Origin of the sequence: Streptomyces sp. NBC_01171 (assembly GCF_045039805.1) — a bacterium.
In the GTDB taxonomy this organism is placed as follows: Bacteria; Actinomycetota; Actinomycetes; order Streptomycetales; family Streptomycetaceae; genus Streptomyces.
The window spans coordinates 4,673,714-5,587,614 of the sequence record NZ_CP108609.1 but is presented as its reverse complement, the minus strand read 5'-3'; the positions used below and the strand labels follow the sequence as shown (position 1 = coordinate 5,587,614).

At 72.0% G+C, this 913,901-nt stretch carries 842 protein-coding genes, 9 tRNA genes, 3 rRNA genes, 1 other RNA gene, 3 pseudogenes and 4 riboswitches (1 of these 862 cut by a window edge); of the genes and pseudogenes, 350 read left to right on the top strand and 508 right to left on the bottom strand.

Going from position 1 to position 913,901, the window contains the following annotated elements; genetic code table 11:
• Together OG448_RS25805 and OG448_RS25800 are read right to left on the bottom strand one after the other, a co-directional pair.
• On the bottom strand, positions 1–926 hold the 5' portion of the coding sequence (locus tag OG448_RS25805; protein WP_405557247.1) for a HEAT repeat domain-containing protein. The gene continues 493 nt to the left of window position 1, outside the view; 926 of the gene's 1,419 nt are visible here — the first part of the coding sequence; its start codon is at positions 924–926; the stop codon falls past the left edge of the window.
• Positions 927–1,232: 306 nt separating this feature from the next.
• On the bottom strand, positions 1,233–1,625 hold the full coding sequence (locus OG448_RS25800) for an ankyrin repeat domain-containing protein (RefSeq protein ID WP_405557245.1): 393 nt from the start codon (positions 1,623–1,625) through the stop codon (positions 1,233–1,235).
• A 220-nt stretch (positions 1,626–1,845) separates the two neighbouring features.
• Between OG448_RS25800 and OG448_RS25795 the strand changes: the two genes are divergently transcribed.
• Both OG448_RS25795 and OG448_RS25790 read left to right on the top strand, forming a co-directional pair.
• Entirely contained in the window at positions 1,846–2,040 is a 195-nt protein-coding gene (locus OG448_RS25795) for a hypothetical protein (protein ID WP_030810431.1), read from the top strand.
• A gap of 89 nt (positions 2,041–2,129) precedes the next feature.
• The gene (locus OG448_RS25790) at positions 2,130–3,737 is read left to right on the top strand and encodes a hypothetical protein (protein ID WP_405557243.1); all 1,608 of its coding nucleotides are present in this window, start codon (positions 2,130–2,132) and stop codon (positions 3,735–3,737) included.
• Positions 3,738–3,913: 176 nt separating this feature from the next.
• Here the strand turns inward: OG448_RS25790 and OG448_RS25785 are convergent, their stop codons facing one another.
• Positions 3,914–5,419 carry a PLP-dependent aminotransferase family protein gene (locus OG448_RS25785; protein ID WP_405557241.1) on the bottom strand — a complete coding sequence of 502 codons (1,506 nt, stop codon included), beginning with the start codon at positions 5,417–5,419 and terminating at the stop codon, positions 3,914–3,916.
• 103 nt (positions 5,420–5,522) lie between these two features.
• Between OG448_RS25785 and OG448_RS25780 the strand changes: the two genes are divergently transcribed.
• From OG448_RS25780 to OG448_RS25765, 4 genes are all read left to right on the top strand, one after another.
• Positions 5,523–6,176: a YitT family protein gene (locus OG448_RS25780; protein WP_405557239.1), complete on the top strand. Its 654-nt coding sequence runs from the start codon at positions 5,523–5,525 to the stop codon at positions 6,174–6,176.
• Positions 6,173–6,940: a glycerophosphodiester phosphodiesterase gene (locus OG448_RS25775; RefSeq protein ID WP_405557237.1), complete on the top strand. Its 768-nt coding sequence runs from the start codon at positions 6,173–6,175 to the stop codon at positions 6,938–6,940. Before OG448_RS25780 ends, OG448_RS25775 begins: the two co-directional genes overlap by 4 nt.
• A 64-nt stretch (positions 6,941–7,004) precedes the next feature.
• Complete coding sequence (locus OG448_RS25770) at positions 7,005–8,351, top strand: MFS transporter (RefSeq protein ID WP_405557235.1); 1,347 nt, start codon at positions 7,005–7,007, stop codon at positions 8,349–8,351.
• A 267-nt stretch (positions 8,352–8,618) separates the two neighbouring features.
• The gene (locus tag OG448_RS25765; protein ID WP_003977404.1) at positions 8,619–8,993 is read left to right on the top strand and encodes an RNA polymerase-binding protein RbpA; all 375 of its coding nucleotides are present in this window, start codon (positions 8,619–8,621) and stop codon (positions 8,991–8,993) included.
• Positions 8,994–9,098: 105 nt separating this feature from the next.
• Here the strand turns inward: OG448_RS25765 and fxsA are convergent, their stop codons facing one another.
• The 4 genes from fxsA to OG448_RS25745 all read right to left on the bottom strand — a co-directional run bounded on the left by fxsA (position 9,099) and on the right by OG448_RS25745 (position 13,182).
• On the bottom strand, positions 9,099–9,656 hold the full coding sequence (gene fxsA, locus OG448_RS25760) for an FxsA family membrane protein (RefSeq protein ID WP_405557233.1): 558 nt from the start codon (positions 9,654–9,656) through the stop codon (positions 9,099–9,101).
• Between the two features lie 75 nt (positions 9,657–9,731).
• The gene (locus OG448_RS25755; RefSeq protein ID WP_405557231.1) at positions 9,732–10,520 is read right to left on the bottom strand and encodes a polyprenol monophosphomannose synthase; all 789 of its coding nucleotides are present in this window, start codon (positions 10,518–10,520) and stop codon (positions 9,732–9,734) included.
• A 555-nt stretch (positions 10,521–11,075) separates the two neighbouring features.
• Positions 11,076–12,680: an amidohydrolase gene (locus OG448_RS25750; RefSeq protein ID WP_405557229.1), complete on the bottom strand. Its 1,605-nt coding sequence runs from the start codon at positions 12,678–12,680 to the stop codon at positions 11,076–11,078.
• A gap of 58 nt (positions 12,681–12,738) precedes the next feature.
• The gene (locus tag OG448_RS25745) at positions 12,739–13,182 is read right to left on the bottom strand and encodes an Lrp/AsnC family transcriptional regulator (protein WP_405557227.1); all 444 of its coding nucleotides are present in this window, start codon (positions 13,180–13,182) and stop codon (positions 12,739–12,741) included.
• 236 nt (positions 13,183–13,418) lie between these two features.
• Between OG448_RS25745 and OG448_RS25740 the strand changes: the two genes are divergently transcribed.
• Both OG448_RS25740 and OG448_RS25735 read left to right on the top strand, forming a co-directional pair.
• A complete protein-coding gene (locus OG448_RS25740) occupies positions 13,419–13,862 on the top strand; it encodes a hypothetical protein (RefSeq protein ID WP_391300136.1) in 444 nt (147 codons plus the stop codon).
• 77 nt (positions 13,863–13,939) lie between these two features.
• The gene (locus tag OG448_RS25735) at positions 13,940–14,179 is read left to right on the top strand and encodes a hypothetical protein (RefSeq protein ID WP_164188169.1); all 240 of its coding nucleotides are present in this window, start codon (positions 13,940–13,942) and stop codon (positions 14,177–14,179) included.
• Here OG448_RS25735 and OG448_RS25730 read toward each other — a convergent pair.
• From OG448_RS25730 to OG448_RS25710, 5 genes are all read right to left on the bottom strand, one after another.
• Complete coding sequence (locus OG448_RS25730; RefSeq protein WP_405557224.1) at positions 14,142–15,314, bottom strand: acyl-CoA dehydrogenase; 1,173 nt, start codon at positions 15,312–15,314, stop codon at positions 14,142–14,144. The two genes, OG448_RS25735 and OG448_RS25730, sit on opposite strands and share 38 nt — an antisense overlap.
• A 218-nt stretch (positions 15,315–15,532) precedes the next feature.
• Positions 15,533–16,186, bottom strand: coding sequence for a TetR/AcrR family transcriptional regulator (locus tag OG448_RS25725; protein ID WP_405557222.1), 654 nt, complete (start codon positions 16,184–16,186; stop codon positions 15,533–15,535).
• Positions 16,187–16,280: 94 nt separating this feature from the next.
• Positions 16,281–17,651 (bottom strand): peptidase C39 family protein, encoded by a 1,371-nt coding sequence (locus OG448_RS25720; RefSeq protein ID WP_405557220.1) that lies wholly within the window; start codon positions 17,649–17,651, stop codon positions 16,281–16,283.
• 252 nt (positions 17,652–17,903) lie between these two features.
• On the bottom strand, positions 17,904–19,445 hold the full coding sequence (locus OG448_RS25715) for an amino acid permease (protein WP_405557219.1): 1,542 nt from the start codon (positions 19,443–19,445) through the stop codon (positions 17,904–17,906).
• Between the two features lie 42 nt (positions 19,446–19,487).
• Positions 19,488–20,444: a hypothetical protein gene (locus OG448_RS25710; protein WP_405557217.1), complete on the bottom strand. Its 957-nt coding sequence runs from the start codon at positions 20,442–20,444 to the stop codon at positions 19,488–19,490.
• A 393-nt stretch (positions 20,445–20,837) separates the two neighbouring features.
• Here OG448_RS25710 and OG448_RS25705 point away from each other — a divergent pair, with 393 nt between their 5' ends.
• Together OG448_RS25705 and OG448_RS25700 are read left to right on the top strand one after the other, a co-directional pair.
• The gene (locus tag OG448_RS25705) at positions 20,838–21,308 is read left to right on the top strand and encodes a uridine kinase (RefSeq protein ID WP_405557215.1); all 471 of its coding nucleotides are present in this window, start codon (positions 20,838–20,840) and stop codon (positions 21,306–21,308) included.
• A 454-nt stretch (positions 21,309–21,762) separates the two neighbouring features.
• Entirely contained in the window at positions 21,763–23,625 is a 1,863-nt protein-coding gene (locus OG448_RS25700; RefSeq protein ID WP_405558955.1) for an AAA family ATPase, read from the top strand.
• A gap of 22 nt (positions 23,626–23,647) precedes the next feature.
• Here the strand turns inward: OG448_RS25700 and OG448_RS25695 are convergent, their stop codons facing one another.
• The 9 genes from OG448_RS25695 to OG448_RS25655 all read right to left on the bottom strand — a co-directional run bounded on the left by OG448_RS25695 (position 23,648) and on the right by OG448_RS25655 (position 31,167).
• On the bottom strand, positions 23,648–24,766 hold the full coding sequence (locus OG448_RS25695; RefSeq protein ID WP_405557213.1) for a hemolysin family protein: 1,119 nt from the start codon (positions 24,764–24,766) through the stop codon (positions 23,648–23,650).
• Complete coding sequence (locus OG448_RS25690; protein WP_405557211.1) at positions 24,763–26,097, bottom strand: hemolysin family protein; 1,335 nt, start codon at positions 26,095–26,097, stop codon at positions 24,763–24,765. Before OG448_RS25690 ends, OG448_RS25695 begins: the two co-directional genes overlap by 4 nt.
• A gap of 282 nt (positions 26,098–26,379) precedes the next feature.
• A complete protein-coding gene (locus OG448_RS25685) occupies positions 26,380–26,850 on the bottom strand; it encodes a PH domain-containing protein (RefSeq protein ID WP_405557209.1) in 471 nt (156 codons plus the stop codon).
• Between the two features lie 15 nt (positions 26,851–26,865).
• Complete coding sequence (hisG, locus tag OG448_RS25680) at positions 26,866–27,714, bottom strand: ATP phosphoribosyltransferase (protein ID WP_217460958.1); 849 nt, start codon at positions 27,712–27,714, stop codon at positions 26,866–26,868.
• A gap of 60 nt (positions 27,715–27,774) precedes the next feature.
• Positions 27,775–28,047, bottom strand: a complete 273-nt coding sequence (locus OG448_RS25675) for a phosphoribosyl-ATP diphosphatase (RefSeq protein ID WP_006378313.1) — start codon at positions 28,045–28,047, stop codon at positions 27,775–27,777.
• 34 nt (positions 28,048–28,081) lie between these two features.
• Positions 28,082–28,567, bottom strand: a complete 486-nt coding sequence (gene ribH / locus OG448_RS25670; protein ID WP_391300117.1) for a 6,7-dimethyl-8-ribityllumazine synthase — start codon at positions 28,565–28,567, stop codon at positions 28,082–28,084.
• Between the two features lie 31 nt (positions 28,568–28,598).
• Positions 28,599–29,927: a bifunctional 3,4-dihydroxy-2-butanone-4-phosphate synthase/GTP cyclohydrolase II gene (locus OG448_RS25665; RefSeq protein WP_405557207.1), complete on the bottom strand. Its 1,329-nt coding sequence runs from the start codon at positions 29,925–29,927 to the stop codon at positions 28,599–28,601.
• A complete protein-coding gene (gene pnuC, locus OG448_RS25660; RefSeq protein ID WP_405557205.1) occupies positions 29,924–30,565 on the bottom strand; it encodes a nicotinamide riboside transporter PnuC in 642 nt (213 codons plus the stop codon). Before pnuC ends, OG448_RS25665 begins: the two co-directional genes overlap by 4 nt.
• Entirely contained in the window at positions 30,562–31,167 is a 606-nt protein-coding gene (locus OG448_RS25655) for a riboflavin synthase (RefSeq protein ID WP_405557204.1), read from the bottom strand. The genes pnuC and OG448_RS25655 overlap by 4 nt, the downstream gene beginning before the upstream one ends.
• A 154-nt stretch (positions 31,168–31,321) precedes the next feature.
• Positions 31,322–31,452, bottom strand: a riboswitch (FMN riboswitch).
• Positions 31,453–31,768: 316 nt separating this feature from the next.
• On the opposite strand from OG448_RS25655, the gene OG448_RS25650 reads away from it, so the two are divergent.
• A complete protein-coding gene (locus tag OG448_RS25650; protein ID WP_405557202.1) occupies positions 31,769–32,509 on the top strand; it encodes an SDR family oxidoreductase in 741 nt (246 codons plus the stop codon).
• A gap of 126 nt (positions 32,510–32,635) precedes the next feature.
• Positions 32,636–32,848, top strand: a complete 213-nt coding sequence (locus OG448_RS25645) for a hypothetical protein (RefSeq protein ID WP_405557201.1) — start codon at positions 32,636–32,638, stop codon at positions 32,846–32,848.
• Positions 32,849–32,854: 6 nt separating this feature from the next.
• Here the strand turns inward: OG448_RS25645 and OG448_RS25640 are convergent, their stop codons facing one another.
• Complete coding sequence (locus OG448_RS25640) at positions 32,855–34,042, bottom strand: ROK family transcriptional regulator (protein WP_405557199.1); 1,188 nt, start codon at positions 34,040–34,042, stop codon at positions 32,855–32,857.
• A 121-nt stretch (positions 34,043–34,163) separates the two neighbouring features.
• On the opposite strand from OG448_RS25640, the gene OG448_RS25635 reads away from it, so the two are divergent.
• Positions 34,164–35,375, top strand: coding sequence for an MFS transporter (locus tag OG448_RS25635; protein WP_405557197.1), 1,212 nt, complete (start codon positions 34,164–34,166; stop codon positions 35,373–35,375).
• Here the strand turns inward: OG448_RS25635 and OG448_RS25630 are convergent.
• Positions 35,335–35,793: an acyl-CoA thioesterase gene (locus OG448_RS25630; RefSeq protein ID WP_405557195.1), complete on the bottom strand. Its 459-nt coding sequence runs from the start codon at positions 35,791–35,793 to the stop codon at positions 35,335–35,337. The two genes, OG448_RS25635 and OG448_RS25630, sit on opposite strands and share 41 nt — an antisense overlap.
• A 222-nt stretch (positions 35,794–36,015) precedes the next feature.
• On the opposite strand from OG448_RS25630, the gene OG448_RS25625 reads away from it, so the two are divergent.
• The 3 genes from OG448_RS25625 (at position 36,016) to OG448_RS25615 (ending at position 39,245) form a co-directional block, all read left to right on the top strand.
• Positions 36,016–37,422, top strand: a complete 1,407-nt coding sequence (locus tag OG448_RS25625; RefSeq protein WP_405557193.1) for a uracil-xanthine permease family protein — start codon at positions 36,016–36,018, stop codon at positions 37,420–37,422.
• Between the two features lie 91 nt (positions 37,423–37,513).
• Positions 37,514–38,200 carry a DUF5995 family protein gene (locus OG448_RS25620; RefSeq protein WP_405557192.1) on the top strand — a complete coding sequence of 229 codons (687 nt, stop codon included), beginning with the start codon at positions 37,514–37,516 and terminating at the stop codon, positions 38,198–38,200.
• A gap of 112 nt (positions 38,201–38,312) precedes the next feature.
• On the top strand, positions 38,313–39,245 hold the full coding sequence (locus tag OG448_RS25615; protein ID WP_405557190.1) for an LLM class F420-dependent oxidoreductase: 933 nt from the start codon (positions 38,313–38,315) through the stop codon (positions 39,243–39,245).
• Between the two features lie 36 nt (positions 39,246–39,281).
• On the opposite strand, the gene OG448_RS25610 is transcribed toward OG448_RS25615, so the two are convergent.
• From OG448_RS25610 to fmt, 14 genes are all read right to left on the bottom strand, one after another.
• A complete protein-coding gene (locus OG448_RS25610; protein WP_405557188.1) occupies positions 39,282–40,979 on the bottom strand; it encodes a flavin monoamine oxidase family protein in 1,698 nt (565 codons plus the stop codon).
• 50 nt (positions 40,980–41,029) lie between these two features.
• Positions 41,030–41,824, bottom strand: a complete 795-nt coding sequence (locus OG448_RS25605) for a carbon-nitrogen hydrolase family protein (RefSeq protein ID WP_405557186.1) — start codon at positions 41,822–41,824, stop codon at positions 41,030–41,032.
• Positions 41,825–42,008: 184 nt separating this feature from the next.
• On the bottom strand, positions 42,009–42,389 hold the full coding sequence (locus tag OG448_RS25600) for a DUF742 domain-containing protein (RefSeq protein WP_405557185.1): 381 nt from the start codon (positions 42,387–42,389) through the stop codon (positions 42,009–42,011).
• Positions 42,390–42,395: 6 nt separating this feature from the next.
• The gene (locus tag OG448_RS25595) at positions 42,396–42,833 is read right to left on the bottom strand and encodes a roadblock/LC7 domain-containing protein (protein WP_405557183.1); all 438 of its coding nucleotides are present in this window, start codon (positions 42,831–42,833) and stop codon (positions 42,396–42,398) included.
• Complete coding sequence (locus OG448_RS25590) at positions 42,823–45,027, bottom strand: nitrate- and nitrite sensing domain-containing protein (protein WP_405557181.1); 2,205 nt, start codon at positions 45,025–45,027, stop codon at positions 42,823–42,825. Before OG448_RS25590 ends, OG448_RS25595 begins: the two co-directional genes overlap by 11 nt.
• Before the next feature lie 107 nt (positions 45,028–45,134).
• Positions 45,135–45,587: an Lrp/AsnC family transcriptional regulator gene (locus tag OG448_RS25585; protein WP_405557179.1), complete on the bottom strand. Its 453-nt coding sequence runs from the start codon at positions 45,585–45,587 to the stop codon at positions 45,135–45,137.
• 30 nt (positions 45,588–45,617) lie between these two features.
• Positions 45,618–47,102, bottom strand: a complete 1,485-nt coding sequence (locus tag OG448_RS25580; protein WP_405557178.1) for an amino acid permease — start codon at positions 47,100–47,102, stop codon at positions 45,618–45,620.
• 332 nt (positions 47,103–47,434) lie between these two features.
• A complete protein-coding gene (locus tag OG448_RS25575) occupies positions 47,435–48,877 on the bottom strand; it encodes a GuaB1 family IMP dehydrogenase-related protein (RefSeq protein ID WP_405557176.1) in 1,443 nt (480 codons plus the stop codon).
• A gap of 126 nt (positions 48,878–49,003) precedes the next feature.
• On the bottom strand, positions 49,004–49,339 hold the full coding sequence (locus OG448_RS25570; RefSeq protein WP_405557174.1) for a barstar family protein: 336 nt from the start codon (positions 49,337–49,339) through the stop codon (positions 49,004–49,006).
• A complete protein-coding gene (locus tag OG448_RS25565) occupies positions 49,336–49,797 on the bottom strand; it encodes a ribonuclease domain-containing protein (RefSeq protein ID WP_405557172.1) in 462 nt (153 codons plus the stop codon). The genes OG448_RS25570 and OG448_RS25565 overlap by 4 nt, the downstream gene beginning before the upstream one ends.
• Before the next feature lie 67 nt (positions 49,798–49,864).
• Positions 49,865–50,908, bottom strand: a complete 1,044-nt coding sequence (locus tag OG448_RS25560) for a sugar-binding transcriptional regulator (protein WP_030810559.1) — start codon at positions 50,906–50,908, stop codon at positions 49,865–49,867.
• A gap of 90 nt (positions 50,909–50,998) precedes the next feature.
• Positions 50,999–51,685: a ribulose-phosphate 3-epimerase gene (gene rpe, locus OG448_RS25555; RefSeq protein ID WP_405557171.1), complete on the bottom strand. Its 687-nt coding sequence runs from the start codon at positions 51,683–51,685 to the stop codon at positions 50,999–51,001.
• A 182-nt stretch (positions 51,686–51,867) separates the two neighbouring features.
• The gene (locus tag OG448_RS25550; RefSeq protein WP_405557169.1) at positions 51,868–53,286 is read right to left on the bottom strand and encodes an RsmB/NOP family class I SAM-dependent RNA methyltransferase; all 1,419 of its coding nucleotides are present in this window, start codon (positions 53,284–53,286) and stop codon (positions 51,868–51,870) included.
• Positions 53,287–53,366: 80 nt separating this feature from the next.
• Positions 53,367–54,299, bottom strand: coding sequence for a methionyl-tRNA formyltransferase (gene fmt / locus OG448_RS25545; protein ID WP_391300070.1), 933 nt, complete (start codon positions 54,297–54,299; stop codon positions 53,367–53,369).
• Between the two features lie 371 nt (positions 54,300–54,670).
• Here fmt and OG448_RS25540 point away from each other — a divergent pair, with 371 nt between their 5' ends.
• Complete coding sequence (locus OG448_RS25540) at positions 54,671–55,198, top strand: hypothetical protein (RefSeq protein ID WP_135788046.1); 528 nt, start codon at positions 54,671–54,673, stop codon at positions 55,196–55,198.
• Between the two features lie 188 nt (positions 55,199–55,386).
• On the opposite strand, the gene OG448_RS25535 is transcribed toward OG448_RS25540, so the two are convergent.
• From OG448_RS25535 to pyrR, 14 genes are all read right to left on the bottom strand, one after another.
• The gene (locus OG448_RS25535) at positions 55,387–57,534 is read right to left on the bottom strand and encodes a primosomal protein N' (RefSeq protein WP_405557166.1); all 2,148 of its coding nucleotides are present in this window, start codon (positions 57,532–57,534) and stop codon (positions 55,387–55,389) included.
• A gap of 111 nt (positions 57,535–57,645) precedes the next feature.
• Positions 57,646–58,854, bottom strand: coding sequence for a methionine adenosyltransferase (gene metK / locus OG448_RS25530; RefSeq protein WP_405557164.1), 1,209 nt, complete (start codon positions 58,852–58,854; stop codon positions 57,646–57,648).
• Between the two features lie 265 nt (positions 58,855–59,119).
• Complete coding sequence (gene coaBC / locus OG448_RS25525) at positions 59,120–60,322, bottom strand: bifunctional phosphopantothenoylcysteine decarboxylase/phosphopantothenate--cysteine ligase CoaBC (protein WP_405557162.1); 1,203 nt, start codon at positions 60,320–60,322, stop codon at positions 59,120–59,122.
• A gap of 123 nt (positions 60,323–60,445) precedes the next feature.
• Positions 60,446–60,718 carry a DNA-directed RNA polymerase subunit omega gene (rpoZ, locus tag OG448_RS25520; RefSeq protein WP_391300062.1) on the bottom strand — a complete coding sequence of 91 codons (273 nt, stop codon included), beginning with the start codon at positions 60,716–60,718 and terminating at the stop codon, positions 60,446–60,448.
• A 97-nt stretch (positions 60,719–60,815) separates the two neighbouring features.
• Positions 60,816–61,409: a guanylate kinase gene (gene gmk, locus OG448_RS25515; RefSeq protein ID WP_391300060.1), complete on the bottom strand. Its 594-nt coding sequence runs from the start codon at positions 61,407–61,409 to the stop codon at positions 60,816–60,818.
• A 60-nt stretch (positions 61,410–61,469) separates the two neighbouring features.
• Entirely contained in the window at positions 61,470–61,793 is a 324-nt protein-coding gene (locus OG448_RS25510; RefSeq protein ID WP_030810589.1) for an integration host factor, read from the bottom strand.
• A 255-nt stretch (positions 61,794–62,048) separates the two neighbouring features.
• Positions 62,049–62,888: an orotidine-5'-phosphate decarboxylase gene (gene pyrF, locus OG448_RS25505; RefSeq protein WP_405557160.1), complete on the bottom strand. Its 840-nt coding sequence runs from the start codon at positions 62,886–62,888 to the stop codon at positions 62,049–62,051.
• Positions 62,885–63,991, bottom strand: a complete 1,107-nt coding sequence (locus OG448_RS25500) for a quinone-dependent dihydroorotate dehydrogenase (RefSeq protein ID WP_405557158.1) — start codon at positions 63,989–63,991, stop codon at positions 62,885–62,887. The genes pyrF and OG448_RS25500 overlap by 4 nt, the downstream gene beginning before the upstream one ends.
• A gap of 77 nt (positions 63,992–64,068) precedes the next feature.
• A complete protein-coding gene (gene carB, locus OG448_RS25495) occupies positions 64,069–67,377 on the bottom strand; it encodes a carbamoyl-phosphate synthase large subunit (RefSeq protein ID WP_405557156.1) in 3,309 nt (1,102 codons plus the stop codon).
• Positions 67,370–68,524, bottom strand: a complete 1,155-nt coding sequence (carA, locus tag OG448_RS25490; protein WP_405557155.1) for a glutamine-hydrolyzing carbamoyl-phosphate synthase small subunit — start codon at positions 68,522–68,524, stop codon at positions 67,370–67,372. Before carA ends, carB begins: the two co-directional genes overlap by 8 nt.
• On the bottom strand, positions 68,521–69,105 hold the full coding sequence (locus OG448_RS25485) for a hypothetical protein (RefSeq protein ID WP_405557153.1): 585 nt from the start codon (positions 69,103–69,105) through the stop codon (positions 68,521–68,523). The genes carA and OG448_RS25485 overlap by 4 nt, the downstream gene beginning before the upstream one ends.
• Positions 69,102–70,388, bottom strand: coding sequence for a dihydroorotase (locus tag OG448_RS25480; protein WP_405557152.1), 1,287 nt, complete (start codon positions 70,386–70,388; stop codon positions 69,102–69,104). The genes OG448_RS25485 and OG448_RS25480 overlap by 4 nt, the downstream gene beginning before the upstream one ends.
• Positions 70,389–70,393: 5 nt before the next feature.
• Entirely contained in the window at positions 70,394–71,374 is a 981-nt protein-coding gene (locus OG448_RS25475) for an aspartate carbamoyltransferase catalytic subunit (protein ID WP_405557150.1), read from the bottom strand.
• 91 nt (positions 71,375–71,465) lie between these two features.
• Positions 71,466–72,038, bottom strand: coding sequence for a bifunctional pyr operon transcriptional regulator/uracil phosphoribosyltransferase PyrR (gene pyrR / locus OG448_RS25470; protein WP_031180175.1), 573 nt, complete (start codon positions 72,036–72,038; stop codon positions 71,466–71,468).
• Positions 72,039–72,290: 252 nt separating this feature from the next.
• Here pyrR and bldD point away from each other — a divergent pair, with 252 nt between their 5' ends.
• On the top strand, positions 72,291–72,791 hold the full coding sequence (bldD, locus tag OG448_RS25465; RefSeq protein ID WP_405557148.1) for a transcriptional regulator BldD: 501 nt from the start codon (positions 72,291–72,293) through the stop codon (positions 72,789–72,791).
• Between the two features lie 144 nt (positions 72,792–72,935).
• Here bldD and nusB read toward each other — a convergent pair whose 3' ends face one another.
• The 18 genes from nusB to OG448_RS25375 form a co-directional block, all read right to left on the bottom strand.
• Positions 72,936–73,370, bottom strand: coding sequence for a transcription antitermination factor NusB (gene nusB / locus OG448_RS25460; protein WP_391300045.1), 435 nt, complete (start codon positions 73,368–73,370; stop codon positions 72,936–72,938).
• 2 nt (positions 73,371–73,372) lie between these two features.
• Entirely contained in the window at positions 73,373–73,939 is a 567-nt protein-coding gene (gene efp, locus OG448_RS25455) for an elongation factor P (RefSeq protein ID WP_030810617.1), read from the bottom strand.
• A gap of 49 nt (positions 73,940–73,988) precedes the next feature.
• Complete coding sequence (locus OG448_RS25450; protein ID WP_405557145.1) at positions 73,989–75,095, bottom strand: aminopeptidase P family protein; 1,107 nt, start codon at positions 75,093–75,095, stop codon at positions 73,989–73,991.
• Between the two features lie 70 nt (positions 75,096–75,165).
• Positions 75,166–76,044, bottom strand: a complete 879-nt coding sequence (locus OG448_RS25445) for a Pro-rich N-terminal domain-containing protein (RefSeq protein WP_405557143.1) — start codon at positions 76,042–76,044, stop codon at positions 75,166–75,168.
• A gap of 166 nt (positions 76,045–76,210) precedes the next feature.
• The gene (aroB, locus tag OG448_RS25440; protein WP_391300039.1) at positions 76,211–77,302 is read right to left on the bottom strand and encodes a 3-dehydroquinate synthase; all 1,092 of its coding nucleotides are present in this window, start codon (positions 77,300–77,302) and stop codon (positions 76,211–76,213) included.
• Entirely contained in the window at positions 77,299–77,817 is a 519-nt protein-coding gene (locus tag OG448_RS25435) for a shikimate kinase (protein ID WP_161190499.1), read from the bottom strand. The genes aroB and OG448_RS25435 overlap by 4 nt, the downstream gene beginning before the upstream one ends.
• Positions 77,814–78,998, bottom strand: a complete 1,185-nt coding sequence (gene aroC, locus OG448_RS25430; RefSeq protein ID WP_391300038.1) for a chorismate synthase — start codon at positions 78,996–78,998, stop codon at positions 77,814–77,816. The genes OG448_RS25435 and aroC overlap by 4 nt, the downstream gene beginning before the upstream one ends.
• 178 nt (positions 78,999–79,176) lie before the next feature.
• Positions 79,177–80,016 carry a shikimate dehydrogenase gene (locus OG448_RS25425; protein ID WP_405557140.1) on the bottom strand — a complete coding sequence of 280 codons (840 nt, stop codon included), beginning with the start codon at positions 80,014–80,016 and terminating at the stop codon, positions 79,177–79,179.
• Complete coding sequence (mltG, locus tag OG448_RS25420) at positions 80,016–81,650, bottom strand: endolytic transglycosylase MltG (protein ID WP_405557139.1); 1,635 nt, start codon at positions 81,648–81,650, stop codon at positions 80,016–80,018. Before mltG ends, OG448_RS25425 begins: the two co-directional genes overlap by 1 nt.
• Positions 81,651–81,772: 122 nt before the next feature.
• On the bottom strand, positions 81,773–82,237 hold the full coding sequence (gene ruvX / locus OG448_RS25415) for a Holliday junction resolvase RuvX (RefSeq protein WP_405557137.1): 465 nt from the start codon (positions 82,235–82,237) through the stop codon (positions 81,773–81,775).
• Positions 82,238–82,248: 11 nt separating this feature from the next.
• Positions 82,249–84,921 (bottom strand): alanine--tRNA ligase, encoded by a 2,673-nt coding sequence (gene alaS, locus OG448_RS25410; RefSeq protein ID WP_405557135.1) that lies wholly within the window; start codon positions 84,919–84,921, stop codon positions 82,249–82,251.
• Positions 84,921–85,268, bottom strand: a complete 348-nt coding sequence (locus OG448_RS25405; RefSeq protein ID WP_030810645.1) for a hypothetical protein — start codon at positions 85,266–85,268, stop codon at positions 84,921–84,923. The genes alaS and OG448_RS25405 overlap by 1 nt, the downstream gene beginning before the upstream one ends.
• 8 nt (positions 85,269–85,276) lie before the next feature.
• Complete coding sequence (locus OG448_RS25400) at positions 85,277–85,720, bottom strand: DUF948 domain-containing protein (RefSeq protein ID WP_405557133.1); 444 nt, start codon at positions 85,718–85,720, stop codon at positions 85,277–85,279.
• A gap of 180 nt (positions 85,721–85,900) precedes the next feature.
• Complete coding sequence (gene rpsD, locus OG448_RS25395) at positions 85,901–86,515, bottom strand: 30S ribosomal protein S4 (protein ID WP_018549020.1); 615 nt, start codon at positions 86,513–86,515, stop codon at positions 85,901–85,903.
• Positions 86,516–86,858: 343 nt separating this feature from the next.
• Entirely contained in the window at positions 86,859–88,214 is a 1,356-nt protein-coding gene (locus OG448_RS25390) for a replication-associated recombination protein A (protein WP_405557131.1), read from the bottom strand.
• Between the two features lie 41 nt (positions 88,215–88,255).
• The gene (locus OG448_RS25385) at positions 88,256–88,912 is read right to left on the bottom strand and encodes a vitamin K epoxide reductase family protein (protein WP_391300024.1); all 657 of its coding nucleotides are present in this window, start codon (positions 88,910–88,912) and stop codon (positions 88,256–88,258) included.
• Positions 88,913–89,136: 224 nt separating this feature from the next.
• Positions 89,137–90,396: a histidine--tRNA ligase gene (gene hisS, locus OG448_RS25380; protein ID WP_030810658.1), complete on the bottom strand. Its 1,260-nt coding sequence runs from the start codon at positions 90,394–90,396 to the stop codon at positions 89,137–89,139.
• Between the two features lie 13 nt (positions 90,397–90,409).
• Complete coding sequence (locus OG448_RS25375; protein WP_359705615.1) at positions 90,410–91,117, bottom strand: MBL fold metallo-hydrolase; 708 nt, start codon at positions 91,115–91,117, stop codon at positions 90,410–90,412.
• Between the two features lie 191 nt (positions 91,118–91,308).
• Between OG448_RS25375 and OG448_RS25370 the strand changes: the two genes are divergently transcribed.
• On the top strand, positions 91,309–92,133 hold the full coding sequence (locus tag OG448_RS25370) for a peptidylprolyl isomerase (RefSeq protein ID WP_405557128.1): 825 nt from the start codon (positions 91,309–91,311) through the stop codon (positions 92,131–92,133).
• Between the two features lie 168 nt (positions 92,134–92,301).
• Positions 92,302–93,531 carry a DUF349 domain-containing protein gene (locus OG448_RS25365; RefSeq protein WP_405557126.1) on the top strand — a complete coding sequence of 410 codons (1,230 nt, stop codon included), beginning with the start codon at positions 92,302–92,304 and terminating at the stop codon, positions 93,529–93,531.
• Positions 93,532–93,598: 67 nt separating this feature from the next.
• Here the strand turns inward: OG448_RS25365 and OG448_RS25360 are convergent, their stop codons facing one another.
• From OG448_RS25360 to pgsA, 15 genes are all read right to left on the bottom strand, one after another.
• Positions 93,599–96,112, bottom strand: coding sequence for a RelA/SpoT family protein (locus tag OG448_RS25360; RefSeq protein WP_405557124.1), 2,514 nt, complete (start codon positions 96,110–96,112; stop codon positions 93,599–93,601).
• Between the two features lie 230 nt (positions 96,113–96,342).
• A complete protein-coding gene (locus tag OG448_RS25355) occupies positions 96,343–96,882 on the bottom strand; it encodes an adenine phosphoribosyltransferase (protein ID WP_405557122.1) in 540 nt (179 codons plus the stop codon).
• Positions 96,879–97,988 (bottom strand): protein translocase subunit SecF, encoded by a 1,110-nt coding sequence (gene secF / locus OG448_RS25350; protein WP_405557120.1) that lies wholly within the window; start codon positions 97,986–97,988, stop codon positions 96,879–96,881. The genes OG448_RS25355 and secF overlap by 4 nt, the downstream gene beginning before the upstream one ends.
• Positions 97,989–97,991: 3 nt before the next feature.
• Complete coding sequence (secD, locus tag OG448_RS25345) at positions 97,992–99,767, bottom strand: protein translocase subunit SecD (protein WP_405557118.1); 1,776 nt, start codon at positions 99,765–99,767, stop codon at positions 97,992–97,994.
• Positions 99,768–99,923: 156 nt separating this feature from the next.
• A complete protein-coding gene (gene yajC / locus OG448_RS25340; RefSeq protein ID WP_405557116.1) occupies positions 99,924–100,466 on the bottom strand; it encodes a preprotein translocase subunit YajC in 543 nt (180 codons plus the stop codon).
• Between the two features lie 163 nt (positions 100,467–100,629).
• Positions 100,630–101,700 (bottom strand): Holliday junction branch migration DNA helicase RuvB, encoded by a 1,071-nt coding sequence (gene ruvB / locus OG448_RS25335; protein WP_405557114.1) that lies wholly within the window; start codon positions 101,698–101,700, stop codon positions 100,630–100,632.
• A 29-nt stretch (positions 101,701–101,729) separates the two neighbouring features.
• Entirely contained in the window at positions 101,730–102,335 is a 606-nt protein-coding gene (gene ruvA, locus OG448_RS25330) for a Holliday junction branch migration protein RuvA (protein WP_030810686.1), read from the bottom strand.
• The gene (gene ruvC, locus OG448_RS25325) at positions 102,332–102,907 is read right to left on the bottom strand and encodes a crossover junction endodeoxyribonuclease RuvC (protein ID WP_405557111.1); all 576 of its coding nucleotides are present in this window, start codon (positions 102,905–102,907) and stop codon (positions 102,332–102,334) included. The genes ruvA and ruvC overlap by 4 nt, the downstream gene beginning before the upstream one ends.
• Positions 102,908–103,116: 209 nt before the next feature.
• Positions 103,117–103,869, bottom strand: coding sequence for a YebC/PmpR family DNA-binding transcriptional regulator (locus tag OG448_RS25320; protein WP_391300005.1), 753 nt, complete (start codon positions 103,867–103,869; stop codon positions 103,117–103,119).
• Between the two features lie 80 nt (positions 103,870–103,949).
• Positions 103,950–104,555: a pyridoxal 5'-phosphate synthase glutaminase subunit PdxT gene (gene pdxT, locus OG448_RS25315; protein WP_405557109.1), complete on the bottom strand. Its 606-nt coding sequence runs from the start codon at positions 104,553–104,555 to the stop codon at positions 103,950–103,952.
• A gap of 14 nt (positions 104,556–104,569) precedes the next feature.
• The gene (gene pdxS / locus OG448_RS25310) at positions 104,570–105,475 is read right to left on the bottom strand and encodes a pyridoxal 5'-phosphate synthase lyase subunit PdxS (RefSeq protein ID WP_030810697.1); all 906 of its coding nucleotides are present in this window, start codon (positions 105,473–105,475) and stop codon (positions 104,570–104,572) included.
• Positions 105,476–105,603: 128 nt separating this feature from the next.
• Complete coding sequence (locus tag OG448_RS25305; protein WP_405557107.1) at positions 105,604–106,146, bottom strand: hypothetical protein; 543 nt, start codon at positions 106,144–106,146, stop codon at positions 105,604–105,606.
• Positions 106,143–107,351 (bottom strand): glycosyltransferase family 4 protein, encoded by a 1,209-nt coding sequence (locus OG448_RS25300; protein WP_405557105.1) that lies wholly within the window; start codon positions 107,349–107,351, stop codon positions 106,143–106,145. Before OG448_RS25300 ends, OG448_RS25305 begins: the two co-directional genes overlap by 4 nt.
• Positions 107,348–108,256 carry a phosphatidylinositol mannoside acyltransferase gene (locus OG448_RS25295; protein ID WP_405557103.1) on the bottom strand — a complete coding sequence of 303 codons (909 nt, stop codon included), beginning with the start codon at positions 108,254–108,256 and terminating at the stop codon, positions 107,348–107,350. Before OG448_RS25295 ends, OG448_RS25300 begins: the two co-directional genes overlap by 4 nt.
• On the bottom strand, positions 108,253–108,921 hold the full coding sequence (gene pgsA / locus OG448_RS25290; RefSeq protein ID WP_391299996.1) for a phosphatidylinositol phosphate synthase: 669 nt from the start codon (positions 108,919–108,921) through the stop codon (positions 108,253–108,255). The genes OG448_RS25295 and pgsA overlap by 4 nt, the downstream gene beginning before the upstream one ends.
• A 290-nt stretch (positions 108,922–109,211) precedes the next feature.
• Between pgsA and OG448_RS25285 the strand changes: the two genes are divergently transcribed.
• Together OG448_RS25285 and OG448_RS25280 are read left to right on the top strand one after the other, a co-directional pair.
• A complete protein-coding gene (locus OG448_RS25285) occupies positions 109,212–111,410 on the top strand; it encodes an elongation factor G-like protein EF-G2 (protein ID WP_405557101.1) in 2,199 nt (732 codons plus the stop codon).
• A 197-nt stretch (positions 111,411–111,607) separates the two neighbouring features.
• Positions 111,608–113,251, top strand: a complete 1,644-nt coding sequence (locus tag OG448_RS25280) for a hypothetical protein (RefSeq protein ID WP_405557099.1) — start codon at positions 111,608–111,610, stop codon at positions 113,249–113,251.
• Positions 113,252–113,352: 101 nt separating this feature from the next.
• Here the strand turns inward: OG448_RS25280 and OG448_RS25275 are convergent, their stop codons facing one another.
• The gene (locus tag OG448_RS25275; protein ID WP_391299990.1) at positions 113,353–113,913 is read right to left on the bottom strand and encodes an HIT domain-containing protein; all 561 of its coding nucleotides are present in this window, start codon (positions 113,911–113,913) and stop codon (positions 113,353–113,355) included.
• Between the two features lie 67 nt (positions 113,914–113,980).
• Here OG448_RS25275 and OG448_RS25270 point away from each other — a divergent pair, with 67 nt between their 5' ends.
• Positions 113,981–114,640 carry a potassium channel family protein gene (locus tag OG448_RS25270; protein ID WP_405557097.1) on the top strand — a complete coding sequence of 220 codons (660 nt, stop codon included), beginning with the start codon at positions 113,981–113,983 and terminating at the stop codon, positions 114,638–114,640.
• Positions 114,641–114,671: 31 nt separating this feature from the next.
• Here OG448_RS25270 and thrS read toward each other — a convergent pair whose 3' ends face one another.
• From thrS to OG448_RS25255, 3 genes are all read right to left on the bottom strand, one after another.
• Positions 114,672–116,648: a threonine--tRNA ligase gene (thrS, locus tag OG448_RS25265; RefSeq protein WP_405557095.1), complete on the bottom strand. Its 1,977-nt coding sequence runs from the start codon at positions 116,646–116,648 to the stop codon at positions 114,672–114,674.
• A 93-nt stretch (positions 116,649–116,741) separates the two neighbouring features.
• Positions 116,742–117,977, bottom strand: a complete 1,236-nt coding sequence (locus OG448_RS25260; protein ID WP_405557093.1) for a hypothetical protein — start codon at positions 117,975–117,977, stop codon at positions 116,742–116,744.
• Positions 117,974–118,540 carry a DUF4365 domain-containing protein gene (locus tag OG448_RS25255; protein WP_405557091.1) on the bottom strand — a complete coding sequence of 189 codons (567 nt, stop codon included), beginning with the start codon at positions 118,538–118,540 and terminating at the stop codon, positions 117,974–117,976. Before OG448_RS25255 ends, OG448_RS25260 begins: the two co-directional genes overlap by 4 nt.
• 168 nt (positions 118,541–118,708) lie before the next feature.
• On the opposite strand from OG448_RS25255, the gene OG448_RS25250 reads away from it, so the two are divergent.
• Positions 118,709–119,434, top strand: coding sequence for a 3'-5' exonuclease (locus OG448_RS25250; RefSeq protein ID WP_405557089.1), 726 nt, complete (start codon positions 118,709–118,711; stop codon positions 119,432–119,434).
• A gap of 86 nt (positions 119,435–119,520) precedes the next feature.
• Here OG448_RS25250 and OG448_RS25245 read toward each other — a convergent pair.
• The 3 genes from OG448_RS25245 to OG448_RS25235 all read right to left on the bottom strand — a co-directional run bounded on the left by OG448_RS25245 (position 119,521) and on the right by OG448_RS25235 (position 120,495).
• Positions 119,521–119,592, bottom strand: a tRNA-Val gene (locus OG448_RS25245).
• Between the two features lie 317 nt (positions 119,593–119,909).
• A tRNA-Val gene (locus OG448_RS25240) sits at positions 119,910–119,981 on the bottom strand.
• Positions 119,982–120,042: 61 nt separating this feature from the next.
• On the bottom strand, positions 120,043–120,495 hold the full coding sequence (locus OG448_RS25235) for a TIGR02611 family protein (protein ID WP_405557087.1): 453 nt from the start codon (positions 120,493–120,495) through the stop codon (positions 120,043–120,045).
• Positions 120,496–120,685: 190 nt separating this feature from the next.
• Here OG448_RS25235 and OG448_RS25230 point away from each other — a divergent pair, with 190 nt between their 5' ends.
• Positions 120,686–121,099 (top strand): SsgA family sporulation/cell division regulator, encoded by a 414-nt coding sequence (locus tag OG448_RS25230; protein ID WP_010351314.1) that lies wholly within the window; start codon positions 120,686–120,688, stop codon positions 121,097–121,099.
• Positions 121,100–121,386: 287 nt separating this feature from the next.
• A complete protein-coding gene (locus tag OG448_RS25225) occupies positions 121,387–121,947 on the top strand; it encodes a CGNR zinc finger domain-containing protein (protein ID WP_405557084.1) in 561 nt (186 codons plus the stop codon).
• 78 nt (positions 121,948–122,025) lie between these two features.
• On the opposite strand, the gene OG448_RS25220 is transcribed toward OG448_RS25225, so the two are convergent.
• Complete coding sequence (locus tag OG448_RS25220) at positions 122,026–122,178, bottom strand: hypothetical protein (RefSeq protein ID WP_165425682.1); 153 nt, start codon at positions 122,176–122,178, stop codon at positions 122,026–122,028.
• A gap of 188 nt (positions 122,179–122,366) precedes the next feature.
• Positions 122,367–122,813 (bottom strand): hypothetical protein, encoded by a 447-nt coding sequence (locus OG448_RS25215; protein WP_405557082.1) that lies wholly within the window; start codon positions 122,811–122,813, stop codon positions 122,367–122,369.
• Positions 122,814–123,057: 244 nt separating this feature from the next.
• Here OG448_RS25215 and OG448_RS25210 point away from each other — a divergent pair, with 244 nt between their 5' ends.
• Entirely contained in the window at positions 123,058–123,582 is a 525-nt protein-coding gene (locus OG448_RS25210; protein ID WP_405557081.1) for a DsbA family protein, read from the top strand.
• Between the two features lie 4 nt (positions 123,583–123,586).
• Here the strand turns inward: OG448_RS25210 and OG448_RS25205 are convergent, their stop codons facing one another.
• The 3 genes from OG448_RS25205 to OG448_RS25195 all read right to left on the bottom strand — a co-directional run bounded on the left by OG448_RS25205 (position 123,587) and on the right by OG448_RS25195 (position 126,373).
• Positions 123,587–124,411, bottom strand: coding sequence for a GNAT family N-acetyltransferase (locus OG448_RS25205; protein ID WP_405557079.1), 825 nt, complete (start codon positions 124,409–124,411; stop codon positions 123,587–123,589).
• 70 nt (positions 124,412–124,481) lie between these two features.
• The gene (locus tag OG448_RS25200; RefSeq protein ID WP_405557077.1) at positions 124,482–125,303 is read right to left on the bottom strand and encodes an aminotransferase class IV; all 822 of its coding nucleotides are present in this window, start codon (positions 125,301–125,303) and stop codon (positions 124,482–124,484) included.
• Complete coding sequence (locus tag OG448_RS25195) at positions 125,300–126,373, bottom strand: chorismate-binding protein (protein WP_405557075.1); 1,074 nt, start codon at positions 126,371–126,373, stop codon at positions 125,300–125,302. The genes OG448_RS25200 and OG448_RS25195 overlap by 4 nt, the downstream gene beginning before the upstream one ends.
• Before the next feature lie 179 nt (positions 126,374–126,552).
• On the opposite strand from OG448_RS25195, the gene OG448_RS25190 reads away from it, so the two are divergent.
• From OG448_RS25190 to OG448_RS25170, 5 genes are all read left to right on the top strand, one after another.
• Positions 126,553–126,625: transfer RNA gene (locus OG448_RS25190), tRNA-Gly, on the top strand.
• Positions 126,626–126,663: 38 nt separating this feature from the next.
• A tRNA-Cys gene (locus OG448_RS25185) sits at positions 126,664–126,737 on the top strand.
• Between the two features lies 1 nt (position 126,738).
• A tRNA-Val gene (locus tag OG448_RS25180) sits at positions 126,739–126,810 on the top strand.
• A gap of 26 nt (positions 126,811–126,836) precedes the next feature.
• Positions 126,837–126,908, top strand: a tRNA-Val gene (locus tag OG448_RS25175).
• A 63-nt stretch (positions 126,909–126,971) separates the two neighbouring features.
• Positions 126,972–127,043, top strand: a tRNA-Val gene (locus OG448_RS25170).
• A 56-nt stretch (positions 127,044–127,099) separates the two neighbouring features.
• On the opposite strand, the gene OG448_RS25165 is transcribed toward OG448_RS25170, so the two are convergent.
• Both OG448_RS25165 and OG448_RS25160 read right to left on the bottom strand, forming a co-directional pair.
• On the bottom strand, positions 127,100–127,393 hold the full coding sequence (locus OG448_RS25165) for a zf-TFIIB domain-containing protein (RefSeq protein WP_405557073.1): 294 nt from the start codon (positions 127,391–127,393) through the stop codon (positions 127,100–127,102).
• 81 nt (positions 127,394–127,474) lie between these two features.
• A complete protein-coding gene (locus OG448_RS25160; RefSeq protein WP_405557071.1) occupies positions 127,475–128,416 on the bottom strand; it encodes a phosphotransferase family protein in 942 nt (313 codons plus the stop codon).
• Positions 128,417–129,358: 942 nt separating this feature from the next.
• Between OG448_RS25160 and OG448_RS25155 the strand changes: the two genes are divergently transcribed.
• Positions 129,359–130,672 (top strand): protein kinase domain-containing protein, encoded by a 1,314-nt coding sequence (locus tag OG448_RS25155; protein ID WP_405557069.1) that lies wholly within the window; start codon positions 129,359–129,361, stop codon positions 130,670–130,672.
• Here OG448_RS25155 and OG448_RS25150 read toward each other — a convergent pair.
• The 9 genes from OG448_RS25150 to OG448_RS25110 all read right to left on the bottom strand — a co-directional run bounded on the left by OG448_RS25150 (position 130,654) and on the right by OG448_RS25110 (position 142,231).
• Positions 130,654–131,475 (bottom strand): TrmH family RNA methyltransferase, encoded by an 822-nt coding sequence (locus OG448_RS25150; protein ID WP_405557067.1) that lies wholly within the window; start codon positions 131,473–131,475, stop codon positions 130,654–130,656. The genes OG448_RS25155 and OG448_RS25150 overlap by 19 nt on opposite strands.
• Positions 131,476–131,506: 31 nt before the next feature.
• A complete protein-coding gene (gene cobA, locus OG448_RS25145) occupies positions 131,507–132,742 on the bottom strand; it encodes a uroporphyrinogen-III C-methyltransferase (RefSeq protein WP_405557065.1) in 1,236 nt (411 codons plus the stop codon).
• 144 nt (positions 132,743–132,886) lie between these two features.
• Positions 132,887–136,192, bottom strand: coding sequence for a nicotinate-nucleotide--dimethylbenzimidazole phosphoribosyltransferase (gene cobT / locus OG448_RS25140; protein WP_405557064.1), 3,306 nt, complete (start codon positions 136,190–136,192; stop codon positions 132,887–132,889).
• 384 nt (positions 136,193–136,576) lie between these two features.
• Positions 136,577–137,794, bottom strand: coding sequence for a precorrin-6y C5,15-methyltransferase (decarboxylating) subunit CbiE (gene cbiE / locus OG448_RS25135; RefSeq protein WP_405557062.1), 1,218 nt, complete (start codon positions 137,792–137,794; stop codon positions 136,577–136,579).
• A gap of 98 nt (positions 137,795–137,892) precedes the next feature.
• Positions 137,893–138,531, bottom strand: a complete 639-nt coding sequence (locus OG448_RS25130; RefSeq protein ID WP_405557060.1) for a GNAT family N-acetyltransferase — start codon at positions 138,529–138,531, stop codon at positions 137,893–137,895.
• Positions 138,532–138,673: 142 nt separating this feature from the next.
• Positions 138,674–139,507 carry a MetQ/NlpA family ABC transporter substrate-binding protein gene (locus OG448_RS25125; protein WP_405557058.1) on the bottom strand — a complete coding sequence of 278 codons (834 nt, stop codon included), beginning with the start codon at positions 139,505–139,507 and terminating at the stop codon, positions 138,674–138,676.
• Positions 139,508–139,551: 44 nt separating this feature from the next.
• Positions 139,552–140,382, bottom strand: a complete 831-nt coding sequence (locus OG448_RS25120; RefSeq protein WP_405557057.1) for a MetQ/NlpA family ABC transporter substrate-binding protein — start codon at positions 140,380–140,382, stop codon at positions 139,552–139,554.
• 77 nt (positions 140,383–140,459) lie between these two features.
• The gene (locus tag OG448_RS25115) at positions 140,460–141,194 is read right to left on the bottom strand and encodes an ABC transporter permease subunit (RefSeq protein WP_391299943.1); all 735 of its coding nucleotides are present in this window, start codon (positions 141,192–141,194) and stop codon (positions 140,460–140,462) included.
• Positions 141,191–142,231: a methionine ABC transporter ATP-binding protein gene (locus OG448_RS25110; protein ID WP_405557054.1), complete on the bottom strand. Its 1,041-nt coding sequence runs from the start codon at positions 142,229–142,231 to the stop codon at positions 141,191–141,193. Before OG448_RS25110 ends, OG448_RS25115 begins: the two co-directional genes overlap by 4 nt.
• 610 nt (positions 142,232–142,841) lie before the next feature.
• Here OG448_RS25110 and OG448_RS25105 point away from each other — a divergent pair.
• A complete protein-coding gene (locus OG448_RS25105) occupies positions 142,842–143,201 on the top strand; it encodes a hypothetical protein (RefSeq protein WP_391299939.1) in 360 nt (119 codons plus the stop codon).
• Position 143,202: 1 nt separating this feature from the next.
• Positions 143,203–143,622 (top strand): hypothetical protein, encoded by a 420-nt coding sequence (locus tag OG448_RS25100; protein WP_399572549.1) that lies wholly within the window; start codon positions 143,203–143,205, stop codon positions 143,620–143,622.
• 21 nt (positions 143,623–143,643) lie between these two features.
• Here OG448_RS25100 and OG448_RS25095 read toward each other — a convergent pair whose 3' ends face one another.
• The 3 genes from OG448_RS25095 to OG448_RS25085 all read right to left on the bottom strand — a co-directional run bounded on the left by OG448_RS25095 (position 143,644) and on the right by OG448_RS25085 (position 145,969).
• Entirely contained in the window at positions 143,644–144,141 is a 498-nt protein-coding gene (locus tag OG448_RS25095; RefSeq protein WP_405558953.1) for a GNAT family N-acetyltransferase, read from the bottom strand.
• A gap of 44 nt (positions 144,142–144,185) precedes the next feature.
• The gene (locus OG448_RS25090) at positions 144,186–144,692 is read right to left on the bottom strand and encodes an RNA polymerase sigma factor (protein WP_405557052.1); all 507 of its coding nucleotides are present in this window, start codon (positions 144,690–144,692) and stop codon (positions 144,186–144,188) included.
• A gap of 101 nt (positions 144,693–144,793) precedes the next feature.
• Positions 144,794–145,969: a glycerophosphodiester phosphodiesterase gene (locus OG448_RS25085; protein WP_405557050.1), complete on the bottom strand. Its 1,176-nt coding sequence runs from the start codon at positions 145,967–145,969 to the stop codon at positions 144,794–144,796.
• Positions 145,970–146,284: 315 nt separating this feature from the next.
• Here OG448_RS25085 and OG448_RS25080 point away from each other — a divergent pair, with 315 nt between their 5' ends.
• The gene (locus tag OG448_RS25080) at positions 146,285–146,914 is read left to right on the top strand and encodes a lysophospholipid acyltransferase family protein (RefSeq protein ID WP_373310086.1); all 630 of its coding nucleotides are present in this window, start codon (positions 146,285–146,287) and stop codon (positions 146,912–146,914) included.
• Between the two features lie 62 nt (positions 146,915–146,976).
• On the opposite strand, the gene OG448_RS25075 is transcribed toward OG448_RS25080, so the two are convergent.
• From OG448_RS25075 to OG448_RS25055, 5 genes are all read right to left on the bottom strand, one after another.
• Positions 146,977–148,497, bottom strand: coding sequence for an MFS transporter (locus OG448_RS25075; protein ID WP_405557049.1), 1,521 nt, complete (start codon positions 148,495–148,497; stop codon positions 146,977–146,979).
• Positions 148,494–149,045, bottom strand: coding sequence for a TetR/AcrR family transcriptional regulator (locus OG448_RS25070; RefSeq protein WP_405557047.1), 552 nt, complete (start codon positions 149,043–149,045; stop codon positions 148,494–148,496). The genes OG448_RS25075 and OG448_RS25070 overlap by 4 nt, the downstream gene beginning before the upstream one ends.
• 54 nt (positions 149,046–149,099) lie before the next feature.
• Positions 149,100–150,071 (bottom strand): aldo/keto reductase, encoded by a 972-nt coding sequence (locus OG448_RS25065; protein WP_405557045.1) that lies wholly within the window; start codon positions 150,069–150,071, stop codon positions 149,100–149,102.
• Between the two features lie 169 nt (positions 150,072–150,240).
• On the bottom strand, positions 150,241–151,677 hold the full coding sequence (argH, locus tag OG448_RS25060; RefSeq protein WP_405557044.1) for an argininosuccinate lyase: 1,437 nt from the start codon (positions 151,675–151,677) through the stop codon (positions 150,241–150,243).
• Positions 151,678–151,777: 100 nt separating this feature from the next.
• The gene (locus OG448_RS25055) at positions 151,778–152,980 is read right to left on the bottom strand and encodes an argininosuccinate synthase (protein ID WP_405557043.1); all 1,203 of its coding nucleotides are present in this window, start codon (positions 152,978–152,980) and stop codon (positions 151,778–151,780) included.
• A 91-nt stretch (positions 152,981–153,071) separates the two neighbouring features.
• On the opposite strand from OG448_RS25055, the gene OG448_RS25050 reads away from it, so the two are divergent.
• The 5 genes from OG448_RS25050 (at position 153,072) to OG448_RS25030 (ending at position 157,412) form a co-directional block, all read left to right on the top strand.
• Entirely contained in the window at positions 153,072–153,659 is a 588-nt protein-coding gene (locus OG448_RS25050; RefSeq protein ID WP_405557041.1) for a pyridoxamine 5'-phosphate oxidase family protein, read from the top strand.
• 3 nt (positions 153,660–153,662) lie between these two features.
• The gene (locus tag OG448_RS25045; RefSeq protein WP_405557039.1) at positions 153,663–154,370 is read left to right on the top strand and encodes a L,D-transpeptidase; all 708 of its coding nucleotides are present in this window, start codon (positions 153,663–153,665) and stop codon (positions 154,368–154,370) included.
• A gap of 88 nt (positions 154,371–154,458) precedes the next feature.
• On the top strand, positions 154,459–155,841 hold the full coding sequence (locus OG448_RS25040) for a ferric reductase-like transmembrane domain-containing protein (RefSeq protein ID WP_405557037.1): 1,383 nt from the start codon (positions 154,459–154,461) through the stop codon (positions 155,839–155,841).
• Between the two features lie 16 nt (positions 155,842–155,857).
• Entirely contained in the window at positions 155,858–156,616 is a 759-nt protein-coding gene (locus OG448_RS25035) for an FMN-binding protein (RefSeq protein ID WP_405557035.1), read from the top strand.
• A gap of 55 nt (positions 156,617–156,671) precedes the next feature.
• Complete coding sequence (locus OG448_RS25030) at positions 156,672–157,412, top strand: FAD:protein FMN transferase (RefSeq protein WP_405558950.1); 741 nt, start codon at positions 156,672–156,674, stop codon at positions 157,410–157,412.
• A 23-nt stretch (positions 157,413–157,435) separates the two neighbouring features.
• On the opposite strand, the gene OG448_RS25025 is transcribed toward OG448_RS25030, so the two are convergent.
• From OG448_RS25025 to OG448_RS24995, 7 genes are all read right to left on the bottom strand, one after another.
• Positions 157,436–157,978 carry an arginine repressor gene (locus OG448_RS25025; RefSeq protein ID WP_030812919.1) on the bottom strand — a complete coding sequence of 181 codons (543 nt, stop codon included), beginning with the start codon at positions 157,976–157,978 and terminating at the stop codon, positions 157,436–157,438.
• 10 nt (positions 157,979–157,988) lie between these two features.
• Positions 157,989–159,185: an acetylornithine transaminase gene (locus tag OG448_RS25020; RefSeq protein ID WP_405557034.1), complete on the bottom strand. Its 1,197-nt coding sequence runs from the start codon at positions 159,183–159,185 to the stop codon at positions 157,989–157,991.
• A complete protein-coding gene (gene argB, locus OG448_RS25015; RefSeq protein ID WP_405557032.1) occupies positions 159,182–160,096 on the bottom strand; it encodes an acetylglutamate kinase in 915 nt (304 codons plus the stop codon). Before argB ends, OG448_RS25020 begins: the two co-directional genes overlap by 4 nt.
• Positions 160,093–161,244: a bifunctional glutamate N-acetyltransferase/amino-acid acetyltransferase ArgJ gene (gene argJ, locus OG448_RS25010; RefSeq protein ID WP_405557030.1), complete on the bottom strand. Its 1,152-nt coding sequence runs from the start codon at positions 161,242–161,244 to the stop codon at positions 160,093–160,095. Before argJ ends, argB begins: the two co-directional genes overlap by 4 nt.
• Positions 161,241–162,269, bottom strand: a complete 1,029-nt coding sequence (argC, locus tag OG448_RS25005) for an N-acetyl-gamma-glutamyl-phosphate reductase (protein ID WP_405557028.1) — start codon at positions 162,267–162,269, stop codon at positions 161,241–161,243. The genes argJ and argC overlap by 4 nt, the downstream gene beginning before the upstream one ends.
• Before the next feature lie 96 nt (positions 162,270–162,365).
• A complete protein-coding gene (locus OG448_RS25000) occupies positions 162,366–163,412 on the bottom strand; it encodes a hypothetical protein (RefSeq protein WP_405557026.1) in 1,047 nt (348 codons plus the stop codon).
• 169 nt (positions 163,413–163,581) lie between these two features.
• Positions 163,582–163,815 carry a WYL domain-containing protein gene (locus OG448_RS24995; protein ID WP_405557024.1) on the bottom strand — a complete coding sequence of 78 codons (234 nt, stop codon included), beginning with the start codon at positions 163,813–163,815 and terminating at the stop codon, positions 163,582–163,584.
• A 51-nt stretch (positions 163,816–163,866) separates the two neighbouring features.
• On the opposite strand from OG448_RS24995, the gene OG448_RS24990 reads away from it, so the two are divergent.
• A complete protein-coding gene (locus tag OG448_RS24990) occupies positions 163,867–164,607 on the top strand; it encodes a VOC family protein (protein ID WP_405557022.1) in 741 nt (246 codons plus the stop codon).
• A 3-nt stretch (positions 164,608–164,610) separates the two neighbouring features.
• On the opposite strand, the gene hchA is transcribed toward OG448_RS24990, so the two are convergent.
• Positions 164,611–165,483 carry a glyoxalase III HchA gene (gene hchA, locus OG448_RS24985; protein WP_405557020.1) on the bottom strand — a complete coding sequence of 291 codons (873 nt, stop codon included), beginning with the start codon at positions 165,481–165,483 and terminating at the stop codon, positions 164,611–164,613.
• A gap of 133 nt (positions 165,484–165,616) precedes the next feature.
• Between hchA and OG448_RS24980 the strand changes: the two genes are divergently transcribed.
• Positions 165,617–167,494: a GMC family oxidoreductase gene (locus OG448_RS24980; RefSeq protein ID WP_405557018.1), complete on the top strand. Its 1,878-nt coding sequence runs from the start codon at positions 165,617–165,619 to the stop codon at positions 167,492–167,494.
• Here OG448_RS24980 and rox read toward each other — a convergent pair.
• Entirely contained in the window at positions 167,445–168,923 is a 1,479-nt protein-coding gene (gene rox / locus OG448_RS24975; protein WP_405557016.1) for a rifampin monooxygenase, read from the bottom strand. The genes OG448_RS24980 and rox overlap by 50 nt on opposite strands.
• A gap of 212 nt (positions 168,924–169,135) precedes the next feature.
• Here rox and OG448_RS24970 point away from each other — a divergent pair, with 212 nt between their 5' ends.
• The 4 genes from OG448_RS24970 (at position 169,136) to OG448_RS24955 (ending at position 171,493) form a co-directional block, all read left to right on the top strand.
• Positions 169,136–169,831, top strand: coding sequence for an SAVMC3_10250 family protein (locus OG448_RS24970; RefSeq protein ID WP_405557014.1), 696 nt, complete (start codon positions 169,136–169,138; stop codon positions 169,829–169,831).
• An 87-nt stretch (positions 169,832–169,918) separates the two neighbouring features.
• A complete protein-coding gene (locus tag OG448_RS24965) occupies positions 169,919–170,785 on the top strand; it encodes a GyrI-like domain-containing protein (RefSeq protein WP_405557012.1) in 867 nt (288 codons plus the stop codon).
• 31 nt (positions 170,786–170,816) lie between these two features.
• Positions 170,817–171,050 carry a hypothetical protein gene (locus OG448_RS24960; RefSeq protein WP_405557010.1) on the top strand — a complete coding sequence of 78 codons (234 nt, stop codon included), beginning with the start codon at positions 170,817–170,819 and terminating at the stop codon, positions 171,048–171,050.
• A 20-nt stretch (positions 171,051–171,070) separates the two neighbouring features.
• Positions 171,071–171,493: a DUF6314 family protein gene (locus OG448_RS24955; protein WP_405557009.1), complete on the top strand. Its 423-nt coding sequence runs from the start codon at positions 171,071–171,073 to the stop codon at positions 171,491–171,493.
• Here OG448_RS24955 and OG448_RS24950 read toward each other — a convergent pair.
• Together OG448_RS24950 and OG448_RS24945 are read right to left on the bottom strand one after the other, a co-directional pair.
• Positions 171,475–172,068 carry a histidine phosphatase family protein gene (locus tag OG448_RS24950; RefSeq protein ID WP_405557007.1) on the bottom strand — a complete coding sequence of 198 codons (594 nt, stop codon included), beginning with the start codon at positions 172,066–172,068 and terminating at the stop codon, positions 171,475–171,477. The two genes, OG448_RS24955 and OG448_RS24950, sit on opposite strands and share 19 nt — an antisense overlap.
• A 124-nt stretch (positions 172,069–172,192) precedes the next feature.
• Positions 172,193–173,626, bottom strand: coding sequence for a PLP-dependent aminotransferase family protein (locus OG448_RS24945; protein ID WP_405557005.1), 1,434 nt, complete (start codon positions 173,624–173,626; stop codon positions 172,193–172,195).
• Between OG448_RS24945 and OG448_RS24940 the strand changes: the two genes are divergently transcribed.
• Positions 173,625–174,536 (top strand): EamA family transporter, encoded by a 912-nt coding sequence (locus tag OG448_RS24940; protein ID WP_391299889.1) that lies wholly within the window; start codon positions 173,625–173,627, stop codon positions 174,534–174,536. The genes OG448_RS24945 and OG448_RS24940 overlap by 2 nt on opposite strands.
• Before the next feature lie 19 nt (positions 174,537–174,555).
• On the top strand, positions 174,556–174,753 hold the full coding sequence (locus tag OG448_RS24935; RefSeq protein WP_217460848.1) for a DUF1918 domain-containing protein: 198 nt from the start codon (positions 174,556–174,558) through the stop codon (positions 174,751–174,753).
• A gap of 17 nt (positions 174,754–174,770) precedes the next feature.
• On the opposite strand, the gene OG448_RS24930 is transcribed toward OG448_RS24935, so the two are convergent.
• Complete coding sequence (locus OG448_RS24930; protein WP_405557003.1) at positions 174,771–176,027, bottom strand: glycoside hydrolase family 10 protein; 1,257 nt, start codon at positions 176,025–176,027, stop codon at positions 174,771–174,773.
• A 170-nt stretch (positions 176,028–176,197) separates the two neighbouring features.
• Between OG448_RS24930 and OG448_RS24925 the strand changes: the two genes are divergently transcribed.
• Together OG448_RS24925 and OG448_RS24920 are read left to right on the top strand one after the other, a co-directional pair.
• On the top strand, positions 176,198–177,070 hold the full coding sequence (locus tag OG448_RS24925) for a 3-hydroxybutyryl-CoA dehydrogenase (RefSeq protein WP_399572508.1): 873 nt from the start codon (positions 176,198–176,200) through the stop codon (positions 177,068–177,070).
• Between the two features lie 211 nt (positions 177,071–177,281).
• Positions 177,282–177,539 carry a hypothetical protein gene (locus OG448_RS24920; protein ID WP_030812856.1) on the top strand — a complete coding sequence of 86 codons (258 nt, stop codon included), beginning with the start codon at positions 177,282–177,284 and terminating at the stop codon, positions 177,537–177,539.
• Here OG448_RS24920 and OG448_RS24915 read toward each other — a convergent pair.
• The 9 genes from OG448_RS24915 to infC all read right to left on the bottom strand — a co-directional run bounded on the left by OG448_RS24915 (position 177,533) and on the right by infC (position 187,371).
• The gene (locus OG448_RS24915; RefSeq protein WP_393596441.1) at positions 177,533–178,072 is read right to left on the bottom strand and encodes an NUDIX hydrolase; all 540 of its coding nucleotides are present in this window, start codon (positions 178,070–178,072) and stop codon (positions 177,533–177,535) included. The genes OG448_RS24920 and OG448_RS24915 overlap by 7 nt on opposite strands.
• A 98-nt stretch (positions 178,073–178,170) precedes the next feature.
• Positions 178,171–179,511: a transcriptional regulator gene (locus OG448_RS24910; RefSeq protein ID WP_405557002.1), complete on the bottom strand. Its 1,341-nt coding sequence runs from the start codon at positions 179,509–179,511 to the stop codon at positions 178,171–178,173.
• A gap of 393 nt (positions 179,512–179,904) precedes the next feature.
• Positions 179,905–182,418, bottom strand: coding sequence for a phenylalanine--tRNA ligase subunit beta (pheT, locus tag OG448_RS24905; protein WP_405557000.1), 2,514 nt, complete (start codon positions 182,416–182,418; stop codon positions 179,905–179,907).
• Positions 182,418–183,539, bottom strand: a complete 1,122-nt coding sequence (gene pheS, locus OG448_RS24900; RefSeq protein ID WP_405556998.1) for a phenylalanine--tRNA ligase subunit alpha — start codon at positions 183,537–183,539, stop codon at positions 182,418–182,420. Before pheS ends, pheT begins: the two co-directional genes overlap by 1 nt.
• Positions 183,540–183,663: 124 nt before the next feature.
• Positions 183,664–184,779, bottom strand: coding sequence for an ATP-binding protein (locus tag OG448_RS24895; protein ID WP_405556996.1), 1,116 nt, complete (start codon positions 184,777–184,779; stop codon positions 183,664–183,666).
• 51 nt (positions 184,780–184,830) lie between these two features.
• Positions 184,831–185,691: a TrmH family RNA methyltransferase gene (locus OG448_RS24890; protein WP_405556994.1), complete on the bottom strand. Its 861-nt coding sequence runs from the start codon at positions 185,689–185,691 to the stop codon at positions 184,831–184,833.
• Between the two features lie 186 nt (positions 185,692–185,877).
• Positions 185,878–186,261 carry a 50S ribosomal protein L20 gene (rplT, locus tag OG448_RS24885; RefSeq protein WP_030812835.1) on the bottom strand — a complete coding sequence of 128 codons (384 nt, stop codon included), beginning with the start codon at positions 186,259–186,261 and terminating at the stop codon, positions 185,878–185,880.
• A 105-nt stretch (positions 186,262–186,366) separates the two neighbouring features.
• Complete coding sequence (gene rpmI, locus OG448_RS24880) at positions 186,367–186,561, bottom strand: 50S ribosomal protein L35 (protein WP_018549118.1); 195 nt, start codon at positions 186,559–186,561, stop codon at positions 186,367–186,369.
• Positions 186,562–186,672: 111 nt separating this feature from the next.
• The gene (gene infC, locus OG448_RS24875; RefSeq protein WP_405558948.1) at positions 186,673–187,371 is read right to left on the bottom strand and encodes a translation initiation factor IF-3; all 699 of its coding nucleotides are present in this window, start codon (positions 187,369–187,371) and stop codon (positions 186,673–186,675) included.
• A 407-nt stretch (positions 187,372–187,778) separates the two neighbouring features.
• Here infC and OG448_RS24870 point away from each other — a divergent pair, with 407 nt between their 5' ends.
• Positions 187,779–188,135 carry a DUF1844 domain-containing protein gene (locus OG448_RS24870; protein ID WP_381270837.1) on the top strand — a complete coding sequence of 119 codons (357 nt, stop codon included), beginning with the start codon at positions 187,779–187,781 and terminating at the stop codon, positions 188,133–188,135.
• 3 nt (positions 188,136–188,138) lie between these two features.
• Here OG448_RS24870 and OG448_RS24865 read toward each other — a convergent pair whose 3' ends face one another.
• On the bottom strand, positions 188,139–188,918 hold the full coding sequence (locus tag OG448_RS24865) for an SseB family protein (RefSeq protein ID WP_405556990.1): 780 nt from the start codon (positions 188,916–188,918) through the stop codon (positions 188,139–188,141).
• A 51-nt stretch (positions 188,919–188,969) separates the two neighbouring features.
• Between OG448_RS24865 and OG448_RS24860 the strand changes: the two genes are divergently transcribed.
• Positions 188,970–189,659, top strand: a complete 690-nt coding sequence (locus OG448_RS24860) for a serine hydrolase (RefSeq protein WP_405556988.1) — start codon at positions 188,970–188,972, stop codon at positions 189,657–189,659.
• On the opposite strand, the gene mycP is transcribed toward OG448_RS24860, so the two are convergent.
• On the bottom strand, positions 189,660–190,829 hold the full coding sequence (mycP, locus tag OG448_RS24855) for a type VII secretion-associated serine protease mycosin (protein ID WP_405556986.1): 1,170 nt from the start codon (positions 190,827–190,829) through the stop codon (positions 189,660–189,662).
• Positions 190,826–192,013: a hypothetical protein gene (locus tag OG448_RS24850; protein WP_405556984.1), complete on the bottom strand. Its 1,188-nt coding sequence runs from the start codon at positions 192,011–192,013 to the stop codon at positions 190,826–190,828. The genes mycP and OG448_RS24850 overlap by 4 nt, the downstream gene beginning before the upstream one ends.
• 275 nt (positions 192,014–192,288) lie before the next feature.
• On the opposite strand from OG448_RS24850, the gene OG448_RS24845 reads away from it, so the two are divergent.
• Positions 192,289–193,491, top strand: a complete 1,203-nt coding sequence (locus OG448_RS24845; protein WP_391299863.1) for an alanine racemase — start codon at positions 192,289–192,291, stop codon at positions 193,489–193,491.
• Positions 193,492–193,510: 19 nt separating this feature from the next.
• On the opposite strand, the gene OG448_RS24840 is transcribed toward OG448_RS24845, so the two are convergent.
• From OG448_RS24840 to OG448_RS24825, 4 genes are read right to left on the bottom strand one after another with little or no spacing between them, the layout of a single operon-like run.
• A complete protein-coding gene (locus tag OG448_RS24840) occupies positions 193,511–194,752 on the bottom strand; it encodes a haloacid dehalogenase-like hydrolase (RefSeq protein WP_405556982.1) in 1,242 nt (413 codons plus the stop codon).
• 25 nt (positions 194,753–194,777) lie between these two features.
• Entirely contained in the window at positions 194,778–195,566 is a 789-nt protein-coding gene (locus OG448_RS24835) for a 3-oxoacyl-ACP reductase (RefSeq protein ID WP_405556980.1), read from the bottom strand.
• The gene (locus OG448_RS24830) at positions 195,567–196,937 is read right to left on the bottom strand and encodes an aldehyde dehydrogenase family protein (protein ID WP_405556979.1); all 1,371 of its coding nucleotides are present in this window, start codon (positions 196,935–196,937) and stop codon (positions 195,567–195,569) included.
• Between the two features lie 54 nt (positions 196,938–196,991).
• A complete protein-coding gene (locus OG448_RS24825; RefSeq protein ID WP_405556978.1) occupies positions 196,992–198,350 on the bottom strand; it encodes a glutamine synthetase family protein in 1,359 nt (452 codons plus the stop codon).
• 91 nt (positions 198,351–198,441) lie between these two features.
• Between OG448_RS24825 and OG448_RS24820 the strand changes: the two genes are divergently transcribed.
• Together OG448_RS24820 and OG448_RS24815 are read left to right on the top strand one after the other, a co-directional pair.
• Positions 198,442–199,188: a FadR/GntR family transcriptional regulator gene (locus tag OG448_RS24820; RefSeq protein ID WP_405556976.1), complete on the top strand. Its 747-nt coding sequence runs from the start codon at positions 198,442–198,444 to the stop codon at positions 199,186–199,188.
• A 43-nt stretch (positions 199,189–199,231) separates the two neighbouring features.
• Positions 199,232–199,930, top strand: a complete 699-nt coding sequence (locus OG448_RS24815) for a gamma-glutamyl-gamma-aminobutyrate hydrolase family protein (protein ID WP_405558946.1) — start codon at positions 199,232–199,234, stop codon at positions 199,928–199,930.
• On the opposite strand, the gene OG448_RS24810 is transcribed toward OG448_RS24815, so the two are convergent.
• Positions 199,927–200,841: a LysR family transcriptional regulator gene (locus OG448_RS24810; protein ID WP_405556974.1), complete on the bottom strand. Its 915-nt coding sequence runs from the start codon at positions 200,839–200,841 to the stop codon at positions 199,927–199,929. The genes OG448_RS24815 and OG448_RS24810 overlap by 4 nt on opposite strands.
• Before the next feature lie 70 nt (positions 200,842–200,911).
• Here OG448_RS24810 and OG448_RS24805 point away from each other — a divergent pair, with 70 nt between their 5' ends.
• Positions 200,912–202,033, top strand: coding sequence for a C4-dicarboxylate ABC transporter (locus OG448_RS24805; RefSeq protein ID WP_405556972.1), 1,122 nt, complete (start codon positions 200,912–200,914; stop codon positions 202,031–202,033).
• Here OG448_RS24805 and OG448_RS24800 read toward each other — a convergent pair.
• The 4 genes from OG448_RS24800 to OG448_RS24785 form a co-directional block, all read right to left on the bottom strand.
• Positions 201,945–202,664: a helical backbone metal receptor gene (locus OG448_RS24800; RefSeq protein ID WP_405556971.1), complete on the bottom strand. Its 720-nt coding sequence runs from the start codon at positions 202,662–202,664 to the stop codon at positions 201,945–201,947. The genes OG448_RS24805 and OG448_RS24800 overlap by 89 nt on opposite strands.
• Positions 202,664–203,236: a helix-turn-helix domain-containing protein gene (locus tag OG448_RS24795; protein ID WP_405556969.1), complete on the bottom strand. Its 573-nt coding sequence runs from the start codon at positions 203,234–203,236 to the stop codon at positions 202,664–202,666. The genes OG448_RS24800 and OG448_RS24795 overlap by 1 nt, the downstream gene beginning before the upstream one ends.
• Before the next feature lie 342 nt (positions 203,237–203,578).
• A complete protein-coding gene (locus OG448_RS24790; protein ID WP_405556967.1) occupies positions 203,579–205,387 on the bottom strand; it encodes an ABC transporter permease/substrate binding protein in 1,809 nt (602 codons plus the stop codon).
• Complete coding sequence (locus OG448_RS24785) at positions 205,380–206,462, bottom strand: glycine betaine/L-proline ABC transporter ATP-binding protein (protein WP_405556965.1); 1,083 nt, start codon at positions 206,460–206,462, stop codon at positions 205,380–205,382. The genes OG448_RS24790 and OG448_RS24785 overlap by 8 nt, the downstream gene beginning before the upstream one ends.
• Positions 206,463–206,649: 187 nt before the next feature.
• Between OG448_RS24785 and OG448_RS24780 the strand changes: the two genes are divergently transcribed.
• Both OG448_RS24780 and OG448_RS24775 read left to right on the top strand, forming a co-directional pair.
• Positions 206,650–207,570, top strand: coding sequence for a 5'-3' exonuclease H3TH domain-containing protein (locus tag OG448_RS24780; protein WP_405556963.1), 921 nt, complete (start codon positions 206,650–206,652; stop codon positions 207,568–207,570).
• A 113-nt stretch (positions 207,571–207,683) separates the two neighbouring features.
• Positions 207,684–208,526, top strand: coding sequence for a siderophore-interacting protein (locus OG448_RS24775; protein ID WP_405556961.1), 843 nt, complete (start codon positions 207,684–207,686; stop codon positions 208,524–208,526).
• A 15-nt stretch (positions 208,527–208,541) separates the two neighbouring features.
• Here the strand turns inward: OG448_RS24775 and OG448_RS24770 are convergent, their stop codons facing one another.
• Positions 208,542–209,123 carry a GNAT family N-acetyltransferase gene (locus OG448_RS24770; RefSeq protein WP_405556959.1) on the bottom strand — a complete coding sequence of 194 codons (582 nt, stop codon included), beginning with the start codon at positions 209,121–209,123 and terminating at the stop codon, positions 208,542–208,544.
• Positions 209,124–209,193: 70 nt separating this feature from the next.
• Between OG448_RS24770 and OG448_RS24765 the strand changes: the two genes are divergently transcribed.
• Complete coding sequence (locus OG448_RS24765; protein WP_405556957.1) at positions 209,194–210,147, top strand: pseudouridine synthase; 954 nt, start codon at positions 209,194–209,196, stop codon at positions 210,145–210,147.
• A 9-nt stretch (positions 210,148–210,156) separates the two neighbouring features.
• Here the strand turns inward: OG448_RS24765 and OG448_RS24760 are convergent, their stop codons facing one another.
• The 16 genes from OG448_RS24760 to OG448_RS24685 all read right to left on the bottom strand — a co-directional run bounded on the left by OG448_RS24760 (position 210,157) and on the right by OG448_RS24685 (position 226,369).
• Positions 210,157–211,656: a cytochrome P450 gene (locus OG448_RS24760; RefSeq protein WP_405556955.1), complete on the bottom strand. Its 1,500-nt coding sequence runs from the start codon at positions 211,654–211,656 to the stop codon at positions 210,157–210,159.
• 44 nt (positions 211,657–211,700) lie between these two features.
• Entirely contained in the window at positions 211,701–212,330 is a 630-nt protein-coding gene (locus OG448_RS24755; RefSeq protein WP_135792653.1) for an ATP/GTP-binding protein, read from the bottom strand.
• A complete protein-coding gene (locus tag OG448_RS24750; protein WP_405556953.1) occupies positions 212,311–212,721 on the bottom strand; it encodes a DUF742 domain-containing protein in 411 nt (136 codons plus the stop codon). The genes OG448_RS24755 and OG448_RS24750 overlap by 20 nt, the downstream gene beginning before the upstream one ends.
• A complete protein-coding gene (locus OG448_RS24745) occupies positions 212,718–213,125 on the bottom strand; it encodes a roadblock/LC7 domain-containing protein (RefSeq protein ID WP_030812755.1) in 408 nt (135 codons plus the stop codon). Before OG448_RS24745 ends, OG448_RS24750 begins: the two co-directional genes overlap by 4 nt.
• Positions 213,122–214,765: an ATP-binding protein gene (locus tag OG448_RS24740; RefSeq protein WP_405556952.1), complete on the bottom strand. Its 1,644-nt coding sequence runs from the start codon at positions 214,763–214,765 to the stop codon at positions 213,122–213,124. The genes OG448_RS24745 and OG448_RS24740 overlap by 4 nt, the downstream gene beginning before the upstream one ends.
• A 296-nt stretch (positions 214,766–215,061) precedes the next feature.
• The gene (locus tag OG448_RS24735; RefSeq protein WP_405556950.1) at positions 215,062–217,914 is read right to left on the bottom strand and encodes a DEAD/DEAH box helicase; all 2,853 of its coding nucleotides are present in this window, start codon (positions 217,912–217,914) and stop codon (positions 215,062–215,064) included.
• 126 nt (positions 217,915–218,040) lie between these two features.
• Positions 218,041–218,937: a twin-arginine translocase subunit TatC gene (tatC, locus tag OG448_RS24730; RefSeq protein ID WP_405558944.1), complete on the bottom strand. Its 897-nt coding sequence runs from the start codon at positions 218,935–218,937 to the stop codon at positions 218,041–218,043.
• 90 nt (positions 218,938–219,027) lie between these two features.
• Positions 219,028–219,312 (bottom strand): Sec-independent protein translocase subunit TatA, encoded by a 285-nt coding sequence (gene tatA, locus OG448_RS24725; RefSeq protein ID WP_391299820.1) that lies wholly within the window; start codon positions 219,310–219,312, stop codon positions 219,028–219,030.
• A 257-nt stretch (positions 219,313–219,569) separates the two neighbouring features.
• Complete coding sequence (locus tag OG448_RS24720; RefSeq protein ID WP_086693401.1) at positions 219,570–219,764, bottom strand: hypothetical protein; 195 nt, start codon at positions 219,762–219,764, stop codon at positions 219,570–219,572.
• Positions 219,765–219,795: 31 nt separating this feature from the next.
• On the bottom strand, positions 219,796–220,029 hold the full coding sequence (locus OG448_RS24715; RefSeq protein WP_244317667.1) for a hypothetical protein: 234 nt from the start codon (positions 220,027–220,029) through the stop codon (positions 219,796–219,798).
• A gap of 59 nt (positions 220,030–220,088) precedes the next feature.
• On the bottom strand, positions 220,089–221,084 hold the full coding sequence (locus OG448_RS24710) for a helix-turn-helix transcriptional regulator (protein ID WP_405556948.1): 996 nt from the start codon (positions 221,082–221,084) through the stop codon (positions 220,089–220,091).
• 20 nt (positions 221,085–221,104) lie between these two features.
• The gene (locus tag OG448_RS24705; protein ID WP_405556947.1) at positions 221,105–222,058 is read right to left on the bottom strand and encodes a helix-turn-helix transcriptional regulator; all 954 of its coding nucleotides are present in this window, start codon (positions 222,056–222,058) and stop codon (positions 221,105–221,107) included.
• A gap of 181 nt (positions 222,059–222,239) precedes the next feature.
• On the bottom strand, positions 222,240–222,620 hold the full coding sequence (locus OG448_RS24700; RefSeq protein ID WP_031180035.1) for an FKBP-type peptidyl-prolyl cis-trans isomerase: 381 nt from the start codon (positions 222,618–222,620) through the stop codon (positions 222,240–222,242).
• Positions 222,621–222,694: 74 nt separating this feature from the next.
• Positions 222,695–223,696 (bottom strand): FKBP-type peptidyl-prolyl cis-trans isomerase, encoded by a 1,002-nt coding sequence (locus tag OG448_RS24695; protein ID WP_405556945.1) that lies wholly within the window; start codon positions 223,694–223,696, stop codon positions 222,695–222,697.
• A gap of 144 nt (positions 223,697–223,840) precedes the next feature.
• Positions 223,841–225,202, bottom strand: a complete 1,362-nt coding sequence (pafA, locus tag OG448_RS24690; protein WP_030812727.1) for a Pup--protein ligase — start codon at positions 225,200–225,202, stop codon at positions 223,841–223,843.
• Positions 225,203–225,211: 9 nt separating this feature from the next.
• Entirely contained in the window at positions 225,212–226,369 is a 1,158-nt protein-coding gene (locus OG448_RS24685; protein WP_405558941.1) for an MFS transporter, read from the bottom strand.
• 245 nt (positions 226,370–226,614) lie between these two features.
• On the opposite strand from OG448_RS24685, the gene OG448_RS24680 reads away from it, so the two are divergent.
• On the top strand, positions 226,615–227,631 hold the full coding sequence (locus tag OG448_RS24680) for a substrate-binding domain-containing protein (RefSeq protein WP_391299811.1): 1,017 nt from the start codon (positions 226,615–226,617) through the stop codon (positions 227,629–227,631).
• A gap of 84 nt (positions 227,632–227,715) precedes the next feature.
• Here the strand turns inward: OG448_RS24680 and prcA are convergent, their stop codons facing one another.
• From prcA to arc, 6 genes are all read right to left on the bottom strand, one after another.
• Positions 227,716–228,498 carry a proteasome subunit alpha gene (gene prcA, locus OG448_RS24675; protein ID WP_405556943.1) on the bottom strand — a complete coding sequence of 261 codons (783 nt, stop codon included), beginning with the start codon at positions 228,496–228,498 and terminating at the stop codon, positions 227,716–227,718.
• Between the two features lie 65 nt (positions 228,499–228,563).
• A complete protein-coding gene (gene prcB, locus OG448_RS24670; RefSeq protein ID WP_405556941.1) occupies positions 228,564–229,409 on the bottom strand; it encodes a proteasome subunit beta in 846 nt (281 codons plus the stop codon).
• Positions 229,361–229,849 (bottom strand): endonuclease VII domain-containing protein, encoded by a 489-nt coding sequence (locus tag OG448_RS24665; RefSeq protein WP_405556940.1) that lies wholly within the window; start codon positions 229,847–229,849, stop codon positions 229,361–229,363. Before OG448_RS24665 ends, prcB begins: the two co-directional genes overlap by 49 nt.
• Positions 229,850–230,015: 166 nt before the next feature.
• Positions 230,016–230,234, bottom strand: a complete 219-nt coding sequence (locus OG448_RS24660; protein WP_405556938.1) for a ubiquitin-like protein Pup — start codon at positions 230,232–230,234, stop codon at positions 230,016–230,018.
• A gap of 167 nt (positions 230,235–230,401) precedes the next feature.
• Positions 230,402–231,913, bottom strand: coding sequence for a depupylase/deamidase Dop (gene dop / locus OG448_RS24655; RefSeq protein ID WP_391299802.1), 1,512 nt, complete (start codon positions 231,911–231,913; stop codon positions 230,402–230,404).
• Positions 231,914–232,146: 233 nt separating this feature from the next.
• Positions 232,147–233,913 (bottom strand): proteasome ATPase, encoded by a 1,767-nt coding sequence (arc, locus tag OG448_RS24650; protein ID WP_030812706.1) that lies wholly within the window; start codon positions 233,911–233,913, stop codon positions 232,147–232,149.
• A gap of 284 nt (positions 233,914–234,197) precedes the next feature.
• Here arc and OG448_RS24645 point away from each other — a divergent pair, with 284 nt between their 5' ends.
• On the top strand, positions 234,198–234,500 hold the full coding sequence (locus tag OG448_RS24645; protein WP_135788180.1) for a ferredoxin: 303 nt from the start codon (positions 234,198–234,200) through the stop codon (positions 234,498–234,500).
• A gap of 71 nt (positions 234,501–234,571) precedes the next feature.
• Here OG448_RS24645 and OG448_RS24640 read toward each other — a convergent pair whose 3' ends face one another.
• The 3 genes from OG448_RS24640 to OG448_RS24630 all read right to left on the bottom strand — a co-directional run bounded on the left by OG448_RS24640 (position 234,572) and on the right by OG448_RS24630 (position 237,700).
• Complete coding sequence (locus tag OG448_RS24640) at positions 234,572–235,159, bottom strand: hypothetical protein (RefSeq protein ID WP_405556935.1); 588 nt, start codon at positions 235,157–235,159, stop codon at positions 234,572–234,574.
• A gap of 211 nt (positions 235,160–235,370) precedes the next feature.
• Entirely contained in the window at positions 235,371–236,273 is a 903-nt protein-coding gene (locus OG448_RS24635) for a tRNA (adenine-N1)-methyltransferase (RefSeq protein WP_030812697.1), read from the bottom strand.
• Positions 236,274–236,326: 53 nt separating this feature from the next.
• A complete protein-coding gene (locus tag OG448_RS24630; protein ID WP_405556933.1) occupies positions 236,327–237,700 on the bottom strand; it encodes a site-2 protease family protein in 1,374 nt (457 codons plus the stop codon).
• Between the two features lie 164 nt (positions 237,701–237,864).
• On the opposite strand from OG448_RS24630, the gene OG448_RS24625 reads away from it, so the two are divergent.
• Both OG448_RS24625 and OG448_RS24620 read left to right on the top strand, forming a co-directional pair.
• Positions 237,865–238,767, top strand: coding sequence for a RecB family exonuclease (locus tag OG448_RS24625; RefSeq protein WP_405556931.1), 903 nt, complete (start codon positions 237,865–237,867; stop codon positions 238,765–238,767).
• A gap of 42 nt (positions 238,768–238,809) precedes the next feature.
• Positions 238,810–239,481 carry a response regulator gene (locus OG448_RS24620; protein ID WP_391299794.1) on the top strand — a complete coding sequence of 224 codons (672 nt, stop codon included), beginning with the start codon at positions 238,810–238,812 and terminating at the stop codon, positions 239,479–239,481.
• Positions 239,482–239,540: 59 nt separating this feature from the next.
• Here the strand turns inward: OG448_RS24620 and OG448_RS24615 are convergent, their stop codons facing one another.
• The 4 genes from OG448_RS24615 to metH form a co-directional block, all read right to left on the bottom strand.
• Positions 239,541–241,115, bottom strand: a complete 1,575-nt coding sequence (locus OG448_RS24615; protein WP_405556928.1) for an ABC transporter substrate-binding protein — start codon at positions 241,113–241,115, stop codon at positions 239,541–239,543.
• Between the two features lie 69 nt (positions 241,116–241,184).
• Positions 241,185–242,786 (bottom strand): ABC transporter substrate-binding protein, encoded by a 1,602-nt coding sequence (locus OG448_RS24610; RefSeq protein ID WP_405556927.1) that lies wholly within the window; start codon positions 242,784–242,786, stop codon positions 241,185–241,187.
• Between the two features lie 436 nt (positions 242,787–243,222).
• Positions 243,223–243,963: an HAD family hydrolase gene (locus tag OG448_RS24605; protein ID WP_405556925.1), complete on the bottom strand. Its 741-nt coding sequence runs from the start codon at positions 243,961–243,963 to the stop codon at positions 243,223–243,225.
• A gap of 140 nt (positions 243,964–244,103) precedes the next feature.
• Entirely contained in the window at positions 244,104–247,622 is a 3,519-nt protein-coding gene (metH, locus tag OG448_RS24600) for a methionine synthase (protein ID WP_405556923.1), read from the bottom strand.
• A 294-nt stretch (positions 247,623–247,916) separates the two neighbouring features.
• On the opposite strand from metH, the gene OG448_RS24595 reads away from it, so the two are divergent.
• From OG448_RS24595 to OG448_RS24570, 6 genes are all read left to right on the top strand, one after another.
• A complete protein-coding gene (locus tag OG448_RS24595) occupies positions 247,917–248,681 on the top strand; it encodes an IclR family transcriptional regulator (protein WP_030812673.1) in 765 nt (254 codons plus the stop codon).
• 234 nt (positions 248,682–248,915) lie between these two features.
• The gene (locus tag OG448_RS24590; RefSeq protein WP_405556921.1) at positions 248,916–249,707 is read left to right on the top strand and encodes an MIP/aquaporin family protein; all 792 of its coding nucleotides are present in this window, start codon (positions 248,916–248,918) and stop codon (positions 249,705–249,707) included.
• 97 nt (positions 249,708–249,804) lie between these two features.
• The gene (gene glpK / locus OG448_RS24585; protein ID WP_405556919.1) at positions 249,805–251,343 is read left to right on the top strand and encodes a glycerol kinase GlpK; all 1,539 of its coding nucleotides are present in this window, start codon (positions 249,805–249,807) and stop codon (positions 251,341–251,343) included.
• A gap of 40 nt (positions 251,344–251,383) precedes the next feature.
• Positions 251,384–253,003 (top strand): FAD-dependent oxidoreductase, encoded by a 1,620-nt coding sequence (locus OG448_RS24580; protein WP_405556918.1) that lies wholly within the window; start codon positions 251,384–251,386, stop codon positions 253,001–253,003.
• A 214-nt stretch (positions 253,004–253,217) separates the two neighbouring features.
• Entirely contained in the window at positions 253,218–256,184 is a 2,967-nt protein-coding gene (locus OG448_RS24575) for a hypothetical protein (protein ID WP_405556917.1), read from the top strand.
• Between the two features lie 94 nt (positions 256,185–256,278).
• A complete protein-coding gene (locus OG448_RS24570) occupies positions 256,279–257,271 on the top strand; it encodes a PAC2 family protein (protein WP_405556916.1) in 993 nt (330 codons plus the stop codon).
• Positions 257,272–257,337: 66 nt separating this feature from the next.
• On the opposite strand, the gene mshC is transcribed toward OG448_RS24570, so the two are convergent.
• The 4 genes from mshC to OG448_RS24550 form a co-directional block, all read right to left on the bottom strand.
• Positions 257,338–258,567 carry a cysteine--1-D-myo-inosityl 2-amino-2-deoxy-alpha-D-glucopyranoside ligase gene (mshC, locus tag OG448_RS24565; RefSeq protein WP_391299775.1) on the bottom strand — a complete coding sequence of 410 codons (1,230 nt, stop codon included), beginning with the start codon at positions 258,565–258,567 and terminating at the stop codon, positions 257,338–257,340.
• Positions 258,568–258,679: 112 nt separating this feature from the next.
• Positions 258,680–259,525: an SCO1664 family protein gene (locus OG448_RS24560; protein WP_405556914.1), complete on the bottom strand. Its 846-nt coding sequence runs from the start codon at positions 259,523–259,525 to the stop codon at positions 258,680–258,682.
• Positions 259,489–260,079: a DUF3090 domain-containing protein gene (locus OG448_RS24555; protein WP_399572398.1), complete on the bottom strand. Its 591-nt coding sequence runs from the start codon at positions 260,077–260,079 to the stop codon at positions 259,489–259,491. The genes OG448_RS24560 and OG448_RS24555 overlap by 37 nt, the downstream gene beginning before the upstream one ends.
• Before the next feature lie 105 nt (positions 260,080–260,184).
• Entirely contained in the window at positions 260,185–260,871 is a 687-nt protein-coding gene (locus tag OG448_RS24550) for a histidine phosphatase family protein (RefSeq protein ID WP_405556913.1), read from the bottom strand.
• Positions 260,872–260,970: 99 nt separating this feature from the next.
• Between OG448_RS24550 and corA the strand changes: the two genes are divergently transcribed.
• The gene (gene corA, locus OG448_RS24545; RefSeq protein ID WP_405556912.1) at positions 260,971–261,969 is read left to right on the top strand and encodes a magnesium/cobalt transporter CorA; all 999 of its coding nucleotides are present in this window, start codon (positions 260,971–260,973) and stop codon (positions 261,967–261,969) included.
• 1 nt (position 261,970) lies between these two features.
• Here corA and OG448_RS24540 read toward each other — a convergent pair whose 3' ends face one another.
• Both OG448_RS24540 and OG448_RS24535 read right to left on the bottom strand, forming a co-directional pair.
• A complete protein-coding gene (locus OG448_RS24540; protein WP_405556910.1) occupies positions 261,971–262,759 on the bottom strand; it encodes a ferritin-like domain-containing protein in 789 nt (262 codons plus the stop codon).
• A 208-nt stretch (positions 262,760–262,967) separates the two neighbouring features.
• Positions 262,968–264,023: an LLM class F420-dependent oxidoreductase gene (locus OG448_RS24535; protein WP_135788197.1), complete on the bottom strand. Its 1,056-nt coding sequence runs from the start codon at positions 264,021–264,023 to the stop codon at positions 262,968–262,970.
• Positions 264,024–264,194: 171 nt separating this feature from the next.
• Here OG448_RS24535 and OG448_RS24530 point away from each other — a divergent pair, with 171 nt between their 5' ends.
• Positions 264,195–265,178, top strand: a complete 984-nt coding sequence (locus tag OG448_RS24530; RefSeq protein WP_405556908.1) for an aldo/keto reductase — start codon at positions 264,195–264,197, stop codon at positions 265,176–265,178.
• Complete coding sequence (locus OG448_RS24525) at positions 265,175–267,385, top strand: helix-hairpin-helix domain-containing protein (protein WP_405556906.1); 2,211 nt, start codon at positions 265,175–265,177, stop codon at positions 267,383–267,385. Before OG448_RS24530 ends, OG448_RS24525 begins: the two co-directional genes overlap by 4 nt.
• A 59-nt stretch (positions 267,386–267,444) precedes the next feature.
• On the opposite strand, the gene OG448_RS24520 is transcribed toward OG448_RS24525, so the two are convergent.
• Entirely contained in the window at positions 267,445–268,140 is a 696-nt protein-coding gene (locus OG448_RS24520; RefSeq protein WP_405556904.1) for a hypothetical protein, read from the bottom strand.
• A 47-nt stretch (positions 268,141–268,187) separates the two neighbouring features.
• Here OG448_RS24520 and OG448_RS24515 point away from each other — a divergent pair, with 47 nt between their 5' ends.
• Entirely contained in the window at positions 268,188–268,376 is a 189-nt protein-coding gene (locus tag OG448_RS24515) for a DUF5703 family protein (RefSeq protein WP_046732800.1), read from the top strand.
• A 77-nt stretch (positions 268,377–268,453) separates the two neighbouring features.
• Here OG448_RS24515 and OG448_RS24510 read toward each other — a convergent pair whose 3' ends face one another.
• The 3 genes from OG448_RS24510 to OG448_RS24500 form a co-directional block, all read right to left on the bottom strand.
• On the bottom strand, positions 268,454–269,308 hold the full coding sequence (locus OG448_RS24510) for a chaplin family protein (protein ID WP_405556901.1): 855 nt from the start codon (positions 269,306–269,308) through the stop codon (positions 268,454–268,456).
• A 121-nt stretch (positions 269,309–269,429) separates the two neighbouring features.
• Complete coding sequence (chpH, locus tag OG448_RS24505; protein WP_405556899.1) at positions 269,430–269,663, bottom strand: chaplin ChpH; 234 nt, start codon at positions 269,661–269,663, stop codon at positions 269,430–269,432.
• A 147-nt stretch (positions 269,664–269,810) separates the two neighbouring features.
• A complete protein-coding gene (locus tag OG448_RS24500; RefSeq protein ID WP_350903155.1) occupies positions 269,811–271,136 on the bottom strand; it encodes a M20/M25/M40 family metallo-hydrolase in 1,326 nt (441 codons plus the stop codon).
• Positions 271,137–271,324: 188 nt separating this feature from the next.
• Here OG448_RS24500 and OG448_RS24495 point away from each other — a divergent pair.
• Both OG448_RS24495 and OG448_RS24490 read left to right on the top strand, forming a co-directional pair.
• Positions 271,325–271,412, top strand: a tRNA-Leu gene (locus tag OG448_RS24495).
• Positions 271,413–271,484: 72 nt separating this feature from the next.
• Positions 271,485–271,895 (top strand): YchJ family protein, encoded by a 411-nt coding sequence (locus OG448_RS24490; protein WP_405556897.1) that lies wholly within the window; start codon positions 271,485–271,487, stop codon positions 271,893–271,895.
• A gap of 24 nt (positions 271,896–271,919) precedes the next feature.
• Here the strand turns inward: OG448_RS24490 and OG448_RS24485 are convergent, their stop codons facing one another.
• Positions 271,920–272,621 (bottom strand): FadR/GntR family transcriptional regulator, encoded by a 702-nt coding sequence (locus tag OG448_RS24485; RefSeq protein ID WP_350903151.1) that lies wholly within the window; start codon positions 272,619–272,621, stop codon positions 271,920–271,922.
• A 141-nt stretch (positions 272,622–272,762) separates the two neighbouring features.
• Between OG448_RS24485 and OG448_RS24480 the strand changes: the two genes are divergently transcribed.
• The 3 genes from OG448_RS24480 to OG448_RS24470 all read left to right on the top strand — a co-directional run bounded on the left by OG448_RS24480 (position 272,763) and on the right by OG448_RS24470 (position 275,537).
• A complete protein-coding gene (locus OG448_RS24480) occupies positions 272,763–273,281 on the top strand; it encodes a gluconokinase (RefSeq protein ID WP_405556895.1) in 519 nt (172 codons plus the stop codon).
• An 80-nt stretch (positions 273,282–273,361) separates the two neighbouring features.
• Entirely contained in the window at positions 273,362–274,759 is a 1,398-nt protein-coding gene (locus OG448_RS24475) for a GntP family permease (protein WP_405556893.1), read from the top strand.
• 13 nt (positions 274,760–274,772) lie between these two features.
• The gene (locus OG448_RS24470) at positions 274,773–275,537 is read left to right on the top strand and encodes an SDR family oxidoreductase (RefSeq protein WP_405556891.1); all 765 of its coding nucleotides are present in this window, start codon (positions 274,773–274,775) and stop codon (positions 275,535–275,537) included.
• 27 nt (positions 275,538–275,564) lie between these two features.
• Here the strand turns inward: OG448_RS24470 and OG448_RS24465 are convergent, their stop codons facing one another.
• From OG448_RS24465 to OG448_RS24455, 3 genes are read right to left on the bottom strand one after another with little or no spacing between them, the layout of a single operon-like run.
• Positions 275,565–276,191: a cytochrome b/b6 domain-containing protein gene (locus OG448_RS24465; RefSeq protein WP_391299746.1), complete on the bottom strand. Its 627-nt coding sequence runs from the start codon at positions 276,189–276,191 to the stop codon at positions 275,565–275,567.
• On the bottom strand, positions 276,175–276,918 hold the full coding sequence (locus OG448_RS24460) for a molybdopterin-dependent oxidoreductase (RefSeq protein WP_405556889.1): 744 nt from the start codon (positions 276,916–276,918) through the stop codon (positions 276,175–276,177). The genes OG448_RS24465 and OG448_RS24460 overlap by 17 nt, the downstream gene beginning before the upstream one ends.
• A gap of 49 nt (positions 276,919–276,967) precedes the next feature.
• The gene (locus OG448_RS24455; RefSeq protein WP_405558939.1) at positions 276,968–277,942 is read right to left on the bottom strand and encodes a hypothetical protein; all 975 of its coding nucleotides are present in this window, start codon (positions 277,940–277,942) and stop codon (positions 276,968–276,970) included.
• 345 nt (positions 277,943–278,287) lie between these two features.
• Here OG448_RS24455 and OG448_RS24450 point away from each other — a divergent pair, with 345 nt between their 5' ends.
• Genes OG448_RS24450 through OG448_RS24435 form a run of 4 tightly spaced genes read left to right on the top strand, consistent with a single transcriptional unit; the run spans position 278,288 to position 280,457 of the window.
• The gene (locus OG448_RS24450) at positions 278,288–279,181 is read left to right on the top strand and encodes a DMT family transporter (RefSeq protein ID WP_405556887.1); all 894 of its coding nucleotides are present in this window, start codon (positions 278,288–278,290) and stop codon (positions 279,179–279,181) included.
• Positions 279,182–279,198: 17 nt separating this feature from the next.
• Entirely contained in the window at positions 279,199–279,732 is a 534-nt protein-coding gene (locus tag OG448_RS24445; protein WP_405556885.1) for an NUDIX hydrolase, read from the top strand.
• 21 nt (positions 279,733–279,753) lie between these two features.
• Positions 279,754–280,146 carry a YidH family protein gene (locus OG448_RS24440; RefSeq protein ID WP_030812598.1) on the top strand — a complete coding sequence of 131 codons (393 nt, stop codon included), beginning with the start codon at positions 279,754–279,756 and terminating at the stop codon, positions 280,144–280,146.
• The gene (locus OG448_RS24435; protein WP_405556884.1) at positions 280,134–280,457 is read left to right on the top strand and encodes a DUF202 domain-containing protein; all 324 of its coding nucleotides are present in this window, start codon (positions 280,134–280,136) and stop codon (positions 280,455–280,457) included. Before OG448_RS24440 ends, OG448_RS24435 begins: the two co-directional genes overlap by 13 nt.
• Here the strand turns inward: OG448_RS24435 and OG448_RS24430 are convergent.
• Together OG448_RS24430 and OG448_RS24425 are read right to left on the bottom strand one after the other, a co-directional pair.
• The gene (locus OG448_RS24430; protein ID WP_405556882.1) at positions 280,454–280,930 is read right to left on the bottom strand and encodes a YbaK/EbsC family protein; all 477 of its coding nucleotides are present in this window, start codon (positions 280,928–280,930) and stop codon (positions 280,454–280,456) included. The two genes, OG448_RS24435 and OG448_RS24430, sit on opposite strands and share 4 nt — an antisense overlap.
• 29 nt (positions 280,931–280,959) lie before the next feature.
• Complete coding sequence (locus OG448_RS24425) at positions 280,960–281,511, bottom strand: GNAT family N-acetyltransferase (protein WP_405558937.1); 552 nt, start codon at positions 281,509–281,511, stop codon at positions 280,960–280,962.
• Positions 281,512–281,562: 51 nt separating this feature from the next.
• Between OG448_RS24425 and OG448_RS24420 the strand changes: the two genes are divergently transcribed.
• Complete coding sequence (locus OG448_RS24420) at positions 281,563–282,156, top strand: TetR/AcrR family transcriptional regulator (RefSeq protein WP_405556881.1); 594 nt, start codon at positions 281,563–281,565, stop codon at positions 282,154–282,156.
• An 82-nt stretch (positions 282,157–282,238) separates the two neighbouring features.
• Here OG448_RS24420 and OG448_RS24415 read toward each other — a convergent pair whose 3' ends face one another.
• Entirely contained in the window at positions 282,239–283,177 is a 939-nt protein-coding gene (locus OG448_RS24415; protein ID WP_405556879.1) for an NADP-dependent oxidoreductase, read from the bottom strand.
• A 132-nt stretch (positions 283,178–283,309) separates the two neighbouring features.
• On the opposite strand from OG448_RS24415, the gene OG448_RS24410 reads away from it, so the two are divergent.
• From OG448_RS24410 to OG448_RS24400, 3 genes are all read left to right on the top strand, one after another.
• Complete coding sequence (locus tag OG448_RS24410) at positions 283,310–283,609, top strand: hypothetical protein (protein ID WP_405556878.1); 300 nt, start codon at positions 283,310–283,312, stop codon at positions 283,607–283,609.
• Positions 283,610–283,764: 155 nt separating this feature from the next.
• The gene (locus OG448_RS24405) at positions 283,765–284,787 is read left to right on the top strand and encodes a phosphotransferase family protein (protein ID WP_405556876.1); all 1,023 of its coding nucleotides are present in this window, start codon (positions 283,765–283,767) and stop codon (positions 284,785–284,787) included.
• A gap of 4 nt (positions 284,788–284,791) precedes the next feature.
• Complete coding sequence (locus OG448_RS24400) at positions 284,792–286,006, top strand: acyl-CoA dehydrogenase family protein (RefSeq protein ID WP_405556875.1); 1,215 nt, start codon at positions 284,792–284,794, stop codon at positions 286,004–286,006.
• Between the two features lie 55 nt (positions 286,007–286,061).
• Here OG448_RS24400 and OG448_RS24395 read toward each other — a convergent pair whose 3' ends face one another.
• Together OG448_RS24395 and OG448_RS24390 are read right to left on the bottom strand one after the other, a co-directional pair.
• Positions 286,062–286,655: a TetR/AcrR family transcriptional regulator gene (locus tag OG448_RS24395; RefSeq protein ID WP_030812571.1), complete on the bottom strand. Its 594-nt coding sequence runs from the start codon at positions 286,653–286,655 to the stop codon at positions 286,062–286,064.
• Positions 286,656–286,768: 113 nt separating this feature from the next.
• Positions 286,769–287,542, bottom strand: coding sequence for an SDR family oxidoreductase (locus OG448_RS24390; RefSeq protein ID WP_405558935.1), 774 nt, complete (start codon positions 287,540–287,542; stop codon positions 286,769–286,771).
• A 183-nt stretch (positions 287,543–287,725) separates the two neighbouring features.
• Between OG448_RS24390 and OG448_RS24385 the strand changes: the two genes are divergently transcribed.
• On the top strand, positions 287,726–288,967 hold the full coding sequence (locus tag OG448_RS24385; RefSeq protein ID WP_405556872.1) for an exo-beta-N-acetylmuramidase NamZ domain-containing protein: 1,242 nt from the start codon (positions 287,726–287,728) through the stop codon (positions 288,965–288,967).
• A 40-nt stretch (positions 288,968–289,007) separates the two neighbouring features.
• Here the strand turns inward: OG448_RS24385 and OG448_RS24380 are convergent, their stop codons facing one another.
• Entirely contained in the window at positions 289,008–291,800 is a 2,793-nt protein-coding gene (locus OG448_RS24380; RefSeq protein WP_405556871.1) for a penicillin acylase family protein, read from the bottom strand.
• A gap of 256 nt (positions 291,801–292,056) precedes the next feature.
• Here OG448_RS24380 and OG448_RS24375 point away from each other — a divergent pair, with 256 nt between their 5' ends.
• On the top strand, positions 292,057–292,659 hold the full coding sequence (locus OG448_RS24375) for a hypothetical protein (protein ID WP_350903120.1): 603 nt from the start codon (positions 292,057–292,059) through the stop codon (positions 292,657–292,659).
• 22 nt (positions 292,660–292,681) lie between these two features.
• Positions 292,682–293,404 (top strand): 3-keto-5-aminohexanoate cleavage protein, encoded by a 723-nt coding sequence (locus OG448_RS24370; protein WP_405556869.1) that lies wholly within the window; start codon positions 292,682–292,684, stop codon positions 293,402–293,404.
• On the opposite strand, the gene OG448_RS24365 is transcribed toward OG448_RS24370, so the two are convergent.
• Together OG448_RS24365 and soxR are read right to left on the bottom strand one after the other, a co-directional pair.
• On the bottom strand, positions 293,389–293,955 hold the full coding sequence (locus tag OG448_RS24365; protein ID WP_405556868.1) for a hypothetical protein: 567 nt from the start codon (positions 293,953–293,955) through the stop codon (positions 293,389–293,391). The genes OG448_RS24370 and OG448_RS24365 overlap by 16 nt on opposite strands.
• Positions 293,956–294,098: 143 nt before the next feature.
• A complete protein-coding gene (soxR, locus tag OG448_RS24360) occupies positions 294,099–294,575 on the bottom strand; it encodes a redox-sensitive transcriptional activator SoxR (RefSeq protein WP_359705341.1) in 477 nt (158 codons plus the stop codon).
• Between the two features lie 106 nt (positions 294,576–294,681).
• On the opposite strand from soxR, the gene OG448_RS24355 reads away from it, so the two are divergent.
• Positions 294,682–295,143: a MaoC family dehydratase gene (locus OG448_RS24355; protein ID WP_389004812.1), complete on the top strand. Its 462-nt coding sequence runs from the start codon at positions 294,682–294,684 to the stop codon at positions 295,141–295,143.
• 22 nt (positions 295,144–295,165) lie between these two features.
• Here OG448_RS24355 and OG448_RS24350 read toward each other — a convergent pair whose 3' ends face one another.
• The 3 genes from OG448_RS24350 to OG448_RS24340 all read right to left on the bottom strand — a co-directional run bounded on the left by OG448_RS24350 (position 295,166) and on the right by OG448_RS24340 (position 297,388).
• On the bottom strand, positions 295,166–295,789 hold the full coding sequence (locus OG448_RS24350; RefSeq protein WP_164189719.1) for a TetR/AcrR family transcriptional regulator: 624 nt from the start codon (positions 295,787–295,789) through the stop codon (positions 295,166–295,168).
• A gap of 58 nt (positions 295,790–295,847) precedes the next feature.
• Complete coding sequence (locus tag OG448_RS24345) at positions 295,848–296,156, bottom strand: YiaA/YiaB family inner membrane protein (RefSeq protein ID WP_391299708.1); 309 nt, start codon at positions 296,154–296,156, stop codon at positions 295,848–295,850.
• 77 nt (positions 296,157–296,233) lie between these two features.
• Positions 296,234–297,388, bottom strand: coding sequence for an acyl-CoA dehydrogenase family protein (locus OG448_RS24340; protein ID WP_405558933.1), 1,155 nt, complete (start codon positions 297,386–297,388; stop codon positions 296,234–296,236).
• Between the two features lie 106 nt (positions 297,389–297,494).
• Between OG448_RS24340 and OG448_RS24335 the strand changes: the two genes are divergently transcribed.
• The 3 genes from OG448_RS24335 to OG448_RS24325 are packed head-to-tail and all read left to right on the top strand — an operon-like array spanning position 297,495 to position 299,867.
• On the top strand, positions 297,495–298,142 hold the full coding sequence (locus OG448_RS24335; RefSeq protein ID WP_405556866.1) for a TetR/AcrR family transcriptional regulator: 648 nt from the start codon (positions 297,495–297,497) through the stop codon (positions 298,140–298,142).
• Between the two features lie 40 nt (positions 298,143–298,182).
• Complete coding sequence (locus tag OG448_RS24330) at positions 298,183–298,896, top strand: ArsR/SmtB family transcription factor (protein WP_405556864.1); 714 nt, start codon at positions 298,183–298,185, stop codon at positions 298,894–298,896.
• A gap of 38 nt (positions 298,897–298,934) precedes the next feature.
• Positions 298,935–299,867, top strand: coding sequence for a DMT family transporter (locus OG448_RS24325; protein ID WP_405556862.1), 933 nt, complete (start codon positions 298,935–298,937; stop codon positions 299,865–299,867).
• A 6-nt stretch (positions 299,868–299,873) separates the two neighbouring features.
• On the opposite strand, the gene OG448_RS24320 is transcribed toward OG448_RS24325, so the two are convergent.
• The 3 genes from OG448_RS24320 to OG448_RS24310 all read right to left on the bottom strand — a co-directional run bounded on the left by OG448_RS24320 (position 299,874) and on the right by OG448_RS24310 (position 304,032).
• Complete coding sequence (locus OG448_RS24320; RefSeq protein ID WP_405556861.1) at positions 299,874–300,956, bottom strand: Zn-dependent alcohol dehydrogenase; 1,083 nt, start codon at positions 300,954–300,956, stop codon at positions 299,874–299,876.
• Between the two features lie 98 nt (positions 300,957–301,054).
• Positions 301,055–303,313 carry a molybdopterin oxidoreductase family protein gene (locus OG448_RS24315; protein ID WP_405556859.1) on the bottom strand — a complete coding sequence of 753 codons (2,259 nt, stop codon included), beginning with the start codon at positions 303,311–303,313 and terminating at the stop codon, positions 301,055–301,057.
• Positions 303,314–303,417: 104 nt separating this feature from the next.
• Entirely contained in the window at positions 303,418–304,032 is a 615-nt protein-coding gene (locus OG448_RS24310) for a TetR family transcriptional regulator (RefSeq protein WP_405556857.1), read from the bottom strand.
• Positions 304,033–304,206: 174 nt separating this feature from the next.
• Here OG448_RS24310 and hmgA point away from each other — a divergent pair, with 174 nt between their 5' ends.
• The 4 genes from hmgA to OG448_RS24290 all read left to right on the top strand — a co-directional run bounded on the left by hmgA (position 304,207) and on the right by OG448_RS24290 (position 308,805).
• Positions 304,207–305,556 (top strand): homogentisate 1,2-dioxygenase, encoded by a 1,350-nt coding sequence (gene hmgA, locus OG448_RS24305; protein ID WP_405556856.1) that lies wholly within the window; start codon positions 304,207–304,209, stop codon positions 305,554–305,556.
• A 61-nt stretch (positions 305,557–305,617) separates the two neighbouring features.
• Positions 305,618–306,367: a GntR family transcriptional regulator gene (locus tag OG448_RS24300; protein WP_405556854.1), complete on the top strand. Its 750-nt coding sequence runs from the start codon at positions 305,618–305,620 to the stop codon at positions 306,365–306,367.
• 57 nt (positions 306,368–306,424) lie between these two features.
• Complete coding sequence (locus OG448_RS24295) at positions 306,425–307,561, top strand: type ISP restriction/modification enzyme (protein WP_405558931.1); 1,137 nt, start codon at positions 306,425–306,427, stop codon at positions 307,559–307,561.
• Between the two features lie 47 nt (positions 307,562–307,608).
• Complete coding sequence (locus OG448_RS24290) at positions 307,609–308,805, top strand: CaiB/BaiF CoA transferase family protein (RefSeq protein ID WP_405558929.1); 1,197 nt, start codon at positions 307,609–307,611, stop codon at positions 308,803–308,805.
• Between the two features lie 95 nt (positions 308,806–308,900).
• Here the strand turns inward: OG448_RS24290 and OG448_RS24285 are convergent, their stop codons facing one another.
• From OG448_RS24285 to OG448_RS24275, 3 genes are all read right to left on the bottom strand, one after another.
• Complete coding sequence (locus OG448_RS24285) at positions 308,901–309,170, bottom strand: hypothetical protein (RefSeq protein WP_030812513.1); 270 nt, start codon at positions 309,168–309,170, stop codon at positions 308,901–308,903.
• A gap of 128 nt (positions 309,171–309,298) precedes the next feature.
• The gene (locus OG448_RS24280) at positions 309,299–310,120 is read right to left on the bottom strand and encodes an anti-sigma factor domain-containing protein (RefSeq protein ID WP_405556852.1); all 822 of its coding nucleotides are present in this window, start codon (positions 310,118–310,120) and stop codon (positions 309,299–309,301) included.
• On the bottom strand, positions 310,117–310,704 hold the full coding sequence (locus OG448_RS24275; protein ID WP_135788313.1) for a sigma-70 family RNA polymerase sigma factor: 588 nt from the start codon (positions 310,702–310,704) through the stop codon (positions 310,117–310,119). Before OG448_RS24275 ends, OG448_RS24280 begins: the two co-directional genes overlap by 4 nt.
• A gap of 156 nt (positions 310,705–310,860) precedes the next feature.
• Between OG448_RS24275 and OG448_RS24270 the strand changes: the two genes are divergently transcribed.
• Genes OG448_RS24270 through OG448_RS24255 form a run of 4 tightly spaced genes read left to right on the top strand, consistent with a single transcriptional unit; the run spans position 310,861 to position 317,136 of the window.
• Positions 310,861–312,396 (top strand): DUF4331 domain-containing protein, encoded by a 1,536-nt coding sequence (locus tag OG448_RS24270; RefSeq protein WP_405556851.1) that lies wholly within the window; start codon positions 310,861–310,863, stop codon positions 312,394–312,396.
• The gene (locus tag OG448_RS24265) at positions 312,393–313,874 is read left to right on the top strand and encodes a hypothetical protein (protein ID WP_405558926.1); all 1,482 of its coding nucleotides are present in this window, start codon (positions 312,393–312,395) and stop codon (positions 313,872–313,874) included. Before OG448_RS24270 ends, OG448_RS24265 begins: the two co-directional genes overlap by 4 nt.
• Complete coding sequence (locus OG448_RS24260; RefSeq protein WP_405556849.1) at positions 313,871–315,550, top strand: nickel transporter; 1,680 nt, start codon at positions 313,871–313,873, stop codon at positions 315,548–315,550. The genes OG448_RS24265 and OG448_RS24260 overlap by 4 nt, the downstream gene beginning before the upstream one ends.
• A gap of 44 nt (positions 315,551–315,594) precedes the next feature.
• The gene (locus OG448_RS24255) at positions 315,595–317,136 is read left to right on the top strand and encodes a serine/threonine-protein kinase (protein ID WP_405556847.1); all 1,542 of its coding nucleotides are present in this window, start codon (positions 315,595–315,597) and stop codon (positions 317,134–317,136) included.
• Between the two features lie 68 nt (positions 317,137–317,204).
• Here OG448_RS24255 and OG448_RS24250 read toward each other — a convergent pair whose 3' ends face one another.
• Positions 317,205–317,999 (bottom strand): SGNH/GDSL hydrolase family protein, encoded by a 795-nt coding sequence (locus OG448_RS24250; protein ID WP_405556845.1) that lies wholly within the window; start codon positions 317,997–317,999, stop codon positions 317,205–317,207.
• 331 nt (positions 318,000–318,330) lie between these two features.
• Between OG448_RS24250 and OG448_RS24245 the strand changes: the two genes are divergently transcribed.
• The 5 genes from OG448_RS24245 (at position 318,331) to OG448_RS24225 (ending at position 325,200) form a co-directional block, all read left to right on the top strand.
• On the top strand, positions 318,331–318,747 hold the full coding sequence (locus OG448_RS24245) for a hypothetical protein (RefSeq protein ID WP_405556843.1): 417 nt from the start codon (positions 318,331–318,333) through the stop codon (positions 318,745–318,747).
• Positions 318,748–319,099: 352 nt separating this feature from the next.
• Positions 319,100–319,918 (top strand): glycosyltransferase family 2 protein, encoded by an 819-nt coding sequence (locus tag OG448_RS24240; RefSeq protein WP_405556841.1) that lies wholly within the window; start codon positions 319,100–319,102, stop codon positions 319,916–319,918.
• On the top strand, positions 319,915–320,901 hold the full coding sequence (locus OG448_RS24235; protein WP_405556840.1) for a glycosyltransferase family 2 protein: 987 nt from the start codon (positions 319,915–319,917) through the stop codon (positions 320,899–320,901). Before OG448_RS24240 ends, OG448_RS24235 begins: the two co-directional genes overlap by 4 nt.
• On the top strand, positions 320,898–321,698 hold the full coding sequence (locus OG448_RS24230; RefSeq protein ID WP_405556838.1) for a polysaccharide deacetylase family protein: 801 nt from the start codon (positions 320,898–320,900) through the stop codon (positions 321,696–321,698). The genes OG448_RS24235 and OG448_RS24230 overlap by 4 nt, the downstream gene beginning before the upstream one ends.
• Positions 321,691–325,200: a lipopolysaccharide biosynthesis protein gene (locus tag OG448_RS24225; RefSeq protein WP_405556836.1), complete on the top strand. Its 3,510-nt coding sequence runs from the start codon at positions 321,691–321,693 to the stop codon at positions 325,198–325,200. Before OG448_RS24230 ends, OG448_RS24225 begins: the two co-directional genes overlap by 8 nt.
• Positions 325,201–325,215: 15 nt before the next feature.
• Here OG448_RS24225 and OG448_RS24220 read toward each other — a convergent pair whose 3' ends face one another.
• Positions 325,216–326,631, bottom strand: a complete 1,416-nt coding sequence (locus tag OG448_RS24220; protein ID WP_405556835.1) for a GH39 family glycosyl hydrolase — start codon at positions 326,629–326,631, stop codon at positions 325,216–325,218.
• A 110-nt stretch (positions 326,632–326,741) separates the two neighbouring features.
• On the opposite strand from OG448_RS24220, the gene OG448_RS24215 reads away from it, so the two are divergent.
• Entirely contained in the window at positions 326,742–327,869 is a 1,128-nt protein-coding gene (locus OG448_RS24215; protein ID WP_405556833.1) for a DUF5925 domain-containing protein, read from the top strand.
• An 89-nt stretch (positions 327,870–327,958) separates the two neighbouring features.
• Positions 327,959–328,729, top strand: a complete 771-nt coding sequence (locus tag OG448_RS24210) for a DUF72 domain-containing protein (protein WP_405556832.1) — start codon at positions 327,959–327,961, stop codon at positions 328,727–328,729.
• 7 nt (positions 328,730–328,736) lie between these two features.
• Here OG448_RS24210 and OG448_RS24205 read toward each other — a convergent pair whose 3' ends face one another.
• Entirely contained in the window at positions 328,737–329,102 is a 366-nt protein-coding gene (locus tag OG448_RS24205; protein ID WP_405556830.1) for a GntR family transcriptional regulator, read from the bottom strand.
• A 71-nt stretch (positions 329,103–329,173) separates the two neighbouring features.
• Between OG448_RS24205 and OG448_RS24200 the strand changes: the two genes are divergently transcribed.
• Positions 329,174–330,103 (top strand): GNAT family N-acetyltransferase, encoded by a 930-nt coding sequence (locus OG448_RS24200; protein ID WP_405556828.1) that lies wholly within the window; start codon positions 329,174–329,176, stop codon positions 330,101–330,103.
• The gene (locus OG448_RS24195; protein WP_405556826.1) at positions 330,084–330,581 is read left to right on the top strand and encodes a DUF402 domain-containing protein; all 498 of its coding nucleotides are present in this window, start codon (positions 330,084–330,086) and stop codon (positions 330,579–330,581) included. The genes OG448_RS24200 and OG448_RS24195 overlap by 20 nt, the downstream gene beginning before the upstream one ends.
• A gap of 3 nt (positions 330,582–330,584) precedes the next feature.
• On the opposite strand, the gene OG448_RS24190 is transcribed toward OG448_RS24195, so the two are convergent.
• On the bottom strand, positions 330,585–331,199 hold the full coding sequence (locus OG448_RS24190) for a class I SAM-dependent methyltransferase (RefSeq protein WP_405556824.1): 615 nt from the start codon (positions 331,197–331,199) through the stop codon (positions 330,585–330,587).
• Between the two features lie 39 nt (positions 331,200–331,238).
• On the bottom strand, positions 331,239–331,715 hold the full coding sequence (locus tag OG448_RS24185; protein ID WP_405556822.1) for a GNAT family N-acetyltransferase: 477 nt from the start codon (positions 331,713–331,715) through the stop codon (positions 331,239–331,241).
• 180 nt (positions 331,716–331,895) lie between these two features.
• Here OG448_RS24185 and OG448_RS24180 point away from each other — a divergent pair, with 180 nt between their 5' ends.
• Entirely contained in the window at positions 331,896–332,933 is a 1,038-nt protein-coding gene (locus OG448_RS24180) for a lytic polysaccharide monooxygenase (protein WP_405556820.1), read from the top strand.
• 59 nt (positions 332,934–332,992) lie between these two features.
• Here the strand turns inward: OG448_RS24180 and OG448_RS24175 are convergent, their stop codons facing one another.
• From OG448_RS24175 to OG448_RS24155, 5 genes are all read right to left on the bottom strand, one after another.
• Positions 332,993–333,847, bottom strand: coding sequence for an alpha/beta fold hydrolase (locus OG448_RS24175; protein ID WP_391299649.1), 855 nt, complete (start codon positions 333,845–333,847; stop codon positions 332,993–332,995).
• Between the two features lie 227 nt (positions 333,848–334,074).
• The gene (locus OG448_RS24170; RefSeq protein ID WP_405556818.1) at positions 334,075–335,058 is read right to left on the bottom strand and encodes a hypothetical protein; all 984 of its coding nucleotides are present in this window, start codon (positions 335,056–335,058) and stop codon (positions 334,075–334,077) included.
• Positions 335,055–338,492, bottom strand: a complete 3,438-nt coding sequence (locus OG448_RS24165) for a DNA polymerase III subunit alpha (RefSeq protein ID WP_405556816.1) — start codon at positions 338,490–338,492, stop codon at positions 335,055–335,057. Before OG448_RS24165 ends, OG448_RS24170 begins: the two co-directional genes overlap by 4 nt.
• A gap of 399 nt (positions 338,493–338,891) precedes the next feature.
• A complete protein-coding gene (locus OG448_RS24160) occupies positions 338,892–339,983 on the bottom strand; it encodes a S1 family peptidase (RefSeq protein WP_405556814.1) in 1,092 nt (363 codons plus the stop codon).
• A 435-nt stretch (positions 339,984–340,418) separates the two neighbouring features.
• Positions 340,419–341,312 (bottom strand): S1 family peptidase, encoded by an 894-nt coding sequence (locus tag OG448_RS24155; protein ID WP_405556812.1) that lies wholly within the window; start codon positions 341,310–341,312, stop codon positions 340,419–340,421.
• Between the two features lie 498 nt (positions 341,313–341,810).
• On the opposite strand from OG448_RS24155, the gene OG448_RS24150 reads away from it, so the two are divergent.
• Positions 341,811–342,248: a cell division protein SepF gene (locus OG448_RS24150; protein WP_405556810.1), complete on the top strand. Its 438-nt coding sequence runs from the start codon at positions 341,811–341,813 to the stop codon at positions 342,246–342,248.
• A 38-nt stretch (positions 342,249–342,286) separates the two neighbouring features.
• Here the strand turns inward: OG448_RS24150 and OG448_RS24145 are convergent, their stop codons facing one another.
• Positions 342,287–343,477: an acyl-CoA dehydrogenase family protein gene (locus OG448_RS24145; RefSeq protein WP_405556808.1), complete on the bottom strand. Its 1,191-nt coding sequence runs from the start codon at positions 343,475–343,477 to the stop codon at positions 342,287–342,289.
• A 146-nt stretch (positions 343,478–343,623) separates the two neighbouring features.
• Positions 343,624–345,273, bottom strand: a complete 1,650-nt coding sequence (locus OG448_RS24140) for an MFS transporter (RefSeq protein WP_405556806.1) — start codon at positions 345,271–345,273, stop codon at positions 343,624–343,626.
• A 258-nt stretch (positions 345,274–345,531) separates the two neighbouring features.
• On the opposite strand from OG448_RS24140, the gene OG448_RS24135 reads away from it, so the two are divergent.
• Positions 345,532–346,695, top strand: coding sequence for a glycosyltransferase family 39 protein (locus tag OG448_RS24135; RefSeq protein WP_405556804.1), 1,164 nt, complete (start codon positions 345,532–345,534; stop codon positions 346,693–346,695).
• Positions 346,696–346,932: 237 nt separating this feature from the next.
• A complete protein-coding gene (locus OG448_RS24130) occupies positions 346,933–347,946 on the top strand; it encodes a phosphatase PAP2 family protein (RefSeq protein ID WP_405556802.1) in 1,014 nt (337 codons plus the stop codon).
• 8 nt (positions 347,947–347,954) lie between these two features.
• Here OG448_RS24130 and OG448_RS24125 read toward each other — a convergent pair whose 3' ends face one another.
• Both OG448_RS24125 and OG448_RS24120 read right to left on the bottom strand, forming a co-directional pair.
• On the bottom strand, positions 347,955–348,170 hold the full coding sequence (locus OG448_RS24125; protein ID WP_031183232.1) for an I78 family peptidase inhibitor: 216 nt from the start codon (positions 348,168–348,170) through the stop codon (positions 347,955–347,957).
• 395 nt (positions 348,171–348,565) lie between these two features.
• Entirely contained in the window at positions 348,566–349,249 is a 684-nt protein-coding gene (locus OG448_RS24120; protein ID WP_405556800.1) for a transglycosylase family protein, read from the bottom strand.
• 538 nt (positions 349,250–349,787) lie between these two features.
• Here OG448_RS24120 and OG448_RS24115 point away from each other — a divergent pair.
• Positions 349,788–350,573 carry a hypothetical protein gene (locus OG448_RS24115; protein WP_405556798.1) on the top strand — a complete coding sequence of 262 codons (786 nt, stop codon included), beginning with the start codon at positions 349,788–349,790 and terminating at the stop codon, positions 350,571–350,573.
• 134 nt (positions 350,574–350,707) lie between these two features.
• Complete coding sequence (locus OG448_RS24110; RefSeq protein WP_405556796.1) at positions 350,708–351,097, top strand: hypothetical protein; 390 nt, start codon at positions 350,708–350,710, stop codon at positions 351,095–351,097.
• An 88-nt stretch (positions 351,098–351,185) separates the two neighbouring features.
• Here the strand turns inward: OG448_RS24110 and der are convergent, their stop codons facing one another.
• The 4 genes from der to OG448_RS24090 all read right to left on the bottom strand — a co-directional run bounded on the left by der (position 351,186) and on the right by OG448_RS24090 (position 355,319).
• On the bottom strand, positions 351,186–352,670 hold the full coding sequence (gene der / locus OG448_RS24105; protein ID WP_391299626.1) for a ribosome biogenesis GTPase Der: 1,485 nt from the start codon (positions 352,668–352,670) through the stop codon (positions 351,186–351,188).
• 64 nt (positions 352,671–352,734) lie between these two features.
• A complete protein-coding gene (locus OG448_RS24100; RefSeq protein WP_405558924.1) occupies positions 352,735–353,337 on the bottom strand; it encodes a lysophospholipid acyltransferase family protein in 603 nt (200 codons plus the stop codon).
• A gap of 62 nt (positions 353,338–353,399) precedes the next feature.
• Positions 353,400–354,095, bottom strand: coding sequence for a (d)CMP kinase (gene cmk, locus OG448_RS24095; protein ID WP_405556794.1), 696 nt, complete (start codon positions 354,093–354,095; stop codon positions 353,400–353,402).
• A 129-nt stretch (positions 354,096–354,224) separates the two neighbouring features.
• Positions 354,225–355,319, bottom strand: a complete 1,095-nt coding sequence (locus tag OG448_RS24090) for a prephenate dehydrogenase (protein WP_405556792.1) — start codon at positions 355,317–355,319, stop codon at positions 354,225–354,227.
• A gap of 243 nt (positions 355,320–355,562) precedes the next feature.
• Here OG448_RS24090 and OG448_RS24085 point away from each other — a divergent pair, with 243 nt between their 5' ends.
• Positions 355,563–356,006, top strand: a complete 444-nt coding sequence (locus OG448_RS24085) for a Rieske (2Fe-2S) protein (RefSeq protein ID WP_405556790.1) — start codon at positions 355,563–355,565, stop codon at positions 356,004–356,006.
• A 22-nt stretch (positions 356,007–356,028) separates the two neighbouring features.
• Positions 356,029–356,715 (top strand): DNA polymerase beta superfamily protein, encoded by a 687-nt coding sequence (locus OG448_RS24080; RefSeq protein WP_405556788.1) that lies wholly within the window; start codon positions 356,029–356,031, stop codon positions 356,713–356,715.
• Here the strand turns inward: OG448_RS24080 and OG448_RS24075 are convergent.
• The 10 genes from OG448_RS24075 to OG448_RS24030 form a co-directional block, all read right to left on the bottom strand.
• Positions 356,712–357,731 (bottom strand): ADP-ribosylglycohydrolase family protein, encoded by a 1,020-nt coding sequence (locus OG448_RS24075; protein ID WP_405556786.1) that lies wholly within the window; start codon positions 357,729–357,731, stop codon positions 356,712–356,714. The genes OG448_RS24080 and OG448_RS24075 overlap by 4 nt on opposite strands.
• 118 nt (positions 357,732–357,849) lie before the next feature.
• Positions 357,850–358,917, bottom strand: coding sequence for a pseudouridine synthase (locus tag OG448_RS24070; RefSeq protein WP_405556784.1), 1,068 nt, complete (start codon positions 358,915–358,917; stop codon positions 357,850–357,852).
• A gap of 13 nt (positions 358,918–358,930) precedes the next feature.
• Positions 358,931–359,497 (bottom strand): SMC-Scp complex subunit ScpB, encoded by a 567-nt coding sequence (gene scpB / locus OG448_RS24065; RefSeq protein ID WP_405558922.1) that lies wholly within the window; start codon positions 359,495–359,497, stop codon positions 358,931–358,933.
• 65 nt (positions 359,498–359,562) lie between these two features.
• Positions 359,563–360,486: a segregation and condensation protein A gene (locus tag OG448_RS24060; RefSeq protein ID WP_405556782.1), complete on the bottom strand. Its 924-nt coding sequence runs from the start codon at positions 360,484–360,486 to the stop codon at positions 359,563–359,565.
• A gap of 39 nt (positions 360,487–360,525) precedes the next feature.
• Complete coding sequence (locus tag OG448_RS24055; protein ID WP_405556780.1) at positions 360,526–361,074, bottom strand: hypothetical protein; 549 nt, start codon at positions 361,072–361,074, stop codon at positions 360,526–360,528.
• Positions 361,059–362,051: a ParA family protein gene (locus OG448_RS24050; protein ID WP_381072978.1), complete on the bottom strand. Its 993-nt coding sequence runs from the start codon at positions 362,049–362,051 to the stop codon at positions 361,059–361,061. The genes OG448_RS24055 and OG448_RS24050 overlap by 16 nt, the downstream gene beginning before the upstream one ends.
• A 555-nt stretch (positions 362,052–362,606) precedes the next feature.
• Positions 362,607–363,722, bottom strand: a complete 1,116-nt coding sequence (gene ald, locus OG448_RS24045; RefSeq protein ID WP_405558919.1) for an alanine dehydrogenase — start codon at positions 363,720–363,722, stop codon at positions 362,607–362,609.
• Positions 363,723–363,869: 147 nt separating this feature from the next.
• Positions 363,870–365,948 carry a tetratricopeptide repeat protein gene (locus tag OG448_RS24040; protein WP_405556778.1) on the bottom strand — a complete coding sequence of 693 codons (2,079 nt, stop codon included), beginning with the start codon at positions 365,946–365,948 and terminating at the stop codon, positions 363,870–363,872.
• 186 nt (positions 365,949–366,134) lie between these two features.
• Entirely contained in the window at positions 366,135–366,761 is a 627-nt protein-coding gene (locus OG448_RS24035; RefSeq protein WP_405556776.1) for an NUDIX domain-containing protein, read from the bottom strand.
• Positions 366,762–366,846: 85 nt separating this feature from the next.
• Positions 366,847–368,514 (bottom strand): CTP synthase, encoded by a 1,668-nt coding sequence (locus tag OG448_RS24030; RefSeq protein ID WP_161150098.1) that lies wholly within the window; start codon positions 368,512–368,514, stop codon positions 366,847–366,849.
• Between the two features lie 554 nt (positions 368,515–369,068).
• Here OG448_RS24030 and OG448_RS24025 point away from each other — a divergent pair.
• The 3 genes from OG448_RS24025 to OG448_RS24015 are packed head-to-tail and all read left to right on the top strand — an operon-like array spanning position 369,069 to position 373,977.
• A complete protein-coding gene (locus OG448_RS24025; RefSeq protein ID WP_405558917.1) occupies positions 369,069–370,871 on the top strand; it encodes a glycoside hydrolase family 15 protein in 1,803 nt (600 codons plus the stop codon).
• 52 nt (positions 370,872–370,923) lie between these two features.
• Positions 370,924–372,306 carry an FAD-binding oxidoreductase gene (locus OG448_RS24020; protein ID WP_405556773.1) on the top strand — a complete coding sequence of 461 codons (1,383 nt, stop codon included), beginning with the start codon at positions 370,924–370,926 and terminating at the stop codon, positions 372,304–372,306.
• Between the two features lie 51 nt (positions 372,307–372,357).
• Entirely contained in the window at positions 372,358–373,977 is a 1,620-nt protein-coding gene (locus OG448_RS24015; RefSeq protein ID WP_405556771.1) for a PucR family transcriptional regulator, read from the top strand.
• A 10-nt stretch (positions 373,978–373,987) separates the two neighbouring features.
• Here the strand turns inward: OG448_RS24015 and OG448_RS24010 are convergent, their stop codons facing one another.
• The 6 genes from OG448_RS24010 to OG448_RS23985 form a co-directional block, all read right to left on the bottom strand.
• Positions 373,988–375,124 carry a glycosyltransferase family 4 protein gene (locus OG448_RS24010; RefSeq protein ID WP_405556770.1) on the bottom strand — a complete coding sequence of 379 codons (1,137 nt, stop codon included), beginning with the start codon at positions 375,122–375,124 and terminating at the stop codon, positions 373,988–373,990.
• Between the two features lie 300 nt (positions 375,125–375,424).
• Entirely contained in the window at positions 375,425–376,171 is a 747-nt protein-coding gene (locus OG448_RS24005) for a hypothetical protein (protein ID WP_405556768.1), read from the bottom strand.
• A 4-nt stretch (positions 376,172–376,175) separates the two neighbouring features.
• Positions 376,176–377,894, bottom strand: coding sequence for a DNA repair protein RecN (gene recN / locus OG448_RS24000; RefSeq protein ID WP_405558915.1), 1,719 nt, complete (start codon positions 377,892–377,894; stop codon positions 376,176–376,178).
• A gap of 63 nt (positions 377,895–377,957) precedes the next feature.
• Positions 377,958–378,875, bottom strand: a complete 918-nt coding sequence (locus OG448_RS23995) for an NAD kinase (protein ID WP_030812355.1) — start codon at positions 378,873–378,875, stop codon at positions 377,958–377,960.
• On the bottom strand, positions 378,872–379,687 hold the full coding sequence (locus OG448_RS23990; protein WP_405556766.1) for a TlyA family RNA methyltransferase: 816 nt from the start codon (positions 379,685–379,687) through the stop codon (positions 378,872–378,874). Before OG448_RS23990 ends, OG448_RS23995 begins: the two co-directional genes overlap by 4 nt.
• Positions 379,688–379,745: 58 nt before the next feature.
• Complete coding sequence (locus OG448_RS23985) at positions 379,746–379,997, bottom strand: hypothetical protein (RefSeq protein WP_405556764.1); 252 nt, start codon at positions 379,995–379,997, stop codon at positions 379,746–379,748.
• A 42-nt stretch (positions 379,998–380,039) separates the two neighbouring features.
• On the opposite strand from OG448_RS23985, the gene OG448_RS23980 reads away from it, so the two are divergent.
• Complete coding sequence (locus OG448_RS23980; RefSeq protein WP_405556762.1) at positions 380,040–380,387, top strand: sterol-binding protein; 348 nt, start codon at positions 380,040–380,042, stop codon at positions 380,385–380,387.
• On the opposite strand, the gene OG448_RS23975 is transcribed toward OG448_RS23980, so the two are convergent.
• The 4 genes from OG448_RS23975 to OG448_RS23960 are packed head-to-tail and all read right to left on the bottom strand — an operon-like array spanning position 380,371 to position 384,403.
• Complete coding sequence (locus tag OG448_RS23975) at positions 380,371–381,237, bottom strand: ABC transporter ATP-binding protein (RefSeq protein WP_405556761.1); 867 nt, start codon at positions 381,235–381,237, stop codon at positions 380,371–380,373. The two genes, OG448_RS23980 and OG448_RS23975, sit on opposite strands and share 17 nt — an antisense overlap.
• Complete coding sequence (locus OG448_RS23970) at positions 381,234–382,280, bottom strand: FecCD family ABC transporter permease (protein WP_405556759.1); 1,047 nt, start codon at positions 382,278–382,280, stop codon at positions 381,234–381,236. The genes OG448_RS23975 and OG448_RS23970 overlap by 4 nt, the downstream gene beginning before the upstream one ends.
• The gene (locus OG448_RS23965) at positions 382,277–383,320 is read right to left on the bottom strand and encodes a FecCD family ABC transporter permease (protein ID WP_405556757.1); all 1,044 of its coding nucleotides are present in this window, start codon (positions 383,318–383,320) and stop codon (positions 382,277–382,279) included. The genes OG448_RS23970 and OG448_RS23965 overlap by 4 nt, the downstream gene beginning before the upstream one ends.
• Before the next feature lie 57 nt (positions 383,321–383,377).
• Entirely contained in the window at positions 383,378–384,403 is a 1,026-nt protein-coding gene (locus tag OG448_RS23960; protein WP_405556755.1) for an HAD hydrolase-like protein, read from the bottom strand.
• A 72-nt stretch (positions 384,404–384,475) separates the two neighbouring features.
• Here OG448_RS23960 and OG448_RS23955 point away from each other — a divergent pair, with 72 nt between their 5' ends.
• Complete coding sequence (locus OG448_RS23955; protein WP_405556753.1) at positions 384,476–385,759, top strand: DUF1015 family protein; 1,284 nt, start codon at positions 384,476–384,478, stop codon at positions 385,757–385,759.
• Positions 385,760–385,839: 80 nt separating this feature from the next.
• Here OG448_RS23955 and OG448_RS23950 read toward each other — a convergent pair whose 3' ends face one another.
• The 6 genes from OG448_RS23950 to OG448_RS23925 form a co-directional block, all read right to left on the bottom strand.
• Positions 385,840–386,775, bottom strand: coding sequence for a hypothetical protein (locus OG448_RS23950; RefSeq protein WP_405558913.1), 936 nt, complete (start codon positions 386,773–386,775; stop codon positions 385,840–385,842).
• Complete coding sequence (locus OG448_RS23945) at positions 386,703–388,151, bottom strand: hypothetical protein (protein ID WP_405559064.1); 1,449 nt, start codon at positions 388,149–388,151, stop codon at positions 386,703–386,705. Before OG448_RS23945 ends, OG448_RS23950 begins: the two co-directional genes overlap by 73 nt.
• 162 nt (positions 388,152–388,313) lie before the next feature.
• Positions 388,314–388,430: ribosomal RNA gene (gene rrf, locus OG448_RS23940) — 5S ribosomal RNA — on the bottom strand.
• 111 nt (positions 388,431–388,541) lie between these two features.
• Positions 388,542–391,664 (bottom strand): 23S ribosomal RNA (locus OG448_RS23935).
• A 293-nt stretch (positions 391,665–391,957) separates the two neighbouring features.
• A 16S ribosomal RNA gene (locus OG448_RS23930) occupies positions 391,958–393,483 on the bottom strand.
• Together the 16S, 23S and 5S rRNA genes form the textbook arrangement of a ribosomal RNA operon.
• 519 nt (positions 393,484–394,002) lie before the next feature.
• Positions 394,003–394,644, bottom strand: a complete 642-nt coding sequence (locus OG448_RS23925; RefSeq protein WP_405556751.1) for a DNA-3-methyladenine glycosylase — start codon at positions 394,642–394,644, stop codon at positions 394,003–394,005.
• Between the two features lie 101 nt (positions 394,645–394,745).
• Between OG448_RS23925 and OG448_RS23920 the strand changes: the two genes are divergently transcribed.
• The 3 genes from OG448_RS23920 to OG448_RS23910 all read left to right on the top strand — a co-directional run bounded on the left by OG448_RS23920 (position 394,746) and on the right by OG448_RS23910 (position 396,857).
• A complete protein-coding gene (locus OG448_RS23920) occupies positions 394,746–395,528 on the top strand; it encodes a sporulation protein (protein WP_405556749.1) in 783 nt (260 codons plus the stop codon).
• Positions 395,529–395,663: 135 nt separating this feature from the next.
• Entirely contained in the window at positions 395,664–396,203 is a 540-nt protein-coding gene (locus OG448_RS23915) for a YbhB/YbcL family Raf kinase inhibitor-like protein (protein ID WP_405556747.1), read from the top strand.
• Between the two features lie 144 nt (positions 396,204–396,347).
• Positions 396,348–396,857 carry an HNH endonuclease gene (locus OG448_RS23910; RefSeq protein ID WP_030815658.1) on the top strand — a complete coding sequence of 170 codons (510 nt, stop codon included), beginning with the start codon at positions 396,348–396,350 and terminating at the stop codon, positions 396,855–396,857.
• A 69-nt stretch (positions 396,858–396,926) separates the two neighbouring features.
• On the opposite strand, the gene OG448_RS23905 is transcribed toward OG448_RS23910, so the two are convergent.
• The 3 genes from OG448_RS23905 to OG448_RS23895 all read right to left on the bottom strand — a co-directional run bounded on the left by OG448_RS23905 (position 396,927) and on the right by OG448_RS23895 (position 399,312).
• The gene (locus OG448_RS23905; protein ID WP_405556745.1) at positions 396,927–397,883 is read right to left on the bottom strand and encodes an SPFH domain-containing protein; all 957 of its coding nucleotides are present in this window, start codon (positions 397,881–397,883) and stop codon (positions 396,927–396,929) included.
• 131 nt (positions 397,884–398,014) lie between these two features.
• On the bottom strand, positions 398,015–398,446 hold the full coding sequence (locus tag OG448_RS23900) for an NfeD family protein (protein WP_405556743.1): 432 nt from the start codon (positions 398,444–398,446) through the stop codon (positions 398,015–398,017).
• Between the two features lie 74 nt (positions 398,447–398,520).
• A complete protein-coding gene (locus OG448_RS23895) occupies positions 398,521–399,312 on the bottom strand; it encodes an ABC transporter ATP-binding protein (RefSeq protein WP_405556741.1) in 792 nt (263 codons plus the stop codon).
• A 151-nt stretch (positions 399,313–399,463) separates the two neighbouring features.
• Between OG448_RS23895 and OG448_RS23890 the strand changes: the two genes are divergently transcribed.
• The gene (locus OG448_RS23890) at positions 399,464–400,246 is read left to right on the top strand and encodes a hypothetical protein (protein ID WP_405556739.1); all 783 of its coding nucleotides are present in this window, start codon (positions 399,464–399,466) and stop codon (positions 400,244–400,246) included.
• Between the two features lie 8 nt (positions 400,247–400,254).
• On the opposite strand, the gene OG448_RS23885 is transcribed toward OG448_RS23890, so the two are convergent.
• Complete coding sequence (locus OG448_RS23885; protein ID WP_405556737.1) at positions 400,255–400,896, bottom strand: response regulator; 642 nt, start codon at positions 400,894–400,896, stop codon at positions 400,255–400,257.
• Positions 400,889–402,034 carry a GAF domain-containing sensor histidine kinase gene (locus OG448_RS23880; RefSeq protein ID WP_405556735.1) on the bottom strand — a complete coding sequence of 382 codons (1,146 nt, stop codon included), beginning with the start codon at positions 402,032–402,034 and terminating at the stop codon, positions 400,889–400,891. Before OG448_RS23880 ends, OG448_RS23885 begins: the two co-directional genes overlap by 8 nt.
• 434 nt (positions 402,035–402,468) lie before the next feature.
• Here OG448_RS23880 and OG448_RS23875 point away from each other — a divergent pair, with 434 nt between their 5' ends.
• Positions 402,469–403,221 (top strand): transglycosylase SLT domain-containing protein, encoded by a 753-nt coding sequence (locus OG448_RS23875; RefSeq protein WP_405556733.1) that lies wholly within the window; start codon positions 402,469–402,471, stop codon positions 403,219–403,221.
• 86 nt (positions 403,222–403,307) lie between these two features.
• On the opposite strand, the gene OG448_RS23870 is transcribed toward OG448_RS23875, so the two are convergent.
• On the bottom strand, positions 403,308–405,800 hold the full coding sequence (locus OG448_RS23870; protein WP_405556731.1) for an FHA domain-containing protein: 2,493 nt from the start codon (positions 405,798–405,800) through the stop codon (positions 403,308–403,310).
• A gap of 248 nt (positions 405,801–406,048) precedes the next feature.
• Between OG448_RS23870 and serB the strand changes: the two genes are divergently transcribed.
• Entirely contained in the window at positions 406,049–407,272 is a 1,224-nt protein-coding gene (gene serB, locus OG448_RS23865; RefSeq protein WP_405556729.1) for a phosphoserine phosphatase SerB, read from the top strand.
• A gap of 63 nt (positions 407,273–407,335) precedes the next feature.
• Here the strand turns inward: serB and OG448_RS23860 are convergent, their stop codons facing one another.
• The 4 genes from OG448_RS23860 to OG448_RS23845 all read right to left on the bottom strand — a co-directional run bounded on the left by OG448_RS23860 (position 407,336) and on the right by OG448_RS23845 (position 409,752).
• On the bottom strand, positions 407,336–407,854 hold the full coding sequence (locus OG448_RS23860; protein WP_405556727.1) for a SixA phosphatase family protein: 519 nt from the start codon (positions 407,852–407,854) through the stop codon (positions 407,336–407,338).
• 78 nt (positions 407,855–407,932) lie between these two features.
• A complete protein-coding gene (locus tag OG448_RS23855) occupies positions 407,933–408,130 on the bottom strand; it encodes a hypothetical protein (RefSeq protein WP_405556725.1) in 198 nt (65 codons plus the stop codon).
• Between the two features lie 172 nt (positions 408,131–408,302).
• Positions 408,303–408,425 carry an SGM_5486 family transporter-associated protein gene (locus OG448_RS23850; protein WP_267881280.1) on the bottom strand — a complete coding sequence of 41 codons (123 nt, stop codon included), beginning with the start codon at positions 408,423–408,425 and terminating at the stop codon, positions 408,303–408,305.
• A 49-nt stretch (positions 408,426–408,474) separates the two neighbouring features.
• Complete coding sequence (locus tag OG448_RS23845) at positions 408,475–409,752, bottom strand: CynX/NimT family MFS transporter (RefSeq protein WP_405556724.1); 1,278 nt, start codon at positions 409,750–409,752, stop codon at positions 408,475–408,477.
• 103 nt (positions 409,753–409,855) lie between these two features.
• Here OG448_RS23845 and OG448_RS23840 point away from each other — a divergent pair, with 103 nt between their 5' ends.
• Positions 409,856–410,548 carry a FadR/GntR family transcriptional regulator gene (locus OG448_RS23840; protein WP_405556722.1) on the top strand — a complete coding sequence of 231 codons (693 nt, stop codon included), beginning with the start codon at positions 409,856–409,858 and terminating at the stop codon, positions 410,546–410,548.
• Here the strand turns inward: OG448_RS23840 and OG448_RS23835 are convergent.
• The 4 genes from OG448_RS23835 to OG448_RS23820 all read right to left on the bottom strand — a co-directional run bounded on the left by OG448_RS23835 (position 410,526) and on the right by OG448_RS23820 (position 413,088).
• Positions 410,526–410,867 (bottom strand): hypothetical protein, encoded by a 342-nt coding sequence (locus OG448_RS23835; RefSeq protein WP_405556720.1) that lies wholly within the window; start codon positions 410,865–410,867, stop codon positions 410,526–410,528. The genes OG448_RS23840 and OG448_RS23835 overlap by 23 nt on opposite strands.
• Before the next feature lie 145 nt (positions 410,868–411,012).
• On the bottom strand, positions 411,013–411,780 hold the full coding sequence (fabI, locus tag OG448_RS23830) for an enoyl-ACP reductase FabI (protein WP_405556718.1): 768 nt from the start codon (positions 411,778–411,780) through the stop codon (positions 411,013–411,015).
• Positions 411,781–411,785: 5 nt separating this feature from the next.
• Positions 411,786–412,490, bottom strand: coding sequence for a 3-oxoacyl-[acyl-carrier-protein] reductase (gene fabG, locus OG448_RS23825; protein ID WP_350908392.1), 705 nt, complete (start codon positions 412,488–412,490; stop codon positions 411,786–411,788).
• 166 nt (positions 412,491–412,656) lie between these two features.
• Entirely contained in the window at positions 412,657–413,088 is a 432-nt protein-coding gene (locus OG448_RS23820; protein WP_405556716.1) for an ATP-binding protein, read from the bottom strand.
• Positions 413,089–413,241: 153 nt separating this feature from the next.
• Here OG448_RS23820 and OG448_RS23815 point away from each other — a divergent pair, with 153 nt between their 5' ends.
• From OG448_RS23815 to tyrS, 6 genes are all read left to right on the top strand, one after another.
• Positions 413,242–414,087 (top strand): helix-turn-helix domain-containing protein, encoded by an 846-nt coding sequence (locus tag OG448_RS23815; protein ID WP_405556714.1) that lies wholly within the window; start codon positions 413,242–413,244, stop codon positions 414,085–414,087.
• Positions 414,084–414,278: a DUF397 domain-containing protein gene (locus OG448_RS23810; RefSeq protein ID WP_405556712.1), complete on the top strand. Its 195-nt coding sequence runs from the start codon at positions 414,084–414,086 to the stop codon at positions 414,276–414,278. Before OG448_RS23815 ends, OG448_RS23810 begins: the two co-directional genes overlap by 4 nt.
• Positions 414,268–415,200 carry a hydroxymethylbilane synthase gene (gene hemC / locus OG448_RS23805; RefSeq protein ID WP_405556710.1) on the top strand — a complete coding sequence of 311 codons (933 nt, stop codon included), beginning with the start codon at positions 414,268–414,270 and terminating at the stop codon, positions 415,198–415,200. The genes OG448_RS23810 and hemC overlap by 11 nt, the downstream gene beginning before the upstream one ends.
• A gap of 71 nt (positions 415,201–415,271) precedes the next feature.
• Positions 415,272–416,795, top strand: coding sequence for a TldD/PmbA family protein (locus OG448_RS23800; RefSeq protein ID WP_405556708.1), 1,524 nt, complete (start codon positions 415,272–415,274; stop codon positions 416,793–416,795).
• Positions 416,792–418,186, top strand: coding sequence for a metallopeptidase TldD-related protein (locus OG448_RS23795; protein WP_405556706.1), 1,395 nt, complete (start codon positions 416,792–416,794; stop codon positions 418,184–418,186). The genes OG448_RS23800 and OG448_RS23795 overlap by 4 nt, the downstream gene beginning before the upstream one ends.
• 56 nt (positions 418,187–418,242) lie before the next feature.
• Entirely contained in the window at positions 418,243–419,511 is a 1,269-nt protein-coding gene (gene tyrS / locus OG448_RS23790) for a tyrosine--tRNA ligase (RefSeq protein ID WP_405556704.1), read from the top strand.
• A gap of 64 nt (positions 419,512–419,575) precedes the next feature.
• On the opposite strand, the gene OG448_RS23785 is transcribed toward tyrS, so the two are convergent.
• Positions 419,576–419,869 (bottom strand): GlsB/YeaQ/YmgE family stress response membrane protein, encoded by a 294-nt coding sequence (locus tag OG448_RS23785; protein WP_405556702.1) that lies wholly within the window; start codon positions 419,867–419,869, stop codon positions 419,576–419,578.
• A gap of 239 nt (positions 419,870–420,108) precedes the next feature.
• Here OG448_RS23785 and OG448_RS23780 point away from each other — a divergent pair, with 239 nt between their 5' ends.
• A complete protein-coding gene (locus OG448_RS23780) occupies positions 420,109–420,501 on the top strand; it encodes a DUF3099 domain-containing protein (protein WP_405556701.1) in 393 nt (130 codons plus the stop codon).
• Positions 420,502–420,777: 276 nt separating this feature from the next.
• Positions 420,778–420,996 (top strand): hypothetical protein, encoded by a 219-nt coding sequence (locus OG448_RS23775; protein WP_031182095.1) that lies wholly within the window; start codon positions 420,778–420,780, stop codon positions 420,994–420,996.
• On the opposite strand, the gene moaA is transcribed toward OG448_RS23775, so the two are convergent.
• The 3 genes from moaA to OG448_RS23760 form a co-directional block, all read right to left on the bottom strand.
• On the bottom strand, positions 420,979–421,968 hold the full coding sequence (gene moaA / locus OG448_RS23770; protein WP_405556699.1) for a GTP 3',8-cyclase MoaA: 990 nt from the start codon (positions 421,966–421,968) through the stop codon (positions 420,979–420,981). The two genes, OG448_RS23775 and moaA, sit on opposite strands and share 18 nt — an antisense overlap.
• Positions 421,969–422,140: 172 nt before the next feature.
• On the bottom strand, positions 422,141–423,784 hold the full coding sequence (locus OG448_RS23765) for a cation acetate symporter (protein ID WP_405556697.1): 1,644 nt from the start codon (positions 423,782–423,784) through the stop codon (positions 422,141–422,143).
• On the bottom strand, positions 423,781–424,131 hold the full coding sequence (locus tag OG448_RS23760; protein WP_130340152.1) for a DUF485 domain-containing protein: 351 nt from the start codon (positions 424,129–424,131) through the stop codon (positions 423,781–423,783). Before OG448_RS23760 ends, OG448_RS23765 begins: the two co-directional genes overlap by 4 nt.
• Positions 424,132–424,419: 288 nt before the next feature.
• Here OG448_RS23760 and OG448_RS23755 point away from each other — a divergent pair, with 288 nt between their 5' ends.
• On the top strand, positions 424,420–425,961 hold the full coding sequence (locus tag OG448_RS23755) for a S8 family peptidase (RefSeq protein WP_405556695.1): 1,542 nt from the start codon (positions 424,420–424,422) through the stop codon (positions 425,959–425,961).
• A gap of 69 nt (positions 425,962–426,030) precedes the next feature.
• On the top strand, positions 426,031–427,416 hold the full coding sequence (locus tag OG448_RS23750) for a CoA transferase (RefSeq protein WP_405556693.1): 1,386 nt from the start codon (positions 426,031–426,033) through the stop codon (positions 427,414–427,416).
• A gap of 4 nt (positions 427,417–427,420) precedes the next feature.
• Here the strand turns inward: OG448_RS23750 and OG448_RS23745 are convergent, their stop codons facing one another.
• Positions 427,421–428,467, bottom strand: a complete 1,047-nt coding sequence (locus OG448_RS23745) for a zinc-dependent alcohol dehydrogenase family protein (RefSeq protein ID WP_405556691.1) — start codon at positions 428,465–428,467, stop codon at positions 427,421–427,423.
• Between the two features lie 241 nt (positions 428,468–428,708).
• Here OG448_RS23745 and OG448_RS23740 point away from each other — a divergent pair, with 241 nt between their 5' ends.
• The 5 genes from OG448_RS23740 to OG448_RS23720 all read left to right on the top strand — a co-directional run bounded on the left by OG448_RS23740 (position 428,709) and on the right by OG448_RS23720 (position 433,494).
• Positions 428,709–429,710 carry a DEDDh family exonuclease gene (locus tag OG448_RS23740; RefSeq protein WP_405556689.1) on the top strand — a complete coding sequence of 334 codons (1,002 nt, stop codon included), beginning with the start codon at positions 428,709–428,711 and terminating at the stop codon, positions 429,708–429,710.
• 82 nt (positions 429,711–429,792) lie between these two features.
• Positions 429,793–430,026 (top strand): hypothetical protein, encoded by a 234-nt coding sequence (locus tag OG448_RS23735; RefSeq protein ID WP_405556688.1) that lies wholly within the window; start codon positions 429,793–429,795, stop codon positions 430,024–430,026.
• Positions 430,027–430,042: 16 nt separating this feature from the next.
• A complete protein-coding gene (locus OG448_RS23730) occupies positions 430,043–430,873 on the top strand; it encodes an SURF1 family protein (RefSeq protein WP_405556687.1) in 831 nt (276 codons plus the stop codon).
• A 66-nt stretch (positions 430,874–430,939) separates the two neighbouring features.
• Complete coding sequence (locus OG448_RS23725) at positions 430,940–432,733, top strand: glycoside hydrolase family 15 protein (protein WP_405556685.1); 1,794 nt, start codon at positions 430,940–430,942, stop codon at positions 432,731–432,733.
• 5 nt (positions 432,734–432,738) lie between these two features.
• On the top strand, positions 432,739–433,494 hold the full coding sequence (locus OG448_RS23720) for an SDR family oxidoreductase (protein WP_405556684.1): 756 nt from the start codon (positions 432,739–432,741) through the stop codon (positions 433,492–433,494).
• A 19-nt stretch (positions 433,495–433,513) separates the two neighbouring features.
• On the opposite strand, the gene amaP is transcribed toward OG448_RS23720, so the two are convergent.
• The 5 genes from amaP to OG448_RS23695 all read right to left on the bottom strand — a co-directional run bounded on the left by amaP (position 433,514) and on the right by OG448_RS23695 (position 435,947).
• Positions 433,514–434,104, bottom strand: coding sequence for an alkaline shock response membrane anchor protein AmaP (gene amaP / locus OG448_RS23715; RefSeq protein WP_405556683.1), 591 nt, complete (start codon positions 434,102–434,104; stop codon positions 433,514–433,516).
• Positions 434,101–434,748, bottom strand: a complete 648-nt coding sequence (locus tag OG448_RS23710; protein ID WP_405556681.1) for a DUF6286 domain-containing protein — start codon at positions 434,746–434,748, stop codon at positions 434,101–434,103. Before OG448_RS23710 ends, amaP begins: the two co-directional genes overlap by 4 nt.
• A complete protein-coding gene (locus OG448_RS23705) occupies positions 434,745–435,152 on the bottom strand; it encodes a hypothetical protein (protein ID WP_405556679.1) in 408 nt (135 codons plus the stop codon). The genes OG448_RS23710 and OG448_RS23705 overlap by 4 nt, the downstream gene beginning before the upstream one ends.
• 5 nt (positions 435,153–435,157) lie before the next feature.
• Entirely contained in the window at positions 435,158–435,388 is a 231-nt protein-coding gene (locus OG448_RS23700; protein WP_391291227.1) for a hypothetical protein, read from the bottom strand.
• An 85-nt stretch (positions 435,389–435,473) separates the two neighbouring features.
• Positions 435,474–435,947: an Asp23/Gls24 family envelope stress response protein gene (locus OG448_RS23695; RefSeq protein WP_405556677.1), complete on the bottom strand. Its 474-nt coding sequence runs from the start codon at positions 435,945–435,947 to the stop codon at positions 435,474–435,476.
• Positions 435,948–436,036: 89 nt separating this feature from the next.
• Between OG448_RS23695 and OG448_RS23690 the strand changes: the two genes are divergently transcribed.
• Complete coding sequence (locus OG448_RS23690; RefSeq protein ID WP_405556675.1) at positions 436,037–436,756, top strand: nucleopolyhedrovirus P10 family protein; 720 nt, start codon at positions 436,037–436,039, stop codon at positions 436,754–436,756.
• 13 nt (positions 436,757–436,769) lie between these two features.
• Here OG448_RS23690 and OG448_RS23685 read toward each other — a convergent pair whose 3' ends face one another.
• The 3 genes from OG448_RS23685 to abc-f all read right to left on the bottom strand — a co-directional run bounded on the left by OG448_RS23685 (position 436,770) and on the right by abc-f (position 439,885).
• Positions 436,770–437,573, bottom strand: coding sequence for an enoyl-CoA hydratase-related protein (locus OG448_RS23685; RefSeq protein ID WP_391291229.1), 804 nt, complete (start codon positions 437,571–437,573; stop codon positions 436,770–436,772).
• Between the two features lie 129 nt (positions 437,574–437,702).
• Complete coding sequence (locus tag OG448_RS23680) at positions 437,703–437,924, bottom strand: helix-turn-helix domain-containing protein (RefSeq protein ID WP_004002281.1); 222 nt, start codon at positions 437,922–437,924, stop codon at positions 437,703–437,705.
• A gap of 362 nt (positions 437,925–438,286) precedes the next feature.
• Positions 438,287–439,885, bottom strand: coding sequence for a ribosomal protection-like ABC-F family protein (gene abc-f / locus OG448_RS23675; protein WP_405558911.1), 1,599 nt, complete (start codon positions 439,883–439,885; stop codon positions 438,287–438,289).
• Positions 439,886–440,131: 246 nt separating this feature from the next.
• Here abc-f and OG448_RS23670 point away from each other — a divergent pair, with 246 nt between their 5' ends.
• Together OG448_RS23670 and OG448_RS23665 are read left to right on the top strand one after the other, a co-directional pair.
• Positions 440,132–441,022, top strand: coding sequence for a neutral zinc metallopeptidase (locus OG448_RS23670; protein WP_405556673.1), 891 nt, complete (start codon positions 440,132–440,134; stop codon positions 441,020–441,022).
• 72 nt (positions 441,023–441,094) lie between these two features.
• Positions 441,095–441,514 (top strand): VOC family protein, encoded by a 420-nt coding sequence (locus OG448_RS23665; protein ID WP_405556671.1) that lies wholly within the window; start codon positions 441,095–441,097, stop codon positions 441,512–441,514.
• A gap of 27 nt (positions 441,515–441,541) precedes the next feature.
• Here OG448_RS23665 and OG448_RS23660 read toward each other — a convergent pair whose 3' ends face one another.
• The 3 genes from OG448_RS23660 to OG448_RS23650 form a co-directional block, all read right to left on the bottom strand.
• Positions 441,542–442,945, bottom strand: a complete 1,404-nt coding sequence (locus OG448_RS23660) for a hypothetical protein (protein WP_350908319.1) — start codon at positions 442,943–442,945, stop codon at positions 441,542–441,544.
• Positions 442,946–443,053: 108 nt separating this feature from the next.
• On the bottom strand, positions 443,054–444,175 hold the full coding sequence (locus OG448_RS23655; protein WP_405556669.1) for an alpha/beta hydrolase: 1,122 nt from the start codon (positions 444,173–444,175) through the stop codon (positions 443,054–443,056).
• A 50-nt stretch (positions 444,176–444,225) separates the two neighbouring features.
• The gene (locus OG448_RS23650) at positions 444,226–444,891 is read right to left on the bottom strand and encodes a class II aldolase/adducin family protein (protein WP_405556667.1); all 666 of its coding nucleotides are present in this window, start codon (positions 444,889–444,891) and stop codon (positions 444,226–444,228) included.
• Between the two features lie 170 nt (positions 444,892–445,061).
• Between OG448_RS23650 and OG448_RS23645 the strand changes: the two genes are divergently transcribed.
• From OG448_RS23645 to cobI, 10 genes are all read left to right on the top strand, one after another.
• Positions 445,062–445,838, top strand: a complete 777-nt coding sequence (locus OG448_RS23645; RefSeq protein WP_405556665.1) for a lysozyme — start codon at positions 445,062–445,064, stop codon at positions 445,836–445,838.
• 141 nt (positions 445,839–445,979) lie between these two features.
• Positions 445,980–447,233: an anion permease gene (locus OG448_RS23640; protein WP_405556663.1), complete on the top strand. Its 1,254-nt coding sequence runs from the start codon at positions 445,980–445,982 to the stop codon at positions 447,231–447,233.
• 27 nt (positions 447,234–447,260) lie between these two features.
• On the top strand, positions 447,261–447,482 hold the full coding sequence (locus tag OG448_RS23635) for a hypothetical protein (protein WP_030815516.1): 222 nt from the start codon (positions 447,261–447,263) through the stop codon (positions 447,480–447,482).
• A gap of 128 nt (positions 447,483–447,610) precedes the next feature.
• Positions 447,611–447,743, top strand: a riboswitch (cobalamin riboswitch).
• Between the two features lie 98 nt (positions 447,744–447,841).
• Entirely contained in the window at positions 447,842–448,783 is a 942-nt protein-coding gene (locus tag OG448_RS23630; protein WP_405556661.1) for a cobalamin biosynthesis protein, read from the top strand.
• Positions 448,780–450,288 (top strand): cobyric acid synthase, encoded by a 1,509-nt coding sequence (locus tag OG448_RS23625; RefSeq protein ID WP_405556659.1) that lies wholly within the window; start codon positions 448,780–448,782, stop codon positions 450,286–450,288. The genes OG448_RS23630 and OG448_RS23625 overlap by 4 nt, the downstream gene beginning before the upstream one ends.
• Positions 450,285–453,935, top strand: coding sequence for a cobaltochelatase subunit CobN (gene cobN / locus OG448_RS23620; RefSeq protein WP_405556657.1), 3,651 nt, complete (start codon positions 450,285–450,287; stop codon positions 453,933–453,935). The genes OG448_RS23625 and cobN overlap by 4 nt, the downstream gene beginning before the upstream one ends.
• Positions 453,932–455,932, top strand: a complete 2,001-nt coding sequence (locus tag OG448_RS23615; protein WP_405556655.1) for a putative cobaltochelatase — start codon at positions 453,932–453,934, stop codon at positions 455,930–455,932. Before cobN ends, OG448_RS23615 begins: the two co-directional genes overlap by 4 nt.
• Positions 455,932–456,531 (top strand): cob(I)yrinic acid a,c-diamide adenosyltransferase, encoded by a 600-nt coding sequence (gene cobO / locus OG448_RS23610; RefSeq protein WP_399567004.1) that lies wholly within the window; start codon positions 455,932–455,934, stop codon positions 456,529–456,531. Before OG448_RS23615 ends, cobO begins: the two co-directional genes overlap by 1 nt.
• Positions 456,531–458,081 (top strand): cobyrinate a,c-diamide synthase, encoded by a 1,551-nt coding sequence (locus OG448_RS23605; protein WP_405556653.1) that lies wholly within the window; start codon positions 456,531–456,533, stop codon positions 458,079–458,081. Before cobO ends, OG448_RS23605 begins: the two co-directional genes overlap by 1 nt.
• The gene (cobI, locus tag OG448_RS23600) at positions 458,078–458,809 is read left to right on the top strand and encodes a precorrin-2 C(20)-methyltransferase (RefSeq protein ID WP_405556651.1); all 732 of its coding nucleotides are present in this window, start codon (positions 458,078–458,080) and stop codon (positions 458,807–458,809) included. The genes OG448_RS23605 and cobI overlap by 4 nt, the downstream gene beginning before the upstream one ends.
• Positions 458,810–458,814: 5 nt before the next feature.
• Here the strand turns inward: cobI and OG448_RS23595 are convergent, their stop codons facing one another.
• Positions 458,815–459,546, bottom strand: a complete 732-nt coding sequence (locus tag OG448_RS23595) for a ZIP family metal transporter (RefSeq protein WP_405556649.1) — start codon at positions 459,544–459,546, stop codon at positions 458,815–458,817.
• Between the two features lie 141 nt (positions 459,547–459,687).
• On the opposite strand from OG448_RS23595, the gene cobM reads away from it, so the two are divergent.
• Genes cobM through cobC form a run of 6 tightly spaced genes read left to right on the top strand, consistent with a single transcriptional unit; the run spans position 459,688 to position 465,975 of the window.
• Complete coding sequence (cobM, locus tag OG448_RS23590) at positions 459,688–460,506, top strand: precorrin-4 C(11)-methyltransferase (RefSeq protein WP_381231749.1); 819 nt, start codon at positions 459,688–459,690, stop codon at positions 460,504–460,506.
• Positions 460,503–461,738: a precorrin-6y C5,15-methyltransferase (decarboxylating) subunit CbiE gene (gene cbiE / locus OG448_RS23585; protein ID WP_405556648.1), complete on the top strand. Its 1,236-nt coding sequence runs from the start codon at positions 460,503–460,505 to the stop codon at positions 461,736–461,738. The genes cobM and cbiE (OG448_RS23585) overlap by 4 nt, the downstream gene beginning before the upstream one ends.
• On the top strand, positions 461,735–463,426 hold the full coding sequence (gene cobJ, locus OG448_RS23580) for a precorrin-3B C(17)-methyltransferase (RefSeq protein ID WP_405556647.1): 1,692 nt from the start codon (positions 461,735–461,737) through the stop codon (positions 463,424–463,426). The genes cbiE (OG448_RS23585) and cobJ overlap by 4 nt, the downstream gene beginning before the upstream one ends.
• The gene (locus tag OG448_RS23575) at positions 463,423–464,010 is read left to right on the top strand and encodes a precorrin-8X methylmutase (RefSeq protein WP_405556646.1); all 588 of its coding nucleotides are present in this window, start codon (positions 463,423–463,425) and stop codon (positions 464,008–464,010) included. Before cobJ ends, OG448_RS23575 begins: the two co-directional genes overlap by 4 nt.
• Positions 464,007–464,924, top strand: coding sequence for a sirohydrochlorin chelatase (locus tag OG448_RS23570; RefSeq protein ID WP_405556645.1), 918 nt, complete (start codon positions 464,007–464,009; stop codon positions 464,922–464,924). The genes OG448_RS23575 and OG448_RS23570 overlap by 4 nt, the downstream gene beginning before the upstream one ends.
• Entirely contained in the window at positions 464,914–465,975 is a 1,062-nt protein-coding gene (cobC, locus tag OG448_RS23565; protein ID WP_405556644.1) for an Rv2231c family pyridoxal phosphate-dependent protein CobC, read from the top strand. Before OG448_RS23570 ends, cobC begins: the two co-directional genes overlap by 11 nt.
• On the opposite strand, the gene sigJ is transcribed toward cobC, so the two are convergent.
• Positions 465,963–466,850: an RNA polymerase sigma factor SigJ gene (gene sigJ / locus OG448_RS23560; RefSeq protein WP_405556642.1), complete on the bottom strand. Its 888-nt coding sequence runs from the start codon at positions 466,848–466,850 to the stop codon at positions 465,963–465,965. The two genes, cobC and sigJ, sit on opposite strands and share 13 nt — an antisense overlap.
• A gap of 103 nt (positions 466,851–466,953) precedes the next feature.
• On the opposite strand from sigJ, the gene OG448_RS23555 reads away from it, so the two are divergent.
• On the top strand, positions 466,954–467,331 hold the full coding sequence (locus tag OG448_RS23555; protein WP_405556640.1) for a hypothetical protein: 378 nt from the start codon (positions 466,954–466,956) through the stop codon (positions 467,329–467,331).
• A 22-nt stretch (positions 467,332–467,353) separates the two neighbouring features.
• Here OG448_RS23555 and OG448_RS23550 read toward each other — a convergent pair whose 3' ends face one another.
• From OG448_RS23550 to OG448_RS23530, 5 genes are all read right to left on the bottom strand, one after another.
• Complete coding sequence (locus OG448_RS23550; protein ID WP_405556639.1) at positions 467,354–468,298, bottom strand: SCO1860 family LAETG-anchored protein; 945 nt, start codon at positions 468,296–468,298, stop codon at positions 467,354–467,356.
• A 147-nt stretch (positions 468,299–468,445) separates the two neighbouring features.
• Entirely contained in the window at positions 468,446–469,537 is a 1,092-nt protein-coding gene (locus tag OG448_RS23545; protein WP_405556638.1) for an amidohydrolase family protein, read from the bottom strand.
• 43 nt (positions 469,538–469,580) lie between these two features.
• Positions 469,581–470,363, bottom strand: a complete 783-nt coding sequence (locus OG448_RS23540) for an amino acid ABC transporter ATP-binding protein (RefSeq protein WP_405556636.1) — start codon at positions 470,361–470,363, stop codon at positions 469,581–469,583.
• Positions 470,360–471,193: an amino acid ABC transporter permease gene (locus OG448_RS23535; protein WP_329010181.1), complete on the bottom strand. Its 834-nt coding sequence runs from the start codon at positions 471,191–471,193 to the stop codon at positions 470,360–470,362. Before OG448_RS23535 ends, OG448_RS23540 begins: the two co-directional genes overlap by 4 nt.
• A 4-nt stretch (positions 471,194–471,197) precedes the next feature.
• Entirely contained in the window at positions 471,198–472,040 is an 843-nt protein-coding gene (locus OG448_RS23530; protein ID WP_030815464.1) for a basic amino acid ABC transporter substrate-binding protein, read from the bottom strand.
• A gap of 203 nt (positions 472,041–472,243) precedes the next feature.
• Between OG448_RS23530 and OG448_RS23525 the strand changes: the two genes are divergently transcribed.
• The 5 genes from OG448_RS23525 (at position 472,244) to thpD (ending at position 476,820) form a co-directional block, all read left to right on the top strand.
• Entirely contained in the window at positions 472,244–473,344 is a 1,101-nt protein-coding gene (locus OG448_RS23525) for a pyridoxal-phosphate-dependent aminotransferase family protein (RefSeq protein ID WP_405556633.1), read from the top strand.
• 317 nt (positions 473,345–473,661) lie between these two features.
• Complete coding sequence (gene ectA, locus OG448_RS23520; RefSeq protein ID WP_391291257.1) at positions 473,662–474,180, top strand: diaminobutyrate acetyltransferase; 519 nt, start codon at positions 473,662–473,664, stop codon at positions 474,178–474,180.
• A 23-nt stretch (positions 474,181–474,203) separates the two neighbouring features.
• On the top strand, positions 474,204–475,475 hold the full coding sequence (gene ectB / locus OG448_RS23515) for a diaminobutyrate--2-oxoglutarate transaminase (protein WP_391291258.1): 1,272 nt from the start codon (positions 474,204–474,206) through the stop codon (positions 475,473–475,475).
• Between the two features lie 35 nt (positions 475,476–475,510).
• Positions 475,511–475,915 (top strand): ectoine synthase, encoded by a 405-nt coding sequence (locus OG448_RS23510; RefSeq protein ID WP_030815454.1) that lies wholly within the window; start codon positions 475,511–475,513, stop codon positions 475,913–475,915.
• Positions 475,916–475,920: 5 nt separating this feature from the next.
• A complete protein-coding gene (gene thpD / locus OG448_RS23505) occupies positions 475,921–476,820 on the top strand; it encodes an ectoine hydroxylase (protein WP_364809874.1) in 900 nt (299 codons plus the stop codon).
• A gap of 86 nt (positions 476,821–476,906) precedes the next feature.
• Here the strand turns inward: thpD and OG448_RS23500 are convergent, their stop codons facing one another.
• The 5 genes from OG448_RS23500 to OG448_RS23480 form a co-directional block, all read right to left on the bottom strand.
• Entirely contained in the window at positions 476,907–477,968 is a 1,062-nt protein-coding gene (locus OG448_RS23500) for an aminotransferase class V-fold PLP-dependent enzyme (RefSeq protein ID WP_405556630.1), read from the bottom strand.
• Positions 477,969–478,044: 76 nt separating this feature from the next.
• Positions 478,045–478,764: a DsbA family oxidoreductase gene (locus OG448_RS23495; RefSeq protein WP_405556628.1), complete on the bottom strand. Its 720-nt coding sequence runs from the start codon at positions 478,762–478,764 to the stop codon at positions 478,045–478,047.
• 74 nt (positions 478,765–478,838) lie between these two features.
• The gene (locus tag OG448_RS23490; protein WP_405556627.1) at positions 478,839–479,342 is read right to left on the bottom strand and encodes a GNAT family N-acetyltransferase; all 504 of its coding nucleotides are present in this window, start codon (positions 479,340–479,342) and stop codon (positions 478,839–478,841) included.
• A gap of 45 nt (positions 479,343–479,387) precedes the next feature.
• Positions 479,388–479,996: a DUF1349 domain-containing protein gene (locus OG448_RS23485; RefSeq protein ID WP_366567951.1), complete on the bottom strand. Its 609-nt coding sequence runs from the start codon at positions 479,994–479,996 to the stop codon at positions 479,388–479,390.
• 26 nt (positions 479,997–480,022) lie between these two features.
• A complete protein-coding gene (locus OG448_RS23480) occupies positions 480,023–481,549 on the bottom strand; it encodes an aldehyde dehydrogenase (NADP(+)) (RefSeq protein WP_405556625.1) in 1,527 nt (508 codons plus the stop codon).
• Positions 481,550–481,721: 172 nt separating this feature from the next.
• Here OG448_RS23480 and OG448_RS23475 point away from each other — a divergent pair, with 172 nt between their 5' ends.
• Both OG448_RS23475 and OG448_RS23470 read left to right on the top strand, forming a co-directional pair.
• Positions 481,722–482,495: an IclR family transcriptional regulator gene (locus OG448_RS23475; protein ID WP_405556623.1), complete on the top strand. Its 774-nt coding sequence runs from the start codon at positions 481,722–481,724 to the stop codon at positions 482,493–482,495.
• 105 nt (positions 482,496–482,600) lie between these two features.
• The gene (locus OG448_RS23470) at positions 482,601–484,058 is read left to right on the top strand and encodes a peptidoglycan D,D-transpeptidase FtsI family protein (protein WP_405556621.1); all 1,458 of its coding nucleotides are present in this window, start codon (positions 482,601–482,603) and stop codon (positions 484,056–484,058) included.
• Between the two features lie 33 nt (positions 484,059–484,091).
• On the opposite strand, the gene OG448_RS23465 is transcribed toward OG448_RS23470, so the two are convergent.
• From OG448_RS23465 to OG448_RS23455, 3 genes are all read right to left on the bottom strand, one after another.
• The gene (locus OG448_RS23465; protein WP_405556620.1) at positions 484,092–484,889 is read right to left on the bottom strand and encodes an HAD family acid phosphatase; all 798 of its coding nucleotides are present in this window, start codon (positions 484,887–484,889) and stop codon (positions 484,092–484,094) included.
• 320 nt (positions 484,890–485,209) lie between these two features.
• Positions 485,210–485,797, bottom strand: coding sequence for a TIGR03086 family metal-binding protein (locus tag OG448_RS23460; RefSeq protein WP_405556618.1), 588 nt, complete (start codon positions 485,795–485,797; stop codon positions 485,210–485,212).
• Positions 485,798–485,878: 81 nt separating this feature from the next.
• Positions 485,879–487,039: a hypothetical protein gene (locus tag OG448_RS23455; protein WP_405556616.1), complete on the bottom strand. Its 1,161-nt coding sequence runs from the start codon at positions 487,037–487,039 to the stop codon at positions 485,879–485,881.
• A 226-nt stretch (positions 487,040–487,265) separates the two neighbouring features.
• Here OG448_RS23455 and OG448_RS23450 point away from each other — a divergent pair, with 226 nt between their 5' ends.
• From OG448_RS23450 to OG448_RS23420, 7 genes are all read left to right on the top strand, one after another.
• Positions 487,266–488,075, top strand: a complete 810-nt coding sequence (locus OG448_RS23450; protein ID WP_405556615.1) for an NAD-dependent epimerase/dehydratase family protein — start codon at positions 487,266–487,268, stop codon at positions 488,073–488,075.
• Between the two features lie 277 nt (positions 488,076–488,352).
• A complete protein-coding gene (locus OG448_RS23445; protein WP_030815407.1) occupies positions 488,353–489,123 on the top strand; it encodes a DeoR/GlpR family DNA-binding transcription regulator in 771 nt (256 codons plus the stop codon).
• Positions 489,124–489,225: 102 nt separating this feature from the next.
• Positions 489,226–490,596 (top strand): ABC transporter substrate-binding protein, encoded by a 1,371-nt coding sequence (locus OG448_RS23440; RefSeq protein ID WP_405556613.1) that lies wholly within the window; start codon positions 489,226–489,228, stop codon positions 490,594–490,596.
• Positions 490,593–491,528 carry a carbohydrate ABC transporter permease gene (locus tag OG448_RS23435; protein ID WP_405556611.1) on the top strand — a complete coding sequence of 312 codons (936 nt, stop codon included), beginning with the start codon at positions 490,593–490,595 and terminating at the stop codon, positions 491,526–491,528. The genes OG448_RS23440 and OG448_RS23435 overlap by 4 nt, the downstream gene beginning before the upstream one ends.
• Entirely contained in the window at positions 491,525–492,385 is an 861-nt protein-coding gene (locus tag OG448_RS23430) for a carbohydrate ABC transporter permease (RefSeq protein WP_405556610.1), read from the top strand. Before OG448_RS23435 ends, OG448_RS23430 begins: the two co-directional genes overlap by 4 nt.
• A complete protein-coding gene (locus tag OG448_RS23425) occupies positions 492,382–493,371 on the top strand; it encodes a zinc-dependent alcohol dehydrogenase family protein (protein WP_030815396.1) in 990 nt (329 codons plus the stop codon). The genes OG448_RS23430 and OG448_RS23425 overlap by 4 nt, the downstream gene beginning before the upstream one ends.
• A gap of 96 nt (positions 493,372–493,467) precedes the next feature.
• Positions 493,468–494,655: a TerD family protein gene (locus tag OG448_RS23420; protein ID WP_405558909.1), complete on the top strand. Its 1,188-nt coding sequence runs from the start codon at positions 493,468–493,470 to the stop codon at positions 494,653–494,655.
• Between the two features lie 187 nt (positions 494,656–494,842).
• Here OG448_RS23420 and dapA read toward each other — a convergent pair whose 3' ends face one another.
• A complete protein-coding gene (gene dapA / locus OG448_RS23415; protein ID WP_405556608.1) occupies positions 494,843–495,739 on the bottom strand; it encodes a 4-hydroxy-tetrahydrodipicolinate synthase in 897 nt (298 codons plus the stop codon).
• Between the two features lie 76 nt (positions 495,740–495,815).
• Positions 495,816–497,639 (bottom strand): endonuclease/exonuclease/phosphatase family protein, encoded by a 1,824-nt coding sequence (locus OG448_RS23410; RefSeq protein ID WP_405556606.1) that lies wholly within the window; start codon positions 497,637–497,639, stop codon positions 495,816–495,818.
• 264 nt (positions 497,640–497,903) lie between these two features.
• Between OG448_RS23410 and OG448_RS23405 the strand changes: the two genes are divergently transcribed.
• From OG448_RS23405 to OG448_RS23395, 3 genes are all read left to right on the top strand, one after another.
• A complete protein-coding gene (locus OG448_RS23405; RefSeq protein ID WP_405556604.1) occupies positions 497,904–499,331 on the top strand; it encodes a hypothetical protein in 1,428 nt (475 codons plus the stop codon).
• A gap of 151 nt (positions 499,332–499,482) precedes the next feature.
• Entirely contained in the window at positions 499,483–500,904 is a 1,422-nt protein-coding gene (locus OG448_RS23400) for an alkaline phosphatase PhoX (protein ID WP_405556602.1), read from the top strand.
• Between the two features lie 41 nt (positions 500,905–500,945).
• Complete coding sequence (locus tag OG448_RS23395) at positions 500,946–501,509, top strand: TetR/AcrR family transcriptional regulator (RefSeq protein WP_405556600.1); 564 nt, start codon at positions 500,946–500,948, stop codon at positions 501,507–501,509.
• Between the two features lie 67 nt (positions 501,510–501,576).
• On the opposite strand, the gene dapD is transcribed toward OG448_RS23395, so the two are convergent.
• The 9 genes from dapD to OG448_RS23350 form a co-directional block, all read right to left on the bottom strand.
• Positions 501,577–502,563: a 2,3,4,5-tetrahydropyridine-2,6-dicarboxylate N-succinyltransferase gene (gene dapD / locus OG448_RS23390; protein ID WP_405556598.1), complete on the bottom strand. Its 987-nt coding sequence runs from the start codon at positions 502,561–502,563 to the stop codon at positions 501,577–501,579.
• 111 nt (positions 502,564–502,674) lie between these two features.
• Positions 502,675–503,007 (bottom strand): metal-sulfur cluster assembly factor, encoded by a 333-nt coding sequence (locus OG448_RS23385; RefSeq protein ID WP_031182020.1) that lies wholly within the window; start codon positions 503,005–503,007, stop codon positions 502,675–502,677.
• Complete coding sequence (sufU, locus tag OG448_RS23380) at positions 503,004–503,477, bottom strand: Fe-S cluster assembly sulfur transfer protein SufU (RefSeq protein ID WP_405556596.1); 474 nt, start codon at positions 503,475–503,477, stop codon at positions 503,004–503,006. The genes OG448_RS23385 and sufU overlap by 4 nt, the downstream gene beginning before the upstream one ends.
• Before the next feature lie 18 nt (positions 503,478–503,495).
• Entirely contained in the window at positions 503,496–504,752 is a 1,257-nt protein-coding gene (locus OG448_RS23375; RefSeq protein WP_405556594.1) for a cysteine desulfurase, read from the bottom strand.
• Entirely contained in the window at positions 504,749–505,534 is a 786-nt protein-coding gene (sufC, locus tag OG448_RS23370; RefSeq protein ID WP_405556592.1) for a Fe-S cluster assembly ATPase SufC, read from the bottom strand. The genes OG448_RS23375 and sufC overlap by 4 nt, the downstream gene beginning before the upstream one ends.
• 7 nt (positions 505,535–505,541) lie before the next feature.
• Complete coding sequence (locus tag OG448_RS23365; RefSeq protein WP_030815347.1) at positions 505,542–505,865, bottom strand: non-heme iron oxygenase ferredoxin subunit; 324 nt, start codon at positions 505,863–505,865, stop codon at positions 505,542–505,544.
• Complete coding sequence (gene sufD / locus OG448_RS23360; protein WP_030815344.1) at positions 505,862–507,043, bottom strand: Fe-S cluster assembly protein SufD; 1,182 nt, start codon at positions 507,041–507,043, stop codon at positions 505,862–505,864. Before sufD ends, OG448_RS23365 begins: the two co-directional genes overlap by 4 nt.
• Before the next feature lie 72 nt (positions 507,044–507,115).
• Complete coding sequence (gene sufB, locus OG448_RS23355; protein WP_381146282.1) at positions 507,116–508,537, bottom strand: Fe-S cluster assembly protein SufB; 1,422 nt, start codon at positions 508,535–508,537, stop codon at positions 507,116–507,118.
• The gene (locus OG448_RS23350; RefSeq protein ID WP_405556589.1) at positions 508,534–509,292 is read right to left on the bottom strand and encodes a helix-turn-helix transcriptional regulator; all 759 of its coding nucleotides are present in this window, start codon (positions 509,290–509,292) and stop codon (positions 508,534–508,536) included. The genes sufB and OG448_RS23350 overlap by 4 nt, the downstream gene beginning before the upstream one ends.
• 182 nt (positions 509,293–509,474) lie before the next feature.
• Here OG448_RS23350 and OG448_RS23345 point away from each other — a divergent pair, with 182 nt between their 5' ends.
• The 4 genes from OG448_RS23345 (at position 509,475) to OG448_RS23330 (ending at position 513,092) form a co-directional block, all read left to right on the top strand.
• A complete protein-coding gene (locus OG448_RS23345; RefSeq protein ID WP_405556587.1) occupies positions 509,475–510,287 on the top strand; it encodes an aminoglycoside N(3)-acetyltransferase in 813 nt (270 codons plus the stop codon).
• 31 nt (positions 510,288–510,318) lie between these two features.
• Positions 510,319–511,242, top strand: coding sequence for an ABC transporter ATP-binding protein (locus OG448_RS23340; RefSeq protein ID WP_086692721.1), 924 nt, complete (start codon positions 510,319–510,321; stop codon positions 511,240–511,242).
• Complete coding sequence (locus tag OG448_RS23335; RefSeq protein ID WP_405556585.1) at positions 511,239–512,012, top strand: ABC transporter permease; 774 nt, start codon at positions 511,239–511,241, stop codon at positions 512,010–512,012. The genes OG448_RS23340 and OG448_RS23335 overlap by 4 nt, the downstream gene beginning before the upstream one ends.
• A gap of 69 nt (positions 512,013–512,081) precedes the next feature.
• Positions 512,082–513,092 carry a COX15/CtaA family protein gene (locus OG448_RS23330; protein WP_405556584.1) on the top strand — a complete coding sequence of 337 codons (1,011 nt, stop codon included), beginning with the start codon at positions 512,082–512,084 and terminating at the stop codon, positions 513,090–513,092.
• Between the two features lies 1 nt (position 513,093).
• Here OG448_RS23330 and OG448_RS23325 read toward each other — a convergent pair whose 3' ends face one another.
• The 4 genes from OG448_RS23325 to OG448_RS23310 form a co-directional block, all read right to left on the bottom strand.
• Complete coding sequence (locus OG448_RS23325; RefSeq protein WP_405556582.1) at positions 513,094–513,825, bottom strand: nucleotidyltransferase; 732 nt, start codon at positions 513,823–513,825, stop codon at positions 513,094–513,096.
• A 39-nt stretch (positions 513,826–513,864) separates the two neighbouring features.
• Entirely contained in the window at positions 513,865–514,965 is a 1,101-nt protein-coding gene (locus OG448_RS23320) for an amidohydrolase (protein WP_405556580.1), read from the bottom strand.
• A 75-nt stretch (positions 514,966–515,040) separates the two neighbouring features.
• Positions 515,041–515,355 carry a hypothetical protein gene (locus OG448_RS23315; RefSeq protein WP_399567079.1) on the bottom strand — a complete coding sequence of 105 codons (315 nt, stop codon included), beginning with the start codon at positions 515,353–515,355 and terminating at the stop codon, positions 515,041–515,043.
• Positions 515,356–515,416: 61 nt separating this feature from the next.
• Complete coding sequence (locus OG448_RS23310) at positions 515,417–516,403, bottom strand: heme o synthase (protein ID WP_405558907.1); 987 nt, start codon at positions 516,401–516,403, stop codon at positions 515,417–515,419.
• Positions 516,404–516,791: 388 nt separating this feature from the next.
• On the opposite strand from OG448_RS23310, the gene tkt reads away from it, so the two are divergent.
• Genes tkt through pgl form a run of 5 tightly spaced genes read left to right on the top strand, consistent with a single transcriptional unit; the run spans position 516,792 to position 523,445 of the window.
• Positions 516,792–518,879 (top strand): transketolase, encoded by a 2,088-nt coding sequence (tkt, locus tag OG448_RS23305; RefSeq protein WP_405556578.1) that lies wholly within the window; start codon positions 516,792–516,794, stop codon positions 518,877–518,879.
• Positions 518,880–518,913: 34 nt separating this feature from the next.
• The gene (tal, locus tag OG448_RS23300; RefSeq protein ID WP_405556576.1) at positions 518,914–520,032 is read left to right on the top strand and encodes a transaldolase; all 1,119 of its coding nucleotides are present in this window, start codon (positions 518,914–518,916) and stop codon (positions 520,030–520,032) included.
• 1 nt (position 520,033) lies between these two features.
• Positions 520,034–521,572 carry a glucose-6-phosphate dehydrogenase gene (gene zwf / locus OG448_RS23295; protein WP_405556574.1) on the top strand — a complete coding sequence of 513 codons (1,539 nt, stop codon included), beginning with the start codon at positions 520,034–520,036 and terminating at the stop codon, positions 521,570–521,572.
• Positions 521,569–522,666, top strand: coding sequence for a glucose-6-phosphate dehydrogenase assembly protein OpcA (gene opcA, locus OG448_RS23290; RefSeq protein ID WP_405556572.1), 1,098 nt, complete (start codon positions 521,569–521,571; stop codon positions 522,664–522,666). The genes zwf and opcA overlap by 4 nt, the downstream gene beginning before the upstream one ends.
• Positions 522,663–523,445 (top strand): 6-phosphogluconolactonase, encoded by a 783-nt coding sequence (pgl, locus tag OG448_RS23285; protein WP_031182002.1) that lies wholly within the window; start codon positions 522,663–522,665, stop codon positions 523,443–523,445. Before opcA ends, pgl begins: the two co-directional genes overlap by 4 nt.
• Positions 523,446–523,495: 50 nt before the next feature.
• Here the strand turns inward: pgl and OG448_RS23280 are convergent, their stop codons facing one another.
• The 13 genes from OG448_RS23280 to uvrC form a co-directional block, all read right to left on the bottom strand.
• Entirely contained in the window at positions 523,496–528,334 is a 4,839-nt protein-coding gene (locus OG448_RS23280) for a DUF3320 domain-containing protein (RefSeq protein WP_405556570.1), read from the bottom strand.
• 240 nt (positions 528,335–528,574) lie between these two features.
• Positions 528,575–530,221 (bottom strand): glucose-6-phosphate isomerase, encoded by a 1,647-nt coding sequence (gene pgi, locus OG448_RS23275; RefSeq protein WP_405556569.1) that lies wholly within the window; start codon positions 530,219–530,221, stop codon positions 528,575–528,577.
• Positions 530,222–530,297: 76 nt separating this feature from the next.
• Entirely contained in the window at positions 530,298–531,566 is a 1,269-nt protein-coding gene (locus OG448_RS23270; RefSeq protein WP_405556568.1) for an MFS transporter, read from the bottom strand.
• Positions 531,567–531,687: 121 nt separating this feature from the next.
• Positions 531,688–532,023, bottom strand: coding sequence for an RNA polymerase-binding protein RbpA (locus OG448_RS23265; protein WP_003957010.1), 336 nt, complete (start codon positions 532,021–532,023; stop codon positions 531,688–531,690).
• A 251-nt stretch (positions 532,024–532,274) separates the two neighbouring features.
• Entirely contained in the window at positions 532,275–532,511 is a 237-nt protein-coding gene (gene secG, locus OG448_RS23260) for a preprotein translocase subunit SecG (RefSeq protein WP_030809737.1), read from the bottom strand.
• Between the two features lie 122 nt (positions 532,512–532,633).
• On the bottom strand, positions 532,634–533,410 hold the full coding sequence (tpiA, locus tag OG448_RS23255; RefSeq protein ID WP_405556567.1) for a triose-phosphate isomerase: 777 nt from the start codon (positions 533,408–533,410) through the stop codon (positions 532,634–532,636).
• A gap of 6 nt (positions 533,411–533,416) precedes the next feature.
• On the bottom strand, positions 533,417–534,628 hold the full coding sequence (locus OG448_RS23250) for a phosphoglycerate kinase (RefSeq protein WP_405556565.1): 1,212 nt from the start codon (positions 534,626–534,628) through the stop codon (positions 533,417–533,419).
• A gap of 135 nt (positions 534,629–534,763) precedes the next feature.
• On the bottom strand, positions 534,764–535,774 hold the full coding sequence (gene gap / locus OG448_RS23245; RefSeq protein WP_405556563.1) for a type I glyceraldehyde-3-phosphate dehydrogenase: 1,011 nt from the start codon (positions 535,772–535,774) through the stop codon (positions 534,764–534,766).
• Between the two features lie 297 nt (positions 535,775–536,071).
• Positions 536,072–539,038: a M14 family zinc carboxypeptidase gene (locus OG448_RS23240; protein WP_405556562.1), complete on the bottom strand. Its 2,967-nt coding sequence runs from the start codon at positions 539,036–539,038 to the stop codon at positions 536,072–536,074.
• A 164-nt stretch (positions 539,039–539,202) separates the two neighbouring features.
• A complete protein-coding gene (gene whiA / locus OG448_RS23235) occupies positions 539,203–540,192 on the bottom strand; it encodes a DNA-binding protein WhiA (protein WP_030809753.1) in 990 nt (329 codons plus the stop codon).
• The gene (gene yvcK / locus OG448_RS23230; RefSeq protein ID WP_391291303.1) at positions 540,183–541,277 is read right to left on the bottom strand and encodes a uridine diphosphate-N-acetylglucosamine-binding protein YvcK; all 1,095 of its coding nucleotides are present in this window, start codon (positions 541,275–541,277) and stop codon (positions 540,183–540,185) included. The genes whiA and yvcK overlap by 10 nt, the downstream gene beginning before the upstream one ends.
• Positions 541,274–542,275, bottom strand: a complete 1,002-nt coding sequence (gene rapZ / locus OG448_RS23225; protein ID WP_031182822.1) for an RNase adapter RapZ — start codon at positions 542,273–542,275, stop codon at positions 541,274–541,276. The genes yvcK and rapZ overlap by 4 nt, the downstream gene beginning before the upstream one ends.
• Complete coding sequence (gene uvrC / locus OG448_RS23220; protein ID WP_405556559.1) at positions 542,272–544,368, bottom strand: excinuclease ABC subunit UvrC; 2,097 nt, start codon at positions 544,366–544,368, stop codon at positions 542,272–542,274. The genes rapZ and uvrC overlap by 4 nt, the downstream gene beginning before the upstream one ends.
• A 314-nt stretch (positions 544,369–544,682) precedes the next feature.
• Here uvrC and OG448_RS23215 point away from each other — a divergent pair, with 314 nt between their 5' ends.
• Positions 544,683–545,630 carry a hypothetical protein gene (locus OG448_RS23215; protein WP_405556557.1) on the top strand — a complete coding sequence of 316 codons (948 nt, stop codon included), beginning with the start codon at positions 544,683–544,685 and terminating at the stop codon, positions 545,628–545,630.
• 35 nt (positions 545,631–545,665) lie between these two features.
• Here OG448_RS23215 and OG448_RS23210 read toward each other — a convergent pair whose 3' ends face one another.
• A complete protein-coding gene (locus OG448_RS23210; RefSeq protein ID WP_405556556.1) occupies positions 545,666–546,088 on the bottom strand; it encodes a Rieske (2Fe-2S) protein in 423 nt (140 codons plus the stop codon).
• 264 nt (positions 546,089–546,352) lie between these two features.
• Here OG448_RS23210 and OG448_RS23205 point away from each other — a divergent pair, with 264 nt between their 5' ends.
• Positions 546,353–547,450, top strand: a complete 1,098-nt coding sequence (locus tag OG448_RS23205) for a LacI family DNA-binding transcriptional regulator (RefSeq protein WP_405556554.1) — start codon at positions 546,353–546,355, stop codon at positions 547,448–547,450.
• Entirely contained in the window at positions 547,447–548,358 is a 912-nt protein-coding gene (locus tag OG448_RS23200; protein WP_405556552.1) for a carbohydrate kinase, read from the top strand. Before OG448_RS23205 ends, OG448_RS23200 begins: the two co-directional genes overlap by 4 nt.
• A 70-nt stretch (positions 548,359–548,428) precedes the next feature.
• On the opposite strand, the gene uvrA is transcribed toward OG448_RS23200, so the two are convergent.
• Entirely contained in the window at positions 548,429–551,461 is a 3,033-nt protein-coding gene (gene uvrA, locus OG448_RS23195) for an excinuclease ABC subunit UvrA (protein WP_405556550.1), read from the bottom strand.
• 225 nt (positions 551,462–551,686) lie between these two features.
• Between uvrA and OG448_RS23190 the strand changes: the two genes are divergently transcribed.
• On the top strand, positions 551,687–552,373 hold the full coding sequence (locus tag OG448_RS23190; protein ID WP_405556548.1) for a maleylpyruvate isomerase family mycothiol-dependent enzyme: 687 nt from the start codon (positions 551,687–551,689) through the stop codon (positions 552,371–552,373).
• A 46-nt stretch (positions 552,374–552,419) separates the two neighbouring features.
• Complete coding sequence (locus OG448_RS23185; RefSeq protein ID WP_391291312.1) at positions 552,420–553,076, top strand: MBL fold metallo-hydrolase; 657 nt, start codon at positions 552,420–552,422, stop codon at positions 553,074–553,076.
• 13 nt (positions 553,077–553,089) lie between these two features.
• Here OG448_RS23185 and aroQ read toward each other — a convergent pair whose 3' ends face one another.
• The 7 genes from aroQ to OG448_RS23150 all read right to left on the bottom strand — a co-directional run bounded on the left by aroQ (position 553,090) and on the right by OG448_RS23150 (position 561,758).
• Positions 553,090–553,563, bottom strand: a complete 474-nt coding sequence (aroQ, locus tag OG448_RS23180; protein WP_405556545.1) for a type II 3-dehydroquinate dehydratase — start codon at positions 553,561–553,563, stop codon at positions 553,090–553,092.
• Positions 553,564–553,670: 107 nt separating this feature from the next.
• Positions 553,671–554,771 carry a calcium:proton antiporter gene (locus OG448_RS23175; protein ID WP_405556543.1) on the bottom strand — a complete coding sequence of 367 codons (1,101 nt, stop codon included), beginning with the start codon at positions 554,769–554,771 and terminating at the stop codon, positions 553,671–553,673.
• Between the two features lie 166 nt (positions 554,772–554,937).
• The gene (locus OG448_RS23170; protein WP_405556541.1) at positions 554,938–555,921 is read right to left on the bottom strand and encodes a TerC family protein; all 984 of its coding nucleotides are present in this window, start codon (positions 555,919–555,921) and stop codon (positions 554,938–554,940) included.
• A 233-nt stretch (positions 555,922–556,154) separates the two neighbouring features.
• Complete coding sequence (locus tag OG448_RS23165; protein WP_405556539.1) at positions 556,155–557,915, bottom strand: TerD family protein; 1,761 nt, start codon at positions 557,913–557,915, stop codon at positions 556,155–556,157.
• Positions 557,916–557,958: 43 nt separating this feature from the next.
• Positions 557,959–558,537, bottom strand: coding sequence for a TerD family protein (locus tag OG448_RS23160; RefSeq protein WP_030809798.1), 579 nt, complete (start codon positions 558,535–558,537; stop codon positions 557,959–557,961).
• A 156-nt stretch (positions 558,538–558,693) separates the two neighbouring features.
• Entirely contained in the window at positions 558,694–560,841 is a 2,148-nt protein-coding gene (gene uvrB, locus OG448_RS23155; RefSeq protein ID WP_405556537.1) for an excinuclease ABC subunit UvrB, read from the bottom strand.
• 41 nt (positions 560,842–560,882) lie between these two features.
• Positions 560,883–561,758, bottom strand: a complete 876-nt coding sequence (locus tag OG448_RS23150) for an MHYT domain-containing protein (protein WP_405556535.1) — start codon at positions 561,756–561,758, stop codon at positions 560,883–560,885.
• Positions 561,759–562,036: 278 nt separating this feature from the next.
• Here OG448_RS23150 and OG448_RS23145 point away from each other — a divergent pair, with 278 nt between their 5' ends.
• From OG448_RS23145 to OG448_RS23130, 4 genes are all read left to right on the top strand, one after another.
• On the top strand, positions 562,037–562,915 hold the full coding sequence (locus tag OG448_RS23145) for a glycerophosphodiester phosphodiesterase (RefSeq protein ID WP_405556534.1): 879 nt from the start codon (positions 562,037–562,039) through the stop codon (positions 562,913–562,915).
• A gap of 48 nt (positions 562,916–562,963) precedes the next feature.
• On the top strand, positions 562,964–563,518 hold the full coding sequence (locus tag OG448_RS23140) for a methylated-DNA--[protein]-cysteine S-methyltransferase (RefSeq protein ID WP_405556532.1): 555 nt from the start codon (positions 562,964–562,966) through the stop codon (positions 563,516–563,518).
• Positions 563,519–563,607: 89 nt separating this feature from the next.
• A complete protein-coding gene (locus tag OG448_RS23135) occupies positions 563,608–564,516 on the top strand; it encodes a pseudouridine-5'-phosphate glycosidase (RefSeq protein WP_405556531.1) in 909 nt (302 codons plus the stop codon).
• Positions 564,501–565,454, top strand: a complete 954-nt coding sequence (locus tag OG448_RS23130) for a carbohydrate kinase family protein (protein ID WP_405556529.1) — start codon at positions 564,501–564,503, stop codon at positions 565,452–565,454. The genes OG448_RS23135 and OG448_RS23130 overlap by 16 nt, the downstream gene beginning before the upstream one ends.
• A gap of 9 nt (positions 565,455–565,463) precedes the next feature.
• Here the strand turns inward: OG448_RS23130 and OG448_RS23125 are convergent, their stop codons facing one another.
• Positions 565,464–566,258 (bottom strand): methyltransferase domain-containing protein, encoded by a 795-nt coding sequence (locus tag OG448_RS23125; RefSeq protein ID WP_405556527.1) that lies wholly within the window; start codon positions 566,256–566,258, stop codon positions 565,464–565,466.
• A 178-nt stretch (positions 566,259–566,436) separates the two neighbouring features.
• Between OG448_RS23125 and OG448_RS23120 the strand changes: the two genes are divergently transcribed.
• The gene (locus OG448_RS23120) at positions 566,437–567,564 is read left to right on the top strand and encodes a magnesium and cobalt transport protein CorA (protein WP_405556525.1); all 1,128 of its coding nucleotides are present in this window, start codon (positions 566,437–566,439) and stop codon (positions 567,562–567,564) included.
• A 31-nt stretch (positions 567,565–567,595) separates the two neighbouring features.
• On the opposite strand, the gene OG448_RS23115 is transcribed toward OG448_RS23120, so the two are convergent.
• Positions 567,596–568,228 carry a uridine kinase gene (locus tag OG448_RS23115; protein WP_405556523.1) on the bottom strand — a complete coding sequence of 211 codons (633 nt, stop codon included), beginning with the start codon at positions 568,226–568,228 and terminating at the stop codon, positions 567,596–567,598.
• 116 nt (positions 568,229–568,344) lie between these two features.
• On the opposite strand from OG448_RS23115, the gene OG448_RS23110 reads away from it, so the two are divergent.
• Together OG448_RS23110 and OG448_RS23105 are read left to right on the top strand one after the other, a co-directional pair.
• Positions 568,345–569,106: a DUF2293 domain-containing protein gene (locus OG448_RS23110; RefSeq protein ID WP_405556522.1), complete on the top strand. Its 762-nt coding sequence runs from the start codon at positions 568,345–568,347 to the stop codon at positions 569,104–569,106.
• Between the two features lie 240 nt (positions 569,107–569,346).
• Entirely contained in the window at positions 569,347–570,834 is a 1,488-nt protein-coding gene (locus OG448_RS23105) for a glutamate synthase subunit beta (protein WP_405556520.1), read from the top strand.
• Positions 570,835–570,918: 84 nt separating this feature from the next.
• Here OG448_RS23105 and OG448_RS23100 read toward each other — a convergent pair whose 3' ends face one another.
• The gene (locus OG448_RS23100; protein ID WP_030809830.1) at positions 570,919–571,173 is read right to left on the bottom strand and encodes a DUF397 domain-containing protein; all 255 of its coding nucleotides are present in this window, start codon (positions 571,171–571,173) and stop codon (positions 570,919–570,921) included.
• Positions 571,174–572,034, bottom strand: a complete 861-nt coding sequence (locus OG448_RS23095) for a helix-turn-helix transcriptional regulator (protein ID WP_031182847.1) — start codon at positions 572,032–572,034, stop codon at positions 571,174–571,176.
• A 240-nt stretch (positions 572,035–572,274) separates the two neighbouring features.
• Here OG448_RS23095 and OG448_RS23090 point away from each other — a divergent pair, with 240 nt between their 5' ends.
• The 3 genes from OG448_RS23090 (at position 572,275) to OG448_RS23080 (ending at position 575,504) form a co-directional block, all read left to right on the top strand.
• Entirely contained in the window at positions 572,275–572,979 is a 705-nt protein-coding gene (locus OG448_RS23090) for an ATP-binding protein (protein ID WP_405556518.1), read from the top strand.
• Entirely contained in the window at positions 572,976–573,398 is a 423-nt protein-coding gene (locus OG448_RS23085) for a hypothetical protein (RefSeq protein ID WP_135785451.1), read from the top strand. The genes OG448_RS23090 and OG448_RS23085 overlap by 4 nt, the downstream gene beginning before the upstream one ends.
• A 243-nt stretch (positions 573,399–573,641) precedes the next feature.
• Complete coding sequence (locus tag OG448_RS23080) at positions 573,642–575,504, top strand: ABC transporter ATP-binding protein (RefSeq protein ID WP_405558904.1); 1,863 nt, start codon at positions 573,642–573,644, stop codon at positions 575,502–575,504.
• A 40-nt stretch (positions 575,505–575,544) separates the two neighbouring features.
• On the opposite strand, the gene OG448_RS23075 is transcribed toward OG448_RS23080, so the two are convergent.
• The 4 genes from OG448_RS23075 to OG448_RS23060 form a co-directional block, all read right to left on the bottom strand.
• On the bottom strand, positions 575,545–575,721 hold the full coding sequence (locus tag OG448_RS23075) for a hypothetical protein (RefSeq protein ID WP_405556516.1): 177 nt from the start codon (positions 575,719–575,721) through the stop codon (positions 575,545–575,547).
• A gap of 185 nt (positions 575,722–575,906) precedes the next feature.
• Positions 575,907–576,551 (bottom strand): DUF899 domain-containing protein, encoded by a 645-nt coding sequence (locus OG448_RS23070; protein WP_405556514.1) that lies wholly within the window; start codon positions 576,549–576,551, stop codon positions 575,907–575,909.
• 91 nt (positions 576,552–576,642) lie between these two features.
• On the bottom strand, positions 576,643–578,493 hold the full coding sequence (locus OG448_RS23065) for an FUSC family protein (RefSeq protein ID WP_405556512.1): 1,851 nt from the start codon (positions 578,491–578,493) through the stop codon (positions 576,643–576,645).
• Positions 578,494–578,550: 57 nt separating this feature from the next.
• A complete protein-coding gene (locus tag OG448_RS23060) occupies positions 578,551–579,372 on the bottom strand; it encodes a nucleotidyltransferase domain-containing protein (protein WP_405556510.1) in 822 nt (273 codons plus the stop codon).
• A 94-nt stretch (positions 579,373–579,466) separates the two neighbouring features.
• Here OG448_RS23060 and OG448_RS23055 point away from each other — a divergent pair, with 94 nt between their 5' ends.
• Positions 579,467–579,877 carry a RidA family protein gene (locus OG448_RS23055; protein WP_405556508.1) on the top strand — a complete coding sequence of 137 codons (411 nt, stop codon included), beginning with the start codon at positions 579,467–579,469 and terminating at the stop codon, positions 579,875–579,877.
• Positions 579,874–580,323 carry a GNAT family N-acetyltransferase gene (locus tag OG448_RS23050; RefSeq protein ID WP_405556506.1) on the top strand — a complete coding sequence of 150 codons (450 nt, stop codon included), beginning with the start codon at positions 579,874–579,876 and terminating at the stop codon, positions 580,321–580,323. Before OG448_RS23055 ends, OG448_RS23050 begins: the two co-directional genes overlap by 4 nt.
• Before the next feature lie 4 nt (positions 580,324–580,327).
• On the opposite strand, the gene OG448_RS23045 is transcribed toward OG448_RS23050, so the two are convergent.
• Both OG448_RS23045 and OG448_RS23040 read right to left on the bottom strand, forming a co-directional pair.
• Entirely contained in the window at positions 580,328–581,026 is a 699-nt protein-coding gene (locus OG448_RS23045; protein ID WP_405556504.1) for a uracil-DNA glycosylase, read from the bottom strand.
• Between the two features lie 23 nt (positions 581,027–581,049).
• Positions 581,050–582,564 carry a YfcC family protein gene (locus tag OG448_RS23040; RefSeq protein WP_405556502.1) on the bottom strand — a complete coding sequence of 505 codons (1,515 nt, stop codon included), beginning with the start codon at positions 582,562–582,564 and terminating at the stop codon, positions 581,050–581,052.
• Positions 582,565–582,698: 134 nt separating this feature from the next.
• On the opposite strand from OG448_RS23040, the gene OG448_RS23035 reads away from it, so the two are divergent.
• Positions 582,699–583,256, top strand: coding sequence for an RNA-binding S4 domain-containing protein (locus OG448_RS23035; RefSeq protein WP_405556500.1), 558 nt, complete (start codon positions 582,699–582,701; stop codon positions 583,254–583,256).
• A 50-nt stretch (positions 583,257–583,306) separates the two neighbouring features.
• Here the strand turns inward: OG448_RS23035 and OG448_RS23030 are convergent, their stop codons facing one another.
• A complete protein-coding gene (locus OG448_RS23030; protein ID WP_405556498.1) occupies positions 583,307–583,990 on the bottom strand; it encodes a class I SAM-dependent methyltransferase in 684 nt (227 codons plus the stop codon).
• Between the two features lie 128 nt (positions 583,991–584,118).
• Between OG448_RS23030 and OG448_RS23025 the strand changes: the two genes are divergently transcribed.
• Positions 584,119–584,439, top strand: a complete 321-nt coding sequence (locus OG448_RS23025) for a DUF6343 family protein (RefSeq protein ID WP_405556496.1) — start codon at positions 584,119–584,121, stop codon at positions 584,437–584,439.
• A 15-nt stretch (positions 584,440–584,454) separates the two neighbouring features.
• On the opposite strand, the gene OG448_RS23020 is transcribed toward OG448_RS23025, so the two are convergent.
• The 4 genes from OG448_RS23020 to rpsA form a co-directional block, all read right to left on the bottom strand.
• Positions 584,455–584,835: a tetratricopeptide repeat protein gene (locus tag OG448_RS23020; RefSeq protein ID WP_135785462.1), complete on the bottom strand. Its 381-nt coding sequence runs from the start codon at positions 584,833–584,835 to the stop codon at positions 584,455–584,457.
• Between the two features lie 50 nt (positions 584,836–584,885).
• Complete coding sequence (gene coaE, locus OG448_RS23015; protein WP_405556494.1) at positions 584,886–585,503, bottom strand: dephospho-CoA kinase; 618 nt, start codon at positions 585,501–585,503, stop codon at positions 584,886–584,888.
• A 32-nt stretch (positions 585,504–585,535) separates the two neighbouring features.
• Complete coding sequence (locus OG448_RS23010) at positions 585,536–586,474, bottom strand: PAC2 family protein (RefSeq protein WP_405556492.1); 939 nt, start codon at positions 586,472–586,474, stop codon at positions 585,536–585,538.
• Between the two features lie 235 nt (positions 586,475–586,709).
• Positions 586,710–588,209 (bottom strand): 30S ribosomal protein S1, encoded by a 1,500-nt coding sequence (gene rpsA / locus OG448_RS23005; protein WP_030809881.1) that lies wholly within the window; start codon positions 588,207–588,209, stop codon positions 586,710–586,712.
• A gap of 384 nt (positions 588,210–588,593) precedes the next feature.
• On the opposite strand from rpsA, the gene OG448_RS23000 reads away from it, so the two are divergent.
• Positions 588,594–589,406 carry a class I SAM-dependent methyltransferase gene (locus OG448_RS23000; RefSeq protein ID WP_405556490.1) on the top strand — a complete coding sequence of 271 codons (813 nt, stop codon included), beginning with the start codon at positions 588,594–588,596 and terminating at the stop codon, positions 589,404–589,406.
• A gap of 34 nt (positions 589,407–589,440) precedes the next feature.
• A complete protein-coding gene (gene hrpB / locus OG448_RS22995) occupies positions 589,441–591,963 on the top strand; it encodes an ATP-dependent helicase HrpB (protein ID WP_405556488.1) in 2,523 nt (840 codons plus the stop codon).
• 6 nt (positions 591,964–591,969) lie between these two features.
• Here hrpB and OG448_RS22990 read toward each other — a convergent pair whose 3' ends face one another.
• Positions 591,970–593,730, bottom strand: coding sequence for a lytic murein transglycosylase (locus tag OG448_RS22990; RefSeq protein WP_405556486.1), 1,761 nt, complete (start codon positions 593,728–593,730; stop codon positions 591,970–591,972).
• A 312-nt stretch (positions 593,731–594,042) separates the two neighbouring features.
• Between OG448_RS22990 and OG448_RS22985 the strand changes: the two genes are divergently transcribed.
• Positions 594,043–594,927 (top strand): DUF4184 family protein, encoded by an 885-nt coding sequence (locus OG448_RS22985; protein WP_405556484.1) that lies wholly within the window; start codon positions 594,043–594,045, stop codon positions 594,925–594,927.
• Here the strand turns inward: OG448_RS22985 and OG448_RS22980 are convergent.
• On the bottom strand, positions 594,842–595,252 hold the full coding sequence (locus OG448_RS22980; protein ID WP_405556482.1) for a hypothetical protein: 411 nt from the start codon (positions 595,250–595,252) through the stop codon (positions 594,842–594,844). The two genes, OG448_RS22985 and OG448_RS22980, sit on opposite strands and share 86 nt — an antisense overlap.
• 101 nt (positions 595,253–595,353) lie before the next feature.
• Positions 595,354–598,077 carry a DNA polymerase I gene (gene polA / locus OG448_RS22975; protein ID WP_405556480.1) on the bottom strand — a complete coding sequence of 908 codons (2,724 nt, stop codon included), beginning with the start codon at positions 598,075–598,077 and terminating at the stop codon, positions 595,354–595,356.
• 165 nt (positions 598,078–598,242) lie between these two features.
• On the opposite strand from polA, the gene OG448_RS22970 reads away from it, so the two are divergent.
• The 8 genes from OG448_RS22970 to OG448_RS22935 all read left to right on the top strand — a co-directional run bounded on the left by OG448_RS22970 (position 598,243) and on the right by OG448_RS22935 (position 607,768).
• A complete protein-coding gene (locus OG448_RS22970) occupies positions 598,243–600,540 on the top strand; it encodes an FdhF/YdeP family oxidoreductase (protein ID WP_405556478.1) in 2,298 nt (765 codons plus the stop codon).
• A 57-nt stretch (positions 600,541–600,597) separates the two neighbouring features.
• A complete protein-coding gene (locus OG448_RS22965; protein WP_405556476.1) occupies positions 600,598–601,077 on the top strand; it encodes a PaaI family thioesterase in 480 nt (159 codons plus the stop codon).
• Between the two features lie 89 nt (positions 601,078–601,166).
• Positions 601,167–601,769 (top strand): Tat pathway signal sequence domain protein, encoded by a 603-nt coding sequence (locus OG448_RS22960; protein WP_405556474.1) that lies wholly within the window; start codon positions 601,167–601,169, stop codon positions 601,767–601,769.
• A gap of 253 nt (positions 601,770–602,022) precedes the next feature.
• Positions 602,023–603,255 carry a branched-chain amino acid ABC transporter substrate-binding protein gene (locus OG448_RS22955; protein WP_405556472.1) on the top strand — a complete coding sequence of 411 codons (1,233 nt, stop codon included), beginning with the start codon at positions 602,023–602,025 and terminating at the stop codon, positions 603,253–603,255.
• Positions 603,256–603,370: 115 nt separating this feature from the next.
• Positions 603,371–604,303 carry a branched-chain amino acid ABC transporter permease gene (locus OG448_RS22950; protein ID WP_030809907.1) on the top strand — a complete coding sequence of 311 codons (933 nt, stop codon included), beginning with the start codon at positions 603,371–603,373 and terminating at the stop codon, positions 604,301–604,303.
• A 5-nt stretch (positions 604,304–604,308) separates the two neighbouring features.
• Positions 604,309–606,141, top strand: coding sequence for a branched-chain amino acid ABC transporter permease (locus tag OG448_RS22945; RefSeq protein WP_405556471.1), 1,833 nt, complete (start codon positions 604,309–604,311; stop codon positions 606,139–606,141).
• 5 nt (positions 606,142–606,146) lie between these two features.
• On the top strand, positions 606,147–607,055 hold the full coding sequence (locus OG448_RS22940) for an ABC transporter ATP-binding protein (protein WP_405556469.1): 909 nt from the start codon (positions 606,147–606,149) through the stop codon (positions 607,053–607,055).
• Entirely contained in the window at positions 607,052–607,768 is a 717-nt protein-coding gene (locus OG448_RS22935) for an ABC transporter ATP-binding protein (protein ID WP_030809916.1), read from the top strand. The genes OG448_RS22940 and OG448_RS22935 overlap by 4 nt, the downstream gene beginning before the upstream one ends.
• A 66-nt stretch (positions 607,769–607,834) precedes the next feature.
• On the opposite strand, the gene OG448_RS22930 is transcribed toward OG448_RS22935, so the two are convergent.
• Positions 607,835–608,491, bottom strand: coding sequence for an ANTAR domain-containing response regulator (locus OG448_RS22930; RefSeq protein ID WP_381101196.1), 657 nt, complete (start codon positions 608,489–608,491; stop codon positions 607,835–607,837).
• Between the two features lie 100 nt (positions 608,492–608,591).
• On the opposite strand from OG448_RS22930, the gene OG448_RS22925 reads away from it, so the two are divergent.
• Positions 608,592–608,674 (top strand) — tRNA-Leu (locus OG448_RS22925).
• A gap of 90 nt (positions 608,675–608,764) precedes the next feature.
• A complete protein-coding gene (locus OG448_RS22920; protein WP_405556467.1) occupies positions 608,765–609,544 on the top strand; it encodes a helix-turn-helix domain-containing protein in 780 nt (259 codons plus the stop codon).
• A 4-nt stretch (positions 609,545–609,548) separates the two neighbouring features.
• Here OG448_RS22920 and pyk read toward each other — a convergent pair whose 3' ends face one another.
• Positions 609,549–610,985: a pyruvate kinase gene (pyk, locus tag OG448_RS22915; protein ID WP_405556465.1), complete on the bottom strand. Its 1,437-nt coding sequence runs from the start codon at positions 610,983–610,985 to the stop codon at positions 609,549–609,551.
• Between the two features lie 171 nt (positions 610,986–611,156).
• Positions 611,157–611,840, bottom strand: coding sequence for an SIMPL domain-containing protein (locus OG448_RS22910; RefSeq protein WP_405556464.1), 684 nt, complete (start codon positions 611,838–611,840; stop codon positions 611,157–611,159).
• 150 nt (positions 611,841–611,990) lie between these two features.
• On the opposite strand from OG448_RS22910, the gene OG448_RS22905 reads away from it, so the two are divergent.
• Positions 611,991–613,802: a bifunctional metallophosphatase/5'-nucleotidase gene (locus OG448_RS22905; protein WP_405556462.1), complete on the top strand. Its 1,812-nt coding sequence runs from the start codon at positions 611,991–611,993 to the stop codon at positions 613,800–613,802.
• Here OG448_RS22905 and OG448_RS22900 read toward each other — a convergent pair.
• On the bottom strand, positions 613,799–615,232 hold the full coding sequence (locus OG448_RS22900; RefSeq protein WP_405556460.1) for a lysine N(6)-hydroxylase/L-ornithine N(5)-oxygenase family protein: 1,434 nt from the start codon (positions 615,230–615,232) through the stop codon (positions 613,799–613,801). The genes OG448_RS22905 and OG448_RS22900 overlap by 4 nt on opposite strands.
• Positions 615,229–616,587, bottom strand: coding sequence for a pyridoxal phosphate-dependent decarboxylase family protein (locus OG448_RS22895; RefSeq protein ID WP_405556459.1), 1,359 nt, complete (start codon positions 616,585–616,587; stop codon positions 615,229–615,231). The genes OG448_RS22900 and OG448_RS22895 overlap by 4 nt, the downstream gene beginning before the upstream one ends.
• A 149-nt stretch (positions 616,588–616,736) precedes the next feature.
• Between OG448_RS22895 and OG448_RS22890 the strand changes: the two genes are divergently transcribed.
• Positions 616,737–617,231 carry a GNAT family N-acetyltransferase gene (locus tag OG448_RS22890; protein ID WP_405556457.1) on the top strand — a complete coding sequence of 165 codons (495 nt, stop codon included), beginning with the start codon at positions 616,737–616,739 and terminating at the stop codon, positions 617,229–617,231.
• 24 nt (positions 617,232–617,255) lie between these two features.
• Here the strand turns inward: OG448_RS22890 and pepN are convergent, their stop codons facing one another.
• Both pepN and OG448_RS22880 read right to left on the bottom strand, forming a co-directional pair.
• A complete protein-coding gene (pepN, locus tag OG448_RS22885; RefSeq protein WP_405556455.1) occupies positions 617,256–619,736 on the bottom strand; it encodes an aminopeptidase N in 2,481 nt (826 codons plus the stop codon).
• Between the two features lie 89 nt (positions 619,737–619,825).
• A complete protein-coding gene (locus tag OG448_RS22880) occupies positions 619,826–620,164 on the bottom strand; it encodes a chorismate mutase (protein ID WP_031182885.1) in 339 nt (112 codons plus the stop codon).
• 196 nt (positions 620,165–620,360) lie between these two features.
• Between OG448_RS22880 and OG448_RS22875 the strand changes: the two genes are divergently transcribed.
• The gene (locus OG448_RS22875; protein ID WP_405558902.1) at positions 620,361–621,254 is read left to right on the top strand and encodes a hypothetical protein; all 894 of its coding nucleotides are present in this window, start codon (positions 620,361–620,363) and stop codon (positions 621,252–621,254) included.
• Between the two features lie 15 nt (positions 621,255–621,269).
• On the opposite strand, the gene OG448_RS22870 is transcribed toward OG448_RS22875, so the two are convergent.
• The gene (locus tag OG448_RS22870; protein WP_405558900.1) at positions 621,270–622,469 is read right to left on the bottom strand and encodes an esterase/lipase family protein; all 1,200 of its coding nucleotides are present in this window, start codon (positions 622,467–622,469) and stop codon (positions 621,270–621,272) included.
• Positions 622,470–622,771: 302 nt separating this feature from the next.
• Between OG448_RS22870 and OG448_RS22865 the strand changes: the two genes are divergently transcribed.
• Entirely contained in the window at positions 622,772–623,689 is a 918-nt protein-coding gene (locus OG448_RS22865; protein WP_405556453.1) for a rhomboid family intramembrane serine protease, read from the top strand.
• A 100-nt stretch (positions 623,690–623,789) separates the two neighbouring features.
• On the opposite strand, the gene OG448_RS22860 is transcribed toward OG448_RS22865, so the two are convergent.
• From OG448_RS22860 to OG448_RS22850, 3 genes are all read right to left on the bottom strand, one after another.
• Complete coding sequence (locus tag OG448_RS22860) at positions 623,790–625,253, bottom strand: glutamate synthase subunit beta (RefSeq protein WP_405556451.1); 1,464 nt, start codon at positions 625,251–625,253, stop codon at positions 623,790–623,792.
• Positions 625,246–629,850: a glutamate synthase large subunit gene (gene gltB / locus OG448_RS22855; RefSeq protein WP_405556449.1), complete on the bottom strand. Its 4,605-nt coding sequence runs from the start codon at positions 629,848–629,850 to the stop codon at positions 625,246–625,248. Before gltB ends, OG448_RS22860 begins: the two co-directional genes overlap by 8 nt.
• Before the next feature lie 417 nt (positions 629,851–630,267).
• On the bottom strand, positions 630,268–630,999 hold the full coding sequence (locus tag OG448_RS22850) for a VIT1/CCC1 transporter family protein (RefSeq protein ID WP_405556448.1): 732 nt from the start codon (positions 630,997–630,999) through the stop codon (positions 630,268–630,270).
• Positions 631,000–631,262: 263 nt separating this feature from the next.
• Here OG448_RS22850 and OG448_RS22845 point away from each other — a divergent pair, with 263 nt between their 5' ends.
• From OG448_RS22845 to OG448_RS22815, 7 genes are read left to right on the top strand one after another with little or no spacing between them, the layout of a single operon-like run.
• Entirely contained in the window at positions 631,263–632,414 is a 1,152-nt protein-coding gene (locus OG448_RS22845; protein WP_405556446.1) for an ADP-ribosylglycohydrolase family protein, read from the top strand.
• Positions 632,411–633,523: an ADP-ribosylglycohydrolase family protein gene (locus tag OG448_RS22840; RefSeq protein WP_405556444.1), complete on the top strand. Its 1,113-nt coding sequence runs from the start codon at positions 632,411–632,413 to the stop codon at positions 633,521–633,523. The genes OG448_RS22845 and OG448_RS22840 overlap by 4 nt, the downstream gene beginning before the upstream one ends.
• Positions 633,524–633,530: 7 nt before the next feature.
• Positions 633,531–634,715, top strand: coding sequence for an ADP-ribosylglycohydrolase family protein (locus OG448_RS22835; protein WP_405556443.1), 1,185 nt, complete (start codon positions 633,531–633,533; stop codon positions 634,713–634,715).
• Positions 634,703–636,067 (top strand): ADP-ribosylglycohydrolase family protein, encoded by a 1,365-nt coding sequence (locus OG448_RS22830; RefSeq protein ID WP_405556441.1) that lies wholly within the window; start codon positions 634,703–634,705, stop codon positions 636,065–636,067. Before OG448_RS22835 ends, OG448_RS22830 begins: the two co-directional genes overlap by 13 nt.
• Positions 636,064–636,957, top strand: a complete 894-nt coding sequence (gene rbsK, locus OG448_RS22825; RefSeq protein WP_405556439.1) for a ribokinase — start codon at positions 636,064–636,066, stop codon at positions 636,955–636,957. The genes OG448_RS22830 and rbsK overlap by 4 nt, the downstream gene beginning before the upstream one ends.
• The gene (locus OG448_RS22820) at positions 636,954–638,168 is read left to right on the top strand and encodes a CaiB/BaiF CoA-transferase family protein (protein WP_051720414.1); all 1,215 of its coding nucleotides are present in this window, start codon (positions 636,954–636,956) and stop codon (positions 638,166–638,168) included. The genes rbsK and OG448_RS22820 overlap by 4 nt, the downstream gene beginning before the upstream one ends.
• A complete protein-coding gene (locus tag OG448_RS22815; protein ID WP_405556437.1) occupies positions 638,165–638,971 on the top strand; it encodes an HpcH/HpaI aldolase/citrate lyase family protein in 807 nt (268 codons plus the stop codon). The genes OG448_RS22820 and OG448_RS22815 overlap by 4 nt, the downstream gene beginning before the upstream one ends.
• A gap of 61 nt (positions 638,972–639,032) precedes the next feature.
• Here OG448_RS22815 and lgt read toward each other — a convergent pair whose 3' ends face one another.
• The 11 genes from lgt to hisI all read right to left on the bottom strand — a co-directional run bounded on the left by lgt (position 639,033) and on the right by hisI (position 647,861).
• Positions 639,033–640,061, bottom strand: a complete 1,029-nt coding sequence (gene lgt / locus OG448_RS22810) for a prolipoprotein diacylglyceryl transferase (protein ID WP_405556435.1) — start codon at positions 640,059–640,061, stop codon at positions 639,033–639,035.
• Positions 640,062–640,146: 85 nt separating this feature from the next.
• Positions 640,147–640,920, bottom strand: a complete 774-nt coding sequence (locus OG448_RS22805) for a DsbA family protein (RefSeq protein ID WP_405556434.1) — start codon at positions 640,918–640,920, stop codon at positions 640,147–640,149.
• An 81-nt stretch (positions 640,921–641,001) separates the two neighbouring features.
• Positions 641,002–641,820 (bottom strand): tryptophan synthase subunit alpha, encoded by an 819-nt coding sequence (trpA, locus tag OG448_RS22800; RefSeq protein ID WP_405556432.1) that lies wholly within the window; start codon positions 641,818–641,820, stop codon positions 641,002–641,004.
• Positions 641,817–643,103 (bottom strand): tryptophan synthase subunit beta, encoded by a 1,287-nt coding sequence (trpB, locus tag OG448_RS22795; RefSeq protein WP_405556430.1) that lies wholly within the window; start codon positions 643,101–643,103, stop codon positions 641,817–641,819. Before trpB ends, trpA begins: the two co-directional genes overlap by 4 nt.
• A 61-nt stretch (positions 643,104–643,164) precedes the next feature.
• Positions 643,165–643,386: a tryptophan biosynthesis modulator TrpM gene (trpM, locus tag OG448_RS22790; protein ID WP_405556428.1), complete on the bottom strand. Its 222-nt coding sequence runs from the start codon at positions 643,384–643,386 to the stop codon at positions 643,165–643,167.
• Between the two features lie 22 nt (positions 643,387–643,408).
• A complete protein-coding gene (gene trpC / locus OG448_RS22785) occupies positions 643,409–644,218 on the bottom strand; it encodes an indole-3-glycerol phosphate synthase TrpC (RefSeq protein WP_030810008.1) in 810 nt (269 codons plus the stop codon).
• 133 nt (positions 644,219–644,351) lie between these two features.
• Complete coding sequence (locus OG448_RS22780; protein WP_405556425.1) at positions 644,352–644,795, bottom strand: DUF2752 domain-containing protein; 444 nt, start codon at positions 644,793–644,795, stop codon at positions 644,352–644,354.
• A gap of 92 nt (positions 644,796–644,887) precedes the next feature.
• Positions 644,888–645,145 (bottom strand): HGxxPAAW family protein, encoded by a 258-nt coding sequence (locus OG448_RS22775; RefSeq protein ID WP_030810012.1) that lies wholly within the window; start codon positions 645,143–645,145, stop codon positions 644,888–644,890.
• Positions 645,146–645,305: 160 nt separating this feature from the next.
• Entirely contained in the window at positions 645,306–645,944 is a 639-nt protein-coding gene (locus tag OG448_RS22770) for a TIGR02234 family membrane protein (RefSeq protein ID WP_405556423.1), read from the bottom strand.
• A 49-nt stretch (positions 645,945–645,993) separates the two neighbouring features.
• The gene (locus OG448_RS22765; protein WP_405558898.1) at positions 645,994–647,475 is read right to left on the bottom strand and encodes an anthranilate synthase component I; all 1,482 of its coding nucleotides are present in this window, start codon (positions 647,473–647,475) and stop codon (positions 645,994–645,996) included.
• A gap of 5 nt (positions 647,476–647,480) precedes the next feature.
• Positions 647,481–647,861, bottom strand: coding sequence for a phosphoribosyl-AMP cyclohydrolase (hisI, locus tag OG448_RS22760; RefSeq protein WP_391291385.1), 381 nt, complete (start codon positions 647,859–647,861; stop codon positions 647,481–647,483).
• 82 nt (positions 647,862–647,943) lie between these two features.
• On the opposite strand from hisI, the gene OG448_RS22755 reads away from it, so the two are divergent.
• The gene (locus tag OG448_RS22755; RefSeq protein WP_405556421.1) at positions 647,944–648,579 is read left to right on the top strand and encodes a TIGR03085 family metal-binding protein; all 636 of its coding nucleotides are present in this window, start codon (positions 647,944–647,946) and stop codon (positions 648,577–648,579) included.
• A gap of 18 nt (positions 648,580–648,597) precedes the next feature.
• Positions 648,598–648,996, top strand: a complete 399-nt coding sequence (locus OG448_RS22750) for a VOC family protein (RefSeq protein WP_405556419.1) — start codon at positions 648,598–648,600, stop codon at positions 648,994–648,996.
• Between the two features lie 4 nt (positions 648,997–649,000).
• Here the strand turns inward: OG448_RS22750 and OG448_RS22745 are convergent, their stop codons facing one another.
• The 10 genes from OG448_RS22745 to hisD form a co-directional block, all read right to left on the bottom strand.
• The gene (locus OG448_RS22745) at positions 649,001–650,254 is read right to left on the bottom strand and encodes an MFS transporter (protein WP_405556418.1); all 1,254 of its coding nucleotides are present in this window, start codon (positions 650,252–650,254) and stop codon (positions 649,001–649,003) included.
• A gap of 13 nt (positions 650,255–650,267) precedes the next feature.
• A complete protein-coding gene (locus OG448_RS22740) occupies positions 650,268–650,858 on the bottom strand; it encodes an ArsR/SmtB family transcription factor (RefSeq protein ID WP_405556416.1) in 591 nt (196 codons plus the stop codon).
• A gap of 75 nt (positions 650,859–650,933) precedes the next feature.
• Entirely contained in the window at positions 650,934–651,689 is a 756-nt protein-coding gene (hisF, locus tag OG448_RS22735; protein WP_405556414.1) for an imidazole glycerol phosphate synthase subunit HisF, read from the bottom strand.
• Positions 651,686–652,081, bottom strand: coding sequence for a RidA family protein (locus OG448_RS22730; protein WP_399567223.1), 396 nt, complete (start codon positions 652,079–652,081; stop codon positions 651,686–651,688). The genes hisF and OG448_RS22730 overlap by 4 nt, the downstream gene beginning before the upstream one ends.
• Positions 652,078–652,803: a bifunctional 1-(5-phosphoribosyl)-5-((5-phosphoribosylamino)methylideneamino)imidazole-4-carboxamide isomerase/phosphoribosylanthranilate isomerase PriA gene (priA, locus tag OG448_RS22725; protein ID WP_405556412.1), complete on the bottom strand. Its 726-nt coding sequence runs from the start codon at positions 652,801–652,803 to the stop codon at positions 652,078–652,080. Before priA ends, OG448_RS22730 begins: the two co-directional genes overlap by 4 nt.
• Positions 652,804–652,807: 4 nt before the next feature.
• Complete coding sequence (hisH, locus tag OG448_RS22720; RefSeq protein WP_405556410.1) at positions 652,808–653,449, bottom strand: imidazole glycerol phosphate synthase subunit HisH; 642 nt, start codon at positions 653,447–653,449, stop codon at positions 652,808–652,810.
• Positions 653,446–653,610 (bottom strand): hypothetical protein, encoded by a 165-nt coding sequence (locus OG448_RS22715; protein WP_031182916.1) that lies wholly within the window; start codon positions 653,608–653,610, stop codon positions 653,446–653,448. Before OG448_RS22715 ends, hisH begins: the two co-directional genes overlap by 4 nt.
• A gap of 4 nt (positions 653,611–653,614) precedes the next feature.
• A complete protein-coding gene (gene hisB / locus OG448_RS22710; protein ID WP_405556408.1) occupies positions 653,615–654,208 on the bottom strand; it encodes an imidazoleglycerol-phosphate dehydratase HisB in 594 nt (197 codons plus the stop codon).
• Entirely contained in the window at positions 654,205–655,329 is a 1,125-nt protein-coding gene (locus tag OG448_RS22705) for a histidinol-phosphate transaminase (protein WP_405556406.1), read from the bottom strand. Before OG448_RS22705 ends, hisB begins: the two co-directional genes overlap by 4 nt.
• The gene (gene hisD / locus OG448_RS22700) at positions 655,326–656,651 is read right to left on the bottom strand and encodes a histidinol dehydrogenase (RefSeq protein WP_405556404.1); all 1,326 of its coding nucleotides are present in this window, start codon (positions 656,649–656,651) and stop codon (positions 655,326–655,328) included. The genes OG448_RS22705 and hisD overlap by 4 nt, the downstream gene beginning before the upstream one ends.
• 232 nt (positions 656,652–656,883) lie before the next feature.
• Here hisD and OG448_RS22695 point away from each other — a divergent pair, with 232 nt between their 5' ends.
• The 4 genes from OG448_RS22695 (at position 656,884) to ybaK (ending at position 661,004) form a co-directional block, all read left to right on the top strand.
• The gene (locus OG448_RS22695; protein ID WP_405556402.1) at positions 656,884–658,467 is read left to right on the top strand and encodes an oxidoreductase; all 1,584 of its coding nucleotides are present in this window, start codon (positions 656,884–656,886) and stop codon (positions 658,465–658,467) included.
• Positions 658,468–658,622: 155 nt separating this feature from the next.
• A complete protein-coding gene (locus tag OG448_RS22690) occupies positions 658,623–659,639 on the top strand; it encodes a hypothetical protein (RefSeq protein WP_405558896.1) in 1,017 nt (338 codons plus the stop codon).
• Positions 659,640–659,739: 100 nt separating this feature from the next.
• Positions 659,740–660,480, top strand: a complete 741-nt coding sequence (locus OG448_RS22685; protein WP_405556400.1) for an LON peptidase substrate-binding domain-containing protein — start codon at positions 659,740–659,742, stop codon at positions 660,478–660,480.
• 23 nt (positions 660,481–660,503) lie between these two features.
• Positions 660,504–661,004, top strand: a complete 501-nt coding sequence (gene ybaK, locus OG448_RS22680) for a Cys-tRNA(Pro) deacylase (RefSeq protein ID WP_405556398.1) — start codon at positions 660,504–660,506, stop codon at positions 661,002–661,004.
• A 2-nt stretch (positions 661,005–661,006) separates the two neighbouring features.
• Here ybaK and OG448_RS22675 read toward each other — a convergent pair whose 3' ends face one another.
• The 4 genes from OG448_RS22675 to OG448_RS22660 all read right to left on the bottom strand — a co-directional run bounded on the left by OG448_RS22675 (position 661,007) and on the right by OG448_RS22660 (position 664,927).
• The gene (locus tag OG448_RS22675; RefSeq protein WP_405556396.1) at positions 661,007–661,684 is read right to left on the bottom strand and encodes an AAA family ATPase; all 678 of its coding nucleotides are present in this window, start codon (positions 661,682–661,684) and stop codon (positions 661,007–661,009) included.
• A gap of 34 nt (positions 661,685–661,718) precedes the next feature.
• A complete protein-coding gene (locus tag OG448_RS22670) occupies positions 661,719–662,540 on the bottom strand; it encodes an ABC transporter permease (RefSeq protein WP_399567239.1) in 822 nt (273 codons plus the stop codon).
• A gap of 76 nt (positions 662,541–662,616) precedes the next feature.
• On the bottom strand, positions 662,617–663,630 hold the full coding sequence (locus OG448_RS22665; protein ID WP_405556394.1) for an ABC transporter ATP-binding protein: 1,014 nt from the start codon (positions 663,628–663,630) through the stop codon (positions 662,617–662,619).
• Between the two features lie 79 nt (positions 663,631–663,709).
• Positions 663,710–664,927: an NYN domain-containing protein gene (locus OG448_RS22660; RefSeq protein ID WP_405556392.1), complete on the bottom strand. Its 1,218-nt coding sequence runs from the start codon at positions 664,925–664,927 to the stop codon at positions 663,710–663,712.
• Between the two features lie 225 nt (positions 664,928–665,152).
• On the opposite strand from OG448_RS22660, the gene OG448_RS22655 reads away from it, so the two are divergent.
• The gene (locus tag OG448_RS22655; protein ID WP_405556390.1) at positions 665,153–665,326 is read left to right on the top strand and encodes a hypothetical protein; all 174 of its coding nucleotides are present in this window, start codon (positions 665,153–665,155) and stop codon (positions 665,324–665,326) included.
• A gap of 135 nt (positions 665,327–665,461) precedes the next feature.
• On the opposite strand, the gene dnaE is transcribed toward OG448_RS22655, so the two are convergent.
• On the bottom strand, positions 665,462–669,001 hold the full coding sequence (dnaE, locus tag OG448_RS22650) for a DNA polymerase III subunit alpha (protein ID WP_405556388.1): 3,540 nt from the start codon (positions 668,999–669,001) through the stop codon (positions 665,462–665,464).
• A gap of 209 nt (positions 669,002–669,210) precedes the next feature.
• On the opposite strand from dnaE, the gene OG448_RS22645 reads away from it, so the two are divergent.
• The 4 genes from OG448_RS22645 to OG448_RS22630 all read left to right on the top strand — a co-directional run bounded on the left by OG448_RS22645 (position 669,211) and on the right by OG448_RS22630 (position 673,967).
• Positions 669,211–670,539, top strand: coding sequence for a DUF2252 domain-containing protein (locus OG448_RS22645; protein ID WP_405556386.1), 1,329 nt, complete (start codon positions 669,211–669,213; stop codon positions 670,537–670,539).
• 58 nt (positions 670,540–670,597) lie between these two features.
• The gene (locus tag OG448_RS22640; protein ID WP_405556384.1) at positions 670,598–671,287 is read left to right on the top strand and encodes a hypothetical protein; all 690 of its coding nucleotides are present in this window, start codon (positions 670,598–670,600) and stop codon (positions 671,285–671,287) included.
• A 92-nt stretch (positions 671,288–671,379) separates the two neighbouring features.
• A complete protein-coding gene (locus OG448_RS22635; RefSeq protein ID WP_405556382.1) occupies positions 671,380–672,204 on the top strand; it encodes a thioredoxin domain-containing protein in 825 nt (274 codons plus the stop codon).
• A gap of 92 nt (positions 672,205–672,296) precedes the next feature.
• The gene (locus OG448_RS22630; protein WP_405556380.1) at positions 672,297–673,967 is read left to right on the top strand and encodes an alkaline phosphatase D family protein; all 1,671 of its coding nucleotides are present in this window, start codon (positions 672,297–672,299) and stop codon (positions 673,965–673,967) included.
• 14 nt (positions 673,968–673,981) lie between these two features.
• Here the strand turns inward: OG448_RS22630 and OG448_RS22625 are convergent, their stop codons facing one another.
• Positions 673,982–674,551, bottom strand: coding sequence for a dienelactone hydrolase family protein (locus OG448_RS22625; RefSeq protein WP_405556379.1), 570 nt, complete (start codon positions 674,549–674,551; stop codon positions 673,982–673,984).
• A gap of 113 nt (positions 674,552–674,664) precedes the next feature.
• Here OG448_RS22625 and OG448_RS22620 point away from each other — a divergent pair, with 113 nt between their 5' ends.
• The gene (locus OG448_RS22620; RefSeq protein WP_405556377.1) at positions 674,665–675,771 is read left to right on the top strand and encodes a mechanosensitive ion channel family protein; all 1,107 of its coding nucleotides are present in this window, start codon (positions 674,665–674,667) and stop codon (positions 675,769–675,771) included.
• Positions 675,772–675,786: 15 nt separating this feature from the next.
• On the opposite strand, the gene OG448_RS22615 is transcribed toward OG448_RS22620, so the two are convergent.
• The 5 genes from OG448_RS22615 to OG448_RS22595 all read right to left on the bottom strand — a co-directional run bounded on the left by OG448_RS22615 (position 675,787) and on the right by OG448_RS22595 (position 680,593).
• Positions 675,787–677,373: a Na+/H+ antiporter gene (locus tag OG448_RS22615; RefSeq protein ID WP_405556375.1), complete on the bottom strand. Its 1,587-nt coding sequence runs from the start codon at positions 677,371–677,373 to the stop codon at positions 675,787–675,789.
• Positions 677,374–677,469: 96 nt separating this feature from the next.
• Positions 677,470–677,946, bottom strand: a complete 477-nt coding sequence (locus tag OG448_RS22610) for a GNAT family N-acetyltransferase (protein ID WP_405556373.1) — start codon at positions 677,944–677,946, stop codon at positions 677,470–677,472.
• Positions 677,943–678,887, bottom strand: a complete 945-nt coding sequence (locus OG448_RS22605; protein ID WP_405556371.1) for an RluA family pseudouridine synthase — start codon at positions 678,885–678,887, stop codon at positions 677,943–677,945. Before OG448_RS22605 ends, OG448_RS22610 begins: the two co-directional genes overlap by 4 nt.
• A 67-nt stretch (positions 678,888–678,954) precedes the next feature.
• The gene (gene lspA / locus OG448_RS22600; protein ID WP_030810106.1) at positions 678,955–679,527 is read right to left on the bottom strand and encodes a signal peptidase II; all 573 of its coding nucleotides are present in this window, start codon (positions 679,525–679,527) and stop codon (positions 678,955–678,957) included.
• 79 nt (positions 679,528–679,606) lie between these two features.
• Positions 679,607–680,593: a TraR/DksA family transcriptional regulator gene (locus OG448_RS22595; protein WP_405556369.1), complete on the bottom strand. Its 987-nt coding sequence runs from the start codon at positions 680,591–680,593 to the stop codon at positions 679,607–679,609.
• A 551-nt stretch (positions 680,594–681,144) separates the two neighbouring features.
• On the opposite strand from OG448_RS22595, the gene ileS reads away from it, so the two are divergent.
• Positions 681,145–684,282, top strand: a complete 3,138-nt coding sequence (gene ileS, locus OG448_RS22590; RefSeq protein ID WP_405556367.1) for an isoleucine--tRNA ligase — start codon at positions 681,145–681,147, stop codon at positions 684,280–684,282.
• 266 nt (positions 684,283–684,548) lie between these two features.
• Here ileS and OG448_RS22585 read toward each other — a convergent pair whose 3' ends face one another.
• The 16 genes from OG448_RS22585 to rsmH form a co-directional block, all read right to left on the bottom strand.
• On the bottom strand, positions 684,549–685,823 hold the full coding sequence (locus OG448_RS22585) for a DivIVA domain-containing protein (RefSeq protein ID WP_405556365.1): 1,275 nt from the start codon (positions 685,821–685,823) through the stop codon (positions 684,549–684,551).
• A 52-nt stretch (positions 685,824–685,875) separates the two neighbouring features.
• A complete protein-coding gene (locus OG448_RS22580; protein ID WP_030810117.1) occupies positions 685,876–686,166 on the bottom strand; it encodes a YggT family protein in 291 nt (96 codons plus the stop codon).
• A gap of 50 nt (positions 686,167–686,216) precedes the next feature.
• A complete protein-coding gene (gene sepF / locus OG448_RS22575; RefSeq protein ID WP_030810120.1) occupies positions 686,217–686,858 on the bottom strand; it encodes a cell division protein SepF in 642 nt (213 codons plus the stop codon).
• Positions 686,859–686,987: 129 nt separating this feature from the next.
• Entirely contained in the window at positions 686,988–687,707 is a 720-nt protein-coding gene (locus tag OG448_RS22570) for a YggS family pyridoxal phosphate-dependent enzyme (protein ID WP_356428270.1), read from the bottom strand.
• A gap of 6 nt (positions 687,708–687,713) precedes the next feature.
• A complete protein-coding gene (gene pgeF, locus OG448_RS22565; RefSeq protein ID WP_405556362.1) occupies positions 687,714–688,442 on the bottom strand; it encodes a peptidoglycan editing factor PgeF in 729 nt (242 codons plus the stop codon).
• Positions 688,439–689,662: a cell division protein FtsZ gene (gene ftsZ / locus OG448_RS22560; RefSeq protein WP_405556361.1), complete on the bottom strand. Its 1,224-nt coding sequence runs from the start codon at positions 689,660–689,662 to the stop codon at positions 688,439–688,441. The genes pgeF and ftsZ overlap by 4 nt, the downstream gene beginning before the upstream one ends.
• 277 nt (positions 689,663–689,939) lie before the next feature.
• Positions 689,940–690,734, bottom strand: coding sequence for a cell division protein FtsQ/DivIB (locus OG448_RS22555; protein WP_405556360.1), 795 nt, complete (start codon positions 690,732–690,734; stop codon positions 689,940–689,942).
• A gap of 27 nt (positions 690,735–690,761) precedes the next feature.
• A complete protein-coding gene (gene murG / locus OG448_RS22550; RefSeq protein WP_030810134.1) occupies positions 690,762–691,850 on the bottom strand; it encodes an undecaprenyldiphospho-muramoylpentapeptide beta-N-acetylglucosaminyltransferase in 1,089 nt (362 codons plus the stop codon).
• Between the two features lie 6 nt (positions 691,851–691,856).
• On the bottom strand, positions 691,857–693,215 hold the full coding sequence (ftsW, locus tag OG448_RS22545; RefSeq protein WP_405556358.1) for a putative lipid II flippase FtsW: 1,359 nt from the start codon (positions 693,213–693,215) through the stop codon (positions 691,857–691,859).
• A gap of 70 nt (positions 693,216–693,285) precedes the next feature.
• Positions 693,286–694,728 (bottom strand): UDP-N-acetylmuramoyl-L-alanine--D-glutamate ligase, encoded by a 1,443-nt coding sequence (gene murD / locus OG448_RS22540; protein WP_405556356.1) that lies wholly within the window; start codon positions 694,726–694,728, stop codon positions 693,286–693,288.
• Positions 694,710–695,783: a phospho-N-acetylmuramoyl-pentapeptide-transferase gene (mraY, locus tag OG448_RS22535; protein WP_030810142.1), complete on the bottom strand. Its 1,074-nt coding sequence runs from the start codon at positions 695,781–695,783 to the stop codon at positions 694,710–694,712. The genes murD and mraY overlap by 19 nt, the downstream gene beginning before the upstream one ends.
• Positions 695,780–697,195 (bottom strand): UDP-N-acetylmuramoyl-tripeptide--D-alanyl-D-alanine ligase, encoded by a 1,416-nt coding sequence (murF, locus tag OG448_RS22530; RefSeq protein ID WP_391291423.1) that lies wholly within the window; start codon positions 697,193–697,195, stop codon positions 695,780–695,782. Before murF ends, mraY begins: the two co-directional genes overlap by 4 nt.
• A 4-nt stretch (positions 697,196–697,199) precedes the next feature.
• A complete protein-coding gene (locus OG448_RS22525; RefSeq protein ID WP_405556353.1) occupies positions 697,200–698,879 on the bottom strand; it encodes a UDP-N-acetylmuramoyl-L-alanyl-D-glutamate--2,6-diaminopimelate ligase in 1,680 nt (559 codons plus the stop codon).
• A gap of 44 nt (positions 698,880–698,923) precedes the next feature.
• The gene (locus OG448_RS22520; RefSeq protein WP_405556351.1) at positions 698,924–700,885 is read right to left on the bottom strand and encodes a peptidoglycan D,D-transpeptidase FtsI family protein; all 1,962 of its coding nucleotides are present in this window, start codon (positions 700,883–700,885) and stop codon (positions 698,924–698,926) included.
• Between the two features lie 5 nt (positions 700,886–700,890).
• On the bottom strand, positions 700,891–701,430 hold the full coding sequence (locus tag OG448_RS22515) for a septum formation initiator family protein (RefSeq protein WP_405556349.1): 540 nt from the start codon (positions 701,428–701,430) through the stop codon (positions 700,891–700,893).
• A 43-nt stretch (positions 701,431–701,473) separates the two neighbouring features.
• Positions 701,474–702,430, bottom strand: a complete 957-nt coding sequence (gene rsmH / locus OG448_RS22510) for a 16S rRNA (cytosine(1402)-N(4))-methyltransferase RsmH (RefSeq protein ID WP_391291427.1) — start codon at positions 702,428–702,430, stop codon at positions 701,474–701,476.
• Positions 702,431–702,847: 417 nt separating this feature from the next.
• On the opposite strand from rsmH, the gene OG448_RS22505 reads away from it, so the two are divergent.
• The 4 genes from OG448_RS22505 (at position 702,848) to OG448_RS22490 (ending at position 708,392) form a co-directional block, all read left to right on the top strand.
• Positions 702,848–703,420, top strand: a complete 573-nt coding sequence (locus OG448_RS22505) for a beta-class carbonic anhydrase (protein WP_405556347.1) — start codon at positions 702,848–702,850, stop codon at positions 703,418–703,420.
• Positions 703,421–703,645: 225 nt separating this feature from the next.
• A complete protein-coding gene (locus OG448_RS22500; protein WP_405556345.1) occupies positions 703,646–704,725 on the top strand; it encodes an AAA family ATPase in 1,080 nt (359 codons plus the stop codon).
• On the top strand, positions 704,725–706,038 hold the full coding sequence (locus OG448_RS22495; protein ID WP_405556343.1) for a DUF58 domain-containing protein: 1,314 nt from the start codon (positions 704,725–704,727) through the stop codon (positions 706,036–706,038). Before OG448_RS22500 ends, OG448_RS22495 begins: the two co-directional genes overlap by 1 nt.
• Positions 706,035–708,392 (top strand): DUF3488 and DUF4129 domain-containing transglutaminase family protein, encoded by a 2,358-nt coding sequence (locus OG448_RS22490; RefSeq protein WP_405556341.1) that lies wholly within the window; start codon positions 706,035–706,037, stop codon positions 708,390–708,392. Before OG448_RS22495 ends, OG448_RS22490 begins: the two co-directional genes overlap by 4 nt.
• Positions 708,393–708,482: 90 nt before the next feature.
• Here the strand turns inward: OG448_RS22490 and OG448_RS22485 are convergent, their stop codons facing one another.
• The 3 genes from OG448_RS22485 to OG448_RS22475 form a co-directional block, all read right to left on the bottom strand.
• Positions 708,483–708,869: a DUF3040 domain-containing protein gene (locus OG448_RS22485; protein WP_405556339.1), complete on the bottom strand. Its 387-nt coding sequence runs from the start codon at positions 708,867–708,869 to the stop codon at positions 708,483–708,485.
• A gap of 276 nt (positions 708,870–709,145) precedes the next feature.
• A complete protein-coding gene (locus OG448_RS22480) occupies positions 709,146–709,931 on the bottom strand; it encodes a methyltransferase (protein ID WP_405556337.1) in 786 nt (261 codons plus the stop codon).
• A gap of 201 nt (positions 709,932–710,132) precedes the next feature.
• Positions 710,133–710,606 (bottom strand): SAV_6107 family HEPN domain-containing protein, encoded by a 474-nt coding sequence (locus OG448_RS22475; protein WP_391291434.1) that lies wholly within the window; start codon positions 710,604–710,606, stop codon positions 710,133–710,135.
• Positions 710,607–710,833: 227 nt separating this feature from the next.
• Here OG448_RS22475 and OG448_RS22470 point away from each other — a divergent pair, with 227 nt between their 5' ends.
• The 4 genes from OG448_RS22470 (at position 710,834) to OG448_RS22455 (ending at position 716,228) form a co-directional block, all read left to right on the top strand.
• Entirely contained in the window at positions 710,834–711,646 is an 813-nt protein-coding gene (locus OG448_RS22470) for an ATP-binding cassette domain-containing protein (RefSeq protein WP_405556334.1), read from the top strand.
• Positions 711,618–713,702: a YhgE/Pip family protein gene (locus tag OG448_RS22465; protein ID WP_405556332.1), complete on the top strand. Its 2,085-nt coding sequence runs from the start codon at positions 711,618–711,620 to the stop codon at positions 713,700–713,702. Before OG448_RS22470 ends, OG448_RS22465 begins: the two co-directional genes overlap by 29 nt.
• A 56-nt stretch (positions 713,703–713,758) precedes the next feature.
• Positions 713,759–714,385 carry a TetR/AcrR family transcriptional regulator gene (locus OG448_RS22460; protein ID WP_405556331.1) on the top strand — a complete coding sequence of 209 codons (627 nt, stop codon included), beginning with the start codon at positions 713,759–713,761 and terminating at the stop codon, positions 714,383–714,385.
• 352 nt (positions 714,386–714,737) lie between these two features.
• Positions 714,738–716,228: a phytoene desaturase family protein gene (locus OG448_RS22455; protein WP_405556329.1), complete on the top strand. Its 1,491-nt coding sequence runs from the start codon at positions 714,738–714,740 to the stop codon at positions 716,226–716,228.
• Between the two features lie 7 nt (positions 716,229–716,235).
• On the opposite strand, the gene OG448_RS22450 is transcribed toward OG448_RS22455, so the two are convergent.
• The 6 genes from OG448_RS22450 to OG448_RS22425 form a co-directional block, all read right to left on the bottom strand.
• Positions 716,236–717,162: a hypothetical protein gene (locus tag OG448_RS22450; protein ID WP_405556327.1), complete on the bottom strand. Its 927-nt coding sequence runs from the start codon at positions 717,160–717,162 to the stop codon at positions 716,236–716,238.
• 56 nt (positions 717,163–717,218) lie between these two features.
• Positions 717,219–718,142 carry a methylenetetrahydrofolate reductase [NAD(P)H] gene (metF, locus tag OG448_RS22445; RefSeq protein WP_405556325.1) on the bottom strand — a complete coding sequence of 308 codons (924 nt, stop codon included), beginning with the start codon at positions 718,140–718,142 and terminating at the stop codon, positions 717,219–717,221.
• 115 nt (positions 718,143–718,257) lie between these two features.
• Complete coding sequence (gene thiE, locus OG448_RS22440; RefSeq protein ID WP_405556323.1) at positions 718,258–718,905, bottom strand: thiamine phosphate synthase; 648 nt, start codon at positions 718,903–718,905, stop codon at positions 718,258–718,260.
• Positions 718,906–719,009: 104 nt separating this feature from the next.
• Positions 719,010–719,375: an Rv2175c family DNA-binding protein gene (locus OG448_RS22435; RefSeq protein WP_391291441.1), complete on the bottom strand. Its 366-nt coding sequence runs from the start codon at positions 719,373–719,375 to the stop codon at positions 719,010–719,012.
• A 66-nt stretch (positions 719,376–719,441) separates the two neighbouring features.
• On the bottom strand, positions 719,442–720,629 hold the full coding sequence (locus OG448_RS22430) for an NAD(P)/FAD-dependent oxidoreductase (protein ID WP_405558894.1): 1,188 nt from the start codon (positions 720,627–720,629) through the stop codon (positions 719,442–719,444).
• Between the two features lie 78 nt (positions 720,630–720,707).
• Positions 720,708–721,058, bottom strand: a complete 351-nt coding sequence (locus tag OG448_RS22425) for a hypothetical protein (protein ID WP_391291442.1) — start codon at positions 721,056–721,058, stop codon at positions 720,708–720,710.
• Positions 721,059–721,110: 52 nt separating this feature from the next.
• A riboswitch (TPP riboswitch) is annotated at positions 721,111–721,223 on the top strand.
• Between OG448_RS22425 and thiO the strand changes: the two genes are divergently transcribed.
• The 5 genes and pseudogenes from thiO to OG448_RS22400 all read left to right on the top strand — a co-directional run bounded on the left by thiO (position 721,220) and on the right by OG448_RS22400 (position 726,390).
• Positions 721,220–722,410, top strand: a complete 1,191-nt coding sequence (gene thiO / locus OG448_RS22420; RefSeq protein WP_405556322.1) for a glycine oxidase ThiO — start codon at positions 721,220–721,222, stop codon at positions 722,408–722,410. (Overlaps the previous riboswitch by 4 nt.)
• A complete protein-coding gene (gene thiS / locus OG448_RS22415) occupies positions 722,407–722,607 on the top strand; it encodes a sulfur carrier protein ThiS (protein ID WP_329010540.1) in 201 nt (66 codons plus the stop codon). Before thiO ends, thiS begins: the two co-directional genes overlap by 4 nt.
• Positions 722,608–722,609: 2 nt before the next feature.
• Positions 722,610–723,401: pseudogene (locus tag OG448_RS22410) on the top strand (thiazole synthase); the annotation flags it as partial.
• 91 nt (positions 723,402–723,492) lie between these two features.
• Entirely contained in the window at positions 723,493–725,430 is a 1,938-nt protein-coding gene (pknB, locus tag OG448_RS22405; protein ID WP_405556320.1) for a Stk1 family PASTA domain-containing Ser/Thr kinase, read from the top strand.
• Positions 725,431–725,487: 57 nt separating this feature from the next.
• Complete coding sequence (locus tag OG448_RS22400) at positions 725,488–726,390, top strand: deoxyribonuclease IV (RefSeq protein ID WP_405556318.1); 903 nt, start codon at positions 725,488–725,490, stop codon at positions 726,388–726,390.
• Here OG448_RS22400 and OG448_RS22395 read toward each other — a convergent pair.
• Entirely contained in the window at positions 726,387–727,019 is a 633-nt protein-coding gene (locus tag OG448_RS22395; protein WP_405556316.1) for a sulfite oxidase-like oxidoreductase, read from the bottom strand. The two genes, OG448_RS22400 and OG448_RS22395, sit on opposite strands and share 4 nt — an antisense overlap.
• Positions 727,020–727,172: 153 nt before the next feature.
• Between OG448_RS22395 and bfr the strand changes: the two genes are divergently transcribed.
• On the top strand, positions 727,173–727,664 hold the full coding sequence (gene bfr, locus OG448_RS22390) for a bacterioferritin (RefSeq protein WP_405556315.1): 492 nt from the start codon (positions 727,173–727,175) through the stop codon (positions 727,662–727,664).
• Between the two features lie 9 nt (positions 727,665–727,673).
• Here bfr and OG448_RS22385 read toward each other — a convergent pair whose 3' ends face one another.
• Positions 727,674–727,925, bottom strand: a complete 252-nt coding sequence (locus tag OG448_RS22385; RefSeq protein WP_405556313.1) for a bacterioferritin-associated ferredoxin — start codon at positions 727,923–727,925, stop codon at positions 727,674–727,676.
• Between the two features lie 154 nt (positions 727,926–728,079).
• Positions 728,080–729,435 carry a class II 3-deoxy-7-phosphoheptulonate synthase gene (locus tag OG448_RS22380; protein WP_135790431.1) on the bottom strand — a complete coding sequence of 452 codons (1,356 nt, stop codon included), beginning with the start codon at positions 729,433–729,435 and terminating at the stop codon, positions 728,080–728,082.
• A gap of 122 nt (positions 729,436–729,557) precedes the next feature.
• Here OG448_RS22380 and OG448_RS22375 point away from each other — a divergent pair, with 122 nt between their 5' ends.
• Positions 729,558–729,614: a trp operon leader peptide gene (locus OG448_RS22375; RefSeq protein WP_350881435.1), complete on the top strand. Its 57-nt coding sequence runs from the start codon at positions 729,558–729,560 to the stop codon at positions 729,612–729,614.
• Between the two features lie 127 nt (positions 729,615–729,741).
• The gene (locus tag OG448_RS22370) at positions 729,742–731,667 is read left to right on the top strand and encodes an anthranilate synthase family protein (RefSeq protein WP_405556311.1); all 1,926 of its coding nucleotides are present in this window, start codon (positions 729,742–729,744) and stop codon (positions 731,665–731,667) included.
• Between the two features lie 6 nt (positions 731,668–731,673).
• Here OG448_RS22370 and OG448_RS22365 read toward each other — a convergent pair whose 3' ends face one another.
• The 7 genes from OG448_RS22365 to OG448_RS22335 all read right to left on the bottom strand — a co-directional run bounded on the left by OG448_RS22365 (position 731,674) and on the right by OG448_RS22335 (position 739,068).
• Positions 731,674–732,702, bottom strand: a complete 1,029-nt coding sequence (locus tag OG448_RS22365; RefSeq protein WP_405556309.1) for a 6-phosphofructokinase — start codon at positions 732,700–732,702, stop codon at positions 731,674–731,676.
• Positions 732,703–732,792: 90 nt separating this feature from the next.
• Positions 732,793–733,929: an HTTM domain-containing protein gene (locus OG448_RS22360; protein WP_405556308.1), complete on the bottom strand. Its 1,137-nt coding sequence runs from the start codon at positions 733,927–733,929 to the stop codon at positions 732,793–732,795.
• Complete coding sequence (locus OG448_RS22355; protein ID WP_405558892.1) at positions 733,919–734,530, bottom strand: DUF5819 family protein; 612 nt, start codon at positions 734,528–734,530, stop codon at positions 733,919–733,921. Before OG448_RS22355 ends, OG448_RS22360 begins: the two co-directional genes overlap by 11 nt.
• Before the next feature lie 246 nt (positions 734,531–734,776).
• Positions 734,777–736,072: an ice-binding family protein gene (locus tag OG448_RS22350; protein ID WP_405556306.1), complete on the bottom strand. Its 1,296-nt coding sequence runs from the start codon at positions 736,070–736,072 to the stop codon at positions 734,777–734,779.
• A 367-nt stretch (positions 736,073–736,439) separates the two neighbouring features.
• Positions 736,440–737,111: a response regulator gene (locus tag OG448_RS22345; RefSeq protein WP_405556304.1), complete on the bottom strand. Its 672-nt coding sequence runs from the start codon at positions 737,109–737,111 to the stop codon at positions 736,440–736,442.
• Complete coding sequence (gene macS / locus OG448_RS22340; protein ID WP_405556303.1) at positions 737,108–738,301, bottom strand: MacS family sensor histidine kinase; 1,194 nt, start codon at positions 738,299–738,301, stop codon at positions 737,108–737,110. The genes OG448_RS22345 and macS overlap by 4 nt, the downstream gene beginning before the upstream one ends.
• 29 nt (positions 738,302–738,330) lie before the next feature.
• Positions 738,331–739,068, bottom strand: coding sequence for a 1-acyl-sn-glycerol-3-phosphate acyltransferase (locus OG448_RS22335; RefSeq protein ID WP_037855357.1), 738 nt, complete (start codon positions 739,066–739,068; stop codon positions 738,331–738,333).
• 160 nt (positions 739,069–739,228) lie between these two features.
• On the opposite strand from OG448_RS22335, the gene OG448_RS22330 reads away from it, so the two are divergent.
• Both OG448_RS22330 and OG448_RS22325 read left to right on the top strand, forming a co-directional pair.
• Positions 739,229–740,008 (top strand): alpha/beta fold hydrolase, encoded by a 780-nt coding sequence (locus tag OG448_RS22330; RefSeq protein WP_164191325.1) that lies wholly within the window; start codon positions 739,229–739,231, stop codon positions 740,006–740,008.
• Entirely contained in the window at positions 740,001–740,588 is a 588-nt protein-coding gene (locus OG448_RS22325; protein ID WP_405556301.1) for a hypothetical protein, read from the top strand. The genes OG448_RS22330 and OG448_RS22325 overlap by 8 nt, the downstream gene beginning before the upstream one ends.
• Before the next feature lie 6 nt (positions 740,589–740,594).
• Here the strand turns inward: OG448_RS22325 and OG448_RS22320 are convergent, their stop codons facing one another.
• The 6 genes from OG448_RS22320 to OG448_RS22295 form a co-directional block, all read right to left on the bottom strand.
• Positions 740,595–741,347 (bottom strand): endonuclease/exonuclease/phosphatase family protein, encoded by a 753-nt coding sequence (locus tag OG448_RS22320; RefSeq protein ID WP_405556300.1) that lies wholly within the window; start codon positions 741,345–741,347, stop codon positions 740,595–740,597.
• Positions 741,348–741,412: 65 nt separating this feature from the next.
• A complete protein-coding gene (locus OG448_RS22315) occupies positions 741,413–742,366 on the bottom strand; it encodes an ROK family glucokinase (protein WP_391291456.1) in 954 nt (317 codons plus the stop codon).
• Positions 742,367–742,433: 67 nt separating this feature from the next.
• Complete coding sequence (locus OG448_RS22310) at positions 742,434–742,940, bottom strand: DUF5304 domain-containing protein (protein ID WP_405556298.1); 507 nt, start codon at positions 742,938–742,940, stop codon at positions 742,434–742,436.
• A 56-nt stretch (positions 742,941–742,996) separates the two neighbouring features.
• Entirely contained in the window at positions 742,997–744,169 is a 1,173-nt protein-coding gene (locus OG448_RS22305) for an ArsA family ATPase (protein WP_405556297.1), read from the bottom strand.
• Between the two features lie 60 nt (positions 744,170–744,229).
• On the bottom strand, positions 744,230–744,670 hold the full coding sequence (locus OG448_RS22300; protein WP_030810292.1) for an SRPBCC family protein: 441 nt from the start codon (positions 744,668–744,670) through the stop codon (positions 744,230–744,232).
• 100 nt (positions 744,671–744,770) lie between these two features.
• A complete protein-coding gene (locus OG448_RS22295; RefSeq protein WP_405556295.1) occupies positions 744,771–745,568 on the bottom strand; it encodes a metallophosphoesterase in 798 nt (265 codons plus the stop codon).
• Positions 745,569–745,819: 251 nt separating this feature from the next.
• Here OG448_RS22295 and OG448_RS22290 point away from each other — a divergent pair, with 251 nt between their 5' ends.
• A complete protein-coding gene (locus OG448_RS22290; RefSeq protein WP_405556294.1) occupies positions 745,820–747,628 on the top strand; it encodes an AMP-dependent synthetase/ligase in 1,809 nt (602 codons plus the stop codon).
• Between the two features lie 50 nt (positions 747,629–747,678).
• On the opposite strand, the gene OG448_RS22285 is transcribed toward OG448_RS22290, so the two are convergent.
• Positions 747,679–748,821 (bottom strand): glycosyltransferase family 4 protein, encoded by a 1,143-nt coding sequence (locus OG448_RS22285; protein ID WP_405556292.1) that lies wholly within the window; start codon positions 748,819–748,821, stop codon positions 747,679–747,681.
• A gap of 128 nt (positions 748,822–748,949) precedes the next feature.
• Between OG448_RS22285 and OG448_RS22280 the strand changes: the two genes are divergently transcribed.
• A complete protein-coding gene (locus tag OG448_RS22280; RefSeq protein WP_405556290.1) occupies positions 748,950–750,185 on the top strand; it encodes a glycosyltransferase 87 family protein in 1,236 nt (411 codons plus the stop codon).
• 3 nt (positions 750,186–750,188) lie between these two features.
• On the opposite strand, the gene OG448_RS22275 is transcribed toward OG448_RS22280, so the two are convergent.
• From OG448_RS22275 to OG448_RS22255, 5 genes are all read right to left on the bottom strand, one after another.
• A complete protein-coding gene (locus tag OG448_RS22275) occupies positions 750,189–751,376 on the bottom strand; it encodes a hypothetical protein (RefSeq protein ID WP_405556289.1) in 1,188 nt (395 codons plus the stop codon).
• Between the two features lie 29 nt (positions 751,377–751,405).
• The gene (locus OG448_RS22270) at positions 751,406–752,410 is read right to left on the bottom strand and encodes an NlpC/P60 family protein (protein ID WP_405556288.1); all 1,005 of its coding nucleotides are present in this window, start codon (positions 752,408–752,410) and stop codon (positions 751,406–751,408) included.
• Between the two features lie 238 nt (positions 752,411–752,648).
• On the bottom strand, positions 752,649–753,689 hold the full coding sequence (locus OG448_RS22265; protein ID WP_405556286.1) for an NlpC/P60 family protein: 1,041 nt from the start codon (positions 753,687–753,689) through the stop codon (positions 752,649–752,651).
• 210 nt (positions 753,690–753,899) lie between these two features.
• Complete coding sequence (locus tag OG448_RS22260) at positions 753,900–755,243, bottom strand: NYN domain-containing protein (protein WP_405556284.1); 1,344 nt, start codon at positions 755,241–755,243, stop codon at positions 753,900–753,902.
• Positions 755,244–755,307: 64 nt separating this feature from the next.
• Entirely contained in the window at positions 755,308–755,547 is a 240-nt protein-coding gene (locus OG448_RS22255; RefSeq protein WP_391291467.1) for a hypothetical protein, read from the bottom strand.
• Between the two features lie 162 nt (positions 755,548–755,709).
• Here OG448_RS22255 and OG448_RS22250 point away from each other — a divergent pair, with 162 nt between their 5' ends.
• Together OG448_RS22250 and OG448_RS22245 are read left to right on the top strand one after the other, a co-directional pair.
• Positions 755,710–756,480, top strand: a complete 771-nt coding sequence (locus OG448_RS22250) for a rhomboid family intramembrane serine protease (RefSeq protein WP_405556282.1) — start codon at positions 755,710–755,712, stop codon at positions 756,478–756,480.
• Positions 756,477–756,758 carry an Lrp/AsnC family transcriptional regulator gene (locus tag OG448_RS22245; RefSeq protein WP_031179902.1) on the top strand — a complete coding sequence of 94 codons (282 nt, stop codon included), beginning with the start codon at positions 756,477–756,479 and terminating at the stop codon, positions 756,756–756,758. Before OG448_RS22250 ends, OG448_RS22245 begins: the two co-directional genes overlap by 4 nt.
• A gap of 192 nt (positions 756,759–756,950) precedes the next feature.
• Here the strand turns inward: OG448_RS22245 and OG448_RS22240 are convergent, their stop codons facing one another.
• From OG448_RS22240 to OG448_RS22215, 6 genes are all read right to left on the bottom strand, one after another.
• Positions 756,951–758,306, bottom strand: coding sequence for an aminotransferase class V-fold PLP-dependent enzyme (locus OG448_RS22240; protein ID WP_405556280.1), 1,356 nt, complete (start codon positions 758,304–758,306; stop codon positions 756,951–756,953).
• A gap of 170 nt (positions 758,307–758,476) precedes the next feature.
• Positions 758,477–758,593, bottom strand: a riboswitch (SAM riboswitch).
• A gap of 107 nt (positions 758,594–758,700) precedes the next feature.
• A complete protein-coding gene (gene trpD / locus OG448_RS22235) occupies positions 758,701–759,765 on the bottom strand; it encodes an anthranilate phosphoribosyltransferase (protein WP_405556278.1) in 1,065 nt (354 codons plus the stop codon).
• A 151-nt stretch (positions 759,766–759,916) separates the two neighbouring features.
• The gene (locus OG448_RS22230) at positions 759,917–761,554 is read right to left on the bottom strand and encodes a cytochrome bc complex cytochrome b subunit (protein ID WP_405556277.1); all 1,638 of its coding nucleotides are present in this window, start codon (positions 761,552–761,554) and stop codon (positions 759,917–759,919) included.
• Positions 761,551–762,609 (bottom strand): Rieske 2Fe-2S domain-containing protein, encoded by a 1,059-nt coding sequence (locus tag OG448_RS22225; RefSeq protein WP_405556275.1) that lies wholly within the window; start codon positions 762,607–762,609, stop codon positions 761,551–761,553. The genes OG448_RS22230 and OG448_RS22225 overlap by 4 nt, the downstream gene beginning before the upstream one ends.
• Positions 762,606–763,418 (bottom strand): c-type cytochrome, encoded by an 813-nt coding sequence (locus OG448_RS22220; protein ID WP_405556274.1) that lies wholly within the window; start codon positions 763,416–763,418, stop codon positions 762,606–762,608. Before OG448_RS22220 ends, OG448_RS22225 begins: the two co-directional genes overlap by 4 nt.
• A gap of 60 nt (positions 763,419–763,478) precedes the next feature.
• Entirely contained in the window at positions 763,479–764,099 is a 621-nt protein-coding gene (locus tag OG448_RS22215; protein WP_405556272.1) for a heme-copper oxidase subunit III, read from the bottom strand.
• A gap of 145 nt (positions 764,100–764,244) precedes the next feature.
• Between OG448_RS22215 and OG448_RS22210 the strand changes: the two genes are divergently transcribed.
• Positions 764,245–764,646, top strand: coding sequence for a response regulator transcription factor (locus OG448_RS22210; RefSeq protein ID WP_030810343.1), 402 nt, complete (start codon positions 764,245–764,247; stop codon positions 764,644–764,646).
• A 53-nt stretch (positions 764,647–764,699) separates the two neighbouring features.
• Here OG448_RS22210 and OG448_RS22205 read toward each other — a convergent pair whose 3' ends face one another.
• The 4 genes from OG448_RS22205 to coxB all read right to left on the bottom strand — a co-directional run bounded on the left by OG448_RS22205 (position 764,700) and on the right by coxB (position 769,212).
• Entirely contained in the window at positions 764,700–765,962 is a 1,263-nt protein-coding gene (locus OG448_RS22205) for an Ig-like domain-containing protein (RefSeq protein ID WP_405556270.1), read from the bottom strand.
• A gap of 132 nt (positions 765,963–766,094) precedes the next feature.
• The gene (locus tag OG448_RS22200) at positions 766,095–766,493 is read right to left on the bottom strand and encodes a cytochrome c oxidase subunit 4 (RefSeq protein WP_135790407.1); all 399 of its coding nucleotides are present in this window, start codon (positions 766,491–766,493) and stop codon (positions 766,095–766,097) included.
• On the bottom strand, positions 766,490–768,223 hold the full coding sequence (ctaD, locus tag OG448_RS22195; RefSeq protein ID WP_130334277.1) for a cytochrome c oxidase subunit I: 1,734 nt from the start codon (positions 768,221–768,223) through the stop codon (positions 766,490–766,492). The genes OG448_RS22200 and ctaD overlap by 4 nt, the downstream gene beginning before the upstream one ends.
• On the bottom strand, positions 768,220–769,212 hold the full coding sequence (gene coxB, locus OG448_RS22190) for a cytochrome c oxidase subunit II (RefSeq protein ID WP_403384165.1): 993 nt from the start codon (positions 769,210–769,212) through the stop codon (positions 768,220–768,222). Before coxB ends, ctaD begins: the two co-directional genes overlap by 4 nt.
• A gap of 323 nt (positions 769,213–769,535) precedes the next feature.
• Here coxB and OG448_RS22185 point away from each other — a divergent pair, with 323 nt between their 5' ends.
• Entirely contained in the window at positions 769,536–770,912 is a 1,377-nt protein-coding gene (locus tag OG448_RS22185) for a cysteine desulfurase/sulfurtransferase TusA family protein (protein ID WP_405556268.1), read from the top strand.
• Positions 770,913–771,014: 102 nt separating this feature from the next.
• On the opposite strand, the gene OG448_RS22180 is transcribed toward OG448_RS22185, so the two are convergent.
• Positions 771,015–771,989 carry a carbohydrate kinase family protein gene (locus OG448_RS22180; protein WP_405556266.1) on the bottom strand — a complete coding sequence of 325 codons (975 nt, stop codon included), beginning with the start codon at positions 771,987–771,989 and terminating at the stop codon, positions 771,015–771,017.
• Between the two features lie 131 nt (positions 771,990–772,120).
• Here OG448_RS22180 and OG448_RS22175 point away from each other — a divergent pair, with 131 nt between their 5' ends.
• On the top strand, positions 772,121–772,315 hold the full coding sequence (locus OG448_RS22175; protein ID WP_391291476.1) for a hypothetical protein: 195 nt from the start codon (positions 772,121–772,123) through the stop codon (positions 772,313–772,315).
• A 108-nt stretch (positions 772,316–772,423) separates the two neighbouring features.
• Complete coding sequence (locus OG448_RS22170) at positions 772,424–773,938, top strand: hypothetical protein (protein WP_405556265.1); 1,515 nt, start codon at positions 772,424–772,426, stop codon at positions 773,936–773,938.
• Positions 773,939–774,023: 85 nt separating this feature from the next.
• Here OG448_RS22170 and erpA read toward each other — a convergent pair whose 3' ends face one another.
• Complete coding sequence (gene erpA / locus OG448_RS22165; RefSeq protein ID WP_030807593.1) at positions 774,024–774,380, bottom strand: iron-sulfur cluster insertion protein ErpA; 357 nt, start codon at positions 774,378–774,380, stop codon at positions 774,024–774,026.
• A gap of 263 nt (positions 774,381–774,643) precedes the next feature.
• Between erpA and nadA the strand changes: the two genes are divergently transcribed.
• On the top strand, positions 774,644–775,828 hold the full coding sequence (gene nadA, locus OG448_RS22160; RefSeq protein WP_405556263.1) for a quinolinate synthase NadA: 1,185 nt from the start codon (positions 774,644–774,646) through the stop codon (positions 775,826–775,828).
• A gap of 74 nt (positions 775,829–775,902) precedes the next feature.
• On the opposite strand, the gene OG448_RS22155 is transcribed toward nadA, so the two are convergent.
• The 3 genes from OG448_RS22155 to OG448_RS22145 form a co-directional block, all read right to left on the bottom strand.
• Positions 775,903–779,016: an efflux RND transporter permease subunit gene (locus OG448_RS22155; protein ID WP_405556262.1), complete on the bottom strand. Its 3,114-nt coding sequence runs from the start codon at positions 779,014–779,016 to the stop codon at positions 775,903–775,905.
• 156 nt (positions 779,017–779,172) lie between these two features.
• Positions 779,173–779,850, bottom strand: coding sequence for a response regulator (locus tag OG448_RS22150; RefSeq protein WP_405556261.1), 678 nt, complete (start codon positions 779,848–779,850; stop codon positions 779,173–779,175).
• Positions 779,847–781,067, bottom strand: a complete 1,221-nt coding sequence (locus tag OG448_RS22145; RefSeq protein ID WP_405556259.1) for a sensor histidine kinase — start codon at positions 781,065–781,067, stop codon at positions 779,847–779,849. The genes OG448_RS22150 and OG448_RS22145 overlap by 4 nt, the downstream gene beginning before the upstream one ends.
• Before the next feature lie 178 nt (positions 781,068–781,245).
• Between OG448_RS22145 and OG448_RS22140 the strand changes: the two genes are divergently transcribed.
• Positions 781,246–782,622, top strand: coding sequence for a DUF3616 domain-containing protein (locus OG448_RS22140; RefSeq protein WP_405556257.1), 1,377 nt, complete (start codon positions 781,246–781,248; stop codon positions 782,620–782,622).
• On the opposite strand, the gene OG448_RS22135 is transcribed toward OG448_RS22140, so the two are convergent.
• Entirely contained in the window at positions 782,623–782,901 is a 279-nt protein-coding gene (locus tag OG448_RS22135; protein ID WP_405556256.1) for a hypothetical protein, read from the bottom strand. It lies immediately after the preceding gene.
• Between the two features lie 33 nt (positions 782,902–782,934).
• Positions 782,935–783,732, bottom strand: a complete 798-nt coding sequence (locus OG448_RS22130; RefSeq protein ID WP_078858422.1) for a PspA/IM30 family protein — start codon at positions 783,730–783,732, stop codon at positions 782,935–782,937.
• A 306-nt stretch (positions 783,733–784,038) separates the two neighbouring features.
• Between OG448_RS22130 and OG448_RS22125 the strand changes: the two genes are divergently transcribed.
• The 3 genes from OG448_RS22125 (at position 784,039) to OG448_RS22115 (ending at position 786,593) form a co-directional block, all read left to right on the top strand.
• Positions 784,039–784,635, top strand: coding sequence for a DUF3043 domain-containing protein (locus OG448_RS22125; RefSeq protein ID WP_405556254.1), 597 nt, complete (start codon positions 784,039–784,041; stop codon positions 784,633–784,635).
• Between the two features lie 71 nt (positions 784,636–784,706).
• Positions 784,707–785,447, top strand: a complete 741-nt coding sequence (locus tag OG448_RS22120) for a class I SAM-dependent methyltransferase (RefSeq protein ID WP_405558890.1) — start codon at positions 784,707–784,709, stop codon at positions 785,445–785,447.
• A 72-nt stretch (positions 785,448–785,519) separates the two neighbouring features.
• A complete protein-coding gene (locus OG448_RS22115; protein WP_405556252.1) occupies positions 785,520–786,593 on the top strand; it encodes a S1C family serine protease in 1,074 nt (357 codons plus the stop codon).
• Positions 786,594–786,641: 48 nt separating this feature from the next.
• Here the strand turns inward: OG448_RS22115 and OG448_RS22110 are convergent, their stop codons facing one another.
• Positions 786,642–786,863: a hypothetical protein gene (locus OG448_RS22110; RefSeq protein ID WP_030807623.1), complete on the bottom strand. Its 222-nt coding sequence runs from the start codon at positions 786,861–786,863 to the stop codon at positions 786,642–786,644.
• 133 nt (positions 786,864–786,996) lie between these two features.
• Here OG448_RS22110 and OG448_RS22105 point away from each other — a divergent pair, with 133 nt between their 5' ends.
• Complete coding sequence (locus OG448_RS22105; RefSeq protein WP_405556250.1) at positions 786,997–788,196, top strand: bifunctional adenosylcobinamide kinase/adenosylcobinamide-phosphate guanylyltransferase; 1,200 nt, start codon at positions 786,997–786,999, stop codon at positions 788,194–788,196.
• Here OG448_RS22105 and OG448_RS22100 read toward each other — a convergent pair.
• Entirely contained in the window at positions 788,193–789,047 is an 855-nt protein-coding gene (locus OG448_RS22100) for a class I SAM-dependent methyltransferase (RefSeq protein ID WP_405556248.1), read from the bottom strand. The genes OG448_RS22105 and OG448_RS22100 overlap by 4 nt on opposite strands.
• A 131-nt stretch (positions 789,048–789,178) precedes the next feature.
• Between OG448_RS22100 and cobT (OG448_RS22095) the strand changes: the two genes are divergently transcribed.
• The 3 genes from cobT (OG448_RS22095) to OG448_RS22085 all read left to right on the top strand — a co-directional run bounded on the left by cobT (OG448_RS22095) (position 789,179) and on the right by OG448_RS22085 (position 792,834).
• Positions 789,179–790,270: a nicotinate-nucleotide--dimethylbenzimidazole phosphoribosyltransferase gene (gene cobT / locus OG448_RS22095; RefSeq protein ID WP_405556246.1), complete on the top strand. Its 1,092-nt coding sequence runs from the start codon at positions 789,179–789,181 to the stop codon at positions 790,268–790,270.
• Between the two features lie 66 nt (positions 790,271–790,336).
• Positions 790,337–792,151: a phosphatidylglycerol lysyltransferase domain-containing protein gene (locus OG448_RS22090; protein WP_405556244.1), complete on the top strand. Its 1,815-nt coding sequence runs from the start codon at positions 790,337–790,339 to the stop codon at positions 792,149–792,151.
• Entirely contained in the window at positions 792,148–792,834 is a 687-nt protein-coding gene (locus tag OG448_RS22085) for a hypothetical protein (RefSeq protein ID WP_405556242.1), read from the top strand. The genes OG448_RS22090 and OG448_RS22085 overlap by 4 nt, the downstream gene beginning before the upstream one ends.
• On the opposite strand, the gene OG448_RS22080 is transcribed toward OG448_RS22085, so the two are convergent.
• Positions 792,774–793,538 carry a hypothetical protein gene (locus OG448_RS22080; RefSeq protein ID WP_405556241.1) on the bottom strand — a complete coding sequence of 255 codons (765 nt, stop codon included), beginning with the start codon at positions 793,536–793,538 and terminating at the stop codon, positions 792,774–792,776. The two genes, OG448_RS22085 and OG448_RS22080, sit on opposite strands and share 61 nt — an antisense overlap.
• A gap of 61 nt (positions 793,539–793,599) precedes the next feature.
• On the opposite strand from OG448_RS22080, the gene OG448_RS22075 reads away from it, so the two are divergent.
• The 7 genes from OG448_RS22075 (at position 793,600) to OG448_RS22045 (ending at position 804,220) form a co-directional block, all read left to right on the top strand.
• Positions 793,600–794,403, top strand: coding sequence for an adenosylcobinamide-GDP ribazoletransferase (locus tag OG448_RS22075; RefSeq protein WP_405556239.1), 804 nt, complete (start codon positions 793,600–793,602; stop codon positions 794,401–794,403).
• 238 nt (positions 794,404–794,641) lie between these two features.
• Positions 794,642–796,168: a leucyl aminopeptidase gene (locus OG448_RS22070; RefSeq protein WP_405556237.1), complete on the top strand. Its 1,527-nt coding sequence runs from the start codon at positions 794,642–794,644 to the stop codon at positions 796,166–796,168.
• Positions 796,169–796,411: 243 nt separating this feature from the next.
• On the top strand, positions 796,412–797,800 hold the full coding sequence (gene lpdA / locus OG448_RS22065) for a dihydrolipoyl dehydrogenase (protein ID WP_391291493.1): 1,389 nt from the start codon (positions 796,412–796,414) through the stop codon (positions 797,798–797,800).
• Positions 797,801–797,862: 62 nt separating this feature from the next.
• Positions 797,863–799,713: a 2-oxoglutarate dehydrogenase, E2 component, dihydrolipoamide succinyltransferase gene (gene sucB / locus OG448_RS22060; RefSeq protein ID WP_405556235.1), complete on the top strand. Its 1,851-nt coding sequence runs from the start codon at positions 797,863–797,865 to the stop codon at positions 799,711–799,713.
• Positions 799,714–800,000: 287 nt separating this feature from the next.
• A complete protein-coding gene (locus tag OG448_RS22055; protein ID WP_391291495.1) occupies positions 800,001–800,624 on the top strand; it encodes an FCD domain-containing protein in 624 nt (207 codons plus the stop codon).
• 247 nt (positions 800,625–800,871) lie between these two features.
• Complete coding sequence (aceE, locus tag OG448_RS22050; protein ID WP_405556232.1) at positions 800,872–803,583, top strand: pyruvate dehydrogenase (acetyl-transferring), homodimeric type; 2,712 nt, start codon at positions 800,872–800,874, stop codon at positions 803,581–803,583.
• 118 nt (positions 803,584–803,701) lie between these two features.
• Entirely contained in the window at positions 803,702–804,220 is a 519-nt protein-coding gene (locus OG448_RS22045) for a DUF4240 domain-containing protein (protein WP_391292322.1), read from the top strand.
• A gap of 3 nt (positions 804,221–804,223) precedes the next feature.
• Here the strand turns inward: OG448_RS22045 and OG448_RS22040 are convergent, their stop codons facing one another.
• Positions 804,224–804,997, bottom strand: coding sequence for a peptidoglycan recognition protein (locus OG448_RS22040; protein WP_405556231.1), 774 nt, complete (start codon positions 804,995–804,997; stop codon positions 804,224–804,226).
• 188 nt (positions 804,998–805,185) lie between these two features.
• Between OG448_RS22040 and OG448_RS22035 the strand changes: the two genes are divergently transcribed.
• From OG448_RS22035 to OG448_RS22025, 3 genes are all read left to right on the top strand, one after another.
• Positions 805,186–806,379 carry a MarP family serine protease gene (locus OG448_RS22035; RefSeq protein WP_405556229.1) on the top strand — a complete coding sequence of 398 codons (1,194 nt, stop codon included), beginning with the start codon at positions 805,186–805,188 and terminating at the stop codon, positions 806,377–806,379.
• Between the two features lie 48 nt (positions 806,380–806,427).
• Positions 806,428–807,324 (top strand): TIGR01777 family oxidoreductase, encoded by an 897-nt coding sequence (locus OG448_RS22030; protein WP_405556228.1) that lies wholly within the window; start codon positions 806,428–806,430, stop codon positions 807,322–807,324.
• 194 nt (positions 807,325–807,518) lie between these two features.
• Positions 807,519–808,883 carry an NAD(P)/FAD-dependent oxidoreductase gene (locus OG448_RS22025; RefSeq protein ID WP_405556226.1) on the top strand — a complete coding sequence of 455 codons (1,365 nt, stop codon included), beginning with the start codon at positions 807,519–807,521 and terminating at the stop codon, positions 808,881–808,883.
• Between the two features lie 244 nt (positions 808,884–809,127).
• On the opposite strand, the gene OG448_RS22020 is transcribed toward OG448_RS22025, so the two are convergent.
• Positions 809,128–810,570, bottom strand: a complete 1,443-nt coding sequence (locus tag OG448_RS22020) for a regulator (RefSeq protein WP_405556224.1) — start codon at positions 810,568–810,570, stop codon at positions 809,128–809,130.
• Between the two features lie 251 nt (positions 810,571–810,821).
• On the opposite strand from OG448_RS22020, the gene lipB reads away from it, so the two are divergent.
• The 4 genes from lipB to OG448_RS22000 all read left to right on the top strand — a co-directional run bounded on the left by lipB (position 810,822) and on the right by OG448_RS22000 (position 813,906).
• Positions 810,822–811,616 carry a lipoyl(octanoyl) transferase LipB gene (gene lipB / locus OG448_RS22015; RefSeq protein ID WP_405556222.1) on the top strand — a complete coding sequence of 265 codons (795 nt, stop codon included), beginning with the start codon at positions 810,822–810,824 and terminating at the stop codon, positions 811,614–811,616.
• Between the two features lie 121 nt (positions 811,617–811,737).
• Positions 811,738–812,703 carry a lipoyl synthase gene (gene lipA, locus OG448_RS22010; RefSeq protein ID WP_391291503.1) on the top strand — a complete coding sequence of 322 codons (966 nt, stop codon included), beginning with the start codon at positions 811,738–811,740 and terminating at the stop codon, positions 812,701–812,703.
• Positions 812,704–812,933: 230 nt separating this feature from the next.
• Entirely contained in the window at positions 812,934–813,131 is a 198-nt protein-coding gene (locus OG448_RS22005) for a hypothetical protein (RefSeq protein WP_030807683.1), read from the top strand.
• 73 nt (positions 813,132–813,204) lie between these two features.
• Positions 813,205–813,906 carry a DUF4191 domain-containing protein gene (locus OG448_RS22000; RefSeq protein ID WP_130334209.1) on the top strand — a complete coding sequence of 234 codons (702 nt, stop codon included), beginning with the start codon at positions 813,205–813,207 and terminating at the stop codon, positions 813,904–813,906.
• A 64-nt stretch (positions 813,907–813,970) separates the two neighbouring features.
• On the opposite strand, the gene OG448_RS21995 is transcribed toward OG448_RS22000, so the two are convergent.
• Entirely contained in the window at positions 813,971–814,438 is a 468-nt protein-coding gene (locus OG448_RS21995) for an RDD family protein (RefSeq protein ID WP_391291505.1), read from the bottom strand.
• A gap of 211 nt (positions 814,439–814,649) precedes the next feature.
• On the opposite strand from OG448_RS21995, the gene glnA reads away from it, so the two are divergent.
• A complete protein-coding gene (gene glnA / locus OG448_RS21990) occupies positions 814,650–816,059 on the top strand; it encodes a type I glutamate--ammonia ligase (RefSeq protein WP_030807690.1) in 1,410 nt (469 codons plus the stop codon).
• Between the two features lie 63 nt (positions 816,060–816,122).
• Here the strand turns inward: glnA and OG448_RS21985 are convergent, their stop codons facing one another.
• Positions 816,123–817,127, bottom strand: a complete 1,005-nt coding sequence (locus tag OG448_RS21985; protein ID WP_405556220.1) for an endonuclease/exonuclease/phosphatase family protein — start codon at positions 817,125–817,127, stop codon at positions 816,123–816,125.
• Between the two features lie 88 nt (positions 817,128–817,215).
• Between OG448_RS21985 and OG448_RS21980 the strand changes: the two genes are divergently transcribed.
• On the top strand, positions 817,216–817,890 hold the full coding sequence (locus tag OG448_RS21980; RefSeq protein ID WP_391291506.1) for a response regulator: 675 nt from the start codon (positions 817,216–817,218) through the stop codon (positions 817,888–817,890).
• Positions 817,883–818,974: a sensor histidine kinase gene (locus OG448_RS21975; RefSeq protein ID WP_405556218.1), complete on the top strand. Its 1,092-nt coding sequence runs from the start codon at positions 817,883–817,885 to the stop codon at positions 818,972–818,974. Before OG448_RS21980 ends, OG448_RS21975 begins: the two co-directional genes overlap by 8 nt.
• A gap of 74 nt (positions 818,975–819,048) precedes the next feature.
• Here the strand turns inward: OG448_RS21975 and OG448_RS21970 are convergent, their stop codons facing one another.
• Complete coding sequence (locus OG448_RS21970; protein ID WP_391291508.1) at positions 819,049–819,294, bottom strand: hypothetical protein; 246 nt, start codon at positions 819,292–819,294, stop codon at positions 819,049–819,051.
• 253 nt (positions 819,295–819,547) lie between these two features.
• On the opposite strand from OG448_RS21970, the gene OG448_RS21965 reads away from it, so the two are divergent.
• The 4 genes from OG448_RS21965 to OG448_RS21950 all read left to right on the top strand — a co-directional run bounded on the left by OG448_RS21965 (position 819,548) and on the right by OG448_RS21950 (position 822,041).
• Positions 819,548–819,808: a hypothetical protein gene (locus OG448_RS21965; protein ID WP_405556217.1), complete on the top strand. Its 261-nt coding sequence runs from the start codon at positions 819,548–819,550 to the stop codon at positions 819,806–819,808.
• A 130-nt stretch (positions 819,809–819,938) separates the two neighbouring features.
• Complete coding sequence (locus tag OG448_RS21960) at positions 819,939–820,424, top strand: hypothetical protein (RefSeq protein WP_405556216.1); 486 nt, start codon at positions 819,939–819,941, stop codon at positions 820,422–820,424.
• 96 nt (positions 820,425–820,520) lie between these two features.
• Positions 820,521–821,441 (top strand): zinc metalloprotease HtpX, encoded by a 921-nt coding sequence (gene htpX, locus OG448_RS21955; RefSeq protein WP_405556214.1) that lies wholly within the window; start codon positions 820,521–820,523, stop codon positions 821,439–821,441.
• Positions 821,442–821,444: 3 nt separating this feature from the next.
• Positions 821,445–822,041: a hypothetical protein gene (locus tag OG448_RS21950; RefSeq protein ID WP_405556213.1), complete on the top strand. Its 597-nt coding sequence runs from the start codon at positions 821,445–821,447 to the stop codon at positions 822,039–822,041.
• Positions 822,042–822,043: 2 nt separating this feature from the next.
• Here OG448_RS21950 and OG448_RS21945 read toward each other — a convergent pair whose 3' ends face one another.
• On the bottom strand, positions 822,044–822,316 hold the full coding sequence (locus OG448_RS21945; protein ID WP_405556211.1) for a hypothetical protein: 273 nt from the start codon (positions 822,314–822,316) through the stop codon (positions 822,044–822,046).
• A gap of 113 nt (positions 822,317–822,429) precedes the next feature.
• Here OG448_RS21945 and OG448_RS21940 point away from each other — a divergent pair, with 113 nt between their 5' ends.
• Positions 822,430–823,128 carry an alpha/beta fold hydrolase gene (locus OG448_RS21940; RefSeq protein WP_405556209.1) on the top strand — a complete coding sequence of 233 codons (699 nt, stop codon included), beginning with the start codon at positions 822,430–822,432 and terminating at the stop codon, positions 823,126–823,128.
• A gap of 37 nt (positions 823,129–823,165) precedes the next feature.
• Here OG448_RS21940 and OG448_RS21935 read toward each other — a convergent pair whose 3' ends face one another.
• Positions 823,166–823,471, bottom strand: coding sequence for a hypothetical protein (locus tag OG448_RS21935; protein WP_405556207.1), 306 nt, complete (start codon positions 823,469–823,471; stop codon positions 823,166–823,168).
• Positions 823,472–823,684: 213 nt separating this feature from the next.
• On the opposite strand from OG448_RS21935, the gene OG448_RS21930 reads away from it, so the two are divergent.
• The 6 genes from OG448_RS21930 to OG448_RS21905 all read left to right on the top strand — a co-directional run bounded on the left by OG448_RS21930 (position 823,685) and on the right by OG448_RS21905 (position 830,119).
• The gene (locus tag OG448_RS21930; protein ID WP_405556206.1) at positions 823,685–824,062 is read left to right on the top strand and encodes an ArsC/Spx/MgsR family protein; all 378 of its coding nucleotides are present in this window, start codon (positions 823,685–823,687) and stop codon (positions 824,060–824,062) included.
• A 97-nt stretch (positions 824,063–824,159) separates the two neighbouring features.
• The gene (locus OG448_RS21925; protein WP_405556204.1) at positions 824,160–824,873 is read left to right on the top strand and encodes a hypothetical protein; all 714 of its coding nucleotides are present in this window, start codon (positions 824,160–824,162) and stop codon (positions 824,871–824,873) included.
• Positions 824,874–825,224: 351 nt separating this feature from the next.
• Positions 825,225–826,256: a glutamine synthetase gene (gene glnII / locus OG448_RS21920; RefSeq protein WP_405556202.1), complete on the top strand. Its 1,032-nt coding sequence runs from the start codon at positions 825,225–825,227 to the stop codon at positions 826,254–826,256.
• A 437-nt stretch (positions 826,257–826,693) separates the two neighbouring features.
• Complete coding sequence (locus tag OG448_RS21915; RefSeq protein WP_405556200.1) at positions 826,694–827,296, top strand: winged helix-turn-helix domain-containing protein; 603 nt, start codon at positions 826,694–826,696, stop codon at positions 827,294–827,296.
• A 61-nt stretch (positions 827,297–827,357) separates the two neighbouring features.
• Positions 827,358–828,404, top strand: coding sequence for an NAD-dependent epimerase/dehydratase family protein (locus tag OG448_RS21910; protein WP_405556198.1), 1,047 nt, complete (start codon positions 827,358–827,360; stop codon positions 828,402–828,404).
• 119 nt (positions 828,405–828,523) lie between these two features.
• On the top strand, positions 828,524–830,119 hold the full coding sequence (locus OG448_RS21905) for a DUF1996 domain-containing protein (RefSeq protein ID WP_405556196.1): 1,596 nt from the start codon (positions 828,524–828,526) through the stop codon (positions 830,117–830,119).
• Between the two features lie 102 nt (positions 830,120–830,221).
• Here OG448_RS21905 and OG448_RS21900 read toward each other — a convergent pair whose 3' ends face one another.
• The gene (locus tag OG448_RS21900; RefSeq protein WP_391291522.1) at positions 830,222–830,629 is read right to left on the bottom strand and encodes a hypothetical protein; all 408 of its coding nucleotides are present in this window, start codon (positions 830,627–830,629) and stop codon (positions 830,222–830,224) included.
• 123 nt (positions 830,630–830,752) lie between these two features.
• Here OG448_RS21900 and OG448_RS21895 point away from each other — a divergent pair, with 123 nt between their 5' ends.
• From OG448_RS21895 to OG448_RS21875, 5 genes are all read left to right on the top strand, one after another.
• Positions 830,753–831,259, top strand: a complete 507-nt coding sequence (locus OG448_RS21895; protein WP_405556194.1) for a tetratricopeptide repeat protein — start codon at positions 830,753–830,755, stop codon at positions 831,257–831,259.
• Between the two features lie 61 nt (positions 831,260–831,320).
• Positions 831,321–833,243: a hypothetical protein gene (locus OG448_RS21890; RefSeq protein WP_405556192.1), complete on the top strand. Its 1,923-nt coding sequence runs from the start codon at positions 831,321–831,323 to the stop codon at positions 833,241–833,243.
• Positions 833,244–833,321: 78 nt separating this feature from the next.
• Positions 833,322–834,224: a metal-dependent hydrolase gene (locus OG448_RS21885; protein ID WP_405556190.1), complete on the top strand. Its 903-nt coding sequence runs from the start codon at positions 833,322–833,324 to the stop codon at positions 834,222–834,224.
• Positions 834,217–835,281 carry a PDR/VanB family oxidoreductase gene (locus tag OG448_RS21880; protein ID WP_405556188.1) on the top strand — a complete coding sequence of 355 codons (1,065 nt, stop codon included), beginning with the start codon at positions 834,217–834,219 and terminating at the stop codon, positions 835,279–835,281. The genes OG448_RS21885 and OG448_RS21880 overlap by 8 nt, the downstream gene beginning before the upstream one ends.
• Positions 835,282–835,349: 68 nt before the next feature.
• Complete coding sequence (locus tag OG448_RS21875) at positions 835,350–836,039, top strand: TetR/AcrR family transcriptional regulator (RefSeq protein WP_405556186.1); 690 nt, start codon at positions 835,350–835,352, stop codon at positions 836,037–836,039.
• A 4-nt stretch (positions 836,040–836,043) separates the two neighbouring features.
• On the opposite strand, the gene pulA is transcribed toward OG448_RS21875, so the two are convergent.
• The 6 genes from pulA to OG448_RS21845 form a co-directional block, all read right to left on the bottom strand.
• Entirely contained in the window at positions 836,044–841,440 is a 5,397-nt protein-coding gene (gene pulA / locus OG448_RS21870; RefSeq protein WP_405556184.1) for a pullulanase-type alpha-1,6-glucosidase, read from the bottom strand.
• A gap of 201 nt (positions 841,441–841,641) precedes the next feature.
• Complete coding sequence (locus OG448_RS21865) at positions 841,642–843,018, bottom strand: alpha-amylase family protein (protein WP_405556183.1); 1,377 nt, start codon at positions 843,016–843,018, stop codon at positions 841,642–841,644.
• A gap of 157 nt (positions 843,019–843,175) precedes the next feature.
• Positions 843,176–844,858 (bottom strand): alpha-amylase family glycosyl hydrolase, encoded by a 1,683-nt coding sequence (locus OG448_RS21860; protein WP_405556181.1) that lies wholly within the window; start codon positions 844,856–844,858, stop codon positions 843,176–843,178.
• Positions 844,859–844,915: 57 nt separating this feature from the next.
• On the bottom strand, positions 844,916–845,836 hold the full coding sequence (locus tag OG448_RS21855; protein WP_405556179.1) for a sugar ABC transporter permease: 921 nt from the start codon (positions 845,834–845,836) through the stop codon (positions 844,916–844,918).
• Positions 845,837–845,855: 19 nt separating this feature from the next.
• Positions 845,856–846,860 (bottom strand): carbohydrate ABC transporter permease, encoded by a 1,005-nt coding sequence (locus tag OG448_RS21850; RefSeq protein WP_030807780.1) that lies wholly within the window; start codon positions 846,858–846,860, stop codon positions 845,856–845,858.
• A 104-nt stretch (positions 846,861–846,964) separates the two neighbouring features.
• Positions 846,965–848,239 (bottom strand): extracellular solute-binding protein, encoded by a 1,275-nt coding sequence (locus tag OG448_RS21845; RefSeq protein WP_405556176.1) that lies wholly within the window; start codon positions 848,237–848,239, stop codon positions 846,965–846,967.
• A gap of 459 nt (positions 848,240–848,698) precedes the next feature.
• Between OG448_RS21845 and OG448_RS21840 the strand changes: the two genes are divergently transcribed.
• Together OG448_RS21840 and OG448_RS21835 are read left to right on the top strand one after the other, a co-directional pair.
• Positions 848,699–849,733 (top strand): LacI family DNA-binding transcriptional regulator, encoded by a 1,035-nt coding sequence (locus tag OG448_RS21840; protein WP_030807786.1) that lies wholly within the window; start codon positions 848,699–848,701, stop codon positions 849,731–849,733.
• Positions 849,734–849,831: 98 nt separating this feature from the next.
• On the top strand, positions 849,832–850,689 hold the full coding sequence (locus OG448_RS21835; RefSeq protein WP_405556174.1) for a phosphatase PAP2 family protein: 858 nt from the start codon (positions 849,832–849,834) through the stop codon (positions 850,687–850,689).
• Here the strand turns inward: OG448_RS21835 and OG448_RS21830 are convergent.
• From OG448_RS21830 to OG448_RS21820, 3 genes are all read right to left on the bottom strand, one after another.
• Positions 850,677–853,670: a bifunctional [glutamine synthetase] adenylyltransferase/[glutamine synthetase]-adenylyl-L-tyrosine phosphorylase gene (locus OG448_RS21830; protein ID WP_405556172.1), complete on the bottom strand. Its 2,994-nt coding sequence runs from the start codon at positions 853,668–853,670 to the stop codon at positions 850,677–850,679. The two genes, OG448_RS21835 and OG448_RS21830, sit on opposite strands and share 13 nt — an antisense overlap.
• 241 nt (positions 853,671–853,911) lie before the next feature.
• Positions 853,912–854,349, bottom strand: a complete 438-nt coding sequence (locus tag OG448_RS21825; RefSeq protein WP_405556170.1) for a type II toxin-antitoxin system VapC family toxin — start codon at positions 854,347–854,349, stop codon at positions 853,912–853,914.
• The gene (locus OG448_RS21820; protein WP_405556168.1) at positions 854,346–854,615 is read right to left on the bottom strand and encodes a CopG family transcriptional regulator; all 270 of its coding nucleotides are present in this window, start codon (positions 854,613–854,615) and stop codon (positions 854,346–854,348) included. The genes OG448_RS21825 and OG448_RS21820 overlap by 4 nt, the downstream gene beginning before the upstream one ends.
• Before the next feature lie 59 nt (positions 854,616–854,674).
• Between OG448_RS21820 and OG448_RS21815 the strand changes: the two are divergent.
• A pseudogene (locus tag OG448_RS21815) lies at positions 854,675–854,785 on the top strand (VOC family protein); the annotation flags it as partial.
• A 59-nt stretch (positions 854,786–854,844) separates the two neighbouring features.
• Positions 854,845–855,258, top strand: coding sequence for a VOC family protein (locus OG448_RS21810; protein ID WP_405556166.1), 414 nt, complete (start codon positions 854,845–854,847; stop codon positions 855,256–855,258).
• Between the two features lie 9 nt (positions 855,259–855,267).
• Here the strand turns inward: OG448_RS21810 and OG448_RS21805 are convergent, their stop codons facing one another.
• On the bottom strand, positions 855,268–856,629 hold the full coding sequence (locus OG448_RS21805; protein WP_030807800.1) for a glutamine synthetase family protein: 1,362 nt from the start codon (positions 856,627–856,629) through the stop codon (positions 855,268–855,270).
• Between the two features lie 264 nt (positions 856,630–856,893).
• Between OG448_RS21805 and OG448_RS21800 the strand changes: the two genes are divergently transcribed.
• Positions 856,894–858,054 (top strand): globin domain-containing protein, encoded by a 1,161-nt coding sequence (locus OG448_RS21800; protein ID WP_405556164.1) that lies wholly within the window; start codon positions 856,894–856,896, stop codon positions 858,052–858,054.
• Here the strand turns inward: OG448_RS21800 and OG448_RS21795 are convergent.
• On the bottom strand, positions 858,015–858,494 hold the full coding sequence (locus tag OG448_RS21795) for an RrF2 family transcriptional regulator (protein ID WP_405556163.1): 480 nt from the start codon (positions 858,492–858,494) through the stop codon (positions 858,015–858,017). The genes OG448_RS21800 and OG448_RS21795 overlap by 40 nt on opposite strands.
• Positions 858,495–858,620: 126 nt before the next feature.
• Here OG448_RS21795 and OG448_RS21790 point away from each other — a divergent pair, with 126 nt between their 5' ends.
• From OG448_RS21790 to OG448_RS21775, 4 genes are all read left to right on the top strand, one after another.
• Positions 858,621–859,301 carry a DUF3105 domain-containing protein gene (locus OG448_RS21790; RefSeq protein WP_405556161.1) on the top strand — a complete coding sequence of 227 codons (681 nt, stop codon included), beginning with the start codon at positions 858,621–858,623 and terminating at the stop codon, positions 859,299–859,301.
• Positions 859,298–859,930 (top strand): DUF305 domain-containing protein, encoded by a 633-nt coding sequence (locus OG448_RS21785; protein ID WP_405556159.1) that lies wholly within the window; start codon positions 859,298–859,300, stop codon positions 859,928–859,930. Before OG448_RS21790 ends, OG448_RS21785 begins: the two co-directional genes overlap by 4 nt.
• A gap of 198 nt (positions 859,931–860,128) precedes the next feature.
• Positions 860,129–862,069 carry a protease pro-enzyme activation domain-containing protein gene (locus OG448_RS21780; RefSeq protein WP_405556157.1) on the top strand — a complete coding sequence of 647 codons (1,941 nt, stop codon included), beginning with the start codon at positions 860,129–860,131 and terminating at the stop codon, positions 862,067–862,069.
• 84 nt (positions 862,070–862,153) lie between these two features.
• On the top strand, positions 862,154–863,908 hold the full coding sequence (locus OG448_RS21775) for an NAD+ synthase (RefSeq protein WP_405556155.1): 1,755 nt from the start codon (positions 862,154–862,156) through the stop codon (positions 863,906–863,908).
• On the opposite strand, the gene OG448_RS21770 is transcribed toward OG448_RS21775, so the two are convergent.
• The 3 genes from OG448_RS21770 to OG448_RS21760 all read right to left on the bottom strand — a co-directional run bounded on the left by OG448_RS21770 (position 863,909) and on the right by OG448_RS21760 (position 866,078).
• On the bottom strand, positions 863,909–864,448 hold the full coding sequence (locus OG448_RS21770; protein WP_405556153.1) for a putative immunity protein: 540 nt from the start codon (positions 864,446–864,448) through the stop codon (positions 863,909–863,911).
• Positions 864,445–864,648 carry a hypothetical protein gene (locus tag OG448_RS21765; RefSeq protein ID WP_405556151.1) on the bottom strand — a complete coding sequence of 68 codons (204 nt, stop codon included), beginning with the start codon at positions 864,646–864,648 and terminating at the stop codon, positions 864,445–864,447. The genes OG448_RS21770 and OG448_RS21765 overlap by 4 nt, the downstream gene beginning before the upstream one ends.
• Before the next feature lie 68 nt (positions 864,649–864,716).
• Positions 864,717–866,078, bottom strand: a complete 1,362-nt coding sequence (locus OG448_RS21760) for a PLP-dependent aminotransferase family protein (RefSeq protein ID WP_405558887.1) — start codon at positions 866,076–866,078, stop codon at positions 864,717–864,719.
• A 147-nt stretch (positions 866,079–866,225) separates the two neighbouring features.
• On the opposite strand from OG448_RS21760, the gene OG448_RS21755 reads away from it, so the two are divergent.
• From OG448_RS21755 to OG448_RS21745, 3 genes are all read left to right on the top strand, one after another.
• Positions 866,226–866,876 carry a YitT family protein gene (locus OG448_RS21755; protein WP_405556149.1) on the top strand — a complete coding sequence of 217 codons (651 nt, stop codon included), beginning with the start codon at positions 866,226–866,228 and terminating at the stop codon, positions 866,874–866,876.
• 43 nt (positions 866,877–866,919) lie between these two features.
• On the top strand, positions 866,920–867,663 hold the full coding sequence (locus OG448_RS21750; protein WP_405556147.1) for a phosphodiesterase: 744 nt from the start codon (positions 866,920–866,922) through the stop codon (positions 867,661–867,663).
• Positions 867,664–867,954: 291 nt separating this feature from the next.
• Positions 867,955–868,080 (top strand): hypothetical protein, encoded by a 126-nt coding sequence (locus OG448_RS21745; RefSeq protein ID WP_405556145.1) that lies wholly within the window; start codon positions 867,955–867,957, stop codon positions 868,078–868,080.
• A gap of 77 nt (positions 868,081–868,157) precedes the next feature.
• Here the strand turns inward: OG448_RS21745 and OG448_RS21740 are convergent, their stop codons facing one another.
• The 4 genes from OG448_RS21740 to OG448_RS21725 all read right to left on the bottom strand — a co-directional run bounded on the left by OG448_RS21740 (position 868,158) and on the right by OG448_RS21725 (position 873,002).
• Positions 868,158–869,372, bottom strand: a complete 1,215-nt coding sequence (locus OG448_RS21740) for an MFS transporter (protein WP_405556143.1) — start codon at positions 869,370–869,372, stop codon at positions 868,158–868,160.
• Between the two features lie 99 nt (positions 869,373–869,471).
• Entirely contained in the window at positions 869,472–870,524 is a 1,053-nt protein-coding gene (locus tag OG448_RS21735; RefSeq protein WP_405556141.1) for an endonuclease/exonuclease/phosphatase family protein, read from the bottom strand.
• A gap of 189 nt (positions 870,525–870,713) precedes the next feature.
• Positions 870,714–871,343 carry a TetR/AcrR family transcriptional regulator gene (locus tag OG448_RS21730; RefSeq protein ID WP_030807850.1) on the bottom strand — a complete coding sequence of 210 codons (630 nt, stop codon included), beginning with the start codon at positions 871,341–871,343 and terminating at the stop codon, positions 870,714–870,716.
• Between the two features lie 75 nt (positions 871,344–871,418).
• Positions 871,419–873,002, bottom strand: a complete 1,584-nt coding sequence (locus OG448_RS21725; RefSeq protein ID WP_405556139.1) for an MFS transporter — start codon at positions 873,000–873,002, stop codon at positions 871,419–871,421.
• A gap of 184 nt (positions 873,003–873,186) precedes the next feature.
• Between OG448_RS21725 and panB the strand changes: the two genes are divergently transcribed.
• From panB to OG448_RS21705, 4 genes are all read left to right on the top strand, one after another.
• Positions 873,187–874,050 (top strand): 3-methyl-2-oxobutanoate hydroxymethyltransferase, encoded by an 864-nt coding sequence (gene panB / locus OG448_RS21720; protein ID WP_031179807.1) that lies wholly within the window; start codon positions 873,187–873,189, stop codon positions 874,048–874,050.
• 181 nt (positions 874,051–874,231) lie between these two features.
• Complete coding sequence (locus OG448_RS21715) at positions 874,232–874,906, top strand: HAD family hydrolase (protein ID WP_405556137.1); 675 nt, start codon at positions 874,232–874,234, stop codon at positions 874,904–874,906.
• Between the two features lie 223 nt (positions 874,907–875,129).
• A complete protein-coding gene (locus tag OG448_RS21710) occupies positions 875,130–876,155 on the top strand; it encodes an ATP-binding cassette domain-containing protein (RefSeq protein ID WP_405556135.1) in 1,026 nt (341 codons plus the stop codon).
• A complete protein-coding gene (locus OG448_RS21705) occupies positions 876,152–876,973 on the top strand; it encodes an ABC transporter permease (protein WP_359707982.1) in 822 nt (273 codons plus the stop codon). The genes OG448_RS21710 and OG448_RS21705 overlap by 4 nt, the downstream gene beginning before the upstream one ends.
• 11 nt (positions 876,974–876,984) lie before the next feature.
• Here OG448_RS21705 and OG448_RS21700 read toward each other — a convergent pair whose 3' ends face one another.
• Positions 876,985–880,260, bottom strand: a complete 3,276-nt coding sequence (locus OG448_RS21700) for a BTAD domain-containing putative transcriptional regulator (RefSeq protein ID WP_405556133.1) — start codon at positions 880,258–880,260, stop codon at positions 876,985–876,987.
• Positions 880,261–880,411: 151 nt separating this feature from the next.
• On the opposite strand from OG448_RS21700, the gene OG448_RS21695 reads away from it, so the two are divergent.
• Positions 880,412–881,212 (top strand): site-2 protease family protein, encoded by an 801-nt coding sequence (locus OG448_RS21695; RefSeq protein ID WP_405556131.1) that lies wholly within the window; start codon positions 880,412–880,414, stop codon positions 881,210–881,212.
• Here OG448_RS21695 and OG448_RS21690 read toward each other — a convergent pair.
• Both OG448_RS21690 and npdG read right to left on the bottom strand, forming a co-directional pair.
• Positions 881,202–881,396, bottom strand: a complete 195-nt coding sequence (locus tag OG448_RS21690) for a hypothetical protein (RefSeq protein ID WP_405556130.1) — start codon at positions 881,394–881,396, stop codon at positions 881,202–881,204. The genes OG448_RS21695 and OG448_RS21690 overlap by 11 nt on opposite strands.
• A 78-nt stretch (positions 881,397–881,474) precedes the next feature.
• The gene (npdG, locus tag OG448_RS21685) at positions 881,475–882,212 is read right to left on the bottom strand and encodes an NADPH-dependent F420 reductase (protein ID WP_405556128.1); all 738 of its coding nucleotides are present in this window, start codon (positions 882,210–882,212) and stop codon (positions 881,475–881,477) included.
• 128 nt (positions 882,213–882,340) lie between these two features.
• Here npdG and OG448_RS21680 point away from each other — a divergent pair, with 128 nt between their 5' ends.
• The gene (locus OG448_RS21680; RefSeq protein ID WP_405556126.1) at positions 882,341–882,937 is read left to right on the top strand and encodes a hypothetical protein; all 597 of its coding nucleotides are present in this window, start codon (positions 882,341–882,343) and stop codon (positions 882,935–882,937) included.
• A gap of 119 nt (positions 882,938–883,056) precedes the next feature.
• Here OG448_RS21680 and OG448_RS21675 read toward each other — a convergent pair whose 3' ends face one another.
• On the bottom strand, positions 883,057–883,287 hold the full coding sequence (locus OG448_RS21675) for a hypothetical protein (RefSeq protein ID WP_405556124.1): 231 nt from the start codon (positions 883,285–883,287) through the stop codon (positions 883,057–883,059).
• 59 nt (positions 883,288–883,346) lie between these two features.
• Here OG448_RS21675 and map point away from each other — a divergent pair, with 59 nt between their 5' ends.
• Positions 883,347–884,204, top strand: coding sequence for a type I methionyl aminopeptidase (gene map / locus OG448_RS21670; RefSeq protein ID WP_405556123.1), 858 nt, complete (start codon positions 883,347–883,349; stop codon positions 884,202–884,204).
• A 3-nt stretch (positions 884,205–884,207) separates the two neighbouring features.
• On the opposite strand, the gene OG448_RS21665 is transcribed toward map, so the two are convergent.
• Complete coding sequence (locus OG448_RS21665; RefSeq protein WP_405556121.1) at positions 884,208–884,897, bottom strand: PhzF family phenazine biosynthesis protein; 690 nt, start codon at positions 884,895–884,897, stop codon at positions 884,208–884,210.
• A gap of 214 nt (positions 884,898–885,111) precedes the next feature.
• On the opposite strand from OG448_RS21665, the gene efeO reads away from it, so the two are divergent.
• From efeO to OG448_RS21645, 4 genes and pseudogenes are all read left to right on the top strand, one after another.
• Complete coding sequence (efeO, locus tag OG448_RS21660) at positions 885,112–886,248, top strand: iron uptake system protein EfeO (protein WP_405556119.1); 1,137 nt, start codon at positions 885,112–885,114, stop codon at positions 886,246–886,248.
• 17 nt (positions 886,249–886,265) lie between these two features.
• Positions 886,266–887,519, top strand: a complete 1,254-nt coding sequence (efeB, locus tag OG448_RS21655) for an iron uptake transporter deferrochelatase/peroxidase subunit (RefSeq protein WP_405556117.1) — start codon at positions 886,266–886,268, stop codon at positions 887,517–887,519.
• A 3-nt stretch (positions 887,520–887,522) separates the two neighbouring features.
• A pseudogene (efeU, locus tag OG448_RS21650) lies at positions 887,523–888,470 on the top strand (iron uptake transporter permease EfeU); the annotation flags it as partial.
• Positions 888,442–889,407: a hypothetical protein gene (locus tag OG448_RS21645; RefSeq protein ID WP_405556115.1), complete on the top strand. Its 966-nt coding sequence runs from the start codon at positions 888,442–888,444 to the stop codon at positions 889,405–889,407. The pseudogene efeU and the gene OG448_RS21645, both read left to right, overlap by 29 nt.
• 97 nt (positions 889,408–889,504) lie before the next feature.
• Here the strand turns inward: OG448_RS21645 and OG448_RS21640 are convergent, their stop codons facing one another.
• From OG448_RS21640 to OG448_RS21615, 6 genes are all read right to left on the bottom strand, one after another.
• Positions 889,505–890,248: a bifunctional DNA primase/polymerase gene (locus OG448_RS21640; RefSeq protein ID WP_405556113.1), complete on the bottom strand. Its 744-nt coding sequence runs from the start codon at positions 890,246–890,248 to the stop codon at positions 889,505–889,507.
• A gap of 167 nt (positions 890,249–890,415) precedes the next feature.
• The gene (locus OG448_RS21635; protein ID WP_405556112.1) at positions 890,416–891,408 is read right to left on the bottom strand and encodes a small ribosomal subunit Rsm22 family protein; all 993 of its coding nucleotides are present in this window, start codon (positions 891,406–891,408) and stop codon (positions 890,416–890,418) included.
• A gap of 46 nt (positions 891,409–891,454) precedes the next feature.
• Entirely contained in the window at positions 891,455–892,630 is a 1,176-nt protein-coding gene (locus tag OG448_RS21630; RefSeq protein WP_405556110.1) for a serine hydrolase domain-containing protein, read from the bottom strand.
• On the bottom strand, positions 892,582–893,868 hold the full coding sequence (locus tag OG448_RS21625) for a multidrug effflux MFS transporter (RefSeq protein ID WP_405556108.1): 1,287 nt from the start codon (positions 893,866–893,868) through the stop codon (positions 892,582–892,584). The genes OG448_RS21630 and OG448_RS21625 overlap by 49 nt, the downstream gene beginning before the upstream one ends.
• 107 nt (positions 893,869–893,975) lie before the next feature.
• On the bottom strand, positions 893,976–895,193 hold the full coding sequence (locus OG448_RS21620) for a D-alanyl-D-alanine carboxypeptidase family protein (RefSeq protein WP_405556107.1): 1,218 nt from the start codon (positions 895,191–895,193) through the stop codon (positions 893,976–893,978).
• Between the two features lie 127 nt (positions 895,194–895,320).
• A complete protein-coding gene (locus tag OG448_RS21615; protein WP_405556105.1) occupies positions 895,321–895,647 on the bottom strand; it encodes a nuclear transport factor 2 family protein in 327 nt (108 codons plus the stop codon).
• 131 nt (positions 895,648–895,778) lie between these two features.
• On the opposite strand from OG448_RS21615, the gene OG448_RS21610 reads away from it, so the two are divergent.
• Positions 895,779–896,324 carry a DoxX family membrane protein gene (locus tag OG448_RS21610; protein ID WP_391291566.1) on the top strand — a complete coding sequence of 182 codons (546 nt, stop codon included), beginning with the start codon at positions 895,779–895,781 and terminating at the stop codon, positions 896,322–896,324.
• Between the two features lie 30 nt (positions 896,325–896,354).
• Here the strand turns inward: OG448_RS21610 and rnpB are convergent.
• Positions 896,355–896,755: RNase P RNA component class A (gene rnpB, locus OG448_RS21605), an RNA gene on the bottom strand.
• A 96-nt stretch (positions 896,756–896,851) separates the two neighbouring features.
• Here rnpB and yaaA point away from each other — a divergent pair.
• Both yaaA and OG448_RS21595 read left to right on the top strand, forming a co-directional pair.
• Positions 896,852–897,634, top strand: coding sequence for a peroxide stress protein YaaA (gene yaaA, locus OG448_RS21600; protein WP_405556103.1), 783 nt, complete (start codon positions 896,852–896,854; stop codon positions 897,632–897,634).
• 63 nt (positions 897,635–897,697) lie between these two features.
• Complete coding sequence (locus OG448_RS21595; RefSeq protein WP_405556102.1) at positions 897,698–898,354, top strand: bifunctional 4-hydroxy-2-oxoglutarate aldolase/2-dehydro-3-deoxy-phosphogluconate aldolase; 657 nt, start codon at positions 897,698–897,700, stop codon at positions 898,352–898,354.
• On the opposite strand, the gene OG448_RS21590 is transcribed toward OG448_RS21595, so the two are convergent.
• Genes OG448_RS21590 through OG448_RS21580 form a run of 3 tightly spaced genes read right to left on the bottom strand, consistent with a single transcriptional unit; the run spans position 898,326 to position 901,218 of the window.
• A complete protein-coding gene (locus tag OG448_RS21590; RefSeq protein ID WP_405556100.1) occupies positions 898,326–899,588 on the bottom strand; it encodes a bifunctional RNase H/acid phosphatase in 1,263 nt (420 codons plus the stop codon). The two genes, OG448_RS21595 and OG448_RS21590, sit on opposite strands and share 29 nt — an antisense overlap.
• Positions 899,589–899,611: 23 nt before the next feature.
• Positions 899,612–900,355, bottom strand: coding sequence for a zinc ribbon domain-containing protein (locus tag OG448_RS21585; RefSeq protein ID WP_405558885.1), 744 nt, complete (start codon positions 900,353–900,355; stop codon positions 899,612–899,614).
• Positions 900,352–901,218 carry a Nif3-like dinuclear metal center hexameric protein gene (locus OG448_RS21580; protein WP_405556098.1) on the bottom strand — a complete coding sequence of 289 codons (867 nt, stop codon included), beginning with the start codon at positions 901,216–901,218 and terminating at the stop codon, positions 900,352–900,354. Before OG448_RS21580 ends, OG448_RS21585 begins: the two co-directional genes overlap by 4 nt.
• 185 nt (positions 901,219–901,403) lie before the next feature.
• Between OG448_RS21580 and OG448_RS21575 the strand changes: the two genes are divergently transcribed.
• From OG448_RS21575 to OG448_RS21545, 7 genes are all read left to right on the top strand, one after another.
• Complete coding sequence (locus OG448_RS21575) at positions 901,404–902,531, top strand: hypothetical protein (RefSeq protein WP_405556096.1); 1,128 nt, start codon at positions 901,404–901,406, stop codon at positions 902,529–902,531.
• A gap of 582 nt (positions 902,532–903,113) precedes the next feature.
• Positions 903,114–904,304, top strand: coding sequence for a sensor histidine kinase (locus OG448_RS21570; protein WP_405558883.1), 1,191 nt, complete (start codon positions 903,114–903,116; stop codon positions 904,302–904,304).
• 70 nt (positions 904,305–904,374) lie between these two features.
• Positions 904,375–904,947 carry a response regulator gene (locus tag OG448_RS21565; RefSeq protein ID WP_405558881.1) on the top strand — a complete coding sequence of 191 codons (573 nt, stop codon included), beginning with the start codon at positions 904,375–904,377 and terminating at the stop codon, positions 904,945–904,947.
• A 132-nt stretch (positions 904,948–905,079) separates the two neighbouring features.
• Positions 905,080–906,828: an MFS transporter gene (locus OG448_RS21560; protein ID WP_405556095.1), complete on the top strand. Its 1,749-nt coding sequence runs from the start codon at positions 905,080–905,082 to the stop codon at positions 906,826–906,828.
• Between the two features lie 98 nt (positions 906,829–906,926).
• Positions 906,927–907,616, top strand: coding sequence for a class I SAM-dependent methyltransferase (locus OG448_RS21555; protein WP_405556093.1), 690 nt, complete (start codon positions 906,927–906,929; stop codon positions 907,614–907,616).
• Between the two features lie 52 nt (positions 907,617–907,668).
• The gene (locus OG448_RS21550; protein WP_405556091.1) at positions 907,669–908,553 is read left to right on the top strand and encodes an N-acetylmuramoyl-L-alanine amidase; all 885 of its coding nucleotides are present in this window, start codon (positions 907,669–907,671) and stop codon (positions 908,551–908,553) included.
• An 85-nt stretch (positions 908,554–908,638) separates the two neighbouring features.
• A complete protein-coding gene (locus OG448_RS21545) occupies positions 908,639–909,463 on the top strand; it encodes a DUF5336 domain-containing protein (protein ID WP_405556090.1) in 825 nt (274 codons plus the stop codon).
• Between the two features lie 60 nt (positions 909,464–909,523).
• Here OG448_RS21545 and OG448_RS21540 read toward each other — a convergent pair whose 3' ends face one another.
• Positions 909,524–910,072: a hypothetical protein gene (locus tag OG448_RS21540; protein ID WP_405556089.1), complete on the bottom strand. Its 549-nt coding sequence runs from the start codon at positions 910,070–910,072 to the stop codon at positions 909,524–909,526.
• Between the two features lie 159 nt (positions 910,073–910,231).
• Between OG448_RS21540 and OG448_RS21535 the strand changes: the two genes are divergently transcribed.
• Positions 910,232–910,519, top strand: a complete 288-nt coding sequence (locus OG448_RS21535; protein WP_399567499.1) for a hypothetical protein — start codon at positions 910,232–910,234, stop codon at positions 910,517–910,519.
• 34 nt (positions 910,520–910,553) lie between these two features.
• Here OG448_RS21535 and OG448_RS21530 read toward each other — a convergent pair whose 3' ends face one another.
• The 3 genes from OG448_RS21530 to OG448_RS21520 are packed head-to-tail and all read right to left on the bottom strand — an operon-like array spanning position 910,554 to position 913,800.
• Entirely contained in the window at positions 910,554–911,624 is a 1,071-nt protein-coding gene (locus OG448_RS21530; RefSeq protein WP_405556087.1) for a prenyltransferase, read from the bottom strand.
• Positions 911,621–912,370: a class I SAM-dependent methyltransferase gene (locus OG448_RS21525; RefSeq protein ID WP_366571113.1), complete on the bottom strand. Its 750-nt coding sequence runs from the start codon at positions 912,368–912,370 to the stop codon at positions 911,621–911,623. The genes OG448_RS21530 and OG448_RS21525 overlap by 4 nt, the downstream gene beginning before the upstream one ends.
• Positions 912,364–913,800 (bottom strand): glycosyltransferase family 4 protein, encoded by a 1,437-nt coding sequence (locus tag OG448_RS21520; RefSeq protein ID WP_405556085.1) that lies wholly within the window; start codon positions 913,798–913,800, stop codon positions 912,364–912,366. Before OG448_RS21520 ends, OG448_RS21525 begins: the two co-directional genes overlap by 7 nt.
• Positions 913,801–913,901 lie beyond the last annotated feature (101 nt).

Below are 913,901 nucleotides of genomic sequence, written 5' to 3'. Positions count from 1 at the left end.
GGGGTGCGCATCCGCTCGAAGGCGTCGAGCGCGGCGTCCACCACCACCCCCGGCCCGTCCGCGACGGCGGCCTCGACCAGGTCGAGCGTCTCGGGGGCCCCGCTGTCGGCGAGGTAGCGCAGGGCCGTGCAGCGGGCGCCGTCGGTGCCGGACCGGGCGGCGGCCAGGATCTCCGGCCGGTCCTCGGGCGCGGCGACGGCGACCAGACAGCGGGCGGCGGGGACATGGAGGGCGGCGCCGCGCTCGAGGCCCTGCTGGGCCCAGTCGAATACGGCGCCCACGCTCCAGCCGGGTCGGGGCCCGGTGGGCCGCATCTGCTGCTGCCATCGGTCGAAGCTGCCGGCCTCGCGGGCGGCCCGCACGCGGGTGGAGACTGCCTCGCGCGGGTCGTCGGCCCACAGGCGCCACGGCCGCGGTTCGAAGGCGTCGCGTACGGCGGTGGCGAGTTCGGCCTCGCCGGCCGGGTCGGTGCCGAAGCGGGCCAGAACGGGGACGGCGAGGGCGCGCAGGCCCGCGTCGTCGTCGCGCAGGGCCAGCTCGTCCAGTGCCCAGGCCCAGTTGGCGCCCTGGGCGGCATACCGGCGCAGCAGGGCGAGCGCGTCGAGCCTGCCGTAGGAGGCGAGGTGGCCGAGGACGGCGAGGGCGAGCCCGGTGCGGGACTCGTCGGTGTCGAGGGCGTCCTCGGCGTCGAGGAGGTGGGCCTCGATGGCGTCCAGGCCGCCGTTCAGGTCGAGGTAGAGGCGCGCGTAGTAGAGGGAGCGGTTCTCCACCTGCCAGTCGTGGCGGGGATCGTGGAGGACGCAGTGGTCGAGGGCCTGGAGCGCCTCGGCGCGGGGGGCGGTGAGCGCGTGCAGGGTGCCGTCGCCCCGGCCCCGCTGGAGCAGGCCGAGCAGGGTACCGCTGGGCGCTATGACCGGATCGAACATGGGAAACAGCCTCACATCAAGCGTCGACGCAACCGGGGGTCACTCATCACCTGGCCGCGTGACACAACGTCGGAGCGCCCGCCGTCTCTTGCTTGCTGCTGCCCATTTCTCTCTGCCTCTCGTCGGGGCCCCTTGCGGGCCGCTTCACGGCCCGCGTGGTGCGGCATCTCCCGCCCGGCCATCACGTCCGTGAATCACGTCGTCATGATGACCCGCGGTTTGTGCCGCCGCGACCGTATTTACGGCGGTCCCCCTCCGCCTCCCCCCGTTGATCTCCTGCCCCCGAAGGGGCCGGTTGCCGAAGTGTCAGTGCGCGCCGAACAGTTCCAGTAGTTCGATCTTGCCGAACATGCGGGCGGTGTCGATGGCCGAGGGCGTGCCCGCGGCCGGGTCGGCGCCGCCGTCGAGCAGCGCCTGGATGACCGCCGTCTCGCCCTTGAACACGGCTCCGGCGAGCGGGGTCTGTCCCCGGTCGTTGACCCGGTCCGCGTCGGCGCCGCGCCGGAGCAGCGCCCGGACCGCGTCGGCGTGCCCGTGGTACGCGGCGAGCATCACGAGGCAGTCGCCGCGGTCGTTGGTGAGTCCGACCGGGACGCCCGCGTCGACGTAGGCCACCAGTTCCTCGGTCCGGCCCTGCCGGGCCAGGTCGAAGATCTTGGTCGCCAGCTCCACGACCTGCGGGTCGGGGGCTTCGCTCATCGGCCGGACCGCCTCTCATGACTTCCGTTCGGGTGAATCGCCAGCGTACTGGCTCGCGCACCGGCGCGGGCGCTCTGCCCGGCCGGGTGACCGACGGTTCCACCACCCGTGGGAAAAACGCCGAATTTCACCTACTTGCACCTTTTATCGTATGGATACATCCTGTGATCCTGGAAGTACTCATGGTGACTGTCCCCCCTTCGACACCAGGAGGCCCCAAATGATCCTCTCCATGTCCGGCGTGGTCCTGCTCGGCATCATCGTCTTCCTGTTCTTCCGCAAGGACGGGCTCAAGGGTTCGCACGCCGTCGTCTCGGCGCTGTTCGGCTTCTACCTGGCGAGCACGGCCATCGCGCCCAGCATCAAGGCGGGCGGCGAGAGCCTGGCGAGCCTCCTCGGCGGCATCAAGTTCTGACCGCGCCCCTCCCCCGAGGCCACGCGGACCGGCGGGTCCCGTCCGAGGGGGAGTCTCCCCACGCCCGTACCCACCTCCAGGAGACAGCAGTGGCCCGGCGCCCACTCCCCCGCATTCTGAGCAAGGACAGCGCGCAGCTCGCCCGCACCCAGCTCGCCCGGAGCCGGGAGCTGGCCCGGACGGCGGCCGACAGCGCCACGGACGTCCTCCACCCGCTGATCACCATCTCGCGCGGCCTGCGCCGGCTGGCCCTGGCCGGCCGGGCCAAGGTGGCGGCCACCCCGAAGGACAAGCGGGGCCCACTGCTGTTCCTGGCGGCCGCCGTGGTCATGGCCGTCGCGCTGATGCCGTACGGCCCGCTGCTGGCCGCCGTGTCCCTGATGGTCGCGGCGGCCTGGTACGGGCGCGACCACGCCCCGGCCGCGCCCGAAGGCCCCGACCCCGCCCAGGCCGAACGGCTCCAGTCGCTGTACGAGGCGCTGGTGCCGTGCTTCTCCACCGCCGACGACCCGGCCCCGCTGTACGCGTACGGCGGCGCGTGGGACGCGGTCCTCACGGAGCACGAGTTCGACGAGGGCGGCCGGCTGGAGCGCGTCGTCATCCGCTACCCGGCGTACTTCCCGGACGGTGACCCGGAGTCCCGCGCGCGGGTCGAGCGGCTGCTGACCGCGAAGGCGGGGCGCGGCCGGGAGTACCGCTTCGCCTGGGAGGAGGAGGGCAACCGGCTCACGCTGAGCGTCCTCGCCGCCCTGCCCACCGGCATCACCGCCCAGCACTTCGTCACCGCGCCGGGCGAGACGGTGCTCGGCTTCACCGACCCCGACGAGGTCCAGCGCACCCTCCCGCTCTCCTACGGCGAGGAGCGGTGCGACGTGCCGCCGGTGGTCTGGCGTACCGGCAGCCGCTCGCCGGAGCCGCATCTGCTGGTCATGGGCCAGCCCGGCAGCGGCACGTCCACCCTGGTGCGCTCCATCGCCCTCCAGGCGCTGCGGCACGGCGACGTGATGATCGTCGACGGCGGCGGCACCGGCGAGTACTCCTGCCTGATCGGCCGGGCGGGCGTGCTGGCCGTGGAGTGCGCGCCGGCCGGGGCGGTGGCCGGGCTGGAGTGGGCCGCGCAGGAGACCGAGCGGCGGCTCCTCGCGGTCAACCAGGCCCGGCAGGCGGGCGGTCCGCCGCCGGAGGACACCACGCGTCCCCTGTGGGTCCTCCTGGACCGCCCGACCGTCTTCACCCACCTCGCGGAGGCGGAGCACCGCACCGACCCGCAGGCCCTGCTCCAGGTCCCGCTGCGGCACGGGCGGGCGGCGGGGGTGACGGTCGTGGTGGCCGAGCAGTTCGACAGCGCGGACACCCTGAGCGAGGCGATCGGCCAGCACACCCGCGCCCGGGTGGTCCTGGGCCCGGCCTCCCCTCAGCAGGTCGCCGCCTTCCTGGGCGCCCCGCCGCCCACCACCCCGCCGGACCGGACCCCGCCCGGCCGCGGCTACGCCCGCCTCGGCTCCGGCCCGGTCCACCGCCTCCAGGTTCCGGCCACCCCGGACCCCTACGACGAGGCGACCCCGGAACCGGAGCGCCAGGCGGTACTGTCCCTGCTGCCCGAGCGCGTCACCCCGGCGGAACCGGAGCCGACCCGCTCGATGGAGGTCGTCTCCCCCGCCGAACCGGCGGACGCCGTCCCGGCGGACCGGGCCTGACCCCGTACACACGAACGTGCCCGCTCCAACCCTCGGAGCGGGCACGTGCGTGTGTACGGGGGGAGCCTCTGAGGCCGCGCGAGACCCGGGTCGAGCCGGACGTACCGGAGCCGCCGGCGCCGGCGCGAGAGCCGCGCGGACGGTCCGGCCCGACGAGGGCGGCCCCTCCCGGAGGGTCACGCCACGAACGCCCCCGACGCCTCCCCGCCCCCGCTGGCCCCCGACTCCACCAGCCGCGCGGCCGACGCCAGCCGGGCCGCCGCCTCGTCGGCGACCGCGCCCCCGACCGTGAAGGGCAGCCGCAGGTATCCCTCGAAGGCGCCGTCGACGCCGAAGCGGGGGCCGGAGGGGACACGGACACCGACCCGCTCGCCCATCTCGGCGAGGCGGGAGCCGGAGAGGCCGCCGGTGCGGACCCAGAGGGTGAGGCCGCCGGACGGCACCTCGTACTCCCAGTCGGGCAGCTCGCGTCGGAGGGCGGCGAGCAGGTCGTCCCGGTTGTCGCGGGCCTGGGAGCGGCGGAGCGCCACGGCCTGCTCCCAGCCACCGCTGGTGAACAGCCAGTGCACGGCGAGCTGTTCGAGGACCGGGGTGCCGAGGTCGGCGTATGCGCGCGCGGCGACCAGGCTGCGGATGACGTCCGGGGCGGCCCGCACCCAGCCGATGCGCATCCCGGCCCAGAACGCCTTGCTGGCCGAGCCGACGGTGATGACGGTCGAACCGGCCGGGTCGAAGCCGCACATCGGGCGGGGCATGTTCCGGCCCAGCTCCTCCTCGAACCACAACTCGCTCATCGTCTCGTCGGCGACCAGCACCGTCCCGGCCGCGCGGGCCGCGTCCACGAGCCGGCGCCGCTGGTCCTCGTCGGCCAGCGCCCCCGTCGGGTTGTGGAAGTCGGCGACGACGTAGGCGAGCCGGGGCGCGGCCTCGCGCAGCACCTGGCGCCAGCGGTCGAGGTCCCAGCCGCTGAGCCCCTCGGCCATGGCGACCGGGACGAGCCGGGCGCCCGCCTCCCGCATGAGCTGGAGGATGTTGGCGTAGGACGGCGACTCGACGGCGATCCGCTCGCCCCGGCCGGCGAAGAGATGGCAGATGGCGTCGATGGCGCCCATCGCACCGGTGGTCACCATGATCTGCTCGGGCATGGTGGGGATGCCCCGCGTGGTGTACCGCTCGGCGATCATCTCGCGGAGCGCGGGCAGCCCGGCCGGGTAGTCGCCGTGGGTGTGGGCGTAGGGCGGGAGGTCCTCCAGCGCGCCGGAGACGGCGCGGGTGAGCCAGGGCTCGGGCGCGGGGAGGGCGGCGCAGCCCAGGTCGATCATGGAGCCGAGCGCCTCGGGCGGCAGGGGCTCCAGTCCGCGCGCGGGCAGCGGGTTGCCCGCCGGGACGGCCGTCCAACTGCCCGCCCCGCGCCGGGACTCCAGGAACCCCTCGGTGCGCAGGGTCTCGTACGCGGCGGCGACGGTGGTGCGGCTGACGGAGAGGGCGAGGGCCAGCTCGCGTTCGGCGGGCAGCCGGGCGGCCACGGGGACACGGCCCTCCAGGACGAGCAGCCGGATGCCGTCGGCCAGCGCGCGGTAGGCGGGCGGGCGGCGCGTGCCGGGGCCACCGGGCCGGTCCTGCTGGGAGTTGAGGAGCCGGGCGAGCTGAGCGGCGCCCACCGCAGAGGTCCAATGTGCCATGAAGATCAGTCCACCTTCCCCGGATTGGCCATGGATGGCTCTCCGTCCCAAGCCACAGAGTGGCACGAGTCAGGCCACTGTCACCACCCCAGGGGGGTATTCCATGTCCACTCCGGCCCGTCTCGCCCGCCGCCTGTTCCAGCTCTACGCCGGTCTCGCGCTGTACGGGGCGAGTTCGGCGCTGCTCGTCCGCTCGGGCCTCGGCCTGGAGCCGTGGAACGTGCTGCACCAGGGGCTCGCCGCCCGTACCGGCCTCAGCATGGGCGTGGTCCTGACCCTGCTCGGCGCGGCTCTGCTGCTGCTGTGGATTCCGCTGCGCCAGCGTCCCGGCCTGGGCACGGTCTCCAATGTGCTGGTGATCGGCTTCGCCATGGACGCCGTCCTGTCCGTGCTGCCCGGCGCGCACGGCATGGCCGCGCGGATCGCGCTGCTGGTCTCCGGGGTCGTGCTCAACGGCGCGGCGACCGGCCTGTACATCGCGGCGGACTTCGGCCCCGGCCCGCGCGACGGCCTGATGACCGGCCTGCACCGGCGCACCGGCCGCTCGATCCGGCTGATCCGCACCTGCGTGGAGGTCACCGTGGTGGCGACCGGCTTCGCCCTCGGCGGCACGGTCGGCATCGGCACCGTGCTGTACGCGCTGGCGATCGGCCCGCTCGCCCAGTTCTTCCTGCGTCTCTTCGCGCTGCGCCCGGCGCCCGTGCCGAGCAGGGTGGTTGCCACCCACGCGCCGGAGCGCGCGATACTGCGCCGGTGACCGAGCCGATACGCCACCCGTACCTGGACCATCCCGGCCCCATTCCCTTCGCCCACCGGGGCGGGGCGGCGGAGGGGGTGGAGAACACCGTGGCACAGTTCCACCGGGCGGTCGCGCTGGGCTACCGCTACATCGAGACCGACGTCCACCTCACCGCGGACGGCACGCTGGTCGCCTTCCACGACGACTCCCTGGACCGCGTCACCGACGGCACCGGCCGCATCGCCGACCTGCCGTGGGCGGAGGTCCAGCAGGCGCGCGTGGGCGGCCGGGAGCCCGTACCGCTCTTCGCGGAGCTGCTGGAGACGTTCCCCGAGGTCCGCTGGAACGTGGACGTGAAGGCGGAGGCGGCCCTGCTGCCCTTCCTGGAGCTGGTCGGGCGGACGGACGCCTGGGACCGCGTCTGCCTGGGCTCCTTCTCCGAGGCGCGGGTACGCCGGGCGCAGCGGCTGGCGGGGCCGAGGCTGGCCACCTCGTTCGGCACCCTGGGCGTACTGGGGCTGCGGCTGCGCTCCTGGGGGCTGCCCGCCCCGGTGCGCGGCTCGGCCGTGGCGGCACAGGTGCCGGAGGTCCAGTCGGGCATCCCGGTGGCCGACGGGCGCTTCGTGCGGGCGGCGCACGCGCGCGGGCTCCAGGTGCACGTGTGGACGGTCAACGAACCCGAGCGGATGCACCGGCTCCTGGATCTGGGGGTCGATGGCATCATGACCGATCACATCGACACGTTGCGCGAGGTCATGGAGGACCGCGGCGTCTGGGTCTGACCGGGCCCCGCGACGCCTCCCCCGCCTTGGCACGGCACTGCGGCGGGGAAGCGAGGGGCGCGGGGTGGGTATCGACACCGTGCGGGCGGGGGCGCCCGACGAGACGGCGGGTTCACGGCACGAGCAACGCGGCTGGTACTGGTACGACTGGGCGTGCTCGGTCTACTCCACGAGCGTCCTCACCGTGTTCCTCGGCCCGTATCTGACCGCCGTGGCCCGGCACGCGGCCGACGCCGACGGCTATGTGCACCCGCTCGGGGTGCCGGTGCGCGCGGGCTCGTTCTTCGCCTACACGGTCTCCCTGTCCGTGATCGTCGCGGTGCTGGTGATGCCCCTGGTGGGAAGCCTCGCCGACCGCACGGGCCGCAAGAAGCCGCTGCTGGCGGCGGCCGCGTACACCGGGGCGGCCGCGACCACGGGCATGTTCTTCCTGGACGGCGACCGGTATCTGCTCGGCGGCCTGCTGCTGGTGGTGGCCAACGCGGCGCAGTCGGTCGGGATGATGCTGTACAACTCCTACCTGCCGCAGATCGCCCCGCCCGCCGAACGCGACCGGGTCTCCTCGCGCGGCTGGGCTTTCGGCTACGCGGCCGGCTCCCTGATGCTGGTCGTCAACCTGGTGCTGTACATGGCCCACGACTCCTTCGGGCTCTCCGAGACGGCGGCCGTGCGGGTGTGCCTGGCCTCGGCCGGGCTGTGGTGGGGCGCCTTCGCACTGATCCCGCTGCGCCGGCTGCGCGACCGGCACGCGCGCGTGGCGGCCGCCGCCCCGACCGGCCTGCGCCAACTGGCGGCGACGGTGAAGGACATGCGCCGCCATCCCCGCACCCTGGCCTTCCTGCTGGCCTACCTCGTCTACAACGACGGCATCCAGACGGTGATCACCCAGGCGTCGGTGTACGGCTCCGAGGAGCTGGGCCTGGAGCAGTCCACGCTGATCGGCGCGGTCCTGCTGGTGCAGGTGCTGGCGGTCGCGGGCGCCCTGGCGATGGGCCGGCTGGCGCGGGCCTACGGCGCCCAGCGCACGATCCTCGGCTCCCTGGTGGCGTGGACGTTCACTCTGGCCGCCGGGTACTTCCTGCCCGCCGGGGCGCCGGTGTTCTTCTACGTGCTGGCGGCCGCGATCGGTCTGGTGCTCGGCGGCAGCCAGGCGCTGTCCCGCTCGCTGTTCTCCCACCTCATCCCGCCGGGCAAGGAAGCCGAGTACTTCTCCGCGTACGAGATGAGCGACCGGGGCATGAGCTGGCTCGGCCCGCTGCTGTTCGGGGTGACCTACCAGCTCACCGGGAGCTACCGCTCCGCGATCGTCTCCCTGGTGGCCTTCTTCGTGCTCGGCTTCGTCCTGCTGGCGCGGGTACCGGTCCGGCGTGCGATCGGCGAGGCGGGGAACCCGGTCCCCGAGAGGATTTAGCGTTCAACACGAAAGGGCGGTAGTGTACGCGTTTGGCCTGCCAGGCGTACCGTTACTGCGCGCCAAAGACAGCGAAACGCTGGGTCATATCTGCGAGCAGATGTGACAAACCGGGCGTGTGTGGGTACAACAAGGGGCGGCTACGACGGCGACGCACGACCCGGAACGGGACTCGGAACGGGAATCTTTACCGCCGACCGGACGTTGACCGGATGACGACGACAGCGACACCTGTCCTGTGGGCGACAAGCCCGGGAGGCACGATTCATGAGTGAGCGAGCTCTTCGCGGTACGCGCCTCGTGGTGACCAGCTACGAGACGGACCGCGGTATCGACCTGGCCCCGCGCCAGGCCGTGGAGTACGCATGCGAGAAGGGGCATCGTTTCGAGATGCCCTTCTCGGTCGAGGCGGAGATTCCGCCGGAGTGGGAGTGCAAGGTCTGCGGGGCCCAGGCACTCCTGGTCGACGGCGACGGCCCTGAGGAGAAGAAGGCCAAGCCCGCGCGTACCCATTGGGACATGCTGATGGAACGACGCACCCGCGAGGAACTCGAAGAGGTCCTCGAGGAGCGTCTGGCGGTCCTGCGGTCGGGCGCGATGAACATCGCGGTACACCCGCGCGACAGCCGCAAGTCCGCGTAGCCCCGAGGGGCCGCGCCGGACCTGGCGTACAGAGAACCGCGGGCGCCGTACATCATCACGATGTACGGCGCCCGCGGTTCTGTGCTGTCCGGGCCCCCGCCCCGCTCAGCGGCTCAGCGGCGGCCGGGGCTCGTCGGTGGAGTCCTCATGGCGCTCGCGGACGACTTCGCCCTGCACCACCTTGCCGTCCGGGCGGTGGATACGGGCCTGCTGGAAGGCGTCGCCGAAGGAACCCGGCGTGGCCCCGCGCAGCTTGCGGCTCATCACGTGCTCGGTGCGCCGGCGTACCAGGTTCTGCACCGGGGGCAGCAGCAGGAGCAGTCCGGCCACGTCGGAGAGCATCCCGGGGAGCATCAGCAGGAGCCCGGCGAGCATCAGCAGGCCGTTGCTGCCGCCGCCCGAGGAGGGCGCGGTGCCGCGCCGCAGCGCCTCGTCCAGGCTGCGGAAGGCGCGGCGGCCGGCCCGCTTCACCACGACCGCGCCCGCGACGAAGCTCGCGGCCAGGATCAGGAACACGGCGAGGCCCCCGGCCGCGTCCGCGACCAGGATGAGCAGCCAGATCTCCAGCACCAGCCACGCGGCCAGAGCGAGCGGCAGATACCTGCGCAGCGCCGAACGCTTGGGCCGCCCGGTCTGCGGAGGGGTGGATGCGCCAGTCGTCATGCTTCCAGTGTGCCTGGGCCCGGCTCATCGCCGCGTAAGGGGTGACTCAGCACCGCCCGCCGGGCCCGTACGGCGCTACTTGCCCTTGGCCTTGATCTTGCCGACGCGGTCGCCCACGCCCCACGCGGTGACCCGCCACAGGGCCTCCACCAGGATGTCCCGGCTCATCTTGGAGTCGCCGAACTCGCGCTCCACGAAGGTGATCGGGACCTCCACCACGTGGTACCCGGCCTTGACCGCGCGGCGGGCCAGGTCGACCTGGAAGCAGTAGCCCTGGGAGGCGACCTCCTCCAGACCGAGCCCCTGGAGCGTCTCGGCGCGGAAGGCGCGGTAGCCGCCGGTGATGTCGCGCAGCGGCAGGTCGAGGGCGATCCGGGAGTAGAGGCTGCCGCCGCGGGAGATGACCTCACGCGACCGGGGCCAGTTCACCACCCGGCCGCCGGGCACCCAGCGCGAACCGAGCACCAGGTCGGCGCCCTTGAGGGCGGTCAGCAGGCGGGGCAGCTCCTCGGGCTGGTGGGAGCCGTCGGCGTCCATCTCGACCAGCACGCCGTAGCCGTGCTCCAGGCCCCAGCGGAAGCCCGCGAGGTAGGCGGCGCCCAGGCCCTCCTTGCCCTTGCGGTGCAGCACCTGGACGTGGTCGTCCGCGACGGCCAGCTCGTCGGCCAGCTTGCCGGTGCCGTCCGGGCTGTTGTCGTCCGCCACGAGGACGTGCGCCTCGGGGACGGCCTTGCGTACCCGGCCCACGATGGTCTTGATGTTCTCCGCCTCGTTGTAGGTCGGAATGATCACCAAGGCCGTGCCGAGCGGACCGAACTGCCGCCCTCTGGCCTTGGCCGAGAGGGTCCCGTCGCCGTCGTTCACTGCTGCCCCTTCATGTCGTGCGCAGGCGTCCACCATAGTGGTCACGGCCTGCGATGACGCGGCGGCACGGGGCTCGGGCGGTGTCGGAGGCCGGTGAGCGGGGTAGGAGCGCGCCTTTCGGCGCGTTTCGCGGCTGTGCTGTGGCTTTCGCGCGGCGGAATGGGGGCCCGCGCCGCCCTTCGGGCCGACCTGGGACCCGCTGGCTGCGGATCGACCGAGAGCCGTTGTCTACTGAGCGCGCGGGCCCCATCCGGGTCACACCTTGCCGACCGGCCGGAGCGCTCCCTCGTCGGCGCGAGCACTGCGCCTGGCTGCCGTCGACGGTGCCCCGGTACGGCACACCGTCCTGACCCAGTGGCGCTGCGACGAGTGTGCGAACACTCCCCGGTCGAACGTCCGTTGGTGGACTCGGCCGAACCTACCGGCCCGCCGCCGTCGGCTGTCAACAGCCCCCCGGCCAGGGCGTACGCCGGGCAGGGCACGGAAAAGGCCGAGGATGCGCAGGTCGGGCGACCGGACGGCGTCACCCGTTCGGCGGACCGGCGGGCCGGGAGATCACTCGCCCGGCCGTACGAACACCGTCCGCCCCCCGACCACCGTCCGCAGGCAGACCGGGAGCCCGGTGCCGGGGGTGAGGTCGGGCAGACCGGGGGTGCCGGAGCGGGGGTCGGTGGACCAGCGGGCCACCCGGTCGTCGGGGGCCTGCACGACGAGGTCACCGGTGTGCCAGACCGCGTAGTCGGCGGGCGCGCCCGGCACCAGGACGCCCGCGTCGTCCCGGCCGATGGCGCGCCAGCCGCCGCGTGTGTGCGCCGTGAACGCGGCCCGCACCGACACCCGGTGCTCCGGCGTGTGGTGGAAGGCGGCGGCGCGGACGGTACCCCAGGGGTCGAGCGGGGTGACCGGGCTGTCGGAGCCGAAGGCGAGCGGCACCCCGGCGCGCAGCAGGGCCGCGTACGGGTTGAGGGTGCGGGCGCGCTCGGCGCCCAGGCGGCGGACGTACATGCCGTCCTCGCCGCCCCAGATCGCGTCGAAGGCGGGCTGGACGGAGGCGATCAGGCCCAGCTCCGCGAAGGCGGCGACGGTGTCGGGGGTGAGCATCTCGGCGTGCTCGACCCGGTGCCGGGCGGCCCGTACGCGGGCGAGGCCGACCTTCTCGGCGGCGGTGCGCACGCCCTCGACCACGGCGGTGACGGCGGCGTCGCCGATGGCGTGGAAACCCGCCTGGAGCCCGGTCTCGGCGCAGGCCACGACGTGCTCGGCGACCGCGTCGGCGTCCAGGTAGGCGGTGCCGGTGTGCGGGGCGTCGGCGTACGGCCGGTGGAGGCAGGCGGTGTGGGAGCCCAGCGCCCCGTCCACGAAGAGGTCGCCGGCCGCGCCCACCGCGCCCAGTTCGCGGGCCTTGTCGACGTCCCGCTCGGCCCAGTAGCCGACGACCCGTGGGCCGGGCAGCTCTCCGGCGAGCCGCAGCAGGCCGGTGAAGTCGTCCTCGGAGGAGATCTGCGGGCCGCCGCACTCGTGCACCGAGCCGATGCCGAGGGAGGCCGCGTGCGCGAGCGCGGTGCGCTGGGCCTCGGCGCGCTGGGCCGGGGCGAGCGCGCCCAGGGCGGCCTCGCGGACGGCGTGGTGGTCGTCGGCGGTGAGCGGGGCGTCGGCGCGGCTCACCCCGGCCGGGACGAGGTCCAGCAGGGCGGTGCTGACGACGGCCGAGTGGACGTCGGCGCGGGAGAGGTAGAGCGGGCGGCCTCCCGCGGTCGCGTCCAGCTCCGCGCGCGTCGGCGGACGGCCGCCGGGCCAGCGGGCGGCGTCCCAGCCGTGGCCCAGCAGGACCCGGTCGGCGGGGCGGGCGGCTGCGAAGTCCCGGACCAGGGCGAGGGCCGCCTCCAGGGAGGGCGCGGCGGAGAGGTCGAGGCCGGTCAGGGCGAGCCCGGTGGCGGTGGTGTGCACGTGGGCGTCGGTGAAGGCGGGGGTGACCAGGCCGCCGTCGAGGTCGATCACCTCGTCCACCCCGTCGGCGAAGGCGTCGGCGGCCCCCTCCGAGCCCACCCAGGCGACCTGGCCGCGCTCCACCACCATCGCGGTGGCGAAGGGGTCGGCGGGGCTGTGGACCTCTCCTCGGCGCAGGAGGACGGTCCGGGGGGCGGCGGGCTGCTCACTCATGCCCACCAGTCTCTCCCGTACCTCCGGCGCGCCCGGAACCGGGGCGCGTGTCGGGGGCTCAGGAGATCTTCGGCGGGCGTGCCTCGTACGGCGTGGACAGCACGACCGTGGTGCGGGTGGAGACCCCGGCCAGGGAGCGCAGCCGGGCGAGGAGTTCCTCCAGTTCGTGCGGGGTGGCCACCCGCACCTTGAGGATGTAGTTCTCGTCCCCGGCGACGCTGTGGCACGCCTCGATCTCGGGGACGCCCGCGAGCCGCTCGGCGATGTCGTCGGGGGCGCTGGGGTCGAACGGTTTGACGGAGATGAACGCGGTCATCGGCAGCCCGACGGCCTCGGGGTCGACGACGGCGGCGTAGCCGCGGATGACGCCCCGCTGTTCGAGCCGGCGCACGCGCTGGTGCACGGCCGACGTGGACAGGCCCGTGGCCTTGCCCAGGTCCGTGTAGCTCATCCGCCCGTCCCTGACGAGCAACTGCACGATCTGACGGTCCAGCTCCTCCATGCGCCAGAACCTACCGTGCGGCCCCGCGCGCGTGCGCGCGGGGGAACTTCGGCAGGTTCCAATGGCGCGGCACGCGGCATCTGGGCGGATATCCACCGCTAGCCTGTGACGAACGCCACACCATGTGAACGCGCTGCGTGAGGTTCTCACGATTACCACCGAGAACCTGCGGGAAGTGCTTGCTGTGGTCGAGGCCGCAGCGCCTTCACGGCCCAGCCTTTCAGGGGGAGAATCCCATGCAGAGTGTCAAGCGCCCCGTTCGCTCCGTCGCCAAGCGGCAGCAGTCCGTGGTCGAGCCCGAGCCGGAGGGTGTCGAACCGGACTCCGGTGACGCCTACGGCCTCGACGCCGACTACGACACCTTCGAGATGTACCGGGTGATCTGCCCGGACTGCGCGCAGGCCATCGCGCTGCTGGCGGACGAGGAGTCCCTGCCGGAGCACGCGCTGTGCGCCTCGCCGTGGAACCCGTTCGGCCTGACGGCCTGTGCCGGTACGGGCCGCGCGGCGGCGGACGCCCGCCCCGCCGACGAGTCCTTCACGCCGCAGGAGCAGGACACCGCGCTGCTGCTGACGCTCCCCCAGGGCCTGGACTGGCGCACCCAGCCGTTCTCGCACGTGGGCGGTCCGGGCTCACGCCCGATGCAGGTGCCGTTCATGCGTGGCAAGGCCGCCGCCTGAGCGGTGTGGACGGCGCTGAACTGACGCTCGATTCCGCCCGCCGGTGACCTGCCCGGCCGCGCTCGCGTTGGCCAGGCATGACTCCCACCCAGACGGCCACCGGGCGTCAGCGCCGCGTCTACGTGCCCCGGCCGGCGGACGCGGCTGCGCCCCCGCACCCGGACCCGCCCATCTACACCGAGCTGATGCGGGTCTGGGCCGACCGGGGCCGCACACTGCCGGGGCGCCACGACCCGGAGTGGGCCGAGCTGGCGGCCCCGACGGTGCGCAGGGGGCAGTTCAGCGACTCTCCGGCCCCGCCAGATGACGAGCGATGACCATCCGCTGGATCTGGTTCGTGCCCTCGACGATCTGGAGCACCTTGGCCTCGCGCATGTAGCGCTCGGCCGGGAAGTCGGCGGTGTAGCCGTACCCGCCGAGGACCTGCACGGCGTCGGTGGTGACCCGCATCGCGGTGTCGGTGCAGTGCAGCTTGGCCATGGCGGCCTGCTTGGCGAACGGCCTGCCCGCGTCCTTCAGCCGGGCCGCGGCCAGGTACAGCGCCCGGCCCGCCTCGATCTGGGTGGCCATGTCGGCCAGCAGGAAGCGCAGCCCCTGGAAGTCCGCGATCGGGTGCCCGAACTGCCGGCGCTCGGTCGCGTACGACACCGCCTGGTCCAGGGCCGCCTGGGCGACGCCGATGGCGCAGGCCGCTATGCCGAGCCGGCCCGAGTCGAGCGCGGAGAGGGCGATGCCGAAGCCCTGTCCCTCCTCGCCGATGCGCCGATCGTCCGCGACGCGTACGCCGTCCAGGTGAACCTGGGCGGTGGGGCTGCCCTTGAGGCCCATCTTCTTCTCCGGCGCGGCCGCACTCAGGCCCTCGGCGTCGCCGGGCACCAGGAACGCGGTGATGCCGCGCGGGCCGTCGGCGCCGGTGCGGGCCATCACGGTGTAGAAGTCGGCGATGCCGCCGTGGGTGATCCACGCCTTGGTGCCGCTGAGCACCCAGTCGTCGCCGTCCCGGACGGCCCTGGTGCGCAGGGAGGCCGCGTCGGAGCCCGAGGACGCCTCGGAGAGGCAGTAGGCGCCGAGCAGGCCGCCGCCGAGCATGGCGGGCAGGTGCTCGACCTGCTGCTGCTTGGTGCCGTGGGTGGCGAGCGCGTACGAGGCGAGGGTGTGGACGCTGACGCCGAGGCCCACCGTGAGCCGCGCCGCGGCCAGCTCCTCCAGCACCTGGAGGTAGACCTCGTAGGGCTGCTCGCCGCCGCCGTGCTCGGGGTCGTAGGGCAGGCCCAGCAGGCCCGCTTCCGACAGGAGGGCGAAGACCTCGCGGGGGAAGCGTCCGGCGTCCTCCTCCTCGGCCGCCTTCGGCGCGATCTCGCGCTGTGCGATGTCCCGGACCAGGGCGAGCAGATCCCTCGCCTCGTCCGTGGGCAGTTGACGCTCCACCGGCTGCGTTTCGCGGTCGGACATGGCGTCGGACTCCTCCCTGTGCGGGCACATCGGCGGATGTGCGCCTTGGGTGGGGCGGCTCCGCGCGATCGCTCCGGTTGCGCCGCGGGCCCGCTTCCGGGTCTCGGAAGCGGCTGACCAGCGGCTTGTGCCGTGAGTATGCCCGATCGGGGACCTCCCGTCACCAGTTAACGACCGCTTACATCAAGAATCCAGCCGGGGCCGTTCCCGGGGCTCGTTCAGCCGTCGCGGCGGGCGGGCGGCGGGGCCGGGCAGGAGGGGTCCAGCTCCTCGATGGCCCGCAGGGTGCCGCCGAGCGTCTTGACCAGCAGCTCGCCCAAAGCGGCGCGGGTCAGCTCCGGGCGGCCGATCCAGTCGAGCGTGGTGCCCTCGACGCTGCACACCCAGGAGAAGAGGCCGGTACGGGCCAGCGGGCCGATGTCGGTCCTGCCGTACGCGCCGTCGGCGATGGTGGCGACGATCGCCTCGCGCACCCCGTCCCGGATGGCGTGCACCTCGGCGTCGAAGCCGACCCCACCGCTGACGATGGTGCGGTACGCGGCCTGGTGGTGCTCGGCGAAGCGGAGGTAGCCGTCGATGGTGCGCTGGAGGCGGTCCACGGCGGGCAGTTCGGCGCCGCTCGCGGCGAAGGCGACCAGCTCGGCGACGGAGTCCTGGACGATCGCCAGGTAGTAGCCGCGCTTGGAACGGAAGTAGTAGTAGATCAGGCCCTTGGCGACATGGGCCTGGCGGGCGATGTCGTCCATGGACAGCGCGTCGTAGGAGGTGTCCGCGAACAGCCTTCGTCCGATGGCGAGGAGTTCGGCGCGGCGGGCCGCCGAGCGGTCGGTGCCGCGCGCCCGGACGGGGACGGCCGCATGTTGCTGACGCACACTCACAGTCTGCCCTGGTCTCGACGTTCGGCGGGACCCGCGCAGTATGGCAGAGGGGGCGGCCGGGCCGGGGCCCGGCCGCCCCCGTGCCGGGTCAGCGCACGCCCACCGCCGCGAGCGCGCGGAGCTGGCGCGGGGTGGGGCGGGCCGGGAAGTACAGGTAGCAGACGCCGCCCGTACCGCTCTTGACCTGGCCGTTCGCGTCGTACCGCTTGGTACGCAGCCAGATGTTCTCCCACTCGCGCCGGGCGTAGACCCGGCGCACCTCGGGGTCGCTGGGCGAGGCCGGGTCGTTGGCGATGACGTCGCCGTCGGCGGTGAAGCCGATGACCGTCATCAGGTGGCCGGAGGTGCCGTAGCCGGCGCCGGTCAGCTCGGTCTTGAGGAAGGACTGGGAGGTGATGGCCGGGATGCCCGCCGCGATCAGGGTCTCCAGGTCGGTGAGCGAGGTCAGCCGGGTCACCACGCCCTGGATGCCGGGGAAGGTGGCCGCGTAGGCCGCGTTGAACGGCCAGTTGCCGCAGCCGGTGTACTGGTGGTCGTAGGTGTACCGGGCCGCGTGGTCGACCTGCGGGTCGGCGTAGGAGGGATCGACCCAGGCGAGCTGCTCCGGGGTGAGCCGGCCGCCCCAGTACTCGATGATCATCTGCGAGGAGGTCGGGCTGCACCACGCCTCGCCGCCGTTGTCGTACTGCGGGTACTGGCCCTTGTGGATCTCCTGCGAGTAGCGCGGTACGACCAGTTCGCGGGCGAGGCCGGGCGTGGAGGCCGGGACGGTGAAGCGGTCGGGGACGTCGGAGCCCATCGCGCCGACCCGCCACACGGTCGGGGTGCGCCCGGTGCCCGGCGTCCGGTACAGGGTGAGCCGCAGCCGGTAGGCGACCGCGCGCAGACCGGTGCTCGCGTCGTCGATGGCGAAGGTGTCGGTCCACACCGAGCTCTTGCCGTCGCTCTGGTCGTCCACCGAGGTCCGCTTGATGTCCTCGTCGCCCGCGGCCCAGCGGCCCATCACGTACCAGGGGCCGGTGGTGCCGTCGGAGTAGGTGGCCTGGAGTTCGATCTGCAGCCAGGTGCCGGCCGGGGTGTCGGCGTTCCAGGAGGCGATCAGCTCGGTGGCGGGCACCCGGAGCCGGTGCAGCGGGGAGGTCCAGGTGGCGTACTCCCAGGCGGCGGTGGTGCCGGTGTGCGGGTCGGTGTAGTCGGTGCGGCCCTCGGGCACGGCGATGGCGATGCCGGGGCGGCGGCCGGGGACGGTACGGACGCCGCGTCCGGTGCCGCCGCGCCAGTCGTGGTGCGTGGTCCAGGCGCGGTTGTCGACGGGACGGGCGGGCGCGCGGCCCGAGTCGTCGGCGTCGGCGGCCGCAGTTGCGGTGGCGGCGGCCGCGGGTACCGTCCCGGCGGCCACCGCGACGGCGACGGCTGCGGCGAGAACGGTTCGGCGGGACGGCTGCTGGGCTCTGCTCATGGGCGCGACTACCCCCAGGTGTCCGGATCGGGACGGTTAGGTGCACGGTTGTGCGCCAACTCAGGTGCACGGTTGTGCGCCAACTATGGAGCAGCCGACATGCCCCTGCCAGCACTTCGGCGCATGCCGCGTCCATGAATATTGGTCTTGGCCAATGGCGGGATGCCGCGCACCGGCATGGCACGACCCCGGTGCGGGGCGGGATGCCGCACACCGGGGCCACGCCATGGCAGGCTCATGTCACCCAGGGGCTCAGACCAGGTCCATCGCCGCGACCTCGTCGGGGCGGCCGTAGCTGACCGGGCCCTGGAAGCGGCGGCGGGCGGTGGTGAACCACCACACCGTGGCGATGAGCAGCACGGCCGCGAGCGCGATCGGCGCGTAGTTGAAGGAGTCCACGGTGATCGGGGACGCCTGCGGGAGCATGAACAGGACGCTGCTCAGCAGAATCCAGATCACCGCGGCCCAGCCGATCGGCCGGCCCCAGCGGCCCAGGTGCCAGGGGCCGGGCTGGAACTCGTCGCCGAGCCGCAGCCGGAGGAAGATCGGCACCGCGTAGGCGAGGAACAGTCCGACCACGTTGACGCTGACGATCGCCGTGAACGCCGTGTGGGACCACCAGCCGGGCACCACCAGGGCGAGCGAGCAGCCCACGGCGAGCCAGACCGCCTTGACGGGCGTCCGGGTGCGCGGCGAGACGGAGTGCCACCAGCGGGAGCCGGGCATGGCGCCGTCGCGCGAGAAGGCGAAGATCTGCCGGGTGTTGCTGGTGAGGTTGGCGAGGCCGCAGAAGAGCATGGCGCCGATGACGATCAGCAGCATGACCTTGGCGGCGCCGAGGCCGAGCCCGTCGATGAGAATCTGGACGGGCGGGGCGTCCGAGCCGGCCACCTTGGTGTAGTCGCTAATGCTGTAGACCAGCGCCAGCATCAGGATCAGGCCGGTGATCGCCGAATAGCCGATGGCGCGGGTGATGCCCTTGGGCGCGTTGACGGTCGCCTGGACGGTTTCCTCCGACATGTGGAAGCTGCCGTCGAAGCCGGTGAAGGTCCAGCTCGTGACCAGCAGGCCCAGCATGCCGCCGTAAAGGCCGTTGGTGAAGCCGGTGTTGTTCTCGAAATGCGTGACGAAGGACGCCGACTGGTGGTGATCGGGAATCACGATGAGTGCGCCCACGATCACCACGAGTCCGATCAGCAGCCACCACACGGAAATCCGGTTCAGCACCGCGACGAGCTGGACGGTGTAGGTGTTGGCGAGGCCCTGGAGCACGATGATCACCGCGGTGATCAGCACCGTCTGGTGGGCGGTGGGCTCGTAGGAGGACCACTGGAGGGCGACGAACGCCTGGATGAAGGTGGCGGCCGCGTAACCCGTGGCGGCGGTGCCGCCGATCTGCCCGACGAAGTTCAGCCAGCCGGTGAACCAGGACCAGGCGCCCTTGTGCCGTTTGGCGAGTTTACCGGCGGAGAAATACAGCGCCCCGCTCGTCGGATAGGCGGAGGCGACCTCCGCCATGGCGGCGCCGATGAAGAGCACCATCACGGAGACGCCGATCCAGCCGAACACGAGAATACGGGGGCCACCCGCACTCAGACCGAATCCGAAGGACGAGAAAATACCCGAGAGGATATTGATGATGGTGAAGGAGATCGCGAAATTGTCGAACGCTTTGAAACGGCGCGTGAGTTTGCGCGGATAACCCATCGCGTGCAGGGTCGCGTCGTCGTCGAGCACGACCGGTTCCTCGGCGGCCGGAGCCTCGGCCCCTGGCGGCGATATCCGTTCCGACACTGATCTGCCTTTCTGTTGGGGGTGGACGCGGAAGGTGCGGTCTCAGGCGGGTCCGGGGACGGGCAGCCCGCAGGCGCGCCGGGCACGGGAGAGCTGTTCGGCGGGGTCGCCGAAGGCGCTCCAGGGCATGCGCGAGGCGTACGGGCCCATCGCCGCGAAGACCGCCCGGGCCTCGAACTCGCTCTGGCCCATGACCAGCGCGTGCGCGAGGTAGGCCAGGTCGAGCACCGGGGTGAAGCGGGAACCGGCCACCGTGGGCAGCCAGTTGCGGTAGGCGGCCAGCGCGGTGGCGCGCCACTGCGGCTGCTCCCAGACCCGGTCGGCGAGCAACTGGGTCGGGTTGTAGCTCTCCACCAGCGCGACCAGCGGCAGCAGTCGGAGCGCGGAGTCGGCGGGGGCGCGCTGACTGAGGAAGGCGGCCACGTCCCAGGCGGCGTTGACCGTGCCGCCGTGCCGGGTGAAGAAGAAGGAGAGGAAGCGGTGGTGGGCCTCGCGGTGCCAGGGGTCCAGGGACAGGATGTGGGCGAACAGCCGCCAGGGACCGGGCGGCGCGGTGAGCAGGCCCTGCGGCGCGGGTTCGCGCAGTTGGTGCAGCCGGGCCATGGTCAGCTTGGCGACCCAGGGCGTGGGGTCGTCGGGGGCGAGGGCGGCGGCGCGTTCGCAGGCGGCGAGGGCTATCCGTTCCAGCGCCTCGGCGCGTTCGTCGCGCGCGTCGGCGGCCCGCATCGCGCGCTGCACGGCCACGCGGGCCCACATCAGCGCGGCCTCGGGCGACGGTTCCTCGGCGAGCCAGCGCTCCACCAGGTCGGTGCCGGCCGCCTCCGAGGCCAGTACCAGCGAGCGGTGGGCGCGCAGGCCGAAGTCGGACCGGGTCTCGGCCAGGGCCTCACAGGCGTAGCGGTGGCGCCCCGCCCGCACATCGACGCATACGCTCGCCAGGACGCGGTCGTCGGCCGCCGGGTGCCAGACGTACTGCCCCTCGAATAACTCCGCGGCCATGCTCCCCTGTCCGTCCCGATACGACGCGTCGCAGTTGTGCAGGACGCACCTTACTCACCGGGCGACACACCTGGAACGCCGAATTTCACATATCGGTCGGCGGATTCCGGGGGAAAATCTCCACCGATTGACCTTGAGTCAGCGAACGCCTCGGGAAGTCGCGCTTTTCCCGGCCGTCGGGTACCCGGCCATCACCCCCTACTAGACTGTTTCCGGCAGAACTCCCCCACACCGCACCACACCTCAGGAATCGCCATTCACGACCTCGCCCGCCGACTGCGCGCCCTTCCCCCGTCCCTGGGGCCGGTCCGGCTGATCGGCGTCGACGGACACGCGGGCTCCGGGAAGTCCACCTTCGCCGGACACCTGGCCGCCGCGCTCGGCGGGGCGCCGGTGCTGCACCTGGACGACATCGCCACCCACGAGGAACTCTTCTCCTGGACCGGCCGCCTGACCGCCCAGGTGATCGAGCCGCTCGGCCGGGGCGAGAGCGCGCGGTACGCCCCCTACGACTGGAACCTGCGCGCCTTCGGCCCGCCCCGCACCCTGCCGCCCGCCCCCGTGCTCCTGGTCGAGGGCGTCGGCGCGGGGCGCCGGGAGCTGCGCCCGCACCTGGCGGCCCTGCTGTGGATGGAGCTGCCCGCTCGGGAGTCCTGGGCGCGCGGCCGCCGCCGGGACGGCGAGGCCCAGCGGGAGTTCTGGGACGCCTGGACCGAGGCGGAGCGCGCGCACTTCGCCGGCGACCCCTCGCGCCCCCGCGCGAACCTCGTGGTGCGCGCGAGACCCGAGGGGTACGAGGTGCTGCCAGGGCCCGCGAGCCCCCTCCGGCCGGGCCCGTCCGGCCCGAATTCTCACTCACGGTGACGGGTTGTCCGCAGTGTGCTGAACTTGTGAAGACGGCCGCCTCGGAAGTTCGTTCAGGGCCCCAACGTGGCTTGACCCGGCGCCCGTACAGGTCTTACGTTCTCCACACGCGGCCCTTAGCGGGCCGTCCCGAGGACACGAAGCCCCCGATCGTTCCCCCGTGATCGGGGGCTTCGTTCTGCCCGAGCCGGCTTCCGGGGTGCCGAACGCACCGATTCGATCACCCTCGGTGACCGCGCCCCGTGCGCCCCGCATGCTCCCACCTCGTCAAACGCCCTCTGCGGCACCCTTCGGCAGCCGGTGCCCCCACGGGTACGATGCCCTCGGTGCGACCTTCGAGCAGCAGCCTCGCGCACCGGCAACTCCGGTCCGCGGTACAGCGGTTCGACCGCGGCGACCGCCGAGCGCCTGCCCGGCGGGCAACCAACGGGGGGCACGGTTCGTGGGGGACGTGATGGACTTCGGCACGCAGGGCCCCGAGGCCCCGGCCGACCTCGCCTGGGTGCGAGGCGTGGACGCCTACACGATGGGCGCCTACCCGCAGGCCGAGGAGGAGTTCCGCGCCGCGGCGCGGATGGACCCGGGGATGGCCGACGCCTGGCTCGGGCTGCACGCGCTCAGGGTCGACACGACCACCGCGCTGCTCAGGATGTTCCGGCACCGCGACCGCTTCGGCGAGCAGCGCGCCCGGCACCGCCGCTCCCTCAACTCCTGGTACTGGCTGGGCTGGTGGGTGCAGCCGGTGCTGGAGAGCCCCCGCGACCTGCTGCTGGCGCACGCCTCGCACTGGCTCGACGGCCGCCATGTGCCCGAGCTGGACCGGGCGCTGGCCGGGCTGCCGCCCGTGGACACCGACCCGCAGGTGCGGTTCCTGCACGCCTGCCGCGCCTACCTGGTCAAGGACTGGGACCAGTTGGTCCGGCACACCGACCCGCTGCTGGACGACCCGCTGCTCGGCATAGAGGCGGGCCTGTTCGGCGGCATGGCCCGCGTCCGGCTGGAGACGTACGGGCAGGCCGAGCCGCTGCTCTCGGCCGCCCTGATGCGCTGCCGCAGCGAACAGCCGCAGCGCAAGGAGCTGCGCTACTGGCTGGCCCGCGCCCACGAGGGCACCGGCCGCAGCGCCGCCGCGCTCCCCCTGTACCGGGCCGTGCACCGGGTCGATCCGGCCTTCATGGACACCTCCGCCCGGCTCGCCGCCATCGCCGAGGGCGACGGGTACGACGACCCCGCCGACTTCGCGTCGATCACCCTGTCCGGCGCCGGTCAGGACACGATGGACGGCCCCGACACCCTCGACCCGCTGTTCGGCACCGAGGGCCGCGACCTCAGGTTCGCCGAGCCCGACCTGCCGACCGGCCCGCTGCCCTCGGTTCCGGACCGCGCGGTCCGCCTGAAGAGCGGGGTCTCCTCTTCGAACCTGCCGGCCGGGCCGACCGATCCGGGCTTACTGGAGGAGGCGCTGGCGGAGCTGGAGCGCATGGTGGGCCTGGAGCCGGTCAAGCGCCAGGTGAAGGCGCTCTCGGCGCAGTTGAACATGGCCCGGCTGCGCGCCGGGCAGGGGCTCCCGGTCCAGCCGCCGAAACGGCACTTCGTCTTCTCCGGCCCCTCCGGCACCGGCAAGACCACGGTGGCCCGCATCCTCGGCCGGGTCTTCTACGCCCTCGGCCTGCTCGGCGGCGACCACCTGGTGGAGGCCCAGCGGGCCGACCTGGTCGGCGAGTACCTGGGCCAGACCGCGGTGAAGGCCAACGAGCTGATCGACTCGGCCATCGGCGGCGTGCTCTTCGTGGACGAGGCGTACGCGCTCTCCAACTCCGGGTACGGCAAGGGCGACGCCTACGGCGACGAGGCGCTCCAGGTGCTGCTGAAGCGGGCCGAGGACAACCGGGACCACCTGGTGGTGATCCTCGCGGGGTACCCCGAGGGCATGGACCGGCTGCTGGCCGCCAACCCCGGCCTGTCGTCCCGCTTCACCACCCGCGTGGACTTCCCCTCGTACCGGCCCCTGGAACTGACCGAGATCGGGCAGGTGCTGGCGGCGGAGAACGGGGACGCGTGGGACGAGGAGGCGGTGGAGGAGCTGCGCTCCATCGCCGGGCACGTGGTGGACCAGGGCTGGATCGACGAGCTGGGCAACGGCCGGTTCCTGCGCACGCTGTACGAGAAGAGCTGCGCGTACCGGGATCTGCGGCTGTCCACCTGTCCGGGCGTCCTCTCCCGCGAGGACCTGGCCACCCTGCGCCTGCCGGACCTGATGCAGGCGTACGGCGAGGTGCTGTCGGGGCGGGCACCGCAGGACCCGTCGGCGATGTGACGGGCCCCGCGGCTCATCCGGCCTAGGTGGCCAGTGCCTGCTCCGGTTCCCCGCTCTGGCGCGGCCGGGCCGGGGCCGGGCGCACGGGCACCGGTTCCGTCCTCGGCGCGGGCGCCGGGGTGTCCGGGTGGGCCGGGTCGTGGACCTCGCCCACCAGCAGCTCCAGCGCGTCCTCCAGCGCGACCAGGCCCAGCACCCGGCCGGAGGCGTCCGCCACCTGGGCCAGATGCGTGGCGGCCCGGCGCATGACGGTCAGCGCGTCGTCCAGCGGGAGTTCCGCCCGCATCGTGGCCATCGGACGCCAGACGTGCTGCGGCACGGCGCGGTCGGAGTCCTCCAGGTCGAGGACGTCCTTCACATGCACGTACCCCATGAACGCGCCGGTGCCGGCGGCCACCGGGAAGCGGGAGTAGCCGGTGCGCGCGGTCAGCTCGACGATCTCCCCCGGTGTCACCGAGGGGGGCACCGTCACGAGGGTCTCGCGCTTGAGGAGGACGTCGGTGACCGGGCGGGAGCCCAGTTCCAGCGCGTCCTCCAGCCGCTCCTGCGCCTCCGGGTCGAGCAGCCCGGCCTGGCCGGAGTCCTCCAGCAGGCGGTTGAGCTGCTCGCTGGTGACGACGGCCTCGACCTCGTCCTTGGGCTCGACGCGGAAGAGCCGCAGGATGCCCTGTGCGCAGGCGCCGAGCGCCACGGTGACGGGCCTGCAGATCCGGGCGAAGTACACCAGGCCGGGGCCGAGCCACAGCGCGGCCTTCTCCGGCGCGGCCATGGCCAGGTTCTTCGGCACCATCTCACCGATGACCAGGTGGAAGAAGACCACCGCGGCCAGCGCGATCACATAGCCCAGCGGGTGGATCACACCCTCGGGGAGATGGGCGGCCTCGAACACCGGCTCCAGCAGATGGGCCACGGTCGGCTCGGCCACCGCGCCCAGGGTCAGCGAGCAGACGGTGATGCCGAACTGGGCGGCCGCCATCATCTGCGGCAGCCGCTCCAGACCGTGCAGCACCTGCCGGGCGCGCGCGGTGCCGACCGGCTCGATCTGGCTGCGCCGGACGGAGACCAGCGCGAACTCGGCGCCGACGAAGAATCCGTTGGCGAGCACGAGCAGCGCGGCGAAGAGGAGTTGGACGACGCTCATCGGGCGGCCTCCGTCTGCTGGGCGGCGGGCGCCGTCCGGACCAGGCGGACCCGCTCGGCGCGGTAGTGGCGGACCTGGCGCACGGAGAGCCGCCAGCCGGGCAGTTCGGCCCGGTCGCCGGGGGCCGGGATACGGCCGAGCAGGTCGGCCACGAGCCCGGCGACGGTCTCGTACGGGCCCTCGGGGGCGTCCAGGCCGATACGGGTGAGGACGTCGACACGGCAGCCGCCGTCCACGTCCCACGCGGGGCGGCCGTCCTCAGGCGGAGCGGGGGCGACCTCGGGCACGACCTGGCGGTCGTGCTCGTCGCGGACCTCGCCCACCAGTTCCTCGACGATGTCCTCAAGCGTGACCACACCCGCGGTGCCGCCGTACTCGTCGACGACGACCGCGATGGGCTGCTCGCTGCGCAGCCGGGTCAGCAGGGGGCGCACCGGGAGGGTCTCGGGGACCAGCAGCGCCTTGCCCGCGATGCGGGCGACCGGGGTGCGCAGGCGCTCGGGCGCCGGGACCGCCAAGGCGTCCTTGAGGTGGACCATGCCGACGATCTCGTCGATCTTCTCCCGGTAGACGGGGAAGCGGGACAGGCCGGTGGCCCGGGTGAGGTTGACGACGTCCTCGGCGGTGGCCGAGTCCTGGAGCGCGCTGACCTTCACCCGCGGGGTCATGACGTGCTGGGCGGTCAGGTCGCCGAGGGACAGGGTGCGGACGAAGAGGTCGGCCGTGTCCTGCTCCAGGGCGCCGGCCCGGGCGGAGTGCCGGGCCAGGGAGACCAGTTCGCCGGGGGTGCGGGCGGAGGCCAGCTCGTCGGCGGGCTCGACGCCGAGGGCGCGCACCAGCCGGTTGGCGACCGTGTTGAGCACAGAGATCACCGGGCGGAACAGCCGCGAGAACACGTGCTGCGGGCCCGCGACGAACCGCGCGACCTGGAGCGGCTTGGAGACCGCCCAGTTCTTGGGGACCAGCTCACCCACGACCATCTGGATCGCGGAGGTCAGCAGCATGCCGACCACCACCGCGACGCCGGAGACGGCGCCCTCGGGGACGCCGAGCGCGCCGAAGGGGCCGCTGAGCAGGTCCGCCAGGGCCGGTTCGGCGAGCATGCCGACGACGAGCGAGGTGATGGTGATGCCGAGCTGGGTGCCGGAGAGCTGGAAGGAGAGTTCCTTCAGCGACTCCACGACCGTACGGGCGCGCTTGTCGCCCTCGGCCGCGGCCTGCTCGGCGTCCTGGCGCTCGACGGTGACGAGGCCGAACTCGGCGGCCACGAAGAAGCCGTTGGCCAGGATCAGCAGGAAGGCCGCTCCTAGGAGCAGCAGGGGGACGCTCATGATGCCGCCGCCTCCGCGTGCACGCGGGCCGGGTGGTCCGCGGTATGTCGGCAGGGGGCGGCGCAGGTACTACAGGACGATCCGTCCATCGCCGGAGAGGGTCACTCCTCGGATAGCAGGGAAAACCTCCGCGCGCCGGGCGTGGCACGACGGAGGCGGAGGCGCGTGGAAAACGCCTCCGCCAACAGATTAGTCAAGACCGGGGCAGGTGCGGCAAGGGTGACCGCCCCTGAATGGCCCCTGATCCGGGACCCCGAGGGGCCCCGGAGGCCGCTTCGGGCCTCACGCCTGGGGGAACTCGGGATCGCGCGGCGCCTGTTGCTCCACCAGAGTGCGCAGGCTCCGCGCGTCGGCGATGGCGCGCTGCTTGGCGACGCCGGGCTGGATGCCGAGCGCCGCCAGGCTGGTGCCGTCGCTGAGGTCGAGGAACACCCAGGGGTCACCCGGACGCAGGTTGACCCCGACGATCTCGGCCCAGGCCAGCCGGCGGCTGCCCGCGATGTTGACGACCGTGACGCCGGACTCGTCTGCGACGACCTTCACCCGGGCCAGCCGGGCCAGCACCCAGGCCATCAGGGCGCCGGTGACGATGAAGCTGAGGCGCTCCCCCGGCCCCATGTCCAGCAGGAGGGCGACGGCGGCGACGACCAGGAAGATCGCCACCCCGGCGGTGAGCAGGATCACCCGGGTGTGTCCCGGCCGGAAGGTGACCGGGAGGGCGGGCTGGGCGGGGGGCTGGGAGAGCTCGGACATCTGACTCGCGGTTCCTCAGAGACGGCAGGCGTGGATGGCCGTGGTCAGGATGGCACGGGCCCCGATGGCGTAGAGGTCGTCCATGATCCGCTGGGCCTCCTTGGCGGGGACCATGGCGCGCACGGCGACCCAGCCCTCGTTGTGCAGCGGGGAGACGGTCGGGGACTCCAGGCCCGGCGTGAGCGCGACGGCCTTCTCGAGCTGCTCCACGCGGCAGTCGTAGTCCATCATCACGTAGGTCCGCGCGACCAGGACGCCCTGGAGGCGGCGGAGGAACTGCTGGACCTTGGGCTCGTCGGTGTCGGCGCCGGTGCGGCGGATGACGACGGCCTCGGACTTCATGATGGGCTCGCCGAACACCTCGAGCCCGGCGTTGCGCAGCGAGGTGCCGGTCTCCACCACGTCCGCGATGATCTCCGCCACGCCCAGCTCGATCGCGGTCTCCACCGCGCCGTCGAGGTGGACCACGGAGGCGTCGATGGCGTTGTCCGCGAGGTGGCGGCCGACGATGCCCTCGTAGGAGGTGGCGACCGTGCGGCCCTTGAGGTCGGCCGTACCCGCGAAGGTGCCGGGGCGGGCGGCGAAGTGGAAGGTGGAGCGGGCGAAGCCGAGCGGGAGGATCTCCTCGGCGCCGGCACCGGAGTCGATCAGCAGGTCGCGGCCGGTGATGCCGATGTCGAGCTGCCCGGAGGAGACGTAGATCGCGATGTCCCGGGGGCGGAGGTAGAAGAACTCGACCTCGTTCACCGGGTCCACGGTGCGCAGTTCCTTGGACTCCCGCCGCTGCCGGTAGCCGGCCTCATGCAGCATGTCCCCCGCAGGTCCGGACAGGGAACCCTTGTTGGGGACGGCGATGCGCAGCATGAGGTCGGCTTCCTTCGTGTGACGGGGTGGTGCGGCGGGTGGGGCGTACGGGGCGCCGGATCACAGGTGGGCGTAGACGTCGTCCAGCGAGATACCGCGGGCGACCATCATCACCTGGACGTGGTAGAGCAACTGCGAGATCTCCTCGGCAGCGGCTTCCTTGCCCTCGTACTCGGCGGCCATCCAGACCTCGGCGGCCTCCTCGACGACCTTCTTGCCGATGGCATGGACGCCCTTGCCGACCAGTTCGGCGGTGCGGGAGGTGGCGGGGTCGCCGGTGGCTGCCTTGTGCTGGAGCTCGGTGAAGAGCTCCTCGAACGTCTTATTGGACATGGTGGTCCTCAGCCTACGCGGTCCGGACGGGGTCTCAGTGCCAGGGTTCGGACACCGAACGGAGCGTGGCGGCCGTGGCCACCGCCGCGGTGACCGCCTCGTGGCCCTTGTCCTCGCTGGAGCCCTCGATGCCGGCGCGGTCCAGGGCCTGCTCCTCGGTGTCGCAGGTGAGGACGCCGAAACCGACGGGGACGCCGGTCTGCACCGAGACCTGGGTGAGGCCCTGGGTGACGCCCTGGCACACGTAGTCGAAGTGGGGGGTGCCGCCGCGGATGACGACACCGAGGGCGACGACGGCGTGGTAGCCGCGGTCGGCCAGGACCTTGGCGGCGACGGGGAGTTCGAAGCTGCCGGGGACCCTGATCAGGGTCGGCTCGTCGATCCCCAGGTCGTGCAGGGCGCGCAGGGCGCCGTTCACCAGACCGTCCATCACCTTTTCGTGCCACTGCGCCGCGATGACGGCGACCCTGAGGTCGCTGACGTTGCGTACGGACAGTTCCGGTGCACCCTTGCCGCTCACGTTGCTCCTTCGCGCTGTTCGCTCTGTTCGCTTACTGGTTGCCGCAGGTGGACACCGCGGGGGTGTCCAGCCAGGGCAGGTCATGGCCCATCCGGTCGCGCTTGGTGCGCAGGTACCGGACGTTGTGCTCGTCCGCGTGGACCGGCATCGGCTCGCGGCCGGTGACCTGGATGCCGTGCCGGGTGAGCGCGTCGGTCTTGTCGGGGTTGTTGGTCATCAGGCGGACGTCGCGCACGCCGAGGTCGGCGAGGATCTGGGCGCCGGCCGCGTAGTCGCGGGCGTCGGCGGGCAGGCCGAGTTCCAGGTTGGCGTCGAGGGTGTCCCGGCCGCGCTCCTGGAGTTCGTAGGCGCGCAGCTTGGACAGCAGCCCGATGCCGCGTCCCTCGTGGCCGCGCAGGTAGACGACGACGCCCCGGCCCTCGGCGTGGATGCGGGCGAGGGCGGCGTCGAGCTGGGGGCCGCAGTCGCAGCGCCGGGAGGCGAAGACGTCGCCGGTGAGGCACTCGGAGTGGACGCGGGCGAGCACGCCGGTGCCGTCGCCGATGTCGCCGTGGACGAGGGCGACGTGTTCGACGCCGTCGGGGGCCCGGTAGCCGTAGGCGGTGAAGGTGCCGTGCCGGGTGGGCAGGCTCGTCTCGGCCTCGCGGCGGACGGTGGGCGCGGCCACAAGAGGCGCTGCCACGGCCTGGTCGGCCGCGGCCTCGGGGGCGCGGAGGTGGGTGACGAGGTCCGCGATGGAGATGATCGTCAGGCCGTGCTTGCGGGCGAACGGGATCAGCTCGGGCAGCCGCAGCATGCGGCCGTCCTCCCCGGCGATCTCCACGATGGCTCCGGCGGGACGCAGTCCGGCGAGGCGGGCGAGGTCGACGGCGGCCTCGGTGTGGCCGTCGCGGACCAGGACGCCGCCCTCCCGGGCGCGCAGCGGGAAGATGTGGCCGGGGCGGACCAGGTCCGTGGGCTGGGCGGTGCCGCTCGCCAGCAGCTTCAGGGTGGTGGCGCGGTCGGTGGCGGAGATGCCGGTGGTCACGCCGTGCGCGGGCGAGGCGTCCACGGAGACGGTGAAGGCGGTCTTCATCGACTCGGTGTTGTCCTCGACCATCTGCGGCAGCCGCAGCCGGTCGAGTTCGGCGCCCTCCATGGGGGCGCAGATCAGGCCCCGGCACTCGCTCATCATGAAGGCGACGATCTCGGGGGTGACCTTCTCGGCGGCGATGACGAGGTCGCCCTCGTTCTCGCGGTCCTCGTCGTCCACGACCACGACGGGGCGGCCCGCGGCGATGTCGGCGATCGCCTGCTCGACGGGGTCGAGGCGGAGGTCTTCGATGCTGTCACCGGGGTGCAGCGGGGGTGCCGAGGTCATGCGGGCGTTCCTTCCAGGACGGGCCGCGCGTTCTTGCGGGAGCGCAGCCACCAGTCGCGCATGCCCCACAGGACGAGCGCGCCGTAGATCACGTAGACGAAGCCGGAGAAGGCGTAGCCGGCTGTGAAGTTGAGCGGGACGCCGACGACGTCGACGAGCAGCCAGGCGATCCAGAACTCGACCATGCCCTTGGCCTGGGCGTACATGGCGACGATGGTGCCGACGAAGATGTAGGCGTCCGGCCAGGGGTCCCAGGACAGGGACGGGTACGCGGTGAAGAGCAGCGCGACGGCGACGGTGCCGGCGGCGGCCGCCGCGATCATGGCGGCGCGTTCGCGCCAGGTGGCGAAGCGGGGGGCGATGTGGCCGTCGGCGGCCTTGCCGCGGCTGCGGCTCCACTGCCAGAAGCCGTAGACGGCGACGGCCATGACGACGACCTGCTTGCCCGCGCTGCCGGCGAGGTGGCCGTAGAAGGCGGCGAACAGGATCAGGCCGGAGACGAGCTGGACCGGCCAGGTCATGAGGGAGCGGCGCCAGCCGAGCGCGAGGGCGGCCAGGCCGAAGAGGTTGCCGATCATGTCCGACCAGAGGATGTGCTGGCCGAGCAGGGTGAACGCCTCGGTGTTGAGCGAGTTCACGCGCCTGCCTCCTGTCCGGCCGCGAGCAGCCGCTCGACGTACTTGGCGATGACGTCGACCTCGAGGTTGACCGGGTCGCCGGGCTGCTTGTGGCCGAGCGTGGTCAGGGCGAGTGTGGTCGGGATGAGACTGACGGTGAAGAAGTCCGGGCCCGCTTCGACCACGGTGAGGCTGATGCCGTCGACGGTGATGGAGCCCTTCTCCACGATGTAGCGGGAGAGACCGGCGGGCAGCGAGATCTTGACGATCTCCCAGTGCTCGGACGGGGTACGGGCGAGCACCTCGCCGGAGCCGTCGACGTGGCCCTGCACGATGTGGCCGCCGAGACGGGCGCCGACGGCGGTGGGGCGTTCGAGGTTGACACGGGAGCCGACGGCGAGCGCGCCGAGGCTGGAGCGCTTCAGGGTCTCGGCCATCACGTCGGCGGTGAACTCGTCACCCTCGTGGTCGACCACGGTGAGACAGACGCCGTTGACGGCGATGGAGTCCCCGTGCCGGGCGCCTTCGGTGACGACGGGACCACGGAGCCGAAAACGGGAGGCGTCGCCGAGGTTCTCGACGGCGGTGACCTCGCCCAGCTCTTCCACGATTCCGGTGAACACGTCCCCGGTCCTCCTGCCTCTTCGGGCACGGACTCCGGGGGCCGGTCGATGACGACGGCATGGACGAGGGGAATGCACCGGGTGACGACGCCGAGAGGGACCCGTCCCGAGGGACGAGACCTGATACGGCGGCGCGCATGGTGATGCCCGCCCGCCGCGCACTGCCTCCCATCCGGACTTTAACCGTCGGTCCAGGAATTTCACCTGGTCAACCGGCCGCTGGAAGCGACCGGGTCGCGGACTGTAACCGCCGGTTCGGACTTTCACCGACCCCGGAGTGCGCTGCTTCTGGTACACCGCAAGTCTGCCACGCCCGCCCGTCGGCCATACAGGGGACCGGTGTGGGCTGCCTCACAGGCACACCGTCCGGGTGAACGTCCAGGACAACACCCCCGCATCACAAGGGAATTGAGCTTGGTCCGGACCTATTGACCGGAGTGGTCTAGTCCTTTTATGGTGCGACCGGACCCGGCGGCGGTGACGAAGGCCCTTGCCCGCCGCCGGGTCACCCCAGCCGCATGTCACATCCGCCGGGCTGGCGCCGTCCTAGGTCGTGGGGCGTACCGAACGGCCGCCCCGGACCTCAGGGAAGGCGAGCGGCATGACCACGATCCTGGTGACGGGCGGTACCGGCACACTCGGCCGGCTGGTGACGGAGAAGCTGCGGGCGGACGGTCACGAGGTACGGGTGCTCAGCCGGCACAGCGAGCCGTACGCGGTCGATCTGCGCGAGGGCGGCCCCGCGCTGGACGCGGCGCTGGCGGGTGTGGAAGCCGTGGTGCACTGCGCCAGCTCACCGAACGGCGGCGACGAGAAGGCCGCAGGGAATCTGCTCCCGGCCGCGCGGCGGGCCGGGGTGGCACATCTGGTGTACATCTCCATCGTCGGCGTGGACCGGGTACCGCTGCCGTACTACCGCGCCAAGCTCGCGGTGGAGCGGCGGATCGAGGAGTCGGGGCTCGGCTGGACCGTGCTGCGCGCGACCCAGTTCCACGACCTGATGGCCACCTTCCTGGGCAAGCTGACCGCGCCCCCGCTGGCCCTGCTCCCGGCCGGCCTGTCCGACCAGCCGGTGGAGGTGTCCGAAGTGGCCGACCGCCTGGCGGAGTTGGCACTCGCCGCCCCCGCGGGCCGCGTCCCCGACGTCGGCGGCCCCGAGGTCCGCTCGGTCCCCTCCCTGGCCCGCGCCTACCTGAACGCCACGGGCAGGCGCCGCCGGCTGCTGGAGGTACCCCTGTTCGGCCGGACGTACGGGGCGTTCCGCGCGGGCGGGCACCTGGCCCCGGAACAGGCCGTGGGCAAGGGGACCTTCGAGGAGTACCTGGCCCGCCGGTTCGGGTGAGGCTGCCGGGCGCCGGAAACGTGGCGCGACCAGGGGTGCCGTAAACGGCTCTTCAGTGGCTGCGGCCTGCTGGCTACGTTGTCATACGCGGGCGATCCCGGCCCGCCGACGGAGGGGGTGGTCCGCGTGGTGCTGGCGCTGGTGGGCGTGGTACTGGTCCTGGCGTGGTCGGTCACCGTACTGGTCCGCCGCGACCGGCGCCGGTCGCCCAGCAGCCCCGAGGCCGGGCGGATCGAGGCCGCGGCGACTCGGGGGCTCCGCGACGCCCGGCGCCAGGCCCACGTCCTCCACCACTTCGACGACATCAACGGCGTGAGCGCCCTGCGGGACCGCGACTGAGCCTTCCTACGGCGCGAACAGGTCGTCCTGGGCCCGGTCGCGGGCCGTCAGCAGGGCGCCGCGCAGGACCGCCGCGCCGCCGAGGGTGCCGGCTCGGACCTCGGTGGCCAGGGGGGACATGCGCTTCAGGCGGGCGCCGACCCGCGTCGCGAGCACCTCTCCGCCGGCCTGGCCGATCTCGCCGCCGAGGACCACGCAGCCGGGGTCGAGGATGGCGGTCACTGCGGCGGCGCCTATGGCGAGGCGGTCGGCCAGGGCGTCGAGGAAGCGGGCGGCAGGCGCGTCCCCGGCGCTCACCGCCTGCCCGACCACCCGTGCGGCGCCCGGCCCGTCCAGCGGGCCTCCGCCCGGGAGGCCGTGCTCGTGGGCGAGGGCGCCGATCGCGGCGGCGCCCGCCAGGGCGTGGAAGCCGCCGTCGCAGTCGGTCGCGGAGGGCAGCGAGCCGGTGCCGGGGACGGGCAGGAAGCCGATCTCGCCCGTGCCGCCGGAGGCGCCCCGGCGGAGCCGGCCGTCGAGGACGACGGCGGCGCCGACCCCGTGCCCGAGCCACAGCAGCACGAAGGTGTCCCGGTCGCGGGCGGCGCCCTCGCGCTGCTCGGCGAGGGCCGCGAGGTTGGTCTCGTTCTCGACGGTGACCCGCGCCTCTGGCAGCCGCCACTGGAGCGCGGCGACCAGACTGCGGTGCCAGGCGGGCAGCCCGCTGGAGTCGCGCAGGTCGCCGGTGGCGGGGTCGACCAGGCCGGGCGCACCGATACCGACGGTGTGCAGCCCCGCCCAGGCGTCCGGGCCCGCTTTCCGCGCCGCCTCCTCCACGGCCGCGACCGCCTGCTCGACGGCGGGTCCGGTGCCGCTCCCGGCGTCGATGGGCACGGCCACTTCCGCGAGCACCCGCCCGACGAGGTCGGAGACGAGCACCAGGACTCCCCCGGTGCGTACGTCGAGGGCGGCCAGATGGGCGCGGTCGGCGGCGATGCCGTACAGCCGGGCGTTGGGGCCCCGGCGCTGCTCGCCCGACTCTCCCACGACCCGGATCAGGCCGGAGACGGTGAGGCGCTCGACGAGGTCGCTCACGGTCGGCCGGGACAGTCCGGTGAGCTGCTTGAGCTGTCCCGCCGTCAGCGGGCCCTCCTGCTGCAACAGCCGCAGGGCGAGCCGGTCGTTGATGGCCCGTGCGGTGCTCGGTGATGCGGGCATGACGGGAATCCTCCCAGAGACGGGCTGCCGGACGCACTCTATCTATCAGGCAGGGTCCCTGATAGTTTGCGCGGGTGCCGAGGACGGTACAGCGGGCGACTCCCTGGGGAGGGACGTGAGGATGGGTGACGTGAGCCGGCCGGCCGAGGATGTCAGGCGGGCCCGGTACGCCGTGGCCGCCGTGTTCGCCGTGCACGGCGCGGTGACGGGTTCCTTCGCCACCCGCGTGCCCTGGATTCAGGAGCACGCCGGACTGAGTACGGGACAGCTCGGCTTCGCCCTGGCCTTCACCGCGCTCGGCGCCTCCTGCGCGATGCCGCTGGCGGGCCGGATCAGTCACCGCTTCGGCAGCCGTGCCGCGCTGCGGGGGCTGCTCGCGCTGTGGACGCTCTCCCTGGTGCTGCCCTCGCTGGCGCCGAACCTGATCACGCTGTGCCTGGGGATGTTCGCCTACGGCGCCGCCTCCGGCATGTCGGACGTGGTGATGAACGCGCTCGGCGTGGAGATCGAGCGGCTGCTCGGCAAGTCGATCATGTCGGGGCTGCACGGCATGTGGAGCACGGGCGCGCTGATCGGCTCGGCGGCGGGGACGCTGGCCGCGCATCTCGGCTCGGACGCCCGGCTGCACCATCTGCTGGCCGCCGCCGTGCTCACCCTGCTGGGCCAGCTGGCCTGCGCCTGGGTGCTGGACGTGCAGCCCGCCGAGGACGAGGAGCCGCCGCCGAGGTTCGCGCTGCCGCCCCGCTCGGCCCTGCTGATCGGCGCGGTCGGCTTCTGCGCGGTGTTCGCGGAGGGGGCGAGCCTGGACTGGTCGGCGGTGTTCCTGCGGGACCGGCTGGACGGCTCACCGGGCCTGGCGGCGGCGACCACGACCGGGTTCATGCTGACCATGGCCATCGCCCGGATCGCCGGGGACGCGGTGGTGAACCGCTTCGGCGCGGTGCGCACAGTCCGGGCGGGCGGCCTGCTCGCCGGGGTGGGCGGCCTGCTGGTGGTCCTCGCGGACCGGCCCCCGCTGGCCATGACCGGCTTCGCGCTGATGGGGCTCGGCATCGCGGTGGTCGTCCCGCTGTGCTTCGCGGCGGCCGGGCACTCGGGGCCCAACCCGAGCCAGGCCATCGCGGGCGTGGCGACCATCACCTACACGTCGGGGCTGATCGCGCCGAGCCTGATCGGCGGGGTGGCGCAGGCGACCAGCCTGACCGTGTCGTTCGTCGTGGTGACCGTGCTGGCCTGTGCCCTGGCCGCGTTCGCGGGCGTGCTGCGCACCGCCGAGCGCGGGGGCGGCGAGGTCAGCCGGCAGGCCGCAGCAGTTCCCGGCCCGCCTGCCTGAACCCCTCGCTCCAGGGCGCGGGCCGCAGCGTGTCCGCGTCCAGCCGGACCAGGACCCGGGTGCCGCGCGCGTAGGTCGTGGCGCCGTCGGCCGAGCAGAGCCGGAACCCGTAGGTGAGGCCGGTGGTGCCGAGCCGCTCCAGCCAGAGGTGGACGGCGTAGACGCCGGGGCGAGTGACGGGCGCCTCATAACCGATGACGAGTTCCCGGACCGCGTTGCAGGCGTCTCCGGCCGCCGCCCAGTCGCCGTCGAAGCGGACCCCGCGGGCGTTCCACAGCTCGGTCCAGGCGCGCTCGACCAGCAGCGGGTAGCGGGCGTTGTGCAGGAGCCCGAGCGCGTCCAGGTCGTCGAAGTGCACGGCGACGGGGACGAGTTGGCCGTACGGGACGGTGGGGGCGGTCGGGGCTTCGGCGGTCACGGGCGGGGCTCCTGAGCGTGTCGGGCGGGGCGGGGCGACGCCCCCGGACCCGACCATACTAAGCGACCGCTCAGGACCGCTCGGAGGGAACTCCCCTGGTCAGGCCGGGGTCGCCGGACACCCGTTCCCGGCGTGCGAGAGGCACCGCGGGCGCGAAGCGCACCTCCGTACCCCTGACAATGGTGCGGACCGTCTTCAGTACAGAGAAAGCGAAACCCCACCATGGACCTCGGCGTGCGCTGGAAGCTGCACGGGGATGGGAAGTCACCCGCACCCGGAGCAGTGGTACGCCCCGACGAACGGCTGACCTGGCCGCGCACGGTGGGCCTGGGCGCCCAGCACGTCGTGGCGATGTTCGGCGCCTCCTTCGTCGCCCCCGTGCTCATGGGCCTGGACCCCAACCTGGCGATCATGATGTCGGGTGTGGCGACGGTGATCTTCCTGCTCGCCACGCGCGGCCGGGTCCCCAGCTACCTGGGCTGCTCGCTGTCCTTCGTGGGTGTCGCCGCGGTGATCCGCGCGGACGGCGGCAGCAGCGCGACCGTGACCGGCGCGATCCTCGTGGTCGGCGTGGTGCTGTTCCTGGTGGGTCTCGCGGTGCAGCGGTTCGGCGCGCGGATCATCCACGCCGCGATGCCGCCGATCGTCACGGGCGCCGTGGTCATGCTGATCGGTTTCAACCTGGCCCCGGTGACCGCGACGACGTACTGGCCGCAGGACCAGTGGACGGCGCTGCTGGTGATGCTGTTCACCGGTCTGGCCGTGGTCTGCCTGCGCGGCTTCTGGTCGCGCATCGCCATCTTCCTGGGCCTGGTCTTCGGCTACCTGATCTCCTGGATCTTCGACCTGACCCTCGGCAAGATCCACTCGGCGGACGCGAGCGGCAAGCTCACCGACCACTGGCGGCTCGACCTCTCCGGCGTCTCCAAGGCGGACTGGATCGGGCTGCCCACCTTCCACGGGCCGACGTTCCAGTGGTCCGCGATCCTGGTCGCGCTGCCCGTGGTGATCGCGCTGGTCGCGGAGAACGCCGGCCACGTCAAGGCGGTCGGTGAGATGACCGGCGAGTCGCTGGACGACAAGCTCGGCACCGCGATCTCGGCCGACGGCGTCGCCTCGGTGCTGTCCACCGCGGTGGGCGGCCCGCCGAACACCACCTACTCCGAGAACATCGGCGTGATGGCCGCGACCCGCGTCTACTCCACGGCCGCCTACTGGGCCGCCGCCTGCTTCGCCCTGCTCTTCGGCGTCTGCCCCAAGTTCGGCGCGGTGGTGGCCGCGATCCCCGGCGGTGTCCTCGGCGGCATCACCGTCATCCTGTACGGCATGATCGGCCTGCTCGGCGCGCAGATCTGGCTGCACGGCAAGGTGGACCTGCGCAATCCGCTGAACCTGGTCCCGGCGGCCGCGGGCATCATCATCGGCGTCGGCAACGTCACGATGAAGTTCACCGACACCTTCTCGCTGAGCGGCATCGCGCTGGGCACCCTGGTCGTCATCACCGGCTACCACGCCCTGCGCGCCTTCGCCCCGGCCCACCTGAAGACGCAGCAGCCGCTGCTGGACGAGGGCACCTCGTCGTACGACAAGCCTGCCGAGGGCCCCTCCGACGGGTCCGGCAAGCCGTAGCGGCGGCCGTACCGGCCCGGCGTTCGCTCGTTCCGGCGAAGCACCGGGCCGGTCGGCCCGCCGGCCGGTGCGCGGCTGCCACCCTTCCCCCATGGTGCTGCCGCGATACTCCACCACCCCCGTCGACGCCGTCCTCAGCCGGATGCGCGCGCTCGACGCGGCGCTGCCCGAGCGGGACGGGGTCGCCGTGTTCAACCGGGTCTACCTCACCGTCACCGAGGACGTGGACCGGCGGCTGGATGCCGGGGAGTTCCCGGACCCGTGCGCGGCGGCCGCGCTGGACGTCCGGTTCGCGGAGCGGTACCTCGCGGCCGTGGACGCGGTCGAGGACGACCGCCGTCCGCCCGCCTGCTGGCGCCCGCTGTTCCAGCTCCGCCGCCATCCCGGAGTTCGGCCGCTGCAGTTCGCGCTGGCCGGTATCAACGCGCACATCGGGCACGACCTGGCGCTCGCCGTGGTCGACACCTGCCGGGCGCTGGGGTGTGCGCCGGCCGAGCTGGAGGACGAGTTCGACCGGGTGGGCGAGCTGCTGGCCGAGCTGGAGGAGCGCATCCGCGAGGATCTGATGCCGGGTCCCGACCTGCTCCAGATCGCCGACCCGATCACGCATCTGCTGGGCGCGTGGAGCCTGGAGCGGGCCCGCGACGCCACCTGGTCGGCGGCGCGGGTGCTGTGGGCGCTGCGCCGCTGCGGTGACATGGCGGAGGAGTTCACGGCCCGGCTGGACGCGGCGGTCGGCTTCGCGGGGCGGATGCTGCTGACACCACTCGGTGACTGAGCTCGCCCGAGGTGGACCGACGTGGCCTGAAGTCACCCCATCGGGTGACTTACGGAACAGCCGGGCGAGGGCCGCGCGTTGAAGAGGCGTCCCGACGCGAAGGAGCACCGGTATGACGACCAGGCTCGGCCTCGGCCTTCCCCAGATGCGCCAGTACGACCTCGGCAGGGACGTGCCCGACGTGGCACGCGCCGCCGAGGAGATCGGTTACGACAGCCTGTGGGTCTTCGAACGGGCCCTGGTCCCGGAGCCCGCCACCCAGGGCCTGTACGGCATACCGGGTCTGCCCTGGCCCGAGGGGTACCGGGGCGTGGCCGACCCGCTGGTCACCCTCACCCTGGCCGCTACCGCGACCTCGCGCGCGGAGCTGGGCTCCAGCGTGCTGGTGGCCCCGCTGCACCTGCCCTTCCAGCTCGCCAAGTCACTGGCCACACTGGACGTGGTGAGCGGCGGCCGGGTCATCGCCGGCTTCGGCACGGGCTGGTCCCTGGACGAGTACGCGGCCTCGGGCGTGCTCCCCTTCGAGGAGCGCGGCACGGCGCTGGACGAGGTGATCGCGGTGTGCCGGGCCGTATGGGGCCCTGATCCGGTCGTCCATCACGGCAAGACCACCGACATCGCCTCCGCGATCGTCGGCCCGAAGCCGGTGCGGCCGGTCCCGGTCCTGCTGGCCGCGTCCAACCGGCGGGCGATGCGGCGGCTGGTGGAGCGGGCCGACGGCTGGCTGCCGGGCGCCTACGGTCCGGAGCAGCTCGCCGCCCAGTGGCGCGACCTGCGGGAGCTGGCCGAGGAAACCGGGCGCACGGAGCCCGTCCGTACGGTCATCAGGGTCAACGCGCGGGTGGCCGCGAAGCCGAACACCGCCGCGGACCGCCCCCTGTTCGAGGGCGACACCGATCAGATCGCGGCGGACGTCGCGGCGCACACCGGCATCGTTCCGGACGCGGAGATCCTCCTGGACGTCCAGAGCGAGGCACGGGACGCGGCCGAGCTGAAGGACACCGCCGCCGAGCTGTACGAGAAGGCGCGGGCGGCCGGGGTCTGAACCCCGGCCACCGCGCGCCTTCTCAAGCCCTGCGGCTCAGTCCTCGGGCAGCTCGACGGGCGCGATCTCGTCGTACACGTCGCCGGGGCCCGGGTTGGTCGGGTCGGTCTCGCCGCCGAAGTGCCGCATGACGCCCCAGACCGCGTTCAGCGCGGTCTGGACCGCGCCCTCGGCCCAGCCGGCCGTCCAGGAGATGTCGTCACCGGCGAGGAAGACGCCCCGCTTGTCCTCGGGCAGCCGGTCCTGCATGAAGTGCGTGAACAGGCGGCGCTGGTAGCGGTAGTGGCCGGGCAGGTTGGCCTTGAACGCGCCCATGAAGTAGGGCTCGTTCTCCCAGGAGACGGTCACCGGGTTGCCGATGATGTGCTTCCGGATGTCGACCTTCGGGTAGATCTCGCCGAGCGACTTCAGCATGACCTCCATCCGCTCGTTCGCGGACAGCGGCAGCCACTTCAGGCTGTCGTCGCACCAGGTGTAGGAGAGGCAGATGACGGCCGGCTTGTCCGGCCCCTCGTCCAGCAGGTAGGTGCCGCGCGTCATCCGGTCGGTGAGCGTCATCGACATGACGTCCCGGCCGGTCTCCTCGTCCTTGTCCAGCCAGAACGGCCGGTCCACCGGCACGAACAGCTTGGAGGACTCCATGTAGTGGGTGCGCTCGATCGCGGTCCAGTGGTCGATCGGGAAGAGCGAGTCGTCACAGGCGATCTTGGAGAGCAGCATCCAGGACTGGGCGGTGAAGATCGCCGCCTGGTAGGTCCGGATGTCGCCGTTCGCATCCGTGACCGTGATCCGGTTGCCGGAGGTGCAGTTCAGCCGGGTCACGGCCGGGCGGGGCTCGCCGTTCACGTGCAGGGAGGCCAGCGAGGTGCCGTAGGGCCAGTGGACGATCTTCTCCGGCTCGCGCTCCCACAGGCGCAGCGGCAACTGCTGGGAGCCGCCGACGATGCCCCGGTGGTGGTCGTCGGCCTCGGTGTAGACGACGCGCAGGATCTCCAGGATGGAGTTGGGGAAGTCGGTGTCCCAGCCACCGGTGCCGAAGCCGACCTGGCCGAAGATCTCGCGGTGCCGGAAGGACTTGAACGCCTCGGAGTCGCAGAGGAAGCCGTAGAAGGTCTGGTTGTCGAGCTTCTCGACCAGCTTCGCCCAGATCTCGCGGATGCGCGGGACGTCACGCTCGCGCATGGCGCGGTTCATGTCGGAGAAGTCGGCACCCTCCTCCAGGCACTTGCCCCACGCGGCGGCGACGTCCCGGTAGACCTGCGGCAGGTCCTCGACGGTCTCCGCGTAGTGCGACTCGCCCTTGAGGTCCACGACGGTGGAGGGCGTGCCCTCTGCCAGCGGGTTGGGGAAGGGCCGGGTGTGCAGGCCGACGAGGTCGATGTAGTGCTGGAGGGCCGTGGAGGACGGCGGGAAGCGCATCGCGCCCATCTCGGCGGTCAGCGACTCGTCGCAGCCCTCGAACCCGACGGTGCGCAGCCGGCCGCCGAGCTGGTCGGCCTCGTAGACGACGGGCTTGAGGCCCATCTTCATCAGCTCGTACGCGGCGACGATGCCGGACAGACCGCCCCCGATGACGGCGACCTCGGTCCCGTGCTCGGTCGCCGGTATCTGGCCGAGCCCCGCCGGGTGGGCGAGGAAGTCGTCGTAGGCGTAGGGGAAGTCCGGGCCGAACATGGTGATCGGCGGCTGCTGCTCGTCGGCGTGCTCGACGGCGTTGGGCACCGTGGACGTCATGGGGTACGGACTCCTTGCGCGGAAGTACTGCGAGGAACTGCGGGGGGGGTTCAGGCGGTGAGCGAGCCGTACAGACCGGGGCGGCGGTCGTTCAGGTACGGGTTGGCCTCGCGGGAGGCGGCCAGGAAGGCGGGATCGGCGTCGGCGAACACCAACTGGGCCTCGGAGCGCCCGGCGCGGACGCGGGCCACACCGTCGGGTCCGGCCAGGGTGGTGAGCCCGACGAACTCGAACTCCCCTTCCTGGCCGACCCGGTTGACGTAGGCCACGTACATCTGGTTCTCGAAGGCGCGCACCGGGATCATCGACTCCGGCACGAACTGGTACGGGTGCATCTGCGCGGTCGGCACGATCAGCAGGTCGGTGCCGGCCAGCGCGTGGGCGCGGACGTTCTCCGGGAACTCGACGTCGTAGCAGATCAGCAGGCCCACGGTGAGGCCGTTCAGCTCGGTCTGGACGACCTGCCGCTCGCCCGGCGTGAAGTGGTCGCGCTCGAAGCAGCCGAAGAGGTGGGTCTTGCGGTAGTTGGCCAGCCGGGCGCCCTCGGCGGAGACGATCTGGGCGGAGTTGTACACCGTCTCGCCGTCGCGCTCGGGGTAGCCGTAGGCGATGGCGAGGCCGTGCCGGGTGGCGATGTCGGCGACGGCGTCGGCCGAGTCGCCGTCGGCGGGCTCGGCGAGGTGCGGGATCTCGCCGCCGATCGCGTACCCGGTCAGGAACATCTCCGGTGCGGCCAGGAGCCCGGCGCCCGCCTCGGCGGCGCGGCCCGCGGCCTCGTCGAGGACCTTGAGGTTCTCGGCGACGGAACCGGGGCGGCCGGAGCTCTGGAGCAGGGCGGTGCGCATGGGTGTTCCTCACCGGAAGAAAAGGGGGGTTCAGGGGCATCGGGGAGCCAGTAAGACGGTACGGTCGGCGCGCTCATCCGGACAAGAAGCACCCGTTGCGCGCCGGTGCGCGGTTCGTTGCGTCGGCGTACCCTCGGGCGGCGATTCATTGCGTGTGCCATCGATGCACGCGCGTAGAAGACGGCTACAGCTCGCGGAGCCGGCGCACGATCTCCCGCAGCAGCTCGGGATCGGCGGCAGTGCCGTGGACCGGGAGGCGGCGGGGCGCGTCGATGCGGATCAGCCCCTGTTCGGCCAGGTCACCGAGGAGTACGCGGACGACCGTGAGCGGCAGGTCGGCGTCGGCCGCCAACTCGACGACCGGGCGCGGACCCCGCCGGACATGGCCGAGCAGCGCCGCGCGGGCGTGATCGACACCGGGACCGTCCGGGCCGGGCTCCAGCGCCGTGACCCGTGACATCAGGTCGATGGCGTGTCGCGCCGAGGGCCGGGTGCGGCCGCGGGTGACGGTGTAGGGGCGAACCATCGCCCCGGTGTCCTCCTCGTACCAGTACTCCTCGTCCACCGCCGGTCACGGCGCCGAGCGGGCCGCGGCGTCCAGATGACGGCCGAGGCGGCGGACGAGGAGGGCCATCTCGTGGGCGAGCTGCCCCACGTCGGTGCGGGCCTCGCAGAGCACGGCGAGCCGGCTGCCGTGTCCGGCGGGGGTGATGAAGAGGTAGGCGTCCTCCAGCATGACCATGGTCTGCCGGACCTCACCGGTGGCGAACCGCTCCCCCGCCGAGTCGGCGAGCCCCTGCAGGCCCGAGCAGACGGCGGACAGGTGCTCGATGTCACGGCGGCGCATGCCGTCGGAGCTGCTGAGCGGCAGTCCGTCGGCGGTCAGGAGCACCGCCTGACGGACGTGTTCGGTGCGCGAGACGAGGTCGTCGAGCAGCCAGCCCAGGTCGGTACCGGGCGCGCCCTCGGGCACGGCCGGGTTCTCCGGGTTCAGATCGTCACCGTACATCGTCGGTGTCCGTCCCTTCGTCGGCGTTGACGTCGGCGGGAATGCCCTTGCGGCCGTCGCTCAGGCCCCGCTGGAAGGCGGCGAACAGGGCCCGCATCTCCTCGGGGTCGGCCGCGCCGAGCGAGGTGTCGCCGGCGGGCGGCGCATCGGCGCGGAGTTCCGGGGCGAGGGATGCCTGCCGGGTGCGGGTGGGCAGCGCGGCGGTGCCGGGAGACACCGGTACCGGCGCGCGTGCCGGTCTGCGAGGGCTCGCGGGTGCGGGGGCCTGGCGGCCCCGAGCGGGTTCGACGGTTGCCAGCACCCCGGCCGGGAGCAGCACCGTGGCGGTCGTGCCCCCGTAGGGGGACTCCCCGAGGCTCACCTCGATGCCGTGCCGGGCGGCGAGGCGGCCGACGACGTACAGGCCGAGCCGGTCGTGCCGGGTGGGGTCGAAGGCGTCGGGGTCGCGCAGGGTGCGTTCGGCCTCTTCGCGCTGTCCGGTGTCCAGGCCGAGTCCCCGGTCGTCGACGCGCAGGACGAGGCGGCCGGCCTCGTGCCCGGTGCGCAGGGTGACCTCGGTGTGCGGAGGCGAGAACAGGGTGGCGTTCTCCAGGAGTTCGGCCAGCAGGTGCACCACGTCGGCGACGGCGTCGGCCGCGATCCCGTCACCCGGCATCGGCGGCACGACCACGCGGGCGTACGCCTCGATCTCGCTCACCGCCGAGGCGACCACGTCCGCCACCGGTACGGGCCCGCGCCAGCGGCGGCCGGGTGCGGCGCCGGAGAGGATGATCAGGCTCTCCGCGTGGCGGCGCATCCGGGTGGTGAGGTGGTCGATCCGGAACAGCTCGCTCAGCACGTCCGGGTCGTCGGTGCGCCGCTCCAGGGTGTCGACGAGCTTCAACTGCCGGTGTACGAGTGCCTGGTTGCGGCGCGCGATGTTGAGCAGGACCGCCGACAGGCCCTGGCGCAGGGTGGCCTGATGGACGGCGGCCTCCACGGCGGCGAGCCGGGCGGTGTTGAAGGAGCGGCCGACCTGGCCGATCTCGTCGTCGCCCGCTTCGCCGGCGGTGAGTGGCGGGGCCTCGGCGACCGCGTCGACCCGCTCCCCCGCGCTCAGCCGGCGCATCACGTCCGGGAGTTGGCGGGTGCTGAGCAGGTCGGCCGCGTCGCGCAGGTTCTCCAGCCGCCGGGAGACGCGCCGGGCACCGCGTACCGCCAGCCACAGGGATAGGGCCGCGGCCGCCAGCCCGATCGCACCGACGACGGCTGCCCTGGTCAACTCCTGGTAGGCGAAGGCCCGTCCGCGTGCGGCGGAGTACTCGGCGGCGCTGGAGCACATCCGCATGTAGCTGTGCACGGCCCGGTCCGCGACCGACCGCCAGGTGTCGGCGGCGACGGCCTCGTCCGCGCCGTCGGCCCCGGCGGCGAGCAGCGCGTCCTCCGCGTGTTCCAGCGCCCGGTGCGGACCGCCGTCGCGGAACTTCTCGTACAGGGCGCGGGAGTCGGCGGGCAGATCGGGCGCGTAGGTCCGCTCGAAGACACGGCGGTCCTCGATGGTGGCGGTCAGCAGGGCGTACTGGGCGGGGGTGAGGGTGTCCGCGGCTCGCGCCCCGGCGACCAGGGCGTCCTCCCTGGAGACGAACTCCCTTACGCGCACCAGCTCGACGAGGATCTGCGCCTCGCGGGCGAGCTGTCCGGCCTGGAGCGCGGTGAGCGCGGACTGGACGGCGAAGCCGGGCTCGACGAGGGCGCTGTACTCGGTGACGGCCCGGTCCCACACGATCCGCCGCGCCAGTACGTCACGGCGCAGCGCCTCCAGTTTCCCGGTGGCCGTGACCATGGCGTCCAGGGCCCGCCGCTGCCGGGCGGTGAGCCGGTCCCGGTCGCCGTTCGCCATGGCCCGTCGCATCGCGGTGACCGCGCGGTCGGTGCGACGCTGCTGGGCGAGGAGGGCGGCGGCCGGCGCGGTCGTGCGCGGTCCGCCCAGATAGGCCGCGGACAGGCGGCGCTCGATCTGGATCTGTCCGACCGCGGTGTCCACGGGGGTGCCGTAGTCCTCGTAGACCCCCTGGAGCCGGATCAGGGCCCGTAATTCGCCGGTGACGGAGACCATGGCGAAGCTCCACAGCACCGTCAGGGCGAGAGCCGGGGCCAGGGCCAGGGCAACGATCCGGGCGCGGACGGTCCGGGGACGGCAGAGGGGCCAACGCATGGATCACCTGCCGGTTACCAGTCGGTAGAAAGTGCCGGACAACCTACGGGATCGCTCCGGGGAGCGCAATGGTTACCGTAGGTAGCCCGACCCTCCGGCAAGGCCGCTCAGCCCGGCGCGCCCGAGGAGAAGCGGCGCAGCAGCGGCGAGAGCACCAGCACCGACTTGGTGCGCTCCACGAAGGGCTCCCCGGCGATCCGCTCCAGCACCCGCTCGAAGTGCCGCATGTCGGAGGCGAAGACCTGGGCGATGGCGTCCGCGTCCCCGGTGACGGTGGAGGCGGCCACCACCTCCTGGTAGCGCTCCAGACCGCGCAGGATGGTCTCCGGCGAGGTGTTGCTGCGGCAGTAGATCTCGACGAATCCCTCCGTCTCCCAGCCGAGCGCCGCCGGGTCCACCCGGACGGTGAACCCGGTGATGGCGCCGGTGGCCCGCAGCCGGTCGACCCGCCGCTTCACGGCCGGCGCGGACAGGCCGACCAGTTGCCCGATGTCCGCGTAGGAGCGCCGGGCGTCCTCGGCGAGGGCGTGCACGATGCGTTCGTCGAGATCGTTCAGCACTGCGGGTGGTTCACTTTTCTGGGAGGAGTTCTACGCTTGCTCGGCGACGGCGGGTTCCGCGTTCGCCATCCGGGACCGGCGGTAGCCGTAACTGAAGTAGAACACGAGCCCGACGGCCATCCAGACTCCGAAGACCACCCAGGTGACGGCGGAGAGGGAGGCCATCATCCACAGGCACAGCAGGAAGCCGATCGCGGGCATCCCCGGAGCGAACGGAACCCGGAACGTGCGGCGCATGGCCGGGCGCGTCCGGCGCAGCACCACGACGGCGACGTTGACCAGCGCGAAGGCGAACAGCGTGCCGATGCTGGTGGCGTCGGCGAGCTGGCCGAGCGGGATCGCGGCGGCGAGGACACCGCAGAACAGCGAGACGATGACCGTGTTGGCGCGGGGCGTGCCGGTCTTCGGGTGGACCCGGGCGAACACCTTGGGCACCAGGCCGTCGCGGGCCATCGCGAACAGGATGCGGGTCTGGCCGTAGAGGACGGTCAGCACGACGCTGGCGATCGCGATGACGGCGCAGGCCGCCAGGAGCGTGCCCCAGAAGGTCTGCCCGGTGACGTCCTTCATGATCTCGGCGAGCGCGGCCTCCGAGTCGCCGAACTGCCGCCAGGGCTTCGCGCCGACGGCGACGGCCGCGACGAGGACGTACAGCGCGGTCACGATGACGAGCGAGAGCATGATCGCGCGCGGCAGGTCGCGCTGCGGGTCCTTGGCCTCCTCGCCGGCGGTGGAGGCGGCGTCGAAGCCGATGTAGGAGAAGAACAGGGTGGCGCCGGCCGCGCTGACGCCCGCCATGCCGAGCGGCATGAAGTGCTCGTAGTTGCCGGAGCGCAGGCCCTGGACCCCGATCGCGCAGAACAGCACCAGCGCGGCGATCTTCACGGCCACCATGATGGTGTTGGCGCGCGCCGACTCGCGGGCTCCGCCCAGCAGGAACGCCATCGCGAGCAGGACGACGATCAGCGCGGGCAGGTTGAAGATGCCGCCGTCACCGGGCGGCGCGGAGAGCGCGTCCGGGATGGTGACGCCGATGGTGCCGTCGAGCAGCTCGTTCAGGTACTCGCCCCAGCCGACGGCGACGGCCGCGACGGAGACGCCGTACTCCAGGACCAGGCACCAGCCGCAGATCCAGGCGATCAGCTCGCCCATCGTTGCGTACGCGTACGAGTACGAGGAGCCGGCGACCGGGATGGTGCCGGCCAGCTCCGCGTAGGAGAGGGCCGAGAACAGCGCCGTCAGACCGGCGACGACGAACGACAGGGTGACCGCGGGTCCGGCCTTGGGGACGGCCTCGCCGAGGACGACGAAGATGCCGGTGCCGAGCGTGGCACCGATGCTGATCATGGTGAGCTGCCACAGGCCGAGGGAGCGCCGCAGCGAGCCTCCCTCACCGTGTCCGCCCTCCTGCACCAGGCGTTCCACCGGCTTGCGGCGCATGAGGCGCGCGCCGAGGCCCGGGGAGGACGGGGCGGTGGTGGGTGGGGACTGCGAGGGTGCGCCTTGGTCGAGCACGCGCTGGCTCCTTCGTCGCTGCCGGTCGAAGAGGACGGGAACCGGCGGAACCCCTGACAGCCGGGACCCGCCGAGCGGGGTCCCCGCCACGCCTGTGTGTACAGCGCCCGACCCTATGAGTTCGGGTTTCACGGGCGTAATGCAGCAACCTTGCGCATCTCCGCAAGATCGTTGCGTTCATCGCATCCCGGCGCGAGTTCGTTGTGCGGGGCTTATCGATGGTTGCGCGAGGTGACGTCCGGGCGGCCGAGGAGCCTCCGGGACGGCCCCGACACGGACGGCCCCCGCTCCCGGAGAGGGGGGCGGGGGCCGTACGGGGAACGAGCGGGTGATCAGCTCCAGCTCGCGTGCAGGGGCATGCCCTCGGCGTACCCGGCCGCGCTCTGGATGCCGACGATGGCCTTCTGGGCGAACTCCTCCAGCGAACCGGCACCGGCGTAGGTGCAGGAGGAGCGGACGCCCGCGATGATCGAGTCGACCAGGTCCTCCACGCCCGGCCGGGCCGGGTCGAGGAACATGCGGGAGGTGGAGATGCCCTCCTCGAAGAGCCCCTTGCGGGCGCGGTCGTACGACGACTCCTCGGAGGTGCGGTTGCGCACCGCGCGGGCGGACGCCATGCCGAACGACTCCTTGTACAGGCGGCCGTTGGCGTCCTGCTGGAGGTCGCCGGGCGACTCGTAGGTGCCGGCGAACCAGGAGCCGACCATGACGTTGGAGGCACCGGCCGCCAGCGCCATGGCCACGTCGCGCGGGTGGCGGACACCGCCGTCGGCCCACACGTGCTTGCCGTGCTTCTTCGCCTCGGCGGCGCACTCCAGCACGGCGGAGAACTGCGGGCGGCCCACGCCGGTCATCATCCGGGTGGTGCACATGGCGCCCGGTCCGACGCCGACCTTGATGATGTCGGCGCCCGCCTCGATCAGGTCGCGGACGCCCTCGGCGGACACGATGTTGCCCGCGACGATCGGCACCTGCGGGTCGAGGGCGCGCACGGTGCGGACCGCACTGATCATCGACTCCTGGTGGCCGTGCGCGGTGTCGATGACGAGGGTGTCCACGCCCGCGTCGAGAAGCTGCTTGGCCTTGCCCGCCACGTCGCCGTTGATGCCCACGGCCGCCGCGATGCGCAGCTTGCCGTCGGCGTCCACGGCCGGGGTGTACAGGGTGGCGCGCAGGGCGCCCTTGCGGGTGAGGATGCCGGCGAGACGGCCCTCGGCGTCGACGGCCGGGGCGTAGCGGCGGTTGGCCGCGTCCAGGATGTTGAACGCCTCGCGCGGGTCGATACCGGCGTCGAGCAGCAGCAGGTCACGGGACATGACCACTTCGAGCTGGGTGAACCGGTCGACCCCACTGAGGTCCTTGTCGGTGACGACACCGACGGGACGGTAGTCGGCGTCCACGACGACCCCGGCGTTGTGCGCCCGCTTGGGCAGCAGGGCCAGCGCGTCGGCGACGGTCTGGTGCGGGGACAGCACGATCGGGGTGTCCAGCACGAGATGGCGGCTCTTGACCCAGGAGACGACCTCGGTGACGACGTCGATGGGGATGTCCTGCGGGATGACCACCAGGCCGCCGCGCCGGGCCATCGTCTCCGCCATCCGGCGTCCCGCGATGGCGGTCATGTTGGCGACGACCAGCGGGATGGTGGTGCCGGTGCCGTCGGGAGAGCCGAGGTCCACCGCCTGCCGGGAGCCGACCGCCGAGCGGCTCGGCACCATGAAGACGTCGTCGTACGTCAGGTCGTAGGCGGGCTGGATGTCATTGAGGAAACGCACGTGCCGCACATCCCAGTCGATCAGAGGTGACCCCCTGACGGGTGCGCCAGGGGGAAAGAGCACGTACTTCATTGTCCCATGCCAGGGCCCTGACCATGCCCTCACCGAACCTCCAGGGACCCGGGGTCACAGCTCGGAGGTTCCTCCAAGGGCGAGCATCACGTCGAGGAACGAGGTGCGCTCGACCGCCTCGGAGAACACGTCCCGCGCGATGCGCCACTCCTGCCCGTTCAGCTCGGCGAACGGCTCCCAGTTCCGTACGACGATCAGCAGCCCGCGCTCTATGGCGGCCGGGGGCCAGACGGTGGTGTCGGAGAGGGAGTCCAGCAGGGCGTCCCAGTTGCGGCCGAACCAGTCGGGCAGGTTCAGCGCGGTCGCGACCCGGTCCATCAGTCCGGCCTTGTCGCGGACCCCCTTGAGGTCGAGGGTGACCGCGTACCGGTCGACAAGGTCTTCGCTCATCTCAGCACCGCCCGGAACGAGTTGTAATGATCATCGGTGTAGTAGAACTCCCCACCGTCACCGGTGACAATGCGCCGGGCGCCCCGGCTGCTGGATGCGGGGGTCGGCACGGTGTACTCGTGGTAGTAACCGCGCGGGTGCCTGGGCAGATGCTTCTCGAAGTTCCCGAAGACGATCCCGTCCCGCGCGTACGGATAGGGGCCGCCCTTGTCGATGAGGGCGAGGGTCCGCCGGGCCTCGGCGGGCAGCCGGGACTCGGGGACGGTGGCCATGCCCGCGGCCCAGGCCGGGACCGAGGCGGCGGGAGTGGCCTTCTGCGAGGCGGCCGGGGGCTCGGTGGCCGTGTCCGGACCGGCGCAGCCGGCCAGCAGGACACCGAGGACGGCCAGCACACCGGCGAGCAGACGCGCTCGGCCGCTGTTTCTCTTGAGGATCTGGGGGACGAACCGCGACAGCATGCCGCAGATGCTGCCACGGCCCGCCCGCCGTGGCAGCGTTCCGCCGGTTTCCGGCCCGCCCGGGCCCTCAGACCCCGTCGGGGTCGGCGCGGCTGAGCGCGGGCTTGGGCGCGGCGCCCGCGGTGAGCAGGTAGTCCGCGGCCGAGGTGTCCGTCACCAGGCTGGTGACCAGCCCGGAGCGCAGCACCGCGTCGATCGCCGGGGCCTTGCGCTGCCCGCCCGCGATGGCCACGACCTCGGGGATACGGCGCAACTGGTCGGTCTTGACCGTGATGCACCGCTCCCCCAGGTCCCGTCCGATCCGGCGCCCGTCGGCATCGAAGAGGTGCGCGGACATCTCGGCGGCGACACCGAGCGAGGCGTAGTGCGCGCGCTCCTCGTCGCTGAGCATGTCGTGCACCGTGGAGATGCCCGGTTCCCAGGAGCCGATGGAGACGCAGGCGACCGTGACCTTGTCGAAGTACTCGAAGGCGCGGGCGATCCCGGTCTGGTTGCGCAGGGCGGCGGCGGTCGCCTCGTCCGGGAGCAGCATCGGCGCGTAGATGGGGTGGGCGTCCCCGCCGGACACCTGGGCGGCGCGGCGGACGGCCTCCACCGAGCCGCGCTCGGCGGTCCCGGCGTCGTACACGCCCGTCAACTGCACCACCGTGCACGGCGGCAGGCGGTCGAGCGCGGCCGCCATGTGAATGGTGGAGCGGCCCCAGGCGAGCCCGAGGACGTCGCCCTCGTCGACGAGTTCACCGAGCAGGTCGGCGGCGACCTCGCCCAGGTTCTCCGGATCGGGGGTCTCCTCGGCGTCGGCCGGGGACTCGACCACGACGGCGTGTCTGAGACCGTACCGGGCGCGGAGCGCGTCCGAGCGCTCGGCGTCCAGCTCGGCCGGGACGCGGATCTCGATGCGGACGAGATCCCGTTCGAGGGCGGTCTCCAGGACCCGGGCCACCTTGAAGCGGCTGACGCCGAACTCCTCGGCGATCTGGATCTTGGACTTGCCCTCCAGGTAGAAGCGGCGGGCCATGGCCGCCGCCTGCACCAGCTCAGCGGGTCCCATCCGCATGGCTGACCGGCCCGCCGACATACCCGACACGGCGCTCTCCTCACTGCTGTTCACACTCTGGATTCGCCGTTCATCCTCGCAGATCCGGCGCCGTGAATCCGCCCTGATGGGCGGCCTTCTCTCAACCGTTCATCTACGCGTGACTCAGTGGCCGCACGCCCAGGACGAATCGGCGATCGCCCGATCCGCCTGCGCGCGCAGCACACGGACCGCCTCGGCCGGGTCCTGGGCGCCGTACACGGCCGATCCGGCGACGAACACGTCCGCCCCCGCCTCGGCACAGCGCTCGATCGTCTCGGCCGAGACACCGCCGTCGACCTGGAGCCACATCTGGAGACCGTGCTTGGCGATCAGGTCGCGGGTACGGCGGATCTTGGGCAGCGTGACGTCGAGGAACGCCTGCCCGCCGAAGCCCGGCTCGACCGTCATGATCAGCAGCATGTCCAGCTCGGGGAGCATGTCCTCGTACGACTCGATCGGCGTCGCGGGCTTGAGGGCCATGGCGGCGCGGGCGCCCTTCGCGCGGATCTCGCGGGCGAGCCGGATCGGGGCGTGTGCCGCCTCCACGTGGAAGGTCACCGAGGAGGCGCCCGCCTCGACGTACTGCGGGGCCCAGCGGTCGGGGTCCTCGATCATCAGGTGGCAGTCCAGCGGGATGTCCGTGGCGCGGGCCAGGGACTCCACGACGGGGGTGCCGAGCGTGAGGTTCGGGACGAAGTGGTTGTCCATGACGTCGACGTGGAGCCAGTCGGCGCCCTCGACCGCCTTCGCCTCGTCGGCGAGGCGGGCGAAGTCTGCGGACAGGATGCTGGGGTTGATCTGCGCGGCCATGGGGCCAAGCCTGCCATGCCCCTCCGGGGGGTGCGGAGTCAGGCTCGGGGTGGTGGGGGTTGTCGGCCGGGTGCCGGCCCGGTGGGGGTTGTTCGCGCAGTTCCCCGTGCCCCTGGGGCGGCTGGCCCCGGCGGGGTTCCAAGCCGCTCGGGATCAGGGTCGGGCCGGCGGAAAAGCCTCGCTCACGCCGTGCGGCGGATCAGGGCCAGGTACATCGCGTCCGTGCCGTGGATATGGGGCCAGAGTTGGATGTCGGGGCCCTCGCCGAGGTCCGGGACGCCGGGGAGCAGGGGGCGGGCGTCGATCAGTTCGGTGTCGGGGTGCTGCTTGAGGAGGTCGGCCACTACCGCGCGGGTTTCCGCGAGGTGCGGGGAGCAGGTGGCGTAGCCGACGACTCCGCCGACGCGGACGGAGTCCAGGGCGGTGCGGAGGAGGGCCCGCTGGACCGGGGCGAAGTTCTCGAGGTCCTCGGGGCGGCGGCGCCAGCGGGCCTCGGGGCGGCGGCGGAGGGCCCCGAGGCCGGTGCAGGGGACGTCCATCAGGACGCGGTCGAAGGTGCCGGAGCGCCACGGCGGACGGGTGCCGTCGGCGGTGATCACCTGGTACGGGCCGGGGTTGCCGGCCAGCGCCTTGGCCACCAGGCCCGCGCGGTGCGGCTGCTTCTCGGAGGCGACCAGCGTGGCACCGCGCTCGGCGGCCAGCGCGGCCAGCAGCGCGGCCTTGCCGCCGGGACCCGCGCAGCCGTCGAGCCACATCTCGTCGGGGCCGTCCAGAGGCGCGTTGGCGAGGGCCAGGGCGACGAGCTGGCTGCCCTCGTCCTGCACACCGGCCCGCCCCTCGCGCACGGCCTCCACCGCGCCCGGCTCGCCGCCCTCGGTGAGCCGTACCGCGTACGGGGACCAGTCGCCGGCCACGGCCGCGTCCTCGGTCAGCAGTTCCTCGGTGGTGGAGCGGCCGGGCCGCGCGACGAGGGTGACCTCGGGACGCTCGTTGTCCGCCGCGAGGAGTTCCTCGATACCGGCGCGGCCGCCGCCCAAGGAGTCCCACAGCGCGGAGACGACCCAGCGGGGGTGGGAGTGGACGACGGCGAGATGGTCCTCGGGGTCCTCGTCGTAGGGCGGCGCGACCCGCTCCAGCCAGCCGTCCAGGTCGTGCTGGGCGATCTTGCGCAGCACGGCGTTGACGAACTTGGCCCGCCCGTCACCGAGCACCACCCGCGCCAACTCGACCGAGGCCGAGACGGCGGCGTGGGTGGGGATGCGCGTCCCGAGCAACTGGTGCGCGCCGAGGCCCAGTACGTCGAGCACCGGCGGGTCCACCTCGCGCAGCGGCCGGTCCACGCACTCGGCGATGATCGCGTCGTAGGTGCCCTGGCGGCGCAGCGTGCCGTAGACCAGCTCGGTGGCGAGGGCGGCATCCCGCGCGTCGAAGTCGCCGTTCTCCCGCGCCTTGCGCAGCAGCGGGGGCAGCACGAGGTTGGCGTAGGCGTCCCGCTCGTCCACCGCGCGCAGCGCGTCGAAGGCGAGGACGCGGACGGGGTCCTTCTGGGGGCGCCGGTAGGGCTTGGCGGGCCGGTGCGGCCGACGGGACTGCTCGCTCACGAGAAAGGTGCTCCGGATGTGCTCAGGGGGTGCGGTCACCAGCGTACGTCGGCGGACCGTCACCCCCCACTCGCGGGGTGTCAGCCGCCGAGCGACTCGCCCTCGGCGATCCGCGCCCCGCGCGCCCAGTCGGCGGCCCGCATCGGCTTCTTGCCCTGGGCCTGCACCCAGAGCAGCTCGACGGCGTACGAGCCGGTGCCCACATGCACGCTGTTCTTCCCGACGGCGAGCCGGCCCGGCGCGAGGTCGGTCCGCTCGGGCACCGGCCTGACCTGCACGAGCTTGAGCCGCTCACCCCGGAACACGGTCCACGCGCCGGGGGCGGGCGTGCAGCCGCGCACCACCCGGTCGACGCGCAGCGCGGGCGCCGCCCAGTCGACCTTGGCGTCCTCGACCGTGATCTTCGGCGCGAGCGTGATGCCCTCGGCGGGCTGCGGTACGGCCTTCAGGGTGCCGTCCGCGATGCCGTCCATGGTGGCCGCGAGCAGCCCGGAACCGGCGAAGGCGAGCCGGGTGAGCAGGTCGCCGCTGGTGTCGGTGGGGCGGATCTCCTCGGTGACGGTGCCGTAGACCGGGCCGGAGTCCAGGCCCTCCTCGATGAGGAACGTGGAGGCGCCGGTGATCTCGTCGCCCGACATGATCGAGTGCTGCACGGGGGCGGCACCGCGCCAGGCGGGCAGCAGCGAGAAGTGCAGGTTGACCCAGCCGTGGGCGGGGATGTCGAGGGCGACGCGGGGCAGCAGGGCGCCGTAGGCGACGACCGGGCAGCAGTCCGGGCCGATCTCCTTCAGCCGCTCCAGGAACGCCGGGTCGCGCGGGCTGGCCGGCTTCAGCACCTCGATCCCGGCTTCCTCCGCCCGCTCGGCCACGGGCGAGGCGACCAGCCTGCGGCCCCGCCCGGCGGGCGCGTCGGGCCGCGTCACGACGGCCGCCACCTCGTGCCGCCCGGAGGCGATCAGAGCGTCCAGAGCGGGAACGGCGACCTCGGGGGTACCGGCGAAGACGAGCTTCATGGTCAGGAACGAGCCTCTCGAACGACGGCGGACGGCAGCGGACCAGTCTATGACTCTCCGCGGATGCCGGGTTGCCTGCCTGCGGATGCCGGGGGGGGATGCCTGCGGACGCCCGGCCGCCGCAGGCGCCGACGCCCCGGCCGCCCACCCGGCCGAGGCCGCCGCCGGCGATCGGCCCCGACATGTTGTCAGCAGTCCAGCCAACAGCGAACGGGTGGTGCGCGAGTGGGAGACCCCGGCGTACAAACACACCCCGCACGCCCCCACCCCGTGACCAGCGGAGCGTCCACGCGTTGGTCAAGAGAGAGTTGACCACCTCGGGCCGCTTCGGCCGCCCACTTCCTTTCAACGCCGGTTCGAGAGGCTTGTTCATGGCCGACCACGCAACCCACGACGCCCAGGCCCGTGCCAGCCTGCACTTGCTGGTGCGCGACATCGAGCGGGTCCGCCGGCAGGTGGACGCGCTGCGCACCCTCACCGCCCAGCTCGGCAACGTCTACCGTCCACGCCGCTCCGGCCCGTCCACCGGCTTCGTCGTCTACGGACGCGCCCCGGCCCCGACGGTCCGCCTCGCCCAGGAACTCCGGGACAGCGTCGAGACCCTGGTGACGGCGGCCGTGGACTTCGACCGCTCGCTCGGCTTCTCGTGGGACGCGGTGGGCTCCGCGCTCGGCGTCACCAAGCAGGCCGTGCACCGCCGTTACGGCGCCCGCCGGGCCGCCGCCCAGGCCGCGGCCGAGGCCGAGCGGGCCGGCGAGCCCTCGGGCACCCGCACCATCAACACCGGTATGCCGACCGTCCCCGCCGCCCGCTCCATGCCGACCCAGCCGACCTCGGGCAGCCCCACCCTCCGCGACGACCCGAGGCCCCCCGCCTTCCCAGGCCCCCGCAGCGGCTGACCCTGCGCAACCCGCGCCCTCCCGGCAACCGACCGGGAGGGCGTTCGTGTGCCCGGGCCCCGGCAGCCGCAGCCAAGGCCCGGCAGTCGGCCCGCGCGCCACGCTCCCCGGCTCCCCGGAAGGCGTGCCACCGAGCCCCGAACCAAAGCCGGCTCCGGCCGACGCCCGTTCCCTCCGCCCGCGAGCGCTCAGCCGATGTCCGGCGGATCGATCCGCACCCGTACCGGCTCCCCGCTGCCGCGTGCCATCCGCGCCGCTTGGGCCGTCTTCAGGGCGGCGGCCAGGGCGGAGCCCCTGCCGGGCGGGACCCGGATCAGGGCACGTTCCCAGTGCTCCCCCGGCGGGGGCGCGCCGGGGCGGCGCGGGCGGCCGGGCAGGGTCGGGGGCAGTGGCACCGGACCCAGTACCTCGGCGTCCGGGGGCGACTCGACGGCCGCGAGGAACTCGGCGACCGCCTCGGGTGTCCCGGACACCGCGGCCATCCGGGACACCGGCGGGAAGCCCAGCTCGGCCCGCTCGGCCAGCTCTCGGACCGCGAACCCGACGGGGTCCCAGCGGACCAGCGCCTGCACGGGCCGCAGGGTCGGTTCGGCCACGACCACCACGGTCCCGCCGTCCCCCTGCGGCCGGACCAGCGCGGCCGCGCCGATCCAGCGGCGCAGCGCGTCCTCGCCGGAGCGCAGGTCCGGCCGGCCGAGCATGGCCCAGCCGTCGAGCAGCAGCGCGGCCGCGTATCCGCCCTCGGCGACCGGCTCGGCGCCCGGGGTGCTGACGACCAGCGCGGGCGCGTCCGGCACGGTGTCCAGCACGTGCTCACGCCCGGAGGTGCGTACCGGCACGGCGGGGAAGGCGCGCCCCAACTCCTCGGCGGTACGGCGCGCGCCGACGACCTGGGCCCGCAGCCGGAAGCCGCCGCACTCGGGGCAGTGCCAGGAGTGCTCCTGCCGCCCGCACCACTCGCAGTGCAGCGCCCCGGAGTCCTGCGCCTGGAGCGGCCCGGCGCAGTGCGCGCACCGCGCGGGCGCCCGGCACTGGGCGCAGGCCAGGCGGGGCACGTACCCGCGCCGGGGCACCTGCACCAGCACCGGGCCGCTCTTGAGCCCCTCGCGGACGGCCTGCCAGGCGAGGCTGGGCAGCCGGGCGGCGCGGGCGGCCTCGTCACGGGCGAGGTCGGTGTCCCCGACGGTCCGAACCAGCGGGGCGGTGCGGCGGACCTGGTCCCGTCCGGCGGTCAGGGGCCGCGCCCAGCCGCTCTCGACGAGCTGCGCGGCCTCTACCGTGCAGCTCCAACTGCCCACCAGGAAGGCGCACTTGTCGAGCGAGGCGCGCAGCAGCAGGACGTCGCGGGCGTGCGGCTGGGGCGCGTGCTGTTCGCTGTGGCTGTCGTCGCCGTCGTCCCAGATGGCCACGAGCCCGAGGTCGCGTACGGGGGCGAACATGGCGGCGCGGGTGCCGACGACGGCCCGTACGGAGCCGCGCCGGACCGCGAGCCACTGCGCGTACCGCTTCTCGGGTCCGGCGTCGGCGGTGAGCAGCGCGTGGCGGCCCTTGCCGAGCAGCCCGGTCAGCGCGGCGTCGACCCGCGCGGCGGTCCGCCCGTCGGGGACGACGACCAGCGCGCCGCGTCCCGAGGCGAGGGTGGCGGCGACGGCACGGGCGATCTCCTCGCTCCATTCGGGTCCCGGCAGCGCGTTCCACACCGCTCGGGGCGAACCGCCGGACGCCAGGGCGTCGAGGAAGGCGGGGCCGTGCTCGTAGCGGGCCCAGGTGCCCGCGTCCGGGACGGGGGGCGCGGGGAGGGGCTCCGGGGAGGCGCGGCGCTCGGCGCGGGCGCTGCGCGGCGGCACGGCCAGTTGCAGCACGTCGGCGAGGCTGCCCGCGTACCGGTCGGCGACGGCGCGGGCGAGCCCGAGGAGTTCCTCGCCGAGCACCGGTTCCGGGGAGACGACCTGGGCGAGGGCGGCGAGCGGTCCCGCGTAGTCGGACTCGTCCCGGCGCTCGATCAGGTAGCCGTCGATGAGGCCGCCGCCCTCGCGCCGCCCGTCCCGCACCCGGTGCCGCCCGGCGCCGAACCGCACCCGGACCCGGACGCCGGGCTGGGCGTCGGCGTCGAGTTCCTCGGGCACGGCGTAGTCGAAGTACCGGTCGAGATGGAGGACGCCCTTGTCGACGAGCACCCGGGCGACCGGCCGGTCCTTGGCGAGGGCGGCCCCCCGCCAGGTGCGCGGCTTGGCGCGCGGTACGTCGGCGCCGCGCACGCTCTCCCGGATGAGCGCGAGCTGCTCCGGCGGCGGCCCCTCGGCCGCGCCGTCCCCCGGCCCGTTGTCGCTGCTCACGCTTGCATTCTTACCAAATCCCACTGACAGCACCGTCCGCCGAGGCGTCCGGAGCACGCCGGGGCCCGGCGTCCCCGAAGGGAGGCCGGGCCCCGGTTCACGTGGTGCGGATCAGACGCCGGCGGCCTTGCGCAGGGCGTCGACGCGGTCGGTGCGCTCCCAGGTGAAGTCGGGGATCTCGCGGCCGAAGTGGCCGTAGGCCGCCGTCTGGGCGTAGATCGGGCGCAGCAGGTCGAGGTCGCGGATGATCGCGGCCGGGCGGAGGTCGAAGACCTCGTCGATGGCCTTCTCGATCTTCTCCGGCTCGATCTTGGCGGTGCCGAAGGTCTCCACGAAGAGACCGACCGGCTCGGCCTTGCCGATCGCGTAGGCGACCTGGACCTCGCAGCGCGCGGCGAGGCCCGCGGCCACGACGTTCTTGGCGACCCAGCGCATCGCGTACGCGGCCGAGCGGTCCACCTTGGACGGGTCCTTGCCCGAGAAGGCGCCGCCACCGTGGCGGGCGAAGCCGCCGTAGGTGTCGATGATGATCTTGCGGCCGGTGAGGCCGGCGTCGCCCATCGGGCCGCCGATCTCGAAGCGGCCGGTCGGGTTGACCAGCAGGCGGTAGCCCTCGGTGTCGATCTTGATGCCCTCGTCCAGCAGGGCCTTCAGCTCGGGCTCGACCACGAACTCACGGATGTCGGGCGCGAGCAGCGACTCGAGGTCGATGTCGGAGGCGTGCTGGCTGGACACCACGACGGTGTCGAGACGGACGGCCTTGTCGCCGTCGTACTCGATGGTGACCTGGGTCTTGCCGTCGGGGCGCAGGTAGGGGATGGTGCCGTTCTTGCGGACCTCGGAGAGGCGCTTGGACAGGCGGTGCGCCAGGAAGATCGGCAGCGGCATCAGCGTCGGCGTCTCGTCCGAGGCGTAGCCGAACATCAGGCCCTGGTCGCCCGCACCCTGCTTGTCCAGTTCGTCCTCGTCGCCCTCGACACGGGACTCGTACGCCGTGTCGACGCCCTGCGCGATGTCCGGGGACTGCGCGCCGATGGACACCGAGACGCCACAGGAGGCGCCGTCGAAGCCCTTCTTGGAGGAGTCGTAGCCGATCTCGAGGATCTTCTCGCGCACCAACTGGGCGATGGGCGCGTAAGCCTTGGTCGTGACCTCGCCGGCCACGTGCACCAGGCCGGTGGTGATCAGCGTCTCGACGGCGACGCGGGACGAGGGGTCCTCGCGGAGCAGCGCGTCGAGAATGGTGTCGCTGATCTGGTCAGCGATCTTGTCGGGGTGACCTTCGGTCACGGACTCCGAGGTGAACAGGCGACGGGACACAACGCTCCCTGGGGTTGCAGCGGCTGCTGGCTGATCATTGAAGGACCACGTCGGGAGCTGCGCCCAACGTCGTCCGTGAACAGTTTATCGGTCGCACCTGGCCGCAGGGCCACCCGTTCTCGCCCAGCGAGAACGCTGTGACCTGCGGCACAGGCATTCTGCCCGCTGGTGCGCGGCGTTGACCAGATCCGCCACGCGCCATCCCGGTGTGAAAAAAAGACTCCGGGTGGCCGAAACCCGACCGTCCCGAACGGCCCAGCCCACCTCAGCCCAGGCGGGCCGCCACCAGGTCCCAGACGGTGTCCGCGAGGGCCTCCTTCGGCCCGTGCGGTACGGCCGTCTCGGTGCCGTCGGCGCCGAGGACGACCGCCTCGTTCTCCTCCGAGCCGAAGGTCCGGCGCTCCCCCACCTCGTTCACCACCAGCAGGTCGCAGCCCTTGCGGGCCAGCTTGGCCCGGCCGTTGGCGAGCACGTCGTCGGTCTCGGCGGCGAAGCCGACGACGACCTGGCCGGGGCGGGTGCGCTCGGCGGAGACCTCGGCGAGCACGTCGGGGTTGCGCACCAGGGCGACCGGCTCGGGCTCCTGGCCGTCCTTCTTCTTGATCTTCCCGCTCGCGTAGACCGCCGGGCGGAAGTCGGCGACGGCGGCGGCCATGACCACGGCGTCGGCGTCGGCCGCGGCCTTGAGCACCGCCTCGCGGAGCTGGACGGCGGTGCCGACGTGCACGATGTCCACGCCCGCCGGGTCGGGCAGCCCGGCGTTGGCCGAGACCAAGGTCACCCGGGCTCCCCGCGCGGCGGCGGTCCGCGCGAGGGCGTATCCCTGCTTGCCGGAGGAGCGGTTGCCGAGGAAGCGCACCGGGTCGAGCGGCTCACGGGTACCGCCCGCCGAGACCACCACATGGCGGCCCGCGAGGTCGGGCTCGCTCACGCCCCGCGCCAGCACCCGGCGGCACACCTCGAAGATCTCGGCCGGGTCGGGCAGCCGGCCCTTGCCGGTGTCGACACCGGTGAGGCGGCCGACGGCGGGCTCGATGACGACGGCGCCCCGGCGACGCAGGGTGGCCACGTTCTCCTGGGTGGCCGGGTGCTCCCACATCTCGGTGTGCATCGCCGGGGCGAAGACCACCGGACAGCGCGCGGTGAGCAGGGTGTTGGTGAGCAGGTCGTCGGCGAGGCCGTGCGCGGCCTTGGCGAGCATGTCGGCGGTGGCGGGCGCGACGACCACGAGGTCGGCGTGCTGCCCGATGCGGACGTGCGGGACCTCGTGGACGCTGTCCCAGACCTCGGTGGAGACCGGGTTGCCCGACAGCGCGGACCACGTGGCGGCGCCGACGAAGTGCAGCGCGGAGGCGGTCGGCACCACCCGCACGTCGTGCCCCGACTCGGTGAACCGTCTGAGCAGCTCACAGGACTTGTACGCGGCGATGCCGCCGCTGACGCCCAGCACGACCTTCGGCTTGTCCACCGTCTCTCCCCGGACTTCTCGGAACCTTTGACACCCATGACACACCACAGGCCCGACAGCATGACTGCCGGGCCTGTGGATAAGTCGACCGCGATCTGAAAGTACGACCGCGAGCGGCGGGAATTACTGGACCGGGCCCTCGATGGCCTCGGAGGTCAGCAGACCGGCGTTGATCTCGCGCAGCGCGATCGACAGCGGCTTCTCGTGGACGTGGGTGTCGACGAGCGGACCGACGTACTCGAGGAGGCCCTCACCGAGCTGCGAGTAGTACGCGTTGATCTGACGGGCACGCTTGGCCGCGTAGATCACCAGGCTGTACTTCGAGTCGGTGGCCTCGAGGAGCTCGTCGATCGGAGGGTTGATGATGCCCTCGGGCGCGGTGATGGGAGAGGACACGCTCTGCCTTCCGATGGGTGGGAAAGATTCAGTCGGTGCGCGTCTCAGGACGAGACGCGGTGACCGGGTCGTACCGATGGACGGACGGCGGTCACGATCACACAACGTCCATCAAGGCTAGCAGCTCCGCGGCCACGTCCTCGACGGAGGTGTTGACCAGGGTGACGTCGAACTCGGGCTCGGCGGCCAGTTCCGTCCGGGCCGCCTCCAGCCGGCGCTCGATGACCTCCGGCGGCTCGGTGCCGCGGCCGGTGAGCCTGCGCACCAGCTCCTCCCAGGAGGGCGGGGCGAGGAAGACCAGTTGGGCGTCGGACATCGACTCGCGGACCTGCCGGGCACCCTGGAGGTCGATCTCCAGCAGCACCGGCTCGCCCTTCTCCAGCCGCTCCAGCACGGCCGCGCGGGGCGTGCCGTAGCGGTTGCCGGCGAACTCGGCCCACTCCAGCAGCTCACCGTTGGCGATCAGCTTGTCCATCTCCTCGTCGCTGACGAAGAAGTAGTGGACGCCGTGCTGCTCGCCGGGGCGCGGCTTGCGGGTGGTCGCGGACACCGACAGCCAGACGTCGGAGTGTTCTTTGCGCATATGGGCGACGACCGTGCTCTTGCCGACCCCGGAGGGGCCGGAGAGCACGGTCAGCCGCGGACGTGCGTCCGGGGGTACGGGGGACGTCCCCCGGAATGTTCCAGCCATGCAGCGATTATTCCAGCAATCCCGGAGTGCCCGGGACTCCGGTCCGGGCAGCGCCCGGACTCAGGAGCCGGTGCTGCCGAACTCACGCTCCAGGGAAGCGATCTGGTTGGAACCGAGGCCGCGGACACGGCGGCTCTCGGAGATGCCCAGACGCTCCATGATCTGCTTGGCGCGGACCTTGCCCACGCCCGGCAGGGACTCCAGCAGGGCCGAGACCTTCATCTTGCCGATGACCTCGTTCTCCTGGCCCTGCTTGATGACCTCGTGCAGCGAGGCGCCGGAGTGCTTGAGTCGATTCTTGACCTCGGCCCGCTCCCGGCGAGCCGCGGCGGCCTTTTCGAGCGCGGCTGCGCGCTGTTCAGGGGTAAGGGGCGGAAGAGCCACGCCTACGTCACCTCGGATGTCGAACTGTCGGATACGGACCGGTGAGGAACCTAGTCGCCCCACACCTGGGGAGCCACGAGCAACACGCTCGCCCGCTCTCACTGCTCGGAGACTAGCGGGCATGTTCGCCGGAGTCAGCGAGAACAGCGGAAAAGTCCTGGTCAGCCTCTACGAGGACGGACTTTTCGGGCATACTGCCCACGATTCGCCGATGTATTCGCCTCTCGGACCCCCGGTCGAGCCCGTCCGCCGTGCTCAGGAGCCCGCGACGGCGGCCCGGATCTCGTCCGCGAAGGCCGCGGTGGCCGCCCGCAGCGCCTGGACGTCGGGACCGTGCCGCAGCACGCCCCGGCTGACGTTCGGCACCACGTTGCCCACCGCGCTCCCGAACACCGCCGGGAGGTCCGCCGGGGTGGCGCCCTGGGCACCGACGCCGGGGGCGAGCAGCGGCCCGTTGATGGCGAGGTCGTAGGACGACAGGTCCCCCACCGTGGCGCCCACGACCGCGCCGAACGAGCCGAGGGGCTCGGCGCCCGCGTTCTCGGCGGCGAGGTGGGCCAGCACGGTCGCGGCGACACTTCGCCCGTCAGCGCGGACCGCGTGCTGCACCTCGGGACCCTCCGGGTTGGAGGTCAGCGCGAGCACGAAGAGCCCGGCGCCGTTCTCGCGGGCCAGCTCGACGGCCGGGGCGAGCGAGCCGTAGCCGAGGTACGGGGAGACGGTGAGCGCGTCCGAGAACAGCGGGGCGTCCTTGTGCAGGAACGCCTCCGCGTACCCGGCCATGGTGGAGCCGATGTCGCCGCGCTTGGCGTCCATCACGACCAGGGCGCCCGCCGCACGGGTCTCCTCGACGGTGCGCTCCAGGACGGCCACACCGCGCGAGCCGAACCGCTCGAAGAAGGCGCTCTGCGGCTTCACGACGGCGACCCGGTCGGCGATGGCCTCCACGACCGTGCGGCTGAACCGCTCCAGGCCGCCCACGTCGTCGTTCAGGCCCCAGTCGGCGAGCAGCGAGGCGTGCGGGTCGATGCCGACGCACAGCGGACCGCGCTCGTCCATGGCGCGGCGCAGACGGGTACCGAAGGGCTCGCTCATGCGGGGTTCCTGACGTCGGCGCCGACCGCGTCGGCGAGGGTGGCGTAAGGGCTTGCGTTCAGCCGGGCGGCGAGGCCCTTGTGGACGGCGCGGGTCCAGAAGGGGCCCTCGTAGACGAAGGCGCTGTAGCCCTGGACCAGGGTGGCGCCGGCCAGGATGCGCTGCCAGGCGTCCTCGGCGGTCTCGATGCCGCCGACGCCCACCAGGGTGATGCGGTCGCCCACGCGCGCGTACAGCCGGCGCAGCACCTCCAGGGAGCGTGCCTTCAGCGGGGCGCCGGACAGGCCGCCGGTCTCCTTGACCACCGAGGGCGCCGAGCGCAGGCCGAGGCCCTCGCGGGCGATGGTGGTGTTGGTGGCGATGATGCCGTCCAGGCCGAGCTCCACGGCGAGGTCGGCGACGGCGTCGACGTCCTCGTCCGCGAGGTCGGGGGCGATCTTCACCAGGAGCGGCACGCGGCGCTCGCCGGTGGCGCGGTCGGCGGCCTCGCGCACGGCGCCGAGCAGCGGGCGCAGCGCCTCGGTGGCCTGGAGGTTGCGCAGGCCGGGGGTGTTCGGGGAGGAGACGTTGACCACGAGGTAGTCGGCGTGCGGGGCGAGCCGCTCGGCGGACTTCACGTAGTCCGCGACGGCGTCCGCCTCGGGGACGGCCTTGGTCTTGCCGATGTTGACACCGACGACCGTACGGAACACCGGGCGCCGGGAAGCGAGCCGGGCGGCGACGGCGAGGGACCCCTCGTTGTTGAAGCCCATGCGGTTGATCAGGGCGCGGTCGGCGACCAGCCGGAACAGCCGCTTCGTGGGGTTGCCCGGCTGGGCCTCGCCGGTGACGGTGCCGATCTCGACGTGGTCGAAGCCGAGCATGGAGAGGCCGTCGATGCCGACGGCGTTCTTGTCGAAGCCGGCCGCGAGCCCGAAGGGGCCGTGCATGCGCAGGCCGAGGGCCTCGGTGCGCAGTTCCTTGTGCCGGGGGGCGAGCGCGGCGGCGGCGAAGGTGCGCAGGACCGGGATGCGGGCGAGCAGGCGGATCCAGCGGAAGGCGAGGTGGTGGGCCTGTTCCGGGTCCATCCGCTGGAAGATCAGCCGGAAGAACAGCTTGTACATGTGGGAAGTCCTCTGAGGCGGGGCGGGCGTGGCTCATGAAGAGGGGGACACCGTTTCCGGTGTCCCCCTCGGCGCGGCTAGTCGCGGGCCGCGTTCAGATGTTCCGCGTGCTCCTGGAGGGAGCGGACGCCCACCTCCCCGCGGCCGAGGGCGTCGATGCCCTGGACGGCTGCGGCGAGCGCCTGGACGGTGGTGAGGCAGGGGACCGAGCGGGCCACGGCCGCCGTACGGATGTCGTAGCCGTCGAGGCGGCCGCCGGTGCCGTAGGGCGTGTTGACGATGAGGTCGACCTCGCCGTCGTGGATGAGCTGGACGATGGTCCGCTCGCCCCCGGGGCCGGTGCCCTCGGACTGCTTGCGCACGACGGTGGCGTTGATGCCGTTGCGCTTGAGGACCTCGGCGGTGCCGGAGGTGGCCAGCAGCTCGAAGCCGTGGGCGACCAGCTCGCGGGCCGGGAAGATCATCGAGCGCTTGTCGCGGTTGGCGACCGAGATGAACGCGCGGCCCTTGGTGGGCAGCGGGCCGTACGCGCCCGCCTGCGACTTGGCGTACGCCGTGCCGAAGACGGAGTCGATGCCCATGACCTCGCCGGTGGAGCGCATCTCCGGGCCGAGCACGGTGTCCACGCCGCGGCCCTGGATGTCCCGGAACCGGGACCAGGGCATCACGGCCTCCTTGACGGAGATCGGCGCGTCCAGCGGGAGTTCGCCGCCGTCGCCGGTGGCGGGCAGCAGGCCCTCGGCGCGCAGCTCGGCGATGGTCGAGCCCAGCGAGATGCGGGCGGCGGCCTTGGCGAGCGGGACGGCGGTCGCCTTGGAGGTGAAGGGGACCGTGCGGGAGGCGCGCGGGTTGGCCTCCAGGACGTAGAGGATGTCGCCCGACATGGCGAACTGGATGTTGATCAGTCCGCGGACGCCGACGCCCTTGGCGATGGCCTCGGTGGAGGCGCGCAGCCGCTTGATGTCGAAGCCGCCGAGCGTGATCGGGGGCAGGGCGCACGCCGAGTCGCCGGAGTGGATGCCGGCCTCCTCGATGTGCTCCATGACGCCGCCGAGGTACAGCTCCTCGCCGTCGTAGAGGGCGTCGACGTCGATCTCGATCGCGTCGTCCAGGAAGCGGTCCACGAGGACCGGCCGGGACGGGCTGATCTCGGTGGACTCCTCGATGTACGCGGAGAGGCGCTCCTCCTCGTACACGATCTCCATGCCGCGTCCGCCGAGGACGTAGGAGGGGCGGACCAGGACCGGGTAGCCGATCTCGTCCGCGATGGCCTTGGCCTCGGCGAAGGTGGTGGCGGTGCCGTGCTTGGGCGCGGGCAGGCCGGCCTCGGCCAGCACGCGCCCGAAGGCGCCCCGGTCCTCGGCGGCGTGGATGGCCTCGGGCGGGGTGCCGACGACCGGCACGCCGTTGTCCTTCAGCGCCTGCGCGAGGCCCAGCGGGGTCTGCCCGCCGAGCTGCACGACCACACCGGCGATCGGGCCCGCGAGGGACTCCGCGTGCACGATCTCCAGCACGTCCTCCAGGGTGAGCGGCTCGAAGTAGAGCCGGTCGGAGGTGTCGTAGTCGGTGGAGACGGTCTCCGGGTTGCAGTTGACCATCACGGTCTCGTACCCGGCGTCGGAGAGCGCGAAGGAGGCGTGGACGCAGGAGTAGTCGAACTCGATGCCCTGGCCGATGCGGTTGGGGCCCGAGCCCAGGATGATCACCGCGGGGTTCTCGCGCGGCGCGACCTCGCTCTCCTCGTCGTAGGAGGAGTAGAAGTACGGCGTCTTCGCGGCGAACTCGGCGGCGCAGGTGTCGACCGTCTTGTAGACCGGGCGGATGCCCAGGACGTGCCGGACCTCGCGGACGACGTCCTCGCGCAGGCCCCGGATCTCGCCGATCTGGAGGTCGGAGAAGCCGTGTCGCTTGGCCTCGGCGAGCAGTTCGGCGGTCAGCTCGGAGGCCCCGGCCAGCTCGTCCGCGGTCTCCTTGATGAGGAAGAGCTGGTCCACGAACCAGGGGTCGATCTTCGTGTACTCGAAGATCTCCTCCGGCGTGGCGCCCGCGCGGATGGCCTGCATGACGGTGTTGATCCGGCCGTCGGTGGGGCGTACCGCCTCTTCGAGGAGGGCGGTCTTGTCGCCGGGGTCACCGATGAAGGTGAACTGGCTGCCCTTCTTCTCCAGCGAGCGCAGCGCCTTCTGGAACGCCTCGGTGAAGTTGCGGCCGATGGCCATGGCCTCGCCGACCGACTTCATGGTGGTGGTCAGCGTGGAGTCGGCCTGCGGGAACTTCTCGAAGGCGAACCGGGGGGCCTTGACGACGACGTAGTCGAGCGTGGGCTCGAAGGAGGCCGGGGTCTCCCGGGTGATGTCGTTGGGGATCTCGTCCAGCGTGTAGCCGACGGCCAGCTTGGCGGCGATCTTGGCGATCGGGAAGCCGGTGGCCTTGGAGGCGAGCGCGGAGGACCGGGAGACGCGCGGGTTCATCTCGATGACGATGACCCGGCCGTCCTCGGGGTTCACCGCGAACTGGATGTTGCAGCCGCCGGTGTCCACGCCGACCTCGCGGATGATCGCGATGCCGACGTCGCGCAGGAGCTGGTACTCCCGGTCGGTCAGCGTCATCGCGGGGGCGACGGTGATCGAGTCGCCGGTGTGCACGCCCATCGGGTCGAAGTTCTCGATGGAGCAGACGACCACGACGTTGTCGTTCTTGTCGCGCATCAGCTCCAGCTCGTACTCCTTCCAGCCGAGGATGGACTCCTCCAGGAGCACCTCGGTGGTCGGGGAGAGCGTGAGGCCCTGGCCGGCGATGCGGCGCAGCTCGTCCTCGTCGTGGGCGAAGCCGGAGCCGGCGCCCCCCATGGTGAAGGAGGGGCGGACGACGACGGGGTAGCCGCCGAGCGTCTCGACGCCGTCGAGGACGTCGCCCATGGTGTGGCAGATGACCGAGCGGGCGGACTCGCCGTGGCCGGTCTTCTTGCGGACCTCCTCCACGACGCCCTTGAAGAGGTCGCGGTCCTCGCCCTTGTGGATCGCCTCGGGCCGGGCGCCGATCAGTTCGACGCCGTACTTCTCCAGCACCCCGCTGTCGTGCAGCGAGATGGCGGTGTTCAGGGCGGTCTGGCCGCCCAGGGTGGGCAGGAGGGCGTCGGGGCGCTCCTTGGCGATGATCTTCTCGACGAACTCGGGGGTGATCGGCTCGACGTAGGTGGCGTCGGCGATCTCCGGGTCGGTCATGATCGTCGCCGGGTTGGAGTTGACCAGGATCACTCGCAGGCCCTCGGCCTTGAGCACGCGGCACGCCTGGGTGCCGGAGTAGTCGAACTCGGCGGCCTGACCGATGACGATCGGACCCGAGCCGATGACCAGGACGGACTGGATGTCGGAGCGCTTAGGCACGCTGGCCCTCCCGGACGGTGCTCATCAAAGACGTGAAGCGGTCGAACAGGTAGGCGGCGTCGTGCGGACCGGCCGCCGCCTCGGGGTGGTACTGGACGGAGAAGGCCGGCTGGTCGAGCAACTGGAGGCCCTCCACCACGTCGTCGTTCAGGCAGACGTGGGAGACCTCGGCGCGGCCGAACTTCGTCTCGCTGACCTGGTCCAGCGGCGCGTCGACGGCGAAGCCGTGGTTGTGCGCGGTGACCTCCACCTTGCCGGTGGTGCGGTCCTGGACCGGCTGGTTGATGCCGCGGTGGCCGTACTTCAGCTTGTAGGTGCCGAAGCCGAGGGCGCGGCCGAGGATCTGGTTGCCGAAGCAGATGCCGAACAGCGGGGTCTTGCGCTCCAGCACGGCGGTCATCAGGGCCACCGGGCCGTCGGCCGTGGCCGGGTCGCCGGGGCCGTTGGAGAAGAACACGCCGTCGGGGTCCACGGCGTAGACGTCCTCGGCCGTGGCGGTCGCCGGGAGCACGTGGACCTCTATGCCGCGCTCGGCCATCCGCTGCGGGGTCATGCCCTTGATGCCGAGGTCGATCGCGGCGACGGTGAACTTCTTCTCGCCGACCGCGGGGACGACGTACGCCTCCTTGGTGGCGACCTCCTCGTAGAGGCTCGCGCCCTTCATGTGCGGCTGGGCCTGGACCCGCCGCACCAGTTCGGCGTCGGGGGCCAGCGCCTCGCCGGAGAAGATCCCGGCGCGCATGGAGCCGCGCTCGCGCAGGTGGCGGGTGAGGGCGCGGGTGTCGATGCCGCTGATGCCGACGACGCCCTGGGCGGTCAGCTCGTCGTCCAGGGAGCGCCGGGAGCGCCAGTTGGACGGCACGCGCGCGGGGTCGCGCACCACGTAGCCGGAGACCCAGATGCGGCCGGACTCGTCGTCCTCGTCGTTCCAGCCGGTGTTGCCGATCTGGGGGGCGGTGGCGACGACGATCTGGCGGTCGTAGGAGGGGTCGGTCAGGGTCTCCTGGTAGCCGGTCATGCCGGTGGAGAACACGGCCTCGCCGAAGGTCTCCCCCACGGCCCCGTAGGCGCGGCCGCGGAAGGTGCGGCCGTCCTCCAGGACGAGTACGGCGGGAGTCTTCGCGGCTCCCCTGGTGGAGGTCGTCATCGTGCGCCTTCCGTGTGGTTGGTCATCTGGTTCAGGGTCTCGACCCAGGTGGTGTGTTCGGCGGCGTGGTCGGAGCGGAAGCCGGAGTCGATCAGCTTCTCGCCGTGCGCCCAGGTCACCACGAGCAGTCCGCCCTCGGTGAGGACCTTGCCCGCGATGCCCTTGTCGAGCCGGGCGCCGCGCAGCGCCTGGACGGGGATGAAGAAGTCGGTGGCGCCGGGGCGCTCGACGGCCAGGCCCGCGTCGGTGAGGGTCAGCTCGGCCCGGCTGCGGGAGCCCAGGCCGTGGGCCACGATCCGGTCCAGCCACTGCCCGGCGGTGGTGGAGCCGTGGTAGCGGCCGCTCATGGTCAGGATGGCCGGGCCGGGGTCCCCCGGCACCTCGGGGAGTTCGGGCAGGTCGCTCTGGAGGGTGCCGCGCCACTTCCAGCCCTCGCGCATCAGCCAGTAGACGAGGGCGACGAAGAGGGCCAGGCCCACGAGCCAGCCCAGGCGGGCGGCCCAGTCGGTCACCTCGGCCGACTTCTTCTCGTCCGCCAGGGTCGTGGCGAGCGATACGGCGAGCTGAGTTGCAGGTGTCACGTGAGCTTCCCGTCCATGAGCGTGGCCTTGCCCCGCAGCCAGGTGTGGGTGACACGGCCCGGCAGCTCGCGGCCCTCGTAGGGGGTGTTACGGCTGCGCGAGGCGAAGCGCGCGGGGTCCACCTGTCCACGGTAGGCCGTGTCCACGAGGGTGAGGTTGGCGGGCTCGCCCGCGGCGACCGGGCGGCCGTGGCCGGTGGCCTTGCCGATCCGGGCGGGGGTGAAGGACATCCGGTCGGCGACCTCGGCCCAGTCCAGCAGGCCGGTCTCGACCATGGTCTCCTGCACCACGGACAGCGCGGTCTCCAGGCCGACCATGCCCATGGCGGCCGCGGCCCACTCGCAGTCCTTGTCCTCGTGCGGGTGCGGAGCGTGGTCGGTGGCGACGATGTCGATCGTGCCGTCGGCCAGCGCCTCGCGCAGGGCGCGCACGTCGCGCTCGGTGCGCAGCGGCGGGTTCACCTTGTAGGCGGGGTTGTAGGTGCGCACCATCTCCTCGGTCAGGAGCAGGTGGTGCGGGCACACCTCGGCGGTGACGTCGATGCCGCGGGACTTGGCCCAGCGGATGATCTCCACCGAGCCGGCCGTGGAGAGGTGGCAGATGTGCAAGCGGGAGCCGACGTGCTCGGCGAGCAGCACGTCCCGCGCGATGATCGACTCCTCGGCGACGGCGGGCCAGCCGCCGAGGCCCAGCTCGGCGGAGACGACGCCCTCGTTCATCTGGGCGCCCTCGGTGAGCCGGGGCTCCTGGGCGTGCTGGGCGACGACCCCGCCGAACGCCTTCACGTACTCCAGCGCGCGGCGCATGATGACCGCGTCGTCCACGCACTTGCCGTCGTCGGAGAAGACGCTGACCTGGGCGGCGGAGTCGTGCATGGCGCCCAGCTCGGCGAGCTTCTTGCCCTCCAGGCCCACGGTGACGGCGCCGATGGGGCGTACGTCGCAGTAGCCGGACTCCTTGCCGAGCCGCCAGACCTGCTCGACCACGCCGGCGGTGTCGGCGACGGGGAAGGTGTTGGCCATGGCGAAGACGGCGGTGAAGCCGCCGGAGGCGGCGGCGCGGGTGCCGGTCAGCACGGTCTCGGAGTCCTCGCGGCCCGGCTCGCGCAGATGGGTGTGCAGGTCGACCAGGCCCGGCAGCAGCACCCGGCCCTCGGCCTCGACGACCTCTGCGCCCTCGGCGCTCAGACCGGTGCCGACCGCCGCGATCAGCTCGCCGTCGATCAGTACGTCCTGCGGCTCGCCCCCGAGCACCTTCGCACCACGGATCAGGATCTTGCTCATGGGTCTTACTTCTCCTCGGTACGAAGGTGGGCGGTGCCGGCGGGCTCGTTGCCGCCGAGCAGCAGGTAGAGGACGGCCATGCGGATGGAGACGCCGTTGGCGACCTGCTCCACGACCGTGCAGCGGTCGGAGTCGGCGACCTCGGCGGTGATCTCCATGCCCCGGACCATCGGGCCGGGGTGCATCACGATGGCGTGCTCCGGCAGGCGGGCCATGCGGTCGCCGTCGAGGCCGTAGCGGCGGGAGTACTCGCGCTCGGTGGGGAAGAAGGCGGCGTTCATCCGCTCGCGCTGGACGCGGAGCATCATCACCGCGTCGGACTTGGGCAGCGTGGAGTCGAGGTCGTAGGAGACCTCGCAGGGCCAGGTCTCCACGCCGATGGGCAGCAGGGTGGGCGGCGCGACCAGGGTGACCTCGGCGCCCAGGGTGTGCAGCAGGTCCACGTTGGAGCGGGCGACCCGGCTGTGCAGGACGTCGCCGACGAGGGTGACGCGCTTGCCGTCGAGGTCCCGGCCGAGGCCGGCGTCGGCGCCGATCAGACGGCGGCGCATGGTGAAGGCGTCCAGCAGGGCCTGGGTGGGGTGCTGGTGGGTGCCGTCGCCGGCGTTGATGACCGGGGCGTCGATCCAGCCGGAGTTGGCGAGGCGGTAGGGGGCGCCGGAGGCGCTGTGCCGGATGACGACGGCGTCCACGCCCATCGCCTCCAGCGTCTGTGCGGTGTCCTTCAGGGACTCGCCCTTGGAGACGCTGGAGCCCTTGGCCGCGAAGTTGATGACATCGGCGGAGAGGCGCTTCTCGGCGGCCTCGAAGGAGATCCGGGTGCGGGTCGAGTCCTCGAAGAAGAGGTTGCAGACCGTGCGGCCGCGCAGGGTCGGCAGTTTCTTGATCGGCCGGTCCGCGACCCGGGCCATCTCCTCGGCGGTGTCGAGGATCAGGACGGCGTCGTCGCGGGTGAGGTCGGCGGCCGAGATGAGATGACGCTGCATCTGTCAGGCTCCGTAAGGCAGTTAATACGGGAGGTTTCGGGCGGACCGGGGTGTGCCGGGGCACGCCGAGGCGGCCGGGCACCCGGAAGCGCTACTGGTCGGCAGACTTGGCACCGAGCAGCACGGTGTCCCGTCCGTCCTCCTCGGCGAGCTGGACCTTGACCGTCTCCCGCAGCGACGTGGGGAGGTTCTTGCCGACGTAGTCGGCGCGGATCGGCAGTTCCCGGTGTCCGCGGTCGACGAGGACGGCGAGCTGGACCGCGCGGGGGCGCCCGATGTCGTTCAGGGCGTCGAGGGCGGCGCGGATGGTGCGGCCGGAGAAGAGCACGTCGTCGACGAGCACGACCAGGCGGCCGTCGACACCCTCACCGGGGATCTCGGTGCGGGCGAGGGCGCGCGGGGGGTGCATGCGCAGGTCGTCGCGGTACATGGTGATGTCGAGCGAGCCGACGGGGATCTTCCGACCGGTGACCTGCTCCAGCTTGACGGCGAGCCGCTGGGCGAGGAAGACGCCTCGCGTGGGGATGCCGAGGAGCACCACGTCGTCGGCGCCCTTGGCGCGTTCGACGATCTCGTGGGCGATGCGGGTGAGAACGCGGGCGATGTCCGGGCCTTCGAGCACGGGCCGGGCATCGGAGTTGAGCGGATTGGCGTGCGTGTCCATACGAAACGGACCTCCTTCTCCGCCTCACGGGACGGACCTTAAAGGACGTCGGATTTGCGCCAACCACCCTAGCAGGTCGCCGGAGGGGCTTCGTCACCCGCTTGGCCCAATGGACGGCCACTACCACGGAAGAGTCGGTGTGGACCATTCGGCTTGACGCAGGAGAATCACGCTGCGTAACCTCACAGTGAGTTACCAGCCGCGCGGTGGGATCACCTGCCGCCCGCGTCTACACAGTGTCCGGGGAGCTATATGTCCAGCGAATACGCCAAACAGCTCGGGGCCAAGCTCCGGGCCATCCGCACCCAGCAGGGCCTTTCCCTCCACGGTGTCGAGGAGAAGTCCCAGGGGCGCTGGAAGGCCGTGGTGGTCGGTTCCTACGAGCGCGGCGACCGTGCCGTGACCGTGCAGCGCCTGGCCGAACTGGCCGATTTCTACGGCGTTCCGGTGCAGGAGCTGCTGCCGGGCACCACGCCGGGCGGGGCCGCCGAGCCGCCGCCGAAGCTGGTCCTGGACCTGGAGCGGCTGGCCACCGTGCCGGCCGAGAAGGCGGGCCCCCTCCAGCGGTACGCGGCGACGATCCAGTCCCAGCGCGGTGACTACAACGGCAAGGTGCTGTCGATCCGCCAGGACGACCTGCGCACCCTCGCCGTCATCTACGACCAGTCCCCCTCGGTCCTCACCGAGCAGCTCATCGGCTGGGGCGTCCTGGACGCGGACGCGCGCCGCGCGGTCGCCCACGAGGACAGCTAGCCGCTGGTCTCAGCAGCAGAAACGTGCCGCCGGGGTGGCAGGGAGAAGTTTCCCTGCCACCCCGGCGGTTCTCTCATGACTCGTAAGACGCCCGAGGGCCCGCAGCAGGCGTGCTGCGGGCCCTCGGGCGTCTTGTCGTACCGGTTACGCCTCGTCCCGGCGCAGGCCGGGCTTCAGCTCCTTGAAGCGGCCCAGGAGGCCGTTCACGAACGCCGGCGACTCGTCCGTGGAGAACTCCTTGGCGAGCTGCACCATCTCGTCGAGGACGACCGCGTCCGGGGTCTCGTCCTCCCAGATGAGCTCGTACGCGCCGAGGCGCAGCAGGTTGCGGTCGACGACCGGCATCCGGTCGAGCGTCCAGCCCACCGCGTACTGGGAGATCAGGTCGTCGATACGGCGGGCGCGCTCGGCGTACCCCTCGACGAGCTGCATCGTGTACTCGCTCACGGGGGGCTGCCGGGTGTCGCTCCGGGAGAGCCGGACCCAGTCGGCGAGGACCGTGATGACATCGGTGCCGCGCTGGTCACCCTCGAAGAGGATCTGGAAGGCGCGCTTGCGGGCCGTGTTGCGGGCGGCCACGGTTAGCTGTTCACCCGGCCGAGGTAGTCGCTCGTGCGGGTGTCGACCTTGATCTTCTCGCCCGTGGTGATGAAGAGCGGGACCTGGATCTGGTGGCCGGTCTCCAGGATGGCGGGCTTGGTGCCACCGGTGGAGCGGTCACCCTGGACGCCCGGCTCGGTCTCCTGGATGACCAGCTCGACGGCGGCCGGCAGCTCCACGAAGAGCACCTCGCCCTCGTGCTGGGCGACGACGGCCGTGAAGCCCTCGATCAGGAAGTTCGCGGCGTCGCCGACGGCCTTCGGGTCGATGTGGAGCTGGTCGTACGTCTCCATGTCCATGAAGACGAAGTACTCGCCGTCCTTGTACGAGTACTGCATGTCGCGCTTGTCGACGGTGGCCGTCTCGACCTTGACACCGGCGTTGAAGGTCTTGTCGACCACCTTGCCGGAGAGGACGTTCTTGAGCTTGGTGCGCACGAAGGCCGGGCCCTTACCGGGCTTGACGTGCTGGAACTCGACGACGGACCAAAGCTGGCCCCCGTCGAGCTTGAGCACCATGCCGTTCTTGAGGTCGTTCGTGGAAGCCACGGTTGCGGAATCTCCTGGACTGACGTACGACCCCGGCGCTCGCACCTGTCTACAGGGCGAGCAGTTCCTTGGTCGTGATGGTGAGTAGCTCGGGTCCGCCGTCCGCCTCGGGGCGGACGACGAGCGTGTCATCGATCCGGACTCCGCCCCGGCCCGGAAGGTGGACCCCCGGCTCGACGGTGACCGGCACGCAAGCGTCAAGTTTACCCATGGCCGCGGGGGCGAGCTGCGGGTCCTCGTCGATTTCGAGCCCGACTCCGTGTCCGGTGGCCGACTGGAGGGCCGCGCCGTGTCCGGCGGAGTCCAGTACCTGGCGCGCCGCACGGTCCACGTCACGGCAGGCCGCGCCCGGTACGAGGGCCTCACGACCGGCCCGTTGGGCGGCGAAGACCAGGTCGTACAGCTCGACCTGCCAGTCGGCCGGCGAGGTGCCGATGACGAAGGTCCGGCCGATCTCGCACCGGTAGCCGCGGTAGGCGGCGCCCAGGCAGACGGAGAGGAAGTCGCCCTCCTCCACCCGCCGGTCGGTGGGGCGGTGGCCCGGGCGGCCGGAGTTGGGGCCGGTGGCGACCGAGGTCGGGAAGGCGGGCCCCTCGGCGCCGTGGTCGACCAGCCGGCGCTCCAGCTCCAGCGCGAGATGGCGCTCGGTGCGGCCGACCAGGATGGACTCCAGCAGCTCGCCGAGGGCCTGGTCGGCGATCTCGGCGCCGATGCGCAGACAGGAGATCTCCTCCTCGTCCTTGATCAGCCTGAGCTGCTCCACGGCCGTACCGAGCCCGGCGAGGCGCAGTTTCGGCGCGACGGAGTCCAGGGCGCGGTACCGGGCGACGGTGAGGTGGTGCTCCTCCACGGCGAGGGCCTCGCTGCCCTGGCTCCCGGCCAGGTCGGCGGCGGCCACGGCCGGGTCGCGGCCGGGCGTGGAGAGGATGTGCAGGACCAGGGACTCGTCGGGGCGTCCGTCCGCGGGCCGGTCCTCCGGCGGGACGGGGCACACCAACTGGTCCTGGTCCCTGCCCAGCAGCAGGACGGCGCCCTGGGGCGCGGCGCCGGCCAGGTAGCGCACATTGGCGGGGCGGGAGATGAGCGCTGCCGCGGTACCGGCCGCGTTACAGCGTTCCCTCAGCCGGGATCGACGGGTCGCGTACACCTCTGACATGAGACGAGCGTAGAAGTTGTGCCCGGTTTGTGCCGGTTGGCGGGGGCCGAGTGGGGTGCGGCCGGTGTCCTCACCAGTTCGGCGGGCTGGCGATCGCGCGGGCCAGGACCTCGTCCAGCACCCGTGCGGTGCCGGGGACGTCCAACTGGGAGTTGTCGATGATGGGCAGCCCGGAGCCGTACCAGCCGGCCATGCGGCCGTGGATGCGGGCCACCTCCTCGTCGGTGAGGCGGCGGTTGCCCGAGCGCTCGGCGTTGCGCTCCAGGACGATGTCCAGCCCGGGCAGCAGGACCACCGGGAGCAGGCCGGGGCCCACATGGCGCTTCCAGCCGCCGAGCCCGACGACCGGGCGGTCCGGGAAGACCGCGTCGTCGAGGATGCAGGAGATCCCGTTGGCCAGGAAGTTGCGGGCGGCGAAGCCGCAGGTGCGGCGGGCCAGGCGGTACTGGGCCTCGGAGTGGTCGTTCCACCCGGTCTGCGGGTCGGCGAAGCCGGAGCGGACCCACTCGCGGACGTCGTCCAGGCTGATGTGGGCGGTCGGGACCCGGCGGTGGTCGGCCCAGTACTTGGCCACGCTGGTCTTGCCCGCGCCCGCCGGGCCGATCAGCAGCACGGCGAGCGTGGTGGCCGAGGAGTCGGGGGCGGTCATGGCGGGCGGCGCCACGGGAACGCCCACGGGACCGCCGGGCGGCAGCGTCACATGCCCGGAGACGTCGGGCGCGGGCGGCGGGGCCACGGGGTGCTGCGGGGCGGGGTGCTGCGGGGCGGGAGCCTGCGCGGGCGGGACCGGTGGCGTGAACGGGGCCGGTGGTACGGGGCCCGCACCGGAGAAACCGGGTGGCGGGACGCCGGGACCCTGTGGCGCCCCCGCGGCCGGTGCCCAGGTGGTGTGCGGCCCGTGCCCCGGCTGGTGGGGCGGCGGCAGCGGAGATCCCACTGCGTGCTGCATCCGTTGCCACTCCATCTCGTACACACACTCGGCGCCGGAAGGCGGGTACGGAGCCCGCACCCTACCGAACGGTACCGCCCCCGGCCGTCATTCGGTGAAACGGCCGGGGGCGGTGCGAAGTGCCCGCCCCAGGTGGGGAATCGGGGCACACCGGGCGGTACGGGACCTACTGGCCGACCTCGCCGTAGGCGGCGAGGAGGACGGCCGGGTCGGGGCCCTCCAGCACGGTCGGCCGGGCGAGACCGTCCAGCACGATGAAGCGGAGCAGGTCGCCGCGCGACTTCTTGTCGACCTTCATCGCCTCCACCAGCTTGGGCCACTGGTCGTAGCGGTAGTGCAGGGGCAGGCCGACGGACTCCAGGATCGCGCGGTGCCGGTCGGCGGTCGCGTCGTCCAACCGGCCCGCCAGGCGGCCGAGTTCGGCGGCGAAGTGCATGCCGACGGCGACGGCGGCGCCGTGCCGCCACTTGTACCGCTCGTTCTTCTCGATGGCGTGGCCGAGGGTGTGGCCGTAGTTGAGGATCTCCCGGCGGCCGGTCTCCTTGAGGTCGGAGGAGACCACGTCGGCCTTGACCCGGATCGACCGTTCGAGCAGCTCGGCGGTGTGCGGGCCGGCCGGGGTGCGGGCGGCCTCGGGGTCGGACTCGATCAGGTCGAGGATCACCGGGTCGGCGATGAAGCCGGCCTTGATGACCTCCGCGAGCCCGGAGACGTAGTCGTGGACCGGGAGGGAGTCCAGCGCGGCCAGGTCGCACAGGACGCCGGCCGGGGGGTGGAAGGCGCCGACGAGGTTCTTGCCCTCGGCGGTGTTGATGCCGGTCTTGCCGCCGACCGCCGCGTCCACCATGGCGAGCACGGTGGTGGGGACGGCGATCCAGCGCACCCCGCGCAGCCAGGTGGCCGCGACGAATCCGGCGAGGTCGGTGGTGGCGCCGCCGCCGACGCCCACCACCACGTCGGTCCGGGTGAAGCCGGACTGGCCGAGCGCCTTCCAGCAGTAGGCGGCGACCTCGGCGGTCTTGGCCTCCTCGGCGTTGGGCACCTGGATGGCGACCGCCTCGTACCCCTGGTCCGCCAGGTCGGCGCGGAGCGCGTCGCCGGTCTCGGCGAGCGCCTCGGGGTGGATGACGGCGACCCGCTTGGCCTTCTGGCCGATCAGTCCGGCCAGCTCGCCCAGCAACTGGCGGCCCACCAGGACCTCGTAGGGGTCGGTGCCCGCCGTCCCGGCGATCTGGATGCGGGTGACTGCCTCGCTCATGCTTCCTTCAACTCCAGTGCGTCCAGGACGGCTCGGGCGACGTCCTCGGGACCGCGTCCGTCGGTCGGCACGACGGCGGTGGCGACCTCTTCGTACAGATGGCGGCGGGCCTCCATCAGCGCGCGCCACTGCTGGCGCGGGTTGACGGCGAGCAACGGCCGGGCGGCGTTCAGCCCGGTGCGGCGCACCGCCTCCTCGACGTCCATCGAGAGATAGACCACCCGCTGCGCGGTCAGCAGCGCCCGGGTGTCCGCGTCGAGGACGGCGCCGCCGCCCAGCGCGAGGACGCCCGCGTGCCCGGCGACCGCCTCGGCCACCGCACGCTTCTCCAGCGCGCGGAAGGCGTCCTCGCCGTCGTCCACGAAGATTTCGGCGATGGTGCGGCCCTGCTGGGCCACGATGTCGTCGTCGGTGTCCCGGAACGCGGCGCCCAGCCGGTCGGCCAGCAGCCGTCCGACGGTGGACTTGCCCACGCCCATCGGTCCCACCAGGACGACCACGGGCACGGCGCTCATCCGATCACCAGGTTGTCGAGGTAGGAGCGGACGTTGCGCCGGGTCTCGGCCACGCTGTCGCCGCCGAACTTCTCCGCGACCGCGTCCGCGAGGACCAGGGCCACCATCGCCTCGGCCACGATGCCGGCGGCCGGGACCGCGCACACGTCGGAGCGCTGGTGGTGGGCCTGCGCCGCCTCGCCGGTGGCGACGTCGACCGTGGCCAGCGCGCGCGGCACGGTGGCGATCGGCTTCATCGCCGCCCGCACCCGCAGCAGCTCACCGGTGGTCAGGCCGCCCTCGGTGCCGCCGGAGCGGCCGGTGGCACGCTTGATGCCCTCGGGGGTGGTGAGGATCTCGTCGTGCGCCTTCGAGCCCGGCACGCGGGCCAGGTCGAAGCCGTCGCCGACCTCTACGCCCTTGATCGCCTGGATGCCCATGAGGGCGGCCGCGAGCCGGGCGTCCAGCCTGCGGTCCCAGTGCACGTGCGAGCCGAGGCCGACCGGGACGCCGTACGCCAGCACCTCGACCACGCCGCCGAGGGTGTCGCCGTCCTTGTGGGCCTGGTCGATCTCCGCGACCATCGCCTTGGAGGCGTCCGCGTCCAGGCAGCGCACCGGGTCCTCGTCGAGCCGCTCGACGTCGGCCGGGGTCGGGTACACGCCGTACGGTGCCTTCGCGGCGGCCAGTTCCACGACGTGGCTGACGATCTCGATCCCGGCGGTCTCCTTGAGGTACGACCGCGCCACCGCGCCCAGCGCGACCCGCGCCGCCGTCTCCCGCGCGGAGGCCCGCTCCAGGATCGGCCGGGCCTCGTCGAAGCCGTACTTCTGCATGCCGGCGAGGTCCGCGTGGCCGGGCCGCGGGCGGGTCAGCGGGGCGTTGCGCGCGAGGCCGGCCAGCACCTCCTCGTCCACCGGGTCGGCCGACATGACCTGCTCCCACTTCGGCCACTCGGTGTTGCCCACCATGACCGCCACCGGGGAGCCGAGGGTCAGCCCGTGCCGCACACCGCCGAGGAACGTGACCTCGTCACGCTCGAACTTCATCCGCGCGCCACGCCCATAGCCGAGCCGCCGCCGCGCGAGATGATCCGCCACCATCTCCGTGGTGATCGGCACGCCGGCGGGAAGTCCCTCCAGCGTCGCGACGAGTGCGGGACCGTGGGACTCCCCCGCGGTCAGCCAACGCAGCCTGCTCAACGGTGCTCCTCAGATTTCGCGCCCGGTACTGCCCCGCTTACGCGTGTCCGCGCGTACGGCGGCGGCCCGACCGGGTGCGCGATCCCGGCCCGCCACCTCCGATCCTCCCACGCCGGGCCCGGTATCCGGGCCTCGGTCCGGATTTCGGGACCCCGGTGCGGGGACGGGGTGCGGCGGGTCAGCGGGCGGCGAGGGCCCGTTCGCCCGCCCGGCGCATGGCCTCCAGCGGGGCCGGGGTGCGGCCGGTCATCCGTTCCACCTGGAGCACGGCCTGGTGGACCAGCAGGTCCAGGCCGCCGACCACGGCCCCGCCGAACATCGACCAGCGGGCCGCCAGCTCGGTGGGCCAGGGGTCGTAGAGCACGTCGAAGAGGGTGGCCGGGCGCTCGGGTACGGCGGTGGCGAGGGCGTCGGCGGTGCCGGCGGGCGTGGTGGCGATCACCAGGGGCGCGTGCAGGGCCTCGGCCGCGTCCGCCCAGTCGGCGGTGCGGACCTCCACGTCGAGCCGCTCGCCCCACTCCCGCATCTCCGCCGCGCGGGCGGCGCTGCGGACGTACACCACGACCTCGCCCGGGCAGATCCGGGCGAGCGCGGCGAGGGCGGAGGAGGCGGTGGCGCCGGCGCCGAGGATGGCGGCGGACTCCACCTCCTCGATGCCGTGCTCGCGCAGCGCCGCCACCATGCCGGGGATGTCGGTGTTGTCCCCGACCTTGCGTCCGTCCTCGGTGAACACCACCGTGTTCACCGCGTCCACGGAGGCCGCCGTCTCACTGACCTCGTCCAGCAAGGGCATCACCGCCCGCTTGAGCGGCATGGTCAACGACAGCCCGGCCCACTCCGGCCCCAGCCCCGCGAAGAACCCCGCCAGCCCCGCCTCGTCGACCTCGAACCGGTCGTACGACCAGTCCTCCAGCCCGAGTTCGGCGTACGCGGCCCGGTGCAGCACCGGGGAGAGCGAGTGGGCGATGGGCTTGCCGAGCACGGCGGCGCGGCGGAGGTCGGTTGCCCCTGAACCCATCAGTTACCCGCCTGCTTCCGGGCCTCCTGGTATTTCTCCACGTTCCGGTTGTGCTCTTCGTTGGTGACGGCGAACACCGTCTCGTTCTCGTTGATCGACACGAAGTAGTACCAAGGACCCGGAGTGGGGTTCAGCGCGGACTCGATCGCTTCGCTGCCGGGGTTGCTGATGGGACCCGGCGGAAGTCCCTTGATGTCGTACGTGTTGTACGGATCGGCGATCTTCCGCAGATCGGCGACCGAGCCGACGTCCAGGGTGCTCTGACCCTTCAGGTAGTTGACCGTGGAGTCGAACTCCAGCCTGCCCGCCGTCTCGACGTTGTCCGGCTTGAGACGGTTGTACACGACGCGGGCGACCTTGCCGAAGTCGTGCTTGTACTTGCCCTCGACCTGCACGAGGCTCGCCACCGTGAGCACCTGGAGCGGACTGTCCAGGCCCAGGTCCTGAGCCTTGCCCGCGAGGTCGTACTGCTTGTACTGCTCGTTCGAGCGCTCGACCATGCTCTTCAGGACGGCCTTGGGCTTCATGCCCTTCGCCACCGCGTAGCTGGACGGGTAGAGGAAGCCCTCGAGGGGGTCCTTGACGTCCTTGTCGCTGTTCGCCCAGGAGGGCAGGCCAAGGTCCTTCCAGTCGTTCTTGGCGATCTTCGCCGTGGTGCCCTTGGCGAGCTTCAGGCGGGTGTCGATCGCCTGGTACACCCAGATGTTGCGCTTCCCCTCGGGAATGACGAGGTTGTCACGGCTCTTCGGGCTCAGCATCAGCTCCACCGCGCTCGCGGCGGACATGTGCTTCTGGAGGGTGTAGACGCCGTCCTGGAGGGACTTGCCCTTGGGGTTGGCGAGCTGCGCGGAGACGAAGGCGTCGACGCTCTGGACGACGCCGGCCTCCTTCAGCTTGCGGCCGATGTCGGCGCCGACCGCACCCTTCGGGATCTCGACCGTCACCGCTTCGCCGTTGCCGCTGCCCGCGTAGTCCGGGGCGGGGGCGAAACGATTTTTGTAGAACTGGTAGCCGAAGTAGGCGACGCCGCCGAGGCCGCCGCCGAAGACCAGGACCACGACCATCAGGGCGCAGCCGGTGCGGCCCTTCTTGCTCTTGACGGGCTTGCGGCCCTTGCCACGCCGCTCGGGGCGTGCCGCCGGGTCGTCGGTCTCGAGGTCGCCGTCGTCGTCGCCGGGGGGCAGAAGGTGCTCGTCCTCGCCCTGGGGCTGTCGGTGGCCGGGGGGCTGGGGCGGCGGGTAGGCGTCCTCGGTGCCGTAGAGGTCGGGCTGCTCGGCACCGTAGGCGGCGGGGTGCTGCCCGTAGGGGTCGCCCGGATCGGCGGCGTAGGGCACATGGCCGTGCGTGCCCGTGGCGTCCCAGCCGCCCTGGTGCTGCTGGGGATGCGGGTGCTGCCCGGTCTGCTGGGGATCGAAGTGCTGCTGGCCCTGACCGTCGTACTGGGGGTACTGCTGACCCCCGTAGTGCGGCTGCTGGTCGTGGGACCAGCCGTCGTACTGCGGGTGCTGCGGCTGGCCACCGTAGGGGTACTGCTGTCCCGCGTGGGCCTGCTGCGCTCCCCATCCGCCGTCCCCGTACAACGGGTCCTCCGGATGCCACGGTTCGGTGCCTGGGCCCCGGCCATACTCAGTCATCGATCCCCTAGAGCCGCGAGGTCGACGGTCGCACGGCTCCAGGACCGGCTTCCGTTCCGCCTCTTGCTGTGCGGCGGCTGTTCGAACACCGCCGCATCGCGCGGAACGTTACCGCACCGCGATCAGATGACCACTTCGACGCCCTCACCGGGTGCTTCACCTGACACCCGTTCGGATTCCAGCGCCTGCTGGAGAATGATCACCGCGGCCGCCTGGTCGATCACGGAGCGACCCTTCTTGGACTTGACGCCCGAGGCGCGCAGTCCCTGACTGGCCGTCACCGTGGTCATCCGCTCGTCCACCAGTCTGACCGGCACCGGCTCGATGCCCCGGGCCAGCTCCTGGGTGAACGCGCGCACCTTGACCGCCGCCGGGCCCTCGCCCCCCTTGAGGGAGCGAGGGAGCCCGACGACGACCTCGATCGGCTCGTACTCCTCGACCAGTTGCCGCAGCCTGCGGTGCGCGGCCGGGACGTCCCGGCCGGGAACCGTCTCCACCGGGGTGGCGAGGATTCCGTCGGGGTCGCACGAGGCGACCCCGATCCGGGCGTCCCCGACGTCGATGGCGAGCCGGCGTCCTCTGCGCATGACGGCCCGGCCTACTTCGCGGTGTCGGCGACGAGGCGCTCGACGGCGTCCACGGCCTCGCCGACGGCGGCCGGGTTCTGGCCGCCGCCCTGGGCGACGTCCGGCTTGCCGCCACCGCCGCCGCCGAGGGTCTTGGCGGCGGTACGGACCAGCTCACCGGCCTTGAGGCCGCGCTCACGGGCCGCGTCGTTGGTGGCGATGACGGTGAGCGGCTTGCCGTTGTTCACCGTGAACAGGGCCACCACGGCCGCCCGGCCGCCCTGGATGCGCCCGCGCACGTCCAGGACCAGCTTGCGCAGGTCGTCCGGGGTGGTGCCGTCCGGGACCTGGCCGGCGACCAGGGCGACGCCGCGTACGTCCTTGGCGGACTCGGCGAGGCCGGCCGCGGCCTGGAGCACCTTCTCGGCGCGGAACTTCTCGATCTCCTTCTCGGCGTCCTTCAGCTTGCCGAGCATCGCGGAGACCTTCTCCGGCAGCTCCTCCGGGCGTCCCTTGATCAGCTCGCTGAGCTGGTTGACGACCGTGTGCTCGCGGGCGAGGAAGTTGTAGGCGTCCATGCCGACCAGCGCCTCGATCCGGCGTACGCCGGAGCCGATGGAGGACTCGCCGAGCAGCTTCACCAGGCCGAGCTGGGCGGTGTTGTGCACGTGCGTGCCGCCGCACAGCTCCTTGGAGAAGTCGCCGATGGTGACCACGCGGACCCGCTCGCCGTACTTCTCGCCGAACTCGGCGATGGCGCCCTGCTTCTTGGCCTCGTCGATGCCCATGACCTCGGCGTGCACGTCCAGGTCGCGGGAGAGCACCTCGTTGATCTTCTGCTCGACGTCGGTCATCACGGCCGTCGGGACGGCGGCCGGGGAGCCGAAGTCGAAGCGGAAGCGGCCGGGCTGGTTCTCCGAACCGGCCTGGGCGGCCGTCGGGCCGAGGGCGTCGCGCAGCGCCTGGTGGGTCAGGTGGGTGGCCGAGTGGGCGCGGGCGATGGCCTTGCGGCGGCGGGCGTCGATGGACGCCTGGGCCTTGGCACCGACCGTGACCTCGCCGACCTGGACGACGCCCTTGTGGACGTAGACACCCGGCACCGGCTTCTGGGTGTCGCGGACCTCGATGACGGCACCGGTGTCGACCTTGATGCGGCCGGTGTCACCGATCTGACCGCCGCCCTCGGCGTAGAAGGGGGTGCGGTCGAGCACGATCTCGACCTCGTCGCCCTCGGTGGCGGCCGGCGAGGAGACGCCGTCGACGAGGATGCCGACGATGGTGGTCTCGCTCTCGGTGTCGCTGTAGCCGATGAAGTCGGTGGCGCCGGAGGCGTCCGCGATCTCCCGGTAGGCGCCGAGGTCGGCGTGGCCGGTCTTCTTGGCGCGGGCGTCGGCCTTGGCGCGCTCCCGCTGCTCCATCATCAGGCGGCGGAAGCCGGTCTCGTCCACGGAGAGGCCCTGCTCGGCGGCCATCTCCAGGGTGAGGTCGATCGGGAAGCCCCAGGTGTCGTGGAGCAGGAACGCCTTGTCACCGGAGAGCACGCTGCCGCCGGACTGCTTGGTCTCGGTGACGGCGGTGTCGAGGATGTTGGTGCCGGCCTTGAGCGTCTTGAGGAAGGCGTTCTCCTCGGCGATGGCGACCTTCTCGATGCGCTCGCGGTCGGTGATCAGCTCGGGGTACTGCTGTCCCATCATGGCGATCACGACGTCGATCAGCGGCTTGACCACCGGACCGTCGGCGCCCAGCAGGCGCATGTTGCGGATGGCGCGGCGCATGATGCGGCGCAGCACGTAGCCGCGGCCCTCGTTGCCGGGGGTGACGCCGTCGCCGATCAGCATGACGGCGGTGCGCATGTGGTCGGTGACCACGCGCAGCGAGACGTCGGAGGACTGGGCGTCGCCGTAGGCGACACCGGTCAGCTCGGTGGCCTTCTCGATGACCGCCATGGAGGTGTCGATCTCGTACATGTTCTGCACGCCCTGCAGAATCATGGCGAGGCGCTCCAGGCCGAGGCCCGTGTCGATGTTCTGGCTCGGCAGGTCCCCGAGGATCTCGAAGTCGTCCTTGCCGATGCCCTCGCCCCGCTCGTACTGCATGAAGACGAGGTTCCAGATCTCGACGTACCGCTCGTCGTTGACGGCGGGGCCGCCCTCGACGCCGAACTCGGGGCCGCGGTCGTAGTTGATCTCGGAGCAGGGGCCGCAGGGGCCGGGGACGCCCATGGACCAGTAGTTGTCCTTCATGCCCAGGCGCTGGATGCGCTCCTTGGGCACGCCGACGACGTCGTGCCAGATGCGCTCGGCCTCGTCGTCGTCCTTGTAGACGGTGATCCACAGACGCTCGGGGTCGAGGCCGTAACCGCCCTTGTCCTGGGGGCTGGTGAGCAGCTCCCAGGCGAACTTGATGGCGCCTTCCTTGAAGTAGTCGCCGAAGGAGAAGTTGCCGCACATCTGGAAGAAGGTGCCGTGGCGGGTGGTCTTGCCGACCTCTTCGATGTCGGGCGTGCGTACGCACTTCTGCACGCTGGTGGCGCGCGCGAAGGGCGGCTTGACCTCACCCAGGAAGTAGGGCTTGAAGGGCACCATGCCGGCCGGGACGAGGAGCAGAGTCGGGTCGTCCGCGATGAGCGACGCCGAAGGGACGACGGTGTGCCCGCGCTCCTCGAAGAAGCTCAGCCAGCGGCGGCGAATCTCGGCCGACTCCATCAGTGGTCCTCATTCCGGTTGTACGAGTACGTCGTGTTCTCGATGTACTTCACTGTGCTGCTGTTGTTCTCGATGGCGGTGATCCGCCGGGGCTCCGGCAGGGCGGGGCTCTCGTGGATGCCGAGCGCCTCCTCCAGCTCCGCCTCCCGCTGGACCATGTTGTCGCGGACGTCGAGCGCGAAGCCGACCGCCGCGTCCTTGAGCCGGTGCCCGGTCTCCAGTGCCTTGTTGGCCGCGGTGACGGCGAGGCTCTCGGGGGTGAGCTGCTTCAGCTTGCGGTTGACCTTGGTGGTGGCCCACACACCGGCGGCGACGCCGGTGCCGAACCAGAACGTACGGCGGAACATCGCGGTCCTCAGCCCTTCTTTCGCTTGCCCCGCCGGGTGGCCGGGACCGTCCGGCCCACGATCACCGTACGGCGCGGCGTCTTCGCGGGCGTGGCCTCGTCGCGGCCGCCGAGCGCGCGGCGGACGCCGTAGCCGAAGGCGGCGACCTTGACCAGGGGGCCGCCGAAGGTGGAGGCGACGGTGGAGGAGAGCGCGGAGGCGTTCGACGTCACCTCCTGCACGTCGGAGGCGATGGCGTCGACCCGCTGGATCTGGGTCTGCGCCGAGCGCACCGCCGTGGACGCGTCCGCCAGCAGCGGGACGGCCTGGTCGGTCACGTCCGCCACGAGCTTGGTGGTCGCCTTGAGCGTCTGGGCCAGCCTCGCCAGCGCTACGGCGAGGAAGGAGACCAGGATCGCCCAGAAGACGGCCACCAGAATCCCGGCAACCTCTCCACCGGACACTGTGCGCACCAGCTCCCTGAAACGTGCTTGAGCATCGATAAAGTCGTGCACCGAGCCTATCGCGCCACCGGCGGGGCTCCGTACCGGATTACCGGGGTCCGGCGGGGGCGCCGGGAACGCGCGAGCCCGCCGTCCCGCCCGCCGGAGAGCGGGGGGACGACGGGCCGTGGTGCTGCGCCGGGGCTGGGATCAGCGGGCGTAGTACTCGACGACGAGCTGCTCGTCGCAGATCACCGGGATCTCCTTGCGGTTCGGCTCACGGTCCAGGCGGAACGCCAGGGCCTTGAGGTTCACCTGGAGGTAACGCGGGGTCTCGCCGTCGGCGGCGAAGCCACCCTCACGCGCGACCTGGAAGAGCGTCTTGTCCTTGGAGCGGTCGCGGACCTGCACGACGTCGTCCGGACGGACACGGAAGGACGGCTTGTCGACCTTCTGGCCGTTGACCTGGATGTGGCCGTGGACGACCATCTGGCGGGCCTGGTAGATCGTGCGGGCGATGCCCGAACGCAGGACCAGCGCGTCGAGGCGGCGCTCGAGCTCGATGATCAGGGCCTCACCGGTCTTGCCCTGGACCTTGGCGGCACGCTCGTAGGCGCGGACGAGCTGACGCTCGGACACGTCGTACTGCGCGCGCAGACGCTGCTTCTCGAGCAGACGGACCTTGTAGTCCGAGTTCTGCTTGCGGCCGCGGCCGTGCTCGCCCGGCGGGTAGGGGCGGGCCTCGAAGTACTTGACGGCCTTCGGGGTCAGCGCGATGCCGAGGGCACGCGACTTCTTGACCTTGGGGCGGGACTGGTTCGCCATGGAACCGACACCTCGTGTTTCTTATGCGAATACGGCTTCACCAGGGTTAGGGGAGGTCGCATCCGCAGCCGGGGAGACCCTGCCTGTCCTTGCCGGACGGGCCGGGCAGCCGTTCCCCGAACTGGGCACATACGTGCAGCACGCGAGTGGCCCACCGACCGGTTCCGGCGACTGGCCGGAGGGTGGTGGGCTGCCCGCGACACCTTCGACGGTGCGCGACGCTCCTGGAGAACCCCGCCCTGGGGCCGGACTCTCCGGCTGGATGTCCCGCTCTGGTGAGCCGTTCCCCCTTGTCGGGGGCCCGGACACGGGACTCAGCACTTCGAGGCAGTCTACAGGGCGCTCAGGACCGCTTGCGACCCAGGTGCTTCCTGGTCCACTCCACCGCGTCCGCGTACCGCGCCTCGGCGCCGTGCCGGGTCGGCGTGTAGTACTCGCGGTCCTTGAGGGCGTCCGGGGCGTACTGCTGGGCGGCGATGCCGTCGGGCTGGTTGTGCGGGTAGACGTAGCCCTTGGCGTGGCCGAGCTTCTTGGCCCCCTGGTAGTGCCCGTCCCGCAGGTGGGCCGGGACCGGGCCGGCGTGGCCCTTGCGCACGTCGGCCATGGCCTCGCCGATCGCGGTGGTCGCGGAGTTGGACTTGGGGGCGAGCGCGAGGGCGATGGTGGCGTGGCTGAGGGTGAGCGCGGCCTCGGGGAAGCCGATCATGGCGACGGCCTGGGCGGCGGCCACGGCTGTCGGCAGCGCGTTCGGGTCCGCGACGCCGATGTCCTCACTCGCGGAGATCATCAGGCGCCGGGCGATGAAGCGAGGGTCCTCGCCTGCCTCGATCATCCGGGCCAGGTAGTGCAGGGCCGCGTCGACGTCGGAACCCCGGATGGACTTGATCAGGGCGCTGGCCACGTCGTAGTGCTGGTCGCCGTCGCGGTCGTACTTCACCGCCGCGCGGTCGACCGTCTCCTCCAGCGTGGTCAGCGCGATCTCACCGTCGCCCTTGTCGAGGGAGGCGCCCGCGGCTGCCTCCAGGACGGTGAGGGCGCGGCGGGCGTCTCCGCCGGCCACCCGCAGGATGTGCTCCTCGGACTCCTCGGGGAGGGTGAGCGCCCCGCCGAGGCCCCGCTCGTCGGTGAGGGCGCGGCGCACCAGGTCGCGTACGTCGTCGTCGGTGAGCGGTTCGAGGGTGAGGAGCAGGGAGCGGGAGAGCAGCGGGGAGATGACCGAGAAGTACGGGTTCTCGGTGGTGGCCGCGATCAGGGTGACCCAGCGGTTCTCCACGGCCGGGAGCAGGGAGTCCTGCTGGGCCTTGCTGAAGCGGTGGATCTCGTCGAGGAAGAGGACGGTCTCCTTGCCGAAGCCGCCGGTGGCGCGGCGGGCGCCGTCGATGACCGCGCGGACCTCCTTGACGCCGGCGCTGATGGCGCTCAGCTCCACGAAGCGCTGGTCGGTGGCGCGGGAGACGACATGGGCGAGGGTGGTCTTGCCGGTGCCGGGCGGCCCCCAGAGGATCACCGAGGAGGGTCCGGCGGGGCCCCGGCCGCCCTCGCCGACCAGTCTGCGCAGCGGTGAGCCGGGCTTGAGCAGATGGCGCTGGCCCACCACCTCGTCGAGGGTGCGCGGGCGCATGCGTGCCGCCAGGGGACTGCCCGCGGGCTCCTTCTCCTGGCGTTCTTCGGCTGCGGCGGTGAACAGGTCGGCTTCCACGCTGAAACCCTAAATCACGCCACTGACAACGGACCGGGCCGTCAGCTCGTCCAGAAGCTCCACCAGCGGGTCAGGATCAGCATGCCAATGATCCCGATGTGCAGCACGGGCAGGACCCAGGTGAACTCGCCGAAGAAGGACCGCAGCGGGCGCGGGGCGGGCAGGAAGCCCTGGCGCACGTTGAAGGAGGTCACGTACCAGAACATGATGATCGTGGCGACCCAGGCCAGCGAGCACCACAGGCACAGGGCGTTGATCCGGTACAGGGACTGGAACTGGAGCCAGGTGCAGAAGCCGACACCGAAGAGCGTGCCGGCGTTGAAGGTCAGCCAGTACCAGCGGGGGTAGCGGGCGCGGGCGAGCAGGCTCACGCCGACGCAGATCACGATGCCGTAGGCGACCAGACCCAGCATGGGGTTGGGGAAGCCGAAGGCGGCGGCCTGCTTGCTCTCCATGACGCTGCCGCAGGAGACCACCGGGTTGAGGCTGCAGCCGGGGGTGAAGGTCTTGCCCTCGACCTTGGCCTCGAGGAGCTTGAACTTGTCGATCGTGATGACCCAGGCGGCGAGCAGTCCGGCCGCGCCGGTGATCACCAGCATCAGGGCGAAGGCGCGGCTGCCGCCCTCGGCGCGGGCCGTGCCGCGAGCACGCTCGGGCCCGGACTGGGTGGAGACGTCGTTGACTGTCGTCTTGCTCATCACGCCGATTCCGTCACTCGCTAGATCGGACCTGCTTCGGGCATCGGTCATTGTGCCGCACAGGCGCCCTCGCACACCGTTCGCTGTGCATAAGTTCGAACCGGGCGGAGCACGCTGCCTCTATTTTCGGCCGGTTCGGGCCGTACGGCAGCACAGGCGATCGAACGGTGACGGGCCGGACGGCTGCCCGTCCGGCCCGTCGACCGCTCACCGCGCTTGACGGCTCAGAGCCGGGACTCCAGCTCCGCGACGACCTCGTTCAGGCCGACCGCGGTCTGCTCGCCGGACTCCATGTCCTTGACCTGGACCAGGCCCTCCGCGAGGTCGCGCTCGCCGAGCACCAGCGCGTAGCGGGCGCCGGAGCGGTTGGCGGCCTTCATCGCGGCCTTCAGGCCCTTGCCGCCGTAGGAGAAGTCGGCCGCGACGCCGACCTTGCGCAACTCGGTGACCTTGGCGAACAGCACCCGCCGGGCCTCCTCGCCGAGCGGGACGGCGAAGACGCTGGTGGTGGACGGCAGGTCCAGCTCCACGCCCTCGGCCTCCAGGGCGAGGACGGTGCGGTCCACGCCGAGCGCCCAGCCGACCGAGGGCAGCGCGGGGCCGCCGATCATCTCGGACAGGCCGTCGTACCGTCCGCCACCGCCGACGGCGGACTGGGAGCCGAGGCCGTCGTGGACGAACTCGAAGGTGGTGCGGGTGTAGTAGTCCAGGCCCCGGACCAGCTTGGGGTCGTCCTCGAAGGCGACGCCGGCGGCGGTGATCAGCTCGCGGACCTCCTCGTGGTACGCCTTGCAGGCGTCGCACAGGTAGTCGCGCAGCAGGGGGGCGCCGGTGAGCTGCTTCTGCACCGACTCGCGCTTGTCGTCCAGCACCCGCAGCGGGTTGATCTCGGCGCGGCGCAGGGTGTCCTCGTCGAGGTCGAGTCCGCGCAGGAAGTCCTGGAGCGCGGCCCGGTACACCGGACGGCACTCGGCGTCGCCCAGGCTGTTGAGCAGGATGCGGAACTCGCGCAGGCCCAGCGAGCGGTACGCCTGGTCGGCCAGGATGATCAGCTCGGCGTCGAGCGCGGGGTCCTCGGCACCGATCGCCTCGGCGCCGACCTGGGAGAAGTGGCGGTAACGGCCCTTCTGCGGGCGTTCGTAGCGGTAGTAGGAGCCGGAGTACCAGAGCTTGACCGGGAGGTTGCCCGCCTTGTGCAGGTTGGCCTCCAGGGCGGCGCGGAGCACGGAGGCGGTGCCTTCGGGGCGCAGGGCGAGGCGGTCGCCGCCCTTGGTCTCGAAGGCGTACATCTCCTTGGTGACGATGTCGGTGGACTCGCCGACACCGCGCGCGAACAGCTCGACGTTCTCGAAGCCCGGCGTCTCGATGTAGCCGTACCCGGAGTTGCGCAGGGGGGCGGCGATGGCCTCGCGGACGGCGAGGTACTGGGCGGACTGCGGCGGGATCAGGTCGTACGTGCCCTTGGGGGCCTTGAAGGTGCTCACGGAAGTTCTCTCGTCACATTCCTCGTCGGGGAGCCGGGTCGGTTCCCTGGCCGGCGGCCACCTGCCGCAGATAGGGGTTGGTGGCGCGTTCCTGGCCGATGGTGGTCTGGGGGCCGTGGCCGGACAGCACCACGGTGGAGTCGTCGAGCGGCAGGCACACGCGCGCCAGCGACCCGAGCATCTCCTCCATCGATCCGCCCGGCAGGTCGGTGCGTCCCACGGAGCCGGCGAACAGCAGATCCCCGGAGAAGAAGACCGACGGGACGTCGGCACTCTCGGGCATCCGGAAGGTCACCGACCCCTTGGTATGGCCCGGCGCGTGGGCGACGGAGAACTCCATCCCGGCCAGGTCCAGCTTCACCCCGTCGGTCAGCTCCCGGACGTCGTCCGGCTCCCCCACGGTCAGTTCGCCCATCAGCGGCATCCCGATGGACCGGCCGAGCGCCTTCTCCGGGTCGCTCAGCATGTAGCGGTCGTCGGGGTGGATCCACGCGGGCACGTCGTGCGCGCCGCACACGGGGACGACGGAGGCGACATGGTCGATGTGGCCGTGGGTGAGGACGACGGCGGTCGGCTTGAGGCGATGTTTCTTCAGCGCTTCCTCGACGCCGGGGGCGGCCTGATGGCCGGGGTCGATGATCACGCACTCCTCACCGGCGGCGGGGGCGACGAGATAGCAGTTCGTCCCCCAGGCCCCGGCGGGGAACCCGGCAATGAGCACGATCGTCCTTCGTTGTGTCGGTACGGGAGGGCTCGCGCGGGGGCGGCCCGTGGTGCTGAAGCCCCCTAGAGCCTACCGGCGCTGCCGTTTCCTCAGCGAACCCATATACGGTACGGGGCTACACGCGCCTGTCGGATCACAGGACGCACGCGTACCGGTCGGCATACGACACGCATGAGGGAGAGAACCCGGTGGTCAGCCAGGAGCAGCGACGGCGTCAGCTCGCACGGGAGAAGTTCTTGCGGCAGCAGCAGCGGCGCACGGACTCGCGACGCAAGGCGCGCATGCGCAACTCGGTGATCGCGTCGGTGCTCGGCGTGATCGTGATCGGCAGTGTGGCGCTGTACACGACGGGCGTGATGAAGGACGACGGCGACAAGAAGGTGGACGCCGCCGGGTCCTCGCCGAGCGCGAGCGCGAGCCCCAGCAAGGTCCCGGACCCCTGCGAGAAGCCGGCCAAGGGCTCGGTGAAGAAGCAGTCCTGGAAGAAGGAGCCGGCGATGTCGATCGACACGTCGGCCGACTACACGATGAAGCTGGCCACCACCTGCGGCGACATCGGCGTGGCCCTGAAGGCGTCGGCGGCCCCGCACACGGTGAACTCCTTCTCCTACCTGGCGGACAAGGGCTTCTTCGACCACACCAAGTGCCACCGGCTGACCACGAACCAGATCTACGTCCTGCAGTGCGGCGACCCGACGGGCACCGGTACCGGCGGGCCGGGCTACACCATCCCGGACGAGAACCTGAAGGACAAGAGCCTCAAGAAGAACACCTACCCGGCGGGCACGGTGGCGATGGCCAACACCGGGCAGCCGCACACCGGCGGCAGCCAGTTCTTCCTGGTCTACAAGGACAGCCCGCTGCCGCCGTCGTACACCCCCTTCGGCACGATCGACAAGGCCGGGCTGAAGGTTCTGGACAAGATCGCCAAGGCGGGCGACAACACCGGGCAGGGCGACGGGGCCCCGAACGCGACGGTCGTGATCGACAAGGCGACGGTCACGAAGTCCTGACGCCGCCGAGGCGTTCCGGCCCGCCCTCGCGGGCCGGTCGCCTGCGGAATTGGGTGCCGCCGGATGCGGACAGGCCACCCGCCGGTCGCCTATGTTGGCGATGACGAAACTGTGGACGATGCCAGGGGGCCGGGAGGCTCCCCGCAGGCATCATGTGGAGGAGGCGCTGTGAGCAGCGACCCGTGGGGCCGCGTCGACGAGACGGGGACCGTGTACGTGCGTACGGCCGACGGCGAGCAGGTCGTCGGATCGTGGGCGGCAGGCTCCCCCGAGGAGGCGCTTGCCTACTTCGAGCGCAAGTACGAGGGCCTGGTTGTCGAGATCGGCCTCCTCGAGAAGCGCGTGCAGACCACCGATCTGTCCGCGAAGGACGCCCAGACCGCGATCGGCCACATCCGCGAGCAGGTGGACGCGCACCACGCGGTGGGCGACCTGGACGCGCTGCGGACCCGGCTGGACAAGCTCGTCGAGAAGGTCGAGTCGCGCCGCGAGGAGCGCAAGGCGCAGCGGGCCAAGCAGTCCGACGAGGCCCGCAAGGCCAAGGAGGACCTGGTCACGGAGGCGGAACAGCTCGCGGCGTCCGACCAGTGGCGGGTGGCCGGTGAGCGGCTGCGGGCCCTGGTGGACACCTGGAAGGGCCTGCCCCGGCTGGACCGCAAGTCCGACGACGAGCTGTGGCACCGCTTCTCGCACGCCCGGTCGGCGTTCTCCAAGCGCCGCAAGGCGCACTTCGCGCAGCTCGACTCGCAGCGCGAGGACGCCCGGCGCGTGAAGGAGCGGCTGGTCGCGGAGGCCGAGGCGCTGTCCGGTTCGACGGACTGGGGCGCCACGGCGGCCCGGTACCGCGAGCTGATGGCGGACTGGAAGGCCGCGGGCCGCGCCCAGCGCGAGCACGAGGACGACCTGTGGAACCGCTTCCGGGGCGCGCAGGACGTGTTCTTCGCCGCGCGCAGCTCGGTGTTCGCCGAGCGGGACGCGGAGCAGGGCGAGAACCTGAAGCTGAAGGAGGCGCTGGCCGAGGAGGCCGAGCAGATCCTCCCGGTGCGGGACCTCAAGGCCGCGCGTGCCGCGTTCCGTTCGGTCAACGAGCGGTGGGAGGCCATCGGTCATGTGCCGCGGGACGCCCGGGGCAAGGTCGAGGGCCGGATGCACGCGGTGGAGCGGGCGATCCAGGAGGCCGAGGAGGCGGAGTGGCGCCGGACCAACCCGGAGGCGCGTGCGCGTGCCGAGGGTCTGACCGGTCAGCTCCAGGCCGCCGTGGACAAGCTCCGCGGCCAGGTCGAGCAGGCCCGCGCCCAGGGCAACACCTCCCGGGCCGACAAGCTGGAGCGTGAGCTGGAGGGCCGCCAGGCGCTGCTGGACCAGGCGCTCAAGGGTCTCGAGGAGTTCGGGGGCTGACACGTCCCCGCCGCATACGCCGAGGGGCTCCGTACGCACCGTACGGAGCCCCTCGGCGTATCCGTTGCTAGCCGCGGTTGCGGGCCGAGGTGACGCGGTAGACGTCGTAGACGCCCTCCACGCCCCGGACCGCCTTCAGGACGTGGCCGAGGTGCTTGGGGTCGCCCATCTCGAAGGTGAAGCGGGAGGTGGCGACCCGGTCGCGGGAGGTCTGCACGGCCGCGGACAGGATGTTGACGTGCTGGTCGGACAGGACGCGGGTGACGTCGGAGAGCAGTCGGGAGCGGTCCAGCGCCTCGACCTGGATGGCGACCAGGAAGACCGAGGACTGGGTGGGCGCCCACTCGACGTCGAGGATGCGCTCGGGCTCGCGGGAGAGCGAGTCCACGTTGACGCAGTCACTGCGGTGCACCGAGACCCCGCTGCCCCGCGTGACGAAGCCGATGATCGGATCGCCCGGGACCGGGGTGCAGCAGCGGGCCAGCTTCACCCACACGTCGTCGACGCCCTTGACCACGACACCGGGGTCGGCGCTGGAGCGGCGCTTGCGGCTGCGCCGGGTCGGCGGGACCGGCTCCTCGATCTCCTCGGTGGCCGCCTCCTCGCCGCCGAGCGCCTGGACGAGCTTCTGCACGATGTTCTGCGCGGAGACATGGCCCTCGCCGATCGCCGCGTACAGCGCGGAGATGTCGGAGTACCGCATCTCGTGCGCCAGCGTGACCAGGGAGTCGCCGGTCAGGATGCGCTGGATCGGCAGGTTCTGCTTGCGCATCGCGCGGACGATCGCGTCCTTGCCCTGCTCTATCGCCTCGTCCCGGCGCTCCTTGGAGAACCAGCCGCGGATCTTGTTGCGGGCGCGCGGGGACTTCACGAAGCCCAGCCAGTCGCGGGAGGGCCCGGCGCCGGGCGCCTTGGAGGTGAAGACCTCCACCAGGTCGCCGTTGTCCAGGGTGGACTCCAGCGGGACGAGGCGTCCGTTGACGCGTGCCCCTATGGTCCGGTGGCCGACCTCGGTGTGCACCGCGTAGGCGAAGTCGACCGGGGTGGCCCCGGCCGGGAGCGCTATCACGTCACCCTTGGGCGTGAAGACGAAGACCTCGTTGCGGGACAGGTCGAAGCGCAGGGACTCCAGGAACTCGCCGGGGTCCTCGGTCTCCTTCTGCCAGTCCAGCAACTGGCGCAGCCACGCCATGTCGTTGAGGTGGTCGTCCTTGCCCTTGCCGGACGACTTCGGCGCGTCGGTGCGTACCTTGGAGGCGCCGGCGACGGCCTCCTGCTTGTACTTCCAGTGCGCGGCGATGCCGTACTCGGCGCGGCGGTGCATGTCGAAGGTACGGATCTGCAGTTCGACCGGCTTGCCGTTGGGTCCGATGACCGTCGTGTGCAGCGACTGGTACATGTTGAACTTCGGCATCGCGATGTAGTCCTTGAACCGGCCGGGGACCGGGTTCCATCGCGCGTGGATCGTGCCGAGCGCCGCATAGCAGTCCCGGACGGTCTCCACCAGGACGCGGATACCGACCAGGTCGTAGATCTCCGCGAAGTCCCGGCCGCGGACGATCATCTTCTGGTAGACGCTGTAGTAGTGCTTGGGCCGGCCGGTGACGGTCGCCTTGATACGGGCGGCGCGCAGGTCGGCCTGCACCTCGTCGGTGACTATGGCCAGGTACTCGTCCCGCTTGGGGGCGCGCTCGGCCACCAGCCGCACGATCTCGTCGTACATCTTGGGGTAGAGGATGGCGAACGCCAGGTCCTCCAGCTCCCACTTGATGGTGTTCATGCCCAGGCGGTGGGCGAGCGGCGCGTAGATCTCCAGGGTCTCGCGCGCCTTCTTCTCCTGCTTCTCGCGCTTGAGGTAGCGCATGGTGCGCATGTTGTGCAGGCGGTCGGCGAGCTTGATGACCAGGACGCGCGGGTCCTTGGCCATCGCGACGACCATCTTGCGCACGGTCTCGGCCTGCGCGGCCTCGCCGAACTTGACCTTGTCCAGCTTGGTGACGCCGTCCACCAGCAGCGCGACCACGTCACCGAAGTCCCGGCGCAGGTCGTCCAGGCCGTACTCGGTGTCCTCGACGGTGTCGTGCAGCAGCCCGGCCATCAGGGTCGCCGGGTCCATGCCCAGCTCGGCCAGGATGGTGGTGACGGCCAGCGGGTGCGTGATGTACGGGTCGCCGCTCTTGCGCTTCTGGCCGCGGTGCCAGCGCTCGGCCACCTGGTAGGCGCGCTCGATCTGGCGGAGCGTCGCGTTCTCGATCTTGGGATCGTTGCTGCGCACTATCCGCAGCAGCGGCTCCAGCACCGGGTTGTAGGGGTTGGCGCGCTGCACGCCGAGGCGGGCCAGGCGGGCGCGGACGCGGTTGGAGGAGCCGGAGCGGGGCGCGGTCTGACCGGCCGCGGGGCGCACGGGGGCGGGCTTGGGGCGCGCGGTGTCGGCGGTCTTCTCCACCGGCGCCGACTGGGCGTGCTCGACCGAGCCGCGCCGGTCGTTCTTCGCGTCGGACGCGTTCGGCGCGGGCTTCACCGCGGGCGCCGAGGCGGACTCCGGCTTGGCGGCGGTCAGTGGCTGGGCCTCGTCTGGCAAGAGGACTCCTAGTGCGCGGTCCGGGTCCCCCGGTCAGGCTCCGGAAACCCCATCGTAGCGATCCCACGCCCCGCCATCGCCTTCAGGCCGGGGGAAGAACGGTCCACCAGTGGAACACGTGCGACGGGTGGTGGATTCCCGGCGTCCGGTCGCCGGACGCGGAGCGGCCGCGAGCGCGGGCCGGGGAAGGCCCGGTGCGCTCGCGGCCGGTCAGGGTCCGCCGGGTGGGGTCAGACCTGGAGCAGCGCCTCCAGGGGGGCGCCGTTCAGGGCGGACTCCAGGCGGGCACGACCCTGAAGGAAGCCCAGCTCCATGAGGACGGCGACGCCACAGACCCGTGCGCCGGCGCGCTCGATCAGCTTGATCGCGGCCTCGGCGGTGCCGCCGGTGGCGAGCACGTCGTCCACGATGAACACGCGGTCACCGTCGGACAGGTCCTCGGCGTGCACCTCGATCTCGGCGGAGCCGTACTCCAGGTCGTACGCCTGGCGCAGCGTCGCTCCGGGGAGCTTGCCGGCCTTGCGGACGGGGATGAAGCCGAGGCCCGCGCGGACGGCGACCGGCGCGCCCAGGATGAAGCCCCGCGCCTCCAGGCCGACGATCTTGGTGGCCCCGGTGGCCGTGGCGAGCTCCGCCAGCGTGTCGGTGAGGGCCGTGAACGCGGCGGGGTCGGCCAGGAGCGGGGTGATGTCCTTGAACATCACGCCCGGCTCCGGATAGTCGGCCACGTCGCGGATACGGCTGAGCAGCAGCTCCTGGATGGAGGTCATCGGCGCTTTCCAGAGGGTCGGCCGCGGCCCCGGTTGCGGGTCGCGGACTGGTCGCGCGGGCCCACCACAGCGGGCGCCGCGCCGTCGGACGGTTCTCCGGCGGCGGACCGGGACTCCCCCTGGTCCTCTCCGGCGGCGGCCTGGGCACGCTTGGCCAGGACCCGCTTCCTGAGGGCCTTCATCGCCGGCTCGCGCTCCTTGAGGTCGGCGACGAGCGGGGTGGCGATGAAGATCGAGGAGTACGCGCCGGCCGCGAGGCCGACGAACAGCGACAGGGAGATGTCGTTGAGGGTGCCCGCTCCGAGGAAACCGCCGCCGATGAACAGCAGGCCCGCCACCGGGAGGAGTGCGACCACCGTGGTGTTGATGGAGCGCACCAGGGTGCTGTTGATCGAGTGGTTGGCGATGTCGCTGAAGGTGAAGCGGGTCTGCTTGGTGATGCCCTTGGTCTGCTCCTTGAGGCTGTCGAAGACGACGACCGTGTCGTAGAGCGAGTAACCGAGGATGGTCAGCAGACCGATGACCGTGCCGGGCGTGACCTCGAAGCCGACGAGGGCGTAGATGCCGACGGTGATGGTGATGTCGTGGATCAGCGCGACGAGGGCCGCGATGGCCATGCGCCACTCGAAGGCGATGGCCAGGTAGATCACCACGAGCACCATGAAGATCGCCAGGCCCTGCCACGCCTTGTTGGCGATCTGCTCGCCCCAGCTCGGGCCGACCAGGTCGGCATTGAGCCGCTCGGGGTCGAGCTTCAGGTCCTTGGCGAGGGTCTGCTTGACCTGGTCGGACTTGGCGGTGTCGAGGCCCGCGATCTGGATGCGCAGGCTGCCGTTGCCGAGCTTCTGCACGACGGCCTCGTGGCCGGAGGCGTCGTGGGCGTACTCCTCGACCTGGGCGACCGAGGCGCTCATCTTGGTCGGCGTGGTGAAGACGGCGCCGCCCTGGAAGTCGATGCCCATGTTCAGGCCGCGCACCGCCAGGCCGAGGATGGCCGTGATGGTGATCAGGATGGAGACGCCGTACCAGATCTTGCGCTTGCCGATGAAGTCGTAGCTGACTTCACCGCGGTGCAGCCGCGCGCCGAGGTTACCGAGTTTCGACATCGCTCACGCCCCCTTGGGGTCGACGGGGCCCGTGGTGGGACCGGAGGGACGGCGGGTGCGGCGCAGTGGGGGCTTGGCGCCCAGGCTCTGCGGGTCGAGGCCGGACCACTTGTGGCCGTCGGCGAAGAACCTGCGGCGAGCCAGCAGCGTCATGAGCGGCTTGGTGAAGAAGAAGACCACGACGACGTCGAGGACGGTGGTCAGGCCGAGCGTGAACGCGAAGCCCTGGACCTTGCCGACGGTGACGATGAACAGCACGGCGGCGGCGAGGAACGACACGAAGTCGGAGACCAGGATGGTGCGCCGGGCGCGCGGCCAGGCCCGCTCGACGGCGGGGCGCAGCGTGCGGCCCTCGCGGATCTCGTCCCGGATGCGCTCGAAGTACACGATGAACGAGTCCGCGGTGATACCGATGGCGACGATGGCACCGCAGACGGCGGGCAGGTTCAGCGCGAAGCCGATGCCCGGGCCGAGCAGCGACATGATCACGTAGGTGAGGATCGCGGAGACCAGCAGGGAGGCCATGGCCACCAGCGACAGACCGCGGTAGTAGGCCACCAGGTAGATCACGACCAGCACGAGGCCGATGGCGCCCGCGAGAAGGCCCGCCTTGAGCTGCTCGCCACCGAGGGCCGCGGTGACCGTGGTGACGGTCTCCTCCTGGAAGGACAGCGGGAGCGCGCCGTAGGACAGCATGTTGGCGAGGCTCTGGGCCTCTTCCTGGGTGAACCGGCCGGAGATCTCGGCCTGGCCGCCGGTGATGGCCTGCTGCACGTACGGGCTGGAGACCACGTCGCCGTCGAGGACGATGCCGAACTCGTTCTGCGGCTGCTGGTTCTTGGCAAGCTCGCCGGTGATGTCGGCGAACTTCTTGGCGCCGGAGGAGGTGAAGTTCATCTGCACCTGCCAGCCGGAGGCGCCCTGGGTGTCGAAGACCGCCTTGGCGTTCTTCACCTCGGTGCCGTCGACGGCGGCGGGGCCGAGGACGTACTTGTACCAGACCTTGTTGATCTCACCGCAGGCCACGGTGGGCTGGCTCGGCTTGCCGGCCTGGCCGACCTTGGCGCGTTCGGCGGGCTTGGTGCAGTCCAGGGCCGCGTACTGGGCCTGGAGCTTCGCGGTGTCCGCGGTGCCGCCGCTGGGGGCCGGGGAGGGGGCGCCGGAGGACTTGGCGCTCGGGGAGCCGGTGGGCGACGGGGTGGCGTCGGCCTTCAGCGCGTCGCTGACGGCGCGGCCCTGCGAGGTGGCCGTGGCGTTCGGCGAGGGGGCGCCGGAGGGCGAGGTCGCCTTCTGGTCGCCGGAGGGGCTGGCGGCCGGGCTCGGGGACCCGCTGGCGCCGGAGGAGGTGCTCGGCGACGGCTTGGGGGTCGCGCCGCCGCTGGGCTCGCTGGCCAGGACCGGGCGGAAGTACAGCTTGGCGGTGGTGCCGACCTGCTGCTGGGCCTCCTTGGAGTTGGTGCCCTTGGGGATGTTGACGATGATGTGATCGTCGCCCTGGGTCTGCACCTCGGCCTCGGAGACACCAAGACCGTTGACACGGCGGTTCATGATGTCGACCGCGGTGTCCATGTTGGCCTTGTTGATCGCCGACCCCTGGTCGGCCTTCGCCTTGAGCGTGATGCTCGTACCGCCGGCAAGGTCGATGCCGAGACGCGGGGTGGTGTGCCCGGAGAGGAACATTCCCCCGGTCATCGCCACGATGGCGATCAGGATGAGGACCAGCGAGCGCCCTGGCTTGCTCTGGGCACTCGCGCCCCGGCCCTTCTTAGGTGCTGCCACCTTCTCGTACTCCCTCTCGGGCCGCCCGGTGCGCCGTGGGCGCCGGTGGCCATGACATGGTGTCGGGATTCCGTGCGGGAAAACGTGCGGGAAACCGAGCCGTCCGGGGCGTACCGCGCGCCCGGTGAAAGGCGCCGGGACGCCCCGGGGACGTGACTACTTCGCGTCGGTGTCGCCGTCGGTCTTCTTCGGCGCCTCGGTCGGCTCGGCCGCCTCCGCCTTGTTCACGACGGTGTCGTCCTTGGCGGCGGGCTCGACGGTCTCCGCCTTGTCGGCGAGCGTCTTGTCCTCGGCCACGGCGGTCTCCTCGGCGGCGTCCTTCTTGCCGAAGTCGACGGCCTTGTGCTCGGCGTCGGCGGCGGTGAGGGAGGAGGCGTCGTCCGGGACGATCTCGGAGTCCGACTTAAGGTCGTGCTCGATGCCGTGGATGATGCGGTTGTACTCGTCGTCGGAGAGGACGGCGCCGATCGCGTTCTTGGCGAAGATCAGCTCGACGCCCGGCCCGGCGTCGAGGAGGACGGTGTCCTCCGTGACCTCCTTGACCGTCGCGTACATCCCCCCGATCGTGCGCACGCCCGAACCGGGCTGCATCTCGTTCCGCATGTTGGCGGCCTGCTGCTGCTTCTTCTTGGCCGAGCGCGTCATCAGGAACATGACCGCGATGAGCACGATGAAGGGGAGAAGGGTATAGACATTCACGAGACGGAATTTCCTTCGCGTGACCGCGCGGTGAGCGGCCTGTTGGAGGGGGCTGGTCGGCGTCGCCCACAAGGGCGGCATCGGCGGAGTCTAAGCGAGTCCGCGCGCATGGAACAACGCTCAGCATGGCACCTGGGTTCCTCCTGGGGCCAATGCGCCGGTCTCACGCCCCGAACAGGTCCTGTTGTCCGCTTCCCGTGGCCGGCCGCTGCGGCGGGGTGAGACCCAGATGCGCCCAGGCGGCCGGGGTGGCCACGCGTCCGCGCGGGGTGCGGGCGAGCAGGCCCTCGCGCACCAGGAACGGTTCGGCGACCTCCTCCACCGTCTCGCGTTCCTCCCCCACCGCGACGGCCAGCGTGGACAGGCCCACCGGGCCGCCGCCGAACAGCTTCAGCAGCGCCTCCAGCACGCCCCGGTCGAGCCGGTCGAGGCCGCGCGCGTCCACCTCGTAGACGGCGAGGGCGGCCGATGCGATGTCCTCGGTGATCAGGCCGTCCGCCTTGACCTGGGCGTAGTCCCGCACCCGGCGCAGCAGCCGGTTGGCGATACGGGGCGTGCCGCGGGAGCGGCCGGCGATCTCGGCGGCGCCGGACGGGTCGATCTCGACGTCCAGCAGGGCGGCGGAGCGGTGCACGACCCGCTGGAGTTCGCGCGGCTCGTAGAACTCCATGTGCGCGGTGAAACCGAAGCGGTCGCGCAGCGGGGGCGGCAGCAGGCCCGCGCGCGTGGTGGCGCCGACCAGGGTGAACGGGGGCAGCTCCAGCGGGATGGCGGTGGCGCCGGGGCCCTTGCCGACGATGACGTCGACGCGGAAGTCCTCCATCGCCATGTACAGCATCTCCTCGGCGGGCCGGGACATGCGGTGGATCTCGTCCAGGAAGAGGACCTCGCCCTCCTGGAGGGAGGAGAGGATCGCGGCGAGGTCGCCGGCGTGCTGGATGGCGGGGCCGGAGGTGATCCGGATGGGGGCGCCCATCTCGGCGGCGATGATCATCGACAGGGTGGTCTTGCCGAGGCCCGGGGCGCCGGAGAGCAGCACGTGGTCGGCGGTGGCGCCCCGCGCGCGGGCGGCGCGCAGCACGAGGTCGAGCTGTTCGCGCACCTTCTCCTGGCCGATGAACTCGCCGAGGTCCTTGGGACGCAGGGCGGCTTCGACGGCCTGGTCCTCCCGGTCGGCGGCGGTGTCCACCAGCCGTTCCGCGGCGGCGCCGTCCGTCGTGTCGTCCCAGTTCACTTCAGGTGCTCCTAGGGGATGCGCGCGGGTCAGCGGGCGCGGTTCAGGGTCTGGAGGGCGGCCTTGAGCAACTGGCCGACCTGGGGGGTGCCGCCCGCCGCCTCGGCCTGGGGGGCCACGGCGGACACGGCCTCGTCGGCCTCGCGGGTGGCGTAGCCCAGGCCGATGAGGGCCGCGTGCAACTGGTCGCGCCAGCCCTGGCTGACCGGGGCGCCGACGGCGGGGGCGCCGACGGGGGCGCCGAGCCGGTCCTTCAGCTCCAGCAGCAGTTTCTGCGCGCCCTTCTTCCCGATGCCGGGCACGGCGGTGAGGGCCTTCTCGTCGGCGGTGGCGACGGCGCGGCGCAGCGCGTCCGGGCGGTGCGTGGCGAGCATGGCCTGGGCGAGGCGGGGGCCGACACCGCTGGCGGTCTGGAGCAGCTCGAAGACCTGGCGCTCGTCGTCGTCGGCGAAGCCGTACAGGGTGAGGGAGTCCTCGCGGACGACGAGGGAGGTGTGCAGCCGGGCGTCCTGGCCGACGCGGAGCTTCGCCAGGGTGTCGGGCGTGCACTGGACGGCCATGCCGACCCCGCCGACCTCCACGACCGCCGAGTCGGGGGCGAGGGCGGCCACGGTGCCGCTGACGAAGGCGATCATGCCGTTCGGCCTTTCGTTGCGTGGGCGGTGCGCGGGCCCGTGTTCTGGGCCGGTTTCCGGGCCGTGTGCTGGGCGACCGCTTGCTGGAGCCGGTTCTGGGCGGGGGCGCGCCAGATGTGGCAGATGGCGAGCGCGAGGGCGTCGGCGGCGTCGGCGGGCTTGGGGGGCGCGCTGAGCCGGAGCAGCCGGGTGACCATGGCGCCGACTTGGGCCTTGTCGGCGCGGCCGGTGCCGGTGACGGCTGCCTTGACCTCGCTGGGGGTGTGCAGGGCGACCGGGATGCCGCGCCGGGCCGCGCACAGCATGGCGACGGCGCTGGCCTGGGCGGTGCCCATGACGGTGCTGACGTTGTGCTGGCTGAAGACGCGCTCCACGGCGACGAACTCCGGCTGGTGCTCGTCCAGCCACTGTTCGAGGCCCTGCTCGACGGCGAGCAGCCGGTGGCTCAGCTCGGCGTCGGGGGGCGTACGGACGACACCGACGCCGACCATGGTGAGCGGCCGTCCCGCGACCCCGTCGACCACGCCCACCCCGCACCGCGTCAGTCCGGGGTCCACCCCGAGTACGCGCACCGCGCCCCCAACCCTTCTGTGCGGCTGAACCGCCGCCGCTCTCGCGGAGGTGGCTGAGCACCGTCGTGGTCCCTCGACTGATGGTCGCGGCCCGTGGACGGTGATCTTCTGAACACCGCCAGGCTAGCCGCTGCCACTGACAACGACGACGGGCCGGCAGGAGGTGTCCCGCCGGCCCGTCGAGCCGTTCCGCCAAGCCCGCGGCAGCGTTACGCGTCGACCTTCTCCATGACCTCGTCGCTCACGTCGAAGTTGGCGAAGACGTTCTGGACGTCGTCGCTGTCCTCGAGGGCGTCGATCAGCTTGAAGATCTTCCTGGCACCGTCCTCGTCCAGCTCGACCTGCATGGTCGGGACGAAGTTGGAGTCGGCGGAGTCGTAGTCGATGCCGGCTTCCTGGAGGGCGGTGCGGACCGCGACCAGGTCGGTGGCCTCGCTGAGCACCTCGAAGGACTCACCGAGGTCGTTGACCTCCTCGGCACCGGCGTCCAGGACTGCGCCGAGCACGTCGTCCTCGGTCAGCTCGCCCTTGGGGACGATGATGACGCCCTTGCGGTTGAACAGGTACGACACCGAGCCGGGGTCGGCCATGTTGCCGCCGTTGCGGGTCATGGCGACGCGGACGTCGGAGGCGGCACGGTTGCGGTTGTCGGTGAGGCACTCGATGAGCACCGCGACACCGTTGGGGCCGTAACCCTCGTACATGATCGTCTCGTAGTCGGCGCCGCCGGCCTCCAGGCCGCCGCCGCGCTTGACCGCGGAGTCGATGTTCTTGTTGGGGACCGACTGCTTCTTAGCCTTCTGGATGGCGTCGTAGAGCGTCGGGTTGCCCTCGATGTCGACTCCGCCCATGCGGGCCGCGACCTCGATGTTCTTGATGAGCTTCGCGAAGAGCTTGCCGCGCTTGGCGTCGATCACGGCCTTCTTGTGCTTCGTCGTAGCCCATTTAGAGTGGCCGGACATCTGCCTGTCTCCTTCGCGTAACCCGATCCGATACGGACTCCCCCGGCGCTGGGAGAGCCTGAGGGGTACCGCCGCAGATCCTACAAGGACTCCGGTGTCCGGTTCGCGCGGACCATGTCGACGAAGAGCGCGTGCACGCGGTGGTCGCCGGTCAGTTCCGGGTGGAAGGAGGTGGCGAGCACGTTGCCCTGGCGTACGGCGACGATGTGGCCGTCGTGCTCGGCGAGCACCTCGGCGGCGGCGCCCACGGACTCGACCCAGGGGGCGCGGATGAAGACGCCCTCGACCGGATCGCCGTCGACGCCCTTGACGCCGACCGCCGCCTCGAAGGACTCGTTCTGCCGGCCGAAGGCGTTGCGGCGGACGATCATGTCGATGCCGCCGATGGTCTCCTGGCCCGAGCGCGGGTCGAGGATCTTGTCGGCGAGCAGGATCAGCCCGGCGCAGGTGCCGTAGACGGGCATGCCCTCGCGTACGCGGGCGCGCAGGGGTTCCATCAGGCCGAAGAGGACGGCCAGTTTGGAGATGGTGGTGGATTCGCCGCCGGGCAGGACGAGGGCGTCCACCTCGGCGAGTTCTTCGGGGCGCCTGACCGGCCTGGCCACGGCGTCCGCCGCGGCCAGGGCGATGAGGTGCTCCCGTACGTCGCCCTGGAGGGCCAGGACGCCGATCACGGGGGTGTGCATGGTGATGGGGGTCCCTACCAGCCGCGGTTGGCGTAGCGCTCGGTCTCGGGGAGGGTGTCGCAGTTGATGCCGACCATGGCCTCGCCGAGGTTGCGGGAGGCGTCCGCGACGATCTTCGGGTCGTCGTAGAAGGTGGTGGCCTTCACGATGGCGGCGGCGCGCTTGGCCGGGTCGCCGGACTTGAAGATGCCGGAGCCGACGAAGACGCCCTCGGCGCCGAGCTGGCGCATCAGGGCGGCGTCGGCCGGGGTGGCGACGCCACCGGCCGAGAACAGGACGACGGGGAGCTTGCCCAGCTCGGCGACCTCCTTGACCAGCTCGTAGGGGGCGCGCAGCTCCTTGGCGGCGGCGAACAGCTCGTTGTGGTCGCAGCCGCGGAGCTTGGCGATCTCGCCCTTGATCTGGCGCAGGTGGCGCACGGCCTCCACGACGTTGCCGGTGCCGGCCTCGCCCTTGGAGCGGATCATGGCCGCGCCCTCGGCGATGCGGCGCAGGGCCTCGCCCAGGTTGGTGGCACCGCAGACGAAGGGGGTGGTGAACGCCCACTTGTCGGAGTGGTTGACCTCGTCGGCCGGGGTGAGCACCTCGGACTCGTCGATGTAGTCGACGCCGAGGGACTGGAGCACCTGGGCCTCGACGAAGTGGCCGATGCGGGACTTGGCCATGACCGGGATCGAGACGGCGTCGATGATGCCCTCGATCATGTCCGGGTCGGACATCCGGGCCACGCCGCCGTCCTTGCGGATGTCGGCCGGGACCCGCTCCAGGGCCATGACGGCCACGGCGCCCGCGTCCTCGGCGATCTTCGCCTGCTCGGCGTTGACCACGTCCATGATGACGCCGCCCTTGAGCTGCTCGGCCATGCCGCGCTTCACACGGGCGGTGCCGGTCTCGGGACCCTGGTTGTCGATGATGGACACGCGTGACCTCACTGGTGGGTAAGACGGTTTCTGCACCCTTGAGGAAACGCGACCGGACCAGGCCACATCAAGGGCCAATGGGAAGCCGGTGGATCGTTTTGTCCCGGCGTGCCCCCGTGGGATCCCGCTCAGGCGACCCGCTCGACCAGCGCGGTGGGCGGTTCGTCGTCCATCTCGAAGGCCAGCGGGAACGGCGCGTGCCCGGCCAGCCGGAACCAGCGGACCTTGCGGTGCTCGCGCAGCCGGCGGGCGGCGCCCACGGCGTCGTTGTGGAAGCGGCGGGCCATCGGCACCCGGCGCACCGCCTCGGCCAGCTCGTGCGCCGCGTCCTCGCCACCGGGGGCGGCCCGTACGCCCTCCACCTGGCGGGCGTCCTCGAACACGGCGCGCAGCGCCTGGCTCAGCTCGCTCTCCGCGACCTCGCGCTGCTCCTCCTCGGCCTGCCGGGCGGCGTGCGCGGCCTCGTAGAGCACGATGGAGGCGGCCGGGTCCAGGACGCCGGAGGTGGCGAGTTCCTGCGCCACGGACGCCCGGCGCAGCAACTGCGCGTCCAGGGCGGCGCGGGCGGCGTCCATGCGTACGTGCAGCCGGTCCAGCCGTCCGGCTGTCCAGCTCAGGTAGACGCCGATAGCCAGCAGCGCGACGAGAATCCAGATGAGGGTGAGGATCACGCGCGAAGGTTATCGGTGGAGGGCGGGGCGCTCGCCTCCGCGTCCCGCTCACGGGCCAGGCCGAACCGCGACCACAGGCCCGGCCGCTCGTCGGTGGCGACCGCCGCGGTGCCGGTGGTGACCGTCTCGTACACCGAGAGGATGTCCGCGCCCACGGTGGACCAGTCGAAGCGGCGCACATGGTCGCTGCCCCGCTCCCGCAGCTCCGCCCGGCGCTCGGGGTCGGCGAGCAGAGTCACGGCCTTCTCGGCGAGCGCGTCGGCGTCCCCGTTGGTGAAGACCTCGCCGGCCTTGCCCTGGTCGAGGACCTGGACGAAGGCGTCCAGGTCGGAGGCGAGGACGGGGGCGCCCGCCGACATGGCCTCGACCAGGATGATGCCGAAGCTCTCGCCGCCGGTGTTGGGCGCCACGTACAGGTCGACGCTGCGCAGGAAGCGGGCCTTGTCCTCGTCGCTGACCATGCCGAGGAACTCCACGCGGGAGCGCAGCTCCTCGGGCAGCTCCTCGACGGCCGCCTCCTCGTCACCCCGGCCCGCGACCAGCAGCCGCGCCTCCGGGTGCGCGGCGACGATCTTCGACAGGGCCCGCATCAGCACCGGCAGACCCTTGCGGGGCTCGTCGATGCGCCCTATGAAGCCGATGGTGCCGCCCTGCCACTCCGCCTTGGGCTCGGCGTCGGCGAAGAAGTCCACGTCGACCCCGTTGGGGATGACCACCGCGTCCCCGCCCAGGTGCTCGACCAGGGTGCGCCGGGCGTACTCGCTGACCGCGATCCGGGCGCTGATCTTCTCCAGCGCGGCCTGGAGGATCGAGTAGGCGGCGATCATGGCGCGGGAGCGCGGGTTGGAGGTGTGGAAGGTGGCCACGATGGGCCCCTGCGCCGCCCAGCAGGTGAGCAGGCCGAGGGAGGGCGAGGTCGGTTCGTGGATGTGCACCACGTCGAACGCGCCGTCGTGCAGCCACCGCCGCACCCGCGCGGCCGACAGGAACCCGAAGTTCAGCCGGGCCACCGACCCGTTGTACGGCACCGGCACCGCGCGGCCCGCCGAGACCACGTAGGGCGGCAGCGGGGTGTCGTCGTCGGCCGGGGCGAGCACGGAGACCTCGTGGCCGAGGCGGATGAAGTACTCGGCGAGGTCCCGGATGTGGAACTGGACGCCACCGGGCACGTCCCAGGAGTACGGGCAGACGATCCCGATTCTCACGCGGGTCCCTTCGCCGGATCGAGGTCGGCGAGCCACAGCCGCTGGAGCATGTGCCAGTCCTCCGGGTGCTCCGCGATCCCGGAGGCGAAGGCGTCGGCCAGCGCCTGGGTCATCACGGCCGTCTTCTCGATCCGCGTACCCACCTCGGGCACCTCGACCGGCGGGTGCACCCGGCCCTGCATCACCGGCGAGTCGTCGTACCAGAGGGTGACCGGGAGCAACTGGGCGCCGGTCTGCTGGGCGAGCAGGGCGGGCCCGGCGGGCATCCGGGCGCGCTCGCCGAAGAAGTCGACCTCGACACCGCTCGCCGACAGGTCCCGGTCCGCGACCAGGCAGACCAGGCCGCCGTCGCGCAGCCGCCGGGCCAGGGTGCCGAACGCGGAGGCCCCGCTGTGCGCCAGCACCTCCATGCCCAGGCCCTCGCGGTAGGCGACGAACCGGTCGTACAGCGTCTCCGGCTTCAGCCGCTCGGCGACGGTGGTGAAGGGGATGCCGAGGGTGGTGGTGACCCAGGCGCCGGCCAGGTCCCAGTTGGCCAGGTGCGGCAGCGCCAGTATCACGCCCTTGCCCGCGGCCAGGCCGTCCGTCAGATAGTGGGCGCCCTTGGGGTCGAAGCCGGTACGCACCCGCTCCGCGCTCCAGGCGGGCAGCCGGAAGGACTCCATCCAGTACCGCAGGTAGGAGCGCATGCCCGCGCGGGACAGCTCCGCGAGCCGCTCCGGGGAGGCGCCCGGCACCACACGCGCGTAGTTGGCCTCCAGCCGCTGGACACCCTTGCCGCGCCGCTTCCAGGCGGCGTCCGCGACGGTACGGCCCAGCCGGGCGGCGACCGGTTCGGGGAGCTTCTTGACGGTGCTCCAGCCGAGCCCGTACAGCCCGTCGGCGAGACGTTCGGCGGTGCTCACTTGGCCGCCTCGCTGCCGGCGTCGAGCCGGGCCGCCTCCTCCGCCTCGGCGGACTCCCGGCGCACGGTCACCACCCGCTGCACCAGCGTGACCAGGCTGCCCACCGCGACGATCCACAGCGCGACCGGCAACAGGTACTGGATGCCCGGCACCCCGAACTTGTGCAGCCCCGCGAAACCGGCCGCGACCAGCGAGATCACCAGCCGCTCGGCCCGCTCCACCAGCCCGTTCACCGCCACCGGCAGCCCGATCGCCTCGCCGCGCGCCTTGGTGTACGACACCACCTGGCCGCTGGCCAGGCAGAAGATGGATACCGCGCACAGCACGTTGTCGTGGCCGTTGCCCGCGTACCAGAGGGCGAAGCCACCGAAGATCGCGCCGTCCGCGACCCGGTCCAGGGTGGAGTCCAGGAAGGCGCCCCAGCGGCTGGAGCGGCCGAGCTGGCGGGCCATGTTCCCGTCGACCAGGTCGGAGAAGACGAACAGCGTGATCACGATCGTGCCCCAGAAGAACTCTCCCCGGGGGTAGAAGACCAGCGCGCCCGCGACCACACCGGCGGTGCCGATGAGCGTGACGGCGTCGGGGCTCACCCCCCGCCGGATGAGAAACGCGGCGAACGGCGTGAGGACACGCGTGAAGAATGCACGCGCGTACTTGTTCAGCATGGCCTTCCCGACGGTCGGTGTCGCCGTGGCCCGTGGTGGCCGTCGGCTGGCCCATCGTAGCCACGCGCGCCCGCGCACGGGGGCGCGCACCCTCCGCCACGGCACGATCCGTGACCATCCACACGGTCCCCCACGGCCGCGACGGGCTCGTGGGGGACCGTCGTATGGACGCGGCATGACGGGAGTGGAAAGCTCGAAGGACCGCGGGCGCCGCCGGAGCCGCCGCACCCACGCGGGACCCCGCCGCGTTCGCGTCCCCGATGACCTCACCGTGCACGGGAGGCAGAACCATGGGCGACAAGACTCACGCACACCCCGGAGCCGCCGGCAGAGCAGTGACGGCCGACCACCCCGCGTCCGTACGGAACGTGGTGCTGGTCGGCCCCTCCGGATCGGGCAAGACCACCCTGGTGGAAGCCCTCGCACTCACCGCGGGGGCGGTGAACCGGGCGGGCCGCGTCGAGGACGGCGGCACCGTCTCCGACCACGACGACATCGAGCACCGCCAGCACCGCTCCGTACAGCTCTCGCTGGTTCCCGTCGAATGGGACGGCATCAAGATCAACCTCCTCGACACCCCCGGATACGCCGACTTCGTCGGTGAACTGAGGGCCGGTCTGCGCGCGGCGGACGCGGCCCTCTTCGTCGTCTCCGCCGCCGACGGCGTGGACGGCGCGACCCGGATGGTGTGGGAGGAGTGCCAGGCCGTCGGCATGCCCCGCGCCCTCGTCGTCACACACCTGGAGTCCGCCCGCGCCGACTTCGAGGAGATGACCCGGGTGTGCGCCGAGGCGTTCGGCGCCGACGACCCCGACGCCGTCCTCCCCCTCTACCTCCCGCTGCGCGGCCCCGCCGGACCCGACGGCCACACCCCGGTGACCGGCCTGGTCGGCCTGCTCTCGCGGAAACTCTTCGACTACTCCCCCGGCGAACGCAAGGAGTCCGAACCCGGCGAGGACCAGCTCCCCGCCCTGGAGGGCGCCCGCGACCGGCTCATCGAGGGGATCATCGCCGAGAGCGAGGACGAGACCCTCATGGACCGCTACCTCGGCGGCGAACAGGTCGACGTCAAGACTCTCGTCGAGGACCTCGAACGCGCCGTCGCCCGCGGCACCTTCCACCCCGTCCTCGCCGCCGCGCCCGCCGCCGAGGGCGCCCGCCAGGGCCTCGGCACCGTGGAACTCCTGGAACTCATCACCCGCGGGTTCCCCACCCCCTTCGAGCACCCCCTGCCCGATGTCACCGACATCGGCGGCACCCCCCGCGAACTGAGCCCCTGCGACACCGAGGGCCCCCTGGTCGCCGAGGTCGTCAAGACCTCCTCCGACCCCTACGTCGGCCGCCTCTCCCTGGTCCGCGTCTTCTCCGGCACCCTGCGCCCCGACGACACCGTCCACGTCTCCGGACACGGCCTCGCCGACCGGGGCCACGAGGACCACGACGTCGACGAGAAGGTCGGCGCCCTCTCCATGGCCTTCGGCAAGCAGCAGCGCCCGGTCCAGCAGGCGGTCGCCGGCGACCTGGTCTGCGTCGCCAAGCTCGGCCGCGCCGAGACCGGCGACACCCTCTCCGCCAAGGACGACCCCCTGCTGATGGAGCCCTGGCGGATGCCCGACCCGCTGCTCCCCCTCGCCATCCAGGCCCACAGCAAGCCCGACGAGGACAAACTCTCCCTCGGCCTCTCCCGCCTGGTCGCCGAGGACCCCACCATGCGCCTCGAACAGAACCAGGACACCCACCAGGTCGTCCTCTGGTGCCTCGGCGAGGCCCACGCCGACGTCGCCCTGGAGCGGCTCCGCTGCCGCTACGGCGTCCAGGTCGACGTCGTCCCGCACAAGGTGCCGCTGCGCGAGACCTTCGCCGGCAAGGCCGCCGGACGCGGCCGGCACGTCAAGCAGTCCGGCGGCCACGGCCAGTACGCCATCTGCGAGATAGAGGTCGAGCCGCTGCCCGGCGGCTCCGGCATCGAGTTCGTCGACAAGGTCGTCGGCGGCGCCGTACCCCGCCAGTTCATCCCCTCGGTCGAGAAGGGCGTCCGCGCCCAGGCGGCCAAGGGCGTCGCCGCCGGCCACCCCCTGGTCGACGTGCGCGTCACCCTGCTCGACGGCAAGTCCCACTCGGTCGACTCCTCCGACGCCGCCTTCCAGACCGCGGGCGCCCTCGCGCTGCGCGAGGCGGCCGCCGAGGCCCGCATCCACCTGCTGGAACCGGTCGCCGAGGTCGGCATCCTGGTCCCCGACGACTACGTGGGCGCCGTCATGAGCGACCTCTCCACCCGGCGCGGCCGCGTCCTCGGCACCGAACAGACCGGCGCCGGACGCACCCTGATCCGCGCCGAGGTACCCGAGTTCGAGATCGGCCGGTACGCCATCGACCTGCGCTCCCTCTCCCACGGCACGGCCTCCTTCAGCCGCGCCTACGTCCGCCACGAACCGATGCCGCCCCAAGTCGCCGAGAAACTGCGCGAACAGGCCGGCGAGACCCCGTAACTCCCGGCAACGGTGGGCGGCTTCGGCCGTCCGCCGACGCACGGGGTACCGCTGCCGATACGCTGGCCACCGGGTCCCGGCCCGGCCGAACCTGCGCCGTGGCCACGGGACATCGCAATGATGTCCGGTTCGGCAGGTGTGCGCGGCGGGGAAGCCGGGAAGGCCGCAGGAGCGACTCGGCGGCGATGGGGGCGGGAATGTCGGTAGGGACGGAGTGGGACGGGCCTCAGGTGCCCGTCTCCGGGGACGAGGGCCAGGCGGCGACCCTCGCACTGGCCTCGGCGGCCTACCGGGACACCCCCATGCTCGAGATCAAGAAGGCCGACAACGAGTGGCACGCGTCCACCGTCAAGCCCGGCCGCATCCCGCTCTTCCGCCCCAACCTGGGCGAAGCCTTCTCCCGCGCCGTCGCCGACCGCCTCCTCGCACCGGGCCGCAAGCCCCTGATCCAGTCCTTCGGTGCCGACCCCCAGGTCGTCGTCGAACACTGCCTGGCCGCCAACAACATCCGCCGCGAACGCGACAACAAGCTGACCCTCGTGATGGTCGTCTGCGGCCTGATCTTCCTGCCCGGCCTCCTCGCCTGGCTCCTGGTCTTCCTGCTCCGCTCGTTCCTGGCCAAGCGCGAGGGCCGGGCCGGGGCGCTGGGCACCGCGCTGCTCGCCGGAGTCGGCGTCCTCGCGGTGCTCTTCCTGCTCAAGCTGCCCTTCGGCGGCTTCTGGGGCTGGTACACCCGCGCCGCCGTCGTCGTCCCCGTCCTCGGCTGGTTCTGGGCCCGCCGCGTCTGCGAGCGCACCGCCGCCGACCTGCGCGAACGCTGGGCCGGACTCCTCTCGGGCAGCAGCGTCGGCGCCAAGGTCCCCGAGGCCGTCCCCCGCAGCCCCGGCGAGACCGCCGCCGAGCAGCTCCGCCAGTCCCTGGCCCGGCTCGGCGCCGAACAGCGCTCCAACTCCGTCTTCTACGCCGGGCCCAAGGGCATCCTCGGCATGGGCACCCGCTGGGGCTCCTGGCAGCTCGCCGAGGAACTCGTCTCCGCCGACCCCCCGCGCGAGATCCACCCCTTCCGGAGCTGGGACGTCATACGCGCCATCCACGACCAGCTCAGCCTGCTGGAGCGCGGCCCCCTCAACACCGGCGGCTTCCCCCGCCCGTCGGTACGGCACTGGATCGTCACCCCGATCGGGGAGAAGGCCGACGCGGTCTCCCGGCCCGACGGCACCGACGTCGAGGCGTTCCAGGTCAAGCCGCACGCCATACAGGAGATCTGCAACAAGCAGCAGTTCGGCAGCGGCGACCGGCACTACCTGGGCGTCCAGTGGACCCTGTGGGACGGCCAGCTCGTCCTCACCATGATGATCACGGTGACCGTCCTCCACGAGACCCTGCGCATCGAGGTCACGGGCCACGCCCTCGGCCCGGTCAACCCGCTCTTCCACACCAAGCCGGCCGCCCCCACCAAGGAGGTCGCCAAGACCCTCAAGCCGTGGGAGAACCGCACCGTCAAGCTCCCCCTGGTCCCCACCGACGAGGTCGTGCGGCTCGCGGTCCGCGCTCCGCTGACCTGGTTCACGCCCACCCTGAACTGGCTCGGCGGCTCCATCGGCCTCCCCGAGCCGTTCGGCCTGCGGCACGCCTGGGCCGACCAGCCCTGGCGCCATCGCTTCATGGCCGACGACGCCCTGCGCGCCGCCACCCCGGTCCTGCGAGTGGTGCACGCCGCCGCGATCAGGGTGCTCAAGGAGAACGGCGTGGACACCGAGAAGTTCGGCGCCCGCTCCGCGTTCCTCAGCGGCCTCGTCCAGGACCCGTCCCCGAGGAAGGCCGACCTCTACGACGCGTAGGCCCTTCGGCGGCTCAGCGGGAAGTGCCGCCCGCCCTCGCTGGTCAGCCCTGGAGGGGCCTCGTCCGCAAACGCCGGACGGGCTGGACCGTGGCAAGCCCGTCAGGCAGCGGGCCACGCCTCCGCCAGCATCTTGCGGGTGTCGCCCAGCAACTGCGGCAGCACCTTGGTCTGGCCCACCACCGGCATGAAGTTCGTGTCGCCACCCCAGCGCGGCACGATGTGCTGGTGCAGATGGGCCGCGATGCCCGCTCCCGCCACCGAACCCTGGTTCATCCCGATGTTGAACCCGTGCGCGCCGGACGCCGTACGCAGCGCCGTCATCGCCTGCTTCGTCAGCTCCGCCAGCTCGGTCGTCTCCGGACCGGTCAGATCGGTGTAGTCCGCCACATGCCGGTACGGCACCGTCATCAGATGACCGCCGTTGTACGGATACAGGTTGAGCACCGCGTACACATGCTCACCCCGGCGCACGATCAAGCCGTCCTCGTCCGATTTCGCCGGGATCGAGCAGAACGGGCAGCCGTCGTCCGCACCCGGACCGCTCGGCTTGTTCTCGCCCTGGATGTAGGCCATCCGGTGGGGCGTCCACAGGCGCTGGAACGCGTCCTGCGTCCCCACTCCGATCTGCTGCTCCGGCTCACTCGTCATGCAAGGCAGCATATGGCTTCGCCCGTTCGCGGCGTGTCGCCGGGGCGGCGGGAAGGGTCCCGGCAGCCAAGCTGGGCCGGTGGACCACGACAGAACCAGGACCCGCTGGGAGCGCCGCGTGGAGATGCCGCTCACCGTGGCGTCCTTGACGTTCCTCGGTTCCTACGCGGCCCTCGTCCTCGCCCCGGGTGCCGGCACCGGGTGGGACGACCTGTGGCTGGCACTGCTGCTGGTCTGCTGGGCCCTGTTCGCCGTGGACTACGCGATGCGCTGGCGGCTGAGCGGCCAGGGACCGCGTTTCGTACGCGCCCACTGGATGGACACCCTGGTCCTGTGCCTGCCCCTGCTGCGCCCGCTGCGGATCGTACGGATCTACGAGTCCCTGGGGCGCCGGCGCGGCCGGCCCCGGCTCCCGCTGTACGCGCGGGTCATCGCCTACTCGGGGATCTCCACCCTGCTGATGGGCTTCACCGGCGCGCTCGCGGTCTACCAGCAGGAGAGGGGCGCGCCGGCCTCGCACATGCGCACCTTCGGCGACGCCGTCTGGTGGGCCTGCTCCACCCTGTCCACCGTGGGCTACGGCGACGTCGTCCCGGTCACCACGGGCGGCCGGATCATCGCGGCGGCGATGATGGCGGGCGGCCTGGCCCTGCTGGGCGCGGTGACGGGGTCGTTCTCGTCGTGGCTGCTGCAGGTGTTCGCGCGGGAGGAGGACGAGGAACCCCCGAGGCGGCGGTGACGCCTCGGGGGTTCGTGTCGATCCGTCCGGGTCAGACCTGGACCCGCTCCGCCACGACCTTCTCGATCTTGGCGATGGCGTCCTCGAACGGGATGCCGTTCTCCTGCGAGCCGTCGCGGTAGCGGAAGGAGACGGTGTCCGCGTTCATGTCCTCGTCACCGACGATGATCATGAACGGCACCTTCTGGCGCTGGGCGTTCCTGATTTTCTTCTGCATGCGGTCGGAGGAGGAGTCCACCTCGACCCGCAGACCCTTCCGCTTGGCCTCGGCCGCGAACTTCTCCAGGTACTCGACGTGCGCGTCCCCGATCGGGATGCCCACGGCCTGCACCGGAGCGAGCCACGCCGGGAAGGCCCCCGCGTAGTGCTCCAGGAGCACGGCGAAGAACCGCTCGATGGAGCCGAACAGGGCGCGGTGGATCATCACCGGCCGCTGCTTGGAGCCGTCGGGGCCGGTGTACTCCAGGTCGAACCGCTCGGGCAGGTTGAAGTCGAGCTGGATGGTCGACATCTGCCAGGTCCGGCCGATCGCGTCCTTGGCCTGGACGGAGATCTTCGGGCCGTAGAACGCGGCGCCACCGGGGTCGGGAACCAGGGGCAGCCCCTGCTTCTCGGCGACCTGACGCAGGGTCTCGGTCGCCTCCTCCCACGCCTCGTCGGAGCCGACGGACTTCTCCGGGTCCTTGGTGGACAGCTCCAGGTAGAAGTCGGTCAGACCGTAGTCGCGCAGCAGGCCGAGGACGAAGGTGAGCGTCCGGTCCAGCTCCTCGGACATCTGCTCACGGGTGCAGTAGATGTGCGCGTCGTCCTGGGTGAAGCCGCGGGCCCGGGTGAGGCCGTGCACGACGCCCGACTTCTCGTACCGGTACACGGTCCCGAACTCGAAGAGGCGCAGCGGCAGTTCACGGTACGAGCGGCCGCGCGCGTCGAAGATCAGGTTGTGCATCGGGCAGTTCATGGGCTTGAGGTAGTAGTCCACGCCCTCGTCGAGCTGCATGGGCGGGTACATGCCGTCGGCGTACCAGTCCAGGTGGCCCGAGGTCTCGAAGAGCTTCCCCTTCGTCGCGTGCGGGGTGTAGACGAACTCGTAGCCCTCCTCCTCGTGGCGGCGCCGCGAGTAGTCCTCCATGACCCGGCGGATGATGCCGCCCTTGGGGTGGAAGACGGCGAGGCCGGAGCCGATCTGCTCCGGGATGGAGAAGAGGTCCAGCTCGTTGCCGAGCTTGCGGTGGTCGCGCTTCTCGGCCTCGGCGAGGAACTCCAGGTGCGCCTTCAGCTCGTCCTTGGACGGCCAGGCGGTGCCGTAGATGCGCTGGAGCATCGGGTTCTTCTCGCTGCCGCGCCAGTAGGCGGCCGCGTTGCGCATCAGCTTGAACGCGGGGATGTTGCGGGTGGAGGGCAGGTGGGGACCGCGGCAGAGGTCCTTCCAGCACAGCTCGCCGGTCTTGGCGTCCAGGTTGTCGTAGATGGTCAGCTCGCCGGCGCCCACCTCGACGTCCGCGCCGTCGTCGGAGGAGGCCGAGCCCTTGAGGCCGATCAGCTCCAGCTTGTACGGCTCGTCGGCCAGCTCGGCGCGGGCGTCCTCGTCGGAGACCACGCGGCGGGAGAACTTCTGGCCCCGCTTCTGGATCTCCTGCATCTTCTTCTCGATGGCCTTGAGGTCATCGGGGTGGAAGGGCTTCTCCACGTCGAAGTCGTAGTAGAAGCCGTCCTTGACCGGCGGGCCGATGCCCAGCTTGGCCTCGGGGAACAGCTCCTGCACGGCCTGCGCCATGACGTGCGCGGTGGAGTGGCGCAGGATGTTGAGGCCGTCCTCGGAGGAGATCTCGACGCCCTCGACCTCGTCGCCGTCGGACAGCGCGTAGCTGAGGTCCTTCAGCTCGCCCGCCACGCGCGCGGCGATGATCGAGCGCTCGCCCGCGAAGAGGTCGGCGGCGGTAGTGCCCGTCGTCACCACGCGCTCTTCCCGCTCGGAATCGCGTTGGATGATCACACGGACGTCTGACACCGGTCTCTCCTGACTGAAGGCTGAGTGCGGCGCCGTACCAGGAGCGCGCGCACAAGGGATCGTACCGACCCGCCCCCGCCGACCGCGAAACGGTTACTTTCCGTCGCCGTCCCCGTACGCCTCTCCGCATGCCTCCTCGAAGAAGTCGAGGTTCTCCTGGAGGGACTTCAGCAGCCGGTCGCGTTCGGTCTCGTCGACCCGTACGGGGACGACACCGGTGGCGCCGGTGAGCCTGCGGAAGCCGCCGCGGCGCTCCAGCCGGCCGCGCACGCGGACCGGGAGGCCGACGAGGTGGGCGTGGCCCGCCGTCCGGTAGTCCTCCTCGCCGAGGGTGAGCCGCAGGTGCGGGACCTCGGCGCCCGTGAGGACCCGCAGCCGTACGGTGCCCGCGCCCCGCGGTCCGGAGCGGCGCAGCCGGACGACGACACCGGTGACGCTGACGGCCACGGAGGGTTCGGCGCGCAGGTAACGGGCGCCCGCGGCACGGAGGGCGGGGAGGTCGCCGGGTGAGAACTCGACGGGTCCGGCCGAGGGGGCGCAGCCTTCGGGGATTCCGGCGGCGGGCGCCCAGGCGATGGCGATGCGGGCGCCCTCGGTGCCCCGGACGAGTGCGGTGAGGGCCTCGGTGAGTTCGCGGCTGACGCCGGCTTCCACCGCGCCGTCGAAGGCGTCCATGGCGCCGGTGGCCCGCTGGTAGTCGATGGCCTCGCGGGTGGCGTGCAGGGCGTGGTGGAGGCGGACGGTGAGGGGCCGGCCGGTGGGGGCGGGGGCGAAGGCGGTGAGGGCGCGGCCTTCGGTGGCGGGCCCGAGGAGGACGTCGCCGAGGAGTGCGGTGGCCGGGCCGCGGTGCCGGGCGCCGTGGTAGCCGGTGCGGGCGCGGGTGGCGAGGGCGGCGGCGAGGAGGGTCTGGCGGGCGGCGGTGCGCAGGCGTTCGTCGAGGGTCCAGGGGGTGGCGCCGTCGACGGGTCCGGCGGGGGTGTCGCGGTGCCAGCGGATCTCGTCGCTGGGGACGGCGAGGGCGATGAGGATCTCGCGGGCGGAGGGGGCGGCGCTGCGGTGGAGGGCGTGCAGGGCTTCCCCGAGGAGGTCGTCGGCGTCGGGGAAGGCGCGGCTCTCGGGGACGAGGAGGCTGGTGGGGCCTTCGGCGGGGATGGGCGGGGTCCAGCGGCCGTAGCGTCCGGGGACTCCGCCGCGTCGGAGCCAGCCGTGGCGGCGGAGCAGGGTGCCGAGGTCGGCGGGGTCGACGCGGGCGGGGTCGGGGGGCCGGTGCCAGGCGGAGTCGTCGGGGTGCGGGCGGAGCATGCGCAGGGGTTCGTCGGGGCTTGTCATGGCCTGCCTCCGGTGCCGACGCGCGTCATGATCTCGCAGAGGGCACGGTCGTCGAAGATGCGCGCGGTGGGGACGCGGACGGTGGTGCGGGTGCGTCCGGTGACGGGGTGTCCGGCGAGGTTGACCCAGTAGCAGCAGTGCCGGAGGTCGAGCCGGTCATGTCCGGCGCGCAGCCAGTCGTCCTGGGAGCGCGGGACGATCATGACGACGAGGATCTTGTGCACCGAGACGGGGGTGCGGGCGAGTTTGCGCAGGTGGTCGTTGTCGAGCGTGAACGCGAAGGAGGGGCCGGGGGGCCTGGGGGCGAGCTGGTAGGTGCATTTGAGCTGCACCTTGATGGTGACCTCGTCGTCCACGGTGTGGCCGGGGGCGCTGTGGCTGACGTGCCAGTCGATGCCGTTGTCGGGGAACGGCTGGGACAGCGAGCAGCCGGCCGCGGCGGCGACCGCGTGCAGATAGCCGACCTGCAAAGTCTCCATGCAGGCGGTGGTGGCGAGGGTGCCGCGAAGGTGACCCGTGCGGTCGGGCAGCAGCCCGCCCCGCTCGGGCTGCGCCATGGCCATGGACAACAGCCTTCCGAACCGGGGGTTTCCCCACTGCGGGCCGCTGAACTGCAAAGACCCGTACTCCTGTTGTCTCCTCCCGGCGTACGGCGCAAACGGGCCGGGTATCACCAAACGGGCAGAAGACGGAACGTCAGCCGCCATGTGCGGGCGAGGAGTTGGGTTGCGATGACGTGCTGGTACGAAGGGGCGCTGGCCGCCTTCGATACGGAGACGACGGGCGTTGACGTCGAGACCGACCGGATCGTGTCGGCCGCCGTCGTCGTCCAGGACGCGCCGGGGACGCGGCCGCGGGTGAGCCGCTGGCTGGTCAGTCCGGGGGTGCCGGTCCCCGAGGGGGCGACGGCGGTGCACGGCCTGACGGAGGACCACCTCCAGCGCAACGGCCGCTGGCCGGCGCCGGTGGTGTACGAGATAGCCCAGCAGTTGGCGGAGCACACGGCGATGGGCCGGCCGCTGGTGGTGATGAACGCGCCCTTCGATCTGACGCTCCTGGACCGGGAGTTGCGCCGGCACCGGGCGTCGTCGCTGGACCGCTGGTTCGAGTCGGCGCCGCTGAGGGTGCTGGACCCGAGGGTCATGGACAAGCAGTTGGACCGCTACCGCAAGGGCCGTCGCACGCTGGGCGACCTGTGCGAGCAGTACGGGGTGGAGCTGCGGGGCGCGCACGACGCGGCGGCGGACGCGATGGCGGCGCTGGACGTGGTGCGGGCGATGGGACGCCGGTTCGCGGCGCGGCTGGAGCGGCTGTCCCCGGCGGAGTTGCACGCGTTGCAGGTGGGCTGGCACGCGGCGCAGGCGCGGGGTCTGCAGGCGTGGTTCGCGCGCAGCGGGTCGCCGGAGCTGGTGAGTACCGAGTGGCCGCTGCGGCAGGAGCTGTCGGCGGCGGCGTAGCCGGGGCGGTGTGTACGGCTGCGGTGTGTACGGCTTCGGACAGCGGAAGAGCCGGCCCGCTGTGTGCGGACCGGCTCTCGTGCCGGTGGGCGATACTGGGTTCGAACCAGTGACCTCTTCGGTGTGAACGAAGCGCTCTCCCACTGAGCTAATCGCCCGGCAACGCCCTGAACCATACAGGTCCGGGCGGGGTGAGTCCAAACCGCCGCCTCCCGCTCCGGGGGCCCCGAGTGCCGTGCGCACGGTGCCGGATCGAAGTGACCGGGAATCAGGAGAGGGCGCGCAAAGGGGACTTGGCGGCGCGGGGAATTCGCATGTTGTCGCACTTGCGGGAAATCCGGACGCTTTCCATCGGAATATCGTCGGCATTTCCACCGTCGGCCGGAAGCCGTCGGTCCTTGACGGTGTCCACCGCTTTTTACGTGCACACGCCGAAGGCCCGCCTGCTGTTCGCAGACGGGCCTTCGGTCCAGGGTGGGCGATACTGGGTTCGAACCAGTGACCTCTTCGGTGTGAACGAAGCGCTCTCCCACTGAGCTAATCGCCCCGGGCGCAGGAAGAACATTACCCCATGTCAGCGGGTGCCTGTGACCACCTGCGGCACCGGCTCACTGGTCCTTGATCCGCCAGGGCGCGACGACGCCGAACTTCCAGAGGTAGATCCCGGCCAGCACCCCGATGATCACCAGCCCGATCACGGTCAGGGTGATGTTGCGGCGGCGCACCTTGGGGTCGAGGGCCTTCTGGGCGGCCTCGGTGACCTTGCGCTTGGTCCAGCGGAGCACGAGCTGGGCCCAGACGAACTCGGTCGCCCAGATCGCCATGCCGCCGAAGATCACGACCCAGCCGGGTCCGGGCAGCGGGAGCATGATGATGCCCGCCGCGACCACGGCGAGGCCGATCACGAAGACACCGACCTGCCAGCTCAGATGCAGAGCCCTGCGTTGCTTGACGAACTCCGGCGCCCGCGAGCCCAGGCCGTCGTCGGCCGGCCCCTCGCCCGTCTCCGCCTTGTCCGGCACCACGGCGACCTCACCCGGCTCGTCACTCCCCGTATTCATACGGTCAAACCCTACCGGAGCGAATGAGTCACTGGAATGGTGGCAGATCTCGTATCACTTCTCGGCCGGAAGAGGTACCTAAAGCCACGCAAAACCCTCGAAGGGGTTTACAACGGCACCGTAGGTGGCATGTCGATTTCGCCGACGTGCGAATCCCCGAGCGCACACTGAGCGAAAGGCCCTGGCGCTTATGAACACCACGGTCAGCTGCGAGCTGCACCTGCGCCTCGTTGTGTCGAGCGAGTCCTCCCTGCCTGTCCCCGCAGGCCTGCGGTACGACACGGCCGACCCCTACGCCGTGCACGCCACCTTCCACACCGGAGCCGAGGAGACCGTCGAGTGGGTGTTCGCCCGCGACCTCCTCGCCGAGGGGCTGCACCGCCCCACCGGCACCGGCGACGTCCGCGTCTGGCCATCGCGCAGCCATGGTCAGGGCGTCGTCTGCATCGCCCTCAGCTCTCCCGAGGGCGAAGCACTGCTGGAGGCCCCCGCACGGGCCCTGGAGTCCTTCCTGAAGCGAACCGACGCCGCCGTGCCTCCCGGCACGGAACACCGGCACTTCGATCTCGACCAGGAGCTGTCGCACATCCTGGCGGAGAACTAGCCACGACACCCCACCGAGCCGCCCGGCGCCGTCCACTCGGGGAGACGGCGCGGGCCGAGACAACCGCATAGGGCACCCAGCGGCGTCGTCACCGTGAGCGTTCACGGAGGCGGCGTCGCTGTGCCGTGGGCAGCGTTCACGGGGTCCGGGGAACCCCGGCGGCGGGGCGGGCGTTGCACGGGCAGGGGGTCGCCGTCAGGCGGCGCCCGGTGGGGCGGGCGCGGTTGTCGCTACCATCTGCCCCCATCGGCGGGCGCCCGCCCGACCCTCAGGCCAGGGAGCGAAACGTGCTGATCACCCACGACACCCGGTGCGCGCTCGACACCGTGGTGGATCTGGTGAACACCGCGCCGGAGGACGACACGGCGACGGACGGACTGCCGGACGTGGCGGCGCTGGCGGAGTTCACCCGCGGCCACGCCGTCAGCGACATCGGCACGCTGTCCGAGCCGGACCTGGCGGCGGTGCGGGAGATCCGGAGCCGGTTCGCGGGGATCTTCGCCGCCCCGGACGCCCGTACGGCGGCCGGGATGATCAATGATCTGGTCGCGGCCGCGGGCACCACCCCGCGGCTGACGGACCACGACGGCTACGAGTGGCACGTGCACTACTTCGCCCCCGGCGCCTCGCTGGCCGACCATCTCGCGGCCGACTGCGGGATGGCGCTGGCCTTCTTCGTGGTGGCCGGCGAGGAGGAGCGGCTGCGGCGCTGCGAGGCACCGGACTGCCGGCGCGCCTTCGTGGACCTCTCCCGCAACCGCTCGCGCCGCTACTGCGACAGCCGGACCTGCGGGAACCGGCTGCATGTGGCCGCCTACCGGGCGCGCCGCAAGGAGGCGGCCGGCTGAGCAGAGGTGCGGCGGGGCCGCTCCGGGTCCGGTGCGACGCCGGCCCCGGCGGGTGACGCCGGGACGGGCGCGTACGGCTCACAGCAACAGCAGATCGTGCAGCGCAGCCATGAGGATCAGACACCCGATCACCGCCAGGAAGATCATCAGCGGTGGCTGGGAAAGGGCGAAGAGGCACCCGCGCGGCTCGTCCTTCTGCGGCGCGGCCTCGCTCTGTGTCGTGTCGACCATCTCGCGGTGATGATGGCCCAGGTCAGCCCTGTACGCGATCAACACACACGTAAAGTGCGGGACTGCGTCGAATTCGTACCGTAGCTTTCGCGTCGCTCCGCGTGGTGAACGGTTTCGCGCGCGGGGTGACGCTATGTGGCGACAGGTCCATCATGCCCAGGTCATCGGTGCTGGCATATGCCAGTGGCTCATATGCCGTGCTTCTTGAGGATGGCCTCGATGTCGCTGAAGTCGTCCGAGGAGGACTTGGACGAAGTGGAGGGTGCGGTGGCGGGCCGGGAGCCCTGTCCCGCGGTCCGGCCCAGGGCGGGTGCCGAGGCGGACGGGCTCACCGGCGCCGTCGAATCGTCACCGGCGGTCGCCCGCGCGGCGCGGCTGCCCCGGCGGTGCTCCACGGCGCGGACCAGGGCGAAGAGTGCCCAGGACGCGCCGAGCACCCCGAAGCCGGCCCAGGCCAGCGGGCTGAAGGCGGTACTGGCCAGCCAGCCGACGGCGCCCGTCATCACCAGGCCCACCGGGATCAGTGAGTAGGCGGCTATGCGCAGGGCGGTCAGGAAGCGCTTGCGGTAGGCGGTGACCGCGGCGATGCCCAGGCCCGCCGCGGACACGGCGGAGCAGACGGTCTCGGCGAGCATCCGGTCCTCCTGGCGGGGTCGATTCGGTCCTCCGGTCCGGTGTCACGGGCCGGAGCGGCGAGGGGCACCGGCGGTGCGCTTCGTCCCTTCCATCCTGCACCGTCCGCCCCCGGCGGGGCCATGGTCCGGCCCGGAGATCAGGGACTTCTCAGGGATGCCCCCGGCCCCTGTCGGGGTCCCCACCAGGGAGGGCGTCCATCGCCGGGATTGGGCCGTGCCGGGCCAGCCTGGAAGACTGGGCCGCATGAGCGACACCTCCCCCGCGCACCCCGAGCCCGTCGTGCTCGACATCTGGTGCGAACTCCAGTGTCCCGACTGCCACAGCGCCCTGGACGACGTACGCGCCCTGCGTGCCCGTTACGGCGACCGGCTGGAGATCCGGCTGCGGCACTTCCCGCTGGAGAAGCACAAGCACTCCTTCGCCGCCGCGCAGGCCGCCGAGGAGGCGGTGGAGCAGGGGCAGGGCTGGCCGTACATCGAGGCGGTGCTGGCGCGGACGGAGGAGCTGGACCGGCGGGGCGAGGCCGTGCTGCTGGACACGGCCCGCGAACTCGGCCTGGACGCCGAGGAGTTCGAGGTCGCCCTGATCGACGGGCGGCACATCCTGATCGTGGACGCCGACCAGGCCGAGGGCAAGGCGATCGGCGTCACCGGTACCCCGACCTATGTGATCGGCGGCGAGCGCCTGGACGGCGGCAAGAGCCAGGACGGGCTGCGCGAGCGGATCGAGGAGATCGCCGACCGCCTGCTGGCCGGCGCGGGGGCCTGAGCCACTACAGCAGCGGCTTGGTCAGCGTGCGGTACGTCGTCCCGTAGCCGAGCGACTCGTACAGCCGCTCGGCCGGGGTGTTGCCCGCGAAGACGTTGAGGCCGAGGGTGCGGCCGCCCTCGGTGATCGTGCGGGCCTCGGCGAGGAGCATCAGGGCTCGGCCGTGGCCCCGGCCGCGCCGGGCCTCGTCGGTCTGGACGTCATAGATCCAGCGCTCGCCCTCGCGGTGGCCCAGCCAGACGTGGCCGACCGGGGTTCCCTCGTGCTCCAGGACACCGAACCAGACCCCTTCGGTGGCAAGGCCGTCCGGGAGGACGGTGGCGTGGTCGCGCCGCGCCTTGGCGTGGGCGTCGGCCTCGGGGACGCCGCGCTCGATCCACTCCCCCGCGTACCGCACCCGTTCCGCCTCCTGCCAGGCCGTGAACTCCCCCTCGGTCATGGGGCGGGCGGTGCTGCCGGGCGGGAGCTGCGGGGACTCGTCCCCGAGCCGCTTGCGCATGCCCCGGTTGCGGGGGACGTAGCCGAGGGCGTCCGCGAGGCGGGACGCGGCCTCGTTCGCGGCCGGGACGGTCAGCTCGATCTGGCGGCAGCCCCAGCTTCGCGCCACCTCCTCGGCGGCGAGCATGGCCACCGTGCCCCGGCCGCGCCGCTGGTCGGGCTCGTCGATCCGCAGCGCGGTGACGCGGGCCACCGAGGGGCCGAGGAACGGTGAGGTGTCCAGGTGGACCTCACCCACCGGACGGCTGTTCACGCACACCTGGAAGCGGCGCGAACGGGTGCCGTCCGCGTGCTGCTGAAGCGGCTCGGTCGGCCGCAGTGTCGTCGTCATCACGGGAGTTGTACCCGCTCGGCGGCGCATGTTCAGCCCAATTACCGCCGCCGGCCGGGCGGATGGGGTCTCACGGGTTCAGTTCGGCGCGCGAGCGCTCCTCGAAGATCCGCATGGCCTTCGCGGTCACCGGGCCCGGTGCGCCCGGCAGTTCACGGCCGTCGACCCGGTGCACGCCCTGGACGTCGCGCAGCGAGGAGGTCAGGAAGATCTCGTCGGCGCGCTCCAGCACGTCCAGCGGGAGGTCGGTCTCCTTGGCGCCGGTCCACGCGACGGTCAGCGCGCGGGTGATGCCGGCCAGGCAGCCGGAGGGGACCGGCGGGGTGTGGATCTCGCCGTCGAGGACGACGAACACGTTGGAGCCGGTGCCCTCGCAGAGCTGCCCGACGGAGTTGGCGAACAGCGCCTCGGATGCGCCCTGTTCGTGCGCGCGGGCCAGCGCGACCACGTTCTCGGCGTACGAGGTCGTCTTCAGGCCGGTGAGGGCGCCGCGTTCGTTGCGGATCCAGGGGACGGTGACGACCGCCGTGGAGTCGGGGCGGCGGGTGGTCTCGCTCACGGCGACGACCAGGGTCGGGCCGTGCTCGCCGCGCTCGGAGCCGAGGGGGGCCTGGCCGCCGGTGTAGGTGACCCGAAGCCGCCCGAGCGGCATGGGGTTGGCCTCCAGTACGGCCGCGCAGGCGCGGGCGACCTCGTCGTGGTCGGGGTCGGGTAGGCCGAGCCCGCGGGCGGAGCGGGTCAGCCGGTCGAGATGCCGGGTGAGCGCGAACGGCTTGCCGTCGACCGCCTTCAGCGTCTCGAAGACGCCGTCGCCCACGGTCAGCCCGTGGTCGAAGACGGAGACGCTCGCGGTGGTGGCGTCCCGAAGGGCGCCGTCCAGCCAGATGCTCATGTGCGGGCCTTTCCACTTTCCTGGTACTGCCCCGACGCTACCGCGAGCAGCCGGGCCCTCTTCAGTTCGGTCTCGCGCCACTCCGCGAGCGGGTCGGAGCCCCAGGTGATCCCAGCCCCGGTGCCGAAGCGGAGCGCTGCCGGGCCGTCGGAGGACCGGTCGATCCAGAACGTACGGATGCCCACGGCCAGCTCGGCCGTGCCCCGGTCGGCGTCGACCCAGCCGATGCCGCCGCAGTAGGGGCCGCGCGGGGCGGTCTCCAGGGCGGCGATGATCGTAAGGGCGCTCGGTTTGGGGGCGCCGGTGACCGAGCCGGGCGGGAAGGTGGCCGCGAGCAGCTCGGGCCAGCCGGTCCCTTCGCCCAGTTCGCCGCGCACGGTGGAGACGAGGTGGACGAGTCCGGGGTGCTTCTCGGTGACGCACAGCTCGGGGACGGTGACGCTGCCGGTGGCGCAGACGCGGCCGAGGTCGTTGCGGACCAGGTCCACGATCATCACGTTCTCGGCGTGGTCCTTCTCCAGCAGGTCCGCCTCGGTGCGCCCCGTCCCCTTGATGGGGCCGGACTCGATGGTGCGGCCGGTCCGGCGCAGGTACAGCTCGGGCGAGGCGGTGGCGATCTCCACCCCGTGCTCCGGCAGCCGTACGGTGCCCGCGTAGGGGGCGGGGTTGCCGCGGGCCAGCAGGGCGGTGAGGGCGTCGACGTCGGCGTCGGGGCCGACCGGCGCGCTCAGCACCCGGCAGAGGTTGGCCTGGTAGACGTCGCCGGCCGCGATGTGCTCCCGGATGCGCTGGACGGCGCTCATGTAGGCGGCGCGGTCCAGGGAGGTGGTCCAGTCCTCGGGTACCGGACCCTGCCAGGCGCCCGGTACCGGGGCGGGGACGGGCGCCTGCCGTACGTCGGCGAAGCGTGCGCAGGTCAGTCCGCCCTCGAAGTCGGCGACGACGGCCCAGAAGCCGGTGGAGTCGAGGGCGGCGGGGTCGCTGGTGACGTCGAGGAGACCGGTGGCGAGCCGGTCGCCGAAGCGGGCCAGAGGAGTCCGGGAGGGGGCGGCGGCCGGGAGGTGGAGCACGTGGCCGAGTCTAGGCCGGGTGTCCGAAAGCCGAGCCGGACGGGCGACCCGCCGGGCCCTTGACCAGGGTGTCCGCCGGGTGCACCGCAGCACGCTGCGCAAACGCGTTTTTGTGCTGGCTCAGGAATCCGCTAGAGTTCAACACGTCGCCGGGACGCGCAAGCCGACCGAAACGACAAGCGGACGTAGCTCAGTTGGTAGAGCGCAACCTTGCCAAGGTTGAGGTCGCGAGTTCGAGCCTCGTCGTCCGCTCGCAGGAACCAGGGGTCTTCCCGATCCCCTACACTCCTGGTGGAGTGGCCGAGAGGCGAGGCAACGGCCTGCAAAGCCGTCTACACGGGTTCAAATCCCGTCTCCACCTCCAAGGACGATTAGCTCAGCGGGAGAGCGCTTCCCTGACACGGAAGAGGTCACTGGTTCAATCCCAGTATCGTCCACTGGATCTTCTCGAAGGTCCCATCCCGCGCGATTAGCTCAGCGGGAGAGCGCTTCCCTGACACGGAAGAGGTCACTGGTTCAATCCCAGTATCGCGCACGCAGTGCCCATGATCCGCTCCATGGAGCGACGTCGAGTGACATCGAGTGATCGTGGCCCCGAGGACGATTAGCTCAGCGGGAGAGCGCTTCCCTGACACGGAAGAGGTCACTGGTTCAATCCCAGTATCGTCCACACACCGAAGAAGCCCCCGGCCGTCTCGTACGGCCGGGGGCTTCTTCGTGTCCGGGTCAGCTCGAGAAGAGCATGTGGCCGAAGCTCTTGTGGCGCTGGTGGCCGCCGTAGTGGCCACCCTGGTGGTGGCCACCGTGCTGCGGGGCGCCCCAGGCGGGCGCGGGCGCGGCGGGGTAGCCCTGCGGGGCGGGCGGCGGCGGGCCGGGCTGGGACCACTGCGACTCCAGGCGGGTCAGCGCCTCCAGCTCGCCGTAGTCGAGGAAGATGCCGCGGCAGCCGTTGCACTGCTCTATCTGGATGCCGTTGCGGTTGTAGGTCTGCATCGGCGCATGGCACTTCGGACACTGCATGGTTCGGCTCAACTCCTCGCCGTCGGGTCCTGCTTGGTGTTTCCCCAGGACAGACTCCGTCCTGCCCCGGTCGGTTGCAGCCTATTTGAGGAAATCGCGGGCCAACGGGGCGGGGGCGCCGGTCATTCGGGCACAGGCGTCCACGACGGCCCGCTCCACCTCGTCCAGCGGGCGCCCGGCGGTGAGTGCCTTGGTGAGGGCGAGGGCGGCGGTCTGCACGGTGAGCGCGCGGGCCGGGACGTCCAGTACGGGCCAGGGGTCGGCCCCTTGGGGCACGGCCGGGCCGTCCGCCGCCTGGTAGGCGGTCAGGAAGCGGAGCCATTCACCGGGCGACAGGAGGCCGCAGGCGTACCAGGCGGCGGGGCGGGCGAGGTCCCAGGCGGGGTCGCCCGCCCCGAGGTCGTCGACGTCGATGAGGTGCCAGGGTCCGTCGGGTGCGGGGTGGCGGACGAGCTGGCCGAGGTGCAGGTCGCCGTGGCAGAGGAACGGGGTGCCGGGGACGGGGGCTTCGGCGCGGGCCCAGGGCGGGAGGCCGGCCCAGGCGGCCAGGACGGGCGGGGCCTCGGTGGAGGGGTGGTCGCTCAGGGTGCGGCGCAGGCGGGATATCGCCAGGGCCGCCTTGGCCGGACCGCGCATCGGGGGCAGCCCCGGGGGCGGAGGGGTGCGGTGGAGGCGGGCGAGGAGGGTGGCCGTGGCTTCCCAGGGGGCGGCGTCGGGGTCGTCCCGGTCGACGGGGTCGCCGTAGGGCCAGTGGGTGACGAGACGTTCGCCCAGGCGGGCCGGGACCGGGGTGAGCGGGGGCAGCAGGATGCCGGGGAGGCGGGCGGCGACGGTCAGGCGGCGGGCCAGCTCGTGCGGGTCGGTGTCCAGGGCGTGGGCCTTGGCGACGGTCGCGCCGTGCCGGACGACGGTGGCGTCCGGGCGGTCGGCCAGCGGGCCGCAGACGCAGGCGCACGGCCCGGCGCCAGGGTGTACGGCCGCCTTGAGCCGGGCCGTCAGGGCCGGGACTGCTTGTGCTGTCACGGGAGGTGAGCGTACTGGGGGAAGACGCCCCCCTGGGCCGGCGGAAACGCAATGCCGGCGCAGCTCCCCAGCTACGCCGGCATTGCGTGCCGTCCGTCGCACCCCCGTCCCCACGGGGTTTCCTGGATGTAAGGGAGATCCCGCCCGGACCGCTCTTCCGGGCCTGGACCGCTTCTCAGCGGCCCAGCATCGCACCCACGGACGACGCCTGTGTGGCCACCGTCTCCCAGCCGTCGAAGACGAGCAGGAGCAGGGCCGCCAGGGGAAGGGCCATGAGCGTCGCCACCAAGGGGTGGCGACGGCCCGCGCGGCGTCGGAGGAGTGTGTCGCGCCTCGGTGCCGTGGGGGCCATGGTTCCTTCTCCCGGCCGATTCGGTTGTTGGCAGCGGCGGGCGTGTGGCCTCGGGGGGCGAGCGCCGGGCCCGCCGCTTGACCTCAAATCTAGGTTCGCGGCGCCGGGCAGGCGTCATGCCCTCGTACCGAATGGCGGGCCTCCCGGAGGATGAGCCTCCTGTCCGCGCGTACTCCCCTGGGTGGAGACGTGCGGTGGAGTCTCAGGGTCTTCCCGGAGGGGACGCGGTCGGCCGCCCCCGCTTCTCCTCCCAGGGGTGGATTGGCGTGACTTCAGTCACTTTGGCCGTCCGGGGGCACGGCCGGCGGGAGGGAAGGCACCGCCGGGCGTCGCGGCGGCGGCCGGATGCTCCTCCCCCGCCTGACGGGCCGATGACGGTTGGCGTGGGTTGACCGAAAGTCAACGACCCTGCCTGGTCACAGGGTTGACGACGTCCTTACATCAACCACACAGCAAGATCCGTGTCGCTGACCGCGTTTCACCTCCAGCGTGGGGTAGGCGCAATCCATCGGCCCGAGAGGGCGCGGCCTCTGCGCGCGGGCGGCCGTGGAAACGTAAGCTGGGCACGTCACAGGGACCGGGCAGCGGGGATGAACATGGCGATGATGCGCCTGAGGCGCGAGGACCCGCGCGTCGTCGGCTCGTTCAGGCTTCACCGACGGCTCGGCGCGGGCGGGATGGGCGTGGTCTATCTCGGCTCGGACAAGAAGGGCCAGCGGGTCGCGCTGAAGGTGATCCGGCCCGATCTCGCGGAGGACCAGGAGTTCCGGTCGCGGTTCGCGCGCGAGGTGTCGGCGGCCCGGCGCATCCGGGGCGGCTGCACGGCGCGGCTGGTGGCGGCGGACCTGGAGGCCGAGCGGCCCTGGTTCGCCACGCAGTACGTGCCCGGCCCCTCCCTGCACGACAAGGTCGCCGAGGAGGGCCCGCTGTACGCGGCCGACACGGCGGCGATCGGCGCGGCACTGTCCGAGGGGCTGGTGGCGGTACACGAGGCCGGTGTGGTGCACCGGGACCTCAAGCCGTCCAACATCCTGCTGTCCCCCAAGGGCCCGCGGATCATCGACTTCGGCATCGCCTGGGCCACCGGCGCCTCCACGCTCACCCATGTCGGTACGGCGGTGGGTTCCCCGGGCTTCCTGGCGCCGGAGCAGGTGCGCGGGGCGGCGGTCACTCCGGCCACCGACGTGTTCTCGCTGGGCGCGACCCTGGCGTACGCCTCGACCGGTGACTCCCCCTTCGGGCACGGCAGTTCCGAGGTCATGCTGTACCGGGTGGTGCACGAGGAGCCGCATCTGCACGGGGTGCCGGACGCGCTGGCGCCGCTGGTGCGGGCCTGCCTGGCGAAGGACCCCGCGGACCGGCCGAGCACGCTCCAACTGTCGCTGCGGCTCAAGGAGATCGCGGCCCGCGAGGCACAGGGTCTCGGTGAGGTACGGCCGCCCGGGCCGCGGGCGCCGGTGTCGGACCGGGCCTCGGTGCGGCTCGCGGACACCTCACCCGACCAGCAGCGCACCACGCAGCGCCGGGCCGCTCCCGGTACCCCGCCGCCGCGCGGTGCCGCGCCCTCGCGGGGCGGGGCTCCTTCGCGCGGCGGTGTCGCGTCCCGGCCCGGCACCCGGCCGAGCCCGTCCGGGCGCGGGACCGGCAACCGGCCCGCTCCGCGCAGTGGCGCGGGCCGTCCGGCGCCGCGCACCACGGGGACCAAGCTCCGCCCGGCGAACCCCCGGCTGCTGCGGCAGCGGCTGACCGTGTTCGTGGTGGTGACGCTGCTGGTCGCCCTGGGCATCGCGGTGGCGCAGGGCTGTTCCGGCCCGGCACGCGGCCTGGGCGGGGACGACGGCGAGCACCGTACCGGCGTGCAGCAGGCCCCCGTAGCGGGGGACGGTCAGGGGCGGGTGGCGTAGAAGGCGACCGCCGAGGCCGCCGCCACGTTCAGGGAGTCGACGCCGGCCTCCATCGGGATGCGCACATGGACGTCGGCCGCCGCGAGCGCGGCCGGGGACAGCCCGTCGCCCTCGGTGCCCAGCATCAGGGCGAGCTTCTCCGGGCGGCGGGCGGCGAGTTCGTCCAGGTCGACGGAGTCGTCCGAGAGGCACAGTGCGGCCAGCTCGAAGCCGTGCGCGCGGAGCGTGTCCGCGTCGTGCGGCCAGGACTCCAGGCGGGCGTACGGCACCGCGAAGACCGTACCCATGGACACCTTCACCGAGCGCCGGTAGAGCGGGTCGGCGCAGCGCGGGGTGAGGAGTACGGCGTCCACGCCGAGGGCGGCGGCGTTGCGGAAGGCGGCGCCCAGGTTGGCGTGGTCGACCATGTCCTCGAAGAGCGCGACCCGGCGCGGGGTGCCCCGGGAGCCGGCGGACTCCAGCAGCTCGGCCGGGGTGGGCAGCGGGTTGCGGGCCATCGAGGCGAGGGCGCCCCGGTGGACGTGGTACCCGGTGACGCTCTCGGCCAGTTCGGGGCTCACGACGTAGACCGGGCAGGTCAGTTCGTCGATGAGGTCGGCCATGGTGTCGACCCACTTCGGAGTGAGCATCATCGAGCGCATGCCGTAACCGGCGTTCCCCGCGCGGCGGATGACCTTCTCGCCCTCGGCGATGAACAGTCCCTCGGCGGGTTCGCGCCTGCGGCGCAGGGCCACGTCGGTGAGGTTCGTGTAGTCGTGCAGGCGCGGGTCGGCGGGGTCGTCGACGGTGATGAGCTGGGCCACGGGGTGCTGGTGCCTTGTTCTTCCGAAGGGGTCAGGGCTGTTCGGTGGTCGGGGTCGCGTCCACCACGGCGCCGATGACGATGACCGCCGGGGGCTTCACGGCCTCGGTGCGGACGGTCTCCGCCACGGTGGCGAGCGTCGCGTCCACCCGGCGCTGGGCGGCCGTGGTGCCCTCCTGGACGAGGGCGACGGGGGTCTCGGGGTCCTTGCCGTTGGCGATCAGGGCCTCGGCGATCCTGCCGATCTTGTCGACGCCCATCAGGACGACGAGGGTGCCGGTGAGGCGGGCCATCGCGGGCCAGTCGACCAGGGAGCGCTCGTCGTCGGGGGCGACATGGCCGCTGACCACGGTGAACTCATGGGCGACCCCGCGATGGGTGACGGGTATCCCGGCCGCGGCCGGCACCGATATCGAGCTGGAGATGCCGGGGACCACGGTGCAGGGGATGCCCGCCTCGGCGAGCGCCTGCACCTCCTCCATGCCCCGGCCGAAGACGAACGGGTCGCCACCCTTGAGCCGCACCACGGACTTGCCCTGCTTGGCGTGCTCGATCAGGGCGTTGTTGATGGCCTCCTGGGCCATGTACCGCCCGTAGGGGATCTTGGCCGCGTCGATGACCTCGACGTGCGGCGGGAGTTCGGCGAGCAGGTCGCGCGGGCCGAGCCGGTCGGCGATGACGACGTCGGCCTCGGCGAGCAGGCGCCGGCCCCGGACGGTGATCAGGTCGGGGTCGCCGGGGCCGCCGCCGACCAGGGCGACGCCCGGCGTGCGCGTGCGGTGGTGGGGGGCGACCAGGGTGCCGTCGCTCAGGCCCGCCACGACGGCGTCGCGGATGGCGGCGGTGTGCCGGGGGTCGCGGCCGCGTGCGCTGGTGGTGAGGACGGCGACGGTCACGCCCTCGCTGGTGCCGGTGGCGGGCGTCCACGCGGTGGCCTGGTCGGCGTCGTCGGAGCGGACGCACCAGACGCGGTGGGCCTCCGCCTCGGCGGAGGCCGTGGCGTTGGCGACGGGGTCGCTGGTGGCGATCAGGGCGTACCAGGCGCCCACGAGGTCGCCCTCGGCGTACGGGCGGCGCAGCCAGGTGATCTCACCGGCGTCGGCCATCGCCTCGACGGAGGGGGTCGCCTCCGGGGAGACGAGGAGGATGTCGGCGCCCGCCGCGATCAACGCCGGGAGGCGGCGCTGGGCGACCTGGCCGCCGCCGAGGACGACCACGCGGCGACCGGTCAGGCGGAGGCCCACGGGGTAGGCGGGGTGTTCGGCCATGAGGTGCGGCTCCTCGTGCGGTGTGCGGTGGGCGCGCCGCGCCTTCGGAGCGGCCCTGACGTGCGGATCTTAATGTCTGGGCCCCGGGTGGGTCACGGGCGGTCCGGTGGGTGAACGCCGGGCCGGACCACCCGTGTCCGCCGGTTACTTCTCGGTGACGCCCGCCGAGTCGAACGTCGCCACCTCGTGCATCGCGCGGGCCGTGCTCTGCACCAGCGGCAGCGCCAGCAGCGCGCCGGTGCCCTCGCCCAGGCGCAGGTCGAGGTCGACCAGCGGGCGCAGCCCCAGCTTGTTGAGCGCGGCCACATGGCCGGGCTCGGCGCTGCGGTGACCGGCGATGCAGGCCGCCAGCACCTCGGGGGCGATGGCGCGGGCGACCAGCGCGGCGGCGCCGGCACTCACCCCGTCCAGGATCACCGGCGTGCGCAGCGACGCGCCACCCAGCAGCAGTCCGACCATGGCCGCGTGCTCGAAGCCGCCGAGGGCCGCGAGGACACCGATCGGGTCGGCCGGGTCCGGCTGGTGGAGTTCCAGCGCCCGGCGGACGACCTCGGTCTTGCGGGCCAGGGTCTCGTCGTTGATGCCGGTGCCCCGCCCGGTGACCTCGGCCGGGTCGGCGCCGGTGAAGACGGAGATCAGCGCGGCCGAGGAGGTGGTGTTGCCGATGCCCATCTCGCCGGTGAGCAGCGCCTTGTTCCCGGCGGCGACCAGGTCGCGGGCGGTCTCGATGCCGACCTCGATGGCGGCTCTGGCCTCCTCTCGGGTCATCGCGGGCCCGGTGGTCATGTCGGAGGTGCCGCCGCGGATCTTGCGGGGCAGCAGACCGGGGGTGGCCGGCAGGTCGGCGACGACGCCGACGTCCACCACGCACACCTCGGCGCCGACCTGGTTGGCGAAGGCGTTGCACACCGCGCCGCCGCCCAGGAAGTTGGCGACCATCTGCCCGGTGACCTCCTGCGGCCAGGGGGTGACGCCCTGGGCGTGCACACCGTGGTCACCGGCGAACACGGCGACGGCCGCGGGCTCCGGGATGGGCGGCGGGCACTGCCGGGACAGGCCGGAGAGCTGCGCGGAGATGATCTCCAGCATGCCGAGCGCGCCGGCCGGCTTGGTCATGCGCTTCTGCCGCTCCCACGCCTCCCCGAGCGCCTTGGCGTCGAGCGGGCGGATCTGTGCGACGGTCTCGGCAAGCAGGTCGTGGGGGTCCTCTCCGGGCAGGGCGCGGCGGCCGTACGTCTCCTCGTGCACCACCCAGGACAGCGGGCGGCGCTTGGACCAGCCGGCCTGCATCAGCTCGGGTTCGTCCGGGAACTCGTCGACGTACCCGACGCAGAGGTAGGCGACGACCTCCAGGTGCTCGGGCAGGCCGAGCGCGCGGACCATCTCCCGCTCGTCGAAGAAGCTGACCCAGCCGACGCCGAGGCCCTCGGCGCGCGCGGCGAGCCAGAGGTTCTCCACCGCGAGCGCGGAGGAGTACGGCGCCATCTGCGGCTGGGTGTGCCGGCCGAGGGTGTGGCGGCCGCCACGGGTGGGGTCGGCGGTGACGACGATGTTCACCGGGGTGTCGAGGATGGCCTCGATCTTCATTTCCTTGAACTGCTTCGCCCGGCCCTTGGGCAGCGACTTGGCGTACGCCTCGCGCTGGCTCATGGCGAGGTCGTGCATCGCGCGCCGGGTGTCGGCGGAGCGGATGACGACGAAGTCCCAGGGCTGCGAGTGGCCGACCGAGGGCGCGGTGTGGGCCGCCTCCAGGACGCGCAGCAGCACGTCGTGCGGGATCGGGTCGCTGCGGAAGCCGTTGCGGATGTCTCGGCGCTCGCGGATCACCTTCAGGACGGCTTCGCGCTCGGCGTCGTTGTACGCGGGCGCGGCCGGGCCCGGCGGGAGGGCGTGCTCGGGCTCCTCGTCCTGGTCGGCGTCGGTGGTGGCGAGATCCTCGGCGTGCTGGACGAGGTCCGGCTCGGGCTCCTCGGCCGCGGGCCCCTGCGGGGCGACGGCGTCCAGGTCGGGGAGGATCAGCGGCTGCGGCGGGGTGGGCGCGAGGTGCGGGGTGGTGGGCACCTGTCCGTCCACGGCCACGAACTGGCCGAGCGGCTGCTCCGGGTGCGGCGCCGGCGGCAGACCGGAGGGCAGCGGCTCCGCCTGGGCGGGCGCTTCCCCGGGGGCCTGGAGCTGGGGGCCGGACGGGGCTTCGTGGGCCTCGACGGGGGCCGGGGGTACGGGGGCCTCGAAGACGGGGGGCTGCGGGGCGGCCATCGGGATGTCCTCGGGCTCGGGCAGCAGGAACTCCTCGGCGGGGAGCGGGGCTTCGGGCTCGGGGGCGGCTACCGGGGCCACGGGCTCCGGTGCGGGGGTCTCCACGACCTCCTCCAGCGGGGCGACCGGGACCTCGGGCTCGGGGGCCACGAGGGGCTCGACGGCCTGCGGGGCCTCCTCGACCGGGACCTCCTCGATCAGGGCCTGTTCGATCACGGCCTCTTCGATCAGGGCCTCTTCGACAGGAGCCGCCACGTCCTCGGGCGCCTCCTCGGCAGGAGCCTCCGCCTCGGCGACCTCGACGAGCGCCTCCTCGACGGCCGCCTCCGCCTCATGCCCCGGAGCCGCGTCGGGCACGGCGTCCAGCACCGGCTCGGCCACCTCGGGCTCCGGAATCTCGGCCACGAGGGGGGCCTCCGGCGCCTCCTCCACGGCGGCCTCGGCCTGAGCGGTCAGCCGGTCCACGGCGGCCTGCGCGGCTTCCGCGGGCTCGACCGGCTCGACCGGCGCACTTTCGGCGTCGGGCAGGACAGCCTCCGGCAGGGCTGCTTCCGGGACAACCTCCTCCAAGGCGACCTCGACCGGGACGACCTCGACCGGGACGACCGCCTCAGGGGCAACCGCCTCAGGGGCAACCGCCTCAGGAACGGCCTGCTCCGGCACCACGATCTCCGGAACAACCGTTTCGGCGGCCGGTGCGACGGCCTCCACCGGTCCCGCACCCCACGGCGCGGCGGCCTGCGGGACCGGGTCGGGGAGCGCCTGGACGTCGAGGTACTCGGGCCCGGCCAGGGGCCGTACCGGCGTTCCGGCGGGGCCACGGTCGGCGAGGGAGCGGACCGGGCTGGCGGAGGCGTCCGGGATCGGCGGGCCGAGGTGCAGCGGGCGGCGCGGCGGCTGCACGGGACCGGGGCCCTGCTCGGGCAGCCGTACGCCGCCGAGGTCGACGGAGCCGGTGTCCCGGCCCGCCGTCTCGTGGGCGTCGGGCTGGTGGACGGCCTCGACGATCGGTGCCGGGGCGGGGGGCGGCAATTCGTTGCCCCACGCGCCCTGAGCGCCCGGCAGCAGCAGGTCCTCGTCCTCGGCAGGCGCCTCGGCGAGGTAGGTGTACGCGCCGTGCCCGAGGCCCGGCTGCTCCACCATGCCTGCGCTCTCCGGCTGTCCCTCGGCCGGGACCTGGCCGGTGTCGGTCATGCGTACCCCTCGCCCATCGGTTTAGTGCTCCTACGACCAGCTCACCCGGAACGGCGCACCGACCGCCCCGTAGTGAGAACGAGCGTCCGTGCGCATCGGCACGAACGACCCGCCAGAAATGGCGACAAAGCCATTCGGTGGCATTCTCGCGGCCGTTCGGCCGTCGTGACAGCGAGATCGCGTGACAGCCCGTTGTGGACTGCGCCACGTTGCGCGTCCTCCGGTTTTGCCGTACCTCACCCACCGCCCCAAAGCGGGCGAGCTTTCCGGACATTGACGAACGAACTTCCGGACCGCGGGTGCGGTACAACGATCGGCCAGCCTACCGCGCGCGGTACGACAAACCGATCACGGGGCGAACCCGTCGGGAAGGGCGGCGGTGGTTCAGCGCGCGGACTCGCGCGGGGGCAGCTCGCCGCCGAGGAGGAAGACGACGCTCCGCTCGTTCTCCGTCCAGGACTTCGTATCGAGTCCGACGGCCTGGAGGAGGGCGCACTCGACGCGGTAGCCGTGCTCGGTGAGGTCCCGGCCGATGAGTTCGGCGGCGTCCCGGGTGGCCGCGTGGGCGACGATGCGCTGCGGGCGCCGGTCGGCGACGGCCGAGACGACGGCCGCTCCCCCGCCGCCGACGCGTACGACGTCCGGCTCGGGCAGGTTCTCCAGGATGTGCGGCGCCTCGCCGCGCACGATCTGGAGCTGGACCCCGAACTGGCGGGCGGCGGCGTCGGTCCGGGCGCAGGACTCGGGGTCGACGTCGACGGCGAGCACGGCGGCACCGGCGCGGGCGGCCTCCACGGCGAAGGCGCCGGAGCCGCAGCCGATGTCCCACACCAGGTCGCCGGTGCGCGGGCCGAGCCGGGCGAGCTGGGCGGCGCGGAGCAGTTCGTTCTCGCCCTCGCCGAGGACGCCGCCGTACACCTCGTCGGGCTGGGTCCAGCCGCGCGGGCCGGTGCCGGGGTCGCGTCCGGCGATCCAGCCGTCGCCCACGAGCGCGGTCTGGGGGCCGCCGATGACGATGACGACGTTGGGGTCGCGCCAGGTGTGGTCGGCGGCCTTGTCGGAGGTGAGGACGCTGACGCGTTCGTTCTCGGTGCCCATCTCCTCGCAGACGACGAAGGTGCGGTGCACCCCGTCCAGGAGCAGGCCGAGTTCGGCGGGTCCGGCGCCGGGTGCGGTGAGGACGGCGACCTTGCTGTGTGCGCGGCACACATTGACCGCGCGGCGCAGGGTGCGGGGGTGTGCGACGACCACATGGGCGTCGTCCCAGGGCATGCCCGCGCGGGCGAACGCGCCGGCCACGGAGGAGACGCCGGGCACGACCTCGACCTCCAGGCCGAACTCCGGTGCGCGCAGGGCGCGGACGACGCCGAAGAAGCCGGGGTCGCCGTCGGCGAGCACGACGGCGGTGCCGCGGTGGCCGGCGATCCGGCGGGCGGCCAGCCCCACGCTGCCCAGGCGGACGCGTTCGGCGGCGGCCGGGATCTCCTGGAGCGCCAGGTGGTGGGGGGCGCCCGCGACGAGCGTGGCGGCGCCGAGGGCGCCGCGTGCCGCTTCGGTCAGCGGCGAGCCGTCCCAGCCGATCACCGTGACCCGGTCGGCCATCGTCGTCAGTCTCCAGGTGTCGGTGTGTCGTCAGGTGCCCTGGTACGGGCTTGGTGAGGTTACCTGGTGGTCCGGCGCGGCGGGGCGGCGGGGCGGGGTCAGTTCCACTGGGCGTAGGAGCCGAAGCCCCGGCTGTCGGCGAGCTGTTCGTCGCTGCCCTCGAGGTCCTCGGGCAGCAGGCTCCACACGATGAAGTCGGTGCGCATGTCGGTCCAGGTGCCGTCCTCGGTGCGCACGTGGACTATGCAAGCGTTGCGGAGCACGCCCTCGCTGATGCAGCCGATCTTCTGGGCGACCTGCTGGGAGGCGGTGTTGTCGGCGGCGGTGCGCAGTTCGATGCGCTCGAAGCGCTGGTCGCCGAAGAGCCACTTGGCGGTGGCGAACGCGGCCTCGGAGGCGTAGCCCTCGCCGCGCGCCCAGGGGGCGATGATGTACGACAGCTCGGTGGACCGGATGCGCCAGTTGGTCTTGCCGAGCTGGACGATGCCGACCAGGCGCTGGGTGAGGAACTCGGTGACGGCGAGGTCGATGCCGCGCCCGGCGGCGCGTTCGGCGGGCGCGTACTGGGTGATCCAGCGCCGGGCGCCGTCCTCGGTGAAGGGCTGGGGGACGTCCGTCCAGGCGGCCACCTGCTCGTCGTTCATCATCTCGGCCAGGGCGGGCAGGTCGTCCTCGTCGAGTGGACGCAGCACCAACCGCTCCGTCGAGATGGAGATGTTGGGGAAGGTGCTAGCCATGCGCCACTCCGTAACCTTCGATGATTCGTGAGGGTCCGTCAGGGCCCCGCTGAACTGCCCAGCATGCAGCATGACAGCACCGGAACGCACGCACGGGCCCGCCTCCGCCGAGGGAGGCGAGGGCGGGCCCGGTGCGCGAAGGTCAGTTGCCGCTGACGGGCAGGACCGACCCCTTGTACTTGTCCTCGATGAACTTCTTCACCTCGGGCGAGGTCAGCAGCTTCGCCAGCTTCTTCACTCGCGGGTCGTCCTCGTTGCCCTTCTTGACCGCGAGGAGGTTGGCGTAGGGGTTGTTCTTAGCGGACTCCAGGTAGACGGCGTCCTTGGTGGGGCTGAGGCCCGCGTCCTGGGCGAAGTTGTTGTTGATGACGGCGGCGTCCATGTCGTCCAGGGAGCGCGGAAGCTGGGCGGCCTCCATCTCCTGGAACTTCAGGTGCCGGGGGTTGCCGGTGACGTCGGCCGGGGAGGCGTCGGAGCCCGCTCCGGGCTTCAGCTCGATGACGCCGGCGGCGGCGAGCAGCTTGAGCGCACGGGCCTCGTTGGTGAGGTCGTTGGGCACGCCGACGGTGGCGCCGTCGCGGAGCTTGGTGACGTCCTTGACCTTGTGGGAGTAGACCCCCATGGGCGGCAGGTACGCCTTCACCACCGAGACCAGGTCCGTGCCCTTGGACTTGTTGAAGTCGTCCAGGAACGGCTGGTTCTGGTAGAGGTTGGCGTCGAGCGTGCCCTCCTGGAGCGCGGTGTTCGGCAGGACGTAGTCCGTGAACTCCTTGATCTCCAGCTTGAGTCCGGCCTTGGCGGCGAGCTCGTCGTCGATGTGGTGGAGCACTTCACCGGCGGGGACGGGGGTGACGCCGACGACGAGCGGGCCGTCGTCGTCACCTCCCTTGCCGGTGGCCGCGCCTGAGCCGCAGGCGGTCAGGCCGAGCGAGAGGGCCGCGGCGGTGGCCGCCGCGAGCCATACGGTCTTGCGCATGTGTCGATCCCCTTGAGCGGTCGGGGTCTGGCTGCCGGGAGCGGTCAGAACGAGGGGATGACGGAGCCCTGGTACTTGTCCTGGATGAACTTCTTCACCTCGGGCGAGGTGAGCAGCTTCGCCAGCTTCTTGACCCGCGGGTCGTCCTCGTTGCCCTTCTTCACCGCGAGGAAGTTGCCGTAGGGGCTGTTCTTCGCGGACTCCAGGACGATGGCGTCCTTGGCGGGCTTGAGGCCGGAGGATATGGCGTAGTTGCCGTTGACGACCGCCGCATCCACGTCGTCCAGGGAGCGCGGGGTCTGGGCCGCCTCGACCTCCTTGAACTTCAGGTTCCTGGGGTTCTTGGTGATGTCGGCGGGAGTGGCCTCGGAGCCGACGCCGTCCTTGAGGGTGATCAGCTTGTTGGCGGCCAGCAGCTTGAGCGCGCGGGCCTCGTTGACGGCGTCGTTGGGCACGGCGACGGTCGCACCGCTCTTGAGGTCGTCCGCCTTCTTGACCTTGTGGGAGTAGAGGCCGAGCGGTTCCAGGTGAACCGTGACGACGGGCACGATGTGGGTGCCGCGCTTCTTGTTGAAGTCGTCGAGGTACGGCTGGTTCTGGAAGTAGTTGGCTCCGACCGAGCCGTCCTCGGTGGCCGTGTTCGGCGTGATGTAGTCGGTGAACTCCTTGACCTGGAGGTCGAGTCCGGCCTTCTTCGCCAGGTTCTTGCTGACGAAGTTCAGGATCTCGGCGTGCGGGGTCGGGCTCGCGGCGACGATCAGCGGTCCGCTGGTGTCGGTGGAGCCGGAGTCCTTTCCGGAGCCGCAGGCGGAGAGCCCGAGGGTGAGGGCTCCGGCGGCGAGGACGGCGGTGGTGAGCTTGGCGGTGTTACGCACGAAAAGTGCCTTTCCTTAAGGGTGGTGCGACCCCGGGCTTGGGTGGCCGGGGAGTCTTCGGGGACGTGCGAGTGCGGTCAGGCGACCTTGCCGATGTCGGCGGCGGCCGGCTCCTTGGCCTTCAGCAGGCGCAGCTTGGGCACCGGCCCGGAGCCGCCGCGGCCGTGCAGGGAGCGGGCGGCGAAGTCACCGGCGAACTGGATGAGGGAGATGACGACGGCGAGGATGCCGACGGTGATCCACATCAGTCCGGTCTCGAAGCGCTGGTAGCCGTAGCGGACGGCGAGGTCGCCGAGTCCGCCGCCGCCGACCGTGCCGGCCATGGCCGAGTAGCCGATGAGCGCGATGATCGTCGTGGTGGTGCTGGCGATCAGCGAGGGCAGCGCCTCGGGGATGAGCACCTTGCGGACGATGGTCCAACTGTTGCCGCCCATGGCCTGCACGGCCTCGACGAGTCCGCCGTCCACCTCGCGGACGGCCGTCTCGACCAGCCGGGCGAAGAACGGGATGCCGCCGATGGCGAGCGGCACGATCGCGGCGGTGGTGCCGATGGTGGTGCCGGTCACCCAGCGGGTGAAGCTCATCAGCGCGACCATCAGGATGATGAACGGCATGGAGCGGCCGACGTTCACGACCTGGCCGATCACCTTGTTGGCGACGACGTTCTGGAGCAGTCCGCCGCGTTCGGTGAGGACCAGGAGGATGCCCAGCGGCAGGCCGAGGGCGATGGCGATCAGGGTGGACCAGAGCACCATCGAGAACGTCTCGGAACACGCCTGGGACAGCAGCGGCTGTATCTCGGACCAGGTCACTTCGCACCCTCCTTCACCAGAGCGGGCTCACCCTCGGTGCCGACCACGTCGACCTGGAGGCCCTGCTCGCGCAGGAAGCCGACCGGCACCACGTTGTCCTCGTAGCGGCCGGGCAGTTCGATGCGCATCCGGCCGATCTGGAGGCCGCCGACGGTGTCGATGGCCGCGCCGAGGATCGAGATCTCGATGTTGTAGGTGCGGGCCAGCTGGGAGACGACCGGCTGGGTGGCCGCCTCGCCGTGGAAGGTGATGTCGAGGACGGTGCGGTCGTCCGCGCTCGCCTCGCCGCCGACCGGGAACAGGGCGGAGGCCAACTGCGAGCCGGGGGTGGCCAGCAGTTCGCTGACGGTGCCGGATTCCACGATGCGTCCCTTCTCCATGAGCGCGGCGGAGTCGCAGATCGACTTCACCACGTCCATCTCGTGGGTGATCAGCAGGACGGTCAGACCCAGTTGCCGGTTCAGGTCGCGCAGCAGCTGGAGGATGGAGCGGGTGGTCTCCGGGTCGAGGGCGCTGGTGGCCTCGTCGGAGAGCAGCACCTTCGGGTCCCCGGCCAGGGCGCGGGCGATGCCGACGCGCTGCTTCTGGCCGCCGGAGAGCTGGGCCGGGTGGGACTTCGCCTTGTCGGCGAGGCCGACGAGGTCGAGGAGTTCCAGCGCCTTGCGGGAGCGCTCCTTGCCGGACTTGCCGAGGATCTCCAGCGGCAGCTCGATGTTGTCCTGCACGGTGCGCGAGGACAGCAGGTTGAAGTGCTGGAAGACCATGCCGATGTGGCTGCGGGCCCGGCGCAGTTCCCGGCCCGCACGCGGTCCGCGTCCGGCGAGGGCGGTGAGGTCCTGCCCGGCGACGGTCACGGTGCCGGCGGTGGGACGCTCCAGCAGGTTGACGCAGCGGATCAGGGAGGACTTTCCGGCGCCGGACTGGCCGATGACGCCGTAGACCTCGCCTTCGCGGACGTGGAGGTCGACGCCGTCGAGGGCGGTGACCTCGCGGCCGCGCGAGCGGTAGACCTTGGTCAGGCCCGAGGTGGTGATCACAGGGGTTTCCGTCACTGTCGAGTACCGGGCGCGGGTGTGCCCGATGGGGGTCCCCCTGCTCGAGCGAAGCCGAGAGCTTGGGGGAAGGTGCATGGGATGGCATTTCAGGGACGCGGCACGGTTCTCGCGGTGGCGAGTGAACCGGGGAGAACAGCGTGTGCGCGAACGGCACGGGGTCCGGTACGCCGGTGTTCCGGAGCCGGGCCGGGCCATGGCTCTCGCTTCGGGGCGCGAGGCTCGTCGGTGGTGCGGGGGCCCTCTAGAAGGCGCGCATTCGGCACGTCATGCGACACATACAACGAGCACCGGGCGTGTGGGTCGCCTCGGTCGCAAGGGTGCGGCTGCTCGTCGTGGTCATGCGGTCAGTAAACCAGACCGGCCGCGCGGACCGGAGAGCCCTGTCCACATGCTGGACAGACGTGGATGGTGCCGGTGAGACGCACCGGCCCAGGTCAGCGGCGGGTCACCCGCGTCAGCAAGGGGCGGGAGCGCATCGGAGAGGAGTGCTGTCCGGCCCTGCGGCGCGGGCGGCTGTGGCCAACGCCACGGCCCTCGTGCGCACGCCGGGGGCGGCGGCGGGCGTCCGATTCGGCCGTAATAAGGTCTCCGCATGCTCAATGCCCTGACGCTGGCGACCGGGATCGCCGCGCTGCTGCTGGCGGCCTGGTGCGGCTGGGCCGCACACCGGGACCAGCCGACCAAGGACTGGCACTTCATCGGCATGGCCGTGGTGTCCCTGCTTGCCGTGGTCCAGTTGGCCGTCGGGATCGTGCTGCTGGCGCGGGGCGAGAAGCCGGACCAGGGCACGACGATCTTCGTGGCGTATCTGCTGGGCGCGCTGGCGTGCGTCCCGGCGGCGGGCTTCATGTCGCTGGCCGAGCGCACGCGTTGGGGTTCGGTGACGGTCGCGGCGGGCGGCGTGGTGCTGGCCGTCCTCGAAGTACGGCTCTTTGACATCTGGGGAGGCTGACATGACGGCGCTGGAGGAGAAGCCGGCCCGGCTGATCAGCGGGCCGGGCATGCTGCTGGTCTGGTTCTACGGCGTGATGGTGGTCGGCGCCGTGTCGCGCTCGGTGTACCAGATCGCCACGGAGTTCGACCGGGCACCGCTCGCCTACTCGCTCTCGGCGCTCGCGGGCGTGGTGTACGGGTTCATCACCTACACCCTGGTCCGGGGCGGCGAGACGGCCCGCCGGGCGGCGGTGGTGTGCTGCGCCGCCGAGCTGGCCGGGGTGCTGATCGTGGGCACCTGGACGCTGGTCGAGCCGTCCGCGTTCCCGGACGCGACCGTGTGGTCGGACTACGGGATGGGGTACGTCTTCATCCCCGTACTGCTGCCCCTGACCGCGCTGTACTGGCTGCGCGCGGCACGGCGGCGGCAGGCGGCCTGAGACCGCCTGCCCCCAGGTGCGTCAGGCCGTGGCCGCGTAGGCGGCCGCCGGCTTCTCCAGCACGATCATCTCGACGCCGTCGGCGCCCAGCGAGCGGCCCACGGCCCGGTAGCCCAGCTTGCGGCAGAGCCGCAGCCCGTTCTCGCTGCGGTGCCCGGTGTGCATCCGGTACGTGGTGGCGCCGCGCTGCTCGGCGAGCGCCTTCTCGGCCGCGCCCAGCAGGCGGGCGCCGATGCCGTGGCCCTGGAGGCGGGGGTGGACGCAGAGCATGCCGATGGCGGCCGCGCCGTCCTCGGTGAGCCGGCCGCGCACCGAGCCGACCACTTCGTCACCGAGCCGGGCCACGAAGACGCAGTCGGCGGCGACCTCCTCGCGGACCTGGTCCAGGCTCTGCACCAGCGGGTCGATGCGGTAGTTCCCGTAGCGCGCGGCCTCGCTCTGGAAGCAGAGGTACTGGAGCCGGAAGATCTGCTCCGCGTCCGGCTCGGCCGCCGCCGCGATGGTCACGCTCATGCCCATGTGCGCATGCCTCCCGCTCACCTGATCACTGTTGTCCCCCACCTCTATCCCCGTGCTTCGGGACTGGCAACCTCCGCCGCCAGCATTCGTCGCAGACATCCCAGACATCTGGAGCGTTCCGGGCCGAGGCTGCCCTGTGAGATGCCCAACTCCCCCGCGATCTCGCGGTAGGTGAGGTCGCGCGGGGAGAGCAGGGCCGCCATGATCCGCGGACAGCGGCCGGGCAGTCTGCGGACCGCGTCGCGCACCACCCGGCGCCGGGCGGCGCTGAGGGCGAGCTGTTCGGGGCCGTGCCGGGTCTCGTCTGCGGGTTCGCCGTCGTAGGGCCGCTCCACGCCGTGGGTACGGCGGCTGAGCCGGCCCTCGTCGCGTACGGCTTCGCGCAGCCAGCCGGAGGGGTCCGGCGGCGGGCCCTGGCTCTCCAGCCGCTCCAGCAGCCGGAGCCAGACGGCCTGCTCCAGATCGCCTGGTTCGCTCCCGGAGGCATGTGCCTCGGCGGACGCCTCCGCGGTGAGGAGCGGGCGCAGATCGGTCAGCAGGTCGTGGGTCATATGCGTCGAGACGCGCCGTCCCGGCCTGCGGGTTTCCGGAACGGCGCGCTGTCACCCGGATCAGCGGGTGCGGGGCGCCGGTGTTGACGCCCCGCCCGGTCTCAGTGGCCCAGGAAGTCGGCGCGGGCCAGCACCCCGGTGTCGGCGTTGTCGGTGAAGACGCCGTCGATCCCGGTGGCGAAGTAGGTGCGGTACGCGCCGAACACGTCGCCGTAGCCGTCCGGGTCACCGCCCTTGCGGAACTCGGCCGGGAGGAAGGGGTTCTCGTTGCGCATGGTGTACGGGTGCAGGATCAGGCCGACCTTGTGCGCGTCGGCGACCAGCCGGGTCGGCTCGCCCAGAGTGCCGTCGGACTTCTTCGGGATGACCAGGTCCAGGGTGGGGCCGATGCCCTGGGCGTATCCCGCGATCTCGCGCAGCCCCTTGGGCGTGACGAGGTCGGCCACCGTACGGGGGTCGCCGGTGGCGACGAAGTCGTACGGGCGGGTGCCCGCGGCGTCCAGCAGGACGACCAGCGGATTGTCGACGATCCGGTTGAGCCGCTGGATGCTGGTCGGCTCGAAGGACTGCAGGACGACCGGCGAATTCCGGGTGTCCTTGCCGTACTTGCGCAGCAGCTTGGCCACCCGCTGCTCCGGGTCCAGGCCGAGGCGGCGGAAGTAGGTGGGGTGCTTCAGCTCGGGGTAGATCCACACCTGGCGGCCGCGCTCACGGCTGCGGGCGTCCTGCCACTTCAGGACCTCTTCGAAGGTGGGGATCTCCCAGCGGCCGTTGTAGAGGGTGTTGTGCGGGCGGTTGGCCGGGATGCGCTCGACGGCGCGCAGCGTCTTCAGCTCGGCGAGCGTGAAGTCCTCGGTGAACCAGCCGGTGACGGAGACGCCGTCGAGGACCTTGGTGGTCTTCCGGCCGGCGAACTCGGGGTGCGAGGCGACGTCGGTGGTGCCGCCGATCTCGGGCTCGTGGCGGCAGACGAGATGCCCGTCCTTGGTGGGCACCAGGTCACCGGCCTCCACGATGTCGGCGCCGAGTTCGAGCGCGAGGTCGTAGGAGCCGAAGGTGTGCTCGGGGCGGTAGCCGCTGGCACCCCGGTGGCCGATGATCGTCGGCACCGGCAGGCTCTTCAGGCCGCGTCCGCCGGACCCTGCCGTCCGGGTGCCGGCCGCGTGGGCGGCGGAGGGCAGTCCGAGGACCGCCCCGCCCGCGCCGAGCACCGCCGCACCGAGGACCGCGCGCCGTCCGGTCGCGCGCGAGGGCTGGTTGGTCCGGTCGCTTTCCATACGCGTCTCCCGCTCTCGTCATGTGCGTCTTCTGGGGTCTGACCTGGCTGTGTCTCTTGGGGTGCGCGCCGATCGTAGGGGCGTGAACATGACGGAGGGGAGACCTCGGCGGGAACACGCGGGTGCCGGCTGATGGCCCGTCGGCGGTGAGCCAGTGTCAACAACACGTAAGACCTCGGTGAATCGCGCGGCCCGATGTGCGCTTTCCCCATAGCCGCGAGTAATGTCCTCACCTGCACAGACTCATATCGTCCGCTCGGCCTGGAGGACCCGTTGTCCCGCTTCGCGCTCATCAAGGCAGTGCTCGCGCCGGCCATGCGCCTGATGTTCCGCCCCCAGGTGGAGGGTCTCGAGCGCATCCCCGGTGAGGGCCCGGTGATCCTGGCGGGCAACCACCTCACGTTCATCGATTCGATCGTGCTGCCGGTGGTGTCCAAGCGGCAGGTGCAGTTCATCGGCAAGGACGAGTACGTCACCGGCAAGGGGATCAAGGGGCGGGCGATGGCCTGGTTCTTCACCGGCGTCGGCATGATCCCGGTGGACCGGGACGGCGCGAACGGTGGTGTGGCCGCGCTGATGACCGGGCGCCGGGTTCTGGAGGAGGGCAAGGTCTTCGGGATCTACCCCGAGGGGACCCGCTCCCCCGATGGGCGGCTTTACCGGGGGCGCACGGGGATCGCCCGGCTCACCCTGATGACGGGGGCGCCGGTGGTGCCGTTCGCCATGATCGGTACGGACAAGCTTCAGCCCGGGGGGAAGGGGTTTCCCCGGCCGGGGAAGGTCACTGTGCGGTTCGGTGAGCCCATGGAGTTCTCTCGGTACGAGGGGATGGATCGGGATCGGTACGTGCTGCGTGCGGTGACCGATTCCGTGATGGCTGAGGTCATGCGGCTGTCCGGGCAGGAGTACGTGGACATGTACGCCACCAAGGCGAAGGCTGCCTGAGCGATCTTCTCGGGTGCGGGTGCGTGGGGGCCGGCCGCGCACCTCCCCGCGCCCCTGAAGACCTAAAAGCCTCTGTCCAGGCGTTGGTCCTTCAGCAGGAGCCATGCCGCTGCCGACGCCGCCAGCAACACCGCCGCCCCTGCTCCCGACGCCAGGTGCAGGCCGTGTACGAACGACTCCCTGGCCGCCTCCAGCAATGCCTGGGACGTCGGTGCGGGCAAGGCCGCTGACGCTTCCACTGCCGCGCCCAGGGACTCGTGGGCCGTTTCCGGGGTGCCCGCCGGAGCCGTGAAGTCGCGGTAGGCGGCTGTGACGATCGAGCCCAGTAGGGCGATGCCCAGGGCCGCGCCCAGTTCGTAGGCCGTTTCCGAGACCGCTGAGGCGGCGCCGGCGCGGTGGCGGTCGACGCTGGAGAGGATCACGTCGGAGGTGACGGTGAAGGAGAAGCCCGCACCGATGCCGACGATCAGCAGGGCGGCGCCGAGCAGCGGGTAGCCGGTGGCCCCGTCGAGCGTGGTGAGGACGGCGAGGGATACGCCGATCGCGGCGAGGCCGCCGGAGACCACCGCGCGTACCGAGAAGCGGCGCGCCGCGCGGCCCGCGATGAGGCCGGCCACCACCGCGCCGACGGCGGCGGGCAGTTCGGCGAGGCCCGCCTCGAACGGGTGCCTGCCCTGGACCAGTTGCAGGAACTGGGACAGGAAGAACACCAGCCCCGACATCCCGAGCACGGTCAGCAGATCCGCGAGCACCGCCCCGCTGAAGCCCCGGTGCCGGAAGAGCCGCATGTCGAGCAGCGGGGTCGGCAGGGTGAGCTGGCGGCGGACGAACCCGTACAGCGCGGCGGCGCCCGGCAGGCCGGTGGCCAGGGTGAGCGGGCCGAAGCCGTGGGTGGCGGCCTCCTTGACCGCGTAGACCAGGGCGAGCATCCCGACCAGGGACAGCAGCACGCTCACCAGGTCCCACGGCCCCGGGTTCGGGTCGCGGGACTCGGGCAGGGTGCGGATGCCGACCAGGACCAGGACCGCCATCACCGGCAGGTTGATCAGGAACACCGAGCCCCACCAGAAGTGCTCCAGCAGGAAGCCGCCCACGATCGGGCCGACGGCCGTGCCGGCGGAGGCGGTGGCGCCCCAGATCCCGATGGCGAGACTGCGCTCGCGCGGGTCGTGGAAGAGGTTGCGGATCAGGGCGAGGGTCGCGGGCATCAGGGTCGCGCCCGCGACGCCGAGCAGGGCCCGCGCCAGGATCAACAGGCCGGGCGTGCTCGCGTAGGCGTTCAGCACCGAGATCGCGCCGAACGCGGCCGCGCCACACAGCAGAACGCGCTTGCGGCCGACGCGGTCGCCGAGGCTGCCCATCGAGACGAGCAGTCCGGCGATGACGAACGAGTAGACGTCCCCGATCCACAGCAGTTGGGTACCGGAGGGGTGCAGGTCCTCGCTGATGTAGGGGGTGGCGAGGCCGAGGACGGTGGCGTCGACGGCGACCAGCAGGACGGCGAGGACGAGTACCGCGAGCGCGAGCCAGCGGCCGGGGCGCCGCTCGGTCTCAAGGCGTACGGGGCGCAGGGTGCTGGTCATGATTCCGCCCTGCGCAGCGCGCCGCCGAGCAGCAGTTCGGCGACCATCATGGAGAAGTCCCGGGAGGCCACGCGGCCGTCCACAGCGGCCCAGGCGCACGAGGTGATCAGCCCGTAGAACGCTTCGGTGAGCCAGCCAGGGGTGAGGTCGATACGGAGTTCGCCGTCGCGCTGGCCGCGTCGGAAGAGGGCGCTGATCCGGGTGTCCAGGCTCAGCCAGCCGGTGTTCTGCCCCTCGCCCTCCCAGAGCTGGTTCTCGCCGTAGAGAAAGGCGAGCAGTCCGGCGGCGGGCTGGATCTCGTTCACCAGGCGGCGTACGGCGTCGGCGGCGGGGCCCTCGTCCAGCCGGGCGCGGTCGAGCGCCGCCTCGCACTCCGCGATGCCGAGCGCCTCCAGCGCGCGGACCAGCGCGTCGCGGCCGGCGAAGTGGCGGTGGAGCGTGGCACGGCTGATCCCGGCGGCGCGCGCGACCTCGTCCATGGTCGCGGTGGACTTGCGGGTCAGCAGGGCGGCGGCGGAGCGCAGCACGTGGTCACGGTCGAGAGCCATGAGACAAGGGTACATCGTGTGAGACATGAGTGTCTCATCACGGGCATGAGGGTCTCAGTGCCAGGGCAGCTCGCCGCGCCGCGCCCAGTAGGTGTGCGGGTCTTCCGCGAGGGCGTCGAGCCGGGTTCGCTGGTCGTCGGTGAGGTCGACGGCGGCGGCATGGAGGTTGGAGCCGAGCTGGGGGAGGGTCGCGGCGCCGGACAGGACGACACCGGCCCAGGGGCGGCAGAGGATCAGGGCGAGGGCCACGGCGTCGCAGCCGAGGCCGGTCTCCTCGGCGATGTCCCGCAGGGCCCCGGGCGCGTGCTCCGGGGCGAGCCGGCCGTTGGCCATGCCCTCCTTGACGATCACCGTGAGCCCGGCGTCGTGCGCCTCCGCCAGCGCGGGCCCGGCCGAGGTCTCCAGCGCGTTGTACGTGGACTGCACGGTGCCGAAGAGGGGCGTGCCGTCGACGGTGATCTCCAGCGCGGCCCGGACGGTGTCGGCCTGGGCGGGGCCGCTGGTGGAGAAGCCGATGGTGAGGCCGCCCGCGGCCGCTTCGGCGAGGCGGGCGTGCAGGGCGCGGTCGGTGAGGGCCGGGCTGTCGGGGGTGAGGGAGTGGATCTGGTAGAGGTCCAGCCGGTCCCCGAGCAGGGCGTCGGTCTCGGCGCGCTGCCGCTCGTACGTGGCGAGGGTGTGGTCCTTGACCTCGTGCCGCTCGGCCTCGGTGGACCAGTCGGCGGTGTAGGTGTAGCCCCACTTGCTGCCGACCACCACGTCGTCGGCCGCCGGGCGGGCCTTCAGCCACTCCGCGAGGAACTCCTCGCTGCGGCCGTAGGAGCGGGCGACGTCGAAGTAGCGGACGCCCTGGGCGTAGGCGGCGTCGAGGAGTTCGTGCGTACGCGCGCGCAGTGCGTCGGCGCTGCGGTCCTCTCCGAGGTCACGGTCCCGGCCGAGGTTGATGTAGCCGGGGCGGCCGACCGCGGCGAGGCCCAGGCCGAGGTGGCAGGTGGGGGTGGTCGCGGAGGAGAGGCGGGCGAAGGGCATCGCGGTGGTCCGTTCGATCGGCTCCAGTGGGGCGCGCGACCAACGTAACCGGTGCCGTGCGGCGGGCCGCCCAGGAGCTCGGGTGATTCGGCTCCTGGGCGGCTGCGGGTGGGGCGTGGCTGGTCGCGCTCACGCGGCGGCAGCCGCAGATCGATACAGCCCCGCACCCCTAGAGGGGGTTTCCCTTGGCCTTGGCCCATGCGTGCTGGGCGGCCAAGTCCTGCTTCACCTCCGCCAGTTGCACCGCCACGGCGCTCGGGGCCGTACCGCCCCTGCCGTTGCGGGACGCGAGCGCGCCCTGGACGTTCAGGACCGTACGCACCTCCGGGGTCAGATGCGGGGAGATCTTGGCGAACTGCTCGTCCGTGAGGTCGTCCAGTTCCTTGCCGTCGGCCTCCGCGACCTTGACGCACTCCCCCGCGACCTCGTGGGCGACGCGGAACGGGACGCCCTGGCGGACCAGCCACTCGGCGATGTCGGTGGCGAGGGAGAAGCCGGCCGGGGCCAGTTCCTCCATGCGCTCGCGGTGGACGGTGAGGGTGGCGATCATGCCGGTGAAGGCGGGGAGCAGCACCTCGAGCTGGTCGCAGGAGTCGAAGACGGGCTCCTTGTCCTCCTGGAGGTCGCGGTTGTAGGCGAGCGGCAGCGCCTTCAGCGTGGCCAGCAGGCCCGTGAGGTTGCCGATCAGCCGCCCGGACTTGCCGCGCGCCAGCTCCGCGATGTCCGGGTTCTTCTTCTGCGGCATGATCGAGGAGCCGGTGGAGAAGGCGTCGTGCAGGGTGACGAAGGAGAACTCCTTCGTGTTCCAGATGATGATCTCCTCCGCGATCCGCGAGAGGTCGATGCCGATCATCGCGGTGATGAAGGCGAACTCCGCCGCGAAGTCCCGCGAGGCCGTGCCGTCGATGGAGTTGCCCGCGCTCCCCCGCTCGAAGCCGAGGTCGCGGGCGACCGCCTCGGGGTCCAGGCCGAGGGAGGAACCGGCGAGCGCGCCGGAGCCGTACGGCGAGACCGCGGTGCGCTCGTCCCACTGCCGCAGTCGCTCGGCGTCCCGCCCGAGGGACTGGACGTGGGCCAGCACATGGTGGGCGAAGAGCACCGGCTGGGCGTGCTGGAGATGGGTGCGGCCGGGCATGGCCACGTCCGGGTGGGCCTCGGCGAGGCCGACCAGGGCGTCCTGGAGGTCCGCGATCAGGCCGCCGATGATCCGGGCGTGGTCGCGCAGGTACATCCGGAAGAGGGTGGCGACCTGGTCGTTGCGCGACCGGCCCGCGCGGAGCTTGCCGCCGAGGTCGGGGCCGAGCCGCTCCAGCAGGCCGCGCTCCAGGGCGGTGTGCACGTCCTCGTCGGCGATCGTGCCGACGAACTCGCCGGAGGCCACGTCGGCTTCGAGCTGGTCGAGCCCCGCGAGCATCCGGGTCAGCTCGTCCTCGGTGAGCAGCCCCGCCGTGTGCAGCACACGCGCGTGGGCGCGGGACCCGGCGATGTCGTAGGGGGCGAGCCGCCAGTCGAAGTGGACGGACGCGGACAGCTTGGCCAGGGCCTCGGCGGGACCGTCGGCGAAACGGCCGCCCCAGAGCCGTACGTCACCGCTGTTGCTGCTCACTGCGTTGCTCCTCGAGCTCGTGGTGTGCCACCGCCTCCCCACCCTTGCAGGCGGGGAGGCGTTCGGGCTGCTTGACGACGTCGCCTACGCGAGGTCCACGTCAGGCTTCGCCTGTCAGATCACGCCGCGCCGCGATCTTCGACGACAGGCTGTAGATGTCGATGAAGCCCTTGGCCGCGGCCTGGTCGAAGGTGTCGCCGGTGTCGTAGGTGGCGAGGCTGAAGTCGTACAGCGACGACTGGGACCGGCGGCCCGTGACGACGGCGCGGCCACCGTGCAGGGTCATCCGGACGTCGCCGGAGACATGCTCGTTGGCCTCGGTGATGAAGCCGTCCAGCGCCCGCTTGAGCGGGGAGAACCACTGGCCGTCGTAGACCAGTTCGCCCCAGCGCTGCTCCACCTGCCGCTTGTAGCGGGCGAGTTCGCGCTCGACGGTGACGCTCTCCAGCTCCTGGTGGGCGGTGATCAGGGCGATGGCGCCCGGAGCCTCGTACACCTCACGGGACTTGATGCCGACGAGACGGTCCTCGACCATGTCGATCCGGCCGATGCCCTGGGCGCCCGCGCGCTCGTTGAGCTGCTGGATGGCCTGGAGGACGGTGACCGGACGGCCGTCGATGGCGACGGGCACGCCGCGCTCGAAGGTGACGACGACCTCGTCGGCCTCGCGGGCCTCGGCCGGGTTGGACGTGTACTCGTAGATGTCCTCGATCGGGGCGTTCCAGATGTCCTCCAGGAAGCCCGTCTCTACGGCGCGCCCGAAGACGTTCTGGTCGATGGAGTACGGGGACTTCTTGGTGGTGGCGATCGGGAGGTTCTTCGCCTCGCAGAAGGCGATCGCCTTGTCCCGGGTCATCGCGTAGTCGCGGACCGGGGCGATGCACTTCAGGTCGGGGGCGAGGGCGACGATGCCGGCCTCGAAGCGGACCTGGTCGTTGCCCTTGCCGGTGCAGCCGTGGGCGACCGTGGTGGCGCCGTGCTTCTGCGCGGCGGCGACGAGGTGCTTGACGATCGTCGGCCGGGAGAGGGCGGACACCAGCGGGTAGCGGTCCATGTACAGGGCGTTCGCCTTGATCGCCGGGAGGCAGTACTCCTCGGCGAACTCGTCCTTGGCGTCGGCCACTTCGGCTTCGACGGCACCGCACGCGAGGGCGCGCTTGCGGATGACGTCCAGGTCCTCGCCGCCCTGGCCGACGTCCACCGCAACGGCGATGACCTCGGCGCCCGTCTCCTCGGCGATCCAGCCGATGGCGACGGAGGTGTCCAGTCCGCCTGAGTAGGCGAGTACGACGCGCTCGGTCACGGGTTCTCTCCTCACGTGCATTCGCTGATATGCATGAGTATGCAGAACTCCGCATGATTCGTCAATCGCGGAGGTGGGGTAGGCAGCGGGCATGGGAAAGACATATGAGCGCATCGACGGCAGACTCCGGAGATTCATCGAGGAGCAGCCCCTCTTCTTCACGGCGACCGCCCCCCTGGCCGGCGACGGCACGGTGAACCTCTCCCCCAAGGGACTCAAGGGCTCCTTCGTCGTGCTGGACGAGCTGACGGTGGCCTACCTCGACTTCGCGGGCTCCAACGCGGAGACCGTGGCCCACCTGCGGGAGAACGGCCGGATCACCCTCATGTGGTGCGCCTTCCAGGGCCCGCCGAACATCGTGCGCGTGCACGGCCGGGGCGAGCCGGTCTTCCGCGACGACCCGCGCTTCGGCGATCTGCTGGCCGCCTTCCCCGGCATCGACCCGGCCCCGCACGGCCTGCGGGCGGTCATCGTGGTGCACGCCGAGCTGGTGCGGGACTCCTGCGGGTATGCCGTGCCCCGCATGGTCTACGAGGAGGACCGCGATTCGCACCGGCGGCGGTTCGGCAGGGAGGACGACGCCTCGCTCAGCGAGTACTTCACCGGGAAGGAGCACATCGCCACGAGCATCGACGGGCTGCCCGGCCTGCCGTTGCCGCTGCCGCCCTCTACGGTCTGAGCCATGCGCCGCCGCCTGGTCACCGCCCTCGTGTCCGCCTCCTTCTGCGCGCTCGGGCTCGCGCCCGCCGAGCCGCCCGCCGGCACCCCGCTGCCCGCACGGCTGGCGGACACCGGCGGGGGCACCCAGCTCATCACCGCCGAGGCTCCGGACTCAGGCTCCACCACCGGCACCCTCACGTGGTGGGACCTGCGGCACGGCCACTGGGCGGCGGCCGGGACCGCGCCCGCGCGGTTCGGGTCCGGCGGCCTGGTGGAGGGCACCGGGCGCCAGCAGGGCACCAGCACCACACCGACCGGGCTGTACGACCTCCCGTTCGGCTTCGGCATCGAGGCGGCCCCGGCCGGGACACGGATCAAGTACCTGTCGGTGCAGGAGAGTTCCTGGTGGTGCCAGGACAACGACTCCCCCGCCTACAACCGCTGGGTCGACCCCCTCCCCGCCGACTGCCGCGCCTCGGAGTCCGAGCACCTGGTCTCCTACGCCACCCAGTACGCCCATGCCCTCGTCATCGGCTTCAACTACCACCACCCGGTGCGCGGCCGCGGGGCGGGCATCTTCCTCCACGTCAACGGCAAGGCGGCGACGGCGGGTTGCGTCTCCGTACCCGCCGACGCCATGACCGAGATCCTCCACTGGACCGACCCGTCCCGCCGCCCGCACATCGCCATCGGGACGGAGACCGGGGCCACCGCGCTCGTCCGATACTGACCCCCGCCAGGTCACCCGCCGGGACGCTGAACACTCCGCCCGCACCGCACGTATCTGTGGGCCAAGGGTCAAGTCCCCCGGAGGAACAGTGACCACCACGCTCGCAGGCGGACGTGCCGCCCGCCGCCAGACGATGCGCCGCATCCGCCCGCGCCGCTCGCCGGCCGTCCCACTGCTGCTCGCGGTGTGGGCGGGCGCGGCGGCCGTGTTGTGGCTCTGGTGGCACAACACCCCCTCGATCGCCGACAACGCCGGCCGGGTGCTGAACGCCGGGCGGATCACCGGTCTGCTCGCCGGATACCTCATGGCGCTGGTCGTGCTCCAGATGGCGCGCGTACCGGCACTGGAGCGGCGGGTCGGCTCGGACCGGGTGGCCCGCTGGCACGCGATGAGCGGCCGCTACACGCTGAGCCTGGTCCTGGCGCACGTCTTCCTCATCATGTGGGGGTACGCCCTCCAGGCGGGCAAGTCGCTCGGCGACATCGTCCAGCAGACCGTCGACTCGGTGAACCAGCTCCCCGACATGGGCAAGGCGGCCATCGGCACCGGCCTGTTCGTGGTGATCGGGCTCTCGTCCATCGGTGTCGTGCGGCGCAGGCTGCCGTACGACACCTGGTACCACGTGCATCTGCTGACGTACGCGGCGGTGTTCCTGACCTTCTGGCACCAGATCACCACCGGCAACGACTTCGCGGTCGAGCCGATGGCGAAGACCTTCTGGTACGTGCTGTACGGCGTGGTGACCGCGCTGGTGCTCTGGTACCGGGTCATCGTGCCGGTCCGGCTGAACCTGCGGCACCGGATGCGGGTGGAGGCGGTGATCGAGGAGTCGCCAGGCATCGTGTCGGTGCTGATCTCCGGGCGGAAGCTGCACCGGATGGGCGCGGAGGCGGGCCAGTTCTTCCGCTGGCGGTTCCTGGCGCCGGGGATGCGGTTCAGCTCGCACCCGTACTCGCTGTCGGCCGCGCCCCGGCCGGGCATGCTGCGGATCACCGTCAAGGCGATCGGCGACCACAGCGCGCGGCTGCGCGAGCTGACGCCGGGCACGCGGGTGTGGGCGGAGGGCCCGTACGGGGCGCTCACCGCGCAGCGCCGCAGCCGGGGCAAGGTGCTGCTGGTCGCGGGCGGGGTCGGGATCACGCCGATGCGCGCGCTGTTCGAGACACTGCCGGGCGCCTCCGGTGACATCACCCTGCTGTACCGGGCCAACACCACGCAGGACCTCGCCCTGTGGGACGAACTGGCCGCCATCGCCGAGGAGCGGGGTGCCCGGCTGATGTACGCGGTGAACAGCCCGGAGGGCGAGCGGCCGGACATCTCGGCGGAGAACCTCCGGCGCAAGATGCCCGACATCGACCGCCACGACGTCTTCATGTGCGGGCCGCCCGGCTTCGCGCAGGCGGTGTACGAGGCACTGCGCGGCGCGGGGGTCCCCGCCCGGCGTATCCATCACGAGTCGTTCGAGATGTGAGCGGAGCTCAGGAACCATGAGGAAGAGCCACCCCATTCGGCGCGTGATGCTGGCCACCGCGGCCACCGTGTCCGGTGTCGTGCTGCTGCTGTCGCTGAAGCCCGGGTCCGACCCGGCCTCGGCGGCCGCCCCGCCGGCGTCGGCGGCCGCGCAGGAGTCGCCGCAGGGCGGGTCCGGCGGCGCCCAGGCGTCGGACCAGGCCGGCACGGTGACCGGGGACGCGGCGCAGACGCCGTACGGTGCCGTGCGGGTCCGGCTGACGGTCAGCGGCGGGAAGATCACCAAGGCGGAGGCCGTCGAGGCGCCGAAGGGTCCGACGAGCGACGAGAAGACCGCGCTCGCGGTGCCCCGGCTGAACCAGGCGGTCCTGGCGACGCAGAACGCGGACATCGACTCGGTGTCGGGGGCGACGTACACCAGCACGGGGTACAAGAAGTCGCTCCAGTCGGCGCTGGACCAGGTCAAGAAGGGTTCTGGCGGCGGGAGTTCGGGGGCGGCCCAGGCGCGTACGGTCACCGGCAGCGCGGAGCAGACACCGTACGGGGCCGTCCAGGTGCGGGTCACGCTCAGCGGGAAGAAGCTCACCAAGGCGGAGGCGGTCCAGGCGCCGAAGGGCCCGACGAGCGACGAGAAGACCGCGCTCGCGGTGCCCCGGCTGAACCAGGCGGCGGTCGCCGCGGGCAGCGCGGAGATCGACTCGGTGTCCGGGGCGACCTACACCAGCACCGGGTACAAGAAGTCGCTCCAGTCCGCGCTGGATCAGGCCGGTGGCTGAGACGGTGGCCGAGCGGGCGGGGACACCGCATGTGCTGCGGCACGCGGAGGAGGTCATGGGGACCGTCTTCTCCTTCGACGTGCGCGGCGGCGACCCCGACGAGGTGCGCGCGGCGCTGGAGACGGCGGTCGCGGGACTGCACCGGGTCGACGCCGTGTTCAGCACCTACCGCGAGGACAGCGAGGTGTCCCGGCTGGCCCGCGAGGAGCTGACCCCGGACCAGTGCGCCCCCGAGGTGCGCGAGGTGCTGGCGCTGGCGGCCGAGGCGGAGCGGGTGAGCGACGGCTGGTTCAGCACCCGGTACCGGGGGACGCTCGACCCCACCGGGATCGTCAAGGGCTGGTCCGCCGAGCGGGCCACGCGCACGCTGGCCGCCGTCACCGGGGTGTGCGGGGTCAGCGTGAACGGCGGGGGTGACGTCCAGATGCTGGGCGCGCCCGAGCCGCACCGGGCCTGGCGGGTGGGCGTGGCCGATCCGCTCCGGCCGGGCGGGCTGGCGGCGGTGGTGTCGGCGGCCGGCACGGACGAGCTGGCGGTGGCGACCTCGGGCACGGCGGAGCGGGGCGCGCACATCGTCGACCCGCGCACCGGCCGCTCCGCGGTGACCGACCTGGTCGCCGTGACAGTGGTGACCCCCCGGCTGACCTGGGCGGACTGCTGGGCCACCGCCGCCTTCGCCATGGGCTCCCGCGCGGGCCTGGCCTGGCTGGAGTCCCTCCCGGACGTGGAGGGCCTGCTGATCACGGCGGGCGACGAGGTCCGCTGCACCGGGGGTCTGGCGACCCGGCTGGGCTGAGCGGGTGCGGGACGCCCTGCGGCCTACGGCGCGTTCTGGGCGAGGCGCAGCAGGTGGTCGGCGAGGGCCTGGCCGCCGGTGGCGTCCCGGCTGATCAGCATGAGGGTGTCGTCACCGGCGATGGTGCCGAGGACGTCGTGGAGTTCGGCCTGGTCGATGGCCGAGGCGAGGAACTGGGCCGCACCGGGCGGGGTGCGCAGCACGACGAGGTTGGCGGACGCCTCGGCGGAGATCAGCAGCTCCTGGGAGAGCCGCCGCATCCGCTCCTCCTTGGCGGAGCCGCCCAGCGGGGCGCGCGGGGTGCGGAAACCGCCCTCGCTGGGCACCGCGTAGATCAGGTCGCCGTCGGTGTTGCGGATCTTGACCGCGTTCAGCTCGTCCAGGTCGCGGGAGAGCGTCGCCTGGGTGACGCTCAGCCCGTCGTCGGCGAGCAGCTTGGCGAGCTGGCTCTGCGAGCGCACCGGCTGCCGGTTGAGGATGTCCACGATCCGGCGGTGTCGGGCCGTCCGGGTCTGCGGTACGGCGGGTCCGCCCGCCGCCTGATCGTGGTCCTGCGCCTGGCTCATCGTCGTCGTCTCATTCTCGGGGTCGTCCGTCCTCGTCACCTGTGTCGAGGATGCCGGGCAGCGCCTGGAGGAAGGCGTCCACCTCGTCGTCGCGGAGGTTCAGCGGGGGCATGAGCCGTACGACGTCGGGGGCGGGCGCGTTCACCAGGAACCCGGCCTCCTGGGCCGCCGCCTGCGCCTGCGTGGCGTGCGGCCCGGTGAGCACGATACCCAGCAGCAGGCCCGCGCCCCGGACATGGTCGACCAGCGGGTGGTCCAGCGCCTCGATCCCGGCGCGCAGCGCCTCGCTCTGCCGCTTGGCGTTCGCGAGCAGGTCCTCGTCCTCGATGGTGTCGAGGACGGCGAGTCCGGCGGCGCAGGCGACCGGGTTGCCGCCGAAGGTGGTGCCGTGCTGGCCCGGCTGCAGCAGATCGGCGGCGCGGCCGAAGGCGACGGTGGCGCCCAGCGGCAGCCCGCCGCCGAGCCCCTTGGCGAGGGTGACGACGTCGGGCAGTACGCCCTCGTGCGCCTGGTAGGCGAACCAGTCCCCGGTGCGCCCGACCCCGGTCTGCACCTCGTCCAGCACCAGCAGCGCGCCGGTGGCGGCGGTGATGGCGCGGGCGGCCTTGAGGTAGCCGGGCGGGGGCACCACGACCCCGCTCTCGCCCTGGATCGGCTCGATGATCACGAGGGCGGTCTCGTCGGTGACGGCGGCGGCGAGCGCCTGCGGGTCGCCGTACGGTACGTGCGTGACGTCGCCGGGCAGCGGGCGGAACGGCTCCTGCTTGGCGGGCTGGCCGGTGAGGGCGAGGGCGCCCATGGTGCGGCCGTGGAAGCCGCCGCTGGTCGCCACCATGTGGGTGCGCCCGGTGAGCCGGCCGATCTTCAGCGCGCCCTCGTTGGCCTCGGCGCCGGAGTTGCAGAAGAACACCTTGCCGTCCCGGCCGAACAGCCGCAGCAGGCGCTCGGCGAGGGCGACGGGCGGCTCGGCGACGAACAGGTTGGAGACATGGCCGAGGGTGCCGATCTGCTCGCTCACCGCGCGGACGACCGCCGGGTGTGCGTGCCCGAGGGCGTTGACCGCGATACCTCCGACGAAGTCCAGGTAGCGCTTGCCGTCGGCGTCCCAGACGGCGGTTCCCTCGCCGCGTACGAGAGGGAGGCGCGGGGTGCCGTAGTTGTTCATGAGCGCGCCCTGCCAGCGCGCGGTCAGTTCCTCGTTGCTCATGACTCCCCCGGTGTGTCCGGCTCGTCGGGCACGACCATGGTGCCGATGCCCTCGTCGGTGAAGATCTCCAGCAGGATCGAGTGCTGGACGCGGCCGTCGATGACGCGGGCGGTACGCACGCCGTTGCGCACGGCGTGCAGGCAGCCCTCCATCTTGGGCACCATGCCCGAGGAGAGTTCGGGCAGCAGTTTCTCCAACTGGGTCGCGGTGAGGCGGCTGATCACCTCGTCGGAGTGCGGCCAGTCCTCGTAGAGGCCCTCGACGTCGGTGAGGACCATGAGGGTTTCGGCGCCCAGCGCAGCAGCGAGTGCCGCAGCCGCCGTATCAGCATTGACGTTGTAGACATGTCCGTCGTCCTGGGAGCGGGCGATCGAGGAGACGACCGGGATGCGGCCGTCGGCGAGCAGGGCCTCGATGGCGCCGGTGTCGATCTCGGTGATCTCGCCGACGCGTCCGATGTCGATGAGTTCGCCGTCGATCCTCGGCCGGTGCCGGGTCGCGGTGATGGTGTGGGCGTCCTCGCCGGTGAGGCCGACGGCGAGCGGTCCGTGCTGGTTGAGCAGGCCGACCAGCTCGCGCTGGACCTGCCCGGCGAGCACCATCCGTACGACGTCCATGGCGTCCTCGGTGGTGACGCGCAGGCCGGCCTTGAACTCGCTGACGATGCCGTGCCGGTCGAGCGCGGCGCTGATCTGGGGGCCGCCGCCGTGCACGACGACGGGCTTCAGGCCGGCGTGCCGCAGGAAGACGACGTCCTGGGCGAACGCGGCCTTGAGGCTCTCGTCGACCATGGCGTTGCCGCCGAACTTGATGACGACGGTGCGGCCGTGGTGGCGGGTGAGCCAGGGCAGCGCCTCGACGAGGGTCTGTGCCTTGGGCAGGGCGGTGTGCTTCCGCGTGGGCGTGCTCATGAGCTGTACGCGCTGTTCTCGTGGACGTAGTCCGCGGTCAGGTCGTTGGTCCAGATGGTGGCGGTCTCGGTGCCGGCGGCGAGGTCGGCCACGATGTGCACCTCGCGGTAGCGCATGTCGACCAGGTCGCGGTCCTCGCCGACCGAGCCGTCCTTGCAGACCCAGACGCCGTTGATGGCGACGTTGAGCCGGTCGGGCTCGAAGGCCGCCTTGGTGGTGCCGATGGCGGACAGGACGCGGCCCCAGTTGGGGTCCTCGCCGTGGAGGGCGCACTTGAGGAGGTTGTTGCGGGCGATGGACCGGCCGACCTCGACGGCGTCCTCCTCGCTGGCCGCGTTGATCACCTCGACCTTGATGTCCTTGCTGGCGCCCTCGGCGTCCCCGATGAGCTGGCGGCCGAGGTCGGCGCAGACCTCGCGGACGGCGTCGGCGAACGCGTCGTAGCCGGGCGTGACCCCGGAGGCGCCGGAGGAGAGCAGCAGGACGGTGTCGTTGGTGGACATGCAGCCGTCGGAGTCGACCCGGTCGAAGGTGACCCGGGTGGCGTCGCGCAGCGCCTTGTCCAGCTCGGCGGCTCCGAGGTCGGCGTCGGTGGTGAGGACGACCAGCATGGTGGCGAGGCCGGGGGCGAGCATGCCGGCGCCCTTGGCCATGCCGCCGACGGTCCAGCCGTCACGGGTGGCGACGGCCGTCTTGTGGTGGGTGTCGGTGGTCTTGATCGCGAGGGCGGCCTTCTCGCCGCCGTGCTCGCTCAAGGAGGCGGCGGCCTTCTCCACGCCGGGGAGCAGCTTGTCCATGGGCAGGGTCACGCCGATGAGGCCGGTGGAGCAGACGGCGACCTCGATGGCGCCGCGTCCGAGGACCTCGCCGACCTTCTCGGCGGTGGCGTGGGTGTCCTGGAAGCCCTGGGGGCCGGTGCAGGCGTTGGCGCCGCCGGAGTTGAGGACCACCGCGCTGATCTGGCCGCTCTTGAGGACCTGCTCCGACCACAGCACCGGGGCGGCCTTGACGCGGTTGGCGGTGAAGACGCCGGCGGCTGCTCGGCGGGGGCCGGTGTTGACCACGAGGGCCAGGTCGGGGTTGCCGTTCTGCTTGATCCCGGCGGCGATGCCCGCCGCGGTGAATCCCTTGGCCGCTGTGACGCTCAAGGCGCGACTCCGATCGTGGAAAGCCCGGTGGTCTCGTCGAGCCCGAGGGCGATGTTCATGCTCTGTACGGCACCGCCCGCGGTGCCCTTGGTCAGGTTGTCGATGGCGCTGATCACGATGACCCGGCCGGTCTCCTCGTCCATGGCGACCTGCACCTGGACGGCGTTGGAGCCGGTCACGGCGCCGGTGGCCGGCCACTGCCCCTCGGGCAGCAGCCGGACGAACGGCTCGTCGGCGTACGCCTTCTCGTAGACCGCGCGGACCGCCTCCGCGGTGACCCCGGCGCGCGCCTTGGCGCTGCACGTGGCGAGGATGCCGCGGGGCATGGGCGCGAGGGTCGGGGTGAAGGAGACGCTCACCCGCTCCCCGGCGGCCGCGCTGAGGTTCTGGATCATCTCGGGGGTGTGCCGGTGTCCGCCGCCGACGCCGTAGGGGGTCATGGAGCCCATGACCTCGCTGCCGAGCAGATGTGCCTTGGGCGCCTTGCCGGCCCCGGAGGTGCCGGAGGCGGCGACGATCACGGCCTCGGGCTCGGTGATCCCGGCGTCGTAGGCGGGGAAGAGGGCGAGGGAGACGGCGGTCGGGTAGCAGCCCGGTACCGCGATGCGCCTGGTGCCCTCCAACGCGGCGCGTGCGCCGGGGAGTTCGGGCAGACCGTAGGGCCAGGTGCCGGCGTGCGGGGAGCCGTAGAACCGCTCCCAGTCGGCGGGGTCCGTGAGCCGGAAGTCGGCGCCCAGGTCGATCACGAGCACGTCCGGGCCGAGCTGCTCGGCTACTGCGGCGGACTGCCCGTGGGGCAGCGCCAGGAACACCACGTCATGCCCGGCGAGCGCCTCGGCGGTCGTCTCCGCCAGCACCCGGTCGGCCAGCGGCGCGAGCTGCGGCTGCAGCTCCCCGAGCCGGCGCCCCGCGCTGGAGTGCCCGGTGAGCGTCCCGACCTCGACCCCGGCATGCCCGAGCAGCAGCCGCAGCAACTCCCCACCCGCATATCCGCTGGCCCCGGCCACCGCCACACGCACCACCATGCCGACCTCCTTCACCTGGCATGACTATACGTAGCTCCGCAGGTTTATGCAATCAGGTGTACGAAGGGGGGCTCGGGGGGTGGCTGCCACCGCCGGCTAGGACCGCGTCGCTCTCCCGCACTCGTCCCCTGCGGACCCGCCCCGCCCGAACGGCTCGGTGCGGTCGTACGGGTCGACCTCCCTGCCGGTCTCCTCCGCCCGGCGGTCCGGGCCGAAGGGTGGGACGAAGTAGCCCGTGGGGGTGCCACAGCCGCCGTTGGTCATGTCGTACTTGTACGAGACGATCGAGAACGTGCCCGGCTCGGTGATCACCTTGTCGGGGTCGTCCCAGCTCAGGACCAGCTCGCGCCGGACGATCGTGCGCACGATCTCGCCGTCGCCGCCCGTGCGGGCGACCGGGTAGACGAAGGTGACATCGGCCGTCACCCGGAGCGCGCCGCGCTCGCCCTCCCGGTAGCTGAGCCGGCCGCGCGTCTTCACGACGTCGCCGACCAGGTGGGCGCGGGAGGGCTGGAAGCGGCTGAAGAGGAGGAGGGGGTCGTGCTTCTCGCCCGGTGTCCGGAAAGCGGTTCTCAGCAGGTCCTGGACGTCCTTCTGGTGCGGGTTGATCAGTGCGATCGCCTTCTCGGGACGCTCACCCCGCAGCACCCCTCGGTCCAGGCTGGACGCGACGAGGAAGTCCCGGCTGCGGGCGAGGGCCCGCCCGACCTCGGCCGCGCTCATCCAGCCGACCGCCCGGGCCTTCGGCATGGTGATCCCCGCCGCTCCGCTCGCCCAGCTCGCCGCCGGTGAACCGCGGAACGGCTCCTCCGCGGTGGGGCGCTGGGCCGCCGACCGCGATGCGTCGGAACCGGTGACGAGGTCCACCACCCGGCCGGGTGCGAGTGCCACCACGAGCAGCGCCAGCACGGCCAGCAGTCCGACCACGTACCAGCCCGCGCGCCGCTTGGGCCGCGCGGGCGGATGACCGCGCCAGCTCTCTTGGCCCCGGTCGGGCTCCGCGCGCAGCCGCCTCGCCACCTCGCGGGCGCGCGCCGACGGCTCCTTGGGCGCGTCGGCGGTACCCGCGACCGACTCACGCAGAAACCGCTCCCACTCCTCGTCGGACCTGGACGAGCCGTCCGGCTCCGTACCCGCGCCCATTCCAACCCCCTGGCGATCGGTGAACCGCGACCCACTCCCCTGGGACGCGTCCGCATGATGACACAGAGCACCGACAGCGAGGCCGGGCCAACTGGCGGATTCACGTGCTGCCTTCACGCGGACAGCACCGCCATCACCCGGGGCGACACCACGATGCGCTCCCGCAGCCCTACAGGGGCGAGTACCTCCACCTCCGGGCCCAGGGGGACGCGGAGTGGGCCTGCCGGTGCCGGGTCAGGTCGCAATCGGCCGGGGGGTCGAACGTGTCGTCCAGGGGGTCCAGGGCGAGGAGCTGGCCGATCCGGTAGGTGCGGAGTTCGCCGTCGGTGAGTGCGACGACGTACCAGCGGCCAGCCTCGCGTACGAGGGCGAAGCGACCTGGTGGACCAGGTTCTTCGAGCATCTGTGATCAACCTCCGGATGCGCTCACGGACCCGCGCATAGGATCACCGCCATGGGACTGCGACCTGTGCACGTCAATATCAAGGCGGTTGACGCCCCGGCGGTCGGGAAGTTCTGGGCCGAGGCGCTGGGGTGGGATGCCTACAGTCCCGGTGTGACGACCTACGTCGGGCCTCCCGGTGGGCTCGTCTGGCCGGACCCCGTGGTTGTCGGTGTGGATGTCGTGCCCGTGCCGGGGGCCAAGACGGCGGCGAAGAATCGTACGCATCTCGATCTCGCCACGACCTCCCTGGAACACCAGGCGGAGTTGGTCGCGCGGTTGAAGGATCACGGCGCCACGGCGCTCGACATCGGGCAGGGGGATGTGCCGTGGGTGGTGCTCGCCGATCCCGAGGGGAACGAGTTCTGTGTGCTGGAACCTCGGGAGCGGTACCGGGACACCGGGCCGATCGCGGCGGTGGTCGTGGACTGTGTGGAGCCGCGGGCGATGGCCGGGTTCTGGGGTGAGGCGATGGGCTGGGCCGTGCACCGGGCGACCGACGACCTCGTGTTGCTGCGGTCGGCCAAGGGCACTGGTCCGTACATGGAGTTGTTCCGCTCGCCCGCAGCGGACACGGCGCCCGACCGCGTCCATCTCGACCTGCTCCCCGACCCCGGCGACGACAAGGCGGCGGAGGTCGCCCGGCTGAAAGCCCTCGGCGCCGCCGACCTCGACCTCGGTCAGGGAGACGTGCCGTGGACGTGCCTCACCGACCCGGAGGGCCACGAGTTCTGCGTGCTCGCGCTGCCCTGAGTCCTAGTCCTTCGCCGCCTCCACCAGCACGTCCGCCGACAGCAGCCCCAGCGTGTTGGAGGCGAGCGGGCTGTCGCCGGTGAGGAGTTTGCGGTCCTGGTGGGTCTGGCCGGTGATATCGGTGTTCAGGACGTCGATCCCCTGCTTCTCCAGCAGATCGGCGACCAGCCAGCGCAGCCGGCCGGGGAGGTAGCCCATCTGCAGGTTGGCGCCGGTGTCGAGGGAGTCGGGAAAGACGCAGAGGGAGTAGCCGTCGAAGGGCGACCTGTCCTTGCCCCGGGCTGCGGCGAGCAGTGCGGCCGGTCCGTGGCAGAGAGTGATGACGTACTTGTCGTTGGCGAGCGCCCAGTCCAGCGTCTTCGTCACGTCCTCGCTCTCCGCGAGCCCGATCACCGCGCCGTGCCCGCCGGGGATGAAGACGGCGAGGTAGTCCGACTCGGGCCCGAGCCTGTCCGCGACCACCTCGGAGAGCTTCAGCGGCTGCTTCAGCTTGGGCTTGATCGCCTCGTACGTCTCCCTGACGGCCTTGTCCTCCTCCGGCATGGCCCACAGCTCCAGCTTCACGGGGTTGCCGCTGAGGGTGGCCACGTCGACGTCGAAGCCCGCCTCCATCATGTGGTGCAGCGGGAGCAGCATCTCGACGGGATGGTTGCCGGTGGAGAAGAACTTGCCGTCCTCGGTGAGCAGATACCGCTCGTCCGTGCCGATCATCAGCACCTTCCACCGCCCGCCGGTGTAGGCGCCCTTGTGCTGGACTCCGTCGAAATCGGTCTTCGGCGCGGTGTACTTGCTCAGCGAGTACGGGGACGGGAAGAACGCGTTGTCCTCGGCGGGGTCCGGAGCCGGGTCCTTGCTCAGGTCGGGCGCGTCCGACATGGGAAACCTCCGTCTGGCTTGGGGAAACGTCCCTTTCTCCAACCTAGGCACCGCCTCGGCCACGCGCATGATGTGGCAGGCGTCGCCCCAGGGGGGCAGAGTGGCCGGGGGGAGCGCGCGTGGAGGAGACGGGATGCCTCAGCAGCCACCGGAAACCGCTCAGGAATTCGACTTCGTCGTCGTCGGCTCGGGCGCCGGCGGCGGCCCCCTGGCCGCCAACCTCGCCCTGGCCGGCCACCGGGTCCTGGTGCTGGAGGCGGGCGACGAACACGACTGCCCGTACTACTCGATCCCGATCATGCAGGCGTTCGCGAGCGAAGATCCCGACATGGCGTGGAGCTTCTTCGTACGCCACTGGGACGACCCGGCGACCCAGCGCGAGGACCGCAAGTTCACCGGCGCCGAGGACGGCGTGCTGTACCCCCGCGGCAGCTCGCTCGGCGGCAGTACCACGGTCAACGCGCTGATCATGCTGTTCCCGCAGGGCAAGGAATGGCGACGGCTGGTCGAGCTGACCGGTGACTCCGGGTGGGGCGAGGAGGCGATGCGTGAACGCTTCCGGCGCCTGGAGAACTGGCAGGGCCAGGACGCCGAGCCGCTCCCCGGCGAGACCCCGGCGGAGCGGGACGCCAGGTCCCGGCACGGCACGGAGGGCTGGCTCGGTACGACCCGCGCCGCACCCTCCCTCGCGTCCCGCGAACCCCGGTTCCTCGACATCATCGGCGCCGTCGAGCGCACCGCCCGCGACCGCTTCGGCATCCCCGAGGACGTGCCCCTCCCCCGCGACCCGAACGCGGCCGACACTCCGCCCGACTTCCAGGGCATGGCCTTCATCCCCCTCTCGGTCGACGGCGGCACCCGCAACGGCACCCGCGAGCGGCTGCTCGACGTCCGCCACCGGGTCGGAGACCTGCTGACCATCAGGACCAACACCCTCGTGACCCGCGTGCTGTTCGACGGCGACCGCGCGGTGGGCGTCGCGTACCGCGAGCAACACCGCGCGTACGGCGCCTCGTCGGACCGTCCGTGCCGGCTGCGGCCGGACGCGGCGGACCGGGACGAGGAGGCGGTGACCGAGGGGACGGCGTACGCCCGGAACGAGGTCGTCCTGGCCGGGGGCACCTACAACACCCCGCAGTTGCTCATGCTGTCCGGCATCGGACCCCGCGAGGAGCTGGAGCGGCTCGGCATCCCCGTACGCGTCGACGCACCCGGCGTGGGGCGCAATCTGCACGACCGGTACGAGGCCTCGGTTGTGGCCGAACTCGACCAGGACTACCCGGTGTTCGAGGGATCGTCGCTGGACGTCCCTCTTCCCGGTGAGAAACAGGACGAGTTGATCGGCGAGTGGTACGCCGACCGGGGCGGCCCCTACGGCACCAATGGCCAACTGGCCGCGATCATCGGCAAGTCGAGCGTCTCCGAGGGGGACTCCGACCTCATGCTGCTGGCGATGCCCCTCGACTTCCACGGCTACTACCCCGGTTACGCCGAGGACGGCACCCACGGCCGGGACCGGCTGGGTGTGGTGGTGCTCAAGGGCCACACCAGGAACCGGGGCGGCTCGGTGACCCTGCGGTCCACCGACCCCACCGAGCCGCCCGAGATCCGGTTCCACTACTTCTCCGAGGGCACGCCCGGCTGGGAGGAGGATCTGGACGGCCTGGTGGACGGGTTGCGGATCGCCCGCGATGTGATCGGCAACGCCTCGGACGCGGGCGTGAAGGGCGAGTTGGTCCCGGGGCCCGAGGTCCGGACCGACGACCAGCTCAAGGAGTGGGCGCGGACCCAGTCCTGGGGGCATCACGCGTGCGGCACCGCCAGGATCGGCACGCAGGACGATCGACTGGCGGTGCTGGACGGTGACTTCCGGATGCGCGGAGTGGAGGGGCTGCGGGTGGTGGACGCGTCGGTGTTCCCCGACATCCCCGGCCTGTTCATCGCCTCCGCGGTCTGTCTGGTCAGCGAGAAGGCGAGTGAGACGCTGCTGGCGGAGTATCCGGCGCCATGACCTCGGCCTCGCCGAACCACCTGGACAGATGGGCGAGCAGCTCCTCCTGACTCTCCCCCGCCCAGGCGACATGTCCGTCCGGACGCAGCAGCACGGCGGGTACGTCGAGTTCGTCGCTGACGTCGACGACACGGTCCACGCGGTCCGCCCAGCCCTCGACCGAGAGGCGGCCGGTCTGGTCGAGGAGCAGGCCGCGGGCGCTGTGGGTGTGCTCGTAGAGGCGTCCCTGCCTGAGCTTGACGTCTCGCAGCCGCCGGCCGAGGAGTTCGTGGCCCTCGCCGAGGTCGTAGCGGATGTCGACGGCGGTGATCATGCCGGTGATGTAGCGGTTGACCTCCTCGAAGTCCATGAGGCGGGCGAAGAGTTCGCGCAGTGCGGTGGCGCCGGGGTCGGTACCGAGGAGGGTCATCGCGGCGCGGGTGGTCTCCAGGACGCGGGCACCTACCGGGTGACGTTCGGCGTGGTAGCTGTCGAGCAGGCCGTCCGGGGCCCAGCCGTGCACCTCGGCGGCGAGCTTCCAGCCGAGGTTGAACGCGTCCTGCACACCGAGGTTGAGTCCCTGGCCACCGGCCGGCGGATGGATGTGCGCCGCGTCACCAGCCAGCAGGACCCGGCCGACGCGGTAACGCTCGGCCTGCCGGGTGGCGTCGCCGAAGCGGGACAGCCAACGGGGCGAGTGCACGCCGAAGTCGGTGCCGGCGACCGCCCGCAACTGCTGCCGGAACTCCGCGAGCGTCGGGGCCGCACGGTCCTCGGAGACGCCGTCGGCGGGGACGATGACGCGGTACACCCCCTTCTGGCCGTCCACGTCGGGCGAGAGACCGAACCGCAACTGCGTCTTGCGGACCTCCTCCACGACCGCGGCGATGGTCGCCGGGTCCTCGGTGGCCTCCATGTCGCCGAGCAGCGTCTCGACCGAGGCGGGCTCACCGGGGAAGCCGACGCCGAGCAGCTTGCGCACCGTGCTGCGGCCGCCGTCGCAGCCGACGGCGTAGCGGGCGCGGAGGTCGGTACCGTCGGCCAGGCCCACGGTGACCCCGTCCGCGTCCTGGCTCAGCGCGACCACCTCCTGGCCGCGCCGGATCTCGGCGCCGAGTTCGCGGGCCCACGCGCCGAGCAGCCGCTCGGTGACCGCCTGCGGGGTGGCGAGGCCGTACGGGTGGGCCGTGTCCAGCCGGTCCGGCCACGGCTTCATGATGCCGCCGAACAGCCCGCCGACCTGGAACTTCTCGCTCTCCGCGAGGAACCTGTCCAGCAGGCCCCGCTGGTCCATCACCTCGACGCTGCGCGCGTGCAGGCCGCGTCCGCGGGACTGGCTGCTCGGCTCGGCCAGCCTCTCCAGCACGACCACACCCACTCCGGCCAGCCGCAGCTCCCCGGCCAGCATCAGCCCGGTCGGCCCGCCGCCGACCACGATCACATCGGTCATCTACCCGCCCCATCAACGAAATTGCCCGTCGGCCGACAGACAGGGGCAAACTCCGCGAGCGCCCCATTTCCGTCACTCCCGACCGCGGCCGCCCATTCTGCGACACCCGGGGGGCCTTGCCGCAAGGCCCCCTGTGCGCTATATCTTGAAAGTGGCAAGGAGCGTCCGACCTCCTTGCCTTTGTTGTATTTCCGGGGGAGAGCAGAGCCGGGGTGGCCTTGCGCGAGTTCATCTACCTGTCCGACGCCAAGCTGCGCCAATTCATCCCGCACCCGCGCCGACTCCGGCGTCCCGGCGCCCTCCGCCTGACCACGCCCGTCGGCGGGATCGACCTCGATGCCCCAGCGGGCGACGCGGACAGCGCACGCGACCGGCAACTGGCCCAGGTGGTCGAGCACCTCGCGGAATCCGCGCGCTGGTTCGCCGAGCCGGATCTCCGGCCCGGCGGGTGGGTGTGGTTCGAGGCCCCGCTGCTCTACGTCACGCTCCGACGGGCCAACCGCGACCTGGTCCTCTTCACCGATCCCGCTCCCGGCGCCGACCCGCAGTACCCGGCGCCCGACTGCCGCCTGCTCCTGCACGGCTCGGCCCGCCATCTGCTGGGCGTGACCCCGGTCCCGGTCGAGGGCCCGCCCCTGACGGCCATCGACGAGAGCTCCAGTGCGTGCACCACCTTCGTCACGGACGCCGGCGAAGTCGTGCGCACCCTCACCGGCGCCGGTGACCCGGCGCCTCCGGGCGCCCGGGGCGTACGCGACCTTCTCGCCGCCCTCGACGCGGCCCAGCCCGACATCCCCACCGCGGCCTGGACCCACGGCTACGCCCGCGTCACCGCGCCCCTGCCGGCGACCGCCACCTCACCCCGGTGTCTGGTGGCGAGCCCCCTGACGGTGGAGTACGCGCCGTAGCCACCCGACAGAATCGGGCACGCATTGTCGGGTCCCGGGTCCCCCCGCGCGCCTAGCGTTCCCGGTGTCAGAAGGAAGGGAACGGGTGTGCTGGAGCGGCTGAACCAGGCGATGGAGCGGATCGAGCTGGGGCTCGGCGAGGGCGTCGACGCGGAGGAGCTGGCGCGGGTCGCCGGGACCTCGGTGTATCACCTGCGGCGGATGTTCTCCGCGCTGGCCGGGATGCCGTTGTCGGAGTACGTGCGGCGCAGACGGCTGACGCTCGCGGCGGCGGAGGTGGTCGCCGGGCGGGAGACGCTGCTCGACATCGCGGTCCGCCACGGGTACGGGTCGGGCGAGGCGTTCGCCAGGGCGTTCCGGGCGATGCACGGTGTCGGCCCGAGCGAGGCCCGGCGGGCCGGTGTCACGCTCAGCTCCCAGCCCCGGATGTCCTTCCGCCTCGTCGTCGAAGGGAACAGCGACATGCGACACCGGATCGAGCGGAAGCAGGCGTTCGGCGTGGTCGGGTACAAGGCGCGGGTGCCGTTGGTGCACGCGGGGCCGAACCAGGCGATCATCGACTTCGTCCGGGGGATCGGCCGGGAGGATCTGGAGCGGCTGGCGAAGCTGTCGGACCAGGAGCCGGAGGGGGTCGTCGCGGTCTGCGACGACCTGGACCCGAGCCGGGCCGAGGGCACGGAACTCGACTACTACCAGGGTGTGGTCACCTCCGCCCCCGCCCCGGAGGGCCTCGACACGCTGGCCGTCCCGGCCGGCACCTGGGCGGTGTTCACGGCCTCCGGGCCGATGCCGCTCGCGGTCCAGACGCTGTGGCGGGACGTGTTCACCCAGTGGTTCCCGTCCAACCCGTACGCGAGCCGCCCCGGCCCGGAGATCCTGCGCGTCCGGCCGGCCGGGGACGGGAGCGAGGCGGACGCGGAGCTGTGGCTGCCGGTGGAGGGGACGGGCCGGTGACCCGGTGAGGGACGGATCGTAAGCTCGGAGCATGGATGTGTGGGTGCCGTACCTGATCTTGTGCGGTGGGCTGGCGGTGGTGCTGGGGGCACTGGCCTGGCTGGCTGGGTACGTGCGGCGGCGTGGTGGCGCCGGGGGCGTGCTGGCCGCGTACGAGGAGGCGTTCCGGGCGACCAGCCATGCCGCGCATCAGGAGATCCGGGCGGAGGCCGAGCGGAAGACTCCGGCGGACTCGCCCGACGGACCGTTCCGGAGGACGCGGTGACGGGCGGCGGGTGGTGGACGGTGGCCGACACGCTCCAGTTCCTCGCCGGGCGGTGGCGGGTCACCCGTACCGTGCGGGATCTCGCGGGCGCGGACGAGGGGCACTTCGCGGGGCACACCGACTTCCGGCTGCTGGACGGCGGGCTGCTGCACGAGGAGGCCGGGGAGTTCACCTGGCAGGGGGTGACGCGGCCCGCCACGCGGACGCTGCGTTTCATGGCGGGCGCCGAGCCGGGCACGGCGGACGTGCGGTTCGCGGACGGACGGCCTTTCCACGACCTGGATCTGCGCAGCGGGCGGCACATCGCCGGGCACCCCTGCGCGGCCGACTTCTACCGGGGCGAGTTCACCGTGACCGACGCCGACCACTGGCGTTCGGTGTGGCGGGTCGGCGGCCCGAAGAAGGATCTCGTGCTCACCACGGACTACGTGCGCGAGGGCTGAGGGGCCACCGCGTCCAGGCGGAGGGTCCAGCGGCCCGCGCGTCCGGCGACGGTGATCGTGGAGAGCGGGCGTACGTCGATGCTCCAGAAGGCGGACGGCGGCGCCTGGAGGGCGTAGACGAGGGCCGCGCGGATCACGGCCGGCTCGGCCACCGCGACGATCCGGGCGTGGTCGTCGCCGGGCCGGGTGTCGAGCCAGCCACCGACCCGTGAGATGAAGGCGAGCATCGACTCGCCGCCGTGCGGGCTGGCCCTCGGGTCGGCGAGCCAGGCGTCCACCGCCTGCGGTTCGCGGGCCATGGCCTCGGCCAGGGTCAGCCCCCGCCAGCGCCCCATGTCGCAGTCACGAAGGGCGAGTTGGGCGAGCGGGGCGTAGCCGAGCGCGTCGCCGGTGGCGCGGCTGCGCGGGGTCGGGGAGCAGTAGCGCAACTCGGCGGCCGCGAGCGGCAGCAGATACCCGACGACGCGCTGCACCTCGTCCCAGCCCGCCTGGTCAAGCGGCCGGTCGTCCTGGAACCGCTCCGCGTGCGACGGGGAACCGTGCGCTGCGGCCACGAACGTCACCCGAAGTGGCATGCCGTGATGGTGATCCCCGTACGGGGGCCGGTCAAGAGCCCTCACCCCGGCCGCTGTGAGGGTGACCGGAAAACACTGCCCTTGCTGTCTCAACGTCCCTATTTCGACGGTGACTTGAGTGAGTTCACCGCATTTCGTCCCACGCCGACCGCAGGCGCCGCACCCCCTCCGCGATCTCCCCCGTACTCGCGACCGCGGCGAAGCTCAGCCGGATGTGCGACGCCGGGGGCTCGGCACTGAAGTAGGCCCGGCCGGGGGTGATGGAGATACCGGCACGGAGGGCGGCGGCGGTCAGCGCGGACTCCCGGACCCCCTCGGGCAGCCGGAGCCAGAGGTGGAAGCCGCCGAACGGGATGTGCGGCAGGGCGAGTTCGGGCAGGTGCAGACCGAGCGCCCCGGTCATCGCCTCGCGCCTCACCGTCAACTCGTCCGACAGCGACCGCAGATGGCGCGGCCACGCCGGTGAGCCGACAAGTTCGAGTGCCGCCTCCTGGAGCGGCCGGGGTACGAAGAAGCTGTCCACGACCTGGATGGCGCGCAGGCGTTCCAGCACCGGCCCGCGCGCGGCGAGGGCGCTCACCCGGAAGCTGGGCGAGGTCGCCTTGGTGAGCGAGCCGACGTGCACGACGACGCCGTCCGCGTCGTCCGCCGCCAGCGGCCGGGGCAGCGGGGGCGCGTCGGCGTGCGCGAGACGGCGTACGAAGTCGTCCTCGATGACGAAGGCGCCCGAGGCGCGGGCGATGCGCAGCACCTCGGCACGCCGGTCTGGGGCGAGCACGGCGCCGGTCGGGTTCTGGAACAGGGGCTGGCACACGAAGACCCGGGCGCCGGTGGCGCGGAAGGCGTCGGCCAGCAGGTCGGGGCGTACGCCGTCGGCGTCGACCGGCACCGGTACGGGCCTCAGGCCGGCCGCGCGGGCGAGGTCCAGCATGCCGGGGTAGGTGGGCGACTCGACCAGGACCGGCGCGCCGGGCGGGGCGAGCGCGCGCAGTGCGGTGGCCAGCGCGGACTGGCCGCCGGCCGCGACGAGCACCTCGGCGGCGGTGACGGACCCGCCGATACCGCGCGCGAACCACTCCCGCAGCTCGGGCAGCCCCTCCAGCGGCGGCCTCCCCCAGGCGCCGGGCCGCCGTCCGGCGCGGGCGAGCGCGGCGGCCATGGCCTGCTCGGGCTGGAGGCAGGGATGCGGGTAGCCACCGCTCAGCTCCAGCACGCCGGGCGGCGGCGCGGGCAGCGAGACCATCACCCCGGAGGCGTCCACGGTGCGGGGTACGACGTCACCGGCGGCGTCGGCGCTCAGCGCGACCTCCTGCCATGAGGTGTCCCCGGCGGGCGGGGTCGCGGCGCGCGGCCCGGCCCGGAAGGCGCCCGCGCCGGGCCGGGTGACGACCAGACCCTCGGCGGCGAGCTGGGCCAGCGCACGGGAGACGGTCACCGGGCTGACCCGGAACCGCTCGACCAGCGCACGGCTGGACGGGAGCTTTCCACCAGGTGAGTAGCGGTCCAGCTCCCTCCGCAACTGTTCTGCCAGCTCCCGCACACTGCTACGCTCGTTCATGAGAGCACAGAGTAGCGCTACCGATACGACCGCGATAACAGTCACCGCGCCCCGCGAGCCCCTTCTCGTCGGCACCGGCCAGGCGGCCCTCGGTGTCGTCGCGTTCTCCCTCACCTTCCCCGCCACCGCCTGGGGCCTGGAGAGCTTCGGGCCCTGGTCGCTCGTGGCGGTCCGGGGCGTCCTCGCGGCCCTCGTCGCGGGCTCCTGCCTGCTCCTCCTGCGGGTGCCGCTGCCCGCCGCCCGCCATCTGCCGGGCCTCGCCATGGTCGGGATCGGCACGGTGCTCGGCTTCCCGCTGCTGACCACGCTGGCGCTCCAGACCTCCACCACCGCGCACGCGGCCGTCGTCGTGGGTCTGTTGCCCCTGACCACCGCCGCGGTGTCCGCCCTGCGCACCGGCGTACGCCCCTCCCGCCGGTTCTGGACGGCCGCGCTGGTCGGCGCGGCGGCCGTGGTCGCGTTCACGGTCACCCAGAGCGGCGGCGCCCTGACCAGGGCGGACGCCTATCTTTTCGCGGCCCTGCTGGTGTGCGCGGCCGGATACACCGAGGGCGGGCGCCTCGCCCGGGTGATGCCGGGCTGGCAGGTCATCGGCTGGGCGCTGGTGCTGTGCCTGCCGCTGAGCGCGCTCGGCACCGCCCTGGCGCTCGGCCACGAGCCGGTACGGCTCACCGCGCACGGGATCGCCGGGGTGCTGTGGGTCGCGGTGGGCTCGCAGTTCCTCGGGCTGCTCCTCTGGTACCGGGGCATGGCCGCCGTCGGCATCCCGCGGGCCAGCCAGTTGCAGTTGGCTCAACCCCTGCTCACACTGGTGTGGTCGGCACTGCTACTGGGCGAGCACGTCCCCGCGGCCGCACCGCTGACCGCGCTCGCCGTGCTCGTGTGCATCGCCGTCACCCAACGGTCGTGACCGTGAGGAGGGCCTGACAATGCGCGCGTCCAAGGGCGACCACCTTGTCCAGCACGGACGAGTGGTCGGCCAACACGATCAGGTCACCGAAGTGGTCGAAGTGATCGGCGAGGAGGGCGAACCGCCCTACCGCGTCCGCTTCGAGGACGGGCATGAGGCCATCATGTCGCCCGGCCCGGACTGTCAGGTCCGCCACCACGAGGACGAGACGAACTAGCCGAAGCAGCAACGGGGTCAGCGCGGGGGTCTCGCCGGCCGGCGGTAGTGGTCGGCGACCACCCGTGCCATCGCGCCCAGCGGATCGCGGGCCACCTCCTGGGCGGCGAAGAACACATGCCCGCGCACCTGCGGATATTCGGCGGCCAGGGTGAGATGCCGGGACAGTTCGGCGGGGTCCTGCCAGGCGGGGGGCTGCCCCGCCGCGCCCGCCTTGTACAGCGCCTCCCCCACGTACAGCCGGGTCCGGGTGCCCGCGGCCTGCGCCGCCCACCAGTCGAGGAGCCGGGCGTAGTCGGCGGCCGGGAAGCCGATGTTCCAGTAGATCTGCGGGACGATGTAGTCGATCCAGTGCTCGCGGACCCACTTACGGGTGTCCGCGTACAGGTCGTCGTAGGTCTGCACGCCCGCCTGGGTGTCGGAGCCGCGCGGGTCGATGGTCGCGTTGCGCCAGACGCCGAAGGGGCTGATCCCGAAGCGGGTGCCGGGCCGCACCCGCCGGATGCCCGCCGCGACCGCCCGCACCAGCCGGTCGATGTTGTCGCGCCGCCAGGCGGCCCGGTCGTCGAAGCCGCCCCCGTACGCGTCGTAGGCGGCGGCGTCGTCGAAGGTCTGCCCGGCGACCGGGTACGGGTAGAAGTAGTCGTCGAAGTGGACGGCGTCCACCGGGTACTCGGCTACCGCGTCCAGGATCGCCGCCCGGACGAAGCGCCGGACCTCGGGCAGGCCGGGGTTGTAGTACAGCTTGCCGCCGTAGGGCACGACCCACTCCGGGTGGAGCCGGGCCGGGTGGTCCGGGGTGAGCCGGCCGGGGTCGGTGTGGTTGGCGATGCGGTACGGGTTGAACCAGGCGTGCAGTTCGAGGTCCCGGGCATGGGCCTCGCGCACGGCGGTGCCCAGCGGGTCCCAGCCGGGGTCGCGGCCCTGGGTGCCGGTGAGGTACTCCGACCAGGGCTCGTACGGGGAGGGCCACAACGCGTCCGCGGTGGGGCGCACCTGGAAGATCACGGTGTTCAGCCGGTCCGCCGCCGCCCGGTCGAGGTGGGCGATCAGTTCGGCCCGCTGCTCCTCGGGTGGGAGCCCCGGCCGCGAGGGCCAGTCCCGGTTGGCTACGGTGGCGAGCCAGACCCCCCGCATCTCCCGGCGGTGCTGACCGATGGCGTACGCCGGGGTGCTCCCGGCCGTCGTCAGAGCGGCCAGCGCGCCGAGCGCGAGCGTCCGCCGCGAGACGGCCGCCACCCCCGAACGCACCCCGGACACCGCGCGAGCCACCATCGGTACCTCCCATACGCTCCGAGTCCGTCCCGTGACGGATCGTCCCGGAGGCACGGCTTGTCCCTACCCCGTCGATCGATCATCGATACTTGGCGGTAACGTGCACGATCGGAGCAGGCACCGAAACCCGGACGCCCTGCACGAGCCGGAGAACCAGCGAAGGGGACGATGTGACGGACTTCCGAGCCGGAGACATCTCGCGCGTCGGAGTCGTGGGCTGCGGCCAGATGGGCGCGGGCATCGCCGAGGTGTGCGCACGCGCGGGACTGGACGTGAGGGTCGCCGAGACCACCGGCGACGCCCTGGAGTACGGCCGCACCCGGCTGCACAACTCCCTGGCCAAGGCGGCCGAGCGCGGCAAGATCAGCGAGGAGGAGCGCGACGCGGCCCTCTCCCGGCTGAGCTTCACCACCGACCTGGGCGAGTTCGCCGACCGCGATCTGGTGATCGAGGCCGTGGTGGAGAACGAGCAGGTGAAGACGGAGATCTTCCAGGTGCTCGACCAGGTGGTGACCCGCCCGGACGCGATCCTGGCCTCCAACACCTCCTCCATCCCCCTGGTCAAGCTGGCGGTCGCCACCTCGCGCCCCGACCACGTGATCGGCATCCACTTCTTCAACCCGGCCCCGGTGCAGAACCTGGTCGAGCTGATCCCGGCCCTCACCACCTCCGAGGGCACGCTCAGCCGGGCGCAGATCTTCGCCGAGAAGACGCTGGGCAAGCACGCCATCCGCGCGCAGGACCGCTCCGGCTTCGTCGTCAACGCGCTGCTGGTGCCGTACCTCCTCTCCGCGATCCGTATGTTCGAGTCCGGGATCGCCAGCCGCGAGGACATCGACAACGGCATGGAGATGGGCTGTGCCCACCCGATGGGCCCCCTGAAGCTCTCCGACCTCATCGGCCTGGACACGATCGTCTCGATCGCCAACTCCATGTACGCCGAGTACAAGGAGCCCCTGTACGCCGCTCCCCCGCTGCTCCAGCGCATGGTCGAGGCGGGCCGGCTGGGCCGGAAGTCGGGCTCGGGCTTCTACTCGTACTGAGCACACACGTGTTGATCGCACACGTGTTGATCGCACATGGACCCGGCGCCCTTATGGGTGCCGGGTCCATGTGTTTCACACTCCGTGTGCGCCGGGGGCTCGCATATGCCGTTCGCACACGCTCCCCACGGGCCCACCAGGGCGGTTGACTCTGCATGCGCATGCAAGGGATGCGGAGTCGTCCCGTCCGACCACGGAAAGGAGTGGACCCGTGACCGTCGAACCGGAGCAGGCCGTGGTTCACGGAGAACTGGCCGAGTTACGCCGCCGCCTCGATGTCGCCTACGCGCGCGTCGAAGGCGGGCTGGCACTGCTCAGTCACCGTACCGAGGAGACCGCCAAGGAGCTGGATGAGCTGAACTCCCGGGTGAAGTCCCTCGAACACGCCCGTTGGCCACTGACCTCGGTCGCCGCGCTCACCGCCCTGGGGGCGCTCGCCGTCGCCGTCTGGCAGGCGCTGGCTCACTGACCGTCGGCGAGCCGGAGATGGTGCAGCAGGAGTAACGCGGCCGCCATGTTGGCGGCCGGGACCTCCCCACGGGCGATCATGTCGGGGACGAGCTTGAGCGGGACCCACTCACGGCGGTCCGACTCGAAGTCGTCCACGGGATGACCGGTGTACTCACCCTGCTCGGACCAGTACACGTGGTGCCGGGCGTCGGTGAGGCCGTTGGACGGCTCCACACTCATCAGGTGGTGCAGAGGCCCCGGCCGCCAGCCGGTCTCCTCCTCCAGCTCCCGCGCGGCCGCGGTCATGATGTCCTCGCCGTCCTCCACGACCCCCGCGGCCAGTTCCCAGCCCCAACTGTCGGTGATGAAGCGGTGCCGCCACAGCAGCAGGACCTCGTTGGCCTCGTTGACCACCGTGGCGACGGCGACCGGCCGGAGCCGGATCAAGAAGTGGTCCAGATGTGAGCCGTTGGGCAGCTCGACATCCGCCAGATTGACGCTGAACCAGCGATTCGCGTACACAGTTTGTTCGTTCTGTTTCGTCCACTGCACGGTTCTGCCACCTTCCGCCGAGTAAGTGGCAATATCGCAGCAGGGGCTATTCCCGGCCTACAGGGCGCTCGCATCGGCGGCGCGCGCCCCCCCGTCCGTTACAGCGGGACGCGCAGCGCGCCATCGATCAGTTCCGCCGCGTCCGCGGTGCCGGCCGAGCCGCAGCGCACCAGGTACTCGCGGACCGCCCGGAGCCGGTCGCGCAGCCGCTGGGACTCCATGCCGCGCGCCTGCTCGGCCATCTGCACGGCCGTCGCCACCGCCTTGTCGGCGTTGCCCTGCCGCAGCTCGATCGTGCTCAGCATCGCCAGCCGGTGCACCCGACCCCGGTCGTGCGCCGGGGTGTCCACGGCCGCCGCCGCGTGCTCCCGCGCGGCCGACAGCTCCCCGAGACTCAGCAGCGCCTCGGCCACCTGGACGTTCACCAGCCCCGGCTGGACGTACCCCGTCTCGTCGGGCTCGGTGCCCGGCCGGATCTGCCCGGCCGCCGACTCCGCCCGCCGGATGCAGGACAGCGCGCCGCCCCCGTCGCCGAGGTGCGCGTACGCCTTGGCCTGCATCGCGTACAGGTCGGAGGCGAGCGCGGGGGTGATGTGGCGGCCTGCCGTACGCAGCGCGGCCTCGGCGAAGGCGACCGCCTGCCGGTACTCCCGCATGAACAGCGACTGGTTGACCAGCAGCGCTATCACGTACGCGCCGAGCCCCCGGTCCCCGCTCGCCTTCGCCAGCCGCAGCGCCTGGTGGAAGTAGCGCTGGGCCAGGCCGTGCGCGTCGGAGTCGTAGGCGCAGATGCCCGCGATGGCCACCAATCCGCCGGTGGCACGGTGCAGTTGGCGGCCGGTGTCGTCGGGATAGCTGCCGCGCAGCAGGGGCGCGGCCTCGGCGTTGAGGAAGCCGACGATGCGGGTGCGGGTGGCCACCCCGCCCGTCTTCCGGTACATCTGCTCGTAGTGGGCGCGGGCCGCCCGCAACGTGCCGATGTCCGCCTCGGTGACCCGCAGTTGTCCGCCGCGCGAGACGTCGACGTCCTCTGGCGGGTTCTCCCACTCCCACACCGGCATCACCGCGGGCGTACCGGTGACCGCGGGGGCGCCCAGGACGTGCGGGCGCTGCTGTTCGTCCGAGCGCCACAGCGCGGTGGCCCGCTCCACGAAGCCGGAGAGCGAGCCGGCGTGCACGGTGGCCGGTTCACCCGGTACGCCGAGACCGATGTCGTCCAGCGTGACCGGGCGCCGTAACCGTCCCGCGAGCACCTCGCAGATCAGGTCCGGCACCTGGCCTCTCGGCCGCTGGCCCTTCAGCCACCGGGCGACGGCGGTGTGTTCGTATCTGAGGGCGAGTCCCCGGCGGCGGCCCGCCTGGTTGACGTGGGCGGCGAGCCCGGCGTGCGAGATCCCCGCCTCGTCCAGGATCGCGTCGAGCAGAGTGTTGGGCTGCATGGTGGCCCCCCGAGTGGCGTGGTGCCGTAAGCGTAGTGCGAACGGGTTCACACGGGGTGTGAACGGAGTACGCGCATCCGCGCCCCGCGCGCACTGTCCGGCGCGCGGGCCGTACCGCTTCACTGGGTCCCCCGCCTCACCAGAGGCGGGCCGGGCCGCCCGCTCCCCCTCACAAGGCGGCGGTCCGGCCGAGCGCCCCCGGGCGTCGGGCGGAGCCCCGCACTTTCGCCGCCGCGCGGAACCGGTACCGCGTCGCCGGTACGGCCCTCGGGCCACCGGCCCCGCGTTCGCGCGGCGGCGGCCGGGCACCCGGCCCGGCGGGCGCCGGGAACGGCGCCGGCCGGCCACGGATCGAGTCCGTGACCGGCCGGTGCCTTCAGGCTTTCGCGGGGGTCAGCCGCGCAGCTCCGCGCCCGTGCGCTCGTTCGCCAGGGCGATCGCGGCGTCCCGCGCGGCGGACGCCTCGTCCACGGTCAGCGTGCGGTCGCCGGCCCGGAAGCGCAGCGCGTACGCCAGGGACTTGCGGCCCTCGCCGAGCTGCTCCGGGTTCTCGTACACGTCGAACAGCCGGATGGACTCCAGCAGTTCGCCCGCGCCCTCGCGCAGCGCGGCCTCGACCTCGGCGGCGGGCACCGGCTTGTCGACGACCAGCGCGACGTCCTGCGTGGCGACCGGGAAGGTGGAGATGCCGGGCGCCTGCGGGGTGTCGTCGCCGGCCCGCTCCAGGGCGTCCAGGTCGACCTCCATCGCCGAGGTGCGCTCGGGCAGGCCGAGGGCCTTGAGTACGCGCGGGTGCAGTTCGCCCGCGTGGCCGACGACGCGCTCGGCGCCGTCCACCACGACGGCCAGCTCGGCGCAGCGGCCGGGATGCCAGGGGCCGTACTGGGCCTTGCGCACGATCAGCTCGGCACCCGCCTCGTGGGCGACGGTCCGCGCGGCCTCGATGGCGTCGGCCCAGTCGGCCGGGCGGCCCTTGCCCCACCAGCCGGCCTGCTCGCGGGCGCCGGTGAGGACGGCGGCCACATGGCGCGGCTGCTCGGGCAGCACCGCGTCCAGGCGGGCGATCTCCTCGTCGGTGGGACGGCGGTCGACGGGCAGGTGCCCGGCGACGGCGGCCGCCTCGCGCGGCAGGAAGACCAGGCCGGTCTCGAAGAGCGCCAGGTCGTGCGAGCCCCGGCCGTCGTTGCGGCGCAGGGCGCCCAGCAGGCCGGGCAGCAGCGTGGTGCGGAGCGCGGGCTCCTCGTCGCTGAGCGGGTTGGCGAGCTTGACGACGCGGCGGGCCGGGTCGTCGGCGTCCAGCCCGAGCTGGTCGAAGACCTGCTCCGCGACGAACGGGTAGTTCGGCGCCTCGACGTAGCCCGCGCCGGCCAGGGCGCGGCCGATCCGGCGGTGCAACCGCTGACGGTGGGTCAGACCGCGGCCGGAGGGGGGCTTGGGCAGCGTGGAGGGCAGGTTCTCGTAGCCCTCCAGCCGGATGACCTCCTCGGCGAGGTCGTTGGGCTCGGTGAGGTCGGGCCGCCAGGACGGGGCGGTGACGATCAGCTCGTCCTGCCCGTACACGTCGCAGCCGATCTCCTGGAGGCGGCGGACGACGGTCTCGCGGCCGTAGGTGACGCCCGCGACCTTGTCCGGGTGGTCGGCCGGGATGGCGATCGTGCGCGGCGCGGACGGCGCGATGATCTCGGTGACGCCGGCCTCGGCGGTGCCGCCCGCGAGCAGGACCAGCAGGTCCACGGTGCGCTGCGCGGCAGCGGCGGCGGCCTCGGGGTCGACACCTCGCTCGTAGCGGCGGGACGCCTCCGAGGACAGCTTGTGCCGGCGGGCCGTACGCGCGACGGAGACGGCGTTGAAGTGGGCGGCCTCCACCACGACGTCCGAGGTGGAGCGCTCGGTGTCGTCGTGGTCGGCGATCTCCGTGTTGGCGCCGCCCATGACACCGGCCAGGCCGATGGGGCCACGCTCGTCGGTGATGACGAGGTCCTCGGCGTGCAGCGTGCGCTCGACCCCGTCGAGGGTGCGCAGCTTCTCGCCCTCCTCGGCGCGGCGGACCCCGATGGCGCCCTGGAGCGAGCTGCGGTCGTAGGCGTGGAGGGGCTGGCCCAGCTCCATCATCACGTAGTTGGTGACGTCCACGGCCAGCGAGACCGGGCGCATGCCGACCTTCTGCAGGCGGCGGCGCAGCCAGATCGGGGACCGCGCCTCGGGGCTCAGACCGGTGACGGTGCGGGCGGTGAAGCGGTCGCAGCCCATCGGGTCGGAGACCTTCACCGGGTAGCCGTAGGCGTTCGGCGCGGGCACGTCGATGAGGGCTGGGTCGCGCAGCGGCAGGCCGTAGGCGATGGCGGTCTCGCGGGCGACGCCGCGGATGGACAGGCAGTCGCCGCGGTTGGCGGTGACGGCGATGTCCAGGACCTCGTCGACGAGCTCCAGCAGCTCGATGGCGTCCTTGCCGGTCTCGGTCTCCGGCGGCAGCACGATGATGCCGTGGGTGCCGTCGTCGCCCATGCCCAGCTCGTCGGTGGAGCAGATCATGCCGTGCGAGGTCTTGCCGTACGTCTTGCGGGCGGCGATGGCGAAGTCGCCGGGCAGCACCGCGCCGGGCAGGACCACGACCACCTTGTCGCCGACGGAGAAGTTGCGGGCACCGCAGACGATCTCCTGCGGCTCACCGGTGCCGTTGGCGGTGCCGACGTCGACCGTGCAGAAGCGGATCGGCTTCTTGAAGCCCTCCAGCTCCTCGATGGTCAGCACCTGGCCGACGACGAGGGGGCCCTTGAGGCCGGCGCCGAGCTGCTCGACGGTCTCTACCTCGAGGCCGGAGTCGATGAGCTTGGCCTGCACGTCACGGCCGGTCTCGGGCTCCGGCAGGTCGACGTACTCCCGCAGCCAGGAAAGCGGGACACGCATCAGATCTCCATCCCGAACGGCCGGGTGAACCGGACGTCACCCTCGACCATGTCTCGCATGTCTTCGACGTTGTGGCGGAACATCAGCATCCGCTCGATGCCGAACCCGAAGGCGAACCCGCTGTACTTCTCCGGGTCGACGCCGCAGGCGGCCAGCACCTTGGGGTTGACCATGCCGCAGCCGCCCAGCTCGATCCAGCCCTCGCTGGAGCAGGTGCGGCAGGGCCGGTCGGGGTTGCCGACGGACGCGCCACGGCAGACGTAGCACACCATGTCCATCTCGGCGGACGGCTCGGTGAACGGGAAGAAGTTCGGCCGCAGCCGGGTCTTCATGTCCGGGCCGAACAGCGACTGGACCATGTGGTCCAGGGTGCCCTTGAGGTCGGCCATGGTCAGGCCCTCGTCCACGGCGAGCAGCTCGACCTGGTGGAAGACCGGGGTGTGCGTGGCGTCCAGCTCGTCGGTGCGGTACACGCGGCCGGGGCAGATCACGTAGACCGGCGGCTTGCGGTCCAGCAGGGAGCGGATCTGCACGGGCGAGGTGTGGGTGCGCAGGACGACGCCGGAGTCGGTGCCGCCTTTCTCGTCCCGTACGAAGAAGGTGTCGGCCTCGCCGCGCGCCGGGTGGTCCGGGCCGATGTTGAGCGCGTCGAAGTTGAACCACTCCGCCTCGGCCTCGGGGCCCTCGGCGACCTCGTAGCCCATGGCCACGAAGACGTCCTCGATGCGCTCCGAGAGCGTGGTCAGCGGGTGCCGGGCACCGGCGGGGACGCGGTCGTACGGCAGCGTGACGTCGACGTCCTCCTCGACCAGCACGCGGGCGTCCCGCTCGGCCTCCAGCTCCACCTGGCGGGCGGCCAGCGCCTTGTTCACCGCGCCGCGGGCCATGCCGACGCGCTTGCCGGCGTCGGCCTTGGCGTGCGGGGGCAGGGCGCCGATCTCGCGGTTGGCGAGGGACAGCGGGGAGGCCGGTCCGGTGTGGGCGATCTTGGCCTCGTGGAGCGCGTCGAGGGAGTCCGCGGCACGGAAGGCGGCGAGCGCCTCGTCCCGCATACGCTCGATCTCTTCCGGTTTCAACGCCTCGACCTCGACAGGGTCGTACGACTTATTCGGTGCCGACATCTCTTCCCGTGCTTCCGATTGGCTGGCTGGCGGTCCCCGTCACCGACTCGGGCCGTATGCGGGACACAAAGGTGCCAAAGGCCGAGTCTAACGGGGACGGGCTGGGCGAATGGCCCGTGGGCGCTCAGGCCAGGTAGGCCGGGGCGCTCACGGGCAACGTAAATCGGAACTGCGCGCCGCCACCGGGGGCGCGGCCGACCGTGATGGTGCCGCCGTGGGCCTCGACGATGCCCTTGACGATGTAGAGCCCGAGGCCGGTGCCGCCGCGCTTGCTGCCCCGCCAGAAGCGGGTGAAGACGCGGTTCATGGACTCCTCCGGGATGCCGGGCCCCTCGTCGCTCACGGTGACCGACGTGGCCGTCTCCTCGCCCTCGCGCGGGGACGGGGCGGGCGTGACGTCGATTGTGACGGTTCCGGCGCCGTGGCGCACCGCGTTTTCCAGCAGGTTGCTGAGCACCTGGTCGACCTTGTCGGGGTCGGCCCACAGGGCGGGCAGCGGGTGCTCGACGCGGAGCAGGAAGCGGTCGGCGGGCTGGCCGGCGGCGACATGGGCCTGGATGTGGCGGCCGACGGCGGCCGCGGTGTCGACGGGCTGGCGGCGCACCTCCAGCCGGCCGCTGTCGATGCGGGAGATGTCGAGGAGTTCGGCGATGAGCCGGGTGACCCGGTCGGCGTCGGCGTCGACGGTCTCCAGCATCAGCCGTTTCTGCTCGTCGGTGAACCGCTCCCACTTGGCCAGCAGGGTGGCGGTGAAGCCCTTGACGGAGGTCAGCGGGGAACGCAGCTCGTGCGCGACGGTGGCGATCAGCTCGGCGTGGCTGCGCTCGGTGCGGCGGCGGGCGTCGGTGTCCCGCAGGGTGACGACCAGGCGGTGCAGCGGGCCGAGCGGCTCGTCGCGTACGTAGCGGGCGGCGACCAGCACCTCACGACCGCCGGGCAGCAGCAGGTTCCGCTCGGGCTGCCGGACCCGGATGGCGAGGCCGCCGTAGGGGTCGGTGAGCTGCCACCAGCGGCGCCCTTCGAGGTCCTCCAGCGGCAGCGCCTTCTCCAGCGGCCGGCCGAGGGCGTCGGCGGTGCTGACGGCGGTGATCCGGGCGGCGGCGGCGTTGAACTGCACGACCCGCCCGTGCTCGTCGGCGACGACGAGCCCGTCGGGGAGCTGGTCGGGGTCGATCGCGCCGGCGGGGGACGCGCGCACGTCCCGCCCGTCCGGCGCCGTGCTCGTGCCGACCACACTCATCCCCGTACCCCACCTCTCAGCCTGCGCAGGGCCCCCGAGTGGGTCACCCTACTAGCTCCGGTGGACGGAACGGCAGCCTCCGGGGGCGCGCTGGGCACGCGCCGACGCGTACAGGCATACGGCTGCGGCGGTCGCCAGGTTCAGGCTCTCGGCCTTGCCGTGGATGGGGACGCTGACCACGGCGTCGGCCAGGGCGCGGGTCTCCTCCGGCAGCCCCCACGCCTCGTTGCCGAACACCCAGGCGGTGGGGTCGCCCATGGCGCCCTTGTCCAGCTCCTCGTCGAGGTCCCGGTCCCCGGCGCCGTCGGCGGCGAGGATGCGCACCCCGGCGTCCTTCAGCCCCTGCACGGCCTGCTCCACGGGGACGCCCATCGCGACGGGCAGGTGGAACAGGGAGCCGACGGAGGCGCGTACGGCCTTGGGGTTGTACAGGTCCACGGAGGCGTCGGTGAGGATCACCGCGTCGGCACCGGCGGCGTCGGCGCAGCGCAGTACGGTGCCCGCGTTGCCGGGGTCGCGGACGTGCGCGAGGACGGCGACGAGCTGGGGGCGGGCGGCGAGGATGTCCTCGAAGGGGGTGTCCAGGAACCGGCAGACGCCGACGACACCCTGCGGGGTGACGGTGGTGGAGATGTCGGCGATGACGTCCTCGTCGGCGAGGTGCACCCGGGCGCCCGCGGCCCGTGCCTCGGCGATGATGTCGGCGTACCGCTCCGCGGCCTCCACGGTGGCGAACAGCTCCACCAGCGTGGACTCTCCCCCGGCCCGGTGTCCCGCGGCCTCCCGCACGGCCTGCGGCCCCTCCGCGAGGAACAGCCGCTCCTTCCCCCGGAAATTACGCCTCCCCAGCCGCCGCGCGGCACTCACCCGCGCGGAACGAGGAGAGATCAACTCAGGGTTGGCGGAGCCCATGTTCCTTAATCACCTTCGACAGAGACCTCAACGGTAAGCGGGGGGGTTCAGGGGCGCGGGGAACTGCGCGACCAGCCAGGACTAAGCCGCACCCGACACCACACGCGCCGCCCGCCCCAACAGCAGGACCCGCAAGCAAAATAGCCTGCGGGTCCTGAAAACAACCGGCTCAAGGCCAGCGCAGCGTCACGCGGCCTTGGGCGCGTTCACGTCCGCCGGGAGCGCCTTCTGAGCGACCTCGACGAGCGCCGCGAAGGCGGTGCCGTCGTTGACGGCCAGCTCGGCCAGGATCTTGCGGTCGACCTCGATGTTCGCGGCCTTCAGACCCTGGATGAAGCGGTTGTAGGTGATGCCGTTGGCGCGGGCAGCGGCGTTGATCCGCTGGATCCAGAGCTGACGGAAGTCACCCTTGCGCTTCTTGCGGTCGTTGTAGTTGTAGACCAGCGAGTGGGTGACCTGCTCCTTGGCCTTGCGGTACAGGCGCGAGCGCTGACCACGGTAGCCGGAAGCCTGCTCGAGGATCGCCCGGCGCTTCTTGTGGGCGTTGACTGCCCGCTTGACGCGTGCCACTTGTTAACTCCTTGTAGCGGGGCCGGTGAGTGGACTCGGACTCACACGACCCGAAAACGATTGGGTCCCGGTGTCGACGTGCGGCGCGCTAGTGGCGCCGCGACGTCACTTGCCGAGAAGCTTCTTGATCTTCGCGGCGTCGCCCGGAGCCATCTCGGCGGTGCCGGTGAGGCGGCGCGTCACGCGGGACGACTTGTGCTCGAGCAGGTGGCGCTTGCCGGCGCGCTCACGGAGCACCTTGCCGGAGCCGGTGACCTTGAAGCGCTTGCTGGCACCGCTGTGCGACTTGTTCTTCGGCATAGCGCCGTTCTCTCCTCGTCGGTGGCGCTCCGGTGCCCGGTCGTGAAACCGGGCACGGTGGAGCGTCGCTCTCTTATCGGTTGGTTCCGTCGGGACTCTCGTCCCTCGGGATCACGCCTCGGCGGGAGCCTCGGCAGGGGCCTCGACGTCCACGGCCTCGACGTCCACGGCCTCGACGTCCACGTCCACGTCCTCGGCGGCGTCGGCCTCGGCGGCGTTCTGCGAGCGGCCGGGGTTGGCCTTCGCGTCGGCCTTGCGGGCCTCCTGCGCCTGGCGGGCCTCGGCCATCGCCTCGGTCTTCTTCTTGTGCGGACCGAGAACCATGATCATGTTTCGGCCGTCCTGCTTCGGGTTCGACTCGACGAAACCGAGGTCCTGGACGTCCTCCGCGAGGCGCTGGAGCAGTCGGTAGCCCAGCTCGGGGCGGGACTGCTCACGGCCACGGAACATGATCGTGATCTTGACCTTGTCGCCCTGCTTGAGGAACCGGACGACGTGACCCTTCTTGGTGTCGTAGTCGTGCGGGTCGATCTTCGGCCGGAGCTTCATCTCCTTGATGACCGTGTGCGCCTGGTTCTTGCGCGCCTCACGGGCCTTCATGGCCGACTCGTACTTGAACTTCCCGTAGTCCATGAGCTTGCACACGGGCGGACGGGCGTTCGCCGCGACCTCGACCAGGTCCAGGTCGTACTCCTGCGCAAGCTCCAGTGCCTTGGCCAGGGGGACGATGCCCACCTGCTCGCCACTGGGACCGACAAGTCGCACCTCGGGAACGCGAATCCGGTCGTTGATGCGGGGCTCGGCGCTGATGGATCCTCCTCGGTAGCACCACGCGACGGTCTGGCGGACAGCCGCGTAACGTCTGTATCAGTAAGACCTAACCGCGCCGAAGCACAAAAAATGCCCCGGACGATCACATGCGGGGCTCCTCGAACTACCGGAACACCGCCGCGATGGTCGCGGGGCGCGCTCTCGGACGGTGTCCGCCGCCTGGGCGACGAATCCGTCTGACCGGTGACCCGCCGCCCGTAAGGGTGGTCGGGTGGGAGTTCGAAGCCTCCACTTGTGGGCCGGAGTGCTCGCCGTGGGCGTGCTCGTCCAGCCGGTCGTTACACCAGGTTAGCAGGAGCGGTACCGGACGGCCAATCTCGTGTCTCCCGGCCGGGCGGCCGGGGTCCGGTGAGGTGGGCCGGTGACCGGCGCCTATCGTGTGGGGTATGAGTGAGACCTCCCCTGAGACGCCCGACTTCGACGCCATGACCCGCGACATCGCCGAGGTCCCCGCCGTCGAGGTGATCGTGACGGTCGCCGTCAACCTGATGAGCGCCGCCGCCGTGAAGCTCGGGCTGAGCGAGGAGGGCGAGAAGTACAAGGACCTGGACGAGGCCCGCAAGCTGATCAGCGCACTCGCCGGCCTGCTGGACGCGAGCACGACCGAGATCAGCTCCTTCCACGCGGCCCCGCTGCGCGACGGTCTGAAGTCGCTCCAGCTCGCCTTCCGCGAGGCGTCCCTCGTCCCGGACGAGCCGGGCCACGGCCCCGGTGAGAAGTACACCGGGGCGGTCTACGGCTAGTCGTCAGTCACGTACGAAGAGGGGCTCGCCCGGAGGGGTGGTCCCGGCCGGCAGAAGTGCCAGGTCGAGGCCGCGCACCAGGCGGGCCCTCAGCGTTTCGTCGGCGGCCAGCCGCTCGGCGACCGCGCGGGCGGCCTGCGCGGGCGGCACGGCCGGGTCGAGCACGAGCGCCAGGGTGCCGTCGGCCTCGCCGGGGCCCAGGTGGGCGGAGCGCACGGCGGGCTCGGCGGCGACGGCCGCGCGGACGGCGGCCACCACGGCCGGGTCGGTCAGCGGGTCCACGCTGGTACGGCCCTCGGCCAGTGCGAGCAGCGCCGGTCCGGTCAGCTCGAACGGCACCGGCCCGGCGAGGTCCAGTACGACCGTGTCGGCCTTCTCGTGCGCGGCGGCCTGGAGCGCCTGGTGCAGCGGCACGGCGACCGGCCGGGCGGCGGGGTCCCAGCGGGCCAGCGACGCGGTGGAGGTGAAGGCGGGCAGCGCGGTGCGCCCGGCGGCCTTGAGCGTGGGAACGGCCATGTCGCTGGTCTTCTCCCGGCGCAGCCCGCCCACCCGTCGCCCACCACCGCCCTTCCGAGGAGCTTCGCGCCCCTCCTCACTGTCCACCTCGACCTCACCGAGCACGGCGACGACGGGGACGAGCAGCCGGGCGCCCTTGAGCGCCTCCAGGACGGGCCCGAGCGCCGTGCGGTCCTCGGCCCAGGCCGCGAGGGCGGCACTCAGCCGGGGGTCGGCGGAGCCGTCGTCGTCGGAGAACCCGGAGTCGGGAATGTTCTTGTTCACCACGGTCCCGACCCTATCGGGGGCGGTACGGGACCAAGCCGACGGGAGGCGTCGATGCGATCGCTGAGCGTGGAGGTCCCCGAGGGGGCCCGGCTGTCGGTGGGGGTGCTCGATCCGGGCTCCGGCAGGCGCGCGGTGTACGGCGACGGCTCCTACGACGCGGCGAGCGTGGTCAAGGTCGGCATCCTGGCCGCGCTGCTGCTCGGCGCCCAGGACGCGGGCCGGGCCCTGACGGCGGTCGAGCGGGAGCGGGCCGCGCGGATGATCGGCCGGAGCGACAACGACTCCGCGACCGCGCTGTGGCACGGGATCGGTGGCGCCCCCGGCCTGGACGCGGCCCACCGCCGCCTCGGCCTCACCGCGACGGTGGGCGGCACGAACGGCTACTGGGGCCTGACCCGCACCACCGCACAGGACCAACTGACCCTGCTCCAGCACGTGTTCGCCCCCTCCCCCGTACTGACCCCGGCCTCGTGCGCCTTTCTGGCCGCCCTGATGGCCTCGGTGGTGCCCGACCAGCGGTGGGGCGTCTCGGCAGTGGGCCCTGGTGCCCTGAAGAACGGCTGGTTCCCCCGCGATTCGACCGGCCGCTGGGTCGTGCACAGCGTCGGCCGGGCGTCCGGGACGGACGGCGACCGCCTCCTGGCGGTCCTCACCGAGGGCGCGCCGAGCCACGCGGAGGGCATCGCCCTGGTGGAGTCGGCGGCGCGGGCGGCGGTACGGGCGTTCGCCGGTCCCGCCTGATCAGCCGGGGATGCCCGGCCTGCGGTTGCGCCAGATCACCGCGGCCGCCGCGATCAGGAGCGCGGTGCCCGCGCCGCCCGCGAGCCACGCCGCCCAGCCGGTGCCGGAGGTGGCGGAGTCGTGGGTGTCGGGGCCCGGGCCGAAGTACTTCTTGCCGTAGGCGGCGGGGTGCGGGTTGTCCGGCTCGAGGTTCGTGGCGGCCTTGAGGGCGGCGGCCGGGTCGATCATGCCGAAGCCACGGGAGTCGTCGCGGCCGCCCGTGGGGGCGTCCCGCGCGGTGTCCTCCAGCACCTTCTTGACCTGGGGCGGGGTCAGCCTCGGGCGGTCGGCCTTGAGCAGGGCCGCCGCGCCGGAGACGAAGGCGGAGGCGGCCGAGGTGCCCCAGCCCTCGTAGTAGCGGTGGTCGGGGTCGGCGATGACGACGTCCACGCCGGGCGCGCTGACGGCGGCGTACCAGCGGCGGGTGGAGAAGGAGGCGCGGGTGCCGTAGCGGTCGACGGCGGTGACGGCGATGACGCCGGGGTAGGCGGCCGGGTAGGAGACGTGGTCGCCCTTGTCGCCGCCGTTGCCCGCCGAGGCGACCACGACGACGCCCTTGCCGAGGGCGTACTGCACGGCCTCGTCCTCGGCGGCCTCGGGGTGCGCGGAGTCGGAGTCGTCGCCGAGGGAGAGGTTGATGACGTCGGCGCCGTGGTCGGCGGCCCAGCGGATGCCGTCGGCGAGGGCGTTGCCGCGGGTGACGCGGGCCTTGGCGCGGGCGGGGTCCTTGTCCTCCAGGATGACCCGCACGGGGAGGATCTTCGCCTTGGGCGCGACGCCCATGATCCCGGCGCCGTCGCCGGGTCCGTGCCCGTGACCGGCGATGATGCCGGCCATGGCGGTGCCGTGCCGGGCCCACGCGCGGTCACCGGGTCCGGCGCCGAAGCCGACCATGTCCTTGCCGGGCAGCACGTTGCCCGCGAGGTCGGGATGGTCGTCCTCCACACCGGTGTCGAGCACGGCGACGGTGACGCCCTGCCCCTGGGTGGTGCGCCACGCCTCGTCGAGGTGGAGCGCGGACAGCCCCCACTGCTGGGCGCGGATGGAGTCGGCGTGGGCGGCGGTGGCGGGAAGCAGGGCGAGGCCGGCCGCGAGCAGCAGACTGGACGCGGTGCGGGTACGGCGCCTCATGACGGTTTCTCCGTGGCCGGGCTGACGGTCTGGCGGAGCTTGCGCTGGATGCGGTCGGCGAGTCCCTGAGCCTCGTTGCCGAGTCCGGCCTGCGCGGGTGCGGAGGTGGCGCCGGAGCGGACGGCGTCCGGGGCGGGCTGCGGGGTGTCGACGGTGCGGCCGTCGGCCCAGCCGGAGACGGCGAAGGCGACGATGGGGGCGTCGGTGAGGACGCTGACCGTCCAGCTCGCGCGCTGCTTGGCGCCGAACCCGGCGGCGGGGGTGCCCTTGGCGGCGTACGGCAGGGGCAGCAGGTCGGTGCGCCGGTCCAGGCGCTCGGTGCGGAAGCGGGCGGCGAGCCCGGCCATGGCGGCGGGGTCGGCCTTGGTGAACAGCAGCCCCACGGTGGTGACATGGGTCTGGGTGGCGTCGGTGTAGGTGGCGCGCAGCAGGCGGCCGCAGCCGACGGGGGCGAGGGCGCGCGCCAGCAGCGGGTCGAAGGCTCCTGCGCAGCCGGTGTCGGGGGCCACCGCGATCCGGGTCCAGCTCCGGTCGGCTCCGCCGGGTCCGGCGCCGGTGCCCTTCACGGTGGGCGGGAAGAGCTGGTCGACGGGCACGTTGTGCCAGAGCGCCCCGGCGGCGGCGAAGCCGCTGTCGGCGGTGCGGTCGCCGTCCTCCCCGGTGAGCCAACTCCCGGCCAGCGCACCGCCGATGAGGCCGAGCCCGAGCACGACGCAGACGGCGGCGACGCCGGTGCGGCTGCGCAGCCGGGCCAGCGGGCCGAGGCCGCGCACGGGTTCCTCGTACGGCTCGGGCTGCCCGAACGCGCCGACCGGCCAGGGGGCGTTCCAGGAGAGGGCGGGGTCCGGCGCGGGCGCCGGGCTCCAGGCGGGCGGGGGCGGCACCTGTACGACGGGCTCCGGGTCGGCCGGTACGGGCCGCAGCCGGGTGGTGGTCTCCGTCGGTGTCTCGGCCGGGGTGCGGGCCGGCGGGGCGTCGGGGAAGCGGGCGGAGGCCGGCGGGGGTGGCGGAGGCGTGGTGAGCCGGGCCTCGGGGACCGGGGGCCGGGTCTCGCGGGGGCGTTCGAGGGGACGGCGGGGGGCGAACACCGAGGGCTCGTCCTCGACCGGGGGTTCCGGCTCGGCGGATGCGGGGTCCTCGGTGGGGCGCGGAGGGAACGGGGCGCGGCGCGCTTCCGTGCTCATGCACCCCCCGTTTCCTGGCGACCGGGCCGACTGCTCGTACGCGGGCCACCCCGGTGAGGCGGCCGCGGCCCGGCGGACGAGTTCCGTCCGGGGCACGCATACCCGTACGGCTCCACCGGCATCCCGGTTCAGCGCTGCGGCCGGGTGTTTTCCGCCGTACGTGCGCGTCACTTTACGGGTTCGGGGCCGCCTGGACGGAACCGGCCGAGGCTGCCGGGGCATCTGCCCGGAACATCCCCCTACCCTCGGGTAATCGCGTCTGGCAGGCTGCCGTCATGACTGCGCGTGCCGCCGACCGGGCCCGGTACGACCGGGCCACCGCCGCCTACGACGCCCCGCTCGCCCTCGTGGATCTGGCCGCCTTCGACGCCAACGCGGCCGACCTCGTGCGCCGGGCGAACGGCAAACCGATCCGGGTCGCCTCCAAGTCGGTCCGCTGCCGGGCCCTGCTGGAACGGGTGCTGGCGCGGGAGGGCTTCGCCGGGATCATGTCGTTCACGCTGGCCGAGTCGCTGTGGCTGGCGCGCTCCGGTTTCGACGACGTGCTGCTGGCCTACCCGTCCGCCGACCGGGCGGGGTACGCGGAGCTGGCCGCCGACCCCAAGCTGGCCGCCTCGGTCACGGTCATGGTGGACGACGTGGCCCAGCTCGACCTGATCGACGCCTCCCGTGCCGGTGGACGTGAAGTGGTGCGGGTCTGCCTGGAGTTGGACACCTCGCTGCGTCTGTTCGGTGGCCGGGTCCGGGTGGGCGCCCGCCGCTCCCCGCTGCACTCCCCCGCCCAACTGGCCGAGCTGGCCCGGTCGGTGGCCCGGCGTCCGGGCTTCCGGCTGGTGGGGATCATGGGGTACGAGGGTCATGTGGCCGGGGTCGGGGACGCGGTGGCCGGGCATCCGGTGCGCTCACGGGCGGTCCGGCTGATGCAGGCGGCGGCCCGCCGGGAGCTGGCCGAGCGGCGCGGGGCGGCCGTACGGGCGGTGCGGGCGGTGGCGCCGGAGCTGGAGTTCGTGAACGGCGGCGGCACCGGCAGTGTGCAGCACACGGCGGCCGAGGACGCGGTGACCGAGATCGCGGCCGGTTCGGGGCTGTACGTGCCCCGGCTGTTCGACAACTACACGTCGTTCACGGGCCGTCCGGCCGCCCTGTTCGCGCTCCCCGTGGTCCGGCGTCCCGGTGTGGGCGCGGTGACGGTGCTGGGCGGCGGCTACCCGGCGTCGGGCGCGGCGGGCCCGGACCGGCTGCCGGTGCCGTATCTGCCGGAGGGGCTGCGCTTCGACCCGCAGGAGGGCGCCGGGGAGGTGCAGACCCCGCTGCTCGGCTCACCCGCCGACGATCTGCTGATCGGCGACAAGGTGTGGTTCCGGCACGCCAAGGCGGGCGAGCTGTGCGAGCGGTTCGACGTGCTGCACCTGGTGGAGGGGGACACGGTCACGGCGACCGTGCCCACCTACCGGGGCGAGGGGCACACCTTCCTGTGACGGCCCCCGAGAGACGGGCTCAGTAGACCGTGTCCGCCTGGTCCGGCACCACCGAGCCGTCCGGGCGGAGCAGCGGGGTGTGGCCGCCGTCCGGGGCGTTGTAGGCGGTGGTGGAGCAGGGGTACGGGGCGGTCTTGCGGGGCAGCGGCTCGATGAACATCGGGTTGATCACCCAGCGGCCGTCCGCGTCGTCGTAGGCCCGGCACATCAGCTCGGCCTTGTTGCGGTTGAGGACCAGATGGGCGCCGGTGGCGTCGGAGACGAAGGTGACGTCGGTGTCCGCGTCGCCGCCGCCGACGGCGATCCGCTTCTTCCACGGCTGCTTCTGCCAGGCGGCGGGTCCGTGGATTCCGTAGATGTCCTGGTTGATCCAGCACCGCTTGCCGTCGATGTACGGGATGACCTCGCCCTTGTTCACCCCGATCCCGCCGCAGCCCTCGTTGCGGGTGGTGATGCGGCCGCGGTGGTCCAGGACGGAGCGGATGGCGATGGTGTGCGCGGCGTCGACGCCGACCCCGCGCGACCACACCTCGGTGACCGGTTCGGAGCCGGCCGAGACGATGTACACCCGGAACCCGGCCCGCTGCAGGGTGCGGATGAGGTCGCGCTGCTGGTCGTAGTAGCGGACGTAGGCCGGGACGGTGTGGGTGCCCAGGGTGCGGGTGGCGCCGACGGGCGCGGCCAGCGCCTCGGTGCGGGCGGCGGCCGCGTACGAGGAGAGCTGGGCCGGGGTGCGGCCCGCGAAGAGCTGGGGCACCCACGCGTACTGCGGGACGGTGCGCCGGTGGTTCCAGGTCCCGGCGAAGGCGGCGGCGCCGCTCATCGTGGTGCCCTTCTCCCGGATCTCCACGATCTCGTCGGTGCACCTGGGCCGGTCGGAGGTGCGCAGGGAGCCGCCCGCGCCGGTGCCGCAGGCTGCGGTGAGCGCCCGGTCCCCGGCGTCGGTCATCCAGGCGCTGGTGTCCTTCCAGCGGGCGGGCCGGGGCAGCGCGTCATGCCGCAGGGCCCAGGAGAGGGTGGCGTCGGTGACGTCGTTCTTGGTGACGGTGTTGTCCCAGTCGAACGCGGCTACCGCGCCGCGGTGTCCGGAACAGGTGCCGTAGGCGTCGATGACCTGCTGCAGATGGGCGCGGTTGTGCCCGTACCAACTGGTGCTCAACTTGGGGCACTTGGAGTCGACTGCCGCCGCGGTGGGGGCGAGGGCGGGGGCTGCCGCGAGGGCGGCGGCCGCGGCGAGGGACCAGGCGAGTAGCTGTCGCATGGGACGGGGACCGTACACCTTTCGGCTAGAGCGGGGTGACGTACGCGCCGGAGATGCCGCCGTCCACCAGGAAGTCGGTGGCGTTGACGAAGGAGGCGTCGTCGCTGGCGAGGAAGGCGACGGCGGCGGCGATCTCGTCGGCCCGGGCGAACCGGCCCAGCGGGATGTGCACCAGGCGGCGGGCGGCCCGCTCGGGGTCGGTGGCGAACAGCTCCTGGAGCAGCGGGGTGTCGACCGGGCCGGGGCACAGGGCGTTGACCCGGATGCCCTCGCGGGCGAACTGCACCCCGAGTTCGCGGGACATCGCGAGCACCCCGCCCTTGGAGGCGGTGTAGGAGATCTGGGAGGTGGCCGCGCCCATCCGTGCCACGAAGGAGGCGGTGTTGATGATGGACCCCCGGCCCTGGCGCCGCATGTAGGGCAGGGCGGCCTTGCAGCACAGGTAGACGGAGGTCAGATTGACCTCCTGCACCCGCTTCCACGCCTCCAGGCCGGTGTCCAGGATGGAGTCGTCGTCGGGCGGGGAGATGCCGGCGTTGTTGAAGGCGATGTCGACGCTGCCGTAGGTGTCGTGGGCCGCCTTGAACAGCGCCTCGACCTGCCCGGGGTCGGTGACGTCGGTCTTGACGAACAGTCCGCCCACCTCCTCGGCGGCGGCCTTGCCGCTGGTCTCGTCGATGTCGGCGCAGACCACGCGGGCGCCCTCGGCGGCGAGCCTGCGGACGGTGGCCAGCCCGATGCCGCTGCCGGCTCCGGTGACGACGGCGGTACGGCCGACCAGGCGGCGGCAGACGGGAGCTTCGGTCTCGGTCACTTAAGCGGGCCCCTCCGTGCTGAGGAAGACGTTCTTGGTCTCGGTGAAGGCGGTCAGGGCGTCCGGGCCGAGCTCGCGGCCCAGTCCGGACTGCTTGAAGCCGCCGAACGGTGTCCAGTAGCGGACGCTGGAGTGGGAGTTGACGGACAGGTTGCCCGCGCGCACGGCCCCGGAGACGCGCAGGGCGCGGCCCAGGTCGCGGGTCCAGATGGACCCGGAGAGCCCGTAGGGGGTGTCGTTGGCGAGCCGGATCGCGTCCCACTCGTCGTCGAAGGGCAGCAGGACGGCGACGGGCCCGAAGATCTCCTCGCGGGCGGCCGGGCTGTCGGGGGCCGCGTCGGTGAGCACGGTCGGCGGGAACCAGTAGCCGGGTCCGTCCGGGGCGGTGCCGCGCAGGGCGGGGGCGCCGTCGGGGACGTAGGAGCGGACGCGGTCCCGTTGGGTGCCGGAGATCAGCGGACCCATCTGTGTCCTCTCGTCGGCCGGGTCGCCGACGACCACGGCGGCCAGGGCGTCCGCGAGGAAGGCGCGGGCCTCGTCGTAGACCTCGCGCTGGACCAGGATGCGGGTGCGGGCGCAGCAGTCCTGGCCGGCGTTGTCGAGGAAGGAGAAGGGGTCGAGGGCGGATTTCAGGTCGGCGTCGGCGAAGACGATGTTGGGGCTCTTGCCGCCGAGTTCGAGGGTGACCGGCTTGAGGTGCCGGGCGCAGCGCTCCGCGACCTCGTGTCCGGTGCGGGTGGAGCCGGTGAACACGATCTTGGCGATGTCCGGGTGGTCCACCAGGGCGCGTCCGGCGGTGTGGCCGTAGCCGGGCAGTACCTGGAAGAGGTGCTCGGGCAGGCCCGCGTCCAGGGCGAGTTCGGCGAGGCGGAGCGCGGTGAGGGGGGTGGTCTCGGCGGGCTTGAGGACGACGGCGTTGCCCGCGGCGAGCGCCGGGAAGGAGCCCCAGGCGGCGATGGGCATGGGGAAGTTCCACGGAGCGATGACGCCGACCACGCCGAGGGGTTCGTGGAAGGTGACGTTCCAGCCACCGGGTGCCGGGATCTGGCTGCCGGTCAGGCGCTCGGCGCCGCCTGCCGCGTAGAGCAGCAGGTCGCGGGCGTTGCCGGCCTCCCAGCGGGCGTTGCCGAGGGTGTGGCCGGCCTCGCGGACCTCCAGCAGGGCGAGTTCCTCGGTGTGCGCGTCGACGGTGTCGGCGAAGCGGCGCAGCAGCCGGGCGCGGTCGGCGGGGGCGAGGGCGGCCCAGGCGCGCTGGGCGGGGACGGCTCGGGCGACGGCGGCGGCCACGTCTTCGGCGCTCGCGGCGGGGACGGTGGCGAGGGTCTCCTCGGTGGCCGGGTCGACCACCTGGAGTTCGTGCGGGTCCGTCAAGGAGGTGTCACCTTTCACGGGCGTTCACGGGGATGTTCACAGGCGGCGGGCTGTTCACAGGCGTTCGAAGGAGCGGCGCAGTTCCCAGTCGGTGACGGCGGCGTCGAAGGCGGCCAGCTCGACGCGGGCCATGTTGGCGTAGTGGGCGACCACGTCCTCGCCGAACGCGGCCTTGGCGATGGGGCTGGTCTCCCAGAGCTGGGCGGCCTCGCGGAGGGTGGTGGGCACGTGCTCGTAGTCGGCCGTGTAGGCGTTGCCCGCGCAGGGCTCGGGCAGTTCGAGCCGCTGCTCGACCCCGTACAGCCCGGCGGCGACGAGTCCGGCGACGGCGAGGTACGGGTTGACGTCACCGCCGGGCAGCCGGTTCTCGAAGCGCAGCGAGGGGCCGTGGCCGACGACGCGCAGCGCGCAGGTGCGGTTGTCGTGGCCCCAGGCGACGGCGGTGGGGGCGAAGGAGCCGGGCTGGAAGCGCTTGTAGGAGTTGATGTTCGGCGCGTACAGCAGCGAGAAGTCGCGCAGCGCGGCGAGCTGTCCGGCCAGGAAGTACCGCATCACCTCGGACATGCCGTCGCCCTCGGCCATCACGCTGCGGCCGTCCTCGCCGGCGAGCGAGAGGTGGATGTGGCAGGAGTTGCCCTCCTTCTCGTTGAACTTCGCCATGAAGGTGAGCGCCATCCCCTCCTGGCTGGCGATCTCCTTGGCCCCCGTCTTGTACACCGCGTGCTGGTCGCAGGTGCGCAGGGCGTCGGTGTAGCGGAAGGCGATCTCGTGCTGGCCGGGGTTGCACTCCCCCTTGGCGGACTCGACGGTCAGGCCCGCGCCCGCCATCTCGTTGCGCAGCCGCCGCAGCAGGGGCTCGACGCGGCCGGTGCCGAGGATGGAGTAGTCGATGTTGTACTGGTTGGCCGGGGTCAGCCCCCGGTAACCGGTGTCCCAGGCGTGCTCGTAGCTGTCCCGGAAGACGATGAACTCCAGCTCGGTACCGGCCTGGGCGGTGTACCCCAGCCCGGCGAGCCGCTCCAGTTGACGGCGCAGGATCTGGCGCGGGGCCGCGGTGACCGGGGCGCCGTCCTCCCAGGCGAGGTCGGCCATGAGCAGCGCGCTGCCGGGGTGCCAGGGCAGGCGGCGCAGGGTGGCCGGGTCGGGGCGCATGGCGAAGTCGCCGTAGCCCCGGTCCCAGGAGGACATCTCGTAGCCGTCGACGGTGTTCATCTCGGTGTCGACCGCGAGGAGGTAGTTGCAGCCCTCGGTGCCGTGGTCGAGTACCTCGTCGAGGAAGAAGCGGGCGGCGAACCGCTTGCCCTGGAGCCGCCCCTGCATGTCGGGGAAGGCCAGCACGACGGTGTCGATCTCACCGCCGGCGACTAGGGCCCGCAGCTCCTCGATGCTCAGCGGGGGTGTGCGGTCTGCCACGGGAGAGCCTCCTGGGACGTGCTGCGCGCGGTCCGGCGGGGAGCCATAAGGTATGGCGGGGAACCATTGCTTGGGAAGGGGGCGCGACCGGATGGCGGGGAAGACGGGTGCGCGGGAGGCGGGAGAGGGGAGCGACCGGCTCGCCGCGGTGCTGCGGCCGGTGCGGGCGGGCAACGGCTTCGAGGAGGCGCTGGAGCAGGTCCTCCAGGTGGTCCGGCTGGGCCTCGTCCCCGACGGTGGACGGCTGCCCGCCGAGCGGGAGTTGGCCGAGAGGCTGGGCATCAGCCGGGTGACGCTGCGCGAGGTGCTGCGGGTGCTGCACGACCAGGGGCTGGTGGAGTCGCGGCGCGGGCGGTACGGCGGCACGTTCGTACTGCGCCGCGCGGACGGGGTCGGCGAGGGCGAGTTGCGGCGCCGCACGGCCGAGGTCGACATCGAGGACGTGCTGCGCTTCCGCGAGGTGCTGGAGGTGGGCGCGGCCGGGCTGTGCGCGGCGCACGGGCTGCCCGAGGAGGGGGCGGGCCGGCTGCGGCGGGCGCTGGACCACACCCGCGACGCGCCCCTCGCGGACTACCGGCGCCGGGACACCCTGCTGCACCTGACCCTGGCGGAGCTGTGCGGCTCCCCGTCGCTGGCCGCGCAGTACGCGGCGGTCCGGGCGGGCGTCAACGACCTGCTGGACTGCATCCCCTTGCTGGTACGCAACCTGGAGCACTCCCAGCGGCAGCACACCGCGCTGGTGGAGGCGGTACTGGAGGGGGACGCGGAAGCGGCTCGGGAGATCGCGCGCGAGCACTGCGCGGGTACGGCGGCACTGCTGCGGGGCTTCCTGGCCTGACCCCGGCTCTGCAAAGGTATGCGTGAGCACCTTTGGAGGGCACATGGGCGGACGGCCGCTGATCGGCGTGAGTACGTATCTGGAGGCGGGCGCCCGCTGGGGCGTCTGGGAACTGGAGGCAGCCCTCCTCCCCGCCGCCTACCCCCGCCTGGTGAGCCGTTCCGGCGGCCTCCCCGCCCTGTTGCCCCCGGACGACCCGGCGCTGGCACCGGAGGTGGTGGCCCGCCTGGACGGCGTGGTCGTCGCGGGCGGCCCCGACGTCGACCCCGCCCGCTACGGCGCCGAACGCACCCCCCGCTGCGGCCCGCCCGCCCCGGAGCGCGACGCCTGGGAACTCGCGCTGATCCAGGCCGCGTTGACCGCCCACGTCCCCCTCCTCGGCATCTGCCGGGGCATGCAGCTCCTCAACGTCGCCCTCGGCGGCACCCTCGTCCAGCACCTCGACGGCCACACGGAAGCGGTCGGCGTCTTCGGCGCCCACCCGGTCCACCCGGTACCGGGCACCCTGTACGCAACCGTCCAGCCCGACGGCACCAGCGTCCCCACCTACCACCACCAGGCGATCGACCGCCTCGCCCCCGGGCTCACCCCCTCCGCCCACGCGGCCGACGGCACGATCGAGGCCGTCGAACTCCCCTCCGCCGAGGGCTGGGTGCTCGGCGTCCAGTGGCACCCGGAGATGGGCACGGACGACCGGGTGATGAGGGCGCTGGTCGCTGCGGCGGGCGGTACGGGGTCCTAGGTCCGGGTCAGCGACAGCAGATCCCGCGCCGGTCCGGTGGGCCGGTGGCCCGTGGGCCACACCGCGCGCAGGTCCCGGCGCAGGGATACGCCCTCCACCGGGATGCCGATCAGGCGGCGGGTGGAGAGTTCCTCGCCGACGGCGAGTTCGCTGAGGACGGCGGGGCCCGCGCCGCTGATCACGGCTGCCTTCACGGCCGTGGTGGAGGAGAGTTCGATGAGGGGGCGGGCGGGAGCGCCGAGGGCGGCGTCGAGGACCTGGCGGGTGCCGGAGCCGCGTTCGCGGAGGATGAGGGGGGTGGCGGCGAGTTCCGACGTCGTCACGGGACGGGGGCGGCGGGCCCAGGGATGGGCGGGGGCGGTGACGACGGTGAGCCGGTCGTGGGCGATGACGGCCGAGTCCAGACCGATGGGGACGGTCAGCCCCTCCACGAAACCGAGGTCGGCCTCGCCCGCCAGCAGGAGTTCGGCGACCTTGGCCGAGTTGCCCGCGAGCAGCGACACCGCCGTGTCCGGCCGCCCGGCGCGCAGCGCGAGCAGCCAGCCGGGCAGCAGGTACTCGGCGATGGTCATGCTGGCCGCTACCCGCAGCCGGGAGTCCCGTGTCGCCCGGAGCGCCTGCGCACCCGCGTCGAACACCTCGGCCGCCGCCACGACCTGCCGCGCCCAGTCGGTGACCAGGGCGCCCGCGTCGGTGAGCCGGGAGCCGCGCGGGGAGCGGTCGACCAGGGCGACGCCGAGCTGCCGTTCCATCGAGCGCAGCCGGCTGCTGGCGGCGGGCTGGGTGATGCCCAGCTCACGCGCGGCCGCCCCGAGGCTGCCCAGCCGGGCCACGGCCAGCAGCAGCTCCAGCGCCCCCAGATCGGGCACCCGGTGCGCCAGCGAGCCGCTCCTCGCCTGCTCTTCGCTCATAAGACCACCTTATGCCCTCATAGAAGCGAACTCCCTGGTCAGCGCCGACCCGTGCCAGGAGGCTGATCCCATGGTCACCGCAGCCCGCCTCCGCCACCTCGGCCCGAACTGGTACGCCGCCGTCATGGGCACGGCGATCGTCGGCTCGGCGGGCGCCACCCTCCCCTCCCACGTCCGCTGGCTCTGCGCCGCCCTGTGGACCCTCTCCCTGCTCCTGCTGCTCGCCCTCCTCGCGGCCCGTGCCCTGCACTGGACCCACCACCGCGACCAGGCCCGGGCCCATCTCCTCGACCCGGCGACGGCCCCCTTCTACGGCTGCGCCGCCATGGCCCTCCTCGCGGTCGGCGGCGGCGCGCTCTCGGCCGGCCGGTACTGGATCGGCACACAGGCGGCCGTGGCCCTGGACGCCGTCCTGTTCACGGCCGGTACGGCACTCGGCCTGGCGGCGGCCGTTGCGGTGCCGTACCTGATGGTGACCCGGCACCGGCCCGTCCTCGCCGACGCCACCCCCGTGTGGCTGCTGCCGCTCGTCGCGCCGATGGTGTCGGCCGCGCTGGGCCCCGCCCTGGTGCCGTATCTGCCGCCCGGCCAGCCCCGGGAGACCCTGCTGCTGGGCTGTCTGGCGCTGTTCGGGCTGAGCCTGCTGGCCACGCTGCTGATGCTGCCGCTGCTCCTCGCCCGGCTGCTGCTCCACGGCCCGCTGCCGCTCACCCTGACCCCGGCCCTGTTCCTGGTCCTCGGCCCGCTGGGCCAGTCCACCACCGCCACCGGCGCGCTCGCGGACCTGGCGCCGGGGGTGGCCCCGGCGCCGTACGACCGGGGGCTCGCGGTGTTCGCCGTGCTGTACGGGGTGCCGGTGACGGGGTTCGCGCTGCTGTGGCTGGCGTTCGCCGCCGCGCAGGTGGTGCGGGCACGGCGGCGGGGCATGCGCTTCGCGCTGACCTGGTGGGCGTTCACCTTCCCGGTGGGCACCTGTGTCACCGGCGCGGCCTCCCTGGCCCGGCACACCGGCCTGACGGTGTACACCGGGCTGGCGGTCGCCCTGTACGCCCTGCTGCTCATGGCCTGGGCCGCGGCGGCCACCGGTACCGTGCGCGGCCTGCTCAGCGGCGCGCTGCTGCCAGCGCCTCCGCCAGGACCCGGGGCGCTTCGCGCAGCGAGGGTCCGTACCAGGTCAGGTGCCGTCCGCTGACGAGGGCGCAGGCGAGACCGGGGAACGCCTCGGGGCCGTCGTCGGCGGTGAAGCGGTACGGCTCGTCGGGCAGCACGACCAGCTCGGGGGCCGCCGCGTTCAGTTCCTCGAGCGGGATGCGGGGATAGCGCTCGGCGTGGCCGTCGTACAGGTGCCGTACGCCGAGGCGGGCGAGGACGTCGCCCGCGAAGGTCTCCCGGCCGAGCACCATCCAGGGGCGGCGCCAGACCGGCACCACGGCGCTGACCGGCCGCTGCGACTCCGGCAGCGCGGCCCAGGCCGCCTCGGCGCCGTCCAGCCAGCCGGGCCGGCTCGTGGCGCCGCACGCCGACAGCACCCGCGCCAGCTCGGTGAACGCCTGCGCCACGGTGCGCACCTCGGTGACCAGCACCGGGACGCCCGCCGCGCGCAGGGCGTCGAGGTCTGGGGGGCGGTTCTCCTCCTCGTTGGCGATCACGAGGTCGGGTTCGAGGGCGGCGATCCGCGCGGTGTCGGGATTCTTGGTGCCGCCGATCCGGACGACGTCGAGGTCCGCCGGGCGCTCGCACCAGTCGGTGGCCCCGACGAGGACACCGGGCAGCGTCACGGCGACCGCCTCGGTCAGGGACGGCACGAGAGAGACGACCCGCACTACCGGGACCGGTCCTGGACCGCCTCGATGTGCTCGGCCACGGCCACCACGATCACCCGTGTGTCCGGCACGGTGGCCCGCCAGCGGTGGCGGACACCGCCGGTCAGATACAGGGTGTCGCCCCGGCCGAGCCGGTAGGCGCGGCCCTCGGCCTCGATCTCGACCGCGCCGTCGGCGACGTACATCAGCTCGTCGTTGCGGTGCTGGAACTCGCGGCCCGCGTCGTGGTCGCCGGTGAACTCGGAGGCGTGCAACTGGTGGTGGCCGCGCACCAGGGGGCGGGTCCGGGCGGCGAAGTCGCCGTCGGCCACCGGCTCGCCGCGTACGACGTCCACGCTGCACGCGGGGTCGGCGGCGGCGAGAAGTTCCACCGCCGTGGTACGCAGCGCGTCGGCGAGCTTCTCCAGGGAGGTACGGCTCGGGCGGGCCCGGTCGTTCTCCACCTGGCTGAGGAAGGGCACCGAGAGGCCGCTGCGCTCGGCCACGACCGCGAGGGTGAGTTCGAGCGTCCGGCGGCGCCGCCGGACGGCCGCGCCGACCCGCACGGGCTGTCGCTCTTTGTGGTCGCCCATCGCTGCGGCTCCCTCCTTCACGCGTGGCGCGGCTGCCCGGACGCCGCGGGGGCGTCCCTGTCCTGAGTTGTCTGCACCCTACGCACGTTCGGCAAACCGTTTCACGCGCCTCTCACATCCCGCGCCGCCGCGGGGCCGGTACCCCACGGTTCGCGCCAGTGCCGCGGGCCGCCGGACGCTCCGTCCTGCCTCCGCGTTCCGCGGCGTTCACCTGCTTCAAGGCGCGAGCGGCCCCAGGTGTTCCCGCGAGGCGGGGTCCATGGCGCTCCGTGGTTGGCCGGATCTCTACGGTGGTGAAATCGGGCCGGGGGCGGACGCGAGTGCCGCGTCCGCCCCCTCACCTCATCCGGCGGCTTCCTGCTTGGCCTTGCCGGCCGGTGCCCAGGTGTCGGCCAGCTTCGGGTTCTCCTTGAGCCAGGCGCGCACGGCGTCCTGCTCCTTGCCCTTGCCGGCCTTCTGGATGCGGGCCTCCAGGCCGGTGAGCTGCTTCTCGGTCATCGAGAAGTCCTTCAGCCACTTGGCGACCTCGGGGTTGTCCTGGCTGAACCCCTTGCGGGCGAGGGCGTGCACGGTGTCGCCCTTGCCCCAGGCGCCGGCCGGGTCCTTGAGCTTCTTCAGCTTGTAGTCGCTGTAGGCCCAGTGCGGGGACCACAGGGTGACGACCACGGGCTGCTTCTTGGCGTAGGCCCGCTTCAGCTCGGTCAGCATGGCCGGGGTGGAGCCGTCGACGACCTGGTACTCGCCCTTGAGGCCGTACTGGTCCAGCACCTTGTCCTTGAGCAGGCCCATCATGCCCGCGCTGGGCTCGATGCCGATGATCCGGCCGTCGAACTCGGCGGCGTGGTCCTTCAGGTCGGCCAGGGAGTTCACGTCCTTCACATAGGACGGGACGGTCAGCTCCAGGGAGGTGGAGCCGTACCAGTTGCCCAGGTCCTCCATCCGGTCGCCGTACTTCTTCCAGTACTCGGCGTGCGTGGTGGGCAGCCAGGAGTCGGTCTCGAAGTCCAGGCGGCCGGTGGCGAGGCCGGTGTAGAGGGGGCCGGCGGCGTACTGGGTGACGCTGACCTTGAAGCCGCGCCGCTCCAGCAGTTCCTTCCAGAGGAAGGTGGAGGCGATGCCCTCGTCCCACGGGATGTACCCCAGCTTGATCTCCTTGCCCTGGCCGATGTCCGTACCGGACGCGGTGGACTTGGTGGCGCCGGGACCGAAGACCCCGAGTCCGCCCGCGACCAGCGCGAGCACGACCACCGCGACGACGGCGACGGCCGGGCGCGGCCGGTACGACCAGGCGGTGGGCCGGGCCTTGGCGGCGGCGCGGCGGCCGAGCGGGGAGAGCTGGGTGCCGAGCGCGCCGGTCACCCGGTCGAGGTAGATGGCGAGGACGACGATGCCGACGCCCGCCTCGAAGCCGTAGCCGATGTCGAGCTGGCCGATGGCCTCGTTGACCGCGCCGCCGAGGCCGCCGGTGCCGACCATGCCCGCGATGACGACCATGGACAGGCCGAGCATGATGACCTGGTTGACGCCCGCCATGATGGTGGGCAGGGCCAGCGGGAGCTGTACCCGCCACAGGGTGTCGCGCGGTGTGGTGCCGAACGCCTCGGCGGCTTCGACCAGTTCGGCGTCGACCTGGCGGATGCCCAGCTCGGTCATGCGGACGCCGGGGGCGAGCGCGAAGATCAGCGTGGCGACGACACCGGCGGCGGTGCCGAGCCCGAAGAACAGCATGGCCGGGATCAGCAGCACCATCGACGGCATGGTCTGGAGCAGGTCCAGCGCGGGGCGCAGGGTGGCGCTCACCGCGCGGGAGCGGGCGGCCCAGATGCCGAGCGGGATCGAGATGACCAGCGCGATGATGGTGGCGACCAGCACCAGCGAGAGCGTGGACATGGCCCGGTCCCACAGGTCGAGGGAGTCCACGAGGGCGAATCCGGCGAAGGCGAGGACACCGGCGAGCAGTCCGCGCAGCCACCAGGCGAGGACGGCGAGGATGCCGGCGAGCAGCAGGGGCTGCGGTGCGGTGAGGACGGCGTCGATGCCGTCGTACATGCCCTCCAGGACGGCGCGGATGGCGTCGAAGAGCCAGGAGAGGTGGCCGACCAGCCAGTCGACCCCGGAGTCGACCCAGTCGCCGAGCGGAAGCCTAGGCACGGGCGGTCACCTTCCTCTCGTCGCGGGGGTGGTCGCAGGCGATCGGATCTCCCTGCTCGTCGCCGAGGAAGCCGACCAGGCGGCTCTCGGGGACGACGCCGACCAGGGTGCGGTCGGCGTCGAGGACGGCGACCGGGTGGCTCAGGCGGGCGCTGAGCGCGCACAGTTCGGTGAACGGCGTGCCGGGCGCGGCGGTCTCGCAGGCACAGTCGGCCTCGTCGCCGCGCACGTCGGTGTCCATGACGGCGGCGGCGGTGAGCACGCGGGAGCGGTCGACGTCCTGGATGAAGGAGGCGACGTAGTCGTCCGCGGGTCGCAGCAGGATGTCCTCGGCGGTGCCGGTCTGCACGATGCGGCCGTCGCGCATGACGGCGATGCGGTCGCCCAGGCGCATGGCCTCGTTGAGGTCGTGGGTGATGAAGACGATCGTCTTGCGCAGTGTCTTCTGGAGTTCGAGGAGCTGGTCCTGCATGTCGCGGCGGATCAGCGGGTCCAGTGCGCTGAAGGACTCGTCCATCAGCAGCAGGTCGGCGTCGGTGGCGAGCGCGCGGGCGAGGCCGACGCGCTGCTGCATGCCACCGGAGAGTTCGTCGGGCCAGGAGTCCTCCCAGCCGGCCAGCCCGCACAGGGCGAGCGCCTCGTCGGCGCGGCGTTCGCGCTCGGCGCGGGGCACGCCCTGCACGGCCAGGCCGTAGGCGGCGTTCTCACGGACGCTGCGGTGCGGGAAGAGCGCGAAGTGCTGGAACACCATGCTGATCTTGTTGGCCCGGACCTCGCGCAGCTCCCGGTCGCCGAGCGCGGTGAGGTCCTGCCCGTCGAAGCGGACCCGGCCCGCGGTGGGCGTGAGCAGGCCGTTCAGCGTGCGCAGCAGGGTGGACTTGCCCGAGCCGGACAGGCCCATGACAACAAATATCTCGCCCGGCGCGACGGCGAAGGAGGCGTCGATGACGGCGGCGGTGCTGCCCTCCGCGCGCAGCTCGTCGCGGTCGGCGCCTTGTTCGAGCCGTTCCACGGCCTGGTCCGGTCGTCTGCCGAACACCTTGTAGAGATGTTCCGCTTCGATTCTCGCGGTCATGCATGTCCCTCGGCTAGGTGGCAAGGAGCAGGAGACGAGGGATAGTTGTCACTTGATAAGCAATTGCCTCGTTCCGGCGCGCGGCGCCTGCCCGGTCGCATTTGAGCCAAACACGGAAGTGTCCCAGGTCACACCGGTGGGCCCGGTGTGCGGGCCCGCTGTCGGTGCGGTGCGGCATGATGCGAGCGTGACCGGACGACTGATGCTTCTCGACACCGCCTCGCTGTACTTCCGCGCCTACTTCGGCGTGCCGGACTCGGTGCGGGCGCCGGACGGCACCCCGGTGAACGCGGTGCGCGGACTGCTGGACTTCATCGACCGCCTGGTCAAGGACCACCGGCCGGACAAGCTGGTGGCCTGCATGGACGCCGACTGGCGCCCCCAGTGGCGGGTCGACCTGATCCCCTCCTACAAGGCGCACCGGGTGGCCGAGGAGCACGAGGGCGCGCCCGACGCCGAGGAGGTCCCGGACACCCTCTCCCCGCAGGTCCCGGTGATCGAGGAGGTGCTGGACGCGCTCGGCATCGCCCGCGTGGGCGTGGCCGGATACGAGGCGGACGACGTGATCGGCACGTTCACCGCCCGCGCGGACGGCCCGGTCGACATCGTCACCGGTGACCGCGACCTGTACCAACTGGTCGACGACGCCCGTGCCATCCGTGTCCTGTATCCGCTCAAGGGCGTCGGCACCCTCCAGCTCACCGACGAGGCGTGGCTGCGTGAGAAGTACGGCGTGGACGGCCAGGGGTACGCGGACCTGGCGCTGCTGCGCGGCGACCCGAGCGACGGTCTGCCGGGCGTCCCCGGTGTCGGGGAGAAGACGGCGGCGAAGCTGCTCGCCGAGTTCGGGGACCTGGCCGGGATCGTCGCGGCCGTGGACGACCCGAAGGCGAAGCTCACCCCGACCCAGCGCAAGCGCCTGACCGAGGCGGCCCCCTATCTCGCGGTCGCCCCGAAGGTCGTCCGGGTCGCCGACGACGTCCCCCTGCCCGAGGTGGACACCGCACTGCCGCACACCCCGCGCGACCCCGCGGCGCTGGACGCACTCGCGGCCTGCTGGGGTCTGGGCAGCTCGCTCCAGCGGCTGCTGACGACGCTGGAGGCGTGAGCGCACCCCCTGCGCAAGGCAAAATTTTCGGATGAACGGACCCCCGGCACCGGAGTGCCACCGGCGCCAAGTGCTAGCTTAGGTAAACCTAACCGAGGCAGCAGGAGGCCGTCATGGCAGAGCGTCCGGGGCGAAAGCCGCGCAAGCTCCATTCCGCCCAGGTGGTACGCACCGAGCGGCTGACCCCGCACGTCCAGCGGATCGTGCTCGGCGGCGCCGGACTGGCCGACTTCTCGGCCGACACCTGGACCGACCACTATGTGAAGCTGCTCTTCGCCCCGGTGGACGGGATGACCTACCCGGAGCCGTTCGACCTGGAGCGGATCCGCGCCGAACTCCCCCGCGAGCAGTGGCCGGTGACCCGTACGTACACCGTGCGCGCCTGGGACGCCGAGCACCGGGAGCTGACCCTCGACTTCGTCATCCACGGCGACGAGGGCCTCGCCGGGCCCTGGGCCACCCGGGTCCGCCCCGGTGAGACCCTGCGCTTCTTCGGCCCCGGCGGCGCCTACACCCCCGATGTGACGGCCGACTGGCATCTGCTCGTCGGGGACGAGAGCGCGCTGCCCGCCATCGCCCGCGCCCTGGAGACACTGCCGCCGGGCACGCCCGCGCACGCCTTCGTGGAGGTGACCGGGCCTGCGGAGGAGCAGAAGATCGACTCCGATGTGGAGGTCGTCTGGCTCCACCGCGGGGACCGCCCGGTCGGCGAGGCCCTGCTGGAGGCCGTACGGGCGCTTCGGTTCCCCGAGGGCCGGCCGCACGCCTTCGTGCACGGCGAGGCGTCCTTCGTGAAGGAGCTGCGCCGGATGCTGCGGGTCGAGGCGCAGATCCCGCGCGAGGACCTGTCGATCTCCGGCTACTGGCGCCTGGGCCACAACGAGGACGGCTGGCAGGCCAGCAAGCCGGAGTGGAACGCGCGGATCGAGGCCGAGCAGGAGAGCACGGCCGCGTGAGTCGGCGGGGGCGGCTCAGTCGCCCCTGAGCCGGGCGTGCAGATGCATGTCGTGCCAGCCGTCCGGGTGCAGCAGCGCCCGGCGCCGGGTGCCCTCCACCGCGAACCCGGCCTTGGTGGCGACCCGGCAGGACGCCTCGTTGGCGGTGGCGTGCATCAGCTCCAGCCGGTTGAAGCCGATCTCCTCGAACGCCCAGCGCACCAGCGCGTCCGTGGCGTGCCGGGCCACGCCCTGCCCGCGCGCCCCCGCCACCGTCCAGTACGCCACCTCGGCCACGCCGTCCCGGAGCCGGATCTCCCGCAGCGCGGCCCGGCCGCGCAGCTCGCCGGTGTCCGTGCGCACCACGGCCCACTGGGCGTCGGACTCGCGCGCCCACTGCGCGTGCCAGTCCTCGATCCAGCCGGCGGCCTCCTCCGGGGAGTCGCAGGACCTCGCGTGCCACTGGTTGAGCGTCGGGTCCTGGAAGGCGGCATGGACGGCGGGCGCGTCCTCGGCCCGCCAGGGGCGCAGGCGCAGCCCGGCACCGGCCGGGATCTCGGGCTGCGGCCGGCGCGAGAGTGTTCCTTCGGGCAGCACCGGGCTGGTCAGATACGGCATGCGGGCATCCTGTCAAGCGCCGGGCGGCCGACCAACCGAATTGGCGCACCCCCGTAACCTGGGGAACCTGATGAGACGCCGCACGCAGCCCCCGCCCGCCCCGCTCCCCCAGCGCCGGGGTGTCGACCCCGTGCGGGTGCGGCTGCCCGTCGACGGGGCGTGGGCCACGGTGCGCGAGCATCTGGTGGCGCGGCTGACCGGCGCCGGTCCGGGCAGGGTGGACGCGATGTTCGACGCCGGGGCGGTGGTGGGCGCCGACGGACTGCCGGTGGGGCCGGAAGCGCCGTACCGGCCGGGGATGTTCGTGTGGTTCCACCGTGAGCTGCCGCCGGAGGTGCCGGTGCCCTTCCCGGTCGAGGTGGTGTACCGGGACGAGCACATCGTCGTCGCCGACAAGCCGCACTTCCTGGCCACCACCCCGCGCGGCTCCCATGTCTCCGAGACGCTGCTCGCCCGCCTCCGCCACGACCTCGGCCTGCCCGAACTCGGCGCCGCGCACCGGCTGGACCGACTCACCGCCGGACTGGTGCTGTTCACCGTCCGCCCGGAGGAACGCGGCGTCTACCAGGGCCTGTTCCGCGACCGCCGGGTACACAAGGAGTACGAGGCGGTCGCCCGGCACGACCCGGAGCTGGAGCTGCCCCGGACCGTGCGCAGCCGGATTCTGAAGGAGCGCGGGGTGCTGGCCGCGCGGGAGGTGGCGGGCGAGCCCAACGCGGTGACGCGGGTGGAGATCACCGAGCACCGTGATCGGGACGGCCTCGCCCGGTACCGTCTGCTGCCCGCCACCGGCCAGACCCACCAGCTCCGGGTACACCTGAACACGCTCGGCGTCCCCATCCTCGGCGACCCCCTCTACCCGGAGGTGGCCCCCGCGACCGCGCCCGGCGACTTCCGGCGCCCCCTCCAACTCCTGGCCCGCGGGCTGGAGTTCACCGACCCGCTGACCGGCGCCTGGCACAGCTTCGTCAGCGGGCGCACGCTCCAGGCGTGGACGTCCCCCGAGGAGTGGGCGGGCGCCTGACCGCCGGGCCTACTCCCCCAGCAGCCACCGCCACATCCGCTGCCAGCGGCTCGGCGGCGCACTCTCCGGCGACGCGGGCCAGGACACCGCCGGCTCGGCGGGCGGCTCCGGTTCCACCCGCTCCACCCGCTCCACCGCCTTCTCCTCCGCCCACCCGCGCGGCTGCGTCACCGGTTCCCGCACCCGGTGCGGGTGGAGGGAGGACATGCTGGGCGCCCGGTTGACGTCCTGCTTCGGCTTGGGCTCGAACAGCACCGGCAGTGACACCAGATGCCGGGACGCGATGGAGGACCGCCAGCGCAGATCCTCCTCGGCGCACTCCAGCCGGATGTCCGGCAGCCGGGTCAGCAGGGCGTCCACCCCGATGTCGGCGACGGCCCGCCCGATGTCCTGGCCGGGGCATTCGTGCGGGCCGCCGCCGAAGGCGAGATGGGACCGGTTGCCCTTCATGTGCGCGGTCGGATCAGGGCGCACCCGGGGGTCCAAGTTGCCCGGCGCGGGCGCGAACAGCAGCCCGTCGCCCCGCCGGATGCGCTGCCCGCCCAGCTCGGTGTCCTGCTTGGCGTAGTAGCCGAGGACGGTGCTGAACGGCGGCTCGTCCCACAGCGACTGTTCGATCGCCTCCGGCACCGTCATCTGGCCGCCGTTGAGCCGGGCGCGGAACCCCGGCTCGGTCAGCACCATGCGCAGCGCGTTGGCCAGCAGGTTGGCGGTCGTCTCGTACGCGGCGAACAGCAGCAGCCGCAGATGCTCGCGGACCTCGTCGTCGCTCAGCCCCGCCGGGTGCGTGATGAGGTGGCTGGTGACGTCGTCCTCGGGGCGGGCCCGGCGCCGGGTGGTGAGCCCGCTGAGCGCCTCCATCACGTAGGCATGGCTCTGGATGGCGGTGTCGGTGCCCTTGAGCGCGTCCCGGGCGGCCTGCACCATGCGGTCGTCGTACTCCTCGGGCATGCCGAGGATCTCGCACATCACGGCCATCGGCAGGTGCTCGGCGAACTGGGAGACCAGGTCGGCCCGGCCACGTCCGCAGAAGCGGTTGACGAGTTCCTGGGTGGAGCCGTTGATGGAGCGGCGCAGGCCCCGGTGGTCGATGGTCGCCATGGCGGCGGTGACGGCCGCGCGCAGCCGCTGGTGCTCGTCGCCCTCGGCGTGCGCGCAGATCGGCTGCCGGGCGATGTGTGGCATCAGCGGATGGTCGGGCTTGACCATGCCCTCCAGCAGCGGTGTCCAGCCCCGGCTGTCGCGGGTGTACTGCGAGGGGCTGCGCACCATGTGCAGGTTCTCGGCGTGCCCGAGGACCACCCACATGGGCACGTCGTCGTGAAGGAGTACGGGGGCGACCGGGCCGTGCTTCTCGCGCAGTCGCTCGTAGAGGTCGTCCAGGTCGAGCGCGTCCGGGCCGTACAGCCGGTGCAGGCCGCCGGGGCCGGTGCCGTGCGCGGGGCAGCCCGGCGGCGGGCCGGGTGCGGTGTCGGGGGTGCCTGTCGGGGTCTGGGGTTCAGGCGTCACAGTGATCGCTTTCGGGAAACGGCTGGTGGGGTTCGCGCGCCCGCTCAGGTCAGGGCGCCGGACCGGGCGAGGGAGTGCAGGAAGTGCATCAGCGTCAGCAGGGTGTCGCGGCTGGAGGCGCGGCGCCGTACGTCGCACTCGACGATCGGGATCTCGGGGGCCAGGTCGAGCGCGCCGCGCAGCTCCTCGACGGGGTGCCGGGGCGCGTCCGGGAAGGAGTTGACGGCGACGATGAACGGCACGCCGCGTTCCTCCAGGCGGCCCATGACGTCGAAGCTGACGTCCAGCCGGCGGGTGTCGACCAGGACGACCGCGCCGAGCGCACCCTCGAAGAGGCGGTTCCACAGGAACCAGAACCGTTCCTGGCCGGGGGTGCCGAAGAGGTAGAGGACCAGTTTCTCGGTGATGCTGATGCGGCCGAAGTCCATGGCCACGGTGGTGGCCGTCTTGGTCTCGGAGCCGTAGTTGTCGTCGATGCCGATACCGGCCTGGGTCATGGTCTCCTCGGTGGTCAGCGGTCTGATCTCGCTGACCGAGCCGACCATGGTGGTCTTGCCGACGCCGAAGCCGCCCACGATCACGATCTTCACCGCGGCCTGGGCGGTCTGCGGGAGCCGCTCCTCGGTGCGCGGGCCGGGGATCGCGGGGACGGCGTCAGAGGCGTTGAAGTCCATGCATCACCGCTTCGAGGAGGGTCCGGTCGGGGAGCGCCTGGCGGACGATCGGGGCGCGGGCCTGCACCAGGTCGGCGCCGATCAGCTCGGTGATCAGCGCGGTCATCGCGCTGAACGGCAGGTCGAGGTAGGCCGAGAGTTCGGCCACGGACAGGGGCGCGGAGCAGAGCCGGAGCACGGCCGCCTGTTCGGGGGTGCCGGACGGCGGGGGCGCCGAGCGCGCCACGATCAGGGTGACCAGATCGAGTTGCGCCCGCCCGCCCTCGGGCAGTCCGGTGACGGCGTACAGCCGCTCGGGGCTGCCGGCGTCCCCCTCCTCGCCCGCGTCCGGGGCGAGGGGCGGCGGGGAGGGCGCCTCCTGCGGCAGGCGCCGTTTGCGGCGCGGGGTCATACGGCCTGCCCGCCGCGCCGGGGCGGAGAAGTGAGGTGGGCGCCGATCCGGACGACGAGATCGCGCATCATGCCGCCCATCCGGCCGGGCTCGCAGACCACGTCGGCGAGGACGGCGAGGTAGGCGTTGTCGCCGGCGGCCATCAGATAGAAGTAGCCGCCGTCGATCTCGATGACGACGAGCTTCATCTCGCCGCTGCTGCCCGGGAGTTCCTGGGCGACCGCCCCGGCCAGGCTCTGTACGCCGGCGCAGGCGGCGGCCACCCGGTCTGCGGCGTCGGGGTCGCCGCCGTAGCGGGCGATGCGCAGGCCGTCCGAGGAGAGCACCACGATCATCTCGATGCCGGGTACGCCGTCGTGCAGTTGCTTGAGCATCCAGTCGAAGTTGGCACGCTGCTGGATCACTTGGGCTCCCCCTCGTCGCCGGCGCCGGTGTCGGCCGAGTCGTCGATCAGATGCAGGTAGGCGGTCGGATTCCGGGTGAAGTCGGTCGGGTGGGCGCCTTCGTTGCCCTTCTTCATGCCCTCCCAGAAGGCGTCGACCCACATGCCCGGTTCGCGGTCGAGAAGCTTCTGCCGCTCGGGGTCGGCCGGGGGCTGGGGCTCCGGTTCGGGCTGGGGCCGGGACCAGATGGTGGGCCGTCCCTCGCGCTCGGCCTGCTCGATGGCGGCCTGTTCGGCGTAGCGCTGGCTGAGCGGCACGGTCACCCGGCTGCGGCGCTGCGGCAGCCCGTTCGCCGTCCACTCGGTGACCTCGGGGACGTCGTCCTCCATCGAGGCCGGGGCGGGGATGCGCGGTGCGGTGGGGCGGCGGCGCTTGGGCGGGCGCTTGGGGCCTTCCAGCGCGCCGAGTTCGGGCATCGGCACGGCGGTGGCGCCGATGCCGTGCGCGGCGCCCACACCGGGTTCGGTGGTGAGCATGTCGCGGGGGACGACGAGGATGGCGCGGACGCCGCCGTATGCGGAGGCGCGCAGCGAGACGTCCATGCCGAAGGCGTTGCAGAGCCGGCCGACCACGGCGAGGCCGAGCCGGGGGCTGTCACCGAGGTTGTGCGCGTCGTCGTCGGCGCGGGCGTCCAGAATCATCTGCTCGACGCGGGCCCGGCCCTCCTCGCTGAGGCTGACCCCGGCGTCCTCGATCTCGATGGCGAGGCCGGTCTGCACCTCGAAGGCGGTGACGTGCACCTTGGTCGAGGGCGGTGAGTAGCGGGTGGCGTTGTCGAACAGCTCGGCGGCCGCGTGGATGATCGGCTCGACCGAGGTGCCCTTGATGTTGATGTTGACGATCGAAGCGAGGTTGATCCGGGGGAACTCCAGGATGCGGGACATCGCGCCCCGCAGCACGCTGTAGAGCGAGACGGGCACCGGCCACTGGCGGCCCGGACGGCCGCCGCCGAGCACCGAGATGGAGTCGGCGAGGCGGCCGATCAGCGCGGTGCCGTGGTCGACGCGCAGCAGGTCGTCGAAGACCTCGGCGTTACGGCCGTGGTCCTCCTCCATCTCCCGCAGTTCCTTGGCCTGTTGGTGGACGATGGCCTGTACGCGCCGGGCGGTGGTGACGAACGCCCGCTGGGTGGCGTCCCGCATGTTGATCTCGTGCTCGGCACCACGCAGCGCCACTCGTAGCAACTCGCGCTGAGAGGGCGGGAGATGACGCAGCTCGGGGTCCTCGTCGACGACGTTGCGCAGGACGTCCCGCAGCCGCTCGCCCCCGCGCAGCCGCCCGAGCGCCAGCGGCAGCACCTCGGAGCCGAGGCGGACGATCTCCGCGTCATGGGCGGCGATGCGGTGCTCCAGATACGCGGTGTGCCGGGCGTTCTCGGCCTGCACGGCCTGGAGTCGGCGTCCCCGCCGGACCACTTCGCTCGCGGTGGCGAGCAGCAGCAGCGTGGCCACCAGCCCGCAGCAGGCGACGGCGATCCGGGCGGAGCCCGGCACCAGGAACACGGCGGCCGCGGTCACCGCGGCCATCACCAGGCCGGGCGGCAACAACACCTGCGCGTACGGACGTTCACGGACACCGGGAGGTTTCTGAACACTCACCATGGATGCCTTCTGGGAAGGAACGGTATATAGGGGAACAGGCGCCCGAATCCATCTCAACCGGGTCCGCCGCGGGCGAGCCTAATCCGACCGGGACACCCCCGTGTCATATTCGGCAAGCACCTGAAATCTCCCGAGCACCAGGAGTACCGTCACCCCTATTTACACAGCGAGCACCCATTCGAACACGCTTAGTAGCGCAGGACAGGCATGCAAAAAGGGCCGGCTGGGCCGACCCCTCTTGGGGGCGCGGGGAACTGCGCGACCAGCCACAGTCCACCCGCACCCGCTCTACAGCCTCACCCCACGGACGAGTAGGCGACCACTCCCCGCAGCAACTGATCAACAGCCTTACGGGCGTTCCGAGCCACCGTCGAGCCCTCCGCGGGAGCAGCCGCAGCCACCTGACCCAGAACGTCGATCACCTGCTTCGTCCACCGCACGAAGTCCCCCGCGGGCATCTCCGCCTCCCGCAGCACCTCGTCGAGCCCCCTCCCGGAGGCCCACTGGTGGGCGATCCAGGCGAACCCGAGATCCGGCTCCCGCTGCCCGACCCCCTCGGTCTGGCTGATCCGGAAGTCCTCCTCCAGCGCGTCCAGCCGCCCCCAGATCCGCACCATCTCGCCGAGCGCGGCCTGGGCCGGCCCGGAGGGCAGTTTGGGTGCCATGGCGTCGTCGCTGACGCGCGCCTCGTACACCAACGCCGAGACGCAGGCGGCGAGTTCGGCGGGGCCGAGCCCCTCCCACACGCCCTCGCGCAGGCATTCGCTGGCCAGCAGGTCCAACTCGCCGTAGAGCCGGGCGAGCCGCTTGCCGTTGGCCGTGACCTCGTCGCCCCGCAGATAGTCCAGTTCGGTCAGCAGGGCCACGATCCGGTCGAAGGTCCGGGCGATGGTGTTGGTGCGGCCCTCGATGCGCCGCTCCAACTGCGTGGTGTCGCGCTGGAGCCGGTGGTAGCGCTCGGCCCAGCGGGCGTGGTCCTCGCGGTCGTCGCAGCCGTGGCAGGGGTGCGCGCGGATCGCGGTGCGCAGCCGGGCGATCTCCCGGTCGTCGGCGGCCTGCGAACGCTTCTTGCGGGCCCGCTCCGGCGGGATGTGCCCGGCCTTGGTGCGCAGCGCGGAGGCGAGGTCCCGACGGGACTGCGGGGAGCGGGCGTTGAACGTCTTCGGGATGCGCATCCGGTCCAGCGCCTCCACCGGGACGGGGAAGTCCATCGACGCCAGCCGCTTGACCTGCCGTTCGGCGGTGAGCACCAGCGGGCGGGGCCCGTCGTGGTGGTCGAAGCCCCGCTGCCCGCCGGTCCGCCCGGCGGGCAGGCCGGGGTCGAGCACGAGCGCGAGGCCCGCGTACTTGCCGGTGGGCACGTGGATGATGTCGCCCGGCTTGAGCTTCTCCAGGGCGACGGCGGCCTCGGCGCGCCGCTGGTTGGCGCCCTGGCGGGCCAGCTCGGTCTCCCGGTCCTTGAGTTCGCGGCGCAGCCGCGCGTACTCGTCGAAGTCACCGAGGTGACAGGTCATGGAGTCCTTGTAGCCCTCCAGGCCCTCCTCGTTGCGCTGCACCTGCCGGGAGATCCCGACGACCGACTTGTCGGCCTGGAACTGCGCGAACGACGTCTCCAGCAGCTCGCGCGAGCGGTGCCGCCCGAACTGCTCGACCAGGTTGACCGCCATGTTGTACGACGGCTTGAAGCTGGAGCGCAGCGGATAGGTGCGGGTGCCCGCGAGCCCGGCCAGGTGCTCGGGGCTCATCCCCCGCTGCCACAGCACCACGGCGTGGCCCTCGACGTCGATGCCCCGGCGGCCGGCCCGGCCGGTGAGCTGGGTGTACTCACCGGGGGTGATGTCGGCGTGCTGTTCGCCGTTCCACTTGACGAGCTTCTCCAGCACCACCGAGCGGGCGGGCATGTTGATGCCGAGCGCCAGGGTCTCGGTGGCGAACACGGCCTTGACCAGCCCGCGCACGAACAGCTCCTCCACGACCTCCTTGAAGGTCGGCAGCATGCCGGCGTGGTGGGCGGCGATGCCGCGTTCCAGGCCCTCGAGCCACTCGTAGTAGCCGAGGACGTGCAGGTCCTCGGAGGGGATGTTCGCGGTGCGCTCCTCGACCAGGGCGCGGACCTGTTCCCGCTCCTCCTCGTCGTTGAGCCTGAGGCCCGCGTACAGGCACTGCTGGACGGCGGCCTCGCAGGCGGCGCGGCTGAAGATGAAGGTGATGGCGGGCAGCAGACCCTCGGCGTCCAGGCGCTCGATGACCTCGGGACGCCCCGGCGTCCAGGCGCGCTGGCGCTGCCGGCGCTCCCGCTCCCGGTCGGCCTCGCGCATGGCACGGCCGCGCCTGCGGTCCTGGTAGGAGGGCCGGGTGGCCTCCATCCGGGCGAGCCGGGCGAGGTCGGGGTTGACGGCCTTCCTGCTGCCCTCACCCTCCTCGAACAGGTCGTACATCCGCCGCCCGGCGAGCACGTGCTGGAACAGCGGTACGGGCCGGTGCTCGGAGACGATCACCTCGGTGTCGCCGCGCACGGTGTCCAGCCAGTCGCCGAACTCCTCGGCGTTGGACACGGTGGCCGACAGCGACACCAGGGTCACCGACTCGGGCAGGTGGATGATCACCTCTTCCCAGACGGCGCCCCGGAAGCGGTCGGAGAGGTAGTGCACCTCGTCCATGACCACGTAGCCGAGGCCCAGGAGGGTCTGGGAGCCCGCGTACAGCATGTTCCGCAGCACCTCGGTCGTCATGACGACGATGGGTGCGTCGGAGTTCACGCTGTTGTCGCCGGTGAGGAGGCCGACCTTGTCGGCTCCGTAGCGGCGGCACAGGTCGGCGTACTTCTGGTTCGACAGCGCCTTGATGGGTGTCGTGTAGAAGCATTTCTTGCCCTGTTCCAGGGCGAGGTGGACGGCGAACTCGCCCACGATCGTCTTGCCCGAGCCGGTGGGGGCGGCCACCAGCACGCCCTTGCCGCCCTCCAGCGCAGAGCAGGCTTCCACCTGGAAGTCGTCGAGGCCGAAGTCGTACATCTCGCGGAAGCCCGCGAGCGCGGTGGCCTGCTCGGCTGCCCGCACTCGGGACGCCGCGTACCGCTCGGCCGGTGAGAGGTCCTCTGTCATCGTGCTTTCGAGCGTACCGGCCCGCACCGACAACAGGACGATCATTATCGCTTCCCACGCCCACCGAACCGGAATGCCCGCCTCCGACCAGTCCGCCCAGGCGGTCGCCCCCACGGACGAGGGGCCGGACGGAAGATCCGTCCGGCCCCTCGCTCACGGGTACTGGTCCGCTCAGGTGACGTCGTCGTAGCCCTCGTACCGGCCCGGCGGCAGGGCCTCGGCCTGGCGGGCCTGCTCGGGAACGGCGGCGGTCAGCCGCTCGGGGCCGGCGATCGGCTCCGGCCGGTGGTCGAGCGGCGAGGCTTCGTCGTCGTCCAGCTCGGCGGCCTCCTCGGCGTGCCGGCGGCGGCGGTCGTTGAGCAGGGCGATGCCGACGGCGATGAAGTACAGCACCACGATGGGGCCGGCCAGCGCGATCATGCCGAAGGGGTCCGTGGTGGGGGTGGCGACGGCGCCGAAGACGAAGACGCCCATGACCACGCCGCGCCACCAGCCGGCCATGCGGCGCCCGGTCACCACACCGGCGAAGTTCAGCATGACCAGCAGCAGCGGCAGCTCGAAGGCGCCGCCGAAGATGAGGATCATCCGGACGATGAAGTCCAGGACCTTGTCCATCGGCAGGATGTTCGCCGAGCCGTCGGGGGTGATGCCCAGCAGCACCCGCATGCTGATCGGCAGGATCGTGTAGGCGAGCCAGGCGCCCGCCATGAAGAGCGGCACGGCCGCGGCCACGAACCCGTAGGTGTACTTGCGCTCGTTCCGGTGCAGTCCCGGCGCGATGAACGCCCAGAGCTGGTAGAGCCAGACGGGGCTGGAGAGGACGACGCCCGCCATGAAGCAGACCTTCACCGTGGTGGTGAAGGGCGACAGCAGGTCGGTGTAGGCGATGACCGCGCAGGAGCCTCCGGTGGACTCACCCAGACCCTCGGTGCAGCGCGGGACCGGATGCGAGAGGAAGGACATCAGGTCCTGGCTGTAGAAGGCGACCACCACGGAGACGACCGTGATCGCCAACATGCCCTTGGCGAGCCGGTTGCGCAGCTCACGCAGGTGCTCCACGAGGGGCATCCGCCCCTCGGGGTCCTTCTCTTTCTTGCGGGCAGACTTGAGCAACCCACGTCCTCATCTCGTGCGGCAGGCCGGTGATGCGGCCGCGGGTCAGCGCTGGGTGGTGTCCGTGGGCTCGTTGACCGGGCGGGCGCTGTTCACGTCGCCGGGGGCGGCCTGGATGGTGCGCTGCGCGGGGGGCTGCTCGCCGGGGTTCGGCGGACCGGCCGGAGCGGAGGTGTTGCCCTCCTCCTTCATCGCCTTCGCCTCGCTCTTGAGGATGCGCGCGGACTTGCCCAGCGAACGGGCCATGTCCGGAAGCTTCTTCGCACCGAAGAGCAGGAAGACGACGACGAGAATGAGAATGATCTCGGTAGGACCGAGCCTTCCGATCATGAGTTAGTACCTTCTCACCGAGGCGGGGGTGGGGGTGCTGTCCGACCGCTCGGACAAGCGTCCGGATGGTCGTGCCGGCAGCGATCGTAACGCTCAGGGGTAAACGAGAGGCAATCCCCGTGCGTACTCCCGGTCGGCGGTACGCGCCTCGTTCTCCGCACCGCGACCAGCAGCGTACCCGTACGTCTGTCCCGCATGACAGGGCGAAGTGACGCAAACCGCTTGTGGCGTTTCCGGCGCCCTGCTCGCCCCGCAGGTCAGAGCGTGTCGGCGGCGCGGGCGGTGCTCACCGCGGCCCGCTCCAGGTCCTCGGCCGCACGGCTGATGCGGCGCCCGGAGTCGGCCACCTGGAGGCCGAGTTGCCGCGCGGCCACGAAGACGCGGACGGCGAGCACCCCCAGAACGGCGAGACCCAGAAACCCCATGGCTACCGCGAACATCGGCCAGAACATGAGGACGAGCCTAGACCGTCTCGGAACCGTCTCAGACAGTGGAGTGCAGCCGCAGGGTCCGCACCCCGGCCCCGCTGAGCAGTTGCACGATCCGGTCCCCGGCGGGCTTGCGCACGGCCGTGCCGCACTCGGGGCAGGTGAAGGAGTAGAAGGTGGTCCGGCTGGAGCCGCCGATGGCCAGCCGCAGCGCGTTCGCGGCGAGTTCGAACCGGCCCCGGCAGTCGGGGCAGGCCGCCTTGAACACCACGGGGACGACGCGCCGCATCCCGGCGAAGGCGGCGGCCGCAGTCACCTCGCGCGTCGTCCCGGGCACCGAGGTCTCGTTCACGGCGTGTGCTCCCGCCCCTCGTACGCGGCCAGCGCCTCACGGGCGGCCCGGCGGGCACGGTCGGCCAGGTCGGGCGGCGACACGATCCGGCCGTCGGGCCCGAGCCGCAGGGCGAGCCGGCGCAGCGAGGCCGGGTCGGGGGTGCGCAGGGTGATGCGCAGGCCGCCGTCGGGCAGCTCCTCGGCCGTGTCGTGCGGGTAGTACTCGGCGACCCAGCGCCCGCCGGGGCCGACCTCCACCACGACCTCGGGGTCCTCGGCGGCGGGCTGCACCAGCCCCTCGGACAGGTCGCGCGGTTCTATCTCGGGCGGCGCGGCCGGCTCGTCGAGAATCCGGATCTCCGCGACCCGGTCCAGCCGGAAGGTACGGCGCGCCTCCGAGCGGCGGCACCACGCCTCGACGTAGGTGTGCCCCATGGTGACCAGGCGGATCGGGTCGATCTCCCGCTCGGTCAGCTCGTCGCGGGCCGGGGAGTAGTAGCGCACCCACAGCCGGCGCCGCTCGGAGATGGCCCGGTCCACGTCGGCGAAGACGCCGCCCTCGGACTCGAAGGTCACCGACAGCCGGGAGCTGGCCCCGGCCGCGTCGCCGGCGGCGGTCTCCACCTTGGCGGTGGCCCGTACCAGCGCCTGCCGGTCGCTCTCGCGCAGGCCGGGCAGGGTGGCCACCGCGCGGGCGGCCACCAGCAGCGCGGTCGCCTCGTCGGCGGCGAGCCTGAGCGGCTCGGCCGCGTCCTCGCCGAGGGCGGCCGGGTTGTGCCACCAGATGCGCTCGCCGTCGGTGTCGATGTCCAGCAGGTCCCCGCCGCGGAAAGAAGTGCCGCACATGGGCAGCACGTCCAGGTCGGAGACGAGTTCGTCCTCGGTGATGCCGAAGGCGCGGGCCACGTCCGCGATCCGGGCGCCGGGGCGCTCGCGCAGATACGTGACCAGCGACAGCATCCGCCGGGTCTGGTCGATGGCGTTCACGGGCCTCGCCGGTTTGCCTGCCATGGTGTTCGCTCCGCTCCCCCTCAGCCCTTGGCCACGGCACGCAGCCGGTCCACCACGTCCGCCCGCAGCTCGGCCGGTTCCAGCACCACCACGTCCGGCCCGAACTCCACCAGCCAGGCATCCAGCCCGTGCCCGTACGGAATCTCCAACTCGTCCCAGCCGTCGCCCAGTTCGCGCACCTTGGTGGCCCTGGCCCGCAAGGGGTAGCCGGCCCCGGAGCGCAGCCGGATCAGCGCGGAGCGGTCGGCGGTCTCCCCCGCCCAGCCCCGGACGGTCTCCCGCACGGTCACCACGTCCGGCACCGGCGCGGTGAAGCCCGTACCGCGGGCGCGGACCTTGCCGGTGATCCGGGACAGCCGGAAGACCCGCTCCGCACCGCGCTCGCGGTCGAAGCCGGCCAGGTACCAGTGGCCGCGCCAGCACTCCAGCGCCCACGGCTCGACGTGCCGGGTCTCGGGGTGCGCGGCGGACGCCTTGCGGTAGTCGAAGACCACCGGGCGGCGGTCCCGGCAGGCCAGCATCAGCGGCTCGAACGCGGCCTCGTGCACCGGGATGCGCGGCTCCAGCGCGCCGTGTGAACCGTAGGGGTCGACGTCCTCGGGCAGCCCGGCCGCGCGCAGCTTCTGCAGGGCGCCGCTGGCCGCGCCGGCCAGGCGGGCCTGCTGCCACACCTTGGCGGCCAGGCCCAGGGCGGCGGCCTCCTCGGCGTCCAGGGTGATCGCGGGCAGCCGGTTGCTGTCACGGCGCGCGAGATAGCCGACCTCGCCCTCGAGGTTCTCCACGGTCTCGATGACCAGGCCCAGCTCGCGCAGGTCGTCCTTGTCCCGTTCGAACATGCGGTTGAAGGAGTCGTCCGACCCCGCTTCCAGGTACGCCTCGATGGACCCGCGCAGCTCGCGCTTGCTGAGCGGCCGCCGTGCGCCGAGCAGGCACAGCGCGAGGTTCATCAACCGCTCGGCCTTGGCAATGGCCATCGACGCCCTACGCCTTCCCTCATGTGCTTCCGACCGTCGACCGTACCGCTCCCAGGTGGCGCGGCAAAAGCCGAAGCAAAGAATGGGGGCCATCACGGACGAGGGCGGTCAAAGAAGAAGGGCCCGCACGCCAGGCGCGGGCCCCACTTCATTCAGAAACGATCAGGCGTGACCGGTCGGGTCAGCGCTTGCCGACGCCCACGAGGTCGCAGACGAAGATCAGCGTCTCGCCCGGCGCGATCCGGCCACCGGCACCCCGGTCGCCGTAGGCGAGGTGCGCGGGGATCACGAGCTGGCGGCGGCCGCCGACCTTCATGCCCTGCACACCCTTGTCCCAGCCCTGGATGACCTGGCCGACACCGAGCTGGAAGTCCAGCGGCGTGCCGCGGTTCCAGGACGCGTCGAACTCCTCACCCGTGGAGAACGCGACGCCCACGTAGTGCACCTTGACGACGTCGCCCGCCTCGGCGACCTCGCCGTCGCCCTCCCAGATGTCCTTGATCTCAAGGTCCTTCGGCGGCTCGCCGCCCGGAAAGTCGACCTCGGGCTTGTCGATGCTCACGTCAAAAGCTCCTGCGTGTGTACGAAACGAAACATGGACAGTCTGTCATCCCCGCAGCTCCGGCGCCCGGCGCGCTACATCGCCGCGAGGATGTCCACCGTGAAGACCAGCGTGGCGCCCTTCTTGATACCGCTCCCGCTCGGCGGGTTGTCGCCGTAGCCCAGGTCCGGCGGCACCACGATCAGCACCCGGCTGCCGACCTTCTTCCCCGTGACCCCCTGCGCCAGACCCTTGACGACCTGCTCCATCTGCTCCACCGAGAACTGGCTCAGGCGCCCGGAGCCGTACGTCTTCTGGAACGTCCGGCCGCCCTGCCACTCCAGCCCCTGGAACTGGCACAGGATCGCCTGCTTCTTGGTGACCTCGTCCCCGTCACCCTCGAGGATGTAGTTCGACACCAGCTTCTTCGGCGGGTCCGACTTCGGCAGCGTCACCTTCGGCACATTGCCGTCCGTGTTCGTGGCCACCTTGGGCAGGGCCGGGTCCGTCTGCGGGACCTCCTTGCCCTTCGCCGAGCTCTTGGTGTTGTAGGAGTCCAGCAGATCGATCACGAACACCAGCGTGTCCGTGCCCTTGATCCCCGCCTGCTCGTTGCCCGACGGCCCGTACCCCCAGGTCGGCGGCACCGCGATCTCCACCCGGCTGCCGATCTTCTTCCCGGTCAGCGCGTACCGCCAGCCGTCGATGATGCTGCCCTGCGCCAACTGGAGCACCAGCGGATTACGGTCGTAGGAATTGTCGAAGACCTTCCCCGAGCTCCAGATCTGGCCCAGGTAGTTCGCCTTGATGAAGTCGTTCTCCGCCACCGTCCGGCCGTTGCCCGCGATCACCGTCTTGACCGCCAGGTCCTTCGACGGCTCCCCCGTCCCCTTGGCGACCGTCGGCTTCTCCCCGAACTTCGTCCCCGCCGTGATCGCCGGCAGCGGACCCTCCACGATCTTCGGCGGCGGAGGAGACGACGCCGACGGCGAGGGGGACGCACTGCTCTTGCTGGACTTCGAATCGCCGTCGCCGCACCCGGCGAGCGTGACCAGTCCAGCGGGAACGGCGGCCATGAGGAGTGAGCGTCGGCGCACGGGAGATGCCTCGTAATCGGTCGATCTTGCGGATTGGTGCGCGCAACTCTACGGCGTGACAAGGGCGCCGTACGGGAAACGTACGGCGCCCGTGTGGCGCTGACGGCAATACGGCGCCGAAAGCCGCGGCCGGAGGGGCCGCTCCTACATTCCGGCGATCAGTTTCTCCACCCGGTCGTCCACCGAACGGAACGGGTCCTTGCACAACACCGTGCGCTGCGCCTGGTCGTTGAGCTTCAGATGCACCCAGTCGACCGTGAAGTCCCGGCGCTGTTCCTGCGCCCGCCGGATGAAGTCACCGCGAAGCCGCGCCCGAGTCGTCTGCGGCGGCACCGACTTGCCCTCGAAGATCTTCAGGTCATTGCAGATCCGCGCCGCCTGACCCTTCTTCTCCAGCAGGTAGTACAGCCCACGACGCCGGTGGATGTCGTGATACGCGAGGTCTATCTGCGCGACCCGCGGGTGCGACATCGTCATGTTGTGCTTCTCGCGGTACCGCTCGATGAGCTTGTACTTCATCACCCAGTCGATCTCGGTACCGATCCGGTCCAGGTCCTCCGTCTCGATCGCGTCCAGCGTCCGGCCCCACAGCTCCAGCACCTGCGCGACCGTGCCCGTACGGATGCCCCGGCGGTCGCAGAAGTCCACCGCCTTGTCGAAGTACTCGCGCTGCACCTCCAGCGCCGACGCCTCCCGGCCACTGGCCAGACGCACCTTGCGCCGGCCGGTGATGTCATGGCTGACCTCGCGGATCGCCCGGATCGGGTTCTCCAGCGTCAGATCCCGCATCACCGTGCCCGCCTCGATCATGCGCAGCACCAGATCGGTGGCGCCGACCTTCAGCAGCATCGTCGTCTCGGACATGTTCGAGTCGCCCACGATGACATGCAGGCGCCGGTAACGCTCGGCGTCCGCGTGCGGCTCGTCACGGGTGTTGATGATCGGCCTCGAACGCGTCGTCGCCGACGACACGCCCTCCCAGATGTGCTCCGCCCGCTGGCTCACGCAGTACACCGCACCACGCGGCGTCTGGAGCACCTTGCCCGCCCCACACAGCAACTGCCGGGTCACCAGGAACGGGATGAGGATGTCCGCGAGCCGGGAGAACTCCCCGTGCCGCGCCACCAGATAGTTCTCGTGGCAACCATAGGAGTTGCCCGCCGAGTCGGTGTTGTTCTTGAAGAGGTAGACGTCGCCCGCGATTCCCTCCTCGTGCAGGCGTCGTTCCGCGTCCACCAGGAGTCCCTCGAGAATGCGCTCGCCGGCCTTGTCGTGGGTGACCAACTCGGTCACATTGTCACACTCGGGTGTCGCGTATTCCGGATGTGAGCCCACGTCGAGATACAGCCGAGCGCCGTTCCGCAGAAAGACATTGCTGCTGCGGCCCCATGACACGACACGGCGGAAGAGGTACCGCGCCACCTCGTCAGGAGACAGACGCCGCTGTCCCCTGAACGTGCACGTGACGCCGTACTCGTTCTCCAGCCCGAAAATGCGGCGGTCCATGACTGAACATTACGCCCGATCCCCTGAACTGAAACGGGGTTCGGCAGCACGATCTGGATCATTTTCCGATGAAGCCGCAACCACACCGCCCCCGACAGGAGCCGTCAGCACCCGTCCCGTGGCCAGCAGCACCAGCAACGACACACCCCCCGCCACCCCCGGCAGCGCGAACCCCCATGACGCACCACCCGACTGGACCACCGGCCCCGCGAGCCCCGTCCCCACCGACGCACCCACCATGAACGTCGTCACCAGCCACGAGAACGCCTCCGTCACCGTCCCCACCGGAGCATGCCGGTCCACGATGATGAACGCGCACGCGATGCACGGCGCCAGGAACACCCCCGACACCACCGACAGCAGCACCATCGGCACCACGCCCGGCATCCACCACAGCGGCAGGTAACACACCGCCAGCAGCGCCACCAGCACCCTGAGCCGCCGCTCCGGCACCCCGGACCACCGCCGCGCCCCGTACACCGTCCCGCCGGCCAGCGCGCCGAGGCCCAGCCCCGCCATCATCCAGCCGTACACCGCGTCACCACCGTGCCCGTCCGCGTACGACACCGACGCCACCGTGATCGAGCCCATCGCGATCCCCACGAACAGGAACGCCCCCAGCAGCGCCAGCAGCCCCCGCGACCTCAGCGCGCCCAGCCAGTGCGCCTCCCGGGGCTCCGAGCGCCACGCCCGCGACGGCGCCGACACCACCACCGACAGCGCCCCCAGCACCCCCACCACGTTCAGCACCAGCAGCGCCGCCCGCTCCGACCACACCGACACGCACAGCGTCACCAGCAGCGGCCCGACCGTGAACATCACCTCCTGCGCCACAGCGTCCAGCGCGTACGCCGTGTGCACCTGGTCCCCCCGGCGCAGCACCGACGGCCACAGCGCCCGCAGCCCGCCCTCCAGCGGCGGAGTGCACAGCCCCGCCAGCGCCACCAACGCGTAGGCGAGCCCCAGCGGACCGATCCCGCAGAACGCGAACCCCGCCATCGCCAGCGCCGACGCCACCGCCGCCGGCAACTGCACCCGCGGCTGCCCGTACAGGTCCACCAGCCGCCCCAGCAGCGGCTGCCCCACCGCGTTCGCCACCCCGTACACCGCCGCCAGCGCGCCCGCCAGGCTGTACGTACCGCCCTCCGCGCGCACGAACAGCACCATGGCGATCGGCGCCGTGGCGTTGGGCAGCCGGCCCACCAGCGTCCCCGTCAGCAGGCGCAGCGCATGCCGCGCCCGCAGGATCTCCAGATAACCCGTCGCCATGTCCCGCCCCTTCAGCGGCCGCTCCGGACCGCCGCGACGTCTCCGAAGTGTTACGTATAACTACCGCTTTCATACGTACCATGTGCGCTGTCCGACCGTCCACACAGCACCCAGTCCACAGCACTCAGAGGAGCACGCCCGCGGTGGCACGCAGCAGCACGCGCCCGACCAGCCGTGACGTCGCCCGCGCGGCCGGAGTCAGCCAGGCCGCCGTCTCACTCGTCCTCGGCGACAAATGGCGCGGCCGCGTCTCCGAGACCACCGCCCAGCGCGTACGCCAGGCCGCCACCGACCTCGGCTACCGCCCCAACCTCGCCGCCCGCAACCTCCGCCTCGGCCACACCCGCACCGTCCTCCTCGTCGTCCCCGCCCTCACCACCGAGTTCTTCGCCGGCGTCTACACCGGAGCCGCCCGCGTCGCCGCCGAACACGGCTTCGGCGTCGTCCTCTACCCCTCCCCCGAAGGCGTCGGCCCCGCCCGCGACCCCTTCGCCAGCGCCCAGGCCGCCCTCGACGGCGTCATCGCCTCCTCCATGGCCGCCGACGCCCTCACCGCCATCAGCGGCGACCAGCTCCCCCTCGTCATGCTCGACAGCGACCCCGCCGGCAGCCTCGGCGCCGCCACCGTCAACCTCGACATCACCGACGGCGTCCGCCAGGTCACCGACCACCTCCTCGGCCTCGGCCACCGCCACCTCCTCCACCTCGCCGCCGACGTACCCTCCTGGACCTTCGAGATCCGCGCCCGCGAACTCGCCGACCGCCTCGCCGCCGCACCCGGCACCCGGCTCACCACCGCCCACGCGCCCATCACCATCGACGCCGCCCGCGCCGCCACCGAGGCCGCGCTCACCGCCCCCGGCCCCCGCCCCACCGCCATCGTCTGCGACGACGACAAACTCGCCGCCGGCGCCTACAAGGCCGCCCGCCGCCTCGGCCTGCGCATCCCCGACGACATCTCCGTCACCGGACTCGACGACCTCGCCCTCGCCACCGCCCTCGACCCCGAACTCACCACCGTCCGCCTCGACGCCGAACTCTTCGGCGAACGCGGCATGCAGGCCCTCCTCGCCGTCCTGGACGGCCGTGAGCCCGCACACGGGGACATCCCGGTCCAGCTCATCCCCCGCGCCTCCACGGCCCCACCACGGCCCTCCTGAGGCCCCTCCCGCGCCACCCACACAAAGGGCCCCCGACCGGAATCCGGTCGAGGGCACCTGAACAACACCACGCGGGCGCGCGCGTCACTCCTTCGCGGGGCCCGAACCACCCGACGCACCCGACGCGTCCTCCGGGTCGTCCGCGCTCTCCGCCTCGGTCGCCGCGCCGTTCGCCGCCAGCAACCGCGACAACTGACCGCCCACGATCCGCTTGAACTTCCGCTTCTGCGGGCGCGTCCGGTCCAGCACCGCCACCTCCAGACGCTCCGCGGGAATCTCCCGCTCGCCTCCGTTGGTGTCCCGCGACAACGCCTGCACCGCCAGCTTCAGCGCCTCCGCCAGACTCATCCCGTCCCGGTGCCGCTGGTCCAGGAACGTGCTGATCTGCTCCGCGTTACCGCCGACCGCCACCGAACCGTGCTCGTCCACGATGGAACCGTCGTGCGGCAGCCGGTAGATCTGGTCACCCTCCGGAGTCGCACCGACCTCCGCGACCACCAGCTCCACCTCGTACGGCTTCTCCGCCGCCGAGGAGAAGATCGTGCCCAGCGTCTGCGCGTACACGTTCGCCAGACCACGCGCGGTCACGTCGTCACGGTCGTAGGTGTAACCCCGCAGATCCGCGTACCGCACACCACCGATGCGCAGATTCTCGTACTCGTTGTACTTGCCGGCGGCCGCGAAGCCGATCCGGTCGTAGATCTCGCTGAACTTGTGCAGCGCACGGGACGGGTTCTCACCGACGAACACGATGCCGTCGGCATACTGCATGACCGCCAGGCTGCGACCGCGCGCGATGCCCTTGCGGGCGTACTCGGCGCGGTCCGCCATGGCCTGCTGGGGTGAGACATAGAACGGCGTCGACACCGGTTATCCGTCCCTTTCTGTCATGGTCACTGGGATCACCTCACTGCGAAGACCGGCACGCCCGCTCAGAGCAGGGCGGCCCGAGGACCGTCCGGCTCTTCCAGCCGCCGCTGGAGCACCGCGCGCGACAGCTCGGACGCCTCCTGCTCCGACAGCCTGCGGAAACCCTCGTCGGTGATCACCGTGATGATCGGATAGATCCGGCGCGCGACATCGGGACCACCGGTCGCCGAGTCGTCGTCGGCCGCGTCGTACAGCGCCTGCACCACCAGGGTGGTGGCCTCTTCCGCGGTCAGGTCGTCACGGAAGAGCTTCTTCATCGCACCGCGCGCGAACACCGAGCCCGAACCGGTCGCCGCGAAGTTGTGCTCCTCGCTGCGGCCGCCCGTCACGTCGTACGAGAAGATGCGGCCCCGCTCGCGGTCCAGGTCGTACCCCGCGAACAGGGGGACCACGGCCAGACCCTGCATAGCCATGCCTAGGTTGGAGCGGATCATCGTCGACAGGCGGTTCGCCTTGCCCTCCAGGGAGAGCTGCGCGCCTTCGACCTTCTCGAAGTGCTCCAGCTCCAACTGGAAGAGCTTCACCATCTCCACGGCCAGGCCCGCGGTGCCGGCGATGCCGACCGCGGAGTACTCGTCCGCCGGGAAGACCTTCTCGATGTCCCGCTGGGCGATGACGTTGCCCATGGTGGCCCGGCGGTCACCGGCGAGGACGACGCCCCCGGGGAACGTCACGGCCACGATCGTCGTCCCGTGCGGGGCCTCGATCACGCCCTGCACCGGCGGCAGCGTCCGCTTGCCCGGCAGCAGCTCCGGCTGGTGGTCCGACAGGAAGTCCATGAAGGAGGACGACCCAGGCGTCAGGAAGGCAGCTGGTAGACGCCCGGTGCCACGAGTATTGGCTTCCACGAGTTTCCTTCCAGATAGGCGGCGGCCCGGCGTACGGCCTCGGGGTCGTCCCCCAGCTTGCCGATGGCCGAATTGCAGTTGAAGCACAGTACGCCTCGGACCCTACCCGTCTTGTGGCAGTGATCCACATGTGCGGCCGGGGCATTCAGACAGATCACACAGAGCCCGCGCTGAGAGGCGACCATCGCATCCCGCTCGGCCTCGGTGAGGCCGTAACTGCGTTTGAGATGACCGGCGCGGCCCTCCGCCGCCCGGCATGACTTGCAGCGCGTTGACAGCCCGTCCGAGGCCGACGAGTTGCGGTGCCATTCGGCCCAGGGTTTGACCTCGCCGCACTTCAGGCAGAGCTTGTGCCCGGACGGGACGTCCACTTTTTCCCGAGCCGGCTTCCCCATGGCTTCCCGGCGGCGCCGGTAATGCGCGGCGCCGTATTCCGCCACGCACTCCCGGCAATACACCTGAAGGCCGTCACGTCGGTTCCGGTCCCGCGCAAACGCTGCGGGAGGCAGCTCCCGCTCACACTTCCCGCAGCGTTTCGCGTTCGGTTCCTCGACCACCCGACTCCCCCGCACCCTTCACTTCGAAGGTGAAACCGCCCACCTGCCTCTATTCCCCGCCTTTTTGCACGAAGCTTCGCACGAAGTCCTCGGCGTTTTCCTCGAGTACGTCATCGATTTCGTCCAGGACCGAGTCCACGTCGTCGGTCAGTTTTTCCTGTCGTTCCTTGAGGTCTTCGGAGCCCTGTGCTTCCTGGGCCTGCTCCTCGACCTCTTCGGTGGAGCGTGTGGCCTTCTGCTGGCCGCCGCCGGTGTCCTTGGTCGCCATAACCCTCACCCCGCTCAGTTCGCCGTTCGGTGATGATCAGACCCTACAAGCCGGGTCCGACATCGGCCCCGTAGTTCCGGGAACGTACGGGGGCCATCTCGATGATTCCCTGACGCCGGGATTTCCACCCTGCGAAGGGAGCCGAATCAATGCCCCGGACCGGGGTTTCAATTGCCGGACAGCACCCTGACCAGCTCGTCCGCCGTCCGGCACCGGTCCAGCAGCTCCTTGACGTGATTTCGCGTTCCGCGAAGAGGTTCCAGGGTTGGCACCCGCTGGAGCGAATCGCGGCCGGGGAGGTCGAAGATGACCGAGTCCCAGGAGGCCGCGGCCACGTCGTCCGCGTACTGCTCCAGGCACCGTCCCCGGAAGTAGGCCCGAGTGTCCTCCGGCGGCTTCGTACGCGCCCGCTCGACCTCCGCGTCGTCCAGCAGCCGCTTCATGCGGCCCTTGTCGACCAGGCGGTTGTAGAGACCCTTCTCGGGGCGTACGTCGGCGTACTGGAGGTCGACCAGGTGCAGCCGGGGCGCGTCCCAGTCGAGGTCGTCGCGGCGGCGGTAGCCCTCCATGAGCTGCCGCTTGGCGACCCAGTCGAGTTCCGCTGCCAGGCTCATGGGGTCCCTCTCCAGCCGGGTGAGGGTGTCCTCCCAGCGGACGAGGACGTCCTTGGTCTGGTCGTCGGCGTCGGCGCCGTAGCGCTCCTCCACGTATTTGCGGGCCAGCTCGAAGTACTCCATCTGCAACTGCACGGCGGTGAGCGTGCGCCCGCTGCGCAGCGTGACGAGGTGCTGGAGGGAGGGGTCGTGGGAGACCTGGTGGAGGGTGCGGACGGGCTGGTCCACGGCGAGGTCCACCGCGATGAAGTTGTCCTCGATCATGGAGAGGACCAGTGCGGTGGTGCCCAGCTTGAGGTAGGTGGAGATCTCCGAGAGGTTGGCGTCGCCGATGATCACATGGAGGCGGCGGTACTTCTCGGCGTCCGCGTGGGGTTCGTCGCGGGTGTTGATGATGGGCCGCTTGAGGGTGGTCTCCAGGCCGACCTCGACCTCGAAGTAGTCGGCGCGCTGGCTGAGCTGGAAGCCGTGTTCGTGGCCGTCCTGCCCGATGCCGACGCGGCCGGCGCCCGCGAAGACCTGGCGGGAGACGAAGAACGGCGTCAGGTGGCGCACGATGTCCGAGAAGGCGGTCTCCCGCTTCATCAGGTAGTTCTCGTGCGTGCCGTAGGAGGCGCCCTTGTTGTCGGTGTTGTTCTTGTAGAGGTGGATGGGCTGGGCGCCGGGCAGCGCCGCGGCCCGTTCGGCGGCCTCGGCCATGATGCGTTCGCCCGCCTTGTCCCAGAGGACGGCGTCGCGCGGGTTGGTGACCTCGGGGGCGCTGTATTCGGGGTGGGCGTGGTCGACGTAGAGCCGGGCGCCGTTGGTGAGGATGACGTTGGCGAGGCCGATGTCCTCGTCGGTGAGCTGGCTGGAGTCGGCGGCCTCCCGGGCGAGGTCGAAGCCTCGCGCGTCGCGCAGCGGGTTCTCCTCCTCGAAGTCCCAGCGGGCCCGGCGGGCCCGGTGCATCGCGGCCGCGTAGGCGTTGACGATCTGGGACGAGGTGAGCATGGCATTGGCATTGGGGTGGCCGGGGACGGAGATGCCGTACTCCGTCTCGATGCCCATTACTCGCCGTACGGTCATGCGGCCCTCCTTGCCCGGCGGCACCCTCTGTCTTGGGTGCCGCTCGCGTACCGCTGGCGCTCCGGTGCGTGTGCGGTGCCCGTCCCCGCACTGCGCGACTCGGCGGTAGGAAAGAGCCTAGAACGCCTTTGCACTGGTGGGGAGATCATTTGCGTCATTGACTGCTCCGGTCGTGGCCTGAAAAGCGAGCGGCTGCGGATGCCCGTGGCGGGCACCCGCAGCCGCTCCGCCTTTTACAGGTATTGACCGGTGTTCGCCACCGTGTCGATGGACCGTCCGGTGTCCGCGCCCTGCTTTCCGGTGATGAGGGTGCGGATGTAGACGATCCGCTCGCCCTTCTTTCCGGAGATACGGGCCCAGTCGTCGGGGTTGGTGGTGTTGGGCAGGTCCTCGTTCTCCTTGAACTCGTCCACGCATGCCTGGAGGAGGTGGGAGACGCGGAGGCCCTTCTGGCTCTTGTCGAGGAAGTCCTTGATCGCCATCTTCTTGGCGCGGCCCACGATGTTCTCGATCATGGCGCCGGAGTTGAAGTCCTTGAAGTAGAGGACTTCCTTGTCTCCGTTGGCGTAGGTGACTTCCAGGAAGCGGTTTTCCTCGGATTCGGCGTACATCTGCTCGACCGCCGTCTGGATCATGCTCTGGACGGTGATCTCCTTGTCGCCGCCGTGCTCGCCGAGGTCGTCGGAGTGCAGCGGGAGGCGCTCTGTGAGGTACTTGCCGAAGATGTCCTTGGCGGCTTCGGCGTCCGGGCGCTCGATCTTGATCTTCACGTCGAGCCGGCCGGGCCGGAGGATGGCGGGGTCGATCATGTCCTCGCGGTTGGAGGCGCCGATGACGACCACGTTCTGGAGGCCCTCGACACCGTCGATCTCCGCGAGGAGCTGGGGGACGATGGTGTTCTCGACGTCGGAGCTGACGCCGGAGCCGCGGGTGCGGAAGAGGGATTCCATCTCGTCGAAGAAGACGATGACGGGGGTGCCCTCGCTGGCCTTCTCACGCGCACGCTGGAAGACGAGGCGGATCTGCCGCTCGGTCTCACCGACGTACTTGTTGAGCAGCTCGGGGCCCTTGATGTTGAGGAAGAAGCTCTTGCCCTGGGCCTGTCCGGTCACTTCGGCGACCTTCTTGGCCAGCGAGTTGGCGACGGCCTTGGCGATCAGGGTCTTACCGCATCCGGGCGGGCCGTAGAGCAGGACGCCCTTGGGCGGGCGCAGCTCGTGCTCCTTGAAGAGGTCGGGGTAGAGGTAAGGGAGTTCGACGGCGTCGCGGATGGCCTCGATCTGGCCGCCGAGTCCGCCGATCTGTTCGTAGCCGATGTCGGGGACTTCTTCGAGGACGAGTTCCTCGACCTCGCTCTTGGGCACGACTTCGTAGACGTAGCCGGAGCGGGGTTCGAGGAGGAGTGCGTCGCCGGGGCGGATGGTGATGCCCCGGAGCGGTTCGGCGAGCCGGACCACGCGTTCCTCGTCGGTGTGTCCCAGTACCAGGGCGCGTTCGCCGTCCTCGAGGATCTCCTTGAGGGTGACGATGTCGCCGACGCTCTCGTACTCCATGGCCTCGACCACGTTGAGCGCTTCGTTGAGCATGACTTCCTGGCCGCGCCTGAGGTTGTCGAGTTCGACGCTCGGGCTGACGTTGACGCGGAGCTTGCGGCCGCCGGTGAAGATATCGGCGGTGCCGTCCTCGTTGGCCTGAAGGAACGCTCCGAAGCCGGCCGGCGGCTGGGCGAGCCGGTCGACTTCCTCCTTGAGGGCCACGATCTGGTCGCGGGCCTCGCGGAGTGTGTTGGCCAGGCGCTCGTTCTGTGCGGAGACGCCGGCCAGGTTGGTCTGAAGCTCGACGATCCGCTCCTCGAGAATCCTCGTGTGCCGCGGAGAGTCGGCGAGCTTGCGGCGCAGGACGGCGATCTCCTGCTCAAGATAGGCGATCTGCCCGGCAGGGTCGTCGGACCCTCGTCCCGAGCGGATGCCGCGGTTGATGTCGTCGTCGTGGGCTGCCACGGTCCTCACCTCCTCCAAGGGGAGCTGGACGCTTCCAGACCCTACCTGGGTGGGTGTCGATTGAAACCCCTAGATCACAAAGACTGTCAAGGTGTGTCGTCGGTCACCCGGTGCGCTCCCTCTCGCACGGAGGGGATACCCACTGAACGTGATGCGGAAGCCGCTTGTTCCGGGTGATCCGGTGGCCGGCGGGCGCAGACGGTGGGAAAGCGGGCGGCGGAGGTAGGGTCGGGGTGTTCGACAGCCGCCGGCCGCTCGGGTCCGGCGAATTGAGGTCAGGAGAGATGAGCGTGCAGCAGGAGGCCCCGGACGGCGAGGCGCTGGAGGTCTGGATCGACCAGGACCTGTGTACCGGTGACGGGATCTGCGCCCAGTACGCGCCGGAGGTGTTCGAGCTGGACATCGACGGGCTGGCCTATGTGAAGGACGGCGACGACGAGTTGCTCCAGGCCGTGGGGGCGACGACGCCGGTGCCGCTGCCGCTGCTCACGGATGTGGTGGACTCGGCGAAGGAGTGTCCGGGGGCGTGCATCCATGTGCGCCGTGTTTCGGACAAGGTCGAGGTGTTCGGGCCCGAGGCGGACTGACGTCCACTGGACGGACCCTTTGCGAGGACGCGCGCGTGCGGTGGCATGCGCGCGTCTCGTGCGTTGGGGGGTCAGACGCCTCGGGTGTCGGCCGGGGTGGAGCGCAGGAAGGCGTGGCCGTTCCAGCGCCAGGCGGCGGGTTTCTTCACGTCGGGGCAGCAGCTCGGTACGTCGTCGGTCGAGTAGCCGAGCAGGGTGGCCGTCACGGTGCGGTCGCCGATGGCGAGGTCGGTGGCGGTGAGGCGGTCGGCGGGCTGGACGAGGGTGGCGACGACGCGGGGGCTGCCGTCGGTGGCGTTGCGGGTGAGGACGTAGACGGCGTCGGGCGGGGTGCCCATGGCGGCGTCGCAGTGGACGACGGCGACCGTCTCGGGTTTGCCGTCGCCGTCGAGGTCGCCGCTGGTCTTCCGGGCGACGACGGCTTTGACGGGGCCGCAGTCGAGCGGGAAGGCGACGCCGGTGGTGCCGGGCGGGGTGGTGGCGGTGGGCGCGGGGGCGGGCCTGGCCTCGGTGGCGGTGGTCGGCTGGGCCGCGGTGGCCGGGCCGGGCTGTACGAGGGAGGACAGTGCGATCACGCCGGCGACCGCGGTGGCCGTGGCGACCCAGTGGATGGGCCGGGTGTCCGTGCGGGCGAGCTCCGGGACGGCGGATTGCTGCACTAGGAGGGTCTCCTGTGGGGCTGTGCCGGTGAAGGGGTGGCCAGCATGGTGTCACACGTCACGGTGGGTGGGAACGGCGGGGGCGGGTGCGGATTCGGCGGGGTGCGGGGGCGTCTTGACGAGGGGTGACGCGAGGGCGCCGTGTCCCTGGTTCCCGTGGTGGCGGGAGGTGGGGGCACGGCGCCCTGGTGTGGTGCGGGGTGGGTGCGGGTCAGCGGCCCGCGCCGCCGTCGGCGTTGGGGCCGGCGTAGTCCTCGCCGTAGGCGCCCTTGGCGGGGCGGCGGCGGCGCATGGGCGGCTCGACGCCGTCGGCGAGGCGGCGGGCGGTGAGCAGGAAGCCGGTGTGGCCGATCATGCGGTGGTCCGGGCGGACGGCCAGGCCCTCGATGTGCCAGTTGCGGATCATCGTCTCCCAGGCGGTCGGCTCGTTGAAGCAGCCGATCTCGCGGATGGACTCGACGGTCCGGGCGAGCTGGGTGGTGGTGGCGACGTAGGCGCAGAGGATGCCGCCGGGGACGAGTGCCTTGGAGACGGCCTCCAGGCATTCCCAGGGGGCGAGCATGTCGAGGATGACGCGGTCGACGTCGGTGTCGGACAGGTTGTCCTGGAGGTCGCCGACGGTGAGCTGCCAGGCGGGGTGTTCACCGCCGAAGTAGCGCTCGACGTTCTGCTTGGCGATCTCGGCGAAGTCCTCGCGGCGCTCGTAGGAGTGCAGCATGCCCTGGTCGCCGATGGCGCGCAGCAGGAAGCTGCTCAGCGAGCCGGAGCCCACGCCCGCCTCGACGACGCGGGCGCCGGGGAAGATGTCGGCGAAGGCCAGGATCTGCCCCGCGTCCTTGGGGTAGACCACGGCGGCGCCGCGGGGCATGGACAGGACGTAGTCGGGGAGCAGGGGGCGCAGCGCGAGGTAGGCGACGTTGCCGGTGGTGCGGACAACGCTGCCCTCGGGAGCGCCGATCAGTTCGTCGTGCGGGAAGGAGCCCTTGTGGGTGTGGAAGTTCTTCCCGGCTTCGAGCGTGAACGTGTAGTGGCGGCCCTTGGGGTCGGTCAGCTGAACCTGGTCCCCGACCTTGAAGGGCCCGCGCCTGCGGGCGGCACCGGTCGGTTCGGACATGTGACCAGCTTACCGGCAGCGGCGGGGGGCGAGGACCATGATCCCCGGTGCGCTCAGGAGGGGCGGGCCATGGCCTTGACGAAGGCCCGTTCGACGTCCGCCGCCGAGAGGACGCCGTAGATCTCGCCGGTGTTCTCGACCACCAGGTACTCGGTCGCGGGGGTGGCTCGGAGGGTGTCCAGGAGTTCCTCGCCCGAGAGTTCGGCGGAGACGCGCATACCGTCAGTGAGGTCCTGGGCGAGTTCGCTGACGGGGACCCAGGGGCGGCGGTGTTCGGGGACGCCGACGATGGCGGCCTCCCGGACGAGGGAGAGGGGGGTGCCGTCGGCGTCGACGACGACGAGGGCGCGGGCGCCGGCGGCGTTGGCGCGGCGCAGGCCCTCGGAGAGGGGGGTGTCGGTCTGGACGGGGACGGCGCGGCGGGTGAGGGTGCGGGCGCGGAGGTCGGGGAGGTGTTCGCGCAGCCGGGCCATGCGGAGGCTGTTGCCGGCGCCGGTCCAGATGATGGCGGCGAGGATCGCGGCGAGCAGGGCGTCGGTGACGGTGTCCATGCCGCTGACGTCCCGGTCGCCGCCGAGGGCGCCGGACTGGTTGAGCAGGGGCAGTCCGATGAGGACGGAGACGGCGAGGGCGCGGCCGACCCAGGCGGCGGCGACGGTGCCGGTCATGGGGCGGCCGGTGATCTTCCAGACGACGGCGCGGAGCATGCGGCCGCCGTCGAGCGGGAGGCCGGGCAGGAGGTTGAAGATCGCGACGATGAGGTTGGAGATCATCAGCCCGGCGAGGAGGACGCCGGGGACGGTGCCGGGCTCGACGGGTTTCAGGGCGAGGTAGAAGAGTCCGGCGAGGACGAGGGAGAGCAGGGGTCCGACGAAGGCGAGGACGAATTCGCGGCCGGGTGTCTCGGCTTCCTTCTCGATCTCGGAGACGCCGCCGAAGAACTGGAGCTGGATGCGGCGGACCGGGAGTTTGAAGCGGAGGGCCGCGATGGTGTGCGCGAGTTCGTGGACGAGGACGGAGGCGTAGAAGGCGACCGCGAAGAAGAGGGAGACGAGGTAGCGCAGGGCGCCGAGTTCGGGCAGGACGCGGTCGAGCTGGCCGCCGAAGACCCAGGTGATGAGGGCGGCGACGAGGAACCAGCTCGGGGCGACGTAGACGGGTACGCCGAAGGGGCGGCCCATGAGGATGCCGCCGCCGGGTTCCTTGGGGCGCTCGGGGGGCGGGTCGGTGCGGGCGATGCCGGCGTGGGCGAGGGAGCGGTGCTCGTGCTCGGTGCGATCCGGGGTGTCGCCGGGTTCGGGCCGTTCGGGACTGCCCTCGTCGTGTTCGGGGTCGTGTTCCGGGTTCGGGGTCGGAGGCACTGGGGGGTGCTCGGCCGGGTGGTTCTCCTCCGGCCGCGGCTGCCCGTTCCCGCCGCTCACGTCCACGGTGTCCCCTCGTTCGAAGCGTCTTCCGCGCGTGGCCGGGCGGAAGGGTCTCGGGTCGATGGTATGCGGCCGGGGTGGCGCGGTCCGCTCCGGCACCCTGGTGTTCCGGGGGCGTCAGGTGCGCGGCTGGGTCGCTGTCGGTGCCGGGCCGTATGGTCTGGGTCATGGAGAGCAGCGGTGTGGACAGTGCCCCCGAGGGCGTTTCGGGTGGCGAGGGCGGCGCGGAGGGTGTCGCGCGGGTCGTCGCGGCGCCGTCGTCGCTGTCTCCCTCGCGGGCGAGCGATTTCATGCGGTGTCCGTTGCTGTACCGGTTCCGGGTGATCGACCGGCTGCCGGAGAAGCCGAGTGAGGCGGCGACGCGGGGCACTTTGGTGCACGCGGTGCTGGAGCGGCTGTTCGACGCGCCGGCGGCGGAGCGTACGGCGCCGACGGCGAAGTCGTTGATCCCGGCGCAGTGGGACCGGTTGCGGGAGAGCCGTCCGGAGGTCTCGGAGCTGTTCGAGGGTGATCCGGAGGGTGAGCGGCTGGCGCGCTGGCTGGGTGAGGCGGAGCGGCTGGTGGAGCGCTGGTTCTCGCTGGAGGACCCGACGCGGCTGGAGCCGGCCGAGCGTGAGCTGTTCGTGGAGACGGAGCTGGATTCGGGGCTGCGGCTGCGCGGGATCATCGACCGGGTGGATGTGGCGCCGACGGGTGAGGTGCGCATCGTCGACTACAAGACGGGGAAGGCGCCGCGCCCGGAGTACGCGGAGGACGCGCTGTTCCAGATGAAGTTCTACGCGCTGGTGGTGTGGCGGCTGAAGCGGGTGGTGCCGCGCCGGCTGCAGCTCGTGTATCTCGGCAGCGGTGACGTCCTGACGTACGACCCGGTGCCGGCGGATCTGGAGCGGGTGGAGCGGAAGCTGCTGGCGCTGTGGGCGGCGATCCGGGAGGCGACGGAGTCGGGGGTGTGGCGGCCGCGGCCGACGAAGCTGTGCGGCTGGTGCGACCACCAGGCGGTGTGTCCGGAGTTCGGGGGTACTCCCCCGCCGTATCCGCTTCCGGTGAGGGCGGCGGAGTCGGGCGCGTAGGGCGCGGGCAGAATGGGGCCGGTCTAGCGAAGGAGTTCTCACGTGGCCATCCGCGTCCTTTTGGTCGATGACCAGCCGCTGTTGCGTACCGGGTTCCGGATGATCCTGGAGGCGGAGCCGGACATCGCGGTCGTCGGTGAGGCCGGTGACGGTCTTCAGGCGCTCGATCAGGTGCGTGCGCTGCAGCCGGATGTCGTGCTGATGGACATCCGGATGCCCCGGATGGACGGGGTGGAGGCGACCCGGCAGATCACGGGTCCGGAGCGGGACGGTCCGGCGAAGGTGCTGGTGCTGACCACGTTCGATCTGGACGAGTACGTGGTGGAGGCGCTCAGGGCGGGGGCGAGCGGGTTCCTGTTGAAGGACGCGCCCGCGGACGAGCTGGTGCAGGCGATCCGGGTGGTGGCGGCGGGCGAGGCGATGCTGGCGCCGAGCATCACGCGGCGGCTGCTGGACAAGTACGCGACGCATCTGCCGTCGGGTGAGGAGCCGGCGCCGAGCACGCTGCACACGCTGACGGACCGTGAGGTGGAGGTGCTGAAGCTGGTGGCGCGGGGTTTGTCGAACGCGGAGATCGCGGCGGATCTGTTCGTGAGCGAGACGACGGTGAAGACGCATGTGGGGCATGTGCTGACGAAGCTGGGCCTGAGGGACCGGGTGCAGGCGGCGGTGTACGCGTACGAGAGCGGTCTGGTGCGGCCGGGCGCGCAGTAGACACGGCTTGAGGGCGCCTCTCCTGACGGAGGGGCGCCCTCGGTGTTCCCGGACGGGCGTCAGCTCTTGCTGAGTTCCCAGAAGCGGAAGACGGTGGAGGCGTCGAGGCAGTACTCGAGGCCGTAGACGCCGTCCCGGACGACGGCGTACTGCTTGGCCTGCCAGACGGGCAGGATGGGCAGTTCGTCGGCGACGATGTCCTGGAGCTGCGCGAAGTCCTTGTCGGTGGCGGCGCGGTCGCTCTGGGCGGCGGTGGCGGGGAGCAGGGTGCCGGTGAGGCGGCTGTTGTCGTAGTGGTTGGACAGCACGTTGCCCTTGCCGAAGAAGGGGGCGGTGAAGTTGTCGGCGTCCGGGTAGTCGGGCACCCAGCCCTTGACGTAGACGCCGTACTTGCCGGCGGCGATGTCCTTCTCGTACTGGCCGAAGGGGACGGATTTGACGTCGGCTTCGAAGAGGCCGCTGGCGTTGAGCTGGGCGGCGACGGCGCGCAGTTCGGCGTCGGTGGCGGGGCCGTAGCGGGCCGGGGTGGACCACAGGGTCAGCTTGACCTTGCCGCTGATGCCGTCGGCGCGCAGGGCCTGGGCGGCCTTGGCCCTGGAGGGGCGGGCGCCGTAGGTGTCGAAGAAGGCGGTGTTGTGGCCGATGATGCCGGCCGGGATGATCGAGTACAGCGGGGTGGCGGTGCCCTGGTAGACGTTGTGGATGAGGGCGTCGCGGTCGAGCAGGTGGGCGATGGCCTTGCGTACGCCGAGCTTTCCGGCGACGGGGTCCTTCATGTTGAAGACGAGGTGCTGGACCTCGGCGCTGCTGCCCTCGATGACGTCGATGCCCTTGGTGCCTTCCTGGGCGTCGATGTCGGTGATGTCGGTGGCGCTCAGCCCGCGGTAGGCGATGTCGATGTCGCCGCCGAGGAGGGCCTTCTTCAGGGCCTTCTGGTCGCCGTGGAAGAACTTGAGGGTGACGCCGGAGTTCTTGATGTCGGCGGTGCCCTTGTAGTGCGAGTTGACCGAGAAGACGGCCTGACCCTTGTCGAAGGAGTCGAGCTTGTAGGGGCCGGAGCCGATGGCCTTCTCGTCGGTGCGCAGGGCGCCGGCGTCGTACTGGCGGTGGTCGACGATGGAGCCGGCGCCGGAGGCGATCTTGCTGGGGAAGGTCGCGTCGGGGGCGTTGAGGTGGAAGACGACCGTCTTGGCGTCCGGCGTCTCGACCCGCTCCAGCGTCGGGAACATGACAGCCGGACCGGCGGGGTCGTTGATCTTCAGCAGGCGGTCGAAGGAGAACTTGACGTCCTCGGAGGTGAGGGAGTCGCCGTTGCTGAACTTCAGACCGGGCTTCAGTTCGCAGGTGAAGAGGGTGGCCCGGGTGTCACCGAACACGCAGGACTTGGCGAGTTCGGGCTCGGGCTGGGTGCCGCCGTTGGGGAAGCTGAGCAGCGACTGGAAGACGTTGTTGAACAGCAGCCAGGAGCCGGGGTCGTAGCCCGATGCCGGGTCGGTCGCCAGGACGTCGTCGGACATCCCCATCACCACGGCCTGACCGGTGCCCTTGGCATCGTCGGTCCCGGAGCCGCAGCCGGTCAACAGGCCGCAGGCCAGCCCCGCCACGACGGGCAGGACCGGCCACTGGGTGCTCATCTTCACAGCAGTGCCTTGTCGTCGGTTCGTGGCCCGGAGCCGCCGTCGCGGCTCCGGGTACAGGAGACGTCAGCCGCTCACGCCACGGCCGAGCTCCCACAGCTGAAGCGTCGAGGAGGAGTTCAGGGCGTACGAGGTGCCCGTGATGTCGTCCCGTGCGGCGACGTACTGCTTGCCCTGCCACAGCGGCAGCACGGGGACGTCCTCGGCGACGGTGTCCTGGATGTCGGTGAGGCTCTTGGCGGCGTCGAGGCGGTCCGCCTCGCGGCGGGACTCGGGGATCAGCGTCCGCTCGATCGCACTGTTGGTGTACGGCGAGCCGAGGAAGTTGTCCTTGTCGAGGAACGGCGCCAGGAAGTTGTCGGCGTCCGGGAAGTCGGGGAACCAGCCCATGCCGTAGACGTCGTACTGGCCCTTCTGCTCCGCGGGGCGGAAGGTGGCCCAGGGGTGGCCCTGGATGGTGACGTCGAAGACACCGCTGTCGTTGAGCTGCTTCTGGAGGACCTCGAACTCCTGCTTGGTGGCGGAGCCGTAGTGGTCGGTGGTGTAGTGCAGCGTCAGCTTGACCGGGGCGGTGACGCCGGCCTTGGCGAGCAGCGCCTTGGCCTTGGCGGGGCTCGGGTCACCGTACTTGTTGAAGAACGAGTTGGAGTGGCCGGTCAGGGTGGCGGGCACCAGGGAGTACAGCGGCTCGGCCTGGGTGCCGTAGACCTTGGAGACCAGTTCGCCGCGGTTGATGACCTGGGCCATGGCCTGGCGGACGGCCTTGTCCTTCACGGTCGGCGCGGCGGTGTTGAAGGCGAGGTAGCGGATCTCGAGGCCCGGCATGTCGACGAGGTCGGCGTGCCCGTCGGAGCCGCCGTCGAGCTTCTGGATCTGGCTCGGCGACATGGTGCGGCTCATGACGTCGATGTCGCCGCGGTCCAGGGCGGCGCCCATCGCGTCGGCGCCGTCGAAGGAGCGGATCTCCACCTTGTCGTTGTTCAGCTCGGAACTGCCCTTGTACGAGGGGTTCTTGGTGAACGTGGCGCTGACCATGGCGTCGCCCTTGAGCTGGGCCTTGAAGGTGTACGGGCCGGAGCCGTCGACCTCGAAGCCGTCGCGCAGCTTGTCCTTGGCGTAGACCTTGGGGTTGACGATGCCCGCGACCGGGGTGGACAGCTTGAAGGGGAAGGTGGCGTCGGCCGTCTTCAGGTGGAAGATGACCTCGCGGTCGCCCTGCGTCTCGACGGTGTCGACGGTGTTCAGCAGGGCGGCGACACCGCTGTCGGCCTGGAGCTTGATGGCGCGGTCGATGGAGAACTTCACATCGGCGGCGGTGACCGGGTCGCCGGAGGCGAACTTCAGGCCGCTGCGCAGCTTGCAGGCGTAGCGCTCGTTGCCGGTGTCGGTGAAGCTGCAGCTCTCGGCGGCCTCCGGGACGGGGCTGCCCTCGCCCTTGGGCTGGATCATCAGGGTCTGCACGGTCTGGCGCAGGATGTTCCAGGTGCCGACGTCGTAGGCGTAGGCGGGGTCGAGGGGCGCGGGGGCGTCGCTCGTGGCCGTGAACCGGTCCGTGGTGCCGACGACGATGGGGTCGCCGTTCTTGGCCCCGCTGTCGGTTCCGCACGCGGCGAGAACCGGCGTGAGCAGGCCGGCCACTGCCGGCAGCACCAGAGTCTTGCGGTTCATGCGGGACGTTCTCCAGAGCTGTTCGATTCCGTGAACCCGGCAAGCTTCGGATGGGCGCGGCGGATCACGGGGGTTGCTGCGATGTTGTCGCGTCGACATTAGTCCGCGCTCGCAGGGCGTTTCGCGGTCCCGGGAGCTGAGGGCTCATCACGCAGTGAAACCGGGTGTGGACGCACCGAAAAACCGACAGCGGCAGGATTCGTACAACGGTCCATCAATCAGGACACATGGGCCCGCGGGCGATGCGTTCGGCGCCGTTTTCTGCACACGCGGACAGCGTTGTCGAGACCGGTCCGAGTGGCGAACGTCACAGTGTCAACTGCGGTCCGGGATACCGGAATTCAACCGGTTCGACGGGCGGGGAATTTCCGCCGGGGGCGCAACTCCGGTGAATTGCGCCCCTGGTCAGCATTGTTTTCGCACGCTGGGTGAACGCCTAGTGCGCGAGCGTCATCAGGCCGCGCAGAAAAGACAGGTCGACCTGTTCCAGCGAGGGTACGACGGTACGCCGTTCGGCCGGGACGATGGGGGCGATGGAGGGCACCGCGACCACATGACAGCCGGCGGCCTCGGCGGCGGCGACCCCGGTGGCGGTGTCCTCGATGACGGCGCACCGGGCCGGGTCGGCGCCGAGTCCGGCGGCGGCCAGCAGGTAGGGGTCGGGGTGGGGCTTGGTGCGGGAGACCTCGTCGCCGCCGATGGAGAGGCTGAAGTGGTGCGGGCCGAGCGCGGTCAGCACGCGGTCGATGATGCGCCGGTGGGAGGCGGAGACCAGGGCGGTCGGGATGTCGTGCTCGTGGAGTTCGGCGAGCAGCCGGGCGGCGCCGGGCATCAGCGGGAGGTGGCTGCCGATGCGGGCCTCGAAGCCGTCGTTGAGGAGGACGGAGAGTTCGGCGAGGGTGATGGCGGCGCCGGTGGCCTCGATGAGGAAGCCGGCGCTGCGGGTCATGGGGCCGCCGACGACGACGTGCCGCCAGGACTCGTCGAGGGCGTGCCCGAGGGCGGCGAAGACCTCGACCTCGACGTCCCACCAGAAGCCCTCGGTGTCCACCAGGGTGCCGTCCATGTCGAGGAGGACCGCTTGGAGGGCGGAGCCTTCGGCCTTAGGGGTCTCCCCTGATCGAGCGGAGTCGATAGCTTGGGGAAGGTTTCCGAGCGCGGGGACCGTGCTGGTCATCCGGGCGCACCTCCTTGAGGGACGATCAGGCCGGTTCCCGGAAAGGGAACCGGCCTGCGGTGGACCGACCAGCATACGTCGCCCGCGCGCAATGCGCCTGTCGTGTGCGCGTGTCCCGTGGTCGGACCTGGTCAGCACGGTCAGCGGGCGTTGAAGTACTTCGCCTCGGGGTGGTGGATGACGATGGCGTCGGTGGACTGTTCGGGGTGGAGCTGGAACTCCTCGGAGAGGTGGACGCCGATCCGCTCGGGCTGGAGCAGATCCGCGATCTTGGCGCGGTCCTCCAGGTTGGGGCAGGCGCCGTAGCCGAGGGAGAAGCGGGCGCCCCGGTACTTCAGGGCGAACATGTCCTCGATGTCGGCGGGGTCCTCCCCGGCGAAGCCGAGTTCGGCGCGGACGCGGGCGTGCCAGTACTCGGCCAGCGCCTCGGCCAACTGGACGGAGAGGCCGTGCAGTTCGAGGTAGTCGCGGTAGGCGTTGGCCTCGAAGAGCTTGGCGGTCTCCTCGCCGATGCGGGAGCCGACGGTGACGACCTGGAGGCCGACCACGTCCCGCTCGCCGGACTCCTCCGGGCGGAAGTAGTCCGCGAGACAGAGCCGGCGGCCCCGGCGCTGGCGGGGGAAGGTGAAGCGGGTGCGCTCGTTGCCGTCCTCGTCCAGGATGATCAGGTCGTCGTCCTTGGAGACGCAAGGGAAGTACCCGTGGACGACGGCGGCCTCCAGCAGGTTCTCCGTCTGGAGCCGGTCGAGCAGGCCGCGCAGCCGGGGGCGGCCCTCGGTCTCGGCGAGTTCCTCGTAGCTGGGGCCGTCGCCGGTGCGGGCCTGCTTCAGCCCCCACTGGCCCTTGAAGAGGGCGCCCTCGTCCAGCCAGGACGCGTACTCCTTGAGCTGGATGCCCTTGACGACGCGGGTGCCCCAGAACGGCGGCTTGGGCACCGGGTTGTCGGTCCGCACGTCGGAGCGGACGTGGCCCTCCTCCGGCTTCTCCTCGGGGAGGTCCGCCGCGGGGGTGGCGCGGACCCGGCGCTGCTTCAGCTCGGGGAGCCGGGCGCCGGGCAGACCGCGCTTGACGCCGATGAGGGCGTCCATCAGGCGCAGGCCCTCGAAGGCGTCGCGGGCGTAGCGGACCTCGCCCTCGTAGATCTCGTGGAGGTCCTGCTCGACGTAGGCGCGGGTGAGGGCGGCGCCGCCCAGGATCACCGGATAGTCGGCGGCCAGGCCGCGCTGGTTCAGCTCCTCCAGGTTCTCCTTCATGATCACCGTGGACTTGACCAGCAGGCCGGACATGCCGATGACGTCGGCGCGGTGCTCCTCGGCGGCGTCCAGGATCGCGGAGACGGGCTGCTTGATGCCGAGGTTGACGACGTTGTAGCCGTTGTTGGACAGGATGATGTCCACGAGGTTCTTGCCGATGTCGTGGACGTCGCCGCGCACGGTGGCCAGCACGATCGTGCCCTTGCCCTCGGCGTCCGACTTCTCCATGTGCGGTTCCAGGTGCGCCACGGCCGTCTTCATGACCTCGGCGGACTGGAGCACGAAGGGGAGCTGCATCTGGCCGGAGCCGAAGAGTTCACCGACGGTCTTCATGCCGTCGAGCAGGGTGTCGTTGACGATGTCGAGGGCGGGGCGGTCTTCGAGCGCCTCGTCCAGGTCGGCTTCGAGACCGTTGCGCTCGCCGTCGACGATGCGCCGCTTGAGGCGCTCGTCCAGGGGCAGCGCGGCCAGTTCCTCGGCCTTGCCGGCGCGCAGGGACTTGGCGGTGGCGCCCTCGAAGAGCGCCATCAGCTTCTGCAGCGGGTCGTAGCCCTCGGCGCGGCGGTCGTGGATGAGGTCGAGGGCGGTCTGCACCTCTTCCTCGCTGAAGCGGGCGATGGGCAGGATCTTGGAGGCGTGCACGATGGCCGAGTCCAGGCCCGCCTTGACGCATTCGTCGAGGAAGACGGAGTTCAGCAGGATGCGGGCGGCCGGGTTGAGGCCGAAGGAGATGTTGGAGAGGCCCAGGGTGGTCTGGACGTCGGGGTGGCGCCGCTTGAGTTCGCGGATGGCGTCGATGGTGGCGATGCCGTCCTTGCGGGACTCCTCCTGACCGGTGCAGATGGTGAAGGTCAGGGTGTCGATGAGGATGTCCTCCTCGCGGATGCCCCAGTTCCCGGTGAGGTCGTCGATGAGCCGTTCGGCGATCTCGACCTTCTTCTCGGGGGTGCGGGCCTGGCCCTCCTCGTCGATGGTGAGCGCGATCAGGGCGGCGCCGTGCTCGCGGGCGAGCCGGGTGACCTTGGCGAAGCGGGAGTCGGGGCCGTCGCCGTCCTCGTAGTTCACCGAGTTGATCACCGCGCGGCCGCCGAGCTTCTCCAGGCCGGCCTGGATGACGTCGACCTCGGTGGAGTCGAGCACGATGGGCAGGGTGGAGGCGGTGGCGAAGCGGCCGGCGAGTTCGGCCATGTCGGTGACGCCGTCGCGGCCGACGTAGTCCACGCACAGGTCGAGCATGTGCGCGCCCTCGCGGATCTGCTCGCGGGCCAGCTCCACGCAGTCGTCCCAGCGGGCCTCCAGCATGGCCTCGCGGAACTTCTTCGACCCGTTGGCGTTGGTGCGCTCGCCGATGGCGAGGTAGGAGGTGTCCTGGCGGAACGGCACGGACTGGTACAGCGAGGCGGCGCCCGCCTCGGGACGCGGCTGCCGCTCGGCCGGGGTGAGGTCCCGGACCCGCTCGACGACCTGGCGCAGGTGCTCGGGGGTGGTGCCGCAGCAGCCGCCGACCAGGGAGAGGCCGTACTCGTGGACGAAGGTCTCCTGGGCGTCGGCCAGCTCGGGGGCGGTGAGCGGGTAGTGCGCGCCGTCCTTGCCGAGGACGGGGAGGCCGGCGTTGGGCATGCAGGCCAGCGGGATGCGGGCGTTGCGGGCGAGGTGGCGCAGGTGCTCGCTCATCTCGGCGGGGCCGGTGGCGCAGTTCAGGCCGATCATGTCGATGCCGAGGGGTTCCAGCGCGGTGAGCGCGGCGCCGATCTCGGAGCCGAGCAGCATGGTGCCGGTGGTCTCCACGGTCACGGAGACGATGACGGGCAGGTCGATGCCGAGGGCGTCCAGGCCGCGCCGGGCGCCGAGGACGGCGGCCTTGGTCTGGAGGAGGTCCTGGGTGGTCTCGATCAGCAGGGCGTCGGCGCCGCCGGTGACCAGTCCCTCGGCGTTCTGCTGATAGGCGTCGCGCAGGGTGGTGTACGGGGCGTGGCCGAGGGTGGGCAGCTTGGTGCCTGGGCCCATGGAGCCGAGCACCCAGCGGGGGCGGCCGTCGCGGGCGGTGAACTCGTCGGCGACCTCGCGGGCGACGCGGGCGCCGGACTCGGAGAGTTCGTGGACGCGCTCGGGGATGTCGTACTCGCCGAGGGCGGAGTGGTTGGCGCCGAAGGTGTTGGTCTCGACGCAGTCGACGCCGACCGCGAAGTACGCCTCGTGCACGGAGCGCACGATGTCGGGCCGGGTGAGGTTGAGGATCTCGTTGCAGCCCTCGAGCTGCTGGAAGTCGTCGAGCGTGGGTTCCTGAGCCTGGAGCATGGTGCCCATGGCTCCGTCGGCGACCACCACACGGGTGGCGAGTGCCTGACGGAGCGCGGACGCACGGGTCCGGCTGTCGGCGGAAGGGGACGTCGGCGACGAGGCCATGAAGGGGCTCCCTTGGATGCGACGGCTGTCGGCTATGCGCCCGCTCCGGCCGGGGCCGGGCGTGGGGCACGGCGCCAGAGTAACCGCCAGTGGGCTTGGATGGGCACAGGCGTCCACGACACGGACGCGGATGGCGGAGTCCGGCCGGTCGGGTGCCGTGGCCGGAAACCGACGGGTGTCCCGGCACGGCCCTGCTCATTGGCGGGAGATCGGCATGGACCGGTAATGTTCGGCATTGCCGAACGCGTGTGGGATGGCTCGGCGGTGGCCGATGCGGACGGAGGCAGGACGGCGATGGCACGGAACATCCAGTCGCTCGAACGGGCGGCCGCGATGCTGCGCCTGCTCGCGGGCGGCGAGCGGCGGCTCGGCCTCTCCGACATCGCCTCGTCGCTGGGCCTGGCCAAGGGCACCGCGCACGGCATCCTGCGCACCCTCCAGCACGAGGGCTTCGTGGAGCAGGACGAGGCGTCGGGCCGCTACCAACTGGGCGCGGAGCTGCTGCGTCTTGGCACCACCTACCTGGACGTGCACGAGCTGCGGGCGCGGGCCCTGGTGTGGACCGACGACCTGGCCCGCTCCAGCGGGGAGAGCGTGTACCTGGGCGTGCTGCACCAGCAGGGCGTGCTGATCGTGCACCACGTCTTCCGCCCGGACGACAGCCGTCAGGTGCTGGAGATCGGGGCGATGCAGCCCCTGCACTCCACGGCGCTGGGCAAGGTGCTCTCCGCCTACGACCCGGTGGCCCACAGCGAGGCGCTGGACTCCTCCCGCAAGGCGTTCACCGACCGTACGGTGTGCGCGCCGGAGGAGTTCGAGCACGTCCTGGACCTCACCCGGGCGCGCGGGTACGCGGCCGACCTGGAGGAGACCTGGGAGGGCGTGGCGTCGATCGCCGCGCCGATCCACGACCGGCGCCGGATGCCGGTGGGCGCCGTGGGGATCGCCGGCGCGGTGGAGCGGCTGTGCCGGGACGGCGAGCCGCGTCCGGAGCTGGTCGCGGCGGTGCGGGACTGCGCCCGCGCGGTCTCCCGCGACCTGGGTGCCGCCCGCTTCTGAGCGCGGCCTTCCGAGCACGGCCTTCCCGCGGGGGGCCGGTCTGCTGTGCCCCCGTCCGTAACGATCCTGCGTTCTGTGCTTTTTTTCGCCCCCGGAACTCTTGACGCGTGCGCGCGCCGAAAGCGAGACTCCCGTCCATCGGTCGGCATTGTCGAACACCTATCGGTATTACGCGTTAGGGTGGGGCAGCGCCAAGGACCGGGTTTCCCTGGACCAATGACAAAGGAGTCGCGGGTGTCCAGCTCCGACATCTTCATCGGCGAGACCATAGGTACCGCCGTACTCATCCTGCTCGGCGGTGGTGTGTGTGCCGCCGTGACACTGAAGGCGTCCAAGGCGCGCGGCGCCGGATGGCTGGCCATCGCCTTCGGGTGGGGCTTCGCCGTTCTGACGGCCGTCTACACCTCGGCGCCCCTCTCCGGCGCGCATCTCAATCCGGCCGTCACCCTCGCGCTGGCGATCAAGGACCACGACTACGGCACGCTGCCCGCCTACTGGGGCGGCCAGTTGCTGGGCGCGATGATCGGCGCGACGCTGGTCTGGGTGGCCTACATGGGCCAGTTCCGCGCCCACCTGACCGACCAGGAGATCGTCGGCGGGCCCGGCGCGCAGGACACGGCCAAGGCGGTCGAGGCCGAGGAGGCGGCCGCGGGCCCGGTACTGGGCATCTTCTCCACCGGTCCGGAGATCCGGAACGCGGTGCAGAACCTTCTGACGGAGATCATCGGCACGATCGTGCTGGTGCTGGCGGTCCTCACGCAGGGCCTGAACAACGAGGGCAACGGTCTGGGCCCGGTGGGCGCGCTGATCACGGCCCTGGTGGTCGTCTCGATCGGTCTGTCGCTCGGCGGTCCGACGGGGTACGCGATCAACCCGGCGCGTGACCTGGGGCCGCGCATCGTGCACGCGCTGCTGCCGCTGCCCAACAAGGGCGGTTCGGACTGGAGCTACGCATGGGTGCCGGTCGTCGGTCCACTGATCGGCGGCGCGATCGCTGCGGGCATCTACAACGTCGCTTTTGCTTGATGAGTAACGATTTGCGCCAAAAGCACCGATCATTCGAGTAAGCGCCGTACACACCGCAGGCACCGCACCCTCACCTCGGATCTCCCAGGAGCACACAGTGACCGACGCCCACACCGCAGGCCCCTTCATCGCGGCGATCGACCAGGGCACGACCTCCTCGCGCTGCATCGTCTTCGACCGGGACGGCCGCATCGTCTCCGTCGACCAGAAGGAGCACGAGCAGATCTTCCCCAAGCCGGGCTGGGTCGAACACGACGCGAACGAGATCTGGACGAACGTCCAGGAGGTCGTCGCCTCCGCCATCGCCAAGGCGAACATCACGCGGGACGACATCAAGGCCATCGGCATCACCAACCAGCGCGAGACGACCGTGCTGTGGGACAAGAACACCGGCGAGCCGGTCCACAACGCCATCGTCTGGCAGGACACCCGCACCGACGCGCTCTGCCGCGAGCTGGGCCGCAACGTCGGCCAGGACCGGTTCCGCCGCGAGACCGGCCTGCCGCTGGCGTCCTACTTCGCCGGGCCCAAGGCCCGGTGGCTGCTGGACAACGTGGAGGGCCTGCGGGAGCGCGCCGAGGCCGGGGACATCCTCTTCGGCACCATGGACAGTTGGGTCATCTGGAACCTGACCGGCGGTGTCAACGGCGGCAAGCACGTCACGGACGTCACCAACGCCTCGCGCACCATGCTGATGAACCTGCACACCATGCAGTGGGACAAGAAGATCTGCGAGTCCATCGGGGTCCCCGAGCAGATGCTCCCCGAGATCCGCTCCTCCGCCGAGGTCTACGGCGACATCACCGGCGGCAGCCTCGGCGACCTGCTCGGCGGCATCCCCGTCGCCTCCGCGCTCGGCGACCAGCAGGCGGCCCTGTTCGGCCAGACCTGCTTCTCCGAGGGCGAGACCAAGTCGACCTACGGCACCGGCACCTTCATGGTGATGAACACCGGCGAGAAGATCATCAACTCCTACGCCGGCCTGCTCACCACCGTGGGCTACAAGATCGGCGACAAGCCGACGGTGTACGCCCTGGAGGGCTCCATCGCCGTCACCGGCTCGCTGGTGCAGTGGATGCGCGACCAGATGGGCCTCATCTCCACCGCCGCCGAGATCGAGACCCTCGCGCTCTCGGTCGAGGACAACGGCGGCGCCTACTTCGTACCGGCCTTCTCCGGCCTGTTCGCCCCGCACTGGCGTTCCGACGCGCGCGGTGTGATCGCCGGCCTGACCCGGTACGTCACCAAGGCGCACCTCGCGCGCGCCGTCCTGGAGGCCACCGCCTGGCAGACGCGGGAGATCGCGGACGCCATGACGAAGGACTCCGGGGTCGAGCTGACCACGCTCAAGGTGGACGGCGGCATGACCGCGAACAACCTGCTGATGCAGCAGCTCGCGGACGTGCTCGACGCCCCCGTGGTACGCCCGATGGTCGCCGAGACCACCTGTCTCGGTGCCGCCTACGCCGCCGGTCTCGCCGTCGGCTTCTGGTCCAGCACCGACGAGCTGCGCGCCAACTGGCGCCGGGCCGCCGAGTGGACCCCCCGCATGGACGCGGAGACCCGCGACCGTGAGTACAAGAGCTGGCTCAAGGCCGTCGAGCGGACCATGGGCTGGCTCGAGGACGAGAGCTGACCCGCCAGGTCCGGCTCCGACGAGGAGTTAAGTACCCGACATGACCAGTCCCACCACCCTGCAGTCCGTACCTGCCCTGGGCACGCACCCGGCCTCCGGCTCCTACCCGAGCCGCGCCGAGACCAGGGAACAGCTCGCGCGGGCGTCGTACGACCTCCTTGTGATCGGCGGCGGCATCCTGGGCATCTCCACCGCCTGGCACGCCGCGCAGTCCGGGCTCAGGGTGGCGCTGGTCGACGCCGGCGACTTCGCCGGAGCCACCTCCTCCGCCTCCTCCAAGCTGCTCCACGGCGGGCTCCGCTACCTCCAGACCGGCGCGGTGAAGCTGGTGGCGGAGAACCACTTCGAACGGCGCGCGGTCTCCCGCCAGGTGGCCCCCCACCTGGCGAACCCGCTCACCTTCTACCTCCCGGTGTACAAGGGCGGCCCGCACAGCGCGGCCAAGCTCGGCGCGGGCGTCTTCGCCTACTCCGCGCTCTCCGCGTTCGGCGACGGCGTGGGGCACCTGCTCTCGCCGGCGAAGGCCGCGCAGGACGTGCCCGAGCTGCGCACCGACAACCTGAAGGCCGTGGCCGTGTACGGCGACGACCAGATGAACGACGCCCGCATGGCGCTGATGACGGTCCGCGCGGCCGTCGACGCGGGCGCGGTCGTGCTGAACCACGCCGAGGTCACCGGGCTGCGCACCACGCGCGGCCGGGTCACCGGCGCCGAGCTGAAGGACCGGCTCACCGGTGAGGAGTTCGGCGTCAACGCCCGCCTGGTGCTGAACGCCACCGGTCCCTGGGTGGACCACCTGCGCCGGATGGAGGACCCGCACGCGGCCCCCTCGATCCGCCTGTCCAAGGGCGCGCACCTGGTCCTGAAGCGCACCGCCCCCTGGAAGGCGGCGCTGGCCACCCCGATCGACAAGTACCGCATCACGTTCGCCCTGCCCTGGGAGGACATGCTGCTGCTCGGCACCACCGACGAGGTGTACGAGGGCGACCCGGCGGACGTGTCCGTCACCGAGTCGGACATATCCCAGATCCTGGACGAGGCCGCGTTCTCCGTCCGGGACCAGCAGCTCCAGCGGGACCTCATCACCTACTCCTTCGCCGGACTGCGGGTGCTGCCGGGCGGTCCCGGTGACACCGCGAAGGCCAAGCGGGAGACCGTGGTCACCGAGGGTCCTGGCGGGATGCTCTCGGTGGCGGGCGGCAAGTGGACCACGTTCCGGCACATCGGCCGGACCGTGCTGAAGAAGCTGGAGGAGCTGCCGGGCCGACCGCTCGGTGACGACTTCGAGCCGGTGTCGGAGCTGCCCAAGCGGCTGCCGCTGCCCGGTGTCGCCAACCCGCGCGCGGTCGAGCACCGGCTGCTGGTGGACCGTCCGGCGCCCGGTCCGCGCATGGGCGCCGACACCGCCCGCCACCTGGCCACGCACTACGGCTCGCTGGCCTTCGACATCGCCCGCCTGGCCAACGAGCACCCGGAGCTGGCCGAGCGGGTCCACCCCGAGGCCCCGGAGATCTGGGCGCAGGTCGTCTGGGCCCGCGACCACGAGTGGGCCGAGACCCCGGACGACGTGCTGCGCCGCCGCACCACGCTCACCATCCGCGGCCTGGCCACGGACGAGGTGCGCGCGCGGGTGCGGGAGGTACTCGACAAGAAGCAGTGACAACAAGCGGTCACCGGCGCTTCTCAGGGGCGGTTCCGTGCCGACGGAACCGCCCCCACGCGCGTCCGCGCCCCCGAACACTTCCGTGCGCCCCCTCAAACGTGTTTCGACATGTGCGTGTAACACCCGGTCTGCGGCTAAAACGGATCTTTCCGGCAACAGCGGAACCGGCGGCAGCGGAGCGGGGCGAGGCCCAGGTGCGGGGAGCGGTCATATGCGAGGCGGATGGCACACGGCGCGGGCGCGGCGGCGCCTCGGCCTCGGCGCGTGCGGTGCCGCGCTCGCCGCACTCGCGGCGGTCCTGCGGTTCTGGTGGCTGGACGCGGCGGTCGCGGGCGTCCTGATCTCGGCGATCGGCGCGTTCGTGTCGGTGGTGGCCCTGGTGGCGGACATCCTGCGCGGCGACGCCGACCCGCCGCTGCGGTCGGCGGCCGAGGACCGCCGGCGGGCGGCGGACGCGCTGGCCGAGGCGGTCCGGGACCAGTGGGCGGCGGAGGCCCGGTTCCGGCGGCTGCGGGACCCGATGCCGATCGAGGTGCGCTGGGCCCCGGCCGACCGGCGGCTCGCGGACCATCCGGAGAACGTCCGCCGCGTCCAGCCGCTGCCCGCCCCGCGCGACGCGGCGGTGGAGCACGTCCCCGACGACTTTCCGGTACCGCCCGGCCGCCGGATCGTGGTCCTGGGCGGTCCCGGGTCCGGCAAGAGCGTGCTGGCGCTGCGGTTCGTCCTCGGCCGGCTCGCCGTCCGGCCTCCGGGCGGACCGGTGCCGGTGATCGTGCCGCTGGCCGGCTGGGACCCGTGGCGCACGCCGTTGCGCGACTGGCTCGCCGAACGGCTGGCCGCCGACTATCCCCCGCTGGCCGCCCCCGACGGGCAGCGCACGCTCGCCCGCGCCCTGCTGGACTCGGGGCTGGTCATGCCGGTGCTGGACGGCTTCGACGAGCTGGCCCGCCCCGGCCGGGCGGAGGCCGTACGGCGGGTCAACGCCGAGCTGGACGACGACCTGCCGCTGCTGCTGACCAGCCGCGAGGAGGCGTGGGCGACGGCGGTGGCCGAGGGTGACGTGCTCACCGCCGCCGAGGTGGTCGAGCTGCTCCCGCTGGACCTGGAGCAGGCGGCCGCCCACCTGGAGCGCACCGCCAGGCCGCTGCCGACGGCGGACGGTGAGCGGGCCACGGTGTGGACGCCCGTCCTGCGGGAGCTGCGCGAGCGGCCCGGGTCGGCCCCGGCGCGGGCGCTCACCACTCCCCTGATGGTCTCGCTGGCCCGCGCGGTCTACGGCGACACCTCCGGCGACCCCTCGGAGCTGCTGGACACCAAGCGTTTCCCCACGGTGGCCTCGGTCGAGGAGCATCTGCTCGGGGCGTTCGTACCGGCCGCGTTCGCCGGTTCCGGGCCGGGGACCGCCTGCGCCGCCGAGCGCAGGCTCACCGTGCTGGCGCGGGCGTTGCAGCACCGCGACACCGGGCGGCTCGCCTGGTGGGAGCTGGAGTCGATGCTGCCGGCCGGCTTGCGGGTGTACACGCCGGGGCTGCTGGCGCTGGCGGTGCAGGCCCTGCTGGTGCTGCCGGTGATGGTGGCGCGGGTGGTGAGCGGGGTGGCCGGGACGGCGGACGTCGTCTCGGTGAGCGCCACGCTGTTCGGGCAGACCCTCGGGTTCGCCTTCGGCGCCACCTGTCTGCTGCCGCGTGAGGGGGGCCTGCCGAGCAGACGGTTCGTCCTGCGGCAGACGTTGCTGACCGCGCTGGTGAGCGGGCTGCTGTGGGCGGCGTTCGCCTGCACCGACGACCTCCGGTTCGGCTTCCGCTACGGCACGCTGACCGACGGCTGGATGCCGGACCTGCTCGGCGGGTGCCTGTTCTCGCTGCTGTTCACCCTGTTCTTCGGCATCGCGGGACTCCCCCGGCGCCCGGCCCCGCTGAGCCTGCCCTGGAGCGGGGCGGCGGGCCGGGCGGCGGCGCGGGTGCTGGGCGCGACCGTGCTGGTGGGCGGGGCCGTCTCGGCGGGGTCGGTGCTGCTGGACTCCTCGCGCGATCCGTGGACCGCGCTGATCGGCACCACCTGCATGGCGGCGGGTACGGCGCTGCTGGTGAGCGGCACCCACCGGCAGGACGGCCCGCATCCGGGCCGCGCGGGCCGGGTCGGCCAGCGCTTCGCGGCCGGCGCCGTACGCGGCACCGCGGCGGCCCTGCTGATCGGGATCACCGCCTGCACGGCCGCCGGGCTGGCCGCGGTCGGGGTGACGGTGCTGAAGTCGCCCGGCGTGGAGGACCTGGCGGGCCGGCGGATCGACGGCTGGCGGTTCGCCGTGCGGGACGGGGTGCGTACGGCGGTCACCACGCGCCCGCTGCGCGGCAGGATGCTGATCCCCGGTGACGGCGCCCGCCCCATCGCCTACCCCGGCGACGCGGAGCCGCCCGACTGCACGATCCCGCTGCTGAAGGACCGTACGTGCCGCCCCTTCACCTCCTGGCGGACGGCGTTCGAGTCGCGGGAGGGGGTCGTGGTGGTACGGCTGGCGCTCACCGGGGGCGCGACCGAGGCGTACCCGGCGAATCTGCGGTCCGTGCTGCCCGCGCCCGCCCGTGGCTGGCTCACCCAGGGTCCCGCGACCGGACTGCTGGTGCGCTGTCTGCCGCCGTTCGTGGCGAGCGGGGTGCTGATCGGGCTGGTGGGCGGCTGTGTGTGCGGGGTCTACCGGGCGCTGAGCGTGCCGTCGGACAGCATGCGGGCGACCGGTCCCGCTTCGTCGCTGCGTACGGACCGGACGGCGTCGTTCACGCGGGCCGGGGTGGTGGCGCTGCTGGTGGCGCTGGTGTGTGTGCCGGTGATGGTGCTGCCCGGCGACTGGGGCGGCCTGGCGCATGTCGGGACCCGGCTGTGGCTGCCGCTGGGGGCTGCGGCGCTGGCGCTGAGTGCCTGGGGGCGGTTCGCGGTGGCGCGGGTGTGGCTGGCGGTGACCGGCCGGCTGCCGTGGCGGCTGATGGCGTTCCTGGAGGACGCGCACCGGCGGGGTGTGCTGCGCAGGTCGGGCGCGTGCTTCGAGTTCCGGCACCTGCGGCTCCAGTCCCACCTGGCGGGCGGCGGGGCGCCGGAAGTGCGGGGCCAGGCCGGTCCGGTGGACGGCGCCTGGGAGCAGGCTCCGCTGCGGGGTGTTCCGGGCCGGGGTTCGGGGCAGTGATCCGTTCAGCCCCTTGCGAGGGGGCTGCGGAGGCTCCCGTCGGACGCCGTAAGGTTGGGTGGTCAGGCGAGAGCACGTCGGAAGGAGGCACTGGGTGATCGAGCTGGAGGATGTTCCCGAGCTGATCGACCCAGTCATGGTGGCCGCGTTCGAGGGCTGGAACGATGCCGGTGACGCCGCCTCGACGGCGGTCGCGCATCTGGAACGCGAGTGGAAGGGCGAGGTGTTCGCGGCGCTGGACGCCGAGGACTACTACGACTTCCAGGTGAACCGCCCCACGGTCTTCATGGAAGGCGGCGTACGCAAGATCACCTGGCCGACGACCCGGCTGTCGGTGGTCCGCGTCGGCGGGGACAAGCCCCGTGACCTGGTGCTGGTGCGCGGCATCGAGCCGTCGATGCGCTGGCGCTCGTTCTGCAACGAACTGCTGGGCTTCGCCCATGAGCTGGGCGTGGAGCTGGTGGTGATCCTGGGCGCGCTGCTCGGCGACACCCCGCACACGCGCCCCGTCCCGGTCAGCGGGGTCACCTCGGACGGTGACCTGGCGCGCCGGATGAACCTGGAGGAGACCAAGTACGAGGGCCCGACGGGCATCGTCGGGGTGCTCCAGGAGGCGTGCACGCACGCCGGGGTGCCCGCGGTGTCGCTGTGGGCGGCGGTGCCGCACTACGTCTCCCAGCCGCCCAACCCCAAGGCCACGCTGGCGCTGCTGAACCGGCTGGAGGACCTGCTGGACCTGCGCATACCGCAGGGCGAGCTGCCCGAGGACGCGCGTGCCTGGCAGACGGGCGTGGACCAGCTGGCGTCCGAGGACAGCGAGGTCGCGGAGTACGTGCAGACGCTGGAGGAGGCCCGCGACACCGCCGAGCTGCCCGAGGCGTCCGGCGAGGCCATCGCGCGCGAGTTCGAGCGGTATCTGCGGCGCCGGGACGTCGGCGGGCCCGGCGGCCACGCCACGGCGGACGGCTCGGAGAGCGGGCCCTACCGCCGGGACGCGCCGAGCGGCCGCACCCGCCCGCCCAAGCCCCCGAAGCCGGAGGCGCCGGGCGCGTCCGAGAGCGACGAGACGGACGGTTCGGAGGACTGAGCGAGCCTGCGAACGCAGAAGTGGGGCGGTACCCGGCCGGGTACCGCCCCACTTTCGTGTGTCAGCTCAGAGAGCCACGCCGAGCAGCGCGTCCACGGTGCGGCTGACCAGGCCGGGGGCACCGATGTCGGTGCCGCCCTCCGCCTCCTGACGGGCCGCCCAGCGGTCCACGGCCGCGAGCGCGGCGGGTGCGTCCAGGTCGTTCGCCAGGGCCTCGCGGACCTCGTCCACCAGCGCGTCGGCCGACGGGCCGTCCGGGCGGGAGACGGCGGCGCGCCAGCGGCCGAGGCGGTCCACGGCGTCCTGGAGCACCTGGTCGGTCCACTCCCAGTCGGAGCGGTAGTGGTGGGAGTGCAGGGCGAGCCGGATGGCGGCCGGGTCCACGCCGTCGCGGCGCAGCGCGGAGACGAAGACGAGGTTGCCCTTCGACTTGGACATCTTCTCGCCGTCCAGGCCGACCATGCCGGCGTGCACGTACGCCTTGGCCATGGGGAACTCGCCGGTGAGCACCTGGGCGTGGGAGGCGCCCATCTCGTGGTGCGGGAAGGCGAGGTCGGAGCCGCCGCCCTGCACGTCGAAGCCCATGCCGAGGTGGTCCAGGGCGATGGCGACGCACTCGATGTGCCAGCCGGGGCGGCCCCGGCCGAGCGTGCCGCCGTCCCAGCTCGGCTCGCCCTCGCGGGCCGCGAGCCACAGCATCGGGTCGAGCGGGTTCTTCTTGCCGGGACGGTCCGGGTCGCCGCCGCGCTCGGCCGACAGCAGCCGCATGGCGGCCGCGTCCAGGTTCGAGACCTGGCCGAAGTGCGGGTCGGAGTCGACGGAGAAGTAGACGTCGCCGTCGAGGTCGTAGGCCGCGCCGAGTTCCCGGAGCCGCTCCACGAGCGGGACGATGCCGGGTATGGCCTCGACGGCGCCTATGTAGTGCTGGGGCGGGAGCATCCTGAGGGCGGTCATGTCCTCGCGGAACAGGGTGGTCTCCTGCACGGCGAGGTCGGCCCAGTCGACGCCGTCGCGGGTCGCGCGCTCCAGCAGCGGGTCGTCGACGTCGGTGACGTTCTGGACGTAGTGGACCTGCCGCTTGGTGTCGAGCCACACGCGCTGCACGAGGTCGAACGCGTTGTAGGTCGCCGCGTGACCCATGTGGGTCGCGTCGTACGGCGTGATGCCGCAGACGTAGATCCGGGCGACGGGACCGGGGTCGAGGGTGACCGGACCGTCGGTCGCGGTGTCGTGAATCCTCAGGTCGCGGCCCTGACCAGGCAGGGCGGGGACCTCGGAAGCGGGCCAGGCATGCATGTACATGAGCGTAACCGGCCATGAGCTGGGGCTACGAACCGGATCGCGCCCAAGGCGGCCGGATGGCCGGATGGGCACTCTTGCGCGGGGCGCGCGGCTGTGCCCGCCGGGGTCAGACGGGGGGCCAGGGGATGGCGGGCCAGTCGCCGGTGGGCTCGGGGTGGCGGCCGGTGGCCAGGAGGCTGTCGACGCGGGCGCGGGTGGCGTCGATCTCGGCCGGGGTGAGCAGCGGGGCCAGCTTCGCGGCCAGGGTTCCGCCCTCGGCGAGGGTGTCGCGCAGGGTGGCGAGGACCGAGAGGGCGTCCTCGGTGAGGGGTTCGCCGGCCCAGCCCCACAGCAGGGTGCGCAGCTTGTTCTCGGCGTTGAAGGAGACGCCGTGGTCGATGCCGTAGAGGTGCCCGGCGACGGTGGGCAGGAGGTGGCCGCCCTTGCGGTCGGCGTTGTTGATCACGGCGTCCAGGACGGCGAGGCGGCGCAGCCGGTCGTCGTCGGCGTGCACGAGCAGCGCGGTGCGGCCCTCGCCGACCTCGGCGAGACCGATGGCCTTCCAGCCGGGCCCGGCCTCCTCGCCCTCGGCCAGCGCGAGGAGTTCGGCGTCGGTGCTCACCTCGATCCAGAGCTGGCACATGCCCTCGCCGTACGGCCCGTCGCGCAGCACGGTCGGCGGGATCAGGCCCCAGCCGGTGGCCTCGGACACCTCGTAGGCGGCGACCTCGCGGCCGGCCAGGGTGCCGTCGGGGAAGTCCCACAGGGGGCGCTCCCCGGCGACCGGCTTGTACACGCAGGTGGCCTCGCGGCCGTCGAGGGCGACGGTGCAGAACAGGGCGGCGTTGGAGGCGTCCCGGATGCGGCCGCGTACGGTCAGCTCGCCGAGGGCGAGCAGTTCGGCGGCGTCCGCGTCGGTTCCCGTGTCCGCGGCGCTCACGCTCCCCGGCGGTATCCGTTCTGGCGCGGACATACGTGTCCTTCCGGGTCGAGCGGGAGGCTGCACAGCGGGCACGGCGGCCGCCCGGCGTTGACGACGTCCAGGGCGCGCTTGGCGAAGGCCCTGGCCTGCGCGCCGGTCAGCCGGACCCGCAGCATCGGGGGCCCGTTCTCCTCGTCCTGGAGGAGGCGTTCCTCGGCCTCGGCGAGGTCCTCGGCGGTCTCGGCGTCCAGTTCCACCAGGGCCTGGGCCTCGACGACCATCCGCTGTTCCTCGCCGTCCCAGGCCAGGGCCATGGTGCCGACGCGGAACTCCTCCTCGACGGGGGTGTCCAGCGGGCCGGAGTCGGCGATCTCGGCGGGGGCGACGGCGGGCACCGCGGCGTTGCCGCCGCTGCGCCGCACGACCTCGTCGAGGAGTTCGTCCATCCGTTCGGCGAGTGCGGCGACCTGGGCCTTCTCCAGGGCCACGCTGGTCACCCGCGGGCCCGCGGTGGCCTGGAGGAAGAACGTACGGCGTCCGGGCAGCCCGACCGTGCCGGCCACGAAGCGGTCCGGCGGGTCGTAGAGGAACACCTGACGGGACACGTCCTGTCTCCATTGGGTTCGGGATCGTTCGAGCGGTTCAAGCGGTCGGTACGGGCGTGCGGGCACACCGTGCGGCCGACCGCCTCACCCTACTGCGGGCGGCGATCACGGTGCGCCCGCACCGCCCCCGACCGGTGCGTCGTCGTCCGGGGGCGTCTCGCGGGGGGCCAGCGAGGCGAGGTCGCCGGTCTCGCCGAGCTTGACGAGATAGGGCCGCAGCCGCGTGTAGCGGATCGCGGTGACGGAGCAGGGCTCCACCGAGACGCGCTGGAACAGGTCGAGGTGGAGTCCGAGGGCGTCGGCGACGATCGACTTGATGATGTCGCCGTGGGAGCACATCAGGTACACGGCATCGGGGCCGTGCTCGCTCTCCACGCGCGCGTTCCAGTCGCGTACGGCCGCGACGGCGCGGGTCTGCATCTCACGCATGGACTCGCCGCCGGGGAAGGCGGCGGCGGACGGGTGCGTCTGGACGACCTCCATGAGGGGTTCGTCCTTCAGCTCGGCGAGTTTGCGGCCCGACCAGTCACCGTAGTGGCACTCCCCGATCCGGTCGTCGGTGCGGGGGGTGAGGTCGGGCCGGGCGTCCAGCAGCGGCCGCATGGTCTCCTGGCAGCGCTGGAGGGGGCTGACGACGATCTCGGCGAGGGGCAGGCCGTCGAGGCGGCCCGGCAGGGCGGCGGCCTGCTCGGCGCCGCGTTCGTCGAGGGCGACGCCGGGGGTCCAGCCGGCGAGCAGCCCCGCGGTGTTGGCGGTGGAACGGCCGTGCCTAACGAGGATCAGGGTGGGCATGCGGCCCAGCGTAGACCGGCGCCGCCGGGTGGTGATCCGGGGCGCACAATCATGGGGCCCCGAGTGCGTTCGGGGCAGGACGGCGGGAGAATGCACTCCGTGATCTTCGACTGTGCCATCTACCGTGACGGGCATCGGACCGATTCGTCCGACGACCCGGCGAAAGCCCTGCGGGAGGCGCGCGCGGCCGACGACGCGTTCGTGTGGATCGCGCTGCACGATCCGACGGCGGAGGAGTTCGATGAGGTCCGCAAGGTGTTCGGGCTGCATCCGCTGGCGGTCGAGGACGCCCTGAAGGCCCACCAGCGCCCGAAGCTGGAGGTCTACGACGACTCGCTGTTCGTGGTGCTGAAGCCGGTGTCCTACGAATCGGCGCGCGACACGGTGACCACGGGCGAGGTCATGCTCTTCCTCGGCGACTCCTTCGTGGTGACGGTGCGGCACGGCGAGCCCTCGCCGCTGCCGGAGGTACGGCGGCGGCTGGAGGGTGACCCGGACAAGCTGCGGCACGGGCCCACCTCGGTGCTGTACGCGGTCGCGGACGCCACGGTGGACCAGTACCTGGAGGTCGCGACCGAGCTGGGCACGGACCTGGACGAGCTGGAGGCGGAAGTGTTCTCCCCCTCCGACGCCGGGTCCCGGGGCACCGCGTCCAAGATCTACCTGTTCAAGCGGCAGGTGCTGGAGTTCCGCCGGGCGACGGTGCCGCTGACGGTGCCGATGACCCGGCTCGCGGGGATGGGGCAGTCCGCGACCCCGGTGCCGTTCGTGGACGCGTCGGCGCGGCCCTTCTTCCGGGACGTCAACGATCACCTGACCCGCGTCAACGAGTCGGTGGAGGGCCTGGACCGGCTGGTGTCCGACATCCTCTCGGCGCATCTGGCGCAGATGGGTGTGCGGCAGAACGACGACATGCGCAAGATCTCGTCCTGGGCGGCGATGGCGGCGATCCCGACGCTGATAGCGGGCGTCTACGGAATGAACTTCGAGCACATGCCGGAGCTGCGCTGGGTGTGGGGCTACCCCACAGTGGTGGCGGTGATGGCGGTGCTGGAGCTGCTGCTGTACCGGAACTTCAAGCGGCGCGGCTGGCTGTAGCTCACACGAGTTCAGTGGCCCTGGGGGCGGGCCCGCCGAGGGCGTCGCGCCGCTCGGGCATCTCCAGGGTGACCATGCGGCGCCAGCCGACGGCCCGCTCCCACATGTACAGGGCGTGGATGCCGGCCGCGAGGAACGCGTTCCTAGCGGCGGACCAGCGGAGGACGCGTCCCATGTGGGCCATGACGGCGAGGCTGACGTCGCGGTAGATCCGGATCTCCGCCAGCGCGCTCTCCCGCAGGACGCGCTGGATGGTGCGGCCGTGTCCCTGACGGGCGAGGCGCAGGAGCTCCTCGTGGCAGTAGGCGAGGTGGTTGTCCTCGTCGTGGGAGATCATGCGCACCGCGCGGCCGATGTCCGGGTGGTCGCCGAAGTGCCTGAGCAGCATCCGCATCTGCTCGGAGGCCCGCTGCTCGGTGACCCGGCTGTGCGCGAGGTAGGTGACGACGTCCTGCTCGGTCAGGGGCCGGTCGGCCTTGAGCTTGTCGTGGGCGAGGCCGATGCCGCGCCGTTCGAGGAGCATCGTGTAGTCGGTGTCGGGCGGGACCTCTACGGGCTTCAGGCCGCGCTTGCGCAGCAGCGCCTCGAAGATGCGGCCGTGCTTGTCCTCGTCGGCGCCGTGCCGGGCGATCCGGGGCGCCAGCCCGCGCGCGCTCTCGGGGACCAGGGCGGCGATCCTGCCGTTCTCCCAGCCGCCCTGGGACTCACCGCCGGCGGCGATGGAGCAGAAGAGCCGGAAGGACGCGTCGTCGTCGAGGATCTCCTGGAACAGGCTCTTGGCCGAAAGCATCGCGGGCCCCTCTCTGCACGATCCGCAGAGAAGTAGTCAAATGCGGGTCAAGGGGGCGCGCAACAGGAGGACATCCGCGCTGGGCCGAAGGAGGGACCGGCCGGGGCGTAACCCCGTCCGGTCCGGCGCGTTGTTCCCGGTGACGGCCGTGGCGGGGAAGACCCCCCGAGCCCCCACCACGGCCGCGAACCTCTCCCCCCGGCCCCCGTCAGGCGAGGCCGGCGCGCTCCAGGGCCTCGGCGCCGCCGCGCAGGGCCGCGAGCCGCTCCTCCAGGGTGAAGCCGGCCGGGGCGAGCGTGAGGGTGGTGACACCGGCCGCCGCGTAGGCCGCCATCCGGTCGGCGATGCGGTCCACCGAGCCGAGCAGGGTGGTCTTGTCGATGAGGTCGTGCGGGATGGCGGCCGCGGCGCCGTCCTTGTCACCGGCCAGGTACTTGTCCTGGATCTCGGCGGCCTCCTTCTCGTACCCCATGCGCTGGGCGAGCCGGTTGTAGAAGTTCTGCTTGCGGCTGCCCATGCCGCCCACGTAGAGCGCGGTGTAGGGGCGGAAGGTGTCGGCGAGCCTGGCCACGTCGGCGTCCTCGCCGAGCGCGAGCGGCACGGTGGGGCAGATGTCGAAGCCGTCGAGGGTCTTGCCCGCCTTCTCCCGGCCCGCGCGCAGGTAGGAGACGGCGGTGTCCTCCAGGTGCTCGGCGGAGGGGAAGATCAGCAGGGCGCCGTCGGCGATCTCGCCGGTCTGCTCCAGGTTCTTGGGGCCGATGGCGGCGATGTAGAGCGGGATGTGCTCACGCTGCGGGTGCACGGTCAGCTTGAGCGGCTTGCCGGGGCCGCCGGGCAGCGGCAGCGTCCAGTGCTCGCCCTCGTACGACAGGCGGTCGCGGGTCATCGCCTTGCGGACGATGTCCACGTACTCGCGGGTGCGGGCGAGCGGCTTGTCGAACTTGACGCCGTACCAGCCCTCGGAGACCTGCGGTCCGGAGACGCCGAGGCCGAGGCGGAAGCGGCCGCCGGACAGGGAGTCCAGGGTCGCCGCGGTCATCGCCGTCATGGCGGGCTGGCGGGCCGGGATCTGGAAGATCGCGGAGCCCACGTCGATCCGCTCCGTCTGCGCGGCGACCCAGGTGAGCACCGTGGCGGCGTCGGAGCCGTAGGCCTCGGCGGCCCAGCAGACGCTGTAGCCGAGCCGGTCGGCCTCCTGCGCCACGGCGAGGTTGTCCCCGTCCATCCCGGCGCCCCAGTAGCCGAGGTTGATCCCGAGCTGCATGCCGATCCCCTTACTCGCAAGTAACGTATCTGCGGCCGACCTTAGCGATCCTTTCCCGCGCGGCCCACCCCGCCGGGGATGTTCCGGGGGTGTCGTGGGCCGGTGCCGTGGTCGGGTCCCGTTGTCCACAGGCAACCCACGGCAGCAGCTCTGGCCAGTAATCTCGCGCTCATGGAGCAGAGGCATCTCGGCCGTACCGGCCTGCGCGTGTCCCGGATCGGACTCGGCACCCTCACCTGGGGCCGGGACACCGAGGAGCGTGACGCCGCGGACATGCTGAAGGCGTTCTGGGAAGCGGGCGGCACCCTCGTCGACACCGCGGACGTGTACGGCGACGGGGCGGCCGAGTATCTGCTCGGGCAGTTGACGGACTCCCTGGTGCCCCGCGAGGACCTGGTGATCTCCACCAAGGCGGGCAGCGTGCCCGATCCCGAGCGCCCGGCCGACGGCTCCCGCGGGCATCTGCTCGCCGCCCTCGACGCCTCGCTGGAGCGGCTGGGCACCGATCATGTCGACCTGTGGCACATCCACTGCCACGACCCCGCCACACCGCTGGAGGAGACGCTCCAGGCGCTCGACCTGGCGGTGAGCAGCGGGCGCGCGCGGTACGCGGGGGTGTCCAACTTCTGCGGCTGGCAGCTCGCCAAGGCCGCCACGTGGCAGCTCGCCGCGCCGGGCGTCCGTACCCGGCTGGCCGGGACCCAGCTCGAGTACTCCCTGCTCCAGCGGGGCGCCGAGCGCGAGGTGCTGCCGGCCGCGCTGGACCTCGGGGTCGGCCTGCTGCCCTCCTCCCCGCTGGGCCGGGGTGTCCTGACGGGGAAGTACCGGGGCGGTGTGCCGTCCGACTCTCGCGGTGCCTCCGAGCACATGGCGCCCTTCGTCGAGCCGTATCTCGACGACACCGCGAGACGGATCGTGGACGCGGTCACCACGGCCGCCGACGGGCTCGCCGTCACCCCGCTCCAGGTCGCCCTCGCCTGGGTCCGCGACCGGCCCGGCGTCACCGCCCCGATCGTCGGCGCGCGCACCGCACGGCAGCTCGCGGCGGCGTTGTCGGTGGAGGCGCTTAGTCTTCCTGACGAGATCTGCCGGGCGCTGGACGACGTGTCGGCCCCGGTGCACCGCTACCCCGATCACGACTGGAGCACCCTGTGACCACGGAGCACACGCCTACCGGCGACCCGGAGGGGGCCAACTCCACGGCCCCCACCCCGGCCGAGGGCACCTCCGGCGGAGCGACGGACGTCGAGACCGGGGCTGCGGAGGGCGCGGACGCGGTCTCCGCAGCCGAAGCGGACGCGGGTGACGCGGAGAGCGGTGTCCAGGCGGTCGAGGCCGGTGCCGGGGCGCCGAGCCCTGCTGAAGGCGCGACTGCGCCCTCTGAGGCTGAAGCCGAGCTGGCTGCTCAGCGGGTGGAGCGGGAGCGGATTGCCCGGCGTAAGGCGGAGCGGCAGGGACCTCTGGACAGTGGGGGGAAGTTGAGCGGTAAGGCGGCTGATCTGTTGGCCGCCGTGCGAGCCGTGGAGAGCGGGGAGAAGGCGGTCGCACCGGCCGTCGTGGAGCCCGCTCCCGCGCCTCGGCGACCCGCGCCCGAGCCGGTGCGGCGGCCGGAGCCCGTGCCGGCGGTGGCCGCGCCGGACGCGGAGACCGTGGGGGCCGTACGTGCCGTGCTCGGCGAGGGCGGGGCGCCGGAGGCGTTGGCGCCGCAGGTGGCGGCCGTGTTGGGCGACGGTGCCGAGGACACGTTGCGTGCCGATCCCTGGCAGTTGTTGCGGGTCGCGGGGGTGCGGCCGGAGCAGGCGGACGGTTTCGCGCGGGCCCTGCTGGGCGCCGAGTGCCGTCCGGACGACGAGCGGCGTGGGCGCGCGCTGACGGTGTGGCTGCTGGAGCAGGCCGCCGTTGCCGGGCACACCGCGCTGGATCTCCCGGCGCTCACCGAGGCCCTGGGCAAGCGGGCGGTGCCGGACCCGGACGAGGCCGTACAGAGCGCGCTCGCGGAGGGCGACGCCCTGGTCTTCCAGGACGCCCTGGAGGAACCCGGAGCCCAGCCCACGGCCGACGGGGACGAGGAGGAGGTCCCGGTCCGCGTCCTCGCCGGTCTGGAGCGGTACGCCCTCGCCGAGGAGAGCCTCGCGGACGCGCTGGCCCGGCTGGTCACCTCGGTGCCCAAGGAGACCGAGGAGCCCTGGGAGGCGGCCGTGGCCGCGCTGTCCAGGGGCGCGGCCGACCTGGCCCGCCAGGTCGCCGGGCACGGCCTGGTGCTGCACACCGGCGGCGAGGCGGCCCGCGCCGAACCCGCCGCGCTGCTCGGCGCCGCCCGCGCGGCGGGTCTGCGCGCGTTCGCGGTCTGCCACACCCCCGACGGCGCCCGGCGCTTCGCCGCGCACCTGGGCGAGGAGCCCGGCGGCGCCGTGGGCACGGTCGCGGGCCTGTTGTCCGGCGCCTCGGGCCCCGGCCGGGACGCGGAGGGCGCGCTGGACCTGGACCTGCTGATCGTGCTGGACGCGCCCCAGTTGGACGTGGAGGCCGCCGCGATGCTGGCCGAGTCGCTGCCCGACGGCGCACGGCTCGTGCTCAGCGGCGACCCGGCGGTGCTGTGGTCGGCCGGTCCGGGCCGGGTCTTCGCGGACCTCCTCGCCGTCCCCGCCTGCCCGCAGGTCGCCTCCCGCGTCCCCGACCCCGGCCCGCTCGGCGAACTGGTCTCGGGCATCGGCGTGGGCGAGCTGATCCAGGTCGAGGCGCCCGGCAAGGAGATCGTGATCGTCCCGGTCCGGGACGCGGGCGAAGCGGTGCACCGCACGGTGCAGTTGGTCGCGGACTCGGTGCCGCGCGCGTTCGGGGTGCCGCCCGAGGAGACGGTGGTGATCACGCCGGGACACGGCGGCGCCGCCGGCACCCGCGCGCTCAACACGGTCCTGAAGGAGCGGCTGAACCCGGGCCCCGGCCGCTTCGGCGGCTTCGACCCCGGCGACCGGATCGTGCACTCCCCCGCGCCGGGCCGCGCCGTACCGGGCCGCGTGGTCCGGGCGGACGCGGAGGGGCTGCACCTGGAGTGTGCGGGCGCGCCCGTGGTCGTACCCAGGGAACTGGTGGAGAGCCGGGTCAAGCACGGCTGGGCCCTGACCGCGCACCAGGCGGTCGGCGGCCGCTGGCCCGCCGCCGTGGTGGTGCTGCCCGGTGACGCGGCGGACGTGCTGACCAGGCCGTGGGTGTACACCGCGTTCGGCCGGGCGGAACGGCACCTGTCCGTGGTGCACGGCGTGGAGCAGGCGCTGCCGAGGGCGGTCGCGGAGAGCGTGGCCAAGCCGCGTACGACCCGGCTGCGGACGCTGCTGCGGGTACAGCTCCCTGCGGTGGGCTGAGCCCGCACGACACAGCGGTGCCCGTACCGGAGTGATCCGGTACGGGCACCGCCACTCGTTCACCGGTCGCGGTCGAGCGGCTCCAGATCGTCGTCCGACAGCTCGGCCAGGATCGTGCCCGGCGCGTCGGCGTCGTCGTCGCTGTCGTCCCGGTCGAAGACCGCGCTGACGTCGAAGCGGCAGATCACGTGCTGCGGGTCGGCCTCCTCGAACGGGGCCTCCAGCCATTCGCCGGGCTCGGCCGCCTCCTCCGCCGCGGTCACCCAGAGGGTGGAGTCGCCCTCCGCGAGACCGAACTCACGGTGCCGGGACGCGATCTCGTCCGGCTCGAACTCGCCGAACAGGATGCCCAGCGCGCCGGGGACCGTGTTCGCGGTGTCGTCCTCCGTGAGGGCGTCCTCGAACTCGGCGGCCTCCACGCGCTGGGCCTGTGCCAGCAGCCGCTGGGGCTCGGCCACCGTGTAGTCGCGGCGGATCAGGACGCTGACGGCGTGGGGCTCCTCGGGGCCCGTGTACGGCGGCAGCGAGTCGTCGGAACCGGGGATCTCGAAGGGGGTGACCTCGTCGTAGCGGTCGTAGAGCAGTTCGTCGTACACCTCGCCGGCCGCCGCAAGCTGATTGAACGCCTCGTGGACGGCCGGGTCGTCGTCACCCGTCCTGCGTTCGACGGCCGCCAGGTGGCGGTCGAGCGCGGTCTTGACCGCCTCGGCGGCGGCGCGTACCTCGGCAGCGGTGGGCTGCGCAGCATCAGACATAGTGCAGACGCTATCCGTACCGGGCACCAGCCCGCACAATAGATGCGATGCCGGAATACGAATTTGTCGACGTGTACGTCCCCCGCGGGGTGTCCCGCAAGGAGGCGACGCGTCTCCTCACGGACCATGCCGAGTACGGACACTGGGAGTTGGACCGACTGAGCCTCATGCGCGACGGCAGCCGCAGGGTGCGGTTGCGCCGGCGGATCATCCGCCAGGTGCGGGCCACGTGGTGAGTGGGAGCACATGACCGGAGCGGGCCCCGCCGTTTTCGCGGCAGGGGCCCGCTCCGTCTTCCGGGTGGCCCGTCGGATCAGGCCGCGTTCCGCGCCTTGCGGTACAGGACCGCGCCCGCGAGGACCGCGCCCGCGCCGGCCGACAGCGCGAGGCCGAGGGGCAGGTCGTCACCGGTGTGCGCCAGCCGGCCGCCTGCGGCGTGGCTGTAGCCGACCTGGGAGCCCCCTTGCGGGGTGTGGCCACCGCCGGTGGAGGGGGTCGCGGGGGTGCTGGGAGTGCTCGGGGTGCCGGGGTTGCTCGGCTGACCGGGGTTGCTCGGCTGACCAGGGTTGCCCGGAGTACCGGGATTCCCAGGAGTGCCGGGGTTGCCGGGGTTCCCAGGCTGACCGGGGTGGCCGGGGTGGTGCCCGTGGTGTCCGGGCGGGCAGTCCCCGTGGTGACCGGGGTGCCCAGGCGTACCGGGGTTCCCAGGATGGCCCGGATTCCCCGGCGGCGTCTCATGCCCCCGCCCGTGCCCGCCGTTCCCGCACTGATTGCCCCCCGCCGGATTCCCCACGCCGATCACATCGACGCTGTTCCCGCAGAGGTTGACCGGCACGTCCACCGGCACCTGCACGGTGTTCCCGGAGCCGACCCCCGGTGAGTCGGTGGTGTGGGCACCCGCGTGCGCGCCCCCGGAAGCGCCGCGCGCCCCGTTGCCGCAGGCGTTGCCCACGGCCGGGTTGAGCAGTCCCACCACGTCGACGGTGTTGCCGCAGGCGTTCACCGGTACGTGGACCGGGACCTGCACGGTGTTGCCGGACAGTACGCCGGGTGAGCGGGCGGCGGAGCCGGCCGCGCCCGCGTCGGCGTGTGCGTATCCACTGGCGGCGGCGATCACCCCGGTCGCGGCCGCCATCGTCATCAGGCCCTTACGGGTTCCCTGTCGCATGTTCTGATCCCCCCTGGGATGTCCCTGCTTCGACTGGGTGCGGAACCGGTCGGCCCCGGAGCGCATGACACGCGCTTCCGGGGCCGACGGTTCGCTGAAGACGCCTTGTGAACGGCTGACGTCAGTCGTTGACGCAGGCGTTGCCGAAGGCGGGGTTCAGGAGCCCGATCACGTCGACCGTGTTGCCGCAGAGGTTCACCGGAACGTGCACCGGCACCTGGACGACGTTGCCGGACAGGACGCCCGGCGAACCCACGGCGGCACCGCTGGCACCGGCGTCGGCGGCGGCCATGCCCGCACCCGCGAGAACCAGTCCACCGGTGGCGACCGCAGCAGCGACGACCTTCTTGATCATTATTCCTCCTAGTTGGAAACGCGGCCCCAAGGTGCGGGGTCACATCACGAGTAACGAGGAGGAAGTAATCGGGCTACGAGCTTATCGTCGCATTCACTCTTCTCAGTTGATCTCGCACGCCTGCCTGATTACCCGTGACCCGGCGCGTCAGGAGGCGTCGATGAACCGGTCGAGCACCCGCACGCCGAACTGGAGCCCGTCCACCGGAACCCGCTCGTCCACGCCGTGGAACATCCCGGCGAAGTCCAGCTCCGGCGGCAGCTTGAGCGGCGCGAAGCCGAAGCCGCGGATGCCGAGGTCGTCGAACGACTTGGCGTCCGTACCGCCGGAGAGCATGTACGGCACCGCACGCGCGATCGGGTCCTCGGCCAGCAGTGCGGACTGCATGGCCTCCACGAGGGCACCGTCGAAGCTGGTTTCGACGGCCTTGTCCGCATGGACGTCCGAGCGGCGCACGTTCGGGCCCAGCAGCCGGTCGAGGTCGGTGAGGAACTCCTCCTCGTGGCCCGGCAGGAAGCGGCCGTCGATGTGCGCGGTGGCCTCGCCGGGGATGACGTTGACCTTGTAACCGGCGTTCAACTGGGTCGGGTTGGCGGTGTTGCTGAGGGTGGCGCCGATGAGCTTGGCGATGCCGCCGAGCCGGGCGAGGGTCGACTCCATGTCCTCGGGGTCGAGTTCGGTGCCCAGCGCGTCGCCGAGTTCGTCCAGGAAGGCGCGGGTGGTCTTGGTGACCCGTACCGGGAACTTGTGGCGGCCGACACGGGCGACCGCCTCGGACAGCTCGGTGATGGCGTTGTCGCGGTGGATCATCGAGCCGTGCCCGGCGGTGCCGGCCACGGTCAGCTTCATCCAGTGCATGCCCTTCTCGGCCGTCTGGATCAGATAGAGCCGCCGCTGCTCGTTCACCGTGAAGGAGAAACCGCCGACCTCGCTGATGGCCTCGGTGACGCCCTCGAACAGCTCGGGGTGGTTGTCGACGAGGTACCGGGCGCCGTAGGTGCCGCCCGCCTCCTCGTCGGCGAGGAAGGCGACGACGATGTCACGCGGGGGCTTGCGCCCGCTGCGCAGCCGGTCGCGGACGACCGCGAGGGTCATCGCGTCCATGTCCTTCATGTCGACGGCCCCGCGCCCCCACACGCACCCGTCGGCGACCTCGCCGGAGAAGGGGTCGTGGGTCCAGTCGTCCGCGTTGGCCGGTACGACGTCCAGGTGGCCGTGGATCAGCAGCGCCGGCCGGGACGGGTCCTCGCCCTCGATGCGGGCGACGGTGGACGCGCGCCCGGGATGCGACTCGAAGATCTTCGGCTCAAGGCCGACCTCGGCGAGCTTCCCGGCGACGTACTCGGCGGCGGCGCGCTCGCCGGGGCCGGAGTGGTCGCCGTAGTTGCTGGTGTCGAACCGGATCAGCTCGCGGCAGAGGTCCACGACCTCGTCCTCACCGGTGACGCCCTTGGCCGTGTCCGTCTCGCTCACGCTGCTTCCTCCCGCTGTCACTGCTGGTGGGTCACCCCCATCCTCCACCTGCCCGGCCCCTTCGCGTCCACCCCGCCACGGGGCGTTCACACAGCGGGGGCCTGGGACGGGGGGTGATCGGACACCCTCGAAAGCCTGGTAATGTTTCCTTCGTCGCCGCGGGGAACACCCCGCACGACAGACACCTTGTCCGGGTGGCGGAATGGCAGACGCGCTAGCTTGAGGTGCTAGTGCCCTTTATCGGGCGTGGGGGTTCAAGTCCCCCCTCGGACACCACTGAAGGACCCCTGTCGATCAGGGGTCCTTCTGCTTTCCGGGGTGGGGGCGCGGTCCGGCACAATGGCCCGCATGGCCCGACGCACCTCCCGTACGCCTTCCCGTACCGCCGCTCCCGCCTCCTGCCCGTGCGGGCTGCCGGGTGCCTACGCCGACTGTTGCGGTCGGTTCCATTCGGGGGCCGTTGCCGCGCCGAGCGCGGAGGCCCTCATGCGGTCGCGGTACAGCGCGTTCGTGGTGGGGGATGTGGAGTATCTGGTGCGGACCTGGCATCCGCGGACCCGGCCCGCCCGGTTGGAGCTCGATCCGGGGATGCGGTGGACGGGGCTGGAGATCCTGGACACCGGGGACGGGTCCGCCTTCCACTCGACCGGGACCGTGACGTTCCGGGCCTCGTACCGGGGTGGTTCGCTGCACGAGCGGAGCCGGTTCGAGCGGGTGGACGGGGCGTGGGTGTACGTCGACGGGGAGTTCCTCGACTGAGAGTTCCTCGACTGAGGCCCGCCGTCACGGCACCAGGATGTCCAGCTCCTGGAGCGCGCCCACGGTGATCTCCCTGGTCAGTTCCTCGGCGCGGACGCTGTCGCCGGCACGGACGGCCTCGGCGACCCGGACGTGCAGGGTGACGGCCGGCGGGTCTGGGTCGGCGAACATCACGTCGTGATGGGTGCGGCCCGCGAGGACCTCGGCGACGACGTCCCCGAGGCGGGCGAACATCTCGTTGCCGGACGCCGTGAGGATGATCCGGTGGAAGGCGATGTCGTGGATCAGGTACTGGTCCAGCTTGTGGCCGCGTGAGTTGGCGACCATGCCGAGGGCGCACTCGGTGAGTTCGGCGCACTGTTCGGCGGTGGCGTTGCGGGCGGTCAGCCCGGCCGCGATGGGCTCGATCGCGGAGCGCAGCACGGTCAGCGAGCGCAGTTGGTGCGGGCGGTCGGCGCCCGCCAGGCGCCAGCGGATGACCTGCGGATCGTAGACGTTCCACTCGTGCTTGGGGCGGACCGTGACGCCGACGCGGCGGCGGGAGGCGACCAGGTGCATGGACTCCAGCACGCGTACCGCCTCGCGCATGACGGAGCGGGAGACGTCGAACTGCTGTGCGAGTTCGTCGGTACGCAGCACGCTGCCCGGCGGGTACTCGCCCGCCGTGATCGCGGGGCCGAGGGTGTCCAGTACGCGGCCGTGCAGCCCCCGGCCCGGTGTGCTCATGCACTCAGCGTACGGCCTGGATCACAGCCATAAAAAGTCAGACTTATATGTCACACCCACTTGAATTTGTCGTACCTAATAGGTTTCAGTACATCGACGCCGGAGTACGGCGTCGATGTCGAAGAAGACAGCGAGGCAGTCATGCGCACCCCCCAGGTCGTCGTCGTGATGGGCGTCGCCGGGACGGGCAAGACCACGATCGGTCCTTTGCTCGCCGCCCGGCTGGGCGTCCCGTACGCCGAGGGCGACGACTTCCACCCGCAGGCCAACATCGACAAGATGACGGCGGGTACCCCCCTGGAAGACGCCGACCGGTGGCCGTGGCTCGATGCCATCGGGCGCTGGGCGCACGGCCGGGCGGGGCTCGGCGGGGTGGTGAGCAGCTCGGCGCTGAAGCGGTCGTACCGCGACCGGCTGCGGGCCGAGGCTCCCGGTGTGGTGTTCGTGCACCTGACCGGCAGCCGCGAGCTGATCGAGAGCCGGATGTCCCAGCGCCAGGGCCACTTCATGCCGACCGCGCTGCTGGACTCGCAGTTCGCCACGCTCCAGCCGCTCCAGGCGGACGAGGCGGGTGTCGCCGTCGACGTCAGCGGGTCCCCCGAGGAGATCACCGAGCGGGCGGCCCAGGCTCTGGCCGCGTTCGCCGCCGCCTCCGCGTAGTCCCCTTCGCAGTACCGCAGTACCCCTCTTTCCCCACCCCCCTCATGTCCCCCGAATCCCCGTAACCGCAAGGGAAACCCGTGACCAGACTCAGCGTCGAGATGCTGGCAGCGGACACCGTCCAGCCGATCACCTCGGCCGGCCACGCCCAGTTGGGCATAGCCGTCCTGGCGGGCATCGCCGTCATCGTTTTTCTCATCACCAAGTTCAAGCTCCACGCCTTCCTGGCCCTGACCATCGGTTCGCTGGTGCTCGGGGCGGTCGCCGGTGCGCCGCTCGACAAGGCGATCGTGAGCTTCACGACCGGCCTGGGCAGCACGGTCGCCGGTGTCGGTGTGCTGATCGCGCTCGGCGCGATCCTCGGCAAGCTGCTCGCCGACTCCGGCGGTGCTGACCAGATCGTCGACACGATCCTCGCCAAGGCGGGCGGCCGTGCGATGCCGTGGGCCATGGTGCTCATCGCGTCCGTGATCGGTCTGCCGCTGTTCTTCGAGGTCGGCATCGTGCTGCTGATCCCGGTCGTCCTGATGGTCGCCCGGCGCGGCAACTACTCGCTGATGCGCATCGGCATCCCCGCGCTGGCCGGTCTGTCCGTGATGCACGGTCTGATCCCGCCGCACCCCGGCCCGCTGGTCGCCATCGACGCGGTCAAGGCCAACCTGGGTGTGACGCTGGCGCTCGGCATCGTGGTCGCCATTCCCACGGTGATCATCGCCGGTCCGCTGTTCTCCAAGGTCGCCGCCCGCTGGGTGGACGTCCAGGCGCCGGAGCGGATGATCCCGGAGCGCGCCTCGGAGAGCCTGGAGCGCCGTCCGGGCTTCGGTGCCACGCTCGCCACCGTGCTGCTGCCGGTGGTGCTGATGCTGGCGAAGGCCCTGGTGGACATCGTCATCGACGACCCGGCCAACATGACCCAGCGGGTCTTCGACGTGGTCGGCTCCCCGCTGATCGCGCTGCTCGCCGCGGTGATCGTCGGCTTCTTCACGCTGGGCCGCCCCGCGGGCTTCACCAAGGGCCGTCTCCAGCAGACCGTCGAGAAGGGCCTGATGCCGATCGCGGGCATCCTGCTGATCGTCGGCGCGGGTGGTGGCTTCAAGCAGACGCTGATCGACTGCGGTGTGGGCCAGATGATCCTGGACATCTCCAAGGACTGGTCGATCCCGGCGCTGCTGCTGGCCTGGCTGATCGCGGTGGCGATCCGGCTGGCGACCGGTTCGGCGACGGTGGCGACGGTCTCGGCGGCCGGTCTGGTCGCGCCGCTCGCGGCCGACATGTCGACCACGCACACGGCCCTGCTGGTGCTGGCCATCGGTGCCGGCTCGCTCTTCTTCAGCCATGTCAACGACGCCGGCTTCTGGCTGGTGAAGGAGTACTTCGGCCTGAGCGTCGGCCAGACGGTGAAGACCTGGTCGGTGATGGAGACCATCATCTCGGTGGTCGGCGGCGGCCTGGTCCTCCTGTTGTCACTGGTGATCTAGGGGTCCTACGGCGATGACGGCTCACCCTCTCTTCGACATCAGCGGCCGTACGGCCCTGGTCACCGGTTCCAGCCGGGGCATCGGACTCGCCCTGGCCCGTGGTCTCGCCGAGGCGGGCTGCACCGTGGTCCTCAACGGACGCGACGGTGACCGCCTCGCGCGAGCCGCGGCGGAACTCCCCGGCGACCTGGTGCACACGGCGGTGTTCGACGTGACCGACGGCCCCTCGGTGGCCGCCGGGATCGCCGAGGTCGAGGAGCGGGTGGGCCCGCTGGACATCCTGGTCAACAACGCCGGGATGCAACTGCGGGCGCCGCTGCTGGAGTTCACCGACTCCGACTGGCACCGCATCCTCGACACCAATCTCACCAGCGCGTTCCTCACCGGCCGCGAGGCCGCCCGGCGGATGACCGAGCGCGGCCGCGGCAAGATCGTGAACGTGTGCTCGCTGCAGAGCGAGGTGGTCCGCCCCGGTATCGCGCCGTACGCGGCGGCCAAGGGCGCCCTGAAGATGCTCACCAAGGGCATGTGCGCGGACTGGGGTCCGCGGGGCGTGCAGGTCAACGGGCTGGGGCCCGGTTACATCGAGACCGAGCTGACCCGGCCGCTGGTCGAGGACGCCGAGTTCAGCGCGTGGGTGCGGGGGCGGACCCCGGCCGGACGCTGGGGGCGTACCGAGGACCTGGTCGGCGGGCTGCTGTTCCTGGTCTCCCCCGCCGCCGACTTCGTCACCGGTCAGGTGCTCTACGTCGACGGCGGCATGACGAGCGTGCTCTGAGCTTGCCGCTCAAGGGACGCCTTCCACTCAGGGGCGCCAGAGCGGGTGTTCCCGCTCCGCCCACTCCCGGCTCACGGTGCCGGTGCGCAGCCCCCGCCGTGCCTCGGGGTCGCCGAGAGCCTTGCCGATGTGTCCCGCGAGGACCACGCCGACGGTGAGGGCCAGCCAGTCGTGGACGAAGGTGGCCGAGGTGCGCCACAGCAGCGGGGTGAGGTGGGTGAACCACATCATCAGGCCGGTGCCGAGCATCACCAGGACGGCTCCGGCGATCCAGGCCGTGTAGACCTTCTGCCCCGCGTTGAACTTGCCCGCGGGGCGCTCCGCGTACCGCCGGTCCCGGTGCAGGGCGGCGCGCAGCCAGCGCCGGTCGTGCGGGCCGAACCGGTTGAGCGCGCCCAGGTCGGCGCGGAACGCACGCGAGACCAGACCCAGCAGCACCGGCACCGGCAGCGCGAGCCCGGCCCATTCGTGAACGCGTACGACGAGTTCGCGGCGGCCGACCAGGACGGCGAGCTGGGGCACGTAGAGGCAGGCGGCCGTGGCCACGCAGACGGCCATGAGGGCGGCGCTCGTGCGGTGGACCCAGCGTTCGGCGGGGGTGAAGCGGTGGACGCGGGCGCTGGGCGGGGCCGGGGTGTCAGCTCGTAGGGTCATCGGTCCGTCCGTTCGAGCGGCCGACCCAGGCGTCGACGTCGTAGCCGAGTCTCTCCCAGTAGCCGGGCTGTACGTGGTCGCTGACGGTGATCCCGGAGAGCCATTTGGCGGACTTGTAGAAGTACATCGGGGCGACGTAGAGGCGGACGGGGCCGCCGTGGTCGTGGCCGATGTCCTTGCCCTGCATGCGCAGCGCCACCAGGACGTCGGGGCGGCGGGCCTGGTCGAGGGTGAGGCTCTCGGTGTAGGTGCCGTCGAAGCAGGTGAAGCGGACGGCCCGGGCGGTGGGGCGGACACCGGCCGCGTCCAGCAGGGTGCTCAGGCGGACGCCCTCGAAGGGGGTTTCGGGCACGCGCCAGCCGGTGACGCACTGGACGTCCCTGGTCAGCCGGGTGCGGGGCAGGGCGCGCAGGTCGGCGAGGGTGTAGGCGCGGGGGTGGTCGACGAGGCCGTCCACGGTGAGCTTGTAGTCGCCGGGGCCCTTGTGGGGGACGGAGGCGGCGACGGAGTAGTAGCGGAAGCCGCCGCCGTTGGGGAGCAGGTCGCTCAGGCCGGTGGGGTCCTGGCCGGAGAGGGCGCCGAGCGCGCTCTCCGCGCCGCGCTGCAGCCAGGGCGCGGTGGCGACGCCGAGGGCGCCCAGGCCGAGGGTGCCGAGGAAGAGGCGGCGGCCGATGGGCTTGCCGTGCGCGTCGGGGTCGGGGGCGTCCCGGGCGGGGTCGGGGGTCACGTCGTCATTCGAGCACGGGTGGGGGCGGTGGGGCCAGTGTCGCCGGGGATCAGCCGGTGGCCAGGGCATGGGTGCGGGCCTGGTGGAAGGCGGCCCAGGGGTCCTGGCCGGTGTAGGACCAGGGGGCGCGGGTGGCGTGCGGGCCGATGCGGTGGAAGAGGGCCGCGGCCTCGGCGGGGCGGCCGGCGGCGGACATGGCGAAGGCCAGGTGGTTGAGGTCGAGGTGGCGTCTGGGGTGTTCGTCGTGCTCCCACTCCAGCCACCAGTCGAACGCGGCGCGCAGCACCCGGCGGGCGCGGGGGCCGGTCCAGTGGGCGCAGGGGGCCGGGCCGGGGACGGCCGGGGCGAGGCCGGCGGCGGCGAGGACGCGGTGGCGTTCGGCGTACGCCACGACCGGGAGGACGGCGAGCGGGCAGTCGGCGGGGGCCTCGGCCGCGGCGCGCTCGGCCGTGTCGTACGCCTCGTGGGACTCGGGGCCGCCGGGCGGGCGTTCGGCGAGGCCGGCGATGAGCAGGTGGTGGCCGTGGTGGTGCTCGGGGTGGCGGGCGCGCAGTTCCTTGAAGGCGGCGGTCAGTTCCGTCTCGGGGCCGAGGGCGCGGGCCAGCAGGAGCAGGCCGAGCCAGGGGGTGGGGTCGGCGGGCGCCAGGCCGGCGGCGGTGTGGCAGGAGGCGCGGGCGTGCTCGGGGTCCTCCTCGCCGCGCATCGCGCGGTGGACCAGGGCCAGGGCGAGCAGGGTGGCCGCGTCGGCGGAGCCGGGTTCGGCGAGCAGCCACTGGCCGGCCCGGTTGTGGGCGCCGGGGTCGGCGGCGAGCACGGTGACGCGGTGGCCCCGACGGTCCCAGTCGTCGCCGGTGTGCAGCAGCAGGGAGCGGGCGGGCTGCCGACGGCCCTGGGCCAGGGCGGCTCGCGCGGCGAGGAGTTCGGCGTCGCCTAGGGCGGCGTCGAAGGTGCCGGAGTGCTCGGGGGCGGTGCCGCCGGGCGGGTCCGAGGGGGCCCGGTCTGCGACGGGCGGGGGCGGGGTCAGGGGCACCGCAGGACTTCCTGTTTTTCGGGCTGCCATCGGCCGATCACTCACAGCAAACTCCCCGCCTAGGTATGCGTCAAGCGGAATCGAAGTGTTGCTCCGTCCAACCACCGCGGCAGCAGAGGGACTTGGGGCACAGGTGCCCTGGTCGGCGCCGGTCAGTCCGGTCCAGGGTCGTCGGGTGTGGCGTACGCCATGGCGCCGGGGGCCGGGGAGACGGAACATGACCGGGCGGTTCCCCCGAAACGTGTCCGGTTCCGGGCACTCTCCACAGTCCCGCCCTTGTGGGGCGCTACAGTCGGCCACTACGCAATCGTGGCCCGGCCGATGATCGAGGTACGCAGCGTGTCCGTTCTGGTTCTCCTCCTCGCCGTGAGTGCAGCGGCGTGCCTGGGGTTCGGGTTCGTGCTTCAGCAGAACGTCGCGCGTGAGGCGCCCCCCAGCGACTTCCTGTCCTTCCGGCTGCTGCTGGACCTGATGCGGGTGCCGCGCTGGCTGGGCGGTACCGCGCTGATGGTGGCCGGCATGGCGCTGGGCGCGGTGGCGCTCGGCAACGGCGAGATCTCGCTGGTGGAGCCACTGCTCGCCACCAACCTGCTGTTCGCGCTCGCCCTGTCCCGCCGGCAGACCGGCCAGCCGGTGGGCCGGCAGGGCTGGGCGGGTCTGGTGCTGCTGGCGGGCGGGGTGAGCACGTTCATCCTGGCGGGCCGGCCGCGCGGCGGCACCGCCGTCACCGACCCGGTGCGGCACTGGCTGATCCTCGGCGTGATGGTGGGGGTGGCGCTGGCGCTGGCCGGCTGGGCGAAACGCTCGCGGACCACCTGGAGCCCGGTGCTGCTGGCGACGGCCGCTGGGCTCCTCTACGGCGTGCAGGACGCGCTGACCCGGGTGAGCGGCATCCGCTTCCGGGAGGGCGGCTTCACCGAGCTGTTCACCGGCGGGCATCCGTACGCCGTGCTGGCGCTCGGGGTGACCGGGCTGCTGCTGGTGCAGAGCGCGTTCGAGACGGCGCCCCTGCGCATGTCGCTGCCCGCGCTGACCGCCGCCCAGCCGCTCGCGGGCATCCTGTGCGGGGTCGGCTTCCTGGGCGACCGGCTGCACACCGACACCGGGGCGCTGGCCTGGGAGGCGGCCGGGCTCGCGGCGATCGTCGGGGGCATCGTGCTGCTGGGCATGCACCCGGCGATGCCGTGCGGCACGGCCGAGGAGCGGCCGGTACGGGATCTCCAGCGGAACTGAGCTGCTTGGATGGCGGGATGAACCCCGCCGACGAGATCCTCGACATCGTGGACGAGCACGACCGTGTCGTCACCCAGGCCCCGCGCGGCGAGGCGTACGCCCGGGGGCTGCGCCACCGCTGCGTCTTCATCCAGGTCCGCGACGCCGAGGGCCGCCTCTTCGTGCACCGGCGCACCGCCACCAAGCTGGTCTTCCCCGCGCTGTACGACCTGTTCGTGGGCGGGGTGGTCGGGGCGGGCGAGTCCTACGACGAGGCGGCGCTGCGCGAGGCGGAGGAGGAGCTGGGGGTGAGCGGGCTGCCCGAGCCGACGTACCTCTTCAAGTTCCTCTACGAAGACGACAGCGAGAACGGGGCCGGGGCCGGGCTCGGCTGGTGGTCGGCGGTGTACGAGGTCCGCTGCGACCTGCCGGTGCGGCCGCAGGTGGAGGAGGTGCAGTGGCACGCCTTCCTCACCGACGAGGAGGTCGCCGCGCGGCTCGGCGAGTGGGAGTGGGTGCCGGACGGGCTGGCCGCGCACGAGCGGCTGAGGGCGTTCCGGGCGGCCGGATGACGCGCCGGTAGGGTCCGGCGTGTGAGCGAATTCGTACGCAACGTCCGGCTCTGGCTCGAACCCGAGCGGGTGCGGGACCAGGGCACCACCCCGGACTACCGGTTCTCGCTGGCCAACGAGCGGACCTTCCTGGCCTGGCTGCGGACCGCGCTGGCGCTGATCGGCGGCGGTTTCGCGGTGGACCAGTTCCTGCCGCATCTGCGCTGGGCGTGGCGGGTGGGGCTGGCGCTGGCGCTGCTGGGCGCGGGGGTGCTGTGCGCGCTGCGGGCGGTGCACCACTGGGTGCGCTGCGAGCAGGCGATGCGGCGGGGCGAGGACCTGCCGGTGTCAAGGTTCCCGGCGGTGCTGAGCCTGCTGGTGGCGGTGGTGGCCGTGGCGATGGTCGTGGTGGTGCTGGCCGGATGGGCGGGATGACCGCTCCGGCCCGGGACGCGGGGCTCCAGCCGCAGCGCACCCGGCTGGCGTGGCGGCGTACGACCCTGTCGGGCACGGTGACCGCGGTGCTGGCGATACGGGCGTCGGTGCGGGCGGCCGGCCCGCTGACCGGGGCGGTACTGGCCCTGCTGTGCTGTGTGTGCTGGCTGGCCCTTCTCGCCCTGGCCCACCTGCGCATCCGCACCCTGGCGGCGGGCCCGGTACCGCCCGCGCTCACCCCGCGCCTGGCGTGGGCGGCGACGGGGTGCGCGGTGGCGCTGGCCGTGTGCGCGGCGGTACTGGTGACCTAGTCCGCGGCCACCACGGCGGGCTCGCCGCCCGTCATCCGCACCAACTCCGCGAACGTGGTGGGGAAGACGGTGTGCGACATGCCCGCGCCCGCCCAGATCCGGCCATGCACCTCCAACGCGACGTCGACCAGCGTGCGCACCGGCCGGGGATGGCCCACGGGTGCCACACCGCCGACCTCCTGGCCGGTCACCTCGAGGACGAACGCGGGGTCGGCGCGCCGGATCCTGCCGCGCCCGACCCCGGTCAGGCGGGCCAGCAGCCGGGTGTCGACCCGGTGGGCGCCGCTGGTCAGGACGAGCAGGGGCGTGCTGTCCACGGAGAAGACCAGGCTGTTGGCGACCGCTCCCACGGTGCAGCCGAGTTGGGCGGCCGCGTCCGCCGCGGTGGGGGCCGGGGCGGGCAGTTCGACCACCTCCGCGGCACTGCCGTGCTCCCGCAGGGCGGTGCTGACCCGCCGTACTCGCTCGTGCATGAAGTTCCTTTCCCGGCAGGGGCCTTCGGTCACCGCTCCAGAGCGTGCCACTCCGGCGCGAGGACCGCCCAGACCTGCTTGTCGTGCCGCACGCCCGCGTACGGCCACGCCTCGCGCCGCACGCCCTCCAGCGTCATGCCGAGCCGCTTCGCCACCGCCGCGCTGCGGTCGTTGTCCGCCCGGCAGTGCCACTCCGCCCGGTGCAGGCCACGGGTGCCGAACGCCCAGTCCAGCAGGGCGGTGCAGGCCGGCGTGACCAGACCGTGGCCCTCGGCGGACGGCTCCAGCCAGCAGCCGATCTCGCACGAACCGAGGGCCGTGCTGAAGTCGGTGAACATCACGCCGCCGACCAGGGTGCCGTTCCGCCATATGCCGTACAGGCGTCCGCCGTCGGCGGCCTGGCGGGCCGCATATCGCTCCAGCGTGGCCCGGGCCCCCGGCACGTCCTCGGTGACGAATCCGGCGCCGACCCACGGGCGGATGTGCTCGCGGGCGCGGTCCAGGTGCGCGGCGAACTCCTCGGCGTGCCAGGGCTCCAGCGGGGCGAGGTGGGCGCCGTCGCGCAGCGGCAGCAGGAACATGTGGGCCTCCCCGTTCACGTAACAAGTGTTATGGCAATGTACCGTGGCGGCATGCCACGCACCAAGGGAGATCACGAGGCCCGTCGACGGGACGTCTCCGAGGCGGTCTGGCGGGTCATGGCCACGCGCGGCTTCGCGGGGCTGACGCTGCGCGCCGTCGCCACCGAACTCGGCGCGACCACCGGCCTGCTCACGCACTACTTCCCGACCAAGCGGGCCCTGGTCGAGTACGCCCTCGACCTGCTCGAACAGCGCACCCTCGCCCGCCCGCGCCGCTCCACCGGGCCGGGCCTCGCGGCGCTGCGGGACGCCCTGCTCGACATCCTGCCGCTGACCCCCGAAGCCGCCGACAGCAACCGCGTCTGGGTCTCCTCCTGGGACACCGCCCTGTCCGACCCCGCCCTGAGCGCCGGGCATGCCCGCAGGTACGCGGAGAGCCGCACCCGCCTGACCGAGCGCGTGGCCGCCGCCCAGGCCCTCGGCGAATTGGCCGCCGGCGACCCGGCCGGCGTCGCGACGGGCGCCCAGTCCTTCACCCTCGGCCTGGTGGTGCAGGCCCTGCTCTCCCCGGCGGAGTTCCCGCCCGAGCGGCAGGTGGAGCTGCTGGACGAGTATCTGGCGGGGCTGACCCGCCGCACCGGGTGACGGCCCGGGCCGCGGTCGGCGATCGGCCACCCGGCACGCGTCCGCATGCCACGGGTCCGTGCCGGCGACGCGTTCCCGGTCCCTACTCGCCCTGCCCGGAGACCGTGACGACGATCTTGCCTCGGGCGTGGCCCTCCTGGCTGAGTCGCTGGGCCTCGGCGGTGCGCTCCAGGGGGAAGGTCTTGTCGACGTGGACGGAGACGGCGCCCTGGTCGGCCAACTGGGAGAGCTTGGCGAGGTCCTCGGCGTCGGGGCGGACGAACCAGTAGCGGCCGCCGTACTCGGTGACGTCCGGGTCGGCGATGGAGGCGAGGCGGCCGCCGGGGGCGAGAAGCTGGGCGGAGACCTTCAGGGTCTCGCCGCCGACGGTGTCGAAGACCGCGTCCACGCCCTCGGGCGCGATGCCGCGTACGCGTTCGGCCAGGCCCTCGCCGTAAGCGACGGGTTCGCCGCCGAGGCCGCGCACATAGGCGTGGTTGCGTTCGCTCGCGGTGCCGATGACGCGGGCGCCGAGGTGGGCGGCGATCTGCACGGCGAGGGAGCCGACACCGCCGGCGGCCGCGTGGATGAGCACGGTGTCGCCCCGCTCGACCTTCAGGATCTGGACAAGGACCTGGTAGGCGGTCAGGCCCGCCAGCGGCAGCCCGGCGGCCTCCTCGAAGGAGAGCGCGGCGGGCTTGCGGGCGATGGTGCGCACGGGGGCGGCGACGTACTCGGCGAAGGTGCCGAGCGACAGCAGGTCCTCGCGGACGTACCCGATCACCTCGTCCCCCTCCGCGTACTCCACGACGGAGGCGCCGGGGCGGACCACGACGCCGCTGACGTCCCAGCCGGTGATGACGGGGAAGACGGTGTTCAGGATCGGTTCGAGGTACCCCTCGCGGCACTTCCAGTCGACCGGGTTGACCGCGGCCGCGCGCACCCGGACCAGCACCTGGTCGGGGCCCACCTTCGGCTCGGGAAGCTCGCCGTACTCCAGCACCTCGGGGCCGCCGTAGCGGCGGTAGCTGATGGCCTTCATGATCTGGACCCTCCAGGGTGTTCACCCGCCACGCAACCCCTGTGTCCCGATATGGGCGGTTCGCGGCGTTCGCACGTAGCCTGTCCGTCGTCACCCACCCCTACCCCCTTCAGTCCCCCGGAAGTGAGCACCATGACCGAACCCCACCAGGAACACGGCGCGCACGGCGGCCACAGCCACGGGCCGGGCTGCGGACACTCCGCGGTGCCGCACCACGACCACGTCGACTACGCGCACGACGGCCATCTGCACCGCGAGCACTCCGGCCACTGGGACGAGTGCGAGACCACCGGGCACACCGCGCACCCGCACCACGAGCACCTGCACCACGAGGAGTGCGGGCACGCGCGCGTGGTCCACGGCGATCACGTCGACTATCTGCACGACGGCCACCGGCACGCCGAGCACGAGGGCCACTGGGACGACCACTGAGCCTGCGCCGCGACCCGGGCGGCGGGCCCCGCGGCCGCCGCCCGGGGTGTGTCCGGTCACGTCCGGGCACGCTTTACGGTGAACACACTGGACGGCATACCGACCGGTCGGCATCATGTGACGCGTTCCTGTTCACCCGTTCGTAGGAGTGATGTATGAGCGCCGACCACCCGCCCGGACTCGATCTCGACCGGCTGCGCGCGCTGCTCGACCGTGAGCGGCCCGGCCTGGTGACCGGTCCGCTGACCGGCAGGCTGATCGAGGGCGGACGGTCGAACCTCACCTACGCCGTCACCGACGGCACCTCCCGCTGGGTCGTCCGGCGCCCTCCGCTGGGCCACGTCCTGGCCACCGCGCACGACATGCGCCGCGAGCACCGGGTGATCAGCGCCCTGCACCCCACCCGCGTGCCGGTCCCCCGGCCGGTGCTGCTGTGCGAGGACGACGAGGTGCTGGGCGCCCCGTTCTACGTGATGGAGTTCGTCGAGGGCATCCCGTACCGCACCGCGGACCAGCTCGCGCCGCTCGGTGCGGAGCGCACCCGGAACGCGGTGCTGTCGCTGGTGGACACGCTGGTCGAGCTGCACGCGGTGGACCCCGCCGAGGTGGGTCTCGCGGACTTCGGCCGGCCCGAGGGGTTCCTGGACCGCCAGCTCCGCCGCTGGGGCAAGCAGCTCGACGCCTCCCGCAACCGCGAACTGGCGGGCGTGGACGAGCTGCACGCGGCCCTCGGCCGCTCGCTGCCCACCTCCCCGGCCCCGGCCGTGGTGCACGGCGACTACCGCCTGGACAACGTGCTGATCGGCGAGGGCGACCGGATCGAGGCCATCCTCGACTGGGAGATGTCGACCCTGGGCGACCCGCTGACCGACCTGGGTCTGCTGGTGATGTACAGCCAGCCGCTCGGAATGGCCCACTCCCCCGTCTCCACCACTGCCGAGGCCCCCGGTCACCCCACGCCCGCCGAGCTGATCGAGCGGTACGCGGAGCGCTCCGGGCGGGACGTTTCCGACGTCAACTGGTACACCGCGTTCGCCTGGTTCAAGCTCGCCGTGATCCTGGAGGGCATCCACTACCGGTACACCCTCGGCCAGACGGTGGGCGGCGGCTTCGACCGCATCGGGGACCTGGTGCCCGTCTTCATCGACCACGGACTGACCACCCTTCAGGAAGGCTGAGCAGATGGACTTCGCGTTCGACACACGCACCGAGGAACTCCGGACCCGCCTCCTCACCTTCATGGACGAGTACGTGTACCCGGCGGAGAAGACCGCCGAGGAGCAGCGGGCCCTGCTGGACTCCCCCTGGGACACCCCGGCGGTGGTGGACGAGCTGAAGGCCGAGGCGCAACGGCAGGGCCTGTGGAACCTCTTCCTGCCCGACGCCGAGTACGGTGCCGGGCTGACCAACCTCCAGTACGCGCCGCTCGCCGAGATCACCGGCCGGTCCCCGCAGTTGGCGCCGACCGCGCTGAACTGCGCGGCGCCGGACACCGGGAACATGGAGGTGCTGGCGCAGTTCGGCACCGACGAGCAGAAGAAGCAGTGGCTGGAGCCGCTGCTGGCCGGGGAGATCCGGTCGGCGTTCGCCATGACCGAGCCGGAGGTGGCCTCCTCGGACGCCACCAACATCACCACGCACATCGAGCGGGACGGTGACGAGTACGTCATCACCGGGCGCAAGTGGTACATCTCCGGGGCGATGAACCCGGACTGCAAGATCTTCATCGTGATGGGCAAGACCGATCCGGACGGCGAGGACCTCCGCCGTCAGCAGTCGATGGTGCTGGTCCCGCGTGACACGCCCGGTGTGACCGTGAAGCGGGCCATGCAGGTCTTCGGGTACGAGGACCACTCGCACGGCGGGCACGCGGAGGTCGTCTTCGACCACGCGCGCGTGCCGGTGGCCAACCTGGTGGGCGAGGAGGGCGGCGGCTTCGCCATCGCGCAGGCCCGGCTCGGTCCGGGGCGCATCCACCACTGCATGCGGCTGATCGGCATGGCGGAGCGGGCCATCGAGCTGATGTGCCGGCGAGCGGTGTCCCGTACCGCGTTCGGCAAGCCGCTGGCGCAGCAGGGCGTGGTGCAGAACTGGATCGCGGACGCGCGGGTGACGGTGGAGCAGCTCCGGCTGCTGGTGCTGAAGACGGCCTGGCTGATGGACACCGTGGGCAACCGGGGCGCGCACACCGAGATCCAGGCCATCAAGATCGCCACTCCGCGCGCGGTGGTGGAGATCCTGGACCGGGCGATCCAGTTGCACGGCGCGGGCGGGGTGAGCCAGGACTTCCCGCTGGCCGACCTGTACGCGGGCGCCCGCACGCTGATGCTGGCGGACGGCCCGGACGAGGTGCACCAGCGTTCGCTGGCCCGGCGTGAGCTGAGGAAGTACCTGTAGCGGAACCGCAGTGGTAAGGGGCGCCTGCCGTTGCGGGCGCCCCTTACGCGTGGGCTCAGGGGCGCAGGGCGCGCAGCAGGAGGTCGGCGAGGTGGTCGGCGACCTGCTGGGGGGTGAGCGGGCCCTTGGGGCGGTACCAGGTCGAGAGGTGGTGGACCGAGCCGAAGTGGTAGTCCACGACGAGGTCGGCCGGGGTGGCGGTGGAGAACACGCCCTCGCGCTGGCCCTCTTCGATGAGCGCGCGGAACCGTTCGTGGTAGCGGCGGCGTTCGGCGCGGACCTGCTTGTTCTTCTCCGGGCTGAGGTGGTGCATCGAGCGGAAGAAGATCATCGCGTCGTCGAGGTTCTCGATGGTGGTGACGACGACGTCGGCGGCCGCGTCCCGCACCCGCTTCTCCACCGGCTCGTCGGCGTCCGCGAAGGCGTCCAGACGGTCCTGCTGGAGGCGCAGCACGCGCGCGTAGACCTCGTGCAGAAGGTCGTCCTTGGAGCCGAAGTAGTGGTAGAGCGCGCCCTTGGTGACTCCGGCGGCCTCGACGATCTCCTGCACGGAGGTGCGGTCGTAGCCCTGGTCGGCGAAGAGGCGGGTCGCGGCGTCCAGCAGCCGCCGCGGGACGGGCGTGGCGTCTCCGTCCGTGGTCCTGGGCACTGCCGCCACCTGCCTTTCCGTCGGGTCCGCCGACTGTCGTCACCTGGCGCGGGAACGCGTCCCCGCCGGAGGATCTTCCCATCCCGCGCCGGGCGCGGACGGCCGGGGCCGGATCAGCGGGAATCCTCCCAGGCCCGCTGGAGCCGGTTCATGCCGCCCAGCCACTTGTCCGGGTGGGCCGCGCGGGCCTGGTAGTACTCGGCCACCTCGGGGTGCGGCAGGATCAGGAAGCGGTCCTCGGCCATGCCCGCGAAGAGCGCGTCCGCGACCTCGGCGGGTTCGATCGCGGTCGGCTGGAGCACCAGGTCGCCGGCGCTGCCGGTGGCGGACAGCATGTCGGTGCGCACGCCCTGCGGGCAGATGGCGTGCACCTTGACGCCCCGGTGGCGGTAGGTGAGGGACAGCCACTCGGCGAAGGCCAGCGCGCCGTGCTTGGTGACGCTGTAGGAGGGCGCGCCGATCATGGTGAGCAGTCCGGCGGCGGAGACGGTGGAGACGAACCGGCCGCCGCCGCGCTCCAGCCAGTCGGGCAGCAGGTCGTGGGCGGCGCGGACGTGGGCCATGACGTTGACGTCCCAGGACACCGCCCAGGAGCGCTCGTCCAGCGAGCCGCCGGGGGTGCCGTCCTCGAAGGCGACGCCCGCGTTGGCGCAGTACACGTCGATGGTGCCGCCGAGCGCCGCGCGGGCCTCGGCCACGATCCCGGAGGCGTCGCCGGGTACGGCGGTGGCGCCGATCTCCTCGGCCACCGCCTTGGCCTTGTCGGCGTCGAGGTCGTTGACGACGACACGGGCGCCCTCGGCGGCGAACCGGCGGGCGAGAGCCGCCCCGATCCCCCCGCCCGCCCCGGTGACGACGACTCCGGCGTCCTGCACGGCTTCCACCAGCGGCCTCCTTCGAGCTGTGGCTGTGCGCGGCGGTCACGCCGCCGCGGCGCCAGACTAACCAGTCGGTATGCCGGAGGGAAGGGGAATCCCCGACGGTCCCCGGTCCGGCGCGTTCCCTGCCGGGCCGCCAGGCGCTAGCGTCCCCGTGGTCATGACACCCGCCGCGCTCACGGAGGTCCCCGTATGACGCTGTCCAGACGGAGCATGCTCGCCACCACCGCCACGGCCGCCGTCGGGGCCGCGGTCCCGGCCCCCGCTTCGGACACGGGTGCGGGGCACGGGGTGCGCACCGGGTTCGAGCGGCTGGCCGCCGACGGTTACGCGCCGCTGGCCGGCCGCAAGGTCGGGATCGTCACCAACCCGACCGGGATCACGCGCGACGTCCGGCACATCGTGGACGTGATGCACGCCGACTCCCGGGTGCGGCTGACCGCCGTCTTCGGCCCCGAGCACGGCTTCCGGGGCACCGCCCAGGCGGGCGGCTCCGAGGGGCGCTACGACGACCCGGCGACCGGACTGCCGGTGTACGACACGTATCTGAAGAGCGGCACCCAGCTCGCCGACGTCTTCACCGCCTCCGGGGTGGACACGGTCGTCTTCGACATCCAGGACGCGGGCGCCCGCTTCTACACGTACATCTGGACGCTGTACGACTGCATGGAGGGGGCGGCGCTGGCGGGCAAGCGGTTCATGGTGCTGGACCGCCCGAACCCGGTGACCGGACGGGCGGCCCTCGGGCCGGTGCTGCACGAGGAGTTCGCCACGTTCGTCGGCCGGCGGCCGATCGCGCAGGCGCACGGGATGACGGTCGCGGAGCTGGCCCGGCTGTTCAACGGGGAGTTCCTGGACAAGCCGGTGCCGCTGGAGACGGTGACGATGACCGGCTGGCGGCGCGGGATGTTCTTCGACGACTGCGGGCTGCCCTGGGTGCCGCCGAGCCCGAACATGCCGACCCCGGACACCGCCCTGGTCTACTCCGGGACCTGTCTGTTCGAAGGCACCAACCTCTCCGAGGGCCGGGGCACCACCCGCCCCTTCGAACTCCTCGGCGCGGAGGGCGTCGACGGGCGCTGGGCGGAGGAGGCGAACAAGGCCGGGCTGCCGGGGGTGCGGTTCCGGGAGGCGTACTTCGCGCCGACGTTCTCCAAGTTCCAGGGGAAGACGGTCGGCGGGGTGCAGCTCCATGTGCACGATCCGGCGGCCTTCGACCCGGTGCTGACCGGGGTGGCGCTGCTGGTGACGGCGCGGCGGGTGTGGGACGGCTTCGCGTGGCGGCCGGACAACTGGATCGACAAGCTGACCGGTTCGGAGCGGGTGCGCACGATGATCGACGCCGGGGCCGACGCGGACGAGGTGGCCGCCGCCTGGCACGGGGAGCTGGCGTCCTTCCGCCGGGTGCGGGGGCGGTACCTGATGTACCGCTGAGCGCGGCGGCCCCCGTGCGGGAGCCGCCGCCTCCGGGCCGTCAGCGGTGCGAGGTGTACTCCACGACCTGCTGGTAGGTCGGCCGGTTCTGCCAACTGATGTTGCCGTGCTTGATGCCGCCCAGGGTGCGCTGCTGGATCGAGTCGGCGCACCACTGGTCCCCGGCCGAGCACAGGTCGTCGCCCGGATAGACCTGGGCGGCGGTGAGCCCGGCGGCCTGCTTCAGCGTGCCGAGCAGGGCGTCCCGGCAGGCGGTGAGGCTGCCGTCGCCGCAGTACTTGCGGCCGAGACCGCCCTGTACGGGCTCACCGAGCACCGCCCGTATGTCCTTGTCGACATAGCTCCACCAGCCGTACTGGAAGGAGCTTCCGGCGTGGGAGCCGGTCGGGCCGTGTCCGGCGGAGGGTGCCTCGTCCACGGGGAGGTTGGCGGTGAAGGCGCCGTACAGGCCGCTGCCGAGGCCGGGTTCGAACTCGGCCTTCACCAGCAGCGGCCACCAGGCGTCCAGGATGCGGATCGCGTCGGCGTCGGCGTACTTCTTCGACCCCGCCGACGTCTCGGTGCGCCTGGCACCCGCGTTGAGCCACGTCTGGAGTTTGGTCGCGGCCGCCGCTGCCGTCGGGTCGCTCACCGGCGTGGAGTTGACGACCTTCAGCAGCTTGGGCAGGACGTCCTCGGCGCGCAGGTCGGCCAGGGCCGCGTCCGCCATGGCCTGCACCAGCTTGGTCCGGGTGACCCCGCCCTGCGCGACCAGTTTGCTCACCCGGTCGTCGAGGAGATCGCCCCGGTGCACCGAACCCTCGCCCCAGGGCGCGGCGGTGTACGCCTCGGCCTGCTTGTTGTTCCAGGAGATGTAGTAGTCCTGGTCGATGGAGTTGGGGTGCGCACTGGCCGGGGTGTAGTCGGCGGTGTTGGCGGCCGGGTCCCAGTTCCGCCACTCGTAGGCGGGCTGGGCCCACACCGGGAACTCGGCGTCGACACCGGCCGCGCGGACCGGGTTGTCGCCGCTGTTGTAGTACGCGGTGTGCGCGGAGTCGGCGTAGAACCAGTTGAAGGTGAAGTTGATGTGCTGGGCGGCCTTCTGGAAGTCCTCGGGGCCCTTCACATAGCCGGGGTCGTTGAGCATCTGGAAGCCGATGATGGAGTCGGCCTCGTGCAGGTAGGAGGAGCGCAGGGTGGTGTAGGCGACCTTCTTCCCGCCGACGGTCGCCCGGTACTGCACGGGCCCGTACTTGGTCCGCCACACGCGCATGGCGTACGAACCGGCGGCGGTGCCGTCGGCCACGGTGGGCTTCCAGGCGTTCTTGCGCTCGACCTGCTCCATCGCGGTGCAGGTGCCCCGGTAGAGGTAGTGGTGGTCGTCCTGGCACAGCTCGACGGCGTAGGTGTCGATGATGTCCTGGCCGGAGGTGGTGGCGCTCCAGGAGTAGTCCTGGCCGCGGCCGAGTTCGACGTACATGCTCAGGCCCGCGAAGGAGGCGCCGCGGGCGCTGATGCCGGGGCCCTGGATCTCCTGGAGCATCAGGAGCTGCGGGGCGAAGTAGCCGGTCTGCGGGCCGAAGACGGCGACCGGGTGGCCGCTCGCGGTGTGCTTGCCGCTGACCACCAGGGCGTTGGACATGCCGCGCCGGGCGGAGCTGAGCGTGTCCTTGGCGGCGGCGGTGGAGGAGCTCTTGGCGCTCGCGGTGCCCGCGCTGCCGGTGCGGTCGTGGACCAGCGGTTCCTGGGTGACCGAGCCGGCGTCGGGCAGGGCCCGGCCCTGGGGGCTGTCGGGACGGGTGGCGTAGGGGAAGCGCTGTCCGTCGTGGAGGGTGAGGACGGCCTCGGGGTCGTTGCGCATCCGGAAGGACTCCCAGACGCGGGTGCCCTCCTCCACGCCGTACTTGGACTGGGCGGCGATCAGGGAGAGGGCGTTGTTCACCTCCCCGCCCCCGCCGGAGCCGAACAGCGTGCCGACGACCGAGGCGAGCGCCACCAGGTCGGTGACCTTGAAGTGGTCGATGGTGCCGGCGTTGGTGATGGAGTCCTTGTGGCCGGTGAGGACGTACTCGCCGGGGAAGTAACGGCCGCTGTCGGAGGCGTCGATGTAGGCGTTGATGCCGTCCAGGTAGGCGGTGACGTCGGCGAGGGCCTGCTGCCCGCGCTCGCCGTTACGGGCCACGGCGCCGTCGATCTGCGCCTGGAGGTCGGCCTCGGTGTAGGGCGCCTGGCGGTAGAACTCCTGCTCCAGGCCCTGGTTGGCGGGGGCGCCGCCGGCGAAGCCGGTCAACTGGCCCCGGCCCACGTGCCGGAACACGTCCATCAGCCAGAGCCGGTCCTGTCCGGCCGCGTATCCGGCGCCGAACTCGGTGCCGTAGCGGGTGGTGCCGGTGATGTGGGGCACACCGGTCTTCCTGTCCCGGACGATCGTGACGTCGGTGCGCCCGGCGGGCTTCTCGGTGGAGGCGACCTGGTCGGCGGGGACGCCGAAGGAGGCGTCGTCGAAAAAGTTGTTGATCTTCGCGTCGGTCAGGCCGGGGTGGCCGGTGGCGAGATTGGCGTAGGGGCCGAGCTGGTCCTCGGCGTGGGCCGGCTGGGTGCCGAAAGCCTGGTTGAGCAGGATCTGCGCCAGGGTGGCATTGCCGTTCTCACCCGGCGGAAGGATGTCCGAACACTGGCCGGAACAGTAGTCGTTCGTCGCGGTGGGAGCGCTTGTGGCGGCCGCCGCCTGACCGAGTGGTGAAAGACAACCGGCGATCAGGACGCATATCGAGGCCGTCTTCAGGAACCCGGAGAGTGTGCGAGGAGTTCTGAGTCTGTCGGACAACACGTTACGTGGGGTGCGCCGTGGCATGGCAGCTCCTCCCGACGGGGGTGGGCCGGACGTTACCGCCGGTATCCCCGCGAAGGAAGGTGAACATGCGTCAAGTTCCGCCGCCACTCGGGCCGATGCCCGGCGGTCAACACGGAACGCGTTATGGGAGGCCATCGGAAATCGGATGGAGCCGGATCGGCCCGCGACACGTCTATCCGGCGACGTCGCGCGACAGCCGTACGGCGACGCCGAGGTGACCGAAGAGCGGACACAGGTGTGACGGAGGTGCAGGGCGATGGCCGGATTCCGAAGTCTGGCGAGACAGGTGCGCGATCCGCGATGCGATCTGGCGCTGCGGCGCTACTCACTGCGTAAGTGCCTGGAGCGGTTCGCTCCTTACGGGCACCGGGCGACCTGGGACCATCTGTGCGGGCGGGCCGGTTTCGGCCCGGAGGACCGCTCCCCCGACCCGGCGCGGCTCGTGGCCGCACTGGTGGAGCTGGAGCAGGCGCGCGCGGTGTGGCTGACCTACGAGGCCGATTTCGCGGAACGCCGGAAGAAGGAGAAGCACGACGGCCTGCGCAGGCCGGGCAGTGTCGACGACTGGCACCGGATGACCTGGGGCGGCTTCGGTGTCGCCTGGTGCGACGACCCGCGGCTGCACCCCCGTGAGCCGCTGGCCGACGTACTGCACCGGCTCATCAGCGCCCTGGAGCGCCGGCCGGGCTCGGTGTGCCCGGTGTGCGACGGCGAGCGCCTGGTGTGGCGGTACGGCCTCGATCACGAGCCGTCGGCCGGGCCGGTGTGCGCGGACTGCGGCATCCTGGTGCCGCGCCCGGTGCTCACCGAGGGCGCGCTGGCCTCGGCTCGGCGGGAGCGGCTGCTGATGTCGGCCTGACCGGGTGCGGCACCATGGTCCGGTGCAGGTCTGTCTGAACGGGAGCAGAACGGCGGCGGACGGGGCGCAAGTCCCGCTGACGCCACAGGAGTTGGCACGGTCGGCCGCGGAGGCGGTCGCCGCCGGGGCCACGGAGGTGCATGCGCATCCCCGGACGCCGTGCGGGCGGGAGTCCCTGTCCGCACGCGTCGTCGGGCCTGTGGTGGAGGCGCTGCGCGGGCGGGCCGGGGTGCCGGTCGGGGTGACCACCGGCGCCTGGGCCGAACCTGATCCGGCCGAGCGGCTGGAGCGGGTGCGCTCCTGGTCGGTGCTGCCCGACTTCGCCTCGGTCAACTGGCACGAGCCGGGCGCCGAGGAACTGGTGGAGCTACTGCTGGCGCGGGGTGTCGGGGTCGAGGCGGGCATCTGGTCCGGCACCGAGGGCGCGGCGCGCTTCGCGGCCTCGCCGCTGGGGCCGCGTGTGCTGCGGGTGCTGGCGGAGGTGACGGACACCGACTCGGCCACCGCCGAGGCGTCGGCGCACGCCCTGCTGGCCGAGCTGGGCACGGCCCACGGCCGGCCCGTCCTGCTGCACGGCGAGGACGGCGGCGCGTGGCCGGTGCTGCGGCTGGCCGGCCGGCTGGGCCTGGCGACCCGCATCGGGCTGGAGGACACGCTGCTCCTCCCCGACGGTGAACGTGCGCTTTCCAACGCCGAGTTGGTGGCGGCGGGGCTGGCGGAGCACGGGACTCAGCGCGACCAGTAGGGGTCGTTCCAGCGCGCATCGTAGGGCAGCGCGAGCAGACGGGCGCGCTCGGCGAGATCCGACTGGCCACGCGTGCGCAGCCGTTCGGGGGCGTGTCCGGCCAGCCAGGTCTGGAGTTCCGTACGGGCGCGGGCCTCGTCGTCCGGGCGCCACCAGGTGAACGGCCAGCGGTCGACGAGCAGATCTTGCATCCACCAATCCACACACTCGGCGAGATGCGCGTCGGCCTCGGGTCCGGCCTCCCACATCGCCAACAGCGGCGCCGCCTCGCCCAGTACGGAGCAGCAGGTCTCGAACATGTCCTGGACCGGGTAGGGCGGCTCGGCGGCGCCGAGCGCCGCCCGCCACCAGGCGCCGACGAACGTCTCGACCGCCCGTGCCTGCGCGTCGGACCAGGAGCGCCAGTCCACCCGACTCAGCCCGTGCGGCGCCCATCCGGGCTCCTCCAGGGTGCCGTCCGCCATGGCGTGCGCGCACTGCGGCAGCAGGCGGCGCATCGCGGCGGCGTGGTCGGCGAAGTGCTGCGGCGATCTGTACAGGAAGTGGCTCACCAGCTCGGGTTGGAACGGGGGTGGACGGGGTGCGCAGAAACACGGCGGCCTCGGCCGTGCAGCAGTGGCGGGCGCAGCCGGCCTCGGCCCGGCTCGCCTCGCCGTTGAAGACGACGTCGATCTCGGCGAGCGCGGCGGTGAGTTCAGGGGTGTGCACGCGGCCCGCGCTCCTCCCGCATCAGGCGGGACCCGGCACCGCGTTCGCCGAAGACGTCGTCCGGGTTGGACAGCACGCAGGTGGCCAGGGAGAGGCAGCCGCAGCCGATGCAGTCGGTGAGGTGGTCGCGCAGCCGGTTGAGCTGGTTGATCCGGTCGTCCAGCTCCGAGCGCCACGCCTCGGAGAGCCGGGCCCAGTCCGCGCGGGTCGGGGTGCGTTCCTCGGGCAGCTCGGCGAGGGCCTCGCGGATGGTGGCGAGCGGGATGCCGACCCGCTGGGCGGCGCGCACGAAGGCGACCCGGCGCAGGGTGTCGCGGGTGTAGCGGCGCTGGTTGCCGGAGGTGCGGCGGCTGCTGATCAGGCCCTTGGACTCGTAGAAGTGCAGGGCGGAGACGGCAGCGCCGCTGCGCGCGGACAACTGGCCGACGGTCAGCTCGTGGATCTTCTCGGGAAGCTGGGGCACCGTCCCGAGCCTACCGACCCGCCAGGCCGGGCGAGCCGTTGACAGGCGCCGCCCATCCCACCATGCTAAGCAGTTGCTTAGACTTACGACGCGAGAGGCCGGGATCATGGCAGAACCGAGGACCTTCCACTCCCCCGACGAGCTGAAGGCGGCCGTGGGCGAGCAGCTCGGCCACACCGACTGGCTGGAGGTCGACCAGAAGCGGATCGACCTGTTCGCGGAGGCCACGGGCGACCACCAGTGGATTCACGTGGACCCGGAGAAGGCGGCCGCGGGCCCGTTCGGCACCACCATCGCGCACGGGTACCTCACCCTCTCCCTGCTCCCCCTGTTCGGGCCGCAGCTCATCGCCGTCGAGGGCGTGAAGATGGGCGTCAACTACGGCACCAACAAGGTCCGCTTCCCCGCCCCGGTGCCGGTCGGCTCCCGGCTGCGCTCCACCGCGGTGATCACCAATGTGGAGGACGTGCCGGGCGGGGTCCAGGTGTCGGTGGCCTTCACCGTGGAGCGCGAGGGCGGCGACAAGCCGGTGTGCGTGGCGGAGTCGGTGTCCCGGTACTACTTCTGACCCCGGGGAGCGGGCGTCGGGGTCAGTGGGCCCCGACCATCCGCAGGACGAGGCCCGCGTACAGCTCGCCGACCTGCTCGGGGGTGCGCGGGCCGTCCACGTTGAACCAGCGGGCCACGTCGATGCAGAGCGACAGGATGGCGAGGGTGGTGCCCTGTACGTCGGGCACGTCGAACTCGCCGGCGGCCACGCCGTCCTCGATGATCCCGCGCACCTCGGCGTCCACCTGGCGGCGGAGCGCGACGATCTCGGCGCGGGCGTCCGGGCCGAGCGCGTCCAGTTCGTACTGCACCACGCGCGCGGTGGTGCGGCGGCCGGCGTGCCAGCGGACGAAGGAGCTGACGCCGTCCGCGAGCCGCTCGGCGGCCGTGCCCTCGCCGCGTGCGGCGGTGCGCAGGATGTCGAGCGCCTTGTCGTGACCGATGCGGCTGATCCGGTGGAGCAGCTCTTCCTTGGTCTTGTAATGGATGTAGAGCGCGGCCGGGCTCATCCCGGCGCGGCCCGCGATGTCGCGGGTGGTGGTGGCGTGGTAGCCGCGCTCGGCGAAGGCCTCCACGGCGGCGACGAGCAGCCGCCGGGCCGCGTCCGGGGTGACCTCGGCCCACGCGTCGGCCTCGCCGCCGACCGTCTCCTCCGCCGTACTCATCGCTCGCCCCTCCTCGGATGACAGGAGCACCACCATACCGCCGAAGGTGAGCGCCCGCTTAGCGAGACTGCTGGGGGCCGGGGGTCTTACGGTACGGGTCGTGGGCGGTGAGCAGTTCCTCCATGCGGGCCTGGTCGACTCTGCTGACGATCTCGCCGGCCTCCTGCCTGTCCCGGATCACCTTGGCGAGGGTGAAGGCGGAGGTGACGAGGTAGAGGACGGCGATGGCGAGGAAGCCGCGCACCCAGGCGTTGGCGTCCAGCCGGTAGATGCCGATCGCGGTGGCCGTCATGGCGACGGCGAAGGAGGCGACGGCCTGTCCGTAGAAGGCGGCCGTGCTCTGCTGCTTGACTGGTGTGTCGCTCATGGCACGAGTGTCGGCGAACGCGGCACGGGCCACATCCGCCGACGTACTCAGTGCGGGTACTCAGAAAGCGCGCGGCCTCAGAAAGCGGAGACGCCGGTGAGCGCCCGGCCGATCAGGAGCTTCTGGATCTGGCTGGTGCCCTCGTACAGGGTCATCACGCGGGCGTCGCGCAGCAGCTTGCCGACCGGGTACTCGTCGATGTAGCCGTAGCCGCCGAACACCTGGAGGGCGTTGGAGGCGGCGCGCACGGCGGCCTCGGAGGCGAACAGCTTGGCCTTGGAGGACTCGGTGGCGAACGGCTCGCCCCGGTCGATCAGGTCGGCCACCCGCCAGGTGAGCAGCCGGGCGGCGTCCACGTCCACGGCGATGTCGCTGATCAGCTCCTGCACCAACTGGTGCCGGGCGATGGAGGTGCCGAACTGCTCGCGCTCACCGGCGTACCGGACGGCCGCGTCCAGGGCGGCCTGGGCTATGCCGACGCAGCCCGCGGCGACCGACATCCGGCCCTTGGCGAGCGCGGACATGGCGACGGAGAAACCCTTGCCCTCGGCGCCGACCATCGCGGAGGCGGGCACCCGCACGTCCTCCAGCACCAGCTCGGCGGTGGCCTGGCCGCGCAGGCCGAGCTTGCCGTGGATGGTGCGGCGGGTGAGGCCGGGAGTGTCGGTGGGGACGAGGAAGGCGGAGACGCCCTTGTGGCCGGGCGCGTCGGTGGAGCGGGCGAAGAGCAGCACCACGTCGGCCCAGGTCCCGTTGGTGATGAACATCTTGGTGCCGCTCAGCACGTAGTCTCCCCCATCGTCCCGGACGGCCCGCGTGGTGAGGTTGCCCGCGTCCGAGCCGGTGCCGGGCTCGGTGAGGCCGAAGCAGCCGATCAGCTCGCCGGAGGTCAGCCCCGGCAGCCAGCGCCGCTTCTGCTCCTCGTCGCCCCAGGCCGCGATGGACTTGGCGACCAGGCCGAGGGAGACGGAGACGATGCCGCGCACCGAGGAGTCGCCGCGCCCCAGTTCCTCGGTGACCAGGCAGTACGCGAGATGGTCGCCGCCGGAGCCGCCGTACTCCTCGTCGACGGTCAGACCCAGGAAGCCGACCTCGCCGAGCTTCTTCACGATGCCCCGGTCGACCTCCTCGGCGCGGTCCCAGGCCGTCACGTACGGGGCGATCTCGCGCTCCACGAAGTCACGGGCCAGACGCCGTACGGCCGCCTGTTCCTCGCTCAGCTCCAGGTTCACCACGCGATCACCCCACACGGCCTCGGCGGGAACCCGTAAGGCCCTTGAAAGACGTACATTTAAATTAGCACTGCTAGTTTCCGCTCGCAGCCCTACTATGTGCGCCATGGCCCGACCGCGCAAGCCCCTGCTCAGCACCGACCGGATCGTCGAAACGGCACGGGCCCTCGTGGACGCGGAGGGCCTCCAGGCCGTCTCCACCCGGCGGCTCGCCGCCGAACTCGGGGTCAGCGGACCCTCGCTCTACAACCACTTCCGCACCAAGGACGAGATCCTGGAGGCGGTCGCGGACTCGGTGAGCGCGCAGGTCGACCTCACGATGTTCGAGGACGGCCGGGACTGGCGGACCGCGCTGCACGACTGGGCCGTCTCCTACCGGTCCGCGCTGCGCGACCACCCCAACATCGTCCCGGTCCTCGCGCGCGGCCCCGGCCGCCGCCCGGCCGCCCTGCGGCTGGCGGACGCGGTGTACGGCGGGATGGTCGACGCGGGCTGGTCCCCGGCGCAGGCGACCTCGATCGGCGCGCTGATGCGGTACTTCATCATGGGCTCCGCGCTCAGCTCCTTCGCGGGCGGCTTCGTGGACGACGCGAGCGCCTACGACCCCGCCGACTACCCCCACCTCGGGCAGGCCCACCTCCTCGCCGAGCAGCAGGAGAAGATCGACGAGCGGGCCTTCGAGGTGGGGCTCTCGGCGCTGCTGGCCGGTCTCGAGGGGCAGTACGGGCAGCCGGAGCCGGGGAGCCTCCCATGATTCGGCGGCCGCCGAAGTGTCCGTGCCGCAGGCTGGGCACATGACCGCCAGGGACCCGCGGGCCGCCGCTCTCGCCTCACTCGCCGCGCTGCTCGCCGACGAGACGCGGGCCGGGTGTCTGCTGGCCCTGCTGGACGGGCGCGCGTGGACCGCGGGGGAACTCGCCCGGCACGTCCGGGTCGCGCCCTCCACGCTGAGCGAGCATCTGAACCGGCTGGTCGCGGGCGGTCTGCTCGCGGAGGAACGCCAGGGGCGGCACCGGTACGTCCGGCTGGCCGACCCGCGCGCCGCGCAGTTGGTCGAGGATCTGGCCGCGCATCTCCCGCAGGACGCGGTGCGCCAAGTCCCGCGTTCCTTGCGGGAGTCGAGTGCCGGGTCCGCGATGGCGCGCGGGCGCACCTGCTACGACCATCTCGCCGGGCGGCTGGGCATCGCGGTCACCGACGCGCTGACCTCGCGCGGGCTGCTGCGCCAGGACACCGGGTTCGCGCTGACCGACGCGGGGCTCGCCTGGTTCGGGGACGCGGGCATCACCGTGGACCGCTCCACGCGGCGCCCGCTGGCCCGCGCCTGCCTGGACTGGACGGAGCGGCGCCCGCATCTCGGGGGCGCGGCGGGCGCGGCACTGTGCCGGCACGCGCTGGACACCGGGTGGTGCGCCCGCGTGGGCTCGGGGCGCGCGGTGCGGGTGACGCCCGCGGGGGCGCGTGCGCTGGCGGAGCTGCTGGGTATCGACGGGCGGGCGCTGGCCTGAGGGCGCCCGCCTTTTCACCGAATCGATCGAGGAGTCCGATGGACCTCAGTCCGCGTCATCGTCTGCTGCCCGCGGCCGCCGCCGTGGTCACCGTGCTGCTGTGGGCGTCCGCTTTCGTGGTGATCCGCACCGCCGGTGACGCCTACTCGCCGGGCGCGCTGGCGCTCGGACGGCTGCTCGCGGGCGGTCTCACCCTGGCCGTGCTGTGCGCGATACGGCGAGAGGGATGGCCGCCGCGCGCGGCCTGGCCGGGCATCCTGGTGTCCGGGGTGCTCTGGTTCGGCTTCTACATGGTGGCCCTGAACTGGGGCGAGCAGCGGGTGGACGCGGGCACGGCGGCCCTGGTGGTGAACGTCGGCCCCCTGCTGATCGCCCTGTTCGCCGCCCGGTTCCTCGGCGACCCGATGCCGCCCCGGCTGCTGGCGGGGATGGCGGTGTCCTTCACCGGCGCGGTGATCGTGGGTCTGTCGATGTCGGCCGGGGGCGGCGGCTCCTCGGTGCTCGGTGTGGTGGCCTGCCTCCTCGCGGCGGTCGCCTACGCGGCCGGGGTGGTCGCGCAGAAGCCCGCCGTGGCCCGCGCGAGCGCCCTCCAGGTGACGACGTTCGGCTGCCTGATCGGAGCCGTGGCCTGCCTGCCCTTCACCGGCCAACTGATCTCGGAGGCGTCCCACGCCCCCCTCCCGGCCACCCTCGGCATGATCTACCTCGGCGTCTTCCCCACCGCCCTCGCCTTCACCGCCTGGGCCTACGCCCTGGCCCGCACCAGCGCCTCCAAGCTGGGCGCGACGACGTACGCCGTCCCCGCCCTGGTGGTCCTGATGTCCTGGCTGGCCCTGGGCGAGGTCCCGGGCCCGGTGATGCTGGGCGGCGGCCTCCTGTGCCTGGCAGGCGTGGCGGTGGCCCGCTCGCGGGGGCGTACGGCGCCGGCGCAGGTGGCGGACGCGGCGCCCAGCCCCGACCGGGTGCCCTGAGCCCCGTCAGAAGACCACCAGCGCCCGCCCGCCCCGGCCGGCCAGCATGTCGTCGAAGGCTGCCGGGATGTCCTTCAAAGTGATGTGTTCGGTGACCAGGGCGGAGAGGTCGAGGCGGCCCTCGCGGATGTGGGTGGCGATGGCGGGGAGGTCGCGGGCGGGGTCGGAGTTGCCGTAGACGCAGCCGGAGAGGGTGCGGCCCCAGTGGAAGAGTTCCAGCGCGTTGAAGGTGACCTGCTGGTCCTTGCCGCCGATGCCGACGACCGTGGTGCGGCCGCCCCGGCGGGTGGACTCCCAGGCGGCCCGGATGCTCTGCGCGCGGCCCGCGCACTCCACGGCGACGTCGACGCCCTGCTTGTCGGTGAGGGCGCGGACGGCGCGCGGGGTCTGCTCGTCGGCGAGGACGAAGTCGGTCGCGCCGCAGGCGCGGGCCAGCTCCTCCTTCCGCGGCGAGACGTCCACGGCGATGACGCGGGCCGCGCCCGCGATCCGGGCCGCCTGGAGCGTGGCGAGCCCGACCCCGCCGGCCCCGAACACGGCGACCGTCTCGCCGGGCTGGACCTGCGCCGAGTGGTGGACGGCGCCGTAGCCGGTGAGGACGGCGCAGCCGAGCAGGGCCGCGTCGGTGAGCGGGACCCCCTCGGGCAGCGGCAGCGCGCAGGCGGCCGGTACGACGGTCTCCTCGGCGAACGCGCCGACGTTGAGGCCGGGATGGAGTTCGGTGCCGTCGGCGGTACGGGCGTGGACCCGGGCGGCGCCGTCCAGCGCGTGCCCGCACAGCCAGACCTCGCCCCGCGCACAGGCGGGACACCCCCCGCAGGCGGGCGCCCAGTTGAGGACGACGGGCGTACCGGGCACGAGCCCGGCCACCCCCTCCCCCACGGCGGTCACCGTGCCCGCGCCCTCATGGCCGAGCACGGCCGGGACCGGCACCCGCATGGTGCCGTTGGACAGGGAGAGGTCGGAGTGGCAGACCCCGGCGGCGGCCAGGCGCACCCGCACCTGGCCGGGCCCCGGCTCGGGCAGTTCGATCGATGTGATCTCCAGCGGGGCCCCGACGGCGGGCAGGACGGCGGCTCGTACGGTCATCGCGCGCGGTCTCCTCGAAAGCTGGGGCGACGGTGGCCCGAAGGTACCCGGTGGACGTGTGCCCGCCGGGTGGCTGACCGCGCACCAAACTAGCGGCGTTAGTTTTCCGGCGCCAGGGCTGCCGGGGCGCTCGCGGGGCCGACCCGGACCGGGATGCCGTTGAGGACGGCGTTGCCGGACAGGGGATCGAGGAGGGTGCCGTCGAGGAGCTGGTTGACGTTGACGCCGGGTTCGCGGCCGGCGTGGGCCAGCCGGGTGCCGGGGCGGTGGTGGCCCCAGCCGTGCGGGAGGCTCACCACGCCGGGCCGGATGGCGTCGGTGACCTCGGCGGGCGCGGTCACCTCTCCCCCGGCGCCCTTGATCCGTACCGGTTCGCCGTCGCGCACGCCGAGGCGCTCGGCGTCCTCGGGGTGGAGGTGCAGGGTGCAGCGGTTGGTGCCGCCGGTGAGGGCGGGCACGTTGTGCAGCCAACTGTTGTTGGAGCGCAGATGGCGGCGGCCGACGAGGACGAGCCCGGTGGGCCGCTCGCGCAGGGCCTCCCGCAGCCGGGGCAGGTCGGCGGCGATGGGCGCGGGCAGCAGCTCGACCTTGCCGCTGGGTGTCTTCAGCGGCTGGGGCAGGCGCGGGCGGAGCGGGCCGAGGTCGATGCCGTGCGGGTGCTCGAGCAGCCGGGCGAGCGTGAGGCCGTCGGGGCGGGCGCCGAAGCCGTCGCCGTAGGGGCCGAGGCGCAGCATCAGGTCGAGGCGGCGCTCGGGGCCGTCGGCGCCGGTGAGCTGCGCGACCAGCTCGCGCGGGTCACGGCCGTTGACCGGGGAGTGGGGTTCCTGGACGGCCTTGCCGAGGGTCTGGTCGATGACCATGGTGTCGACGGCGGCGGGGTCGGCCCCGTGCATGCCGCTCGCGGCGAGGATCAGCCGGGCGAGTATCTCGGTCTCGGCCATCCTGCCGGGCTCCAGCGGTACGGCGGGCCGGGTGTAGCGGACCTGGTTACGGACGGCCAGGGTGTTGAAGGCGAAGTCGTGGTGCGGGCTCTGCGCGGGCGGCGGCGGGGGCAGGACGACGTGCGCGTGGCGGGAGGTCTCGTTGAGGTAGGGGTCGACGCTGACCATGAAGTCCAGCGAGCCCAGGGCCTTGTCGAGCCGGTCCCCGTCGGGCGCGGACAGCACCGGGTTGGCGGCGATCACGATCAGCGCGCGCAGGGCTTCGCCCTCGGCGGTGGCGGTGTCGATCTCCTCGGCCAGCGCGGAGAGCGGCAACTCGCCCTTGGCCTCGGGCAGTCGCCGTACGCGGGAGTGCCAGCGACCCAGCGCGAAGCCCCGGCCGGGGCCGGCCGGGCGGGGGGTGCGGTCGGTGGCGGCCTGGGGGAAGAGGGCGCCGCCGGGGCGGTCGAGGTTGCCGGTGAGGGTGTTGAGCACGTCGACCAGCCAGCTCGCCAGGGTGCCGTGCGGGACGGTGCAGCTCCCGATGCGGGCGTAGACGGCGGCGGTGGGGGCGGCGGCGAGTTCGCGGGCGAGGGTGCGGATGGTGTCCGGGTCGACGTCACAGGCTCCGGCGACGGCCTCGGGGGTGAAGTCCCGCAGGGCTTCACGGAGTTCGGGCAACCCGTCGACATGCGGCGCGAGGTCCCCGAGATCGACGAGCCCCTCCTCGAACAGCACGGTGGCCATCGCGGCGAGGAGCAGGGCGTCGGCGCCGGGCCGGATGGCGAGGTGCCGGTCGGCCAGCTTTGCGGTGCGGGTGCGGCGGGGGTCCACCACGGTGAGGCTTCCACCTCGGGCGCGGAGGGCCTTCAGCTTGCCGGGGAAGTCGGGCGCGGTGCACAGACTCCCGTTGGACTCCAGCGGATTGGCGCCGATCAGCAGGAGGTGGTCGGTGTGGTCGAGGTCGGGCACCGGGATGGCGTTGGCGTCGCCGAACAGCAGGCCGCTGGAGACGTGCTTGGGCATCTGGTCGACCGTGGACGCGGTGAACAGGGAGCGGGTGCGGACCGCACCGAGCAGCACGGTCGGGTACAGGGCGCCGGCCATGGTGTGCACGTTGGGGTTGCCGAGGACCACCCCGAGGGCGTCGGCGCCGTACCGCTCCACGACCGGACGCAGGCCCCGCGCGACGACGTCGAACGCCTCCTCCCAACTGGCCTCGCGCAGTTCCCCGTTCTCCCGGACCAGCGGAGTGCGCAGCCGGTCGGGGTCGGCGTCCAGCGCGCCGAAGGAGGCGCCCTTGGGGCAGATGAAGCCCTTGCTGAACACGTCGTCCCGGTCGCCCCGGGCGGCGGTGACACGGGTGCCCTCGATGGTGAGGGTCAGCCCGCAGGTGGCCTCACACAGGGGGCAGATACGCAGGGCGGTGCGGGGCACGGGTCCTCCCGGAGGGTCGGCGGCACTGCCGGACGGGCTGGGCCGTACCGGCCCGGGCGAGCATACCGACCGGTAGGCATGGTGGGGAGCCCTGTGCGGCCGGTTCAGTCGAGTACGCGGCCCAGGTAGGCCCGCAACAGTTCCCGTGTCTCGTGGATGATCGCCGGGTCACCGTCCGGATCGGCGTGGAAGGCGAGCTGGATGAGGGTGTCCGCGCTCTCCACGGCAACCAGCAGGACGCGGCGCAGGTCGTCGTCGGGGGCGCGGCCGAGGTGGTCGGCGATGAGTCCGCCGAGCCGGTCCGCGACGCGGGTGTTGGGCGCGGTGCTGCGGGTGCCGACGGGTATCTGGTTGCCGAAGTCCACCAGGGCGAAGCCGGGCGCGGTGCGCTTCATGCCGAGGTACTCGTCCAGGACGACGTCCATCGCGGCCCGCCAGTCGCCCGGCGGCGCCTCCTTCAGCCGGGCGGTGACGTGCTCGGCGTAGTGGCGCAGGTTGCGCTGGGCGAGGGCGTCGGCCATCTGCCGCTTGTTGCCGAAGAAGCGGTACACCGAGCCGATGGGCACCCCGGCCCGCTCGGCGACCGCCCGGGTGGTCAGGGCGTCGTAGCCGACCTCGTCCAGGAGAGCGGCGCAGGCGTCGAGGATTCTGGTCAGCCGTTCGGCGCTGCGCCGCTGGACGGGAGCGCGGCGGAGGGATGTCACATGGGGCACGGCCACATGATGCCTCGCCACAGGGAGGCGGAGAAGGGCGGGGAGTCCTCGTAGGTCCCCCGGGCGGCCGGTTCTCGCGCTCCGGGCGGGTGAAGGGCGCGTTCGCCTCTTGCGCACACCCTCCGGCATTCCTACGGTGCTCCATAGGAATGCCGGAGAAGCGTGTGCAAGGGAGCGATCATGACCGATGGGGGTACCTCCCGCGCGAGCGGGTTCGAGCGTGGGGGAGCGCGGAAGACCGCCGAAGCACTGGCGTACCTGACCGGGTTCGGCAACGAACATTCCTCCGAGGCGGTGCCCGGCGCCCTGCCCGAGGGCCGCAACTCACCGCAGCGCGCGCCGCTCGGCCTGTACGCGGAGCAGCTCAGCGGCACGGCGTTCACCGAGCCCCGCGCCCACAACCGCCGCTCCTGGCTGTACCGTATCCGCCCCTCGGCCGCGCACCCCGCCTTCACCCGCACCGCCAACGGCGCGATCCGCACGGCCCCCTTCACCGAGACCGTGCCCGACCCGAACCGGCTGCGCTGGAGCCCGCTGCCCGAGCCGCTGCCGGGCACGGACTTCCTGGCCGGCCTGTGGACACTGGGCGGCAACGGCGACGCGACCCAGCGCAGCGGCATGGCCGTGCACCTCTATCACGCCAACTCCTCGATGGAACGCGTCTTCTCGGACGCCGACGGGGAGCTGCTGATCGTCCCCGAGCGGGGCGGTCTGCTGCTGCACACCGAGTTCGGCCGCCTCCATGTGGAGCCCGCGCACGTGGCCCTCATCCCCCGTGGGGTCCGCTTCCGTGTGGAGCTGCTGGACGAGACGGCACGGGGTTATGTGTGCGAGAACTACGGTGCGCCCTTCCGCCTCCCCGACCTGGGCCCCATCGGCGCCAACGGCCTCGCCAACGCCCGCGACTTCCGGGCGCCGGTCGCCGCGTACGAGGACACCGAGGGCCCAGTGGAGGTGGTCAACAAGTTCTGCGGCAACCTCTGGACGGCCACCTACGACCACTCCCCGCTCGACGTGGTCGCCTGGCACGGCAACTATGTGCCGTACGCCTATGACCTGCGCCGGTTCAATGTGATCGGCACCGTCTCCTATGACCACCCGGACCCGTCGATCTTCACCGTCCTGACCTCCCCCTCGGACACTCCGGGCCTGGCGGGCGCCGACTTCGTGGTGTTCGCCCCGCGCTGGCTGGTCGGCGAGGACACCTTCCGGCCGCCGTACTTCCACCGGAACGTGATGAGCGAGTACATGGGCCTGATCGAGGGCGCCTACGACGCGAAGGCGGAAGGGTTCGTGCCCGGGGGCGGTTCGCTGCACAACATGATGTCGGCGCACGGCCCGGACCGGGAGACCTTCGACCGGGCGAGCGCGGCCGAGCTGCGCCCTCAGCGGATCGACGACGGGCTGGCCTTCATGTTCGAGACCCGCTGGCCGATCGCCCTCACCCCGGACGCGGCCCGCGCCGACCACCTCCAGCGGGGCTACGACGACGTGTGGCGCGGACTGGAGCCGCACTTCCGCACCTCATGACAACTCCGATGTGTGACCGCTCCGTTGCGCCGACCGGTCCAGGACAGGTACGGATAGCCGCGTGACCTCTTTCGCCCCGGACTCGATCGTCCTGAACCGCAAGCTGCCGCTCTGGTACCAGGTGTCCCAGTCGCTGCGGGCCTCCATCCTGGGCCGCTCGCCCGAGGACCCGCTGCGGCTGCCCACCGAGGAGCGGCTGGCGGGGCACTACGGGGTGAGCGTGCTGACGATGCGGCAGGCGCTGAAGGAGCTGGAGGACGAGGGGCTGATCAGCAGGCACCGGCGGCGCGGCACCTTCATCGAGCCGGGGGTGCGGCGCGGGGCGCCGGTCAGGCTGCTGGGCTCGGTGGACGCGATCGTGGCCCAGCAGTCCGGTATGACGGCCGAACTGCTGGACGTGGCGCGGGTTCCGGTGCCGCCCATGTGGGCGGAGCACTTCCCGGACCTCGCCGAGGTGGCGGTCTACCACCGGCTGCGCGGGGACGCGAAGACCGGCGAGCCGACCAACCACGCCGTCAACCATGTGCGCCCGGAGCTGGCCGACCGGATCGACCCGGCCGATCTGGCCCGCTGGCCGATGACCAAGGTGCTGCGGGACGTGGTGGGCGCCGACATCAGGCGGATCACCGACACGGTGGAGGCCCGGCTCGCCGACCCGGAGACCGCCCGCCTGCTCGAGGTGCCGCTGCTGAGCCCGATCCTGCACTACACGGGCGTCACCTACGACTCCGCGGGGCGGGTGCTGGACGTGGCCGTCATCCACTACCGGGGCGACCGCTTCTCCTTCACCGTGACCCTGGAGGCCACCTGAGCCCCACCCCCACCCCCACCCCCGTTCCCGTCCCCCGGCCGGGCCGAGGCCGTTAGCATTCCGGGCGTGACGTACGAGGACGCGCCGCCGCTGGCGGACCTCATGCCGTGGTCCGTCGCACCGCTGCGGCCGGGCCGCGCCTGGCCGACGGCACCCGACCCGGCGTCCCTGAAGGCCCGTTGGACAGCGCTGCTGACGGCCCAGGGGGCGGAGCGCGAGGCCCTGTTCGAGCCGACCCGGTCGCGCACCACCCACTCGGCGGTGGCCCAGTTGCCCGGTCGGCGGACCGGTACCGAGCGACTGGCGCGGGCCTCGGGGCCGTGCCCGGAGCCGGTGCGGGTCCTCGCGGCGCCGTTCGACGAGCGCTGGCTGATCCCGGACCACCGGCTGATCGACCTCGCCCGCCCGGAGCTGTGGCGGGTGGCGGACGAGCGGCAGGTGTTCCTGGTGGAGGCGGGTGCCGGGGTACTGGCGACCTCGCTGCCGCCGACCCTCGCGGCGGGGCGCATCCGCCCGCTGTACCGGCGTCCCGGCGGCGCCGAACCCAACCTGGCACCGGGGCTGTTGGACGAGCTGGCCGCGATGCTCGGCTTCCGGCCCACGGCGGCGGACGTGCTGGCGTGGATACTGGCCGCCGTCCAGGCCGACCTGACCGTGCCGCTCACCGGAGACCCCGAGGTGTGGGCGCGGGGCGTGGAGTCGGGCCGGCGCGCGCTGTGGCTGATACGCCGGGACGGGGAGCGCCCCAGGCTGCCCGGCGGCCGCCGCCCGTACGTCCGCGCGCCGCTGCCCTCGTACCCCCGCACCCTGCGCCACGACGCCGACGACGAGACCCTGTACCTGGACGAGGGCCGCGTCTCCCCCGTCCCGCGCGCGGCCTGGGAGCACGAGGTGGCCGGGGTCCGCACGCTGGAAGCCTGGTTCACGGCCCGCACGGCCCCCGGCGCCCCCGGCACCCTGGCCGCCATCGGCCCCCGGACCTGGCCGCAGGGCTGGACCTCGGAGCTGCTGGAGCTGATCACCGTGCTGACCCTCCTGGCCGAACTCCCCGGCCTGGGCCCGATCCCGGAGCCGATCACGGCAACCGGACTCCGCACGGCCGGAGTTCTCCCGCCCGCCCCCCGGACCCGCCGTCCCGCCTCGGTGCTGGACCACCAGGAGGAGGGCCCGGAGGGGCAGTTCGCCCTGCTCTAGCGAGGTGACGGGTGACAGCGGGGGCCCGCCGGGAGATCATCGCGGGCATGGATCTGCTGCCGCCGCCCCTGGAGGGCGTCACCGTCGTCGCCGTCGAACAGGCCGTGTCCGCGCCCTTCGCCACCCGCCAACTGGCCGATCTGGGCGCCCGGGTGATCAAGGTGGAGCGGGTCGACGGCGGTGACTTCGCGCGCGGCTACGACACCACCGCCGAGGGCCTCGCCTCGCACTTCGTGTGGTGCAACCGGGGCAAGGAGTCCATCGCGCTGGACCTGAAGGACCCGCGCGGCCTGGACGTCGTACGGCGGCTGATCGCGGACGCGGACGTGTTCGTGCAGAACCTCGCGCACGGGGCGGCGGCCCGGCTGGGCCTGGACGCGGCCACGCTGTGCGCGGCGGACCCGAGGCTGATCGCCGTGGACATCTCGGGTTACGGCAGTTCGGGACCGTACGCGGACAAGCGGGCGTACGACATGCTCGTGCAGTGCGAGGCGGGGCTGGTGTCGGTCACCGGCACCCCGGAGCGGCCGGTGAAGGCGGGCATCCCGGCGGCGGACATCGCGGCGGCCATGTACGCCTTCTCCGGGGTGCTGGCCGCGCTGGTGCGGCGCGGCACGACCGGGCGGGGCGGGCCGGTGGAGGTGTCGATGCTGGAGGCGCTGGCCGAGTGGATGGGCCACCCGCTGCACCACACGATGCACGGGGGCGAACCCCCGGCGCGCACCGGCCTGGCGCACGCCGTGATCGTGCCCTACGACTCCTACGAGACGGCGGAAGGCGGGCGGGTGCTGCTGTCGGTGCAGAACGACCGGGAGTGGCGACGGCTGGCCGAACAGGTACTGGAAAAGCCGGAGTTGGCGCACGACCCGTCCTACGCGACCAACGCGGCGCGGGTGGCCGGGCGGGAGCGGACCGACGCCCTGGTCGCCGGGGCACTGGGCGCGCTGACGGCGGACGAGGCGCTGGCGCGGCTGGAGGCGGCGGGGATCGCCTGCGCGCGGATCAGGGATCTGGCGGAACTGGCGGAGCATCCGCAGCTCGCGGCGCGGGAGGGGTGGCGGCGGGTGGGTTCGCCGGTGGGACCGCTGCGCGCGCTGTTGCCGCCCATCACCCTGCCCGGCGGCGCTGAGACGCGGCTGGGGGACGTGCCCGCGCTCGGCCGGCACACCGACGCGCTGCTCCGCGCCGTGGGGATGACGGACGACGAGATCGCGGCATTGCGCCGGGACGGTGTGGCGGCCTGAGCGCGGCTGACGCGCGGACCTGCGGGGCGGGGCGCCGGTTCAGTCGGGGCCGAGCCGGAACCGGGCGGGACTCCGGGGAGTCCGCTCGGTACGGCTCAGTGGCTGCCGAAGAGCGACCGGCGCAGCCGGCGCAGGGGCGCGAAGAGAGAGACCCGGCTGACGCGGACGCGCCGGTCGCTGCGCTGACGCACGGTGTCCCGTGCGGTCAGTTCACGCATCAGCGATGTCGCCTCGACCGTCTCCCGCTGCGGTATGGCAGGTCCGCCGAGCACCGCGAGGTGGCGGTCCAGACGCCTGCTGGTCGCACCACTGCCGCAGGTGATCGCAGGGACCCTGGCCCTGCTGCGCATTGCTATCTGCTCCATGTCACTCCCCACCCGTACGAATCCACCCGGCCCACGGGCAGAGTAACCCTATCGTCCCGGTAGGGCATGCGTGTATCTCGGCCACGGGATTCACCTTCCCTGCAAGGCGGTTGATCATCCCTAATTGACTACTCTCCGAATCCGACTGATTTCAGGGTGAGTTGGACAACGGGCTGGCCAGTGGGGTGCACAGAACCGCCGTTCGGCTCGACGGTCACGGCGAGTGACACCGCGGACTTCTCGAGCCCCTTCACGGCCAAGGGCGTGTCGGCGCCGAGAAGCCCGAGAGAACGGGGTTGTGCGCCGGGACGCGTGAGCCAGAGCTGATGCACCCGGCCGCCGGACGGGCTGCCGTATCCGCTCAGGGTGACGACGGCGCGGCCCTCGGACGGTGACGCGACGACCGCGAGCGCGCGGCCGTGTCCGTCGGTTCCGGTCGTGGCGCGGGCGTCGGGAGCGGCGAGAACGTGGGCGATGTCACGTGCCCGCGCCTGCTCGGCGGCGAGTCGTCCCTCCGTGCGGTGCGCCTGGACCGCGAAGAGCGAGGCGACGACCAGGGCCGCGGCGGCCGTCACGGTGGCGAACGGCACGAACAGCGGGCGCGGCCCGGCCCGCCGGGCACGGGCAGGCGGCGGCTGGACTCCCCATACGTGCGGCGGCAGTTGGGCGGACCGCTCCCGCCCGGCGGGCCGGGGTGCCGGGTCCTGCGGAGTGGTGCGTACGGCGGCCAGGACGCGTTCGCGCAGGGCGGCCGGGGCGGGGGCGGCGGTGGACCAGGCGAGCCGGACCGCGTCCTCGGACAGTTCGCGGACCTCTGTCGTGCAGCGGCCGCAGCCCGCGAGGTGCTTCTCGAAGCGGCGCCGCTCGCCGGGGTCGAGGGCGTCCAGGGCGTAGGGGGCGGCCAGCGAGTGCGGGTCCTCGCGGCGCAGGAGACGGGCGAAGAGGCTCACGCGGCACCTCCGAGGCAGCCGCGCAGCCGGTTGAGGCCGTCGCGCATCCGGGTCTTGACGGTGCCGAGCGGCAGCGAGAGCCGTTCGGCGACCTCACGGTAGGTGTAGCCGTCGTAGTAGGCGAGGGTGACGGACTGGCGCTGGAGGTCGGTCAGCCGTCTCAGACAGCGGCGCACCCACTCCCGTTCCAGTCCGGCCTCGACCTCCTCGGTGACGTGGTCGAAGGCGGGTTCCCCGGCGCGCAGGGCCTCGCGCTGCTCGCGTTCGCCGGCCGCGCGGGCGCTGCGCACCCGGTCGACGGCGCGGCGGTGGGCGAGCGTGAGTATCCAGGACAGGGCGCTGCCGCGTGCCGGGTCGAACCGGGCGGCGGAGCGCCAGAGTTCGAGCAGCACCTCCTGGACGACCTCCTCCGACTGGGCGGGGTCGCGCACGACCCGCCGGACCAGCCCGAACACCGGCCCGGAGACCAGGCCGTACAGCTCCTCGAACGCCTGGTGGTCGCCGCCCGCCACCCGTACCAGCAGTACCTCGGCGCCCTCACCCCGGCCGTGGCCGCACCCGGCCGTGCCGGTGACCCCTCGCATCCGCACGAACGCACACCTCCGGCGGTTGATACGTATCGGGGAGCCGAAAACGCGGGTCGAAAAAAGGAAAAAGAAAGTTCCTCTCCGGCCAATCCGTCGTCGCCGACCGCTCCGTATACCCGTCCGTCAAGCAAGTCGGATTCGAGGACGGACGGCATGACTCTCTTCGCCAGAAGCGGCACGGCACGCAACGGCCTGGTCCCGCTCATCTGCGGCGCACTGGCCGCCGGTGGGCTCGCGGCCGCCGGTGTCGCCACGCTGGAGCCGGGGGCGGCCTCCGCCTCCTCCCACCGGGAGGCCCCGCTGATCTCGGGCACCCCGCAGTACGACAACACCGATCTCTACGCGTTCGTCAGCCCCGACAAGCCGGACACGACGACGATCGTGGCCGACTGGATACCGTTCGAGGAGCCGGCGGGCGGCCCGAACTTCTACACCTTCGCCGACGACGCGCAGTACGACCTGCACATCGACAGCGACGGCGACGCCCAGGACGACCTTCTCTTCCGCTACACCTTCAAGACGCGGACGAAGAACGGGAAGACGTTCCTGTACAACACCGGCCCGGTCACCAGCCTGGACGACCCCGACCTCAACATCACCCAGACCTACGACCTCGAGCTGGTCCGCATGAAGGGCGGCCACGCGATGTCCCGGACGAAGGTCGCGGACGACGTGCCGGTGGCGCCGTCCAACGTGGGCAAGGCGTCCATGCCGGAGTACGGCAAGCTGCGGTCGCAGGCGGTGTACAAGACCGCGGGTGGCGCGGCCACCTTCGCGGGGCAGGCGGACGACCCGTTCTTCCTGGACCTGCGTGTCTTCGACCTGCTCTACGGCGGCAACCTCAGCGAGGTCGGCCGGGACACCCTCAAGGGCTACAACGTCAACACGATCGCCCTCCAGGTCCCCAACGACCTGATCCGGCAGTCGGCGGACCAGCCGGTCGTCGGCATCTGGTCGACCACCCAGCGCCGCAACGCCCAGGGCTACTACAGCCAGGTCTCCCGCCTCGGCAACCCGCTGGTCAACGAGGTGGTCAACCCGCAAGCGGACAAGGACCGCTTCAACGCCTCCCAGCCCTCGCACGACGCCCAGTTCCTGAAGAACGTCACCAACCCGGAGCTGCCCAAGCTCATCGAGGGCATCTACAAGATCGACGCCCCGGCCGAGCCGCGCAACGACCTGGTCGACGTCTTCCTCAAGGGCGTCAAGGGCCTCAACCAGCCCCCGAACGTGCGCCCTTCGGAGCAACTGCGGCTGAACACCTCCATCAAGCCGACCATGCATCCCAAGCGGCTCGGCGTGCTCGACGGCGACAACGCGGGCTTCCCCAACGGGCGCCGGCTCACCGACGACGTGATCGACGAGGCCCTCCAGGTCGTCGAGGGCGAACTCCTCGGCTCCAAGAACGACTTGGGCGACGCGGTGGACGCCAACGACAAGAAGTTCGAGAAGTCCTTCCCCTACGTCGCCCAGCCCACGGCGGGTTCGCGGGGCGCGCTGGCCAAGGGCACGACGGCGGGCGCCGACGTCAAGAGCCAGCTCGGTGACGCGCTGAGCCCGGCCTCGGCGACGGGCGGCACGGACAACACCGTGCTGATCGCGGGTTCGGCGGCGGCGGGCGCGGCCGGAATCCTGCTGCTCGGCACCGGCGTCGGCTGGTGGCGCCGCCGGATGCGGCGCGCGTACTGAGCCCTTCCCCCCGAGCGACCGGCACGGCCCGCACCCCTTCCCCCACGGCGGGCCGCGCCGGTCTTCCCGACCACCGTCAGGCGAACCAGGAGAGGGCGATGGGCCCGCGTACGAGTAGTGACGAGCAGACCGGCGGCACGCCGGGCGGGAGCCAGGGCCGCCGGACGGCGTGGCGGGTGGCTTCCGCCGCCCTGCTGGCCGTCGCGCTGACCGGTGGCGCGGTCGCGTTCGGGGCCGCGCGGGACGGCGGGCGGGTGGCTCCGGCCGCCGCCTCCGCCGCGATGGACCCCGGCGCGCTGGCGGGCGCCGACCCGGAGGCGGCCGTCGCCGCGCTCCAGACCCATCTGAAGGGACAGCCGAAGGACCACGACGGCTGGGCCACGCTCGGCCTCGCCTACGTGGAACAGGCCCGCACCAAGGGCGACCCGGCCCGGTACCCACAGGCGCAGGCCGCCCTCCGGCGCTCCCTGGCCCTCGCGCCCGGCAACGACAAGGCGGTGGCCGCACAGGCCGCCCTCGCCGCGGCCCGCCACGACTTCACCGGCGCCCTGGCCGGCGCGGACCGCGTCCTGAAGCACAACCCCTACGACGAACGCGCCCTCTGCTCCCGCATCGACGCCCTGGTCGAACTCGGCCGGTACGCCGAGGCGGCACGAGCCGCCGACACCGCCGACGCCCGCAGGCCGGGCACCCCCGTCTTCACCCGGTACGCCTACGTCCACGAGCTGCGCGGCGACGTCACCACGGCCCGGCGCGTCCTCCAGCAGGCGCTCGCCGGCGCGACCTCCCCCGGCGACATCGCCTACGTGGCCGCCCAGCTCGGCCAACTCGCCTGGAACCAGGGCGACTACAAGACCGCGCTCACCCAGTACGCCCGCGCCCTGGCCGCCGACGACACCTACCTCCCCGCGCTGGAGGGCCGGGCCCGCGCCCAGGCGGCGAGCGGACAGCAGGCAGCCGCCATCAAGGGACTCGAGGCGGTGGTCGCCCGCGCCCCGCTGCCCACCTCGCTGGCAGCGCTCGGGGAGCTGTACGAGGCGCGCGGCGGTGCCGGGGACCGGGAGAAGGCGCGCCGGCAGTACACGCTGGTGCAGGCGTGGATCGCGCTGGCCCGCGCCAACGGCGTCGACGCCGACCTCGACACCGCGCTCGCCGCCGCCGATCACGGCGACAAGGCGGCCGCCCTGCGCGCGGCCCGCGCCGAGTGGGCCCGTCGGCACACCGTCCACACGGCGGATGCCCTCGCCTGGGCGCTGCACGTCAACGGCCACGACACGGAGGCCCTCGCACACGTCCGCGAGGCTACCGCCACCGGCTACCGCAACGCGTCCTTCCTCTACCACCGGGGCGTCGTCCAACTCGCCACCGGCCACGCGAAGGAGGGCCGCGCCTCGCTGGCGGCGGCGCTGAAGCTGAACCCCGGCTTCTCCCCGCTCGGTGCCGCCGAGGCCCGCAGGGCACTGGAGGCGGCCAAGTGAGGCTCCGCCGTTCCCTCGCCGTCCTCGCGGGCGCCTGCGCCGTGCTGCTCGGCTCCGCCCCGGCCGCGGACGCGCATCCCCTGGGCAACTTCACCGTCAACCGGTACGACGGCCTGGTCGCCGCCCCCGGCACGCTCCACGTCACCCATGTCGAGGACCTGGCGGAGATCCCGGCCACCCAGGCCAAGCCGGACCTGGAACGGCTCGGCCCCGCCCGCTGGGCCGAACTCCGCTGTGCCGAGGCGGCGCGGGGCAGCGAGGTCACCGTGGGCGGGCGCCGGGTCACGCTTCGGGTGTCGGCCGCGCGGGCCGAGCTGCGGCCGGGGCAGGCGGGGCTGGACACCCTGCGGCTGGAGTGCGCGGAGTCGGCCCCGCTGCCCAAGGGCGCGACGGTGAGCGTCGGCTTCCACAGCACCGGGGTGTCCTCCGGGCCGGGGTGGCGGGAGATCACGGCGCGGGGCGACCGGATGACGCTGAGCCGTTCCGACGTGCCGCGGAAGTCGGTCTCGCGTGAACTCACCACCTACCCGGCCGGCCTGCTGTCCTCCCCCGCCGACACCTCCACCGCCCGGCTCACGCTCAGGCCCGGCGGGGCAGCCTTGGCCCAGGAACGGGACGCGCCCGGCGCCTCGGTGCTGCCGCGCGGCGCCGACCGCTGGACCCAGGCCCTCAACGACCTGGTCGCCCGGCGCGACCTCACCCTCGGCTTCGCCACGCTCGCGCTGCTCATCGCGGTCGGCCTGGGCGCGGCCCACGCGCTGGCACCGGGGCACGGCAAGACGCTGATGGCCGCCGCCGCGGCTGCTCGGGGCGGGCGGGCCCGGCTGCGGGACGTGCTCCCGCTGGCCGCCTCGGTCACCGTCACACACACCCTCGGGGTGGTCGCCCTGGGGCTGCTGGTGACGGCCGGCTCCGCCGCGACGCCCTCGGTGGTGGCGTGGCTGGGGGTGGCGAGCGGTGCGCTGGTGCTCGGGGCGGGGGCGAACCTCGTACGGCGGGCCTGGCGGGGGCGGGTGGTGGAGGCGGGGCACACGCATGAGCATGTGCGGGCCGCCGAGGCGGAGGGGCGGGCTTTGGCGCTGGTCGGTGGGGGTGATGGTGGGGAAGCCCCTGTGGGTACGCACCATGGCGCGGGACCACATGGGCCGAGCCCACATGTGCGGAGCCCACAGGTGCCAAGCCCACAGGTGCCAGGCGCACATGGAGAGACACCACATGGGCCCAACCACCACCACCCGCACCCCCACTCACCCGGCCACGATCACACCCATCCGCACCCCCACGTACACACCCACACCCACGGCGGCCACACCCACTCCCACCCCACCGCCCCCACCCTCAAGGGCACCCTCCTCCTCGGCTTCGCAGGCGGCCTCGTCCCCAGCCCCTCCGCCGTGGTCGTCCTGGTGGGCGCCGCCGCACTCGGCCAGGCATGGTTCGGCCTCCTCCTCGTCGTGGCGTACGGCGTCGGCCTGGCCCTGACCCTCACCGCGGCCGGCTTCGCCGTGGTCCGGCTCGGCTCGGTCGCCGGGCGCCTCCTGGACCGGGACCCGGCGCGCCACGCCCACCCTCTAACCGCACTGCTCCGCCGCACGATCCCGCTGGCCTCCGCGCTGGCCGTGCTGGTGCTGGGCGCCGGATTGATGCTCAAGGGGGTCGCAAGCGCTGTTGGCTGAGCTACGTTGTTCAGGATTCGCGCGACGTGCCATGGGGGGAGCCCGTGTCAGAACAGCCGGGACGCGATCGGTTGATCGCCGGCCGTTACCGTCTGCTGTCCCCGCTGGGCGAGGGCGGCATGGGCACGGTCTGGCGCGCCCATGACGAGGTGCTCCGGCGTGAGGTGGCCGTCAAGGAGGTACGCGCCCCGGCCGGGCTGCCCGTCGGGGACGTGGAGCGGATGTACGCCCGCCTGGAGCGCGAGGCGTGGGCGGCGGCCCGGGTCGCCCATCCCAACGTGGTCACGGTGTACGACGTGGCGATGGAGGGCGGCCGCCCCTGGATCGTGATGGAGCTGGTGCGCGGCCGCTCGCTCGCCGACATCCTGGAGACGACCGGCCCGCTGTCCGTGACGGAGACCGCCCGCGTCGGCGCCGAGGTGCTGGACGCGCTGCGTGTCGCGCACGACGTCGGCGTACTGCACCGGGACGTGAAACCGGCCAACGTGCTGCTGTCCGACGACGGCCGGGTGGTGCTGACCGACTTCGGTATCGCCTCGGTCGAGGGCAGCTCGGCGCTGACCATGGCCGGAGAGGTGATCGGGTCGCCCGAATTCCTCTCCCCCGAGCGGGCGTTGGGCCGTACGCCGGGCCCCGAGTCGGACCTGTGGTCGCTGGGTGTGCTGCTGTACGCGGCGGTGGAGGGCGGCTCCCCGTTCCGCCACGACACCCCGCTGTCCACGCTGCGCGCCGTGGTGGACGAACCCCTGCCGCCCCCGCACCTGGCGGGCCCGCTCACCGCCGTCATCGAGGGCCTGCTCCGCAAGGACCCGGAGGACCGGCTGCCCGCCGAACAGGCCGCGAGCGACTTGCGGTTGATCGCGGCCGGGGGCGCCCCCACGACCCGTGTCGCGTACGTACCGCCGCCCGCGCCGACCGTCCCGTTGCCGGAGGGCGCACCCGACCCGGGTCCGCCGGTGCGCGAGCGCCGCGCGGGTGTCGTCCTGGTCATCGGCGTGCTCGCCCTGGTCCTCGCCCTGGCCGGGCTGACGTACACCCTGCTGCACCGGGACGACGGCGACCGGAACGAGGGCGGGAGCACCCCGGGCGCGACCGTGACGAAGACCGACGAGCCCCGCTCCCCCACACCGGCCAGCCACGAGCCGTCACCGTCGACGTCGAAGAGCAGCGCCCCGCCGAGCAGCAGCGAGCCCGCGCAGTCGGTCCGGGTGTCGCTGACCGGAACGCACACGCGGTACGAGGGGAGTTGTCCGCCGCCGGAGGCCGGGTCGCCGGTGTTCACGGCGACGTTCACCGTGGGGAGGCTGCCCGCCGAGGTGCGCTACCGGTGGAAGCTGAAGCACGGCTCGTTCGAGGGCGAGGAGTGGCGGACGCTGTCGTTCCCGGAGGGCGGCCAGCGGACCCGGCAGGCGCGGGTGACCGTGCGGACGAACGACGAGGACGGCACGTCGGAGAACGCGATCAGCGTGGAGGTGCGCGAGCCGGCGCGGGGCGGGTCCGACGAGGTGCCGTTCACCGTGACGTGTGACAAGACGACGGAGACCCCGTCGGACGGGGCCTCCGCTTCCTCCTCGGGCACACCCTGATGTTTCCTTCGGGCGAGTGAGTCCCGTACGGCTCGCTTTGACGGGGTCACCCTGGTGGGCGGGGTGGGTCAGGCGGCGTTGGTGAGCACGGGGAGGTAGCCGCCGGACTGTCCGGCCGCGGTCGGGTGGTACGACTCGCCGATGTTGGTCCAGTTGACGCTGTGCAGCCAGGAGTTGCTGGAGCAGATCTCGTGGCCGGTGAAGGTGGTGCGGACGTCGCCGAAGACGAAGCCGTGGGCCTGGGCGCGCTTCTGGATGGCGCTGTTCATGTAGTCGGCCGCGCTGTTGATCGCGGAACGCTTGGTCTCGGAGAGGCCGAGGCAGCTCTGGCCGAGCAGGTAGAAGCGCGGGTAGCCGATGACGACCACACGGGCGGAGGGGGACTTGGCGCTGATCGCGTTGTACACGGCGTCGAGCTTGCCGGGCAGCGTGGAGTCGACGTAGGCGCGGGCGGTGTTGATCCGCGACAGACAGGTGCTGTCGGACTGGATGACACAGGTGGTCATGACGTCGGCGAAGCCGGCGTCGTTGCCGCCGATGGTGATGGACACCAGGCCGGTGGAGGAGTTGAGCGAGCCGAGCTGACCCGCGAGGACGTCGTCCGTGGTGGCGCCCGAGCAGGCGTTGAAGGCGAAGGAGGACGGGCCGTGCGCGGCGTTCCACAGGTAGGGGTACGCCTTGGTGCTGCGGTCGCAGTCGCCGCTGGAGCTGATGTAACTGCCTGACCCGACCCCGGAGGAGTAGGAGTCGCCGAGCGCCACATAGCCGCCGGTGGCGGCCTGCGACGATCCGGCACCGGCGAGGGTGAAGCCGGTGGCGAGGAGGAGTGAAGCCACGTATGCCGCAATTCGGGTACGTCTCATGGAACCTCCCTTTAGCAGGATCTCTGCCACAACTTTGGTACCAGCTACGCGCGTTGACGGGAAGTGTCCATGCCAAAACAATTTCGCCCTCAACCGTCCCGCACATCGTGACTACTTCTCCGATGGGTTGACGACTCGCCACATATCACATGACGTAGACGGGTTCGGGCACAATCCCCCAGAAGGGGCATGGGGGCAGAGGTCGTCTTGACGCCCTCGGAACGGCTGGGCCACATTGAAGCCCGGCATCCGACGCGTCGGGGGGCAAAGTCGGCCCATGCGGTCATCAACTGGCAACAGATCCACGGCAGATGGCGAAGACAGAGAGCGGGTGGGTCCGGGGAGGGACCTGCCGGCGCTGCTCGCCGGAGCCGCGACCGGCACCGCCGCGTGCGGCGCGCTGCTCGCGCTCATGGATTCCGGCTCACCGCTGCGCGGACCGTGCGCGCTGTTCTTCCTGCTCGCCGCACCCGCCCTGGCCCTCGCCGTGGCGCTGCGCGGGCTGGACCTCTTCGGCCGGCTGATCGCCGCGCTCGCGGGGGCGGTCGCGCTCGACATGCTGGTCGCCCAGGCCATGTTGACCGTGCACCGCTGGTCGGTGACCGGCGGGATCGTCGCCGTGACCGTACTCAGCCTGCTGATCCTCCTGGCCACCCGCGTACGGCAGCGGGCGGGTTCGCGGGGGCGGACACCGGAGGGGAGTAAATCAGGCCAAAGTTTCGTAACGGCCAAACCAACTGATTCGTGAGACCACGTCCAGGTCTTGCGATTCTGCTTCTATCGTCAATACCGTCATACATCTCACCCGCATCGGTCCGTCGCCACACGGTTCAGGGGAGGGCTCGGAGCCGTGACGCACCGGGGTGAGGCGCGGTAGGGGGGTGCCGTGCTCGGTGACCGCACCAGGTGACCGAGCCGTGCCGCGCGACCGGAGGTCCTTGAACGCTCGGGGGCCCGGTCAGTTCTGCCAGCTCGTCCTTTCCGGCCAGGAGTGCGTTCCGCCGTGCCGCGGCCAAGGACGAGAACCCCCCTTTCGAACCGGACACACAGCCGGGCCGCCCGAGGGGCGGGCGGTCCACCGGACGAGAGGGACCACAGTCATGAGTTCTGTTCTGCGCACGCCGGGTCCGGACCGGGAACCGCTGCTCGCGGCCCACTACCGGCCCATCTCCTCGCACCTGGCGATCACTCCGCCGGTGAGCGTGGTGATCCCCGCCATGAACGAGGCGGAGAACCTGCCGTACGTGTTCAAGACGCTGCCGGACTGGATTCACGAAGTGGTCCTGGTCGACGGCGACTCCACCGACGACACCGTGGACGTGGCCCGCTCGCTGTGGCCGGACGTGAAGGTGGTCGCCCAGCGCGGCAAGGGCAAGGGGGACGCCCTGATCAGCGGGTTCGAGGCGTGCTCCGGCGACATCATCGTGATGGTCGACGCGGACGGCTCGGCCGACGGCAACGAGATCGTCTCCTACGTCTCCGCGCTGGTCTCCGGCGCCGACTTCGCCAAGGGCTCCCGGTTCGCCAACGGCGGCGGCACCGACGACATGACCCTCGTCCGCAAGCTGGGCAACTGGGCGCTGTGCACGGTCGTCAACCGCAAGTTCGGCGCCCGCTACACCGACCTCTGCTACGGCTACAACGCGTTCTGGCGACACTGCCTGGACAAGATTGACCTGGACTGCACCGGCTTCGAGGTCGAGACGCTGATGAACATCAGAGTGGTCAAGGCCGGGCTGAAGGTGCAGGAGATCCCCAGCCACGAGTACCTCCGCATCCACGGCACCAGCAATCTGCGGGCCGTGCGGGACGGGCTGCGGGTGCTCAGAGTGATCCTCCAGGAGCGTTCCAACCGCCGCGCGCTGCGCCGGGGACGCCGCTCGCCGCTGACGGAATCCCGGCGGGGAGCGGCGTCTTGACCGCTCCGGCCGTCTCCGTCGTGATCTGTGTGTACACCGAGGACCGCTGGGAGGACATCCTCGCGGCGGTCGCCTCGGTGCGCGCCCAGTCCCACCCGGCGCTGGAGACCCTGCTGGTGGTGGACCACAACACCGCCCTGCTGGACCGTCTGGCCGCGGAGTACAAGGAACCGGACGGTCCTGTCCGGGTGCTGGCCAACGCCGGTCCGCGCGGCCTGTCCGCGGGCCGCAACACCGGCGTCGCCGCGTCCAGGGGCGAGGTGATCGCGTTCCTCGACGACGACGCGGTGGCCGAGCGGGACTGGCTGCGCCGCTTCGCCGAGGGGTACGCCGACCCGCGCGTCCTGGCGGTCGGCGGCCGGACCGAGCCGGTGTGGGCGTCGGGGCGGCGGCCGGCCTGGTTCCCGGAGGAGTTCGACTGGGTGGTGGGCTGCACCTACCGCGGCCTGCCGCCCGGCCGGGTCCGGGTGCGCAACGTGCTGGGCGGCAACGCCTCCTTCCGGCGTACCGCGTTCGAGCTGGCGGGCGGGTTCGCCACCGGGATCGGCCGGGACGGCGACCGGCGGCCGCTGGGCTGCGAGGAGACGGAGCTGTGCATCCGGATCAGCCGGGCCCGACCCGACGCCGTGCTGCTCATCGACGACCGTGCGGTGATCCACCACCGGGTGCCCGAGGCCCGCGAGCGCTTCGCCTACTTCCGCACCCGGACGTACGCCGAGGGCCTGTCCAAGGCGCTGGTGGCCCGGAGCGTGGGGGCGGCGAAGGGGCTGGAGTCGGAACGCCGTTACACCACACGGGTGTTGCCCGCCGGGATCGCCCGCGGGCTGCGGGACGCGGCGCTCGCCCGGCCGGGCGGCGCGGGGCGGGCCGGGGCGATCGTGGCGGGTGTGCTCGGCGCCGCCGGCGGTTACGTGGTGGGCAGCGTACGGGCCCGGCGCGGCGGGCCCCGGTTCGCGGTGCCGCCGGCGGAGGTGGACGGATGACGGGGGCGGCGGTACCGATCCTGATGTACCACGCGGTGGCGGCCGCGCCCAACGACGCGACCCGCGCGCTGTCGGTCGCGCCGGAGGCGTTCGCGGAGCAGATGGCGCTCGTCGGCGACCTGGGCCTGACCCCGCTCACCACCGCCGCGCTCGCCGCGCACTGGCGCTACCGGCGCCCGCTGCCCGCCCGGCCGGTGCTGATCACCTTCGACGACGGTTACGAGGGCGTCCACCGGCACGCGCTGCCGGTGCTCGCCGAGCACGGCTTCCCGGCCACCCTGTTCGCCTCCACCGGCTGGCTCAGGGGCCCCTACGACACCGGGGGCGGCCTGGACGCCATGCTCGACTGGGACCAGGTGCGCGAACTGGCCGACAACGGTGTGGAGATCGGCGGCCACACCCACAGCCACCCGCAGCTCGACCAGTTGGACGACGCCGCGCTCGCCGCCGAGCTGGAGCACAGCACCGGCATCCTCACCGACGAACTGGGCGCGCGCCCGCTGTCGTTCGCCTACCCCTACGGTTACTCCAGCCGCCGCGTCCGCGAGGCCGTACGCGGGGCGGGTTACACCCAGGCGCTGGTGGTCGGCAACGCGCTGGCCCGGCGCCGGCAGGGCCCGTACGCGCTCCGCCGGGTCACCGTACGGCGGAGCACGGGGGTGGCCGAGTTCGAGAGGCTGCTCCAAGGACGGTCCATCGCACGGGACTTCGCCAAGGACCGTGCGCTCACCAAGGGATACGCACTCGTGCGAAGAGCACGCCAGGTCTGCCGGAAGGCCATCCGCTCCCGTGTCTGACACGACCACCGCCCAAGAGGCCGCCCCGGCCGTGTCCGCGCCGGGGCGCCGCCCGCGACTGCCTTCACTGGGCCGCGCGTTCGGCGGCAATCCGCTGTTCCGCAACGCCTACGCGCTGATGCTGAACACCGGCATCTCCGCCGTCCTCGGTCTCGGCTTCTGGCTGGCGGCGGCACGCTACTACTCGGAGTCGGCGGTCGGGCAGGGCTCGGCCGCCATCGCCGCGATGAAGCTCCTGGCGGGGCTGACCGCGGTGACGCTGACCGGCGCCCTGGCCCGTTTCATCCCGGTCGCCGGACGCGCCACCGCGCGGCTCATCTTCCGTACCTACGGTGGAAGTTCGCTGATGGTGGCGCTGGCGGCGGGGGTGTTTCTGCTGACGCTGGACGTGTGGGGGCCGTCGTACCGGTTCCTCCACGGGCCGGTGAACGGGCTCGGCTTCGTCGCGGCGGTGGTGGCCTGGAACGTGCTCACCCTTCAGGACGGGGTGCTGACCGGGCTGCGCAACGCGCCCTGGGTGCCCGTGGGCAACACCGTGTTCTCGGCGGTGAAGCTGGGGCTGCTGGTGGCGTTCGCGGTGGCGATCCCGACTGCCGGCGTCTTCGTGTCCTGGGTCGCGGCCATCGCCACCTCGGTGATCCCGCTGGGCTGGCTGGTGTTCCGGCGGCTGGTGCCCCGGCACACGGCGGCGACCGAGGGGCGGGCGCATCCGCCGACGCTGCGGGAGATCGGCCGGTTCCTGGCCGGCGACTACACCGGCTCGCTGTTCTCGCTCGGGGTGGTCTACCTCGTTCCGGTGATCATCGCATCGCAGGTCAGCGCCGAGGACAACGCGTACTTCTACATCACCACCACCATCGGCGGCACCACCAACCTGCTCGCCATCAACATGGGCGCCTCGCTCACCGTGGAGGGCTCGCACGACCCGGCGCGGCTGGCCGCCAACACGCGGGCGGCGCTGAAACGGATGGCCCGGATCATGCTGCCGGTCGCGGGTGTCCTCTTCGTCGGCGCCCCGTGGATTCTCGGCGTGTTCGGCGCCGGGTACGCGGACGCGGCGACCCCACTGCTGCGCTGGTTCGCGGTCGGCGCGGTGCTGCGGGTGGTGATGGAGACGTACTTCGCGGTGCTCCGGGCACAGAGCCGGACCGCCGGACTCGCCTGGTTGCAGGGGCTGTTGTGCTTTCTGGTGCTGAGCCTGACGCTGCTGCTCCTGCCCCGGATGGGGCTGACCGGCGCGGGTGTCGCGGAGATCTCCAGCCTGACGGTGATCGTGGCCGTCGCCGCGCCGCGCCTGTGGCAGGTGATCCGGCCCGGTCCGGTGACCGCGGCCCCGGACGGCGACCTGGCCGACCTGGGGCCACGCGAGGCGACCCGGCGGGCACCCTCCTGGGCGGTGGATGCGGTGAAGGAGACAGAGCAGGTGAACGCGCCCCTCGACGTGGCCCCGCCGGAGGAGAAGCAGGCGCCCGCGGAGAGCCACCCGCCCCGCCGCTCCCCGACCCGCACCGGGCTCGTCCTCGGCTGCCTCCTCGTCGCCGCGCTGCTCCTCTACTGGGTCCCCGCGCTGCGCCTGACCGACGCCGACCTGGACAGGATGGGCGGCCTCGGCCTGGTCTCGGTGCTGCCTCTGCCGACGCTGGCCGGAGCCGCGCTGCTGGTCACGGTGTTCGCCGCGCTGCTCCGGCTGCGCCGGGAGCACCGGGCGCTGCTGCTGCTCACCCTGGTGGCGACGGTGTTCTCGCTGCACGCGCTGCCCGCCGTGATCGAGAGCGCGCCCAGGTTCCCCACGGCCTGGCAGCACCTAGGGTTCCTGGATTACATCGACCGCACCGGCTCGACCGTGCCCGACCTGGACGCCCGCTGGAGCTGGCCGGGCTTCTTCGCGGTCACCGCGTTCGTCGCGCAGGTGTGCGGGGTGTCCGACTTCACCGAGGTGATCCGCTGGTGGCCGACGGCGATCCAGCTCGCCTATCTGGCTCCGATGTTCCTGCTGACCCGGTCGCTGCGGGCGAGCTGGCGGGCCCGGTGGGCCGGGGTGTGGCTGTTCGCGCTGAGCGGCTGGGTCGGGCAGGACTACTTCTCGCCGCAGGGCTTCACCTATCTGCTGTACCTGGTGTTCGTGGCCGTCCTACTGGTGTGGTTCCGGGCCCCGCACATGATCTGGTCCCGTTTCCGGCCCGGCGAGGCCGAGGTGGAGCCCACCGACCGGCGCCAACGGGTCGTGCTGCTGCTGGTGTTGATCGCCCTGTTCCTGGCCTGTGTCCCGGCCCACCAGCTCACCCCGTTCGTGATGCTCGGGGTCCTCGCCGCCCTGGTGCTGCTGCGCCGGTGCGAACTGCGCGGGCTGCCGCTGCTGTTCGCGGTGGTGGTGGCGGTGTGGGTGGGTTTCATGGCCGAGCCGTACTGGTCGGGGCACTTCGACGAGCTGTTCGGCGGCCTGGGCGGGGTCGGCGGCAATGTGTCGACCTCGGTCTCCGGCCGTATCGAGGGCGGGAGTTCGACCCACAAGCTGGTGCTGTACACGCGGGTGCTGCTGGCCGGTTCGGTGCTGGCGCTGGCCTGCTGGGGCTGGTGGCGGCGGCGCGGGCACGGCTACCGCGAACGCTCGCTGCTGGTCCTGGCGTTCGTGCCGTTCCTGGGCTTCGGCATGCAGTCGTACGGCGGTGAGATGGCGCTGCGCGTCTTCATGTTCGCGCTGCCGGGCGCGGCCCTGCTGGGCGCGCTGGCCCTGTTCCCGCGTACCGGGGTGAGCGCGAAGGAGCGGAACCGGGTGAACCTGGGCGCGCCGGCCGCGCTGCTGGCAGGGCTGCTGCTGATCGGCGGTTTCCTGGTGGCCCGCTGGGGCAACGAGCCGTTCGAGCGGACCCGGCCCGGTGAGGTCGCGGCGATGAACTGGGTGTACACGCACGACCGGCCGACGGTACGGCTGCTGTGGCTCACCACGGACCCGGTGAACGACGTGACTCCGGCGCTGGCCTGGGGCGCGCGGGACATGGAGCGGGTGACCTATGTGCCGACGCCCGCGCCGGCCGACCCCGTGTTGGTGTCCGGGCTGGTGAAGGCGCTGAAGGATGCGGGCCCCAACTCGTATCTGATCGTCAACGAGAGCCAGGTCCGCTATCTGGAGCTGGACGCGGGCTACCCGGCGTCCTGGGAGTCCCGGCTGACCCGCACGCTGGACGGCCGTGCGGAGCTGTCCAAGGTGCTGGTGAACGAGGACGCGACCGTGTACGCGCTGCGCGGGGGCGGGTCGGGGGCGGTGCCCACACCGGACCCCGGTCCGATCGGGCCGCAGATCACCTGGACGCCGTGGTCGGTGGTGGGCGCGCTGGCCGCCGGGGTGCTGGTCCTGCTGCTGGCGGGGCGTGAGGTGCTCCGGGTGGCGGGCCGGCCGAGCGTGACCCGGCTGCGGCGGTCGCAGGGCGCGTTCTGGTTCGCGCTGCCGCTGCTGGCGGTGGTGCTGGCCTCGCTGGTGCAGCGGTTCCTCACGATGAGCTGAGGGGGGTGAAGTGGCTCAGCGGTCGAGCCACTTCACCTCGTAGCCGCGCATCCGGAACCGTTTGCCGTCGACGCGGGCGCTGACCGGGCGGTCCAGGGTGTTCACCACCAGAACGGTGTCCCGGCTCGCCAGGACGCGGAGGTTGGGGCGGTCGTCGGCGGCGACGGACACCGTCTCGTACCGGGTGCCGGGCGGGAACGCCTTGCCGAAGCGGGAGACCAGGCCGTACATGGGCAGTTCGCGGCCCCCGTCGGTGTCGCCGGTCGGGGTCCACAGGCAGCCGGGGCAGCCGGTGCCGCTCTTCCTCTCCGGGTTCCAGTAGAAGCCGGAGTCGGCGCCGCCCCGGGCCATGGCGATCAGCCCGGTGGCGTGCACGGCGATCCGGCGGTCCTCGGACCAGCCCTCGCGGCGGTCCTGGGAGTCGGCGGGCTCCACGTAGTACTCGGCCCACCACAGCGGGAGGTCGTGCGTGCGCTCGCGCACCCACTCCCCCACGGCGGTGAACTTGGCGGTGGCGGCGAACTCGTCGGGGAGCAGCTCGTCGTCGTTGGTGTAGCTGGAGCCGTCGACCACGACGAAGTCGGCGCCGGACTTGTGGGCGTTCCAGTAGTCGAAGGCGTCCAGCACCCGCTGGTCCATGGCGCCCCAGGGCCCGCGCACCCGGTCGGAGGCGTCCAAGGCGCGCGGGTCGACGCTGTCCATGGGCAGGTAGGGGCCGCCGACCAGGTTGTCCGGGTCGGCCTTCTTCAGCGCGGCGCGGACCAGGTTGTACAGCTTGGTGTACCCCTCGTAGTCCCAGCGGCCCTTCGCCTCGTTCCAGAACCCCTTGAACTCGTTCCAGACGACGAAGTGCCGTACGTCGGGGTAGCGGCGGGCGACGGTGGCGGCGAGGTCGGCGAAGTCCTGGTAGTGCTCCGGGTCGGGCGCCCGTTCCAGCGAGCCCTGGCTCCAGTCGGTGGCGCCGACCCCGGCCCGGCCGCCCTTCATCCAGTCCGGGGCGCAGCACAGGGTGATGACGGGGGTGCCGCCGGACGCGCGGATGAAGTCGATGCGGCGGTCCAGGGCGCCGAAGTCGTAGTGCCCCTTCACCGGTTCGGGGTTGTCGGCGCCCCAGCCCATGACGGCCTGGTCCTGCGGGAGTCCGCCGTCGCCCTTGAGCAGCCTGGCGACGCGGTCGCTGCCGCCGCCCTGGTCGGCGCTGTACTGGGTGTGGGTGAAACCCCAGCCCACGGAGGGGCGGAGGGGTCCGGCGGGGGCGGCGGGCGTGCCGTGCGCCCTGTCGCCGTCGCGGGTGGTGCCGCTTGTGTCGGCGCCGCGTCCGGGGAGGGTGTTCAGCAGGGTCACCAGCAGGGCCAGCGCGGTCACGCACACGCCGAGCAGGGCGGTGAGCCGCCACCTCCGTGCCCCCGTGTACCACTGATGACGTCCCATCAGCTCCACAGTAACGGCGGAATCCCGGCGTCGGGCGCGAGTTGGGCACACCTGGGGACAAGCGGCGGAATTGCCGTGCGCGCGGTGCGCCGGTGCCCGATCATGGCGGCATGTCTGTGAGCCCGCAGAACCCGCAGAACCCGCACGACGCGCTGCCGATCCGGCTGAACGTCGACGACTCCGACTCGCCCTCCGACGTCGTCGACGCGCTGTTCCTCGGCCGTTTCGCCACGGGTGAGCAGCCGTACGCGCACGCGGCCAACATCGACCGGGTCCGCTCCGGGGCGACCCTGCTGCCCGACGGCGCCCGGGTGCTGCGGGTGGCGCGGGACGAGGACCGCAGCGCGACCCTCGCGGAGGGCGACGGCTGGACCCTGCTGGTCTCCCGCTGGAACCGGGGCGCGGACGTCACGGTGACCGCGACCACGGCCGAGCTGGCCAAGGAGGTGCTGGGCCGGGCCACCGACGGCGCGGCCGACGACCCCGCCCCGCAGCCGGACAACGTGACGATGGGCTTCTGGTACGTCTCGCCCCGGCGCGGTCCGCACCGCACCACCCGCCAGATCTCGGCCGGCACCTGGGAGGAGGTGCGGGCCAACTACACCGCGCCGGTGGCCCAGGCGATGGACCGGCTGATGAAGACGACGCCGGAGGACATCGCGGGCCGGCTCCTGCTGCTGCACGGCCCGCCGGGCACCGGCAAGACCTCAGCGCTGCGCACCCTGGCCCGGTCCTGGCGGGAGTGGTGCCAGGTGGACTGCGTGCTGGACCCGGAGCGGCTCTTCTCCGACGTGGGCTATCTGATGGACATCGCCATCGGTGAGGAGGACGGCACCGGCAAGGGGCGCTGGCGGCTGCTCCTGCTGGAGGACTGCGACGAGCTGATCCGGGGCGAGGCCCGGCACACCGCGGGCCAGGCACTGTCCCGGCTGCTGAACCTGACCGACGGACTGCTGGGTCAGGGCCGCAACGTCCTGGTGGGTGTCACCACCAACGAGGACCTGGAGCGGCTGCACCCGGCCGTGGTCCGGCCCGGCCGCTGTCTGGCCCGGATCGAGGTGGGCCCGCTGACCCGTCCGGAGGCGGTGAGCTGGCTCGGGGACCAGGCCCCGGAGCTGCAGAAGGAGCTGGGCCGGGACGGCTCGACCCTGGCTGAGCTGTACGCGCTGCGCCGGGGCACGGCACCGACCTCGGTCCCGGGCGCGCGGGACGGGGCGGACGCGGGGCTGTATCTGTAATCGCGCGGGCCCGCATCTTCGGGTGGGCCGTTGCGGTGGGCGCCGTCCGTCCGCCTGTCCGGCCCGCGCCCGGATGCTTTCATGGACGTATGACCCTGTTCGTCGGTACGTCGGGGTGGCAGTACAAGAGCTGGCGGGGCGTGCTGTACCCGGCGGGCGTGCCGGTGCGCCGGTGGCTGGAGGAGTACGCGGAGCACTTCGCCACGGTCGAGCTGAACAACGCGTTCTACCGGCTGCCGTCCCGCGAGAACTTCGAGGCGTGGCGGGACCGGCTGCCCGAGGGCTTCGTGGTGGCGGTGAAGGCGAGCCGCTATCTGACCCACATCAAGCGGCTGCGGGACCCCGAGGAACCGGTGCACCGGCTGATGAGCCACGCCGAGGGGCTGGGAAATGACCTGGGCCCCGTGCTGCTCCAGCTCCCGCCGACCCTGCGCGCGGACCCCCCGCTGCTGGACGCCTGCCTGGCCTGCTTCCCGGCGAGCACCCGGGTCGCGGTCGAACCGCGTCACGACTCCTGGTGGACCCCGCAGACCCGCGAGGTGCTCCAAGCGCGGAAGGCGGCCCTGTGCTGGGCGGACCAGCTGGGCCGCCCGGCCGGCCCGCTGTGGCGCACCGCCGACTGGGGCTACGTCCGCTTCCACCGCGGCCGCGCCAAGCCCTGGCCGCGCTACGGCACCCAGGCGCTCCACTCCTGGGTGGAGCGCATCGCCACCACCTGGCCGGAGGGGCAGGACGTCTACGCCTACTTCAACAACGACCCGAGGGGCGCGGCGGTCAAGGACGCGGCCGAGTTCGGCAGCCTGGCCCGCCGGGCGGGGCTGGAGGTCACGCGGACACCGGAGCCGTGGGCGCGGCGGTGAGCGCCGTTCAGTCGGTGCCGTAGGCGGCACGCAGGGCGTCGCGGACGGTGGCCAGGGCGGCGTCGTGGTCCAGGCCGAGGCGCCGGGCCCGTTCCGCGTACGCCTGCGCGGAGGTGCTCGCCTCGCGGGTGGCGGCGGGGGCGGCGACGTAGGTGCCGTTGCGGCCGCGGGTCTCGATCACGCCGTCCGCCTCCAGCGCCCGGTACGCCTTGGCGACGGTGTTCACGGCGAGGCCGAGGGACTCCGCGAGACCGCGCACGGTGGGCAGCCGGTACCCGGCCGGGAGCGCGCCCGCGCGCGCCTGCTCGGAGATCTGCGCCCGGACCTGCTCGTACGGCGGCGCGCTGTCATCGATGTGGATCTTCAGGCTCACAGGGCCGATTCTCCCGCACTCGGCGGAAAATGAGAGGCACTGCGGCGGTCCAGCCCGTACGGTGCCTGCTCATGACCGTACTCGTGCGCGATCTGCGCCCCGACGTACCGGCCGACACCGAGGGCTTCGCCCGGGTCCGACGGCTGGCGCTGCCCTACATCCTGTTCACCCCCGAGTCGGTACGGCACGTCCTCGTCCGGAGCCATCCGGACGCGAGGTTCCGCTCGCTGGTCGCGGAGGAGGACGGCGAGGTGATCGGCACGGCGCAGGTGGCGCTGGCGCACGAGAGCACGGAGCCGGGGCAGGCGTACGTCAACGTCCATGTCCACCCGGAGCGCACCGGCCGGGGCGCGGGACGGTTGCTGGTCGCCACCGCCGAGGAGTATCTCGCGTCGCTGGGCGCCACCCGGCTGTACTCCTGGGTGCTGGACGAGCCCGCGAGCGTGCGGTTCGCCGAACGGCACGGCTACCGCCCCGGCCGCCCCGCCCGCTTCCTCCGCCTCGACCTGGCGCACGGCACCCTTCCACCGCTCCCGGCGACCCCGGCCGGGGTGGAGCTGCGCACGGCCGCCGACTTCGCGGCCGACCCCCGCCCGCTGTTCGAGCTGGACGCCGAGACCGTGGCGGACGAGCCCGGCGAGGTCACGCTCGCCTTCTCCGACTACGAGGCGTGGCTGGAGGAGACCTGGGAGCACCCGCTGCTGGACCTCGGACTGACCGGGGTCGCGGTGGCCGACGGCCGTCCGGTCGCCTTCAGCGTGGCCTACTCCGACGGCGCCACCCGTTACTTCACCGCCATGACCGGTACCTCCCGCGCCTACCGGGGCCGGGGTCTGGCCAAGCTCGCCAAGCTGCACTCGCTGCACCGGGCCCGCGCGGCCGGCCATACCGAGGCGTTCACCGGGAACGACGCGGGCAACGGCCCGATGATCGCCATCAACAAGTGGCTCGGTTACGAGTTCTGCGCCACGGAGGTGCGGTATGTCCGTGAACTCGGCTGACGTATCGAGTGAGTTGGAGGTCGTCCTCGTCAAGGCGGGGCGTACGAAGATCCGTTACCCGGCGGCGCTGCTAGCGGACGACGGCACCCGTGTCTCGGTGCGCGCCCCCTGGGCGGGCGAGGGCGTGCGCGACTTCGGGTTCGTGCGCTTCGAGCCGGGCGACGTCTTCACCGAGCACTACTGGCGGGACCGCTGGTACGCGGTGAAGGAGGTCCGCGCCGAGGACGGCACCCTGAAGGGCTGGTACTGCGACATCACCCGCCCCGCCGTCCGGTCCGGCGCCGAACTCGTCGTGGAGGACCTCGACCTGGACCTCTGGGTCTCCGGCGACGGCAAGGCCGTACTCCGGCTGGACGAGGACGAGTTCGCCGCGAGCGGGCTGACGGAGCGGGACCCGGAGGCGGCGGCCGCCGCCCGGTCCGCGCTGGACGAACTGGAGGCGCTGGCCCGCGCGGAGGGACTCACGGCCCTGGTCTGAGCCTCAGACCTCGGCCAGCACCGCGTACCGCTCGTCGGTGACGGACTTGCCCCACAGCAGCGGGTCGTCGGACAGCGGCTCCACCCATATGCGCCCGGCGAGCGGCGCCAGCAGGCCGGTGACCTCGTCGACGGGCATACCGACCGGGGAGAGGCTCCCCCAGACGCCCTCGACCAGCACGAACCGGCCGCCGGGGCGCAGCAGGGTGCGCCAGTGGCGCAGCACCTCGGCGGGGCGGGGCAGCGTCCACAGCACATGCCGGACGAGGATCACGTCGTAGCCCTCCTCCACCACCGGCGGCACGGCCGCGTCCCCGCAAAGCACCCGCGCGTCCTGCCCGGCGAGCTTGGCGCGGGCCCGCTCGACCATGGCCGGGGAGGCGTCCACCCCGGTCACCCGGTGCCCCTGCTCGGCGGCGAGCAGCGCGAGGCTCCCGGTGCCGCAGCCCAGGTCGAGCACGTCCGAGGGCTGATCGGGCAGCCAGCCCCGCAGCCGCCCGGCCCACGCGGCCCGTGTCTCGGGCGCGCGCAGCCCGTGATCCGGCTCGTCGTCGAAGACGGGGGCCTGGGCGTCCCAGTCCACCTCCGCCCCCGCGGTCCACTCGCTCGCGTCGCTCATACCGCAAGCGTGCCATCCGCCACTGACAATGAGGTTCCGTCAGCGATCCAGCGGCTTGCGGTAGTGAAGCCGGTCGTAGGGTCCGTCGACGCGGCGTCCCACCAGCTCGTAGCCGTAGCGGGGGTAGATCTGCTGGTTCTCCCACATCAGGACGTTGGTGCAGAGCCGGATCTCGGGGAGCCCCAACGCACGGGCGTGGGTCTCGACGAAGTTCAGCAGCCTGCGGCCGACGCCCCGGCCGTGGGCGTCGGGGTGGACGGCGATGCTGTCGAGGAAGAGGTGGTCGGGGTGGGCGCGGACGACCACGAGTCCGATGATCCCGAGTCCGGCGGCCGGCTCCTCCGTGACGAAAACACACCCCTCTACGACGTCGGCCATATGGTCCGCCTCCATGGGCTGGGGCACCACACCGATGCGCGCGATGTAGGGGCGGTAGGCGGCGTCGGTGACCGCGCGCACGGCGGGCACGTCGGCGGCCGTGGCGATGCGGACCGGGGCTTCGGGGTGATCGTTCATGCCGGGCACGTTAGCGACCTGAGCCCAGTCTGAGCACGGCCTTAAGCGGACCATAAAGATCGCCTCGAGGGGCTCGGGGCGGGTCGATCCACTGCCGTACGGGGCTAGTTTCTGACCGTCCCCCCACGGGACCAGCCCCCTTCCGGCAGTCGGCCGGCCCTACCGCTCCGAGGAGTTCCGATGCCCTTCGCCACGCCCTCGACCCCGCGCGGGCGGCGGCTGCCCCGGCTCCGGGCCGCCGCCACCGCGGCCGCGCTCGGCCTGGCGCCGCTGACCCTGACCGCGCTGGCCGCCGCGCCCGCGTCCGCCCACGGTTCGATGGGCGACCCGGTCAGCCGGGTCGCGCAGTGCTTCGCGGAGGGCCCGGAGTCCCCCAGGTCGGCGGCCTGCCGGGCGGCCGTGGCGGCGGGCGGCACCCAGGCTCTGTACGACTGGAACGGCATCCGGATCGGCGACGCGGGCGGCCGCCACCAGGAGCTGATCCCCGACGGCAAGCTGTGCAGCGCCGGGAACGACGAGTTCAAGGGCCTCGACCTGGCCCGCGCCGACTGGCCGGCGACCGGCGTGCACAGTGGCGCGTACACCTTCAAGTACCGGGTGACCGCACCCCACAAGGGCACCTTCGAGGTCTACGCGACCAAGCCCGGCTACGACCCGGCGGAGCCCCTGGCCTGGTCCGACCTGGACCTGGCGCACCCGGTGGCGAAGTCCACGGACCCGGTCGCCACGGACGGCTTCTACTCGTTCTCCGGCACGCTCCCCGACCGCACGGGCCGGCACCTGCTGTACGCGGTGTGGCAGCGCTCGGACAGCCCGGAGGCGTTCTACTCCTGCTCGGACGTCGACTTCGGCGGCGCGGCGGCGGCCCCGGCCGGTACGGCCAAGGTGGCCAAGTCCGCGAAGGCAGCCCCCGCACCCGGTCCGACGCCCACCGTCTCCGCCCCCTCGGAGCGCCAGATCGCGGCCGGCGCCGACCGCTCCACGGTGGAGCACCACGGCCACGGCGACGACGACCCGAGCACCTCCGCGAAGCCGCTACCTCCCACCCCCAACGTCCCTCAGCCGGAGGGCACTTCGGTCCCCCTGGCCGAGACCGGCACCCCCGCCGGCACCTCGTACGCGGCCATCGGCGGCGCCGCCGCCCTGGCCCTCGGTTCAGCCGCACTGTTCCTCTCGGTGCGCCAGCGCGCGACGGGCCGCAACCGCACCGCGCGCTGATCACCCCCGATCGCGGGGCCCTGCCGGGCGGCTCAGGCCGGGCAGGGCCCCGAGCCACGTCAGCTGAAAGCCGACGCGCAGCTCGTCGCCGTGGCGTGGGACGGGTCCAGGGCGTTGGCCACTTCGTGGTAGGCGATGCGGTCGAAGATGCCGATCGCGACGTGTTCGGAGAGGTCGAGCGGGCACAGGTCCTGGAGGAGGACGTTGCGGACGTCGGAGCCGGAGAGGTACTGGGTGCGCCAGGGGGTGACGACCTCGTCGTACTTGGTGGCGATGACGGTGTAGTGCACGCCGGGGACGGTGTCGCCGCCCGCGTTGAGCTTGGTCATGAAGGCCGAGCCCGTGATCTGGTCGGCGAGTGCGGGCGTACTGGACTTGATCAGGTCCTCGGCGCCGGGGAAGTACGGCAGCAGGTTGGTGAGGCCGCTCAGGTCGGTGCCGTGGTTGCTGGGGGCGATCCCGACGAGCGCGTTCACCTTGGCGGACCCGCCGAGGAACTTCAGGTAGTACCGGGGCATCATGCCGCCCTGGGAGTGGCCGACGAGGTCGGCCTTGGTGGCACCGGTGGCGGTGAGCACCTTGTCGACGAAGGCGGAGAGCTGCTCGGCCGACTTGTCGATCGGGCCGAGCCCGTAGAAGACGGGGACGCCGGGGAGTTGGCCGTAGTCGAGGGAGAAGACGCAGTAGCCGCGCTCCTTGAGGTACGGAGCGAGCGACACCCAGTTCGTGACGGAGTTGCCGAGGGTGCCGTGGACGAGGACGACGGGTCGCGGGTGGGCGGCGGAGGGCTTGCAGGAGTAGTCGTTCCAGCCACTGCTGGGAGCGGCGTGGGCGGTGGCGGCGGGAACGGTGGCGAGCGCGGCGGCCAGGACCAGCGCGGCGAGCGGTCTGAGCGCTCGCTTCCAGGGCAGCATCGTGTGATCTCCTTGCGGCTCAAGGGAGAAGGTGCACGGCCTAACCCTGTGATCCGGATCACGGGATGCTGTTCACTCGTCAAGTTACGGACGAGTAGTGCAACTGTGAAGTTACGCGTCGGTAAAAAGTTCCATCCGCCCTCAGAAGCCCCCGCACACTGAGGAACCGTCACGAGGCAGCACAGGGCCGCCAAAATCCCACCAGAAACTCCCGCAACACGCGTAACTCAGGCCGCGAGCGTTCCGGGCATCACCGCGCGGGGTCCGAACTTGGCCCGCGCCAGGTCGGCGACCTCCTCGATCCGGCGGACCTTCTCGTCCACGGGGTCGAAGGTGAGCTGGTGCGCGGCCTCCCCGGCCGGGGTCAGCCCCTCGGCGCGCAGGGCGAGCGCCCGCACCCGCGCCCGCTGGAGCCCGAGCGCCTCGTACATGCCGTACGCCGCCTTCGTGAGGTCGGCCGAGTGCGCGGTCGGCTCGGCGAGGGTGCGCCCGCGCACCGTGGTGGAGCGGTCGGCGTAGCGCACGGTGAGCGTCAGGGAGCGGCAGACGTGCTCCATCCCCCGCAGCCGTGCCCCCAGTTCCTCGGCGTCGGCCAGCAGCGCCCGCCGGTGCCGGCCGGGGTCCAGCTCGTCCCTGCCGAAGGACCGCTCGGCGGCCACCGACCGGGAGACGGCGTTCGGCGCGACCCGCCCCCGGTCCACCCCGTTGGCGCGCTCCCGCAGCTCACGGGCGGCCTTGGCCCCGACCAGCCGCTGAAGCGTGGCGGGCGGCGCGACGGCGACCCGTCCGAGGGTGTCCAGCCCGTACTCGCACAGGGTCCGGGCGGTCGCCGTCCCCACACCGGGCAACGCGACCACGGGCAGCCCGGCGAGGAACTCCGCACCGGCACCGGGCTCGTCGGGAACGGCGCACACCATCCCCGGCCGGGCCTCCCGCAGCGCCATCCGGGCCAGCATCGGACCGGGCCCGGCGCCCACCACACAGTCGACCCCGTACCGGGCGAGGGCCCGCACCCGGATCAGCGCGGCCAGCTCCACCGGACCGCGCCCGAAGTACCGCTCGGCCCCGCGCAGATCGGCCAGCGCCCCGTCCGGGGGCAGCCCCTCCACCACGGGCGTGAACTCCTCCAGCAACCCGAGCAGTTCGGACAGCTCCAGCTCACCGTCACCCGCGCCCGACGCCTGCCGAAAACGCACACAGAGAACGGTCATCCCGCACTCCCCGGACTCTGATGCCACAACTTCCGCATGGCGGAAGGCGCTTGCTCGGACACCTCCTGGCCGGCCGGGCGCAGGTCGGCCCAGGGGTGCATCTGGAAGCCGGTGGACATCCGAATCCGCCGCCCCACCCCGTCCTCCGCGGCCTTCGCCTCCGGCGCGGGCTCGGCCAGCCGGGCCGCCACCTTCTCCAGACCGCCCTCGGCCCGCAGCTCGGCGAGTTCGGCGAGGTTCCAGGCCACCGACCCGACCACGCTCAGACTGCGCGGCCCGCGCCGCTGCACCACGCCGCGCACCAGCAGCAGCCAGGAGTGGAAGACGGTGTGCGCGCAGGCGTCGTGCGAATCGTCGAAGAAGGCCAGATCGACCAGCCCCGTCCCATCGTCCAGCGTGCTGAAGATGACCCGTCGGCCGGACCGGATCGGCGGCGTCTGGGTGGCCGCCTTGGCCCCGGCGACCAGCACGGTCTCCCCGTGCCGGGCCTCGCGCAGCCGCCGGGCCGACACCACGCCCAGCTCCTCCAGGAAGCCCCGGTGGTCGTCCATCAGGTGATGGGAGACGTCCATGGACAGCACGCCCAGCTCGGCACTGAGCCGCTCGGCGTCCGACAGATCGGGCAGCCCGGCGGAAGCGGTCCGCCGCCCCCCGCCCAGCGGAAGCTGATCCCCCCGCCCGCCCCGAGACCCCCGGTGCAGTTCGGCCAGGTGCAACTGAAGATCACGCCGATTGGCCCCGAAGGCATCCAGCGCCCCGACCTGGGCCAGCCGCTGCGCGAGCGGCCTGCCGGGCCGACCCCGCTCCCAGAAGTCCAGCAGGGACGCGTACGGCTGCCTCTCCGCGATCCGGGCGGCCTCCGCCTCACTGATCCCATGCACATCGGCAAGGGCGAGCCGCACCCCCCACACCCCTGAACCAGACACCAGTTCGATTCGGTGAGCGACCCCGGACACATTCACGTCCAACGGCAGAATCGGCACCCCGAGCCGCCGAGCATCCGCCAGGAGCAACCGCTTGGGATACATGCCGGGATCATGAGTGAGCAGCCCGGCGTAAAAAGCGGCCGGGTAATGCGCCTTGAGCCAGGCCGACTGATAAGTGGGCACAGCAAAAGCAACAGCATGCGCCTTGCAGAACCCGTAGGACCCAAAAGCCTCGACGATCTCCCAGGTCCGCCGAATGGTCTCCGCGTCGTACCCCTTCTCCTCGGCCCGCTGAGCGAACCACGCCCGCACCCGCCCCTGGGCCTCGGAATCGGAGAGCAACCGCCGCACAGCGTCGGCCTCCCCGCGCCCGCACCCGGTCATGACCGCCAAAATATCAATGACCTGCTCATGAAAGACCACCACCCCATACGTGTCCCGCAACGCCGGCTCAAGATCCGGATGCGGATACCGCACAGGCGCCCGCCCATGCCGAGCCTCGATGAAAGGCCGCACCATGTCAGCAGCAACAGGACCGGGCCGGAACAACGAAATATCCACCACCAGATCCTGAAAACAATCAGGCTGAAGCCGCCCAACGAGATCCCGCTGCCCGGGCGACTCGATCTGAAAGCACCCGAGCGTCTCGGTGGACCGGATAAGCCGATAGGTATCGGCATCCCCCTCCGGCAGAGCCTCCAGATCGACCCGCTCCCCGGAAGCCCGCTCCACCTCGGCAACGGCATGGGCCATGGCCGACTGCATCCGCACCCCGAGCACATCGAGCTTGAGCAGCCCGAGATCCTCCACGTCCTCCTTGTCGAACTGCGACATCGGCAGCCCTTCCCCGCTGGTGGGAACCACCGGAGTACGCCGAAGCAGCGAGGAGTCGGACAGCAGAACCCCACAAGGATGCATGGCGACCCCACGCGGCAACGCGTCCAGCGCCTCCACCAACTCCCACAACACCCCGTACCGCTCCTGCTCCCCAGCAAGCCCCTTCAGCTCAGGCAGCTCAGCGAGCGCGACCCGGGCATCCCGAGCCCGAACATGCGGAAAAGCCTTGGCCACCCGGTCAATCTCGGCCGGGTCCATGGAAAGAGCGGCCCCCACATCCCGAATGGCATGCCGTACCCGATAGGTCTCCGGCATGGCAACGGTAGCGACCCGCTCACCGCCAAACCGCCCGATGATCGCCCGATAGACCTCGATCCGCCGAGCGGACTCCACATCCACATCAATATCAGGAAGCGCAATCCGCTCCCGCGACAAGAACCGCTCCATGAGCAGCCCATGCTCCACCGGATCGGCATGAGCGATCCCCAGCAGATGATTCACAAGAGACCCGGCCCCGGACCCCCGAGCAGAAACCCGGATACCCATCCCCCGCACATCATCGACAACCTGGGCAACGGTCAGGAAATAGGAGGCATACCCATGATGCCCAATGATCTCCAGTTCCTCATGCATCCGCTCCCAGTACTCCCGCCGCCCGGAATAGCCGCGCCGCACCATCCCCGCGACGGCCCGAGAAGCAAGCGCCCGCTGAGCCCCCCGCCGCCCGGCCCCCACAAGCCGCCCCTCAGGAAACCGCACACTCCCGATCCCCAGATCATCCTCAGGATCAACCACGCACTCCCCGGCAACGGCAAGCGTCTCGGCGACCAACCGCACCGCAACCCCGCGCCGATACCCCGCAGCCTCCACAACGCGCTCAGCAACCTGGAGCATCTCCGCGGGCCCCTTCAGCCAGGCTTCCCCGGAGTCGAGCCCCTTCCGGGGATCAATAGGCACCAGCCGCCGAGCAGCGTCCAGCACATCGGCGACCCGCCCCTGCCCCGGATCGGCATACCGCACCGCATTGCTGAGAACGGGCCGCACCCCCTGCTCCACAGCAAACCCGAGACTCCGAGCGGCAAGCCGCAGGGACCCGCTCCCGGTCCCGTCGACCCCGTGCCACACGACCTCGATCCGCAGAGCGTCCCCGAAGACCTCCCGCCAGGCCCCCAGCAACCGGGCAGCCCGATCAGGCCGCCCGGCGGCAAGAGCCCGCCCCACATCAGAGTCAGGCCCCAGCAGAACAACAACCCCCTCCCCCCGAAGCGCCTCCCAGGGCAACAGCGGCCGAGCACCCCCACCCGCCCAGGCAGCGGTGACCATCCGGCAAAGCTCAGCCCACCCCAGAGCCCCGTCCCGAGCCAGAAAGGTCACCCGAGGAGCCGACTCGTCGACAAAGGCACCCCCACGCACAGGCGCCCGAAGCCGCCCACCGGCACCCCCACCCCCAGAAGCGACGGCGGCAACCCCGAGATCAACCCCAAAAACCGGCCGCACCCCACTCCCCGCACAAGCCTTGGCAAACCGCACAGCCCCGGCAAGCGAGTCCCGATCGGTGAGCGCAAGCACATCCATGCCCCGCTCCGAGGCCCGCACGGCCAGCCGCTCCGGATGCGAGGCCCCGTACCGCAGGGAGAACCCGGAGACGACCCGCAAATGCGCGAACGTCACACCAGCACCTCCCACCGATCAAGCCAATCGAACATCCGTTCCACTCCACCATACCCCCACTATCGAACACGCGTACGATGAGCACGATCCCCCACTTCACCTGCGAAAACGCACCGGACAGCCGCACAAGACCACCGCGACCCCCGGCCGGCGACCCCGCACGGCGGGCTGGCCGGGCACGGCGGCGAGGGGACGTGCCGGGGGGTGTCCGCCCGCAGCGGCCGGCGAGACACCAACCCGAACGATCAAGAAACAAAAGTCGCCGGACCGAGGACGGACACCCCCCGGCGCGGCCCCGCCCCACAACGCACGCCCCGAAGCGACCACCGACGGCGAACCGCAAAGGACCCCCGCCCTCCCGAAGGAGAACGGGGGCCCAGAAACCCGGAACCCGGAGCCTCAGCCGATCTGCGTCCCCGTGGCGGACAGCGCCTCGGTCACAGGCTGGAAGAACGTCTCCCCACCGGAGGAGCAGTCCCCGCTACCCCCCGACGTCAGCCCGACCGCACTGCTCCCGGAGAACAGCGACCCACCACTGTCCCCCGGCTCAGCGCACACGTCGGTCTGAATCAGCCCGCTCACGGTCCCCTCGGAGTAGTTCACGGTCGCGTTCAACCCGGTCACGGTCCCGTCGTGAACCTGGGTGGTGGACCCACTACGAGTGACCTTCATCCCCACAGTGGCCTCAGCAGCCCCCGAGATCTGCTGAGCAGACCCGTTGTAGAGATTGACCTCGCTGGGGTGATCGACCCCGTCGACGTACTTCACGAGCCCGTAGTCGTTCCCGGGGAAGCTGGAGTCCGCGTTGGACCCGATGGCGTTCCCGGACGAGTCGGTCCAACTGGAGATCGCCGCGGTGCAGTGCCCCGCGGTGAGGAAGTACGGCGCCCCACCCTTGGTCACGTTGAACCCGAGCGAACACCGCCCACCCGACCCGTTGATGGCGTCACCACCGGAGACGAAGGGCTTGAACTCCCCCTTGGACCGCTTGAGTTCGGTGGTATCCCCGAGGCCGGAGACGACCTTGCCCAGCTTGGCGTACTGAGCCGGGGACACGGTCTTGTCGGCGGTGACGACGACCTTGTTGGAGACCGGGTCGGTCGCCCACGAGGTACCGGGGATCGTCGCGTCCTTCTGGAGCGTGGACCGCGCCCCGTCGAGGACGGCGAGCGAGTGGGAGACGATTCTGGCCTTGGCGCCGGCCGCCTGGACGGTATCGGCGGCAGAGGCGTTGAGCACGTTGACGACGAGGCTCTTGGCCTGGGCGTCGTAGTAGCTGCCCGCGCTGTCGGAGCCGAGGTCGGCGAGCAGCGTGGAGGCGAGCTTTCCGGCCGCGGGAGCGGACAGAACGCGCGCGCCGGTCGCGGAGTCCGCGGCCCCGGCGGGTTCGCTGGCGTTCGCAGTCTGGAAGGTGACACCCGCTCCGACCAGTGCGAGAACACCCGCTCCGGCGATCGCGGCCCGGCGTGCGGGTATGCGTCGATGCTTCAACTCACGTCCTCCTGTGGGGGGTCGGCCCGGCAGGTTGTGGGGACCTGACGGACCGGAAGGCTGGTTGACGAGCGCCCACTCTTCCTAAGGTCACAGCGGGCACACAAGACCGACTTCAGGCCGGACCCTCGAACAACCTCCCAGCTTGACCGAGGACAGTCACCCCAGGAAATTCGCAGCGCAAACACGAAACGCCAAAAGCCGACCACCCCACGGCAACAGGATCGGGTGTCCAAAAACAGCCCCTCCCAAGGCGACCGAAACCCGAAGCCCCACACCCCCCACACAGACCCCCCACACACCCGCCCTCACGCACCCGCGCGCCCTTGAAGACGCACGACAAAAAGCGGACCCCCGCACGCGAGTTACCGCGTACAGGGGTCCGCCGAACCGACCCGTCAGTAAAGGACGGCCCGTCAGGGAACCTCAGGGAACCTACGGAAGCGTCACCCCGTAGTAGCTCAACGCCTCGGTGACAGGCTGGAAGAACGTCGTCCCCCCGGAGGAGCAGTTGCCGCTGCCCCCGGACGTGAGCCCGTAAGCGACGCTGCCGCCGTACAGCGGACCACCACTGTCACCACCCTCGGCGCACACGGTGGTCTGGATGAGCCCGGAGACCACGTCCCCACCGCCGTAGTTGACGGTGGCGTTCAGGGCCGTGACGCGCCCGCTGTGGGTACCGGTCGTGGACCCGCGCCGGGTCACGGTGGTGCCCACGGCCGGAGTCGCCGCGCTGCTGATGGTCTGGCTGCCGACCGCACTCGGGTGCGCGATGGAGGAGTTGGTGTAGCGCACCAGCGCGAAGTCGTTGCCGGGGAAGCTGTACCCGACGTTGGTGCCGAGCACCGTGGTCTTGGCGGAGTTGCTGTACCAGGTGGAGGCGACCTCACCGCAGTGCCCGGCGGTCAGGAAGTAGTACGTGCTGCCACTGTGGACGTTGAAGCCGAGCGAGCACCGGTAGGCGCCGCCGTAGATGGCGTCACCGCCGGTGATCAGCTTGTTGAACTTGCCGGCCGTCCGCTTGATGGTGAGCGTGTCGGCGCCGGCCTGCCGCTTGATCTTGGCGATCTCGGCCTGGGACACCGTGCTGTCGACGGTGACGAGGACGCGATTGGTCTTGCTGTCGACGGCCCAGGCGGTGCCGGGGACATCGGCCTGGCGGATCGAGTCGCTCGCCTTGGTGAGCTGGCTGGCGCTGAACGTGTGGACGTCGCTGGCGTTCGCGGTGGGGGCGGCGAACGCGGCTACGGCGAGAAGGCCGCTGACGGCCGCCGTGAGCTGGGTGCGTCTGGCGATACGGCCTCGGGGAGTGGTGCGCTTGATCCTCACGTGTCGTTCCCTCCTGGGGAATTCGGGGGCCCGCGTGGGGTCGGGGCCCGTGAGGCGCAGTCAGCGGCAGGTCTGTCCGGCTGTGCATGCCCCTGACAAGCGCTGAGGGGAGTATTCGGCCGAACGACCGGTCGGCGCAAGAGGGCCTTCCGGTCGTCACCGCCTCAACGACGGGACAGCTCGCCCGGCCTGACCCTCCCTCACGTCACAAAACTCGACAATCGCCCCAGACGACCCACCTCGGACGCCTCGGAGACCCCTCCCGTCACCCGGACACACCACACATCACCCATCCGCCGGGACAAATCATATTTCACTCTCAGTCAGCAGCCGTATGAGTCGCAGCCCTTGGGGCACAAGGGCTCTCGACGGATCGATCGTGCACCAGTACCGTCACAAACCCCCCGCGCGGCGTCTATCCACTTGGCGCACCGTCCGCATCATGGATGACCATAGGGAAGCGAAGAACGAGAAAGACCGCTGTGAGAGGAGGCGTCCATGGGATCGGTACGCAAGGCGAGTGCGTGGCTCGGCCTCGTCGACGACAACGATGACGAGCGTTACTACGACGACGACTACTCCGAGGGCACGGAGCCCGCTGACGCCTGGGTCACCGACCCGCGGGTGAAGGTGGCCGCGGACACGGCCGAGGACAAGGGCCGCCGCATCGGCACGGTCACCCCGGACAGCTTCCGGGACGCCCGCGCCATCGGCGAACTGTTCCGGGACGGCGTCCCGGTGATCATGAACCTCACGGCGATGGAGGGCGCCGACGCCAAGCGGGTGGTGGACTTCGCGGCCGGGCTCACCTTCGGTCTGCGGGGCACGATCGAGCGGGTGGCGACGCGGGTCTTCCTGCTGACGCCCGCCCACACCGAGATCATCAGTGGTGATCCGGCGGGCCGCCGGGAGGACGGCTTCTTCAACCAGAGCTGAGGCGGGGCCGTTCACCGGCCCCGCCCCCCCCAGGGGGCTCACCGGAAGGCGTCGAGCCCGGTGAGCGCCTTGCCCAGCACGAGCTGGTGCATCTCCACGGTGCCCTCGTAGGTGAGCACCGACTCCAGGTTCGTAGCGTGCCGCATCACGGGATACTCCAGCGAGATCCCGTTGGCGCCGAGGATCGTCCGCGCCGTCCGGCAGATCTCGATGGCCTCGCGGACGTTGTTCAGCTTGCCGAAACTGATCTGCTCGGGCCGCAGCCGCCCGGCGTCCATCCGCCGCCCCAGATGGTGGGCGAGCAGGATTCCCTTGTGCAGTTCGACCGCCATGTCGGCGAGCTTGGCCTGGGTGAGCTGGAAGCCCCCGATGGGCCGCCCGAACTGCTCCCGCGTCCGCGCGTAGTCGAGGGCTGCCTCGAAGCTGCTGCGGGCGGCACCCATCGAGCCCCAGACGATGCCGTACCGGGCGTGCGAGAGGCAACCGAGCGGTCCGCGCAGCCCGGTGACGCCGGGCAGCACCGCGTCGGCGGGCAGCCGTACGTCGTCCAGCACGAGTTCACTGGTGACCGAGGCCCGCAGCGACCACTTGTGCTTGATCTCCGGCGCGGAGAAGCCGGGCCGGTCGGTGGGGACGACGAAGCCCCGGATGCCGCCCTCGGTACGCGCCCAGACCACCGCGACCCCGGCGACCGAGCCGTTGGTGATCCACATCTTGCGCCCGCTGAGCACCCAGTCGTCGCCGTCCCGCTTGGCGAACGTACGCATGCCGGCCGGGTCGGAGCCGTGGTCGGGCTCGGTCAGCCCGAAGCAGCCGATCACCTCGCCGGCGGCCATGCGGGGCAGCCACTCGTTCTTCTGCTCCTCGCTGCCGTACCGGTGGATCGCGTACATGGCGAGCGAGCCCTGGACCGAGACCAGGGAGCGGATGCCGGAGTCGGCGGCCTCCAGCTCCAGGCAGGCCAGGCCGTACTGCACGGACGACGCGCCCGCGCAGCCGTACCCGGTCAGGGACATGCCGAGGGCGCCGATCGAACCGAGTTCACGGGCCAGCTCCCGGATGCCGGGCAGCTCGCCCTTCTCGTACCAGTCGGCCACATACGGCAGCACGCGGTCGGCCGCCCAGGAGCGGACGGTGTCGCGGACGGCGAGGTCCTCGGGGTCGAGGAGGTCGTCGAGGCCGAGCGGGTCGGCGGGGTCGAAGGCGGGCGGCTTCGGGGACGCGGACATGGGGAACACCCTCCGGCACTCTGCGGCTCTGGACCTGGGCGACGCTCGAAACTGTGCTGTCCTCAAAAACTAGCACCGCTAGTTACGTATGCCCGGCCGACGTTACGGCCGAGCGCGCCGCACGTCCAGAGCGACCGCGCCGAAGGTCAGGCGGAGACCGTCGGTTTCCCGGCCGCCCGGGGCGCGGGCAGCTCGCCCTTGGCCAGCGGTACGGGGCTCCCCGTAGCCGGCTCCGGTACCCCGGCACCCTCCGGGGCGCAGTTCATGACCCGGGGCAGCCGGAGCGCCATCAGCGCGCCGAGCAACAGCAGACCGGCGCTGACCAGCAGCGTCACATGCAGTCCGTGCACGAAGGAGTCGCGGGCGGCGTGCCGCAGCGCGGCCCCGGCGGGCCCCCCGAGCCGGGCGGCGACCTCGTACGCCTCGCCCAGTGAGCGGCCCGCGGCCGAGGAGGCGGAGGCGGGGACGCCGGGCACCGAGTCGAGCGCGGGCGCGTAGGCGGCGTTCATCACGCTGCCGAGCAGGGCGATGCCGATGCCGGCGCCCAGTTGGTAGGAGGTCTCGCCGATGGCGGCCGCGCCGCCGGCCCGGTCGGCCGGGGCCTCGCTGAGCATGGACTCGTAGGCCCCGAAGAGGGTCGTCTCCAGACCGAAGCCGAGCAGTACGAAGCCGGTCAGGAGCAGTGGGGTGTTGTCGTGGCCGCCCATCGCGGTGAGCGTGACGACGGCGACGGCGGTGAGGACGAACCCGGCGCAGACCATCCGGCGCGGCCCGAGGGTGCGCAGTACGCGGGCGCCGGCGAGGCCCGCCGCCATCGCCGCGACGGTCAGCGGGAGCAGCCGCAGCCCGGTCTGGAGCGGGGACAGGCCCAGCACGAGCTGGAGGTACTGCGCGGCGATCAGCTCCAGGCCGACCAGGGCCAGCATGGCGAGCACGATGCAGCCCACCGAGGTACTGAAGGCGGGCCGGCGGAACATGGTCAGGTCGACCAGGGGGTGGGCGCGGCTGGACTGGCGCCGGACGAAGAGGACGAGCAGGGCCACGCCCACCAGGAGCGGTACCAGGGTGAGCGGGCCGGTCACGTCCTCGCCGCCGCCGAGCCGCTTGACGCCGAGGACGACGCCGAAGAGGGCGCCCGCCGCCATCAGGGCGCCGACGATGTCCCAGGGGCCGTCGCGCTCACCGCGGGACTCGGGCAGGAGCATCCGGCCGATGGGCAGGCTCACCAGCATCAGCGGGATGTTGACCAGGAAGACCGAGCCCCACCAGAAGTGCTCCAGCAGGAACCCGCCGAGCAGCGGGCCGACGGCCGCGCCGACGGCGGCGACCGCGCTCCAGATGCCGATGGCGAGCGCCCTCTCGCGCCGGTCGGGGAAGACCTGGCGCAGGATGGACAGCGTGGCGGGCATGATCATGGCGCCGCCGACGCCGAGCAGCGCGCGGGCCAGGATCAGCGTCTCGCCGTTGTGGGCGAGCGCGGCGACGGCCGAGGCCACGCCGAACAGGGCGTAGCCGAGCAGCAGGACGCGTCTGCGTCCGACCCGGTCGCCCAGCGTGCCGAAGAGGATCAGCAGCGAGGCGCAGACCAGGGGATAGATGTCGACGATCCAGAGCAGTTCGACCGCGCTGGGTCTGAGGTCCTCGGTGACGGCGGGGACCGCCACGTGCAGCACGGTGGCGTCGAGGCCGACGAGCAGCAGGCTGACACAGAGGACGACGAGGACGACCCAGCGGTTGGTACCGGCCCCGGCCGTCCGACGGCACGGCCCTGTGGCGGCCGTGGTCGTCCCGGACATGTACTACCTCCCAGAAGAATCCTCGCGTGCGGCGGGTCGGCGGGGTGGGGGTGTCCACGCCGTACGGCCGGATGAGGAGCGGTGTCTCCGGCCCGCTCGGACCCACGCGGGTGGCTCGTCAGCGTACGCGAGTTCATGCCCAGGTCACGTGGCGGACCTCTCACGGTTGTGCCCCGATCGGTGTGGCGTGCGCCACCTCGCGACCTGGGGTCACCGGCGGATGACGGGGCGGCCGGTCCGGCCGTCGATAATCGGCCCGTGACCGAGACAGCCACGCGGGCGGCCCCGCCCGAGACCTCCCTCCCCCGCCGGGCCCTCCCGGCGCTCCTGGGGTACGCGGGGGTCCGGGTCCTGGGCCTCGTCGTGCTGGCCGGGTGGAGCGCGGCGCGGGGCACGAGCGCGCACAAACTGCTCTCCGCTCGCTGGGACTCCCTCTGGTACGCGCGGGTCGCCGGGGCGGGCTACGGCCACGAGGTCCGGCTGCCGAACGGCGACCTCCACTCCGACCTCGCCTTCTTCCCGCTGCTCCCCTGGCTGGAGCGGCTGCTGCACACGCTGAGCCCGCTGTCGTACGCGGACGCGGGACTCGCCGTCTCCGCGCTGGCCTCGCTGGTGGCGGCGGGCGGGATCTTCGCGCTGGCGGACCGGCTGTACGGGGCGCGGGCCGGGGTGTGCGCGGTGCTGCTGTGGGCGGTGCTGCCGGTCGGGGTCGTGCAGTCGATGGCGTACAGCGAGTCCCTGTTCACCGCGCTGGCCGCCTGGTCGCTGTACGCGGTGCTGTCCGGGCGGTGGGTGACGGCGGGGCTGCTGGCCTCGATGGCGGGACTGACCCGGCCGGTGGGGGCGGCGGTGGTCGCCGCGGTGTGGGTGGCGGTCGTTACCTCGTTCGGGCGAGCCGGGAGCGCGGACGGCCCGCGCGCCCCCGCGTGGCGCCGGGTGCTGGGCGCCGCCCTGGCCCCCCTGGGCGCGGCGGCCTATGTGCTGTGGGTGGGCCACCGCACCGGGGACGGCCCGCTCGGCTACCTCGATGTCCAGGCGGGGTGGCGCAACGGCTTCGACGGCGGGTACGCCTTCGCCCGCTTCGTCGGCGGCATGCTCACCACGTTCCCGTCGGCCCTCGCGGGCGTCGCCCTGATCATCGGCGTCGTCCTGCTGCTGTGGCTGTACGCGGCCGGGGTGCGCCGGGGGCAGCCGCTCGCGCTGCTGGTCTACAGCGGGGTCGTGCTGGCGCTGGCCCTGTGCGCGTCGAGCTACTTCGGCTCCAAGCCCCGGCTGCTGCTGCCCGCTTTCCCCCTGCTGTTCCCGCCGGCCGAGGCCCTGGCCCGGGCCCGCCCGGCCCGCGCCGCGCTGCTGGTCTCCGCGCTCGCGGTCGGTGCGGCGGTGTACGGCGCCCTGTGGCTGAACGGCTCCGGTCCGCCCTGAGGGCCCCGGCGGGCCGGGTGAGCGCCCGCCGAATACGGGGCCACCTTTCGGTGAACCAATTTAAAAGCGCCATAAAACCGCTCCCGGCGAGATCCGAGGCAATTACGGGGGCGCTCCGGCGATATTGCGGACGTTCAGGAATTCAAGCGGTTCCTGAGAGGTTTCCCACATCACATCGTCATCACAAAGCCCCAGTACCGACCGGGAACACAGCTCACTCGCTGTAACGTCGATTGGGTGCGTACCGAACGAAAGCTCACCCGGCGTCTGGACCGGGTGTTCGCCAGGCTGGACCGTGAGCCGGAACGGCCGGCCCATATCGACGTGCCGAGGATGTCCCGGCACCGGGCCGTGCTGTTCTCCTCGACCCTGGCCTTCTACCTGGCGATCGTGTGGGCCGTGATCACCACGTCCTGGCTGGTCCGGCTGGACTGGCGGGTCATGTTCTTCCGCCCCTACCAGCAGTGGCCCGGCATCCACGCCTTCCTCGACTACTACGTGGTGCTCGGCCAGCGCGGCCCCACCGCGGTGATGGTCGCGGCCTGGCTCGGCTGGCGTTCCTGGCGGCAGCACACGGTCCGTCCGCTGCTGACCCTGGCCGCCTCGCTGCTGCTGCTGAACATCACGGTCGGCGCCGCCAAGCTCGGCATGGGCCGGCTCGGCCCGCACTACGCCACCGTGATCGGCTCGAACGAGATGGGCCTGGGCGGAGACATATTCCCCTCGGGTCACACCGCCAACGCGGTCGTGACCTGGGGCATCCTGGCCTATCTGGCCTCCACGCCGAGGGCGCGCCGCTGGCTGTCCGCGCTCTCCGCGATCACCTCGCTCGGCGTCGGCCTCACCACCGTCTACCTCGGTACGCACTGGCTGAGCGACGTGCTGCTGGGCTGGGCCGCCGGGCTGCTGATCCTCCTGGCGCTCCCCTGGTTCGAGCCGCTGATCTCCCGGGCCGAGAACGCGCTGTTCGCGCTGCGGGACCGGCTGCGCGCCCGCTGGCGGCGCACCGCGCCCGCGCCGGCCGCGCCGCTCGCCCCGGTGGCGCTCCAGCCGGTGGCCAGGGCCGCCGAGCCGGCCGCCCCGGCGCGGGAACCGGTCGGGTCGGCGCGCGGGTCCCGGCCGCCGATCCATCTGGCGCCGGGCCCGCACACCACCCGCTCGGAGCGCACGCCGGTCACCCCGGCGGGCAGCCGCCGTCCCCCGCACGCGGACCGGCTCCCGCGCGGTGCCTCGCAGGCCGCGCGCCCCTGACGGCCGGGTCAGCCCTTCCAGACGCGGGCGACCCGGCCGTCCTTCACCTCGAAGTTCAGCCGGCCCGTGCGGTACTCCATGGTGATGATCGCGCCGGGCGGCAGCGCCCGCACCGTCTGCCAGCCCCGGCTCCGGGCGCGCCGGTCGGCCTCCTCCGGGGCCAGGCCGACATAGCTGTCCAGGGTGTCCTGCGGCTCCGGCGGCGGAGCGGGAATCTGTGCCATGCGGCCACGCTAGGCGGCCCGCGCCGACTACGGAAGGCACCCGCCCCGACGGTCGCCGGGGCGCCGCCCGGTCACACTTCTGTCACAGCTCCCGGTGCCCGTAACCCGCGTACTCCGTCACACGTATGGGGGTTTCCGTTCACCTTCACGGGGTAATCGAACAGAATTTTCCTGCGGGGGTCGGCGCGGGGTCCAATTAACGGTCGTAATGCGTCGGACCACACACCGGAACCGGCCAAGAACGGGACCGGAACGTTTTTCCCGTGAAATACGGCGCGCGCGGCGGGGAGCTGACGCCGCATAGGAAATTCACGGGTCACCGGCACGAACAGACATGCGAACGGCCGCCGCCCTCCGGAGGGCGGCGGCCGTTGCCGTCGAGGCGGTGCCTCGCGTCAGAGCGCGAGATGCTGCCCCGGCACGATCAGGTCGGGATCGGCCCCGATGACCGACCGGTTGGCTTCGTAGACCCGCTGCCAGCTCACCCCGTGCCGGGCGGCGATGGTGCTCAGCGTGTCGCCCTGACGGACGGTGTAGCCGCCGCGCTGGGCTCCCCGGTCGGCGTGGGTCGTCGCCGGGCGCTGCGGGGCCTGGGTGGACCGCGACGGGGCGGACCGGGTCGGAGCGGACCGGGTCGGAGCGGACTTCTTCGTCACGCCCTTGTCGGTCCCGGTGCCCGTCGCCGAAGCGCCGGACGGTGCGGACCCATAGGCCCCGGCGCGGCCGGAGCAGACCGGCCAGGCGCCCCAGCCCTGGGCCTGCTGGACCTTGGACGCCACGGCGATCTGCGCGCTTCTCGACGCCTGGTCCGCGGTGGCGGCGTAGGCGCCGCCGCCGTAGGCACGCCACGTACTGGCGGAGAACTGGAGCCCGCCGTAGTAGCCGTTGCCGGTGTTGATGTGCCAGTTGCCGCCGCTCTCGCACTGGGCGATGCGGTCCCAGACTCCGTTGTCCGCCGCCTGCGCCTCTCCGGAGGCTGCCAGCAGCCCCAGCGGGGCGAGCAGCGCGGCCCCGGCGAGGGCGGCCGTCGTACGGCCCTTACGGGCGGTCGAACGGGTGGTATCGGCACACTCGGACATGCAGTTCCCTCTCCACGAACCCGGGCTCCCCCTGGGCGGGGCACGTCTCGCCGCGTCGGACCGCGGTTCCTCGCGCCCGCCCCGTCCACCGGTGACCGGTGCCACGGCCCTGTCGGACCCGGCGCCGGGCGGCGGACCTACCCGAGCGGTGCTAGTTGCACACGGCGAAGAAATCTAAGGAGGACAGGTGCCGCATTTCAACAACACCCCGTCGCGGCAGGCCAGTTGGCGGTTACCGCCGGTATCGGCGATTTCCGGCCAACCACTTCATACGGTTATTTCGGTACTTGTCGACCATGGGCGACGTTCACCTGTGACTCACATCACCCATTCAAGTTCCTTGACTGTGTACGGAGTTGACGTTGAGTGGCCGATTCCGTGCCGAAAGTGACCCTGCGCGCAGGCCGGTTCGATTCCGTTCCCCCTGGGGCGTGACCCCCACCACAGGACGCCCGTTGTCTTCTGCATGAGCCCGCGATCCCAAGGCTCAGCGACCGGGAGCCACCCGGCCGACCGCGCGCATCCCGAGGGAGCCACCGTGCCGCGCATGCTCGACGTCAGTGACGCCGTACGCGCCGAGATCGGCGACGAAGAAGCCGACCGGCTGCTCACCGGAGCGAACGCTCCGGGCAGTTACGACTGCACGTCCTGCCGCACTCCGGGGGACTCCGAGCAGGAACGCACCAGCACCGTCCTGTTCATCGGGGACGAGACCGCCGTCCTCGCCTTCGCCCACGCGGGCTGTCTGCCCTCCCAGGTCGTGCAGGTCACCGAGGAGCAGTTGCAGGGCGCCGTCCGCTCCATCGGCGGCGAGACGGCCCCCGGGGAGCAGCCCCACCGGACCACGCCCGAGCCCGCCGTGCTCGGCGTGACCAGCGGACTGGTGCTGATCGAGGGCGAGTTGCACCCGGCGCTCGTCGTCGAGCCGACCGCGCCCATCGCGCGCCCCGGCGCCACCGGGGGCGGCGACGACTTCCTCCCCCTCCTCATCGAGCAGGGCTTCATGCCGGTGACCGCGCTCGACGCCGTCCCCCCGGTGCTGCACGGCTGGTCGGTGCTGCTCGCCGTCGGCCAGCTCCACGCCGTGCTCCAGCCGGGCCCGCACGGCAGCCAGCCGGTGGCCTGGTGGCAGGCGCACCAGCCGCTCCAGGTCACCGACAGCTGGCGGGCCGCCGCCAACAAGCACCAGCAGGTGCTGATGTTCGCGGCCCCGGTGGGCTCCATCGGCCGCCAGCCCCGCGAGGACCTGCTCCGCGACGCCCTGGACAAGGCCGCCGCCAACGGCCGCCTGGTCGCCGCCGCCCTCCCCCTCGCCGGCACCTGACCCCCCTCCCCCGAACACCGGCCGTGCCATCCCTCCACCCCCAGGGTCGGCACGGCCGGTCGTGCTGTCCGGCGTACCCCCGGCAGCCCCCCGCGTGGCCGCATCCCTTTGGGTGCATCGTCGTTTGGACATACGTGCACCCATACGACGCCTCTCCCCGCCGGCCCGCCCTGTCCCCCGTTCCCGTCGCCCGGTCCGGGCAGGAGAACTCCGGCGGGCCCTCGTCCACGCCGATCTACGACACGCTGTACGCGGAGTGGGTCAAGACCTTCCGTACGCTGCCCGGGGATCGCAGCGGCGAGGAGAACCTGGGCTTCACCGCCTTCGGCAACCTCCCGCAGAGCACGGGCTCGTTCGGCGGGCACCGGCCGGGGTCGTTCAGCAGCTCCTACAGCGCCTACAGCGCGGGGGCGTACAGCGCGCGGCAGCAGTCCCAGTGGCAGCGGATCGGCACGATCGGCCGGGCCCAGCCGAACGGCGAAGGCCCTCCGGCGCTCCCCCCGGCCCCGCGCCGGGGCAACTGAGCGGCACACGAAAGCGGCACGCGAAGGGGCGGCCCGTCTCCACCGAGACCGGGCCGCCCCTTCGCCGTGCGTATCTCCGCCGTGGCGGTTACTTCTTCTTCGCGCCGCGCTTCTCGCGCACCCGCACCGAGAGGTGGATCGGGGTGCCCTCGAAGCCGAACTCCTCACGCAGACGGCGCTCGATGAAGCGCCGGTAGCCCGCCTCGATGAAGCCGGAGGCGAAGAGGACGAAGCGCGGCGGCTTGGTGCCGGCCTGGGTGCCGAACAGGATGCGCGGCTGCTTGCCGCCCCGGACCGGGTGCGGGTGGGCGGCGGCCAGCTCGCCGAGGAAGGCGTTCAGCCGGCCGGTGGGGACGCGGGTCTCCCAGCCTTCGAGCGCGGTCTCGATCGCCGGGACCAGCTTCTCCATGTGGCGGCCGGTGCGGGCGGAGACGTTGACGCGCGGGGCCCAGGCGATCTGGCCCAGCTCGGTCTCGATCTCGCGCTCGAGGTAGTAGCGGCGCTCCTCGTCGAGGGTGTCCCACTTGTTGAAGGCGACGACGACCGCGCGGCCGGCCTCGACGGCCATGGTGACGATGCGCTGGTCCTGCACCGAGATGTTCTCGGAGCCGTCGATCAGGATGACCGCGACCTCCGCCTTCTCCACGGCGGCGGCCGTGCGCAGGGAGGCGTAGTAGTCGGCGCCCTGCTGGAGGTGGACCCGCTTGCGGATACCGGCGGTGTCCACGAACTTCCAGGTCTTGCCGCCCAGCTCGATCATCTCGTCGACCGGGTCACGGGTGGTGCCCGCCAGCTCGTTGACGACGACGCGCTCCTCGCCCGCCACCTTGTTCAGCAGCGAGGACTTGCCGACGTTCGGACGGCCGATCAGGGCGATGCGGCGGGGGCCGCCGACGCCGGTGCCACCGAAGGTCTGCGCGGGCGCGTCCGGCAGCGCCTCCAGGACGGCGTCCAGCATGTCGCCGGTGCCGCGGCCGTGCAGGGCGGAGACCGGGTGCGGCTCGCCGAGGCCCAGGGACCACAGGTAGGCCGCGTCGGACTCGCCGCTGAGGCCGTCGACCTTGTTGGCGGCCAGCACGACCGGCTTGCCGGCCTTGCGCAGCAGCCGGACCACGGCCTCGTCGGTGTCGGTGGCGCCGACCTTGGCGTCCACCACGAAGACGACCGCGTCGGCGGCCTCGATCGCGTACTCGGCCTGCGCGGCCACGGAGGCGTCGATGCCGAGGACGTCCTGCTCCCAGCCGCCGGTGTCGACCACCTTGAAACGGCGGCCGGCCCACTCCGCCTCATAGGTGACGCGGTCGCGGGTGACGCCGGGCTTGTCCTCGACGACCGCCTCACGGCGGCCGATGATCCGGTTCACCAGGGTCGACTTGCCGACATTGGGGCGGCCGACGACGGCGAGCACGGGAAGGGGGCCGTGGCCCGCCTCCTCGATGGCGCCCTCGACGTCCTCGATGTCGAAGCCCTCTTCCGCGGCGAGCTGCATGAACTCCGCGTACTCGGCGTCGCCGAGAGCCCCGTGCTCGTACTCGTGCGCGGCCGAGCCGTCGGGCTGGTTCTGGTCGTTCATGAAGTCCGTACCTCGTCGTCGTTCGTGGTGATCGGTGGAAGTGGCCCGATTCGGGCCGGTTCCACTACTCAAGTGTCGCCCAGCGCCCGGTCAGGCGCCTGGCGTTTTCCAGGTGTGCGGTGAGCCGCTTCTGGATGCGCTCGGTGGCCTCGTCCAGCGCCTTGCGCGTACGCCGCCCAGAGCCGTCGCCCGCCTCGAACGGGTCTCCGAAGACCACGTCGACGCGGGAGCGCAGCGGCGGCAGGGCCTTGACCAGCCGGCTGGGCCGGTCGGCGCTGCCGAGCACCGCCACCGGCACGATCGGCGCCCCGCCGCGCACCGCGAAATAGGCGAGCCCGGCGCGCAGCGAGGCGAAGTCGCCCTCGCCCCGGGTGCCCTCCGGGAAGATGCCCAGCACGCCGCCCTGCTCCAGCACGCCGAGGGCTCGCCCGATGGCGGTGCGGTCGGCGGTGGTGCGGTCGACCTTGAGCTGGCCGATGCCGGTCAGGAAGGGGTCCAGCGGTCCGATGAACGCCTCCTGCTTGATCAGGAAGTGCGTCGGCCGGGGCGCCACGCCCATGACCATGGGGCCGTCGATGTTGTGGGAGTGGTTCACCGCGAGGATCACCGGGCCGGAGGCGGGCACCTTCCAGGCACCCAGCACGCGCGGCTTCCACAGGCCGTACATCAGGCCGACGCCGATGCGCCGCCCGATCTCGGCGCCCCGCTCCGAGGGCGGTGCGCTCTGGCTCACTTCCCGGCCCGCTTCTCCTCGACCAGGGTGACGACGCACTCGATGACCTGGGCGAGGGTCAGCTCGGTGGTGTCGACCTCGACCGCGTCGCCGGCCTTGGCGAGCGGGGAGGTCTTGCGGCTGGAGTCGGCCGCGTCCCGCTGGATCAGGGCGGCGCGGGTGGCGGCGACGTCGGAGCCCTTCAGCTCGCCGCTGCGGCGGGCCGCGCGGGCCTCCGGGGAGGCGGTGAGGAAGATCTTCAGGTCGGCGTCGGGCAGCACGGTGGTGCCGATGTCCCGGCCCTCGACCACGATGCCCTCCTCGGCACCGGCCGCGATGGAGCGCTGCAGCTCGGTGATCCGGGTACGCACCTCGGGCACCGCGCTGACCGCGCTGACCTTGGAGGTCACGTCCTGGGTGCGGATCGGCCCGGCGACGTCGAAACCGTCGACGGTGATCGTGGGGGCCAGCGGGTCGGTGCCGGACACGATCTCCGGCTTGCCCGCGACGGCGGCGATCGCGGTGGGGTCCGCGAGGTCGATGCCGTTGGTCACCATCCACCAGGTGATGGCCCGGTACTGGGCGCCGGTGTCCAGGTAGCTGAGGCCGAGCTGCGCGGCCACGGCCTTCGACGTGCTCGACTTGCCCGTGCCGGAGGGGCCGTCGATCGCTACGATCACGGGCTTTGCGGTCGGGGCGGCGCCGTTTTCCACGGGAGGGCACCTTCCTGGTGAAGGGTGTCGGTCGGGGTGGCGGGACGCGAGGGCGCCCCGCACAAGGTTACTGGGTGTGGGTCACTCGTACGGACGCACGTGGGCCGTGCGACCGCCGGGGCCCACGTGCTACTGCCGGAGCGCCCAGCCGCGCTCGCGCAGCGCCTCGGTGAGGACGGGCGCGGCCCCCGGCTCGACCATGAGCTGGACGAGGCCGGCCTGCTGTCCGGTGGCGTGCTCGATGCGGACGTCCTCGATGTTGACCCCGGCCCGTCCGGCGTCGGCGAAGATGCGGGCGAGCTGGCCGGGCTGGTCGTCGATGAGGACGGCGACGGTCTGGTAGGCGCGCGGGGCGGAGCCGTGCTTGCCGGGGACCCGGACCTGGCCGGCGTTGCCCCGGCGCAGCACGTCCTCGATCCCGGCGCCGCCGGTGCGCCGCTTGTCCTCGTCGGCGGACTGCAGGGCGCGCAGCGCGCGCACGGTCTCGTCCAGGTCGGCGGAGACGTCGGTGAGGAGGTCGGCGACCGGGCCGGGGTTGGCGGAGAGGATGTCGATCCACATCCGGGGGTCGGAGGCGGCGATCCGGGTGACATCGCGGATGCCCTGCCCGCAGAGCCGTACGGCGGACTCCTCGGCGTTCTCCAGCCGGGCGGCGACCATGCTGGAGACCAGGTGCGGCATGTGGGACACGAGGGCGACGGCGCGGTCGTGGGCGTCGGCGTCCATGACGACCGGCACGGCCCGGCAGTGCGAGACCAGTTCGAGGGCGAGGTTCAGCACCTCGGTGTCGGTGTCGCGGGTCGGGGTGAGCACCCAGGGGCGGCCCTCGAAGAGGTCGGCGGTGGCGGCCAGCGGCCCGGACTTCTCCCGGCCGGACATGGGGTGGGTGCCCAGGTAGCGGGCGAGGACGGTCTCGTCCAGGCCGAGCGCCTCCAGTTCGCGGCGCGGGCCGCCCTTGACGCTGGCCACGTCGAGGTAGCCGTGCGCGACGTCGCGGCGCATGGCGTCGGCGAGGACGGTGGCGACGTGCGCGGGCGGCGCCGCGACGAGCGCGAGGTCGACCCGGCCCTGCGGCGGCTCGTCGGTACCGGCGCCGAGGGCGGCGGCGGTACGGGCCTGCGCGGGGTCGTGGTCGGTGAGGTGGACGGTGACGCCCCGCTGGGTGAGGGCGAGCGCGGCCGAGGTCCCGATCAGCCCGGTGCCGATGACGAGTGCGGTTCTCACTGGGCGATGTCCTTGCGCGGGGCGGCGGCGCCGGCGCGGGGCCGGCTTCTGGTGCCGTCCAGCCTAGTCAGCCGGGGCGGGCCGGATGCACGCCGACCGCGCGGTGAGACGGGCGCCCGTTCGGCCGAGGCGCGGTCCGACCCGCTGCCGCCTCCTTCGTCCGGGCGGTGTTCGATGCCAAGATGCCCGGAAGTATGGATCTTTCCATCCTTTTTCCGCCTCTTGGACATACGGAGTGACGACATGACCCAGCCCGCGACGCGGCGCACGCTTCTCGCCACGGGGGCCGCCACGCTCGCCGTCTGCTGTGTGGGATGCGGCGACGACGGCGACAGCTCCTCGGCCGCCGCCAGCACCTCCCCCAGCGGCGGGACCTCGGCCGCCGCCGACTCCGGCGACGGGCAGGCGCTGGGGAGCGTCAGCGAGATCCCGGAGGGCGGCGGCAAGATCTTCACCGCGGAGAAGGTCGTGGTGACGCAGCCCAAGAAGGGCGAGTACAAGGCGTTCTCCGCCATCTGCACGCACCAGGGCTGCACCCTCGACAAGGTCGCGGACGGCACCGTCGACTGCCCCTGCCACGGCAGCAAGTTCCATATCGCCGACGGCTCGGTCGCGCACGGCCCGGCCACCGAGCCGCTGGCCGCCAAGGAGATCATGGTGCACGGAAACACGGTGCACCTGGCCTGACCGCCCGCGTACGCTCCCCCGCATGCGCCCCGCCGACCTGGTCCGCGACCACACCGTCTACGCCTGTGTCATGGGCTCGCGCGCCTTCGGTCTGGCCACCGACGCCAGTGACACCGACCGGCGGGGCGTGTTCCTGGCCCCGACCCCGCTGTTCTGGCGGTTCGAGAAGCCGCCCACGCATGTCGAGGGGCCGGGCGAGGAGCGGTTCTCCTGGGAGCTGGAGCGCTTCTGCGACCTGGCGCTGCGGGCCAACCCGAACATCCTGGAGTGCCTGCACTCCCCGCTGGTGGAGCACCTGGAGGACACCGGCCGCGAACTGCTTTCCCTCCGCGGGGCGTTCCTGTCCCGCCAGGTGCACGCCACCTTCACCGGTTATGCCCTCGGCCAGCGCCGCAAGCTGGACGCCGACATCCGCACCACCGGCGCCCCGCGCTGGAAACACGCCATGCATCTGCTCCGGCTGCTGAGCAGCGCACGCGACCTGCTGCGCACCGGTGAGCTGCGGCTCGACGTCGGCGAGGAGCGCGAGGCGCTGCTCGCGGTGAAGCGGGGCGACGTGGGCTGGGCGGAGATCGAGGCGCGGATGGCCCGGCTGGCGGAGGAGACCGACGCGGCACTGCTCCGCACCCCGCTCCCGGCGGAGCCGGACCAAGCCCGGGTGGCCGACTTCCTGTACCGCACGCGGCAGGCGTCGGCCACATACGCCTAGGCGTCCCAGAGCGCGCCCAGCTCCAGCAGTTCGTCCCGGTGCTCGACCCGGTCCACCCAGGGCGCCGGCCAGGCGCCCGCGCCCAGCCAGGCGCCCGCGAAGGCGCCGGTCAGGCAGGCGATGGAGTCGGAGTCGCCGGAGGTGCAGGCGGCCCGGCGCAGCGCCATGACGGGGTCGCCGGGGAAGAGCAGGAAGCAGAGCAGCCCGGTGGCCAGCGCCTCCTCGGCGATCCAGCCCTCGCCGGTGGCCAGGCAGGGGTCGGTCTCCGGGGAGGGCGTGCGCAGCGCCTCCTGGAGGCGGCCGAGGATCGCCAGGCACTCGTCCCAGCCGCGCGCGATGAACTGCTCCGGGCCGGCGTCCCCGGCGCGCTGCCACAGGTCACCGAGCCAGAGGTGGTGGTACCGGGTGCGGTTGTCGAGGGCGTACGAGCGCAGCCGGCCGACGAGTCCTTCGGGGTCGGTGCCCTGGGCCAGCAGCCACACCGCGTGCGCGGTGAGGTCGGAGGCGGCGAGCGCGGTGGGGTGGCCGTGGGTGAGGCCGGACTGCAACTGGGCGGCGCCCGCCCGCTGTTCGCCGGTCAGGCCGGGGGCGAGGCCGAGCGGGGCGACCCGCATGTTGGCGCCGCACCCCTTGGAGTGCACCTGGCTGGCCTCCTGCCAGGCCCGCCCCTCCTCCTTCAGCAGCGCGCAGGCGGTGAGACAGGTGCGGCCGGGGGCGCGGTTGTTCTCCGGGGACTGGTACCAGTCGACGAACTCCTCGCGCAGCGGCCGCTCAAGCCGCTTCGGCGCGAGATACCCCCGGCCCATGGCCGTGCGGAGGCCGCGTCCGAGCGCGAGGGTCATCTGCGTGTCGTCGGAGACGAAGGCGCGGCCCGGCAGCTCCATCTCCCGCCAGGGTCCGCACTTGGCGAGGATGGACGGCACGTCGTCGAACTCGGTGGGGAAGCCCAGCGCGTCACCGAGGGCGAGTCCGAGCAGGGAACCGGCGGCGCGCCTGCCCGCGGGCGTGGTGGTCATGGGTCAAGTCCTTCCGGGCGCCCATGACCCGGCCCCCGTTGGTCCGGCCGCATGACCACCCCGACTAATCGTCAGGTTGACCATAAAGCCGGACCGTCACCGGCGGCAAGACCCCGTCCTAGAGGTCGACTTCCTTCATCAGCATGCCGACCTCGGTGTTGGACAGGCGGCGCAGCCAGCCCGACTTCTGGTCGCCGAGGGTGATCGGGCCGAAGGAGACGCGGACCAGCTTGTCGACGGGGAAGCCCGCCTCGGCCAGCATGCGGCGCACGATGTGCTTGCGGCCCTCGTGCAGGGTCACCTCGACCAGGTAGTTCTTGCCGGTCTGCTCGACCACGCGGAAGTGGTCGGCGCGGGCCCAGCCGTCCTCGAGCTGGATGCCGTCCTTCAGCCGCTTGCCGAGGTCGCGCGGGATCGGGCCGACGATGTGCGCGAGGTACGTCTTGCGCACGCCGTACTTGGGGTGGGTGAGGCGGTGGGCCAGCTCGCCGTGGTTGGTGAGCAGGATGACGCCCTCGGTCTCCGTGTCGAGCCGGCCCACGTGGAAGAGCCGGGTCTCGCGGTTGGTGACGTAGTCCCCGAGGCACTGGCGGCCCTCGGGGTCCTCCATCGTGGAGACCACGCCGGCGGGCTTGTTCAGCGAGAAGAACTGGTACGACTGGGTCGCGACGGTCAGGCCGTCGACCTTGACCTCGTCCTTCTCCGGGTCGACCCGGCGGCCCTGCTCCAGCACGATCTCGCCGTTGATCTCGACGCGGGCCTGCTCGATCAGCTCCTCGCAGGCGCGCCGCGAGCCGTAGCCCGCGCGGGCCAGCACCTTCTGGAGCCGCTCGCCGTCCTGCTCGGCGCCGGGGAAGGTCTTCGGGAGCTTGACGTCCTTCTTGCCCTCGTACCGCTCCCGGTTGCGCTCCTCGGCCCGCGTCTCGAACTCACGCGAGCGGCCGGGCGCCGTACGGCCGCGCCCCACCTGCTGGGACTGCTTGGGGCCGCCCTTGGCGCCGCCGCGCGCCGCGCCGCCACGGCCGGACTTCGGGCCGTCCTTCGTGGCGCCGGGTCCGACGTCGTAGCGGCGCTCCTCCGGACGGGGCTTGCTGGGGCGGCCCTGCCCCTTGCGCTCGTCCCGGTCGTTGCCCTGGCCGCGGGGGTTACCGCGTCCGCTGTTCCTGCCGCTGCCGCTGCTTCGCATCAAGGTTTCCGTCTTAGTCGTCTGCGTCCTGACCGCCGGCCGCGTCGGGCGCGTCCGGGTCGAACGACGGGACTCCCTCCTGGGTCTCCGCCTCGATCGCCTCCGCCTCGGGGAGGAAGGGCGCGAGTTCCGGAAGCTCGTCCAGGCCGCGCAGGCCCATCCGCTCCAGGAAATAGTTCGTCGTCACGTACAGGATCGCACCTGTTTCGGGTTCCGTGCCCGCCTCGGCCACCAGACCGCGTTGGAGCAGGGTCCGCAGCACGCCGTCGCAGTTGACCCCGCGCACGGCGGAGACCCGGCTGCGGCCGACCGGCTGGCGGTACGCGACGACCGCGAGGGTCTCCAGGGCCGCCTGGGTGAGCCGGGCCGTCTGGCCCTCCAGCGCGAGGCGTTCCACGGCGGGGGCGTACGCGGCGCGGGTGTAGAAACGCCAGCCGCCCGCCACGAAACGCAGCTCGAAGCCGCGCCCCTGTGCGGTGTAGTCGTCGGCCAGTTCGCGCAGCGCCTCGGCGACACGGCGCCGGGGCCGCTGGAGGACCCGCGCCAGGTGTTCCTCGGTCGCGGGCTCGTCCACGACCATCAGGACGGCCTCCAGGGCGGGCTTGAGGTCGAGGGCGGCGACACGGTCGTCCGTGGCCTGGTGGTTCACGTCTTCTGCTCCCCGGGGGTCTTTTCGGGCTTCGCGGGCCGGTCGAACTCGTCGGTGACCGTCGGGGCCGCCGTCTCCCCGCCGGTCCAGCGGACCAGCAGGGTGCCGAGCGCGGTCTCCTGCTCCAGAGCGACGGCCTTCTCCCGGTACAGCTCCAGCAGGGCGAGGAAGCGGGCGACGACGGTGAGGGTGTCGTCGGTGTCGGCCACCAGCGCCTGGAAGTCGGCCTCACCTGCCTCGCGCAGCCGGGCCACCACGACCCGGGCCTGCTCCTGGACGCTGACCAGCGGGGCGTGGATGTGGTCGACGTACACCTGCGGCTTGGCCTTCGGCTGCATCGCCTTGACCGCCAGCCGGGCGAACCCCTCGGGTCCGATGCTGATGACGACCTCGGGCAGCAGCTCGGCGTGCTCCGGCTCCAGACCGACGGTACGGGGGTACCGGAGGGCCTCGTCGTCCAGCCGCTCGTTGAAGATGTCCGCGATCCGCTTGTAGGCCCGGTACTGGAGCAGCCGGGCGAAGAGCAGGTCCCGCGCCTCCAGCAGGGCGAGGTCGGCCTCGTCCTCGACCTGGGCGGCGGGCAGCAGCCGGGCGGCCTTGAGGTCGAGCAGGGTGGCGGCGACGACCAGGAACTCGGTGGTGCGGTCCAGGTCCCAGTCGGGTCCCATGGCCCGGATGTGCGCCATGAACTCGTCGGTGACCTTGGACAGCGCGATCTCGGTGACGTCCAGCTTGTGCTTGGTGATGAGCTGGAGCAGCAGGTCGAAGGGGCCCTCGAAGTTGTCCAGCCGGACCTTGAAGACACCGTCGGGCGCAGCCGGTTCCGACGGTTCTACGGGAGCCGGGGCCGGAGGTGCGGTGTCCGGGCCCCGGCCCAGTGGGCGTCTCGGGCCGGGCGTGGCGGTGCGGTGCGCGTTCATGGGGGTCGCAGGCTATCGGTCGGGCGGTGGGAAGACGGGCTAGCGCCCCCGCAGCCGCCGTACCAGGATGCTGGCTTCCCCGCGGGCCTCCAGGTCGGCGAGGACCACGGCGACCGCCTCGCGGACGATGCGGCCGCGGTCGACGGCGAGGCCGTGCTCGCCGCGCAGGACCAGGCGGGCGTGCTCGAGGTCCATCAGTTCCTCGGCCGAGACGTACACGGTGATCTTCTCGTCGTGCCGCTCGCGTCCGCTGGGCCGCCGGGCGGCCGCCCGGCCGCGCTTGCGGGGCTGCTCGCCGGAGCCGTCCGGCTCGTTCTGCCGGCGGGCGGGCCGGATACGGGACTCGCCGGACCCGTCGGGTTCCGGGCCGACCGCGGCGGTGTGCTCGGCCCCCTCGCCGTCACCGCCCTGCGCGGGCACCGACTGCGGCGCGTCCTGCGCCGCGGCGGCCGGGTCGCTCTCCCCCGCCGGCGCGGGGACCCGCGCCTCTCCGCCGGGCCCGCGCCGGGGCGAGGAGGACTGGAGCCCCATCCCCCCTGTCGTGCGGAACAGTTCGTCGGCTCCGGGCAGACTCACTCGGCGTGACACCGGGCGAGCACCTCCCTGGCGAGCTGACGGTAGGCGGCGGCACCGACGGAGTTGGAGGCGTACGTGGTGATCGGTTCACCGGCGACCGTGGTCTCCGGGAAGCGGACCGTGCGCCCGATGACGGTGTGGTAGACGTGGTCGTCGAACGCCTCAACCACCCGGGCCAGCACCTCGCGGCTGTGCACCGTGCGCGAGTCGTACATCGTGGCCAGGATGCCGTCCAGCTCCAGCTCGGGGTTGAGCCGCTCCTGGACCTTCTCGATGGTCTCGGTCAGCAGGGCCACACCGCGCAGCGCGAAGAACTCGCACTCCAGCGGCACGATCACCTTGTGCGCGGCGGTCAGCGCGTTGACGGTGAGCAGGCCCAGCGAGGGCTGGCAGTCGATCACGATGTAGTCGTAGTCGTCCATCAGCGGCTTCAGTGCGCGCTGGAGCGTGGACTCGCGCGCGACCTCGGAGACCAACTGGACCTCGGCGGCGGACAGGTCGATGTTGGAGGGCAGCAGGTCCATGTTCGGGACCGCCGTCTTCAGCAGGACCTCGTCGGCCGACATACCCCGCTCCATGAGCAGGTTGTAGACGGTGAGGTCCAGCTCCATCGGGTTGACGCCGAGACCCACCGACAGCGCGCCCTGCGGGTCGAAGTCCACGAGCAGCACGCGCCGTCCGTACTCCGCGAGCGCCGCGCCCAGGTTGATGGTCGACGTGGTCTTGCCGACGCCGCCCTTCTGGTTGCACATGGCGATGATCTTCGCGGGGCCGTGGTCGGTCAGCGGGCCCGGGATCGGGAAGTACGGCAGCGGGCGCCCGGTCGGGCCGACGCGCTCACGGCGCTGGCGGGCCGCGTCGGGCGCGAGCGTGGCCGCGTACTCCGGATCGGGCTCGTACTCGGCGTCGGGGTCGTAGAAGTGCCCCTCGGGCAGTTCGTCGTAGTCGGCGAAGTGGTTGCGGGGCGCGCCACTTCCGTCGCCGGCCATGGCGTTCACGTGTTGGCCATCCATGCTCTGGTGTGCTCTCCGGGCCGTCTGCGGTACCGGACTCTGGTGGGCTGCGAAGGTGCGCACCGCGACGGAGCCGACGGCCTCGTGTCCCTCGGGACCCTGGCCCTCTCCGCGCAATCCTGGTCGACCACCTCCGGGAGAAAATGTCGACTCATTCACAAGTCGTCTTACCTCCTTGGTGACCAGGAAACTTCTAGACAAGGTCAGCGTGGCACCATGCCGACGGTTGGCGACTCTATGGCGTGTCGGCGGTCCGCAGCAACACAATCCGCCGGACCCGGCACGATGTGTCGACAATGAAACATCCCGCTGTCAAGGGCGTACAGCCGTCGCACAGCAGGTTTCACCGGTGTGCGAATCGGTCCAAGCGTTACGTTCGAGGCGAGTTGACCTAGCGTCGCAAAGTGACCATACACACATCCGGCCGGACCTTGTCGGGCAAGGTCCGGCCGGGTTCGCGGTGTTGACGATCCATGTTGACGAATCGCCTTTTCCACGCGGGCGACTTGGGGGTTCGCCGCCGTCGCGAGGTCAGCCGATCAGGGTCTCGATCGCCACGTGCTCCAGGCCGTGCGCCTCGGCGACCTCCTTGTAGACGACCTTGCCGTCATGGGTGTTGAGGCCGCGGGCGAGCGCCTCGTCCCGGCGCAGCGCCTCGACCCAGCCGTTGTTGGCGAGCGAGACGATGTACGGGAGCGTCGCGTTGGTGAGCGCGTTGGTGGAGGTGTTGGGCACCGCGCCGGGCATGTTGGCGACGCAGTAGAAGACCGAGTTGTGCACCCGGAAGGTCGGCTCGGCGTGCGTGGTGGGACGGGAGTCCTCGAAGCAGCCGCCCTGGTCGATGGCGATGTCGACAAGGACACTTCCGGGCTTCATCCGCGACACCATCTCGTTGGTGACCAGCTTCGGGGCCTTGGCGCCCGGGATGAGGACGGCGCCGATGACGAGGTCCGCGTCGAGGACGGCCTTCTCCAGCTCGAAGGCGTTGGACATGATCGCCTTGACCTTGCTGCCGAAGATCCGGTCGGCCTCGCGCAGCTTGTTGATGTCGCGGTCCAGCAGGGTGACCTCGAAGCCCATGCCGACGGCGATCTGGGTGGCGTTCCAGCCGGAGACACCGCCGCCGATGACGACGGCCTTGGCCGGGGTCACGCCCGGGACGCCGCCGGGGAGCACACCGCGGCCGCCGGCCGGGCGCATCAGGTGGTAGGCGCCGACCTGCGGGGCGAGCCGGCCCGCGACCTCGGACATCGGGGCGAGCAGCGGCAGCGCGCGGTTGGCCAGCTCGACGGTCTCGTACGCGATCGCCGTGGTGCCGGACTCCAGCAGGGCGTCGGTGCACTCGCGGGAGGCGGCCAGGTGCAGGTAGGTGAAGAGGATCTGGTCCTTGCGCAGGCGGTGGTACTCCTCCGCGACCGGCTCCTTGACCTTCAGCAGCAGGTCGGCGTCGGCCCACACCTGGTCGGCGGAGTCGAGGATGCCGGCGCCGGCGGCGACGTACTCCTCGTCCGTGATCGAGGAGCCGAGACCGGCGCCCCGCTCGATGACGACCTGGTGGCCGTTACGCACCAGCTCGTGCACGCCGGCGGGGGTGATGGCCACCCGGAACTCGTTGTTCTTGACCTCGCGGGGGATGCCGACCTTCACGTCGATCACGGTCCTTGGCTCAGGGGGTATGGGGGTGCGCTGAAAGACATACCCGGGCGTGCCGGGGCACACCGGGAGACACCGCAGGAGAACGTGCGGCAGAGCCAGTCTAATGAAGGTGTTCCGCGTGTCTAGCCTTCCATTGCATCAATCTTCATTGGATGCGCTGCGGATTTCGCAGGCGACTGAGATGTCAGCCTCCGAATCCACTGACTCTCCGTCGGCGGCGGGCCCGGTGGCCGCCTCCTCCTCCAGCATGCGCTCCGCCGCCGCGCGGTGCAGTCGGGCGGCCGTGGGGTCGCCGAGCCGGTCCAGAGTGTCGGCCAGCCGCAACTGCAGCGCGGCCTGCAGCCGGGTGTCCTCCGCCCGCCGCGCCCACTCCACCGCCTCCTGGCAGGTGCGCAGGGACTCCTCGGGCCGCCCGGCGTACTCCTGCACACGGGCCAGCTCGCTCAGGGCGCGCGCGTGGGCGGCGATGTCGCCCTCCTTGCGGTACCCGGCGAGCGCGGCCCGCCAGTTGCGCTGCGCCTCGCCGTACCGGCCCGCGTAGGTGTGGGCGGTGGCGATACGGCCGTAGAGCCGGGCGGCCTCGGCGCGCTCGCCGCGGGCGAGGCGCTGGGACAGGGCGCGCCCGAACCAGTCGGCGGCCCGGTCGTGGTCGCCCAGCTCCTGGTGGGCGCCGCCGACGGATTCCATCGCGCGGCCGGTGGCGTAGGGGTCGTTCGCCTCGCGTCCGGCGTCCAGTGCGGCCCGGTAGCGGACCAGCGCGGCGCGGGTGCGGCCGGTCTGGGCGTCCACGTCGCCGAGGTTCAGCAGGGCGGCGGCCTTCTCGCGGGGCAGTCCGCGCCGCTCGGCGACGTCGAGGACCAGACCGTGGATGCCGTACAGGTCGGGGGCGGCGGCCTGGGTGCCGAAGTGGGCGACCATGGCGCGCACGAGCTGGGACATCAGACGCCGGGCCAGGGTGTCCAGCTCGCCGTCGGCCACCGCGAGCCGGGCGGCGGCCAGCAGCGCCGGACGCCGGGCGGTGAGCCAGGCGGCGGCCGCGGCGGGGCTCGGGAAGCGCAGCGGCGGCGGGATCGCCTGGAGCTTCTCGCGGGCCTGCGGGCTGTCGGTCTCGGTGACGGCGCGGCAGGACTGGAGGAGGCGTACGTCCCGTTCCAGGAGCCGGGCGCGGGCCAACTGGAGTTCGGCGGGGCGTTCGCCCGCCTCGGCCAGCGCGCGCAGCAGGGGGTGCAGGCAACCGGGGATGTCGTACTCGGGCAGCGGGGCGGCGACCGGGCGGAGCAGGCCGAGGGCGGCCAGTTCCCGCAGTACGGTCTGCGCGGCCTTGACCGAGCAGCCGGCCAGCGCGGAGGCGGTCTGCGCGTCGACGGTGCCGGCCGGGGCCTGGGAGAGCAGGCGCAGGGTCCGGGCGGTGGAGGCGGGCAGTCCGTCGTGGACGAGGGTGAGGACGCGGGCCAGGACGGGGGCGTCGTCGGGGTCGGCGTGCAGCCGCTTGGCCAGGTCGGAGACGGCCGTCTGGGGGCGGGCGGCGAGCCAGCCGCCGGCCAGGGTGAGGGCGGCGGGCTGTCCCTCGCAGATCTCGGCGAGGCTCTCGGCGGAGCGCGGGTCGACGGTGACGCGGACCGAGCCGGTGTACCGGGTGAGCAGTTCCACCGCCGACTTGGTGTCCAGGCCGCCCAGCGTGCAGGGGCGGACGTCGGAGATGCCGGTGAGGGGGCCGCGGGAGACGGCGACCACCAGGCAGTCGGGGGCGTCCGGGATGAGGGCGTCGACCTGTTCGGCCCCGGTGGCGTCGTCCAGCAGGAGCAGGGCGCGCCGGTGAGCGAGGGCGGTGCGCAGCGCCTCGGTCAGCTCGTCCTCGGCGGCCCCCGCGGGGGCGGGGGCGCCGAGCGCGGTGAGCAGGTCGCGGGCGGCGCGTTCCACGGGTACGGGGGTGCCGTCGGGGTCGCCGAGGCGGGCCCGGAACACTCCGTCGGGGTAACGCTGCGCGACCTGGCGGACGAACTCCTCGGCGAGCGCGGTCCGGCCGGAGCCGGGGCGTCCGGCGATGAGGAGGACCCGGGCCCGGGGCGCCTTGCGGCCGGCGAGGGTGTCCAGGCCGGTGCGCTCGATGTCGGCCCTGAGCTCCTTCAACTCCCGTGTGCGCCCGAGAAACTGACCCTCCGGGGCCGGCGGCTCCGACAGCCGCGCCTCTTCCTGGTCCACCGCCTGATCCGTCACGGGCCACGCTCCCGTCCCACCGCACGCGCAAAGCCCGCCGGTTCTTCCGGTACGGGCGTTTCCAGAGCCTAGTTCACGCTCTGCGACGTTCCCGGTGGAGCGCGGCGGACAGGTCCCCCGATCGGATCAGGCGATGGTCACACCATTGGGATGCTGCTGTGGATCTTGGCCGGATTCAGGAGGCGATCAGGACGCGAAGGGGCGTGCGGGCCAGGGCGCGTCGGCCGGGCGCAGGCTGTCCAGACCGTCCCCGGCGCGGGCGGCGGCCAGCGAGAGGACGCCGACGACCAGGCAGTTGTTGTGCAGGTCCCCGGCGAGCACCAGCCGCACCAGCTCGTCCACGGGCACACGTGTGTGCTCCATGTCCGTCTCCTCGTGCTCCGCGACGAAGCGCTCCCCCTGGGCCTCGGAGATGTCCCGGGCCAGGAAGATCCGTACCGCCTCGTCGCAGCCGCCGGGGCTGGTGTAGACGTCGGTCAGCACCCGCCAGTCCTCGGCCTTGACGTGCGCCTCCTCGTACAGCTCGCGCTGGGCGGCGTGCAGCGGGTTCTCGCCGGGTACGTCGAGCAGGCCGGCCGGGATCTCCCAGAGCTTGTGGCGCACGGGGTGGCGGTACTGGCTGATGAGCAGGACCCGGTCCTCCTCGTCCAGGGCGAGGACGGCGACCGAGCCGGGGTGGACCTGGTAGTCGCGGCGGGCCACCGAGCCGTCGGGCATGACCACGTCGTCCGTGCGGACGGCGGTCTTGTTGCCCGTGAACGGGGTCGCGCTGTCGCGGATCTCCCACTCCTCGGGGGTGTCCTTGATCGTCATGCCCTGTCCCTCCACGTGCGCAAAAGAAAACCGGGGTGCGCAACCCTTGAAGGTTCGCACCCCGGCCACCGTAACAACTGGTGTGCTACTTGGAGTTCTTCGGCTTGCCCGCCGTCTTGCGCTCGACGGAAGCCTTCACCAGGCCCGCGAACAGCGGGTGCGGCCGGGTCGGCCGCGAGCGCAGCTCGGGGTGCGCCTGGGTGGCGACGAGGTAGGGGTGGACCTCGCGCGGGTACTCCACGTACTCGACGAGCTTGCCGTCGGGCGAGGTGCCCGAGAAGACGATGCCCGCCTTCTTCTCCAGCTCGGCGCGGTAGGAGTTGTTGACCTCGTAGCGGTGGCGGTGCCGCTCCTCGACGTACTCCTTGCCGTCGTAGACCTCGCGGACGATGGAGCCCTCGGCCAGCTTGGCCGGGTACATGCCCAGCCGCATGGTGCCGCCCATGTCGCCCTCACCGGCGACGATGTCCATCTGCTCGGCCATGGTGGAGATGACCGGGTGGGCGGTGGCCGGGTCGAACTCGGTGGAGTTGGCGTCCGGGATGTCGGCCAGGTTCCGCGCGGCCTCGACCACGATGCACTGCAGGCCCAGGCAGAGGCCCAGCAGCGGGATCTTGTTCTCGCGGGCGTAGCGGATGGCGCCGACCTTGCCGAGCACACCGCGGTCACCGAAGCCGCCGGGGATGCAGATGCCGTCCACGTCGCCGAGGGCGGCGGCGGCACCGGCGGGGGTCTTGCAGTCGTCGGAGGTGACCCACTTGATCTTGACGCGGGCGCGGTTGGCGAAGCCGCCGGCGCGCAGCGCCTCGGTGACCGACAGGTAGGCGTCGGGCAGGTCGATGTACTTGCCGACCAGGGCGAGGGTGATCTCGTGGTCCGGCTTGTGCACGCGGTCCAGCAGGTCGTCCCAGGTGGTCCACTCCACGTCCCGGAAGGGCAGGTCGAGCTTGCGGACGACGTAGGCGTCCAGGCCCTCGCCGTGGATGACCTTGGGGATGTCGTAGATGGAGCGGGCGTCGGGGCAGGCCACGACGGCGTCCTCGTCCACGTCGCACATCAGCGAGATCTTGCGCTTGATGGCGGTGGGGACCTCGCGGTCGCAGCGCAGCACGATCGCGTCGGGCTGGATACCGATGTTGCGCAGCGCGGCGACGGAGTGCTGGGTCGGCTTGGTCTTCAGCTCGCCGGAGGGGCCGATGTAGGGCAGCAGCGAGATGTGGACGACGAAGACGTTGTCCCGGCCGACCTCGTGGCGGACCTGGCGGACGGTCTCCAGGAACGGCAGCGACTCGATGTCGCCGACGGTGCCGCCGACCTCGGTGATGACGACGTCCACCTCGTCCGTGGCCATGCGCCGGATGCGGTGCTTGATCTCGTTGGTGATGTGCGGGATGACCTGCACGGTGTCGCCCAGGTACTCGCCGCGCCGCTCCTTGGCGATGACCGTGGAGTAGACCTGGCCGGTGGTGACGTTGGCCGAGCCGTCGAGGTCGCGGTCGAGGAAGCGCTCGTAGTGGCCGATGTCCAGGTCGGTCTCGGCGCCGTCGTTGGTGACGAACACCTCACCGTGCTGGAAGGGGTTCATCGTGCCGGGGTCGACGTTCAGGTACGGGTCGAGCTTCTGCATCACGACGCGCAGGCCGCGAGCCTTGAGCAGCATGCCCAGGCTGGAGGCGGTGAGGCCCTTGCCGAGCGAGGAGGCGACACCCCCGGTGACGAAGATGTGCTTGGTCGTCGTAGATTTCGGCGGCATGGCCAAGAGGGGGCTCCCGTGGTCGCTGTCTGTGATGCGGTGCGGTCGCCGGCCCGGAGAATCCTGTGTTCCTCGCGGTGGCGTCGTCGCTGCGGTTCGGGGGTTTTGGGGCCCACCGGTCCACGGGCTACCAGGGTATCAGCGCCTGGAGGAGTCGGCGTCCGGCCACGCTCCGCACACGGCCGGGAGGGTCGGCGTGACCAGGTGCCGGGCACGCGGTCGGCCGTCACGAGGTTCTCACCCCGCGGTCACTCGTTCGGCCCACACGGGTTGCCCCGAGCGGCGCGCAGATCATCTACGTGCGTCGTATCCTGCTCGGACACTCGCTGCCGAGCGCGGCCGGGATGACGGCACACCCCCGCCTCCAGCATCCCCGCCACTGTCATGTGGAACATGGAGAGCGCGGCAGTCCGTTGAGCAAGGACCGCCGTTTTGCCTCAGGGCTCGGCGGACTGCTTTGCTTCACCGCTCAACGTATGACAACCACCCCTTGACCGCACCAAGCGACTGCCCCCTCGTGCGGGGGCGACGTGGCCGTTCGACTGGAGTTGCACGTGGCCGGGCGCATCGAAGATTACGCACTCATCGGAGACATGCAGACCGCCGCGCTGGTCTGCCGGGACGGCACGGTGGACTGGCTGTGCCTGCCCCGCTTCGACTCGCACGCCATCTTCGCCGGCCTGCTCGGCACCGAGGAGCACGGCTTCTGGCGGCTCGGCCCGGCGTACGCGGCGGACTCACCCCCGCCCACGGCGGCCCGGCGGAGCTACCGGGGCGACTCGCTGATCCTGGAGTCGGAGTGGGACACCCCGCGCGGCACCGTACGGGTGACGGATTTCATGCCCCCGCGTGACGGCGCCCCGCAGCTCATCCGGATCGTGGAGGGCCTCAGCGGAGAGGTGCCGATGCGCTCGGAGCTGCGCATGCGGTTCTCCTACGGCCGTGTGGTGCCGTGGGTGCACAAGCACGAGAACCGTACGGTCGCCGTCGCGGGCCCCGACTCGGTGTGGTTCGACACCGAGGCCGACACCTACGGCAAGGACCTGACGACGTACTCCGACTTCACCGTCTCCGCCGGTGAGCGGGTGGCGTTCACCATCTCCTGGCAGCCCTCGCACAAGGAGGCGCCGCCGCTGCCCGAGCCGGAGCAGGCGCTCCGGGCGACGGAGGACTTCTGGCGCGAGTGGGTCGAGCAGTGCACGTACCACGGCCCCTACCGTGAGGCCGTGATCCGTTCGCTGATCACGCTGAAGGCGCTCACCTACGCCCCCACCGGCGGCATCGTGGCCGCGCCCACCACCTCCCTGCCGGAGGACATCGGGGGCGTGCGCAACTGGGACTACCGCTACACCTGGCTGCGGGACGCGGCGATCACCCTGTCCTCGCTGCTGCGCACCGGCTACCGCGACGAGGCCCGCGCCTGGCGCGAGTGGCTGCTGCGCGCGGTCGCGGGCGACCCGGAGAACCTCCAGATCATGTACGGCATCGCCGGTGAGCGTGAGCTGGGCGAGGCCGAGCTGGACTGGCTGCCGGGGTACGAGAACTCCCGCCCGGTCCGGGTGGGCAACGGCGCCGCCGACCAGCTCCAGCTCGATGTGTACGGCGAGGTCATCGAGGCCCTGCACCTGGGCCACATGACCGGGCTCGCCCGCAACGACTACGCCTCGGTGCTCCAGCTCAAGCTGATCCGCTACCTCGAGGACCACTGGCAGGAGCCGGACGAGGGCATCTGGGAGGTGCGCGGGCCGCGCCGCCAGTTCGTGCACTCCAAGGTGATGGCCTGGGTCGCCGTGGACCGCACGATCAAGCTGATCGAGTCCGGGGACGCGGAGGGCCCGCTGGAGCGCTGGAAGGAACTGCGCGACGACATCCACCGCGAGGTGTGCGAGAAGGGCTACGACCCGGAGCGCAACACCTTCACCCAGTACTACGGCTCCAAGGAGCTGGACGCCTCCCTGCTGCTGATCCCGCAGATGGGCTTCCTGCCGCCGGACGACAAGCGGGTGATCGGCACCATCGAGGCGATCCAGCGCGAGCTGTCCACCTCCGACGGGTTCATCCTGCGCTACCCGACCGATGGCGAGGACGCGGGTGTGGACGGCCTCCCCGGTGACGAGGGCGCCTTCCTGGCCTGCTCGTTCTGGATGGCGGACGACCTGGCGATGATCGGCCGGGTGGACGAGGCCCGCAAGCTGTTCGAGAAGCTTCTCAACCTGCGCAACGACCTCGGCCTCCTCGCCGAGGAGTGGGACCCCCGCCTCCAGCGCCAGGTCGGCAACTTCCCGCAGGCGTTCAGCCACGTCCCGCTGATCGACACCGCCCTGCGGCTGACGGCCTCGGGGGCGTACGGGGGCTGACCCCGGCCTAGGCTGGGAAGTGGACCACTCCCCGATGCGGAAGGGGGCGGCCATGGCTTCCCTCTCGAAGGCCGGTGCGGCGCTGGCCGCGCTGCGCGAGGAGCTGACCGGCGAGGTGTTCGCGCCGGGCGACGCGGGATACGACGAGGCCCGTGCCGTCTTCAACGCGATGATCGACCGGCGGCCGGCCGTGATCGCCCGGTGCGCGGACGCGGCCGACGTGGTACGCACGGTCCGCTTCGCCCGTGACCTGGATCTGCCCGTCGCCGTGCGCGGCGGCGGGCACAGCGTCGCGGGCAACGCCCTGGGCGACGGCGCGGTGGTGGTGGACCTGCGCCGGATGCACGGGGTCGACGTCGACCCGGAGGCCCGTTCGGTGCGGGTCGGGGGCGGGGCCACGATGAAGCACCTGGATGTGGCCTGCGCGCCGTACGGTCTGGCGACCACCGGGGGCCGGGTCTCCACCACCGGGGTCGGCGGGTTCGTCCTCGGCGGCGGCACCGGCTGGCTGGACCGCGCCTTCGGGCTCGCCGTGGACAACCTGCTGGGCGTGGAGCTGGTGACGGCCGACGCCGAGCAGGTGCGGGCGACCCCGGAGGAGCATCCCGAGCTGTTCTGGGCCCTGCACGGCGGGGGCGGCAACTTCGGGGTGGCCACGACGCTCACCCTGCGCCTGCACGAGCTGCCCGAGTTCGCGGTCGCCCTGCTGCTGTACCGGCCGGAGCAGGGGCCGGAGGTGGTGCGCGCCTTCCGCGAGGCCATCGAGGCCGGCCCCAACCGGCTGGGCGGGGCCCTGCTGTACATCACCGGCCCGCCCGAGGAGTTCGTCCCCGAGGAGCTGGTGGGGCGACTGGTGTGCGGGGCGCTGGTGACGTACGCGGGCGGGGTCGAGGCGCTGCGGGACCTGATCGGGCCGCTGCTGGCGCTGCCGGCGGCGGGCGAGCTGGTCGCCGGGCTGCCGTACGTGGACGTGCAGTGCATGATCGACGACCCGCCGGGCCTGCGGAACTACTGGTCGGCCGAGTATCTGACCGGCCTGCCGGACGATCTGGTGGACGTCTACTGCTCGCTCGGAGAGCGGATGCCGGTGCCGACCGGCACCCAGCACATCCTGTTCCCGCAGGGCGGTGCCCTCGCGTCCGGTCCGCACGACTACCCGATCCCGTACCGGGACGCCCCCTGGTCGGCGCATCCCTTCGCCATCTGGGAGGACCCGGCCGACGACGCCCGCGCCATCGACTGGGTGCGGGAGGTCCGCTCCGAGGTCGAGCCGTGGAGCACCGGCGACGTGTACCTGAACTTCATCGGCGACGAGGGTGCCGAACGCGTCGGCGCGGGCATGGGCGTGGGCAACATGCTCCGGCTGGAGAAGGTGAAGCGGGCGTACGACCCGGACAACGTCTTCCGCTTCAACCACAACATCCGGCCGCTGTAGCTGTGCGGCTCCGGCTGTTCCGTACGAGGTCAGGGGGGTAGCGTCCGGCGCATGGGCACAGAGGGTGGCGGGATCACCGTGCGGCGGGCGCTGGAGCTGCCCGGGCTGCGCGGGGGGCTGCCGGAGGTGGTGGCGGGCGAGGACCGGCTGGAGCGGGGCGTGCGCTGGGTGCACGCGGGCGAGGTCCCGCACATCGCCTCGCTGCTCAAGGGCGGCGAACTGCTGCTGACCACCGGGTACGGGCTGGGCACGCGCCCGGCCGAGCAGCGGGCGTTCGTGCGCACGCTGGCCGAGCGGGACATCGCCGCGCTGGTGGTGGAGCTGGGCCAGCGTTTCACCCGGCTCCCGGCCGCGATGGTGGACACCGCGCGGGCGACGGGCCTGCCGCTGGTCCAACTGCACCGCGAGGTGCCGTTCGTGACGGTCACCGAGGAGATCCACACCGAGATCGTCAACGGCCACTACGCCCTGCTCCAGCGGGTGGAGGACGTGCACCGGCGCTGCACGGAGGCGTTGCTCGGCGGGGGCGGGGTGCCCCAACTGCTCGCCATCCTCGCCGACTTCTGCGCCAACCCGGTGTTCCTGGAGACGGCGGACGGCCGCCTGCTGTATGCGGCCGGGCCGGGCCTGGCCGGCGCGGACCCCTTGCAGGTGTGGGAGGGGCTGCGCGGTCCGCACCGGGCGGAGCCGCCACCGTCGGGCGCGCTGCTGGTGGACGTGCCGGGCGGGGGCGCGGGGTCGGGCGGGGTGCGGGCGCGGCTGGTGCTGCTGCCGGTGGGCGCTCCGCTGGCGCCGGTGCACCGGATCGCGGCCGAGCGGGCCGCCGGGACCGTGGCGGTGGTGCTGATGCAGGCCCGCCAGGAGGAGGAGCTGGCGGCGCGCGGCCGGGGTGACTTCCTGACCGATCTGGCCGAGGGCCGGGTGCGGGCCGGGGACGCTCCGGCGCAGGCCCGCGTGCTGGGGTTCCGGCCCGGTGACGGTCCGCTGCTGCCGGTGGTGATGCGGGTGGGGGACGCGCTGTCCCCGGCCGGCGGCTGGGCGGTGCTGGCGCGGGCGGTCGGGGAGGAGCTGGCGTCGGTGGGGGTGCCGGTGCTGCTGGGGGTGCGGCCGGTGGAGGGCCGGGTGCCGGTGCTGGTGGGGCTGCGCGCGGAGGCCGACCGGGTGCCGGTCGCGGACCGGGTGGCGGCCGCGCTGCGGACGGGCGCCGAGCGGGCCGGGATGGTCCGGCCGGGGGCCCGGCCGCCGGTCGTGGTCGTGGGGGTGCCGGGCGACTGGGCGGCGGCCTCGGCGGGGCTGCGGCACGCGGCGGAGACGGCGACGGCCGCACAGGGCCTCACCGATCAGCCCTGGTACGACGCCCGTCGCCTCGACATCGACCTGCTGTTGTGGCGGCTGCGCGACCACCCGGATCTGTCGGCCTTCGTGGACCGTGCGCTCGGCCCGCTGCGTGAGCACGACCGGCGTGCGAAGCCGCCACTGCTCCCCACCCTGGAGACCTACCTCGCCCACGCGGGCCGCAAGGCGGAGACCGCCCGCGAACTCCACCTCAACCGCCAGACCCTCTACAACCGCCTGGCGCGGATAGGTGAGTTGCTGAACACCGACCTCGACGATCCGCACACGGTACTGGCGTTGAGTCTGGCCCTGCGGGCGCGGCGCCACGTGGACTAGAGCAGCGCCGCTAGAGGAGCACCATCGGCTGGGTCAATTCGTCGTAGATGCCCAGCACTTGGGCGATGGTGTCGTCCTCGGTCGGCCAGCCGGACGCCTGGCGCGTGCCGCGCTCGGTGAGCCGCTCGCGCCGTTCGGGGTCCGCGAGGAGGGCGGTGACGGTGTCGGCGAGGGCACGGGCGTCGCCGTAGGGGACGAGCGCGGCGGCATCGCCGACCAGGTCCGGGACGCCGCCGACCGCGGTGGCGACCAGGGGGACGCGGGCGTGCAGGGCCTCCTGGGCGAAGAGGGGGCGGGACTCCCAGCGGCTGGTGAGCAGGGCGAGGTCGGCGGCCGCGAGCAGGGCGGGCACGTCGTCGCGGACGCCGAGCAGCCGGACGGGCAACTCCTCGTCGGTGATGCGCTGTTGCAGCTCGGGGCGGAGCGGCCCCTCCCCCGCGATCAGGGTGAGCGGCTGCGGGTCGAGGCCGCTCCAGCGGCGGGCGGCGTCCAGCAGCACGTCGTAGCCCCGGTGCCGGTCGAGGGAGCCGACCGCGAGGAGCAACGGGCGTTCCGTGCCGCCGAGTTCGGCGCGGAGCTTGGCCGAGGGGCGGTCCGGGTCCTCAGGTGCGGCGGGCCGGGGGCCGCCGGGCAGGGCCATCGCGCCCAGCCTGGCGTCCCGCGCGCCGGTGCGGCGGGCCCGGTCGACCAGGGCGGAGCTGGTGCCGAGGACCACGGCGGCCGTCCGCGCCACGCGCCGCTCCAGCAGCCGCAGCAGATGCGCCCGCGCGCCCTCGGCGTGCGCCCGGTCGTGCCAGGTGACGACCAGCGGGGTCGCCCGTCCGCCGAGGGCCAGCGCGGCGCGGAAGGAGGCGTGCAGCCCGTGCGCGTGCACCAGGTCGGCGTCCGCGCAGACCGCCCGGAGCCGGCCCACGGCCGCCGGGTCGCTGCTGCGGGGCACCGGCACGTGGTCGGCGCCGGTGCCCCGGAAGTCGTAGGCGTGGTCGGCCTCGGCCGGGGCGCAGACGGTGACCCGTACGCCCCGCGCGACCAGCCCCTCGGCCAGGGAGCGCACATGGGCGCTGCTCCCGGCATTGCCGCCGCCGAGCACCTGCACGGTGCGCAGCGAGGACTGGCCGTGCGGGGCGTTGCTGCTCACGGGGGTCACTGAGGCCGGGGCTCCTGGGTCGGGCGGGGTCGGTCAGAGGGAGGTACGGGTCGGTCACGAAGACGTACAGAAGGTAGCGAACGGCGAAACGACGGAAGCGGGGTACGACGGACCGCGCGGGCCCCCGCCCGGAGGCGGCACACCGTCAAGCATGCCAGGACGTACGGCTGTTCCGGGAAATCGCGCCGGACCCGGGAGGCGGAGCGCGTTGGCAATGCGCCGGCGCATCTCACCCGTACGAGTGACAGCGGCCGTCGGCCCGGCGGAGCCGGTCGGCGGGCATACCGCGAGGTCAGCGACTCACAGCGCCCGCGCCCAGGCGGACACCCGGTCCCCGCGCACGGTGGCGGCGACCACGGCGGCGGCGTGCACGAGAAGGCCCGTGCGCCCATTGGCCGAAACGATGGCGGCGCCGAGCGCAGCACCCAGCGCGTGCGCGCCGGTGTCGCCGAGCATGGCCCGCTCCCCCAGGTCGTCGGGCAGTACGGCGGCCGCCCCGCCCGCCGCGACGGCGGCCAGCGCGCCACCCGCACCGCTCCGGGCGAGCCCCGGCGCCGCCAGCGCGAGCACGGCCCCCGCCGCGCGGCCGGGGCGTACGTCGAGCAGGTTGGCGGTGTGCGCGGCGCCCGCGATGACGACGCCCGCGAGCAGCCGGTCGAGCGGCCGCTCCTTGAGCAGGGTCCCGGCGGCCAGCGCGGCGGCGGAGATGCCGAACAACTTGACCGCGCCGGAGGTGACTTCGCCCGTGCGCAGGGCGCCGAGGTGGGCGCGGAAGCCCCGGCGGGGGTCGTCGGCGCCGGCGATGTCGTCGTAGGCGCCGCAGGCCCCGGCGGCCAGTACGGCGAGCCCGGCCGCCGGGTGGACCCGGGCGGCGGCGAGCGCGGTGGCGGCGGCGCTCGCGGGGCCGGCGTACAGCTCCACGGTGCGGCCCGCGTGGTTCTTCCGTTCCCAGCACTCCGGCCCGCCCGGTGCCCGGTGCCGGAGTGCCGCCGTCAGCCCTCGGGCGAGCAGCGCCGAGGTGACCAGGGCGGCGACGCGGGACGTCACCGGCCTAGTCCTCCGCGCGGGCGGTGGCGAGGAGTTCCTCGGCGTGGGCGCGGGCGGCCTCGGAGTCCTCCTGGCCGGCCAGCATGCGGGACAGCTCGCGGACGCGGTCCTCGCCCTCCAGGACCTTCACGCCGGACCGGGTGACCGAGCCGTCGTTGGTCTTCTCCACCAGCAGTTGCCGGTCGGCGAACGCGGCGACCTGCGGCAGGTGGGTCACCACGACGACCTGCGCGGTCCGGGCGAGCTTCGCCAGCCGCCGCCCGATCTCCACCGCCGCCTTGCCGCCGACCCCGGCGTCCACCTCGTCGAAGAGGTACGTCGGCACCGGGTCGGTCCCCGCGAACACCACCTCCACGGCGAGCATCACGCGGGACAGCTCACCGCCGGAGGCGCCCTTGGCGATGGGCCGGGGCGGGGCGCCGGGGTGCGGGGCGAGCAGCAGCTCGACCTCGTCCACACCGGTGGGCCCGTAGGCGACCGTACGGCCGCCGGCCTCGACGCCGTCGGGGTCCTCGGTCTGCCGGATGTCGAAGGAGACCCGGGCGTGCGGCATCGCCAGCGAGGCGAGTTCGGCGGTGACGGCGGCGGCGAACCGCTCGGCGGCCTCCGTGCGCGCCTTGGTCAACGCCTCGGCGAGCGCGCCCAGTTCGACGCCCAGGGCATCGCGCTCGGCGGTGAGTTCACCGATCCGCTCGTCGTCGCCGTCCAGCTCGGTCAGCCGGGCGGCACCCTGCTCGCCCCAGGCCAGCACGGCGCCGATGTCCTCGCCGTACTTGCGGGTCAGCGCGGTCAGCGCGGCCCGGCGCTCCTCCACCGCGGCCAGCCGCAGCGGGTCGGCGTCCAGGTCGTCGGCGTATCCGGCCAGCTCACCGGCGACGTCGGCGAGGAGGATGCCGATCTCCCCGATCCGGTCGGTGAGCGCGGCCAGCGCCGGGTCGTGGGCCCGGACCGCCTCCAGCGCCCGGTGGGCGCCCGCGACCAGGGTGGAGGCGTCGATGCCCTCGGGGTCCTCGGGGTTGCCCGCGAGGGCGGCGTGCGCGGCGGTGGCCGCGCCGGCCAGCGCCTCGGCGTGCCCGAGCCGCTCCGCCTCCTCGGCGAGTTCGGTGTCCTCCCCCGCGCGGGGTTCCACGGCGGCGATCTCGTCCAGGCCGTAGCGCAGCAGGTCGGCTTCCTGGGCGCGCTCGCGGGCGCGGGTGACGATCTCGTCCAGCTCGGTGGCGACGGCCCGCAGCCGCCGGTACGCCTCGGTGTACGCGGCCAGCGGGCCGGAGACGGCCTCGCCCGCGTACCGGTCCAGGGCCTGCCGCTGCCGGGACAGCTTGAGCAGGCCCTGCTGGTCGGTCTGGCCGTGCACGGCCACCAGTTCGTCGGCCAGCTCGGCGAGCAGCCCCACGGGCACGCTGCGCCCGCCGAGGTGCGCGCGGGAGCGGCCCTCGGCGGAGACCGTACGGCTGATCAGCAGCGCGCCGTCGTCCAGCTCGGCCCCCGCCTCCTCGGCACGTACGACGGCGGAGGCGCCGGCGGCCAGGGCGATCCGCCCCTCCACCACCGCCTTGCCCGCACCGATCCGTACGAGCGCCGGGTCGGCGCGCCCGCCGAGCAGCAGGCCCAGGCTGGTGACCACCATGGTCTTGCCCGCGCCCGTCTCACCGGTGACCGCGGTGAACCCCGGCGACAGCTCGACCACGGCGTCGTCGATGACCCCGAGCGACCGTATCCGCATCTCCTCCAACACGGAACAGACCTTACGAGGTCCGGGGCGCGCCGCGCACACGGGCCGCCGCTGTCACTCCGAGGAGTGGTCCCGGGCGCCGCGCCAGCCGGTGGTCGGCAGGGCGAACTTCGCCACCAGCCGGTCGGTGAAGGAGGCGTGGTGCAGCCGGGCGAGCCGGACCGGCACCGCGCCGCGCCGGACCTCGACCCGGGCGCCGGGCGGCAGCTCGATGGTGCGGCGGCCGTCGCACCACAGCACGCCCGGCGGGACGTGCGGGAGCACCTCGACGGCGAGGACCGAGTCGGGGGAGGTGACCAGCGGCTTGGCGAACAGGGCGTGCGCGCTGATCGGCACCATGAGCAGCGCCTCCACCTCGGGCCACACCACCGGTCCCCCGGCGGAGAAGGCGTAGGCGGTGGAGCCGGTGGGGGTGGAGAGCACGATGCCGTCGCAGCCGAAGGCGGTGACCGGGCGGCCGTCGATCTCCAGCACCACTTCGAGCATCTTCTCGGCGGACACCTTCTGCACGGCCGCCTCGTTCAGCGCCCAGTCGGTGTGCACGATGTCACCGTTGCGGTGCACGACCACGTCGATGGTCATGCGCTCCTCGACCTCGTAGGAGCGGGCCACCACCCGGTCCACCACCCGGTCGAGGTCGTCCCGCTCGGCCTCGGCGAGGAAGCCGACGCTGCCTAGGTTGACGCCGAGCATCGGCACCCCGGAGGCGCGGGCGAACTCGGCGCCGCGCAGCAGGGTGCCGTCACCGCCGAGGACGATGAGCAGTTCGCAGCCGTCGAGTGACTGCGGTGTCGCCTCCTTGACGAGTTCCACCTCGCCCGGCAGCGGCAGGTCGCACGCCTCCTCCTCCAGCACCCGCACCCCGATGCCGGACCGCAGCAGTCCCTTGACCACGAGTTCCGCACTGCGGATCGCCGCGGGACGCCCGGTGTGGGCGAGCAGGAAAACAGTACGCGCTCGGTTCTGTGTCAACGCGGCCCCTCCGCCACTGCACGATCGATGTCGGCCGGGTCGATCTCGGGGGCTCCGGCACGCAGCCAGAGAAAGTACTCGACGTTGCCGGACGGGCCCGGCAGCGGGCTCGCGGTGACTCCTCGCACCCCGAGACCCAGCTCCCACGCCTTGTCGGCCACCCCGCGCACGGCCTCCGCCCGCAGTTGCGGACTCCGTACGACACCCCCGCTGCCCAGCCGTTCCTTACCCACCTCGAACTGCGGTTTCACCATCATCACCAGATCGGCGTCCGGCGTCACGCACCGCTTGAGGGCGGGCAGCACCAGACCGAGCGGGATGAAGGACAGATCGCCCACCACCAGGTCCACCGGCTTCCCGTCGATCCCTTCCAGCGTCAACTCCCGTACGTTCGTACGGTCCTTGACGACGACCCGTTCATCGTTCCGTAGGGACCAGGCGAGTTGTCCGTATCCGACGTCCACGGCGACGACCTGGGCGGCCCCCGCGCGCAGCAGGACGTCGGTGAAGCCGCCGGTGGAGGCGCCGGCGTCCAGGGCGCGGCGGCCCTCGACCACGAGGCCCCGGGGTACGAAGGCGGCCAGCGCGCCGGCGAGCTTGTGTCCCCCGCGCGAGACGTACTCAGGGTCGGTGTCGTCGCTCAGCACCACGATCGCGGCGGCGGTCTCCACCTGGGTGGCCGGCTTGGTCGCCACGGTCTTGCCGACGGTGACCCGGCCGGCGGCGATCAACTGGCTGGCGTGCTCGCGCGAGCGCGCCAGCTTGCGGCGGACCAGTTCCGCGTCGAGACGGCGGCGTGCGACTCCTGCCACGTTCGGTTCAGCTCCTGCTCAAGTCTTCGTGCTTGGTACGGGCGGTGCGGTCCTGGCCTCACCGGGGGGCGGGTGCCGGATGCTCCGGGCGGGCGTCGAGCGCGTCGAGCGCGTCGCGCAGCCCCCGGTGTACATCCTCGTACACGCCGAGGTGTCCGTCGGTGGGCAGGTGGTCGGTGTCGGCCAGCCTCGCCAGCCGGGCGTCGACACCGGCGTCCCCGGTGGGGGTTCGGGGGACGGCCAGCGGCGCCGGGGCCGCGGGGTCGGACTCGGGCGCCGGGGACACGGACTCGGGCGCGGACTCGCTCATGCCCAGACGCTACCGCGAACGGCTGGGGTACCGTCGTGCGCGATGGCCACGATCGAGGAGTGCCGTACGGCACTGGAGAAGCTCTCGGACAGCATGAGCGGCGCCGAGGGCGACGTCGGCGCGGCCGCCGCGCTGGACCGCTCGGTGAGCTGCCACATCACCGATCTGGACGTCACCTTCGCCGGACGCATGCGAGGCGGCCGGATCGAGGTGGCCGAGACCCTGCCGGGCCCGCCCAGGGAGCGGGCCCAGATCCGGCTGGCGCTGACCGGGGACGACCTGGTGGCCCTGGTGGACGGCGGGCTGAACTTCGCCTCCGCCTGGGGCTCGGGCCGGGTGAGGCTGGAGGCGGGTCTGATGGACCTGTTCCGGCTCAGGAAGCTGCTGTGACCTTCGCCGTCCGCGCCTTGCGGGCGGCGGGCACGACCAGCGGGGTCCCGGTCTCGGGGTCGTCGATGACCTGGCAGCGCAGCCCGAAGACCCGCTCGACCAGCTCTGCGGTGACGATCTCGTTCGGCGCGCCCTCGGCGATGACCTCGCCGTCGCGCAGGGCGATGAGGTGCGTGGCGTAGCGCGCCGCGTGGTTGAGGTCGTGCAGGACGGCGACCAGGGTGCGCCCCTGCGTCTCGTGCAGCTCGGCGCACAGGTCGAGGACGTCGATCTGGTGCTGGATGTCGAGGTAGGTGGTCGGCTCGTCCAGGAGCAGCAGCGGGGTCTGCTGGGCGAGGGCCATGGCGATCCAGACGCGCTGGCGCTGGCCGCCGGAGAGTTCGTCCACGTACCGCTCGGCGAGTTCGCAGACGCCGGTCTGCGCCATGGACTCCTGGACGACCCGCTCGTCCTCGGCCGACCACTGGCGCAGCAGCCCCTGGTGCGGGTAGCGGCCCCGGCCGACCAGGTCGGCGACGGTGATGCCGTCCGGTGCGATGGAGGACTGCGGGAGCAGGCCCAGGGTGCGGGCGACCTTCTTGGCGGGCAGCGACTGGATGGCCTGGCCGTCGAGCAGCACCTGGCCCTCGGTCGGCTTCAGCATCCGCGACAGCGCCCGCAGCAGGGTGGACTTGCCGCACGCGTTGGGGCCGACGATCACGGTGAAGGAGTTGTCGGGTATCTCCACCGACAGCCGCTCGGCGATGACGCGCTGCTCGTAGGCGAGGGTGACGTTCTCGGCGGACAGGCGGTTCACGGTGCTGGTGCTCCTAGAGGTGTTCGGCTGGGGTCCGCTGGATTCCGCGCTCATACCCGGCCCGCCCGGCGCTCGCCGACCAGCAGCCACAGCAGGTAGGCGCCGCCGACGACACCGGTGACCACGCCGACGGGCAGTTGGTCGGCGCCGAAGAGGCGCTGGCAGACCCAGTCGGCGGTGACCAGCAGGGCGGCGCCCATGCACAGGGACGGCACGAGGTTGGGTCCCGGCGAGCGGGTCAGCCGCCGGGCGAGCTGCGGCGCGATGAGGGCGACGAAGCCGACGGGGCCTGCGGCGGCGGTGGCGGCGGCGGTGAGCAGGACGGCACCGACCATCAGCACCAGCCGTACCCGGTGCACCCGCACCCCGAGGGCGTACGCCACGTCGTCGCCCATCTCCAGCATCCTGAGGCCCCGCCCGTTGGCGAGGACCACGGGCACGACGACCGCGCACAGGATCAGCAGCGGCCAGACCTGGGTCCAGTCCCGGCCGCTGAGGGACCCGGTCATCCACACCACCGCGCGGGCCGCGTCGACGATGTCGGCCTTGGTGATCAGGTAGCCGTTGACGGCCGTGAGCACGGCGGACACGCCGATGCCGACCAGGACCAACCGGTATCCGTGCACCCCCTGCTTCCAGGCGAGCAGATAGATGCCCAGGCCCGTGACCAGGCCGCCGACCAGCGCGCCCGCGGTCACCGCGGCGGCGCTGCCCGAGAACAGCACGATCATCACCAGGGCGCCCGCGGTGGAGCCCTGGGCGAGGCCGAGCACGTCCGGGCTGCCGAGCGGGTTGCGGGAGATCGACTGGAACAGCGCCCCGCCCAGCCCCAGCGACGCGCCGACCAGCAGCCCGACCAGCAGCCGGGGCAGCCGCAGCTCGTTGACGATGAAGTCCTGGTACGGGTTGCCGTTCCCGACGAGGGTCCGCAGCACGTCCGTCGCGGGGATGTGGGCGTCGCCGGTGCCGATCAGGGCCACGCCCGCGGCGAGCACGGCGACCAGCAGCAGGACGACCACGATCAGGGAGCGCAGGTCCAGGCGCAGCGAGAGCCCGCCGGGGGTGCGTACCGCACGGCTCCGGGAGAGTGTCTTCACAGTTGCGCCGTCCTCCGCCGTCGTACGAGAAAGATGAAGACCGGGCCGCCGATGAGCGCGGTGATGATGCCGACCTGGATCTCGGCGGGCCGGGCGACGAGCCGGCCGACGATGTCGGCGCCGAGCAGCAGCACGGGCGACAGCACGGCGGCGTACGGAAGAATCCAGCGCAGGTCGGGCCCGGTGAAGGACCGCACCACGTGCGGCACCATCAGGCCGACGAACATGATCGGGCCGCACGCGGCGGTCGCGGCGCCGCACAGCACGGTCGCCGCCAGCATGGCGAGCGCGCGGGTGCGGTTCAGATGGGCGCCGAGCGCGCGGGCGGTGTCGTCGCCCATCTCCATGGCGTTCAGCGGCCGGGCCAGGGCGAGCGAGAGGACCATGCCGGCCACGAGGAACGGCAGCACCTGGACGATGGTCCGGTCGTCGGCGGAGTCCAGCGAGCCGACCGTCCAGAAGCGCATCCGGGACAGCGCCTCGTCGTCCATGATCATCACGGCCTGGAGGTACCCGTACAGCGCGGCCCCGATCGCGGTGCCGGCCAGTGCGAGCCGTACCGGGGTGGCGCCCCGGCTGCCGCCGAGGAACCACACCAGCGCGCCCACGGCCGCCGCACCGGCGAAGGCGAACCACACGTATCCGCTCAGCGAGGTCACGCCGAAGAAGGTGATGGCGGTGACGACGGCGGCGGAGGCGCCCGCGTTGATGCCGAGCAGGCCGGGGTCGGCCAGCGGGTTGCGGGTGAGCGCCTGGAGCACCGAGCCGGACAGCCCGAACGCGGCCCCGGCCAGCAGGCCGAGGACGGTCCGGGAGATGCGGCCCCGTACGACGATGTCGGCGTAGGTCCCGCTGTCGTGGAACAGCCCGTGCCAGATCAGGTCCGGCGCCAGCGACTTGGCGCCGACGCCGATACTCGCCATGGCGACGAACGCCAGCAGCACCACGGCCAGCAGCAGCCCGAGGGCACGCACCAGCCGTCGCTTCGGGAGCGCGGGGGCGGTTTCCGCGCGCTGTTCCGGAGGACTCTCGACCAACACGTGGTTAGGTTAGCCTATCCTCCCATTCGGTCTCGATCTCGCCCGTCTGGCGGAGCCTCAGAGACCCAGCCTGGCAAGCGCCTTCTCCGCGTCCAGCGTGCAGGTGCCGTCCCCGGCCGCAGTCCAGGCCGCCGCGCACAGCGCCCGGAGACCGTCCAGTTCGGACCCCTCGCCCGACAGCTCCAGCCGGGGTCCGGCCGTGGCGGTCCAGCCCCCGCAGCGGAAGCCCTCACCGTCCTTCGCCACCTCCGGCTGCCCGGTCAGCAGGCCGCGCAGATCGGCGTCGACATAGGTCGGCCGGTGCTGCGGCGGCGCGGCGAGCAACTGGGCGCCGTCGGTGACCCCGGTCAGCACCAGCAGCGAGTCGACCTCGCCGTTGTAGGCGCCCTCGATGTCGGTGTCCAGCCGGTCGCCGACCACCAGCGGCCGCTTCGCGCCGGTGCGCAGGATGGTCTCCTTGTGCATCGGGGGCAGTGGCTTGCCCGCCACCTGCGGCTCGGCACCGGTGGCGATCCGGACGACCTCCACGGCCGCGCCGTTGCCCGGCGCGATGCCCCGCCCGCTCGGGATGGTCAGGTCGGTGTTGGACGCGAACCACGGCACACCGCGCGCCACCGCGTACGACGCCTCCGCGAACCGCCCCCACGGCAAGTCCGGGCCGCCGTACCCCTGCACCACGGCCACCGGGTCGTCGTCCGCCGAGTCCACCGGGGTCAGCCCGCGCTCGCGCAGCGCCACCCGCAGCCCCTCGCCTCCGATCACCAGCACCTTCGCCCCGGCCGGCACCTGCTCGCTGATCAGCCGGGCCACCGCCTGCGCGGAGGTGATCACGTCCTCGGCGCCGGTCGGTATGCCCAGCTCGGTCAGGTGACCGGCCACCGCGTCCGGGGTGCGCAGCGCGTTGTTGGTGACATACGCGAGGTGCATGCCGTCCCCACGGGCGTCGGCCAGCGAGTCCACGGCGTGCGCGATGGCCTCACCACCCGCGTACACCACCCCGTCCAGGTCGAGCAGCGCCGTGTCGTACGCCTCGTGCAGGGGCCGCTCACTGCCCTCGGGGCTCGTCCTGACGCTCCGGCTCATCCGTATCGCTCCTCGTTCGACGCTCTTTCCCCCGATCATCCCGCAACCCGCCCGCACACGTACGATGCCGGGATGAACATCGCAGGTCACTCGGAAGCAATGGCGCCCCGAGGTCTGGAACTCACCCCGTTCCGCGGCCTTCGTTACGACTCCGAACGGGTCGGCAGCCTGGCCTCCGTCACCTCCCCGCCGTACGACGTGGTGGTACGCCCGGACGGCCTGCACCACCTGCAGGACGCCGACCCGTACAACATCGTCCGGCTGATCCTGCCCCAGGCCGACACGCCCGACGTCCGCAACGAACAGGCCGCCGACACCCTGCGCCGCTGGCTCGCCGCGGGCATCCTCGCCCCCGACCCGGTCCCCGCCCTGTACGTGTACGAGCAGCAGGACGTGGACGGACTGCTCCAGCGCGGGGTCATCGGCGCCCTGCGCGTCTCGGAGCCGGAGGAGGGCGTCGTCCTCCCGCACGAGGACGTGATGGATCCGGTGGTCGCCGACCGCGCGGGCCTGATGCGCGCCACCCGCGCCAACCTGGAACCCCTGCTGCTGACCTACCGCGGCGACGGCGCCACCTCCGAGGCCATCGAGCGCACGGCGAAGCTCCCGCCCCTGCTGACGACCACCACCGAGGACGGCGTACGGCACCGCCTGTGGGGCCTCACCGACCCGGCCGAACTGGCCGTCGTCCGCAGGGACCTCGCCCACCACCAGGCCCTCATCGCCGACGGCCACCACCGCTGGGCCACCTACCGCCTGCTCCGCGCCGAGCAGCCCTCCCCCGGACCCTGGGACCTGGGCCTGGTCCTGCTGGTCGACACCGCCCGCTATCCGCTGCGCGTCCGCGCCATCCACCGTCTGCTGCACGGCCTGCCGGTGGCGGAGGCCCTGGCCGCCGTGGGCGACCTGTTCCGGGTACGGCACCTCGCGGTGCCGCTGCCCGAGGCGCTGGAGGCGCTCGCGGAGGCGGCCGCCGAGGGCAACGCCTTCCTGCTGGCCGGCGACGGCGACTTCCACCTGCTGGACCGCCCGGACCCGGCCCTGTTGACCCGCGCGGTCCCGGCCGGCCACCCACCCGCCTGGCGCTCCCTGGACGCGACGGTCCTGCACAGCGCCCTCCTCGACCACGTCTGGCGCATCCCCGAGGACTCCCCCGCGCACATCGCCTACATCCATGACACGGCGGCCACGGTCGCCAAGGCGGAACGCGGCGGCGGCACGGCGGTGCTTCTGCACCCGGTACGCGAGGATGTCGTGCGCGAGCTGGCCCGGCAGGGGGTGACGATGCCGCGCAAGTCGACGTCGTTCGGGCCGAAACCGGCCTCGGGGCTGGTGCTGCGGATGGTGGACATCTGAAGGGTGTTCCGGCTGCTTCCGGACACGAAAAAAGGGCGGGACCACTGGGGTCCCGCCCTTCTTTGTTTCCCGCGCGAGGATCAGTCCTCGGTGGAGTCCTTGATCTCGACGATCTTGGGCTCGGCGGCCTTCGGCTCGGCGGCCTTCGGCTCGACGGCCTCGGGCGCGGCCTCGTCCACGATCTCGTCGTCGGCCTCGTCCACGATCTCGTCGTCGGCCTCGTCCACGATCTCGTCGTCGGCCTCGTCGGCGGCCTCGTCGTCGGTGGTGGTGTTCTCGTCCACCACGACCGTCACCACGGTCTCCGACTGGGTCTCGGCGTCGTCCTCGTCCATCGCGTCGACGAACTCGACACCGTCCAGCTCGGCGAGCCGGTCGGAGGCGTCGGTGCTGCCGTCGCGGTCGGCCTCGACGGCCTTGGCGAACCACTCCCGCGCCTCGCTCTCCCGGCCGACGGCCAACAGGGCGTCCGCGTAGGCGTAGCGCAGGCGGGCGGTCCAGGGCTGGATGGAGTTGGAGGCCAGCTCCGCGCTCTGGAGGGTGACGATGGCCGCGTCGAGCTGGTCCATGTCACGCCGGGCGCCGGCGGCGACGAGCCGCATCTCGACCTGGCCGGCCTTGTCCAGCTTCTGCACCTCGGGGGCACCGGCCATGTCCAGCGCCTTCTCCGGACGCCCGAGCCCACGCTCGCAGTCGGCCATCACGGGCCACAGCTCGGTGTTGCCGGTCATCCGGCGGGCGGCACGGAACTCGGCCAGGGCCTCGCTGTACTTCTGGGTCGCGTAGGCGGCGAAGCCGGCGGCCTCGCGCACGGCGGCCACACGGGACGCCAGACGCAGGGCCACCCTGGAGTAGCCATAGGCGCCCTCGGGGTCCTCGTCGATGAGCCGCGCGACCATCACCAGGTTCCTGGCGACGTCCTCCGCGAGCGTCTTCGGAAGGCTCAGCAGCTCCTGGCGGACGTCCTTGTCGATCTCGTCGCCGGTGACGTCGTCGGGGATCGGGAGGCGCTTGATCGGCTCGCGGTCGCGGTCCCGCTCGTCACGGCCCCGGTATCCACCACGGTCGCCACCCCGGTCGTCACGACCCCGGTACCCACCGCGCTCGCCCGGCCGGGCGCCACGGTCGTCACGGCCCCGGTATCCACCACGGTCGCCACCCCGGTCGTCCCGGCCACGGAAACCGCCCCGGTCACCACCACGGTCGTCCCGACGGAACCCACCACGGTCGCCACCACGGCTGTCGTCGCGGCGGAAGGACGGACGGTCGCCGGAGCGCTCGTCACGGCGGAAGGGGGGACGGTCGCCACCCCGGTCGTCCCGGCCCCGGAACCCACCACGGTCATCGCCACGGCGGTCATCACGACGGTCGTCGCGGCGGGAGTCGCCACGGCGGTCGTCGTCACGGCGGAACGCGGGACGGTCACCGGAGCGCTCGTCACGGCGGAAGGACGGACGGTCCCCGCCACGGCTGTCGTCGCGGCGGAACGACGGGCGGTCGCCACCACGGTCATCGCGGCCACGGAACCCACCACGGTCGTCACCACGACGGTCGTCGCGGCGGAAGTCACCACGGCTGTCATCGCGACGGAACGCCGGCCGGTCACCACCGGGACGCTCGTCACGGCGGAAGGACGGACGGTCCCCGCCACGGCGGTCGTCGTCACGACGGAAGGAGGGACGGTCGCCGGAGCGGTCGTCGCGGCGGAATCCACCACGGTCGCCGCCACGGTCGTCACGGCCACGGAACCCACCACGGTCATCGCCACGACGGTCGTCGCGGCGGGAGTCGCCACGGCTGTCGTCACGGCGGAACGCCGGACGGTCGCCACCGGAACGCTCGTCACGGCGGAACGACGGACGGTCGCCACCACGGCTGTCATCGCGGCGGAACGCCGGACGGTCACCGCCACGGCTGTCGTCACGGCGGAACGACGGGCGGTCGCCACCACGGTCATCGCGGCCACGGAACCCACCACGGTCGTCACCACGACGGTCGTCACGGCGGAAGTCACCACGGCTGTCGTCACGACGGAACGCCGGCCGGTCACCACCGGGACGCTCGTCACGGCGGAACGACGGACGGTCCCCGCCACGGCTGTCGTCGCGGCGGAACGACGGGCGGTCGCCACCACGGTCGTCACGGCCGCGGAAACCACCACGGTCGCCACCGCGGCTGTCGTCACGGCGGAAGCCACCGCGGTCGTCGCCGCGACGGTCGTCGTCACGGCGGAAGGACGGGCGGTCGTCGCGGCGGAAACCGCCACGGTCGCCGCGGTCACCACCACGGTCACCGCCGCGGTCGTCGCGACGGAAGGAGGGACGGTCGCCACCACGGCGGTCGTCGCCACGGTCGTTGGGGCGCGGGCCGCCGCGGTAGCCGCCACGATCACCGCGGTCACCACTGTCCCGTCGCCGCTGGTCGCGCTCCGGTCGGTCGTCGGGAGAGTTGGTGGACATCGGGTGACTCCTGTCTTCGGGTACCACAAGCATTGTAAAAACAAAAGGACCCCTGGTCCCAGCTGAACGCTGGGACCAGGGGTCCTCCAAAGATTGTTCGGCGGCGTCCTACTCTCCCACAGGGTCCCCCCTGCAGTACCATCGGCGCTGTGAGGCTTAGCTTCCGGGTTCGATATGTAACCGGGCGTTTCCCTCACGCTATGACCACCGAAACCCTAATGGTTTCGAGCGAACAAGCACACTTTTTATTTGTGAGTTCGAGTTCAGCTCTGAACCGGCAACTGTTCGTTGCCTCAGAACTTACACAGTGGACGCGAGCAACTGAGGACAAGCCCTCGGCCTATTAGTACCAGTCAACTCCACCCGTTACCAGGCTTCCATATCTGGCCTATCAACCCAGTCGTCTACTGGGAGCCTTACCCTCTCAAGGAGGTGGGAATACTCATCTAGAAGCAGGCTTCCCGCTTAGATGCTTTCAGCGGTTATCCCTCCCGAACGTAGCCAACCAGCCATGCCCTTGGCAGGACAACTGGCACACCAGAGGTTCGTCCGTCCCGGTCCTCTCGTACTAGGGACAGCCCTTCTCAATATTCCTACGCGCACAGCGGATAGGGACCGAACTGTCTCACGACGTTCTAAACCCAGCTCGCGTACCGCTTTAATGGGCGAACAGCCCAACCCTTGGGACCGACTCCAGCCCCAGGATGCGACGAGCCGACATCGAGGTGCCAAACCATCCCGTCGATATGGACTCTTGGGGAAGATCAGCCTGTTATCCCCGGGGTACCTTTTATCCGTTGAGCGACGGCGCTTCCACAAGCCACCGCCGGATCACTAGTCCCGACTTTCGTCCCTGCTCGACCCGTCGGTCTCACAGTCAAGCTCCCTTGTGCACTTACACTCAACACCTGATTGCCAACCAGGCTGAGGGAACCTTTGGGCGCCTCCGTTACTCTTTAGGAGGCAACCGCCCCAGTTAAACTACCCATCAGACACTGTCCCTGATCCGGATCACGGACCCAGGTTAGACATCCAGCACGACCAGACTGGTATTTCAACGACGACTCCACACACACTGGCGTGCATGCTTCAAAGTCTCCCAGCTATCCTACACAAGCCGAACCGAACACCAATATCAAACTGTAGTAAAGGTCCCGGGGTCTTTCCGTCCTGCTGCGCGAAACGAGCATCTTTACTCGTAGTGCAATTTCACCGGGCCTATGGTTGAGACAGTCGAGAAGTCGTTACGCCATTCGTGCAGGTCGGAACTTACCCGACAAGGAATTTCGCTACCTTAGGATGGTTATAGTTACCACCGCCGTTTACTGGCGCTTAAGTTCTCAGCTTCGCCACAACGAATTGTGACTAACCGGTCCCCTTAACGTTCCAGCACCGGGCAGGCGTCAGTCCGTATACATCGCCTTACGGCTTCGCACGGACCTGTGTTTTTAGTAAACAGTCGCTTCTCGCTGGTCTCTGCGGCCACCCCCAGCTCACCGTGTAAAACGGATCACCAGTGATGGCCCCCCTTCTCCCGAAGTTACGGGGGCATTTTGCCGAGTTCCTTAACCATAGTTCACCCGAACGCCTCGGTATTCTCTACCTGACCACCTGAGTCGGTTTAGGGTACGGGCCGCCATGAAACTCGCTAGAGGCTTTTCTCGACAGCATAGGATCATCCACTTCACCACAATCGGCTCGGCATGAGGTCTCACCCTTGATGAGTGGCGGATTTGCCTACCACTCGGGCTACACCCTTACCCCAGGACAACCACCGCCTGGGCTGGACTACCTTCCTGCGTCACCCCATCACTCACCTACTAACCGCTTGGGCCGGCGGCTCCACCACTTTCCATTCCCCGAAGGGTCCGGAACGGCTTCACGGCCTTAGCATCACGATGCTCGATGTTTGACGCTTCACAGCGGGTACCGGAATATCAACCGGTTATCCATCGACTACGCCTGTCGGCCTCGCCTTAGGTCCCGACTTACCCTGGGCAGATCAGCTTGACCCAGGAACCCTTAGTCAATCGGCGCAAACGTTTCTCACGTTTGTATCGCTACTCATGCCTGCATTCTCACTCGTGAACCGTCCACAACTCGCTTCCGCGGCTGCTTCACCCGGCACACGACGCTCCCCTACCCATCCATACAGGCGTTGGCCCTATTGTATGAATGACACGACTTCGGCGGTACGCTTGAGCCCCGCTACATTGTCGGCGCGGAATCACTAGACCAGTGAGCTATTACGCACTCTTTCAAGGGTGGCTGCTTCTAAGCCAACCTCCTGGTTGTCTCTGCGACTCCACATCCTTTCCCACTTAGCGTACGCTTAGGGGCCTTAGTCGATGCTCTGGGCTGTTTCCCTCTCGACCATGGAGCTTATCCCCCACAGTCTCACTGCCGTGCTCTCACTTACCGGCATTCGGAGTTTGGCTAAGGTCAGTAACCCGGTAGGGCCCATCGCCTATCCAGTGCTCTACCTCCGGCAAGAAACACACGACGCTGCACCTAAATGCATTTCGGGGAGAACCAGCTATCACGGAGTTTGATTGGCCTTTCACCCCTAACCACAGGTCATCCCCCAGGTTTTCAACCCTGGTGGGTTCGGTCCTCCACGAAGTCTTACCTCCGCTTCAACCTGCCCATGGCTAGATCACTCCGCTTCGGGTCTTGAGCGCGCTACTGAATCGCCCTATTCGGACTCGCTTTCGCTACGGCTTCCCCACACGGGTTAACCTCGCAACACACCGCAAACTCGCAGGCTCATTCTTCAAAAGGCACGCAGTCACGACGCACTGAGTAAACTCAATGCGCGACGCTCCCACGGCTTGTAGGCACACGGTTTCAGGTACTATTTCACTCCGCTCCCGCGGTACTTTTCACCATTCCCTCACGGTACTATCCGCTATCGGTCACCAGGGAATATTTAGGCTTAGCGGGTGGTCCCGCCAGATTCACACGGGATTTCTCGGGCCCCGTGCTACTTGGGTGTCTCTCAAACGAGCCGCTGATGTTTCGACTACGGGGGTCTTACCCTCTACGCCGGACCTTTCGCATGTCCTTCGCCTACATCAACGGTTTCTGACTCGTCCTGTCGCCGGCAGACGACAGAAGAGAGATCCCACAACCCCGCACACGCAACCCCTGCCGGGTCTCACACGTATACGGTTTGGCCTCATCCGGTTTCGCTCGCCACTACTCCCGGAATCACGGTTGTTTTCTCTTCCTGAGGGTACTGAGATGTTTCACTTCCCCTCGTTCCCTCCACACTGCCTATGTGTTCAGCAGCGGGTGACAGCCCATGACGACTGCCGGGTTTCCCCATTCGGAAACCCCCGGATCAAAGCCTGGTTGACGGCTCCCCGGGGACTATCGTGGCCTCCCACGTCCTTCATCGGTTCCTGGTGCCAAGGCATCCACCGTGCGCCCTTAAAAACTTGGCCACAGATGCTCGCGTCCACTGTGCAGTTCTCAAACAACGACCAGCCACCCATCACCCCGAACCCTTACGGTCCGAGTGCACTGGGGCCGGCGACTGAGGAAAACCATTCCCTCAGACACCCAACAGCGTGCCCGACACTCCCACCACCCTCATCCGTTCCACGCCGAAGCAGTACTAGGAGAAAAGCAGTGAGTGTGCCGAATAATCAACGTTCCACCCATGAGCAACCAGCATCGAACATTCGCCGATGTACTGGCCTCTGCCCAACCGAGGTTGGTAAGAAGTGCTCCTTAGAAAGGAGGTGATCCAGCCGCACCTTCCGGTACGGCTACCTTGTTACGACTTCGTCCCAATCGCCAGTCCCACCTTCGACAGCTCCCTCCCACAAGGGGTTGGGCCACCGGCTTCGGGTGTTACCGACTTTCGTGACGTGACGGGCGGTGTGTACAAGGCCCGGGAACGTATTCACCGCAGCAATGCTGATCTGCGATTACTAGCAACTCCGACTTCATGGGGTCGAGTTGCAGACCCCAATCCGAACTGAGACAGGCTTTTTGAGATTCGCTCTACCTCACGGTTTCGCAGCTCATTGTACCTGCCATTGTAGCACGTGTGCAGCCCAAGACATAAGGGGCATGATGACTTGACGTCGTCCCCACCTTCCTCCGAGTTGACCCCGGCAGTCTCCTGTGAGTCCCCATCACCCCGAAGGGCATGCTGGCAACACAGAACAAGGGTTGCGCTCGTTGCGGGACTTAACCCAACATCTCACGACACGAGCTGACGACAGCCATGCACCACCTGTACACCGACCACAAGGGGGGCACCATCTCTGATGCTTTCCGGTGTATGTCAAGCCTTGGTAAGGTTCTTCGCGTTGCGTCGAATTAAGCCACATGCTCCGCTGCTTGTGCGGGCCCCCGTCAATTCCTTTGAGTTTTAGCCTTGCGGCCGTACTCCCCAGGCGGGGAACTTAATGCGTTAGCTGCGGCACCGACGACGTGGAATGTCGCCAACACCTAGTTCCCACCGTTTACGGCGTGGACTACCAGGGTATCTAATCCTGTTCGCTCCCCACGCTTTCGCTCCTCAGCGTCAGTAATGGCCCAGAGATCCGCCTTCGCCACCGGTGTTCCTCCTGATATCTGCGCATTTCACCGCTACACCAGGAATTCCGATCTCCCCTACCACACTCTAGCTAGCCCGTATCGACTGCAGACCCGAGGTTAAGCCTCGGGCTTTCACAATCGACGTGACAAGCCGCCTACGAGCTCTTTACGCCCAATAATTCCGGACAACGCTTGCGCCCTACGTATTACCGCGGCTGCTGGCACGTAGTTAGCCGGCGCTTCTTCTGCAGGTACCGTCACTTTCGCTTCTTCCCTGCTGAAAGAGGTTTACAACCCGAAGGCCGTCATCCCTCACGCGGCGTCGCTGCATCAGGCTTTCGCCCATTGTGCAATATTCCCCACTGCTGCCTCCCGTAGGAGTCTGGGCCGTGTCTCAGTCCCAGTGTGGCCGGTCGCCCTCTCAGGCCGGCTACCCGTCGTCGCCTTGGTGAGCCATTACCTCACCAACAAGCTGATAGGCCGCGGGCTCATCCTTCACCGCCGGAGCTTTTAACCGCAGACCATGCGATCCGCAGTGTTATCCGGTATTAGACCCCGTTTCCAGGGCTTGTCCCAGAGTGAAGGGCAGATTGCCCACGTGTTACTCACCCGTTCGCCACTAATCCCCACCGAAGTGGTTCATCGTTCGACTTGCATGTGTTAAGCACGCCGCCAGCGTTCGTCCTGAGCCAGGATCAAACTCTCCGTGAATGTTTACCGGTAATCCGGTGCACACACACGAGAGCGGAACCATCGGAGGAATAGTCCGATGGTTCACAGCGTCCTCGCTGTGTTTTTTCAAAGGAACCTCGTCCCAGTCAGTGACTGGAGACGGGGTTATCAACATATCTGGCGTTGATTTTTGGCACGCTGTTGAGTTCTCAAGGAACGGTCGCTTCCTTTGTACTCACCCTCTCGGGCTTTCCTCCGGGCTTCCCTTCGGTGTTTCCGACTCTATCAGATCCTTTCGGCGTCTGATTCCCAGTCGGAGTGGGATTGCCTCGGGCTTTTCGGCTTTCGCCGTCCGGCCTTTCGACATTCACTACGTTAGCCGATCTCCGCTGTTACTCATAATCGAGTCTCGCGGAGTCGAATTCAGGCGTGCGGGCACGCCGAAATCATCCCCGCCAGGGGAAGTCGTTAGGTAGTGGGTGGCCGCTTCCGGCTGCAGGCGATTGCCGTACCCGGTTCAAGCGACTCGGGCTACATTACGCACCTCGCGGGGACGAGTCAACGTGACCTGCGTCGCGGGACATGGGCCCGGTAGGGGCTCACGGTGGGGTCGTCCGCGACCCAGAAGCGCCAGGGGTGGACTCCGCCGTCGCCGGCCACTCCGGTCCGTGGGCCGCTGCGTACCTGCTCGGGCGGGACGGGCGTGCCCGTGAGGGCACGGATCGGGGTGTCCCCGGTGGTGCAGGCGTCGGTGCCGTCGAGAGAGCGGTCGACGTCCAGCGCGGTCGCCAGGCGGGCCGGGCCCTTGGCCAATTCCTTGTCGTTGCGGGCCGAAAGCCGACGCTTACGGGTCAGCTCGGCGCCCTCGACGATCTCGCCGGCGCGGAGCAGCACACCGCTCGCCGTGCCCTCGGGGCCGCAGACGAGGTTCATGCAGTGCCACATGCCGTAGGTGAAGTAGACGTACACATGGCCGGGCGGACCGAACATCACGTCGTTGCGGGGTGTGCGGCCGCGGTAGGCGTGCGAGCCGGGGTCGTTCGGGCCGTCGTACGCCTCCACCTCCGTGAGGCGGAGGGCTATCGGACCGTCGGGGGTCGTGCGGATGATGAGGCGGCCGAGGAGGTCGGGGGCGACCTCCAGTACGGGACGGTCGAAGAACTCCCGTGGCAGTGGCGTACGGTCCGGGGGCGTGATCATGCCCTCCGAGGGTAGTGCAGCCGCGTCGTCGGCCAGGCGGAACCGGTCACGGCCGATTCGCGTTTGTACGGGTCGAGGGTCCATTCGTAAAGGGAGAGTCAATGGCGTTCAAGAAGCTGCTCGCGAGCCTGGGGGCCGGGGGCGCCTCCGTCGAGACGGTGCTGACCGAGGTCAACGTGGTGCCCGGTGGTGTCGTCCAGGGCGAGGTCCGGATTCAGGGCGGCTCGGTCAACCAGAACATCGAGGGCCTGTCCGTGGGCCTCCAGGCCCGGGTCGAGGTGGAGGGCGGCGACCAGGAGTACAAGCAGGACGTCGAGTTCTCCAAGGTGCGGCTCGGCGGTGCCTTCGAGCTCCAGGCCGGGGCGGTGCACGCGGTGCCGTTCGGACTGGAGATCCCCTGGGAGACCCCCGTCACGGTGATCGACGGGCAGGAGCTGCGCGGGATGCACATCGGGGTGACGACCGAGCTGCAGATCGCCCGCGCGGTGGACTCCTCCGACCTGGACCCGATCCGCGTGCACCCGCTGCCCGCGCAGAAGGCGCTGCTGGACGCCTTCATCCAGCTCGGCTTCCGCTTCAAAAACGCCGACATGGAGCGCGGCCACATCCGGGGCACCCGGCAGCGGCTCCCCTTCTACCAGGAGATCGAGTTCTACCCGCCGTCGCAGTACCGGGGTCTGAACCAGGTCGAGGTCAGCTTCGTGGCCGACGAGAACGCGATGGACGTCGTGCTGGAGATGGACAAGAAGCCCGGTCTGTTCAGCGAGGGCTCGGACACCTTCCGCTCCTTCCAGGTGGGCCTGCACGACTTCCACACCACCGACTGGGCCGGTTACCTCAACCAGTGGCTCTCCGAGGTCGGCAGCAAGCGGAACTGGTTCTAGGGCCTGTCCTCCGGTCCTGCCGGGGGCGCGGGGTCTGGCCGGCCAGAAGGCACCGTCACCCCGTGCCGGCCTGATGCGGAGGAAAGGCCCTAGGCTCGGAAGCCACGAACGGAACGATCAGCAGGAGGTATCGACGTGACCGAGCACAAGCGGCGGCCGCTCCCCCATGACTTCCATCCGCCCGTGCCGTCGTTCACGGTGACGAGCGAGGACATCACCGAGGGCGGGACGCTGAAGGACGCCCAGGTGCAGTCGGAGGGGAACACCTCTCCGGAGCTGAGCTGGTCCGGCTTCCCGGCGGAGACCAAGAGCTTCGCCGTGACCTGCTTCGACCCGGACGCGCCGACCGGCAGCGGTTTCTGGCACTGGGTGGTCTTCGACATCCCGGCCTCGGTGACGGAGCTGCCGACGGGCGCGGGCAGCGGCGACTTCGCGGAGCTGCCCAAGGGCGCCGTGCAGGCGCGCAACGACTACGGCGCGCCGGGGTTCGTCGGCGCGGCCCCGCCGCCCGGCGACGGTCCGCACCGGTACGTGTTCACGGTGTACGCGGTGGACGAGGAGAAGCTGGGGATCGGCTCCGACGCCACTCCGGCGGTCGTCGGCTTCAACTTGCGCTTCCACGCGCTGGCGCGTGCCCAGCTCATCGGGGAGTACGAGATTCCCGCGCAGGGCTGAGTGCCCCTTCGGTGTTTGCCCGCCCCTGGTCTTGGAATTGATCAGGGGCGGGCGCTTTTTATTTCGTTGTCCATCTCGATGCGTCCGTCCAGAGTTGATCCAGGTCCGCCGGGGGTGCGGACAGGCGCACGGGAGGTGGGCGGGATGCGTGGCACGTTGGTCCTGAACGCGAGTTTCGAGCCGCTGTCGACGGTGACGGTGAACCGCGCCGTCGTGCTGGTGCTCCAGGACAAGGCGGTGGTGGAGCAGGCGCACGCCGGACTGCGGATGCGCGGCACGCTGGTGGACATGCCGGCGCCGAGGGTGATCCGGCTGTGCAGATACGTAAGGGTGCCGTTCCGAAGACAAGCGCCATGGTCGAGGCGGGGTGTGCTGGTGCGGGACCGGCACCGCTGCGCGTACTGCGGGCGGGCGGCGAGCACGGTGGACCATGTGGTGCCGCGGGCACAGGGGGGTGCGGACTCCTGGCTGAACACGGTGGCGTCCTGCGCGGAGGACAATCATCGCAAGGCGGACCGGACGCCGCAGCAGGCGGGGATGCCGTTGCTGCGGCAGCCGTTCGAGCCGACTCCGGCGGACGCGATGCTGCTGGCGCTGGGGTCGGACGACTTCGCGGCGCTGCCGGAGTGGCTGGCGCCGCCTGCGGCGGCGTAGGCCGTACATGACAGTGGGGCCCGCTTTCCCTTGCCGGGAGAGCGGGCCCCTTGTCGTGGCCGGGTGGGCTCAGTCGATGGTCGGCCGCTCGCGGCGGTCGGTGCCGGTGCCCTTGTTCTGCTGGGGTACGGAGCCGCCGCCCCCGCCGCCGAAGTTGCCGAAGTTGCCCATGGCTCCGGAGAGGCCCTTGAGGGCGTCGCCGATCTCGCTGGGGACGATCCAGAGCTTGTTGGCGTCGCCCTCGGCGATCTTCGGGAGCATCTGGAGGTACTGGTAGGAGAGGAGCTTCTGGTCCGGGTCGCCCGCGTGGATGGCCTCGAAGACGGTGCGCACGGCCTGGGCCTCGCCCTCGGCGCGGAGTGCGGCGGCCTTGGCCTCACCTTCGGCGCGCAGGATCTGGGACTGCTTCTCGCCCTCGGCGGTGAGGATGGCGGCCTGCCGGGTGCCCTCGGCGGTGAGGATGGCGGCGCGCTTGTCGCGGTCGGCGCGCATCTGCTTCTCCATCGAGTCCTGGATGGAGGTGGGCGGCTCGATGGCCTTCAGCTCGACGCGGTTGACGCGGATGCCCCACTTGCCGGTCGCCTCGTCGAGGACGCCGCGCAGGGCCGCGTTGATCTCCTCGCGGGAGGTCAGGGTCCGCTCCAGGTCCATGCCGCCGATGATGTTGCGCAGCGTGGTGACGGTGAGCTGCTCGATCGCCTGGATGTAGCTGGCGACCTCGTAGGTGGCGGCACGGGCGTCGGTGACCTGGTAGTAGATGACGGTGTCGATGTTGACCACCAGGTTGTCCTGGGTGATCACCGGCTGGGGCGGGAACGGCACGACCTGTTCGCGCAGGTCGATGCGGTTGCGGATGGTGTCGATGAACGGGACGACGATGTTGAGGCCCGCGTTCAGGGTGCGCGTGTAGCGGCCGAAGCGCTCGACGATGGCGGCGCTGGCCTGTGGGATGACCTGGATGGTCTTGATCAGGGCGATGAAGACCAACACCACCAGAATGACCAGGACGATGATGACCGGTTCCATCGTGTTCCCCGTATCCCCTCTCCGCTTCGGTGCGCGCGGCGGACGCCGTGGCTGTGAAGGATCTTGCCGGTCGAGTCTGACAGACCGTCCGGCAAGTCGTGTGCTGTTCGGTTCAGTTGAGTCGTGCGAGGTCAGATGACGAGCGCGGTGGCTCCGTCGATGTCGACGACGTCCACCTCCTGGCCGACGTCGTAGGCGCGGGCGGTGTCGAGGGCGCGGGCCGACCAGATCTCCCCGGCGAGCTTGACGCGTCCGCCGGAGCCGTCGACCCGTTCGAGGACGACGGCCTGCCTGCCCTTCAACGCGTCGATGCCGGTGGGCATATGGGGGCGCCGGCTGCTGTGGCGGGCGGCGATGGGACGGACCACCGCGATGAGCGCGACCGAGACGATCACGAAGGCGAGGACCTGGACGACGATGCCGAAGCCGAGTCCGGCCGCGCCCGCGGCGACCACGGCGCCGACCGCGAGCATGCCGAACTCGGGCATGGCGGTGACGACGAGCGGGATTCCGAGGGCCACGGCGACGACGAGCCACCACACCCATGCGTCTATGGCGTTCACCCGGTCATGGTAGGTCCGGGGGCCGGGCCGCCGACAGGGTGCGGGCGGACCGGTGGTGGCCGGAAAGGGGCGGGTCAGCCCAGCGGGAGGCCGCGCGCGGTCCAGCGCTCGCCGGCCTGCTCGACGACGAGCGGCAGGCCGAAGCAGTGGGAGAGGTTGCGGGAGGTCAGCTCCAGCTCGATGGGTCCGGCGGCGAGCACCTTGCCCTGGCGGATCATGAGGACGTGGGTGAAGCCGGGGGCGATCTCCTCGACATGGTGGGTGACCATGATCATGGAGGGCGCGATGGGGTCGCGGGCGAGCCGGCCGAGGCGGCGCACGAGGTCCTCGCGGCCGCCGAGGTCGAGTCCGGCGGCGGGCTCGTCCAGGAGCAGCAGCTCGGGGTCGGTCATCAGGGCGCGGGCGATCAGGGTGCGCTTGCGCTCGCCCTCGGAGAGGGTGCCGAAGCGGCGGTCGAGGAAGTCGCTCATGCCGAGGCGGTCGAGGAAGGCGCGGGCGCGCTGCTCGTCGACGTCCTCGTACTCCTCCTGCCAGCCGGCGGTCATGCCGTAGGCGGCGGTGAGGACGGTCTGGAGGACGGTCTGGCTCTTGGAGAGCTTCTCCGCCATGGCGATGCCGGCCATGCCGATGCGGGGGCGCAGGTCGAAGACGTCGACCTTGCCGAGGGTGTCGCCGAGGATGGTGGCGGTGCCCTTGGTGGGGAAGAGGTAGCTGGACGCGACGTTCAGGAGGGTGGTCTTGCCGGCGCCGTTGGGGCCGAGGATGACCCAGCGCTCGCCCTCCTTGACCGACCAGGAGACCTGGTCCACCAGAGCCCGGCCCTCACGGACCACGGATACGTCCTGAAGCTCCAGAACATCGCTCATGAGCGCGTTGTCTCCCCTTGCGTGTGTGGCCGGTCTCGGCTGTCGCGTACGCCTGTGGCTCGGTCCGCCGCGCCGATGGGCGCAGCCCATATGAAATCTACGCCACGAGTGCCCCGCTCCATTCCATCGGTCCGGTCCTTAGGGTGGGGGCATGCTCACGGAACCTCGTTCAGGACGCCTCGCCGCTTGGGGAAATGCCCTATTGGCCGGACTTGTCTCGCCCGATGACGCCGTACTGGCCGCTGTCGGTGACGACGCGGTGCACCGGGTGGCCGGGCTGCCGGGTGAGAACGGGGTGGTGGGTCTCACGTTGGCGCTGGGCCGGCTGCGGGCGCTCGGGGTGAGCGGGCTGCGGGTGGCGCTGCCCGCGCCGGGGCATCCGCTGGGGCTGAGCGGTCCGCCGGACTTCAACGCGCGGGCGCTGGCCGCCGGGGAGGCGGTGGTGTGCACGGGGGCCGCCTTCGGGCTGGTGCCGGAAGTGACCGAGGCGGGCCCGGCGGGCGATGTGCACGTGGAGGTGGTGTGGCACGTGCTCCCGGTACGGGAGGCGCCGCCGGCCGACGTGCCCTCGCTCGGTGAGGCGGAGCGGGAGCTGGCGGAGGCGCTGCGGGACGCGACGGAGGTGCTCTCCCGGCTGGACGTGGCCGGGTCGGGGCCGGTGGCCGCGGCGGCGATCGACGCGTACCGGGCGCGCTCCGAGCGGGACGGGGAGGTGCTGGCGCCGGGGTATCCGCCGCGCGCGGCACGGGTGTTGGAGCTGGCGGGGCGGGTGGGGCTGCTGGTCTCGCTGGCCCAGGAGCGGGGGCACGGCGGGGCGGTGAGCGCCTCGGAGATGGGGGCCCGCGCCGAGGCGCTGCGCCCGGTGGAGCGGACGGCGCGGCGGGCGCGGGTGGCGGCGTACAACTCGGTGGTGGAGGAGCGGGAGCGGCGCTGAGTCCCGGTTCAGTCGCTCACACCGTGACGTACGGCCCACAGGGCGGCCTGGGTGCGGTCGGCGAGGTCGAGTTTCATCAGGATGTTGGAGACGTGCGTCTTGACGGTCTTCTCGGAGAGGACCAGGGCGCGGGCTATCTCCCGGTTGGAGCGGCCGTCGGCGATGAGGCCGAGCACCTCGCGTTCCCGTTCGGTGAGTGAACCGCCCCTCCCCTGGCCCGAGTTGGCCCCTTCCTGGGTGAGGAGGGCGTCGGCGACCTCGGGCTGGAGCAGGATGTGCCCGGCGTGCACGGAGCGGATGGCGGCGGCGAGGGCGTCGGGGTCGACGTCCTTGTAGACGTACCCGGCGGCGCCCGCGCGCAGGGCCGGGACGACGGTACGGCGCTCGGTGAAGCTGGTGACGATCAGTACGCGGGCGGGGTTGCCGAGTTCGCGGAGTCTGCGCAGGGCGTCGATGCCGTCGGTGCCCGGCATGAGGACGTCCATGAGGATCACGGCGGGCCGCAGCTCCTCGGCGCGGGCGACCCCCTCGGCGCCGTCGGCTGCCTCGCCGACCACCTCGATGTCGTCCTGCACCTCCAGGAAGGTGCGCAGACCACGGCGGACGACCTGGTGGTCGTCGACGAGCAGCACCCTGATCGGCTCAGCCACCGGGCACCTCCATCTCGATCGCGGTGCCCTTGCCGGGCGCCGATTCCACGGTGAGCGTGCCGCCGGCGCCGTCGGCCCGGTCCCGCATGGAGACGAGGCCGAGGTGGCGGCCGGCTCGGCGGACGGCGGTGGGGTCGAAGCCGCAGCCGTCGTCGGTGACACGGAGGACGGCTCCGCGGCCGCGCCGCTCCACGTCGACGTGCACGTTCTCGGCCCCGGAGTGGCGCAGGGCGTTGTGCAGGGCTTCCTGGGCGACGCGCAGCAGGGCTTCCTCCTGGGCGGCGGGCAGGGCGCGCAGGCCGTGGCCGGTGAAGGTGACGCGGGCGGTGTGGGCGCGGTCGAGCACCTGGATCTGGGTGCGCAGGGTGGCGAGCAGGCCGTCCTCGTCCAGGGCGGCAGGGCGCAACTCGATCACGGCGGAGCGCAGTTCGTCGACCGCCTCGGCGGCGAGGGCGGCGACCTGGTGGAGTTCGTCCTTGGCGCGGGCGGGGTCGCGGTCCACCAGGGCGGTGGCCGCTTGGGCGGTCAGGCGCAGGGAGAACAGCTTCTGGCTGACGGCGTCGTGGAGTTCGTGCGCGAGGCGGGAACGTTCCTCGGCGATGGTCAGCTCGCGGCTGCGCTCGTAGAGGCGGGCGTTGGTGAGGGCGATGGCGGCGTGCTGGGCGAGGATGGCGAGCAAGTCCTCGTCCTCGGCCGTGAAGCCGCAACCGCCTTGCGGCTTGGGGCAGTTCTTGTTGGCGAGGAACAAGGCCCCGATGATCTCGTCCCCGTCGCGGACGGGCAGGCCGAGGAAGTCGGCGAGTTCGGGGTGGGCGTCCGGCCAGCCCTCGAAGCGGGGGTCCTCTCGTACGTCGCCCAGCCGGACCGGGCGGCCCTCGCGCAGCATGGCGGCGAGGATGCCGTGCTGGCGGGGCAGCGGGCCGATTGCCTTCCACTGGGCGTCGCTGACGCCGTCGACGACGAACTGGGCGAAGCCCCCGTGGTCGTCGGGGACGCCGAGGGCCGCGTACTGGGCGTCGAGCAGTTCACGGGCGGAGGCGACGATCGTCTTGAGGACGTCGCGCACCTCCAGGTGCCTGCTCATGGCCAGCAGAGCGGCGCTCACGGCGGCGAGACCGGACCGGGGACCTGGATGCATGCCCTCACGGTACCGGCGTGGTGTGCGGAGGCCGCACGAGGAGGTACAACGCGCGCGCGGGCGGGCGGGCACGCACAGACAAAGGGTGTCCGGAGAGTTTGCTAACGCAGAGAAGCGTTCGATGACCCCCGCGTGACATCGGGCCCGTACCGGTGTGAGCCCGAGCATAGGGCGCACATCACTTACGAACGGACATAGGAGACAGAGTACCCCTAGATGAACGGGGCGGATGGGCTGGTCTGTCCCGTTTTACGTGGACCTGATCCACTACCGCGCTTCGTACGTCACATCATTGCCAGGGCATTTTGCGGCCGCTAAGAATTGCTCCTGTCGCTCAGCGCCGCGGTTCACTCCGCGGCGTTCGTGCTGGAGGAACCGATTTCCCCGGCGGACGCGAGAGCGACCTCCGCGCTAACGAAGAGGTCCATCAAGCCATGCCCAAGAACATCCTGAAGCGTCGTCTCAGTCGCCCGCTCGAGAAGTTCTCCGCGCTGAACAAGCAGCACAAGATCGCCATCGCGGGTGTCAGCACCCTCGGTGCCGCCGCCATCGCGCTGTCCGCCGTCCCCGGCGGCGCCACGACCGTGGCCGGTGGCACCCCGGCCGTGGCCGCCAAGCAGGTGGCCGCCGAGCAGAGCCAGACCCGTGACCTCCACGCCACGCTCAGCAGCCCGCTGACGAGCGACAAGGTCAAGCTCGACTCCATCGAGGCCAAGCAGAAGGCCGCTGCCAAGCAGCGCACCGCCGACGCCGCGAAGAAGAAGGCCGCCGCCGAGCGCAAGGCCGCCGAGTCGCGCTCCGCCAAGAAGGCCGCCGACCGGTCCGCGAAGCGTCCCCAGATGGAGACGGTCGCCGCGAAGACCTACAAGAACAACCTCGACGGCTGGATCCGCCAGTCGCTCGACATCATGCACTCCAAGGGCATCCCGGGCAGCTACCACGGCCTGCACAAGAACATCATGCGGGAGTCCTCCGGCAACCCCCGCGCCATCAACGGCTGGGACATCAACGCCGTCAACGGCGTCCCGTCCAAGGGTCTGCTCCAGGTGATCCCGCCGACGTTCTCCGCGTACCACGTGAAGGGCACCTCCTGGAACATCTACGACCCGGTCGCCAACATCACCGCCGCCGCCAACTACGCGGCGCACCGGTACGGCACGATCGACAACGTCAACAGCGCGTACTGAGGTCGGCGCGGACCTCTGAGACGACGCGGAAGGGCGGCACCCGAACGGGGTGCCGCCCTTCACGTGACTCTCGGAGCAGGCTCCGGCTACTTGCGCATGACCTCGGGCTCGTGCCGCCGCAGGAAGCGCGAGACGAGGAAGCCGCAGGCCGCCCCGAGCGCGATCAGCACGACCATGTCCAGGCCCCAGGCCGCCGCCGAGTGGTCCCACAGCGGGTCGGTACTGGTCGGGTCGTCGGTGTTCGGCGCGATGTTGTTGAAGTCCAGCGTGGTGCCGGCCGCGGCCACCGCCCAGCGGGACGGCATCAGGTACGAGAACTCGTTGACACCGGGCGTGCCGTGCAGGGTGAACAGGCAGCCGGTGAACACGACCTGGATGATCGCGAACATCACCAGCAGCGGCATGGTCTTCTCCGCGGTCCGCACCAGCGACGAGATGACCAGGCCGAACATCATCGAAGTGAAGCCCAGCGCCATGATCGGCAGGCACAGCTCGAACAGCGTCGAGCCGCCGAAAACGAGGCCACGGTCCGGGATCTCCCGGCTGGCGAAGCCGATCAGGCCCACCATGAGGCCCTGGAGCACCGTGACGGCGCCCAGCACGACCACCTTGGACATCAGGTACGCCGAGCGGGACAGGCCGGTCGCGCGCTCCCGCTCGTAGATCACCCGCTCCTTGATCAGCTCGCGGACCGAGTTCGCCGCGCCCGCGAAGCAGGCGCCGACCGCGAGGATCAGCAGGACCGTCGTCGCCGTGCCGTTGGGCACGTGCAGGCCGGTTCTGGGGTTGAGCGGGTTGACCAGCAGCCCCTTCTCGTGGTCGATCAGCAGGCTGACCGCGCCGAGCACGGCCGGGAGGATCACCGTCAGCGCCAGGAAGCCTCGGTCGGAGCCGATGACCGCCACGTACCGCCTGACCAGCGTGAACAGCTGTGAGCCCCAGCTCTGCGGCTTGGGCGGCTTGACCGCCTGCGGCGGGGGCGCGGTGACGGACTGGGCCGCGACCGCGTCGAGGTCGGCGGCGTACATCTGGTAGTGCTGCGAGCCCTTCCAGCGGCCCGCCCAGTCGTAGTCGCGGTAGTTCTCGAAGGCGGAGAAGACGTCGGCCCAGGTGTCGTAGCCGAAGAAGTTCAGCGCCTCCTCCGGCGGGCCGAAGTAGGCCACCGCGCCGCCCGGCGCCATCACCAGCAGCTTGTCGCACAGCGCCAGCTCGGCGACGGAGTGGGTGACGACCAGGACCGTGCGGCCGTCGTCGGCGAGGCCGCGCAGCAACTGCATGACGTCACGGTCCATGCCCGGGTCGAGGCCCGACGTGGGCTCGTCCAGGAAGATCAGCGAGGGCTTGGTCAGCAGCTCCAGGGCGACCGAGACGCGCTTGCGCTGGCCGCCGGAGAGGGACGTGATCTTCTTGTTCTTGTGGATGTCGAGCTTCAGCTCGCGCAGCACCTCGTCGATACGGGCGTCACGCTCGGTGGGCGTGGTGTCGGCGGGGAAGCGCAGCTTGGCCGCGTACTTCAGCGCCTTCCGGACGCTCAGCTCCTTGTGCAGGATGTCGTCCTGCGGGACCAGGCCGATGCGCTGACGCAGCTCGGCGAACTGCTTGTACAGGTTCCGGTTGTCGTAGAGCACCTCGCCCTCGTTGGCGGGGCGGTAGCCGGTGAGCGCCTTGAGCAGGGTGGACTTGCCGGAGCCGGACGGGCCGATGACCGCGATCAGGGACTTCTCGGGGGCGCCGAAGGAGACGTCCCGCAGGATCTGCTTGCCGCCGTCGACCGTGACGGTGAGGTGGCGGGCGGAGAAGGACACCTCACCGGTGTCGACGAACTCCTCGAGCCGGTCACCGACGATGCGGAACGCCGAGTGGCCGACGCCGACGATGTCGTCCGGGCCGAGGACCGCGGTGCCGCCCTTGGCGATCGGCTGACCGTTGACGTACGTGCCGTTGTGCGAGCCGAGGTCGCGGATCTCGAAGCGGCCCTCGGGCGTCGTCTGGAACTCGGCGTGGTGCCGGGAGACCTGGAGGTCGGAGACGACGAGGTCGTTGTCCAGCGAACGGCCGATGCGCATCACGCGGCCGAGGGCGAACTGGTGGAACGTGGTCGGGCTGCGGTCGCCGTGGGCGAACTGGTCCGGCGCGGCGGGGGTGCCGCCCTGCTGGTGCGGAAAGGCCGGGGCCTGCTGCGGGCCGCTGTGCCACTCGGCGCCCTGCGGCTGCGCGGCCTGCGGTACCGCCTGCGTCTGCTGGGCCCACGCGGCCGACTGGGCGGCGTACGGCGCGGCCTGCGCGGCGGCCGCGGTCAGGTCCAGCCGCGGCCCGTCGGTCGCGTTGCCCAGGTGTACGGCCGTGCCGGCGCCCAGTTCCGTCCGGCCGACGCGGTGGCCCTGCACGAAGGTGCCGTTGGTGCTGCCGTGGTCCTCGATGACCCAGGTGTGCCCGTCGAAACGGACCGTGGCGTGGCGCCACGACACCCTGGCGTCGTCGAAGACGATGTCGCCCTGCGGATCACGTCCGAGGGCATAGGACCTGGACGGCTCCAGCGTCCAGGTCCGTCCGTTTGTTTCCAGTACGAGTTCCGGCACTCCATGCCCCACTGAGTTGTCCCCCGAATTGCCCCCGACACGGGGAGTCTAGGGATGTCGAACATCGTGGGGAACTATTCCAGGCGGGACCGCCCGACTGGTAGTCGGGCGGCTGTGCGCACCGGAGTTGGGGGCGGATAACGGTGCGGAGGGGGGTATTTGACCGCGGCCGGGCCGGACGGGGGTCCTGTCCGGGTGGCGGACCTGTCGGGCGGGGGTCAGGGGGCGCCGGATACGGTGGTGGGACCATGAGCGCTTCGCAGATCGTCGCTTCGCGGACCGGTGAGGTCCCCACTCTTCTCGTCAAGGTCTTCGGGAAGGACCGGCCCGGCATCACGGCCGGTCTGTTCGACACCCTGGCCGCCTTCCAGGTCGACGTGGTCGACATCGAGCAGGTCGTGACACGGGGCCGGCTGGTGCTGTGCGCGCTGGTCACGCAGCCCGCGGAGGGGCTGGAGGGTGACCTCCGGTCGACGGTCCACAGCTGGGCCGAGTCGATGAAGATGCAGGCCGAGATCATCTCGGGCCACGGCGACAACCGTCCGCGCGGTGTCGGCCGCTCCCTGGTGACGGTGCTCGGGCACCCCCTGACCGCCGAGTCGACGGCGGCCATAGCGGCGCGGATCGCCCAGGCCGGCGGCAACATCGACCGCATCTTCCGGCTCGCCAAGTACCCGGTGACGGCCGTGGAGTTCGCGGTGTCCGGGGTGGCGACGGAACCGCTGCGCACCGCGCTGGCCGCGAGCGCGTCCGCGCTCGGTGTCGACATAGCCGTGGTCTCGGCGGGCCTGCACCGGCGGGCACAGCGGCTCGTGGTGATGGACGTGGACTCGACCCTGATCCAGGACGAGGTCATCGAGCTGTTCGCGGCGCACGCCGGCTGCGAGGCGGAGGTCGCCGCGGTGACCGAGGCGGCGATGCGCGGGGAGCTGGACTTCGAGCAGTCTCTGCACGCGCGCGTGGCCCTGCTGAAGGGGCTGGACGCCTCGGTGGTGGACAAGGTCCGCGAGGAGGTCCGGCTGACGCCGGGCGCGCGGACCCTGATCCGTACGCTGAAGCGCCTCGGCTACCAGGTCGGGGTGGTGTCCGGCGGCTTCACCCAGGTCACGGACGCCCTGAAGGACCGGCTGGGCCTGGACTTCGCGCACGCCAACACGCTGGAGATCGCCGACGGGAAGCTGACCGGCAGGGTCACCGGTGAGGTCGTGGACCGGGCGGGCAAGGCGCGGCTGCTGCGCCGGTTCGCCGCCGAGGCGGGGGTGCCGCTGTCGCAGACGGTGGCGATCGGTGACGGCGCCAATGACCTGGACATGCTGAACGCGGCCGGTCTGGGCGTGGCCTTCAACGCCAAGCCGGTGGTTCGCGAGGCCGCGCACACGGCGGTGAACTTCCCCTTCCTGGACACCGTGCTCTATCTGCTGGGCGTCAGCCGCGAAGAGGTCGAGGCGGCCCAGACGCACGACGAGGACTGAGCCGACGACGCGGGAAGGGCCCGGAACCGCCGTGGTTCCGGGCCCTGCGTGTGTCCTGGCAGATCACTCGGATGGCGCCCAGTAGTCCACCAGCGTCGCCTTGCCCGGCTCCAGGTCCTTCCAGTCGCCGTCGAAGGTCAGCACGGCGAAGGCGGAGGTGGGGAAGCCGCGCCGGTTCATCCGCTCGCGGGCGTCACCCTCGGCGGACCCGGCGAGGATCTCGACGAGGTGGTGCACGCCGGGGTTGTGGCCGATGAGGATCGCGTTGCGCACGTCGTCCGGGGTCTCGTTCAGCACGGCGATCAGCTCGCCCGGCGAGGCGTTGTAGACCCGGTCCTCGTAGACCGTTTTCGGCCGGTGATCCAGTCCGTGCACAGCGAGTTTCCACGTCTCGCGGGTACGCAGCGAGGTGGAACAGACGGCCAGGTCGAAGGGGATTCCGGTGTCGGCGAGCCTGCTGCCGGCGACGGGGGCGTCCGCGCGGCCCCGGTCGGCGAGGGGGCGCTCATGGTCGGAAACCTGGGGCCAGTCGGCTTTCGCATGGCGGAAGAGGACGATCCTGCGGGGTTCAACGACGCTCATGTCACTCAGCTTCGCATGAAACAGGCCACCCGGCGCAGGGAGTTGACATGCGGATTCACCGGTGGGAGGGGGCCGGGCTCAGTGCTCGACGAGCTGCCGGGCGCGCTCCAGTATGTGCGCGAGCGCGGGGTCGCCGCTCGCCGCGTGCGCGTCGGACGGGTTCATGATGAGCAGCAGCAGCGCGACGAACGCGAGTATCGGCAGCGCCAGCGCCCACCAGGGCAGCCGGGCACCGGCAACGGCGGGGTGGGGCCGGGTGTGGGCGGGTACCGGCATGATCGCCTCCGTCGCTCGTCGGACCGTCCGGGAATCCCTCTCCCGGTACCCCTCGAAGCTACGCGGTCACCGGCGGTCAACCCATCCGGGCTTCCACCCACTTGACCCTGATCCCCGCCCCCTAGGGGATGGTGGGGAAAGCCCCCCGCCACACCGCCTCGGGCGGAGGTGATCAGGAGGGGGCGAGCAACATCGCGACGATGCCGATGACGACGAAGATGGCGAAGAACGAGCCGAAGACGATCAGCATCTTCTTCTGGCCGTTCTGGGGGTTCGGGTCGAGCACAGGCTGCATGCGGCCAGTGTCCCACCCACCCCCGCGCCTCGGCCCCCCACCCCCGGCCTCAGCGCGCCTCGTCCTCCACGATCCGGTCGCGCCCGGCGAGGAACCCGACCGCCATCTGCGGCAGCATCAGCGCGGCCATGAGCGCGATCGGCACGCCCCAGCCCCCGCTGCGCTGGTAGAGCACGCCGACCAGCAGCGGTCCGGGGATGGAGAGCAGGTACCCGGTGCTCTGGGCGAACGCGGACAACTGCGCCACGCCCGGACCGGTGCGGGCCCGCATGCCGACCATGGTGAGCGCGAGCGGAAAGGCGCAGTTGGCGATGCCGAGCAGCACCGCCCAGGCCCAGGCCCCGGCGGCGGGCGCGAGGTACAGCCCGGCGTAGCCGGCGAGACCGCAGGCGCCCAGGACCAGCACGATGGGCCCCTGGTGGGGCAGCCGGCTCGCCACGCGCGGGATGACGAAGGCCAGCGGGACGCCCATCACCATGGTGACCGCGAGCAGCACGCCCGCGGTACCGGCCGGGACCCCGGCGTCGCGGAAGATCTGCGGCATCCAGCCCATGGTGATGTACGCGGCGGTGGCCTGGAGGCCGAAGAAGACGGCGAGCGCCCAGGCGGTGCGGCTGCGGGCGATGCGCAGCCGGGGGGCGGCCTCCGCGCCCGGAACCGGCGCCGGTGCGGGCACCCGCTCGCGGACCAGCGGCAGCCAGGGCAGCACGGCGATGGCCGCGAGGACGGCCCACACGGCGAGCCCGGACTGCCAGTGGCCGCCGAGGGCGCCGGTCAGGGGCACGGTGACGGCGGCGGCGACCGCGGTACCGAGGGCGAGGGCCATCGAGTACAGGCCGGTCATGGAGCCGACGCGGTCCGGGAACCAGCGCTTGACGATGACCGGCATCAGCACGTTGCTCACCGCGATGCCCATGAGGGCGAGCGCGCTGGCGGCCAGGAACCCGGCGGTGCCGCCGATGTAGGGGCGGATCAGCAGGCCGGCGGTGATGGCGGTCATGCCCGCGCAGACCACCGCGCCGGGGCCGAAGCGGCGGGCGAGGCGGGGGGCGGTGGCACCGAAGAGGGCGAAGCACAGCGGGGGTACGGAGGTGAGCAGTCCGGCGACGCCGCCGCTCATGCCGAGCCCGTCGCGGACCTCCTCCAGGAGCGCGCCCAGGCTGGTGATGGCCGGGCGGAGGTTGAGCGCGGCCAGCACGATGCCGACGACCACCAGGCGCACGGCCCAGACGGGCGGGGCGGAAGCGGGGGTCGGCAGGGGTGGTTGTACGTCGGGGACGGCGGGCTTCCGCACGGTCCGGGTCTCCTCAGCCATGAGACCCATCATAGAATCATGGGATGATTGGTTGTCCATTCCGGAGCCGGCTCCGTACGGGGCTCCCCGGTCCGGCCGGTTCGTACGGGCCGGAACTCACGTGCCAAGGTGGGCCATGCCTCTGAGCCACCCGCGCCGGTCGGCGCTGTCCGAACAGGTCATCGCCGAGCTGCGCGCCCAGATCACGTCCGGCGAGTGGCCGGTCGGCTCCCGCATCCCCACCGAGCCGGAGCTGGTCGAGCAACTGGGCGTGGCCCGCAACACCGTCCGCGAGGCGGTACGGGCGCTCGCGCACAACGGACTGCTGGACATCCGGCAGGGCTCCGGCACCTATGTGGTGGCCACCAGTGAGCTGGCCGGGGTGATGCACCGCAGGTTCGCCGACGCCGATCCCCGGCACATCGCCGAGCTGCGGTCCACGCTGGAGTCGTCGGCGGCGAAGCTGGCGGCCGAGCGGCGCACGGAGAAGGACCTCAAGCAGTTGGACGCGCTGCTGACCAGGCGCGAGGAGGCGTGGGAGGCCGGGGAGGCGGAGGCGTTCGTGGCGGCCGACGCCACCTTCCACCTGGCCGTGGTGTCCGCGTCGCACAACGACGTGATGACGGCGATGTACGCGGACCTCGGCGAGGTGCTGCGGGACTGGCTGCGCGCGGACGTGGGCGCCGAGCTGGAGCAGCGGGCGTACATGGACCACACCCGGCTGGTGGACGCGATCCGCACCGGGGACGCGCGGGCGGCGGCAGCGGAGGCGGCGAGCTACCCCTTCCAGTGCCGTCCGGAGCGGTTCAGCCCGCCTTCTGGTGACTGATCCACACCACCCGGATCTCCTTCCAGCACCGGCCGGTCAGCTTCACGGTCAGGGCGGGCCCGGCGGCCACCGGCGCGCTGTCGGTGTCGATGTCCCACCAGCGGGCGCACTCGACGTGCAGCCGGACCCGGTCGACGTGGACATAGGGGTTGTGGCAGTAGGCCACCACCTCGGAGCCGTCCACCTTGACCCGGCAGGAGGCGCCGAAGAGGTCGGGGGCGTGCGGCTTGCCGTCACCGGCGCGGGCGACGCCGCCGGGCAGGGCGAGGACGAGTACCGCGGCCGCGGTCACCGGGGTCAGGCTGCGGGGAAGACGCACGTAGGGGGACCTCCTCGGCCATGGCTGCGGAGGGGACGCGTACTACGAGGGTGCGTCGCCGGAGCCGGGACGGCCCGGCCGGGGACCCGTACGGGTGAGGCCCGCACCCCCTTCAGGGGTACGGGCCTCTCGCGCGCGGGGTCGGTCAGGCGCCGATGGCGTGCAGACCGCCGTCGACGTGGATGATCTCGCCGGTGGTCTTCGGGAACCAGTCGCTCAGCAGGGCGACGACGCCCTTGCCCGCGGGCTCCGGGTCCTTCAGGTCCCACTCCAGCGGGGAACGGGAGTCCCACACGGCGGCCAGGTCGGAGAAGCCCGGGATGGACTTCGCGGCCATGGAGCCGATCGGGCCCGCGGAGATGAGGTTGCAGCGGATGTTCTGCTTGCCCAGGTCACGCGCCATGTAGCGGCTGGTGGCCTCCAGGGCGGCCTTGGCCGGGCCCATCCAGTCGTACTGCGGCCAGGCGTACTGCGCGTCGAAGGTGAGGCCGACGACCGAGCCGCCGTTCTGCATCAGCGGGAGGCACGCCATGGTGAGCGCCTTCAGCGAGAACGCCGAGACGTGCATGGCGGTGGCGACCGACTCGAACGGGGTGTTCAGGAAGTTGCCGCCGAGGGCGTCCTGCGGGGCGAAGCCGATGGAGTGGACGATGCCGTCGAGGCCGCCCAGCTCCTCGCCGACGATGTCGGCCAGGCGCGCGAGGTGCTCCTCGTTGGTGACGTCCAGCTCGATGACCTTGGCCGGCTTCGGCAGCTTCTTGGCGATGCGCTCGGTCAGCGTGGGCCGCGGGAACGCGGTCAGGATGATCTCGGCGCCCTGCTCCTGGGCCAGCTTGGCGACGTGGAAGGCGATGGAGGACTCCATCAGCACGCCCGTGACCAGGACGCGCTTGCCCTCGAGAATTCCGCTCATGGTGTTCAGTGACCCATTCCCAGTCCGCCGTCAACGGGAATGACGGCTCCAGTGATGTACGAGGCGTCGTCCGAGGCGAGGAACTTCACCGCCGCGGCGACCTCCTCCGGCTCGGCGTACCGGCCGAGCGGCACCTGCGACACGATGCCCTTGCGCTGCTCGTCGGTGAGCGCCTTGGTCATGTCGGTGTCGACGAAGCCGGGGGCGACGACGTTGAAGGTGATGTTGCGCGAGCCCAGCTCACGGGCGAGGGAGCGCGCGAAGCCGACGAGCGCGGCCTTGGAGGCGGCGTAGTTCGCCTGCCCCGCCGAGCCGAGCAGACCGACCACCGAGGAGATCAGGACGACGCGGCCCTTCTTGGCCCGCAGCATGCCCCGGTTGGCCCGCTTGACGACCCGGAAGGTGCCGGTGAGGTTGGTGTCGATGACCGAGGTGAAGTCCTCCTCGGACATGCGCATCAGAAGCTGGTCCTTGGTGACGCCCGCGTTGGCGATCAGGACCTCGACGGGGCCGTGCCGCTCCTCGATCTCCTTGTACGCCTGCTCGACCTGCTCGGCGTCGGTGATGTCGCACTTGACGGCGAGGAAGCCCGCCGGGGGCTCGCCCGAGCGGTACGTGATGGCGACCTTGTCGCCGGCGTCGGCGAAAGCGCGGGCGATGGCGAGGCCGATGCCCCGGTTGCCTCCGGTGACGAGAACCGAGCGGCTCAACGGATCACCCTTTCATCAGCGGTCTACAACGTTCCGACAATCCGCCCGGTCACCCTGGTGCCGGGCGGGACAGGCGGCTTCCCCGAAAACCTATCGGTCCGGCCACGACCACGGACAATCGGGCACCGACAGTGACACATCCCTGCTCCTGTCGGATTCCTACAGATCAGGACTCTCCGGTCGCGTACTCCGCCCAGACGGTCTTGCCCGGTCCGGTGCGGGGGGCTGTCCCCCAGCGGGTGGCTACGGCGTCGACGAGGAGGAGGCCCCTGCCTCCCTCGGCGGTGGGGTCCGGGGTGGGGAGCTTCGGGTGTGCGGGATGGGTGTCGGAGACCTCCACGCGGATGTGGCCGGGTGCGCGCTGGAGGCGGAGCTCGAAGTCCCGTCCCGGTACGCGGCCGTGCAGGACGGCGTTCGCGGCGAGTTCGGCGACGACGAGGGCGACGGCCTCGGAGGTGGGAGTGCCGTAGGGGTGACCCCACTGGTCCAACTGGTGCACCGCCAGCCGGCGTGCCAGCCGCGCACCACGCCTGGTGGCGGAGAAACGCTGCGCGAACGTACGTACGGTGACTGCCTCATGGGCGCGTGAGGGCGACATACGTCCAGCGTGGGGAGTCCCTCCGGGGGGCCAACAGGAACGAAGCCCATACAGCTCCGCTTGTATCGGTGCACACTCTGGACTGGGTGGGTCACTCACCGTGACGCTAGGCAGATTGGGTGCGTTGAGCGGGGAGCACGAAAGGTGGCGGCGATGGCAGTGGAGCATGGCCGGGCGGGCAACGGCGAGTCGGAAGCCTCGGACGGCTTGAAGATGTTCGGCGCGGTAATGAAGTCGCTGCGAGACCAAGGACGCCTGACCCAGGAAGAGTTTGCGGTACAGGTGCGCTATTCGGCGCCTTACATCGCCAAGATCGAGCAGGGCAAACGGTTTCCTCCTGCGGATCTGCCGACGCGAGTGGCGCCCGTTCTGGGGGAGGACGCGGCGAAGGTACTGGCGGCGGCGGCCAAGACCTTGACGAGGCGATCCGGACTGGCGTCCTGGTTCCAACAGTGGGCGGGGATCGAGGAAGAAGCGATCTCCCTGTACGCCTACGAGTGCCGTGCGATTCCGGGACTGTTGCAGCCGGAGACGTATGCACGGGCGGTGTTCAAACACCAACTCCCGCCGTGGACCGAGGAGCAGATCGACCACAAGGTAGCGGCACGGCTGGAGCGCCAGACGTTACTCGTCGACCGCCCGCACACCGCGTTCACGTTCATCATCGAGCAGGCGATCCTGGACCGCCGACTGGGCGGCCCCGACGTGACCAAGGCTGTCGTCGACCAGCTCCTGAGCGTGGGCCGACGGAACAACGTCGAGATCCAGATCATGCCTCGGCACAAGGAGGATCACTGCGGCGTCGACGGTCAGATGTACCTTGCCACGACGCCCGGACATCAGTGGTTCGGCTACATCGAGGGCCACCGATCGAGCACCCTCATCGCCCAGCCCGGCGAGGTGAGCGTCCTGCATCAGCGCTATGGCAAGCTGCGTTCCCAAGCCCTGGATTGCCCGGCTACGGTGGAGCTGCTGGAACACCTGCGAGGAGCGCTATGAGCACCACCCCTGGGCTGGACTGGTTCAAGAGCAGTTACAGCGGCGGAGACGGGGACAACTGCATCGAGGTCGCCGTCAGCTCCAAGGCCGTAAACATCCGCGACTCCAAAGACAAGCGCATGCGCCCCCTCACCGTCACGCCGGAGGCATGGGCCGCGTTCGTCGCCGTATCGTGCCCCCATGCCCGGTGAACTGATCCGCATCGTCTCCCGCAACTCCCCCATGGCGCTCGCTCAAGTCGAGCGCGTGCGTGCGGAGTTGGCCGTACTTCACCCCGAGGTCCGTACCGAAGTCCTGCCGGTGGTGACCACCGGGGACCGATGGATGGGTGACCTCGCCCAGGTCGAGGGCAAGGGCGCGTTCACCAAGGAGGTGGACGCCGCGCTGCTCAGGGGCGACGGCGACCTCGCCGTGCACTGCATGAAGGACGTGCCCGGCGACCGCCCCATCCCCGCAGGGACCCGCTTCGCGGGCTATCTCGCGCGGGACGACATCCGGGACGCCCTGGTCGACCCGCAGGGCCGCACTTTGGACCAGCTTCCGGCCGGGACGAGGATCGGCACCTCCTCCGTACGCCGTGTCGCGCAGCTCGCCGCCTCCCACCCGCACCTGGACTGCGTGCCGATCCGGGGCAACGCGAACAGGCGGCTGGAGAAGATGGCGGCGGGTGACGCGGACGCGCTGATCCTGGCCGTGTCCGGGCTGGAACGCATCGGCCGGATGGACGCCGCGAGCGAGATCCTGACGCTGGAGACCATGCTCCCGCCGATCGGCGCGGGCGTCCTCGCCCTTCAGTGCCGGGAGGACGACACCGAGACGGTCGACATCGTCAGCGACCTGGGCGACCCCGCCACCCACCGCGAGACCACCGCCGAACGGATGCTCCTGCACGTCCTCCAGGGCCACTGCAACTCCCCCATCGCCGGGTACGCCCGTACCGAGCGCTCCGGTGAACTCTCGCTGCGCGCAGCGGTGTTCACCCCCGACGGCAAGACGGTCCTGCACGCGCACGAGTGGGCCGGCCGCCTCGACCCGGCGACGCTGGGCACATCCGTCGCCGTGGCCCTGCTCCGCCAGGGCGCGCGGGAGCTGATCGACGGCATCGCCCACTGAGACCACAGGGACCGACCTCGGAAGCGACGTATCCTCCTGAGCACCCCACCCCGTGCAGGAGGAACCCGCCCGTGGCTCAACACATCGACCCTTCCTTCCTGGCGCTCCCCCTGAGGGCCCTCGCCGACGCCGCGCTGGCGCGGGCGCGGGCCCTGGGGGCCGAGCACGCCGATTTCCGGCTGGAGCGGGTGCGCAGCGCGTCCTGGCGGCTGCGGGACGGGCGCCCGTCGGGGTCCTCGGACACCACCGACCTGGGGTACGCGGTCAGGGTCGTGCACGGGGGTAGCTGGGGGTTCGCCTCCGGGGTGGACCTGACCATGGACGGCGCCGCGAAGGTCGCCTCGCAGGCCGTGGCGATGGCCAAGCTGTCCGCGCAGGTGATCAAGGCCGCCGGTTCCGAGGAGCGCGTGGAGCTGGCCGACGAGCCCGTGCACGCCGACAAGACGTGGATCTCCGCGTACGAGATCGACCCCTTCACCGTGCCGGACGCGGAGAAGTCCGCGCTGCTGGGCGACTGGAGCGGGCGGCTCCTCGCGGCGCAGGGCGTCGACCACGTGGACGCGTCCCTGACCACCGTGCACGAGAACAAGTTCTACGCCGACACCGCCGGGACGGTCACCACCCAGCAGCGTGTCCGCCTCCACCCCGAGCTGACCGCCGTCTCCGTGGACGACTCCAGCGGCGAGTTCGACTCGATGCGCACCCTCGCCCCGCCCACCGGCCGTGGCTGGGAGTACCTGACCGGCACCGGCTGGGACTGGGACGCCGAACTCGAACAGATCCCCGAGCTGCTGGCCGAGAAGATGCGCGCGCCCAGCGTGGAGCCGGGCCTGTACGACCTGGTCGTCGACCCCTCCAACCTGTGGCTGACCATCCACGAGTCCGTCGGCCACGCCACCGAACTGGACCGCGCCCTCGGTTACGAAGCCGCCTACGCCGGTACCTCGTTCGCCACCTTCGACCAGCTCGGCAAGCTCAAGTACGGCTCCGAGCTGATGAACGTCACCGGCGACCGCACCGCCGAACACGGCCTGGCGACCATCGGCTACGACGACGAGGGCGTGGCCGCGCAGTCCTGGGACCTGGTGAAGGACGGCACCCTCACCGGGTACCAACTCGACCGGCGCATCGCCAGGTTGACCGGCTTCGAGCGCTCCAACGGCTGCGCCTTCGCGGACTCCCCCGGCCATGTGCCGGTCCAGCGCATGGCCAACGTGTCGCTCAAGCCGGACCCGGCCGGGCTCTCCACCGAGGGGCTGATCGGCGGGGTGGACCGGGGCATCTACGTGGTCGGTGACCGGTCCTGGTCGATCGACATGCAGCGCTACAACTTCCAGTTCACGGGCCAGCGGTTCTTCCGGATCGAGAACGGGCGGATCACCGGGCAGCTCAGGGACGTCGCCTACCAGGCCAACACCACCGACTTCTGGGGCTCGATGGCCGCCGTCGGGGGCCCCGGGACCTACGTCCTCGGCGGCGCCTTCAACTGCGGCAAGGCCCAGCCCGGCCAGGTCGCCGCCGTCTCCCACGGCTGCCCGTCCGCCCTGTTCCGGGGCGTCAACATCCTCAACACGACCCAGGAGGCCGGGCGATGAGCGCGCGGACCAGCAAGCCGTACGAGATCGTCGAGCAGGCCCTCGCGCTGTCCCGGGCGGACGGCTGTGTCGTCATCGCGGACGAGGAGTCCAGTGCCAACCTGCGCTGGGCGGGCAACGCGCTCACCACCAACGGCGTGACCCGCGGCCGTACCCTCACCGTGATCGCCACCGTGGACGGGCAGCAGGGCACCGCCTCCGGCGTGGTCTCGCGGTCGGCGGTCACGGCGGCCGAGCTGGAGCCGCTGGTGCGGGCAGCCGAGGCCGCCGCGCGGGCGGCCGGACCCGCCGAGGACGCCCAGCCGCTGGTCAGCGGGGTCCCGGACTCCCCCGACTTCCGGGACGCGCCCGCCGAGACCTCCTCCGCCGTCTTCGCGGACTTCGCTCCCGCGCTCGGCGAGGCGTTCGCCCGCGCCCGGGCCGGCGGCCGCGAGCTGTACGGCTTCGCCAGCCACGAGACCGTCTCCACCTACCTCGGCACCTCCACCGGCCTGCGCCTCAGGCACGACCAGCCCACCGGCACCCTGGAGCTGAACGCCAAGTCCCCCGACCACACCCGCTCGGCCTGGGCCGGCCGCTCCACCCGCGACTTCAAGGACGTCGACCCCGGCGCCCTGGACACCGAGCTGGCCGAGCGCCTCGGCTGGGCGGAGCGCCGCGTGGAGCTGCCGGCCGGGCGGTACGAGACGCTGCTGCCGCCGTCCGCCGTGGCCGACCTGCTGATCTACCAGCTCTGGTCCGCCTCCGGCCGGGACGCCACCGAGGGCCGCACGGTGTTCTCCAAGCCGGGCGGCGGCACCCGTACCGGCGAGCGGCTCAGCGAGCTGCCGCTGACCCTGCGCAGCGATCCCGACGAGCCGGGCCTCGGCTGCGCGCCCTTCGTCGTCGCGCACTCCTCCGGCGGCGACCGCTCGGTCTTCGACAACGGGCTGCCCGTACGCGCCACCGACTGGATCAAGGACGGTGTCCTCGAGCACCTCACCACCACCCGGCACAGCGCGGCCCTGACCGGGCTGCCGCTCGCCCCGGCGCTGGACAACCTGATCCTGGACGGCGGCGGCGACCGCTCGCTCGCGGACATGGTCGCGGCCACCGAGCGCGGCCTGCTGCTGACCTGCCTCTGGTACATCCGCGAGGTCGACCCGGCGACCCTGCTGCTCACCGGCCTCACCCGCGACGGCGTCTACCTCGTGGAGAACGGCGAGGTCACCGGCCAGGTCAACAACTTCCGGTTCAACGAGTCACCGGTCGGCGTGCTCGGCCGGGCGTCCGAGGCGGGCCGCACCGAGCAGACGCTGCCCCGCGAGTGGAGCGACTGGTTCACCCGGGCCGCGATGCCCGCGCTCCGCGTCCCGGATTTCAATATGAGCTCTGTCAGCCAGGGCGTATAACCTCGTAGTCGGCTGTCACCCGACCGCCGCACGATCATCTAGGAGACACGAGAACCGTGACGGACATCGTCGACGAACTGAAGTGGCGTGGGCTGATCGCCCTCTCCACCGACGAGGACGCATTGCGCAAGGCGTTCGCGGACGGTCCTGTCACGTTCTATTGCGGCTTCGACCCGACCGCGCCCAGCCTGCACCTCGGCAACCTGGTCCAGATCCTGACCATGCGGCGCATCCAGGACGCGGGCCACCGCCCGCTGGGCCTGGTCGGCGGTGCCACCGGTCTGATCGGCGACCCCAAGCCCACCGCCGAGCGCACGCTGAACGCGCCGGAGATCGTCGGCCAGTGGGTGGAGCGGCTGCGCGCGCAGATCCAGCCGCTGCTGGACTTCGAGGGCCCGAACGCGGCCGTGATGGTCAACAACCTGGACTGGACCCAGGGGATGTCGGCCATCGAGTTCCTGCGGGACATCGGCAAGCACTTCCGGGTCAACAAGATGATCGCCAAGGAGGCCGTCTCCCGCCGGCTGAACTCCGACGCGGGCATCAGCTACACCGAGTTCAGCTACCAGATCCTCCAGGGCATGGACTTCCTGGAGCTGTACCGGCGGTACGGCTGCACGCTGCAGACCGGCGGCAGCGACCAGTGGGGCAACCTCACCTCGGGCACCGACCTGATCCACCGGGTCGAGCCGGACGCCGTGGTCCACGCGCTGGGCACCCCGCTGATCACCAAGGCGGACGGCACCAAGTTCGGCAAGACCGAGTCGGGCACGATCTGGCTCGACGCGGAGATGACCACGCCGTACGCCTTCTACCAGTTCTGGCTGAACGCGGACGACCGGGACGTCTCCAAGTTCCTGCGGATCTTCAGCTTCAAGTCCCGCGAGGAGATCGCGGAGCTGGAGCGGCTGACCGAGGAGCGTCCGCAGGCCCGTGCCGCGCAGCGCGCGCTCGCGGAGGAGCTGACGACGCTGGTGCACGGCGCGGAGCAGACGGCCGCCGTGGTCGCCGCGTCCAAGGCGCTGTTCGGCCAGGGCGAGCTGGCGGAGCTGGACGAGCGCACGCTCGCCGCCGCGCTCTCGGAGCTGCCGCACATCCAGGTCGCCGAGCTGGGCCCGGTGGTGGACCTGCTCGCCGAGGTCGGTCTCGTGGCCAGCAAGTCGGCCGCGCGCCGCACGGTGAAGGAGGGCGGGGCCTACGTGAACAACGTCAAGGTCGCCGGCGAGGACGCCGTCCCGACCGCCGAGGACCTGCTGCACGGGCGCTGGCTGGTGCTGCGCCGGGGCAAGAAGAACCTGGCGGCGGTCGAGGTCACGGGCGCCTGACCCCTTTACGGAGCGAAGGGCGGCTTCCCCAGCGGGGAGGCCGCCCTTCGTCATGCCCGCTCGGTCACACCCGTTCCTCGTACTTGCGCTTGCGGCGCTTGCCGAGGGTCGCCGTGTAGAGCATGTCGACGAAGAACACGATGATGATCGCCGCCACGAGCTGGAAGATGTGCCTGCTCCAGTCGATGCCGCGTGTCTCCGCGACCCCCAGTCCGCGGGCGAGGGCGTTGCCCGCGAGGGCGCCCAGGATGCCGCAGATGGTGGTCAGCCACAGGGGGCTGTGCTGCTTACCGGGAATGATCGCCTTGGCGAGCAGGCCCAGCACGAATCCCACGATGATCGCCCACAGCCAGCCCATGGCGGCCTCCTCGTCCGGTCCGACCTGATCGATCTGATCGTCCTGGCCAGTCTCGGCGCGCTCCGGCCGCCGCGCATGCCGGGGGCACCCGGACGGTGGACGTTCCCGCAGGCCGGGTGGCGCCCCGGTATCGAGCGCGGCGGCCCGGCGGCGTACCGTTGGTGGGTGTGCCGGGTCCGGTTCAGGTTCGGACACGGCTTCGGGCCGGGGTTGGACCCATGCGGGCGGATGGTGAACTGATGGGCAAGCAGCGTGGCGAGGTCTTCCGGATCACCGGTGCCCGGACCGGCCTGGCCGAGGACGTGCGGGGCCGGCAGCGGCGTTACGTCATCTCGATGTCGATCCGGACCGTGGCGGTGATCCTGGCCGCCTCCCTGTGGAACGTGGAGCGGTACGTCGCCATCGTGGCGCTGGTGCTGGGCGCCGCGCTGCCGTACATCGCCGTGGTGATCGCAAACGCGGGGCGGGAACGGCCGCAGTCGCTGCCGTCGACCTTCGTCGTGATGCCGTCCAAGCCGATGATCACACCGCCACGTGACGAAGAGTCAGCAGAGCGGTCGGATTCCGGCCCGGAGCAGGCGTCGGCCCGGCCGGGGGCGGAGTCTCGGGAGAAACGTTCCGACCGAGCCTGAGCAGCGCGGAAGCGGAAAAAGCGGAAGACGACTTCCCGCCAAGCTCAGGAAAAGCTCAGTTCAATCATGCTGTTCCTGTGCCGGTCGGCCAGTGGTGCGTGACATACTGCGTACGCGCTCCGCATCCCCCGTCGGAGCGACAGACCGACGCCGGGCAGCTCCCCCCGTGGCTGCTCGGCGTCGCCTTGTTCGCAGCCGTTTCCGCGCGAATTCGCTCCGCTCCCTCACCGCTCCCGCACTGCTCTCGCCCCGAGTTCCCTCTGCGAGAATCTAGCCGTGAGTGAGACACCGATCTGTTCCGCGAAGGGCTGCCGGGCCGACGCCGTGTGGGTGCTGGCGTGGAACAACCCGAAGATCCACACCCCGGAGCGGCGCAAGACCTGGATCGCCTGCGAGGAACACCGCGAGCATCTGTCGCAGTTCCTCGGTGTGCGCGGCTTCCTGAAGGACGTGGTCCCGCTCCGGGAGTGGGAGGACTCAGCCGCCGATCGCTGACATGGGGCGGTCCGGCTGGACGAAGGACGGGTCGTCCAGGCCCGCGCCCGCCTTCTTGCCCCACATCGCCTTGCGCCACAGCTCGGCGATCTCCTCGTCCGAGGCGTCGGAGCGCAGCAGGGCGCGCAGGTCGGTCTCCTCGGTGGCGAACAGGCAGGTGCGTATCTGCCCGTCGGCGGTGAGCCGGGTGCGGTCGCAGGCCGCGCAGAACGGGCGGGTCACCGAGGCGATCACGCCCACCCGCTGCGGGCCGCCGTCCACCAGCCAGCGCTCGGCCGGGGCCGAACCGCGCTCGCCGGCGCCCTCGGCGGTCAGCTCGAAGCGGGTGCGCAGGGAGGCCAGGATGTCCTGGGCGGTGACCATGCCCTCGCGCTTCCAGCCGTGCTGGGCATCCAGCGGCATCTGCTCGATGAACCGCAGCTCGTAGGCGTGCTCCAGGGCCCAGGCCAGCAGGTCGGGGGCCTCGTCGGCATTGAGGCCCGGCATCAGGACGGAGTTGACCTTGACCGGGGTGAGGCCCGCGTCGGAAGCGGCTTGGAGGCCGTCCAGCACGTCCTGGTGGCGGTTGCGCCGGGTGAGGGTCTTGAAGACGTCGGGGCGCAGGGTGTCCAGCGAGACGTTGACCCGGTCCAGACCGGCCTGCTTCAGGGCGGCGGCGGTGCGCTTGAGACCGATGCCGTTGGTGGTGATGGACATCTGGGGGCGCGGCTCCAGAGCAGCGACGCGCTCCACGATGCCGACCAGGCCGGGGCGGAGCAGGGGCTCGCCGCCGGTGAAGCGGACCTCCTCGATGCCGAGGTGGGTCACCGCGAGGTCGATGAGGCGGACGATCTCGTCGTCCGTGAGCAGGTCTGGCTTGGCCAGCCACTGCAGGCCCTCCTCGGGCATGCAGTAGGTGCAGCGCAGATTGCACCGGTCGGTCAGCGAGACCCTCAGGTCGGTGGCCACTCGGCCGTAGGTGTCGATGAGCACGTGGGCCCCCTCCCTCGTTCCCGGACCTTCTGTTTCCTTGTCACCTGCGAGCCTACGCGAGACCTCGGACATCGACAGCCGCTGATTCCCCGGCCCGGTACGGACGCGGCCGCGCCGCGCGGGTGTTCTGCCCCCGCGCGGCGCGGCCGTGAGGTGTGTCGGACGGGGGGGCTCAGTGCGCCCCGGTGCCGGTCAGGGACCGTACCTCCAGCTCGGCGTACTTCTCCGCGTCCGGGACCTCCTTGGACAGCAGGGTGCCGACCGCGCCCAGCAGGAAGCCGACCGGGATCGAGATGATGCCGGGGTTCTCCAGCGGGAACCAGTGGAAGTCGACGTCGGGGAACATCGAGGTCGGCTTGCCGGAGACCACCGGGGAGAACAGCACCAGGCCGACCGCGGTGACCAGGCCGCCGTAGATCGACCACAGGGCGCCGGAGGTGGTGAACCGCTTCCAGAACAGGCTGTAGAGGATGGTCGGCAGGTTCGCCGACGCGGCGACCGCGAAGGCCAGCGCCACGAGTCCGGCCACGTTCAGGTCGCGGGCGAGGGCGCCGAGCACGATGGAGACGGCGCCGATGCCGACGGTGGCGTACCGGGCCGCGTTGATCTCCTGCTTCTCGGTGGCCTGGCCCCTCTTGATGACGTTGGCGTAGATGTCGTGGGCGAAGGACGAGGAGGAGGCCAGGGTGAGGCCGGCGACGACCGCGAGGATCGTGGCGAAGGCGACGGCGGAGATGGTGGCCAGCAGGACGGCGCCCCAGTTGGAGTCCACTCCCCCGAGGTGCAGGGCGAGCAGGGGGGCCGCGGTGTTGCCCGCCTTGTTGGAGGCGATGATCTCCTCGGGCTTGATCAGCGCGGCGGCGCCGAAGCCGAGGGCGAGGGTCATCAGGTAGAAGGCGCCGATGAGGCCGATGGCCCAGATCACCGACTTCCGGGCGGCCTTGGCGGTGGGGACCGTGTAGAAGCGGATCAGGATGTGCGGCAGGCCGGCGGTGCCGAGGACCAGGGCGATGCCGAGGGAGATGAAGTCCAGCTTGGAGGTGCCGGTGGCGCCGTACTTCAGGCCGGGCTCCAGGAACGCCTTGCCCTTGCCGCTGTTGTCGGCGGCCGAGCCCAGCAGGTCGGAGACGTTGAAGTCGAACTTGAGCAGCACCAGGAAGGTCAGCAGCAGGGCGCCGACGATGAGGAGGACCGCCTTGACCATCTGGACCCAGGTGGTGCCCTTCATGCCGCCGATGGTGACGTACACGATCATCAGGACGCCGACCAGGGCGACGATGCCGATCTTGCCGCTGTCGCTGGTGATGCCGAGCAGCAGGGAGACCAGGACACCGGCGCCGGCCATCTGTGCGAGCAGGTAGAAGATCGACACCACGATGGTGGAGGTGCCCGCGGCGGTGCGCACCGGGCGCTGGCGCATCCGGTAGGCCAGCACGTCACCCATGGTGTAGCGGCCGGAGTTGCGCAGTGGTTCGGCGACCAGGAGCAGGGCGACCAGCCAGGCGACCAGGAAGCCGATGGAGTAGAGGAAGCCGTCGTAGCCGAAGAGGGCGATGGCGCCCGCGATGCCGAGGAAGGACGCGGCGGACATGTAGTCGCCGGAGACGGCGAGGCCGTTCTGGAATCCGGTGAACTGGCGGCCGCCCGCGTAGAAGTCGGCGGCGTCCTTGGTCTGGCGGCCCGCCCAGATGGTGATGACCAGGGTCGCGGCGACGAACACCGCGAACAGGGAGATGATCAGACCTCTGTGCTCGCTGGCCTCGCCGGCCGCGAGCAAAGTGTGCTGGGCGGCGAGCGTGTGCTGAGCGGGGATCATGCGCCGCCCTCCATCCGGGACTTGATGGCCTCGGCCCTGGGGTCGAGCTTGGCGGCGGCGTGCCGGGCGTACCACCAGGCGATGAGGAACGTGGTGAGGAACTGGGCGAGGCCCAGCACGAGGGCCACGTTGATGTTCCCCGCGATCTCGGTGCCCATGAAGCCGCCCGCGTAGCAGGAGAGCAGCACGTAGAGCAGGTACCAGGCGATGAAGGCGATCGTCAGCGGGAACGCGAACGAGCGGTGGGCCCGGCGCAGTTCACCGAACTCCGCGCTCGCCTGCGCCTCGGTGAACTCCTCGGGGGACGGAAGTGGGTGCTTCGCGGGGGGCGGTGTCTCGGTCGCCACTCAAGGTCTCCTCGCGTCAAGGACGGGCGGTTGCCGACCTCACTGGAACGGAGATCACGTTACCGGGCGTCAACGCGCGACTCCCCGTCGTGATCTTCCGGGGGGTGCGATCCGGCCGTACCCCCTCGTTGACGCACACGGCCCGGCGCGGACGCCGGTTCACGCGGGTCCGGGCCTTTCGGAGATCCGCACCACCGGGATAGCTTCACCTTGTTCCACCCGTCATGTACCTGCCCGAGCGCCACCCGTGCCTCGGGCGGTTTCGTTTCCGGATGATGTGGAGATCCCATGGCTCATCTGCGCTCCCGGCGCCGGTTCGCGCCGGCCGTCCCGGTCGTGCTGTCGCTGACCGCCTCGCTCGGCTTCCTGCCGACGGCGGCGTCGGCGGCCCCGTCCACGGCCCTGACGACGCGGGCGGCGGAGGGTTCCGGCACCACGTACGACGGCCCGAACCTGTCCTACGTGGTCAACACGAGAACGGACCATCGCACGATCGAGTCGGTGCGCCGCGCGATAGGACGCAACGGCGGCACCGTCGTGGCCAGTTACGACCGCATCGGCGTGCTCGTGGTCCACTCCGCCAACCCCGAGTTCGCCAAGTCGATCCGCAAGGTGTCCGGTGTCTCCTCGGCCGGGGCCACCCGCAACGCGCCGCTGCCCGCGCAGTCCACCACCGACCTGGGCGCGCCGAAGCCGCTGACGGCGGCGGAGCTGTCGAAGGCCAAGGCGGTGGACGGGCAGGACCCGTTGGAGCCGCTCCAGTGGGACCTGCCCGCCATCAAGGCGGACAAGGCCCATGAGAAGACGCTCGGCAGCAGCAAGGTGACGGTCGCCGTCATCGACACCGGCGTGGACGACACCCACCCGGACATCGCGCCCAACTTCGACCGGGCCGCCTCCGTCAACTGCGTCTCCGGCGCGCCGGACACCACGGACGGTGCCTGGCGGCCGAGCGCGTCGGAGTCCCCGCACGGCACGCATGTCGCGGGTGAGATCGCGGGCGCCAAGAACGGCGTCGGCATCACCGGCGTGGCGCCGGGCGTGAAGGTCTCCGGCATCAAGGTGGGCAACCCGGACGGCTACTTCTACACCGAGGCCGTGGTCTGCGGGTTCGTGTGGGCGGCCGAGCACCACGTGGACGTCACCAACAACAGCTATTACACCGACCCCTGGTACTTCAACTGCACCGGCGACCCGGACCAGAAGGCCCTGGTGGACGCCATCACGCGGGCCACGCGGTACGCGGAGAACAAGGGCACGGTCAACGTCGCGGCGGCCGGCAACGAGAACTACGACTTCGCCGCCGACTCGATCACCGACCCCTCCTCCCCCAACGACGGCACGCCCTCGGACCGGACCGTCGACCCGCGCAAGTGCTTCGACATACCCACCCAGCTCCCAGGGGTGGTGACGGTCGCGGCGACCGGCGCGAAGGGCGTCAAGTCGTCGTTCTCCAACTACGGCCTGGGCACGATCGACATCGCCGCGCCCGGTGGCGACTCGACCGCCTACCAGACCCCGGCCCCGCCCGCGACCAGCGGTCTGATCCTGGGCCCGCTGCCCGGCGGCAAGTGGGGGTACATGGCCGGCACCTCGATGGCCTCGCCGCACGTCGCGGGTGTCGCCGCGCTGATCAAGTCGGTCCACCCGCACGCCCCCGCCGCCGCGGTGAAGGCGCTGCTGTACGCGGAGGCGACGGCCACTCCTTGCACCGACCCGTACGACATCAACGGTGACGGCAAGGTCGACGCGGTGTGCGAGGGCACGAAGAACCGCAACGGCTTCTACGGCTGGGGGATCGCGGACGCCCTGAAGGCGGTCACGCACTAGGTCCTCGGGGGTGGCGCGGCGGGCGGGCGCCTCCTTGTGGGGCCGGGGCGGCTGATGCATAGTGCAGCGATGATCGATCCCATGATCAAGTCCGCCTGGGTCGCGCTGGGCGGCGATCGCGAGCTGCTCGCACGGCTGGTCTGCGTCGAGCGGCCGGGAGCCCTGATCGCCCGGCTTCCCGTGCAGCGGCTGGCGCGTGCGTGCGTGGGCACGTGCGCGCTGGCCGCCGCCGAGCTGGGCGCGCTGCGGGCCGTGCTCGGCGCCGTGCCGCGCGCCGTGGTGGACGACGGCGCGGTCGTCACCGCCTTCCACAGCGAGCGGGTGCTGCGGATCGACGACCGCGCCCCGGTCAACTTCGCGCCGCTGTCCCGCTGGTGGCGGGCGGCGTACGGCTGGGTGCGCACGCACGCCAACTACCCGCACCACCGGCAACGCCTCCTCGGTGCGCTGGGTCTGCCGGACGGCGCCGGCCCCGAGGAGGTGGAGCGGTTGCTCCTCGAACGCTCCGCCCTGGAGATCGAGGAGGCGGTGTACGCCGCCGGGGGCCTGGCGGTGGCCCTGCGCACCCCCGGACAGTGGGCGGCACATCCGCAGGGCGTCGAGGTGGCCCGGCGTCCACTGGTCGAGCGCACCGCGATCGGCGCGGTCTCGACACGTCAACTCCCGCCCCTGACCAGGGAGTCCGGGCCTCTGCTGCCCGCCGCCGGGCTGCGCGTCCTGGACCTCACTCGCGTCCTCGCCGGGCCCGTCGCCACCCGTACCCTCGCACTGCTCGGCGCCGACGTGCTGCGTGTGGACGGGCCCGAGCTGCCCGAACTGGCCGACCAGCACGCGGACACGGGCTTCGGCAAACGGTCCGCCACCCTCGAACTCGCCGCCGACGCAACGGGGTTGGAGGAGCTGCTGGCCTCAGCCGACGTGGTCGTCACCGGCTACCGCCCCGGCGCCCTCGACCGCTTCGGCCTCTCCCCCGAGGCGCTGGCCGAGCGGTACCCCGGCCTGATCGTCGCCCAGATCTCGGCGTGGGGCGCGTACGGGCCCTGGGGCGAACGACGTGGCTTCGACAGCCTCGTCCAGGTCGCGACCGGCATCGCGGCCACCGAGGGGTCGACCCTGGAGCCCGGCGCGCTGCCCGCGCAGGCCCTGGACCACGGCTCGGGCTATCTGATGGCCGCGGGCATCCTGCGGGCCCTGGGCGAACGGTCCCGCGACGGCCGGGGCCGCCTGGTGCGCCTCGCGCTCGCCCGGACCGCGCACTGGCTGACCGACGAGGCCGGGCGGGACCCGCGCCCGGGCGGCCCGGGCTACGAGGGCCCGGACGCGTGGCTGGCCGAACGGGACAGCCCGCTGGGGCGGTTGCGGTACGCCCGGCCCCCGGTGTCGTTCACCGGCGGGCCGGCGGACTGGGCCACCCCGCCGGTCCCCTGGGGGTCGAGCGCGGCGGCCTGGAGCTGACCGATCAGTCGTTGGTGACGAGGACCTTCAGCGCGGTGCGCTCGTCCATCGCCCGGTAGCCGTCCGGGACGCCCTCGATGCCGACGGTCATGTCGAACACCGGGGAGGGGTCGATGGTGCCGGCCAGGACGTCGGGCAGCAGCTCGGGGATGTAGGTGCGGACCGGGGCGACGCCGCCGCGCAGGGCGATGTTGCGGTCGAACATGACGGTGAGGTCGAGGCCGGTGCCGCTGCCGTGAGGGACGCCGACGAATCCGATGGCGCCGCCGTCGCGGGTGATGTTGACGGCGGTGTTCATGGACTGCTCGGTGCCGACCGCCTCGACGACGGCGTGGGCGCCCTGGCCCCGGGTCAGCTCGCGGACGGCCGCGACCGCTTCCTCGCCGCGCGCCGCGACGACGTCGGTGGCGCCGAAGCGGCGGGCGATGTCGGTGCGGGCCTCGTGGCGGCCGAGGGCGATGATCCGCTCGGCGCCGAGCCGCTTGGCGGCCAGTACCGCGCAGAGGCCGACCGCGCCGTCACCGACGACGGCGACCGTGGCGCCGGGGCGGGCGCCCGCGCCGAGGGCGGCGTGGTGGCCGGTGCCGAGCACGTCGGAGAGGGTGAGCAGGCCGGTGAGGAGGTGGTCGTCGGAGGCCGCCTCCTTGGGCAGCTTGACCAGGGTGCCGTCGGCGAACGGCACCCGTACCGCCTCGCCCTGGCCGCCGTCGTAGCCGACGGAGCCCCAGAAGCCGCCGTGCACGCAGGACGTGGTGAGGCCCTCGGCGCAGTACTCACAGGTGCCGTCGGACCACATGAACGGGGCGACCACCAGGTCCCCGCGCCGCAGTGTGCCCACGTCGGAGCCGGTCTCCTCCACCACACCGAGGAACTCGTGCCCGATCCGCTGCCCCGGCTGCCGGGCCGCCTCGCCCCGGTAGGCCCACAGGTCGCTGCCGCAGATGCAGGCGCGCAGCACACGGACGACCGCGTCCGTGGGGAGCTGCACGATCGGCTCGGGCACGTCCGTCACCCGCATGTCGTACGGGGCGTGGATGGTGGTGGCGCGCATGACGGGGTCCTTCTCGTACCGGGAGGCGGGGGCGCCCGGAGATGTCCCGAGCGCACCACACGGTACGCCGTCGCGGGGCCGGTTCGCGCCGCGAGGGGCCCCGGACCAGCGGCGACACCGTCAAGGGCGTTTTCCCGTACCGGCTTTGAGGACGTACACCCATGCGAGGCCCAACCCGGTCGGTGGGGTGCGAGCCCCTGGGCGGCCCGGCTGTCGGCGGTGACCCGTATCCTCATTGACCATGCTCGAAGACCCCGCGACCGCAGTGTCCTCGCCCACCCCGTGGCCGGCCGTGTATCCGAAGGGATACGCGGTCGTTGACGTCGAGACCACCGGACTGGCCCGCGACGACCGGATCATCTCGGCGGCCGTGTACCGGCTGGACGCGCGCGGCGAGGTCGAGGACCACTGGTACACGCTGGTCAATCCCGAGCGCGATCCCGGCCCGGTGTGGATACACGGGCTCACGAGCGACGTGCTCGAAGGGGCGCCGCTCTTCACGGAGGTGGCGGAGGAGTTCGCGGCCCGGCTGGCGGACCGCGTGCTGGTCGCGCACAACGCGGTCTTCGACTGGCAGATGATCGCGCGGGAGTACGCGCGCGCCCGGCGCGAGCCCCCCGTGCGCCAGCGGCTGTGCACCATCGCGCTCTCCAAGGAGCTGCGGCTGCCGCTGCCCAACTTCAAGCTGGAGTCGCTCGCCGCGCACTTCGGGGTCGTACAGCAGCGCGCGCACCACGCGCTGGACGACGCGCGGGTGCTGGCCGAGGCGTTCCGGCCGAGCCTGCGGGCCGCCGCCGCGGACGGGGTGCGGCTGCCGCTGCTGGAGTGCCGTCCGCTCACCGAGTGGTCGGACGCCCCGCTCATCGGCCGTCAGGCGACCGGCGGTTACGGCGGCGGGCGCGGCCCCGGCTGGCGTCCGGCGCGCAAGCGGCCCGCATGCCCGTACCCCAACCCCGGACGGTACGAACCGGGCAAACGTCTCAAGCAGGGCATGCGGGTGGCCTTTTCGGGTGACACCTCCACCGAGCGCGAACTGCTGGAGGACCGGGCCACCGAGGCCGGGCTGCACGTGGCCACCAGCCTCTCCCGGCTGACCAGCCTGCTGGTCACCAACGACCCCGACTCGGGCACCTCCAAGACGGCCAAGGCCCGCCAGTTCGGCACGCCGGTCATCGACGAGGCGGCCTTCGGGCAACTGCTGCGGGACGTAGAAGCCGCGGCGGAAGCCGCAGAGGCCGGCTGACAGCCGTACGGACGGGTGATTCCCCGCGATTCGCGCCCGCGTCCGCTCGCCCGGCAGCCAGGTACGGCTCACCCTGAGGCGTATGGCGAGATGTGAAGTTTGCGGCAATGAGTACGGAATGACCTTCGAGGTCCACGCACAGGGCGCGGTGCACGTCTTCGACTGCTTCTCCTGTGCCATCCACCGCATGGCACCCATCTGCGAGCACTGCCGGGTGCAGATCATCGGTCAGGGCGTGGAGGTGGAAGGCCACTGGTACTGCGGCGCCCACTGCGCCCGCGCCGAGGGGAAGGCGGGGGTGGTGGACCGGGTCTGACCCGGTACCCGCCCGAATGCGCCCCACGGCCCGGAGGTACCGTCGTGGGGTGCACCGCTACCGCTTCCTGCTCACCCGCCAGTGGGTGATCCTCACCCTCGTCGTGATCGCGCTGATCCCGACGATGATCAGGCTCGGTTTCTGGCAGCACCACCGGTACGAGGAACGCACCGCCCGCAACGACCTGGTCGCCCGGGCCCTGCACGCCGACCCGGTGCCCGTGGAACGGCTCGCCGCCCCCGGCCGGCCCGTCACCCACGCCGACAAGTACCGCACGGTCACCGCGACCGGCACCTTCGACACCGCCCACGAGGAGGTCGTCCGGCGCCGGACCAACGCCGACGACGAGGTGGGCTTCCACGTCCTGACCCCGCTCAGGCTGACCGACGGCCGGGTGCTGCTGGTCAACCGGGGCTGGATTCCGGCGAACGGGGCCCAGACCGACTTCCCGAAGGTCCCCGCGCCCCCGGCCGGGAAGGTCACGATCACCGGCCGGCTGAAGGCCGACGAGACCACCGCGGCGAGCGGCATCAAGCAGATCGCCGGCCTCCCGGACCGCCAGGTCATGCTGATCAACAGCACGGACCAGGCCAGGCGCCTCGGCGCGCAGGTGCTCGGCGGCTACGTGGAGCAGACCGCGCCGGAGCCCAGGGGCGGCACCCCGGAGCAGATCTCCAGCCCCGGCAGCGAGGACGCCCCGCTGAACTACGCGTACATGATCCAGTGGTGGCTGTTCGCCGCCGCCGTGCCCGTCGGCTGGTGGTTCCTGGTCCGGCGCGAGCTGCGCGACCGGGCCGCCGCCGCGGAGCAGGAGAGCACGGCCGAGGCGGAACCCGCCGGCGTGTGAGCCGGGCGTCACTCCCCCGGCGCACCACCTGATTGGCCGTCAGGCCGCACGGGGAATCGCCAACCCGTGAACCCGCGCATCGAGGACTACGCCGTCATCGGCGACGAGCAGACCGCCGCCCTGGTCGGCCGGGACGGCTCGATCGACTGGCTCTGCCTGCCCCGCTTCGACTCCGGCGCCTGCTTCGCCAAGCTGCTGGGCGACGAGGACAACGGCTACTGGCGGATCGCGCCGAAGGGCGCCGGCACCTGCACCCGGCGCGCCTACCGCCCCGACACCCTCGTCCTGGACACCGAGTGGGACACCCCCGACGGCACCCTGCGCGTCACCGACCTGATGCCGCAGCGCGAGAAGGTCCCGGACGTCGTACGGATCGTGGAGGGCGTCAGCGGCCGCGTCACCGTGCGCACCACGCTCCGGCTGCGCTTCGACCACGGCTCCATCGTGCCGTGGATGCGCCGCGCGGACGGGCACCGGGTGGCCGTCGCGGGCCCGGACTCCACCTGGCTGCGCTCCGAGCCGCACGTGCGGACCTGGGGCGAGGACCTCGGCACGCACTCGGAGTTCACCCTGGCGGAGGGCGAGCGAGTGGCGTTCGTGCTCACCTGGCACCCCTCGCACCAGCCGCGCCCCCGCCTGATCGACCCGTACCAGGCGCTCAGCTCCAGCGTCCGGGACTGGCGGCGGTGGAGCGGCCGGTGCCGCTACGACGGGCCGTACCGGGACACCGTGGTGCGCTCGCTGATCACCCTGAAGGCGCTCACCTACCGGCCCACCGGCGGGATCGTCGCGGCGGCCACCACCTCGCTGCCGGAGAAGCTGGGCGGGGTGCGCAACTGGGACTACCGCTACTGCTGGCTGCGCGACTCCACCCTCACCCTGAACGTGCTGCTCGCCGCCGGGTACCACGAGGAGGCCGAGGCGTGGCGCGACTGGCTGCTCAGGGCGGTGGCGGGCAGCCCCGAGGACCTCCAGATCATGTACGGGGTCGCGGGCGAGCGCCGGCTCCCGGAGATCGAGCTGGAATGGCTCGCCGGGTTCGCGGGCTCGGCGCCGGTCCGCATCGGCAACAGCGCGGTGGACCAGCTCCAGCTCGACGTGTACGGCGAGGTGATGGACTCCCTGTGGCTGGCCCGGCAGTCGGGGCTGTCGGCCCGCCCGCACATGTGGGCCCTCCAGTGCGCGCTGATCGACTTCCTTCAGGAGCAGTGGCGGCAGCCGGACGAGGGGCTGTGGGAGGTGCGCGGCGGCCGCCGCCAGTTCACGCACTCCAAGGTGATGACGTGGGTGGCGGTGGACCGCGCCGTACGCACCCTGGAGGAACACCCGGAGCTGGAGGGGGACCTGTCCGGCTGGCGGGCACTGCGCGACGAGATCCACGCGGAGGTGTGTGCCAGGGGGTACGACCCGGAGCGCAACACCTTCACCCAGTACTACGGCTCCCGCGAGCTGGACGCCTCGCTGCTGCTCATCCCGCGCGTGGGGTTCCTGCCACCGGACGACCCACGGGTGATCGGGACGGTCGACGCGATCGCCGCCGACCTGAGCGACGGGGGCTTCGTGCGCCGCTACGACACCGAGGACCCCGAGGGCCCGGTGGTGGACGGGCTGCCCGAGGGCGAGGGCGCCTTCCTCGCCTGCTCCTTCTGGCTGGCCGACGCCCTGCACATGACCGGCCGCACGGACGAGGCCCGCGCCCTGTTCGAGAAGCTGGCCGGGCTGGTCAACGACGTGGGGCTGCTGGCCGAGGAGTACGACGCGGAGGCCGGCTGCCAGCTCGGCAACTTCCCGCAGGCGTTCAGCCACATCGCGCTGGTGAGCACCGCCTTCACCCTGTTCGGCACCGAGGAGGCAGGATAGGGAGCATGGATCTTGGACTGAAGGACCGGGTGTACATCGTCACCGGCGCCTCGCGGGGGCTGGGCAACGCGGCCGCGCGGCAGTTGGTCGCGGACGGGGCGAAGGTGGTCGTCACCGGCCGGGACGAGCAGCGGGTGGCGGACGCCGCCGCCGAACTGGGCCCGGACGCGCTGGGCGTGGCCGTCGGCAACGCCGAGGCGGACGCCCCGGAGCGGCTGATCGCGCTGGCCCGTGAGCGCTTCGGCCGTTTCGACGGCATCCTCATCAGCGTCGGCGGCCCGCCGCCCGGCTTCGTCGCGGACAACAGCGACGAGCAGTGGCGGGACGCGTTCGAGTCGGTGTTCCTCGGCGCGGTGCGCCTGGCCCGCGCGGCGGCGGCCGAGCTGGAGCCGGGCGGGGTCATCGCCTTCGTGCTGTCGGGCTCGGTGCACGAGCCGATCGCGGGGCTGACCATCTCCAACGGGCTGCGGCCGGGCCTCGCCGGGTTCGCCAAGTCCCTCTCCGACGAGCTGGGCCCGCGCGGCATCCGCGTCGTCGGTCTGCTCCCGGCCCGCATCGACACCGACCGGGTGCGCGAGCTGGACGGCATGTCCGCCGACCCGGCCGCCACCAGGGCGGCCAACGAGTCCCGTATCCCCTTGCGCCGCTACGGCACGCCGGAGGAGTTCGGGCGGGTGGCCGCGTTCCTGCTGTCCCCGGCCGCGTCCTATCTGACGGGCGTCATGCTGCCGGTCGACGGGGGCATGCGGCACGGGTTCTGACTGCTTCGGGGGCGGACCGTCAGCTCACCCGGTCCGCCTTGTGCCTGACCCTCTTGAGCCGCACCTCGGTGGGCAGCGACTCCAGCCCCGCCGAGTCGCGGGCGGCGGTCAGCGGGCGGGCGCTGAAGTCGGCCAGGGTGGCGGCCGGGGACGCGTCGGGTTCCAGCCGGAGCCCGGCGCGCAGCCTGGGGGACGTACGGCCGCCGGCCAGATGGGTGTCGGCCCCGGCCACGCCCGGCCGGCGGGCCGCGTCGTCCGCGAGCGCGGACCGCAGCGCTCCGCCGCGCACCAGCGCGCCCTTGCCGTCGCCGGTGTCGATCAGGATCTCGGACAGGCTGCGCCTGCGCAGCACCGACACCAGCCACCACAGCCCGATCAGCAGCAGAACGGCCAGCAGCGCGATCAGCGCGGGCCACCACCAGTCCTGGTCCCGCCAGGCGGTCCGCTCGGCCCGGCTGAGCAGCACGTCGCGCCGGCCTGAGTGCGGCCACCAGGACGGCGACGGCGCGCCGAGGCCGACGGCCAGCACGGACCCGCCGAGCACGAACAGCACCAGTCCGGCGAGCGCCAGCAGGACCCGGTTGACGACTCCTGAACGCATGCCCCTCATCCCTTCTTTCCGGGTCCCCGGAGCCGTACCGACAGCTTGGGCCGCCGGGTCATGCCGAGGTCGGTCACGGCGCCGGCCAGGGCCTCGTCCAGATCGCCGCGGACCTCGGCCGGGTCGCGGAAGTGCGAGATCACCCGCACGTCGGCCCGGCGGCGGCGCATCCGTACCCGCGCCTCCCGAACCCCGGAGACCGTGACGGCCCGGTCGCGCAGCACCTGGGCCGCGGCGTCGCGGGTGAGCGCGGCGCGTACGTCGTGGCGGGGGCGGAGCATGGGCAGCAGATTGCGCAGGCCGGGGGTGATCGCGAGGAGGATCAGCCAGAGGCCGACGGCGGTGAGGAAGGCGGCGCCCGCGAGCACCGGGATCTCGTCGAGGTGCCGTTCGGCCAGTTGGCGGGCGAGTTCGCGGCGCCAGTACATCGCCGGGTACCCGGCGCGGACGGCGACGACGTCGTACAGCAGCAGGCCGGCGCCGCCCAGGGTGAGCAGGGCGATGATCGCGGACGGGACGCGGCGGGCCGACCAGAAGCGGCCGCTGCCCTTGGCGTCCGGGGAGAGGGCGGGTTCCCCGTCGGACGGCGGACGGTGCTTCTCGGTGTCGACCACGGGCATCGGCCTGGTGGCCTCCTGCGGCGGCTCGCTCATACCGTCCTCCCCTGGTGCTCACCGGGCAGCCGCAGCCGCTCCACCTCGACGACCACCTCCGGCACCTCCATGTTCGCCAGCGTGCCCAGCCGTTCGGTGACCCGGCGGCGCACGGCGGCGCAGCGGGCGCCGATGTCACCGGGGTACTCGAGTTCCAGGACGACTCGCACACGGGCCGTGCCGAGGGGGCTGTCCTCCACCGGGCCCGTACCGCGCGCCCGGGGACGGACGTTGACCGTGGTGTGCGGGGCCTTGGCGTTCCGGGGCAGCGGGGCGATCGCCTCGCGCGCGGCCCGCGCGGCGATCTTGGCGACGACCCGGTCCGCGATCCGGGTGAACCCGCGCTCGCCCGGCTGGGTGCGGTCCGGGACAGCCGGCGCCGCCGCGCCGGTGTCCGTGCTCATCGCGGTCACCGGCGCCAGTCGCGCCGGTCGCCGCCGGAGCGGAACCGGTCGTCACGGGTGCGGTCGTCGCGGCGGCGGAAGAAGTCACCGAGTTCCAGATCGCCGTCCACGAAACGACCGGCGAAGAATCCGACGGCCCCCAGGGCCGCCACCAGCACGAAAGCTCCGAACCCGCCGTAGAACCCGGCGAAGCCCAGCGCCATTCCGGCGATCATGCCGACTGCTGCCATGCTCATCTCTGCAGCGCTCCTTCAAGCGAGTCGGCTCGTCCGACCGAGTGATGTCAGCCGGTCCGGCCTCTTGGTCCGAGTACCCCGCGGCTCACTGGATACGAGGCTGCTCCGGCTCCTGGTCCTCCTCGTCGTCGGGGAGGTGGACGTCGCTGACCGCGATGTTGACCTCGACGACCTCGAGGCTGGTCATGCGCTCCACGGCGGCGATCACGTTCTCCCGTACCGCGCGGGACACCTCGCCGATCGGGAAGCCGAACTCCACGACGATCTCCAGGTCGAGCGCGGTCTGCACCTCGCCGACCTCGGCCTTCACCCCTCGGGTCACGGCCTTGGTGCCGCCGGGCACCCGGTCGCGCATGGCACCGATGGTGCGGGAGATCCCGCTGCCCATGGCGTACACACCGACCGCGTCCCGTGCCGCCATTCCGGCGATCTTCTCGACGACCCCGTCCGCGATCGTGGTGCGGCCTCTGGTCGCGGGGTCGCCGCCGCCGGGCCGGTTCTGCCTGCGGGCGGAGGTCTGCGGCTCGTTCTCGCCGCCGTGGGTTGCCATCTCGCTCATCGCCACTGCTCCCCTTTTCGGTCGTCGTTCTCCGACCACCGTAAGCACGCCTGCGCCGTTGCGCGCCGTGGAGAGGGCAGGCTGGAGGAATGACGGCGGACTGGACACAGGCGGTACGACAGCGACTGGCGCCCGGCAGACTGCTGCCGCTCGGCGGCAGCCGGGACGGCGCGTGGATGACGGAGCGGGCGGCCGCTTCGGTGCTGGGCGAGGCGGCGGCGACCGGGGTGCCCGGTGCGCGGCTGGGCACGCTGCGGATCGGTCTGGCCGATTCGCAGGACGTGCGCGAGCCGGTCGTGCCGGCCCCGCCGAGCGCGCTGTGGCCGGGGCCCCTTCGGGTGACGGCGGACTTCGCGGCGACCGGCGACCGGCCGCTGCCGGTGACGGCGGAGCGACTGCGGACGGTCCTGACGGCGGCGGCCGAACGGCTGGGGCTCACGGTGACGGAGGTGGACCTGCGGGTGACGGACCTGCTGGAACCGGCCGCCGAACCGGCCCCGGCGGCCCGCGAGCAGCGGCCGCCGGACGCCGAGCGGACCACCGACGCGGACGAGGCGCTGGTGGCCGCGGCCGTGCTCACGGTGGCCGGGGTGACCCGGCTGACGGCCGCCTTCGGCGACCGGGGCCACGCGGTCCGGGTCGAGCGGCGCGAGTCGGACGCGGCGCTCCCGCACCGGCACGTGTACGTGGAACTGGCCACGGACTCCGAACACCGGGCCACCGAGGTGGCCCAGCGGGTGCGCGCGGCGGTGCGGGAGACGATGGAGGACCGCCCGACGGTGGCGGTCCTGGTGACCGGCGTGGAGTGAGAGCGGGCCGGGCTCAGTCCCCGATGCCGGCGAGGTCCCGCAGACGGCGGGCCTGGGCGGCCCGCTCGGCGACGACCTGTTCGTCGAAGGAACGGCCGACGGCACCGCGCAGCAGCGCCTTGGTCTCCACCACGGCGTCGCGCGGCGCGGCCAGCACGGCGGAGGCCAGGTCGGCTGCGGCGCCGTCGAGTTCGGCGGCGGGCACGGCGACGCTGGCGAGGCCCGAGACGACGGCCTCCTCGGCGTGCACGAAGCGCCCGGTCACACAGATCTCCAGCGCGCGGGCGTAGCCGACGAGGCCGACCAGCGGGTGGGTGCCAGTGAGGTCGGGGACCAGGCCGAGGCTGGTCTCGCGCATGGCGAACTGCACGTCGTCGGCGACGACGCGCAGGTCACAGGCGAGGGCCAACTGGAAGCCGGCGCCGATGGCGTGTCCCTGCACGGCGGCGATGGACACGATGTCGTTGCGCCGCCACCAGGTGAACGCCTCCTGGAAGGCGGCGATGGCGGAGTCGACCCCGGCGTCGTCACGGCGCGCGAGATCGATGAAGGTCGGCTCGCCCTCGATCCCCTCCGGGGTGAACATCTGGCGGTCCAGCCCGGCGGAGAAGGACTTGCCCTCGCCACGCAGCACGACCACCCGGACGGAGCCCGGCAGCGCCCGGCCCGCCTCGGCCAGCGCCCGCCACAGAGCGGGGCTCTGCGCGTTGCGCTTGGCCGGGTTGGTCAGGGTCACCGTGGCGAGCGCGTCGTCGACGGTGAGCCGTACGCCGTCCTTGTCGAGTACAGGAACGAGGTCCTGGTCGGGCGAAGCCATGGGGCGCCTCCGGTGGGTGCGGTCATCGCGCGGAGCCGTACGGCACCGCGAAGTGACTGCACAGTAACCACCCGGACGATCAGAGGACCGACCGGGTGGCCACCGTCGAAGCCGATGGGCCGCCCGGAGTCAGGACGACGCGGCCTTCTTGCCCCGCGTCGCACCGCCACGCCCACGGAGCGTGACGCCCGACTCGCTGAGCATCCGGTGCACAAAGCCATACGAGCGACCGGTCTCCTCGGCCAGCGCCCGGATGCTCGCACCGGAGTCGTACTTTTTCTTCAGGTCTGCCGCGAGCTTGTCGCGCGCGGCGCCGGTAACCCGGCTGCCCTTCTTCAGAGTCTCGGCCACCCGGTCCTCCTCATGGGAAGTGCGCTCTGGTCTTCTCATGATCACCCCTTCTCGTCGGGTTGGCCACCCATTCGGCAAGGTCCGTGAGACGAGGTTGTGACGACAGGAGCGGGTCCGCACATACGGAATCGGGGATTCCGAAGCGGCGCGCGCGTACCGCCGAACGGGTGAAATCGGGAAGTCCCAGGTCAGAGACGTGAGACGGCCGGTCCCCCGGTACCGCTCGGGTACGGGGGGACCGGCCGGAAAATCCGTGTAGGACACACCTCGGTATGAGGAGATCTCACTCAGATGGTGGATCACCGCTGGGCCGAATGATCGGGTCGGGGTGGATCACCGGGCCGCAGGAGGGCCCTACGGGGTCAGGCGAGGGCGACCAGATCGGCGTAACCGGAGCCCCACAGGTCCTCCACGCCGTCCGGGAGCAGGATGATCCGCTCCGGCTGGAGCGCCTCGACGGCGCCCTCGTCGTGGGTGACCAGGACGACCGCGCCCTTGTAGGTGCGCAGCGCGCTGAGGATCTCCTCGCGGCTGGCGGGGTCGAGGTTGTTGGTGGGCTCGTCCAGCAGCAGCACGTTGGCCGAGGAGACGACCAGGGTGGCGAGCGCCAGGCGGGTCTTCTCGCCGCCGGAGAGCACCCCGGCCGGCTTGTCGACGTCGTCGCCGGAGAACAGGAACGAGCCGAGTGTCTTGCGGACCTCGACCAGGTCCAGGTCCGGGGCGGCCGAGCGCATGTTCTCCAGGACCGTGCGCTCGGGGTCCAGGGTCTCGTGCTCCTGGGCGTAATAGCCGAGCTTGAGTCCGTGGCCGGGGACGACCTCGCCGGTGTCGGGCTGCTCGGCCCCGCCGAGCAGGCGCAGCAGGGTGGTCTTGCCGGCGCCGTTGAGGCCGAGGATGACGACGCGCGAGCCCTTGTCGATGGCCAGGTCGACGTCGGTGAAGATCTCCAGCGAGCCGTACGACTTCGACAGGCCCTCGGCCATCAGCGGGGTCTTGCCGCAGGGCGCGGGCTCCGGGAAGCGGAGCTTGGCGACCTTGTCGGACTGGCGGACCGCCTCCAGGCCGGCGAGCAGCTTGTCGGCGCGCTTGGCCATGTTCTGCGCGGCCACCGTCTTGGTGGCCTTGGCGCGCATCTTGTCGGCCTGCGAGTTCAGCGCGGCGGCCTTCTTCTCCGCGTTCTGCCGCTCGCGCTTGCGGCGCTTCTCGTCGGCCTCGCGCTGCTGCTGGTAGAGCTTCCAGCCCATGTTGTAGACGTCGATCTGGGCGCGGTTGGCGTCCAGGTAGAACACCTTGTTGACCACCGTCTCGACCAGGTCGACGTCGTGGGAGATCACGATGAAGCCGCCGCGGTAGGTCTTGAGGTAGTCCCGCAGCCAGACGATCGAGTCGGCGTCGAGGTGGTTGGTCGGCTCGTCGAGCAGCAGGGTGTCGGCGTCCGAGAACAGGATGCGGGCCAGCTCGATACGGCGGCGCTGACCACCGGAGAGAGTGTGCAGCGGCTGGCCGAGCGCCCGGTCGGGCAGGTTGAGCGCGGCGGCGATGGTCGCGGCCTCGGCCTCGGCGGAGTACCCGCCCTTGGTGAGGAACTCGGTCTCCTGGCGCTCGTACTGGCGCAGGGCCTTCTCGCGGGTGGCGCCGGAGCCGTTGGCGATGCGCTGCTCGTTCTCGCGCATCTTGCGGATCAGCACGTCGAGGCCGCGGGCGGAGAGGATGCGGTCGCGGCCGAGGACGTCGAGGTCGCCGGTGCGGGGGTCCTGCGGGAGGTAGCCGACCTCGCCGGAGCGGGTGATGGTGCCGGCGGCCGGGATGCCGTCACCGGCCAGGCACTTGGTGAGGGTGGTCTTGCCCGCGCCGTTGCGGCCGACGAGGCCGATGCGGTCACCCTTGGCGACGCGGAAGGTGGCGTTCTCGATGAGGACGCGCGCACCGGCGCGCAGCTCGATACCGGAGGCGGAGATCACGGACATACTCCTGGGCGTACGTGGTTGACGGATGGGCGGCTGTCGAGGGCGTTCCCGCCGTCTAATGCGCGAGGAGAATGGCCATGGGGCCAGTCTAACGGGGGCGGGCAAGCCCTTTTCCTGCCTCGGGTGGCGGGGTGCGGGGACTTCTCGGGTAGACATGCCGCGTGAGCTGCGGGCGACGGGTGTGACGGGTCGGCCCGAAGCTCACCAAAGCCGATGGACGCTGACAGAAGGTGACGGGCTGTGCAGTTCGACGACGACGCGAATCTGGACACCTCCGAGGTGCGGGACGTACGCGGGAGCCGGGTGCCGGGCGGCCGGGCCACGATCGGCGGCGGCGTCGTCGGGCTGGTCGGACTGCTGCTGGCGCTGTTCCTGGGCGTCGGCCCGGACCAGCTCGGGCTCTCCTCGGGCGGCGACGAGGCCGCGTCCCAGCCCTCCTCGGTGAGCGAGGTCCAGCAGTCCTGCCGTACCGGCCGGGACGCGAACACCCGCGAGGACTGCCGGGCGGTCGCGGTGGTCAACAGCGTGCAGGACTACTGGTCGGGGGAGTTCCGGCAGCAGGGGAAGCGGTACACCCCGGCACAGACGTACTTCTTCAGCGGGCAGATCCGTACGGCCTGCGGGGCGGCGACGGCGGCCGTCGGACCCTTCTACTGCCCCGGTGACCAGCGGGTCTACCTGGACCTGGGCTTCTTCGACGAGCTGCGCACGAAGTTCGGGGCGAGCGGGGGTCCGTTCGCCCAGGCGTACGTCATCGCGCACGAGTACGGCCACCATGTGCAGGACCTGATGGGCACGCTGGGCCGGACCCAGGACGGGACGACCGGCGAGAACAGCAGCTCGGTCCGGGTCGAGCTCCAGGCGGACTGCTACGCCGGGGTGTGGGCGCACCACGCGACGACGACGCCGGACGAGTCGACGGGGCGGCCGCTGATCACCAGCCTGACCCCGGCGGACATCAAGGACGGGCTGAACGCGGCGGCGGCCGTGGGCGACGACCGTATCCAGCAGGAGTTCCAGGGGAAGGTCACCCCGGAGACCTGGACGCACGGGTCCTCGCTGCAGCGCCAGCAGTGGTTCGACCAGGGGTACCGGACGGGCGATCCGGACCGGTGCAACACGTTCGGCTGAGGCGTTGTCAGTGGTGGCTGCCAGACTGAGGGGACGAAGCGGGACAGATCCGTTCACGAGGGAGTGATCGGCATGGCGGACACCAGTGGGCGCCCGAGCGTGTACCCCACGCTGTTGTACGCGGACGCGCGGGCGGCGATCGCGCAGCTCACCCGGGCGCTGGGCTTCACCGAGCTGGCGGTGTACGAGTCGGAGGACGGCACGGTCCTGCACGCCGAGCTGACCCAGGGGAACGGCGCGGTGATGCTGGGGTCCAAGGGACGCGGCGGTGTCTTCGACGAGGCGATGAGCGGCGCGGGCCCGGCGGGGGTGTACGTGGTCCTGGACGACGCGGCCGACGTGGACGCCCATCACCGCCGTGCGGTGGAGCACGGCGTGGAGATCCTGATGCCCCCGACGGACCAGGACTACGGCTCGCGGGACTACACGGCGCGGGACGCCGAGGGCAACGTCTGGAGCTTCGGCACGTACGCCCCCGCGCTGACCTCCTGAGCGGCGGGGGCGTCCGGCGGGCCCTGCTCAGCCTCCGGTGTGCACCTGGAAGGCGGCCCGGCGCACGGCCTTGGCGAGGGCGGGGTCGGGGTGGGCGGCGGCCAGCGCGACCAGGACCTGCACGGTGCGGGGGTGGCCGACGGCCCGGACCTCCTCCAGCAGGGCGGGGACGGTGGGCTGCACCGCCGCCTCCAGGTGCCGGACGAGCATGTCGGTCTCGCCGTGGTCGGCGACGGCCGCGGCGGTGTCGACCCACAGCCAGGTGGCTTCCTCGCGGGTGAGGACCTCGTGGGCGTCCTCCGGGTCGACGCCGTCGTACTCGGCGAGCCACAGCAGGGCGTACGGGCGCAGCGCGGGTTCCGCGACGACGGCGCGCACCTCGTGCTCGGCGGGGGCGCCGACCACGCGGAGCGCCTCGAAGGCGAGGCCGCGCAGCAGGGCGTCGTCGCCCCGGGCGGCGTCCAGGAGCTGGCCGACGGCTCCGCCGACCGTGCGGGCGGCGAGCCAGGCGCGGTATTCGGCGCGGGCGGCGTTGGGGCGGAGCTGGGCGCAGCCGCGGAGCATGTCCTCGGCGGACTGCTCGATGTTCCCGGCGGGGCTCTGCGCGGCGACGCAGATCTGCTCCAGCTTGACCCAGACCGCCCAGCTTCCGAGGGGGGTGAGGGTGGCGTGGCCGTCGCCGTGGGTGAGCGCGCCGACCGCCGCCAGCGCCTCCACGGCCCAGTCCAGGAGGGGGGCGAGGGGGACGTCCGGGGCGGGGGCGGTGAGGACGGGGGCCTCTACGGCGCCGGGGGCGTAGGTGACCTCGCAGCGTTCGGTGCGCAGTTCGGTGACCCGCTGCTGGAGCAGGTCGAGCAACTGCTCCGCCGGGACGGGGCCGGCGGAGAGCTGGAGGAAGGAGAGGACCTGGGGCATGGCCGAGACGACCTCGGCGACCGTGGCCGGCTCCTGGCCGTGCGGTTCGGGGCAGGCCAGCGACCAGGCGTCGAACAGGGCGACCCAGCCGCGCAGTACGGCGCTGTCGTCCCGGTCCCAGGCGCGCAGGCGCCAGCCGGGGCGGGCGCTGTCGCCGTGCACCTCGACCAGGCCGGAGAGGCGGGCGGTGTCCCAGTCGGCGCGGATCTGCGCGGGGGTGAGGCCGAGGTCGGCTGCGGCGCGCTCGGCGGTCGCGTCGGAGAGGGTGGCCTTGCCGTCGGCGGTGGCGGCGTCGCTGCCGGGCCCCAGGGCGAGGTCGGCCCACCGGGCCACCCGGACCGCCCCGGCGAGGACGGTCCGGGCGAGTCTCGCCAGTTCGGCGGGGGCCGGCGTCCCCTCGGGCGGCCGGGGCGCGGCGCGGCGCGTGCGCCGCTGGTTCACAGCTCTGGGGGCGGCGGCCAGGGGTCGCGGTCGGACGAGTCGAAGCCTGGAGTCGCGCGGGATACGGGACGTCACGGGTGCAGTCTTCCGGTTGACGGTCCGAAAACCCAAACGGGAAGTCACAGGGGGCAACAGAGAGGGCCAGAACCAGGGGTTCCGGCCGGGGTCCGCCGGGCCGAGCCGCTACAGCAACGGGGTCAGGAAGCGGCGGAGCAGGTCTTCATAGGGGGTGGGGTCCGTGTTCCACATGGCGGCGTGGGGGGCGCCCGGGACGGGGTGGAGGGATATGAGGCCGGGCTGGCGGGCGGCGAGGCGGCGGGAGTCGGCCCAGGGGGCGATCTTGTCGTCGGGGCCGTGGATGATCAGGGTGGGGACCTTGAGGGGTTCGACGCCCACGGCGTGGCGGGCGGTGCGCATGCCGACCCGGCCCTGGGCGGCGCGTACCGCGAGGGGCAGGAGGGGGCCGGGGACGTGGCGGGCGTGGGCCAGGGCGCGGAGGGTGGTCTCCCAGCCGAGGACGGGCGAGTCGAGGATCAGCCCGGCGACGTGGTCCCGTACGGAGGAGCGTTCGGCGGCGCGCAGGGCCATGGTGGCGCCGGTGGACCAGCCGAGGAGGACGACCCGGCGGGCGCCGTAGCGGACGGCGTACCGGATCGCCGCGTCCACGTCCCGCCACTCGGTCTCGCCGAGGTGGCTCAGGCCGTCCGGGGAGCGCGGGGCGCCGATGTCGCCGCGGTAGGCGAGGGCCAGGACGGGCAGTCCGAGGGCGTGCAGCATCCCCATGACGTTGAGGGTCTGCTCGCGGGTGGTGCCCAACCCGTGCACGGCGATGACCCAGGTGTCCCGGGGACCGGGCACGAACCAGGCGGGGAGCGGGCCGAGTTCGCCGGGGATGTCGATGTCGGCGTACTCCAGGCCGAGGGCGGAGCCGGGGTCGCCCACGTACGCGTTGGGCGTGAGCCAGGCGGGGTCGCCGGGGGCGAAGGCGCCGTGGGTGAGGCGTTCGAGGCGGCGTACGACGGTGTCGGGGCTCTGCTCGGCCCCCTCCAGCACCGGGCCGACGACGGCGTGCGAACCGTTGCCCGCGAGGCCGTAGACGCCGGGGCGCCGGGAGGCGAGATCACGAGTGAGGGTGATCCGGCCGCCCTCGAGACCGTGCACGGTGAGCCGGGGTTCGGTGGGCAGCGGGCGGCCGGGCGGCAGCTTCAGCGCGGCACCGCTGGCCAGCCTTCCGACGGCCACGGACGCGGCGCCCGCGGCCAGCACGGCACCGATCGCGGCGGCGACTACATGGACTTTGCGCACGCGTCCAGTGTCACGGGCCGGGCGGGTCCCGGCCAGTGGAGCCCCCACGCTCAGCGCTGCCCGTACCCCCGCAGCCGCTCCCCCGCCTCCGCCAGCTCCGCCTCGCTCAGCAGCGACGGGGTCAGGCCCGGTACCGAGGACGCCGTGAGCCAGACGCGGCACATCCACTCCAGTTGGGCGGTGCGGTCGTAGGCGCGGTCCAGGGTGTCCCCGTAGGTGAGCGTGCCGTGGTTGCGCAACAGGCAGCCGGAGCGGTCCTCGAGAGCCCGGAGCACGTGGGCGGCGAGTTCGGGGGTGCCGTAGGGGGCGTAGCGGGCGACCCGTACGGGGCCGCCCAGGGCGCCGGTCATGTAGTGGATCGCGGGCAGCTCGGTGACCAGGGTGGAGACGGCGGTGGCGTGCACGGCGTGGGTGTGGACGACCGCGCCGGCGTCGGTGGCGCGGTACACCGCGAGGTGCATGGGGAGTTCGCTGGTCGGCACCAGGGACCCGAGCACCTGGCGGCCGGAGAGGTCTACGCCGGTGATGTCGGCCGGGGTGAGCCGGTCGTAGGGCACGCCCGAGGGGGTGACCAGCACGGTGTCACCCACCCGTACGGAGACGTTGCCGGAGGTGCCGACGACCAGCCCGTCGGCGACGGTCCGCCGCGCGGTGGCCACCAGCTCGTCCCAGGCCCGCGCCTCGTCGCCGTCCACGTCCCGCCGCTGTTCCGCCATGCCGCGATCCTGCCAGGAGGCGGCCGGGCGTGTGCCCGCTTCGGCCCCCTCCACACGCCACCGAACGAGCGAAACCGTCCAGAAACGCCACAAATAGTCACACTTCTGACGACCCACCGGCTTTCACTGATCCCTCTTGCCCGCTGGACCACGTTTCGCCGGGGGACCGCATGGCCCGTGACCGCTCATCAACCCGTCGCCGCGCGGGCGTCCTCGCGGCGGCCCTCTCGGCCCTCACCCTCACCGGGGCCCTCACCGCCGCCCACGCCCCGCTGACAGCGAAGTCGGCGAAGCCCGAGCTGCGCAGGACCCAGCCCAAGGGGCACGACGTCTCCTCGCATCAGAAGCACGTCGACTGGCGGTCGGCCCGCGCCGACGGCGCCCGGTTCGCGTACATCAAGGCGACCGAGTCCACGACCTACCGCAACCCCTACTTCGCCGGGCAGTACAACGGCGCCCGCCGGGCCGGCCTGGTCCGGGGCGCGTACCACTTCGCCCTGCCGGACCGTTCCTCCGGCGCCGCGCAGGCCGCGTACCTCGTCCGGCACGGCGGCGACTGGCAGGCGGACGGGGTGACGCTGCCGCCCGCGCTGGACATCGAGTACAACCCGTATGACAAGCACCACAGGTGCTACGGGCTGAGCCGGACGCGGATGGTGCGCTGGATCAGGTCCTTCAGCGACGAGGTGCGCCGGGAGACCGGCCGCCGCCCGGTCATCTACACCACCGCCAACTGGTGGACCGCCTGCACCGGGAACAGCCGCGCCTTCTCCGCCGACCACGCGCTGTGGATCGCGAGCCACGGCTCCTCGGGCCCCGGCAGACTGCCCGGCGGCTGGCGGTACTGGACCTTCTGGCAGCACGGCACCAACGGCAGGCTGCCGGGTGACCAGGATCTCTTCGGCGGCTCGTCTAGCCGGCTGCGGGCCTTCGCGCGCGGGCGCTGAACGGGCCCCGCAGGGCCGCCGGAAGCGCCCGGAATCCGGGGTGCCGCTTCCGGCACCAAGGCGCCCGGCCCAGTTCACCTTCCGTTCACCCAGGTTGCCTACGTTCATCCTGCCAACGACTTCGAACGATTGCCTGGGTAAATGGAAAGCTTCTCGCTGATCCTCGCGATAGTGGTGATAACCGCGCTCGCGTTCGATTTCACGAACGGTTTCCACGACACCGCCAACGCGATGGCCACCACCATCTCGACCGGCGCTCTCAAGCCCAAGGTCGCGGTGGCCATGTCCGCCGCGCTCAACCTGGTGGGCGCTTTCCTCTCGGTGGAGGTCGCCAACACGATCTCCAAGGGTCTCGTCGACGAGACCGGCATCCGTCCCGAGGTCATCTTCGCGGCCCTGACCGGCGCGATCCTCTGGAACCTCCTGACCTGGCTGGTGGGCCTGCCCTCCAGCTCCTCGCACGCCCTGATGGGCGGCCTCGTCGGTGCCACCGTCGCCTCGGCGGGCTTCGGCGCCGTCCACGGCGAGGTGCTGGTGACCAAGGTGCTGCTCCCGGCGGTCGCCGCGCCCATCGTGGCGGGCCTCGCCACGATGTTCGCCACCCGCCTCTCCTACGGCATCGGCCGGGACGGCGACACCGCCGCGACCCGCAAGGGCTACCGCGCCGGCCAGATCGCCTCGGCCGGCCTGGTCTCCCTGGCGCACGGCACCAACGACGCGCAGAAGACCATGGGCATCATCACCCTCGCGCTGATCGCGGGCGGTGCCCTCTCCCCCGGCTCCAACCCTCCCACCTGGGTGATCCTCTCCGCCGGCCTGGCCATCGCGCTCGGCACCTACATCGGCGGCTGGCGCATCATCCGCACCATGGGCAAGGGCCTGACCGACCTGGAGCCCCGTCAGGGCTTCGCCGCGCAGACCAGCGCCGCGACCGCGATCCTGGCCTCCTCGCACCTCGGCTTCTCCCTCTCCACCACCCACGTCGTCTCCGGCTCGGTGATGGGCGCGGGCCTCGGCCGCAAGGGCGGGGTGGTCCGCTGGTCCACCGCGAGCCGCATGTTCGTCGCCTGGGCGCTGACCCTGCCGGCCGCCGCGCTGGTCGGCGCGGGCGCCGAGGCCGTGTCCGGCCTGGGCGGCTGGGGCACCGGGCTGGTCGCGCTCTTCCTGATCGGCTCCAGCTTCGCCATCTGGAAGATCTCCCGCCGCGAGGTCATCGACCACAACCACGTCACCGCCGAGGAGTACGTCGAGCCGGCCGGTGTGGTGACCACCGCGATGGCCATGGTCACCCCGCCCCCCGTCGGCATCGTCGCGGACGACCTGACGGCCACCATCCCGGCCGCCGCCGAGTCCGCGCCCGCTCCCGCCACCACCGCGCCGTCGGCCCGGGTCTGACCACCCGGCAACTGGAGGAACATCCCCATGAAGATCGACTGGGCGGCCCTCGGCTCCGTCTTCGGCGTCAGCCTCGTGGTCACGGTGGCCCTGGTGGGCCTGTTCACCCTCGGCGTCAGCGGACTGGCCCGCCGCGAGCGCGCGGTGGCCACCGGCGGCTCGGCCCCGCTCGCGGTGACCGGCGCCTACGCCTGCTTCGCCGCCTGCGCGGCGGCGGTGGCCTACGGCTTCTATCTGATCGTCGCCTAGCACCGCACCTGGTGAGGCCCCCGCACGGCATGTGCCGCGCGGGGGCCTTCCGCTGTTCCCACCGGTGCCGGTGTGGGGCTCCCCACACTCTTCTCCCGCAGGTCACAGGCAGGTTGACGGTCCTTCCGGGCACGTGGTGGACTTCGCGGGCCATGTACGGCGACAGCAGAGGAAGCCGGTGCGAATCCGGCGCGGTCCCGCCACTGTCACCGGGGAGAAGTCCCCGGGAGCCAGGAACTCTCGTCGCCGGTCTCGTCGAACCAGGGCGTGGACACCCTGAGTGAGGACCTACCGTGATGCCCGGCCGCCGCCCGAGAACCCGCACCAGGAACACCGGCACGCCCACGGCGAGCTAGCCGATGGGCGCCGATCGCTCGTACGCGTACGGTGCCGCCGCCGGCCTCCTCGGTGATCTCCTCCTGGGCGATCCCCACCGCATGCACCCCGTCGCCGCCTTCGGGCGGGCCGCCGGGCGGGTGGAGCGCGCGCTGTGGCACGACCACCGCGGCTGGGGCGCGCTGCACACCCTGGTGTGCGCCGGAGGCGCCACCGCGCTAGGAGTGGTGGCCGCACGCGCCGTACGCCCCTCTGCCGCCGCCTCCGCCGCGCTGACCGCCGCCGCCACCTGGGCCGTCGTGGGCGGTACTTCGCTCGCCCGCGAGGCGCGCGCCGTCGGCCGCGCCCTGGAGCGCGGCGACCTGGCGGCCGCGCGGGCCCGGCTGCCGCATCTGTGCGGGCGCGACCCGCAGGCGCTGGACGCCGACGCGATCGCGCGCGCCGTCGTGGAGTCGGTCGCGGAGAACACCTCCGACGCCGTGGTGGGCGCCCTGGTGTGGGGTGCGGTGGCCGGGGTGCCGGGGCTGCTGGGCTTCCGGGCCGTGAACACGCTGGACGCGATGGTCGGGCACAAGTCGCCCCGGCTGCGCCGCTTCGGCTGGGCCTCCGCCCGGCTGGACGACGTGGCCGGCTGGCCGGGCGCCCGGCTGACCGCCGTACTCGCCGTGCTCGCCGGGGACGACCCGCGTGGGGCGGTACGGGCCTGGCGGGCGGACGCGCACCGGCATCCGAGCCCCAACGCGGGCCCGGTGGAAGCCTCGTTCGCGGGCGCGCTCGGCGTCCGGCTGGGCGGCACCCTCTCCTACGGCGGCCGCGTCGAGCACCGGCCCGTACTCAACGGCACCGGGCGGCCCGTCCGGGTCGCCGACATCGGGCGGGCCGTACGGCTCTCCCGCCGGGTCGGTCTGCTCGCGCTCGGCGTCACCGTCGCCGGGCGCCTCATCGGGAAGGGGCGGGGCAGGTGAGTGGTGGTCTGCTGGTCGCGGGGACGACCTCCGACGCCGGCAAGAGCGTCGTGACGGCCGGGATCTGCCGGTGGCTGGTCCGGCAGGGCGTCAAGGTGGCGCCGTTCAAGGGACAGAACATGTCTCTCAACTCCTTCGTGACCCGTGAGGGCGCGGAGATCGGCCGGGCGCAGGCCATGCAGGCACAGGCGTGCCGTGTGGAGCCGACCGCGCTGATGAACCCCGTGCTGCTCAAGCCCGGCGGCGAGCGCAGCAGCCAAGTGGTGCTGCTGGGGAAGCCGGTGGGCGAGCTGAGCGCGCGCGGCTACCACGGTGGGCGTCAACAGGCTTTGCTGGGAACGGTGTTGGAGTGCCTGGCCGAGTTGCGGGGCACGTATGACGCGGTGATCTGTGAGGGTGCGGGCTCGCCCGCCGAGATCAACCTGCGGCGCACCGACATCGTCAACATGGGCGTCGCGCGCGGCGCGGGGCTGCCCGTCCTCGTCGTCGGCGACATCGACCGGGGCGGTGTCTTCGCCTCCTTCTTCGGCACCGTCGCGCTGCTCTCCCCCGAGGACCAGGCGCTGGTCGCCGGGTTCCTGGTGAACAAGTTCCGCGGCGATGTGACGCTGCTGGAACCGGGCCTGGACATGCTGCGCGGCCTCACCGGACGGCACACCTACGGCGTGCTGCCGTTCCGGCACGGGCTCGGCATCGACGAGGAGGACGGCCTCAGGGTCTCCCTGCGCGGGACCGTACGGGAGTCGGCCGTCGCTCCCCCGCACGGCGAGGACGTACTGCGGGTCGCCGTGTGCGCGGTCCCGCTGATGTCCAACTTCACGGACGTGGACGCCCTCGCCGCCGAACCCGGCGTCGTGGTCCGCTTCGTGGACCGGCCCGAGGAACTGGCCGACGCCGACCTCGTGGTGGTGCCGGGCACGCGCGGGACCGTACGGGCGCTGCGATGGCTGCGCGAGCGGGGTCTCGCGGACGCGCTCGCGCGCCGGGCCGCCGAGGGACGCCCGGTACTCGGGATCTGCGGCGGCTTCCAGGTGCTCGGTGAGCACATCGAGGACGACGTCGAGTCGCGCGCCGGAAGCGTGCCGGGGCTCGGACTGCTCCCCGTGCGGGTGCGGTTCCACCCCGAGAAGACCCTCGCCCGGCCCGTCGGGGAAGCCCTCGGCGAGCCCGTCGAGGGGTACGAGATCCACCACGGGATCGCCGAGGTGCTGGGCGGCACGTCCTTCCTGGACGGCTGCCGCACCGGCCAGGTCTGGGGCACCCACTGGCACGGCTCGCTGGAGTCGGACGGCTTCCGGCGCGCCTTCCTTCGCGAAGTCGCCGCCGCCTCCGGGCGCCGCTTCGTCCCGGCCCCCGACACCTCGTTCGCCGCGCTGCGCGAGGAGCAGCTCGACCTGCTCGGCGACCTCATCGAACACCACGCGGACACGGACGCGCTCTGGCGGCTCATCGAGTCGGGCGCGCCCGCAGGACTGCCCTTCATTCCACCGGGAGCGCCCGCATGAGCACAGTGTTGTTGCTGTCCACCGCCGACACGGACCTGCTGGCCGCCCGCGCCAGCGGCGCCGACTACCGGATCGGCAACCCGTCCCGCGTCGACGCAGGAGCCGACCTGCCCGCCCTGCTCGACGGCGCGGACCTCGCGGTCGTCCGGCTGCTGGGCGGCAAGCGGGCCTGGGAGGACGGACTCGCCGCGCTGAAGACGTCCGGGGTGCCGACGGTGCTGCTGGGCGGCGAGAGCGTGCCGGACGCCGAGCTGATGGCCGAGTCGACCGCCCCGGCCGGGGTCGTCGCGGAGGCGCTGCGCTATCTGGTCGAGGGCGGCCCGGCGAACCTGCTGGAGCTGTCCCGGTTCCTCTCCGACACCGTCCTGCTGACCGGCGAGGGCTTCGAAGAGCCGCACCGGATGCCGGAGTTCGGACTGCACGGTGCCTACGAACAGCGGCCCGGCCGGCCGACCGTGGGCGTGCTCTTCTACCGGGCCCACGAACTCAGCGGCAACACCGCCTTCGTGGACACGCTCTGCGCGGCCATCGAGGAGCACGGCGCCAACGCCCTTCCGGTGTACTGCGGTTCGCTGCGCGACGCGGACGCCGGGCTGTACGAGCTGCTGGGCCGGGCCGACGCCCTGATCGCCACCGTGCTCGCGGCAGGCGGCGCGCACGCCTCGGCCGCCTCGGCGGGCGGCGACGAGGAGGCGTGGGACATCGGCGCCCTCGCGGACCTCGACGTGCCGGTGCTGCAAGGACTCTGCCTCACCTCCACGCGAGCCGCGTGGGACGCCTCGGACGCCGCCCTCTCCCCCATGGACGCGGCGATGCAGGTCGCCATCCCGGAGTTCGACGGCCGCCTGATCACCGTGCCCTTCTCCTTCAAGGAGCCCGGCCCCGACGAGGTCCCGGTCTACGTCGCCGACCCCGAACGCGCGGCACGGGTCGCCGGCATCGCCGTACGGCACGCGGCCCTGCGCCACAAGCCGAACGCCGAGAAGCGGATCGCGCTGGTCTTCACCGCCTACCCGACCAAGCACTCCCGCGTCGGCAACGCCGTCGGCCTGGACACCCCCGCCTCTGCGGTCCGGGTCCTGGACGCGCTACGGGATGCCGGATACGGGGTGAGCGAACACCCTTCCGAGGGCGACGAGTTGATCCACCGGCTGATCGCGGCCGGCGGCCACGACGTGGAGTGGCTGACCGAGGAGCAGCTCGCCGCCGCGCCCGCACGGGTGCCGCTCGCGGACTACCGGGCCTGGTTCGACACCCTCGACCCCGAGCTGCGCGACGCCATGCTGGAGGCGTGGGGCGAGCCGCCGGGGAACCTGTACGTGGACGGCGACGACATCGTGCTCGCCTCCCTGCGGTTCGGGAACGTCGTCGTGATGATCCAGCCGCCGCGCGGCTTCGGCGAGAACCCCATCGCCATCTACCACGACCCCGACATGGCGCCCTCGCACCACTACCTGGCCGCCTACCGCTGGCTGGAGAACAGTTTCGGCGCGGACGCGGTCGTGCACATGGGCAAGCACGGCACCATGGAGTGGCTGCCCGGCAAGGGCCTCGGCCTCTCGCGTGGCTGCGCCCCGGACGCGGTACTCGGTGAACTCCCGCTGATCTACCCGTTCATCGTCAACGACCCCGGTGAGGGCACCCAGGCCAAGCGGCGCGGGCACGCCACGGTGGTCGACCACCTGGTGCCGCCGATGGCCCGCGCCGACACCTACGGCGACCTCGCCAAGCTGGAACAACTGCTGGACGAGTACGCGCTCGTCTCCGACCTGGACCCGGCCAAGGCCCCGGCCGTGCGTGCCCAGATCTGGACGCTGGTCAAGGCCGCCGAGCTGCACCACGACCTGCACGTGGACGAGCAGCCGGAGGACGCCGACTTCGACGAGTTCGTCATGCACATCGACGGCTACCTGTGCGAGATCAAGGATGTGCAGATCCGCGACGGACTGCACATCCTGGGCGGCGGCCCGGAGGGCGAACCCCGCGTCAACCTCGTCCTCGCCGTGCTGCGCGCCTCCCAGGTGTGGGGCGGCCAGGCCGACGCCCTGCCGGGACTGCGGGCCGCGCTGGCCCGGCATTTCGGGCTGGTGGAGAAGGAGCTGCTGGCCGAGCCGGGCGCGCCGGTGAAGGTGCCGGTGGAGCTGACCGACCTGGCCGAGGGCCCGGCGCGCACCGGAGCCGACGCGATCGACCTGCTGGAGAAGCTGTGCCGCGGCATCGCCGAGGGCATGGAGGCGCGGGACTGGGACCGGGCGGCCGTACCGGCGGTGCTGGACCAGGTGCTCGGCTTCGAACTGGCTGACGCCACGGCCGTGTTGGAGTTCGCCTGCACGGAGGTCGTGCCCCGGCTCGCCCGGACCACCGACGAGATCGGGCACATCCTCCACGCGCTGGACGGCGGTTACGTCCCGGCGGGCCCCTCCGGGTCGCCCACGCGGGGCCTGGTCAATGTGCTGCCGACCGGGCGCAACTTCTACTCCGTCGACCCCAAGGCGATCCCCTCCCGGCTGAGTTGGGAGGTCGGGCAGTCGCTCGCGGACTCGCTGGTGCAGCGGTACCTGGCCGACACCGGGGAGTACCCCAAGTCGGTGGGCCTCACCGTGTGGGGCACCTCGGCCATGCGGACCCAGGGCGACGACATCGCGGAGATCCTCGCGCTGCTGGGCTGCCGCCCGGTGTGGGACGACGCCTCGCGCCGGGTCACCGGCTTCGAGATCGTGCCCCTGGCCGAGCTGGGGCGCCCGCGCATCGACGTCACCGTCCGCATCTCCGGCTTCTTCCGGGACGCGTTCCCGCACGTGGTCGGGCTGATCGACGACGCGGTGCGCGCGGTGGCCGAGCTGGACGAGCCGGCCGGGTCCAACTACGTCCGCGCCCATGTCGAGGAGGACACCGCCGAACACGGCGACCGCCGCCGCGCCACGGCCCGCGTCTTCGGCTCCAAGCCGGGCGCGTACGGCGCGGGCCTGCTCCCCCTGATCGACGCCCGCAACTGGCGCTCCGACGCGGACCTCGCCGAGGTGTACGCGGTCTGGGGCGGCTACGCCTACGGGCGCGGGCTGGACGGGCGCGCGGCGCGGGGGGACATGGAGACGGCGTTCAAGCGGATCGCGGTGGCGGCGAAGAACGTCGACACCCGCGAGCACGACCTGGTCGACGCCGACGACTACTTCCAGTACCACGGCGGCATGGTCGCCATGGTCCGCCACCTGACCGGCACCAGCCCCGAGGCGTACGTGGGTGACTCGGCCGTCCCCGACCAGGTCAAGACCCGCACCCTTGGCGAGGAGACCCACCGTGTCTTCCGCGCCCGCGTGGTCAACCCGCGCTGGATGGCCGCGATGCGCAGGCACGGCTACAAGGGTGCCTTCGAGATGGCGGCGACCGTGGACTACCTCTTCGGGTACGACGCCACGGCGGGCGTGGTGGACGACTGGATGTACGAGAAGTTGTCGGCCGAGTACGTCTTCGACCCGGAGAACCAGGACTTCATGAAGAAGTCCAACCCGTGGGCCCTGCGCGGCATCACCGAGCGCCTGCTGGAGGCGGCGGACCGGGGGCTGTGGGAGGAGCCGGACCAGGAGACCTTGGAAAGGCTCCGGGCGACGTATCTGGAACTCGAGGGAGAGCTGGAGGGAGACGAGTGAGCACGCGATTCCCGTTCACCGCGGTGGTCGGGCAGCAGGATCTGCAACTGGCTCTGCTGCTCAACGCCGTCGCGCCGAACATCGGCGGGGTGCTCGTGCGGGGCGAGAAGGGCACCGCGAAGAGCACCGCCGTACGCGCGCTGGCGGCGCTGCTGCCCGAGGTCGAGGTGGTCGCCGGATGCCGGTTCTCCTGTGACCCGGCCTCCCCGGACCCGACCTGCCCGGACGGGCCGCACACCGTGGTGGCGGCCGAGGCGCGGGACGCGCGCATGGTCGAGCTGCCGGTCGGCGCGTCCGAGGACCGGCTGGTCGGTGCACTGGACATCGAGCGGGCGCTCGCGGAGGGGGTCAAGGCTTTCGAGCCGGGGCTGCTGGCCGCCGCCAACCGGGGCATCCTCTACGTCGACGAAGTCAACCTGCTGCACGACCACTTGGTGGACGTGCTGCTGGACGCGGCCGCGATGGGCGCTTCGTACGTCGAGCGCGAGGGTGTCTCCGTACGGCATGCCGCGCGGTTCCTGCTCGTCGGGACGATGAACCCCGAAGAGGGCGAGCTGCGGCCGCAGTTGCTCGACCGGTTCGGGCTGACGGTCGAAGTGGCCGCCTCGCGGGAGCCGGATCAGCGGGTGGAGGTCGTGCGGCGCAGGCTGGCGTACGACGACGATCCGGCCGGGTTCGCTGCGCGCTGGGCGGATGAGGAGCGTGCCGTACGGCAGCGCATCGTCGCGGCACGGGAGTTGCTCCCCAAGGTGCGGCTGGGCGACGGGGCGCTTAAGCAGATCGCGGCGACCTGTGCCGCGTTCGAGGTGGACGGCATGCGGGCCGACATCGTGATGGCGCGTACCGCGACCGCGCTGGCCGCATGGGACGGGCGGAGCGATGTGCTGGCCGAGGACGTGCGGCAGGCCGCATTGCTGGCGCTGCCGCACCGGCGGCGGCGCAACCCCTTCGACGCGCCGGGGCTGGACGAGGACAAGCTCGACCAGACGCTGGAGGAGTCGGCCGGGGACGATGACGATCCCGATCCCGGCCCGGACGGGCCCGGTGGCGGCGGGCAGCCCTCGCCCGAGGAGGGTCCGCAGGGCGGGGACGCCGGAGCGCAGCCCGAGGCCGGGGAGGACGGCGAGCCGCAGCCGGCCGCCGGCGGTGCGGGTGAGCAGGCGCCGGCACGGGCGGCGGAGCCGTTCCGCACCAAGGCGCTGACCGTGCCCGGTGTCGGGGCGGGCGCGGCCGGGCGGCGTTCGCGGGCGCGGACCGAGCGCGGGCGGACCACCGGTGCGCTGCGGCCGCGCGGGGCGCTGACCAAGCTGCATCTGGCGGCCACCGTGCGGGCGGCCGCGCCGCACCAGCGGGCGCGGGGGCGTTCGGGGCCGGGGCTGGTGCTGCGCCGGGACGATCTGCGGCAGGCGGCGCGGGAGGGGCGCGAGGGGAACCTCGTGCTGTTCGTGGTGGACGCCTCCGGTTCGATGGCGGCGCGGCAGCGGATGAGCGCGGTGAAGGGTGCCGTGCTGTCGCTGCTGCTGGACGCCTACCAGCGGCGGGACAAGGTCGGTCTGGTGACCTTCCGGGGTACGGCCGCCGAGGTGGCGCTGCCGCCGACCTCGTCGGTGGACGCGGCGGCGGCCCGGCTGGAGTCGCTGCCGACGGGCGGCCGTACGCCGCTGGCGGCGGGGCTGCTGAAGGCGCACGACGTGCTGCGGGTGGAGCGGCTGCGGGACCCGTCGCGGCGGGCGCTGCTGGTGGTGGTGACGGACGGACGGGCGACCGGTGGTCCGGAGCCGGTGGCGCTGGCGGGGCGTGCGGCGCGGCTGTTCGGCGCGGAGTCGGTGGCCTCGGTGGTCGTGGACTGCGAGTCGGGGCCGGTGCGGCTGGGGCTCGCGGGGCGGCTCGCGGAGGAGCTGGGGGGTACGGCGGTGACGCTGGAGGAGCTGCGGGCGGACGCGATCGCCGGGCTGGTCAGGGATGTGCGGGGGACGACTTCGAGGAGGGCCGCGTAGTGCCGCAGGGGCAGCCGAGTGTGGTGCCGGACGACGGGTTGACGACGCGGCAGCGGCGCAATCGTCCGCTGGTGGTCGTGCACACGGGGATCGGGAAGGGCAAGTCGACGGCCGCGTTCGGGCTGGCGCTGCGGGCCTGGAACCAGGGGTGGCCGATCGGGGTGTTCCAGTTCGTCAAGTCGGCGAAGTGGAAGGTCGGCGAGGAGAACGCGCTGCGGGTGCTGGGTGCCTCCGGCGAGGGCGGGTCGGTCGACTGGCACAAGATGGGCGAGGGGTGGTCCTGGGTGCAGCGGGACGCCCAGCTCGACAACGAGGAGAAGGCTCGGGAGGGGTGGGCGCAGGTCAAGCGGGACCTGGCCGCCGAGACGTACCGGCTGTACGTGCTGGACGAGTTCGCCTACCCGATGCACTGGGGGTGGGTGGACACGGAGGAGGTCGTCGAGGTGCTGCGGGCCCGGCCGGGCAATCAGCACGTGGTGATCACGGGGCGTAACGCGCCCGCCGCCTTGGTGGAGTTCGCGGACCTGGTGACCGACATGTCCAAGGTGAAGCATCCGATGGACGCCGGGCAGAAGGGGCAGAGGGGCATCGAGTGGTGATGTCCGTACCCCGGCTGGTCATCGCCGCGCCCTCGTCGGGCAGCGGGAAGACCACCGTCGCCACGGGGCTGATGGCCGCGTTCGCCGCGCGGGGGCTTGCCGTGTCTCCGCACAAGGTGGGGCCGGACTACATCGATCCCGGGTATCACGCGCTCGCGACGGGGCGGGTGGGGCGGAATCTCGACGCGTATCTGTGCGGGCCCGAGCTGGTCGCTCCGCTGTTCGCCCATGGGGCGCGGGGGTGTGATCTCGCCGTGGTCGAGGGTGTGATGGGGCTGTACGACGGGGCCGCGGGGCAGGGGGAGCTGGCGTCCACGGCGCAGGTCTCCAAGTTGCTGCGGGCGCCGGTGGTGCTGGTCGTGGACGCGTCGTCGCAGTCGCGGTCGGTGGCGGCGCTGGTGCACGGGTTCGCCTCCTGGGACGCGGGGGTGCGGATCGGGGGCGTGATCCTCAACAAGGTGGGGTCGGAGCGGCATGAGGTTCTGCTGCGGGAGGCTCTGGACGAGGCGGGGGTGCCCGTGCTGGGCGCGCTGCGGCGGGCCGAGCAGGTGGCTACGCCGTCTCGGCATCTGGGGTTGGTGCCGGTGGCTGAGCGGGGTGCCGCCGCGGTGTCCGCGGTCGCGGCCATGGCGGCGCGGGTTTCCGCCGGGTGCGACCTGGATGCGCTGATGGCGCTGGCCCGGAGCGCGGGTGCCTTGCCGGGTGCGGGGTGGTCTCCGGCTGAGGCCCTGTCTTCGCCCACCCACGAACACCCGTCTCGGTCGGTCGAGAAGCGGGACGTGGGGTCGGGTCGGTCGGGCGGGGAGACGGAGCGCGGATCTGCCCTGCGTGACCGCTCCGTCGGCGCCGTCGCTGCGAGTGAGCGTGCCGTGCACACCGCCGCCGGCGGGGCCGCTGCAAGCGAGCGCCCTGTCGTCACCGGCACCGAGGGCCCCTCCGCAAGTGAGCGTCCCCTCGTAGCCGTCGCCGGCGGGCCCGCATTCACCTTCTCCTACGCCGAGCACGCCGAGTTGCTCGATGCCGCCGGGGCGGAGGTCGTCACGTTCGACCCGCTGCGGGACGAGCGGCTGCCCGAGGGGACTCGGGGGCTCGTCATCGGTGGGGGGTTCCCGGAGGTCTACGCGAGTGAGCTGGGGGCCAACGAGTCGCTGCGCAAGGAGATCGCGGAGCTGGCCCTCGGCGGGGCGCCCGTTGCCGCCGAGTGTGCGGGGTTGCTCTATCTGTGCCGGGAACTCGACGGGACCCCCATGTGCGGGGTGCTGGACGCGTCCGCGCGGATGGGCGAGCGGTTGACGCTCGGGTATCGGGATGCCGTGGCCGTCGCGGACAGCGTGTTGGCGGTGGCCGGGACTCGGATGCGGGGGCATGAGTTTCATCGGACCGTGATCGAGCCGGGGGCTGGGGACGCGCCCGCGTGGGGCGTCGTCGCGCCCGCTCGGCGGGTGGAGGGGTTCGTGCAGCAGGGCGTGCACGCGAGTTATCTGCATACGCACTGGGCGTCGGAGCCCGGGGTGGCCCGGAGATTCACGGAGAGGTGCCGGACTTCATGAGCAGCAGGCTGGTCGGGGTCGGAGTGGGTCCCGGGGACCCGGAGCTGGTGACCGTGAAGGGGGTCAACGCGCTACGGGCCGCCGATGTGGTGGTCGTACCGGTGATGGACACCATGGAGCGGGGCCGTGCGGAGGCGACGGTGCTGCACCACGTGTCCGGGCAGAAGATCGTCCGGGTGGTGTTCGCGCTGAACGAGCGGACGGACCGTGCGCGCCGCGAGGCCGCGTGGGACGCGGCGGGCGCGCGGGTCGCGGAGCTGCTGCGGGAGCACCCGTACGTGGCGTTCGCGACCATCGGCGATCCCAACGTGTACTCCACCTTCACCTACCTCGCGCAGACGCTCCAGGAGCTGGTGCCGGAACTGGTCGTCGAGACCGTGCCCGGCATCACCGCGATGCAGGATCTCGCGGCCAGGTCGGGTGCGGTGCTGACCGAGGGCACCGAACCGCTGACGCTGGTCCCGGTGACGGCGGGCGCGGCGGCGCTGAAGGAGGCACTGGCGGGGCCGGGGACCGTGGTGGCGTACAAGTTCGGGCGGCGCGCGGCCGAGGTGGCGAAGGCACTGCGGGAGGCCGGCCGGCTGGAGGACGCGGTGTGGGGTTCGGCCCTGGGCCTGCCGGAGGAGTCGGTACGGCCCGCCGCCGAGTTGGACGGCGACGCGCTGCCGTACCTGTCGACGCTCATAGCGCCGCCCCGGCGCGAGGGCGGCCGGGGCGGGAAGCTGTGAGGGGGTCAGCCGCCGGAGAGGCCGACCACCAGCCAGATGAAGGCGGCGCCCGCGACGGTGCAGAGCACGGTGGAGCGGGCCGGGTGGTCGTGGTGGGCCTCGGGGAGGATCTCGGCGGCGGCGAGGTAGAGCAGCGCGCCACCGAAGAGGCCGAGGTAGCCGCCGAGCAGCGGTTCCGGGATGTGCACGAACATCGTGGACACCGCGCCCAGCATCGGCGCGCAGGCGTCGGCGACCAGCATGGCGACGGCCCGGCGGCGGGCGTTGCCGTACAGGCTGGTGATGGTGAAGGTGTTGAAGCCGTCGGCGAAGTCGTGCGCGATCACGGCGAGGGCGACGGACAGGCCCATGCCGCCGCCGATCTGGAAGGCGGCGCCGATGGCGACGCCGTCCATGAAGCTGTGCCCGACCATCGCGGCGGCCGCCGTGAGGCCGACCTCGGGCGCCCGGTGGGTGTGCTCGCCGGCGCCGTGCGCGGCCTGACGGCCGGCGAGGAGACGTTCCACCAGGTGGGCCAGCAGGAATCCGGCGACGAACAGCACGAGCGCCGCGGGTACGCCGAACACCTTGTGGCCGGCCGCCTCCAGCGCCTCGGGCAGCAGGTCGAAGCCGACCACGCCCAGCATGAGGCCGCCGGCCAGGCCCAGGACCAGGTGGCGACGGTCGGTCACGCGCTGTGCCGTCCAGCCGCCGGCCAGCGTCATCAGGAACGCGCCGAGCGCGACAAGGACCGCCATAAGCCCTTGCTATCCGATGCGGGGCCCTGTGCGCACATCCTGCGTCCCGCAAACCTCACCAGACCCTGACATTCACCCCAGTTCCCGTTGTCCCGGACCACGACCACGCGTCCGGGCTTCCCGTAGGAGAGGACCCTTCCCATGGCCGATGCCCCCGCCGGCAAGGTGACGTTCGTCGGTGCCGGGCCCGGTGCCGCCGATCTGCTGACGTTCCGCGCGGCCCGCGCGATCGCTGAGGCGGACGTGGTGATCTGGGCGGCCAGCCTGGTCCGCGCCGAGGTGCTGGAGCACGCCCGCGCGGACGCGGAGATCCTGGACTCGGCCACTCTCTCCCTGGAGGACGTGGTGGCCGTGTACCGGCGGGCCCACGCGGAGGGTCTGAAGGTCGCGCGGGTGCACTCCGGGGACCCCTCGCTGTGGGGCGGCACGCAGGAGCAGATGGACCGGTGCGCGGAGGTCGGGATCGCCACGGAGATCGTGCCGGGCGTGTCCTCGTTCTCGGCGGTGGCCGCGCTGGCGGGGCGGGAGCTGACCATCCCGGAGGTGGCACAGTCGGTGATCCTGACCCGCCTCGGCGGCGGCAAGACGCCGATGCCGCCCGGTGAGGAGGTGCGCGAGTTCGCCCGGCACGGCACCACGATGGCGGTGTTCCTGTCGGCGGCGCGCAGCGGCCAGTTGGTGCGGGAGCTGCTGGAGGGCGGCTACCCGACGTCCACCCCGGTCGTGGTCGCCCATCAGGTGACCTGGCCGGAGGAGCTGGTGGTGCGGTGCACGATCGGCACTCTGGAGGAGACCGTCAAGGAGCACCGGCTGTGGAAGCACACCCTGTTCCTGGTCGGCGCGGCGCTGGACGCGCACGGCACCCGCTCGCACCTGTACCACCCCGGCCACTTCCACGGCTTCCGCAAGGCCGACCCGGAGGCGCGGCGGGCGCTGCGTGAGCGGGGGGCGAGCAGTTGATCACGGTCGTCGGCGCGGGGACGGGCACCCCGGTCCCGCCGGACGCGCTCGCCGGGGCGGAGCTGGTGGTCGGCGGGCAGCGTCACCTGGACGCGGCGCCGGTGCCCGAGGGCGCGGCACGCGTGGCGCTCGGCCCGCTGGCGCCCGCCCTGGACGCGATCGAGAAGTACGTGACCGAGGAGCGGCCGGTGGTGGTGCTGGCCTCGGGCGATCCGGGGTTCTTCGGCATCGTGCGCGTGCTGGCGGAACGCTTCGGGGCCGGGCTGCTCGATGTGCGGCCGGGAGTGTCCTCGGTGGCGGGCGCCTTCGCCCGGCTGGGGCTGACCTGGGACGACGCGGTCGTGGTGAGCGCGCACGGCCGGGACCTGCGGACCGCGGTGAACGTGTGCCGGGCGCGCCCGAAGGTCGCGGTGCTGACCGGTCCGGGCTCGGGTCCGGCCGAGCTGGGTGCCCGGCTGGACGGTACGGGCCGGGTGCTGGTCGTGGTGAGCGCGCTCGGTGATCCGCAGCGGGAGCGGGTGGAGCGGGTGACGCCCGCCGAGGCCGCCGCGCGGGACTGGGGTCCGGCGGTGAGCGTGGTGCTGTGCCTGGACGAGACGCGTGACGAGGACGGTCCGCGCACGGTCGCCGGTCCGGGTGCCGGGCCCGCGCGGTGGGCGCTGGCGGAGAGCGAGTTCGCGCACCGGGATTCGATGATCACCAAGTTCGAGGTGCGGGCGCTGGCGCTCGCCCGGCTCGGCCCGCGCCTGGGCGACCTGGTGTGGGACGTGGGCGCGGGGTCGGGCTCGGTGGCCGTGGAGTGCGCGCGGCTCGGCGCGGCCGTGACCGCCGTGGAGAAGACCGAGGACGGCGCCGGCCGGGTACGGGCCAACGCCCGCGCCCATGGCGTCGACGTGAGGGTGGTGCACGGCACCGCCCCGGAGGCGCTGGCCGGTCTTGACGAGCCCGACGCGGTGTTCGTGGGCGGTGGCGGCCGTGATCTGCCCGCCGTGGTCGGCGTCTGCGCCGAGCGGGCGCGGCGGACGGTCGTGGTGGCCGTGGCCGCGCTGGACCGGGTCGGCCCGGTGCGCGAGGCGCTGACAGGGGCCGGGTTCGGCTGTGAGGGCGTGCTGTTGCAGTCCTCGCGGCTGGCGCCGCTGCCGGGTGACGTGACCCGGCTGGCGGCCGGCAACCCCGTTTTCCTGCTGTGGGGCGACCGCCTCCCGGCACGGAGTGAAGGAGGAGTCCAGTGATCGGCCTGATTTCCGCCACCGCGGCGGGGGCGGCGGCCCGCGACCGGCTGGCCGCGGCCTGGCCGGACCGTACGCGGGTGTACGAGGGCCCGGCCGGGGAGGCCGTACGGGCGGCGTTCGCGGAGTGCGACCGGCTGGTGTGCTTCCTGGCCACCGGCGCCACGGTCCGGCTGCTGGCCCCGCTGCTCGGGGACAAGGCGGCCGATCCGGGTGTGGTGTGCGTGGACGAGGGCGGCCGGTTCGCGGTTTCCCTGGTGGGCGGGCACGGCGGCGGCGCCAATGAACTCGCGCGGGAAGTGGGCGAGTTGCTGGGTGCCGAGCCGGTGGTGACGACGGCCACGGACGCGGTGGGCCTGGCCGGCCTGGACACCCTGGGCCTGCCGGTGGAGGGGGCGGTCGCGGCGGTGTCGCGGGCGCTGCTGGACGGGGAACCGGTCACGCTGGAGGCCGAGTCGACCTGGCCGTTGCCGCCGGTGCCGTTCGCCGAACAGGGCGCGTACACGGTGCGGTTGACCGACCGCGATGTCCAACCGGACTCGTACGAGGTGCTGTTGAGGCCGCCGTCGCTGGTCGTCGGGGTCGGCGCCTCCAAGGGTGCGCCGGTCGAGGAGGTGCTCGGGCTGATCGAGGAGGCGTTGCGCGGGGCGGGGCTCTCGGTGCGTTCGGTGGCCGAACTCGCCACCGTGGACGCCAAGTCGGAGGAGCCGGGCATCGTGGCCGCCGCCGAGCGGCTGGGCGTGCCCCTGGTGACGTACCCGGCGGACGAACTGGCCGCCGTGGCCGTGCCGAACCCCTCCGACGCACCCCTCGCGGCGGTCGGCACCCCGTCGGTGGCGGAGGCCGCGGCGCTGCGGAACGGCGGTGAACTCCTCGTACCCAAGCGGAAGTCGGCCGCGACGCCCGCGATGGCGACCTGCGCTGTCGTACGGCGCCCCGGCCGGGGGCGGCTCGCGGTGGTCGGGCTCGGGCCCGGCGCCCGCGACCTGCTCACCCCGCGCGCGGCCGCCGAACTGCGGCGCGCCTCGGTGCTGGTGGGCCTGGACCAGTACGTCGACCAGATCCGCGACCTGATCCGGCCCGGCACCCGGGTGCTGGAGTCGGGGCTCGGCGCGGAGGAGGAGCGGGCCCGTACGGCGGTCGCGGAGGCCCGTAAGGGGCACGCGGTGGCGCTGATCGGCAGCGGGGACGCGGGTGTGTACGCCATGGCCTCCCCCGCCCTCGCGGAGGCGTCCGACGACATCGACGTGGTCGGCGTACCCGGTGTCACGGCCGCGCTCGCGGCCGGGGCGGTGCTGGGCGCGCCGCTGGGCCACGACCATGTGTCGATCAGCCTCTCCGACCTGCACACCCCGTGGGAGGTCATCGAGCGCCGGGTCCGCGCGGCCGCCGAGGCGGACATCGTGGTGACCTTCTACAACCCCCGCTCGCGTGGCCGGGACTGGCAGCTCCCCAAGGCCCTCGCCGTCCTCGCCGGCCACCGGGAGGCGGGGACGCCGGTCGGCGTGGTGCGCAACGCCTCCCGGCCGGACGAGTCCGCACGGCTGACCACGCTCGCCGAACTCGACCCGGCGACCGTCGACATGATGACGGTGGTCACCGTCGGCAACACCGCCACCCGGAACATCGCCGGGCGCATGGTGACCCCGCGCGGCTACCGCTGGCAGCACGCCCCGGAGGGAGCCCGGTGAACCGTGTCGTCCACCCCATCGAGCAGGAGTCGTTCCGGCGGCTGCGCGCCCGCCTGGACACCTCCGGCTTCCCGCCGCTGACCCGTGCGGTGGTGGAGCGGGTCATCCACTCCGCCGCCGACCTCGACTACGCCACCGACCTCGTCACGGCCGAGGCCGACCTCCGGCGCGGGCACGCCGCGCTGCACGCCGGGGCGCCGGTCGTCGTGGACGTGGAGATGGTCGCGGCCGGGATCACCCGCCGCGACACCGTCTGCCGGCTGCGGGAGGCCACGTCCGGTCCGGGGCTGACCCGTTCGGCGCACGCCGTGCGGCTCGCGTACGAGCAGGTCGGCCCCGGCGCGCTGTGGGTGATCGGCTGCGCGCCGACCGCGCTGGAGGAGCTGCTCACCCTGGACGCCGACCCGGCGCTCGTCATCGGGCTGCCGGTCGGCTTCGTGGGCGCCGCCGAGTCCAAGGAGGCGCTGCGCGCGAGCGGGCTGCCCGCCGTGAGCAACGTGTCCGAGAAGGGCGGCTCGGCGGTCGCCGCCGCCGCGCTCAACGCCCTGCTGTACCACCCGACTCACCCCGAGGAGAAACCGTGACCACCCAGCCGCCCGCCCTGCTCATCGCCGGACACGGCACCCGTGACGAGGCCGGGGCCGAGGCGTTCCGCGACTTCGTGAAGGAGCTGGGCCGCCGCCACCCCGAACTGCCCGTCGCGGGCGGCTTCATCGAGCTGTCGCCGCCCCCGCTGGGCGAGGCCGTCACCGAGCTGGTGGAGCGGGGCGTACGCCGCTTCGCCGCCGTGCCGCTGATGCTGGTGTCCGCCGGGCACGCCAAGGGCGACATACCGGCGGCGCTGGCCCGCGAGAAGGAGCGCCATCCGGGCGTCACCTACACCTACGGGCGCCCCCTCGGCCCGCACCCCGCCCTGCTGAGCGTGCTGGAACGCCGGCTGGACGAGGCCCTCGCCGGCACCGCCCGGGAGGACGTGACCGTCCTGCTGGTCGGGCGCGGCTCCACCGACCCGGACGCCAACGCCGAGGTGTGCAAGGCGGCCCGGCTGCTGTGGGAGGGGCGCGGATACGCGGGGGTGGAGACGGCGTTCGTGTCGCTGGCGGCGCCGGACGTGCCGAGCGGCCTGGACCGGGTCGCCCGGCTGGGGGCGCGGCGGGTCGTCGTGCTGCCGTACTTCCTGTTCACCGGCATCCTCCCGGAGCGGGTGCGGCGGCAGACCGAGGAGTGGGCGGCCGCGCACCCGGAGGTGGAGGTGCGCTCGGCGGACGTGATCGGGCCCGAGCCGGAGCTGCTGGACCTGGTGATGGAGCGGTACGCCGAGGCCGTCGCCGGTGATCTGCGCATGAACTGCGACTCCTGTGTGTACCGGATCGCGCTGCCGGGCTTCGAGGACAAGGTGGGCCAGCCGCAACAGCCGCACTTCCACCCGGACGACGACGGCCATGACCACGGACACGGCCACCACCACGGCGGCCACACCCACAGCCATGCGCACTGACGCCGGGCCCGATCTGCGCCACCACGGGGACGCCGAGGTCCGCGACGCCGGGGCGGACCTGGTGGACCTCGCCGTCAACGTCCGCGCGGACACGCCCCCGCGCTGGCTGCGCGAGGAGATCGCGGCCTCGCTGACCGGTCTCGCGGCCTACCCGGACGGGCGGGCCGCGCGGGCGGCGGTGGCTCAGCGGCACGGGCTGCCGGTGGAGCGGGTGCTGCTGACGGCGGGCGCGGCGGAGGCGTTCGTGCTGCTGGCCCGCGCGCTTCAGGTGCGGCGGCCGGTGGTGGTGCATCCGCAGTTCACCGAGCCGGAGGCGGCGCTGCGGGACGCGGGGCACACGGTGGAGCGGGTGCTGCTGAGCGCGCGGGACGGCTTCCGGCTGGACCCGGCACTGGTGCCCGAGGACGCCGACCTGGTGATCGTCGGCAACCCGACCAACCCCACCTCGGTGCTCCACCCGGCCGGGGTGCTCACCCGACTGGCCCGCCCTGGCCGCACGTTGGTGGTCGACGAGGCGTTCATGGACGCGGTGCCGGGTGAGCGGGAGGCGCTGGCCGGGCGGACGGACGTGCCCGGCCTGGTGGTGCTGCGCAGTCTGACCAAGACCTGGGGCCTGGCCGGGCTCCGGGTCGGCTACGTCCTCGCGCCCCCGGAGACGGTCACCGCCCTGGAACGCGCCCAGCCCCTGTGGCCGGTGTCCACCCCGGCCCTGGCCGCGACCCGGGCCTGCGTGGCCCCCCGCGCCCTCGCCGAGGCGGCCCACGCGGCCCACCGCACGGCCGCCGACCGCACCCATCTCCTCACCGGCCTGGCCGGGTTGACCCCGCACGGCCTCAAGGTGACCGGCCCTGCGGAGGCCCCCTTCGTCCTCCTGGAGCTGCCGGACGCACAGCGCGTACGGCATCGCCTGCGCGAGCTGGGCTACGCGGTCCGCCGGGGCGACACCTTCCCCGGACTCGGCCCCGACTGGCTCCGCGTGGCGGTCCGGGACCGGACGACGATGGCGGGGTTCGTCGAGGCGCTGGGCGCGGCGTTGACTCAGGAGGGCTGAGGTCCCGCCGGCCACGGCCGCAGTTTCTCCGGGTTGCGGACCACCCAGATCCGGGTGACGCGGTCGTCGTCGATGTCGAAGGCGGCGACGGTGACCACGGCGCCGTCGCGGCGGGCCACCAGGCCGGGCAGGCCGTTGACCGAGCGCTCCAGGAGTTCGAGGCCGGGCGCCCGGTCCGCGATGGCGGCCATGTACTGGGCGATGCGCGGGCCGCCCTCGACCGGGCGCAGGACGGTGCCGACCATGCCGCCGCCGTCGGCGGTCATCACGGCGGCCGGGTCGAGGAGGCCGACGAGGGCGGCGATGTCCTTGTTCTCCCACGCCTCCTTCACCCGCCGCACCACGTCGGCCCGCACCGGCGCCGGAGCCCGCGCGGCACTCACCCGCCGCCGCGCGGAGGCCGCCAACTGCTTGCAGGCCGCCGGGGTCCGCCCCAGCACCTGCGCGATCTCCGCGAACGGGTACCGGAAGACGTCGTGCAGCACGAACGCCACCCGCTCGGCCGGTGTCATCGACTCCAGGACGACCAGGAACGCCATCGCCACCGACTCGTCCCGCACGATCAGATCGGCGGGGTCGGCGTCGCCCGTACCGTCCCACTCGGCGCGGTCGGGCAGCGGCTCGGGCAGCCAGGCGCCGACGTAACGCTCCCGGCGGGCCCGCGCCGAGCCGAGCAGGTCCAGGCAGATCCGGCCGGTCACCGTGGTCAGCCAGGCGCCGGGCGACAGGATCTCCGCCCGCCGCCCGTCCGGCAGCCCGTACCAGCGCGCGTACGCGTCCTGTACGGCGTCCTCGGCCTCGGTCACCGAGCCGAGCAACCGGTAGGCCACGTTCAGCAGTTGGCGCCGCTCGACCCTGTCCTCCACAGTCCCCATGTCTCCGGCCGCCCCCCTCGCCTTACCTTTCGCAGGCCCGCGTCGTCGGACCGGTGAGACCTTATCGAGCTGCTGCCCGACGGGCGGAAAAGGGGACCGTGACATGGCCACTCAGGTGACGACCACGACGGAAGCGCGGCGCGACGGCTCCTCGTTCCTCCGCATCGCCATAGCCCTCCAGACACTGACCATCTTCCTCCAGGCGATCTCCGCAGGGCTGTTGCTCACCACGTCCTACGGAGAGACGCTGCACGGCATCGGCGCCCGTGTGATGTACGGGGCGTCGATGCTGTACGTGCTCGCGGCGGTGCTGGCGTGGAAGCCGGGCGGCGGCTCCACCCGGCCCGTCTGGCACGCCTCGGGCTTCCTCGCGCTCGCCTCGGTCCAGGTCGTGCTCGGCATCGCCCACGTGCCGTCGGTCCATCTCCCGCTGGGTGTGCTGATGTTCGGCCTGAGCCTGCTGGCGCTGGCCCGGCGGTGAGACCCGTTCCGGGCCCCTCCCGTCAACCCCGGCGCCTGCGGGCGACCGTCACCGCTCCCCCGCCCACCAGGAGCAGGGCCAGCGCGCCGCCCGCGATGTACGGGGTGGCCGAACTGCCGCCGGTTTCGGCGAGGTTGCTCTGGGTGCCCTGGGGTTCGACCCGGGGCGCGGGCGCCTCACCGGACTCCTCCTGCTCGGGCGCGGCGGGCTCGGCCGACTCGGGGGCCTCACTGGGAGCCGCCCCCTCCCCCGCCGGTGTCTCACAGCTCGCCTCGGCCAGCGTCACCGTGCCCGTCACCTCGGCCACGTTCAGCCGCAGCGGGTCCACGGAGACCTTGAGCCGGAGCGCGGTGGCCGCCGCCGTGCTGGAGGTGGTCCGGTGTTCGGCCAGGTCGAGACGGACCTCGCCCACGCCGGGGACCCGTACCTCGGCGGGGCCGCCCGCGGTGAGGGTGGTGCGCCTGCCGAGCACGGTGACGGCGCCGAGGACGTTCGCCTCGGCCTCGGGCTCCTCCCCGGCCGCGCAGGTGGCGCGGGCGGTGACCGTGCCGACCTCGATCAGGGAGAGCAGCGGCAGACCGGGTACGTGCAGCCGGGCGTCGGTCAGCCGGACCGAGCCCTCGGCGCGCTCGTCGGTGGCGGTGGCTCTGGCCGAGGCGACGTCGGCGCGCAGCACGGAGAAGGGGCGGCCCTGGTTCACGCCGTCGAGCCGGGCCGCGAGCGCGGTGCGGTCGGCGTCGCCCGGTGCCGTCACCTCGTTCAGGCTGAGGGTGAGCGGGACGTCGGCGGTGTGGTGGAGCAGGGACACGTCGAGACCGGCGCGCAGCACGGCGGCGGAGGCGTGTCCGTGGTCGCCGGTGGCGTGCGCCGGGCTCGCGCCGAGGAGCAGGGGCGCGGCGGCGAGCGCGGTGGCCGTCGCCGCGGTGGCGAGACGGCGTGCGGGCATGCGGAAGTTGTCGCTGTTCAAGGCGGTGGGACCCCCAGGTGGGACGTGCTCGGGACACGACAACCATTACGCACTGTGGGTGAACGGTCAGCGATCCTGGGTTACTTCACTCCATCGTGGGGTTTCCGCCCCCGCATTCGATTAAACGGGCACGCCCGTTCGTCCCGCCTACTGCACGACCAGCCCGTTGAGCACCACCCGGCGCGGCGCCGCGAGTACCCCTACGTCGGCGCGCGGGTCGGACTCGTAGACCACCAGGTCGGCCGGGGCGCCCTCCTCCAGACCGGGGCGGCCCAGCCAGGCGCGGGCGGCCCAACTGGTGGCGGCCAGCGCCTCGACGGGCGGGATGCCGGCGGTGACCAGTTCCGCCACCTCGGCGGCGACCAGCCCGTGCGGCAGCGAGCCGCCCGCGTCGGTGCCGACGTAGACCGGGATGCCCGCGTCATAGGCGTCGCGCACCGTGTCGTAGCGCCGCTCATGGAGGCGTCGCATATGTGCCGACCAGCGGGGGTACTTGTCGTCGCCGCCCGCAGCGAGGTCGGGGAAGGTGGCGATGTTGACCAGGGTCGGCACGATGGCGACGCCGCGCTCCGCGAACAGCGGGATCAGCTCGGGGGTGAGGCCGGTGGCGTGCTCGACGCAGTCGATGCCGGACTCCACCAGGTCCCGCAGCGAACTCTCCGCGAAGCAGTGCGCGGTGACCCGCGCGCCCAGCCGGTGCGCCTCCGCGATCCCCGCCGCCACCGCCTCACGCGGCCAGCAGGGCGCGAGATCACCGACGCCCCGGTCGATCCAGTCGCCGACCAGCTTGACCCAGCCGTCCCCGCGCCGCGCCTCCCGGCCGACGTAGGCGACCAGATCGGCGGGCTCGATCTCGTGGGCGTAGCCCCGGATGTAGCGGCGGGTACGGGCGATGTGCCGTCCGGCACGGATGATCTTCGGGAGGTCGTCGCGGTCGTCGACCCAGCGGGTGTCGGAGGGCGAACCGGCGTCCCGGATCAGCAGGGCGCCGGCCTCGCGGTCGGTGAGAGCCTGCTTCTCGGCGGTGTCCGCGTCGACCGGGCCCTCCGCGCCGAGGCCGACATGGCAGTGGGCGTCGACCAGGCCGGGCAGCGCCCAGCCCTCGACGGTCCGGACGTCACCGGCGCCGGCGGGGCGGTCGTAGGTGATGCGGCCGCCGACCACCCACAGCTCGTCGCGGACGTCGTCGGGCCCGGCCAGGACCCGCCCCTTCACGTGCAGCACCGCCTGATCGCTCATGCACCGCACCTTAGTGAGCGGGCCCCGCGCACTGAAGCCCCGGTTACTCCGCCGTCTTGCCCGGTGCGTCCTCGACGTCGGCCATCGCCGGGTCCAGGACGCGGGAGAGGAAGTGGCGGGTCCGCTCGTTCTGCGGGTTCCCGATGACCTCCTCGGGGGTGCCCTGCTCGACGATGACGCCGCCGTCCATGAAGACGACCCGGTCCGCGACCTCGCGGGCGAAGGTCATCTCGTGGGTGACGACCATCATGGTCATGCCCTCCTCGGCGAGCCCCCGCATCACCGCGAGCACGTCACCGACCAGCTCGGGGTCGAGCGCGGAGGTCGGCTCGTCGAAGAGCATCACCTCGGGGCCCATGGCGAGCGAGCGGGCGATGGCCACCCGCTGCTGCTGGCCGCCGGAGAGCGAGGACGGGTAGGCGCGCGCCTTGTCGGCGAGCCCGACCCGGGCCAGGTTCTCCGCCGCGACCTTCTCCGCCGCCGCCTTGTCCCGCCCGAGCACCCGGCGCTGGGGCAGCGTGAGGTTCTCGGTGACATCGAGGTGCGGGAAGAGGTTGAACTGCTGGAACACCATGCCGATGCGACGGCGTACGGCGTCGATGTCCACGTCCGGGTCGGTCAGCTCGGTGCCGCCGACCACGATGGTGCCCTGCTGGGGTTCCTCCAGCAGGTTCACGCAGCGCAGCAGGGTGGACTTGCCGGAGCCGGACGGCCCGATGACGCAGACCACCTCGCCCTGGCCGATCTCCAGGTCGATTCCGCGCAGGACGTGGTTGTCGCCGAAGGACTTGTGCAGCCCCTCGACGCGGATCTCGGGACTGCTCACCGGATCGCCTCCTGGGACTTGGACTCCATCCGCCGTACGACGAAGCCGAGCGGGATGGTGACCAGCAGATAGCACAGGCCGGCCACCAGGATGGGGGTGGAGTTGGCGGTGGTGCTGGCCAGGTCGTTGCCGAACTTGGACAGCTCGCGCTCCTCCAGCGTGACACCGAGGAACAGCACCAGCGAGGAGTCCTTGAAGAGCAGGACGAGTTCGTTGGTGAGCGGGGGCAGGATGATGCGGAACGCCTGCGGGATGATGATCGAGATCATGGCCCGCGCGGGTGAGAAGCCCAGCGAACGCGCCGCCTCCATCTGCCCCTTGGGCACCGCCTGGATGCCCGCCCGGATCGTCTCGGCCATGTACGCGGCCGAGACCAGGCCGAGGGCGACCGCCACCTTGCCGTAGGTGCCGCCCGGGTACTGCACGTCCGGGAAGGCCAGCGGAACGCCGACGCCGACGAAGATGAAGATCAGCAGGGCGGGCAGGCCCCGGAAGATCTCGATGTAGACGCCGGCGACCCAGCGGTACGGCCCCACGGAGGACAGCCGCATCAGGGCGATGACCACGCCCAGCACGAGTCCGACGACAAAGCCGGACAGCGTGTAGAGCACGGTGTTCTTCAGCGCCAGCGTGATGATGTCCGGGAACATCTGCTCGGCGATGGGCAGTTGCGCGAACTGGTTCTTCAGCCGTCCCCAGTCCGCGGAGAACGCGAAGGCGAGGACGGCGGCGACGAAGACGAGGTACTGCGCGCCGCGCGAGAGCCTGCGCCGCTGCCTGCGGGTCAGGCCCTTCTTGCGGGGCTGGATGCGGGTGTCCGTGTCGGCCATCGGGTCAGGAGCTCGCGGAGGGGGAGGCGGCGGACGGGTCGTACGGGCCGATCCACTTCTCGTAGATCTTCTTGTACTCGCCGTCGGACTTGGCGCGGGCCAGCGCCTTGTTGACGGCGTCGCGCAGGGCGGTGTTGCCCTTCTTCACCGTGAAGCCGTACTGCTCGCCGGTGTTGATGTTGTCCACCACCTGGAAGGCGGAGGCGTTGGCCTTGTCCTTCAGCCAGCCCTGGACCACCGGGTAGTCGATGACCACGGCCTGGACCTGGCCGGTGCGCAGGCCGTTGAGGACCGCGTCGGAGGAGTGGAAGGAGACCGGGTCGAGGCCCTTGCTCTTGGCGAGGTCCTCACCGGTGGTCTGCGCCTGCGCGCCGAGCTTCTTGCCCTTGAGGTCCGAAAGCGACTTGATGCCGCTCTTCTTGTTGACCAGGACGGCCTGCGTGGCCTCGAAGTACGGGTCGGAGAAGTCGACGTTCTTCTTGCGCTCGTCGGTGATCGTCATACCGGCCGCGGCCAGGTCGCACTGGCCGGAGTTGAGGAATGCGCCGGTCTTGAAGTTCTCGAACGGCGTGTCCACGATCTTCTGCTTCACGCCCAGGTCCTTGGCGACCAGGTCGATCAGGGAGACGTCGAAGCCCTGCACCTTGCCGTCGATCACCGACTGGAACGGCGGGTAGGGCAGGTGGGTGCAGACGGTCAGCGCTCCGGCGTTGGCGAGGTGGACCCCCTTGACGGTGGTCTTCCCACCCCCGCCGCCCGAGGAGGAGCAGCCGGCGACGAGCGCGATCGCGGCCGCCGCGGTGATGGCTGCCAGCACACGGGGCCGGCGCTGAAGGAGGGTCTTCATGGGGGGAATCTCCCGATCGGGGGAACTGTGGGTTCCGATTATAAGGAGAGGTTTGGGCCTCTCAAATCAAACTGATGGCTTCGCGGCCGTCCAGCCTAAGATGTCGCCGGTCAAAACGGCACGGAGGCCGCCAGTTACCCTCGTCACCGTCGGCCTCCCAGGGCCGGCCTCCGTGGACCTCGTGAGCGAAGAAGGCACCCGCCGTGACCCATCCCCTCCTCGACCTGCCCCCGCTGACCGCCGCGCGGTTCGCCGCCATCGAGGACCGGGTGGCCCGGCTGCTGGACACCCGGCAGGACGTGCTGATCACCCAGGGCGAGGCGCTGCTGCCGCTGGAAGGCGCGATCCGCGCGGCCGCCGGTCCGGGCACCGTCGCGCTGAACGTGATCACCGGCCCCTACGGCCAGACCTTCGGCGACTGGCTGCGCGACTCCGGCGCGACCGTGCACGACCTCGCCGTGCCGTTCGACTCGGCGGTCACCGCGGACCAGGTCCGGGCGGCGTTCGCCGAGCACCCGGAGATCGACTTCGTCTCCCTGGTGCACGCCGAGGCGGCCACCGGCAACACCAACCCGGTCGCGGAGATCGGCGAGGCGGTACGGGAGCAGGGCGCCCTCTTCTACCTGGACGCGGTCGCCTCGGTCGGCGCCGAGCCGGTGCTGCCGGACGCGTGGGGCGTGGACCTGTGCGTGATCGGCGCCCAGAAGGCGATGGGCGGCCCGGCCGGGGTGTCCGCGATCTCGGTGAGCGAGCGGGCCTGGGAGCGGATGGCCGCCAACCCGGACGCGCCGCGCCGCTCCTACCTCTCCCTGCTGGACTGGAAGGAGCGCTGGATCGACGGCGGCCGCAAAGCGCTGCCGCACGCCCCGGCCCAGTTGGAGATGCTGGCGCTGGACGCCTGTGTCGAGCGGATCGAGGCGGATGGCCTGGACACGGTGATGGCCCGGCACCGCGACCTCGCGCGGGCCACGCGGGCGGGGGCGATCGCCCTGGGCGGCGGCCTCCAGCCTTATGTGCGTGAGGAGCGGGACGCGGCGCCGGTGGCGACCACGCTGCGGGTGCCGGCGGGCACGGTGGCCTCGGAGCTGGTGGCGCGGGCACTCGAGAGCGACCCGGGGTTGCCGCTGGCCGCCGGTGGCGGGGCGCTGGCCAAGGAGATGATCCGGGTGAACCACTACGGGCCCGACGCCACGCCGCAGGTGGTGCGCCGCGCGCTGGCGGCGCTGGGTACGGCCCTGGCCGGACAGGGGCTGACGGTGGACCCGGAGGCGGCCGCGGCCGCGGTGGACGAGTTCCTGCTCTGACCCCCGGCACGCACCAGCGGCCCGCGCGATTTCGCGCGGGCCGTTTTCTTTTCCGGCCACCGTTCCAGCCACTTATCCATATGACGTAAATTCCCCGTGAATTCAGTCGATCAGGCTCAGCCTTTTTATCCTGCCCGGTTTTTGCAGAGCTAAACAACTTCGGTTTTCCACAGGTTTCCGTCCTGTGACACACTCCACACGGGGAGCTTTTTGTCCGGGTTTACCCTAGGTCAAACCCGGCATAACACCGAGAGGTCCAGACCCTCCCGAGATCCCCGTCGTGCATTTCGCAATTCACCTCGCTAAATTCAGGCCGCATGACTTCCGCATCCGCCGACCTGCTCATCGACAGACCCGCGGTGACCGACGGCGCCGCACTCTGGCGTCTCGCCAAGGACTCGAAAACGCTCGACCTGAACTCCTCGTACAGCTATCTGCTGTGGTGCCGTGACTTCGCCGGCACCTCGGCGGTGGCCCGGGGCGCGGACGGCGAGCCGGTCGGGTTCGTCACCGGGTACGTCCGCCCCGACCGCCCGCACACGCTGCTCGTCTGGCAGGTGGCCGTGGACGGCTCCCAGCGCGGCAAGGGCATCGCCGCCGCGCTGCTGGACGGGCTGACCGCGCGGCTGGCCGCCGAGCAGGGCGTCACGGATGTGGAGACGACCATCACCCCCGGCAACACCGCCTCCGAGCGGCTGTTCACCTCGTTCGCCGAGCGCCACGGCGCCGGGCTGACCCGCGAGGTGCTGTTTCCGGAGGAGCTGTTCCCGGACGGCCCGCACGACCCCGAAGTGCTGTACCGCATAGGCCCGCTGACCCACGTCCCGGCGCACTGACGTCCCCCGAGGAGCGAATCACCGTGACCATCACCCAGCCCGACCTGAGCGTCTTCGAGACCGTGGAGTCCGAGGTCCGCAGCTACTGCCGCGGCTGGCCCGTCGTGTTCGACCAGGCGCGGGGCAGCAGGATGTACGACGAGGACGGCCATGCCTACCTCGACTTCTTCGCCGGGGCCGGCTCACTCAACTACGGCCACAACAACCCGGTGCTGAAACGGGCGCTGATCGACTATCTGGACCGCGACGGGGTGACCCACGGCCTGGACATGTCGACCACGGCCAAGCGGACCTTCCTGCAGACCTTCCAGGACCTGGTGCTCCGGCCGCGTGACCTGCCGTACAAGGTCATGTTCCCGGGCCCGACGGGCACCAACGCGGTGGAGTCCGCGCTGAAGCTGGCCCGGAAGGTGAAGGGGCGCGAGGCGATCGTGTCCTTCACCAACGCCTTCCACGGCATGTCGCTGGGCTCGCTCGCGGTCACCGGCAACGCCTTCAAGCGGGCCGGCGCCGGCGTCCCGCTGGTGCACGGCACCCCGATGCCGTTCGACAACTACTTCGACGGCACCGTGCCGGACTTCCTCTGGTTCGAGCGGCTGCTGGAGGACCAGGGCTCCGGCCTGAACAAGCCGGCCGCGGTGATCGTGGAGACCGTGCAGGGCGAGGGCGGCATCAACGTGGCCCGGCCCGAGTGGCTGCGCGCGCTGAAGGAGCTGTGCGAGCGGCAGGACATGCTGCTGATCGTCGACGACATCCAGATGGGCTGCGGCCGTACCGGCCCGTTCTTCTCCTTCGAGGAGGCGGGGATCACCCCGGACATCGTCACGGTCTCCAAGTCGATCTCCGGCTACGGCCTGCCGATGTCGCTGTGCCTGTTCAAGCCGGAGCTGGACATCTGGGAGCCGGGCGAGCACAACGGCACCTTCCGCGGCAACAACCCGGCGTTCGTGACGGCCACGGCCGCGCTGGAGACGTACTGGGCCGACGGCGCCGCGATGGAGAAGCAGACCCGCACGCGCGGCGAGCAGATCGAGCGCGAACTGATCTCCATCACCGAGGAGAACCTCGCCGACGTGAAGGAGTACCGCGGGCGCGGGCTGGTGTGGGGCCTGGAGTTCCACCACAGCGACCGTGCCTCGCGGGTGGCCAAGCGCGCCTTCGAGCTGGGGCTGCTCATCGAGACGTCAGGCCCGCAGGGCGAGGTCGTCAAGCTGCTGCCCGCGCTGACCATCACCCCGGAGGAGCTGGACGAGGGCCTGAGCATCCTCGCCCGCGCCGTCCGCGAGACCGCCTGACCAGCAAGACCGCCTGGCAAAGAGGAGGAGACACCGTGATCGTCCGTTCGTTCAAGGACATCGAGGGCACCGACCGGCATGTGAAGGCCAAATCGGGTACCTGGGAGAGCAAGCGCATCGTGCTCGCCAAGGAGCGGGTCGGCTTCTCCCTGCACGAGACGGTCCTGTACGCCGGGACCGAGACGTCGATGTGGTACGCCAACCACATCGAGGCCGTCGTCTGCACCGAGGGCGAGGCCGAGCTGACCGACCACGAGGACGGGCAGGTGTACACCATCACGCCCGGCACCATGTACCTGCTGAACGGGCACGAGCGGCACACGCTGCGGGTGAAGGAGGACTTCCGCTGCATCTGCGTGTTCAACCCGCCCGTGACCGGACGGGAGGACCACGACGAGAACGGCGTCTACCCGCTGCTCACCGAGCCCGAGGAGGTGTGAGAACGATGACCACGCTCACCACCACGCCCACCGACCTGTACCCGAGCCGGGGCGCGACCGAGGTCCGCGTCCCGCGCAAGGACCCGGTCGTCTGGGGTTCCCCGGACACGCCGGGCCCGATCCAGGCGGCCGAGCTGGAGGGGTTCGAGCGCGACGGCTTCCTCACCGTCGACCAGATCATCACCCCCGCCGAGGTGCAGGTCTACCGGCGGGAGCTGGACCGGCTGGTCGGCGACCCCGCGATCCGCGCCGACGAGCGCTCGATCGTGGAGCCGCAGTCCGGGGAGATCCGCTCCGTCTTCGAGGTGCACCGGCTCAGCGAGCTGTTCGCCAACCTGGTGCACGACGAGCGGGTGGTGGGCCGGGCCCGGCAGATCCTCGGCTCGGACGTCTACGTCCACCAGTCGCGGATCAACGTCAAGCCCGGCTTCGGGGCCAGCGGCTTCTACTGGCACTCGGACTTCGAGACCTGGCACGCCGAGGACGGCCTGCCCAACATGCGTACGGTGTCCGTCTCGATCGCGCTGACCGAGAACTACGACACCAACGGCGGCCTCATGATCATGCCGGGGTCGCACAAGACGTACCTGGGCTGTGCGGGCGCCACCCCGAAGGACAACTACAAGAAGTCGCTCCAGATGCAGGACGCGGGCACCCCGTCCGACGAGGCGCTGACCGAGATGGCCAGTGAGCACGGCATCCGTCTGTTCACCGGCGCGGCGGGCTCGGCCACCTGGTTCGACTGCAACTGCATGCACGGCTCCGGCGACAACATCACGCCGTTCCCGCGCAGCAACGTCTTCATCGTGTTCAACAGCGTGGAGAACACGGCGGTGGAGCCGTTCGCGGCGCCGGTGCGCAGGCCGGAGTTCATCGGGGCGCGGGACTTCACTCCGGTGCGGTAGCCCTCGCCCGACCCCTGTCACCGGGCCGGTGCCTCTTCGTGTGGGACGGGAGGCACCGGCCCGGTCATGTCCATGTGCGGGGCGGCTCAGCCGTCGAGCGCGTCCAGCAGGCGGTCGACGTCCGCCTCGGTGTTGTAGAGGTGGAAGGACGCGCGCAGGTTGCCCGCGCGGTCGGACACCTCGATGCCGGCGCGGCCGAGTTCCGGCTGGCGGGAGCCGAGGCCGGGCACCGAGACGATCGCGGAGCCCGGCGCGGGCAGCGCCTCGTGGCCGAGCGCGGCGAGCCCGGCCCGGTAGCGGTCGGCCAGGGCCGTGTCGTGGGCGTGGATCGCGGACACGCCCAGCTCCTCGATCAGCTCCAGGGAACGGCGCAGTGCCGGGTAGCAGAACAGGGCGGGGCTGAGGTCGAACCGCCGGGCGGAGTGGGCGAGTTCGGTGACGGGGCCATAGCAGCTGTCCCAGGGCCGCTCGCCCGCGACCCAGCCCGCGAGCAGCGGGTCGAGGCCGCCGAAGTCCTCGGGGACGACGAGGAAGGCCACGCCGTGCGGGCCGAGCAGCCACTTGTAGGCCACCGACGCGGTGAAGTCCCACTCCCCCGCCTCCATCGGCAGCCACCCGGCCGCCTGGGAGAAGTCCACGTACGTAAGCGCGCCGTGGGTGCGGGCGGCCTCGCGCAGGGCGGGCAGGTCGGCCACCTTGCCGTCGGCGGACTGCGCGGCGCTGACGGCGACGAGCGCGGTGCCGGGGCGGACGGATTCGGCGATCCGCTCCACGGGCACCGCGCGGACCTTGAGGTCGCCCCGGACGTGGAACGGGTTGGGCACGGAGGCGAAGTCGTCCTCGGCGGTGAGGACTTCGGCGCCCGCGGGCAGCGAGGCGGCGATCACCCCGCCGTGCGCGGCGACCGACGCGCCGAGCGCCACGCGCTCGACGGGGACCCCGGCGAGCCGGGCGTAGGCGGCCCGGCACTCCTCCACGTCGTCGTAGAGCGCGGTCAGCGGCCTGCCCTGCACGCGCAGCAGGGTGGCCTCGTGCAGGGCGGTGACGGCGCGGGCGGGCAGCAGGCCGTTGCTGGCGGTGTTGAGGAAGGTGCCGACCGGGGCGAACTCGGCGCGGACGAGGCTCTGGAACGTCTCCGTGGTCTCCATGACTCCACTGTGCGGCGCCCGGATGCCGTCGTCCATCACGCATCTCTACAGGGTGTGTCCAAGCAACCCTTATGCGTCAGCCCTGCTGGGGCACCGCGCAGCCGTCGGGGCCACAGGTGCCGGCGTCGTCCTGGGCGAGGGTCTTCAGCGGGGAGCGGTCGCCCCACGCCTGGGTGAGGGCCTGGGTGAAGACCTCGGCGGGCTGGGCGCCGGAGACGCCGTAGGTGCGGTCGAGGACGAAGAAGGGGACGCCGTTCGCGCCGAGCTGGGCGGCCTCGCGCTCGTCGGCGCGGACCTCGTCGGCGTAGGCGGTGGGGTCGGCGAGCACCGCGCGGGTGGCGTCGGCGTCCAGGCCGGCCTCGGCGGCCAGCTCCACCAGGTGGTCGTCGCCACCGGTGAACACCGACTGCTCGTCGGCGAAGTTGGCCCGGTACAGCCGGTCCAGCAGCGCCTCCTGCCTGCCCTGCTCCTTGGCGAAGTGCAGCAGGCGGTGCAGGTCGAAGGTGCTGCCGTGGTCGCGGCCGCGGGTGCGGTAGTCCAGGCCCTCGGCGGCGGCCTGGGCGCCGAGGTTGTCCTCCCCGGCCTCGGCCTGCGCCGCGCTCATGCCGTACTTCCGGGTGAGCATGTCGATCACCGGCTGTACGTCGCCCTTGGCCCGGCCGGGGTCCAGCTCGAAGGAGCGGTGCACGACCTCGACCTCGTCCCGGTGCGGGAACGCGGCGAGCGCCTTCTCGAAGCGTGCCTTGCCGACGTAGCACCAGGGACAGGCGATGTCGGACCAGATCTCGACGCGCATCTTCAGGGCTCTCTTCCGCTCGTACCGGACGGGGGCTCTCTCCGTCCGGTACATGAACGTTCAAGCAGCTTGGTTCATTCCCCCGGCGGGGTCCAGCGCAGGAACAGGTGGTGGTCGTCCTCGGCGGGGGGCTTGTCCGGGTCGGGGACCCAGCCCTGGCGGGCGTAGAACGCCTGGGCGCGCCGGTTGTCCACGTGCACGTCGAGCACGGCGGTCCGCCTGCCCCCGGCCAGCCACCGCTCGACGCAGGCGGCGTGCAGGGCGCTGCCGAGGCCCGCGCGCCAGCGGTCCGGCGAGACGTGGAACTGGTACAGCTTCACCGTGTCCGCCGACTCACCCTCCGGGGTCCGGAAGGAGGCGACGGCGACGATCTCCCCGTCCCGCACCCCGCACAGCACCTCTCCGTCCGGGCGCTCGATGGAGCCCCGCCAGGCATCCGTCCAGTCGAAGTCCGACGGCGGCAGCCCGTCCGGGTAGTAGGTCGCCCGGGCCCGCGCGTGCAGGGCGGCGATGACCTCGGCCTCCCCGGGCTCGGCGGGACGGATCACCAGGGCATCTGCTGTCTCGTCACGGATCATGAGACTCAGGACGCCCGGGCCACGCGCGCGGTTCCGCCGTCGCCCTCAGCTTCCGTCGCGCAGGTCGGCGGGCCAGGTGGGGCGGAACTCCAGGTGGTCGTACGTCACCACGCAGCCCTCGCCGAGCGGTGACTGGGTCATGAAGCCGATCAGGGCGGCGCCGGTCTCCTTCTCGTCGCCGAGGGTGAAGAGGCGGACGAAGGTCCAGCGTTCGCCGTCGCGGGAGGCGTGGAAGGCCAGCGCGCGGCCGGTGCGGCTCACCCGGAGCCAGACGGAACTGCCGGGCACGGTGAAGGAGTTGGCGTCGTCGGAGTGGCCCCGGGTGACCACCGTGCAGATGGTGGGCACGTCCGGGGAGTTCTCCAGGCAGAGCTTGGCCCAGGCCCGGTCGCCGACGTGGACGTAGAGCACCCCGGCGTCGAAGGCGGCGTTGAAGCCGACCGTGACGCGGGCGATCAACTGGAAGTCACCCTCGGGCGACCCGAGCAGCCGGGGCGCATCGGCGGCCGGGTCCAGCGCCTCCCCGGTCGGCGTGACGAACCGGTCCTGCCGGGGCCCGGCCCAGCCGGTGAGCACCCCCTTCTCGTAGGACCAGTGCCCGTCCGGGCCGTACGTCCGCAAGGGGAAGGGGAGTTCGGGAAGCTCTATGTCCATCGGGCGATTCTCGCAGCCGTCCCGCGTCAGCGTTCGAGAACTCCGTCGTACCGCCGGGGCAGGCCGAGCGGGTTGCCGTCGCGCAGCTCGGGCGGGAGCAGGGGCTCGGGGGTGTTCTGGTACGCGACCGGGCGCAGCCAGCGTTCGACGGCGGTGCCGCCGACCGAGGTCGAGGTGGAGGTGGTGGCGGGGTAGGGGCCGCCGTGGTGCTGGGCCGGGGCCACCGCGACCCCGGTCGGCCAGCCGTCGACCAGGACCCGGCCGGCCAGGGGGGTCAGCCGGGCCAGCAGCGCGGCCGCGTCCCCCTCCCCCGCCGCCTCGGCCGGGGAGAGCTGCACGGTCGCGGTGAGACTGCCCGGCAGCCGCTCCAGTACGGCGGTCAGCTCGTCCTCGTCGGCGTAGCGGGCCACCACGGTGACCGGGCCGAAGCATTCCTCCAGCAGCAGTGCGTGCGCGCCCTCGGTGAGCCGGGCCGCGGGGACGGTGAGGAAGCCGGCGCCGACCGTGTGTGCCCCGGCCGCGCCCGGCGTGACGGGCGAGTCCACCTCGGGCAGGGCCGTGCGCTCGGCGACGCCCGCGAGGAAGGCGTCCCGCATGCGGTGGTCGAGCAGCACACCGGGCTCGGTGTCGCTGACGGCGTCGGTGAGCGCCTTGACCAGACCGTCGCCGTGCGCCCCGGCGGGCACCAGCACCAGGCCGGGCTTCACGCAGAACTGGCCGGTGCCGAGGGTCATGGAGGCGGCGAGCCCGGCGCCGATGTCCTGCGCCCGCTCGGCGGCCGCGTCCTCGGTGACCACGACCGGGTTGAGCGAGCCGAGTTCGCCGTGGAACGGGATCGGCACCGGGCGCGCGGCGGCCGCGTCGAACAGGGCCCTGCCGCCACGCACCGACCCGGTGAAGCCCGCGGCGGCGACCAGCGGGTGCCGGATCAGGTCGACGCCCGCGCTGAAGCCGTGCACCAGGCCGACGACGCCCGCGGGCAGGCCGTGCCCGGTGGCGGCCCGGCGCAGCACCTTGGCGACCAGTTCGGACAGGGCCGGGTGGTCGGGGTGGGCCTTGACCACGACGGGACAGCCCGCCGCGAGCGCGCTCGCGGTGTCGCCGCCCGCGACGGAGAAGGCGAAGGGGAAGTTGGAGGCGGCGTAGACGGCCACCACGCCGAGCGGGATCTTCCAGCGGCGCAGGTCCGGCACGGGCGGGGTGGCGGCGGGATCGGGGTGGTCGATGACGACGTCCAGGAAGGCGCCCTCGTCGACGAGGTCGGCGAAGGCCCGCAACTGGTAGGCGGTTCGCGCGAGTTCGCCATTGAGCCGGACCGGGCCGAGGGCGCTCTCGGCGTCGGCGACCTCGATCAGCAGTGCGCTGACCGCCTCCAGGCCGGTGGCCGCCGAGCGAAGGAAGGCGGCGCGTACGGCGCGGTCCGCGAGGGCGTCGCGGGCGGCGTGCGCCTCCCGGACGGTGGCGTCCACCTCGTCGGCCGTGGCTTCCACCGCGACCTGCTCCCGGTGCTTCCCCGTACGCGGGTCGACACTCCAGACTGGTGCTGCTGTCACCGCGGTTCCCTCCAGACAAGGCCGCACTGCCGGGATTCGGCCATCGGCTCGTTCGATATGCTGAACGCCGTCTCCGATGGTGAATGAGCTGCTCGGAGACTATAGGGCGGGGCCTTCCGTATCCAGGGCTCCGCGGCCTCCGGGCGACGGCCGAGCGAAGGGTCCAGAAGCGATGACGGCAGCCGAGACGGGCAGCGGGGCGCAGGTCAAGTCCGCGGTGCGGACGGTGGAGTTGCTGGAGTACTTCGCGGGGCGGCCCGGCATGCACTCCCTGGCGGACGTGCAGGAGGCCGTCGGCTATCCCAAGTCCAGCCTGTACATGCTGCTGCGCACGCTGGTGGAGCTGGGCTGGGTGGAGACGGACGCGACCAGCACCCGGTACGGCATCGGGGTACGGGCGCTGCTGGTCGGCACCTCCTACATCGACGGCGACGAGGTGGTCGCGGCGGCCCGGCCCGCGCTGGACCGGCTCGCGGACGACACCACGGAGACCATCCACCTCGCCCGGCTGGACGGCACCAACGTGGTCTACCTCGCCACCCGCCAGTCCCAGCACTACCTGCGCCCCTTCACCCGTGTCGGCCGCCGGCTCCCCGCGCACTCGACCTCGCTGGGCAAGGCGCTGCTCGCCACGCACACCGACGACCAGGTACGGGCGCTGCTGCCCGAGAAGCTGCCCGCGCTCACCGAGCACACGGTGACCGACCGGGAGGAGCTGATCGCCGAGCTGCACCGCGTCCGCGAGCAGGGCTACGCCGTGGACCGCGAGGAGAACACCCTCGGCCTGCGCTGCTTCGGCGTCGCCGTGCCGTACCGCACCCCGGCCCGCGACGCCGTGAGCTGCTCGGTGCCGGTGGCCCGGCTGACCCCGGCACACGAGCAGATGATCAAGGACGCGCTGCTGGACGCGCGGGACCGCCTGACGCTGGCGACGCGGCGGCTGTGAGCGGTCGCCGCACACACGACATCGGCACTGAAAATCTGAACATGTGATGAGAACCGTGCCCGGACGGGAACGGAAGCGGCCGTCCGGCTCGTCTTCCCCTGCGCCATGAACAAAACGATCAGGCGCGCCGCCGTCTTCTCCCTGCTGCTCATACTCGCCATGCTGCTCCGGGCGACCTGGGTGCAGTTCTACGACGGCAAGGCCCTCGCGGACGCCACCGACAACCGCCGGAACGCCATCGGCACCTACTCCCGCCCGCTCGGCGACATCGTCGTGGCCGGCAAGCCGGTCACCGGGTCGGGCCGGGTCAGCGGGAGCGACCTCGCCTACAAGCGCACGTACACCGACGGCTCGCTGTACGCGGCGGTCACCGGCTACGCCTCGCAGGCGTACGCCCCCACCCAGCTCGAAGGCGTCTACGCCGACCTGCTCAACGGCACGGACACCCGGCTGCACACCGTCATGGACACCGTCACCGGACGGCGGGCCGACCCGGGCGACGTGATCACCACGATCGACCCGGCCGTGCAGAAGGCCGGTCACCGCGCGCTGGGCGGCAACAAGGGCGGGGCCGTGGCGATCGACCCGAAGACCGGCAAGATCCTCGCCATGGTCTCGACGCCGTCCTACGACCCGTCGGCGCTGACCGCCGCGAACACGGCGGGGTCGGCCTGGCAGCGGCTCACCACCGACAAGGAGAAGCCGCTGGTCAACCGGGCGATGCGGCAGCCGCTGCCGCCCGGCTCGACCTTCAAGCTGGTCGTGGCGGCGGCCGCGCTGGAGGACGGGCTGTACCCGGACGTGGACCGGCCCACCGACAGCCCGGTGCCCTACACCCCGCCGGGCACCACCCGCGAGCTGCCGAACGAGAACACCGCGGCGCCCTGCGAGAACGCCTCGATCCGGGTGGCCCTGCAGTACTCCTGCAACAACGTCTTCGGCAAGCTCGCCGTCGACCTCGGCCAGGACAAGGTGCGGGCCATGGCCGAGAAGTTCGGCTTCGACGACGACAAGCTGGACGTCCCGGTGCGGGCCTACCCGAGCGTGTATCCGTCCCACATGGACAAGGCGCTCACCGCGCTGTCGGGCATCGGGCAGTACGACGTCACCGCCACCCCGCTCCAGATGGCCATGGTGTCCTCCGCCATAGCGAACGGCGGAGAGTTGGTGGCGCCCCATATGGTGTCTCAGCTCACCAATGGCGACGGCGATGTGTTGCAGGACTTCGGGGACGCGGACCGCAAGCGGATCGTCAGCACCCGCACCGCCGAGCAGCTCCAGTCCGCGATGCAGACGGTGGTCCGGGACGGCACCGGCCGCAACGCGCTCATCGACGGGGTGACGGTCGGCGGCAAGACCGGCACCGCCCAGCACGGCCCCAACAACAGCGAGACGCCGTACGCCTGGTTCACCGCGTACGGCAAGTCGGACAGCACGGGCAAGGAGGTCGCCGTGGCGGTGATGGTCGAGCAGTCCGGCGCGGCCCGCTCGGAGGTCAGCGGCAACGGCCTCGCGGCTCCGGTGGCCCGGGCGATGATGGCGGCGGCGCTCAAGCGGAGCTGAGCGCCGCCGGGGCATCAGGGTCGGATCGATCCGTCAGGAGACGAAGTACGTCGGGTTGGGCAGCTTGTACGTGCGGTCGGCGTAGCCGCCGTCCAGGTCGGAGTACTGGTCGCCGAAGTTGGCGATGATCTCGTACCCGAGGTCCTGCTCGATGTGCTTGCGGGTGCCGCCCTTGTACTGGACGGTGGTGCACGTCCAGGTGCCCGGCGTGGCGCAACCGGACAGGTAGGCGGGCGGGTTGGCCTTGTCCTTGAGGAACATGTGGCCGGCGTCCAGGTTGACGTCGGCGCCGACCTTCTTCAGGTTCTCCACGGCACCGGCGCGCTGGGACTCGCTCAGGCCGGAGTTGTAGAACACCGCGACACCCTTGGCGTTGGCGTACCGCACCAGCTCCGGGCTGCCGAACACCTCGGGGCGGTCGGCGCGGTTCACGTAGTCGTTCCAGGTGGCGGAGTCGTACGTGTAGTTGTAGCGCTTCTCGTAGTCGAGGCTCAGCAGCAGGGTGTCGTCGATGTCGAACACCACGGCCGGCTTCTCGCCCCGGTGGTGGGCCTTGCGGGCCGCCTTGTCGATGTACCGCTTGGCGTCGGCGTCGATCCGCGCCAGGTCCTTGGCGTACGGGCTGGTGGGCGACGCCTGGTACTTGCCCGCGCTGTCGGCGGTGGTGCCGTAGTAGGTGTCGATGTCCTTCACCAGGAGCCCGATGTTGTACGGCTCGTGCGTGGAGTTCGCCGTCGACTGCCCGGCAGTGGCCGCCCCGGCGCCGTACAGCGCACCCCCGGCAAGCGCACAGGCGGCGGTGGCGGCCGCGATTCGCAGTGATTTATACATGACACGTGTTCTACGCGCGTAAGCGCTGCCGTGCGACGGGTGTTGCAGGATCGAGATCAAGCCAGTGCCCGCTGGGCGGGGCGGGTTGTCAGCGGCGGACGGGCGCAGAGGCGCGGGCAGTCCCCGCGGACGCCACTCGGCTCCGCGCCAGGGCCCTCACGGGCGGGGCGGGGTGCACTCGGCGGACGGAGCCCAGGGGCGCTGGGGTGCCTGCGGGCGCAACTCGCTCGGCGCCGGGGGGAGACGGGGGCATGCGCCTCGCGGCGGGCGTTGTGCCCAGGGTGCCGGAGAAGGCCGACCGGGCTCGTACCTAGCGACCCCTACGGCCGCCACTCCGGGTCGCGGCCGCTCAGGCCCACCGCTCGGGCCAGGAGGGGGGCCTCCGGCGGGACCTCGATCACCGGGCCGAAGAGGCCGTCTCCTCGGTCGGGGTCTTCGGCGGCCGCCAGGAGGAAGCCGTAAGCCGAGGTCAGGGCGGGGAGGTCGGGGGTGTAAGGGAGGTCTAGGGCGCGGGCCAGGTCCCAGCCGTGGATGACCAACTCGTCGGCGGCGACGGCGCCCGCGATCTCGCCGGGGAGGTCCACTCCCCCTGCGCGGGTCTGCCCGGTCCAGGCGGCGGGGTCGCGCCATGCGTCGGCGAGTTCGTCGAGCGCCTTGGGCAGTTCCTCGCGCCAGCCGGGGCCGATGTCGGGGACGGTGGCGTTGGGGTTCGTGTCGGTCGTGGCGCCGAGGTCCTTACGGGCGGCGTCCCGGAAGGCGATGGACAGGTGCAGCAGGTGCCCGAGCAGGTTCCGTACGGGGGTGTCCGGACACGGCGTCGGCGCCGAGAGCTGCTCGTCACTCACAGCCTCGGCCAGCCGAGCCACGATCCGGGCCTGCGGGCCGAGATCCAGGGTCGAGTCGGTCATGTCTGTCTCCTCGCGGGTGTGCGCCGGGCGTACGAAGGGGTGACCGTTCGCCCGCCGGAAACTCATCGGCGCCCGGCCCGCTCACAACCCCGCGAGCCCCTCCCGCACCGCTGCCAAGTCCGCCTCCGAGGCCAGCCCCGCGTGGTACAGCCGCAGCTCATTCGCCCCCTCCCCCCGCGCACGCGCCGCGTCGGCCGCGAGGCGCGTGGGGTTCCCGCCCATGCCCGAGACCACCGTCAGGTTGGCGGCCAGCACCGTCCGCTCCCTCGCCCACCTGGCGAACGGCGCCAGGCGGTGCATGCCGTCCGTGCACGGGACGACCGCCCCGTCCGCCAGCGAGAGGATGTGGGCCGGGTCCACGCCCGCGTTGGCTCCGCAGTGGTAGGACACCGGGTCCGCGTGCAGAAGGACCCGGAAGCCCTCGGGGGCGACCGCGCGCACCGCTGTGATCACCTCCTCCTGGAGCGTGCGGGCCGCCGACTCGCGCCACGCCCGCGTGGCCGCCGCCGTTTCCGCGCCCAGCCCCCGCTCCACGCACTCCCAGCCGCCGTCCTCGGCCCCCCGCCACACCGGTTCCAGCGCGGCCCGCACACCGGCGGCCAACTCATGCGCGTCCAGGCCCTGTTCGCCGTACCCTTGCCCGCAGGTCGGACAGAAGCACAGGGACATCAGGTACTGGCCCGCCTCTCCCAGCCCGACCCCGCCCGTCTTGTCGTGGGCGTGGAGATGCGCGAGGCCGTACCAGCCGAGGGACTCCAGTTCGGTGCCGGTGGCGCCGGGGCGCACCGCGGCTTCGGCGGCGAGGGCGGTCAGGTAGGCGCGGACACGGGGCTGGGCGATGCAGGGGGCCCAGGGGTAGCGGTCGCCGTAGGCGTTGACGACGGAGGCGTCCGGATTTTCCGCGCCCAGGCGGGAGTTGTGCGCGAGGACGACCCAACTGTGCACCTCGAGACCGGCGGAGGCGAGCGCGGAGGCAGCCTCGCCGAAGGCGTCGCCGGGGGCCCAGTCACCGGCCGGGTGAGGGCGGAGGTCGCGGCCGGCCCAGGAGCCGCCGGGGGGATACAGCACCGCCGCGTACTCCGCCGTGACGATCCGGTGGCGCGGATGGCGCGGGGTGAGCGCGCGGGTGGAGTGATAGGCGGCGGCCAGGGTCACCTGCGAGACACCCAGGGAGGCGATCCGGGCCGGAGCCTCGGGGTCGCCGTTGACGTCCCAGGGGTAGACGAACGCCGACGCCCGCACGTGTCCTCCTCCGGCGGCCCGACCGCACCACCAGGCAGCAGGCTGACCGGCGTCCGCATGCGTGAACGCTACGAGCCCCCGCCGGAGCGGTCAAGGTCACGCGCACCCCGTAGCCACCAGCCAATTGACCGCATCCCTCAACCCCCTTGACCCACCCGGACCCCCTCTCTAACTTCACCAAGTATGTGAACGCCCGCTACAGCCGGACCAGGCAAGGAGACCCCACATGCCCGCCCCCCGCACCATCCTGCTCACCGGCGCCGCAGGCGGCCTGGGCACCCTGATGCGCTCCCTGCTCCCGGCCCACGGCTACGACCTCCGCCTGCTCGACAGCCGCCCGATCCCCGATGCCCCGGACGCCGTCACCGCCGACCTCGCCGACCTGGACGCGCTGCGCGCAGCGGTACGGGGCACGGACGCGGTGCTGCACCTGGCCGGCATCTCCCTGGAAGCCCCGTTCGAGAAGCTCCTGAAGGCCAACATCGAGGGCACGTACCACCTCTACGAGGCCGCCCGCCTGGAGGGCGTCCCCCGCGTGGTCTTCGCCTCCTCCAACCACGCGGTCGGCGACACCCCCGTCCCGGGCCCGGACGACCCCCGCATCCCGGTGGACACCCCGCACCGCCCGGACACCTTCTACGGCCTCTCCAAGTGCTTCGGCGAGGACCTGGCCCAGCTCTATTGGGACCGGCACGGCATCGAGACCGTCTCCGTCCGCATCGGCTCCTGCTTCCCGGAGCCCACCAGCGTGCGCATGCTCTCGATCTGGCTGAGCCCCGCCGACGCGGCCCGCCTCTTCCACGCGGCCCTGACCGCCGAGGACGTGGGCCACACCGTGGTCTACGGCTCCTCCGCCAACACCCGCCTGTGGTGGGACCTCACCTCCGCCCGCGCCCTCGGCTACTCACCGCAGGACGACTCCGAGCCGTACGCCGGGAAGCTCATCGCCGAGCAGGGCGAACTGGACCCCGCGAACCCGGCCCACGACCGCCTCGGCGGCCACTTCCTCACCGACCCGCCGATCTGGCCGTACTGACCCCACCACCGGCGGCCCCACGGCCGAAAACGATCGCGGGCGGGCACCAAACGGGCCCGCCCGCGGTCGTGTTCGGGCACGCACCGCGCCCGCTCCCACCCCGGTCCCCGCTGCCGCGCAGGTCCGAGGCGAGCGCGGCGGGATGTGATCGGGCACACACGGGCAGGATCGGGCAGGGAACAGACCTGGTCAGCGCCGCGCGTCCGCTGTAGAACTTCCCCCAGGGCCCGAACGGGCATCCCCAGCGGGCATCTCAAGGACGAGAGCGGGTGACGACATGAACACCAGGACGGCCGAGGAACGCCAACGCGAGATCGTGCGCGCGGCGCGGGCCACCGGTTCCGTCGACGTCACCGCGCTCGCCGACGAGCTGGGCGTGGCCAAGGAGACCATCCGGCGCGATCTGCGCGCGCTGGAGGACCACGGGCTGGTCCGCCGCACCCACGGCGGCGCCTACCCGGTGGAGAGCGCCGCCTTCGAGACCACGCTCGCCTTCCGCGCCACCAGCCACGTACCCGAGAAGCGCAGGATCGCGGCCGCCGCGGCCGAGCTGCTCGGGGACGCGGAGACGGTCTTCGTCGACGAGGGCTTCACCCCCCAGCTCATCGCCGAGGCCCTGCCGACCGGCCGGGCGCTGACCGTGGTGACCGCCTCGCTGCCCGTCGCGGGCGCCCTGGCGGAGGCCGAGAACGTGTCGGTCCTGCTGCTGGGCGGCCGGGTGCGGGCGGGCACGCTCGCCACGGTCGACCACTGGACGACCAAGATGCTGGCCGGATTCGTGGTGGACCTCGCCTACCTCGGCGCCAACGGCATCTCCCGCGAACACGGTCTGACCACGCCCGACCCCGCCGTCAGCGAGGTGAAGGCGCAGGCCATCCGGGCCGCCCGGCGCACGGTCTTCGCCGGGGTGCACACCAAGTTCGGGGCCGTGAGCTTCTGCCGGTTCGCGGAGGTCGGCGCGGTGGACACGATCGTCACGAGCACCCAGCTCCCGGCGGCCGAGGCCCACCGCTACTCCCTCCTGGGGCCGCAGGTCATCAGGGTCTGACGCGCCCGAAGCACCACACGGATTTCCGCACCACCACTCCCCCCGAGGGCACCCGTACGCGCGGCCATGCCCTTCTTGTCCCCATATATCCAGGAGCGATCCATGCGCACCCCGAGCCGACGGAGGCCGCGAACCACATTCGCCATGGCCGCCGCAGGGACGCTGCTCGCCCCGCTTCTCTCCGGCTGCTGGGCCGGCGCGGGCGGGACCGGTTCCGGCGGCGATTCCATCAACGTACTGATGGTCAACAACCCGCAGATGACCGAGTTGCAGAAGCTGACCCGCGCCCACTTCACCAAGGAGACGGGCATCAAGGTCAACTTCACCGTGCTGCCCGAGAACGACGTCCGCGACAAGATCAGCCAGGACTTCGCCAACCAGGCCGGCCAGTACGACGTGGCCACGCTGTCCAACTACGAGATCCCGATCTACGCCCGCAACGGCTGGCTGCACGACATGGACACCTATGTGGCCAAGGACCACGCCTACGACGAGCAGGATGTGCTGAAGCCCATGCGCCAGTCGCTGACCGGCGACGACGACAAGCTCTACGGGCAGCCCTTCTACGGCGAGTCGTCCTTCCTGATGTACCGGAAGGACATCTTCGCGGCCAAGGGTCTGAAGATGCCCGCGCACCCGACCTGGCGGCAGGTGGCCGACCTCGCCGCGAAGGCGGACGGCGCCAGGCCCGGCATGAAGGGCATCTGCCTGCGCGGCCTGCCCGGCTGGGGCGAGGTCATGGCCCCGCTGACGACGGTGGTGAACACCTTCGGCGGCACCTGGTTCGACAAGGACTGGAAGGCCCGGCTGGACTCCCCCGAGTTCGAGAAGGCCGTCAAGTTCTATGTGGGCCTGGTCCGGGGGCACGGCGAGTCCGGCGCGGCCCAGTCCGGCTTCGCGGAGTGCCTGAACAACATGACCCAGGGCAAGACCGCCATGTGGTACGACGCCACCTCCGCGGCCGGACTCCTGGAGGGCAGCGGCTCCCCGGTCAAGGGCAAGCTCGGTTACGCCCCCGCCCCGGTGGAGAAGACCAAGTCCTCCGGCTGGCTCTACACCTGGGCCTGGGGCATCCAGCACGCCTCCCGCAACCCCGACAAGGCGTGGAAGTTCGTCTCCTGGGCCTCCAGCAAGGAGTACGAGCAGTTGGTCGGCGACACCAGCGGCTGGGCCAACGCCCCGGCGGGCAAGCGCGCCTCCACGTACACCAACCCGGAGTACCGCAAGGAGGCCGCCTCCTTCCAGGAGATGACCAAGGAGGCCATCGAGAACGCCCGGCCCACCGACCCCGGCGTGCAGCCGCGCCCCGCGCCCGGCATCCAGTTCGTCGGCATCCCCGAGTTCACCGACCTCGGCACCAAGGTGTCCCAGCAGATCAGCGCGGCCATCGCCGGCCGCCAGTCGGTCGACTCGGCCCTGCGCAAGTCCCAGCAGCTCGCCGAGCAGATCTCCAAGGAGTACGAGGGACGATGACAGCGACGACAACGGCCCCGCTCGCGGCCGGCTCCGCACCCGCGGTCCGGCGCCCCCCGGCCCGGCTGCGGGCCTGGGCCACCCGCGCCCCGCTCCTGCCCGCCCTGGTCTTCATGATCGTCGTGACCCAGTTGCCGTTCGTGGCCACGCTGGTGATCTCGTTCTTCGACTGGAACGCGCTCTACCCCAAGGCCCGCCGCTTCACCTGGTTCGACAACTACCAGCAGGTGCTCACCGACGCCGACCTGCGCCACTCGGTGTGGGTGACCGTGCTGCTCACCGCCTCCGTGGTGGTGGCCAGCCTGGTCCTCGGACTCGCGCTCGCGCTGCTGCTGGACCGGAGGTTCAAGGGCCGGGGTGTGGTCCGCACCCTGCTGATCGCCCCGTTCCTGGTGGTCCCGGTGGCCGCCGCCCTGCTCTGGAAGCATGTGCTCTACAACCCGGAGTACGGTCTTCTCAATGGGTTGCTGCACTATGTGGGCGGCCCACAGCCGGACTGGGTCTCCCACACCCCGCTGCTCGCGGTGGAGGCTTCGCTGGTGTGGCAGTGGACGCCGTTCATGATGCTGATCCTGCTGGCCGGGCTGCAGAGCCGGGACCAGCAGCAGATCGAGGCCGCCCGGGTGGACGGGGCGAGCGACTGGCAGATCTTCCGCCACCTCACCCTCCCGCACCTGCGCCGCTACCTGGAACTGGGCGCCCTGCTGGGTTCCATCTACATCGTGCAGAACTTCGACGCGGTGTTCACGCTCACGTCCGGCGGCCTCGGCACCGCGAACCTGCCCTACACCGTCTACCAGAGCTTCTACCAGGCCCATGAGAACGGCCTCGCCTCGGCGGCGGGCGTCCTCGTCGTCATCGGCTCGATCATCATCGCCACCTTCGCGCTGCGCGTGGTGTCGTCCCTGTTCCGCGAGGAGGTGTCCCGATGAGTTCCACCACCACCGCAGCGCGGCGCACCGGACGGGGCGGGCGCAATGGGCTCGGTCTGGGCCTGGTGGCCTGGCTGGCCGGCATCGTCTTCTTCCTGCCCATCGCCTGGATGGTCCTGACCTCGTTCCACTCCGAGGCGGACGCGGCGACCAACCCGCCGTCCTTCGCCGCGCCGCTCACCCTGGACGGCTACCGCGAGTTCTTCGGCGCGGCCGGCGGCGCCAGCCCCTGGCCGGCGCTGATCAACTCCACGGTCGCCTCGCTGGCCTCCACCCTGTTCGTGCTGGTGCTGGCCCTCCCGGCGGCGTACGCGCTGTCCATCCGGCCGGTGAAGAAGTGGACCGACGTCCTGTTCTTCTTCCTGTCCACCAAGATGCTTCCGGCCGTGGCGGGGCTGCTGCCGCTGTACCTGTTCGCCAGGAACGCCGGGCTGCTGGACAACATCTGGCTGCTGGTCGTCCTCTACACCTCGATGAACCTGCCGATCGCGGTGTGGATGATGCAGTCCTTCCTCGCCGAGGTGCCGGTCGCCGTCATCGAGGCGGCGCGGGTGGACGGGGCTTCGCTGCCGGTGATCCTGGCCCGCGTGGTCGCGCCGATCGCGCTGCCCGGCATCGCGGCCACGTCTCTGATCTGCTTCATCTTCAGTTGGAACGAGCTGCTGTTCGCCCGGGTGCTGACCGGGGTGGTCGCGGAGACCGCGCCCGTCTTCCTGACCGGCTTCATCACCAGCCAGGGCCTGTTCCTGGCCAAGGTGTGCGCCGCGTCGCTCGTCGTCTCCCTGCCGGTACTCGCCGCGGGGTTCGCCGCCCAGGACAAGCTGGTCCAGGGCCTGTCGTTGGGAGCCGTGAAATGAAGGCCGCCGTCATCGAGTCCGTGGGCCGCGCCGTCGTCACCGAGGTCCCCGACCCGACACCGGGCCCGCGCGACGTGGTCGTGGAGGTCGCCGCGTGCGGGATCTGCGGTACCGATCTGCACATCCTCCAGGGCGAGTTCGCGCCCAAGCTGCCGATCGTGCCGGGGCACGAGTTCGCGGGCCAGGTCGTCGGGATCGGCAGCCAGGTCACCGAGGTCGCGGTCGGCGACCAGGTCGCGGTGGACCCGTCCCTGTACTGCTACGAATGCCGCTTCTGCCGCGACGGCCACAACAACATGTGCGAGCGCTGGGCCGCGATCGGCGTGACCACGGCGGGCGGTGCCGCCCAGTATGCGGTCGCCCCCGTGGCCAACTGCGTGAAGCTCCCCGAGCACGTGCGCCCCCAGGACGCGGCCCTCATCGAGCCGCTGTCCTGCGCGGTGCGCGGCTACGACATCCTCAACTCCCGCCTCGGCGCCCATGTCCTGATCTACGGCTCCGGCACCATGGGCCTGATGATGCTGGAGCTGGCCAAGCGCACGGGCGCGGCGAGCGTGGACATGGTCGACATCAACCCCGCCCGCCTGGAGACGGCCAAGCTGCTCGGTGTCTCGGGCTCGGCGGCGAACGCGGACGAGCTGGACCGGCCGCAGGGCTGGGAGATCGTGATCGACGCGACCGGCAACGCGGCGGCGATCCAGGACGGCCTGGGCCGGGTGGCGAAGGCCGGCACGTACCTCCAGTTCGGCGTGGCCGACTACGCGACGCGGGTGACGATCGACCCGTACCGCATCTACAACCAGGAGATCACCATCACCGGCTCCATGGCGGTGCTGCACAGCTACGAGCGGGCGGCGGAGCTGTTCGCGAACGGCGTGCTGAACCCGGACGTGTTCATCAGCGACCGGATCGCGCTGGAGAACTACCCGCAGGCGCTGGAGCAGTTCGCGGCGGGCGTCGGCCGCAAGATCGTCGTAACCCCCTGACCTGTGCCTTTCCCGGCGCCCTGACCCGAACGGGGGTCTCGGCGCCGGGTAAGGGAACGGCAAAGTGGGCTCGTTCGTTCACCCGGCATGACCGCTATGACCCCAGGCTCCAACGTCCCGCTTCCGGCCGCCCGTGTGACGGTGGACGTGGCCGCACCGGTGCGGCTCGACGTGTCGGGCCTGCTGCTCACCGCCGACGGCAAGGTGCGCTCCGACGACGACTTCATCTTCTACAACCAGCCGGCCGGCCCCGGCGTGACCTACCGCTCGGGCGGCGGGTCCGCGCCGGACTCGATCACGGTCGACACCGGCGCGGTGCCGCCGGACATCGAGAAGATCGTCGTCACCGCGAGCCCGGACGCGGCGGGCCAGACCTTCCAGGGCATCGAGCCGACGGCCACGATCCGGGACGCCGACGGCGGCGCGGTCGTCGCCTCCTTCACCCCGCCCGGCCTCGCCGCCGAGACGGCCCTGGTGGTCGTGGAGATCTACCGGCGCAACGGCCAGTGGAAGGCCCGCGCGGTGGGCCAGGGGTATGCGAACGGGCTGGCGGGCATCGCGACGGACTTCGGCGTGACGGTGGAGGAACCGGCCCAGCCGACACCGGCCCAGCCGACAGCGGCACCGCAGCAGCCGGTGTCCGCGCCCCCGGTCCCCCAGACACCCCCGGCTCCCCAGGCACCCCCGGCCCCGGCACCGGGCGCGGGCAAGATCAACCTGGACAAGGGGCGGGTGAACCTCCAGAAGAACCAGACCGTGTCCCTGGTCAAGGGCGGCGCCCCCCTCCTCTCCCGCGTCCAGATGGGCCTCGGCTGGGAGCCCGCCTACCGGGGCAAGGACATCGACCTCGACGCCTCGGTCATCGCCTACGGCCCCCAGCGCAACGCCGTCGACAGTTGCTACTTCGGCAAGCTCTCCATCCTGAACGGTGCCATCAAGCACTCCGGCGACAACCTCACCGGCGAGGGCGGCGGAGACGACGAGGTCATCACGGTCGACCTCGGCCGCATCCCCCCGGAGGTCACCGGCCTGGTCTTCACGGTGAACTCCTTCTCCGGCCAGAAGTTCACCGAGGTCGCCAAGGCATACTGCCGCCTCATCGACCCCGCCTCCGGCGAAGAGCTGGTCCGCTTCGACCTGACGTCGGCGGAGCCCCAGACCGGCGTCCTGATGGCAAAGCTGATCCGCCAGTACTCCGGCGAGTGGGACATGACAGCCCTGGGCGACTTCGTGAAGGCCCGCACGGTGAGGAACATGGTGAAGCCGGGGGGCCAGGCCCTGTGACAGAGGCTCAGCTCTAGGACGCGCGGCCGGGGCCTGTCACCGGGACCCCGGCCGGCCGCCGCTCCGGCACCTCGGGGGCGGTGCGCTCCGCCTCGGCACGCGGGCGGGCGCCCCGATGTAGAGGCCCACCTCGGGTGACGCGAATACCTTCCGAGTCCAGGTATGGCGGGCAACTCAGCGCGGCCGCTCAGCCGTTCGGGACGAGCGCCCGGTAGCGGGCCAGCAGGTCCGCCGTGGTCTGCCCGTCCGCCGCCAGCAGCGGCGACCGTACTGGGCCGGCCGGGAGGTTCAGGGCGTTGAGCAGGGCCTTGGCCGTCACCGTGCCCGGTAGGTCAGAGGCCATCATCGCCTCGATCAACGGGGTCACGCGGGACTGGAGTTCAGCGGCCAGCGCCGTGTCGCCCGTGTCGAAGGCCGCCAGGATTCCCGCCACCTCCCCCGGCACCACATTCGCGACCGTACTCACGCAGCCCACCGCCCCCACGGCGTACAAGGGCAGGATGTGTTCGTCACACCCCGCGTAGTACGCCAACTCCGTTTCCGCGAGCACCTTCTGGGTGCCGAGGAAGTCGTAGGAGCAGTCCTTTACGGCGATGATGCGGGAGTGGGCCGCGAGGCGGATCAGTGTGGTGGGGGCGATGCGGGTGCCGGTGCGGCCGGGGATGTCGTAGAGCATCAGGGGAAGGCCGCTCGCGTCCGCGACCTGGCGGAAGTGGGCCTCGATCGCCGCCTGTTGGGGGCGGCTGTAGTACGGCGCGACGACCAGCGCCGCGTCGGCGCCCGCCTTCTCGGCGGCGAGGGTGAGTTCGACGGTGTGCCGGGTGTCCGCGGTGCCGACGCCCGCGACCAGCGGGACGGTGGCACCCACCGCGGAGCGGACCGCCGCGATCAGCTCCCGCTTCTCCGCGTCGGTGGTGGTGGGCGACTCGCCCGTGGTGCCGTTGAGGACCAGCCCGTCGCAGCCCCCGGCCACCAGACGGGTGGCCAGGCGGGCCGCCCCGTCCACGTCGAGCGTGCCGGCCGACGTGAACGGGGTGACCATCGCGCAGAGCGTGCGGCCGAAGGGTGCGTTCCGTTGCCTCATGGTCGTAGTCTCGGCATCACGACCGTGAAGCTCCACTTAAATCTGCTACGAGATGCAGCTAAGCAGACCTGAAGAATCAGGGGCGGAAGCGCAGCACCTGCGGGTCGTGGTCGCTGATCTGGTCGTGGAACTCCGAGTTGATGTGCACGCTGTCGTAGTCGAACGAGCCGCGCCGGATCGCCCTGCTGATCAGGATCTGGTCGAGCACCTGCGCGTTGCCCTGGTAGTCGTAGGTGTAACGCTCGCTGCGCGGCAGCGACTTGATCGCCGACCAGAGCTGCCCGTCACCCTCCAGGATCTTCGCGGTGTCGGAGAACTCGAAGTCGTTCATGTCCCCGAGCGCGATGACCTCCGCGTTCTTCTGCGCGCTCAGCAGGGACTTCACGAAGGTGTTGACCTCCGTCGCCTGCGCGTGCCGCTGCGTCTCCGAGCTGCGGACGACCGGCTGGTACTGCCCGGTCAACGGCTGGTCGCCACCCTTGGAGTTGAGGTGGTTGGCGATCACGAAGACCGTACGCCCCCGGAACACGAACTCCCCGGCCAGCGGCTTGCGGCTGTTGGCCCAGGCGGCGTTCGCCGGGTCGATCCGGCCGGGCGACACCGTCAGCCGGGCCTTGCCGCGCTCCTTGACGACGCCGACCGCCGTGGTGGAGTCGCCGCCGGGGCGGTCGGTGAAGGAGACCCGCTCCGGGTTGAAGAGGAACACCTGCCGGATGTTGCCGCCCGGCTCGCCGCCGTCCTGCTTGTCGACGGGGTCGATGGAGCGCCACTCGTAGCGCGGACCGCCCGCGGCCACGATCGCGTCGATCAGCTTGCCGACCGTCGCGGACGCGCCGACCGTGCCGTCGTCGGTGGCGCCGTTGTCGTCCTGGATCTCCTCCAGGGACACGATGTCGGGCGAGCGCAGGTTGTTCACGATCGCGGAGGCGTGCGCGTCGAAGGTCTTGTCGGACGGGTCGAGGTTCTCGACGTTGTACGTCGCGACCGCCAGTTCCCCGGACGCCTGCCTGCGCGTCGTCTCCCGCTCCAGACCCCCGCTCTCCAGCGTGCCGAGGGCGCTCGCCACCAGGGTGTAGCCGCCGAACTGGTTGAAGTCCAGCGGGCCGGTGGTGGTACCGGCGAGGGTGTCGCCGACGTTCGCCTGCGGGAAGTCCGCCGTCGCGCCGAGGGACTGGATCTGGAGGCGGCCGGTGTTCTGCGCGTCGTAGGAGCCGTACAGGGTGCCGCCCCGCTCGGTGCGGTGCTCCTTCGGCTTCACGGTGACCCACAGCTCGCTGTACGGGTCGGTGCCCGTGACCACGCGCGCGTCGCTGACCTGGACGTTCATGCCCTCCAGCGACTCGTAGTAGTCGAGCGCGTAGGTCGCGGGGGCGAGCGGCAGGGCGTTGATGGAGTTGTTCGCGGCCGGGTCGCCGGCCGGGGCGTATCGTTCCGGCACCGCGCGCTTGGTGATCACGACCGGGGCCGGGACCGCGTTGCCGGTGGAGACGGTGGTGATGACGGGCTTGGTGATCTCGGTGACCGACTGGTTGCCCGAGGCGGTGCCGCCCGGCACGTACTCCGAGACGGTGCCGGTGACGGTCACCGAGTCGCCCACGGCGGCCTTCGGGGTGGAGCTGGTGAAGACGAAGACGCCCTCGCTGGTGGCCGGGTCGGCGTCCGGGTTCGGGTCCTGGAGCCAGAAGCCCTTGGACGAACCGTAGGTGCGGACGGCGGTGACCACGCCGGGCACGCCGGCGACCTGCTTGCCGGCGTACGGCGAGAGGCGGGTGGTGCCCTGGATGTCGTGGACGCGCACCGAGTCGGCGTGCGCGGGCGAGGTGGCGACGACTGCGGACGCGGCGCCGCACACGGCGGCGACGGTGAGCGCGGCGAGACGCGCGGAAGTCCTGCTCGGCAAGGGAATTCCTCCGGGAACGTGACGGAACGCCGGGACGGGAACGCACAGCAGCGTGTGGGGCTCGTCGCCCTCAGTGACACGCGTAGAGCCGAGTGAACAGTCGTTCCCCCACCTCTACGCGCGTCAATCTCCTGCCTGACGACTGGAGTTGTCAAGGTTTCGGCCACGTACGAGCGGCAGCGGCGACCGGAACCGGGCGGTGCGCCGGCAAAGCCGTCTAGGCTGAGGGGTTGAGTGCTTTCCCGGTCCGAGGAGAACCAGCCGATGTCAGACAGCTCCCCCCTGCCGCCCGTACGGCTGCGTCCCGAAGCGGAGCTGGCGCGTGCCGCGCTGTCCACCCCGCTGCTCTCCCGCGCCGCCCGGCTCGCCCGCTGGGCGGGCCCCGAGACCCGCGTCGACGGGGGCGGGAGCCTGGTCGAGGAACAGGTGCCCGCGGCCGCCGAACTGCTCGGACTGACCGGAGACCACGCCGCCGCGGACGCCGCCGAGGCGTGGGGCGTGGCGGTGGACACCGGCCTCGTCGAGATCACCGACGAGGAGGCCGGGACCGTGGCCCCCGGCGCGGACCTCGCCCTGCTGACCGGCGCCCCGCACGACGTGCTGACGCTGTGGCTCGCCGCGCTGGACACGGTCGTCGCGGACGCCGGGGTGCCGGACCTGGAGGGGCTGGCGGCCGCTCTGGAGGAGGGCGGCGAGATCGATTTCACGACGTTCGACTGGGACCCCAAGGGCGAGGCGGAGCTGCTCGACGGCGTGCTCGGCAACCTCTACCTGCTGACCGTCGGTGAGGACGGCCCCGGGGAGAGCCCGGTGCCGCTGCCCGCGCTGGCCGCGTCCACCATCGTCCCCGACGACCTGGACGAGCCCAGCAACGACGTCCTGGAGCAGGTCTCGGACGCGATGATGAAGCTGGACGACCAGTTCCGGATGCTGGAGCCGATCGGCCTGGTGGAGTACCGGCCGGTGGACGAGGAGCTGATGGCCGGCGCGGAGGAGGAGCCCGCCGAGCCGGTCGACGAGGACGACATCGCCCGCTACGGCATGGTCCGGCTGACCCCGCTCGGGTTGTACGGCCTGCGGGCCCGACTGCTGGAGGCCGGGTTCGAGGCGCCTGCCGTGGGCGAGCTGGCCGACAAGGGCGCGGACGCGCTGCTGGACGGCACCGCCGGGTACGGGGAGTTCGCCGCGCGCGCCGAGACCGAGCAGTGGCTCGGGATGCGCGAGCCCCTGGCTGCCGCGCGGGAGTTGCTCGCGGCGGCGCGCGGTGCGGACGCCGGGGCGCCGCTGCGGCGGCTGCGCTGTCAGCAGGCGCTGTCCCTGGTCGGCGCGGCGGCCGAGCCCGCGCTGCGGGAGGTGCTGGACGACCCCGAGCTGGGCGGTCTGGCCCGGGTCTGGCTGAGTGAGCGGGGCGCGCCGGACGTGCCCGCGCCCTCGCAGGACCTGGTGTTCTGGCTGACCGTCGACACGATCGCCGCGCAACTCCAGGCGGAGGGCAACTCCGAGGAGCTGCAGGCGCTGGTGGAGGGGCTGGCGGAGCAGCACAGCGGGTTCTTCTCGGCCGCCTGGCGGGTGGAGCACCCGGCGACTGCGGACGTGCTGGAGGCGATGGGGCGGCTGCATCCGGACAAGCGGGTGGCCAAGGAGGCGCGGAAGGCGGCGTTCAAGGCGAGGTCGCAGCAGCAGGGGAACTGACGGCCCCGTCCCACGGGTGTACGGCAGCGGTGTCCTCGGCGCGGTGCGGTGTTCAACTGCCGTTCAGCGGCGGGCGGGAGTGTGTCGGCCGAACGAGGCCGCGTCACCCTCGCCCTCCGCCACGGGCATCCCGACCGTCACAGGAGACACCATGTCACTCACCCGCAGGGACTTCGCCAGGACGACGGCGGTCACCGGTGCCGGGGTCGTGCTCGCGGGCAGCGTCGGTGCCCTCGCCACCGCCCCGCAGGCCCTGGCCGCCACGGATCTCGACGGCGCGGAGGACGCGCACGGCCACCCCGGCATCGGGTACGGCCCGCTGGTCCCCGACCCGGACGGCATCCTCGCGCTGCCCGCGGGCTTCTCGTACCGGGTGGTGACGTACAGCGGCCGTACCCGGCTGGAGTCGGGTGAGCCGACCCCGTCGAACCATGACGGCACGGCCGCCTTCGCCGGTCCGCGTGGTTCCGTGCTGCTGGTGAACAACCATGAGCTGAAGGGGCCGCGCGCGAGCTGGGCGCACCCGGTGCCGCTGACCGAGGGCCTGGTGTACGACCCGGCCGCCGCGGGTGGCTGCACGGTGGTGGAGGTCCGCCGCGACCACGTCGCCGAGTGGGTGGGCATCGCCGGTACCTCCACCAACTGCGCGGGTGGCAGCACTCCTTGGGGCACCTGGCTGACCTGTGAGGAGACCGAGGACCGGGCCGGGCAGAACGGTATGACCAAGGACCACGGCTACGTCTTCGAGGTCGACCCCGCCGACCGCCGGGCCAACCGCGCCCCCAAGCCGCTGAAGGCGCTGGGCCGTTACGCCCACGAGGCGGTGGTGGTCGACCCGAAGCGGGGGCACCTCTTCCTCACGGAGGACGCCGCCGGCCCCAACGGCCTGTTCTACCGCTGGACCCCGCCGGAGGGCTTCCACCACGGCCGGGGCCGGCTGCGCAGCCTCGCGGACGACGCGGGCGTCCTCCAGGCGTTCCGCTGTTTCGACTCCGGCGGCCGCTTCGTGGACGACCTCTCCCGCGCGACCCGCACCGGCACGGTGTACGGCGTGGACTGGGTCGACGTCCCCGACCGGGACGCGCGTACGGTGCCGGTGCGCAAGCAGTTCGCCGACGGCCGGGTGACGCGGGCCCGCAAGCTGGAGGGCATGTGGTGGGGTGACGGCGGGGTCTACGTCGTCTCGTCCTACGCCCGCGAGGAGAGCCCCGTACAGCACGACGGACAGGTGTGGTTCTACGACCCCCGGCGCCGGACGCTGACCCTGAAGGTGCTGCTCGGGACCGGGGGCACCTTCGACGGCCCCGACAACATCACCGTCTCCCCCTACGGCGGCCTGGTCATCGCCGAGGACGGTGAGGGCGTACAGCACCTCTTCGGCGCGACCGACGGCGGCCGTACGTACCCGATCGCCCGCAACGAACTCAACATCGGCACCGAGTCCGCCCCCGAGTACAGCGAGTTCACCGGCGTCACCTTCTCCCCCGACGGCCACACCCTCTTCGCCAACATCCAGGAACCGGGCATCATGCTGGCGATCACGGGCCCGTGGAAGCGGCAGCGACGGGACTAGACTCTGGGAGCCGACCCCCTTTTTCGACAGGAAGCACCCGCATGCCCCACCCCAGGCCCATGCGGGCAGACGCCCGACGCAACCACGACCGTCTGCTGGCCGTGGCCGCCGAAGCCTTCGCCGAACACGGCGAGGGCGCGTCCCTGGATGACATCGCCAAACGCGCCGGAGTGGGCTCGGGCACCCTCTACCGCCACTTCCCCACCCGCCGCGCGCTCCTGGAAGCGGCGTACGCGGCCAGGATCGAGGCGCTGGGCGAACGGGGCGAGGAGCTGTCCCGTACGCTGCCCCCGGGCGAGGCCCTGACGGAGTGGCTGCACGAGGTGTGCGTGGCGACGATCGAGGTCCGGGGCCTGAAAACCTTGATGGGGTCGGCGGTGGCGGACGCCGACTCGACCCCACTGACGGCCTGCGGCACGGTCGTCCGCACCACAGCGACCCGCCTGGTCGAACAGGCCCGGTCCGAGGGCACCCTCCGCCCCGACCTGACCCCCACCGACCTCCTCCGCCTGACCCACGGCATCGCCACGGCGGCGGAACTGGGAGGCGGGGAGAAAGACACCCGACGGTACCTGGACCTGCTGCTGGAGGGCCTGCGGCCGTAGCCGCCCCCACGCACGAGCGCCCTCCCGCGCCGTACTGGGCGGAAGGGCGCTCGAGCCGGACTCGGCTTCAGTTGTGGCTGTGCAGGATGTCGTTCAGTCCGCCCCACACCGCGTTGTTGGGCCGGGCCTCCACCGCGCCCGTCACCGAGTTGCGGCGGAAGAGGATGTTGGAGGCGCCGGAGAGGTCGCGGGCCTTCACGATCTGGCCGTCGGGCATCGTGACGCGGGTGCCCGCCGTGACGTAGAGGCCCGCCTCGACCACGCACTCGTCGCCCAGGGCGATCCCGACGCCCGCCTCCGCGCCGACGAGGCAGCGCTCGCCGATGGCGATGATGACGTTGCCGCCGCCGGAGAGGGTGCCCATGGTGGAGGCGCCGCCGCCGATGTCGGAGCCGTCGCCGACGATGACGCCGGCGGAGATGCGGCCCTCGACCATGGAGGTGCCCAGCGTGCCGGCGTTGAAGTTGACGAAGCCCTCGTGCATGACCGTGGTGCCCTCGGCGAGGTGCGCGCCGAGGCGGACGCGGTCGGCGTCGGCGATGCGGACGCCCTTGGGGGCGACGTAGTCCGTCATGCGGGGGAACTTGTCGATCGAGGTGACCTGGAGGTGCAGGCCGTCCGCGCGGGCGTTCAGCCGCACCTTCTCGACGTCGTCCACCGCGACCGGGCCGAGCGAGGTCCAGGCGACGTTGGCGAGGTGGCCGAAGATGCCGTCCAGGCTCTGGCCGTGCGGCTTGACCAGGCGGTGCGAGAGCAGGTGCAGACGCAGGTAGACGTCGTGCGCGTCCAGCGGCTTCTCGTCCAGCGAGGCGATGACCGTACGGACCGCGACCACCTCGACGCCACGCCGGGCGTCGGGGCCGAGCGCGGAGACCGCGCTGTCGCCCAGCAGTTCGGCGGCCCGGTCGGCGGACAGCCGCTCGCTGCCGGACGGCCCCGGCTCGGCGACCAGCTCGGGCGCCGGGAACCAGGTGTCGAGAACGGTGCCGTCGGCGGCGATGGTGGCGAGACCGGCGGCGACGGCGCCGGTGGTACGGGAAGCAGTGTCGGTCATGCGGAAAACCTAACGTGGGGGCGGGGTCGGGGCCTAACCGGTGCGGCGCGCCGGGTACGCGAAGGCGGCGGTGCCCGAGGGCACCGCCGCCTCATTCCGTGAAGGGAAGCCTCAGACGTTGAACCCGAGCGCCCGCAACTGCTCGCGGCCGTCGTCGGTGATCTTGTCCGGGCCCCACGGCGGCATCCAGACCCAGTTGATGCGGAGTTCGCTGACCAGGCCGTCGGTGACGGACTTGGCCTGGTCCTCGATGACGTCCGTCAGCGGGCAGGCCGCGGAGGTCAGGGTCATGTCGATCGTGGCGATGTTCGCGTCGTCGACGTGAATGCCGTAGATCAGACCGAGGTTGACGACGTCGATGCCCAGCTCGGGGTCGACGACGTCCATCAGGGCCTCGCGGAGTTCTTCCTCCGAGACCGGTTTCATCTCAGCGGTGTCGGTCATGCCGTCTTCCTTTCGGCGTCCGCGCTGGCCTCGCCCAGGGCCTGGGCCGTCGCGTCCTTCCACGCCATCCAGCTCAGGAGGGCGCACTTGACCCGCGCGGGGTACTTGGAGACACCGGCGAACGCGACCGCGTCCTCCAGCACCTCCTCCATCGCGTCGTCGGGCTCGATCCGGCCCTTGGACTGCATCAGCTCCAGGAAGGTCTCCTGGATCTTCTGCGCCTCGGGCAGGTCCTTGCCCACCAGCAGTTCGTTCAGCACGGACGCCGAGGCCTGGCTGATGGAACAGCCCTGGCCCTCGTACGAGACGTCCGCGATCTTCGTCCCGTCGTACCTCACCCGGAGGGTGATCTCGTCGCCGCACGTCGGGTTCACGTGGTGCACCTCGGCGTCGCCGTCCCTCAGACCACGCCCGTGCGGGTTCTTGTAGTGGTCCAGGATGACTTCCTGGTACATCGAGTCCAGCTTCACGGTGTCAGCCCACGCCTCTCAGCCGAAGAAGTTCCGTACGTGCTCCAGCCCCTCGACCAGTGCGTCGATCTCTCCGGGCGTGGAGTACAGATAGAACGACGCCCGGGTGGTCGCCGGAATTCCGTAGCGCAGGCAGACCGGCCGCGCGCAGTGGTGGCCGACGCGCACCGCGATGCCCTGCTCGTCGAGGACCTGGCCCACGTCGTGCGGGTGGATGTCGCCGAGCGTGAAGGAGATCGCCGCGCCGCGGTCCTCGGCCGTGGAGGGGCCGATGATGCGCAGGTCGGGGACCTCGCCCAGCCGCTTCACCGCGTACTCGGTGAGCGCGTGCTCATGGGCGAGGATCTTGTCCATGCCGATCGAGTTGAGGTAGTCGATCGCGGCACCGAGACCGACCGCCTGGGCGATCGGCGGGGTGCCCGCCTCGAACTTGTGCGGGGCGGGCGCGTAGGTCGAGGAGTGCATCGACACCGTCTCGATCATCTCGCCGCCGCCGAGGAACGGGGGCAGGTCCTCCAGGAGTTCCTGGCGGCCCCAGAGCACACCGATGCCGGTCGGACCGCACATCTTGTGGCCGGTGAAGGCCACGAAGTCGGCGCCGAGCGCCTGTACGTCCAACGGCATGTGCGGCGCGGCCTGCGAGGCGTCGATGCAGACCAGCGCGCCGACCTCCTGGGCGCGGCGCACGATCGCCTCGACCGGGTTGACCGTGCCCAGGATGTTGGAGACCAGCACGAAGGAGACGATCTTCGTCTTCTCGGTGATGATCTCGTCCAGGTTGGACAGGTCGAGGCGGCCGTCGTCGGTGAGGCCGAACCACTTCAGCTTCGCGCCGGTGCGCTGCGCGAGCAACTGCCACGGCACGATGTTGGAGTGGTGCTCCATCTCCGTGATGACGATCTCGGTCTCGTGGTCGACCCGGTAGGGCTCGTCGGCCCAGCCCAGCATGTTGGCCACGAGGTTGAGCGACTCGGAGGCGTTCTTAGTGAAGATCACCTCGTCGCGGCTGGGCGCGTTGATGAAGTCGGCGACCTTGTCACGCGCGCCCTCGTACAGCGCCGTGGCCTCCTCGGCGAGGACGTGCACGCCTCGGTGGACATTGGCGTTGTAGCGCTCGTAGTACTCGCTCAGCGCGTCCAGCACCTGGCGCGGCTTCTGCGAGGTCGCCGCGTTGTCCAGGTAGACGAGCTTGCGCCCGTCGTGGACCTGGCGGTCCAGGATCGGGAAGTCCTTGCGCAGCGCCTCGGTGTCGAGGAGGCCCGGCAGCTCTGTCACGCGGATACGCCACCCTTCGTGTCGACGTCGGCGTGCTTCGCATACGCCTCGTAGCCCTCGTTCTCCAGCTTGTCGGCCAGCTCGGGGCCGCCGGACTCGACGATGCGGCCACCGGAGAACACGTGGACGAAGTCCGGCTTGATGTAGCGCAGGATGCGCGTGTAGTGCGTGATCAGCAGGGTGCCGGTCTCGCCGGTCTCGCGGACGCGGTTGACGCCCTCGGACACGATGCGCAGCGCGTCCACGTCGAGGCCGGAGTCGGTCTCGTCGAGGATGGCGACCTGCGGCTTGAGCAGCTCGAGCTGGAGGATCTCGTGGCGCTTCTTCTCACCGCCGGAGAAGCCCTCGTTGACGTTGCGCTCGGCGAAGGAGGGGTCCATGTGGAGCCGCTCCATGTTCTCCTTGACCTCCTTCACCCAGGTACGCAGCTTGGGGGCCTCGCCGCGGATGGCGGTGGCGGAGGTGCGCAGGAAGTTGGAGACGGAGACGCCGGGGACCTCGACCGGGTACTGCATGGCGAGGAAGAGGCCGGCGCGGGCGCGCTCGTCGACCGACATGGCGAGGACGTCCTCGCCGTCGAGGGTGACGGTGCCGCTGGTGATCGTGTACTTCGGGTGACCCGCGAGCGAGTAGGCGAGGGTCGACTTGCCCGAGCCGTTGGGGCCCATGATGGCGTGCGTCTCGCCCTGCTTCACGGTGAGGTCGACGCCCTTGAGGATCTCCTTCGTGGCGTTGTCGGCCTCGACGGTGACGTGCAGGTCTCGGATTTCAAGCGTTGCCATGGGTGCCTCAGGACTCCTGGGTGAGGGAGACGAGCACGTCGTCCCCTTCGATCTTTACGGGGTATACGGGGACGGGGCGCGTCGCGGGCGGGCCGGACGGCTTGCCGCTGCGGAGGTCGAAGCAGGAGCCGTGCAGCCAGCACTCGATCTGCCCGTCCTCCACTTCGCCCTCGGAGAGGGAGACGTTCGCGTGCGAGCAGATGTCGTAGATCGCGTACACCTCGCCCTCGGTCTTCACGACCGAGACCGGCGTGCCGTCGAGTTCCACCCGCTTGGGGGTGTCCTCCGACAGCTCGCTCAGTCCGCAGGCTCGCTGGAAGGTCGTCGTCATGCGACCGCGGCCTCCAGCTCCTCCTCGATCTTGACGAGCAGGCGCTCCTCGATGTCGGGGAGACCGATCTGCTGGACCAGCTCGGCGAAGAAGCCGCGGACCACCAGGCGGCGGGCCTCGTACTCCGGGATGCCGCGGGCCATCAGGTAGAAGAGCTGCTCGTCGTCGAAGCGGCCGGTGGTGGAGGCGTGGCCGGCGCCGACGATCTCGCCGGTCTCGATCTCCAGGTTGGGGACCGAGTCGACGCGGGAGCCGTCGGTGAGAACCAGGTTGCGGTTCATCTCGTAGGTGTCGGTGCCCTCGGCCTTGGCCTCGATGAGCACGTCACCGATCCAGACCGCGTGCGCGCCCTCGCCCTGGAGCGCGCCCTTGTAGACCACGTGGGACCGGCAGTGCGGGGTGTTGTGGTCGACCAGGAGGCGGTGCTCCTGGTGCTGGCCGGAGTCGGTGAAGTACAGGCCGAACAGCTCGGCCTCGCCGCCGGGGCCCGCGTAGCTGACGCGCGGGTGCAGGCGGACGACGTCGCCGCCGAAGGTGACGACCACGGACTTGAAGGAGGCGTCGCGGCCGACGAGGGCGTTGTGCTGGGCCACGTGCACGGCCTTGTCGTCCCAGTCCTGGACGGAGACGACGGTCAGCTTGGCGCCGTCGCCGAGCACGTAGTCGACGTTGGCGGCGAGCACCGCGTCACCGGTGTGGTCGATGACGACGAGGGCCTCGGCGAAGGCGCCCAGCTCGATCACCTGGTGGCCGAAGGCGGTGCCGCCCTCGCCGTGCACCGCGATGCGGATCGGCTCGGTGAGGACGGTGTCCTTGGGCACGGTGACGACCGACGCCTGCTCGAAGGCGGAGTACGCCTGGGCGGCGACGCGGTCGACCGGGGTGCCGGCCTTGCCGAGCCGGGCGTCGTCACGGCCGACGTTCTCGACGGTGACGCCCTCGGGGGCCTCGACGACGACCTTCAGGCCCTCGCCGGTGGCGACGGCGGTGCCGTCGTGCAGGCCGCGCAGCCGCTCCAGCGGAGTGAACCGCCACTCCTCCTCTCGGCCGTGCGGGACGGGGAAGTCCGCGACGTCGTAGGAGGGGGGTGCGCTCATGCGCGTGGCGACGGTCGATTCCGCGGCGACCGCGATCGAGCCCGCGGTGGTGGACCCCACGGGGATGTTCTGCTCAGCCATGGCTGTCGGGGTGCTCGCTTTCCTGTGCGTAGGTGGCTGCGTGTGTGGCGTGACGGGGTGCGGGGCGGCGGGTCAGCCGACCGCGCCCTCCATCTGCAGCTCGATCAGCCGGTTGAGCTCCAGCGCGTACTCCATCGGCAGCTCCTTGGCGATCGGCTCGACGAAGCCGCGCACGATCATCGCCATCGCCTCGTCCTCGGAGAGGCCGCGGCTCATCAGGTAGAAGAGCTGGTCCTCGGAGACCTTGGAGACGGTCGCCTCGTGGCCCATGGAGACGTCGTCCTCGCGGACGTCGACGTAGGGGTACGTGTCCGAGCGGGAGATCGTGTCCACGAGCAGCGCGTCGCACAGCACGTTGGACTTCGATCCGGCCGCGCCCTCGCCGATCTCGATGAGACCGCGGTAGGAGGTACGGCCGCCGCCGCGCGCCACCGACTTGGAGACGATGTTGGACGACGTGTTCGGCGCCATGTGGACCATCTTGGCGCCGGCGTCCTGGTGCTGGCCCTCGCCCGCGAAGGCGATGGAGAGGGTCTCGCCCTTGGCGTGCTCGCCCATCAGGTAGACGGCCGGGTACTTCATGGTCACCTTGGAGCCGATGTTGCCGTCGACCCACTCCATGGTGGCACCCTCGTAGGCGACGGCGCGCTTGGTGACCAGGTTGTAGACGTTGTTCGACCAGTTCTGGATGGTCGTGTAACGGCAGCGGGCGCCCTTCTTGACGATGATCTCGACGACCGCGGAGTGCAGCGAGTCCGACTTGTAGATCGGCGCGGTGCAGCCCTCGACGTAGTGGACGTAGGCGTCCTCGTCGACGATGATCAGCGTCCGCTCGAACTGGCCCATGTTCTCGGTGTTGATCCGGAAGTAGGCCTGGAGCGGGATCTCCACGTGCACGCCCTTCGGCACGTAGATGAAGGAGCCGCCGGACCACACGGCCGTGTTCAGCGAGGCGAACTTGTTGTCACCGACCGGGATGACGGTGCCGAAGTACTCCTTGAACAGCTCGGGGTGCTCGCGGAGCGCGGTGTCGGTGTCCAGGAAGATGACGCCCTGCTCCTCCAGGTCCTCGCGGATCTGGTGGTAGACGACCTCCGACTCGTACTGGGCGGCGACACCGGCGACGAGGCGCTGCTTCTCGGCCTCGGGGATGCCCAGCTTGTCGTAGGTGTTCTTGATGTCCTCGGGCAGGTCCTCCCAGGACTCCGCCTGCTTCTCCGTGGAGCGCACGAAGTACTTGATGTTGTCGAAGTCGATGCCCGAGAGGTCCGAGCCCCAGTTGGGCATGGGCTTCTTCTCGAACAGCTTCAGACCCTTGAGGCGGAGCTTGGTCATCCACTCCGGCTCGGACTTCTTGCCCGAGATGTCGCGGACGACGGCCTCGCTCAGGCCGCGCTTGGCCGAGGCGCCGGCTACGTCGGAGTCGGCCCAGCCGTATTCGTACTTGCCCAGACCCTCGAGTTCGGGGTGGGCAGTCTCCGTGGGGAGCGTCATGCGGGGTTCCTCCCGGCCGTGCTTGCGTGGTGGCTCTGATCGGACTTGTCGGTCTTGGAAATCTTGGGGATGAACGTCGTGCAGACGCCGTCGCCGTGGGCGATGGTCGCCAGTCGCTGGACGTGGGTTCCCAGCAGCTCGGCGAAGAACTCCGTCTCCGCCTCACAGAGCTGGGGGAACTGCTCGGCGACGTGAGCGACCGGACAGTGGTGCTGGCAGAGCTGTTCACCCTGTTGCGGGAGGGGGGCACTGCGTGCCGTAGCAGCGTACCCGTCCGCGGTCAAGGCCCTGGCGAGGGCCTCGGCGCGGCGGTCGGGCTCGACCCCCTCGACGGCCGCGCGGTAGGTGGCGGCCTGGGCGGCGATGCGGGCGCGGGCGAAGGCGGCGACGGCCTCGTCCCCGCCCTCGCGCTCGGCGATCCAGCGCAGGGCGTCGGCGGCGAGCTGGTCGTAGGACTGGTCGAAGGCGTCCCGGCCGCAGGCGGTCAGGGCGAAGACCTTCGCGGGGCGGCCGCGGGTACGGGCGCCGTACACCCGCTGCTCGCGTGCCTGCACGATGTCGTCGGCGGCCAGCGCGTCCAGATGCCGGCGCACGGCGGCCTGGGTGAGGCCCAGCCGGCCGGCGAGTTCGGCGACGGTCGACGGGCCGTGGTCCAGGATGGACCGCGCGACCCGGTTGCGCGTCGAACGCTCACCGGTCGCCAGCTCTTCCTGGGGCCCCGTGGGGGTCTCCCGAGCCTCGTCGACGTTTTTCACAACGCTATTGTTGCGTAATTCTTCGGGGCCTGACAAGCCAGGCCGGGAGCGGTCGACGGTGCCCTGCGTCACTTAGGCACTCCTAACCTGACCTGCGGAAACGATCTCCGGAGCGCTCGTCACGGCCCCCCTCACCAGGCAAAACCGCTGGCGCGGGACCCTCGCCGGGCAGACTCCGCGCCATGCCGACCCCCGTCCCGAACGGCCCCCTGGTCACCCGCGACACCCTCGCCGAGCAGCTCCTCCACCTGGGTGTCGAGCCCGGCGAAACCCTCCTCGCGCACGCCTCGCTGAGTTCCCTCGGCTGGGTGAACGGCGGGGCCGTCGCCGTCGTCCAGGGCCTCCTCGACGCCCTCGGGCCGGACGGCACCCTGGTCGTCCCGACCCAGTCCGCCGACCTCTCCGACCCCGAGCTGTGGCACGCGCCCCCGGTGCCGCCCGAGTGGTGGGAGACGGTACGGGCGACCATGCCCGTCTACGACCCCCGGACCACCCCCTCGCGCGGGGTCGGGGTGATCCCGGAGACCGTCCGCAACTGGCCCGGCGCCCGGCGCAGCGCGCACCCGCAGACCTCCTTCGCCGCGCTCGGCCCGCGCGCCGCCGAGATCACCGACGGGCACGCCCCGGACTGCCGGCTCGGTGAGCGCAGCCCGCTGGCCCGACTGGAACGCCTCGGCGCCCGGGTGCTGCTGCTCGGCGCGGGCTACCACGCCTGCACCAGCTTCCACCTGGCCGAATACCGGACACCCGCGCCGCTGGTGCCGGTCGGACGGCCCGGCCCCGGCGGCTGGGAGACGGTGACCGAGGTGTCCATCACCTCCGACCGCTTCGAGGAGCTGGGCCACGACTTCGAGCGGGACCGCCCGGTGGTGCGGGGCCGGGTCGGCGCGGCCGGGGCCCGGCTGTTCCCGGTCGCGGACGCGGTGGCCTACGCCGAGCGCTGGCTCCCGCTGCACCGTCCGCGCGAGGCCGATTTCCAGCACCCCCACGCCTGAGCCCCGCCACGCCTCCCTAGACTCTGGACCCATGCATAGTGACCCCGTGGTCCAGGTCCAGGCCCTGGTGAAGCGGTACGGGCGGAAGACCGCGGTGGACGGCCTCGACCTGGAGGCCCGGCCGGGCGTGACCGCCGTGCTCGGCCCCAACGGCGCCGGCAAGACGACCACGGTCGAGACCTGCGAGGGATACCGCACCCCGGACTCCGGCACCGTGCGCGTCCTGGGCCTCGACCCGGTGCGGGACGCGGCCGCGCTGCGCCCCCGGGTCGGCGTGATGCTCCAGTCCGGCGGCGTCTACTCCGGCGCCCGTGCCGACGAGATGCTGCGCCATGTCGCCAGACTGCACGCGCACCCGCTGGACGTGGACGCCCTGATCGAGCGCCTCGGGCTCGGCTCCTGCGGCCGGACCTCCTACCGGCGGCTGTCCGGCGGCCAGCAGCAGCGGCTCGCGCTCGCCATGGCCGTCGTGGGCCGCCCCGAGCTGGTCTTCCTGGACGAGCCGACCGCGGGCCTCGACCCGCAGGCCCGCCGCGCCACCTGGGACCTCGTACGGGACCTGCGCACCGACGGGGTCTCGGTGATCCTCACCACGCACCACATGGACGAGGCCGAGCAGCTCGCCGACGACGTGGCGATCATCGACGGCGGCCGGGTCATCGCCCAGGGCTCCCCGGAGGAGCTGTGCCGGGACGGCGCCGAGAACACCCTGCGCTTCAGCGGGCGCCCCGGACTGGACGTGGCCTCACTGCTCAAGGCACTCCCCGCCGACTGCACGGCCGACGAGCTGACGCCGGGCGGGTACCGGGTGAGCGGCAAGATAGACCCGCAACTGCTCGCCACGGTGACCTCCTGGTGCGCGCAGCACGGGGTGATGCCGGACCGGATCTCGGTGGAGCGGCACACCCTCGAAGACGTCTTCCTGGAACTGACCGGCAAGGAGCTGCGCTCATGACCACCGCGCCGGGCACGTACGCCCCCAGGCCCGGAGCGGCACCGCTCCCCCGCATGATCGGCGCGCAGGCCGCGCTGGAGACGCGGATGCTGCTGCGCAACGGCGAGCAGTTGCTGCTGACCGTGGTGATCCCGACGCTGCTGCTGGTGCTGTTCAGCTCGGTGGACGTCGTGGACACCGGGTCCGGCAGGGCGGTGGACTTCCTCACCCCCGGCATCCTGGCGCTCGCGGTGATGTCCACGGCGTTCACCGGGCAGGCCATCGCCACCGGGTTCGAGCGGCGCTACGGCGTGCTGAAGCGGCTGGCCTCCTCGCCGCTGCCACGCTGGGGTCTGATGACCGCGAAGACGGCCGCGGTACTGGTCACCGAGGTGCTCCAGGTGATCCTGCTGACCGTGATCGCCTTCGCGCTGGGCTGGTCGCCGCACGGCGATCCGGCCGCCGTCCTGCTGCTGCTGGTTCTCGGTACGGCCGCGTTCTCCGGGCTCGGGCTGCTGATGGCGGGCACGCTGAAGGCGGAGGCGACGCTGGCCGCGGCCAACCTGGTCTTCCTGCTGCTGCTGGTCGGCGGCGGGGTGATCGTGCCGCTGGAGAAGTTCGGCTCCGCCGGGCAGCACGTCCTCGGGCTGCTGCCGATCTCCGCGCTCTCCGACGGCCTGCGGGACGTGCTCCAGCACGGCGCCGGGATGCCCTGGGGCGACCTGGCGATCCTCGCGGTGTGGGCGGTCGTGGGGCTCGCGGCGGCGGGGAGGTTCTTCCGCTGGGAGTAGCTCCCGACGGCAGGTCCCGACGGCTCGGGACGGCCCCCTCGTGAAAGCGTGCACAAGCGGGCGCCTACGATGGTGCGCGTGCCAAAGCTGACCTCCGCCGACGCCCGGGCCGCCCTGCGCAACCCGCTCGCCTTCATCGCCGACCGCTGGACCCCGGACCCCCGGACCGTCCGCCGGGCCGCGCTCGCCGCACTCGTGATGTCGGTGGTCATCGTGGTCACCGGCGGCGCGGTGCGCCTGACCGGCTCCGGGCTGGGCTGCCCGACCTGGCCCACCTGCACCGACGACTCGCTGACCACCACCCGCGCCATGGGCTTGCACGGGGTCATCGAGTTCGGCAACCGCATGCTGACCTACGTGCTCTGCGCGGCCGTCGGCTGGGCGATCATCGCCGCCCGCTCGCAGGAGCCGTGGCGTCGAAGCCTCACCCGCCTTGGCTGGGCACAGTTCTGGGTGGTCATGGGCAACGCGGTGCTCGGCGGCATCGTGGTGCTCGTCGGGCTGAACCCGTACACCGTCGCCGCGCACTTCCTGCTGTCCACGGCGCTGATCACCGTGGCCACCGTGATGTGGCAGCGCACCCGTGAGGGTGACGTGGAGCCGCGTCCGCTGGTCGGCGGGGCGGTACGGCAGCTCGTGTGGTTCCTGGTGGCGGCGGCCGGGCTGCTGATCGCGGTCGGCACGGTGGTGACCGGCGCCGGTCCGCACGCCGGCGACTCCTCCGAGGTGGCGCGCATCCCGCTGGACTGGGAGATGATCGCCAAGCTGCACGCGGTGCTGGCGTGGATCGTGGTGACGCTGACCTTCGCCCTCTGGTTCGTCCTCAAGGCGGTCGACGCACCCAAGGGCCCCCTGTCCCGCACCCGCGACCTCTTCCTGATCCTCCTGGCCCAGGGCGTCATCGGCTACATCCAGTACTTCACCCATCTCCCCGAGGCCCTGGTAGCCCTCCACATGCTCGGCTCCTGCCTCATGTGGATCGCCACACTGCGCGTCCTCCTCGCCCTCCGCGAACGCCCCGACTCCGGGGCCGAGGTCCCCGGCCCGGCGTCCGAGGTCTCCGTGGGCACGCCGGCCTGACTCAACGACGCCCGGCCACGAGCGCGTCGATGGCCGGGCCGAGGTAGGCCCGGGTCAGCCGGGCCCTGCGATCCGGGTCGGGGCCGGGGCCCTGCTCGCCGTAGCGCCTGCGGGTGATGTCCTCGACGACCTCGGCCGGGGCGCCCAGTAGGGGCAGCTCGGCGAGCGCATGCCGCTTGGAGATCAGCCGCCCCTCGCGCAGGGTGACGGTGGCGCGGGCGAAGGTCAGCAGACCGAGGTCGACCCAGATGTCCTCCCGCCAGAGCCGCTCCTTGTCCACCGCCGGCCGCCAGAAATCCCGCTGGTCGGCCGCGACGAAGTCCCGCAGCTCCCGGTCCGGCACCGGCGGCAGGTACGCGACGGGCGCCGCCCCGTGCAGCACCCGGCCGAACTCGTGCAGCTCACTCCGGGTCACCGGTGTGACCGGGCGGCGCTGGATCCGGCCGTGCGCCCAGGTCAGATGCGACCGCTCCGGATCGGCCGCCGTGGGCGGGGTCAGGTAGGAGCAGTGCAGCTTGGCCGCGAGGGGTTCGGCCCGCAGCCTCCGGTGCAGCACGATCAGCCGGCCCATGACAGCCAGGCTCAGCGGGCCGGGCAGCACCGCGATCAGGTCCAGGTCGCTGCGGCCCTCCTGGTAGTCCCCGCCGCCCAGTGAGCCGTGGGCCCAGACGGCGAGCGGGCACAAGGGGGCGAGGTCGTCCAGGAAGCGGGCGAGGAGCGCTTCGGTCGGCATGGGGCGAGTGTCGGGGACAGGGGACCGCCCGTACAGACCTCAGCGCAGCCCGTACACCCGGTGGGCGTTGTCCGCGGCGAGGAGGTGGGCTACTCGGCGGGCGTCTGCGGGGGAGCAGGCACCCTCGGTGAGCCAGGTGCCGAGGACTCGGTCCAGGGCCTCGCGGAAGAGGTGGGCGCCCACCACGTGGAGTTCGGGGAGGGACTGGGCGCCGGTGGAGAAGAGGACCTTGCCGAAGGGGGCGAGTTCCAGGATGTCCGCCAGGATCGCGGCCGCGCGGGCGCCGGTGCGGGCGAGGGCGGCGCCGGAGTCGGCGTAGACGTGCGGGTGGGCGGCGGCCAGCCGGGCCGCGTACCGGTGGTGGAAGTGGCCGGGCAGCAGGACCAGGTCGGTGCCGAGCCCCGCGGTGGCCCGTACGAAGCCGGTGAGCGGGGCGGGGTCGGTGCGCAGGCCGGGTTCCTCGGGGCCGGCGTGCAACTGGAGCGGGCGGCCCGTGGCCACCGCGATCCACAGCAGGTGGCCCAGCAGTACGGGGTCGGTCAGCTCCTCCCCCACGCGCCGTTCGGCCAGCCAGCGGGCGGCGGCACCCTGTACCGCGCCGATTCCCGGCGGCTCGGGGGCGAGGGCGGGCCCGCCGTCGGTGAGCGAGGCCGTGGCGGCGAAGGCGACGGCGTGCGTGGCGGCCCCGTGCACCGACTCGGCCAGATTGGCGAGGAACGAGGCGACCGTGCCCGAGGTGTCCGCGACCTGCTCGGCCAGCGGCTCCAGCCGGACCACCTCGCGCGCCTCCGCGTCACCCGCGGCGGCCATCTCCTCGGGCCCGGTGAGATCGTCGGGCAGCCCGCTGGAGACCAGGTAGGTGGTGATCCCGGACCCGCGCAGCAGCCTGCGCCCGGCCTCCAGCACGCCCAGTTCGCGGCGCCGGGCGAGATAGCGGGCGGGCGGACAGTGCGGCTCCAGACCGAGCAGCGGCGGACACCACCGCCGCACCGCGAACCCCGTCTGGGTGTCGAACAACGTGGTCCCCGGCGCGGCCGGCCCCTCCCCCCGCCCGAGCCGGGCCTCGAACGTCCCGAGCCCCAGCTCGGTCCGGAGCACCCCGTGGCAGTACTGATCCACGAGCGAAGGCGTGTCGATCATCGAGGCTCCCGTGAACGGTGTGCTGCTTGACCGTCCTAACGGAGCGAACGAGGTTCAGGTGGCGCGAGCCGGGACTCAGATCTGAATCCCGGCCATCCGCTTCCACTCGTACGCGCTCGTACGGATCTTCGCCGCGAACTCCCCGTCGAAGTCCTCCTGCAGCGCGACCCCGGCCTTCTCCACCGCCCGGCGCCCGATCTCCACGCTGGGGGCCACGAGGTTCCCCCACTCCCCGTCCTCACCCACGAGGGCGATACGGGCCCCCCGCTCGCCGAGGTAAGCGACGTTCCCCTCGGCCCCGCCGTGCGCCTTGGCGAACGTACCGATCTGGTGGGCGAGCCGCTTCACCTGGCGCTCGCTCTTCGCGTCAACCTGCTCCGTGTCAGCCATGACAGGGATGCTACCGACGAGTAGAGAAAAGGGCGACGGGAGGTGGGGGTCGGCCTCGGCGTCAGCGGAGGAAGGGGTCCACCGCGACGGCGACGAAGAGGATGGAGACGTAGGTGATCGACCAGTGGAACAGCCGCATCTCCTTGAGCTTGCCCCCCGTCGCCTCGGCCTTGGCCCGGTTCTGCAGGCCGTGCGCCTCCCAGAGCCAGAAGCCGCCGGCCGCGACGGCGACCACGGTGTAGAACCAGCCGGTGTAACCGAGCGGGGTCAGCAGCAGGGAGACGGCGACCATCACCCAGCTGTAGATCACGATCTGCCGGGCGACCACCTTGTTGGAGGCGATGACGGGCAGCATCGGCACGCCCACGCGGGCGTAGTCCTCCCTGACCTTCATGGACAGCGGCCAGTAGTGCGGCGGCGTCCAGAAGAACATCACGAGGAAGAGGATGACCGGCGCCCAGGACATCGAGTTGGTGACCGAGGACCAGCCGATCAGCACCGGCAGACAGCCCGCGATACCGCCCCAGACGATGTTCTGCGAGGTACGCCGCTTGAGGATCATCGTGTAGACGACGACGTAGAAGAGGAGCGCACCAAGTGACAGCCAGGCGGACAGCCAGTTGACGGTCAGCCCGAACAGCAGCGTCGAGACGACCGCCAGGGTGATGCCGAAGGCGAGGCACTCGCGCGGGCTGACCAGTCCGGTCACCAGTGGCCGCTGCGAGGTGCGGTCCATCAGCGCGTCGATGTCCCGGTCGATGTACATGTTGAGCGCGTTGGCGCCGCCCGCGGAGAGATAGCCGCCGACGCAGGTGAGCAGGACGAGGCCCAGGTCGGGCACCCCCTGCTGCGCCAGGAACATCACCGGCACCGTGGTGATGAGCAGCAGCTCGATGATCCGCGGCTTGGTCAGCGCCACGAAGCCCTTGACACGGGCACCGAACGACCGGTGAACCGGGGCCGGGCTCGTAACGGGACCGGCCTCCCCCAGCGCCTTAAGGGCCTGGGAAGTGCCCCCAGGACGGGATTCGACGGCCGTCACGCACACCCCTGACAGAGACATCAAGCGAGCATTCCCGTGTGAAAGCGGGGTAAAGGCTCGCGCGTACCACGCCACTTTAGACGTTGCCCATATCCGGTTTTTCGCCGGGGTCGGCTCGTGTTGGCGAGCCCCTGGGCACACCGCCCGTCCGAGGCCCCTCCGGGCTCGGTTGAGCACTCGGACGAGCGGCTCCGTATTCATGTGCCAAGCGGCTTCCGGGCCGGTCGGGAGGCGGATCGGGAAGAGTCCCGGCAGTCTGGAATGACTCGAAAAAACGCACGTCCCCTCGGGGGTAGGCTCGACAACGGCCGGTGGACACCAGTGCACCGGCGGCCGGCGGGCGCCACGCGCCGCGAACCGGCGAACGACATGTGGAGAGGAGCCCTGACCCAGGGTGAGCACCAAGCCGACCACCACAGACCTTGAGTGGACCGAGCTGGACCAGCGGGCCGTGGACACCGCCCGGGTCCTGGCCGCCGACGCCGTACAGAAGGTCGGCAACGGCCATCCCGGCACGGCGATGAGCCTGGCCCCGGCCGCCTACACCCTCTTCCAGAAGGTGATGCGGCACGACCCGGCCGACCCGCAGTGGGTGGGCCGCGACCGCTTCGTGCTGTCCGCCGGTCACTCGTCCCTGACCCTCTACACGCAGCTCTACCTGGCCGGCTTCGGCCTGGAGCTGGACGACCTGAAGTCCTTCCGCACCTGGGGCTCGAAGACTCCGGGTCACCCGGAGTACGGGCACACCAAGGGCGTCGAGACCACCACCGGCCCGCTGGGCCAGGGTGTGGCCAACGCGGTGGGCATGGCGATGGCGTCCCGTTTCGAGCGGGGCCTGTTCGACCCCGACGCGCCCGAGGGCACGTCCCCGTTCGACCACTACATCTACTGCATCGCCGGTGACGGCTGCCTCCAGGAGGGCATCTCCTCCGAGGCGTCCTCCCTCGCGGGCCACCAGAAGCTCGGCAACCTGATCCTGCTGTGGGACGACAACCACATCTCGATCGAGGGCGACACCGAGACCGCCGTGTCCGAGGACACGATGAAGCGGTACGAGGCGTACGGCTGGCACGTCCAGCGTGTGGAACCCAAGGCCGACGGCGACCTCGACCCGGCTGCGATCTACGCGGCGATCGAGGAGGCCAAGGCGGTCACCGACCGGCCGTCCTTCATCGCCATGCGCTCGATCATCGCCTGGCCCGCCCCGAACGCCCAGGACACCGAGGCCGCGCACGGCTCGGCGCTCGGCGAGGACGAGGTCGCCGCGACCAAGCGCGTCCTCGGCTTCGACGAGACGCAGAGCTTCGCCGTCGCCGACGAGGTCCTGAACCACACCCGCGGCGCCCTGGAGCGCGGCCGTCAGGCCAAGGCGGAGTGGGAGAAGGGCTTCCAGGTCTGGCGCGAGAACAACGCCGACCGCGCGGCCGAGTTCGACCGCATCAGCGAGGGCGCCCTGCCGACCGGCTGGGAGCTGAAGATCCCGGTCTTCGAGACCGGCAAGAGCGTGGCCACCCGTGCCGCCTCCGGCAAGATCCTCCAGGCGCTGGGCCCGGTCATCCCCGAGCTGTGGGGCGGCTCCGCCGACCTCGCCGGGTCGAACAACACGACCATCGACAAGGACAGCTCCTTCCTCCCGGCGGGCAACCCGCTGCCGGAGGCGAACCCGTACGGCCGCACGATCCACTTCGGCATCCGTGAGTTCGCCATGGCCGCCGAGATGAACGGCATCACCCTGGCCGGGAACACCCGGGTCTACGGCGGCACGTTCCTCGTCTTCTCCGACTACATGCGCAACGCCGTCCGCCTGTCGGCGCTGATGCACCTGCCGGTGACGTACGTGTGGACGCACGACTCGATCGGTCTCGGCGAGGACGGCCCGACCCACCAGCCGGTGGAGCACCTGGCCGCGCTGCGCGCGATCCCCGGTCTGAACGTGGTCCGCCCGGCGGACGCCAACGAGACCGCGATCGCCTGGCGCGAGGTGCTCAAGCGCTGGACCAAGGAGTTCGGCAAGGGCGCCCCGACCGGCCTGGTGCTGACCCGCCAGGGCGTGCCGACGTACGACCCGAACGAGGACGCCGCGCGTGGCGGCTACGTCCTGTTCGAGGCCGAGGGCGGCGAGCCGCAGGTGATCCTGATCGCCACCGGTTCCGAGGTGCACGTCGCCGTGGAGGCGCGCGAGCAGCTCCAGGCCGAGGGCGTGCCGACCCGCGTGGTCTCGATGCCGTCGGTCGAGTGGTTCGAGGAGCAGGACCAGGGGTACCGGGATTCCGTACTGCCGCCGTCGGTCAAGGCCCGCGTCGCCGTGGAGGCGGGCATCGGTCTCACCTGGCACAAGTACGTGGGTGACGCCGGCCGCATCGTTTCCCTGGAGCACTTCGGCGCGTCCGCGGACGGGAAGCTCCTGTTCCGCGAGTTCGGCTTCACTCCGGAGAACGTGGCCGACAAGGCGCGGGAATCCCTCGCCGCTACGCAGCGCTGACGCCCGTAAACGACACGTAGGAGATGCAATTTCCATGACAGACGCACTGAAGCGCCTCTCCGAGGAAGGCGTGGCGATCTGGCTGGACGACCTGTCGCGCAAGCGGATCACGTCCGGCAACCTCGCCGAGCTGATCGACCAGCAGCACGTCGTGGGCGTCACCACCAACCCCACGATCTTCCAGAAGGCGATCTCGCAGGGCGACGGTTACGACCAGCAGCTCACCGACCTCGCCGCGCGTGAGGTGACGGTCGAAGAAGCCATCCGCATGATCACGACGGCGGACGTCCGTGACGCCGCCGACATCCTGCGCCCGGTCTTCGACGCCACCGGCGGCAAGGACGGCCGGGTCTCCATCGAGGTCGACCCGCGGCTCGCCCACAACACGCGTGCCACGCTCGCCGAGGCCCGCCAGCTCGCCTGGCTGGTGGACCGCCCGAACACCCTGATCAAGATCCCGGCCACCGAGGCGGGTCTGCCGGCCATCGCGGACACGATCGGCAACGGCATCAGCGTCAACGTCACGCTGATCTTCTCCCTCGACCGGTACCGCAAGGTCATGGACGCGTACCTGAACGGCCTGGAGAAGGCCAAGGAGCGCGGCCTGGACCTGTCCAAGATCCACTCCGTGGCGTCCTTCTTCGTGTCCCGTGTGGACGCCGAGATCGACAAGCGGCTGAAGGCGCTGGGCACCGACGAGGCGAAGGCGTTGCTCGGCAAGGCCGCCATCGCCAACGCGCGCCTCGCCTACCAGGCGTACGAGGAGGTCTTCTCCTCCGACCGCTGGAAGGCGCTGGAGAAGGCGGGCGCGAACAAGCAGCGTCCGCTGTGGGCGTCGACCGGCGTGAAGGACCCGGCGTACCCGGACACGATGTACGTCACCGAGCTGGTCGCGCCGAACACGGTCAACACCATGCCGGAGGCCACCCTGGAGGCCGTGGAGGACCACGGTGAGATCACCGGCGACACGGTGTCCGGCACCTACGAGCAGGCCCGTGCCGACCTCGACGCGATCGAGCGGCTCGGCATCTCCTACGACGACGTCGTAAAGGTGCTGGAGGACGAGGGCGTGGACAAGTTCGAGGGGTCCTGGAACGACCTGCTCAAGTCGACCGAGGCGGAGCTGAAGCGCCTCGCCCCTTCGGAGGGCTGATTTGTCACCCCTCAACGGTTCCGGAGCGAACCCGCTTCGTGATCCCGCGGACCGACGGCTCCCGCGCATCGCGGGGCCGTCGGGCCTGGTGATCTTCGGCGTCACCGGCGACCTGTCCCGCAAGAAGCTGATGCCGGCCGTCTACGACCTCGCCAACCGCGGTCTGCTGCCGCCGGGCTTCTCCCTGGTGGGCTTCGCCCGCCGCGACTGGGAGCACGAGGACTTCGCGCAGGTCGTGCACGACGCGGTCAAGGAACACGCGCGTACGCCGTTCCGCGAGGAGGTCTGGCAGCAGCTCATCCAGGGGATGCGCTTCGTCCAGGGCACCTTCGACGACGACGAGGCGTTCGAGCGGCTGCGCGCGACCATCGACGAGCTGGACAAGCAGCAGGGCACGAGCGGCAACTTCGCCTTCTACCTGTCGGTGCCGCCGAGCGCCTTCCCGGTCGTCATCCAGCAGCTCAAGAAGCACAACCTGACCGACCAGTCCGGGGGCTCCTGGCGGCGCGCGGTCATCGAGAAGCCGTTCGGCCACGACCTGAAGTCCGCCGAGGACCTCAACAAGGTCGTGCACGAGGTGTTCGAGCCGGACCAGGTGTTCCGTATCGACCACTACCTCGGCAAGGAGACCGTCCAGAACATCCTGGCGCTGCGCTTCGCCAACACCATGTTCGAGCCGATCTGGAACCGGTCCTTCGTGGACCACGTGCAGATCACGATGGCCGAGGACATCGGCGTCGGCGGCCGTGCCGGTTACTACGACGGCATCGGCGCCGCCCGTGACGTGATCCAGAACCACCTGCTCCAGTTGCTGGCGCTGACCGCCATGGAGGAGCCGTCCTCCTTCGGCGCGGACGCGCTGGCCAGGGAGAAGACCAAGGTCCTCGGTGCCGTACGGCTGCCGAAGGACCTGGGCGCGGACACCGTGCGCGGGCAGTACGCCTCCGGGTGGCAGGGCGGCGAGAAGGTCATCGGCTACCTCGAAGAGGAGGGCATCGACCCGAAGTCGAAGACCGACACCTACGCGGCCCTGAAGCTGGAGATCGACAACCGCCGCTGGGCGGGCGTCCCCTTCTATCTGCGCACCGGCAAGCGGCTGGGCCGCCGGGTCACCGAGATCGCGGTGGTCTTCCAGCGGGCGCCGCACTCCCCGTTCGACCACACGGCGACCGAGGAGCTGGGCCAGAACGCGATCGTCATCCGGGTCCAGCCCGACGAGGGCATCACGGTCCGCTTCGGCTCCAAGGTGCCGGGCACCTCGATGGAGATCCGGGACGTGTCGATGGACTTCGCCTACGGCGAGTCCTTCACCGAGTCCAGCCCCGAGGCGTACGAGCGGCTCATCCTGGACGTGCTGCTGGGCGACGCGAACCTGTTCCCGCGCACGGAGGAGGTCGAGCTGTCCTGGAAGATCCTCGACCCGGTCGAGGAGTACTGGGACGAGCACGGGCGGCCCGCGCAGTACAAGTCGGGCACCTGGGGCCCGTCCGAGGCCGACCAGATGCTCGCACGAGACGGACGGAGCTGGCGCCGGCCATGAAGATAGACCTGACCGACACCACCGCCGGTGAGATCAACAAGGCGCTGATGGAGGGCCGCCGCGCCATCGGCACGCCCGCCGTGGGCATGGTGCTCACCCTCGTCATCGTCACCGACGAGGAGAACGCCTACGACGCGCTACGGGCCGCGAGCGACGCCTCGCGGGAACACCCCTCGCGCACGCTGGTGGTCATCCGCCGGATCTCGCGCACCCCGCGCGACCGCACCGGCTCCCGCCTCGACGCCGAGGTACGGGTGGGCGCGGAGGCCGGCACCGGCGAGACGGCCGTGCTGCGGCTGTACGGCGAGGTGTCCGACCACGCCGACTCGGTCGTGCTGCCGCTGCTGCTCCCGGACGCGCCGGTCGTGGTCTGGTGGCCGGTGAACGCCCCGCTCGACCCGGCCGAGGACCCGCTGGGCGCGCTCGCGCAGCGCCGGGTCACCGACACCTACGCGGCCGAGCAGCCGGTGCGTGAGCTGGCGGCGCGCGCCGAGACGTACACGCCGGGCGACACCGACCTGGCGTGGACGCGGATCACGCCATGGCGCTCGATGCTGGCGGCGGCCCTGGACCAGGTGGACTGCGAGGTGCGGTCCGTCGAGGTCGAGGGCGAGGAGTTCAACCCGAGCTGCGAGCTGCTGGCCATGTGGCTGGCGGACCGGCTGGGCGTGCCGGTGAAGCGGTCGCTGTCCTCGGGCCCGGGTCTGACGGCGGTCCGCATGGAGACAACGTGCGGGCCGGTCGTGCTGGACCGGGCGGACGGTGCGCTGGCGAGCCTGTCCATCAAGGGCCAGCCCGCCCGCGCGGTGGCGCTCCAGCGCCGGGGCACCGCCGAGCTGATCGCGGAGGAGCTGCGCCGGCTCGACCCGGACGACACCTACGCGGCGGCCCTGCGCTACGGCGTGGAGCGGCTGTCGATGGGCGCGGACGCGGTGGCGACGCTGGGCGGCGCTCCGGCGGAGTCCGCGAAGGAGACGGCAAAGGACGAGGCGGTCGCCGAGGTGGCCGAGTCCGAGGCCGAGGCCGGTACCGAGGAGGGCGAGGCCGAGCGGCCGACCCCGAAGTCCCTCGCGAGGAAGGCGGCGTCGAAGTGAGCACTCCGCAACTGGTCGTGCACCGCGACAAGGAACTGATGGCCGAGGCCGCCGCCGCGCGGCTGATCACCAAGATCGTGGACGCGCAGGCGTCGCGCGGTCACGCCTCGGTGGTCCTCACCGGTGGCCGCAACGGCAACGGTCTGCTGGCCGCGCTGGCCAAGGCGCCCGCGCGGGACGCCATCGACTGGGGCCGGCTGGACCTGTGGTGGGGTGACGAGCGCTACCTTCCCGAGGGCGACCCGGACCGCAACTACACGCAGGCCCGCGAGGCCCTGCTGGACTCCGTACCGCTGGACCCGGCGCGTGTGCACCCGATGCCCGCCTCCGACGGGCCCTACGGCGCGGACGTGGACGCGGCGGCCGGTGCCTACGCGGCGGAGCTGGCCAAGGCGGCCGGTCCCGAGGACCACGCCGAGGTGCCGGAGTTCGACGTGCTGCTGCTGGGCGTCGGGCCGGACACGCATGTGGCCTCGCTCTTCCCGGAGCTGCCCGCGGTGCGGGAGACCGAGCGCACGGTGGTGGGTGTGCACGGCGCGCCCAAGCCGCCGCCGACCCGGACCTCCCTGACGCTGCCCGCGATCCGCGCGGCGCGTGAGGTGTGGCTGCTGGCGGCCGGCGAGGACAAGGCCGAGGCGGTGGCGATCGCGCTGTCCGGCGCGGGCGAGGTGCAGGCCCCGGCGGCCGGTGCCCAGGGCCGCGCGCGGACGCTGTGGCTGCTGGACTCGGCGGCCGCGGCGGACCTGCCGCGGTCGATGTATCCGCCGGCTTCACCGTGAGCTGAGCGCATGGAAAGGGCGGCGGGGACTCCCCACCGCCCTTTCGTGTGTCAGCGGGCGGCGCTCACCTGGTCCGGGCCGCCCTGGAGCCGCCCGGCGCTGCGGAGTTCCGCGATGTCGGCGGCGAGCCGGTCGCGGATGTCCTTGCCGGTGCGCCGCCAGCCGAAGAACTCGCAGGTCTGCTTGATGAGTTCGTCCTCGGTCATGCCGGGGCACTCGGCGGCCAGTTCGTACAGGGCCACATGGCGTTCGCCGGGCGCGATGTGCACGACCTTGCGCGGGGTGTCGCCCTCGCGGGGGTGGCGGGCCTTCAGCGGGCCGGGGTCCGCGAGCGCGTAGAAGCCGTCGTCCGAGGCGATCTCGCCGGAGCGCACCAGGGAGTCGGCGACCGCGCGGACGTTGTCCCGGATACGGCTGCCCGCCCGGCCGACGCCCCACGCTTCCCGCGCCCGCTGCACCAACAGGTCCTCGTGGACCGGCCCTTCGGCCTCGACGATCCGGGCCAGCACCTCGCGCAGCGCGGGCCGGGCCTCGGCGGTGTGCAGTTCGTGGCGCGGGGCGACGGTGACGACACCGGGGGCGTACGGCGCGCTCCACTCGCGCCCGGTGCCGAGGTCGACGGGGACGCGCTCCGGCGGGGCTTCGACGGGCCCGGTCCGCTGCTCGGGCACCGCGGCGACGGGCGCGGGGCCGGTCACCGCGGTCAACGGGCCGCTCGCCACTGCCTGTTCGACGGCCTCGCGCAGCCGGCGTTCCGCCGCCGCCCGACCCCGGTACCAGTCGGTGCCCCAGATGCGGTGCAGCCGCCAGCCGAGCCCGCCCAGCACCTGCTCGCGCAGCCGGTCCCGGTCGCGGGCGGCCTTGGACGAGTGGTACATCGCGCCGTCGCACTCGATGCCGAGCGCGTACGCGCCGGGCAGCTCGGGATGGCGCACGCCGAGGTCGATGCGGTACCCGGCCACGCCGACCTGCGGCTGGACCCGGTAGCCCCAGCCGCGCAGCACGGCGAGGACGGACTCCTCGAAGGGGCTGTCGGGTTCGGCGTCGGACTGGACCACGTCACGGGCGAGGACGGCCGGGCCGTTCTCGGCGTACTCCAGGTAGCGCTTGAGGTACTGGACGCTTTCGTTGGCGCTGTCGGCAAGGCCGGTGCCCCGGAAGGAGGAGACGACCTCCATGCGGAAGCGGGCGCGGGTGACCGCCACGTTGAGGCGCCGCCAGCCGCCGTTCTTGTTGATCGGGCCGAAGTTGAGGCCGAGGCGGCCGTGTTCGTCGGGGCCGTAGCCGATCGACATGATCATCACGTCGCGCTCGTCGCCCTGCACCGACTCCAGGTTCTTCACGAAGAACCCGTCGAGCCGGTCCTCGGTGAAGCAGTGGTCGAGGTCGGGCCGGGCGAGCCGGGCCTGCTGCACGGCCAGGTCGATCGCGGACGCCTGCGCCTGCGACAGCGCGACGACACCGAGGGTCTTGCCGGGCCGGGTGTCGAAGTGGTGCAGCACCCGCCGGGCCACGAACTCGGCCTCGGCCCGGTTGTCCCGCCGCCCGCCCCGGTCGTAGACACCGTCGGCCGCCAGGAAGGCCACGCCCACGTCGTTGCCCTCGGCCACCGCGCCGGGGAAGGTGATCATCGAGTTGGCGTAGAACTCGCGGTTGCTGAAGGTGATCAGGTTCTCGTGGCGGCTGCGGTAGTGCCAGCGCAGGGGCAGTTCGCGCATCGCGCCCGCCTTGCAGGCGTGCAGCAGGGACTCGAAGGAGTCGGGCAGGTCCTCGGCGTACTCGTCGGAGTCGTCGTCCACCGCGGAGTCGAAGAAGGAGGTCGGCGGGAGCTGCTTGTCGTCACCGGCGACGATCAGGGTGCGGCCCCGGTAGATGCAGTTCACGGCGTCGCTGGGCCGCACCTGCGACGCCTCGTCGAACACCACCACGTCGAAGTGGAAGTCGGCGGGCAGGAACTGGCTGACGGTCAGCGGGCTCATCATGAAGCAGGGCTTGACCGCCTGGACGACCTCGCGGGTGCGGCCCAGCAGTTCGCGCACCGGCATGTGCCGGGTCTTCTTCTCGGCCTCGCGGACGATGACGGCGCCGCCGCCCCCGGCGAAGTTGCGCGGGCGCCGCTTGTTGCACGCCTCCGTCACCGCACCGCCCGCCGCGGCCACCAGCCGCAGGTCGGCGGCGCGGAAGTCGGCCACGCGGGTGTCCAGGTCCTCGGCACGGGTGCTGCGCAGCCGGGGGTCGGTGGAAAGCAGGTCGTCCGCCCAGGCGCGCAGCACCGCCTGCTCGGCCACCTCGGGCAGCCGCTGCGGGTCGAGCCCGCGCTCGGCGGCACTGGCCACCAGCGTGTCGGCGCCGTGCCGGGCGAGCACGGCGACCCCGCCGACGTGGGTGTGCCAGACCTCGGGGCCCTGCGGGTCGTTCAGCAGCGCGTCGACGGCCCGCCCGGCCTGGTCGAAGGGGCCGAGCAGGGCGGGCGAGAGCTGGGTGCGGCGGGCCGCGTCGAACTGGCCGAGCAGCTCGGTGACGGCCGCGTTCCAGCGTGCGGCGCGGGCGGTGGCGGCGGCGCACCAGGCGGCGAGGGCGCCCTGGATCTGGTCCGCCAGCAGCGTGGGCAACGGATCGGGGTCGGCGTCGGCGGCGAGACGGTCGGCCAGCAGGGCGGGCCGCTCGGCCGGGGCGCCGAGCACCGCGACGCGGTCGGCGGTGGCGAGGGCCCGGTCCGTGTCGGCGCAGGCCGGGAGGGTACGCGGGGTGTACGGGCCGAGGAGCACCCGGTGGGTCTCGGCGAGCCGGGCGGCCTCGGCGGCGGCCCGGTGCCACGCGAGGGCGTGGTCCAGCCGGCCGAGGAGGGTCTTGTCCCAGACGCCGGTGCGGGTGAGCGCGGTGAGCTTCTGACGGTCGGCCTTGTACTGCGCGGAGAAGCGGGCCATCAGTCCCTTGTGCTGCTCCCCGAACCGGGCGACCAGGGCGGGGAGTTCGGGCTCGGCGAGCACCTGCTCGCCGAACACGTCGGCGGCGGCCGCGCGGGCCCGCTCCTCGGCGTCGAGGGCGGTACGCAGCTCACCGGCGGCGGTGTGGGCGCGGCGCAGCGTTCCGGCGTCGAACCAGTCACGCGGCGGGCGGTGTCCGGCGGTGGTGAGCGCGGCCAGCTCGCACAGGGCGAACGCGGCCTCGGGCCGGTCCGGCTTGGGCATGCCGAAGAGGTCGGCGAGCTGGGCACTCTGGGCGGTGATGTCGTCGGGCAGCGCGCCGTCGGCCGGTGCCGTGGTGCCGGGCAGCCCGGCGGCGAGGGTACGGACGAGCTGCTGGAGTTCGCGGACCGTGCGGGGCTCGTCCACGGTGACGGCGAAGGGACGGCGTCCGGCGGCGGTGACCAGGGCGCCGAGGGCGTCGGCGGCCTCGTCCACGGCCTGGTGCGCGGCGGTGCCGGTCAGACCGCGCCAGGCGAAGGCGTCCCCCTCGGCGGCGGGACGCCAGGCACGGGCGACGGTACCGGCGGCGGCCAGCAGTTCCTGGAGCGCGGCGGCGCTCAGGGTGCGCGCGGCCTTGGCGTTGCGGGCGCCGAGCGGGAGCTGCGGGGTCCCGGCCTGCTCCAGCAGGACCAGCCGGCCCAGGACGTCGTGCAGGGTGCGGCCGAGGGGGTCCCGGGTCTCGTTCATCGCGGCCGCGTAGCCGGACAGCTCCTCGCGCAGGGCGCGGGCGCGCTCCAGCTCGTGGGCGGCGGCCCCGGTGACGCGGGCCTCGGTCGTGAGCACCCGCGCGAGTTCGGTGGCCACCGCCTTCTTGCTGGTGTCGCCGCTGTGCAGTGCCATGACGAAGTCACCGAGGCCGACCGCGCCCAGCCGGTTGCGTACGACGTCCAGGGCGGCGGCCTTCTCGCTGACGAACAGCACACTGCGGCCGGCGTGCATGAGCGCGGCGATCAGGTTGGTGATGGTCTGGCTCTTGCCGGTGCCGGGCGGCCCGCTCATGACGAAGGACCGCCCGTCCAGCGCGGCCGCCACGCACTGACGCTGGGAGGCGTCGGCGTCGAGGACGAGCGGGGTGCGCTCGGGGAGCTGGACCTCGTCGATGCGGTCGAGACCGGGCGGCTCGAAGTCGACCAGGTCGGCGGGGAGCCCGGCGTCGGGACCGAGGGCGACGGCGCGGACCAGCGGGTGGGCGAGGATCTGTTCCTCGTTCTGCTGGAGGTCCTGGTACATCGCCTCGCGGTGGGAGGCGAACAGGCCGAGCACCGCCCGCTCCCGCACCGCCCAGCCGTCCAGCCGGGCGGTGACCTTCCGGGCGGCGGCGAGCACGGCGGCCAGGTCGCCGGCGTCGGTGCCCGTCACGGGCGTCCAGTCGACGCCGAGCCGGTCCGCCTTCACGGCGAGCGCCGGGTTGTGGATGCGCTCCTGCCCCTCGGCCGGGTGGAGGCGGTAGCGGCGGTTGCCGTCGCGGCGCAGCTCCACGGGGACGAGGAGCAGCGGGGCGGCACTGCTCTCGTGCGCGCCGGGCTCGCGCCAGTCGAGCATGCCGATGCCGAGCCAGAGCACCCAGAGGCCGTAGTCGTTGAACATCTGGCCGGACTTCTGGCGGAGTTGGTACAGCGAACTGTCCAGCGCGGCCTGGGTGGTCTTCTGGGTGACCAGGCCGGGCCGGGAGCGCCGGGCGGTGCCGGCGTCACCCGCCTTGGCCAGCTCCACCCCGGCCTCCCGCTCGGTGACGGGGGCGAACTCCCAGCCCTTGGCCAGCTCCGCGAGCAGGGCGGCCGGGTCCGGTGCGGTGATCTCCAGGGTGGCGGTCCTGGTGTGCCGGAAGTTCAGCAGCCGGTTGCGGCCGCCCATGTCCAGCAGAGAGTTCCGCCATCCGTCGAGCACGGCCTTCAACAGGGTGTGCGGCTGATGGGCCATGTGGTGGGTACCTCCCGGAGCTGCGCAGGGGTGACCACCCTCTCCGGCCCCCCTGGAGGTATCTCCCTATCAGGTGTGTCCCGTCGCCACACCGAAGATCGACAAGCCGATATGGATCTGTTGTGAAAGTACGGCGGAACTCTTGCGCGGTCGGGTGGCTTCCGCTTGACCGGGGGCGCCGGAATCTTACGAGCGGCGGGCGCGGCGGCCTGAGCCGGCCGCGCCCGCTCCCCAGGTCGGTCAGCCGCCCATCTTGCGGTACTCGGCGACCAGCGCCCGCGTCGACGGGTCGAGGCCGGGCACGTTGGCGCCTTCGGTGAGGGCGGGTTCGATGCGCTTGGCGAGGACCTTGCCCAGCTCGACGCCCCACTGGTCGAAGGAGTCGATGTTCCAGACCGCGCCCTGCACGAACACCTTGTGCTCGTAGAGGGCGATGAGCTGCCCCAGCACGGACGGGGTCAGCTCGGGCGCCAGGATGGTGGTCGTCGGCCGGTTCCCCTGGAAGGTCTTGTGCGGGACCAGCTCCTCCGGGACCCCCTCCTCCCGGACCTCCGAGGCGGTCTTGCCGAAGGCGAGGGCCTGGGTCTGGGCGAAGAAGTTGGCCATCAACAGGTCGTGCTGGGCCTTGAGTTCATCACTCAGCTCGTCCACGGGACGCGCGAACCCGATGAAGTCCGCCGGGATCAGCTTCGTGCCCTGGTGGATCAACTGGTAGTACGCGTGCTGCCCGTTGGTACCGGGCGTGCCCCACACCACCGGCCCGGTCTGCCACTCCACCGGAGTGCCGTCGCGCTGTACGGACTTGCCGTTGGACTCCATGTCCAACTGCTGGAGGTAGGCGGTGAACTTCGACAGGTAGTGGCTGTACGGCAGCACCGCGTGCGACTGCGCGTCGAAGAAGTTCCCGTACCAGATCCCCAGCAGACCCAGCAGCAGCGGCGCGTTCTCCTCCGCCGGAGCGGTACGGAAGTGCTCGTCCACGGTGTGGAAACCGTCCAGCAGCTCCCGGAACCGGTCCGGACCGATCGCGATCATCAGCGACAGGCCGATCGCGGAGTCCAAGGAGTAACGGCCCCCGACCCAGTCCCAGAACTCGAACATGTTGTCCGCGTCGATGCCGAACCCGGTGACCTTCTCCGCGTTCGTCGACAGGGCCACGAAGTGCTTGGCCACGGCCTTGTCGTCACCGAGCGCGTCCAGCAGCCAGGTGCGGGCCGACGTCGCGTTGGTGATCGTCTCGATCGTGGTGAACGTCTTCGACGCCACGATGAACAGCGTCTCCGCCGGGTCCAGATCCGGCACGGCCTCGTGCAGGTCCGCGCCGTCCACGTTCGACACGAACCGCACCGTGAGATCACGGTCGGTGAAAGCACGCAGCGCCTCGAACGCCATCGCCGGACCCAGGTCGGAACCACCGATACCGATGTTGACGATGTTCCTGATCCGCTTGCCGGTGTGACCCGTCCACTCACCCGAGCGGACCCGGTCGGCGAACCCGGCCATCTTGTCCAGCACCGCGTGCACGGCCGGGACCACGTTCTCCCCGTCGACCTCGATCACCGCGTCCCGGGGAGCGCGCAGCGCGGTGTGCAGCACCGCACGGTCCTCGGTCGTGTTGATCCGGTCACCCCGGAACATCGCGTCCCGCAGCCCGAACACATCGGTGGCGACGGCCAGTTCGCGCAGCAGCCGCAGCGCCTTGGCGTCCACGAGCTGCTTGCTGTAGTCGATGTAGAGGTCCCCGACCTGGACCGTGTACGTCCGCCCGCGCTCCGGATCGGCGTCGAACAGCTCCCGCAGGCTCGTCCCGCCGAACCCCGCGCGGTGCTCCTCGAGAGCGGCCCACTCGGGCATCCGGTTCAGTGCTGTACGGCCTTCTGCGTTCATCTCCGGCTTCCGCCTTCCTTTCTGCGCCTGTCGCCTGTCCTGCCCCGTGTGCCCCCTGCGGGACCAACCTAATTGATCACGCGGGGGCCGGGCCGGTGGTGACACCGCCCCGCTTCCCGTCCTTCGGTACGTCCGCCGAGCGCGCCGGTATCAGCGCGAGCACCGCCGCCGCGAAGAGGGCGGCCGCGAGGAGGGCTGGGGCGTTGAGGCCGAGAGAGCCTGCGGCGGTTCCGCCGAGCAGGGCGCCGAGGGGGGCTCCGGCGGTGGAGGCGGTGCGGAAGGCGGCCGAGATGCGGCCGGTCATCGCGGCGGGGGCGCGTTGCTGCATCAGCGTCACCTGATTGACGTTCCACACCATGCCCATCGCGCCGAGCAGCAGCATCCCGGCGACCAGCGCGGCCAACTCCCGGACGGAGCCCAGCAGGAGCAGCGCCCCGGTCTGCACGGTGCCGCCCAGCAGCAGGGCCCGTACCCGGCCGAGGCGGGCCGCCAGGCGCTGGGCCAGGAAGCCGCCGGCGATGCTGCCGGCCGAGTAGGCGGTCATGGCGGCCGCGTATCCGGCGTTCCCCGCGTGCAGCCAGCCGGTGACGTGCAGGACGAGGGTGGCGATCAGGGCGCCCATGCCGATGTTGCACAACAGGGTGGCCCCGCAGGTCACGCGGAGCGCGCGGTCCCGCCAGAGGGCTCGCAGCCCCTCCCCCATGTCGGCGCGCAGCGTGGCGCCGGGCGGGCGCGGTGCGCGGGCCGGCGTGCCGAGGCGCAGGGAGGCCACGAGGGCGGCGCCCAGGAGGTAGGTGACGGCGTCGGTCGCGTAGGGCAGGAACGCCCCGGCTGTCAGCAGCAGCGGCACCAGGGGTCCGCCGAGCAGGCCGCCGGCGAGCTGCTGACCGGTCATCAGGCGGGCGTTGGCGCTGCCCAGGGACTCCGGCCGGACCACGGAGGGCAGCAGGGCGGTCGCGGCGTTGTCGAACAGGGTCTGGAGGGCGGTGAGGGAGAAGGCGAGCGCGATGAGCAGCGGGATCGAGGCGTGTCCGAGGGCCACCGCGAGGGCGAACGCGGCGACGAGCAGCCCGCGCGCCACGTCCACGGCCCACATCGCGCGCCGTTGGTCCACGCGGTCGGCCACGGCGCCGCCCAGCAGGCCGAACAGCAGCCAGGGCACATACCCGCAGGCGGTCACGGCGGCGACGGCGAGCGGGTCGTCGGTCAGCCGCACGGCGAGCAGGGGCAGCGCGGCCGTGCGTAACGCGTCGCCGAAGCGGGAGAGCACGGCGGCACTCCACAGCCGCCCGAATCCCCCACGCCACGCGGGCGTTGCCGTCTCCACCATCTGAGCCGTCGTCATGGCCGTCTCCCCGAGTCGCAGTTGCCTCACTCACAGTAGGGGGCACCACTGACAACGGGGTCCGGCCGGGGGACGGGACAGCTCCGGCCGGGCACCTTCGGGTCCCGGCCGGTGTCAACTCCTAGATCTCGCCCCGCAGTTTGGCGAGCGCCTCGGCGAGGATCGCCTCGCCGTCCGCGTCGCTGCGCCGCTCGCGCACATAGGCGAGGTGCGTCTTGTAGGGCTCGGTGCGCGGCGGGTCCGGCGGGTTGTCCCGGTCCTGACCGGCCGGGAAGCCGCAGCGCGGGCAGTCCCAGGTGTCGGGGACCTGCGCGTCGCTGGCGAAGCTCGGCTGGGTCTCGTGCCCGTTGGAGCACCAGAAGGAGATGCGCAGACGCGGTGCGGACTCGCCGCGCTCGGCCTCGCCCATCGGCCCCGCACCGACCCGGCTGCCCCGGATCGCGTTGCCACTTGCCACGGTCGTAACTCCCTGCGTGATGGTGCCGCGAAGCAGGTCGGCCTATCGCTTCGCCGCGAGCGCCTCAGTCTACGTAAGGCCCAACGCGCGTCCAGTGATGGGAGGTACCGCCTCCGCCCAGACGCAAGCCCCATGATAGGCCGCGCTCGTGGGCGCGTACCGAACATGGGGCCTTACGTGTGGAATCTATGCACTTGTGGGACGTGCGGGGCATCGCGGCTGTACGCGCGGCCCCCGCCTCGGCGGTCCGGTCAGCCGCTCGACTTCATGAGCAGGCCGAGCACGATGATCGAGGCGAACCAGAGCACGGCGATCACGACCGTGATGCGGTCGAGGTTGCGCTCGGCGACCGAGGAGCCGCCCACGGAGGACTGCATGCCACCACCGAACATGTCGGAGAGGCCGCCGCCCTTCCCCTTGTGCATCAGCACCAGCAGCATCAGCAGCAGGCTGAAGACGATCAGGGCGATCGAGAACCCCAAAACCACGGCTGGACCAACTTCCTCGGATTCGGACGGACGGATTCGGATGGACGACGGGGGCACGACACCATGGCCATGCCCCCGCAAGAGTACGACGTATCGCCGCTACCGCCTACTCGCGGCCCACATCACTGATCGCGGAACCGCACGATCTTGACGAACTCGTCGGCGTCCAGCGACGCGCCGCCCACCAGGGCACCGTCGACGTCCGGCTTGGCCATGATCTCGGCGATGTTGCCGGACTTCACGGAGCCGCCGTACTGGATGCGGACCTTGTCGGCGATGTCCTGGGAGTACAGCTCGGCGAGCTTGCCCCGGATCGCGCCGCAGACCTCCTGCGCGTCGTCGGAGCCGCAGACCTTGCCGGTGCCGATGGCCCACACGGGCTCGTAGGCGATCACGACGTTCTCGGCCTGCTCGGCCGGGACGTCCTTCAGGCCGCCCTCGACCTGGGCGAGGGTGTGGTCGACGTGGTTCCCCGCCTCGCGGACGTCCAGCTCCTCGCCGACGCACAGGATCGGCGTGAGGCCGTTCCTGAAGGCCGCCTTGACCTTGGCGTTGACCACGTCGTCGGTCTCATGGTGGTACTGGCGGCGCTCGGAGTGGCCGGCGAGCACGTAGGAGCACTTCAGCTTGGCCAGCATCGGGCCGGAGATCTCGCCGGTGTAGGCACCGGAGTCGTGCCGGGAGATGTCCTGGGCACCGTACTTGATCTTGAGCTTGTCGCCGTCGACCAGGGTCTGCACGGAGCGCAGGTCGGTGAACGGCGGCAGGACGGCGACCTCGACGGCCTCGTAGTCCTTGTCGGCCAGGGCGAAGGCGAGCTTCTGGACGTGCGCGATGGCCTCGAGGTGGTTGAGGTTCATCTTCCAGTTGCCCGCCATGATCGGCGTGCGGTTGGTCATGCGGGGTCAGTCCTCCAGTGCGGCGAGGCCGGGGAGCGTCTTGCCCTCGAGGTACTCGAGGGAGGCGCCGCCGCCGGTCGAGATGTGGCCGAATGCGTTCTCGTCGAAACCGAGCGTACGCACCGCGGCGGCGGAGTCGCCGCCGCCGACGACGGTGAAGCCGTCGGAGTCGACGAGCGCCTGGGCGACCGCCTTGGTGCCCTCGGCGTAGTCGGGGTGCTCGAAGACGCCCATCGGACCGTTCCAGAACACGGTCTCGGCGTCGCCGAGCTTAGAGGCGTACAGCTCGCGGGTCTTCGGGCCGATGTCCAGGCCCTCCTGGTCGGCGGGGATCTTGTCCGCGTCGACCACGGTGTGCTGCGAGGGGGCCTTGGTCTTCAGGTCCGGGAACTCCGGGGAGACCAGGACGTCGACGGGCAGGACCAGCTCGACGCCGTTCTTCTCGGCGCGCTCCATGTACTCCTTGACGGCCGGGATCTGGTCCTCCTGGAGGAGGGAGATGCCGACCTCGTGGCCCTGCGCCTTGAGGAAGGTGTAGGCCATACCGCCGCCGATGAGCAGGCGGTCGGCCTTGCCGAGCAGTTGGTCGATGACGGCGAGCTTGTCGGAGACCTTGGCGCCGCCGAGGACGACGACGTAGGGGCGCTTGACGTCAGCGGTGAGCTTCTTCAGGACGCCGACCTCGCGCGCGATCAGGTAGCCGGCGTAGTGCGGCAACCGGGCCGGGAGGTCGTAGACGGAGGCGTGCTTGCGGTGCACGGCGCCGAAGCCGTCGCCCACGTACACGTCCGCGAGGGCGGCCAACCGGTCGGCGAACTCGCCGCGCTCGGTGTCGTCCTTGGAGGTCTCGCCGGGGTTGAAGCGCAGGTTCTCGATGACCGCGACCTGGCCGGGCTCCAGGCCGTCGACGGCCGCGTGGGCGGCGGGGCCGACGGTGTCCTCGGCGAAGGCGACCGGCGTGCCGAGGAGTTCGGCGAGACGCTCGGCGACGGGCAGCAGCGAGAAGGCCGGGTCCGGGGCGCCCTTGGGACGGCCCAGGTGGGAGGCGACGACCACCTCGGCGCCCGCGTCGGCGAGGGCCTTGATGGTGGGCACGACGGCACGGATGCGGCCGTCATCGGTGATGGTCCCGTCGGCCAGCGGCACGTTGAGGTCGGCGCGGACGAAGACCCGCTTGCCGCTCACGCCGTCGGCGAGAAGTTCGTCGATCGTCTTCATTGAGTGGACTCCTGGAGAGGGCTCGTGATGCCCCTGATCGTAAGAGGGCGTGGTCCGTGCGTGAGACAGGGCCCGGACAGCGCGGCCGTGCGCTGCCCGGGCCCTGCTCTCACTTCAAGGTCCTGCGGTGTCGGATCAGAGCTGCTCGCCGACGAAGACCGTCAGGTCCACGAGGCGGTTGGAGTAGCCCCACTCGTTGTCGTACCAGCCGAGGATCTTCACCGTGTTGCCGTCCTGGACCATGGTCAGGGACGAGTCGAAGGTGCAGGAGGCCGGGTCGCCGACGATGTCGGAGGACACGATCTCGTCCTCGGTGTAGGACAGGAAGCCCTTGAGCGAACCGTCCTCGGACGCCTTCTTGAACGCGGCGTTGACCTCGTCCTTGGTGACCTCGCGCTGGAGCTCCACGACCAGGTCGGTGGCCGAGCCGGTCGGGACCGGGACGCGCATCGCGATGCCGTCGAGCTTGCCCTTGAGCTGCGGCAGGACCAGCGCGGTCGCCTTGGCGGCACCCGTGGTGGTCGGGATGATGTTCTCGGCGGCGGCGCGCGCGCGGCGCAGGTCCTTGTGCGGGAAGTCCAGGATGCGCTGGTCGTTGGTGTACGCGTGCACCGTGGTCATCATGCCGCTGACGATGCCGAAGTTCTCGTCCAGCACCTTCGCCATCGGCGCCACACAGTTGGTGGTGCACGAGGCGTTGGAGATGACGTGGTCCTTCGCCGGGTCGTACTTGTCCTGGTTGACGCCCATGACGATGGTGATGTCCTCACCCTTGGCCGGAGCCGAGATGAGGACCTTCTTGGCGCCGCCGGCCAGGTGCTTGGCGGCGTCGTCGCGCTTGGTGAAGATGCCGGTCGACTCGATGACGATGTCGACGCCCAGCTCGCCCCACGGGATGTCGGCGGGGTTGCGCTCGGAGAGCACCTTGATGGTGTGACCGTCGACCGTGATCGTGTCTTCGGTGTGCGTCACCTCGGCCTTGAGGCGGCCCAGGATGGTGTCGTACTTGAGCAGGTGCGCCGTGGTCGCGGTGTCACCCAGGTCGTTGACAGCCACAACCTCGATGTCCGCACCCTGCTCCAGCAGAGCGCGGAAGTAGTTACGCCCGATGCGGCCGAAGCCGTTGATGCCTACGCGGATCGTCACGAACCGATCTCCTCGTTGGTACGCCGGCTATGCGGTGCCGGCGAGCTGTATTTGGGATGTCCCCGACCACCCACGACCCTACCCCTCCGCGGCCCCTGGGGTGACATCGAGATGGCGCATAAAAGGGCAGGCGTTCCGTACCCGTCAGTAGGGTACGGAACACCTCGGAACGGCGGTGTATTCACTCCTCTTTGTCAGGGAATGACGGGCACCGTCGACGCGTTTTTCACTCGTTCGTGAGCGGGTTGGCTCACCTGATGCGGGGGCCTTCCGCGCACCGTTGAGAGGGGGTCTCGCTCACCTGTCGAGTGCGGCGAGCGCCTTGCGGACGAGAGCGGTCCGCTCGGCCGTCGACGGGACCTGTTCGAGGCCGAATCCGAGCAGCACGGTGTCGTCCGTGGTGACCGCTCCGTAGGTCTGGAAGAGGGCGCCGGTGCGGGTCCAGTCCTTCAGCACCGCCGGGCTCCCCGCCGGGGGTCCGGAGGCCCGCCAGGGACCGAGGGAGGTCTCGAACCCTTCCGACTCCTTCGCGTTGCCGCCGACGACGAGCGAGGCGTCGTCGGCGAGCACGCCGTGGCCGCCGGTGCCGGGGTCGGTGATGTAGGAGACGGACAGCTCGACCCGCTTGCCCGCGTAGGCGCTCAGGTCGAAGTCCACCCGCTGCCAGCCCGACGACCGGCCGGTGAGGCTGTGCCACCGGCCGGTGCTGCCGGTCGCGGTGCAGGCGTTGCCCGTGAGCGTCAGGTAGTGCCGGAGCCAGGGGTGCTCCTCGACCAGGAACCCCGCCCCGCACTCGGCGGGCACCGCGTCGGTGGTGGCACCGCCCGCCTCCGGCAGCGTCGTCCAGTCGTCGGCGCCGACGGTGTGGACCTCCACCACCGCGTGGTCGTAACCCCGCTCGGTGTCCCACAGCAGCCGGGTGCCGAACGCGGGCCGGTCGGCGGCGCCGACACCGGTGAGGTCGATGGTGCGGGTGAGGCGCTTGTAGGCGTCGTCGGTGTGCACGGCGGCGGCCATGTACGAGCCCGCGTACGGCCCGTACGGGCTGACGGCACCCGTGAACCGCCCCGCGCCCGCGCTGCGGAACTGGGGGTACGTGGCGGCGGGCAGCTCGTCCGACGTCACCCCGTAGGCGCCGGCCGCGTCGAGCGGGTTGCCCGGGGCGTCGCCGAGCGCGGCAAAGACGCCGTTCAGCGCGCCCGTGCCGGTGATGCCGGTGGCGCCCTTGGTGGAGGTCCGGCTGTAGGCGCCCAGGTAGTACTGGCTGAAGTCGTCGGAGAGGCTGCCGCCGCCGAGGTCCACCTCGCCGCCGGCCTGCTCGCCGGCCTCGATCAGTCTGCCGCCCTCGTTGAGGTAGGCGCGCAACTGGAGCTGGGTGGCGTTGCCTGGGCCGTCGGTGCCGGAGTAGTGGACGACGGTGCGGAAGTGACCGAGGACGCCGAGGGCGTCGGGGGCGCCGCGGCGGGCGGTGTCCCACACCAGGGGCCTGCGACCGGCCGCCTTCAGGGCGTCGGTGTAGGTGCGGGTCCGGGTCGCGGTCGCGCCCTCTTCGGCGACGACGAGGGTGTCGGCGGTGCCGCGGTCGGCGACGGTGTAGGTGAAGTGACGGCTCGCCGCCTTCCGGCCCGCTCCCGTGAACCAGACCTCGACCCGATCGCCGGTTCTGCCGCCGGGCACCTCGGCACGGTACTGGTCGAAGTGGAGGTTGTCGTCGCCGCCGTAGGTCTCGCCGCCCTTCCACGGGCGCAGGGCGCGCTCATGGGTCCGGCCGCCGTTGACGCGGTACACGAGCCGCTTGTTCCGGACCGCCTTGCGGGCGACGACGGAGACCTGCTGGCCCCTGCCCCGCGCGTAGGAGGTGGTGAAGGTGGCCGGAGTGAAGTCGGGGGCGCTCAGGCCGACGGTGGAGACGGGCCGGTCGGGGTGGGCGGCGGTCTCCGCGACGGAGAGCGCGAACGGCACGTTCTTCTCGAACTCCCGCCGGATCAGCGTCTCGTCGTCCGGGAAGGTGAAGACCGAGCGGCAGTCGTCGGGGTTCCAGGCGTCGTCCGGGTCGGACTCGGAGGCGGTCGCGCAGGTGGACATCTCGGGGGTGAACATCGCCATGCCGTTGACGTTCGCGGCCTGCCCGTCCGCCTCGCCGTTGGTGGTGTACAGCTCCGAGGAGACCTGGGAACGGTAGCCGGGGATCGCGGGGTTGTCGGGGGTGCCCGCCAGCGCCTTGTAGAGGACGTCGTCGGGGGTGTCGGTGGCCACCTGCCAGCCGACGCCGTAGAGGAGCAGCTCGGCGGCGGAGTGGTAGTTGATGCCGTACGCGAACCGGACGCGTTTCTCCAGCGCGTCCAGCGCCCTGGTCTCCGGCTCGGAGTTCGCGCTCGGTCCGCGGTAGGTCTCGCTGGCGGGGCTGGGGGACGAACCCTCGTCGTCGTAGCCCCACTTGTAGCCGAAGTTGCGGTTGAGGTCGACGCCGTCACCGGTGCCGATGACGCCGTCGCCGTTGATGTCGCGCAGGTTCTTCCGCCACAGCCGGGTGCCGGAGTCCTTGAAGGTGTAGTCGTAGCCATCGGGGTTGGCGGACAGCACGAACCACAGCTCGGTGGTGTCCACGAGCTTCCTGATCCGTCTGTCCGACCGGTAGTTGTCCAGATAGTGGTGCATCAGGCGCCGGGTCATCTCCGGCGTGATCCACTCCCGCGCGTGCTGGTTGGACATGTAGAGCACTGCGGGCCGCGAGCCGTCCTTCGACGTCCGGGCGTTCCGGGTGACCTTGAGCGCGAGGATGTCCTGGCCGCGCACGGTGCGGCCGATGGACTCGACCTTGGCGAGGCCGGGGTTCTCCCGCGCGGTCCGCAGGATCTCCTCCTTGAGGCCGCCGCTGCCGCTGTACGGGCGGAACACGCCCTGGGCGGCGGCCGCCACGCGCTTGTCCGCGCCGCTCGGCAGGGAGTGCTCGGTGAGGCGGACGCCCTGCTCCTTCAGGCCGCGGGCCTGCCGGTCGGTGAGGTAGACCTCGACGGCGGTCCGGCCGCGCGCTGCCACCCGCTCCCCCAGCTCATGGGCGTCCTGCCCGGCCCTGAGCAGCAGGGGCACCTGGGCGCGGGTCACCTCGGCCCGGAAGACCTTGACCTCGTTGCCGCTGTCGGCGGGCGCGCTCTCCCGCGCCTGGGCGACGGGCGTGAGGCAGGCCGCTCCGGCCAGCAGCGCCCCGACGGCGAGGACCGCCCTGGCTGCGGGTCTGGCTGCGGGTCTCACTCGGTGTCTCATGAACCCCCCTCGCGGTGGTCCGCCACAGCGGCGAACAGGTTGCCAGGCTCATGTCACTGCATGATCGAGTCAAGAGCGCCCCAAGGACACGCGAAACGCCGGTGCCGGCCACCCGAACGGGCGGCGGCACCGGCGTCTGTGCGGCGTTTTCCGTGGGCCGTCGCTCAGCCCGCGAGGTTGTCCGCCAGCTCCTCGGAGAGGTTGGCCTCGGTGCTCGGGATACCGAGGTCGGAGGCGCGCTTGTCGGCCATCGCCAGCAGCCGGCGGATACGGCCGGCCACCGCGTCCTTGGTCAGCGGCGGGTCGGCCAGCGCGCCCAGCTCCTCCAGGGACGCCTGCTTGTGCTCCATGCGCAGCCGGCCCGCGGCGGCGAGGTGCTCGGGCACCTCCTCGCCCAGGATCTCCAGCGCCCGCTGCACCCGCGCCCCGGCGGCGACGGCGGCCCGCGCCGAACGGCGCAGGTTGGCGTCGTCGAAGTTGGCGAGCCGGTTGGCGGTCGCGCGGACCTCGCGCCGCATCCGGCGCTCCTCCCAGGCCAGCACCGACTCGTGCGCACCGAGCCGGGTGAGCAGGGCGCCGATGGCGTCGCCGTCCCGGACCACGACCCGGTCCACGCCCCGCACCTCGCGGGCCTTCGCGGCGATCGACAGCCGGCGGGCGGCGCCGACCAGCGCGAGCGCGGCCTCGGGGCCGGGGCAGGTGACCTCCAGCGAGGAGGACCGGCCGGGCTCGGTGAGCGAACCGTGGGCCAGGAAGGCGCCGCGCCAGGCGGCCTCGGCGTCACAGGTGGCACCGGAGACGACCTGCGGGGGCAGGCCCCGGATCGGGCGGCCCCGGCCGTCCACCAGGCCCGTCTGCCGGGCCAACTGGTCGCCGCCCGCCACGACCCGCACCACATAGCGCGAGCCGCGCCGCAGGCCACCGGGCGCCATCACGATCAGCTCGGAGCTGTGGCCGAAGATCTCCAGGATGTCCCGCTTGAGGCGCCGGGCCGCCATCGCGGTGTCCAGCTCCGCCTCGATCACAATGCGCCCGCTCACCAGGTGGAGGCCGCCGGCGAACCGCAGAATGGCGGAGACCTCCGCCTTTCTGCAGCAGGTCCGGGTGACGGGGAGCCGGGAGATCTCATCCTTCACCGCTGCCGTCATCGCCATGGGCCGATCCTTCCATGCATCCGAAAAATACGGTCGTACGCGGCGGCCAGCAGCTCCGGATCGTGCCGGGGAGTTCCGTCGGTCCGGGCCACCGGCGCCAGCTCGACCGCGGCTCCCAGCCGCTTGGCGGCCTCGGTGAGCGAATCGCGGTCGGGCACGGCCGCCTCGTCGGCCAGCACCACGTCCAGGGCGAGTTTAGGGGCGTGTCGCCCCAAAACCTCCAAATGACGCTGCGGTGAGAAGCCCTCTGTTTCGCCGGGTTGCGGGGCGAGGTTCAGCGGGAGGACCCGGCGCGCCTTGGTCTGGGTGAGCGCGTCCAGCAGTTCGGGCACGAGGAGGTGCGGGATGACGGAGGAGAACCAGGAGCCCGGCCCGAGCACCACCCAGTCCGCGTCGAGCACCGCTTCGACCGCTTCCGGCACGGCGGGCGGGTCGGAGGGCACCAGGTGCACCGACTGCACCTCACCCGGCGTCAGCGCGACCGTCGCCTGTCCCCGCACGGTGTCCACGTCGTCCGGCCGGTCCGGGTCGTGGCCCTTGACCAGGGCCTGGAGCTCCAGCGGCACGGCCGACATCGGCAGTACCCGGCCGTGCGCACCGAGCAGCCTGCCGACCAGGTCCAGCGCCATCACATGGTCGCCGAGCTGCTCCCACAGGGCGACGATGAGCACATTGCCGACAGCGTGGTCGTGCAGGTCGCCCTGGGACTGGAAGCGGTGCTGGATGACCCGGGCCCAGGTCTGGCCCCAGTCGTCGTCCCCGCACAGCGCGGCCAGCGCCTTGCGGAGGTCGCCGGGCGGCAGCACGCCCAGCTCGTCACGGAGGCGTCCGCTGGAGCCGCCGTCGTCGGCGACGGTGACCACGGCGGTGAGGTCACCGGTGATCCGGCGCAGCGCGGCGAGCGAGGCTGACAGGCCCATGCCGCCGCCGAGCGCGACCACCTTGGGCTGGGCGCCGCGTCTGCGGGGCCGCGCGCCCCGCACCTCGACGGGGCGGGAGGCGCGGGCCTCGGCGGCCGCGCGGCCGAGGCGCCCCTCGGGGACCACGCGGCGCAGGCCGCGCAGCCGCCGTGCACGGTCGGTCATTCGCGTCCCATGTCCCGGTGCACGACCACCGTCTCCACGCCCTCCGCCGCGAGGCGCGCCGCGAGCTTCTCCGACATGGCGACCGAGCGGTGCTTGCCGCCGGTACAGCCGATGGCGATGGTCACGTACCGCTTGCCCTCGCGGCGGTAGCCGGCCGCGATCAGCCGGAGCAGCTCGGCGTACCGGTCGAGGAACTCCTTGGCGCCGGGCTGGTTGAAGACGTAGGAGGCGACCTCCTCGTTGACCCCGGTGAAGGGGCGCAGCTCGGGGACCCAGTGCGGGTTGGGCAGGAACCGCATGTCCGCGACCAGGTCGGCGTCGACCGGGAGGCCGTACTTGAAGCCGAAGGACATCACCGTGGCCCGCAGCTCGGGCTCCTCCTCGCCCGCGAACTGGGCGTCCATCTTGGCGCGCAGCTCGTGCACGTTGAGGCTGGAGGTGTCGATGACCAGGTCGGCGTCCCCGCGCAGCTCGCGCAGCAGCTCCCGCTCGGCGGCGATGCCGTCCACGATGCGGCCGTCGCCCTGGAGGGGGTGCGGGCGGCGCACCGACTCGAAGCGGCGCACCAGGGCGTCCTCCGAGGACTCCAGGAAGACGATGCGCCGGGTGACGCCCCGGCTGTCCAGGTCGGCGAGGGACTCGCGGAGGTTGTCGAAGAAGCGACGGCCGCGCACGTCCACGACGACCGCGATCCGCGCCACGTTCCCCTGCGAGCGGGCGCCCAGCTCCACCATGGTGGGGATCAGGGCGGGCGGCAGGTTGTCGACGACGAACCAGCCGAGGTCCTCCAGGCACTTCGCGGCCGTCGAGCGGCCTGCTCCGGACATGCCGGAGATGATCACCAGCTCGGGGATGGGCGCATCGTTGGCCGCTGCCGGCGTGACGTCCTGGCTCACCTGTGCTCCGTTGTCCTGTTCCGCCGCCCCTGGCGGGCTGTCGTCCGTCGCCGCGTGTGCGCGGTCCCGCTCGGCCGTGGGCCGTGCCTCGTGCTCGGTCATGTCTCCTGCCCCCGTCGGTCGTCCGGGAGGCCCGCGCTCACGGACTCTCCGGAGGAACCGCCCGTCGTGTCGGGTTCCTCTTCGTCAATGATCTCTCCGGTCGCCGTGTTCACGGCGGGTGCGGCCGGGGCCGAACGGGCGAGTGCCACCGCGATGGTCTCGGCCGTCTTCCGGCCTATGCCGGGTACTTCCTGGATCTGCTCGATGGTGGCGGCGCGCAGCCGCTTGACCGAGCCGAAGTGTTTGATGAGGGCCTGCTTGCGGGTCTCCCCGAGGCCGGGCACCTCGTCCAGCGGGCCGCTGCGCAGCCGCTTGGCGCGTTTGGCGCGCTGGTAGGTGATGGCGAAGCGGTGGGCCTCGTCGCGCACCCGCTGGAGGAGGTAGAGGCCCTCGCTGCTGCGGGGCAGCACCACGGGGTCCTCCTCGCCGGGCACCCAGACTTCCTCCAGGCGCTTGGCGAGGCCGCACACGGCGATGTCGTCGATGCCCAGCTCGTCCAGCGCGCGCCGGGCGGCGGCGACCTGCGGGCGGCCGCCGTCGACCACGACGAGCTGGGGCGGGTAGGCGAACTTCCTGGGGCGGCCGTCGTCGTCCTTGGGGCCGATGATGCCGTCGTCCTCGCCCGTCAGAGCGGCACCGGCGGGCGTGCCGTTCGCCGGGGTGTCCTCGGTGCCCGCCCACTCGCCGGACTTCTCCTTCTCCGCCAGGTAACGGCGGAAACGGCGGGTGATCACCTCGTGCATGGAGCGGACGTCGTCCTGGCCGGCGAAGCCCTTGATCTGGAAGCGGCGGTACTCGTTCTTGCGCTGGAGGCCGTCCTCGAAGACGACCATGGAGGCCACCACGTCGTCGCCCTGGAGGTGGGAGATGTCGTAGCACTCGATCCGCAGCGGGGCGCTGTCGAGGTCGAGGGCGTCGGCGATCTCCTCCAGCGCGCGCGAGCGGGTGGTGAGGTCGGAGGCGCGCTTGGTCTTGTGCAGCACGAGGGCCTGCTGGGCGTTGCGCTGGACGGTCTCCATCAGCGCCTTCTTGTCGCCGCGCTGCGGGATGCGCAGCGAGACGTTGGCCCCGCGCCGGACGGTCAGCCACTCCTGGACCGGTTCCACCGGGTCGGGCAGCGCCGGGACCAGCACCTCCTTGGGCACGGAGTCCCCGGTCTCCTCGCCGTAGAGCTGTTGGAGGGCGTGCTCGACGAGGGCGCCGGTGGTGATCTCCTCGACCTTGTCGGTGACCCAGCCGCGCTGGCCGCGCACCCGGCCGCCGCGCACGTGGAAGATCTGGACGGCGGCCTCCAGCTCGTCCTCGGCGACGGCGATGAGGTCGGCGTCGGTCGCGTCGGCGAGCACGACCGCGTTCTTCTCCATGGCCTTCTTCAGGGCGCCGACGTCGTCGCGCAGGCGGGCGGCCCGCTCGTACTCCATCTCGTCGGACGCCTCGGCCATCTGCTTCTCCAGGCGGCGGAGGTAGGTGCCGGTGCGGCCCGCCATGAAGTCGCAGAACTCCTCGGCCAGCTCGTAGTGGTCCTCCTGCGAGATCCGGCCGACGCAGGGTGCGGAGCACTTGCCGATGTACCCGAGCAGGCAGGGGCGGCCGGTGCGCTCGGCGTTCTTGAAGACACCGGCCGAGCAGGTGCGCACCGGGAAGACGCGCAGCAGCAGGTCGACGGTGTCCCGGATCGCCCACGCGTGGGCGTACGGGCCGAAGTACCTGACGCCCTTCTTCTTGTGACCGCGCATCACCTGGACGCGCGGGAACTCCTCGTTCATCGTGACGGCGAGGTACGGGTAGCTCTTGTCGTCGCGGTACTTGACGTTGAACCGGGGGTCGTACTCCTTGATCCAGGAGTACTCCAGCTGCAGTGCCTCGACCTCCGTGGACACCACGGTCCACTCCACGGACGCGGCGGTGGTGACCATGGAGCGGGTGCGGGGGTGCAGGTTCGCCAGGTCCTGGAAGTAGTTCGCCAGGCGCTGGCGCAGGCTCTTCGCCTTTCCGACGTAGATCACCCGGCGGTGCTCGTCCCGGAACCTGTACACCCCCGGAGAGTCGGGGATCTCGCCCGGCCTGGGGCGGTAGCTGGAGGGGTCGGCCATGACTCACACCCTACTGGCGAGCGCGGACACCGCGCCGGGCCTGTGGACAACGGTGACGGAGGTGCCGGACCGGCCTGTGGACAACCGCCCCGGCGGGCGCGCCGGGGCGTCACGATCCAGGCCATGACGTGACCCAGGGTGTTGTCGGGGTCTGGTCAACACGCTTCAATGCGGGGGACTCGGGGCCGCGCACTCGGCGCACGCGAACGGCGTGCCCGCCCGCGAGCGCGCCCCCGGGGGCCCACGGGGTGGCACACGACCCCGCACCGCGGTCTGACCAGCCGTGGTGACACCTCACAGAAAGGCTTCTGTGCATGCCGCATGTCACAGAGCACCCGGACCTCGCCTCCGCCGAGCTGGAGACGGCCCTGCGGGGCGGCCCGTTCCATGTGGCGCTGCGCGCCGCGATAGCCGCCCGCGGGCTGCCGCTCCAGCGCGTGCAGCACCATCTGTCGCGCCACGGGGTGAAGGTCGGCGTGACCAGCCTCAGCTACTGGCAGCAGGGCGCCCGCCGCCCCCAGCGCCCGGAGTCGCTGCGGGCCGTGCGCGCGCTGGAGGAGATTCTCCGGCTGCCCGAGGAGTCCCTGATCAGGCTGCTCGCCGAGGCACCGGAAACGGCCGACGGCGACCGCCCGGCACCCCGCTCCTACCGCTCCCTGATCGAGGCGTCCGACACGCTGGACCGGCTCCGGGCGGAGCTGGACTGGACGCCGGACGGCGGCATGCACACCCTCGGCCACCACGAACGCGTCCGGATCGGGGGGCGGCGCGAACTGGCGAGCCGCGAGTCCGAGCACATCGTGCGCGCCCACCGCGACGGCGTGGACCGTTTCGTCGCCGTCCACCACGGCGACCCCGGCTGCCGCCCGGACGACATGGCCGTGCACGCGCTGGAGAACTGCCGCACCGGTCGCGTCCGGCTGGACCGGGAGACCGGTGTCCTGGTGGCCGAGCTGCTCTTCGGCACCCGGCTGCGCTCCGGCGACACCTTCCTCTTCCGGTACGGCATCACCGACGGCACCGCCGGCGCCTCACACGAATACGTCCACCGCTTCGGCTCACCGGGCGGCCAGTACGCGCTCCAGGTGCGGTTCGACGCGTCCGCGCTCCCGGCCCGCTGCCACCGCTTCACCCAGTTCTCCCCCGCCGCACCGCGCGCGGGACGGCAGGAGCTGGCGGTCGGCGAGCCGCACCGCAGCGTCCACGTGGTGGAGCCACGGGTCCGGCCGGGGACAGTGGGGATCGCCTGGGAGTGGGAGTGATCCCCACCCGCTCCGAGCGGGGGTGAGCGGCGGTGTCAGGCGGCCGGGCCGGCGACGATCCGGCCGTCCGCCACCTTCACCGGCAGCTCGCTCAGCGGCTCGGTCGCCGGCGCCTGGACCACCTTGCCGGTGACGGCGTCGAACTCGCTGCCGTGGCAGGGGCAGACCAGGGTCGTGCCCCTCAGCTTGTTGATCACGCACCCGGCGTGCGTGCAGACCAGGCTGTACGCCTTCAGGCCACCTTCGCCGTCCCGGCTGACCACCACGTTGTGATCGCGGTAGAGCTTCGCGGCGCCCTTGGCCACCTCGCCCTCGGCCCCGAGGTCGACGGAGGAGGTGACCGCCGACGCGGACTGGTCCTGCGGGGCGGCGCAGGCGGCCAGCCCGAGTCCGGCGACCGGCGCCACGGCGGCTCCCCGGAGGACGGTACGGCGGGTCGCGGACGATCGGGCGGCCATCGGTCTCTCCACAGGTCAGGGGATGTGCAGAGCGACCCTATCCGGGCGCGGGGGGCGGTTTCGGGGCGGGGGCGGGCGGATGGGACACCCGCGCGGGCGGGCACCTTCGGACGAGGGAGCCTTCGCAAGCGCTTGCGCAAGCGTTTACGCACCGGTGGCCGATGGGATACCTTCCCGCCCGTGGGACCAACGGCGGTCGCCGGGGCCCGCACCCGCCCGCCGCGCCCCGGCCGGCGGCCGGGACCACGTGGGAGGGGAAGCGCGATGTCCACCATGGCCGACGTGGCCCGGAGCGCTGGTGTCTCCGTGGCGACCGTCTCCCACGTGCTCAACGGCACACGCCCGGTACTCCCCCACACCCGGCAGGCCGTGCTGGACGCCGTCGAGACCCTCGGCTACACGCCAAACTCCCTCGCCCGCTCCCTGGTGACCTCGCGGACCCGCTCGATCGGGCTCGCGGTGTCGGCGATCAGCAACCCGTACTTCACCGAGATCCTCCAGGGCGTGGAGGCGGCCGCGTTGGAGGCGGGCTACAGCCTGCTCATCGCGGACCCGCACGACGACCCTGAGCACGAGCTGAAAGTGGTCCAACTGCTGCACGGGCGCAGGGTGGACGGCATGATCGTGGCGCCCTCCGCCGAGCCGGGCGACCTCGTGGCGTACCTCCGGCGCCAGGCCGTGCCGACGGTGCTGCTGGACCGGGTGCTCGGGCCGGCCGGCCCTGAGGGCGGCCTCGTCGGACAGGGGCCGTTCGACCAGGTCTGCGCCGAGAACTCCGGCCCCATGGCCGATCTGGTCACCCACCTCGCCGCGCGGGGACACCGGCGGATCGGCCTGGTCGCCGGGCTGCCGGGACTCAGCACCACGGATGAGCGGATCGCGGGGTACCGGCAGGGGCTCGCGGCGGCGGGGCTCGACGCCGACGAGGAACTCGTGGTGTCCGGCAGTTCCGAGTCCACGGGTGCCGAGCGGGCCACCGCCGCGCTGCTCGCCCTGCCCGGTGCGCCCACGGCGCTGGTCACCGCCAACAACGCGATGACGATCGGCGCCCTGCGCGCTCTGCGGGAACGTGGCCTGAGCGTGCCCGGTGACATCGCCCTGTGCTGCTTCGACGACTTCGCCTGGGCCGACCTGTTCGCACCCCGGCTCACCGCGATCGCCCAGCCCAGCCGGGAGATGGGCGCTAGGGCCGTCCGGGTGCTGCTGGACCGGCTGGCGGCGCCGGACCGGGAGGCGAGGACAGTACGGCTGCCGTGCGCCTTCGTCCACCGCGCCTCCTGCGGCTGCCCGGCGCCCCGGCCGGCGGACACCGGGAACAGCATGGAATCGACCTCGCAGTCCGAGAAGGGAACCACTCCGTGATCGTCGTCGCCGGTGAGGCACTGATCGACCTGGTACCGCAGGGCCGTGGCGCCCTGGCCGGCCTCCAACCGGCGCTCGGCGGCGGCCCGTTCAACACCGCCGTGGCCCTCGGCCGGCTGGGCTCGCCGACCGCCTTCGCCTCCCGCGCCTCACACGACGCCTTCGGCGAGGCCCTGCTCGACGGGCTGCGGCGGGCCGGGGTGGACGTGTCCGCGGTGCAGCGCGGCCCCGAGCCGACCACGCTCGCGGTGGCCACCATCGACTCCGGCGGCTCCGCGGCCTACTCCTTCTACGTGGAGGGCACCGCCGACCGCCTCTTCACCACCCCGGCCGCCCTGCCCGAGGGCACCCGCGCGGTGTCCTTCGGCACCTGCTCGCTCGCCCTGGAGCCGGGGGCGAGCGCCTACGAGGAGCTGATGCGGTCGGCCGCGGGGCAGGGCCTGTTCACCGCGCTCGACCCCAACATCCGGGCGGGCCTGATCCCGGACGCGGACGCCTACCGCGAGCGCTTCCGGGGCTGGTTGCCCTCGGTGACACTGCTGAAGCTGTCCGAGGAGGACGCCCGCTGGCTGGGGGGCACCCCGCGCGAGTGGCTGGCCGCGGGCCCGTCGGCCGTGGTCGTCACCCGGGGCGGTGACGGCCTCACCGTCTTCACCGCCGACGGTTCGGAGCACCGGGTGCCCGGCGAGAAGGTCGACGTCGTGGACACCATCGGCGCCGGGGACACCGTGAACGCGGCCCTCCTGCACGGCCTGTCCACCCTGGACGCGCTCTCCGCGCGGGCGCTCGCCGGACTGGGCCCGGACACCTGGCGGCGGCTGCTCGGCTTCGCCGCGCGGGCGGCGGCGATCACCTGCTCCCGGGCGGGCGCGGAGCCGCCGTACGCGGCCGAGCTGGGCCGACTGTGACCGGCTGAAACGGCGAGCGGCGCCTCGCGGGGTGAGTCCCGCGAGGCGCCGCTCGTACGAAGGTCCGCCGTCAGGCTTCGCGGGCCCGCGTCGCCTTCTTGGCAGCCGTCTTCTTAACAGTGCCGGCCTTGGCGGTAGCGGTGTTGTTGACCTTGGCGGGCACCGCCTTCGCCGCCGTCTTCTTCGCCGTCGCCCTGGTGGCGGCCGACTTGGCCGTCTTCCGCGCCGGCGGGGCCTTCACCGGGCCCGCATCGCTGACCCGGTCGGCGCCGAGGACCTCGCGCAGGAACTTGCCGGTGTGGCTGGCCGGAACCGCCGCGACCTCCTCGGGCGTGCCCTCGGCGACCACGAGACCGCCGCCCGCACCGCCCTCCGGGCCCATGTCGATGACCCAGTCCGCGGTCTTCACGACATCGAGGTTGTGCTCGATGACGACGACCGTGTTGCCCTTGTCCACCAGGCCGGAGAGGACCTTCAGCAGCTTGCTGATGTCCTCGAAGTGCAGACCGGTGGTCGGCTCGTCCAGGACGTAGACCGTGCGGCCGGTGGAGCGCTTCTGGAGCTCGCTGGCGAGCTTGACGCGCTGCGCCTCACCACCGGACAGGGTGGTCGCGGACTGGCCGAGCCGGACGTAGCCGAGGCCGACGTCCTTCAGGGTGCGCAGGTGCCGGGAGATGGCGGGCACCGCCTCGAAGAAGTCGGTCGCCTCCTCGATCGGCATGTTCAGCACGTCGGCGATGGACTTGCCCTTGTAGTGGACCTCCAGGGTCTCCCGGTTGTACCGGGCGCCGTGGCAGACCTCGCACGGGACGTACACGTCCGGGAGGAAGTTCATCTCGATCTTGATCGTGCCGTCGCCCGAGCAGTTCTCGCAGCGGCCGCCCTTGACGTTGAAGGAGAAGCGGCCGGGCTGGTAGCCCCGCACCTTCGCCTCGGTGGTCTCGGCGAACAGCCTGCGGACGTGGTCGAAGACACCGGTGTACGTCGCCGGGTTGGAGCGCGGGGTGCGACCGATGGGCGACTGGTCGACGTGCACGACCTTGTCCACCAGGTCGTCGCCGTCCACGCGCGTGTGGCGGCCGGGGACGTTCCGCGCGCCGTTCAGCTCGCGGGCCAGGTGGGTGTACAGGATGTCGTTGACCAGGGTCGACTTGCCCGAGCCGGACACGCCGGTGACCGCTGTGAACACGCCCAGCGGGAAGGACACGTCGATGTCCTGGAGGTTGTTCTCCCGCGCGCCACGCACGACGAGCTGCCGGGACGGGTCGAGCGGCCGGCGCACGTCCGGCAGCGGGATCGACTTGCGGCCGGAGAGGTACTGGCCGGTCTGCGACTCGGGGTTGGCGAGCAGCTCCTTGAGGTGCCCGCTGTGGACGACCTTGCCGCCGTGCTCACCGGCGCCCGGACCGATGTCCACGATCCAGTCGGCGACCTTGATGGTGTCCTCGTCGTGCTCGACCACGATGAGGGTGTTGCCCATGTCGCGCAGCCGGACCAGGGTCTCGATCAGCCGGTGGTTGTCCCGCTGGTGCAGCCCGATGGACGGCTCGTCCAGCACGTAGAGCACGCCGACCAGGCCGGAGCCGATCTGGGTGGCCAGGCGGATGCGCTGGGCCTCGCCGCCGGACAGGGTGCCGGCCGCGCGGTTGAGGGAGAGGTAGTCCAGGCCGACGTCGACCAGGAAGCGCAGCCGCTCGTTGACCTCCTTCAGCACGCGCTCGGCGATCTTCTTGTCGCGGGCGTTCAGCTTCAGCTCGCCCAGGAAGTCCGCGCAGTCGCTGATCGACATCGCGGAGACCTCGGCGATCGACTTCCCCATGACGGAGACCGCGAGGACGATCGGCTTCAGCCGGGTGCCCTCGCAGGAGGGGCAGGGCACCTCGCGCATGTAGCCCTCGAAGCGCTCCCGGCTGGCGTCGCTCTCGGCCTCGCTGTGCCGCCGCTTGACGAAGGGCACCGCGCCCTCGAACGGGGTGGTGTACACCCGCTCCCGGCCGTACCGGTTGCGGTAGCGGACCTCGATCTGGGTCTTGTGGCCGTACAGCAGGGCCTTCTTCGCCCGCTGGGGCAGCCCGGCGAAGGGGATGTCGGTGCGGAAGCCGAGCGCCTCCGCCAGGGCGTTGATCAGCCGGCCGAAGTAGTCCTTGGTGTGGCCGTGGGACCAGGGGTGGATGGCGCCCTCGTCGAGCGACTTGTCCTCGTCCGGGACGATCAGCTCCGCGTCGACCTCCATGCGCGTGCCGATGCCGGTGCACTCGGGGCAGGCGCCGAAGGGCGAGTTGAAGGAGAAGGAACGCGGCTCCAGCTCCTCGAAGGAGAGGTCGTCGTACGTGCAGTACAGGTGCTCCGAGAACATGCGCTCGCGCTCGGGGTCGTCCTCGGGGAGGTCGACGAAGTCGAGCACGACCATGCCGCCGGAGAGGCCGAGGGCGGTCTCCACGGAGTCGGTGAGGCGGCGCTTGGCGGAGTCCTTCACCGTGAGGCGGTCGACGACCACCTCGATGGTGTGCTTCTCCTGCTTCTTCAGGGTCGGCGGCTCGGACAACTGGATGGTCTGGCCGTCGACCCGCGCGCGGGAGTAGCCCTTGGTCTGGAGGTCGGCGAAGAGGTCGACGAACTCGCCCTTGCGCTCGCGCACGAGCGGGGAGAGGACCTGGAAGCGGCTGCCCTCGGGCAGCTCCAGCACCTTGTCCACGATGGCCTGCGGCGACTGGCGCGAGATGGGCCGGCCGCACTCGGGGCAGTGCGGCTTGCCGATGCGCGCGAAGAGCAGTCGGAGGTAGTCGTAGACCTCGGTGATGGTGCCGACCGTGGAGCGCGGGTTGCGCGAGGTCGACTTCTGGTCGATGGAGACCGCGGGCGAGAGGCCCTCGATGAAGTCGACGTCGGGCTTGTCCATCTGCCCGAGGAACTGGCGGGCGTACGAGGAGAGCGACTCCACGTAGCGGCGCTGGCCCTCGGCGAAGATGGTGTCGAAGGCCAGGGAGGACTTGCCCGACCCGGACAGGCCCGTGAAGACGATGAGCGCGTCACGCGGCAGGTCGAGCGAGACATTCTTCAGGTTGTGCTCGCGCGCGCCACGGACGATGAGACGGTCGGCCACGCCGGTCCGCACCTTTCTTCAGAGAAGTGACAGGGGCCGAGGCCCCGTGCTTCTTCGAGCCTAGGGGGAGCCACTGACAACGCCGGTCGGATTCCGGGATGCATAACAATCCCCAGCTCTCCAGCATGCCCGACGCCGCTCTCGACGATATAGCACGCGCTTTCGAATTACGGAGGATGTTCGTCACCTTCACCCGAAGGAGTGGTCCCGCTAGGGTCGGGCCTCATGACCGATCACGCTCATGACCTGGCCCGTGTACAGGAAGCGACGGAACGGCTGCTCAGCGCGGCCGCCGTACTGGACAACGCGGCGCTGGCCGAGCCGTCACGGCTTCCGGGCTGGACGCGCGGACATGTCCTCGCTCACGTCGCCCGCAACGCCGACGCCCTCGTGAACGTCCTCGAAGGCCGCCCGATGTACGTGAGCGCCGAGACACGCGACGCCGACATCGAGCGGGACGCCCCGCGCCCCCTGGAGACCCACCTCACCGACGTACGCGACAGCGCGGCCCGGTTCGACGCGGCGGGTTCGGCACCGGGCGACTGGAACCGCGTCGTGGAGCTACGCAACGGCATCACCGACGTCGCGGCCCGGCTGCCGTTCCGGCGCTGGGTCGAGATCGAGCTGCACCACGTGGACCTCGGCGCCGGCTATGAGCTGGAGGATCTCCCGGCCGAGTTCACCGAGCGCGAGACCGGGTTCCTGGCCCAGCGCTTCCTGGGCCACCCCGAGGTGCCCGCGACGCTGCTGAGCGACGGCACGCGGACCTGGAGCACCGGGCGGGAGGCGCCCGAGCCCGAGGTCACCGTCACCGGCAGCCCGGCCGACCTGCTGGGCTGGCTCGCCGGGCGCCGGGAAGGGACCGCGCTGGAGGTGAAGGGCGGCGAGCTGCCCGCACTGCCCCCGCTGTGACATGGCGCCGGGCCGCCAACCCCCGCCCCGCTATAGGCTGATCGTCATGACGTACAGCGGCGAGGTCAGGGTCGGCGGTCCGGCGGACGTGCACGAGCTGAAGGACCTGATGATCACGAAGGTCGCGGTCGGCCCGATGAACAACAACGCCTATCTGCTGCGTTGCCGGGCCACCGACGAGCAGCTCCTGATCGACGCGGCCGCCGAGCCGCACACGCTCCTCACCATGATCGGCGAGGACGGCATCGCGTCCGTCGTCACCACCCATCAGCACGGTGACCACTGGCAGGCGCTCGGCGAGGTCGTCGGCGCCACCGGCGCCCGCACGTACGCCGGACGGGAGGACGCCTCGGGCATCCCGGTCGCCACCGATGTGCCGGTCGACGACGGGGACGTCATCCGGGTCGGCCAGGTCGAGCTGACCGCCCGCCACCTGGTCGGGCACACGCCGGGCTCCATCGCGCTGATCTACGACGACCCGCACGGCCACCCGCACGTCTTCACCGGTGACTGCCTCTTCCCCGGCGGTGTCGGCAACACCCACCAGGACCCCGAGGCGTTCGCCAGCCTGATCCACGACGTGGAGACGAAGATCTTCGACGCGCTGCCGGACGAGACCTGGGTCTACCCCGGCCACGGCGACGACACCAGCCTCGGTGCCGAGCGCCCGCATCTGCCGGAGTGGCACGCGCGCGGCTGGTGAGCCGGGGCGGCGCTCAGGCGTCGGCCCGCGCCGACCCCGCCAGCGTGGCGATCCGCTCCACGGCGAAGACGTACCCCTGCACCCCGCAGCCCGCGATCACGCCGTCGGCGCGCAGCGAGACGTACGAGTGGTGCCGGAACGACTCGCGCTGGTGGATGTTGGAGATGTGGACCTCCACCACGGGCAGGCCGTCGCAGGTGTTGAGCGCGTCCAGGATCGCCACCGACGTGTGGGAGTAGGCGCCGGGGTTGATGACGATCCCGGCGTGGTCGAGCCGTGCCTCGTGAATCCAGTCCACCAACTGACCCTCGTGGTTGGACTGCCGGCAGTCCACCGTGCCGCCGTACGCGGCCGCGGCCACGGCGCACATGGCCTCCACATCGGCCAGGGTGTCCTTGCCGTAGATCTCGGGCTGCCGCTGGCCGAGGAGGTTCAGGTTGGGCCCGTTGAGGATCATGATCGGGGCGCTGGCCAGGCTGCGGGGCACGGTGGTTTCCTCCGGTGCGTCGGGGGCGGCCGGCAGGGCGGCCACTACTCGCACCCGGTCTATCACGGCCCGCCGGGCGGCTCGCGGGCCTGGTGGGGCGCCCTCGGCTACGGGTTGAGGGCCAGTTCCAGGTAGGCGGCGAAGATGACCAGGTGGACGCCACCCTGGAGCGGGGTGGCGCGGCCGGGCACGACCGTGAGCGAGGCGACCACCACGGTGAGCACGAGCAGCAGCATGTGCGTGGAGCCGAGGCCCAGCACGAGCGGTCCGGACAGCCAGATCGACGCCAGGGCGACGGCCGGGATGGTCAGGCCGATGCTGGCCATGGCGGAGCCGAGCGCGAGGTTGAGGCTGGTCTGCACCCGGTCGCGGCGGGCGGCGCGCAGCGCGGCGATGGTCTCCGGGAGCAGCACGAGCAAAGCGATGATCACACCGACGACGGCCGGAGGCAGCCCCGCGCCCTCCACCCCGGATTCGATGGTGGGCGACACGCCCTTGGCGAGACCGACCACGCCGATCAGGGCGAGGCCGAGCAGGCCGAGGCTGATCCGGGCCTGGCGGGTGGTCGGGGGTGCCGCGTGGTCGGCCCCGGTGATGACGTCCCCCTCCTTGGTGACCGGGAGGAAGTAGTCGCGGTGCCGGACGGTCTGGGTGGTGACGAAGAGGCCGTAGAGGATCAGCGAGGAAAAGGCCGCGAACGTCAGTTGCACGGAGGAGAACTCGGGGCCGGGCTTGCTGGTCGTGAAGGTCGGCAGCACCAGGCTGAGGGTGGCGAGGGTGGCGACCGTCGCCAGGGCGGCTCCGGTGCCCTCGGGGTTGAACACGGCGGTGCCGTGCCGCAGGGAGCCGACCAGGAGGCAGATGCCGACGATGCCGTTGCAGGTGATCATCACGGCGGCGAACACCGTGTCGCGGGCCAGCGTGGCGCTCTTGTCCCCGCCGTCCACCATGAGGGTGACGATCAGTGCCACCTCGATGATGGTGACGGCGACGGCGAGCACCAGGGAGCCGAAGGGTTCGCCCACCCGGTGGGCTACGACCTCGGCGTGATGCACGGCGGCCAGTACGGACCCGGCGAGCACGAGGGCGACCAGGGCGACCACCGCACCGGGCAGGCCGCGGCCCCAGGTGAAGACGAGGAGGACGACCGCGAGCACCGGCACGAGGAGCGTCCACCGCGCGGCGAGCGACCTGAGCCGAGTGATCATGCAGTGATGGTGGCAGAGGCGTACAGGGTTCGCATTCCGTTCGTTTCGTCCGGCGCACCGGTCGGGCGGGCGCGGCGGGGTCGGTCGGGGCGGAGCCTTCCCGTGCGGAAGGTGCCTGGTTGCGGCACCTTCCGCACGGGTCGCCCGCCTCACGGGGGGGGAAGGGTCAGGCGTCGATGCTGTCCTTGGAGGCGCCGTCGCCCCCGGCCGCCTCGGCGGCGGCCTGCTTCCGGGAGGCGATGAGGCTGGTGATCGTGGTGATGACGAGCACGCCGCAGATCACGGCCAGGGAGACCGGGATGCTGATCTCGGGGACGTGCACTCCCAGTTCGTGCAGGGCGTGCAGCACCAGCTTGACGCCGATGAAGCCCAGGATGACCGACAGGCCGTAGGACAGGTGGACCAGCTTCTTCAGCAGGCCGCCGATGAGGAAGTAGAGCTGGCGCAGGCCCATCAGGGCGAAGGCGTTCGCGGTGAAGACGATGTACGGGTCCTGCGTCAGGCCGAAGATCGCGGGGATGGAGTCCAGCGCGAACAGCACGTCGGTGGTGCCGATGGCGAGCATCACGACCAGCATCGGGGTCATGACCCGCTTGCCGTTCTCCTCGATCCACAGCTTGGTGCCGTGGTACCGGTCGGCGACACCGAACCTGCGCTCGGCGGCCTTCAGGAGCTTGTTCTCCTCGTACTCCTCGTCCTCGTGATCGGCGCGGGCCTCCTGGATGAGCTTCCAGGCGGTCCAGATCAGGAAGGCGCCGAAGATGAAGAACACCCAGGAGAAGCTGGCGATGATCGCCGCTCCGGCCGCGATGAAGACGGCCCGCAGGACCAGGGCTATGAGCACGCCGAAGAGCAGGACCCGCTGCTGGTACTGCGCGGGCACCGCGAACTTCGTCATGATCAGGACGAAGACGAAGAGGTTGTCGACACTCAGCGACTTCTCGGTGATGAAGCCGGCGAAGAACTCCCCGGCCGGCTGGGAACCGCCGAAGTAGAACAGTCCGAGGCCGAAGAGTCCGGCCAGGGCGATCCAGACGGCTGTCCAGATACCCGCTTCCTTGATGGACACCTCATGCGGCTTGCGGCCGATGAAGAAGTCCACCGCGATCAGGGCGGCCAGCCCCACGATGGTCAAGACCCACAGGGTCATCGAGACGTCCACTGCACCTCCGGCATCACGTCACGGCAAACATCAGCGTTGTCGCTGCCGGAGGTCTCTTCCACCCGAGGAACGGGCCGGCGCCCCGGAACCCATGGGGATTCGTACTGACGGGTGCGCCGCATCAGGGAGTACTCCCCTCCGCACGAACACGGTAGCGCAATCACCAAGGAAGAGTAAAGAGAAAGGTAAAGTAAAGACCAAGTGAGCAGCTCAGAGGTTCTTTACTTTCCCTTGATCCTGGCATCGGAGACCACGCCGAGCACCTGCTGAAGCACCGCCCCGCCCTGCGGCGGGAGCGACGGCTCGAAGGTCCAGGCGTGCCCGACCCAGGGATCGGCGAAATGGTCGTCGGGTGACGGCGTGAGTCGCATCAACGAACGCCACAGCGGGTCGAGCAACGCCCCGAGCTCCCCGGCGTCCGCCCGGTCCGCGACCAGCAGCAGATGGACCCCGGCCGCCGGGCCCTCGTCGGCGAGGAAGCGCAGCCGGGTCAGGGCGCGGTCGTCGAAACCCTGCGGGAAGTCGTTGACGATCAGCAGCCGCCGGGCAGTGTCGAAGCCGTCCGGCAGCGCCTCGGTGGCGCCACCGCCGATCGCCATACGCACGAGGTCGACCCGCCGGGTGAGCGACTCCAGCGCCTGCGCGACGCCCGCCGTACCCCTCGCGGGCGGTCCCGTCAGCGCGCCCGACCGGGTGAGGGCGCCGAGCGGTCCGGCTCCGGCACCGGCCGGGTCGATGACCTCCACGGAGAACTCCCCCACCGGGTGGACGCCGAGCAGCCGCGCGGCGAGGGCCACGGCCACCTCCAGGGCCGGCCGACGACGTTCCACGGAGTCCGTGGAGTCGGCCCGTCTAGCGCCGCTGTCGACCCACAGGCCCCGCTCCAGCGGCAGCCTGACCAGCATCGGGATGCGCAGGGACGCGCTCTCGGGGAGGTGGAGGTCGCCCAGCCGTACGGCCTGGGGCGGCTCGACCGGCATCCGATGGCCGTGCCAGACCGGGCTGTCCCAGCGGGCGTACGCGGGCGGCAGGGCGGGCTCGACGACCTCGGCCTCGGCGGTGAGCTGGGCGAGGTCGCGGTCATGGGCCGCCCGCGCCCGGCCCATCAGCTCGTCGTGCCTGGCCTGGGCCGCCTGCCGTGCCGCGTCCCCGGCGTCACCGATCCTGGCGCGCGGGTCGGCCAGGGCCTCGTCGAGTTCCCGGTCCAGGCGTGCGGCGGCGAAGTCGGCCGCGCTCCGGAGGGCGGCGGTGGCGCGGGCCAGGTCCTCGAACATGCCCCAGACCTGGTTGTACAGCCGCTCCTCCATCGACCCGCCCGGCGCGTCGCCCGCGATGGGCTGTGGCTCTTGGGAAGCCTGTCGCCCAGGGTGGGTGTAGTCGACCGTTCCACCCCTGGGCGGCCGGACCTCCGAAGGAACGGCTGCCTGCGCCTCGCTGGGGCGGCCGGCTTCGTGCATCGCCTCGGCCACTTCGCGGGCCGCGGGCAGCCCCAGGTCCGCCAGGAGTGCGGTCAGGCCCTCCGCGTACCCCTGGCCGACCGCGCGCACCTTCCAGTCGCCGTGCCTGCGGTACAGCTCCAGCGCGACGACGGCCGACTCGGCGTCCAGCCCGGCGAGGGTGAAGCGGACGATCTCCGTGCCATCGGCATCGGTGACGGTCGCTCGCGGGGCGGTGGTCGCGCCGAACCGCAGTTCGGCGCCCGGCCGTTCAGGCAGCGCCAGCAGCACGGTGACGCGGTGCACCGCCTCGGACAGCTTGCCCAGGTCGACGGAGAGGCGGTGCTCGGCGGCCGCCGCGCGGGGCACCTCGACGCCGGGGAGGACGGGGACGCCGGGATGGGCGATCTGGTGACCGTCATGAACACGGCCGCCCTCGTCACCGAGGGCGGCCGCCACGAGCACGGGGGTCTCGGCCGAGATCAGGATCTCCATCCGGGTCCGGGGCAGCGGGTGGTTCTGCCCCCGCACCAGTTCGGCCCCCATCGCCGTCCCCCTGTGTCGTGTGGTGGTGCGCGCCGGGCGGGTCCTACAGGTGCGGCAGGATCGCCGGCATCAGGTCCTGGAAGGTGCGCCCGTTGGCCGGCTCGCCCAGCGCGGTCATCGTCCAGCCGGCGCCCTGGCGGTGCACCTTGGCCATGATCTGCGCGGTGTACTCGCCGCCGCCCGCCAGCGTGTAGCGCGCGAGTTCCTGGCCGTTGGTCTCGTCCACCAGGCGGCAGAACGCGTTCTGCACCTCCTGGAAGGTCTGCCCGGTGAAGGAGTTCACCGTGAAGACGATCTGGTCGACGTGGGGCGGGACCCGCTGGAGGTCCACCAGCACGGCCTCGTCGTCGCCGCCCTGCCCGACACCGCCGACGAGGTTGTCACCGGTGTGCCGTACGGAACCGTCGTCGCTCACCAGATGACGGAAGAAGACCACGTCGACCGGCTGCTTCTCCGCGAAGAGGACCGCCGAGGCGTCCAGGTCGATCTCGCGGGTGCGCGAGCCGAACAGCCCGCGTCGCTTCGCCGCCTGCCAGCCGAGACCCATACGGACCGCGGTCAGGGTGGCCCCGTCCTTCTTCTCCAGGCTGATGGCCTGGCCCTTGGTCATGTTGACGGTCACGGCTGAATCCCCTCTCGGTGTTCCCCTGTTGCCGCGCAGCGCGCGGTTGCCCAGAACCCTACGCAGCGTGGCCGACCGTGCCGAACCCCGGCCCGCGCTTTGTGTCGGTGTTGCAACACTGGGCGCGTATGCCGAGGTCCGGACGGGTCAGCAGGGTCAGGCGAGACCGGCCTCCCGCATCTGGCGCAGTTCCTTCTTCATCTCGGACACCTCGTCGCGCAGCCGGGCGGCGATCTCGAACTGCAGCTCCGCGGCGGCGGCGCGCATCCTGTCCGTCATCTCCTCGATCTGCCCGGCGAGTTCGGCGGCCGGCTGGTCGGTGGGCTGCGTCTTGCCCTTGGCCTTGGTCTTGGCCGCCTTCGCCTTGGCGTCCTGGGTCGCCTTGCCCCCGAGGCTGGGGACCGGCGTCTTGGGCGCCTTGCCGTCCTTCTGCTGCCGGTAGCCGGTGCCGAGGAGCTGCTCGGTGTCGACGTCCTCGCGGGCGATCTGCGCGACGATGTCGTTGATCTTCTTGCGCAGCGGCTGCGGGTCGATGCCGTTGGCCGTGTTGTACGCGACCTGCTTCTCGCGGCGCCGGTTGGTCTCGTCGATGGCCTTCTCCATCGCCGGGGTGATCTTGTCGGCGTACATGTGGACCTGACCGGAGACGTTGCGCGCCGCGCGGCCGATGGTCTGGATCAGCGAGGTGCCGGAGCGCAGGAAGCCCTCCTTGTCGGCGTCGAGGATGGCCACCAGGGAGACCTCGGGCAGGTCGAGGCCCTCGCGCAGCAGGTTGATGCCGACCAAGACGTCGTACTCACCGGCGCGCAGCTCGCGCAGCAGCTCCACGCGGCGCAGGGTGTCGACGTCGCTGTGCAGATAGCGGACCTGGATGCCGAGTTCCACGAAGTAGTCGGTGAGGTCCTCGGCCATCTTCTTGGTGAGCGTGGTGACCAGGACACGCTCGTCCTTGTCGGTGCGCTCCCGGATCTCGTGCACCAGGTCGTCGATCTGGCCCTCGGTGGGCTTGACCACGACCTCGGGGTCGACCAGGCCGGTCGGGCGGATGATCTGCTCCACCACGCCGTCGCCCCGGGACAGCTCGTAGGCGCCCGGAGTCGCCGACAGGTAGACGGTCTGCCCGATGCGCTCCTGGAACTCCTCCCACTTCAGCGGTCGGTTGTCCAGCGCGGAGGGCAGCCGGAAGCCGTGGTCGACCAGGGTGCGCTTGCGGGAGGCGTCGCCCTCGTACATGGCGCCGATCTGCGGGACGGTGACGTGCGACTCGTCGATGACCAGCAGGAAGTCGTCCGGGAAGTAGTCGAGCAGGGTGTTCGGCGGGGAGCCGGGGAGGCGGCCGTCGAAGTGCATCGAGTAGTTCTCCACACCGGAGCAGGTGCCGATCTGGCGGAGCATCTCGATGTCGTAGGTGGTGCGCATCCGCAGGCGCTGGGCCTCCAGGAGCTTGCCCTGCTTCTCCAGCTCGGCCAGGCGCTCCCCCAGCTCCTTCTCGATGCCGTTCACGGCGCGCTCCATGCGCTCCGGTCCGGCGACGTAGTGGGAGGCGGGGAAGACGTAGAGCTGCTGGTCGTCGCTGATGATCTCGCCGGTGATCGGGTGCAGCGTGGAGAGCGCCTCGATCTCGTCGCCGAACATCTCGATGCGGACGGCCAGCTCCTCGTAGACCGGGAAGATCTCGATGGTGTCGCCGCGCACGCGGAAGGTGCCGCGGGTGAAGGCGGTGTCGTTGCGCGTGTACTGGATGTCGACGAAGCGGCGCAGCAGGTCGTCGCGGTCGATCTCCTCGCCGACCTTGAGCGGGACCATGCGGTCCACGTACTCCTGCGGCGTGCCCAGGCCGTAGATGCAGGAGACGGAGGCGACCACGATCACGTCACGGCGGGTGAGCAGGGAGTTCGTCGCCGAGTGGCGCAGGCGCTCGACCTCCTCGTTGATCGAGGAGTCCTTCTCGATGTAGGTGTCCGACTGCGGGACATACGCCTCTGGCTGGTAGTAGTCGTAGTACGAGACGAAGTATTCGACCGCGTTGTTCGGGAGCAGCTCGCGGAATTCGTTGGCCAACTGGGCGGCCAGCGTCTTGTTCGGCGCCATGACCAGGGTGGGGCGCTGGAGCTTCTCGATCATCCACGCGGTGGTGGCGGACTTGCCGGTACCGGTCGCGCCGAGCAGTACGACGTCCTTCTCGCCGCCCTGCACACGCTTGGCCAGGTCGGCGATGGCCGCCGGCTGGTCGCCGCTGGGCTGGTAGGGGCTGACGACCTCGAAGGGCGCCACCGTGCGTTCGATCTTTGAAACGGGCCGCATGGAGTCAACCGTACGACCCCCCACTGACAACGGGTCGGGAGTCAGTGGCGCTGCGGGGTGCGAGAGCCGTGGGCGTCGGCGTGGACCGGCTCGCGGATAGGCCGCTGCGGCGGACGAATGCGCTGGTGGGAGGGTACGGCGGCGGCCGGGACGCCCGGCTTGGACTCCTCGGGGATGCGCCGCGGCGCGCCCTTGACCATCAGCGGATCGAACATCACGACGACGGCCGCGAGGAGCAGGAGGGCGAGCGGTCCGATCAGGATCGGGGCGAGCACGGCGGCCGGCGAGCCGCTGGTGGCGGTGCCGGGGGTGCCGTGGAGGTGGACGGTGAGTCCGGCCATGCCGGTGTAGTGCATGCCGCTGACGGCGAGGCCCATGACGAGGCTGGCGCCGACGCTGCCCCGCAGGCCCCTGACGTGCCCGGCGGCCCAGAGGGCGACGGTGGCGGCCACGACGGCGATGACGACGGAGGCGACGACACCGGTGATGTCGTAGGTGAACTGTCCGTCGAAGCGCATGCCCGCCATGCCGAGGTAGTGCATCGAGGCGACGCCCAGGCCGGTGATCGTGCCGCCGGTGACGAGCGAGGTGCCGGTGGCGCCCCGGTAGCCGATGATGAAGATCCCGATGCCCACCATGACGATGGCAAGACCGAGGCTGGCATAGGTCATCGGTTTGTCGAAGCGGACCGGCGTCTCGTCGATGGAGAAGCCCATCATGGCGATGAAGTGCATGGTCCAGATGCCGGAGCCGATCGCGGTCGAGCCCAGGGCCAGCCACGCGGGCCGCCAGGAGTGGGTGACCAGCAGGGACCGGGTGGTGCAGCGCAGGCCGAGAGCGCCGCCCAGGCAGGCCATCACATATCCCACGAGGGGGGTGACGACCCCGTAGCTGAATCCGTCGATCGTGCCTCGCATGCGCGGCTGTCCCTCGCCTTCTCGCGTCCCTTTACCGACGCGATGTTCCCCCTGCCCAGCACCGCTGTGACGGTCGGGCTGTCGGAGAGAGTATGGCCGCCACCGGAATGGTCGAATGATTTTCCGGCAAAGAAACACGGTCTTACCCCACTTGTGCGGCACCGGTGTGCGGAGTTGGGCCCCGCCGTTCATCGTGTGGCCGTTTCCGCGCTCCTGTGCCGTTGACGCTCCGCTGTCACTCTGGTGCTGTTGGTATTCGCCGGACGTGAGGAGTACGCATGCACGCGCACGCAGTCGCCGCCGCGGCCACCGCGGCCACCGCGGCCCTGGGGGCGGCGGTCCTGCTGAGCCCCGGCTCCGACGGCCGGCCGGCTCGGGCGGCCCAGCCCACGGTGGTCGCCCACCGCGGGGCCTCCGCTTACGCGCCCGAGAACACGCTGTCCGCCATCGACAAGGCGGCGAGGCTGGGCTTCTCCTGGGTGGAGAACGACGTGCAGCGCACCAAGGACGGCAAGCTGGTCGTCATCCACGACGACAGCCTGGCCCGCACCACGAACGTCGAGGACGTCTTCCCCGGCCGGGCTCCCTGGAAGGTGAAGGACTTCACGGCGGCGGAGATCGCCCGGCTGGACGCGGGGAGCTGGTTCTCCCCCGCTTACGCGGGCGCGCGCGTGCCGACGCTGGAGCGCTACATGCGCCGGGTCGAGCACAACCACGAGAAACTGCTGCTGGAGGTCAAGAACCCCGAGCTGTACCCCGGCATCGAGGCGCAGATCCTCAAGACCCTGAGCAACGAGGGCTGGCTGGACCGCGCGCACCAGAGCCGCCTGATCGTGCAGAGCTTCAGCGCGGACAGCATCCGCACGGTGCACCAGCTCAAGCCCGCGCTGACCACCGGCTACCTGGGCCACCCGAAGGTCGCCGAGCTGAGTGCGTACGCCCGGTTCGCCGACCTGGTCAACCCGGCGTACGCGGACGTCTCCACGAGCTATGTCTCGGCCGCGCACGCCCTGAAGGGGCCGCACGGCAAGCCCCTCCGGCTCTTCACCTGGACGGTGAACGACGCGGCCACGGCGCGGAAGGTCCGGGGCTACGGCGTCGACGGCATCATCACCAACAAGCCGGACGTGGTGCGTACGGCCCTGAGCGCCGACTGAGTTCAACGGCGAGGCCCGTTGTCAGTGGCGGGTCGTAACGTGGTCGGCATGGACAGCCAGGGGCAGGACGGACAGCGGGTCGTGTGGGCGGTCGTGGACAGCCGCATCGGCCCGCTGATGCTGGCCGCGAGCGGCCAGGGCCTGGTCAACGTGGTCTTCCACGCCACCGGCCCGGCGCGCGAGCGCGCGCTGAAGCGGCTGGCGGCACGGTACGGCACCGAGCCGCTGGAGGAGCCGGGCGCGCCCCTGCTGGCGGAGGCGATACGGCAGGTCGAGGCGTATCTGGTGGGCGAACGCCAGGACTTCGACCTGCCGCTGGACTGGTCGCTGATCTCCGGCTTCAACCGGGCGGTGCTGCGCGAGCTGGCCGACGGCGTCCCGTACGGCACGGTGGTCGGTTACGGCGATCTGGCCCGGCGGGTCGGGCAGCCGGGCGGGGCGCAGGCAGTGGGCACCGCGATGGGCGCCAACCCGCTGCCGGTGGTCGTGCCGTGTCACCGGGTGGTGGAGAGCGACGGCGGGATCGGGGGGTTCGGGGGCGGGCTGGAGACGAAGCGGCAGTTGCTCGCGCTGGAGGGCGTGCTGCCCGAGCCGCTGTTCTGACGGTGTGTCCTGCCGATTCGGGGCACGGCGTTTGGCCGGGGGTCGCGCCCGCCAGGAATGAGGGGAGGCGACGGACGGGAGGCGGGCGCATGGTGCTGGTGTTGTCGGAGGAGGTCCGGGAGGCGACAGGCACCGGACGGCCGGTGGTGGCGCTGGAGTCCACGATCATCGCGCACGGGCTGCCACGCCCGCGCAATCTCCAGGTGGCGCTGGAGCTGGAGGACGTGGTCCGGCGCGAGGGGGCCGTGCCCGCGACGATCGCCGTACTCGACGGACAGCCCCATGTCGGGCTGGACAAGAGCCAGTTGGAGCGGGTCGCCAATGAGGACGGCATCCGCAAGCTGGGTCACCGGGATCTGCCGCTCGCCATGGCGTCCGGGGCGAGCGGAGCCACCACGGTGTCGGCGACGGCCCAGTTGGCGGCGCTGGCCGGCATCCGGGTGTTCGCCACCGGCGGGCTGGGCGGGGTGCACCGGCAGTGGACGGCGACGCAGGACGAGTCGGCCGACCTGGGGCTGCTGGCCCGGACCCGGATCACCGTGGTGTGCGCGGGCGTGAAGTCGATCCTGGACGTCCCGGCCACCTTGCAGCGGCTGGAGACGCTGGGCGTGGCCGTCGCGGGTTACCGCACCGAGCGGTTCCCCGGCTTCTATCTGTCCGACTCGGGCCATCCGGTGGACTGGACGCTGCGGGACCCGGAGCAGGTCGCGGAGGTCATGCGGGCGCAGGACACGCTCGGCGCACCGGAGTCGGCGCTGATCGTGGCCAACCCCGTGCCACCTGAGCAGCAGCTCGATCCCGAGCTGCACGCGCGCGTGCTCTCCGAGGCGCTGCGGGCCTGCGAGGAGGAGGGGATCACCGGCCAGGCCGTCACCCCGTTCCTGCTGGCTCATCTCGTCCGGCACACGGACGGGGCGTCGCTGCGCGCCAACCTGGCCGCGGTGCGCGGCAACGTGGAGCTGGCGGCGCGGATCGCCACGTCGTGGGCGATGAGGTGACCGGCGGCCCGGCGGGAGGGCTGCTGGTCGTCGGGGACGTGATCACCGACGTGGTGGCCCGGCACCGGGGCCCCCTCGCCGCGCGCACCGACACCGTCGCCGCGATCCGGACGCTGCCGGGCGGCGCGGGCGCCAATGTGGCGTGCTGGGCCGCCGACGCGGGCTGCGCGGACGTACGGCTGCTGGCGCGGGTGGGCGCGGACGCGGTGCGGTGGCACGAGCGGGAGCTGCTGACGGCCGGGGTGCGGCCTCGGCTGGTGGTGGACCCGGTGGCGCCGACCGGCACGGTGATCTGCCTGGTCGACGGCGAGGCGGCGGCCGAGCGCACGTTCCTCACGTCCAGCGGGGCTTCGCTGCGGCTCGAACCGGCCGACTGGTCGGAGCGGTTGCTCGACGGGGTGGCCCGGCTGCATCTCTCGGGGTACCTGCTGTTCGCCGAGTCCAGCCGGGCGTTGGCCGAGACCGCGCTCGCGTCGGCGCGTGCGCGCGGGGTGCCGGTCAGCCTGGACCCGGCTTCGGCGGGGTTCCTCGCGCGGTTCGGGGCGGACCGGTTCCTGGAGTTCGCCGAGCAGCTCGATGTGCTGCTGCCCAGCCGGGACGAGGCGTGCCTGCTCACGGGCGTGTCCGACTGGGCCGAGGCGGCGGCGGAGTTGAGCGGGCTCGGGCCGGTGGTGGTGGCCAAGTCGGGGGCGGAGGGGGCGTTGGTGGCGCGGTCGGGGGTGGTGAGCGCCCGGGTCCCGGCGGTACTGGCCCGCACGCTGGACAGTACGGGTGCCGGCGACGCGTTCACCGGCGCGTTCCTCGTGGCTCTGCTGGCGGGCGCCCGGGCGGAGGTGGCGGCGGAGTGGGGGTGCCGGGCCGGGGCGCGGGCGGTGGAACGGGTGGGCGGCCGGCCGCCGCGCCCGGACGACGACGAGCGGGCGCCGCAGACCCCCTGACACTGAGGCTCAGACCTTGCGCCCCCACGCCGAGATCATCGGCGCCGTGGCCAGATCCATGCCGCCCGCTGCCACATTGGCGAGGTGGCGGTCGATGTCCTCGTCGGTGGCGAGCCCCGCTTCGACCAGACGCCCCCGGATCTGACGGACCGTGGCCAGTTCGAGAGCGGTGCACGCCGGTGAGGTGAGCGGGAAGTACGCGTCGGCCTCGACCTGCCGCAGCCCGGCTTCACGGAGCAACCGCGGCAGCCGGCGCCCGTAGGAGAGGTCGGCGCCGCGCTCGGCGAGGAGCCGGCGGAAGCCCTGGCGGAGCCGGTTGGCGAGCCGCTCCTCGGGGCCGTGCTCGTCGGGGCAGGTCAGGGGTTGCAGGGCCGGGTCGGCGTCCTCGATCAGCAGCCGGCCGCCGGGCCGCAGCGCGTCGATCATGGAACGCAACGCCCGCTCCCGGTCCGGGACATGGACGAGCACGAGCCGGGCGTGCACAAGGTCGAAGCCCCGGCCGGGCGGCTCCTCGGCGCCCACGTCATGGGTCCGGACCTCCACCGGCGGCCGGGCCACCGTGTCCATGCGCGAGGTGTCGATGTCGGTGGCGAGGACGGCGCCGGTCGGGCCGACCCTCCGGGCGAGCCAGGAGACGACGGAGGTACCACCGGCGCCGACCTCCCAGCAGCGCCAGCCGGGGCCGATGCCGAGGCGTTCGAGGTGGCGGAACGTGGTGGGATCGAAGAGCGAGGCGAAGGCGTCGAAGCGTTCGCCCGCCTCGGTCTGCCGGTTGTCCAGGAGGTATCCGTCCGATGGCGTCATGCTCCGCATCGTCCCAGCCGGTCGCCGGGTCCGAGGTGGCCGACCCTCTGTCCACAGGCGGGAACCAAGCGGAATCTGCTGTTCCCACAGGCTTCCCCGGCCTTCTCGGCGGACTGGCAGACTGACCGGGCAGGGCACGAAAGGTGTCACGTGCGGAGATCCAGGCAAGGAGATCCAGATGTCGATGGCGGGGAATCTGCGGAAAGTCACAAAGCTGAGCAAGGTCGGCGGCCTGCGCAAAGTGGCCGGTCTGGCCCGGCGTCGGCCGCGTGTGGACCTGAGCCACCCGGCCAGGTCGCCGCTGGGTTCCTCGGTCGTGAACTGCGTGACGTATCAGGACGGCATACGCGTGCCGGGCTCCGCCGATGTGGTGGACGCCGTGAAGACGGTCCGCAACACCGGCGACGGTTTCGTCTGGCTGGGTCTGCACGAACCGACCGCCGAGGAATTCACCGATGTCGCCGAGCTGTTCGACCTGCATCCGCTGGCGGTGGAGGACGCGGTGGAGGCCCACCAGCGCCCGAAGCTGGAGCGGTACGGCGACACACTCTTCGCGGTGCTGAAGACGGTCTGCTACGTGGAGCACGAGAAGCTGACGTCGACGAGCGAGGTGGTGAACACCGGCGAGATCATGGTGTTCGTCGGCGAGGACTTCGTCATCACCGTGCGGCACGGCCACCATGGCTCACTGGGGCCGCTGCGCGAGGAGTTGGAGTCGCGCCCGCGTCAGCTCGCCAAGGGCCCGTCGGCCGTGCTGCACGCGGTCGCGGACCATGTGGTGGACGAGTATCTGAACGTCACGGACGCGGTGCAGGGCGATGTCGAGCAGGTCGAGACGGATGTCTTCTCGGAAGAGGGCGGACGGGCCGATCCGGGGCGGATCTACCAGCTCAAGCGCGAACTGCTCGAACTGAAACGGGCCGCGGTGCCGCTGGTACGCCCGGTGGAGGACCTGGCCACCCGGCCGATGAGGGTGGTCGACCCGGAGATACAGGCGTACTTCCGCGATGTGATGGACCATCTGATACGGGCCAAGGACCAGATCGCCGCGTTCGACGAGTTGCTCAACTCCATCCTCCAGGCGCACCTGGCCCAGGTCACGGTCGCGCAGAACGAGGACATGCGGAAGATCACGGCCTGGGCAGCGATCGTCGCGGTGCCGACGATGGTCTGCGGTGTGTACGGCATGAACTTCAAGTACATGCCGGAGACACGCTGGCACTACGGCTACCCGCTGATCATGGGCATCACCGCGCTGGCCTGTGTCGCGCTCTGGCGGGGCTTCCGGCGCAACGGCTGGTTCTGACACGCCGGCCCTCCGGGTCCGGCGCGCGGGGTCAGCCGTTCCAGGCCGGGTGCCTCGGGTCGTCGGCGCGTACGACGACGTCGGCCGTGGCGGCGGGGTCGGTCTCCGTCTCGTAGCGGGCGAAGGCGGGGAGCGTCCAGTGGTCGGTGTCGGGGGTGCGGCGGCGCAGGGCGCCGGACGACAGCAGGACGTGGACGGTCAGGTCGAAGGGGAACCAGTGCTGGAGAAGAAGGGGGCCGTGCAGGAGCAGGACCCCGCCGGGCGGTAGCTGGACGTAGGAGCTGCGGGTGGCGCGGTCGGTGACCGGGTCCCACAGGTCGGGCAGCACCCGCCCGTCGCCCCCGGCGTCCAGGGGGCCGAGGACCTCGCGCCACAGCGCGCCGGTGTCGAACCAGCCGCTGTAGTACGACTCCTCGTCGCGCCGCCCGTGCTCCAGGCGGAGGGAGGCGGGGCGCAGGAAGCCCTCGGCGCCGACGACCAGTGAAGGCCGGCCGCGTACCCGGAGCGCCTCGGAGACACGGGTGGCGAGGTCGCCCGGCCCGGCGGCGGGCGCTCCGTCGAGGCCCACGCGCGGCCAGGGGCTGCCGTCGGCGGGCTCCAGCGCCAGAATCCGGTCGGCGAGCCGCTCGGCCAGCCGCTCCCAGGTGATCGCTTCGAGTCGCACACGCCCATGATGCCGGGAAGCCGGAAGCGGACGGAAAAGGAGGAGGGAGAGGAGGGAAAGGAGGAGTGGCCCCGCCCGTGCGGGAGGGCGGGCCGGTGGCGGGGAATGAACCGCGTATGGCACGTCCCGCAGGTACACGCCGTCGCGTGGAGCCACGCTCCCCCGCACTGCCCGATGCCGGGGGCGGCCCGGTCGTGGTCCAGCCGCAGCGGCGAAAGCACTGCGCGGCCTGTCGGCAGGGTCCGCTGGCGCTGCTGGTACTGGAGGACGGGGTGCCGCGTTGCCTCGACTGCGCGGATCTGGGGCACCTGGTGTTCCTGCCGCGCGGGGATGCCGCACTGACCCGCAGGGCGCGGGAGGAGAGCGCGCTGTCAGCGGTGGTGGTGCGGTTCGCGCGGCGGCGTGGCCGGTACGAGCGCCAGGGCCTGCTGGTGGAGGAGGCCGCGCTGGCGCGGGCGGAGGAGCGGTGCCTGGCGGACGCGGAGGCCCGGCGGCGGCGCCGGGGACGGGACGCGCGGCGCCGAGTGGCGGAGGACGAGCGCTTCGTCGCGGAGTTCGCGGCGGAGATCGGGCGGCTGTTCCCCGGCTGTCCGGCCGACCGGGCGCGGGCGGTCGCCGGGCACGCCGCCCTGCGGGGCAGCGGACGGGTCGGGCGGAGCGCGGCCGGGCGGGCGCTGTCGGAGGCGGCGGTGACCTCGGCGGTGGTGGCGTCGGTACGGCATCTGGACACGCCGTACGACGGGCTGCTGATGAGCGGGGTGCCCCGGCGCGAGGCGCGCGGCCGGATCGCCGACGCCGTCGAGGGAGTGCTGCGGGAGTGGCGGGAGCCGGCCGCGCGGGAGGTGGTGGAAACGGGACGAGAGCAGGGAGAGGAGTGACGGGAGTGGAGCGAGGGAGCAGTGGTTCGCGAGCGCGGGCCGGTGGCCCGTGGAGTGCGGAAAGGTGGCCTCCGCCGCCCTGCGCGGGGGTCGGTGGCGACGTATCGTGGCCGGAAGAACACCGGGACGGGGTCGCGTCCGTGCCGGGCGACCGCCGAGTGACCCCCGCCCGATGCCGCACGGCCCGTGGTACCCCCAGTGCCCTCCGTACCCCGGTACACGTCCGCGAGGAAGACGCCCATGGCCGATCCCAAGGGGTTCATGAGGACGCCGCGCCAGGAGTGGCCGCGGCGGCCCGTGGCGGAACGGGTCCAGGACTGGGACGAGGTCTATGTGCCGGGGGCGTTGTTGCCGATCGTCAGCGCGCAGGCGAACCGGTGCATGGACTGCGGGGTCCCCTTCTGCCACGAAGCCTGCCCGCTGGGGAACCTGATCCCCGAGTGGAACGACCTGGTGGCCCGGTCGGACTGGCGGGCGGCGAGCGAGCGGCTGCACGCGACGAACAACTTCCCCGAGTTCACCGGCAGATTGTGTCCGGCGCCCTGCGAGGCGGGGTGCGTGCTGGCCATCAACCAGCCCGCCGTCACGATCAAGAACGTGGAGTGGGCGATCGCAGAGCGGGCCTGGGAGGAGGGGTTCGTGCCGCCCCGGCCGCCGGACCGGCTGTCCGGGAAGACGGTCGCGGTGATCGGGTCGGGGCCGACCGGGCTGGCCGCCGCGCAGCAGCTCACGCGGGCGGGGCACACCGTGGCGGTGTACGAGAAGGACGACCGGATCGGGGGGCTGATGCGGTACGGCATCCCCGAGTTCAAGATGGAGAAGCGCTTCCTGGACCGGCGCCTGGAGCAGATGCGGGCGGAGGGGACGCGGTTCCGTACGTCGACGGCGGTCGGGCGGGACGTGCCGGCGCCGGAGCTGCGGTCGCGGTACGACGCGATGGTGATCGCCACGGGTGCCACGGCGTGGCGGGAACTGGCAGTGCCGGGAAGGGGGTTGGCGGGGGTCCATCAGGCGATGGAGTACCTGCCGCACGCCAACCGGGTGTGCGCGGGCGACCTAAAGGTCAATCCCCTGTCGGCGGCCGGGCGGCATGTGGTGATCGTGGGTGGCGGGGACACCGGGGCCGACTGTCTGGGGACGACGGTGCGCGAGGGTGCCGCGTCCGTGACCCAGTTGGACATCTACGCCCGGCCGGGTGGGGAGCGGGACGCGGAGGTGGAGCCGTGGCCGACGTACCCGAAGCTCTATCGTCTCTCCGGCGCGCACGAGGAGGCGGGTGAGCTGCGGACCGCTCCGGCGGCGGACGCGGACGCCCGGCTGTTCGCGGCGTCCACACTCCGGTTCACCGGGGACGAGAGGGGGCGGGTGAAGGAGCTGCACCTGGTGGAGGTGGACGAGCGGCGGCAGCCGGTGGCGGGCACCGAGCGGGTGCTGCCCGCCGACCTGGTGCTGCTGGCGCTGGGCTTCTCCGGCCCGGACCGCGCGGACGGTCTCATCGACCAGTTGGGGCTGGAGACGGAGCCGCGCGGCACGATCACGCGGGACGGGCAGTTCGCCACGAACGTGCCGGGCGTGTTCGCCGCCGGGGACGCGGGGCGCGGTCAGTCGCTCGTGGTGTGGGCGATCGCGGAGGGCCGGGCGGTGGCGGCGGCCGTGGACCGGTATCTGATGGGTGAGTCGCGGCTGGAGGCGCCGATCTCGCCGTACGACCGGCCGATGGCGGTGTAGCCATCGGCCGGACCAGAAGGGGAGGGGACGGGACGGGGGCGGCGGGCAAGGGTGGTGCGCAGAGTCAAAAACAGTGACAGCCGTTCAGGAGAGCAGGAAGTCCGCCTCTCCCGCCTTCGCGCCCTCGATGAAGGCGGTCATCTCGGCGGTGGTGTATATCAGCGCGGGTCCGTCCGGGTCGGTGGACTGGCGCACGGCGATGCGGCCGTCGGCCAGCTTCATGGCCTCCAGGCAGTTGCCGCCGTTGCCGCCGCTCCAGGGCTTGTGCCACCCCACGGCGCCCAGTTCCCGCGCGGGCATGCCGTTGTAGACGCGGCGGCGCGGATTGATGCGATCCATTCACAGCTCCTTGCGGAGATCCCGCAGGATCTCCTTCGTGCGTTGTGCCGTGGCGGCCTGCGCCGCCATGCGGTCCATGACCTCCAGGTGCGTGGCCACCTCGGAGCGCGCGTCGAGGTACACCGCGCCGGTCAGGTACTCGCTGTAGACCATGTCCGGGAGTTCGGGCATGGCGAACCGGAACAGTACGAAGGGGCCGTACGTGCCCGGATGCGGTCCGTTGGCGAACGGGGCCACCTGGAGGGTGACGCCGGGCAGCGTCGTGGCCTCCAGGAGTTTGTCGAGCTGGGCGCGCATCACCTCGGGGCCGCCGACCGGGCGGCGCAGGGCGGTCTCGTCCATCACGGCCCAGAAGCGGGGCGCGTCGGGGCGGGTGAGGAGTTCCTGACGGCGCATCCGGAGGTCGACGTGGCGCTCGATGTCGTCGGGGCTGGTCTGGCCGATGGCGCCGGATCTGAGCACGCCGCGCGCGTAGTCCTCGGTCTGGAGCAGGCCGGGGACGAAGTGCGGCTCGTAGGAGCGGATGAGCGCGGCGGCGCCCTCCAGGCTGACGTACATGGAGAACCAGCCGGGCAGGATGTCGTGGAACCGCTGCCACCAGCCGGGCCGGTTGGCCTCCTCGGCGAGCTGGACGAAGAGTTCGGCCTCGTCGTCGGGAACGCCGTAGGACTTCAGCAGGAGTTGGAGGTACGGGATCTTGAGGGAGACCTCGGCCATCTCCATGCGGCGCACGGTGGCGGGGGCGACGCGCAGGACGCGGGCGGCCTCCTCGCGCTTGAGCCCGGCGCGTTCCCGCAGGTCCAGCAGGCGGCGGCCGAGGACCACCTGACCCACGGTCGGCGCGGACCGCGGTTCGCTCACGTTGCCACCTCCGACGGAAGGGATACCGGTTGCCTGGGCGGGGATACCCGGTGAAGGAACCCCGACAGCCCTGCGGCGCCGTTCGAAGACGCATTCGACGATCCGGACGGATCGGCGAAGGTCCCAATTGGCGCCGCGCGAGGTGCTGTTGCGAGCAGTGTGCCACGGCCGTTCACCGCGTCATACCGCACTCTGCATTTTTCAGAGTGACACTTGCCAAGTGTTCACGGCGGGGAGATAGTGGCAAGCGTGATTCCGTCCGCGCCCTTAGGAACAGACTCCGCCGCAGACCGTTCCCGTCCCGGCGTCGCACCGGCACCGGCAACGGCCGGGGCCGGCCGCCGGTTCCGCTTCGAGCTGGCCGCGCATCCGGGCTCCCCTGCCCAGGCCAGACGCCTGGCGCGGACCCGGCTGACCGGTTGGTCGGTGTGCGCGGACACCTGCGAAAGCGCGGTTCTGGTCGTCTCCGAGCTGGTCACCAACGCCGTCGTGCACACCGCGAGCAGTCGTGTGGTGTGCGAACTGGCCGACCACGACGGCCTGGTTCGCATCGCCGTGCGGGACGAGGGATGCGCGCCCGGCGAGCCCCACCCGGCACAGCAGCGGCCCGACGAGGAGCACGGGAGGGGATTGCTTCTCGTCGCCGCGCTGTGCCGGGCCTGGGGTGCCCAGGAGTACGGACCGGGCCTGCTGGTCTGGGCCGAGCTGGACCGCGGCCCCGCCACGGACGGCCACCCCGACACCCCGGCACACACGGACACCGGCAACACCGGCACCCGCACCGCCACCGAGCCCCGCCACGACCTCGGCTGGGGCACGCGCGGCAAGCCCGACCCCGCCCGCGCGCCCGGCGAGGACGTACGCTCCACCCCCGCCCGCCACATCCGGGTGCCGGAGCAGTACGCCCACGCCGCCGAACGGGCCGAAGCCTGGAGCCGGTCGTGACCGGCGCCGCCGGGCAGCCGCTCGGCCTGAACACCCTGGTCCGGCTCGGACGCGGCCGCCCCGCCCCGGACCGGGTCCCCGGGCCGCCGGTGCCCGAGGGCATGACCGCCCCGCTCGGCTGCGACGCCGTCGCCATGCCCGACCGCCTGGCCGCCCTGATCGTCCCCCGACTCCCCCGGGTGGGCTGTGTGTACGCCGAGGGCGGCCGCTGGTGGTGGCTCGTCCCGGCGGACTCCGACTACGCGCTGCCCTGGCCCGCCCCCGCCCAGTACGCCCCCGGCGCCCCCGTCCCCCGCACCGCCCATCTGCTGCGCCGCCCGGCCGGCACGATCCCCTACACCCCACCGATCCCGCTCTACCTGGCCCTGTGCCGGGTCACCGGCACCACCCCGGACTGGTCCCGCCCCATATCGGCCTGACGGCACGCGCCCCCCGTACGGCACCCCGCCCCGCGCACACCCCCGTACGCCCCCGTTGCCCCCGCTCGCGCTCTGCCCGTGCCGGGTGCCCGCGGGGATAGTGGCCGTTCGGTCACGGCGAGGGGGAGGTCCGCGGTGCGGCAGCGGCGGGGACGGAACGAGCCAGGGGAACCAGAGGACCCGGACGGCCCCGAGGTCTCGGAGTCGGAGCGGCTGCTCTTCGGCGGCCCCCTCCGGTACGACATGGGCTGGAACGAGCACGCCGACGCTTTCCTGGAGCTGAGCCTCCGCTCGATGGTGCGGCGGCTGCCCGGCATGCTGGCGTCCAGTCTGGAGCTGGCCCGGCAGGCGGACCCGAGGGCCGCCCGTACCGTGCTCGCCGCCGAGGTGGGCCGGGGTGTGGCTCAGGCGGTGAGCCTGCTGGCCGTGAACAGCGCGCTCGGCAGTCTGCTCACCGGCCCGGACATCGAACACCGGCTGCGCGCCGCCGTACCCGCCCTCGCGGTGATGGCGGCGACGACGCTGGTCGCGGCGCTGCTGCGGGCGGCCTCCACGTACGCCACCGGGCGGCTGGAGCCCAAGGTGGAGCGGGTGGCGACCGAGCTGTATCTGGAGCGGGCGGCCAATGTTGAGCTGGCCGCGATCGAGGACCACGCCTTCCACAAGCTGCTGGACACCGCGCAGTACGGCGCCCGCTCGGCGCGCCACATGATCTCCTACAGCGCGCGGGTGATCAACGCGCTGATCTCGCTGGTCGCGGCGGCCGGTGTGCTGACCGTGCTGCACCCCGCGCTGCTGCCGCTGCTGGTCACCATGACGCTGCCGAGCGCCTGGAGCGCCCTGACCAACGCGCGGCGGCGCTACGAGTCGTTCCACACCTGGGTGCAGCACGTAAGGGCCGGGCAGCTCATCGGCAGTCTGCTCACCGAGCCGGGGGCGGCGCCGGAGATCCGGGTGCACGGGGTCGGCCCGTTCCTGCTGCGGCACTACCGGGCGATGTCGGAGACGGCGGAGGCCGAACAGGCCCGGCTCTCCCGGCTCGCGGCCCGCACGGGGCTGGCGGCGGCCGCGTGGACGGGGCTGGCCACGCTCGCCACCTACGCCACTCTGGGCGCGCTGCTGCTGGCCGGGGCGATGGCGCTGTCGGTGGCGGGTACGGCGGTCATCGCCATCCGTACCGGGTCGGGGAGCCTGGACACGCTGGTGCTGGAGATCAACCAGTTGCACGAGGAGGCGCTGTTCGTCGGGGATCTTAAGCGGCTGTACGTGGAGGCGGCCGAGCGCGCGATCCCGGTGGGCGGGGAGGAACTGCCGGAGGAGCCGAAGGAGATCAGGTTCGAGAACGTCACCTTCGGTTATCCGGGCGAGTCGGCGCGGCCCGCGCTGGACGGGGTGAGCCTCAGCCTGCCCATGGGCCGGATCATCGCGCTGGTCGGCGAGAACGGTTCGGGCAAGACGACCCTGGTCAAGCTGCTCGCGGGCCTGTACGCGCCGGACCGGGGGCGGGTGCTGTGGGACGGCGTGGACGCGGCGCGGGCGGACCGGCGGCTGCTGGCCGAGCGGGTGGCGATGGTCGCGCAGGACTTCAAACGGTGGCCCTTCACCGCGCGGGTCAACGTGGCGGTGGGCCGTTCCTCCGTCCCGCTGACCGAGGAGCGGCTGGCGGCGGCGGTCGCGGAGGCCGGTGCCGAGGAGGTGGTCGCGGGTCTGCCGCGTGGCCTGGACACCCTGCTGGCCCGTAACTTCACCGGCGGCCACGAGCTGTCCGGGGGCCAGTGGCAGCGGCTCGGGATCGCGCGGGCCGCCTACCGGCGCGGCGGCATCCTGATCGTGGACGAGCCGACGGCGGCGCTGGACGCGCGGGCCGAGCTGGCGGTGTTCGAGAAGATCCGGGCGCTGGCGGGCAGCGGGCAGACCGTCGTACTGATCACGCACCGGCTCGCCTCGGTCCGGCACGCGGATCTGGTGCATGTGCTGGAGCAGGGCCGGCTGGTGGAGTCCGGCACCCCGGAGGAGCTGCTCGCGCGGGGCGGGGTGTACGCGGAGCTGTACGCGCTCCAGGCCGGGCAGTTCACCGCCCCCGTCCCCGCGCCGAAGCCCGGCTGAGCCGCTGCCCTCCCCGCGTCGAAGCCCGGCTGAGCCGCTCTCAGTCCACGCCGTCGGCGCCGCGCAGGATCACCAGGAAGGTGTCGGTCGCCAGGTCCATCACGACCTCGGCCGCCACCCCTTCCTGCCGTCGCGCGTGCGCGAACTCCTCCGCGGGCCATGAGCCGCGCGGGCCGCCTGCGGGAAAGCGTTCGAGCACGGTCCGCCCGTTCACCATCTCGCACCTCCAGTCCTGCGTCGTACTTACCGAAGTCAACGCGCTGGAGGGGGTGATCGCCTCGCCCGGTGACGGGACTGAGACATAGCCGACACCGGTTCACAGCCGAACGTGAACGTCCGCTCACCACAAGACAGGGGCGGGCGCGTTCGGTGCCCGGACGGACACGGAACGACACCGGCCGGTCAGTGGTCGTACTCGTCGTGCAGGCGGAGCCGGTCGCCGGCGTGCGGGTGGCGGCCGAGGGCGGTGAGGTCGAGCAGGCCGGAGAGGGCGCCGATGCCGTCCAGGGCGTCGTCGTACACCGAGTAGGTGTGGAAGACGCGGTCGCCGTCGCGCAGGAAGCAGCTCAGGCCGGGGCGTTCGGCCAGGGCGCCGTCGCGGTCCACGGTCGCCTCGAAGTCGCGGTTGAAGTCGCTGTGGCAGGAGGAGTACCAGGGCACGGTCCAGCCCATCCGCGCCTTGAAGGGCAGCAGCCGGGTGAAGGGCGCGAGCGAGACGGCCGCGAAGGCGGTGTCGCGGGCCCGGAGGTGGGCGAGGTGGCCGAGCTGGTCGAGGAAGGCCGCGCAGCAGGGGCAGCCGGCTTCCTGCTCCGGCGCGAACATGAAGTGGTGGACGACGAGCTGGGTGCGGTCCCCGAACAGGTCGAGCAGGGTGGCCTTGCCGTCGCCGCCCTCGAGGACGTACTCCGTGTCGACCTCGACCATGGGCAGCCGTTGCCGCTCGGCGCCGAGCGCGGCCCGTGCCCGCTCGACGGCCTCCTCCTTGCGCCGTAACTCCTCGCGCGCCGCCCGCCACCGCTCGCGGGTGACGATCTCCGGAAACGACATGAGCCCTCCTGTCCGACGGTCCGTTCGGGGTGCTGACCGCGGACGGGGGCACAACTCATCGGTGTGCGGCGGACTTTTTTTCCGGGGGCGGTTACGCGGCCGTGCCGAGCCCGGTCCAGTCCCGGCCCCCGGCCTCAAGTTCCCGCAGCGCCGACTGGAGCTGGCCGGTGTGCCGGGGGGTGAGGCGGCCGGTGTCGTCCAGGTGGACCGCGCAGGCGGTGGTGGTGTCGACGAGCCGTTCCAGTACGGCGGCCACCTGGTCGGTGCCCTGCGTGTGCCGGGCCAGGGTGGGCAGTTCGGCGGCGGAGACGGCGATGGCGGTACGGGCCTCGGCGAGCGTGCGGTACGCCTCGCGGCGCAGCGCCCAGCGCTCGGTGTGGTCGCCGGTCTCGGCGAGGACGTGCACGAGGTAGGCGTGCGCGGCGCCCCCGGCGACGGCGAGCCGGGCGCGGACCCCGGCGCCGTGGCGGCCCGGCATCGGCAGGTGGCCGACGATCAGGACGAGCGCGCAGGCCACCATGGTCTCGGCGATCCTCCCGAGGCACGCCTGCGGCTCCCCGCCGACCATGATCAGGGCGAGCACGAGCACGGTGACGACGGCGGTCAGCGCGGCGAAGTGCCGGGTGGAGACGGGCAGCAGCGCGCCGCACACCGTGACCAGCACGATCAGCCCCGCCGGGCTGGGCAGCAGCGCGGCCAGGGCGGCGAACACCAGCGCGCCGAACACGGTCCCGGCGGCCCGGCACAGCACGCGGGAGACCAGCGGGCCGAGGTCGGGCTTGACGAGGAAGACGGCGGTGAGGGGCAGCCAGTACCAGTGCGGGTGGCTGCCGTACCAGCCGGTGTGGTGCAGGGCCTGGGCGATGCCGGCTCCGGCGCCGAAGCAGAGGGCGACGCGCAGCCCGTACTCGCGGCCCGCCGTGCCGAACATGGCCCGCCGCGCGCCGCGCAGGCTGCCGCGCCGGCCGAGGGTGAGGTGGCGGGCGCTGCCGGCGCGGTCGAACGCCTCGGCGGCGCGCAGCAGGGCGTCGTCGAGGGCGCGCAGGGCGGGCGCGGCGCGGGTGGGGGCGGGCAGCGGCCCCGCGGCGCTGTTCTCGCGGACGGCGACGGCGAGCCGCCGGGGGCCCGCCGAGGCCCGCGCGGAGAGGGGGTCACCGGCCCAGGCGAGCGCGGTGGCGGCCTCGGCCAGGGGCAGCGCGGCCCGGTACTGGGTATGCAGGCGCCGTTCGGCGGCGGAGGCGGCGTGGCGGCGCATCCGGGGTCCGGCGAGGGCGTCCTGCGCGTGGTCGAGGGCGGCGGTGAGCGCGGCCCGGCGGGTGGGCGCGGTGTCGGTACCGGCCGCGTCGAGCAGGGCGGCGACGGCGTCGTACACGTCGGCCACCGCCTGGCGTTCGCCGTCGAAGCGGAAGTCGCCCGCGAGCGAGCCGGGGGTGGGCAGGGCGAGGCGGAGCAGGAGCAGCCAGAGCGCTCCGGCGAGGAAGGCGAGGGCGCCCTGCCAGGCGGGCGGGCCCGCGGGGGTGCCCGCGCCGATGGCGGCGGTGACGAGGAGCTGGGTGCCGGCCGCCGAGGCGACCGGGCCGACGGCGCTGATCGAGCCGGCCAGCAGACCGAGCACGGTCAGGGCGACGGTGAGCGGTACGGCGGACAGGTGCTGTCCGCCGTAGGTGCCGGCGAGCAGGCCGAGGGCGCCGGCCAGGGCGGGGGTGCCGAGGCTTCCGACGGAGGCGCGCCTGCTGCCGGGGCGGTCGTTGATCCCGGCGAGCATCGCGCCGATCGCGGCGAGGACGCCCTCGGCGGTCAGTCCGGCGAGGACTCCGACGAGCAGCAGCGGTCCGGCGGCGAGGGCGCCCCGGACCACCGCGCTCCAGGGCACGGGGCCGCGCTGGGCGCGGAAGGCGTGGGCGAGCCAGGGCGGAAGTGACCGGACGGCGGGGCGCGACACGGGGCTCCTGTTCGTACGAGGGCGGGGGCCTTCGGACGACGGTGGCCGAGTGGGGGGTCACTCCAGGGTAGGGGGTGGCGCGGCGGTGGATGCGACGCCCGGGTTTCGGGGAGGTGAAAGATGCCCCGGCGGCGTGAGCAGGATCTCCTCCGCCTCGGTCACCGCGCGCACCAGGGTGCCGGGGGTGAGGGCGCCGGTCACCTCGTCGATCCGGCGCAGTCCGGCGCGTTGCGGCAGCCGCTTCTCGTTGGTGATCCACTCCCCGCGTTCGGCCAGCACCGCGTGCGCGGCCTGGGCGGCGGCGGTGGCCAGCGCGCCGGCGACCTCGGTGAGGCGGCCGTGCGGGGCGTGGTTGGCGCGGGCGTAGCCGAGGGTGGCCCGGGCGGTGCCCCGCCAGCGCTCGGGGGCGGTACGGCGCAGTGCGTCCGGGTAGCCGGCGGGGCGGGGCAGGGTGCCGCGCAGCACCTGGTTGACGGCCAGCTCGGCGACGATCAGATACGTGGGAATCCCGGCGAGGTGGAACAGCAGGGGCTCGACCCGGAAGCGGCCCTCCTCCGCCTCGGCCAGCTCACGCTCGACGGTGTCGAGATCCCGGTAGTGGACGTCGACCCGGCGGCCCTCCACGGTGAGCCACGCCCCGCCGTTGAACACCCCGCCGCCCCAGCCGCCGACCTCGGAGACCTCGCCCTCCCAGCCGAGGGCGCGCAGATCACCAGGGTCGAAGTCGCCCCGGTAGTACACGGCGAGGTCCCAGTCGCTGGCCTCGGTGTGCGTGCCCTGGGCCCGCGACCCGCCGAGCGCGACGGCCCGCACGGTGGGCAGCCCGGCGAGGCGGTCGGCGGTGGCGGAGAGGAAGTCGGCGTCGGAGAGGGCGGGCACGGCGGTTCCTTTCTGTCGTCATTAATCGGATGCGCGGGCGGCTCCGGGCGCCCAATGATGGGCGGTCGTCCGCCCGCGCTTCGAGGGAGCCGCCATGATCCGCCGTGTCACCGTGCCCGGTCTCTTCCCGCCGCCGACCTACTCCCACGCCTCCGTCGTGGAGGCGGGCACCCGGCTCGCCTTCCTCGCGGGCGCGGTCCCGCTGGACGAGCGGGGCGAACTGGTCGGGCCCGGCGATCCGGTACGCCAGGCCGGGCAGGTGATCGCCAATCTGCGCCAGCAGTTGCGGGCCGTGGGCAGCGATCTGGAGCACGTCCTGGTGACCGAGGTGTACGTGGTGAGCGACCAGCCCTCGGTGCTCTCGTCGGTGTGGGAGGTGGTGGAGGCGTCCGGCCTCAGCAAGGGCCCGCACTCCTCCACCCTGCTCGGCGTGGCCTGCCTCGGCTACACCGGCCAACTGGTGGAGATCACCGCCACGGCCGCGATCCCGGAGGCGGGGGAGTGACGGTCCTGCTGCGCCGGGCCGTCCCGGCGGACGCACCCGCCACGGCCGACGTCTGGCTGCGCTCCTTCGCCGCCGCCCTGCCCACGGTCGTCCGCCCCCGTTCGGACGACGAGGTCCGCGCCCACGTCCGGGACGTGGTGATCCCGCTGCGCGAGACCTGGGTGGCCGAGGCGGAGGACGGCGCGATCGTCGGCATGATGGTGCTCGACGGGGACCTGCTGTCCCAGCTCTACCTGGACCCCGCCCACCGCGGACGCGGCCTCGGCGACCGGTTCGTGGCGCTGGCCAAGGAGCGCGTGCCGGCCGGGCTGACGCTGTGGACCTTCCAGGTGAACGAGCCCGCGCACCGCTTCTACGAGCGCCACGGCTTCGTCGCCGTGGAGCGCACCGACGGCCGCGACAACGAGGAACGGGAGCCGGACGTGCGGTACGTCTGGCAGCCCTGACCCGCTACCGCAGGCCCGCCGCTCGCGCCGCCGCGCCCAGGGTCTCGCGGAGCATCTCCGGGGTGAGACGGCCGGTGAAGGTGTTGCGCTGGCTGACATGGAAGCAGCCGTAGAGGTCCAGGCCGCCTTCGAGGGGGACGTGGGTGCCGTGGCCGAAGGCGGGGCGGGGACGGGGTACGGTCCAACCCGCCTCGGTGAGCGCGGGCAGCGCCGCCTGCCAGCCGAAGGCGCCGAGCACCACGACGGCCCGGAGCGTCGGCCGGAGCAGCTTCAGCTCCTGGACCAGCCAGGGCCGGCAGGTGTCGCGCTCGCCAGGGGTCGGCTTGTTGGCGGGCGGGGCACAGTGCACGGGCGCGGTGACGCGGACGCCGTACAGTTCCAGCCCGTCGTCGATGCCGACCGAGGTCGGCTGGGAGGCGAGGCCCAGGTCGTAGAGGGCCTGGTAGAGCACGTCGCCGGAGCGGTCGCCGGTGAACATGCGGCCGGTGCGGTTGCCGCCGTGCGCGGCGGGCGCCAGCCCGATGATCGCCAGCCGGGCGTCGGCGGGGCCGTAGCCGGGCACCGGGCGACCCCAGTACGTCCAGTCCGCGAACGCGGCCCGCTTGGTACGGGCCACCTCCTCGCGCCACTCCACGAGGCGCGGGCAGGCCCGGCACTCGCTCACGCGCCGGTCCAGCCGGGCGAGGCCACCACTGTCGTCCATGCCCTTCACGGTAGCCAGTCCGGTCAGGTGAACGCCGCTCCCAGTGCGACGAACCCGCAGATCAGCGCGAACAGCACGGCCAGCAGCGGCCACGCGAACCGCAGGTACTTGTCGTAGCCCACCTTGGCGAGCGCGACACCGCCCATGACGACGGCGGTGGTGGGCACCCACAGGTTCATCCAGCCGCTGGACGCCTGCCAGGCGGTGACGACGACCGCCCGGGACACCCCGGCGAAGTCCGCCAGCGGGGCGAGGATCGGCATGGCGAGCGTGGCATGGCCGGAGGTGGAGGGGATCAGGAACGCCAGCGGCAGGTTGACCACGAACACGATGACCGCGAAGACACCGGACGAGGTGCCTCTCACCACGCCCTCGATGGAGTGCAGCACCGTGTCGGTGATCTTCGAGTTGTTCATGATCACGGTGACGCCCCGGGCCAGCACGATCACCAGCGCGGGCGAGATGAAGTCGGCCGCGCCCTGCACGATCGTGGCGCTGAGCCGCTGCTCCCCCATTCGCGCCACCAGTCCGACCAGCACGGCCGCGCAGATGAAGAGCGCGGCGAGCTCGGGGAAGGACCAGCCCAGCTCGAATCCGTACGGGATGGCGTCCGCCTTCCCGGTGAGCGCGCTGGACCAGGGCACGACCGAGAAGATCATGAACGCGAAGACCAGGACCATCATGGCCAGCACCGCCCGGTGCAGCCCGGTCAGCTCCGGTTCCGCGTCCGGCGCCTCGATGGCGTGCTCACGGTCGCCGGGCAGGAAGCCGGTGAGGGAGCGCGCCGGGTCCCGCTGTACCCGCCGGGCGTACCGGATGACGTAGGCGACGGTCACGGCCGTCAGCGCCACCCACATCACGAACCGCAGCGCGATGCCGTCCCCCAGCGAGATGTCGGCCGCCGAGGAGGCCACGCCGGTGGCGAACGGGTTCACCGTCGAGCACATCACCCCGACGCCCGCGCCCAGGATGATCGCGCCGACGGCCACCATCCGGTCGTAGCCGAGAGCGAGCATCAGCGGCACGATCAGGCCGTAGAAGCCGAGGGTCTCCTCGGCGAAGCCCTCCACGGTGCCGAGCACCGAGAACACCACCATGATCCCGGCGATCAGCAGCGCGCCCCGCTCCCGCAGCCGGTGCGCGAGCCGGGCGATGCCCCGGTCCAGCGCGCCGGTGGCGAACACGACGGTGATGAACGCGCCGATGGCCAGCACGAACAGGAACACCCCCGCCGCGCCGTACAGCTCACCCGCCAGGTCCGGACCCACCAGCCCGGTCCTCGGGTCCCGAAGGCCGTACAGCCCGTTGACCGGGGAGAGGAACAGGTCGTTGAGCCGGTCGACGAAGGACTCCCCGGAGGAGACCCGGTGGTACGTCCCCTGCACCGGGGCGCCCGCCGCGTCCCGGTCGTACTGCCCCGGCGGGATGAGGAAGGCGAGCAGCCAGACGGCGATCGTGACGACGGCGAGGACGGTGAGCGCGCTGGGGAAGGTGAACGTCCGCCGGTGCCGGGGCGGTTCCTCGGCCTCCGTCTCCATGTCCCCTCCTCGCTCCCGGCCCGACCTCGGCAACAGCCTCCGGGGTGCGCGGGTGGGCCGCATCCGGGGCGGGGCGTGGGAGTGGTGGGAAACGCCGTACCGGCCCGGCGCGGCGGAGCGTTAGGGTCGGCAGCATGGCACTCGCTTCACAGGACCCGGCCGCCGACGGCACCCAGGGGGCCGCCGCCTCCGAGGCACCGGCGCCCGACCCCGGCACCGCCGCCGCGGTGGCCGCCGCCGAGGCCGCGGGGCTCGCCGCCGGGGAGACGGTGCGGATCGACAGTTGGATCTGGGCGGTGCGCCTGGTCAAGACGCGTTCGCTGGGTGCCACCGCGTGCCGGGGCGGCCATGTCCATGTGAACGGGGAGCGGGTGAAGCCCGCGTACTCCGTGCGGGTGGGTGACGAGGTGCGGCTGCGGCACGAGGGCCGGGAGCGCGTGGTGATCGTGAAACGGCTGATCCGCAAGCGGGTCGGCGCTCCGGTGGCCGCCCAGTGCTACATCGACAACTCACCTCCTCCGCCGCCCCGCGAGGCGGTCGCCCCCGTCGGCATCCGCGACCGGGGCACCGGCCGCCCGACCAAGCGGGACCGCCGCGAACTGGAACGCCTGCGCGGCCTGGCCACGCCGGACGCCCCCGGTGCTCCCGTCGTCGCCCCGGACGCCCACGGCAGGCGCCGGCCGGGCCGCTGAGCCACCGGTGTCCGGGTGCCCCGACCGACCGGGTGCCCCGACCGACCCCCTCAGCCCACCGGCACCACCCGCACCCACGTCCCGTCATCGGTCAGCTCGGCGTCCACGCTCAGCCCCGCCTCCCCCAGCGCGACCTCGAACTGCTCCTTCGTCAGGGGCCTGCTGCGGAAGGTCTGGGTCCAGGTGGCGTCAGGGAAGGTGTACTCGGCCCGCACCGAGTTGACCCCGTCGCCGACCGGTTCCACCGAGGCGATCCGGACGGTGAAGCCCCGGGGGTCGACGCGCTCCCTCGGCACGTTCTCGTGGTAGTCCGCGCCCTCCCGCTGGATGAGCACGCGGCCGCCCGGAGCCACATGGCGGGCGCAGGCGTCCAGCAGGGCGTGGCGCAGCGCCGGGTCGGCGGTGTGGACCAGGAACGAGCCGAGCAGGACCACGTCGAACCGCTCGCCCAGGTCCAGGTCCTCGATGGGCGTGCATATGGTGCGCTCCGCCCCGCGCACCCGCTCCAGCATCTCGGCGGACTCGTCCACCACGGTCACCCGGAAGCCGCGCTCCAGCAGCGCGTGGGTGACCCGGCCCGCGCCGCTGCCCAGCTCCAGGATGTGCGCCCCGGCGGGCACCGCGGCGGCGATGACGTCCGGTTCGTCGCCCGGTGGGAAGCGGGCGTACAGTTCGACCGCACAGCCGTCCGGGGTGATCGCTCCGGGGCCGGTGCCCTGATGTCCTTCACGCATCTCGACTGTCATGCCGGAAGAACGGGCGATCTTCGCTCGGCCGTTCCCGTCCCGCCCCGAACCACTCGTTCGAGTCAATTCACACCGTCTCGGGAACCGGAGTACGTTGCCAGAGAGGTGGTGATCGGATGCGTACCGGCAGTGAACCGACGACCGCGCGCAGTGCGCTGCGGGCGCGGTTGTGGCTGAGCGTGTGGGGGTTCGCCTGGACCGTCTTCGGCACCGTGGCCTTCGCCCTCACCGGACGGACCGGCTGGGCGGTCGCGTGTGCCGTGCTGTGGCTGGTGGTCACGGTCGACCTGGTCCTGGTCCTCCGCCATCTGCGGCAGGGCCCGCACTACCAGCCCGGCCGCGACGTCCCCCCGTACGAGCCGGCGCACGACGAGCCGGCGGTACGGCCGAGGCGGCGGCGAGGATTCCCCCGCCTGCCCGCGCCCCGGCACCATTAGCCGGGAAGGACGGGCTCAGGAGTCGAAGCGGGCCGCCCGCAGATAGTCCGGGTTGGGATCCAGCGCGGCGGCCAGCCGGAAGTGGCGTCGGGCCTGACCGGGCCGGCCCTGGCGCTCATAGGTGCGGCCCAGCGCGAAGTGGGCGAAGGCGTTGTCCGGCTCGCGCTCCAGCACCACCGTGAACTCGAGCTCGGCGGGCCGCAGTTGCGCGGCGGCGAAGAAGGCGCGCGCCCGCAGCAGCCGGGCGGCGGTGTTCTCGGGGTGGGCGGCGATCACTTCGTCGAGCAGTTTCACCGCGCCCCTGGGGTCCCGCGCGTCGAGCAGGTGCTCGGCGGCGCGGAAGTCGATGACATCCGTCTCCGGCGTACGTCCGGCGGAACCATTGATCTCGGGCACGGCGAAGTCCTTCCCTCACTCCGCCGTTCCAACGCCTCGGAGCGGAACGGCTATTCCGCGCCGGCGCTCCGCGCGGCCGCGCGCCGGGTCAGCTCGGCCCAGACCTCCGCGACCCGCTTCTCCAGCGCGTCCAGCGGCACGTCGTTGTCGATCACGATGTCGGCGATCTCGCGACGCTGCTCACGGGTCGCCTGGGCGGCCATGCGGGCGCGGGCGTCGTCCTCGGTCGTCCCGCGCAGCCGGACCAGCCGGTCGAGCTGGGTCTCGGGGCTCGCGTCCACGACGACGACGAGGTCGTACAGCGGCGCCAGAGCGTTCTCGGTGAGGAGCGGTACGTCGTGCAGGACGACGGCGTCGTCGCTCGCGGCGCTCTCCAGTTCGCGGGACCGCTCGCCGACCAGGGGGTGCACGATCGAGTTGAGGACGGCCAGCTTCTCGGGGTCGGCGAAGACGATGGACCCGAGCCGAGGCCGGTCCAGCGAGCCGTCCTCGGCGAGGATCTCCGGCCCGAACGCCTCCACCACGGCCGCAAGACCCGGTGTCCCCGGTGCCACGACCTCCCGCGCGATCCGGTCCGCGTCGATCAGCACGGCCCCGTGCTCCACGAGCAGCCGCGACACCTCACTCTTGCCGGCCCCGATGCCACCGGTCAGCCCCACTTTCAACATGCCGGGCAGCCTAGACCCTCCTGCCAGGAGGCTTACGCCTCGCCCTCCCGCTCGGCGAGGAACCGCTCGAACTCGCGGCCGATCTCGTCGGCGGAGGGGATGTCGACGGGCTCGGCGAGCATGTTGCCGCGGGTCTCGGCGCCGGCGGCCGCGTCGTACTGGTGCTCGAGGCCCTGGATGAGCGAGGTCAGTTCCTCGTCGCCCTCGCGGATCTGGCGGTCGATCTCGGTCTGGGTGCGGTGGGCGTCGGTGCGCAGGCCGTGGGCGACGCCGGGCAGGACGAGGCCGGTGGCGGCGGTGATCGCCTCCAGCACGGTCAGCGCGGCGTCCGGGTAGGCGGAGCGGGCGAGGTAGTGCGGGACGTGCGCGGCGACACCGAGGACGTCGTGCCCGGCCTCGCTGAGCCGGTACTCCAGCAGCGCGGCGGCGCTGCCCGGCACCTGGGCCTCCTCGAAGGGGCTGCGGTGTCCGGGGACGAGGTCGGTCCGGTTGCCGTGCGGGGTGAGGCCCACGGGACGGGTGTGCGGCACGCCCATCGGGATGCCGTGGAAGTTGACGGACAGCCGGACGCCGAGCCGCTCCACGATCTGCTGCACGGCGAGCGCGAACCGCTCCCACTCCACGTCGGGCTCGGGCCCGGACAGCACGAGGAACGGCGCACCGGTGGCGTCCTGCACGAGGCGGACCTCGATGGCCGGCACTTCGTAGTCGGTCCAACTGTCCCGCTGGAAGGTCAGCAGCGGACGGCGGGCGCGGTAGTCCACCAGCCGGTCGTGGTCGAACCGGGCCACGACCTGGTGCGGCAGCGTGTCGAGGACACGCTCGACGATCTGGTCGCCCGTCTCCCCCGCGTCGATGTACCCGTCGAAGTGGTAGAGCATGACCAGCCCGGCCGACTCCTGAGCCAACGCCATGTCCACCACGGCAAGCCCCTTCGGCTCCCAAGCGAACAAACCCTGCGGATCAACCACGATGACCGCCCCTCCTAGTGTCCACCGTTCTCAACACCAGAGGCCCTTGGCGCATTCCCTTGATCACTTGAAAGAGACGCTCACGCCAACTCCCCCAAGGCGCGCGGGGAACTGCGCGCTCAGCCCCCACGGCCCGGCACCCGACAACGCACCCGGAAACGCCTGAGGGACCCGCACCTGAAAAGGTACGGGTCCCTCAAGTCAACCTGAGTGGCTAAGCCTCAGCGGTGAGCGTTCAGCTCTGGCCGCCCGCCAGCTTCTCACGCAGCGCGGCAAGCGCCTCGTCCGAAGCAAGGGCACCGGAGGTGTCCGCACCCTCGGAGGAGTAGGAGCCGCCACCGGACGCGGCCGGAGCCGCACCCGCGGTGTCGCCACCCTCGGCAGCGGCCTTCTCGTCCGCCTCGCGGGACTTGATGACCTGGGCCTGGTGCTGCTCGAAGCGCTGCTGCGCCTCGGCGTACTGGCCCTCCCACGCCTCGCGCTGGGTCTCGTAGCCCTCGAGCCAGTCGTTGGTCTCGGGGTCGAAGCCCTCGGGGTAGATGTAGTTGCCCTGGTCGTCGTACGACGCGGCCATGCCGTACAGGGTCGGGTCGAACTCGACCGAGGCCGGGTCGGCACCGAAGGCCTCGTTGGCCTGCTTCAGCGAGAGGCTGATGCGGCGACGCTCGAGGTCGATGTCGATGACCTTGACGAAGATCTCGTCGTTGACCTGGACGACCTGCTCCGGGATCTCCACGTGGCGCTCGGCCAGCTCGGAGATGTGGACCAGACCCTCGATGCCCTCGTCCACGCGGACGAACGCACCGAACGGAACCAGCTTCGTGACCTTGCCGGGCACGACCTGGCCGATCTGGTGGGTGCGGGCGAACTGCTGCCACGGGTCTTCCTGGGTCGCCTTCAGCGACAGGGAGACGCGCTCGCGGTCCATGTCCACGTCGAGAACCTCGACGGTGACTTCCTGGCCGACCTCGACAACCTCGGACGGGTGGTCGATGTGCTTCCAGGAGAGCTCGGAGACGTGCACCAGACCGTCGACGCCACCCAGGTCCACGAAGGCACCGAAGTTGACGATCGAGGAGACGACGCCGGAGCGGACCTGACCCTTCTGGAGGGTGGTGAGGAACGTCTGGCGAACCTCGGACTGGGTCTGCTCCAGCCAGGCGCGGCGGGACAGGACCACGTTGTTGCGGTTCTTGTCCAGCTCGATGATCTTGGCCTCGAGCTCCTTGCCCACGTAGGGCTGGAGGTCGCGGACACGGCGCATCTCGACGAGGGAAGCCGGCAGGAAGCCACGGAGGCCGATGTCGAGGATGAGACCACCCTTGACGACCTCGATGACGGTACCGGTGACGATGCCGTCCTCTTCCTTGATCTTCTCGATGGTGCCCCAGGCGCGCTCGTACTGGGCGCGCTTCTTCGAGAGGATCAGGCGGCCTTCCTTGTCCTCCTTCTGGAGAACCAGGGCCTCGATCTCGTCGCCGACCTTGACGACCTCGTTCGGGTCGACGTCGTGCTTGATCGAGAGCTCGCGGCTCGGGATGACACCTTCGGTCTTGTAACCGATGTCGAGCAGGACCTCGTCCCGGTCGACCTTCACGATGACGCCGTCGACGATGTCGCCGTCGTTGAAGTACTTGATCGTCTCGTCGATCGCGGCGAGGAAGGCTTCCTCGTTACCGATGTCGTTGACCGCAACCTGCGGGGTGGTGGCGGTGGTCTCGGTGCTGCTCGTCATGTGGGAAAGGGCTCCGGTACGGACATTGAAGTCGTAGGTACTGCTTACGCCGGGAGCCCGTTTCGCTCTGCAGAAGCCGGACAGCCAAGGAAGCGCCACAAGCACCGGGTGCCCGGTGGCGCCTCGACAACCGAGGGATACATACAGATGCGAGCGCGACCTGCTACGTCTGAGGTGCGCAGGCCCGCAGCGCAACTTGTAGCATACGGGGGCAGCCGGGCAGGGTCAATGCGCGAAGCCGCACACCGCGGACGGATCGCCGCATACCAGGCTGAAGAATCGCCCAACTGGGCGCGCGTGACCGCGCGATCCCTTCCGTGACACGCGTCCGGCGGGCCGGTTGGACGGAAGAGTACGACGAGGGAGCCGATCATCCAAGAGCCTGTGGGGCACGACCCGGAGGGGTCCGAGCCGGAAGCCACCCGCCGTGACGCGGGGGTCGCGGAGAGCAGCAGCGCCAACCGGGGCTGGTGGGACCGGAACGCCGACGAGTACCAGGTCGAGCACGGCACCTTCCTCGGTGACGACCGCTTCGTCTGGTGCCCGGAGGGGCTGGACGAGGTGGAGGCCGAGCTGCTCGGCCCGGCGGAGGAGCTGAAGGGCCGGGACGTGCTGGAGATCGGCGCGGGCGCGGCGCAGTGCGCGCGCTGGCTGGCCGCCCAGGGTGCCCGTCCGGTCGCGCTGGACCTCTCCCACCGGCAGCTCCAGCACGCGCTGCGCATCGGCTCGGCGTTCCCGCTCGTGTGCGCGGACGCGGGCGCGCTGCCCTTCGCGGACGCCTCCTTCGACGTGGTGTGCTCGGCGTACGGGGCGCTGCCGTTCGTGGCCGACCCCCGGCTGGTGCTGCGCGAGGTGCGGCGGGTGCTGCGGCCGGGCGGGCGGCTGGTGTTCTCGGTGACGCATCCGATCCGCTGGGCGTTCCCGGACGAGCCGGGTCCGGAGGGGCTGTCCGTGGCGGCGTCCTACTTCGACCGCACTCCCTATGTGGAGCAGGACGACGATGGGCGCGCCGTCTATGTGGAGCACCACCGCACGATCGGTGACCGGGTCCGGGACCTCGTGTCCTCCGGGTTCCGGCTCGTGGACCTGGTCGAGCCGGAGTGGCCGGCCTGGAACACCTCCGAGTGGGGCGGCTGGTCCCCGCTGCGCGGCAACCTGATCCCCGGCACCGCGATCTTCGTCTGCGAACGGGACTGACAGCCCCGGCGGCCCGGCGTACGACACTGGGGGCGTGATCCGTGACGACGCCCTCGCCGCGCTGCCCGTGCGCTCCGCCCTGCCCGACCTGACCGCCGCGCTGGAGGGGGAGGGCACCGCCGTGCTGGTGGCGCCGCCCGGTACCGGCAAGACGACGCTCGTGCCGCTGGTGCTGGCGGGGCTGGTCGGCGGGGGTCCGGCGCGGCGGGTCGTGGTGGCCGAGCCCCGCCGGATCGCCGCGCGGGCCGCTGCCCGGCGGATGGCGTGGCTGCTGGGCGAGAAGCCGGGGGTCAGCGTCGGCCACACCGTTCGCGGCGAACGTGTGGTGGGGCGCCACACCCGCGTGGAGGTCGTGACCACCGGTGTCCTCCTCCAGCGGCTCCAGCGGGACCCGGAGCTGGCCGGTATCGATGTGGTGGTGCTCGACGAGTGCCACGAGCGGCATCTGGACGCGGACACGGCCGCCGCCTTCCTGTGGGACGTACGGGGGACCCTCCGGCCCGACCTCCGCCTGGTGGCGGCCTCCGCGACCACCGACGCGCAGGGCTGGGCCCGGCTGCTCGGCGGGGCGCCGGTGGTGGAGGCGGCCGGGGTGTCGTACCCCGTGGACGTGGTCTGGGCGCCGCCCGCGCGTCCGGTACGGCCACCGCACGGGATGCGGGTGGACCCGGCGCTCCTCGCGCACGTGGCCTCGGTCGTACGGCGGGCTCTCGCCGAGCAGTCCGGTGACGTGCTGTGCTTCCTGCCCGGCGTGGGGGAGATCGCCCGCGTGGCCGGGCAGTTGGGGCAGCTTGCGGGTGTCGACGTGCTCCAGGTGCACGGACGCGCCCCCGCCTCCGTGCAGGACGCGGTGCTCTCCCCCGGCGAACGGCGCCGGGTGGTCCTGGCGACCTCCGTGGCCGAGTCCTCCCTCACCGTGCCGGGCGTCCGGGTCGTCGTCGACTCGGGGCTGGCGCGAGAACCCCGCGTGGACCACGCGAGGGGCCTGAGCGGCCTGGCGACGGTACGGGCGTCCCGCGCGGCCGGCGCCCAGCGCGCGGGCCGGGCCGGGCGCGAGGCACCCGGCGTGGTCTACCGCTGCTGGGACCGCGCCGAGGACACCCGCCTCCCCGCCTTCCCGGCCCCGGAGATCAAGGTCGCCGATCTGACCGCCTTCGCCCTCCAGGCGTCCTGCTGGGGCGACCCGGACGCCAGGGGCCTGGCCCTGCTGGACGCGCCGCCCGCCGGGGCGATGGCGGCGGCACGGGACGTCCTGACGGCAGTCGGCGCGGTCGACCCCACCGGCCGAGCCACCCCCCGGGGCACCCGCCTCTCCCGGCTGGGCCTCCACCCCCGCCTCGGCCGAGCCCTCCTCGACTCCCCCGCCCCCGCCGCCGAGACAGTCGCCCTCCTCTCGGAGGAGGTACCGCGCGAGTACGGCGACGACCTGGCGGGAGCCCTGCGCCGGGCCCGCCGGGGCGGCGACGCGTACGCGGGGCGGTGGGCGGCGGAGGTGCGGCGGCTGCGCGGGGCGGCGGGGCTGGACGACACCGGTGGTCCCAGGGGCGTGGAGAGGGTGGAGGAGGAGACACGGCCCGCGCCGAGCGACGAAGCCGCCGTCGGTCAGGTCGCCGCTCTCGCCTTTCCCGAGCGGGTCGCCCGGCTGGACGGGGGGTCGTATCTGACGGTGTCCGGGACTCGGGTCGAGTTGGCGGAGGGGTCGGCGTTGCGGGGGGCGCCCTGGATCGTCGTGGCCGTGGCGGATCGGCCGGTGGGGAAGGGGCATGGGCGGGTGCGGCTGGGGGCTGCTGTGCGGGAGGACGTCGCTCGGGCGGCTGCCGCCTCGTTGCTGGAGGAGCGGGAGGAGGTGCGCTGGGCCGACGGGGAGGTCGTGGCCCGGCGGGTCGAGCGGCTGGGGGCTGTCGAGCTGGCCGTACGGCCCCTCGCACAGCCCGGCCCCGAGCTGGTGCGGGCCGCCCTGGTCGACGGGCTGGAGCGGGAGGGGCTGAGGCTGCTGCGGTGGACCGAGCACGCTCAACTCCTGCGGCAGCGGCTGGCGTTCCTGCGGGCGCGGCTCGGGGAGCCGTGGCCGGACGTGTCGGAGGAGGCGCTGCTGGACCACGTGGACGACTGGCTGGAGCCGGAGTTGGGGCGGGCCCGGCGCCGGGCGGACCTGGGGCGGATCGACGCGGGGCAGGCGCTTACGCGGCTGTTGCCGTGGGCGGGCGGGGAGGCGGCCCGGCTGGACGAGCTGGCGCCGGAGCGGGTCGCCGTACCGAGCGGGTCACGGGTGCGGGTCGACTACGCGGACCCCGAACGGCCGGTGCTGGCCGTGAAGTTGCAGGAGATGTTCGGGCTGCGGCAGACCCCGGAGGTGGCCGGGGTGCCGCTGCTGGTGCATCTGCTGTCGCCCGCCGGGCGGCCCGCCGCCGTGACGGCGGACCTCGCCTCGTTCTGGCGGGACGGCTACCGGGCGGTCCGGGCCGAGCTGCGCGGGCGGTATCCGAAGCACCCCTGGCCCGAGGACCCGGCCACCGCCGAGCCGACCCGTCACACGACGGCCCGGCTCAGGCGGTGAAGGACCTCAGGAGCTGGCCGAGGGGCTCGGCGACGCGCTCGCGGAGGCGCTCGTCGCGACCGACACCTTCAGCTCGACGGTGACGCTCCCGCCGCCCGGCGTGGTGACGCGGAGCAGGTAGGTGCCGCTGAAGAGGTCCGCGTACAGCTTGGGCAGCGTGACCAGGCCGTCCGCGTCCGTCGTGAGCCCGGTGAGGGTGCGAACGGGCTGCCCGTTCGCGTCCTTGAAGTAGGGCCCGGCGATGTTCGCGGTGGGGTTGGCCGCGGACTTGATCAGGGTGGCGGTGGCGCCGACCTTGGCCGCCGGAGCGCCCTTGTACGTCGCCTTCACCTGGACCTGCCCGGCGAACTCGCCGCCCGGAGTGCAGGTCAGCGCGGTGTCGGAGGTGCGGACCAGCTTGTCGGCGGGGCGCGGGGTGACGGTGGCCGTGTAGCCGACGCCCTTGGCCGCATGCCCGACCACCACGCTGGTGATCTTGAAGGTGCCGGCCTTCTCGCCCGCGAGGAGCTGCGGGGCGAGCGCGATGCCCTTGGCGTCGGTGGCGATGGTGGCCACCCGCTCGCCGCCGGTGAAGGTGGCGCCGGTGTCGCCGCTGATGGTGAACCGCACCCGGACCTTGGCCACGGACTTGCCGTCCTTGGTCACCGCGCGGGCGCCGATCCGCCGCTCGAAGGCGTCCCCGGCCGTGGCGGTCAGCTCGGTGCCGTCCAGGTCGGGGGAGACGAGGTGGTCCACCGTGTCGGACGGGGTGGGCGTCCCGGCCGGCGGGGTCGGCTCGGGCGAGGGGCTGCCGGGCGTGGTGGGGTCCGGACTGGGCTTGCCCGTGTGCGGGTTCGCCGGCTTCGAGGGCTTGGCGGGCTTCGAGGGCTTCGAGGGCTTCGGCTCGGCCGCGTGCGGAGCGGCGGGCATGCTCGTGCGCGGCAGGTCGTCGTCGCTGCGGTGCGTGGGTACGCCGCCGGAGCCGTCCGGGACGGAGTGGGTGCCCTTGCGGTAGTAATCCACCCAGCTCAGCACGAGGTCGAGGTAGTCGGTGGAGTTGTTGTAGCTGAGGATCGCGCGGTGCAGGTCGCGTTCCGTGGAGAGGTCCCAGCCGTTGCGGCACAGATAGTGGCCCGCGGCGAGGGCGGCGTCGTAGACGTTGTTCGGGTCGGCCTTGCCGTCGCCGTTGCCGTCGCGGCCCGCCCACGCCCAGGTGGACGGGATGAACTGCATGGGGCCGATGGCCTGGTCGTAGGAGCTGTTGCCGTCGTAGGCGCCGTGGTCGGTGTCCTTGATGAGGGCGAAGCCGTTGCCGTCGAGCTGGGGGCCGATGATCGGGCTGATCGTGGTGCCGTCGGCCCGCACGCGGCCACCTCTGGCCTGGCCGGACTCCACCTTGCCGATGGCGGCGAGGAGTTGCCAGGGCAGGTTGCAGCCGGGCTTGGAGGCGCGGAGTTCGGCCTCGGCCTTCTGGTAGGCGTCCAGGACGGTCGCGGGGATGCCCGCCTCGCCCTCACCCCGCGAGACGGGCGTGCCGATCGTCGAGGACGGGCTCGGGACGGGACTGTTGAGCGGCGGAAGGTCCGTGTAGTACGGGGAGTTGCCGGTGGCGTTGCCGTCCGCCGACACCTCCGGCACGGGGGTGCTCCGGCCCGCGCTGGTCTGGAGGGGGTCGGGGGCGCCGGTCGCTCCCGGTGCCTGTGACGCGGAGAGTGCCGCCACCGCCAAGGCGGCCGCCGCGGTCGTCGCCGCTCCCTTGCGCAGCCGCCTGCCCTTGTGCGCCGCCATAGAGTGAACCCCTCCCGTGGACGCCCTCGGCGTCCGTCTGCGCCTGTCCCGACTGAAGGTGTGACGGCCGAGCCGGTACCGCGGTTGCCCGGTGTGCCGCACTGAGGTCTGTGTGGTGGGTCACCTGACCGTGTGCACGACAGATGCGCCCCGGCCGACCCTACGTCAACTCCCTTGACCCGTGGCACCGTGGCGCCCGCGTTTTCCGGACTTGGCCGACTCCCGTCGCCCGCAAGGCCGGTGAGGGCGGATCACGCATACTGGGCGCGCGATCACCGGCGCGGCTCGCGCCGGCCGTTCCGGGAGGACCCGTTGCCGTTCACACTCAGCCATGCCGCGGCCGTACTGCCCGCCGTCCGCCGGGACGGGACCGGGCGGGGGCCCCTGGTGCCGTCGGTGCTCGTCGCGGGCTCCTTCGCGCCGGACCTGACCTATTACGCGGCCAGCGTCCGCCCGGAGGCGATGGAGTTCGGGACGGTCACGCACTCCCTCACCGGTGTGCTCACCGTGGACGTGCTGATCTCGTGGGCGCTGGTGGCGCTCTGGCTGCTGGTGCGCGAGCCGCTGGCGGCGCTGCTGCCCCGGCCCTGGCAGCCGAGGCCCGCCGCCCTGTTGCGCTGCGGGGCGCCCCGCGCGCGGGTCCGGGCCGGGCTGGCGCTGTGGTGGTACGTCTCGGCGGTGCTCGGCGGGCTCACCCACGTGGTCTGGGACGCCTTCACCCACCACGACCGCTGGGGCACCGAACTGGTCCCGGTGCTCGCCCGCACCATGGCCGGAATTCCCCTCTTCCAGTGGCTCCAGTACGGCACCTCGGCACTGGCCGCCGTGGCGATCACCGTCTTCCTGCTGCGGGCGGTCCGGGCGGCCCCGGCCGGGGAGCCGGTGGGCGTGCCGCTGCTCTCCGTACGGGACCGGTGCTGGGCCGTGGCCCTGCTGGGCGGCTGCGCGCTGGTCGCGGCGGCGGTGCGGGCGGTGCGCTGGTGGGCGTACTGGGGCGCGGTCGCCCGGCCCTGGGAACTGGTGCCCACGGTCTGCTTCGGCGCGGGCGCGGGCCTGCTGCTCGGGGTGGTGCTGTACGCGGGCGCGGTACGGGTGTGGCGGCCCCGCAGTGCTACGCCCGCTTCCGTCCCGGCCGGGGACCCGGTGCCACGGGCTGCGGCGGTCGGCGCGGGATGGCGGGAGCGGGGCGGTCGGTGAGGGAGGCCACGAAGACGGTGAGCGTGTGCCGGGGGCGTGCCTTCGGCAGGTGGGTCAGCAGCAGCGCGAGGTAGCCGCGCGCGAGGTCGGCCCAGGCTCGCCAGTCGGGGAGGCGCTGGGCCCCGGCGGCCAGGGCCCGGCGGGTGACGGCGTCCGCCCGGCGGACGCGGGTCAGCGGGTTCGCGGGGTGGCGGGCGGCGCTGGCACCGGCCGCGACGACGGGCACGGCCGTCCCGGACGCCTCCGGCGCCGGGCCGGTGTCCGTACGCTCCGTACTGCCGTGCCGCGGGGCGGGCCTCAGGCGGTGAAGCAGGCGTATACCCATGCCCGCAGTCTTGCCGGTGGCGGGCGGGGGCTGCGTTCTGGCGGGGGCCACGTGAGTGAAACCCCGCGAGGAGGGCGGCTCCTCGCGGGGTCTCCGGTGGCTCAGTGCGCCGCCGACTCCCAGTCCGGGCCGACGCCCACGGAGACGTCCAGCGGTGCCCGCAGGCTGACGGCGTTCGCCATCTCGCGGCGGACGATCTCCTCGGCGGCCGCGCGTTCGCCGGAGGCGATCTCCAGCACGATTTCGTCGTGGACCTGGAGCAGCATGCGGGACTTCAGCTCCGCCTCGCGCAGCGCCCGGTCCACGTTGAGCATCGCGATCTTGACGATGTCGGCGGCGGTGCCCTGGATCGGGGCGTTCAACGCCATCCGCTCGGCGGCCTCGCGGCGCTGGCGGTTGTCGCTGTTGAGGTCGGGCAGGTAGCGGCGGCGGCCGAAGAGGGTCGCCGTGTAGCCCGTCGCCCGTGCCTCGTCGACCGCGCGGCGCAGATAGTCCCGTACCCCGCCGAACCGCTCGAAGTAGGTGTCCATCAGCGCGCGGGCCTCGCCGGCGTCGATGTTGAGCTGCTGGGAGAGGCCGAAGGCGGACAGGCCGTAGGCGAGGCCGTACGACATGGCCTTGATCTTGCGGCGCATCTCCGCGTCCACCGCGTCCCGCCCGACCGAGAACACCTGGGAGGCGACCGTGGTGTGCAGGTCCTCGCCGGAGGTGAACGCCTCGATCAGCCCGGCGTCCTCGGAGAGATGGGCCATGACGCGCAGCTCGATCTGGCTGTAGTCGGCCGTCATCAGGGTCTCGAAGCCCTCGCCGACCACGAAGCCCCGGCGGATCGCGCGGCCCTCGTCGGTGCGGACCGGGATGTTCTGGAGGTTGGGGTCCGTGGAGGACAGCCGGCCGGTCGCCGCCACCGTCTGGTTGAAGGTGGTGTGGATGCGGCCGTCGGCGGCGATGGTCTTGATCAGGCCCTCGACCGTGACGCGCAGCTTGGCCTGCTCCCGGTGGCGCAGCATGATCACCGGCAGTTCGTTGTCGGTCTGCGCGGCGAGCCACGCCAGGGCGTCGGCGTCGGTGGTGTACCCGGTCTTGGTCTTCTTGGTCTTGGGCAGCGCCAGCTCGCCGAAGAGGACCTCCTGGAGCTGCTTGGGCGAGCCGAGGTTGAACTCGTGGCCGGCGGCGGCGTGCGCCTCCTTCACGGCCTGCTGCACGGCGCCCGCGAAGGTCTGCTCCATGGTCTCCAGGTGCGGGCGGTCGGCCGCGATGCCGTGCCGCTCCATGCGGGCGAGCAGGGCGGAGGTGGGCAGCTCCATGTCCCGCAGCAGCTCGGCGGCGCCGACCTCGGCGAGCCGGGTCTCCAGCGCCTCGCCCAGGTCCAGGATGGCGCGGGCCTTGATCATCAGGGCCTCGGCCTCGGCGCCGTCGTCCCCGCCGAAGGCGAGCTGACCGTCGGCCGCGGCGGCCGGGGCCAGCTCGCGGTGCAGGTACTCCAGCGAGAGCGCGTCCAGGTCGAAGGAGCGGCGGCCGGGCTTGACCAGGTAGGCGGCGAGCGCGGTGTCCATGGACACGCCCTCCACCTGCCAGCCGTGCTCGGCCAGCACCCGCATGGCGCCCTTGGCGTTGTGCAGCACCTTGGGCCGCGCGGGGTCGGCCAGCCAGTCGGCGAACGCCCGCTCGTCGGCCTCGTCCAGCTCGGCGGGGTCGAACCAGGCGGCCGCTCCCCCGGCGGTGGCGAGGGCGACCTCGGCGACCGAGCCGGAGCCCAGCGCCCAGGTGTCGACCGTGGCCACGCCCAGCGGCCCGGCGCCGTGCTCGGCCAGCCAGCCGGTCAGCTCGCCGGTGCCCAGGACCGTGCCGTCCACCTCGACGCCGTCCGCCACGACCGGGGTGGCCTCGGCCTCCTCGGCGCCGGGGTCGACCGCGAAGAGCCGCTCGCGCAGCGAGGGGTTGCGGATCTCCAGGGTGTCCAGGAAGGCCGCCACGGTCTTGCGGTCGTACGGCTCACGGCCCAGGTCCGCGACCGTCTTCGGCAGCTCGACCTGGCGCTCCAGCTCGGTCAGCACGCGGTTGAGCTTGACCGACTCCAGGTGGTCGCGGAGGTTCTGCCCGGCCTTGCCCTTGACCTCCTCGACCCGCTCGACCAGCTCCGTGAACGAGCCGAACTGGTTGATCCACTTCGCGGCGGTCTTCTCACCGACGCCGGGGATGCCGGGCAGGTTGTCGGACGGGTCGCCGCGCAGGGCTGCGAAGTCGGGGTACTGCGCGGGCGTCAACCCGTACTTCTCGAAAACCTTCTCCGGCGTGAACCGGGTCAGCTCCGAGACGCCCTTGGTCGGGTAGAGCACGGTGGTGTGCTCGCTGACCAACTGGAAGGAGTCCCGGTCGCCGGTGACGATCAGCACCTCGAAGCCCTCGGCCTCGGCCTGGGTGGCGAGGGTGGCGATCACGTCGTCCGCCTCGAAGCCGTCCACGGCGAAGCGGGGCGCGTGCATCGCGTCCAGCAGCTCGCCGATCAGCTCGACCTGGCCCTTGAACTCGTCAGGCGTCTTGGAGCGGTTCGCCTTGTACTCGGTGAACCGCTCGGAGCGCCAGGTCTTGCGGGACACGTCGAAGGCGACCGCGAAGTGCGTGGGCGCCTCGTCACGCAGGGTGTTGGCCAGCATCGAGGCGAAGCCGTAGATCGCGTTCGTCGGCTGGCCCGTCGCGGTGGTGAAGTTCTCCGCGGGCAGCGCGAAGAACGCGCGGTACGCCAGTGAGTGCCCGTCCATGAGCATCAGGCGGGGTCGGCCGCCGGGAGGGGTGTCGGTCTTCTTCGATGCTGTCTCTGCCACGCCCCCGATCCTGCCACGCCGCACTGACAGCCGGGTCCGCGAACCGTTCCGCCGGAAGATCGCCCACTGTCCACAGGGCTCCCGCTGCGGGCACTCGCGGGGCATGCTTGTCGGTGGGGCCGGGGGACCCCGGATGTGAGAAAGACGATCGAAGGGGAGCGGGCGATGGCGACGAAGCCGCCCAAGGGTGATCCGGTGCAGGACGCGCCGCGGACAGGGGAGCCGAAGCACGCGGCGGCGGGACTGCCCGCGGTGGGGCACTCCCTGAAGATCGCGCAGCAGCAGATGGGGGTGCGGCGCACCGCGCTGACCCTGCTGCGGGTGAACCAGAAGGACGGCTTCGACTGCCCCGGCTGCGCCTGGCCCGAGCCGGAGCACCGGCACATGGCGGAGTTCTGCGAGAACGGCGCCAAGGCGGTGGCCGAGGAGGCCACGCTGCGCCGGGTCACCCCGGAGTTCTTCGCCGCGCACCCGGTGGCCGACCTCGCCGGGCGCAGCGGCTACTGGCTGGGCCAGCAGGGCCGCCTCACGCACCCCATGTACCTGCCCGAGGGCGCCGACCGCTACGAGCCGGTCACCTGGGAGCGTGCCTTCGACATCGTCGCGGAGGAGATCGCGGCCCTCGGCTCGCCGGACGAGGCCGTCTTCTACACCTCGGGGCGCACCAGCAACGAAGCGGCGTTCCTGTACCAGCTCTTCGCCCGTGAGCTGGGCACCAACAACCTGCCCGACTGCTCCAACATGTGCCACGAGTCGTCGGGTTCGGCGCTCTCGGAGACGATCGGCATCGGCAAGGGCAGCGTCCTGCTGGAGGACCTGTACCGGGCCGATCTGATCATCGTCGCCGGGCAGAACCCGGGCACCAACCATCCGCGCATGCTCTCGGCGCTGGAGAAGGCCAAGGCGGCCGGCGCGCGGATCATCAGCGTCAACCCGCTCCCCGAGGCCGGCCTGGAGCGGTTCAAGAACCCGCAGACCCCGCAGGGCATGCTCAAGGGCGCCGCGCTCACCGACCTGTTCCTCCAGATCCGCATCGGCGGCGACCAGGCCCTCTTCCGGCTGCTGAACAAGCTGATCCTGGAGACGGACGGCGCGGTCGACGAGGAGTTCGTCCGCGAACACACCCACGGCTACGAGGAGTTCGCCGAGGCGGCGGCCAAGGCCGACTGGGACGAGACGCTGGCCGCGACCGGTCTTGCCCGCGCGGAGATCGAGCGTGCCCTGGAGATGGTGCTGGCCTCGAAGCGGACCATCGTCTGCTGGGCCATGGGCCTCACCCAGCACAAGCACTCGGTACCGACCATCCGCGAGGTGGTCAACTTCCTCCTCCTGCGCGGCGACATCGGCCGTCCCGGCGCCGGGGTGTGCCCGGTGCGCGGCCACTCCAATGTGCAGGGCGACCGCACGATGGGCATCTTCGAGCGCCCCGCGCCCGCCTTCCTGGACGCGCTGGAGCGGGAGTTCGGCTTCGCCCCGCCGCGCGAGCACGGCTTCGACGTCGTACGGGCCATCCGCGCGCTGCGGGACGGCGAGGCGAAGGTGTTCTTCGCCATGGGCGGCAACTTCGTCTCCGCCTCCCCCGACACCGAGGTGACCGAGGCGGCCATGCGGCGGGCCCGGCTGACCGTGCACGTGTCGACCAAGCTCAACCGCTCGCACGTGGTCACCGGCGCCCGCGCGCTGATCCTGCCGACGCTCGGCCGCACCGAGCGCGACGTCCAGGGCGGGGGCGAGCAGTTCGTCACCGTCGAGGACTCCATGGGCATGGTGCACGCCTCGCGCGGCCGGCTGGCGCCCGCGAGCACCCACCTGCTGTCCGAGCCCGCCATCGTGGCCCGGCTGGCCCGGCGGGTGCTGCCGGACAGCACGGTGCCGTGGGAGGAGTTCGAGCGGGACTACGCGGCGATCCGCGACCGCATCGCGCGGGTGGTCCCCGGCTTCGAGGACTTCAACGCCCGCGTCGCCCGCCCCGGCGGCTTCACCCTGCCGCACGCCCCGCGCGACGAGCGCCGCTTCCCCACCGCCACCGGCAAGGCCAACTTCACCGCCGCGCCGGTGGAGCACCCGGAGCTGCCCGAGGGCCGGCTGCTGCTCCAGACGCTGCGCTCGCACGACCAGTACAACACCACGATCTACGGCCTGGACGACCGCTACCGGGGCATCACCCACGGCCGCCGCGTGGTGCTGGTCCACCCCGAGGACGCCCGCGAACTCGGCGTGGCGGACGGGAGTTACGTGGATCTGGTGGGCGAGTGGAGTGACGGGGTGGAGCGGCGGGCGCCCGGTTTCCGGGTGGTGCACTACCCGACCGCGCGTGGCTGCGCCGCCTCGTACTACCCGGAGACCAACGTGCTGGTGCCGCTGGACGCCACCGCCGACACCAGCAACACCCCGGCCAGCAAGTCCGTGGTGGTCCGGCTGGAGGCGCGCCCGGAGGGCCTGGAACAATCGGCGACCGACTGAGCGTTCGCTCAGTGATGTCGGTAGCCGCCGGACAGGCGCACGAGAACGGAGCCGGGCATGGGTGAGCAGCAGCAGGTGAGATTCCCGCAGGAGATCATCGACGAGTACGCGGCGCTCGGCGTGGACCTGCCCGCCATGTTCTCCGCAGGTCACCTGGGGACGCGGATGGGTGTGCAGATCGTCGAGGCGGCGCCGGAGCGGGTGGTCGGCACCATGCCGGTGGAGGGCAACACCCAGCCGTACGGCCTGCTGCACGGCGGTGCCTCCGCGGTGCTCGCCGAAACCCTCGGCTCGGTCGGCTCGATGCTGCACGGCGGCAGCTCCAAGGTCGCCGTCGGCGTCGACCTGAACTGCACCCACCACCGGGGCGTCCGCTCCGGCCTGGTCACCGGCGTCGCCACCCCGGTCCACCGGGGCCGCTCCACGGCGACGTACGAGATCGTCATCACCGACGAGCACGACCGCCGCGTCTGCACGGCCCGACTGACCTGCCTCCTGCGCGACCTCCCGGCGGGCGAGACCCCGGCGAAGGACTGACGCTCCCCATTGCCCCGCCCCGCCCCACGCCGTAGCTTTCGGCGCATGGGACGGGGCGGGGCACTTCGTATCGGGCCCGGATTCCGGCGATGACCGGCATCGGCCCGCTGGAACCCGGCGAGGGCACCTGGGCGCGCGAGCCCGCCGAGGCACGCCCGGCCCCCCGCCCCCGTCGCCGCCGCACCCTACTGATTCTGGCCACCGCCTGCGCCGCGACGGCGGCCGGCGGCGCCCTCTGGGCCACCCGCCCGCGCCCCGCGCCGCCTCCTGAACTCCCCTTTCCCGCACAGACGGTGACCGTGACCTTCCTGGCCGGACGGACCACCGCACCCCACCGCCTCGCCTTCGACGTGCGGCTCGCCGTGGAGTCCGGACCCCCGGTCACCGTGACCCGGGTGAGCCAGCCCTACGCCGGGCTGGCGGCCGAATCCGAGCCCCGCGCCCCCTTCCGGACCGCACCCGGCTCCTCCCGCGCGATCACCGTGACCATGCGTGTCACAGAATGCGGAAGGGTGCCCAAAAACGCCGCACTGCCTTTCCTGGAAGTAACACTGCGTAATGCGCGCGCAATACAAACCCAGAGTTTCATCCTCGGGCCGCGCTACACCCGATACCTCTCCCGCGCCCTTGGGGAGGCCTGCGGCGAAAGTGCGCCGTCATCACCAAAACCCCCGAGACGCCTGAACAGTTGAGGGCGCGTGCTGCGTGTTCTCAGCATGTGGACAGGGCGAATCGGCCGGAATTCCGGCGTTCCACCCAGGGGGTACCGCTCTGCATTACCTCGTGTCATAACAAGAGCGTCACAGCCTTGGTCAGACTCTCCTCCACGTTCCCCACACACGCTTAGAGTCACGGCCAGTCACCGCGCCCCGGATTCGCTTTTCGGCCAGGCGCGCGGCTCGACCGTTTCCATGGGGATGCGGTCGTCCAGGGAAAGGACTGATCGTGCGTCAACGTTCGCTCATCGCCATCACCGCCGCGCTGTCCGCGGGAGCGCTCACCCTCACCGCCTGCGGCTCGCGCGACAGCGGCGACAACGGCTCCGACGCCAAGGGCGGCACCACCGTCACCATCGGCATCGACGCCCCGCTGACCGGCGACCTGTCCGCGCTGGGCCTCGGCATCAAGAACTCGGTGGACCTCGCGGTCAAGACCGCGAACAAGAAGGAGTACGTCAAGGGCGTCACCTTCAAGATCGAGGCCAAGGACGACCAGGGCCAGCCCTCCTCCGGCCAGCAGAACTCCACCGCCTTCGTCACCGACAAGGGCGTCCTCGGCGTGGTCGGTCCGCTGAACTCCTCCGTCGCCGAGTCGATGCAGAAGGTCCTCGACGACGCCAAGCTGGCCCAGGTCTCCCCCGCCAACACGGGCCCCGGCCTCACCCAGGGCCCGGACTGGCAGAAGAAGAAGGTGCGCCAGTACAAGTCGTACTTCCGCACGGCGACCACCGACGCCATCCAGGGCCCGTTCGCCGCGGAGTACGTCTTCAACAAGGCCAAGAAGAAGAAGGTCTTCGTCATCGACGACAAGAAGACCTACGGCGCGGGCCTCGCCGCCACCTTCACCGACGCCTTCAAGAAGCTCGGCGGCAAGGTCGTCGGCACCGAGCACATCAACCCCGACACCAAGGACTTCTCCGCGGTCGCCACCAAGGTGAAGAACTCCGGCGCCGACGTCGTCTACTACGGCGGCGAGTACCCGCAGGCCGGTCCGCTCACCAAGCAGATCAAGGCCGCCGGCGCCAAGGTGCCGCTGGTCGGCGGCGACGGCATCAAGGACGACACCTTCTTCAAGCTCGGCGGCCCCGCCGCCACCGGCGACTACGCCACCTCCGTCGGCGCCCCGGTGGAGACGCTCCCCTCCGCCAAGCAGTTCGTCGCCGACTACAAGGCCGAGGGCTACAAGGAGGCCTACGCGGCCTACGGCGGCTACTCCTACGACTCCGCCTGGTCGATCATCGAGGCCGTCAAGAAGGTCGTCGACGACAACGACGGCAAGCTGCCCTCCGACGCCCGCGCGAAGGTCACCGCCGCCCTCCAGAACGTCTCCTTCGACGGCGTGACCGGCAAGGTCTCCTTCGACGAGTACGGCGACGCCACCAACAAGCAGCTCACGGTGTACTCCGTCAAGGACGGTGCCTGGAAGGCCGTGGAGTCCGGCACCTACAACGGCTCCTGACCCACACCCGCACCAGCCGAGCCGCGCGGGGCGCTCAAGAGGCGCCCCGCGCGGACTCGCATCCGGCCACTTCCGGCCACATCCGTCGCTTATCCGAACGCTCGGAGGACATGCGGTGAACGAACTGCCGCAGCAGCTCGTCAACGGCCTGCTACTTGGTTCCATGTACGGGCTGGTCGCCATCGGCTACACCATGGTCTATGGCATCGTCCAGCTCATCAACTTCGCCCACGGCGAGATATTCATGACCGGCGCCTTCGGCGCCCTCACTGTCTACGTGTACGTCCTTCCCGACGGCACCTCCATGTGGATCGCCCTGCCGCTGATGCTGGTGGGCGCCATCGTGGTCGCCGTGACCGTCGCCGTCGGAGCGGAACGATTCGCCTACCGGCCGCTGCGCAGCGCGCCCCGGCTCGCCCCGCTGATCACCGCCATCGGCCTCTCCCTCGCCCTCCAGCAGGCCGTGTGGGCCTGGTACCCCGAGGCCAAGTCCGCGCGCACCTTCCCGAGCATCCCCGGCGGACCCTTCGAGATCGGCAACGTCACCATCCAGACCGGAGACGTCTTCCTCGTCGCCGCCGCCCCGCTCAGCATGGCCGTCCTCGCCTACTTCGTGATGCGCACCCGCACCGGACGCGGCATGCAGGCCACCGCCCAGGACCCGGACACCGCCAAGCTGATGGGCGTCAACACCGACCGCATCATCGTGATCGCGTTCGCCCTCGGCGCCGCCTTCGCCGCCGTCGGCTCCGTCGCCTACGGCTTCAAGTACGGCCAGATCGACTTCCGCATGGGCTTCATCCTCGGCCTCAAGGCGTTCACCGCGGCCGTCCTCGGCGGCATCGGCAACATCTACGGCGCCATGCTCGGCGGCCTCGTCCTCGGCGTCGCCGAAGCCCTGTCCACCGCCTACATCGCCGACATCCCCGGCATGGACAAGTTCGGCAGCCAGTCCTGGGCAGACGTCTGGGCGTTCGTACTCCTCATCCTCGTGCTCCTGCTGAGGCCACAGGGCCTGCTCGGCGAGCGCGTCGCGGACAGGGCGTGACACCGATGACCACACAGACCACCGCACCCGGCACCCCGGACACCCCGGACACCAGCGGCCCCACCGCCACCGGCCTGATCGGCCTGCCGGCCCCCGTCGGCCGGGCCCTCGCCACCGGAGGCGGCGCCCTCGCCGTCGTCTCCACCTTCCTGGCCTGGACCTGGACCTCCGCCTTCCCCGGCGACCTCACCGTCTACGGCTACCCCGGCGGCCTCCAGGTCCTCGTCCTCATCGGCGGACTCCTCACCACCCTGCTCGGCCTCGCCTCCTACGGCGTCAAGGGCCTGAAGCTCCTCACCCCCGGCAACGCCGACAGCGCCCTCAAGCTCGCCGCGCTCGGCACCTTCGCCACCGCCTGGTACACCGTCATCGCCATCAGCACCAAGCTCGGCGGCGTCGTCAACCTCGAACCCGGCGGCTACCTCGTCGCGCTGGCCACCCTGGCCGCCCTGCTCGGCGCCCTCGCGCTGCCCTTCCAACGGCCCGAGCCCGACCCGGCCGACCCCGACGACACCGGCTGGGAAGCCTTCCGGCACCGCGCCCGGCAGAAGCGCGCCGACTTCAAGGCCGCCTTCGCCGCCGAAACCCCCGCCCCCGGCCGGACCCTGCCCGCCTGGGCGGAGATCCTCGTCATCACCGGCGTCATGGCCCTCGGCCTGCTCGTCTTCACCTACGGCATCGGCACCGAGTACGACGAACTCTTCATCGGCTTCCTCATCACCGCCGGCTTCGGCTTCGCCGCACTCGCCAAGGCCGGACTCGTGGCCCGGATCTCGGCGATCACCACGCGGCACCGCACCGTCACCATGACCGGCGCGTTCGTCGCCGCCGCGGCCTTCCCCTTCACCCAGTCCGACGACCAGTACGCCACCATCGGCGTCTACATCCTCATCTTCGCCACCGTCGCCCTCGGCCTGAACATCGTCGTCGGCCTCGCCGGCCTGCTCGACCTCGGCTACGTCGCGTTCCTCGGCGTCGGCGCCTACACCGCCGCCCTCGTCTCCGGCTCGCCCTCCTCGCCGCTGCACGTGCACTGGCCCTTCTGGGCCTCCGCCCTGCTCGGCGCGGTCGTCGCCATGATCTTCGGCGTCCTCATCGGCGCCCCGACCCTGCGGCTGCGCGGCGACTACCTCGCCATCGTCACCCTCGGCTTCGGCGAGATCTTCCGCATCACCGTCCTCAACATGGACGGCACCTCCGGACCCGACGTCACCAACGGCTCCAACGGCATCTCCTCGATCCCGAACCTCGACATCCTCGGCTTCGACTTCGGCCAGGAACACCAGCTGTTCGGCACCACCATCGGCCGGTTCGCCAACTACTTCCTGCTGATGCTGCTCATCACCCTCGTCGTGGTCGTCGTCTTCCGGCGCAGCAGCGACTCCCGCATCGGCCGCGCCTGGATCGCCATCCGCGAGGACGAGACCGCCGCCCTCGCCATGGGCATCAACGGCTTCCGGGTCAAGCTCATCGCCTTCGCCCTCGGCGCCTGCCTCGCCGGACTCGCCGGCTCCGTCCAGGCCCACGTCACCTACACCGTGACGCCGGAGCAGTACCAGTTCGCCCACGTCGTCCCGCCCAACTCGGCCTTCCTGCTGGCCGCCGTCGTCCTCGGCGGCATGGGCACCATCTCCGGGCCCCTCGTCGGCGCCTCGCTGCTGTACCTGATCCCGGCCAAGCTGCAGTTCCTGGGCGACTACCAGCTCTTCGCCTTCGGCGTCGCGCTCGTCCTGCTGATGCGCTTCCGCCCCGAGGGCCTCATCCCCAACCGGCGCCGCCAACTCGAGTTCCACGAAGACGCCGCCGCGCCCGCCGTCCTCAGCAAGGCAGGGGCCTGACCACCATGACCACCGACACCACCACCAAGGAAACCGCCCCCGGCACCACCCCCGGTGAGACGGTCCTCGACGCCCGCGGCGTCACCATGCGCTTCGGCGGCCTCACCGCGGTCCGCGACGTGAACCTCACCGTCAACAGCGGCGAGATCGTCGGCCTCATCGGTCCCAACGGCGCCGGCAAGACCACCTTCTTCAACTGCCTCACCGGGCTCTACGTCCCCACCGAGGGCGAGGTCCGCTACAAGGGCACCGTCCTGCCGCCCAAGTCCTTCAAGGTCACCGCGGCCGGCATCGCCCGCACCTTCCAGAACATCCGGCTCTTCGCCAACATGACCGTCCTGGAGAACGTGCTCGTCGGCCGCCACACCCGCACCAAGGAAGGGCTCTGGTCCGCCCTGCTGCGCGGCCCCGGCTTCCACAAGGCCGAAGCCGCCTCCCGCGCCCGCGCCATGGAACTCCTCGCCTTCGTCGGCCTGGACGCCAAGGCCGAACACCTCGCCCGCAACCTCCCCTACGGCGAGCAGCGCAAGCTGGAGATCGCCCGCGCGCTGGCCAGCGAGCCCGGCCTGCTCCTGCTCGACGAACCCACCGCGGGCATGAACCCGCAGGAGACCCGCGCCACCGAGGAACTGGTCTTCGCCATCCGCGACCAGGGCATCGCCGTCCTCGTCATCGAGCACGACATGCGCTTCATCTTCAACCTCTGCGACCGCGTCGCCGTCCTCGTCCAGGGCCAGAAGCTCATCGAGGGCGACAGCGCCACCGTCCAGGGCGACGAACGCGTCGTCGCCGCGTACCTCGGCGAACCCTTCGAGGACGCCCCCGGCGACGAGGAGGCCGCCGAGGTCGAGGCGGCGGAGGCACAGGCCGGTACGACGAAGGACACCGCGCCCGGCAAGGAGAACGACCGATGACCGCACTGCTCGAAGTCGAGGACCTGCGGGTCGCCTACGGCAAGATCGAGGCCGTCAAGGGCATCTCGTTCAAGGTCGAGGCCGGCCAGGTCGTCACCCTCATCGGCACCAACGGCGCGGGCAAGACCACCACGCTGCGCACCCTGTCCGGGCTGCTGAAGCCGGTCGGCGGGCAGATCCGCTTCAACGGCAGGTCGCTGAAGAAGGTCCCCGCCCACCAGGTGGTCTCCCTCGGACTCGCCCACTCCCCCGAGGGCCGGCACATCTTCCCGCGCATGACCATCGAGGACAACCTGCGCCTCGGGGCCTTCCTGCGCAACGACAAGCCGGGCATCGAGAAGGACATCCAGCGCGCCTACGACCTGTTCCCCATCCTCGGGGAGCGCCGGAAGCAGGCCGCGGGCACCCTTTCCGGCGGTGAGCAGCAGATGCTCGCCATGGGGCGGGCGCTGATGTCCCAGCCGCAGCTCCTCATGCTGGACGAGCCGTCCATGGGGCTCTCGCCGATCATGATGCAGAAGATCATGGCGACGATCGCCGAGCTGAAGGCGAGCGGTACGACGATCCTGCTGGTCGAGCAGAACGCCCAGGCGGCGCTCTCGCTCGCGGACCAGGGGCATGTCATGGAGGTCGGCAGCATCGTGCTCTCCGGCACCGGGCGGGACCTGCTGCACGACGAGTCGGTGCGCAAGGCGTACCTCGGCGAGGACTGAGCAGGGCACGAAAAGGCCCGCGTCCCTCCGGCTCAGGGGACGCGGGCCTTCTTCCTGCTCGGCCGGTCAGCCCTTCTTGGCCGACTTCTTCTCCTGGTCGTCGGAGATGACCGCCTCCGCGACCTGCTGCATCGACAGGCGGCGGTCCATCGAGGTCTTCTGGATCCAGCGGAACGCGGCGGGCTCGCTCAGGCCGTACTCGGTCTGGAGGATCGACTTCGCGCGGTCGACCAGCTTGCGGGTCTCCAGGCGCTGGCTGAGGTCGGCGACCTCCTGCTCCAACTGCTTCAGCTCGGTGAAGCGGGAGACGGCCATCTCGATGGCCGGGACCACGTCGGTCTTGCTGAACGGCTTCACCAGGTACGCCATCGCGCCGGCGTCGCGGGCCCGCTCCACGAGGTCGCGCTGTGAGAAGGCGGTGAGCATCAGGACCGGGGCGATGGACTCCTCGGCGATCTTCTCGGCCGCGGAGATGCCGTCCAGCTTGGGCATCTTCACGTCCAGGATGACCAGGTCCGGCTTGTGCTCACGGGCCAGTTCCACGGCCTGCTCGCCGTCCCCGGCCTCACCGACCACCGTGTAGCCTTCCTCCTCCAGCATCTCCTTGAGGTCGAGCCGGATCAGCGCCTCGTCCTCGGCGATGACGACCCGGGTCGTCAGCGGGGGCACATGCGACTTGTCGTCGTCGGACACGTCTGCGGGCTGGGGCGACTCGGCGGTCACGGGGGCTCCTATGTACGGGCCGGACAGGTGCTGCTGTCTATGCAGCCTACCTAGCGGCGGGCTTCCGCGTTGACCCGGTATGCTTCCCGGAGCCAGTCCCGCCGGGTTGGTGGAATGGCATACACGGATGTCTCAAACACATCTGCCCGAAAGGGCTTGCGGGTTCGAGTCCCGCACCCGGCACTCTGCGACACAGGAAGCGGAGGATCACGTTCGCGTGGTTCTCCGCTTTTTGCTGCGCGGCGCCGCGACCGGCCACGCAGAGTGGCCGTCATGGCATCGCACGCGTCTTCGAAGCGCGCCGAGGCGCTGGTCCTTCTGCGCGACGGTGTCCCCAACCGTGAGGTCGCCGAGCGACTCGGGGTGCCGCGTGGGACCGTCGGCTGGTGGCGCAGCGAGGACCGCAGGGCGCGTGGCGAGCAGTACCAGCGGCCGACCGACTGCCCCCGGTGCACGGAGCGCGCCGTGGACCGGACCGCGTACGCGTACCTGCTGGGCCTCTACCTCGGCGACGGGCACATCGTCTCCAAGTCCGGTCAGCACCATCTCTCGGTCTACTGCGACGCCCGGTACACCGGCCTGGTCGCGGCCGCCGAGGACGCCATGCGGACGGTGCTGCCGTCCGCCGCCACGAGCCGACGTGAGCGGAACGGCTGTGTCGAGGTGAAGTCGTACACCCGGCACTGGACGTGCCTCTTCCCCCAGCACGGGGCCGGTCCCAAGCACGAGCGGCTGATCGCGCTGGAGCCCTGGCAGCGGGAGATCGTCGATCTCCGCCCGTGGGAGTTCGTCCGGGGGCTGATCCACTCCGACGGCTGCCGGATCACCAACTGGACCACCCGCACCGTCGGCGGGGAGCGCAGACGGTACGAGTATCCGCGCTACCTCTTCACCAACAAGTCCGACGACGTAAGGGCACTCTTCACCGGCGCCCTGGACGCGCTCGGGATCACCTGGACGGTGCTCAACCGTGACGGGCAGCCGTACAACATCTCCGTCGCCCGCAAAGCCTCCGTCGCCCTCATGGACGCTCACGTGGGCCCCAAGCACTGACCCCCTACTTCGGGCTGTCGTCCTCGGCGATGTGGTGGACGCGGACCAGGTTCGTGGTGCCGGGGAGGCCGGGTGGGGAGCCGGCGGTGATGACGACCACGTCGCCCTTCTTGCAGCGGCCGTACTTGAGGAGCAGCTCGTCCACCTGGTCGACCATCGCGTCGGTGGAGTCGACGTGGGGGCCGAGGAAGGTTTCCACGCCCCAGGTGAGGCTGAGCTGGGAGCGGGTGGCGGGGTCGGGGGTGAAGGCGAGGACGGGGATGGGTGAGCGGTAGCGGGAGAGGCGGCGGGCGGTGTCGCCGGACTGGGTGAAGGCGAGGAGGAAGCGGGCCCCGAGGAAGTCGCCCATCTCGGCGGCCGCCCGGGCGACGGCGCCTCCCTGGGTGCGCGGCTTGTTCCGCTCGGTCAGCGGGGGCAGCCCCTTCGCCAGCATCTCCTCCTCCGCCGCGGCGACGATCTTCGCCATGGTGCACACGGTCTCGACGGCGTAGTGTCCCACGCTGGTCTCGCCGGAGAGCATCACCGCGTCCGCCCCGTCGAGCACCGCGTTGGCCACGTCGGAGGCTTCCGCGCGGGTCGGCCGGGCGCTGTCGATCATCGACTCGAGCATCTGGGTGGCGACGATGACCGGCTTGGCGTTGCGCTTGGCGAGCTTGACGGCGCGTTTCTGCACGATCGGCACCTGCTCCAGCGGCATCTCCACGCCGAGGTCGCCCCGGGCGACCATGAGTCCGTCGAAGGCGGCGACGACGTCCTCGATGTTCTCCACGGCCTGCGGCTTCTCCACCTTGGCGATGACGGGCAGCCGGCGGCCCTCCTCAGCCATGATCCGGTGCACCTCGGCGGCGTCGCGCCCGCTGCGGACGAAGGAGAGGGCGACGACGTCGAAGCCGGTGCGCAGCGCCCAGCGCAGGTCGTCCTGATCCTTCTTGGAGAGGGCGGGGACGGAGACGGCGACACCGGGGAGGTTGAGCCCCTTGTGGTCGGAGATCACGCCGCCCTCCACCACACGGGTGCGCACGCGGGGCCCGTCGACGCCGGTGACCTCCAGGCAGACCCGGCCGTCGTCGACAAGCACGCGTTCGCCGGGCCGGACGTCCTCGGCAAGGCCGGCGTAGGTGGTGCCGCACTGGTGGCGGTCGCCTTGGACGCCCTCTTCGACGGTGATGGTGAAGGTGTCGTCGCGTTCGAGGAGTACGGGCCCTTCGGCGAAGGAACCGAGCCGGATCTTCGGGCCTTGAAGATCGGCGAGGATTCCGACGCTGCGGCCGGTCTCGTCGGCAGCCTTGCGAACGCGCTGGTAACGCGCCTCGTGTTCGGCGTGGGTGCCGTGGCTGAGGTTGAACCGGGCTACGTCCATTCCGGCCTCGACCAGTGCCTTGATCTGGTCGTACGAGTCGGTGGCGGGCCCCAGGGTGCAGACGATCTTTGCTCGGCGCATGGGTCGAGCCTAGGGCTTACCGACGGGTAGAGAATTCGGGCTCCATGGCCACTCAAAAACCTTTGAGGAAAGGGTTATTGACAAGTGTTGAATTGTGCGATGACCCGCTCCTATGAGCGATGTTTTTCGCGCGAGAGTTCTTTTACCTGATGTGTACCACCAGGGGCGCCGCTAAAGCCGGGGCGGTACCAGGGTGAAACGCGCCGTGACCTGCGCGGAGACCCACAATTGCGCGGGCTGGAGATCGAACGGCTCGGCGGACTCGGCCGCGTCGGCCCGGCGGGCGGAGCGGCCGAAGGCGGAGACGTTGCGCGGCCGGTCGGCGCCGGTGTCGGCGAGTTCGGTCAGCGCGGCGAGGGAGGTGCCGAGCGCGTCGGCGTACTCGCGGGCCCGCTGGAGGGCGTCGGCGACGGCGCGGCGACGGGCCTCGGCGTGGGCCGGGGAGTCGGGGCGCAGCGACCACCAGGGGCCGTCCAGCTCGGTCAGCTCCAACTCGGCCAGCCGCGCGGTGAGTTCGCCGAGGACGGTGAAGTCGGTGATCTCGGCGTCGATGCGGACGACCCCCTGGTGGCTGCGCACCCGCTCGCCTCGGCCGCGTTCGCTGAGTTCGGGGGTGACGCCGAGGGAGCCGGTGGTGAGGTCGGGCACGGCGTCGCCGTAGGACTTGAGGAGGTCGAGCGCGGCGGTGTTGCGGCGGTTGAGGTCGTCGAGGGTGGCGCGGCGGTCACGGCCGCGGGCGGTGACGGTGACGCCGATGCGGGCGATCTCGGCCTCGGTCTGGAACTCGGCCTCGCCCCGGACGGCGAGGAGCGGGGCGTCGGCGGTGCCGTACGCGGGGTTCGCCTCAGGGGTCATACGTCCCACTGTGTCATGTGTCCGGCGTGCCGGCGGGGGGAGTTGACGGAAATCGGTCACCGGATCGCAACCTGGGGGGTCTGTTGTGACCTGTCATGGTCGGGCCACAATCTACGCGCGTTGTCGACCCCTTGCCGAGGAGACCGAGAGATGCCGTTCGACCGCCGGAAGTTCCTGAAGCAGTCCGCCGTCACCGGGGCGGGCGTGGCGATCGCGGGCGGGGCGGGAGCCCCGGCGGCCCAGGCGGCCGGGGCCGTCACGGCGAGCCACGGGCATCACGAGAAGCGGTACGCGCTGACCGTGATGGGCACCACCGACCTGCACGGCCACGTCTTCAACTGGGACTACTTCAAGAACGCGGACTACACCGACGCGGCGGGCAACGCCCAGGGCCTGGCCCGGATCTCGACGCTGGTGAACCAGGTCCGCGCGGAGAAGGGCCGCCGCAACACCCTGCTGCTGGACGCGGGCGACACCATCCAGGGCACCCCGCTGACGTACTACTACGCCAAGGTGGACCCGATCACCGCCGAGGGCGGCCCGGTGCACCCGATGGCGAAGGCGATGAACGCGATCGGGTACGACGCGGCGGCGCTGGGCAACCACGAGTTCAACTACGGCATCGAGACGCTGCGCCGCTTCGAGCACCAGCTCGACTTCCCGCTGCTGGGCGCCAACGCGGTGGACGCGAAGACGCTGAAGCCGGCGTTCGCGCCGTACTACATGAAGCGGTTCCATGTGCCGGGTGCCCCGCCGGTGAAGGTCGCGGTGCTGGGTCTGACCAACCCGGGCATCGCCATCTGGGACAAGGCGTTCGTGCAGGGCAAGCTGGCCTTCGAGGGCCTTGAGGAGCAGGCCGCGAAGTGGGTGCCGAAGCTCAGGTCGATGGGCGCGGACATCGTGGTGGTCTCGGCGCACTCGGGTACGTCGGGCACGTCGTCCTACGGTGACCAGGTGCCGTACGTGGAGAACGCGGCGGCGAACGTGGCGCGGCAGGTGCCGGGGATCGACGCGATCCTGGTCGGGCACGCGCATCTGGAGATCCCGGAGCTGCGGGTCGTCAACGAGAAGTCGGGGAAGACGGTCGTGCTGTCGGAGCCGCTGTGCTTCGCGGAGCGGCTGACCCTGTTCGACTTCGAGCTGGTGTTCACGCGGGGCCGCTGGCAGGTGGAGTCGGTGAAGGCGTCCCTCAGGGACTCGCGGACGGTGGCCGACGACCCGAAGATCACCAAGCTGCTCTCGAAGGAGCACACGAAGGTGGTCGCGTACGTCAACCAGGTGGTGGGCCGGGCGACCGAGACGCTGACCACGGTGGAGGCGCGGTACAAGGACGCCCCGATCATCGACCTGATCACCAAGGTGCAGGAGGACGTGGTCAAGGCCGCGCTGGCGGGCACCGAGTACGCCTCGCTGCCGGTGCTGGCGCAGGCGTCGCCGTTCTCCCGGACGAGCGAGATCCCGGCGGGCGACGTCACCATCCGGGACCTGTCGGGTCTGTACGTGTACGACAACACGCTGGTGGCGAAGCTGCTGACGGGCGCGCAGGTGCGGGCGTACCTGGAGTACTCGGCGCAGTACTACGTGCAGACGGCGCCGGGCGCGCCGGTGGACGTGGACAAGCTGACGAACGCGGCCGACCGCCCCGACTACAACTACGACTACGTGTCGGGGCTGTCGTACGACATCGACATCGCGCAGCCCGCCGGGTCGCGGATCAAGAACCTCTCCTTCGGCGGGGCTCCGCTGGACGACGCGGCGCAGTTCGTGTTCGCGGTGAACAACTACCGGGCGAACGGCGGCGGCGCGTTCCCGTACGTGGCGTCGGCGAAGGAGCTGTGGTCGGAGTCGACGGAGATCCGGACCCGGATCGCGGAGTGGGTGACCGCGAAGGGTGTGCTGGACCCGAAGGACTTCGCTTCCGTGGACTGGAAGCTGACGCGGAACGGGACGCCGGTGTTCTAGTAGGCCGGTCCGGGTGAAGCCCCGGTGACGGTGCGGGCCGGTCCGGTCGCGCTGTCACCGGGGCTTCGGCGTTGTGGGTGGAGCCCGAAGGTGGTGAAGGCGGTCCGGGTGGGGAGCGGGTACTGCTCCTTGCCGGTCAGGGAGTTGAGGATGGTGGCGCTGCGCCAGGCGGCGAGGCCGAGGTCGGGGGCGCCGACGCCGTGGGTGTGGAGTTCGGCGTTCTGCACGTGGACGCGGCCGGTGACGGCGGGGTCGAGGACGAGCTTGAACTCGTCGTCGATCAGGGGGCGTCCGGCGCTGTCGCGGCGCAGGTGGGGGTCGAGTCCGGCGAGGAGGCCGTCGAGGGGGCGCATGCGGTAGCCGGTGGCGAGGACGACGGCGTCGGTGGCGAGGCGGGTGCGGCTGCCCTGGTCGAGGTGTTCCAGGTGGAGTTCGACCTGTCCGGTGCCGAGGCGTCCGGCGGTGCGGACCTGGACGCCGGGGGTGAGGACGGCGTCGGGCCAGCCGCCGTCGAGGGTGCGCCGGTACAGCTCGTCGTGGATGGCGGCGAGGGTGCCGGCGTCGACGCCCTTGTGGAGCTGCCACTGGGCGGCGACGAGCCGGTCGCGGACGGGCTCGGCGAGGGCGTGGAAGTAGCGGGTGTGGTCGGGGGTGAAGTGCTCCAGGCCGAGCTTGGAGTACTCCATGGGCGCGAAGGCGGCGGTGCGGCCGATCCAGTGCAGGTGTTCGCGTCCGGCGGGGCGGTGGCGGAGGAGGTCGAGGAAGACCTCGGCGCCGGACTGTCCGGAGCCGACGACGGTGACGTGTCCGGCGGCGAGCAGTGCCTCGCGGTGGGCGAGGTAGTCGGCGGCGTGCAGGACGGGGACGCCGGGGGCGGCGGCGAGGGGGCGCAGCGGTTCGGGGACGTGGGGTGCGCTGCCGATGCCGATGACGATGTTGCGGGTGCGGGTGCGGCCGAGGGCCTCGGCGTGGCCGTCGGCGTCGAGCCGGGTGAAGTCGACCTCGAACACGTCGCGTTCGGGGTTCCAGCGGACGGCGTCGGCCTGGTGGCGGAAGCGGAGTCCGGGAAGCTGTCCGGCGACCCAGCGGCAGTAGGCGTCGTACTCGGCGCGCTGGATGTGGAAGTGCTCGGCGAAGTAGAAGGGGAAGAGCCGGTCGCGGGTGCGGAGCCAGTTGAGGAAGGTCCACGGGCTGGTGGGGTCGGCGAGGGTCACCAGGTCGGCCAGGAAGGGGACTTGGAGGGTGGCGCCGTCGATGAGGAGGCCGGGGTGCCAGTCGAAGCCGGGGCGCTGTTCGTAGAAGACGGCGTCGAGTTCGGCGAGGGGCGCGGCGAGGGCGGCCAGGGAGAGGTTGCAGGGGCCGATGCCGATGCCGACGAGGTCGCGGGGGGACTCGGGCTCCTGGTGTGGGGGGTGGGGCGGGTGGCTCATGCGGGGGTGTGTCCTTCGGCGAGTTTCAGGAGGTGGGCCAGGTCGTCGGGCCCGGTGTGGGGGTTGAGGAGGGTGGCCTTGAGCCAGAGGCGGCCGTCGGCGCGGGCCCGGCCGAGGACGGCGCGGCCCTCGTGCAGCAGGGTGCGGCGGACGGCGGCGACGGTGTCGTCGCTGGCGTGGACGGGCCGGAACAGCACGGTGGCGAGGGTGGGCCGGTCGTACAGTTCGAGGCCGGGGTGTGACTCGATGCGGTCGGCGAAGTCCCGTGCGAGGAGGAGGACTTGGTCGATGAGGTCGGCGAGGCCGGTGCGGCCGAGGGTGCGCAGGGTGACCGCGGCCTTGAGCACGTCGGGGCGGCGGGTGGTGCGGGTGGAGCGGCCGAGGAGGTCGGGGAGGCCGGCCTCGGTGTCGTCGCCCGCGTTGAGGTAGTCGGCGCGCTGGTGGAGGGCGTCGAGTTCGGTGGCGTCGGCGACGGCGAGGAAGCCGGTGGCGACAGGCTGCCAGCCGAGTTTGTGCAGGTCGAGGGCGACGGTCTGGGCGGCGTCGAGTCCGGTGAGCAGGGCGCGGTGGCGGTCGCTGAGGGCGAGTGGGCCGCCGTAGGCCGCGTCGATGTGCAGCCGGACGCCGTGGGCGGCGCAGCGGGCGGCGATCTCGGGGAGCGGGTCGATGAGCCCGGCGTCGGTGGTGCCCGCGGTGGCGGCGACGAGGAGGGGGCCGGTCAGCTCGGTGAGGGCGGCGTCCAGCGCGGCGGGGTCCAGGGTGCCGCCCGGTGCGGGGAGGACGACGGGGTCGGGCAGGCCGAGCAGCCAGGCGGCGCGGGGCAGGGAGTGGTGGGCGGCGGCCGAGCAGACGAGTCGGAGATGGGCGCCGTGGGCCTCGCGGGCGAGCAGCAGGGCGAGCTGGTTGGCCTCGGTGCCGCCGGTGGTGACCACGGCGTCGGCGAGTCCGATGCGGGCGGCGAGGGCGCCGGTGACGCGGGCTTCGAGGGCGGAGGCGGCGGGTGCCTGGTCCCAGGAGTCCAGCGAGGGGTTGAGCGCGCTGACGGCCAGGTCGGCGGCGGTGGCGACGGCGAGCGGCGGGCAGTGCAGGTGGGCGGCGCAGAGCGGGTGGGCGGGGTCGGCGGCGCCCGCGGCGAGGGTGTGCACGAGGGCGCGCAGGGCGTCGGGGTCGCCGTGTTCGGGGAGCACGTCGCCGAGGGCGTCGCTGACGCGGGCGGCGACGGCGTCGGGCCCGCCTGCGGGCAGCGGGCCGCCGCGGGCTGCGGCGCCGGTGGCGAGGGCGCCGAGGACGGTGTCCAGGAGCGGGCGCAGGGCGTCCGGGCCGTGGGGTCCTGAGGCGAGGGGCGGGGTGCTCATGGGCTCTCCTGCGGGGCGGGGACACGCGCCGGCGCTCAGGTTCGGGAGCCGGGTGTCCGCGCTGCACAACGAGCGGGAGCGGGAAATGGGTACTGCCGTACGGGGAAAACGCGTTGGAGCGGCGTCCGGTCGGCACTACCGTCGCCGGGATGAGCGAGGTGTGGACGGTGGAGCTGCCCGGTGAGCGGGTGCTGTTGCGCGAGCCGGGTCCGGCCGACGAGGCGGCGCTGCTGCGGCTGTTCGAGGAGTGCGAGGACTGGTTCACGGCGGCGACGGGTCTGCCGTCGGCGCCGGGCGATGTGCAGAGCCTCTATTACGCGCTGCCCGAGGGAGCGGACCCCGGCGACAAGGTGCTGCTCCTGGTGGAGCGGAACGGCGAGGTCGCGGGCCTGGTGGACGCGGTACGGGACTGGCCGGAGGCGGGCGCGGTGGCGGTGGGGCTGTTCCTGCTGGCGCCGTGGGCGCGGGGCCGGGGCCTGGGCCGGGCGGTGGCGGAAGCGCTGCTGGAGCGGGGTGCGTCCCGGGTCACGGCGACGGTGCCGGCGGGGTGGAAGGCGGGTGAGCGCTTCCTGGAGCGGCTCGGCTTCGCCCTGGAGGCGCCGGAGGGCGCGCTGCGCCGGGCGGAGTGGCTGCGGGAGTCCTGAGCCACGCCGCCCGGCGCCCAGGAGCTACTCCCCTCGCACCCGCAACGCCCTTGCCAGGTCGTCGAGTTCGTCGGCGAGCTTGCGCCGCAGCGCGGGCACCGGGTCGGCGTCGCGCAGGCACGCCTGCCCCAGCGCCAGGTTCTCGGCGTCGACGGCGTGGTGCGGGAAGGCCCAGGCACCGGCGGCGGTGGCGATGGCGGGCCCGCGCCGGGCGGACACCGCGACCGCCTCGTCGTAGTAGCGGGGCACGTACTCCCGGACGAGGTCGGCCTGTTCGGGCTGCCAGAAGCCCTGGGCGGTGGCCTTGAACAGGTAGTTGGAGAGGTCGTCGGTGGCGAACATCGCCTCCCAGGCCCGCCGCTTGGCCTCCGGGTCGGGCAGTGCGGCACGGCAGCGGGCGGCGCCCTCCTGTCCGTTGGCGGAGGGGTCGCGCTCCAGTTCGGCGGCGATGGCGGCCTCGTCGGTGGCGCCGAGCACGGCGAGCCGGCCGAGGATGCGCCAGCGCAGCTCGGGGTCGAGGTCGGGCCCGCCGGGCACGGTGCCGTCGGCGAGCCAGGCGGCGATGGTCTCGGGGTGCGCGGCGACGTCGATGAAGTGCCGTACGGCGACCAGGCGCAGGCCGGGGTTGTCGCCGTCCTCGGTGCGGCGCAGCAGGTCGCGGCAGAGCGAGCCGAGGGTGGCGAGGGCCGCGGGCCGCTGCTCGGGGGTGAGGTAGCGGTCGGCGATGTGGGTGCCGGCGAAGGCCAGGACGCCCTGGACGAGGGCGAGGTCGGTCTCCAGCGGCAGGTGGGCGCGGGCGGTCTCCAGGTAGGCGGCGGGCGGGAGTTCGCCGTCGCGTACGGCGTCGCGCAGGGCGTTCCAGACGACGGCGCGGGTGAGGGGGTCGGGCAGGCCGGAGAGGCTGGTGCGCAGGGTCTCGAAGGACTCGGGGTCGAAGCGGACCTTGGCGTAGGTGAGGTCGCCGTCGTTGAGCAGGAGCAGCGCGGGCCGCTTGCCGAGCGGCTGGGGCGCGGTCTGCGGGATGTCGAGGCCGACGCGTTCGCGCAGGGTGAGGCGGCCCTCCTCGGTGAGGTCGCGGTCGTACAGGCCGGCGGTGACGCGGTGCGGGCGGCTGCCGTCGTGCTCGACGGTCAGGGTGCGCTCGCCGCCGGTGGTGGTGAGGCGGGGGGTGAGCTTGTCGACGCCGGTGGTGCGCAGCCAGGCGTCGGCCCAGGCGGGTACGTCCCGTTCGGTGGCGGAGGCGAGGGAGTCGATGAAGTCGGCGAGGGTGGCGTTGCCGAACCGGTGCCGTTCGAAGTGGACGTTGATGCCGGCCAGGAAGTCCTTCTCACCGAGCCAGGCGACCAGTTGGCGCAGGGCGGAGGCGCCCTTGGCGTAGGAGATGCCGTCGAAGTTGAGCAGGGCGGCGGCGGTGTCGTCGACGGACTCGGGGGCGACGGGGTGGGTGGAGGGGCGCTGGTCGGCGTCGTAGCCCCAGGACTTGCGGGTGACGCCGAACTCGACCCAGGGCTGGGTGAAGCGGGTGGCCTCCAGGGTGGTCTGGTAGCCCATGTACTCGGCGAAGGACTCGTTCAGCCAGATGTCGTCCCACCACTTGAGGGTGACGAGGTCGCCGAACCACATGTGGGCCATCTCGTGCGCGATGACCATGGCGCGGGTCTGCCGCTCGGTGTCGGTGACGGCGGAGCGGAAGACGAACTCGTCGCGGAAGGTGACGAGGCCGGGGTTCTCCATGGCGCCGGCGTTGAACTCGGGGACGAACGCCTGGTCGTAGGAGTCGAAGGGGTAGGGCTCCTCGAACTTCTCGTGGTAGCGGTCGTAGCAGGCGCGGGTGATCTCGAGGATTTCGTCGGCGTCGGCGTCGAGGTGGGGGGCGAGCGAGCGGCGGCAGTGGATGCCGAAGGGCAGGCCGCGGTGCTCGGTGCGTACGGAGTGCCAGGGGCCGGCGGCGACGGCGACGAGGTAGGTGGAGATGAGCGGGGTGGTGGCGGCGCGCCAGCGGCCCTCGCCGAGGTGCTCGGTGACGCCGTTGGCGAGCACCTGCCAGCCCTCGGGGGCGGTGACGCTCACGTCGAAGACGGACTTGAGGTCGGGCTGGTCGAAGGCGGCGAAGACGCGCTGGATGTCGTCGAGGAAGAGCTGGGTGTAGACGTAGGTCTCGCCGTCGGTGGGGTCGGTGAAGCGGTGCATGCCCTCGCCGGTGCGGGAGTAGCGCATGACCGCGTCGACGGTGAGTTCGTGCTCGCCCGCGGTGAGGTTCTTCAGCGGCAGCCGGTTGCCGTCGAGGGTGCCGGTGTCCAGGGCCTGTCCGTCGAGGGTGACGGCGCGCAGCTCGGCGGGCTTCAGCTCGACGAAGGTGTCCCCGTCCGTGCGCGCGGTGAACCGGACCGCGGTACGGGAGCCGAAGGTCTCGTCACCGGTGGTGAGGTCGAGATCGACGGTGTAGCGGTGGACGTCGAGGAACTCTGCTCGGGCTTGCGCTTCGTCGCGCGTCAGTACGGACATGGGGGCCATGCTGCCCGATCGCCCCCGGCGGCCGACAGGGGCGGTTCGGTACACGGCATATGTCCGGCCCCGCGCCGGGCGCGCGCGGGTCAGGGGCGGGTGTGGGCGGAGTCCTCGGCGATGCGCTCGTGGTGCCGGATCACCTCGGCGACGATGAAGTTCAGGAACTTCTCGGCGAAGGCGGGGTCGAGGCGGGCGTCCTCGGCGAGGCTGCGCAGCCGCTCGATCTGGCGGGCCTCCCGGCCGGGGTCGGCGGGCGGCAGGTGGTGGCGGGCCTTGAGGCGGCCGACCTGCTGGGTGGCCTTGAAGCGTTCGGCCAGCATGTGGACGACGGCCGCGTCGATGTTGTCGATGCTGGCCCGCAGCCGCTCCAGTTCCTCGCGGGCCTCGGGGTCGACGTCACCGGTGCCGGTGTTGCTGATGGTCATGGGCGTCAACCCTAGGCCCTGCCGTCAAACTCCCGTCGTCCGCCCCGAGGGCGGGCGTCGCGGCGTCAGGTGCGTGCTCTCGGCGTGCCGGGCCTCGGCCCTCGTACTGGACGTACGTGGGGCGCGCGGCGGTGGCGGTGGCGGTGGCGGTTCTACAGTGGGAGGGGTGTTCCGGGCGACCTTCGGGGGTGCGGGCGTGGCGGCAGGCGGACCGGTGGAGCACGGCTTCCCGCACCTTCGGACGGTGCGGTCGGCGGTCACGGCGTTGTACCGGCGGCTGTCGGAGGACGGCCTGCGGACCTTCGCGGCGAGCGTGGCCCCGGCCGACGTGGCCTTCGGCGACGATGACGACCTGCATCTGGGCGCGCAGCGGGTGGCGCGGGAGCTGGTGCGGCACTTCCGGCTGCCGGACGCGCGGCTGATCGTCTGCTTCCGGGAGATGACGCACGCCGCCGACGTGGAACTCGCGGCGGGCCCGGAGTACTTCGTGGAGCTGAACGACCGTTTCCGCACCCACCGGCAGGACATCGGCGCGGCCCTCGCGCACGAGGTGGCCCATGTGTATCTGCACCGGCTGGGCCTGGAGTTCCCGACCACGGCGGAGAACGAGATCCTCACCGACACGGTGACCACGTACCTCGGCGCGGGCTGGCTGCTGCTGGACGCCTACCGGGAGCACGGCGAGGCGTCGCAGAAGCTGGGCTATCTCACTCCGGAGGAGTTCGGCTACGTCCTGGCGAAGCGGGCGGCGGTCTTCGGGGAGGACCCGGCGGTGTGGTTCACCAGTCCGCAGGCGTACACGGCGTACGTCGCGGGTCGCGACCGCGCGCGGGCGGACGAGCGGCGGGCGCCGCTGAGCGGGGCGGGCTGGGCGGCGCGGCGGCGTTACGCCCACGACCGGCGCGACACCGCCCGCCACGACACCGGCCGGCCCCGTCCGGATTCCCCCTACGAGTTCACCCCGGACGGGGCGGGGTGGAAGGTGTCCTTCCCGTGCCCGGTGTGCCACCAGCGCATCCGGGTGCCGGTGCGGGGCCGGGTCAGGGCCCGCTGCGGGCTGTGCCGGACGGTGCTTGAGTGCGACACCTAGGGACGCCGGGGCCGGTCAGTCGGAGAGGCGGTCCAGCAGCCAGGTGCCGAGTTCCTCGGTGACGGCCGTGTGCGGGGTCGTGGTGGAGGACCAGATGAAGTCGTCGACCTCGCTCTCGTCCGGGGCGAGCTCGCCCAGGTTCGCGTAGAGGTCCTTCTGCTGGTCCAGGTCGCGGAGGGCGACCGCGCTGACCGTGGGCACGAAGCAGATCTCCTCGTGCCGCAGGTCGACCTGGGCACCGACCTTCTTCAGCGCGTCGGCGAGGATGCCGTAGGAGCGCAGGGTGCCACCGGGGGCGCCGTCCATCTCGGGGAGGTCGCCGGTGGTGATGGTCTTCTCGGACGCGGGGAAGCGGCGCTTCAGCTCGGCGACGGTGACCTCGCGGCCCTGGGCCTGGGCGTAGAAGGTGGTGCCGGGGTAGACCCGCTCCGACTTCAGTACGGTCTCGCCGGGCGGTACGGCGATGCCGCTGCCGTCGCCCCGGCCGTTGGCGAGAGCCAGCAGGCGCGGGATGCGCGGCCATTCGCCGACCCGGGCCAGGTTCTCCAGGAACTCGCGGCGCTCGGGGGCGATGCCGTTCTGGCCGGTCATCGCGTCGTAGTGACGCCAGAGCATCTGGCGGGCGGCCGGGCTGTTCATCTGCCGGGCGAAGTTGTTGGGCACCGGGATGAAGTGCGCGAACGCCTGGAGGCCGATGGGGATGTAGGCGCCGCGGTGCGGGGTGTCGAAGGAGAAGTACACGCCGACGCGGTGGTCCGTGTGCTCGTGCTCCATCTTGGCGAGCGCGTAGCGGGTGACGAGACCGCCCATGCTGAAGCCGCCCGCCATCAGCGGTGCCTCGCCGAGCTGTTCGGCGCGGGTCCGCGTCACGGCCTCGGTGACGGTCCGGGCGTTGTCGAGGATCGAGGCGCTGCGCTCGTCGAAGCCGACCAGGATGACGTCGCGGCCCCGGCGGCGCAGCTCGGTCAGGAAGGGGTGGTCGCGGTCGAGGCCCGCGTACAGCCAGACGAGGTCGCTCTTGCCGAGGTTGAAGCCGTCGGCCATGATCACCGGGCGGACGATGCCCTGGTTGCCGTCGCCGTAGTAGACGTGGGCGAAGCCGCCTCGGAGCGGCCACTTCTCGTCGGGCTCCGGTGCGGTGTACCCGGCCGGGGGCGCGGTGGTCAGCGGGCCGGTGAGGGTGAACTCCCCGACGCCGCGCTCCGCCTGCTCCATCTGCTCGGACAAGGCCGGCTCCTTCCGGACCCGCGCACGGCGCAGCAGCCCGTCAAGTGCGGGCTGGGTGACTGCGATTGGCGCGGCGCTCCGGGACATCATCAGCACGCCCCCTGACCTGCGGAACGAGCCTCGCCGGTGCGTTCATCCGCACGAGTGCGGGGTGGGCGGGGCGGTGACGCGGCGTCGGGAAATCAGGTGATCACAGCCTGGGGCGCGGCGGTCGTGCGGTGATCCGATATTTTGTTCGGCGCCGTCCCCACCGGCTCGTCCCGAACACCCTTTCTTCGAAGGAGCCGGCCGTGACCGCCGAGTCCGCCGTGACCACGTGCTTCCGTCATCCCAAGGTGGAGTCGCACGTCCGCTGCACCCGCTGCGACCGTTACATCTGCCCGGACTGCATGCGCGAGGCGTCTGTCGGCCACCAGTGCGTGGAGTGCGTGCAGGAGGGCGCCCGCTCGATACGGCAGGCGCGGACCGCGTTCGGCGGCCGGATCAGCACGTTTCCGCTGGTCACGTGGGTGCTGGTGGCGTTGAACGTGCTCGCCTACCTCGCCGAGCTGGCCCGGCCCTCGGTCGTGGACCGGTTCGGGATGCTGGGCGCGGGCCTGGTCGCCCCGAACGGCGTCCACTACCTGTGGCAGTACCCGTACGACCCGGTGCTGGCCCCGGAGGGGGTGGTGGGCGGGCAGTGGGAGCGGCTGCTGACCGGCGCGTTCCTGCACATGCCGCCGGACGACGGGATCGGGGTGGTGCACATCGTGCTGAACATGGTGGCGCTGGTGAACGTCGGCCGGGTGGTGGAGACCCAGCTCGGCCGGGCCCGCTATCTCGCGCTGTATCTGCTCTCGGCGCTCGGCGGCTCGGTCCTGGTGCTGCTGATCGCGCCGGACGTGCCGACGGTGGGCGCCTCTGGCGCGGTGTTCGGCCTGGGCGCCGCGTACTGGGTGATGGGGCGCCGCCTCGGCTACGACATGCGGTCGGTCAACCAGTACATGACGGGCCTGCTGCTGTGGCTGGTGATCTCGGCCTTCGCAACCTCCTGGCAGGGCCACCTGGGCGGCCTGCTCGCGGGCGCCGTGGTCACCCTCGCCTTCGCCTACGCCCCGCGCGGCGACCGCCGCACCCTGATCCAGTGGGCCGCGTGCGCGGGGCTGCTGGTGCTGCTGCTGGGGCTGGCGGCGGTGAAGGTGGCCACGCTCACCAGCGGGACCGTCTGAGAAGGCGGCGGCGCCTGCCCGGGCGTCCGGTCGGGGACTGTCGGGCAGGCGCCGTCTGATGTTCCGTACGCCGTTGTACGGCACACCGGGTGTGAGGGTGTCAGACCGCCAGGGCGCGGTCGGTGGGGCGGATCGGGGCGGGCAGTTCGCTCGCACCGGTGAGGTGGCGGTCCACCCCGCGGGCGGCGGAGCGGCCCTCGGCGATGGCCCACACGATCAGGGACTGGCCCCGGCCCGCGTCACCGGCGACGAAGACACCGGGAACGTTGGTCTGGAAGTCGGCGTCGCGGGCGATGTTGCCCCGCTCGTCCAGCTCCAGGCCGAACTGGTCGACCAGGCCGTTCTCCCGGTCGGTGCCGGTGAAGCCCATGGCCAGGGTGACCAGTTGGGCCGGGATCTTCCGCTCGCTGCCCGGCTTGGGGGTCAGCTTGCCGTCGATGAACTCGACCTCGGCCAGGTGCAGCGCCTGGACGTTGCCGTCCTCGTCGCCCTCGAAGTGGGTGGTGGAGACGGCGTAGACCCGCTCGCCGCCCTCCTCGTGGGCGCTGGTGACCTTGTACAGCATGGGGAAGGTCGGCCAGGGCTGGTTCAGCGGGTGCCGCGCGTCGTTCGGGCGGGGCATGATCTCCAACTGGGTGACGGAGGCCGCGCCCTGGCGGTGGGCGGTGCCCACGCAGTCGGCGCCGGTGTCGCCGCCGCCGATGACCACGACGTGCTTGCCCTCGGCCGTGATCGGCGGGGCGACGTAGTCGCCCTCCTGGACCTTGTTGGACAGCGGCAGGTACTCCATCGCCTGGTAGATGCCGGTCAGCTCGCGGCCGGGGACCGGCAGGTCGCGGGCGGTGGTGGAACCGGCGGCGATGACGACCGCGTCGTACCGCTTCTTCAGGTCGCCGGCCTTGAGGTCGCGGCCGATCTCCACGCCGGTGCGGAACCGGGTGCCCTCCGCGCGCATCTGCTCGATACGGCGGTTGATGTGCCGCTTCTCCATCTTGAACTCGGGGATGCCGTACCGCAGCAGGCCGCCGACGCGGTCGGCGCGCTCGTAGACGGCGACCGTGTGGCCGGCGCGGGTGAGCTGCTGGGCGGCGGCGAGCCCGGCCGGGCCGGAGCCGATGACCGCGACCGTCTTGCCGGACAGCCGCTCCGGGATGCGCGGGGCCACGTCCCCGGTCTCCCACGCCTGGTCGATGATCGAGACCTCGACGTTCTTGATGGTGACCGGCTGCTGGTTGATGCCCAGCACACAGGCCGACTCGCAGGGCGCGGGGCAGAGCCGCCCGGTGAACTCGGGGAAGTTGTTGGTCGCGTGCAGCCGCTCGGAGGCGGCCGCCCAGTCCTGCCGGTAGGCGTAGTCGTTCCACTCCGGGATCAGGTTCCCGAGCGGACAGCCGTTGTGGCAGAACGGGATGCCGCAGTCCATGCACCGGCTGGCCTGCTTGCCGATGATCGGCAGCAGGGCGCCGGGGACGTAGACCTCGTTCCAGTCCTTGACGCGCTCGTCGACGGGACGGGTCCGGGCGACCTCGCGGCCGTGGTTCAGAAAGCCCTTGGGATCAGCCATTGGTCGCCGCCTCCATCATCTTCTCGGTGATCTCGGTCTCGGAGAGACCGGCTCGCTCGGCGGCGTCCTTGGCGGCGAGCACTGCCTTGTACGTGCTGGGGATGATCCTGCTGAAGCGCTCCACGGACCGGTCCCAGTCCGCGAGGAGCTTCTCCGCGACCGTGGACCCGGTCTCCTCGGCATGCCGGCGCACCACGTCGTGCAGCCAGGTCCGGTCGGCGTCGTCCAGCGGCTCGACCGCGTTCGCGTTGCCCGCGTTGACGTTGTCCGGGTCGAGGTCGATGACGTACGCGATGCCGCCGGACATGCCCGCCGCGAAGTTGCGGCCGGTCGGGCCGAGGACGACCGCGTGACCGCCGGTCATGTACTCGCAACCGTGGTCGCCGACGCCCTCGGAGACCACCAGGGCCCCGGAGTTGCGGACGCAGAACCGCTCGCCGGTACGGCCGCGCAGGAACAGCTCGCCGCCGGTGGCGCCGTAGCCGATGGTGTTGCCCGCGATGGTCGAGTACTCGGCGAGGTGGTCGGCCGCCCGGTCGGGGCGGACCACGATCCGGCCGCCGGAGAGGCCCTTGCCGACGTAGTCGTTGGCGTCGCCCTCCAGGCGGAGCGTGACTCCGCGCGGCAGGAAGGCGCCGAAGGACTGGCCGGCCGAGCCGGTGAAGGTGATGTCGATGGTGTCGTCGGGCAGGCCCGCGCCGCCGAACTTCCGCGTCACCTCGTGGCCGAGCATGGTGCCGACCGTGCGGTTGATGTTGCGGATGGCGACCTGGGCGCGCACCGGGTGCGCCTCGGTGGCGTCGGTGGCGGCCAGCGCGTCGGCGGCGAGCCTGATCAGCTCGTTGTCGAGCGCCTTCTCCAGCCCGTGGTCCTGGGAGACCACCTGGTGGCGGACCGCGCCCTCGGCCAGCTCGGGCACGTGGAACAGCGGCGCCAGGTCGAGACCCTGGGCCTTCCAGTGGTCGACCGCGCGCTCCACGTCGAGCACCTCGGCGTGGCCGACGGCCTCCTCGATGGAGCGGAAGCCCAGCTCGGCCAGGAGTTCGCGGACCTCTTCGGCGATGAACCGGAAGAAGTTGACGACGTACTCGGCCTTGCCCTCGAAGCGCTCACGCAGCACCGGGTTCTGGGTGGCGATGCCGACCGGGCAGGTGTCCAGGTGGCAGACGCGCATCATCACGCAGCCGGAGACCACCAGGGGCGCGGTGGCGAAGCCGAACTCCTCGGCGCCCAGCAGCGCGGCGATGACCACGTCCCGGCCGGTCTTGAGCTGGCCGTCGGTCTGGACGACGATCCGGTCGCGCAGCCCGTTGAGCAGCAGGGTCTGCTGGGTCTCGGCGAGGCCCAGCTCCCAGGGGCCGCCCGCGTGCTTGAGCGAGGTGAGCGGGGAGGCGCCGGTGCCGCCGTCGTGGCCGGAGACCAGCACCACGTCGGCGTGCGCCTTGGACACCCCGGCCGCGACCGTGCCGACGCCGACCTCGGAGACCAGCTTCACGTGGATGCGGGCCGAGGGGTTGGCGTTCTTCAGGTCGTGGATGAGCTGGGCGAGGTCCTCGATGGAGTAGATGTCGTGGTGCGGCGGCGGGGAGATCAGTCCGACGCCGGGCGTGGAGTGCCGGGTCTTGGCGACCCACGGGTACACCTTGTGGCCGGGGAGCTGGCCGCCCTCGCCGGGCTTGGCGCCCTGGGCCATCTTGATCTGGATGTCGTCGGCGTTGACCAGGTACTCGGAGGTGACGCCGAAGCGGCCGGAGGCGACCTGCTTGATGGCGCTGCGCCGGGCCGGGTCGTACAGCCGCTCCGGGTCCTCGCCGCCCTCACCGGTGTTGGACTTGCCGCCCAACTGGTTCATGGCGATGGCGAGGGTCTCGTGCGCCTCCTGGGAGATGGAGCCGTACGACATGGCGCCGGTGGAGAAGCGCTTGACGATCTCGGAGACCGGCTCGACCTCGTCCACCGGGATCGGGGCGCGGCCGGAGTCGAAGCCGAACAGGCCGCGCAGCGTCATCAGGCGCTCGGACTGCTCGTTCACCCGGTCGGTGTACTTCTTGAAGATGTCGAAGCGGCCGGAACGGGTGGAGTGCTGGAGACGGAAGACCGTCTCCGGGTCGAACAGGTGCGGCTCGCCCTCGCGGCGCCACTGGTACTCGCCGCCGATGTCGAGCGTGCGGTGGGCGGGCGCGATGCCGCTGGCCGGGTACGCCTTGGCGTGCCGGGCGGCGACCTCGCGGGCGATGACGTCGATGCCGACGCCGCCGATCTTGGTGGTGGTGCCGACGAAGTACTTCTCCACGAAGGCGTCGTCCAGGCCGACGGCCTCGAAGACCTGGGCGCCGCGGTAGGAGGCGACGGTGGAGATGCCCATCTTGGACATCACCTTCAGCACGCCCTTGCCGAGGGCGTAGATCAGGTTGCGGATGGCCTGCTCGGGCTCCATGCCGGGCAGGAAGGTGCCCGCGCGGACCAGGTCCTCGACGGACTCCATCGCCAGGTAGGGGTTGACCGCGGCGGCGCCGTAGCCGATCAGCAGGGCGACGTGGTGGACCTCGCGCACGTCACCGGCCTCGACCAGCAGGCCGACGTGCGTGCGCTCCTTGGTGCGGATCAGGTGGTGGTGGACCGCGGCGGTGAGCAGCAGCGAGGGGATCGGGGCGTGCTCGGCGTCGGAGTGCCGGTCGGAGAGCACGATGAGCCGGGCGCCGTTGTCGATGGCGGCGTCGGCCTCGGCGCAGATCTCCTCGATGCGCGCGGCCAGCGAGTCGCCGCCGCCGGAGACCCGGTACAGGCCGGAGAGGGTGGCGGCCTTGAAGCCGGGCATGTCGCCGTCGGCGTTGATGTGGATGAGCTTGGCCAGCTCGTCGTTGTCGATCACCGGGAAGGGCAGCACGACGGAACGGCAGGAGGCCGCGGTGGGGTCGAGCAGGTTGCCCTGGGGGCCCAGCGAGGAGCGCAGGGAGGTGACCAGTTCCTCGCGGATGGCGTCCAGCGGCGGGTTGGTGACCTGGGCGAAGAGCTGGGTGAAGTAGTCGAACAGCAGCCGGGGGCGCTCGGAGAGGGCCGCGATGGGGCTGTCGGTGCCCATGGAGCCGATGGGCTCGGCGCCGGCCTTGGCCATCGGGGCGAGGATGACGCGGAGCTCTTCCTCGGTGTAGCCGAAGGTCTGCTGGCGGCGGGTGACGGAGGCGTGGGTGTGCACGATGTGCTCGCGCTCGGGCAGGTCGCTCAGCTCGATCTCCCCGGCCTCCAGCCACTCGGCGTAGGGCCGCTCGGTGGCGAGGGACGCCTTGATCTCGTCGTCCTCGATGATGCGGCGCTCTGCGGTGTCCACCAGGAACATGCGGCCGGGCTGCAGGCGGCCCTTGCGGACGACCTTGGCGGGGTCGATGTCGAGGACGCCGACCTCGGAGCCGAGGACGACCAGGCCGTCGTCGGTGACCCAGTAGCGGCCGGGGCGCAGGCCGTTGCGGTCGAGCACGGCGCCGACCTGGGTGCCGTCGGTGAAGGTGACGCAGGCGGGGCCGTCCCAGGGCTCCATCATCGTGGAGTGGAACTGGTAGAAGGCCCGGCGGTCGGCGTCCTTCAGGGTCATGGTGGCGTGGTTCTCCCACGCCTCCGGGATCATCATCAGCACCGCGTGCGGCAGCGAGCGCCCGCCGAGGTGGAGCAGTTCCAGCACTTCGTCGAAGGACGCCGAGTCGGAGGCGTCCGGCGTACAGACCGGGAAGGTGCGCGCGAGGTTGTCGTCGGTGCCGAACAGGTCCGACGCGAGCTGGGACTCGCGGGCGTGCATCCAGTTGCGGTTGCCCTTGACGGTGTTGATCTCGCCGTTGTGGGCGACGAAGCGGTACGGGTGCGCCAGCGGCCACGACGGGAAGGTGTTCGTGGAGAAGCGGGAGTGCACCAGCGCGATCGCGGAGGCGAACCGGCGGTCGGACAGGTCCGGGAAGAAGGGTTCGAGCTGGCCGGTGGTCAGCATGCCCTTGTAGACGATCGTCCGGGCGGACAGGGACGGGAAGTAGACCCCGGCCTCCCGCTCGGCGCGCTTGCGCACCACGAACGCCTTGCGGTCCAGCGCGATGCCCTCGCTGACCCCGTCGGAGACGAAGAGCTGACGGAAGGCAGGCATGGTCGAGCGGGCGGTCGCGCCGAGCAGTTCGGGGGCGACCGGGACCTCGCGCCAGCCAAGGACGGTGAGGCCCTCCTCGGCGGCGATCGTCTCGATCCGTGAGACGACGTCGGTGATGCCGTCCTCGGGCAGGAAGGCGATGCCGGCGGCGTAGGAACCGGCGGCCGGGAGGTCGAATCCGGCCACCTCACGGAAGAACGCGTCGGGCACCTGGGAGAGGATGCCGGCGCCGTCACCGGAGTCGGGCTCGGAGCCGGTCGCGCCGCGGTGTTCGAGATTGCGCAGTACGGTCAGCGCCTGCTCGACCAGCGCATGGCTCGCCTCACCGGTGAGGGTGGCCACGAAGCCGACGCCGCAGGCGTCGTGCTCGTCGCGGGGGTCGTACATGCCCTGCGCGGCAGGGCGGGCATCCATGAAGGACCAAGCGCGGTCGGTCACGGAGTGCGGGGACGGCTGGCGCGTCGTACGCATCGGCTCTCCCGTCGTCGTCAGTGGCGTGTGGCAGGTGCCGAGGGACGACGCTGGCCCTCTGCTGGTGCGAAATTTCGTGCAGGTTACATGATGGAACGCTTGTCGGGAACCGGATACTCCGTTCCACCATGCGGACGCCACAGGGGGCGCGGCGGGGTGCCGTGGGGTACGGCGGGCGCCGCTCCGGGCGGCTGGAAAAGCGGGGTTTCACTGCTGTTTCGAGCGGGGTTCTGCGACTGGGCCGGACGAGTGGTGACCGGTCGGACCCAGGGGGCGGAAGAGGCGTCGTCGCCCGTCCCGCGAGTGCACCGCGGGCGCCGTTGCCCGCAGTGCTTACGGCTCATGCCCGACGGTCAAGCGTGCGAAACCCGCGAGTAACAATTATTTATGCGGCCCCCGGCATATGTCCAGGGTCTCTCAGCTCACAGCCGTGTCGAACAGGGTGCCCAGCGCGAAGGTGACACCCGCCGCCGCACCGCCGAGCGCGAGCTGGCGCAGTCCGCTGAACCACCAACTGCGGGCGGTCACCCGGGCCACCACCGCGCCGCAGCCGAACAGTCCGGCGAGTGCCAGCAGCACGGCGGGCCACAGCGCGGTCGCGCCCAGCAGATAGGGCAGCACCGGCAGCAGGGCGCCCAGCGCGAAGGAGCCGAAGGAGGAGACGGCGGCGGTCAGCGGGGAGGGCAGGTCGTCGGGGTCCACGCCCAGCTCTTCGCGGGCGTGTATCTCCAGCGCCTGCTCGGGGTCCTTCGAGAGCTGCCGGGCCACCTCGCGGGCAAGGTCGGGCTCGACACCTCGGGAGGCGTACAGCGCGGCCAGCTCGGCCTCCTCGGCCTGCGGATGCCTGCGCAGCTCACGGCGCTCGACGTCCAGCTCGGCCTGGACGAGTTCGGCCTGCGAGGCGACGGAGGTGTACTCACCGGCCGCCATCGAGAAGGCGCCGGCCGCGAGCCCGGCGAGGCCGGTGATCACGATCGTCTGATGGCCCACCGAGCCGCCCGCGACACCGGTCATCAGGGCGAGATTGGAGACCAGGCCGTCCATCGCGCCGAACACGGCGGGCCGTAGCCAGCCGCCGTTGACATCACGGTGCGTGTGGTTGTCGCGGTGCGCCTCGTGCAGCGCGGCCCCGGTCTCGATGACGGCCATGAGGACCCCCGGTAAGCTGAGCCAAAGCTAACTTTGGACTGATTCTACTTTTCGAACGACCGCCAATCTACGGTGATTCCCGCCCCGCCGCCAGCAAGGCCAGGCTGGGCTAACCTCCGGCGTCCTCCCAGCTCAGGCATCCAGGGCGGGGATTTCCCGGTACCGAGCGGGTGATGGCGGCGGCCCGGAGGCTAGGGCACCGCCCCTCGGGTGGGACACATCCGCAAAGGGCCACGCGGTCCTGGCGAAGGAGGGTCCCGCCCATGGCATCGAACGCACCCGCTTCCCCACTGCCCGCCCCCACCGGACCCGGACTCCGCGAGCGGGCGCGCGGCGCGCTGCTCGGCCTGGCCGTGGGCGACGCGCTGGGCGCCCCCGCCGAGAACCTGAAGCCCTCCGAGATCCGCGCCCGCTGGGGCCGCATCACCGGGTACGTCACCGACCGGCCGTGCGGCACCGACGACACCGAGTACGCGATCTTCTCCGGGCTGCTGCTCGCCCGGCACGGCTCCGCGCTCACCCCGGCCCATGTGGAGGCGGCCTGGCACCAGTGGATCGCCGACCGGGCCGAGGGGCCCTTCCGGGGGGCGGGGTTCAGCGAGCGGGGCACGCTGGAGAACCTGCGCCGGGGGCTGGCGGCGCCCATCTCGGCCCAGCACCGGCACGCCTGGAGCGACGGGCTGGCGATGCGGGCGGCGCCGTTCGGGGTGTTCGCGGCGGGGCGGCCCGCCGAAGCGGCGCGGCTGGTGGCGATCGACGGCTCGGTCAGCCACGAGGGCGAGGGCATCTACGGCGGGCAGGCGGTCGCGGCCGGGGTGGCCACCGCCATGGCGGGCGCGGAACCGGCCGTGGTGATCGCCGCCGCGCTGGCCGTCGTACCGGACGACTCCTGGACCGCCCGCTCGCTGCGCCGGGCGGTGGCCGTCGCCCACCGGGGCGAGCGCGCGGTCCGCACGGCGGTGGTCATCGGCGGCTACCCGTGGACCGATCTGGCCCCCGAGGCGGTCGCCCTCGCCTTCGGCGCGTACGCGGCGGCCGACGGGGACTTCCGGGAAGCGGTGCTGACGGCCGTCAACATGGGCCGGGACGCCGACACCACGGCGGCGGTCGCGGGCGCCCTGGCCGGTGCGACCAACGGGGTCGCCGCCATCCCCGGCCTGTGGGCCGCCGCCATTGGTCCGGCGCGCGGCAGGTGTCTGCCCGCCATGTCGGGCCACCACATTCTCGACGTGGCCGAGCTGCTGACCCCGGAAGAGGGCGGCAAGTGGGGCGAGGGGGTGGTGCTGCCGGACCTGTTGCCGGACGGGCTGCGGCCGGCCGTGGAGCCGCCGCTCACCCTGGTGGCCAGTGTCGTGGAGACACCGTTCCCCCGCGCCGCGGTCGCGCGGAACGCGGACACGGAGGCCCAGTCGTGACCCGGCGGATCGAGGGGCTGCTGCTCGGGCTCGCCGCCGGGGACGCTGCGGGCTGGCCCGCCGCCCGGCACCGGGCCGCCCGGATGCCGGAGTGGACGCGGCGGCTGACCCGCGAGCTGGACACCTTCGCCGAACAGAACGCCACCACCACGCTGCCGGTGCCCATCGCGCTGAACCAGCCCCCGGAACCGCTGCGCCTCGGCCCCTCCGACGACGCGGAGTGGGCGGCGTTCGCGGCGGAGGCCGTACTGCGGGCCGGGGACGACGTGCTCGGCGACCTGAGCCGGGACCGCCGGATACGCGCCGCCATCGACCTGACCTGGAGCGCCGTGGCCTCCGAGGTCGCCGCGGCGGCCGAGCGGGCGCCGGAGATCGAGTCGGCCGTACTCCCCCTGCGCGCCCGCATCTCGGTCCGCGCCGGCCTCGGCAACCTCGCCGCCGGGCTGCGCCCGCCCGCCACCGGCCACGACAACCCGCACTACTTCGACGACGCGGCCTGCGTACGCGCCTGCGTGCTGGCCGTCGCCCACCCCGGCGACCCGGTGCGCGCCGCCGACCTGGCGGAGTTCGACGCCCGCTACACCCAGGACGGCGACGGGGTGCACGGCGCGCGGGCGATGGCGGCGGCGCTGGCCACCGCCCTGTCCGGCGCGGGCGCGGACGCGTGTGTGGCGGCCGCGCTGGACGAGCTGCCCGAGGGCACCGAGATCGGCCGCAACGCCCGGCACGCGCTGGCCCTGGTGACCGCCACCGACACCGCGTTCGCCCTGGTCCCGCTGCTGGAGCACCAGATCGTGGACCACGTCTACAGCTACGGCATCGCCGCCGCCGAGACCGTCCCGGTGGCGCTGGCTCTGACCCTCGCGGCGGCCGGGCGGATCGCGGAAACGGTGCCGGCCGCCGCCTGCCTCTCCCGGGTCGCGGACTCCGCGCCCGCGCTCGCCGGGGCGCTCTGCGGAGCGCTGGGCGGCGGGGATTGCGTCCCGGAGGCGTGGCGGCACTCCTGCCGGACCCTCTCCGGCTGTGCGCTGCCCCGGCTGACCGGCACCGATCTGGTGGAACTCGCCGGGCTGCTGGAAGCCGCCCAACCGACCCGGCCAGGGGGATGATGCGGGCATGACGCCGAAAAGTGATGAAATCTCAAATTCCGGTGCGATCGGTCTGGACGAGCGGATCACCGGCGCCCTGCTCGGGGCCGCCGTGGGGGACGCCCTCGGCGGCCCGGTCGAGGGCTACAGCCCCGACCAGATCGTCGAGCGCCACGGCGGCCGGGTGCACGGGATCGTCGGTCCCTGGAACGGCGACGACTGGCGCACCGCGCGCCCGATCGCGCCGTACCACAAGGGCGACGGGCACGTCACCGACGACACCCTGATGACGCACGCACTGATCCGGGTCTACGCCCGCGTCCGGGACCACCTCGACGCGTACGCCGTCGCGGAGCACCTGGTGCCGGACCTGATGACCGAGCCGCGCTGGATTCCCGAGCTGGAGGCGGAGGCGCTGCCGCTGCAGCGAATCTTCCTCGCGGAGAAGTGGCTGGTGGCCCGGATCGCGTACGGGCACGTGGACCCGCGCGAGGCGGGCACCGGCAACATCGTCAACTGCGGGGCGGCGATGTACATGGCGCCGGTCGGCCTGGTCAACGCGGCCAACCCGGCGGGCGCGTACGCCGAGGCGCTGGACGTGGCCGGCGCCCACCAGTCGTCGTACGGACGTGAGGCGGCCGGGGTGTTCGCGGCCGCCGTGGCCGCCGCCTGCGCGCCGGGCGCCACCCCTGACTCGGTGGTGGCCGCCTGCCTGGAGCTGGCCAAGGACGGCACCCGCGAGGCCATCGAGAAGGTCTGCGAAGTGGCCGCCTCACACGGCGACTTCGAATCGGCGCTGCTCCCGCTGCGCCAGGCGGTCGCCCCGTACGACACGGTCGGCCCCGACTACCGCGCCCCCTCGCTCGGCGCCCGCCGCCCCTCCCGGCTGCACTCGATCGAGGAACTCCCCGTCGCACTCGGCATGTTGGTGGTCGCGGGCGGCGACCTCCGGCACGCGGTACTCGGTGCGGTCAACTACGGCCGGGACTGCGACTCGATCGCCACCATGGCCGGCGCTCTCGCGGGCGCGCTCGGCTCGCCGGTGCCCGAGGACTGGGCGAAGACGGTCGCCGAGGCGAGCCGCCTGGACCTGTGGGCCCCGGCCCGCGAGCTGACCGAGGTCGCCCGCGAGGTCTTCGTACGGGACACCGGGCGACGCCGGGCGCACGAGCGGGCGTTCGCCGCACTGGGAGGCCCGGCATGCTGCGACTGACCTGGGTGCAGCCCGAGGACCTGGTCGGCCACGAGCTGCGCCAGGCCCGCCTGGACGGCCGCAACGCCACCCGCATCGAGGCGCGCTGGCGTGCGGCGGGCGGCCCGGACGCCCCCGAGCGCGCCGGAGCCTCGCCGGAGCCCGCCTCCCGCTACCTGCGACTGCTGGCCGAGGACCTGCTGGACGAACTGGCCGAGCTGCCCAGCGAGTCGGCGGAGCTGGAGCCGACCGCGCTGGACCGGATCACGGCCCTGTGCCCCGGCTGGCCCGCCTCCCCCGTCGCGCGTACAGCCCCCGCTCCGGACGCCCTGGAGGCCGCCTGGCTGGGCCGCGCCATCGGCTGCCTGCTCGGCAAGCCGGTGGAGAAGCTCCCGCTGAACGGCATCCGTGAGCTGGCCCGCGCCGCCGGCAACTGGCCGCTGACCACGTGGTTCACCGCCAAGGGTGTGCCCGGGGACCTGCTCGCCCGGCACCCCTGGAACCGCCGCTCCGCCCCCACCTCGCTGGCCGAGAACATCGACGGCATGCCGGAGGACGACGACCTCAACTACCCCCTGCTGGGCCTGCTCCTCCTGCGTCGCCACGGCCGCGCCTTCACCACCGACGACGTGGCCCGGCTCTGGCTGGACGAACTCCCGCCCGGCCGCGCCTTCACCTCCGAACGCGTCGCCCTGCGTAATCTCCTCGCCGGGGTCGAGCCCCCGCACACGGCCCGGTTCCGCAATCCGTTCCGGGAGTGGATCGGCGCCCTGATCCGGGCCGACGTGCACGGCTGGACCAACGCGGGCGATCCGGGGGCGGCCGCGGCTCAGGCACACCGGGACGCGGTCCTCACCCACACGGCGACCGGCGTGCACGCGGCGATGTTCGCGGCCGCCGTCATCGCCGCCGCCTCCAGCGGCACCCAGGACGTGCACGCCTGCCTGCGCACCGGCCTCACGGTCGTCCCGCCCGCCTCCCGGCTGGCCCGCGCCGTGACCCACGCCGTCCAACTGGCGCAGGAGGAAGCCGACTTCGACCACGTGGTGGACGAACTGCACGCCCTGTACAGCTCCACCCATCACTGGGTGCACGCCCTGCCCAACACCGCCCTGATCGCCGCCGCGCTCACCCACGCCGACGGCGACTTCACCGGCTCGGTCTGCCGGGCGGTGTCGGGCGGCTGGGACACCGACTCCAACGGCGCCACGGCCGGCTGCGTCGCGGGCCTCCTCGCGGGCGCCCCCGACGCGCTGCCCGAGCGCTGGCGGGCCCCGCTGAAGAACCGGCTCGCCACCACGGTCGCCGACTTCGACGGCACCGGCTTCGACACCCTCGCCCGACTCACCCACCTGGAGGCGACCCGCCCATGACCCACATCGTCGTGCTCGGCAGCACGAACATGGACCTCGTCACCTATGTCGCCCGGGCTCCCCAGCGCGGTGAGACCGTCACCGGGCGGGAGTTCCGCACCATCCCCGGCGGCAAGGGTGCCAACCAGGCGATGGCCGCCGCCCGCGCGGGCGCCACGGTGTCGCTGATCGGCGCGGTCGGCAACGACGCGTACGGCGTCCGGCTCCGCGACAACCTCGAACACTCCGGCGTGGACACCGACTTCCTGCGCACGGTCGAGGGCGCGTCCGGCACCGCGCACATCGTGGTGGACGACGAGGGCAACAACGCCATCGTCGTCGTCCCCGGCGCCAACGGCACCGTCGACCACCTCTCCCCCGGCGACGAGGGCCTGATCGCCTCCGCCGACGCCCTGCTGCTCCAGCTCGAAGTACCGCTCCCGGCGGTGATCGCGGGCGCGGAGGCGGCGCGGCGGCACGGGGTGCGTACGGTGCTCACCCCCTCCCCCGCCCAGCCGCTGCCCGAGGAGCTGCTGAGCGTGACCGACGTGCTGATCCCCAACGAGTACGAGGCCGTCACCCTGACCGGCCGCACCGACCCCCTCGACGCGGCCGTCGGCCTGCTCGACCTGGTGCCGGAGGTGGTGCTCACCCTGGGCGAGGCGGGCGTGCTGTACGTGTCGCGCGACACCGAGCCGCTCGCGGTGCCGGCGCACCAGGTCGCCGCGGTGGACTCCACCGGCGCGGGCGACACCTTCGCCGGGGCGTACGCGGTCGCCGTCGCCGAGGAGAAGCCGCTGCGGGAGGCGCTGTCCTGGGCGGCGGCCGCGGCCGCGCTGTCGGTGCAGCGGGAAGGCGCGTCGGCCTCGATGCCGTACCGCCCCGAGATCGAGGCGCAGTACACCGCATGAGCGCCGACCGCCCCGACGACGCCACCCGCCCGCCGCTGGACGGCCTGCGGGTGCTGGACCTGGCCACCCTGTTCGCCGGTCCGCTGGCCGCCACCATGCTCGGTGACTTCGGCGCCGAGGTGATCAAGGTCGAGCATCCGCTGCGGCCCGACCCGTCCCGCGGGCACGGCCCGGCCAAGGACGGCATCGGCCTGTGGTGGAAGATGCTCGGCCGCAACAAGCGGACCATCACCCTGGACCTGTCCCGCCCCGGCGGCCGGGACACCCTGCTGAGGCTCGCCGCCACCGCCGACGTGGTGATCGAGAACTTCCGCCCCGGCACCCTGGAGAAGTGGGACCTGGGCTGGCCGGAGCTGTCGGCGGCCAACCCCCGGCTGGTCCTCGCGCGAGTCACCGCCTTCGGGCAGTTCGGCCCGTACGCGCACCGGCCCGGCTTCGGCACGCTGGCCGAGGCGATGAGCGGCTTCGCGGCCCTCACCGGCGAGCCGGAGGCGCCCCCGACCCTGCCGCCCTTCGGGCTCGCGGACTCCGTCGCCGCTCTGGCCACCGCGTACGCCGTGCTCACCGCGCTGGCCGCCCGGCAGCGCACCGGCGCCGGGCAGGTGGTGGACATGGCGATCATCGAGCCGATGCTCGCCATGCTTGGCCCCCAGCCGACCTGGTACGACCAGCTCGGCTACGTCCAGGAGCGCACCGGCAACCGGTCCGCGAACAACGCCCCGCGCAACACCTACCGCACCCTGGACGGCTCCTGGGTCGCGGTCTCCACCTCCGCGCAGTCGGTGGCGGAACGGGTGATGCGCCTGGTGGGCCGCCCGGAGCTGACCGACGAGCCCTGGTTCGCCACCGGGGTGCAGCGGGCCGCGCACGCCGACGAACTGGACGAGGCGGTCGGGAACTGGATCGCCGCCCGCCCTCGCGACGAGGTGCTGGCCGCCTTCGAGAAGGCGGAGGCGGCCATCGCCCCGGTGCAGGACGTACGGGACGTGTTCGAGGACCCGCAGTACCTGGCGCTGGACACCGTCACCACCGTGGCCGACCCGGACCTCGGCCCGCTGCGCATGCAGAACGTGCTCTTCCGGCTCTCCGCGACCCCCGGCGCGATCCGCTGGGCCGGGCGCGGACACGGCGCCGACACCGACGCGGTCCTCACCGAGCTGGGCCTCGGCCCGGCCGAGATCGGCGCGCTGCGCGAGGAGGGGGCGCTGTGACCCCGCTGACCTGGCTGTACGTCCCCGGCGACCGGCCGCACGTGGTCGACAAGGCGCTGGCTGCGGGCGCCGACGTGGTGGTGATCGACCTGGAGGACGCGGTCGCCCCGGACCGCAAGGAGTACGCCCGCGCGGCCACCGCCGAGCGGCTCGCCGACCCCCAGCCGGTCCCGGTCCACGTCCGCCTCAACGGCCCCGAAGGCCCCTGGGCGGCGGCCGACCTCGCCGCCCTGGCCGACCTGCCGGGCGCCTCCGGGCTGCGGCTGCCCAAGGTGGCCGTGCCCGAGCAGATCCGCCGTACCGCCGGGGCGACCGCGCTCCCGCTGTACGCGCTGCTGGAGTCCGCCCTCGGCATCGAGCACGCCTACGCCATCGCCACCGCTCATCCCTCCCTGCGCGGCCTCTCCCTCGGCGAGGCCGACCTCCGCTCCGACCTCGGGGTACGCGCCGACGCGGGGCTGGACTGGTGCCGCTCACGGGTGGTGGTGGCCGCCCGCGCGGCCGGCCTGGCCCCGCCGCCCCAGTCGGTGCATCCCGACGTACGGGACCTGGACGGGCTCGCCGCGTCCTGCGCCCACGGCCGCGCCCTCGGCTTCATGGGCCGCGCGGCGATCCATCCCCGCCAGCTCCCGGTGATCGCGCGGGCCTACCTTCCCACTCCGGAGGAGGTCGCGGAGGCGGAGACGGTACTGAAGGCGGCGGCCGCCGAGCAGGGCGCCCTCGCCCTCCCGGACGGCCGCTTCATCGACGCGGCGGCGGTGGCGCAGGCCCAGCGCATCCTGTCGATGGCCGGCGGCTCATGAACACGCCGAAGGGCGCCCGGTGGGGTTCCGGGCGCCCTTCGGCGTGCGTGCGGGGCTGAGATCAGCCCTTCTTGCCGGAGTCTGCGGTGTCCTTGATCCCGGCCTCGGCGTCGGGCTCGGCCGCGGTCGCGGGTTCAGCCTTCTCGGCCTTCTCGGCCTTCTCGGGCTTGGTCACATCGACCTTCGCCTCGTCCTTGCTTACGGGCTTGGTCTCGGCCCCGGCCTCCCCGTCACCGGCGTCCGCCTCAACCTCGCCGTCGCCCGGATCGTCGGAGGCACCCGGCTCGACCACCGTCTCCCGGCCCGGCCGGCGCCGGGCGGAGAGCACCAGGTAGGTCACGGCGAGCAGGAACACCACGACGGCGGTCCAGACGTTCAGCCGGACACCCAGGATGTGGTGGGCGTCGTCCACCCGCATGTACTCGATCCACGCGCGGCCCGTGCAGTACGCGGCGACGTACAGCGCGAAGGCGCGGCCGTGGCCCAGCTTGAAGCGGCGGTCGGCCCAGATGACCAGGAACCCGACGCCCACGCACCACAGCGACTCGTAGAGGAAGGTCGGGTGGTAGTAGCCCGGTACCCGGCCACCCTCGGAGGAGGTGATGTGCAGGGCCCAGGGCAGGTGGGTCTCGTGGCCGTACAGCTCCTGGTTGAACCAGTTGCCCCAGCGGCCGATGGCCTGCGCGAAGGCGATGCCGGGAGCGACGGCGTCGGCGTAGGCGGGCATGGCCACGCCCCGGCGGCGGGCGCCGATCCAGGCACCGAGCGCGCCGAGCGCGATGGCGCCCCAGATGCCCAGGCCGCCCTCCCACACCTTGAAGGCGTCCACCCAGTCGCGGCCCGGACTGAAGTACAGCTCGTAGTCCGTGATCACGTGGTAGAGCCGGCCGCCGACGAGGCCGAAGGGCACGGCCCACACCGCGATGTCGGCGACCGTGCCGGGACGGCCGCCCCGCGCGATCCAGCGCTTGTTGCCGAGCCAGACGGCGACGAAGACACCGATGATGATGCAGAAGGCGTAACCGCGCAGCGGGATGGGGCCGAGGTACAGCACCCCGCGCGACGGACTGGGAATGTAGGCAAGTTCCATGGCAGGACCGACGCTACCGTGCCGGGCCACGCGGTCGCCGTGCGGCCGGGCTACGGGTCCATAACGGGGAGGTGAGAAAACCCCCTCACCCGCGGTCGGCGCTCTCCACCATCTCCTTGAGCTTCTCGGGGGTCATGGACTGGTCCTGGTAGATGTTCTTGCCGCCGAACAGGACGGTCGGCGTGCCGCCGAAGCCGCCGGAGGCGAACGCCTGCTGGGAGCGGTCCACCCAACTGTTGTGGGTGCCGTCGTTCACACACTTGCGGAACGTGGGCGTGTCGAGGCCCTTGACCTTGCCCGCGAGGTCGATCAGCTTGCCGTTGTCCGCGAAGGCGTCGTCGGTCTCCGGAGGCTGGTTCTCGTACAGCACGTCGTGGAAGTCGCGGAACTTCCCGGCGTCCTGGGCGCAGGCCGCCGCGTTGGCCGAGTGCAGCGAGCCGGTGCCGCCCATGTTGCCGTCGATCAGCCGGACCAGGTGGTACTCGACCTGGAGCTTGCCCGCGTCGGTCAGCTCGTGCAGCGTGGAGCGGTACCGCGTCTCGAAGGACTGGCAGGCGGGGCAGCGGAAGTCCTCCCAGACGGTGAGCGTGGACTTGGCGCCCTCCTTGCCGACCGGGATCGCCAGGCTGTCCTTGCCCTGGGCGCCGGAGGGGGCCACGACCGGGCCCGCGTTCTTGCTGCCCTTGTCCTTGCCCGCGTTGGCCGCGATGACCCCGATCACCGCGGCGAGGCCCAGCACACCGACGACACTGACGCCGACGATCAGCGCGCGCCGGCGCTTCTCCGCGGACTTCTGCTTCTCGCGCTCGGCGGCCAGGCGCCGGCGGGCGTTGTTTCCGTCACGGTTGTTCTCGCTCACACCCCCTGAACGAACCGGGGAGGCGCAATGCGCCTCCCCGGCCGGAGGTCCACCCGTTCGAGTGACGTGGAGCGACCGAGGTCAGGCGGCCCGGCGGACACCCTTCGCCAGGTCGGCGGCGAGCGCACGGACCGCGTCGACTCCGGAGGCGTCGTCGGGGGCGTCCAGCATGCGCTTGACGAAGGCCGAGCCGACGATGACGCCGTCGGCGAAGGCGGCCACCTCGGCGGCCTGGGCCGCGTCGGAGACGCCGAGGCCGACACAGACGGGCAGGTCCGAGCGGGTGGCGCGGGTGCGCGTCACCAGATCCTCGGCCTGCGCGCCCACGGACTCACGGGTGCCGGTGACGCCCATCAGCGAGGCCGCGTAGACGAAGCCGCTGCCCGCGGCGGTGATCTCGGCGAGCCGGGCGTCCCGGCTGCTGGGGGCGACGACGAAGACGGTGGCGAGACCGTGCTTCTCGGCGTGCTCGCGCCACAGCGCGGCCTCCTGCACGGGCAGGTCGGGCAGGATGCAGCCCGCGCCGCCCGCCTCGGCCAGCTCGGCGGTGAACCGCTCGACGCCGTAGCGGTCGATGGGGTTCCAGTAGGTCATCACGAGCACCGGCTTGCCGGTGGCCGCGTGGGCCTCCTTGACCGTGCGCATGACGTCCGCGATCCGCACCCCGCCGCGCAGGGCGATGTCGTCGGCGGTCTGGATGACCGGGCCGTCGAGCACCGGGTCGCTGTGCGGCAGGCCGACCTCGACGACGTCGGCGCCGCCGTCGAAGGCGGCCTTGATCGCCTCGATGCCGCCGTCCACGGTGGGGAACCCGGCCGGGAGGTAGGCGATCAGCGCGGCACGGTCCTCGGCCTTCGCGGCGGCGAGGGTGTCCGACAGCAGGTTGATGTTGCCGCTCACTTGGCGTCCCCCTCGATCTCGGCGGTGTGGGCCTCGTCGGCCGCGACCTCGGCGTCGGTGTCGTAGAGCCCGAAGTACCGGGCGGCGGTGTCCATGTCCTTGTCGCCGCGTCCGGAGAGGTTGACGACGATCAGCCCGTCCGGGCCCAGCTCCCTGCCGACCTCCAGGGCGCCGGCCAGCGCGTGGGCGCTCTCGATGGCCGGGATGATGCCCTCGGTGCGCGACAGCAGGCGGAGCGCCTGCATGGCGGCGTCGTCGGTGACCGCGCGGTACTCGCCCCGGCCGGAGTCCTTGAGGTAGGAGTGCTCGGGGCCGATGCCGGGGTAGTCCAGGCCGGCCGAGATCGAGTAGGGCTCGGTGATCTGGCCCTCGTCGTCCTGGAGGACGTAGGAGCGGGAGCCGTGCAGGATGCCGGGCTCGCCCGCGGTCAGGGTGGCCGCGTGCTCGCCGGTCTCGATGCCGTGCCCGGCGGGCTCGCAGCCGATCAGGCGGACGCCTTCGTCGGGGATGAAGGCGTGGAAGAGGCCGATGGCGTTGGAGCCGCCGCCGACGCAGGCGATGGCGGCGTCCGGCAGGCGCCCGGCGCGCTCGAGGATCTGGCGGCGGGCCTCCACGCCGATGACGCGGTGGAAGTCGCGGACCATCGCCGGGAAGGGGTGGGGGCCGGCGACGGTGCCGAAGAGGTAGTGGGTGTGGTCGACGTTGGCGACCCAGTCGCGGAACGCCTCGTTGATGGCGTCCTTCAGGGTGCGGCTGCCGGACTTCACGGCCACGACCTCGGCGCCGAGCATGCGCATCCGGGCCACGTTGAGGGCCTGGCGCTCGGTGTCGATCTCGCCCATGTAGATGGTGCAGTCGAGGCCGAACAGGGCGCAGGCGGTGGCGGTGGCGACGCCGTGCTGGCCGGCGCCGGTCTCCGCGATGACGCGGGTCTTGCCCATGCGCTTGGTGAGGAGCGCCTGGCCGAGCACGTTGTTGATCTTGTGCGAGCCGGTGTGGTTCAGGTCCTCGCGCTTGAGGAACACACGGGCGCCGCCCGCCTCCGCGGCGAAACGGGGGACTTCGGTGAGCGAACTCGGCCGGCCCGTGTAGTTGACGAGCAGATCGTTCAGCTCGCGGGCGAACTCCGGGTCCGCCTTGGCCTTGTCGTACTCGACGGCGACCTCGTCCACGGCGGCGACCAGGGCCTCCGGGATGAACTTGCCGCCGAACGCGCCGAAATAGCCCTGGACGGTCGGGACTTGGCCCTCCGGGTCAGGGAAGAAGTAGTTGCTGCTGGGCATGCCAGTACCTCACGGTGAGTGCGTGTGAAATCGACACTATTCGCCGTGGGGGCGGGGATGGTTACTTGACCGCGGGCCGTTCGTGGCCGGTCGCGCCGCTCCCCGCGCCCCTGCGGGTCGGCTGTCGCCATCGCATGCCGTTCACCTGCCCGGGCTCGGCCCCGATGTGGTACCTGACCCTGCGGCCGTGGACCCGGCGGGCCGGGGCGCGGCAGCCACGGGGACGGCAGCCGCGCGCGAGGCGGGCGTGGCGGTCCACGGTGGTGGGCAGGGTGAGGGTCATCGGGGTCAAGCCTACCGGGGGATCAGCCGCGGCCGTGCCGCAGCGCGGGGTGCTCGCCCGCGGCCACCAGGTCGGCCACCGCCGTCTTGGGGTCGCGGCCGGTGACCAGGGACTCGCCGACCAGGACGGCGTCGGCGCCCGCGTTGGCGTAGGCGATCAGGTCGTGCGGGCCGCGTACGCCGGACTCCGCGATCTTGACCAGCTCGTCGGGGATCTCCGGGGCGATCCGCTCGAAGGTGCCCCGGTCGACCTCCAGGGTCTTCAGGTTTCGGGCGTTCACACCGATGATCCTGGCGCCCGCGTCCACGGCACGCTCGATCTCGTCCTCGTCGTGCACCTCGACCAGCGGGGTCAGTCCGATGGAGACGGCCCGCTCGATCAGCGACTCCAGCGCGGGCTGCTCCAGCGCGGCCACGATGAGCAGCACCAGGTCGGCACCGTACGCGCGGGCCTCCCAGAGCTGGTACGAGGTGACGATGAAGTCCTTGCGCAGCACCGGGATGTCGACGCGGGCGCGGACGGCCTCCAGGTCGGCCAGCGAGCCGCCGAAGCGGCGCTGCTCGGTGAGGACGGAGATGACGGCGGCGCCGCCCGCCTCGTAGTCGGCGGCCAGGGCGGCCGGGTCGGCGATGGCGGCCAGCGCGCCCTTGGAGGGGCTGGAGCGCTTGACCTCGCAGATGACCTTGACGCCGTCGCCCTTGAGGGCGGCCACACCGTCCTTGGCGGCCGGGGCCTGCGCCGCGCGCTCCTTGAGCTCGTCGAGGCTGACGCGGGCCTGCCGCTCCGCGAGGTCGGCCCGGACTCCGTCGATGATCTCGTCGAGCACGCTCACGCGAGCGGCCCCCTTTCAGCGGTTGGTCTGGGGCGGGTTCGAAAACCCATGGTCACTGCGATGGTATCCGGAGGAACTGCCATGGCTCGCATCCGGCGGGTGGCGGTCCCATTACCTGGACATTCCTTGTTGATCAAGGACGGATCCAGCCACCGACGGGCAGGTTCCGGACGACGGTGAAGAGCAGCAGCGCGGAGCCGACGACCCACAGCGGGGTGCGGCCGAGGACCAGGCGCATCGGCAGGCCCCGCGCGGCGCGGACCGCCCAGAGGGTCCACAGCACGGCGAAGGCGAGGTAGGCGGCGACTCCGGCCGCGTTGTCGTGCAGGGCACCCAGGAGGTCGCCGTGCACGAAGGCGTGCGCGCTGCGCAGTCCGCCGCAGCCGGGGCAGTACAGCCCGGTCAGTGCGTAGAGCGGGCAGACCGGGTAGTGGCCGGGCTGGTTGGGGTCGACGGCGCCGACGTAGGCGAAGGCTCCGGCCACCGCCGCGAGGACCCCGGCCGGGGTGGCCAGGCGCCGCCACAGGGGGGCTTCCTCGGGCGGAACGAAGGGCGGGGCACCGCTGTCGGCATTCACCCTGACATTCTGCCGTGGCCCCCGTGCGGACGCGCGAGGGGCGCCCCGGAGCCGTACGGACGGCTCGGGGGCGCCCCTCGCGGGTGCTTCGCTCAGCTCTCCGCGGCGACCGGCTCACGGGTGGCCGCGGCGGTAGGGCGGGCCGGGGCGGCGCTCGCCTTCGGCATACCGAGGCCCATGGAGCGCATGATCCAGCCCACGACGCCACCGAGGGCCACGACGACCATTCCGGCCCAGAAGCCGACGGGCTGGGCCATCACGATGAAGGCGCCCGAGACGCAGAAACCGATGAAGGCGATGATGACACCGGTCCAGGCGGCCGGGGTGTGACCGTGGCTGCTGCCCGCCATGACTTGCTCCTCGTTGCTGTCGAGTACATGCCGTACGCGTCGTACGGTCCGAGCCCGCCCGTCACTGTCCGAGCCGGGTCGCTCGTGGTCCATTGTCCCGTACGCCCCCGCCCGATCGACGCGGGGGTGGGAGTCTGGTTGCCCACACTCGGGCGGCGGTTCAGGCGCCCGTGGGGTCCTCGCCCCGGTCCAGGGCCTTCCAGATCTCCTCGGGACGCTCCGGGTCGACCGGGCGGGGGCTGCGCCGGGGACGGTCCGTGCCGCGCTCGTAGCGGCCGGACATGGCGGGCCAGCGGGCACCGTAGCGCAGCGCGAGGAGTCCGGCGAGCAGGATCAGCACGCCTCCGGCGGCGGCCGCGTAGGGCCAGGCGGTGTGGCTGAGGGCCTGGACGGTGGCCGAGGTGTCGCCGGTGGTGGCGGCCGCCTTCTCGTCCAGCGCGGAGCCGTCGGCGACCCCGGTGAGCGCGGCGGCGACGATGCCCGCGCCGGAGAGCGTGAGCAGCGCGGCGACGGCGAACCGGCCCGCCCGGCGCACCGCGAACACGGCGACCAGCGCGGCGAGGCCCACGACGGCGAGGGCGGCCGGGACGCCGGTGACGTCGCTGCCCGTGGCGGTCAGCGGGAAGTCGCCGCCGGCGACCGTCGCGGTCCCCTCTGCCCAGCGCTGCCGGGTCGCCAGCAGCGCCACGGCCGCGCCGAGGGCGCCGAACAGCAGGGCCGCGGCGAGGCTGCGCCGGCCGGAGCGGGCGGGCGCGGCGGCTTCGGAACGGGGGTGAGGTACGGCAGTCACGTACTCCACTATCGCCTGAACCCCGGACGAAGCGTCATCCGGGGTTCCCACGAAAGGGTCACACCGTGCCCAGCCGGTTGGCGGTGTGCACGGCGCGCAGCACGGCCGCCGCCTTGTTGCGGCACTCCTGGTCCTCCGCGACCGGGTCGGAGTCCGCGACGATCCCGGCTCCGGCCTGCACGTATGCCGTACCGTCGCGCAGCAGGGCGGTGCGGATGGCGATGGCGGTGTCGGAGTCGCCCGCGAAGTCGAGGTAGCCGACGCAGCCGCCGTACAGACCGCGCCGGGAGGGCTCGAGTTCGTCGATGATCTGCATCGCGCGGGGCTTGGGGGCGCCGGAGAGCGTCCCCGCCGGGAAGCAGGCGGTGAGCACGTCGAAGGCGGTCCGGCCGCCGGCGACCTCGCCGGTGACGGTGGACACGATGTGCATCACGTGCGAGTAGCGCTCGATCGACATGAAGTCGACGACCTCCACCGAGCCGGGCTCGCAGACCCGGCCGAGGTCGTTGCGGCCGAGGTCGACCAGCATCAGGTGCTCGGCGCGCTCCTTGGGGTCGGCCATCAGCTCGTCGGCGAGCGCCTGGTCCTCCTGCGGGGTGGCACCCCGGTGCCGGGTGCCCGCGATGGGGTGCACCATGGCGCGGCCGTCCTCGACCTTGACCAGCGCCTCGGGCGAGGAGCCGACCACGTCGAACCCGTCGAACCGGAACAGGTACATGTACGGGGACGGGTTGGTGGCCCGCAGCACCCGGTACACGTCGAGGGCGCTGGCGGTGCACGGCGTCTCGAAGCGCTGGGAGGGGACCACCTGGAACGCCTCGCCCGCGCGGATGCGCTCCTTGACGTCCTCCACGGCCTCCTGGAAGTCGGGGCCGCCCCACAGCGCGGTGTACTCGGGCAGCTCGGAGGGCGGCAGCACGGCCGGGGGCTGGGCGACCGGGCGGGCCAGGTCGGCCTCCATGGCGTCGAGCCGGGCGACCGCGTCGGCGTACGCCTCGTCCACGCCGGTGTCGAGGTCGTTGTGGTTGATCGCGTTGGCGATCAGCAGGACCGAGCCCTCCCAGTGGTCCATCACCGCGAGGTCGCTGGTGAGGAGCATGGTCAGCTCGGGCAGGTTCAGGTCGTCGCGCTCGCCGGGGCCGATCTTCTCCAGGCGGCGGACGATGTCGTAGCCGAGGTAGCCGACCATGCCGCCGGTGAAGGGCGGCAGGCCCTCCTGGTGCGGGGTGTGCAGGGCCTGGAGGGTGGCGCGCAGGGCGACGAGCGGGTCGCCGTCGGTGGGGACGCCGACCGGCGGGGTGCCGAGCCAGTGGGCCTGGCCGTCGCGCGTGGTCAGGGTGCCGGCCGAGCGGACGCCGACGAAGGAGTAGCGCGACCATGAGCGGCCGTTCTCGGCGGACTCCAGCAGGAAGGTGCCGGGGCGTTCGGCGGCGAGCTTGCGGTACAGGGCGACGGGGGTGTCGCCGTCGGCGAGGAGCTTGCGGGTGACCGGGATGACACGCCGGTCGGCGGCGAGCTTGCGGAAGGTGTCGAGGTCCATGGCGCTCACCGGTCCTCACCCTTGAGCAGCACGTCGGCGTCGAAGCAGGTCCGGTCGCCGGTGTGGCAGGCGGCGCCGGTCTGGTCGACCTTCACCAGCACGGTGTCGGCGTCGCAGTCCAGCGCGACCGACTTCACGAGCTGGACGTGGCCGGAGGTGTCGCCCTTGACCCAGTACTCCTGGCGGCTGCGGGACCAGTACGTGCAGCGGCCGGTGGTCAGCGTGCGGTGCAGCGCCTCGTCGTCCATCCAGCCGAGCATCAGCACCTCGCCGGTGTCGTACTGCTGGGCCACGGCGGGGACGAGGCCGTCCGGGTCGCGCTTGAGGCGGGCGGCGATCTCGGGGTCGAGGCCGCTGGGACGGGGGCTGCCGGTCGTACGGGTCATGGGTGCCATTGTGCCGTGCGGTGCCCGGGGTGACGTTCCGTGTCCGCTGCGTGGTCCTCGGGGGTGGCCGTACGCTGAAGTCATGTCGACCTTCGCCAAGCGTGAACGGCTCCTGCTCGCAGACCTCTTGGAAACCGCCGGCCCGGACGCACCGACCCTGTGCGAGGGCTGGACGGCCCGTGATCTGGCCGCACACGTGGTGGTGCGCGAACGGCGCCCCGACGCGGCCGCCGGGATGCTCGCCAAGCCACTGGCCTCCCGGCTGGACCGGGTGATGGACGAGTACGTGGGCAGGCCCTACGACGAACTGATCCGGCTGATCCGCACCGGCCCCCCGAAGTTCTCCCCGTTCCGGCTGAAGCAGGTGGACGAGGCGGCCAACACCGTCGAGTTCTACATCCACGCCGAGGACGTGCGCCGCGCCCAGCCGGACTGGAGCCCGCGCGAGCTGGACCCGGTGTTCCAGGACGTGCTCTGGTCCCGGCTGGAGCGCACGGCCCGGATGACCGGGCGGCACGCGCCGACCGGCCTGGTGCTGCGCCGCCCGGACGGCCGCACGGTGGTGGCGCACCGGGGCACCCCGGTGGTCACGGCGACCGGTGAGCCCGCGGAGCTGCTGATGTTCGCCTACGGACGGCAGGACGCGGCCAAGGTGGCGCTGGAAGGCGACGCGGACGCGATCACCTCCCTGCACGACAGTCGTCAGCTCGGCCTCTGACGAGAGCGGGACACCGCCATGATCAAGGTCGCCATGACCGGGGTGTACGTGGACGACGTGGCGCGGGCGCACGCCTTCTACACGGAGGTGCTGGGCTTCGAGACCCGGCACCACATGGACCTCGGCGACGGCGTGCTGTTCGTGACGGTGGGCGCGCCGCAGGGTGCCCAGCCGGACCTCCAGTTGCTGCTCGAGCCCGGCGGGGGCCCCATCGCCGAGCCCTACCGCACCGCGCTGTACGAGGCGGGCCTGCCGACCATCGTGTTCGAGGTGGACGACATGCGGGTGGAGTACGAGCGGCTGCGCGCCGCCGGTGTCCGGTTCACCCATCCCCCGCAGGCGCAGGGGCCGGTGCTGGCGGCCGTGTTCGACGACACGGTCGGCAATCTGGTGCAGCTCACCCAGCGCCTGCACTGACCGCTCAGGCGGGCAGTTCGGCCCGCCTGAGGTGCGGGAAGCACAGCACGACGACCCCGCCGAGTCCGCACACCGCGGCGCTGGCCACGAACACCGGCCCGAGCCCCCAGACGCCGATCGCGGTGGCCGCGAACGGCATGCTCAGCGGGGCGAGGCCCAGGCTGACCAGGCTGGCGACGGCGGTGATCCGGCCCAGGTAGGCGGGGTCGGCCTGGGTCTGGAGCAGCGCCCCGCACATCGCGCCGCTGAGCCCGGCGAGCAGCCCGACCAGCAGAGCCACGCCGACGGCTCCGGCGAGCTGGGGCACGTAGGCGAGGGCGCCGATGGCGACGGACCCGGCGAGGATCGAGCAGGCCGCGGTCAGCCCGGCGCGCGGAACCCGGCCGCGTACCGCGAGCAGCAGCGAGACGGCGCCCGCGCCGGCCCCGAACCCGGCGAGCACCCAGCCCATGCCGGCCGCGCCCCAGCCGCGCCGGTCGGCGAGCAGGGTGAGGCCGACGTTGAGCGGGCCGACGAAGCCGAAGTCGCCGAGCGCGATGGCCAGCATCAGCGGGCCGAGGACGCGGTGACGGCGGACATAGCGCAGGCCGTCCACCAGGCCGGCCCAGGCGGTGCCCGCCTCGCGGGCGGTCTCCTCGGCGGGGAGCGGCCTGATCCGGACGGTGATCAGCAGGGGCAGCGAGAGCGCGATGAGCGCTCCGGCCAGCCCGAAGGCGGTGGCCGCCCCGCCCGTGGCCACGCCGAGCCCGCCGAGCGGGGCGCCGACGACACCGGCGATCCGGATGGCGAGCCCGCGCAGGCCCTGCACGCGGGCGAGCTGGCCGGGTGCGGTGATCCGGGCGGGGAGCGCGCCGACGGCCGGCATGAAGACGGCGTCGACGGTGCCGAAGACGAGCGCCAGCGCGGCGAGCGGCCACAGTCCCGGCGTCGTGACGGACAGCAGCGCGGCCACGGCGAGCACGGCCGCGCACCGCACGGCGTCGCTGCCGACGACCACCCGGCGCGGCCCGAACCGGTCCGCGAGCACGCCGCCACCCAGCAGCAGCAAGGCTCTGGGCACCGCGCCGGCCGCCATCACGAGTCCGGCCTCCGAGGGGCTCCCGGCCCGCACGGCGGCCCAGGACAGGGCGATGTAGTAGACGTTGTCGCCCAGCATGGACGCGGTGTACGCGCCCAGCCAGCGCAGCACGTTGGGGTCACGGTGGGCCGCCCGGACGGCGTCGGTGACGGCCGGCGGTATGACGGTGGTGTCGGCCACCGGCCCGGCCTCCTCAGCCACGGAAGGGGAATCCGTACATGTGAAGGGCGACGTGTTCGCGTCCCTCGGTGTCTCCGGCGGCCACAGCGGCCCGTCCCTTCTCTTCGTACTTCCTGGCCAGCGCGGTCAGCTCCCCGCGGAGGGCGTCCAGTTCCCCGGCGGTCAGCCGCAGCAGGGACTCGCTGTCGGGGGCGGCCGCGTTCCACTCGGCGCTCCAGGTGGCCCGTTCGTCCAGGTAGCGGCGGTACATCTCGGCGCGCTGCTCATGGAAGAGCCGGGTGGCCGCCAGGTGGGCGGCGGCCTTCTCGGGCGCGTCCCGGAAGTCCCGGTCGCGGACGCTGATCCCCGCCGAGGCGGGTTGCCACCAGCGCTCGCGGCCGTCGGCGCCCTGTGCCGCCGATTCCTCGATGAGCCCGTGTTCGGCGAGCTTGCGCAGGTGGTAGCTGACGAGCGAGACCGCTTCGTCGACCTGCTCGGTGAGCTGGGAGGCGGTCGCCCGGTCGGCGACGCACAGCGCACGGTACAGCTTCATCCGCAGCGGGTGGGCCAGCGCCTTCAGCGTGCCCACGTCCGTGATCGGGAGGTCCCGCTCCTTGTCCGGCATGCCCACACCGTAGATAGGAAAGGAAAGTTGCACAATATTTCTTGCGCAACTTTCCTTTCGTATCACGCGCGGGGGTCAGCGGACCGGGTGGCCGGCCTCGCGCAGGGTCTGCTTGACCTCGCCGATACGGAGGTCGCCGAAGTGGAAGACGGAGGCGGCCAGCACCGCGTCCGCGCCCGCGTCGACGGCGGGCGGGAAGTGCGAGAGGGCGCCCGCGCCGCCGGAGGCGATGACCGGGACGGAGACGTGCTTGCGGACGGCCGCGAGCATGTCGAGGTCGTAGCCGTCCTTGGTGCCGTCGGCGTCCATCGAGTTGAGCAGGATCTCGCCCGCGCCCAGCTCGGCGGCCCGGTGCGCCCACTCCACCGCGTCGATGCCGGTGCCCTTGCGGCCGCCGTGGGTGGTGACCTCGAAGGAGCCGGACGGGGTGCGGCGGGCGTCCACCGAGAGGACCAGCACCTGGCGGCCGAACCGCTCGGCGATCTCGCGGATGAGGTCGGGCCGGGCAATGGCGGCCGTGTTGACGCCCACCTTGTCCGCGCCCGCCCGCAGCAGCTTGTCCACGTCCTCGGCGGTGCGGACGCCGCCGCCGACGGTGAGCGGGATGAAGACCTGCTCGGCGGTGCGGCGCACCACGTCGTAGGTGGTCTCCCGGTCGCCGGAGGAGGCGGTGATGTCCAGGAAGGTCAGCTCGTCGGCGCCCTCGGCGTCGTAGACCTTGGCCATCTCCACCGGGTCGCCCGCGTCGCGCAGGTTCTGGAAGTTGACACCCTTGACGACCCGGCCGTTGTCCACGTCCAGGCAGGGGATCACTCGTACGGCCAGGGTCATGAGGACACTCCTCGGAACGCCTCCACCTCGATCTCGACGACCAGGCTGGGGTCCACGAAACCGGAGACGATGATCATGGATGCGGCGGGCCGGACGGTGTCGAACAGCTCCTTGTGGGCGCGCCCCACATCGTCCACGTCCCGTGCGTGGGTGATGTACATACGGGTGCGCACCACATCGTCGCGGCCGAGACCCACCTGCGCCAGCGCGTCCAGGGCGACGCCGAAGGCGTTGACGGCCTGCTCGTACGGGCCGCCCCCGGCGATCTGCCCGTCCACGATGGAGGTGCAGCCGGAGACCAGCACCAGACCGTTGGGCAGCTCGACGGCGCGGGAGTAGCCGAACTGGTCCTCCCAGGGCGCGCCCGAGCCGATCCGGCGTACGTCGCTCACCGGGACACCGCCGCGAGGGCCTCTTCCAGCGTGAACGCCTCGGCGTACAGCGCCTTGCCGACGATGGAGCCCTCGACGCCGAGCGGCACGAGCTCGGCGATGGCGCGCAGGTCGTCCAGCGAGGAGACGCCGCCGGAGGCGACGACCGGGCGGTCGGTGGCCGCGCAGACGTTCTTCAGCAGCTCCAGGTTGGGGCCCTGGAGAGTGCCGTCCTTGGCGATGTCGGTGACGACGTAGCGGGCGCAGCCCTCCTTGTCGAGGCGGGCGAGCGTCTCGTAGAGGTCGCCGCCGTCGCGGGTCCAGCCGCGGCCGCGCAGGGTGGTGCCGCGTACGTCGAGTCCGACGGCGATCTTGTCGCCGTGCTCGGCGATGACCTTGGCGACCCACTCGGGGGTCTCCAGGGCGGCGGTGCCGAGGTTGACGCGGGTGCAGCCGGTGGCGAGGGCGGCGGCGAGGGTGTCGTCGTCGCGGATACCGCCGGACAGCTCCACCTTGATGTCCATGGCCCCCGCGACCTCCGCGATCAGGGCCCGGTTGTCACCGGTGCCGAACGCGGCGTCCAGGTCGACCAGATGCAGCCACTCGGCGCCCGCGCGCTGCCAGGCGAGGGCCGCCTCCCGCGGGGAGCCGTAGGAGGTCTCGGTGCCGGACTCGCCGTGCACGAGGCGTACGGCCTGGCCGTCGCGGACGTCGACGGCGGGGAGCAGTTCGAGCTTGGCCATGGTCTTAGAGGGTTCCGATCCAGTTGGTGAGGAGCTGGGCACCGGCGTCGCCGGACTTCTCGGGGTGGAACTGGGTGGCGGACAGGGCGCCGTTCTCCACGGCGGCCACGAACGGCCCGCCGTAGGTCGACCAGGTCACCGCGGGCGGGGTCATGGCCGCGTTGAGCTGCTCGAAGTCCCAGTCCTGCACGGCGTAGGAGTGCACGAAGTAGAAGCGGTCGGCGGGGTCGATGCCCGCGAAGAGCTGGGAGTCGGCCGGGGCGTCGACGGTGTTCCAGCCCATGTGGGGGACCACGTCGGCCTTGAGCGGGCCGACCGTGCCGGGCCACTCGTCCAGGCCCTCGGCCTCCACGCCGTGCTCGATGCCGCGCGCGAACAGGATCTGCATGCCGACGCAGATCCCGAGCACCGGGCGGCCGCCGGACAGGCGCCGGTCGACGACCCAGTCGCCGCGGGCCTCGCGCAGGCCGGTCATGCAGGCGGCGAACGCGCCGACGCCGGGCACCAGCAGGCCGTCGGCGTTCATCGCCTTGTCGAAGTCGCGGGTGATCTCCACGTCGGCGCCCACGCGGGCCAGCGCGCGCTCGGCGGAACGGACGTTGCCGAAGCCGTAGTCGAAGACCACGACCTTCTTGACGTCGCTCAACTCCACACCCCCAGCCGCATGACACCCGCGACCAGGCACATGGCCGCGCCGATGGAGACCAGCACGATCAGGCTGGCGGGCATCTTCTGCTTGACGAAGGAGATGATGCCGCCGACCAGGAAGAGGCCGACGACGATCAGGATGGTGGACAGTCCGGTCATGGGGTTACAGCGCGCCCTTCGTGGAGGGGAGGATGCCGGCCGCGCGCGGGTCGCGCTCGCTGGCGTAGCGCAGGGCGCGGGCGAGGGCCTTGAACTGGCACTCCACGATGTGGTGCGCGTTGCGCCCGTAGGGCACGTGCACGTGCAGCGCGATCTGGGCCTGCGCGACGAAGGACTCCAGGATGTGCCGGGTCATCGTGGTGTCGTACTCGCCGATCATCGGCGCCATCTTCTCGGGCTCGGTGTGCACGAGGTAGGGGCGGCCGGAGAGGTCGACGGTGACCTGGGCGAGGGACTCGTCCAGCGGGACCGTGCAGTTGCCGAAGCGGTAGATGCCCACCTTGTCGCCGAGCGCCTGCTTGAAGGCGGCGCCGAGCGCGAGGGCGGTGTCCTCGATGGTGTGGTGGGTGTCGATGTGCAGGTCGCCGTCGGTCTTCACGGCGAGGTCGAACAGACCGTGCCGGCCGAGCTGGTCGAGCATGTGGTCGTAGAAGCCGACGCCGGTGGCGATGTCGGTCTTGCCGGTGCCGTCGAGGTCGATCTCGACGAGGACCGAGGTCTCCTTGGTGGTGCGCTGCACGCGTCCTGTGCGGCTCATGCGTCAAGCTCCTTCTTCAGGTCCCGTACCGCGTCGAGGAACGCGTCGTTCTCTTCGGGGGTTCCGGCGGACACCCGCAGCCATCCGGGCACGCCGTTGTCCCGGACCAGCACTCCACGGTCGAGGATGCGCTGCCACGCGCCGTGGGTGTCCTCGAAGCGGCCGAACTGCACGAAGTTGGCGTCGGACTCGGTCACGTCGTAGCCGATGGCCCGCAGTTCGGCGACGAGCCGGTCCCGCTCGGCCTTGAGCTGCTCGACGTAGCCGAGCAGCGTGTCGGTGTGCTCCAGCGCGGCCAGCGCGGTCGCCTGGGTGATGGCGCTCAGGTGGTAGGGCAGCCGGACCAACTGGACAGCGTCCACCACGGCGGGGTCGGCGGCCAGGTAGCCGAGGCGCAGGCCGGCGGCGCCGAACGCCTTGGACATGGTGCGCGAGACCACCAGGTGGGGGCGGCCTTCCAACAGCGGCAGCAGCGAGTCGCCGTGGCTGAACTCGATGTACGCCTCGTCCACGACCACCATGGACGGCTTCGCCGCCTGCGCGGCCTCGTACAGCGCGAGGACCGTCTCCGGCGGGACGGCGTTGCCGGTGGGGTTGTTGGGGGTGGTGATGAAGACGACGTCGGGCCGGTGCTCGGCGATGGCGCGCTCGGCGGCGGGCAGGTCGATGGTGAAGTCCGCGCCGCGCGGCCCGGAGATCCAGCCGGTCCCGGTGCCGCGCGCGATCAGCGCGTGCATCGAGTACGACGGCTCGAAGCCGATCGCGGTGCGGCCGGGGCCGCCGAAGGTCTGGAGGAGCTGCTGGATGACCTCGTTGGAGCCGTTGGCCGCCCATACGTTCCGGGCGCCGAGGGGGTGGCGGCCGGTCGTGGTGAGGTACTTGGCGAGTTCGGTGCGGAGCTGGACCGCGTCCCGGTCGGGGTAGCGGTTCAGGTTCCGGGCGGCCTCGCGCACCCGCTCCGCGATCCGCTCGACCAGCGGCTCCGGCAGGGGGTAGGGGTTCTCGTTGGTGTTCAGCCGGACGGGGACGTCCAACTGGGGCGCGCCGTAGGGGGACTTGCCGCGCAGCTCGTCACGGATGGGGAGTTCGTCCCAGGGGGACTGAGTGCTGTTGCCGGTCACTTGGTCCCCGGTACCTTCCAGCCGAAGCGGGCCTTGACGGCCGCGCCGTGCGCGGGCAGGTCCTCCGCCTCCGCGAGGGTCACCACGTGGTGGGCGACCTCGGCGAGTGCGCCCTCGGTGTAGTCGACGATGTGGATGCCGCGCAGGAAGGACTGCACGGACAGGCCCGAGGAGTGGCAGGCGCAGCCGCCGGTGGGCAGCACGTGGTTGGACCCGGCGGCGTAGTCCCCGAGGGAGACCGGCGCCCACGGGCCGATGAAGACCGCGCCCGCGTTGCGCACCCGGTCGGCGACGGCGGCCGCGTCGCGGGTCTGGATCTCCAGGTGCTCGGCGCCGTACGCGTCGACCACCCGCAGGCCCTCCTCCACGCCGTCCACGAGGACGATCGCGGACTGCTGCCCGTTCAGCGCGGGCACGATCCGGTCGTCGATGTGCTTGGTGGCGGCGACCTGCGTCTTCAGCTCCTCCACCACCGCGTCGGCCAGGGCGACCGAGTCGGTGACGAGGACGGCGGCGGCCAGCGGGTCGTGCTCGGCCTGGCTGATCAGGTCGGAGGCCACGTGCACCGGGTCGGCGGTGTCGTCGGCGAGGACGGCGATCTCGGTGGGACCCGCTTCGGCGTCGATGCCGATCTTTCCGGTGAAGAAGCGCTTGGCGGCGGCGACCCAGATGTTGCCGGGGCCGGTGACCATGTTGGCGGGCGGGCAGGACTCGGTGCCGTAGGCGAACATCGCCACGGCGGTGGCGCCGCCGGCCGCGTACACCTCGTCCACGCCGAGCAGGGCGCAGGCGGCGAGGATGGTCGGGTGCGGGAGGCCGTCGAACTCGGCCTGCGCGGGCGAGGCGAGCGCGATGGACTCGACCCCGGCCTCCTGCGCGGGCACCACGTTCATGATCACGGAGGAGGGGTAGACCGAGCGGCCGCCGGGCGCGTACAGCCCGACCCGGTCGACGGGGACCCACTTCTCGGTGACGGTGCCGCCGGGGACGACCTGGGTGGTGTGGGTGGTGCGGCGCTGGGCGCGGTGGACCAGGCGGGCCCGGCGGATGGACTCCTCCAGGGCGGCGCGCACGGCCGGGTCGAGGGCCTCCAGCGCGTCGGTGAGCGCCTCGGCCGGGACACGGACGGATTCCAGCCGTACTCCGTCGAACTTCTCCGCGAAGTCGATCAGTGCCGCGTCGCCACGATGATGCACGGCCTCGCAGATCGGACGCACCTTCTCCAGGGCGGCCGAGACGTCGAAGTCGGCTCGGGGTAGCAGGTCGCGCAGGGCGGGGCCCTCGGGGAGGGCGTCGCCGCGCAGATCGATTCGGGAGATCACACTCCCAATTCTCTCAGACCGGCGCCGGGCCCCGTCCGCGCGTATCAATGGCTGATACAGAACCTGGGACAACCGGTGGCACAGTGCGTGGCCGGAACCCGCGAATTCACCCTCACTATGTGTGTCGGACCTGTCACTCAGCGGGCATGAGCCGGGGAACGACGTGTGGGACGGACGTGGGCGGCGGGCCGGGCGGTGACGCCCGTGGCCGGCTCGCGGGAGAGGAGCCGCGGTGACCGAGGCACTGGCGGCGGGGCCGGGCGCCCAGGAGCTGCCGGACGATCTGACCCCGGCCGAGGCGGGCATGTGGCAGGCGTTCCGCAACGGCAGCGTGTACGACCTGAGCAGCGGCGAGCCCGGCGTGGACGATCCGCACGGCGGCGTCCCCTGGGGCCCGGAGCGCAGTGTGCGGGCACGGGTGGTGTGCTGGCTGCTGCTGGACGGGCCGCCCGCGCTCGCGGGCCGGGTCTCCTCGCTGAAACTGACCGGGGTGCGGATCACCGGCACGGTGGACCTGGCGGGCGGCACCGTCACGCCGTACGTGGAGCTGCGGGGCTGCCGGTTCGACGACGAGGTCCGGGTGCCGGAGGCGCATTTCACCACCGTGCGCCTGGTGGACTGCGCGGTGCCCCGCCTTGAGGCGGCGCGGGTGCGCACCGAGGGCGATCTGCATCTGGCGCGCTGCCGCTTCCGTACCGGCATCCGGCTGACCGACGCCCGGATAGGCACCGACCTGATGCTGAACCAGGCGGTGGCGCACCGGGACCGGAGCGGGCGGTCCATCGCGGCGGACGGCATGACGGTCGGCCAGGACCTCCAGGCGGAGATGCTGGAGTCGTACGGCGAGCTGCGGCTGCGCGGCGCCCAGGTCGGGGTGTCGCTGAGCCTGCGCGGGGCCCGGCTGTCCAACCCGTACGCCCGGCTGGCGCTGAACGCCCCGCAGCTCACGGTCGAGCGGACCCTGTATCTGACCCCCGCCGCGGTGGGCAGCCCGCTGCTGACCGGGACGACACCGGCGCGCGGTACGCGGGTGCAGCGGTTCGAGTGCCGGGGCGGGATGCGGCTGGACGACGGCCGGTTCGGGGACGCGGTGGACCTGGAGGGGGCGCGGTTCGTGCTCGCCGACGACCAGGAGCTGTCGCTGCGCCGGGTGCAGACGCCCGAGCTGCGCTTCCTCGGGGAGCGCCCGCCGTCGGGCCGGGTGGTGCTGTCGGGTGCCCGGATCGTCAACCTGGTGGATCACGTGGGCAGTTGGCCGGAGCCGGGGAACCTCCAGATGGGCGGCTTCGCGTACGAGAACCTCGTACCGCGCGGTCCCTTCCCGCTGGCCCACCGGCTGGACTGGGTGGCGGCGGCGACCGCCGAGTACCACCCGGAGCCGTACGAGCGGCTGGCGGCCGTGCTGCGCGCGGCCGGAGAGGACGAGGACGCCCGCGACGTACTGCTGGCCAAGCACCGCAGACGCCGCGAGACGCTGCCGCTGGCGGCCAAGCTGTGGGGGTACGCGCAGGACTGGACGGTCGCCTACGGGTACCGGCCGGGCCGGGCCGCGCTGTGGCTGGCGGTGCTGTGGGCGGCGGGCACGCTGACGTTCGCGCACGCCGACCCGCCCCCGGCGCACTCGGAGGACCATCCGGCGTGGAGTCCGGCGCTGCTCACGCTGGACCTGCTGCTGCCGGTGATCGACCTGGGCCAGCTCGACCAGTGGCGCCTGCGCGGGGCGTGGCCGTGGCTGGCGGCGGCGCTGATCATCCTGGGCTGGGTGCTGGCGACGGCGGTGGCGGCGGGGGCGACGCGGCTGCTGCGGCGGAGCTGACGCGAGGGTGCCCAGGGGGCGCGTGCGGCGCTTTTGGTGGCAGGGGCCTGACAATGGTGGAAAAGCTACCTTTTTGCGGTTCCTTGACCCTCGGCGGCACAACCTTCCACAACTTGTCCCGACCCTCTGGCGCGGGCCCGACCTGCGGACTTTCAATGGTCGGCACCATGGTTCTGCTGCCGGCGTTCCTCCGCCCCACCCGGAAGACACGACGCGCCTCGCGCCCGGACTCCCCCGCACCGGCCGACGACGTCATCCTCGACGCGCCCGACGACCGCCTCTCCCCCGCCCTGGTCTCGGCCGGGCAGGGCGAGTTCACAGTCGCCGCCGCCCTGCTCGCGGCCACCCGCGCGGCGGCCCAGTGGGAGGAGCGCGACGCCTACGCCACCCGGCTCGCCGCCTTCGCCCGCTCCCGCCCCGAGTGGTTCGAGGCGTGGCGCGCGGCCGACCCCGGCGACCCCGGCGTCCTGCTCGTCGGCGCCCAGTTGGCCGTGGACCGCGCCTGGCCCTCGCCCGGCCGCGCCGAGCTGCTGCGCGAGGCCAGCCCGCTGATCACGGCCGCCGCCCGCGCCGACGACCGCGACCCGGTGCCCTGGCGGATCGCGCTGGACCACGCGCGCGGCTCCCGCGCGGGCCACCGCTACTTCGAGGAGCTGTGGGAGGCGGCCGTACGCCGCTCCCCGCACCACTACGGCTGCCATGTGGCCGCGCTGCGCTATCTGGCCACCTTCTGGCACGGCTCGCACCGCGAGTGCTTCGACTTCGCCGAGCCGGCCGCCCAGGACGCCCCGCCCGGTTCGCTGGTGCAGGCGCTCCCGCTGCGGGCCGCCTTCGGCTACCTCACCGACGCCTGCGGCCCCGAGGTGCCCCGCGACCGGCTGCTCGCGGCGGCCGACCGCGCGGTGGCCCTCTCCGCCCGGTTCCCGGCCGCCGACCCCCGCCTCGCCCAGGTCCGCAACAAGCTGCTCTACGTCCTGCTGCGCCTGGAGCGCTGGGAGGAGGCCCGCACCCAGCTCGCGCTGATCGGCCCGTACGCCACCTCGTATCCCTGGAGCCGGGTGTCCGAGGACCCGCTCGGGCACTTCCTGCGGCTGCGCGACGCCCTGCTGACCGACGCCCCGCCCGCCGCTCTGGCCGCCCTGCTCCCGGCCCCGCCGCGCGCCCACGTCTGAGCCCGGCGAGGGCCGACGGGGGCGGGCCGGGCCGGGATCGGTGAGACTGCCGCTGGCGCCGCGGACGCTCCCACGCCCCGGACCATTAGGCTGGGGCGTCGTGACCACCGCCCGCCTGCCTCTCTTCCCGCTGAACACGGCGCTGTTCCCGGGCCTCGTGCTGCCGCTGTCCGTCTTCGAGGAGCGTTATCGCGCCATCATGCGCGAGCTGCTGAAGACCCCGGAGGACGAGCCGCGCCGGTTCGTCGTCGTGGCGATCCGCGACGGCCATCAAGTGGCGCCGAGCGCCAAGGGCCTGCCGGACCCCGACGCCGACACCGAGGAGGGCCCGGCGGCCGGCTTCGGTCCCGACCCGCTCAAGGCGCTGCACCGGGTGGCCTGCGTGGCGGACGCCGCGACCATCCGGGAGCGTCCCGACGGCACCTTCGAGGTGCTGTGCACCGGCACCACCCGCGTCCGGCTGCTCTCGGTGGACGACTCGGGGTCGTTCCTCACCGCCGAGGTGGAGGAGCTGCCGGAGGAGCCCGGCGACGAGGCGGGCGCACTCGCCGAGGGGGTGCTGCGCTCCTTCCAGCAGTACCAGAAGCGGCTGGCGGGCGCTCATGAGCGCTCCATCTCCGCCGACTCCGACCTGCCGGACGACCCCAGTGTGATCTCCTACCTGGTGGCGGCCGCGATGGTGCTGGACACCCCGACCAAGCAGCGGCTCCTCCAGGCCCCGGACACCGCGTCCCGGCTGCGGGACGAGCTGAAACTGCTTCGCGCGGAGACGGCGATCATCCGTAGTCTGCCGTCACTGCCCGCGTTCGAGCTGACGCGGGCGCGCACCAGTCTGAACTGAAGGAACCGAGGCCGGCACCCGCGATGGCGAAGAAGTCCAAGAAGCAGCAGGCGGGCGGCACGCCCGCCACGGTGGCCCTCACCGCGGCGGGCGTCGGCCACACGGTCCACTCCTACGAGCACGACCCCGCCCACCCCTCCTACGGCGAGGAGGCGGCCGAGGCGATGGGCGTCTCCCCCGACCGTGTCTTCAAGACCCTGGTGGCCGACGTGGACGGCACCCTGACCGTCGCCGTGGTCCCGGTCTCCGGCACGCTGGACCTGAAGGCGCTGGCCGCGGCCGTAGGCGGCAAGCGGGCGGCGATGGCCGACCCCGCGCTCGCCGAGCGCACCACCGGCTATGTACGCGGCGGCATCTCCCCGCTGGGCCAGCGCAAGAAGCTCCCCACCGTGCTGGACGAGTCGGCCGGGGCGCACCCCACGATCTGCGTCTCGGCGGGCCGGCGCGGCCTGGAGGTCGAACTCGCCCCGGCCGACCTGGCCACCCTGACGAAGGCCGTCCTGGCGCCCATCGGCCGCGGCTGACTTCAGGCGGGCGGCGTCCCGTACGGGCCCTGCGGCTCGTGACCGTAGGGGCCCTGCTCGTACGGGTCGGGGTCGCGGGGGCCGAAGAGGGCCGTCAGGCCCAGATGGACCAGGAGCGCGCCCAGCGGCCAGGCCAGCAGGGCGCCCTTGGCACCGAGCCGGAGCGGGGCCGGGAAGGTGACGCCCGCGCCGACCGCCTTGGCGTGCGCGATGACGTCGGAGGTCGGGCCCAGCCAGACCCCGAGCCGCCAGGCCAGCAGCGAGGCGAGCAGCCCGCCGACGCCGAGGCCCACCACCAGCGGCACACCTCCGCGCCGCCGCAGCAGGAACACCAGGACCGCGCTGATCAGGCCGAACGCCAGGCCCAACAGGGCGAAGGTGCCGTCCACCCCGGCCGCCTGCTCGCCTTCGGTGTCCTTGAGGTAGACCACCCAGCTCCGGTCGGTCTCCTCGCCCACGAGCGGCACGTGCGGGGCCAGCCACCACCACAGCAGTCCCAGCAGCACCCCGGAGAGCGCCACCGCCACGGCCACCACGACGGCTTCGCGTACTTCGGTCTTCATACCGGGGCCGTCCTGTCCGTACGGGTCCGCGACCGGTGTCCCGCCCGAGCGGCCCCCTCCGTGCTGATGCGCGAAGTCGTCGTGCGGCGGCGGTGGCGGAGTCAGCGGTGCGGTCACCCTGACATCGTGCCAGGTCGCGTCGCGCGCCGCGTCACCGGACGGCGGCCCTGCGGTACGCACGGGTCGCCACGGCCAGCGAGATCACCCCGACGCCCGCGCACACCCCCAGGTCAGCGAGGACCACCGCCCAGTCGGGGTCCGGGCCGAAGGTGCGCGCGTACGCCTCCACCCCGTAGGTCGAGGGCAGCAGGTCGCGGGCGAAGCGCACGACGCCGGGCATCCGGTCGGCGGGCAGCACGCCGAGCAGCAGCGCCGCCGACATGCCGAGCTGGCCGAGCAGCGTGGCCAGCTCGGGGCGCGGGGCGAGCAGCCCGCAGGCGGCGCCGAGCCCGGACAGCGCGGCCCCGGCCAGCGGGATCACCGCCAGCAGCACCCACAGGTTGGACAGCGGAAGCCCGAACAGCGCGCAGCCCACGATCGCGGTGACCAGCGTCCCCGGCACGGTGAACGAGGCGTACGCGGCCGCCGCGCCCAGCACCACGGCGGCGGGCGGCACGGGCAGCGTGGCGTAGTGGTCGAGCCCGCCGCTGGCGCGCAACTGGCCGAAGTACTGCGAGAGCAGGTTCAGCGCCACGTAGGCGACGACCAGCACCGAGGATCCGGCGACCACGGCCTGCGCCTCGGGCCCGCTGTCCACGACGCCCCGCATCATCACGGCGATACCGACCGACTGGAAGGTCGCCACGAACAGCAGCGGGATGCGCGCCACCCGGGCCCGCGACAACTGGGCCCGGTAGACGGCGGCCAGCGACGGCCACAGCCGCACGGGCGGCCCCAGCTCGGCCGCGCGCCGCGCCTGGCCCGGCCCGCTCCTCGCGGCGCCCGGCAGGACCTCGGCGGGTACGACACTCACGACGCGCTGCTCCTCTTCCCGACGGCGGCCGGACAGACGTCCCTCAGGGACCATACGGATGCGACGGGACCCGCGCTCACGCCTTCACCAGCCCCTGCCGGGCCGCCCCGCCGAGGGCGAGGTAGACGTCCTCCAGGCTGGGCGTGGCGAGGGTGAAGTCGTCCAGCGCGGCGAAGGCGGCCCCGCCGGTGACGGTGGCGACGGCGGCCCGCGCCTCCTCGGGGGCGAGCCGGAGCGTCCAGCGGCGCCCGGACTCCACGGCCCGCTCGCGCAAGCCGGCGACCTCGGGCACGTCCAGCGGCGCCCGCTCCCGCCAGACCAGCTCGACCCGGACCTCGCCGGAGACCCGCTCCTTGAGCCCGGCCGGGGTGTCGCAGGCGATCACCCGGCCTTCGTCGAGCACGGCGACCCGGTCGAGGACGGTCTCGGCCTCGATGACGTTGTGGGTGACCAGCAGCACGGTCGCGCCGTGCTCGGCGCGGCGCCGGTCGACGGCGGCCCAGACGGCACGCCGGGCCACCGGGTCCATGCCGGTGGTCGGCTCGTCCAGCACCAGCAGCGGGCGCGCGCCGACGAGGGCGGCGGCGAGGCAGGCGAGCCGCCGCTGGCCGCCGGACAGCTTCTTCAGCGGGCGCCCGGCGAGCGGGGCGAGGCCCAGCTCGTCCAGTACGGCATCGCGTTCGGCGCGGGCGGCGCGCACCTCCAGGCCGCGCAGCCGACCGGTGGTCTCGGCGGCGAGCGCGACGGTCAGCTCGTCCAGCGCGGAGGACTCCTGGCCGAGGTAGGCGAGGATGCGGGCGGCCCGCTCGGGGTGGCGCACGATGTCGTGGCCGAGGATCTCGACGCTGCCGGAGTCGGGGCGCAGCAACCCGGTGAGCTGGCGGACCAGGGTGGACTTGCCGGCGCCGTTCGGGCCGAGCAGCCCGAAGATCTCGCCGTGCCGCACGTCCAGGGTCACCTGGTCGGTGGCCCGCACCTCGGGCGCCCCGGCCGCTCCCCGCCGTCCCTTGACGGGCGGATAGGTCTTGCTGAGCGCGCGCACGCGTACGACGTCGTCGTACCTGAGTGGCTCTCCCGCGCGCGTGGTCACGAGGGACGAGACTACGCGGTGCGGACCCTTTACTCGCCTTTGGGGCACCTCATCTCGGCATCCGCCGGTCAGGGCGCGTTCACTCCCCGGCAGAGGCGTTCTCCGCCGCGGCCGGCACGTCGAACTCCCGCCAGAACCCCGCCCGGATGGCGTAACGGTCGTGCTCGTCGATCTGGTCGTCCTTGTGGGCGAGCAGGCCGAAGCGGGCCGCGTAGCGCAGCAGCTCGCCGTCGATGCGGTGCGGGATGCGGGGGTACATCGCGGACAGCCGCTGGAGGTGGCCCTGGTCGCCGAGCCGGACCATCCAGCGACGGGCGAACACCTGGCCGACCTCGTAGGGGTCGCCGCCGACCGTGGTGATGTCCTCCTCGCGGTCGGCCCAGCGCTGCTCGGCGGTGGTGAGCTGGGCCAGCGTCGGCATGGCGGCGACCTCCGGCGGCTCGACGGCGGTGCCCGGCCGGTCGACCCAGCCCTTGTCGGATGACCAGCGCAGGGTGGCGCTGGCCGGGTGCTGGCCGGGCGGGGCGCCGGGGGTGCGCAGCGCGGCCAGGTCCTTGGGGGTGGGGACGCCCTTGTGGGCGGCGGCCCGGTCCTGGGTGCCGTTCTCCGGGGCGGTGGCGGCCGGGCGGTGGCTGTCGTCCTCGGCGGTGCGCTCCCGGTCGGAGGGCGCGGACTCGGGCAGCGGGGCGGAGAGGATCGCGGCGATCTCGGGACGCGGCGCCGGGGGCGGGGCGCAGACGCCGGTGAGTTCCTTGGCGCGGACGGCCTTGATGATCCAGGCCCGGTCCAGCACGCGCCGTTCGTCGGCCTCGGCGACCAGGTCCTCGGACTGGTTGTAGTCGCCGTCGGCGGCCTGGACGGCCCACAGGTGGACGGCGACGCCGTGCTCCTTGGCGGCCATCATGCCGGGCAGCAGATCGCCGTCGCCGGTGACCAGGACGATGTCGGAGCAGGCGCGGTTGCGGGCCAGCTCGGTCAGCTCGGCGTGCATGGCCGCGTCCACGCCCTTCTGCGCCCAGCGGCCGTCGCTTCTGGTCAGGGCGCCGAGCCGGACGGTCACGCGGGGCATCACGCGGAGTCTGCGGTGCTCCGGCTGGGGGACCCGGTCGGGGGCGCCGTCGAACCAGTAGATACGCAGCAGCGGGCGGCCGGTCTCGGACTCGGCGCGTTCGCGCAGCGCCTGGATGAGCGCGGTGTGGTCGACGATGATGCGGGACCGCGAGGGCTCACCGGCGAGGAGGCTCGCGGCGGCTCCCAGCAGATACCCGGCGTCCACCAGGACGATGCAACGGTCCACGCGACTCACCCTCTTTCCGGGAGGTATTGCTTCGGCGTTCCTTCGAGTCTGCCCGACCGCGCGGGGGTTAACGGCCGGAACTCGATCTTCGGCGTGGCGTTTCGGGAGCCGGTGTCCCCACCAGCCCTGTCACACACGGTAATTATCCGACATGCGCTTGATGTCAGCGTATGTGAATCTAATTTCGGCCCTGGCCCCTAGACCCCCTTCAGGAGGCAGATCCCCATGGCCAAGAACAAGAACCGCAAGCAGACCGGCCCGAAGAACCGCGCTTCCCAGGCCGAGCAGTCCCAGCGCTCGAGCGAGCAGGCCCCCGAGGCGCAGGAGGCCACCGCCCCGATCGCGGGCGGCCAGCCGGACTACACCCGCAAGCAGAACAAGCGTTTCGGCCACAACTGAGTGTCGCCCAAGGGCATTTGAGCCCCTGAGTACACGACACTGCGCACACGGCAGTGGGCATACGAAAAGGGGCGCACCTCCGCGGGGTGCGCCCCTTTTGCTCTGCGTATCGCCCTGCTCCGCGCGCCGCCGGGCTCAGCCGGCCAGGCAGGACGGGCCGAGCAGGACCTTCAGGTCGCCGTAGAGCGCGGGGTCGGGCTTGACCCGGTGCCGGTCCAGGCGGAGCACGGTCGTCTTGTGCGGGCCCTGGAGCTTGATGCGGACCTCGCTGTCGCCCTTGTGGTGGGTGAGGATCTCGCCGAGGCGGCTGATCATCGGCGGGGTGACCCGGACCGCCGGGATGGTGAGCACCACGGGGGCGTTGGTGCCCGCGTTGGACAGGTCGGGGACCTGGAGCTCCATGGCGACCAGCCGGGGCACGTCCTCCCGCTTGTCGAGCCGGCCCTTGACGAACACCACGGCGTCCTCGACCAGTTGGGTCGAGACGAGCTGGTAGGTCGCCGGGAAGAACATGCACTCGATGGAGCCCGCGAGGTCCTCCACGGTGGCGATGGCCCAGGCGTTGCCCTGCTTGGTCATCTTGCGCTGGAGGCCGGAGATGATGCCGCCGATGGTCACCACCGCGCCGTCGGAGTGCTCGCCGCCGGTCAACTGGGAGATGCCCGCGTCGGCCTTGTCGGAGAGCACGTGCTCCAGGCCGAAGAGCGGGTGGTCGGAGACGTAGAGACCGAGCATCTCCCGCTCCTGGGCGAGAAGATAGGTCTTCTCCCACTCCTCGTCGGTGAACTGGACGTCGAGTCCGAAGCCGGGCTCGTCCCCGCCCTCGTCGCCCATGCCGCCGAAGAGGTCGAACTGTCCCTCGGCCTCCTTGCGCTTGACCGCGACCACGTTGTCGATCATCGGCTCGTACTGCGCGGTGAGGCCCTTGCGGGTGTGGTTCATCGAGTCGAAGGCGCCGGCCTTGATCAGCGACTCGGTGGTGCGCTTGTTGCAGGCGACCGCCTCGACCTTGTCGAGGTAGTCCGGGAAGGAGAGGTACTTCCCCTTGGTCTTGCGGCCCCGGATGATCGCCTCGACCACGTTGGTGCCGACGTTGCGCACGGCGGAGAGGCCGAAGAGGATCACGTCGTCGCCCTGGGCGGCGAAGTTGGACTCCGACTCGTTGACGTTCGGCGGGAGCACCTTGATGCCCATGCGGCGGCACTCGTTGAGGTAGACCGCCGACTTGTCCTTGTCGTCCTTGACCGAGGTCAGCAGTCCGGCCATGTACTCGGCCGGGTAGTTGGCCTTGAGATAGGCGGTCCAGTAGGACACCAGGCCGTACGCGGCGGAGTGCGCCTTGTTGAACGCGTATCCGGCGAACGGCACCAGCACGTCCCACAGCGCCTGGATGGCCTCGTCGCTGAAGCCCTTGTCGCGGGCGCCCTTCTGGAACAGGACGAAATTCTTCGCCAGTTCCTCGGGCTTCTTCTTGCCCATCACACGGCGGAGGATGTCGGCCTCGCCGAGCGAGTAGCCCGCGACGATCTGGGCGGCCTTCTGCACCTGCTCCTGGTACACGATCAGGCCATGCGTGACGTCCAGGACCTCCCGGAGCGGCTCCTCCAGCTCCGGGTGGATCGGCGTGATCTCCTGCTGCCCGTTCTTGCGCAGGGCGTAGTTGGTGTGGGAGTTCATGCCCATCGGGCCCGGCCGGTACAGGGCCGAGACGGCGGAGATGTCTTCGAAGTTGTCCGGCTTCATCAGGCGCAGCAGGGAGCGCATGGGGCCGCCGTCGAACTGGAAGACGCCCAGGGTGTCGCCGCGCTGGAGCAGTTCGAAGGTCTTGGGGTCGTCGAGCGGGAGGCTCAGGAGATCGATGTCGATCCCCTTGTTGGCCTTCACCATCTTGACGGCGTCGTCCATGATCGTGAGGTTGCGCAGGCCCAGGAAGTCCATCTTCAGCAGGCCGAGCGACTCACAGCTCGGGTAGTCCCACTGGGTGATGGTCACGCCGTCGGTGTGCCTCACCCACACCGGGACGTGCTCGGTGATGGTCTCGCTGGACATGATCACGCCGGCGGCGTGCACACCCATCTGCCGGACCAGGCCCTCCACACCGCGCGCGGTGTCGATGACCTTCTTCACGTCCGGTTCGTTCTCGTACATCGACCGGACCTCGCCCGCCTCCGAGTAACGGGGGTGCTCGGGGTTGGTGATGCCGTCGATGTTGATGCCCTTGCCGAGGACGTCGGCGGGCATGGCCTTGGTGATCCGGTCGCCCATCGCGTACGGGTAGCCCAGCACGCGCGCGGAGTCCTTGATCGCGTTCTTGGCCTTGATGGTGCCGTAGGTGCCGATCATGGCGACCTTGTCGGCGCCGTACTTCTCGGTCACGTACCGGATCACCTCGACGCGCCTGCGCTCGTCGAAGTCGATATCGACATCGGGCATCGAGATGCGCTCGGGGTTGAGGAACCGCTCGAAGATCAGGCCGTGCGGGATCGGGTCGAGGTCGGTGATGCCCATGGCGTAGGCGACGATCGAACCGGCCGCGGAGCCTCGGCCGGGGCCGACCGCGATGCCGTTGTTCTTGGCCCACATGATGAAGTCGGCGACCACGAGGAAGTAGCCGGGGAAGCCCATCGAGATGATGACGTCCATCTCGTACTCGGCCTGCTTCTGCCGGTCGTCGGGGATGCCGTCGGGGAAGCGGCGCTCCATGCCCCGGCGGACCTCCTCCTTGAACCAGGTGACCTCGGTGTAGCCCTCGGGGATGTCGAACTTGGGCATGAGGTTCTTGGCCTCGAACATGCCCGTGGTGTCGACCATCTCGGCCACCAGGAGGGTGTTGGCGCAGCCCTCCTGCCAGGCGTCGGAGGAGTCGATGGCGTACATCTCGTCCGTGGACTTCAGGTAGTAGCCGGTGCCGTCGAACTTGAAGCGGCCGGGCTCGGAGAGGTTCTTGCCGGTCTGGATGCACAGCAGGGCGTCGTGGGCGGCGGCCTCGTGCGCGTACGTGTAGTGCGAGTCGTTGGTGACCAGCGGGGGGATGCCGAGCTTCTTGCCGATCTCCAGCAGGCCGTCGCGGACCCGGTGCTCGATGTCGATGCCGTGGTCCATCAGCTCCAGGAAGTACCGGTCCTTGCCGAAGATGTCCTGGTAGTCGGAGGCGGCCTTGAGGGCCTCGTCGAACTGGCCGAGCCGCAGCCGCGTCTGCACCTCGCCGGAGGGGCAGCCGGTGGAGGCGACGATGCCCTCGGACCACTTGGAGATGGTCTCCTTGTCCATCCGGGGCCACTTCTGCAGCCAGCCCTCGGCGTACGCGTCGGAGGACAGCCGGAAGATGTTGTGCAGGCCGGTCTTGTTCACCGCCCACATCGTCTTGTGGGTGTAACCGCCGGAGCCGGAGACGTCGTCCCGCTTCTGGTGCGGCTGGCCCCACTGGATCTTCCGCTTGTTGCGCCGGGACTCGGGGGCGACATACGCCTCGATCCCGATGATCGGGGTGATCCCGGCCTTCTTCGCGGAGTGGAAGAAGTCGTACGCCCCGTGCAGGTTGCCGTGGTCGGACATGGCGATGTGCGTCATGCCCATCTCGTTGCAGGCGTTGAACATGTCCTTGAGCCGCGCGGCACCGTCCAGCAGCGAGTACTGGGTGTGGACGTGCAGGTGCGTGAAGGGCGGCTTCGACACGGTTTCGGCCTCCGGATGAACAAGAAGGGGACAGCGAGGAAGTCTATGCCCCGGTACTGACACCGCCGGGCCCGGTCCGCGTACCTTCAGGTGGGAACCGGGCACTCCGGCGCGGCGTCGCCCGTTGTGGACGGGGGGCGCGGCGCCACGGCTCCCCCCGTGTTCCCCGCTCAGCCCACGCACGATCCCGCACCAGGAGGCACCCCGCGATGTCGGTTTCCCAGCTCAGCGACGAGCAGCGCGGCGAGGAGATCCTCGCCGTCTTCGACACCGCCTTCGGCCTGCTGCTGGCCGCGGACCCGGCCGCGTTCCGGGTGAAGTTCCGCAAGATGGCCGCGAGCGCCTTCGCCTTCTACCGGGGCACGGCCAGCCTCTTCTACCACGACCTGGACGCGGAGAAGCGGGGCGGCCCGTACCTGGACGAGCGCACCTCGCGGGTGTGGGTGCACGGTGACCTGCACGCCGAGAACTTCGGCACCTACATGGACTCCAACGGCCGCCTGGTCTTCAACGTCAACGACTTCGACGAGGCGTACGTCGGCCCCTTCACCTGGGACCTCAAGCGCTTCGCCGCCTCCATCGCGCTGATCGGGTACGCGAAGGCGCTCAGCGACGAGCAGATCACCGAGCTGGTGACGGTCTACGCGGTCGCCTACCGCGAGCGCATCCGCGCCCTGGCCACCGGCGCCAAGGACGACGAGGTGCCGCCCTTCACCCTGGACACCGCCCAGGGCCCGCTGCTGGACGCGCTGCGCGACGCCCGCTCACTGACCCGGTTCGGACTGCTGGAGTCGATGACGGAGATCCGCGACTTCGAGCGCCGGTTCGCGCCGGGCGGCGGCTCGGTCGAGCTGGACGCGGCCACCCGGTACAAGGTGCTGGCCGCCTTCGACGGCTACCTGGAGACGCTCCCGGAGACCTCGCTGGCCCGCCCGGAGTCGTACCGGGTCAAGGACGTCGTGGGCCGGCGGGGCATCGGTATCGGCTCGGCCGGGCTGCCCTCGTACAACATCCTGCTGGAGGGGGCGACGGACGCGCTGGAGAACGATGTGGTGATCTACATCAAGCAGGCGCAGACCCCGGCCGTCTCCCGGCACATCACGGACCCGGCGATCGCCGGCTACTTCCAGCACGAGGGCCACCGCACGGTGATCTCCCAGCGCGCCCTGCAGGCGCACGCCGACCCGTGGCTGGGCTGGACCGAGCTGGACGGCGCGGGCCAGTTGGTCGCCGAGATCTCGCCGTACGCGGTCGACCTGGACTGGGGCGACATCGACGACCCGGAGGAGATCGCGGCCGTCGTCGCCGACCTGGGCCGGGCCACCGCCACCATGCACGCGGCGGCGGACGCGACCACCTCGGGCGAGTCCCTGGTGCCGTTCTCCACCGAGCGGGCCATCGACGCGGCGCTCGCGGCCGACGAGGAGGGCTTCGCGCCCCTGCTGGTGGACTTCGCGCACACCTATGGCGCCCGGGCCCGCGCCGACCACCAGACGTTCCTGGACCTGTTCCGCAACGGCCGGATTCCCGGCCTGTAGCGGCCGCACCCCCTTTACGGGTGTCTCACAGCGGTCCGTGACACACTCTCCTCTCGCTATGGACATATCCGGGACCCAGCTCAGAGCCGTGCGCGCGGCGCTGTTCACGGCCTTCACCGTGACGCTCAGCACCGCGTCGCACGTGCTGCTGTCCCGGTCCCCGCTGCCGGTGACGACCGTCCTCGCGGTCGCCGCCGGGGTGTTCACCGCCGCGTACGCGCTGGCGGGCCGCGAGCGCGGCTTCGGCCCGATCGCGGCCCTGCTGGTCCCGCTGGAGCTGGCCGCCGACACCGTGTTCACCACCGGCCAGCACGCCTGCTACGGCCGGGCCGGCGGCCCGGTCACCGGTCCGCTGCACGCGGTGGGTCTGGACCTGCTGTGCCGGGGCGGCGCCGTGGGCGGCCCGCTGGCCCATGTCTCCGGCGACCCGGACCGCGCGGGCGCGCTGCTCGCGCACACCGACCCGGCCGCCTCCTGGCTGCTGCTCGCCGCGCACCTCGGGGTGGGGCTGCTGGCCGCCGCCTGGCTGCGCCGGGGCGAGCGGGCCCTGGCGGAGCTGGTACGGGCGGTCGCCGCGACCACGTTCCGGCCGCTGCTGCTGGCGGTGGCCGCCGGTGCGGCGCGACCCGCCCCGGCCGGCCGCATGCCCCGCCCGGCGCCGCGTCCGGCCGCCGCGCGGGCCCTGCTCCTCGCGCACTCCCTGGGACGGCGCGGACCGCCGTGCTCCCTCGCGCTCGCCCACCCCTGAGCGACACCGGGCACGACCCCGTTCCCCACACATATCCCGCGCACACGTACCTCGCGTACGGCATGTGCGCGCCCCCTATGGAGATCACCAACATGAGCAAGCGGAACACCCAGGCGGCGAAGACGGCGGCGCGTGAGCGGCTGCGCGAGGAGCGCGAGCGCCAGGCCAAGCGGGACAAGGTGAAGCGGCAGGCGATCGTCGGCCTGTCGGTGGTGGCGGTGCTCGCCGCCGCGGGCGGCATAGGTTACGCGGTCGTCCAGAACAACAAGCCGAGCGGCTGGGAGGCGGCCGAGAAGGCGACCCTGGTCAAGCCCGCCCACACCACGGGCAAGGACGGCACGACGGTCGTCATCGGCAAGGACACCGCGAAGAAGACCCTCACGATGTACGAGGACCCGCGCTGCCCGGTCTGCGCCCAGTTCGAGCAGGCGTCCGGCGCCACGGTGGACAAGGACGTCGCGGACGGCAAGTACAAGATCCAGTACGTCGGCGCGACCTTCATCGACAACAACATCCCGGGCGAGGGTTCCAAGAACGCGCTCAGCGCGCTCGGCGCGGCCCTGAACGTCGGCCCGGAGGCGTTCCTCAAGTACAAGTCGGCGCTGTACTCGGCGAAGTACCACCCCGACGAGCAGGAGGACAAGTTCAAGAGCGACGACTACCTGATCAAGGTGGCGGACACCGTGCCCGCGCTCAAGGGCAACGCGGCCTTCCAGAAGGCCGTGAAGGACGGCACCTACGACAAGTGGGCGCTGGTGATGAGCGACAAGTTCAACACGGACGGCAAGAAGTACGACTTCCAGGGCACGCCGACACTGCTGATGGACGGCAAGAAGGTCACCGGCTCCGACGGCCAGAACGCGCCCATGACGCAGGGCGAGTACGTCACCGCGATCACCAAGGCCCTCAAGGGCTGAGCCCCGTCCCCTGACGGGTACCGCGTGAAGAGCGGGCGAACTTTCGGGGTTCGCCCGCTCCTCGGGCATACCGATCAGTAACCTGATCGGCCGTGACCAGACCCCACAGATCCCTCGAGGCCGTACCGGCCCGCAACACCCTTGCGCCCAGCCGCCGTACGGTCGTCAAGGCCGCGGCGGCCGGCGCCGTCCTGGCCGGGCCGCTCGCCGCCGCGCTCCCGGCCCGCGCCGCCACCGCGGCCCCCGTCTTCCGGCACGGCGTCGCCTCCGGCGACCCGCTGCCCGACGGCGTCCTGCTCTGGACCCGGGTGACCCCCGTGCCCGAGGCGCTGCCCGGCTCCGGGGTAGGCCCGGACACCGAGGTCGGCTGGGTCGTGGCCCGCGACAAGGCGTTCACCGACGTCGTCGCCACCGGCTCCACCACGGCCACGGCGGCCACCGACCACACGGTGAAGGCCGACATCCGGGGCCTTCAGCCGGGCACCGACTACTGGTTCCGCTTCACCAGCGGCGGCACCGAGTCCCCCGTGGCCCGCACCCGCACCGCGCCCGCGGCCGACGCGGTCGTCCCCTCCTTGCGCTTCGGGGTGGTCTCCTGCGCCAACTGGGAGGCGGGCTACTTCAGCCCCTACCGCCACCTCGCGGCCCGCGGCGACCTGGACGCCTGGCTGCACCTGGGCGACTACATCTACGAGTACGGCACCGGCGAGTACGGCACCCGGGGCACCGTGGTGCGCCCGCACTCCCCCGCGCACGAGATCCTCACCCTGGCCGACTACCGCGTCCGGCACGCCACTTACAAGACCGACCCCGACCTCCAGGCGCTGCACCTGGCCGCGCCGGTCGTCGCCATCTGGGACGACCACGAGTTCGCGGACAACGCCTGGTCGGGCGGCGCGACCAACCACACCGAGGGCGCCGAGGGCGCGTGGGCGGCCCGTCAGGCGGCCGCGAAGCAGGCGTACTTCGAGTGGATGCCGGTCCGCCCGGCCGTCGCGGGCACCACCTACCGCAGGCTGCGCTTCGGCAAGCTGGCCGACCTGTCCCTGCTGGACCTGCGCTCGTTCCGCTCCCAGCAGGCGGCGACCGCCTCCGGCTCGGTCGACGACCCGGACCGCACGCTCACCGGTCGGGCCCAACTGGACTGGCTCAAGGCCGGGTTGAAGGCGTCGGACACCAAGTGGCGACTGGTCGGCAACTCGGTGATGATCTCGCCGTTCGCGGTGGGCGCGCTCTCCGCCGATCTGCTCCGGCCGCTGGCGAAGCTGCTCGGGCTGCCGCAGGAGGGCATCGCCGTCAACACCGACCAGTGGGACGGCTACACCGACGACCGGCGCGAACTCCTGGCCCACCTCAACGCCAACGCCATCGGCAACACCGTCTTCCTCACCGGTGACATCCACATGGCGTGGGCCAACGACGTGCCCTACGACGCGGGCACCTACCCGCTGTCGGCGTCGGCGGCCACCGAGTTCGTGGTCACCTCACTCACCTCGGACAACCTCGACGACATCGTGAAGGTCCCCGAGGGCACCGTCTCCGCCGTCGCCGCGCCGGTCATCCAGGCCGCCAACCGGCACGTCCACTGGGTCGACACCGACCGCCACGGCTACGGCGTGCTCGACATCACCGCCGAGCGCGCGCAGATGGACTACTACGTGGTCTCCGACCGCACGAACCCCAACGCGACCTCGGCGTGGGCGCGTTCGTACCGCACCCGCAGCGGCACCCAGAAGGTCGAGCGGAGCTACACGCCGGTGTAGCCGCTCGAGACTCGCTAGAGGCTCTCGAGGAAGCCGAGCGCCACCCGCCAGGTGGCCTCGGCGGCCTCGGCGTCGTAGTCGGGCAGGTCGCGGTCCATGTAGAGGTGGCCGGCGCCGGGGTAGCGGTAGACCTCCACGTCCGCGCCGGTGCGGCCCATCTGGAGGTACCAGGCGCTCAGCCAGTCGTCCGTCTCGAACTGGTCCGGCTCGGCCACGTGCAACTGCACCGGCAGCTCGTCCGCGAAGGCGTTCGGCGCGATGTCCGAGGTGCCCTGGAGGAGCAGCAGCCCGCGCGCCTTGTCGTCGCCGAGCGCCAGGGTCTGCGCGATGGAGGCGCCGAGCGAGAACCCCGAGTAGACGAGCCCGCGCTCGGAGTAGGGCGCGACGGCCAGCACCGCCCGCTTGAGCAGTTCCTCCTTGCCGACGGACTGCTGGTACTCCATGCCTTCCTCGACCGAGTCGAAGGTGCGGCCCTCGAAGAGGTCCGGCGTCCACACCTCGTGCCCGGCCGCGCGCAGCCGGTCCGCCGCGTCGCGCACCGCGGGGGTGAGCCCGTAGGCCGAGTGAAAGAGCATGATGTTCATGCCCCCATGGTGCCAGCCGCACCAGGTCAGGGCGCTACCGGCGCGGCCCGTCTACCCAGCCTGGCGCCGAACACACAGGTTCATGCCGCCGCCACGCGGTTACGTTCCCCCTCATGGAGAACGTCATCCGGCCCCTGGCCGTGGCCGGCGGTGCCGTCGGGCTCACCGTGCTGCTCGGCTGGGCCACCGACCTGCTGCTGCGCAAGGCCGACGAACGGCACGGCGAGACCCCGCTGTGGGACCTGCTGCGCCGTTGCCGCATCCCGTACCAGCTCGTCCTGCTCACCGCCCTGCTCAGAGGCTCCTACGCGCAGGTGCCGCTGCTGCGCGACCACCAGGTCGGCATCGGTCAGACCCTGACCCTGGTGCTGATCGGCTCGACCGCCTGGCTCGTCATCGGTATCGCGGGCGCCGTGGTGGAGACCTCGTACAGCCGCTACGCGCGCATGCACCGGGACGCCGCGCGGGTGCGCCGGGTGCGCACCCAGGTCACGCTGATCATGCGGGTGGTGTCGGCGACGGTCGGGGTGGTCGCGGTGGCGGCGATGCTGCTGACGTTCCCGGAGATGCGCGCGGCCGGTGCCTCGCTGCTGGCCTCGGCCGGCATCCTCGGCATCGTGGCCGGTGTCGCGGCCCAGTCGACGCTGGCCAACCTGTTCGCCGGGCTGCAGATCGCCTTCGGCGACATGGTGCGCATCGGCGACACCGTGGTGGTGGACGGCGAGTGGGGCACCGTCGAGGAGATCACCCTGACCTTCCTGACGGTACGGACCTGGGACGAGCGCCGGATCACCATGCCGGTCTCGTACTTCACCTCGCGCCCGTTCGAGAACTGGTCGCGCGGCACCCCGCAGATGACCGGCACCGTCTTCTGGTACCTCGACCACAGCGCGCCGGTGGAGGCGATGCGGGAGAAGCTCCGCGACATCCTGCGCCACTGCGCCGCCTGGGACGGCCGTGCCTACGGCCTTGTGGTGACCGACACGACCCCGAACACCATCGAGGTGCGCGCCCTGGTGACCGCGAAGGACGCGGACGACATCTGGACGGTCCGGGTCACGGTCCGCGAACAGCTCATCGCGTGGCTCTCCGCCGAGCACCCCTACGCGCTCCCCCGCGTCAACACCTCCGACGCGGTCAAGGCCCCCTACCAGATCCCCTCCCCGGACCGGGCCACCCTGCGCAAGGCGTACGACTTCCCGCGCACCGGCCGGGTCTAGGGAACCGGGGGCGGCTCAGCGCAGGCTGCGTACGTCGAGATGGCGCAGCACCCGGTCCACGATCTCCGGGTCCGCCCCCGGCTCGCTGCGCGCCGCGAGCACCTCGTGGCGGGCGGCGCTCATCATCTCCGACTGGATCTGCCGCACCCGCTTCAGGCGCCGGGCCCGCTTCTGGTGGGCCTCCCGGCGCTCCTCCTCGCCCATGTCGGGGCTGATGCGGATGCCGATGTCGAAGGCGCGCCGGAGCATCTGCTCGGACAGTTCCTCGGGGAGGTCCTCGACCTGCTCGATCTCCCGGAGCTTGCGCCGGGCGGCCTTGGTCGCACGGACGGCGAGTTCCTTCTCGAAGTCCTTCTCCCGCTCGGAGTCGGCCCGCACCCCGAGCTTGCGCACCAGCGAGGGCAGGGTGAGCCCCTGGAGCACCAGGGTGGCGATGATCACCCCGAAGGCGATGAAGATGATGATGTCCCGGTCCGGGAAGGGCCGGCCGTCCTCGGTGGTGAGCGGGACGGCGAGGGCCAGCGCCACGGAGGCCACCCCGCGCATCCCGGACCACCACATCACCACGGTCTCGCGCCAGCCGACCGGGATCTCCTCGTCGATGTCCCGCCGGGCGTGCAGCCGTTTGGTCAGCCAGGTCGCCGGCAGCAGCCAGAGGAGGCGGACCAGGATGACCACGGCCGCGACCGCCGCCGCCCAGCCCAGCAGCTCGCCCCAGCGGCCGGAGGCGGTGCGGATGGCGTTGTGCAGTTCGAGGCCGATCAGCCCGAAGGCGACGCCGGTGACGAGGGTGTCGATGATGTCCCAGAAGGTGTGCCCGGCCAGCCGGGTCATCACGTCGTCGGCGTCGGTGGCGTACTCGGAGAGGAACAGGGCGGTGGTGAGCACCGCGAGCACGCCCGAGCCGTGCAGCTCCTCGGCGAGCACGTAGGAGGCGTACGGCACCAGCAGGGAGAGGCCGATCTGGAGGGTGGCGTCGCCCAGCAGGGACATCAGCTTGTTGGCGCCCCAGCCGAGCGCGAGGCCGATGACGACGGCGACGACCGCGGAGAGCACCAGGTCGAGCCCGGCCTCCCAGGGCGAGAACTCACCGCTGATCGCGGCGGCGATGGCCACGTGGTAGAGCACGATCGCGGTGACGTCGTTGAACAGCCCCTCGCCCTCCAGAATGGACACCAGACGGCGCGGCAGGCCCAGTTGCCCGGCGACGGCGGTCGCGGCGACCGGGTCGGGCGGGGCGATCAGCGCGCCCAGTGCGACGGCGGCGGCGACCGGCAGGCCCGGCACTATGGCGTGCGCGACGGCGGCCACGCAGATCGTGGTCACGAAGACCAGGGCGACGGCCAGCAGGAAGATCGGCCGGATGTTCGCCGTGAACTGCCGCCAGGAGGTGCGCCGTACGGCCGCGTAGAGCAGCGGCGGCAGCAGGGCGGGCAGGATCAGGTCGGGCGGGATGTCGACGTTGGGCACGAAGGGCAGCACGGCGAGCACCCCGCCGAACACCGTCATCAGCACCGGCGCGGGCAGATTGAAGTATTCGCCCACGGGCACGCTCACCAGGGCGGCGAGCAGGATCACGAACAACAGGGCCAGCTGATCCACGTAGTGCGCTCCGGAGGGTAAACGATCACCGCAAGCCCCCAGCCTGCCATGCCGGCCGGAAAAGCCCGGTCAACGGCCCGCCCTCGTACGGCAGTCCTACGCGTCCCCGAGCGGGCGGCGCATCGCCCGGTGCGCGATCCCGGCGTCCTGGAACTCGGGGCCGTACGCGGTGTAGCCGAGGCGCTCGTAGAAACCGAGGGCCTGGGTCTGGGCGTGCAGGTCGACGGCGGCGAGGCCGAGGCCGCGGGCCGCGTCCTCGATGGCCCGCACCAGGGCCACGCCGACGCCGAGGCCGCGCGCCCGCCGGGTCACCGCGAGCCGGCCCAGCGAGCCCACCGAGGCGTCTGCGCCGGTCTTGCCCGCGGCCGCCTCGCCGTGCAGCAGCCGGCCGGTGCCGAGCGGTATGCCGTCCGCACCGATGGCCAGCACGTGCAGGGCGGTGGCGTCATAGGCGTCGTACTCGATGTCCTGCGGCACGCCCTGCTCGCCGACGAAGACCTCCTTGCGGACCGCGAAGCACGCCTCGCGGTCGGCGGGGTCCTCGGCGACCCGCACGGTGTACGGCGTGCTCACGCGTACGTCTCCTCGCGGACCCGGTCGAGGGCGCGGCTGAGGTCCTCGGGGTAGTCGCTCTCGAACTCGACCCACTGGCCGTCCGCCGGGTGCTCGAAGCCGAGCCGGACCGCGTGCAGCCACTGCCGCTCCAGCCCCAGCCGCTTGGCGAGCGTGGGGTCGGCGCCGTAGGTGAGGTCGCCGACGCAGGGGTGGCGGTGGGCGGCCATGTGGACGCGGATCTGGTGGGTGCGGCCCGTCTCCAGCTTCACGTCGAGCAGGGAGGCGGAGCGGAACGCCTCGATGAGGTCGTAGTGCGTGACCGAGGGCTTGCCCTCGGCGGTGACGGCCCACTTGTAGTCGTGCTGGGGGTGACGGCCGATGGGGGCGTCGATCGTGCCGCTCGTCGGGTCCGGGTGGCCCTGGACCAGGGTGTGGTAGCGCTTGTCGACCGTGCGCTCCTTGAACTGGCGCTTGAGCGAGGTGTACGCCCGCTCGGACTTGGCGACCACCATCAGCCCGGAGGTGCCCACGTCCAGCCGGTGCACGATGCCCTGGCGCTCGGCGGCGCCGGAGGTCGAGATCCGGTACCCGGCGGCGGCCAGACCGCCGATGACGGTCGTGCCGGTCCAGCCCGGCGAGGGGTGCGCGGCCACGCCGACGGGCTTGACGATGACGACCACGTCGTCGTCGTCGTACACGATCTCCATGCCCTCGACCGGCTCGGCGACGATCTGCACCGGGGCGGGTGCCTGGGGCATCTCCACCTCCAGCCAGGCGCCGCCGTGCACGCGCTCGGACTTGCCGACCACGGCGCCGTCGACCTGGACCTTGCCGGCCGCGGCCAGCTCGGCCGCCTTCGTGCGGGAGAAGCCGAACATCCGGGAGATGGCGGCGTCGACGCGCTCGCCCTCCAGGCCGTCAGGCACGGGCAGGGTTCGGATCTCGGGAAACGTGCTCACCCGTCGAGTATGACGGACGGTCCGGAAGGCACCGACCGAGCCTGTGGAAAACCGGTACGGGGGCCCGTCAGTCCTTGTGGACGGTGCCGTCCGGGTCCAGGCCGCGGAAGGACAGCAGCACGATCAGGATGCCGCCGCACACGATCGCGGAGTCCGCCAGGTTGAACACGGCGAAGCCGCGGGGCGCGATGAAGTCGACGACCTCGCCCTGGAAGACGCCGGGGGCGCGGAAGATCCGGTCGGTGAGGTTGCCGAGGGCGCCGCCGAGCAGCAGGCCGAGCGCGACGGCCCACGGGAAGCTGTAGAGCTTGCGGGACAGCCGGACGATCACCACGATCACGGCGGCCGCGATCACCGTGAAGATGATCGTGAAGGCCGCGCCGAAGCCGAAGGCGGCGCCGGGGTTGCGGATGGCGTGCAGCTCCAGGAGGTCGCCGACCAACTGGATCGGGGCGTGGTGCTCCAGCTTCGCCACCACCAGCAGCTTGCTGCCGAGGTCGAGGGCGTAGGCGAAGGCGGCCACCGCGAAGAGCACGGCGATCCGGCGGCCGCGGCCGGTCCGGGGCGCGGGGGCCGACGCCCGCTCTCCACTGTCCTCCGGAGTGTCCGGCGTACCGATGATGCGCTCCGCCTCTGCCACGTGAGTCCCTCAACCTAGGTGCCTGACTGAGGAGAGAGTACGGCACACCTCCGGCGGCGGCGGAGAGCGGACCCGGAGGTCAGGAGCGGCGTTCCTGCTTCTGCTTGCACTCCACGCACAGGGTGGCCCGCGGGAACGCCTGCATGCGGGCCTTGCCGATGGGGTTGCCGCAGTTCTCGCACAGGCCGTAGGTGCCCGCGTCCAGCCGTTCCAGGGCACGCTCGGTCTGGCTGAGCATTTCGCGCGCGTTGGCGGCGAGGGCCAGCTCGTGCTCGCGGGTGATGTTCTTGCTGCCGGTGTCGGCCTCGTCGTCACCGGCACCGTCCGCCGAGTCGCGCATCATGCCGACCAGGGTCGCCTCCGAGGAGGAGATCTCGGTGCTCAGCCGGTCCGCCTCGGCGGCCAGCTCGGCGCGCGCCTCGGCGACCTCCTCCGGCGTCCAGGGGTCCTCACCGGGACGTACGGCCAGGTCACCGGGTTCCGCGGCGGCCAGGCGCGCGCCCGACAGGGCGCCCCCTTCCGCCGTGGCCGTGCCAGGAGTCTTCTTCGCAACCACCCTCGTGGCTCCCGTCTTCTCGGCCGTGCTCTTCCCGGCCGCCTTCTCGGCGACCGCCTTCTTCGCGGGTGCCTTCCGGGCCGCGGTCTTCTTGGTGGCGGTCTTCTTGGCCACCGCCTTCTTGCCGGCCGTCTTCTTGGCGGCGAGCTTCTTGGCGGGCGTCTTCGTGGCAGCGGTCCTGGTGGCGGTCTTCTTGGTGGCCGGCTTCTTCGCCGCGGTCTTCTCGGCCGCCGTTCTCCCGGCCGTCGTGCCCTGCGGGGTCGCCGCCTCGGCGGCGGTGGCCCTGGCTGCCGTCTTCCCTGGAGTCACCGTCTCGCCGCCCGTCTTCTCACCGGCCGCCCGCCCGGCGGACGCCCTCTTGGCCGTGGTCCTCTTCTTCGCATCGGGCGCGCCCTTCTCACCTGCGGCTTTCTTCTTCTCGGCAGCGCCCTTGTCGGCAGCCTCGTCCGCCTTTTTCGGCCGCCCGCTCCCCCTTCCTGCCGAACCGCCGGAGGTCTTCTTCGCCACCATGGCCGGGACCCCTTCACATATGTGAGATTGCAGGCGAATCGTGCTGGGACGATAAATCGACTTGAGTCCCGCGGCAACGGGGCACGCCGCCCGATTCGCCCGCCCCGCACCCCCCACGCAGCAGACCTGCATCCGTTGTGCCCAGCTCCCAGGCCCGTAACCCGTCACACCGGCCCCCGCCGCCATTCGTGTCACACCACCGGGTGGGAAAAGCGGTCGGCCGCTGTCCGCCCGGCGCCGTACACTGAGCGGAGCGAGAAGCGTGGATGGGGACGAGTAGCGTCGTAACGCAGCCCAGAGCGAGCCGGGGTCGGTGGAAGCCCGGTGGCGAGCGCGATGTGAAGATCACCCCGGAGCCGCCGGAGGAAAGCCCGGTCAGGGCGAGTAGAACCGGCTTCGCGACCCCAATGAGGGGGCTCACCGCCGGAAGGACCCCGGTGGCGGGCCAAGGAGGGTGGTACCGCGGGAGCGCGCCGCACACGGCGTGAACAGGAAGAACGCTCTCGTCCCTCCGACGGAAGGCAGCAAGTTCCGTTGGAGGATGCTCGCAGATGACAGCGCCGACGTACCGCCAGGTGCCCGCCCAGGTCGACCTGCCCGCGCTTGAGCACGCCGTGCTCGACTTCTGGCGCGACCAGAAGATCTTCGCCAAGACCCTGGAGCAGTCCGAGGGCCGCCCCGAGTGGGTGTTCTACGAGGGCCCGCCGACCGCGAACGGCATGCCGGGCGCCCACCACATCGAGGCCCGCGTCTTCAAGGACGTCTTCCCCCGCTTCCGCACCATGCGCGGCTACCACGTCGGCCGCAAGGCGGGCTGGGACTGCCACGGTCTGCCGGTCGAGCTGGCCGTGGAGAAGGAGCTGGGCTTCTCCGGCAAGAAGGACATCGAGGCGTACGGCATCGCCGAGTTCAACGCCAAGTGCCGTGAGTCGGTGACCCGGCACACGGACGCCTTCGCCGAGCTGACGACCCGCATGGGGTACTGGACGGACCTCGAGGACCCGTACCGCACGATGGACCCCGAGTACATCGACTCGGTCTGGTGGTCGCTGAAGCAGATCTTCGACAAGGGCCTGCTGGTCCAGGACCACCGCGTCGCCCCCTGGTGCCCCCGCTGCGGCACCGGCCTGTCCGACCACGAGCTGGCCCAGGGCTACGAGACGGTCGTCGACCCCTCCGTCTACGTCCGCTTCCCGCTCACCTCCGGCCCGCTGGCCGGGGAGGCGTCCCTGCTGGTGTGGACGACGACCCCGTGGACCCTGGTGTCCAACACGGCCGTCGCCGCCCACCCCGACGTCACGTACGTCGTCGCCACGGACGGCGCTGAGAAGGTCGTCGTCGCCGAGCCGCTGGTGGAGAAGGCCCTCGGCGAGGGCTGGGAGACCACCGGCCAGACCTTCACCGGCGCCGACATGGAGCGCTGGACCTATCAGCGCCCCTTCGAGCTGGTGGAGTTCCCCGAGCCCGCGCACTACGTGGTGAACGCGGAGTACGTCACCACCGAGGACGGCACCGGTCTGGTCCACCAGTCCCCCGCCTTCGGTGAGGACGACCTCAAGGTCTGCCGCGCCTACGGCCTGCCCGTGGTCAACCCGGTCCGCCCCGACGGCACCTTCGAGGAGGACCTCCCGCTGGTCGGCGGCGTCTTCTTCAAGAAGGCCGACGAGCAGCTCACCGAGGACCTGCGCGAGCGCGGCCTGCTCTTCCGCCACCTGCCCTACGAGCACAGCTACCCGCACTGCTGGCGCTGCCACACCGCGCTGCTGTACTACGCCCAGCCGTCCTGGTACATCCGCACCACCGCCGTCAAGGACCGGATGCTCGCGGAGAACGAGGGCACCAACTGGTTCCCGGAGACGGTCAAGCACGGCCGCTTCGGCGACTGGCTGAGCAACAACATCGACTGGGCGCTCTCCCGCAACCGCTACTGGGGCACCCCGCTGCCGGTCTGGACCTGCGACAACGACCACCTCACGGTCGTCGGCTCCCGCGCCGAGCTGAGCGAGCTGACCGGCACCGACCAGTCCGGCCTGGACCCGCACCGCCCGTACATCGACGCGGTGACCTTCCCCTGCCCGGAGTGCGGCGACACCGCCACGCGCGTGCCCGAGGTCATCGACGCCTGGTACGACTCGGGTTCGATGCCGTTCGCGCAGTGGGGCTACCCGCACAAGAACAAGGAGCTGTTCGAGAGCCGGTACCCGGCGCAGTTCATCTCCGAGGCCATCGACCAGACCCGCGGCTGGTTCTACACGCTGATGGCCGTCGGCACCCTGGTGTTCGACCAGTCCTCCTACGAGAACGTCGTGTGCCTCGGCCACATCCTCGCCGAGGACGGCCGCAAGATGTCCAAGCACCTGGGCAACACCCTGGAGCCCATCCCGCTCATGGACCAGCACGGCGCCGACGCGGTGCGCTGGTTCATGGCGGCCGGCGGCTCCCCCTGGGCGGCCCGCCGGGTCGGCCACGGCACCATCCAGGAGGTCGTCCGCAAGACGCTCCTCACGTACTGGAACACGGTCGCCTTCCAGGCGCTGTACGCCCGCACCTCCGGCTGGGCGCCGAGCGAGGCGGACCCGGCGCCGGCCGACCGCCCGCTGCTGGACCGCTGGCTGCTGTCCGAACTCCACGCCCTCACCGACCAGGTGACCAAGGCGCTGGAGGCGTACGACACCCAGCGCGCCGGCAAGCTGCTCTCCGCGTTCGTGGACGACCTGTCGAACTGGTACGTGCGCCGCTCGCGCCGCCGGTTCTGGCAGGGCGACAAGGCCGCGCTGCGCACGCTGCACGAGGTGGTCGAGACGGTCACCCAGCTCATGGCGCCGATCACCCCGTTCATCGCCGAGCGGGTCTGGCAGGACCTGATCGTGCCGGTCACCCCGGACGCCCCGGAGTCCGTCCACCTCTCCGCCTGGCCGGAGGCCGACCTGTCGGCGATCGACCCGGAGCTGTCCAAGCGGATGGTCCTGGTCCGGCGGCTGGTGGAACTGGGCCGCGCCACGCGTGCCGAGTCGGGCGTGAAGACGCGTCAGCCGCTGTCCCGTGCGCTGGTCGGCGCGGCCGGCTTCGACACCCTCGGCCCGGAGCTGCGCGCGCAGATCACCGAGGAGCTGAACGTCGAGTCCCTCGCCTCGCTGTCCGAGGTCGGCGGCTCGCTGGTGGACACCACCGCCAAGGCCAACTTCCGCGCGCTGGGCAAGCGGTTCGGCAAGCGGGTGCAGGACGTGGCCAAGGCGGTCGCCGCCGCGGACGCCGCCGCGCTGTCGCTCGCGCTGCGCGAGGGCACGGCCTCGGTGGAGGTCGACGGGGAGACGGTGACGCTCGCCCCGGACGAGGTGATCATCACGGAGACTCCGCGTGAGGGCTGGTCGGTGGCGTCCGACTCCGGTGCGACGGTGGCGCTGGACCTGGAGATCACCGAGGAGCTGCGGCAGGCGGGGCTCGCGCGGGATGCCATCCGGCTGATCCAGGAGGCGCGCAAGAACAGTGGCCTCGACGTGGCGGACCGGATCGCTCTGCGGTGGTCGGCGAGCGACCCTGCGGTCGTGACGGCGCTGGCCGAGCACTCGGGGCTCATCGCGGAGGAGGTTCTCTCCACGGACTTCGCCCAGGGCGAGGCGGATGAGACCTATGGCGACGCGTTCACGGACGAGGGGCTGTCCCTGACGTTCCGTCTGCGCAAGATGTAACGCGCCTGCCTGATCGACGGCGGCTGCCCTGTGGGGGTGGCCGCCGTCGTGCGTTCCGGCTGCTGGTGCGTCGTGGCTGGTCGCGCTCACGCGGCGGAGCCGGCATATCCGGTACAACTCCGCGCCCCGGAGGTAGCTGCTCCCGCTGTCGACTGATCAGCAACCCCCTTCAACACGCGTAAAACAGGGCGGCCCCCGGACCGGAGTCCGGGGGCCGCCCTGAACGCTGCCGACGCCTATGGCGTACTAAAGGCCGTGCGCGGCCGTCAGTTGTCGTCCTCGTCGATCAGGAACCCACGCATCGGCGAGGGAGCCTGGCCCATCGGGGACGGGCCCTGCGGCCGGACCGGAGCCATCGGCTGGGTCATGGCCGGCGTCATCTGCTGCTGGCCGCCGTAGGACGGGCCGGCGGGCGACTGGGGGCCACCCATGCCCTGGTTGCCGCCGCCGTAGGACGGGGCGCTCGCGCCGGCCGGAGCCATCGAGGGCGCCGGGGACGGCGGGAGGGACGCGGCGGCCGGAGTGCGCGGCGGAGCGAGCGAGTCGTCGGCCTGCGTCTCGAGCTGACGGAGCTGAGACTCCAGGTACGACTTCAGACGCGTCCGGTACTCGCGCTCGAAGCCGCGCAGGTCCTCGACCTTGCGCTCCAGCGTGGCGCGCGCGGACTCCAGGGAGCCCATGGCCACGCGGTGCTTCTCCTGCGCGTCCCGCTCCAGGGCGTCGGCCTTGGCACGGGCGTCGCGCTCCAGACCCTCGGCGCGGCTGCGGGCCTCACCGACGATCTTGTTGGCCTCGGAGCGGGCCTCGGCGATCGCCTGGTCGGCGGTCTGCTGGGCCAGCGAGAGGACACGCGCGGCGCTGTCGCCGCCGGGGCCACCCTGACTGGGCAGGCCGGGGCCGCCCATCGGACCGCCCATGGGGCCGCCCATCTGCTGCGGCATCGGCGGCTGGCCGCCCATCGGACCCTGGCCCATCGGACCGGGACCCTGACCCATGGGACCGGGGCCCTGGCCCATCGGACCCTGGCCCATCTGACCCTGGCCCATCTGGCCCTGGCCCATCTGTCCCTGACCCTGGCCCATCGGACCGGGGCCCATCTGACCCTGGCCCATCTGACCCTGACCCATCTGACCCTGGCCCATCGGGCCGGGACCCTGCGGGCCGCCCTGTCCGCCGGGACCGGCGGGAAGCTGCGGGGCACCGCTCGGCAACTGGGGCGGGCCACCCATGGGGCCACCCATCTGCTGCTGCGGCGGACCCGATATCCCGGCGGGAACCGGGGCGCCGGGACCGCGCATGCCCTGCTGCTGTTGCTGGTCCTGCCCCTGCTCCGGGGGCTTGCGCATGTTCTGCTGGTTCTGCGCGGCGGCCCGCGTGGCGGCGGCCAGCTTGGCGCGCAGATCCTCGTTCTCGCGGAGCAGACGGGTCAGTTCGGCTTCGACCTCGTCGAGGAAGGCATCGACCTCGTCCTCGTCATAGCCTTCTCGGAGGCGGACGGTCGTGAACTGCTTGTTCCGCACGTCCTCGGGGGTCAACGGCATCTCTTCACCTCAACGTAGTCATCGGCAGTCGGCAAGACCGTATCGTCCACCCTCATCGCACGAAGCTCCCCGCCACGGTGATGAGGATGTAGACGATGATCATCAGGACGAAGAAGGACAGGTCGAGTGCCACGCCCCCGAGCCGCAACGGCGGGATGAACCGCCGCAGAAGCTTCAACGGTGGATCGGTGACAGTGTAGGTGGCCTCCAGTACGACCACCATCGCCTTGCCGGGTTGCCACGAGCGGGCGAACTGGAAGACGTAGTCCATGACCAGCCGGAAGATCAGGACGACGAGAAACACCATCAGCGCGATGTAGATCACCTGCGCGAACACGCTCATGGCTGCTGGTTCCCTCTCCCCTGTTCCGTGCGTCTTCCGGTGGTGCGTCTTCAGCTCTGGTTGAAGAACCCGCCCTCTGCGATGCGGGCCTTGTCCTCCGCCGTGACATCGACGTTAGCAGGAGACAACAGGAAGACCTTCTGCGTCACCCGTTCGATACTGCCGTGAAGTCCAAACACCAAACCCGCCGCAAAGTCGACAAGTCGCTTCGCGTCGGTGTCGTCCATCTCGGTCAGATTCATGATCACCGGGGTGCCCTCGCGGAAGTGTTCCCCGATAGTACGGGCCTCGTTGTAGGTCCGCGGGTGCAGCGTGGTGATGCGGTACGGCTCTCGTTCCGACACGACCTTGGGCATGATCACCGGCGCGTTCTTCTCCAGGGACTGACGTTCTTGTGTGATGGACGCCACGGGCGCGATACGCGCCGGGCGTCCCGATTCCGCGGTCAGCGCCGGGGAATGGGACACCGGTTCGCGTTGCGCCGGAGGCTGCACCACTCGCACCGATTCATCCCTTTGGGACACATGTGCACTGTGCGGCTGGTGTGTCGGCTCGTGTCGTCGGTGGTCCCGTTCGGGCTCCGGGTCCAGTTCGGGCTCGAAGTCGTCGTCGGGGTCGAAACCCCGGCCGTCGTACCCATCGTCCTCCACGAGGCCGAGGTAGACCGCCATCTTGCGCATCGCGCCGGCCATGCTCTGAGTCCTCCGCTCTGTGGTGGATCGGGTGACGACTGCCAAGTTCCCGCGATCCACTCGGTCGTTGCGCCCGCTTTCGGCGGACATTGACCATATTTTCTGCTGTGGTCCGACTTCTTGGCGACGTTACCCGAGCCTGGCACGGACTCCGAGTACCGCGCTGCCGACGCGCACATGTGTCGCCCCGGCCGCCACGGCCTCCTCGAGGTCCGCGCTCATCCCTGCGGACACCATGGTTGCAGCAGGATGGGCCCGGCGCAGGTCGGTCGACAAATCCACGAGCCGTTCGAACGCCGCGCGTTCGCGTCCCGCGTACTCCCCGGTGAGCGGCGCGACCGTCATCAGGCCGTCCAGCCGCAGTCCGGGCGAGCCGGCGATCAGGTCCGCCAACTCCCCGATGCCGGCCGGTGCGATCCCGCCCCGCTCGCCCCGGCCGCTCGCCCCCGCGTCCAGGGCCACCTGGATGAGGCAGCCGATCTCGCGCCCGGCCCGCACGGCCTCCTTGGAGAGTGCGGTGACGAGCCGGTCCCGATCGACGGACTGCACGACATCGGCATAACCGACCACGGAACGGACCTTGTTGGTCTGCAACTGGCCCACGAAGTGCCATTCCAGGGGTAGATCCGCGCATTCGGCGTGCTTCGGTGCCGCGTCCTGGTCCCGGTTCTCCGCGACCTGACGCACCCCCAGTTCCGAGAGGATGCGTACGTCGTCGGCCGGGTAGGTCTTGGTGACCACGATCAGCGTCACCTCTTCGCGTGCCCGCCCCGCGGCCGCGCACGCGGCGGCGATGCGTTCCTCAACCTTCGCCAGATTCCCGGCGAGTTCGGTCCTACGGTCCGTCATACCCCATCAGTCCAGCCACACATAGCCGGCGAGCCGCCCGGTGGAGCGGTCGCGGCGGTACGAGAAGTGATCGTCCGACTCCCTTGTGCACGCCGGGGATTGCTCCCGGTCGCGCACCCCGAGCCGGTCGAGCTGCGCGTGCACTCCGGCGCTCACGTCGACGGCGGGAGTGCCCCAGCTCGTCTCGGCGTGCGCCGCCGGTTCGGCGGCGGCCACCTCGGCGCGCATGGCCTCCGGGACCTCGTAGCACCGGCCGCACACGGCGGGTCCGGTGCGGGCGACGATCCGGCCGGGGTCGGCGCCGAGTTCGGTCATGGCGCGTACGGCGGCCGGGACGACCCCGGCCAGCATGCCGGGCCGTCCCGCGTGCGCCGCCGCGACGACACCCGCGACGGGGTCGGCGAGCAGCACCGGTACGCAGTCGGCGGTGAGCACGGCGAGGGCGAGGCCGCGCCGGGCGGTGACGATCGCGTCGACCTCCGGCACCGGACGCTCGCCCCAGGGCTCGTCCACGACCGCGACCTCGGCGCCGTGCACCTGGTTCATCCAGACCACCCGCGCCGGGTCCACGCCCAGCGCCTTGGCGGTCAGTTCGCGGTTGGTCCGCACGGCACCGGGGTCGTCGCCGACCGCGCCGCCAAGATTGAGCTCCGCATACGGAGCGGCGCTCACCCCGCCCCACCTGTCGGTGAAGGCGAAGTGCGCGCCGCTCACGTGTCCGCGCTGTCCTATCACTTCAGGAAGTCCGGCACGTCCAGCTCCTCGGCCGCGCTGTCCGCGTAGGTACGGGACTGCGGCACCGGCGGGGCCACCGGGATCTCGACCGCCGGCTCGGGGGTCGGCTCCGGCTCCTCCTTCGGGGTCACGCTGCCGAGCGAGCCGAAGGTCGGACGGCTCTCCGCCTGCTGCTGGCGCGGCGGAGCGGGCTCCTCGCGGCGCGGGGCCGAGGAGTTGGAGGAGGAGGACGCCGAGGACGAGCCGAGGACGTTGTCCCGGCGGGCCGGGGGCTGGCCACCGTCGAACCCGGCCGCGATCACGGTGACCCGCACCTCGTCGCCGAGGGCGTCGTCGATGACCGCGCCGAAGATGATGTTGGCCTCGGGGTGGGCGGCCTCGCTGACGAGCTGGGCCGCCTCGTTGATCTCGAACAGACCGAGGTCGGAGCCGCCGGAGATGGAGAGCAGGACGCCGCGGGCGCCGTCGATGGACGCTTCCAGCAGCGGCGAGGAGATCGCCATCTCGGCGGCGGCCACCGCGCGGTCGTCGCCACGGGCCGAGCCGATGCCCATGAGGGCCGAACCGGCCTCGGACATGACCGACTTGACGTCGGCGAAGTCGAGGTTGATCAGACCGGGGGTGGTGATCAGGTCGGTGATGCCCTGGACACCGGACAGCAGGACCTGGTCCGCGGACTTGAACGCGTCCAGGACCGAGACCTGGCGGTCCGAGATGGACAGCAGCCGGTCGTTGGGGATCACGATGAGGGTGTCGACCTCTTCGCGCAGCTCCGCGATGCCGTCCTCGGCCTGGTTGGCGCGGCGCCGGCCCTCGAAGGTGAAGGGGCGGGTGACCACGCCGATGGTGAGGGCGCCCAGCGAGCGGGCGATGTTGGCCACGACGGGCGCGCCGCCGGTGCCGGTGCCGCCGCCCTCGCCGGCGGTCACGAAGACCATGTCGGCCCCCTTGAGGACCTCCTCGATCTCCTCGCGGTGGTCCTCGGCGGCCTTGCGGCCGACGGCCGGGTTGGCGCCGGCGCCGAGTCCGCGGGTGAGTTCACGGCCGACGTCCAGCTTGACGTCGGCGTCGCTCATCAACAATGCCTGCGCGTCGGTGTTGATGGCGATGAACTCGACGCCCTTGAGGCCGACCTCGATCATCCGGTTGATGGCATTGACACCACCGCCGCCGACACCGATGACCTTGATGACTGCGAGGTAGTTCTGCGGTGCTGCCACGTCGAAGGCCTCTCGCCTCGAATTACGTTGTCGCGCCGGGCGGTTCCCCGACCGGGACGACGGATGCCGAATTGGGACGGTCCGAACGCCGACCCGAACCCTAACGCTGAAGTTTAGGGTTACCAGTGTGTCTGTTCCCTGGAGTCTTCTGAACAGGACACTAAGTCGACAAGCGGCGCCCGTTCAACGAACACGCCGAACCTCCCGTTTTTCTTTTCACCCTATGTGATCAGCCGTAGCAGTGCCCAACCAGGGTGCTGGCCTGCGCTGATGTGCGTCAACTCCCCGCTGACGCGGGGGCGGTGGGCACGCTCACATCGAAGTGCCGGGCGTCCGGAGCTGCTTTCATGAGAGCTGTGAGGGCCCGTGCCTTGGCGCGGCCCTGCTCCCCGCTCCCCCACTCCACGGTGCGTCCGTGGCCCAACTCCAGGGTGATGGCGTCGAACGAGCCGACCCGGACCGTTGCGGTGTCCCGGGCGACGGCGGGCGGGAGACTGCCTGCCACCCGGACCGCCTCGCGCACGAGACGTCCGGTGCCGAAGCGGCGCAGGCTGGCGGCACCCGATCCCTTGCGGGAAGCGGCGAGTTCGAGCATCGGTACACCCTTCGGCGCCTTCCCCACGACTGCGAAACGTACGCCCTCGTGATCGATCTCGGTGAACTTGCCCTTCTCGCGGGCCAGCAGCACCGGGGTGCGCTCGGTGACCTTCAGGGTGATGCCGTGCGGCCAGGACCGGGACACCTCGACGGTGTCGATGCGGCGCAACTTCCCCCGCAGCCGGGCCTGAACGGCGTCCGTGCCGATGGAGGCCAGCGGGGCGCCGACCGGCACGGCGGCGGCGTCGCGGACCTCGGCGGGAGTGAGCACCCGGGTGCCGGAGACCGAGACATGCCGTACGCGCAGCCACTCGGAGCCGTAGAGCAGCCAGAGGGTGCCGGCGCCCGACAGGACCAGCGCGACGGCCAAAACGATGATCATACGGAGGCGGGGGTGCCTCAACCGGCGGACGAGCGGCGGGCCGGCCGACTCCTGCTGGCGTTCACCGCGCTCGGCGGTGGTCGAACCGGCCACGCTCGCTGTCCCTTCGTCGTGCGATGCCTAACGGCTGGAGGCGATGGCCTCGTACACCATCCCGACGAGCAGGTCGTCGGCGTCCCGGCGGCCGAACTCACCGGCGGCGCGGGACATCTCGTAGAGACGGTGCGGGTCGGCGAGGACGGGGAGCACGTTCTGCTGCACCCACTCCGGCGTCAGTTCGGCGTCGTCCACGAGGAGTCCGCCGCCCGCCTTGACCACCGGCTGGGCATTCAGCCGCTGTTCGCCGTTGCCGATGGGCAGCGGGACGTAGGCGGCCGGGAGTCCGACGGCGGTCAGTTCGGCGACGGTCATCGCGCCCGCGCGGCAGAGCATCATGTCGGCCGCGGCGTACGCGAGGTCCATCCGGTCCAGATAACTTACCGGGATGTACGGGGGCATCCCCGGCATCTGCTGCACCTGCGGCAGTTCGTTCTTCGGGCCGACCGCGTGCAGGATCTGGATGCCGGCCTGCTGGAGCCAGGGCGCGACCCGCTGGACGACCTCGTTGAGGTGCCGGGCGCCCTGGGAGCCGCCGGAGACGAGCAGCGTGGGCAGATTGGGGTCCAGGCCGAAGCGGGCGCGGGCCTCGGGGCGCGCGGCGGCGCGGTCCAGGGTGGCGATGGAGCGGCGCAGCGGGATGCCGATGTAGCGGGCGTCACGCAGCTTGCTGTCGGGCGTGGAGACCGCGACCCGGGCCGCGTAGCGGGAGCCGATCTTGTTGGCCAGGCCGGGGCGGGCGTTGGCCTCGTGGATCACGATCGGCACGCCCAGGCGCTTGGCGGCCAGGTAGGCGGGCAGCGCGACGTAACCGCCGAAGCCGACCACCACGTCCGCCTTGGTGCGCTCCAGGATCTGCTCGGCGGCCTTGATCGTGCCGCGCAGCCGGCCCGGCACGGTGATCAGCTCGGGCGTGGGCTTGCGCGGCAGCGGGACCGCAGGGATCAGCGCCAGCTCGTAGCCGCGCTCCGGGACGAGCCGGGTCTCAAGACCGCGCTCCGTGCCCAGGGCCGTGATCCCCACGGTGGGGTCCTGCCTGCGCAGGGCGTCCGCGAGGGCGAGCGCGGGCTCGATGTGGCCCGCGGTACCCCCGCCGGCGAGTACGACATGCACCGAAATTCACCGCTCTCCGGACGGACGCGCCGCCGAGGCACGCCGTCGCATCGTGTTCCATCTCCGTGGCACCCGCTCGGCACGGGAGCCTCCCGCCCGCTTTCTACCAAAGCGGGGTTGCCGCATCGCAAGTGCCGCCCGCGCACCGGGCTCGTCACGCGCGAACGCGATCAGCAGCCCGACGGCGAACATGGTCGGCAGCAGGGCGGACCCTCCGTAGGAGAACAGCGGGAGCGGGACGCCGGCGATCGGCAGCAGGCCGAGCACCGCACCGATGTTGATCACCGCCTGGGCGATGAGCCACGTCGTCACGCCTCCCGCGGCGTACCTCACGAAGGGGTCCTCCGTGCGTCCGGCCACGCGGATACCCGCATAGCCTAGAGCCGCGAACAGGGCCAGTACCGACAACGTGCCCGCCAGACCCAGTTCCTCACCTGTGACGGCGAAGATGAAGTCCGTGTGGGCTTCGGGGAGTTGTCCCCATTTCTCCACGCTGGCGCCCAGCCCGGAACCGAAGATCCCCCCCGAGGCCAGGGCGTAGATGCCGTGCACGGCCTGCCAGCAGTCGGCGGCGCCCGCCTTGGGCTCGGTGGCACCGATGCAGGCGAGCCGGGCCATCCGGTTGGGGCTGGTCTTGATGAGGATCACACCGATCAGCCCCGCCACCGACAGCACCCCGGCGAAGAGCCGGGTCGGGGCGCCGGCCAGCCAGAGCAGGCCGAAGAGGATCGCGGTGAGGATGATCGCGGTGCCCATGTCACCGCCGAGCATGATCAGTCCGAGCAGCAGGAAGGCGACCGGGACCAGCGGGACCAGCATGTGCTTCCACTGGGTCAGCAGCCGCTTCTCCTGCTTGCGGGCGATCAGGTCGGCGCCCCACAGCACCAGGGCGAGCTTGCCGAACTCGCTGGGCTGGATCTGGAAGGAACCGCCGAGCGAGATCCAGTTCCGGTTGCCGTTGACCGACATCCCTATCCCCGGCACCTGTACCAGGGCCATGGAGAACACGGCGGCGGCCAGGATCGGGTAGGCCAGCGCCCGGTGCAGCTTGACCGGCATCCGGGAGGCGGCGAACAGCAGCGCGCCGCCGATGAGCGCGGCGAGGAACTGCTTGCGGAAGAAGAACGAGCCGGGCAGCGAGAGCTGCAGCGCGGTGATCTGGGAGGCCGAGTAGACCATCACCAGGCCCAGGACGGTGATCAGCATGCTGCCGCCCAGGATCAGGTAGTAGGCGGTCAGCGGCCGGTCCCACGCCTTGCGGGCCCGGTCGCGCAGCCGGCGCAGCGGGTTCTCGCCCACGATCCTCGGGGGTGCGGGACGGGCCGCCCGCTGTACGGGCGGCCGTCCGGTACGGCTACTGGGCATCCTGGCCTCCGCTGAACGTCGACCGTCCCACGCGTCCCTCCCAAGGTCCGCCCGGCACGGGCGGCCGGGGTCAGGCGCCGAGTTCGCGGACCGCGGCCGCGAACGCGTCGCCGCGCTGGTTGTAGTTGGTGAACATGTCCATGGAGGCGCAGGCCGGGGCCAGCAGGACCGTGTCGCCCGGCCGGGCCAGCCGCTTCGCCTCCGTCACCGCCTGGAGCATCGCCCCAGTGTCGGTCCGGTCGAGGTCCACGACGGGTACTTCCGGGGCGTGTCGCGCGAGGGCCTCGCGGACCAGCGCGCGGTCGGCGCCGATCAGTACGACCCCCCGCAGCCGCTTCGCGGAGTTGGCCACCAGCTCGTCGAACTCGGCGCCCTTGGCCAGTCCCCCCGCGATCCACACGATCGGCTCGTAGGCGGCCAACGAGGCCTCCGCGGCGTGGGTGTTGGTGGCCTTGGAGTCGTCCACGTAGGCCACGCCGTCGACATCGGCGACGTGGGCGATGCGGTGGGCGTCGGGCGTGAAGGCACGCAGTCCGTCGCGCACCGCCTGCGCGGGAACCCCGAAGGAGCGCGCGAGGGCCGCCGCGGCAAGGGCGTTGGCGATGTTGTGCGGGGCGGGCGGGTCTACGTCGGAGACCTCGGCCAGCTCCTGCGCGTTCTTCTGCCGGTTCTCCACGAAGGCGCGGTCGACCAGGATGCCGTCCACCACGCCGAGTTGGGAGACGGCGGGCGCCTGGAGCGTGAACCCGACGGCCCGGCAGCCCTCTTCGACATCGGCCTCGCGCACCAGGTCCTCGGTGCGCGGGTCGGCCACGTTGTAGACGCAGGCGACCTTGTTGCCCTCGTAGATACGACCCTTGTCGGCGGCGTAGGCGTCCATGGAGCCGTGCCAGTCGAGGTGGTCCGGGGCGAGGTTGAGGACCACGCCGGAGTACGCGCGCAGGGAGGGCGCCCAGTGGAGCTGGTAGCTGGACAGCTCTACGGCGAGCACGTCGTACTTCTCGTCGCCGAGGACGGCGTCCAGCAGGGAGACGCCGATGTTGCCGACCGCGGCCGTGCGCAGGCCCGCCGCCTTCAGGATGGAGGCGAGCATCTGCACGGTCGTGGTCTTGCCGTTGGTGCCGGTGACGGCGAGCCAGGGGGCCGCGTCGGGCCCGCGCAGGCGCCAGGCCAGCTCGACGTCGCCCCAGACCGGGACGCCCGCCCGCTCGGCGGCGAGGAACAGCGGCTTGTCGGGCTGCCAGCCGGGGGCGGTGACGATCAGCTCGGTGCCCTCGGGCAGGGTCGCGCCGTCGCCGAGGCGGACGGTGATGCCGAGCGCCTCCAGTTCCGCCGCCTGCTCGCGGGCGCGGGCGTCGTCGCCGTCGTTGACGGCCGTGACGATCGCCCCGCGCGCGTGCAGCGCCTTCGCGGCCGGCAGGCCGGAGACGCCGAGCCCGGCGACGGTGACGTGCTTGCCCTGGAATTCGCTGGGCCCCGAAGGCACCGAGGAGGTCACTTGTCCGCTGCCCATCCCGCGTAGAAGAGGCCCAGTCCGACGATGACGCAGATGCCCTGGATGATCCAGAAGCGGACCACGACAAGGACCTCGGACCAGCCCTTGAGTTCGAAGTGGTGCTGGAGCGGTGCCATCCGGAAGACGCGCTTCCCGGTCAGCCGGAAGGAGCCGACCTGGATGACGACCGACATGGTGATGAGGACGAACAGGCCGCCCATGATGGCCACCAGCAGCTCCGTGCGGGAGAGGATGGCCAGGCCGGTGAGGACACCGCCGAGGGCGAGCGAGCCGGTGTCGCCCATGAAGATCTTCGCCGGGGAGGTGTTCCACCACAGGAAGCCCAGGCAGGCGCCCATCAGGGCGGAGGCGACCACCGCGAGGTCCAGCGGGTCGCGCACCTCGTAGCAGGCGGCCGGGTTGGTCAGGGTCATGGCGTTGGCGCAGGACTCCTGGAACTGCCACACGCCGATGAACGTGTAGGCGCCGAAGACGAGGACGGAGGCGCCGGTGGCCAGGCCGTCCAGACCGTCGGTGAGGTTCACGCCGTTGGACATGGCGAGGATCATGAACAGCGCCCAGACCACGAACAGCACCGGGCCGATGGTCCAGCCGAAGTCGGTGATGAACGACAGCTTGGTGGAGGCCGGCGTGTTGCCCCGGTTGTCGGGGAACTGGAGGGCGAGGACGGCGAACCCGATGCCGACTATGAGCTGGCCGGCCATCTTCGCCTTGGCCCGCAGACCGAGCGAGCGGCGCTTGACGATCTTGATGTAGTCGTCGAGGAAGCCGACCAGGCCCATGCCGAACATCAGGCCGAGCACCAGCAGGCCGGAGTAGGTCGGCGGCTTGCCGGTGATCACCTTGCTGAGGAAGTACGCGGCGATCGTGGCCAGGATGAAGGCGATACCGCCCATGGTCGGCGTACCGCGCTTGCTGGCGTGCTCGCGCGGGCCGTCGTCGCGGATGTACTGGCCGTAACCCTTGCGGGCGAGGAGCTTGATCAGCAGCGGGGTGCCGATCAGCGTCAGGAAGAGACCGATGACGCCCGAGAACAGGACCTGGTTCATCATCGGGCGGCGACCTCACCCTCGGTACCGGCCTCGGCGAGCGTCTGCGCGACGCTCTCGAGCCCCACCGACCGGGACGCCTTCACCAGCACGACGTCCCCCGGACGCAACTGCTTGCGCAAAAGGTCGATCGCCGCCTGTGCGTCGGACACGTGCACCGACTCCTCACCCCACGAACCCTCGTTGTATGCGCCCAGTTGCAGCCAGGAGGCTTCGATGCCACCGACCGCGACGAGCTTGCTGACGTTGAGCCGGACGGCGAGCCGTCCGACCGCGTCGTGCTCGGCGAGAGCCTCGTCCCCCAGCTCGGCCATCTTGCCGAGCACCGCCCACGTGCGGCGCCCCTTGCCCATGGCCGCGAGCGCCCTGAGGGCGGCCCGCATGGACTCGGGGTTGGCGTTGTAGGCGTCATTGACGATGGTCACGCCGTCCGGGCGCTCGGTGACCTCCATGCGCCAGCGGGAGAGGGTGCCCGCGCCGGAGAGCGCGGAGGCGATCTCACTTGCGGACATGCCCAGCTCATGGGCGACGGCGGCCGCGGCGAGCGCGTTCGACACGTGGTGCTCACCGTACAGGCGCATGGTCACATCGCTTGCACCGGAGGGTGTGTGAAGCCTGAACGCGGGCTGTCCGCTGTCCGTGAGTCGTACGTTCTCGGCGCGTACGTCCGCTTCGGCCGACTCTCCGAAAAGGACCACCTTCGCCTTGGTACGGGAGGCCATCGCGCGCACCAGCGGGTCGTCGGCGTTGAGGATCGCCGCGCCACCGTCCGCCGCGGAGGGCAGGCTCTCCACCAACTCGCCCTTGGCCTGCGCGATCTGCTCGCGGCCGCCGAACTCGCCGATGTGGGCGCTGCCCACGTTGAGGACCAACCCGACCTTCGGCGGGGTGAGTTCGGCCAGGTAGCGGATGTGGCCGATGCCGCGGGCGCCCATCTCCAGCACGAGGAACTTCGTCTCCTCGGTGGCGGACAGAGCGGTCAGCGGCAGCCCGATCTCGTTGTTGAGCGAGCCGGGCGTGAACACGGTCGGCGCCTTGCCGCCGAGCACCTGGGCGATGAGGTCCTTGGTGCTGGTCTTGCCGGCCGAGCCGGTCAGCGCGACGAGGGTCGCGCCGAGCCGTTCGACGACGTGGCGGGCGAGGGCGCCGAGGGCGTCCTGGACGTCGTCCACGACGATCGCGGGCACGCCGACGGGACGCGACGCCAGTACGGCGACCGCGCCCGCCTCGACGACCTGGGCCGCGAAGTCGTGGCCGTCCACCCGCTCGCCGACGAAGGCGACGAACAGGGTGCCGGGCACCACCTCACGGGAGTCCCGGACGACCGGGCCGGTGACCTGGACGGACGTGTCCGGTATGTCGTGCGTCTGCCCGCCGACGACTGCTGCGATCTCGGCGAGGGAGAGGGCGATCACAAGTTCATCCCTGGGTGTTCTGGATAGCTTCGCGGAGCACCTGGCGGTCGTCGAAGGGACGGATCACGCCGGCGATGTCCTGGCCCTGCTCGTGGCCCTTGCCCGCGACCAGCACGGTGTCACCGGCGGCGGCGCGGCCCACGGCGGCGGCGATGGCGGCGGCCCGCTCCTCGAACAGCAGCACCTCGCCCCGCTCGTGCGCGGGGACGGAGGCGGCGCCTTCGAGCATGGTCGCCAGGATCGCGAGAGGGTCCTCGGAGCGGGGGTTGTCGGAGGTCAGTACGGCCGTGTCGGCGTACCGGGCCGCGGCCGCGCCCATCGGGCCGCGCTTGGTGCGGTCGCGGTCGCCGCCGCAGCCGAGCACGAGGTGCACGCGGCCCTTGGTGACCTTGCGCAGCGCCTTGAGCACCGACTCGACCGCGTCGGTCTTGTGGGCGTAGTCGACGACGGCGAGGTAGGGCTGTCCGGCGTCGACGCGCTCCAGGCGGCCGGGGACGCCGGGCACGGCGGCGATGCCGTCGGCGGCGGTCTGCGGGTCGATCCCGGCGGCGGCGAGGGCGGCCAGCGCGGCGAGGGTGTTGGCCACGTTGAACGGACCGGGCAGCGGCGAACGGGCGTGCACCCGCTCGCCCTCGGGACCGAGCGCGGTGAACGTCGAGTCCATGGGGCCGATCTGGACGTCCTCGGCGCGCCAGTCGGCGTCCGGGTGGCCCTCGGCGGAGAAGGTGACGACCGGGACACCGGCCTCGGTGACGAGCCTGCGGCCGTACTCGTCGTCGGCGTTGACCACACCGAGCCGGCTGCGTTCGGGGGTGAACAGGCTCGCCTTGGCCTGGAAGTAGTCCTCCATGCCGGAGTGGAACTCCATGTGCTCCGGGCTGAGGTTGTTGAAGACCGCGATGTCGAAGACACAGCCGTCGACCCGGCCGAGGACCAGGGCGTGGCTGGAGACCTCCATGGCGACGGCGTCGGTGCCGCGTTCGCGCATGACGGCGAACAGGGCCTGGAGGTCGGTGGCTTCGGGGGTGGTGCGCTCGGACTTGAGGCGCTCGTCGCCGATGCGGGTCTCGACCGTGCCGACCAGGCCGGTGGCCCGGCCGGCCGCCCGCAGGCCGCCCTCGACCAGGTAGGCGGTGGTGGTCTTGCCGGAGGTGCCGGTGATGCCGATCTGGAGCATGTCCCGGCCGGGGTGCCCGTAGATGGTGGCGGCCAGCTCGCCCATCTCCGCGCGCGGGTCCTCGACGACCAGGACCGGCAGGCCGGTCGCGGCGGCGCGGTCGCGGCCCGCCGGGTCGGTGAGGACGGCGACGGCGCCCAGGCCAGCCGCCTGGGTGGCGAAGTCGGCGCCGTGCAGCCTGGCGCCGGACAGGGCGGCGTACACGTCACCGGGGCGGACGGCCCGCGAGTCGTGGGTGATGCCGGTGACCCCGACGGACGCGGCGGTCTCGGCGGGCGCGGTGGTGCCCAGCTGACCGGCCAGTTCCGCGAGGGAGATGGCGGAGACCTGAACCGGTCGCGGCGGTCCCGGATTTGTCACGGAAGCGCCTTTCTGAGTGGTTTGGGACTGATCGGCGTGTGGCACGGCGGTGAGCGTACCGGGAGTACCCGCTCCGGAGCTAAAACGGGGCTCGCGGTCGGTGCGGTGGGTCCCTCGGTTCCCGTCGTCGGGGGTGATCGTTGTCACGGGCTCGTTCCTGGTGGTCGTTGCCTGGTTCCGGTGGGGGCGGGTCAGGGCTGGTAGGAGACGGGCAGGGCGGCGGCCTTGGCTCCGGTCGGCGGCACCTGCATGGTCTTCAGCGCGAACTCCATCACCTGCTTGTAGACCGGACCGCAGATCTGGCCGCCGAAGTAGCTGCCGGAGGTCGCGTTCTGGATGGCGCAGTAGACGGTGACGCGGGGCTTGTCGGCGGGGGCGAATCCGGCGAAGGACGAGGTGTAGCCGTGGTACCTCCCGGTGGCCGGATCGACGCGGTTGGCGGTGCCGGTCTTGCCCGCCACCCGGTAGCCGGGGATGCGGGCCTTGATGCCGGTGCCCTGCTCGTCGTCGACGACCGACTCCAGCATCTGGGCGACGGTCTTCGCGGTCTTCTCGCTGACCACACGGGTCTTCTTGGGCTTGGGCGCGGGGGCGAAGCGGCCGTCGGCGCCCTTGGTGCCGCGCACCAGAGTGGGCGCCACGCGGACTCCGCCGTTGGCGATGGTGGAGTAGACGGAGGCGGCCTGCATGGCGTTGATGGAGAAGCCCTGGCCGAAAGGGATCGTGTACTGCTGCGAGGTCGACCACTTGGCGGCGGGCGCGAGGATGCCCGGTGTCTCGCCGGGGAAGCCGAGCCCGGTGTAGCGGCCGATGCCGAACTGGCGCAGGTACGAGTAGAGCGTGTCGTTGGCGGCCCGCTGGGTCTTGCCGAGCTGGCCGGCCGCGAGGATGGTGCCGATGTTGCTGGACTTGGCGAGCACCCCGTTGAGGGTGAGGTGCCAGGTGGCATGGTCGACGTCGTCCTGGAAGAGCCGGTCGCCCCGGTGCAGCCGGTTGGGCACGACGACGTGGGTGAGCGGGGTGGCCGCGTTCTCCTCCAGCACGGCCGCCATGGACATCACCTTGGCGGTGGAGCCGGGCTCGTACGCGTCCTGGACGGCGGCGTTGCCCATGGCGGCGGAGTCGGCCTTGGAGAGGTCGTTGGGATCGAAGCCGGGCGAGTTGGCCATGGCGAGGATCTGGCCGGTGGCGGTGTCCTGGACGACGACGTAGCCGCGGTCCGCCTTGGACTTCTTCACCTGCTCGGAGATCGCGTTCTGCGCGGCCCACTGGATGTCGCGGTCGATGGTCAGCTCGACGTCGCTGCCGGGCACGGCGGGCGTCTCGGTGGAGCCGGCGGTGGGCACCTCGCGGCCGCCGGACTGGGCGTAGCGGATCTTGCCGTCCTTGCCGGAGAGCTGCTTGTCGAGCTGCTGCTCGATGCCGCCGCCGCCCCGGCCCTCGCTGTTGACCCAGCCCAGTATCCCGGCGGCCAGCTCCTTGTTGGGGTACACCCGCTGGCTGCTGGGGTCGGCGAAGACCCCGGCGAGCACGTTGGGGGTGCCCTTCTTGACGAAGGCGGCCTTGAGGTCCTTGATCTGCTTCCAGACCTGCGGGGTCTGCCGGGAGGCCAGCCGGGCGTAGCGGGACTGCTTGTTGGCCGGGCGGAGCTTCTTGACGAGCGCTTCCTGGTCCTGGCCGAGGATCGGCGCGAGCAGCGCGGCGGCCTGCTCGGGCCCGTCGGAGATCTTGAGCTGTTCGCTGCCGAACATCTTCGGGTCGGCGGTGATGTCGTAGGCGTCCTCGCTGACGGCGAGGGCGACGCCGTTGCGGTCGGTGATGCCGCCGCGCTCGGCGGTCAGGATGTGCGCCACGTAGCGGTTCTGCTCGGCCTTGGCGCTGTAGGTGCCGGCGTCCACGGCCTGCACCTGGAGGAGGCGCACGGTGAAGGCGGTCAGCACCAGGGCGAGGGCGAGGCCGACCAGGCGCAGCCGGGGCCGGGGACTGCCGAGCCGCAGGGCGGGCTTGGCCGGGGGCCGCCGGCCGCCGGAGGGGCGGCGGGCGGGGCGGGCGGGGCGGGCGCCCTGGCCGGGGCGGCGGGGGGCCGCGCCCCGGGGACGGGGCGGCCTCGCGGGTCCGGGCACACGGCGGCGCGGCGTTTCCCTGTCGGACACTTCCGTCACCTGCCGGGGGTCGGGGTGGTGGGGGCGGACCGGAGGGTGCCGCCCGGCGCGGGAGTCGTGGCGGCGGGGGTCGCCGGGGTGCTGGTGGGGGCGCCGCTCGGCGTCGCCGGGGCCGTGCTCGGGGCGGCGGTCAGGGCCTCGGGGGCGCGGGGGCCGGTGAGGGCGGCGGAGCGGGGGGCGGCGCTGGGAACACCCTTGACACTGCCGTCGGGGCCGAGGAAGGCGGGGTCGCCGCCGGGGACCATGCCGAGTTCGCGGGCGCGGCGCTGGAGGGCGTCGGGCGCGGAGTAGGCGTCGATGTCCCGCTGGAGGGCCTGTTCCTCGTCGGTGAGGCTCTTGGTCCGGCGCTGTATGTCGTCCAGCTCGAACGACCCTTCGCTGAGCGCCGAGTTGAGCACCAGCAGGCCGAGGAGTCCGCCGCCCAGGAGCAGCACGACGAGGAGGACGAAGGGGGTGCGGGCCGCGCGGGCGCGGCCGGCGGGGATGAGCCGGGCGAGCCGGGCCGCCCTCCCCCTGGGTGCGGGCTTGCTGCTCACTGTCCCTCCCGGCGGGCCTGGGAACCCGGCCGGCCCCGTTCGTTCACTCGGCGTCCTCCCTGATGCGCTCGACACCGCGCAACCTGGCCGGGGCGGCCCGGCGGTTCTCGGCGATCTCCTCCTCGGTGGGAAGTTCGGCACCGCGGGTGAGGAGCTTCAGGCGCGGCTGGTAGCGCTCGGGCACCACGGGCAGTCCGGGCGGCGCGGTGGTGGCGGCGCCGGCCGCGAAGACCTGCTTGACCAGCCGGTCCTCCAGCGACTGGTACGACAGCACGGCGATCCGCCCGCCGACCGCGAGCGCCTTCACCGCGGCCGGTACGGCCCGTTCCAGTACGGAGAGTTCGCCGTTGACCTCGATGCGCAGGGCCTGGAAGGTGCGCTTGGCCGGGTTGCCGCCGGTGCGCTTGGCGGCCTGCGGCAGGGCGTCCCGGATCAGCTCGACCAGGCGGGCGCTGTTGGTGAACGGCTCCTTCTCACGCTCGCGGACGACCGCCGAGACGATCCGCTTGGCCTGCTTCTCCTCGCCGTACGCGCGCAGGATGCGCACCAGTTCGCCGGCCGGGTAGGTGTTGAGGACCTCGGCGGCGCTGATGCCGGCCGTCTGGTCCATGCGCATGTCGAGCGGGGCGTCCTGGGCGTAGGCGAAGCCGCGGTCGGCCTCGTCCAACTGCATGGAGGAGACGCCGAGGTCGAACAGGACGCCCTGGACGGCCGGGATGCCCAGGCGGTCCAGGACCTCGGGGAGTTCGTCGTAGACGGCGTGCACGAGGGTGGCGCGGTCGCCGTAGGGGGCGAGGCGTTCGCCGGAGAGGCGGAGGGCTTCCTTGTCCCGGTCGAGGCCGATCAGCCGGGCCTCGGGGAAGCGGGCCAGCAGTGCCTCGCTGTGGCCGCCGAGGCCGAGGGTGCAGTCGACGACCACCGCTCCCGGCCGCTCCAGGGCGGGCGCCAGCAGGTCCAGGCACCGCTGGAGCATCACCGGGACGTGTCGACTCTCGGTCAAGGGGGCCTCTCATTCCGGCGGGCGGTACGCACCGCCGGGTCCCCGCCCGCTCCGTGAAGGGGAGGCCCGCCGGCGCCGGAAGCGTCAGCCGGCCGGGAGCGGGAGGGGGCCGAGCCGCACGTACGCGCCGCGCACGCGGGGAGACGGTCCGGGCGGATGCCGGGATCTCCGGGGGTTTCACCAGCGGGAAGAGCCGCGCCTCCCGCTTCGCGTCACTTTAGTCCACCCTGTGTCGCGGTCAATCAACCGGCCTGCGCGTCGCGTACGGCTTCCGGGCGGTCCCCGCGATTCGCCGGGATTCACCCGTCCGGCGGAGGTTCGCGCTCCGTGTGGGTTAGCTCACAACAAGCCACGATGTGGTTCTTTGTGGCTGTCCACAGCAGGCCGGGGACACCGGTGACCAGTAACGTCGGGAGCATGACGACTTCCGCAGCAGTTCCGACCGGGTCCGACGGCGCCATAACGGGTGGCGGCAGCGTGACGGACCGCCTGGTCGTCGCCAACCAGACGTATGCGAGCGAGTTCACCGACCCCGGCATGGACGCGCGTCCGGTGCTCCAGGTCGCCGTCGTCGCCTGCATGGACGCCCGCCTCGACCTGCACGCCGCGCTCGGCCTGGAGCTGGGCGACTGTCACACCATCCGCAACGCGGGCGGCGTGGTCACCGACGACGTGATCCGCTCGCTGACCATCAGTCAGCGCGCGCTGGGCACCCGCAGCGTGGTCCTGATCCATCACACCGGGTGCGGTCTGGAGTCCCTCACCGAGGAGTTCCGGCACGACCTGGAGATGGAGGTCGGCCAGCGCCCGGCGTGGGCGGTGGAGGCGTTCCGGGACGTGGACCAGGACGTACGGCAGTCGATGCAGCGGGTGCGGACCTCCCCGTTCCTGCTGCACACCGACGACGTGCGCGGCTTCGTCTTCGACGTGCGCACCGGTCTGCTCCGTGAGATCGACCCGGCCGACGGCGGCGCCGACCGGTCCGCCTGACGCCCCGGCGGCCCCTCCTCCCGCCCTCGCGGCGGGGGGTGAAAGGGCCGCAAGCCCGGCATCACGGGGGCAGTTGTCCACAGGCGGTGACACGAATCCGTAACGGCGGCAAGAATGCGGGGTGTGACGGCGCGCGGCCTGGTCCGCGCGGCGTCGCACTTCCGGGGTGGGCCGGTCGCGCTCGCGTGCACAGGCCCTGGGTGATGACGGGCCGAGGAGGGCCGGGTGACGACCTATGACGATCGGGCGAGCCAGGGGGGCGTCCCCGCTCGAACGGAGTCGGGCGCGGGGCGGGATCTGACCGCCACCGCGGAGCGTGTCCGCGCTTCGGTGGAGGACGTGATCGAGGGCAAGCCCGAGGTCGTACGGCTCGCGCTGACCGTGCTGCTCGCCGAGGGGCACCTGCTGATCGAGGACGTCCCCGGCGTGGGCAAGACCATGCTGGCCAAGGCGCTGGCGCGGTCCATCGACTGCTCGGTGCGGCGCATCCAGTTCACCCCCGACCTGCTGCCCTCGGACATCACCGGGGTCTCCATCTGGGACCAGCGGGGCGGTGACTTCGAGTTCAAGCCGGGCGCGATCTTCGCGCAGATCGTGATCGGCGACGAGATCAACCGCGCCTCGCCCAAGACCCAGTCGGCGCTGCTGGAGTCCATGGAGGAGCGGCAGGTCACCATCGACGGCCACAGCTACGAACTGCCGAGCCCCTTCATGGTGGTGGCGACGCAGAACCCGGTCGAGATGGAGGGCACCTACCCGCTGCCCGAGGCGCAGCGCGACCGCTTCATGGCCCGTGTCTCCGTGGGCTATCCCAGCGTCGAGGCCGAGCTGCGGATGCTGGACGTGCACGGCGGGGCCTCCCCGCTGGAGGACCTGGAGCCGGTGGCGCACGCGCACGAGATCGTGAAGCTGATCGAGGCGGTGCGCGCGGTGCACGTCTCGGAGGCGGTGCGGCGGTACGCGGTGGAGCTGGTCGCCGCCACCCGGGTCCACCCCGACCTCAGACTCGGCGCCTCCCCGCGCGCGACGCTGCATCTGCTGCGCGCGGCGAAGGCGTCCGCCGCCCTGGAGGGCCGGGAGTACGCGCTGCCGGACGACCTCCAGGAGCTCGCCCCGCCCGTACTGGCCCACCGGCTGCTGCCCACCTCGGAGGCCCAGCTCAACGGCCGGACGGCCGAGGACGTGGTGCGGGAGATCATCCAGCACACGGCCGTGCCCACCACCGCCCGGCAGAGCGGCTACGACGGCCTGGACGCCTCGCCGGCCCATCCCCCGCGGCCGCTGCGGTCTCCCAGGGGTCTGTGATGTCCGCCGGGGGGCGGGGCGGGGTGCGCGCGACGCTGTCGGGGCTGACCACCCGCGGGCGCTCCTTCCTGGCCGCCGGGATCGCGGCCGCGATCTGCGCCTATGTACTGGGCCAGGACGACCTGCTGCGGGTGGGGCTGCTGCTGGCGGTGCTGCCGCTGCTCTGCGCGACCGTCCTGCACCGCACCCGGCACCGGGTGACCGCCGAGCGCGCCCTGGCCCCCACGCGGGTGCCCGCTGCCGGGGAGGCGCGGGTGCGGCTGCGCGTGGACAACGTCTCCCGCCTGCCCACCGGCCTGCTGATGCTCCAGGACCGGGTGCCGTACGTGCTGGGGCCCCGCCCCCGGTTCGTGCTGGACCGGGTCGAGCCGGGTGGGCACCGCGAGGTGTCCTACCGGGTGCGCTCGGACCTGCGCGGCAGGTACCGGCTCGGCCCGCTCCAGGTGCGGCTGAGCGACCCGTTCGGGATGTGCGAGCTGACCCGGTCCTTCTCGGCGTACGACACGCTGACGGTGCTGCCCCGGGTGGAGCCGCTGCCGCCGGTCCGGTTCGGCGGGGAGGCGCTCGGGCACGGCGACGGACGGCAGCGTTCGCTGGCGCTGGCCGGCGAGGACGACCTGATCCCGCGCGGCTACCGGTACGGCGACGACCTCCGCCGGGTGCACTGGCGGTCCACCGCCAAGCACGGCGAGCTGATGGTGCGCCGCGAGGAGCAGCCCCGGCGCTCGCGCTGCACGGTGCTGCTGGACACCCGCGCGGTGGCCTACGAGGGCGCGGGCCCCGGCTCGGCCTTCGAGTGGGCGGTGTCGGGGGCCGCCTCGGTGGTGGCACATCTGCTGGAGCGGGGGTTCTCGGTGCGGCTGCTGACGGACTTCGGGGTGACGGTGTCCGGCGAGGGCGGCTCGGGGCACGAACGGGCGGCGGCGGCCGCGCTGATGATGGACACCCTCGCGGTGATCGACCACTCCGACGGCGCCGACCTGGCGGGCGCGTACGACGTGCTGCGCGACGGGCACGACGGGCTGCTGGTCGCCTTCCTCGGTGATCTGGACGGCGGGCAGGCGGCGTCGGTGGCGCGGATGCGCAGGCGCGGCGGCGCGGTCGCGTTCGTGCTGGACCCGGACGACTGGACGCGCGAGCCGTCGGCGGTGCCGGAGCCGGACGCCCCGCTGCCGCAGCGGCTGCGGGTGCTGCGGGAGGCCGGCTGGACGGCGCTGGGTGTGCCGCGCGGAGCCTCCCTGGAGGAGCTGTGGCGGCAGGCGGACCGGGAGCGGCCGGGTCCGGCCGCGCTGAGCGGGAAGGCACGGGGATGAGCGGGCGGGCACGACTGGCGCTGTGCGCGGCGGCGGCGGCGCTGATGGCGTCCTCGGCCCTGTTGCCGCTGGTCGACGGCCCCACCTGGCTGCTGCTGTCGGCGCTGCTGGTGGCCGTGCAGGCGGGGGTGGGCATCGCGGCCCGGCGGATTCCGCTGTCCCGGCCGCTGACGCTGCTGGCGCAACTGCTGGTGACGCTGGTGCTGCTGACGCTGGTCTTCGCGCGGGCCGAGGCGCTGGGCGGGCTGCTGCCGGGGCCGGAGGCGTTCCTTCGGTTCGGGGCGCTGTTCGGGCAGGGCGCGGACGACGTGAACCACTACGCGATCCCGGCGCCGCTCACGGACGGCATCCGGCTGCTGCTGGTCGGCGGGGTGCTGCTGGTGCATCTGCTGGTCGACACCCTCGCGGTGACCTTCCGGCGGGCGGCCCCGGCGGGGTTGCCGCTGCTGGCGCTGTACTCGGTGGCGGCCGGGCTGTCGGACGGGGCCGCGGACTGGCTGTGGTTCCTGGTGGCGGCGGCCGGTTATCTGATGCTGCTGCTCGCGGAGGGCCGGGAGCGGCTCGCCCAGTGGGGCCGGGTCTTCGGGGGCACCCCGCGGGCGGGTGCCCCGGTGGGCGGGGTGACGGCACCGGCGCGCACCGGCCGCCGGATCGGCGCGCTGGCGCTGGGCGTGGCCCTGGTGGTGCCGCTGGGCCTGCCGACGCTGCACGGCGGCCTGCTGGGCCAGGCCGGGTCGGGCGTCGGCGCGGGCAACGGCCGGGGCGGCACGATCTCGGCGGTGAACCCGCTGGTGTCGCTGCGGGACAGTCTGAACGTGGACGACGACCGCCAGGTACTCTCCCTGCGGCCCAGCTCCGGCGAGGTGCCGGACATGTATGTGCGGATAGTGTCCCTGGACGACTTCGACGGCACCGACTGGAAGCCGTCCCAGCGCCGCATCGCCGCGGTGCCGGGGGTCTTCCCGGCCCCGGCGGGCCTGAGCGACGACGTCAAGCGGACCACGCTGCGCACGGTGATCACGGCGGCGGACTGGTACGCCCAGGACTGGCTGCCGATGCCGTATCCGCCGAGCGGTGTCCGGATCGACGGCAACTGGCGGTACGAGCCGGTCGGCATGACCCTGGTCGGCGACCACGGCCAGACCACGCGCGGCGAGACCTACCAGGTCACCAGCCTGGATCTGCAGCCGACCGCGAAGCAGCTCGCCGACGCCCCGAAGCCGCCGGCCGCGCTGGAGCGGGAGTACACCCGGGTGCCCTCCCGGCTGCCGGACGTGGTGGCGCGGACCGCCGAGGAGGTCACCTCCGGGGCGCGCAACCACTACGAGGAGGCGGTACGGCTCCAGGACTGGTTCTCGGTGGGCGGCGGCTTCCGGTACGACACCGAGGTGCAGGTGGGCCGGGGCGCCAACGCGATCGCCAACTTCCTCAGGAAGAAGGAGGGGTTCTGCGTCCACTTCTCCTTCGCCATGGCGGCGATGGCCCGCACGCTGGGCATTCCGGCCAGGGTGGCGGTGGGTTTCGCGCCGGGCACCCCGCAGGGCGACGGCTCGGTGTCGGTGAGCCTGAAGGACGCGCACGCCTGGCCGGAGCTGTACTTCCAGGGCGTGGGCTGGACCCGGTTCGAGCCGACGCCGACCCGGGGCACGACCCCGGCGTACACCCAGCAGGACACCCCGAGCAGCGCCCGCCCGGACCAGGAGCTGCCCTCGCGCGGGGCGTCCAGGGAGCCTTCGGCGGCGGCGACCGGGGGTGAGAGCTGCGCGGCGCAGGACAAGCCGGGCGCTTGTGCCGATCCGTCGGCGGCGGTGGCGGCGCCGGGCGGGGGCGGAGGTCCGTCGGGCGGGCTGTGGGCCGCGCTGATCGTGCTGGGCGCGCTGGCGCTGGTGGTGCTCCCGCTGTCCCCGATGCTCTGGCGGACCCGGGTGCGGGCCCGGCGGCTGGACGGGCACTCCCCCGACCCGGCCGAGCGGACGCTGGCGGCCTGGCGGGAGCTGACCGACAGCGCCTGGGACCACGGGGTGATACCGGACGGCTCGCTGACCCCGCGCGGCTCGGCGGCCCGGATCGTGCGGCTGGGGCGGCTGGACGGGGAGGCCGGGGCCGCGGTGCACCGGGTGGCGGCCGCCCTGGAGCAGGTGCTGTACGCCCCGGAGCCGCGCCCTGCGCCGGACCTCGCCAAGGACGTGCGCCGGGTGATCGCCGGGCTGGCGGCCCCGGTGGGCCGGGGCACCCGGCTGCGGGCCGTGTTCGTACCGCGCTCGGCACGGCGGGTGCTGTGGTCGGCCCGGGACCGCTGGGCTTCCCTCCAAGTCCGGGCGGCATCGCTGTGGCCGGTGCGCGGGGAGGCTTAGCGGCCGCTCGACATGGCTGAGGGGGACCACCGGAATCGGTGGTCCCCCTCATGCGTACGACTTGGGGAGTCCGTGGGCCGGGCGGAGCCCTCAGTGGCCCTGTTCGTCCCGGCGGCGCTGCCAGCGGTCCTCGATGCGTTCCATGACGGTACGTTTCCGCCGGACCGGGTGGCGCCTGGTGTGGCCCTTGGGCTGTTCACCCGGCTTGGGTGCCTTGCGCCATCCGGTGACGGCGAGCACGGCACAGCCGAGCATCACGAGGAAACCGACGACACTGATCCAGATCAACTGGGCGACCATACCGGCCATGAGGAGCGCGATACCGACGAGGAAGCCCGCGACCGCCTGATAGACCCGGCGCCGGGTGTAGGTCCGCAGCCCGTTTCCCTCAAGCGCCGACGCGAACTTGGGATCTTCGGCGTACAGCGCTCGCTCCATCTGCTCGAGCATGCGCTGCTCGTGCTCCGAGAGCGGCACGGAGTCCTCCTCATCGTGCAGTCGCCGGGGCGACTCTGGGGGGTCCTTTCAGGATAGGCAGGGAATCGCCCCCGTGAAACCCGCCCCTCTGCGCCATCTGGCCAACCGGTCCGTCAGGGCGTCCCGGCTCGCTGAGGCTGTCATTCCCCGGCGGCCGACCCGTCATGCCGGTCGGTGTACCTCGATCATACGGCGCAAACCCCTCGATCGGGGGGCTTGTGGCGTACTCCATCTGCCGCCGCGCCCCTGATCAGCGCCGTGTCCCACGGGGCCGGTTCAGTCCCCGGCGCCTTCGGGCGCTCCGGTCCCGCGCGTCTCGCCGAGCACATGGACCTGGGTGGCCACGGAGTGGAAGGCGGGCAGCTCCGCCACAGCGGCCTCCAGCCGCAGCAGGGCGTCCAGCGCGCCGGGCTCGGTGTCCACCAGGACGCCGGGCACCAGGTCGGCGAAGACGCGTACGCCGTGCACGGCGCCGATGCGCAGGCCCGCGCCCTCGACGAGCGCGGTGAGCTGTTCGGGGGTGAAGCGGTGCGGCACCGGGTCGCCCTCGCCCCAGCGGCCGTCCGGGTCGGCGAGGGCCTGGCGGGCCTCGGTGAAGTGCCCGGCGAGGGCTCGGGCCAGCACGGCACCGCCGAGGCCGGCCGCGAGCAGGCTGAGCACGCCCTCGGGGCGTAGCGCGGCGACCGCGTTGCCGAGGCCCTCGGCGGGGTCGTCCACGTACTCCAGCACGCCGTGGCAGAGCACCGCGTCGTAACCGCCGCGGTCGACCACGTCGAAGAGGCCGTGGGCGTCGCCCTGGACGCCCCGGACCCGGTCGGCGACGCCCGCCTCGGCGGCCCGGCGCTCCAGGGCGAAGAGCGCGTTAGGGCTGGGGTCGACGACGGTGACGCGGTGGCCGAGCCGGGCGACGGGCACGGCGAAGTTGCCGCTGCCGCCGCCGGTGTCGAGCACGTCCAGCGAATCCCGCCCCGTGGCCTTGACCCGGCGGTCGAGGGCGTCCTGGAGGACGTCCCACACCACGGCGGTACGGAGAGAGGCGCGGGGGCGCGTCGGGTCCGGCACGGCTGTTGCTCCTCGGCACGGCGCCGCCCGTTGCCCGGCGGCGCGATGGGGGCCTCCCCGGCCGGTCACGGGGAGGTGCGCGGCAGGTGGAGACGTAAGGCGCCTCCACCCTATGGCCTCGCCCGCCGCACCCGGTCACCCCGGCCGGGCGCGGTGGTCCGCGTCTCGCCCAGTGGACGGGGACGCCCGCTCCGGCGCCGGTCAGACGCTGTCCGGGGCCGTCCGGGGCAGCACCGGCTGGAGCGCGAGCATCCGCTCGATCAGGCGGAGGAACATGCCCGCGTCGCGTATCAGGTCGTCGGCGTCGCGGGGGCCGGCCGCGCCCCGGATGCCGGCCTCGGCGCGGGCACGGCGGTCGGCGCCCGAGGCGAACAGGGCGCTCCACTCGGCCAGCTCCGGCGCCAGCTCGGGCAGCACCTCCCAGGCGGGGCGGATACGGGCCCGGCGGCGCGCGGTGGCCTCGGGGCGCCCCCGGACGGCGAGGACGGCGGCGGCCGCGCGGAGGGCGGCGAGGTGGGCCAGGGCGTACCGCTCGTTCGGAGTCTCCATGGCGGCTGCCTCGTCCAGCGTGGTGTGGGCCTGGCCGAGCAGGGCGACGGCGGCGGGCGGTGCCGTGGACCGGCGGAGCACGGGGTGGACGTCGCTCGCGGCGGTGGCCGCTGACGAGCTGGTCATGACGAACCTCCTGTCGTCCGGTGACGGCACGGATGCCGTATGCCCACATCGTGCGGTATGCCACTGACAATCCGTTCCGACCTGCTGTTTCACCCCAACTGGGGCCGGATTGCGGGGCATCGGGGAACACCTGTGGGGCATCCGGGCTTTGTCGCGCACGCCTGTTCGGGCATACTTTTGAACTGACCAGTCAGTTCAAAAGTAGTTCCGGGGAGAGGCGGGGGCTTGTGCACGGCGTGGACGTCACGGCCGGGGGGTTCGGGCTCAAGGGGTCACGGGGGTGGGCCTTCAGGGGCATCGGCTTCGAGGCCGGGCCGGGTTCGCTGATCGCCGTGGAGGGACCGTCCGGCTCCGGCCGTACGTGTCTGCTGCTGGCGCTCACCGGGCGGATGAAGCCGAGCGAGGGCCAGGCGGCCGTCGGCGGTCTCCCGCTCCCCCGGCGCATGGGGGCGGTGCGCCGGTTCAGCGCGGTGGCCAATGTCGCCGGGGTGACCGACCTGGAGCCCGCGCTGACCGTGGGCGAGCACCTGCGTGAACGGTCCCTGTTGCAGCGCCGGTTCGGCGACTCGCTGCGCGAGGCGTTGCATCCGCTTCCGCAGCGCGCCCACGAGGCCCGGCTGCGCGCGGACGCGGCCCTGGCCGCCGCCGGGCTCGACCTGGACGCGCTGCCGAAGGGCTCGCGCACGGCCGTCCGGGACCTGGAGCGGCTGGAGGTGCTGCGGCTGTCCGTGGCGCTGGCGCTGATCGGCCGGCCCCGGCTGCTGGCGGTGGACGACGTGGAGCTGAAGCTCTCGGCGGCCGAACGCGCCGAGGTGTGGGACCTGTTGCGCTCGCTGGCCGGCGCGGGGACGACGGTCCTGGCCGTGTGCCGCACCGCCCCCGACGACTGCGTCACCGTCTCCACCGAGCCCGCCGAGACCGGACCCCCGGAGGACACCGAGGACACCGAGGACACCGGCCCCGCCGAAGACACCGGCCCCGCCGAGGACACCCCCCGAGAGGAGGCCCCCGATGCGCTCACCGAAGCTGGCCGCGCTTGAGCTGCGCCGGTTCGGCCGGGGCCGGCTGCCCCGCGCCGCGCTGGTCGCGCTGCTGGTGCTGCCCCTGCTCTACGGCGCCCTGTACCTGTGGTCGTTCTGGGACCCGTACGGCCGCCTGGACCGCGTCCCCGTGGCCCTCGTCAACGAGGACCAGGGCGCGACGGCGGGCGGGAAGAAGATCCACGCCGGTGCCGACATCGTCAAGGGCCTGCGCGAGCGGCGGACCTTCGAGTGGCACGAGGTCGACGCCGCCGAGGCCCGCCGGGGTACGGAGGACGGCACCTACTACCTCTCGCTGACCCTCCCGGCCGACTTCAGCCGCCGCGTCGCCTCCAGTTCGGGTGACTCCCCGGAGACCGGCGCGCTCCAGGTGCGCACCAACGACGCGAACAACTACATCGTCGGCCAGATCTCCCGGACCGTGTTCGCCGAGGTCCGCTCGGCGGCGTCCACCAAGACCTCCCGGACCTTCCTGGACCGGATCTTCATCAACTTCTCCACCCTGCACGACAAGACCGAGACCGCCGCCCAGGGCGCCGACAAGCTCAAGACCGGCCTGGGCAAGGCGGAGAAGGGCGCCCGGAAGCTCGCGGACGGGCTGAAGGAGGCCAACAGCGGCAGCGGGAAACTCGCCAAGGGTCTGACCAGGCTCGACAAGGGTGCGGGCGACCTGGAGGACGGCTCTCGTCAAGTCGCGTCCGGCACGCAGACCTTGGCGAACAAGGTCGACGGGGCGTACGCCAAGGCCGGGCCGTTCCTCCAGAAAAACGGGAAGACGATCGGGGCCACCGCCCGGCTGGTCTCCGACTCGGCCCGTACGGTGCAGGACAACCTCGACACCCTGGTCCGGCTCGCCCCCGGCGCCGCGAAGACCGCGCACGCCTCCGCCGCCGTACTGGACCAGGTGCACAAGGCCCGCTGCGAGACACCGCCCGTCCCCGATCCGGCCTGCCCGGACCTGGCGAAGGCCCAGCGGGCGGCGGACGACGTGGCGGAAGTGGCCGACGACCTGAACAAGGTCGTCGCCGCGCAGGGCGGTGATCTGAGGGTGATGCGGAAGAACCTGACCACCCTGCGCGAACAGGCCGACGCCCTCGCCGAGCGCGCCCCGCATCTGCACCAGGACGTCGCCGACGCGGTCGCCCGGATCGACAAGCTGAACGCGGGCGCGAACGCCGTCGCCGCCGGGGCGAAGAAGCTGCACACCGGGCTCGGCACCGCCCAGTCCGGCGCGGCCACCCTGCACCAGGGCATCGGCACCGCCGAGTCGGGCGCCAAGGCGCTGGACAGCGGCCTGTACAAGCTGGTGGACGGCTCCGAGCGGCTGGCGGACGGCCTGCACGAGGGCGCCGGCAAGATCCCCGACTACGACGAGCGCGCCCGCGACCGGCGCACCGGCGTGATGGCCGACCCGGTCCGGCTCTCCTCCGCCGACCTGCACCACGCCCCCAACTACGGCACCGGGTTCGCCCCGTACTTCATCCCGCTCTCCCTGTGGGTCGGCGCGATGGTCGCCTACATGCTGATCCCGCCGCTCAACCGGCGCGCCCTGGCGGCCGGCGCCCCGTCCTGGCGGATCGCGCTGGCGGGCTGGCTGCCGGTGCTGGCGGTGGGCGTGCTCCAGACGGCGGCGCTGATGTCCGTACTGCACTTCGGCATCGGTCTGGAGATGGCCCGGGCGGCCGGGACGACCATGTTCCTGTTCCTGGTCACGGCGTGCTTCACGGCGATCGTGCAGTGGCTCAACGCCCGCTTCGGCGCGGCCGGCCGCATCCTCGTGCTGGCGCTGCTGATGCTCCAGCTCACCTCGGCGGGCGGCACCTACCCGGTGCAGACCAGTCCGGGCTTCTTCAACACCATCCACCCGTTCCTGCCGATGAGTTACGTGGTCTCGGCGTTGCGCAGGCTGATCACCGGCGGCGGGCTCGGCCCGGTGTGGCAGGCGTGCGTGGTGCTGACGGCGTTCACCGCGGGCGCCCTGGCGCTGACCGCGCTCACCGCCCGGCGCCGCCAGGTGTGGACGCTCCAGCGGCTGCACCCGGAGCTGAGCCTGTGAGCGCCGGGGCGGCGGAGGCGGCCCGGCGGCCCGGCGCACCTGTGAGAATCGGGTCCATGGAAAGCACCAGCGCCCGGCCCGCCGGCAGCACGCGCCGCGAGGCCACCCGGCAGAAGCTCTACGAGGCGGCCGTCACCCTCATCGCCGAGCAGGGGTTCTCCGCGACCACGGTGGACGAGATCGCCGAGCGCGCCGGGGTGGCGAAGGGCACGGTCTACTACAACTTCGCCAGCAAGTCGGTGCTCTTCGAGGAGCTGCTGCGGCACGGCGTCGGCCTGCTCACCGCCTCGCTGCGGGAGGCCGCCGAGCGCACCGCCCACGAGGGCGGCGGCGGGGTGGACGCGCTGGACGCGATGGTCCGCGCGGGCCTGGTCTTCATCGACCGCTACCCGGCCTTCACCCAGCTCTACGTGGCCGAGCTGTGGCGCACCAACCGGGCCTGGCAGTCGACCCTGATGGTGGTGCGCCAGCAGGCCGTGGCCGTGGTGGAGGGGGTGCTGCGCGAGGGCGTGGCGGCCGGGGAGTTCAGCGACGAGATCGACGTACCGCTGACCGCGGCCGCGCTGGTCGGGATGGTGCTGGTGGCCGCGCTGGACTGGAAGGCGTTCCAGCCGGAGCGGTCGCTGGACGACGTGCACTCCGCGTTGTCCCGGCTGCTCCAGGGGCGGGTCAGCGGGGGCTGACCCAGGGCGCGCGAAGGGCGCCGGACCGCATCGTGCCGGTCCGGCGCCCTCGCTCTCCCCCGTACTCCCCCGTACGGTCCCACCGCGGTCCCCGTGACCGTGACGGCCACGGGCCCCGTGTCTCGCTTCCGCCGACGGATCGGCGGAAGGAGCGGCCGGCGGGCGGGCCCGTTCCGCCGCCCCGTGTCGGCGGTGCCGGGCCGCGCCCCCTGGCCGTGTCTCCACTCTCCCGTCCGGGCCGCCTCCGGCCCATCCGCGCGGCTACTCATCTGTGCGTCTAGGTACGGGTACTCACAGCCCCGCGTTCGGGCCCGGGGGAACGCTGTCGGTGGTGGTCGGTAAAGTCGCGGTCATGGCACGGATTGCGGTGATCGGCGCCGGGATGGGCGCGCTGGCGGCGGCCGCCCGGCTGGCCGTCGCGGGCCACCGGGTGACGGTGTACGAGCGGACGGACACGTACGGCGGAGCGGTGCGCCGCTTCGAGCGGGACGGGTTCGCCTTCGACACCGGCCCCGGTCTGCTGCCGCTGCCCGCGGTCTGGCGGGACCTGTTCCTGAAGACCGGCAAGGAGCCGCTGGAGGACCTGGTCGAGCTGGTCCAGGTCGACCCCTCCTCCCGCCACCTCTTCGCCGACGGCACCGGAGTCGCTGTGCCCAACGCCTCGCGCGCCGGTGTCGTCTCGGCGCTGGACGGGGCGCTGGGCGCCGGGGTCGGGCAGCGCTGGGGCGACTTCCTGGTGCGGGCCCGCGAAGCCTGGGACCGCACCCGGCGCCCCCTGCTGGAGGAGCCGCTGTGGCCCAACTGGCAGGTGCTGGCGGAGCGCGAGCCCTACCCGGCCGTCCCGCACAAGCGCCTGCTGCGCACCCGCCGGGCCACCACCCTCGCCGAGGTCGCCGACCGGGAACTGCGGGACGACCGGCTGGGTGCCCTGCTGACCGGCCACGCCCTGGCCCACGGCCTGGACCCGCGCACCACCCCGGCGAGCGCGGCCGTCCTGCCGTACCTGGAGCACGCCTTCGGCACCTGGTACGTACGCGGCGGCATCCGCGAGCTGGCCCGCGCGGTGTACGAGCGCTGTGTACGGCGCCGGGTGGAGTTCGTGTTCGGCGCCGAGGTCACCGGGATCACGGTGCAGGACGGCCGCGCGGCGGGCGTGAAGCTGGCCGACGGCACGGTGGCGGACGCCGACCACGTGGTGGCCGACGTGGACCCGGCCCTGCTCGGCCGCCTGATTGACCGCCCGCTGGACGGCACCGGCGATGTGCGCCCCGGCGAGCGCGGCGCCACCCGGCTCACCCTGCTGCTGGCGCTGAGGGGCACCCGCGAGGAGGGGGCCGCGCACCGTACGATCGTCCACGCCCCGGACGCGGAGGCCGAGTTGGACTTCCTGGCGAACCCGGGCGGCGATCCCTTCCCCGTCCCCACGGTCACCGTGCTGCGTCCCGACGACCCGGCGCTGCGCCCGGACGACGCCCACGAGTCGGCGGTGGTGTGGGCCACCCTGCCCGCCGGCCTGGACGGGGACCCGCGCCACGCGGAGATCCTGCTCGACGCGGCCGGCAAGGCGATCCCGGCCCTGCGCGACCGCCTGCTCTGGCACGAGATCCGCACCCCGGACCACACCTTTGCCGAGACCGGCGCCCGTCACGGCGCGGTCCCCGCCCCCTCACTGGCGGCGGGCGACGGCGGTTTCCTGCACCCGGCCAACTCCACTCGCCTGCCCGGCCTGTACCGGGTCGGTGGCTGGTCCCACCCCGGCGGCGGGCTGCCGCACGCGGGGATGTCGGGGGCGATGGTGGCCGGACTCGTCGTGGAGGGGCCGGAGTTCCGCGGCTCGACGTGAGCCGCTCTCAGTAGCGGTACTGCTCGTCGTAGCCGGTGTTCTGCTGCTGGGTCTGGCCCTGGTAGGGGTACTGCTGCTGTTCCGGCGGGAGTTCGCCGTTGTAGTTCTCGTCGGTGCGCTGCTGTGGCACCCACACCCCGCCCGCCGGGGTCTCGCCCTGGCCGCCGTAAGCGTCCTGACCGTAGGACTGCTGGGCGTAACCCTGCTGCGCGTACCCGGAGTTGTCGTAGCCGCCCTCGTAACCCTGGCCGTACGGGTCGCTGTAGCCGGGGTACGCCTGCTGGGCGCCGGTGTCGTAGCCGTTCTGGGCGTAACCCTGCTGGTCGTAGCCCGAGTAGTCGTAGGCGTACGCCTGGTCGGTCTGCTGGGGCTGGGGCTGGGCCTGGCTGCCGTCGCCGTAGACGCCGTAGCTGCCGGTGTCGTCGGGCATGGGCTGGGGCTCGTAGACCGAGGTGGTCTCGGCGGCGGTGGGGTCGGGGCGGGCCGGGGTGAACACGTCGTCGCGGTCGTAGGCGTCGTCGTGGTCGTAGCCGTCGGTTGCGTAGGCCGCGGTCTCCGGGCCGGGATGGTCCTGGCCGAAGTCGGCGGACTCGTCCGGGTCGGGGGTGCCGAGGACCGGGTCCTGGTGCTCGGCGCGGCCGCGGCGGCGCCGGGTGACGGGTCCCGCCTCCTCGTCGTCGGGGCGCTTGACGGCCCAGCCGGCCGCGAAGCCCTTGCGGAACGACAGCGTGACGTAGGTCTGCCCGACGGCGAACGCGATGGCGCCCAGCCCGATGACGACGACCGACGGCATCAGCACGCCGACCACCACACCGAGGAACCCGGTGAAGGCGAGCAGCCGCCAGCGCAGCCGCGCCTTGTACTGCAGCAGCACTTCGCCGAGCAACCACAGCGCGACGACGCCGAACGCGATGTAGAGGACCGTCCAGCCCATGTACGCCCCTCTCCCAGTGACCGTTACGCAGTGTGTCCCATCGCGGTGCGGCCGGTCTAGGCCCGCGGGGGGTGGTGCAGGCCCAGGTTCTCGTAGATTTCCAGCGTCGCCGTGGAGTTGTTCAGCGTGATGAAGTGCAGTCCGGGCACTCCCTCGGCGAGCAGCCGGGCGCAGAACTCCGTGGCGAAGTCGATCCCCAGGGAGCGTACCGCCGCCGGGTCGTCCTTCGCCGAGAGGATGCGCTCTTTCAGCTCGGGCGGGAACAGCGCGTTGCTCAGCTTCGGCAGCCGTTCCAGCATCTTCACGCTGGTGACCGGCAGGATCTCCGGAATGACGGGGGTTTCGCAACCCGCGGCGGCGACCCGGTCGCGCAGCCGGAGGTAGGACTCGGGCTGGAAGAACATCTGCGTGATGGCGTAGTCGGCGCCCGCACGGCACTTGTCGACGAAGTGGGAGACGTCGGTGTCCCAGTCGGCGGAGCGCGGATGCATCTCCGGGAAGGCGGCGACGCCCACGCAGAAGTCTCCCGACTCCTTGATGAGGCGCACCAGTTCGGCCGCGTACCGCAGCCCCTCGGGGTGCGCGACCCAGTCGCCCATCGGGTCGCCGGGCGGGTCGCCGCGCACGGCGAGCATGTTGCGGATGCCGGCGTCCGCGTACTGGCCGATGATGTTGCGGAGTTCGGCCACCGAGTGGTCGACGGCGGTGAGGTGGGCCACCGGGGTGAGCGTCGTGTCGACGACGATCTGCTGGGTCTCCTTCACCGTGGTGGCACGGGTGGAGCCGCCCGCGCCGTAGGTGACGGAGACGAAGTCGGGCGCGACGGCCTCGACCCTGCGCAGCGCGTTCCACAGGTTGCGCTCGCCCTGCGGGGTTTTCGGCGCGTAGAACTCGAAGGAGTACGCCGTCTTGCCGGTGGCGAGGATGTCCCGGACGGTCCGGGCGCGATCAGTCCTGGTGGATGCGGTTCCGAGGGCCATACCCGCAGGTTAGCCACGGGTGGGCGGTGACCCAACCGGACCCCGGCGATTTGGCCGAATTGCCGGGCCCTTGTCCATCCCTTGGGACGGCTTCCTTCCCTGGGACGGCGCCCGCTCAGATCTCGCGGAGCCGCTTGGCGAACTCCGCCGCCGCGGCACCGGGATCGTCCGCGCCGGTGAGCGCGCGGACCACGACCACCCGGCGGGCGCCCGCGTCGAGCACCTCGTCCAGGTTGGTCCGGTCGATGCCGCCGATGGCGAACCAGGGGCGCTCGGTGTTCAGGCTCGCGGTGTACCGGACCAGGTCGAGGCCGGGGGCGTGGCGGCCGGGCTTGGTGGGGGTGGGCCAGCAGGGGCCGGTGCAGAAGTAGTCCACGCCGTCCTGCACGGCGGCCGCCGCGGCCTCCGTCTCGGCGTGGGTGGAGCGGCCGATCAGGACCCGGTCGCCGAGGATCGCGCGGGCTGCGGGCACCGGGAGGTCACCCTGGCCGAGGTGGAGCACGTCGGCTCCGGCCGCGTGGGCCACGTCGGCCCGGTCGTTGACCGCGAGCAGCTTGCCGTGCCGGGCGCAGGCGTCGGCGAACACCTCCAGGTGGGCCAGCTCCTCGGCGGCCTCCATGCCCTTGTCGCGCAACTGGACGATGTCGACACCGCCGGCCAGGACCGCGTCCAGGAACTCGGCGAGGTCGCCCTGCTCCTTGCGGGCGTCCGTGCAGAGGTAGAGCCGGGCGTCGGCGAGGCGGGCGCGGGCGGTGTCGGGCATGCGGTGGGTCCCCCGGTGTTCGGTGTGCGGGTCGTGCTGCGTGCGGGCGCTGTCGTCAGAGTCCCGCAGGCGGGACTCTGACGACAGGGTCTGGGCGCGGTGGGTCAGACGGCCAGCGCCTGGGCCCGGCGCTTCACCTCCGTGCCGCGGTTCTCACTGAGGGCCTGCGCGGGGGTGCCGGGCAGGGAGGGGTCCGGGGTGAAGAGCCATTCGATCATCTCTTCGACCGTGAAACCGTTGTCCCGCAGGAGCGTCAGGGTGCCGGTGAGGCCCTTGACGACCTTGTCCTCGTCGATGAAGGCGGCGGGGACGTGCAGCGCGCGGTTCTCACCGCGGCGTACGGCGATGAGCTGGCCCTCCTTGACCAACTGCCGTACACGCGTCACCTCGACATCGAGCTTTTCGGCGATGTCGGGGAGGGTGAGCCAGGCGGGGACAAGAGCGTCGATCTTGGTGTCAATCTCGGTCACGACATCTAGCCTGCCATCCCCCACCGACAGCCGGTAGTCGGGCCACTGCGCGCACGTGCCCCCGCGCTACTCGACGACGGCCTGCTTCAGCGGGAGCGCGGGGTCGGTCAGGGCCTCGGCGTCCATCAGCCGGCCCGCCTCGATCAGCCGTCTGCCCTGGGCCAGGTCGCGGGGGCGGCCCACCGCCAGCAGGGCCACCAGGCGGCCCTCGCGCAGCCAGCACACGGTCCAGGCGGGGTCGGCCGGGTCGCCGCGCCACACCGTGCGGTCGGCGGCCGCGTGGTGGCCCGCGTACTGCACGAACCGCCCGAACTGCTCGGACCAGAAGTACGGCACCGGGTCGTAGGGCGCCGCCTCCTCGCCCAGGATGTCGGCGGCGACCGTACGGGGGCCCTGGAGGGCGTTGTCCCAGTGGTGGACGAGGAGCCGCTCGGCGTAGCGGGCCGAGGGGAAGGATGTGCAGTCGCCGACCGCGTACACGTCCTCGGCGGAGGTGCGCAGCCGGTCGTCGGCCAGCACGTCGCCGTGCGGGCCGAGGGCGATGCCGGAGCCGGCCAGCCAGCCGGTGGCGGGGTGGGCGCCGATGCCGACCACGACCGCGTCGGAGGGCAGCCGGACGCCGTCGTCCAGCACCACCGCGCCGGGCTCGACGGCCGCCACCCGGGCGCCGGTGCGCAGGGTGACGCCGCCGTCGGCGTACCAGGCGGTCATCGGGGCGGCGACCTCGGCGGGCAGTGCTCCGGCCAGCGGGCGGTCGGCGGCCTCGACGACGGTCACCGCGCAGCCCGCCTCCCGGGCGGCGGTGGCGAACTCGGCGCCGATCCAGCCCGCGCCGACGACCACCACGTCGTGCTGCGCGGCCAGCACCGGGCGCAGCCGCTCGGCGTCGTCCAGGGTGCGCAGCAGGTGCACGCCGGGCGCCTGGTCGGTGCCGGGCAGCCGGACGGGTTCGGCGCCGGTGGCGAGAACCAGCACGTCGTACGGGACGGGCCCGGCGGCGGTGTCCAGTTCGTGGTCGGCGGGGCGGACGCCGAACGCCTCGCAGCCGAGCCGGAGGTCGATGTCGAGCGAGGCGAAGTCCACGTCGAAGGCGGAACCGTCGGCGGTGCCCAGCAGGATGGCCTTGGACAGCGGGGGCCGGTCGTACGGCTGGTGCGGCTCGGCGCCGATCAGGGTGACAGGGCCGGTGAAGCCCTGTTCGCGCAGGGCGACGGCGGTCTGCACCCCGGCCATCCCCGCCCCGACGACGACCACGCGCCGTTCCTGTACCGAACCCTCCGAAGATCTCTGCTCGCTCACATCGCCACCCTAAGTCACCTGACCCACCGTCAGTCAGTGCGCGGCGGCACCGACCTCTTCCACCACGCTGGTGCCCGCCCCCGGCCCGGATTCCCACTCCCACTCCTCCTCCAGCCGGACCCGGCCGTCGGGCAGCTCGACCACGGTGGAGACGCAGTGCCCGGAGGCGGTGGTGCCGTCGTGCCGGAGCTGCACGTAGCGGAAGTCCAGCCGGTCCCCGGCGCGGGTGCCGACGAGGTGGCCGCGCGCGATGTCGCCGCCCGCATACTCGGCCCAGATCCGCCCGTCGCTCTCGTGGTAGGCGAACCGGGTCCCGGTGCCCACCTGGCCCGGTGCCTGGTCCGCCACGGGGGCGAGGGTGAGTCCGTCGAGCGAGCGTGGCATGGCGAGGGCTCCCTTACGGGTGAGCTGGGCGGGCGGCTAGGCTGGCCACCGTACAAGCACTCGCGGGAGCCCGGACGCACCGGGCTGAGAGGGAGGCTGGCGGCCTCCGACCGTACGAACCTGATCCGGGTCATGCCGGCGAAGGGAGGGGCGAGACGTCCATGCCGTCACGTACGTCCGAACAACCCGGTGCCCCGGACGTCCTCGTCGTCGGGGGCGGGATCATCGGCCTGGTCACCGCCTGGCGCGCGGCCGGGCGGGGGCTCACCGCCGCCGTCGTGGACCCCGAGCCCGGCGGCGGGGCCGCGCGGGTCGCGGCCGGGATGCTGGCCGCGGTCACCGAGCTGCACCACGGCGAGGAGGGTCTGCTCGCCCTCAACCTGGCCTCCGCGCGCCGCTATCCCGAGTTCGCCGCCGAGCTGACCGAGGCCACCGGCCACGATCTGGGCTACCGCCGCTCGGGCACGCTGGCCGTCGCCTTCGACACCGACGACCGCGCCCAGCTCCGCGAGGTGCACGACCTCCAGCTCCGCTGCGGGCTGGACTCCGAGTGGCTGTCCGGGCGGGAGTGCCGGCGGCTGGAGCCCATGCTGGCGCCCGGTGTGCGCGGCGGGCTGCGGGCCGACGGCGACCACCAGATCGACCCCCGGCGGCTGGCGGCCGCGCTGCTCGCCGCCTGCGAGCGGGCCGGGGTGGTCTTCCACCGCACCTGGGCCGCGCGGCTCGACGTGGCCGGGGGCCGGGCCACCGGGGTCACCACGGCGGACGGCACCGCGCTGGCCGCGGGGCAGGTGGTGCTGGCGGGCGGCAGCCTGAGCGGGCGCCTGGAGGGGGTGCCCGAGGCGCTCGTACCGCCGGTGCGCCCGGTGAAGGGGCAGGTACTGCGGCTGTCGGTACCGCCCCGGTACCGGCCGTTCCTGAGCCGTACCGTGCGGGCCGTGGTGCGCGGCGGACCGGTGTACCTGGTGCCGCGCGAGAACGGCGAGCTGGTGATCGGCGCGACCAGCGAGGAGCTGGGCTACGACACCACGGTGACCGCGGGCGGGGTGTACGAGCTGCTGCGCGACGCCCATGAGCTGGTACCCGGCATCACCGAGCTGCCGCTCACCGAGACCCTGGCCGGGCTGCGCCCCGGCTCCCCCGACAACGCCCCGCTGCTCGGCCCCTCGGGCCTCGACGGCCTGCTGCTGGCCACCGGGCACCACCGCAACGGCGTGCTGCTCACGCCCGTCACCGGGGACGTCATGGCCGACGTGCTGTGCGGCGCGGGCCTGCCCGAGGTGGCCCGCCCCTTCACCCCGCACCGCTTCGCCACCGACGCCCGCACCGCGACCCTGGAGCACTCCGCATGAATATCTCCGTCAACGGCGAGCGCCGCGAGGTGGCGCCCGGCACCGCCCTGGACGCCGTCGTACGCGTGCTCACCCCGGCGCCCTCCGGGGTGGCCGCCGCCGTCAACGAGACCGTGGTCCCGCGCACCCGGTGGGCCGAGACCGGCCTCGCCGAGGGCGACCGGGTCGAGATCCTCACCGCCGTGCAGGGAGGCTGACCATGACCGTCGATCCCCTGGTCCTCGGCGACCTGACCCTCGGCTCCCGGCTGATCATGGGCACCGGCGGAGCCCCCAGCCTGGACGTGCTGGAGCGCTCGCTGATCGCGTCCGGCACCGAGCTGACCACGGTGGCGATGCGCCGGGTCGACCCCGGCGCACACGGCTCGGTGCTGTCGGTGCTGGAGAAGCTCGGCATCCGCGTGCTGCCCAACACCGCGGGCTGCTTCACCGCCGGGGAGGCGGTGCTGACCGCCCGGCTGGCGCGCGAGGCGCTCGGCACCGACCTGGTGAAGCTGGAGGTCGTGGCCGACGAACGGACGCTGCTGCCGGACCCGGTGGAGACGCTGGACGCGGCCGAGACGCTGGTCGACGACGGCTTCACCGTGCTGCCCTACACCAACGACGACCCGGTGCTGGCCCGCAGACTCCAGGACGTGGGGTGCGCGGCCGTGATGCCGCTGGGCTCCCCGATCGGCTCCGGGCTCGGCATCCGCAACCCGCACAACTTCGAGCTGATCATGGAGCAGTCGTACGTCCCGGTGATCCTGGACGCCGGGGCCGGCACGGCCTCCGACGTGGCGCTGGCGATGGAGCTGGGGTGCGCCGGTGTGATGCTCGCCTCGGCCGTCACCCGTGCGCAGGACCCCGAGACGATGGCCACGGCCATGCGGCACGCCGTGCACGCGGGACACCTGGCGCGGCTGGCCGGACGCATCCCGCGCCGCCATTTCGCGCGGGCGTCCTCCCCTGCCGAGGGGCGCGCGGACCTCGACCCCGAGCGCCCCGCGTTCACCTCGCCGGACGGTCACAGCTCTGCTGCAGCCGCTCACCCGGACGGCGCAGCGGGCGCCGCCCCCGCGCACCCCTCGTAGACTCGCCCGCGTGGATACGACCCTCTCGGACCCCCTCCTCGGCCAGGTGCTCGACGGCCGCTATCGCGTCGAGGCGCGGATCGCCGTCGGCGGGATGGCGACCGTCTACCGGGCCCTGGACATCCGGCTGGACCGGGTCCTGGCGCTCAAGGTGATGCATCCGGCGCTGGCCGCCGACGGCGGGTTCGTGGACCGGTTCATCCGCGAGGCCAAATCGGTCGCCCGGTTGTCCCACCCCAACGTGGTGCAGGTCTTCGACCAGGGCACCGACGGGGGTTACGTCTACCTGGCCATGGAGTACGTCGCCGGGTGCACCCTGCGCGACGTGCTGCGCGAGCGGGGCGCGCTGCGGCCGAGGGCGGCCCTGGACATCGTGGAGCCGGTGCTCGCCGCGCTCGGCGCCGCCCACCGGGCCGGGTTCGTGCACCGGGACATGAAGCCGGAGAACGTGCTGATCGGGGACGACGGCCGGGTCAAGGTCGCCGACTTCGGCCTGGTGCGCTCGGTCGACACGGTCACCAGCACCACCGGCTCGGTCCTCGGCACCGTCTCCTACCTGGCCCCGGAGCAGATCGAGCAGGGCACCGCCGACCCGCGCGTGGACGTGTACGCCTGCGGTGTCGTGCTCTACGAGATGCTGACCGGCGCCAAGCCGCACTCCGGGGACTCCCCCGCCCAGGTCATCTACAAGCACCTGAACGACGACGTACCCCCGCCCTCGGCGCTGGCGCCGGGCCTGGCCCCCGAGCTGGACGGGCTGGTGGCCGCCGCCACCGCCCGCACCCCGGCCCTGCGCCCCGCGGACGCGGCCGCGCTGCTCGGCGAGGTGCTGCGGGTGCGCGGCACGCTCACCGAGGAGCAGCTCGACGCGCTGCCCCCGCAGGCCCTGTCGGTCGCCCACGACAACGCGGGCGACCGTACGAGCGTGCTGCCGCGCGCCATGACGATGGTCCGGCCGCTCCCGGTCGACGGGGACGGCGAGGACGTTCACGACGTCACGAGCGTGCTGCACACGACCGACCTCGCGCCCCCGCCCACCCGGCGCGGCGCCGCCCGGTCCCGGCCCCGGCGCGGGCTGCTGACGCTGCTGGTGGCGGTGCTGGTGTGCCTCGGCGTCGGCGGCGGGGTCTGGTACATCAACTCGGGCCAGTTCACCAGGGTGCCGCCGGTGCTGTCGCGCACCCAGGACCAGGCCGAGCAGCGGCTGAAGGCGGCCGGTCTCGAGGTGGGCAGCGTGAAGCGCGCCTACAGCGACACGGTGGACCGGGGCACGGTCATCAGCACCGACCCGTCGGCCGGCTCCCGCGTCCGGGGCCACGCCTCGGTGGGGCTCACGGTCTCGCTGGGCCCGCGTACCGTCTCGGTGCCCAGGGTCGAGGGGCAGCCGCTGGAGCGGGCGCGGGAGCGGCTGAAGGCGGCCGGGCTGGAGCCGGGCATGGTCACGCGCGAGTTCAGCGACGAGGTGGGCCGGGGCTCGGTGATCGGTACGACACCGGACGCGGGCACCGAGCGGCACGCCGGTTCGGCGATCGCGCTGGTCGTCAGCAAGGGCGCCCCGGTCGACGTCCCGGACGTCAGCGGTGAGGACGTGGAGAGCGCGCGTCAGGACCTGACCGACGCCGGTCTGAAGGTGAAGATCGCCGCCCAGCGCGTCAACTCCGACTACGACAGGGGCCAGGTGGCCCTCCAGTCGCCGGAGGCGGGTGCCCAGGGCGCCGACGGCGACACGGTGACGCTGACGCTGTCCAAGGGCCCGGAGATGGTGCGGGTCCCGGACGTGGTCGGGTCGAACGTGGACGACGCGCACCGGAAGCTGGAGGCGGCCGGGTTCGAGGTCCACGAGGACCGGGGTCTGCTGGGGCTGTTCGGCGACACCGTGAAGAAGCAGTCGGTGGCGGGCGGCGACGAGGCGCCCAAGGGCTCGCAGGTCACGATCACCATCCGGTGACCGGTCTCACCGCGGCCGCGGGGCCGGGGGCGCGAGGCGGCGTGACACCCTGAACGGGTGACACTCCAGCCGTCCCCCGCAGCTCCCCTCACCGTCCCCGGTGCCCTCCGCAACCCCGTCGGCGCGCATGTGCCGGTGGCCGGCGGGCTGCACTCGACGGGGCTTCCGTACGCCCGTGAGCTGGGGGCGGAGACCGTGCAGGTCTTCGTGGCCAACCCGCGCGGCTGGGCCACCCCGGCCGGGAACCCGGCGCAGGACGAGGCATTCCGGGCGGCCTGCGCGGCGGAGTCCGTACCGGCGTACGTGCACGCGCCCTATCTGATCAACTTCGGCTCGCACACCGAGGCGACGGTGGAGCGATCGGTGGACTCGCTGCGGCACTCCCTGCGGCGCGGGCGGGACATCGGGGCGCTCGGGGTGGTGGTGCACACCGGCAGCGCGACCGGCGGGCGCCCGCGCGAGGTGGCCCTGAAGCAGGTTCGCGAGCATCTGCTGCCGCTGCTGGACGAGCTGACCCACGACGACGACCCGTTCCTGCTTCTGGAGTCGACGGCCGGTCAGGGTTCCTCGCTGTGCTCGCGGACCTGGGACTTCGGCCCGTACTTCGAGGCGCTGGACGCCCACCCGAAGCTCGGCGTCTGCCTGGACACCTGCCACATCTACGCCGCCGGGCACGATCTGACCGGCCCGGACGGCATGCGGCAGACCCTCGATCTGCTGGTGGAGACCGTGGGCGAGGGGCGGCTGAAGCTGATCCACGCCAACGACTCCAAGGATGTGGCCGGCGCACACAAGGACCGCCACGAGAACATAGGCTCGGGACACATCGGCGAGGAGCCGTTCCGCGCTCTGATGGCTCACCCGGCCACGGCGGGCGTGCCGCTGGTCATCGAGACCCCCGGCGGCAAGGAGGGCCACGCGGCGGACGTGGCCCGGCTGAAGCGGCTCAGGGACGGCTAGAGCTCGGGACCGTCTCCGGGCTCCTCCTGGTAGGAGTAGCGCTGTTCCTTCCAGGGGTCGCCCACGTTGTGGTACCCGCGCTGCTCCCAGAAGCCCCGGCGGTCGGCTGTCATGTACTCCACGCCCCGGACCCACTTGGGGCCCTTCCACGCGTAGAGGTGCGGGACGACCAGGCGGGCCGGGAAGCCGTGCTCGGCGGTGAGGAGTTCGCCGTCCTTGTGGATGGCGAAGATGGCGCGGTCGTCGGCGAAGTCGGCCAGCCGGAGGTTGGCGCTGAAGCCGTACTCCGCCCACACCATCACATGGGTGACCTCGGGGGCGGGCGGGACCAGGTCGAGGATCGCGCGGGCGGGCACGCCGCCCCACTCCGCGCCGAGCATGCTGAACTTCGTCACGCAGTGCAGGTCGGCCACGACGGTGGCGTACGGCAGGGCGGTGAACTCCTCGTGGGTCCAGGACCGCTTGTCACCGTCGGCGGTGGCGCCGAAGACCCGGAAGTCCCAGCGCTCGGGGCGGAACTTGGGCACGGGCCCGTAGTGCGTGACCGGCCAGCCGCGCTGGAGCCGCTGCCCCGGCGGAAGATCTGCCGCTGCCCCCGTTCCAGACGCGCGTTCCACCGGATGACCCATGTCTCCATCCTGACAGACCCGGCGGGGTGCATCCGACCAGCACAGGTACATTTCCGGCATTACCTAATAAGTGTGCGCTTACTGGACGGCTCCGGGCGCCGATGGAATCATGCGGCAGCATCTGCCAGGTATGTCCGGAAGGAGCCCATCCCGATGTCAGGCGACCCCGAGGTCATCGAGCTGCTCAACGAACAGCTCACCGCCGAGCTGACCGCGATCAACCAGTACTTCCTGCACGCCAAGCTCCAGGACCACAAGGGATGGACGAAGCTCGCCCGGTACACCAGGGCCGAGTCCTTCGACGAGATGCGGCACGCGGAGTCCCTGACCGACCGCATCCTGATGCTGGACGGCCTGCCCAACTACCAGCGGCTCTTCCACGTCTCGGTCGGCCAGACGGTGACGGAGATGTTCCGGGCGGACCGGCAGATCGAGGTCGAGGCCATCGACCGGCTGCGCCGGGGCGTGGAGATCATGCGTGCCAAGGGCGACATCACCTCGGCCAACGTCTTCGAGGCGATCCTCGCCGACGAGGAGCTGCACATCGACTACCTGGAGACCCAGCTCGACCTGATCGAGAAGCTGGGTGAGTCGCTCTACCTGTCCACGCTGATCGAGCAGGTCCAGCCGGACGTGGCGGGCTGAGCCCGAGGGTCAGGCGGCGTCACCGAGGCGGCGTGCGGGTGCCTCTGCGGCGGCGGTGACGAGCACCGGCGGGCGCTGGGTGATCTGCTCGCGGCGCGGGCAGGCGCCCCGGCCGAGGAGGGCCTGGATGCGGCGGACACAACCGCCGCAGTCGGTGCCGGCCTTGCAGGCGGAGGCGATCTGGCGCGGGGTGCAGGCGCCGTCCTCGGCGTGCTGCTTGACCTGCTGCTCGGTGACGCCGAAGCAACTGCAGACGAACACCAGGTTCACCTCCCGACGGGACCGCCGATAGCTGCCGTCGCCGGATTTCGGTGAGGCAAACCTAACCTAACCCAGTGGCAGGGGGCCGGGGAAGCGGAAGGGCGCGGATCTCATGTGATCCGCGCCCCACTTCATGCTCGGCGCCGCTCGGGCCTCACTGGTCCCGGTACATCTCGGCGACCAGGAAGGCGAGGTCCAGCGACTGGCTGCGGTTGAGCCGGGGGTCGCAGGCCGTCTCGTAGCGCTGGTGGAGGTCGTCGACGAAGATCTCGTCGCCGCCGCCCACGCACTCGGTGACGTCGTCGCCGGTCAGCTCCACGTGGATGCCGCCGGGGTGGGTGCCCAGACCCTTGTGGACCTCGAAGAAGCCCTTGACCTCGTCCAGCACGTCGTCGAAGCGGCGGGTCTTGTGCCCGGAGGCCGCCTCGAAGGTGTTGCCGTGCATCGGGTCGGTCACCCAGGCCACCGTGGCACCGGACGCCGTGACCTTCTCCACCAGCTCGGGCAGCCGGTCACGGATCTTGTCGGCGCCCATGCGGACGATGAACGTCAGCCGGCCCGGCTCCCGGTCGGGGTCGAGACGGTCGATGTAGCGCAGCGCGTCCTCGGCCGTGGTGGTCGGGCCGAGCTTGATGCCGATCGGGTTGCGGATCTTGGACGCGAACTCGATGTGCGCGCCGTCCATCTGCCGGGTGCGCTCGCCGATCCACACCATGTGTCCGGAGACGTCGTACAGCTTGCCGGTGCGGGAGTCGACGCGGGTCAGCGCGGACTCGTAGTCCAGCAGCAGCGCCTCGTGCGAGGAGTAGAACTCGACGGTCTTGAACTCCTCCGGCTCCGCGCCGCAGGCCCGCATGAAGTTCAGCGCCTGGTCGATCTCCCGGGCGAGCTGCTCGTAGCGCTGGCCGGAGGGCGAGGACTTCACGAAGTCCTGGTTCCAGGCGTGCACCTGGCGCAGGTCGGCGTAGCCGCCGGTGGTGAAGGCGCGGACCAGGTTCAGCGTGGAGGCGGAGGCGTGGTACATCCGCTTCAGCCGCTCGGGGTCCGGGTAGCGGCTCTTCTCGGTGAAGTCGAAGCCGTTGACGGAGTCGCCCCGGTACACCGGCAGGGTCACGCCGTCGCGGGTCTCGGTGGGCTTGGAGCGCGGCTTGGAGTACTGGCCCGCGATCCGGCCGACCTTGACCACCGGGACGGACGCGGCGTACGTCAGCACGGCGCCCATCTGGAGGATCGTCTTGACCTTGGCCCGGATGTGCTCGGCGCTCACTCCGTCGAAGGACTCGGCGCAGTCGCCGCCCTGGAGCAGGAACGCCTCGCCCTTGGCGACGGCCGCCAGGCGGGCGCGCAACTGGTCGCACTCGCCCGCGAAGACGAGGGGCGGATAGGTCGACAGCTCCGCGATCACTTCGCGCAGAGCCTCGGTATCCGGGTATTCGGGCTGCTGCGCCGCGGGCAGGTCTCGCCAGGTCGCCTCGGCGGCAACGGCTCGGGAATCAGCGTTCACGGTCACCCTCCCAACATTACGGGGTCGCAACCGGTGCTCCCCGCCCCGCCCGAAGGGTGAGACGGGGTGACTGCTCCGTGGACGCCTTTCCCCGCGTCGGGCCGGGCCGATGCGGTAGGGTCGGCGCCATGTTCGCGCAGTCGATCCAGAACTGGTGGTGGACCGCTTTTCCGGCGGCCCACTGATTCGCGCGCACTACCGAGACTTCCGCGAAGGCCGCCCGAGGGGCGGCCTTCGGTGTTTCCCGGGGTCCGTCCCACGACCGGCGTCCGTCGTCCCCGCTTCCGGACCGCCCGACGCAAGAGGACCCCCATGACCCAGCCCGACCTGGCCCGTCTCGCCGACGGCAGCCGCCCCTTCGCCCTGCTGCACCGCCGCACCCCCGGCCGGGACACCTCCTCGGTCGAGGTGTTGCTCGGCCCGGTCACCGCCCACGAGGAGCTGGCCGAACTGCCCGACGAGGGCCTGGCCCTGATCCCGTTCCGGCAGATCCGCGAGCGCGGCTTCGACGTCCGCGACGACGGCACCCCGCTGCTGGTGCTCCACCCCGAGGAGTCGTACGAGGTCCCGCTCGAGCGGGCGCTGGAAACCCTGCCCGCGCATCCGGTGCGGGTCGAGGACGGCGGGTTCGACGTGCCCGACGAGGAGTACGGGGAGATCGTCGGCCGGGTGCTGCGCGAGGAGATCGGGCGGGGGGAGGGCGCCAACTTCGTGATCCGTCGGACCTACCGGGGCGAGATCCCCGGCTTCTCCCGGGCCGACGCGCTCGCGCTGTTCCGGCGGTTGCTGGCGGGCGAGCGGGGCGCGTACTGGACGTTCGTGGTGCACACCGGAAATCAGGACGGGCCCGAAGGGCCTTCCTCGGAAGGGCGGGGGCGGGTGACGGGTGGGCGCACGTTGGTCGGGGCGAGCCCCGAGGTCCATGTGCGGATGTCCGGCGGCACGGTGGTGATGAACCCGATCAGCGGGACGTACCGCTATCCCGCCGAGGGGCCGACCCCGGAGCATCTGCTGGACTTCCTCGCCGACGCCAAGGAGACCGAGGAGCTGTCCATGGTCGTCGACGAGGAACTGAAGATGATGTGCACCGTCGGCGACCGGGGCGGGGTGGTGGTCGGCCCCCGGCTGAAGGAGATGGCCCACCTCGCGCACACCGAGTACGAACTGCGCGGCAAGACCTCGCTGGACGTCCGGGACGTGCTGCGCGAGACCATGTTCGCCGCGACCGTCACCGGCTCACCGGTGCAGAACGCCTGCCGCGTGATCGAGCGGTACGAGCCCACCGGGCGCGGCTACTACGCCGGCGCGCTCGCCCTGCTCGGCCGGGACGCCGGGGGCGCCCGCACCCTGGACTCCCCCATCCTGATCCGCACCGCCGACATCTCCGCCGACGGCCGGCTGAGCGTGCCGGTCGGCGCGACGCTCGTGCGCGGCTCGGACCCGGCCGGCGAGGTCGCCGAGACCCACGCGAAGGCGGCGGGCGTGCTGGCCGCGCTCGGGGTACGCCCGGCCCGGCCGCGTACGGAGCGGGAGCGGCCCCGGCTGGCGGACGACCCGCGGGTGCGGGCCGCGCTGGACGGCCGCCGCTCGGCGCTGGCGCCGTTCTGGCTGCGGATGCGGGAGCCGGCCGCCCCGCTGGGCGCGCACGCGCTGGTGGTCGACGGCGAGGACACCTTCACCGCGATGCTGGCCCACGTCCTGCGCTCGGGTGGTCTGGAGGTGACCGTACGGCGCTTCGACGAGCCGGGGCTGACGGAGGCGGTGCGGGCCCACGAGGGTCCGGTGGTACTGGGTCCCGGCCCCGGTGACCCCTCCGACGCGGCCGACCCGAAGATGCGGGCCCTGCGGGAGCTGACGGCGACCGTGCTGCGCGAGCACCGGCACGGGGTGCTCGGGGTGTGCCTGGGGCACGAGCTGATCGCGGCGGAGCTGGGTCTCGACATCGTCCGCAAGCGGGTGCCGTACCAGGGGGCCCAGACGGCGATCGACCTGTTCGGGCGGGCGGAGACGGTCGGCTTCTACAACAGTTTCGTGGCCCGCTGCGACGACGAGGCGGCACGCGAACTGGCCGCGCACGGCGTAGAGGTGAGCCGTACGCCGGACGGCGAGGTGCACGCGCTGCGCTCCGGCCGGTTCGCCTCGGTGCAGTTCCACCCGGAGTCGGTACTGACCGTCAACGGGGCTGATCTGGTGCGGGAGTCGGTCTCCGGGCTGCTGACGGCGCGCACCGGCTCGTAGCGCGGGTCAGCCGAAGAACACCCCGGCCTCCGCGTACAGCTCCGGGTCGACCGTCTTCAGCTCGGCGGTCGCCTCGGAGATCGGGATGCGCTCGATGCGAGTGCCGTGGAGGGCGACCATCTTGCCGAAGTCGCCGTCGTGGACGCAGTCGATGGCGTGCAGTCCGAAGCGGGTGGCGAGCCAGCGGTCGAAGGCGCTCGGGGTGCCGCCGCGCTGGACGTGCCCGAGCACGGTGGTGCGGGCCTCCTTGCCGGTGCGCTTCTCGATCTGCTTGGCCAGCCACTCCCCCACCCCGGACAGCCGGACGTGCCCGAAGGAGTCGTGCGACTCGTCCTTGAGGACCATCTCGCCCTCCCTCGGCATCGCCCCCTCCGCGACGACCACGATCGGGGCGTACGCCGCCTCGAAGCGGGAGGTGATCCAGCCGCACACCTCCTCCAGGTCGAAGCGGTGCTCGGGGATGAGGATGACGTTGGCGCCGCCGGCGAGCCCGGAGTGCAGGGCGATCCAGCCCGCGTGCCGGCCCATCACCTCACAGACCAGCACCCGCATGTGGGACTCGGCGGTGGTGTGCAGCCGGTCGATGGCCTCGGTGGCGATGTTGACGGCGGTGTCGAAGCCGAAGGTGAAGTCGGTGCCGGAGAGGTCGTTGTCGATGGTCTTGGGCACGCCCACGCAGGGCACGCCGTGCTTCTCGTACAGCGTGGCGGCGACGCCGAGGGTGTCCTCGCCGCCGATGACGATCAGCGCGTCGACGCCCTGTTCGGCGAGGTTCTCCCGGACGCGGCGCACCCCGTCCTCGGCCTTGAGGGGGTTGGTGCGCGAGGAGCCGAGGATGGTGCCGCCGCGCGGGAGGATGCCGCGTACGGCGGGGATGTCCAGCGGGACGGACCGCCCTTCGAGGGGACCGCGCCAGCCGTCCCGGAAGCCGGTGAAGTCGTAGCCGTACTCCTGGACGCCCTTGCGGACGACGGCCCGGATGACGGCGTTGAGGCCCGGACAGTCGCCGCCCCCGGTCAGCACTCCTACGCGCATGGTCCGTCCCTTCGCCGCGGGTTTCCCGACTCCGCCACGGTAAGGGTGATACAGGTCACACAACGAGGGGTAGGGGGCGAATCCGGTGAATCACCGGGCTGCGGAGCGGTCTCCGACGGGATCGGCTGCCGGGTCCTCCCCCTCGGGGGGACGGGCCGACGAGCCGAGCGGGGCGGGGCCGGCCTGTGCGGGTACCGATGCGGCGCCGGCTGCTTCCTGGGGCACCGGCCGACCCCTGCGGGCCAGGCGCCGGTACAGGTGGGGCAGGAAGGCATAGAAGCGGTCGGGGAGGAACACGGCGTCCGCGATGATCATCGCGCCCGAGAAGAGCGGCAGCCCCATGAGGACCGCGATGCCGAGGTGCATCCCGAGCAGCATGACCAGCACGGGGTACTTGAGCCGGCCGAAGAGCACGAACGGGAAGGCGACCTGCAACAGCACGGTCATGTACCCGGCGACCGCGATCAACGTGGTGTGCGCGTCCACGAACTGGGAGAGGGCGGGCCAGGGGCGGAAGAGTTCGAGGTGGAGGACGTAGTGGAGGGCGGTGCCGCTGCCCCACATGGCGCCCTGGACCTTGTAGAGGCCCGCCGATCCGTACAGGAAGCAGACCTGGGCCGCGATGAGGAACATGCCGCAGTTGTGCACGACCGTGGTCAGGGTGATCCGGGCGTCCCGGAGTTCCTGTACGAGCGGGCCCTTCACCGGCTCCTGTTGCGCCCCGTCCGCCCGGGCCGCCTTCGCCCGGACCCTGCGCGCGTCCAGCGACCAGCGCCGGCCGCACGCGGTGAGGACGAGGTAGAGGGACATCAGCAGGATCAGGTTGTCGCCGCCGTCGGTCATGAAGATCGCCCGGGCGTGGAACGAGGTCACCACGAGGGCGAAGAGCACGGAGGTGATCCGGGTGCGCCAGCCCAGCAGGAACAGGGTGGACGTGACGACGGCCGCCGCGTAGCAGAGCTCCAGCCAGGCGCGGTCGTCGGACAGGGTCAGGAAGCTGTTCCACCCCGTCTGACCGAAGAGCTGCCGTGCCAGGGCCGGGGTCCACGGCGAATCGGGGCCCCAGATCTCGTGGCGGTGCGGAAACTCGCGCAGCAGGAAACCCAGGTAGAGGAAGCCGTAGCCGATGCGCAGCACCGACGCGGCGTACAGGGACACCGGCCGGCCGGTCAGCAGTTCCCGGAGGGCGCCGCACCGGTCGGTCGAGGAGATCTGCTCACTTCCCATGGCTGGACACCTTCCACCACGGCAGAAGCCGGTTCTCGGCGGGCTTGGGCGGGCTGCCCGCGGAGCCCGGGGCGGGGATGGGCCGGGTGATGACACGGAGCTGGACGAAGTCGAACGAGCCGCCCTTGTGCGCGGCGACCCGGTCCGCGGCGATGTCGGCCAGGTACTTCTGCATCATCAGGGCCCGTTCCGTACGGGACTTGTCGTCCCCGCCGTGCGAATCGACGTAGGAGGACCAGGCGCGGCGCAGCAGGTTCTGGGCGGTGTGGCTCGGGAACGGATCGTGTTCGACCGCCGCGTGGTCCACCGCGGTCAGGTCGAACCAGCCGCTCACCCGGATGGCTCCGCCCGGCCCGGTGTGGGCCGTTCTCACCAGGATCTGCCGGTTGACGGATTCAGGGTCCGGCGCGAAAAGTCGCCAATTCTGTTCGAAAAAAGGAAAGACCCACGCGTTGATCTGCGGGCTGAATCTTTTGGACACAGTATTGGCGGGAGCGACGTGCAGGAAAACAAGAAAAACGTGGACGAGAGCCGCCGCCACGCAAAGGATCACAGTGGTCCACAGGCCTGTCCTCACCACGAGGACACCGGTCGGCCGGATTTCCGGCGTCAGCTCGCCGCCAGGGCCTTCAGGTGCGGCCGGACCGGAAAGGGAGTGCTGGATCGCCTCCGCCTCCGACTCCGCATCCGCCGATTCGATTCGGGTCGGCACCGCCACCCCGCCTCTCTCAGATAACTGCTCGCGTCAGATATTCACCGCGGATCGCCACGGGCGGCGCACGGCGGGTCCGTGAGGACTCGCCGTGCGCCGTCGTCCGGTGGACGAATTCACCGCGGTGGGTGCCGTCTAGCCCTTGTACGCCTTGCCGTAGTCACCCATCTCCGGGACCTCGGGCTTGTCCTCGTAGCCATAGGTCTCGTCGGGGTGCTGGGGCTTGCTCTCGTGGCCCTGGCCCGGCTTGCTCTCGTGGCCCTGGCCCGGCTTGACGCCGTGGCCGTGGCCCGGCTTGACGTCGTGGTGCGGCTTCTCGTGCTTGCCGTGACCCGGCTTGTGGCCGTGGCCGTGGCCGTTGCCGTTGCCGTTGCCGTTGCCGTTGCCGTTGCCGTTGCCGCCGACGGTGTTGCCCGCGGTGTTGCCGGAGGTGGTGTTGCCGGCGGTGTTGCCCGCCGTGTTCCCGGACGTGTTGCCGGCGATGTTGCCGGAGGTGTCACCGCCGGTGACGAGGGGTCCGCCCAGGACCCCGCCGGTGACCAGACCCCCGCTGAGCAGTCCGCCGGTGGTCGCACCCGCGACGGTTCCGGTGGTGGTGCCGCCGGTCGTCGTACCCGTCGTCGTACCGGTCGTCGTGCCGGTCGTCGTGCCGGTCGTGGTACCCGTCGTGGTCCCACCGGTGGTGGTGTTCGCGCACGAGTTGAGGAAGATCCGGTTGGTGTCGAGCGTCACGGCACCGTTGCGGGCCAGCGCCCGGCCCTCGATGTTCGTCCCCGTGGTGACGCTGATCGAGGTCAGGGCCATGATGGTGCCGACGAAGGTGGAGTTCGTGCCGAGGGTGGCCGAACTGCCGATCTGCCAGTACACGTTGCACGGCGAAGCGCCGTTCGTGAGCAGCACCCGGCTGGAGGACGCCGTCGTCAGGGCCTCCGGGATCTGGAACACCCAGACGGCGTTCGGGTTGCCGCCGGCGTCCAGGATCAGGTCGCCGTTGAGCCCGACACCGGACACGGCGCTGTAGACACCCGGAAGCAGGGTGTTGCCGTTGCCGATGCCGGCCGGGAGCGCGAAGTCCGTGGCCTGGCCGGCGGCGTTGTTGTAGGCGGTGACCAGGTCCGCCTTGGCCTGGGCCGCGGCGGCGTCGGCGGAGTGGACGGCACCGAGCACCTGGCCGGGCGGGAAGCCGGTGATGGCCGTGCCCGGGTGCACCCCGAGGTCGTGAGCGATCACCGAGGGTCCGGTGTTGGTGACCTGCGTACCCGCGAGCACGGAGTAGCTGGCGGCCGTCGCCAGCGGAACGGGCGTGGCGATGGCGAGCGCCGGCGTCGGTGTGAGCGCGACCATCGTGGCGGCGACCGTCGCGGCAAGAGCCGAGGCGAGCACGCCGGACAGACTGCGGCGGTGAGCCACTTGATGGAACTTCAGCTTCATCGAAGGCCATTTCCTGTGGGGGCCGTTGGCATCCGGGCCCTATCCGAACGCCCGGTAGCCTTGTTGCTGTTGCGGCATATTACGCAGGAAATTTACGCGCCGAGAAAATTAGCGGTCGACAACTACAAGTAATCGTTTCTTCAGTGGCGGGAGGCGGGATGAAAAGAATCAGACTCAAAATTCTGATCATCCGGCGCATCCCCCGATTGCGTCGGGGCGGATTACGGCAGACGGGTCGGCGCGGTCCCGCCCGGCCGCGATGTATGCGCCGCCATGCATGACCCGGTGCCGCCAATGGGGTGGTTGTGCATGAGTTACCGATGAGCGGGCGTGGCGGTGAATTCGCGCATACTCCGATTGGGCCAGGTCAGTCGTCGAGGCCCCGCTCGATCGCGTACCGCACCAGCTCCACGCGGTTGTGGAGCTGGAGCTTGCCCAGGGTGTTCTGGACGTGGTTCTGGACCGTGCGGTGCGAGATGACCAGGCGTTCCGCGATCTGCTTGTAGCTCAGCCCCTTGGCGACCAGGCGCAGCACCTCGGTCTCCCGCTCGGTGAGCCGGGGCGCGCCCGGCGCTCCGGCCTCGGGTGCGGGCGCGGGCTCGGCGGCCAGCCGCCGGTACTCGCCGAGGACCAGTCCGGCCAGGCCCGGTGTGAACACGGGGTCGCCGGCGGCGGTACGGCGCACGGCGTCCAGCAGTTCGCCGGTGGACGCCGACTTCAGCAGATAGCCGGTGGCGCCCGACTTCACGGCCTCCAGCACGTCGGCGTGCTCGCCGCTGGCGGACAGCACCAGGACGCGCAGCGCCGGGTTGTGGGCGATGAGCTCCTTGCAGACCTGCACACCGGGTTTGACGGGCAGGTTGAGGTCGAGCACCAGCACGTCGGGGGCGGCGGCCTTGGCCCGGCGCACCGCCTGCTCGCCGTCGCCCGCGGTGGCGACCACGTGCAGCCCGGACTCGGCCAGGTCGCGGGCGACCGCGTCGCGCCACATGGGGTGGTCGTCGACCACCATCACCTTGATCGGGTCCTGCTCGGTCATCGCCGTTCCGCCTTCCCCCGCGCCGTCCGGGTGCTCTTCGGTACCTTCAACTCGACCTCGGTGCCCTGACCGGGCACGGAGATCACCTCGGCGCTGCCGCCGAGATCACGCAGGCGTCCCCGGATCGACTGGGCCACCCCGAGCCTGCCCTCACCCTCGGCCAGCGCGAGCCGGCCCTGCGGAATGCCGGGACCGTCGTCGCGGACGGTGACGATGATCTCGTCGGGCTCGTCCTCGACCAGAATCCAGGCACGGGCCTCGTCGCCCGCGTGCCGCCGCACGTTGTCCAGCGCCGCCCCGACGGCGGCCGCCAGCTCCCGCGCCGCCGTCGCCTCCAGCATGACCGGCGCGCCCGGTTCGGCGAGGCTCACCCGGGACCCGGCGTACGAGGCGAGCAGGGAGCGCAGGTCGAACGGGCCGGGGTCGGCCTGGGCCGGGTCGGCGGGGGTGCGGCTGGTGGGGAGCAGACCGCCGGAGACCAGGGTGCGCAGGGCGATCTCCTGCTCCCCGGCGAGCCGGCCCAGCTCGGCCGCCTCGCCGCCGATGACCGCGCCGCGCCGCTGGACCATGGCCAGTACCTGGAGCACGCTGTCGTGGATGTCGCGGGCCAGGCGCTCCCGTTCGCGGGTGGCGGCCTCGATCTCCAGGGCGCGGGCGAGGGTGCGCTCGGAGGCGCGGGCCACCTCGACCACGTAGCCGATGGCGATGGCGGCGACCCAGACCAGGATCACGTTGTGCACGGTGTCCCGCGCCGGGGCGCCCCGCTCGACCAGGTTGGCCACGGCGACCGCCGTGGAGGCGCCGGCCGCCCAGCGCCAGCCGCCCTTGAGGGCGAAGGCCAGCACCGCGCCCGCCGTCCATATCGACGGCAGGGTGGGGCCACCGCCCGCGATCCGGTGCGGGTCGTCGGCGAGCGGGGTGAGCAGGATGCCGAGGACCGCCACGGCCAGGTCGGCCGCGAGGAACCGCCGGGTGCAGCGGGCCGCGCTGGTCACCCGGGTCACGGTGGCGAGCGTCCAGATCACCAGCAGCGCGTAGTAGACGAGGGCCACCCAGGGGCGGACGAAGTGGGTGTAGGCGGTGGCGCCCAGGCCGAGCGCGTACAGCATCGTCAGGACGCGGTAGCCGGTGAGCGCGCGCCACAGCGGCAGCTCGACCGACATCCGCATGACCCGTTCGCCCCTGGCCACGGCGCCCCCGCCTCCCCCGAGCCGGGTCGCTACGCCCCGGTCTTCTCCGCCTTCTCCGCCTTGCCGGCTTCCTTCGCCGCCTTCGCCGCCTCCGCGATCTGCCGCTTGGCGGCCGTCGCGTAGATGTCGACGTACTCCTGGCCGGAGAGCTTCATGATCTCGTACATGACCTCGTCCGTCACCGCCCGCAGCACGAACCGGTCGTGGTCCATGCCGTGGTAGCGGCTGAAGTCCAGCGGCTTGCCGATCCGGATACCGGGCCGCATCAGCTTCGGCATCACCTTGCCGGGCGGCTGGATCTTCTCGGTGTCGATCATCGCCACCGGGATCACCGGCGCCCCGGTGGCCAGCGCCACGCGGGCCAGACCGCCGGGCTTGCCCCGGTAGAGGCGGCCGTCGGGAGAGCGGGTGCCCTCGGGGTAGATGCCGAACAGCTCACCGCGCTCCAGCACCTCTATGCCGCTCTTGATCGCGGCCTCGCCCGCACCGCGCGCGCCGGAACGGTCGACGGGGAGCTGCCCGACACCCTTGAAGAAGGCGGCCGTCAGCCGTCCCTTGAGTCCGGGGGTGGTGAAGTACTCGGCCTTGGCGATGAAGGTGACCTTGCGGTCCAGCATCGTGGGCAGGAAGAACGAGTCCGAGAAGGACAGGTGATTGCTCGCCAGGATCGCGGGCCCCTCGGCCGGGATGTTCTCCAGCCCCTCGACCCAGGGTCTGAAGGCGACCTTCAGCGGCCCTCCGATGGCAACCTTCATCGTGCCGTACAACACCCACGTGCCTCCCGATTCCGTCGCACAGACCTTAACCCGGACCGCCGCCAATGGCGCCGACGACCCTGGTCGGTGGCGATGCGGTCGCGTACGGTGAAGTACATCCGCCAATTCCGCACTCCTCATAGATCCACATACCGGAACAGGAGCCCCAAAGGTGCCGGTCCTTCCCGGAGCCGAGCCGTACCGCCACGACGGCGGGGAGGTGGGGGTTCTCCTCTGCCACGGTTTCACCGGCTCGCCCCAGTCGCTGCGCCCGTGGGCGGAGCACCTCGCCGCGCACGGCCTGTCGGTGTCGCTGCCCCTGTTGCCCGGTCACGGCACCCGCTGGGAGGACCTGCGGGCCACCGGCTGGGAGGACTGGTACGCCCACGTCGACCGTGAGCTGTGGCAGCTCTCCGAGCGCTGCGAGCGGGTGTTCGTCGCCGGCCTGTCGATGGGCGGCGCGCTGGCGCTGCGGCTGGCGGCCAAGCACGGCGAGCGCGTCACCGGAGTGGTCGTCGTCAACCCGGCGAACCGGGTGCACGGACTCGCCGCGCACGCCCTGCCCGTGGTCCGGCACCTGGTGCCCTCCACCAAGGGCATCGCCAGCGACATCGCCAAGGGCGCCACCACCGAGCTGGGCTACGACCGGGTCCCGCTGCACGCGGCCCACTCCCTGCGCCGCTTCCTGCGCGTGCTGGACGGTGAGCTGCCGCAGGTCACGCAGCCGTTGCTGCTGCTGCGCAGCGCGGTGGACCACGTGGTCCCGGCGGCCGACTCGGCACGGGTGCTGAGCCGGGTGTCCTCCACGGACGTAACCGAGAGCGTGCTGGAACAGAGTTACCACGTGGCGACGTTGGACCATGACGCGGACCGGATCGTCGAGGAGAGCCTCGCCTTCATCGACCGGCTCGCTCCCCGTGTCGGCAAGGAAGGGACGGCCCCCGTTGGCTGAGCACGACTCCGACCGCGAGGGCCGCGAGCCGGACGAGCACGGCACGCCCTTCGACGAGGACGCCGCCTGGCGGGCCATCGTCGCGGGGTACGGCGACGAGCCGCCGGACCCGCCCGGCTCCAAGCCCTTCCGCTCCATCGAGGACCTCGCGCTGCTGGAGAAGGACCCGGAGCCGGAACCGGACGAGGAGGGCACCGCCGAGAAGCCCGCGCCGGTACGCCCGCTGGGCAGCTCGGTCACCTTCGCGCCCGGTGTCGGCCCGCGCGACCACACCCCCGCCGAACCCTCCGACGACGCCGCCGGTGACTCGGGCGACGACGATGACGACGGCGAGGGTCACTTCGTACCGCCCGAGCCGCCTCCGCTGCCCGTCGCCGACACCACCGCCAAGTTCGCCTGGCTCGGGGTGGTCGGCGGGCCGATTCTGCTGCTGCTCGCCGTGCTGCTGGGCTGGGAGATGACCTGGTGGCTGACGACGCTCGCCATCGGCGGTTTCCTCGGCGGCTTCGTCACCCTGGTGACCCGGATGCGCACGGACGACGACGGTGACGACGACCCCGGCCGGGGAGCCGTCGTCTGAGCCTCGCTAGACGCTCGCCGGGATTCTGAGGGCGGCCAGGACCGGGAGGTGGTCCGTGGCCGCCCTCAGGTCGCTCCCGGTGACGCCGGGCAGGTCGGTGGGGACTCCGCAGGCGAGCACCTCGATACCCTGGGTGGCCAGGACGGCGTCGATACGGCGGGCGGGGGCCGTGGCGGAGAAGGTGTCCGTGCCGCCCCACGGGGTGACCGTCGCGGCGTCCTGGAGGGCGTCGGCGAGCAGGGTGAAGGCGGGGCCGGCCGGGCCCTCGTTCAGGTCGCCGCCGATCACGGCGTGCTCCACGCCCAGTGCGGCGAGGCGGTCGAGGAGCAGGCCGCTCTGTGCCTGGCGTTCGGCCTTCTGGAGGCCGAGGTGGCAGCAGACGAGCCCTACGCGGGCCTTGCCGAAGCGGACGACCGCGGTGGCGAGGCCCCTTCGGTGCTGGCCGGGTGTGAGGGGCAGCAGGACGTCCTCGGTGTGCTCGACCGTGGCGCGCAGGGAGCAGAGGATCGCGGGGCCGGCCGCGGGGGCTCCGCCGGTGAGGTAGACGAGGTCGGTGGCCTTGGCGAGGCGGGCCAGCTTCTTGCGCCAGCGGAAGAAGCGGGGGGCTTCCTGGAGGAGGAGTACGTCCGGGGCGCAGGCGTCGATCACTCGCGCCAGGGCTTCCGGGTCGTCCCTGAGTGAGCGGACGTTGTAACTGAGGGCCCTGATGATCGCGGAACCGTCTGACTCCGTACGGGAGTTGGGGAACGGGGTTGGCATGTGATCAACCTACTCGGGGCGCGGGGAACGTTCCCCGCGCCCCTGAGTCGGTGCACTCACCCGGTCTACATGACCGGGTCCGGCTCCCTCGCCAGGTCGGCCGCGCCGACCAGGCCGGCCTTGTTGCCGAGCTGGGCGGCGATGACGTCGGCGACCGGGCGCCAGTTGCCGCCGACCAGCCAGCGCTTGTAGGACTTGCGGATCGGGTCGAGGACCAGCTCGCCCTCGTCCGAGAGGCCGCCGCCGACGATGAAGGCGGAGGGGTCGAACAGCGAGGCCAGGTCCGCGAGGCCGGCGCCCGCCCAGCGGGCCAGCTCGCGGTAGGAGTCCACGGCCACCGGGTCGCCCTGACGGGCGGCCACCGAGATGTGCTTGCCCTCGATGGCGTCGGGGGTGCCGTCGCCGAGGCCCAGCAGGATCTCCGCGTTCTCCGGAGTGGCGTTGGCGCGCTGCTTGGCGTAGCGGACCAGGGCGCGGCCGGAGGCGTACTGCTCCCAGCAGCCCTGCGAGCCGCAGCCGCACAGCAGGCCGTCCGGGACCATCCGGATGTGGCCGAACTCGGCGGCCACACCGAAGTGACCCCGGCGCAGCTTGTTGCCGATGATGATGCCGCCGCCCAGGCCGGTGCCGAGCGTGATGCAGATGACGTTGCGGTGGCCCTTGCCCGCGCCGAACTTGTACTCGCCCCAGGCGGCCGCGTTGGCGTCGTTCTCCACGACCACCGGGAGACCCACGCGGGCCTCGACCTTCTCCTTGAGCGGCTCCTGGCGCCAGTCGATGTTGGGCGCGAAGTACACGGTCGAGCGCTGCCGGTTCACGTAGCCGGCCGCACCGATGCCCACGCCGACGATGTCGTGTCCGGCACGCGCGCCCTCGACGGCCGAGGCGATGGCGTCCACGATGGCCTCGGGCGTGCTGGGGGTCGGCACCTTGAAGGTCGAGAGGATGTTGCCTTCCTCGTCGACCACGCCGGCCGCGATCTTGGTGCCGCCGATGTCGACGCCGATGGTGAGTCCCATGAATCCCTCAGTTCCGGTCGAGCCCCGCTAGGGCCAACGGTACCCGAGGCCCCACCGGGCCAGACCGTCAGTCCAGGTCGATGCGCTCGCCCGGTCCGGTGCCCTCACCTGGGTCGCGGCGGCCGGCTGGCGGGGTGTCGGCCGGGGGCGGGGTGGGGCCGGTGGTCCAGCGCCGCTCCTGGGCCTGGACGGCCGAGCGGTAGGCGGCGAGCAGCTCGCTCCCGGCGGCGGCGAGGTGGTCGAAGACCTGGGGGTTGCGCTCGACGACCGGCTCGACGGCGGCCTTGGCCTGCTGGACCATCTGGCGCACCGCCTGCTGGGCGGCGGGCCCGGCCACCGCGCCGAACAGCGGGGACTGGAGGCCGGAGAGCTTGTCGGCCACGGAGTCCATGAGCCGGCGCAGCTCCTCGGCGGCCGTGCCGGGGGGCGGGGGGTTGGTGCCGCGGCGGCGGGCCTTCTCGGCGGCCAGGTCCTCGGCGGTGGCGGTGGCCCAGGCGTCGTCGTCGCCCAGGCGCGGCTGCTGGGGAGCTTCGGGCTCCTCGGGGGGCTGGGGTGCGGGGCGCTCTTCGCTCATGGCGGGCTCCTGACTACGGTTCGCGTCTTCGACGTTACCCGAACGGCGCAGTCCGTTCACTGTCCCGTGCCGGGCCACAGGGCGGGGTCGGGCGCGAACCGGACACACAGCTCGCCGTCGGTCAGGGCGGCCCCGGCGACGGTGCAGCGGCGCAGGGCGGACGGCAGGGAGACGATCCGGTGGAAGGGTCCGGCGGTGACCACGAGTTCGTCGCCGCGCCGGATCAGGTCGAGGTCGTCGCGTACGGCGCCGGGCAGCGGCAGGCGCCAGACGAGGGTGCCGTCCTCGGCGAGGCGGTCGGTGACCGGCCACTCGACGGGGTCGGGCGCGGGATTGACGCCGGGCGGGGCGAGCGCGGTGAGGTCGTCGGTGCCCCGCGGGTCGTGGCCGAGGTGCGGGACGGTGCGCACCTCGTACTCCTGAGCCCAGTCGGCCAGGGTCTTGCGCTGCTGGGCGAAGGGGCCGGCGAGCCAGGTGCCGTCGGCGGACTCGGGCAGCACGCGGTTGGCGATCAGGGTCTCGGCGCGCAGTCCGCGCAGGGCGAGGCCGAGGGTGGCGGCGCGGACGGCGTCGTCCCCGGCCGGGCCGGGTTCGGCGACCAGACGGACGGTGGTGCCCCGGTCGGCGACGACGGCTTCGACGGCGGCGAGTTCCAGGTCCCAGCGGGCAGCCGTCTCGTACAGCCAGTCGGCGGGCATGGGGACCCCGGCGAGGCGGCCGAGGACGGGGCGCAGGGCGCGGGCGGCCTGGCGCTCGGGCGGCAGGAGGCGGCGCAGGTAGCGGCGGAGTTCCTCGGGCAGGGCGAGCAGGGCGAGGGCCTGGGGCAGCGGGGGGAGGTCCACCACGAGCAGGTCGTAGCGCTCGGAGAGAGCCGCGTCGCGCAGGGCGCGCAGCACGGACAGTTCCTCGGCGCCGGGCAGCGGGGTGACCTCCTCGGCGTCCAGCCGGGAGGCGCCGAGGAGGTCGAGGACGGTTCCGGCGCGGTTCTGGAAGGCGGTGAGGTCCTCGCGGAAGCGGGCGTCGGCGTCGGGGCGCCAGACGGTGAGGTTCTCGGCGGCCTCGGTGGGCGTGGGTCCCGTCACCGTGCCGAGGGCCGCACCGAGCGTGTCGGCCCGGTCGGCGCCGAGCACGAGCACGCGGGCGCCGGTGCGGGCCGCGGCGAGCCCGGTGGCGGCGGCGACGCTGGTGCGGCCGCTGCCGCCCGGCCCGGTGATCAGGAGGGTACGCATGAGGCTGAACGGTAACGGAGCCGTACGGCAGTTGGTGCCCTCGGCGGGGAGGGCCCGGCGTCAGGAACCCGTCTCGACGCGCTTCTTCAGGCCGGCCAGGGCGCGGTCGATGATGACCTTCTCGGCCTTGCGCTTGATCATGCCGAGCATGGGGATCTTGACGTCGACCGTGAGGCGGTAGGTGACCTCGGTGGACCCGGCGCCCGCGGGCTTGAGCAGGTAGCTGCCGTCCAGGGAGCGGAGCATCTGGGACTTCACCAGGGTCCAGGAGACCTCGTGCTCGCCGGTCCAGGTGTAGGCGAGGGTCTGGTCGTCCTTGATGGCGCCCGCGTCCATGACGAGGCGGACCTCCTCGGCCCGTCCCCGGCCGTCGGTCTCCAGGACCTCGGCCTCCTTCACCTCGCCGGTCCAGTCCGGGTAGCGGGAGAAGTCGGCGATCACCGCCATGACATCGGCCGGGGCCGCCTCGATCGTGATGCTCGAACTGGTGTGTTCCGCCATCGCGGTGGCTCCTCCAGATGCGGCCGAAGAACGTTCTCTCACGCGCGGGGTGCGCACGTGTGTGCAGCGTGAAGGCTACCGCGCCGCCCCCGGCCCGCCATCACCACTCCAGCGCCCACGGCCTGCCGGTCCCGGCGAAGTGCCCCACGTTCACGCACTCGGTCGCGCCGATCCGCATCCGGCGGGCGAGCGGCTGGTGGACATGGCCGAACAGGGAGTAACGCGGCCGGGTGCGCCGGATGGCGGCCAGCAGGGCCCGGCTGCCGCGCTCGAAGCGGCGGGCGACGGTGTCGTAGACGAGTTCGGGCACCTCGGGCGGGATGTGGGTGCACAGCACGTCGACCTCGCCGACGGCCTCGATCTTCGCCGCGTACTCCTCGTCGTCGATCTCGTACGGGGTGCGCATCGGGGTGCGCAGGCCGCCGCCGACGAAGCCGAAGACGCGGCCGCCGATCTCCACCCGCTCGCCGTCCAGCACGGTGGTGCCGGGCCCGGCGTACTCGCGCCAGAGGGGCGGCATGTCGACGTTGCCGTAGGTGGCGTAGGTCGGGGTGGGGAAGGCGGCGAACATCTCGGCGTACTGGCGGCGTACCGCCTGCTCGATCGCGGCGTCCCGGTCGGTGCCGATCCCCGACCACAGCTTCCGCCCGAAGGCGCGCGCCTCCTCGAAGCGGCGGGCGGTGCGCAGCTCGACGATCCGGTCGGCGTTCTCCGCGCCGAACAGGTCGGGGAAGATCCCGCGCGAGTGGTCGGCGTAGTCGAGGAAGAGGACGAGGTCACCGAGGCAGATCAGCGCGTCGGCGCCCTCCCCGGCACGCGCGAGATCACGGGCGTTCCCGTGCACGTCGCTGATCACGTGTACGCGGGTCCGGGTGCCGCGGGCGGGTGTGGAAGCCATGGCGATCAAGGGTAGAGGTGTGCGGTCTACGTGAACAGTCGCCCGTCTGGCCTGCGGTTACTCGCCCGTTGGTCAAGAGGTGGACTACTGTGCGCCCAAGCGGGTTATCCCGTGTGACGCAGCGAACATCTGGCACGGACCCCCTGTCCCAGAGGTCATACCGGCGGGTAACGTCCGGGCAGTCCGGTCGTGCTCCGGAGAACACCCCGGCATGCGGGACCCCCGAGCACCCGCCCCGAGGAGCAGCAGTTTTGCGCGAGTTCAGCCTTCCGGCTTTGTACGAGGTCCCCGCCGACGGCAACCTGACGGACATCGTCCGCAGAAACGCCGCTCAGCACCCGGACGTCGCCGTCATCGCCCGCAAGGTGGGCGGCGCCTGGCAGGACGTGACGGCCCGGCAGTTCCTCACCGAGGTGCACGCCGCCGCCAAGGGCCTGATCGCCGCCGGTGTGCAGCCGGGCGACCGGGTCGGCCTGATGTCCCGCACCCGCTACGAGTGGACCCTGCTGGACTTCGCCATCTGGAGCGCGGGCGCGGTCACCGTGCCGGTGTACGAGACCAGTTCGCCGGAGCAGGTCCGCTGGATCCTCTCCGACTCGGGCGCGACCGCCGCCTTCGTGGAGCTGGACGGCCACGCGGCCGCCGTGGACTCGGTGCGCGAGTCGCTGCCGGCGCTGAAGCACGTGTGGCAGATCGAGGCCGGTGGCCTGGAGGAGCTGACGCGGCTCGGGCAGGACGTCTCCGACGCGACGGTCGCGGAGCGCGGCTCCCTCGCCAAGGCGGACGACCCGGCGACCATCGTCTACACCAGCGGCACCACCGGCCGCCCCAAGGGCTGTGTGCTGACCCACCGCAGCTTCTTCGCGGAGTGCGGCAACATCGTGGAGCGGCTGCGCCCGCTGTTCCGTACCGGTGAGTGCTCGGTGCTGCTCTTCCTGCCGCTGGCCCACGTCTTCGGGCGGCTGGTGCAGGTCGCGCCGATGATGGCGCCGATCAAGCTGGGCTGCGTCCCGGACATCAAGAACCTCACCGACGAGCTGTCCGCGTTCCGGCCGACGCTGATCCTGGGCGTCCCGCGCGTCTTCGAGAAGGTCTACAACTCCGCCCGCGCCAAGGCGCAGGCCGACGGCAAGGGCGCGATCTTCGACAAGGCCGCGGACGTGGCCATCGCCTACAGCAGGGCGCTGGACACCCCGGCGGGCCCGTCGCTGAAGCTGAAGCTGAAGCACAAGGTGTTCGACAAGCTGGTCTACGGCAAGCTGCGGGCGGTGCTCGGCGGCCGGGGCGAGTACGCGATCTCGGGCGGCGCCCCGCTGGGCGAGCGGCTCGGCCACTTCTTCCGGGGCATCGGCTTCTCGGTGCTGGAGGGCTACGGCCTGACCGAGTCCTGCGCGGCGACGGCGTTCAACCCGTGGGACCGGCAGAAGATCGGCACGGTCGGCCAGCCGCTGCCCGGCTCGGTCGTGCGGATAGCGGACGACGGCGAGGTGTTGCTGCACGGCGAGCACCTGTTCAAGGAGTACTGGAACAACCCGGCCGCGACCGCCGAGGCGCTGGCCGACGGCTGGTTCCACACCGGGGACATCGGCACCCTGGACGAGGACGGCTACCTCCGGATCACCGGCCGCAAGAAGGAGATCATCGTCACGGCGGGCGGCAAGAACGTCGCCCCGGCCGTGATCGAGGACCGCATCCGGGCGCACGCGCTGGTCGCGGAGTGCATGGTGGTGGGCGACGGGCGGCCGTTCGTGGGCGCGCTGGTCACCATCGACGAGGAGTTCCTGGGCCGTTGGGCCGCCGAGCACGGCAAGCCCGCCGGTTCCACGGCGGATTCGCTGCGCGAGGACCCGGAGCTGAACGCGGCGATCCAGGCGGCCGTGGACGACGGCAACGCGGCGGTGTCCAAGGCGGAGTCGGTGCGCAAGTTCCGCATCCTGCCGATCCAGTTCACCGAGGAGTCGGGCCACCTCACGCCCTCGCTGAAGCTGAAGCGGAACGTGGTGGCCAAGGACTACGCGGCCGACATCGAGGCCCTCTACGCCAAGCAGACCGCCTCCTGACGAACCATCACAGAAGAGAGCGGCGCCGGGGGTTCCCCGGCGCCGCTTCGTCAGAGCAGCACCTTCAGCCGTTCGGCCAGCAGGTCCCAGCGCCACTTCTCCTCGACCCACTGCCGGCCGCGCTCGCCCATGCGGCGACGCAGCCCCTCGTCGGCGAGGAGGGCGGTGATCCGCTCGGCGGCCTCGGCGGGTTCGCCGCCCCGGACCACCCAGCCGGTCTCGCCGTCCAGCACGGCGTCCGGGGCGCCCCCGGAGTCACCGGCGACCACGGGCAGCCCGGTCGCGGACGCCTCCAGGTAGACGATGCCGAGCCCCTCCACGTCCAGCCCCCCGCGCCGGGTGCGGCACGGCATGGCGAACACGTCTCCGGCGCCGAAGTGCGCGGGCAGCTCGGCCCAGGGCACGGCCCCGGTGAACCGTACGGAGTCCGCGACGCCGGTCTCGGCGGCCAGGCGGCGCAGGTCGGCCTCGTAGGGGCCGCCGCCCACGATCAGCAGCACGGCGTCCGGCTCGGCGGCGAGGATCCGCGGCATGGCCCGGATCAGGGTGTCCTGGCCCTTCCTCGGCACCAGCCGGGAGACGCACACCACGACCGGCCGGTCGGTGAGCCCGAGCCGGGCGCGCACCTCGTCCCCGCCGGAGCCGGGGTGGAAGGTCTTCTCGTCCACGCCGGGCGGCAGTTGGACCATGCGTCCGGCCGCCTGAGGGGTGAGCGCGGCGGCGATCCGGGACCGGGTGTACTCGCCGAGGTAGGTGAGGGTGTCCGTGGACTCGCCGATCCGGCGCAGCAGCCCGCGGGCGCCGGGCAACTGGGCCCAGCCCGCCTCGTGACCGTGGGTGGTGGCCACCAGCCGCTCGGCGCCGGCCTGGCGCAGTGCCGGTGCCATCAGCCCGAGCGGCGCCGCCGCCCCGAACCACACCGAGGTGCAGCCGTGCTCCCGCAGCAGCCCCACCGCCCGCCGGGTCGCCGCCGGGGTGGGCAGCAGCATGGTCGTACGGTCCCGTACGACGGTGAAGGGCTGCTCGGCGTCGAAGGCGGCGGTCGCCTCGGCGCCCTCCCGGCCGCGCTTCCAGGTGGAGGCGTAGACGACGATCCGGTCCGGCTCCAGGCGCAGCGCCATGTTGTGCAGGAACGCCTGGATGCCGCCGGGGCGGGGCGGAAAGTCGTTGGTCACGATCAGGGTCTTGTGCATCGCCGCCGACCCTACCGGGTGGCCCGCCGGGGGCCGGGCCGGGCGGAGTCTGTGGCAGGGACACGGCCGTAAAGGACATCATGAGTCTTCCGACGCGCACGACACACGACCGAACGGCAGGGGATCACGTGGACACGAAGGGCGCCGGACGGTCCCTGGCGTGGCTCGCGGCGGTGTGGGGGGCGAGCCGTGCCGTGCTGCTGCTGACCGTGTTCAAGGTGATCACGGTCGCGGGCCCGGACGTCACCTCGGACGTGTCGGTGATCTACCGCGGCTGGTACGAGGTCCTGCGTCAGGGCACGTTTCCGCTGGACGACGTGACCTGGCAGTACCCGCCCGCGGCGGCGCTGGCGGTCCTCTCCCCCGGCCTGCTGCCGTTCCTGGACTACACGGACGCGTTCTTCGTCCTGGCCTGCGTCACCGACCTCGCCGTGCTCTGCCTGCTGGTGCGCTACGGCCGGAAGCCGGGGCGGTCGCCGCGCGGGGCCTGGCTGTGGACGGCGGCCGTCCCGCTGCTCGGGCCCACGGTGTACGCGCGCTACGACGTGATGGTGACCGCCCTGGCCGTGGCCGCGCTGCTGGTGGCGGCCCGGCATCCGCGCGCGTTCGGGGTGCTGACCGCGCTCGGCGCGATGGTGAAGGTGTGGCCGGCGCTGCTGCTGACGGGCTCCTTCCGGCGCCGTCCGTGGGCGTCGGCGGCGGTGACGGCATCCGGGCTCGCGGCACTGTTCGCGGTGTCGATGCCGGGCGCGTTCGCCTTCCTGACCTTCCAGCGGGACCGGGGCACCGAGGTGGAGTCGCTGGGCGCGCTGGTCTTCCATGTGGCCCGGCACTTCGGCTGGGAGGGCCAGGTGCTGCTCAACTACGGCTCGATCGAGTTCCTGGGCCCGTGGGTCGGGGTGGTGAGCACGGCGGCGCTGGTGCTCACCGGGGCCGCGTTCGGCTGGCTGGTGCTGTGGCGGCTGCGGGTGGCGCGGACCGACGAACTGACGCTCGCGGAGGCCGCGTTCACGGCGGTGCTGCTGTTCACGGTGACCAGCCGGGTGATCAGCCCGCAGTACCTGGTGTGGCTGATCGGCCTGGCCGCGGTGTGCCTGGCCCACCGCGCGACCCGGATGACCGCGCCCGCGCTGATGGTGGCCGTGGCATCCCTGGTCACGGTGCTGGAGTTCCCGCTCGGCTTCATCCACGTGGTGACGAGCGACTGGTACGGCGTGACGCTGATGGTCGTACGCAACGGCCTGCTGGTCGCCGCCTCCCTCTCGGCGGCCCGCCGCCTGTGGCGCTCCACCGTGTCCCCGGCGCCCGCCGCGGCCGCCCCGGCCGCGGCGGACCGCGCCGACGAGTCGCCCGTCTCCCCCTGAGGCTCAGCCCAGTTGGTCCCGTACGTAGTCCTGCCACCGGGCGGTGAACTGCTCCGGGGTGGTGTCCAGCACCTCCTTCAGCGCCCCCTCGACCGCGCCCGCCCGGGTGCGGTGGGCGCCGACGGCCCGGTAGAAGGCGCGCAGCTCCTCCTCGCCCCAGCGCTCGGCGATCATCCGGCAGGCCAGCCAGCCCGACTCGTAGGAGCGGGCGAGCCCCGCCGGGTCGCCGGTGAAGCCGAAGTCCCGGTCGGCGGGGAGCGCGTCCGGCACGTGCCCGTCCGCGACGGCGCGGGTCAGTTCGGGGGCGACCTCGGCGGGGGTGCGGGCGGTGCCGAGGTAGCCGGTCCAGTCGGCGTACCCCTCGGACAGCCAGAGCGGGGTGGCGGCGGTGGTCGCGGAGCGGGTGGCGACATGGGTGGTCTCGTGGGTGAGCACGACCTGTTTGCCCAGGTCACCGAGGGCCGCGTACGCCTCCGGGTTGACCACCACCCGGTCGGCGGGGGCCCGCCCGGCGCCCGGTGTCTCGGCGGTGGTGACGGCGGCGATGCCCCGGTACTGGGCGGCGGGCGAGCCGAGCAGCGCGGCCATGCCGTCCAGCGAACGCGGCACCAGCACGACCACCCGCCGGGCCCAGTGGGCGCCCCAGGCGCGGGAGACGGCCGGTACGGCGCGGTCGGCGAGCCGGGCGTAGCCGCGCAGCTCACCGGTGCTCTGCCCGGTGCCCAGCACCAGGCTGTGCGCGCCGGGGACGGCGCTGACCGGGCCCTGGTCCCAGAGCTGCTGCCCGGCGCCCTGCGCGGGTCCCTCGGCGGCGACGTACCAGCCGCCGTCGGCGGTGTGGCTCAGGGTGAGGGTGCGGCGGGCGGTGACGGGCGCGGTGTCCTGCCCGGCGACCCGGTAGCTCAGCTCGGCGTCCGCGCTGGTGCCGTCCGGGCGCAGCGAGGTGATCCGGTAGGCCCAGGAGGCCAGTGGGAGGGCCCGGAGCCGGGTGTAGGGGGTGCGGGTGCCGGTGGTGGCGTACGCGGCCTCGTCGTGGCCGAGCAGGGCGGTGGCCCGGCGGTCGAGCACCCGCTGCACCTCGGCGCGGGCGCCGGTGTCCGGGGCCCGGTGGCCGCATCCGGAGAACGCCGGCAGGAGCAGCAGGCAGAGTCCCGCCGCCGCTGCTCGCCACGCTCCGTCCCGGCCGGCCACCGTCCGATCGTACGGGGTGCGGCGAGGGCTCAGGGCCGGGTCACCGCGGAGATCGGGAGCATGCCGACCCGGTCGTAGCGCACCGCCGCGCCGGGGTGGGGCGCGTGGATCACCTGGCCGTTGCCGACGTACATGGCCACATGGCTGGCGTCGGAGCGGTAGATCACCAGGTCGCCGGGGCGGGCCTGGGAGAGCGGGACCTGGTGTCCGGCGTTGCGCTGGGCCTGCGAGGTGCGCGGGAGCTGGACGCCCGCCCTGGCGTACGACCACTGCATCAGGCCTGAACAGTCGAAGCCGGAGGGTCCGTTGGCGCCCCACACATAGGGCCGGCCCAGCGCGGAGCGGGCGGCGGCGAGCGCGGCGGCGGCACGGGGGTCGAGGTCGCCGAGGCCGGTGAGGTCGGGGCGGCCGGAACGGGAGGACCGGTTGTAGTCGGCGCGGTCGGCGGCGGACAGGGAGTCGAAGAGGCGCCGGGCGCGGGTGAGGCGCTCCCGTACGTTCCGCTTGTGGGCGGCGACCGCCTTGCGGCTGCGCTCCAGGTCGCCGAGCTTGGCCTCCGCCTCGGCCCGCTCCTGGGCGAGGTCGCGCAACGTGCCGCTCAGCTCGCGCAGTTGTCCGGCCTGGCGGGTGTCGATGCGGTCGACGACGGACGCCTTGTCGAGGTAGTCGTCGGGGTCGGCGGAGAAGAGCAGGGCGACGGCCGGGTCGATGCCGCCGGAGCGGTACTCGGCACCGGCGAGCGAACCCAGCCGCTCCCGCAGGGAGTTGACCCGCTGCTGGGTGCGGGCGATGTGGTCCTGGGCGTCGCGGACCTCGTGGCGGAGCTTGTCGGCACGCTCGTCGGCCCGGTCGTAGTCCTCGGTGGCGCGCTCGGCCTGGGCGTAGAGCCGGTCCAGTTCGGCGCGGGCGCCGTCCCGGGGTGCCGCGTGGGCGGCGGGTACGGCGCCGAGGGCGGCGGCCGCGGCCGACAGCACGCACAGGGCGGCTGCGCCCCGGTCGCATCCGGATGTTGCGGGACGGCGATGGGACGCCACGGTGGTCCTTCCCCTGGACGACGGGAATCGTCCCCCCGGCGCGCGGACGGGCGGGGGCCCTCGGTGCCGGGGAAACGCGCCAGACAGTAGCCGCAGCGGCACCCGCCGGCCAACGACCGCCGTGCGCACACACGGTGACGCCCCGACGCCGACGCAGGTCAGCGGCGGGGCGCCAGGGGTCGCGCGGTGCCGTGATTCGCCCGTTCGGGCGGGTGTGGCGAGGAGACCGGAGCCGGTGTCAGACGCGGACGCCGAACATGAACGGGCCGCCGATGGTGCTCATGGACTCGTAGCGGACGACCGTGCCGGTGCGCGGGGCGTGCAGGATCTGGCCGTTGCCCGCGTAGAGACCGACGTGGTGGATGTCGTTGAAGAAGAAGACGAGGTCGCCGACCTGGAGGTCGCTCGTGGAGTAGATCCGGGTGCCGATGTTGGCCTGCGCCTCGGAGGTGCGCGGGATGGAGACACCGGCCTGGGCGTAGGCCCAGGAGGTCAGACCGGAGCAGTCGTACGAGGAGGGGCCGGTGGCGCCGTAGACGTACGGGGTGCCGATCTTGCTCTGGGCGGCGGAGAACGCGGCTCCGGCGCGGCCGGAGGCGGGGACGGCGTTGCCGAGCTGGACGCGCTCGCTGGAGGAGCGGTCGGCACGCTGCTGCTCGGCGGCGAGGGCCTGCTTCTCCTTGGCGGTCAGGGTGTTGAGCAGGCGCTGCGCCTCGCCCAGCTTGCCCTGGACCTCCTGCTTCTTCTTGCCCAGCTCGGTGCGGGTGGCGGCGAGGTCCTTGAGCTTCTCGGTGGCCTCGGCGCGGTCCTGGGCGAGTTCGCGCTGCTTGTCCTGGATCTTTCTCAGCGCCTCGACCTGCTGGCCGCTCAACTGGTCGAGCGTGGACGCCTTGTCGAGGTAGTCGTCCGGGTCGGCGGAGAGGAAGAGCTGGACCGAGGGGTCGATGCCGCCACTGCGGTACTGGGCGGTGGCGAGCGAACCGAGGCCGTCGCGCAGCTTGTTGAGGTCCTGCTGGCCGCGGGCGACGTTGTCCTGGATCGTGGAGATCTCCTTCTGGAGCTTCTCCTGCTTCTCCTTGGCGCCGTTGTACTTCTCGGTGGCCTGCTCGGCCTGCTCGTAGAGCTTGTCGACCTGCGCCTTGACCTCGGTCTTTCCGGGCTTCTCGCTCGGGGCCGCGTTGGCCGCGTTCGCGCTCAGCGCGACGGCGGCGGCCGCCGCGGTGGTCAGCACGGTGACACGCGTGCGACTCGGCTGCTTGGGTCGACGATGGGACGCCACTGAGGACGAACTCCTTCTTGTGAGTGATCACCCGCTCGGAGGTTCGAACCGACCCTAGTGACCCAGTTGTGATCAGTTCAAATCCTCACAGCAAAAAATCCAGTCCCTCGCTGCATATTTTGCACTCAACGCACCACACGTGACGTCGGGTTGACTCTCCGTACCCCACAGACGCCCTCAATCCGGTCATGCGGCACGTCCGTTGGGCGTTCAGGACAGTCGCTTGAGAAGTACCGCAGAGGCCACCGGGCGCGCGCCGGCGCGTGCGACACCGTCCGCCACCTCGCGGTCGGTGGAGGCCACGATGACCGGCCGGCCCGGCGGTTCGGCGCGGACGAGCTGGCGGATCAGCTCGTCCGCCGTCACGCCCGGCTTGGAGAACAGCACCCGCACCCCGCGCGGCGGCGCGAGCAGTACCGGTGCGGCCAGTTCGGCGCCGTCGAAGACACAGGTGACCTCGGCGCCGGTCTGCGCGGCGAGCGCGGAGAGCTGGCCGAGCAGTCTGAGCCGCTGCTTCTCCAGCGGCATCTGCGGATAGCCGGTCTTGGTGACGTTGTAGCCGTCGACCACCAGATGGGCCTGCGGCAGCGCGAGCAACTGGTCGAGGATGGCCGGGTCGTGCTCGGACAGGGCGCGGGCGGCGATGTCCTTGGGGGTCATCCGGCCCGGCTCCACCGCGTCCACGGTCTCCGCCGGACGCACCGACACCGGCGGCAGGGCGAGTTCGCGGCGCAGCCCTTGAGCCGCCTCCAGCACGGTGTCGAGCAGCAGCCGTACCCGCATGTCCTCCACGCTGCGGCCCTCGCGGACCGCGCGGCGGGTCGCCTCCAGCGCGGCCTCCGACTCGCCGAGGCGGGTCTTGAGCCGGCGGGACTCGCTCTCGGCGGCGGAGACGGCCGCCTGGCCCTCGGCCCGCGCGGACTCGGTCTCGGCACGCTCCTTGCGCAGCGCGGCCTCTCCGCGCTTGACGTCGCTCAGGGCCGAGCGCAGCTTGCGGTGCAGTGCGTCGGCCTCCTTCTTGGCCGCGTCCAGCTCGGCGCGCAGCCGGGCGGTCTCGGCGCGGGTGTGCTCGCGGGCCCGCTCCAGCTCCTCGCGCAGCTTCTCCAGCTCGGCGCGGCTCTCCTCGTCCACGCGCTCGGCGTCGGCGCGCTGGGCCTCCTCGCCGGCCGCGGCGACCAGCTTGGCCCAGCCCGGCGGGCGCAGCACATAGGCGGCGGCCGCGACGTCGAGGGGGTCGGCGGCCGGGGGCGGCGCGCCCGCTTCCAGCGCGCCGCACAGCTCGGGCTGGGTCTCCTTGTAGCGCTCGCCGATCCGCTGCCGGAAGAGGCGTTCCGTCTCCAGCGCGGCGGCCATCGCGTTCCCGGCGAACTTGGCCCGCCGGTTCGGCGCGAACCGGGCGTACTGCCTCAGAGGAGCGGGCAGTTCGGCCATGGTCAGGGCACCGAAGGCGTCCGAGACGATTCCCACGACCCGGCGGCGCACGCCGTCGGGCAGCGGACGGTCAAGCACCTCGGCGGTGCCGTCCTCCGGCCCCCCGCCCGCGGTCTCCACCATCCGTCACACCCCAATGCCCGACATGCCCGACCCATCCGTCCGATCCCGCGCGGACCGCTCCGCCTCAGGAGGCGGCGCCCGGCCTGTCCACGAGTTCCACCTGGTCCACCGCGTTGCACCAGCGGCAACGGACCGACTCGATGGTCTCACTGACCACCTCGCGTTCCTCGACGGACGGCTCCCCGGCCAGGTCGAGGTGGACGTACTCGACGACCTTGGAGGAACGGGTCACGTCGAACCGGGTGAGGTTGCCGCACAGGGTGCAGCGCCAGCGTGTCGTGGCGGTCGGCGGAGGAACCGTCATGGCGCAGCTCGCTTCCTTCTCGTCGCGTCCGGCGGACTTCGGCGCGCCGGGTCCGGCGCGTGTGGCCGTAACCCTACGGCCTGCCGGGTGTTCGCCGCCCGCCTGTCCGAAGCGGCGAGGCGGTCTGTACCGGTGCGTCCGGTTACGTCATGCTCTGTATTCATGATCAGAGAGTGGAGCACGACCGCCGCCCGGACCGTCAGGGCGGTCCGGGGCACCCCCGCGCCGCTGACGTACGGCCTCATCGCCCTGTGCTGCCTGATCTTCCTGCTGGGCCCGGCCTCCGGTTTCACCCACACGTACGGCACCGGGGACGCGCTGCTCGCGGCGCAGCGGGCGTACTTCCGGCACTGGGGGGTGATCCCGGCCGGTCTCTTCGCGGAGCCGGTGCGCGACGCGCTCACCCCGGTGACCGCGCTGTTCGTGCACGGGAGCTGGGTGCATCTGCTCGGCAACATGCTGTTCCTCTTCGTCTTCGGCGTGCTCACCGAGGAACGGATGGGCCGCGTCGAGTTCGCCCTCTTCTACGTCGGCTGCGGCTACCTCGCCCTGCTCGGGTACGCGCTGGCCAACGCGGACTCCGAGCAGTCCCTGGTCGGCGCCTCGGGGGCCATCTCCGCGGTCCTCGGCGCCTTCCTCCACCTCTTTCCGCGGGCCCGTGTCACCAGTCTCCTCCCGTTCCTCTTCTTCCTCCCGCTGCGCTTCCCGGCCTGGGTGGTGCTGCCCTTCTGGGCGGGCCTCCAGTGGTACGCGGCGGGCCGCGCGCCCGAGGGTCCCGGCGTCGCCTACCTCGCCCATGTGATCGGCTTCTGCCTGGGCTTCGGCTACGCCTGGCTGCGGTACGGCAGGAAGCAGCGCGCGAACGACCGGCCGGGCGAGGCTAGAGTTGAGCCCGCCCCGGCTACGGCGTCCAAGGGAGAGAACCAGCCGTGATCACCGCGATCGTCCTGATCAAGACCAGCGTGGACCGGATTCCGGAGATCGCCGAGCAGATCGCCGCGCTGGAGAGCGTGAGCGAGGTCTTCTCCGTCACCGGCACCTACGACCTGATCGCCATGGTCCGCGTGGCCCGCCACGAGGACCTCGCCGAGGTCATCCCCGGCCGCATCAGCAAGATCCAGGGCGTGGAGGGCACCGACACCCACGTCGCCTTCCGCACCTACTCCCAGCACGACCTGGAAGCCGCCTTCGCCATCGGCCTCGACAGCTAGCCCCTCCGGGGGCGGCGCCGCGAAGTCCCACCCGGCGCCGCCAGGGTCCTGGGCGCTGCGGCCGGACGACCGGGCCCGTCGCCAGGCCGACGGCGGCGGGCGGCCGCTTCGGGGCATCCGCCGGGCCGCCCTTCCCCCCATCGAGCCGACGCCGTCCGACCGGGTCGAGCCCCGGGCCGCCGGAACCGCGCCTCAGCTCTCCGGGACGCAGCGGCCGTTTTCCGTGCGGTAGGTCCAGCGGGCGCCGCGGGTGACCAGTTCGCGCAGGGCCGTCACGAAGCGGGTGACGTGCTCGTCCGGGGTGCCCGCGCCGAAGCTGACGCGGACGGCGTTCAGGGTGCCGGTGCCGCAGCCGGCCTGCTCGGCGGCGGCCGTGCCGAGAAGGGCGTGCACCAGGGGGTGGGCGCAGAAGAGGCCGTCGCGGACGCCGATGCCGTACTCGGCGGAGAGCGCGGCGGCGAGGTGGGAGCTGTTCCAGCCCTCCACCACGAAGGAGAGGACGCCCACGCGCGGGGCGTCGTCGCCGAACAGGGAGAGCACCCGCACCCCGGGCACCTCGGCGAGGCCGGCCTGGAGCAGCCCGAGCAGGTGCCGCTCACGGGCGGCCAGCGCCTCAGGGCCTGCCTCGGTGAGCGCCCGGCAGGCCGAGGCGATCGAGTAGGCGCCGATGACGTTGGGGGAACCCGCCTCGTGCCGGGCGGCGCCCTCGTGCCACTCCACCTCCACGCGGCCGTCGGCCCGCCGGGCCACCGTGCGGCTGGCGCCGCCGCCCGCGAGGTACGGCTCGGCAGCCGAGAGCCAGTCGGCCCGCCCGGCGAGCACCCCGGAGCCGAAGGGCGCGTACAGCTTGTGCCCGGAGAACGCGATCCAGTCGACGTCCAGCTCGCGCACACTCACCGGCTGGTGCGGCACCAACTGGGCGGCGTCCAGCACGATCCGCGCCCCGGACGCGTGCGCGGCGGCCGCCAGTTCGCGCACCGGCCACAGCTCGCCGGTGACATTGGAGGCGCCGGTGACGCAGACCAGCGCGGGGCGCGCGGTGTCCCGGGCGGCGAGGGCCCGCTCCAGCGTGCGCACGGCCCCGGCGGCACTGCGCGGGGCGTCCAGGAAGGTCACGTCGGCCTCGCGCCAGGGCAGCAGCGCGGCGTGGTGCTCGGTCTCGAAGACGTACACCTCGCACCCGGCGGGCAGCGCGCGGGCCAGCAGGTTCAGCGAGTCCGTGGTGGACCGGGTGAAGACCACCTGGTCGTCGCCCCGGCAGTCGAGGAACTCCGCGACCGTGCGGCGGGCGTTCTCGAACAGCTCGGTGGAGAGCTGCGAGAGATGCCCGGCGCCCCGGTGCACGCTGCCGTAGTAGGGGGCGTAGGCGGCGACGTCGTCCCAGACCCGCTGGAGCGCGGGGGCGCTGGCGGCGTAGTCGAGCGCGGCGTAGCCGACCTCTCCCCCGGTGACGAGCGGCACGGCGACGTCCCGGCCGAGCACCGGCAGCGGGGCGGGCACGGCTTCGGTCGCGGCGGGGGCGGGGGCGAAGGCGGTGGAGACGGACATGGCTGAACTCCCGTGAGGCAGGCCGGAGTCACCGCGCGCAGGGCATGCGTACGCGGCGCCGGAGGAAGAGTGAAAGGGGGTGTGCGGAGGCGGGGCTCGGCGGCCCTAGCGCATTCGCTTGCTCACGGAAAAAAGCTCCCTCGTACGACCAGGACCCCTGGTTCTCGAGGGGTCCGCGCTTGCCGTAGACCTTCTGGGCTACGGCCTGGTCCTCACCCGGAGCACCCCGCCACGGACGGAGGGTTGCCGGACAGCCGGCCGGGGCCGCATGGCTGTCGCTCATGACCTGATCAGGAAGCTAGCCGGACGGTGCGCGCGGCGCAACCGGCGTCCGGATGCCGAAACGCCGGCGCGGCGGAGAGCAACCGCTCCCCGCCGCGCCGAAAAACACCACTTACCGGTTGCTGGCAGCCACCCAGCGCTCCAGCGTGCGCGCCGCCGCCCCGGAGTCGATGGACTCGGCAGCTCTCGCCATGCCCGCCCGGAGCTGGTCCGCCAGCGGCTCCTCCGTCGGGTCCAGCGCCACCAGCGCGGCCGCCGAGTTCAGCAGCACCGCGTCCCGCACCGGCCCGCGCTGGCCCTCCAGCACCTGCCGGGCCACCATCGCGTTGTACGCCGGGTCGCCGCCGCGCAGCGCCTCCACCGGCACCAGCTCGATGCCGACGTCACGCGGGTTGAAGACCTCCTCGGTGACCTTGCCGTCGCGCACGATCCACACCCGCGAGGGCGAGGTCGTGGTCAGCTCGTCCAGTCCGTCCTCGCCCCGGAAGACCAGCGAGGAGTTGCCGCGCTCGGCGAAGACGCCCGCGACGATCGGCGCCATGGCCAGGTTCGCCACGCCCACCGCCTGGGACCGCACCCGCGCCGGGTTGGTCAGCGGACCGATCACATTGAAGACCGTACGGATGCCGAGCTGGCCGCGCGCGGCGCCGACATGACGCAGCGCCGGGTGGAACTTGACCGCGAAGCAGAAGGTGATCCCCGCCTCCTCCGCGACCTCCGCCACCCGCTTCGGCGTCAGCTCCAGGTTGACGCCGAGCCGCTCCAGCACGTCCGAGGAACCGGAGGCCGAGGACGCGGCCCGGTTGCCGTGCTTGATGACCTTCGCGCCGGTGCCGGCGACCACGATGGAGGACATCGTGGAGATGTTCACCGTCTTGGCGCCGTCCCCGCCGGTGCCGACGATGTCCACGGTCCGGCCGGGCACCTCGATCACGTTGGCGTGGTCGTACATCGCCCGGACGATCCCGGTGATCTCCTCGACCGTCTCGCCCTTGGCCCGCAGCGCCACCAGGAAGCCCGCGATCTGGGCGTCCGTGGCCTCGCCGCGCATGATCCGGTTCATCGCCCAGGCGGTGGCGTCGGCGCTCTGGTCCCGGCCCTCCAGCAGGGCGTTCAGTACCTCGGGCCAGGAACGGCCCGCCGCGGTGTCGCCTCCAGCGGGGGTCACAGCGCTCATCAGGCCGCTCCTGGGTGTGTGTGAGGAAGATCAGGTGTTCCGGGGCACGCGGGGTGCCCGCTCCCACCCTATCCAGCCCGAACAGGGCGAAGGGCCCCGCCGGTGTTCCGGACGGGGCCCTTCGGCCGTGGCGTGGCGACGCGCGCGGGGATCAGTGGTGGCCGTGGCCGCTCGTGATCTCCTTGTACTCGTCGACGGTCGGCTTGGGGATCTGGTTGTCCTTGCCGTAGTAGGCGTTGGACAGCTTGACCCGCAGCCGCTCGGTGGGCTTCACCTTGCGCTCGACCCCGTTCTCGTCGACCGTGGGGCCGATCTCGGCGGGCTCGTACTGGTGGTGCGCCGTCAGGGTGTGGAGCTGCTCCTGGCTGAGCGGCTCGTGCACCTCGATGAACTCACCGTGCGGCAGGCGCTTGATGATGCCGGTCTCGCGGCCGTGCAGCACCTTGTCCTTGTCCCGGCGCTGGAGGCCGAGGCAGATCCGCTTGGTGGCGATGAACGCGATCACCGGTCCGGCGAAGAAGAAGATCCGGACGAACCAGGTGACCTGGTTGATCGACAGGTGGAAGTGGGTGGCCCACAGGTCGTTGCCACCGCCCACCAGACCGATCATGTACACCGTGACCCAGGCGACGCCGAACGCGGTACGCGTCGGGGCGTTGCGCGGGCGGTCCAGGATGTGGTGCTCGTTCTTGTCACCGGTGACCCAGGACTCGATGAACGGGTAGACCGCGATGGCCATCAGCACGACACCGAACAGGATCAGCGGGATGAACACGCCCAGGACCAGCGTGTGGCCCCAGAAGTTGATCTCCCAGCCCGGCATGTAGCGGACCAGACCCTCGGCGAAGCCCATGTACCAGTCGGGCTGGGCGCCGGTGGAGACCTGGTCGGGCCGGTAGGGGCCCATCGCCCAGATCGGGTTGATCTGGGTGACCGCCGCGATGGCCGCGATGACACCGAAGACCAGGAAGAAGAAGCCTCCGGCCTTGGCCATGTACACCGGCAGCAGCGGCATGCCGACGACGTTGGTCTCCTTCTTCCCCGGACCCGCGAACTGCGTGTGCTTGTGGTAGAAGACCAGGATCAGGTGCGCCACCATCAGGCCGAGCATGATGCCCGGCAGCAGCAGGATGTGGATCGAGTAGAACCGGGCCACGAAGTCGTGGCCGGGGAACTCCCCGCCGAAGAGGAAGAACGAGATGTACGTGCCGACGATCGGCATGGACAGGATCGCGCCCTCGGTGAAGCGCACACCGGTGCCGGAGAGCAGGTCGTCCGGGAGCGAGTAACCGGTGAAACCGGTGAACATGCCGAGGACGAACAGCAGGAAGCCGAACAGCCAGTTGACCTCACGCGGCTTGCGGAACGCGCCGGTGAAGAACACGCGCATCATGTGCACGAACATGCCCGCGAGGAAGATCAGCGCGGCCCAGTGGTGGATCTGCCGGATGAGCAGACCACCGCGCACATCGAAGGAGATGTGCAGGGTCGAGTTGAACGCCTCCGACATGAGCTGTCCCTGGAGCGGGACGTAACTGCCGTGGTACTCCACCTCGTTCATCGACGGGTGGAAGAACAGCGTCAGGTACACACCGGTCAGGATGATGATGAGGAAGCTGTACATGCAGACTTCGCCCAGCATGAACGACCAGTGGTCCGGGAAGACCTTGCGCATGTTGGCCTTGGCCAGGGAGAAGATCCCCAGCCGGCCGTCCGCCCAGTCGGCGATGCGCTCGCCGGCCGGCGCCTTCCCGCGAGAGCGGGGGGCTTCGTTCGCTTCAGTACTCATCCGCGCTCCCAGAATGCAGGACCGACGGGCTCCGCGAAGTCGCCGAGCGCCTCGAGGTAGCCCTCGTCGTTCACACCGATGCGGAGCTGCGGCAGGGCGTGACCGGCGGGGCCGAAGATCACTCGGGCACCGTCGGAGAGGTCGAAGGTGGACTGGTGGCACGGGCAGAGCACGTGGTGCGTCTGCTGCTCGTACAGGGAGATCGGGCAGCCCACGTGGGTGCAGATCTTCGAGAACGCGACGATGCCCTCGTGGGACCAGGCCAGTTCCTGCTTGTCCTTGATGTCGTTCGGCTGGAGCCGGACGATCATCAGGGCGGCCTTGGCGATCTGGTCCTGGAAGTCCTCGTCCTTCTCCTCCAGGCCCTCGGGCTTGGCGAAGGTCAGCGAGCCGACGGCCACGTCCTCGGGACGCAGCGGCTCGTTGGTGTTGACGTTGACGAGGAGCTTGCCCTTCGCCCACAGCGTGTGGCGGAGCGAGTTGTGCGGCAGCGGGCCGAGGTCGCGCAGCAGCATCACGCCGGAGAGCGGCACCAGGGCGAGCGCGCCGAACATCGTGTTGCGGATCAGCTTGCGACGGCCGATGCCGGACTCGGCGGCTCCCTGGCGGAAGTCGTCGAAGACCTGTGCGCGGACCGTGGGGTCCGCCGCGATCGGGTGGCGCTCGGCCACCATCTCGACGTCGGACATCAGGGTGCGCGCCCAGTGGACGGCGCCCGCGCCGATGCAGAACAGCGCCACACCGAGGGTCAGGCCCAGCGCGAAGTTGAGCGCGCTGATGTGCCCGATCGGGAAGACGAAGATCGACTGGTCGTGCGGGATCGTCACGTACGACGCGATGAAGCCGAGGGTGGCCAGCATCGAGATCGTGAACAGCAGGGCGACCGCGCGCTCGGACCGCTTGGCGGCCCGCTCGTCGATGTCCTGCGCACGGTGCTCGTGCGGCGGCATACCCGGATCGGCGAACGGCGTCTCTTCGTCCGCGACGCTCACCGAGCCGTGCGGGTGGTCCTGCGCGGCGGGCAGGTTCTCTTCTGGAATGTCTTGGCTACTCATGACTTCTTGGCCTTTGCGGTCCGAGCGGCGACCCAGACGGCGACCGCGATCAGCGCGCCGAGGCCGAAGATCCAGGCGAACAGGCCCTCACTGACCGGGCCGAGTCCGCCCAGCTCAAGGCCGCCGGGGTTCTCGGTCTCGCTGCTGTTGACCGCGTTCAGGTACGCGATGATGTCCTTCTTGTTCTTCTCCGTCATGGTGGTGTCGGGGAAGGACGGCATGTTCTGCGGGCCGGTCTGCATGGCCTCGTAGATGTGCTTGGGCGCGACGTCCTCGAGGCTCGGCGCGTACTTGCCCTTGGTGAGGGCACCACCCTTGCCGGTGAAGTTGTGGCACTGCGCGCAGTTGGTGCGGAACAGCTCGCCACCCGCGGCGATGTCCGCGCCGTCCTTGGAGTACTGCTCCTTGGTCGGCACGTTCGGGCCGGCGCCCAGCGACGCGACGTACGCGGCGAGCTGGTCGATCTGGGCCTGGTTGTAGATCGGCTTCTTGGCCGGGATCTGGGCCATCTGCGAGCTGGAGGCGGGCATCCGGCCGGTGCCGACCTGGAAGTCGACCGCGGCGGCGCCGACGCCGACCAGGCTCGGGCCGTCGGAGGAGCCCTGGCCACCGGTGCCGTGGCAGCTTGCGCAGCCGACCTCGTAGAGCTTCTGGCCCTCCTTGATGGTCAGGGACTGGGAGGTTTCATCGGCCTGCGCCTTGCCCGCGGGCGCGAACGCGGCGTACAGCCCCCCAGTGGCCGCCAGCGCGAGGAGTAGTACGACGACCGCCGCCAGCGGATGGCGTCGTCGTGCGGAGAGCTTTTTCACGGATTACCCCGGTGTCAGGATCTTCTGCGTCGGTGCTTCTGGATGTGCGGGCGGTGCCCGCTACTTGATCAAGTAGATCGTGGCGAAGAGGCCGATCCAGACCACATCGACGAAGTGCCAGTAGTAGGACACGACGATGGCGGCGGTCGCCTGCTCGTGAGTGAACCTCTTGGCCGCGTAGGTGCGGCCGAGGACCAGCAGGAAGGCGATGAGTCCGCCCGTCACGTGCAGGCCGTGGAAGCCGGTGGTCAGGTAGAACACGGAGCCGTAGACGTCGGAGGACAGCGAGATGCCGTCCTTCTTCACCAGTTCCGTGTACTCGAAGATCTGTCCGCCGATGAAGATCGCACCCATCACGAAGGTGACGATGAACCACCCGCGGAGCTTCTTCACGTCCCCGCGCTCGGCGGCGAACACGCCGAGCTGGCAGGTCAGGGAGGAGAGCACCAGGATCGTGGTGTTCGTCGCGGAGAAGGGCACATTCAGCGCGTGCGCCATCTCCTTCCAGTGATCCAGTCCGGTCACCGATCGAGCGGTGAAGTACATCGCGAAGAGGGCCGCGAAGAACATCAGCTCGGAACTCAGCCAAATGATGGTTCCGACGCTGGTGAGGTTCGGCCGGTTGACCGACGGGTGCGCGTGCCCGGTATCTGCTGTCGTTGCTGTCGCCACGACCGACATTATGTCGGTCGCTTATCTCGCCCTCACTCCGGGGGTGCCGTTCGGAGTGTCTTCGCCTGTCGTACCGGTGTTGACGTGCTGTCCGGGGGAGTAACATCCGGCCCGGAATGGCCCGTCCGTAAGACGCCGACGTCTCGGAGGAAGCATGCAGCCGACCGCCACTGTGCTGGTGTACAGCGACGACTCCAACACCCGCGAACAGGTACGGCTCGCCGCCGGGCGCCGGCCGGCTCCGGACGTGCCGCTGGTGGAGTTCGTGGAGTGCGCCACGCCCGAGGCCGTGGTGCGCGAGGTGGACCGGGGCGGCATCGACGTCTGCGTGCTGGACGGCGAGGCGGTACCCATGGGCGGCATGGGGGTCTGCCGCCAGATCAAGGACGAAGTCTTCGGCGCTCCCCCGGTGTTGCTGCTCATGGGCCGTCCCCAGGACGCCTGGCTGGCGACCTGGAGCCGGGCCGACGCGGCGGTGACGCTGCCGGTCGACCCGATGGAGTTCGCGGAGGCCCTGGCCTCCCTGCTGCGCCGCAAGCGCCTCCAGAACGCCTAGGACGGCCCGCTGAAGGGGTGCGGGGACCCGTCCGGCTCCCGCACCCCGGAGCGTCATGCGGCGGCGGGGCGCAGGCGTACGGAGTCCTTGGGCGCCGACCCGTTCTGGGCGGCCCCGGTGAGGGCGGTGCCGGCGCTCCATTTCTTCCAGTCCAGGTTCCAGTCACCGAAGCCGTTGCCGAAGTCCTCCATGGCGTGGCCGCCCGAGTTGACGACCTTGACGACGTCGCCGGCGCGGACGTGGTCGAAGAACCACTCGGCGTTCCCGGTGCTCATGCCGGTGCAGCCGTGGCTGACGTTGGCGTAGCCCTGGGAGCCGACCGACCAGGGCGCGGCGTGCACGTACTCACCCGACCAGGTGACGCGAGTGGCGTAGTACACCGGCAGGTCGTAGGAGTCGGAGCTGCCCTCGGCGATGCCGACGGTGGTACCGCGCATCCGTACGAAGTACTGCTTCTCCAGGACGACCTTGACGCCGTTGCGGGTCTCGAAGCCGGGCTTGCCGGTGGTGACCGGGATGGTGTTGATCACCTCACCGTTCTTGTAGAACGTGAGCTGGTGGGTGGCGGCGTCGGTGATGGCCTCCACCTTGTCCCCGATGGTGATCTTCAGGGGTTTGCTCTTGCCACCGCGGAGCCGGTCGGTGATCTTGATCCCGTCGAGGTTGCTGTGCACCTGGACGGTGGCGTGGGCGGGCCAGTACTCCTTGGGCCGGTAGTGGAGTTCCTTGTCGCTGACCCAGTACCAGGAACCCTGCACGGCCGGTACGGAGTCCACCCGCAGCCCGCTCTCCACCACGGCGCGCTGGGCCTGGTCCTTGACCGGCTGGTCGAGGTTGGCGGTGATGGGCTGTCCGACGCCGTACTCCCCCGCCTCGGGCCCGAAGGTGACACCGAGGCTCTTCTTGCTCGCCGTCTTGGTGGTGTCGAAGTTCAGGATCTTGCGGCCGGGGGCGCCGTCCTCGTCCTCGGTGCTCACGCGGACCGTGTAATGGGCGTTGGCGGCCAGCGGGGAGGTGCTGTGCCAGCGCCCGCCGTCGGCTGCGAGTTCGCCCGCCACATAGCGCCCTGTGGCGTCCATGGCGGTGACGTCGGTGATCCGGCCCTCGCCGCTCTTCAGCGTGACCTCGAGGGGCTTGTCCGGATCGGCCTGCTTCGCCTTGTCGGTGGGCGCGTTGAAGACGATCTGGTCGGCCGCGTCGTACGGCTTGGACGACAGGGCATTGCCGTCCGAGCCGCAGCCGGTGACGCCCGCGCCGAGGGCGGCCACCAGCATGGCGGAGCTGACCACGGTGCGGGTCCGCGCAGTGTGATTCATATGATCACGCTATGAGACGAAGACCTCACCGGCTCGGCACGTAACCCGTATGAGCGACGGACACTGCGGCAAACGGAGGAGCCCGGACCCTCCTGATGGAGTGTCCGGGCTCCCGCCGTGTCGTGCGCTGTGTTACTGGGTGCGGTTCTCACCGCGGTAGTACTCGAACACCCAGCCGAAGAGACCGATGGCGATCAGGGGTGCCGAGAAGTACAGCAACCACCAGCCGACCGCGATGCCGAGGAAGGCCAGCGCGCCGCCGACCGCCAGGGACAGCGGCTGCCAGCTGTGCGGGCTGAAGAAGCCCAGCTCGCCCGCGCCGTCCGCGACATCGGCCTCCTTGTCGTCCTGCGCGCCCGCGTCGACCCGCCGGGCGGTGAAGCCCAGGTAGAAGCCGATCATGATGCACAGGCCGAAGGCCAGGAAGAGCGCCGTGGTACCGGCCGGCTCCTTCGACCACACGCCGTACACGACGGCCATGACCAGGACGAAGATGCTCAGCCAGAAGAACATCCGACCTTGGATCTTCACTTGCCGGCCTCCTTGCTGCCCGCGATGGCGGCGCCGTGACCGGCGTGCTCAAGCTGCTCCAGCGCGGCGATCTCGGGGTGGTGCAGGTCGAACGCCGGGGATTCGCTGCGAATCCGCGGCAGGGTGAGGAAGTTGTGGCGAGGCGGCGGGCAGGAGGTCGCCCACTCCAGCGAACGGCCGTAGCCCCACGGGTCGTCCACCTCGACCGGCTTGCCGTACTTGGCGGTCTTCCACACGTTGTAGAGGAACGGCAGGATCGACAGGCCGAGCAGGAACGAGGCAATCGTGGAGACCGTGTTCAGCGCGGTGAAGCCGTCGGCCGCCAGGTAGTCGGCGTACCGGCGCGGCATGCCCTCGGCGCCCAGCCAGTGCTGGACCAGGAAGGTGCCGTGGAAGCCGATGAACAGCGTCCAGAAGGTGATCTTGCCGAGGCGCTCGTCCAGCATCTTGCCGGTGAACTTCGGCCACCAGAAGTGGAAGCCGGCGAACATCGCGAAGACCACGGTGCCGAAGACCACGTAGTGGAAGTGCGCCACCACGAAGTACGAGTCCGAGACGTGGAAGTCCATCGGCGGCGAGGCCAGGATGACACCGGTCAGACCACCGAAGACGAAGGTGATCAGGAAGCCGGTCGTCCAGAGCATCGGTGTCTCGAAGGACAGCGAGCCCTTCCACATCGTGCCGATCCAGTTGAAGAACTTCACACCGGTCGGGACCGCGATGAGGAACGTCATGAAGGAGAAGAACGGCAGCAGCACACCGCCGGTGACGTACATGTGGTGCGCCCACACGGTCACGGACAGACCGGCGATGCCGATCGTGGCCGCGATCAGGCCCATGTAGCCGAACATCGGCTTGCGCGAGAACACCGGGATGATCTCGGAGATGATGCCGAAGAACGGCAGCGCGATGATGTACACCTCTGGATGGCCGAAGAACCAGAAGAGGTGTTGCCATAGCAGGGCCCCGCCATTGGCGGCGTCGAAGATATGGGCACCGAACTTGCGGTCCGCCTCCAGGGCGAACAGCGCGGCGGCCAGCACCGGGAAGGCCAGCAGGACCAGCACACCGGTCAGCAGCACGTTCCACACGAAGATCGGCATGCGGAACATCGTCATGCCCGGAGCGCGCATGCAGATGATCGTGGTGATGAAGTTGACCGAGCCGAGGATCGTGCCGAAGCCGGAGAAGGCCAGACCCATGATCCACATGTCGGCACCGACACCCGGCGAGCGGACCGCGTCCGACAGCGGGGAGTAGGCGAACCAGCCGAAGTCGGCCGCGCCCTGCGGGGTGAGGAAGCCACCCACGGCGATGGTCGAGCCGAACAGGTAGAGCCAGTAGGCGAACATGTTCAGCCGCGGGAACGCCACGTCGGGCGCGCCGATCTGGAGCGGCATGATCCAGTTGGCGAAACCGGCGAACAGCGGCGTCGCGAACATCAGCAGCATCACGGTGCCGTGCATCGTGAACGCCTGGTTGAACTGCTCGTTGGAGATGATCTGCATGCCCGGGCGCGCCAGCTCGGCACGCATGAGCAGCGCCATCACGCCACCGATGAGGAAGAACGCGAACGACGTCGCCAGATACAGCGTGCCGATCGTCTTGTGGTCAGTGGTCGTCAGCCACTTGATCACGACGTTGCCGGGCTGCTTGCGCCGGATCAACAACTCGTTGTCGTTCGAGTCCTCGGTCGCGCCGGCACCCTGGGGTTCGTTGAGGATGCTCACAGGTTGTTCGTCTCCCGGTTCTTCTCGTGGCTCGTCTGCGCGATGCCGGCGGGAATGTAACCGGTCTGCCCCTTCTTGGCGAGGTCCTTGAGGTGCTGCTCGTACCGCTCGGGGGAGACGACCTTCACGTTGAACAGCATCCGGGAGTGGTCGACGCCGCAGAGCTCCGCGCACTTGCCCATGAAGGTGCCCTCCTTGTTGGGAGTCACCTGGAAGGCGTTGGTGTGGCCCGGAATGACGTCCTGCTTCATCAGGAAGGGCACGACCCAGAAGTCGTGGATGACGTCACGCGAGGTCAGCACGAAGCGGACCGTCTTGCCCTTGGGCAGCCACAGCGTCGGGCCGGGGTTGCCGGTCTGCGGGTTCCGCGTACCCGGCGTACCGACGTCGTAGACGCCACCGGCGTTGGCCGGGAACTGGTCCACGAACCGCGTGGGGATGGCCGCGAGGTTCGGGTCCTTCTTGGCGTCACCGGTGGAACCCGGCACGTTCTCGATGTAGTTGAAGCCCCAGCTCCACTGGAAGCCGACCACGTTGACCGTGACGTCCGGCTTCTTCTCCAGGCTGAGGAGCTTCGATTCGTCCCGCGCGGTGAAGTAGAAGAGCACCGAGACGATGATGATCGGAACCACCGTGTACAGCGCCTCGATGGGCATGTTGTACCGCGTCTGCGGCGGAACCTCGACCTTGGTGCGGCTGCGCCGGTGGAACATGGCGCTCCACAGGATCAGGCCCCACACCAGCACGCCGGTAGCGAGCGCGGCGGCCCACGAGCCCTGCCACAGGGAGAGGATGCGGGGAGCCTCTTCCGTGGTCGGGGTGGGCATGCCAAGGCGGGGGAAGTCCTTGTATGTGCAACCGGTCGCGGTCGCAAGGACCAGGCCCGCGGTCAGTGCCTGGAGCAGCTTCCGCCGCGTCGCGCGCCGCGGCTTGGGGGTACCGCCCACGCCTTTCGGGCGAAGGGGGAGGTCGGAGCCGTTGGGACTCACGTAGCGCCTTCCCGAGAGTCTCGCCCGCGCGGTCGGCTGCGGCCTTCTCGCTGGTCGGTCGCCGCCCTGCGTCGGGCAGGGGTTTGGATGTTTATGCGGACCAAACCCTAGCCGACGGTCTCCGACGGTTCGCGGGGAGGGGGGCATACGCGTCGCCGGGTCGTTCTGAGGGGTGTTGCTGGGGGGCCAATCGCCGTTGTTGTGTCGGTTTGGGGGTTTGTGCCGCGCCGTTGTGGCTTGTCGCGCCCCGCGGCGGAGCCGCAGATGGACACAGCCCCGCGCCCCCAGGTCGGCAAGACCAGACGGCGTTCTAACGTTGCCCTGTGGCTTTCTTCGATGTGGCTTCTGGGGCTTCGCTTCATCCTGTGGCGCGGCAGGCGTTGTTGGCGTCTTTGGATGAGGGGTGGGCCGATCCGGGACGGTTGTACCGGGAGGGGCGGCGGGCCCGGATGCTGCTGGACGCGGCTCGGGAGGCGGCGGCCGAGGTGGTGGGGTGCCGGGCGGACGAGGTGGTGTTCACGTCGTCCGGGACGCGGGCCGTCCACGACGGTGTGGCGGGGGCGTTGGCCGGGCGGCGGCGCGTCGGACGTCACCTGATCGTGTCAGCGGTCGAACATTCCTCGGTCCTCCATTCGGCGGACACGTTCGAGGCCGGGGGCGGTTCTGTCACCCGAGTGGGCGTCAGCCGGGCGGGGGCGGTGGACCCGTCGGCGTACGCGGAGGCCCTGCGGGCCGACACCGCGCTGGCGTGTCTCCAGTCGGCCAACCACGAGGTGGGCACCGTGCAGCCGGTGGCCGAGGTGGCCGGGGCGTGCCGGGCGGCCGGGGTGCCGCTGCTGGTGGACGCGGCCCAGTCGCTGGGCTGGGGCCCGGTGCCCGAGGGCTGGTCGCTGCTGACGGCCAGCGCGCACAAGTGGGGCGGCCCCTCGGGGGTGGGCCTGCTGGTGGTGCGCAAGGGCGTCCGCTTCGCGGCCCAGGGGCCGGGCGAGGAGCGGGAGTCGGGGCGCGTCTCCGGCTTCGGCAACATCCCGGCGATCGTGGCCTCGGTGGCCGCGCTGCGGGCGGTACGGGCCGAGGCGGACGCGGAGGCGGTACGGCTGCGGGCGCTGACCGAGCAGATCCGGGCGCGGGTGCCGCGGTTGGTGCCGGACGTGGAGGTGGTGGGCGATCCGGAGCGGCGGCTGCCGGGGATCGTCACGTTCTCCTGCCTGTACGTCGACGGCGAGGTGCTGCTGTCCGAGCTGGACCGGGCCGGCTTCTCCGTCTCCTCCGGCTCCTCCTGCACCAGCGGCACCCTCACACCGAGCCATGTGCTCAAGGCGATGGGCGTACTGAGCGAGGGCAACGTCCGCGTGTCGCTGCCGCTGGGCGTCGCGTCGGAGGAGGTCGACCGTTTCCTGGAGGTGCTGCCCGGCGTGGTGGCGGGGGTACGGGCCCAGCTCGGGGCACCGGAGCCGGAGGTCGAGGCGCGGGCGGAGGAGCTGGTGGTGGACTCCCTCGGCAAACGCTGCCCCATCCCGGTGATCGAACTGGCCAAGGTGATCGGCGAGGTCCCGGTGGGTGGCACGGTACGCGTCCTGTCGGACGACGAGGCGGCCCGTCTGGACATCCCGGCGTGGTGCGAGATGCGGGGGCAGGAGTACGTGGGCGAGGAGAAGGCGGAGCAAGGCGCGGCTTATGTCGTCCGCCGACTGAGCTGACCCAGGGGCGCGGGGCGGTGTTGGACTTGCGGCTCCGCCGCCTTGGCGCGACCAGCCACCGACGGGCCCGCAGCGAACCACGGACCCGTCGAGGCAAAGACTTCAGCTCAGGTACTGACGAACCTCAGCCGCCGCATCCTCGCCGTACGCCTTGGTGAAGCGGTCCATGAAGTGCGCCCGCCGAAGCTGATACTCCTGCGTACCCACCGTCTCGATGACGAGCGTCGCCAGCATGCACCCGACCTGAGCCGCCCGCTCCAGCGAGACCCCCCAGGCAAGCCCGGACAGGAACCCCGCGCGGAAGGCGTCGCCGACACCCGTGGGGTCGGCCTTGCGCTCCTCGTCCGGGCAACCGACCTCGATCGGGTCCTCGCCGACCCGCTCGATCCGCACACCGCGCGAACCGAGAGTGGTCACCCGATGGCCGACCTTCGCGAGGATCTGCTCGTCGCTCCAGCCGGTCTTGGACTCGATGAGGCCCTTCTCGTACTCGTTGGAGAACAGGTACGTGGCGCCGTCCAGCAGTATCCGGATCTCCTCGCCCTCCATACGGGCGATCTGCTGGGAGAAGTCCGCGGCGAAGGGGATCGAGCGGGAGCGGCACTCCTCGGTGTGGCGGAGCATGCCCTCCGGGTCGTCGGCGCCGATCAGGACGAGGTCCAGGCCGCCGACGCGGTCCGCGACCGTCTTCAGCTCGATCAGCCGGGCCTCGCTCATGGCACCGGTGTAGAAGGAGCCGATCTGGTTGTGGTCGGAGTCGGTGGTGCACACGAAGCGGGCGGTGTGCAGGGTCTCCGAGATACGGACCGACTCGGTGTCCACGCCATGGCGGTCGAGCCAGGAGCGGTACTCGTCGAAGTCGAAGCCCGCGGCGCCGACGAGGATCGGCCGGGTGCCGAGCTGGCCCATGCCGAAGGCGATGTTGGCGCCCACGCCGCCCCGGCGCACGTCCAGGTTGTCGACGAGGAAGGAGAGCGAGACCGTGTGCAGTTGGTCCGCGACGAACTGGTCGGCGAAGCGGCCGGGGAAGGTCATGAGGTGGTCGGTGGCGATGGAGCCGGTGACTGCGATGCGCACGGCAGGCGTTCTCCTGGCGGGAGGGGGAGCTGACAGTTCACGCTACCCGTAATCGGGCACCCACTGAAGCGGGGAAAACTACCCGATAGTAGATCTTTCTTCACCGGCCCCGGCGTGCCTACGGTGCGCTCATGACGAACCTCAGGCCCGACGACCTCGAAGTGGACCTCCCCGCGCTGCGCGGCGACTGCGCCCGCATGGCCCCGCACTGGGCCCCACCCGAGCACCGGGCCACCCGCCCGGTCCCGCCCTCGCTGATCCACGGGGTCCGGGTGCCGGCCCGCTCGGCACGGCTGGTGGACGCGATGTCCGACTACGGCGACTGAGCCGGCCCTCGCAGGGGCGCGCGGAAGGGAACCGTGCGCTCCCCTCGCGCGTCCCACCGCCGTCCCCCGCGCGGGAGACGCGGGGCACGAGCAGCGAGGAGCGATGCGGTGACCAAGGAGCGACCCGAGAACGAGGACCGGTCGGAAGCCGAGCCGGAATCGGAGCCGGCGTCGACGGAGGGGCCTGCCGCGACCTCCGAGGCTGCCGAGGCTGCTGAGACCCAGGCGGGTGAAGAGACCCCTCCCGCCCCCGCCGGACGCCCCCGTACCGCCGCGATCATCGCCTCCGTCGCCGCCGCCGTACTGCTCGTAGGCGGCGGGGGTGCCTGGCTGGCCTCCGGAAGCGGGTCCGACGGCAAGCAGGCCGGGGCCGGAAGCGAGGGCGCTCCCCCACCGCTCGCCCTCGACAGCGGGCCGGGCACCGGCTCCGCCGGGATCGCCGTCGGGGAACCCGACCCGAGCGGTGGCGTCCACTATGTCGTCAAGGGCGACCTCCCCGACGGCCCCCGCTCCGCCTCCGTCCACCTCGCGGAGGGCAAGGTCGGCGAGGACGAAGTCGCCCGGCTGGCCAAGGCGCTGGGGATCGCCGGCACCCCCGTGGCCGACGGGGGCGGCTGGCGGGCCGGGGAGCGGGAGGGCGGCCCGGTGCTCCGGGTGACGGGAGCCGACTGGTCGTACACCCGGTACGCGCCCGGCACCGACAACTGCCGCAAGATCACCGTCTGTGCACAGGACCCGGCCGCCCCGGCGGACGAGCCGGTCGGCACGGCGGAGGCGGAGCGGGTGGCGCGGCCGGTACTGAAGGCGCTCGGGCAGGACGACGCGAAGATCGACGCGAGCCAGGTGATGGGCGGCCGTCGGGTGGTGAACGCCGACCCGGTGGTGGACGGTCTGCCCACCTACGGCTGGACGACCGGCCTGACCGTGGACGAGAAGGGCGACATCGTCGGCGGCCACGGAATGCTCGCGCGGCTCACGAAGGGCGACACGTACCCCGTACTGGGCGCGGCCGACACGGTGAAGCTGATGAACGAGCCACCCGCCAAGGGCCACCGGATGGGCATCGGCGGGTGTGCGAGCCCGGTGCCGCTGAAGGACCGCCTGGAGCAGCCGTGCGGCGCCGCCACCGGCTCCCCCGCCGCGCCGAAGGGCGACGCGGTGACGGTCGAGAAGGCGGTGTTCGGGCTGGCCGCGCAGTCGGTGGACGGCCGTCAGGCCCTCGTACCGTCCTGGCTGTTCGAGGTGCGCGGCTCGGCGGCCCGCGGCGGCTTCACGGTGGCGCACCCGGCGGTCGACCCGAAGTACCTCGCCTCTCCCTCCCCCTCTCCTTCGGCCGAGGCGCCGAAGGGGCGCGGGGTGACGGTGGAGGGCTACCGCGCCGAGGGCCGGAAGCTGACCGTGCGCTTCGTCGGCGGGGTGTGTGCCGAGTACCGCGCGTCGGCGCGGGAGAGCGCGGGCCGGGTGGCGGTCACGGTCACCGAGAAGCCCCGGCCGGGCAACTGCATCGCGCTCGGCAAGGAGTACGCCCGGACCGTCTCCCTGGACGCCCCTCTCGCGGACCGCGAGGTGGTGGGCACCGACGGGGGCCGGGTCCCGAAGGCGGAGCACAGCCTGACTCCCTGACGCCCTGACCCCCCGGCGTACGACGACGGCGGCGGCCCCTCACCAGGAGGGGCCGCCGCCGTCGTGTCGCGGCCGTGGGGCCGGTTCAGCTGAAGGAGTCGCCGCAGGCGCAGGAGCCCGTCGCGTTCGGGTTGTCGATCGTGAAGCCCTGCTTCTCGATCGTGTCCACGAAGTCGATCGTGGCGCCGCCCAGGTACGGGGCGCTCATGCGGTCGGTGACGACCTTGACGCCGTCGAAGTCCTTCACGACGTCGCCGTCGAGCGAGCGCTCGTCGAAGAAGAGCTGGTAGCGCAGACCGGAGCAGCCGCCGGGCTGGACGGCCACCCGCAGGGCGAGGTCGTCCCGGCCTTCCTGGTCGAGCAGCGCCTTGACCTTGGCCGCGGCGGCGTCGGTCACGATGATGCCGTCGGTGACGGTGCTGGTCTCGTCCGATACGGACATCTACATCTCTCCCAAGTTGTACGGAGACTGCTTTCCGACCAGTGCAACCGGCGCGCCGGCCGATTCATTCCGGGCCGGGCGGACCGTCTGGCCGCGTTTCGCTTCTCTTCTCATGCTCGCACACGGGCGGAAGAGGGGGCAGCGGGCCGGTGCCGGAGAGGCCGGGATTCACGTCACATGGACGCTATGGCCATCGTCAAAGTGACGTGAAGCGGTTATGATAGATAACGTCAGTTAGACGAAAAGTAGAAAGGGTAGGTGCCGTGACCACCGCCCAGACCCCGCAGCTCGACGTACAGCCGTCTCCGCTCGCCCTGCTGCTGCTCGGCCGCGGGGCCGACCCGAGGAGCGAGCGGGGCGTCGAATGCCCCGGCGATCTGCCCGCACCCTCCGACCCGGACCTCGTGGCGCGCGCCCGTGCGGCCAAGGAGAAGCTCGGCAGCAAGGTCTTCGTCCTCGGCCACCACTACCAGCGGGATGAGGTCATCCAGTTCGCGGACGTCACCGGTGACTCCTTCAAGCTGGCCCGTGACGCGGCCGCCCGCCCGGAGGCGGAGTACATCGTGTTCTGCGGTGTGCACTTCATGGCCGAGTCGGCCGACATCCTCACCTCGGACGACCAGAAGGTCGTCCTGCCGGACCTCGCGGCCGGCTGCTCGATGGCCGACATGGCCACGGCCGAGCAGGTCGCGGAGTGCTGGGACGTGCTGACCGAGGCGGGCGTCGCCGAGCAGGTCGTGCCGGTGTCCTACATGAACTCCTCCGCGGACATCAAGGCGTTCACCGGCAAGCACGGCGGGACCATCTGCACCTCCTCCAACGCCGAGCGGGCGCTGGAGTGGGCCTTCCAGCAGGGTGAGAAGGTGCTGTTCCTGCCCGACCAGCACCTCGGCCGCAACACCGCCGTCCGCGACATGGGGATGTCCCTGGAGGACTGCGTCCTCTACAACCCGCACAAGCCGAACGGCGGCCTGACCGCCGAGCAGCTCCGGGACGCGAAGATGATCCTGTGGCGCGGGCACTGCTCGGTGCACGGGCGCTTCAGCCTGGAGTCGGTCGAGGACGTGCGCGAGCGGGTGCCGGGCGTGAACGTCCTGGTGCACCCCGAGTGCCGGCACGAGGTCGTGGCCGCGGCGGACTACGTCGGCTCGACGGAGTACATCATCAAGACGCTGGAGGCGGCCCCGGCCGGCTCCAAGTGGGCCATCGGCACCGAGCTGAACCTGGTCCGGCGGCTGGCGAACCGGTTCGCGCCCGAGGGCAAGGAGATCGTCTTCCTCGACAAGACGGTCTGCTTCTGCTCCACCATGAACCGCATCGACCTCCCCCACCTGGTCTGGGCCCTGGAGTCCCTCGCCGAGGGCACCCTGGTCAACCGCATCGAGGTCGACCCCGAGACGGAGGCGTTCGCCAAGCTGGCGCTGGAGCGGATGCTGGCGCTGCCGTAGCGGGACCGATGTACGACGGAGGCCCGTCGAACACCTCGAGGGTGTTCGACGGGCCTCCGTCTGTGTGGTGCCGGTCAGACTCCGGCCGTCTCCGGCTCGTCCGAGGACTGCTGTTCGGTCTCCGGGGACCGCTTCGCCGCCTTCTTCGCCGCTCGGCGTTCCTTCCGCAGTTCCACCATCGCGTAGAGCGTGGGGACGAGGAGGAGGGTCAGCAGGGTCGACGTGATCAGGCCGCCGATCACCACGACCGCGAGGGGCTGGGCGATGAAGCCGCCCTCGCCGGTGACGCCGAGCGCCATCGGGAGGAGGGCGAAGATCGTCGCCAGGGCGGTCATGAGGATCGGGCGGAGCCGGTGGCGGCCGCCTTCCACGACGGCCTCGACGACCCCGTACCCCTGGGAGCGGTACTGGTTGATCAGGTCGATCAGCACGATCGCGTTGGTCACCACGATGCCGATGAGCATCAGCATGCCGATCATCGCCGGGACGCCCATCGGGGTGCCGGTGACGATGAGCAGGCCGATCGCGCCGGTCGCCGCGAACGGGATGGAGACCAGCAGGATCAGCGGCTGGACCAGCGAGCGGAACGTCGCCACCAGCAGCATGAACACGATGGCGATGGCCGCCAGCATGGCCAGGCCCAGGTTCTTGAAGGCGTCGTCCTGGTCGGAGGAGACACCACCGATCTCGGCCGTGGCGCCCGCCGGGAGCTTCAGGGCCTTGATCTTCGACTGGAGCTGGGCGCTGACCGCGCCGGTGTTGTCACCGGTCGGCTTGGCCGTGACGGTCGCGGCGCGCTGACCGTCGATCCGGGTCATGGACACGGGCCCGTCGACCAGCTTCACGGTGGCGATGTCACCGAGCTTCACCGCACCGAGCCGCAGGTTCTTCAACTGGGCCAGCGTGGCGGCCGGGTGGGCGGACCGTACGACGACGTCGCGCTCGGTGTCGTCCAGGACCGCCTTGCCCGCCGGGACGCCGCGCACCGACTGCGCGACCGCCGCGCCGAGCTTCTGCTCGTCGAACCCGGCCGCGGCCGCCTTGGCGCCCGCCCGCACCGAGATGCGCGGCACGCTCTGCGCGAGGTCGCTGGTGACGTCGGTGACGTCGTCGAGACCGGCCACGGTGGAGCGCACCTTCTCGGCCGCCGTGCGCAGGGCCGCGGGGTCGGCGGCCTTGACCACGACACGGAGGTCCTGGTTGCCGAAGGCCGCGCCCGCCGAGACGGTGGTCGTCCCCGCGCCGTCCAGCTTCTTCAGCCCGTCCTCCAGCTCCCGCTGCACGTCGGCGGCGGAGCCGGAGTCCTTCAGCATGACCTGGTACGACGCCTGGTTGGTGTCGGTGCCGCCGCCGAAGGCGGCCATGAAGCCGGAGGAGCCGACGGTGACCTGGTAGTCCTTGATGCCGTCGATCCCGCCGAGCAGCTTCTCCACCCGCCTGGCCTGCGCGTCGGTCGCGGAGAGGCTGGTGCCGGGCTTCAGCTTCTGCTTGACGGTGAGGACCTGCTGCTCGCCCTGGTCGAAGAAGTTGGTCTTCAGCAGCCCGGCCATGCCGAAGGTGCCGAACAGCACGACGACCGCGATCAGCAGGCTGACCAGCCGGCGCCGGGTGGCGAACCGCAGGACGGGGACGTAGAGGCGCTGGAGGCGGCTGTCGGCCTCCTTCTCCTCGGCCCGGCGGCGGGCCTCGTCGGCGTCCTCCGGGGTGCCCTTGGGAGCGCGCAGGAACCAGTACGACAGCACCGGCACCACGGTCAGCGACACCAGCAGCGAGGCCAGCAGGGCGGCCGTCACGGTGATGCTGAACGAGCCGAACAGGGCGCCCACCATGCCGCCGACCAGGCCGATCGGCAGGAAGACGGCGACCGTGGTGAGGGTGGAGGAGGTGACCGCTCCGGCGACCTCGCGGACGGCGCCGAGGATGGCCTCCTTGCGCTCCTCGCCGTAGCCGAGGTGCCGCTTGATGTTCTCCAGCACCACGATCGAGTCGTCCACGACCCGGCCGATGGCGATGGTCAGCGCACCCAGCGTGAGCATGTTCAGCGACAGCCCGCGCGTCCACAGCACCAGCAGCGCCAGCACCACGGAGAGCGGGATGGAGACCGCGGTGACCAGCGTGGAGCGGACCGAGGCCAGGAAGACCAGGATGATCAGCACGGCGAACAGCAGGCCGAGCGCGCCCTCGGTGGTCAGGCCGTCGATGGCCTTGGACACCTCGGGCCCCTGGTCGCTGACGACCGTGAGCTTGGCGTCCTTGCCGAGGTCGGCCCGGAGCTTGGGGAGCTGGTCCTCGACCGCGTCGGAGATGGCGACCGCGCTGCCGTCGTGGTCCATGGTGACGTTGACCGCGAGGCTGGGCTTGCCGTCCGTGCGGGTCAGCGAGTCGGCCGGGGCCGGCCGCTCCGCGACGGTCGCCACGTCGGCGAGGCGCACGGGCTTGCCGCCGCCCTGGCCCGCGACGCGGAGGTCCTTGATCTGGGCCAGCGAGGTGAAGCCGCCGCCGACCTGGACCGTGCGGTTGGCGCCGTTCTCGTCGAAGGAGCCCGCCGGGACGGACGCGCCGCCCGCCTGGAGCGCCGGGATGAGCGCGGCCGGGCTGAGCCCCGCCTTGGCGAGTTTGGCGTCGTCCGGGGTGACGGCGACCTGGAGGTCGCGCACGCCCATGACCTGGACCCGTCCGACGCCGTCGATGTCCTTCAGCGCGGGGACGACCGTACGGTCCAGCTTGTCGGCCAGCGCCTGCTGGTCGGTGCCGGAGGAGGCGGCGAGCACCACGGTCGGCATGTCGTCGGTGGAGCCGGAGACGACCTGGGGGTCGACGGTGTCCGGGAGCTGGGCGCGGGCCCGGTTGACGGCCTGCTGGACGTCGGTGACGAGCCGCTTGGTGTCGTTGCCGTAGTCGAAGGACGCCATGATCACGGCGTTGCCCTCGCTGGCGGTGGAGGTGACCGAGGTGACGCCGTCGACGCCCTGGAGGCTGTCCTCGATGGGCTCGATGACCTGCTTCTCCACCACGTCGGGCGAGGCGCCCTGGTAGGGGGCGATCACCGAGACCATGGGCAGGTCGATGGTGGGCAGCAGTTGCTGCTTGATCTGGGGTATCGCGATGAGTCCGAAGACCAGCGCGATGAGCGACATCAGGCCGATCAGGGCCCGTTGCGCGAGGCTGAACCGGGACAGCCAGGACATGGGACAGGGTCTCTCTTCTGTGAGCGGCAGAAGCTGCGGCGGGACGCGTCTGTGCGCCCACCCCACACCCTGGTCCATCATCGGGGCCCGACCCGTAGGCCCCTGGTCCATTTCCGGGGCGGCCCGCTACTCCCCGCGCAGTAGAGCGGGTGGAGGTCAGTCCGACCTCGGGCGGACCAGCCCGGACTCGTAGGCGATGACGACGAGCTGGGCCCGGTCGCGGGCGCCCAGCTTGGCCATGGCCCGGTTGACGTGCGTCTTCACCGTCAGCGGGCTGACCTCGAGACGCTCGGCGATCTCGTCGTTGGAGTGGCCGCCGGCCACCAGCACGAGCACCTCGCGTTCCCGGACGGTGAGCGCGTCGAGCCTGGCCAGCCGGGCCGGGTCGGGGGCGGGGACGTCGGACTGGGCGAGGAAGCGGGCGATCAGGCCCTTGGTGGCGGCCGGGGACAGCAGCGCCTCGCCGCTCGCGGCGAGGCGGATCGCGGTCAGCAGCTCCTCCGGCTCGCTGCCCTTGCCGAGGAACCCGGAGGCGCCCGCGCGCAGGGCCTTCACCACGTAGTCGTCGACCTCGAAGGTGGTCAGGATGACCACGCGGACGTGGGCCAGGGCCGGGTCGGCGCCGATCATGCGGGTGGCGGCGAGGCCGTCGGTGCCGGGCATCCGGATGTCCATCAGGACGACGTCGGCGGCGCACTCCTTGGCCAGCCGGACCGCCTCGGCGCCGTCGGACGCCTCCCCCACCACGGCCATGCCGGGCTCGGAGTCGACCAGCACCCGGAACGCGCTGCGCAGCAACGCCTGGTCGTCGGCGAGCAGGACGCGGATGGTCATACGGGCTTCCTCTCGGCCCCGGCGCGGGTCTGGACCGGCAGGATGGCATGGACGCGGAAGCCGCCGCCGTAGCGGGGGCCGGTGGTGAGGGTGCCGCCGAGCGCGGTGACCCGCTCGCGCATGCCGAGCAGCCCGTGCCCGCCGCCCGTACCGGTCGCACCGGTGGCGCCGGCGCCGTCGTCCAGCACGCTGATCTCGATGTTCGGCCCGACCCGTACGACGCTGACCTCGGCCTTGGCGCCGGTTCCGGCGTGCTTCTGGGCGTTGGTGAGGGCTTCCTGCACGATCCGGTAGGCGGCCAGGTCGACGGCGGCCGGGAGTTCGGTGTCCTGCTCGGCGCGGGCCACCTGGACGGGCAGTCCGGCGTTGCGGAAGGTCCCGGCGAGTTCGTCGAGGCGGCCGAGGCCGGAGGCGGGTTCGGTGGGCGCGGCGGGGTCGTCGGACTGGCGGAGCAGGCCGACCGTGGCGCGCAGTTCGTCCAGCGCGGAGCGGCTGGCCTCGCGGACGTGCGCGAGGGCCTCCTTGGCCTGGTCGGGGCGCCGGTCCATGACGTGGGCGACGACGCCGGCCTGCACGTTGACCAGGGCGATGTGGTGGGCGACCACGTCGTGCAGTTCGCGGGCGATGCGCAGCCGTTCCTCGGCGACCCGGCGCCGGGCCTCCTCCTCGCGGGTGCGCTCGGCGCGTTCGGCGCGCTCCCGGATGGCCTGGACGAAGGCGCGGTGGCTGCGGACGGCGTCACCCGCGGTGGCGCCGATGCCGGTCCAGGCGACCAGGGCGATGTTCTCCTGCGCGTACCAGGGCAGCGGCCCGGCGGCCATGGCGGCCACCGTCAGCACGGTCATGGTGAGCAGTCCGACCCGCCAGGTGGTGGCGCGGTCGGTGGTGGAGGCGACGGTGTAGAGGGCGATGACGGTGGTCATCGCCACGGGGGCGCGGGGGTCGCCGGTGACGCACTCGATCAGGGCGAAGGTGCCGGTGGCGGCCAGTACGGCGAGCGCGGAGCGGCGGCGCAGTACGAGGGCGGCGGAGGCCAGGACCATCAGCAGCAGGCTCAGCGCGTTGGGCGGACGGGCGCCCCAGTCCACGCCGTGGTCGCCGTCCGGTGCGGCGAAGGCGCTGCTGATCATGCACAGCAGCACGGCCGCCGCGATGACCGCGTCGAGTGTGAGGGGGTGCGCCTTGAACTGGTACCGGGCGCGTCGGAGAGTGCTCACCCGGTGAACAGTACGGGGCGCGGGGACGGCGCGGGTGCGCGGTGGGACGCCAGGTGTCGGGTGGTGTTCGCCGGGGATACCGGTGGTGGACGCCCACCGTTGGCCGGGTCGGCCGAGCCTTCTCGTCGGCATGCGGGCCGCCCGGACCGGATGCGTCGTCGTCGAAAGGCAGTGACCCGTGCGCCCCCTCCCCTCCCGCCTGCTCCCCACCGCCACCGCCGTAGCCCTGCTGGCGGTCCTCGGCCCGGCCGCCACGGTGCACGCGGCGTCCACCGGCACCCCGACGATCAAGCTGTCGGCCGCCTACCTCTCCGGCGCGGTCGGCGCGACCGGTGACCCGGCGGTCACGGTGACCGTCGCGCAGAGCGGCGCGGACGCCTCGGGCCTGACGGTGACGGCGTCGCAGAGCAGCCGGAGCACGGTGGCGGGCACCGGGGACGTCCGCGTCACCGGCAGCGGCGGCAGCCGTACGGTCGCGGTGACCGCCCGCGCCCAGGGGTACGCCGACCTCACGCTGAAGGTGACCGGCGCGGACGGCAAGTCCGCCACCACGACCCTGCACTACGCGGCCTCCCCCGCCGTCCAGCGCTCGGCCGACGCCCGCTACCTCACCGGCGCCTCGGACGCCTCCGCCGCCGTGGACGCCGGCGGCGGCTACGTCCTGGTGGCCAACGACGAGGACAACACCCTGCGCCTGTACGACGGTTCGGCCTCGGGCGCGCCGGTCAAGAGCTGGGACCTGTCCTCCGCGCTGGGCGCTTCCAAGGAGGTCGACATCGAGGGCGCGGCCCGCGTCGGGAACACCGTCTACTGGACCGGCTCGCTCGGCAACAACAAGGACGGCGAGTACAAGGCGGACCGGAACACGGTCTTCACCACCACGCTCTCCGGTTCCGGCGCCGCCACCTCGGTGGCCTTCGGCAGCGCCGGGCACAGGCTGCGGGACGACCTGGTCGCCTGGGACAAGGCGGGCGGCAACCGGTACGGCTTCGCGGCCGCGACCGCCGACGGCCAGACCCCGAAGCAGGTGGACGGCTTCAACGTGGAGGGTCTGGAGTTCGCGCCCGGCTCCACCACAACGGCCTACGTCGGCTTCCGCGCCCCGCTGGTCCCGCCGAGCGAGGGCGGGAAGGCGCTGATCGTGCCGGTGACCAACATGGACCAGGTGGTCCGCGGCACGAAGGCCGCCTTCGGCACCCCCGTCGAGCTGGACCTCGGCGGGCTGTCGGTGCGTGATCTGCGCCGGAACGACAAGGGGCAGTACCTGATCGTCGCCGGGTCCTGGGCGGCCGAGGACAACAGCGCGCCCTACGCCCTGTACCGCTGGGACGGGGTGGCCGGGCACCAGCCGGTGAAGGTGCTGGACCTGCCCACGGCGGACGCGGGCGGCTGGGAGTCCGTGGTGGCGGTGCCGGACCTGGACGTGCCCGGCGGCCGGGTGCAGCTCATCACCGACGACGGCAGCGCCGACCTGTACGGCGACGGCACCGAGGCCAAGGACCTCTCCCACCCGGAGTGGCAGAAGTCCCGCTCCACCTTCTTCACGCTCGGCTGATCAGCCGGGGATCAGCCCGTCGTCGCTGAGCATCTCCCGGACCTCCTCCACGGTGGCGTCCGGGGCGGGCAGGATCAGCTCGGAGGGCTCCAGGGAGTCGTCCGGGAGCGGGGTGCCCAGCTTCCGGACGGCTTCCAGCAGGGAGTGCAGGGTGCGCCGGAAGCCCTCCTCGTCACCGCCCTCGACCTCGGCGAGCAGTTCGTCGTCCAGCTTGTTCAGCTCAGGGAAGCGGGAGTCGTCCAGCCTCACCTGGCCCTCACCCATGATCCGTACGATCACTACGGCCTCCTCGGCTCGGGTCCCGGCGGCGGACTACTGCTTGTCGAAGCGGGGGGTGTCCTGCGGCTGCTGCTGTGCCTGCTGACCGCCCGTACCGCCCTCGATGGCCTGCTGCTGGGCGGAGGAGCCACCGGCCAGCTCGGCCTTCATCCGCTGGAGCTCCAGCTCCACGTCCGAACCGCCGGAGAGGCGGTCCAGCTCGGCCTGGATGTCGTCCTTGGCCATGCCGGACTGGTCGTCCAGCGCGCCGGAGGCGAGCAGCTCGTCGATCGCGCCGGCCCGCGCCTGGAGCTGGGCCGTCTTGTCCTCGGCCCGCTGGATCGCCATGCCCACGTCGCCCATCTCCTCGGAGATGCCGGAGAACGCCTCCCCGATGCGGGTCTGCGCCTGGGCGGCGGTGTAGGTGGCCTTGATGGTCTCCTTCTTCGTACGGAAGGCGTCGACCTTGGCCTGGAGGCGCTGGGCCGCGAGGGTGAGCTTCTCCTCCTCGCCCTGGAGGGTGGCGTGCTGCGTCTCCAGGTCCGTGACCTGCTGCTGGAGGGCGGAGCGGCGGGCCAGCGCCTCACGGGCGAGGTCCTCCCGGCCGAGCGCCAGCGCCTTGCGGCCCTGGTCCTCCAGCTTCCCGGACTGCTGCTGCAACTGGTTGAGCTGGAGCTCCAGGCGCTTGCGGGAGGTCGCCACGTCGGCGACACCGCGCCGCACCTTCTGGAGCAGCTCCAACTGCTTCTGGTACGAGTAGTCGAGGGTCTCGCGCGGGTCCTCGGCCCGGTCAAGGGCCTTGTTCGCCTTCGCGCGGAAGATCATCCCCATACGCTTCATGACACCGCTCATGGGCTTCGCGCGCCCCCTTCTGACGGACTCCAGCTCACCGATCCTGCGACAGAACCCACAGTACGGGCCCTGCCACCATTACCGCACCGTTCGGGGAGCGATGCGCTCCTCCCCAAGGACGAGCCCCGGCCCGGCCACTCCGGCGTGAGGAGTAGGTGATCCCCGGGGTGGCGCCCCGCCGGGTGTACGACTCGCCCGGGAAGCGTCCAGGACGTCCCCTCTGTACCCCGATAGACGTCCGGCGTTGCCGGATCGTTCCCCGAAGGACTGGGGTCCATGCCGGTGATGCCCGTACCCTTGGGTTTTGTGTTCCGTAGCCGTGCGAAGGAAGAGAAGGCACCCGCCGACAAGGCGCAGGTGACCGGCTCCAGTCAGCCCCGCGACCCCCAGGCCCCCAAGGGTCGGCCCACGCCGAAGCGCAGTGAGGCCCAGACCCAGCGCCGCAGTGTCGCCAGTACGCCCGTGTCCCGCAAGGACGCCGCGAAGCGGCAGCGCGAGGACCGCCGTCAGGCCCTGGACCGGCAGCGCCGCGCGCTCGCCGGGGGCGACGAGCGGTACCTGCCCGCCCGGGACAAGGGGCCGGTGCGCAAGTTCGCCCGTGACTGGGTCGACTCGCGGATCAACGTGGCGGAGTTCTTCCTGCCGCTGGCCATCGTGATCCTGATCCTCAGTGTGGTGCGGGTGCCCTCGATCCAGAGCATCGCGCTGCTGCTGTGGCTGATCGTGATCGTGCTGATCCTCGTCGACTCCGCCTTCAGCGGCTACCGACTGAACAAGCGGCTCGCCGAGAAGTTCCCGGACGTCAACCGCCGGGGCGCGGTCATGTACGGCCTCATGCGCTCCCTCCAGATGCGCCGGCTGCGACTGCCCAAGCCGCAGGTCAAGCGCGGAGAGCGACCCTGAGCGCAGACGCCGCTCCCGGCACGGCGGCCCTGACGGGGCCGCACACACCGGGCGAGCTGATCCGCCAGCACCTGGTCACCCGCCAACTGGACGAGCAGCTCGCCCGGGCCTTCGCCGTCGGGCGGCGGCTGCGGGTGCTCGACGTCGGCATGGGCCGGGGCGCGCAGGCGTTGCGCCTGGCCCGGCTCGGCCACCGGGTCACCGGGGTCGAGCGCGACCCCGAGCTGGTCGCGGCCGCGCGTGCGGCGCTGACCGGTGAGCCGGACGGTATCCGCGAGCGGGTCCGGCTGGTGCAGGGCGAGGGCCGGGACACCGGGGTGCACTTCCTGCCGGGCAGCTTCGACGTGGTGCTGTGCCACGGGGTGCTGATGCACGTCGAGGAGCCCGACGCACTGGTGGCCGGGCTGGCCCGGATGCTGGCGCCCGGTGGACTGCTGTCCCTGCTGGTCCGCAACGGCGACGCCCTCGCCATGGGGCCCGGCCTCGCCGGTGACTGGTCCGGGGCGCTGGCCGCCCTGGACAGCGCCGCCCTCCTCCCCCGCTCCCGCACCGAGGCCGACGGCGACACCCCGCCGCCTCCCGCCCCCGAGGGCCGCGCCGACCGCCTCTCCGCCCTGACGGCCACCCTGCACGGCATCGCCGCCCCCCTGCACGCCTGGTACGGCGTCCAGGTCTTCGCCGACCGCGTCCCCTCCGCCCCCGCCTCCCCCCACGACCTGGAGACCCTCCTCGCCGTCGAGGAACGCGCGGGCCGCACGGACCCGTACCGAGGGATCGCGGAACTGCTGCACCTGTGCGGGGTGCGGGGGTAGTCCCGTTCGGCGGTAGTCCCGTTCGGCGGTATTCGGCGGGCCCCCGTCAGTGAACCGTGGGGAGACTCGTCCATGGACGCTTCCCGTATCCGGGCCGGGCGCAGGGGTGCCGTGGCCGTCGTGCTGGTGTGCGCCGCTGTCCTCGTAGGCGGCTGCTCGGGCCCGGCGACCTCGGCCCGGAAGAGCGACCCTTCGACCGCGCCGGCGGCGCTGCCGAGGGCGGCGGACGACCTCCAGGACCAGTACCAGAAGGTCATCAAGGACGTACTGCCGTCGGTCGTACAGATCCAGGCGGGGCAGTCCCTCGGTTCGGGCGTGGTCTACGACGACAAGGGCCACATCGTCACCAACGCGCACCTGGTCGGCGCGGAGAAGACCTTCCGGGTGACCACGGCCCGCAGCGAGGAACCGCTGGCGGCGAGCCTGGTCTACTCCTACCCCGAGCAGGACCTCGCGGTGATCAAGCTGGACAAGGCCCCGGCGGACCTGCGCCCGGCGGTGTTCGGCGGCTCGGACGAGGTGGAGGTCGGCCAGATCGTGCTGGCCATGGGCTCACCCCTCGGGCTGGCCTCCAGCGTGACCCAGGGCATCGTCTCGGCCACCGGACGGACCGTCAGCGAGCCCGGTGACGACGGGGGTCCCGGCGCCACGATCCCCAACATGGTGCAGACCTCGGCCGCGATCAACCCCGGCAACAGCGGGGGCGCCCTGGTGAACCTGAAGGGTCAGGTCATCGGCATCCCGACGCTGGGCGCGACCGACCCCGGCATGCAGGGCGGCGCGGCGCCGGGCATCGGCTTCGCCATCCCGGCGTCGATGGTGCGTACGGTCGCCGGGCAGATCATCGCCACCGGCAAGGTCACCGACTCCGGGCGGGCCGCACTGGGCGTCACGGTCCGCACGATAGTGGACGACGGCTACCAGCCCGCCGGGGCGGCGGTGGTCACGGTGAAGCAGGGCGGGCCGGCGGCGAAGGCGGGGCTGAAGACGGGCGATGTGATCACCCGGCTGGACGACAGCCCGGTCGGCACCACCACGGAACTCGCCGAGGTGCTGGCGGAGAAGAAGCCCGGCGAGAAGGTCACGGTCACCTACCAGCGCTCGGACTCGCGGCACACGGCCGAGGTGACGCTCGGGGAGCAGTGAGGGCCCCCCGACGGGAGCGGGAGTGGTCCCGCCCCCGCTGGACCGGGGTTACTGCCCCTCGGCACCCTCGGCGTCGAGGCTCATCGGCCCGTAGATCTCGGTGCTCTCCTCGAAGAGCCGCACCTGGTCCGCGCCACCCTCCAGCAGCGCCTTCCAGTTCTCGCCGACCCAGGACTCGGCGTCGCCCTGCGTGGTGAACTCCTCGGGCTCCACGGCGGGCGGGACCTCCGTCCCGTCGGCCTTCTCGAACCGCCACGTCCAAGCTGTCATGCGCGCCTCCTTCGATCCGACTCCTGCGGGCAGCGTATGCGGTCGGCGGGGCCGCCCACAGGACATCGTGGATCATCGTCCGCTCAGGTGACCTGGTGCGCGGGGGGCGCCGGGACAGGTGAAAATCGGTTCCGTGGACGTCACTCTGCTCGGCACCGGTGCCCCCTCGGGACTGCCCCGACCCGACTGCCCCTGTGCCGTGTGCGCGAGCGCGCTCGGCCCGCACGCGCGGGCGGCCACCGCGCTGCTGGTGGACGGGGCCCTGCTGCTGGACCTGACACCGGGCGCCGCCTTCGCCGCCGCCCGCGCCGGCCACTCGCTGGGCAGGGTCCGCCAGGTGCTCCTCTCCCACCCGCACGACGGGCCCGCCGTGGAGGTCCCCGCCGGGCTCCCCCAGCCGGTCCGGGTACCGGACGGCCGCGAGCTGACCCTGCTGACGGGCCATCGGGTCCGGGCGCTGGCGATGGACGCGGGCGGTACGGGGTACGAGGTGACCGGGCCGGACGGCCTGAAGCTGCTGTACCTCCCGCCGGGCGGCTCCCCGGCGGGGCTGGAGCGGGTGGCGGAGCCATACCACATGGTGCTGGCCGACATCGTGGGGCGCCCGGACGCGCTGGCCCGGCTGCGGGCGGCCGGCGGGGTGGGTCCGGCGACCGACGTCGTCGCGGTCCACCTGGACCATGACGTGCCGCAGGCCACGGAGTTGCCCCGGCGGCTGGCGGCGGCCGGGGCGCGGACGGTGCCGGACGGGGTGACGCTGGCGGTGGGCGCGTACGACGAGGTCCCGGACGTGCCGCGCCGGACGCTGGTGCTGGGCGGCGCCCGCTCGGGCAAGTCGGTGGAGGCGGAACGGCGCCTGGAGTCCTTCCCGGACGTGGTCTACGCGGCGACCGGCGGCACCCGCGCCGGGGACCGCGAGTGGGCGGACCGGGTCGCCGCGCACCGCGAACGCCGTCCCGGCTCCTGGCGTACGGCGGAGACCACGGACCTGGTGCCCCTGCTCGCCGAGGACGGCCCGCCCCTCCTCATCGACTGCCTCTCCCTCTGGCTCACCGACGTCATGGACGCGGTCGGTGCCTGGGACGACGCCCAGTGGGCCGACGGCGGCGAGAAGGCGCTCCGCGACCGGGTCCACGAACTGACGCGAGCGGTACGCGAGACCCCCCGCACCGTGGTCGCCGTCTCCAACGAGGTGGGCTCCGGCATCGTCCCGGCCACCCCCTCGGGCCGCCGCTACCGCGACGAACTCGGGCGCCTGAACACGGCGTTCGCCTCGGAGTGCGAGCAAGTCGTCCTGGTGGTGGCGGGGCAGGCGCTGGTGCTGCGCGGTTAGCCGTGCAGCCGCCCCGGCTTGCGGGCCACGACCCGGTAGGCGTTGGCGAAGCGGGTGCGCCGGGTCAGGGGGGCCAGGAGGTGGTCCAGGGCGGTGGCCGCGGCCAGGGGGGCGCGCAGGGGCCTGGGGAGGGTCGTGGTGAGGTCCTGGGGCTGGTGGACGCGGGCCGTGGTGGTGACCGTGCAGTCCAGGGCGTGGAGTTCGGCCTCCAGGTTGGGCAGCGGGAGCAGGTGGGCGTGCCGGTGCGGGAGCCAGTGGGGACCCAGGAGGGTGGCGTAGGCGCTGTCCGGGGCGGCGGCCTCGATGACGAGGTGGCCGCCGGGGCGGAGCACGGCCAGCGCGGCGCGCAGTTCGGCGCGGGGGTCGGGGACGTGGGCCAGGTGGTGGAGCATGCTCACCACGTCGTAACGGGCGCGCAGTTGGCCGGTGACGCCGGGCGTGGTGAGCAGCCCCCGGTGGGCCTCCTCGACCCGCCCCTCGGCGAGCGCCCGCTCGACCCGCGCGGTGGGGTCGAGCCCGTCGAAGCTGGTGTACGGGAAGAACTCCCGCGCGGCCTCGGGGAAGTGGCCGTGCCCGGTGCCGACGTCGAGCCAGCTCTCGGGGTCGGCCAGACCGGTGAGGGCGCGGGCGGTGGCCCGGTGGGCGCGTCCGGCTTCCGGAAGCGGACGGGTGGCGTCGGCGGGCCGGGGGTTCTGGAAGGCGTGGGCGCACTCCCCGCACTCGTCGAGGGCGACGGCGCGGGGCGCGCGCAGCCGGGTGCGCAGGCGGGCCGAGCCGCACCAGGGACAGTCCTCGCGGCGCGGGCCGGGGAACCGGTCGCTGACCTGCGGGGCGGAGGGCGAGGGCGGCATGGCGGCTCCTGTACGGCATTTCGCGGTAAACCGGAACGTAAGGGATGCCGATCTTGGGTGCAATGACGTGCGCCGGGCGTGGTGGCGGTGTGGCGCGGGGCGCCCCGCGCGCGGGCGGTACTGTTCCGCGAATGGACAGCCTTCAACTCGACGACTTCACCGATCTGATCGAGCGCCCGGACGGCGGCGTGCGCCGGGACGCCGAGGCGCGGCGGGAGCGCCTGGCCGTACCGTCCGGCGCGCTGGGCCGGCTGGACGAGCTGGGCGAGTGGCTGGCGGCCGCGCAGGGCGCGGTGCCGGTACGGCCCGTCGAGCGGCCGAAGCTGGTCCTCTTCGCCGGTGACCACGGCATCGCCTCGCTCGGGGTCTCCCGGCGCCCGGAGGGCGGCGCGGCCGATCTGGTCCGGGCGGTGCTGGAGGGCACGAGCCCGGCCGCGGTGCTGGCCCGCAGGCTGGACGTGCCGGTACGGGTGGTCGACCTGGCGCTGGACTGCGACCCGGACACCTTCCCCGCCGAGGTGACCCGGCACCGGGTGCGGCGCGGCAGCGGCCGGATCGACGTCGAGGACGCGCTGACCGCCGAGGAGGCCGAGGCGGCGTTCCGCGCGGGCATGGCCGTGGCCGACGAGGAGGCCGACTCCGGTACGGACCTGGTGGTGCTCGGCGATGTGAGCGTGGGCGGCACGACGGCGGCGGCGGTGCTGGTGGCCGCGCTGTGCGGGACGGACGCGTCGGTGGTGACCGGGCGCGGCGGCGAGGCCATCGACGACCTGGCCTGGATGCGCAAGTGCGCGGCCGTGCGGGACGCCCTGCGCCGGGCTCGACCGGTCCTCGGTGACCAGCTCGAACTCCTGGCGACGGTGGGCGGCGCCGACCTGACGGCGATGACCGGGTTCCTGCTCCAGTGCGCGGTGCGCAAGCTTCCGGTGATCCTGGACGGCGTGGTGGCCTCGGCCTGCGCGCTGGTGGGCCAGCGGGTGGCGTTCCGGGCGCCGGACTGGTGGCTGGCGGGTCACGACAGCGGTGAGCCGGGGCAGGCGAAGGCGCTGGACCGGATGGCGCTGGAGCCGCTGCTGACCCAGGGCGTACGGGTCGGCGAGGGCGCGGGCGCCCTGCTGGCCCTCCCCCTGGTCCGCTCGGCCGCGGCGCTGGCCGCCGAGCTTCCGGAGCGGCGAGAGCCGGAAGAGGCCGAGAAGCCCGAGGAGTCCGAGGAGAGCGTCTAGCCCGGCCGTATCCCACGGCGCCGATGAGCGCGATTCGCGGCAAATGCGGACATATGATCCCCGCTCATGGGAGATGCCCGAGTTGCCGACCGGCGGAGCGAGCCGGACCGACGGACGGAACCGGACCAGCGGAGCGAGCCGGGACGGCGGCCGGGCGGGGTGTCGTCCCGCCGGGCCGCCGCCGGCGCGGTCTGGTACCTGCGGGCCGTCGCGTTCGTCAACTTCCTCAGCGCGATGTGGGTCTCGCTGGGCCAGGACGTGCGCCGCCACAACCAGGAGAACCTCTTCACGCCGTACCTGCTGACGGCCGGCTTCGCCTCGGGTGTGTTCACCGCGTTCCTGGCCATCACCATGCGGCGCCGCAAGCGGGCCGCGTGGATTCTCAACCTGGTGCTCAGCGGGGCGTTCCTGGCCCTGTTCGCGGTCGCCATGGCCTTCCCGGAGATCCGCCGCTCCCCGCAGAACTGGGTCTCCCTGGCGCTGACGTCCGCCTTCGTCGTCGTCCTGCTGCTCGGCCGTCGGGAGTTCTACGCCAAGGGCGACCGCGCCAACCCCCGGCTCGCCGCGACCGTGGCCCTCGGCGGCGGTACGGCCGCCTCGCTGCTCGCCGCGCTGCTGGTGACGGCCACCAACCAGGCGCCGGACGCGGCCCGTTCGACCTTCCTGGAGCGCTGGCAGTACGGCACCCTGCGGCTGGTGTCGGTGGCCACCGAGGAGTCCGGCTTCCCCGGCATCGACCCGCCCAACTGGGCCGACGTCAGCGTCAACGTGCTCAGCACCGTCCTCCTCCTCGCCGTCCTGTACGCCGCGTTCCGCTCCCGCCGCGCCGTCGACCCGCTCACCGAGGACGACGAGAAGCGGCTGCGGGAGCTGTTGGACAAGCACGGCGAACGCGACTCCCTCGGCTACTTCGCGCTGCGCCGGGAGAAGAGCGTGCTGTGGTCCCCGACCGGCAAGGCGGCCGTCGCCTACCGGGTGGTGGGCGGGGTCAGCCTGGCCTCCGGAGACCCGCTGGGCGATCCCGAGGCGTGGCCCGGCGCCATCGCGCCCTGGCTCACCGAGGCACGGGCGCACGGCTGGATTCCCGCGGTGATGGGCGCGAGCGAGGAGGCCGGCACCATCTACGCCCGTCACGGCCTGGACGCCCTGGAACTCGGCGACGAAGCCATCGTGGACGTCGCCGAGTTCACCCTGGAGGGCCGCGCGATGCGCACCGTGCGGCAGGCGTACAACCGGGTGCGGCGGGCCGGGTACGAGGTGCGGATGCGGCGGCACGAGGACATCCCGGCGGCCGAGATGGCCCGTCTCGTGGAGCGGGCCGACGACTGGCGGGACGGCGCCACCGAGCGCGGCTTCAGCATGGCACTGGGCCGGCTCGCGGACCCCGAGGACGGCCGGTGCGTGATGCTGGAGTGCACCGACGCCGAGGGCCGGCTGCGCGCCCTGCTGTCGTTCGTGCCCTGGGGCCCCGGCGGGCTCTCGCTGGACCTGATGCGCCGTGACCGGGACAGCGACAACGGGCTGATGGAGTTCATGGTGATCGACCTCCTGCGCCGGTCGCGGGAGATCGGGGTCACCCAGGTCTCGCTCAACTTCGCCGTGTTCCGCTCGGTGTTCGAGCGCGGCGCCCGCCTCGGCGCCGGGCCGGTGCTGCGGCTGTGGCGCTCGCTGCTCAGCTTCTTCTCCCGCTGGTGGCAGATCGAGTCGCTGTACCGGGCCAACGCCAAGTACCGGCCCATCTGGGAGCCGCGCTTCCTGCTCTTCGAGAAGAGCGCCGACCTGCCCCGTATCGCCCTGGCGGCGGCCCGCGCTGAGGGGTTCCTCGAAGCGCCGGGCCTGCCGAAGTGGCTGCACCGCAGACAGTTGGAGACCCACCGGTGAGAGCGTGGGCGCGCGCCGAGTGGGGCCCGCTGTACGCGGCCCTGCGGGCTGCACTGCTCGCGCGCGGTCCCTTACGCGCGGCCCCGCTGACGCTCGGCGCGGTGTTCCTGACCGCGCTGCTCCAGTTCGTGCAGAACCAGTCCTGGGGCTTCGCGTTGGTGGAGGCGGCCGGTGCCGTACGGGCCGCCGACCCGCTCTGGCTGGCTCTGCTGCGCACCCCGCTCTCCCTGTTCGTGCCCGCGCTGGACCTGCCGGTGTGGGGCGCGCTGGCCCAGGTGCTCGGCGTGTTCGGCATCGCGGAGCTCTGCCTGGGCCGCCGCCGCACCCTGCTCATCGCCTACGTCGCCACGCTCGCCGGCACTTTGTACGCCCGTATCGGCATCGCCCTCGGCCCGCACGTCCCCTTCGGGCTGCCCGCCTCGGACGCGCTGGTGGTGGACACCGGCCCGTCGGCGGCCGTGGTCGGGCTCGCGGTGTACGTCGCGGTACGGCACCACGCCCGCGCCACGGCGGTGGCGGTACCGGCCGCGATGGTGATCGAGGTGCTGCTGAAGGACAACCTGGCCGGCAAGGAGCACCTCGCGGCACTGCTCGCCGTGGGCACCCTGTGCCTGGCGGGGCTTCAGTCGCCCCTGGGCAGCCGGGCCGGGGACGGGTCGGGCTTGCCGCCGATCCAGTCCTGAACCATCCGCCGGGGCCCCGCCCAGCGCCGGTCGTGCCGGTAGGCGCGCAGCAGCGACCGGGCACGGGCACGCGGGCGGCGGCCGTAGAACCGCCGCGCCCAGAACGAGGTCGGCCGGGCCAGCCGGAGGGCGCCCGCGAGGGCCAGCAGCGGCACGATCGCCCCGAACACGGCGGTACGGGCCTTGCCCTTGCTCAACGCGACCAGTGAGATGAGGAAGTTGGCCGCGACGAAGGCGATGACCTCGCCCCGGTCCTGAAGCTCGTCCTGCGAGAGGTCGTTGACGCCGAACGGGGAGAAGCCCGCGAGCAGCAGCCCGACCAGCGCGGCGGTGATGACCACGACCTCGACGCTCTTGCGGCCCTCCGCGCTCCAGTACACGTCGTCCAGATGCAGGATCAGCGCGAACTCGTCCAGCACCAGACCGGCGCCGATCCCGAAGACCACGGCGGCGATCGCCCCGCCCGCCCCGTGCCGGTCGCTGGCGACGGCGCCGAAGCCGCCGACGATGGTGAGCACCACACCGGGCACCACGTGGTGGATGTGCACCCCGCCCGCCTGGACGTTGCCGAACGGACCCTTACCGGCGCGGATCAGCCGGACGATGATCCGGGTGACGACGAAGGTGACCACGAACGAGAAGAGGGCCAGCAGCAGCGGAAGCTTGCCCGGTTCCAGGATGTTCCGCTCCCACCAGTGCCCCATGTGCGCACTTTATCCCCGGCCCGCCGACCGGGCCCCGCGACAGCCCCGGTAGCCTGCGCCGATGCCCGAGACCTCCCCGCTCGACGGACCCCGCTTCGCCTTCGGCACCCTCACCGTGATCCCGGTCCGGGTGCACCGCTGGGACCGGACGGCCGCGCGGGCGGGCATGCTGTGCGCACCGCTGACCGGGCTGGCCGTCGGCCTCGCGTCCGCCGGGCTCGGGCTGTTGCTCCTGCTGCTCGGCGCTGGCCCGCTGCTCGCCGCCGTCGCCTCCACCGCCGTACCGGCCGCGCTCACGCGGGGGCTGCACCTGGACGGGCTCGCGGACACCGCCGACGGGCTGGGCAGCGGCAAGCCCGCCGAGGAGGCGCTCGCGATCATGAAGCGGTCCGACATCGGGCCGTTCGGCGTGCTCACCCTGGTGCTGACGCTGCTGGCCCAGGTCGCCGCGCTCGCCGGGCTGTACGGCGACTCGTGGGCGCGGGGCGCGCTCGGAGCCGTCGTCTCCGGGGTCGCGGCCCGGCTGGCGCTCACGCTGGCCGCGCGCACCGGGGTGCCGGCCGCCCGCCCGGAGGGGCTGGGGGCGGCGGTGGCCGGGGTGGTGCCGGTGCCGGGCGCGCTGGCGGTGGGGGCGGCGGTGACGCTGGCGGCCGGTACGGGCGGGGCGCTGCTCGGGCCGTGGGAGGCGGTGCGCGCGGCGGCGGCCGTACCGCTCTGTCTGGTCCCGGCCGAACTCCTCCTGCGCCGCTGCGTCGACCGCTTCGGCGGGGTCACCGGGGACGTGTTCGGCGCCCTCGCGGAGACCGCGGCCACGGCCGCGCTGCTCGTGCTGTGCCTGGGAGGCACCGGCCCGCTGGGCGGCTGAGAGCGGCAACTGTTCCGTTCCTGGGGCGAGTTGTCCCACCTGCCTGACAGGGGTGCCCGAAGTGCGGGCGGCCGGGGTGGTCCTCGGCAATGAGCGAACGCACGTACGCGCGTAGTCTCGTGCCGGGTGTTCGCCGACAGGGAGTCGACCCACCCCTTGCGGCGGTCGCCCCTCGCGGACGACCGGCTTGCGCAAACGGCCCCAGCAAACTTCACATCGGAAGCGAGATTTCACCACCGTGACTGCTCTGACTCTCAAGCCTGCCGCGGCGCCGGGCCCGCGGGCCGACGCGATCGTGATCGGTGTCGCCAAGGCCGGCACGGGCCCCGTCGTGGCGCCCGGCGCCGAGGCCGTGGACCAGGCGTACGACGGCGGGCTGGCCGGCGTCCTGAAGACCCTCGGTGCCTCGGGCGCCGAGGGCGAGCTGACCAAGCTGCCCGCCCCCGCCGGTCTCGACACCCCGCTCGTGGTGGCGGTGGGCCTGGGCGCCGAGCCCGAGGCGGACGCCGGGTACGACGCCGAGGCGCTGCGCCGGGCCGCCGGTGTGGCCGCCCGCGGCCTCTCCGGCACCAAGAAGGCTTCCTTCGCGCTCCCCGTCGACGGCCCCGGCGCGCTGGCCGCCGTCGCCGAGGGCGTGCTGCTCGGCGCGTACGCCTTCGACGCGTACAAGGAGAGCGCGAAGGACGACAAGGCGAAGGACGACAGCGGCCCGCTCGGCGAGGCCGTGCTGCTCGGCGGCGAGGAGGGCGAGGCCGGCTACCAGGCCGCCGTCGACCGCGCGACCGCGATCGGCGAGGAGCTGAACCGCGCCCGCGACCTCGTCAACACCCCGCCGAACGACCTGGACCCCGAGGCGTTCGCCGCCGTCGCGCAGGCCGCCGCCGAGGAGCACGGCCTCACCGTCGAGGTGCTGGACGAGCAGGCCCTGGCCGAGGGCGGCTACGGCGGCATCCTCGGCGTCGGCGGCGGTTCGGCGTCCGCCCCGCGCCTGGTGAAGCTGGCGTACACGCACCCGGAGGCGGACAAGCACCTCGCCTACGTGGGCAAGGGCATCACCTACGACTCGGGCGGCATCTCGCTCAAGCCCGCCGGGCACAACGAGACGATGAAGTGCGACATGGCCGGTGCCGCCGCCGTGTTCGCCGCCGTCGTCGCGGCCGCCCGCCTCGGCCTCAAGGTCAACGTCACCGGCTGGCTGGCGCTCGCCGAGAACATGCCGTCGGGCTCCGCCACCCGCCCCGGTGACGTGCTGCGCATGTACAGCGGCAAGACCGTCGAGGTGCTCAACACCGACGCCGAGGGCCGCCTGGTCCTGGCCGACGCGCTGTGGGCGGCCTCGGCCGAGGAGCCGGACGCGATCGTGGACGTGGCCACGCTGACCGGCGCGATGGTGCTGGCGCTCGGCAACCGCACCTTCGGGATCATGGCGAACGACGACGCCTTCCGCACCTCGCTGCACGAGGTGGCCGAGGAGTCCGGCGAGCCGGCCTGGCAGATGCCGCTCCCCGAGCACCTGCGCAAGGGCATGGACTCCCCCGTCGCCGACATCGCCAACATGGGCGAGCGGATGGGCGGCGGCCTGGTCGCCGGCCTGTTCCTGCGCGAGTTCGTGGGCGAGGGCATCACCTGGGCCCACCTGGACATCGCGGGCCCGGCCTTCAACGAGGGCGGCCCCTTCGGCTACACGCCCAAGGGCGGCACCGGCACCGCCGTGCGCACCCTGGTGCGGCTGGCCGAGCAGACCGCCGACGGCGACCTCGGCTGACCCCGGTCCGGCACCCTGGGGGGCGCGGACCCGGCGGGTCCGCGCCCCCGGCGTGAGGCGTCCGGAGCGGACGTGGGGCGTCTCACACCCCGGCCCGGCGTCCGTCGCACCCCCGACAGGTGCAAAGATGGAGCCCGGCAGGACAGGGCCCCCACCACAGGGCCGAAGCATTGAGCGGCCGGACACCAGCCGCCTGCCGGTCATCGGAGACCGGCACAGGCGCACATGCATGGAGGACGTGACGTGGCGAACGACGCCAGCACCGTTTTCGACCTAGTGATCCTCGGCGGTGGCAGCGGTGGTTACGCCGCGGCCCTGCGCGGAGCGCAGCTTGGCCTGGACGTCGCCCTGATCGAGAAGGACAAGGTCGGCGGCACCTGCCTGCACAAGGGGTGCATCCCCACCAAGGCCCTGCTGCACGCGGGCGAGATCGCCGACCAGGCCCGCGAGAGCGAGCAGTTCGGCGTCAAGGCGACCTTCGAGGGCATCGACGTCCCCGCCGTCCAGAAGTACAAGGACGACGTGATCTCGGGCCTGTACAAGGGCCTCCAGGGCCTGATCGCCTCCCGCAAGGTGACGTACATCGAGGGCGAGGGCCGGCTGTCCTCCCCCACGTCGGTGGACGTCAACGGCCAGCGCGTCGAGGGCCGGCACATCCTGCTGGCGACCGGCTCCGTGCCGAAGTCGCTGCCGGGCCTGGAGATCGACGGCGACCGGATCATCTCCTCCGACCACGCCCTCGTCCTGGACCGCGTGCCCAAGTCCGCGATCATCCTCGGCGGCGGTGTCATCGGCGTCGAGTTCGCGTCCGCGTGGAAGTCCTTCGGGGCCGACGTCACCGTCATCGAGGGCCTGAAGCACCTGGTGCCGGTCGAGGACGAGAACTCCTCCAAGCTGCTGGAGCGCGCCTTCCGCAAGCGCGGCATCAAGTTCAGCCTGGGCACCTTCTTCGAGAAGGCCGAGTACACCCAGGACGGCGTCAAGGTCACCCTCGCCGACGGCAAGGAGTTCGAGGCCGAGGTCCTCCTCGTCGCCGTCGGCCGCGGCCCGGTCTCCCAGAACCTCGGTTACGAGGAGCAGGGCGTCAACATCGACCGGGGCTACGTCCTGGTCGACGAGTACATGCGCACCAACGTGCCGACCATCTCGGCCGTCGGTGACCTCGTCCCGACCCTCCAGCTCGCCCACGTCGGCTTCGCCGAGGGCATCCTGGTCGCCGAGCGGCTGGCCGGTCTGAAGACCGTCCCGATCGACTACGACGGCGTCCCGCGTGTGACGTACTGCCACCCGGAGGTCGCCTCCGTCGGTATCACCGAGGCCAAGGCCAAGGAGATCTACGGCGCGGACAAGGTCGTCGCCCTGAAGTACAGCCTCGCGGGCAACGGCAAGAGCAAGATCCTCAAGACCGCGGGCGAGATCAAGCTCGTCCAGGTCAAGGACGGTGCCGTGGTCGGCGTCCACATGGTGGGCGACCGCATGGGTGAGCAGGTCGGCGAGGCCCAGCTCATCTACAACTGGGAGGCGCTGCCCGCCGAGGTGGCCCAGCTCATCCACGCCCACCCGACGCAGAACGAGGCGCTCGGCGAGGCGCACCTGGCGCTGGCCGGAAAGCCGCTGCACGCCCACGACTGAGCCTTCGGCCCCCGGGCGCGACGACACAGACTTCCGCAATTCCTTAAGGAGCAACAGAAACCATGGCGGTTTCCGTAACCCTTCCGGCGCTCGGTGAGAGCGTCACCGAGGGCACTGTCACCCGCTGGCTGAAGGCCGAGGGCGAGCGCGTCGAGGCCGACGAGCCGCTGCTCGAGGTGTCGACCGACAAGGTCGACACCGAGATCCCCTCGCCCGTCTCCGGCGTGCTGGCTTCGATCAAGGTCGCCGAGGACGAGACCGTCGAGGTCGGCGCCGAGCTGGCCCTGATCGACGACGGCTCCGGCGCCCCCGCCGAGGCCGCGGCCCCCGCCGCCGCCGAGGCCCCGGCCGCCGAGGCCCCGGCCGCCGAGGAGGCCCCGCAGTCCGCCCCGTCCACCGAGCAGGAGGCGCCCGCCCCGGCGCCGACCGCCGAGGCCACCTCCGGCGGCGGTTCCGCCGAGGGCACCGACGTGGTCCTGCCCGCGCTGGGCGAGTCGGTCACCGAGGGCACCGTCACCCGCTGGCTGAAGTCGGTGGGCGACTCCGTCGAGGCCGACGAGCCGCTGCTCGAGGTCTCCACCGACAAGGTCGACACCGAGATCCCGGCGCCCACCTCGGGCACCCTGCTGGAGATCGTGGTCGGCGAGGACGAGACCGCCGAGGTCGGCGCCAAGCTCGCCGTCATCGGTGCCGCGGGTGCCGCCCCGGCCGCCGCCCCCGAGGCCCCGAAGGCGCCTGCCGCCGAGGCCCCGGCCGCTCCGGCCCCGGCTGCTCCGGCCCCGGCTGCTCCGGCCCCGGCCGCCCCCGCCGCCCCGGCCCCGCAGGTTCCCGCCCCGCAGGCCCCGTCGGCTCCGGCTCCGCAGCAGCAGACCGCGCCGGCTCCCGACCCGGTCCCGTCCGCCCCGGCTCCCGCGCCCGCCCCGGCTCCGGCCGCCCCGGCCACCGCGCCGAGCGCGCCGACCGCCACCCAGGCGACCGACGAGGGCGCCTACGTGACCCCGCTGGTGCGCAAGCTCGCCGCCGAGAACGGCGTCGACCTGGCCTCGGTCAAGGGCACCGGTGTCGGTGGCCGCATCCGCAAGCAGGACGTCATCGCCGCCGCCGAGGCCGCGAAGGCCGCCGCCGCCCCGGCTCCGGCCGCGGCCCAGGCTCCGGCCGCCGCGAAGAAGGCGCCGGCGCTGGAGGTCTCCCCGCTGCGTGGCCAGACCGTCAAGATGACCCGCATCCGCAAGGTCATCGGCGACAACATGGTCAAGGCGCTGACCGAGCAGGCCCAGCTCTCCTCGGTCGTCGAGGTCGACGTCACGCGTCTGATGAAGCTGCGCGGCAAGGCGAAGGACTCCTTCGCCGCCCGTGAGGGCGTCAAGCTCTCCCCGATGCCGTTCTTCGTCAAGGCCGCCGCGCAGGCGCTGAAGGCCCACCCGGTCATCAACGCCCGCATCAACGAGGCCGAGGGCACCATCACCTACTTCGACACCGAGAACGTCGGTATCGCGGTGGACTCCGAGAAGGGCCTGATGACCCCGGTCATCAAGCACGCCGGTGACCTCAACCTCGCGGGCATCGCCAAGGCGACCGCGGAGCTGGCCGGCAAGGTCCGCGCCAACAAGATCACCCCGGACGAGCTGTCCGGCGCGACCTTCACCATCTCCAACACCGGCTCGCGCGGCGCCCTGTTCGACACGATCATCGTGCCGCCGAACCAGGTCGCCATCCTCGGCATCGGCGCCACGGTGAAGCGCCCGGCCGTCCTGGAGACGGAGGAGGGCACGGTCATCGCCGTCCGCGACATGACCTACCTGACCCTCTCCTACGACCACCGTCTGGTCGACGGCGCCGACGCGGCCCGCTACCTGACCACGGTCAAGCAGATCCTGGAAGCAGGCGAGTTCGAGGTAGAGCTCGGCCTGTAACCCCCGGCCTGCAAGGAAGCCCCCTGTCGCACGGCAGGGGGCTTCGCCGTGCTGGAGGGTGCTCGGCTCATCAGCGCAGGGCGACTGCCACTCCCTGAGGGGCGCGGGGAACTGCGCGACAAGCCACGACGGCGCCGCACACACCCCCAAATCCGCACCCCCACGGCGAGACCCCTCGAAAACACCCTGTGCCCCTCGTCTCACCTGGGCAAAAGCACCCCTATGCGCCGCACGGCATCCGCAGGGCACCCGTATGGTCTTAGAGCCGCCTCGCGAAGGAGCCCAGAATGACCGCGCCCGTAATCCACTCGCTGCGCGAACAGATCCGCGAGCACATCGTGGAGGGCATCGTCAGCGGCCGCTGGCAGCCGGGCGAGCGCATCGTGGAACGAAGGATCGCCACCGAACTGGAGGTCAGCCAGACCCCGGTACGGGAGGCCCTCCGCGAACTGGAGTCCCTCCGCCTCATCGAATCGGCCCCGAACAAGGGCGTACGCGTACGCAACCTGACCGCGGCCGACCTGGAGGAGAGCTACCCCGTACGAGCCGGGCTGGAAGCCATCGCGGCCGAACTGGCGGCCGACACCCTCGCCGAGGACTGCGCGGCCCTGGAGCCCCACGTGGCGGCCCTCTACGAGGCCGACCGGGCCGGCGACGGCACCGGCCAGGTCCGCCACACCGTCGGCTTCCACCGCGAACTCGTCCGCGCCGCGGGCAACTCGGTGCTGCTGCACACCTGGGAGGGCCTGGGCATCGAGGTGTTCACCGCCCTGTCGATCCGCTGGCTCGGCACCGTCCAGCAGTCGTACGCCGAGGAGCACGAGGAGCTGGTGCAGGCGTTCCAGCGCCGCGACCCCCGGATCGCCGAGCTGGTGAAGGCGCACGTGCTGGGCTGCGCGCCCCGCCCCTGAACCGGCTGAGCCGCACCCCGCTCACCTGGGAAAACCAGGCACCGGGTGCCTGTACCAAAGACACCGGGTGCCTACTTTCGCGTTAAGACAGGGTTTTCACCCCCAAACCTTTGATCGATCATCGATCAGGGAGTTATTGTCACCGACGGACTTCTACCGAGTTCTCGCCCTGTCCTGCCAAAGACCAAGGGCAACCCCGAACCCTCACCCATGAGGGATTCCCCCTTCGACTGAGGAAGGCGGCGAGATGACCGACCCCAACGCCATCCAGCCGAGCGCGCTCGACCAGCTCCCGGACCGCGACCCCGAGGAGACCGCCGAGTGGCGCGCCTCCCTGGACGCCGTGGCCAGGGAAGCGGGCCCGCACCGCGCCGCGTACCTGATGCGGCGCACGCTGGAGCGTGCCGAGGCGGGCGGCGTCGCGCTGCCGAAGCTCCTGGAGACGGACTACGTCAACTCCATCCCCACCGCCGCCGAGCCGGGCGTGCCCGGTGACGAGGCGATGGAGACCCGCATCACCGCGTGGAACCGGTGGAACGCGGCGGCGATGGTCAGCCGCGGCAGCAAGCACGGCGTCGGCGGCCACATCGCCACCTTCGCCTCGGCCGCGTGGCTGTACGAGACCGGCTTCAACCACTTCTTCAAGGGCAAGGAGTCCCCGGACGCCGACGGCTCCGGAGACCAGCTCTACATCCAGGGCCACGCCTCCCCCGGCATCTACGCCCGTGCCTTCCTGGACGGGCGGCTGAACGAGGCGCACCTCGACAACTTCCGCCAGGAGGCGGGCGGCAACGGCCTGCCGTCGTACCCGCACCCGCGCCGGCTGCCCTGGCTGTGGGAGTTCCCGACGGTGTCGATGGGCCTCGGCCCGCTCTCCGCGATCTACCAGGCGCGGTTCAACCGCTACCTGACCAACCGCGGCATCAAGGACGTCTCCGCCTCGCACGTGTGGGCGTTCCTCGGTGACGGCGAGATGGACGAGCCGGAGTCGACGGCGGCCCTCGCGCTCGCCGCGCGTGAGGAGCTGGACAACCTCACCTTCGTCATCAACTGCAACCTGCAGCGCCTCGACGGCCCGGTCCGCGCGAACTTCAAGATCGTGCAGGAGCTGGAGGCCCAGTTCCGGGGTGCCGGCTGGAACGTGGTCAAGACGCTGTGGGGCACCGCCTGGGACGAGCTGTTCCAGCTCGACACCACGGGCGCGCTGGTCCGCCGGCTGCGCCAGGTGCCGGACGCCCAGATCCAGACGTACCAGACGCGCGACGCGGCCTACATCCGCCAGGACTTCTTCGGTGCCGACCCGGCGCTGGTGGAGATGGCGAAGCTGCTGAGCGACGACAAGATCCTCGAGTGCTTCCACCTGTCGCGCGGCGGTCACGAGGCCCGCAAGGTCTTCGCCGCGTACAAGGCGGCCGTCGAGCACAAGGGCGCGCCGACCGTGATCCTGGCCCAGACGGTCAAGGGCCACACGCTCGGCCCGGGCTTCGCGTCGAAGAACGCCAACCACCAGATGAAGAAGCTCTCGGTGGACGAGTTCAAGGCGATGCGGGACCTGCTGGAGCTGCCCATCTCCGACAGCGCCTTCGCCGACGGCCAGGTGCCCTACGGCCACCCGGGCGCCGACTCCCCCGAGGTCCGCTACCTCCAGGAGCGCCGCGCGGCCCTCGGCGGTCCGGCCCCGGCCCGCCGGGTGCACCCCCTCGCCCCGCTGCCCGCCCCGGCGGAGAAGGCGTTCACCTCCTTCGACAAGGGCTCCGGCTCGCAGAACGTCGCCACCACCATGGCGTTCGTCCGCCTGGTCAAGGACCTGGTCCGCGACAAGGAGACCGGCAAGCGCTGGGTGCCGATCGTCCCCGACGAGGCGCGCACCTTCGGCATGGAGTCGCTGTTCCCGTCGCTCGGCATCTACTCGCCCAAGGGCCAGACGTACGAGCCGGTCGACCGCGACCAGTTGATGTACTACAAGGAGGCCAAGAACGGCCAGATCCTCAACGAGGGGATCACCGAGGCCGGTTCGATGGCCGACTTCATCGCCGCGTCCACCGCGTACGCGACGCACGGCGAGGCGATGATCCCGTTCTACATCTTCTACTCGATGTTCGGCTGGCAGCGCACGGCCGACCAGATGTGGCAGCTCGGCGACCAGCTCGGCCGCGGCTTCCTCGTCGGCGCGACGGCCGGCCGTACGACCCTGACGGGCGAGGGCCTCCAGCACGCCGACGGTCACTCCCCGGTGATCGCCGCCACCAACCCGGCCGCGCTGACGTACGACCCGGCGTTCGCCTACGAGGTCGCCGCGATCGTCAAGGAGGGTCTGCGCCGGATGTACGGCGAGGCCCAGCCGGGCGAGGACCAGGACGTCTTCTACTACCTGACCGTCTACAACGAGCCGATGCCGCAGCCGGCCAAGCCCGCCGTCCCCGGCATCGACGAGGGCATCGTCAAGGGCCTGTACCGGTTCAACACGGCCGAGTCCGCGGGCGTCACCGTCCCGGCGAACGCCCCGCGCATCCAGCTCCTGGGCTCGGGCACGGCGATCCACTGGGCGCTGGACGCGCAGAAGCTGCTCGCCGAGGAGTGGGGTGTGGCCGCCGACGTGTGGTCCGCGACCTCCTGGTCCGAGCTGCGCCGCGACGCGATGGACGCCGACGCGGCCCTGCTGCGCGGCGAGGAGCGGGTGCCGTTCGTGCGCCGGGCGCTCCAGGGCGCCGAGGGCCCGGTCCTCGCGGTCTCCGACTACATGCGCCAGGTCCCGGACCAGATCGCGCAGTGGGTCGACCAGGACTGGTCCTCGCTCGGTGCGGACGGCTTCGGCCTCTCCGACACCCGCGCGGCGGCCCGCCGTCACTTCGGTGTCGACGCCGAGTCGATCGTGGTCGCGGCCCTGGCCCAGCTCGCCAAGCGCGGCGGGGTCAAGGCGACGGCGGTGAAGGAAGCCCGCGAGAAGTACGGGCTGTGACCTTCTGAGGTCCGGTGGAGGGGTACGGCGTGCCGCCGTGCCCCTTCTTCGTTCTCCCGTTGTTTCCCGTGCCGTTCCGCGTGCGGGGCGGGGGTGGAGGCCCGATGCTGGTGGCGTGATGGACGAGACGGAGTTCTGGGAGCTGATCGACGCCACCCGCGAGGCCGCCGAGGGCGACCCCGAGGAGCAGGCCGACCTGCTGGTGGACCGGCTGCTCCAGTTCGACCCCGACATGGTGCTGGACTTCGCCCGTCACTTCGAGGCCCGCTACAACCGCGCCTACCGCTGGGACCTGTGGGGCGCGGCCTGGCTCCTGCTGGGCGGCGCGAGCGACGACGCCTTCGACTACTTCCGCTGCTGGCTCATCGGCCAGGGCCGCGAGGTCTTCGAGGGCGCCCTCCACGACCCCGACTCCCTCGCGGACCTCCTGGACGAGTTCGACGAGGAGATGGACGGCGACGGCGAGGAACTCGGCTACGCGGCCGACGAGGCGTACGAACGCCTGACCGGCACCGTCGCCCCCGACCTGGGCATCGCCCCCGCCCCCGGCGAGCCGGCGGGCACCCCGGTCGACTTCGAGAACGACGGCACCCTCGCGGACCGGTATCCGACCCTGTGGGAACGCTTCAAGCCGTGAGTCCTAGCGGGTGCGGCCCTGGAGGTGGGCTGCCCTGGCCCGGATGGCGGGGAGGGCGGCGGTGAGGGCGGCGCCGGGACAGGTGGTGCGGTAGGCGGTGTCGTGGCCGGCGATCGCGGGGAGGGTGGCGGGGGTGCCCGAGTGGTAGCGGCTGAGGTCGCTGGTGGAGGTCAGGCGTACGCGGGCGCGGGGGTCGGTGCCGGAGGGGCCGAGCTTCCAGGCGGCGAGCGCGGCGATGGCGTCGGTCATGGCCGCCGGGACCGAGGCGCCCGCGGTGAAGGTGCCGAGTGCGGCGATGCCCGTCGAGCGGTGGTTGAACCCCTGGGCGTGGGCCCCGGTGACCGCCCGGTCGGCGCCCCCGGCACGTCCCTCGTAGATGGTGCCGCAGCGGTCGACGAGGAAGTTGTAGCCGATGTCGTCCCAGTGCCGGGCGCCGGTCTGGCCGGAGTACAGCGAGCGGATGACGCGCGGGGCGTCGGCGCAGTCGTAGTCGTTCGGCGAGTCGGTGTGGTGGACGAAGACGGCGACGACCCCGTCGTCGTAGCGCGGCGGGGGCTGGTGCCGCAGGGTGGCCCGGTCGAGCCAGGCGGAGCGGGGCAGGATGGCCGGGCGGGGCGCGCGGTGGGCGACGGGGGCGGCGCTCGGCGCGGGATGGGTGGCCCGGGCCGTGACGGCGCGCTCGCTGCCCCGTACGAGCAGCAGCAGGGCGGCGACGGCGGTCAGGGCCGACAGGGCGCCGGGCAGGCGCGCGGTACGCCACGAGCGCGTCCACTTCATGATCCCACTGTCGGTCCGGCGCGGCGGGTCCGCGATGTGTGGTGTGCCACCCGGTGGAACCATCGTCCAGGTCCGGGGCGTTTCTGTGGGTACACGCATACGACGACGTCCGCCGGGGCGCCCGTACGTGTGACTGATCAGCGGGCCCGCCCCGTCCGTATTAGGGGGTCCGAAAGAAAGGCGGCTTCGTGGACCTGCTCGACGTGCTGCTCGTGCTGGTGGTCCTGCTCTACGCGGCTTCCGGGTACCGGCGCGGTCTGGTGGCCGGCTGTGTCTCGCTGGCCGGCTTCGTGGGCGGCGCGGCGGTCGGCGTGTGGGCGCTGCCGTGGGTGACGGGTCTGGTGACGCGCGGCTCGGCGGCGGCCACGGTGGTCGCGGTGCTGACGGTGCTGGTGCCGGGCATGATCGGGCACGAGCTGGCGGGCCGCCTGGCGCTCCGGCTGCGCAGCCGGATGGACCGGGCGGGCAGCAGCCCCCTGCGGGTGGCGGACGGCATCGGCGGCGCCGCGGCCAACGGGGTCGCCGTACTGCTGGTGGCGTGGGTCGCGGCGAGCGTGCTGGGCGCGGCGCCCTCGCAGACGGTGACGACGGCGATCCGCAACTCCGCCCTGCTGGGCGCGGTGCAGCACACGATGCCGGAGACCACCCCCGCCTGGTTCTCACGTGCCACCTCCGCGCTGACGGAGGCGGGCTTCCCGCAGGTCTTCAACCCCTTCGAGAACGAGTCGACCGCGCAGGTGGCCGAGCCCTCCGGCGACAGCGTGACCCCGGCGGCCACCGAGGCGGCCCGGCGCAGCACGGTGAAGATCGAGGGCTCGGCGGGCGCCGAGGGCCGCGAGGGCAGCGGCTTCGTGTACGCGCCGCGCCGGGTGATGACCAACGCGCACGTGGTGGCCGGCATCGACAACCCGACGGTACGGATCGGCGGGGTCGGCCCGGTGTACCAGGCGCGGGTGGTGCTGTTCGACCCGAACAAGGACGTGGCGGTGCTGTACGTACCGGGTCTGCGCGCCCCGGTGCTCCCCTTCGACTCCTCCGCGCGGCGCGGCGAGTCGGCGGTGGTCGCGGGCTACCCGCAGGACGGCAGCCTGGACCTCCAGGCGGCGACGGTGGCGAACCGGGTGCGGGCGACCGGCCAGAACATCTACAGCGACCGTACGGTCACCCGCGAGATCTACTCCATCCGCTCCACCGTCCGGCCGGGCAACTCCGGCGGCCCGCTGCTGACCACGGACGGCCGGGTCTTCGGCGTGGTCTTCGCCCGCTCCACCTCCAGCTCCGAGACGGGGTACGTGCTGACGGCGGCGGAGGTCTCGGCCGACGCCCGGCGCGCGCAGACGGCGACGGTGCCGGTGGACACGGGTGATCTGATCACGTCGTAGGGAGTAGGGAGCCGCCCTGATTCCGGACCCGCGGGGCATGCTGGGATCATGGACTCTTCCCGAATCGCGGTGACCGGCGCGTCCGGTCTCATCGGCAGCGCCCTGGTGCGGTCCCTCACCGACGACGGGCACCAGGTGGTGCGGCTGGTCCGGCGCGAGCCGCAGGGCCCGGACGAGGTCCGCTGGGACCCCGAGGAGCAGTACGTGGACGCGGCCGGGCTGGCCGGCGTCGACGCGGTGGTGAACCTGGCGGGCGCCGGGATCGGCGACAAGCGCTGGACCCCGGAGTACAAGCGGGTGATCCGCGACAGCCGGGTGCTCGGCACGACGACGCTCGCGGAGGCCGCCGCCTCCCTGCCGGAGCCGCCGCGCGTCTTCGTGAACGGCAGCGCGATCGGCTTCTACGGCGAGACCGGCGACCGGATCACGGACGAGGACGCCCCGCCCGGCGAGGGGTTCCTGCCTTCGGTGTGCGAGGAGTGGGAGGAGGCGGCCGCACCGGTGCGGGAGGCGGGCGTACGGACGGCGTTCGTGCGCTCCGGGCTGGTGGTGGCCTCCGGCGGCGGGGCGTGGGCCAAGATGTTCCCCCTGTTCAAGGCGGGGCTCGGCGGGCGGCTGGGCAACGGCAAGCAGTACTGGTCGTACATCGCGCTGCACGACGAGGTGGCCGCGATCCGGCACATCCTGGACCGCGAGGACCTGTCCGGCCCCTTCAACCTGACCGCGCCGCACCCGCTGACCAACCAGGAGATCACCGAGGCGATGGGCCGGGTGCTGCACCGGCCGACCCCGTTCCCGGTGCCGGCGGTGGTGCTGAAGAAGATGCTGGGCGAGATGGCGGAGGACGTGCTGGGCAGTCAGCGGGTGGTGCCCAAGCGGCTGTTGGAGTCCGGGTTCCAGTTCGCGTTCCCCGGCATCGAGGACACGATCCGCGCGGCGGAGTAGTCCGGCGGCATAAGCGTGATCTTGGCGGGCACCGAGCGGTCATGACCGTATGCGACCGCCGTGCGACCGTGCCCTGCCGATGCGCGACTGGCATTGACCGACAATGACCCTAACCTCGACCCGAACTCGCGTATCCGGCGGGCCAGTTGAGGGCATGACCTCTCCACCGGCCGCGCAACCACAGGAGGGGCCTCGTGCTTGAGCCCGCGTACCAGGTGGACGTCGTCGTCGTGGGAGCCGGGGTCGCCGGACTCTCGGCGGCCCATCGGCTGACCAGCGCAGGAGTGACGACCGCAGTCCTGGAGGCCGCCCCCGGGGTCGGCGGCCGCATGTCGACCGAGCAGGTCGACGGCTTCCGTCTCGACCGTGTCGGACGGCCCCTGACCACATCCGGCACCGAGCTGCGCACCGCGCCGGGCCTGGAACCGCTCGCGCTGCGGCAGTTCGCGCCCGGCGTGCTGCTGCACCGGGACGGCCGCAGGCACCGCGCGGGCGCGCCGGCACCCGTAGGGGGCGCACGGGGCGCACTCCATGTGGCGCGCGCCCTGGCGAGCGCCCCCAGGGGCCCGGTCGCCGTGCCCGGCCGGGCGGGGACACCGGTCGGCGGGGCCTGGGACCAGGCCCGGCTGAACGCCGCGCTGGCCCGGATCGCGGCCACCCCGGTGGACCGGCTGCTGGCCCGCCCGGAGCAGGCCGCCGCCGACGCGCTGGCGGCGCGCGGGATTCCCGTCCGTACCGTCGACGGCTTCCTGCGCCCACTGCTCGCCGCGCTGCTGTGCGACCCGGAGCTGACCACGTCCAGCCGGAGCGCCGACCTCGCCCTGCGGGCGTTCGCCGGGGGCAGGCTGAGCGTGCCGGAGGGCGGCGCGGAGGTGCTGCCCGAGCTGCTGGCGCGCGCCCTGCCGCCGGGCACCGTGCGCACCGGGGTCCGGGTCACCTCGGTCTCCACCACCTCGGTCACCACCGCCGAGCACGGTGTGCTGCGCTGTCGCGCGGTGCTGCTGGCCACGGACGCCCGTGCGGCGGCCGAGCTGCTGCCGGGGCTCCGCGTCCCCGACTTCCACCCGGTGACCGTCGTCCACCACACCACCGACGACCCCGGCCCGGCGCTGTCCACGGGCACCTCGCTGCTGCTGGACGCCGACCGGGGCGGCCCGGTCGCGCACACGGCGGTGCTCAGCAACGTCGACCCGAGCCGGGCGCCGGCGGGCCGCGCGCTGATCTCCTCCACCGTGCTCGGCACCCCGCCCGAGGACGTGGACTCCGCCGTCCGCACCCACCTGGCCCGGTTGTACGGCACGCCCACCCACCGCTGGGAAACCCTGGCCGTGCACCACACCCCGGACGCGGTCCCGGCGATGCGCCCCGCGTACGACCCCCATCGCCCGGTACGCCTCCTGGCGGGCCTCTACGTGTGCGGCGACCACCGCGACACCGGCACCCTCCAGGGCGCCCTGCACTCGGCCACCCGCGCCGCCACGGCCGTCCTGACCGACCTGGGAGCCACCACCTCGATGCACCTGGCGGACCCACCGGCGTCGATGCCACGGGCGGCCTAGAGCCGGGGGCCCGGCCCGCACGCCGGGCCCCAGCCCGCCCGTCCCCCGTGGGCCGGGCCGCAGGACTCCGGCGCGGGGTGGGCCTGTCCCGGTGCCGCCACCCAGCGCTTTCCGGCCGGGCCCTGCCCCTTCCCCCGTGGGCCGGGCCGCAGGACCCCGCGCCGGGCACCAGGCACCCGGACGCCCCCGGCAGCACCCCCCGAGCCCTCCCGCGCCCGCCGGAGGCCCGTCGCGCCGGGTGGGCCTACCCCAGTGCCGCCACCCGCTCCCGGTACCCGCGGGCCGGGGGTGCGTCGCGGTACGGCTCCAGGCGGCGTTCGAAGTCGCGGATGTACTCCACGGCTCGGACGGAGCGCATCTCGGCGGCCTGGGCGGCGGCCTCGGCGGCGAGGGAGCACGCCTGGTCGAGGTCGCCGAGGCCCAGCCGGGCGGTGGCCAGGACGACGCGGGAGAACAGCCTGCTGCGGGCGTGCGCGGCGGAGCGCAGCCGCAGCGAGCGCTCCGCGTGCTGGGCGGCCGCCCGGAACTGGTGCAGGTCCCGGTGGCAGTGGCCGAGCTCGTCCGCGAGCTGGGCCTCGTCGAAGAAGCGCGCCCAGTGCGGCACGTCGTCGCCGGGCCGGGCCGTCTCCAGGGCGCGCTCGGCGCGTACCAGCGCGCCGGTGCACGCCCGCGTCTCCCCGAGCACGGCGTGCGCCCGCGCCTCCGCCGCGTGCAGCAGGGCCTGCACGACGGGCGTCGCGCCGGTGCCGATCCCCTGCTGGGCGACCCGCGCCAACTGGACGGCCTCCCGCCCGTGCCCGAGGTAGACGGCCTGGCGGCTCATGGTGACCAGCACGTAGGAGCCGTAGGCGCGGTCCCCGGCCGCCTGGGCGAGCCGCAGGGCCTGCACGAAGTACCGCTGGGCGAGCCCGTGCGCGGCGATGTCGTACGAGGTCCAGCCGGCCAGCCGGGTGAGGTCGGCGGCCGCGCCGAACAGCCTGCGGCCGGTCTGCTCCGAGTAGCTGCCGCGCAGCATCGGCTCGCACTCGTGCTCCAGGTAGCGCACGAGGGCCTGCCGGGCGTGCCCGCCGCCGTACTGGTCGTCCAGCGCCCGGAACAGCTCTCCCACCGAGCGCAGCGCGGCGAGGTCCCCGCCGGTCACCCGGTGCCCGGAGGGGCGTTCGGCGGGTGCGGGGGCGCGTACGGGCCCGGCCTCGGCGGAACGCGCCTGGGCCGGCACCCGGATGCCGGGTTCGCGGGCCACCCGGTCGTCGGCCTTGCCGATCAGCCAGTCCCGGCTGGGCACGACCAGCCCCGCGGGCGTGAACGCGATCTTGCGCAGCTCGGCATGGCTCCCGGAGTCCTTGCGCCACAGCCCGCTGACGATGTCGACGGCCTCCTCGGGCGTGCCCGCGAACTCCAGACCGGCGTACACCGGCGCACAGGCGTCCAGACCGAGGTCCTGGGCGGTGAGCCGGCGGCCGAGACGGCGGGTGAACACCTCGGCGATCAGCGCGGGAGTGGTCCCGCGCGGCTGCTGGCCGCGCAGCCAGCGGGTGACGGAGGTCTTGTCGTATCTGAGGTCCAGCCCGTGTTCCAGGCCGAGCTGATCGACGCGACGGGCCAGACCCGCGTTGGAGAACCCCGCCTCTGCGATGAGCGCGGCGAGCTGGCGGTTGGGGGTGCGCTGCGCGGGTCGGTCCGTCATGTGCGGTGCGGTCTCCTGCCTGACAGGCCACTGAGGTGCCGGGACGGGCTGTGAACAGCCCTTTTGGCCTCACGAACGGCGCGAATGTAGCGGAGAGTGAACAACTCGTCGCATAGATCCTCGGGCATTCATCCGATCGTGTGAGGATTACCCGCGCGGCTGACGTCACCCGTCCGGACGTACAGTGGCGTGGGCGCCGTACGCGCCTGACAGACCCGACGAGGGGTGCCCGGCTAAGGGAGGCGCTTGCCGTGAGTGACTTGCGGTTCGTCCACATGGGGTTCGGCGCGGACGCCGTCGACTATCAGGAGGCGTGGGACGAGCAGCGCCGGGTGCACGCCGCCCGGTTCGCCGACGAGGTCCCCGACACCGTGCTGCTGCTGGAACACCCGCCGGTGTACACGGCCGGCCGCCGCACCGAGCCGAGCGAGCGCCCGCTGGACGGCACCCCCGTGATCGACGTGGACCGGGGCGGCAAGATCACCTGGCACGGACCGGGCCAGCTCGTCGGCTACCCGATCCAGAAGCTCCCCCGCCCGGTGGACGTCATCGCCCACGTCCGGCGCCTGGAGGAGGCCCTGATCCGCGCCTGCGCGGAGTACGGCCTCGAGACCACCCGTATCGAGGGCCGCAGCGGTGTCTGGGTGCTGGGCGACCCGGTCGAACAGCGCCTCGGCGGCCTCTCCCTCGACTTCGATCCCCGGATCGCCGACGAGGAGTTCGATCCCCGGATGAACGGCCCGGAGTACGCCCCCTCCAACGCGGGCCAGCGCCGCGAGGACCGCAAGATCGCCGCGATCGGCATCCGCGTGGCCAAGGGCGTCACCATGCACGGCTTCGCCCTCAACGTGAACCCGGACAACCGCTGGTTCGACCGCATCATCCCGTGCGGCATCCGCGACGCCGGGGTCGCCTCCCTGGCGAACGAGCTGGGCCGGGACATCACGATCGAGGAGGTCGTCCCGGTGGTCGAACGCCACCTGCGCGAGGTCATGGCGAGCGCCGTCCTCGAACCGAGGGTGATCGAGAAGCCCGCCACGGTCTGATCCGGGAATGCGGCCTGCGTCCGCGAGGTTTTCGCCCCCGGTAGGACCCAATGAACACGGGCGTACTCTGGTGTACGCCGAAGAATCGAAGACTTACTTCGCAACAAGCAGGGAGCCGGTCGTGTCCGCAGTCGCACCCGACGGACGCAAGATGCTGCGCCTGGAGGTCCGTAACAGCCAGACCCCCATCGAGCGCAAGCCCGAGTGGATCAAGACGCGGGCGAAAATGGGACCCGAGTACACCAAGATGCAGAACCTCGTGAAGAGCGAGGGCCTGCACACCGTGTGCCAGGAGGCCGGCTGCCCGAACATCTACGAGTGCTGGGAGGACCGCGAGGCGACCTTCCTCATCGGCGGCGACCAGTGCACCCGGCGCTGTGACTTCTGCCAGATCGACACCGGCAAGCCCGAGGCCCTGGACCGGGACGAGCCGCGCCGCGTGGGCGAGTCCGTGGTCACCATGGACCTCAACTACGCCACGATCACCGGCGTCGCCCGCGACGACCTGGCCGACGGCGGCGCCTGGCTGTACGCCGAGACCGTGCGCCAGATCCACGCCCAGACCGCGGGCCGTGAGACCGGCCGCACCAAGGTCGAGCTGCTGGCCCCCGACTTCAACGCGGTGCCCGAGCAGCTCGCCGAGGTCTTCGAGTCCCGCCCCGAGGTCTTCGCGCACAACGTCGAGACGGTCCCGCGCATCTTCAAGCGCATCCGCCCCGGCTTCCGCTACGAGCGCTCGCTGAAGGTCATCACCGAGGCCCGCGACTTCGGCCTGGTCACCAAGTCCAACCTGATCCTCGGCATGGGCGAGACCCGCGAGGAGGTCGTGGAGGCGCTCCAGCAGCTCCACGACGCGGGCTGCGAGCTGGTCACCATCACCCAGTACCTGCGTCCCTCCGTGCGCCACCACCCGGTCGAGCGCTGGGTGAAGCCGCAGGAGTTCGTAGAGCTGAAGGAGGAGGCCGAGCGGATCGGCTTCTCCGGTGTGATGTCGGGCCCGCTGGTCCGTTCCTCCTACCGCGCCGGGCGCCTTTACCAGATGGCGATCGAGAAGCGTGGTACGTACATCGCCGCCCAGGCGGTGTGAGCGAGTCGTGTGAAATCACGCACAAGTTCCTACTGGCCAGTAATGGCCGAGTCGACGCGGTCCCGTCCGTCCTCGCTGATGAGGGCGCCCCTCGGGGCCGCGTCGGCGTGTACGGGACCTGCGCCGAGGCTTCACCACCGTTTGACCGGTCGGTCACGCACTGGTAACACCAATCAGTGACCCTGGAATCACGCCCCGTACACCACCCGTACCGAGGGGGGACCTCGATCATGCAGGCCGCACCCGTCCGCGCCACCGCCATCCCGTCCTTCACCGTCGCCCTGCGCGCGGTCGAGACGCTGCTGCTTCAGGGCGGCCAGCGCACCGCCCGCCGCAACGCCTGGACCTCCGTACTGGAGGACCGCCGCCGCGCCAAGGACCGGGTCGAGGCCCAGCAGTTCCTCGACCGCGCCGCCACCCGCCCCTGACACCTCTCCTCCAGGCGCCTCCCGCCGGGCACCGCCGTCGAGAGTCCTCCGGCGGCCACGTAGACTCGTGGGCATGGCGAGGAAGGAAACCGCGGCGGACGCCGCGAGCGCAGGGCGACTGAAGCAGATCGCCCTCACGTACAAGATGACCCGCAAGGCCGACAAGACGATCGGTCTTGTACTCGCGGCTGTCGGGCTCGGCATTTTCGCCGTCCTCCTCGTGATCGGCTTCCTGATCGGGCACCCCGTCTACGGCGGCATCCTGGGCCTGCTGCTCGGTCTGCTGGCGACGGCGATCGTGTTCGGGCGCCGGGCCGAGCGGGCCGCGTTCGGGCAGATGGAGGGCCAGCCGGGTGCGGCGGCCGCGGTACTGGACAACATCGGCCGGGGCTGGGTGACCACCCCCGCGGTGGCGATGAACCGCAGCCAGGACGTGGTGCACCGGGCGGTCGGCAAGGCCGGCATCGTGCTGGTGGCCGAGGGCAACCCGAACCGGGTGAAGAGCCTGCTGGCGGCCGAGAAGAAGAAGATGAACCGCATCGTCGCGGACGTGCCGGTGCACGACGTCATCGTCGGTGACGGCGAGGGCCAGGTCCCGCTGAAGAAGCTGCGGACGACCATGCTGAAGTACCCGCGGGTGCTGACCGGCCCCCAGGTGACCGCCACCAACGACCGACTGCGGGCGCTGGGCGATCTGATGAGCAACATGCCGCTTCCCAAGGGTCCGATGCCGAAGGGCATGCGGATGCCGAAGGGCGGCGGCAGGGGCCGCTAGTTCCGACGACATGCGAAGGGGCGCCCGGAGATTCTCCGGGCGCCCCTTCGCATGTCTCGGGCTGCTAGATCCTGACCTCGACGGTCTTGGCCAGCCGGTCGTGGAGCCCCCGGCCGTCGCGGTCCCAGACCAGCGCGGGGACGGCCAGGCAGAGCAGGAAGGTGCGCAGCAGGGCGCGCAGCGGGTTGACGGTGCCGGTCTCCAGGGCGACCACGCGCAGCCCGAGGAGGCGCTTGCCCGGCGTGGAGCCGAGGGTGCCCACGGTGAGCGCGCTCATCACGAAGAAGACCAGCAGGGCCCAGTTGCTGGTGGCCGGGGAGTTGCCGTGGGTGATCAGGCCGTATGCGATCAGCACGCACAGCCCCCAGTCCACGGCGAGCGCGCCGAGCCGGCGACCCGGACGGGCGATCGAGTTCGGTCCGGTCTCCGGCAGCCCGAGCTGCTCGCCCCGGTACCCGAAGTCGGCGCCCGCTTCTTCCATGGCCGCACGCGGCCCGGAGAGCCACGACCCCATCACTTCCCTGTTGTCCACCCGACCACGGTACTGCGCCCGCTTTCGGGCAGTACGCGCAGGGGTGCGTCGGCGCTACGGTGGAAGCGTGGCTGGTTAACTTCTGCGAAACAAACGAGTCACGCCCGAGAAATCACCGGTCCCTAGGGTCGGGACCTAGCGTGTGCCACCGCACTGGCCGCACGAACGATCTACCACCCCGGCGGGAACGGTCGGGAGTAGGAGGAGCTGGATGTTCCAGAACGCCGACGAGGCCAAGAAGTTCATCGCGGACGAGGACGTCAAGTTCGTCGACGTCAGGTTCTGCGACCTGCCGGGCGTCATGCAGCACTTCACCGTGCCCGTCGAGGCGTTCGACCCGGATGAGGAGCTGGCGTTCGACGGCTCGTCGATCCGCGGTTTCCAGGCCATCCACGAGTCCGACATGGCGCTCCGCGCGGACCTGTCGACGTCTCGGGTGGACCCCTTCCGCCGCGACAAGACGCTGAACATCAACTTCTTCATCCACGACCCGATCACGGGCGAGCAGTACTCCCGTGACCCGCGCAACGTGGCGAAGAAGGCGGAGGCGTACCTCGCGTCCACCGGCATCGCCGACACGGCGTTCTTCGGCCCCGAGGCCGAGTTCTACGTGTTCGACAGTGTGCGCTTCAAGACCGCCGAGAACGAGGCGTTCTACCACATCGACTCCGAGGCGGGTGCCTGGAACACCGGCGCCCTCGAGGACAACCGGGGTTACAAGGTCCGCTACAAGGGCGGTTACTTCCCGGTCCCGCCGGTCGACCACTTCGCCGACCTGCGTGCCGAGATCTCCCTGGAGCTGGACAAGGCCGGCCTCAAGGTCGAGCGCCAGCACCACGAGGTGGGCACGGCCGGCCAGGCGGAGATCAACTACAAGTTCAACACGCTGCTCGCCGCCGCGGACGACCTCCAGCTCTTCAAGTACATCGTGAAGAACGTGGCCTGGCGCAACGGCAAGACCGCGACCTTCATGCCGAAGCCGATCTTCGGTGACAACGGCTCGGGCATGCACGTCCACCAGTCGCTGTGGTCGGGCGGCGCCCCGCTCTTCTACGACGAGGCCGGTTACGCGGGCCTGTCGGACATGGCGCGCTACTACATCGGCGGCATCCTCAAGCACGCCCCGTCGCTGCTGGCCTTCACCAACCCGACGGTGAACTCCTACCACCGCCTGGTGCCGGGCTTCGAGGCGCCGATCAACCTGGTGTACTCGCAGCGCAACCGCTCCGCGGCGATGCGTATCCCGATCACGGGCTCCAACCCGAAGGCCAAGCGCGTCGAGTTCCGCGCGCCGGACTCCTCGGGCAACCCGTACCTCGCCTTCTCCGCGCTCCTCCTGGCGGGCCTGGACGGCATCAAGAACAAGATCGAGCCGGCCGAGCCGATCGACAAGGACCTCTACGAGCTGGCCCCCGAGGAGCACGCGGGCGTCGCCCAGGTCCCGACCTCCCTCCCGGCCGTCCTCGACCGCCTCGAAGCCGACCACGACTTCCTCCTCCAGGGCGACGTCTTCACCCCGGACCTCATCGAGACGTGGATCGACTACAAGCGCACGAACGAGATCGCGCCGCTGCAGCTCCGTCCGCACCCGCACGAGTTCGAGCTGTACTACGACGTGTGATCGTCGCTGCCTGACACCAGGCTCTGCCCCCGTCTCCTTTCCGGAGGCGGGGGCGGTTCTGTTTCACCAGCTCAGCCTCGCCGCCACCGGCAGGTGGTCGCTGCCCGTTTCGGGGAGGGTCCAGGAGTGGTCGGCGGTCAGGCCCCGGTAGAGGATCTGGTCGATGCGGGCCACCGGGAAGGCTGTCGGCCAGGTGAAGCCGAAGCCGGTGCCGGAGGCGGTCTGGGTCGAGTGGAGGTGGGTGCGGAGGTCCGTGAAGGCTCGGTCGTCCAGGGTGCCGTTCAGGTCGGCCAGGAGGATCACCCGGGGGTTTCGCTCGGTGGTGATGGCGCGGCTCAGGGCTGCGGCGCCTATGTTGCGGCTGGTGGTCCAGAAGCCGGTGCGGGGGAGGAGGCGGACGGAGCCCAGGTGGGCCACGTAGACCGCGAGGGGGCCGCGGGGGGTGGCGACCGTGGTGTGGAGGGCTCGGTTTTCGGGGAGCTTGGCGGCGGCCGACTTGGTGGCGGCCAGGGGGCCGTAGTTCATGATGTCGATCGTGCGGGTCCCCGAGAGGGGGAGCTTGCTCCAGAGGCCGACGGTGCCGCGTATCGCGTGGTACGGGTAGGTCTTGGCCAGCGTCTTCTCGTACAGCGGGGCGGCCTGCGGAGTCAGTTCCTCCAGGGCCAGGAGGTCGGCGTCGGAGGCGGCCAGGGTGCGGGCGGTGCCGGTCGGGTCGGGGTTGGCGGCGCCGACGTTGTGGGCGGCCACGGTGAGGTCGCCACCCGGGTGGGACTTGTCGTGGAGGAGGCCGCCGAAGAGGCTCGCCCACACCACGGCCGGCAGCAGCAGCGCGGTCACCGCGGAGAGGGAGCGGCGCCGGAGAGCCGTGGCCAGCAGCACCGGGATGAACAGACCGAGCCACGGCAGGACGCTCTCCACCAGGCTCCCGAGTCCCGCGAAGTCCGTGATCGTCGCGTGCAGCAGCAGGAGCAGGCCGAGGAGCAGCGCCAGCGCCGTGAGCACCGGGCCGCGCTTCCAGGGCTCCGGGCGGGAACAGGCGAGGAGCGCCCGGTGGAGGTTTCGCGTCATGCGCCCCAGCCAAGGCGACGCGGTGTTGCGGCGGCGTATGCGCTTTCCGATACGCGGACGATACGTACGGCCTCGTAGCCTCGATGGCATGCGTGTGCTGATCGTCGAGGACGAGCCCTATCTGGCGGAGGCCGTCCGGGACGGACTGCGCCTGGAAGCGATCGCGGCGGACATCGCGGGCGACGGGGACACCGCGCTGGAGCTGCTGGGAATCAACGCGTACGACATCGCCGTGCTCGACCGGGACATCCCCGGCCCGTCCGGCGACGAGGTCGCGCGGCGGATCGTCGCCTCCGGGAGCGGGATGCCGATCCTCATGCTCACCGCGGCCGACCGGCTGGACGACAAGGCGTCCGGGTTCGGGCTCGGTGCCGACGACTACCTCACCAAACCCTTCGACCTGCGGGAACTCGTGCTCAGGCTCCGGGCGCTGGACCGCAGGCGGGCCCATCACCGGCCGCCCGTACGGGAGATCGCGGGGCTGCGGCTCGACCCGTTCCGCAGGGAGGTCCAGCGGGACGGGCGCCATGTCGCGCTGACCAGGAAGCAGTTCGCGGTGCTGGAGGTGCTCGTCGCCGCCGAGGGCGGGGTGGTCGGCGCCGAGGAACTCCTGGAGCGGGCGTGGGACGCGAACGCCGACCCGTTCACCAACGCCGTACGCATCACCGTCTCCGCCCTGCGCAAGCGGCTCGGCGAGCCATGGCTCATCGCCACCGTGCCGGGGGTCGGGTACCGCATCGACGCCGGGGGCGAGCGTGGATAGGGCTCCGGGACCGAGCGTTCGCCTCCGGCTCACCCTCAGTTATGCCGGGTTCCTCATGGTCGCGGGCGCCCTCCTGCTCGCCGCGGTGTGGCTGTTCCTGCTGCGGTACGTGCCCGAGCGGGCGCTCATCGTCCCCTCGGGGACGCCGATCAGGTACGACGTCTTCCCGGTCCGGTCCAACCTGCTGCGGGTCTTCGCGCCCCGCGCGGCCGGGGTACTGGCGTTCCTGCTGGTCTTCGGCCTGGTCGGCGGGTGGTTCCTCGCGGGCCGCATGCTCGCGCCGCTGACCCGCGTCACGGAGGCGACCCGTGAGGCGGCGAACGGCTCCCTGACGCACCGCATCCGGCTGCCGGGACGGAGGGACGAGTTCCGCGAGCTGGCCGACGCCTTCGACACGATGCTGGCCAGGCTCGACGCGCACGTGGCCGAGCAGCGGCGCTTCGCGGCCAACGCCTCGCACGAGCTGCGCACCCCGCTGGCGATCTCCAAGGCCCTGCTGGACGTGGCCCGCACCGACCCGGAGCGCGACACCGCCGAGCTCCTCGACCGCCTGCACGCCGTCAACGCCCGCGCGATCGACCTCACCGAGGCGCTGCTCCTGGTCAGCCGGGCCGAGCAGCGGTCCTTCGAGCGGGAGGACGTCGACCTGTCCCTGCTGGCGGAGGAGGCCACCGAGACGCTGCTCCCGCTCGCGGAGAAGCACGGCATCTCCATCGAGACATCGGGCGAGTTCACGCCCACCATGGGCTCGGAGGCGCTGTTGCTGCAGCTCACGATGAACCTCGTACACAACGCGATCGTGCACAATCTGTCTGAGGGCCGCGTGTGGGTCAGTACGGCCGTCCTCCCCGAGACCGTGACGCTCACCGTCGAGAACACCGGCGAGCAGCTCTGCCCCGAGCTGGCCGCGACTCTCACCGAGCCGTTCCGGCGTGGTACCGAGCGTGTCCACACCGACCACGCGGGGGCCGGGCTCGGGCTGGCGATCGTCCAGACCGTCACCCACGCCCACGACGGCACTCTGACCCTCAGCCCGCGCCCGTCCGGCGGGCTCCGCATCACGGTGGAGCTGCCGGTGCGCTGACCATCGCGGACGCCGTGCGACGGAAGAGGGCCGCCACCCCGGCCCGGGTGGCGGCCCTCTTCATCAGGCGCTCATCACGGGACCACGATCACCACGACGCCGCCGTTGTTGTAGCCGTAGCCAGGGCCGAAGCCGTTGTTGAAGCCGTAGCCGGGGCCATAACCGTAGCCGCAGTTCCCCCACCAGCCGCAGCCGCGGTTGGTGGGCACGTGGGTGGCAGTGGCCGCCGATGCTGTTCCGGCGGTGGCGATGGCTCCGCCTGCCAGGAGGAGACCGGCGGCGGATGCCGCCACGAGACGCTTGGCGCGCTGTGCATTCATGGACGTACCTTCCTTCCACCCCGCGTGCAGTCCGCGACTGCACGGTTCGGATGGCGCGGTCGGTGGGCTGGCCGCCTTCGGTCGCCGGGACGACGCTGGAGCGCGTCCCACCCTGCGGCACTCACTCGATGCTAGGTGAGCACCTCCCGCTCGGCATCCGGAGCCGGACCGGGGCCCCGTGCAACCTTTTCCGCCGCTCGCGCTTCCTACTCTCGGGGGATCATGGTCCCCGGACTGGAAAGGGTTGCGCGACATGGCCGAACAGGACGACTGGCAGCGGGAGTTCGACCTCAGATGGGCCGACTCCGCCGAACACAAGGAACCGTCCGCCCGGGCCCGTATGCTCGCGGCCCGCTGGAAGGAGAACCCCCCGGACCCGATCCCGTTCCGCGCCGACCCGACCTCCCCCGGCGGCTCCCGCAGAAGCTCGTGGGTGTCGACGATCGTGGTGCTGGGATGCGTGGCGGCGGTGATCGTGCTGCTGGGGTGGGCGCAGATGAGGTCGTCCTATTGACGGCGGGGACCCGGCGGAGTGGCTGGAGCTGGACCGGCGTGCACGCGCCTGGTGGACGCAGGACCCGCCGGGCGACAGCAGTACGCTGCTCGCCGCCTTCGCGACCGGCGAGCCCCTCGGTGACGAGGCCGTGGAGCCCGGTGCCGCGATCGGGCTCGCGGAGTGCGGTGAGCGGGCGGACGCGCCCCTGCTGTGGGCGCTGCTGAAGCACCCGGCGCCAGGCGTACGGGCGCGGGCGGTGGCCGGGCTGCGGACGCTCGGCGTGACGGACGTACGACGGCTGCGGCCGCTGCTGGACGATCCGGCGCCCGGTGTGGTCGGTGAGGCCACGCTCGCCCTGCTGCCGTCGGCCCGCGACCTGCCGGAGGAGTGGCTGCTGTGCCGGCTGGACGCCGGGCGGCCCCGCTGGGAGCGGGTGTCGGCGTGGCGGCTGCTGGACGCGCACGGTGATGTCGTACGGCTCCGGGCGGCCGTGCCGCTGCTCGACGACGTGGACGTACGGCTGCGGACGTGGGCGGAGCACGCCGTCCTGCGGGTCGCGCGCCGGGGCCCACGCGGGTCGCAGGGACCGGAGATCGCGGCGCTGCTCGACCGGGCCGAGGCGGTCCGCCGGTGAAGCGGGGGAAGCCTTTGCCGCTCGCGGCCACAGACATGGGCCGCGCCGGGTGCACACTGGACGCAGGGGGAGAGGCCGAGTGTGGGGTGATGCGTGATGCAGAGCCGTTTTCGCAGTGACCGTCGGCTGACCGTGCGGATGACGGTCACGATGTTTCTGCTCGGGCTCCTGTACGTGGCGTTCGTCGCCGCGCTGATCGTGCTGCTGAAGTCGTGGGTGCTGGTCGCCGTGCTCGTGGCCGTGATGTTCGTGGCGCAGTTCTGGTTCTCCGACAAGATCGCGATGTTCGCGATGCGCGGGCATGTGGTGGAGCGGGAGCAGTATCCCGAGCTGCACGCGGTGGTGGACCGGCTGTGCGCGATCGCGGACATGCCGAAGCCGGTGATCGCCGTGTCCGAGCTGGACATGCCGAACGCGTTCGCCACCGGCCGCAACCCCGATCACGCGGTGGTCTGTGTGACCACCGGCCTGCTGCGGCGGCTGGAGCCGGCCGAGCTGGAGGGTGTGCTGGCGCACGAGCTGTCGCACGTGGCGCACAAGGACGTCGCCGTGATCACCATCGCGTCGTTCCTGGGTGTGATCGCCGGGCTGATCGTCCGGTTCATGTTCTATTCGCAGTTGTTCGGCGGTGGCCGGCGCGACCAGAACACCGCCGCGATCTTCGCCGCGGTGATCGGCGTCTCGGCGGCCGTGTACGCGATCAGCTTCCTGCTGATCCGGGCGCTGTCCCGCTACCGCGAGCTGGCCGCCGACCGTGCGGCCGCGCATCTGACCGGCCGCCCCTCGGCGCTGGCGTCGGCGCTGACGAAGGTGTCCGGCGAGATCGCCCGTATCCCGACCAAGGACCTGCGCACCGCGCAGGCGTTCAACGCGTTCTACTTCACCCCCGCGACCGGCAGGGAGCCGGGCATCGAGCGGATCTTCTCCACCCACCCGTCCCTGGAGCAGCGGCTCGCCCAGTTGGGCCGGATCTCCGCGGAGCTGGGCGAGGCCGCCGCCCCCGAGAAGACGGGCTGATCATTGGGTCTGCTGGACATCCTGCTGGGGCGTACGAAGCCGGTGGCGCCCGATCTCGATCAGCTCTTCGCGTTGCCCTCGGCGGCGATCACCCTCCAGGCGGCGGCCGGGTTCACCCCGACCGGGGCGGGCGCGGTGTGCTTCGCCACGGTGGAGGGCGCGGCGTTCGAGCAGACGCACCGGGAGGTACGGGCCCTGCTGGACGCCGACGCCGAGCGCGACGGGCCTCCGGTGGCGCTGACCCAGGACGACTACGGGTACTCCTGGCTCAGCTCCCACCGCTCCCCCGAGCAGCTCCCCGAGCTGGTGAACGACCTCCACGCGGTGAACAGCTCGCTGGAGGCCAACGGTTTCGGCCCCCAACTGCTGTGCTCCCTCGCCGCCTTCGAGCGGGCGGACCAGGACGACGACCGCCGGCTGGCCCTCGTCTACCTCTACAAGCGCGGCACCTTCTACCCCCTGTGCACCCGCCCCGGCCACCAGCGCCGTGACAACGCCCTGGAGCTTCAGGTGACGTCGGCGCTGGAGGGGGACCTGCGGATCGAGAAGGACACCTCCCGGTGGTTCCCGCTGTGGGACGCGCCGGGGATGACGGGCTGAGCTCAGCGGCTCTTCTCCCGCTGCTGTCGGCGGGTCTCGTAGGGGCGCTCACGGCGGTAGCGGCGCTCCCACTTGGCCTGCCGGTCGCGGCGGTCGCGGTAGGCGCGGTACGTGTCCGGGGGCGGGGCGCCTCCGGGCGGCGGCGGGGGTGGTGGCGAGCCCCGGCCGCCCCTGAGGTACAGACAGAGCAGGGCGACGGCGGCGAGCCAGTAGAGGTGGTTACCGATGCCGAGGACGGCAAGAGTGAGGGTGGCGGCGACGACGAGAATGCTCATGACGGAACCTCCTGGCGATTCAACGTACCGGCGCGGCTACTGTGCGTGCATCTCTTTTTCGGGATTCGGTGACTGTGGGTGAACACCAGGGCACGGCTCAAGTCCCTTGCCCCATGGATGAGTTCACCGTGGACTGCGACGGCGAACGGCTGAGCGCGATACGCGTGGGAGGGCCGGGTGCGGGGATCACGGCCGTGCTGCTCCACGGCGCGGGTACCGGCAGCAAGGAACGCCTGCTGCCCCTGCTGTCGGCCTTCGCCGAACAGGACTGCCACGCCGTGGCCTTCGACTTCTCCGGCCACGGCCGCAGCACGGGCCACCTGTCCGAACTGAGCCTGCGACGCCGCTTCGAGCAGGCGGTCGCGGTGATCGACGCCCAGGCGGGAGACGGCCCCCTCGTCCTGGTCGGCTTCAGCATGAGCGGCCAGACGGTGGCGGACCTGGTACGGCATTACGGGCGCCGGGTGGTCTCGGTGGGCCTGGGCGCGCCGGGGATCTTCGCGGCGGCGGCGTGGAACGAGCCGTTCGGCGACGGCACGGGCACCTTCACCGAAATCCTGCGCACGCCGGGGAGTTGGCGGGACTCCGCCGCCCTGCCGGCCCTCCGCGGCTTCGGGGGCAGGGCGGTCCTGGTGACACCGGGCACGGACACGGTCATCCCGCCGGAGGTGACGAAGGCGGTCGAGGAGGCGCTGTGCGCGCGGGCGCGGTACTCACGCCTCGAGCTACCGGACGCGGAGCACAAGTTGGGGCTGTGGTTCCGGGATCATCCGGAGGACGGGCGCAGGTTGGTGACCCTGCTCGCAGGATGAGTGCCGGGCGCCCCACGGGGACGCCCGGCCGGTGGGCTCAGTGCAGGAGTGCCCGGACCATGCGGCAGGTCGTGGCGGACGGCGGGTGGACGCCGAGCCTGTCCGCCGTGTCGCGTATCGCCTCGTCGCGGGCCTGGGCCGGGAGGTAGACGCCCGAGTCGAGCAGGGCTATGGCGAGGCGCATGGCCTTCAGGCGCCGGTTGTGCGACACGTACCACTCACGCGGCCGCCCGGCGGGCAGTGGACGCTTCGCGGCGGGCGTGTACGGCGAGTCGAGCGGCACGGGCCGCCTGGCGGTGGACTGGGTCGGCGACGGCTTGTTCCTCAGAGCGGCAACGGACACGGACACCCTCCTGTGGCGAGCGGAGCACCCACCGGAACCCCCCGGCGAATCCTCTCGAACACTGCCCCCAGTCTACCGGCGGCCACTGACAACGGGGAGGGCGTGAAGGAGCACGAAAACCCCTGGTGGAACCGGGAATTGGCGTACTGTCACACGAGTGACGCGAGGGGTGCCGGAAATTCGAACAGCCCCAGCGGCGCGTACCGTACTCCCATGGAGATCTGGATCAACCCCGCCTGTTCCAAGTGCCGTAGTGCGCTCGACCTGCTGGATGCCGAGAAAGCCGGGTACACCGTGCGGCGATACCTCGAGGACGTGCCGAGCGCCGAGGAGATCCGGGAGTTGCTCGGGCGGCTCGGGCTGGAGCCGTGGGACATCACCCGGACCGGGGAGGGTGTCGCCGGGGAGCTGGGGATGGCGGAGTGGGGGCGGGACGCGGAGGCGCGGGAGCGGTGGATCTCGGCGCTCGTCGAGCATCCGGTGCTGATCCAGCGGCCGATCATCACCGCCGAGGACGGAACGGCGCTGGTGGCGCGGTCGGAGGAGGCGGTACGGGACGCTCTGGGGCGGGGCGGGTCAACTTCCGTATGACGTAGGTCACTTACTCGACGCGTGTCACCGTTGAGACACGGCGGCGGGGCCTCCCGTACATAGCGGCGTACGCTCCCCTACCCCCCTGGAGGCGCCGATGTCGCGCAGTAGAAGTCTCGGCACCAAGAAGAAGATCGCGCTGCTCGTCAGCGCCGCCGCGGTGGCGGGCGGTGGGGCCTTCGCCCTGGCGACCACCTCGAACGCGGCGCAGAGCCCGCAGGAGGCGAAGACCCTGTCGTCCGCCGCGGACTCGACCGTGTGCCAGGGGTTCGCCACCGCCCTCGGCAACAACCAGAAGTTCATCGAGGGCCAGAAGGCGAACCCGGACGCGCAGTCGTCGGCCCGGATCGCCAACCGCGAGGCGGTCATCGAGCAGATCAAGGTCCAGCAGAAGGCCGCTGGTTGCACCGTTGGGGAGTCGGCTCAGGACTCCCAGGCGGGCAACCAGCAGGGCGCGGGCCAGCAGGCCGGTGGCGGGCAGCAGGCCGGCGGCCAGCAGAGCGCCCCGCCCGCGCAGAGCGCCCCGCCCGCCCAGGGCAACGGCGGTGGCGCCGCCGCCTCCGGCCAGCAGGTCTGCAACGGCTCCACCGTCACGCTCTCCGGCGAGGGCGGCGCCCCGGCCGCGTCCAGCAACCAGTTCCCGATCGGGACCACGCTGAAGGTCACCAACCTGGACAACAACAAGTCCACGACCGTCAAGGTCGCGTCGGTGTCCGGCAGTTGTGCCCTCCTCAACAACGCGGCCTTCGAGCAGGTCCGGGAGCCGGGCAAGTTCCTGATCCGCCGCGCCGTGATCGAGAAGGTGGGGTGAGGCGCCACGAGGTGAACGGACACCGGTGAGACGACGGCCCGGACCGACGCGACGTCGGCTCCGGGCCGCTCCCCGGTCTCCCCCACCCCGCACCGACGGGCGGGGTCCAGGACTCGCCGCCTTGCGCACCCACCCGCGCAGGAGGAACAGGCGGCGCCCCTGGACCCCGCCTCCGTCATGTGCGGCCGTCGTGAGCCGCGACACAGAACCCCCAGGTAACACGGGGTTCACACACGGGCAATGATCGGGAAATCGGCTGTTGGCACGCTGCCGGACATAACGACGCGGTGTCCGTGCCGCGGCGTCGCGGCACCTCGTGTGCGCCCGAACCACCCCGAAGGATGTGTCCCCGTGACCTTCAAGGCCGAGTACATCTGGATCGACGGCACCCAGCCGACGGCCAAGCTCCGTTCCAAGACGAAGATCATCACGGGTGCCCCGGCCGGTCTCGACGCGCTTCCGATCTGGGGCTTCGACGGCTCCTCCACCAACCAGGCCGAGGGCCACGCCTCCGACCGCGTGCTCAAGCCGGTCTTCACCTGCCCGGACCCGATCCGCGGCGGCGACGACATCCTGGTGCTGTGCGAGGTCCTCGACATCGACATGACGCCGCACGTGTCCAACACCCGCGCCGCACTCGCCGAGGCGGAGGAGCGCTTCGGCGCCCAGGAGCCGATCTTCGGCATCGAGCAGGAGTACACCTTCTTCGACGGCACCCGCCCGCTCGGCTTCCCGGAGAACGGCTTCCCGGCCCCCCAGGGCGGCTACTACTGCGGTGTCGGCGCCGACGAGATCTTCGGCCGTGACGTCGTCGAGGCCCACCTGGACAACTGCCTGAAGGCCGGCCTCGGCATCTCCGGCATCAACGCCGAGGTCATGCCCGGCCAGTGGGAGTTCCAGGTCGGCCCGCTCGCCCCGCTGGAGGTCTCCGACCAACTCTGGGTGGCCCGCTGGCTGCTGTACCGCACCGCCGAGGACTTCGGCGTCTCCGCCACCCTCGACCCCAAGCCGGTCAAGGGCGACTGGAACGGCGCGGGCGCGCACACCAACTTCTCCACCAAGGCCATGCGCGAGGGCTACGAGGCGATCATCACCGCGTGCGAGTCGCTCGGCGAGGGCTCCAAGCCGCTGGATCACGTCAAGAACTACGGCGCCGGCATCGACGACCGCCTCACCGGCCTGCACGAGACCGCCCCGTGGAACGAGTACAGCTACGGCGTCTCCGACCGCGGTGCCTCGGTCCGCATCCCGTGGCAGGTCGAGAAGGACGGCAAGGGCTACATCGAGGACCGCCGTCCCAACGCCAACGTCGACCCGTACGTGGTGACCCGCCTGCTGGTGGACACCTGCTGCGCCGCCCTGGAGAAGGCCGGCCAGGTCTGATCCCACATGCCGGGAAGGGGCGCCCGCCGAGCCGGTGGGCGCCCTTCGGCGTACCCCCGGCCAGCAGCGGGTTTCGGCCAAGAAGGCGTCAAGGAGGCGTCCGAGGAGTGAGAGAAGGCTCCTGCGCGGCGCCCGCGTCTGCTTCAATGGGCCCATGGTCGGCATCCAGAACTTCGTAGCTACGGGTCGTGAGGACCTGGAGCCGTTCTGGCCTTCCCGTCAGCACGACGACTTCGACCGAGTGTGTTGCCGCGCGGCTTACGCGCGAGCCCTCTGAGCACCGTAGATCCCTGAGCGCCGGACACCACCGGCCCCACGGACCCACCGGCCTCCGGCCAGCGCGTCACGACGAACGTCCCCCCAGGCGCGCGCCCGACCACGAGTCACGGCCGCCGCCTCGCCCGACGACACTTCTCGCGCGAAAGAGCTGACCTCTCATGGCGACCCACCGTCCTCAGTCCACCGCCACCACCCTCAGCGACCGCCCCGCCGTCCCCGCCGCGGGCCCCCGGCACCGACTGCGTGCCGTCGACCGGGACGAGGAGTGGCATCTGCCCTCCCCCGCCGTCGCGGAGACCGTGGCGGACCTGCTGCCGCCCGGCGCCACCTGGCTGCCCGCCCCGCCGCACACCCTGCCCGACCTCCCCGGCCGGCCGCCGATGGTCGGCTATCTGGTCCTGGTCCCCGCCGACCAGCGGCCGCCCTTCGCCCCGGTGGCCGTCCCCACCCCTGCCGAGCCCGCCCCCGACCCGGTGGTGCGGATCGACGCCGTACGCCGGATCGCGCATGTGGACGGCCGGGAACTCGACCTGACCTACCTGGAGTTCGAGCTGCTCGCCCATCTGGTGGCGCACCCGCACCGGGTGCACACCCGCGACCAACTGGTCACCACGGTCTGGGGATACGGCCATGTCGGCGACGGCCGTACCGTCGACGTGCACGTCGCCCGGCTGCGCCGGAAGCTGGGCGCCCGGTACCGGCACGCCATCCAGACCGTGCGCCGGGTCGGCTACAAGTACACGCCTCCGACGGCCGGTTGAGCCGGTCCGCTCTGAGCGGACGCGCGTGCCGCCCGCGTCCGCTCGGGGCATGATCCCCGGCATGAAGCTACTCGTGCTGGGCGGAACCGAGTTCGTGGGCCGGGCCGTGGTGGAGGCCGCGCTGGAGCGGGGCTGGGAGGTGACCGCGTTCAACCGCGGCAACCGCCAACCCCCACCGGACGTACGGTCGTTGCACGGTGACCGCACCTCCCCCGAGGGTCTGGCCGCGCTCGCCGCCGACGACACCCGCTGGGACGCCGTCGTGGACACCTGGTCGGGCGCGCCGAGCACCGCGCTGGACACGGCCCGCCTCCTGAAGGACCGCGTCGAGCGGTACGCCTACATATCCACCCGCTCCGTCTACACCTGGCCCTGGCCCACCCTGGGCGGTCTCGCCGAGGAGGGTCCCCTGGTGGAGGGCGCCGCCGACGCGGACGCCACCGACTACGCGGCCGACAAGCGGGGCGGCGAGCTGGCCGTCCTGGAGACCTTCGGCGCCGACCGCGCCCTGCTGGTCCGGGCCGGCCTGATCCTCGGCCCGTACGAGAACGTCGGCCGCCTCCCCTACTGGCTGAACCGGATCGCGCGCGGCGGCGAGGTGCTGGCACCGGGCCCGCGCGAGATGCCGATCCAGTACATCGACGCCCGCGACCTGGCCGAGTGGCTGCTGAGCGCGCTGGACAAGGGGCTGAGCGGGCCGTACGACCTGGCGAGCGCGCCGGGTCACACCACCATGGGTGAGCTGCTTGAGCGGTGCCGGGAAGCCACCGGCTCGGCCGCCGAACTGCGCTGGACCGAGCCGGAGGCGATCCTCGCGGCCGGGATCGAGCCGTGGACCGAGCTGCCCGTCTGGGCGCCGCCGGAGGGCGAGCTGTCCTGTGTGCACCGCGGGGACGTGTCGCGGGCGCTGGCCACCGGGCTGCACTGCCGGCCGGTGGACGAGACGGTCGCCGACACCTGGCGCTGGCTGACCTCGATCGGCGGGCAGGTGCCCGAGCGGCCGGGCCGCAAGGCGCCGGGCGTCGATCCGGAGAAGGAGGCGGCCGTACTCGCAGCGATTCCCAACTCCCGCAGTTCAGAAGGCATTTCACCCGTCGATCGCGGGTAGACCTGGGAAATATTTGTGAGACCGGTGAACACCTCTGGGGCGGCGTGCGTATGGAAGGGCGCCGCTTCACTCCTGTCGGGCGCCTCGAAGCTGCCCCGCAAGGAAGTCAGAGGAGTTCCATGGGACGCAACATACGTAAACGCCGCTCGCCGCTGGCCGTGAAGGTCACCGCCGCATCGGCGGCCCTAGCGCTCGGCGGGGGCGGGCTGATCTGGGCGAACTTCTACGCCTCGGCTCACGAGTCGGACAACGGGGCGTGGGGAGGCAACCACACCAAGGCCGCGGCCGCGCAGGTCGCCACGATCTCGTGCCCGGACGTCGGCCAGAAGCTGACCAACGTGCCGGACAAGGCCCGTACCGACGTCGCCGGTGAACTGTCCAACCTGGACCGGCAGATCACCGAGGCGTACCAGCGCCTGGCGACCACGCGGGACGCGCAGACCCGGGACGCGAGCTTCGTCCAGAACAGCATCCTCCAGCCGCTCAAGGACCGCCGCCAGAACATCCTGGACCGGATCAAGCTGGAGATCACCCGCGTGGGTGGCACCGCCCCGGGCGATCTGGACACGCTGGCCAACTGCACCGGCACCCCGGCCGACCAGACCAACGCCGGCGGCCAGCAGGGCGGCCAGAACGGCGGTCAGCAGCAGGGCGGGGGCCAGCAGCAGGGCGGCCAGCAGGGTGGTGGCCAGGACAACGGTGGCCAGCAGCAGGGTGGCGGCCAGCAGGGCGGCCAGAACAACGGCGGTCAGCAGCAGGGTGGCGGCCAAGCGGGCGGCAACATCGGCGGTCAGGCCGGCAACGGCCCCGTCGCGGCCGACTTCGTCGACATCACCAAGGCCCAGGCCAACGTGAAGGCCAAGCCGCGCAACGCCCGCAACGCCTCGCGGGGCACCTTCACCACCCGCTGCGGTGTGAACACCAACAAGAACCACAACACCGACAACGTCATCGTGGCGCCCGGCGTGAAGAACGGCGCGCACCACCTGCACGACTACGTCGGCAACCAGAAGATCGATGCCTTCGCCAGCAACGACACGTTCCTCCAGGGCGGTTCGAGCTGCCAGAACAAGAGCGACCTGTCGTCGTACTACTGGCCGGTCGTCCGCGTCCAGGACGGTTCGCAGGACTTCGACCAGAACAACGACGGCGGCGGCAAGGAGGGCAACGTCGGCAAGATCCTGACGCCCGTCCAGGCGCAGATCAAGTACGTCGGCAGCCCCACCGGCAAGGTCGTGGCGATGCCGCAGTTCCTGCGGATCATCACCGGTGACGCGAAGACCACCACCAACGGTCTGGCCAACGCCAACGCGCACTGGAGCTGCACCGGGTTCGAGAACAAGGTCCAGCTCACCGAGCAGTACCCGATCTGCCCGCAGGGCAGCAAGGTCGTGCGCTCCTTCGCCTTCCAGAGCTGCTGGGACGGTCAGAACGCCGACAGCGCCAACCACCGCACCCACGTCGCCTTCGCCGACGCGAGCGGGAACTGCCAGAACGGCTTCAAGGCCATTCCGCAGCTCACCATGCGCCTGGTGTACGACATCGCGCCGCCGACCATCGAGAACGGCCAGGTGAAGAACGCCTACGCCGTGGACGGTTTCCCGGAGCAGCTCCACAAGCCCTCCACCGACCACGACGACTTCATCAGCATCACGAAGAACGGTCTCGCCAACAAGATCGCCAACTGTGTGAACCGCGGCCAGAACTGCTCGTGATCACATGCTCGTGATCCTCTGAAGACCCCCCTCCTCAGGGGATCACGACAGAAGGCCGGTGCCGGGAGCTTCCCGTCACCGGCCTTCGCCGTGGGTGCTGTGTCAGCCAGTGTGCTTCGCGCCGTGTCCGCTGTGGTCGGCGCCCACCTCGACCTCGCCGCCGAGCGTGCCGCGCAGCGCGTTCACCACGCCGTCGTCACCCACCGCGACCCACTTGCGGCCGACCAGGTAGTGACCGCCGTAGTCCTTCGCGTCGTTGATCCACTCACGCTGGCCCCGGTCGGTGGCGAAGGTGGCCAGGACGAACTTCCCGTCGGCGTTCTTGCAGAGCGCCTGGCGGATCTCGTCGGCGTCGGTCTGCATGTCCGGGCGGCACTTCACCTCGGCGGCCAGGCTCTCCAGGCTGCCGGTCGCGGTGGCCGGCACCTTCGCGGCATCGTCCTGGTCCGCGCCGCAGCCCGCCAGCGTCAGCACCACGGCGCCCACGAGCACCGCGCTGGTCATCCTCATCCGTTCCTCCGGTCCTGGTGGGCCGAGCATCCCGCACTCGCGCCCTCGCAACGGGTACGGCTGCGAGGCCGGACATGCTCAAATCCCTTGATCGGTACGCCCGGTGCCTGCCAGAGTGGTCCGATGGACCGAGACTGGGAAGAGCGCGTGGCGGCCGCCTGGGCCGCCTTGGACACCTGGCCCGAGGACGACGCGGCGGGCTTCCGCGCCGTGATCGACAAGCTGGCCGCCGAACTGCCCGAGGACGACCCGCTGGGCCTGTTCGAGCGGGCCTGCGCCTTCGACTCGACCGGCCACTCGGCCGACGCGGTCGGACTGTACCGCGCGGCCCTGGACAACGGTCTGACGGAGGCGAACCCGTACAAGGCCCGCCGGACGAAGATCCAACTGGCCAGCTCGCTCCGCAACACCGGGCACGCGGAGGAGGGTGTCGCCCTGCTCACCCCCGAACTCGACGCACATTCGGACGAGTTGAACGACGCCGTACGGGCCTGCCTCGCGCTGTGCCTGTCCAGCCTGGGCCGGGACCGCGAGGGGCTCTCGCTGGTGCTCGGCGCGCTGGCCCCCCATCTCCCGCGCTACCAGCGGTCGATGGCCAACTACGCCCGCCTGCTGACCGAACCGGCGTGATGCCGGCCGCACATCACCCGTGCGGCGGTGACCTACGGCCGTCTCGCTCGTTCTCCCCGATGTGCAGTCACAGGATGTAGCCCAGCGTCACGCACCCGCCTCCTCCCGGAACCAGGACCCGGCCGTCGACGTCGGCCGGGCCGAGGCCGCGCTCGTCGAGCACTATCCGCGGCTGGTCCGGCTCGCCTACCTGGTGCTCCCGCCCACCCTCGGCAGGGGGCGCCGGGTCCTGACCGCACACGCCCTCGCCCAGCGCGCCCTGCCGCGCGGCCGCAAGCAACGCGCGCTGATCCCGGCCCAGTCGACCGGCCGGGACGGCGACCCGGGCTACGACTTCGTCCGGCTCCGGGTGCTGCGCAGCGCGCTGGAGGCGTCCGAGCCGCGCAAGGGACTCCCCAAGCTGTCCCAACTCCCGGCCCCCCTTCCCCAGGTGTGGGGCCTCAGGCTCTTCCCGCGCTCCGGGGGCGCCGACGAACTCGCCCTCGACCAGAAGCTGTCGGCCCTCTCCGGCCCGGCCCGCGCCGCCTACGTCCTGCGCGGCCTGGAGGGCCTGGCGGACGACGACGTGCGTAAGATCCTCAAGGCCGCCGGGGTCACCCGTACCGAGTCCGCGCTGGCCGGGGCGAACGGGGTGCCCGCGCAGTACACGCTGCTCGCCTCCCCCGAGTTCGACGCCTGCTCGCTCCAGGCCCGGCCCACCGACCTGATGCGCCGCCGTCAGCACACCAAGGCGGCGGTGGCCGCGGCCGCCGCGCTCGCGGTGGCCTGTGTGCTGGTCGCGCTGCCGGGCGGCGGCTGGGGCCCGGACGGTGCCGCCGCCCCCGCGTACGCGGAGAACCCCGCAGCGACGGCCGCGCTCGACCCCGCCAAGGTGCAGCGTGTGACCCCGGCGGCGTGGAAGACCTCGGCGCGTACCGACTTCTCCGTCTGGCCCGCGCGCGGACCGCTCACCGGCGACGACGGCCTGCTGCGCCGCGCGCTGGCGGTCTGGGCCCGCCCCGGCGCCACGGTCCGCGTCTCCGCCACCCCCGGCACCTTCACCGGCGGCCCCGCAGGCCCGCCCCAACTCCTGTACGCGGGCGACGTGGACGCGGCCCGCGTGGTGATCCTCTACGACGGTCTGCGCATCACCCGCTACGCCGAACCCAGGGACGGCACCGAGGGCGCGGCCCTCGACTTCGCCCGCGTGGACGGCGCGACCGGCGCCGAGGCGAGCGCGCTGGTGCTCGGCCGCTCCGACGGCAACGTCCGCTACCTGACCGCCCCTTGGGTGAAGAAGGCGGCCGGGCGGGACCTGACCAAGCCGGAGTCGGCGCCGACCGCGCTCACCCTGACCGACGGGGTCACCTCCCCGCTGGCCAGCCCGGCACTCCGGGCGGGCGACTGCACCTCGTGGACCGTGCTCCAGTTGACGGACGGCTCCGGCACCCAGCTCTCCAGCGACCTGGGCGAGCTGGTGCCGGCCCATCTCACCGCGGGCCGGCCGGGTTCGACCGGCGAGGCGACCGGGGCCGAGGGGCTGCGGGCCTGGGCGCCGTTCGCCTGCTCGCTGGCGGCGGAGCGGTCGGCCGGGGTGCGCGGGGTGAACGCGTGGGCGTTCGCCGAGCAGCCGCTGCCGGACGCGAGCGGCGCCGGGCAGTGGGTGTGCACCCGCGCCGAGACCTGGCGCGGCGACGGCACGGCCGCGCTGGCCCAGTTCCGTACGCCGGGCGGCCCGGCCGGGGCGGTCGTGGCCAAGGGCACCGACACCACTGCGTGCGGGCCGCGTGATCCGCACGTACTGGCCGGGGTGCTGTGGAAGTCCAGCGGCGGCCACTGGTATCTGCTGGCGGCGGGCAGCCGGGGCGTGACCTCGATCCGGTCCTCGGGCGGGGTGACCGCGTCCGGGCAGGGCCAGTTGCTGGTGGCGAAGGCGGAGCAGGGCGCCCAGGCGCAGTTGGCGGGCACGCTGGAGGGCGGCCGGAGGATCAGCGGGCTGCGCTGACGGGCGCTGCTGACAGTTTGCCGAACAAGGTCGTGCACGGGGGTTCTCAGGCGAAGTACCCGTCAGTACATTGACGCCATGTCTAACAAGCAGGCCCGGCCGGTGCAGGCCGAGCGCATCCCGCTGAAGGCGCGCAAGGTGTCCTTCGCCTGGGAGGACACCCCGCTGCACTGGGTGCCCGGCGATCCCTTCACCACGCACACCATCAATGTGCTGCATCTGCTGCTGCCGGCCGGGGAGCGGTGGTTCGTCCATGTGTACAAGCAGGCGCTGCCGCTGATCCGGGACGACCGACTGCGTGAGGACGTCATCGGGTTCATCGGGCAGGAGGCGATGCACTCCCAGGCCCATGACGAGGTGCTGCCGCATCTGCGAGAGCAGGGGCTGGACCCGACGCCCTACACCGCGCAGGTCGACTGGTTCTTCGAGAAGCTGCTCGGGGACCGCACCCTGCCGCCGGGGCGGGCGCGCCGCTGGTGGCTGCTGGAGCGGATCGCGCTGATCGCGGCGATCGAGCACTACACCGCGTTCCTCGGGGACTGGGTGCTGAACGCGGCCGAGCTGGACCGGCGGGGCGCCGATCCGACCATGCTGGACCTGCTGCGCTGGCACGGCGCGGAGGAGGTCGAGCACCGATCGGTCGCCTTCGACCTCTTCACGCACGTGGACGGCGACTACCGGCGCCGGGTGCGGACCTGGGCGCTGGCCTTCGGGGCGCTGATGTTCCTGTGGCAGCGCGGGGCCCGCTTCTTCATGGAGCACGACCCGACGCTGGTCGACGGCAAGGCGTCGTTCCGGGAGTTCTACGCGAGCGGCCGCCGGGGCACGCTGCCCGCCACGGGCGCGCTGCTGAAGTCCATCCCGCGCTACCTCGGCCGGGCCTACCACCCGTCCCAGGAGGGCTCGACCGCGCAGGCGGTGGCCTACCTGGCCTCGTCCCCGGCGGCGCTGGCCGCGGAGAAGGCGGAGCACGATGCCTGAGCAGACCACCCGGTCCGTCGCCGCCGCCGCGCTCCTGGTGGGCGCCGGGCTGCTGACCCGGCGGGCGCTGCGCCGCCGGGTCAAGGACTCCCCGCTGTGGCCGATGCCCGCGCTGGACCCGCCCATCTCCGGGCGCCCCCGCTCGCGGGCGCTGCGGCTGCTGCTGACCGGGCACGAACGCATCGCGGACGGGGTGGTGCGGCTCCGCCTGGAGGGCACCGGCCTGCCCGTCTGGGAGCCGGGCGCGCATCTGGACCTGGTGCTGCCCTCGGGCCTGGTGCGCCAGTACTCGCTGTGCGGGGACCCGGCGGACTCCTCGGCGTACGAGGTCGCCGCGCGGCTGGTCGAGGACGGGCGGGGTGGCTCACGGGAGGTGCACGAGCAGCTCACCGAGGGGATGGAGCTGGAGGTGCGCGGCCCGCGCAACCGGTTCCCGCTGGTGGAGGCGCCCGCGTACGTCTTCGTAGCCGGCGGCATCGGGATCACCCCGGTCCTGCCGATGCTGCGGGCCCTGTCGGAGGACGTGGACGTGCGGCTGCTGTACTGCGGGCGTACGCGGGCCTCGATGCCGTTCCTGAAGGAGGCGGCGGCGCTGGTCGGGGACGGGTGCACGGTGGTGGCCGAGGACGAGGACGGGCGCCCCGACCTCACCGCGCTGCTGACCGGGCTGCCCGAGGGCACGGTCGTGTACTGCTGCGGTCCGGAGGGGCTGATGGCGGCGGTGGAGGCGGCTCTGCCGGAGGGGACCGCGCTGCACCTGGAGCGGTTCGCCCCGCGTACGGCGGGCGGCGCCGACACCGAGTTCGAGGTGGAACTGCGGCGCAGCGGGCGGACGTTGACCGTCCCGGCCGACTCGACCGTGCTGGCGGCGGTGCGCCGGGAGCTGCCGGACACCCTCTACTCCTGCGAGCAGGGTTTCTGCGGGACCTGCCAACAGCGGGTGCTGGAGGGCGAGGTGGACCACCGGGACGAGCTGCTGACGGACGGCGAGCGCGACGACTCGATGCTGATCTGCGTGTCCCGCGCCCGGGGTGAGCGGCTGGTGCTGGACATGTGAGCGCGGGGAGCCGGGCCGGGCGGAACCGGACCGTCCAAGTGTCGTAGCCGGTCGGTAAGGTTGAACCCATGGGTACCGGGGTTCGCCGCAGGATGGGCGTCGAGGAGCGGCGGCAGCAGTTGATCAAGGTCGCGCTCGACCTGTTCAGCCGGCGCTCGCCCGACGAGGTCTCGATCGACGAGATAGCGTCGGCCGCGGGCATCTCCCGCCCGCTGGTCTACCACTACTTCCCCGGCAAGATGAGTCTGTACGAGGCCGCGCTGACCCGGGCGGCCGAGGATCTGGCGGGCCGCTTCGAGGAGCCCCACGAGGGCCCGCTCGGCGCCCGGCTGCTCCGGGTGATGGGCCGCTTCTTCGACTTCGTGGACGAGCACGGGCCGGGCTTCTCGGCCCTGATGCGGGGCGGCCCGGCGGTCGGCTCCTCGGCCACCAACGCCCTCATCGACTCCGTGCGGCAGGCGTCCTACGAGCAGATCCTGTCCCACCTGGGGATCACCGAGGCGCCCGCCCGGCTGGAGCTGGTGGTGCGCTCGTGGATCTCGCTGGTGGAGTCGACGGCGCTGATCTGGCTGGAGGGCCGCCGGGTGCCGCGCGAGGAGCTGGAACGCCAGCTCGTGCACGACTTCGCCGCCCTGGTCGCCGTCAGCGCCGCCTTCGACCCCGAAATGGCCGCCGTGGTGCGGACGTTCGTACAGAACGAGCCGGGCGACGGTCCCTTCGCGGAACTCGCCGCCCGGCTGATCTCCCTGGCGTCCTGACCCGTTACCGGGTGAACACCGCAACGGTGCGCGCCGGGACCGTGAAGGTGCCCGAACCGGCCGTGTACGAGGCCGACTTGACCACCTCGTCGGTGCCGGACGCCTGTACGGGGTGCAGGCGGTAGTCGGTGCCCGCGAGGGCGGTGATCCGCTGCTCCTGCCGCTCGGGCGTGGCGTTGAAGACCACGACCAGGTCACCCAGGCGCATGGTGATCACGCCGGGGGTCTCGTCCTTGCCGGAGAGCGGGAAGGAGAGCCGGTCCTGGACCTGGGCGGTGGTGGCGAGGGAGAAGGCGTCCTCGGTGGTGCGGATGCGCAGCAGGTCACGGTAGGCGGCCGAGGCGCCGGTGATCTGCGGGCAGCCGACCTTCACCGTGCTGAGCAGCGGCTTGGCATACGGCCACTTGGACTCGTTGTCGGCCGCCGGGGGCAGCCCGCGTCCGAAGCCGTTGCCGTCGGCGCAGTTCCAGTGGATGGCGTTGAACCAGTCGCCGCTGTCGAAGGAGTTGCGGTCCAGCGACTTGGAGCGCAGCAGGTCGGTGCCCGCCTGGGAGAGGGCCGGGCCCTGGGAGAGGGCGGCCGTGGCCATCGCGAGGACCTGCATCCTGGCCCGGTCGGACGCGCTGGTCCCGGCGGGCAGCTTGAAGGTGAGGGCGTCGAACAGCGACTCGTTGTCGTGGGCGTCCGCGTAGGCGAGGGCGTCGCCGGGGGCGGCCGCGTAGCCGGCGGGCGAGCCGTTGTAGTCGACCCCGGCGCCGGTGACCTCCTTGCCGTCGTTGTCGGTGAACCGGTATCCGGCGAGGTTGCCGGTCAGGCCGACCTTGATGAGGTCCTGGTAGTGCAGCAGCCGGGCCTTCTGCTCGGCCGGGGTGCCGTTGGCCGCCGAGGAGTTGGGGTCGGTGAACAGGCCGGAGGCGAAGCCCTGGACGCCGGGGTCCGTATCGAAGGGTCCGCCGCCGCGCACGGCGTCACGGGCCCGGTCGGAGAAGGTGGCGATGCCGGTCCCGGCCATGTTCTTCTGCGTGGCCTGGACGAAGCGGGCGTCGTCGGCGACCTCGCCGAAGTTCCAGCCCTCGCCGTACAGGATGATCTTCTTGCCGTCGACGCCGTCCCTGGCGACGGTCAGCGCGTCCAGCGCCTTGCGGACGGCCAGGATGTTGGCCTTGGGGTGGTGGCCCATGAGGTCGAAGCGGAAGCCGTCGACCTTGTACTCCTTGGCCCAGGTGACGATGGAGTCCACGACGAGCTTGCCCATCATGGCGTTCTCGGTCGCGGTGTTGGCGCAGCAGGTGGAGTTGGCCACGCTGCCGTCCGCGAGGAGCCGCTGGTAGTAGCCGGGCACGATCCGGTCGAGCACCGAGGTGTCCGCCTGCCCGCTGGCCGCCGTGTGGTTGTAGACCACGTCCATGACGACCCGCAGCCCGTCCTGGTTGAGCGCCTGCACCATCTTCCGGAACTGCACGGTACGCGCGGTGCCGTCGGGGTCGGTGGCGTAAGAGCCCTCGGGGACCGTGTAGTGGAACGGGTCATAGCCCCAGTTGTAGGCGTCCTTCGCGGCGGTCTTCGCCACGCACTCCTGCTGCTTGCCGGAGTCGGCCGGGAAGGAGGCCAGGTCGCAGTCCGGGGTGGCCTGGTCGGCCTTCTTCTCGGGGATGGTGGCGATGTCGAACGCGGGCAGCAGGTGCACGTAGGAGGTGCCGGCCTTCGCCAGCTCGCGCAGGTGCCTGGAGCCGGCGCTGTTCTTGTCGGTGAAGGCCAGGTAGGTGCCCTGGTCCCCCGCCGGGACGGTCTTGTCCGCCACCGAGAAGTCCCGGATGTGCAGCTCCTGGATCTGGGCGTCCCTCAGCGGCACCGCCTTGGGCTTGGTCAGCCCGGCCCAGCCCTCGGGGGCCAGGGAGCGGTCGGCGAGGTCGACGACGAGACTCCGCTGGGAGTCCGCCGTCAGGGCGACCGAGTAGGGGTCGGTGACCGAGTTGGTGACGATCTTGCCGACGCCGGGCGCCCACACCTTGACCACGTACCGGTAGGGCTTGCCCTTCCAGGACGCGGGGCCGGTGACGGACCAGACGCCGGTGGTGTCGTCGCGGCGCATGGCCGTCAGTGAGCCGTCCAGCTCCAGCGACACGCTCTGGGCCGTCGGTGCCCAGACGGAGAGGGTGGGCTTGCCGGCGTGGAAGACCGGGCCGAGGCCGCTCTTCGTGGCGCTCGCGTACACGTCGTCCAGCACCCCGGCGACCTGCACCCCGGTAGCGGCCAGCACCGCTCCACCGGCCGCGCGCTGGGAGGCGACGAGCTGGCCGGTGAGGGCCTCGCGCACCCGGTCGCGGTCGCGGGGGTCGACGGTCCAGGCGGTGTAGTCCTTCAGGTGGGGGAACTTCGCCTTCTGGGCGTCGGTGAGCGTGCCCTTCGCAAGGCGCAGCCAACGCTCGTCGTCGCTGGTCAGCGCGCCGTCCTTGACGGTGATCGAGCCGTCCCGGGAGTACAGCAACTGAGTGGAGGCAGCCCCCGCGGCGCCGTTCCAGGCGAGGGTGTCCCGGTCGATCCAGACCGCCTTGGCGGTGGTCAGGTCGAGCGCGGCCGCGCTGCCCTTGGGCTGCGGGAGCAGGTACTTCTCCTGGCCGCTCAACAGCCACACCTCGTGGCCGTCGGCCTTGAGGTCGAGGGACTGGTCGGTGGGCAGGTCCTTCTCGTCGCCCTTGTGGAGGATGTAGCTGAGACTGGTGGCACCCTCGGTGAGCGGTACCTCGTAGACCGCGCCATAGGCGTCAGTCTTCACCGGCGTCAGGGGCTTCGACCAGTCGGTGGGGTTCGCGGCACCGGTCCAGGTGTGCAGGCCCCAGCCGTCGTAGTCGCCGTCGGCGCGGTGGTAGTGCAGTACGGCCTTGCCCTGGTCCTGGGCCGGGTACTCGGGGCGCTCGGTCAGCACCTCGGGCTTGCCCTGCTCGAGCCAGACCTCACCCGTCTTCGTGACGTCGATGCTCCGGTCGGCGGAGACGTCCTTGTCGCCGTTCTTGTCGATGACCAGGAAGCCGACGTCGGAGGCGCCCGGCTTGAGCTTGACGTAGGCGAAGGCGCCGTAGGCGTCACGGCCGGTGAAGGGGTGGCTGGCCGGCCACTCCGTGGCCTCGCCGTCCGCGAGGTCACCCCAGGCGTACAGGCCCCAGTTCGCGTAGTCGCCGTCGGCCCGCTTGTAGTGCACCACCGCGTAGTCACGGGAGGCGGCGGCGGGCGGCTCGGGGGCGGGCGCGGTGCCGGTCGTGCTGGTCGCCAGGGCGCTCGCGGTGCGGCCGGCCGAGTCGATCACCACGGCCTTGTAGCGCAGCGCGGTCCCGGCGGGTACGTCCTTGCCGATGGCCTGGGTGACCTTGTACGGGGCGTGGTCGGCTGAACCCAGCGTCTTCCAGGGCCCGTTGCCGACCTGTGCGGCGAAGACGACCCGGTTCAGCCGGCCGCCGGACACATCGGCGCCGACCTCCACCGTGCCGGTGGCTCCGGCGGCCGGGGCGGTCAGGGTGAGCGTCGGCTTGGTGGCGGGGGCGGCGGGGCGCCCGGTGGCCCGGTAGACGACGGCCGTCCCGGCCGGGACGGTCAGGGTGAGCCTGCGCCCGGCGTCGGTGCGTACCGTGCGCTCGGTGCCGTAGATCCCCCGGTAAGCCATGCCCGCCGAGCCGGTGGTGAAGGTGGCGCGCTGGGCCTCGCCGGCGTTGTTGAGGGCGACCACGTACTCGGCGCCGGTGCGGGCGTCGGTGCGGGTGAAGGCGTAGACACCGGCGCCGTCGGCCGCGTAGCGCTCGGTCTGCACGCCGTCGGTGAGGGCCGGGTTGGCCTTGCGGAGCCCCGCGAGAGCCGCGATCTCCTTGTACAGCGGGGCCTTGGTGTCGTAGGCGTCGCGGGCGTGGGTGCGGGTGGTGCCGATCTCGTCGTCGTCCAGGTAGTCGGCGACCTTGGAGGCGAACATGGTCTGGCGGGCGTCCTTGTCGCCGCCGGAGCCGGTGAAGCCCTGCTCGTCGCCGTAGTAGACGACCGGGTTGCCCCGGCTGAGGAACATGAGCTGGTTGGCGAGGCGGTCCTTACGCAGGATTTCCGCGTCGGACGCCTTCGGGTCGTCCTGCTTCAGGAAGTACCCGATGCGGCCCATGTCGTGGTTGCCGAGGAAGGTGACCTGCTCGTAGGCGTTGGCCTTGTCGGTCGTGTACTTGTAGTCGTCCCCGAAGACCCCGGCGAGCTTCTTGGCGCTGCCGCCCTGGGAGGCGTAGCCGCGGGCGGCGTCCTGGAAGGGGAAGTCGAGGGTGGCGTCCAGGCGGCCCTGGGTGACGTACGGGGAGGTCACCGAGGTGTCGGCGGAGTAGACCTCACCGAACATGAAGAAGTTCTTCCGCCCGCGCTCGGCCGCGTAACGGTCCAGCGCGGTGGCCCACTGGGTCCAGAAGTCCATGTCGACGTGCTTGACCGTGTCGATGCGGAAGCCGTCGACGGCGAAGTCCCGCACCCAGCGCTGGTAGATCCTCTCCATGCCGCTGACCACCTCGGGACGCTCGGTCCACAGGTCGTCCAGGCCGGAGAAGTCGCCGTACTCGGCGGACTCGCCCGCGAAGGTGGAGTCGCCACGGTTGTGGTACATCGCCGGGTCGTTGAGCCAGGCCGGGACCTTGCTGCGGCTGCGCACGGTCGGGGTGCGGGGGAAGGAGGAGGCGTCCACGGCCGGGAACTTCTTCCGGCCGTCGGCGTAGTCGGAGTCGTCGAAGGGGCGGCCGTCCTTGGTCAGGTACGGGAAGGCGCCCTTGGAGAGGTAGTCGTAGGACTTCTCCCGGTAGTCGACGACGTCGGCGGTGTGGTTGGTGATGACGTCGAAGAAGACCTTCATGCCCTTGGCGTGCGCCCTGGCGATCAGGCCCTTCAGGTCGGCGTTGGTGCCGAAGTGCGGGTCGACCTGGGTGAAGTCGGTGATCCAGTAACCGTGGTAGCCGGCCGAGGCGTCGGCACCGGTGCCCTGCACGGGGCGGTTCTTGAAGATGGGGGCGAGCCAGATGGCGGTCGTGCCGAGGCCCTTGATGTAGTCGAGGCGCTGGGTGAGGCCCTTGAGGTCGCCGCCCTGGTAGAAGCCCTTGTCGGTGGGGTCGTAGCCGGTGCTCAGCCGCGAACCGGTCAGCCCGCCGCGGTCGTTGGAGCGGTCGCCGTTGGCGAAACGATCCGGCATGACGAAGTAGAACTGCTCGCGCGTGTCGTCGTGCCGGGCGGGCTCGGCGGCGAGGCGGGCGTCGGAAGGCGGTGCGGGCGGGCTGTCCGCGTGGGCGGACAGCGGCGTCACCAGGGTGGCGGCGAGGGCCGCGGTGACGAGGGCCGCCGCCCGGCGCCGGTAGGGGGTGCGGCGCGTCCCACGCGCCGGCCAGATCGGTCTCACGGCACAAACTCCTTGCGCTCACGGCTCGTTCGAGTCCGGCCTAAGGCACGGCTTCGCTGCCGGACGCGGCGTGACCGTACCGCCGCCGAAAGCCTTGCAGCAAGACTTGTGAAACATGAAGAAAGAAATTTCAGCGATGGACGCGGGACGAACCGCCCGTATACGACGGACGGTTCGTCGGGGGGCACCTCAAGGGCAGCGTCAGCAGCTCGCCTTGCCCGCGTACAGCGCGAGGGCGGTGTTGGCGCCGAGGGTCGCGGTGAACTGACCGCTCGAGTTCACCGAGACCGTGGTGTTGTTCTGCACGTTGCAGTACGTGCCCGCCGCGAGCGAGGTCTGGTAAGTGCGGGACAGCGAGGAGGACTCGTGGTTGATCGCCACGAACCCCTTGTTCCCGCGCCCGAAGGCGATGGCGTCGTTGCCGTTGTCCCACCAGTTGGAGACGGCCTGGCCGCGGGTGGCGTTGCGGAAGGCGACCATGGACTTGATCTCCGGCCAGGCGTGCTGGCACTTCCAGCCGTCCTGCCAGCAGGCGTTGACCTTGCCCCCGTTGGGCGGCCCGGCGTCCGCGTCGGACCACTCGTAGCCGGAGTTGATGTCCGGGGCGCCGTAGGGGTAGGCCAGCATGAAGACGTTGGCCAGGGTGTAGTTGGCGCCGTCCTTGTAGTTGAGGGTGCTGCCGTTGCGCTCGGTGTCGTGGTTGTCGACGAAGACCCCGGCGACCGAGCTGCTCATGTACCCCCAGCCTTCGCCGTAGTTCTTCAGGTAGGCGAGGTTCTCGTTGTTGAACACCCGCTTGAGGTCGTAGGCGTAGCGGAACTCCTGGACGTCACCGTTGCCCGTGTACTCGGTGGGCTGGACGGCCTCGCCCGCGCCGTAGATGACCTCCTGCTTCCAGTACACCGACGGGTTGGTCAGCCGGGACTTGATGTTGGCCAGGTCCGCCTTGTCGATGTGCTTGGCCGCGTCGATGCGGAAGCCGTCGACACCGAGCGAGAGGAGGTCGTTCATGTACCCGGCGATGGTCTTGCGGACGTAGTCCTCGCCGGTGTCCAGGTCGGCCAGGCCCACCAGTTCGCAGTGCTGGACGTTCCAGCGGTCCTGGTAGTTGCTGACCTGCGCGGTGCAGTCGTCGAAGTCGGGCGAGGAGTAAAGGCCCGGATAGTTGTACTTGCTGTACGACGAGCCGCCGGTACCGGTGCCGCTGCCCGCGGACATGTGGTTGATCACCGTGTCGGTGACGACCTTCACGCCGGCCGAGTGACACGTGTCGACCATGCTCTTGAAGGCCGCCCGGTCGCCGAGCCGGCCGGCGATCTTGTACGAGACGGGCTGGTACGAGGTCCACCACTGGGAGCCCTGTATGTGCTCGGCGGGTGGGGAGACCTGCACATAGCCGTAGCCGGCCGGACCGAGGGTGGTGGTGCACTCGCGGGCGACGGAGGCGAAGTTCCACTCGAAGAGGACGGCGGTGACGTCCTTGGTGCCGGGCGGGGACGCCTGCGCGGTAGTCGGGTACATGCCAAGCGTGGCCGCTGCCGCGAGGGCGAGCGCCACGGTGAGGGTTCTGCGTGCCATGTGGGGGTTCCTTCGTCGTTGAAGGCTGTTGCCGCAGGACTGGATGCCTTGCTGAAATGTTTCAGCAAACTTGCGGTGACGCAGATGTTAAAGGCCCGCCACCTGAAAAGGCAGCGGGCCGTGGGAAGTTGATGCAAGAACTTTCAGGTGGGGACCGTCAGGCCGTGGTCCACCAGACCGTGGTGTCCGCGGGCACCTCGGCCCCGGCGGCGCTCTCGCTGATCTCCCCGCTGGCGAGCAGCACCCGCCCGTACGCCGGGACGGTGACCGGCTCGCCGGTGGTGTTGGCGACGCAGGTGAACTCCCCGCGCCGGAACGCGAGTACGCCCTCGGGGGCGGGCAGCCACTCGACGCCCGAGCCCGCGCCGAGCGTGGGCTGTGCGCGCCGGGCGGCCAGCGCGGCCCGGTACAGCTCCAGCGTCGAGCCGGCCACGCCGGTCTGCGCCTCCACGCTCAGCTCACCCCAGCCCGCCGGCTGCGGCAGCCAACTGCCCCCGCCGCCGAAGCCGTACGAGGAACCCTCGCGGGTCCAGGGGATCGGCACCCGGCAGCCGTCGCGGAAGCCGTCCTGGCCCGCGCCCCGGAAGTAGGCGGGGTCCTGGCGCACCTCGTCGGGCAGGTCGACCACGTCGGGCAGGCCGAGTTCCTCGCCCTGGTAGAGGTAGGCGGAGCCGGGCAGAGCCAGCATCAGCAGGGTGGCGGCGCGGGCCCGGCGCAGGCCGAGGGCGCGGTCCCCGGCGGTGCGGATCTGGGTGCCCAGGCCGGGCGGGTTGGCGAAGCGGGTGGCGTGCCGGGTGACGTCGTGGTTGGAGAGCACCCAGGTGGCCGGGGCGTCGACCGGGCGCATCGCGGCGAGCGTGCGGTCGATGACCTCGCGCAACTGCTCCGCGTCCCAGTCGGTGCCGAGGTACTGGAAGTTGAACGCCTGGTGCAGCTCGTCGGGGCGGACGTAGTTGGCGGTCCGCTCGATGGTCGGCGTCCACGCCTCGGCGACGAAGATGCGGTCCCCGGCGTACTCGTCCAGCACCGTGCGCCACTGCCGGTAGACCTCGTGCACGCCCTCCTGGTCGAAGAACGGCATCACGTCGTTGCCCAGCAGCTTGAGCTGGTCGTGGGCGCCGAGGTCGGGCAGGCCGTCGGCCTTCACCAGGCCATGGGCCACGTCGATGCGGAAGCCGTCGACGCCCATGTCCAGCCAGAACCGCAGGATGGACCGGAACTCGTCGCCCACGGCCGGGTGGTTCCAGTTGAAGTCGGGCTGCTCGGGCGCGAAGAGGTGCAGGTACCACTCCCCCGGCGTGCCGTCGGGCTCGGTGACCCGCGTCCAGGCCGGGCCGCCGAAGATGGACTCCCAGTCGTTGGGCGGCAGTTCGCCGTCCATCCCCTTGCCGGGGCGGAAGTGGTACCGCTCGCGCAGCGGCGAGCCGGGGCCCTCGGCGAGCGCCCGCTTGAACCACTCGTGCTGGTCTGAGGAGTGGTTGGGGACCAGGTCCACGATGATCCGCAAGGACAGTTCGTGGGCGTCGCGGATCAGCGCGTCGGCGTCGAGCAGGTTGCCGAACATCGGGTCGACGGCACGGTAGTCGGCCACGTCGTACCCGGCGTCCGCCTGCGGGGAGGCGTAGAACGGGCTGAGCCAGACGGCGTCCACGCCGAGGTCGCGCAGGTAGGGCAGTCTGGCCCGCACGCCGGCCAGGTCGCCCATGCCGTCGCCGTTGCTGTCGGCGAAGCTGCGCGGATAGACCTGGTAGATCACCGCGCCGCGCCACCAGTCGCGGTGCTGGGCGGCGGGGGCGGCGGCGGTGTCGTCGGCCGGGGCTGCGAGATGCTGCTGGCTCATGGCGTCCTTGGTGCGTGACGAGGTTCGGTTCGTTCCGGGCGGGGGTGCGGCGGGGCCTCAGCCCTTGGTGCCGCCCGCGGTGAGGCCGGTGACGAGGTTCTTCTGCACGAGGTAGAAGAACACGGACACCGGTATCGCTATCAGTACCGCGGTGGCGGCCATGTAGTTCCACTGCGCGTCGTGCTCGCTGACGAAGGTCTGCAGGCCGACCGCGAAGGTGTACTTGGAGTCGTCCAGCATGAAGGTCGTGGCGAACGCGACCTCGCCCACCGCCGTGATGAAGTTGTAGAACGCGGCGACGGCCAGGCCCGGCCGGGCCAGCGGCAGGATCAGCCGGAAGAAGGTGCCGAACGGGCTGAGCCCGTCCACCCGGCCCGCCTCGTCGATCTCGAAGGGGATGGTGTCGAAGTACCCCTTGAGCAGCCACGCGCTGTACGGCACGGCGGTGGAGCAGTTGATGAGGATCAGCGCCCAGTAGGTGTCGATCAGGCCCAGCTCGCCGAAGATCTCGTACATCGGCACGATCAGGATGGCGATCGGGAACGCCTGGGTGAGCAGCAGGACCCACATCAGCGGCTTGTAGCCGGGGAAGCGCATCCGGGAGACGGCGTAGCCGGTGGTGGCGGCGACGAAGACACCGATGAAGGTGGTGCCGAGCGCCACGATCATCGTCGACTTGAACCAGTCGAAGAAGCCGGTGTGCTGGAGCACGAAGGCGTAGTTGGCGAAGCCCGCCCGGCCGAAGATGCGGCCCGGGTGCAGGTAGTCGTCCTTGTCCGGGCCGAGGGACAGGAAGAACAGCCAGGCCACCGGGACCAGCGCGATCAGGCTCGCCAGAACCAGGCCGCCGTGCAGCAGGACGGTGCCGAGCGGGCCGCGTTCACCGCGCCGGCGGGTCGCGCGGGGCCGGGCGGCGGCCGGTGCGGCGGCGGTGAGCGGGCGTCCCGGTGCGGTCTCGGGGGGTGTCGTGGTGCTCATGGCGGCGGCTCCTGCGGCGTCAGACGGCGAGCTGGTCATTGCGCTTCAGCCAGCGGAAGTAGAAGGAGGTGAACACGGTAAGGATCGACAGCAGCAGTACGCCGTACGCGGCGGACTGGGCGAAGTCGCGCGGCTGCTGTCCGAAACCGAGGAAGTAGGCCCAGGTGACGAGGATCTGGGCGTCCGGGGCGCCGGTCGGGCCGAACAGCAGGAAGATGATGGCGAACTGGTTGAAGGTCCAGATCACGCCGAGCAGGACGACGGTGGAGCTGACCGAGCGCAGACCGGGCAGGGTGACGTGCCTGAAGCGCTGCCAGGCGCTCGCGCCGTCCATCTCGGCGGCCTCGTAGAGCGAGGAGTCGATGGACTGGAGCCCGCCGAGCAGCGAGAGCATCATGAACGGCACCCCGCACCAGGTGTTGACCATGATGGCGGCGAACCGCTGCCAGAAGGTGTCCTCCAGCCACTGCGGCTGGGGCAGGTGGAGGGCGCCGAGGACCTGGTTGAGCACGCCGGAGTCGGCCAGCATGATCCGCCAGGAGAAGACGGTGACGAAGGTGGGCACCGCCCAGGGCAGCACGAGCAGCAGCCGGTAGACGGTGCGGCCGCGCAGCTTCTGGTCGAGCATCATCGCCAGGCCGAGGCCGATGACGTAGTGCAGGGTGACGCAGGCGACGGTCCAGAACACGGTCCACAGGAAGTGTGACCAGAAGCGGTCGTAGGCCGTGGGGCCGAAGAGGATGTCCTGGTAGTTGTCCAGCCCGATGAACTTGTAGGTGGCGTCGATGTGATTGACGCCGATGGTGCGCGCCGAGTTGAGGCTGTTGGCGTCGGTGAGGGTCAGATAGACACCCCGCACCAGCGGGTAGCCCACGAGGACACCGAGCACGACGACCACGGGCGCGATCATCGCGTACGCGTACCAATACCTCTGGTAGCCGTTCCTGAGGCGCTGCCCGAGACCGGGCCGGGGCGGCCGCTCACCGCTGCGCCGGCCGGTCGCGCGGTCGATGGCGACTGTCATGGTGCGACACCTTCTACAAGTTCGGGGGCGGGCTGGTCACAGGCCGGTGGCCGCCGGGTTCCCCCCATCCCCCACGGCGGGGGGAACCCGGCGGCCACACGGGCTCACTTGCTGAAGTCGGGCACCAGCTTGGCGATCGCCAGCTCGGCGTTGCTCAGGCCCTTGTCCAGCGGCTCCTTGCCCCCGGCCACCTTGGGCAGCTCGGTGTCCAGCGGGCCCCACAGGGAGCTGTACTCCGGCAGCGCCGGGCGGGGCTGGGCGGCGGAGAGCACGCCCTGGTAGCCGGCGATGCCGGGGTCGGCCTTGACCTGGGAGGTGTAGGCGTCACCGCGGGTCGGCAGCGTGGAGTTCTTCAGCGCGACGGTCTCCTGGGACTTGGCCGAGGTCATGAACTTCACGAACTTCAGCGCCGCGTCCTGGTGGGCCTTGTCCGAGCCGGCGTAGACCGAGAGGTTGTGGCCGCCGGTCGGGGCGCCCGCCTTGCCGGCCGAGCCGGCCGGGACGGTGGCGATGCCGAGGTTGGACTTGTCCTTGAAGGCCGAGCCCTTGTAGAAGTTCGTGATCTCCCAGGGGCCCTGGATGATCGAGGCGACCTTGCCGTTGACGAACGCGTCCTGGATGTGGGCGTAGGCGTCCGCGGTGGTGTCGGCCTTGTGCAGGCCCTTGCCGGAGAACGTGCTCTGCCAGGTGCCGTACGCCTTCTTCGCCGGGGCGGAGTCGACGGTGATCTTCTTGGCCGTGGCGTCGACGGTGTCGGTGCCCTCGCCGTAGAGGAAGCACTGGGCGTAGTACGCCTGGGTGGAGCCCCAGTAGCCGTCGACCTTCGCCTTGTCCTTGACCTTGGCGGCGTCGGCCTTCAGCTCGTCCCAGGTCTTGGGGGCCTCGGTGATGCCGGCCTTCTTGAACAGGGCCTTGTTGTAGACGAACGCGAGGGTGTCGGTGACCAGCGGCACGCCGTAGGTCTTGCCCTCGTACTGGGCCTGCTTGATCAGGTTGGGTTCGAACTTGTCCTGCTCGGCCAGGGCGTCGGTGCCGTCCAGCGGCAGGAAGAAGCCCTTCTTGGCGAAGGCCGGGGTCCAGCCGACCTCGGACCGCAGGATGTCCGGCGCGCCCTTGGAGCCGGCGGCGGTGTCGAACTTGTTCTGCGCCTGGTCGAAGGGCACGTTGACGTACTTGACCTTGATGTTCTTGTTGGCGGCCTGGAACTGCTCGACCAGGGCCTTGTACGTCGGCGCCTCATTGGTGGCGTTGGAGGTGTCCCACCAGGTGAGGGTCACCGGGCCGTCCGACTTGCTGTCGCCGTCGTCGCTCCCGCCGCACGCCGTCGCCGTGAGGGCGAGGGACGCCACGAGCGCGGAGGCCGCTATGCCACGCCGCATGAGTTCTCCTTGAGGGTGAAAAGCCCGAGATTGCAGGGGCGGCCCCGTCTGCCGCCGCCCGCGTCGTGCCGACTGCGCCATTGCCGCGGCCGGGCGACTCGGAACGTAACAGCGTTGTAAGCGTCGCGAAAGGCCTTGCAGAAAAAAAGTGCAAGAAGACGGCCGGGTTACCGTGTCGTGACCTGCGCCAGACCTTGTCGAAATACTGGTCTACCGCCGGTAGGCGGGTTGACGGACACTTGTGCAAGACTCTGCAAGCTCTTGCCGCGGGAGGCCGCCGCCGGGATCATCCCCTTGCGGCCGTGCGCCGGGCGGACCGTCCGGCGGGCACGAGCGACGACATACCCATGAGGGGCGAGGAGCGCGATGACGCGGCAATCCACGGCGGGCCGTTCGGCCGCCCGCGTACGGCGTCCCGCCGGTGCGCCAGGACCGGGTCGGCCGGTACAGTCCGGTGGCGTGACCACACGGCTTGCGGACATCGCCGCACAGGCGGGGGTGAGCGAAGCGACCGTCAGCCGGGTCCTCAACGGGAAGCCGGGCGTCGCCGCCACCACCCGCCAGTCCGTCCTGGCCGCGCTGGACGTGCTCGGCTACGAGCGTCCGGTGCGGCTCCGCCAGCGCAGCGAGGGCCTGGTGGGCCTGATCATCCCCGAGCTGGAGAACCCGATCTTCCCGGCGCTGGCGCAGGTCATCGGCCAGGCGCTGACCGGGCAGGGCTACACCCCGGTGCTGGCCACCCAGACGCCGGGCGGCTCCACCGAGGACGAGCTGACCGAGATGCTGGTGGACCGGGGGGTGGCCGGGATCATCTACGTCTCCGGGCTGCACGCCGACACCACCGCCGACATGCAGCGCTACGAGCGACTGCGCGCCCAGGGCGTGCCGTTCGTGCTGGTGGACGGGTTCTCGCCGAAGGTGCAGGCACCTTTCATCTCCCCCGACGACCGGGCCGCGACCACCCTCGCGGTCACCCACCTGGTGTCGCTGGGCCACACCCGGATCGGGCTGGCGCTCGGGCCGAAGCGGTTCGTGCCGGTGCAGCGCAAGATCGAGGGCTTCGTCCGGGCGATGCAGGACCAACTCGGGCTGGGCGCCGACATGGTCGCCGAGGAGCTGGTGCAGCACTCGCTGTACACCCTGGAGGGCGGCCAGGCGGCGGCAACCGCGCTCATCGAGCGGAAGTGCACGGCCGTCGTGTGCGCCAGCGACATGATGGCGCTCGGCGCGATACGGGCCGCCCGGCAGCTCGGTCTCGAGGTGCCGCGCGACGTGTCGGTGGTCGGTTTCGACGACTCGCCGCTGATCGCGTTCACCGACCCGCCGCTGACCACCGTCCGCAAGCCCGTCCCGGCCATGGGCCAGGCCGCGGTCCGGACACTGCTGGAGGAGATCGGCGGGACGCCCGCTCCGCACAGCGAGTTCGTCTTCATGCCGGAGCTGGTCGTACGAGGGTCCACCGCCTCGGCGCCGGGCGAGCGTACGCGGGGCTGAGCCCCCGGCCCGCCAGGCGTTTTCGCGCAGAACATGCGTAGGGGCACCGGCCTTGGGATGATCTGTCGAGCATCCCTTGTCTGGCAGACTTGGTAGCTATGAGTGACTCGACCGTGACAGGCCCGGGCGGCCACCGCGACGAGGTGGCCGTACCGCGGACCGTCACGGGCCGGGACGGTGGCGGAGCGGGGGCCCTGCGCGACCGGCTCCGCCGTCCCCGGCGCCCCCGGCTGTGGTTCGAGATCCTGCTGATCGGCGCGAGTTACTGGACGTACTCGCTCATCCGCAACGCCGTCCCGGAGCAGAAGCGTGAGGCGCTGCGCAACGCCGACGCGGTGTGGTGGCTGGAGCACCAACTGGGCATCGCCGTCGAGGCGTCCGTCAACCATGCCGCCGACTCGGTGGGTTGGCTGATCATCGGCATGAACTACTACTACGCCACGCTGCACTTCGTGATCACCATCGGGGTGCTGGTGTGGCTCTACCGATGGCATCCCGACCGCTACGCCCCCATCAGGCTGGTGCTGTTCGCCACCACGGGCGTGGCCCTCGCCGGGTACTACCTCTTCCCGCTCGCCCCGCCCCGGCTGATGCGCGGCGGCCACTTCATCGACACCGTGATGGTGCACCAGACCTGGGGCTCGATGGCCTCCGGCGACCTCAAGCACATGTCCAACCAGTACGCCGCGATGCCGTCCATGCACATCGGGTGGTCGCTGTGGTGCGGGCTGACCGTGTTCGCGCTGGCCTCGGTGCCGTGGGCACGGGTGCTGGGACTGGCGTACCCGGCGCTGACGCTGCTGGTCATCGTGTCCACGGCCAACCATTTCTGGCTGGACGCGGTGGGCGGGGTGCTGTGCCTCGGCTTCGGGGTGGGGGTGGCCCGGCTCGGGTACGGGCGGTGGCCGCAGGTGCCCAGAGCCGTGCTCGGCTCCGGGGCGGGTCAGCCCGCGTAGAAGAGTTCGTCCACCACCGTCCGCGCCCGGCGGGCGGTACGACGGTACGCGTCCAGCATGTCGCCGGCCCGGCCCTCGCCGTAGCCCAGGTAGCGGCCCACCGCCGCCAGCTCGCGGGGCTCGGTGGGGAAGGTGTCGCCCGCCCTGCCCCGGACCAGCATCACCGCGTTGCGGACCCGGCTGGCCAGCACCCACGCCTCGTCCAGCACGGCCGCGTCCTCCGCGCCGATCAGGCCGGCCTCGCGGGCCGCCGCCAGCGCCTCGCGCGTCCTCGGGGTGCGCAGGCCCGGCACCTCCCAGGCGTGCCGGAGCTGGAGCAACTGGACCGTCCACTCCACGTCCGACAGGCCGCCCGGGCCCAGCTTGGTGTGCAGCTTGGGGTCGGCGCCGCGTGGCAGCCGCTCCGACTCCATGCGCGCCTTCAGCCGACGGATCTCGCGCACCGCGTCCTCGTCCAGGCCGCGCGCCGGGTAGCGCAGCGGGTCGATCAGCGCCATGAAGCGGCGGCCCAGGTCCTCGTCCCCCGCCACCGGTTCCGCCCGCAGCAGCGCCTGCGACTCCCAGCCCAGCGACCACCTGCGGTAGTACGCCTCGTACGACTTCAGGGTGCGGACCAGCGGGCCGGACTTGCCCTCGGGGCGCAGGTCGGCGTCGATCAGCAGGGGCGGGTCGGCGCTGGGGAGCTGGAGCAGGCGGCGCATCTCGGCCACCACCTTGTTGGCGGCCTTCGCGGCCTCGTGCTCGTCCACGCCCTCTCGCGGTTCGTGCACGAACAGGACGTCCGCGTCCGAGCCGTAGCCGAGTTCGTGGCCGCCGAACCTGCCCATGCCGATGATCGCGAACCTGGTCGGGAGGGTATCGCCCCAGCCCTCCCGGACCACCGCGCGCAGGGTTCCGGCGAGGGTGGCGGCCGTGAGGTCCGAGATCGCGCTGCCCGTGCGGTCCAGGAGGACGCCCTCGTCGGGCTCCGCGGGGGTGGTCTCCGTGCCGTACGAGCCGACGATGTCGGCGGCGGCGGTGCGGAAGAGTTCGCGGCGCCTGACGCCTCGGGCGGCTGTCACGCCGTGTTCGGCGTTCTCCGCCCGGTTCACCGCGGCGGTGATCTCCTGCTCCAGTTGGGCCCTGCCTCGTGGTTCCAGGCCGCCTGCGTCTCCGTCGCCGAGGAGGGCCACGGCCTCGGGGGCGCGCAGGAGGAGGTCGGGCGCCAGGCGGCCCGCCGAGAGGACCCTGGCCAGGTTCTCCGCGGCCGCGCCCTCGTCGCGGAGGAGGCGGAGGTACCACGGCGTCTTGCCGAGGGCGTCCGAGACCTTGCGGAAGTTCAGGAGGCCGGCGTCGGGGTCGGCCGAGTCGGCGAACCAGCCGAGGAGGACGGGGAGGAGGGTGCGCTGGATGGCCGCCTTGCGGGTTACTCCGGAGGCCAGGGCTTCCAGGTGGCGGAGGGCCGCGGCGGGGTCGGCGTAGCCGAGGGCGACCAGGCGTTCCCTTGCCGCTTCCGCGCTGAGCCTTGTCTCGCCGGGGGCCAGTTGGGCCACCGCGTCCAGGAGGGGGCGGTAGAAGATCTTCTCGTGGAGGCGGCGGACCACTCCTGTGTGGCGTTTCCATTCACGGCGCAGGCCCGCGACCGGGTCCGTGCGGAGGCCCAGCGAGCGGCCCAGGCGGCGGAGGTCGTCCTCCGCCTCGGGGACCAGGTGGGTGCGGCGGAGCTGGAACAACTGGATGCGGTGTTCCAGTTCGCGGAGGAAGCGGTACGCCTCGTCGAGGCGGGCGGCGTCCTCTCGGCCGACGTAACCGCCCGCTGCCAGGGCTTGCAGGGCCTTCAGGGTGGTGCCGCTGCGCAGGGAGTGGTCTGTGCGGCCGTGGACCAGTTGGAGCAACTGGACGGCGAATTCGACGTCCCTCAGGCCGCCCGGGCCCAGTTTCAGCTCTCTGTCGATCTCTGCCGGGGGGATGTTCTCCACGACCCTGCGGCGCATCTTCTGCACGTCGGGGACGAAGTTCTCGCGGTCCGCCGCCTGCCAGACCATCGGGGTCAGGGCGTCCGTGTATGCCTCGCCCAGTTCCTTGTCTCCTGCTACCGGGCGGGCCTTCAGGAGGGCCTGGAACTCCCATGTCTTCGCCCAGCGCTGGTAGTAGGCCAGGTGGCTGCTCAGGGTGCGGACCAGGGGGCCGTTGCGGCCCTCGGGGCGGAGGTTCGCGTCCACCGGCCAGATCGAGCCCTCGATCGTGGTTTCCGAGCAGATGCGCATCATGTGGGACGCGAGTTTGGTGGCCGCCTTCAGGGCTTTCGTCTCGTCCGTGCCCTGGGCCGGCTCCGCCACGAAGATCACGTCCACGTCGGAGACGTAGTTCAGTTCGTGGCCGCCGCACTTGCCCATGGCGATCACTGCGAGGCGGCAGGCCGCCGCGTCCTGGGGGGCCTCGGTTTCGGCCATGACGAGGGCCGCGCGGAGGGTCGCCGTCGCGAGGTCCGCGAGTTCCGCCGCGGTCTGGGTCACGTCCGTGGTGCCGCAGACGTCCCTCGCGGCGATGGAGAGCAGGCAGCGACGGTACGCGACCCTCAGTTCCACCGGGTCCGTCGCTTCCGCGAGGCCGCGTTCGAACTCCCTCACTCCTGGGTGGAGGTCCCTCGGTTCGTAGGTGACCAGTTCCTGCCAGTCGTGGGGGTGGCGGGCCAGGTGGTCCCCCAGGGCCGCCGAGGCGCCGAGTACGCCCAGGAGGCGGTCTCGGAGGGGCTTCGCCGCGATCAGGGTGTCCAGGAGTTCGCGGTGGTCCGTGGGGGCGGGCTGGGCCTCCAGCAACCGCACCAGGCCGCGCAGGGCGAGGTCCGGGTCCGCGGTCGCGCCCAGGGCCTCCAGGAGGACCGGGTCCGCCTTCACCGGGGCCAGCTCGGGGCTGTCCAGCAGGCGTTCCGCTCCCGAGGGGTCCGTGAAGCCGTGCCGAAGCAGTCTGGTGAACGTGCTGCTCCTGCGCCCCGGCGTCATCCGCGGCCTCCCCTCGGGATCAAGACGGTCCTGGCCAGAGCCTAACCGTGCCACCGGCCGCCGGTCGTGGCAGCGCCCCGCGTCGTCGTGGATCGGGGCCGCGCCGGGCAGTATCCGTCCTCGGTCCGGCGACTTCTGTTTCTCCGATGCGTCCAGCTTGGTGTTTCGCCGGCCGCTGCGGGCGGACACTCCCGCCACGCCCCCTTGCCGCCGTTCGCGGGTTGCGGGCGGTGGGGTGTGCTCAGAGGTCGTCCGGCAGGACTCGGAAGTGGGTGTGCCTCGTGTTCAAGGGGCGTACGGTCCTGAAGTCGCGCAGGTCTCTGGTGAGGATGGCGTCCGTCGCGTACTCGGCTGCCAGGGCCACGTTCATCGCGTCCACCAGGTCCAGGTCCAGTGGCTGGTGGCGGGCCCGTACGGTCAGGGCGGCGTCCAGAGTTTCCGGGGTCGGGTTCGCCAGGATCAGGCGCATCTCACTCACCCTGTCGGTGAGGCTGCGCAGGATCGAGTCCGCCGCTCTCCGGCCCGCTCTGCTGGTGGCCACCTGGTGCACCTCGGTCAGGGCCATCGGTGTTGCCACCAGGAAACCGCACTGGTCGGCTGCCTTCCTGGCCGCTGTGTGTGCCGGGTCCGACCGGTTGTACAGGGCGAGGATGCCCGAGGTGTCGGCGATGGCGATCACGCAGCGTGGTTCCTGTTCCGGTGCTCGCGGGCCTCGTATCCCTCGGTCACGCTGCCGTTGATCTCGTCCCGATCCATCGGCTCGCCCAGGTCGAAGGTCTCCTCGTCCGCCACGAACGGCTCGTCCCAGACGCGGTGTGCCAGTGCGATGCGGTGGATGCCCTCGCGGATTATCTCCGCCTCCGAGAGGCCCAGCCGGGCCGCCGCCTCCTTGATGAGCGCCAAGTCGCTGTCGTCCGCGTAGACGTTCGTGCGTTTCAGGGCCATGGGGGGATGGTACAGCTCCTGTACCACCGGTCCAGGTCGAAAGGGGCTTACGTCTCGTTATGGACATGGCTCTGGAAGTTGTCGTGCTTCCCGTCTCCGACGTGGATCGTGCCAAGGAGTGCTGTCGGGATCTCGTTGGCTTCCATCTGGAGGCCATTCAGGGATACCGGCGGCGGGCCACTGAGCCGCTTCATCGGGTGCCGGCCCAGCTTGCCGGGGAGGGGAACTCGTGAGCGGGGCGTTGAGTCGGGGGCGTGTCGCCACTCGGTTGCCTGCCCAGGACCTTGAGCGGGCTCGGCGGTTCTACTCCGAGAAGCTGGGGCTGGAGCCCTTCGACGAGCGGCCCGGTGGGCTGCTTTATCGGTGCGGGGACTCGTTCTTTGCGCTGTTTCAGTCCACCGGGGCCTCCCCCGGCACCTTTACCCAGATGGGGTGGGAGGTCGACGACCTCGAAGCAACCCTCGCCGAGCTTCGGGGGCGTGGGGTTGTCTTCGAGGACGTCGAGGCTCCTGGGTTTCGGACCGAGGGTGGCGTTGCCGAGGTGCAGGGCAACTATCCGAGCAAAGGGGCTCGGGGGGAGCGGGCTGCCTGGTTCCGGGACAGTGAGGGGAACTTGATGGGGATCGGGCAGCCCATTCGGTGATATCCCTCGCTACAGGACCGGGAGGTTCTTGCGGAGTTCGAAGGCTGTTACCTCGCTCCGGTACTCCTCCCACTCCTGCCTCTTGTTGCGGAGGAAGAAGTCGAATACGTGCTCGCCCAGGGTTTCGGCCACCAGGTCGCTGCGTTCCATCAGGGTGAGGGCCTCGCCCAGGTTCTGGGGCAGCGGTTCGATGCCCATGGCTCGGCGTTCCGCGTCGGAGAGGGCCCAGACGTCGTCCTCGGCGCCCGGAGGGAGTTCGTAGCCCTCCTCGATGCCCTTGAGGCCGGCGGCCAGGAGGACGGCGTAGGCGAGGTAGGGGTTGGCTCCTGAGTCGAGGGAGCGGACCTCCACGCGGGCCGAGCCCGTCTTGCCCGGCTTGTACATCGGGACCCGGACCAGGGCCGAGCGGTTGTTGTGGCCCCAGCAGATGTACGAGGGGGCCTCGCCGCCCGCGCCCGCCGTGCGCTCCGAGCCGCCCCAGATGCGCTTGTAGGAGTTCACCCACTGGTTGGTGACCGCCGAGATCTCCGCCGCGTGCCGCAGCAGGCCCGCGATGAAGGAGCGGCCGACCTTGGAGAGCTGGTACTCCGAGCCGGACTCGTAGAACGCGTTGCGGTCGCCCTCGAAGAGGGAGAGGTGGGTGTGCATGCCCGAGCCGGGGAACTCCGAGAACGGCTTCGGCATGAAGGTCGCCTGGACCCCCTGCTCCAGCGCCACCTGCTTCATGACCAGGCGGAACGTCATGATGTTGTCCGCCGTGGAGAGCGCGTCGGCGTAGCGCAGGTCGATCTCCTGCTGGCCGGGGCCGCCCTCGTGGTGGGAGAACTCCACCGAGATGCCCATCGACTCCAGCATGGTGATCGCCTGGCGGCGGAAGTCCATGCCGACGTTCTGCGGGGTGTGGTCGAAGTAGCCGGAGTTGTCGGCCGGGGTCGGCCGGCTGCCGTCCGTCGGCTTGTTCTTCAGCAGGAAGAACTCGATCTCCGGGTGGGTGTAGAAGGTGAAGCCCAGGTCGGAGGTGCGGGCCAGCGCGCGCTTGAGGACGTAGCGCGGATCGGCGAAGGACGGGGAGCCGTCCGGCATCAGGATGTCGCAGAACATGCGGGCCGTACCGGGGGCCTCCGCGCGCCAGGGCAGGACCTGGAACGTGGACGGGTCCGGCTTGGCGATCATGTCGGACTCGTAGACGCGGGCGAAGCCCTCGATGGCCGAGCCGTCGAAGCCGATGCCCTCGTCGAACGCCTGCTCCAGCTCGGCGGGGGCCACGGCGACGGACTTGAGGAAGCCCAGCACGTCCGTGAACCACAGGCGTACGAACCGGATGTCGCGCTCCTCCAAGGTCCGGAGCACGAACTCCTGCTGCTTGTCCATCTTCCGCTTCCCCATCCTTGCTGGTCAGGCCGCCTGTCCGTGGTGCGACGGGAGGCGGTCGGCACCTGAGCATCCCACCACATCGGCGTTTCGCGCGCGTTGCGGACCTTGATCGGTCGGACGTCTCCGGACTGAACGGCCCGCGTACGGGAGGTGCACCTCTCCCACGCCCATCTTGCATGCTCACGGCCCCATCCGTAACGGGGTGATCGGGGGCGTGCGCTTTAATTGGCATCTGAGATACCAATTAAAGGAGGAGCCCCGATGCTGTCCCCGTCTTCCGCCGCGACCGTCCGCGCCACCCTGCCCGCCGTGGGCGCGGCCATCGGCGAGATCACCGAGCGGTTCTACGCCCGGCTCTTCGCCGCCCACCCCGAGCTGCTGCGGAATCTGTTCAACCGGGGCAACCAGGCGTCCGGCGCCCAGAAGCAGGCCCTCGCCGGGTCCATCGCCGCCTTCGCCACGATGCTGCTGGAGCACCCGGACCGGCGGCCCGACGCGATGCTGGGCCGCATCGCGCACAAGCACGCCTCCCTGGGCATCGCGCCCGAGCAGTACGAGGTCGTCCACGAGCACCTCTTCGCCGCCATCGTGGAGGTGCTCGGTGACGCCGTCACCCCCGAGGTCGCGGCCGCCTGGGACGAGGTCTACTGGCTGATGGCCCGGACCCTGATCGGCCTGGAGAGCGGGCTGTACGCGGAGAGCGGCGGGGGCACGCGGGAGTGGGAGGTCGTGGAGCGGGTCCCGGAGACGGCGGACGTGGTCACGCTGCGGCTGCGCCCGGTGGACGGCGGGCCGGTGTCCGGGTTCCGCGCGGGGCAGTACGTGTCCGTGGGTGTCGATCTGCCCGACGGCGCGCACCAGATCCGGCAGTACAGCATCTCCGGCGCCCCCGGTGCCGGGCTGCGGCAGATCAGCGTCAAGCGGATCGAGGGCGAGGTCTCCGCCTTCCTGCACGCCCACGCGGGCGTCGGTGACCGGCTCACGCTGTCCGAGCCGTACGGCGATCTCGTGCTGGACGGCGACGACGCGCGCCCTCTGCTGCTCGCCTCGGCCGGTATCGGGGTGACCCCGATGGTGGCGATGCTGGCCTCGCTCGCGGCGGACGGCCACACCGGCCCGGTCACCGTGGTGCACGGCGACCGCTCCCCCGCCGACCACGCCCTGCGCGCCGACCACGAGCAGTACGCCGGCAAGCTGGCCGACTCCGCCTGCCACTTCTTCTACGAGCGTGACGCGGCCGACGGCGCCCGCACCGGCCTGGTGGACCTGGCCGGGATTCCGGTGCCCTCCGGCACCCGCGCCTACCTGTGCGGGCCGCTGCCCTTCATGCGGGCGGTGCGGGCGCAGCTCATCGAGAAGGGCGTGGCCCCGGCCGACATCCACTACGAGGTGTTCGGGCCGGACCTCTGGCTGGCGAGCTGAGCGCTGGGCGGGCCGCTGGATATACCCAGCAGCAGGGGCCCGGTGGGGTCGGCGACCATGTCTCCCACCGTGACCGGGTCCAGGGCGGCGAAGAACGCCTCCTGGGCCCGGCGCAGTGCGCCGCGCAGCCGGCAGGCGGAGTTCAGGGGGCAGGGAGTGGGGCCCTCGCAGTCGACCACGTCGCCGTCGCCCTCGAAGGCCCGGACGACCGCACCGACGGAGGCGGTACGCCCCTTACCGGTCAGCGCCAGTCCGCCGCCCCGGCCCCGGCGGGCCTCCAGCAGTCCGAGGTGCTGGAGTTCGGCGACGACCTTCGCGGTGTGGGTGTAGGGCACGCCCATGTCCTCGGCCACCTGCCGGGTCGTCGGGCTGGCGTCGCCGCTCACCGCGAGCCGCATCAGGACGCGCAGGGCGAGATCGGTGGAGCGCAACAGCCGCATACCGGAAGCGTAGGTAATACGCATCCCCGGTTCAAATTATCCGGTTGTCATACCTGCCTGCCCACGGCCCGTTCTCCCCACTACGATCAGCGGGCCTCACGACCGCTCCGCGGAAGGACACGCCCCATGGGTACCGACCAGCACAGCCCCGCCTCCGCGCGCGCCGCGCGCATAGAGGAGATGCGGCGCGCCGAGCGTGCCCGTGCCCGCCGCAACCGGGTGCTGGCCGTCGCCGCGAGCGTGGTGGTCGTCGCCGGGCTGGTCGTGGGCGGGGTGGCGCTGGTGCGCTCCCAGTCGGACTCGGGCAAGGACAAGGACACCGCCGCGAGCGGGGACGCCAAGGGCGGCTCCGGGCACTTCACCACCGGCGCGGACGGGGTGCGCACCTGGTCCGGCAAGCTGTCCCGCACCCACGTCACCACCAAGGTGACGTACCCGATGCACCCGCCGGTCGGCGGGAACCACAACCCGGTGTGGCTGAACTGCAACGGCGACGTCTACAAGGAGCCGGTGCGGGACGAGAACGCGGTGCACGCGCTGGAGCACGGCGCGGTCTGGGTGACGTACACGAACAAGGCGAAGAAGGCGGACGTGGACGCTCTCGGCGCCAAGGTGAAGCGGACGCCGTACTCGCTGATGAGCCCGTACGCGGACCAGGACGCGCCGCTGATCCTGTCGGCGTGGGGGCACCAGGTGAGCGTCAAGAGCGCGTCCGACCCCGAGGTGGACAAGTTCTTCGCCGCCTATGTGCAGGGCAAGCAGACCCCGGAGCCGGGCGCCTCCTGCACCGGCGGGGTCATGAAGTGAGGCGCGGGTACGTCGGGTTGGCGGCCGGTGCCGCCGTGCTGGCCGTCGTCGCGGCGGGGGCGGGGGGGTACGCGGCCGGCGGGGAGCGCGACTCGGTCGCGGTACGGGTGCCGGGCGCGGAGTCGGCGGACGCCGGGTTCGCGCGGGACATGGCCGTGCACCATCAGCAGGCCGTGGAGATGTCGTACCTGGTGCGCGACCGCACCGGCGACGAGGAGGTGCGGCGGCTCGCGTACGACATCGCGCAGACCCAGGCCAACCAGCGCGGGATGCTGCTGGGCTGGCTGGATCTGTGGGGGCTGCCGAAGGTGTCCGCCGAGCCGCCGATGACCTGGATGGGCATGGGTGACATGCCGGCCGGGCAGGACGGCGCGCTGATGCCGGGCATGGCGACCGACTCCGATCTGCGCAAGCTGGGTTCGCTCAAGGGGCGCGCGGCGGAGGTGTTCTACCTCCAGCTCATGACGGAGCACCACAAGGGCGGGGTGCACATGGCCGAGGGGTGTGTGGCCCGGTGTGCGGCGGGGCCGGAGCAGCGGCTCGCGCGGGGGATGGTCGACGCCCAGCGGTCCGAGATCCGGCTGATGGCGGACATGCTCAAGAAGCGGGGCGCGTCGGTCCGTTCGTGACGGGTCCGGGTGAAGTCGACTCGTTTCATGGTTACTTGAGCTTCTCTTGACCTCTTGCTTCCCCTGACATGAACGGTTCATCAGCCAGAGTGGCCCCCATCGTGCGATCTCCACGCCGGTCGACACCGCCGCTTCACCGGCGCGCATCCGCGACGTACCGACCACGACATGCATGCGAAACGCATCGCAGGGGGTTCTATGAGATCCAACCGCGCCAAGACGCGCGCCGGTGTGAGCATGGCGGCGACGCTGCCGATGATCGCCGGGGCGCTGGCGCTCGGCATACCCGCGGCCCACGCGGACGGCCCGGCGCGCAACGCGCTGACGGGCACCCGGCCGCTGTGGGCCACGGCGAAGGCGGACAAGGGCGCCGCCGCCCACAGCGCCCGCGTGAACGCCCGCGTCTACCTGGCCGGCCGGGACGCGGCCGGGCTGGCGGCCTACGCCAAGGCCGTCTCCGACCCGGCCTCGCCGCTGTACGGCAAGCACCTCAGCGCCAAGCAGGCGCAGGCCCGCTTCGGGGCCACCAAGGCCCAGGTGACCGCCGTCAAGTCCTGGCTGAAGTCGGCCGGTCTGACGGTCACCGGGGTCACCGCGCACTACGTCGCCGTCTCCGGTGACGTGGCCGCCGCCGAGAAGGCGTTCGGCACCCAGCTCCACAACTACGCCAAGGGCAAGCGCACTTACCGCGCCCCGGCGAAGACCGCCTCCGCCCCGGCCTCACTCAAGGGCGCCGTGCTCACCGTGTCCGGCCTGGACAACGCGCCGCACAAGTCGGACCACGACGAGCAACTGCCGCCGCCGGACGCGGTGTTCAAGAACGCCGGCCCGTTCTCGAGCTACTTCGGCTCCAACACCGCGAGCAGCCTGCCGGACGCGTACGGCCACAAGATCCCGTACGCGATCCAGGGTTACACCGGCAAGCAGCTCCGGCCGGCCTACGGGGCGGGCAAGTACACCGGCAAGCACGTGCGCATCGCCATCACGGACGCGTACGCCTCGCCGACCATCGCCTTCGACGCGGCCTCCTACGCCAAGAAGCACGGCGACGCGGCGTGGAAGACCGGCCAGCTCCACCAGGTGCTGCCGGCCGACTACACCAAGACCGAGGAGTGCGGGGCGTCCGGCTGGTACGGCGAGGAGACCCTCGACGTCGAGGCCGTGCACGCGGTCGCGCCGAACGCGGACGTCACCTACGTGGGCGCCGCGTCCTGCTACGACGACGACCTGCTGGACTCACTGAGCAAGGTGGTCGACAACCACCTGGCCGACATCGTCTCCAACTCCTGGGGCGACGTCGAGGGCAACCAGACGCCCGACCTGGCCGCCGCCTACGACCAGGTGTTCCAGTTCGGCGCGGTGCAGGGCATCGGCTTCTACTTCTCCTCCGGCGACGACGGCGACCAGGTCGCCGCCTCGGGCGTGAAGCAGGTCGACACCCCCGCCAACTCGGCCTGGGTGACGGCGGTCGGCGGTACCTCGCTGGCGGTCGGCAAGGGCGACACGTACCAGTGGGAGACCGGCTGGGGCACCCGGAAGGCCAACCTGTCGGCCGACGGCAAGAGCTGGGACGCCTTCCCCGGCGCCTTCACCTCGGGCGCGGGCGGCGGCACCAGCAAGACCGTGCCGCAGCCGTACTACCAGCAGGGCATCGTCCCGAAGAAGCTGGCCACGGCCAACAACAAGGCCGGCAACCGCGTCGTCCCGGACATCGCGGCCATCGCCGACCCGAACACCGGCTTCCTGGTCGGCCAGACCCAGACCTTCCCGGACGGGACCCAGCGCTACAGCGAGTACCGCATCGGCGGCACCTCGCTGGCCGCGCCGGTGATCGCGGCGGTGCAGGCGCTGGCGCAGGAGGCGCGCGGCGGCAAGGCGATCGGCTTCGCCAACCCGTCGATCTACCAGCGGTACGGCAAGAAGGGCGTCTTCCACGACGTCACCGACAACCCGACGGGCTCCGGCCTGGCGGTGGCCCGTACCGACTTCGTGAACGGCCTGGACGCCTCCGGCGGCCTGGCCACCTCGGTCCGCAGCCTCGGCAAGGACAGCTCGCTGCACGCGGTCAAGGGCTACGACGACGTGACCGGCGTGGGCTCGCCCGCGAACGGCTACGTGCAGTCGTACCAGGGCCACTGATCGGCTTCAGCCGGTGACGGGGGCGTGAGGTGACGGACACCTCACGCCCCCACATCGTGTCTTAGTGACGATTACACTGGCGGCGTGCCTCAACTTCGTCTCGCCCTGAATCAGATCGATGCCCGGGTCGGCGACATCGCCGGCAACACCGAGTCGGTCGTCCGCCGGACCACGCGGTCGGCCGAGGCGGGAGCGCATCTGGTCGCGTTCCCGGAGATGGTGCTGACCGGGTATCCCGTGGAGGACCTCGCCCTGCGCTCGTCCTTCGTCGAAGCCTCCCGCGCCGCCGTGCGCGCGCTGGCCGCCCGGCTGGCCGGGGAGGGGCTCGGCGAGGTGCCGGTGGTCGTCGGCTACCTCGACCGCTCGGCGACCGCGCAGCCGAAGTACGGCCAGCCGGCCGGTGCCCCGCAGAACGCGGCGGCGGTGCTGTACCGGGGCGAGGTGGTCCTCACCTTCGCCAAGCACCACCTGCCGAACTACGGCGTCTTCGACGAGTTCCGCTACTTCGTGCCCGGCGACACCATGCCGGTGATCCGGGTGCGCGGGGTGGACGTGGCGCTCGCCATCTGCGAGGACCTCTGGCAGGACGGCGGCCGGGTCCCCGCCGCCCGTTCGGCCCACGCGGGCCTGCTGCTCTCGGTGAACGCCTCGCCCTACGAGCGCGACAAGGACGACACCCGGCTGGAGCTGGTCCGCAAGCGGGCCCAGGAGGCCGGCTGCACCACCGCCTACCTCGCCATGACCGGCGGCCAGGACGAGCTGGTCTTCGACGGCGACTCCATCGTGGTCGGCGCGGACGGCGAGGTGATCGCGCGGGCGCCGCAGTTCCAGGAGACCTGCCTGCTGCTGGACCTGGACCTGCCCGCCGCCGACCCGGACGCGCCCACGGGTGTCGTGGACGACGGTCTGCGCATCGACCGCGTGGTCCTCTCCCCCGAGCCCGTGCCGTCGTACGAGCCGGAGCACCTCGGCGGCTACGCCGAGCGGCTGGACGACGACGCGGAGATGTACGGGGCGCTGGTGACGGGCCTGCGGGCGTACGTCACCAAGAACGGCTTCCGCTCGGTGCTGATCGGTCTGTCCGGCGGCATCGACTCGGCGCTGGTGGCCGCGATCGCGTGCGACGCGGTGGGCGCGGAGAACGTCTACGGGATCTCGATGCCGTCCAAGTACTCCTCCGAGCACTCCCGGAGCGACGCGGCCGAGCTGGCACGGCGTACCGGGCTGAACTTCCGCACGGTGTCGATCGAGCCGATGTTCGACGCGTACATGGGCGCGCTGGACCTGAGCGGGCTGGCGGAGGAGAACCTCCAGTCCCGGCTGCGCGGCACGCTGCTGATGGCGGTGTCCAACCAGGAGGGCCAGCTCGTGCTGGCACCGGGCAACAAGTCGGAGCTTGCGGTGGGGTATTCGACCCTGTACGGCGACTCGGTGGGCGCGTACGGCCCGATCAAGGACGTCTACAAGTCCTCGGTGTTCCGGCTCGCCCGCCATCGCAACCGCGCGGCCGAGGAGCGCGGCGAGACCCCGCCGATCCCGGAGAACTCGATCAGCAAGCCGCCCAGCGCCGAGCTGCGTCCCGGCCAGGTCGACACCGACTCGCTCCCGGACTACCCCGTCCTCGACGCGATCCTCGACCTCTACGTCGACCACGACCAGGGCGCCGACGCGATCGTCGCGGCGGGCTTCGACCGCGACCTCGTCGTCAGGATCCTCCGCATGGTCGACACCGCGGAGTACAAGCGTCGGCAGTACCCGCCGGGCACGAAGATCTCCCCGAAGGGGTTCGGGAAGGACCGGCGGCTGCCGATCACGAACGGGTGGCGGGAGCGGGCGTAGTCACTCGGGGCGGGTGGGCGCGCGCAGGCCGGCGTCCAGCAGGCGGATCAGCTCGCCCACCCGTCCACCGCCGTCGGGCGCGGCCGGAAAGCGTCTGAGCACGTCGACGACGGCGGGTGTCGCCCGCCGTACCGTCCGTTCGAGCTGGTCGGTGCCGACGCGCGGATCGCCGTCGGCGACGAGCTCGGCCGCCCGGGCCGCATGCGCCCCGGCCCCGAGGACGTGCTTGACCTGCGTGGCCTTGGCCAGCGGATGCAGATACGCGGCACCGGCCGCGGCCATGGCCGCCCGGGCCGCCTCCCGCGCGGCCGCCGTACGCGCACCCTGGGCCGCCCTGAGAGCCGCCCACGCCGCGTCACGCAGCCCCTTCCCCCGCTCACCACCCCGCGCGAACGCCCACGCGGCACCAAGGGCGTCCCGGGGCCGCGAGTCGTCCGGCTGATCGGCCTCGAAGACCTCCAGCACGACCTCGGCGGAGGCCGCGGCGAACGCGGTGACGGCACGGAGGTCCTGCTTGCTCAGAACGACCTCGGTACTCATCGCCCCTCTTCCGGCGCCGACCTCCGGTCGGCGAGGCGGTCCTGGTCGGCGGCGTCACCGGTACGGGCCTCGGTGCGATGCCCCCGCGCCAGGTAGTCCCGGACGATCAACTCGACCGCGTCCTGCGGACTCCTCGTACCGGCCAGCAGCATGACCTCGATGGCCAGATCGGCGTCCAGACTGATGGTGACCTTCGCCATGACCCCTCCTGAGCAGGCTCCCGTGGGCAGCGTACTTGGGTTGTACGGAGGTGCCGCGTTCTCGGCGCTCACGCGACAGGTGCGGGGGTGTGCGTGCCGATGGCGCCTCGGGCCAGTGCTCGCTGGGCCAGTGCCAGTCTGTCGATCGCCTGGGCCAGTTGGCCAGGCGGGAGGGTGTACGGCAGTCGGATGTTGCGTTCGAACGCGCCGCCGATTCCGAAGCGTGGTCCGGCTGCGACGGTCACTCCGTAGTCCGGCGCGATTGCTGCCAGCCGCGAGCTGATGGGCTCGGGGAATGTCGCCCATAGCGTGACGCCGCCGACGGAACGAAGGGCCTGGACCTCCGGCAGGTTCTCGGTGAGTGCTTCGCATAGTGCGTCGCGTTGCGATCGCAGTTGTTGGAGTGTGCCTGGGCGCCGGGTCTGGTGCTCGTTCAGGAGTACAGCCGTGGCGAGTTGTTCGACGACAGGGGTGCCGAGGTCTGTTGCGCGCCGGGTCTGCTGGACGCGTTCGAGGAGAGACGGGGTCGCCCGGATCCAGCCGATGCGCAGGCCGCCCCAGATGCTCTTGGAGACCGATCCGACGCTGATCGCGGTCGGCATGTGCAGCGCGAAGGGTTCCGGGCTTGCTCCCTCCAGGGCCAGGTCGGTCATGGTCTCGTCGATGACCGTGGGGCAGGCGAGCCTTAGCCTGGCGCGGACGCTCGTGGGCATGCACAGCCCTGTCGGATTGTGGAAGTCCGGTATCAGATAGGCCAGATTCGCGCTGCGGGCCGCTTCCTGGAGCTGTGCCGTGTCCCAGCCCGAAGGCGACACCGCGACCGCCAGGAACCGGGCACGAGCCTCGGTGAACGTGCTGATCGCATGCGGATAGGTCGGATGGTCGATCAGGACCCTGTCGCGCGGAGACAGGAGAGTGCGCGCGAGAAGGGCGAGCGCGTGCTGCGCGCCATTGGTGATCAGGATGTGATCGGGGGCTGTGGGCAGGGAGCGTCGTCGATACCAGCCGGCCACCGCCTCACGCAGCTCCGCGATGCCGTACCGGTCGTAGCCGTGCCGCTCGAAGTGCCGTGGCAGTCGTTCGAGCGCGGTCGCGAACGCGGTGTGGAGGATCTCGACGGGCGCGGGCGGAGCCGCGAAGGACAAGTCGATGGCCGCCGGGCCCGCGGTGCTGCTGTGCTCGGGAGACGGGTCATCGGGTAGCCGCACCGTCGCCCTGGCTCGTGCCCGGGTGGCGGCATATCTCTGATCGGCCAGAGTGCGGTAGGCGGCACCGACGGTGGTTCTGCTGGTGGAGAGCGCGGTGGCCAGGTCACGCTCGCTCGGCAGGGCCGACCCCAGAGGGAGACGTCCGTCCAGGACCAGGAGCCGCAGCCTGTCGGAAAGGCGCTGATGCGCCGGCCCGGGTCCCTCCTGCCATGTCCCGAGCATGCGTGCCACGGCGTGCGCACTTACTTTCACCTTGCCAGCATAAGCAATCTGGCTATGGAATCGAGGGCCAGATGCTCACAGGCTTGCCGCATGGCATCTCCTGCTTCCGCTGCGCGAGTTTCTGTCCAGGCGCGTCATGACCAGCCCGTGCTGACCCGATTGAACGCGCTCGCCCAGTTCAGAGCGGGCCGCACGACACGCCGTGTCCTCCAGCTTCTGGTGGGCCTCGTGGGGTACGGGGCCGCCGTGATGACGCTCGTCCGGTCCGGGCTGGGAGCAGCAAGCTGGAACGTGCTCACCGAGGGCACTGCCACGACCCTTGGTGTCTCGTTCGGGTGGGCGACGAACCTCATCTCCCTGTCGGTACTCCTGGCGTGGATTCCGCTGCGGGAATTGCCTGGCCTCGGCACACTTCTCAACGTCGCCGTCGTCGGCTTCGCCGCGGATGCCACCGCGGCCGTCCTCCCGCGCCCGCAGGGGACACTCACCGAGATCGCGTACCTCGTACTCGGCCTCGTCGCTCTGGCCTTCTTCGACGCGCTCTACCTCGGTGCGCAATTCGGATCCGGCCCCCGCGACGGCATCATGACCGGACTCGTCCGGCTCACCCGCCTTCCCATCGCCGTGGTACGCACCGGCATCGACATCGCCGTCGCCGTCGCCGGCTGGCTCATGGGCGGAACCCTCGGGGCCGGTACCGTGCTCGTCGCACTGTGCATGGGACCCCTCGTCGGCCTCTTCCTTCCCCGCGTGGCGGTTCGCCTTCCCGACGTCGACGCGGACGGACAATCCCTGTGAGCTTCTCGACGCGACCGACCACCCGCACGATGAGAGGACGAGGATGACGGTGCTGATCGCCCAGATCAGTGACCTGCACCTGGACGGCAGTGAGAGGGCCACCCGGCGCGCCGAGCGCGTCATGGACCACCTGCGGGCCCTGCCTCACCCGGTCGACGCGATCCTGGTCACCGGGGACATAGCCGATCACGGCGAGGAGGCCGAATACGAGCAGGCAGCCCGCATGCTGGCGGCCCCCTTCCCGGTGCTCACCCTTCCCGGAAACCATGACGTGCGCGCGGCCTACCGCAAGGCTCTACTCGGCGAGGCGCCCGACCACGCCCCCGTCAACCGGCTGCACGACATCTCCGGGACCGCCGTGCTGATGTGCGACTCCAGCATCCCCGGCCGCGACGAGGGACGTCTCGACGCGGCGACGCTCGACTGGCTGGACACCACTCTTGCCGGCCTGCCACGGGGCACCCCGGCACTGGTCGCCTTCCATCACCCACCGGTCGAACTCCACCACCCGCTGCTCGACTCCATCATGCTGGAACAGCCCGGCCAACTGGCCACCCTGCTGGCGGCGCACCCACAGGTCGTCGCCGTCCTGACCGGGCACGCCCACACGGCAGCTACCTCGACCTTCGCCGGCCGTCCCCTGATCGTCGGCCCCGCGGTCACCTGGACTTCGAGAATGCCCTGGGAAGGCGACGACCTCGCAGACCGGGACCAGCCACCCGGCATCGCCTTCCATGTCCTGGACGACGACCGGCGCCTGACCACCCACTACCGCGTCGTGCTCTGAGGGGGGATTCCGGCCCTCTCCACGAGTACACCGCTCGGTTGAGGTGCAGCGGTCACCGGGCGGTCAGCGCCGCGCCCACCGCCCCGCCGGATGGTGGCGCTGCTCGCTCCGCCGGCGGCCGTCGTCCGGTCCCGATGAGATCGCCCGACCGGCAGCCGTCGGGCGGGAAGCAGGACGGGTCACGACCGGTCTGGTTCTCCGCGCTCACGGACCACTCCCGGGTCCTGCCGCACGACGGCCGGGAAGACGGACGTGTGGCAGGGCAGGCCACGGCGGCTGTGGGACGAGGTCTTGCAGGCCCTCGACCGGGGGAGAGAGGCCGGACGGCCGGGCATCGAGCGGTTCGGCCTCCCCGTCCACGCGGACGGGGAGCAGCCGGTGTGGCTGGACGACCCCGAGGACGCCTGGCCTGTCTGATCAAGGTCACGTCAGAGGCCCCGTCCGCCCGCTGCGGAAGCGGATGGACGGGGCCTCGGGCTGTCAGTGGGCGGGAATCAGCGGTGCACCTGTTCCTGCGGTTCCGGGACGTGCGCGGCGACGAGCCGGCCCGTCGGGGCGGACGCCCGCCGCCGGTCCACCCCGTAGGCGACGCCCGCGACACCGAGGCCCAGCACCGCGAGCAGCGCACCCGCCAGTGCCGGGGACGTCGCGCCGAAGCCCGCCGCCAGGGCGAGGCCGCCGATCCAGGCGCCACCGGCGTTCGCCAGGTTGAAGGCGGCCTGGTTGGCGGAGGAGGCGAGGGAGGGGGCCGCGGCGGCCTTCTCCATCACCATGAGCTGGAGCGGCGAGCCGGTGACGAACGCGGCCATGCCGAGCAGGGCCACCCCGAGCGCCGCGCTCCACTCGGCGCGCATCAGCACCGGGAAGAGCGCGAGGACGACGCCGAGCGCGGCCAGGCCGCCGAACAGCGTGCCCCGCATCGCGTGGTCGGCCAGGCGTCCGCCGAGCAGGTTGCCCGCGGTGGCGCCGACGCCGAACAGCGCGAGCAGCAGCGTCACGCTGGCCGGGGCGAACCCGGCGGAGTCGGTCAGCATCGGGGTGACGTAGCTGTACGCGGCGAACAGCGCGCCGAAGCCCGCGACCGTCGTACCGAGCGCCAGCCAGACCGGCAGGGACTTCAGCGCGGCCAACTCGTGGCGCAGCCCCGCCGCCGTGGCGTGGGTGTGGTCGCGCGGTATGAGCAGGGCGAGCGCGGCTATCGCGGCCAGGCCGATGGCGCTGACCCCGAGGAAGGTGGCCCGCCAGCCCATGTGCTGGCCCATGAGTGTGGCCACCGGCACGCCCGCGACGTTGGCGACGGTCAGCCCGAGGAACATCAGGGAGACCGAGCGGGCCTTGCGCTCCGGCGCGACCATGCCGGTGGCGACGACCGCGCCGACGCCGAAGAAGGCGCCGTGCGGCAGGCCGCTCAGGAAGCGGGCGGCGAGCAGGGACTCGTAACCGGGGGCGAACGCGGAGAGCGCGTTGCCCACGACGAACACGGCCATCAGGCCGATCAGCACCGTGCGGCGGGACATCCGGGCGGTGACCGCGGCCAGCAGCGGAGCGCCGATGACCACGCCCAGCGCGTACGCCGAGACCAGGTGCCCGGCGGTCGGGATGGATATGTGCAGGTCGTCCGCGACGTCGGGCAGCAGGCCCATCATCACGAACTCGGTGGTACCGATGCCGAAGGCGCCCACGGCAAGGGCAAGTAGGGCCAGGGGCATGAAGGGACCTCTCAGAACGAAAGTGCCGTACAGGGCTCAGGGGGAATCTTCTATGTTCCCGTACGGAACAAAGTCTTTCAAGGCCAGTATTCCAGCGGGTTACGACGGCATGTCGAGCTTCACACGAGCGGCCACCGGAAGATGGTCGCTGTTGGTGCGCGGCAGGGTCCAGGAACTCTCCGGCTCGACGCCCTTGACCATGATCTGGTCGATCCGCGCCATCGGGAACGCGGCCGGCCAACTGAACCCGAAGCCGCTGCCCGCCGCGCCCTGCGTGGAGCGGAGCTGGGAGGTCACGGCGTTGAGCGAGCGGTCGTTCATCGTGCCGTTCAGATCGCCGAGCAGCACGACCCGGGTGAGGGTCTCGTCCGCGATGGCCTCGCCGAGCGCGTCGGCGCTCTTGTCGCGCTGCCGCGCGGTGAACCCGGCCTCCAGCTTCACCCGCACCGAGGGCAGGTGAGCGACGTACACCGCGACCAGGCCGTCCGGGGTGGAGACCGTGGCACGCATCGCGCGCTTCCAGCCGAGCTTGATGTCGACCGGCTCGACCTGGCTCATCGGGTACTTGCTCCACAGCCCGACCGTGCCGACCACCGCGTGGTAGGGGTAGGTGGCCTTGAGCGCGGTGGAGTACACCGGCACGGCGGAGGCGGGCAGTTCCTCCAGGGCGACCATGTCGGCGCCGGAGGCGGAGACGTCGCGGGCGGTGGCGGCCGGGTCCGGGTTGTCGGCGTTCACGTTGTGGGTGGCCACGACCAGGTCGCCGCCGGTGCCCGACTTGTCGGAGAGCAGCAGCCCGCCGAACAGGTTCAGCCAGACGATCGCCGGGAGCAGCACCGCGATCAGCGCGGTGGCGGAGCGGCGGACGACGCCGAGCACCAGCAGCACCAAGATCGCCAGGCCCAGCCAGGGCAGGAAGGTCTCGATCAGGCTGCCGAGGTTGCCGAGCCGGTTCGGGATGCGCGAGTGCACCACCATCACCAGCGCCAGCAGCAGCGCGAGCGCGGCGGTGACCAGCCCCCGGCGCCAGATGCCCGGGTCGCCGCGCCAGCCGCCGAACAGGCGGTGCGCCAGGCGCCGAAGCCGGGACAGTGGTCGCTCGGGCCCCGAGCCGCCGTTGTCCGTCTCCGTCATGTACGCCTGCTGCGCCATACCGTGCCTCACTGCCTGCCGTGCACTCCGTCATCCCCCCGTGTGTGTGTGTACGACCCTAGGGGATGCCGGGCTCCGTTCCGCCGTCCCATGACGGCCGTTCGGAAGACGAGGACGTGCGAGGCGGCGCCGGCAGTTCCGAGAAGTCCTTCCAGAGGGGGTTTCTGTGACGAAACACGCACATCCGGGCTACGGCGCCGGGGGCCTGACGGGCCGTAGGCCGGCGAGCAGCGTGTCGACGATCTCCTCCGCGAGCCCCTCGGGGAGGTCGGCGTCGGGGCGCAGGACGGTGCGCACCAGCATGGCGCCGACGAACATGTCGTTGGCCAGTTCCGCGTCGATGTCGGTGCGCAGTTCGCCGTCGCGCTGGCCCCGGCGCAGCACGTCCAGGGCGAGGGCGCGGCGGGGCGCTATGACGCCGGCCTCGTAGGCGGCCCAGATCCGGGGGCTGCACTTCGCCTGGACGTAGACGTTGTGCATGATCGCCGAGGACCGGCTGGCCAGGCCCCTGCGGCGCAGGGTCTCCAGCAGGACGACGAGGTCGTCGCGCATGGAGGTGCCGGGGAGGACCGGGTCGGGGGGTTCGGCGGCGCGCATGACGTCGACGAACAGCTCCTCCTTGCCGCTCCACCGCCGGTAGATGGTGGCCTTGCCGACTCCGGCGGTGCGGGCGACCCGCTCGATGGAGAGGTCGGCCAGCGGTACGCCGTCCTCCAGGAGCTTCATCACGCCCTCGATGATGGCGCGTTCCACGGCCTCGCTGCGGGGCCTGCCCCGGGCGGGGGCGGGCTGCGCGGGCCGGTCTGCGGCAAGGCTCACGTCTACGTCGTCCTCTCGGTGTGCTGCGGGAGATTCTCCCGCAGCGGCAGCCTCCCCCTCCCGGATGCCGGTGCCTCAGTCGCCGGTGCTGATCAGTTCGGGCTCGCGCTCGCCGGGTTGTCCGGCCGAGGGTCGGCCCGGCAGGAACACGGCGACGACGGCGGCGCCGATCAGTGCCACACCCGTACCCCACAGGGCGGTGACGTGCATGGCGTGCAGGAAGGCGTCGTACGCGGGCGTGACCAGGGCGTGGCCGCGCGGGCCGAGCTTCTCCGCGATGCCGAGGGTGGCCTCGATGGACTCGCCCGCGGTGTCGCGCAGGCCGGGCGGGAGCGCGCCGAGCTTGTCCTCGATGCCGTTGCGGTAGGAGGTGGCGAGCACGGAGCCGAGTACGGCGATGCCGAGGGCGCCACCGACCTGGCGGAAGGTGTTGCTGAGCGCGGAGGCGGAGCCGGCCTTCTCGCGGGGCAGGGCCTGCATGATGACGACCGAGGTCGGGGTCATGATGTGCGCCATGCCGGTGCCCATGAGGAAGAAGACGACCTCCAGCAGCCAGATGGGCGTGTCGGCCTCGAAACCGGCGAACGCGGCCAGGGTGGCGGCGATCAGCAGCATGCCCGCGGTGGTGGTGGCCCTGTTGCCGAACCGGTCGACCAGCAGCCGGGCGCGGGGCGCGAAAATCATCTGGGCGGCGGCCAGCGGCAGCATCAGCAGGCCGGACTCCAGCGGCGAGTAGCCGCGCACGCTCTGGGTGTAGAAGACGCCGAAGAACGTGACGCCCATCAGCGCGAAGAAGACCAGTGCGATGGCGGCCATGGCGGCCGAGAAGACCCTGTTCCGGAAGTAGGTCACGTCCAGCGAGGGGTGGTCGCTGCGCTTCTCGTAGACCACGAAGCCGATCAGTACGAGGACACCGGCGATGATCGTGGCCAGCACCTTGGCGTCGGTGAAGTCGGCCAGCTCGCCGCCCTTGATGATGCCGTAGACCAGCAGGACCAGACCGAGCACGGAGAGCACCACGCCGACGGGGTCCAGGCGGCCGGGCTTCGGGTCACGGGAGTCGGGGACCAGCCAGATCATCAGGGCGAGGGCGATCAGCACGATGGGCACGTTGATCAGGAAGACCGAGCCCCACCAGAAGTGGTCCAGCAGCGCGCCGCCGGTGATCGGGCCGATGGCGATGGCGAGACCGACCCCGCCCGCCCAGATGCCGATGGCCTTGGGCTGCTCGGAGCGCTCGAAGACGTTCATCAGCACGGCCAGGGTGGCGGGCATGACGAAGGCGGCACCGAGGGCCATCACGGCGCGGTAGGTGATCAACTGGCCCGGGGAGCCGGACTCGGCGGCCAGGGCCGAGCCGATGCCGAACACCACCAGCCCGCCGAGCAGGACCTTCTTGCGGCCGAGCCGGTCGCCGATGAGTCCGGCGGTGAAGAGCAGGCCGGCGAAGACGAGGGTGTACGAGTTGATCGCCCACTCGATCTCGCTCTGCGTGGCGCCCAGACCGGTGGGCGCCGGGGTGGCGATGGTCTTGATGGCGACGTTCAGGATCGAGTTGTCCAGCACCACGATGAGCAGGCTCAGCATCAGCACGCCGAGGATCGCCCAGCGGCGCCGGTACACGGCTTCCGGTATCCGGGGGGCAGGGGAGGTTGTCATGTGCCCGATCGTAATGTCATTTCAATACGGCACCGTCTCGTATCTGAATTCCTTTGCCGAGGTATTGCGCGGCCCTCCGCCGAGCTGGGGGCCCCTCTGGCCACCTCCGGCACGAAGTGCCACCATGGAGACGATCCGGGGACGCCGAAAGGGCGCCTCGAGATGAACTGAAGGAGCCGTTGCCATGACGCAGCTCTCGGCTGCCCAGACGAAGCCCTCCGACGGCAAGACGCTGTACGGAGGAAAGGGCACCCGCCGCATCACGGTCCGCGACATCGCTCTCGCCAAGGAGCGGGGCGAGAAGTGGCCCATGCTCACCGCCTACGACGCGATGACCGCCTCCGTCTTCGACGAGTCCGGCATCCCGGTCCTCCTCGTGGGCGACTCGGCGGGCAACTGCCACCTCGGCTACGAGACGACCGTGCCGGTCACCCTCGACGAGATGACCATGCTCTCCGCCGCCGTCGTACGCGGCACCAGCCGCGCCCTCATCGTCGGCGACCTCCCCTTCGGCTCCTACCAGGAGGGCCCGGTGCAGGCGCTGCGCTCGGCGACCCGGCTGGTCAAGGAGGCCGGGGTGGGCGCGGTCAAGCTGGAGGGCGGCGAGCGGTCGCACGAACAGATCAGGCTGCTGGTCGAGTCCGGCATCCCGGTGATGGCCCACATCGGCCTCACCCCGCAGTCCGTCAACGCCATGGGCTACCGGGTCCAGGGGCGCGGCGAGGAGGCGGCCCAGCAGCTCCTCCGCGACGCGAAGGCCGTGCAGGACGCGGGCGCGTTCGCCGTCGTGCTGGAGCTGGTCCCGGCGGAGCTGGCGGCCGAGGTGACGCGGGTGCTGCACATCCCGACGGTCGGCATCGGCGCGGGCCCGGACACCGACGCGCAGGTCCTCGTCTGGACCGACATGCTCGGCCTGACCTCGGGCCGCGTGCCGAAGTTCGTCAAGAAGTACGCGGCGCTCCGCGAGGTCATGGGCGACGCGGCCAAGTCCTTCGCGGAGGACGTCGTCGGCGGAACGTTCCCGCTGGACGAACACTCCGTCCACTAGCCACTGCCGCACCACCCACGGGCAGCCCGCCGGAACTTCCCCCTACCGGCGGGCTGCTCGTCTTTCCCGCCTCCAACATCGCTGTTCCTGCCCGCTTTCGGGCAGGAAAGCGGATGCTCCCCCAGGTGTCGGCCTAGGGTGATCGCACGATCCATCGTGTCCAACGCGAAGGGACATCCGTATGCGCTCGCTCCCCGCCGCCACCGAGGCCGTGGTCTTCGACTGTGACGGCCTGCTGGTCGACACCGAGGTGTGCTGGACCGTCGCGGAGTCGGCCATCTTCGCGGAGCACGGTCACCCCTTCGGCCCCGAACAGAAGGCGCTGGCCATCGGCCGCACCCTGGAGGCCGCCGGTGAGGCCATGGCGCAGTACCTCGGGCGCCCTCGCGCGGGCGCCGAACTCGCCGCCGAACTCCTCGGAAGAGTCCGCAAGGAGCTGTCGCGGGGTGCCGCGGCCCTCCCCGGGGCGGCGGAACTGGTACGCGCCTGCCGGACGGCCGTGCCGATCGCCGTCGCGAGCAACAGCCCGCGCGAACTGCTGGACGCGGCGCTGTGGTCGGCCGGTCTCGCCGACTGCTTCACCCACACGTTCGCCGCCGACGAGGTGCGCTCCCCCAAGCCCGCGCCGGAGCTCTACCTCACGGCGTGCGAAACGCTCGGCGCGACTCCCCGACGCTCCGTCGCCTTCGAGGACTCGGCCACGGGCATCGCCTCGGCACGTGCCGCCGGGCTGTACGTCGCCGTGGTGCCGTCCCTTCCCGGCGCCGGCCTCGACCACGACTGGCTGGGGACCAGCCTGGCCGAACCCGAGCTGCTGGACTGGGCCGGAGGACTTCGAGACAGCACGGTCCGCTGATCCGGGCCGACGCCGGATGCGGGGCAGGCACGCCGCTCGAGCGCCCTCGCCGTCGTCCTCCTCGCAGCCTGGGAGACCGTCGCCGTCACATCTCCGGGCCGGCCGCCCGAACCCACGTCACCCCGGCCCCGGCCGGCCGTACCGACAGGGCAGGCCGCATGGGCGCACGCCCTGTCGGCCGCATGTCGGTGCTTTGTCGGTGCCCCCTGGCATTGTCTGGGGCATGACGCGAATCGATGAGAACCCCGGCGGCGGCCGTTCCGCCGTGTCCGTGCGGGGGATGGTCAAGCACTACGGCGAGACCAAGGCGCTGGACGGGGTGGATCTGGAGGTCCGGGAGGGGACCGTGATGGGGGTGCTCGGGCCGAACGGCGCCGGCAAGACCACCCTCGTACGGATTCTGTCGACCCTGATCACCCCCGACGCCGGCGAGGCGCTCGTGGCCGGGTACGACGTGGTGCGGCAGCCCCGGCAGTTGCGCCGGGTGATCGGGCTGACCGGGCAGTACGCCTCGGTGGACGAGAAGCTGCCCGGCTGGGAGAACCTGTACATGATCGGCCGGCTGCTGGACCTGTCCCGCAAGGACGCCCGCCGCCGCGCCGACGAGCTGCTGGAGCGTTTCTCCCTGACCGAGGCGGCCAAGCGCCCCGCCTCCACCTACTCCGGCGGCATGCGGCGGCGCCTGGACCTGGCCGCCTCCATGATCGGCCGCCCGCAGGTGCTGTTCCTGGACGAGCCCACCACCGGCCTCGACCCCCGGACCCGCAACGAGGTCTGGGACGAGGTCAAGGCGATGGTCGGCGAGGGCGTGACCGTGCTGCTGACCACCCAGTACATGGAGGAGGCCGAGCAGCTCGCCTCCGAGCTGACCGTGGTGGACCGGGGCAAGGTCATCGCGGGCGGCCGGATCGAGGAGCTGAAGGCGAAGGTCGGCGGCCGCACCCTGCGCGTACGCCCCATCGACCCGCTCCAGTTGGAGCCGCTCGCCACCACGCTGGACGAGCTGGGCATCACCGGCCTGGCCACCACCACCGTGGACCACCAGACCGGCACCCTGCTGGTGCCGATCCTCAGCGACGAGCAGCTCACCGCGGTCGTCGGCGCGGTCACCGCGCGCGGCATCACCATCTCCTCCATCGTCACCGAACTCCCCAGCCTGGACGAGGTGTTCCTCTCGCTCACCGGCCACCGCGCCAGTGCTCCGCAGGACGCCACGCCCGCCGATTCCCGCGAAGAGGTCGCCGTATGAGCGCCACCACGACCGTCCCGCCCGTCCCGCTCGCGGACTCCCGCATCACCCTGCGCGGCCACCTGCGGCACACCGGCGCCCTCGTCCGCCGCAACCTGCTGTGGATCAAGCAGGACCCGGAGTCGATGTTCGACGCGCTGCTGATGCCCGTCGTCTTCACCCTGCTGTTCGTGTTCGTCTTCGGCGGCTCCATCGGCCAGGCCCTCGGCGGCGGCCAGGACCAGTACGTGCAGTACGTCATCCCCGGCATGCTGGCGATGATGAGCATGACGATGTCGCAGGGCGTCGGCACCGGCTTCAGCCAGGACTTCAACAGCGGTGTCATGGACCGGTTCCGCTCGCTGCCGATCGGCCGCGGCTCGGTGCTGTTCGCCAAGCTCGCGGTGGAGCTGGGCCGGATGCTGTTCGCCACGGCCGTGCTGATGGTCGTCGCCGTGCTGGTCGGCTTCGACATCACGAGCTGGCCGGGGCTGTTCGCCACCGTCGGCCTGGCCACACTGTTCGCGTCCTCGATCATGTGGGTCTTCCTCACCCTGGGCGTGGTGATGAAGAGCGCGCAGTCCGTGCAGGCGATGGGCTTCCTGGTGCTGTTCCCGCTCCAGTTCGGCTCGTCCATCTTCGCGCCGACCAAGTCGATGCCCGGCTGGCTCCAGGCGTTCACCGACTACAACCCGCTGTCCACGCTCGCCGACGCGGCGCGCGGTCTGATGGTCGGCGGCCCGGTCGCCCACGACCTGTGGGTGACGGTCGGCTGGTCGGTGGCGATCACCGCGGTGATGGCACCGGTCGCCATCCACAAGTTCCGTACCAAGACCTGACGTTCACCGGTTCACACGAGGGCGGTGGCCTCCACGAGGGAGAGGCCACCGCCTTCGGCGTAGGCGGCGCGGAACGCCGTCTCGCCGAGTACTTCACGGATCTGGGCCTCGGTCCGGTCGTACGCCCGCTGCTCCACCTGCGGCCGCAGATGCCCCTCCGGCATCAGGGCCGCCGAGGCGCCCAGGCAGCGGGCGGCGTCCACGGCGCGGGAGCCGCCGGGGACGAGGGCCAGGGCGAGCGCCGCGACGGTGAGGCAGACGGTCGGCATCTGCGGGACGACCACCTCGCACAGCGAGTCGCCGGCCAGGTCCAGCGCGCGGCGGATGCCGTCCAGCGCGCGCTCGGAGTGCCCCTCCTCGGCGTCCAGCCAGGCTTCCTGGGCGAGGATCATGGTGTCGAAGACGATGAACCGGGAGAGTACGAACTCCTCCCGCAACAGGACGAGTTGGGCGCGCGCCTCGGCGGTGCGCCCGGTGACCAGGAGCCAGGACGCGAGGTGCAGCCGGGCGACCGGCATGGCCTCGCTGTGTCTGCCGTCCAGTTCGTGCACGACCTCCTGCAGCAGCCGTTCGCCGCGCTCCTCGTCCCCCGCCTCCAGCAGCACATTGCCGAGGCGGGCGCCGAGGACGGCCATCTGGGCGCGGGCGCCGAGGTGTTCGGCGTGCGCCATGGCGCCCTCGTAGTCGGCGGCGGCCTGGCGGTACAGGCCCTTGCGCTCGTGGGCCTCGCCGCGCGCGGACAGCGCCTCGGCCAGCCCCCAGTCGTCGCCGAGGCGCCGGTAGATCTCCAGCGCCTCGTCCGCGTCGCGGGTGGCGTCGCCCGCCCAGGTGGCGCGGTTGGCCAGCAGGTTGGCGCGGGTCTGGAGGGCGCCGGCCAGCTCCCACTCGTAGCCGGGGGTCTCCCGGCAGGTGCGCACGGTGGCGTCGGTGATCTCGGGCAGCCGCCCCACGCCGTGGACGAGCATCTCGGCGAACCACCAGAGCATGCCGGGCGAGCGGCAGGTCTGCGGCAGGCCGGGGCGGTAGACCTCGGTGACGACGGTCAGCTTGTCCCGCGCGGCCGGGCTCTGCCACGCCTCCATGTCGGTGTCCATGCAGGCCAGATGGGCGAGGTGCAGTCCACGCCGGGCCTCGGCGAGGTCCTCGCCGGTCAGCGGGGGCGGGTGTTCGGTGCTGCGCGTCCACACCGGTTCGGCGGGCGCGGCCGGTTCCGCGAACGGGTCGGGGCCGAGCGCGATGACCTCCTCGCACCAGGCCCGTACCTCCAGGCGCTGGTCGCGCATCTGCCAGTACCAGAGCAGGGACAGCACCATGCACAGCCCCTCCTGCTCGTCGCGCAGGGCGACGGCGTGTCTGAGGGCGGTGCGCAGGTTCTCGTACTCCACCTGGATGCGGTCGATCGCCTCCCGCTGGCGGCGGCCGCGCAGCAACGGGTCGGTGGTGCGGGCGAGTTCGCGGTAGTAGGTGAGGTGGGCGCGTTCGGCGGCGGCGCGCTCGCCGCTCTCGTCCAGCCGTTCGGCGGCGTACTCGGCGACGGTCTCCAGCAGCCGGTAGCGCATCCCGGCGCCGGCCGAAGGGGCGGCCACCACCAGGGACTTGTCGACCAGGGAACCGAGCGCGTCCAGCGCGACCGGCCCGCAGACGGCCTCGGCGGCGGCGAGGTCGCAGCCGCCCGCGAACACCGACAGCTTGCCCAGGACCTCGCGTTCGTCGGCGTCGAGCAGGTCCCAGGACCAGTCGACCACCGCGCGCAGGGTCTGCTGGCGGGGCAGTACGGTGCGGCTGCCGGAGGTGAGCAGCCGGAACCGGTTGTCCAGCCGGTCCGCGATCTGACGAGGCGTCAGCATGCGCAGGCGGGCGGCCGCCAGCTCGATGGCCAGCGGCAGGCCGTCCAGGCGGTGGCAGATCTCGGCGCACGCCTCGGGGTCGCCGGCCACCGTGAAGCCGGGTCGGGCGGCCGCGCCTCGGTGGCCGAGCAGCCGCAGCGCTACCGGCTCGGGCAGCGGCTCGACCGGGCGCAACAACTCCCCCGGTACGCCCAGGGGTTCGCGGCTGGTGGCGAGGACGGTGAGGTACGGGCAGTCGGCGAGCAGGCGTTCGGCGAGCCGGGCGGCGGCGTCCACCACGTGCTCGCAGTTGTCCAGGATGATCAGCATCCGGCGCCGCCCGCAGTGCTCCACCAGCCGCTCGACGGGGTCGCCCCAGCGGTCGGAGGCGGCGCGCACACTGTCGACGCCCGCCCCGTGCAGCACGGTCTCGCGGGCGCCGATGGCGGTGAGCACGGCCTGCGGTACGGCGTCGGGGTCGTCCACGGGCGCGAGTTCGGCGAGCCAGGCCCCGTCGGGCACGGTGTCCCGGACCGCCTCGGCGGCCTCGATGGAGAGCCGGGTCTTGCCCGCGCCGCCGGGCCCGAGCAGCGTGACCAGCCGGGAGCCGGAGAGGTCGGCGCCGATGGCATCGATGTCGGACTCCCGCCCGACGAACGAGGTCAGCCGGGCGGGCAGGTTGCCCGGCGCGGCCCGTGGCGCGGCCGGGGTCGGCGCCACCGGTTCCGGCCCGGTGTCGGCCAGCAGCTCGGCGTGCAGGGCGCGCAGCTCGGCGCCCGGGTCGGAGCCCAGCCGGTCGGCGAGGAGCTGCCGTACGTCCTCGTAGGCGGCCAGCGCCTGGGCGGTGCGGCCGGTGTCGCGCAGGGCGCGCAGCCGCAGGGCCTGCAGGGGCTCGTCCAGGGGGTGCTGGTCGCACAGGGCGGCCAGCTCGGGCAGGGACGACTCGGCGTGGCCGAGGGCGAGCGCGGCGGTGTGCCGGGCGCGCAGCGCGTCCAGCCGGCGGGTCTCCCAGCGGGCGGCGTCGGCGGTGCGGTCGGGCAGGTCGGCGAGGACGGGCCCCTGCCACAGGGCGAGGGCGTCGTCGAGGAGGACGGCGGCCTTGGCGGGGTCGGCGTCGGCGAGGGCGCGCCGGCCGTCGCCGGTGAGCCGGTCGAAGCGGGTGAGGTCCACGTCGTCCGGGGCGGCGCTGAGCCGGTACCCGCCGTCGACGGAGGCGACTGCGTCGGCCCCGAGGGCCCGGCGCAGCCGCCCGACGAGCGCCTGGAGGGCGCCGGGTGCGTCGGTGGGCGGGTCGGCTCCCCACACCTCGTCGACCAGCACCCCGGCCGGTACGGTCCGCCCGGCGCGCAGTGCGAGCACCGTCAGCAGGGCACGCAGCCGCGCCCCGCCGACGGGGACGGGGGTGCCGTCCGGACGGAGAGCCTGAGTGGTGCCGAGAAGCCGATAGTGCACGGGGTCCATTGTCCCTGGGGACGCACCGGCGGCGCCTCCGGGTTTCAGTGCCGCGCGAACGGACGCGGCGGGCGGCCCGGAACCCGGGGGCGGGGCCGGGACGTTCCCCTCACATCACCGGTACGGTCGACCCTCAGCACCCACCGTAGGCAGGAGCCCCATGACCACCGCCCTCTCGCGCGCCGGCGACCGCCGGATCAGTCCCGTGTTCGCCGGAATCGTGGCCATCGCGGCGGTGACGAGCTGGGCGACCTGGACGGGGTTCGCGGCGCAGCCGGGGCTCGCGGTGTTCCTGTTCGTGACGGCCGCGTGGATCGTCTCGCTCTGTCTGCACGAGTACGCGCACGCGCGTACCGCCCTGCACAGCGGGGACATCTCGATCGGTGCCAAGGGCTATCTCACGCTGAACCCGCTGAAGTACACGCACGCCCTGCTGAGCGTCGTGCTGCCGGTGCTCTTCGTGATCATGGGCGGGATCGGTCTGCCGGGCGGCGCGGTCTTCGTCGAGCGGGGCCGGATCAGGGGCCGCTGGCGGCACAGCCTGATCTCGGCGGCCGGTCCGCTGACCAACGTGCTGTTCGCGGCGGTGTGCACGGCGCCGTTCTGGCTGCACGCGCTGGACGGGGTCCCGCGCGACTTCCGGTACGCGCTGGCGTTCCTCGCGCTGCTCCAGGTCACGGCGGCGATCCTGAACTTCCTGCCGGTGCCGGGCCTGGACGGCTACGGCGTGATCGAGCCCTGGCTGTCGAACGGGATCAAGCGGCAGGTGGAGCCGATCGCCCCGTTCGGCCTGCTGATCGTGTTCGCGCTGCTGTGGGTGCCCTCGGTCAACCAGGCGTTCTTCGACGTGATCTACACCCTGCTGAGCGCGCTGGGCGTGGACGGCGCCTTCTCGGACTGCGGCTACTACCTGTACCGCTTCTGGACCGAGACCCCGCAGGTGTGCTCGGTCATCCCGTAACGGAGCCGGTGCCCGTGCCGGACTTGGCCCGGTCGCGCCGGATCGCGAGGAACGTCATGTTGGACGTCAGGCCCGCCAGCAGCACCCAGATGATCCCCAGCCAGCTCCCCTGGACGAAGGACACGACGGCCGCGGCCACGGCGAGCACGCAGACGGCGAGGGTGACGAGGGCGATGCGGGGCATGGGGTCGGCTCCTGTCGGGGGACACTGCTACGTCGACCAGTGTCCCCCATCCCGTCCGGGCACCCCGCCCAGGTGCCGTCACACGTCGGTGACGCGGAGCCCGGCGTGCGCCTTGTAGCGGCGGTTGGTGGAGATCAGGTTGGCGACCAGCCCCTCCACCTGGTGGGCGTTGCGCAGCCGCCCGGCGAAGACACCCCGCATGCCGGGGATGCGGCCGGCGAGGGCCTGCACGATGTCGGTGTCGGCCCGCTTGTCGCCGAGGACCATCACGTCCGTGTCGATCTCGTCGATCTCCGGGTCCTCCAGGAGGACGGCGGAGAGGTGGTGGAAGGCGGCGGTGACGCGGGAGTCCGGGAGCAGCGCCTCGGCCTGCTGGGCGGCGCTGCCCTCCTCGACGGTGAGCGCGTAGGCGCCCTGCTTGTCGAAGCCGAGCGGGTTGACGCAGTCCACGACGAGCTTGCCCGCGAGGTCCTCGCGCAGCGACTTCAGGGTGTCGGCGTGGCCGTCCCACGGCACGGCGACGATCACCACGTCGCTGCGGCGCGCGGTCTCGGCGTTGTCGGCGCCCTCGACGCCGTGGCCCAGCTCCTCGGCGGCGGTGTGCGCCCGCTCGGCGGACCGCGAGCCGACGATCACCTTCTGCCCGGCCTTGGCGAGCCGGTAGGCGAGGCCCTTGCCCTGCGGGCCGGTGCCGCCGATCACGCCGACGGTCAGCCCGGAGACGTCGGGCAGGTCCCAGGGGTCCTTGGCGGGGGCCTTCGCGGGGTCCTTGGCAGAACCAGTACCGCTCTGCTGTGCGCTGTCGCTGGAGGTCATGGGCCGACTCTACGTCCGCACGGGCGCCGCTACCCGGCGAGGGTGGGCCGCGGCACGCCGTACCCGCAGGGGTGAACGTGGAGTGAACTGCGGTGCGGCAGTGACCGGTTGCGGCAGGATGCGGCCGCATGGACGCCGTACGGGTCGCGCTGCTGCGCGAAGTGCTCGCCGGGACCGAGTGGTTGGGCGCCACCCGGCGGTTCGCGGGGGTGCTGCGCGGCTCGGTGACGGCCCACGGCGGCGGCCTGCTGCTGGCGGGCACCGAGGAGTACGAGCCCTGGCACCTGGCCGCGCACCTGGTGGACGAGGCGGCCTGGTCCGGCACGCCCGAGCTGGCCCCCACCCTGGTCCGGCACCACGCCCGCCCCGGCGACCCGGCGCATCTGGCGGTGGGACCCGGCCGGATCGCGGAGGCCAGGCGCGGCGAGACCCTGCTGGTGGTGGCGCCGGAGGAGCCCGCCGAGCTGCTGGAGCGGGTGCACAGCGCGCGGCGGGCCGGGGTGACCGTACTGGCGCTCGGGGCGGGCGGCGGCGAGCTGGCGGCGATGGCCCACGAGACGCTGGCGGTGCCGGACCGCGCGGAGCTGGACCTGGACAGCGTGCAGCACCTGGTGAGCGCGGCGGCCGGGGAGAACGCGGGGCCACCCCGGGCCCGCCGGGGCTTCCGGGACCGGCTGTCCCGGCTGGCCGAGACCCTGACGGCACCCCCGGCGGCGCCCTGGTGAGAAAGCCCTGCCGAGAAAGCCCTGCCGAGAAAGCCCTGCCGAGAAAGCTCTGGTGAGAAACGCGGAGCCGCCCCCACCAGGGGTGGGAGCGGCTCGGGGTCACGTCTGAAACGGCGAGGTCAGTCCTTGTCGGACTCGTCGGCCGGGGTGTCGTGCCAGCGCGGGTCCGTCTCCCAGTCGACGTTGCGCTCGCGGGCGATCTCCATCGCGTGGCGCGCCTCGTCCGGGGAGGCATAGGGGCCGAAACGGTCCTTGCCGGGACAGTCGGGGCCCTCCTCGACCTTCTTGTGCTCCAGGCAGTAGTACCACTCGCCCGGCTTGCCCTGGGTGCGCTTCTTGAACACGGACATCAACGGCTCCTCTCGCCACCCTCATGTTCCCTCATGCGCCGCTGGTTAGACTCGCTGGCATGTCTGGCCAGTCGCTGCTCGTACCAGGGGAGCTCTCCCCCACCCGCCCGGTGCCCGGGAACATCCGACGCCCGGAGTACGTCGGAAAGCCCGCGCCCGCACCGTACACCGGCCCGGAGGTGCAGACGCCCGAGACGATCGAGGCGATGCGGACCGCCGGCCGGATCGCCGCGCGGGCGATGGCGGAGGCGGCGAAGATCATCGCCCCCGGTGTCACCACGGACCAGCTCGACAAGGTCGCGCACGACTACATGTGCGACTACGGGGCCTACCCGTCGACGCTGGGTTACCGGGGCTTCCCCAAGTCGCTGTGCACCTCGGTCAACGAGGTCATCTGCCACGGCATCCCGGACTCGACGGTGCTCAGGGACGGCGACATCGTCAACCTGGACGTCACCGCGTACATCGGCGGGGTGCACGGCGACAACAACGCCACCTATCTCGTGGGCGACGTGGACGAGGAGTCGCGGCTGCTCGTGGAGCGCACCCACGAGGCGCTGAACCGGGCGATCAAGGCGGTCAAGCCCGGCCGCCAGATCAACATCATCGGCCGGGTCATCGAGTCCTACGCCAAGCGCTTCGGCTACGGCGTGGTGCGGGACTTCACCGGCCACGGCATCAACTCGTCGTTCCACTCCGGGCTGATCGTGCCGCACTACGACTCCCCGCACGCCACCACGGTCATCCAGCCCGGCATGACCTTCACCATCGAGCCGATGCTGACCCTCGGCACCCACGAGTACGACATGTGGGACGACGGCTGGACCGTGGTCACCAAGGACCGCAAGCGCACGGCCCAGTTCGAGCACACCCTCGTGGTGACGGACACCGGCGCGGACATCCTCACGCTCCCCTAGGGGTCAGCGCTCCAGCACGACCCGGCCGCCGACCTCCACCCAGCCGTGCGGCTGGGGCGCGGTGAGGAGCTGGGAGCCGCGGCCCTGGGTGATGTTGAGGGCGCGACCGAGCCGGTCGGTGAGCAGCAGCGCGGCCGCCCCGGTCGCCTCGTCCTCGTCGATGCCCCCGGTGCGGGCACCGGCTCCACTGGAGCGGCTGTCGCCGCGCTCATCGATGCGGCCGGGGAAGGCCCGTGCGCGCACCCGGCCGGCCGCCTCGTCCTCCCAGGCCCAGGCGTAGATCCACTCGCCGGGCGGCGGCACCTCCAGGGCGTCGACCTCGGCGGCATCGGCGTACTGGAGCAGGGTGCGCGGCGGGGCCCACTCCGCGCGGGCCTCGATCCAGGTGAACTCGCCGTCCAGCCGGGTGCCGACCTCCCCAGCGGGCGTGACCAGTTCGGGCACGTCGAGCAGCCAGGCGGTGCCGACGCAGGGGTGTCCCGCGAAGGGCAGCCGGGAGGCGGGGGTGTAGATGTCGATCACTCCGCGCTCCGGGTCGTCCACGAACACGGTCTCGCTGAAGCCCAGTTTGGCGGCGAGCGCCTGCCGGTCGTCCCGTCCGGGCACGAGCGAGCCGTCGCGGACGACGCCCAGTTCGTTTCCGTAGCCGCCCGAGGGGCCGCAGAAGACCCGGAGTACGTCGTAGTCAGTCACCGGTGCATTGAAGCATCGAGGGCGCTTGGGGTGCTCTTTACCGTCCCTTGAGATCGTTTTTGGAATCCCGACATCAAGTCGTGTCTGTGATCTTTTCGTGCGGTTCGAATCCGGTATCCGGCGGAGACGGGGAGACTAAGGGTCGGGTAAGTTAGGCAAGCCTCACCAAACCGAATGGGTGGGTTTGTGCCGCCCTGACCGCATGGAGCCCGTTATGCGAGCCGTCCGTCCGATTGCGATCGCCGCCACCGCGGCGGCAGCGCTGACCGCCCTGTCGGCCTGCACCGCCAAGAGCGACGCCAAGGACAGCGACGCCATCCAGGTCACCGCCGCCGACACCACGTGCGACACCTCCGCCAAGTCCGTGCCGGCCGGCCAGGTCACCCTGAAGATCGAGAACAAGGGCTCGCGCGCCACCGAGGTCGAGATCGTCTTCCCGGACGACCGGATCGTCTCCGAGAAGGAGAACATCGGGCCGGGCACCAAGTACACGCTCACCGCCGAGGTGAAGGCGGGCTCGTACGAGATCGCCTGCCGCCCCGGCATGAAGGGCCACGGCGTCCGGCAGAAGCTCGACGTGACCGGCTCGGGGAAGACCGCGGAGCGGAACCCGGCACTGGACGGCGCGGTCGCCGGCTACCGCCAGTACGCCCAGGACCAGGCCGACGAGACGGTCCCGCTCGCCGAGACCTTCGCCAAGGCCGTCCAGGCCGGTGACCTGGCCGCCGCGAAGAAGGCGTACGCGCCCTCGCGGCTCGGCTGGGAGCGCACCGAGCCGGTGGCCGAGTCCTTCGGCGACATCGACCCCAAGGTCGACACCCGCGCGGACGGCCTGGAGGACGGCCAGAAGTGGACCGGCTGGCACCGGCTGGAGAAGTCCCTCTGGCAGGACAAGAAGATCGGCGCCGGGGACAAGGAGCTGGCCGCCGAGCTGGTCACCGACCTCAAGGACTGGCAGCGCCGGGTCGGTAAGGCCGAGATCACCCCGACCTCGATGGCCAACGGCGCCAAGGAGCTGCTGGACGAGGTCGCCACCGGCAAGGTCACCGGCGAGGAGGACCGCTACTCGCACACCGACCTGGTCGACTTCAAGGGCAACGTCGAGGGCGCGCAGAAGGCGTACGACCTGCTGAAGCCGGTCGCCGCGAAGAACGACCCGGCGCTCACCGCCGAGCTGGACAAGCAGTTCGCGGCGCTGGACAAGCTGCTGGACAAGTACCGTCCGGCCAAGGATTCCTACGACTTCGTCTCCTACGACAAGGTCGGCAAGGACCAGCGCAAGGAGCTGTCCGACGCGGTGAACGCCCTGGCCGAGCCGCTCTCCAAGCTCGCGGCCGCGGTCGTCAAGTAAGCACGGGAGCAAGGACGATGAGCGAGAACGAACGCGGTGGGCCCTCGCGGCGCGCGCTGATCGGCTGGGGCGGTGCCGGGCTCGCGCTCGGCGCCGCCGCGGCGGGCGGCGGTGTGGCGCTGTCCGACGGCAGCCTTGGCCTGGCGTCGGCGGGCACGGGCGGTGCGGTGGAGTTCCACGGTGCCCATCAGGCGGGCATCGCCACCCCGGTGCAGGACCGCCTGCACTTCGCCGCATTCGACGTGAAGACGGACGACCGCGCCGAGTTCGTCCAGTTGCTCAAGGACTGGACGGCGGCCGCCCGGCTGATGACCGCCGGGAAGCCGGTCGGCGAGGGCGCGTACGGCGGGCTCGCCGAGGCCCCGCCGGACGACACGGGCGAGGCGCTGGGCCTCAGCCCCTCCCGGCTGACCCTCACCCTGGGCTTCGGGCCCTCCCTCTTCGAGCGGTTCGGCCTGGCCGACCGGCGCCCGGCCGCGCTCGCGGACCTGCCGAAGTTCCCCGGCGACAACCTCGACGCCTCCCGTACCGGGGGCGACCTCTGTGTACAGGCGTGCGCGGACGATCCGCAGGTGGCGGTGCACGCCATCCGCAACCTGGCCCGCGTCGGCTTCGGCAAGGTCGCGGTGCGCTGGTCCCAGTTGGGCTTCGGGAAGACCTCCTCGACCACGCCGGACGCCCAGACCCCGCGCAACCTGATGGGCTTCAAGGACGGCACCCGCAACATCGCGGGCACCGAGACCGCCCGGCTGGACAAGCACGTATGGGTTTCCGGGTCGGACGGGGACGCCAAGTCGGCCTGGATGACCGGGGGTTCGTATCTGGTCGCCCGGCGCATCCGGATGAACATCGAGACCTGGGACCGTACGTCGCTCCAGGAGCAGGAGGACGTGTTCGGCCGGGACAAGGGCGAGGGGGCGCCGGCCGGGAAGGCGAAGGAGCACGACGCGCCGTTCCTGAAGGCGATGAAGCCGGACGCCCATGTGCGGCTCGCCCACCCCGATTCCAACAACGGGATCACCATCCTGCGCCGGGGCTACTCCTTCACCGACGGCACGGACGGGCTCGGCCGCCTGGACGCGGGCCTGTTCTTCCTGGCCTACCAGCGTGACGTACGCGAGGGGTTCATCCCGCTCCAGCGGCGGCTCTCCGCGCACGACGCGCTCAACGAGTACATCCAGCACGTGGGTTCGGCGGTCTTCGCGGTCCCGCCCGGTGTCCGTGACTCCGCCGACTGGTGGGGCCGGGCGCTGTTCTCCAAGGAGGCGTAGTCCGTGTTCTCCAACTACCTGATCGGTCTGCGCGAGGGTCTTGAGGCGTCGCTCGTCGTCTGCATCCTGATCGCCTATCTGGTCAAGACCGGCCGCCGCGAGGCGCTTCGGCCGATCTGGACCGGCATCGCCATCGCGGTCGCGCTCGCCCTGGGCTTCGGCAGCGCGCTCGAATTCGGCTCGCAGGAGCTGACGTTCCAGGCGCAGGAGGCGCTGGGCGGCTCGCTGTCCATCGTCGCGGTCGGCCTGGTGACGTGGATGGTGTTCTGGATGCGGCGCACCGCCCGGCACCTCAAGTCCGAGCTGCACGGCCGCCTCGACGCCGCCCTCGCCATGGGTACGGGCGCGCTGGTCGCCACCGCGTTCCTCGCCGTGGGCCGGGAAGGACTGGAGACCGCGCTGTTCGTGTGGGCGTCGGTGCACGCGGCGAGCGACGGCACGCCGCGGCCGCTGATCGGCGTCGCCCTCGGTATCGCCACGGCGGTGCTGCTGGGGTGGCTGTTCTACCGAGGTGCGCTGCGCATCAACCTGGCGAAGTTCTTCACCTGGACCGGGGGGATGCTGGTCGTGGTCGCGGCGGGTGTCCTCGCGTACGGCTTCCACGACCTCCAGGAGGCGGGCTGGGTGCCGGGGCTGACGAACCTGGCCTTCGACATCAGCGACACGATCCCGCCGGACAGCTGGTACGGGACGCTGCTCAAGGGTGTCTTCAACTTCCAGCCCGACCCCACGGTCCTCCAGCTCACGGTGTGGCTGCTGTATCTGGTGCCGGTGCTGACGGTGTTCCTGCTTCCCTCCCGCGTCTCCGGGCGTACGGGCGCGACGGCGGCGAGCGCGGCGAAGTAGCGGCCCCTCGGGGGGCCGGGCGCTCCTCCCCTCCCGGTAGGGTTCGCCTCCGGGAAGGGGAAGGTGACGTCGCCTGATGAGCAGGGATCGCAGCGGTCGTGGGCCTCGCGGCCGGAACCGGAGGGCACTCATAGCGGCCTCGCTGGCCGCCTGCGCGCTGATGACCAGCGGGTGTGTCGTCGTGCACGGCGAACGTGAGGTGCTGCCGGCGGCGAGCCGTGCGGAGGCCGGTCGCGCTCTGGCCCGGTTCACGGACGCGTACAACAAGGCCGACCGGGCCTACGACAGTTCTCTCGACGCCGGGTATGTCACCGGGGCGTTCGCCGCGATCGACTCCGCCCGGTTGAAGGCGGGGCATGCGAACAGTCCGGGTGGGAACTCTCGGCACACTCCGCTGACCTTGACCGATGCGAAGTTCACCATTCCCGCCAAGGCCGGCTGGCCTCGGTGGTTCGTGGCGGATGCCAAGGGCAACAAGGGGGGTTCCGCGCGGTGGTTGATGGTGTTCGTACGGGGTGGGCTCGATCAGGCTTGGCGGGTGGCGTACCTGACGCTGGTGCCCGCCGGGCAGGTGCCGAAGTTCCGGGTGGGAGCGGATGGTTGGGCCGAGGCCGTGCCGTCCGGTGACCTGAGTTCGCGGTACGCGGAGTATCTGCGGGACGGGGGCAAGACGTTCGCCGACGGCCCGAGTACCAGTGGGTGGCGGACCGTCCGGGCTCAGCAGGCCCGTAAGCCGGGGCTGGTGCGGCAGTACATCGATGAGCCGCTGACCCGTGACGACTTCGCTCCGCTGGCGCTTCGTACGGTGGACGGGGGTGCGCTGGTGTTCTTCGCCTCCCACCACTACGAGAAGCGGACGGCTGCCGCCGGGACGTCGGTGGCCGTGCCCAACCGGGACGTCCAGGCGCTCACCAAGGGCGAGGTCAAGCAGTCCCTGACGCTGGAGTTCGTCTCCAACCAGGCAGCGGTCGACCCCGCGGGCGGGGGGCCGGTGTCGGTGGTGGGGCGCGTGCAGGGGCTGACCGCTGCGCAGGGCGAGTAGGCGGGTCTTCCCCACCCGCACCAGCCGAAAGCGCACGGGTGGTGCGGGGGGAACCAGATCCGGCCGAAGGCCGGAAGTCTGTCGCCGCGCGAAGCGTTCAGTGGCGGGACGGCCAGGCTGTGCCTGCGTGGTGGTCCGCTTCCGTACCGGCGTGGCGGGCGCAGGCGTCCGTCAGGGATTCCAGCAAGGTCAGGGGCTCGGGCAGCGGGTGTTCCGGGCCACGGACCCAGCGGACTCCGCGCGTCGGGGCGCCGGGGAGGCGGGCCGGGGGGACCAGGACGTACGAGCCGCGGCAGTGCCAGCGGAGGCCGGGGTGTTCGTCCATCGTCTCGGGGTGGCAGTCCAGCTCGCAGGGCCACCACTCGTCCTCGTCCTCGGGAGTGCCCCGGGTCTGGGTGAAGAAGAGCATGCGGCCGTCGTCGCTCTCGGCGACCGGACCGACCTCCACACCCTCGCCGAGCAGCCGGTCGAGGGCGGCACGGCCGGCATCGAGCGGGACGTCGAGGACGTCGTGGGTCATACCGGTGGCGGTGATGAAGTTGGCCTCGGGCTGATCACGGGCCCACCGCTCGATCTGCGCACGGTCGGTGGTCGACTGGGTCTGCCAGGCGAAGGACACCGGGTGCCGGGCGGGGGTGGGACAGCCGACGCGGTCGCACGAGCAGCCGTAACCGGGCGCGGGGTAGGCGGCGGGCGCCAGCGGCAGCCCGGCCCCGGCGGTGGCGAGCAGCATCGACTCACGGCCGCCGTCGTCGGCGGTCTCGTCCTTGGGGCGCCGTCCACGCAGCCACTGGGAGATCCTGCCCTGCCGGCCGGACCGGCCGCCGAACGTCGCGCTCATCTGTCCCCTCGCCTCGCTGTGGTGCGGACAGCATGCCTCATCGTCCCATCATCCTGCGCCGCGGGGAGGTCGAGCACGGATATGAAGGAACCTGGCGAGACATACCTCACAATGACGGGGTATGCGCGATTTTTCCCTTTCTTTGCCAGGGAAAGGCGTTCCGGGGGCTAGTCATTCCCCAACGGCGGCCAGGCATCGCCCCACTCGGCGTCGCGGGCCGCCTTGTACAGATCACCGTGCCGCTTGGTGACGGTCGTCCGCCGCAACCGCTCGTCCGCCTCGCAGAGATCGAGCAGCACCTGCCCCTTACGGATCTGGGGGCGCCGGACGACGCGGGCGGGGGCCGGGTCGGCGGGCAGCCGGGTCGCGGCGACGTAGCTGAACTTCTCGTCCTCGTACGCCAGCGAGCCGCCCTTGACCTGCCGGTGCAGTGAGGAACGGCTGACCCGCGCGGCGAAGTGGCACCAGTCGGTGCCGGGCACGATCGGGCACGGCGAGCTGTGCGGGCAGGGTGCGGCGACCCGGAACCCGGCCGCGATCAGCCGGTCACGGGCCTCGATGATCCGCTCGTACCCCGCCGGGGTCCCGGCCTCCACGATGACGACGGACCGCGCGGCAGCGGCGGCCGCGTCGACGAGGGCGGTCCGGTCGGGCCCGGACAGCTCGTTGAGGACGTACGACACGGTGACCAGGTCGGTGTCCGGCAGCTCCAGCGCGGCCCCGATCCGGGCCCGCCGCCATTCGGCCCCGCGCAGCGCGGGATGCGAACCGGCGATCTCCCGCCCGAGGGCGAGCGCGGGCTCGGCCCAGTCCAGCACGGTCACCGGGCGCTCCCCGTCCCAGGTGGCGGCCACGGCCCAGGTAGCGGCGCCGGTCCCGCCCCCGATGTCCACATGGCTGCCCGGCACCCACTCCGGCACCGCGTCCGCGAACGCCTCCAACGCCGCCCGCACCGCCTCGAACGTCGCGGGCATCCGGTACGCCGCGTAGGCCGCCACGTCGGCCCGGTCCCGCAGGATCGGCGCGTTCGTCGGGGTGTCCCCCCGGTAATTGGCGATGAGCCGCTCGACAGCGGAGGCCGCCTGCCGGGGCGGCAACCCGTCCAGCACCCCGGCGAGGGTGGAGCGGAGGGTGTCGGCGGTGGGGGTGGGGGCGTTCACCCGACGATTCTCTCAGGTGCGCGACGGCGTACGCGGGCCTGCGCCACTAGGCGTCGCGTACCGCCTTGGCCAGGCGCGATGCCAGGGCCGCTCGGGGGTGGCTGTCGGGTGGGCGGCGGACCGGGTGGACCGTGTTCGCCAGGAGGACCAGGAACGTGTCCGTCGACGGGTCGAGGACGAGCGACGTGCCGGTGAAGCCCGTGTGGCCGGCGGCGCCGTGGCCCGAGAGGGTGCCCATGAACCAGTGCTGGTCGAGGGCGAAGCCGAGACCTGGTGGGGTGAGGAGGAGTTCGACGAAGTCGGGGCCGAGGATGCGGGCGGGCCCGTACGCGCCGCCCGCGAGGAGCGCGCGGCAGAAGACGGCGAGGTCGGGGCCGGTGGAGAAGAGGCCCGCGTGGCCCGCGACCCCGCCGAGCGCCCAGGCGTTCTCGTCGTGGACGACGCCCCGCAGCATCCCCCGGTCCGCCTTGGCCCAGGGCCGCCGCTGGTCCTCGGTGGCCGCGGCGTCGGGGCGGGGCCCGTACGAGGTCGCCGTCATGCCCAGCGGGCGGGTGATGCCGTCGGCGATCAGCACGTCCAGGGTCCGCCCGGTGATCCGCTCCAGCACGAACTGCAGGAGCAGCATGCCGAGGTCGGAGTACAGGTACTCCCCCACCTTCGACGTCGGCGGCTCCGCGCGGAGCCGGGCCAGGCGGGCGGTGAGGTCGCGGTAGTCGTACAGCGGGAGTTCGGGCGCGAGCCCGGCGGTGTGGGTGAGCAACTGCCGTACGGTGACGCCGTGTTCGGCCGCCCCGGTGAACTCGGGCAGGTACGCGCCCACACGGGCGTCGATCCCGAGGGTGCCCCGCTCTATCTGCTGGAGCGCCGCGACGGACGTGAACAGCTTGGTGAGCGAGGCGAGGTCGAAGGGGGTGTCCAGGGTGACCGGCACCCGCTCGGCGGGCGGCAGTTCGACGCCGGTGCCCGACTTGGCGTCCCAGGCGGCGTACCGCACGGCCCACCCCGACGCCTCGGCGACCGCGATCACCGGCCCGCGCCCGGCCACCGCGACGGCCCCGGCCGCCCAGGGGTGCGCGCCGGCGGTGAGTGCGTGCAGGTCGTCGGTGAGGCGGGCCATCCCCGCGGGGTCGAGCCCGGCCCGCTCGGGGGTGCCGGGACGGAGTCTCGGTGCGCTCAGTGGTCCGCTCCCTCCGGGCCCGCGTCCGCCTTCCAGGGACGGCACAGTCCCATGAAGCAGACGCCCGCGACCAGCGCGGCCGCCAACTGGACGACGGCCATCGGGACGGCGGTGCGCTCCCCGGCGATCCCGACGAGCGGGGAGGCGACCGCGCCGATCAGGAAGGAGGTCGTGCCGAGCAGCGCTGAGGCCGAACCGGCGGCGTGTCGGGTGCGCAGCAGGGCGAGCGCCTGGGTGTTGGGCATGGTGAAGCCCATCGCCGACATCAGCACGAACAGCGCGGCGGCGACGGGCGCGAGCCCGGCCTCGCCGAACACCCCGGTGGCCATGAGCAGCAGCGCGGTCGCGGCCAGCGCGATCACCGCGAGGCCGCAGGCGAGCACCCGGTCCAGCCGGACCCGGCCCACCAGCAGCTTGCCGTTGATCTGCCCCGCGAGGACCAGACCGACCGAGTTCAGCCCGAACAGCAGGCTGAAGGTCTGCGGCGAGGCGCCGTAGACCTCCTGGACGACGAACGGGGACGCCGAGACGTACGCGAACAGCGCGGCGAACGCGAAGCCGCCCGCGAGGAGGTAGCCGGTGAAGGGCAGGTCGGCGAGGAGGCCGCGCATGGTGCGCAGGGACTCCTTCACTCCGCCCCGGTGCCGTTCCGCGGGCGGCAGCGTCTCGGGCAGCCGCAGCCAGACCAGCGCGGTGAGCACGGCCCCGATGCCGGTGAGGACGACGAACACGCCCCGCCAGTCGGTCACCCTCAGGATCTGCCCGCCGATCAGCGGGGCGACGATCGGGGCGACCCCGGATATCAGCATCAGGGTGGAGAAGAAGCGGGCCATGGCGACCCCGTCGTACAGGTCGCGTACGACGGCCCGCGCGATGACGATGCCGGCCGCGCCCGCGAGACCCTGCGCCAGCCGGAAGGCGACCAGCGTCTCGACGGTGGGCGCGAACGCGCACAGGGCGGTGGCGACGAGGTACACGGCGAGCCCGGTCAGCAGCGGGCGCCGCCGCCCCCACCGGTCGCTCATCGGCCCGACGACCAGTTGCCCGAGCGCCATCCCGGCCAGACAGGCGGTGAGGGTGAGCTGCACGGTGGCGGCGGGCGCGTGCAGGGTCCGGGTGACCTCCGGCAGCGAGGGCAGGTACATGTCCATCGCCAGCGGTGTGGTGGCGGTGAGCGCCCCGAGCATGAAGGTGACGAGCACCCCCCGCGGCCGCTCCGCGACTCCGGCCGCCCCTTGAGCGGCCTCCACCCCCAAAGCCGTCACGACATCCCGCTCACCCATACAACCCCTCCCAGCCAGAACCCCGGACGACGCCCCCATGGTCTCAGCTCCGGGATGGTGCGGGGGGACATGTGTACGACGAGGGCAGAACCGGTGTGGGTGGGGCGTCAGCGGCGGTGGCGGCCACCGCCCTGTTGCGGTGCCGCCTCGGCGGGGGCCTCCGCCGTACCTGCCCGGCGGCGGCGCAGGATCGCCCAGGCGCCCGCGCCCAGTAGCGCCGCCGTGCCGGCTGCACCCTCGGTGAGGCGGAGGGTGGAGGGGCCGGGCGGGGTGGTGGAGGCGTGGGCGGGGTGTTCGGACGGGAGGGGGCTGACGGTCGGGCGGCTGCCGTTCGTGCCGCCGGGGGCGGCGAGCAGGCCGACCGGCTGGGCGGCGCGGCCCGCGCCGAAGCCCCAGTCGAGGAGGGCGGCGGTCTGCTCGTAGACCGCGTTGCTGCCCTCGGCGGGGTGCATCACGGTGACCAGGAGGGTGCGGCCGCCACGGGTGGCGGCGCCGGTGAAGGTGTTGCCCGCGTGGCTGGTATAGCCGTTCTTGACGCCGAGCAGCCCCGCGTACGGCCTGAGCCCCCACGCCCCGGTGAGCAGGCGGTCGGTGTTCTGGATCTGGAAGGTCTTCTTGCCGCCCGCCGGGAAGTCGGCGGTGCGCGTCCCGCAGTGGCGCCGGAAGTCGGGGTTCTTCAGCCCGGCGCGGGCGAACAGCGTGAGGTCGTACGCCGAGGAGATCTGGCCCTTGTGGTCGAAGCCGTCCGGGCTGACCACATGGGTGTCGAGGGCGTGCAGATGCTCGGCCCTGGCCTGCATCTCGGCGACCGTGCGGGCGATACCGCCGTTCATGTGGGCCAGCACGTGCACGGCGTCGTTGCCCGAGCGCAGGAACACGCCCTGCCAGAGCTGCTCGACGGTGTACGTGGTCCCGGCCTGGACGCCGACCAGGCTGGAGCCTGACGGTATGTCGGCGAGGTCGGCTTCGGTGACCCGGTGCCGCTGCTCCGGGGCGAACTTGGGCAGCACGGTGTCCGCGAACAGCATCTTCAGCGTGGACGCGGGCGCGAGCCGCCGGTGCGCGTTGTACGAGGCGAGCACCTCCCCGGTGTCCCGGTCGGCGACGAGCCACGCCTGGGCGGTGAGCTTCTTCGGCAGCCCGGCCGCCCGCACCTGGACCCCGCCGAGGCCGAGCCGCTCACCGCCGACGACGCCCGTCCCCGCGGATCTCGTCCCCGCGGATCTCGCCCCGGCGGCGGAGGCGGGGGCGGTGGCGGTCAGGGGGACGGCGGCCGCCGCGAGACCGAGAAGGGCACGTCGGCTGAGCGGGGAACATTCACGCACCCGGGGGCCGTACACCGGCTCCGGACGGCCCTTACCGGGGGGAGGTGGTTCCCCGGCCAGGACTTTGCACTCTTATGAAAGTCCGATGGACCGATCGTGCGACAGCCCCCGCCGAGCCCCTGTCCCCTTATGCCTGACCTGTCTCGAACCGGGAGATCCGCCCGTCGTCGGCCACGGTGAACGTCCACCGGGTACGCATCTCGCCCCAGGTGTCGTTGCGGTACCGGGCGACGAGCGCGCGCCCACCCCGGGACTCGTTGTCGACCTCCAGATGACCGTGGGCGGAGAAGATCTCCTGGTCGATCCAGACGGCGAGGTCGCGGTCGGCGCCGTCGTCGGCCATGGTCGCGCCAGGTGCGAGGAGGGACATGAAGCCTTCGCGGTCACGGGAGTTGACGGCGTGCACGAAGGCCCGGACGGCCGGGTCGCGCAGCTTGGCGGGCTGAATCGTCATGGCGTCAGGCTCACACCGCTCCCCGCCCCCTGCCACCGGACGTACCCCCACCCGCACCACCCGGACGCCCGGTCCGGGAGGCCGGACGGGGTACCCGGTGCGACGGTGGACGCAAGGGAAAGGGAGTCACCATGACCTGTTACGACCGACGCGACGTGGGTCTGCTGCTGCTCAGGCTGAGCACCGGCGGGGTACTGGCCGCGCACGGCGCGCAGAAGCTGTTCGGCTGGTTCGGCGGGCACGGGCTCGTGGGCACCGGCCAGTTCATGGAGTCCGTGGGCTTCGCACCGGGCAAGGCGAGCGCGACGGCGGCGGGCGTCGCGGAGGCGGGCGGCGGCGTCCTGCTCGCCCTCGGCCTCGCGACCCCCGCGGCGGGCGCGGCGGCGGCCGGCGCGATGGCGGGCGCGGCGGCCCTGCACGTCCCCAACGGCTTCTTCGCCCAGGAGGGCGGCTACGAGTACGCGGCCAGCCTCGGCCTGGCATCCGCCGGCCTCGCCGTGACCGGCCCCGGCCGCCTCTCCCTCGACCACCTGCTCGGCCACGTCTTCGACCGGAACTGGATGGTCCCCACGGCCCTCGGCGTCACGGCGGCCGCCACGGCCCTGGTCATCGGCGCGCGCAACCGCCGCCTGCGACAGACGGTGATCACGGAGCAGGAAGTGCTGTTCGAGGAGTAGAGCCCTCAGGGGCCTCTCGGGGGGGTACGACAGACGAGTCGGGCTGTACGCCGGGTTCTGTTCCGGGAGCCCTCGCGGGCGTCCCGGTGACGGCCATCCATCTAGGGCCGGTGTTGCCACCGGCCTCGTGCGGTCTACCCGCGGACTCGGGCGGGCAGCCCTCGATCGTCCGCGCAGAAACACCGGGGTGTTTCCTTTTGACCTTGCTCCGGGTGGGGTTTACCTAGCTGCCCAGGTCACCCTGGGCACTGGTGGTCTCTTACACCACCGTTTCACCCTTACCTCGCGCCGGGGCGCGGGGCGGTCTGTTCTCTGTGGCACTGTCCCGCGAGTCGCCTCGGGTGGCCGTTAGCCACCACCCTGCCCTGTGGAGCCCGGACGTTCCTCGGGAAGCCCCGTAAGGGACTCCACGCGGCCGTCCGCCCGGCTCGTCTGCCGTGCCGACCATGGTACCGGGCCGGACGGGCGGCACGGACCGGCGGCCGGGGCCCGTACGCTGGCGCGGAGGCCGAGAGAAGGAGTTGTCCGTGCTGGTCCTGCTGCCCCCGTCGGAGGGGAAGGCGTCCTCGGGCCGGGGTGCCCCGCTGAAGCCCGAGTCGCTGTCCCTGCCCGGTCTCACCGCCGCCCGGCAGGCCGTGCTCGCCGAGCTGGTCGAGCTGTGCGCCGGGGACGCGGAGAAGGCCCGCGAGGTGCTGGGGCTGAGCGAGGGGCTGCGCGGCGAGGTCGCCAAGAACGCCGGACTGCTCACGGCCGGCGCCCGCCCGGCGGGCGAGATCTACACCGGCGTCCTCTACGACGCCCTCGGTCTGGCCACCCTCGAACCCGCCGCCAAGCGCCGCGCGGCCCGCTCGCTGCTGGTGTTCTCCGGCCTCTGGGGTGCGATCGGCGTCACCGACCGCATCCCCTCCTACCGCTGCTCCATGGGCGTCAAGCTGCCCGGTCTCGGCGCGCTGGCCGGGCACTGGCGGGCACCGATGGCCGAGGTGCTGCCCGAGGCGGCCGGGGACGGGCTGGTGCTGGACCTGCGCTCCGCCGCGTACGCCGCCGCCTGGAAGCCCAAGGGCGAGGTCGCGGGGCGCACCGCGACGGTACGGGTGCTGCACGCGCCCACCCGCAAGGTGGTCAGCCACTTCAACAAGGCGACCAAGGGCCGTATCGTCCGCGCCCTCCTCACCGAGGGTGCCGCGCCCAAGGACCCGGCCGGGCTGGTCGTCGCGCTGCGGGACCTCGGGTACGAGGTGGAGGCGGCGGCGCCGGAGAAGGCCGGGAAGCCGTGGGCGCTGGACGTGCTGGTGGACGAGGTCCACTAGAGCCGGTTGCAGCATGTGCAACGTTCGTTGCGCAGGTTGTTTCCCCTGGGCACGATGGCGTCCATGACCTCACCGGCGCCCTCCCCCGCCTCCGTACTGGATCTCGCCCCCGTCCTCCCCGTCGTCGTGCTCTCCGACGCCGCCGACGCCGTGCCGCTGGCGCGGGCGCTGGTCGCCGGGGGGCTGCCCGCGATCGAGGTCACGCTGCGCACCCCGGCCGCGCTGGACGGCATCCGTGCCATCGCCGCGGAGGTGCCCGAGGCGGTGGTGGGCGCCGGGACGGTGATCACGCCGGACCAGGTGAGCCGTTGCGTGGCGGCGGGGGCGCGGTTCCTGGTCTCCCCCGGCTGGACCGAGTCGCTGCTCGCGGCCATGCGGGGGTCCGGGGTGCCGTTCCTGCCGGGGGTGTCGACCACCTCGGAGGTGGTGGCGCTGCTGGAGCGCGGGGTGCGGGAGATGAAGTTCTTCCCGGCCCAGGCCGCGGGCGGTACGGCTTATCTCAGGTCCCTCGCCGGGCCGTTGCCCGACGCCCGCTTCTGCCCCACGGGCGGGATCGCGGAGGCAAGTGCGCCGGAGTACCTCGCACTGCCCAACGTGGGCTGCGTGGGCGGCAGTTGGATGGTCCCGGCGGACGCCGTGGCCGCCGGGGACTGGGCCCGGATCGAGGAGCTGGCGCGCGGTGCGGCCGGGCTCAGGGACGCAGGTGGGACGTGTCGTTGAACAGCCGTACGCTCGCGTTCCCGTCGGCGTAGTACGCCACCGCGGACAGCGAGGCGGCCGACAGCTCCATCCGGAAGAGGGACTCGGGCGGGGCGCCCAGGGCGAGCCGCAGCAGGGTCTTGATCGGCGTGACGTGGGTGACCAGCAGCACCGTACGGCCCGCGTACTCGGCGACCAGCCGGGCTCGGGCCTCCTCGATCCGCTCGGCGGTCTCCGCGAAGCTCTCGCCGCCGCCGGTGGGACGCGCCTCCGGGTCGCCGAGCCAGGCGTTCAGGTCGTCGGGGTAGCGCTCGCGGGCCTCCCCGAAGGTCAGCCCCTCCCACGCGCCGAAGTCCGTCTCGCGCAGCCCGTCCTCCACGCTCACGTCCAGCCCGAGCCGGGCGGCGACGATCCCGGCGGTCTCCCGCGTACGGGCCAGCGGCGAGGCGACGACCGCCTGCACGGTCCCCCGCCGCGCCAGCGCCCCGGCCACCAGCCGGGCCTGCTCCCGCCCCACCTCCGACAGCGCGGGATCACTCCCCCCGCTCCCGGAGAACCGCTTCTGCGGAGTCAACGGCGTCTCCCCGTGCCGCAACAGCACGAAGGTGGCGGGCGCCCCGAGATCGGGGGCCGCGCTCCAGCCGGGCGAGGAGGTGGTGGCGGAGGCGACGGTACGGGCGGCGCGGGCGTCGCCCTGAGCGGCATGGGTCGACTCCACCGACTCGGAAGCGGGTACAGCCCGCCCCTGAGCCAGAGCCGCCCTCGCGGCCGCCGCCCCGGCACGGGCGTCGCCGGGCGGGCCGTCGGGCTCGACAACCGCCGGAGGCCGAGGCGTCCACGCCTCGCCCTTCGCCCCCGCGTCCATCGCCTCGTTGGCCAGCCGGTCGGCGTGTTTGTTGCGCTCGCGCGGTATCCACTCGTAGGTGACCCGGCCGGGCGGGAAGATGCCGCGGGCCTCGGTGGCCAGGGGCTTCATGTCGGGGTGCTTGATCTTCCAGCGGCCCGACATCTGCTCGACGACCAGCTTGGAGTCCATGCGGACGGCGACCCGCGCCTCGGGGTCGAGGGCGTGGGCGGCGCGCAGGCCGGCGAGGAGCCCCCGGTACTCGGCGACGTTGTTGGTGGCGACGCCGATGAACTCGGCGGCCTCGGCCAGGGTCTCCCCCGTGGCCGCGTCACTCACGGCGGCCCCGTACCCGGCCGGGCCGGGGTTGCCCCGCGACCCGCCGTCGGCCTCGACGACGAACTCCCGCACGTCCAGCGCTCCCTGCCGTCCGACTACAGACCCGACTCCGACGTGCGCACCAGGATGCGGTGGCAGTTCTCGCAGCGGACCACGGCGTCGCGCGCGGCCGCGCGGATCTCGCTCAGCTCGGTGATCGCCAGCTCCTGACGGCAGCCCTGGCAGGTACGGGCGTACAGCTTGGCCGCACCGACACCGCCACCCTGGGCGCGCAGCCGGTCGTACAGCTTGAGCAGGTCGGCCGGGACGGAGGCGGAGACAACCTCGCGCTCCTTGGTCACCGCGGCGGTCTCGTCGTCCAGCTCGCGGAACGCGGCGTCGCGGCGGGCGGTGGCGTCGTCGGCCTTGGCCTGCACGGAGGCGACCCGCTCGGTCAGCTCGGCGACCCGCGCCTGGGCGGCCTCGCGGCGCTCCATGACCTCGAGGACGACGTCCTCCAGGTCGCCCTGGCGCTTGGCGAGGGAGGCGATCTCGTGCTGGAGGCCGGTGAGGTCCTTGGGCGAGGTGACCGCGCCGGAGTCCAGGCGCTGCTGGTCACGGGTGGCGCGGCGGCGCACCTGGTCCACGTCCTGCTCGGCCTTGGTCTGCTCGCGGGCGCAGTCGCTCTCCTCCGTCTGCGCGGCCACCAGCAGGTCGCGGAGCTGGACGAGGTCCTTGCCCAGCGTCTCGATCTCGGCGTGCTCGGGGAGCGCGTCCCGCTTGTACGCGAGCTGCTGGAGGCGGACGTCGAGGGCCTGGACGTCGAGGAGTCGGATCTGGTCGGCGGGCTCGGCGTTCAGTTGGGGGCTCCCATGGGGCTAGTGGTGACGGGGGACGCCGCGTGGGCGGTCCAGGGGTCGGTGACCGTCTTGGACACGTGGACGCGGAGGCCCCAGCCGTGACGGTCGGAGATCTGGTCGAGTTCGGCCGCGGCCAGCTCGCACCAGGGCCACTCGGTGGCCCAGTGGGCCGCGTCGAGGAGGGCGAGCGGGTGCTCGTCGAGGGACGCGGCGAACTCCGATGCCGGGTGGTGGCGCAGGTCGGCGGTGAGGAAGGCGTCCACACCGGCCGCGCGGACCCGGTCGAAGAGGCTGTCGCCGGAGCCGCCGCTGACGGCGACCGTGCGGACGACGGCGTCGGGGTCGCCGGCCACCCGGATGCCCTGCGCGGTGGCGGGCAGCCGTTCGGCGGCGCGCTCGGCCAGTTCACGCACGGTCAGCGGGTGGTCCAGCTCGCAGACCCGGCCCAGGCCCCGGCGTCCGGCCGGGTCGTCGGGGTCGGGTACGAGGGGGCCGGTGACCCTGAGGTCCAGGGCGCCCGCGAGGGCGTCGGAGACTCCGGGGTCGGCCTTGTCGGCGTTGGTGTGCGCGACGTGCAGGGCGACGTCGTTCTTGATCAGCGTGTGCACGACCCGGCCCTTGGGGGTGCCGGCGGCCACCGTGGTCGTTCCCCGCAGGTAGAGCGGGTGGTGGGTGACGAGCAGGTCCGCGCCGAGCCGTACGGCCTCGTCGACGACCTCCTGCACCGGGTCCACGGCGAACAGGACGCGACCGACCTCCTGGCCGGGGTCGCCCGTGACCGTGCCGACCGCGTCCCAGGACTCGGCCCGCTCGGCGGGCCACAGGGTCTCCAGCGCGGCGATGACTTCAGACAGACGGGGCACGAGGAAAGGCTACCTGTCCGTCCAGGGGGGCCGTACCGCGTACGGCGGCCCCGGCCCGGTACGCCCACCCCCGCCTTTTCCTCAGAGGAATCGCTTCTGCGCCACCCGTATGTGTGAAGCGCCCCGAACCCGGCCCCCCGGCCGTGCGTACGAAAACTAGCTTCGTCGCCGGAGGTGACCGAACCATGACGGCCTGTGCGATCGAATCCCCGTCTGCCGGCGCGGAACACGAGGCGCCCACGACGCGGTACGCCATCACGGCGGACGGCGCGTACGCCGCCCGGCTCGCGCTGGACGGGGAGAGCTGGTTCCCGGAGCGCTGGACGCTGGACGGCCCGGAGCCGTACGCGGTGCCGCTGCCCGGCGGGCAGCCGGAGGAGCCGGGCACCGAGGTGCATCCGATGGGGGACGGGCGGGTGCTGATCCACCGCCTGGTGGAGCGGCGGCACGCCTTCTCGCTGCTGTACCCGACCGGGCCCGGCACCGGTGAGCTGGCGGTCGGCGCGGTGGAGTGCGAGCCCGGCACCCACGTCGCGCTGCTGCCGCCCGCGCCGGGGGGCGAGCGGGCGTACGCGCTGGCGGTGGGCGAGACGTCCACGGCGGTATGGCTGGTGGCGGGGGGCACCGCCGGGCCGGAGCGGGTGGCCGAGGTGCCGGGGCGGTGCTCGGGCGGGGTCTGGCTGGAGCCGGCGGGGCGGATGCTGGCCGTGGACCGCGAGCTGGACGGCCGGACCAAGACGGTCGTGGTGGACCTGGGCCGGGACGGCCAGGTGTCGCCGCTCCTCGAGATCGCGCCCGGCAGCGACGACCGGCTGCTGCTGGCCGACCCGGACAGCGGGCTGCTGGTGATCTCCTCGGACGCGGCCTCGCCGGGGCGGGAACGATGGGGCTGGGGCGTGATGGGCAGCACCCTGCCGGTCCGCTTCCCCGGCGCGCTCCGGCTGCCGGACTGCACGGTGACCCCGTTCGCCATCCAGCCGGGCCAGGTGCTGACCCCGGAGAACTGCGCGGTGGCCTTCCGCGTGGACGGCCCCCTCGGCACCTGGGTCGCCACCTGGCGCCCGACCGACCGCCGGGTACGCCACCTTCCCGCCCCCGAGGGCTGGCTGGCAGGCTCCGGCCTGTGGACGGCGGAGGGCGTGCTGCGACTGCCGTACACCACGGCGCAGACCCCGTGCGGCGTGGCAGAACTGACCCCTCCGGCGGCGGACCCGGCCCCCGACGCGCCCGCGGAGCAGCAGGAACCCCAGCCTCAGGCCCCGCGCCCGGTCCCCCTGCGGGAGGCCCCCCTCGACAAGGCGGCCGCCGGATAGCGGTGCCATGGCCGCCGTTCACCCCCCGCCCGGCGACGCCGCCGGTGTCGGTGCTGCCGCCTGGACCCGGCCCCACGGGGGTTGGTTAGACTCTCCCGGCTGCAAGACGATCATGTTGACGGGGTGAATGCTTCCGATGACCGAGACCAGCACGACGCAGCCGCTGTCCGCTCCCGCGGATTCCGGGGTCTACCAGCCGGGATCCGTCTCCGCCGAGGCGGATGGGCACGGTCGGCACCGGGGACCGGTCGCGGACCGGGACGGGGAGAGCGCCCCCAGCGGGCGCCATCGCCGCCCGGGCGGCGGGACCGCCGGGACGGCTGCCTGATCGATACGGCGAGGGGCGGGGTACGGGCCACACGGCTCGTACCCCGCCCCTTCGTCTTGGGCCGACCGTGACATTTGTACTGCCGGAGTCCGTACGTACGCCTCTGCCCGCGGCGGCGCCCCGCTCCTACCGTCGTAGGCATGACACAGACGCGATCCGCCCGGTGCGGGCAACGGCTCTCCTTCCCTACCCTGGAACGTCGTCCCGCCGACCGGCCGGACGCGGTGAAGCGGGAGAGGCCGGGGGACACGGACATGACGTGGTGGGCGCGGGTGCTGCGGCGGCGCTCGGGAAGGTGTGCGCGGGGCGCCGACCACGCGGGGCCCCCGCCGACCGGCTTCGCGCTGCTTCCCTGGCTCCTGATGGGCCTGGGCTCCTTCTCCAATCTGCTCCAGGGCAAGGCCGAGAACCCGTGGATCGGCGGCCTGGGCCTGTTCACCTTCAACTCCCTCTACGTCTATGTCACGTTCCGCGCGTTCGACCGCGAGAAGCGCCAGTCCCTCTCCACCCGGCTGGCACTGCTGACGATGGGCCTGGTGACCACGGGCCTGGCGGTCGGCTACGGCGGCAACTGGCTGCTGTTCTTCCCGCTGCTCGGCCTCGCCACCGGCGCCACCCTGCGCGGCCGGCACCTCGGCAGGATCGGCCTGCTGCTCGCGGCGTACGGCGCGGTCCTCGCGGGCCTGCGCGAGGGCTGGCGGGAGGCGCCGAACATCGGGTACGCGACCTTCCTGTCCTGCATGGTCACGGCGGCGATCCTCAGCCTGTCGGAGGCGGTGCGGGAACTGCGGGCCGCGCGGGAGGAGCTGGCACGGCGGGCGGTGGAGAAGGAGCGGCTGCGCTTCTCCCGCGATCTGCACGACCTGCTGGGTCACACCCTGTCGGTGATCGTGGTGAAGTCGGAGGCCGCGCGGCGGCTGGCCGGGCGGGACCTGGACGCGGCGCTGGCCCAGATCGGGGACATCGAGTCGGTGGGGCGGCAGGCGCTGACCGAGATCCGGGAGGCGGTGACCGGCTACCGCGAGGGCAGCCTGTCCACCGAGCTGACCCGGGCCCGCTCGGCACTGGCTGCGGCGAGCGTGGAGCCGGTGGTCCGGCAGTCGGGGGCGCCGCTGGCCCCGCAGACCGAGGCGCTGCTCGGCTGGGTGGTGCGCGAGGCGGTGACCAACGTGGTCCGGCACAGCCGCGCCACCCGCTGCGAGATCACCGTGGAGAGCGCCGGGGAACGGGTCCGGCTCACCGTCACCGACAACGGCACCCCGACGGCGGCCACGGGCACCGACGGCACCGGCCTCACGGGCCTGACCGAGCGACTGGCCGCGGCAGGTGGCTCCCTGACGGCGGGTCCAGCCCCCGCGGGCGGCTTCACGGTGACGGCGAAGCTGCCGGTGGCCCCGGCGGACCCGAGCGCCGAGGACCCGGTGCCGGTCGCGCTGGAGTCCTGACGGCCGGGCGGCCCCTCGCTACCCTGGCGCGGTGAACGAGATCCGACTCCTGCTGGCCGAGGACCAGGGCATGATGCGCGGCGCCCTGGCCCTCCTGCTGGGCATGGAGGACGACATCGAGGTGGTCGCGCAGGTGTCGGCGGGGGACGCGATCGTGCCGGCCGCCGTGGCGCACCGGCCGGACGTGGCGCTGCTGGACATCGAGCTGCCGGGCCTGAGCGGTCTGGACGCCGCCGCGCTGCTGCGGGAGCGGGTGCCCGGGTGCCGGGTGCTGATCCTGACCACCTTCGGACGGCCCGGCTATCTGCGCCGGGCGATGGAGGCGGGGGCGGCCGGGTTCCTGGTCAAGGACGGCCCGGTGGAGGAACTGGCCCAGGCGGTGCGCCGGGTGCTGGCCGGGGAGACGGTGGTCGACCCCGTACTGGCGGCGGCCGCGCTGAGCGCCGGGCCGAACCCGCTGACGGGCCGGGAGTGCGAGGTGCTGACCGCCTCCGTGGACGGCGCGACGGTCGCCGACATCGCCGCCCGGCTCCACCTCTCGGAGTCCACCGTCCGCAACTACCTCTCCTCGGCGATCGGCAAGACCGGCACCCGCAACCGCGCGGAGGCCGTACGGGAGGCCCGGCAGCGCGGCTGGCTGTGAGAAGCAAGCACTGACACCGGGTCAGAAACCCATGTCTCGGTCAAGGATTCATTAGCGTCCCGAAGCAACGGAATAGTTTCCTGTGCATACGAGGTTCACCCGGCACGTATTCACGCGGGAGGACCCATTTCCATGACCCACACCACGCCCGACCATGCCACCCGGAGAGCGGGTGGGGCCGTCGTCCCGGTGCTCGCCTTCGCGGGCATCGTGGTCGCGGTGATGCAGACCCTGCTCGTGCCGGTCATCAAGGACCTGCCGCAACTGCTCGGCACCGCGCCGAGCAACGCGACCTGGGTCCTCACCTCCACCCTGCTCTCCGGTGCCGTCGCCACCCCGATCATGGGCCGCCTCGGCGACCTGTACGGCAAGCGCCGGATGCTGATCCTCAGCCTGTCCGTGATGGTGCTCGGCGCGCTGGTCAGCGCGGTCACCAGCCAGTTGCTCCTGATGATCGTTGGCCGCGCCCTCCAGGGCTTCGCCATGGGCGCGATCCCGCTGGGCATCGGCCTGATGCGCGACATGCTCCCGCGTGAGCGGCTCGCCTCCGCGATGGCGCTGATGAGCTCCTCGATCGGCGTCGGCGGCGGTCTCGCGCTGCCCGCCGCGGCCCTGGTCGCCCAGCACACCGACTGGCACGCCCTGTTCTACGGCGCCGCCGGTCTGGGCGTGCTCGCCATCGGCCTGACCCTGCTGGTCGTCCCCGAGTCCCCGGCCCGCGCGAAGGGCTCCTTCGACTACCCGGGCGCCGTCGGCCTCTCCGCCGGTCTGGTGCTGCTCCTGCTGCCCATCACCAAGGGCAGCGACTGGGGCTGGTCCTCCGGCACCACGCTCGGCCTCTTCGGCGGCGCGCTCGCCGTACTGCTGCTGTGGGGCGTGTACGAGCTGCGCGTACCGGCCCCGCTGGTCGACCTGCGCACCACCGCCCGCCGCGAGGTGCTGCTCACCAACCTCGCCTCGATCATGGTCGGCGTCAGCTTCTACGTCGTCTCGCTGGTCCTCCCCCAGTTGCTCCAGCTCCCCACCGCCACCGGCTACGGCCTGGGCCAGTCGATGGTGGTCGCCGGTCTGTGCGTGGCCCCGCTGGGCCTGACCATGATGTTCACCGCCCCGGTCTACGCCCGTCTCTCGGCCCGCTACGGCCCCCGCACGACCCTGATCATCGGCCTGATGGTCATCGCGGTCGGCTACGCGGGCGGGCTCGGCCTGATGCACGCCGCCTGGCAGACGATCATCACCTCGATGGTCCTCGGCGCCGGTATCGGCCTGGCGTACTCCTCGTTGCCCGCGCTGATCGTGGGCGCGGTCCCGGCGTCCGAGACGGGTGCCGCCAACGGTCTGAACACCCTGATGCGCTCTATCGGCACCTCGGTCTCCAGCGCCGTCATCGGCATGGTGCTGGCCAACACCGCGCACGACCTGGGCGGCGGGGTCGCGGTGCCGACGATGCACGGCTTCCGGGTGTCGTTCCTGATCGCCACGGCCGCCGTGCTCGTGGGTCTGGCGCTCGCGGTGTTCCTGCCGCGCACCCCGCGCCCGGCCGCCCAGCACACCCAGTTGCGGGCCAGCAGCGAGGAGGACGCGGTGCTGGAGCGTGCCGAGGAGGTGCTGCGTGGTTTCCGGGGCCGGGTGCTGGACGCGTCCGGCGCCCCGGTGGCCCGCGCCAAGGTCACGCTGATCGACCGCCGGGGGCGCCAGGCCGGCTCCACGCTCTCCGACCTCGACGGCGGCTACGCCCTCCCGGTGCCGTCCGAGGGCCCGTACGTCCTGGCCGCCCGGGCCGCCGGACACGGCCCGCTGGCCTCGGCGGCGACGCACGCCGGGGACGAGCGCCCGGTCGAGCTGGACCTGCCGCTGCCGGGCGAGACCGTCTCGGCGTAACCCGCGCAGGTCCCCGCCACCGCACCCCCCACCCGGCCCCGGGCGGGGGGTGCGGCAGCATGGGCGCCGAGAGAGACGTACGACCGAGAGGAACCCCCATGGCCGCGGCCCCCTCCCCCAGGCTCTCGACTCCGGTCGAGCAGGGGGGACCCCCATCGGAGATCCTGGCCGCGTTCGAGGCCGCGAAGGGGTTCATGCCCGTGGACGAGGGGCTGGCGCTGTACGCGGCGGCGGTGGAGGCCGGGCGGCTCGGGCTGCCGCTGCTGGAGGTCGGCACCTACTGCGGGCGCTCCACCGTGCTGCTCGCGGACGCGGCCCTCAGGGCCGGGGTCACCGCGCTCACCGTCGACCACCACCGGGGCAGCGAGGAGCAGCAGCCGGGCTGGGACTACCACGACCCGGAGACCGTCGACCCCGAGCTCGGCCTGATGGACACGCTCCCCACCTTCCGCCGCACCCTGTACCGGGCCGGTCTGGAGGACCACGTGATCGCGCTGGTCGGCCGCTCCCCGCAGGTCGCCGCCGTGTGGAACTCCCCCGTGGCGCTGGTGTTCGTCGACGGCGGCCACACCGACGAGCACGCCAACGCCGACTACGAGGGCTGGGCCCCGCACGTCGCGCCCGGCGGTCTGCTGGTCATCCACGACGTGTTCCCGGAGCCGGAGGACGAGTTCACCGGCCAGGCGCCGTACCGGGTGTACCTGCGGGCGCTGGCCTCGGGCGCCTTCACCGAGGTGTCCGCGACGGGCTCGCTGCGGGTGCTGAAGCGCACGGGGGACGGTATCTGACCTGTCGTCAGGGATGCGGGGGCCGGGCGGGGGGTGCCGTTAGGGTGGCTGCGTGTCGTACGAAGGCCCGGAAAACGAAGCTCCCCGGCCGCGCTCCCGGCGCGCGCTGACCATCACGTTCGCCGCGCTGGTGCCGGTCGCCCTGCTGGGCTGGCTGGCCTACTCGGCGCTCGGCGACGAGCCGGACCGCCCGGCGGCTGCCGCGAGCCCGTCGGCGTCGGCGGCGCCGGGCGGCACGAGCAGCCCCTCGCCGAGTGCGGGCTCGCTCGCCGGGAAGGTCGTCGTCATCGACCCCGGCCACAACACGGGCAACTTCCGGCACACGGCCGAGATCAACCGGCAGGTCGACATCGGCACCGGCAAGAAGGAGTGCGACACCACCGGCACCGCCACCGACGCCGGTTACCCGGAGGCCAAGTTCACCCTCGACCTCGCCCACCGGCTGCGGGCGCTGCTGGAGAAGCAGGGCGCCACCGTGAAGCTGACCCACGACGGCGACCGCGAGTGGGGGCCGTGCGTGGACGAGCGGGCCCGGATCGGCAACACCGCCCACGCGGACGCGGCGATCTCGCTGCACGCGGACGGCTCGGCCGAGGGCAACCGGGGCTTCCACGTCATCATGCCGGGCGCGGTGCATGCGGGCGCCGCGGACACCCGGCCCATCGTCGCCCCCTCCAAGAAGTTGGGCGCCCGGGTCGCGGGCGGCTACCGCCGCGCCACCGGGGAGCCCTTCTCCAACTACCTGGGCGACGGCACCGGGATGGTCACGCGCACGGACCTCGGCGGTCTCAATCTGTCAACGGTTCCGAAGGTGTTCATCGAGTGCGGGAACATGCGCGACAAGTCCGATGTGGCCCTGCTGACCAGCGGTCCCTGGCGGCAGAAGGCCGCGCAGGGGATCTCTGAGGGAATCGTGAGTTTCCTGCGCGAGTCGTGACCGCCGGGCGAAACCGTCCGCACAGCGGATCACGCGGACGGTACTGTCTACCGACGACGAGACGACCTACGAAGGACCTGATGAAGTGAATATCCGATCCCTCACCAGAGGCGACGGCGTGGTGATCGGAGCGGCGCTGTTGCTGCTCATCGCGTCGTTCTTCGACAACTTTTCGTACGACGACCTTCCCGGCGACGTCGACATGCCGAACCTCTGGGAGAGCGGCCCGGTCCTGCTCAGCGTCGTCCTGGCGGGTCTGATCGCCGCCGGGCTCGTCGTCGCCGCCCGCGCGCTGCCGCAGCCCCGCAAGGTCGCCGGTCTCGAACTCGGCGTCCTCGGCGCGGCGTTCGCGGTGTTCGCCGCGTGGAGCGCGCTGGGCAATGTGATCGACCCGGTCGGCGGCCTGGACAACATCACCGCCGGCTCCAAGTCGCCGAGCGCGGGCACCGGTCTGATCCTCGCGCTGGTCGCCACGCTGATCCTGGCGGGCGCCGCCGTCGCCACCCCGCTCGTCCCGGCGCTCCAGGCCCCGCTGCTCCCGGCGCCCAAGCCGGCCGCCCCGCAGCCCTACGGCGCCCAGCCGCCCCAGGGTTACGGCTACCCCGGCGCCCCTGCCGCCTCCTTCGGCGGCGGCCAGCCGCAGCAGGCCCAGGCGTTCGGGCACAGCGCCCCGCAGGGTGCTCCGGCGCCGCAGCAGCAGGCTCCGGCCGCCGACTTCTCGCCGTTCTGGTTCGCCGTGCCGGTGGCCCGTCCGCTGTTCGCGGAGGACGGCTCGCCCAACCCGGTCGCCGAACTGGCCCCCGGCACCTGGTACCTGGCGGTCGAGCAGCGCGGTGCCGCGCTGCTCGCGCAGACCCAGGACGGGCGTCGCGGCGTCCTCCAGGACACCTCGGGCATCCAGCGCGGCTGAGCCCCCCGGAACCGTCGTGTGCGGCCCCTCGCCCCTTCCGGGCGGGGGGCCGCAGCCGTGTCAGCCCTTGGAGAGGTCCGAGGAGGAGGGCACCTGGTCCTTGACCGGTGCGCCCGCGCTCGCACCCGCGCTCTTCACCTTGTCGATGGTGTCCTCGAACGAACTCATCGCGCCCGTGTCGCCGTTGCGCAGCTTGGACGGCAGGTTCTTCAGGCTCTCGATGCCCGCGGTGAGCGGGGCGAGCGCCTTGGTCAGGGTGGGGTCGTCCTGGGCGTTCTTCTGGGCGGCCTTGAGCCGGTTGTAGGCGAAGGCACCGGCGAGGCCGGCCTTGACGAGGGCCACCTTGCGGCCGTCGGCGCCCTTCGTGAAGGTGCCGGCCCGCCAGGGCTTCACGATCCACTGGTACGTCGCCCCGGCCGCGAGGCCCGCGTTGGCGACGAACCGGGTCTTGGCGAACTTCTGGCGTTCGGCGGAGGTGCTGGGGCCCGGGGAGGCCGCGGCGGCAGTCTTGGTGCTGGTCTTGTCGTCACTGCCGCAGGCGGCAGTACCGGCCAGCAGGGCGCAGCACAAGATGAGCGCCACCCAGGTGCGGCGCAACGGAACGGGCACGCGGTCCTCCGGACGTGATTCCCCGAGCGGGTGTCTCTGGTCCGAAGCCTTGCCCGGCCTCCCGGCCGCCGCCAGCCGGGAGGCCCGTACGGGTCGTCGGGCCCGGTATTACGGGCCTGTGGCCGGTTTCAGCGGGCGTCCGGCGGCAATTCGAACACCATGTCTCGACACCACTCAGGCACCAACCAGGCCGGCCGTGTCATCGCCGTCGTAGCGGACGTGATGGCCCTCATCCTCGGTCTGTGGATCTTGATGTACCTGTTGGACGCGAACCGGGGCAACACCCTGGTCGAGTTCGTCCATGACACGGCCTCCTGGCTGGCCGGCTGGTCCCACGACCTGTTCACCTTCGACGAGGCGTGGGCCCGGGTCGTCGCCGGCTACGGACTGGCCGCCGTGGTCTACCTGTTCATCGGTCACGCCATCGCCGGCCGCATGCACCGCTGATCCGGGGCACCGGGCGCGGGGACCCCGCCTGCCGCTAGTCGCAGCAGTCGGGGTCCAGGCCGCGCGGCAGGAGGTCACCGGCGAAGACGGCGCCGGTCGCGTCGTGGCCGCCGAGGGCGGCCACCGCGAGCAGCAGGGACCCGGCGGTCCAAGTGGTGAGTTCCCGCGGCCAGACGGCGTCGTCGTCGAAGACGTAGCCGGTCCAGTACAGGCCGGACTCCGGGTCGCGCAGGTGCTGGATGGACTGGAGTATCTCCAGCGCGCGGTCGGACTCGCCCATCACCCAGAGGGCCAGGGCGAGTTCACAGGACTCGCCGCCGGTCACCCAGGGGTTGGGCACGACGCAGCGCACGCCCAGGCCGGGCACGACGAAGCGGTCCCACCCGTCCTCGACGCGCTCCTTGGCCTCGGCGCCGGTGACGGCACCGCCGAGAACCGGGTAGTACCAGTCCATCGAGTACTGGTTCTTGTCGAGGAACCGCTCGGGGTGCCTGCGGATGGCGTGCCGCAGCGCGCCCACCGCCAACTCCCAGTCGGGCTGCGGCTCTTCACGCTGCTCGGCGATGGCGAGCGCACAGCGCAGGGCGTGATGGATCGAGGAGCTGCCGGTGAGCAGGGCGTCGGTGGTGGGGGTGCCGTCCTCGGCGCGCCGCCAGCCGATCTGGCCGCCGGGCTGCTGGAGCCGGAGCACCCATTCGACGGCCGCGTACACGGTGGGCCACATCCGGTCCAGGAAGGTGTCGTCCCCGGTGGACAGGTAGTGGTGCCAGACGCCGACGGCTATGTAGGCGACGAAGTTGGACTCGCGGGCGCGGTCGGTGACCTCGTCGTGGGCGCCGTCGGCGTAGGCGGCGTACCAGGAGCCGTCCTCGTTCTGGTGGTCGGCGAGCCAGCGGTAGGCGCGCTCGGCGGCCGCGTGCTCCCCGGCCGCGTCGAGGGCCATGGCGGCCTCGGTGTGGTCCCAGGGGTCGAGGTGGTGGCCACGGAACCAGGGGATGGCGCCGTCGGCGCGCTGCACCGCGAGGATCCCCCGGACGGTGTCGGCGGCCTGCTCGGCGGTGAGAACGCCGGTCAGCACGAGGTGGTCGGCCCGGGGCGTGGTCACGGGGCGTCCGTCCCGGCCTCGTCGAGGCGGGGCAGGTGCGGCTTGGTCGCGTAGGCGACGAAGCTCTTGCCGATCAGCGGGTTGAGCGCCTGCTCGGCCACGCGCGTGGCCAGCGGCTTCTTCATGATGTCCCAGACCAGCAGCTTGTGGTACGCCCGCACCGGCAGCGCCTTGTCGTTGTCGACGCCGAAGGCGCACTTGAGCCACCAGTACGGCGAGTGCAGGGCGTGCGCGTGGTGGGTGCCGTACGGCTTGAGGCCGGCGCCGCGCATCTTGGCGAGGAGTTCCTCGGCGCGGTAGATGCGGATGTGGCCGCCCTCGACCTCGTGGTAGGCGTCGGAGAGCGCCCAGCAGACCTTCTCGGGACCGTACCGGGGCACGGTGACGGCTATCCGGCCGCCGGGCTTGAGGACGCGGACCATCTCGGCGAGCACGCCCTTGTCGTCGGGGATGTGCTCCATCACCTCGGAGATGATGACGACGTCGAAGGACTCGTCGGGGAAGGGCAGCGCGAGCGCGTCGCCCTCCATGGCGGTGGCGGTGGCGCCCTCGGGGGCCTCACCCGCCTCCTTCATCGCCGCGAACCACTTGGCGACCTCGCGGATTTCCTCCGCGTTCTGGTCGAGGGCCACCACCTGGGCGCCGCGCCGGTAGCACTCGAAGGCGTGCCGGCCGGCCCCGCAGCCGAGGTCCAGGACACGGTCGCCGGGGGCGAGCGGGAACCGGGAGAAGTCGACGGTCAGCACGTGGCCCTGCTTTCGGAGGAACTTTCGGAGAGTGGCGCGGGTGCCGCGGAGACCCCCGCGACGGGGCGGCCGGGGACGGCTGCGGGAAGGGGTCTGTCCGCGCGGGGGCCCGTACGGGCCCGGTCGATCTCCTCGCGGTAGCGGGCCACGGTGCCCTCGGCCGCACGCGTCCAGGTGAAGCGGGCGAGCACCCGCTCGCGGCCGGCCGCGCCGAGCCGGGCGCGCAGGTCGCGGTCGCCGAGCAGCCGGGTGAGGGCGGCGGCGAGCGCCCCGGCGTCGCCGGGGGGTACGGCCAGGCACGTCTCGCCGTCGGTCCCGGCGACCTCGGGGATCGCGCCGCCGGTGGTGGCGACCAGCGGGGTGGCGGTGGCCATGGCCTCGGCGGCGGGCAGCGAGAACCCCTCGTACAGCGAGGGCACGCAGGCGACTTCGGCGGAGCGGATCAGGTCGACCAGTTCGGCGTCGGAGATGCCCTTGACGAACTCGACGGCGTCCTCCAGGCCGTACCGCTCGATCGCCTGGGCGACCGGGCCCTCCTCGGGGCGCTTGCCGACGACGACGAGGTGGGCGTGCGGCTGTTCGGCGCGCACCTTGGCGAGGGCCTCCACCAGGAAGACCAGGCCCTTGAGGGGCACGTCGGCGCTGGAGGTGGTGACGATCCGGCCCGGCACCTCGGGCACGGCCGGATTCGGCGCGAACAGGGTGGTGTCGGCGCCGATGTGGACGACATGCACGCGGTCCTGGCGTACGCCGAGGTGGTCCACGATCTCCTGGCGGGAGCTGCCGGAGACGGTGAGCACGGAGGGCAGGCGGCGGGCGACGCGCTTCTGCATGCGGGTGAAGGCGTACCAGCGGCGCACGGAGAGGCGGCGCTTGAGGTCTTCGGCGGCGTCGAGTTCGAGTTGCCGGTCGACGGTTATGGGGTGGTGGATGGTGGTGACCAGGGGGGCGCCCAGGTCGCCGAGCAGGCCGTAGCCGAGCGTCTGGTTGTCGTGGACCACGTCGAACTCGCCCCTGCGGGCGCGCAGTTGACGCCCGGCACGCAGGGAGAAGGTGAGCGGCTCGGGGAAGCCGCCGGTCCACATGGTGGCGACCTCGAGCGCGTCGACCCAGTCCCGGTATTCACCCCTCCTCGGGGTGCGGAAGGGGTCGGGCTGGCGGTAGAGGTCGAGGCTGGGCAGCTCGGTGAGGCTCAACCGGCCCGCGTAGGCGCCGTGTTCATCGTGCTCGTCGAGCACGGGATAGGGCTGGGAGCCGATGACCTCCACCCGGTGGCCCAGACGGGCGAGTTCACGGGAGAGGTGGCGGACGTAGACGCCCTGGCCGCCGCAGAACGGATTGCCCTTGTAGGTGAGGAGCGCGATACGGAGCGGTCGCTCGCCGTCGGCGGCGGTGCCCGGGGGAGCCGCCTGACTGGCCTCAGCGGTCACTCTGGGCCCCCTTCTGCCTGCACGGTCCCGCGAGACTACGACGGGACGACAATCCGGAACAAGTTTCAGACTTGATCATCCAAGAGGCTCTGAATCTACCG

Bases quoted from the DNA above. Each gene is read 5' to 3' on its own strand.
- OG448_RS22970 (WP_405556478.1), top strand. From the start codon at position 598,243: ATGGCGACGAAGCCGCCCAAGGGTGATCCGGTGCAGGACGCGCCGCGG.
- OG448_RS23535 (WP_329010181.1), bottom strand. From the start codon at position 471,193: ATGGCCGACACGGACACCCGCATCCAGCCCCGCAAGAAGGGCCTGACC.
- OG448_RS24250 (WP_405556845.1), bottom strand. From the start codon at position 317,999: ATGAGACGTACCCGAATTGCGGCATACGTGGCTTCACTCCTCCTCGCC.
- OG448_RS22005 (WP_030807683.1), top strand. From the start codon at position 812,934: ATGCAGGCCGCACCCGTCCGCGCCACCGCCATCCCGTCCTTCACCGTC.
- OG448_RS23495 (WP_405556628.1), bottom strand. From the start codon at position 478,764: ATGCGCGTCGAGATCTGGTCCGACATCGCCTGTCCCTGGTGCTACGTC.
- OG448_RS22835 (WP_405556443.1), top strand. From the start codon at position 633,531: ATGACGCCGAAAAGTGATGAAATCTCAAATTCCGGTGCGATCGGTCTG.
- OG448_RS23440 (WP_405556613.1), top strand. From the start codon at position 489,226: ATGCGCACCCCGAGCCGACGGAGGCCGCGAACCACATTCGCCATGGCC.
- OG448_RS23925 (WP_405556751.1), bottom strand. From the start codon at position 394,644: ATGATCACGCCCCCGGACCGTACGCCACTGCCACGGGAGTTCTTCGAC.
- OG448_RS23710 (WP_405556681.1), bottom strand. From the start codon at position 434,748: ATGAGCGAGCCGCCGCAGGAGGCCACCAGGCCGATGCCCGTGGTCGAC.
- OG448_RS23250 (WP_405556565.1), bottom strand. From the start codon at position 534,628: ATGAAGACGATCGACGAACTTCTCGCCGACGGCGTGAGCGGCAAGCGG.
- OG448_RS25435 (WP_161190499.1), bottom strand. From the start codon at position 77,817: ATGAGCGCCGTGCCCGTGGTCGTCCTGGTGGGACCGATGGGCGTGGGC.
- OG448_RS23720 (WP_405556684.1), top strand. From the start codon at position 432,739: ATGGATCTTGGACTGAAGGACCGGGTGTACATCGTCACCGGCGCCTCG.
- OG448_RS24035 (WP_405556776.1), bottom strand. From the start codon at position 366,761: ATGACGATCAAGGACACCCCCGAGGAGTGGGAGATCCGCGACAGCGCG.
- OG448_RS23545 (WP_405556638.1), bottom strand. From the start codon at position 469,537: ATGAGCGATCAGGCGGTGCTGCACGTGAAGGGGCGGGTCCTGGCCGGG.
- htpX (WP_405556214.1), top strand. From the start codon at position 820,521: ATGCAGAGCCGTTTTCGCAGTGACCGTCGGCTGACCGTGCGGATGACG.
- OG448_RS22055 (WP_391291495.1), top strand. From the start codon at position 800,001: ATGACCGCGCCCGTAATCCACTCGCTGCGCGAACAGATCCGCGAGCAC.
- OG448_RS24480 (WP_405556895.1), top strand. From the start codon at position 272,763: ATGCGCACCCCCCAGGTCGTCGTCGTGATGGGCGTCGCCGGGACGGGC.
- carA (WP_405557155.1), bottom strand. From the start codon at position 68,524: ATGACGACCTCCACCAGGGGAGCCGCGAAGACTCCCGCCGTACTCGTC.
- OG448_RS23040 (WP_405556502.1), bottom strand. From the start codon at position 582,564: ATGGAGACGGAGGCCGAGGAACCGCCCCGGCACCGGCGGACGTTCACC.
- OG448_RS25255 (WP_405557091.1), bottom strand. From the start codon at position 118,540: ATGGCCATGGCGCAGCCCGAGCGGGGCGGGCTGCTGCCCGACCGCACG.
- secF (WP_405557120.1), bottom strand. From the start codon at position 97,988: ATGTCGAAACTCGGTAACCTCGGCGCGCGGCTGCACCGCGGTGAAGTC.
- OG448_RS24605 (WP_405556925.1), bottom strand. From the start codon at position 243,963: ATGACCAGCACGGTCCCCGCGCTCGGAAACCTTCCCCAAGCTATCGAC.
- OG448_RS24850 (WP_405556984.1), bottom strand. From the start codon at position 192,013: ATGAGCACGGAAGCGCGCCGCGCCCCGTTCCCTCCGCGCCCCACCGAG.
- OG448_RS25210 (WP_405557081.1), top strand. From the start codon at position 123,058: ATGAGCGACACCTCCCCCGCGCACCCCGAGCCCGTCGTGCTCGACATC.
- OG448_RS22255 (WP_391291467.1), bottom strand. From the start codon at position 755,547: ATGACGGTTCCTCCGCCGACCGCCACGACACGCTGGCGCTGCACCCTG.
- OG448_RS24775 (WP_405556961.1), top strand. From the start codon at position 207,684: ATGGCAGAGCGTCCGGGGCGAAAGCCGCGCAAGCTCCATTCCGCCCAG.
- OG448_RS23385 (WP_031182020.1), bottom strand. From the start codon at position 503,007: ATGACCGACACCGCTGAGATGAAACCGGTCTCGGAGGAAGAACTCCGC.
- OG448_RS23880 (WP_405556735.1), bottom strand. From the start codon at position 402,034: ATGCATCCAGGTCCCCGGTCCGGTCTCGCCGCCGTGAGCGCCGCTCTG.
- thpD (WP_364809874.1), top strand. From the start codon at position 475,921: ATGACCACGCTCACCACCACGCCCACCGACCTGTACCCGAGCCGGGGC.
- OG448_RS23475 (WP_405556623.1), top strand. From the start codon at position 481,722: ATGACGGCAGCCGAGACGGGCAGCGGGGCGCAGGTCAAGTCCGCGGTG.
- OG448_RS25640 (WP_405557199.1), bottom strand. From the start codon at position 34,042: ATGCCCGCATCACCGAGCACCGCACGGGCCATCAACGACCGGCTCGCC.
- OG448_RS24375 (WP_350903120.1), top strand. From the start codon at position 292,057: ATGGCCGGATTCCGAAGTCTGGCGAGACAGGTGCGCGATCCGCGATGC.
- OG448_RS22635 (WP_405556382.1), top strand. From the start codon at position 671,380: ATGAGCAAGCGGAACACCCAGGCGGCGAAGACGGCGGCGCGTGAGCGG.
- OG448_RS25355 (WP_405557122.1), bottom strand. From the start codon at position 96,882: ATGACCTCCATCCAGGAGCTGCTGCTCAGCCGTATCCGCGACGTGGCC.
- OG448_RS25615 (WP_405557190.1), top strand. From the start codon at position 38,313: ATGACGACCAGGCTCGGCCTCGGCCTTCCCCAGATGCGCCAGTACGAC.
- OG448_RS23110 (WP_405556522.1), top strand. From the start codon at position 568,345: ATGGCACGTCCCGCAGGTACACGCCGTCGCGTGGAGCCACGCTCCCCC.
- OG448_RS22940 (WP_405556469.1), top strand. From the start codon at position 606,147: ATGACCACCGACACCACCACCAAGGAAACCGCCCCCGGCACCACCCCC.
- gmk (WP_391300060.1), bottom strand. From the start codon at position 61,409: ATGGCTGGAACATTCCGGGGGACGTCCCCCGTACCCCCGGACGCACGT.
- OG448_RS25200 (WP_405557077.1), bottom strand. From the start codon at position 125,303: ATGAGCATCTGGCTGGACGGCGCCCTTCGGGACGCCACCACCGCGAGC.
- OG448_RS24400 (WP_405556875.1), top strand. From the start codon at position 284,792: ATGGACTTCGCGTTCGACACACGCACCGAGGAACTCCGGACCCGCCTC.
- OG448_RS24750 (WP_405556953.1), bottom strand. From the start codon at position 212,721: ATGACCCCGCGCCGCAAACGGCGCCTGCCGCAGGAGGCGCCCTCCCCG.
- OG448_RS24910 (WP_405557002.1), bottom strand. From the start codon at position 179,511: ATGCAGCCCAACACTCTGCTCGACGCGATCCTGGACGAGGCGGGGATC.
- OG448_RS23750 (WP_405556693.1), top strand. From the start codon at position 426,031: ATGATCGATCCCATGATCAAGTCCGCCTGGGTCGCGCTGGGCGGCGAT.
- OG448_RS21905 (WP_405556196.1), top strand. From the start codon at position 828,524: ATGGGACGCAACATACGTAAACGCCGCTCGCCGCTGGCCGTGAAGGTC.
- OG448_RS24615 (WP_405556928.1), bottom strand. From the start codon at position 241,115: ATGAGCACCCAGTGGCCGGTCCTGCCCGTCGTGGCGGGGCTGGCCTGC.
- OG448_RS21725 (WP_405556139.1), bottom strand. From the start codon at position 873,002: ATGACAACCTCCCCTGCCCCCCGGATACCGGAAGCCGTGTACCGGCGC.
- OG448_RS22150 (WP_405556261.1), bottom strand. From the start codon at position 779,850: ATGACCATCCGCGTCCTGCTCGCCGACGACCAGGCGTTGCTGCGCAGC.
- rapZ (WP_031182822.1), bottom strand. From the start codon at position 542,275: ATGACCGAGCACGAGGCACGGCCCACGGCCGAGCGGGACCGCGCACAC.
- OG448_RS24660 (WP_405556938.1), bottom strand. From the start codon at position 230,234: ATGGCGACCAAGGACACCGGCGGCGGCCAGCAGAAGGCCACACGCTCC.
- OG448_RS24575 (WP_405556917.1), top strand. From the start codon at position 253,218: ATGCGAGGCGGATGGCACACGGCGCGGGCGCGGCGGCGCCTCGGCCTC.
- OG448_RS25650 (WP_405557202.1), top strand. From the start codon at position 31,769: ATGACCACGATCCTGGTGACGGGCGGTACCGGCACACTCGGCCGGCTG.
- OG448_RS25000 (WP_405557026.1), bottom strand. From the start codon at position 163,412: ATGGGCGCGGGTACGGAGCCGGACGGCTCGTCCAGGTCCGACGAGGAG.
- OG448_RS23035 (WP_405556500.1), top strand. From the start codon at position 582,699: ATGGCACTCGCTTCACAGGACCCGGCCGCCGACGGCACCCAGGGGGCC.
- OG448_RS24515 (WP_046732800.1), top strand. From the start codon at position 268,188: ATGCCGGAATACGAATTTGTCGACGTGTACGTCCCCCGCGGGGTGTCC.
- OG448_RS23185 (WP_391291312.1), top strand. From the start codon at position 552,420: ATGACGTACAGCGGCGAGGTCAGGGTCGGCGGTCCGGCGGACGTGCAC.
- OG448_RS25625 (WP_405557193.1), top strand. From the start codon at position 36,016: ATGGACCTCGGCGTGCGCTGGAAGCTGCACGGGGATGGGAAGTCACCC.
- OG448_RS24860 (WP_405556988.1), top strand. From the start codon at position 188,970: ATGCGATCGCTGAGCGTGGAGGTCCCCGAGGGGGCCCGGCTGTCGGTG.
- OG448_RS25785 (WP_405557241.1), bottom strand. From the start codon at position 5,419: ATGGCACATTGGACCTCTGCGGTGGGCGCCGCTCAGCTCGCCCGGCTC.
- OG448_RS21700 (WP_405556133.1), bottom strand. From the start codon at position 880,260: ATGGACCCCGTGCACTATCGGCTTCTCGGCACCACTCAGGCTCTCCGT.
- thiO (WP_405556322.1), top strand. From the start codon at position 721,220: ATGCCGTCACGTACGTCCGAACAACCCGGTGCCCCGGACGTCCTCGTC.
- OG448_RS25155 (WP_405557069.1), top strand. From the start codon at position 129,359: ATGAACATGGCGATGATGCGCCTGAGGCGCGAGGACCCGCGCGTCGTC.
- OG448_RS22900 (WP_405556460.1), bottom strand. From the start codon at position 615,232: ATGAGCCACCCGCCCCACCCCCCACACCAGGAGCCCGAGTCCCCCCGC.
- OG448_RS23845 (WP_405556724.1), bottom strand. From the start codon at position 409,752: ATGATGGGTCTCATGGCTGAGGAGACCCGGACCGTGCGGAAGCCCGCC.
- OG448_RS21705 (WP_359707982.1), top strand. From the start codon at position 876,152: ATGAGCGCCACCACGACCGTCCCGCCCGTCCCGCTCGCGGACTCCCGC.
- OG448_RS21790 (WP_405556161.1), top strand. From the start codon at position 858,621: ATGGGTACCGACCAGCACAGCCCCGCCTCCGCGCGCGCCGCGCGCATA.
- OG448_RS25635 (WP_405557197.1), top strand. From the start codon at position 34,164: ATGGGTGACGTGAGCCGGCCGGCCGAGGATGTCAGGCGGGCCCGGTAC.
- OG448_RS25480 (WP_405557152.1), bottom strand. From the start codon at position 70,388: ATGAGCAAGATCCTGATCCGTGGTGCGAAGGTGCTCGGGGGCGAGCCG.
- OG448_RS24335 (WP_405556866.1), top strand. From the start codon at position 297,495: ATGGCCCGACCGCGCAAGCCCCTGCTCAGCACCGACCGGATCGTCGAA.
- OG448_RS23910 (WP_030815658.1), top strand. From the start codon at position 396,348: ATGCGTGGCACGTTGGTCCTGAACGCGAGTTTCGAGCCGCTGTCGACG.
- panB (WP_031179807.1), top strand. From the start codon at position 873,187: ATGACGCAGCTCTCGGCTGCCCAGACGAAGCCCTCCGACGGCAAGACG.
- OG448_RS24030 (WP_161150098.1), bottom strand. From the start codon at position 368,514: ATGCCGCCGAAATCTACGACGACCAAGCACATCTTCGTCACCGGGGGT.
- OG448_RS24950 (WP_405557007.1), bottom strand. From the start codon at position 172,068: ATGCCACTTCGGGTGACGTTCGTGGCCGCAGCGCACGGTTCCCCGTCG.
- OG448_RS22310 (WP_405556298.1), bottom strand. From the start codon at position 742,940: ATGAGCGAAGAGCGCCCCGCACCCCAGCCCCCCGAGGAGCCCGAAGCT.
- OG448_RS24230 (WP_405556838.1), top strand. From the start codon at position 320,898: ATGACGGGGGCGGCGGTACCGATCCTGATGTACCACGCGGTGGCGGCC.
- OG448_RS22595 (WP_405556369.1), bottom strand. From the start codon at position 680,593: ATGGTGGCGAAGAAGACCTCCGGCGGTTCGGCAGGAAGGGGGAGCGGG.
- OG448_RS21715 (WP_405556137.1), top strand. From the start codon at position 874,232: ATGCGCTCGCTCCCCGCCGCCACCGAGGCCGTGGTCTTCGACTGTGAC.
- npdG (WP_405556128.1), bottom strand. From the start codon at position 882,212: ATGACCTCCAGCGACAGCGCACAGCAGAGCGGTACTGGTTCTGCCAAG.
- OG448_RS24190 (WP_405556824.1), bottom strand. From the start codon at position 331,199: ATGAGCGACGCGAGCGAGTGGACCGCGGGGGCGGAGGTGGACTGGGAC.
- OG448_RS25700 (WP_405558955.1), top strand. From the start codon at position 21,763: ATGGACTTCGGCACGCAGGGCCCCGAGGCCCCGGCCGACCTCGCCTGG.
- OG448_RS25735 (WP_164188169.1), top strand. From the start codon at position 13,940: ATGACTCCCACCCAGACGGCCACCGGGCGTCAGCGCCGCGTCTACGTG.
- OG448_RS23025 (WP_405556496.1), top strand. From the start codon at position 584,119: ATGCGTACCGGCAGTGAACCGACGACCGCGCGCAGTGCGCTGCGGGCG.
- OG448_RS25205 (WP_405557079.1), bottom strand. From the start codon at position 124,411: ATGACGACGACACTGCGGCCGACCGAGCCGCTTCAGCAGCACGCGGAC.
- OG448_RS21865 (WP_405556183.1), bottom strand. From the start codon at position 843,018: ATGGCACGCAGAACCCTCACCGTGGCGCTCGCCCTCGCGGCAGCGGCC.
- OG448_RS25540 (WP_135788046.1), top strand. From the start codon at position 54,671: ATGGCCGACCACGCAACCCACGACGCCCAGGCCCGTGCCAGCCTGCAC.
- uvrB (WP_405556537.1), bottom strand. From the start codon at position 560,841: ATGCGGCCCGTTTCAAAGATCGAACGCACGGTGGCGCCCTTCGAGGTC.
- OG448_RS21980 (WP_391291506.1), top strand. From the start codon at position 817,216: ATGCGTGTGCTGATCGTCGAGGACGAGCCCTATCTGGCGGAGGCCGTC.
- OG448_RS25285 (WP_405557101.1), top strand. From the start codon at position 109,212: ATGGGCGACAAGACTCACGCACACCCCGGAGCCGCCGGCAGAGCAGTG.
- der (WP_391299626.1), bottom strand. From the start codon at position 352,670: ATGAACGACCAGAACCAGCCCGACGGCTCGGCCGCGCACGAGTACGAG.
- OG448_RS25090 (WP_405557052.1), bottom strand. From the start codon at position 144,692: ATGACCCACGACCTGCTGACCGATCTGCGCCCGCTCCTCACCGCGGAG.
- OG448_RS22905 (WP_405556462.1), top strand. From the start codon at position 611,991: ATGCCGTTCGACCGCCGGAAGTTCCTGAAGCAGTCCGCCGTCACCGGG.
- mshC (WP_391299775.1), bottom strand. From the start codon at position 258,567: ATGCATGCCTGGCCCGCTTCCGAGGTCCCCGCCCTGCCTGGTCAGGGC.
- OG448_RS23320 (WP_405556580.1), bottom strand. From the start codon at position 514,965: ATGATCGACACGCCTTCGCTCGTGGATCAGTACTGCCACGGGGTGCTC.
- OG448_RS21930 (WP_405556206.1), top strand. From the start codon at position 823,685: ATGGAGATCTGGATCAACCCCGCCTGTTCCAAGTGCCGTAGTGCGCTC.
- OG448_RS23435 (WP_405556611.1), top strand. From the start codon at position 490,593: ATGACAGCGACGACAACGGCCCCGCTCGCGGCCGGCTCCGCACCCGCG.
- OG448_RS23985 (WP_405556764.1), bottom strand. From the start codon at position 379,997: ATGAGCGAGTCCGCGCCCGAGTCCGTGTCCCCGGCGCCCGAGTCCGAC.
- OG448_RS24140 (WP_405556806.1), bottom strand. From the start codon at position 345,273: ATGTCCGGGACGACCACGGCCGCCACAGGGCCGTGCCGTCGGACGGCC.
- cobT (WP_405556246.1), top strand. From the start codon at position 789,179: ATGGACAGCCTTCAACTCGACGACTTCACCGATCTGATCGAGCGCCCG.
- OG448_RS22300 (WP_030810292.1), bottom strand. From the start codon at position 744,670: ATGGCGGAACACACCAGTTCGAGCATCACGATCGAGGCGGCCCCGGCC.
- OG448_RS22345 (WP_405556304.1), bottom strand. From the start codon at position 737,111: ATGACCGAGCAGGACCCGATCAAGGTGATGGTGGTCGACGACCACCCC.
- scpB (WP_405558922.1), bottom strand. From the start codon at position 359,497: ATGGTCGTGGACGAGCCCGCGACCGAGGAACACCTGGCGCGGGTCCTC.
- OG448_RS23810 (WP_405556712.1), top strand. From the start codon at position 414,084: ATGAGCACCACCCCTGGGCTGGACTGGTTCAAGAGCAGTTACAGCGGC.
- OG448_RS22365 (WP_405556309.1), bottom strand. From the start codon at position 732,702: ATGCGCGTAGGAGTGCTGACCGGGGGCGGCGACTGTCCGGGCCTCAAC.
- OG448_RS21970 (WP_391291508.1), bottom strand. From the start codon at position 819,294: ATGAATGCACAGCGCGCCAAGCGTCTCGTGGCGGCATCCGCCGCCGGT.
- amaP (WP_405556683.1), bottom strand. From the start codon at position 434,104: ATGAGGGGCATGCGTTCAGGAGTCGTCAACCGGGTCCTGCTGGCGCTC.
- OG448_RS24765 (WP_405556957.1), top strand. From the start codon at position 209,194: ATGAGACGCCGCACGCAGCCCCCGCCCGCCCCGCTCCCCCAGCGCCGG.
- OG448_RS24715 (WP_244317667.1), bottom strand. From the start codon at position 220,029: ATGCGGCGCGTCGTCCCCGTGGTGTTCAAGGCGGCCTGCCCCGACTGC.
- OG448_RS22890 (WP_405556457.1), top strand. From the start codon at position 616,737: ATGAGCGAGGTGTGGACGGTGGAGCTGCCCGGTGAGCGGGTGCTGTTG.
- OG448_RS21690 (WP_405556130.1), bottom strand. From the start codon at position 881,396: ATGCCCCGCATCGCCCTCGTCACCCTCGCCGTCTGCGTGCTCGCCGTG.
- OG448_RS22820 (WP_051720414.1), top strand. From the start codon at position 636,954: ATGAGCGCCGACCGCCCCGACGACGCCACCCGCCCGCCGCTGGACGGC.
- OG448_RS21900 (WP_391291522.1), bottom strand. From the start codon at position 830,629: ATGAGGATGACCAGCGCGGTGCTCGTGGGCGCCGTGGTGCTGACGCTG.
- pheS (WP_405556998.1), bottom strand. From the start codon at position 183,539: ATGTCGGCACCGAATAAGTCGTACGACCCTGTCGAGGTCGAGGCGTTG.
- OG448_RS21560 (WP_405556095.1), top strand. From the start codon at position 905,080: ATGACCCACACCACGCCCGACCATGCCACCCGGAGAGCGGGTGGGGCC.
- OG448_RS25235 (WP_405557087.1), bottom strand. From the start codon at position 120,495: ATGAATACGGGGAGTGACGAGCCGGGTGAGGTCGCCGTGGTGCCGGAC.
- OG448_RS22030 (WP_405556228.1), top strand. From the start codon at position 806,428: ATGGACTCTTCCCGAATCGCGGTGACCGGCGCGTCCGGTCTCATCGGC.
- OG448_RS24215 (WP_405556833.1), top strand. From the start codon at position 326,742: ATGTCTGTGAGCCCGCAGAACCCGCAGAACCCGCACGACGCGCTGCCG.
- OG448_RS25565 (WP_405557172.1), bottom strand. From the start codon at position 49,797: ATGCTGTCGCGGTTCGTCCCCCAGATCCTCAAGAGAAACAGCGGCCGA.
- OG448_RS23125 (WP_405556527.1), bottom strand. From the start codon at position 566,258: ATGACGCCATCGGACGGATACCTCCTGGACAACCGGCAGACCGAGGCG.
- OG448_RS25035 (WP_405557035.1), top strand. From the start codon at position 155,858: ATGAGGAAGAGCCACCCCATTCGGCGCGTGATGCTGGCCACCGCGGCC.
- OG448_RS24175 (WP_391299649.1), bottom strand. From the start codon at position 333,847: ATGCTGCCCTGGAAGCGAGCGCTCAGACCGCTCGCCGCGCTGGTCCTG.
- OG448_RS24015 (WP_405556771.1), top strand. From the start codon at position 372,358: ATGGGCACAGAGGGTGGCGGGATCACCGTGCGGCGGGCGCTGGAGCTG.
- efeO (WP_405556119.1), top strand. From the start codon at position 885,112: ATGCGAGCCGTCCGTCCGATTGCGATCGCCGCCACCGCGGCGGCAGCG.
- OG448_RS23345 (WP_405556587.1), top strand. From the start codon at position 509,475: ATGCCGACCCCCGTCCCGAACGGCCCCCTGGTCACCCGCGACACCCTC.
- OG448_RS24170 (WP_405556818.1), bottom strand. From the start codon at position 335,058: ATGACCGTTCTCTGTGTGCGTTTTCGGCAGGCGTCGGGCGCGGGTGAC.
- OG448_RS21770 (WP_405556153.1), bottom strand. From the start codon at position 864,448: ATGAGTACCGAGGTCGTTCTGAGCAAGCAGGACCTCCGTGCCGTCACC.
- OG448_RS24120 (WP_405556800.1), bottom strand. From the start codon at position 349,249: ATGTCCGAGTGTGCCGATACCACCCGTTCGACCGCCCGTAAGGGCCGT.
- hisI (WP_391291385.1), bottom strand. From the start codon at position 647,861: ATGACCCGTACGACCGGCAGCCCCCGTCCCAGCGGCCTCGACCCCGAG.
- OG448_RS22230 (WP_405556277.1), bottom strand. From the start codon at position 761,554: ATGAGTACTGAAGCGAACGAAGCCCCCCGCTCTCGCGGGAAGGCGCCG.
- OG448_RS25025 (WP_030812919.1), bottom strand. From the start codon at position 157,978: ATGAGCCAGGCGCAGGACCACGATCAGGCGGCGGGCGGACCCGCCGTA.
- OG448_RS24425 (WP_405558937.1), bottom strand. From the start codon at position 281,511: ATGTTCCTGCTGCCGCTGCGCGACGGCGCCCACCTCGCCCCGCTGGAG.
- OG448_RS23860 (WP_405556727.1), bottom strand. From the start codon at position 407,854: ATGAGCGTCGTTGAACCCCGCAGGATCGTCCTCTTCCGCCATGCGAAA.
- OG448_RS24465 (WP_391299746.1), bottom strand. From the start codon at position 276,191: ATGACCCTACGAGCTGACACCCCGGCCCCGCCCAGCGCCCGCGTCCAC.
- OG448_RS24275 (WP_135788313.1), bottom strand. From the start codon at position 310,704: ATGCGAGGGGTCACCGGCACGGCCGGGTGCGGCCACGGCCGGGGTGAG.
- OG448_RS22215 (WP_405556272.1), bottom strand. From the start codon at position 764,099: ATGTCGGTCGTGGCGACAGCAACGACAGCAGATACCGGGCACGCGCAC.
- map (WP_405556123.1), top strand. From the start codon at position 883,347: ATGTCTGGCCAGTCGCTGCTCGTACCAGGGGAGCTCTCCCCCACCCGC.
- OG448_RS25045 (WP_405557039.1), top strand. From the start codon at position 153,663: ATGCGCCGCCGCCTGGTCACCGCCCTCGTGTCCGCCTCCTTCTGCGCG.
- OG448_RS24535 (WP_135788197.1), bottom strand. From the start codon at position 264,023: ATGCAGCTCGGGATCAACCTCGGCTACTGGGGCGCCGGGATGGACGGG.
- hisG (WP_217460958.1), bottom strand. From the start codon at position 27,714: ATGCTGCGCATCGCCGTCCCCAACAAGGGTTCCCTGTCCGGACCTGCG.
- OG448_RS23400 (WP_405556602.1), top strand. From the start codon at position 499,483: ATGTCACTCACCCGCAGGGACTTCGCCAGGACGACGGCGGTCACCGGT.
- OG448_RS24510 (WP_405556901.1), bottom strand. From the start codon at position 269,308: ATGCGACAGGGAACCCGTAAGGGCCTGATGACGATGGCGGCCGCGACC.
- OG448_RS24060 (WP_405556782.1), bottom strand. From the start codon at position 360,486: ATGAACGCGCACCGCACCGCCACGCCCGGCCCGAGACGCCCACTGGGC.
- OG448_RS21570 (WP_405558883.1), top strand. From the start codon at position 903,114: ATGACGTGGTGGGCGCGGGTGCTGCGGCGGCGCTCGGGAAGGTGTGCG.
- OG448_RS23315 (WP_399567079.1), bottom strand. From the start codon at position 515,355: ATGGCTGACACGGAGCAGGTTGACGCGAAGAGCGAGCGCCAGGTGAAG.
- OG448_RS23135 (WP_405556531.1), top strand. From the start codon at position 563,608: ATGGTGCTGGTGTTGTCGGAGGAGGTCCGGGAGGCGACAGGCACCGGA.
- sigJ (WP_405556642.1), bottom strand. From the start codon at position 466,850: ATGGGGACTGTGGAGGACAGGGTCGAGCGGCGCCAACTGCTGAACGTG.
- OG448_RS21535 (WP_399567499.1), top strand. From the start codon at position 910,232: ATGTCTCGACACCACTCAGGCACCAACCAGGCCGGCCGTGTCATCGCC.
- OG448_RS25165 (WP_405557073.1), bottom strand. From the start codon at position 127,393: ATGCAGTGTCCGAAGTGCCATGCGCCGATGCAGACCTACAACCGCAAC.
- OG448_RS24530 (WP_405556908.1), top strand. From the start codon at position 264,195: ATGGAGCAGAGGCATCTCGGCCGTACCGGCCTGCGCGTGTCCCGGATC.
- OG448_RS21945 (WP_405556211.1), bottom strand. From the start codon at position 822,316: ATGAGCATTCTCGTCGTCGCCGCCACCCTCACTCTTGCCGTCCTCGGC.
- ftsW (WP_405556358.1), bottom strand. From the start codon at position 693,215: ATGCCCAGTAGCCGTACCGGACGGCCGCCCGTACAGCGGGCGGCCCGT.
- OG448_RS21795 (WP_405556163.1), bottom strand. From the start codon at position 858,494: ATGCGGCTGTTGCGCTCCACCGATCTCGCCCTGCGCGTCCTGATGCGG.
- OG448_RS22740 (WP_405556416.1), bottom strand. From the start codon at position 650,858: ATGCCGGACAAGGAGCGGGACCTCCCGATCACGGACGTGGGCACGCTG.
- OG448_RS22505 (WP_405556347.1), top strand. From the start codon at position 702,848: ATGACGACTTCCGCAGCAGTTCCGACCGGGTCCGACGGCGCCATAACG.
- OG448_RS21765 (WP_405556151.1), bottom strand. From the start codon at position 864,648: ATGGCGAAGGTCACCATCAGTCTGGACGCCGATCTGGCCATCGAGGTC.
- OG448_RS23340 (WP_086692721.1), top strand. From the start codon at position 510,319: ATGCATAGTGACCCCGTGGTCCAGGTCCAGGCCCTGGTGAAGCGGTAC.
- OG448_RS23795 (WP_405556706.1), top strand. From the start codon at position 416,792: ATGAGCGCGCGGACCAGCAAGCCGTACGAGATCGTCGAGCAGGCCCTC.
- OG448_RS24990 (WP_405557022.1), top strand. From the start codon at position 163,867: ATGGGACTGCGACCTGTGCACGTCAATATCAAGGCGGTTGACGCCCCG.
- OG448_RS23780 (WP_405556701.1), top strand. From the start codon at position 420,109: ATGGGCAAGCAGCGTGGCGAGGTCTTCCGGATCACCGGTGCCCGGACC.
- OG448_RS22210 (WP_030810343.1), top strand. From the start codon at position 764,245: ATGCAGCCGACCGCCACTGTGCTGGTGTACAGCGACGACTCCAACACC.
- OG448_RS23280 (WP_405556570.1), bottom strand. From the start codon at position 528,334: ATGGCCCATCAGCCGCACACCCTGTTGAAGGCCGTGCTCGACGGATGG.
- OG448_RS24070 (WP_405556784.1), bottom strand. From the start codon at position 358,917: ATGCGAAGCAGCGGCAGCGGCAGGAACAGCGGACGCGGTAACCCCCGC.
- OG448_RS23650 (WP_405556667.1), bottom strand. From the start codon at position 444,891: ATGGCGGAACAGCGGCGGGACGTGGACGGCGACGAGGCGCGGGCCTGG.
- murD (WP_405556356.1), bottom strand. From the start codon at position 694,728: ATGGGCAGCGGACAAGTGACCTCCTCGGTGCCTTCGGGGCCCAGCGAA.
- OG448_RS23635 (WP_030815516.1), top strand. From the start codon at position 447,261: ATGAAGATCGACTGGGCGGCCCTCGGCTCCGTCTTCGGCGTCAGCCTC.
- OG448_RS23905 (WP_405556745.1), bottom strand. From the start codon at position 397,883: ATGGAACCGGTCATCATCGTCCTGGTCATTCTGGTGGTGTTGGTCTTC.
- OG448_RS22225 (WP_405556275.1), bottom strand. From the start codon at position 762,609: ATGAGTAGCCAAGACATTCCAGAAGAGAACCTGCCCGCCGCGCAGGAC.
- OG448_RS24180 (WP_405556820.1), top strand. From the start codon at position 331,896: ATGCCCTTCGCCACGCCCTCGACCCCGCGCGGGCGGCGGCTGCCCCGG.
- OG448_RS25740 (WP_391300136.1), top strand. From the start codon at position 13,419: ATGCAGAGTGTCAAGCGCCCCGTTCGCTCCGTCGCCAAGCGGCAGCAG.
- OG448_RS23530 (WP_030815464.1), bottom strand. From the start codon at position 472,040: ATGAAGACCCTCCTTCAGCGCCGGCCCCGTGTGCTGGCAGCCATCACC.
- OG448_RS21610 (WP_391291566.1), top strand. From the start codon at position 895,779: ATGACCTGTTACGACCGACGCGACGTGGGTCTGCTGCTGCTCAGGCTG.
- ybaK (WP_405556398.1), top strand. From the start codon at position 660,504: ATGGCGAAGAAGTCCAAGAAGCAGCAGGCGGGCGGCACGCCCGCCACG.
- OG448_RS21750 (WP_405556147.1), top strand. From the start codon at position 866,920: ATGACGGTGCTGATCGCCCAGATCAGTGACCTGCACCTGGACGGCAGT.
- OG448_RS21910 (WP_405556198.1), top strand. From the start codon at position 827,358: ATGAAGCTACTCGTGCTGGGCGGAACCGAGTTCGTGGGCCGGGCCGTG.
- OG448_RS25780 (WP_405557239.1), top strand. From the start codon at position 5,523: ATGTCCACTCCGGCCCGTCTCGCCCGCCGCCTGTTCCAGCTCTACGCC.
- OG448_RS24625 (WP_405556931.1), top strand. From the start codon at position 237,865: ATGGAGAGCAGCGGTGTGGACAGTGCCCCCGAGGGCGTTTCGGGTGGC.
- OG448_RS22295 (WP_405556295.1), bottom strand. From the start codon at position 745,568: ATGGCTTCCACACCCGCCCGCGGCACCCGGACCCGCGTACACGTGATC.
- OG448_RS23705 (WP_405556679.1), bottom strand. From the start codon at position 435,152: ATGAGCACGGACACCGGCGCGGCGGCGCCGGCTGTCCCGGACCGCACC.
- OG448_RS22640 (WP_405556384.1), top strand. From the start codon at position 670,598: ATGGACATATCCGGGACCCAGCTCAGAGCCGTGCGCGCGGCGCTGTTC.
- OG448_RS22315 (WP_391291456.1), bottom strand. From the start codon at position 742,366: ATGGGACTCACCATCGGCGTCGACATCGGCGGCACCAAGATCGCGGCC.
- priA (WP_405556412.1), bottom strand. From the start codon at position 652,803: ATGGCCAAGCTCGAACTGCTCCCCGCCGTCGACGTCCGCGACGGCCAG.
- OG448_RS23735 (WP_405556688.1), top strand. From the start codon at position 429,793: ATGGCGAGATGTGAAGTTTGCGGCAATGAGTACGGAATGACCTTCGAG.
- OG448_RS25320 (WP_391300005.1), bottom strand. From the start codon at position 103,869: ATGTCCGGCCACTCTAAATGGGCTACGACGAAGCACAAGAAGGCCGTG.
- OG448_RS24355 (WP_389004812.1), top strand. From the start codon at position 294,682: ATGGCAGAACCGAGGACCTTCCACTCCCCCGACGAGCTGAAGGCGGCC.
- cobC (WP_405556644.1), top strand. From the start codon at position 464,914: ATGCGCACTGACGCCGGGCCCGATCTGCGCCACCACGGGGACGCCGAG.
- OG448_RS22100 (WP_405556248.1), bottom strand. From the start codon at position 789,047: ATGCCGCCCTCGCCCTCCGCCCCGCAGGTCAGCGACCGGTTCCCCGGC.
- OG448_RS25795 (WP_030810431.1), top strand. From the start codon at position 1,846: ATGATCCTCTCCATGTCCGGCGTGGTCCTGCTCGGCATCATCGTCTTC.
- OG448_RS23685 (WP_391291229.1), bottom strand. From the start codon at position 437,573: ATGGCTTCGCCCGACCAGGACCTCGTTCCTGTACTCGACAAGGACGGC.
- OG448_RS24810 (WP_405556974.1), bottom strand. From the start codon at position 200,841: ATGAGCGAAGAGCAGGCGAGGAGCGGCTCGCTGGCGCACCGGGTGCCC.
- OG448_RS22285 (WP_405556292.1), bottom strand. From the start codon at position 748,821: ATGCACAAGACCCTGATCGTGACCAACGACTTTCCGCCCCGCCCCGGC.
- OG448_RS21915 (WP_405556200.1), top strand. From the start codon at position 826,694: ATGGCGACCCACCGTCCTCAGTCCACCGCCACCACCCTCAGCGACCGC.
- OG448_RS22990 (WP_405556486.1), bottom strand. From the start codon at position 593,730: ATGGCGGCGCACAAGGGCAGGCGGCTGCGCAAGGGAGCGGCGACGACC.
- lgt (WP_405556435.1), bottom strand. From the start codon at position 640,061: ATGGAACTTGCCTACATTCCCAGTCCGTCGCGCGGGGTGCTGTACCTC.
- OG448_RS24290 (WP_405558929.1), top strand. From the start codon at position 307,609: ATGGATCTGCTGCCGCCGCCCCTGGAGGGCGTCACCGTCGTCGCCGTC.
- OG448_RS21820 (WP_405556168.1), bottom strand. From the start codon at position 854,615: ATGGCCCTGAAACGCACGAACGTCTACGCGGACGACAGCGACTTGGCG.
- pyrR (WP_031180175.1), bottom strand. From the start codon at position 72,038: ATGGACACGCACGCCAATCCGCTCAACTCCGATGCCCGGCCCGTGCTC.
- recN (WP_405558915.1), bottom strand. From the start codon at position 377,894: ATGCGGATACGGTCGCTCGGGGTCATCGACGACGCCGTGGTCGAGCTG.
- OG448_RS25685 (WP_405557209.1), bottom strand. From the start codon at position 26,850: ATGTCCGAGCTCTCCCAGCCCCCCGCCCAGCCCGCCCTCCCGGTCACC.
- OG448_RS25675 (WP_006378313.1), bottom strand. From the start codon at position 28,047: ATGTCCAATAAGACGTTCGAGGAGCTCTTCACCGAGCTCCAGCACAAG.
- OG448_RS23815 (WP_405556714.1), top strand. From the start codon at position 413,242: ATGGCAGTGGAGCATGGCCGGGCGGGCAACGGCGAGTCGGAAGCCTCG.
- OG448_RS23960 (WP_405556755.1), bottom strand. From the start codon at position 384,403: ATGAGCCGGAGCGTCAGGACGAGCCCCGAGGGCAGTGAGCGGCCCCTG.
- OG448_RS24385 (WP_405556872.1), top strand. From the start codon at position 287,726: ATGACGCTGTCCAGACGGAGCATGCTCGCCACCACCGCCACGGCCGCC.
- OG448_RS25125 (WP_405557058.1), bottom strand. From the start codon at position 139,507: ATGCGCAAGACCGTATGGCTCGCGGCGGCCACCGCCGCGGCCCTCTCG.
- fxsA (WP_405557233.1), bottom strand. From the start codon at position 9,656: ATGACGACTGGCGCATCCACCCCTCCGCAGACCGGGCGGCCCAAGCGT.
- OG448_RS21780 (WP_405556157.1), top strand. From the start codon at position 860,129: ATGAGATCCAACCGCGCCAAGACGCGCGCCGGTGTGAGCATGGCGGCG.
- thiS (WP_329010540.1), top strand. From the start codon at position 722,407: ATGAATATCTCCGTCAACGGCGAGCGCCGCGAGGTGGCGCCCGGCACC.
- OG448_RS24380 (WP_405556871.1), bottom strand. From the start codon at position 291,800: ATGCCACGGCGCACCCCACGTAACGTGTTGTCCGACAGACTCAGAACT.
- OG448_RS23170 (WP_405556541.1), bottom strand. From the start codon at position 555,921: ATGACCCTGTGGGTCTTGACCATCGTGGGGCTGGCCGCCCTGATCGCG.
- OG448_RS23240 (WP_405556562.1), bottom strand. From the start codon at position 539,038: ATGAGACACCGAGTGAGACCCGCAGCCAGACCCGCAGCCAGGGCGGTC.
- OG448_RS25425 (WP_405557140.1), bottom strand. From the start codon at position 80,016: ATGGGTTCAGGGGCAACCGACCTCCGCCGCGCCGCCGTGCTCGGCAAG.
- OG448_RS24845 (WP_391299863.1), top strand. From the start codon at position 192,289: ATGACTGCGCGTGCCGCCGACCGGGCCCGGTACGACCGGGCCACCGCC.
- OG448_RS22040 (WP_405556231.1), bottom strand. From the start codon at position 804,997: ATGAAGTGGACGCGCTCGTGGCGTACCGCGCGCCTGCCCGGCGCCCTG.
- OG448_RS23140 (WP_405556532.1), top strand. From the start codon at position 562,964: ATGGACAGCCAGGGGCAGGACGGACAGCGGGTCGTGTGGGCGGTCGTG.
- OG448_RS24345 (WP_391299708.1), bottom strand. From the start codon at position 296,156: ATGAGCGACACACCAGTCAAGCAGCAGAGCACGGCCGCCTTCTACGGA.
- whiA (WP_030809753.1), bottom strand. From the start codon at position 540,192: ATGGCGATGACGGCAGCGGTGAAGGATGAGATCTCCCGGCTCCCCGTC.
- OG448_RS24940 (WP_391299889.1), top strand. From the start codon at position 173,625: ATGAGAGCACAGAGTAGCGCTACCGATACGACCGCGATAACAGTCACC.
- aceE (WP_405556232.1), top strand. From the start codon at position 800,872: ATGACCGACCCCAACGCCATCCAGCCGAGCGCGCTCGACCAGCTCCCG.
- OG448_RS25100 (WP_399572549.1), top strand. From the start codon at position 143,203: ATGACGGCGCTGGAGGAGAAGCCGGCCCGGCTGATCAGCGGGCCGGGC.
- OG448_RS24085 (WP_405556790.1), top strand. From the start codon at position 355,563: ATGACCCAGCCCGCGACGCGGCGCACGCTTCTCGCCACGGGGGCCGCC.
- metH (WP_405556923.1), bottom strand. From the start codon at position 247,622: ATGGCCTCGTCGCCGACGTCCCCTTCCGCCGACAGCCGGACCCGTGCG.
- OG448_RS22425 (WP_391291442.1), bottom strand. From the start codon at position 721,058: ATGCCACGCTCGCTCGACGGACTCACCCTCGCCCCCGTGGCGGACCAG.
- OG448_RS22475 (WP_391291434.1), bottom strand. From the start codon at position 710,606: ATGACCAGCTCGTCAGCGGCCACCGCCGCGAGCGACGTCCACCCCGTG.
- OG448_RS24795 (WP_405556969.1), bottom strand. From the start codon at position 203,236: ATGGGCGACCACAAAGAGCGACAGCCCGTGCGGGTCGGCGCGGCCGTC.
- OG448_RS21895 (WP_405556194.1), top strand. From the start codon at position 830,753: ATGGACCGAGACTGGGAAGAGCGCGTGGCGGCCGCCTGGGCCGCCTTG.
- OG448_RS25065 (WP_405557045.1), bottom strand. From the start codon at position 150,071: ATGCCCTTCGCCCGCCTCTCCTCCGCGACCACCCCCACCTGCCACCTC.
- OG448_RS24210 (WP_405556832.1), top strand. From the start codon at position 327,959: ATGACCCTGTTCGTCGGTACGTCGGGGTGGCAGTACAAGAGCTGGCGG.
- OG448_RS22775 (WP_030810012.1), bottom strand. From the start codon at position 645,145: ATGGCGGGCAGCAGCCACGGTCACACCCCGGCCGCCTGGACCGGTGTC.
- OG448_RS23425 (WP_030815396.1), top strand. From the start codon at position 492,382: ATGAAGGCCGCCGTCATCGAGTCCGTGGGCCGCGCCGTCGTCACCGAG.
- OG448_RS23785 (WP_405556702.1), bottom strand. From the start codon at position 419,869: ATGGGCTGGCTGTGGGCGATCATCGTGGGATTCGTGCTGGGCCTGCTC.
- OG448_RS22080 (WP_405556241.1), bottom strand. From the start codon at position 793,538: ATGGGGCACTGGTGGGAGCGGAACATCCTGGAACCGGGCAAGCTTCCG.
- OG448_RS23335 (WP_405556585.1), top strand. From the start codon at position 511,239: ATGACCACCGCGCCGGGCACGTACGCCCCCAGGCCCGGAGCGGCACCG.
- OG448_RS23210 (WP_405556556.1), bottom strand. From the start codon at position 546,088: ATGGCCGCCCGATCGTCCGCGACCCGCCGTACCGTCCTCCGGGGAGCC.
- OG448_RS23105 (WP_405556520.1), top strand. From the start codon at position 569,347: ATGGCCGATCCCAAGGGGTTCATGAGGACGCCGCGCCAGGAGTGGCCG.
- OG448_RS22360 (WP_405556308.1), bottom strand. From the start codon at position 733,929: ATGGGAAGTGAGCAGATCTCCTCGACCGACCGGTGCGGCGCCCTCCGG.
- coaE (WP_405556494.1), bottom strand. From the start codon at position 585,503: ATGTTGAAAGTGGGGCTGACCGGTGGCATCGGGGCCGGCAAGAGTGAG.
- OG448_RS22090 (WP_405556244.1), top strand. From the start codon at position 790,337: ATGGGAGATGCCCGAGTTGCCGACCGGCGGAGCGAGCCGGACCGACGG.
- OG448_RS21615 (WP_405556105.1), bottom strand. From the start codon at position 895,647: ATGACGATTCAGCCCGCCAAGCTGCGCGACCCGGCCGTCCGGGCCTTC.
- hchA (WP_405557020.1), bottom strand. From the start codon at position 165,483: ATGTCGGACGCGCCCGACCTGAGCAAGGACCCGGCTCCGGACCCCGCC.
- thiE (WP_405556323.1), bottom strand. From the start codon at position 718,905: ATGCCCGACACCGCCCGCGCCCGCCTCGCCGACGCCCGGCTCTACCTC.
- OG448_RS23080 (WP_405558904.1), top strand. From the start codon at position 573,642: ATGGGCTGGAACGAGCACGCCGACGCTTTCCTGGAGCTGAGCCTCCGC.
- OG448_RS22765 (WP_405558898.1), bottom strand. From the start codon at position 647,475: ATGGACCTCGACACCTTCCGCAAGCTCGCCGCCGACCGGCGTGTCATC.
- mraY (WP_030810142.1), bottom strand. From the start codon at position 695,783: ATGATGAACCAGGTCCTGTTCTCGGGCGTCATCGGTCTCTTCCTGACG.
- OG448_RS24195 (WP_405556826.1), top strand. From the start codon at position 330,084: ATGTCCGTGAACTCGGCTGACGTATCGAGTGAGTTGGAGGTCGTCCTC.
- OG448_RS23055 (WP_405556508.1), top strand. From the start codon at position 579,467: ATGATCCGCCGTGTCACCGTGCCCGGTCTCTTCCCGCCGCCGACCTAC.
- OG448_RS24145 (WP_405556808.1), bottom strand. From the start codon at position 343,477: ATGTCCGCGTCCCCGAAGCCGCCCGCCTTCGACCCCGCCGACCCGCTC.
- OG448_RS23755 (WP_405556695.1), top strand. From the start codon at position 424,420: ATGGCTCATCTGCGCTCCCGGCGCCGGTTCGCGCCGGCCGTCCCGGTC.
- OG448_RS21555 (WP_405556093.1), top strand. From the start codon at position 906,927: ATGGCCGCGGCCCCCTCCCCCAGGCTCTCGACTCCGGTCGAGCAGGGG.
- OG448_RS25695 (WP_405557213.1), bottom strand. From the start codon at position 24,766: ATGAGCGTCGTCCAACTCCTCTTCGCCGCGCTGCTCGTGCTCGCCAAC.
- cobM (WP_381231749.1), top strand. From the start codon at position 459,688: ATGGCCGATGCCCCCGCCGGCAAGGTGACGTTCGTCGGTGCCGGGCCC.
- OG448_RS25690 (WP_405557211.1), bottom strand. From the start codon at position 26,097: ATGAGCGTCCCCCTGCTGCTCCTAGGAGCGGCCTTCCTGCTGATCCTG.
- cobN (WP_405556657.1), top strand. From the start codon at position 450,285: ATGAGCACAGTGTTGTTGCTGTCCACCGCCGACACGGACCTGCTGGCC.
- OG448_RS24410 (WP_405556878.1), top strand. From the start codon at position 283,310: ATGACCGAACCCCACCAGGAACACGGCGCGCACGGCGGCCACAGCCAC.
- OG448_RS21805 (WP_030807800.1), bottom strand. From the start codon at position 856,629: ATGGACAAGCAGCAGGAGTTCGTGCTCCGGACCTTGGAGGAGCGCGAC.
- OG448_RS25570 (WP_405557174.1), bottom strand. From the start codon at position 49,339: ATGAGCGAAGACCTTGTCGACCGGTACGCGGTCACCCTCGACCTCAAG.
- pyrF (WP_405557160.1), bottom strand. From the start codon at position 62,888: ATGAGCGAGCCCTTCGGTACCCGTCTGCGCCGCGCCATGGACGAGCGC.
- OG448_RS22960 (WP_405556474.1), top strand. From the start codon at position 601,167: ATGACCGGCATCGGCCCGCTGGAACCCGGCGAGGGCACCTGGGCGCGC.
- OG448_RS22465 (WP_405556332.1), top strand. From the start codon at position 711,618: ATGCGCTCACCGAAGCTGGCCGCGCTTGAGCTGCGCCGGTTCGGCCGG.
- OG448_RS24945 (WP_405557005.1), bottom strand. From the start codon at position 173,626: ATGAACGAGCGTAGCAGTGTGCGGGAGCTGGCAGAACAGTTGCGGAGG.
- OG448_RS24785 (WP_405556965.1), bottom strand. From the start codon at position 206,462: ATGACCGCGAGAATCGAAGCGGAACATCTCTACAAGGTGTTCGGCAGA.
- OG448_RS24895 (WP_405556996.1), bottom strand. From the start codon at position 184,779: ATGAGTGTGGTCGGCACGAGCACGGCGCCGGACGGGCGGGACGTGCGC.
- OG448_RS25275 (WP_391299990.1), bottom strand. From the start codon at position 113,913: ATGCTGCCTTGCATGACGAGTGAGCCGGAGCAGCAGATCGGAGTGGGG.
- OG448_RS24125 (WP_031183232.1), bottom strand. From the start codon at position 348,170: ATGGCACAGATTCCCGCTCCGCCGCCGGAGCCGCAGGACACCCTGGAC.
- OG448_RS25105 (WP_391299939.1), top strand. From the start codon at position 142,842: ATGCTCAATGCCCTGACGCTGGCGACCGGGATCGCCGCGCTGCTGCTG.
- OG448_RS22000 (WP_130334209.1), top strand. From the start codon at position 813,205: ATGGCGAGGAAGGAAACCGCGGCGGACGCCGCGAGCGCAGGGCGACTG.
- OG448_RS25450 (WP_405557145.1), bottom strand. From the start codon at position 75,095: ATGTCAGAGGTGTACGCGACCCGTCGATCCCGGCTGAGGGAACGCTGT.
- OG448_RS23150 (WP_405556535.1), bottom strand. From the start codon at position 561,758: ATGCGAGGCACGATCGACGGATTCAGCTACGGGGTCGTCACCCCCCTC.
- OG448_RS25280 (WP_405557099.1), top strand. From the start codon at position 111,608: ATGTCGGTAGGGACGGAGTGGGACGGGCCTCAGGTGCCCGTCTCCGGG.
- OG448_RS25260 (WP_405557093.1), bottom strand. From the start codon at position 117,977: ATGACAAGCCCCGACGAACCCCTGCGCATGCTCCGCCCGCACCCCGAC.
- OG448_RS23470 (WP_405556621.1), top strand. From the start codon at position 482,601: ATGAACAAAACGATCAGGCGCGCCGCCGTCTTCTCCCTGCTGCTCATA.
- OG448_RS23730 (WP_405556687.1), top strand. From the start codon at position 430,043: ATGCGCCCCACGGCCCGGAGGTACCGTCGTGGGGTGCACCGCTACCGC.
- fmt (WP_391300070.1), bottom strand. From the start codon at position 54,299: ATGAAGCTCGTCTTCGCCGGTACCCCCGAGGTCGCCGTTCCCGCTCTG.
- aroB (WP_391300039.1), bottom strand. From the start codon at position 77,302: ATGAGCGAGGCAGTCACCCGCATCCAGATCGCCGGGACGGCGGGCACC.
- sufB (WP_381146282.1), bottom strand. From the start codon at position 508,537: ATGACGCTCCCCACGGAGACTGCCCACCCCGAACTCGAGGGTCTGGGC.
- OG448_RS24610 (WP_405556927.1), bottom strand. From the start codon at position 242,786: ATGAACCGCAAGACTCTGGTGCTGCCGGCAGTGGCCGGCCTGCTCACG.
- tpiA (WP_405556567.1), bottom strand. From the start codon at position 533,410: ATGACCAACCGCACGCCGATCATGGCGGGCAACTGGAAGATGAACCTC.
- OG448_RS24560 (WP_405556914.1), bottom strand. From the start codon at position 259,525: ATGTCCGCGCCAGAACGGATACCGCCGGGGAGCGTGAGCGCCGCGGAC.
- OG448_RS25800 (WP_405557245.1), bottom strand. From the start codon at position 1,625: ATGAGCGAAGCCCCCGACCCGCAGGTCGTGGAGCTGGCGACCAAGATC.
- OG448_RS25665 (WP_405557207.1), bottom strand. From the start codon at position 29,927: ATGACCTCGGCACCCCCGCTGCACCCCGGTGACAGCATCGAAGACCTC.
- OG448_RS25445 (WP_405557143.1), bottom strand. From the start codon at position 76,044: ATGCAGCACGCAGTGGGATCTCCGCTGCCGCCGCCCCACCAGCCGGGG.
- OG448_RS23145 (WP_405556534.1), top strand. From the start codon at position 562,037: ATGCACGCGCACGCAGTCGCCGCCGCGGCCACCGCGGCCACCGCGGCC.
- OG448_RS24285 (WP_030812513.1), bottom strand. From the start codon at position 309,170: ATGGAGCAGATAGCAATGCGCAGCAGGGCCAGGGTCCCTGCGATCACC.
- OG448_RS22655 (WP_405556390.1), top strand. From the start codon at position 665,153: ATGGCCAAGAACAAGAACCGCAAGCAGACCGGCCCGAAGAACCGCGCT.
- OG448_RS24935 (WP_217460848.1), top strand. From the start codon at position 174,556: ATGCGCGCGTCCAAGGGCGACCACCTTGTCCAGCACGGACGAGTGGTC.
- alaS (WP_405557135.1), bottom strand. From the start codon at position 84,921: ATGGAGTCGGCCGAGATTCGCCGCCGCTGGCTGAGCTTCTTCGAGGAG.
- OG448_RS21855 (WP_405556179.1), bottom strand. From the start codon at position 845,836: ATGAGCACCACGACACCCCCCGAGACCGCACCGGGACGCCCGCTCACC.
- OG448_RS24080 (WP_405556788.1), top strand. From the start codon at position 356,029: ATGCGCCCCGCCGACCTGGTCCGCGACCACACCGTCTACGCCTGTGTC.
- rox (WP_405557016.1), bottom strand. From the start codon at position 168,923: ATGACCGATGTGATCGTGGTCGGCGGCGGGCCGACCGGGCTGATGCTG.
- cobT (WP_405557064.1), bottom strand. From the start codon at position 136,192: ATGACCGACACCGGCCAGGTCCCGGCCGAGGGACAGCCGGAGAGCGCA.
- OG448_RS23030 (WP_405556498.1), bottom strand. From the start codon at position 583,990: ATGCGTGAAGGACATCAGGGCACCGGCCCCGGAGCGATCACCCCGGAC.
- sufC (WP_405556592.1), bottom strand. From the start codon at position 505,534: ATGGCAACGCTTGAAATCCGAGACCTGCACGTCACCGTCGAGGCCGAC.
- rbsK (WP_405556439.1), top strand. From the start codon at position 636,064: ATGACCCACATCGTCGTGCTCGGCAGCACGAACATGGACCTCGTCACC.
- OG448_RS25620 (WP_405557192.1), top strand. From the start codon at position 37,514: ATGGTGCTGCCGCGATACTCCACCACCCCCGTCGACGCCGTCCTCAGC.
- OG448_RS24050 (WP_381072978.1), bottom strand. From the start codon at position 362,051: ATGGCCGGCGACGGAAGTGGCGCGCCCCGCAACCACTTCGCCGACTAC.
- OG448_RS22845 (WP_405556446.1), top strand. From the start codon at position 631,263: ATGGCATCGAACGCACCCGCTTCCCCACTGCCCGCCCCCACCGGACCC.
- OG448_RS22320 (WP_405556300.1), bottom strand. From the start codon at position 741,347: ATGCCAACCCCGTTCCCCAACTCCCGTACGGAGTCAGACGGTTCCGCG.
- OG448_RS24595 (WP_030812673.1), top strand. From the start codon at position 247,917: ATGGCACGGAACATCCAGTCGCTCGAACGGGCGGCCGCGATGCTGCGC.
- pgi (WP_405556569.1), bottom strand. From the start codon at position 530,221: ATGAACGCAGAAGGCCGTACAGCACTGAACCGGATGCCCGAGTGGGCC.
- OG448_RS22130 (WP_078858422.1), bottom strand. From the start codon at position 783,732: ATGAGCGGTGTCATGAAGCGTATGGGGATGATCTTCCGCGCGAAGGCG.
- tatC (WP_405558944.1), bottom strand. From the start codon at position 218,937: ATGCCCCTCGTGGAGCACCTGCGTGAGCTGCGCAACCGGCTCGCCAAG.
- OG448_RS24405 (WP_405556876.1), top strand. From the start codon at position 283,765: ATGAGCGCCGACCACCCGCCCGGACTCGATCTCGACCGGCTGCGCGCG.
- OG448_RS25730 (WP_405557224.1), bottom strand. From the start codon at position 15,314: ATGTCCGACCGCGAAACGCAGCCGGTGGAGCGTCAACTGCCCACGGAC.
- OG448_RS22020 (WP_405556224.1), bottom strand. From the start codon at position 810,570: ATGACGGACCGACCCGCGCAGCGCACCCCCAACCGCCAGCTCGCCGCG.
- OG448_RS23120 (WP_405556525.1), top strand. From the start codon at position 566,437: ATGTCGATGGCGGGGAATCTGCGGAAAGTCACAAAGCTGAGCAAGGTC.
- OG448_RS23595 (WP_405556649.1), bottom strand. From the start codon at position 459,546: ATGGCGGTCCTTGTCGCGCTCGGCGCGTTCCTGATGACGCTGGCCGGC.
- OG448_RS23445 (WP_030815407.1), top strand. From the start codon at position 488,353: ATGAACACCAGGACGGCCGAGGAACGCCAACGCGAGATCGTGCGCGCG.
- rpsD (WP_018549020.1), bottom strand. From the start codon at position 86,515: ATGGCGAACCAGTCCCGCCCCAAGGTCAAGAAGTCGCGTGCCCTCGGC.
- OG448_RS24485 (WP_350903151.1), bottom strand. From the start codon at position 272,621: ATGAGCACACCGGGCCGGGGGCTGCACGGCCGCGTACTGGACACCCTC.
- dapA (WP_405556608.1), bottom strand. From the start codon at position 495,739: ATGAGGCAACGGAACGCACCCTTCGGCCGCACGCTCTGCGCGATGGTC.
- OG448_RS24770 (WP_405556959.1), bottom strand. From the start codon at position 209,123: ATGCCGTATCTGACCAGCCCGGTGCTGCCCGAAGGAACACTCTCGCGC.
- OG448_RS22945 (WP_405556471.1), top strand. From the start codon at position 604,309: ATGACCACACAGACCACCGCACCCGGCACCCCGGACACCCCGGACACC.
- OG448_RS24270 (WP_405556851.1), top strand. From the start codon at position 310,861: ATGACTCTCTTCGCCAGAAGCGGCACGGCACGCAACGGCCTGGTCCCG.
- mltG (WP_405557139.1), bottom strand. From the start codon at position 81,650: ATGACTGAGTATGGCCGGGGCCCAGGCACCGAACCGTGGCATCCGGAG.
- OG448_RS24740 (WP_405556952.1), bottom strand. From the start codon at position 214,765: ATGGTGAGTGTTCAGAAACCTCCCGGTGTCCGTGAACGTCCGTACGCG.
- OG448_RS22240 (WP_405556280.1), bottom strand. From the start codon at position 758,306: ATGTCCGTCTCCACCGCCTTCGCCCCCGCCCCCGCCGCGACCGAAGCC.
- OG448_RS23485 (WP_366567951.1), bottom strand. From the start codon at position 479,996: ATGGACATAGAGCTTCCCGAACTCCCCTTCCCCTTGCGGACGTACGGC.
- OG448_RS22645 (WP_405556386.1), top strand. From the start codon at position 669,211: ATGTCGGTTTCCCAGCTCAGCGACGAGCAGCGCGGCGAGGAGATCCTC.
- OG448_RS25220 (WP_165425682.1), bottom strand. From the start codon at position 122,178: ATGGTCGACACGACACAGAGCGAGGCCGCGCCGCAGAAGGACGAGCCG.
- OG448_RS23075 (WP_405556516.1), bottom strand. From the start codon at position 575,721: ATGGTGAACGGGCGGACCGTGCTCGAACGCTTTCCCGCAGGCGGCCCG.
- OG448_RS22115 (WP_405556252.1), top strand. From the start codon at position 785,520: ATGGACGCTTCCCGTATCCGGGCCGGGCGCAGGGGTGCCGTGGCCGTC.
- opcA (WP_405556572.1), top strand. From the start codon at position 521,569: ATGAAGATAGACCTGACCGACACCACCGCCGGTGAGATCAACAAGGCG.
- OG448_RS24445 (WP_405556885.1), top strand. From the start codon at position 279,199: ATGAACCCCGCCGACGAGATCCTCGACATCGTGGACGAGCACGACCGT.
- OG448_RS25230 (WP_010351314.1), top strand. From the start codon at position 120,686: ATGAACACCACGGTCAGCTGCGAGCTGCACCTGCGCCTCGTTGTGTCG.
- OG448_RS21680 (WP_405556126.1), top strand. From the start codon at position 882,341: ATGGACGCCGTACGGGTCGCGCTGCTGCGCGAAGTGCTCGCCGGGACC.
- OG448_RS22830 (WP_405556441.1), top strand. From the start codon at position 634,703: ATGCTGCGACTGACCTGGGTGCAGCCCGAGGACCTGGTCGGCCACGAG.
- OG448_RS23850 (WP_267881280.1), bottom strand. From the start codon at position 408,425: ATGCAGCCTGTGCTCGACCCGAACCCCCAGAACGGCCAGAAGAAGATG.
- OG448_RS25080 (WP_373310086.1), top strand. From the start codon at position 146,285: ATGCGCCTGATGTTCCGCCCCCAGGTGGAGGGTCTCGAGCGCATCCCC.
- OG448_RS22350 (WP_405556306.1), bottom strand. From the start codon at position 736,072: ATGAAGCTGAAGTTCCATCAAGTGGCTCACCGCCGCAGTCTGTCCGGC.
- mycP (WP_405556986.1), bottom strand. From the start codon at position 190,829: ATGAGGCGCCGTACCCGCACCGCGTCCAGTCTGCTGCTCGCGGCCGGC.
- sepF (WP_030810120.1), bottom strand. From the start codon at position 686,858: ATGGCCGGCGCGATGCGCAAGATGGCGGTCTACCTCGGCCTCGTGGAG.
- OG448_RS24580 (WP_405556918.1), top strand. From the start codon at position 251,384: ATGACCAGTCCCACCACCCTGCAGTCCGTACCTGCCCTGGGCACGCAC.
- OG448_RS24635 (WP_030812697.1), bottom strand. From the start codon at position 236,273: ATGTCCGAACCGACCGGTGCCGCCCGCAGGCGCGGGCCCTTCAAGGTC.
- OG448_RS24330 (WP_405556864.1), top strand. From the start codon at position 298,183: ATGACCGCCAGGGACCCGCGGGCCGCCGCTCTCGCCTCACTCGCCGCG.
- OG448_RS25020 (WP_405557034.1), bottom strand. From the start codon at position 159,185: ATGAGCAACGAGGAACTGACCGCGCGCTGGCAGGGCGCGCTCATGAAC.
- yvcK (WP_391291303.1), bottom strand. From the start codon at position 541,277: ATGACCGACCGTGCACGGCGGCTGCGCGGCCTGCGCCGCGTGGTCCCC.
- OG448_RS24645 (WP_135788180.1), top strand. From the start codon at position 234,198: ATGAGCGTGCAGCAGGAGGCCCCGGACGGCGAGGCGCTGGAGGTCTGG.
- hisB (WP_405556408.1), bottom strand. From the start codon at position 654,208: ATGAGCCGCACAGGACGCGTGCAGCGCACCACCAAGGAGACCTCGGTC.
- OG448_RS22880 (WP_031182885.1), bottom strand. From the start codon at position 620,164: ATGACCATCAGCAACACCGGCACCGGTGACGTCGACCCCGAGGCCCGC.
- OG448_RS23405 (WP_405556604.1), top strand. From the start codon at position 497,904: ATGTCAGACAGCTCCCCCCTGCCGCCCGTACGGCTGCGTCCCGAAGCG.
- OG448_RS25130 (WP_405557060.1), bottom strand. From the start codon at position 138,531: ATGGCTAGCACCTTCCCCAACATCTCCATCTCGACGGAGCGGTTGGTG.
- OG448_RS24325 (WP_405556862.1), top strand. From the start codon at position 298,935: ATGGACCTCAGTCCGCGTCATCGTCTGCTGCCCGCGGCCGCCGCCGTG.
- OG448_RS22495 (WP_405556343.1), top strand. From the start codon at position 704,725: ATGTCCGCCGGGGGGCGGGGCGGGGTGCGCGCGACGCTGTCGGGGCTG.
- OG448_RS21925 (WP_405556204.1), top strand. From the start codon at position 824,160: ATGTCGCGCAGTAGAAGTCTCGGCACCAAGAAGAAGATCGCGCTGCTC.
- OG448_RS21850 (WP_030807780.1), bottom strand. From the start codon at position 846,860: ATGACAGTCGCCATCGACCGCGCGACCGGCCGGCGCAGCGGTGAGCGG.
- OG448_RS22935 (WP_030809916.1), top strand. From the start codon at position 607,052: ATGACCGCACTGCTCGAAGTCGAGGACCTGCGGGTCGCCTACGGCAAG.
- OG448_RS21575 (WP_405556096.1), top strand. From the start codon at position 901,404: ATGACGGCCTGTGCGATCGAATCCCCGTCTGCCGGCGCGGAACACGAG.
- OG448_RS23745 (WP_405556691.1), bottom strand. From the start codon at position 428,467: ATGCGCGCCACCACCATCCACGCCCCGTACGACATGCGGGTGACGGAC.
- hemC (WP_405556710.1), top strand. From the start codon at position 414,268: ATGCCCGGTGAACTGATCCGCATCGTCTCCCGCAACTCCCCCATGGCG.
- OG448_RS23500 (WP_405556630.1), bottom strand. From the start codon at position 477,968: ATGGAGACCACGGAGACGTTCCAGAGCCTCGTCCGCGCCGAGTTCGCC.
- tal (WP_405556576.1), top strand. From the start codon at position 518,914: ATGACAGACGCACTGAAGCGCCTCTCCGAGGAAGGCGTGGCGATCTGG.
- OG448_RS25610 (WP_405557188.1), bottom strand. From the start codon at position 40,979: ATGACGTCCACGGTGCCCAACGCCGTCGAGCACGCCGACGAGCAGCAG.
- tatA (WP_391299820.1), bottom strand. From the start codon at position 219,312: ATGATCGGAAGGCTCGGTCCTACCGAGATCATTCTCATTCTCGTCGTC.
- OG448_RS22965 (WP_405556476.1), top strand. From the start codon at position 600,598: ATGGGTGAGCAGCAGCAGGTGAGATTCCCGCAGGAGATCATCGACGAG.
- OG448_RS21625 (WP_405556108.1), bottom strand. From the start codon at position 893,868: ATGGGTGAGCGGGATGTCGTGACGGCTTTGGGGGTGGAGGCCGCTCAA.
- OG448_RS21835 (WP_405556174.1), top strand. From the start codon at position 849,832: ATGAGTGACTCGACCGTGACAGGCCCGGGCGGCCACCGCGACGAGGTG.
- OG448_RS23325 (WP_405556582.1), bottom strand. From the start codon at position 513,825: ATGCCGACCGAAGCGCTCCTCGCCCGCTTCCTGGACGACCTCGCCCCC.
- OG448_RS22580 (WP_030810117.1), bottom strand. From the start codon at position 686,166: ATGAGCGTGTTCGCGCAGGTGATCTACATCGCGCTGATGGTGTTTCTC.
- OG448_RS22625 (WP_405556379.1), bottom strand. From the start codon at position 674,551: ATGAACATCATGCTCTTTCACTCGGCCTACGGGCTCACCCCCGCGGTG.
- trpB (WP_405556430.1), bottom strand. From the start codon at position 643,103: ATGCCCAGCAGCAACTACTTCTTCCCTGACCCGGAGGGCCAAGTCCCG.
- OG448_RS22155 (WP_405556262.1), bottom strand. From the start codon at position 779,016: ATGTCCTGGCTGTCCCGGTTCAGCCTCGCGCAACGGGCCCTGATCGGC.
- OG448_RS22715 (WP_031182916.1), bottom strand. From the start codon at position 653,610: ATGACCGGACTGTCCACCATCCTGATCGTCGTCGGCCTCTTCCTGGTC.
- OG448_RS22305 (WP_405556297.1), bottom strand. From the start codon at position 744,169: ATGCGTACCCTCCTGATCACCGGGCCGGGCGGCAGCGGCCGCACCAGC.
- OG448_RS22455 (WP_405556329.1), top strand. From the start codon at position 714,738: ATGGCACGGATTGCGGTGATCGGCGCCGGGATGGGCGCGCTGGCGGCG.
- OG448_RS24075 (WP_405556786.1), bottom strand. From the start codon at position 357,731: ATGACCACCACGCCCGCGGGCAGGCGCGCCGCCGGTTCCCTGCTCGGA.
- OG448_RS23175 (WP_405556543.1), bottom strand. From the start codon at position 554,771: ATGATCACTCGGCTCAGGTCGCTCGCCGCGCGGTGGACGCTCCTCGTG.
- OG448_RS24735 (WP_405556950.1), bottom strand. From the start codon at position 217,914: ATGATCGTCCTGTTGTCGGTGCGGGCCGGTACGCTCGAAAGCACGATG.
- OG448_RS22450 (WP_405556327.1), bottom strand. From the start codon at position 717,162: ATGGGCTGGACGGTCCTCTACATCGCGTTCGGCGTCGTCGCGCTGTGG.
- OG448_RS25070 (WP_405557047.1), bottom strand. From the start codon at position 149,045: ATGGCTCTCGACCGTGACCACGTGCTGCGCTCCGCCGCCGCCCTGCTG.
- OG448_RS21985 (WP_405556220.1), bottom strand. From the start codon at position 817,127: ATGACGCGAAACCTCCACCGGGCGCTCCTCGCCTGTTCCCGCCCGGAG.
- OG448_RS24320 (WP_405556861.1), bottom strand. From the start codon at position 300,956: ATGACCGTACGAGCCGCCGTCCTGCCCGCCGTCGGGGCCCCGCTGGAG.
- OG448_RS24435 (WP_405556884.1), top strand. From the start codon at position 280,134: ATGGGCGGGATGACCGCTCCGGCCCGGGACGCGGGGCTCCAGCCGCAG.
- ectA (WP_391291257.1), top strand. From the start codon at position 473,662: ATGACTTCCGCATCCGCCGACCTGCTCATCGACAGACCCGCGGTGACC.
- OG448_RS24820 (WP_405556976.1), top strand. From the start codon at position 198,442: ATGGCGGGGAAGACGGGTGCGCGGGAGGCGGGAGAGGGGAGCGACCGG.
- OG448_RS24420 (WP_405556881.1), top strand. From the start codon at position 281,563: ATGCCACGCACCAAGGGAGATCACGAGGCCCGTCGACGGGACGTCTCC.
- OG448_RS22395 (WP_405556316.1), bottom strand. From the start codon at position 727,019: ATGGGTCATCCGGTGGAACGCGCGTCTGGAACGGGGGCAGCGGCAGAT.
- OG448_RS23955 (WP_405556753.1), top strand. From the start codon at position 384,476: ATGAACATCGCAGGTCACTCGGAAGCAATGGCGCCCCGAGGTCTGGAA.
- dop (WP_391299802.1), bottom strand. From the start codon at position 231,913: ATGACCGTACGGCGAGTAATGGGCATCGAGACGGAGTACGGCATCTCC.
- OG448_RS24490 (WP_405556897.1), top strand. From the start codon at position 271,485: ATGGCCCGACGCACCTCCCGTACGCCTTCCCGTACCGCCGCTCCCGCC.
- OG448_RS22570 (WP_356428270.1), bottom strand. From the start codon at position 687,707: ATGACGGACCGTAGGACCGAACTCGCCGGGAATCTGGCGAAGGTTGAG.
- OG448_RS22895 (WP_405556459.1), bottom strand. From the start codon at position 616,587: ATGAGCACCCCGCCCCTCGCCTCAGGACCCCACGGCCCGGACGCCCTG.
- OG448_RS23215 (WP_405556557.1), top strand. From the start codon at position 544,683: ATGCCGCATGTCACAGAGCACCCGGACCTCGCCTCCGCCGAGCTGGAG.
- OG448_RS21740 (WP_405556143.1), bottom strand. From the start codon at position 869,372: ATGCCCCTGGCCCTACTTGCCCTTGCCGTGGGCGCCTTCGGCATCGGT.
- erpA (WP_030807593.1), bottom strand. From the start codon at position 774,380: ATGTCCGTATCGGACGAGACCAGCACCGTCACCGACGGCATCATCGTG.
- OG448_RS23895 (WP_405556741.1), bottom strand. From the start codon at position 399,312: ATGAGCGATGTTCTGGAGCTTCAGGACGTATCCGTGGTCCGTGAGGGC.
- OG448_RS22110 (WP_030807623.1), bottom strand. From the start codon at position 786,863: ATGACAGCTTGGACGTGGCGGTTCGAGAAGGCCGACGGGACGGAGGTC.
- OG448_RS23920 (WP_405556749.1), top strand. From the start codon at position 394,746: ATGGCGTTCAAGAAGCTGCTCGCGAGCCTGGGGGCCGGGGGCGCCTCC.
- OG448_RS23270 (WP_405556568.1), bottom strand. From the start codon at position 531,566: ATGACGACGGCTCAGATGGTGGAGACGGCAACGCCCGCGTGGCGTGGG.
- pepN (WP_405556455.1), bottom strand. From the start codon at position 619,736: ATGTCCGTACTGACGCGCGACGAAGCGCAAGCCCGAGCAGAGTTCCTC.
- OG448_RS23330 (WP_405556584.1), top strand. From the start codon at position 512,082: ATGGTGCGCGTGCCAAAGCTGACCTCCGCCGACGCCCGGGCCGCCCTG.
- OG448_RS24550 (WP_405556913.1), bottom strand. From the start codon at position 260,871: ATGCCCACCCTGATCCTCGTTAGGCACGGCCGTTCCACCGCCAACACC.
- OG448_RS21675 (WP_405556124.1), bottom strand. From the start codon at position 883,287: ATGTCCGTGTTCAAGAAGCGCACCCAGGGCAAGCCGGGCGAGTGGTAC.
- OG448_RS25085 (WP_405557050.1), bottom strand. From the start codon at position 145,969: ATGGAAAGCGACCGGACCAACCAGCCCTCGCGCGCGACCGGACGGCGC.
- pheT (WP_405557000.1), bottom strand. From the start codon at position 182,418: ATGCGTGTCCCGCTTTCCTGGCTGCGGGAGTACGTCGACCTGCCGGAG.
- OG448_RS24185 (WP_405556822.1), bottom strand. From the start codon at position 331,715: ATGAACGATCACCCCGAAGCCCCGGTCCGCATCGCCACGGCCGCCGAC.
- OG448_RS23980 (WP_405556762.1), top strand. From the start codon at position 380,040: ATGGCCACGATCGAGGAGTGCCGTACGGCACTGGAGAAGCTCTCGGAC.
- OG448_RS23890 (WP_405556739.1), top strand. From the start codon at position 399,464: ATGCTCACGGAACCTCGTTCAGGACGCCTCGCCGCTTGGGGAAATGCC.
- OG448_RS23165 (WP_405556539.1), bottom strand. From the start codon at position 557,915: ATGGGGGCCGAACTGGTGCGGGGGCAGAACCACCCGCTGCCCCGGACC.
- bldD (WP_405557148.1), top strand. From the start codon at position 72,291: ATGTCCAGCGAATACGCCAAACAGCTCGGGGCCAAGCTCCGGGCCATC.
- OG448_RS23740 (WP_405556689.1), top strand. From the start codon at position 428,709: ATGCTCGAAGACCCCGCGACCGCAGTGTCCTCGCCCACCCCGTGGCCG.
- OG448_RS23700 (WP_391291227.1), bottom strand. From the start codon at position 435,388: ATGAGCATGGCAGCAGTCGGCATGATCGCCGGAATGGCGCTGGGCTTC.
- OG448_RS23465 (WP_405556620.1), bottom strand. From the start codon at position 484,889: ATGTATAAATCACTGCGAATCGCGGCCGCCACCGCCGCCTGTGCGCTT.
- gltB (WP_405556449.1), bottom strand. From the start codon at position 629,850: ATGCGTACGACGCGCCAGCCGTCCCCGCACTCCGTGACCGACCGCGCT.
- OG448_RS24240 (WP_405556841.1), top strand. From the start codon at position 319,100: ATGAGTTCTGTTCTGCGCACGCCGGGTCCGGACCGGGAACCGCTGCTC.
- OG448_RS21830 (WP_405556172.1), bottom strand. From the start codon at position 853,670: ATGACGCCGGGGCGCAGGAGCAGCACGTTCACCAGACTGCTTCGGCAC.
- OG448_RS22860 (WP_405556451.1), bottom strand. From the start codon at position 625,253: ATGGCTGATCCCAAGGGCTTTCTGAACCACGGCCGCGAGGTCGCCCGG.
- OG448_RS25595 (WP_405557183.1), bottom strand. From the start codon at position 42,833: ATGTACGGTGACGATCTGAACCCGGAGAACCCGGCCGTGCCCGAGGGC.
- OG448_RS23365 (WP_030815347.1), bottom strand. From the start codon at position 505,865: ATGACGACGACCTTCCAGCGAGCCTGCGGACTGAGCGAGCTGTCGGAG.
- OG448_RS24520 (WP_405556904.1), bottom strand. From the start codon at position 268,140: ATGTCTGATGCTGCGCAGCCCACCGCTGCCGAGGTACGCGCCGCCGCC.
- OG448_RS21760 (WP_405558887.1), bottom strand. From the start codon at position 866,078: ATGCTCGGGACATGGCAGGAGGGACCCGGGCCGGCGCATCAGCGCCTT.
- OG448_RS21880 (WP_405556188.1), top strand. From the start codon at position 834,217: ATGCCTGAGCAGACCACCCGGTCCGTCGCCGCCGCCGCGCTCCTGGTG.
- OG448_RS21640 (WP_405556113.1), bottom strand. From the start codon at position 890,248: ATGAGCGCGACGTTCGGCGGCCGGTCCGGCCGGCAGGGCAGGATCTCC.
- OG448_RS22870 (WP_405558900.1), bottom strand. From the start codon at position 622,469: ATGGAGCAGGCGGAGCGCGGCGTCGGGGAGTTCACCCTCACCGGCCCG.
- OG448_RS21875 (WP_405556186.1), top strand. From the start codon at position 835,350: ATGGGTACCGGGGTTCGCCGCAGGATGGGCGTCGAGGAGCGGCGGCAG.
- OG448_RS23555 (WP_405556640.1), top strand. From the start codon at position 466,954: ATGGCCACTCAGGTGACGACCACGACGGAAGCGCGGCGCGACGGCTCC.
- OG448_RS23045 (WP_405556504.1), bottom strand. From the start codon at position 581,026: ATGGACGACAGTGGTGGCCTCGCCCGGCTGGACCGGCGCGTGAGCGAG.
- ruvA (WP_030810686.1), bottom strand. From the start codon at position 102,335: ATGATCGCCTTCGTCAGCGGCACCGTGGCCGCCCTCGCCCCCGACTCG.
- fabI (WP_405556718.1), bottom strand. From the start codon at position 411,780: ATGAGCGGAATTCTCGAGGGCAAGCGCGTCCTGGTCACGGGCGTGCTG.
- argB (WP_405557032.1), bottom strand. From the start codon at position 160,096: ATGAGCACGCCCACGCGGAAGCACACCGCCCTGCCCAAGGCACAGACC.
- glnA (WP_030807690.1), top strand. From the start codon at position 814,650: ATGTTCCAGAACGCCGACGAGGCCAAGAAGTTCATCGCGGACGAGGAC.
- OG448_RS23875 (WP_405556733.1), top strand. From the start codon at position 402,469: ATGCCCAAGAACATCCTGAAGCGTCGTCTCAGTCGCCCGCTCGAGAAG.
- OG448_RS24020 (WP_405556773.1), top strand. From the start codon at position 370,924: ATGGCTTCCCTCTCGAAGGCCGGTGCGGCGCTGGCCGCGCTGCGCGAG.
- cobA (WP_405557065.1), bottom strand. From the start codon at position 132,742: ATGGCCGAACACCCCGCCTACCCCGTGGGCCTCCGCCTGACCGGTCGC.
- OG448_RS25500 (WP_405557158.1), bottom strand. From the start codon at position 63,991: ATGTACAAGCTGTTCTTCCGGCTGATCTTCCAGCGGATGGACCCGGAA.
- OG448_RS25750 (WP_405557229.1), bottom strand. From the start codon at position 12,680: ATGAGTGAGCAGCCCGCCGCCCCCCGGACCGTCCTCCTGCGCCGAGGA.
- OG448_RS21845 (WP_405556176.1), bottom strand. From the start codon at position 848,239: ATGCGGCGTGGCATAGCGGCCTCCGCGCTCGTGGCGTCCCTCGCCCTC.
- uvrC (WP_405556559.1), bottom strand. From the start codon at position 544,368: ATGGCCGACCCCTCCAGCTACCGCCCCAGGCCGGGCGAGATCCCCGAC.
- OG448_RS25590 (WP_405557181.1), bottom strand. From the start codon at position 45,027: ATGCGTTGGCCCCTCTGCCGTCCCCGGACCGTCCGCGCCCGGATCGTT.
- OG448_RS22250 (WP_405556282.1), top strand. From the start codon at position 755,710: ATGATCAGAGAGTGGAGCACGACCGCCGCCCGGACCGTCAGGGCGGTC.
- OG448_RS24200 (WP_405556828.1), top strand. From the start codon at position 329,174: ATGACCGTACTCGTGCGCGATCTGCGCCCCGACGTACCGGCCGACACC.
- OG448_RS24995 (WP_405557024.1), bottom strand. From the start codon at position 163,815: ATGCTCGAAGAACCTGGTCCACCAGGTCGCTTCGCCCTCGTACGCGAG.
- OG448_RS22490 (WP_405556341.1), top strand. From the start codon at position 706,035: ATGAGCGGGCGGGCACGACTGGCGCTGTGCGCGGCGGCGGCGGCGCTG.
- OG448_RS22370 (WP_405556311.1), top strand. From the start codon at position 729,742: ATGACCCAGCCCGACCTGGCCCGTCTCGCCGACGGCAGCCGCCCCTTC.
- efeB (WP_405556117.1), top strand. From the start codon at position 886,266: ATGAGCGAGAACGAACGCGGTGGGCCCTCGCGGCGCGCGCTGATCGGC.
- OG448_RS22260 (WP_405556284.1), bottom strand. From the start codon at position 755,243: ATGGTGGAGACCGCGGGCGGGGGGCCGGAGGACGGCACCGCCGAGGTG.
- rpmI (WP_018549118.1), bottom strand. From the start codon at position 186,561: ATGCCGAAGAACAAGTCGCACAGCGGTGCCAGCAAGCGCTTCAAGGTC.
- OG448_RS22045 (WP_391292322.1), top strand. From the start codon at position 803,702: ATGGACGAGACGGAGTTCTGGGAGCTGATCGACGCCACCCGCGAGGCC.
- OG448_RS25710 (WP_405557217.1), bottom strand. From the start codon at position 20,444: ATGGCCGCGGAGTTATTCGAGGGGCAGTACGTCTGGCACCCGGCGGCC.
- sucB (WP_405556235.1), top strand. From the start codon at position 797,863: ATGGCGGTTTCCGTAACCCTTCCGGCGCTCGGTGAGAGCGTCACCGAG.
- rpe (WP_405557171.1), bottom strand. From the start codon at position 51,685: ATGGCCGCGCAGATCAACCCCAGCATCCTGTCCGCAGACTTCGCCCGC.
- OG448_RS21735 (WP_405556141.1), bottom strand. From the start codon at position 870,524: ATGGCGCAGCAGGCGTACATGACGGAGACGGACAACGGCGGCTCGGGG.
- OG448_RS24755 (WP_135792653.1), bottom strand. From the start codon at position 212,330: ATGGACTTCAACGCCTCTGACGCCGTCCCCGCGATCCCCGGCCCGCGC.
- OG448_RS23605 (WP_405556653.1), top strand. From the start codon at position 456,531: ATGTCCGTACCCCGGCTGGTCATCGCCGCGCCCTCGTCGGGCAGCGGG.
- OG448_RS23460 (WP_405556618.1), bottom strand. From the start codon at position 485,797: ATGACCGACTCGACCCTGGATCTCGGCCCGCAGGCCCGGATCGTGGCT.
- OG448_RS22755 (WP_405556421.1), top strand. From the start codon at position 647,944: ATGTCGACCTTCGCCAAGCGTGAACGGCTCCTGCTCGCAGACCTCTTG.
- OG448_RS23205 (WP_405556554.1), top strand. From the start codon at position 546,353: ATGTCCACCATGGCCGACGTGGCCCGGAGCGCTGGTGTCTCCGTGGCG.
- OG448_RS21645 (WP_405556115.1), top strand. From the start codon at position 888,442: ATGAGCAGGGATCGCAGCGGTCGTGGGCCTCGCGGCCGGAACCGGAGG.
- OG448_RS25075 (WP_405557049.1), bottom strand. From the start codon at position 148,497: ATGACCAGCACCCTGCGCCCCGTACGCCTTGAGACCGAGCGGCGCCCC.
- OG448_RS21565 (WP_405558881.1), top strand. From the start codon at position 904,375: ATGATGCGCGGCGCCCTGGCCCTCCTGCTGGGCATGGAGGACGACATC.
- rpsA (WP_030809881.1), bottom strand. From the start codon at position 588,209: ATGACGAGCAGCACCGAGACCACCGCCACCACCCCGCAGGTTGCGGTC.
- OG448_RS21940 (WP_405556209.1), top strand. From the start codon at position 822,430: ATGGATGAGTTCACCGTGGACTGCGACGGCGAACGGCTGAGCGCGATA.
- argC (WP_405557028.1), bottom strand. From the start codon at position 162,269: ATGGTGGTGCGTGTGGCGGTGGCCGGGGCCAGCGGATATGCGGGTGGG.
- OG448_RS24685 (WP_405558941.1), bottom strand. From the start codon at position 226,369: ATGGTGCTGTTCGTGCGCGCGGAGGGCGGTACGTACAGCCTGGCGGGC.
- OG448_RS23765 (WP_405556697.1), bottom strand. From the start codon at position 423,784: ATGATCCCCGCTCAGCACACGCTCGCCGCCCAGCACACTTTGCTCGCG.
- OG448_RS23665 (WP_405556671.1), top strand. From the start codon at position 441,095: ATGGCGGACACCAGTGGGCGCCCGAGCGTGTACCCCACGCTGTTGTAC.
- OG448_RS24870 (WP_381270837.1), top strand. From the start codon at position 187,779: ATGAGTGAGACCTCCCCTGAGACGCCCGACTTCGACGCCATGACCCGC.
- pgsA (WP_391299996.1), bottom strand. From the start codon at position 108,921: ATGCTGAACAAGTACGCGCGTGCATTCTTCACGCGTGTCCTCACGCCG.
- OG448_RS22175 (WP_391291476.1), top strand. From the start codon at position 772,121: ATGACGAACCTCAGGCCCGACGACCTCGAAGTGGACCTCCCCGCGCTG.
- OG448_RS25250 (WP_405557089.1), top strand. From the start codon at position 118,709: ATGACGTGCTGGTACGAAGGGGCGCTGGCCGCCTTCGATACGGAGACG.
- hmgA (WP_405556856.1), top strand. From the start codon at position 304,207: ATGACCGATGGGGGTACCTCCCGCGCGAGCGGGTTCGAGCGTGGGGGA.
- OG448_RS24960 (WP_405557010.1), top strand. From the start codon at position 170,817: ATGGATGTGTGGGTGCCGTACCTGATCTTGTGCGGTGGGCTGGCGGTG.
- OG448_RS25095 (WP_405558953.1), bottom strand. From the start codon at position 144,141: ATGGGCATGAGCGTGACCATCGCGGCGGCGGCCGAGCCGGACGCGGAG.
- OG448_RS24980 (WP_405557018.1), top strand. From the start codon at position 165,617: ATGCCTCAGCAGCCACCGGAAACCGCTCAGGAATTCGACTTCGTCGTC.
- OG448_RS24840 (WP_405556982.1), bottom strand. From the start codon at position 194,752: ATGCGACAGCTACTCGCCTGGTCCCTCGCCGCGGCCGCCGCCCTCGCG.
- OG448_RS23490 (WP_405556627.1), bottom strand. From the start codon at position 479,342: ATGATCCGTGACGAGACAGCAGATGCCCTGGTGATCCGTCCCGCCGAG.
- OG448_RS22690 (WP_405558896.1), top strand. From the start codon at position 658,623: ATGGTCGGCACCATGGTTCTGCTGCCGGCGTTCCTCCGCCCCACCCGG.
- OG448_RS23690 (WP_405556675.1), top strand. From the start codon at position 436,037: ATGACGGCGGACTGGACACAGGCGGTACGACAGCGACTGGCGCCCGGC.
- OG448_RS22460 (WP_405556331.1), top strand. From the start codon at position 713,759: ATGGAAAGCACCAGCGCCCGGCCCGCCGGCAGCACGCGCCGCGAGGCC.
- OG448_RS24890 (WP_405556994.1), bottom strand. From the start codon at position 185,691: ATGGGCTCCGCCAACCCTGAGTTGATCTCTCCTCGTTCCGCGCGGGTG.
- OG448_RS22910 (WP_405556464.1), bottom strand. From the start codon at position 611,840: ATGACCCCTGAGGCGAACCCCGCGTACGGCACCGCCGACGCCCCGCTC.
- OG448_RS21860 (WP_405556181.1), bottom strand. From the start codon at position 844,858: ATGAGCCAGCAGCATCTCGCAGCCCCGGCCGACGACACCGCCGCCGCC.
- pyk (WP_405556465.1), bottom strand. From the start codon at position 610,985: ATGCGCCGAGCAAAGATCGTCTGCACCCTGGGGCCCGCCACCGACTCG.
- OG448_RS24470 (WP_405556891.1), top strand. From the start codon at position 274,773: ATGACGGCTCACCCTCTCTTCGACATCAGCGGCCGTACGGCCCTGGTC.
- serB (WP_405556729.1), top strand. From the start codon at position 406,049: ATGAGCGCTTCGCAGATCGTCGCTTCGCGGACCGGTGAGGTCCCCACT.
- OG448_RS22205 (WP_405556270.1), bottom strand. From the start codon at position 765,962: ATGAATCACACTGCGCGGACCCGCACCGTGGTCAGCTCCGCCATGCTG.
- OG448_RS23190 (WP_405556548.1), top strand. From the start codon at position 551,687: ATGACCGATCACGCTCATGACCTGGCCCGTGTACAGGAAGCGACGGAA.
- OG448_RS25765 (WP_003977404.1), top strand. From the start codon at position 8,619: ATGAGTGAGCGAGCTCTTCGCGGTACGCGCCTCGTGGTGACCAGCTAC.
- OG448_RS24930 (WP_405557003.1), bottom strand. From the start codon at position 176,027: ATGGTGGCTCGCGCGGTGTCCGGGGTGCGTTCGGGGGTGGCGGCCGTC.
- bfr (WP_405556315.1), top strand. From the start codon at position 727,173: ATGTCAGGCGACCCCGAGGTCATCGAGCTGCTCAACGAACAGCTCACC.
- OG448_RS23430 (WP_405556610.1), top strand. From the start codon at position 491,525: ATGAGTTCCACCACCACCGCAGCGCGGCGCACCGGACGGGGCGGGCGC.
- OG448_RS21885 (WP_405556190.1), top strand. From the start codon at position 833,322: ATGTCTAACAAGCAGGCCCGGCCGGTGCAGGCCGAGCGCATCCCGCTG.
- hisF (WP_405556414.1), bottom strand. From the start codon at position 651,689: ATGACCCTGGCCGTACGAGTGATCCCCTGCCTGGACGTGGACAACGGC.
- OG448_RS23100 (WP_030809830.1), bottom strand. From the start codon at position 571,173: ATGGATCGCATCAATCCGCGCCGCCGCGTCTACAACGGCATGCCCGCG.
- OG448_RS25745 (WP_405557227.1), bottom strand. From the start codon at position 13,182: ATGGAGGAGCTGGACCGTCAGATCGTGCAGTTGCTCGTCAGGGACGGG.
- OG448_RS25475 (WP_405557150.1), bottom strand. From the start codon at position 71,374: ATGCAGCGTCATCTCATCTCGGCCGCCGACCTCACCCGCGACGACGCC.
- OG448_RS24430 (WP_405556882.1), bottom strand. From the start codon at position 280,930: ATGCACGAGCGAGTACGGCGGGTCAGCACCGCCCTGCGGGAGCACGGC.
- OG448_RS22075 (WP_405556239.1), top strand. From the start codon at position 793,600: ATGCCCGAGACCTCCCCGCTCGACGGACCCCGCTTCGCCTTCGGCACC.
- chpH (WP_405556899.1), bottom strand. From the start codon at position 269,663: ATGATCAAGAAGGTCGTCGCTGCTGCGGTCGCCACCGGTGGACTGGTT.
- OG448_RS25050 (WP_405557041.1), top strand. From the start codon at position 153,072: ATGGGAAAGACATATGAGCGCATCGACGGCAGACTCCGGAGATTCATC.
- sufD (WP_030815344.1), bottom strand. From the start codon at position 507,043: ATGGCTGAGCAGAACATCCCCGTGGGGTCCACCACCGCGGGCTCGATC.
- OG448_RS21965 (WP_405556217.1), top strand. From the start codon at position 819,548: ATGGCCGAACAGGACGACTGGCAGCGGGAGTTCGACCTCAGATGGGCC.
- OG448_RS24705 (WP_405556947.1), bottom strand. From the start codon at position 222,058: ATGGCCATTGCCAAGGCCGAGCGGTTGATGAACCTCGCGCTGTGCCTG.
- OG448_RS21695 (WP_405556131.1), top strand. From the start codon at position 880,412: ATGACCACCGCCCTCTCGCGCGCCGGCGACCGCCGGATCAGTCCCGTG.
- ileS (WP_405556367.1), top strand. From the start codon at position 681,145: ATGACAGCGCCGACGTACCGCCAGGTGCCCGCCCAGGTCGACCTGCCC.
- OG448_RS23395 (WP_405556600.1), top strand. From the start codon at position 500,946: ATGCCCCACCCCAGGCCCATGCGGGCAGACGCCCGACGCAACCACGAC.
- OG448_RS22585 (WP_405556365.1), bottom strand. From the start codon at position 685,823: ATGCCGTTGACCCCCGAGGACGTGCGGAACAAGCAGTTCACGACCGTC.
- OG448_RS24815 (WP_405558946.1), top strand. From the start codon at position 199,232: ATGGGCGGACGGCCGCTGATCGGCGTGAGTACGTATCTGGAGGCGGGC.
- ruvX (WP_405557137.1), bottom strand. From the start codon at position 82,237: ATGCGCAGAGGACGCCGGCTCGCCATCGACGTCGGGGACGCCCGGATC.
- OG448_RS24720 (WP_086693401.1), bottom strand. From the start codon at position 219,764: ATGTTCTGGCCGATGTTCGCGGTAGCCATGGGGTTTCTGGGTCTCGCC.
- OG448_RS25720 (WP_405557220.1), bottom strand. From the start codon at position 17,651: ATGAGCAGAGCCCAGCAGCCGTCCCGCCGAACCGTTCTCGCCGCAGCC.
- OG448_RS24220 (WP_405556835.1), bottom strand. From the start codon at position 326,631: ATGGGACGTCATCAGTGGTACACGGGGGCACGGAGGTGGCGGCTCACC.
- OG448_RS25605 (WP_405557186.1), bottom strand. From the start codon at position 41,824: ATGCGCACCGCCCTGCTCCAGAGCTCCGGCCGCCCCGGTTCCGTCGCC.
- OG448_RS23450 (WP_405556615.1), top strand. From the start codon at position 487,266: ATGCCCGCCCCCCGCACCATCCTGCTCACCGGCGCCGCAGGCGGCCTG.
- cobI (WP_405556651.1), top strand. From the start codon at position 458,078: ATGAGCAGCAGGCTGGTCGGGGTCGGAGTGGGTCCCGGGGACCCGGAG.
- OG448_RS23630 (WP_405556661.1), top strand. From the start codon at position 447,842: ATGGGCGCCGATCGCTCGTACGCGTACGGTGCCGCCGCCGGCCTCCTC.
- OG448_RS22980 (WP_405556482.1), bottom strand. From the start codon at position 595,252: ATGGGTATACGCCTGCTTCACCGCCTGAGGCCCGCCCCGCGGCACGGC.
- pafA (WP_030812727.1), bottom strand. From the start codon at position 225,202: ATGGACCGCCGCATTTTCGGGCTGGAGAACGAGTACGGCGTCACGTGC.
- OG448_RS21710 (WP_405556135.1), top strand. From the start codon at position 875,130: ATGACGCGAATCGATGAGAACCCCGGCGGCGGCCGTTCCGCCGTGTCC.
- OG448_RS22750 (WP_405556419.1), top strand. From the start codon at position 648,598: ATGATCAAGGTCGCCATGACCGGGGTGTACGTGGACGACGTGGCGCGG.
- OG448_RS24150 (WP_405556810.1), top strand. From the start codon at position 341,811: ATGGGATCGGTACGCAAGGCGAGTGCGTGGCTCGGCCTCGTCGACGAC.
- OG448_RS23695 (WP_405556677.1), bottom strand. From the start codon at position 435,947: ATGAGCGAGATGGCAACCCACGGCGGCGAGAACGAGCCGCAGACCTCC.
- metF (WP_405556325.1), bottom strand. From the start codon at position 718,142: ATGGCCCTCGGAACCGCATCCACCAGGACTGATCGCGCCCGGACCGTC.
- OG448_RS23820 (WP_405556716.1), bottom strand. From the start codon at position 413,088: ATGTCGCCCTCACGCGCCCATGAGGCAGTCACCGTACGTACGTTCGCG.
- dapD (WP_405556598.1), bottom strand. From the start codon at position 502,563: ATGACCGACACTGCTTCCCGTACCACCGGCGCCGTCGCCGCCGGTCTC.
- trpD (WP_405556278.1), bottom strand. From the start codon at position 759,765: ATGAGCGCTGTGACCCCCGCTGGAGGCGACACCGCGGCGGGCCGTTCC.
- OG448_RS25385 (WP_391300024.1), bottom strand. From the start codon at position 88,912: ATGAGCAAGACGACAGTCAACGACGTCTCCACCCAGTCCGGGCCCGAG.
- OG448_RS22920 (WP_405556467.1), top strand. From the start codon at position 608,765: ATGGCATCGCACGCGTCTTCGAAGCGCGCCGAGGCGCTGGTCCTTCTG.
- OG448_RS23640 (WP_405556663.1), top strand. From the start codon at position 445,980: ATGGAAAGCTTCTCGCTGATCCTCGCGATAGTGGTGATAACCGCGCTC.
- OG448_RS23975 (WP_405556761.1), bottom strand. From the start codon at position 381,237: ATGAGCGCGGAATCCAGCGGACCCCAGCCGAACACCTCTAGGAGCACC.
- OG448_RS24415 (WP_405556879.1), bottom strand. From the start codon at position 283,177: ATGAAGGCCATCAGCTACCGCCGCTACGGCGGCCCCGAGGTGCTGGAG.
- OG448_RS23645 (WP_405556665.1), top strand. From the start codon at position 445,062: ATGGCCCGTGACCGCTCATCAACCCGTCGCCGCGCGGGCGTCCTCGCG.
- OG448_RS25030 (WP_405558950.1), top strand. From the start codon at position 156,672: ATGGGGACCGTCTTCTCCTTCGACGTGCGCGGCGGCGACCCCGACGAG.
- OG448_RS24805 (WP_405556972.1), top strand. From the start codon at position 200,912: ATGGTCACCGCAGCCCGCCTCCGCCACCTCGGCCCGAACTGGTACGCC.
- OG448_RS23840 (WP_405556722.1), top strand. From the start codon at position 409,856: ATGCCTCTGAGCCACCCGCGCCGGTCGGCGCTGTCCGAACAGGTCATC.
- OG448_RS23855 (WP_405556725.1), bottom strand. From the start codon at position 408,130: ATGCCGGTACCCGCCCACACCCGGCCCCACCCCGCCGTTGCCGGTGCC.
- OG448_RS24350 (WP_164189719.1), bottom strand. From the start codon at position 295,789: ATGAGTACGGCGGAGGAGACGGTCGGCGGCGAGGCCGACGCGTGGGCC.
- OG448_RS22850 (WP_405556448.1), bottom strand. From the start codon at position 630,999: ATGGCCGTCATCGAGACCGGGGCCGCGCTGCACGAGGCGCACCGCGAC.
- OG448_RS25215 (WP_405557082.1), bottom strand. From the start codon at position 122,813: ATGCTCGCCGAGACCGTCTGCTCCGCCGTGTCCGCGGCGGGCCTGGGC.
- OG448_RS24100 (WP_405558924.1), bottom strand. From the start codon at position 353,337: ATGTACGGCCTGTGGAAGCCGCGCGTGCTGGGTGCCTGGAAGGTGCCC.
- OG448_RS23420 (WP_405558909.1), top strand. From the start codon at position 493,468: ATGACCCCAGGCTCCAACGTCCCGCTTCCGGCCGCCCGTGTGACGGTG.
- OG448_RS24540 (WP_405556910.1), bottom strand. From the start codon at position 262,759: ATGCTTTCGGCCAAGAGCCTGTTCCAGGAGATCCTCGACGACGACGCG.
- OG448_RS22620 (WP_405556377.1), top strand. From the start codon at position 674,665: ATGGAGAACGTCATCCGGCCCCTGGCCGTGGCCGGCGGTGCCGTCGGG.
- OG448_RS23070 (WP_405556514.1), bottom strand. From the start codon at position 576,551: ATGTCGTTTCCGGAGATCGTCACCCGCGAGCGGTGGCGGGCGGCGCGC.
- OG448_RS21800 (WP_405556164.1), top strand. From the start codon at position 856,894: ATGCTGTCCCCGTCTTCCGCCGCGACCGTCCGCGCCACCCTGCCCGCC.
- OG448_RS21595 (WP_405556102.1), top strand. From the start codon at position 897,698: ATGACCTCACCGGCGCCCTCCCCCGCCTCCGTACTGGATCTCGCCCCC.
- OG448_RS25405 (WP_030810645.1), bottom strand. From the start codon at position 85,268: ATGTTCCGCCGTACGTTCTGGTTCGGCACCGGCGTCGCCGCCGGTGTG.
- OG448_RS24710 (WP_405556948.1), bottom strand. From the start codon at position 221,084: ATGGCAGGCAAACCGGCGAGGCCCGTGAACGCCATCGACCAGACCCGG.
- trpM (WP_405556428.1), bottom strand. From the start codon at position 643,386: ATGACCCTCACCCTGCCCACCACCGTGGACCGCCACGCCCGCCTCGCG.
- cbiE (WP_405557062.1), bottom strand. From the start codon at position 137,794: ATGGCCGACCGGGTCACGGTGATCGGCTGGGACGGCTCGCCGCTGACC.
- pdxT (WP_405557109.1), bottom strand. From the start codon at position 104,555: ATGCACACCCCCGTGATCGGCGTCCTGGCCCTCCAGGGCGACGTACGG.